This window comes from Proteiniphilum sp. LBM24028 (assembly GCF_056629195.1).
On the sequence record NZ_CM152817.1, the window covers coordinates 2,595,217 to 3,517,962 of the forward strand.

Sequence of the window (922,746 nt, forward strand, 5' to 3'; positions counted from 1 at the left end):
TTGTACAAACTTCCGGAGAACTACCTGCAAAAGGTGTATTGGCTCCCGATTTCACTCTGGTGAAGAGCGATCTTTCAGAGGCAAGATTGTCTGATTTTAAAGGCAAGAATGTAGTACTCAACATTTTTCCAAGTCTTGACACAGGCACCTGCGCGGCATCGGTACGTCGCTTCAACAAGGAAGCTTCCGCATTGGACAACACGGTCGTTTTGGGTATTTCCGCCGACCTGCCCTTTGCAGCCGGTCGATTTTGTTCGGCAGAAGGCATTGAAAATGTGATTACGCTTTCCACTTTTCGAAGTGATGCCTTCGCAAAGGATTACGGGCTGCTAATGACCAGTGGACCGCTCAAGGGCCTTCTGGCCCGCGCCGTGGTCGTGGTTGATCCCTCAGGAAAAGTTATTTATACGGAACTGGTTTCTGAGATTGCACAGGAGCCGGATTATCATTCTGCAATCAACTCGATAGTGTAGTTTGTTTCATGAAGATTGTGTTAACAGGAGAGGTCTGCGAAGTGATTCGCGGACCTTTCATATTTTAAACTGTAATGAAAGCCTTTCGCAACACAATATACTGTCAGTCTCCCGCATTTCCGGCTGAGAAAAGAACAATCCCTGCATAACGGATGTTTTAACAAAACACTTTAATTGGAATGATGATGAAAAAGATAATCGGTATTTTGCTTATTCTTGTGGCATTGTTTCTGGGGTATCTGGGCATCAGGGGATTCAATGAGAGTTCCTCATCGGTGAAATTACTGGGAATAGAGATTACTGCGCAGGACAGTGAGGGCAAGGAAAGGGCATATATCAAGCTCGGACTGGGTGTCGTGTTATTCATAGGTGGTATTTACCTGACAGGCCAAAAGAAAGGATAAAATACCTCCTCGGCTTTTAATCTAAGTTTCTTTTTCCTAAATTTGTACATTCTTTCCTGCTATTCCTTTTTCCACGCAATAAAGGTTTTATCGCAGAAAGAATAGAAAAGCATCTATGGCAAAACGAAAAAAGAAGAGACCTTCCATAACCAGGAAAAAAGAAACCTCGTGGTTCAGCTTTCTCAAAAGCGAGCGATTGCATTTTATTACGGGGGTAATCACGGCTTTCGTCGGCATATTCATGTTGATGGCTATTGTTTCTTTCTTTTTCACAGGGGCTGCCGACCAAAGCAAAGTGCTGAACAAGAGCCTCATAGAGCTTATCCGTCCCCTCACCCCCCAGGTAGACAACTGGACTGGCGCCGGAGGTGCCTACATCGCAGAAGTCCTTGTGAACGGGGGGTTTGGTATCTTTTCTGTGTTAATACCCATTTTTATTATTTATATTGGGCTCCGCATGATGAAAGTGTCGGATTTCCCTTTAATGAAGGCACTCTTCCTCACTGCTTTCGGTCTTGTAGGCGGCTCTGTGAGCAGTGCTTTTATTTTGGACAGGCTTTTTCCCACCTCTCATGTAAAATGGGGCGGAGCGCATGGCATACAGATTGAACGTATTCTGGAGAGCAGCGTGGGATGGCCGGGAGTGATAATGACTATCCTGCTGTTCATTGTTATCACCATCGTAATCTTCCGGAAAAGTTCCATATACAAGATCCAGCAGACACTGATGAATAACAGGCCTCCGTTTCCTAAACATGATGATGACACATATGGTCCGGCAATAGAAGAAGCCACAGAGCCGGATGAACCGGAAGAATTCGAGGAAAAAAAAACAGGCTTGCTTAAGCGGTTCATTGCAGGTATCAAGGAATTAAAGGAGGCATCCCGTGCGCAGGAAAAGGCATCAGAGCAGGAAGAAGTGTATGGGGAGCAGGATGTCCGCATGAACGCTGACACAGTACCTGTTACTCCCTCCACACATGCAACGCAGTCCTCCCCGGAACAAAGAAATCCGGAACATGACGACCGTTTCGAAGTAGTCGTCCCCGAGGACGATGAAACAGTGCTGCCATTGGCAGCTGAGGCGATAAGGAAAAGTACCGAAATGAATCTGGCAGATGAGACCGACCTGCTGGAAGATTATGACCCAAGGAAAGATCTCTCCAACTTCAAATTTCCATCCATGAACCTGCTAAAGATCTATAACACGGGTGACAGGGGAGTGGACATGAATGAGCAAAACGAAAATAAGGAGAAAATAATTCATACACTGCGCAACTATGGCATTGAAATCGTCTCCATCAAAGCCACCGTGGGGCCAACCATCACCCTTTACGAGATTGTACCCCAGGCAGGAGTCCGCATCTCAAAAATCAGGAATCTGGAAGATGACATTGCACTGAGCCTGTCGGCACTGGGCATTCGCATTATTGCGCCAATGCCCGGCAAAGGGACAATAGGCATTGAGGTACCTAACAAAGATCCGCAAATCGTATCCATGCAGTCGGTCATCTCCTCGAAGAAGTTTCAGGAGTGTACCTACGATCTGCCTGTAGCCCTGGGGAAGACCATCACCAACGAAGTATTCATCTTCGATCTCACAAAGATGCCACACCTTTTGGTCGCCGGTGCCACAGGACAGGGTAAATCGGTAGGTCTTAACGCGATAATCACCTCATTGCTCTACAAGAAACATCCGTCGGAGATGAAGATGGTACTGATTGACCCTAAAATGGTGGAGTTCAATATCTATTCCACCATCGAAAAACATTATCTGGCAAAGCTGCCCGACGAGGAGAAGGCCATCATCACCGATGTGACCAAAGTAACGCAAACACTCAATTCACTTACCCGTGAGATGGACGATCGCTATGAGCTTCTCATGCGGGCCCACGTACGTGCTATCAGGGAATACAACGAGAAGTTTGTGAAGAGGCGGCTGAACCCTGAAAAGGGACACCGGTATATGCCTTATATCGTGGTGGTGATTGATGAGTTTGGCGACCTGATCATGACGGCGGGAAAGGAAATAGAGATGCCCATTGCCCGCATTGCACAGAAGGCACGTGCAGTGGGTATCCACATGGTGATTGCCACTCAGCGTCCCACTACCAACATTATCACCGGTACCATCAAAGCCAATTTTCCTGCACGTATGGCATTTCGTGTAACATCGCAGATCGACTCGCGCACCATCCTCGACATGAGTGGCGCCAACCAGCTCATAGGTCGTGGCGACATGCTCTTCTCGCAAGGGAGCAATCTGATTCGTATCCAGTGCGCCTTTGTGGATACTCCCGAGGTGGAAGAGATTGCCCAGTACATCGGCAAACAACATGGCTACGACAATGCATTTGCCCTTCCGGAAGTGGCATCCGAAGGAGATGCTACCCCGGGAGCGGTTGATCTGAACGACAGGGATGCACTGTTTGAGGAGGCTGCACGGCTTATCGTGGTTCACCAGCAGGGATCCACATCGCTCATCCAGCGTAAATTCTCCATCGGGTACAACCGTGCGGGCAGGCTGATGGATCAGCTGGAGGCCGCCGGGATTGTAGGTGCAGCTCAAGGCAGCAAACCGCGTGATGTGTTTATAGCCGATGAATACTCACTGGAGAAACTGTTCGACTCCATGCGATAATTGGCTCTTTAAACCCCAACCTTCTTTTTCTGTCAATTGATATGACAGTACTTACCTGTCATCTGTTTGAAAAAATTAAAAACCCAAGAAAATGAAACCTTTCATAATTCTCTTCACAGCCCTTCTTTTATATCTGCCACTTTTCAGTCAGAACAATGCAGAGTCGAAAGCCATCATGGATAGAGCATTTGCCGGCTTCGAAACATCGCAGGGTATTCAGCTGCTTTTCAAAACTACCTCTACCGATGCCGTCGGCAATGCTTACGAACCACAATCGGGCACTGCATTTATCAAAGGGAATCGTTTCAAACTGGAGATGGAGACGATGGATATATGGTTCGACGGAGAAACACAATGGGTATTTATGAAGGAGACAAACGAGGTAAATATCAGCAAACCAGACGGGCAGGAAGTTGCAGCAGTAAGTCCGCTGGCCTTGCTTGGAATATATAAAAACGGATATGTCCTGAAAGCACCCGTCTCAAAAATTGTAAACGGTACCCCTGTCTGGCAGATTGAGATGACACCGGTTACAGGGAACAGGGATTTCAAGGTGGTGACCGCAGCTATCAGTAAAAAAAACAACACCGTGGTACAGGTAACGCTCACCGCAGCAAACGGCATGAAAACACAGATCGACATCGCCCGATACAACGCCAATCATCAGTTTGACAATGCGATGTTCCGTTTCGACAAAACAGCACATCCGGGCGCTGAGATCATCGACCTCAGGTAACAAGACATCAAGTCCGGGAACACCATATTTTCCATTTACGACGAATAGATAAAGCTGATAACGGTTTCATATTTCGGAGAATAGTCGTATCTTTGATATAATAATTCACGAATATACCTTCTCTCAGTGTCCTACACTGAGAGAAGGTTTTTAAACATACAAATTACATTATGGACAATAAATTGCGATGCCTGATTATCGGATCAGGGCCGGCAGGATATACTGCTGCCATCTATGCCTCGCGTGCAAATCTCAATCCCGTGCTGTATGAGGGGATGGAACCGGGAGGACAATTGACGACGACAACAGAAGTGGAAAACTTTCCCGGTTACCCCAATGGAATCACAGGGCCTGAGTTGATGGAGGACTTGAAGAAACAGGCAATGCGGTTTGGCACGGATGTGCGCTCGGGTCGGGCTACCGCCGTGGATTTCTCTGTTCGCCCGTTTAAAGTGACCATTGACAACGAAAAGGTGATCGAAGCCGATACGGTGATCATCTCTACCGGTGCCACTGCCAAATACCTGGGACTGGAAGATGAAACAAAATATGCCGGACAGGGTGTTTCGGCCTGTGCCACATGCGATGGCTTCTTCTACCGCAAGAAAAAAGTAGCAGTGGTGGGCGGTGGCGATACCGCCTGCGAAGAAGCTACCTATCTGTCGGGGCTGGCCGACAAGGTATATTTGATTGTACGTAAGCCCTATCTGCGCGCATCGCAGATCATGCAGGACAGGGTGATGAATAATCCTAAAATTGAGATTCTGTTTGAACATAATGCCGTAGGTCTCTTTGGAGAAAAGGGGGTAGAAGGAGTGCACCTTATAAAACGAATGGGGGAATCAGACGAAGAGAAGCTGGATATTGCCGTAGACGGATTTTTTCTGGCCATTGGCCACAAACCCAATACGGAGATATTCAAGGATTACATCGAACTGGATGATGTAGGTTATATCAGAACCAGCAGTCCATACACCAAAACCAATGTGGACGGGGTTTTCGCATGTGGTGATGTGGCAGACCCCATATACCGGCAGGCAGTGACGGCAGCTGGCACAGGTTGCCGTGCAGCGATGGATGCCGAACGCTATCTTACTGAAAAAGGATTATAAACAAACTTTTACAATATTTCTGCTCCTTTCGAAGGATTAATCATTGGCTTCAACTTTTCACAATTCAGGGCTGTTTTTTCAGCTCTGATTTTTTTTGTTCTTAATAAAATAACCTGAGAGACAGAAAATGTTGCTATATTTGCTTATTAAAAGGATTACACATCAACCAATGAAAAAATATCAGCTCCTCATATGCAATCTTATACTGGCCATCGGTCTCTCCGCTCAGCATAAGAGCGCAACGTACAAGAACGGAAACGACTCGCTTGTCCTTGCCGGAGACAGAGCTCTCTTCTGCGTTACCGGCTTTGCGGGGTTATCCACAGCACATGTGGGAGAAGGGAGTTACGAGGAGCTGGATCAATTTATGCTGGTAAAGACTTCTGACTATTCTGGTCCCAAATCCACTTGGGACGCTACGGAAAACTACCGGAAAGACAGTTGTTTCGTTAAAGTTGTCGATTCTCACAATTACCCCATTCGTAATATTCTGGTAGAGGCTTGTACCAATACCGACAAGGTGCTTGAAGCAAAGGTTACCGGTGAAGATGGTGAGGTCTGGTTAAGGGATAACAATAAGCTGGAAAAAATCAAAGCCTCAGCCTTGGGTTACGACGCCGTCTCGCTGGATTATACTACTGGAAAACAATATCTGATCACGCTAACCGAGCACAACATCATTGAAAACAGTACCGTCGTATTCACCGTTCGCACAATAGATGATGAAACGATTTCACTGTTGCTGCTCACAGACAATTTCGAAGAAGGTAAAAATCGGCTGTCCGACTTGCAAAAGCTGGAAAAGAAGGTTCGCAAGCGAAATCCGCTCGAAAAAAGAATGAAAAAAGTATATGTCCCTTACGCAGGAAAGAAATAACTGTACCTGCCCCTGTTGAGAAGACGCCAACCGGCAAGCGACAGAACAGGATAAAAAAGCCCCCCTCTGTTGTTATCTTATAATTACACCAGCAACTTCTTCACCATTTCCGAGATGGCCCGTCCTTCTGCCTTGCCAGCAAGTTGTTTAGTGGCCAGCCCCATTACCTTGCCCATCTCTTTCATGGAGGAGGCACCTGTTTCAGCAATGATCAGCTTAATCTCATTCTCCAGCTCGGCGGGAGTCAGTTGTGACGGAAGATACTCCTGGATTACTTTCATTTGTTCAATCTCTGCCTCGGCAAGGTCAGGCCGGTTTTGTTCCGTATAGATCGCGGCACTGTCTTTGCGCTGTTTCACCATTTTCTGAAGGATAGCTGTGGCTGCCTCATCGGAGAGATCACCGGCAGCACCCTTCGCCGTTTTTGCTTCCAGCAATTCTTTCTTGATACCTCTCAATGCTTCAAGACGTACTTTGTCTTTGGAAAGCATGGCTTTTTTTATCTCTTCGGTAATTGTATCCAATAATGTCATATGTTTTCTTTATTAAATTTCAGTCGAACAATGAGGAGGATTGATGTGACTCCGACTGGAAAGCGCGGGGATTGAAATCAGACTCCCTTTTAAAAACGGGGATCTTTTCCAGTGCCTCAAGTATCTTGTCGTCATCCAGTTCATCTATGGTAAGCACAAATGGTTCCTGCCGATAATTGACAGTAGTAAGCGTTTTTAATCCGGTTTTTCCGTAATATTTCTCTATCAGCTCTTTATCACGTCTTTCCTGCGCCAGCTTCTCGTCCCGTTCAATCTGCTCCTGTATCTCTTCAGCTCTTGTTTTCTCTTCCCTGTGTTCCTTGATACCTGGAACACTGGTAATGGAAAAGCCGGTAGCGAGCAGCGTCACCTTTACTTTTTCGGCAAGAGACTCTTCCACGGCAGCTCCCCAGATCACTTCGATCTCCCTGCTGAACTTCGACATAAAATCGTGCAAAGCGTTCATCTCTTCCATCATCAGCGGATTCTCCTCACCAAAAGACAGGTTGATGAGTATTTTCTTGGCACTGAACACATCGTTGTTATTAAGCAGGGGTGAATGCAACGCATTCCTTATTGCGTCGTTGATACGATCCTCACCTTTGCCCAGGCCGCTGCTCATGATGGCCACGCCACCATCTTTCAGCGTTGTGTTTACATCGGCAAAGTCGAGGTTCACATGGCCGTGTACGGTAATGATCTCAGCAATGCTTCTTGCCGCGGTTGCAAGCGTATCATCCGCTCTGGCAAAAGCATTCAGCATAGTAAGATCACTGTATATATCACGCAAGCGTTCGTTGTTGATGACAAGGAGTGCGTCTACATTTTTGGCAATCTCCTCCACGCCCTTGACCGCCTGTACAATCTTGCGGGGTCCTTCGAACATGAAGGGGATGGTGACAATACCCACCGTGAGGATGCCCATCTCTTTTGCCACACGGGCCACTACGGGTGCAGCCCCTGTTCCTGTTCCGCCGCCCATTCCTGCGGTGATGAATGCCATGCGTGTACCATCACTCAACAGTTCTTCTATCATCTCCACACTTTCCTCGGCCGCCTGCTGAGCTACCTGGGGCTTATTCCCCGCCCCAAGGCCTCCGGTTGTGTTTCCACCCAGTTGTATTTTCATTGGCACGGGTGATTCCATCAGCGCCTGATGGTCAGTATTACACAGTGCAAAAGAGACATCGTGTATTCCTTCCTGGAACATGTGGTTCACAGCATTTCCTCCGCCACCGCCCACGCCTATCACCTTGATTATGGCGTTGGTATGGCTTTCAATCTGAAACTCCAATATATCGTCTTCCATTGTTTCTTAACTTTTCTCTGTTACTCATCCTCCTCTTCCGAGAAAATACCCCCTAAAACGTCTTCTATCTTTGTGAAAAATCCTCCCTCCTGTTTTTCAACCTTCGGTTTCCTCTCCTTTCTGTCGCTTTTATTTTTTTTACTTTTTCCGGAAAACCAGCCTGAGGAGGTAGATCTGCGTTCTTCTACATTTTCCTCAGCACTCCCCAGGTCAGGCTGCTCACAATCTTCCTCTGCAAAGAGCAGCATGCCCAAGGCCTGCGTGAATGCAGGATCATTAATCAGTTCGGGAGCATTATTGATAAATGTTTTCTTTGCCAATGCCTTTCTTACCGGCATCTTCAGCTTTTGACCTAGGTAAAGGTCGAGATTCTTCAGCTGCGAGGCCCCCCCTGTGATGATCAGCCCCGCTCCCAGCTGTCCATCGTAACCCGACAACACAATCTGCTCTCCGATATTGGCAATGATCTCATCGAGACGCAGGCCGATTACCTTATTTAATTCTGTCAGGTCTACATCCGGCTTTACGGCGAAAGGAGAAGTGAAAAGGGGAGCATCTTTGTTTTCCATGGCCCGGCCGAATTTTATTTTCAGCTGTTCGGCATCGTTCTCAGTAAAGTTGAGCGCGCTGATGTCTCTGGTCAGGTTCTTACCACCAAAAGGGATGACAACCATCCGACGCAATATACCACCTTTGTAGACAGAGAGAGAAGAAGTACCGGCACCAAAATCAATGAAAGCACAACCCAGTTCCTTTTCTTCCTCATTGAGGGATATTTCGGCAGTAGCAATCGGTCCTACGATAAAATCCACTATTTCCAGTTCCGTTTTGGCTGCGATACTTTTTTCGATGTTCGACAACAGGTTGGGACGTCCCACAATCAGTTCATAACCCGCTTCAATCTGCGAGCCGGTCACTCCAGCCGGATTGCGTTCCGGCTTGTCGTCTATATAATACTCCACGTCGGCCACCCTGTAATTGCGCACCATTTCCGGCTGAAACTTTTCAGCAGCCTTGCGTAACTGGCTCACTACCTCCTGGGTAACCATTCCGGCATTCAGCTGCCTCATCTCGTTGAATTCCAGGGTATGCAGCGATTGTCCGGACAGGGAGACATATACTTTTGAGATCTTGCGTCCCATGCTATTTTCGAGCATCATCACCAGCTTGTACACATTGGCTCCTGCCTGCTCGATGTTATACACCACCCCTCTGCGAATTGAATTTCCGGCATCGATGGAACCGCTGGCAAGAATAGATATCACGTTGTGCTCATTTTTTCGCCCCACAACCCCTTTGATCCGGGAAGTGCCCAGATCAATTACTGCTATAAATCCTGAATGCATCATATATTTTTTGGTCGATGAACTTTTGGTTACGTTGTTGTTCTACAAACATTCCGGCAACATTTTTGTTTGCTCATTAACTTCCTTTTCAAAACGGGAGACCTCTTATTCCCTTCTCGTGGCCACTACCTGATTCTCATATTTCAGGCTGATCTCACGATACCGGTTCCATCCCACCACGTTCAGTCCCTCCTCCACAAAAAGAACAAATTTAGCAAGCTTGGCCGGATAGTCATCCAGACTTCCCAGAATGATACGGAAATCACCCACCCTCGGTATCAGTGCCACATCCTTATTCTCTTGTACCACTATCTGTTCTGTCCAGGCATCCCAGTCGGGATGATCATGAAGAAACATCGCAAAATCATACAGTTCGTTCTGTGCGAACTCCTCATCGATGACACCTGTGGCAATGGGCACGTAAACTGCAAAATTTGATGAGAGAGGCATGATCTGGCGATCCTTATCGACATAAAAGCTGCCTTTCGTATCCGAGATAATTCTTAATACCGGTTCCCGCTGGCGAATAGATGCCACAATAGAACCGCCTGCGGTAGTGAAAACCTCTGCCGATTCCACAAGACGGTTCGTGAGGATGGTATCACGTATCGCCAGCGTATTGATATCGCCGAATTTCCTGCCTACGGGATAGAGATCGTATCGTTTCACCAGATTCACAACATCCTCTGCTTCTACAAAACGTGTATGTGTGCTATCCCTGATAATCACTTCGAAACGTTCGCATATATTGTCGCGTGATGATTTCCTGAAATAGGATGCCGAAAAGATCAGATATCCCGTTACAGCAGCGGCTACCAATATGAGAAGTATTTTTTTCAAGCGCTTATCTGTTTGTTTGAACTACACAAAGATACATCAAGATGTACAATAGCCGGTCGATTTAAAAAACATTAATCAAATATCCCCATACTTCTCCCTCAACAGTTTTTCAATGTCGGGAAGCAACCGGTCAATATCTCCTGCACCAAAAGTCACAAGCACCTCCAGTGGCTTGTACCGGAGCAGCTCCAACAGTTCTTCTTTACTACAGAGCAGTTTCTCCGCCGAGGTGATCCTGTCGAATATAATCTGCGACGAAACGCCGGCGATAGGTTCTTCCCTTGCGGGATAAATATCCAGAAGAATCACATCATCGAGCAGCGAAAGGCTTCGCCCGAAATCAGCGGCAAAATCACGGGTGCGCGAATAGAGATGCGGTTGAAATATACCGGTTACCTTCCTGTCCGGATAAAGTGCCTGAACAGAATGGATGGCTGCAGACAGTTCCTGCGGATGATGTGCATAATCATCGATAAATACAATGTTTCTGGCTTTGATATGAAAATCGAACCGTCTCCTTGCTCCGCCAAAGGTATGCATGGCATGACGCACTTCCTCGTCCGTGACGCCGCATTTCGTTGCAGCAGCAATGGCTGCCACGGCGTTTTCAATATTTATTCTCACTGGCACTCCCAGGGAGATACCGGTAATTTTCCTATCGTGTGATACAAAATCAAACAGGATCGTTCCGTCACCGACCCGTATGTTTTCCGCATGATAGTCACCCTCTTCCACTCCATAAGTCATGACAGTGACCGTATCATCGGCCTGGGGTGTGACCGGCGCATCCTTTTTCACGATCAGAAGGCCGTGCGGACGAATGAGGGATGTAAACTTCTCAAAACTTTCCCGGTAGGCCTCCTCGGTACCGTAAATATCCAGGTGATCGGGATCGGCAGAGGTAATTATGGCAATCCAGGGACGTAGCCAATGAAAGGAACGGTCATATTCGTCGGCTTCGGCCACCGTGATGTTACTTTTATCGGAGAGCAACAGGTTACTGTCATAATTCTTCAGTATTCCTCCCAGGAAGGCATTGCAATCTACATGCGACTGCCGCAACAGATGTGCAGTCATGCTTGATACGGTGGTTTTTCCGTGTGTACCGGCCACACAGATGGCATCACTCGTTTTGGTGATCTCTCCCAGTACCTGAGCCCGTTTCATGATGGTGAATCTTTGTTCGCTGAAAAAAACAAGCTCTCCATGTGAAGCAGGCACGGCGGGAGTATAAACCACAAGCGTTTTTTCCTTGTCGATAAAAGAGGAAGGAATTTTCTGCAAATTGTCTTCATAATGCACGAAGGCACCCTCCTCTGCGAGTTTTCGGGTAAGCGGAGTCTCCGTGCGATCATAGCCTCCCACTCTTTTCCCTTTTGAGAGGAAATAACGGGCGAGATTACTCATGCCGATACCACCGATACCGATAAAATAGATGTTCTCGTAATTCATACAATTACAATTTTTTCGATCTCATCTACGATCCGGTTTGCCGAATCGTGTTGTGCCAGCTGTGCGATGTTCCGGCTCAGGATCATCCGCTGCGCGTCGTTTTTCACGAGTGAAAGTGCCACATCGAACAGTAATACATGTGCAAGCACATCGGAAACCATGACGGCCGCCTCCTTATCGACAAGAGCCTGCGCGTTCCTTGTCTGGTGATCTTCCGCCACATTGGGCGAAGGGACCAGCACAACAGGCTTTCCAAGAAGACTAAACTCAGAGATGGAGCCGGCGCCCGCACGGGAGATGATAAGGTCAGCTACAGAATAGGCATAATCCATCCGATGCAGGAAATCGAAAAGGTGTACATTGGATGGAATCTTTCCTGTCTCCTGTAGTTGTTTCATCTCCTTGTAATAGTATTTGCCGCTTTGCCAGATCACCTGCACGTCATTCAATGCAGCCAGTTTCGGGAACGCATCTACAATGCTCTTGTTGAGGGTACGAGCCCCCAGGCTTCCTCCCAACATCAGGATCGTACGCTTGTTGGGATCCAGTTGAAAGTGTGCGTATCCACTTTCTCTGTTCTCTTCCGAGACTGACAGGTCCTGTCTGCAGGGATTGCCGGTAAGCACAATCTTGTCTCTTGGAAAAAACTTTTCCATTCCCTCATAAGCCACACAAATCACCGCTGCTTTCTGCGCCAGCAGCCTGTTGGTCACTCCCGCATAGGAGTTCTGTTCCTGAAGTAACGTGGGCACTCCTTTTGCCGAGGCCGCCTTCAATATGGGTCCGCTGGCATAACCACCTACGCCCACGGCAATGTCGGGTTTGAAGTCGGCAATGATCTTTCGTGCTTTTTGCATACTTCTGAGCAGCTTGAACGTCACCGAGATATTTTTCAACAGATTCTTCCGGTCGAAACCCGCCACCGGCAATCCAATTATCTTATATCCCGCTGCCGGCACACGCTCCATCTCCATACGGTCTTCGGCACCTACAAACAATATCTCCGCATCGTTCCAACGGTGTCTGATTGCGTTGGCGATGGATATAGCCGGAAATATATGGCCTCCGGTGCCTCCTCCACTGACAATGACCTTCATACCTGATAGATTTCAAATTCTACTTTATCTTCCAGTTTGCTGATTGGCTCCGTCAATCCGGAACCCTCCCTTGTCTCCTTATCGGGGATATTGTCTTCTTCATTATGGTCTGAATCATTCTGATTCTGATCCACATCTCCTTCCCTTTTCTTTTTGGCTATACCAAAGCGATCGGCGCTCAGGATCAGTCCGAAGTAGGCACAGGTAATCAGCGTGGATGTACCGCCGCGGCTGACCAACGGCAGGGGCTGACCGGTGACGGGAATCAGGTTCACCGCCACCGCCATGTTAATAAAAGCCTGTATGGAAAGCATCAGCGCCGACCCCAGCACAAGATACCTTGGAAACATTTTATCGGTTTTCCGGGCAATTATACCGGAACGGATCAACAGGATCACATAGAGTAGCAGAACAAAGATTCCACCAAGCATACCCATTTCCTCAATGATGATGGCATAGATAAAGTCTGAGTAGGCTTGCGGAAGGAAATCCCGTTCGGTACTGTTTCCGGGGAAGACTCCCACCAGACCGCCGTTGGCAATGGCAATCTTGGCATGTGCCACCTGGTAATTTTCATCGGTGATACTATAATATTCCTCTTCCGACAATTCCTTGTGTGCACCGAAGGAGGAAATACGGTTTTGCCATGTGCCCAGACGATTTAGAGGGCCGGCGTCGGTCCATTTTTCGGGAATGACATTCAGCAGCAACACGAACAAAAGGACCAAAGCAATACCTGCGCCTGCCACTTTCAGCAGTCTGGCAAGTTTTACATTTCCTATAAACATCAGAAGATAACAGACCCCGAATAACAATACTGCGGTAGAGAGATTGTCCATGGCGATGATGCTGCACACGATCACCATGAGTCCAATCATCCACTTGAAAAGCAGTCCGTCATTTGCTCCATTCTGCTTGCTTAGGAGAAATGCGATGGTGCCCATCAGCGAAATTTTGGCTATTTCGGAAGGTTGAATGGTGAATCCCATGAAGGAAATCCATCGGTCGGCCCCATTGACACTCGTACCGATAAAAGGGGTCAGTACGAGCAGCACAATGGCGCCCAGCAGGACGAATATCAGCAGTGAAAAAAAGCGATAAGGAATATTGTGAATAAGAAGGATCACCCCCACTCCGCCAATCAAGAACATGGCATGCCGAAGAATAGGTCCCCACATATTTTGCTGCCTGTAAACAATGGTGCTTGTAGCACTGAATATTTCCACCAGGGAGATCACACAGAGAATGATAAACACCGACCATATTACCTTGTCCCCCTGAAATATTTTCTGCCCGAAGTCCCTTATTGTGATTCCCGGTTCCTCCGCCATCTCCCCGGAAAACGCCGGATCTCCTGCATGATTGACATTTTTTTCCATATTTCAAATTTTGCACATTGGCACTGTCACAACCTTCTCACATATTCCCGGAACTGGTCGCCCCGGTCCTCGTAATTTTTAAACAAGTCGAAGCTGGCACAACAGGGTGAAAGCAATACTATATCGCCTTTTTCTGCCAGTTTATAAGCAATATCCACTGCTTCCTTCATGGAGCCTGCTTCACGAATAAGGGGTATTTTTCCGTCGAAGAAAGCATGCAGTTTACTGTTGTCTTTTCCGAGAAATATCAGCGCTCTGGCCTTTGACCTTACCAGGTCTTCAATCTCGCTATAATCATTTCCCTTGTCGGTACCACCCAGTATGAGTACCGTTTTGGCACGCATGCTCTGCAGGGCATACCAGCAGGAATTCACGTTGGTGGCCTTTGAATCATTGATATACTGCACACCGCGTACGGTGGCCACTTTTTCGAGCCGGTGCGGTACTCCTTTAAAATCGGACAGTGAAGTGCGTAACTGCTCGTCACTGATATCCATCAGCTTAGCCACTATGCCCGATGCCAATGAGTTATATACATTGTGCAACCCTTCCAGTGCCAGCAATTCCAGTTCCATAGTGAATTCCCTTTCCTTTGCCTGAATAATTAACTTTCCGTTTTCGGTGTAGGCTATACTGTTTTCCTTTTTCTGTTCTCCGAAAGGATACATGGTCGCCCCCGGCTGCAGTTTTTCAATTTCCCTGGTGACAATGGGGTCGTCGATCCAGTAAATAAATGCGTCCTGCATTCTCTGGTTGCGGATTATACGCATCTTGGCGTCCACATAGTGCTGAAGATCGTGATCGTAACGATCGAGATGATCAGGAGTGATGTTCAGCAAGACTGAAATATCGGCCCTGAAATCATATACGCCCTCCAGTTGAAAACTGCTCAATTCCAGCACGTAATAATCATAATGTGCTTCGGCTACCTGTCTGGCGAAGCTCTTCCCGATGTTACCCGCAAGCCCCACATTCAGTCCCGCCGACTTCAGGATATGATAGATGAGACTGGTCGTTGTTGTCTTCCCGTTGCTTCCTGTGATGCAGATCATCTTTGCACTGGTGTAACGACCTGCAAATTCAATCTCCGAGATCATATGAATCCCGGCATTACGTATTTTTTGTATCAGGGGGGTAGTATCAGGTATTCCCGGACTCTTTATAATCTCACTGGCCCTGAGTATACGTTCTTCGGTATGGCCGTTTTCTTCAAATTCAATTCCATAGGCCTGCAATGTCTCACGATGTTTGTCCTGAAGCGGGCCACTATCGGAAAGAAACACATCAAACCCCTGTTTTGCAGCAAGTATGGCAGATCCAATGCCGCTTTCACCGCCTCCAAGTACAACTATTAATTTACCGATCATCATTGTCTCACTTAAAAGTTCATCGTCATCTCATTTTGAGCGTAGCCAGTGTCAGCACAGCCAGGATCATTCCCACCAGCCAGAAGCGATTCACAATTTTGGGTTCTGCGAGCGGTGCAAAAGGTTTCTGTATCAGTGCATCGATACTTCCATTGCCTGGTTTCTGATAATGGTGGTGCAGCGGAGTCATCTTGAAAATACGCTTTCCGGCACCATATTTTTTCTTCGTATATTTGAAGTAGGTTACTTGCAGAATCACCGACAATGCCTCTACGAAGAAGACGCCACAGAGGATGGGCAACAACAACTCCTTATGGATGAGCACGGCAAACACGCCAATGATTCCTCCGAGCGTGAGGCTACCCGTATCACCCATAAACACCTGTGCCGGATAGGAATTGTACCAGAGGAATCCCACGCAGGCACCCACAAACGCCGAGGCAAATACCATCAGTTCATCTCCCCCGGGAATATACATGATATTCAGGTATGAGGCAAAATCGACACGTCCCGACACGTAGGCCAGGATACCCAGTGCCACTCCTATGATGGCAGATGACCCCGACGTGAGTCCGTCAAGCCCATCTGTCAGGTTGGCACTGTTCGAGACAGCCGTTACGATGAGAATCACCACCAGGATAAAGACGATCCATACAGCCTCGTCGGCATAGTCTCCCATCCAGGTTACGAGCCATTTATAGTCGAAGTTATTATTTTTCATAAAAGGGATGGTGGTACTTGTTGTCTTCACATCTTCGGTTTGGTAGGTTACTTCTTCGATTACGTTGTTCACCCGTATCTCCATATTTTTCCGCACTACGATGTCGGGACTGAAATAGATAGTAAGCCCCACAATGAGTCCCAGTCCAACCTGGGCCACAATTTTGAATTTTCCTTTCAGACCTTCTTTATCCTTTTTGAACACTTTGATATAATCGTCTGCGAAGCCAAGCATTCCCAGCCATACGGTACTGACAAGCATCAGAATAATATAAATATTTTCCAGCTTCCCGAAGAGGAGGGTAGCACTAAGAATGGAGAGAATAATGATGACCCCTCCCATTGTAGGTGTTCCACGTTTGCTGTACTGCCCTTCCAGGTCGAGGTTGCGAATAGTCTCTCCAATCTGCTTTTGTTGCAGTTTTCCAATAATCTTCTTCCCTGCCACCATGCCTATCAGCAGGGAGAAAACCACTGCCATGGCAGAGCGGAACATCACATATTGAAACATGCCTGCTCCCGGGAAATCAAGTTTGTCTAAATATTCAAAAAGATAATACAACATAGATGTAAAATTTTCAGTTTCAGTCAGGCGCCTTGTGCAGTGAATATCCTTTCCACCTCTTCTTTGTCATCGAAGTGATATTTGACCCCTTTTACTTCCTGATAGTCTTCATGTCCTTTTCCGGCAATGAGTACCACATCACCCTGCTGTGCCAGGGCACAGGCTGTTTTGATGGCTTCGCGCCTATCCACAATAGTGAGTGCACTATTTCTCTGCTCCTGCGTAAGGCCGTCGGTCATATCCTTCAGAATATCGGCGGGTTCTTCAAACCGGGGGTTGTCTGAAGTAAATATTACCTTATTACTGAGTTCCACGGCCTCGCGCGCCATCAGAGGACGCTTTGTCCTGTCACGATTACCTCCGCAGCCCACCACTGTGATGATCTCTCCTTTGTTGTTAAGCACTTCGTGAATTGCGTTCAATACATTGTTCAGGGCGTCGGGTGTATGGGCGTAGTCCACAATGGCAGTATATTCCCGGGGTGAACGAATGGTCTGGAAACGGCCGGCTACCGGTGTTAACAGGGAGAGAACACGAAGCAGCTCTTCCTTATCCAGTCCGAGCAGAACGCCTGTGCCATATACGGCAAGCAGGTTATACACATTAAATACGCCCACAAATTGCACGGAGAGTTCTCTGCCGTTAATTTCGATATCGGTTCCATCAAAATGTTTCTCGAAGATGCGGGCCTTAAAATCGGCCAGTCCTTTCACAGAATAGGAAAATTTTCCGGCTTTGCTATTTTGCAGCATCACTCCGCCGTTTTTATCATCGGTATTTATGAGGGCAAAGGCATCCGGGGGAAGATTATCGAAAAAAGACTTCTTCACGTTCCGGTATTCCAGCATATTTTTGTGATAATCGAGATGATCCTGGGTGAGATTGGTAAAGATTCCTCCAACAAAACGAAGTCCATAGACCCTCTTCTGATGAATAGCATGAGAGCTTACTTCCATGAAGGCATGACCGCATCCGGCATCCACCATCTTTCGGAGGTAGCCATTCAGTGTAATGGGGTCGACTGTGGTATGGGTGGTTTCATAACGATCATCATTCACATAATTGGCCACAGTGGAAAGCAGTCCCGCCGGATATCCCAGGTATCTGAACATTTTGTAGAGCAGAGTGGCAACGGTTGTTTTGCCGTTGGTACCGGTCACCCCTACAAGCTGTAACTGTTCCGAAGGATTTCCAAACCACTCGGACGCTATGAGTGCAAGAGCCACGGTGCTGTCTTCTACCTGTACATAGGTGACTCTGGAGAAATATTCTTCAATCATCGGCTTATCGTACACCACCACCGCCACATCCTGTTCAATTGCCTTGCCGATGTATGCATGTCCATCGGTAAAGATTCCTTCCACCGCGATAAACAGGGAACCCTGTGTCACGGTACGTGAGTCGGAAGTAATAGCGGTCACCGTGACCTCTTCATTGCCCCGAATGGCAATGACATTACATTTTTCTATTATTTTTTTTAGTTTCATACGCTATTGCAATGTGATGGTGATAGTGGTTCCTTTTACCAGTTTCTGTCCAGGTGCGAATGATTGCGATACTACCTTTCCGGCGCCGGTCAGGTTTGTCCTGAGTCCCATCTTCTCCAGCAGGAATACTGCGTCACGCGCACCCATTCCGCGGACGTCGGGAATCAGTGATTTGTTTAGTGCCAGCGCTTCGGGAAGATACACCAGGCTATCCTGCGAAATTTTCACCCAATCGGTCTCTTTATCCGGTTTGCCGGCAGGATAATTTAACGAGGCCAGCAAAGTCTGGCTCTGCTTCCAGTTACCGTGTTTAATAACTGGATTTTTCCGAAGTGTGGAATCTGTCTTGCAATCCTCCACGGAGAGCTGTACTTTTCGTACGTAGGTCTGTTCAGCAATATTTTTAAATACCATGCCGGCCATACCACCCCCGGAGGGCACTCCTTTTGGCTTTCTCAGGCCCACAAAGATAGTATACATCGGTTTGTCGGCCGGAAAATAACCGCAAAAAGAAACATAATATCCGCCGTACCCCCCTCCCGCGGCTATCTGGGCGGTGCCCGTCTTTCCGGCAACAGAAAAGTAATCAGAGCCTACCACCTTTGCTGTTCCTTCCTCAACGACCCCCACAAGCATCTCTTGTATCTGCTGCAATGTGATTTCCTTACACATTCTCGGGTTGACCACTTCCGCCTCCATCTCCCTGAGGACTTTTCCATCTTTCACGAACTGTTTGGCAATAAATGGCTTGATCATGTTTCCGCCATTGGCAATACCATTATAAAACATCAGCATATAGATGGGAGGTATCTTTGTCTCATAGCCGAAGGACATCCAGGGGAGCGTGGTTTTGGACCAATAGTTTGTTTTATCGTTTGGGAAGCGGATGGAGGAAGTTCCTTCAATACCATTCAGCGGCACATCCCACTTCAACTGTTTTCTCAGGCCAATCCTATCAATACCTTCCACGTATCTGGCCGGGTTATTTTCGTAACCTTTCAGTACAATTTTGCTCATTACCACGTTAGAGGAGATGGCTATACCCTCTGCAACCGTGAGATAGCCTCTATTCTGGCCTCTTCGCCAATAATGATCGCGCACCCATCTTTTGTTGTATTGAAAAAGACCATTTCCCACATAGAAGGAGTCGGTGGGAGTCACCACGCCATCGTCGAGGGCCACCATCGCCGTCACCGTTTTAAAGGTCGATCCCGGTTCATTCATATATGAAAATGCATTGGGATTTCCTTCGGCATAATCGCCATTGTTCAGGCGGTCGAGGTTTACAATTCCCTTGATCTCTCCGCTTTGCACCTCCATAATGATGGCTGTGCCCGACTCAGCTTCCGTCTCCACAAGCTTATCCCGCAGGGAGCGTTCTGCAATATCCTGAATATCCGCATCGATGGTGGTGACAATATCCCATCCCTCTTCTGCAGGTTTTTCCACGACATCCATCCACTTTCCCTGTATCTTTTGCCTGAATTTTACACCCGGCACCCCGCTTAAAAGAGAATCATATTTCAGTTCCAGACCGCTTGCTCCTCCCTTCTCCAGATCCTTGTAGACATTTCCGACAGTGCGTGTAGCAAGATTTCCGAAAGGTTTTTTACGTGCGTTCCGTTCTTCGGCAATCAATCCGCTCTTGTTTGAACGCTGGTTCCAGAATGGATAGGTACGTATTTCCTTCAGATCAACGTAGGAGATATCACGTCGCAGGATCTTCACATAACGGGAACGAACTGATACTTTTTTGTCGGATCCCCTGGCCTTATATTCACGTATTTGCTGCTCCTCCTTTTCCCGCATTTTCCATCCGCCCATGATCACATTCCTATATTGCGCAGCCGAACGGTCGGGAAACTTTTTAGAAAGTGCCATAGAAAGGTCACCCACATATTTTTCCAGGGTGTCTTTTTCCATGCCATCTGCCCAAAAGTCCATGTAAATACTATAGAGCGGTTCGGTGGTTGCCAGCAGTCTCCCGTCGTATGTGTAAATATTCCCCCGCTTGGGCAGAATCACACGATCCCTGATGACCGTTTCCTTCTCACCCACCTCCCGCCATTTCTTCCCTTCCGAAGTAAAGACGATCCTGGCAGCCGAGAAAATGATCATCACGGCAAACAGCATCAGCAGTGTGACTATCAGGCCATAACGTCCCAAAGCACCATTTTTGTCTTTTCTTTTTTGTTTCTGCATTTCTTACCCGGACTAAGCTAAAATACCCTGCAGGGTACTTAAATGCTAATCTTTTCCTTTTTTATTGAGATAATATACCGGCTCACCGGTCACCTTCAATTCCAGCCCAGCCTCCGCCACCCGTCGTTCTATCTCTCCCTGTCTGCCTGCTTCGGTCAGACTGGATGAGATAGTAAGCGACTCATATTTTGCATCTTTCAGCACCTGTTCAAGGCGTTCGATCTCCGACATTCTTTGCAGTACTTTATAGCGATGTCCGATAAACAAAAGCATGATCACCACAATCGCGACAATAAACCACATGTTTCTGAGGAAGTAGTTCTCAGTGAGAACACTTCCTCCAAAAACATGGACAAACGATTTGCGTATGTTATCGAACTTTGGTTTCATATCCAAACTGTCAACGTTCAGCGTTCAGCCATTAACTTCTTTTGGAAGCGGGCTGTGGGCTTTCAGCGGTATGGCTTTGAGCTTTCAACTCTTCTTTTTCTCTGCGATGCGTAGTTTGGCACTTCGCGACCGCGGGTTTTGCTGCTGTTCCTCTTCAGCAGGCACAATCACTTTGCGGCTGATTTGTTCGAAAGGAGTTTCCACATTCCCGTAAAAATCCTTGATCAAAGTTCCCTCAAAGTTGCCCGTCCTGAAAAAATTCTTTACCAACCGGTCCTCCAGTGAATGATAGGATATAACACTCAACCGTCCACCGGGTTTCAATACCTGCAGAGCCTGGGTAAGCATCTCGGTAAGCGCCTCCATTTCACCGTTCACTTCAATACGGAGAGCCTGAAAAGCCTGTGCCAGTATTTTCTTCTCCCGGTCTTTAAAAGTGAAAGGTTCCAGAATAGCAAGCAGGTCGTTTGTCACTGCAATTTTCCTCGCCTGCCGGTATGCTATCACCGAGGAAGCTATTTTATGGGCATATTTTAGTTCTCCGTACTTTAGAAAGACCTCACGCAATTTCTCTTCGGGATATTCATTGAGAATGTCGGCAGCACTTTTTGAGGCACTGCGGTTCATTCGCATATCCAAACCTCCTTCAAAGCGGAATGAAAATCCCCGGCCGGCATCATCAAAATGGTGTGACGAAACGCCCAAATCAGCCATTACCCCGTCCACTTCATCAACACCGAGATAGCGAAGGAAATTTTTCAGAAACCTGAAATTACTTCTTATGAATGTAAAACGCGGGTCGTCGATGGCATTCAATACCGCATCCTCATCCTGATCAAAGGCAATAAGGCGCCCGTCTCCATTCAGCCGGCGCAGGATCTCACTTGAATGCCCCCCCCCTCCAAAAGTGACATCCACATACACGCCGGAGGGACGGATATCCAGTCCTTCAATGCTTTCATTGAGCAAAGCAGGAATATGATATGCCATCTGACTGCCGTTATTTGCCATAACCTGAAAAATTAAGGGAAGTGCGACATCAACTGTTGCAAGGCGGAAGAAAATTCTTCGGGATCAACCAGTGGCTGTTCCAGTTTCTCTTTTGCCCAAATCTCAATTGTTTCATCCACGCCGAGAAAGCGGACATCTGAATCGATGGAAACCATCTGCAGATAACGTTTTGGTATAAGTATGCGCCCGCTAGAATCCATCTCAAGCCTCTCCGCATCCAGAACAAACTGACGAAAGACTTGCTGCTGCTCCCGGTTCCATTTATTCAACCGGCCCCTGAGTGTTTCGATCTCTTTCTCCCAAACACTTCCCGGATATAATACAAGACAATCCTGAAAAATATCTTTCCGAAGTACCAAAAACTCTTCGCCTTCGCATTGCAAGCGCTTACGAAAAATTGCCGGCACAAAAATCCTTCCTTTTGTATCGGCTCTGGCTTCCATATTTCCCAGAAACTGTAACATTCCTCCATCAATTTCAAACGGATAGAACCATCCACGGTGTAAAAGTACAAAATAAACCACTTTTCCCCACAATTCCACACAATATTTTACAAAAAAGTTATCAACAGGCAATAATAAATATATATATTATTGATATAATGAATATTACAAATAAAAGAAATAGTTTGCATGCTGCATTTCTAACGGAAAATGAAGAAATCTGGCCGATTCTAACCTTTACATACATGAATTTTTGTACATTTGTGTCGTATTTGATTAGAAGTAGAGAAGATGCAATGAACCAAGAAAATGGATTCAGGATTGACGTGGATAATATTTTAAAAGACAAGGCATCAAAATATTACCACAGGATACCCCGGTTTCTGATAAATTACCTCAAGCGAACGCTACACCAGGATGATATCAACGGAATTCTTTCCCGCAACAGTGATGTGGAAGGTGTTGAGTTCATGCGTGCGCTGGTTGACAGAGAGTTCAATATACATCTTCACATCCGTGGTGAAGAGAATATTCCCGAAAGGGGGAAATTTATCTTCGCTTCCAATCATCCGCTTGGCGGGCTTGACGGGATTTGTCTCTCCGCCTTTCTGGGCAAAAAATACAGCGGACAGATCAAATACCTGGTAAACGATGTTCTCTATTTTATTGATCCACTGAAACCAATTTTTGTGCCGATCAACAAGTACGGAAGCCAGGCCAAAGAGTCGGCAAGGACCATCAATGAAGCATATGCTTCGGGGAATCAGATCATCACTTTTCCGGCAGGATTATGTTCCCGCAAAATCAAAGGGAAGATCATCGATCTGGAATGGATGAAGAATTTCATCATCAAGTCGGTAGAGTACCAGAGAGACATTATTCCCGTCCATTTCGAGGGCAGGAACTCCAATTTCTTTTACAACTTCGCAAATCTTCGTAAAGCATCCGGAATAAAATTCAATATCGAATTAATCTGGTTGCCCGACGAGATGTTCAAAAACAGCCATCGTGAATTCACCATCACATTTGGCAAACCCATACCCTGGCAGACATTCGACAAATCGAAGACACCGCAGGAATGGGCACAATATGTAAAAGATGTGGTTTACACGCTGAAATGATGTTTATTTTCAAACGATTAAAGAATGGAAAAGATCATAGAACCGGTATCCAAGGAACTGATAAAAAGCGAACTAACCGTACAGAAAAGGGTAAGGAGCACCAATAAGGCCAACAACGAAATATATGTTTTCACCGCGCACAATTCTCCCAATCTGATGCGGGAGGTGGGTCGCCTGCGCGAAATTGCATTTCGCCACTACGGTGGTGGCACGGGGCTCGAGGCCGATATCGATAAATATGACACCATGGAGATCCCCTACAGGCAGCTGATTGTCTGGGATCCTGAAAACGAGGAAATACTGGGCGGATACCGCTTTATTTATGGCTCTGACGTGGAATTCGACGAACAGGGTAAACCGATGCTGGCAACAGCCCATCTGTTAAATTTCTCACAGGAATTTATCAATGAATATCTGCCCTACACGGTGGAACTGGGACGTTCTTTTGTTTCCCTCGAGTATCAGTCGACCTTGTTGGGTAGAAAGGGAATCTTCGCACTCGACAATCTGTGGGACGGACTGGGGGCACTTACCGTCATCGACCCCGATATCAGGTATTTCTTTGGCAAGGTAACCATGTATGGCACCTACAACAAGGATGCCCGCAATATGATTCTCTATTTCCTCAACAAACATTTCCCTGACGCAAAAAAGATGGTCACACCCATCGAGCCGCTTGAAACAGGAACCAATGTAGAAAAAATGAGACATCTTTTCCACGGCCGCAGCTTTAAGGAAGACTATAAAATTCTCAACCGTGAAGTACGTGCACTGGGGTACAACATTCCACCGCTTATCAATGCCTACATGAGCCTTTCACCCACCATGCGATTCTTTGGTACTGCCATCAACGATGAATTCGGACAGGTTGAAGAGTCTGGCATCCTCATCGAAATAGACCAGATACTCGAAGAAAAACGTGCCCGCCATATCGAAACCTATTTGAAAAGCAAACCCAGCAAGCGTTTTCTCATAAAACTCAGAAGACTGATCTCCACGAAAGGAAAAACAAGAAAGACAGTTATTCCGCCAGTCAAAACAGAAAGTAAGAAATAAAAGTCCCTGTCTGTCGAACTTCAACTTTTCGCTTCTTATGAAACGCTTTTTCAACCAGATAGAAATATTCGGCAATTAATTGACACTGTTTTTTTCTAATTCCGTAAAGTGCAACCGTTTGTACACTTCATATAAAACTTGAAAATATCCGACCGGATACTTCCACGTTTTTCAGGGAAAAAGCCTACAACCTAAACATATTGCATCATTTCGGTGTTAAGAGATAAAATTAGAGTTAAAATATGAAATCAATAGCAATCATTTACGGGTCGAGCACCGAACACACCAAAAATGCAGCTGAAAAAATTGCTGCCCAACTTGTAGATTACACCCCTTCATTATCTGACATTTACGATGGCGATGAAGCGCCGTTTCTATCCAACGAGGTACTGATTCTGGGAGTTTCCACCTGGGGTGTACAGGATTTGCAGGACGACTGGAATGATTTCTATCCCAAGCTGGAAAAAATGGATCTCTCCGGCAAGACAATCGCCCTGTTCGGTATGGGTGATGCTTCCATTTATCCCAGTTCATTTGTGGATGCCATGGGCATCCTTTATGAGATTGTTGTGGCGAAAGGAGCCACCGTCATTGGACAGGTTTCTCCCGAAGGATATGATTTTGAATACTCCAGGGCCCTTGTCGACGGCCAGTTTGTCGGCCTTCCACTCGACGATGACACCGAGCCGGAGCTCACTGACGAGCGTATCGCCGCCTGGGTAGAGATTCTGAAACCCTATCTGAAATAGATTTTATATTTCCACGGACTCAGTTCCGTCACTTTGGTACCGGCAATGGGAACTGTTATCCAGAGTACGGGGATGTCTTCCGCACGTGCGCCAGGTATCTCAAGTATGCGTCACATTTGCGTTCCGCAAGGCAAGGCCAAACTGAATGCGTATCTTTTTAAATTATCAACTTTTGTCTCAGTATCAACTGATTTTGGCAGGTATCCCCAATGGATGCAATGAAGCAGGAACCTCAAATGAAAAATAATGAAACGGGCATCGAAACCATAACACTCAAAGACAATGATTACACGCAAGTTTCATGCACCATAACATAAAAAAAATAATCGTATGAAATGATACCGGATCAAAAATGTACCTTGAATATTCAATCTGAAACGGGAAAACTGGAAGCGGTACTTCTTCATTATCCCGGGGCTGAAGTGGAAAACATGACTCCCCGTCACGCCCAGAGAGCGCTCTACAGTGACATTCTCAACTTATCCATTGCCCGTAAAGAGTATGACCAGTTGCTTGGCGTGCTGCAAAAAACATGCCGGGTATATGAAATATCCGATCTGCTCACCGGCGTACTGGAAAAGGAAGATTTAAAGGAAAAACTCCTCAGGAAAATATGTGAAGCTGAATATGTTCCCGGTTATCTCGATTTTCTGATAGAGCAACCTCCGTCCTTACTTTCAAGAATTTTGATTGAAGGGCTACCACTCCGGGTCAATACGTTGACCGATTTTCTACGTGATGAGTATTATGCGCTCAGACCGCTTTACAATTTTTATTTTACCCGTGACTCCGCTGCAGTCATCGGGAATCATGCGCTTATTTGCAAAATGGCCAACAACGTACGTCTGCGTGAATCGCTGATCATGGAGGCCATTTTCGGAAGCGGGCTTTATTTCAATACAGGCATAACAAATGCGTACGACTTATCGGAAAATAATCCTCAGGTAAAAATTGAAGGAGGGGATATCCTCGTCATCAGGGAGGACATTCTGCTCATTGGGAACGGAATGAGAACCAGTACGCAAGGTATCGACCTGCTGGTACAGGAGTTTTGCAAGACCGGTACAGGAAAAAAGCACGTCATCGTACAGCAGCTGCCGGAATCTCCGGAATCGTTTATCCATCTGGATATGGTCTTCACGATGCTCGATACCGACAAGGCGATGGTATACAAACCACTCATAATGAGCAACTCGCCCTATCGGACAGTACATATGCAGATAGAAAACGGAAAGGTAACCCGGATCTCTTCTGTAAGCGGCATCCTTAATCTGCTGCGTAAATTGGGCATTGATCCGGAGCCGGTCATCTGCGGAGGAAAGGCTGACGATTGGGATCAGGAGCGGGAGCAGTGGCACAGCGGCGCTAATTTTTTGGCTATTGCGCCGGGAAAGGTGCTCTCCTATGCCCGCAATATACATACACTGGAAGAACTCAGTAAAAACGGTTTTGAAATAGCGACGGCGAACGATGTGATTCGGAATCAATTTGATATACATTCTGCCCGGAAATGTGTAATCACCATTGAAGGATCGGAACTGCCGCGTGGCGGGGGCGGACCGCGATGTATGACAATGCCGCTGCGCAGGGAAGTTACAAAATATCTTTAATCTCAGCCAACGTTTGTACAGTATGCGTGGGTTCAAATCCGTCGGGTGGCTCCGACGCGGGGTTAAACCAGATTTGTGCGATACGGCTCTGGTACGCCCCCACCATATCGGCATCCCAGCTGTCTCCAATCATGACAGTCTGATCGCGTCGGGAGTTGGTATTCTTGAGTGCGTAGGTAAACATGTCGGGATGGGGCTTATTGATGCCGGCGTCTTCCGAAAGAATGATTTTATCGAAATAGGACTTTAGCCCCGAGTTTTCAATCTTTTTATATTGTACTTCCCGGAATCCGTTTGAAAGAATGTGCATGCGGTAACGGGGTTTCAGGTAATCCAGAAGTTCCAAAGCCCCTTCAATAAGCCGTGTCTTACGGGTGGTACGATCCAGAAAATCGTCGCTCAGTCTTCTGGCATATTCGGGGTCGTCAATACCGAAATCCCGCACCGGCGCCAGAAAGCGTTCCACGATGAGTTCTTCCTTCCGGATTTCACCCTGTCTGTACATCGCCCACAAGCGCAGATTGCCCGGCATATATACTGCATAGTAGTCTGAAAAAGTGGGATAATATTCTGCATAACCATAATCCAGATATATCTCCTCCAAACATTCCCTGCCGTTGAGGTGAATGTCCCAGAGCGTATCATCCAGATCAATAAAAAGATTTTTGTAGGTCATCTCTTTAAACAATCACGGAGTGATTTGCATTCACTCCGTGACAGATAATTTCGTTTATCGGATCGGGTTAATTTACTTCTATAATGAGATATTTCGTCAGACTCCAGAAACGCTGCGTGTCGGTAATATGAAATACCAGATTTCCATCACTCCCTTTTATAAACTCGTATGTTCCTTCGGGATGAGTCGACCACAGTTTTCCTTTTGGTGAATACAACGGTATTTCCGTCACATCACGGATATCGATCTGCAAAAAGTAATCCTTGTTAAAAGTATCTTTCATCACCCTTGTCTGTTGCAGAAAACCACCTGACAGAATTTTCTGATCTTTCAACTCATTACCGGTACCAAAAACATAGTAGGCAGTGTGCAGTGTACGGTCTTGCTCCCGGATGGTTGCAGACTGTTGCTCGGCTTCGAATGCAAGTGAAGTTACATCCTGCGAAAGCTGTGCAATTTGCTCATCCTTCAGGGAGAGCTGATTTTGTAATTCGGCCAGACGGACGGCACTCTCCTTCATCTCATTATTCAACCTGCCGATGGTATTTTTAAGCGTTGAAATCTCCTTGTTGCTGCCACTTAGCTTCTTGTTCAAATCGTCCAGTTGCTGCTTATTGCGTTGCAATATCTCGCTGATCATTTTGAAATTTTCATTTACGCGGTCTTTGGTATCCTGACTCATTTCACCGGTCTGCGCCGACTGAGTGGAGATATAATTTTCCGCCTCCCTGATTTTTGCAAAATTGGCCTCCACTTCACTAATAACAGCCATCATTTCGGTGGCCTCCTGCTGAGTCCCGGCAGACTGCATCAGAAGAGAATCCCTCTGAGCCTCAAGTTCCTTATATTCTTTCGACTCCTTTACGTTGGTACATGATACAATCAGTCCTACAATAAGCATGAATAGCCATTCTTTTTTCATAATCTCAATTTTTAGCTTTCTATAAAACAATTAATGCATAAAATAGTTTGATGACGATTATTTTACTTTCCGGCGACCACGATAACAAACTCCCCTCTGGGTGCTTGTCGGGTAAAATGGACGATAAGTTCTCCCAGTGTTCCTCTCACTGTTTCAGCATACATCTTTGTAATTTCCCGCGACACCGAAGCCTCCCTGTTACTTCCCAAATGTTCTGCAAGTTGATCGAGGGTTTTAAGTACACGATAAGGAGATTCATAGAAAATCATGGTCCTCTTTTCTTCAGCAAGTTGCTGCAGCCTGGTCTGTCTGCCTTTTTTTTGTGGCAGAAACCCCTCAAAGCAAAAACGATCGCAGGGCAACCCCGATTCAACCAGGGCAGGAACAAAAGCTGTCGCCCCGGGAAGGCATTCCACATCGATTCCTGCCTGGATGCATGCCCTCACAAGTAAAAAGCCCGGATCGGAGATGGCGGGTGTTCCGGCATCGGAAATCAACGCAATACGCCCTCCCCCCCTCATCTGTTCCACCATTTCATCGGTTGTCTTGTGCTCGTTAAATTTATGATGTGACTGCATGCGCGATTCAATTCCGAAATGTTTCAAGAGGAATCCGCTGGTACGGGTATCTTCCGCCAGGATGAGATCACATGCCTTTAGCAGGCTGATAGCCCGCAATGTCATATCTTCAAGATTACCAATTGGTGTGGGTATTACGTATAGCTTCCCTGTCTCCATGTGTAACTTAATGGCTATGCAAAACCTTTTTTTATCACCTTCAGAAAGTCTGCCACGACCGGAGTTTCAAAATCCCAACTGCAATGTTCTCTCAAATAGCTTTCAGCCTGGTCAAAATCTTCAAAAGCATTTAAACGAATCATCATCTGATTCATCTCCTCCCGGTTGTTATGAAACAATTCCCGTTGAAATAAAAAGCGATCGTTCAGGCTGATGCTGCGTCTCAAATCGGTAACCGCAATGACGGAAGCAATCTTGTCGTTCAGAGAGGGAACGAAAGGTTTTATATCCTTTTCTGTTTGCTGTGAAGCAGCTTGTATTTTTTCAGAAGATAATTCTGTTGTGACGGCACGTGGATTTCTATATTCAGGCAGCGTGAAGCCTTCGCCAAAATCGTCTCTTACGGGCTCATCCTCAGCAAGGACCTGTTTTTCAGACGTTACACTTTCCTGCACGGGGCTGTTTTCCTGTTTCACTTCCGACAAGAACTGTACCAGCTGTTCCATTTGCTGTTTCATTTCTTCAATCTGCAACAATTCCAGTTCGTGCAGCAAGCGCGAAATCTCCTGAGTCTTGTTGAAAGATTCACTGAAAAATGAGAAAGGCAATGCGCCACTGTTCCGAAGAGACAACAGGCGTTGCTCCAACGACCTAATTTCGTGCAGCAACCGGTTGAAGTAATCGTTTCTTAGTTCCGACATCCTACATGTTTTATCAAGAAGTTATAAACTGATGCCACCTTAAAAAAGCATGCACAGCTTACACCTTATGCAAAAGTAATCATATTTTGGAAAGTGCCACAAAATCGTCAGGTAAATTTATCAGCCAGAGTTTATCCGAACTGCGGGTAATGGAGGTGTAGAGCCAGCGATAAAAGTTTTCACCCATATAGGCTTGTTGCACGTAACCCAGATCGAGAAATACATTTTTCCACTCTCCACCCTGCGCCTTGTGGCAGGTAACGGCATATCCGTATTTCACCTGCAACGCATTGAAATAGGGATTCTCCTTTACTTTTTTATACCGCAATCGTTTTTGGGCAATATCGCCATAATCTTCCATGACACTGGCAAACAGGAGATCGTTCTGTGCACGGGTAAGCCCCGGCACTTCGGTATGGAGGACATCCATGATTATTTTCGCCTCAAACTCAATGTCATAATCACGGTGATATAAGAGGACATTGCAAAAACGAAAGCCGTACATTACTTCTTCGCTTTTGACACGCACCACCTCCACGAACTCACCATTTGCCAAAAAATCGAGATGCTCAAAACCTTCTACCCAGAAATAGTTATTTTTGGTAATCATCAGAATATCCCCCGTGGAAAGTTCCTCTTCCCGATAGAGCACCCTGTTTCTGATCCCGTTGTTATAGGCATTCACCCGCTTATTGGAGCGTGATATGACAATAGTTTCCTCCATACCGTCTCTTCGGTAGGCCTCTCCAATCTCATCGATCAGCTCGTTACCGGTGATCCGCTTCACGTCGGCAAATCCGTTCACATGCAGTTTGGGATAGTCGGAAGTATCCTCAAACCGTAATGCATTCCTGAGTGCGGTAGCATTATGAAGTATCCCCGACTCCTCAGCCTGTCGCACGATTTCCGTAAGATTGGCATCAGCGACCTGCAGGGAATAAGAACCTAAGACCGTTTTATCAAGAGCAGGACTACTCTCCTGCTTCACCGGTGGCAGCTGGGCATTGTCACCTATAAGCAATATCCTGCATCCTTCGCCGGAATACACGTACTCAATCAGATCGTCGAGCAGCCGTCCTGTACCGAAGAGTGAGAAATCGGCCGATTCATTGCTGATCATCGATGCCTCATCCACGATGAACAGCGTATGTTTGTGCAGATTTTCAGCCAGTGTGAAGTTGGGAGTTCCTTCGGCAAACTTTTGCTGGCGATAAATCTTCTTATGTATGGTAAATGCCTGTTGTGCCGCATAACCGGAAAACACCTTCGCCGCACGGCCGGTAGGTGCCAGCAGGATGGTTTTCTGTCTGAACTGTGTCATCGTCCTTACCAGACTCCCGATCAGGGAAGATTTACCCGTTCCGGCATATCCGGTCAGGAGGAAAAGCTGATCAGCGATTCCGGAAAAAAGAAAATCAGCGATCTTATCGAGGGCTTTCTGCTGGTCGTTTGTAAAACTATAAGGGAAATTATCGTTGATTTTCTCAATAAAGAAGCGATTAACCATTTTTTTTGGTAATTTTTCCGGTAAAAGTAGCACAATTATCATTCTTTTTCTAAATTTGTAGTCTAAAATCAGAAAATCAAAATCAAAACAGTATAAATTAAAAAGAAAAAGTCCATGAAAGTTGTAATGAGGGTGCTTTTAGCACTAGCCATTGTTCTTTTAGCGTACATCAGTTGGAGAAGTATCCAGGGGCCTATTGATTTCAATTCGGAAGTTGCAAAACGTGACAGGGCTGTCATCCAGCGGTTGGTTGATATCCGTACTGCCCAGTCAGCTTTACGTTCCCAGACCGGCGCCTACACGGCCAGTTTCGACACACTCATCAATTTTGTGAAGGATGGTAAAATTGCCACACTCATAAAATCGGGTGATCTTAGCGAGGCCCAATTGGAAGCAGGAATGACAGAAGAAAAAGCCATGCAGATCATCCGTTCCGGTAATCAGAAAGCCATCAAAGCTGCCGGTTTATGGGACGAAGCAAAAAATGCTCCCCAGCTGGTGAGAGACTCCATATACTCACCTGCTGTAGAAGTATTGTATCCAAATCGCAATCGATTCAGCATAGATTCACTGCGGTATGTACCCTTTGGACAGGGTGCAGAATTCGAGATGGGAACAGACTCCTTAATCACTGCTTCGGGATATCCCATTCAGGTGTTTGAGGCAAAAACTCCCTATTCGGTATATTTGGGCGACCTCGACAAAAAACTGCTGGATCAGAAGATTCAGGAAGTACTCGATCGACCCGGAAAAAAATATCCCGGCATGCAGGTAGGTTCATTGGAAGTAGCCAACAATAACGCAGGAAACTGGGAATAACAGGTTCACCAGCCTCACGTAATATGTTTTTACCGGAAAATATCGATTTAGGACATTCCGACGAATATAATTTATCCATTCGGCTCACGCCGGATGGATTTTCTTTTTATATCTACTCACCTGCTGATCCCTCTATTTTTCATTTTCAGGAGACCTCATTGGGAGGGAAGCTATCCTACCTCGATCATATTAAAAAGGTGATTTTTGATCTTGGCTTTTTCAGTCAGGTATTCAACAAGACCACTGTAACAACAGTCTCTGCCCAATATACCCTCGTACCCGATGCTTTCTTCGACAGGAAAAAGGCGAAAGAACTGTTCCATTTCAATTTTCACAATCCTCAGGGAGTGGTTTTGAGTGAGACCACTTCAACTGGTTCCCTGCATGTGCTCTTTAATATTCAGGAAGAGATGCATGCTTTTTTGTTGCGTAATTTGTGGAACCCCGTCTTTCATCACCATATCACGCCGCTGCTACAGCTCTTTGAAAAAGATCAGAAAGCGTGGGATACCCCAAGCTGTTTCGTAGACTTTCATGACAACTGCGCCACCATCATCTGCTTCGCCGGAGACAAGCTTCTTTCGGCCAACACAGTTCCTTGTCTGAACCCTCACGATACCACTTATTATATTGCAAGCCTATGGGAAAAGCTGCAATTCAGCCAGACCACCCACAGGCTCTGCCTCTCGGGAGAGGTTGACACGCAGAAAACAGTGATCGACATTTTAAAGAAGCTGATTCGTCGGGTGGAGTACGTCAATCTGCATCCGAAAGTGATGCTCACAGAGATACAAAGGAAAAACCTTCCCACCGATATACAGGCTGCACTATGCGTATAATCAGCGGAAAATACAAATCGAGAAGGATACAGGTCCCTTCCAATCTTAAAGCGCGGCCCACAACCGACTTTGCGAAGGAGAGCCTGTTCAACATCCTGAACAACAGAATAGAATGGGAAGAGACCTCTGCACTCGATCTTTTTTCCGGCACCGGAAGTATTGCGCTGGAACTGGTTTCAAGAGGATGTCCCTATGTGGTGAGTGTGGAGCAAAATCAAAATCATTTTCATTTCATCTGTCAGGCGCAGGAGAAACTGGGAGCTAAGGAGCTTTTTCCGGTAAGGGCAGATGTCTTTAAATACCTTCAATCTTTGAGACAGCAGTTTGACTTTATCTTTGCCGACCCCCCCTATGATCTTTCGGGAATCGATTCTTTGCCAGACATTGTCTTTGAAAAAAACCTGCTGAAGGAACAGGGATTGTTTGTGCTGGAGCATCCCAAAAAATTTAATTTTTCACAACTTCCTCACTTTCTTGAAGAACGCGCATACGGTAACGTCCATTTCTCCTTTTTCAGACGATAACTGTTTTCAGACTGTTATAATTTATCTTACTTTTGCAGCGAATTATTTATTCGTAAACAGAAAAGTAACATGAACAGAAAACAATTAAACAGGATGCGGGCTTTTCGTTTCAAACGGTTTGCAAGAAAATCCTACAGCGTTTTCAACAGCTTACACAAGACAGTCACCATCGGCGTACTGTCGGGTTGCACGCTGATGAGCGCCCATGCGGCTATTGCCGGGCCGGCAGAAAAGATTGCCGCCGAAAGATCAATCGACACCATTCCGCCCACGGAACTGGACGAAGTAGTGGTGACCGCCTCCAAAGTGGGCTTGCCACTGAACCTGGCAGCCAAGCAGGTAACCCTCATCTCCAAACAGGAAATTGAGCGAGCGCCGGTGCGCAGCATCGAAGACCTTCTTAATTACGTGGCAGGCGTAGACATCCTGCAGCGCGGACCGCACGGCGTACAGGCGGACATCTCCCTTCGTGGCGGATCATTCGATCAGACAGCCATCCTTCTTGACGGAATTAACCTCACCAGCCCCCACACAGGACATTACAGTTTCGACATCCCTGTCAACCTCTCCGACATCGAGCGCATCGAGATCGTGCAGGGACCCTCTTCCATGGTCTACGGGGCCAGCGCCTTTGCGGGAGGAGTCAACATCATCACGAAAAAAGACTACAAATCCAATGCCTTCGCCAAGCTGGAGGGAGGCATGCATGGCCTCTTCGGGGCGGAGGCACGGGGTGCATATCAGGCCAACTCCTCCACACACTCGTTCTCCGTCGGCTACAAACAGTCCGACGGCTATATCCGCAACAGCGATTACAAGATCGCGAACCTGCTATGGCAGAGCAAGTTTGACATCAACGGATCGGATGTCGACTTTCAGGCAGGGCTCAACGACAAGGCATATGGTGCCAACACCTTCTACAGTGCCGCCTACCCGAATCAATTCGACAATACACAGGGTATTTTCATGTCCGTCAGGGGAGAGTCACACGGAAAACTGAAGTTTATCCCACATATCTACTGGAGCAGGCATTACGACGAGTTTCAACTGATCCGGGAAGGTACTCCTGACGTGCCTGCCTGGTACAAGAACCACAATTATCACCGCAGCGATGTGTTCGGGATGAACCTCCACACGCAGGTTGCCTCCAAATGGGGTATTACCAGCTTTGGCGGTGAGTTCCGGAACGAGGGTATCCTGAGCAACGTACTGGGAAAACCCATGGAAGATACCCTCGGGAGATACACAAAGTCAGACAATCGCACCCATATCAGTTATTTCGCCGAACACAATTTCATATGGGAGAAACTGACGCTCTCGCTGGGCGGCTTGTTGAACTACAATACCGCCATTGCGGATCGGTTCGACTTTTATCCTGCGCTAAACGGTTCGTTCCGGGCGACAGATCGCCTCAGCCTCTACGCTTCCTGGAACAAGGCCACCCGTATGCCCACATTCACGGATCTGTACTACACTACCAAGACGCATATTGGCAACAGCAACCTGAAAGCTGAAGAGTCGGAAGCTTTTGAGACCGGCATCAAATACAGCCACCCTGTGATAAATGGCAGCCTTGCCATCTTCCACATGAAGGGCAGGAACATGATCGACTGGGTAAAGGCATCTCCCGAAGCACTGTGGGAATCCCGAAACCACACCCGACTCAACAAGCAGGGCTTTGAAGCGGACCTGAACCTCAACCTGGCCTCCTGGTTCGGGTCCGGCCAGCCTATGCGAACGCTTTCTTTCGGATACATGTACATCGACCAGGAACGGGTGGAGGATGAACTGATATCGAACTACACGCTGAATCATCTACGTCACAAGGTGACTGCAGGCCTGCATCACGTGGTGGCGAAACAACTCTCCTTGTCGTGGCATTTCCGCTGGCAGCAGCGGGTGGGATCCTACGTGCAGTATGTGGACCTGAAGCCGGGAGAACGGATGGAGTACGCTCCATTTGCATTGCTCGACGTAAAGGCCAACTATGCGCTTCCCCGCGCCAACCTGTTCCTGCATGCCAACAACATCTTCAACACCACCCACGTGGATTTCGGTAATATTCCCCAGCCCGGATTCTGGCTCTCGGGAGGTGTGAGCGTGCAGCTTTAGAAAAAATCAGAATGGTGCGGGTTGTACCCGTTAATTGAAACGTGCTAGAAAATCCCCTCTGTGAAGTCCGAAAATGGTGACCGGAGGGGATTTTATTTAAAAAAGTATTTTATCGTGGCATATTGAAATACCGGGTTGCTAACCAGTGTTTATACATCGGATCCAGAAATTCTAACTTGCCCTGAATCTCATCGATCACATCCAGCTCTATCAGACGTCTTTTCAGTTGAATGACATTCGCTGAGGTACCCAAATTATAATTTGCCAATGTAGCCTTGGCTGTGAGCTGCTTTTCCTGCTTCAATATGGCTTCCAGGAGCGACAATTGTCGGGTGGTTAATACTTCTGTCATGTTGACAAAAAGAAGGCTGAGCTGATTAATGATATCTTCAAAAGCGTTCTCAACAATCTGGTCGGTGGCTCTTTTCTCTGTTCTGAACCAGACCTGTTGCGCCAGCTGTTGTACATAATATGAATGATTCTCTGCCAGCACGGCGATCCGTTCCGCGTCGGACGAGGAGATTTCTTTTCCCGTATCCTGAAATCTTTTCTGAATAAAGGATACCCATTCTTCAGCAGCTATTTTCTCTAAAAACAAAATATCTCCAAACTTATAAAATGGCATGGCATAATTGGAGAAAACGTCCAGCAACATATGCTGTTTACTTCCATAGAGACAATATGCCGTTTTCTGATGTGTTTGCCAATGCGATCGTAACTTCCGTTGAAAGGCATCGGGCTGATCAAATAATGCAATATTCTGAAATTCATCGATGCAAATAATGATGTTCAGATCCTTTTTCAACGCGATATTTTCTGCCAGATTCAAAATATCGTCCGGGTGCTTCTGCAACTCTTCCCACCCTATAGAAAAAGACACTTTACTTTGCATATCGGGTGAAAAAGATATTTGTGGTATCAACTGCTTTAAAAAATGTCGGGTATTCTTTACCATTTCATTCCAGCCGGAGGAGGCTGCTTTTAATACTTCATTGGCAAGTAGCAGATAAAATTCATATTCACTCCTGATGTTGAAAATATCCAGATGTACTATTTTCAGATTCTTGCTCTCCTTCACCGCCAACCGGGATGCCTGCTTCACCAAAGAGGTCTTTCCCCACCGACGGGGTGAGATAATAATGGTATTTACCAAAGAATTAAAATTATTCTTTAACCGGGCAATTTCTTTTGCTCTGTTGGTGAAATCAATTTCCTCAGGCAACTTTCCATAAACAAACGGTGTATTCATCATCATCAGTTTTACACAAAGATATGTTATAGTTTTATAAGTTACAAATTTATAACTTAGTATTTTATAAGTTACAGAATATTGAGATTATTCCTGATTTGATTTTACAGTGTAAAAGGCCTATATTTGTAGAAAATCAAAGATCATCATGTTTCAAAAATTGGTGGCGATAGAGCCTACAAGCTTGAACCCGTCGGCAGAGAGAAAATTATATTCTTTTGCCAACGAAGTTATTTTGTATTCCGATATACCGGGAGACGACAACGAGATCGCAGCCCGTATTGGCGATGCCGATGCGGTGCTACTGAGTTATACCACCCAACTCGGGAAGGCTGCTTTGGAGCAGTGTCCCAATGTAAAGTATATTGGCATGTGCAACTCACTCTACTCCCCGGAGAGCGCCAATGTGGACATTTACTACGCAAACAGCCGGGGAATCACGGTCACCGGCATCCGCGATTATGGTGACGAGGGTGTGGTGGAGTATGTGATCAGCGAGCTGGTGCGTTGCTTCCATGGTTTTGATCAGGAGCCCTGGGATGGCATGGCACGGGAGATTACGGGACTGAAGGCAGGGATCGTCGGACTCGGTAAATCGGGCGGCATGATTGCCGATGCACTACACTTCCTTGGAGCAGAGATCACCTATTTCGCCAGGAGTGAGAAGGCCGAGGCCAAAGCAAAAGGGTACCGCTTTCTCCCGTTGGACAATTTGCTCGAGGAGAGCGAAGTGGTATGCTGCTGTCTCAACCGAAATACCGTGTTGCTACATGCATCGCAGTTTGAGAAGTTGGGAAACAAAAAGATACTCTTCAACACCGGACTGTCGCCCGCATGGGATGAGGAACCATTTTTGAAATGGCTGGAGGGCGATAACCTCTGCTTTTGCGACACGGTGGGAGCACTGGGAGGCGAACATCTGCTGGATCATCCGAAGATCCGGTGCATGCAGGTATCTACCGGGCGCACCCGTCAGGCATTCGACCGGTTAAGCGAAAAGGTACTGCAGAATCTTTCCGGCTTTACCGGAATCAACGTTCGATGAACCGTACACCAGAATGGTGCCTAAATTAAATACTGATGAGCCCTCTTAATAAAGATGGCTCATTATCTTTGCAGCAAAGCGTTGCTTAAAATACAATGGGAGAAACAATATTCTGCAAGGAGGCTACCACCGACCATCCGGCTATTTCAGGCGTGGCGCTGAAGACATCCACCACAGCATGTACCTGATCGTTCTCTATCTCCACCCGTTGTCTGTCGCCGGCAACGAAACGGGGAGTAGACTCCATGGTCACCTGTAGCTTTTCAGGGCCGACCGTTGCAAGAGAAGCCGCCACTGCCACATTCAACCCGGTGGGAAACACGTCTATTGCTTCTCTGGCTGTACCGGAAAAAACCTGTTTGTTTTCGACCTCCATGTCGGCACTATAGAAATGCGATCTTCTGAATGCACGTACCCCTTTTTCATTCAGGAACTGAGCGGAGGCATTTCCCATCAGCGTAGCCGTTCGCAAGACATCGAACCCTCCCGTAGCTCCAGAAGCGAGATATACCCGTGTTCCGTGTGCCCTGCCTGCTTCCTTCACCGCTTCTAAAAAACCGTCATCAGCAAGGGCTCCAATAGATAAAGTTACAATGGAAGTACCATTTTTCAGGGTTGGCAACGTCAGTTCCTTCATTGCCGCTGGTGATGCGGCCTCGACCAGAAAATCGGGTTTCAAGGCGAGCAGCTCATCCAACGAGGTGCATGCTTTGCATGCCCTCCCTGCCTGCTCCATCTTTGCAGCCAGTCTTTCTGCTTTTGCCGGTGTTCGCGAATAAACACCCACCAGATCGTACTCGGGCAACAGCCCGTTTAACAGGGCATCCACCACAATATCGGCCAGATAACCACAACCAACAATCACTAGTTTTTCCATAACCGCAAAGGTAAGGTCTTTTGGATAGATTCCCAAATAGCCATTCAAGTGCAGTTTCCTGTTTTCATGGTTGTATCTGCTTGTACAGATACAAAAAAATAGAAGACAAGCACATTCTGAATCAGGACACCAGTATTACCGATTCTTCGAAAAAAAAGTCATCATAATGCCCGTTCAAACAAGATATTACATCTTACAAACAATCGGTTTCATATCAAAACATGCTGTATATAATTTTTCAAACAAAATAATTACAGTAAATTTGAGGAAATGAAACGATTCACACGAAAAATAAGAAAAAGAATGCAAATTTTTGCGATTACCCCCATTATCGGATTATTTTATTTGGTCTCCGCATCTGTCTGCGGACAAGACAAGATAGATATTCCGGACAGATATCTACCCAAAAACAAACAGATTTATCAAAAAGGCTGGATCGACTTCAACAAAAATGGAAGAATGGATGTCTATGAAAATCCGGAAGCAGAAATTGAGGAGCGGATTACTGATCTGATCAGCCAAATGACGTTGGAAGAGAAGACCAATCAGATGGTCACCCTCTACGGATACGGCAGGGTGCTGGAAGACGATCTCCCCACCCCGGAATGGAAAAACAGGCTTTGGAAAGATGGAATAGGAGCCATAGACGAACACCTGAACGGCTTCCGTCAGTGGGGACTTCCACCCTCCGACAACCCTTATGTCTGGCCGGCCTCGCGCCACGCATGGGCTTTGAATGAGGTGCAGCGTTTTTTCATTGAAGAGACACGGCTGGGAATCCCGGTGGATTTCACCAACGAAGGCATCCGGGGTGTGGAAAGCTACATGGCCACCAATTTCCCCACACAACTGGGACTAGGCCATACATGGAACAAGGATCTTGTGAAGAAGGTGGGTTACATCACTGGCCGCGAAGCAAGACTTCTGGGTTATACCAACGTATATGCGCCCATCCTCGATGTGGGCCGTGACCAACGGTGGGGCAGGTACGAAGAGGTATACGGGGAGAGTCCCTTTTTGGTGGCCGAGCTGGGTATATCCATGGTACAGGGGCTGCAAAAAGATTTTCAGGTCGCCTCAACCGGAAAGCACTATGCCGCTTACAGCAATAATAAGGGAGGCAGGGAAGGCATGTCGCGTGTAGACCCGCAGATGTCGCCACGGGAGGTGGAGAATGTGCACATGTACCCCTGGGAGCGGGTAATCAGGGAGGCAGGGTTGCTGGGAGTAATGAGCGCCTACAACGATTATGACGGCTTCCCCATTCAGAGCAGCTACTACTGGCTCACCACCCGCCTAAGAAAAGAGATGGGCTTTAGGGGCTACGTTGTCTCCGACAGCGACGCAGTGGAATACCTCTACTCCAAACACGGCACCGCATCCGACATGAAAGAGGCGGTATACCAGTCGGTGATGGCCGGACTCAATGTGCGTTGTACCTTCCGCTCGCCCGACTCCTATGTGTTGCCGCTGCGTGATCTGATCAGGGAAGGGGCGATTGAGATGGAGACGGTCGACGAGAGGGTAAGAGATATTCTGCGGGTGAAATTCCTTATAGGTTTGTTTGATTCTCCCTATCAAACGGATTTAAAACAGGCCGATGCAGAAGTAAATTCGGAAGAGCATCAGAAGGTAGCGCTTCAAGCCTCGCGTGAGAGCATCGTATTATTAAAAAACAACAAAAACATCTTGCCCCTGAAAAAGGCGGATATTCAAACCATCGCCGTATGCGGACCGAATGCCGACGATGCCTCTTATGCCCTGACCCACTACGGTCCTCTGGCCGTGGAGGTGAAAACCGTTTTGGACGGAATCCGTGACAAGGCGGGAGACGGCATGGAAGTACTATACACAAAAGGGTGCGACATCGTGGATGCACACTGGCCGGACTCTGAAATTATCGATTACCCGATCACGGACGCAGAACAGGCCGAGATTGACAATGCCGTGGCCAACGCCTTGAAAAGCGATGTGGCCGTTGTGGTGCTGGGAGGAAATAGCCGCACTGCCGGTGAAAACAAGTCCCGTTCTTCACTCGACCTGCCCGGCCGCCAACTGGATCTATTAAAAGCAATTCACGCTACGGGCAAACCCGTGATACTGGTTCTGATTAACGGGCGTCCCCTGTCTATCAACTGGGCAGACAGGAATATCCCGGGAATTATTGAAGCATGGTACCCCGGGTCACAGGGAGGAACGGCCGTAGCCGACGTACTCTTCGGGGACTATAACCCGGGAGGGAAACTGACCGTAACCTTCCCCAAGACTGTGGGACAGATTCCATTCAACTTCCCGGCAAAACCAGCTTCACAAGTCGACGGTGGACGCACTCCCGGTCCGGATGGGAACCAGAGCCGGGTGAACGGGGCCTTGTATCCTTTTGGATATGGCCTGAGCTACACCACCTTTGCCTATTCAGACCTGCAGTTTTCGAAAGAAGAGATTACCGACAAAGAGAGCCTTTTCGTCACAGTAAAAGTAAAAAACACCGGCGACAGGGCCGGCGATGAAGTTGTGCAACTGTACACCAGGGATGTATTAAGTTCGGTCACCACCTACGAGAAGAACCTGCGCGGTTTCGAAAGGATTCACCTGCAGCCCGGTGAGGAAAAAGAGATACAGTTTGCCATTCACCCCCGCGATGTAAAACTTTTGAATAGTGACAACGAATGGGTTGTTGAACCGGGTGAATTCAGGGTGATGATCGGCGCCTCGTCGGAGGATATCAGGCTGAGCCGATCATTCTTCGTGCTGGGGGAAGGATTCGACAAACACAAGCTGGTAGCAACCCCATTGGTGACTTCCGATCCGCAGACCTCTGACGCACTGAATGTGCTGGACAAAGACCGGGACTCATTTTGGGAAGCCCATAAAGGGTACTTTCTTACCTTCCCGTTGAACGAAAACATACCGTTGGATCACATTGCAATACGTTGGCACAAAGAGAGTGACCCGCAGGCAGTTTTTGAAATACAGATATCCAGTGGCGGCGGACAGTTTATGACTGTTTTCAAAGGGTCTCCCAGGGAGTTAAACAAAACGAACAAATACACGTTCAACGAAACGGCCGGTACAGATCTGAGAATTAAAATCGTATCGGGGCACGTGAAAATTTCCGACGTGGAGATAATCCGATAAAAACAACCAAACGAAAATACTCCCATGATGAAAAATATTTTTACTATTTTGATGATAATGCTGGTAAGCGCGCCCGATGCTTCCGCACAGGAAATCACCCCCCGCCCGAATCATTATGAAACCCAGGCGGGCACGGTAAACTTACCGCGGACAATCACCATCACCGCCGACAATGAGTTCGACGATCTGATTCCGGATTTCGTGGAGACTGCCCAAAAGTTTTCGATCCACACACAGAGGAAAAAGGAAAACGGATTCATCCGGCTCTCCAAAAACGAGGCGCTCAACAATCCGGAGGAATACCGGATAAGGATTGCCCCAACGGGCATCCTTATCGAAGCCGGCTCCCCAAACGGCTGTTTCTACGGCCTGCAATCAACATTGCAGTTAATTACCAGTGCCGGCAGGGAAGGAACCCTGCCCCTTGCTGTCATTCAGGATAAACCCCGTTTCGGCTGGAGAGGTGTGATGGTGGACGAGTCCCGTCACTTTATCGGAAAAGCAGAAATTATGAGGTTGCTGGACTTTATGGCGATGTATAAGCTCAATAAATTTCACTGGCATCTTACCGATTCGCAAGGATGGCGTATCGAGATCAAAAAATATCCGCTGCTGACAACAGTCGGTGCCGCGGGAAATTTCTCCGACCCGGAAGCATCAGCACAATTCTATACGCAGGAGGATATTGCGGAAATCGTGAAATATGCCAGCGATCGTTTTATCGAGATAATCCCGGAAATTGACATGCCCGGTCATGCTACTGCCGCCGTTAAGGCATATCCCGAATTCAGCGGTGGCGGATCGGAAAAATACCCTCATTTCACTTTTCATCCCGGGAAAGAGGGCACCTACACGTTTCTGACCGGTATTCTCCGGGAAATAACAACTCTTTTTCCTTCTTCTTTCATTCATATTGGAGGTGATGAAGTCCATTTCGGCAATAAACAATGGCATGATATGCCGGAAGTCCGTTCACTCATGAAAAAGGAAGGACTGGAAGACCTGGTAGAGGTGGAACACTATTTCCTGCAGCGCATGGCAGACTCCGTGAAGGTCCTGGGCAAGACAGTGATCGGATGGGATGAAGTGGTCACTGCCGGACTTCCGGCAAACAACACACGGGTGATGTGGTGGAGACACGATCAGCCCCAGCTGCTGGAAAAATCCCTCACCATGGGTTACGGCACCATACTCTGCCCGAGGATACCTCTTTATTTCGATTTTGTACAGCACGAATCCCATACCTCGGGACGTAAATGGGATGGCGCCTTTGCTCCTATTGAAAGTGTATACGAGTTTCCCAGCCTCAAACTGACCGGCGGAGTTTCTTTTTGTTCACCCCATGTGATGGGAATTCAGGCCAATGTCTGGACTGAAGTAATTCATAGTAAGGAAAGATTTCAGTTTATGGTCTTTCCACGTATCGCAGCCCTGGCCGAGGCAGCCTGGAGTAACGATGCAGTAAAAGACTTCCGGCATTTCGACAGGCGGATGGAGAAAATGACAGACCTCTATAGAAAGAGCGGCATCGCATTCTTTGACTACAGGAATCCGGGAGTAAGCCCGGAGATAATGGGACCGGAAAAATAAAAACACAATGAATCATTCCAATGAAAAAAACAAAAATCCTGACCACCGTGATTCTGTGTCTTGTTTTTGCAAGCACACACGCACAACAGAACGTAAATTACGATGAATCGCAAGTACCTGCGTACATCCTTCCTGAACTTTTGAAGTGTCGGAACGGAGAAATGGTCACCACGGCAGAGCAGTGGGAAAAGCAGAGAAGACCGGAACTGATGGAACTCTTTGCCTCCAAAATGTATGGTCGCACTCCTGCCGGGGACATCGATATCTCATACGAGATATTGACAGACAACCCCGATGCGCTGAGTGGCAAAGCAACAAGCAGACAGGTCAAGTTTACCTTTTCGAACGGAAATAAAAAAACGGAGGCCATCCTGTTGATGTATATCCCGAATATGCGAAAAGGAAAAGTTCCGGTGTTTGTAGGATACAATTTCAAGGGAAACCACAGCACTACCACAGACACAACAATTCTCCACTCCCCCGCCTTCCGTCTGGTGAAAGAGCCGGGTCACCCGGATTGGGAGAGAGGGAATCAGGCGAACCGGTGGAGTTACGACATGATAATCGACCGGGGATATGCTGTTGCCACCATGTGTTATCATGACATCTTCCCCGATAAGCCGGAATTAAAAGAGTACAGCGTGGTCTCTCTTTTTCCGGGATACGATCCTGACAAAACAGCTCCCGAAGAGTGGCAGGCTATCGGCGCATGGGCCTGGGGGTCCAGCCGGATTGTCGATTTCCTGGAAACACAGGAAGAGATAGACACGAACAAAATAGCCATCATGGGACACTCCCGCCAGGGGAAGGCTGCGCTTTGGGCTGGTGCTCAGGATGAACGTTTTCGTATCGTTATATCCAATAATTCCGGTTGTGGCGGAGCAGCACTCTTCAGGAGAAAATTCGGGGAAACTGCCGAGATCATCAACAAAGCATTTCCTCATTGGTTCTGTGAAAGTTTCCGTCAATACAACAACAAGGAGGAATTGTTGCCGGTCGACCAGCATCAGTTGCTCGCCCTGATTGCACCACGCAAGGTATACGTGGCGAGTGCTGAAGAAGATCTGTGGGCCGATCCGAGAGGTGAATTTTTAGCCGCATATCATGCCGGCCCGGTATACCGGCTATACGGATTAGAAACTATTGGGTCGGATGAAATGCCGGCATTGCATACACCCATCACTGGTGATATCGGATATCACATCAGGGCCGGTAAACATGATGTGAAGGAGTACGACTGGAAACGATACCTGGACTTTGCCGATGCCCATTTTTCGAAAAATTCGGTAACCCGCCCTAGCTTTAAATAAAAGGATACATCGACCATCTTGAGCAGTATTGATCCCTTTACGACCCCGGTACCCGAAAGAATCATTGCCGATGCCGGTTACCGTTGCGAGAGAAGCTGCCACTGCCACCTTGTAGCTACTGTAAACAATGATACAAACTTCATTTTTTCAGGAAGAGACAAAAAAGTCAAAATTTCAAATCTTATTATTTTTTCGCTTACTTTGTAATCCGATTAATTATAGTAGATTTTATAAAACAGGTGAAAACAGGAATGGACCTTGCCTCTCTCTACAATCTGTATGTGAATGATTTATTTATCTATGGATGTTACCTCGGCTTTGAAAGGGAGGTTGTAAAAGATGCCATTCACGATGTCTTCGTAAAGCTCACAGCTGATGAAGACTTGTTAAGGCATATCAGTCACATCAAATTCTATCTTTTCAAATCACTTAAGAACAGACTACTGGACATTCACAAAGAAGTCAGAAGGGAAGTAACACTGGGAAATGTAGTTCCTCTCGAGGAGATGCCATTCAATATCATGATAAATGTGGAAGACCTGATAATTGAAAGGGAAGAACAGATACAGATAAAGAACGAGATCGAGCAAATGCTCAATGCGCTTACCGACAGGCAGCGCGAAATTATTTATCTCCGCTATGTACAGGAATACGACTACAAACAAATTGCCGAACTCCTGCAAATCAGTGTTCACGGCTGCCGCAAACTGGTGTCGAAAGCGATACTAAGCCTGAGAGAAAGATTCAGTGTCTTTTTAATTCTTTGAGACTATTCTTTTTTTAGACGATGTACATTTACGACCAGAAGGCCATCGTCCCGCTTTTTCTCACACCAGAAATGTTAAAATTATAAGATTTTATCAAAATAAGGGGATAAATAAAATTCAAAATCGTTTTCATACAAACAACGGAATTTTAAAAACGACATTTCCCAAGTATAAATAATAACCGGAATGGAGAGGAACAATATTTGTAACAGTTATACGGATCTTTTAAAAGACCAACGATTCCTTCAATGGCAGTTGATGTCTGATGAGACAATGAACAGTTATTGGAAAGAATTCTTCTTTCAACATCCCGAGTTAAAAAACGAATTACTACAAGCCATCCACTACCTGAAAAAAGAGGGCTTGAATAAAAGTAGTTTAAATGACGATGAACGTATGGCACTGTTTGAAAGAATTCAAATAAGTGTAAACCGGAAAAAAAAGAAAAAAATTTTCACATTGATAGGGTATGCATCAGCAGTAGCCGTAGTTGCGCTAATCATACTCGGAATTAAGCTGTTTTCTTTGACTCCGGAGTCTCTTGTTAGACCCGACAAAGAGATTATTATCGGAGAAGTATTGAATAATAAGGATATTCAGCTGATTACAAGTGGAAAAACTATATCATTCGATAACGATGTGGAGGTCAGCTTAAATGATGAAGGGACAGTTGAGGTCACCCAGCGTGATAATGATGTCACCCGGTTAGCTGTGAATCATGACCAGATCAATTCATTGATTGTACCTTTCGGGAAACGATCTACGCTTAGGCTTGCGGATGGTACCAAAGTGTGGCTGAATTCAGGATCGGTGCTTGAATTTCCAACACAATTTTCTGGAAAAAACAGAGAAATAAAACTTGCCTCCGGAGAGATGTATATTGAAGTAGCACATGACAAAGAGAAACCTTTCTATGTTCACACGCCAGATTTCAAACTGAGAGTGTACGGGACCAAATTCAATCTCTCAAACTATGACAACTCTCCCGGTTCTGTAGTATTGGTGGAGGGAAGTGTCAGCGTACAATCGGGTACGGAAGAAATGTTTCTGAATCCGAATGAACAACTACTCATTTCCAGGGGGAAAGCTCCCGAACGTCAGACTGTAGACGTGACCCATTATATCAGCTGGAAAGACGGATACCTTTTGTTAGAGAATACACCGATGACAGATGTCCTGGATAAAGTAGAAAGATACTATAATCTTTCCTTTAATTATGAGCAGGATGTAAATTTGAAAAAACGCACCTGTTCCGGCAAGATTTATCTCTCGGAAAATCTAGATAACGTGATGACCACCATTACCCTGCTAAGTGCCACACAATTTAAAAAAGAAAATAACCGAATATATATTAGTCATGCAACGGAATAAAATATGACAGCCTATGATAAAATAAAATAAAACGAAAACAATAAAAGACCGGATGATACTGCGAATATCATCCGGGCTGAGTAATTTAATTTTCTTAGTCCAATAATAATTAAATTGTACAAAAATATGAATAAATACATTATTGCGGATAAAACTCATCGCAATACATTTAAACAGACGTTAAGAATCATGAAAACAACCCTGTTTTTCTTACTTTGCAGCCTCATGTTTTCTCAGGCAGCAACCAGTTACTCCCAGGTTTTTAACTTCAACCTGAGATCAACCTCCATCAGGGAGGTATGCAGGGAAATTGAACAAAACAGCGACTATATCTTCGTTTTTTCGGACAACAGTGAAAAAATGATTAACAAGAAGATCGACCTGAAAGCAGAATCGGAAAATGTAGCCGACCTACTGCACAATCTGCTTTCCGACACGGGGCTTACATACAAGATACTGGACAAGCAAATCGTAGTCTATGCATTGAAAGAAGAGGCCACAAAAGCGACTGTGGCACCTGCAACCACTATTTTCCAGCAGCCTGTAAAAAAACAGATATCCGGTAATGTGACCGATGCCAGAGGAGAATCCATCATTGGAGCAAACGTGGTGGAAATTGGCACTACGAATGGTACCGTGACAGATATCGACGGGAACTTCTCAATGATGGTAGATAATAATGCATCCATCAGGATATCTTATATTGGATATTTGGAACAAACCATCGGGACAACAGGAACTACACGATTCAATATTATCCTGCGGGAAGATACCAAAGCCCTGGATGAACTGGTTGTAATTGGCTACGGTACCCGGCAACGCAAAAGCATCACGGGTGCTGTTGACCAGGTAAATTCCAAGATGTTTGAAGACAGGCCGGTGAGTAATGCAATGCAAGCTTTGCAGGGAGCATCAGCGAACCTGATCATTCAACAGAAGAACATGAACCCAAATGACAATAACCTTAGCATCAACATTAGAGGTGTCAGCACAATGGGGAACAACGATCCACTGATTGTCATTGACGGGCTAATTTCCTCGTCAAACACTCTCAACAGCATCAATCAGAATGACATAGAAAACGTATCGGTTCTGAAGGATGCCGGTAGTGCAGCTATCTACGGTTCACGCTCTGCAAATGGTGTAATACTGGTTACTACCAAGAAAGGCTCAAAAATGAATAAGCCGGTAGTCCGTCTGAACGGCCTGGTGGGTTATCAGGATCCGGACATTTTGTACCAACCCGTAGAAGGATGGCAGAATGCCATGTACCGTAATCAGGCAAACATGAATGCAGGTAGTGCCCCGGTCTATACACCGGCACAAATCAGGGACCTTTATGAGCATCGCAGTGAAGAGTACTGGTATTTCAATAAAATCATGCAAAAGGGGTTACAGCAGAATTATAACCTGAATGTCTCCGGAGGTAATGAGAATACCACTTATATGGTTTCAGCCGGCTACCTGAATCAGGAGAGCAACTTCGTGGGAGGATTCGGTCTGGAGAGGTATAACTTCCGATCTAATCTCACAACAGAGTATAATCGCTTTAAAATAACTTCACTGATGGCATATAACCGCAGAAATGAGAGGACCATTGCCGGCGGAACGGGGAACACCATTATCAACTCTTCACGTATACCTCCCTATTATTACTACCAATTTGAGCAGGACGGAAAATATCTGATCAATGATATTATCGGCGATGACAATACAATGGCAAAATTAAAAGAGGGCGGATATGAGAAAAAGGATGAAGACAATTTTATAGGTAGCCTGAACATTGATTACAGTCTTGGTGCCGGCCTGACAGCAAAAGGACTGGTTGGACTTGACCTCACACAGCACCACCGGTTCAGGAGAGACATCATGGTACCCCTTTATTCCCGTAACAATTTGGAAACACCGGTAGTAAACATCAATCCGAACCGACTGACGGAAGATTACAATAACAAACGATATACCCTCAGCACTCAATTTCTACTGGATTATGAGCGTACCTTCAACGACGTTCATAATGTAACGGGGCTGTTGGGTACCTCCAATGAATCTTATACCTACAAGGCCAGCCGCATCGCATGGAAATTCACGGATCCCGATCTGGGATTACCTACCACCGATGAAGCTGAACAGGATACAGGTAACTTTACTTCCAACGGTGCCGAGGGAAACAATCCGGCCACCAATCAAACCAGCATCACCTCTCTCTTTGGGCGCTTGGGGTATAACTATTTAGACAAATACTACGGAGACTTTTCGTTTCGTTATGATGGTTCGTCCAAGTTTGCCAAAGAAAACAGATGGGGCTTTTTCCCTTCCTTTTCCGGGGCATGGAGAGTGTCGGAGGAATATTTTATGGAAAACTACCGGGACAATGTGGGCGACTTGAAATTAAGGGTCTCATATGGCGTATTGGGGAATCAAAATGTGGCCAACTACTCCTATCAAACAGTATATCAAATGTATACTAACACCTATGTATTCAACAATGAAGCGGTCCCGGGAACAGGATTTACCTATGGAAATCCGAACTTGACGTGGGAAAAATCAGGAAATTTAAACATCGGCGTGGATGCAGGTTTTTTTAATAACAACCTTTTTGTATCACTCGATTATTTTAGCAAACGGACATGGGATATTTTGTTGGCTCCGGAAGTATCTACCCTGTTTGGCAGCTCTGCAGCCAATGAAAACGCAGGAGAGATGAAGAATCATGGATGGGAGGCTACAATTAATTACCGCTTACAGTCCGGTGCATTCAGTCATAATTTCAATCTTAATTTCTCAGATTCTAAAAATAAAATCACTGATTTTGGAGGAAAAGAACGGATTGACAAGAGCGACCAGATGTATAAAATAATCCGTGAAGGTGAGGCGCTCGGTTCATATTTCGGCTACAAAACCGACGGATATTTCCAGAGTACCGAGGAGATCACAAACAGCGCGCTACCTGTGGGAGCGATTGTGCAACCAGGTGATGTCAAGTATGTGGACCAAAACAAAGACAACGTGATCGACGAGAAAGATCGTGTGGTTCTGGGCAATGCATTTCCGAGATATACCTTTGGTTTTACGTATGATCTACAATATAGGAACTTTGATTTCAACCTACTTCTTCAGGGGGTTGGAAAAAGAGACATGTATATACGCGGGGAACTCATTGAACCATTCCACTCCAACTATTCCTATGCTATTTATAAACACCAACTCGACTTTTGGACACCAACAAATCCCAATGCCAGATGGCCCAGATTAATTGCTCCAAGTTCACCTTCGAGCAGCAATAACTGGGGAAGAGCCGGGACCGATATATATCTGCTGAATGGCGCTTATTTGCGTATAAAAAATATTCAATTGGGATATACTTTGCCGAAGCAACTCACAAACAGGATAGGTATTCAGAAATTACGCGTCAGCGCAAATGCACAAAATCCGTTAACACTGACCAAAAATTCGTTCATCGACCCTGAATCGTCCGAGTTTGGCAATAACATGGGAGGTATAGGTGGTGTGGGTGCCAACAGTGCACGAAACTACCCAACACTTGTCTATTACGGATTTGGATTAGATATTGAATTTTAATATTTATTTTTTATGAAATCACAAAACCTACAATATATTATCATCATTTTTACTATGGCCGTTGCTTTCCTGTCCTGTAACGACCTGGATCTGGCGCCGACCAACAAATTCACAGACGCCAATTACTGGACATCCACCGACAAGGCGGCTGCAGTACTCAACATGGCTTACAGTCAAATGTTTGGTGCCAATTACTTTTTCGCCAATGAGCGGCTTACAGATAACCTTTACGAAGGAAGAGGAAATACCGATGAGAAAATAATCACTTCGGGACAGGCTGATGCAGCATTAGGCCGTTTTGCCAATGAGTGGAAGAACTGTTATGAAGGAATCAAGACCTGCCATATTTTCCTCGACAACGTGGATCTGGTTCCGAACATGGATCCCGGAACTAAGGAACGAATGAAAGCAGAAATCCGATTCATCCGTGCAAGTTTGTTTTTCCGGTTAACCAATCATTACGGCGATGTTCCTTTTTTTGATTACAACATAACACTGCAGGAAGCAAACAGCATTGAAAGGACAGCTAAAACTGAAGTAATTAATTTTGTAAGGGAAGAATTGAATGCTATTGTCGGTCAGCTTCCTAAAAAAGGAGAATATGGAGATAAAGATAAAGGGAGAATCACACAAGGTGCCGCGATGACCTTGCTGGCACGTACCTACCTCTATGAAAACGATTGGGCAAACGTGGCCTCTGTCACCGGTAAAATCATCAACGGTAACTACGGCCAATATCAATTATTTCCCAGCTACGAGGAACTCTTTCTGCCCGAAAATGAACAAAATGATGAGGTCATACTCGATATGGGCTATACCCTTAGCCTGAGGACATGGTCTGAAATGTACGATGCCATCCCGCTGACTGTGGGGGGACGTATCAATGCTTTTGCCCCCACACAAGAACTGGTAGATGATTACGTGATGAAGAACGGAAAGACCATCCATGAAAGTGGTTCCGGGTACAGCGAAGACGAGCCCTATCTGAACAGAGATCCCCGCTTTGACGCGACCATTGTCTATCATGGTTACCAATGGAAGAAAGCCAACGGATCTACCTCGACCATTTACATCAAACCGGGATCCTCAAAAAGTGCGGGTGTATCCAATCTGGACGAATATGCAGGTCCAGGACAGAACTCAACCGCCACGGGATATTATATCAGAAAATATTACGATCCCACAGCGCCGGAAGGAATGGCAGCGGGATTGAATCTAATTTTAATGCGCTATGCAGACGTGTTGCTGATGTATGCCGAAGCGAAAAATGAATTGGGAGAATTCAATGAAACGGTATGGAATCAGACCATCCGTTCCTTACGGCAACGTGCCGGATTTAGTGATGCCTCAGCGCTCAATTACCCGACCGGTAACCTGCGGGATCTTATTCGCCGCGAACGCCGCTGTGAGTTGGCAATTGAAGGGCTGCGCATCTTTGACATCCGCCGTTGGGGAACCATCGAAACGGTGATGAATGGGACTCCCAGAGGAGCCAAGTTTGCTGCAGGAAATACCCAGTACATTACGCTGGATCAAAGAAGGTTCAACAAGGAGAGAGATTACTTATTTGCTATTCCTCAATCACAACGCGATATTAATAAGAATCTTACTCAGAATCCGGAATATTAACAGACTTATGGCACATATCTAAAACAGCATAAAATGAAAACAATATATACCAAACTGATTATATTCTCTTCCCTGGTGTTCGGTTTTTTAGCATGCAGCAGCGATGGTGAAGTCAGAGATATGGGTGTCACCCCTGTCAAAACGCTGTACGAACCGACCGATGGAAGAACACTGGTACTCCAGTCTTCCGCATCAGCCATGCTCTATTTCGAATGGGAACCGGCCAGAGCAGAAGATAGCGGTGCAGTACTCTATGAAATCGCTTTCGATAAAGCCAACGGAGATTTTTCCGATCCTTTATCTATTATCGCAGCCGATAACAATGGGGGCAGCAATCACGCAACCATAACCCACAAACAACTGAACCAGATTGCAGCACTGGCGGGTATTGAGTCGGCCGCTCAGGGTACGCTCAAATGGACCGTATATGCCTCCAAAGGGATTAATCCGGTAAAAGCGGAGCAGGAACGTACCATCACAGTAACACGTCTGGCTGGATTTGCCAATATCCCCGAACAGTTATTCATTACCGGAACAGCAACTGAAGCTGGCAATGATCTTTCCAAAGCAATTCGGATGAAGAAAATAAATGATGGCGAATTTGAGGTATACACACGTTTAACGCAGGGTCAGTCATTTCAATTCACTAATGCTTCCACGGGAACACCCGTCGTCTATTCACTGAGTGGCGAGAAAATTATTGAAGGGGGGACCTCCACTGTTTCTAAAACAGGTATCTACAAATATTACCTGGATTTCAATATCGGTGCATTTACCGTCAAGGAGATCACCAAAGTCAATCTCTTCTTATGCTGGTCGCAAAGAAAGATAGAACTGCCCTATAAGGGTTTCGGCGTATGGGAACTGACCAACCACACCATCACTGGCCTAACCGGCAATGACAATAATGACGACCGCTATAAATTCAGGATGGAAAGTTCTGCTGGTGAAACAGAGTGGAGAGCGCCTTCCAATGACAGCAAACCAACCGGGAACGAAGCTTATTATTATATGGTGGAAAAAAACAACGTACAGCAGTGGACCGACGGACAAATTTGGAAAAGCCCTTCTACCACGGGATGGAGTGATAAAACATACGACTTTATGTTTTCTTTAAATTCCGGAAAGCCCTATACCCACAACTTAATTATCAAATAATAAAAGCATCATGAAAAAAATAACCACTTACTGGATATTGATCATATCACTGCATGTTCTTTTCACCGGATGCGGTGATTCCATGGGAGAAACCGATCTGACACTTACAGAAGTAAAGACGTTGATTGAACCGATGAACGAAAAAAGTATTGAACTTCTGCCCGCAGCTTCTGCTTCTGTCTATTTTGAGTGGGAACACGCAAAAATTGACGGTGGTCCTGCCATCTATCAAATCGCTTTTGACAGGACAGATGGTAATTTTTCAAATCCCCTTTATGTAGCCTATTCCGGAAATAACGGATTTAATAACAATATTACACTTTCACACAAACAGCTTAACAAAATCATGGGAATGGCAGGCGTAGAACCTTCAAGCACAGGAACCATCAAATGGACTGTATTCTCATCGAAAGGCACCCACGCAGCTAAAGCGACGCAGGAGAACAGTCTGACAATTACCCGCCTGGCCGGTTTTGCCGAAGAGGATATCCCGGTAGATCTTTTTGTAACTGGCGAAGCTTCTGAAGGAGGTACAGACCCGGTAAAAGCACATAAGATGAAGGCAGTATCCACCGGCGAGTTCGAAGTGTATACCAAACTGAAGGCGGGAAAACCATTTTATTTTGTAAATGCTGTTTCCGGTACACCAAACAGATTTTCCATCGCAGATGATCTGGTCAAAAAAGAAGGCACATCAACTGTTTCATCCGAGGGAATTTATCGGATTACTCTTGACTTTAATACCGGAGCAAGTACCGTCACGCAGGTTACGCGGGTTGCCTTCTACTTCAGTCCGGAAGGAAAGATACTTTTCGATATTCCCTATATAGGTTACGGAGTTTTCCAGACAAGGGAAACAGTTACTTTTAAACAAGAAGGATGGGGACGTGATGAACGGTATAAATTCAGAATGTTTGTGAAGGAAGATGCAGGAGCTGGAGAGGAGAAAGAACTCGAATGGGGTACGCTGAATCAAACCGACTCGCGTCCGACAGCCTCAAGCCCTGAATCCTACTACTATCTCAAGCTGATGAACCCAACCAGATGGGACAACAAATGGAAACTGATGGGCGACTTTGATAATAACCCCGGAATATACACTATTTATCTGCAGGCGGATAAGCCGTATACCCACTCGATCACCAAACCATAAATAAAATTCATTATATTATAAAGAGAGTAAGAGTGAAATAGTTTAGACAAAAAAACGAATTTCATTCTTGCTTTCTTTGTTAATTGCATCAAGAAAAACTATTTTTATGGGTGAATGTATAGCTTTTCAGACTGCACTCTGAAAATAAGAAAACAATTAACGCCCGATTGGGTAAAAACAAAGGAAATAGTAAATATGAACAATAAATATCTTATACTTCTCCTGGCGATGATCCCTTGCTTGTTCGCGTGTGAAAGTGAAAATATTCCAAATTCGGGAGATGACGATGGAAACAAAGAAACCATTGACTGGAACAAGGCTGCTAATAACGGATGTGACGCATTAATAACCTCTTTTTGGAATACAAATGGTCAGTATTTCAATACCAATAACAACGGCAATACCACATTTCAGTACTGGCCAAATGCGCATGCACTCGATGTCCTGATCGACGCCTACACAAGAACGAATGACGCCACCTACAAAAGTTATTTCGACAAATGGTTTACTGGCGTGAAGGTGCGCAACGGAAACACCTGGGAAAATGACTTTTACGACGACATGGAATGGAATGCACTGGCGCTATTGCGTGCATGGAAGGCCACCGGCGATGTACGATACAAGAATGCATCACTCGAACTCTGGGGCTATATCAAACAGGGATGGAACGATCAGGCTGAAGGAGGTATCACCTGGAAAAAAGGAATGGAGTATAGTAAAAATGCCTGTTCCAATGGTCCAGCAGCTATTTTGGCGGCTCGGCTCTATCAGGAGTTTGGGAATACGGAAGACCGGGAATGGGCAGTAAAGATTTACAACTGGCTGAAGACAACACTGGTAAATACCAACAACGGGATGGTGTACGATAATATCGACGCACGTACCGGAGTAATCAAAAAGGAGTGGATCTTCACTTATAACCAGGGTACTTATATCGGTGCCGCCGTGGAACTGCACAAAATATTCAACGAAAAAGCATATTTGAACGACGCTGTACTGGCGGCAGACTATACCATCAGCAGCCTGGTAGACAATTCCATACTCAAGAGTGAAGGAAACGGAGACGGGGGCCTTTTCAAAGGTATCTTCGTCCGTTATTTCACTCAGCTGATACAGCAGGAAAGACTCGATGCAGCTGCACAAAAACGATACCTGCAGTTTATGAAACTCAATGCGGAAACCTTGTGGAATCAGGGTACCCAAAAACCGGGCACCTTCTTTGGTCCCAACTGGAGGGTAAAACCCGGAACAACAGTCGGATTAACCGAACAACTCAGCGGCTGCATGTTGATAGAAAGCGCAGCTTTATTAGATAAAAAAGGACTCTTATGAAACAGTTTTACACCCTCCTCCTGATGGTATTTGTGAGCATTGGCTGCACTACGGACAAACAACTCACCAGCTATGTAAACCCGCTACTGGGGACGGCCACACTATGGGAACCCGAAGATCTGGGATATGTACGTACCTGGAAAAATCGCACCTGGGGAGCCGAGGTCTTTCCAGGCGCTTCACTACCCAATGCAATGGTGCAGCTAAGCCCGGTAACACAGTTCAGAAGCGGTGCCGGTTATCAGTACGAAGACACGGTAATCTACGGATTTGCCCACACCAACAAGGGTCACTGGAACCTGCTGCATTTGCCGATGCTGCCGGCAACCGGAGAAATATCGGCTTCGGACTATGCCTCTGGATACAGCCACCTGAATGAATCTGCCCGTCCGGGTTACTACCAGGTTTTTCTCGAAAAATACGGAATCAATGCTGAACTTACCTCCACGCTCCGCTGTGGCTATCACCGGTATACCTTTCCGAAGGGAGTAGAGAAGAAACTGATAGCAGATATGACACGGACCAACAACCGGGTGAAAGATTGGAACATTCAACAGGAAGAGGAGTATGTCTTCACCGGATTTCAGGATACGGATGGGAAAATATACTTCTATGCCGTATCAAACTATCCCATAAAGGACATCCGGCAAGTGAAGGACGACAAACATGAGATTTCTCTGGTATATTTCGGTGAAAGCCGAAAGAACGAACCGTTGGAACTAAAAATAGGATTTTCCTTTGTAAGCGTGAAAAATGCGAAGATGAACCTGGATAAGGAGATGATTCACAAGGACTTTACGCAAGTAGCAAAGGAGGCTGATAAAACATGGGAGGAATTATTATCGCATATCAAGGTTACAGGAGGAACAACACGTGAAAAAGGAATTTTTTATTCTACCCTATACCGTTCATTCCTATGGCCTGCACTACGTAGTGATGTTAACGGTGACTTCACCGACGAACGGGGAAACGTGGTAAATGAAGGGTTCCGCTATTATACCAATCCCTCGTTTTGGGACGACTACCGGAACAAGCTTGTGCTGCTGGGAATGATCTCTCCGGATGTCACGACGGACATCATCAAATCAATCACCGATAAGGGTGAGAAAAGAGGAGGCTATATGCCCACCTTCTTCCATGGCGACCATGCTTCGGTGTTTGTAGCCGGAAGCTGGTTACGCGGTATTACAGGGTTTGATCTGGAGCGTGCTTATAAATTGCTGCTCAAAAATGCAACCGTTCCCGGTCAGGGTGGAAGGCCCTATCTCGATGAATATCTGAAGCGGGGATGGATTGCAGAAAAAGATACTACCCACGTCCCCACCTGGGACGAGTACAAGGCGGCCGTCACCAAAACAGTGGAATATGCCTACGACGACTATGCGACAGCATTGATTGCCAAGGAGCTTGGGGATCAGGAGAATCACGACCTGCTGATGCGTCACTCCGGAAATTACAAAAACCTGTTCGACCCTTCTACCGGCTTCTTTCGCGGAAAGATTGAAACAGGAAGCTGGATAGCCGATTTCGATCCCTACTACCCCTATTTCGCCTATATGTACCGGGAAGCCAACGCCTGGAACTCACTCTTCTTTGCTCCCCACGATCCGGAAGGAATGATTGCTCTCTATCCTGATCACAAGGCGGTGGAGCAGAAGCTCGACTCACTCTTCACCGAACCATGGCGGGGTTATGAGGCACACAACATGACCGGCTTTATCGGTAACTACTGCCATGGCAACCAGCCCTCCCACTCGATTCCATACACCTACTACTTCATCGGGAAACAGGAGAAGGCGCAATGCGTACTGGACAGCATCATGGGCCGATTCTATGATATGGGAGAGGAGAAGCTGGCTTACGCCGGCATGGACGATGCGGGAGAGATGTCAGCCTGGTATGTCCTCAATGCGATCGGATTATATACCTACTCACCTGCCGATCCGGAATACATCGTGTCGGTGCCGCTTTTCGACAAGGTGACATTCACCCTGGGTGACAATACCACTTTCACCATCCTGAAAGAAGGAAATGGAAAGAAGATCAGACAAATCAGATATGATGGTGATGTAATAAACGGGTGGTTTGTCACGCATGATCAACTCAAAAAAGGCCGGGAATTGGTGATCACAACCGCCGAATAGGATTTTCTCAGCTGATCCGGCTCCAGTCGTACCGGTTACCGCCAAGGCGGCTGAGCTGCTGCTTCAGCACCTGGTGCTCCGGCTGCTCCAGCGCCGGATCTTTTTCAATCACCCGCTCCGCAATCTCGCGGGCGCCATAGACCGTCACATGGCTAGTGTGCGGGGAGTGGGTGGGGCGGTCATCACAAGCATGTGAGGCGGATGGCTGCTTTTCTCCCACAGCCTGGCGCGCTGCACCACACCAAAGCGGTGCTGCTCATCGATCACCACGAAACCCAGGTTGCGAAACCGCACCACATCCTCGATCAGGGCATGGGTTCCAATCAGGATATTTACTTTCCCGGAAAGCAGCCCTGCGTGGATCTCCTCCCGCTCTTTCTTTCTCGTGGAACAGGTCAGTAACGATACACCTACGTCCACTCCGAAGAACAATTGGGTAAAAGATTCAAAAATAAAGGACATAAAAACAAAACCGATGCTTTCTATCCTGCAAAGCGGGTACTTATCTCTTCCGACTTTTTTCAGAGCCTCGATCACTCTGCCATTCTTTCTGGTTATGCCGAGATAATAAAGCACGCGCTCATACACTCGACCGTGGATTGGGAAAAATTGCTCTCTTTCCCATTAGACGAGATCAACTATCCCCAAGATGGTGTTTCACTCCGTAGGGATTGAGCGGGCGATCGTGGATAAGGATCCCTATGAAAAGAATATCCGCAAAGCACTCAACTTGGGTCACACCACAACCCACGCTTTTGAAAGTTTCGCTATAAGCCGAGGTACACCAGTGCTACACGGCTACACGGCATTGTTTCTATCCTCAAGAAACGATTCAACGCAGCATAAATGTTAAATTTTACTTTTAGATAATACTTTTTCATAACTTTAGTGTCTTGTGGTATAGGTGGATTGTGAGCCCACTCTGATGTCAATGGGGATTTCAGAGTGGACTCAATTGTAAAGTTTATAGCTTAATCGGATGAAAAACAAGGATAGCAGATTGATAAAAAAATTAAAGACTGGTAATGAAAAAGCCTTTGAAAGAATTTTCTATCTCTATAGCGATAGACTGTTCCTTTGGGCCTATAAAATAACGGGCGACCATTTGGCCTCGGCTGATATCGTACAAGACTTTTTTGTCCGCTGTTGGGAAAAACGCGATATTTCATCATTTACTCTTTCTTTCAAAGCTTATGCGTATAAATCTATTTACAACGCATCATTAAATTACATCAGATATCATAAACGTTTCGTGCCTGGGTATGAAATCACAATCGACTTGATTGACGAAAACGTAAACGATGAAGACCTGGAAGAATTGAAACGCTTGCTCACAAAAACCGTTGATGAATTACCTGATAGGTGCAAGAAAATATTCGTTATGACCACTCTCGAGAAGAAAAAATACACCGAAGTTGCCGATCTTCTTGGCATATCTGTCAACACTGTTAAAGTACAGGTATCCAAAGCTTATCGGATATTAAGAGAAAAAATCGGATAAATTAAATCTCCACAGAGTAATACTTTTTATAAACTGCTGTGTCCTATTGTAAACAAGCCTCTAAAATATGTTACGAAAACAAAAAAATAATATCGATAAATGGAAATTGTTATTGAAGGTGTTGAGTGATGAGCTACCTGAGGATGACAACCAATTTCAACGCTGGCTAAATGAAAATTCAGCGAATAAATCGCTCTATAAATCACTAAAAGAAGGCCAAGGCGACGATGCGCTATTTGACAAAGAGCAGGTGTTTAAAAATATCTCAAACAAACTCTCGTTGAATACCACGAGAAAAACCGGTTGGCATCGAACGAAGTGGTTCAAGTACGCGACTTCTGCCGTCGCGATCGTTGCACTGTTTATAATTGCTATTTATCACGTTACTCGTGAACCCCATATTCCTGAAGCGGTAGAGAAAAACATTTTTGACCCGGGCTCCAAAAAGGCATATCTGCTTTCTATGAAAGGCGAAATGATTGATCTGTCTGAATCTTTTGAAGTGAAAAAAGAGGACGGAACCATCATTTCAAATAAAAGCGAGGGTATGATAAGTTTTGAAAAGACAGCATCTGTTAATAGAAAAATAGAACAACAAACCATCTACGTCCCCAAATCGGGTGAATATGAACTGGTACTTGCCGATGGATCCAGAGTCTTTCTTAATTCGGAATCACAATTGACATTCCCCTCTTATTTTGAAGGAGATACTCGACGTGTGGAGTTGATCGGAGAAGCCTATTTCGAAGTAAAAAAAGAGGATAAACCGTTCGTTATTCTCACGCCGGAACTTACCGTTGAAGTATTGGGCACTTCATTTAATATCAATGCATACGAAACGAATCCCTACGTGAATACTACTTTGGTGGAAGGAAATGTTCGAGTTCATCTCGCTGAAAGTCAAAAAGTGTTTCAATTAAAACCGGAACAAAATTTACGATTGAATAAATTATCGGATGAAGTGTCCGTCCAGCAGGTCAATACCGATATATATACTGCTTGGGTTAAAGGTGAGTTTATGTTTCGAAATCAGCCTCTACCCGAGATATTTGCTCAACTGGAGCGCTGGTACGATTTCAAAATCGTTTATGAGAATCAGGATATCAAAAAAATGCGCTTTACCGGAAGTGCCCAGAAAGCAAAGCCACTAAATTATTTACTGGATCTAATAACTGCTGTTACAGACATTCAATATCGAAACGAGAGAGATAAAATAATTCTATATAAATAATTATGTAGAAGGCCGCCCGATTTTAGGCCTTTCGGGCAGCCTCAATGCATTAAAAAAATTATATGTCAACAATTCATTTAAAGCACTCAAATGTATGAAAAAAAAGAGACTTAAACAAAAATTCCCCATAAGGGAATTGAAAAAACTATTCTGTATCATGAAACTGGTTTTTTTCTTTTTGCTATTGAGTACCAATTTAATATGGGCGGTACAGACCTATGCCCAGATTACATCGTTGAATTTGGATCTTAATAACGTGGCACTTGAAGAAGTTTTCAATGCCATTCGTAAACAAAGCGAATTTGAATTCTTCTATAACAATGATCAGATAAACACTACAGTGAAAGTAAGTGTCAAAGCAAAAGAAGCTGATATTGAAGAGGTACTAGAACAAGTGTTACCGGCTATTTACGAGTACAAGATCAAAGACCGATACATCCTGATCAATAAACGGAAGGAAGTTACCCCAGGGTTATCTCCCCAGCCTCAACAGATAAAAAAGACAATCATAGGAGTAATTACCGATCAAAAGGGCGAATCAATTATTGGAGCGAATATTGTCGAAGTAGGTACAACTAACGGTACCGTTACAGATATAAACGGGAATTTCGCATTAAGAGTAGAACCGGATGCCACAATCCATATTTCATATATCGGATACCTGTCACAAGACATTTATACATCAGGAAGAAACACTTTTAAGATTGTTTTGGAAGAAGATACAAAAGCGCTGGAAGAGGTGGTCGTGGTAGGGTATGGTACACAAAATAAAGTAACCATCACCGGATCAATTTCCACAATTTCCACAGCAGAACTAACACAGAGTCCTGTATCTAATATAAGCAATGCGCTGGCTGGTCGTTTACCCGGCCTTTTATCGGTTCAACGAAGCGGGCAACCCGGAGCAGACCAATCGACCATCAGAATCAGAGGTGTTAGCAGTTTTTCCGGCACACAAGATCCTCTCGTTATAGTAGATGGCATTGAAGGTGTAAATTACAACGTGATTGATCCGAATGAGATTGAAAGTGTCTCCATCTTGAAAGATGCCTCTGCAACGGCAGTTTATGGTGTGAGAGGGGCTAACGGTGTCATGATCATTACTACAAAGAGGGGGCAATCAGGCGCTCCTAAAGTCAGTTACTCATATGAGTATGCAGTGCAAGAGTTTAGTGATGTAAGACATAGCATGAACGCGGTGGATTATGCGACACATTACAACCTTGCCCAATCATACGATGGCTACATTACAGGCGCTTATAATCCCCATTTTTCTAATGAAGCTATTGAAAAATTCAGAACTCACGAGGATCCCGTTTTTTATCCCGATGTAGACTGGTTCGCGTATATGTTTGACAAAACCAGCGGCCAACAACGGCATAATTTTAACATCAACGGCGGTACCGATAAAATCAAGTATTTTGTTTCTTTGGGTTATTTCACGCAGGAAGGACTAATTAAACATACACAAACGATTACTGATTATGATGCGGGAATCAAGTTTGAAAGATACAATATTCGCTCTAACTTCGATTTTAACATCACAAATCGACTCTCGTTGAATGCCGACATTTCTACTCAGATTGAGGACAGGTCGGGCACCAATACTCCCGTCACAAGATTATTTGAACAAGTTTGGAGATCTAACCCGATGGATGCCCCTAAACTCAAAGATACAGGTGGAAGATATGTGGTATTGGATACTAAAATGGATCCCGGCAACCCCATAGACTATTTGATAAGTTACGGTTATAAAAGAGACTACAGCAATTATTTGAACGCATCAATACGGTTAAATTATAAATTAGATCAAATTACCAAAGGGTTATCAATACGGGGTCTAATTTCATATAATAATTATTATCAACAAGCCCAATATTATTCAAAAAACAAAGAATCCTATTCGGCGATAAGATTGAATGACGGGACAATTAATTACATTCCGATAACAGAACCATCTCCTTATGGATTCAGTGAATCGATGGGCAAAAACAGAAAAATTTATTTTGAAACAGCTCTTGATTACAATCGTAAATTTGGACTTCATAATGTAGCCGGGCTACTACTTTATAATCAAAGCAAATATCATTCACCTAACCTTGCCTATCTCATTCCCAACGGGTACCAAGGTTTGGTAGGCAGGATAACCTATGACTATGCAAACCGTTACATGTTGGATGTCAATTTCGGGTATAATGGAACTGAAAATTTTGCAGAGGGTAAACGATTTGGATTCTTTCCTGCAATTTCGTTAGGATGGGCAGCCTCAGAAGAATCATTCTTCCCTGAAAACGATTTCCTGACATTCTTAAAGCTGAGGGCTTCCTACGGAGAAGTGGGTAACGACAGAGTTGGCGGAGCCAGATTTTTGTACAGGCCTTCTTCCTGGATATATGTAAATAACGATTACAGGTTTGGAATAGGAGCAGATGTTCAGGGACATAGAGGAGCTAAGGAGGCAGCACTCGGTAATCCGGACCTGACATGGGAACGCGCAAAGAAAACAAATATTGGTGCTGATGCTGCCTTCTTACAGGACAGGTTAAAAGTAACAATTGATTATTTCACAGAAAAAAGAGACAATATACTCACCACGTTTAATACGATTCCATTCGTTGTAGGGGCACAACTTCCTCCTTATAATTTCGGTAAAATGAACAATGAAGGATGGGATGGAGAAATCTCCTATAATAACAAGGTTAACCTGTTTAATTATTGGATAAAAGGAAATCTCACCTATGCCCGCAATACAATTATTGAAATGGATGAAATAACAAGACTTTATCCATATCTTATGCGAACAGGCCAATCATATGGGCAAATGTACGGACTTAGAGATGATGGTCTATATAATTCCTGGGAAGAAATTAACAGGGTAAACAGGCCACTATACCAGATGCAAAATGACAAAATTCAGCCGGGTGATATTAAATACTATGATATAAACGGCGATGGAGTAATTGATGGTGACGATCAAATACCGATTGGCTATTCAAATTTTCCTGAAGTGATATTTGGTACTTCCATTGGAGGAAATTTCAAGGGATTCGATTTTTCAATCTTATTCCAAGGAGCCTCAAATGTAAGTCATAGATACCATAGACGAGAAATCAGAGGGTTCGAGGAGGGTTCCAATGCTCCAGATTACATGATTGCAAGCTGGACACATGAACGGTATCAGCAAGGTTTACCAATCAATTTCCCCAGGTATAATTTGGGAATAACTTACGCGAATGCAAATCATCAAAGCTCCACGTTTAACACAGTAGATGCCTCGTATGTACGATTAAAAAATATCGAGTTTGGTTATACCTTATCGGGAAAAATTTTAAAAAATATAGGCTTGAATTCGATACGGATTTATATTAACGGGGATAACCTTCATACCTGGGATTCATTGTTACCGGGAACAGATCCTGAATCAACCGGTGCCGGTTTAAGTGAAAATGACAGGCCTTATCCTGTCACCCGAAGGCTGAATTTTGGTTTAAACGTTAAATTTTAAAACTATTGAAAATGAAAAAGATATTTTTACTATTAATTGGCTTTACTATATTATCGGGTGTTTTGACCTCTTGTGAGGATATTTTCGGAGATTTTCTTGATAAAGCACCCGGAATAGATGTGACAATAGATACCATATTCAGCTCTCCCAGTCAGGTTGAAACTGCTATCGTCCATTTATATAATTATGATGCAGGAGGATTCTCCATATTTCCAGTGGCCGGGGGCGCTATGCAATGGGAGTATAATACAGCCTACTCGGATGAAGGTCAGTCGGGGCAAACCTGGACTTTCTCTAATACCTATAATTCCGGTGCACTGACTGCAGCTGGTATGTTTCCAATTGATAGAGCATTTAACTCCCGCTGGGTAGGTATCCGCCATGCCAATATACTCCTTCAGCAAGTTGATGATGTTCCGGGAATGACAAGCCAACAGATCAATGAGGCAAAAGGGCAGGCTAGATTTATACGTGCACTGCGCTACTTTGAAATGTTTAAGCGTTACGGCTCTGTTCCTATTGTTGAAACTCCCTTTGAATTAAGTGATGATTTTTTTGTTGGGAGAAATAAGTTAGAAGAAGTTGTAGATTTTATAGTGGCGGACTGTGACGCGGCAGCATCACTATTGCCTGAAAAACAACCGGTTGATATGTTCGGAAGAGCCTCGAAAGGTGCGGCATTAATGTTAAAGGCCAGAACCTTGTTATATGCAGCAAGTCCCCTCTTCAACACCGGAACTCCTTATCTGGATATGGATAATAAAGAACATAACAGCTATATCTGTTTAGGAGATTATGATGTGAATAGATGGCAGGTTGCAGCTGATGCAGCTAAGGCATGTATCGATTGGGCTCAATCGAACGGTTATCATTTAATCACGGATAAAGGAGTGGATGAGAACTACAGATACATGCATGAGAATGACGGGAATGCGGAGATCATTTTAGCATCTCGCATCTACGGACGCGGGGCAGCCTGGAACTGGCCATGGATTGGTTTTATCATCTGGTCTCATTCACACGGTTCAAGTATGACTTACAATTTTTTACAGTTATATGAAAAACAGGACGGAACACAGCAAGATTGGAATCCTATCGGGGGTGACGACCTGACTGAAAAACTTTCGGAGCTTGACAGGCGATTCCATCAATCTACTGCTCCGGTTGGATCGTATTGGAATGCCGATATTCCGATGGTGAATTCATTTGTAGGAGGCAATCTCAACGCAGGCTGTTTTGGTGGAACATGGATTACAAAATTCTGTCCGCAAGGGATGAGAAAAAGTGGGGGTAGTTACGCACCCAACGATGTGATTTTTCGGCTTGCTGAAGCATACCTCAATTACGCAGAAGCATTGAACGAGTCTCAAGGACCTGTAAATGAGGCGTATAATTATGTAAATATAATCCGATCCCGGTCAGGTCAACCTGATTTACCCCCTGATCTCACTCAAGACCAGTTTAGGAAACGTGTTCGAAATGAGCGTGCTATTGAACTTTTCGGAGAATTCCATCGTCAGTGGGATCTCAATAGATGGCTTATAGCCGAAGAAGTTTTCAACAAAGATTTCCAGGGGTTCAAAGCTTATAGAAACCCGGCTCCGCCCAATTTCAGATATGAAGTGTATAATATTGGAACCAGAATTTTTCCACGCAGACAATATCTTTTACCGTTCCTCCGCGATGAGGTCTTGAAAAAAGACTATTTAGCTCAAAATCCGGGATGGGATTGAGAGAATTATTTAACAGAAAAACAAGCTTAAAAAAGCGTATTGTAATCTTAATTTAAATAGAATATGACTTTAAAATATATTATTCAACGACTGAATATATTTTCTATTTCAGTTATCTTTTTTACTTCTCTCTTCGTTGAACCTGCATTTACCCAAGCAGGAGATACCATAAAGTATAATCAGGAAAAAGAAAATATTGCGTATGGGATACAACCAGACTGGATGGTGACAGGTGCAATATCAAAGATTTCAGGCAATGAACTCAGATCATCTTTCGTGACTAATTTCGCAGGTACTTTACCGGGAAGTTTATCCGGGTTGACGGCAATTCCTGGCAACAACGAACCCGGTTATGAAACATTCAATATGGTTAGCCGGGGAATCAATACATTTGGGATAGGTGAAACCGACATGTTGATCCTGGTAGATGGATTCGTGGATGTCAATTTTCATAGCCTGACACCTGATGAAATTGAATCTGTTGCATTACTTAAAGATGCGGCTGCTACCGCTATGTATGGGAGCAGAGCTGCAAACGGGGTATTGTTGATAACAACAAAAAGAGGGAAAGAGGGGCCTTTATCTATAAACTTCAGCATGCAACATGGTTTGCAAAAGCCCACCAATCTGCCAAAGTTTTTAGGAGCATATGATTACGCTAAGCTTTATAACGAAGCCAGAATAAATAATGGAATGGCGGAACTCTATACAGAAGCTGATTTGAATTCGTATCAGAAAGGGGATGATCCTTACCTGCATCCCGATGTAAACTGGTATAATGAGTTGCTGAGAAACTCATCTCCTTTATCGAATTATAATCTCAATTTTTCGGGTTCATTTTCCGGAGTCCGCTATTTCGTATCATTAAATCATTTGAGAAATGATCTTTTGTATAAAAAGACCGGTGATTTGTCTGAATTCAGTGTCAATTCAAATTATTCACGTACCAATTTTCGGACAAATGTAGATATTGATCTTGGAAGCAGATTCAGTGCTAAAGTGTCGTTGGGCGGAAGTATCGAAGACAAAGAAAATCCGGTTAACAACAACACAAGTAGCATATTTTCACTTTTATCTCAAATTCCACCCAATGCATTTCCGGTCTATAACCCAAATGGAACATGGGGTCGCAATGAGTTATATTCAAATCCATTGGGTGACATGATGGAGTTGGGTTTTTTCACCTCAAATTCGAGAACGCTTCAAGCAAATTTCTCTCTTGATTATCAGCTTGATATGATTACACAAGGATTAAGTATCACCGGATTGATTTCGATGAATAACTGGTTTAGAAGCTACTCAAGCAAGTCGAGGACCTACAGGAGTTTTGCCATTACAGATACCGGTGGTGAGATAACGTATATTCCTTTTGGCGTGGAGACTTCTTTAACAGGAGCTGAAGGTAGTTCGTCGCAGTATAGGAACACTGCCTACCAGGTTTGGTTGAATTATGATCGCAATTTCGATATTCATGATGTGAGCGGGATACTAATGGCAAACGCGGATGAAGAGGTTTTCGGCGGTGATCAATTTCCTTACAGACACCTTAATCTAAGTGGCCGGGCAACCTACGCTAACAGAAAAACCTACATAGGTGAGTTTAGTTTCAGTTATATGGGTTCCGAAAATTTTCCCAAAGATTCACGATTCGGTTTTTTCTCCGCCGTTTCTTTGGGTTGGATCGCTTCGAATGAGCCATTCTTGAAAGAGAATGAATTCCTGAATTATCTAAAATTCAAGGGATCATACGGGTTGGTTGGAAATGATAAAATCGGCGGTCTCCGTTTCATGTTTCAACAATATTATCCCTTTACTTCAAATTATTATTTTGGCACTGCAAATTCAACTGCAGACGGAATTGTACAGGGATCACCGGCCAATACATCAGTAACCTGGGAAAAGGAAAGAACACTTAATATTGGATTCGAGGCAACTGTTCTTGATAACTGGGATGTGGCTTTTGATATTTTTAATCGTGACAGGAACGATATCCTGGTTATACCAAATAAGACGTTACCAGATTTCATGGGATTCTCGAAGCCCTACATTAATGACGGGAAAACAAACAGCAAGGGTTTTGAAGCAAAAATAGGTTATTCAAATAGTATATCGAAAGACCTCAATTTTTTTGTCGAGACCAATATATGGTATCATAAAAACAAACTTGTTTTTAGTTCAGAGAATCTTCAGTTACATGACTATTTATACAGGGATGGACTACCTATTAATCAGCCCTTCGGACTTGTAGCCAATGGTCTTTTTAAAGATGAAAATGACATAGAAAACAGCCCCTTACAGGCATGGACCGACATTAAGCCGGGCGATGTAAAATATGTTGATCAAAACAATGATAACATTGTCGATGAAAGAGACCTGTATCCTATCGGAAACACCCCGGTACCTACGCTTAGTAGTAATTTAAATGCCGGTTTCCAATATAAAGCTGTAGATTTTAAGGTTTTTCTCCAAGGAGTGGCCAATAGAACGGTCTCTTTAACCGGATCTCTGTTCCATGCCTTTCAGAATGACGGGAAGATAGGTGAGATTGCTCTGGATAGATGGACACCTGAAACAGCGAATACTGCTACCTATCCAAGATTAACCACCCTTAATAATGAAAATAACTACAGGTATTCAACCTTATGGCAACGGGATGGAAGTTTCATAAAATTGCGTAATATTGAGCTTGGATATACTTTCCCTGCTAAACTCATCGAATCAATCGGATTAGAAAATGTGAGGATATTCGTGAACGGAACCAATCTTTTTTCATGGGATCATATGAAGGGTTATCGGGATCCTGAAATTGAATATGGATACCCTGCTACAAGAAGCTATAGCATGGGAATTAATATTCAACTACAATAATTATGCAACATTTAACATTAGTAATGGTATGAAAAAATATATACATTTAATAAGCCTGATATTTTTTATCATTGTTACCCCTTCATGCAGTGATTACCTGGAACGGGATATCAGTACAGCTATTGATGAAGAATTGGTAAACAGTGTCTATTCCTATTCCCGAAGTCGGTTAAACGCGCTATATACATTACTTCCAAGCGGCTTTTTTGAAATAGACGGTGCAATGATAGCATCAGCATCGGATGAAGCTGAACACACATATCAAAACTCAACCGTTCATTTTTATAATATAGGAAGTTGGAATCCTTTTGTTAATCCCGGTGATACATGGACTATATTCTTTACCGCTATAAGAAACGTAAATCTGTTTTTAGCAAATGTAGATGATATCAATCTTGATATGTACAGGCTTGATCCAAGGGAATCACAACAACTCATCTATCAACAAAGACTGGAAGAGATTGAGCAGTGGAAATATCAGGCGCGTTTCTTGAGAGCTTTTTATTACTTTGAACTGATAAAACGATATGGTGGTGTTCCACTCATTGAAGATGCGCTGGAATGGGGTGATGACATCACGAATGTAAAAAGAAATTCATTGTCGGAATGTGTAAAATATATTATTGACGAATGCGACGCCGCTGCATCGAAGTTGTATGTGATACAACCTTCTGCCGAACTCGGTAGAGCAACCAAGGGTGCAGCGTTGGCGCTGAAAGCAAAAGTGCTTTTGTATGCAGCTTCCGATCTGTGGAACATGCCTGGCTGGACTGGAAGCTATCCGGATACAGAATTAATATCCTTACCGGCGGGCGACCGGTCGGAACGCTGGAAGGCAGCAGCCGATGCGGCAAAAACGGTTATTGATCTCCCAGGAACAGGTTATGCACTCTCGAATGACTACAGGAATATGTTTGTCCGGGGAGATTCTTACCAAAATCCGGAGCATATTTTTGTACGAAGGGGAGGAACAAGCAATTCTTTCGAGGTAGCCAACTACCCAATCGGATTCGATAAAGGGCAGAGCGGAACAACACCTTCTCAAAACCTTGTGGATGCATATGAAGTAATAGAGGGCAATACTGCCGTACCGTTCAACTGGAACAATCCTGCACATACAGCGTCTCCTTATTCTAATCGTGATCCCCGCTTAAATATGAATATTATAACCAATAACAGTGTTTATAAAGGACGTAATGTTGAGATTTGGAGAGACGGACGCGATGGGAAACCAATTCCTCTTGCAACAAGAACGGGCTACTATTTGAAAAAGTACCTTGATGAAAACATCAATCTTCTGACAAACACGGTGAGTGTTCACAGCTGGAGCCTTATCCGTTTAGCTGATGTATACTTATGGTATGCCGAAGCATTGAACGAATACAACCCGACACATCCGGATATAAAAACTTACGTTAACCGGATAAGACAAAGACAGGGCGTTAATATGCCAGCTCTTCCCTCCGGGTTAACTCAAGAACAAATGCGCAGTACAATACGACATGAACGTTTTGTTGAACTTGCATTTGAAGGCCATCGGTTTTGGGACGCCCGAAGATGGATGATTGCACCCACAGTCTTTAATTCTCCATTGAATGGAGTAGAAATTGCAAGAACACAATCCGGTTCTTTTAATTATAGTAAAATTAAAGTAGAAGAAAGGAGTTTTCAACCAAAAATGTATTTTTATCCTATACCGCAACAAGAATTGCTCAAAATGCCTGAATGGAAACAAAATCCACTTTGGTGAAATACGTAGATCTCAAACAAACAAATAATTTGATTTAAATTAATTCAACAAAGACATGATAAGGATATTTACCATTAACATAAAGATTTTGACCTTATTGGTTGTAATTACACATAATTTTATTTCATGTGATTACGATGAATTTAAGTCTGCAGAGTATACCGCTTCGAAGCTCTATATGCCGGCAGCAGTGAGAGGTGTTTTTACAATCGATAATGTTCCACAAAGGGTAGAATGGCTACCTACACCGGGATATGCCTACGATTTTAAAATTGATCATGAGAATAATATATTTATTATCCCTTTGGGAGTATATCGTTCTGGCATTGAGCGTAAAGGAGATATCAATGTGAATATTGAAGTAAAAAACGATACCGTTAATATGCTCAAGTCAAGTGGAAAAATTCCGGAATCTACCGTAATACTTCCTTCGAATCAATATAGCATCCCCACAGCACTAACAGTTAAAAACGGTAGCGAAATCGCGGGATTTGACCTCGAAATCAATCTTGCCTATTTGCTCTCACACCCTGATGAAATATTTGCTATCGGTGTAGGCATCTCATCCGATGAGTTGGAAGTAAACCAGGATATTTCAACAACCATCATTGTCATTCACACTAAAATGCTTGTTCCTACTGCTGATTTTACCTATTCAATCAATGGGAAAACAGTAACTTTTATCAATGAATCGAGCTTTGGCATGAAATATTCATGGAATTTTGGAGATGGCAGAAGTAACTCTAAAAACCCATCTCACACATATTCATCATCCGGGAATTATATTGTAACCCTTACAACCGAAGGTGTAATGGGGCCAAGGAATCAAGCGATTGCAGAAAAGGTTATTGTTATACCATAACTAAAAAAACAATTGTATGAAGACTAAATATTTCATTCCACTTTTATTCATTTTTTCTATTCTTCTCATTTTTTCTTGCAAAGAGGAAGAGATTGTATTCAACGTTACAAACGTTACACTAAGTAAAACTACTGTTTCGATAATCGAAGGCGACAGCGAAACACTAACTGCCGTAATAGCTCCTACCAATGCCTCAAATAAAAAAGTCACATGGAAGTCAAGTGACAATGCCATTGTCATCATCGATCCTTACGGCAAAGCACAAGCCCTGAAAGCCGGCAACGCGACGATCACTGTAACTACCGAGGATGGCAATAAAACCGCGACCTGTAACGTAACTGTTTTAGCGGGATCCGTGGCCGTAAGCGGAGTCTCATTGAATAAATCTGCTTTGACATTGGATGAGGGACTCAGTGAATACCTAACTGTGACAATTGCCCCTGTAAATGCAACCAACAAAAAAATCACGTGGACATCAAGTAACAACGCAGTTGCCACTGTTGAAGGCAACGGTAATGTTACAGCCCATAAAGCAGGAAATGTTACAATCACCGTAACCACCGAAGATGGCAATAAAACAGCAACCTGTAACGTAACCGTGAATGCCGTAATCGTTGTCGCAACCGATGTTTCATTGGATAAAACATCCATATCGTTAGTTCAGGGCAACAGTAGAACCCTTACTGCCACGATTACCCCCGTAAATGCAACAAACAAAAAAGTTGAATGGCAGTCGAGTAACAATGCCATCGCCACGGTTGATTCTAATGGCAAGGTTACCGCTGTTAACGCCGGCACCGCGACAATCACCGTAACTACCGAAGATGGCAATATGACAGCAACCTGTTCAGTTAAGGTATTTGATGCTACGAGTGCCTTTACAGACAGTCGTGATGACAATGTCTATAGCTTTGTTACGATTGGCGAGCAGGTGTGGATGTCAGAAAACCTCAAATATCTGCCCAGTGTAGTAGGGCGTACAACAGACTCAAACAATGACCCTTACCACTACGTTTCCGGTTACAATGGTACCGATGCTTCGGAAGCAAAGGCTACAAGTAACTACGAAACTTACGGTGTGTTATACAACTGGCCTGCTGCAACGAATGCCTGTCCTTCGGGTTGGCACCTGCCCAGTGATGCGGAGTGGACACAGCTAACCACTTATTTGGGTGGCGAAGGTGGAGCCGGAGCCAGGTTGAAAGCAACCGGAACTGTACAGGAAGGTACAGGATTATGGAACAGCCCCAACACCGGCGCAAGCAACCAGGTCGGTTTTACAGCCCTCCCGGGTGGTAACCGTAACGCGGGAGATACATTTTTCGATCTCGGAAATGCCGCATACTGGTGGACTGCTACCGAGAGCAGTTCCACTAACGCCTGGCGCCGGGCCGTCTATCGTGATCAATGGCATGTGAACAGGAATGGTATCGCCAAAGAGATAGGCCTTTCAATCCGTTGCGTGAGAGACTAATTAACATATTTGTTTCATTTAGTTTTTATGATTATGTGAAATTTAAAAAATTACAAAAGATGAGAGCCATTATAAAGATTCTAATTGGATGCCTTATTTGTACTTGTTATTGCTTTGTATCTTCATGCACAAACTATACAGAGCAAATTCCCGAAAACCAAGATACTATAACGGCAGTGAAAACCCGCGCTACACAAATATTATGGATTGCGGCAAATAATAGCAGTACAGCCGACAAGGTATCAGCCAACTATGTATGCGACGGAGTCAATGACAATCAGGAAATTCAAACTGCACTTGACGCCCTGTCATCAGGTGGAATTGTCCACCTGTTCAATGGTACATATAATTGTACTGGGATCATCAAACCCAAGGCAAGTACAACTCTTGAAGGAGGAGGTGAATCGGGAACCTCTCTAAAATTCACAAATGATGGACGTATCAACGTTGACCATGAGTACGTGACTCTGGATGGCTTTAACATACAGGGGAGTGGGTACAGTATTGGAGTCAAATGGTTGGGAGTGATAACCATCCGTGCAAGTCATGCAAAGATCCACAACATTAAGGGTACGGCGGATGCTAGCATCCAAGCTGTATTCCTCCTTCTCCATGATCCTGCGGTGTATAACCCTGTCCTCGAAGACGTAGAGTTCATAAATTGTAAAGCCATTGATACCGGAACCTATGGATTTATACATAATGCGTGGGGTACAACAAATAAAGAGATTAATAATATCCGGTACGAAAACTGCCAGGCTATCAATTGCGGCAGGTTTGGAGCATTTAACCCTTGGGTAACCGGATTTGACTTCGCAGAACTCAATGACATCAAAGGGCTCCGGGTAAAAAATTGTCTTGCCGAAGGCACACTTGAATCCGGATTTCATTTCGAGTTTGATCCAAAGAAAGTGGATTGTATACTTGAAGACTGCATTAGTCGTAACAACGGAAAGAAACCTTATCCGACGAAACCTTACAACCCAAGTGATATGTCAACCCACTACTTCGGATGTGGTTACTACGCACCAAACGCCGACGTGAAGTTTATCCGCTGCACTGCTGAAGGCAACTCCATGAATGGGTTTCTATCAACCAACGGGGGTAAGCTCTACAACTGTATTGAGAAAACGACCGGTGCCGGAAAGACAAATTATGACTACAGAAAGCCGGCAGGATACTATGCCCTCCCATGTCGGACAACCAATCCATCCTTGGTGATGGAAAATTGCACAAGTATTGATTCCTATGCTTACGGAATATGGATCAACAATGCATCAAATATGCAGATCCTTAATTTTCATCTGGTAAACCCGGCAGGGGTCAACGGGAAAGGAACTTGTCTGGGCGGCGAACAGTTCGACAATGCCACGATAAGCATCTACGCCTCAGGAGAACGTGCGGAAACACTGATCTGGGCTAAAAACCAAAAAAACACTGTCTTTTCAGGCCAGATAGTCTCAGATTGTGCAAAACCCTTCCTGATCGAGGGCACACGTACTTCCAACATGCTCGTTAAAAACATGGAAATTGTTTCAAATACCCTGCCTCCCGGTCCGGGTGGCGTTACTGTTGCAAGCGATGTTACAGCCGGTCAAGTAACACTCCAGAACGTTTATGTAACTCCCCCATCGGTACCTACAGACAAGCCTGATCTGGTGATTACCGATATCTCCTGGGAACCGGCAAGTCCGGAAAACGGAAATGCAGTAATCCTGAGGGCAACAATCAAAAATCAAGGTAGTGTATCCACACCTGCGGGGGTGATACATGGCGTGCTTTTTACGTTCGATGACGGAGCAGCCGGGCCGGGAGTCTGGTCAGACACCCATACCGGTCCACTCGCACCCGGTGCATCAGTTACACTGACTGCCAACGGCGGTTCGGCCGGAGCAACATGGACGGCAGTCGATGGCACCCACACGGTGAAAGCTAACGTAGATGATATTAACCGGATAACGGAGAGTGATGAAACAAACAATATCATGAACAAACAAATTGTTGTCAGTCCTGGAAAGCCTGATCTGGTGGTTACCGACATCTCATGGGACCCTGCGAGCCCCGCAAGTGGTTATGCGGTGACCATGAGGGCAACAATCAAAAATCAGGGCAGTGTATCCACACCTGCGGGAGTGATACATGGCGTGCTTTTTACGTTCGATGACGGAGCAGCCGGGCCGGGAGTCTGGTCAGACACCCATACCGGTCCACTCGCACCCGGTGCATCGGTTACGCTGACTGCCAACGGCGGTTCGGCCGGAGCAACATGGACGGCAGTAGCCGGCACCCACACGGTGAAGGCTAACATAGACGATGCCAACCGGATAACGGAAAGCAATGAGACAAACAATATCGTGAGTAAACAGATTGTCGTTGGCTCCGGAAAGCCTGATCTGGTAGTTACCGATATTTCCTGGGAACCGGCAAGTCCGACAAACGGAAATGCAGTAACCATGAGGGCAACAATCAAAAATCAGGGCAGTGTATCCACACCTGCGGGAGTGATACATGGCGTGCTTTTTACGTTCGATGACGGGGCAGCCGGGCCGGGAGTCTGGTCAGACACCCATACCGGTTCGCTCGCACCCGGCGCATCGGTTACGCTGACTGCCAACGGCGGTTCGGCCGGATCAAAATGGACGGCAGTAGCCGGCACCCACACGGTGAAGGCTAACGTAGATGATATTAACCGGATAACGGAAAGCAATGAGACAAACAATATTATGAGCAAACAGATTGTCGTCGAAAACTAGGAATTATCGCCTAAGGAGAAATGACAAAAATACAACAACAATAATTATCGTTGTATTATCATGATCCCGTTGAACTGACACATAAACAGTGAACATATCAATTATTTTTAATTACTAAAAAAAGATGAAAAATATGTCATCAATCCTTTTTGTTATTCTCTTCATTTTTACATTATGTTCAGAAAATGGTATCACGGAAAGACCTCCTGTAAACAGTGAGCCTGATGAACCTAAAAAACCGCCAGTGTCCAATGTGTTATGGGTAGCGGCCAGTAACAGCAGCGCGGCAGATAAGGCACAGGCTGACTACATATGTGACGGGAGTAATGATCAACAGGAGATACAATCAGCGCTAAATAAGTTACCGCCATCAGGAGGTGTGATCAACCTGCACAGTGGTACGTACCACTGTGCAGGGATCATCACCCCTAAAACAGGATCAACTCTGAAAGGAAAGGGTGAATCTGAAACTTATCTGAAGTTCACCAATGATGGACGTATCAACGTGGATAACGAGAATGTTACTCTGGATGGCCTCAATCTTCATGGGAGTAACTATAGTGTAGGTGTTAAATGGCTGGGCGTATTAACCATACGTGCGAGCCATGCGAAAATTCACAACATTACAGGAACGGCAGACGCAAGCATTCAGGCAGTATTTCTTCTGATTCACGATCCTTCGATTTACTCTCCTACTCTCGAAGATGTAGAGTTCATTCATTGTAAGGCAACAGATACAGGGACTTATGGATTCCTTCATAATGCCTGGGGAACGGAGAATAAGGTGATGAAGAACATCCGCTACGAAGACTGCCAAGCAGTCAACTGCGGTAGATTTGGGGCATTCAACCCCTGGGTGACCGGGTTTAATTTTGCTGAGCTCAACAGCATTGAGGGGCTCCGTGTAAAAAATTGCGTTGCTGAAGGTACTCTTGAATCCGGATTTCATTTCGAGTTTGATCCCGCAAAAAAAGACTGCATTCTTGAAAATTGTGTGAGTCGTAATAACGGCAATAAACCTTACCCGTCTAAACCTTACGACAATAGCGATATGTCAACCCACTACTTCGGATGTGGTTACTATGCACCAAATGCCGATGTAACATTCATTAATTGCACGGCAGAAGCCAACTCTATGAACGGATTTTATACGACGAATGGCGGTAAGCTATACAACTGTGCGGAGAAAGAGACCGGGGTCGGGAGAACTGATTTTTCTTATCGGGTACCTGCCGGTTTCTATAGTCTTCCTACCCGTTCGGTAAATCCCTCTCTTGTGATGGATCACTGCAAGAGCATAAATTCGAATGGCTACGGAATTCAGGTAGATCTCGCGAATAACGTGAAAATTATAGACTTTCAACTGACTAATCCTTCCGGGCATAATGGAAAAGGTTCAAGCTTTGGCGGCACGCATAATGTGTTTGACAATTCAGAGGTAAATATTTATGCATCGGGTGATCGGGCGGAGACATTGATATGGGCAAAAAATAATATAAACACCGTTTTCTCCGGAAAGATCATCTCCAATAGCACTAAGCCTTTTCTAATCGAAGGTGCTCGTACTTCCAATGTCCTTGTTAAGGATATGGAAATTATTTCAGATGTGCTCCCGCCCGGCCCGGGAGGTATCACTGTTGAAAATAGTGTTCCGCCAGATCAGGTGAATCTCCAAAATGTGTATGTAACACCTCCTTCTGCTCCTTAAGAGATGTTAGACTTCCTGATATGGACATTTCCCCAGGAGAATTTATATAAAATTAAACGTGGCAATGCTATGCAGTTATCAAAAAATAATTCAGAGACTATTATATATTTCCTCTTTTTGAGTTTGTTCCCTGTTTTACAACCTTTAACGTTAAAATCCCAGTCTTTAAATAGTAACCGGGTTATTAAACTTTCATCTAACGGGACATTGGAGATCAAGAATATTGATGTGAATTCAAACCGGATTGGCCTGTATGAAAAGTTTGAAATTACGCTCGATTTTGACGATGGTACCCCTTTCTTTGGAGTAGGCATGGATCGGGAGCAAGGCAACACCTATCCCAATGAACAGATTTATTGCTGTTTTGCAAACACGGGTGGAAACTTTAACCGCCTGTTTCTGACAAACGGGACGCTTAACCTGGGAGAGATCAACCCAAACAATCCACAGCCCGACCGTGGAATAGGGAAAATAAACCTTGAGGGTACATGGCACCTCGATCAGGTAATGGAGGCAGGAGAAAGACAGGGAATATACCATATGCTATCATTGACCAACCAATGGACCTTTAACCAGAGATGGAAAAATCACTTTACTGAAGATCGGGAAAAAATGCAATTCAGGATGATGGAAAAAAACAAGAGCTACTATTATTGATAAAAATCATCTAATGTATAAATTTAAAAAAGTTAAACATGAAAAAAATAATTATTGCTGTGTTATTATTCATAGGGATATACTGTTATGGGCAAAAGTATGAAGGATTGGCGTTAACTCCTCCTATGGGGTGGAACTCCTGGAACATATTCAGGTGTGATATTAGTGAAGATTTAATTAAGGATATTGCCGATAAGTTTGTTGAATCGGGAATGAAAGATGCCGGTTACGAGTACATCGTGATTGATGACTGCTGGCAAATAAACAGAGATGAAAAAGGAAAGATAGTACCCGACCCGGAACGATTTCCTTCGGGTATAAAGGCTCTGGCAGATTATGTCCACTCAAAGGGACTGAAATTTGGAATTTATTCGTGTGCCGGAACAAAAACGTGTCAAAATCGGCCCGGGAGCAATGGGTATGAGATAATTGATGCCAATACCTATGCTGAATGGGGCGTTGATTATTTAAAGTATGATTGGTGCAATTCCGAAGGTATCGACCCACATAAAGCATATATCGATATGAGTAAAGCCCTTGCAGATACAGGCAGGCCAATAGTTTTCAGCATGTGTGAATGGGGCAACAGCCGTCCCTGGAGTTGGGCGCAAAATGTGGGTCATTTATGGCGTACAACAAACGATATTTTGGATTGCTGGGATTGCAGGCGAGAATGGGGAGGTATGGGCTGGACAATCATCCTTGACTCACAGGTAGGTTTGGAAAAATATGCCGGCCCGGGACATTGGAATGATCCTGATATGCTTGAAGTGGGAAACGGGAAAATGAGCTATAATGAATATGTAGCACACTTCAGCTTTTGGTGTTTGCTTGCTGCACCCTTAATGGCAGGAAATGATCTTCGCAAAATGGATGCTAATATAAAAGAGATTCTTCTGAATAAAGATGCCATTGCCATCAATCAGGATACTGCAGGGATTCAGGGGAAAAAAGTATATGATGAAGGAGACTTTGAAATATGGCAAAAAGAACTCGATAACGATGATATTGCCGTGATATATTTTAACAGGAATCAACGCTCCTTCACCTTTCCCACTCTCTGGGAAGAGATTGGCATTGCTGGTGATATGAGCGTATATGATATTTGGAAACATGAGAATATCGGTGAGGTTAATCAGTTAAAGAATCTTGAGATAGAGGGACACTCCGTTAAATTCTTTCGGTTATCCGGTTCGGCAAAATGATGAATCTCTTAATATAATAAACTCGATAACAGAGATATGATTCTATGAAGATACAATACATATGTCTCATCCTGATTATGCTTATTGGTTTATCAGACCTGGGTTTTTTACAGGGACAAAACACAATAATTCAGGAACAAAACTTAACGGGAGAAGAATATTTAAAAGATACCAAGCCTCTGGAACTGGAAAGTATCGAAGTGCTCCGTTCCGAAATGATTGGAGGGATGTTCAGCTATTTTTCCAAGGTGTTAGAATCGGGCAGTCTGAATAAAAATCAATATTGGAACCAAAATTATTCTTCTACACATGAGTATGAAGCATCAATTGCCTCCAACAGGGAAAGGTTTAAAAAAATTACCAGGATAGTAGATGGGCGTTTACCATTTGACGGGTTAGTTCTATTGGAAAGCACAGCTCATAAAGCACTGGTAGCACAAACAGACAACTATTCGGTTTATCGCGTAAAATGGCCAGTCTTGGAGGGTGTTACAGGTACAGGTTTGTGGATTGAACCTCACAAAAACGTTCAGGCACAGATAGTGGTTATACCTGATGCAGATCAGTCGCCCGAAATGTTGATGGGGTTAAATCCCGGAATCCCGGATGAATCCTTGCTTGCACCGCGACTGGCGAATGCCGGTTGCAGACTGATTATACCGCTGATAATCGACAGGGACGATACTTGGTCGGGAAACCCTGAGGTAGTCATGACAAACCAGCCTCACAGGGAGTTTATTTATCGGCGTGCTTATCAGGTAGGAAGGCATATCATCGGATATGAAGTTCAGAAAGTGCTGGCGGCTGTTGATTGGTTCAAACAGCAGGCACCCGAACTACCCGTAGGCGTAGCCGGATATGGTGAAGGAGGGCTATTGGCATTTTACAGTGGCGCCGCAGACACCCGTATTGACGGTGTGTTGGTAAGCGGTTATTTTCAAGAGCGAGAAAAAGTATGGGAAGAACCTTTATACAGAAATGTGTGGGGTTTACTGGAAGAATTCGGAGATGCGGAAATTGCCGGCCTGATAGCTCCCAGGTTATTGGTGGTAGAGGCCTGTCAAGGTCCTGAAGTGAAAGGCCCTCCCAACGCCGTCGGCGGTCGAAAAGAGGTTGCAGCTCCGGGTCGTTTAACCACACCTCCATTAAACTCGGTACTTAATGAAGCTCACCAGGCAGAAGAACTATTTCGCAAATTGGGAATACCTTCAAAATTTCAATTGATAGTAAATGATAAAGGAAGGGGAATTCCTGGCTCAATGGCTGCTACAGAAAAATTATTTACCGGCCTCGGAGTCAATGCAGAGATATCAACCGGACCGAATCAACGCCCTATTCGTTTAACCACAGGTTTCAATTTCGATACTCGAATGCAGCAACAATTTTATGAGTTGATGAATCACATTGAATTGCTTGTAAAGAAGAGTCCAAAACAGCGGGAAAAATTCTGGAGCAAGGCAGACCCTTCGTCAGTGGAAAAATGGGAAGAATCAACTGAGTTTTACAGAGATTATTTCTGGAAAGAAATTATCGGAAAAATGCCTTCACCTGATCAGCCATTTAACCCCCAATCTAAACTGATATACGAAAATTCCAAGTGGAAAGGCTACCTGATAAAGCTGGATGTTTGGGAAGGGATACCCGCGGGTGGAATCATGTTGATCCCGAATAACCTGAAACAGGGAGAACAGTATCCTCTCGTGGTACTTCAGCATGGTCTGGGTGGACGTGCCGAATCTTATGTAAATTCTGAAAGGGACTCATTCGGATCTAAATTGATCGATATGGGCTACATTGTATATGCCCCACAGAATCCTTACGGTTTGGAAAATTTCAGAATATTTCAGCGAATGGCCAATCCTTTGAAACAATCGATCTTTTCAGTCACTATCGGTCAACACGACCAGACGTTACAATGGTTAAAAACGTTGCCTTTCGTAGACGAAGATCGTATCGGGTTTTATGGATTATCTTATGGAGGAAAAAGCGCCGTCCGGATACCGGCTGTTCTAAAAGATTATAAAGTAGTAGTTTGCTCAGGAGATTTTAATGAATGGGTATGGAAGACTACCTCATTGGACTTTCCTGCCAGCTATATGTTCGTGGGGGAATATGAGGTGTTTGAGTTTAACCTTGGGAACAGGGTAAATTACGCGGAAATGGCAGGGTTGATTGCCCCAAGAGCGTTTATGGTTGAACGGGGGCACTGGGACCCGGTTGCACCCGATGAGTGGGTTGCTTACGAATATGCCAAAGTCAGAAGGCTGTATACACAATTAGGTATCGGGGAGTGTACTGATATCGAATTCTTCGACGGAGGACACAAGATTAACGGAGTGAAAACCTTAGAGTTCCTTGAAAAACACCTTAAGAAAATAGCAGAATAAATGATTATCATTACTTCCGCACACAAAAATAGAAAAAATGAGGAAAAGAATAATTTTAAAAAAAACGGCAGTGCCGGTTATACTTATAGCGCTTATCTTGAGCGCAGTAGGATGCACTAACAACAGTAGAGCAGAGGATAACGACATAGTTATTGAAAATAGTGAGTTAAAACTCATTTTAAGCAGTAACGGAACCGCGAAAAGCCTTATTCATAAACCAACCCAACAGGAATGCTTATTAAGAGGGGCTAATCTGCCGGTCTTCTCAATCAGGCAGGAAAGGCCCTATGATAATGAGCATCAGCTGGCTTATCCGGCTATCAGCAAAGAGTTCTCTTCAGATACGATATACCAGGTGGATGATCAACTTGTCGTCGGTTTCGAGTTGATAGATTATCAAGCATATATTGATCTGAAAATAACGGATCACTATATTGGTTTTGCTCTTGAGAAGCTGGAATATCACATGGACGATATCGGCATAAAACGAAAGACTGAAATAGATGAATTCACACTCCTGCAAATTCCATTGAAAGAGAGAAGCAATTTTGGGGAGTGGCTGAACGTGATGTGGGACGAAAATGTGGCAGTAAATTTACTGGCTGCCAATCCCACAACTAAAATTGAATCAAAAACAAGAGACGGTTGTAAAGTTGTCCGTGCAGGAGGTGTTGCAGAAGTACAGATTGAAGGGATAGAAGCTGTACTGATTGCCACGGAAACTGCTGCACTTCTCGACCGTATCGACAGGGTCGAACGTGACTACGGCCTCCCTTTGGGGGTTGAAAGCAGGCGCTGCAAAGAATATAAAAATTCATATTATGAACTCAGAAATGTCACCACGCAAAATATAGATGAGCACATATCCTTTGCAAAGCAGGGAGGATTCAAGCAGATGGTGATTTATTATACTGATTTTGCTGCATCTATGGGGCATTTTCCGTGGAAATTCCAATATCCGGGAGGGATGAAGGATTTACAGGAAATTGTGAAAAAGATTGAGGATGCCGGCATGATCGCCGGACTCCATCTTCATTATAATAAAGCAGGGATAAACGATTCCTATGTTACTCCTATCCCGGATTCCCGGTTAAACGTACGGAACGTTTTCACACTGTCGAAAAATGTTAATAGGAGTGATACTGTTATCACTGTAGAAGAAAACCCGGACGGGACTACTTTGGAGGATGGAAGGCGTTATCTGAAGATTGGAAATGAATTGGTCAGTTATAAAGGCTACACGACTTCTCCACCCTATCAATTTACAGGATGTCAACGGGGTGCATTGCACACATCTCCCAACAATTTAGATGCCGGTTACATGCTTGGAATATTGGATGTAGACACATGGCCGGTTTTTGTACGGTTTAATCAGAGAACCGGCATTCAGGAAGAGGTAGCGGAAAGGCTTGCGAATATCTATGATCAGGCAGGATTTAAGTTCATATATTTCGATGGGGCAGAAGATGTTCCACCTCCCTATTGGTATAATGTCTCGAAAGCTCAACTGGACGTATATAAAGCGTTTAAAAATAAGCCCCTCTTTTCGGAAGGGGCATGTAAATCGCACTTCAGCTGGCATATTCTGACCCGTGGGAATGCTTTTGACATATTTCGTCCCGAAGTAATCAAAGAAGCCACACGGATTCATCCTGTAGCAGAAGCGAGACTGGTTTCAAATGATTTCACCGGTATTGATTTCGGTTGGGTCGGCTATGTGGCCCCGGATAAAAGTACGATAGGTATCCAACCTGACATGCTCGAGTATATCACCAGCCGTGCAGCCGGGTGGAACTCGATTATTTCACTTATTGGAAATCTTGATCAGTTGAAAGCTCACCCTAGAACGGGAGATAATCTGGAAGTGATCAGAAGGTGGGAGGAAGTACGAGAAAAAGATATCCTGACAGCCGAGCAAAAGAGAGAGCTCCGGGAGTCTGGGCAAGAACATATACTGCTGGTAAATGAAAATGGGGATTATGAACTTGTACCATACCAGCAAATAACTGATCTTGCTGATGGAAGTCAGGAAATTCGGGCATTTATATTTGAACGGAACAGTAAAATATGGGTCGTTTACTGGCATATCTCAGGAGAATCAAACATCCTGTTGCCGGTAAATTATGAGAACATAAAACTTTTTGAAGAATTAGGAAAAGAGATCCCGGTCGAAGAAAATGGCAACGGAATTAATTTACCCGTTGGAAACCGAAAATACGCGCAATTTGATCTGCCAAGGGAAAAAGTAATCGAGATATTCTCACAAGCAGTTTTACAATAAAAAATAATGAGAATTTATCAAACACTATTAAGAAGTTGAATTAATTAAAACAAAAAATTATGATTAAGGTAACATGTGGATTCACGATTCCGATAACCTTATATGGTTTGCCTCCAAGTGTAAATAATCTTTTAAAAGTGATGGGAGAGATAAGCGAAGCCGGGTTTGACACCATCGAAATGGAAATAGATGCCGGTGAGTGCCAAACTTATGCCGATAAATGGCAAACGATAATAGATCGTTCAAAGAGCCTGAAACTGGATGTTGTAAGTATCATGGCTGTTACCTACGAACTTTTTTCCTTTGATGAGGAAAAACGGCGAAATTCGTTGGAACGATTTTCCCAAATTTGTGAAATGACGGCTGCCATAGGAGCAAAAATGGTGACCAACTGCTTCTATCTCCCACCGGAAATGGTTCCCAAGGAAAGAACATCCCTCTATCACGGCGGGCCTGCCGATGCCGTTGCTATACCTGAAGGGTTTGTATGGGAAGAACTCAGGAATAATGTCATCGCCCAATTAAGAAAAGCATCAGGTATTGCCGAAAAGAATGGGCTGCAGTTTGCGATGGAGATGAGGGCGGGCGATTTTATTTCATCCGTCGATGGTGTTATCTCTATATTTAAAGATGTAGGCGTGGAGAATATCGGCATGGTATACGATGTTGCCCATGCAAACGCTATAGGAGAATATCTGGATTTAGGCATATATAAACTGAACAATTACCTCAAACTGGTTCATCTCTCCGATAACGATGGTACTAGACCGTACCACTACCAGCCTGGCAGGGGAAATATTAATTTCAGGAATATCATTCACACTTTAAAGAAGGTTAAATATGAAGGGTATGTAGTGGTTGATATCAGTGGAATTGATAACATCATGCAGGAGGCTGTAAAAATGAAAGAAATGTTGGAAAAACTGATAGCAGAGTGAGATCTTATGTTCAATAATGAAAAATCAATCGTATGAAGTTAAGTGTATCATCTAAACTATATCAGAATTACAGGTTGGAGGAAACTATTAAACGGATTGCCAAACTCGGCTACGACGGCATAGAGATTTGGGGTGGACGTCCGCATGCATATTACCGGGATATCAACCAGACGACTGTTTCATCTATGAGAGATATAATCGAAAAGGCCGGACTTGAAATATCCGGCTTTATCCCAGCGCAGTTTGGTTACCCGACAAGTTTATGCAGCCCAATCCCATCTATCCGGAAAGATAGCGTGGAATACATCAAAAATAGTATCGACACATCCCTTTTACTGGGATGCAGGAAAGTAAGTCTTTGTCCTGGCCGCACCCTGTACGGGCAGGGCTATAACAGTGGAATGGCCGAATTAACAAGTAGTCTCGATGAGCTGGTGGACTATGCAGTTGCGAAAGAGGTGCTTCTGTTATTGGAACCGGCCCATATGATGGAAAGTGATCTGGTTCTCACGGTGGAAGACGGGGTAAGGCTCATCGAAGATCAAAAATACCCAAATATGGGCATCGCTCTAGACACCGGTCATTGTCACGTGAACAAGGAATCATTGGTAGACTCTCTGTTACTTTTGAAGAGAAAAAACATTCCACTGCATGTTCACTTGGATGATAACAACGGGCTGGCCGATCAGCATAAGATTCCGGGGGAGGGAACAATCTGTTTTGCACCATTTTTTCAAACCTTGCTTGAAACCGGATATAAAGGATTTTTGACCGTGGAATTGGGTTTCGATTATACTTCCAGTCCGGATGAAGCTGCCCACCAAAGCAGAGAATTTGTCCTGTCAGTTCTGAAAGATACCCATATTCGTATCAAAAAAGGGCAATAATAATGAAAAAATAATCCAATGACTTTAAAGGAGAAGATTGCAGGCAGAAAAAGGAGAAATGCTAAAATCATCCTTCTTTTATTCATTTCTCTCTTTTTCAGCCATTATGAAGTAATGGCACAGATAAAAGCCGGAACAGGAAAAAGCAATATAACGACAGATTCGGGAAATATCAACGACTCCCTGTATGTGAAAACCCTGGTTCTGGAGAACGGAGAGTTAAAGATAGCTATCATTACCATGGATGTAGTTGCCATTGGAACCATAGGGAATATTCCGGATGATTTTTTACATGATGTTAGAAATGAAATTGAAGAGAAGTTCGGTATTGATAGAGATCATGTTTTGGTAAGTGCTTCACATAATCATCATGACGGATTTTTAACCGGTGAAAACAGCTTGCGCGACGATATCCGGGAGAGGACTGTCTCGGCTTTAGGGAGAGCAATTTTAAACCTTGAACCGGTAAAAATTGGAGTGGGAACAAGCTTTGAAGATCGTTTCGCGATGAATCGCCGTATCAATCTCAAAAACGGCAAGGTTTTTACGATTCGGCATGCGAATCCAAATATGCCGGATGAAGAAATTACCGGTTTGGGAGAGATTGACCCCGAAATAGGAATTCTGAAAATAGACCGGTTAGACGGTACTCCCAAAGCCGTACTTTATAATTATGGCTGTCATCCTTACACGGGAGTTCCGAATAAAGGAGTAACCGCCGAATACCCCGGATTTGCCTCCCGTTTAATTGAGGAACAACTCGGGCAGGGAGCTTTGGCTTTTTTTCTACAGGGTGCAGCAGGAGATATAACAGAAATAATGTATAAGGATGTAAACCATCCGAGAGATAGTGAACCTTTTGGTCAAATGCTCGGACTAAATGTACTAAACAGGACAAGAGAAATAGCCACCTGCGAAACTAAACGGTTATCTGTGGTTAACAAGGTCATCTATCTTCCACTTCGTTCGGATTTTGCTTCGAATCTGAATGCTTTGGAAATGGAAACTCAGATACTTTTGGACTCTCTCAGATCAACAAGTTTGAACTTAAAAACATTTCTTCCTTTATACTTGAAATACAAAATTTCCGAATCCTATCCTTCCTATTATAAATATCTATATCTGGATGAAGAGAAAAAAGGAACAGAAGATTTCAAGAAACTGGATGAATCAAATAGGAGAGATATCGATAAATATATCCGCAATATCCATATAATGGAGAGGCTATCTCATATTCGTGAAGATATCTATTGGTTAAAACTTAGAAAGGAGTTGGCCAACAAAACTGGAGGAACGAGTATTCCTGTAGAGATTTTGGGAATCCGCATCGGAGACTTTATACTTGTTTCTTTTCCGGGAGAAGCATTTGCAGCTGTAGGACTTAGCATCAAGAAAATGTCGCCATATCCTTTTACTTTTCTTTCAGCTTATTCCAACGGTTACATACATTATGCTCCCGACAAAGAGGCCTTTCAAAAAGGCGGATATGAAGTGACAAATTGCATTCTTGCACCCGAATGGCAGGAGACTTATGAAAAAGAGATACTGAGAGTGATAAAGCAATTATAAATTAGCCAATGAAAAAAGAAATTACAACAAAAGTTATACCCGTTCATTTCGGTGAAAAAGTCATCGAACTGCATGTACCAAAGAAAAATCTTTGTTTCAACCTAAAAAGAAATGACTTCGATGCACCGGAGGACCCTCGTGCTGAGATAAGAATGGCTTTGCAGAATCCAAAAGGAACAGAAAGATTGAAAGAGATGGTTTCAAAAGACTCTGCCGTTGTAATCTTGGCAGATGACAGAACAAGAGTCACTCCCCAGAAATTAATTCTCCCGTTGATTCTTGATGAATTGCACGAAGCGGGAATTGACAACGAACAGATCAAGCTGGTTATAGCCTATGGCACTCACAGGCCTATGACAGATAAAGAGATACTGGAACGGTTCGGACAGGATATTATTGATCAGATTGAGATAAAACATCATGATTGTCATGATAATCTGGCAAACAGGGGAATCACAAAGAGAGGAACACGCATAGTAGTCAACAAAGAGGTTCTCAATGCCGATATCCGTATAGGAGTAGGGGGGGTACTGCCTCACCATCCAGTCGGTTGGAGCGGTGGTGCCAAAATACTTCTTCCCGGAGTGGCAGGAACTGAAACAGTTCATGCCATGCACCTGCTGGGAGCAACTGAACAGCAATTAGGCAAGGTACTAACTCCCTGCCGAGAAGAAATGGAAGACTTTGCAAGAGATATCGGACTTCATTTTATTGTGAATGTTATACAGACTGATAAAGGAGAGCTGCTGAAAGCTGTGGCAGGTCACTTTATTGAAGCACATCGTGAAGCTGTAAGGTGGGGAATGAAAATTTTCGGAGCAAAATTCGCTCAAGCAGCCGACATCACCATCAGTAGCGCTTATCCATCTGATTACGACTTAACCCAGGCCGATAAAGGGTTGTTCTCGGCAGAGATTGCTACTAAACCCAAGGGTGAAATTATTCTTCTATCACCTTGTTATGAAGGAATTGCACCTACTCATGGAAAAGAGATTGCCCGCCTTGCCAAATATGATGATGCCACGCTTTTCAAAATGTTGGAGGATAATGTTATTGAAGACCGGTTTGGAGCTTCGGAGTGTATGTACCTGAATCATATTAAGCGGAATTTTAAAGCCACTTTAACAATGGACCCGATACTGACCAATCTGCTTGGATTTCATTATTTGAACATAGATGATCTACAAGAGTATTTGGGTAAACGTATCAATCTGGATAATGATATTCAAATTGGAATAGTACACAATAGCAGCGAGGTGTTACCGGTGCAGAAATAAACTGAAAATAAAACCATTAACATATAAAAGCAAATCAAAAATTATGAAACAGAAATTATCATGTCTGAAATAAAAACAATGTTGAAGCGATTTGGAAATTCTCTGAGCTCCGTAGGACCTGGTCTATTCCTTGTAGGTTATAGCATCGGCACAGGAAGTGTGGTTGCAATGGCCTCAGCAGGATCCAGATATGGTATGTCTATGCTTTGGGCTTTAGCCCTTTCCTGCATATTCAGTTTTTTCTTATTGGAAGCTTATGGACGGTATACCATAGTAACGGGAGAAGGAGCACTCTATGGTTATAAGAAACATTTCAAATCTCTGGGTAAACCGGTAGCTTTGATAACTTTGGTTGGATTGGTTTTTGTCGAGATTCTGGCACTTATTGGTATAATGGGGATTGCTTCCGACCTTATGAGACAAATATCCATCCGTCTGTTTGGGGAGCCGGGATGGAATCCGGTTTATATTGCATTTGGAGTAATTATTTTTTTATATCTATTCCTGCTGACAGGAAAATATTCCTCTTTTGAGAAATTAATGATAGTTTTCGTCTCCATCATGGGTATCAGTTTTATTATCTCCATGTTTGTTGTTTTTCCTGAGCCTAATACTGTAATAGAAGGACTTATCCCCAACATACCGGACGAAAAAAATGCTCCGATGATCATTGCGGCGTTAGTAGGGACTACGTTAACGGCACCGACCTTTGTAGTAAGGAGCATGTTGATGAAAGAGAAAAAATGGACAACGAAACACTCGAAACTTCAAACAAAAGATGCCTTTGTGGCAGCGTTGTTGATGTTTATCATAAGCGGTTCTATTATGGCATGTGCCGCAGGTACTTTATATATTGCCGACAAACCGGTTGAAGATATACTCACGATGGTAAGTATGCTGGAGCCGTTCCTGGGACATCTGGCTTTATCTGTTTTTATCATGGGAATATTTGGCGCAGCCCTCTCTTCTGTTTTTCCAATCGTGATGCTTGCACCTTTATTGATCAGTGACTACGAAAACAGACCTGTTATATATAAAGGATTCCGTTTTCGATTAATGACCGGCATTGCGCTTCTTTTTGGGTTAATTGTTCCCGCATTTGGATTTAAGTCGGTCTATGCCATGTTGATCAGCCAATTGTTTCAAATATTTGTATTGCCGATTGTAGTTATTGCCATTATATATCTGTTAAACAGAAAAAGTATAATGGGAAAATATAAGGCGGGATTCTGGTTTAATCTTGGACTTTTGCTAACACTCCTTTTTTCCTTATATATTTCTTATCAATCCATTGTAGGCTTTATAGAATCATCCCATACAATTTTCTAAAGAGACAAATTTTTTATTTACTCCTAATAATAAAACCGGTAAAACTCTATTTATACAATCAGAACCAACTTATCATCCTTGTCGATGAAATGACGATTATTCTTATGGCAGTTAAAACAAATCGTGGAAAATTTAAATGATTTATATTTATGTGAAACGAAAAAATGAAACAAAGGAGATGAATTTTATAAAATATGGCATAATATACACGGCTGTGTCTTTATTTATTATATTCGCCAACGTGAGATCGCAAGTAAATTTAAATGATATTCCAATGATTGGTGCAGAAATATTCATAGAACCCGGGCAGTCGGATGAAAATGTAGAGAACTGGTTTAAAATTCTCAGGAAAAACAATATGAAGGTTACACGTATCCGCATGTTCGAAAATTATATGAAGGATGTAAATGGCGACTGGGATTTCAGCTTATTTGACAAGGCATTCTCTTATGCGGAAAAATATCATATTAAAGTCTATGCCAATCTTTTCCCGGCTACAGATTTTACAGATGTAGGAGGATTTAAATTTCCGTATAACGAAGAACATCTTAACCGTATAGCCGATTATATAAAAAATGTAGTTCTTCATTTTAAACAACACTCATCTCTCTATGGTTGGATTCCCATTAACGAACTAGGGGGAGGGAACATAAATGACCCTTTGGCAAGGACAATCTACAAAAAATGGCGAGATAACTATGAAGACACCCAGCAGATCTATAAACTCACTGCTTACAACCAGCTGTCATTTGATAATGAGAAGTTCTTGTTGCATTATAACACATGGTATTTAAAATGGTTGTCGGATGAAATACGCAAATATGACAAAGAAAAGCCCATCCACGTAAATAACCATCAGATTTTTACACTGGCCGCACAGTATGATTTCCCAAGTTGGAGAACTTTTCTGTCCAGCTTAGGAGGTTCAGCCCATGCCAGTTGGCATTTTGGTTTTTTCCCCAGAAACAGGTATGCCATAGCCATGTCTGCAAATAGCGAGATTCTTCGTTCGGGCGCCGGTAACATTCCCTGGCTGATGACTGAATTACAGGGAGGAAATAATATTTACAGCGGTGCCAACCCAATGTGTCCTACAAAGGAGGAAATAAGTCAGTGGTTTTGGATAACTATAGGTTCAGGGAGTAAAGGAGCAATCTACTGGTGTTTAAACCCAAGAGCATCCGGTGCTGAATTTTGAGAATCAACCTACAGGCTGATAAAACATGGGAGGAATTATTATCGCATATCAAGGTTACAGGAGGAACAACACGTGAAAAAGGAATTTTTTATTCTACCCTATACCGTTCATTCCTATGGCCTGCACTACGCAGTGATGTAAACGGCGACTTCACCGACGAACGGGGAAACGTGGTAAATGAAGGGTTCCGCTATTATACCAATCCCTCGTTTTGGGACGACTACCGGAACAAGCTTGTGCTGCTGGGAATGATCTCTCCGGATGTCACGACGGACATCATCAAATCAATCACCGATAAGGGTGAGAAAAGAGGAGGCTATATGCCCACCTTCTTCCATGGCGACCATGCTTCGGTGTTTGTAGCCGGAAGCTGGTTACGCGGTATTACAGGGTTTGATCTGGAGCGTGCTTATAAATTGCTGCTCAAAAATGCAACCGTTCCCGGTCAGGGTGGAAGGCCCTATCTCGATGAATATCTGAAGCGGGGATGGATTGCAGAAAAAGATACTACCCACGTCCCCACCTGGGACGAGTACAAGGCGGCCGTCACCAAAACAGTGGAATATGCCTACGACGACTATGCGACAGCATTGATTGCCAAGGAGCTTGGGGATCAGGAGAATCACGACCTGCTGATGCGTCACTCCGGAAATTACAAAAACCTGTTCGACCCTTCTACCGGCTTCTTTCGCGGAAAGATTGAAACAGGAAGCTGGATAGCCGATTTCGATCCCTACTACCCCTATTTCGCCTATATGTACCGGGAAGCCAACGCCTGGAACTCACTCTTCTTTGCTCCCCACGATCCGGAAGGAATGATTGCTCTCTATCCTGATCACAAGGCGGTGGAGCAGAAGCTCGACTCACTCTTCACCGAACCATGGCGGGGTTATGAGGCACACAACATGACCGGCTTTATCGGTAACTACTGCCATGGCAACCAGCCCTCCCACTCGATTCCATACACCTACTACTTCATCGGGAAACAGGAGAAGGCGCAATGCGTACTGGACAGCATCATGGGCCGATTCTATGATATGGGAGAGGAGAAGCTGGCTTACGCCGGCATGGACGATGCGGGAGAGATGTCAGCCTGGTATGTCCTCAATGCGATCGGATTATATACCTACTCACCTGCCGATCCGGAATACATCGTGTCGGTGCCGCTTTTCGACAAGGTGACATTCACCCTGGGTGACAATACCACTTTCACCATCCTGAAAGAAGGAAATGGAAAGAAGATCAGACAAATCAGATATGATGGTGATGTAATAAACGGGTGGTTTGTCACGCATGATCAACTCAAAAAAGGCCGGGAATTGGTGATCACAACCGCCGAATAGGATTTTCTCAGCTGATCCGGCTCCAGTCGTACCGGTTACCGCCAAGGCGGCTGAGCTGCTGCTTCAGCACCTGGTGCTCCGGCTGCTCCAGCGCCGGATCTTTTTCAATCACCCGCTCCGCAATCTCGCGGGCATTATAGAGGATGGCGTTGTCGCGTACCAGGTCCGCAATGCGCAGGTTAAAAGGGATGCCGCTCTGCTGCGTTCCCTCCAGGTCGCCCGGGCCGCGCAGCTTCAGGTCGGCTTCGGCGATCACGAAGCCGTCGTTACTTTCGGTCATGATCTCCATCCGACGGCGAGTATCAGCAGAGAGTTCGTAGGGCGTAATCAGTATGCAGTAAGACTGATCAGCGCCCCTTCCCACCCTGCCTCTCAGCTGATGTAGCTGCGAAAGGCCAAACCGCTGGGCACTTTCGATCACCATCACGCTGGCATTCGGCACATTCACTCCTACTTCGATCACGGTAGTGGATACCATGATCTGCACCTCACCCGAGACAAACCGCCGCATCACCTCCTCCTTTTCGGCAGGTTTCATCCGCCCGTGCATCTTGCAGACGGTGAATTCCGGAAAGGCCGCTTTGACATGCTCGTATCCCTCCTCCAGGTTCTTCAGATCGAGTGTCTCGCTCTCCTCGATCAGCGGGTAGACCATGTAGGCCTGTCGCCCGGCACCAATCTGATCGCGGATAAACTGATAGAGGGCACCCCTTTTCTTGTCGTAACGGTGCAGCGTCTGCACCGGCTTACGGCCTGGAGGAAGTTCGTCGATCACCGAGACATCGAGGTCGCCATAGACCGTCATGGCCAGTGTGCGGGGAATGGGTGTGGCGGTCATCACAAGCATGTGGGGCGGATGGCTGCTTTTCTCCCACAGCCTGGCGCGCTGCACCACGCCAAATCGGTGCTGCTCATCGATCACCACGAAGCCCAGGTTGCGAAACTGTACTATATCCTCAATCAAAGCGTGGGTGCCAATCAGGATATTTACTTTCCCGGAGAGCAGCCCTGCGTGGATCTCCTCCCGCTCTTTCTTTCTCGTGGAGCCAGTCAGCAATGCTACCCCCACATTCATGCCGGAGAGCATCTGCGTGAATGTATCATAATGCTGTGCCGCCAGGATCTCCGTGGGTGCCATCAGGCAGGACTGAAATCCATTGTCGAGGGCAATCAGCATGCACATAATCGCCACCATGGTCTTGCCGCTTCCCACGTCACCCTGCAACAGGCGGTTCATCTGCCTCCCGGAGGCGGTATCCTTCCGGATCTCCCGGATTACTCTCTTCTGGGCATTTGTCAACGGAAAGGGTAGTTTCTTTTTGTAAAATGAATTGAGATAATCTCCAACCTTGGGGAAAAGGATCCCTTTCAGCTTTGCTTTCCGGTCGGATGAGTAACGCACGATGCTTAGCTGGATATAGAACAGCTCTTCAAACTTCAGCCGGAACTCGGCATCGCGCAGCTGCGCCGGCGACTTGGGAAAGTGAATATTTTCCACCGCATCGTGAAAAGACATCAACCGGGCCTCCTTTACCACATCGGGTGAAAGTGATTCCGGCAGCGGCTCCTTAATCAGCCCGAATGCATTTTCCATGATCTTCTGCATCGCCCTGGAGTTGAGGTAATGGTTCTTCATCTTTTCCGTGGTATTGTACATCGCCATCAACCCTTCCGGCCGGTCCGATTCATCCATGAAAGGATCGATCTCGGGATGCGGAATATTCCACTTGCCGTTGAAGAGATTGGGTTTTCCGAAGATGATGTACTCCTGGTTGAGCTTGTACTTGCTTTCGATGAAACGGACACCCTGAAACCAGACCAGGTCGACGAAGCCGGTACCGTCGGTAAAATGCGCCACCAGCCTCCTTTTCCTTCCTTCTCCAAAGGCTTCAAAGGCGGTGATCTTCCCCTTCAACTGGATGTAGGCCTGCGACTGGTCAATCTCGTGCACGTAGTACATCCGCGTCCGGTCGATATATCGATAGGGGTACCACCGAAGCAGGTCTCCCAGCGTAAAGACATCGAGCTCCTTCTGCAGGATATCGGCTCTTTTGGGTCCCACGCCGGGAACATATTTTATTTCGGTCTGAAGAATATGCATTGCTTATCGCGAGTTTCATGCAAATGTAAATAAAAAATGGGGAATGGCTAAGCCACTCCCCATCTCTTTATCAGTTATCCGGGCATCCTACCAGGCGAAAAGCGGATATTGCTTCATGGTCACGTTCACTTTTTCGCGCACCGATGCGATGGTCTTCGGGTCGTCCACGCGAGAGAGCACGGTGTCGATCAATTCCACGATCTCTCCCATCAGTTCTTCTTTTGCTCCGCGGGTGGTGATGGCCGGCGTACCGAAACGGAGGCCCGATGTCTGGAATGGCGAGCGGCTGTCGAAAGGCACCATGTTCTTGTTGGTGGTGATATCGGCCTCCACAAGTACCTTCTCCGCTACCTTACCGGTCAGATCAGGGAACTTGGTGCGCAGGTCTACCAGCACGATGTGGTTATCGGTACCGCCCGAGACGACATTATATCCCTTGTCGGCGAAGGCCTGCGCCATTACGGCCGCATTCTTTTTCACCTGTGTCTGATAGGTCTTGTATTCCGGCTGGAGTGCCTCGTAAAAAGAAACCGCTTTCGAGGCAATCACATGTTCAAGGGGACCGCCTTGCATGCCAGGAAAAACAGCTGAATCCAGCAGTGCCGACATCATCTTAACCTCTCCCTTGGGTGTGGTGAGGCCCCAGGGGTTTTCAAAATCCTTACCCATCAGGATCACGCCTCCACGGGGACCACGCAGTGTCTTATGGGTGGTAGAGGTCACGATGTGTGCGTGTTTAAGCGGATTTTCGAGCAGTCCGGCCGCAATCAGGCCGGCGGGGTGCGCCATATCCACCATGAAGATGGCACCGATCTCGTCGGCTATTTTGCGGATACGAGCATAATCCCATTCACGTGAATAGGCCGAGGCACCGGCAATAATGAGTTTGGGTCTTTCAGAGCGTGCCAGTGATTCCAGCTGGTCGTAATCCACTCGCTGATCCTCTTCACGCACATTGTATGCTACAGGTTCAAACATCAGACCGGAGAAGTTGACGGGTGAACCGTGTGAAAGATGGCCACCGTGAGACAGGTTCAGTCCAAGGAATTTATCCCCTGCCTTCAGGCATGCCAGGAAAACAGCAGCGTTTGCCTGCGCTCCCGAGTGTGGTTGCACGTTGGCCCATTCGGCGCCAAAAATCTCTTTTAACCGGTCAATGGCAAGCTGTTCGCCCAGGTCAACCACCTCACAACCGCCATAATACCTTCTTCCGGGATATCCTTCGGCATACTTGTTTGTCAGCACAGAGCCCATGGCCTGCATCACCTGTTCACTAACAAAGTTCTCGGAAGCAATAAGCTCAATACCTTTAAGTTGCCGTTCCTGTTCTTTTCGAATTATCGCGAAGATTTCTCTATCTTGTGTCATAGCGTCATATGTTGCAAAAAAATATCTGCAAAGGTAAGGAACATTTTCGTAAGCAATGTAAGCAAAGGACAAATTTATTTGGGTTTGCTATTGCGAGAATTGAAAATCGAGGAGCGAAAGCGACTCAAAATGTCTAACTTTAGTGAACATTTTCGTATCATCCGACTTTTTGTTATTACCGGGAAGAGGGCGGGAACAGTTTATTTGTAAAACCTAGAAGAAGTATTCCTGAATATAAAAAATTCGTGTCAGCTAAGAATGCGAAGCTTCTATCTTATCAAGTGCTTCTTTAACGCTTCCGTACTTAAAAAGTAACTTTTTTGCTTCTTCGTAGTCAGTAATCATCGCTTTTTCCATTAAGATTTTTATCGCTCTGTCGGTAATTTTATTGTTGATTAACTGCACATTCCACATACTATTATCCAAAACTCTTCCCATCTGTATCATCACGGTAGTGCTTATCATATCGAAAATCATTTTTTGGGAAGTACCTGCTTTCATTCTTGTGCTGCCGGTTACAAATTCAGGGCCGGTGATGACTTCTACCGGATAGTCGGATTGTTCCGCGATGGGCGAGTCGGGATTATTCACAACGCAGCACGTGGCGATACCATTTTCTCTACATTTTTTCAAGCCTTGTAAAACAAACGGCGTGGTACCGCTTGCAGATATTCCCACGACGATGTCCTTTTCAGATATGTCTTTTTCTTGTAGCGATTTCCACGCTTCTTCCGTATCGTCCTCTTTTTCTTCCAACGCCAAAACCAACTTATCCACTCCTCCGGCCAAAACTACGTCAATCATCCCGTTTTCCATCCCATAGGTTGTGGGTAACTCAAGAACATCCAATACCGAAAGTCGCCCTCCCGTGCCTGCTCCTAAATAAATCATTCTACCACCGGTTTGTATTTTTTGAACCACGGCAGTGATAAGTTTATCCAATTGAGGTTTTGCTTTTTCCACTGCCAAAGCAATGGTTTTATACTCCGTGATTAACTCACCTGTTAACTCTTTAACTGTTTGAGTTTCTAAATGCCTGTAACGGGAAGGCTGTTCAGTTATTTTGTTCATATAAAAATTCTATGTTATTGATTGAAATAAATATTTAATTATTTTGCAAGTGTTCACATATTGTTATTGGCCGTTCTGTTCAACATACGAAACGATGATTCCGCCCACAGTATCGGGAAGTGTGCTTGGCATTCCGTACCAGTAGAATGAGTCGGGGCCTTCGTAATTTCCTTTGTGAATATTTTGACAACTCCTGGTCTGCGATATTCATGATTTACCGGATGGGCGTTCTCACGTCCAGTGCGAGAGAGCGCCATACATTCAAAATGTATCAGATCTTAGAGATTTCTCGCGACTGCCTGGCTATTTTCCGAATACCTTCCGCGATTTGTTCCATATCCGTTTTAGTACCTAAAAGCATGGTTTGAGCGAACCATACAGCTTCTTCATTGCACAATTTATCATTCTGAGGACATGAGAGGCTTTCCAGCCATTCTTTCATTCTTTTTTCACCATAAATGGAAAGATAATGTTTATTATGAGCTAAGTTTGTAACATACTTTTCCTTAGGCATGGAAGTGTATCCAACGGAACATGGGACTCCTTCTGCATTCAACGCATTAATAAATTGTGCTCTTGACATTCCTGAAAATCTTTTTTTATCATATCTGAACATATATAGATGATAAGCACTCTTAGTGGTACCAGCATAAAGTTTTGCCGGAGCTATTCCCGGTATTTCTTTTAGCATTTTAGTTAAATATTGAGCATTTTCCCATCTACGCTTCACTTGCTCCGAAAGTCTTGTCATTTGAGCAAGTAAAATGGCTGCCTGAAATTCAGTTAAACGGAAATTAGATCCTCTGCTCCCGGATCCAGGTACAAGACTTGCCGCATCCGCACCTTGACCCTGATGATGAAAACTATAGCAATCTTGGTAAAAAGCATCGTTATTTGTAATGATAGCACCGCCCTCTCCCGAACTGAGATTTTTTGATTCTTGGAAACTGAATGCGCCTCCCAGACCCCAGTTACCAACACATTTTCCTTTCCATTCTGCCAAATGAGCTTGACATGCATCTTCAATTAAGGGTATGTTGTAATTTTTTGAAACTTCGAGAACTTTATCCACATCGAAAGGTGAGCCTGCGATATGTACGGGCATTAAGACTTTTGTATTCTTAGTAATGGCTGATTCTATTTTTTTTGCATCAACCTGGAAACTCTCAATATCCACATCAGCAAAAACAGGTAAAGCATAATTCTGAACAATGACGTTGTAAGTGGCAATAAAAGTATAGGGTGGAATGATAACCTCATCGCCCGGGCCAACTTCCAAAGCTCCCAACATTGTTAGGAGGGCTGTCGTGCCGCTCGACACTCCTAAAGTTCTCTTGGCACCCACAAGATTTTGATATTCAGTCTCAAATCGAGGTGTAGTTTTATTCCCCAGCCGGCACCATCCTCCACTGTTCAATACCTGAATCAATTCATCCCGTTCTGTCTGTCCAATAATTGGCCATCGGGACCAGTTTCCTGTAAATGCTTTCGGCCCACCCAATATCGCTGCTTTTTTAGCTTGTATATTCCCGGCATAGGTGAGGTGCGGTAATCCCATCGCCAAACCCATTCCTGCAAAGGAGGTTTGACGAATAAAATCTCTACGTTTGATTTTTTTATTTTTCATACGATTAAAATATTTCTTACATTATGGCGTATGGAATTGAGCGAAGCGAAATCGCCGACTTCTATTGAAAATCATAGCGGGAGGCAACCTTTCGCTTTTAATCATCTACTTGGGCGTAATGATGTACATGCTCGTTTCATATGATTAAAACTTTTATTTTCATTCCATTAGACTTTTCCTATGTTCAACATAGTCAAAACAAGTTTTGTCTTTGTATTCACTTATCGAAAAACTTCAAAAGTCATTTTCCCCATTCTTTGATCACATTCCACCCATCCGCGGGTATCGTTTCGTATCTAAACACCACTACCCCATCGGCGCCACCGGAGATAGAGAACTGTATCTGTTCATTCAACTGATCGGCCGTAACGCCATCATATCCCTGGATACCCGTGAATATATCACACTGGTTTCCAACCAACGTTTTTGCCGTTTCCGTAATCGCTTTTAACCAACTGGTGGGTTTTCCGTACGCTTTAAAATAGGCCATCGGACTAATTACATCCAGGACGGATGCATTAAGCGCATAATTCTGGGCATAAAATACATCCGCGTATTTGGGATCGGTTATTCCGTCGGGCATAAAAGAAGCACTCAGGGTAAGTCCCGACTTCTCTTTATCCATTACTCCTTTGATGGCCACAATGTATTCATTGATTACTTTTTTTCGCATCTCCACCCATTTGACCACATCCTGGTCGTTATTTTTATAAAGATCCACAAAGCCGTTGTCTGTGGCGTACTTTTTGTAATCGGCTGCTGTTTGGAAAAAAGCCAATAGACGGGTCGTATTGCAACCCAGGGAGGAGGCTCTTTCAAGGGATTGCGGATCAAATGAATAAACAAAATGTCCATATCGTACATAGTCAAGATGCACCCCGTCACAATCAAAATCCTTCACAAAACTCCGGATGTTGTCCAAAACATACTCTTTGTAACCCGGGTAAAGAAGATTTACCCGCTGATCGTTCATGGGATATGGCTCCAGGTCAACACCGGGTTTCGGACAGTGATAAATGGAAGCATTCGGATTTGCAGCCATGTATACACCGTCTTCATTGACGATATACCAAAAGTGGACTTTTATTTTTTTCTCATGGGCTTTTGCAATGAAGTCGGTGAGCCTGTTCGCTGCCGTTTTGGTTCCGGCGGTTCCCTTTACCAGCAGGTAGACCTCGTCAACATGGTTGCTTGCCAGCTTGTCGACAATCTCCCGGTTGTCGTCAGACAGCGTGTTTCCCCATATCCAGACCCCCATAGGTGTACCGCTGCTTGCTTTCAGGTATGATGACGAGAGTTTGGCAGGAAGGCTGCCGTTAACCTTGTAGTATGCCAGCGCCCTGGTCAGGACAACCGCACTCCTGTTAAACGAGAACTGCCCATTGTATTTTTCACCTCCCGGCCCCACAAAGTTTTGCGGGTAAGAAACAAAGTTCGCGAACACGTTATTGTTCGCCGCATAATTCAATTGCCGCGTCGTCTGATTAAAGAGCAGCTCAATGGGTATTTCCTTCTCAATAAAACTATCGGCGTCGGGTGAAGCGGGCAGGGGATATCCCGTCAGAGTGATCGGGTCATCCACTCCTTTCTGAATTTGAAGCAACACCCTGCAGGCAGCTTCATAATAGGCAGATTTCTTGAGGGTTGCCCCGCTTACTTTGACTTCATCGGGTAGTTCGCCTGTAGCCTCAAACTGTGCGTACACGGTAGCCAATGCATTAATGATCGCGGACTGCGAGTAAGCAGACTGCTCAGCAATAAATGTGAAGATCTCATCTGAGTAGAGCCCATGGATGGTGATCGCGTGAAACTTGATCTGCATTTTTTGAACGGTAATGGGAACTGTAAACTCCTTTTCAAAAACATAGAGTGCAGGGTCAGAGAAAGAGGTGATCGTTTCAATCACTTCATCAGGTTCCTCTTTTCCGGGAAATATTTTTTCAATCTTCACCTCTTTCAGTGCTTGATCCGAGGTAATGGATGCCGACACTGTATAGGTGCTCTCCATCGTTTCCACTATGCCGTCTTTAAAGGTAATCAGTGGCCGGGTAAGGATTTCTTCTTCCGCCTCATCACTGCATCCCACGAACAGGAAGGATGCGGTCAGGCATACGAATAATAAAAAATTTATTGTTTTCATAGACTAAAATATTTTTTACACTATGGGTACATGAAACATTCGCGTAAAGCTAAAACAAATGATTATGCGAGTGTAATATCAAGATTGTCTGATCTTTGCAATAGCGAACAATGACTATTTATTTTTGGCTAACCCCACTTTATGCCCCGCTAACGCGTAATAAAGAATATAGAGATAACAAGGGATAAATATCCAGTAAGCCATTTGAAAATCATCGGGTAGAGGTGAAGCCTCGCCCCCTCTCACCGCATCCAGAATAAAACCGAAGAGCAACGGAAGAATAGCCCCACCCACGATAGCGGTAACCAATAGGGAGGCTCCTGATTTGGTCTTTTTCCCCAACTTGTCAATAGCGAGCGCCCAGATAGCCCCCCACATCAACGAGTGGGAAAAACCCAGCACGCCCAGACAATAGATGGCCTGTCGGGCAGGGAGCAGGATGAGACAGAAAGAAGCTGACAGGGCGATGAGTATGAAGAGGATCAGGGCGTTATTCTGGCGCATCACCTGCAACAGGAAGATGCTGAGGATATAGCCGATGACCAGCCCGATAGATACTATCCCCGAGTATTGGGCCGGATTATCCAACCCGATGGCATTGGCAAAGTCAATAGCCGATGCCATAGGCAGTGTCTCCACACCTACATAGATAAATAGGGCTATTGCGCCCAGAATCAGATGGGGATACTGCCACAAGCTTATTTTTTCACCGGATGCGGGAACCTCGGCGTTTCCGCTATCGGGATGCTGCGCTTCCTCTTCTTCCCCTGCTGCCTTCACTTCGGGCAGGGAGATGAAATAGATCAGTACTGCTAGCAATGTAATTACTCCTGCCGCAATACCAAAGGGGATATATGCCTGGTCTAATACCGGATTTGTGACATCAATAAAGAGACTGAGGAAGATGGGTCCAAGGTACCAGGCCGACTTGTTCATGATTCCCATGACACACATGCGTTGGGCCGCTTTTTCTATCGGGCCGCAGATGGTGACGTACGGATTGACGGCTGCTTGCAGCAGCGTGTTTCCCATCCCTCCTACGAATGAGGCCGCGAGGAACAGGTAAAAACCCTGCATCGATGTGCCCATCTTCGCGGAAGGAATAAACAAGAGCATTCCCAACGACATGATAATCAAGGCAATTACCATGGATCGTTTATATCCTATCCGCTGTATCACTATTCCGGAAGGTCTTCCAAAAATCAAGAAAGCCGAAAAAGTGGCCGTGAGAACCAAATACGACATGCTTTTACTCAGTGAAAAAGCTCTTTCCAGAATGGGTACCATGATGCCATTTATCCCCACACCAAAGCCGATAATAAAGAATGCAACTCCGATGATGAGGAGAGGAAAGAGATGATTGGATTGTTTCTTGTTCATTGCATTACTCTCTTGATGGATAAAACTTTTGTATAAATGAATGAAGGAGGCAGTGGGGGAAATCACCCTCTGTCATAGCTGATGATATGCAATAAGGCCTTCCATCGGTGCACGTATAATTTTTCCTTCCTCCATCCCAAATTCTTTTGCTACGGAAACCAGGGCCTCCTTAAACACCCATCCGATGCTTCCTACACAATTAAAGCGGTAAGTGGAATAGTCGGGGTAATGGACTACGATATTCTTGAAGAAATCACGAAAACAATCCTGCTTCACATGCTCCGCGTACTCGCTTCCGGCCTGTTCACCGCTCAAGAACCGGGCAAATGACGCGCAGTATCGATTAGGCATTGGGTCGCTGTAAACGCGATCGACCAACTCGTCCGGCGATAACCGGTAGGAGTGATAAAAGCTTTCACGTATATCGACCGGCATATGTCCCCGGATAAAGTCTTTTAATAGCCGCTTGCCTATATAGGCACCGCTTCCCTCGTCACCCAACAAAAAACCCATTGAATCGATATTATGGGTGATCTTTTTCCCGTCATACAGGCAAGAGTTCGTCCCCGTGCCCAGGATAGCGGCAAACCCAGGTTCATGTCCCAGGAGTGCACGGGCCGAAGCCATCAAGTCCATGGCAATATCAAACCGGGCCTTCGGGAAGAGAGGGCGCAGTGCATACTCAATCACCCGATATTTATCCTCATAACACCCGGCCCCGTAGAAAGCGACCAATGAGATATCGTTCCAGTCATACCCTCCAGGCAGACTTTCACGAAGGGAGGAGGTAATCTCCTCCCGGCTGTTATAGCAGGGGTTGTATCCTTCACTTTCGAACTGAAAAGTCACCCGGCCATCTTTAACCAATGTCCAGCTTGTTTTACTCGACCCGCTGTCGGCTATTGCGATCATATCTGCTTATATTATCCGAATTCTCCTTTTTCTATTCCCTTATTGCCTCCCAGCCTTCCTCAGCGATGCCACCATACCGGAACAGGATAACCCCTTGTGCGCCACCTTCAAGGGAATATTTGATCTGCTCTTGCAGTTCTTCGTTCGTCACCTCGTTAAATGCCTGGATACCTGTGTATACTTCACACTGGGGAGCACATAATTTTTTCGCGCCTTCCGTGACTGTCTGTAGCCAGTTCGTGGGCTTTTTGTACGACTTGAAGTAGGCCATTGGGCTGATCCTGTCCAAGGCGGGAGAGTGGAGCATGTAATTCTGGGCATAGTAGACGTCTGAATAGATGGTATCTATCGTTCCCTCCGGCATGAAAGCAGCGCTGACCTCCAGGCCGGGCTTGGTTTTCCGGACAACCTCCCCGATGGATTCAATATAATCGCGGATGATATTTTTCCTCATCCCCACCCAGGTCACCACATCGTTGTCACCCTCCGCATAGAGCTCCACAAAACCGTTATTTGTGGCATGGGCCGTATAGCCCGGCTCCGTGGTGAAGAGGTTAAGCAGCCGTGTGGTATCGCATCCCAAAGAGGCTGCTTTTTGGAGGGAGTAGGGATCGAAGGAGTAAACGAAGTGGCTGAACCGGATATAGTCGAGATGCACCCCGTCGCAATCAAAATTGTTGAGAAAATCCCGGATGTTATCCAGCACGTACTCCTTGTATCCCGGGTATAGCAGATTCACTCGCTGATCGTTCATAGGGTACGGCCTGGTACTTACAGATGGATTGGGGCAGTGATATATGCTTGCCTGGGGATTTTCGGCTATATAGGTACTGTCTTCGCTGACAATGTACCAGAGGTGCACTTCCATCTCTTTTTCTCGTGCACAGCTGATAAACGTGCGCAGCTTGTGGGGCGATGTTTTTATTCCGGCCGTCCCCTTCACCAGAAAATAGACCTGCCGGATGTTGTTTTCCGCCAGTTGATCGACCACTCTTTTTGAGTTGCTGTCTGATATGGCACTGCTCCACATCCAGACTCCCCGCGGAGGATTCACGGGTTTCAATGCGTCCCGCTTACATCCCGTGAGGCATAGCAGAGAGACACAGATGCATTGGAGGATAATTATCAGCCAAATTGTTCTGGAAATTTTTGTTGTTTTCATTATATATCGGTTTGTCATTAAAACTTTTTTTCAATCATTTTGCCTACTTTGCGTCCGTCTTTCAGGAATCCCTGGGTACGTATCACGTTCCCCCTGTTCACCGTAAGCGAGTCGGAATAGAGAGGAGAGCGACGGGTGGGCTCTTTTCCATCCAGCGTGTAATGGATCCGGGCTTCGGGGTAATCGATGCTGAGGCCTACTTTTTTAGGGAAGTCCGCCTTCCGGTCAAAATGGAAAAGGACATTATAAAATGCTTTGCTGTAGTTAATCTTTTTGCTGTCGAGCCGTTCGAACTCCTTGAGCATGCGTGCACGGAACCAGTTCCAATCCTTCTCTTCTTTCGCGCACCAGGCTACTTCAGACATGGCCACCGCTCTGGGGAAAGCCATGTATTCGGCTCTGCGCGGCGTTTGTGTATATTCTGTCCAGAGTGAACCCTGTTGTCCCATGACATAGGGGTGTTTTTCTTTGGCCAGGGTATCGGGTATGGGATAGTAGTGGTATACTTTCTCCAGGGGCAAAAACAGGATCATCGACAGCTCTTCCGTATCGGGATCCTCCTGATAATAGTCAAGATAGCTCCATCGGTTGGGAGTCAGGATGGTACGCATGTTTTGATGAACGGCTCTCATGGCCGGCGCATGTCCCCTGTATGACATTACTACCGTTTCCGGAACTGCTCCGCCATCCAGGATTTCGTCCCACCCAATCACGGTTTTTCCTCCCTTTTCTTTCAGGAACTTTGCCATACGTTGAACAAAAAACGTTTGTAACTGATCTTCGCTCTCCAGTCCCAGCACCTTCATCAGATCCTGACAGCAAGCACTCTCCTCCCAGCGGTCACGCGGACACTCATCGCCCCCAATATGATAATAGGGCGAGGGGAAGAGGTCGAACAGTTCCGAGAAGACCTCTTCAAGGAAACGGAAGGTAGTAGCTGTAGGGCAAAAGATATCTTTTTTTACTCCCCAGGTTGTAGCCACTTCGTAAGTTCTTTCCGGGAAGCAGGACAGCTCCGGGTAGGCGGCGATGGCGGCCGTGGCGTGTCCCGGCAATTCAATTTCGGGTACCACGGTAACATATCTTTTGCGGGCATACTCCACCACCTCTTTCACCTCCTCCTGGGTGTAAAAACCACCGTGCGGCGTATTGTCCCCCTCCTTTGTATTGCCTATCGGGCTCTCTCTTCTTACCGATCCTATTTCGGTAAGCCGGGGGTACTTTTTGATCTCAATCCGCCAGCCCTGGTCTTCCGTGAGGTGCCAGTGAAAGAAATTTTGCTTGTGCATGGACATGACGTCAATCAATTTCATCACCAATTCCTTGGGCATGAAATAACGTCCTACGTCGAGCATCAGGCCCCGGTACGGGAACCGAGGCGCATCCTCTATCTCACAGCAGGGAACGGCCCACTTCAGGCCCTTCACCGCTGTTTCACCGTAGATCTGCGGCGGCAATAACTGGTAAACCGATTGCACCCCGTAGTAAATGCCGTGGGGAGTGGAAGCCGTGATGGTGATTTGCTCCCGGGTAACACTGAGGTGGTACGCTTCATCACCCATCCCTTCCCTTAGGGTAAGCACTATGTTATTGTGTACCGCTACCGGCGAGGTGGAAGGACTGACCCGAAGGTCCATGCCGGAACATCTCTTTACCCGATCGGCAAAGTCTGCCGCTATCTCCTCTATCAGCTTGTCCTCTTCGGGAATGAGGATTACCGTATGTCTGTTTATCCGAAATTCGCCGGCCATCGGTTTCAGAGACTTCGGTTTAGGAATGATCCCGTACCGGATGGGGTCGTTTGCCAGGGCAACAACAGACAAAATAAGGGCCAGTAGGCATGAGATTATCTTTTTTATCATTTTCATGTTGATTTAATCCACTATATCATTCACAGTTGCAACGATAGCTGCCTTATAGGCCGCCGGCATCTCATCGGAAAGCGGATAGAGGGCTCTGATGTATATATGCATCTGCTCTCTCTCATATTCGTATCCATCACGTTGATAAGCATGCTTGCTTGGAAAATAAGAGTTTTGTCCGTTCGTGTAACCGATAAAAAGCAGGGGAGTATCGGGATAGTTCGCACGAAGCATAGTCTGGTATTCATTGAATGGTTCTCCCTGTGAGAAAAAGAGTATCAGTCCCCCTATATTTACACCGGCTATTCCAACGGGCAGGTAATTCTTTGCTTCGCCGCTCCTGATTTTTTCAATCATGGCTGCCCGCCATCGTTCTACATCGTCTTTCCAGGTACCGAATGCATTCCACTCTTTTATTTCATCGGCATGCGCGTTAATGACCTCCGGAGTGATCTCGGATGAGCGGAAGGGGAGTTCCACAATCCGGTTGCTTACACGGAGCAAGTTACTTTTTTTTAATCTTTCGATCCGAATATCCCGTGCAGCATCTGCCAACTCTTTACCTCTTACCTGGGTGTAGGCGGTGTCTGCTCTCAGCTCTCCACAGGGATTCACATTGCCGGCAGCTCCCGAAAAGTAGAAAAGGGTGCTCCCCCACTCTTTGGAGAGTTTTTCCACGGCAATACCGGGGAAATCGGTAGAGACCACCAAACTACGGTGATTCAGACTTACCGGGTGGCAGGCAAAATTGAGGAACGAGGCGATACGTTTCCCTCTCTTGTCGACCAGGTGAATCAGATAGAGCGTGTGATCGCACGGCCCCTCCTTTTCCCGGCGGTTGCAATTGATAAAGCATTCCCCTTTGCCGGCTTCCAGGGCGAAAGGAACAAAAGCTTTTTTGTTGTTGGCCGTTTCAATGGCATTCCTAACTACAGTTTCACGAAACTTTGCCGCGAATGCATGATTCGTTCCCCCTTCTTCCACGCTACTCCCACTCACCCGCGGGGCAGAGTGGGTGTGTGTAGCGTGGATAAAGATATGTTCGCGCGGGATGTCGGTGTGCAAAGCAATCTCGTCGCGCAGTTCATCTGCCAGGCTGATCGGTAGCTCCATCATGTCGTTAGAGATAATACAGATCCTTGCCGAATCGTTTTCAATGACGATGCAACGCGTTTTCAGGGCGCGGTGAATGGAGGCCGACAACCCTTCGCGCGCGGCAAATCCGGCCAGCACCACCGACCCTTCCGGGGTGATATCGGCCACGCCGATATTGCACCGCAGCGGGTTGGGTGTCGAGCAACCTGTATATACCAACAGCGTCAGGAGGGGAAAAAGTAGGTAAGCACGTATCATAGGAATCACTTCATTATTCTGTTCAGTCGTAATGCGGATTTTGTACAATCACGCCCTCGCTTTTGGTGTACTCATCGCGTGGGATCGGCATCAGGTAGTGCTGAGGCAGAAAAACACGTGCTCCAAACTTAGGCAGGCAGTTGCTGAAATCGGGTTTTCCGCCGTTTCCTTTTTTGGCGATCTTCCAGTCGATCCGGTCGTCGCTCAGGTCGGCGGTTCCGTTGTCATGGCGAATGCCCCTTATTCCATAGATCATGATACTTTCATATATCTCTGCCAGCTTCCAGCGACGCAGGTCGAAATAGCGCTGGTTCTCAAAAGCAAATTCTATACGGCGTTCCTGGATCAGTTTTTCTCGCATCGCGTCGACAGAGAGAGAGTTGGGAACATGGGGCATGCGTACATCGGCCCGATCGCGGATTTTGTTGATATATTCCGCACAAACTGTCACGTTCCCGTTGTACTCCAGATTTGCTTCTGCATATATCAGATATATTTCGGGCAAACGGAACCACGGATACATCAACGTGGCATTTTCCGATTCACTCACCGGGGCGTCATCAATCAGCCATTTACGCAGCCAATATCCGGTACATTGGTTTGCTTCGGCCTGAAAAGGGTCGTTGTTTTTAACCACGGTATTGGTTGGCGCCGGTTGACACATGTTCAGCGTATAATTCATGTAGGTAGTTCCCGGAGGCAGGATTGATTTATAAAATCTGGGGTCACGTCCGCCCCATGGATCTGCCGGGTCATATCCCGAACCTTCTTCAAACGGTTTTTTCCCGGTGGCCGCCATTTCGTAATCACTGACCATATTTTCAACGGGGGTACAGCTCACCCAGCCACCAATGCTCCTGGCAGGCGCGTAAAAAAGCTGCGCCAGCTTCCCTGAAGTAGGGAGAAAGTATCTTGCCCAAATAACCTCTTTGGAGTTGCTGTTGCTCCAATAATCGTTATATGTGGGTGCAATCTCATATGCTCCCGTATTGGCCCGGTCAATAAGCTCTTTTGCCGCGTCGCGCGCCAGTTTCCATTTCTCCTTGCTGTAAGTCCCTTTAAATATGCTCCCTGACGGGTCGGCAGGATCATTAAACAGGGGACTGGCAGCAAACAGGCAGGTGCGTGCTTTCAATGCCCTGCACACGTCGGCACCTATTCTACCCTTGACAGCAGGTTTGTCTGGAAGCAGTGCAATGGCTTTGTCCAGATCGGAAATCACAAAATTGACGCAATCATCATACTGATCCCTTTTCAGGTTATACTGCTCGCCCAGTTGAAATACTTTTTCTATAATCGGCACCCCGCCATATCTCGCCAAAAGGTTGGAATAGGTCCATGCCCGGAGAAAATAAACCTCTCCCTTGAGTTGTTTTTTCACCGCTTCATCGATGGGCGCATCATCTACCCGGGAAAGGAAAAGATTCATATCGCGGACATAAGAGAATACCCGTGGCCACAAATTAAGAAAGGTCATTCGCGTGTTATGGGCAGGGCCTCCGTCTGCCTGAAAAATCACATTATCGGGATTCAGTTCGCCACGTGAAATATAGTTTGTGGAAGTGCCCCCGTACCGAAAGAACGCCTCATCGGTAATGGCGGCCATGGTACCCTCGGTGAAGGGATGTGGCACCACATTATAGAGTGCATTCACATATTGCTCCATAAGAGCCGCGTTGGTGAAGACCGCCTCCTCCGACAGCTTATCCAACGGTTTCCGATTGAGGAAATCGTCATTGCAAGCGGTGAAGGTTATAATGAGAGCCAATACCAAATAGGGTATATTTTTTATCATGCGATTTACATGAGCGGGCTCCTGTTTCATCTTATGCCTGTATGAAAATGATGTAGATACTCGTTTCATATTCATTTGTTGTTTAGAAAGTTAATTTGACACCGGCGTTGAAAATCCTCAGTTGCGGATAATTTTGCGTTTCGCTGCTATTGCTCTCCGGGTCTACTATTTTAAGTGTGTCGAAAGTCAATAAGTTGTAACCGCCAATATAAACACGCAGGTTGTTCACGCCGGTTGTACCCCCTAACAATCTACCGGGAAGGTTTACGCCCAGTTCAATGTTTTTCAGCCGCAAAAATGAAGCATCCCGGTGCCAATAGGTAGAGGGATAGACACCGGCATTATTGATGGCGCCTCCCACACCGGGTTTATTGGCGGTTGGATTTTCTTTCGACCAGCGTCCCTCGGCAATGTCACGCATGATATTTCCCTCGGCAGGGTCAATGCGTGGCGTGACATAAAAATTGGCCCGTGCCTGTCCCTGGAAAAGGAGTGAGCAGTCGAACATTTTATAGCGCGCGTCAAACGACAAACCATACACAATTTCCGGTATGGTGGAAAGATCCGTTCGCTTCCTGTCTTTACTGGTAATTATATTGGGATCGGAAGGATTGGGGTCGTTCCGTTTGAAAATGAAATCTCCAAGCACTGCACCTGGTATTTGCGGATATTTTTTCAAATCCTCCTCCGTCTTATTGATTCCGATCACTTCATACAGGAGCCGTGCTCCCATGGGACGCCCTTCCTGTTTCAGATAATCATACCCCTCACCCCAAGGGACTTCGTCCATGTATACAACGCTGTTTTTGACATAGAGGAAGTTGCCGGACAGGTTATATGTAAAGTTGCCAGATTTTCCCATATGGGCAAGTTGAAGTTCAATTCCTTTGTTGTTCACGACACCTATATTTTCATCGGGAAGGGAAGTCAACCCCGTGTAGGAGGGTACCGATGCATTTCTCGTACATAAGATGTTGCTGCGCTCTGTTTTGAATACTTCTGCTTCAAATCCCAGTTTCCCCTTCCATAAGGTTCCATCCAATCCGATATTGTAGGTTTTGGCTACTTCCCAGGTTACATTCACATTGGGTAAAATGCCCGGATAGATACCGTTCACCTGTTTATCACCAAATACTTGCGAGCGACCATACTTATAAGTTGTCATAAATTGATACTGGTCAATTTTGTCATTTCCCTGTTCTCCATATGAGGCACGAATTTTCAGGTTGTCGATAAGCGGAAGGCTATGTTTTATAAAATCTTCTTCGGATATCCTCCATCCTACCGATACGCCGGGAAAAAGCCCCCATCGCTTATTTTTTGGAAAGTTTTCGGAGCCGTCGTAACGAAGAATAAACTGGGTCAGGTATTTCCCTTCGTAATCATAGGAGAGGCGTCCGAAGAATCCTCTTCGTGCTGTTTCCGATGCCGAGCCGGTATTATCATAATAAGTTTTGTCCAGGTCACCTGCGAAGAGTTCGTCAATTGCATCTTGTGAATATTGGTTCCGTTCGGCCTGAAGGATGTCATTCCGTGAACTGCTTTGTTCAAACCCTATCATAGCTCCCACGTTGTGTGCCATGTTAAAGGTCCGCTCGTAATTGATGGTACCATTGATTGTCAACGCCCAGGCGGGCACGTACCTCTCAAGCAGCTGAGGAGTGACTACGTCTTGCGACTTGTATTGATCGTATTCCTGGGTGGTTTCATTATACAGGTAGTAGGTATAGGGCGTTTGCCATCTTTTTCTAAAGGAACTGGTGTTATCGTAAGCCACGCGCCCCATGAGCGACAATCCCTCCACCCATTTGCCCAAATCCCAGTCTGCCGACAGAGTGGTGTTCAAGCGCTGCAGGCGGGTTTTATTGTATCCGGTGCGATTGCTGACCAGTGCGACCGGGTTGCCTCCCCCGGCAAGCAATCCATTGGGATAATAAGCAGCCTGGGTAGGAAATCTGTCCCTGGTCCGATAAAAAATACCGTATTCATCACTGGGGTATGCAGAATAGTGTTTGTTTTGTATCCGTGCCGACACGTCCACTCCCACTTTAAAACCTGAGGTGACATTCACGTCGGTATTCGATCGTAAATTCAGCTGGTCATACCTGGTAGCGCTTTCGCGGTAGATACCATCCTGCGTAACAGCACCTAAAGAGACAAAATATGCCACCACATTGGTTCCCCCACCAAATGAGAGATTGTATTTATGCTGGAGGGAAGCCGGTTTGATGATCTCTTTGAACCAGTCGGTATTGGGATAGAGAATCGGATCCGATCCGTCGGAGAATTTCTGAATCTCCTCCGCCGTATACCGGGGACTTTGTCCTATCTTGTCGTTTCGTTCGTTGTACAATTGGGCAAAGGTGGGGGCATCTACCATATCCAACAGGCGGGTGGGCTGTTGGATTCCCAAGTCATAGGAAAATGTGATTTCCGGTTTTCTTTCTTTTTGTCCCCGCTTCGTGGTTACCAAGATGACACCGTTTGCGGAGCGCGACCCGTAAATAGCGGCAGAGGCATCTTTCAAGATGGTGATGGATTCTATATCATTCGGATTCAAAAAGCTGAGCGATTCCCGCCCTGGAACGCCATCAATAATTATTAAAGGAGAGTTATCTCCTAATGTACTGCGACCACGAATAAAAATGGTGGTTGCTTCTGCACCCGGCTCGCCACTCCGGTTGTTGACAATCACCCCCGGTGTACGTCCTGCAAGCGAAGAGGAGATGTCTATCGAGGCACTTTTCTGGATCTCTTCTCCCGATGTGCTTGTGACGGATCCCGTTAGTGTGAGTTTCTTCTGGGTTCCATACCCAACAACCACCACTTCGTCCAGCGCCTTTGTATCCTCTTCAAGAATAATATTGAAAACCGTTTTGTTCGTGATGTTGATGTCCTGTTCCAAGTATCCGATATAAGAAATATGAATCACGACGTTCTCCGCTACATTCAGCCGAAAACGCCCGTTGATATCGGTTACAGTTCCGTTGCTCCTATCGTTTTTTTCTATCACATTGGCCCCGATGATGGGATGCCCGTCCGTGTCAGTGACCGTACCAGTAATCTCCCTTTTTTGTTGTTGAAGGAGAGAGATCGCTCCAGTGATCAATTCGTTGCGGTTTTCATACGCCATTGGATAGCTGCTAAAGCCCGTGTGGGCTTTCATGAAAAAAACAGGTAAAAAGAAGTAAGCAATAATCAGACTGATGAGTTGTCTTATGCATACCTTATAGGTTAATCTATTACCTGATGAGTTTACTTTGTTCATACAGTTACGTTTGTTTTAGTGAGTGACTTTAAAACTTACCGCCATTTATTTGCGTTTATATGCGTTTTTTATTTATATAATATTGCAAATATACGCATATACTGATGCATAAATAAAGAAAAAGGGAAAATAATAAAAATATTAACATAATATAACTTTAACAAAAAAAGGAAAATGAAAGGGGAATTCTGTCTTATTTGTGTTATAAAGTGAAATAAGATTAAATTATATTTGTTATTACAACTGCAAATGGATAACAAATATTAACGATGTGTTATTTATTTTTAAGCTTATCAAGTGGTCTCTTTCTTTATCCTTCTTGACAGTTGTAGTCCTAAAATAGAAAGGTAAGAAATGGATAGGAAAACGATACAGATTGGAAAGTGTGTTGTGTTACATGATTTTGATCTGTTTTTTATATTGGGAAAGTTCTTTATCTTTTGGATCCAGTTCGGTAATTAAATAGCTGATATTGCTCAAGTCGGCCACTTTGTATCGTTTCGAAATATTCAATTTTTCGGAAATTGACAGCAATGCCGTTTGTTTCGCCGCTTTTATCATTGCCTTATTCACTTGCACAGTCTCCCAATCGATATCAGTAAATCCATTATCAATTGAAATGGCATTTACACCCATAAAACAAATATCACATTGAATCTCTGAGATTTCATTGATAACGCTTGCTCCCGTATGTATATTGGCATTTTTATTCAACTTACCTCCAATGGTATAAACGTCGATTTTTTCATAGTCAGATAAAGTAATGGCAACTTGAGGACTGACAGTAAAAATAGTAAGATTCATATTTTTAGGAAGTTGAGTGGCTAATTCTAAAATAGTGGTTCCTCCCTCAAAAAGCAAAATCATATTATTCTGTATCAGACCAAGAGCTTTCGAAGCAATTATTTTCTTTTCTTCATGTGCATAAATACTTTCATCAGCCATAAAAGGACGGACAAGCGATTTACTGATGGCCCCCCCATGTACCCGGATAATTCTATTTTCGTCCGAAAGTTCCTTTAAATCTCTTCTAACAGTATCCTCTGAAACATTTAATAATTCACTCAAGTCAACAGATAATACAGTGTTATGAAGATTTATCTCCTTCATAATAATTTTATGTCGTTCTTTTTTTAACATAAACATCAAATTACAAGAAACAAATAAAAAATATCAAGAGTAAAATTACATGAATCCTCACTCACCTCCAAACAGGTTAAATAAAAATCACGCTACTTAAGGGGATTCATCTTCTACTGAACAATCCTCTTTTCTTCTTCGGTTCCGGCATTCCCGATGAACCGGCCATGATCTGCAAAGCATTTCCCTTATTCACGGTGGCATTCACTGCGTTGTAAATTACCCCCCAATCAGGCAATCCGCCCAGGTTACGGTCGTCAATAAACAGGTCTGCCCCCAGTTTGCGGGAGGCTTTCTCTCTGTCTTCCCCCGGGTGATTGGCATTTTCTGCGTAAAAATAGAGCCCCCGTTCGGCGCAATAATCTATTGCCTCCTGCAACAACTGTCCCTCACGGACTGTCCAAAGTATCAGCTTGTGGTTGTCTTTTTGTAATTGGAGGAGCGTCTCAATGGCGAACGGGATTGGCCTGCCTATGGCGGGATATTCGTGTTCGACGATGGTGCCGTCGAAGTCTACTGCTATAACCATTTTTTCTAACTTTCGATAATGTTGCTGTAATGATTTGCAAAGATAGAAAAAAAATGGCGGAAAGGGGGAGCCTCTTTTTGATCCTCCCTTATTCTCCGTACATTTTGCGGTAGTAGTGCTGGTAATCGCCACTGGTCACACTGTCAAGCCAGTCCTGATGATCAAGATACCAACGCACGGTTTTTTCAATGCCTTCCTCAAACTGCAGGGAAGGTTCCCAAGCAAGTTCGTTCCGGAGTTTTGACGCGTCGATGGCATAGCGCAGATCGTGGCCGGCACGGTCGGTAACATAGGTGATGAGCTTTTCAGACGCTCCCTCTTCTCTTCCCAGTATCCGGTCAACGGCCTTGATAACCACTCGTATCAAATCAATGTTCTTCCACTCGTTACCTCCTCCAATGTTATACGTTTCTCCCACCCTGCCGCGGTGAAAGATCAGATCAATCGCCCGGGCGTGGTCTTCCACATAAAGCCAGTCTCTGACATTCTCTCCCTTCCCGTAAACCGGAAGCGGCTTGTTGTCACGAATATTATTGATGAAGAGCGGGATCAGCTTTTCCGGAAACTGATAGGGTCCGTAATTGTTGGAGCAGTTGGAAAGAACAACTGGCAGGCCGTAGGTGTCGTGATAAGCCCGAACAAAGTGGTCGGACGATGCCTTTGAGGCGGAATAAGGACTGTGTGGATCGTAGCGAGTCTCTTCCGTGAAGAGCGTATCATCAAAGCCCAGAGAACCGTACACCTCGTCGGTAGAGATATGATAAAACAGCTTCCCGTCGTAGTTTCCTTTCCAGGCTCCTTTGGCTGATTGTAATAAATTCAGCGTTCCAATCACGTTTGTCCTGGCAAAAGAGAAAGGATCTGTGATCGACCGGTCTACATGACTTTCGGCAGCCAAATGAATCACGCCGTCTATTTTAAGTGTCTCAAAGACCATCTGCATGGCATCGAAATCACAAATGTCCGCCTTTATAAAGCGGTAATTCTGCTTCTCCTTCAGATCCTTCAGATTGGAAAGGTTGCCGGCATAAGTGAGTTTATCAAGGTTTATAATCTCATCATCAGGGTATTTATTGACGAACAGCCGGACAACATGTGAGCCGATGAATCCTGCCCCTCCGGTAATTAATATGTGTCGCATAATAATGGGTTATTCATGTCTTTTTCCGATAAAATGATGTCATCTGCCGAGAGATGCCAGTCGATATCCAAACGGGGATCATTCCAACGTATGGCCCTCTCGTGCTTAGGAGAATAGTAATTGTCACATTTATACTGAAAAATTACTTCATCACTCAACACGGCAAATCCATGAGCAAATCCCCGGGGTATAAATAACTGTAGTTTATTGTCTTCCGATATCTCCAGCGAGAAATATTGGCCAAACGTGGGAGAGTCTTTCCTGATATCCACAGCTACATCGAGCACACGGCCTTTTACCACGCGCACAAGCTTGGCCTGTTCAAAGGGAGGTATCTGAAAATGTAACCCCCTCAACACTCCGTATTGCGATTTGCTCTCATTGTCCTGCACAAAATGGGTTTTGCATACCTTTTCCTCGAATTCTCTCCAGGAAAATGACTCAAAAAAGTAACCCCGTTCATCCTCAAAAACCTTGGGTCTTAGTATTGACAACCCCTCTATTTCCGTTCGATTCACTTCCATATGCCACCTTTCAATTCTCTTCAATAATTTGAATATAATTCAATTTCCTTGGCCTGACTCCACCAATTTCAACAGATACTCTCCATACTGGTTCTTTCTCATGGACTCTGCCATTCGCTTGAGATCATCATTTGAAATCCATCCGTTGTGCCAGGCAATCTCCTCGAGACATGATATTTTAAGTCCCTGTCTTTTTTCCAGGACCTCAATAAAGGTGGATGCTTCCGAAAGTGAATCGTGGGTACCTGTATCAAGCCAGGCAAATCCTCTTCCAAAACGTTGCATTCGCAACCTGCCTTCTTGCAGGAAGGACTGATTTACAGAAGTGATCTCCAGCTCGCCACGTGCAGAAGGTTTTATCTGTTTTGCAATCTCCACAACCTGGTTCGGGTAGAAATACAATCCCGTAACTGCCCAATTCGACTTCGGCGCGATTGGCTTTTCTTCAATAGTCAACACTTGACCTTTTTCATCGAACTCAGCAACGCCGTACCTTTCGGGGTTATTTACAAAATAACCAAAAACCGTGGCCAATGCATTATTTTCTGCTTCTTCGACTGCTTTTTTTAACAAATCGGGGAAGCCGTTACCGTAGAAAATGTTGTCACCCAATACCAGGCTGACAGCGTCGTTTCCAATAAATTCCTCCCCGATGATGAATGCCTGTGCCAGTCCGTCGGGACTGGGTTGCTCCGCATAGGTGAATTGTACGCCATAATCGGTACCATCACCCAACAACCTCCGGAAAGCAGGCAGGTCCTGAGGTGTGGAGATAATAAGAATGTCTCTTATGCTCGCAAGCATTAATGCTGAAATGGGATAATAAATCATGGGCTTGTCAAAGATGGGAAGCAGTTGTTTGGAAACCCCCTTTGTAATCGGATATAATCTTGTACCGGAGCCTCCGGCTAGTACGATACCTTTCATAATTATTTCGTTTCTTGTTACTCGCTTCGCATTATTTGTGCCATGCGCGTTGGTTACTGTGCCAGAGTTAATTATTTAGCGCATCAGATCGGGACGAAGGCGTCTAGTACGTTCTATCGACTGTTCATGGCGCCATTCCGCAATTTTTCGCTCATGACCCGAGAGAAGTACTGCCGGAACTTTCCAGCCCTTATACTCTGCCGGACGGGTGTAGACAGGTGGTGCGAGCAATCCGTCCTGAAACGAATCGGAAAGCGCCGACTGCTCATCTCCTATGGCACCGGGAATCACTCTTACAACGGCATCGGCAATCATGGCGGCAACCAGTTCTCCACCGGTGAGCACAAAATCACCGATCGAGATCTCCCGGGTGACCAGATGTTCCCTTACCCGGTAATCGATCCCCTTATAGTGTCCACAGAGTATAATGATGTTCTGCATCATCGAAAGTTCATTGGCAACGGATTGAGTGAACTGTTCCCCGTCGGGCGTAGTGAAAATAACCTCATCATATTTACGCTGAGACTTCAGAAACGTGATGACCCGGTCGATCGGTTCAATCTGCATCACCATCCCCGCTTCCCCTCCAAAGGGATAATCATCTATCCGTTTGTGCTTATCGAGTGTATAATCACGAAGGTTATGAAGGCCAAAATCAACCAGTCCCTTATCCTGGGCCCGCTTCAGAATGCTGTTGTGAAGGGCCCCTTCTATCATTTCCGGTAAAACCGTAATAATATCAATCCTCATCATTTACGATTTTCAATATTCGATTACATCAATAAAATTTTCAATATGAAAATCTCATAGCCAAATATCAATTAACACCAAAAATAACAGAAAAAAGTATCAATGCAAAATCAATTTCCCGTGGGGGCTGTACTTGTTCCTTGCTGCGTGTTACCCTCTCCCTGCATCACATCTTCGTTGCTGATGCTGCGCTGCACCTTCTTCATGGATGTTTTCAAGTCGCCAAACCGATATGTCACACTAATCCGGAAATTTCGCATTGGGTTCATGAACTCGCTCTTCTGGGTAAACCCCACACCAGTGGTGGTGGAGGTAAATGCCCTGTATTTTGAAAATAGATTTTGTATGTTAAGGGCCAGGTCAAGTTTTTTCTCCAAAATGCTTTTTTGAAGACTAAAAGAGTAAAAATAGAAAGCCGACTGTACCGTCTGCAACTGAATACGGTTCAAAAACAAACCACCATTGGCACCCACCCTGAAATCCCCGGGAAAGGTAAAGGTCAATCCGCCAAATGCACGTCCTGAGAAACCACTGTTCTTCAATTCACTGTTTTCTGTGCTTTGGATATCGGTATAATTCAGACCTCCATTCAGATAGGTGCGAATCATCTGGGTTGGCGTCCAGCTCACGTATACATTCGTTCCTACTGTATGGTTTCGCCCGATGTTGGCGTACGTATTGTGGGTTACCCCATTCTGCACAAAGCTGTAACCGGTAACGGCATTTTTTGCGAAAGCGTAACTGAGCGTGACATTGAAGTTCAACTTTTGTGAAAAGGAGCCATAGTTTATGTTGAAATTGTGCTGCTGCTCCGCATCGAGTCTGGGATTTCCATAACTGATATTGTTGGGGTCCACATCGTTGACATAGGGATTCAGGTACCATATTCCGGGACGCGAGATACGCATGTTATAGCCCCCGCGTAATGTGTTTGTCATTCCGAGCTGGTAGGAAAGTGTGGCGGAGGGGACCAGATCGAAAAAACCGGTTTGTATAATCGTATCCAGGTTGTTACTCATGAAGTGGATATTCTGTTCAGTATTTTCAGCGCGCAATCCAAGCTTCATTCCAATTTTACCCGTTTTATAACCATAGCCGGCATATCCGGAGGTGATATTCTGGGTATGCTCCAGATCGTTTTTTCGGTCCGGATCGGGCTTCCAGGTACCCTCATTCACATCAAAGAAGGTATGATCGGTCCAACTTGAGTTATCTCTGTAAATATACTTTAATCCCGCTTCCACACTATGTTTTCCGTTCAACGGATTCACATAGTCCATCTGGCCTGTGTGTTCGCTTCCACCGGCATCATTTGCACTTTTTATCCGATGTCCATCAAGGTAATAAAACGAACCCGTCACATCATCATATGTACTTTCATATTCACTGTCGTTGGGATTATTCTCGAACCGGTATGAGGCGGTGAGCATCTCACCCTTCTTTTTGAAACTACGCTGGTAGTCTGCCGACAGGTTCATTCCGCCAAACTGATTCATACTCTCATTGCGTGTTTTATAGCTATAGGACCGGGCACCTGCGGAAAGAGCTTCCTGCAGGTTTAGCGAATTGAATTTTCCTCCAAAGCGGGAGGCCGACAGGTTGAAGAGATTTAACGTATCCGGTTCAAAACTGATTGATCCGTTCAGGAAGAGCCCGCCTCCATCGCTTTTATTGGTACCGTTGAGGGTGAGGGTATTTTGTGGATTCGGAGTATATTCTTCCCGCATGAAATCCGATTCCGACTCGGGCCGTTCATGATGGAAGTATCCTGCGTTACCGGTAAAACCAAACTTGCCGTATTTTGTAGCCAGATAAGCATTCCCTCCGTAGCCTCCGAAATTATCGCCATTAGCTCCTACAGAGCCGGAATAACCATCATCGGCCCGTTTGTCGGTAACAATATTGATAATGCCGCCAACACCTTCGGCATCATATTTTGCTCCGGGATCTGTAATCACCTCAATATCCTTCACACTGTTTGCCGGCATGCTCTTGAGCACTTGTGAGGGATTTCCGGAAATCATGTTGGAAGGCTTTCCGTTCAGGTAAATCTTAAAGTTCGAAGATCCCTTCAGCTGAATCTCATCTTCGCCGTCCACTGTAACTAACGGTACCTTACGCAACAGATCAAGCACATTGGATGTGGATGATTCGGGATCGTCCTTGGCACTATAGGTAAGTTTATCAATCTCCACTTTCACCAGTGGCCTCTGTGCGGTGACCTTTAACTCGTCGAGTTCCGTGGCACTTTCCGTGAGGGAGACCTCTCCCAGCTCCAGAGGATTTTGTGCAGTAGTGACTTCAACCCTCTTCGTTAGTCCATTCATTCCCACAAAATGAAAGGCAAAGAGATATTTTCCGGGCGACAAAGTGGTGGCGAAAGTTCCATCCTCCCGCGTGGCAAATTTCTTAATAGCGTTAGCGGGGGTAGCTTCCCGGGAAACCGAAATCGTGGCATAAGGAAGCGGATCACGATCGGCAGCTGAAACCAGCTTTCCATTCACTGTCACATTTTGTGCTGTTAAACTGAGCGATAATAGAAAAAAGAATAAAATCAATGCTTGTTTCATTGTGGTCTTTAATAAAAATTTCGTGCATTCGGAAAGTTAAAAGTAAATATAATTTCGACTTGTTTTTTTGAATTATTTCATGATTATAGTTATTTAACAAAAAAGGAACAATTGGCTTTGCTCAAGTGTCAGTTTTTAATTTCCTGATGGACAAAACCATACATTTGCCTACCTTTGCAGTAAGATCTTAGGTCATCCAAACTTTTTGTCTAATTTTGCAAAAAAACATTATGACATACATTCTGTTGGCTATTACGGCAGGGATTGCAGCCGGTTATCTGTGCAGGAGACAGACCATCGTGAAATATACCGGTTCTTTGTTGAGCGTGGTGATCATGCTCCTGTTATTTCTTCTGGGCATCTCTGTCGGAAGCAACAATCAGGTTATCAATAATTTTACTGCTATAGGACTGGATGCTTTTATCCTGACTGCCGGAGGAACGCTGGGAAGTTTGTTCGGCGCGAAATGGGCATACAAGAAGTTTTTTACAACGAAATGAAGCAATCCTTTTTATACCTCCTTCTTTTTTTCGCGGGTGTGCTGCTTGCATTGTGGGGGTTAATTCCTGAAACACTTCTGAATAGCGACATTGCTACCTGGGTACTTTACGGGCTGCTTTTTCTGGTTGGCATACAGATCGGTTCAGGTAGAAACATGTTTGCCGTGCTGAAACGTTTTGGCTGGAAGATACTGATGATACCGCTGGCAACCACAGCGGGAACTTTTGGCGGTGTGGCACTTATGAGCATGATCATTCCTGAAAGAAGCCTGACCGATTGCCTGAGTGTGGGGGCCGGCTTTGCCTACTATTCACTGTCGAGCATTCTCATCACTGAATTCAGGGGAACTGAACTTGGAACGGTGGCTCTGCTGGCTAATATCATGCGTGAGTTCAGTGTCCTTATCCTGGCTCCATGGATGGTGAAATATTTTGGAAAACTGGCACCCATCACAGCCGGCGGAGCTACTACGATGGATACGACCCTGCCGGTAATTACCAAATATTCAGGCTCGGATTATGTGGTCATTGCCCTCTTTCACGGGATGGTCATCGACTTCTCGGTACCGTTGTGGGTGAGTTTCTTTAGCAGTTTGTGACAGTAAGACAATAAACAAACCTCAACAGTAAAACGTTAGTTACTAAACAAGATATATGCGGGCACTCATTAATGCTTTTATAATTCACGTTACACTAAACATTCTGGTCTTCCTGAAAGGATGGCATGCCTTTGATGAAAAAAAATGGGCACGCATCCTGCTTTCGGTAGTCTTTGGAACGGAACTGGCCGTGTACTCGGCCGGGTTGCTTTTCTTCCGGGTTATTCCCGACCCTGTCACCCAGTTTATCCGGGTCATGGGTACCAGCTGGATGCTCTTTCTGTTTTATGCAGGTGGATTATGGCTTATCACTGATCTGATCTACATTATCATAAGAAGAATACAGCAAAGACCCTGGCATTTTAAAGATCAGTCCCAAAAGTACAGGATCATTACATTTTTGCTACCGGTTCTGGTTGTATCAGGCGTGATGGGATACGGTCATTACAGGTTCATGCATCCCGTGGTGCAACAGGTACCCATAACTGTACATAAGCATGCAGGAAACATTGACTCTCTGCGTATTGTCATGGCGGGCGACCTGCATTTGGGTTGGATGATTAACAGGAAACATACCAAACGGTTTGTCGATTTGATTATGGCTCAGAAACCCGACCTGATTCTCTTTGTCGGTGATATCCTTGATTCTCAAATTGAGCCGATCCTGGAAGAGCGGATGAATGAAGAGTTGTCACGTCTGACTGCACCCCTGGGCGTATATTCCTGCACCGGCAACCATGAATACCGATATGATGCGGAGGAGAAAATCCGACTTTTAAATGAAGCCGGAATCATAATGCTGCGTGACTCTGCCGTATTGATCGACAGTGCCTTTTATGTGGTGGGACGTGAAGACGAGGTCGTTATTCACCGACAACCCACGAAAAATATTTTTTCCACACAGGGCATTGACCCTGCCAAACCGGTGATTGTACTGAATCACACACCGGATGATCTGGACGAAGAAGTTCAGGCCGGAGCAGATATTGCGCTGTACGGACATACACACCACGGCCAGGCCTTTCCGGGTAACATTGCCACACAAATTGTCTTTGAAGTGGCACACGGATACAAGAAAAAAGGGAATACACATGTATACGTTACTTCAGGTATAGGGCTGGTCGGACCACAATACCGTATAGGCACTGTATCAGAGATAGTGATGATGACGGTTAAATTTGAATAACCTGAAAAATATTACCCTTCAAAGGTTGTCTACCGCCTTCTCGAGATGTACCGAATGGGAACCTTTTAACAGGATATAATATCCCGTGAGAGGGTCCTCATTTAACGACTTTATCAGCGCCTCCACATCTTCGAAAAAATGATAGGTCGCATTGGCAGGTATCAGCTCCCTGAAAATGTCTCCTACCAGATAAACCCGGGCGTAGGATTGTTTTTGTAGAAAATCTAACATCCTTTGATGCTCAACCCGGCTGATCTCGCCCAACTCCTTCATCTCACCAAGGATGACCATTTTTGGCAATGAAGAGGGAACCGTTGTGAAAAATTCAAGCGAGGTTTTCATACTGGTCGGGTTGGCATTGTAAGCATCAATAATCAAATCGTTCCGTTCGGTACGTTTGAACTGAGAACGATGGTTCTGCGGCTCATACTCTTCCAGTGCGGCACTTATACGCTCGGCATTGATTCCGAAGAACTTGGATACCGCTACGGCGGCTATCGCATTGTCAAAGTTAAACTCACCCACCAGACTGGTCCTCACACGGTAGGACGCGTCGAAGAAGCTCCAATCGAATTTCAAAAAAGGTGTTGCATCGGCAATAGATCCGGAAGCAAAGAGCGTAGGATCATTTTTTCCATAAAGGATACGATCCATACCTTCCGACAATTCATACAAAATCTGATTGTCTTTGTTTACGAAGACCTTTCCTTCATGTGCACGAATGAAGTCGTACAATTCTCCTTTGGTTTTAATTACGTTCTCAAAGGAACCAAAACCTTCAAGGTGGGCTTTACCCAGATTAGTGATAAGGCCGTAATTTGGCTCGGCAATCTCGCATAACTCTCTAATGTCGCCCGGATGATTGGCACCCATTTCAATGACCCCAATTTCATGAGACTTATTCATTGACAAGAGTGTAAGCGGCACGCCAATATGATTATTGAAGTTTCCCTGGGTATAGGCCACCTTGAATTCACGCGACAATGCAATGGCAATAAGCTCTTTGGTTGTAGTTTTCCCGTTTGTTCCGGTAATGCCGATAATGGGAATCCTCAGCTTACGACGGTGATAATTTGCCAGCTTCTGCAGCGCAGTGAGTACGTTGTCCACTACAATAATACGCTCATCAGCAGGTTCGTATTCGGGGCGCTCATCCACCACAGCGAAGGCGCAGCCGGCCTCCAGGGCTTCATTTGCAAAAAGGTTACCGTTGAACCTCTCTCCCTTCAGGGCAAAAAAGATTGAGTCTTTGGAACACATGCGTGAGTCGGTTGTCACGGAAGGGTATTTGCGAAAAATAGAATACAGATCTGCTGTTTCCATATGGAGATGACTTGTTGCCTTGTATGTTAGATAATGACAGGATCAGAAACCCAGCTTAGCGGCTATTTCGGGCGGAAGAGCTTTCTTGTGCAGCACGATGCTGACAGTTTTATAACGTATGAACGGATCGGAAGCGTACCATAAACCATCATATGGGCCGATTTCACCCCATGAATTTTTCACCATGAAGAACTTCTTTCCACGCTGATCCTTTGCAATTCCATAAATTTGCATTCCATGATCATCGGTCGTAGCATAATTATCGAATGCCGACTGACGCATCTCCTGTGTAATTTGCTTTTCTGTGAGGACTTCACTTCCTACCCGCATCCTGAGGTTGGCATCCCGTTCACGACTGGATAATCCCAGCCATCTTGCTTCGTCAGATCCCGCATTTGCAGCAGACAGCTCATCCGGAACGACGGCAATTCCATCGCGAGAGAACCCTGTCTCACTCACATCAGATGCCCACGCAATTGTGTACCCTTTCATGAGGGCATGTTCCATCACTTCCATCAGCTCCTCCACCGGCAGGTTATAGGAGGTTGCCCAACGCCAGTTATCGGGTACCTCAATGGCGAAAGGCTTATAAAAAGGATGATGGGCAAAAGAGGTGAGAGAAATATAATCATCCTGTTTCAATCCTAGAAATGCGGCAAAAGAATGTGGCGTATATTCTTTGCCCTCATATGTAAATGTTTCCGGCACACTGCCAAGATAGGTATCCAGTATTTTTGAGAAACCATCAAACCAGACAGGAGAGAGGCTCCGTTCACCGATAATTCCATCAACATACCCTTTCAGCACCTTATCTAGCTCACCATGATCATGTTTTTCGGAACCGTAGTTGAGTCCCGTATATGCGTCTTCCGGTATGATACCGAATTCTTCAATGGTCTCTATCACATCGGCAAATGAACCGCCGGCAGAAAAATTCAGATTGCCATGGAGACGTGCATATTTTTTTGCCTTGTCTTCGTAGTTTCTACGAACAATATACATCTCCGAAAGGTCAAACACTCCCTTTCCCATGCGGATAAGTTCCGATTCAAGCATACCTACACCCGAAAAGCTCCAGCAGGTACCTGTGCTGGCTTGATTCTTAACCGGAGTAATCGGATTCTCCCTGATCACTGAAAATTTATAGCCGTTTTGTGCGAATGAAACAATGGCTGCCAGCCACGCAAAAATGACAATAAGGCTCCTCACTTGAAACATATAGTATCTATTCAGCTGTTATTCAATCAATTGAAAACGCTCGACGTTTGCTTCGTTCGGCAAAAATCAAACATATTTGTTGTTCGCAAAGATAGTTTTTTTTGTGCGATTTACAATGGTGGAATACTTTCAAGGGGAAGATGAATTTACTACGATGACACCTGATCTTGAAATAAAATTTCCGATTTTGTATAATAAACCTTTTTTGGGTTATCTTTGGATGTCAGTTATCCTCACTTCAAGCAACAGTTTCTGAGAAGACTAATGAAGGATAATGTTTAAAACAACAGGATGGATTACAGGGATACCGTGTTTCTTTCGGTGGCGGAACAGCTGAGTTTTTCAAAGGCAGCTGAAGTCCTGCACATCAGTCAGCCTGCAGTCTCCCGCCATATCAAAGAGCTGGAGCAACGCTACGATACCAGCCTCTTTGAACGGAAAGGGAACCGCATCTATCTTACAGGGGCCGGAGAGAAGGTGTATCATGCACTCAGGGAGATAGCAAAGCATTATCGCAACCTTGATTTTGAAATTGGAGAGTTGCAGAATGCACAGTCAGGTGAAATCATCATTGGTGCCAGCTCCACCATTGCCCAATATGTGATTCCCCGGGTGATGGCCTCCTTTTACAAGCGTTATCCTCATATTCAGCTGCACCTGATGAACGGCAACTCGTTTGAGATGGAACTGCTGCTGCTTAACAACCGGGTGGATGTGGCGCTTGTGGAAAACCTTTCCTCACAGGGAGGAATTCGCTACCATGATTTCCTGCACGACGAGCTGATCGTGGTAACAGGACAAAACAGCCTTTATGCAGGACGTGGTACGATTGAGAAAGAGGATCTGATGCAGATACCGCTGGTGTTGAGGGAAGAGGGCTCCGGTACTCTGGAGGTGATCAGGCAACTTTTCGCCCGTCACCAACTTCCCTTTGACGACCTCAATACGCCGATTCACCTTGGCAGCACCGAATCGATCAAGAACTTCCTGCTTGATTTCAACGGTCTGGCCATTGTCTCCGAGAAGGCAGTTCAGAATGAGTTATACCTTAAGACGCTCGTCAAACTCCAGGTAACCGGCATTACTTTTCCCCGTGAATTTCGCATCGCACACAAAATCGGACACAAAAGCAGGCTGACGGAACGGTTTGGGCAATATCTGCTGAGCTACAGGTTCTGACCGACCAAAGCACTGTTGCACAATAGAATATAAAAATCCAGATTTATCCCGATAGCGACAGACATATAACCATATGTTATTTAGTATAACTATTTAGTATTTGATTACGTTATATATGATGCTACTTTTGTGCCCAAAAAGTATGAAAGAAGTTAAAACTACAAGCAGATTGCACCTGTCGGATGAAAAAGAAACTCTGCACAACCGGTTGTACGCCATTCTGATATTTCTCTGTTTTTTACCATTTATGTCACCCGCCATCGCGCTCTTTGCAGGACTGCTTTTCTCACTGTCCGGCATCAGGCATGGCACGCTTCATCGCTACACTTCCCCGGTGTTGCAGCTTTCCATCGTACTGATGGGATTCGGAATGAACCTGAGCGAAGTGATCACAGCCTCAAAAACCGGCTTTGTGGCAACCGCCATCTCCGTAATATCAGTAATGCTCCTCGGTATCATGTTGGGGAAACTGTTCAAAGTGGAGAAAAACATCACCCTCCTGATTGCAACAGGCACGGCCATCTGTGGAGGGAGTGCCATCGCGGCGGTAGCCCCGATCCTGCGTAGCAAGAGCTACCAGAATTCATTCGCCTTGATCGTTGTGTTCGTGTTGAATGCCGTTGCCCTCTTTCTCTTCCCGTTTGTTGGCCGGCAATTGGGACTGAGCCAGGAGCTGTTCGGCCATTGGGCTGCCATCGCAATACATGATACCAGTTCGGTGGTGGGTGCCGGAGCAGAATATGGAGAGAAGGCACTTCAGGTGGCCACCACGGTTAAACTGATCCGGGCCTTGTGGATCATCCCTCTGTCACTGATGATTGCCTTTTTCCAGAAAAACACAAATGGGAGATCGGTAAAGTTTCCCTGGTTCATTCTTTTTTTCCTCCTTGCAATTCTTTTTGCCCATTTCTTCCCGGAGCTGCATGTCAGTTACGACCATTTCAACTGGCTGGGCAAAAGGGGGATGGTAATTGCCCTCTTTCTGATCGGATCGAACATCACCCTGGGTGAAATCAAAAGGTCGGGTTTCCGCAGCTTCGTCCTTGGTATCACTCTATGGGTAGTAACTGCTGTCAGCTCACTGCTTTTCCTGATACAGTAGAGAGTGTCACACAAATTGAGAAATAGGCCGGGTATTTTGTTACACTAATTCTATAAAAAGTCAAAAAAAAGCTATCTTTGCAGCAAGAGATAATAATAAAATGGATGACCTGACCCCCAAGAAGAAAAAAAGCCGCAAGGGCCTGAGATGGGTTCTCGGCATATTGATCGTAACACTCGGCGTTTTCGTCTATGTGCGCTACTACTACGTGTTTGGCACGGGTGTAAAATCGGGAGAACTAAACTACCTCGTATACAAAGGGGTGGTTTTTAAAACCTATGAAGGAAAGCTGATACAATCGGGTTTTCGTGCAGACAAGCCGGGTGGATTGCAGTCTAACCAGTTTGACTTCTCGGTGGAAGACGAGGATATTGCAAAACAGTTGATGGTAGCGGGAGGCAAGATGGTACAACTCCATTATAAAGAATATTTTGCAGCCTTGCCCTGGCGTGGCTACACCAAATTTATAGTGGACAGCATTGTAACTATCGAACAAAAAAGGATCGAACATTCCACGGAGGATGAGCTTACACCCTACATTCTGGAATCCATGTGAAAGAACGACAGAATGGCACAAAGCAAATTTTATGTAGTCTGGCAGGGCTTGAAGCCTGGTATTTATACTTCGTGGGAGGAATGCAGGAGGCAGGTATCGGGATTCGAAAATGCGCGGTACAAATCATTTCGCTCGCAAGAAGAGGCTGAACGGGCTTTTCTTGACAATCCATGGAAATATTTGACTATAAAAAAGGAAAGCGGCAAAGCAGTAGGTCCGTCGGACTCCGGAATAATAAAGGAGAGCCTGGCCGTGGACGCGGCCTGCAGTGGCAATCCGGGCCTTTTGGAATATCGGGGGGTATATGTTGCGGACAGCAGGGAGATTTTTCATATGGGGCCTCTGGAGGAGGGCACAAATAACATAGGTGAATTTCTGGCTATTGTACATGCCCTGGCATTGCTTAAGAAACAAAACCAGCAGGTTCCTGTCTATTCCGATAGCATGAATGCCATCAAATGGGTCGCCAAAAAGAAATGTAACACCAAACTGGAGCAGTCGGATAAAAACAGAATACTGTTTGAATTAATTGCCCGTGCCGAAACCTGGCTTCAAAATAACAGCTATCAAAATCCGGTCCTTAAATGGGAAACAAAACAATGGGGCGAAATTCCCGCCGATTTCGGACGAAAATGATCCTACCCGAGAAAGTCCTATCATACTTTTTTTCTTTAAATAAGACTTTTGATTCCAAAAACAATTATCTTTGCTTTCGTAATTGCTTTCAGAGGAATGCTTTTATCTATGAATGAAGGAAAAAGCTTCAGCTTTCGTAAGGAAGAACGTGTTACAGGAAAAAAGAGGATTGAATCCCTCTTTGCCCAGGGCCGTTCTATGATGGCGTATCCCTTCAGGGTTGTATATTTGGAAACGGCTCATCCGTTTACTGTGCCGCTGTCGATACTGATCAGCATCCCTAAAAAGAGGCTCCGTTCGGCAGTTAACCGGAATAAAATGAAGCGACTTGCACGTGAGGCTTACCGGTTGAACAAATATCTCCTTGATGAGATACAAACCGGTAAAGGGACTCATGTCGATGTGGCTTTGATTTATGTAAAAGATGAGGTGAGTAACTTTGACACAGTGGAGAAAAGTGTGCGAAAAGCACTGATTGCATTGAAGGAACAGATCGGCAAAGAACAATGTTGAAAGCTTTAAAGCAACTGCTGACATGGATATTACTTCTACCCGTCTATTTCTACCGGGCCGTCATCTCTCCGCTCACTCCCCCCAGCTGCCGATATACGCCTACCTGTTCGCAATATACGATAGAAGCATTGAAAAGTCATGGACCTTTTAGAGGTTCCTACTTGTCAGCCAAACGCATTTTAAGTTGTAACCCGTGGGGAGGATCAGGTTACGATCCCGTACCGGAGCCAAAACAAAAGCGTAGAAAAGACAAACTGAAGGCAGAGGACAATTAATGTATGGAATTTTACGACCTGCACACCCATCAGATTTTTTTCGAGGATAACGACGACCCTTATCACTCGTGTATTTTCGACGTATACCCACTTGAATTTGAAGTAGCCAAAGACTCCTACCACCGCCATGCATTCTCATGCGGCATTCATCCATGGTATTCCGAGGATAGTGACACCCAAATGGCCTATCTGAACGAAATTGCCTCAAATCCGCGCATTGTAGCCATTGGGGAGACCGGCCTCGACAAGCTCAAGGGTCCTTCATTCGATGTGCAAATACCAGTTTTTAAAAAACATATAGAACTATCGGAGAAGCTGTGCAAACCGGTGATCATTCACTGCGTAAAAGCCTGGGAGGAACTTATTCAGATTAAAAAAGAGACAAAACCCACTCAACCCTGGATCATACATGGTTACCGCGGAAAGCCGGAGTTAACCAAACGCCTTATTCATGAAGGATTTCTTTTCTCCATTGGAGACCAGATAAACATAGCTTCCATGCAGTTGATACCTGTTAATGCATTGTTTTGTGAAACTGACGAGGATGAAATGACCATCAGGGAAGTCTATCTCCAGACGTCGCAAGCCGTGAATATGAATATGGAAGAGTTTTCCGACATAGTTGCTGAAAACATACGAAGGATATTTCCTACAGTTCAGCCCCCCAGACCATATTATCCGAAGGAAGTGGAAGAAGAAAACTGAGCAGAAGGCAGGTAAATCATCACCTTGGCTCAGTTATGGTTTTTATGATTTTCCCTGAGAAAAGCCTCCAGTGCGGCCGTCATTGAAGGGAAATCTGGTTGTGGTGCTTCACAATCAAGCCGCAGTCCCGCTTCCTCCACTGCTTTGGCAGTAGCCGTGCCAAAACAGCCGATAGCCATGTCTTCCTGTTTAAAATCAGGAAAATTGGTAACCAGAGACTGAATGCCTAATGGGCTGAAAAAGATTATCATGTCATAGTCAAGCTTCTCTCCTTCCTCGAAATCGTTACTTACTGTCCTGTACATCACACTCTTGGTGTAGTTCAGCTTTTTCTCATCGAGGAAAAGGGTCACTTCGTCATTGTGCTCCTCAGGCACAGGAAAGAGAAATTTTTCTTTCGCATGCTTGGTAAAGGCATTGTTTAATCCGTCGATTTTACCTGTCTGGCTGAAAAAAATCTTTCTTTTCCGGTAAACAATATACTTCTGCAGGTACAATGCCACCGTCTCTGAAGTACAAAAATACTTCATCGTTTCGGGGATTGTCACCTTCAACTCCTCACAGATCGAAAAAAATTTGTCAACCGCTGTTCTTGCTGTAAAAATAATTGCAGTGAAATCCAGAATATTAATTCGTTGTTGGCGAAATTCTTTCATCGACACTCTTTCCACCTTAATGAAAGGGTAGAAATGCACCTCAACGTGAAACTTTTCCGCTATATCGTAATAGGGCGATTTTTCGCTACTGGGCCTGGGTTGAGAAATCAGGATTTTCTTTACTTTCCGAATGTTCATATAAAAATATTTCCTGCCAAACTAATGAATAATAGTACTCCTTTATAAAACAGTATATAGGGTGCAATTTCAGTTCCGCAAAGATAGACAAAAAAATAAAAACCTCCGATTTTATTTTTAACAAAAATATTTAATAACCCAAATAAAATGGCGATACGGCTCATAATGAAAATGAACAAAAAAAACATCGCTATATCATTCCTTAGTTCTGGCATGAAAACATAAAACAGTGTGGGCAAAAAAAGGAGGATACCCATCAATTCCACTAATCGGTAATAACGGTTTATCCAGCGTTTCATGTCAGACTGCATAAAAAAGGAACCAATGGCCTTGTACATAAGCAGTTTTAACAAAATAATCACCGCAGGCACCATCAGCAGGCCGATAAAAAAGAATATGTTTCCTCCTATGGAATATACGATTACTTGCTGATCCCTTAGAAAAGTGTAGAGAACAATGGCAAAAAGCAGTATGGCCTGAAGTACCAAAAAAAATTCACCCCAGACTTCGATCGTGGTCACCTGCCCCTTGTAACCGGTAGTATGATGCTTCCTGACAGATAATAATTGTCTGAAATTTCCAATTATGGCTCCTCCCTCCTTGCGGAAGACCAGTGAAAAAATAACGAAGCAGGCAACAAAAAGCAGAAAAAAAACGCTATTTACCCAAAGTGAAAAGGGCATGGGCATCCCTGCATTCCCAACGAGGAAAGAATCGAGATGTGTGGTGGCTAAAGAATCAACGGAAAACAAAATATGATGCGAATCGGTAGGAAGAAATTCATACCGGCCAAAACTCATTTCCAATGAATCAATCTGAAGCGGAAGTTGTTCCACCTTCAGGTAGAACGGAACTTCCCGCAGGGTGTCGGAGATAAACTGGGGCACTTTTATCGCGTATTTTGTCTTTAGACAGCAAATTTACAATTCTTTTTGCTGATATACTGACTCTGAAGGTGGCCGATGGAAGAAATTAATCAAAAGGGCCATGGCCTCCTCCGGAGTAGAAACAACATCCCATGTATTATTCTCCTTCACGAACTTCTCTTCTTTCATTTTATCAAAAAAGGAGAGCAACGGACGGTAGTAATCATTGGTATTGACAATAATAACAGGATTCTCATACAGTCCCAGTTGTTTCCAGGTGATGATTTCGGCCAGCTCCTCCAGGGTACCGAGACCTCCTGGCAAAGCAATAACCGCATGGGCCGCACGGGCCATGCGTTCTTTTCTTTCGTGGATAGTTTGGGTTACAACCGTTTCGTTTAACCGCCCGTGGCACCATCCGGCATCAACCATAAAACGGGGAATGATTCCCTTCACAGTACCACCGTGACGAATTGCGGAATCATTTAAAGCGCCCATCAGTCCCTGACTTCCAGCGCCATTGATACAGACGATGCCTTTCTCCGCAAGAAGCTCCCCCAGACGCTCTGCTGCTTCGTAATAGCATTTATTGACCAGCGGGCTGGAGGCACAGTAGACCACCACTGCACGTTGTGTCTCCTTCATTCTACCTTTATAAACCGAATTCTTTCTTTATTTTCTCTACATAATCCAGCTTTTCCCAGGTAAACAGTTCCACCTCAAGTGACACCTGTTCAGGCATATATCTTGAGCTGAACACCTTCTTCACCTTTTGAGGTTCACGTCCCATATGTCCATAGGAGGCTGTCTCAAAATAGATAGGATTACGCAGTTTCAACCGTTGCTCGATGGCTTTGGGACGCAGATCGAACAACAAGCGGATCTTCTCGGCAATCTCGGCATCCGACAGGCTAATATTACTTTTACCATATGTATTCACATAAATGCTCATCGGCTCCGCTATACCTATGGCGTAAGACAACTGGATCAGTATTTCTGAAGCTACTCCGGCTGCCACCATATTTTTGGCTATGTGACGTGCTGCATAAGCAGCTGAACGATCCACTTTCGATGGGTCCTTCCCTGAAAAGGCGCCTCCGCCGTGTGCTGCCTTTCCGCCATAGGTATCCACGATGATCTTGCGTCCGGTCAGCCCCGTGTCACCGTGAGGACCGCCAATGACAAATTTACCGGTAGGGTTCACATAATATTTGATCTCATTCTCAAAAAGCTTGTGTATGTCTTTTCTGCGTTTGTACTGCGCCTGCACACGCGGAATGAGAATTGTACGCACATCCGTTTCAATGCGTGAGCGCATCTTCTCGTCCGCCTCAAGGGCCGCTTCCCTTGTATTTTGTCGTGGTCTCTCAAACTCGTCGTGCTGGGTGGAAACCACAATGGTGTCTATTCGCAGGGGAGTTCCGTCTTCTGTATATTCCACGGTTACCTGCGACTTTGCATCGGGGCGTAGATAAGGCATCAGATCCGGTTCGTTTTTACGGATGTTGGCCAGTTCCATCAGTAGTGCATGGCTCAGATCGAGCGAGAGCGGCATGAAGTTATCGGTCTCATTGGTTGCATAGCCGAACATCATTCCCTGGTCGCCGGCACCCTGCTCCATGGGATCGGTTTTCTGATCCACACCCCGGTTTATGTCATCGGACTGTTCATGAATACTGGAAAAAACACCGCAGGATTGTGCTTCAAAACGATATTCACTTTTAGTATACCCTATTTTGGCAATCACATCGCGTGCCACTTCTGCCACATCTACATAACTGTTGGATTTCACTTCACCGGCCAGAACCACCTGCCCGGTAGTAACCAGCGTCTCACAAGCCACTTTAGAGTTACGGTCGTACGCCAGAAATTCGTCCAGCAATGCATCGGAAATCTGGTCGGCTACTTTATCGGGATGTCCTTCCGACACCGACTCGGAGGTAAATAAATAATTCATTTTAAAGAAGTTTAGCGTCTGCTGACAGGCATCCACATTTGGCTGTGAAACGAGTGAGAACACCTGACAAAGACAATCGTTGATACTGTTTTATTCAACCTGTGCAGAAACTGTGACAATTGGAAGAAAGGAAATGCAGGAAATTATTTTTAGCATTTTTTTCTGTGGTTGCAAGCAGTTCAAATCTGTCCACATGGCTTGAATCGATACAAAGGTAACAAGAATAACATAAATGCAATGTTAAAGTAGGGTTAAAATAGCGGCTAATAATTTAACGCTTCATTACTATTCGCTGTCCTTCCTTTTTACCCGACCTATCCGTTGATAATCTCCCCTCCGTTGGGGTGCAGACATTGTCCCGACATGTAACTGGAATCGTCACTGGCAAGAAAAAGGAAGCAGGTTGCCACCTCATTTGGTTGCCCGGCACGTCCCATAGGTTTATCACTGCCAAACTTCGCTACTTTTTCCTTATCGAAAGTCGAGACGATCAGTGGTGTCCAGATGGGACCAGGAGCCACGGCGTTCACCCTTATTTTTCTGGCGGCCAGGTTTTGTGCAAGACTTCGTGTAAAAGAAACGATTGCACCCTTGGAAGCAGCATAATCTATTAGCTTTGGACTTCCCCGGTATGCAGTAACGGATGCCGTATTTACAATGGTGCTTCCCTCTTTCAGGTGAGGCATTGCGAATTTGGTTACCCAGAAATAAGAAAAGAAATTGGTATAGAATGTCCGTTCCAGTTGCTCTGTCGTGATATCCTCTATTGTATCCTTCTCCCAGTGAAGGGCTGCATTATTGATAAGGATATCGAGGCGTGAAAAACGGTCGACAGTTTTCTCTACGGCTTTCCTGCAATTCCCTTCTTTAGACAGGTCACCTTTTATAAGCAAACAGCTCCGGCCCATCTCTTCGATTTCTTTTCGGGTATTACGGGCATCTTCCGTCTCACTCAGATAAGCAATTGCAATATCTGCTCCGTGAGAAGCAAAAAGCAACGCGGTAGCTTTACCTATTCCACTGTCACCCCCAGTAATCAGGGCTACTTTATCTTTTAATTTTAAATTGCTGTGTAACGGTTCTGAGTCGGGTACCGGCCTCATTTTTTTTTCTTTACCAGGACGTCTCTGTTGCTGTGCGGGTCTTAGTTTTTTTTCCATCTTGCGCAAAGATTATCTGTTATGACTATACTGATAGAACAGCACTCCATAGCCATTGTTTTGGGATGGAAACTAATAAATACTAAATATCGTTGGATAATCTTGTATTAAAGGATGGCTTTTTCACGCAAACATTGCTCCAGATTCAGATCACCGGTAAGATGGACTACATGGAAGCCCAACTCACGGGCTGTTTCAATATTTGCTGCATTATCGTCAATAAAGAGTGACTCTTCGGCACGAAGAGCGTACCGCTCCAACAGGATCTCGTATAACCGCTTGTCGGGTTTCACAATTTTCTCTTCGCCGGAAACCACAATTCCCTCCATATCCTGAAAAAAGTCGTAAAGCTTCATGGCAACAGGCAACGTTTCTGCCGACCAGTTGGTAAGTCCGTATACTTTGTATTTCTCCTTCAGCGGTCTTATCAGCTTCGTGTTCTCGTCATAAGTACCACCAAGCATCTCTTCCCACCTGCCATAATACAGGGCTATCTCTTCGGCATATTCCGGAAATTTTTCCTGTAGAAGACGGGTACCTTCAGCCAGTGGGCGTCCCTGATCTTGCAACAGATTCCAGTCATACCGGCATATGTTCTCCAGAAAGTATTTTATCTCTTCCTCTGTTTCAAAAACTTTCTGATAGAGGTAAACCGGATTCCAGTCGATCAGTACTCCGCCGAAATCGAAAATAATATTTTTAAGTTCCTTCATTGGATCGAAACATTATAAGGACTGTCTGTATTATTAAATATCCACCGCTTCCGGTTCCGGGATGTCTGTGGGATCCCTTCTCAGGATCACATCATTTTTCGTCGGGGAAACGGGTGTTTTGCGCTGTTCCTTCTCTCCGTCGCCAGTGTGATACTCTTTTAGTGGATAATTTTTCTCCGGATCACTTTGAATAAGGATGACCGGTTTGGGTGAGTCACCTGCAGTGGTCAGGACTTTTGTGTCTGCCGGTCCGGGAATAAATGGATCATTTTTATCTTTGGCGGATCTGTTTCCCTCTTGTACCTGCAACAGACCGGGCGTTTCTTCCAACACCCTGCCTCCGCGAAGATACCGGGATGCATAATAGGGTTCCGTAGAGGACGACACAATAACCCCGTAGTTCGTAGAGGCATGTATAAACCTGAATGTCCCGTCGGGTCGGTTCTCGGTAACAATACCCACATGACCTACCCTGCCGTCGCCTCTTCTGCCTTCAAAAAAGACCAAATCTCCTTTTTTCAGATCTCTTGCATTGTCAATTGTCGGAAACTGCCTTTCCTGCCCTTCGGAGCTTGAATTCAGATTGTAACCAAATTCTCTGAAAACAAATGAAGTAAAGCCGGAACAATCAAATGAACCGGGACCTTTTCCGGCGTAGCGGTAAGGTTTCCCAATAAATTTCCTACTGTAACTTATGAGGTTGTTCTGAACTGAAGTGTAGGAATTTTTTTGGGTGATGATTGTATTGCGCCCGGTCCCGCAGGAAGCAAGAAAAATGGCTGCAAAAAGGATGGCTGCTATTTTATACACTGTCGTAGCATTAAGGATGCACAAAAATAAACAAAAACCTGATATAAGGTCCTTCTTTTAACAATAAATAGTCTTATTTGGAAAATATGGATAATTGATTTTTATCATGTATCTTTGCAGCCTGAAAAAATTGAATATTATGATTACTGCAGACCAACTGAAAGATGTGTTGGAGCGCGAGCAGGCGCTGAGGGGGTATCTTTGACGTCGATGCGAAGATAATACAACTCCAGGAAGAAGAACTGCGTACCCAGTCGCCCGACTTCTGGAACGATGCCAAAGCCGCCGAAAGCCAGATGCAGGTTGTGCGTGACCTGAAGTTTTGGATCAATGCATACAATGAGGTAAAATCGGCAACTGAAGAGTTACAACTTGCATTTGACTTCATGAAGGAAGAAATCGTTTCCGAGGAAGAAGTCGATGTCAATTATACCAGAGCAGTCACACTGATTGAAGATCTGGAATTAAAAAATATGCTCCGTCGCGAGGAAGACAAGCTTGGAGCCGTACTGAAAATAAATGCAGGCGCCGGTGGGACGGAAAGCCAGGACTGGGCTTCCATGTTGTTTCGCATGTACCAGCGCTGGTGTGAAAGCAAAAACTATAAAACGACTGTCACCAACTGGCAGGACGGCGATGATGCCGGCATTAAGACTGCCACACTGCAGGTCGAAGGCAATCTGGCATATGGCTTCCTGAAAAGCGAGAACGGAGTGCACCGTCTGGTACGCGTATCGCCTTACAATGCACAGGGAAAGCGTATGACTTCCTTCGCATCGGTATTCGTGGTACCATTGGTAGACGATACCATTGAAATAGATGTAAATCCGGCAAACCTGAGTTGGGACACTTTCCGCTCGTCGGGAGCCGGGGGGCAAAATGTGAATAAGGTGGAGACCGGCGTACGTTTGCATTACCTTTATAAAGATCCCGATACGGGCGAAGAGCAGGAGATCGTGATTGAAAATACGGAAAGCCGTTCTCAAATGGGTAACCGGGAAAATGCAATGCGGCTGCTCAAATCTCAACTCTATGAGATCGAGATCGAAAAGCGCCGTGCAGCGCAAGCAGCTATTGAGGCGGGTAAAAAGAAAATCGAGTGGGGTTCCCAGATCCGCAGTTATGTTTTCGACGACCGTCGTGTGAAAGATCACCGTACCAACTATCAGACATCCGATGTCAACGGCGTCATGGATGGTGATCTTGACGAATTCATCAAAGCCTTTTTAATGGAATTTGGCGGATCTGAATAATTTTTTCAGTGCATATCCTGTCCTACAATTTGTTTTCGACAGATAATCCGAACAGGGCGAAATCATACCTAACCGGATCGTCGGCATCCATTTCCCGGAGAACATGAGTCAGTTCAAGCGCTGTCTTCCAGTCGGTCTGTTTGCGCTTGATCAGTCCGAGCTGACGTGCAGTTCTGTCCACATGCAGGTCGATGGGACAGATGAGTGCATGTGGCGGAATCTTTTCCCATAAACCGAAATCCACCCCTTTGTCATCCTTCCTGACCATCCAGCGCAGGAACATATTCAACCGTTTACAGGCAGAGTTGCGTGCAGGGGTTGCCACATGTTTGCGCGTACGTGCCGGTGCATGGGGATGATTAAAAAAGTTGTGCTCAAAATAAATCAGTGATTCTTCCACATTTTTAAACCCTCCGTCACACAGGAAAGCAGCCTCCAGGCTCTCATACTTTTGATAATGCCTTCGAAAGAAATCAACAAAATACATCAGATCGGTATCGTTAAAGGTTCGATGCTTGAAACCAAGCAGCAGCTTCAGGTCTTTTTCGCTATGCTCCATCACAAACCGGAAAGGTTCATTTCCCAACCGGTCAGCCAGCTCATGACATTTTGAGATGATAGTTTTTCGCTGTCCCCATGCCAGAATAGCTGCAAAAAAACCCATAATTTCCCGGTCCTGTTTGCCTGAAAAGAGATGAGGAACAGATATCGGATCCTTTTCAATAAAGTGAATATTGTTGTATTGATCCGCTTTTTCGTCAAGAAACTTTTTTAAATTAAACATATACAGTAATTATTCCCGCAAAAATAGGCCTATTTCCTGAAAAAATGTACATTTGCAGAAAGAACCGACTTTTCCAGTTACGCATGACAAGCCAACACAATGCATTTGCCACCTTCCTGAAGTGCACTCTCCTCGTAGCCTTCAGTTTCATTTTTCATACTATTGCAGGCCAGATAAGCCACGGTGGAAGGCCCCTACCTCTTCATGCTGGCGCCACATCAAGAGCCTTAATGCCTGCGGCCGGATTGTTCGTCGAAATGCCCTCCTTCGATAAACAAGCTGCATTATGGCGTTCCCAACAGGAGCGGACACAATTCAAAAGCCTTGAATTTGCACACAAATTTTTTGTACACCTCCGCCCCGACAATTCTGGTGTAACATTTATATCGGGCACCATGAAGGTATGGCGGGTGGGTATCCGCTCCAACGGAGCTTATTCGCTGAACATACTCTTTTCAAAATTTCGTTTGCCGGCCGGTGCGAAACTTTTTGTCTATAATGCCGACCAGACGGAGATACTGGGTTCCTTCACACAGGAAAATAATACGGAATTAAACCTCCTTCCCCTGCAACCCATTGGCGGAGAAGAGCTGATCGTGGAGTATCAGGAGCCGTTAGGGGCCGACTTCACTGGTGAAATTGAAGTAGGAGAAGTAAATCACGATTTTGTGGGTATCTTCCGGGCAGCTGAGCCTCGTGATCCCGCCTATTCCTGTCATCCCAACCTTATCTGTTACCCGGAGGATGTACAACCGGGAAGTGGTGTCGTGGCCCTGATTATAAACGGAACCACTTATTGTACCGGATCACTCATCAACAATACCTCCAACGACGGGACTCCCTATCTTATTACAGCTACCCATTGCCTTAATAACGATTATAATGCCTCATTTCTGGCTGACAGGAAATATGACGTGGTAGCAGGGCGAATTGTCGTTTTTTTCAATTACGACTCACCGCTATGTGGGACGGATATCCGTGGGCCGTTACAAATGACCATGGCCTCTGCCGACTCGATACTGATCAGTGAACGACACGATATATCGCTGTTGAGACTGAAACAGACCCCTCCGAAAGAGTATCAACCCTGGTATCTGGGGTGGAATGCGGGAACAGCCCCTACTGCTCCCTTTCACGGGTTACACCATCCCAACGGCGGTATCAAGAAGGTGGCTATTGAAGAAGGATCGTTGGGTATCAGCTCTTTCGATGATCCAAAATACAATATGGAACCCAATTCATTCTGGGTGGTGAGGGATTGGGAAACTGCTTCCACAGAAGGCGGTTCTTCCGGATCTCCTCTTCTGGACAGAGAGAAACGCATCGTGGGCACGCTTACCGGTGGGGTTTCACAATGTTCGTCAACGCGCGGTCCCGATGTGTACGCCTCGCTGCAAAAGTTCTGGCACGTGAACGGCTCACTCGAAAATCCCAATCCCATCAGTTTTTATCTCGATCCGAAAGGATCACAGACCATGCAGATGAATGGCTTTAACCCATATGCTTCGGAACCCTTCACCAAAAGTCATAATTTTAAAACCAACGAGACACCGGTGGTAACTTATTTCCAATCAGTACCCATGTTTGCAACTGGTAACACATTCGGCTATACGGAATTTGCAGAAGAGTTTTATGTCAGGAAACAGGTACAGCTACAGGGTGTTTTTATTTCTTCCCCTTCCACCAGCAACATATTGAACCTGAATATCCGTATCAAAGTTTATTCTGGAGACGAGGGTCCGCATCAACTTCTTTATGAACAACCCTACGATTATAGTTACCGCTATCACAACAATGGCAGTTTCCCGTTGGCTCAACGTGATATGAGAAACAATCTCGAGAATTATATCAGGTTTTCTCGACCCGTCACGGTATCGGGACCATTCTATATCTCCTACTCCGATGCAAACGGAATTCCTGCCGGCTTTTCATCCTTTAATACGGACCCCAGAAAATTAGGCTCGGGAATCATTTCCACTGCATGGATGAAAAATACCACGGGATGGGTAAGGTCTTCGGAAAACATAGAAAACCCCATTAACACCTCCCTGCTCATAGCACCATATGTAATTGGGAGCGAATCTGTTGAAGCGGAACCAGAGGCCGAAGCGCCAGAGATGAAAGTATATTATTCAGGTGAAGTAAAACGAATCTTCATCGAATCGAACCGCGACCTCCTTCAATGGGAGATATTTTATTCATCTGGACAGAAAGTACATCAGGAAAGTACAGACAAAAGCATAAACAGGGCTTCCTATTCTACAGCACACCTGCCAGGCGGAGTATACATTGTAAAGGTGAAAACCAGCGAAGGAAAAACCAGTGTAAAGAAAGTGCTTGTCATGTAGCAAATCATTCTTTTTCCGCTATGTCTTTGTTTTCTTACTGGACTGTCCGCTCTGCACTATTTTCCATCTGTTCCTTCAGGTAAGAGGAAATGATGTTGCTCCCTCCACCAGATGATGTATTGGCGCGGCTGTACTCGACTGTCTTTTCAGTCGCAGGTTTGGCAGGGACTACCACTTCTCTCATGCCCACGATAAGTTGATCACCCGCACCGATACGTGTCGATTTCAATCCGTTCCAGGACTGAATCTGTGATATATCCACACCATTTTCGCGAGCAATCTTTCCAAGGGTATCCCCTTTTCTCACCCGGTAATATTGGTTGATCTGCTCAACTCCTTTCGAAGTTTCTTCCGCCAGCATAATTGCAGTTTGTTCTTTATTTTCCTGTGCGGGTGCGGCTACTTCCCGTTGTCCCACAATCAGCCTTTTCCCGATACCAATATTATTCGATTTCAAACCATTCCATGATTTCAGCTGGGTGAGAGAAATTCCGTTTTTACGGGCAATAGTGGAGAGATTATCTCCTTTTTTTACACTATAATATACATTGGTACTATTTCCGGAAGCCGACAGCCCGTATCCTTCCAGGTATCTGTCTGTATTGCTCCGGTGGGTAAGATACTGACTTCGTTGAAAATTAGTAATTTCTGTTCCCTTATCAATAAAAGAATACATCTTTTCAGATGGAAGGACCAGCGAATAAGCCTTAAAGTCACCAGGGATCACATCTTTTTTGAATTGCGGATTGAGGCGACGCACGTCATTCACCGGAATTTCCAGCACTCCGGCAATCTGTTCGAGATGAATTCGTGTATTCACCTGCACCGTGTCCAGGGCTACAGCAGTATTGTAAGGGTGAGCGGGGCAGATGTTATGATCGGCGTAATAACTCATAATGTAATTGGCAGCAATAAAAGCGGGGACATATCCTCTTGTTTCGCGGGGCAAACGGTTATAAATTTCCCAATAGTCCCTTTTTCCACCACTTCGGGCAATTGCCTTGTTCACATTCCCCGGCCCACAATTATAGGCCGCTATCACAAGATTCCAGTCTCCATAGATAGCATAGAGATCCTTCAGGTAGAGAGCAGCTGCGTCGGTCGACTTGTAGGGGTCGCGCCGTTCATCTACCAGACTATTCACTTCCAGCCCATAACTTTTACCGGTAAGCAACATGAACTGCCAAAGTCCCGTTGCACCGGCACGGGATACTGCCACCGGATTGAGAGCCGATTCAATCACAGGCAGATACTTCAGCTCCAGTGGCAAACCGTGTCTGTCCAGTGCCTGTTCAAACATTGGAAAATAATAATCTCCCAGTGCGAGCATATAACTCACCTGTTCTCTTTTCCTGTCGGCATACATCTCAATATACTTCTTCACAACGCTGTTGAAGGACAATTCCATCTCCGTAGGCATGCTGTAAAGCCTGTTTGTATATACGGAATCGTGGAAATACACATTTTTTCCCCTCTCACACTCGGTTTCGGCGCCTTTCAAATTGAGCTGCCATGCTTTCAGCAGATCACTCAATTGCTCAGTCATACTTTCAGGATATACAATCGCACTGTCGCTGATAGAGTCAATGGTTGAAATCGTGTTATGTTGAGCTGGCAGCATTGTATACAAGCATAATCCTGTTAACGTGAGTAAAAATAGATTTCTCATGAAATAATTATTTAAAAACTAAAACTCCATTGAACCCCATATGCGGAGTTTCCTTTATTCATGGGCCGCTCTTCCTTCAAAAGAGCCGGTGCCACACGCATTGACAAATCGGGACTGATGTCAAAGTCAAACAATTGTGCGTCCACATAGGCATCCACGATGGCTACGAGATACAAAGCGACCGTTCCTATAATGCTTAGATCCCTGTAATATCGGTAATAATCCTTCCGTTGTTGCAAAACACCTTTGAACCACTCCTGATCCACACTTTCCCAATCCAAGCCATAAGGCAGCATATCACGCCAGCGATATGTACCCGGGTCGTCATCCATAATATCCTGATAAGCTCCCAGATAATCGCGGTAATAGCCGTTATTCCAGGATATGGCGTATGTAAAACCTACAAATCCTCCATACAGAATGGGCAATTTCCAGTATTTACGGTTATATATCTGTCCCAGGCCCGGAAAAATAGCCGAGTAAATCACTGCCTTCCGGGGAGAGGGTTTGAAAAGATAGGCAGGAGCGAACAAAGCATCGGAAGAAGTAGCTGTTATGACACTATCGACCTTACTGCGCATTGGGTCTCCTTGAACAAAAGGCACATCAATACTGTCTGAAGAGATGATGGATGAGTCCTTTGCGATGGATTTTAACGAATCATTTTCAATAGAGATGACCGAATCCTGTAGCTGGTATGTTGAGAGAGGCCGTGCCCAGATGCCTGTAGCACAACAAACAAAGAACATCCAAACGAGAATTCCGGTAATCTTCATCTTAAGGGCAGTTATTTCATCTTGTCGAACATCACCATAATACGTTCCAGATCTTCCGGTGAATTAAACGGGATGGTAATTTTCCCGTTACCACGCTTGTTATAACTGAACTGTACATCTGTTTTAAAATAGGCAGACAGATGTTGTTTCAATACATCAAAATCGTCTGTCCATAATTTATTCGGGGTTCTCTTTTCCGGCTTGATTTTTTTACGGGACGCCGGAGTGGGCAAGGGTTTCCCATCACTAAAATCGCGCACGATCGCTTCTACTTTTCGTACAGAAAGACCTTCCTCGAGAATCAGATTATAGAGTAACAATTGTGACACCGGATCGTTCATGGTTACCAGTGCACGGGCATGTCCCATATCTATTTTCTTGTCTTTCACCCCCATCTGCACCTCGGCAGGAAGCTTTAACAGCCGCAGGTAATTGGCGATGGTAGCACGCTTTTTCCCCACCCTCTCGCTTAGCTGTTCCTGTGTCAGGGAAAGGCTGTCTATGAGTGATTGGTAGGCCAGAGCAATTTCAATTGAGTTGAGGTCTTCGCGTTGAATGTTTTCTACCAGTGCCATCTCCATGGTTTCGAAGTCATCCGCTGTCTTAATATAGGCAGGGATGGACGTCAATCCCGCCATCTGGGAGGCGCGGTAACGACGCTCACCAGCAATGATCTGATAGGAATCATCGTCAATTTTACGCAGTGTGACAGGTTGTATCAGGCCTATGGACTTAATGGAAGCAGCCAGCTCCTGCAGTGCCTCTTCATTTATCACACGACGCGGTTGACCGGAGTTCGGAACTATCTGATCGAGTTCTACTTCGTTGATGGAAGAAGAACCCTGTGTCTCGCCGTCGTTGAATGTTATCAAAGCATCCAGTCCTCTTCCCAATGCATTCTTTCTAGCCATATTCAATCCGGTAAAAAGACAAAGTTATAATTTTTTTTCGATTAGTTCCTGTGCGAGCTGCATATGGTTCACGGCACCTCTGGATCCTGCATCGTACATCAAAGCAGGTTTTGCGTGGCTTTGCGATTCACTGAGTGTAATATTACGTTGAATGACCGTAGTGAAAACCAACTCCTTAAAGTGATGCTTTACTTCCTCATATATCTGATTGTGAAGACGAAGTCTCGAATCATACATGGTAAGTACAAAACCCTCAATCTCCAGCCGGGTATTGAGTTTTGATTTGATAATCTTGATCGTGTTTAACAGTTTACTCAATCCTTCGAGTGCAAAATATTCGCATTGCACCGGAATAAGTACCGAGTCGGCGGCAGTAAGTGCATTCACTGTGATGATTCCCAGCGAAGGAGAACAGTCGATAAGAATATAGTCGTAAATATCCTGCAGCGGATGCAACAGGTCTCTCAGTCTTTTTTCCCTGTTTTCCATCTGCACCATCTCCAGCTCTGCACCTACCAGATTGATGTGAGACGAGATGATGTCAATATTTTCAAAAGGTGTCTTATGAACGGCCTCCTGGGGGGTACACTTGCCGATTAAACCTTCATAAATAGTATTCGCTGTTTTTTTAATGTCGATACCCAGTCCGGAAGAAGCGTTTGCCTGCGGGTCGGCATCCACCACCAATACCTTTTTGTCCAACGCAGCCAACGAGGCGGCAAGGTTGATCGTGGTGGTTGTTTTTCCCACCCCTCCTTTCTGATTTGCCAACGAGATGATTCTACCCATACATATAGTTTTGTTTACAGACAACAGCGTTTCCGGAAATTGAGTATGTTTAACCGTATCTTTAAAAACCTGCTGTTTAAGAGGCAAAATAAGTAATAAATCAGATAATTCTGTGTTAATTAATTAAAACATTGGTATTTTTGTTGATAAATCGAAAGAATGATTACAGAGTGTCTCCTATTCCCATAAAAAATCAGTATCTCTCCCATTTTTTCCTAACAGGTTATCCTTCTGAAAGAAAAACTCCTTTTCACCAAAAGCAGGCAACAACTCGTCGAACCAGGTGGCTTTTTTGTCGTATCTGGCAAAGAAGGGAATATCTATCAGATCGGGATTTCTACACTGCAGAAAGCGCAGGACAAAAACTTTTTCACCCTTGACTTCCGATATGCCAAGAATCTGAATCTTTCCCGGACTTGCACTCATGCTGGGTCCGCGGACCGTACGACAGACACCGCTCACGCTGCGATAAGCCTTTCGGAAGATGTTCCATGCCTTCTCAAGAGGAACATCGAAAAATGCTTTTGAACCCGTATCGCGGGCCACAAACATGTAGTATGGTATCAACCCGAGCCTTACCTGTTCTTTCCACATCTCTGCCCATACCGCGGGATCATCGTTGATGTGTCGGAGCAAGGGTGATTGTGTCCTGATCTGAGCTCCCGTATTCTGAATTCTGGCAATTGCCTGCCTTACGGCTTCGGTGGAAAGTTCTACAGGATGGTTAAAGTGCGCTTGAAATGCGAGGTGCTTCCCTGCTTTTTTCACCTTCTCGAAAAGTCGCAGCATTTCGTCGGCATCCTTATCGGTCAAGAACCGGTAAGGCCAGTATGACAATGTCTTGGATCCGATACGGATGTTCCTGATATGTGAAAATTCCTTTGTTAAAAGCGGCTCAATGTAGGCCGCCATGATATTTGCTTTGGCCGTTAGCGGATCACCTCCGGTGAAAAGCACATCCGAGACTCTGGTGTGCCTCTGCAGATAGCGATGAAGCAGATCAGCCTCCTTCATTGCAAACTTCAATTCATTCATTCCGGAGAACTGAGGCCAGCGAAAGCAGAAGGTACAATATGCATGACAGGTCTGTCCCTGGCTGGGAAAGAACAATACTGTTTCCCGGTATTTGTGCTGCATGCCATGTAATTTAATCCCGTCAATAGCGGGAACATTATGCTCCTGTCCTGCGGGGTTCGGATTGAGTTTCATTCTGATTTCATAGACCTTTTTTTTCAAACCGTCTTCATCATTTTCATCCATCAGCTTCTTTACCTGGTTGTAATGCGACCTCGAAAGCATTTCTTTTCGTGGAAAAGTAAGTGTATAAATAGGGTCATCGGGTACGTTATGCCAGTCAATCAGTTCTTCAACTACATAGTTATTTGATTTAAAAGGCAACACCTGACCTACAACCCCTATAGCTTCCCGTTCTTCGCCGGATAGTGCACTCAATTGGGATAAATCATTGTAATTACGAAGGATAAAGTTTCTGTATTTAATCGTTTCCATTTGCATATAAATCTTTTTTTTGTATATGAACTACAGACAGGGAAGAAGAAATCCACCGAATAAAAATGTGAAAGGAGAAGAAGCGTATTTGCAGTTCGGAAAACAAATAAAGAAAAAAAGTATCAAAAAGACAAATCATTTCATACATTTTCACTTTTTTTCTGATAATAATAAACACATTGAATATTTTTCATCACAAAGACAAGTTTTTTTTTCAGATCGTCGGTTATTAAAAATATAATGTGTAATTTTGCAGGCAGATGAAGCTTATTTTTTCACATACACACTTCCGCAAAGCAACAGACCTGGTCCGACGATGCTTTTAATCTTTGCAGGCAATCTCATGTCTGTACCTTTCCTTTTTATATCTTTCGCCATATGGCGTCAAACAACAACCCTTAATTTTTTATTTGTTTTAGGATGAATGTAGAAATTCATATAGCCAACAGCAGCTACGTCAGTTATGCACAGGAAATCTGCGATCTGATTTACGAATCGGCACAGGCGCGTGGTACAGGTATCGCGAAGCGGAGTGCCGAATATGTGGCTGAGAAGATTGAAGCAGGCAAAGCAGTGATCGCCCTCGATGGTGATAAGTTGGTGGGCTTCGCGTACATAGAGACATTCAGTCACCAGCGGTTTGTAGCGAACTCAGGGTTGGTAGTCCATCCAGATTACCGGAACCAGGGGCTGGCAAAGAAGATCAAACGCAAAATTTTTGATCTTTCACGTAAATTATACCCGAATGCCAAAATTTTCAGTATCACCACGGGACTGGCGGTAATGAAGATGAATACTGAATTGGGATTTAAACCGGTCACCTTTTCGGAACTCACCGACGATGAGGAGTTTTGGAAAGGATGTCAGGGTTGCAGAAACTACGATATTCTGCAACGCAACAATTATAAAATGTGCCTCTGTACCGGGCTTTTATACGATCCCAAGGCTCAACCATCGGCACAGCAGGCGAGCTCTTTTGCAAAAAAGGTGGTGAAGCCGGTTATCAAAGTAAAGAAAAACAATAAATTATTCAAGAAATGAAACAAAAAGTAGTTTTGGCATTCAGTGGTGGCCTCGACACCTCCTTCTGCGTGCCTTACCTCATTCACGAAAGAGGACTTGAAGTACACACCGTCATTGTGAACACCGGCGGATTTTCCAACGAGGAGGCACAGCGCATCGAAGAGCGGGCGCTTACCCTGGGAGCTGCATCACACACCTGTATCGATGCCGTGGACGACTATTATACACGGGGTATCCGCTATCTGATTTTCGGAAATGTGTTAAAAAACAACACCTATCCGCTGTCGGTCAGTTCCGAGCGTTTTTTTCAGGCGATGGCCGTATTGGATCACGTGAAGAAGACCGGTGCCGACTTTGTAGCACATGGCAGCACGGGTGCGGGAAATGATCAGGTTCGGTTCGACCTGGTCTTTGAAGTGCTGGCACCCCAGGTGAAAATTATCGCGCCCATCCGTGAATTGAGTCTTTCACGTCAGCAGGAGATCAACTATCTGAAAGAAAAAGGATTCGATTTCTCGTGGGAAAAGTCGAAGTATTCCATCAACCAGGGTATCTGGGGTACCAGCGTGGGTGGCGTGGAAACTTTGAAGTCTTCCGGTGTATTGCCGGAAGAGGCATATCCCTCCCAGGTGACAAACCATGGAAAAGGACGACTCTCCATTGGTTTTGAGAAGGGAGAGCCTGTCTCTCTGAACGGCGAAAAGATGGCTCCGGTCGCTTTGATTCATCAGTTGCATCACGTCGCGTCGCAGTATGGCATCGGCCGCGATGTCCATGTAGGCGACACCATCATCGGCACGAAAGGGCGTGTTGCTTTTGAAGCGCCTGCCCCACTGATTCTCATCAAGGCACACCACCTGCTGGAGAAGCATGTGCTTACCAAGCAGCAGCTCTACTGGAAGGATCAACTCTCAAACTGGTACGGACAGCTGATGCACGAAGCCCAGTATCTGGAACCGGTGATGCGCAATATCGAGACGTTCCTTACCGACACGCAACAATTTGTGACCGGAGTGGTGGAAGTGGAACTGCGCCCCTACCATTTTGCGGTGCTGGGCTGTTCGAGCAACTATGACCTGATGAGCTCCAGGTTTGGCGAATATGGGGAATCCAATAAATCCTTCTCGGGTCAGGATGTGGTAGGATTCACAAAAGTGACCGCCAACCCATTGAAAATTTATTATACCATTCACGACAATGATTAATGTAAGCATAGCCGGGGGAACGGGATATACAGCAGGCGAACTGTTGCGTATCCTGCTTCGTCACCCTGAGGTAAACATCGAATCAGTAATCAGTACCACCTCCGCCGGGACAGCAGTTGCAATGATGCATCGCGACCTGTTGGGAGAGACAGACCTCTTATTCAGTGACAGGTTTATCAATCCCGATGTGATTTTTCTTTGTCTTGGACACGGATTATCACGTTCCTTCCTGCAGGAAAATGCGATTCCGGAAAGATGCAGGGTCATTGATCTTGGTAATGATTTCCGGAACGAGCCCACGTTTGGTAACAGGAAGTTTGTCTTCGGCTTATGCGAATTGAACAGGGAACAGATACGCCGGGCCGGCAATGTGGCCAACCCGGGTTGTTTTGCCACGACAATCATGTTGGCACTGCTTCCGTTGGCTGCGAAAAATATGCTGCGGGATGAAGTCCATGTGCACGCGATCACCGGCTCCACCGGTGCCGGCAAGAAGCCCGGGGCAACAACCCATTTCAGTTACCGCGACAGCAACATCTCCGTTTATAAACCCTTTACGCATCAGCATCTCGAAGAGATCGGACATACCCTGTCTTCTGCCGGCAACGACCAGCTTCCCCGGATTAATTTCGTGCCGATACGCGGTGATTTTGCCCGCGGCATCTTTGCCAGTGTCTACACGAAGTGGGACAGCCCGCTGTCAGAGGCCGAGGCAGTCATGTTCTACAAGGAGTACTACAAGTCATCGCCCTTCGTCTTCGTTTCAGACGAGCCCATCAGCCTGAAAGAGGTGGTAAACACCAACAAGTGTTTGTTGCATGTTGAACTTCATAATGGTTATATCCACATCACTTCCATTACCGACAATCTGGTGAAGGGAGCTTCGGGACAGGCAGTGCAAAATATGAACCTGATGTTTGGCCTGGACGAGACTACAGGATTAAAACTGAAGGGAAGCGCGTTTTAATGTATCAATGAACCAACTAATTGGAATAAAATGAATCTTTTCGATGTTTACAGTTTATGGGATATTGAACCGGTAAAAGCTGAAGGTTGCCGCGTGTGGGACAAAGAGGGAAAAGAGTATCTCGACTTTTACGGCGGTCATGCTGTCATATCCATCGGACATTCACACCCCGCCTATGTAAAAGCGTTGCAAAATCAGGTCGCAAAAATCGGGTTCTACTCCAACTCGGTTAAAAATTCATTACAAGGAGAACTGGCCCAAAAGCTGGGTGAACAAAGCGGTTATCCCGACTATTCGCTTTTTTTATGCAATTCGGGTGCCGAAGCCAATGAAAATGCCCTCAAACTGGCATCATTCCATACGGGAAAGCGTCGTATAATCGTCTTTAAGGAAGCTTTCCACGGCCGCACATCGGGAGCGGTCGCCGTGACGGACAACACAGCCATTCAGTCGCCGTTCAACCGTGGGCATGAAGTCACCTTTGTGCCTCTTAACAACATTGACGCAATTACGAATGAAATTGAAAAAGGAGACGTGGCTGCCGTACTTATTGAAGGCATACAGGGGGTAGCAGGTATTTATGTGCCGGATGCTTCATTTCTACAGCAGCTGGCAGCGTTATGCAAGACACACGGAGTGGTCCTGGTACTCGATGAGATTCAGTCGGGCTACGGCCGCTCCGGTCAATTCTTCGCTCATCAGCAGTCTGGCATAAAACCCGATTTGATTACGACGGCAAAAGGAATGGGAAACGGATTCCCCATTGGTGGAGTGCTGATCTCTCCTCTCTTTGAGGCTAAAAAAGGGATGCTGGGCACCACCTTCGGCGGCAATCACCTGGCCTGTGTTGCAGCCATTGCCGTACTGGATGTGATAAAGAAGGAATCACTGGTTGAAAATGCAGCCAGGATGGGATGCTATCTCACCGAAAAGCTCGGGGAAGTGAATGGCATCAAAGAAATCCGTGGTCGTGGACTGATGCTGGGAGTTGAATTTTTGCCGGAATACGCATCGATACGCGACCCGTTGTTGTTTAAAAGTCATATCTTTACAGGCGGAGCAAAAAATAATGTGATGCGACTTTTACCTCCTCTATCGATCTCTAAATCGGAAATAGACCTGTTTATCGACGAATTAAAAAAATTGACCGATTAATTTCTCAACCTAACTGGAGACTTTCTGCTGTGACATGCGTGGGTCTTCAGTTATTAAAGTATTTAAAATGAAAAACTTCACCTCTGTCCGTGATATCGGTGACCTGAAAATGGCTCTGGAAAAGGCAAAATATGTAAAAGAAAATCCTTTTGCCGATCAGGAACTCGGAAAAAACAAAACACTGATGCTTATCTTTTTCAACTCGAGCCTTCGTACCCGCCTGAGTACCCAAAAAGCGGGAATGAACCTTGGGATGAACGTAATCGTACTCGATATCAACCAGGGTGCGTGGAAACTGGAAACAGAAAGAGGCGTGATCATGGATGGCGACAAGCCGGAACATATTCTTGAAGCTATACCTGTCATGGGTTCCTACTGCGACGTGATCGGGGTACGTTCATTTGCCCAGTTCGAGAGCAAGGCCTACGATTATGATGAGGTTATCCTGAACCAGTTTATTCAATATTCGGGAAAGCCTGTCTTCAGCATGGAGGCAGCCACACGCCATCCGTTGCAAAGCTTTGCCGACCTCATCACGATAGAAGAGTATAAAAAGAAAAAACGACCAAAGGTGGTTCTCACCTGGGCACCTCATCCTCGTGCCCTGCCGCAGGCTGTACCCAACTCATTCGCCGAATGGATGAATGCTGCCGGTTACGAGTTCGTGATCACCCATCCCGAAGGATACGAACTGGATGAACAGTTCGTAGGCAATGCTGTGGTGGAGTATGACAAGGAGAAAGCCTATAAGGATGCTGATTTTATCTATGCCAAAAACTGGGCCGCCTACCGCGATCCAAACTATGGACAGATATTGAGCAGCGACTCTTCCTGGACGGTGAACAGCGCCAGTATGGCCCTGACAAACAATGCTTATTTTATGCACTGCCTTCCTGTGCGTCGCAACATGATAGTAACCGACGAAGTGATTGAGAGCGCTCAGTCGATCGTGATTCCCGAAGCTGCCAACAGGGTGGTTTCCGCTCAAACGGTTTTGAAAGAGATATTGCTTGGGATGTAATGATGTGCAGATATTTCTAAAAGGCTGATAGCTGACCGTCAATAACTGAAAATAAATCAAAAATAGAGAAATGGACAAGGAAAGCCTCTCCATTGTAAAAATTGGAGGGAACATTGTTGACAATCCGGAAGCGCTGGAGCTGTTTCTGACAGATTTCCACCTGCTGGGGGGACGGAAACTGCTGGTTCACGGAGGAGGTGTAATGGCCTCCAGAATGGCGGCACGGCTGGGTATTGAAACAAAAATGGAGCAGGGCCGGCGCATCACCGATGCAGAGACACTAAAGCTGGTCACTATGGTTTATGCCGGATGGATCAACAAAAATATTGTGGCATCTCTCCAAAGAGTCGGATGTAACGCCATCGGCCTCTCGGGTGCGGACGGCAATGCCATTCCCGCCCTGCGACGTGCTCCGGCACCGGTAGATTATGGATATGTGGGCGATCCTGATCCGGAAAAGGTGAATACAGATTTTCTGTCCCAATTGGTCGAATCGGGAATAACACCGGTTTTTTGTGCGATTACCCACGACGGACATGGTTCCTTGTTAAATACCAATGCCGACACAATCGCCTATTCTCTGGCAACGGCCTTATCGGAGAAATATGAAGCTTCACTCTATTATTGTTTCGAAAAAGAGGGTGTTTTAAAGGATATGAACGATCCACAAAGTATGATTCCCTCCATGGACCGAACTGAAAGCGAAGATTACAAAAGAAAGGGTATTATTGCAGACGGCATGATCCCCAAGCTGGAAAACTCCTTTCGTGCCATCGATAAAGGGGTGAAGGAGGTAATTATCCTGCACGCTAAAAATCTATTGTCGAAAAGAGGTACCATCCTGGTTAAAAACCGGCCACTGTCTGGTGCAATTTAAAGCGTGTAACCAGTATCGGCATATTTTATTCTCATCCAATTACAATGAATAAAGGATATACAGATAATGCAACGGAGTTATTGAGAAAGCTGATTTCCATTAGGGCTTTCTCAGGTGAAGAAAGTTTGCGGAGCGATTATCTGGTAAATTTTTTCCACGAGAAAAAAATCACTGTGAAGCGCATAGGAAACAACCTGGTTCTCCAACAGCCACATCGCGACAGCTCGAAGCCGACGCTGATGCTCAACTCCCATCTCGATACGGTTCAACCAGTTTCAACTTACTCCTTTGATCCGTTCAATCCTCCCGTTTCAGACACACATCTCTACGGATTAGGAAGTAATGATGCCGGTGCCAGCCTTGTTTCTATGATTGTTTCCTTCCTTCATTTCTACGATAAAAAACTCCCGGTCAATCTTATGCTGGCCCTGTCGACCGAAGAGGAGAACTCGGGCCCGGGTGGTATGCGGATGCTGTGGCAGACACTTCGGGATGAAGTTGATATGGCCATCATCGGGGAGCCAACCGGCATGAGAGCCGCCGTGGCAGAAAGGGGATTGCTGGTGATAGATGCCGAAGCGGAAGGTATCAGTGGGCATGCGGCCAGGGAGGAAGGAGTGAATGCCCTTTACATCGCACTGGAGGATATTGCCTTTCTCAGGTCGCTGAAATTCAACAAAATATCGCCATCCATGGGAGAAGTAAAGCTCACCGTAACGCAAATACATGCCGGTACACAGCATAACGTGGTACCTGACCGGTGCAGCTTCGTGATCGACATCCGTCCTACCGAGATGTACACCAATCAGGAGATTATGGAAATCCTGCAGCCAAAGGTAAAGAGCATCCTGCGGGCAAGGTCGCTGATTAACCGGAGTTCTGCGACACCAACAGGCCACCCGCTCCGGCAATGCGCAGAACAGCTGGACATTGAAACCTACACCTCTCCCACCACCTCGGATTGGATGCGAATTTCCTGCCCTGCCCTGAAGATGGGTCCGGGAGAGTCGGCGCGTTCACACCAGGCAGACGAGTTCATTCTGATTAAGGAGGTGGAAAAGGGAATTGAGGGATATATCCGGTTTATCACACAGCTGACCGCTGACTGCTCACTGCCGAATATATAAACTATGCATCTAAAAAGCTAATCGCTGGCTACTGATTAACAAATACATACAACTGAAAAAATGGCAAAAATCTGGGATAAAGGCTTCGATGCCGACAAACGGGTAGAAACATTCACAGTGGGGAACGACCGGGAATTGGATTTGCGACTGGCAAAACATGACATATTGGGATCAATGGCACACATTAAAATGCTGGTCCGCATTGGTCTCCTCGGGGAAGAGGAGGAAAAAGCCCTCCGGACCGAGCTGCAAGATATACTGACAGAGGTGGAGCAAGGCAATTTCCGTCTCGACAATGATGCCGAAGACATTCATTCACAGGTGGAAGCGATGTTGACAGAGCGACTGGGAGAAACGGGCAAGAAGATCCATTCGGGTCGTTCCCGCAACGACCAGGTACTGGTGGATATCAAACTGTTTCTCAAGGAGGAAATTCAGCAAATAAAAGAAGAACTGCTTGCACTGTTTGAATTGCTTCAGTCGCTCAGTGAAGAGAATAAAGATATCCTTCTGCCGGGCTATACCCATGCACAAATCGCGATGCCTTCTTCTTTTGGTTTATGGTTTGGCGCCTATGCCGAAGCATTGGTGGATGACATGCACACACTTGTTGCCGCCTGGAAGGTTGCGGATCAAAACCCGCTCGGTTCGGCCGCGGGCTACGGCAGCTCCTTTCCACTTGACAGGGAGATGACCACACGCGAACTGGGCTTTGCCACCATGAGCTACAATGTGGTAGCTGCCCAAATGGGCCGGGGTAAAACAGAGCGAATCCTTGCACAATGCATGGCCAATATCGCCTCTACACTCAACAAGCTCGCCACCGACAACTGCATGTATCTCTCCGGAAATTTTGGATTTATCTCTTACCCGAAAGAGCTCACCACCGGATCGAGTATCATGCCACACAAAAAGAATCCTGATGTATGGGAACTCATCCGGGCGCACAGCAACCGCCTGCAAAGTCTGCCCAATGAGATATCACTGATGACAACCAACATGCCACACGGGTATCATCGCGACTATCAGCTACTGAAAGAAGTGCTCTTCCCTGCTATTGAGACACTGCATACACTACTCGAAATGTCTCATTTTATGCTGGAACATATCGTTATCAATAAGGATATCCTCTCCGATCCGCGATATGAATACCTGTTTACAGTAGAAGAAGTAAACAAACGCGTGCTGCAAGGTATTTCTTTCAGGGAAGCGTATCAGCAGGTAGGCAAGGAAGTACAGGAGGGCATTTTTCATGCTGAGAAGAGAGTACATCATTCCCACGCCGGTAGCATTGGCAATCTCTGCACAAAAGAGATCAGAAAAAAAATGGAGATGGCTTCACAGCCAATCAAATAGACAAAGGGATGGAATCATTTTCCCGACTCCATCCCCATTCTCTGGTTTTTAAAAGGATTAGTGCTGGTGAGCTCCGCCTCCGGCCAGAATATCATGTACGGCCTCCACACTGTGGGTATAGTCCACATATGCTTTCACAAACTGACGACCCTCCTCCACCGAATTGTCCTTCACTTTATACAGAGCAACCGTTTTGTCGTATTTCTCCTGAAGTTGACCATTTACATGCTTGTTTAATGCTTTCAGTAAAGAAGCAAAATCACCTGTATTTAATGCTTTATCACTCATAACCGTGATGTGTGCCGTTGTTCCGGCAGGTTTTAATCCGGTAAAAGGAGCACCTTCCATTTCGCGATGTAAACGAATAAATGTTTCATAGAAATGCTTTTTTACAATTTCATACACTTCCTTGTCACCATTTCTCAGGCTGTAGGTTTTGTGGAACAAAGGTACCACCTCTGCCTCCATATCTGTGTCAATCCATTTCAAGATCAGATCAACATTGTTTGTCTCCAAAGCCTTGGCAGCGTCCTGCAGGGCGGGTCCGTCAAAAGAATCGCAATGAGCCGAAGCAGGCTGAGTACTTATAAAAGAGAAGATTGTAACCAGTGATAAAATAAACAGTGATTTCAACAGATGTTTTTTTAAACTGTAATTCCTTGTTTTCATAATGCTTTTCCATTTAAAATCCAAATAAAATTGGACAATTCATTTTAATTAACTTTTAAATTTTATCTTTGTGTCAGGGTGTTAAGAGGAAACAGGCTCTGCCGGGGAGCAACCTGTCAGCAATAAGCACCCTGACGGTACGCAGTAATGCTACTGGGGGAGGAGTTTCTACCTCCCTTTTTTTGTATTACTGATACTGTCCATATGGCTAAGAAAACCCGATCCTACATCCTACGGTAAACAATCTTTCCACAGCAGACTGTCCGGCCTTGTGGGCGGGAGCTGCAAATTCCTGTATCAGTTTACGATAGGCGGGGGTCACATACTAATTTAAGCAGACTTCAAAGCTGCAACATTATGATAGTGTTTCCCCCGTGGAAAAATTGCTTACACTGTAGGATTGTATGTTAATTGACAACACAAGGCACATATTCCTGTCCATGTTTGAGTACGAAAAATATCCTGTTCACCAGTTTACGGGCAATCTTGACGATGGCCTTCTGAGCGTTCATCCGTTTACGGTACCCTTGGTAAGCCATCGTCATTGCCGGGTCTTTCCTTATGGCTATCCAGGCAGCCTCGATTATATAACAGCGCAACATGGCGTGCTTGCGAACCGTGATGTTACCGTTTGCCTGACTTTCCCCGCTGGAATGACACATCGGTATCAGACCGATGTAGGAGGCCAGCGCATCGGCATTGCAAAACCGCCCGATATCGTCTATCTCGACCGCCAACGACATGGCGGTGGTTATCCCTATTCCCGGGACCGAAGTCAGCAGACGTATTGGCTCCTTGAGTGCATCACTGCGGGATAACGCACGCAGCAGGCGTGTTTGCCCCAGGAGTATGCCCCGCAGGCGTACAAACTGCTCAATATGTATCCCCAGTGCTTCCTTTCCATATTCGGTAGAAAGGAGTACTTCGCGTAGCCATGCCAGAAACCGCTTTGACCAGTTACCCACCGGATAACGTGTGAATTCCTCCGGGATATCTATTCCGTGGAAGCGTAAAAATGACTTTATCCGGTTCTTCTCCCTCGTGGTGTCTTTTACGATCCTGTTTCTCAACCTTATCAAAGAACGCATTTCCAGGGTGGCTATATCCGGCACATAAATACCTTTTAATGTCCCCGACCGTAACTCCCTGGCCAGTTTCCCGCAATCAACCGCGTCGGTCTTGCGCAATTTCTCCTTACTCATGGTCGGCACATCCGCCGGATTGACTACGATATTGTTGATCCCCAATGTTACTAACTTCTCATGTATCCAGAACCCGCTGAAGCCCGCTTCATAAACCGAATGATAATCCGCTCCCGGATAATGGGTTGTCAAAAACTTGTGCAGCGATTCCGGACTTGGAGATTGACTGAACCTCTTCAGAACCGAATGTTCCGACAATATCGATACCGACCAACTCTTCAAATGGACATCAATTCCTATATAAATATTTTGTCCTTTGAAATCTAATTTGTTACTTTGCCTTGTATTCATAAGCTATATTGTTTAAGTTAAGATTGTTATCTCTCAAAAACAAAGTTAACTAAAATGATATAGCTTTTTTACTGGACTACCTATCCGTCTTTTCCAAGTTTAAACATAGGAACTAATTTTTAATTGTTTGTTTTGTTATTTGTTTTTTACTAATTTCAGTTTCTGTTACGAAGATAGACCTTCATTAACCCAGGAATTGTCACCCAGGAGACAATCCTTATTATTTCATATTATTTAACAATATAAAAATAACCAAGTAATTCCCCAGTCGTTCAACTTCTTAATCCCTTTATTTTATGGAAGAAAGCATGCATACTCCTGATGAGCAACAGGGACATTCCCACAGTCATTTGCACCATCTGCTGGAAAGCCAGACATCTGCAGATCACATACGCGATGAAATATCACATCAAACGTATCATCACGATCGGGAATTATCTTATTGTCCCTTGTTCAGGGGAATGTCACAGAAGGAACATGATCAGTTCCTTGACAGAAATGTAAAAGAAATACTTACTTACAAGAAAGGAGAGACCGTCGTCCTTCAGGGAGAACCCATCAATTCAGTAATGTTGCTGGTACAGGGAAGCGTACGTGCCGAGATGATCACCATGGAAGGAAACGTATTAAATATCGACATCCTGGAAGCGGTCATTCCCCTTGCCCCTGCATTTATTTATGGTACAAAAAAAAGCTATCCCGTGGACGTGATTGCTGCGGAACCCTGCATCTTCCTGAAAATATCAAGGGAAGCCTGGCTGAATGAGATGGCTGGGAACCGACAGTTGCTGACCAATTTTCTGACAATGAATGCCGACCTCACCTTTTTTCTGACCAATAAGTTACAGATGATCTCCCTGAAAAGCCTCAGAAAGAAACTGGCTACTTTTTTCCTGGAGAAAACCACAGTGGAAAGAGAAAGTTTCGTCCTGAAACAATCACGCACTCAACTGGCAGATTATTTCGGAGTGCAGCGGCAATCACTTGCCAGGTCACTGAAGGAGATGGAGGATGATGGCATAATTCTTCTAAAAGGACGTACGGTGAGGGTGCTCGACCGAAACCGGCTCATCAGAGAATAAAAGCTATTTCACTACCTTTTTGTCAGCTGATTCGTGCATTTTTTCGTACTTTTGTAGAGAATACATTTTATTTTGAAATTGTATCCGGATCATTATTGGAAAACCATAACATTACACAGAAATGAACTTACTTGACAGTCTTGTCGAAAGGGCCAAAGCAAATAAACAGCGTATTGTTTTGCCCGAAGGAACAGAAGATCGAACGCTTATGGCTGCCGATCAGTTAATCCGCGACGGTGTAGCGGAAATTATTCTATTGGGAGATCCTGAAGAAATTGCGGAACGGGCAAAAAAATCCGGACTCAACAATATAAACAGAGCCACGATCATAGATCCTAAGAATCACAACAAAAAAGAGACCTACACTAATCTCCTGCTGGAATTACGTAAAAAGAAGGGAATGACTCCCGAGCAGGCAACATCACTGGTTGAAGACCCTCTTTACCTTGCCTGTCTGATGATCAAGAATGGTGATGCCGACGGTGAGATTGCCGGTGCACAAAATACCACAGGCGACGTGCTACGTCCTGCCCTGCAGATTATCAAGACTTCTCCCGGAGTAAAAGTGGTCTCAGGAGCCTTTATCATGTTTACACAAACACCACAATATGGAGAAGAGGGTGTCCTCTTGTTCGCAGATTGTGCAGTGATGCCTAATCCCACGGCAGAAGAGCTTGCATCCATTGCTGTAGCTTCGGCGCAGACGATGAAGAGTCTGGTGGGTGTGGAGCCACGGATAGCCATGTTAAGCTTCTCGACAAAGGGAAGTGCAGAGCATGAAATGATCGATAAGGTGCGAAAAGCCACCCAGATCGCAAAAAAAAGCGATCCCTCCCTGATGATCGACGGGGAGCTGCAGGCCGATGCCGCACTCGTACCGGCTGTCGGAGCAAGTAAAGCTCCGGGTAGCGCCATCGCCGGAAAAGCAAACGTGCTTGTTTTTCCCACACTGGAAGCTGGAAACATTGGCTATAAGCTGGTCCAGCGGTTGGGAAAGGCCGAAGCAGTGGGTCCCGTGTTACAAGGAATGGCTGCACCTGTGAACGATCTGTCCCGGGGTTGTTCGGTGGATGATATTTACAAGATGGTGGCCATCGCAGCGAACCAGGCCATCGGGATAAAACTATATAAATAATTGAATATGAGTGAAATGATTATAGAGCCGATTGAAAAATACGGGCTCACGATCACTGCAGAGAGTAAAAACAAGCCGTTGTTCTCAAAGATCGGGGTCGTGGGCGCCGGCAAGGAGGGAAGAACCATTATTATCATGACTGCCACTGCAGGCATGGATGTGGTCTTTTTGGATGAATCGCAGGAGCGGGTCGATTTCGTGATGGACGAGCTGGGTAAAGTGATGGATCAAAAGATCAGCAGCTGGGGGTTGACCCCTTCTGAAAAGAAAATCATCATGAACCGCATCACCCCCACATTGGTGTATGAAGATTTTGCAGGGTGTGACCTGGTCATTGAATGCAGCCGCTATTCCGAGAGCGGTCGCAGGAGCACGCCGGTACGAAAGAATATTTTCAAGAAACTGGAAGAAGTGCTCGATACCGATGCCATCATTGCCACCAACGGATCCACCATTATTATCAGTGAACTGGCTGCGGAACTCGACCACAAAGAGCGCTGTGTAAGCCTTTATTTTCCGGTCTCACACCCCGATGCCCGCATCCTGGAGATCTCAAAGGGAATGTATACTTCGGAAGAGGTCTATCAGGAGATGGAAATATTTGCCAAACTCATCAACTATAAACCTCATCGCATCAATGAAAGCAATGGGAATGTAAGCCTTCGTCTTCTGGTGATTATGCTGAACGAAGCCTGTCAGATGCTGCTCGAAAGAGTCAGCTCCCTGGAAGATATAGAAGAAACCCTGACGATCATTTACGGGCAGCGTTTTGGCGTTTTCCGCATGGCCGATATTGTGGGTATTGAACGTTTGGTTACTCTCATGGAAGCCATGTTCAACGACTTCGGAGAGACGCATTACAAACCCAACCCACTGTTATGGAAACTATACCGCTCCAATCAGTTGGGTGTGCGTACAAGAAAAGGGTTTTATATATACGACGAAAACGGAAATCCCGTTTCGATAAATAAAACAGTATTTAACTAAGGAGAAGCAGATATAGCATGAAAATATTGGTTTTAAATTGCGGAAGTTCATCCATCAAATACAAGCTTTTCGAAATGGAAAGCAAAGAAGTGGTCGCCCAGGGAGGCATCGAAAAAATCGGAATGAAGGGTTCATTCCTCAAATTTACATTATCCGACGGACAGAAGGTGATGCTCGAAGGGGAAATCCTGGAGCATCGTGCAGGTATTGAATATATTCTGGGTGTATTGCTAAGTGAAAAATACGGATGTATCAAATCCCTCGACGAGATCCATGCAGTAGGGCACCGGGTGGTTCACGGCGGTGAACGGTTTAATGCGAGCGTGCTGATTACCGACGAGGTCATTAATATGCTGAACGAATGTATTGAGCTGGCCCCCCTGCACAACCCGCCCAACCTGAAAGGTATTTATGCCATTCAGGAACTGATGCCCGACACACCACAGGTGGGTGTCTTTGACACGGCATTCCATCAGACCATGCCTGATTATGCCTATATGTATGGCATTCCTTATTCTTTATATGAAAAATACGGCATCCGTCGGTACGGTTTCCATGGCACAAGCCACCGGTATGTATCCAGGCGAGCTTGTGAATTTCTGGGAGTTCCCTATGAGGAACAACGCATCATCACGGCACACATTGGTAACGGAGGATCGGTCACAGCCATAAAAAACGGAAAATCGATTGACACCAGTATGGGCATGACTCCTGTAGAGGGTCTCATCATGGGCACCCGCTCGGGTGACGTGGACCCGGGCGTTATTTCCTACATCATGGAGAAGGAACATATGGGTACCAAAGGAATTTCCACGTTGTTGAACAAATTCTCCGGAGTCCTTGGAATCTCCGGCATCTCCTCCGACATGCGTGAAATACAGGCAGGAATTGACAATGGGGACAAACGGGCCCAACTGGCAATGAACACATACAATTATCGCATCCGGAAATATGTGGGGTCATACGCCGCCGTGTTGGGTGGTGTGGATATCCTTGTGTTCACGGGTGGTGTAGGTGAAAATCAGGCGATCACCCGTACCGATGTATGTAAAAACATGGAATTTATGGGTATAGAACTGGATGAGGAGCTGAACAATTCAGTACGTGCCAAGGAGGTGGTCATCAGTAAACCCTCATCAAAGGTAAAAGTGATGATCATTCCTACCGATGAGGAACTTACTATTGCTAAAGATACGGTAGAGATTTTCCGGCAACATCACTGACACGGCATTACTGCCGGGCAGGCTTCCAAAGCGAATGAATTTGATATTTCATCTCATGACAACAAACTGACACTCACCAAGCTAAAGATCCGGGATATTACATTGGCAATCGCCTGTATTGGGAAGGGGAAACGTGAGTCAGTTTTTTAAAAATACGGGAAAAATATGCCAAATCATAAAAGCCGCACTCTTCGGCAATCTGTCCAATTGGCTTATCACCTGATGCAAGTTTCTTTTTGGCACAATTTATCCGAAGATTCATGATGAACAATGAAGGAGTAAAACCAGATACGGCACTCAGTTTTCTATTAAGCTGAGAGGTACTGATACAAAGTTTTTCGGCAAGGGTAACTGTCGTAAATTGCGGATTCTTCATCTCGCTGTATACGATATCGGTTGCTTTCTGAAGAAAATCGATGCCGTTGTCTTTCTCTCTGAATTCTTCATTTTTCAATATGATGCGCATGTACTTTTCCTTGAGTAAACGGCGGTTTTCTATAAGTGTTTCAATCTGTATTAAAAGCTCATTCAGGTGAAAAGGTTTACGGATATATGCATCCGCTCCCTGTTGTAATCCTTTTAACCGGTCTTCCTGTGTACTTTTTGCAGTGAGGAGAATCACCGGAATATGATTTAGTAACACAGAGGTGCGAATTTCGCGGCATAGGGTAAGCCCGTCTTTGTTGGGCATCATAATATCGGAAATAATGATGTCGGGCATCAACTCACCAGCACGTTCCAACCCTTTAACGCCGTCACGTTCGGCAAATACATTGTAGCGGGCAGAAAGGAGGGCCTTAATATAAAATACCACATCCTCGTTATCTTCTATAATCAGGATCGTTGCTCTTTGCCCCCCTCCGGCAGGAAGTCCACCCTCCTCTGACTTATTCGGTCCTTTGTCCGGATATCCCATTTCCGGAATTACCCTGACAGGTGAAAAATTCTCGGGCTGATGAATATTCCAGATGGGCAGGTTGGTTTCGACTGACTGGTACATGGGTAATGTAACCGTAAATATGGTTCCTTTTCCTTCTTCACTTTCCACCTCAATTTTTCCATGCATCATTTCCACCAGCTGACGGCAATAACTTAATCCGATACCACTTCCGTTATTTTTACCGGATTGGGCGCCCTGGTAAAAAAGATCAAAAATATGTTCAATTTCATGCTTCGATATTCCTTTTCCATGATCTGCTACCGTAAGGACTACATCTTTCTGCTTCACGGTTACAAGCTGAATGGAAATATAGCTGCCCGAATGACTGAACTTGATAGCATTCGACAGCAGGTTCTGCATAATATCGTCCATATAATATGAGACGAACTCCATCTCTATGACCGGTTCATTATACGTAAAAAGTAACTGTATATTTTTACTTTTGGCATACAGACGGAATGAATCTATGACCATCTGCAGGTAGACAACAATATTACCTTTTTGCCACTCAGGCGTATCCATTCCTGCATTGATTCGGGACATGCTTAGCAATTGGTTCACCAGGGACAGCAAATGCGCACCCTGTCGGTCTATTGCTTTCAGATACGATTTTGTTTCGGACTGGGAGAGACGTTTCTCGGCCTGCATATGATTGCTCAGGCCCAGGATAACAGTAAGCGGGGTTCGAAACTCATGGGTTATGTTTGTGTAAAAGCTCGTACGTATACGGTTTAAATTTCGGAGGACTTTGTTACTTTTTGTGCGTTGCAAATATGCATACATGAGCGTGATCAGCAATAAAATCAACAATACAACAAAGATAAAAGATGCATACAGAATGGTTCTTTTCTGGCTGGCCTCCATTTCGTTTCTTAGATTCAGTTCTGATATAAACTGCCTGTTTTTATCCCGCTCATACTTTAACCTCATGTCGGTTACCTTGTTAAGCTTTTGTATATTCTGGATACTGTCCTGGAATGCCATGCTGATTTTATAATCGTTCAGTGCACCGGAAAAATTTCCCAACCTGAGGTTATATTCATGCAGTAAATTGTATACTTCAGAGAGATGTTCAGGCGAATGAATATCGTTAGCAGCTTTTTTTGCCAGTTCAATATACTTTTTCGATTCTGCATAATCACCTTTCCACATCTTTATGCGTGCTATTGCCAGCGTAGCTTCCAGCCAGTGCCATGTATCAGTAATGTCGTTCATTATATCGTAAGCCAGCAAATAAGCACGCTCCGCCTTGTCATATTGCCGTTGCAGCTCATAGAGATATCCGAAATGAATATGGCATAAACCCACACCCATTAATGACTTTGCCAGTATATTCTGTTCCATGGAACGCTGATAATAGAAGAAGGCTGAATCATACATCTGTTTTTCTTCGAAAACAGCGCCTAAGTTGGCATAATTAATGGCCTGCCCCACGTGACTATTCAGTATCTTTTCTTCCTTCAATGCTTCCCGGAATGACCTCTCCGCTTCCTCATAGCTTCCCGAGGAAAGATGTATGTTCCCGATACCATTTATAGCCATGACCCGGTTCTTCCGGCCCGCAGATTCATTTCTGAGAGAAAAAGCTTCTGCCATCTGCAGTGCCTGGTAATGATAATCTGAAGCTTCAGGCAATGCTCCGATTCTTCTGAAATCGGTACCCAAATTATTCAGGGCCTGCGTGATCCCGAGAGTATCTTTAATTTTATAAGCAGACACCAACCCCTGCTGATGATAGGTAATGGCTCTTGAGAAATCGGATGATAAACGCATTCGTTCCCCCAATTCTTTATACAGGACAGACATGGCCAATTCATCCCCTTCGCTGATACTTTTTCTTAATAAAATATGAATGGAGTCAATTGAAAAACGATCTTGTGATATTCTCTCTTCAAGTTTTCTTTTCTCCACGCCGGAAAATTCATTTATCTTTCCATCCCGACTGCAGGAAATAAGCAATAAAATGAAATTCAGGGATATTGCTGTTAAAAACAATATATAACCAATTCCCCGGAAATAATATGCCTCCAATAGATTAATATGTTTTAAACGTAAGCACATAAATCTATATTTTGTACAAAAGTAATTAAAGATATTAATTTGCAGTATTTTTTTGTTCTTTTTTACAACATAACAATTTAAAAATAAGCAAGTTATTGTGTGTTTTGAGACATATAATTACAATTTATAGACAATATCTGCCAATGAATACGCATATAAGGCCTGAGAACAAGGTTAAAAGCAGAATGAAAGAAATCCGGGGTACCACGACAGAAAAAGAATAGTATTAAAATTAAAACAGCTCCGGGCAGTTTGCCCGGAGCTGTTCATATCATAATCAGATGTGATTTATTCTGCAATCACCTCGAAGGGTATCTCAACAGTAACCTCTTTGTGAAGCTTCACCACAGCTTTGTAATTACCTACTTCTTTCACGGCATCCTTGATGAGAATTAACTTTCTCTCTATTTCAAATCCTTTCGCCTGAAGTGCATCAGCGATCTGGATATTGGTCACCGATCCGAAAATAGTACCAGTAGAACTGGCCTTGGCACCGATGGTCAGTGATACACCTTCCAGTTTTCCGGCGACAGCCTGAGCATCCGCTTTTATCTGTGCAAGCTTATGAGCGCGCTGTTTTTGGTTTTCAGCCAATACCTTCTTGGCTGACTCGCTGGCTATGACGGCTTTTCCTTGTGGAATAAGAAAGTTGCGGGCATATCCTTTTTTCACGTTTACCACGTCATCTTTGTAGCCCAAATTCAGCATATCTTCTTTCAATATTACTTCCATATCTATCTCCTCCTTCTTATTTCATTAAATCGGTTACGTAGGGAAGCAGGGCAATATGACGGGCTCTCTTCACTGCTTGCGCTATACGACGTTGAAACTTCAATGATGTACCTGTAATTCTCCTTGGTAAAATCTTGCCCTGCTCATTCAGGAACTTCTTCAGGAATTCCGGATCCTTATAATCGATGTATTTAATACCATTCTTTTTGAAACGGCAGTATTTTTTCTTCTTTACATCTACTGACAACGGGGTCAGATATCTGATTTCTGATTGTTTAGCCATTACTTAATCCTCCTTTTCGTTTGATTCTACTTCTGTTTCAACCGGTTCTGCCTTTTCCAGTTTCTTTGATCTCACATTTTCTGCAGCTTGTGGATGGGCTGCATGTCTTTTGTCGCCTTTGTTGTTTCTTCTCTTCGCGGCATATTCCAATGCAAATTTATCCTGTTTCACGGTTAAGAAACGGATTACACGTTCGTCACGACGGAAATTGACTTCCAATTTTTCAACCACTGACGGATCAGCATTGAATTCAAGGAAAGTATAAAAACCGGTCGTTTTCTTGTCGATGGGATAGGCCATCTTGCGCAATCCCCAATCTTCTTCATTGACAATTTCAGCCCCTTGCTCTGTGAGGAGGTTCTTGAATTTTTCAACCGCTTCCTTCATCTGAGCATCAGACAAAACGGGAGTCAAAATGAAAACGGTTTCGTAATTATTCATACCAAATTAATTATTAAAGCGTTAAATAAATAAACTTATTTTTTCGAGGGGCAAAGATACAATAAATTATCTAACTATCAAAGTTCTAATCCTTTTAACTTTGCATGAAAAACCGATTTTTTCTTTGTCAACGGAGTCAGTCAACTTTTTATCCGTATATTTGTTTTTATATGTATCCAAAAGCATAGTGTAATGAAAAAAACAACCAACCAGGCACTGATCATTTTCGGTGCCTCAGGCGACCTCACATACAGGAAATTGATTCCGGCAGTGTTTGATCTTTATATGAACGGATCGCTTCCGGAAGGATATGCCGTATTGGGCGTAAGCCGGACCGAATTCACTGACAGCCAGTTCAGGAGAAGGATGAAAGAGGGCATCAGGTTATTTGCTCACTATAAAGATGCACCCAGAGAGAAGACCGATGACTTTCTGACCCGTCTTCATTACCTGAGTATAGACACCGGGAAAGGAGAAGAATATATACACGTAAAAGATAAGCTAGACTCACTGAATAAGAAACATAATCTCGGGTATAATTATATATTTTATCTTTCCACCCCTCCCTCTCTATATACCAGTATTCCCAAGTATCTTTATGGCCAGGGGCTTACGCAGCAGCAAAAGGGATTCAGAAGAATCATAATTGAAAAACCTTTCGGTCGCGATCTTGCTTCTGCCATTGCTTTGAACGAACAGTTGCTGGAGTTTTTTGATGAGGATCAGATATACCGGATCGACCATTATCTGGGGAAGGAGACAGTTCAAAACCTGATGGTCACCCGTTTTGCCAATGGAATTTATGAACCGCTCTGGAACCGGAATTTTATCCAGCATGTCGAAATTACAGCAGCGGAGCGCATAGGGGTGGAAGACCGGGGCGGCTACTATGACCACTCAGGAGCATTACGTGATATGATACAAAATCACCTTCTACAGGTTGCTTCCCTGGTGGCGATGGAACCACCCGCCAAGATCACCCCGGAGGATATCCGGTTCGAAAAGATGAAAGTCTTTCGCTCATTGCGTCCTTTCAGCAAAATCGATCTTAAAGAGAATGTGATTCGCGGGCAGTATACCGAAGCCACCGTGAGGGGGAAACAGTACAATGGTTACCGGGATGAAAAGAATGTAAATAAGGACTCCCGCACCGAAACCTATGCGGCCATGAAGATTTATATCGACAACTGGCGCTGGCAAGGCGTTCCTTTTTACATCCGTACCGGCAAAAGATTGCCCACAAACGTGACGGAGGTGGTGATTCATTTCAAGCCATCACCGCAAAAACTGTTCAAATTGGCCGACAACGCCACTCAATCCGACAACCAGCTGATTCTTCGTATCCAACCCGATGAAGGCATTCTGCTGAAGACCGGCATGAAGGTTCCCGGAAGCGGTTATGAAGTAAAATCAGTCAACATGGATTTCCATTATACAGATCTGAACGACCACTATATTCCCAGTGCCTATGAAAGATTGATTCTAGACTGTATGACCGGCGACAACATGCTCTATATGAGCAGTGAAGCTGCCGAAGAAACCTGGAGATTTGTACAGCCCGTGCTCGATTACTGGGAAAATGACAAAGAGGCACCGCTACACGGCTATCCTTCCGGATCATGGGGCCCCGATGTGGCCGACGACCTGATAGAAGGAAAAGAAAACACCTGGCGATACCCCTGTAAAAACCTGGCGGAAGACGGCATTTATTGCGAATTATAAAAACTCACAGATGAACGCCCGCATCCATGCCACGGCCCCTTTTTAACTTGTTCCGGGAGAGCCGGCAGATGGAAGATGATATTAAAATTGAAATATGGATATTCGGATTTGTAAAACACCAGACGATTTGAGTCAATCGTTTACGGCCTGGTTCGAAGAAATACTGATGCAGAAAGAGATGGTGACCGTAGCCCTCTCCGGCGGCTCCACACCAAGATTGCTGTTCGACTATTGGGCAGAACTGCCCCCTGGAGAAATAGACTGGAAAAAAATAAAATTCTTCTGGGGTGACGAGCGTTGCGTGCCGCCCACCGACGATGGAAGCAACTACAAGATGACAAAAGAGCACCTTTTTGATTTCCTGCCGGTGCCCCGGGAAAATATTTTTCGTATTCTGGGAGAGAACGACCCGGAGGCGGAGGCCAGACGATATGGAGACTTACTCAGTATTGAACTGGAATCGATACACGGTATTCCCTCTTTCGACATCCTGATGCTGGGAATGGGGGACGACGGACATACTGCGTCCATTTTTCCACATGAAATAGAGCTTTGGCATCATCCTGCAAATTGTGTTACGGCAACCCATCCCGAGAGCGGACAGATCCGGGTGAGCCTCACAGGTAAAGTAATCAATGCCGCCCAGCATGTGGCATTTCTGGTCACCGGAGAAAACAAGGCTGATAAGGTAGCTGAGATCATCGGTCACCCGCACAGGATTGAAAAAAAATATCCGGCAGCACTGGTACAACCGGATTCAGAAAATCTCATTTGGTTTCTGGATGAGAAGGCAGCCCAAAGGCTGACCGGGGAAAAGGATCAGCGCATGGGTTTAATCTTGTAATCACAGGCTACCTTTCCCTTTTCCATGTTGGAAAGTTTGCTCTTGATCATCCTTTTGCGAAGGGGAGATATCCTGTCCACAAACATAATCCCGTCGAGGTGGTCATATTCATGCTGGATCACCCTCGCCATATATCCCTCATATGTTTCATCGTGTGGTTGCAGGTTTTCATCAAGATATGATATCCGTATTTTGTCTTCGCGGGGCACTTTCTCATGGATGCCCGGGATACTGAGACATCCCTCCTCAACAAGCACCAATTCACCACTTCGCTCTGTAATGTGAGCATTGATAAACACCTTTTTAAAATTATTGAACTCAGGATGCTCCTCATTTGCGAGCGGAGCAAGATCTACAACAAAGATGCGATCCTCAAGGCCCACCTGGGGCGCAGCAAGGCCTACACCATCGGCACCATGCATAGTTTCATACATGTTGCCGATCAGCTCTTTCAAGTTGGGATAGTTTCCAGGATCAATATCCCTGGTAATCTTTCGCAACACCGGCTGACCGTAAATATAAACAGGTAAAATCATAATTTCATTCTTTTGCTTTCCATATATCCCTGCAGGATAATGGTGGCACTGATCTCATCCACCAGCGCCTTATTTTGTCGCTCCTTCTTTTTGAGTCCTCCGTCGATCATGGCCTGTTGTGCCATCTTCGATGAAAACCTTTCGTCGTAATATTCTACCGGAATGTGGGGATAAATCTTTCTGAATCTGTTCACAAAAGGTACCACCCTCTTCATATTTTCAGAGGGCTCATTATTCATCTGTTTGGGCAGACCAACCACAATCACCGCGACTTCTTCCTTTTTCAGATAGTCTGCCAAAAAATCAAACAACTTTGGGGTCTCTACCGTTGTCAGCCCGTTTGCAATAAGTTGCAACGGATCGCTTACGGCAATCCCCGTACGTTTTTTTCCGTAATCGATGGATAGCAGGCGTGGCATAATTTCAGTGTGTATCGAAATTACGCCTGCGCAGTTCAAAGTCTCGTCCCAGATACTTCTCCCGTACTACAGGATTGGCAGCCAACTCTTCAGCCGTACCCTGAAAGAGTACCTTTCCTTCAAAAAGCAGGTAAGCCCGGTCGGTGATACTGAGTGTCTCATCCACATTATGATCGGTGATGAGAATTCCAATATTTCTGAACTTGAGTTGTGCCACAATAGACTGAATATCCTGTACAGCAATGGGATCAATACCGGCAAAGGGCTCGTCGAGCATGATAAACTTGGGATCTATCGCGAGGCAGCGTGCAATCTCGGCACGACGCCGCTCCCCTCCCGAGAGGCGGTCACCAAGGTTCCGGCGCACCTTCTGCAAGCCGAATTCCTCTATCAACGTCTCCATCTTCTCCTTTTGTTCCCGGGCAGACATATTGGTGAATTCCAACACCGATTTAATATTGTCTTCCACCGTCATTTTCCGGAAGATGGAGGCTTCCTGTGCCAGATAACCGATGCCATTTTGAGCACGCTTGTAAACCGGATAACCGGTAATATTCTGTTTGCCGATAAATATTTCCCCTTCATTGGGAACGATCAACCCGACTGTCATGTAGAATGTGGTGGTTTTACCGGCCCCGTTGGGGCCAAGCAGTCCTACAATCTCTCCCTGTTTCACATTGATGGAGACATGATTCACCACGGTACGCTTGCCATATCGTTTCACCAGATTTTCTGTACGCAACATCAACGGTTCGCCCTGCAACTCCGTCTCATGTGAAGAAGCAACAGGCACTTCTGTATCAATGGAAGGCATTCTATCATCTACACGTTCATCCATGCGTTCGGAAATTTTTGCAAAGGTATGAAAAAATTGGCAGTTTACATTGACGCGGTGAGCACAATCGCCGCTTTTTCCATTTCGCCGCCCACAGGGGGGTGCATCTTCGCCACGCTTACCCTGGCATGCGATATACGCGGATATTTTTTCGTTAATTTAGAGAGAATACGTCCGGCTACATGTTCCAAAAGTTTGGAGGGTTGCTCCATTTCTGTTTTGACCAGATCAAACACCTCGGCATAATTGATGGTGTCATCCACCTCATCGCTTGTACAGGCTGCCGAGACATCAGCTTCCAACGTCATATTTACCACAAATACATTTCCGGTTTCCCTTTCTTGCGGCAGCACACCATGGTAGGCGTAAAACCGCATATTGGTTAGTTCAATTGTTGTCTTCATTCATCTTTAACCTCTTACTCTTGTTCGAACTCATGCTGATTCAAATATAAGAACAAATTTATTACATTTGTTGTTTTAAAAGCTAAATCATAAAGAAATGAAGACAAGTGAAATCCCTGAAAGGCTTTCATCCTTGAGACAATTCATGGAGGAAAAGCAGCTGGATGCTTTCATCATCCCCAGTACCGACGCCCATGTAAGTGAATATCCACCCAAGCATTGGGAATCCAGAAAATGGATAAGCGGCTTCACCGGTTCAGCCGGCACAGCCGTCGTTACCAAAGAACAGGCAGGTATATGGACCGATTCGCGCTATTTTCTTCAGGCTGCCGATGAGTTGGCTGACACGGGATTTGAACTTTTTAAAATGGGACAGGCCGGCACGCCCGATATGACGGAGTGGATTATTACTCATGTTGGACAAGGTGGTACGGTGGGTATCGACGGACTGGTCTACGCCGCCTCCGACGCCCTGACCCTGCAAAATGAACTTCAGTCCAAAAAGATCAAACTGGAGACCACTTTTGATCCATTTTCAGAGATACAGAGTGACCGTACCGAGATTCCTAAAAATAAAATATTTATTCTCTCCGACGACATTGCAGGTGAGACGGTGAAGAGCAAGATCGCAAGGATTAACAGCGAACTGAAAAAAGTGGATGCCGATGGCATCATCATTGCCACCCTCGATGCGGTAGCATGGACCTTTAACCTCAGGGGTAACGATGTGGATTATAATCCTGTGGCTGTAGCCTACGGATATGTTTCCGATAACAAGGCCATTCTGTTCATCGATAGGGAAAAGCTGGACGATGAGACTATCAATGCCTACACGGAGCAGGGAATCACCCTTAGGGATTATCCGGATATATTTGACTATGTAACCCACCTACCGGAAAACAGCAGTGTCTGCATCACCGGGAGCAAGATCAATTACAAACTGCGTCAAACCATTCCTCCCTCATGTCGCGTGGTGGATATCCCCTCCCCCATAGATCTGATGAAAAGCGTCAAAAACGAAACAGAACTAAATGGTTTCCGTAACGCGATGATCAAGGACGGCGCGGCTCTGGTGAAATTTTACATGTGGCTTGAGCAGGCGGTACCTGCGGGCAAGGTAAACGAGGTAACTGTAGCGGAGAAACTGATTGAATACCGCTCCCAGCAGGAATTGTTCGTGGGTGAAAGCTTCGGCACCATTGCCGGGTATGGGCCCAATGGTGCTGTGATACACTACCATGCAGTTCCTGAAACCTGCCTTCAGGTTGAACCGGAGGGATTGCTACTGATCGACTCGGGCGGGCAATACAAAGATGGCACAACCGATATTACCCGCACAGTGGCGGTGGGGGAACTTACCAAACAGATGAAAACAGATTACACCCGCGTGCTAAAAGGACATATCGCCCTGGCAACGGCTATTTTCCCTGAAGGAACGCGCGGATCTCAACTCGACATTCTGGCCCGAAAGGCTTTGTGGGACAATGGCCTCACCTACTGGCACGGCACCGGACACGGTATCGGCCACTTTCTAAACGTACACGAGGGACCACAGAACATCCGCCTGGAAGAGAATTCCACGAAACTACAGCCGGGGATGGTTACTTCCAATGAACCGGGATTATATCGTGCCAGTCAATATGGAATCCGAATTGAAAACCTCATTGTGACACGGGAATTTCAAAAGACGAAAGAGTTTGGCACATTTTACAATTTTGAGACAATTACACTTTGCCCCATCGATACGAAGCCAATCTCAAAAAAGCTCCTCTCAAAGAAGGAGATTAAATGGCTGAACAATTACCACAAAATGGTGTACCGCAAGTTGAAAAATCATCTGAACAAAGAAGAAAAAGCTTGGTTGAAATATAAAACGAAACCCATATAACAAATTTTGTCCTCCGATTTAAACCGGTGGATTCATTATCAAAAATTAAATTTCTAAATGGCTTTAGTTAAATCTGTTCGCGGCTTCAAACCTCAGATAGGAGAAAACAGTTATCTGGCAGAGAATGCCACCATCATCGGTGATGTGGTAATAGGTCGCGATTGCAGTATCTGGTATAATGCCGTATTGCGCGGAGACGTAAACTCCATTCGCCTCGGCGACCGGGTGAACGTGCAAGACGGCACGGTCATTCATACCCTTTATCAGAAATCTGTTTCTGTTATTGGCGACGATGTCTCTATCGGCCACAACGTGGTAATTCACGGGGCGAAAATAGAAAATGGCGCACTTATTGGTATGGGCGCCATCATACTCGACCATGCCGTGGTGGGTGAAGGAGCAATTATTGCCGCAGGGGCAGTGGTGTTGAGTGGTACGCAAGTAGAGCCCGGCAGCATTTATGCCGGGGTACCTGCCAAATTTGTAAAAAAGGTGGATCCTGCTCAATCAAAAGAGATGAATCAGAAAATTGCGAGCAACTACCTGATGTATGCAGGATGGTTTAAGGAAGAGTAAAATTCTCTTTAATCTTTTAATACACAGGAGATATATTCATTTCCACTGCCATCGGTCATTATAGCCGGCTGATCGGATTTTGTCAGAGAGGCAGTATTTATTGGTCTCAATTCATAAGTGTGAACGGGATTGTACTTCATGGTCCAAAGGAACGGGAAGAGAAAGAAAATTCCACCAATGATGGCACCCACATCGGCACTTTCGTTTCTCGACAACATAGTGTACAACGGCTCATACCCCTCTTTTTCAAGACGAACCTCGGTTGTACTTCCTACAATCTTGGTGTCGGAATAGGAATAGGGCGTCACCCCTTTGTATTCGCCATTCATATACACCTTGGCTCCACTCGGATCTGATTGAATCAATGTGTTACTTGAACAACTGGCAAATAATACTGCTAAAGCCACTAACAATGCGGCAGATTTCATGAAGAAAGGATTCTTGGACATATTGATTATTTTTAAGTGAATATGTTCCGCAAAGATAGATTTATTTTCACAATCTCACATAATTTCACTACACTTTTTCTCTTTCATATTTACCTGAAGAATTACAAGAAGCAGGCTCGATTTTTTTTCATTTATTAACTCACAAAACTGTAACTTTTTTCACATTTCCCATCTTACTATAAAACCATATCCGGCCCCGATGCTCACAAGTTTCATTTATCGGGTCACAAAATTTAATTTGTCATGAGATATCTCTTATTATTAATTTTAATCTTCTCCTTCGTACACACAGGGGCGCAACAACAGTCCCAGTCGCGCTTCCGCATCGGAATTGAATATGGCTCGTATAAGATGGCGGGCGAGATCAACGACCAATGGGAATTCCGCCAGGTCAAAACACGTTACGTTACCCAGGAGGATCAAACCGGGAGCGAACATGTAAAAGGTGAAGGTGAAGTGTATTATGCCGGGCTAAAATCGGAGCTCTCCGTATGGGAAAACCGGCTCACGCTTACATCTGGATTCCGATATTCACGCGTCAATGAGCGGATTTCGCCAAGCTGGGACGCTCCGCTTTATCTGTTTCATCCTTCGGACCAGGGAATTGAGCTTTTTCGTGTGCGCGGCATGAATGAGTCGATCGGATATGTGGGAGTTCCTCTAGAGGCAGATTTCCTCTTATGGGGACGACTCAGTAATTGGCAGGGATATGTGAAAGCAGGCATACAGGCGGGCATGAAAATACATGGAAAAACCACAATCGATTTTGCCTCGAAGGAGATGGAAAAATACGGGGATGAGATAATCACTGCAGCCGGGAAAGCCCCTTCCAATTTCCTCCTGAATACATACGGCGGACTCGGATTACGCCTGATTCTCAATAACGGGATCCGTTTATCTATCGAAGCCTTGTTTCCCCAACACTTCCTCACAAAAGATAATTTCTCTCTGCTTGCTTCTGAATCTTACGGTGGCGCCCAACTCTCGGTTTCTCTTCCTGTGAATCTTTTTTCAATGAAATAGATAAATTTTAAAAAAATAATCATGAAGTATATCCACCTCTTAATGCTTACGTTCATTCTTGTCGCTGCGGCAGGATGTTCACGCAGTTTCGATTATCGCATCTCTGATTCGGTGTTTATTGAAGATGGGGAAAACCCCGGGCTTCCCATTTACTCGGAGAAAGGGTACAATAGCTTTGGTGTCTATTGGGGATTAACTCCCTGGAGGAGCGGGAGTGGCCATGATCCTTCCAAAATAGTGGTAAAAGATGATTCATGTCATATCCATCTCTCCGGCAGTATTGGAGGAGAATTACCTTACACGCTGGTACTGTCACTTCCCGATTATATACCCGGCAGCTTTACAGAATTACTCTCCCTGAACGGGAAAGATTTCGATCTGAGCGGAACGCAATGTACTCTTTCCATGTTTTCACACAACTCCCGGTGCGATTTGAAAATTCTGGAAGGGAACTTCAAGATTAAGCGAGCGCAAAACCTATATGTAGATAAGGAACTGCAGGGCGCAGTCCTGTCCGGCATATTCTCGTTCAAGGCAATTGTGGGAGACGAACCGGCAACATTCTCCAAAGGACGGTTCGATATGCGGTTCGGTGAAGAAAATTTTTACTACCTGCAGTGACACAAACCGGAGACGGGCTATAATTGGCAAGATGCAGCTATTGACAAGATAAATGGATAAATAAAACAATTCGTACTGCCTGGGAGAATCACCTTTCGTGTGCAGTACCTCGGCGGTCGGCAACAACCATTTTGTAGAGCTGGTCGTTGGGACGGATCTTTTCGTTGACTTTAATGGAAAAATGATCACCCTTGAATGCCTCCGGCACAGTGGCCATATCCACGCGAATATCATCTGCCGTCAGAAAGAGAGCGCCGGTGGTAGGACCTGTGATCAACAACTCATCACCCTGTTTCACCGATTGCGTCTCTACCAGAAACTCTGTCACCCCCAGGTTTCCGAAATGCTTGACAGCCTTGCCCACATACACTTTCCTCTTCGCGGCACCCGACCCGTAACGATGCGTCCACTCGCCCAACCGCTGTCCAAGATAATAGCCGTCCCAGAAACCGCGGTTAAAAACGGTAGATAGTTTTTCGTTCCATCTCTCTATCTTCTCACCCGTAAATGTATCGTTACAATAGGATTCAACTGCCTCACTATAACAACTTGTCACAATGCGGACATACTCCGGGCCCCTCGCACGCCCTTCAATTTTGAATACCCGCACACCCGCATCCATCATCTTGTTAATAAAATGAATGGTTTTCAGGTCTTTGGGCGACATAATATATTCATTGTCGATCTCCAGTTCAATATCACTTGTTTTATCTTTCACGGTATATCCCCTGCGGCAGATCTGATTGCATTCACCCCGGTTGGCGGAGAGATTTTTCTCATGCAGGCTGAGATAACATTTACCGGAAACTGCCATACAGAGCGCACCATGAGCGAACATTTCGATCTGTATCAATTCTCCACCGGGACCTTTGATCTGTTGTTCCACGATATCTTTGTGGATGACTGCCACCTGCTCCAGATTCAGTTCCCGGGCCAGCACCACCACATCGGCATATTGGGCGTAAAATCGTAATGATTCTGTGTTTGTGATATTCAGCTGCGTAGACAAATGTACCTCAACTCCAATTGAACGGGCATACATTAGTACTGACACATCTGCAGCAATCACGGCAGACAGGTCCGCTTCCTTTGCTGCATCCACAATCTTGCGCATCAATGCCATATCATTGTTGTAAATAACCGTGTTCACCGTGAGATAACTTTTCAGATTGTTTTCGCGACAAATACGGGCGATATTATGGAGATCTTCTATTGTGAAATTATTGGAAGATCTGGAGCGCATGTTCAAACCCTCTATGCCAAAATATATTGAGTCTGCTCCACCTTGTATAGCTGCTGCAAGAGATTCATAGGATCCTACAGGAGCCATTATCTCATAATTTTTTCTGGATTTCATTGTTCAGCTCTGATTTCAAAGCACAAATGTACAAAAAAATCATCAAAAAAGGGTGGCTCGTGACGAGTCCACCCTAACACAACAAGTTATTGTAAATACAATAAGACTTAATCTATCGAAATCTTCCTTATAAAGTCCTCTGCATCGGTAAATGCACCGGACATCACCTCCTGCACTACTCCTCCCATTTGTACGGCGAGCATTGCCGAATTCATGCGCGACACGTATGTTTGCCCGTCGGCTTTCTGATGTATGGAAATCCGGCAGGGCATCATGTTTGCGTAAATACGCAACGCATCATCCGACAGCAGCCGATAGGCATAGTCGGGTTTACACAGTTCCATCACTTTTACCGGCAAAACCTCTTTACCATTCTTCCTCATTGTCTCCTGCAGATCGAGTATCTGAATTACTTTCCATCCGTTTTCAGCAACAATTTCGGAGAGGCGATTTACTGTTTCATCGAAACCATACCGACTTATATTTTCAAAAAACATAGTGTTCATCACAGGCCTCCTTTACGATTTCTTTAATAGTACTTCCTCTATAGCTTGTTTAAAGGCATCCTTCGGTAGTGCTCCCTGTGCCATTTGAGGGGCCTCGTTCATTGGCACGAAAAGCAGAGACGGAATACTCCGGATACCAAACTCAGCGGCCAGTTGCTGCTCAGCTTCAGTATCCACCTTATAGATATATATCTGACCATCATACTCCTCGGCCAGTTCCTCAAGAATAGGTGCGATCATCTTGCACGGGCCACACCAGTCTGCATAAAAATCTATGATGGCGGGCTTGTCGCCCAGATAGACCCACTTATCTGGATTTTTTTCAAAATTGGCCACTTTGCTTAAAAAGTCGGCTCTTGTCAAATGAATTGTTTTGTTTGTCGTTGTTGTTGTCATATTATTTTCTGTTTTTATTGTGTTAGTTTCCACCGGATCCGAACTGTTTTCTTGACTCTGATTATTACATGCAGCCAAAGTAACGGTCACTGCAACCGCTATTAATAGAATTCCTTTTCGTTTTAATTTCATAATTTGTTGTTATTTTCCTTTTCGTGATTGTCAGTTGTTCCAGCTACTTTCTTTGGACTGTTCTTTTGTGAAAACATGTCGAAGAGAAGGTATCCGAGTAATGCCCCGTAAATCAACATTCTGTACGGATTGGATGTAATGGGACAGGTGCCGCTGAGACAGCCCACATAATAATAATAAAGGTAACCTCCGATTGCTCCGACTGTTACTCCCGCTATTTTGAGCCAGTGTTTTAAAAAAAAATTTTTCATTGATTCACGTTTTATTATTCCTGCAATCAGTTTCCTGATTTTTAATCTATATTCTAATTTAATTTTTCTCGTTCATAATCGATAAACCCAAGCTGTTATCCATATTATTGCATTGCATTATACACTTTAACACATTTGTAGTACGCTTGTCTTTCAGTGAATAAAAACTGTTTTTCCCTTCTCTACGGCAGTTCAGAATTCCTTTTGCCCGCATATCGGTAAGGTGGTGAGACAGTAGCGACTGTTCACAATTCATACCTTCCATCAACTCAGTGACCGACTTTTCAGCAGTTTTTGAAAGCTGTAGAATCACGCATAAACGGGTTTCATTCGCCAGTGCACGCAATAAATAAGCAGCTTCCTCAAACCGTGACTTGTCTATTTTGTTATTCTCCGACACTATTTCAGTTTTCTCCATCTTTTATAATCAATCTTCAAAACAATACATGAACATATATTCATGTATTTTTGTTCAAAAGTATAACATTTTTTTTGCAGTACAAAATTTTAGCGGACTTTTATATAATAGGTGAGCCTTGTTTCAATCAGCCTATGTGCGGAACGGGAGAAATAGGCATTTTCACTGCGGCGGCTCTCAAACACATCTCCCAGTCCGAAATAATAACGTCCTTCCAGATTGAAGACGCCAAGAAGGGTTTGCAGTTCAATGCCAGCTCCGCCGATCAATCCGTAATCCACCCTTTTTAATTCACTGAAGGGGCTGTACTGATAACCGATTTTTGCATTCGGGTCAGCAGCCTGTTTTTCCGCCATATCTTGAGCCAAAGCCTGGCTCATCTTGGGGTTATCGTTCAACAGAAGACTAATCTGCGGACCTGCATTTATGATAAAACGGATTTTTTTTCCGAAGTAGACATGGGTCATGAAAGGAATCTCAAGGTAGTTCAACGTTCTGCTGTATGCAAAATCCTGTTCCGTATTAAATTCTTCCTTCCATCCCCTTTGTGCATAATTTAATTCGGCGATCAGCCCCAGATGTTTTTCCGTAATATATCTGGCAGATATGCCGCCGTTAATTCCCATCAGGTACGATTGTTGAACGGTGGGCATAAAATCAAGGCTTGACGACATTACACCCCCACCCGCACCAATATAAAGCTCGCTCTTAAATACATCTTTCTTTTGTGTATATGCGGAAAATGTACACAGCATGGCGAAGATAATTGTCAGTAAAAGGGGTCTCATTGGTTTCTGCCTGTTTTTGTAATCCTCCCGTTGGTATCGTAATAGACAAAATACAACCCGTTGTTAATAAAGCCTCCCCAGTTGTTCATCCGCTCAAAGTGAAACGCAAACTGCAGGGAGCTCACTCGTATCTTTCGGATCTCCTGCTCGAAACGGGTCCCGTAGCGATTCAGGGCAGTCATAAAAAAAATACCGGTATCATATCCCCATAAACCGTAGGAGGGATGTGTTTCCATCAGGTTCCGCCCATACCATTTTCTGAATGTATGAGCAAACGCCTCCGTGGCGGGATCGGTTTTATCAATGAAAAAGGGTGTATAAATGTAGGTTCCAAAAAAATGATAATCATCAATCAGCTCCGTGTATGTCTGCCATTCCGGATAACCAAAAAGACGTATGACGGAAGTGGAGTCTGTTCCTCTCACCTCTTTCAGTTCAGCAATCAATTGTCTGAGAGTGTTTGAATTGGCAGAAGTAGGAATGATCACATTTTCTTTTCCCTTCCGTAGCAACGGTATAATGGCACTATCCAACGTCCCCGTCAAAGGAAGTGATCCGAATTCTATCCGATTTCTCCCAAGATTGTGTTGCAGTTCAGAAATAAACTCTTTCTTGTCATTTTGTCCCTCTGTGACAAAAATAATATTGGTATTCCCGAATGTACTGGTAAAAGCAGAGGATGCTTTTGTCTGAGTAGCACTGCCCACGGGGTTCACTTGAAAAATGTTTCCGTTATTTAAAACTTCACCATTACTTTGTGAGAAGGGTACTACATACTTGATGTTGTTTGCTTTTGAGAAGTCCGAAATCAACCGGATCTGTGCATCGTTCACACCTCCTATGATCAAGTGTAGAGAACGCATCTCCATGGTTTCGAGCAAACTTGCCAATTTCTGGGTATTATCTCCCCGGCCTATCTCAAAAACATATAGCTCCAGATTTACACCGCTGTTTTTCATCGCTTCCACAGCCAGTAGAAAGCCCTCATAATACTCCTGAAGACGAATATGACCTCTGCCTGTTTCATCGAGAAAAGGTAATAAAAGGCCAATTTTCATCATATCAACTCTATCAGAAACAAGGTTTTGTGTCAATAAACGGTTCGTCTCTTTTTCCTCCACACGGGAGTTCTTTTCGACAAGACTTCTTTTCACCGGAATAATAAGTTCCATATTCGCTTTCAATCCTCCACCGAGCATCGGATTCATGCGTTCAATGTCAGACACCTTCACCTCGTAATTACGTGCAATACTATAAAGCGTTTCTTTCTTTTGTACCAGATGAATGACATTCGTCGTCTGATTTTCATAAGGCACAATTCGTTCATACGATTCAAAAAAAGGAATCCGGATTGTTTTTCCGGTACGAAAAGTATCCGCAGATAGTCCGGGGTTGGCCAGCATCAGATCAGCAGCTTTCAGCGAATAGGTCCGTGAAACCGAATAGAGTGTCTCTCCGGGAAGAATGGTATGGTAACGGTAGTTTTCCTCTTTTGCTTCGCTGATCACACGACGTTGCGGAATGGTAAGGACTTGCCCCTCGGTGATATCTTCACTGATACCCGGATTATAACGTTTTACCTCATTTACCGTAGTCTGATACATTTTGGAGATACTGTAAATTGTCTCTCCACTTGAAACTGTATGTCTGAATGTGCTGTTTTGATCCACCGGCACTCCTTCAGTTGACGGGGCAGTTGAAGCTGAAATAAGTTCTGCATTTTCTTTAGTTACAGGGATAAGCAGTTCCTGTCCGTTTTTAAGGCCGGTATTCGACCCTGGATTATGACGAATTATTTCTGTGATTGGTACCGAAAAGGTGCGTGAAATGGCATAAAGTCCCTCACCCGACTTCACCGCATATTTAAAAAAACGCTGCCCCTCCACAGTCACCGTCTCATAAGGAGAACCCTGTGCCTGTACAGGTTGAAATCCAATCCCCAACAAAAAAACCAATGTTAATATCTTGGTGAAACAGAATATATTATGCATTTCAATAAATTTTCTCCTAAAGTGCCTTTTACTGCTTTTAGCGCACAAAAATAGGAAAATAAATTGTAATAGTACCTTTCCCCCCATATCTCTTACGCTTTGTTTGACAGTAATTAAACTATTTAAACAGAAATACAGACAAGGATACGGAACATTTTCATTCGCTAGAAGGGGAGTGGCTCTTTATTTTGAAGAGGAAAGCCGGATGCATCCACCGCATCGCTTGATGAAACGGTATTTTTAGCCTGACTGTTCATTCGAGACGGTCTTTCCACATACTTCTGTCCCACCGCATAATCATCCAGATTTTTGAAACGGGCATATTCATTGTCGAAACGCATACTGGCAATACCGGTGGGTCCGTTACGATGCTTTGCAACGATAATCTCCGCAATACCTATCAACGAGTTTCCCCGCTCGTCCTCGGTAATACGGTAATATTCGGGACGGTGAATAAAGCATACAATGTCAGCATCCTGTTCAATGGCACCCGACTCGCGCAAGTCGGCAAGCTGCGGTCGTTTTCCTTCTGTTCCCTGACGTGTCTCCACACCACGGTTCAACTGCGACAAGGCAATAATGGGAATGTTTAACTCCTTGGCAAGTCCTTTCAGGGATCGGGAGATCATGCTCACCTCCTGTTCACGGCTCCCGAAACTCATGCCACTGGCATTCATCAATTGGAGATAGTCGATAATCAACACTTTCACCTTGTGTTCACGCACCAGGCGGCGGGCCTTGGTACGTAATTCAAATACGGATAAACTGGGCGTATCGTCGATGTAAATAGGGGCATTGTACAAAAATTTATGATTTTTATCCAACCGTTCCCATTCATCTTCCGATAGACGGCCGCTTTTAATGCTTTCTCCCTTTATTTGGCATACGTTGACAATCAATCGGTTCACCAGTTGCACATTCGACATCTCAAGCGAAAATATGGCAACAGGTTGTTCAAAATCGAGGGCGATATTTTTGGCCATGGAGAGCACAAAAGCAGTTTTACCCATGGCAGGCCGGGCAGCAATAATCACAAGGTCGGAGTTCTGCCAGCCCGATGTTAGCTTGTCCAATTCTTTAAACCCTGTAGGCAATCCGCTCATACCGTCTTTCCGGTTCGCTGCAAGCTGAATATTGTGCATTGCCTCCCTGATGACCGGATTGATCTGGATCACATCCTTCTTCACATTCCGCTGGGAAATCTCAAACAAACGTCCTTCGGTTTCCTGCATCAGATCATCTACATCCACTGTTTCATCAAAGGCATGCTGCGAAACCTCAGAAGAAAAAGATATCAACTCCCTGGCCAGATATTTCTGTGCGATAATCCGCGCGTGATACTCAATGTGTGCCGCAGAAGCAACCTTCTCCGAAAGCTCGGCCACATAAACAGCTCCACCGGCAGCATCCAGTTCACCCTGGCGCTTTAGTTCCTCTACAACGGTAAGCACGTCAACCGGCTTTTGCTGCATAGCCAGACCTTGTATTGCACCATAAATGAGCTGATGTGTGGGATCATAAAAACTTTCCGGCCTTAATATCTCACTCACAATGGAATAAGCATCCTTCTCAAGCATAAGCGCACCCAGCACCGCCTCCTCCAACTCCCTGGCCTGTGGGGGCAGTTTTCCAATATCGGGCGCTACAACTGTTTTTTCAACTACTTTGACAGCCGGTTTCCGTTTTTGTTTCTCCATTATTAATTTAGCATAATTCGAATTAACGGTAAAGTTAGGGAACTTATTCATTACGGAGGAAAATTCGACTGCTCTTTCTTTCCTTAAGTTATGAACATCGAATGTTGATAACTTTTAAGAGTGTGAACTTTTTAAATCGTGAATTTGTTCTATATGAGATTTATTCTTATTAAATAATGATTCTATAATTCCTGAATAACATGTATACGGAAAAAGAAATAAAGGAAAAACTACGTAATAAAGGCTTGAAAATTACTCCGCAGAGAGTCGCGGTTTTAAACGCAGTTTATACACTTAACAATCATCCAACAGCTCAACATATCATGGATTTTGTTCATAAAAAATATTCAAATGTATCTGCGGGAACCATTTACAAGACTCTTGACACCCTGGTGGAAAAGGGAATGATCACAAAAGTCCGGACAACTCACGATGCTACGCGTTACGATGGTCGCACGGAGAACCATCACCACCTTTACAATAATGAAAACAACAGTATAGAAGATTATATCAATAAAAAACTAGACCTTATGCTGGATGTTTTCTTTAAAGAAAATAGCATACCCGGTTATGAGATAAGCTCGATAGATGTGCATATAAACGGGAAATATCAGAAAGGGGTTGAATGAAAGAAGAGTATTTAATATTATAAGTATATGAATGCAGAAGAACTGAAAAAACAAGAAAACAAGAAAAATCAGGAAAGAATGACCACCGTTTCCGGTGCACCGGTAGGTAACAACCAGGACGTGATGACCGCAGGTCCGCGTGGTCCGATGATGTTGCAGGATGTGTGGTTTCTGGAAAAACTAGCCCACTTCGATCGTGAAGTTATTCCTGAAAGACGCATGCATGCCAAGGGATCGGGCGCATTTGGAACTTTTACCGTAACACACGACATCACACAGTATTCCAAAGCTAAGATTTTCTCTGAAATCGGGAAAAAGACGGAAATGTTTGTCCGCTTTTCCACGGTTGCAGGTGAACGTGGAGCTGCAGATGCCGAGCGGGATATTCGCGGTTTTGCCATGAAGTATTATACTGAAGATGGAAACTGGGACCTTGTAGGAAACAATACTCCGGTCTTCTTCTTTCGTGATCCGCTGAAGTTTCCCGATCTGAATCACGCTGTAAAACGCGATCCTTACACCAACCTGCGCAGCCCCAACAATAACTGGGACTTCTGGAGCAGCCTGCCTGAAGCGCTTCATCAGGTTACCATTACAATGAGCGACAGGGGGATTCCACGCAGTTACCGGCACATGCATGGTTTTGGAAGCCATACCTACAGTTTCATCAATGCCGACAATGTACGTTATTGGGTGAAATTTCATTTCGTGACCCAGCAGGGCATTGAAAATCTTACTGATGAAGCGGCCGGCGAAGTGATCGGAAACGATCGCGAGAGCCATCAGCGTGATCTGTTTGAAGCCATAGGCAACGGCGACTTTCCAAAGTGGAAAATGTACATTCAAATCATGACCGAGGGGCAGGCCGGACAGATGCCCTACAATCCGTTCGATCTCACCAAGGTATGGTACAAAGGTGAGTTCCCACTTATCCCTGTGGGTGAGTTTGAGTTGAATCGAAATCCCGACAACTATTTTCAGGATGTGGAACAGGCTGCCTTTAATCCGGCCAATGTAGTACCCGGCATTGGCTTCTCTCCAGACCGGATGCTGCAGGGACGACTCTTCTCCTATGGTGACGCACAGCGTTATCGGCTGGGAGTGAACCATCATCAGATTCCGGTGAATTATCCAAGGGGTGTAAAGGGAGGTTATAACTCCTACCACCGCGACGGACAAATGCGTGTGGATGGCAACCATGGCGCTACGCTGCATTATGAACCAAACAGTTACAACGTCTGGCGGGAACAACCGGAACATGATGATCCTGTTCAGAAAGTGAACGGCGACATCAAGCGATGGGACTTCCGCGAGGATGATGATAACTATTACGAACAGCCAGGCAAACTGTTCCGTTTAATGAAACCGGACGAACAACAACGTCTCTTTGCAAACACGGCACGCAACATGGGCGACAGTGATGAGATCATCAAGATCCGTCATATTGGCAACTGCTATAAAGCCGATCCTGCCTATGGCAGGGGTGTGGCCGACGCCTTGGGAATTTCCTACGATAAAGCGGGAATACAATAGACATTTGCACCCCCGGTTTATTTACGTTCGGGCAAGCTACGCAATCAAAAATATGATTGCCCACATTACCGGCGTGATCTGCGAGCATGCCAAGCCAAGTCGTGCATTAAAAATTGCCGGTGCTATCTCCGCAGTCACGCTCTCCGCATTAATGGCAATGAAAAATGAAGAGGTCGCCTTCCAGGAATGAATTATCTATAACGAGATAGATCAGACAATTCGAAATCTGATATGCATCGTACAAAAGGAATGGTCGAAACTGATAAAATCGCGTTGGATATTCTTACACACAAACAATAGAATCATTTAACGCAACAAAAATCTTTATAACCCTTATTAACTTAGGTTTTTATCCCTTGATTATTAACTTTGCAGATTTGTAAGGAAATAGATAAAAGTATGCATATAAAAAGATCAATCGCTTTATTCGGTTTGTTGTTTCTTTGCCTTACCATGGTTTTTTCTCAGGACGAAGTGGTCTGGGCCTTCTCGTTAAAAGACGTGGGAAACGGTGAAATTGAACTTGTTGCAGATGCTCAAATAAAGCAGGGATGGTATCTTTATGATACAAGTATTCCCGACGGCGGACCTACCCCCACGCAAATCAGCTTCGACCAAATTGCCGGTGCAGAGGTGATTGGAGATTTTCATGCCGAAACAAAGGCAAAAGTGAAATACGACGGCATCTTTCAGATGACTATTGGCACATTCCAGAATAATGCCCGGTTCATACAACGGCTGAAGGTGACCGAAAAAGCCGGGTTCATACTTCAGGGTGACGTAAGGGCTCAGGCATGCGACAACAGCAGTTGTACCCCTCCCCTGCCGAACGATTTTTCCTTTACGGCAGCACAATTACCGGCGACAGTGACTGCGAAGGCATCTGCGCCAAACACACCCGTTCCATCAGCCACAAGCGAAACAAGTCTGCCGCTCATACCCTTTACACCTGCACAAGTTACGGACAGCCTGCAAACCATCTCGCCCGTCGCTGTCTCCTCAGACGGTATCGATAGTGATCTGCTCTGGACACCGGTAACCAAGGAACTCCAAGATTTCGGGATGAAAGGAAGTACTGCCGGCATGTCGCTGTTCTGGATTTTCATCTCCGGCTTCATCGGGGGTCTCATCGCATTAATTACCCCGTGTGTCTGGCCCATGATTCCTATGACAGTGAGTTTTTTCCTGAAACGTAATAAAAAGGAGAAAAAGAAAGCTGTCACTGAAGCAATGGTCTACGGTGCCGCCATTATTATCATCTATGTGATACTGGGACTGCTTATTACCGGCATCTTTGGTGCCAGTGCACTGAATAATCTGGCTACCAGTGCCCTGTTCAATCTTATTTTCTTTGCCCTGCTGGTGGTGTTTGCCATTGCCTTCTTCGGAGGCTTTGAAATGGTGCTGCCTGCAAAGTGGACCAATAAGATGGATGAAAGGGCAGATAAAACATCAGGAGCACTGAGCATTTTCTTTATGGCATTCACTCTGGTCCTGGTATCCTTCTCCTGTACAGGCCCCATCATAGGTACATTACTGGTAGAGGCAGCCCTGTCGGGCAGTATCCTTGGCCCCGCTATTGGTATGCTCGGATTTGCCATAGCTCTTGCCGTCCCCTTTGTACTCTTCGCCATCTTCCCGTCATGGTTATCCAACCTCCCCAGATCGGGTGGTTGGTTGAATTCGGTAAAAGTGGTACTGGGTTTCCTTGAATTGGCTCTGGCACTTAAATTTCTATCCGTGGCCGACCTTGCCTACGGTTGGGGAATCCTGGACAGGGAAGTCTTTCTCGTATTATGGATTGTGATCTTCTCTCTGCTGGGAGTCTACCTCCTGGGTAAAATTAAATTCCCGGGCGACAGTGATGTGCCACATGTCACCATACCCCGTCTTTTTCTGTCAATCATCTCGCTTGCCTTTGCCCTCTATATGATCCCCGGATTGTGGGGCGCTCCGCTAAAGGCAATCAGCGCCTTCTCACCTCCTCTCTACACACAGGACTTCAATATGTACGACGGCGAGGTACATGCCCAGGCAATGGAGTACGAAACCGGTATCGCGCTGGCAAAACAGCAAAATAAACCGGTGCTGATAGACTTTTCCGGTTACGGCTGTGTGAATTGCCGAAAGATGGAGGCATCGGTATGGACCGACCCCCGAGTAAAAGATATTCTTGATAATGAGTATATCCTCATCACACTCATGGTGGATGATAAAACCAAGCTTCCCGAGGTTGTCGAAGTAGATGAAAACGGCAGAACAACCCGGCTGAAGACCATCGGTGATAAATGGAGTTACCTTCAGCGTCACAAGTTCGGGGCCAATGCTCAACCCTATTATATCGCGCTCGATCATGACGGAAAACCATTAAGCCCCTCCTACGCATACGATGAAAATGTGGAGCGTTACATTGAATTTCTCCAAACCGGATTGACCAATTTTAAAAAATAAACACGGGTAAAGAGGTCATGCCGACCTCTTTGCTTTTTTTCAGATATGAACACCAGAGTACAAAAAATGGAGGCTTTCGGGCGGCTGCTCGACATAATGGATGAACTGCGGGAGAAATGCCCGTGGGACAGGGTACAGACCAACGAGAGCCTGAGGGCCAACACCATTGAAGAGACCTATGAGCTGATAGAAGCCATTCTCAGCAACGACAATGATGAAATAAAAAAAGAACTGGGCGATCTTTTGCTCCATGTGGTCTTTTATGCAAAAATAGGAGAAGAAAAACAGGCATTTGATGTGGCTGATGTCTGCAATGCCATCTGCGACAAACTTATCTTCCGTCACCCACATGTATTTGGTGATAAGAGCGCCGACAGCGCAAGCATGGTAGAAAAATCATGGGAACAGATCAAGCTGAAAGAGAACGGAGGAAATAAAACGGTACTCGAAGGTGTACCAGAATCACTGCCCTCAATGATTAAGGCATACAGGATACAGGATAAGGCCCGCAATGCGGGGTTTGATTGGAATAAGCGGCACGATGTGTGGGATAAGGTAAAGGAGGAGCTTGGAGAGTTGGAGGTAGAAATTGAGAAGATGGAGGCCGACAGGATGGAGGCCGAGTTTGGAGACCTGCTTTTCAGCATCATCAATGCAGCCCGACTCTACAAGGTGAATCCCGACAATGCGCTGGAACGTACCAATCGGAAATTCATGTTCCGCTTCAATTACATGGAAAAGAAAGTAAAAGCACAGGGACACTCACTGAAAGGTATGCCACTCGAAAAAATGGAAGAAATATGGCTGGAAGCAAAAAGCATTGAAAATAAAAGTGACGTATGAGTAAAAATCGGCTCTGCCCGCAATGCAAGATACGGCGTTTCTACCTGCTTAACAGTGCAGGAGAGCGGCTGGTTGTGACAGTCTCGGAAGATAAGAAAATCCATCCGATTCACGCGGATGAATCGCTGGATGGATTTGACACGACACTTCTGTATTGCCTGGGCTGTTCCTGGAAAGGGACAGTCAATAACCTGTACTGAAAATTACTTTCCTGTTCTCCAACGAGTAAGAATGTTTCTCCGTTTCGGGAAAATGCCGTTTTGTTTGGTACGGACATCCTCTACCACATAAAAAATATTGTTGTCAAAATCGTTGAGTGTACCCTCCAATGTTTTCATCTCCTTGCGATCTACCACCGTCTCAATGATATCTACTTCGTCTGTTGATCCTGTTCCATGCGTCAGGGTAGCTCCTATATTCAGCTTGTTAAGCTTCAGCACCAGCTCTTTCCCGTTCTTTTGCGTATAGATACGGCATAACACGATGCCGTAAGCAATTCTGTTTTCGAGTAGGATACCCATATAGTTGCCTGTTGCGTACCCGGCCGCGTAGGAGAGGTAAGCCACCATATCATTGGCCCTTGAAAGTATCTGAGAGATGACCACAACCCAGATAAATACCTCTATAAAGCCAATTAAGGGTGCTTTATATTTTTCGCCTTTCGAAACAAAAATAATTCGCAGGGTACCCAGCGACACGTCAATCACACGTCCAAAAAATATGATTACAGGCAGCAGCCAGGGGTAAACATCTAAAAAATCAAACATAAGAATCAAATTCAGTAATTAGAAGTCAGCACCAGAAATCCGCCTTTTCTACGCAACGATGCGTGATAGATGGTTACAGTACTTTTGCAAAATGTATATCTAATAAGTCAAGCCTCCGGAATCAGGGTCCGCAGGTAACCGATAAAATCCCGGATATCTTCTTCCGTGGTATCCCACGAACAGACAAGTCGCATTTCGTTACGACTTTCATCCCAGTCGTAAAAGAAATAACGCTCACGCAACTTATCGGTAATCTCTTTGGGAAGAATGAAAAACAGGGCATTTGATTCCACAGGTTGTGTAATCTCAATTCCTTTCACATGTTTCATCTCCTCCCACAATAAGCGGGCTGAAGCATTGGATTTTCGTGCATTCTCCAGCCACAGGTTCTCACTCAGGTAGGGAATAAACTGCGCTGTAATATATCGCATCTTGGAATAGAGTTGCGTGGTTTGCTTCCTGTAATATTTGAGATGTCCGGCCAGCTCCTTCCGCAACGGAACAAGTGCCTCACCAAACATCAATCCATTTTTTGTGCCACCCAGTGTAAAGATATCCACACCGCAATCCACAGTGATTTCTTTGAGCGAGACATTGAGGTATGCACAGGCGTTGGCAATGCGTGTACCATCCACAAAGAGATACATCTCATGGGCATGAGCCAGGTCGGCAAGCACCCTTATTTCATCGGGTGTATAACAGGTTCCCAACTCAGTTGTCTGCGAGATCGCAATTACTTTTGGCTGGGAATGGTGTTCAAAGCCGAAGCCATGCAGGTGCGGGCGGACCAGTTCAGGGGTTAGCTTTCCATCGGGAGTAACGACCTCTTTCAACGAAGCGCCGGTCGACTTCACCGGTGCGCCGCACTCATCCACGGCTATGTGTGCCGTAGCCGCACAAATGACGGAATGAAAGGGTAATGTACAGGCCTGCAAGGCCACCACGTTCGCGCCGGTGCCGTTGAAAAGGAAGGAAGGCTCTATGCTGCTATCTTCGAGCAAGACGCGTATTTCCTCCTCTGCCTGCCGGGTCCATATGTCATCGCCGTAAGCGATGGTATGATCTATGTTCGCTTCCGTCAATGCGCGGATGATGCGCGGATGAACTCCCGAATTATTGTCGCTTCCAAAACTCCGCATGAATTATTTTTTTGTACTGCAAAGATACGAAACTTACCCCAGATTTGCGAGGAGGAATTTCCTTATCTCTTCCGGCTTCACATTTTTTCGTTTGGCGTAGTCGATCATTTGCTCTTCACTGATCTCACCAATAGAGAAATATTTCGACTCGGGATGAGCAAAGAAGAATCCGCTGACCGATGCGTTGGGATACATCACGCCATTCTCGGTAAGGGATATACCTATTTCTTCTGTTTTGAGGAGCCTGTGCAGCAGGAAATTGGTCGTCTGATCAGGAATGGAAGGGTAACCCACTGCAGGGCGTATACCCTGGTACTTCACCGCAAACAATTCTGCTATAGAAAGCTTCTCGTCGGCCGCATATCCCCAGTATTCCCGTCGTACCCTTTCGTGCACCCATTCGGTGGCAGTCTCGGCCAGCCTGTCGAGTAATGACTTCATCAGCAGTGCTGAATAATCGTCGCCTTCCTTCTCATACCGATGCATTTGCTCATCTGCCCCATCACCGGCGGTTACAGCAAAAGCACCCAGATAATCCCTCTTCCCCGATTCACGGGAAGCGACAAAATCGCTCAGGCAGAAATATTGATTCTGGTCGGTTTTCTTCTGCTGCCGCAGGAAGGGGAAGAGCGTTTCACCGATGAAAATATTGTCATTCTCACTGTATGCCTCATACAGCCCGAAGACCGCTTTCACATAATCCACCCGTTCATCTGCAAAACGGTGCAACATATTCTGTGCGTCGTGATACAGCTTTGCAGCTTCCACCGCCTTCTCCTGTTCATCGTCGCGATAGGATGCTTTCCATTTTTCATAGGCAGCGGCATTATTCCGATCAATGCGGGTGATGGTATGAAATTTGGCGGACAGGTTCCAGGCAGGAAAAAAGAATTTCCAGTCGATATAGGGTATCAATACATCAATTCCTATCTTCTCCAGTTTCACCCGCCCCATAGTTCGGGGGTGTACCGGCTCGTAGCTGCCTGTAATCCGGAAAGGGTTTCTGCGGGCTTCTTCCAATGGAACAAGCTCGGTTACCTTCATGGCATGTCCTTCCCGCAAAAGTGCATACTCGCTACGTACTTTCCGGACGTAGGCATCTTTATTCTCTGAGCTCATGAGATTGGCTACGGCAGAAGGACTTTGTGAGGCGTCCTTCACATAAACTACAGCACCATGCTTATAGCGATGCTCAATCTTCAAGGCCGTATGTAGCTTGGAGGTAGTGGCACCACCAATAAGCAGGGGCATATCAAAGCCGGCCTTTTCCATCTCTTCAGCCACGATGGCCATCTCTTCAAGGGAGGGAGTAATGAGTCCGCTCAGGCCCACGATATCGGGTTTTTCCCTGATCACCGTGTCGATGATCTTTTCGGGAGGCACCATCACGCCCAGGTCGATGATCTCATAGTTATTGCATGCCAGCACGATGGAGACGATATTCTTACCGATGTCGTGCACGTCTCCTTTCACGGTGGAGAGCAGGATCTTACCTGCTTTCTGTGATCCACCCGACGTGGTCTTTTCTGCTTCGATTGTGGGTTGAAGGATGGCTACCGCCTTTTTCATGGTGCGGGCCGCCTTCACCACCTGTGGCAGAAACATCTTCCCCGATCCGAAGAGGTCGCCTACCCTGTTCATGCCATCCATCAGGGGTTTATCGATGATATCCACTGCACGCGGGTATAACTGTAGCGCCTCAGCCAGATCTTCCTCCAAGTAATCGCCAATACCCTTCACCAGCGCGTAGCTCAGTCGTTCGTCGAGCAAAAGGGTGCGCCATTCCTGAGTTTTAGATTGTTCTGTTTCGGGAGTTTTCTCATTTTTTATCTTCTCGGCGTAGGCCATAAGTCGTTCCGTGGCATCGTCGCGTCTGTTTAGTACGGCATCTTCCACAAGCTCTTTCACCTCCGCCGGGATGTCCTCATAAATGACAGACTGGGCCGGATTCACTATTCCCATGTCCATTCCGGCCTGGATGGCGTGATAAAGGAAGACCGAGTGCATCATCTCACGAATAGAATCATTGCCACGGAAGGAGAAGGAAAGGTTGCTCACACCGCCACTCACTTTGGCATGCGGGAGATGTTCCTTGATCCAGCGGACCGCTTGTATATAATCCACTCCGTAGTTTTTGTGCTCGTCGATTCCTGTAGCAATGGCCAGCACATTGGGATCGAAAATGATATCATTCGGATCGAATCCATTCCTGATGAGTAACCCGTAAGCTCTCTCACAGATTTCTATACGGCGTTCATAGGTATCTGCCTGTCCCGTCTCATCGAAGGCCATCACGACCACCGCGGCACCATAGCGCTGTGCCAGCCGGGCATGATGCAGGAATTCCACTTCTCCGTTTTTCAGTGAGATGGAGTTGACAATTGGTTTGCCCTGCACACACTTAAGCCCTGCTTCCAGTACTTCCCACTTTGAGGAGTCGATCATGATGGGCACACGGGAAACATCGGGATCGGAAGCCAGCAGGTTCAGAAAGCGTGTCATCTCCTCTACACCATCCAGTAATCCCTCATCCATGTTGATGTCGAGTACCTGTGCACCGTCCTCCACCTGTTTGCGGGCAATCTCCAGTGCTTCCTCATATTTTTTCTCCTGGATTAAACGCAGGAACCTGCGCGAACCGGCCACGTTGCAGCGTTCACCAATATTGAGAAAATTAATCTGCGGGGAGACTTCCAGCAATTCCAGTCCTGAAAGTTGCATATAAGCCGGATGGCCAGACTTCCTGTGTGGCGTCCCATGTTCCACCATCTGCGCATATTCGGCTATGTGTGCGGGGGTGGTGCCGCAGCATCCCCCTACAATGTTTATCAACCCTTCATCGATAAACTCCTTAATCTGTGCAGCCATCTTCTCAGGTGTCTCATCGTACTCACCCAGCTGATTAGGTAAACCGGCATTGGGATAGGTACTGATAAAGAAAGGTGCTATTTTGCCCAGTTCCTTCACATAAGGTTTCAGCTCTGCGGCTCCAAGGGAACAATTTAAGCCTATTGCCAAAGGGTTGGCATGGCTTACGGAGGCGACAAAAGCAGCTAATGTTTGTCCCGAAAGTGTCCTTCCGGCCTTGTCGGAAAGTGTGACTGAGAGAATGATCGGGAGGGCTTTCCCTGTCTCCGCGGCAACTTCTTCGGCTGCAAAAATCGCAGCCTTGGCATTGAGGGTGTCGAAAATGGTTTCAATCAACAACAAATCTACTCCACCGTCGGTCAGTGCCAGCATCTGCTCTTTGTAGGCCATCTTGAAATCGTCAAAAGTGGCGGCACGAAACATCGGGTCCTCCACCCGTGGACTCATAGAGGCAGTTTTGTTGGTCGGTCCGACAGAGCCTGCGACAAAGCGGGGTTTTTGTGGTGTGAACCGGGTAAACTCATCGGCAGCTTCACGAGCCAGCCTGGCAGCTGCCAGATTAATCTCGGCAGCCATGTGGCTCATGCCATAATCCTGCATGGAGATGCTGGTGGCATTGAATGTATTGGTTTCAATGATGTCGGCTCCTGCCTGCAGGTACTCCCTGTGAATCTGCCCGATCACATCGGGGCGCGTGAGGGAAAGCAGATCGTTATTTCCTTTCAGCAATGTAGGTGAATCTTTGAACCGCTCACCCCGAAAATCGGCTTCCGTGAGTTTATAACGCTGTATCATTGTACCCATCGCACCATCGAGTATCAGGATGCGATGGGTTAAAATCTCTTCTAACTTCATTTCGTTTGTTCTCTCAATTTATTATTCCGCCCAAAAATAATCAATAAAATTGATCTTCAGCTATGATCCGGTTTTTAAGCGCATGTGTCCGAACCGTAATTTCAATACAAGCCTTCTCAACCAGACCACCATCCAGGCAATTGCAAACCTCACCCCCAATATCCACCAGATGGAGACGCCCAGGGCGGCAAACAATATATTGTCTTCCAGCACAGAGTGAGACACAGCAAGATGGTAATTCAACAGGCTGGCTTCAGTTTTGGTAACTTTCCCCTCTTTCATCTGATCTATCATCAGTGCGCCACCATAAGCCAGGCCTACAATATAACCGATCAGCCACAGAAAGGCAGTGCTCGTTGGCAAGCCAAAAAAACGGAGAAGCGGCCCGATTGCCCTGCTCAGCTTCGGAATCAGCCGATAGGCCTCAAGCATATTGTATAACAAATTTAAGGTGAAAACGATCACAACAATCAACAAGGCGATATGTAGCGAGCTCTTCAGCCAGAGCAATATCACATCTGCTACTGATGTCATGACAACTATCTCTGTCTGCATAAAGATGGGCATCCCCATTTCCTTTGGCAGAATCAGGTTTAATACAATGCCCGTTAGTATACTTGTTACAATACGCAGAACAGACATTGCACGGAATGAAGTTCCCGTCTTGGCTTGTATGGCACTCTCCACGGGCAGATTATGCGATATCTGACACATCAGCGCAAGGATGGTCAGCTCACGCAGGGTGATGGTCATGGAAGTGATGATGGCCAGCGGGGCATAAAGCGGCAGAAAGATACTGGTAATAAATATGATGGCCGTACTTCCCGGTAATCCCATATATACAAAGACAGGATCCAGAAAATCGGCCATATAAGCCAATCCTCCGTAATAATCCAGAAAGCGCACCAGTAACGATATGGGCAAAATGATTTTCAATAACCAGAGCGTGGTGCGGGCTGATTTTTTTAATGCACGAAAGATAAGGTGGTGCAAAAACTGCATATTGCAACGTTTTGTAATAACGTAAACCTAAAACAATAATTTAAAACTACTTCTTAAACATGCGATCCATATCACGTTTGTCTTCTTTTTCTTTCAACGACTGACGTTTGTCATACTCTTTTTTCCCTTTTGCCACGGCAATCACCAGCTTGGCCAGTCCCCTTTCGTTGATAAACAACCGGACCGGGATGATGGTGAAGCCGGTCTCGCGGGTCAGCCGCAAAAGCTTATGCAGTTCCTTTTTGTTGAGCAGCAATTTTCGGTCGCGGCGTGCATTGTGGTTATTATAGGTACCGTAGAAGTATTCGGCAATATGCATGTTACGGACCCACAATTCACCCTTTTCAAAAAAACAGTAGGTATCTACCAGGCTTGCCTTGCCCTGCCGGAGCGATTTGATTTCTGTACCGGTAAGTACAATACCTGCCGTGTAGATATCCAGGAGTTCGTAGTCGAACGTGGCGCGCTTATTTTTTATGTTGACTGCCGTTTGCTGCATTATTTAATCATAAATGTAAATAGCCCTCTTATCAGTGAAGGTGTCAGAATAATAAGTGCTGAGGCAAAGATAGTGAAATTCAGCCGCTTTCCGGCCGGCACTTTCAGGTAATACATCGCACCTGTCTGCACAATATAAAAAGTGTAAAGGGCAAGCAACCAGAGTATAAAAAAATCGGAGAGAAAAGGGATTATAATGTATAACAAGTAAATCACTACTGAAGCATATCCCGTAAAAAGCTGATAAATAATCGGATTTTTAACGAGGCCAAAACGGGGCGCCATCTCATTCAAAGTATAGGAGACGATATAAAATCCACCATACACAGCCACAATGCTGACAATGGTATTCTTTAGTGCACCGGGCAGTCCGCCTTCACGGGCAAACCACAAGCCGCCCACGAAAGCCGCCAGGGCTATTATTCCGATTAAAGGATGAAAAAAGCGGCCGGTAAAACTGTTCAGACTTCTCTCCTCCTTTGTTATTTCTTTCCATGCAATTGGGGAAGCGACTATTAATTGTATTATTGTAACAAAAATATCTCTCCACATTATCTTTTTATTTTGGATTGCAAAGGTAACGAATTCCTCTTAATTAAGGGAATAAGAGAGAAATAAAAAAAGCAGCTCCAAATAAGGGCTGCTCTTCGATTGATGAAACGGGTAAAAATCAATCACCCTTTACTGTCATCCGGTAGATTTGTGAATCCACGATCTGGCTACTTCCTTTCATATAGTATTTAAACTTGATTTTCAACTCCTTGGTACTTGTCGTACTTGTTCCTTCGTACATTGCTCGCAAATCGGACATGTCCAGCGCGATCAGATCGGATTTCGTACTCACGGTGGTACCCTCAGGAGTTCCCTCTATGTTTATATCTATCACAATGGAGATCTCGTTGTTAGTGGCGTCGGAATTTTCCACATGATAGAAATCCACTACGGCCGATTCTCCTTTTTTGGCTTCGTAGGCGTATTGAAAAATCCAATGATCTCCTAAATAGATGTTGTCACCTGCATAAAACGGTGGATCAATTGCCACAAATTTTGTCGGGGTCTCCACCACAGGGGGTTGTTGACCCATCCGCAGGGAGACACTGTTTATTTCTACCGGCTCGCCGGAAATTACTACATTATCGGCATAAATCACATCGGTTGAAGATGCACCGGTACGAACAGGCGTGCTTCCTCGTTCTTCAGTCCAGCTATAACGGAAGAATTGTAATGTTCCCGGACTCATCAGTTGCATTTGCGACGAAGTTATAAAGCGTCCGGAAAGTGTTCTGCCGTAAATATTTCCCGTTGCGTTATCTTCAGCTATGTAAGCTACGGAAGTTTCTTCGTAATTCCGGCTTCCTTCTTCAAGACAGGATGACAATAAAAGTGTCATGCCGATCATACCAAACAATAAAATTGTTTTCTTCATTTTGATTTTATTTTATGATTATTTAAATTCATATCTCAAACCCACATTCAGATCCATCACGATCTTACTGTCGGAATAGATGGTTTTATATTGGTTGTTTGCATCGAAGTAATAGGCTCCTCCAATCTTACCGTATAATTTAAAATTTTGCCAGACAGGATAAGAAATACCCACGCCCGCATTGACGGAGATTTGCGGATTATGTTGTGAGATTTTTGTTATCTCCTCTTCAGAGGAAATATTCAATTCAGTAGATTTCCCTTCTCCTTTTCTCCGGTATTCACCATACACATCTTTTTCAAGCATCCCCCCCACAGAAGCATACACATCCAGTTTTTTCAGAGAGAAAAGATTATAATTCACATTCAGGGGAATGCCTATATAATGTAAATGCTGGGTCTCCTGTACCTGAAAATTGGTACCGGAATTTCTTACTTTTGATGAGAGATAGGTATACAGGAGTCCGGTTTCCAGAGAGAGATCATCGAAGAGCGACTTCGACACTGTTATACCGAAAGAAATAGGCTGATCATGTTCCATTTCAGAAACATTCCCGGCTGTATTATTTGCTGTAAACATCCTGGAATCGTTCATCGGAGGGATGTTGTCTGCCATCTGGGCAGTTCTTAATGTCATGGGTGAGTTTACCGTTTGTTGAAAAGGAGCAAGGCCGCCACGACCATTCATCGCCAGAATTATCCCTCCCGTGCCTGTTTGTTCCGGTTCTTCTCCGTTGATCAGTCCGGTCTGTTCTTCGCCTACCGTGATAAACTCATCATCGCCCCTGTTCCTTGTCAGAGGCTCCCCAAGTTGCAGTTTGGACTGTTTAATGACAGAGCGGATATCATTTTCGCTGATGTTTCTCTCCGCCTTAACCAGCAGGGTTCGTTCACGATGTAACATCTCTTGTTTTTTTTCAGACACTGCATATTCGCCAATACCGGATTTTCTCTGTTTCTCCTGACCTGCATGTGATTGTAGGGAGCCCGAAGGAGTGGTGGTAACAACTGTACCGGTATGCGTTTGCACTTCACCCTTAGCTGTTCCGTCATACTGAGATTCCCTGCCGGAGACCGATGGTTTCGATTCCGAAACAAGCGGAGTGGATATATCGGCCGCGGGCCTGTTATAAAGCAACCCTCCCACGAGCAGGATTACCGCGGCGACAGCCGAAGCAGCATACCACCGGCGACGAACTATCCGGCGTGCTGCCATGGCAGCATTCAGCGATTGCTCTAACCGATCCCATCCGTCGGGCGGTACCGGAACTCTGTAATCGTTGAATTTTGATTGTATTTCTCTTCTTATCTCATTATCTCTGTTCATTGTACTTGCTTGTGGTGTTGAAGAATAGTGCTGATTTTGTTCTTTAACATTTTCTTTGCCCTGAAAAACTGGGAACGCGAAGCAGCTTCTTTGATACCCAGCATTTGCGCAATCTCCCTGTGTGACAATTCCTCAAAAATAAACAAATTGAAAACCATTCTGTATCCGGGCGGGAGGTCTCTGATCATTTCCATGACTTCATCGCGTGGAATATTTTCTATGTCGAGCATATCATCGTTATCACCGCTATTTTCTGTTTCAGTAGCCAGAAGGTAACTATATTCTTCCAGAAACCGGTTCTTTTGCTTCTCTTTCCGGAAACTTTCCAGCGCCAGATTTACAAAAATTCGTCTCAGCCAACCTTCAAAAGAACCCTTGCCCGAATATGAGCCAATTTGCGTAAAAACACGGATAAATCCGTCATGCAACAGATCGAGAGCCGCTTCTTCCTCTTTACAATAGCGCATGCACACGGCCGTCATTATAGGTGCGTACCGTTCATATAATGCCTTCTGAGCACTACGGTCCTGTTTCTTACACGCTATTATTAGTTGCGAATCGTCCATTCTTATCGCAGTTCAAATGATAGATGGTTAAATCGTAAAAACGTTGCACCCGGTCAACAGTTTTTATCCAAATTTATATTTTTTTAAACAAAAAGCAAAATGCAATTCCATTGTCAATATATTTCATTAATCAAATATACTATCAGCCTTAAAATAAACCAAGTGAAATTAATTAAGAATGTGTAATTTTGTATTGTAGCATAACTGTTTTTTACTTATTTTTGTCCAACCAATACACTAAAAGTCCTCTTTATGAAAGATTTTATAAAAATCATGTTCGCCTCAGCCGTAGGATTTCTTATTGCACAGGTGATTCTTTCACTCATCGCAATGCTGCTGTTTTTCGGGATGATAGGATCTGCTCTCAGTTCTGTGACGTCTACCAAATTTACACTTCAAGAAAATTCAGTATTGAATCTGCGTTTGGAAGGCTCCATCGCGGAACGAACACCGGAAGAAGATCCCTTCACTTCGATAATTGGCAGCGACTATTCTTCCGTGACAGGACTAAACGATATTGTAGGTGCTATCCGTAAAGCGAAAAATAACGACAAAATAAAAGGAATATACCTGGATTCACGCATGCTTTCGGCCTCGATGGCCACCCTGGCAGAGATCCGTCAGGAACTGGCCGGGTTCAAGGAGAGTGGTAAATTTATCGTATCTTATGCCGACACCTATACACAGGGTGGTTATTACCTCGCTTCAGTGGCCGACAAGATAGCCATAAACCCGCAGGGAATGCTCGACCTGCACGGTCTGGCCTCCACACCTCTCTTTTTCAAGGATGCCCTCGACAAACTGGGAATTGAAATGCAGGTTTTCAAGGTAGGGACCTATAAATCGGCCGTAGAACCGTTCACTCAAAATGAGATGAGCGAGGCCAACAGAGCACAGGTAGCTTCCTATCTGAACGATGCCTGGAGTTTTCTGCGGCAGGATATAGCGGCATCGCGTTTCCTCGACAATGCGACTGTTGATTCGTTGGCCAACACGATGCCTGTGCTACAGTCTACTGAATACTTGCTTTCTGCAAATCTCGTAGATACGCTGTTATACGAAACCGAGATGAAGGATTATCTGCGAACTCTGCTGGATATCGAACAAGAAAATAAAATTCCCTCTGTCACGGTTGCAGAAATGAAGTCAGTAAATACAAGGCCTGTAAAGAAAACCGACAACACGGTCGCCATCCTCTATGCCAGTGGCAACATCGTTTCGGGCAACGGCTCTCTGGAAATACAGGACAAGTATATGGTGGATCAGATCGAAAAGCTGAGAAAGGACAAAGAAGTAAAAGCCGTGGTTTTTCGTATCAACTCCGGCGGAGGCAGTGCGTATGCTTCGGAACAAATCTGGAAAGCAATAAGCTCGCTGAAGGAGGAGAAGCCGGTGGTTGTTTCCATGGGAGATATGGCCGCCTCGGGAGGTTATTACATTGCCTGCAACGCCGACAGAATTGTGGCGCAACCCACCACGCTCACAGGCTCCATTGGAATATTCGGCATCTTCCCTAATATGGAAGGTACTTCCAAGAAAATAGGAGTCTATACCGATGAGGTGAAAACCCATGAGTTTGCCGATTTCGGAAACATCACCCGCCCCGTGAGTGCAAGGGAAAGAGAGATGCTTCAGGCCTATATTGAAAAAGGATATGACCTTTTTCTCACACGTTGTGCCGAGGGACGTAATATGCCGAAAGACTCCATGGCACTTTATGCCGAAGGACGTGTATGGACGGGGAATCAGGCAAAAGAGATCGGCCTTGTCGATGAGCTTGGCGGCGTTGAAAAAGCCATAGAAATAGCTGCTGAGCTGGCTAATCTTGGTAAGAGTTATGTCATTTTCGAATATCCCAAGATGCGGTCCCGCATCGACGAACTATTGAAACCAGCCAAGGAGGAGCTGGCAGCACGTACATTGAAGGAGTATCTGGGCGATAGCTATGAGTTATTCACGATTTTGAAAGATTTGAAAGACCAGGATTATGTTCAGGCGAGAATTCCTTTCGATCTGAATATCAAATAATAAAATGGACAAACCAGCCGTTGAAATACATCGTGCAATGCTGCCCCTATCGTGGTTGTACGGGATTGGTGTGGATTTACGAAACTGGCTTTTCAACAGGAAAATACTCAAACAGCATACTTTTGACATCCCGGTCATCTGCGTGGGTAACCTTACTGTAGGTGGTACCGGTAAGACTCCACACATAGAATATCTGATCAGGCTCCTGACACCAAGATACAAGGTGGCAGTATTAAGCAGAGGGTATAAACGGAAAAGCAAAGGTTTTCTTATCGTGGATACCGACTCGAAAGTGCAAGATGTAGGAGATGAGCCGCTGCAGATTAAACAGAAGTTTCCGAATACATTGGTGGTGGTGGACAAAAACCGGGTATCGGCCATTCAAAAAATTCTTTCCATCGAAAAATCGGAACGACCCGACGTGATTTTACTCGACGACGGTTTTCAGCACCGCCATGTATTGCCATCACTCTCTATTTTGCTGGTGGACAGCAACAGACCCGTATTCGAAGATAAATTACTGCCTGCAGGCCTGCTGCGCGAGCCGCTCAAAGGAAAAGACCGGGCCTCTATTGTGATGGTCACCAAATGCGACCCCGACATGCAACCCATCGATTTCAGGATCTACACAAACGGGCTGGACCTTTTTCGCTACCAGAAACTCTTTTTCACCACACTCGACTATGACTCAGTGAAACCGGTATTTCCCGACATACAATCTGAATCGATCATGCTGAATGAGTTACGCAAGAAACATCTTTTTCTGGTTACCGGCATCGCTTCACCCGCTCCATTGGTGGACAAGCTGGAGCACAAGACGTACAACCTCTATACAAAGTTCTTTCCCGATCATCATATGTTCACGAAAGAAGATGTACAGGCTGTCCGTCAAATGGTAGAATCTGTAGACGATGACAATAAGATGATCATCACCACCGAAAAGGATGCCACGCGATTCCGCGCATTACCCTTTCTGGATGATGAGTTAAAAAAAATACTTTATTATATTCCGGTGCGTGTTACCTTTGTGGATGACACCGAGAGGAACTCTTTCAATCATAAAATACTTGAACATGTTAGAAACCATCAAACAAACGGCTGACTACTTAAAGAACAGGATCGGAGAGATCCCGAATACTGCAATTATCCTGGGCACCGGCCTGGGAGAACTGGCGCATGAGATCGCCGACAAAGAGGAAATACCCTATACCGGGATACCCAATTTCCCTGTTTCCACCGTGGAGGGTCACAGCGGAAAGTTGATTATTGGTACCCTGGGTGGTAAAAAGGTGCTTGCCATGCAGGGACGTTTTCATTACTACGAGGGATATGACATGAAACAGGTTACTTTTCCCGTGCGTGTTTTCCAGGCACTGGGCATTGAATATCTGTTTGTGTCGAACGCGGCCGGAGGGATGAATCCCAGCTTCGATATCGGCGACATCATGTTGATTGAGGATCATATTAACATGTTTCCCGAACATCCGCTTCACGGAAAAAACTTCAACGAGTTGGGAACCCGTTTCCCCGATATGAGTGAGGCCTACAACAAAAGTCTGCGCCTGATGGCCATGGAGATCGCCAAAGAAAAAAATATCAAACTACAGCATGGAGTATATGTTGGAGTGCAGGGTCCCACGTTTGAAACACCTGCCGAATATAATTTCTTTCGTGTAATCGGGGGAGATGCCGTGGGGATGTCTACCGTGCCCGAAGTAATCGTAGCCAACCATGCCGGCATGAAAGTACTCGCCTTCTCCATTATAACCGATCTGGGTGTAATCGGAAAAATTGTGGAAGTATCGCACGAAGATGTACAGGAGGCTGCAAAAATTGCACAGCCTAAGATGGCGGAGATCATGCGCACCATCATCGGGAGGATTGAATGAAGAGAACGGAAATAGCGACATTGGGAGAGTTTGGGCTGATTGATTATTTGACCGGTGATGTTCAGCTCACACAGCCCACATCCATTAAAGGAGTAGGCGACGATGCAGCCGTTCTGGATTACACTGGAAAGAAAATCCTGGTGACTACCGACATGCTGCTGGAAGGAATCCATTTCGATCTTGTGTATACTCCGTTGAAACATCTGGGATATAAGGCTGCTGTTGTCAACTTCTCCGATATTTACGCAATGAACGGTACACCGCAACAAATTACTGTCTCTCTGGGCATATCGAAACGGTTTTCGGTGGAAGACCTCGAGGAATTTTATAAGGGACTGAAACAGGCCTGCGATATTTACGGGGTAGATATTGTAGGCGGAGATACCACCTCATCGCTCACCGGCTTCACTATCAGCATCACCTGTATTGGTTCAGTCGACGCAGATAAGATCGTTTACAGGAACGGGGCAAAGGACACTGATCTTCTTTATGTTTCTGGCGACCTGGGAGCCTCGTATATGGGCTTGCAGTTACTGGAAAGGGAAAAAAGTGTGTTCAACGGCAGTAGTGACGTGCAACCCGATTTCTCCGGAAAGGAATATCTGCTGGAGCGGCAGCTTAAACCGGAAGCGAGGAGAGATATCGTGGTCCTGCTGGCTGAAAACGGTATCATTCCCACAGCAATGATCGATATTTCGGATGGGCTGTCATCAGACCTGCTTCATATCTGCAAACAAAGTAATACGGGTTGCCAGCTTTTTGAGGAAAGACTTCCCATCGACTACCAAACGGCCATGATGGCGGAGACATTTAACATGAACGTAACTACAGTGGCGTTGAACGGCGGTGAGGACTATGAGCTTCTTTTCACTGTTCCGCTTACACTTCATGAGAATATGAAATCGGTGCCGGGGGTGCATCTGATCGGACATATATCCAAACCCGAACAGGGCTGTTTCCTGGTTACCCGCGACGGTCAGGAGATGCAGCTCCGTGCGCAGGGGTGGAATCATCTGGACGAAAGATAGGCGTCCACATTAGATGTTGTAATATCCGTTTCGTTATAGAGGAACCGCAGAACAATTATTTTTCGACATTTTCTCAGGCAAATTTTGCATTTCACGAAAATGCGCTTATCTTTGCACTCGCAATTTAAGCAATGTTGGTGCCATAGCTCAGTCGGTAGAGCAACGGACTGAAAATCCGTGTGTCCCCGGTTCGATTCCTGGTGGCACCACCCAAAAAACACTTGAATATCTGATTTCAAGTGTTTTTCTTTTTTATCCACCCATCAATTCAGCAGATAATGGAGGATCCGGGATCAACGGAGCACATTTTCCGGCACTGCACTACACTTTCTCCTTTACTCGCTCGTATAATACTCCAAATATTCAAGACGTAGCATCGACTCAGATTAAAAGGAAATACGGGTTAAAAAAGGAAACATCAGAGTTGTGGTAGCACGGCAAACTGCCGTTTGTTATATCAACGACCGTGAAATGACTGCAGATACTTATCGATATAGAGCTGCCTGTCTTTCGATTTGTATTGCTGTATAAAGCGGGGATGTTCCAGGGGAATCATTTTGCCGAACAATTTCTCTCCTGCATTTAGTTTCATGATAAAATCCGCGTTCTTTTTCCCGAGAACGAACACCTCAGCAGTGTCAAGCCCCAAATCAATGTGTTTCTTAAGTGATTCTATCATAAACCCTTTTATCATTTTAAAGAGCTGCGGGTCATCATAATAGTTTGCATTCAGCCAGGCTCCTCCTGCCGTTTGCCGGATAATTGCCAGTGGAAAAGGAGAGTTGATATAAAATTCATGATAGAAATGCTCCACGCCTCCATAAGCTGCAATCATATCATACAAAAATACGGAGGATACCTCGTGGGTACGTGCCGATTTCATTGAAATTCCACAGGCACTCTCCAGTCGTTTCGTGTCGGTAAAGGGCACGCCGGTCACCCCGGCCCCGTTACGGCTTGGGTTTATCCCGATAATAAACCTGCGTTGCCGGGTATCGTGATAGTACTTGTGATAAAACGCTTCCATCACTTTCATTGTTTCCGGATTACCCAGAAAGGGGTTCATCACCTGAAAACCTTCAGGCAATTCACCCGAGTACACCAAATGACGATTAAACTCGATCACTTTATCTGCGAATGTTTGCATAATTCAAAGATAACATACAGAAATTGATTTCGGGACAATGCATTTAAAGCATTTTTTTCAGCGCTGCCCTGTCGTTGATTTGAATATCACGCCGGTCCACATTAATCAGCCCCTCCTCTGCCATCTCCATCATCACTTTTACCAGCGCAGGCCGCGAAACGCCAAATAGACGTGACATGTTTTCCTTGGATGTCTTCAACCGAAATGATTTTTCACCTTCCGACTCTTTCAGCAGGTAGTATGCAAGCTTCGCACGGATGGTCCGAAAGGAGACAAGTCTCAGTTTTTCCGAAAGAAAAGATACCTTATTAGATATGTAAGCCAGAAAAGCCATCATAAAACCTTCATATTTCCGCATAAGAAAGTAGACATTCTCCCGCGGTATTACCACGACGGTACATACTGTATGACAAATCGCGGAAACAGGGGAACGATTATCCGAAGAAAACAGAAAACCTGTCGCCATCGGATTGGGAGCCTTGAGCTGTTCCACCTTCATAAAATCACCCTTCTCATCGGCCATCTCTGTTACAACTTCTCCATTGATAAGGATATAGAGCGAATCATAATGCGTTCCCTGTGTCACAATGATTTCTCCCTTCTGGTAACTCCTGACTGAAAACCGCACATCCTGCAAAAAGGAATCCTTTTGTTCTTCAGGTATCAAACTGCACAATGGGCATTGAAAGATCATACGGCGATAATCAGGTTCAGGTTGCTGCTGTTTCATTCTTTCGTTCCCGTTTTTTATTATTATTTGATAACAATCAGAGTCAGACAAAATTATCTGCTTACTCCCCTTCGATTTTTCAATTGTATATTTCTCTTCCTCATTTTTTACAAATGTCATAATTATTACAGTTTTTTGCAAATATTATTCCTTTCTTTGTTATTGACAGATATATTTAAAGCGTTTAACCATGAGCAAGCTGCGGTTCTTTTGGAATGAAGTCAGGCCCCGCGGGGGATGGAAATACCCTGCCATCATTATCTGTGGCGCTTTCGTGGGGCTCTTCGTGTATACTTTTTTTGCTTCCCGTGCTTACAGCTATCTGTCAAACGACCCGGCCACATGCGTAAACTGCCACATCATGGGGCCCTACTACGCCACCTGGATGCACAGCTCACACGGCAGAAATACCACCTGCAACGACTGTCACGTACCCCAGGACAATAAAATCAAAGGGTATTACTTTAAAGCGACAGACGGATTACGCCATTCCGCCATTTTCACTGTACGCGGCGAAAGCCAGGCCATCCAGGCCATTGAAGCCAGTTCTCAGGTAATCATGGACAACTGCATTCGCTGTCACACCCAGCTCAATACCGAGTTTGTGAATACAGGGCGCATGGGTTACAGAGAGATGAAGGATACCGGCGGAAAAGCCTGTTGGGACTGCCACAGAGATGTGCCTCACACACGGAGCAGATCGCTCTCCTCCACTCCGAATGCACGTGTACCGATGCCGGCAAGCAATGTGCCGGACTGGTTGCTGGATATGGTAAAGAATGCCGAAATGAAAAAATAAGGGCCAAGAGCCAAAGTGCAAGAACCAGGATATAACGAACAAGAACGAAAAGCCGGACACTGAATTCAATATATACAATAATAACACTATGAACAGGAAGAGGAATAACAACAGGATGAAGCCATGGGTAGGCTGGCTCCTGTTTTTCGTGACAATGGGTGTGGTTTTCCTCCTTGGAATGCTGGCAGCATCCGTGACGCAACGCCGGGCAGAAATTGCGAGCGTGATGAACAACAAAAAGGTGGAAATCACCGGAATCGAATCGCGCAATGAACTGTTCGCCGTAAATTATCCCCGCGAATACGAGACCTGGGCAAAAACAGCCGACACCACTTTTCAAAGTGAGTTCAACGGAAGCAGCGTGAGAGACGTCCTCGAACAGCGCCCGGAAATGGTTATCCTTTGGGCCGGATATGCCTTCTCGAAAGATTACGGTACCCCAAGAGGACATATGCATGCCGTGGAAGATGTGCGCCATACCCTGCGGACCGGCGCTCCCATGACGCCGGAAGAAGGGCCGCAGCCTGCCACCTGCTGGACCTGCAAAAGCCCCGACGTACCCCGCTTGATGGACTCTGTGGGAATTGCCGAATTTTACAAAAAAACCTGGGCACACTGGGGACAGGAAATAGTGAATCCCATTGGATGCGCCGACTGTCACGATGCCGCCACAATGGATCTGAAAGTAAGCCGACCCGGATTGATTGAGGGATATGAGGCCATGGGTCTGAATATCCGGGAAGCAACCCATCAGGAGATGCGTTCGCTGGCCTGTGCACAATGTCATGTGGAATATTACTTCACTCCCGAAGGGAAATACCTGATCTTCCCCTGGCACAACGGCATCACCATGGAGGGAGCGGAACAATATTACGACAGCATCCGGTTTACCGACTATACACACGCGTTAAGCAAGGCACCCATCATCAAAGCACAACACCCCGATTACGAAATATTCAAAACAGGGATCCATGCACAGCGGGGTGTTTCGTGTGCCGACTGTCACATGCCATATATTTCCGAAGGAGGAATCAAATACAGCAGTCACCACGTGAGAAGTCCGCTGGCAAGCATGAACAACACCTGCCAGGTATGCCACCGGGAAACAGAGGAAGATCTCCGCAACTCGGTTTACGAACGGCAACGCAGTGCCAATCAGATTCGCAACCTGGCAGAGCAGGAGCTTGCCACCGCCCATCTGGAAGCACAGTTCGCATGGGAAAGAGGAGCCACAGAGACACAGATGAAAGAGGCGCTGCAATTGATTCGTCAGTCGCAATGGCGCTGGGATTATGCCGTGGCATCGCACGGAGGAGCGTTCCACTCGCCGGTAGAATATCAACGTATTCTTTCCCTGAGCCTCGACAGGGCCCACAAAGCCCGTTTTGAGATATCCAAGGTGCTGGCGGCACTCGGCTTCACCGGCGACGTTCCGCTGCCCGACATCTCCACGAAAGAGAAGGCACAGGCATACATCGGGTTGGATATGCAAAAAGAAAGAGCCGACAAGCAAAACTTCCTGCAAACGGTCGTTCCCCGTTGGCTCGAAACAGCCAAAGCCAACAAACGGCTGGCAAGTCTGAACTAACATAATGAGAAACAGATTCGAGTCCGGATTTTGGAGGACACAAAAACATTTTATATTGATTAGGCTGAGCGCATGAAGAGTAGATCCCGCAAAATATGGGAGCAGCCATGGGGGTATGCAGAAGGTTTCATCGTGGCAACTGGCATCCTTTTAACGGGCTTGATGCTACAGTTGACCGTCGGGAACATCGAGCCTGCTCTCTTTGCATCGCCGGTCAACGTGATCATGGGAGCCTCTTTGACGGCAGGGCTGATTGCTGTCTACTTTCTTCTCCCGCAAAACAAGGCAACAAAGTGGCTATCCGGCGTTTATGCTGCCGTGCCGGCCATCGTTCTCCTGCTTCTTCTCTGCATGATACTGGGACTCACTCCGCAGCTTCCACTCAGCACAGGTCGCATGCAGGCAAGCGACAATCTGTTCTCCCGGCTCGGATGGGTTCAGATGACCACCTCCTGGTCATTTATATTGCTCTGCTTTTACATTCTGATAATTCTGGAACTCACTTTGCTCAGAAGGACCCGCAAGAAACAATCGTGGCGCGATATCGGCTTTTACCTGAACCACCTGGGATTGTTTGTTGCTCTTCTGGCTGGCTTATCGGGCAGTGCCGATCTGAAGCGGTTCACAATGAGTGTGCAGAAGGGGCAGGTAGAATGGCGCGGTACCGGACAGTCCGGAGAAACCATAGAATTACCGGTAGCCATCCAGCTGGACACGTTCCGGATAGAAGAATACCCTCCCAGGCTGGTCGTCGTTGAAAACATGACAGGGAAAATACTACCCGCAGCACATCCCGAAAGCTATCATTTTGTGGAAATTGGCAAAACAGCCCGTCTGGCAGGCGTATCGCTGGAAATTATGGATTACCTGCCTCATGCTGCCATATTGCGGGACTCCACCTTTGTCAATGTAGTACCCATGATGATGGAGGGCGCCGGCACCGCCATCAAGGTGAAAGTAGCCAAGCCAGGGATGGAGCAGCCAGTGGAGGGTTGGGTCAGCAGTGGCAGCTACCTCTTTCCCCATAGCACATTGCCGGTTGATGAATTCACAAGCATTGTGATGCCACCGCAGGAGGTAAAAAAATACAAATCGTTTGTAACCCTGTATTCTGAAAAGGGAACCAACCTTCAAGCCGTGATTGAGGTAAACAAACCTCTCTCTGTGGAAGAATGGATGATTTACCAGTATAGCTACGACAATTCGAAAGGGAAATATTCAGATGTCTCTATCTTTGAACTGGTACGGGATCCCTGGTTAAAGGTGGTTTACACCGGTATCTTCATGCTGCTCGCCGGGGCGCTGTTCCTGTTTATTGCGGGACCTAAAAAGAGGACGGTATGAGTTGGGAACTATTTATATATTTTGCTGCAGGGGCACTGTTATTCTGGATTATGGGCGCCATCGCGGCACTTGGAAACAGACACAGGGCGCTGTCCATATTATGTACGACTGCCGGACTGCTGGTCTTCGCGTTTTTTATTGCCGCACTCTGGCACTCATTGGAAAGGCCACCACTGCGCACCATGGGAGAAACAAGACTCTGGTATTCTTTCTTCCTTCCCATAGCGGGACTACTCACCTATCTGCGCTGGAACTACAAATGGATACTATCCTTCACCACGCTGCTCTCCGCCGTCTTTATCATGGTGAATATCAAGAACCCGGACATTCACAACAAGGTACTGATGCCGGCACTGCAAAGTCCCTGGTTTGCCCCGCACGTCATTATTTATATGTTTTCCTATGCCATACTGGGCGCAGCTACACTGGGCGCCCTCTACTATCTTGTCAAAGAGAAAAAAGTCAGCAACCCCGAACGACTCATGCAGATGACCGATGAGCTGGTATATGCCGGAACGGCCTGCATTACGCTTGGCATGCTGATGGGAGCCATCTGGGCCAAGGAAGCATGGGGTCACTACTGGAGCTGGGATCCGAAAGAGACATGGGCTGCTGCCACCTGGCTGGGATATCTGCTTTACATCCATTACCGGCTGAAAAAAAATGCATCCCATAAATTATCGATGATCCTCTTACTCGTAGCTTTCATGTTGCTGCAGATATGCTGGTATGGCGTGAATTATCTTCCTTCGGCACAACAAAGTGTGCATGTCTATTCGTAGCTGACAACCCGGTTCGATCGCCAAGCCCCTTCTGTCTCCTGCCCGGAAACCCTACCCTGCTGAGCAGGTATGCCACAAAGCCCGAAGACGGTTGTATTTCCCGGTAAAAATACTTTTGTGATGCAAAATAGGACGATAAAATCAAATTGTTTAATTTTGCAGTGATTTTCAGTGCACCATTGAAGCAACCGCATGTTTGGAATATAAAGCGAGAGCGGAGAAAACAAAGAAAAGAACGGATTACCATCTTTCTGGTTTTTTGACATTATTTTTCCTTAAAAACGATCATAATGTTAAATATTTCACGATAAAGTAACATTTTTCTCTTTTTTGTTTTGTATTTAAAACAATGTGCTTATATTTGTACCGGAGTTTGTTTTGCATATCATCCCAAAGGTTATCAGAAACCTCCACAATAAAAAAACGTGTAATATGTCAACATTACGATTTCAAGCTGTAGTAGAAGCATTAAAGAGAGTTCCCGTAGAGATTCCCGTTCCCGGTCAGTTACCTTCGGAGTATTACGGAAAGTATGTGTTCAACAGGACACAAATGTCGAAGTATCTTTCGAAAGAGACAATGAAAACCGTACTTGAAGCCATCGACCAGGGTACTACGCTTCATCGTGAGATTGCCGATCACGTGGCCGCCGGCATGAAGATGTGGGCCATCGAAATGGGTGCAACACATTACACACACTGGTTTCAACCCCTCACCGAAGGTACTGCGGAAAAACATGACTCCTTCATTGATTACGTAAATGGTCCCGACGGAGGTATCATCGAACGTTTCTCAGGCAAGTTGCTGGCTCAGCAGGAGCCCGATGCTTCAAGCTTTCCCAGCGGAGGCATCCGCAATACTTTTGAAGCAAGAGGGTACACCGCATGGGATCCTTCTTCACCAGCTTTCATTATAGATGACACACTCTGCATTCCCACAGTTTTCATTTCTTATACCGGGGAAGCGCTTGACTATAAGACCCCGCTACTCAAAACGCTGTCGGCTGTGGACAAAGCCTCAGTAGAGGTATGTAAACTGTTGTATCCGGATGTAAAAAAGGTATATTCCTTCCTGGGATGGGAACAGGAATATTTTTTGGTGGATCAGGCACTCTATGCTGCACGGCCCGACCTGAGCCTGACCGACCGCACTTTGATGGGACATGAAAGTGCAAAAAACCAACAGCTCGAAGACCATTATTTCGGTGCTGTTCCCCCACGTGTGGCTGCTTTTATGCGGGAAGTGGAATTTGAAGCCTATAAATACGGCATTCCCCTGAAAACCCGTCACAACGAGGTGGCTCCCAATCAGTTTGAGATTGCGCCAATTTTTGGGGAAACCAATCTGGCGGTCGACCAGAACCTGTTGGTGATGTCGCTGATGCACAAGATAGCCGCCAAACATAATTTCAAATTGCTGTTGCATGAAAAGCCATTTGCCGGAGTGAACGGCTCGGGGAAACACAACAACTGGTCGCTCTGCACCGACACCGGCATCGGGCTGTTTACTCCTGGTAAAACCGCCAACGAAAACCTCCTGTTCGTCACATTCCTGGTGAATACGCTAATGGCTGTTTACAAACACAATGCCCTGCTGAAAGCATCCATCATGTCGGCCAACAACGCACACAGGCTGGGTGCCAATGAAGCGCCCCCTGCTATTATTTCGATTTTCCTCGGAACACAGATATCTGCCGTGCTCGATAAAATTGAGCAAAGTTCGGAAGATGATGATATCACCGTGGATGAATTGAAAAAAATGAAATTAGGCATCTCCCATATTCCGGAAGTACTGATTGACAATACGGACAGAAACCGGACTTCACCGTTCGCATTCACCGGGAACCGCTTCGAGTTTCGGGCGGTGGGTTCATCGGCCAACTGTTCGTCGGCCATGACGGCATTGAATGCCGTGGTTGCCGCGCAGCTAATCGATTTCAAAAAGGAGATCGACGCGAAAATAAAAAAGGGAATGAAAAAGGAGCAGGCTATGTTCGATACCCTTCGCCTCTATATCAAGATGTCGAAGCCGATCCGTTTCGAAGGAAACGGTTACAGCGACGAATGGAAGGAAGAAGCCAGAAAACGGGGACTCGACTGTGAGACAAGCGTTCCGGTCATTTATGATGCATACACATCGGAGCAATCGGTGAAGATGTTTGAGAGTATTGGCGTATTGAACGAGAAGGAGCTTCACGCCCGCAATGAAGTGAAATGGGAAACCTACACCAAGAAAATTCAGATTGAAGCACGCGTATTGGGCGATCTGTGCATGAATCACATCATTCCGGTGGCCACGGAATACCAGTCTATGCTGCTCGACAACCTCTACAAGATGAGAGCCGTCTTCGACAAGGAAAAAGCCGATAAATTATCGAAGGAGGATGCCGCACTGATCGAAGAAATTGCCGATCATATCTCTGCAATAAAAACGAATGTGGATGACATGGTAGATGCCCGCAAGTCGGCCAACAAGCTGGAGGATGCACGTGAGAAGGCCGTGGCCTACCACGACACTGTAGTAGTCTACTTCAACGTAATCCGCTATCATGTAGACAAGCTGGAACTGATAGTGGATAATCAGATGTGGACGCTGCCCAAATATAGGGAGCTGCTGTTCATCAGCTAAAGTGCCATATCATTAAATATCGGACAAACAGCAAAAGAATAGCGGGTAATGATTATCTGCTATTTTTTTGGCTCAAAACGAAAAAAAACAAGACGCTATGAATAAAAATAATATCTTCCGCCATCTCAGGATACAGGAACAAAAAACACTCTATTCTTTTGATAACGAACACGATGCCTGTGGAGTAGGTTTGGCAATCACCCTGAATGGCGAGAAATCACACGATATCGTGGAAAAAGGGCTCTGCGTCCTGGAAAACATGGTACACCGCGGGGCGGAAAGCGCTGACAATATCACCGGTGACGGTGCGGGCATACTGGTACAGATTCCGCATGAGTTCATTCTTTTACAGGGAATCGCGGTTCCCGCGGAGGGGCGATATGGTACCGGACTTGTTTTTCTTCCCCGGGAGAGGGAAGAGAGGGAATTTTGCCTGAATGTGATCCGGAATAAAATAATCGAGGAAAATCTCACCCTCCTCTTTATTCGCGACGTACCCGTACAGAGTGCCTGCCTTGGAAAGATAGCCCGTTCAAATGAGCCCGTCATCAAACAGTTGTTTATTACCGGCACAGGGTCTCCCGACGAGTTGGAGAGGCGGTTTTATATATGGAGAAAGAAGGTTGAAAAGTCTCTTTCCGGAACCAGGATGGCGGAGGAACGCAGCTTTTATATTGTAAGCCTCTCAGCCCGCCAAATGATTTACAAGGGGATGCTGTCATCAATGCAACTGCGTCAGTACTTCCCCGATCTTTCCGATCCCAATTTTACCAGCCGGGTTTCCCTGGTCCATTCCCGGTTCAGCACAAACACATTTCCCACATGGGATCTGGCACAACCTTTCCGTATGCTGGCCCACAACGGGGAAATCAATACCATCCGCGGAAACCGTCAATGGATGCAAAGCCGGGAAAGTGAGTTGGAGTCGGACCTGCTGGGCGACCTGTCACCCCTCTATCCCATTGTACAGCCGCGTATGAGCGACAGCGCCTCGGTGGACAATGTGCTGGAGTTTCTGGTGATGTCTGGCAAGACACTGCCTCATGCCATGGCGATGATGGTTCCCGAGAGTTTCAACGACAAGAATCCTATCTCCGATGGGCTGAAAGCATTTTACGAGTACCACAGCATGCTGATGGAACCATGGGACGGACCAGCGACATTGCTCTTTAGCGACGGGCGCTTTGCGGGAGGCATGCTCGACCGAAACGGGCTTCGTCCCGCACGGTATACGATCACCCACGACAACATCATGATTATTGCCTCCGAAACCGGGACAATTGAACTGGACGCATTTAACATCAAAGCGCGGGGAAGGTTGAAGCCGGGAAAAATGCTCATTGTGGATACCTTCACCGGAAAAATATACTCCGACAATGAACTAAAAGAAGGACTGGCAAATGCTTTTCCGTATCGGGAATGGCTCGCTAAAAACTGCGTGAATCTCGATGACATCTCTTCGGGCAGAAGTGTGAATAACGACATGGCTGATTATGAGACACAGTTGAAAGTATTCGGATACACCACAGAAGACCTGGAAGTACTGATAAAGCCCATGGCAATGGAAGGAAAGGAACCGGTCTCTTCCATGGGAAACGACGTCACTCTGGCAGCTTTGTCCGAAAAACCGCAGCGGTTGTTCAACTATTTCCGGCAACAATTTGCACAAGTGACCAACCCTCCCATTGATCCTATCCGCGAGGAATTGGTGATGTCCCTCACCGGATACCTGGGAGCTATCCATCAAAACCTGCTTAAGGAGATACCCGCGCTCTCGGGCATTGTAAAAATAAAAAGTCCCATCCTGACCAATACCCAGTTCGACATCCTGTCGAACCTGCGTTACAAAGGATTCTCCACCACAGTGATTCCAATGCTCTTCGATCCTGCGAAAGGTGCTGAAGGTTTGAAGGAAGCGGTGGGTAACCTCTGCCGGTCTGTCGAAAAGGCAGTGGATGACGGCAAGAACTATATTATACTCAGCGACAGGGGCGTAAATGACAAAAATGCGCCCATCCCTTCACTACTGGCTACATCAGCCGTACACCTTCATCTGGTGGAGAAAAGAAAAAGAATGCAAATAGACATCGTGGTGGAAAGCGCCGAGCCACGTGAAGTCATGCATTTCGCACTTTTGTTCGGTTTCGGGGCCAATGCAGTCAATCCATATCTTGTCTTTGCCATCCTTTCGCAACAGGTAAAATCAGGTGAGATACAACTCGATTTTGATACTGCAAAGAAAAATTACATCAAGGCGGTGAACAAAGGATTGCTAAAAGTTCTCTCAAAAATGGGCAACTCCACCCTCCGAAGCTATCGCGGTGCACACATCTTCGAAGCCCTTGGCATCTCCTCAGATGTGTTGAACAACTATTTTAAGGGTATCTCCTCCAAGATAGAAGGGATAGACATGGATGATATCGCCCGGGAAGTGTTACAACCATTTAATGAGGCTTTTGAAAAGGAAGACAACGAACCTTTCAGGCTGCGGAACCAGGGATATTATGCCTATCGTATGGAAGGGGAATATCATGCATGGAATCCGGAAAGTATTGCCAGACTACAAATATCCACAAAGACAGGAGATTATCGCTTGTTCAGGGAATACACATCGCTGGTCAATGGGAAGGAAAATCCTGCATTTATCCGGGACTTGCTCGACTACCGCCGTAACCCTGTCGATATTGCAGAAGTAGAGCCGGTAGAACAGATAATGAAACGCTTTTGTACCGGTGCCATGTCCTACGGTTCCATCAGTAAGGAAGCACATGAGGCACTGGCCATCGCCATGAACATCATCGGCGGCCGCAGCAACACGGGCGAGGGTGGAGAAGATTCTCTCCGTTTTAAGCCCGGTGAAGACGGGCTGTCGCGCAGAAGCGCCATCAAACAGGTGGCCTCCGGCCGGTTTGGCGTCACTACAGAATACCTCGTAAACGCCGATGAGCTCCAGATAAAAATTGCCCAGGGAGCAAAACCGGGAGAGGGAGGTCAGCTGCCCGGTCATAAAGTGGATCACATCATTGCAAAAACCAGGCATTCCATTCCGGGAATATCCCTGATCTCCCCCCCTCCGCATCACGACATCTACTCCATTGAAGACCTGGCACAACTTATCTTTGATCTCAAGAATGTAAATCCAAGGGCCGTCATCAGTGTAAAACTTGTATCGGAAAGTGGCGTGGGAACCATTGCTGCAGGTGTGGCCAAGGCAAAGGCCGACCTGATCGTGATCAGCGGTTCGGAAGGAGGTACCGGAGCCAGCCCGGCCAGTTCAATCAAGCATGCCGGCATGCCACTCGAAATAGGGTTGGCGGAAACACAACAAACGTTGGTTTTGAACAATCTGCGGAGTAAGGTGACATTACAAACCGATGGCCAGTTAAAAACGGGTCGCGACATCGTGATCGCTGCCATGCTCGGTGCAGAAGAGTTCGGATTTGCAACCAGCGCCCTCATTGTACTGGGATGTGTAATGATGCGCAAATGCCACCTGAACACTTGTCCTGTAGGAGTAGCTACACAAGATACGGAACTTCGCAAGCGTTTTGTGGGACGTTATGAATATTTGGTGAATTTTTTCCGCTTCCTTGCACAAGATACACGGGAACAACTGGCAGCGATGGGATTCAGGTCACTGGATGAAATTGTAGGGAGAGCCGATTTGCTGGAAAGGAAATACTATCCTGAACTACCAAAGACAGAGAAGATAGACCTCTCAAGGATAACCTCTTATCCCAAAAACCCGTCCGGATTCATATTCCGGAGAAAGAGCGGACAATATCACAGGATAGACGATATATTAGACAGAAGACTAATTTCCGAAGCATTGCCAGCCATCGATTTCCTGCAACCTGTCGGCATTAAATCGAAAATTAAAAATACCGACAGGAGCACGGGAGCAATGCTTTCGGGACAAGTAGCCCTTCGTTATGGACAGGCGGGTCTGCCTGATCATACCATATCGGCCTACTTTGAAGGGTCAGCCGGACAAAGTTTCGGTGCCTTCCTGGTACATGGGATCACTTTTTATCTGCACGGCGACACCAATGATTATCTTGGAAAAGGGTTATCAGGGGGACGGATCATCGTGACGCCGCCAAAGGATAGCACATTCCGCCCCGAAGAAAACATCATCTGCGGCAATACATCGCTCTACGGAGCCACGGCAGGAGAAGTTTACATCAATGGCATTGCCGGTGAGCGGTTTTGTGTGCGTAACTCCGGAGCTACTGCGGTGGTAGAGGGTGCAGGTGACCACTGCTGCGAATATATGACTGGGGGCCGTGTAGTGGTCCTCGGTAGTACCGGACGAAACTTTGCCGCAGGCATGAGTGGCGGTGTGGCTTATGTACTCAATGCTGAAAATGATTTCGACTACTATTGCAACATGGAAATGGTAGAACTGTCGCTGGTGGAAGATCTATCCGACAGCAGGGAGCTGAGAGACCTCATCTTCAAACATCAGCAATACACCAACAGCACACTGGCCAAACAAATCCTTGAGCACTGGGAACACTATGCAGGGATGTTTATCAAGGTGGTGCCCATTGAATACAAGAAAGTATTTCAGGAAAAGAAGATGGATGAACTGAACCGTAAGATAGCCGTAGTGGAAAGAGATTATTAAAATTAAACAACAAAAGAAATGGGAAATCCAAAGGCATTTATGACGGTAACGAGAAAGGAAGCCGGCTACCGTCTCATAAGCGAAAGAATATATGACCACGCAGAGGTAGAACAGACGTTAAACCGGGAAGACCGCATGCAACAAGCTTCACGTTGCATGGATTGCGGCATTCCTTTTTGTCACTGGGCCTGTCCGTTGGGCAACAAGATGCCCGAATGGCAGGACTACATTTATAAGGGCAATTGGAGAAGAGGCGTGGAGGTATTGCATGAGACCAACAACTTTCCGGAGTTTACCGGAAGAGTTTGTCCCGCACCCTGCGAAAAATCGTGTGTCCTGGCACTGCACGACGTGCCGGTGACGATCCGGGAGAACGAAGCTTCCGTAACGGAAGTAGCTTTTATGGAAGGGATGATCAAGGCCCGCCCCCCAAAATACCGCTCGGGCAAGAAGGTGGCCGTCATTGGTTCGGGACCAGCCGGACTTGCGGCTGCACAGCAGCTGAACCGGAAAGGGCATTATGTCACGGTGTTTGAAAAAGACAACAAACCGGGCGGACTACTCCGCTATGGAATCCCCAACTTCAAGTTGAGTAAGCATGTCATCGACAGGCGCCTGGAAATCCTTATGGAAGAAGGCATCGAGTTTGTGACCAACACCGAAATAGGCCGGGACATACCGGGCAAACAAATCATGCAGGAATATGATGCGGTATGTCTGGCTACAGGAGCAGGTAAACCAAGAGATATCAACCCTGTGGGGCGCGAACTGAAAGGTATCCATTTTGCCATGGAATTTCTATCGCAGCAGATACGGTTGCTTCAGGGAGAAGAAGCTTTTACAGCTGAAAAGATATCTGCCAAAGACAAACACGTGCTGGTCATCGGAGGAGGGGACACGGGATCTGACTGTGTAGGTACTTCCATCAGGCAGGGAGCAAAGAGCGTAACACAGATAGAGATCTTGCCACAGCCCCCCCTCGGAAAAAATCCCGCTACACCGTGGCCCCACCCATATCCGCAAATTTTAAAAACCTCCTCCTCACATGAGGAGGGATGTATCCGCAGATGGCTGTTGAACACACTCTCTTTCGTTGGGGAGGATGGCAGCGTAAAAGAGGCCACGGCAGAGGAGGTGGCATGGGAAAAGGATGAAAACGGCCGGTTCAGGATGATTTCCCGGGGACAAAAGGAAACACTAAAGGCCGATTTGATACTGCTGGCTCTCGGTTTTGTACATCCCGTACATGAAGGGTTGCTCGATGAACTGGGCGTGGACTATGATGCCCGGGGAAATGTAGCGGTGGACAAACAACACGGAAGCAACATACCTGGTGTATTTGCAGCCGGTGATACCATTATGGGAGCAAGTCTGGTGGTAAAGGCAATTGCCTCGGGCCGCAAAGTGGCGGAAGATATTCACCGGGTGATCAGCACCCGGTAGTCCGCTGTCACATGATCCGGAGATTATGCCCTTGTCACAATTTCTGATTCTTAAAAACAAAAAAATATGTGTGGAATCGTCTGTACTTTTAATCTAAAGAAACCTGAGGATCAATTACGCCCTCAGCTGTTAAAGATGTCAACAAGACTGCGCCATCGCGGACCGGATTGCTCGGGAATTTTCTCATGCGACAAAGCCATTCTCACGCACGAGCGACTTTCCATTGTCGATCCGGCATCAGGGAAACAGCCATTGGTAAGCAAAGACCGCAAGCTAATCCTGGCTGTAAACGGGGAAATATACAATCATCGCGAGATCCGAAAGAGATATGAACAAACCTATGAATTCCTCACCCAATCTGATTGCGAAGTAATCCTGGCACTTTACCGTGACAAAGGGCCTTACTTTATGGAAGATCTGAATGGTATCTACGCCTTTGCCCTCTATGATATGGAAAAAGACGTCTATCTGATCGGGAGGGACCATATTGGAATTATTCCGCTGTATCAGGGATGGGACCAGGACGGAGCTTATTACGTAGCTTCCGAACTGAAAGCGCTGGAAGGATATTGCAACAGGATTGAGGAGTTTCTCCCGGGACATTATTATTACAGTCCTGATGGTAAACCTGCAAGATGGTATACACGTGACTGGATGGAATATGAGCATGTGAAAGACAATACTTCCAACGTGGACACATTACGTAAGGCAATGGAGGATGCCGTGCAACGACAGCTCATGAGTGATGTGCCGTACGGGGTATTACTTTCAGGAGGATTGGATTCATCCATTATCTCTGCCGTGGCGAAAAAGTTTGCTGCCAGGCGTGTAGAGACAGATAACAAAGAGGATGCATGGTGGCCCCGGCTACACTCATTTGCGATCGGACTGAAAGGATCACCTGATCTGGCTTCAGCCCGAAAAGTGGCCGCTCACATCGGCTCCGTCCATCACGAGATAGAATTTACCGTGCAGGAAGGCCTTGACGCCATTCGTGATGTGATCTATCACATTGAGACCTACGACGTGACAACGGTACGTGCCAGTACACCCATGTACCTGATTGCCCGCTATATCAAATCGATGGGCGTGAAAATGGTACTCTCCGGCGAAGGTGCCGACGAAATTTTTGGAGGATATCTCTACTTCCATAAGGCGCCCAATACGGAAGAGTTTCATAAGGAGACTGTCAGGAAGCTGAGCAAATTGTATCAGTACGACTGCCTGCGTGCAAACAAGTCTCTCGCCTCGTGGGGGGTGGAGGGACGTGTTCCCTTTCTCGACAAGGAGTTCCTGGACGTAGCCATGAGGCTCAATCCAAAAGACAAGATGGCAGGAAACGGCAAAATAGAAAAACACATCCTTCGGCAGGCATTTGAGGATTACCTGCCCAAAGAGGTGGTCTGGCGACAGAAAGAACAATTTTCCGACGGCGTGGGATATAGTTGGATAGACAGCCTGAAAGAAATTGCGAACCGGCAGGTGAGCGACGAACAGATGACAAACGTGCACCATCGCTTTCCCGTAAACCCACCGCTGACCAAAGAAGAATATGTCTACCGCACCATCTATTCCGATCTATTTCCTTCAGATAGTGCCGCTTCGTGCGTACCCTCCGTTCCTTCAGTTGCCTGTAGCACACCAGTGGCGCTCGCCTGGGACGAGACCTTCCGGAAGAATGCCGATCCTTCTGGAAGAGCAGTAAAAACAATACACGAACACGGCTTTGGATGATCAGACATACTCATCTCCGTACCGGAATTTCACATCCGTCACAAAGTGTTTTATGCGTTGTTCTTCGCTTTTTTTACATATCAGCAACACATTGTCCGATTCGGCCACGATATAATCCTCAAGCCCCTGTATTACCACAAGCTTATCTTCGCTCATCGCCACAATGTTGTCGGTACTTTCAATATACAATGTTTTGCAATTCAGCTGTGCATTGTTGTCGCTATCTCGTTGCGACACATCATGCAGTGCACCCCAGGTACCCAGATCACTCCAACCGAAATTGGAAATATTTACATATACGTTGTTCGCCTTTTCCAATATTCCGTAGTCTATGGAGATATTCGGACAAAAGGGAAAGCTTGTGTCAATAAACTGCTTCTCGGAAGGTGTATTAAAAAGTTCTTTACCCTCATTAAATTTCTGCACAATGTCTGGCAGATGTTTTTTGAAAGCATCAATGATGCTGTTCACATTCCAGAGAAAAATACCGGAGTTCCACATAAACTCACCGCTTTCCACAAATTTTCTTGCCAGGTCGAGATTAGGCTTTTCGGTAAAGGCTTTCACCTTTTGAATTCCATCCATATCTTTCTCATCCACCTGGATGTAGCCATAACCCGTTTCGGGGCGATTAGGTTTGATTCCCAGCGTAAGCAGAACCGGGTTTTGACCTACAAACTCCAACCCTTTCTTCATATCGATCTCAAACTGCTCTTCATTCATGATGAGGTGGTCGGAGGGTGCCACAATGATGTTGGCATCCGGGTTTACAGCTCTGATTCTGAACGAAGCATAGGCTATAGCAGGGGCAGTATTGCGTCTTATAGGTTCCAGCAGAAGCTGATTTTCTTTAATTTCAGGCAACTGCATTCTGATTGTTTCAGCGTACGCGTCATTGGTTACGAGGTAAATATTTTCTACGGGAACTATTTTTTTAAAGCGGTCGAAAGTACTTTGCAGCAGCGATCGTCCTGTGCCGAAGAAATCAAGGAACTGCTTGGGTTTATCCTCCTTGCTAAAAGGCCAGAAGCGGCTTCCCACACCGCCACACATGATCACACAAAAATTATTATTGTTTCTCATTCCTAAGATTATATTAATAAAATAAAATTTCCATAGGGTGCTAAATGACTATTTTCCGCGGGTTTATGTCATAAATAACATCTTATTTTTACAATTTGTTTTAAATCTTGCTTTTTGCACCCTTAAAGATACAAACAAAAGAGCATCCGGAGGGAAAAGGGTGGTTAAATTGCATAAAAATAAAGATAACTTTTTCATAATCCCGAAAATATATGTACTTTTGCACTCACTTTTCTACAGAATGCCCAGATGGCGGAATTGGTAGACGCGCTGGTCTCAAACACCAGTGGATTCACTTCCATGCCGGTTCGATCCCGGCTCTGGGTACTCAAAAACCCTGACTATCAATTGATAATCAGGGTTTTATCTTTTTAAAAAGTGTACTAAAAGCGTACTATTTAACCGATTTTCTGAAAATTACGGAAATGTATTCCTTTGCTTTCTCATATTGTATATAATTCCTATTTTTGTCGGTATAAGCCAAAAATCAATGATATGCAACCAATATTTCAACGTCTTCAAAAATTCATCAATGAATTTACCTCATCACGGTTGAAAAAATCAATCGACCTTTTTGAGTTGAAATCCGAATATTGGGATGATAAAACCCTACACACGCATATCCGTGAAGAAATTTACAAGGCGTCATGCGAGTTGGTAGAGTTACATGAGAAGTACCCCACACTTCACGTCATTACAAATTATCCCGACTTGAAGAATATCCTTTGGGATAGCACCTTTATCGAATCCATCTCTCCCGATGAAAGGAAAAAGTACCACAATTCCGAAAGTACCAGTTTAAGCCATGACAGGCTGAAAGACGATCCCGAAATATATGACGGGCAGTTACCCTATTTCTCCGGTATCATCTCATCCATTTACCTTACCGGATATATCGCATTCCTTCAATCCAAGTTACCCGAAGAGAAAACGACCAACATTTTAACCGAAGGAAAATCCACTTTTGAAGCGCAGCTCAATACCGCACAAATCAAATTATTGTCCGAATGCCTTAACGATGTACGTATGTTTCCCGAGAATATCACAAGCCAGACACTTGAAAATATATTTGCCTGTAACCTTTCACAACCATTAAAGGCACGCAATAACCGCCTGTTGGCCTATTTCTTCTCGGCATTGGACGACCGCAGCCCGATCACACGCAACTGGCAATCGGTGATCGATAAAAACCGCCTTTTCCTCTCTTCTGGAAAAAGCAAACGGCTCAAACAATCCGACCTGTCCACGGCAAATTCCGAAATTAAGTTCACTCCCCCCATCGGTTCGGCAACCATTGCGGTTATCGGTATCGGTGCAAAATATGACCTGAAAAACATACCCGTGGGATTGTTTGTCAATCCCTATTTCAACATACATAACCTGATCCCGTTTTCTATGGAAAATTATCATGAGCGTACATCCGAGGAGGGCTTCCGCTTTGGTGTTGTCTATTATCTTCATTGAGAATGAATCCGTATCAAAACATTTAGCTTTATCAGGATATGTAAGTTAATTTGTAAAAGTAATTGTTTGAAAAAAGTGACGAAATGAAAACAAAATTTTTATTCGGAATATTGGTTTTATTCCTTGGCACAATCAACTTTGTGGGTTGTAATGATGATGACAATTTGAAGCCTATAGAGTTAAGAGACAGAGAAGGGACATCAATCTCTATTTTCTATCCTCCTGCCTCAGGATACAGTTTTTCTCTACAGGGTGGTGACGGCAACTACAAGATAATATCAGAAAATCCTGAAGTAGTTACCGCGGAAATGATTTCTTCTGTCGATTTTCGATTGGAAGCAAAAAGTATAGGTGAAGCCAAGGTGACAATAACCGATAATTCACAAAATATATTGACACTAAATGTGAGTATAATATATGAAACAATTAATATTGTCATAGAGGCACATGATGTTTTTACAGATGGGGGTGATCTGACCGGAAATGAGAAAAAAGCGATCCAAGAGAAACAACTTGTTGAAATTCCAGTAAAAGTCGGAGGCGGCTATAAGTTTATTTATACTGATTACGAAGACGAAGATAGAGGAGGGAAAGCGATTGTTTATCCGGAGAAATTTGGCTCTAACGGCATTGAGACAACTTTTAAAAAGAAAAGAATAACAATCGACGAAACGACCAATAGTTTCACAATAGGATTTGAGATTGATATTAATAATGAAAAAAGACTTCTAGTCTTAAGTAGATATTATCCATCTACCAAATCTGAAGCACTCGTTCCTATAGCGTTATTCGAGGATGTTACCTCAAAAGTACAAGTTGAATATCCTAAAGCGGAATCAGTATTCACAGCTCAAGTCATAGAGAAGTAGTAAAAAATCCATGTTTACTCAATAATTAAATGCAACATCTCTCAAGATAGAAGAATTATTTTCGGAGATGTTGCAATCTTATGCCTACCCCATTAAAATCACATCAACCTTCTCAATTCCTCTTCATCGGGCAAAATATCCCTATATTTCTCCGGCAATTCTGTTGCCAATTTGTATGTGGAAACGCCCATCGGTTTAGACGTATCCCTAAAAGCGTATTCCACTATTTTTTCTTTCTTCGATTTGCAAAGAATAATGCCGATGGATCGGTTTTCGTGCGGCAGGCGAACCAAATCATCGAGAGCGGAAAGATAGAAATTCATTTTTCCAAGATATTCGGGTTTAAATGCGCCCCGTTTCAACTCAAACGCTACCATACATTGCAGTTGGCGATTGAAGAAAAGTAAATCGACAAAATATTCCTGTTCTTCAACAATAAAACGATACTGATTGCCGATAAAGGCAAAATCTTTCCCCAAAGACATGATAAAGTTTTTGATATTCAACATGATTTCACTTTCGAGAACCCGCTCATCAAATTCTTCATCCGGCGATTCAATATTAATGTAATCCAACAAGTATTCATCTTTGAACGAAAGGAGCGCTTTTCGCCTTAAGTCGGCATCAGAAATGGTTATGGAGAAGTTGTTAGCGAGTTTGCCTTGTTGGGAGAAAAGATTCTCTTTCAAGCAGTATTTTAATTTTTCCACACTCCAAAAATCAGTTGCGCATCGGTCAATGTAGAACAGTCGCTCAGCCAACGATTCAGTTTTCTTGACAATTTCATTATGATGCGTGAAGCCAATTAACGTAAAATTCGGCGTTGGAAGCAAAGATGCGTTTGCTAGCCAATCTGTTTTAATCTGCAAATCGTCCGATACTGACGAACGAGTTGTAATGTGCTCGAAATTAGACCGTAATAAATCGTCAGTTGCTAACTGACGATTTAGGATGTCGCACCACGCTTCGTAAAAAAGCCGCATATTCTTGATGTTCGCAGCTGAAAAACCGCGCAAGCCGGGTAATTCTTGTTGTAGTTGATTCGAGATTTGATCGATAGCTCCCGTTCCCCAAGTCCCTTCGCGCGATTTTCTCGATACAAATTCCCCGATACCGTAATACAGCGACAATAACTCTCTGTTGGCTAATGCTGCAGCCTTATAACGGCTTTGCAAAATGGCACTCTTAATGGCTTGTATTGCTTGGTTAAAATTTGTGCTGAATTGTTGTTGCATATCCTTTTCGTTTTAAGCAAATTAGGAAATCAGTCGTTTACAAAGATAAAAAATTCCCGGTTTATAATTTCAATTCCGGCAAACTGTCAATCGCTTTCTGTTTCAATTCATCCACGGCACGAGTATATTTTTCCATATGCTTTAACCCGCTATGCCCCAATAGACTGGCAACGGTTTCAATATTTGCCCCATTATTTAAGATATTCACAGCGAATGAGTGCCGTCCGCAATGCCAGGTAATATGCTTTTTAATTCCGGCACGTGCCACCCAACGTTTCAATGCTTTGTTGCACATGGTATGGCTGGGGAGAGTGAATGTGTATTCATCCTTATTGTCTGAATCCTCAATCAAGCTCAATAGACCGTCATTCAGAGGAATAACAACCCCACTTGATGCGTTTTTACCCTTTGTCTTCAATTGCTCAAATTTTAATAACCGATTAGAATAATCGACATTCCGATATTTTAATTCGATCACTTCACAATGGCGGATACCATTGTAGAGCCTGTTCATCGATTTTACAGACAACTCCCTTACAGGGATTTTTCACCATAACATCATGATCTATGGCATAATGTATCACTTTTTTAAAGCGTTGATAGTAACCTTTCGCCCCCTCTTCCATACTCCTACTTTGCAGATACTCCACAAAATCGATCATCATATCTTTTGTGAGTTCTTCGGGTCTTATGCGACGTGAATATTGGGGATAGCTATCATCCAAAAAATCTTTGAACCGTTTGAATGCACCTTCCATCATCCGGATATCTTTCTTCGTATAACTATCAATATAGGATTGGAAATAATCCAAAAAGTTGACATTCTTATCTTTCTTCAGACGATAACCATGAATATTTTGCTTTAACTCTTGCTCACGCTCCGACCTGATCTTCAAAGCCAGCTCCAATGTTTCTTTATTTGTCTGGCGTTCAATGGGTGTTCGAGGTTTTTCCAATAGATAGAGATTCAGGTTTTCTTTTCTCCGGTTATGCCTAACTGAAAATTTTGGTTTTCCCGCCATTGCTCCCGATGTGTAATATACCTGATTACCCTCCCTATCTAAAACAGGGTTTTGCTCACGTCCCAAGTAGTAATCGAGATACAAACTGATCCTACCATCGGAGAGGATATTTTGCTGTAATTTCGGGTTTTTCTTTGGTTTTTGCCTCTAACTTTGCCATAATATTCAATGCTTATGGTTCTATACCGGATTGTGTACACAACCGAGTTAAACTTATAAATATCTGATTTTCTACTTGTTTCTCTTTTTGGTAAAGATACAAAATAATTTTATTCGAGGTGTACTAATAGTGTACTAAATGACAAAATATAGGCAATAATGGAGAATTTTATAAATTATAATTATTTGAATTTTAGGTTATTATTTCTTTTAGTTTCCAATTTTTTCACGGTTATGTATCGGCTCTGGGCACTATTTCAAAACGCTAAATCATTAACAGTAAATAATTTATCGTTTTTATTTTGCTTTCCGTGTCCGCAATTGTCCGCATTTTTAGGGAAGTCTAAGAAAAGTTTATTTTTTTATGATATTCTATCCCTCATTATTTGTTTGCAAATCTACAATCTCCCAACCTGCATTTCTAAATAATTCTATATCGTCTTTCACATTTTCCTTAAGACATGCAAAACAAAGCAAATGTGTTGGACGAGAAAATCCGACATACATCATTTTCATTGTTTCTTTGGCTCGTATATCCTGATTCTTCCGATATTCGTGTTCTTGTTTGTACAAGGGATTATTAAGATATGGCTGTTGATTTTACGATAATCCATCACTGTAGAATTACTTTATTCTCCAGTACCCCCCTTTGTTTCCTCCAATACGTTCAAGTTTCCCAATCTTTTTTAATTTCTCAATATCACGATATACAGACGAATCGCTCACCTCTAATTGTTTAGATATGGCTTCTCTTGATAAACTATTATCTTCTCTAATTAGTTGAAGAATCTTCACTTGCCTCGAGGTTATTTTTATTGCTTCATTTTCTGCTTCACTTATTGCTTCATTTTCTGCTTCACTTATTGCTTCATTTTCTGCTTCACCCATACTCTTTTCTGCTTCATTGTCTTCTCCGACATTTCTCCGACGCTTCTCCGACACATCTCCGACATGTACAGGCTTATTCTCTGTACCACTTTCTATACCATCTGCACCATTTTCTGCACCACTTTTTGCCTCATCTGCACCACTTACTTTTCCTTCTAGTTTAGGATCGGCGCTCATCACCGTTACTTTGAATGTAGTAATATCTTTAAAGTCAAATATGGCCAAGCCGTTTTTGTTTGCTTCTAACTGTTCCTGTACCATACTTATTCCCCTGTTGAAACGGTTTACATATCCAAGTACTTTCATCGCTTCAGCAATAACAGGATTACGGTAATCATTTACATGTGGAAAATTCTCCGGTTGTACTTTACCGTAAAGTCCACCCGGATTATCCATTTCAATCCGGTCGGAGTATTCATAAAATCGAGCCGGGGCATTCGTCTCATACGTACGGTGCATGATGAGATTCATAGCCAGCTCTCTTATTGCTTCATACGGGTAGTTGATTTTCATTTCTTCCCGTAAAACCGTAACAAATACCGGACGTTGCTTCTGAATTGTATATTTGATGAAATAGTCTATCTCCTTTAATAACGTGATAAGGTTTCCCGAAAACTGTCTTTCATTTATCACTTTAGAGGTTATACTTTTTCCGGCAAATTCAACATATTGTATATACGCACCAAAGAGAATATGCGATGGATCTTTTCCAATGAGTAGGATGCCGGCAACTGTCGGGCAGTCTTGTGCCGGATCAAACAACTTTAAAGATGCCAATTGTTGCTTAATCCCTCGTTTATCTCCTTTTAATATGTTAGCGCTTACCATTTTGGGCAGATATTCAGATTTGAATAGATCCAGATCCAAATCATCAATGGTGGTATGCAAACACGGAGCAGTATCGAATGTTTGTGATTTTACTTCGCTTTTCTCACGAAGAATTCTTAATTCTTCGTCATTTGCTTCCCCCCGCCTCGGCCCGATACGGATATACACCGTTCCTTTATATTTCACGGGAGTACTCTTGCTCGGCTTCACTTCGACAACGGCGATATCGCCATCGGGAAAAGAAAGCTTTTCGACCATCAATGCCGGTTGAGGCGTTATATTTCCATCAGAACGTAATCCTGCCAAATTCCTCAGTAACTCATCCGTCACCTTTAACCCGTTCAATGAACCGTCATCGTAGGCTCCGATAATGAGATAACCCGGAAGTCGTTTGTTGGGCAGGTCATTTGCAAAGGCACAAACAGCCCTTGCAAATTTATCGGTATCTTTTGTTGATATTGTTCTTTCTACACGTTCGTTTTCAATATCTTTCAATAGTACCTTTATTTCATCTTTTGTAATCATATTATGCCCTGAAGTTTAACACAAATATAGTGAAAGCCGAGAGGAAAGGCAAGTTCGCTTGAACTATTCCGTTAAGAGAGTGCAGAACGAGTAAACTCGTTTTGCCGAACGCAGGAATAGTCTAACTCGTTGAACTTGCCCGAGGCGCATCCTATATTCTACAAATGTACTTATTTATTCCAACATCCCGATTAATTCTTTTTTCATATCGTCATCAATCGTCCGGTATCGTGCAAAAACTTTACTACCCTCTTTATGGCCACTTAAAGCTCCGACCAGATTCGGGTCTTTGACTTTTTTATAGATGTTTCTAATGAAACTGCGTCTCGCCATGTGAGAGGAAGCCACCTCGTATAAAGGTTTTTGAATTTCCTCACGGGTTTGTTGGCAAAGCCCTGATTGACTGATTGTCAATCAGGGCTTTTTAATTACGGATTTTCCCCACATTTTCCCCACCAAAGCACATAGTTGACCCAAAACAGTATTATCTTCTCCTTCTCTGTTGTTAATTCATATTGCTCTTGTTTAAGAATACAATAAATTCACTGCCTTCGCCATATTCACTTTTTAAGGTGATGTGCCCGCCTTGCGCTTCTATAAATTCTTTACTTATTGCAAGTCCCAGGCCACTCCCCGACGTATTGCTTCCCGGTACTCTAAAATATCTATCAAATATTCTTTCCTGATATTCGGGCAGAATACCTTGTCCCGAATCCTTAACAGAAAACAAAACATTGTTTCCTGTTGTAGAAACGGTTAAATAGACAGTGCCTCCTTCATGAGAATATCTGATTGCGTTTGTAATTAAATTAATAAGCACCCAGGCAGTTTTTTCAGGGTCTGCGAGTATGGAAGGAATATTATCAGGGCAGGATATTGAGAGATACACTTTTTTTTGCTCTGCTTGCATTTGGGTGGTTATGATGGCATAATCCAGAATTTCCTTAGGATTTGTCGGGATAATGGAAAGTTGAATATTCCCGGTTTCAATCTGCGTTATATTCAATAATTCTCCAATAATACCCAACAGCCGCTCCAAATCTTCCTTTATGCTTTCCGTGAGATGTAGCTGTTCATCGTTTAATTTGCCTATCTTTATATTCTCCAGTAATTGAACGCTCATTTTTATGGAAGAAATCGGAGTTTTCAGTTCATGAGAAATGGTAGCCATAAAGTTGGTTTTAGCAAAATCCAACTCTTTCAGAGAGGTTATGTTTTTCAGAAAAATAACATTGCCAATATGGTGCATTCCCGTTTCGCCCGTGTGTGTGATATTCATCGGAGCAATTTCTTTCTGAAAATAACTTTCCTTGTTGTCGGCGTATATTTTAAGTATTGCAGAAGGTGATTTTTCTCCAAAGAAATCTTGTATCAAGGTACGCATCAAATCGTTCTTAACCGCAATATCTTGAGCCGATTTTCCTATCACCTCTTCACTTTTGAGATTGGAAATCTGTAAAGCCTCACTGTTCATAAAAAGAATTTTTAAATCCTCATCCAACCCAATAACCGGTTCATGAATATTGTTTATCAGCGCTTCAATTCGTTTTTTCTCCGTAAGAACTTTTGCCAAATTACTATTATTGTATTCCTGTAGTTTCTCGGCCATGACATTAAAAGCCTCCGCCATTTTTTTAAACTCATCGTTTCGCTTGAGATTAATTCTTTCTGAATAGTTTCTTTCCGCGATATGTTGGATGCTTTGTGTAAAATCGCTTATAGGCTTCACAATATTTTTCGGCATAAAAACCAGCAATGTCAGCGCTATAATCAAACACAATCCACTACCTACCACAATCCACAGGATAGCATCATAGGCTGTGATGTCGGCAATATTACTTTTTTTTTGGATTGCCTCCATGTTTAGACTGATGATAGTTAGCAAATCTTTTCGAAGCGTAGGATATAAAGCCGTATCTGACAAATTCTGTTTCAATTTGTCATAGTCTCGGAGTAATGCATAAGTAGATTTTTTTTCACCGGTTTCGGTTATATTGGCTTGCTGTAGTTTCAGATTTTTTTCAAACTCAAGACATATAGAAGAGTTTTGAATACCGGCATCCAAAAGCATCAGCATCTCCCGCGCATATTTAACCGAGTTGTAATTGTCCGCAAGAATGTTTTTTGTATCATTTGACAATTTATTGATATAGTATCCGGATAATAGGGAAAGGAAAACAACCAGCAAAAATAACGAGCCGATTCCCGTAAAGAGTTTTGTTTTAATATTCATGACCAAAGTTAGTTTAGAATGATTAAATCCGTTTTTGTATTATTCAGTTTCTTAATTAAGTTATTAAACACGTTGCGCGATGTAACAATATGAATAAGCTTGAAGTGTGGTTTTCCGATGCACACAGTCGTTATTTTTCTCTCTTTAGTCTGCTGGACAATGGCATCGGAGATATTGTCGGACCTGACTCTGATAATTTCTCCCCCTAATTCCGTAACTAGTTGAAAATTGTTGATTAAGAAACGCTGTTTATCAAGAGCTATTTTATCGAACCTTTCTTTAGGAGTTTCTACGTACAACACAAACCATCTACACTGATAATATTTTGCGAATCTTGCTGTTTTTCGAATGATATTTCTACCGGACTGTCCGTTGGAACTGATACAGGCAAGAAAACGCTCTTGATGCATTCCCTCCTTTGTGATTTCATTTTCCACCTGTCTTTCCACCGCCGATGCAACCTCTTTCAGGGCTAACTCGCGAAGTTGTAAAATATGTTCGCTTTTGAAAAAATTATCAAGCGCCGTTTGAATTTTATCAGCTTTGTATATCTTTCCCTCTTTTAGCCTTGTAATAAGTTCATCCGCCGGAAGATCTATGTTTACCACTTCATCTGCTTGCTTCAAGATACTGTCGGGAATTCTCTCCAACACTTCAACTCCTGTAATTTCTTTCACATCTTCATTAAGACTTTCAAAGTGTTGAATATTCACAGCCGAAATCACGCTAATTCCCGCCTCTAACAGATCCATTACATCCTGCCATCTTTTTTTATTTTTGCTCCCTATCACATTTGAATGTGCTAATTCATCCACCAATACCACTTCGGGGCGTTGTAGGATGATTGCATCCAAATTCATTTCCTCCAATTCTTTTCCTTTATAAAAAATTTTTTTCCGGGGAACTTCGGGAATACCGTCAAGCAATAGCTCAGTTTCGTAACGACCATGTGTTTCAATATAACCGATGCGCACATCTACTCCGTTGCGCAAAAGCGAATGCGCCTCGTTAAGCATGCGGTAAGTCTTACCTACACCGGCAATCATGCCAATGTAAATTTTAAACCTTCCACGACGCGATTTTTTAATTAGGTCAAGAAAATATTCAGGATCTTGGTTTTCTTTTTTGCTATTTTGCATTATTTAAAATGATATTGCTAAAGATGTAGTTATTGAAACGTTATTCGACACCGGTTTATTTTTCCATGCAAATAAATCCTTGTCTGCATGAAATCCCCGAACCTCACTCCGCCATATTACGTTATCGGCAATGTGTTTATCCAAGTTGAACGAATAACCAAAAATTTTTGCTCCATTTGCCAGCATTACCCCATTTTCATCGCTATAATACTCTCCGCGCAATCCCAAATGGTACCCGGATGACAATTTTATGGATAAAATAACCACAGGGGAATACCACACATTGTAACTTCGTTCACCATTCCCCTTTTCTTCCGCTCCGACATCCAATCCGGCTGTCAATGCAAAAGTATCATTTATTTGAAAGATACCATAGAGATCGTGAAAACACCTCATCTTTTTTTCGGTTGAAGGCGAATCGTTTCCTATGAATGAACTGCTGTTTAGAGTGATGGAAGGTGTGGGCATAAATGTTATCTGATGCCCGAAAGCAAGGGCGTTATTATCTTTTGGACGCTCAATGCGCTGCCATCCGTTTAACAATAAGGCGCTTATGTACCAACGTTCATCCGTGCTTAAGTATGAAAGCCTTAGACCTGTCTCAAATGCGGGTGTATTTTCGGCCGTAATACTGCGGGTAAGCGTAGGATACTCTTTTCCAATCGGGCTTTCCCAACCAATATGAGAGGGAAGAATACCTGCATCTATCCAAATACTTTTTCTTTTGGAAACTTTTACTCCAACATTGGCTTCAAACAGATGCTTCAAGGTTCCTGTTTCCGCCGACATGTTGTCGTTGGCATAGGTCCCGGCCATTATCGCTAAATTTCCGCGTACGACATCGGTATTGTACGCCACCTTTAACATTCCTAAATTCAGATTGAACGTGTTGTGTCGATTGTAATTATACAGAAAAGGCTGTTTTATGTGATTGGCCGGCTCGGCAAAGTCATAAGAATAATAAATTTCTGTATATCCCTTTATGGATAAGGGATTTTCCAGATTTTGAGCTAAGAGTAAACTTCCTGAAAAAGACAAAAACAACCAGAAAGAAGAAAAGAAAAGTCTTTTATACATCGTCTTATTTTTTTATTTTTAAATTGTCCAAGGCAATATTCAATTTCAATACGTTTATTTTTTCCGGTCCGATTGGATTTTTTTCTTCGTGATCTTTCACCAGATTCCTTACTATTTCCACATCTAATTCTCGTGCTTTAGCTACACGGTTTACCTGAGCATTTGCCGCTTCTATGAAAATATGCGGATCAAGCCCGCTTCCGCTTGCCGTTACCATATCTATCGGCACATGTGACTTCGGGTTTTGCATTTCAAAATCAATTATTCGCTGTTTTACCTGTTTCAGATATTCAGCATCATTGGGGCCTTTATTGCTGCCGCCACTGCCTGCCGCATTATAATCTACCGCTGATGGACGCGAGTGGAAATAAATATCTCTATCAAATCGCTGACCGATATTTTCGAAATAAATATTTCCGTTTTTATCGGCTATTCGTTTTCCTTTTCCAAAATTTGGGGCCATCTGTGCTATTCCTAACAATATCAGCGTATATATTCCTACACACAACACAAGCATTGCTCCTGTCATTCGCAACGCGGATAAAAAATATCTTTTCATTTTCTGTCTTTTTAAATAAATAACGACACCAACATGTCAATGAGTTTGATTCCGATAAACGGCAGAACAATTCCGCCTAAGCCATAAATAAATAAATTTCTTTTTAACAGCGCACTTGCTCCTATGGGCTTGTATGACACGCCACGCAAAGCCAACGGAATAAGCAACGGAATAATAATGGCGTTGAAAATAATAGCTGAAAGAATAGCACTTTCAGGAGTATGCAACCGCATAATATTTAACTCTTGCAACGAAGGTATGGTGGCAATAAATAATGCAGGAATGATGGCAAAATATTTTGCTATATCGTTAGCGATGCTGAAAGTTGTGAGTGTTCCACGCGTCATCAACAACTGTTTGCCGATTTCTACAACTTCAATCAGCTTTGTGGGGTCATTATCCAGGTCCACCATATTGCCGGCTTCTTTAGCTGCCTGAGTTCCACTGTTCATAGCTACACCCACGTCAGCTTGGGCTAAAGCCGGAGCATCGTTGGTTCCATCCCCCATCATCGCTACCAAATGTCCTTCCAATTGTTCTTTGCGGATATAGTTCATCTTATCTTCGGGTTTGGCTTCCGCTATGTAATCATCTACTCCGGCTTTATAAGCAATATGTTTTGCCGTGAGCGGATTATCGCCGGTAACCATTACCGTTTTGATTCCCATTTTCCGAAGTCTTTCAAAACGATCGCGAATGCCCGGCTTAATTATATCCTGAAGTTCAATAACACCAACAACTTTTTCATTTTCAGCAACCACAAGCGGTGTACCTCCTTTGTTGGAAATATTGGATACTTCACTAACAATGGCCAGAGGAAATTCGTTCCCGGCCTCTTCCACCATCCGTTCAATTGCATCGGCAGCTCCTTTGCGAATCCGGATATCCTGATAATTGATACCCGACACACGGGTTTCCGCAGTGAATGGAATAAAATGAGCATTTTGCAGATCAAAATCTCGTATAGTGATATTGGCTAGCTCGAGTATGGATTTACCCTCGGGGGTAGTATCGGAAATTGAACTGAGCGCAGCGCTACGAATAAAATTCATTTCTTCTATCCCGGGAGTAGGAATAAAATTTGTTGCTTTACGATTTCCGATGGTAATCGTGCCCGTTTTATCCAATAACAGGACATCTATATCGCCCGCCGTCTCTACCGCTTTCCCACTTTTGGTAATCACATTGGCCCGCAAAGCCCTATCCATTCCGGCGATACCAATGGCGCTTAACAATCCTCCTATGGTTGTGGGAATGAGACACACGAAAAGTGAAATCAACGCCGCTATACGAATGGGAGCGGATGCGAAATCGGCGAAAGGCTTCAACGTTATCACTACAATAATAAATACTAAAGTAAAGCCTGCCAGCAAAATAGTAAGAGCTATTTCGTTAGGAGTTTTCTGTCGTGATGCGCCTTCTACCAAAGCAATCATTCTGTCTAAGAAACTATCTCCCTGCTGTGATGTTACTTTTACCTTTATTGAATCGGACAACACTTTTGTTCCTCCGGTTACCGAGCTTTTATCACCACCTGCTTCGCGAATTACCGGCGCACTTTCACCTGTAATGGCACTTTCATCAATTGTAGCAAGTCCCTCAACAATTTCACCATCAGCCGGAATAATATCACCCGTTTCACACACGAACAGGTCGTTTTTTTTCAATTCCGATGAACTGACTATAGTAATAATGCCGTTGGCGGAGATTTTTTTAGCAGGAGTTTCTTCTCGTGTTTTCCGCAACGTGTCGGCTTGTGCTCTTCCCCGCGCTTCGGCAATTGCTTCGGCAAAGTTGGCAAACAACAACGTTACAAACAATATGAGAGTAATTGCAAGGTTGTACCCCAAAGTTCCTTGATGGGCTGTTTGCGGAGCAATAGCAATCCATAGGCAAACGCCCATCATAACCAAAGTACCTATCCATACACAGAACATTACCGGATTCCGAAAGATTATTTTAGGATTGAGTTTAACAAACGATTCTCGCATTGCTTGTTTAACCAGAGTAGGCTCAAACAGTTTATTTGATGTATTTTCTCTTTTTGTCATTTTTGTATAAAAATTAATGTATCATTGTAAAATAATCGGCAATAGGACCTAATGATAGAGCCGGGAAAAAGGATAAAGCTGCTATGATGGCAATTACCACAAAAACCATAACTCCGAATGTAGGACTGTCTGTTCGAAGCGTTCCTGCACTGTCAGGTATGTATTTTTTTGCACTCAAGCTTCCCGCAATTGCCACCGGACCGATTATTGGAATAAACCGCGAAAGGATGAGCACAAATCCTGTACTTATATTCCACCAAGGGGTGTTATCTCCTAATCCTTCAAAACCACTTCCATTATTAGCCGATGCAGATGTAAATTCATAAAGCATTTCGCTAAAGCCATGGAATCCGGGATTATTTAGCGTGTCTAATGTGAGCAACGGCATGGCAGCCGAAAGAGCCGTACCGATAAGAATAAGAAAAGGATGGACGAGAGCCACAATCATGGCTATTTTCATTTCACGCGCCCCTACTTTTTTGCCTAAAAATTCGGGCGTTCGCCCCACCATTAATCCACTGATAAATACGGCAAGAATAATGAAAACAAAGAAATTTAAAACTCCCACGCCCACGCCTCCGTAAAATGTATTGGTCATCATGCCCAGCATCATGTTCATTCCGCTGAGAGGCATGTAACTATCATGCATCGAATTAACGGAGCCCGTAGAAATCACGGTAGTAACGATGCTCCAATAGGCTGACGCAGCCGATCCGAAACGCACTTCCTTCCCTTCCATATTTCCACCTGAGATATCGACTCCCATTTCTTGAATAATAGGATTACCCTTCATTTCCATCATTATATTGGGTATGACGAGCAAGAGGAATCCAAGAGTCATCACGCCCCAAATCATCCAACTCATTTTACGTTTTCGAAGGAAAAATCCCAGCGCAAACACCATGGCAAAGGGTATTATCATTTGTGCCGTCATCTCAACCATATTAGTGAGGTAAGTTGGATTTTCGAGCGGATGAGAAGAATTTGCTCCATAGAACCCGCCACCGTTCGTTCCCAAATGCTTAATGGGTACGAAAGCTGCCACAGGTCCCGTTGAAACAGTCATAGAATCGCCTTGCAATGTTGTCATTGCTTGTTTTCCTTCAAAAGTCATTGGCGTACCGCTGAATATCAAGATTATCCCGATAATCATCGAAATAGGTACGAGCACGCGAGTAATTGATTTCGTGAAAGAATTGTAAAAGTTTCCCTGGGTGTTGTGTGACCCTTTTCGCAAAGCGTAAAATACGGTTACGGCTGCGGCCATTCCGGTAGCAGCGGTAACAAATTGAAGAAACATCAAATAAAGTTGTCCAAGATAGCTTATTCCGGTTTCGCCTGAGTAGTGTTGCAAATTACAATTCACCAAGAACGAAATAGTGGTATTAAAAGCTTGCGAGGGCGATTGATTGGGATTGTGATCAGGATTAAGGGGGAGCCAACTTTGATTTGTAAAAATAAACATTCCTAACAGGAACCAAATCAAATTGATGGTAAGCAATATTACCATCTGCTCTTTCCAGTTCTGCTCTTTGTCCGCGTCTATTCCTGCTATCCGAAAGATAAGTTTTTCAACCGGACGCATTATAAAGTCCAAAAACGTTTTCTCGTTCGCATATACTTTTGCCATATATTTTCCTAATGGCAACCCGATAAGCAATGTCAATAAGAACATTGTGAGGGGACCTAAAACATCTGCATTCATTGCTAAAATTTCTCCGGTTTAATGAGCACATAGCACATATATATAAATACGGCTATTGCAATAATTAATAATAGTATCATACCTCTTCAAAAAAATTAATGGATGCGTAGAATAACGCAAAACAGGCCAATCCTGCTAATGTTAATAAAATCGTCTGCATATTTTTATTTATTTATGGTTTTACTTAGATTGGTTTTGCGAAAGTTATGCCATTCAAAACAATCGCAAAAGAAACAACTTATAATCAACAAGTTAAATTTCATCTATTACGATATGATAGATAAAAAAAGCCTATCAAAATGATAGGCTTTTATCATAATGAGAAAGGTGGTTACGGTTTTAATTTATATTCCTCAATTTTTCTGTAAAGGGTGGCAATGCCAATTCCCAGCAACCTTGCTGCTTCTGTTTTATTTCCTGAAACGTGCCTGAGAACTTTTTGTATGTGTAATTTTTCTACCGAGGCCATTGAGAGAGGCGCCGCTTCGGTTTCTTTCATTGATAAATTCAGGTTGTATTGTTGTATTTCATAAGGCAAATCTTCTAATTGAAGTTCTTCGGAGTCCATTAGTATAGAGCTTCTTTCTATCACATTTTTTAATTCCCTGATATTTCCCGGCCAGAAATAATTTATTAATGCATCAAGAGCCGATTTTGAAACGGAGAGATTTTCCTTTCCAGAAAATTTCGACATAAAATAATTGATGAATAGAGGTATATCATCTTTGCGCTCTTTTAGAGAAGGCAATTTTATGTTAAAGACGGATAATCGAAAATACAAGTCTTCCCGAAAATTGCCTCGAGCGATTTCATCTTGCAAATTCCGATTAGTAGCAGAAATAACGCGGATATCAACTTTCGTAGGTCTTGTTTCGCCAATCTTCAAAAACTCTCCGGTTTCGAGAACACGGAGTATTTTAGGTTGGAGTTCAATTGGCATTTCGCCTATTTCATCCAAAAACAAAGTACCCTTATCGGCTTCTTCGATGAGCCCTTTTTGCTCTTTCACCGCTCCTGTGAACGCTCCCGCCCTATGTCCGAATAATTCACCCTCAAGCAGGTCTTTACTAAATGCAGAACAGTTGATAGCGACAAAACTTTTTATAACACGAGAGCTCATCTGGTGAATGAATCTTGCAAAAATCTCTTTTCCCGTTCCGGTTTCTCCTGTTAATAAAACAGAGGTAGAGGTTTTTGCTACTTTTTCGGCTAACGAAAGATTTTTTTTCAGTGCTTCCGATGTTCCAATAACTAAATTGGAATAATCTGTATTCTGGCCTTTTTTCGCAGTATTGGCATTGCGTTTTCTCTCCACATTTTCAAATGCCTGATTCAGCAGCGGAATAATTTTATTATTATCATCTCCTTTTATGATATAATCGAAGGCGCCGTTTTTCATTGCTTGTACCCCGTCGGCAATATTGCCATAGGCTGTCAATAAAATGACTTCAATAAAAGGATATTTTTGTTTTATATCCTTTGTTAAAGCAACTCCGTTTCCATCAGGCATTTTCACATCGCACAACACAACATCTATTTCCGGTGTTTGCCCAAGTATCCGCATGGCCGATTTACAATCTTCAGCCTGCACTACCTGAAAATTTTCCATACTCAGAATGCGGGACAAAAGCGTTCTGAGTTTTATTTCATCATCAATTATAAGAATTGTTCTCATTCCACCTGTTTCGATATTGCATGAAATACAAAATTACGGATTTTTTATGTGAAAAGTGTATTGTCAATCATCCGCTGCAATTTTCGTATATTTTTGCTGTCCTGAATGTTAGTGAAGTTGTCGTACGAACGCTTTTGGAAATAAGTCCTTCATGACAAAGCGAGGTTTACATCGACATATAAGATGTCCATAAAGATGATTGGCAATCAACTCTGTGGACATGAATTTCGCTGAAATTTGCTGAGAAACGAGATACTGTCCCCTCTTTAGTCGAATAATTGCACCTAGTTTTTCCAAATCAGAAATTTCATCATTTAATGATCTGTGGGCAGGATAAATACTTCGCAACGAGATGCAATCTATCGGAATAATACCATTGGGATGTTTCTCCGGGATTATAATATTTATCAAGGGTAATCTTTAACCAAGCTTTTTGTACATTATCCTTTTGCTCTTGATACTCTTTTTCGATAAATGATTTTATTTCCTCACGCGTAACCGTTCTCCGAAAAATGAATTTATACCTTTCCTCATACATCCAAACCGATAGGCGTTTCCATTTACAAGCTGGCAGAAAAATCGGGATATATGCGATGAAGTCACTTATTCCCATTTCAATCATACCGTCTTTTTAATTTCAAGAAATAATTCTCAAATAAATATTTTGATAAGATAGATACAGAAATCGTACTAAAGACAACTATCCCATAAAATACGATATGACTCCATGCCAAGGTAATTTGAACTAAATACTTTTTCAGAAATAGTATTACTCCAAAAATGATAAGCATATGATACATATAAATACCATAAGAAATTTCTCCCAAGAATGACAGGGTTTTATTTCTCAACTTGATTATGCTATTATCTACGGTGGAGATACAGATAATGGCATATAAAAACAAGAAATCTATTAACAACGAAGAAAATACCGGTGTTTTAAACACAATAAGCCATACCTTGTTGTGAATATTACAATGAAACAGTAAAAACACCACAAGCGTAGAAAATGTGATTATCTGGATAGGCACTTTAAACAGAAACGATTCGGTAAATGATTGCCCGTACGTGTATATAAGGTAGGCCCCCAAACCGCCGACTGCCATAGACTCAAACTTAAAGGAGGTAATTAAATAACCAAACAATTCATTGTGTATTACAAAACCCGATACGTATAAAATAATCTTAAACAGAATGACTGACAAGAGTAGAACCCACACTCTTTTTTTAATATATTTAAAAAAAGGAGCCCATATCAAATAAAACACCTCTTCCACGCCTATGGACCATAAGGGTTCTAAAAGGTGATGCCCAAAATAGAATGTTACCAGTCCCGGTATAAAAAACAAAAAGTAAAACCATGTTTGCTTCAGGTTATAGGGCATTTCATAGTCCATCTGAAAAATAGAAAACACACATGGTAGTAGAATCGCTCCTATAAAAATCAACAAGAAATAAAGCGGCCAAATTCGCAACATCCTTTTTAAGTAGAATTTTTTTACTTTTATGGTACCCGTTCTTTCGCGTTCTTTCAACAGTAAATAGGTAATTAAAAATCCACTCAGCACAAAGAAGAATGTAACCGCATGCCCTCCGTTTCTGAACAACCCCAGCCATTCAAAATTATCCATTTCATATTTTCGTTTAATGGTTTCGCCATGATGCAATACCACAAGGAATGCGGCAATAAACCGAAGAGAGTTTAGACCTGGAAATAGGGCAATATTCTTATGGTCTGAAATTTTGTTGTTCACTGTTATTTTGTTTACAAAAAGGTATCTTTTAACTTGCCGCCGCGTTTTTGTTAGGCGTATCGACCACAGGCTATCCCTGTTGAAGCCGTTTACTCACACTTAATATGACAACTGTACAAACAACAGGGAGGATGTGGAACATTGGCTAGTTGCAGTGGCGCAAATGAATTGAGAATTGAGGGATATGAAAATTCAACGTTTCTTTAAAATAGCAAAATACGATGTTGTAAGAAAATTTCTTAAGATAGGAATCGCCGAAAAAATTGAAATTGTCTTGACGGGTTTTAATCCAAACTTGCTCTCATAATGCGGATTGATAAAATAATACGCTTCATCCACTTGCGTTAATTCGACTTCCTTGACAAGCTTTTTAAAAAGCTCAATTGTTGTTCCACAGCCCTTTATCTCCATCAATTCGGTTATTGTTCGCTGATTTATGCCTGCTTTCTTCAGAAGTATTTTATATATTCTTTCAGGTAAAAGATGAATAAACGGTGAAAAAGAAATCATTCTGTTACGACAAATCTGTTGATGCCCGCCAAACGGCATTTGCCACGGCGGAAAACCGACATAGATAACTCCATTACTGTTCAACAGGTTTTTCGCAATAGCAAGTAATCGTTTTTTTGCTAACACGTGTTCAATCACATCGTGGATGATAATGATATCGAATTTCTCCACAATGATTGCTGTAAAAATATCCTGACATAAAAAATTACCGGACAATCCCTCTTCCTGAAAAAACTGTTTTGCTTCCTTGATCCTGATCTCCGAAATATCGATCCCGGTTACTTTACATCCCCGTTTGGAAAATGGCAACAAATTACCACCTTCGCCACACCCAATTTCCAAAATGCTGAGGTTCGGGGTGATTTTTTTATGATGTTCTATAAATGGGAGAAAATACTTCTTGCATGTTTCCGCTAATTCATTGAAATATTGTTTCCTGTTCGTATGTCTTTTTTGCATTCATTTATTTTATTAATTTTAAATGAATTGCGCGTGAGTAACAAAACACGAAGCGCAATGTTATTTGAACATTACGCAAAAAAGAGAAGAAACCTAACCGTGATTTTAGTTAAAAAAAGGAAATATAATTAGAATGTGCGACTAACAGAAAAGGCGAAGGATCGTCCGTCATATGTTTTATGAATAACCGGATCATGTCCGGGGTCAAAATTTTCGGATTTGTGCGGCAAAAGGTTATCCGTAGGAAAATTATATTCATCACGAATATAATCGTCGGGTGAGTTTGTATAGAAGATTTGCGTGGAATTCAAAATGTTTACCCCGCTCAATTTAAGCTGAATACCGCTTTTAGGAAAACGATAGCTCACAGTAGCCTCCAGCGAATTAAACGGTGCGCGATATTCGTGCCCGTACGCATTTTCGCCCAACACAAAAAGCTGACGGCCGCTTCGGTTAAACAGAATGTTGGCATTTAGATTTTTATCCGAATAGTTTAATCCAACATTCAACAGATAAGGCATTTGTCCCGACAGCGGTCTTTTTTGTATACTCTCCGTTTCCACAAATTCGTCATTGTTCTTCATTACCATTCTCTTCCCATATACGGATGAACGGGTAAGCGTAAATCCGGCAGTAAATTGAATACGACTCATGAAATCGGCATCAGTCATAAATCCCAATTGTTTACGTATATTCGCTTCAAGCCCGTAATTAATCGCTTTATCCGAGTTTTGCAGTACGTACATTCGTTCGTCTAGACCATATTCGTATGTGGTGCGTTCTATGGGGCGATTAATGTATCTGTAAAACAGTCCGACAGAAATAAAATCGAACGCCTCCATTTGTTTCTCAGCCTGAAAATCGAGAGCCTGAACATCTGAAGAACGTATCGGGCGATTAATGGATGTGCCGAGCAATTGCGTATCGTAAGCAGGAAAAGGGATGTAATCGGCCAATTGCGGAAGAATAACCGAACGCACGTAGCTCATCCGCATATTCCAATTAACGACAGGAGTATAAATGAAGTTTGCCGATGGCATAAATTCCCATTTTTTCACAATGTTTTCGTAATTGGCACGTACTCCCCAAACCAAACGGAGTTTTTCGCCCCAACGGTGTTCCAGCATCGTGAAAGGAAAATGTTCAATCATTGTTTTTTCAAAAGAATCCTGTCCAAATGTCCGGTTGATTTCCGGTGCGGGAATGTTATTATATTGCAGGATTAACTCGCTGAATCCATATCGTATGCGCTTGTAGTTGCTATTATAACCCGCTGTGAATGTGCTTGTCGGATTTCCCCGACGAAAAGGGAACGAAACAGATGCTCCTATTCTGAAACTCTGCTCCCGGTTCCCGTATCGTCCGCTGGATGCGGGGTAGGTATTCCTCAATTGAGGATTGTTGTGCAGGAAATAGAGCAACGAATCGTCGCGTAGCGGCTTGTACATTTCCGAGAACGCGGCATCTTTTCGTTCACGTTGCACAAGCGTATGCGATGCGTTCCATTTTACCGAAGCATTGCCGATAAAGTGATGCCCGTCCAATTTATTCTGATACAGTGTGGAAAACGTGGGATAATTAAAAAACTGACGGCTCAGGTTCTTGTCATTATCCGGAATATCTTCCAGATGCTGCGATATCTCCGTTAAATCGTTTTCAAAATTTCTCGTAAAAATGTTCCGCAGGCTTATTCTGTTTTTGTCAAATTGCCATCCCGCGTTCAGCATTCCGCCCATAACCGTATTGTAACCATAGGTATATCCTGAATTACGACTCTCGCGCATATTACCCGTATTTTGCCCGATACCTTTCCATCTGCCACGTAGTGTATGTTCAATAACCGTTTGCTGTTGTGTGTTTTGGCAAGAAAGGGAAAACAATACACCCGTTCGATTTCCCTTGTCTGCTAATGTACGTGCTCGACCAACTGTTACGGAATAGTGCTGTGATGGCGGCGCTTTACGATTGAAAATCCGAAAATGTGTTGCCGGAATCTGTACTGCATTTTCTGGAACCTCGCGGCTTCCGTCGTCCAATCCGATAAAATCCCATTTACCGCGTTTTCTTCCGCGTTGGTTTTGAAAAGTACTTTTCGTATTCAGTTGAAATTCTGCCTTCAATTGCACAAAATTTTGTTCCGGAATATCTTTTGTGATGATATCGGTCATTGTGCTACCGAAACTTACGGGAATATCCGGCGTGGACGATTTCAATAAACGGATATTGTCCACCAATGAAACGGGTAACATGTCGAAGGAAAAAATGCTGTACGCCGGATCGTAATTGGGTAGTGAAACTCCATCGAGTGCAATTTCGTTCCATCGTCCGCCCGCGCCACGGACGATAATACCGTTATTTTCGGTGGCAGCGATACCCGGAATGAGTTGCAACGCATCGCGAACGGTGTTGGCGGCTGAGCGTTCTATTTCCTGTCCGGCAAGTACAGTGCTGACGTAAGGTGTGTTTCGTTGTGCCCGCAATGCACCGATAATGGTGCTTTCGGGCGGTGTTTGGACAACTACTATTTCGCTAAGCGAAACGTTTGTTTCTTTCAGAACCACATCCAGGCGTGCTGTTTGCTTTGCGCCAATCTCGACGGATGTAACCTGTATCGGCTCGTATCCCAAAAAACGGATTTCAACCTCAAAACTACCTGCGGAAAGCGGTAACGAATAATCGCCGTTTAATCCGGTCATTGTTCCTCTTTGCACACTTTGTACCCAAACGGTAGCGCCGGCGATCGGCACGCCAAACGTATCGGTAATTTTACCCGCCAGGTATCCTCCGGCTGTTTTTTCGTGGTTGCGGCGAACGATTACAAAACGGTCAGCGTTGATTTTGCGATATGTAAGCGGAGTGTTTTCGAGTGACAAACGCAGCCATGTTTCAATATCTGCAGACATTGTTCTTAACGGACGTACAGTGACCCCTTCTAAAAACCGCGATTCGTACGTGATGGATTTTCCTTTTTCTCTTGCCGTTTCATCAATGCGTTCAATGCGCGACAACATATTTTCGGCCGGGAAAGAAGTGGTTTGCGCCCGGACATTTCCAATGAAAAATAAGCCGAAAAGCGACAATAATATTTTAGGGAATTTCCGTGGCATTTGTGGATTGGAAGACTATTTTATCGTCAGCGATACGATAGGTCAAATCGTACAAAGCAGCTATTTCATCCGCAATTTCATTTATTGCCGTGGATCTGTCGAGCGTCATATTTATGGACATTGATCCGGATTGGTTCTCAAAAACGACCTCTTTTCCGTATAGTTGACGAATACGTAAAGACAATTCATCGGCAGATGCACTTTCCAACACGATTGTACCTGTACGCCAGGCTGCTTTTTGCACGCTGTTAATCGATTCTCGCGTAAGCTCCTTTTTTGCCGCATAATATGTTGCTTGCTGGTTAGCTGCAAGCTCCAAACTTTTGTTCTCCGGAGTTGAAACATTTACATTTCCACTCAACACGCTGACTTCCTGAAATGATAATTCCGCGTAACTTTGAATTGTAAAACTTGTTCCAACCACTTTTACCGTCAACCCGTCGCGCAAATGAACGATGAATGGTTGGCTGTTATTGGGTTTTACGTTGAAAAATACCTCCCCTTCCTCCAACCACACTTCACGTGAGGTTTCACGTAAGGTTGTACCCGAGTTTAAAATGATTTCAGAACCGTCGGCTAAGGTGATATTTTTAATTGCGCTGGTCGCAACATGTTGTTTTTCAATATTTTTAGTCTGGTGATATTGCGGCTTGTAAAACAAAAATATCCCGATTACCAGTAAGGCAATACTTGCAATAGAAGCAATAATGGTAAGCGAAAGTTCACGTTTTTTTGCACGATGAGTTGGATTGTCCAAATCTATGCCTGCATGTTTAAAAATAAACACCTTTGTATCAAGATCCATCTCATTTATGAGTTCGTCCGTTAACTCAAAATCCTTTTCGGGAATGAAATCGACTTCAAGCGATTCAATAATTTTGTTTTCTTCCTCAGTAGTTTTACCCAAACGGTATCTTTCGAACAAATCATGCGCCAGAACCTCCTTTTCTTTATCCGTCAATTTTTTTCGTGGATTATCGGATGTGCTATTTTTCATTTCTAAAGTATTTGTTCAATGTTTGAATGGATAAAATTACTATTTTTTTGTGGATCAACATATAACCGAATAGAAGAAATTCTGGCGATGGTGCGGTAATAAGATTCGAAGATTTTTTCTACTTTTGTTTTGGATTGAAAACAACAGACAAAATACTATTAAAAGCCATTGAAGAAAAAGACGAAAAGGCTTTTACTCAATTTTACGAAAGATACAACCGTGTCGTTCTTTGTTTCGTGTTGTCTAAAGTTCATAACAAGGAAATAGCGAAAGACGTTGTTCAGAATTTCTGGCTTGCCCTTTGGGAAAATCCGCGTATGTTGCGTGCGAATAAAAATGGATGTGTTAAAGTTTTTATGTTGCAATATCTTCGCTTCCGTATCTATGATATATATCGTATTGCCGTACCCGAAACCATTCCGATTGAATATACAAGCGTCGAATTCATTGATATAGCAAGCACAAACCTCGAAAAAGAAGAGTTGATACAAGTTGTGCACGACGCTTTGAAAAACAGTTCCATGTTAACTCGAAATGCCTTTTGGATGCGAATGGAAAATATTCCGGCAAAAGAAGTTGCCAGAGAATTGAATACGACGCCTCAGACAGTTCACAATGCTTTTTCGAAGTTGTTAAATACTGTCCGGGAGCGTTTAAAGAAACATTATCCGGAAATTCAATCAAACGAAAAAAAACTATTAACCATGATAGTATCCGTTGTAATTTATTTCTTCGGATAAATTATCCAGTGTATTCTTTTGGGTCATCGATACCATCCAGCCCTTTTACTGCCCCCTCAATCTTTTGTATACACGAAGTGCAGGTCAATGTCTCTAACTGAATTGTTGCTGAATTTTTCATTTTCGTTTCCTGTCTTTATTGTTTTTATAAATTAAAAATTATTTCTTGTGTGACTTTCGTGGCCGGTAACCAAGCAGTCTCATGCCGTTCAGAATAACAACCAGTATACTCAACTCGTGCACCAACATGCCAACCGGCATATTCATCCATTCGCTGAACAACAGACCGCCCAGTAATACGAACACGACACCCACCGCTATCGCAATATTTTGTCTTATATTGAATGATATGGCTTTCGTCAATCCCAGTGCATAAGGTAGACGGCTGAAGTCGGAGTTTACCAGCACCAGATCCGATGTCTCAATGGCCACGTCTGTGCCGTTACCCATGGCGATTTCCACGTCTGGCAGTGCAAGCGAGGGCAATCAGGATGGCACTGATCAGCGTGATCTGATTTTTATTTTTTAAAACAGTTTGTTGCATAGCTCCTATAGTATCTTGATTTGTAGAACAAAGATATACACAACAAAACGGGAGAACTGTCACCCTGGCGACAGTCCCCTTATTTTCAGGCAGTTTAACTTTTAAAGCCGGTTAATGTATATGGTTAAGATTAAAATAATTGAAGACAGCCGGTTCGTTCGTTCTCCCCCTGTGGATCAAACCCGGACGGGCAACCCTGTCCCAACGTACCAGAAAGGAACCATCGAGAGGAGTGTCATTCACCCGATACCAGCTTTTGCCATCAGGACTATGAAAAAAAGTAAGCATACAGCCATTACTTACCTTAATTTTTAAAAAGGGATGTGTACTCTCCGTCTCAGAGCGGGACAGGGTGGTTTCCCTGCCGTCCCTCACTCTCTTTACAATCAGTTCATTATGCTGTACCCCTATGACAACCATATTCCGATCGTCGCCCTACATGGTCAGTCCTTTCAGGCTGCCATTTGTGTTTCCGACTTGTGTTTCATAGCTGTAGCTGGTCGTCTGCGGGCGCAGGCAAAGCACTGTCCCCTGTTTGGTACCTGCAGATGGCACACCGGTCAATATAAGACTGCCATTTCCCGGTGTCACATCAATGGAAGAATATGGATAATTCCAGGTCCAGTCCACCTTGAGTGATTTTCCGGAAAAGTCATCATTAAAATCTGCCAAGGCCAACTGCGCAGTCCCTGTAAACGGGACCGGTTGTCTGATTGTGGCGTGTTTGCCGGACTTGAATGCCAACCATTCGTCATCGGTATCAATCAGTTCATGCAGGATAGGTTGTCGTCCCAGATAGAAAGCATCCCCTGACTGATAACCGTGGCTCAAGTAGAACATCCGTCCGTCGGGTGTCTCTACTGCCGTGCCGTGTCCGCAGGAAAGAAAATCGCCATTGCCACCCGAGAGGATCGGGTTTCCGGCATATTTCTCATAAGGTCCACGGAAGTTTTGTGAACGTGCCACACGCACATCGTAGTCACTGGATGGACCGCAACAGCTCTTTGCCGAATAAATAACGTAATAATAATCCCCCTGCTTAAAATGATACTGTCCTTCCAGGCCGATCCGCTCGTCGTCTTTTAACAAAGTGAATGGTTCCCCTATGAGTTGCAATCCATCATCCGACAACCTGCTGCCCAGCAGTTCGATGGGCCGCCGGTCCAGTCCGTATGCTTTCCAGGTCAGGTAAAGCTGTCCCGCATCGTCGAAGACAAAGGCATCAATCGCTTCCGTTCCCAGCTCAACGAGGGGACCATGATCGGTAAATTTCAGTAAGGTACCCTCAGCTGTGGCCACACCGATATAGGATGTGTTGTCGGATTTTCTGCGGGCAGTATAATAGCAGAACATGGTTCCATGATGATAAAATAACTCGGGTGCCCAAAAGGAATGAGAAGTCCATGAAGGTTTTTCGTCGAAAACGTGACCTGCCTGCTTCCAGTTAATCAGGTCAGAGGAAGTAAATATGGGATAAAATGGAGCCCACTCTGACGACGTGCCCGTTGCATAATAGGTATCTCCCACTTTGATGACAGAAGGATCGGCCATATCTCCTTTAATCACAGGATTCTCAAAAAAAGCACTTCCCTGCGCGGCAATATCAAACAGGACAAAAACAGACACAACAAGGAGGCAGAATTTTCTCATAATACAGCATTACATTATTTAGTTACAAAGCTAACAAAAATAGGTTGAACAAAGATGTGATGTCTACCATAAAAAAAAGCCACCCCTGAGGATGGCTCTTGTAGTATGTAGCAGAAAGATTGTTATCTGATTTTCTTGTAACCATACACGGCACGATCGCCCAGTTCTTCCTCGATGCGGAGCAACTGGTTGTACTTGGCCATACGGTCTGAACGACTCAACGAGCCGGTCTTGATCTGTCCTGCATTGGTAGCCACCGAGATGTCGGCAATGGTAGCATCTTCTGTTTCACCGGAGCGGTGCGAAGTTACACTGGTATATCCGTGACGGTGTGCCATTTCAATGGCGTTCAGTGTCTCGGTCAGCGTTCCAATCTGGTTCACCTTGATCAGGATAGAGTTGGCGCAACCCAGTTTGATTCCTTTTTCGAGGAACTCTACATTGGTCACGAACAGGTCGTCGCCCACCAGCTGGCATTTATCACCAATCTTGTCGGTAAGCAGTTTCCAGCCATCCCAGTCGTTTTCGCTCATACCATCCTCAATGGAGTCAATCGGATATTTAGAAATCAGTTCAGCAAGATAGTCGGCCTGTTCTGCTGAATTGCGCTTTTTACCTGTGGCGCCTTCAAATTTGGAGTAATCATATACGCCATCTTTATAAAATTCAGAAGCGGCACAGTCGAGACCGATCATTACATCTTTTCCCGGTTCGTATCCTGCATTCTTTACAGCAGTGAGAATCGATTCAAGGGCTTCTTCCGTTCCACCTGCAAGGTTGGGGGCAAAACCGCCTTCATCGCCTACAGCAGTACTCAGGCCCTTGTCATGTAATACTTTCTTCAGGGCGTGAAATACTTCAGCACCCATGCGGAGCCCCTCCTTGAAAGAGTTGGCGCCTACAGGGCGAATCATAAATTCCTGAAATGCGATGGGTGCATCGGAGTGTGAACCGCCATTGATGATGTTCATCATGGGTACAGGCAACACATAGGTGTTGGTACCTCCGATATATCTGTAGAGAGGCAATCCGAGGTAGTTGGCAGCAGCCTTAGCCACGGCAAGTGAAACACCCAGCAAGGCATTGGCACCGAGGTTCGATTTGGTTTTGGTACCATCCAGCTCCAATAGTTTCGCATCAATCTGTGTTTGTTCAAGCACATTTGTACCAATTAAAGCGGGGGCAATTACATCGTTTATATTAGCCACAGCCTTTAACACACCTTTACCAAGATAACGACCTTTATCACCGTCGCGAAGCTCCAAAGCTTCATTTTCACCGGTAGAAGCGCCTGAGGGAACAGCTGCACGGCCGAAAGCGCCCGATTCTGTAACGACATCTACTTCCACGGTGGGATTTCCTCTGGAATCCAATACTTCCCGTCCTAAAATACTTACAATTCTCATATTGTTGAATTTATAATGAAATGAATTTAATCTGTAATCACCTAAACAGTAACCTGATACCCTAATACGAATCCTTTCGGAATTCTCATACAAAGATACATATTTTTTGCTAAACGGTCTCTTTGAAAAAGAGAAAGTTGGCTTAATTATGAATATGCATGTAAGATTTGTATCGCTTATACACCTCCGCCATTCACAGTGGCAATGAGGGTGCTCAAATTGGAGGTAAGCAGTTTTACCGAGATGGCCATCAGAATAACTCCGAAGAATTTACGCAGGATGTAGGCACCGCTTTCGCCCAGTATCTTCTTCACTCCATCCAGATATCGAAGTACCAGGTATACAATGAGAAGGTTCAGTACCACGGCGGTGATGATATTTAATGTATGATATTCCGCCCGCATGGAGAGCAACGTGGTAAAGCTTCCCGGTCCGGCAATCAGCGGAAAGACCACGGGAAAAAGTGTGGATGAATTGTCAGGGTTGGTGCTGTCATTCTTAAATATCTCCACCCCAAAGATCATTTCAATGGAAAGTATGAGCAACACCACAGCTCCGGCGACGGCGAAAGCGGAAATATCGAGTTGAAACAGTTTAAGTATCCATTCTCCAATAAAGAGGAAGCCTATCAGGATTATGAGTGAGTAGAATGCCGCCTTCTCAGGATGGATTGTTTTATTCTGGCTTTTCAGGTTCAAAAAAATAGGAACTGATCCGGTTACGTCAATGATGGCAAACAGGACCAGAAAAGCACTTACAATTTCCACAACGTTCAATGTCCACATAACGGAGCAATTTAGAATAATGACACTATTTACTTTCTTTTTGAATACAAAAATAGGAAATCAAAGCGTTATTGCCAAATCGGAAGTTAATATCTGTCAGACAATACGCTTATTTTCACCAATGGGAAAGGATCGGGATGTACAAAATTCAGGAATTTGACTATTCTGAAAGCAGAGAAGTGATGAAAAAAACGTTTCACAAATGTTGCCACGGAGGCACTATTGTTGTTGCAATCGGCTACATCATCCAGGAATTTCACTTCATACAGAAAGCGTTGCAGTGCGGGATGCAGATCTGCGATTATCGCTCCTGCCTGTTTGGTATCTTTCCTGAAAAATGCATCTTTCCGGTCGAACAATTGCTTTAATATTTCAAAAGCATCCGGAGAATAAACCCTCAGTTCATCGTCAGGTTCGCTCATTATCTTTTCCAGTGCAGGTCCCGTACCAAAGGGAACACGGTCGGAATAACGGGCAAGGGGATATACACACACCTCGTTGAGCTCCTCTATCCTCCCCAGAGAGAAGACTTTCTGCAGGAAATAAAAATCTTCACCCCCCTGCTGGCGCCCCATACCGCCTACCCTTACATAGGCGTCGGCCGACACGGCAAAAGCTGAACCAATAGTATGGAAGTAACATGGAAATCCTGTATAGCGCAGCATCGCGCGATAATAATGAAGATAACCCTCATATTGCCGCACCGCCCCTTCAAGTATCGGATTGTTTTCTTCTACACGATGATGGAAATGATGTACAGTGGCATTCAGCCGGTCATTGGCAGTGAAAGCTGCACTTATGACAGTAAAAAAATTTGCGGATACAGTACAATCGGCATCCAGAGATATAATCACCCCACCTGCCTTGTCATGCAGGAAAAAATGTTCCACGGCCAGGTCCATTCCTATTTTCCGGGCCAGCCCCACTCCCGCATGTTTTCGTGGTAATCCCTCAAACAACAACGGTAGGAAGTGGCGTTCATGGGTGTTATTTATTGCCGCGAACTCTTTGGCCTGCGTGAATGAGATCCGATTTTGCCTGATGCCTTCTTCGGTGGAACGCTCACCCGAGTTGAATACAACCACCACTGCAATCTTTCCTTCTGGCTGAATCGCCGTCAACAGACTATGTAATGTGGTGAACAGGTCCGGTTCATTGTAGCAGGGTATCACCACCACCATATCAGCCTCAAAATCAATCGGAAGACTGGCAATCCTGTATTCCGGCTTTTGCCTTCCAATGTATGTGTCCCAGTTATGCCGGTTCATGTGCAGGGAGTGTTTAATAAATAAATGATACTGACCTAAACCGAATAAGGGCCCTTTTTCAAAGAACCCTTTATTGTAAGTCGAAAAATAGCAAACCTCTATTTTTGCGTGGCAACAGTTGCGGTCGCAGGTCCATATTTGCCATTAAGATACTCAACCACCTCGGCCGTGATGTCATATTTATCGTCGGCATAAAGCACAGTGCTTGTCGTCCGGTTACTAAAGATGATCTCATAATGCCTGTTGGCGTTGAATTCTTTCATTCTGGCTTTGATGGTGTCCTCCATTTGCAGGTTCAGTTTCTCCTGCTCCAGCATAAACTCCTGTGTCAGCCGATCGGCCAGTTGCTGGTACTCCTGGTTCATCTTCACAATGCGTTCCTGCTCCTGCTGCGCTCTTTCCTGACTCAAAAAGGCATTGTTACGCAGTTTACGATCAAATTCCTGTGCGGCTGAATTGATCTGATTCTGTCTTTGATTCAATGTTGCCCGTGTACTTTCTTCTTTTCTCAACAATGATTCATTAAGGTCTTTCGCGAAATTATAATTAATCAGCAGGGAATCCACATTTACATAGGCAATGGGCAATGTAATGGAAGAGTCGTTCAATAACACGGAAAGATCTTTTCCGGCTGATCCGTTCACGGAAGATTTAGAGGTAAAATGCAGGATGTAAAGAATAATTAACGCGACCGCCAGCACTCCGCTGACGACGTAAGGAGTAGAATTCTTCATTTTTAAGAGATTTATAAATTTTCTGATTTCAATATTTTCTCAATGGGGCTCTCTCTTCGGCTCATTTCCGCATCCTGTGATGTGGCACAATGGATACCTTTGTCCTGCATAGCCTTGCTGTCACCGATATGCAAACTGGGGAAGCTGCCTTTCTTAGTGAAAAAGACCTGCACGCCCATTAATAAAATGGCGATAAACAAAATAATGATACCCGGGATCAGTATATTTAACATAATGCTCGTTTTAACATTGCAAAGATAGTAGAATTAGCCAATTAAACCACATCATTTCACATTAAAGATGCTAAATTTTTTTGCTGATACGCTTTATTTCATGTATTTTTATCGATCCAAATCCATCAAAACAGAAAATATGACAATCAAAGATTTACAACCTTCCGCAATATGGGGATACTTCCACGACATTACACAAATTCCACGTCCTTCAAAGAAGGAGCAGCGGATACTCGCCTGGCTGCTCGATTTTGCCAGGGAGCATAATCTGGAAGCGAAGCAGGACAAAGCCGGCAACATCCTCATCACCAAGCCGGCCACCGAAGGGAAAGAACATGTTCCTACCATAATTTTACAGTCTCATGTGGATATGGTCTGCGAAAAGAATTCTGATGTGACACATGATTTCGACAACGACCCTATTGAAACTATTATCGACGGCGATTGGGTAAAAGCGAACGGAACAACACTGGGCGCCGACAATGGCATTGGTGTTGCAGCACAACTTGCAGTGCTGGCTGCCGACGATATCGCGCACGGGAAAATCGAGGCGCTCTTTACTGTAGATGAAGAGACCGGACTTACCGGAGCCAATGCGCTCGGGAAAGAGTTTCTTACAGGTAATATACTCATCAACCTCGACACCGAGGAAGAGGGAGAAATATACATTGGATGTGCCGGTGGAAAAGGGACCAGAGCCTATTTCAGATACAAGGAGAAAGATGCACCAAAGAAATATTTCTGGTTCCGCATCACAGCGAAAGGCCTCCGTGGCGGCCATTCAGGAAGTGACATAGACAAGGGGCTTGGCAATGCCAACAAGATTCTCACCCGTTTCCTCCACTCTCTCACCCGGAAGAAATATGGCATGATCCTGTCAGAGATTGCCGGCGGAAACCTGCACAATGCCATCCCCCGCGAAGCCTATGCCATTATAGGTGTAAAGGAAAAATACAAGGAAGAGGTCAGAGTGAAGTTGAATCTGTTTCTGTCGAAAGTGCAGGAAGAATACAAGCATACGGAGCCCAATCTCGATATTCAGCTGGAGTCGGTGCAAATCCCGTCGAAGGTGATTAACAAACGTGTCACCGAAAGGCTTATTCTTGCGTTATATGCTTGCCCCCACGGGGTTATTGGCATGAGTCACGACATTGAGGGATTGGTCGAGACCTCCACAAACCTGGCATCGGTGAAGATGATCCACAATAATCAGATAGAAGTAGGCACCAGCCAGCGCAGCTCGGTAGAGTCACAAAAAGAGTATGTCGTGAATATGGTTTCATCGGTCTTTGACCTTGCTGGAGCTAAAGTTCTGCACAGCGAAGGTTATCCCGGCTGGAAGCCAAATACCGAATCCGCGATTCTTAAGCTCGCCGTACAGGAGTACCAATCGCTCTACAACAAGGAGGCAAAGGTGAAAGCGATTCATGCCGGTCTGGAATGCGGACTGTTTCTTGAAAAATATCCCAACCTCGACATGATCTCCATCGGACCCGACATGACAGATGTACATTCGCCTGATGAGAGGATAAAGATATCTTCGGTAGCAAAATTCTGGGATTATCTGGTAAGAATACTGGAATCAATAGAATAATAAGGAGTTGTATGACGCGGCGCATTGCAATATTGTTATTCCTGCTGACAACATGCAGTGCGATCTTCCCAAGAGAACGTTTCAGGGTGATGTTCTATAATGTGGAAAATCTTTTCGACACAAAAGATGATTCACTGAAGAACGACGATCAGTTCCTGCCGGATGGTTTTATGCGGTGGACACCCTGGAAATATTGGGAAAAGCTGCGTAACATTGCCCGGGTAATTACGGCCACAGGAGGTATGGTGTCGCCCGCACTGGTGGGGTTATGCGAGGTGGAAAACGACAGTGTCATCTTCGATCTCGCCAAACGCTCACCCTTGCGGGTGCAGGAATATGCCTATATCGTTTCCGATTCGCCCGACGAACGCGGCATTGATGTGGCACTGCTCTACCAACGTCATCAATTCAGGCTGCTTGAGAACAGGGAATATGAGATACGGTTCGACAGGCAAGCCCGCCGTACCACGCGAAACATTCTTCATGCCGTGGGAAATCTTGTCAACGGCGACACGCTCGACGTGTTTGTATGTCATTTTCCCTCGCGAAGCGAGGGTGTTCGCGAAACGGAGCCGCTACGGATTGCGGCTGCAGCACTCTTGCGGGAGAAGACAGATAGTCTTTTCCGGACACGAAAAGAAGCCCGTATCCTCATCATGGGTGATTTCAATGATCATCCCAACGACAAAAGCCTCGCCCGCACGCTACAGGCAGGACGACTGACGGAGCAACCAAACAAAGAAGAGCTGTACAACCTGTTTTATCACCGCCTGAAGGAGCGTGATTTCGGAAGCTACAAGTACCGGGGACGCTGGGAGGTGCTTGACCAGTTTATTGTGAGTGGTAATATGCTGATGGGTAGGGGTTCCGTTTCTGTCGATGGCAACAACGCGCATATTTTCCGGCCAGACTTCCTCCTCGAAGAAGACACCCGTTACTATGGAAAAAAGCCATTCAGGACAAATCTCGGCCCACGCTATATGGGCGGATTCAGTGATCATCTTCCCATATACATGGACTTGCATATAAAGCATTAGCGAACTTTATATTAAAATATTTGGGCACTTCCATAAAATAATCCTACATTTGCAGCTCATATTACACGAAAGAGTATAAACATTAAAACAAATAAAACCTATGAATCCACTTCTCATTAATCTAAATGGTTGGGAAATACCTATCATTGTACTGGTCATATTAATTCTTTTCGGAGGCAGAAAGATACCCGAATTCATGAAAGGACTCGGAAAAGGCATCAACAGCTTCAAGAAAGGGCTGAATGATATTGAAGAAGACATCAAGGCTGGCCCTACCGAACACAATTCAAACTCAAACGGCGACAAGTAAAGAGGTACTTCAAAATACGCATTCCTCACTGAATAACGTACATATTCCCGATTACAACCTGAAAAAATCAGGTTGCAATCGTGAATTAATCTATAGCACAAGACATACATGGCAGAGAAAGAAATGTCCTTTTGGGATCATCTGGAAGAATTCCGATGGACGCTGATTCGTATTATCATTGCTGTGATTGTTTTCTCGATTGTGGGATTCATCCTGATTCCCCACATCTTTGATACCATTATCCTTGCACCCCGCACATCCGACTTTGTCACTTACAGGTTTCTAGACAAGGCAAGTCGTTTTATTCCATTCCTGCCCGATTTCTCAGCCGAGTCATTTAATGTAAATATCCTTAACATTAACATGACCACGCAATTTATGACCTACATCTCTACCTCGCTTGCATTCGGCGTACTCTGCACCATCCCTTACATATTATACGAGATATGGAAATTTGTGAGTCCCGCACTTTACGCCAACGAGGCAAAAGGAATAAAGAGAGCTTTTGGTTTTGGGGGTGTGATGTTTGTTATCGGATGTATGGTGGGTTATTTTGTGGTTTTTCCATTGATCTTCCGTTTTCTGATCACGTTTGAGTTAAGTGATTCCATCGAAAACATGATCTCCCTCGACTCGTATATGAGTAACTTTTATACCCTTATCCTGGTTATGGGGCTTGTTTTCGAGATACCCCTTGTATTTTGGCTATTATCCATTCTCGGGTTGGTATACCGTCCCTTCTTCCGCAAATACAGGCGTCATGCCGTCGTGGGTTCGCTGGTGCTGGCTGCCCTGATCACCCCTTCGGGCGATCCTTTCTCACTCTTTGTCGTCACACTGCCTCTCTATGCTTTGTGGGAAATCAGTGCCTTTATAGTGAAGAAAGAACCGCCTGCCATAGAAGAGGAAGACGATGAAAATCTGCCGGCCGTTTTTGAATAAACAGCGTCTTACTTTGCTGCAATCACTTCAATTTCCACCAATGCATTTTTTGGCAGAGCCTTTACTGCAAATGCCGAACGCGCAGGGAATATACCGCTGAACTGAGTGGCATACACATCATTCATACCCTCAAAGAGGGTCATATCATTCAGATATACCGTTGTTTTTACGATATTCGTCACATTGACTCCTGCAGCAGACAACACCGCCTTGATATTCATGAATATCTGGGCAGTCTGCTCTTTGATACCGCCCGGAACGAGATAACCTGTGACAGGATCAATGGGTAGCATGCCCGATAAAAAAAGCATGCCGTTTGCTTCTATGGCCTGACTATATGGGCCGATGGCCGCAGGCGCGTTGTTCGTGATAATAACTTTTTTGTCCATAATGATAAATAATTAGTAAAAATAATAGCTATCAGCTACTCGCTGTAAGGCTTCTCTGGCGGATCACCTCATAAATAAGAACACCAGCAGCAACAGATACGTTGAGGGACTGAATACTTCCGAACTGCGGAATCCTGACCAGCTCGTCGCTCGCACGTAAGTGATCGGCAGCGACCCCGGTATCTTCCGCTCCCATGACAATGGCTGTGGGTACAGAATAATCGGAATCGGTATAAAAGCGGGCTGCTTTTTCTGTGGCCGCCACCACTTTAACACCGCTATTTTTTAGAAATACAATGGCTTCCCTCAGGTTTTGCTCCCGACAGACAGGGATTGTATGCAAAGCGCCAGCCGATGTTTTGATGGCGTCGGCATTCACCGTCACGCTGCCTTTTGCCGGAATGACGATGGCATGCACGCCGGCCACCTCACAGGTACGTGCAATAGCACCAAAATTACGTACATCGGTCACCCCGTCTAACACAACGATGAAAGGATTCTTCCCTTCTTCATATAACGCAGGAAGGATGTCTTCCAGTTTCTGATAGGTCACGGCAGATGTGAATGCGATCACCCCCTGGTGGTTCTTCCGTGTAATACGGTCGATACGCTCGAGGGGCACCCGCTGTAAGGGTATCTCGTAAGTGCGAAGCAGCTGCTGCAGTTCCATAAACAGATCCCCCGACAGTTCACGCTTGACCAATACCTTATCAATATCCTTCCCGGCTTCCACCGCTTCCATCACGGCACGGATGCCGAAAATCATCTCTTTCTCTTTCATTTATGTTATTCTTTATGTTTACAATACGATGCCTCCCTCTCCCAGCATTACACGTGCGTTTTCGACAGCCTGCACGGAAACTTCAGCCCCGCTGAGCATGCGTGCTATTTCGCCTACCCTTTCTTTGGCCGCAAGCTGCCGTAGTTGGGTGGAGACGGTGTCTGCAGTATCTTCCTTGTAAACTACGAAATGGGAATGGCCTTTCGAAGCGATCTGAGGCAGATGGGTGATGGCTATCACCTGCATCTGTTTGCTCATTTCTTCCATTATTGCCCCCACTTTGTCGGCCACCTCACCCGAAGTACCGGTATCAATCTCATCGAAAATGATGGTAGGCAGGGCGGTGGCACCGGCGATCATAGATTTGAGACAAAGCATCAGCCGCGATATTTCACCTCCCGACGCGATCTGCGACACCGGCTGCAGCTCTCTGTTTCTGTTGGCAGAAAAGAGAAATTCCACCTGATCGGCGCCAGTTGCGTCAAGGTGACTTTTGGGGGTAAAAGCACACCTGAACCGGGTGTGTGGCATTTTCAGGAAAGCAAGTTTTTCCATGAGCTGTTGTTCTATGGCAGGTGTGGCTGCTTCTCTTTTCCGGGTCAGCAGCCGTGCTTTCTCGTACATCACAGCACGTTTCGCCGCCACCTCCTTCTCCAGGGAGGCCAGGCGTTCATCGAGTGAATCTATATGCTGAAGCCGTACTTCCATCTCATCACGCAATAGGATCAGCTGATCTACGGTAGTCACAGCATGTTTCTTCTGCAGGTCATAGATCACACTGAGCCGCTCTTCCAGCTGCTGTTGCCGATCTGGATCGAAGTCGATATTCTCAAAAATATGGGATGTCTCTCCGGCTACATCCTTCAGGTCGATGTAAGCCGATTCCACCCGCACAGCCAGCTCTGCCACCCTGGGGTAGACCTGCTGCAGCTGCTGCAGGGTATCTCTTACGGAACGCAGCGAAGACAACACGCTATGCTCATCAGCAGACAGTAGTCCCGACACGGTGAAAAGCCCCGACTTGATTTCCTCCGAATGGGTGACAGCCTCCAACTCACTTTCTAACTTTTCCTGTTCGCCGGGTTGTAAAGCGGCTTCCGATAATGCCGTATACTGAAAACGGAGATAGTCCTCCTCCTCCTTATTCTTTCGTGCCTGCAGATGCAACTCTTTCAACATCTGCTCCACGGAGCGATGGGCTGCATAGGCTGCCACATATTCCTGCCTTTCATTTCCGCTATCTGCGAGCAGGTCCACCACATTCAGCTGAAACTGGTTGTCGCTCAGGGCGAGGTTTTGATGCTGCGAATGAATATCTATAAGCCTGTCGCCAAATCCTTTCAGGTCGGCAAGGTAGACCGGTGAGTCATTGACAAAGGCACGTGACTTCCCGTTGGACCATATTTCGCGGCGCAGGATACATTCATCGCCGTCGTAGACCCAATCGAGTTCATCGAAGAGAGACTGCATCTGATAGGCAGATATATCGAAAACACCTTCAATCACGCATCTCGACTCTCCTTGCTTGATATGGCGCGCGTCGGCACGTTGCCCAAGAATCAAAGACAGGGCACCCAGTATAATGGATTTCCCCGCACCGGTCTCGCCGGTGATCACAGAAAAGCCGCTGTCGAAGACGATCTGTAACGCATCGATCAGTGCATAATTTTGGATGGATAGTGATTTTAACATATTTATTTTATCTCAGCTTTTCAAGCACAGCATTCCGTGTAGGATAAATCTCACGCAGTGTCTGATAAGCTTTTTGTTTTTCCGTTGCCGCGGCATTTGAAAGCTGTAGCGTCAGTTCATCAAGTTTCGCATCTCCAAAAAGGGGGATCAATACGGAATGGGGTTGCTCATCGTACAGTTGCGCAAGAGCGGCCACTGCAAAGATACCGTTTTCCACTCCCCCGACAGCAGAGGCAGACAATTGATCAACCTCCCGGGCGTGGTACTGAAACCACATTTTCCGAAACACCTCTCCGGAACCTTCATTGAAGGCGGTTGCCATGACAGAGCGACTCCTGCTGTTTCTATCCCTCTCCCAGCCTTTCCAGCCGTAAGGTTGTACGGCAACAGCAATCTGCTCCATTGCGCGGAAGAAAGGTGTGCCACCCAGCGGAGTTTCGCTGTCAGCATCCAGTCCGAGGATCAGGTACACATAATAGGCAACCGTAGCCGTGAGATTATCCCGCACAGCATGGAGATCGAACAACAAGGGCTGGTAAGCAGTGTAATCAAATTCGAACTGCTTATCGCGCATGTTGAGCATCGGCATCATCCTGGAGGAACTGCCGGCCTGTTTGCGTGACTGCACATAGAGCTCGCCCCTAAAAGTGCCCGCTGACAACGCATCTGTAATCAGCAGGGTAAAGGTGCAATCAATTTTTTCATTCGGTCTCACGGAAAAATCATTCCACCGGCGTCCGTTAATGAAGTTATACAGTGCCTCTTCGAGTGAGGCGATAAGCTGACCGTGGGTACCCTCGATAGCCTGGCCGTGTACTTTTACCGTGGCGTGAAGCTCCTGCGCCGACAGGGAAAAAACACCTGTCGCGGCCATTATCCAAACAAACAAGCATTTCAATATCATTCCCATTTCATACTCAACAGCCCTTGTTTCCGGCTTTGTAACCGGCAGCTTTTACGAACAAAAATACACATTATTTTGGATAATCTGTTTTCAGGGAGTGAAGAATGTCGGTTCGGGAATGCGAAACTCTGTCCTGCGATTAATCTGATCGGCAATGGCCTGTTGCGAAGGAGTGAGTTTCTCAATGTAAGCCTCCGTGAGCCGGTCTCCCTCCTTCAGGAAATCGTGTTGGGTAGCAATACTTTTGCTCACCTGCTTTGGTTCCGTCTCCCCATGTCCCACCGCCAGGAGCCTGTTTGCATCGATGCCGCTCGTCCTCAGATAATCCAGCACTGCCTGTGCCCTCCTGGCAGAGAGATCACGATTATATGCCTCGTCACCATGGCGGTCGGTATGGGCCGTGAGTTCAATGGATATCTCGGGATGCTCCCTAAGGATTGCAGCAAGTTTATCGAGTTCCTTCTTCGACTCTGGACGAAGCGTGGCACGATCATAATCATAGAAAATATGTTCCAGAAGGACCGGCTCATCGTAAGGGACCATCTCAAAATCAACATAGTAAAGGGTGTCTTTTTCTTCCGACGTAGTTCGAAGAGACTGCTCCTGCCTGAGAAAACCATCGGCGACGGCTGTCAACCGATACGTTACATCCCGGGCTGCCTTGAACTGATATTCACCCTGCCGGTTCGTAATTAAGGGTCGCAGCGAACCGTCACTTCCTGCCACATTGACTTCGACCCCGGGGAGAAACTCATCCTCATGGTCCACGACAAAGCCAGACACCATGATCACCGTCCCGGGATATACAAACGAGTATATATGATCGTATCCACGTACGTCGTCCCTGTTGGAACTGAAAAATCCTTCCTCGGCATCCTCCATGAATGTGATGCCAAAGTCATCGGCCGTGGAATTGAGGGGTCGCGGCAGGGAGGAAACCAGCCAATCATCATCCTCTTTTGTTTTTTTTGCCACAAACAAATCCAGTCCGCCCCTCCCGGGATGCCCGTCGGAGGAAAAGTAAAGAGTAGAATCGGTGCGCATATAGGGAAACATTTCATCTCCGGCACTGTTGACCGTGACGCCAAGGTTGCAGGGGGCTCCAATAACATGACCGGACATGATAGCTACCCGCCAGATATCTTTGCCGCCCTGTCCACCGGGCATATCTGAAACAAAATAGAGATACCGTCCCGATGGGGAGAGGGCAGGATGAGCAAAAAGCGACAGCGTGTCACCTTTCACGATCTGAAGGCGGCGACCGGCACTCCATGCTCCGTTTACCCGTTTCGAGTAATAAATGGAGGTGCCTCCCGACCCATTGGAAACGGTGCCACTGAAAGTATAGTACATCCATTCCCCGTCGCGGGTGATGGAAGGTGTACCCTCATCAAACCCGGTATTGATTTCATCCGGAAGACGCTTCGGCTTCTTCCATGCACCGCTCACATCTTTTTCGGAGACGAACAGATCGTTGTACTTCATGCCCGTCACCGGACTTTTTGTCTCTCCGGTGGCTTCATCTCTCGATGAAGTGAAGTAGAGCACATTGTCACGGCGCGCCAGCATGGGACTAAATTCACTCCGTGCGGAATTGAAGAGCTCCATCCGTTGCACCACATAACGCGAAAGTTGCTCCTGCCGGGCCAGCACAATACCCTGAATGCCATTCACTGCCAGAGGATGATCGGGCTGCAGCAGCAGGAAATCGCGGTAAGCATCCAGGGCCTGAGGATACTTCCCCTCCCGGTGAAGCATCCGGGCATAAGAAAGATACATCATCGTGTCGGGATAACCATAGCGTATGGCATTACCATAAGCCACCATGGCACGTGCCGACTGGTTGAGCGCACGATAATTTTCCGCCATTTCAAAAGAGATTACGCCACGCAGTGCCGACTCGTCACGGGAGGTATGCCGGTACAACTTCCAATAGGTTTCACCTGCCGCGTGATACGCACCTGCCAGGTAGTACGACCTTGCATCGCTCAGTTTTACCTGATCGCAGGAAACCGGGAACAATGTAAATGCCAACAGGAAATATACGATAGGTGATCTCAAAAAAAATCCGTTTATATGATAAACGGATTTCGACATAAATTATTGCACTTGCAGCATCACGACTGATGTTCAGGCCGCAGCAGATCGTTCACCGTCTTCACCGGATTAAACGTACTGATGGGCACATCCACGAAGATCGTGTTCCAGTCGCTCATGGCTCCGTTCCACAATCCCGGAAGTTCCAGGGCTTTGAGTTCCCTTCCGTTTTTCGACTTGTGGGAGATGAATCCGGTATCGGGATCGACAAACTTCGTCAGGTCAAACTTGTTATCCTGAAAACACTTTACACCGCAGACCACATCGACCGGATTAAAATGCGATCCATTTTTGAAGGCATCCATCGCCTTGGCATCATGCTTATTGATCTGCGAACTCTCCAGTATCTGGGGCGATGTTGTTCCGTCGGGATTGATCGCAATGAAGGGACCGCCGCCCGGCTCACCCTGGTTCTTCACCATGCCACAAACCCGGAAAGGACGGTCGAGCTTTCTTTTCAGGTATTCTTTGAGTGCATCATCGGTATCAAATGTTCCCGGATGGTTTATACAGAGTTCATTCTCGGTAAAAGCCAACATTTCATCCAATTCTTCCGAAGTCACCATCCCCGACTCCAGCTTTCTCAGGAATCCGAAAGCACGTTGCTGCATGGTCACCAGGATACCCGCCAGCAGCCTTTTATAATGTGCCTCATTTTCTTTTAATCTGTCGGGAACCACATTATCTATGTTTTTAATGAAGATGATGTCTGAATCAATATCATTCAGGTTCTCAATCAAAGCGCCATGTCCACCGGGGCGAAAAAGCAGCGTGTTGTCCTCTTCCCGGAAAGGCTGATTCTGCATATCCACGGCAATGGTATCGGTACTTGGCTTTTGAATGCTGTAGGATACCGAGAAGGAAGCACCCAGCTTAAATTCATAGTTCAGCTTTCGGGCAGCCACAAGCAATTCAAATAATTTCCTATGTTCTTCTGACACGGTAAAGTGTACACGCACTTCTCCATCTGCTTTTTTGGCATAGAAGGTACCCTCGGTCAGATGCTCGCCCACCGGTGTACGGTTTCCTTCGGGATATTTATGGAAAAGCAGCAATCCTTTTGGCATATTTCCGTAATCCAGGCCTTCACTATAAAGCAATGCAGAGACTATATCCTTATATTTTCCTTTGCTACACAACTCCATGGCACCCTCTCCGAACATATCCTTACAGGTCTCGTCGAGTGATCCGAAGAATGCAAATTGTGTGAGTTCCGAGAAAAAAGTCTTCTCGAAGTCGGTGACCGGTTCTTCATATGCCGCATCCAGAAAGGAATAGAGATCCTTGAACATGCGACTGGCAGCACCCGATGCCGGTACAAATTTGGTAACTTTCTTCTCACTTTTCAGGTAATCCTCCCATGCTTTCAGATAGTTCTCTTCTGCCTCTTTTGTCACATTCATGATACCCTTCTCAACGGAAGCTGCCGCCACAATGGGCAAATATGGGAATCCCGTATGAAAATGATGAAGCTGTGCATCAATTTGTGCCTGTGAGATCCCTTTCTCACGCAGTAAATCAAGATCCTGTCGGCTGTACATATATTATAAAGTTTATAATTAAAAAAAACTTAAATGTTCACTCCAAAGATAAGAAAATCTTCCCGAAAGGTAATGATTAAATCCATCATTTTACAAACAGGCAGCTGTTTTTTCCTGATATTCATCAGTAACATTACAATAATCACGACATATTGGCAGAATTGAAATCAAATAGTAAATTTTGGCACAACATTTGAGAAAAGAATGGTGTAATAAACAATCCTGGCCCGTACATGAGCCGGTATAACGTAAAAAGAAAAATCAGAAGACAAAATTAAACATACAAACTATGGGAAAAATAATCGGAATAGACCTTGGAACGACCAATTCGTGCGTATCCGTCATGGAAGGCAACGAACCAGTGGTAATCCCCAATAACGAGGGTAAACGCACCACCCCTTCTGTCGTGGCTTTCATGGAAAGTGGCGAACGAAAAGTAGGCGACCCGGCCAAACGGCAGGCCATCACCAACCCCAACAACACCGTTTCTTCCATCAAGACATTTATGGGAGAGACATTCGACAGGGTACAGAAAGAGATCGGCCGCGTACCATATAAAGTTGTACGTGGCGACAACAATACACCCCGTGTAGATATCAACGGACATCTTTATTCCCCGCAGGAGATATCGGCTATCATATTGCAGAAAATGAAAAAAACGGCTGAAGATCATCTGGGTCAGGAGGTAAAGGAGGCCGTGATTACTGTTCCTGCATACTTTAGTGACGCACAGCGGCAGGCCACCAAGGAAGCCGGCGAAATTGCCGGTCTCACCGTGCGCCGCATTGTCAACGAGCCTACGGCTGCTGCACTGGCTTACGGGCTTGACAAACAGAACAAGGACTCCAAGATTGCCGTATTCGACTTGGGTGGGGGCACCTTCGATATTTCAATTCTGGAGCTGGGAGACGGCGTTTTCGAGGTAAAATCGACCAATGGCGACACCCACCTGGGTGGAGACGACTTCGACCACCGTATAATCGACTGGCTGGCCGGAGAGTTCCAGAACGATGAGGGAATAGATCTGCGCAAGGATCCGATGGCATTGCAACGACTGAAAGAAGCGGCAGAGAAGGCAAAGATTGAACTTTCCAGCGCCACCACCACGGAGATAAACCTCCCCTATATCATGCCGGTGAACGGCATTCCAAAGCACCTGGTGAAAACACTCACCCGTGCCAAGTTCGAACAGCTGATCGATGACCTGTTGCAAAAATGCGTGGTCCCTTGCCAGACTGCCATGAAGGATGCCGGCATGTCCAATTCAGATATCAACGAAGTGATTCTGGTGGGTGGTTCTACCCGTATCCCTGCCGTGCAGGGGCTGGTGGAAAGGCTTTTTGGCAAGAAACCCCACAAGGGCGTAAACCCCGACGAAGTAGTGGCCATTGGTGCTGCTATTCAGGGAGCCGTACTTACTGGTGAAGTAAAAGACGTGTTGCTGCTCGATGTAACGCCGTTGTCACTCGGTATCGAAACACTGGGTGGTGTGATGACCAAACTGATCGATGCCAACACGACGATTCCCACGAAGAAGAGTGAAACATTCTCTACTGCGAGCGACAACCAGCCCTCCGTGCAGATCAACGTGCTGCAGGGTGAACGTTCCATGGCACGCGACAACAAACAGATCGGCGTCTTCAACCTCGATGGTATTCCACCTTCTCCACGGGGTATTCCCCAAATTGAGGTGACCTTCGATATTGACGCAAACGGGATATTGAGTGTGTCGGCCAAAGACAAGGCAACAGGAAAAGAGCAGAAGATCCGTATAGAAGCATCCTCTGGCCTGAGCGACGATGAGATCAAGCGCATGAAGGAGGAAGCTGCCGCCAATGCAGAATCCGACAAGCTTGAGAAGGAACGCATCGACAAGCTGAACCACGCCGACTCCACCATCTTCCAGACTGAAAAGCAGCTGAAAGACCTGGGCGACAAGATTCCGGCCGACAAAAAGGCTCCGATCGAGGATGCACTCAACAAGCTGAAGGAAGCCCACAAGGCACAAAACCTGGAAGGTATCGACGCCGCCACCAACGAGCTAAACAGCGCTTTCCAGGCAGCTTCTCAGGATATGTACAATGCATCAAACGCACAGGGCGGCCCACAGCCGGGTGCAGATGCCGGTCAGCAGTCCTCACAGGACAACACCAAATCGGGCGACGACGTCACCGATGTGGATTTCGAGGAAGTGAAGTAATTTGCAATCATAAACGATAAGCAATAATCAGTAAAGAGACTGTCTCATCCTAGAGGCAGTCTCTCTTTTTTTATGCTATGCTAAAAAGAACGGCAAGTTCACGTTTCCATCCTATTCTGCAAGTCATTCGAAAGGATCCTCTGAGGTGTTTTTCTGGCATTTTGTCTCTATAGCACCTAGTCCGGGTCTAATATCACTCTAATATGATTCGAATAAGAAAGGCGGATATAAAGACAAAATCCGGTCGGAATGCAAATCAAAAAGAGACTGACCAGACAAGGTATAAACTATGTTCTCTTCATTCCTGATTGCATTTCATCAAACAAAATGAAGACAAAAAGAGGTGAAAAGATCATTATTAAAGGATTATTAAAAAAAAACACTATTTTTGTCGATATATAGTGAAGATATTAGTTACTGTCATGAAACGAACATGCCAATGAGTTATCCGAATAACACTATCATAACGGGTTCCCTCTGACCATCATGCAAAAAAATAAAATACTAAACAGATGAAAAAGATTACAAAAACACTTTCTCTTGGGTTTATTTTATTCCTGTTATCCTCCGCTCCCTTCTCACTGAATGCGGAAATAAAACTGCCTGTTATCTTTAGTGACAACATGGTTTTACAACAACAAACCGATGCGGCTATCTGGGGTTGGGCAAAACCCAACACCCCTGTGCGGGTGACCACTTCCTGGGACAGGAAGAGTTATACGGCAAAAAGCGACGGAGAAGGTCGCTGGAAGCTGAAGGTAAAAACGCCTGCAGCCGGCTACACACCCTATACCATCACCATCAGTGACGGAAAATCGGTTACGTTACAAAATATTCTGATCGGAGAAATATGGGTCTGCTCGGGACAATCCAACATGGAGATGCCGATGAAGGGGTTTACTAACCAGCCGATCGAGGGAGGACCGGAAGCAATTGCCACCTCAAGGAATCCCGGCATACGGTGTTTTACCATGAAGAAGGCATCCAGGTCAACACCTCAGGAAGAGGGTGAAGGCACATGGGAGGTAGCAGGCCCGGAGACCACACCGGCTTTTACGGCAACAGGCTATTTCTTCGGGCGCATGCTGAATCAGGCACTGGATGTTCCCGTCGGCCTGATCCACACCAGCTGGGGCGGCTCTCGCATCGAAGCGTGGATGACTCCCTCCTCCATCAAAAATGTGATTTCTGATGCCCGTATACCCGCCACGGATGCGGAGATAAAATCACAGAACGGCGATCCCACCGTATTATATAATGGTATGTTGCATCCTGTCGTAGGATATGGCATTCGCGGCGCTATCTGGTACCAGGGCGAATCCAACCGGAATGAGCCGGAACGGTATGTGGAGCTGTTCGACAAGATGGTGCGTGAATGGCGTACAATATGGGGAGTGGGTGAATTTCCGTTTTATTATTGTCAGATTGCTCCATATAACTATGGAGGAGGAGGATTAAATTCTGCATTCATCCGCGAAGCACAGGCCAAGGGAATGAAGACAACGCCCAACACTGGAATGGCCGTCTTGATGGATTCCTACAGTCCCGGCAGTATCCATCCGCCTAAAAAGAAGCTGGCCGGCGATCGTCTGGCACTCTGGGCGCTGGCAAAAACCTACGGCATGGATAAAATACATTACCGCAGCCCGGAAGTTCAATCGGTAACCATGGAAGGGCGCGTTGCTGTGCTCACCATGGATATCCCTTCCAATCCCGGGCTCACCACATACGGGAAAGAGCTTCTTCAGTTCCAGATTGCCGGCGGTGACAAAAGGTTTCATCCGGCCAAAGCGGCTATTTCCGGTAACCGCATTTTTGTCTTCTCCCCCAACGTGGAAAAACCGGTAGCGGTGCGTTACTGCTTCAACGATACGGAAGCAACGGAAATATATACGGTAGAAGGGAACCTTCCTCTTGCATCATTCCGTACCGACGACTGGTAGATAACAGTCAGTCGGCATACAATATCACCGACATGGTTATAAATAAAGAAAACCGTTTCGAAAAAGGACGGTTTCCTTTATTTATACCACCTTTAACCTTTTATATTTAGTAATTAACTGAAAAAAAAGAGTTTATTCCTCAAATTGACGTACTTTTGTCAAGTATTGTCTTTGGTCTATTTTGACAAGTTTCAGTAATGCGTTGTCTTGCCCTCGTGGCACCCATTTCCATCTGCTGAATCAACATCATCGGCTTTTATAAAATCACAGGTCTAAAATGTGTGGCACGCCATTGTTTTGACATATTACCAAACAAATGATTCAATCATTTTTCATCGGAGATAAAGAGATTAATCTTCCTTTTATTCAGGGCGGCATGGGTGTCGGCATTTCACTGTCGGGGCTGGCTTCTGCGGTAGCCAACGAGGGTGGCATTGGGGTTATCTCGAGTGCCGGACTGGGATTATTGTATAGACAATCTCCCCGCGATTACCTCATGGACTGCATCTGGGGGCTGAAAGAGGAAATCCGCAAATCACGCGAAGCAACTCGCGGCAATATTGGGGTAAACATCATGGTCGCCTTGTCGAATTTTTCCGACATGGTACGCACTTCTATCACCGAAAAGGCAGATTTTATCTTTGCCGGTGCCGGTTTGCCACTCGATCTGCCCTCCTATATGACAAGCGACAGCAAAACAAAGTTAATACCTATTGTATCTTCGGCCCGAGCAGCAAAAATAATTTGTGAAAAATGGTTGTCAAATTACAATTATCTGCCCGATGCACTTGTCGTGGAAGGTCCCAAGGCTGGCGGACACCTGGGTTTCAAGCCAGATCAAATTGAAGATGAGAACTATGAACTGGAGAAACTGATTCCTGCAGTTTTAGAGGTAACCTCCGGTTATAAAAACATCAAAATCATCCCGGTTATTGCTGCGGGCGGAATTACAACTGGCGAGGATATCCATCGGTTTATACAACTTGGCGCATCGGGAGTACAGATGGGCAGTATATTCGTACCTACCAATGAATGTGACGCATCGGAAGAATTTAAACAGATATACCTTCACTCTTCGAAGGCTGACCTGATGATTATCCAAAGCCCTGTAGGAATGCCGGGACGCGCTTTTGCCAGTGATTTTCTGAGGAATGTGAACAAAGGTATCGAGAGACCCGTCTCCTGTCCCTACAAATGTATTAAAACCTGTGACTATACGAAAAGTCCATACTGTATCATGAAAGCGTTGTACAATGCGTCCAGGGGAAGAATGAACAGAGGATATGCCTTTGCAGGAGCTAACGCCTATCTGGCGGATAAATTACGCAGCGTTAAAGAGGTTATCCTCCGATTAAAAGAGGAATATGATATCGTTCATAATGCAGGCATGCTTCCAAATACGCAGGAGTGATAGAAACCCGTTCTTCTCCTGAACACCAAAGGAGTAATGACCCTTCAACGGATCATGTTTTTTTAAATTACAATCTAAGTTCAACTTAGAAGTGCAAAAGATTTGATTACCTCACACCTTTTATCTTAATTGTTTTTTTTCAAAATCCCCTTTCAAAAATACACAAGGGGTTTTGAGAAAAAACAAAAAGTCAACCGGCAACATAAAAACAAAAAAGGAGACCGGAGTCTCCCTAAAATTAACTATTATGTTGCTTATGTTGAAAAAATACAAACAGTTAACTTCAGAACAAAGGTACGCCATTTATTTAGGCTTACAAAACGGAACGGGCAAAACAGAAATTGCCAAATCGATAAAGGTCAGTCCATCGACTGTATATAGAGAGATAGGCCGCAACAAAAACAAAAGCGGAGTCTATTCATGGCGTTTGGCACACCAGATGGCCCAAGAACGCAAAGAGCGTCTGCCGGGCAATAAATCTACGCCCGAATGGATTAAACAGAAAATAATCCGTCTCATTGGCAAAGACTGGTCGCCCAAACAAATCAGCGGATATCTCGCAAAATATAATCAAATATCTATCTCTCACGAGACTATTTATCAATGGATCAGGCAAGATAGGAAATCGGGAGGAAACCTTTACAAGCACTGCCGCCACAAGCTCAAATACAGAAAAAGACCCGTAGGTTCTGCCACTAACATACCCAACAGAAAAAGTATTGGCCAAAGGCCAAAAGAAGCCGACGGAAACCGGTTTGGAGATTTTGAAATGGACACCATGATAGGAAACGGAGAAAAGGAAATAATACTGACAATGACAGAAAGAAAAACAAACTTTATAATGATGAGAAAACTGCCTATGGGCAAAGACTCTAGGCAGGTTTGCAAGGAAGTCATTGCCATGTTGCTGCCTTACAAGGACAAACTGAAAACCATTACGACAGATAACGGATCCGAGTTTGCAGCACACGAACTGATAACAAAAAAGTTGAAAGTACCGGTATATTTCACTGATCCTTATTCATCGTGGCAAAAAGGAGCTGTTGAAAATGCCAATAAATTAATCCGGCAATACATCCCAAAAGGAGCAACATTTAAAGATTATTCCGATGAAAAATAAAAGAAATACAGCATAAACTAAACAGAAGACCAAGAGAAAAATTAGACTTTAGCAATCCTAAAATAGAGTTTTACAAAAATTATTACTAAATTGCACTTGCTGGTTGACTCTAGGCAACCCGGAAAAATAAGACAATCGCTTGGTTGTTCAAATTTTATTCCTACCTTTGCACCCCAAACAGAAGGGAGGTTATTGCAACACTCGGGAAAAGAAGAGAAATTAAACATCCTACACTCAAATTCCAAGGGCCGGGAACAACAGACTGATGGTCTGCTTTCGCTATGCTGACAGTTGCATGTAAAAATTGCATGTTTTTTCTCGCTGAGCAGAAACGACTGACCCGATTTTTTTTCAACGCAATAACAAATCAAAAAAAATAATTCAAATAATGATCGTAGTACAACTAAAAGAGGGTGAAAATATAGAAAGAGCCCTGAAGAAATTTAAACGTAAATATGAAAAAACAGGTGTTGTAAAAGAACTGCGCAGTCGCCAGGCATTTATTAAACCTTCGGTTGCAAAACGTAAACAAAAACAACACGCTGTATACGTACAGCAGCTCCACGAAAACGAAGAATAATTGCGATCAGCGAGCGCAGAGACAAAATTATACTTTGGATATGCCGAGCGCAGCAATTATCTGACGAAGTTGAATAATTGCGATCAGCGAGCGCAGAGACAAAGTTATACTTTGGATATGCCGAGCGTAGCAATTATCTGATCGTAATCGAATAATTTCGATTTAATTTTTCTTTTTCGTGAAGTTTTTTCCTATCTTCGCCATACCATAGAGATTGATCTGACTCCGGCGGCATGTGGAAAGAAAAATTCATAGAATATCTCCGTTACGAGAAGAATTACTCCTCTCATACGGAGATATCTTATTTAAAGGACCTCACACAGTTCCAGGAATTCATCGCAGCGGAATGTGGTGAAATTGACCTGAAGGAAATTGACAGCGACATAGTCCGTATCTGGATAATCAGACTAATGGAAGGAGGGATGAAAGCACGTTCCGTAAACCGGAAGCTAAGCGCGCTGAAAGCATTCTTTCGCTATCTGAAGAAAAACGGTATCGTGGAACAAAACCCTGCGGAACGGGTATCGGGACCCAAGACGGCCAAACGGCTTCCTACTTTCGTAAACAATGAAGAGTTAAGCGAAATAATCGACGACGCCCTGGCATATGATGATAATTTCACTGGTCATCGCGACCGTTTTCTTATTGAGCTGCTCTATCTTACAGGCATGCGCCGGGCAGAACTGATTGCATTAAGGGACAGCGATGTGGATTTCAGCGGCAACACCCTGCGCGTAATGGGTAAGCGTAATAAACAACGTCTGATTCCCTTCTCCGATGAGACAAAAGAAAAACTGCAGCAGTACATAGAAAGAAGAAACCGGGAAATCACAAACAAATCACCTTTTTTGTTTGTTAAGGAAGATGGAGGTCCGTTGTATCCGAAACTGGTATACCGTATTATTCATGGCCATTTGAGCAGCATTTCCACCCTTTCTAAAAAGAGTCCTCACGTACTGCGCCACTCTTTTGCGACCGGAATGCTGAACAACGGGGCAGAGATAAATGCGGTAAAGGAACTGCTTGGCCACTCCAGCCTGGCCTCCACGGAGATCTATACACATGTAACGTTTGAAGAGTTGAAAAAAGCATATCACAACGCTCATCCAAGAGCAAAAAAATGAAGGAGGAATAGTATGGAACTGACAATTCAATCTGTAAACTTTGACGCTACCGACCAGCTGCAAGCGTTCGTAGAAAAGAAAATGAAGAAGCTGGAACGATTTTCCGAAGACATCATTCAGACAGAAGTCATACTAAAAGTAGTGAAACCTGAGACGGCGAATAACAAGGAAGCTGCGGTAAAACTAAGCCTGAGACACAGTGAGGCATTTGCAAGCAAAACTGCAGACACGTTTGAAGAAGCCATTGATCTGTGTACGATGGCAATCGAAAAGCAGATACTGAAAACCAAAGAAAAAAAGGAACGATGAGACGCTAAAAAATTGAAGGAAAAGTTTTGGCATCAAAAAAAATATCACTACCTTTGCGACCGTTTCTCTCTTTCCGGGGGAGAAGCGGTTAATTTCAAGATATAAGCCTCTTTAGCTCAGCTGGCCAGAGCACGTGATTTGTAATCTCGGGGTCGTTGGTTCGAATCCGACAAGAGGCTCAAAAAACCCGGGCAGTTACCAGAGTGGCCAAATGGGGCTGACTGTAACTCAGCTGGCTTACGCCTTCGGTGGTTCGAATCCATCACTGCCCACAAATTCGATTCGATGATTTGCAAATTTACTGATTCGAAGATTTAAAATCTGCTAATCAACCAATCATCAAATCAATTTTCGCGGAAGTAGCTCAGTCGATAGAGCATTAGCCTTCCAAGCTGAGGGTCGCGGGTTTGAGTCCCGTCTTCCGCTCTGATAAAGAGAGTACGGAGCTGCACAGGCTTACTGGATAATCCCAAAAGGAAGTTCCGCCTTCTGCTCTTTTTGCCTATGTAGCTCAGTGGTAGAGCACTTCCTTGGTAAGGAAGAGGTCGCGGGTTCAATTCCCGCCATCGGCTCAATAACAGGTAATTCATCGTTTCATCAAGATGAAGGCAGTGTGCCGGGTGTCTTGAGTTTTACTGTTTACAACCAACAAGAATAGAAATACAATATTTTATTTACACTAACTAATAGGACATTTTATGGCAAAAGAACATTTTAACCGGACGAAACCGCATGTAAATATCGGTACAATCGGTCACGTTGACCACGGTAAGACGACTTTAACAGCTGCTATCACGACTGTTTTAGGGAAAAGAGGATTCTCCGAAGTCCGTTCATTCGACTCAATCGACAACGCTCCGGAAGAAAAGGAAAGAGGTATTACCATCAATACTTCACACGTTGAATACGAAACTGAAAATCGTCACTACGCGCACGTTGACTGTCCGGGTCACGCCGACTATGTGAAGAACATGGTTACCGGTGCTGCCCAGATGGATGGTGCCATCATCGTAGTTGCCGCTACCGACGGTCCCATGCCCCAGACTCGTGAGCACATTCTTTTGGCACGTCAGGTAAACGTTCCTCGACTGGTTGTTTTCATGAACAAGGTGGATCTGGTTGATGACGAAGAAATGTTGGAACTGGTAGAAATGGAAATGCGCGAGCTTCTTTCATTCTATAACTTCGATGGCGACAACACGCCAGTTATCCAGGGTTCTGCTCTTGGCGGACTGAATGGCGATCCCAAATGGGAAGAAAAAATCATGGAACTGATGAACGCTGTGGACACCTGGATTCCGCTGCCTCCGCGCGATGTGGACAAACCGTTCCTTATGCCTGTTGAAGACGTGTTCTCAATCACCGGTCGTGGTACAGTAGCCACAGGCCGTATTGAAACCGGTATCATCAAAACAGGTGAAGAAGTACAGATTATCGGACTTGGTGCCGAGGGCAAAAAGTCCGTGGTTACCGGTGTGGAAATGTTCCGCAAGATTCTGGACGAAGGTCAGGCTGGTGACAACGTAGGTCTTCTTCTTCGTGGTATCGACAAAGACGAAATCAAGCGTGGTATGGTAATCTCTCACCCGGGTAAAGTAAAACCTCATTCCAAATTCAAAGCTGAGGTGTATATCCTGAAGAAAGAAGAAGGCGGACGTCACACTCCGTTCCACGACCACTATCGTCCTCAGTTCTACATCCGTACGCTCGACGTGACCGGTGAGATCAAACTGCCGGAAGGCGTGGAAATGGTGATGCCCGGTGACAACGTAACCATCGAGGTAGACCTGATCTATCCGGTAGCATGCAACGTGGGTCTTCGTTTCGCTATCCGCGAAGGTGGCCGCACGGTAGGTGCAGGACAGATCACAGAGTTGATCGACTAAGTAAACCCAAATCCCTTAAGGGGGACCAGGGGTCATAATAAACAACAGATTTCCCTCTACCCCCTCCCTTCGGGGAGGGACAGGGAGGGGTATCTCATACGGGTCTAGCTCAGTTGGTAGAGCACTGGTCTCCAAAACCAGGTGTCGGGAGTTCGAGTCTCTCGACCCGTGCACAAACGATCCGAATTAAATGAAAAAAGTAGTTGCATATTTAAAGGATGCTTATAACGAACTTGTTTATAAAGTATCCTGGCCAACAAGAGAGGAACTCTCCGGCAGCACGGTAATTGTATTGATTGCTTCCCTTATAATTGCCCTTATTGTCTTCGGGATGGACTCTCTTTTTGAGTGGGTACTGAAGCTCCTCTACGGTATTTTATAAAATTCTGAACTGAGAGATTATGACTGAAGAGAGAAAGAAATGGTACGTTCTGCGTGCCGTAAGCGGAAAAGAAAGTAAAGTCAAAGAGTATCTTGAGTCAGAAATTAAAAAAACCGATTTAGGAAAGTACATTTCTCAAGTTCTCATCCCTACAGAAAAGACTTATACTGTACGCAACGGAAAGAAAGTGATGAAAGAACGCGCTTATCTTCCCGGCTACGTGCTTATTGAGGCTGAACTCACGGGTGAGGTAATTCATGAACTTAAGAATATCAATTATGTAGCAGGTTTTCTGCCCAACACGACCGACCCCCAGCCCTTGCGGGAAACGGAGGTGAAGCGTATCCTAGGTACGATGGACGAGTTGGAAGAAGCAGGCGACGAAATGGATATGAAATACTACGTAGGTGAAAATGTGAAGGTGATTAGCGGCCCCTTCAGCAGCTTTTCAGGCGTAGTGGAGGAAGTGAACGACGAGAGAAAGAAGCTCAAAGTGATGGTCAAAATCTTCGGGAGAAAACAACTCCTGGAGCTGAGCTATATGCAAGTAGAGAAGGAGTAGTCAGTAATTTGGTTACGCAGATTCTGTAAGTTCTTCAATGTGTTTCGAAAACCGTAATTAATTAAAATCAAGAAAATGGCTAAAGAAGTTGCCGGACAACTAAAATTACAAATCAAAGGAGGAGCTGCAAACCCGTCTCCCCCGGTAGGACCTGCATTGGGTTCCAAAGGGATCAACATCATGGAGTTTTGCAAGCAATTCAATGCCAGAACTCAGGATAAAGCCGGTAAAGTGTTGCCTGTGGTAATCACTTACTATACCGACAAGTCTTTTGATTTTATTGTTAAAACACCACCGGTTGCAATTCAGTTATTGGAAGTCAGTAAACAAAAAGGCGGCTCGGCAGAACCCAACCGCAAGAAAGTGGCGGAAGTTACCTGGGAACAGGTAAAAACCATTGCCGAAGAAAAGATGACCGATTTGAACTGCTTCACACTTGAATCAGCAATGAAAATGGTAGCCGGAACGGCTCGGAGCATGGGTATCACAGTGAAAGGGGACTTCCCTGAAATTACTAATAATTAAACTTCAATTGAGAAATGAGTAAACTGACAAAAAATCAAAAGTTGGCTTTAAGCAAGATTGAAGTAGGGAAAGCCTATACGCTGAAAGAAGCATCTGCATTGGTGAAGGATGTAACCACCACCAAGTTCGATGCCTCAGTGGATATCGATGTACGCCTCGGCGTAGATCCGCGAAAAGCCAACCAGATGGTCAGAGGCGTTGTGTCTCTGCCCCACGGCACAGGAAAACAAGTAAGAGTTCTTGTATTATGTTCTCCAGAGGCTGAGGCCGACGCAAAAGAAGCGGGCGCAGACTATGTAGGACTCGATGAATATATCGAAAAAATTAAAGGAGGCTGGACCGATGTGGATGTGATCATCACACAACCGCAGATCATGGGTAAGATAGGTGCACTGGGCCGTATTTTAGGACCCCGCGGACTGATGCCGAACCCAAAGAGCGGCACTGTTACGCCCGACGTAGCCAAAGCTGTGCGGGAAGTAAAGCAGGGAAAGATCGACTTTAAAGTAGACAAGACCGGTATTATTCACACCTCTATTGGAAAAGTATCTTTTACGCCCGAACAGATTCGAGACAACGCAAAAGAATTTATTCAAACGTTGATCAAATTAAAACCGACAGCGGCAAAAGGTACTTATATCAGGAGTATTTTCCTTTCCAGCACGATGAGTCCCGGCATCAAAGTGGACCCCAAATCGGCAGAAGAATCCAATTAACAAAAAAGATCTATGAAGAAGGAAGATAAACAACTGATTATAGAACAGATAGCAACGAATCTTCAGGAGTATGAAAATTTCTACCTTGCCGATCTCGCCACAATGAATGCGGTGAAGACGAGCAATTTACGAAGAGAATGCTCCAAGCAGGATATCAAGTTGGTAGTGGTAAAAAATACCTTGTTGCAAAAAGCATTCGAGTCACTCGACAAGAACTATGAAGAGTTGTATCCCATATTAAAAGGGAACACGGCCATCATGTTCTCCAACGTGGCGAATGCTCCTGCCAAACTCATTGATAAGTTCAAAGCAGACAAAGTGCCCTCTTTCAAAGGTGCTTATGTGCAGGAGAGTTTCTTCATCGGCCCCAAGGCGCTGCAGGACCTCGTGAACATCAAGAGCAAGACAGAGCTTATTGGAGATGTAATCGCACTGTTGCAGTCACCTGCAAAGAATGTGATTTCGGCTCTCCAATCCGGCGGAACAATCCTCCATGGAGTATTGAAGACGTTGTCGGAGAAAGAACATTCTCATTAAGCAAAACGAGCAGAAGGCAAGTTTACTTGCTTTATGCCGTTGCGAGAGAATGTAGAAGATTTCAAAATTAATGTGTATACAACAAACAGAATTAGTAATCAATTTAAACAAATACAAAAATGGCAGACTTAAAAAAATTTGCTGAGGAATTAGTTAACTTGACAGTGAAAGAAGTTAACGAACTGGCTGAAATTTTAAAAACGGAATATGGTATTGAGCCGGCTGCAGCAGCAGTGGCAGTGGCCGCCGGACCTGCAGCTGCTGAAGCTGCAGTTGAAGAGCAAACCGCTTTCGACGTGATCCTGAAGAGTGCCGGTGCAGCCAAACTGGCTGTAGTAAAGGCAGTGAAAGAACTTACAGGACTCGGCTTGAAGGAAGCCAAAGATTTAGTGGACGGAGCTCCCAGCGAATTGAAAAAAGGTGTAACAAAAGACGAAGCAGATGCTTTGAAAAAACAACTTGAAGAGGCTGGAGCAGAAGTTGAACTTAAATAACATTACCCTAAATTAGGTTAATATGGTTAGGAATCTTCTTCCGGAAGATTCTTAACCTTTTGTGTCAATATATATTAGGTTCCAAAACTCATTTCCATGTCTTCAAATAACGCCAACCAAAGAATAAACTTTGCGTCGATTAATAATCCGCTCGATTTTCCAGATTTTCTGGAAGTACAGTTAAAATCGTTTCAGGATTTCATCCAGCTTGACGCCCCCCCCGAAAGTAGAAAAAATGAAGGATTGTACAAGGTTTTTACGGAGAACTTCCCCATTGCGGATACCCGTAATAATTTCGTCCTTGAATTTTTGGATTATTATGTAGATCCTCCCCGTTATAGCATTGAGGAATGTGTAGACAGAGGACTTACTTACAGCGTCCCGCTCAAGGCGAAGCTATACCTCTACTGCACAGACCCCGACCACGAAGACTTTACACCTGTCATTCAGGATGTATACCTGGGTACCATTCCCTATATGACCGAAAAGGGAACATTTGTGATCAATGGAGCCGAGCGTGTAATTGTGTCACAGCTGCACCGCTCTCCCGGTGTCTTTTTCGGACAGAGCCTGCATGCCAACGGCACCGTTCTTTATTCAGCCCGTATCATCCCTTTTAAAGGATCATGGATTGAGTTCGCAACCGACATCAACAGTGTGATGTATGCTTACATCGACCGTAAAAAGAAATTACCTGTGACCACGCTGTTGCGGGCTATTGGCTTCGAGAGCGACAAGGATATTCTCGAAATCTTTGACCTTGCAGAAGAGGTGAAGGTGAACAAAAGCAACCTCAAGAAGGTGACCGGACGCAAGCTGGCTGCCCGTGTACTGAAATCATGGATGGAAGATTTCGTGGACGAGGACACCGGTGAGGTAACTTCCATAGAAAGAAATGAAGTGATCATCGAACGGGAGACCATCCTCGAAGCAGAACACATGGACGACATTCTCGAATCGGGTGTTTCATCCATCCTGCTTCACAAGGAGACGGCCAATACTTCTGACTACTCCATCATATACAACACCCTGCAGAAGGACCCGAGCAACTCGGAGATAGATGCTATCCGTCATATCTACCGCCAGCTGCGCAGCGCCGAACCGGCAGACGACTCGAGTGCGCGCGAGGTGATAAACAACCTTTTCTTCTCCGAAAAGAGATACGACCTGGGGGATGTGGGACGTTACAGAATCAACAAAAAGCTCAATCTCAACATCGATGTCGATGTACGGGTACTGACCAAGGAAGATATCATTGAGATCATCAAGTACCTTATTGAGCTGATCAACTCCAAAGCGGTGGTCGACGATATCGACCACCTCAGCAACAGACGTGTACGCACGGTAGGAGAACAATTATATACCCAGTTTGGCGTGGGACTGAACCGCATGGCGCGTATTATTCGTGAACGGATGAACGTACGTGACAACGAGGTGTTCACCCCCATCGACCTGATCAATGCGAAAACCATCTCCTCGGTGATCAACACCTTTTTTGGTACGAATGCGCTTTCGCAGTTCATGGACCAGACAAACCCCCTGGCCGAGATTACTCACAAGCGCCGTCTGTCGGCCCTCGGTCCTGGTGGTCTTTCGCGTGAGCGTGCCGGCTTTGAGGTGCGTGACGTACACTTTACGCACTACGGTCGTCTTTGTCCTATTGAAACACCCGAAGGTCCCAATATCGGACTAATCTCCTCGCTGTGTGTCTACGCAAAGATCAACGACCTGGGATTCATTGAGACTCCTTACCGCAAGGCGGAGAATGGCATTGTGAATATCAAGAACGACGAAGTCATATACCTTGCTGCAGAGGAGGAAGAAAATAAACTCATTGCACAGGGCAATGCCCCGCTCGATGAGAAGGGACACTTTATAAATCCACGTGTGAAGGCACGTCAGGATGCCGACTATCCGGTGATTGCCCCGGAAGAAGTGGAGCTCATGGACGTGTCGCCCATGCAGATTGCGTCCATAGCCGCCTCACTGATCCCCTTCCTGGAACATGACGACGCCAACCGTGCCCTGATGGGATCCAACATGATGCGCCAGGCTGTGCCACTGATAAGGACGGAATCTCCCATTGTAGGTACCGGCATTGAAGGACAACTGATAAAGGACTCCCGCTCACAGATCATGGCTGAGGGCAACGGGGAGATTACCTATGTGGATGCTACCACAATCAAGATCAAATACAACAGGTCGGAAGAGGAGGAATTTACCAGCTTCGATGATGCAGTAAAGACTTATCTCATTCCTAAATTCCGTAAAACCAACCAAAACACCACAATTGACCTGCGCCCCATATGCAAGGTTGGCCAGAAGGTGAAAGCCGGTGAAATCCTTACCGAAGGATACGCCACCCAGGATGGAGAGCTGGCATTGGGTAAGAACCTGAAAGTGGCATTCATGCCCTGGAAGGGTTATAACTTCGAAGATGCCATCGTACTAAACGAGAGGATGGTGAGTGATGATGTGTTCACCTCCGTGCACATGGAAGAGTTCTCGCTGGAAGTGCGTGAAACCAAACGCGGCCTGGAAGAACTGACCTCAGACATTCCCAACGTCAGCGAAGAAGCGACCAAAGACCTCGACGAAAAAGGGATCGTGCGCGTAGGAGCCCGCATCAAGCCGGGTGACATCCTCATTGGCAAGATCACCCCCAAGGGGGAATCGGATCCTTCGCCCGAAGAAAAACTGCTGCGTGCCATCTTCGGTGATAAAGCAGGTGACGTGAAGGATGCTTCCCTGAAAGCGTCACCCTCACTCAAAGGAGTTGTCGTACATACCAACCTCTTCTCGAAGGCATCCAAGAAAGGGAAGACAAAGCTTTCGAGTAAGGCGCTTCTCCCCAAACTGGACGAAGAGTATGAACTCAAAATGGATGAACTGAGAAAAGTACTGATCGATAAGCTCCTGATACTTACCGATGGTAAAACATCGGCAGGTGTAAAGGACTACACCAATATGGACATCGTTCCCAAGGGAGCGAAGTTCACACAAAAGGTGCTCAGCGACATCGATTTCCAAGCCGTCCAGTTAAACAAATGGACCACAGATATCCACAAGAACGAACTCATTCGTGCCACGGTAATCAATTACCTGCGCCGTTACAAAGAACTGGATGCCGAATTGAAACGCAAACGTTTCGACTTCACCATCGGCGACGAGCTTCCTTCGGGCATCATGCAGATCGCAAAGGTATATGTGGCCAAGAAACGTAAGATACAGGTGGGCGATAAGATGGCGGGCCGCCATGGAAATAAGGGTATTGTTTCACGCATTGTGCGTCAGGAAGACATGCCCTTCCTTGCCGACGGTACACCCGTCGACATCGTTCTGAACCCGCTGGGCGTACCTTCGCGTATGAACCTGGGACAAATCTTTGAAACCGTCCTGGGATGGGCTGGAAAAGAACTCGGCGTAAAATTTGCCACACCCATCTTCGATGGCGCCTCGCTGGATGATCTGACTGTATGGACAGATAAGGCCAACGTACCGGCCTACGGTAAGTCATACCTCTACGACGGGGGTACAGGCGAACGTTTCGACCAGCCGGCCACGGTGGGTATTATCTATATGCTCAAGCTCGGCCACATGGTGGAAGACAAGATGCATGCACGTTCTATCGGGCCCTACTCACTCATCACGCAACAGCCGCTGGGTGGTAAGGCACAGTTCGGAGGACAGCGATTCGGAGAAATGGAGGTATGGGCACTCGAAGCATTCGGTGCGGCCCATATCCTGCAGGAAATCCTCACCGTAAAGTCCGACGACGTGGTAGGCCGCTCCAAGGCATACGAATCCATCGTGAAAGGGGAAGCCATGCCACCGGCAGGAATACCTGAATCGTTGAATGTACTGCTTCACGAACTGAAAGGATTGGGACTTAATATCAGCCTCGACTAATGCATAAACAATTAGCAGATTCGCAGATGTAGATTTACTAATATATGTATGATTAATCAGTCGTCGAATCTTCAAATCAGTTTACTCATTGGTATATTAGCACATTAAATATAACAACTCTTTATACAGATTATATATATGGCATTTAGAAAAGACAACAAAATAAAGAGTAGCTTTTCAAAAATTACAATTGGGCTGGCATCGCCGGAACAAATTCTGGAAAACTCTTTCGGTGAAGTATTGAAACCCGAAACAATCAACTACCGTACCTATAAGCCTGAGCGTGACGGTTTGTTCTGCGAGCGTATTTTCGGGCCCGTTAAAGACTACGAATGTCATTGCGGAAAATACAAACGTATTCGCTACAAGGGTATTGTTTGCGACCGTTGTGGTGTGGAAGTGACCGAGAAAAAGGTACGCCGCGAACGTACCGGACACATTCATCTGGTTGTCCCCGTAGCCCATATCTGGTATTTCAGGTCGTTACCCAATAAAATAGGTTATCTGCTGGGTATTCCCACCAAGAAGCTCGACACCATCATTTACTACGAACGTTACGTGGTCATTCAGGCCGGGGTACTCGAAGAAAAGGTGGCCGAAAAAGATCTGCTCACCGAAGAAGAATATCTGGATCTGCTGGAGACATTACCCAAGGAAAACCAGATGCTTGAGGACAGTGATCCAAATAAGTTTATCGCGAAGATGGGTGCCGAGGCCATCCTCGACCTGCTCGAGAGACTCAATCTCGACAAGCTGGCCAACCAGCTGCGTCACCGTGCCAGTACCGATACATCGCAGCAGCGCAAGAATGAAGCGTTGAAGCAGTTACAGGTTGTGGAGGCTTTCCGCGGATCAAAGAGTATCAACAAGCCGGAGTGGATGATCATGAAAGTGATCCCCGTGATCCCGCCTGATTTGCGACCGTTGGTACCCCTGGATGGTGGTCGTTTTGCCACTTCCGACCTGAACGACCTCTATCGTCGTGTGATCATCCGCAACAACCGGTTGAAACGACTGATCGACATCAAGGCCCCCGATGTGATCCTGCGCAACGAGAAGCGCATGTTGCAAGAGGCCGTAGACTCCCTGTTCGACAACTCTCGCAAGTCGAGTGCCATTAAAACCGAGTCGAACCGTCCGTTGAAGTCACTTTCCGACAGTTTGAAAGGAAAGCAGGGACGCTTCCGCCAGAACCTGCTTGGTAAGCGTGTGGACTACTCGGCACGTTCCGTGATCGTGGTCGGTCCCGAGCTGAAGATGCACGAATGCGGTCTTCCCAAGGATATGGCCGCCGAACTCTATAAACCGTTTATCATTCGCAAGCTGATTGAAAGAGGCATCGTGAAGACGGTGAAATCGGCCAAGAAGATTGTGGACCGGAAAGAACCGGTAGTATATGATATCCTGGAGTACGTGATGAAAGGCCACCCGGTACTGTTGAACCGTGCCCCTACCCTGCACCGTCTGGGTATCCAGGCATTCCAGCCCAAGCTGATTGAAGGGAAGGCCATTCAGTTGCACCCGTTGGCATGTACGGCGTTCAACGCCGACTTCGACGGGGACCAGATGGCCGTACATCTTCCGTTGGGCAATGAAGCCATTCTGGAAGCACAGCTGCTGATGCTTGCCTCGCATAACATTCTCAACCCTGCCAATGGTGCCCCAATCACCGTTCCCTCGCAGGACATGGTACTCGGGTTGTATTACATCACAAAAATCCGTCCCGGAGCAAAAGGCGAAGGAATGACATTCTACGGTGAAGAAGAAGCCATCATCGCTTATAACGAAGGAGCTGTAGACATTCATGCCCTGGTGAAAGTAATTGTGGACGACATCGACGAGGAAGGAAATCCGGTCCGCAAGATGCACGAAACCACTGTCGGCCGCGTGATTACCAACGAGGCCATCCCCAAGGAGGTAGGTTACATCAACGAACTTCTCTCCAAGAAGTCGCTTCGCGACATCATTGGCAAGGTGATCAAGACCTGTGGTGTAGCCCGCACGGCACAATATCTCGACGACATCAAGGATCTGGGTTACACCATGGCCTTCAAGGGAGGGCTCTCGTTCAACCTTGAAGATGTAATCATTCCGGAAGAGAAAGACACTCTCATCCAGGAAGGATATGCCGAAGTGGAACAGATCATGGAAAATTATAACATGGGGTTCATCACCTATAACGAGCGTTATAACCAGATCATTGACACTTGGACACACATCAACTCCAAGTTATCGAATATCCTTATGAAGCAGCTGTCGGAAGATGATCAGGGATTCAACTCGGTATACATGATGCTCGACTCCGGCGCCCGTGGTTCACGCGAACAGATCCGTCAGCTTTCGGGTATGCGCGGACTGATGGCCAAGCCGCAAAAGAGCGGTGCCGAAGGGGCTCAGATTATTGAGAACCCCATTCTCGCGAACTTCAAGGAGGGACTATCGGTGCTTGAGTACTTCATCTCTACCCATGGTGCCCGTAAGGGTCTTGCCGATACGGCCCTGAAAACAGCCGATGCCGGATACCTGACCCGTCGTCTGGTTGATGTCTCGCAAGACGTCATCATCAACGAAGAAGACTGCGGCACATTGCGCGGGCTTGTGGCTACAGCCATCAGGAACAACGACGAGGTGATCGCCTCACTTTACGAGCGTATCCTGGGCCGTGTTTCGGTGCACGACGTACAGCACCCCAGTACGGGTGAAATTCTCGTGAACTCCGGAGAGGAAATCACCGAAGACATCGCGAAAAAGATAGACGAGTCTCCCATAGAACGTGTGGAGATCCGCTCGGTACTTACCTGCGAATCGCATCACGGTGTTTGTGCGAAATGTTATGGCAGGAACCTGGCCACAGGGCGAATGGTACAAAAGGGTGAAGCCGTGGGCGTAATTGCCGCACAATCCATCGGGGAACCGGGGACACAGCTTACACTACGTACGTTCCACGTGGGAGGTATCGCCTCCAACATCGCCACAGAAAACAGCATCGTCACCAAATACGATGGTGTTGTGGAGTTTGACGAGCTGCGTTATGTAGAAACAACCGATACCGAAGGCAAACCCTATAAGGTTGTCGTGAGTCGTCTTGTGGAGATGCGTATCATCGACCTCAACACGAAAATCGTGCTGGTATCACACAATATCCCCTACGGATCCAAGCTCTATTTTAATGACGGAGACAAGGTGCAGAAGGGCGACCTCATCTGCGAATGGGATCCATTCAATGCTGTAATTGTTTCTGAAGCAACCGGAAAAATCCGTTTCGAGAACTTCACTGAAAACATGACCTACAAGGTTGAATCGGACGAACAGACCGGCTTGAAGGAAAAGGTAATCATCGAATCGCGTGATAAGACCAAAGCCCCCTCGGCACACATTGTAAATGAGGACGACGATATCCTGCGTACATATACGCTTCCACTGGGCTCGCACATTGTGAAAAACGAGAACGATGAGATAAAAGCAGGAGATACGCTGGTGAAGATTCCGCGTGCCGTAGGTAAAGCTGGTGACATCACGGGAGGTCTTCCGCGTGTGACCGAGCTGTTTGAAGCGCGTAATCCGTCCAACCCGGCCGTGGTTGCCGAGATCGACGGAGAAGTATCGTATGGCAAGATTAAACGGGGGAACCAGGAAATATCCGTCACCTCCAAAACAGGAGAGACCAAGAAGTATATGGTTCCGTTATCCAAGCAGATACTGGTACAGGAGAACGATTACATCCGTGCCGGAATGCATCTCTCCGACGGCGCCACCACGCCATCCGATATTCTGGCGATCATGGGACCGACCGCCGTACAGGAATACATTGTAAATGAAGTACAGGATGTGTATCGTCTGCAGGGTGTGAAGATCAACGACAAGCACTTTGAGGTGATTGTTCGTCAGATGATGCGCAAGGTGGAGGTGGTAGATCCGGGTGACACCCGTTTCCTTGAGCAACAGCTGGTCGACAAGCACGAGATGATGGAAGAGAACGACCGCATCTGGGGCAAAAAAGTGATCATGGACGCCGGTGACTCACAGATCTTTGAGCCCGGTCAGATTGTCACCGTACGCAAGTTGCGCGACGAGAACAGTTCTCTGAAACGACGCGACATGAAAACGGTGGAAGCACGTGATGCCATCCCGGCAACTGCCAACCAGGTATTGCAGGGAATCACCCGTGCAGCACTTCAAACTACCAGCTTCATGTCTGCCGCCTCGTTCCAGGAAACGACCAAGGTGCTGAACGATGCTGCCATTAACGGAAAGACCGACACCCTGGAAGGTTTGAAAGAGAACGTAATCTGCGGACACCTTATACCTGCCGGCACCGGCCAGCGGGAGTTCGACAAGCTCGTGGTAGGTTCACGCGACGACTTCGACAAACTGAACGCGAATAAGCGCAGCAACCTGTTCCAGGAAGTCGCAGTAGAAGAATAATTGCTTTGAAATAACTTTTTTAAAACCCGTGTCCGGTATTACGGCACGGGTTTTTTTGTTGGTCTTATCTACAAATAACCCTTGCTTAGACCAAATAACATGGATGCCTATTGAATTAAATTTATTTAAGACTCATCGCTGTAGAGATATTGAGCATATCGAGTCTTTATTGTAAATCCACATGACAATTATCATAATTATAAAAAAACCACCAAGTATGTGCAAACTGAGAAAGAGGTTACTCTTGTTTTTCACCTTGGCAGCCGGCACACTGGCCGCCCAGAACCACACCGTGAGCGGATATGTTACAGATGCCGCGAATGGCGAGACATTGATCTCAGCCACCGTGATCGACAAAAAAACATCAAAAGGAGCGGCTGCCAACAATTATGGATATTACTCGCTCACATTACCCAAGGGCGAGGTTTCGCTCAACTACTCTTACATCGGGTATGAGACTGACGAAAAAACTTTTGTCTTGGATAAAGATACTGTTTTAAACATCGCCCTGAAGCTCAACAATACACTCGATGAGGTTACCGTTGTGGGGATGAGATCTGAAATGGGCGTGAAGGGTTCGCAGATGAGTGCGGTGGAAGTACCCATCAATCTGATAAAAAATATCCCCACGCTACTGGGTGAGAACGATCTGATAAAAGCGTTGCAGCTTTTGCCGGGTGTGCAATCGGGAACCGAAGGCTCTGCAGGGCTTTACGTACGCGGCGGCGGTCCCGACGAAAACCTTCTTTTACTGGATGGCGTGCCGCTTTACAATGTGAATCACATGCTGGGATTTTTCTCTGTTTTCAATAGCGATGCATTGAAAAATGTCACATTATATAAAGGAAGCTTTCCGGCACGATTCGGCGGACGATTGTCATCGGTAGTAGATGTACGTATGAAAGACGGTGACGACAAGAAAATACGCGGGACGGCAAGTATCGGCCTGATCTCCTCTAAAATTCAACTCGAAGGGCCTATCATCAGGGAAAAAACCACTTTCAATGTATCGGCCCGAAGAACTTATATCGACGTGTTGACCCAGCCACTGATAAAAGCCGCGGCTAAAGCGGAAGGAGGCGACGGAAACACTGCCGCCGGATACTATTTCTACGATGTGAATGCCAAATTCACACATAAGTTTTCCGACAGGGACAAACTTTACCTGAGCGCCTACCTGGGCGACGACGCTCTTTACGCGAAAGTGCGAACCAGGGTCTCCTACAATATGGACTTTGAAGACAAGGACTACACCAACCTCAACTGGGGATGGGGAAACGTGGTGACTGCCTTGCGATGGAACCATGTTGTAAACAACAAGTTGTTTATGAACACAACGGCATCGTTTACGCGATATCGCTCAAAGTTAGGGCTGGGCGCCGAGAACGTGCAAACAGACAAAAGCAAAACGCCGCCAAAGGAAGAGAAAAGCGAACTGAATTTGACTTATAACTCAGGTATTCGCGACTGGACGGCCAAAATGGATTTCGACTACACACCAAACAGTGCTCACGACATCAAATTTGGTACAAATTACACTTACCATACCTTCCGGCCCGACGTCACTTCAATGAAGTTTGTGGATTCGGAAATAGTCAACAAGGTGGACACGGTCATTGGGAGTCCCGTCGTATATGCACACGAGACGATGAGCTACATCGAAGACAATGTATCAATTGGCAACCTGTTGAAAGTGAACTTGGGGGTGCACTTTTCAACTTTTCACGTTCAAAATCAGAACTACTCCTCGTTACAACCGCGGGCGGGGGTACGCCTGTTGCTTACCGACAACCTGTCGGTTAAGGCAGGATATGCCGGCATGAGCCAATACATCCACCTGCTGTCGAACAGCCTGGTGAGCCTGCCTACCGACCTTTGGGTGCCAGTAACGAAAAGGATAAAACCCATGAACTCGCACCAATATTCCGCCGGCCTCTTTTACTCCATGGCGGGCATTGCTGATTTCTCGGTGGAAGGATATTACAAGACCATGGGCAACCTGCTCGAATATAAGGATGGCGCCTCTTTCATGGGCATATCGACCAACTGGGAAGACAAGGTGAGTACAGGACGCGGAACCGCCTACGGTGTGGAGTTACTGGCACAGCGTTCTTTTGGAAACACCACCGGATGGGTGGGTTACACCTGGTCGAAATCCGATAGGATTTTCGATGAACCGGGCAACGAACTCAACAACGGGAAACCTTTTCCGGCGAAATATGACCGTCGTCACGACATCAGCCTCACGCTTACACATAAGTTTTCCGAGCGTATTGATCTGTCGGGCTCATGGGTCTTCAGCACGGGAAATGCCGCCACATTCGCCTTTCACGAGGTGAAAGGCGCCGGATATCCCAACCTGGACAATCCTTATCCGGTCTCCGTAGAGATACCTCACGTTTCGGCGCGAAATAATTTCCGCTACAACAGTTACCATAGAATGGACCTGGGTGTGAATTTTCACAAGGTGACCAAACGGGGGAACCTTCGCACATGGAATATCAGTATATACAATGTATATAACCGTTGGAATCCGTTTTTCGTATATGCCGACTCACACAGCCGGCAAAATCCGCAAACCGGCGAATATGAAACGGTTAACAAACTCAAGCAGGCTACTCTTTTTCCAATTATTCCCTCTGTAAGTTACACCATCAAATTTTAAAAAGATATGAAGAAAAAACATACTCCCGCGTTTGCGGTTCTTTTAGCAATATCATTGGGCATATTTATCTCGTGCGAAAAAGATATTGCGTTTAAAGGAGAGGTTACTGATCCGATGCTGGTTGTAAACAGTACGGTAAATACCGACTCCGTGGTATCGGCACACATTTCTCAAAGTCGTTTCGTACTCGGGAAGGTATCGCCGATACCCGATGTGGAAAATGCCGCCGTTACTCTTTACGTAAATGGCACAGTTATGGAAAAGCTTGCTCACAAAGGGAAAGGAGTGTATAAAGGCAGCTACGTACCCAAGCCGTCGGATGAGATAGGGATTGAAGTGGAGGCGCCCGGATTTGAGAAGTTAGGAGCAAAGACGATGATGCCGGAAAATGTCAATCTCAGCGTGAAGAGTGTTACCGAAACGGTTAAGGAGAACTCTTATCCGGATGGGAACACAGGTGAGAAACTAATTGAGTTGAATATAAAATTGACTTTGACCGATAATCCGGAGCAGGAGAATTACTATTTCATCAAAGGGAGAAGGAACGCTTATTATCAAGGCATGTTGCAGTTCAGCTATCCCCTTGACCTGAAGTTATCGGACATCCTCGACAACAAACAGGTTGTGGGAGGAGGGGATGCCGTATCCGGAATTCTATGGGAGGAAGATGACGGCAACCGTAATATTAAAAATATCTTTACCGATCTGTTTGTGAACGGGAAGGAGTTGGGGCTCAACTTTATTTTTCATGAGCCGGTGCAGACGGATCCCGACCAAACCATTGAGTATGAAATTGAAGTGGCGCAAATGTCAAAAGATTTGTACCTCTACGTTATTTCAGCCAACAAGGCTATCAGTAACAATGGAATTCCAATCGTGGAGGCCACGCAGGTGCATTCAAACATGACAAACCACGTCGGTATTCTGGGCGCTTATAACAGTCATAAGATGGTGTTCACTTGCTCCCGGGACGATTCAAATCCATAAAGTATCTGTTTCAATACAACCCGGTAGACTTTTTCAGGTAGTCGTAAATTGCCTGCTGCGCCCGGACAGGTGCTTCATCAGGTGAGGTCGTGTCCCTTTTAAACACATTATCCAGATGTTCATCCACCCATACGGCGCTCTGGTTATCTTCCAGCTGGATTTTCAGGATATCCACGATCTGCCGTTTCAGTTTTTCCGAGTAGACAGGAAAGGCCACCTCGATACGGCGGTGCAGGTTGCGTTCCATCCAGTCGGCAGAAGTAAGGTATACTTTTTCTTCTCCATCATGAAAGAAGTACCACACCCGCGCATGTTCCAGATAGGCATCTACAATGCGGGTTACCGTGATATTTTTACTGAAAGGCTGATTGGGTATCAGACAGCAGATTCCCCGGATGATCAGGTCGATCTTTACCCCGGCCTCACTGGCCCGGTAAAGGGCATTGATCATCCCTTTGTCTTCCAGACTGTTCATTTTCAAAATGATATATCCCAATCCGCCGTTCTTTACACTTTCAATCTCACGTTCAATCAGTTGATAAATGTAGGGTAGCATATTAAACTGAGTCACCAGCAGATGCCTGAAATCGTGCGTGTAGGGTTTTCCTTCCAACACACGAAAGACTTCGTCGATATCCTTGATGATCTCCTTGTTCGAAGTGAGCAGGCCCTTGTCCGAATAGATGCGGGCCGTTTTCTCGTTGAAGTTGCCCGTACCCAGGTAAGCATAACCTTTGAGGGGGTCATCGGGATCATTACTGCGCTTGCGCACGTAAGCCAGCTTGGCGTGCACCTTAAGCCCCGGAAGGCTGTAGATGATCTTTACCCCGGCCTGCTGCATCAGTTCGGAGGAGAGGTAGTTGTTCTCCTCATCGAAGCGGGCCTTCAGCTCAACAAACACAGTTACCTTCTTACCATTTTTGGCGGCACTGATGAGGCTGTTGATCACGGCTGAGTTTTCTGCTACCCGGTATTGGGTTACCTTTATTTCGATTACCTTGGGGTCGAACGCTGCCTGCATCAGAAAACGCAACAGGTAATCGAACGACTGGTACGGAAAATGCAACAGCACATCCTGCTTTCGCAACACACGCAGGATAGAGGTGTTCGACTCCAGTTCCGGCACACGCAAAGGCTGCGGCAGCTTCTGTTTTAACGAATCTCCCACAGGGTTAGGAAGGTTCGACAGATCCGACAGATTCAGATAACGCCCCGAAGGCAATAGCTCCTCCTCCTCGATTTCGTATGCTTCGCATAGATAACGCAGAAAATAATCGGGCATATCCTTGTCATACTGGAACCTCGTTACCGCGCCAATCTTACGCTTACGCACCTTGCGAAGAATTTTTTCGGCAATATCCTTCTGGTCCTCATCCTCCAGCGAGAAGTCGGCATCGCGCGATATCTTGATGCTGAAGCAGTCCACGATCTCGTATCCGGGAAAGACACTCTGCATGTTCGCCTTTATCACATCATCGATAAACATGATGTAATAATTGCCTCCGTAGGAAGGCAGCTCAATGAAGCGGGGAATTTTGGTGAAGGGAATCTTCATGATGGCATAGGTGTATTTCAAACCTTCTGTCTCCTTTTTCTTCCTTCTTTGCAGCAAACTGATCACCTGATAGATGCGCCCATCCTGAATAAAAGAATGGATATCATCTTTCATAATGACCATAGGTTGCAGATAAGGGAACACCTCTTCATTGAAATATTTTTCCACATAGGCACGGTGAAAAGGTTCCACTTTATCTGTCTGGTACAACACAATACTGTTTCTCTTAAGTTCAGGCAGTATCATGTTGTTGAATATCGCATAATATTCTTTCTCCTGGGCTGTCACTTCACTGTTGATCTGAACTATGGTCCGCATGGCCTCCTCAATCGATTCGTCCCGCTTGATATTTTCCAACAGAGAACTGTGGTAACCCGACACACGAATCTTGTAGAACTCCTCCAGATTGGAAGAATAAATAGAGAGGAACTTGATTCGCTCATAGATGGGTAGCCGCTCGTCTTTCGCCTCCAGAAGTACCCGGTAGTTAAAGGAGAGCCAGCTGATATCACGTTTGAAATAAGAATATTGGTTATTTTCCATTGACAGCGGTTTAGAAACTCTTTAAACTCCAAAAATACAAAGTTTGTTCGAATAAAAAATCTTTTGGGGTTTCGAGTTTATGGCGCCGGGAGATATTGTCAATCCGGACGAAGAATTGAGGAGGTTTGTTTCCCTAAAATAAATTATCTTTGCCGTGAACAGAACAGGAAAGATGAAAAAAATCGGGTTACTGTCCGACACGCACGGGTACTGGGACGAGAAGTTTGAAACCTATTTATCGTCCTGCGACGAAATATGGCATGCCGGCGACATCGGCTCGCTGGAGCTTGCCGGTCGTTTTGCAGCACTGGGATCTTTTCGTGCCGTCTATGGTAATATCGACGACTACAAAACCCGCAGTGCCTATCCACAAACGCAGCGATTCACCCTCGAAAACGTAGAGGTACTGATGACACATATCGGCGGCTACCCGGGTCGCTATGACCCTTCCATCCGTGCACAGCTGCTTGCCCGTCCTCCTAAACTTTTTATTTCAGGCCACTCCCACATCCTGAAGGTGATGTACGATAAGAAACTGGGTTGCCTCCATATGAACCCGGGTGCTGCAGGAAAGTACGGCTTTCACCGTGTGCGTACGCTTCTCCGTTTTGTTCTGGATGAGGGAGATATCAGAGACCTTGAAGTAATAGAAATCGGAAGGCAGGAATAAGATAAGCGTGGTTACAAAGGCTGCAGATTCGGGAAAACAGAGAGCAGGACACCTCCTGTTCCCAATATTACAAGCAAGGTCCCAATGGTTCTGTTAAGCAGAATTAAACCACGCCGGCTGAAATGCCTCTGCAGTCGCGACACAAGAGTAGTCAGCAAAAACCACCACAACACCGCCGCTGCAAGAAATGAAATCGACCCGGCAATAAGCGAAACGGGGCCGTCGGTCAAAGGGTTCAATGGAAATCGTGCATAAAGCCCCACAAGCACCAGGATAATCGCTACATTGGAACTGGTGAGAAGAAATGCTGAAATAAAATCTTTCAGATACCGTGTTTCACCCACCACCCTGTCGGGTTTCCACCCTTTCAGGGGATTGGTACGAAACACACCGATTCCGAATAAGATCAGGATGACACTTCCCAGCACCTGCAGCCCGCTCTCATTTTCCTTCAGGAAGTCTGACACAAAACTCAACCCAATCAACGTGACTGTGGCATACATAAAGTCCGACAGCACAGCTCCCAATCCGGTGACAAAGCCGTGCCACCGTCCCCGGTTGAGCGTGCGCTGGATAACAAGTATGTTAATTGGCCCCATGGGCGATGAGACCAGGAATCCGATAAGAAAACCTTTGGCGATGGTTTCAAGCATAAATCGTGCAGTTTCGGCAATGAAGCGATGTTAATTCGGCCGCAAAGATACGCCCAATCTGAAAACGGACAAAATGAGTTTTAGTTTTCATTTCACCTGCTTGGAAATGCCTCGATTTTCATGTACTTTTGTGTATTCAAATAGAAGAGATATGATTTCATTTTTCCGTACCCCCTCTCAAAGCGTGATCGCCGTAGAATCAGCATCGGCTTTTTTTTCTGAAACAATCGAAAAACTGAACTGGCTTTTCGGGAACGCAACGCCGCTCGATGCGGAGACAATCCCCACACCGTACATCGGCCCGCGCAGGGAAATGATCACTCCCTGGAGTACCTGTGCCGTAGAGATCACCCAGAACATGGGTATTGAAGGCATCACCCGCATAGAGGAATATACGCCTGTGACGGAAGATACTCCCTTCGATTTTGACCCGATGCTGCAGCGAAAATACGAAAGCCTTGGCCAAACACTTTTCATCATCGACAAACAACCGGAAAAGATCCTTTATATTGATGACATCGCAGCATACAACAGTACAGAGGGACTCGCACTGAGTGAGGATGAGATCGAATATCTGAACGGCGTGAGCCGCAAAATGGGGCGTAAGCTGACCGACAGCGAAGTATTCGGATTCTCGCAGGTAAACTCGGAGCACTGCCGGCACAAGATATTCAACGGAAAATTTATAATTGACGGAGAGGAGAAAGAACTCTCCTTGTTTCAGCTCATTAAACGCACGTCTCAGATCAACCCCAACAACCTCATCTCTGCTTATAAGGATAATGTGGCTTTTGTACAGGGCCCGGAAATTGAACAATTTGCCCCTGCAAGCGGCGACAAGCCCGATTTTTTTCAGACTACAGAGATAGAGAGCGTGCTCTCACTCAAAGCCGAAACCCATAACTTCCCCACCACGGTGGAACCTTTTAACGGGGCCTCCACCGGCACGGGAGGAGAAATCCGCGACCGGCTTGCCGGTGGCAAGGGGTCGTTACCCGTAGCCGGGACCGCCATCTACATGACCTCCTACCCCCGTCTGGAAGAAGGCCGCGAATGGGAGCAGACGCTTCCTCCGCGCAAATGGCTTTACCAGACGCCGGAGCAGATCCTGATCAAGGCATCAAACGGAGCCTCCGACTTTGGCAACAAATTCGGACAGCCACTCATCTGCGGTTCCGTGCTCACCTTTGAACATGCCGAGAACTACAAAAAGTTTGGTTACGACAAGGTAATCATGCTTGCCGGTGGCGTAGGCTACGCCAACAAGCGTGATGCCCGGAAAGGTGATCCCCGCAGTGGTGAGAAGGTGGTGGTGCTGGGAGGCGACAACTACCGCATCGGCATGGGTGGCGGCGCTGTATCCTCGGTCAATACGGGAGAATATTCCTCCGGTATCGAGCTGAATGCGGTGCAGAGAGCCAACCCCGAGATGCAAAAACGTGTGGCCAATGTGATCCGTTCGCTTGCCGAGTCGGAAGAGAATCCCATCGTCTCCATTCATGACCATGGTGCCGGCGGCCATCTGAACTGCCTCTCCGAGCTGGTCGAAAAAACCGGGGGAGTCATTGACATTGACAAACTTCCGGTGGGCGACAAGACCCTCTCTTCAAAGGAGATCATTGGTAACGAGAGCCAGGAACGCATGGGTCTCCTGATAGAACAGAAGGATATCGAACGCATTGAACGGATTGCTTCTCGTGAACGGACTCCCATGTATGTGGTGGGTGAAACGACCGACGACATGCGATTCACTTTCCGCGAGCCGGGCGGTGTCAATCCCATCGACATGGAACTGGATGATTTCTTCGGAAAACCGCCCGTGACCATCATGGAAGACAGCACCATGGAAGAGACATACGGAGCGCCTGCGTACAACCCGGAACAGTTGGGGACATATATCGAAAACGTACTGAAACTGGAAGCCGTGGCCTGCAAAGACTGGCTCACCAACAAGGTGGACCGTTCGGTGACCGGCAAGATTGCCAGACAACAGTGCCAGGGAGAAATACAGTTGCCACTGAGCGATTGCGGCGCCATCGCACTCGATTACAAAGGGTATGCCGGCATGGCTACTTCACTGGGCCATGCACCCCAGGTAGCGATGATCGACCCGGCTGCCGGATCGGTGATGGCCGTGGCAGAAGCACTGACAAACATTGTATTTGCGCCGCTCACCCATGGGCTGCAGGGAGTCTCTCTCAGTGCCAACTGGATGTGGCCCTGCCGCAACCCTGGCGAAGATGCCCGCTTGTACAAGGCGGTGGAAGCCTGTTCGGAATTTGCCGGTGAACTGGGCATCAACATCCCTACCGGCAAGGATTCTCTTTCAATGACACAAAAATATGGAGACGACAAGATTTTCTCTCCCGGCACGGTCATCATTTCAGCAGCCGCCGAGGTAAAGAATATCCGCAGGATCGTTTCACCTGTACTGGCTTATATCAAGGGAACTTATCTCTACTATATCGATTTCTCCTTCGATACATTCAAGCTGGGGGGATCGGCATTTGCTCAAACCATGAGCAAAGTTGGAGATGAAGCACCCACCGTAACAGATACCGAGTATTTCAAGAATGCATTTGCCGCCATACAGGAACTCACCAGTCGTGGCCTGATCCTCGCCGGGCACGACATCTCTGCCGGTGGTATGATCACCGCCATGCTGGAGATGTGTTTTGCCAATCCCCGCGGGGGGCTGGAAGCACACCTCGACAAGATCAGGCATGCGGACCTGATTAAGGTTCTCTTTTCTGAAAACCCCGGCGTACTCATTCAGGTAAAGCATCACCGCCTGGTAGAAAAAATACTTGACGATTATGGTGTGGGATTTGCCATCGTGGCACGCCCCATTGAAGAGCGCAATCTGATCATTGCCAGGGATGAATTCAGGCAAGAGTTTGATATTGACCATCTGCGCGACGTGTGGTACAAGACTTCCTACCTGCTCGACAGGAAGCAGAGCGGTGAAGTGCGCGCCACTGAGCGCTACACAAACTACAAAAAACAACCGCTTCAGTTCGACATCAAACCTTCCTTTACCGGCAGGATGGAAGACCTGGCACTAAACCCGGACCGCAAAGAACGTTCTGGACTTACCGCTGCCATCATCCGCGAGAAAGGGACCAATGGTGAGCGGGAGATGGCCTATTCGCTTTATCTCGCAGGCTTTGATGTGAGGGATGTTCATATGACCGACCTCACCTCGGGCCGTGAAACCCTGGAAGATGTGCAGCTTGCCGTCTTCTGCGGAGGTTTCTCCAACTCCGATGTACTGGGTTCTGCCAAGGGATGGGCCGGTGGCTTCCGTTACAATGAAAAGGCAAAAAAGGCGCTCGAAAACTTTTTTGCACGTGAAGATACACTGAGTCTGGGCATATGCAATGGCTGTCAGCTGCTGATGGAGCTGGGATTTATATTTCCGGAAATGGGTGACAAGCATCCCCGGATGGCACACAACCTGTCGCACAAGTTTGAATCGACCTTCGTAAGTGTAGAAATCCCAAAGAATAATTCCGTGATGTTTGGATCGCTTGAAGGCACGAAAACAGGTATCTGGGTTGCCCATGGCGAGGGGCGCTTCGTGTTGCCGGAAGAAGCATCCATGTACAATATTGCCGCCAGATATGTATACGATACCTATCCCGGCAACCCAAACGGATCTGATTATGCCACTGCAGCCGTATGTTCGGCCAACGGCCGTCACCTGGCCATGATGCCTCACCTGGAGCGTACCATCTTCCCCTGGCAAAATGCATACTATCCGTTTGCCTACCGCAAACATGAGGTGACTCCCTGGATGGAGGCGTTTGTCAACGCGAGGGAATGGGTAAAAAGAAAAAAAAGCAACTGACGTGGGTGAACCGGTTTTTGAACATATACTGAAGGTACGCGACTATGAGTGCGACACTCAGGGCCATGTGAACAATGCCAATTATCAGCACTACTTCGAGGTAACACGCCATGAGTTTCTGGAGAAGGCAGGATTGAACTTTCACCAACTCCATCTGCAAGGCGTCGATGCGGTGGTAGCAAAGGTGGAGATACGGTACAAAGTACCCCTGATAGGAATGGATACCTTTAAATGTACCATCACCCGCATTGAAAGAGTGAATGTAAAATATGTCTTTCATCAGGAAATAATCCGGTTACCGGATAAAATAGTCTGCGCAAGGGCAAAGATAGAAGTGGTCAATCTGGTAAATGGCAAACTATCGGACCCGGATGTGTTTGACGAAGCATTCAAAGAGTACATCCACTGACTATTTCCTGCTATAACTGATAGCTCATAGTTGATAGCTGACCGCTAAAAATTAAACGAATGGCCGACAAATCTTTATACCGGATAGCCCTCACGCAGATAAAAGGCGTGGGAGTGATGCACGCCCGCAATCTGATGGAGATAGTTGGTGATGAAGAAGCTATTTTCAGGGAAGATGCACGCAAATTGGAATCCATACCCCGTATTACCCGGCGTCTGATTCAGGAGATTCGCAATCCCGATGTGCTGCGTCAGGCAGAGAAAGAAGTTGAATTTGTAAAGAAGAATAACCTTCGGATACTGTTTTACACCGATACCGAATACCCACAGCGCCTCTCCCAATGCCTGGACGCACCGATACTGCTCTATGCGAAGGGACATATCGACTTTAACCGTAAAAAAGTAATTGCCGTTGTGGGCACGCGCAATGAGACCCGGTATGGTCAGGATTTCTGCCGCGGGTTTATCCGGGATCTGGCTGGCCGTCTCCCCGGAATACAGATTGTCAGCGGCCTGGCTTACGGCATCGACATTCACGCCCATCGCGCAGCGCTGCAAAACGGATTATCTACAGTTGCCGTGCTGGGGCACGGGCTTGACAGAATATATCCGTCCATGCACAGGCAGACGGCAATTGAGATGTTGCAGCATGGAGCACTGCTCACCGAGTTCCCCAGTGGCACCAATCCCGACCGTCATAATTTTGTGAAACGGAACCGCATTGTGGCCGGCATGTCGGATGCGGTGGTGGTGGTAGAGTCGGCCGAAAAAGGAGGGTCGCTCACCACTGCCGACATAGCCAACTCCTACTTTCGGGAAGTTTTTGCACTGCCGGGACGTATTCATGACAAGATGTCTTCAGGCTGTAACCGACTGATATCAGACAACAAGGCATTACTTATACAGGGCGTGGATGATCTTATGGGACACATGGGGTGGATGGAGGAAAAGAAAAAGGAATATCCGAAACAGCAGGAGCTGTTTGTGGAATTGTCTGATAATGAAGAGAAAGTTTACCAGACACTCCTTCACTCCGGAGCCATGCAGGTAAATACCCTCGCCATCGAGCTCAATATGCCGGTGACTGACCTGTTTATGACATTGTTGGAACTGGAAATGAAAAATGTAGTGGCCTCACTCCCCGGTGGGATGTTTAAATTAATATGATGAAACATCATCGGAATTTTTGGTTTTTTACTATCTTTGACCTATTAACATTCAACATATAAGAATCAATGGCACTACAAATTGGAGATAAAATACCCGAAGACCTGGGAACCGACCAGAATGGTTGCGCGGTAAAAGCAAGCGATTACACAGGCAAAAAGCTGGCTCTCTATTTCTACCCAAGGGATCAGACGCCAGGTTGTACTGCGCAGGCATGCAGCCTGCGTGATGGATATACCGACCTGCGTAATGCGGGATACGAAATTGTGGGCGTCAGCATTGACAGTATGAAATCGCATCAGAAGTTCATAGATAAATACAATTTGCCCTTTCCACTGATTGCAGATACCAATAAAAAACTGGTAGAAGCTTTCGGGGTATGGCAGGAAAAGTCGATGATGGGTAAAAAATTCATGGGAACTGTGCGTACCACTTTTCTGGCAGATGAACATGGTATCATCCGTCACGTCATCAAGGGAAAAGGGGTGGACACTGGAAACCATGCCGAACAGATCTTGGGAATTCAATGATGATTTCCTGAATATGATCTTCAGGAAAAGATTATTTGTGTAACGACAAAAAAGGAAGAAACTGTACATTATGGAAGAAGAAAAAGAGAACAAGAACAGTGAGAAGCTGAAGGCGCTGCGCGCGGCGATGGACAAGATTGAAAAAACTTACGGGAAAGGGTCTATCATGAAAATGGGAGACGAGAAGGTCGAAGAAATACCGGTCATCTCTTCCGGCTCCATCGGTCTGAATGTGGCACTGGGTGTGGGAGGTTATCCCCGCGGACGTGTCATAGAGATCTACGGTCCCGAATCGTCGGGTAAAACCACCCTCGCCATCCATGCCATCGCCGAGGCTCAGAAAGCAGGAGGTATCGCTGCATTTATTGATGCCGAGCATGCCTTTGACCGTTTTTATGCCGGCAAGCTGGGTGTCAATACTGATGAGCTCCTCATCTCACAGCCCAGTAGCGGCGAAGAAGCCTTGGAAATTGCAGAGCAGCTGATTCGTTCTTCGGCCGTGGATATCATCGTCATTGACTCGGTGGCAGCCCTCACCCCGAAAAAAGAGATTGAAGGAGATATGGGCGACTCCAATGTAGGGCTTCAGGCACGCTTGATGTCTCAGGCACTCAGGAAACTCACTTCGGCCATCAGCAAAACCAATACAACCTGCATCTTTATCAATCAGCTGCGTGAAAAGATCGGCGTCATGTTCGGCAATCCGGAAACCACCACCGGCGGAAACGCATTAAAATTTTACGCCTCCGTACGCCTCGACATCCGGGGTAACGGTTCACCCATCAAGGAGGGGGAAGAACAGATCGGGAAACCTACCCGCGTGAGGGTTGTAAAAAATAAAGTTGCTCCGCCATTCCGCAAGGCCGAGTTCGACATCATGTTTGGCGAGGGCATCTCCCGTACCGGGGAGATCATAGACATAGGATCGGAATTGAATATTATCAAAAAAAGCGGATCGTGGTACAGTTATAACGACACCAGGCTGGGACAGGGACGCGATGCTGCCAAGATCGCAGTCAGGGACAATCCGGAACTGGCCGAAGAACTGGAAGGGCTTATCTATGCTGCTCTCAGTGAGCAGAAATAATGTAACAAAACGAGGCTTCCTTCCGGAACCTCGTTTTTTTCTTGAAGCAAATTCCGTAAACGGGTAAATAACGGCGAGCGCAGGAAGGATTATATAAAATTTATTACGTATGCAGCAATACAGGAATTTAACACAAGATGAAACAGATCACCTTGAGAAGAACGGATGCAGCTGCTCCGACTGGAAACAGGTGATCGTAAAAAATGGGTTCGATCCACGTTATGTAAAAAACTCACAATTCTCGGGACGGGTAAGTCTTGGTATTTTTAAAGCCCGGTTTGAGCTTGCCGGTGGTCTGCAGAAACATGCCGGGATCAATAATGCCGTCATCCACAATTGCAGCATAGGAGACAATGTTGTCATTGAGAATGTACAGAACTATATTGCCAACTACACAATCGGTGACAATTGTTTTATCCAGAATGTAGATGTGATCCTGGTTGATGGCATGACCACTTTTGGTAACGGGGTGCAGGTAAACGTACTGAATGAAACAGGCGGGCGTGAGGTACATATCAACGACAAGCTGTCGGCACACTTTGCCTATATCTACTCCCTTTATCGTCACCGGCCGGGCCTGATTGAGCGCATGAAGGCCATCATCGACTTTTACTGTGACAAGCATGCATCGGACAGAGGCACCATTGGTCCAAATTGTAAGATCGTAAATGTGGGATACATCAAGAATGTACGCATTGGCGAATATTGTAAAATCACAGGTGCCATGAAATTAAAAAACGGGAGCATCAACAGCAATATGTACGATCCTGTTTATATTGGCCGTAACGTGATTGCTGAAGATTTTATTGTCTCCTCCGGTTCCACGATCGACGGCGGCTCTTTCATCACCCGCTGTTTCGTGGGTCAGGCCTGTCATATAGATCATGGGTACTCAGCCTCCGACTCCCTCTTTTTCAGTAACTGTCATGGTGAGAACGGGGAGGCTTGTGCCCTCTTTGCCGGTCCTTACACCGTGACGCATCATAAGTCCACCCTGCTTATCGCCGGTATGTTCTCATTCATGAATGCCGGGTCGGGATCCAACCAAAGCAATCATATGTATAAGCTCGGCCCCATCCATCAGGGAATCATTGAACGTGGTGCCAAGACAACCAGTAATTCTTACGTGTTATGGCCGGCCAAGGTGGGTGCTTTCTCCCTGATTCTGGGACGACACTCACAACATGCAGACACGTCTGACCTGCCATTTTCGTATCTTATTGAAAAGGACAATGGCACCTATATTGCACCGGGAGTTAACCTGCGCAGCGTGGGTACCATACGCGATGCAAAAAAATGGCCGGAGAGAGACCGGCGTAAAGATCCCAACAGGCTCGATTGCATCAATTTCAATCTGCTCAGCCCCTATACAATTCAGAAGGTGTTCGCAGGCATGGAGATATTGAGAAATCTTCAGGCCACCGCCGGTGAAACCTCCGAATTATACACATACCAGAGTTGTATAATCACCAACTCGGCACTATGTAAAGGCCTTCAGCTTTATGAGATCATCATTCACAAGTTCCTGGGAAACTCCATCATCAAGAGGTTGGAAGGCACCCGTTTCAGGAACGACGAAGAGATCAGGAAACAACTTAAGCCCGACGACCGACCGGGACTGGGAGAGTGGGTCGACATCTCGGGTTTGATTGCTCCCAAATCGGAGATCGACGATCTGCTGAACAAAATTGAAGCAGGAGAGATTACTAAATTGAAGGATATCAATCACATCTTTCAAAAGCTTCATCAGGATTATTACATGAACGAGTGGACCTGGGCCTGGGATAAGATCCAAAGGTTTTATCAGCTTAAGGCAGATGAAATTACCGCAGCAGACGTAATCAGGATCGTGGAAAAATGGAAAGAGAGCGTGGTGAACCTCGATGAAATGATCTACTCCGACGCAAAGAAGGAGTTTTCCCTTTCTTTCAAAACAGGGTTTGGTGCCGATGGTAACATCAGGGACCAGGCAATGGATTTTGAATATGTGCGGGGTGCATTTGATAAGAACCCGTTCGTGGTGGCCACTCTAAAACATATAGAAGTAAAGAAGGCACTGGGAGACGAGTTGATTTCACGACTTTTACCCTTATCTTTGTAAGCGGTATTTATTAGCATGCATTATGACAGAGGAAACCTACAAACTGATTGAACAATTTCGACCCCAGTCCATTGACATACCCATAGACAAGTGTGAATTGGAAAAAGTTATTGAGACCCTGGTCTCACTCATGTTTCCTATTTGCAACTGTCCCGGCTCCCGCAATGTGCAGGATGAACTGCGGGAAGCGGCCGAAAAGCTTCATGCAAACATAGCCAGGATTCACAACAGTGAGGCGGCCGACAAAAAAACGGAAGCCTTCTTTCAAAAGCTGTCATCACTTCAGCAACGATTATATAAGGATGCGGCTTGCTACCTAAGGTTCGATCCCGCAGCCAAGACACTGGAAGAGGTGATTATCACCTATCCCGGTTTCTTCGCACTCTGTGTACACCGCATAGCCCATGAGCTTTATCTGCTTGGCCTGCCACTCATCTCACGGCTTTTTTCAGAATATGCCCATTCGAAGGTGGGCATTGACATCCATCCGGCAGCCAAAGTAGGCAAGAACCTGTTCATGGACCACGGTACGGGTATCGTTATTGGTGAAACGGCAGAAATTGGCGACAATGTGAAAATATATCAGGGTGTGACGCTAGGGGCACTTTATGTGGAAAAAAAACTGTCGGATGTGAAGCGTCATCCTACTGTTGAAGATAATGTGGTCATCTACGCAAATGCCACCATCCTGGGTGGAAACACAGTCATTGGACACGACTCCACCATTGGCGGGGGTGCCTGGCTCACACGGAGTGTAATTCCCTACTCTCTGGTGACCAATCCTGTGGATGTAAGGATCAGAGCGGGTAAAGAGTTTAACGGACCTTTTGATTTTGTAATTTAAGCCGGCACTGCTGCTCCAATCATCTCCTCTAGCGCCGCTACGGCAGTTTCCACGGTGTTTATGTCCCGAATGACCACCGATCTCTTTTTTCCTGTTTCGCGAAGGCGGCACTGGCGGGCATGTGCCTGCACGAACCACAATAGTTTATCGAACGCGGAAGAACTGTAGTAGGGTGAATTTTCATCCGCCACCAGATTCAGGATCATCTGCTCATTTTTCAGGACAATTTTTTCTATTCCCAGTGATTTGGCCAGACGCCGCAGCCGCACAATACGAATCAACTCCCTGCCTTGCGGAGGTATTTTCCCGAAACGGTCTTCCAACCGTTTCATGAAGTCGATAATCTCAATCTCCGTCTCCATGTTATCCAGCTCACGGTAAATAGCTACACGTTCAGCATCGTTGGGAATATACATCGCCGGGAACATCAGCTCCAGGTCACTTTCCACCAGCACATCGCTCACGAAGTCCTGCTCTTCCGCCTTTTCCTGCTCTTTATAGAGATCGGCAAATTCATCTTTCCGTAGCTCCTGCACTGCTTCCGTAAGGATCTTCCGGTATGTTTCGTACCCCAGGTCGGCAATAAACCCGCTCTGTTCCGCGCCAAGCAAATTGCCGGCGCCCCGGATGTCGAGATCCTGCATAGCAATATGAATGCCACTACCCAGTTCTGCGAAGTTCTCAATAGCCTGCAGCCGGCGTCTTGAGTCGCTACTCAAGGTATATAGTGGCGGGGCCAACAGATAACAGAACGCTTTCCTGTTGCTTCGCCCTACCCTGCCACGCAGCTGATGCAGGTCGCTCAATCCAAAATTCTGTGCATCAATCACAATAATGGTATTCACGTTGGGCATGTCGATCCCCGATTCGATGATAGTGGTGGCAATCAGCAGATCCTGGTCATGATTCATAAAGTCGGCAATCACGCTCTCCAGTTTTTTCGGATCCATCTGTCCATGGCCCACGGCAATACGAATACCCGGGATCTCCCTTTTTATCAATGCCTCCAGTTCATAAATATTCTGGATACGGTTATTCACGATGAAGACCTGCCCATTGCGGCTTACTTCGAAGTTTACCGCGTCACGGATGATCTCCAAATCGAAGGTATGTACCTCCGTCTGTACCGGATAACGGTTTGGAGGCGGGGTACCAATGGTAGAGAGGTCACGCGACCCCATCAGAGAGAATTGTAATGTACGCGGAATGGGGGTTGCCGTCATGGTGAGCGTATCCACGTTTACCTTCAGCTGCTTCAGTTTTTCCTTCACGGAGACACCGAATTTTTGTTCCTCGTCGATGATAAGCAATCCCAGGTCTTTGAACTGTACATCCTTTCCCACCAGTCGGTGTGTGCCGATCAGGATATCAATTTTACCCTCTTTCAGCCGGTTGAGAATCTCTTTTTGCTCTTTAAAAGTACGCGCACGGCTCAGGTAGTCCACCTTCACGGGAAAGTTGGACAGCCGGTCACTGAAAGTATGGTAATGCTGTGTAGCCAGTACGGTGGTCGGCACCAGTACAGCCGTCTGTTTTCCATCGGTAGCCGCCTTGAAAGCTGCACGGATGGCGATCTCGGTCTTTCCGAAACCCACATCCCCGCAGATCAGTCTGTCCATGGGCTGTTCGCTCTGCATGTCGGACTTCACATCGCGTGTGGCTTTGATCTGGTCTGGGGTATCCTCATACATGAATGAAGCCTCCAGCTCGGTCTGCAGATATGTATCCTTTGAATAGGCGAAGCCCTTTTCCTGCTGACGTTGTGCATACAGTTTAATCAGGTCACGGGCAATATCTTTGATCTTCGACTTGGTTCGCTCCTTCACCTTTTCCCATGCTCCGGAGCCCAGCTTGTTCAGCTGGGGTGCCTCCCCCTCTTTTCCTTTGTACTTCGACACCTTGTGTAGCGCGTGAATCGATACAAATACGGCATCGTTGTTCAGATAGGTAAGCTTGATCACCTCCTGCACCTTGTCACCAATGCGCAGTCGCACCAAACCTGCAAATTTTCCGACGCCATGATCCATGTGAACCACAAAGTCGCCCGGCTGAAGCTGATTCAGCTCCTTGAGCGTAAGTGCAATTTTTCCCGATCGGGCCCTGTCGGACTTCAGGCTAAACTTATGAAAACGATCAAATATCTGATGGTCGGTGAAACAACAGATTTTCAATGTCTCATCCGAGAAGCCCTCATGCAGGGTTTTGTTCACCGGAGTGAAGTCGACCGTATCATTTCGATCCTCAAAAATATGATAAAGCCTTTTTTGCTGTTTTTCGCTATCACTAAGTATATAGAGTGCATATCCATCATCCCGGAACCGTTGTAGCGACTCACTCAGCATGTCAAAGTTCTTATGATAGAGCGGCTGCACCGAAGTATGAAAATCAATGACTGCATCAGGTGTATCCAGCATTCTGGTGTCGAACCGGACCTGTTTAAAAGGTTTTATGCCCCGCATGAAATCCTCTTTCGAGAGCAGATCAGCTTTTACAAATTCTACATCTTTTGGGTCGATATGCAGTTTATCCTCATTGAGTGACTCGATGCGGCTACTAACCCAGCGGATATCTTCCACGCCAACGATAGTAGAAGAGGGAAGCGAGTCAAAAAGCGAAGCCTGTTTCATTCCGGAACGTTCAAAGGCAGGGACAATGCGGATATCATTGAATTTTTCCTTTGAGAGCTGCGTTTCCATTTCGAAGTTGCGGATGGTCTCCACCTCATCGCCAAAGAAATCGATCCGATAAGGATATTCGGCAGAGAAAGAAAACACGTCGATAATGCTTCCCCTCACTGCATATTGTCCCGGTTCATAGACGTAATCCACATATTGAAAGCCGTAACTGTCAAGCACCTCGCTTACGAAAGAGGCATCCAGCCGTTCGCCCACAGTTACCTTCAGCGTATTTTCCTTTAGCAGTTCACGGGAGATGGTCTTTTCTGCGAGCGCATCGGGATAACTCACGATCACCAAAGACTCATTCTCACTTTGCAGTCTGCTCAGCGTCTCCGTGCGAAGCACCTCGTTGGCCGCATCCAGCTGTCCGTACTTGGATGCCCTTTTGTAGGCCGACGGGAAAAAAAATACTTCTCCCGCACCCATGATCTGAGTGATGTCGTGATAAAAATAACCTGCCGTTTCGGCATCATTAAAGATATAAAGGTATACACGGGGAAGTTTATGAAACAGGCCGACTGAAAACATTGCACGCGACGACCCGTGCAAACCCGTTACCGATAAAACATGCACTTTTTTCAGTAGAGAGCCTGCCGCTGCCACATTGGGGTGTTTCTCCACCCGCATCTGTAATTGCGTAATGTCTAATGTTTCAACCATTCAGATGAAAGTGCAAAGGTAACTTATTTTTTTATTACCTTTGTAACCTTTGAGACAAGAAAATATTGATATGGAAACAGATGCCAGGTATACCCCCGGATATATTTTCGAAACCAGCTGGGAAGTATGCAATAAGGTAGGAGGGATTTATACTGTTTTATCCACGCGTGCCCGTTCACTTCAGAAACTCTATAAAGATCGCATTTTTTTTATTGGTCCCGATATATGGAAAGAGGAAGAGAGTCCCTGGTTTTTGGAAGACCGCAGCCTTTACGCCTCGTGGTGTGATTACGCCTTTGAGAGTCAGCATCTGGAGGTTCGTGCCGGCAGATGGGATGTACCGGGTCATCCGATTGTTTTTCTGGTAAAATTTGAACAGTTCCTGGAGAGGCAGAATGATATCTATGCAAGGATGTGGACAGATTTTGGAGTGGATTCCATCTATGCTTACGGCGATTATTTTGAGTCTACCATGTTCGCCTATGCCACCGGCCTGCTTATAGAGAGTTTTTATCATTTTCATCATTTGGAGCCGGACCATGTGGTTGCCCACTTCAATGAATGGATGCTGGGGGCGGGAGCGCTTTATATCAAGAAATTTGTCCCGAAAATTGCCACACTTTTCACTACGCATGCCACCTCAATAGGCCGCTCTATTGCAGGGAACAATCTGCCTCTTTACAATCATCTGAAAGAGTATAACGGCAATCAGATGGCACGTCAGTTAAACATGGTTGCCAAGCACTCTATTGAGAAAGCAGCTGCCAAAAATGTCGACTGTTTCACCACCGTGAGTGATATCACTGCCCGGGAATGTGCCCGGTTCCTGGAGAGGCAGCCCGAAGTGGTCACTCCCAATGGTTTTGAAAAAGATTTTATTCCGAAAGGCAATGCCTATAAGCAGGCACGCAAGAGAGCCCGGAAAGTTTTGCTTGATGTAACGGAAAAAACAATCGGCTATGCCCTGCACCGGGATGCGTTGCTGATTGGCATCAGCGGCCGCTATGAGTACAAGAACAAGGGAATCGACGTGTTCATTGAAGCCATGAATCGTCTGCGCACAATGCAGGAGCTTACCAAGGATGTTATCGCTTTCATTATGATTCCCGCCTGGATCAACGGTCCCCGGAAAGATCTCCAGCTCCTGCTTTCGGAAAATGGTTCACCCGAAAGAGCCGATGTGCAGAAGGGGTCTTCCTTTGTGACACACAACCTGGTTGATCCTTCGCACGACATGATTATGAACCAGTTGCATCATCTGGGTTTCACCAACTCGAAAGATAGCAGTGTAAAAATTATTTTTGTGCCCTCCTATTTAAATGGGAACGATGGCATTTTCAATCTCTCCTATTACGACTTGCTGATTGGGCTTGATCTCTCCGTTTTCCCCTCTTACTACGAACCTTGGGGATATACTCCCCATGAAAGCGTAGCCTTTTCCATCCCCACCATCACCACCTCCCTGTCCGGTTTTGGTATCTGGGCACAAAAACAGGGCGAACAAAAAGGGATGGACGATGGTATGGAAGTAATTCATCGTGATGATAACAATCAGGCAGAGGTGGCCGAAGAGATTGCATCCATCATCTATGATTTCTCCCTGAAGAGCGTTGAGCAGGTCACGCTGCTGAAACAGGCAGCCGCAGATTTGTCGGACCGCGCCGACTGGGCACATTTCATTGTTTATTATCAGGAAGCCTATAGCAAAGCTTTGCACAACTCATTCATCAGATTATCAAAACCTCATAAACTTAAAGCCGATTAAAATGTTATAATTACCGACGTAACGGTCTTATATGTTCCTCAATAACATTGTCCCGGCTTATTTATTATGCGGCACCGCAATTAGAAATTAAAAAAACAGCAAAATAATGATTATTCAATCAAGTTATTCCAACACGCCCATCTGGAAAGAGATACACGTACATGCAGAATTACCTGTTCAGTTGCGGCCACTGGAGGAAATTACCCGTAACTTATGGTGGGTGTGGAATGAAGAGGTGAAAGCCATCTTCGAGAACCTGGATCCTGAAGAATGGGAAAAGAGTGAAAAAAACCCCGTAGTGATGTTGCAAAATCTGCGATCGGACATCACCGAGAATGTGGTAAAAAACGCCGGATTAATGGAGCGTATACGCCTCATCTACGAAAAATTCAAACAGTACATGGAAGTACCTCACAACAGGGAACGCCCCAGTGTAGCCTATTTCAGCATGGAATACGGCCTTACCCATGTACTGAACATCTACTCGGGCGGCCTGGGAATTCTCGCAGGCGATTATCTGAAGGAAGCGAGCGACAGCAATGTGGATATGACGGCAGTAGGTTTTCTCTACCGTTATGGTTATTTCACACAGACGTTGTCTGTGGAAGGGCAGCAGATAGCCAATTACGAAGCACAAAATTTTGGCGATCTCCCCATCACACAGGTAATGAACGAAGATGGCACTCCCATGATTCTGGAAGTACCCTTTCATGACCGGCCTATCTACTCCAACATCTGGAAAGTTGCAGTCGGGCGTATCAATCTCTACCTGATGGATACCGACATCGAAAAGAATAGCGAATATGACCGCTCCATCACGTATCAGCTTTATGGAGGAGACTGGGAAAACCGCATGAAACAGGAGTATCTGCTTGGTATTGGCGGCATATTACTGTTAAAGAAACTGGGTATCAAAAAGGAAGTATATCACATGAACGAGGGACATGCGGCCTTCATCAACGTACAGCGCCTGCGTGATTATGTGCGGGAAGAGAATCTCTCATTTCATGAAGCGCTGGAGATTGTGCGCGCATCATCGCTCTATACCGTACACACTCCCGTACCCGCCGGACATGATTACTTTGATGAGCCGCTAATCGCCAAATACATGACTCCCATTGTACAACGTATGGGCATACCGTGGCAGCAGTTTATGGATATGGGCCGTGCCAGACCGGGGAGCAACGAGAGGTTTTCCATGAGTGTATTTGCGCTTAACACAGCACAGGAGACCAATGGCGTGAGCAAGCTTCATGGCACTGTTTCCCAGAAGATGTTTCAGCCCGTATGGGAAGGTTATTTTCCAGAAGAGCTGCATGTGGGTTACGTTACTAACGGCGTGCACTTGCCCAGCTGGGCCACATCTTCAGTAAAATCACTATACGAAAAATACTTCGGGGATAATTTCTACAATGACCAGTCGAATCCCGACATCTGGAAAAACATCTACAATGTGAGCGACGATGACCTCTGGGCGCTTCGCATGCATTTGAAGAAAAAGCTGGTCGATTACATTCAGGTAGAATTTAAAGAAGGCTGGTTAAAGAACCAGGCCGACCCGTCGCGCATCATGACAATGCTGGAAGAAGTAAATCCTAACGCCCTGCTGATAGGGTTCTCAAGAAGGTTTGCGACCTACAAGCGGGCACATCTACTATTTACCGATTTGGACCGTTTGTCCAGGATCGTAAATAACCCCAAGCGGCCGGTCCAATTCATCTTCGCCGGGAAAGCCCACCCGGCCGATGGTGGCGGGCAGGGACTTATCAGGCAGATTGTGGAGATTTCGCGTCGTCCCGAGTTTCTGGGAAAGATAATCTTCCTGGAGAATTACGACATGAGACTGGCCAAGCGGCTGGTATCGGGAGTGGATATATGGCTTAATACACCTACACGCGCCCAGGAAGCATCGGGCACCTCTGGAGAGAAGGCAGAGATGAACGGAGTTTTGAATCTCTCCGTATTAGACGGATGGTGGTATGAAGGCTATAAGGAAGGTGCCGGTTGGGCATTGACCGACAAAAAGACGTACGACAATCAGGCATTTCAGGATGAGCTGGATGCTTCCACCATTTATTCACTGCTGGAAAATGAGATTATCCCGCTCTATTATGCACACAACAGCAACGGCTATTCCTATGAATGGGTGCAATATATCAAGAAGTCGATGGCGGAGATCGCACCCCGGTTTACCACCAAGCGGATGATGGACGACTATTATAATCTTTTCTATAATAAGCTGGCAGCGCGCTCTGCAAGACTACATGAAAATAATTATGCGAAGGCGAAGGAGATTGTGAAGTGGAAAGAAGATACTGCCTCAAAGTGGGATACGTTTGAAGTGGTGAAACTTGAATTCAATCCCAATCAAAAGATGGATTACAATGACACCAACCGGGAAATATACGGACGGGTAGTGATTGACCGGAAAGAGATGCAATGTGAACTGGCTGTGGAATGCGTGGTTGTGGATCACGACACCGTAGATCAAAAGCCGGTATTTGTGGAATCATATGAATTTAACCTGGTAAAGACAGAAGGATCGTTGCTTTATTTTGAGACCCGCAAAGCGTTGAATGATCCCGGGAATCACCAGTACGGCCTGCGTGTTTACCCCCGCAATCCCGACCTGCCACATCGTATGGATTTTGCTTATATGCGATGGATCTAAAACAAATATCCTCCTATAAAATGTAAAAGCGCCCCGGTAAAGGGCGCTTTTATGTTTCACCAGCAGTTGTTGTTATCATTGTTGTTTTATGAAGATTGTATTGACATAACCGTCTGTAAAAAAGGTAGAGTCAGATAGCACTTGATAACCTGTTTTTATGTGGTGAAACACCGTAACGTTTGCTGTAGGCATTTACAAGGTGAGATACGTTTTTAAATTCGTACATTTTCGCAATTTCAGTGATGGTCATATCGGAGTTAAGTACCAGCGACTGGATTTCTTCCATTTTGCGGTCGAGCATCCACTGATAGGGAGTTTCTCCGAAACTCTTCTTGAAATGACGGGTGAATGTCCTTACGCATTCATACCGGCACATTTGAGCCAGTTCGTTCACATTTTTAGCTGTCATGAAATTTTTCAGTACACTATCTTCGAACTTTTTCGATTTTGAGGCTCTTGGAATAAGTTTTACCAAAACAATTTCCTTGTCGGGTGATGGTAAAACCTTACTTTTGAGGCCATCAGAGAAAGTAAAAGTACATGACTCAACATCAGTAAGCAGATATTTGCGCACCTGATCCTGTCCTCTGTTTTTTGTTTTAGCGATGTCCATTTTTTCCTTTGTTAACTGTTCCAATAAATACTTCAGTACCAAGTGTAATGCGCAGGGTATATTCACCAGCCGGGATGCCGTTGAGCGGTATGGCTTCAAAACCCATATCGTATACCTCGAAAAAGCTTTGTTTTGCTCCCTTGCTGCCAATAATCTCCACCAACGCGCTCCCGCGATAATTTTGAACCGAGATGGTGACCACATTTCCGTGATTGTAAGCTTCTACAACCGGTTCCACTGTCACGGCCTGGATGCTGAACGTACGATTTGCACTGGCGACACGGGTAGTTCCTCCATCACGACTTAATTCAATCTTATCCTCCAGGTCGTCTTTTGTCTCATTTCTAACAGTTGAAGAATAAACTAAAGCACTGCACACGGCAATCAACAAAAATGTGAACATTACTCTTTTCATGCGACTATTTTTTATTTTAAGTTATTATGTAATTCAGTTGCAATTTTCCTTATAAATTACAGACACAAAGATAATATATTCAACTTGTGAGAAACAACACCTTTGCGGTAATTTAACGCGGATAAATACGACAAATATCTTATTTAGTGCATCTTACATGGATTGTTTTTAACGGCTTTATTCTCCGAAAATAGCGGTATCCAGTCCTTTTTCCAACATTTTTTTCTTCAGTTGAGATTTTCTAACGCGAATACTTTCCGGGGTGGTATTCATAAAAGTGGCCAGCTGGCGGTTGTCGGCATCACATGCCAGTAACATCAGCATCATTTTTTCATTGACATTAAAAAATCCCTCCCTGTCGTTAAGATGTGTGTAGGCATAGAAAGTCTCATCATCAGTGGCGAGTGTTTTAGTAATATCGCGCAATTCGGTATCGGTATTTTTGACTATTTTCTCCATCTCCTTATATACCTTGGGATAGGAAGAGATATAACGTTGTGAGAGTAACTGTACTTCACCGTGAAGGAACGTAAGCCGATCGGAAATATTACTGTAAAGCTGCAATAACCATTTGCGCTTACCAGCCTCCTCCTTTAGTATATTGGCTTGTAATTCTTGTTGTTTCACGGTAATTTCGGCCTGTTGCAATTTTAATTTACTAATTTTACGCACCCTCCAAGCATACATTGCAATGACAATCAAAACAATCACAAGTAACAAGGCACCTATTATAATGTGAAAGTTCTGTTGTCTCGCTCTAAGGGTAGCATTTTCGGCTTCGGTCAGGTCATATTTTTTTTCCAATTCTGCAATCTGTGTGTTCAGGCGTTCTGTAATAGAATTTTTGTATAATTCTGCCGCTTTTTTTCTATATCTATTTGCCAGCTCAAAATTTAATTGTTTTTCGGCAATATTTGCTACGTTCTGAAAATACAGATGATTTTGTCGGTATGTGCTGTCTTCTATGAAATCTATTGCCATCTGGGCGTAAAGCATGGCACTATCAAGTTGTCCGAAACCAATATATCTATCGGAGATGTTAAAATAAACCCGGGATAAATTTGTATTTTCATTTGGCTCATCATTTAACATTAATTTAGCTCTCTCCAAAGCTTTTTCAGGTTCATCAATAACATCGAAATAGACTGACTGGGCATTTAGAATGAAATAATTTTTGTTACGTAATCTATTATAATAACGTGAAAGCGAATCGAGATATATTTTACCTTTTTCGAAATCTTTTTTTTGCATCTCGTTCCAGTAAAGCGCTAGATAAGTATCGAATACATGAATGGAGTCCTTTTCCATGTTTGCATTGGCGAGTGCGTGATGAAAATAATCGTAGGCCGTGGTATAATTCCGATTGTTGTAATTGATATTTCCCAAAAAGTAATTGATCATATATCCGAGAGATGGGTCGGGGACTTCCATGGATTGAAAGAGTCGGTTTGCTTCTTTTAAAGGTTCAAAAACCGTGCTATCCTTTACTCCCATCCTGGTACGTATGATTCCCTGGTAGGCCAGAGAACGGATGTAGTTTCTGTTTTTGCGATCGTGCAACCTGTAATAATCATTCACCGCATTAATTAATGAATCGCTGGTGAAATTAGCATAGGTCTTATCGTCTGAAATCACCTTTAAGAGATTGTAATACACTCTATTTGAACGGGAAAATTCATTTACATCCAGCGTCTTCAGACTATCTGACACCTGCCGTGGATGCGTGTCTAGTTGTGCGTCCAACTCGGTTAAATGTTGGAACACATCTCTATCGTTCACTTTGTTACACGAAGTACCAAAAGCAATGACGGCCAAGAAGGTTAATAGCGAATCACGAAACTGCATTTTATCCCCAAATCTGAATCGCAAAGATAACCTTTTCTATAAGAAAAGGCGGCAATTATTGTCTTTAAAAGATTAAAAGATGGTTACTATTTTACCCCTGCTCGATTTCAATTTCACCTCGCAATAAACATCCTTTCACATAGCTAATGATTGACAACTATACCTCTCATATTGGGCTTACTAACATCACCAAGTTGATTGTCAATGCACAACCTATCAACTAAAAAAGCCATCTCAATATTGGCATGAGATGGCTTTTAAAATCTGGTAATTTATTACCTATGGGTGAATTTTAAATGTAAACGCGCCCCATCCTCCAAAGCCCGGAATATAGGGATTTACAGTAAACTCAATAGTTCTTGAACAAGTATTTACAGATGCATTTCTGAAATTGTACCATAAAATTGCATCGCCAGTACTGTACTTATCGCCCGTGTCTTGATTGGGTATGATAAGCGACAAATCCTCTGCATTAATCCATACTGTAACTACATCATAAGCAGGAACCCAGATGTTTGGCGAAATGGGTGATATATCAATTCCATATAGGCTTTCCGGGGTGACACCTGCAGGAATATCTGCGGCATCGGGCAAGTCTGGATTGTGGGAAAGAGTCACTTGGTAACTGTCGTTCCCGTAAGGTGTAGTTTCCTCCATGGTAAACTGACCGATAAAGCTGCCAGTATTGGGATCTTGGTCCCAACCACAAGCCACCGCATAGCGCACATTATAGGAATAGGCACGACCACCAACTTGCCAGCCCGCAAAGGCCTTATTATTGAAACCAATCTGCTTGGTCCACCCAGGAATAACGTTACCATCTTCCAATACCACATTGGTTGTCAAATAAAGTGTTTCTCCGAGTGAGGGTGCACTTAAACCGAGTTTGCTGTAGACGTCAGCAATATTGATTTGCATCTCATTAGGAAATTCAGTGATGTTATCGGCAACCACAGCTGATTTTGAATTACCTTCCCCATCTTCCAATACAGCTAAAAGTTGAGCATGCTTCATGAAGGAATAATCACCCTGTGTCTCAGGAATCGTAAGTTTAACTCTGTAATCACCTGTCGTAAGACCGTCTGACAACAATCCATCAGTACCGGGAATACGGACAATATCGATTACTACACCTCTTTCCACATCTTCTATTGGATAGGGTAGTTCTTTCTCACAACTCTGCAAGACAAGTAACAGGGAGAGGGAGATAAATGCTAAAAATATTTTTTTCATATTGTATGCTAATTTTAATTATTATTTATCCCAAAAAACAAACGGAGTGGACAAATTGGTCTTCTGAGCCATATTAGGATTCAATTCGGTTTCCGAACTGGTTGGATAATAGAGAGACCTTGGGAATGATGCGATATTGGTAAGTGGAACTCTCTTGGGTGAACGTTCAGCTTCAACAGGATTGACTCCATTTCCGGGGTCTTGCGTTTTTGCAGGATCAAAGAAAATGGGGAAACCAGTGCGTCTGTGATCATTATAAGATTCAACTGGATTAAAAATGTTGGCAATCCATTTTTGTGTCATTACTATCCGCATTTTCCCATTGGCATCTGCAGCATCATATCTTGAAAGAATCTGATTCACAAAATCATTCCTATCAGTATCCGAAATAGTGGGTACTTCTGATTGTTTTGTCGCCACGGAATTGACATGTGCAATGGAAGCTTCTATTCCTTCTTTTAATAAACTCTTGGCATCGCCACTGACCTCACCTGCGAGTGTCAACTCCGCGAGCATAAACTTAAGGGAAGCATAGGTAATCAGCTTATGAGGGGCTTCACCATATGTATCCAGAACAGAAACAGCGCCTCCTTGACCGTCGTCATATTTGCCTCCATTCAGATAAATCCCCAGTTTTGTGAGCGATTTATCGTTACTACCTGCAGAGTTAGGTCCATTTGAAGCAAAGAAAATTGACATGAAATTGCCATTCCTATATTCGTGGGGGCTCTCAGATGCCTGACCAGTTTTCAGCTGATTTACAAAATAGTAAGGGATACGTGGATCCTCAATATTGGCGAATGGATTATCAGTCGTATTATAAGTGTCCCCATTCATTGTTTCATAAAAATAGGGACTTATAAAATGTGTTGTCTGCCCGCTATAATTACTTAATGCAGGATGACGCATATCTCTTGGCGAAGTTTCTGTTTTATACCAGAATTGGAAATCTTCCTCAACACCTATGAAATTATTACCACTTATCAATGCGTTCAGCTTACTTTGCCAGTCAGTAATATCTGATTTTGCTTTGCGAGTTTGCAAAAGGAGCTTTAAGGTAATTGTATTATTCAATTTCACCCACTTCCCTTTGTCACCAGCATAAAAGAAATCATCAGATCCTGGTCTCAGAAGATTTTCAGCTTCGGCATTTTGCAAATCAGCCCTTCCACTTTCAAGCAATTCTATCAGAGCATTATAGATATCTTTACTAGTATCTGGTTTAGGAGCTAACACTTCTTCAAGATTAAATTCAGAAAATGGTATATCACCCCATAAATCCACCATTACGGAGAAAGTGTATGCTTTCAATGTTTTTGCAATACCTGCATAAATTAGATTGCCTTCCGGTTCAGCAGATTCAATTATTGCATCAAAATCCTTTAAAACATAAGTGTACAAATAATTCCAAGTATTGTAAGGGTTATTTGCTTGTGTACCCATACCATAATTTTGCACCTCACGGGAAACGAGTTGGTGTACATAAGATGAGAGATTGTCTCCGATAAAGTCTCCTTGTCCAAGTGCCTCAACCATATACAATTCACTTCCGGGAAGAAGCTTGTTCAACTCAGGAACTGTCGGGCTGTTAGGGTCTTTGTTTATATCGAGGTAGTCTTTTGTACAACCATTCAAGGTAACTACAACAGCTAAGACCTGTAATATTCTTATTATATTTTTCATATTTGTTATTGTTATATTCTCCTTATCAGAATGTCATCTTAACATTAAAACCAATTCTCCTCGTAGTAGGAGCACTTTCACGATCAATCCCCTGTACGTTACCACTGCCGAATGCATTTGAACCCGGATCATAATTGGTATATTTCGGGAAACCTGGTGCAAAATACCATAAGTTTCTTGCAATCACGGAAAGGTTGACAGATCCAATAAATGTGTTTCTGAGCAGTTTTTTGGGGAGATCGTACCCTAAAGTGATTTCACTTAATCGGAACACAGTTGCATCAAAGGCCTGGAATTCATCTACACTGTTCATTGCAAATGTAGGAGATGTACTGGCAGAAGAGAACCACAAGTCATTCTCACTAAGCTGAATAGTATTGAGAATTCTATCACCATTACCATCCAAAATGGGCTCATGACTATCTGGATCAGCAAGGATCCCATAAAGAATCCTGGTGCCTAAACGATCCTCCGTGTCTTTGGTTACACCACGTCCCATCATATCTGATGCAGGGCCAGAGATCAAAATACCGCCCACTCTTGCATCAAACATCATACTCAATGAAACACCTTTGTAAGAGAATGTATTCGTAATTGCGGTTTTAAAATCGGGATAAGGATCACCCAGATCACCAAGCTCGGAAGCCTCCATAAAGGTTCCTGTATTCGGATTGATCAATGGTGTACCATCTGTATCGCGGGCAATCACAGAACCACGTAGAAATCCGTAAGGATATCCAGGTTTCAGGGTTGGTTGTGGCTCAGAAGTTGATCCTGTATCGAGCGTAATCTGTTCAATACCTTCGATCAAAGAAACGACATTGCTTACATTCTTGGTAAAGGTTCCGAAAATATGCCATCTGAAAGAATTTTGCAAATCGATAGGAACAACGGTAAGACCAATTTCGACACCTTTGTTGTTCAACTCACCAAAGTTCGTATAGTATCTCCTGGAACCTGTGGATGCAGGCAAGCTTAAAGGAGCAATCTGATTGGTCGTTGATCTGTTATACCACGTAAAATCAAGTCCAAGTCGCCCATTATAAAATTGCAGTTCCGTTCCGGCCTCAAACTCGGAAGTAAACTCAGGTTTTAATTCCGGATCATAGGAGGTTGTCGGAAGTAGCATAATTGGCTGCCCGGCAAAAGGTGGATCCTGGAGATAAGTACCATTCACATAATATGTTCCGGCATCATTACCGACACGTCCCCACCCGGCACGTACTTTACCAAAGGTCAGAACATCTGTATCAATCTGAAATGCATCACTAAACACAAATGAACCTGACACAGCAGGATAGAAATAACTTTGATGTTTCACCGGCAAAGTAGAGGAGTGGTCATTACGCAAAGTAAGATTTAAGAATGCATAATCTTTATAGCCAAGCAATGCATCCGCATATATCGCCCATAATCTTCTTTTAGTGAGAGACTCGGAAGCTGATTGTTCCTGTGTATTATCTATATTGTAGATACCCCTGAATATCATCTTGTTGCCAGTCGCCTCTGCACGATATGTAGCCCTCTGGTTGATATTGTGACCAACAGTGACACGCAGATCATAATCCTCATCAAATTTGTGTTTAAATGTCATATTGAAATTGGATTCCAATTCCTGCGTTGTATAGTTGTCGTTATTGATCTGTCCTAGCCCTTCAAAATCCTCAGGACCAACAGATCCAATATTGATCACCTGTTTGCGATCCATTTCATATTGGTTCCAGCCAAACTGATATGACGCTGATAACCAGTCAGTAATATCATATGATGCATTCATGGTTGTTACTGTACGATCCATCACGGTGTTGATCGTATTGTATTTCCATGACCAGAGTGGATTGTCAACAGTTGTACTGCTGAATGGGAACAGATTTTTACCATCCGGTGTTTCATATGGCAACCCTACTGCATCAATATTTCTGGGCATCAACAATGTGCGGGCAAATGAACTGACAGAGCCACCATAATTACCTGCCCCAAAGAAAGGTCCATCCTGAACCGATCTGGAATAAGACAGTGTACCGCCTATAACAAGCCCATTATCTAGTTTTTGATTTCCTCCAACACTGAAAGAATTTCGTTCAAATTGTGAGTGGGGAATATAGCCATCCTGATCCAAACGTGATACAGTGGCACTATAATTTCCTTTATCATTATAACTCATAATATTTACAGAGTTATCAAGAATGCCACCTGTTCTGAATAATCCACTTACATTATTTGGATATGCTTGATAAGGCTGGGTAGGATCCATATCAGGATAAGCTGCCAAATAGTTTGCCCAAGTTGGTATCGTTTCCATACCAGGGGTTCCAAATGCAGGGCCCCAAGAACCGTTCGCATTGGAATAAAGGAAATTGCTACCTTGTCCGTATGAGTTTTGATACTCGGGTAATGATGCAATTTTTTCTGTAGTATACGAAGAAGTCACAGTAACTTCGAATTTCTTTTGGGAAGGTCTTTGCTTCTTACTACCAGATTTCGTTGTAATAAGAACTACTCCATTCGCAGCTCTACTTCCGTATAGTGCAGCAGCAGCAGCTCCTTTTAATATGTCCATACTCTCAATGTCGTTTGGATCAAGTGTAGAGATCCCGGTACCATAAGCACCAGCAGTTACTAGCCTGTCACCAGTTGTTACTTCAGTATTGCTATAAGGGACTCCATCCACAACGTATAACGGGTCGTTATTTCCGAGGAATGAAGAGTTACCCCTTATTAAAACTTTCGTTGCACTTCCGGCAACAGCAGACGATCCGCTAATTTGTACACCAGGAATTTTACCGTCCAATGAACGGAATAAATCTGGTTCTGCTTTTTGAATTGCTTCATCCGGATTAACAACTGTCTGTCCAAAGCCTACAGATCTCGGTGGTCTGGCAATACCCATAGCACCTACTACTACAACTTCCTGCAACATTTGAGTGTCAGCAACAAGTACAATTTTCATGTTTGAAGCTGCGGTCACCTCTTGTGTCTCCATTCCAACATAAGATATTACAAGTGCCGAGTTTGCGGGTACAGAGAGAGTAAAAAGACCATCAATATCAGTAACTGTACCCTGCGAAGTACCTTTTACCTGAATTGTGGCTCCAATTACCGGTTCCCCGTTATTGTCTACCACAGTACCCCGTATCTGGGTCTGAGCAGTTATAATCCCTATCCCCATAAAGAAAAGGGCCAAAAACATTGTTAGTTTTCTTTTCATAAACTCTACTTTTTAATTAATTCACTTTCATTATTATAGATCAATTCTATTTCGAATATAGGAGAAGTAGTTCGTCGTAAAGACTGAAATTAAAGTGGCCTCCCATTTTCAAAGCACCTTTCATTCAATTAACATTTATATAGGAAAATTCCAATTCACAAATATAAATCAATTATTTTTAATTCCTGTTTTTTTGCTTTTTTTTTTAAAAAAAAGGTCTAAATGCCATTAATTATATTCTTGTTTACTTTCATTTCACCCTAACTTTTTTCAATTTTACAAAAGATTAGAAACATAGACACCTCTAAATTTTAACAAATAATATACCAGAACAATCTTTACTTAAAACAGGACGCAAAGATAACCCATCCAAAATCATTTTGCAACTTTATGCACGCCATCTCTCCAATTTTTAACACCAAATCGAGAAAATCAATAAAAAATAGTCACACTATATGAGAAATTAAAACATATTTAAACTACAAGGTGCAAAAAAGGATGGCCGACAACGACCATCCTTCTCAAACAAGTATGCTTAAAATTAATTTACTTCTCTATTCCCAGTAACTCCACATCAAAAATAAGATTGGAGAAGGGTTTAATAGTACCTCTGTCGGCTGAACCGTAAGCGAGATTGTAAGGAACATAGAGTCTCCATTTTGAGCCGACGGGCATCAGCTTCAGTGCTTCAGTCCATCCCGGAATTACCTGGGTAACACCAAAGGTGGCAGGTTCGCCCCTGTCAACACTACTGTCAAATACAGTACCATTGATCAATGTGCCGTGATAATGCACTTTAACCTGATCGGTATCGGCAGGAATGGCTCCGGTTCCTGCACGAAGGACCTCGTACTGCAAACCACTGGGAAGTGTGACCACTCCTTCTCTCTTTGCATTTTCAGCCATATACGCATCTCCAGCGGCAATGCTATCCTTGTACTGAATTTTTAAATCTTCTTCCTGACGGGCCGTTTCTGCGGCCTGGGATTTTTCTACTTCAGTCTGAATCAAATTGCTTGCTTCCATTTTGCCAATTGCGAGCTGCTGGTTCTTCAATACGGAAATAAGACCGGCCAGTATCTGATCATTGTTTACCTTTTTGGTAGAGTCTGTACCAAAAAGCATGGTATTGAACTGCGGAAGCATCTGTTGTGAAAACTGAACACCAATACTGAGTCCGTTGGCGTAGGCCGATTTCTCTTCCTGATTCATCCCTTCGATCAGTCCTTTGATAAAATCGTTGAGCTTGGGAGCGTTAATCTTATTTACCGAATCAATCTTTGCAGCCATCTCTTTTTGCAGCGCTGCTTTCTGTGTGGAATCGGCAGAGGCTATCCTCATCTGATAGTCATATTCAATGCCGGAGGCACTTACCAATACTCCTGATTGTTCCAGAAACTGTACCAGTCCCTGATCGGCCATACTTACTCCGTAGGCGTAGGAAACACTGTCCACTGAATTTTTCAGGGATGTTTTAGGCGTAGAAGCTCCGCCGCAGGAAACCATTGTGATGGCCATAATAGCCACAACACTGAAAGTAGTTAAAATTGTTTTTTTCATTTTTCTTTTAATTAAATCACTTATTTATTAAAAATTTCTTTGTTGTTATATTGAGACGGGATGTAGAAATCAAACAATTCCCAACAACTCCACATCAAAGATAAGGGTAACGTTGGGTTCAATGGAACCACCCGCACCTTGTTCCCCGTAAGCCAGCTCAGAAGGGATATACAACCTCCATTTTGATCCGACAGACATCAGCTGAAGCGCTTCTACCCATCCTTTGATGACCTGATTCACACCAAATACTGCAGGCTGCCCGCGATCTATTGAGCTGTCAAAAACGGTGCCGTCAAGTAATGTGCCGTGATAGTGGCATTTCACCTTGTCGGTGGCCTTGGGCTTTGCACCATTGCCTTCGGCCAACACTTCATACTGCAAGCCGCTGGAAAGGGAAACTACACTCTCTCTTTTGCGATTTTCTTCCAGAAAAGCCTTGCCGGCTTCCAGATTCTTACTGAACATTTCATTCTGTTGTTTGCTGAAATAGTCCTGTATTACACTATTTGCTTCCTGAGGACTCATAGAGGGAGTTGTGTTGTTCATTGTAACTGTAAAGGCTTCCACGAAAGATTTCACATCCAGTTGTCGCAACCCTGAGTTCATTAGATTTGAGGCCATACTCATCCCTAACGCGTAACTTAATTTATCCATTCACTTTCTTCTTTTTCAATTTGGAGACAAAAGTACGATTTTAATATGAAATAACTTCGACTTCTGGCAATAAAAAACTATATTTGTCTGATATAAACGAAATAAGAGACTTTGATGAAGAAAAGGATGGTTGTACTTACCGGAGCAGGCATGAGCGCTGAAAGCGGTATTGCTACTTTCCGGGATGCCGGGGGATTGTGGGAACATTATCCGGTGGAACAGGTAGCTACTCCCGAAGGGTTTGAAGCAGACCCTGAACTGGTATTAAACTTCTATAACATACGACGCAGAGAACTGTTGAAAGCGAAGCCAAATGCGGGGCATCAGGGTCTTGCTGAAATGGAGAGCGATTTCGATGTACATATTATTACCCAGAATATCGATAACCTCCATGAACAGGCAGGAAGCACCAAGGTACTGCACCTCCATGGTGAACTGATGAAATCACGTTCCACGGGTGATGAATCACTGATCTATGAGATTGACCCTTCAAATTGCGATATTCACCTGGGCGATTTGTGTGAAAAGGGTTTTCAACTTCGCCCGCACATTGTCTGGTTCGGAGAAGCGGTACCCATGATGCCTGAAGCAGAAAAGATTGCCCGGCAAGCCGACATATTCGTGATCATCGGCACCTCCATGAATGTATACCCCGCAGCCGGCCTGCTGCACGACGTCAGAAAAAATGTTCCGGTCTGGCTGATCGATCCCAAAGACGTACACACCATGCGGCACGACATCCACCACATACAAAAAGGGGCTTCGGAAGGCGTAAAGGAACTCAGGAAATTGCTTCTGTAATTTATCGATAAATGTACATTACTTAGCCTTCTCCATGCAAATATATAAATCGTTTTTTAAATTTGCATGGATGATCGGCTATTTTTGTACTAATTCCAACCTTAAATGTAACATACTAAAACAGAACTTGAGGAAAAAATTTATTCAAAAAGTTCGGAATGGGAACCAAGCCTGATAAGTTTAATAATTTTTTCTTTCTCGTCACTTAACCAAATCAAGAGCAAGTCACTTTCGATGTGACATTCTAAATAGTCCTTGTAATTCCCTTTTAGTCTGTGTGGTTTGAATTCTTTCGGAATTGAATCTCCACGTTCCAATAATTTCAAAAGGCTAAAAACTTCTCTGACTTTAACCGGATCTGATTTATATCTTTTAAAGTCTTTTTTAAACTGTCTTGTAAATTGCAACTCAAACATTAGTCCAGGTTTTTGGTAAAATCCTCCAGACTGTCAAGATTTAGTTTTTCCAATTCAATGCCTCCTTCAGCGTCTTTCATTGAATTACGTGTTATAATATTTGGAGTTCTTTCCAAACTCTCATACAAAATACACTCTACATAATTACTCAAGCTCCTGTTTTCTTTTTTTGCCGCCTTTTTCAATTTAGCCAAAAGCTGCTCGTTCAACCTAAAAGCTGTCTGTTTTTTTTTCTTTATAACTTCGATCTTCATTTGTTATACATTTACATACACATGTAAAACAAAGGTAGAGAATAAAATTGAATACGCAAAATAAATACAATCATATACTAATTAGTTTTCACACTGCAGACCATTGATTACAGATAACTTGCAAAGAGAAAACATTTAAGTTTGGAGAACACTTTTTGAGAGTCCTTTTTTTTTTGTAATTTCGCTTCTTTATATTACAAACAGAGAGGAAGCCTGTGGGAAAAATTGCAGAAACGCCAATGATGAAACAGTTTATCGAGATTAAAAGAAAACATCCCGATGCCATCCTGCTGTTTCGCGTGGGTGATTTTTATGAAACTTTTTCAGATGATGCCATCGTGGCTTCCGAAATTTTGGGAATTACCCTGACACGACGGGCCAATGGAGCTGCACAGTTCGTGGAGCTGGCCGGATTTCCGCACCATGCACTCGACACCTACCTGCCCAAACTGGTGCGTGCCGGCAAAAGGGTGGCGATATGCGACCAGCTGGAAGATCCAAAATTGACAAAAAAGCTGGTCAAAAGGGGTATCACCGAGCTGGTAACGCCGGGTGTCTCCTTGAACGATACAGTACTGAACCACAAGGAAAACAATTTTCTTTGTGCCCTGCACATTGCCGGAAACAATCAATACGGCATTTCCTTTCTCGATATCTCCACGGGGGAGTTTCTTACTTCGGAAGGTAACAGGGATGATATTGACAAACTGCTTGCCAACTTCTCACCGAAAGAACTGCTCGTGGAACGTGGAAACAGGAAAAAACTGGAAGAAGCTTTTGGCAACGGCTGGCTTCTTTCGGAACTGGAAGACTGGATCTTTACCGGAGACGCCGCTGCCGACAAACTTTTATCCCACTTTCAAACATCCGGCCTGAAAGGCTTCGGCGTAGAAAACCTGCCGCTGGGAATCATCGCCTCGGGAGCGATACTACATTATCTGGACATCACACAGCACTATAATACGGCACATATCGTCTCGCTTAAACGTATTGAAGAAGAACGCTTCGTGCGGCTCGACAAGTTCACGGTACGCAGCCTGGAGCTTGTCTCCACCATGAATGAGGGAGGAAAAACACTGCTCGACATCCTGGATAAAACGGTCTCTCCCATGGGATCCCGCCTGTTGCGCCGATGGATTGTGTTTCCTCTGAAAGATGCACAACCCATTGAGGAAAGACTGAATGGGGTGGAAAATTTTTTTCGCAACCCGGAGCTGAAGAAAATGCTCGAACAGCAACTGCCGTTGATTGGTGATCTGGAACGGATCATCTCCAAAGCGGCCGTGGGCAGAATCACCCCCCGTGAGGTGGTTCAGCTGAAAGTGGCACTTACGGCAATAGAACCAGTCAGGGAAGCATTCCTCGCTTCAGGAAACCAGAGCCTGCAGGAAATGGGTGAAAAGCTGAATCCCTGTTCCGATATCCGCGACCGTATTGCGAGGGAGATCATACCCGATCCGCCGGCACTGACCGGCAAGGGCGGATACATATGCAACAAGGTCAATAGTGAATTGGACGAACTACGCAGGATTGCCTTCTCCGGGAAAGATTATCTGATGCAATTGCAGCAGCGCGAAAGCGAAAAGACGGGTATCCCGTCACTGAAAATAGCCTATAACAATGTATTTGGCTATTATATAGAAGTACGTAACACCCACAAGGAAAAGGTTCCACCCGAATGGACGAGAAAGCAGACTCTGGTAAGTGCTGAACGCTATATCACTGAAGAACTGAAAGAATATGAAGAGAAGATACTGGGTGCTGAAGAAAAAATAGTAGCACTTGAAGATCAGATATATGCTGCACTTGTGGAAAGCATGATGGCTTATATACCCGACATACAAATTAATGCTTCCATTATTGCCCGTGCCGACTGCCTTCTTTCCTTCGCGAACGTAGCCCGACAGAACAACTATATCCGCCCCGAGATCAACAACTCAGACATCATTGATATAAAAAATGGCCGACACCCGGTCATTGAACGCCAGCTCCCCCCCGACCAGCCTTTTATTGCGAACGATGTCTATCTGGATAACAACACCCAGCAGATCATGATCATTACAGGGCCCAACATGGCTGGTAAATCGGCTCTGCTCAGACAGACAGCCCTCATCACACTGATGACACAGATAGGCTCCTTTGTTCCGGCAGAATCGGCAAAAATAGGGTTGGTAGACAAGATTTTCACCCGAGTGGGCGCTTCCGACAACATCTCACAGGGTGAATCCACCTTCATGGTCGAAATGAATGAGGCTGCCAACATCCTCAATAACCTGTCGGAAAGAAGCCTGATTCTCTTCGATGAACTGGGAAGAGGCACCAGCACATACGACGGCATCTCCATTGCATGGGCCATTGTGGAATACATTCACGAACATCCGAAAGCCCGGGCCAAAACGCTCTTTGCCACACACTATCACGAATTGAACGAGATGGAGAAATCGTTTAAACGGATAAAAAACTACAACGTATCGGTGAAGGAGATCGGCAACAAGGTGATCTTCCTGAGAAAACTGACGCCGGGAGGCAGTGAGCACAGCTTCGGTATACATGTAGCCAGAATGGCCGGTATGCCGCAAAGTATCACCAAACGCGCCGATGCCATCCTTGCCGCCATGGAATCGGCAAACAGGAAAGAGGATATCAGGAAGCCTATAAAGGATTTTATAGAAAAGCGTGAGGGATATCAGCTGAGCTTCTTCCAGCTCGACGACCCTATCCTCAGCCAGGTACGCGACGAGATACTCAACCTCGACGTAAACAACCTGACTCCCATGGATGCCCTGAATAAACTGAACGATATAAAAAAGATTGTAAAAGGAAAATAACACCCATGGCGTCTTGCCGCGGGAGAAGCCCCGCTGCGGGACGGACTCAAAAAAATGTACAACGAACATTCCCACAATGAAACCTACCGTAACGGTCGCATCGAAGTAATCTGCGGCTCCATGTTCTCAGGAAAAACAGAAGAACTGTTACGTCGTCTGCGCCGTGCAAAGATTGCCAGACAGACCGTCGAAATTTTCAAACCTGCCATTGACATACGCTACTCCCTTGATGAGGTGGTGTCGCACGACAAAAACACGATTCTATCTACCCCGGTGGAACACTCCAGTAACATCCTTCTACTCTCTTCGGAAGTTGAAGTTGTGGGTGTGGATGAAGCACAATTTTTTGACAACGGCCTGGTGGAAGTGTGTCAGCAACTGGCCGACCAGGGCGTTCGTGTGATCGTAGCCGGACTCGACATGGACTTCAAACGAAATCCCTTCGGCCCGATACCTGCACTATGCGCCATCGCCGATGATATTACCAAAGTACACGCCATCTGTGTGAAGTGTGGCAATCTGGCAAGCTATTCACACAGACTGGTAAAAAACGACAAACAGATCATGCTCGGTGAAACTGAAGAATATCAACCCCTTTGCAGAAGATGTTTCCTGAAAAAATGACATAATCAAAATATCTTTTTGGGTTTCATGTAAAACAATCCGGGTGATTATTTGTTATGACCTTTATAAAACCAAAACATTCATTAAAGGTAACAACTATTCACTTTAAACATGAACTTATGAAACTAAAAAAACTTTTTTTCACGGGAATTCTGATCGTGGCGTTTACCACTGCCATCAATGCTCAGCAATACAATACTGCTTTTGGCGTGAGATTGGGATACGATAGCGGATTGACACTAAAACACTTCTTTGCACCAGCAAGTGCAGGTGAATTTATTCTTTCCGCCTCTCCCCGGTATTTCCAGCTGACCGGCTTGTATGAGTATCAACAGCCTGTGCCGGGAGCACCTAACCTCGACTGGTACGTGGGTCTCGGTGCACACATCGGCGGAATACATTACCACAAAGATCGTTATGACAGTGCTTTCCTGCTTGGTGCCGATCTGATAGGAGGACTCGAGTATGTATTTCCAAGGGCTCCCTTCAATGTATCACTGGACTGGAAGCCGTCGTTCAACTTCACCAATGATTATAACGACTACTGGTACAGCGGTTTCGCACTTAGCTTACGCTATACGTTCCGATAACCGGTTCTCAAAAAAATGTATAACCGCTTTCAGCCGAAAGCGGTTTTTTTATGTCATTCCGACTTAAATGTCTACTTTTGTATTCATGCAAAAAACAGGGAAAAAAAGTGAATCGATGCTACTTGATCAACTCAACGAAGCACAACGGGCTGCTGTGGAGTTCTGCGACGGACCTTCACTCGTGATTGCAGGTGCGGGATCGGGAAAAACGCGCGTACTCACCTACAAGATTGCATATCTGCTCGAACAGGGACTTCCTCCTTTCTACATTCTGGCACTCACCTTTACCAATAAAGCGGCACGCGAAATGAAGTCGCGTATCGCGGAACTTGTCGGTGAAAAAAAAGCCCGCAGTCTATGGATGGGAACCTTTCACGCCATCTTCTCACGCATACTCCGCAACGAGGCGGAAGCCATCGGCTTCCGGTCAAACTTCACCATCTTCGACACATCCGACTCAAACAACCTGATCAGACTCATAATCAAGGAGATGAACCTCGACGACAAGCTGTACCGGCCGGGAGCTGTACACGGACAGATATCCCGCGCAAAGAACAGCCTGATCACCCCGGCCATGTACGCGGCAAATGACGAGATTCTGCAATACGACCGCATGGCCAAACGGCCCCGTCTGTTCGAAATATACCAGCGTTATCAAAACAGGCTGCGATCAGGTAACAGCATGGATTTCGACGATCTGCTGATGTATACCAATATCCTGTTCCGCGACCATGCGGAAATACTGGAGAAGTATCGCAACCAGTTCCAGTATATCCTGGTGGACGAATACCAGGACACCAACTTTGCACAGCATCTCATTGTGAAGCAACTTGCCGACGTGCACCACCGTGTATGCGTGGTGGGTGATGATGCACAGAGCATATATTCCTTCCGGGGTGCCAACATCGACAACATTCTAAAGTTTAAATCGAACTTCACCGGAACCCGGATTTTTAAACTGGAACAGAACTACCGTTCCACACAAAATATAGTGAATGCCGCCAACAGCCTGATCAAAAAGAATAGTGAACAGATTTACAAAGATGTCTTTTCGAAAAACGAGACGGGCGAGAGGATAGAAATCAGAAGTGCTTTTTCCGATTTCGAGGAGGGACTTATTGTCTCAAACAAGATCGCACGAATGAGACTTGAGGAGCATGCCTCTTTTGGAGACTTTGCCATTCTCTACCGCACAAATGCGCAATCACGCATCTTTGAAGAGCAGCTGCGAAAGAACAACATCCCGTACCGTATCTATGGAGGATTGTCATTCTATCAACGCAAGGAAATCAAGGATGTGATCAGCTATTTCAGGCTTATTGTCAATTCGGGCGACGAGGAGGCATTCCGACGGATCATAAATTATCCTTCACGCGGTATAGGCGATGTGACAGTCGGTAAGATATCAACAGCGGCCATGTTACATGAAACCAGCCTGTGGCAGGTATTGAACACTCCTTCAGCCTACAATCTGGATATAAACGCGGGAACTGCCAGGAAACTGGCCGACTTTCAATCGCTCATCAGTGATCTTATCGATAAAAATAACCGGATGAACGCCTTTGAACTTGCCCAGGAGGTAATCAGAAACAGCGGTATCGCCAAAGAGTCCTACGAAGACATGACACCCGAAGGGATGAGTCGCACACAAAATATCCAGGAACTGCTAAACGCCATGAATGAGTTTGTTGCTACACGGCTGGAGCAAGGAGAAGAAAACAACCAGCTGGTCGATTTTTTATCGGAAGTATCGCTGCTTACTGATCAGGATACCGATAAGGAGGGGGAAAACGAGAAGGTAACCCTGATGACGGTTCACTCAGCCAAAGGGTTGGAATTCGACCATGTTTTCGTTGTAGGCATGGAAGAGGATCTCTTCCCGTCGGCAATGGCCAAATCAGAGATAAGGGGTCTGGAGGAGGAGCGGCGACTCTTCTACGTGGCCATCACCCGGGCAAGGAAGACCTGTACTATCACCCACGCCCGGAGTCGATTCAAGAACGGTGTTACCAATTCGGCCGTTGCCAGCCGCTTTCTAAAAGACATTGATCCGGCATTCCTTTCAACAGAGAGCCAGTCAGGCAGTGAAATATCCCCACCCTCCCAGGCAGATGACTTCTGGGGATCAATGCGGACACAACGCCTGCAAAATCAGGAGAGCCGGCGCGTTTTACCCACCAAAGTTACTCCTGTACACAGGGCTGCCGCCTCTTCCCTACCCCTGCCGAAAGAGGCTGAAGAGCTGAGGGAGGGACATGTCATTGAGCACGAAAGATTCGGACGCGGCGTGGTCACCTCCATTGAAATGAGCGGCAACGACCGCCGGGCTTTCGTGGAATTCGATTCCGCAGGCAGAAAACAACTGTTACTGAAATTTGCAAAATTTACCATCGTGGATACCGAATCCTAAATCTCCAGTAACACCTCTTCCACACTGCTGTTGCCAAACAGCATGTCTCCCGGATTTTCAAGCAACTGCTTTACCCGTTTTAAAAAGCTTACCGAATCCTTGCCATCTATCACGCGGTGGTCATACGACAACGCTACATACATCATGGGCCTGATTACCACCTGCCCTTCCAGGGCGACAGGACGATCCAGAATATTGTGCATGCCAAGGATGGCAGACTGCGGCGGATTAATTAAGGGTGTAGACATCATGGAGCCAAAAACCCCGCCATTGGTGATGGTAAACGTACCGCCGGTCATCTCCGGAATGGAAAGCTTTCCCTTCCGGGCTTTTTCGGCAACTTCCGCAATGGCTTTCTCAATCTCGGCCAACCCCAGGCTTTCCACATTTCTCACTACCGGTACCATCAATCCTTTGGGAGTACTTACAGCCACTGCAATATCAGCATAATCATAGGTTACCAGATTTTCCCCATCCAACATGGCATTCACGTTGGGAAACTCCTGTAGCGCAATGGCACTGGCTTTCATAAAGAAAGACATCATACCGAGCCTGATCCCGTGTTTCTCCACAAATACATTCTGATACTTTTTGCGAATATCCATCACCGGCTTCATATCCACCTCATTGAATGTAGTCAGCATGGCCGTTTCATTCTTCACCGACACCAGCCGTTCACTCAACTTCCGGCGCAGAGAGCTCAACCGTGTTGTAGTAACATTGCGGCTCACCGGCTTTTTCAAATTGTCCGCCTTGTCTCGATCCTGTTTGTTATGATCTTCAGATAGTATTGCTTCCACATCCTCGCGTTTCAGTCGCCTGAGTCCGCTGATGACATCATCTACCGACAGGCTGTTCTCCTCCATTACTTTTTTTGCAAGAGGGGTGATTCTCACCTTTTCATATTCACCCGCTTCACCCGCTGACGGCTTATCCACTACAGGAAGCACAGCCGTTGCTTCTGCAGTAATCTCCGATTGTGCCGACGTTTCCTTTTGTACGGCTTTGACCGGTTGCATCACCCGCTCCGGTTGTTTTTCCTTCCGGGGCTCCATCTCCTTCATCTCCTTCATCTCGTCCGGTTGTACAGAATCATCTATGGTACAAGCCACAGCGCCCACTTCAAGCATTTCTCCCTCTGATGCTTTGAAACTTATCTTTCCTGATTCATCTGCGACCAACATTAACGTGGCTTTGTCGGATTCCAACTCAGCGATCTCGGTACCTTTTTCCACGACCGCCCCATCTTCCACCAGCCAATGAAAAAGTTCAACGTGCGTGATGGATTCACCGGGGCTCGGGACTTTTATTTCAATAAGTGCCATAATATTTGTTATTCTGTTATTGTCAATATCTACACCGAGAGCGCTTGCTCAATGATCTGCGTCTGGTTGATTTTGTGCCGGGCTGTCAGTCCTTCGGCCGTAACACCACTGGCGGGCCGGCTTATCACTTGCAATGGGAGGTCACTCAAACGTTCCTTTACAAAGCTTGCAGCTCCCATATTTGCCGGTTCTTCCTGTACCCAGATAATTTTACTGTTTTCAGGGTACCGCCCCAGGAGAGTCCGAAGTTGCTTGTCGGGAAAAGGATAAAGCTGTTCGATGCGGATGATCGACACCTCATCTGTTTGAAGATCCCCACGGGCTGTATGCAGCTCATAATATATTTTGCCGGAACAGAGCAACACGCTTTTAACTCTTTCATAATCTTTGATATGCACATCTTCCAACACCTCACGAAATCCTCCTTCCGTGAAATCAGACAGGGAAGAGACACACGCTGGATGTCGCAATAGACTCTTTGGCGTAAAAACAATCAGAGGCACCCTGATGTCACGATGCAACTGACGGCGTAACACATGGAAAAAGTTGGCAGGAGTGGTACAGTTCACAACTTGCATATTGAGGTTGGCACACAAACTCAGGAACCGTTCCAGACGGCCGCTGGAATGTTCTGCACCCTGTCCCTCATAGCCATGCGGCAACAGCATGACCAGTCCCGACTTCAATCCCCATTTTTCCTGTGCTGCGGAAATATACTGATCCACAACTACCTGTCCCACGTTATAAAAATCACCAAACTGCGCCTCCCACAGGGTAAGTCCGTCGTGATGAGCCAGCGAGTAACCATATTCGAAACCCAGTATACCATATTCATTGAGTGGCGAATTATAGACCCGAACCGGCTCCTGCTCCCCTCCAAGGCTTTTCAGTGGGAAATATTTCTCCTTGCCGTCCTCGGTAATAATCTCCGCGTGGCGGTGTGAGAAGGTGCCCCGCTCGGAATCCTGTCCGCTCAGCCGCACGCTGTGTTTTTCCCAGGCCAGAGAGGCATAAGCCATGAGTTCACCCATGGCCCAGTCATAGCTGTCGGCTTCAATCATGGCCGATCTCTGCTGAAACAGGCGGATTGTTTTGTTGAAAAACTTTTTATCTTCCGGCAGGGCTGTGATACTTTTTGCCAGCTGTAAAAAAAGGTTTTTGGAAACAGTTGTATCGGCCACCGCCTCAAAGTCGGCCGCTTCAGGCAGACGAATTTCCGGATATTTATCGGCGAGAAAGAGATGCAGATTTAACACAGAGGTGGCCTGCGACTCCTCATATGCCTTGTCCAGAAGCTGATGAAAATCGGACAATCTGGAGTCAAAGTCCTGCGGCGTGATCACTCCTTCCCTTATCAGTTTTTCAGCATAGATGTCGCGTGGATTTTTATGTCTGGCAATGATATTGTACAACTCCGGCTGGGTAAAACGAGGCTCATCACCTTCGTTATGCCCGTACTTGCGGTAAGACAACAAATCGATGAACACATCAATGTTAAACTTCTGACGAAACTCCAACGCCAGCCTGGCCACATATACCATCGCCTCAATGTCGTCACCGTTCACGTGAAATACGGGCGACTGCGTCACCTTGGCCACATCGGTACAATAGGTACTGGATCGTGCCTGCAGATAATTGGTGGTGAATCCAACCTGATTATTGATCACGATGTGAATAGTACCGCCCGTCTTGTATCCCTCCAGCTTTGAAAACTGAATGGTTTCATAGACGACTCCCTGTCCGGCAATGGCAGCATCACCATGTATCAGAATGGGTAATACTTCCTGATAATGACAATCATGTTCATTTTCCAGTTTCGCGCGGGCAATACCCTCCACTACCGGTCCCACGGCCTCAAGGTGAGAAGGATTGGGTGCCAGGCTCACCGAGATGGAACGGCCTTCATAATCGATAGTATTGTTATAGCCCAAATGGTATTTCACATCGCCATACATGATATCATCCCCGTAATTCTGTGCATTGAACTCTCGGAAAACCTGTGAATAGGGTTTTTTCATGATATTGGTGAGCACATTCAGTCGCCCCCTGTGTGCCATTCCAATAACGATTTCGTTGATGTCATACTCACCTCCGTGCGCAACAATGGCATTCAGTGCGGGGATAATCGATTCCGATCCCTCCAGAGAGAAACGCTTCTGCCCCACAAACCTTTTGTGCATATAATCTTCGAAACCGGAGGCTTCTATCAAATGATCCAGAATACGCAGTTTCCTTTCATCCGAAAGTGATTCCTGATTTCTGGATCCCTCCATTTTCTCCTGCAGCCACTTTACAATTTCAGGTTTGGTCATATAGCGATATTCCACACCAATAGACTTGCAATAAGTTTCATCAAGATGTGCCACGATTTCTCTCAGCGTAGCTTTGCCAAGACCAATTTCCTTGCCGGCTTCAAAAGAAATATCCAGATCATCCCCCGTGAGATCAAAATTCTCTATTGCCAGCGTAGGGGTATAGCTTCGCCGTGTACGCACAGGGTTGGTCTTGGTAAAGAGATGGCCGCGACGTCTGTAAGCTGTGATAAGCCGCATGACCGCCAGTTCTTTGGGAGAGTTTCCTAAAACCTCCTTACCATCTGCGGGTTTCACCGGAAAGTGGTTGGTGGCTAAATCGAATCCCTGAAAAAAATAACGGAAGCTTTCATCCACATTCAGGGGGTTTTCTTTGTATTTTTGGTATAAAGCCTCAATGGCTTCCATGTCTGTTGTACTTAATTCATTTTGGGCATTCATCGGTCAATCCTTCATCATTTTGATATAAATAGTAAAGATGACTAAATTGTTCATTCAATCCAACAATTTTAGACTAAAAGAGTTTCTCGTTTCATTTCCTATGTCCCGAAAAAGTGTTATTTTTGACATTCCAAACGATGCTGACTGCATAAATAAATCATCATAAAAACAAACTCTATGACAAAAAGTGCTTTACAGATTGCACGGGCAAGTTATGAACCCAAGGTGCCCGAGGGATTAATCGGCAATGTAAGAATTGAAGAAGGAGCTGCCACTGAATCGGTGCGCGACCAGCAGGAGATTCAACAACTTTTTCCCCACACATACGGGATGCCCGTTGTGAAGTTCATTCAGACTTCCGGCAAACCAGGTTTGGATAATCCGTTGAATGTTGGAGTGATCTTGTCGGGCGGACAAGCGCCGGGAGGACACAACGTGATTGCCGGAATCTATGACGGTGTAAAACGGCTTCACCCCGACGGTAAGCTCTATGGTTTTATCCTCGGCCCGGCCGGACTTATCAACCACGAGTACAAGGAACTTACCGGTGATATCATCGATGAGTACCGCAACACGGGCGGTTTCGATATTATCGGATCGGGAAGGACCAAACTGGAAACCCGGGAACAGTTTGACAAGGGACTGGAGATATTAAAAAAACTCAACATCAGGGCGCTGGTAATCATCGGAGGTGATGACTCAAACACCAACGCATGTGTACTGGCAGAATACTACGCCGCCATCAATGCCGGCGTACAGGTCATCGGCTGTCCCAAAACCATCGACGGAGACCTCAAGAACGAACAGATTGAAACCTCATTCGGATTCGATACGGCATGTAAGGTCTATTCCGAGTTAATCGGCAATATTCAACGCGACTGTAACTCTTCCCGAAAATACTGGCATTTCATTAAGGTGATGGGACGTTCGGCATCGCATATCGCGCTGGAATGTGCTTTGCAAACACATCCCAACATTTGCTTCGTATCGGAGGAGGTGGCTGAAAAAGAACAATCACTCGACGACATCATTGATTACATTGCCGGCGTCATTGCCCAAAGAGCGGCACAGGGACTGAATTTTGGCACGGTGATTATTCCCGAGGGACTGATTGAATTCATTCCTGCCATGAAGAAACTGATCAGTGAACTGAACGATTTCCTCGTACACAATCAGGAAGAGTTTGATCTGGTGCGCCGATCCGGTAAACGGGATTATATCATCAGCAAACTTTCCCAGGAGAATGCCGACATCTACGCCAGCCTCCCTGAGACGGTTGCCCGCCAGCTCACACTCGACCGTGATCCGCATGGCAACGTGCAGGTGTCGCAGATTGAAACGGAGAAACTATTGGCCGAAATGGTTAAAAAACGACTCGATCAGTGGAGCAAGGAAGGCAGATACAAAGGTAAATTTGCCAGCGTCACCCACTTTTTCGGATATGAAGGCCGTTGCGCAGCGCCGTCGAATTACGACGCAGACTACTGCTATTCACTCGGCTATACTGCATCGATGCTCATTGCAGCAGGCAAGACCGGCTACATGTCTTCGGTACGCAATACCACCGGCCCTGCTGCCGAATGGGTTGCAGGCGGTATACCCATCACCATGATGATGAATATGGAACGCCGCCACGGCGAAATGAAGCCGGTCATCCAGAAGGCGCTGGTGGAACTTGATGGAGCTCCTTTCAGGTACTTTGAAAGCCAGCGTGATAAATGGGCAGTTGAAACAGATTATGTATATCCCGGCCCGATCCAGTATTTCGGACCTACGGAAGTGTGCGATCAGCCAAGCAAAACATTGCAGCTGGAACAAAATGGCAAAATCAGTTTATAATAGTAACTTTTTCATAAAGCAATCAACAGGGGAAAATGGTTTTCATTTTCTCCTGTTTTTTTGTTTATCCATTGGGGTCTGTTCTTTCTCCCTCCCTCCAGGCCTTTTTATCAAAGTATCTTATTGATCAATCTTGAGCCTATCACACACAAAAAAAATACCGGGAGTTTATCGTCGGGCATATGAAGAAAGGGGAAAAGATAATAAGTAACGCGCTTGTTGAACGCATATATAACCTTTTTAAAGGACATACATGGTATATTCAAAATATACTCCACCGTCTCTATTCAATCATGGAAAAAGGAGAAGAATGTACAATGCAGACGGTCGAACAAGCGGAAAAATTTGGCACAAGATATACTGTTTAATCTATCGACCTATTTTTATCGTCACATCTACTAATTAAAAACACTACTGCCCGGGTAGAATTTCAGTAAAAAAATACTACTTCCTAATGGTTTCGACCCGATGTCCTACTTTTGTGTTTGTTAAAAAATAACACGGGTAATTTTCATGAACTATTCTGTTAAGCCAAATGGGTACAATGCAAAGAAGTTTGCCTTTTACCATGGCAAAGAATATCCTAATTTTCATGAACCATTTCGTAAAAGGAGGCGACCTCGTCGAGGCCGCCTCCTTTTACACTGTCAGATTCGTTCAAGCCCTGCAGATCAGGAAGATCAGAAGAACCTGTAGCGGTTGTCTTCCACAACCATTTTGTCTTTTAATGTTTCAACAGACTGCATCTGGAGACGATAGGCATTGCTGTTGAGCATACTTCTTTTCTGAGATGAAGCGTCGTATGTTTCTGTTCCCGCTGTCCTGTTTGCAACCCGGGTAACATACACACCCATATTCCCCTTCATGGGGCCAACCACCTTGCCGACAGGCGCAAAGGCAGATACTGCATTCAATACGGGTTCCACTCCCAGTCCCGTAATGTTGCGGGTGGTAAAGTTCACAAAACGGACCGTATCTGCAACAGTGTTCATTGCTGCAGCATAGGCATCAAGAGATGTCAGATTTTTCGCCTGCAGGTCGGTGATTATTTTCTCTGCCTTCTTCTCATTCATCAACTGAGTACGTATGCCGGAAGAGACTTCAGAAAGAGGTGTTGTTCCGGCGGGAATTACCTGTTCCACACGTGCAATGACACGCAGATTGGTGAGATCGAACTTCTTCACGCTGCCTCGTTCCTTTTCATTGGCAGCCCAGGTGATAATCTGACGCGAACTGGGAATCTGCGCCAATGAAAAATCGTTGGCCGAAACCGTGACATTTGGCATGACCATATAGTTTTTTTCGGACGCCAGTTCATTAAATTTGGTTTTTACATCAGGGGCGGAGATAAACTGATTCAGTTCGTTGTCGATATTGTTAGAGGTCTTCTCGCTGGCAACAACCGGCATATTTATAATGGCAACCTTGTATTTATTTACGGGACTGGTTCTTTCTTCTACCTGAAGAATAAGCTGCTGACCCGGAACAGACAATTTCACGGGTTGCCCTACCGGTGTATTGAAAGCAGCCTGAACAAGGCCGGAACCCATCTGAGCGAGATCAATCTCACGTGCCCAGCCTACTTCACCTCCATTGGAGCTTGGATTAAGGCTATTGGCAACTTCGGCAAAAGAACCTCCACCTTGCAGTAAACCGTAGATGCTGTCCACAAAATTGGTAACTACTGAATCCTGTCCCACCATGGAAGCATCGGGTATTGCCATCATACGAAGCCGTACCGAGTCGGGAGAGACTGTCTTGTCAATCAGCTTGATGATCTGATATGCATCCCCTTCACGCTTGGGGCCTGCAATTTCGTTGACAGCAGCACTGCGAACAAATTCAATCTGGGAAGGAGTCAGCATGAATTCACTCACAAACACATCACGATAAGGCGTATCGGAATAATCGGCCACAACGCTCATCGGGTTGGCAGCATTCTGCAGTTCAGTAAAAGCCTTTTTGGACTCAGCTTCCACTTCGGCAAAATCCTCGTCGCTGGGAACAATTTCTTTTGAAAAATAAGACAATTTTACCAGGGGAGCCTCCAGCCTGAACAATGCCTTATGTGCGTTATAATAGTCCTGTACTTCTTTATCACTCACCGTTACCGCCGAATCGGAAATCGTAAAATAATTCTGCATCACATAAGCAATGTCGGCATTCTGCTGGGAAAGATCAAATGCTGTCCTGGCTTCGCGGTCATTCACGATCACTGCGTTTGACAACAGCGATATATATTTTTCCTCCAGTCGTTGCGTGCGTACCATCTCCTCAATGAATAACCACAATGATTTATACTGGTTCACAAGAGCCTGTTCCTGTGGCCCGGGACTGGGCGTGTTGATTGTATTTATAAATTCGATCAGCGCATTGCGGCTAAACATACGTGTTTGCGGGTCAAGGAAGAAGGGGAGTTGCTGTAAGACCGGCGAAATGTTTTCCCCATGCACCAGATCATTGAGTTCGTTCTTGGTCACGGTGAGTCCCAGTTTTCTGGTCTGATTATCGAGCAGGCGTTCCCGCACCATCTGCTGGTATACCGCTTCGCGTATCTGAGATGTGGTGTTCTCATCGAGAGAGGATTGGCCACTGACCATTTTCTGAAATTCTTCGAATTCGGTAATTTTATCGGCATATTGTTGCGTGGAAATCACTTCCCCGTTTACTACGAATGCCCTGTCACGTGCTTTTCCGAATAACGTGGTGCCTGAAGTAAACAAGTCTCCCAAAACAAAGGCCAGCAGTGCCACGCCAATCACGATCACCAGCAATGTACCTTTGTCTCTAATCTTCTGTAAAGTAGCCATTTAACTATTTTTTAGTTATGTTTAAACGTTAAAAGTAAAATTGTTTCAAATAAGGGCACGAAGTTAGTAAAAATAAAGCAGATAAAGATATTTTTTTATTGAAATGTGTGAGAAGGCAATGTTAAAACGGATCCTTCACTTCGGGAGTGTCTTTCGTAATCAGACGCACTACTTCAATCTTGCGTGCGGTAACTTTCAGTATTTTAAAGGTGTATTTCCCGATGATTACGGTCTCATAGGTCTTGGGAAAACGCCGGGTGTGATGGAGCAGGTAACCGGCTACTGTAGAGTAGTCGTCAGACTCGGGAATATCAAGACCATATATTTCGTTAAGATGGTCTATTTCCACGCGACCGGAAAGCACGAATTCATTCTCTCCTTCACGTTTCACAAACTTCGATTCCACGTCGTATTCATCCTCAATCTCACCGAATATCTCCTCCACCAAATCTTCCATTGTCACAATACCCGAGGTCCCGCCAAACTCGTCGACTACTACGGCGATGCTTTTATGTTGTTGCATCAGATCACTCATCAGTTGATTGGCCGGCATGCTCTCGGGAACAAAAGAAACGGAAGCGATATTGTGGGTCCAGTCCCCGGGGTTATTGAAAATCTCCCACATATGAATATAGCCCACAATGTTGTCTATGTCATCTTTAAAAACAAGGATCCGGGAAATACCCGTTTCAATGAACTTCTCTTTCAGAATATCCGCGTCTGTATCGATACTCACTGCCACAATATCGGCACGAGGCACCATGCAGTCTCTTATCTTCATGGCCGAAAAATCGAGTGCGTTGCGGAAGATTTTCATTTCCGAATCCACCTCTTTTTCTTTCGACATATCGTCGATACTTTTCTTTACGTAAGTATCCAGGTCTGTCCGGCTGAATGTTCCCTTGTCGGACCGCATGTCCCGGATGCCAAACAGCTTGAGTGCACCTTTCGATATCTCTACAAATACTTTGGCAACAGGGTACAATGCTATGTAACAGATGAACGCGGGAATTACAAAAAGACCGACCCAAAAATTTGCATTTTTCTGAAAAAATGTGCGTGGCAAAAATTCGTCGGTGAGCAGAACAATGAAAGCCACTACCACAATGAAGATCAATATCTCCGGTAATTGGCTGTCGGTACCAAAAGAAAATTGTTCGCGGGCTATAAGACCGGAAAAATATACCAATAACACCAGTACAATCACCTTCCCTACCATGATGGTAGTCAGAAACTGACGCGGATGTCCGTAAATACTGTTCATCATGTAGTTATATATTCCTGTGGATTTTTTTTTGACAGCATAACGCAACTTATCGGATGAGACAAACGCAACTTCCATGCCTGAAAAAAAAACAGACAGAAATAAGGTAATCCACCAACCGGTTTGTACAGATATAGACATGCTTTTTTTAAGGTTCTGAGACTATTTGTTGTGAATTGATCCGCAATGTGTCACTCCCCACCTCGTCGGAAAAAGGTAATTTACCGTCATGTGGCCGGAAAATGCGGTAATCGGTCATTGCCTGATTTGATTCGAATCCATAACCTTTTATTTCGGTGACACCCCGTTTTATCTCTATATATTTATCGGAATAAACACGTTCTTCCTTCTGATCCCAGTAGAGCTCCTCACTATCGAACAGTTCTCCTTTCATGTTTTCCACATGTACGTTCTTTTTCAGTTTCCACAACTCCTTATCGTTATAATACCAGGCTGTGTCAGCTGTAACGGTGGCCTCAATGCTGAAATCGGGAGTGAAACGTTCCAGATAGATCCCTTCCGGAAAAAACCAGTAAGGCTCCTTCGCCTTGTCGAACACTTTCCATACGTCAGCCACGAGTTTGTAGCGCGTGATGCCTGAATCGGATATCAGAGTGGTCACCGTATCGGTGATCATCGTGGGTACCGTCTCGGGATCATACTCAAAGGAGACAAGGTTTTCATTCTTGTCCCTGCAAGACAGAAAAAAAAGAAGCATAACAATCACTAAAACAGTGGTTGTTATGCGTTCTGCAAGCAATATGCTGTGTTGTCTTTTCAACACGTTTTTGGTTTTATTGTTACCTCAGGCGAACCGTAGTATTCTCACCGATCCAGCCGGGAATGAATACCGTTTCTCCTGGTTTGATACCCATCATAAAAGCGGTCTCCGTATCCATGAATGCAGCAGAGTAACGGTTGATCAGGCTGTTTGCCTTTCCGGCCACGCTCGGGTCTACAGCTCTTGCTTTTTGTAATTTGTCCACGGCTACCAGATACACCAACCCTGCTTTCTCAGGTTCCGAGAAGATGTTATTTGCCGAACTTGCGTAAAGCTGGGCTATCAGGATATAGGCTTCACCATTATTGGGATTATACTGTAATGCATCATTCGCAGCTTGCCTTGCCTTGGCAAAATTTCGCTGATTGGAGAAGATGCCAGCCAGCTGCATCATGTAATCAGATGCCTTGTTCTTGTCTTTCTCCAAATTTGCAGCTTCATCGTAATACTTCAATGCAGTATCATAATCCTTGTCCCTCAGGCTCTTGTTGGCCAGTCCGATGGCTGCACCGGCAGATGGCTCGAGATGATAAAGATATTCCGCTGCGGTAAAATAAAGGTCTGTTTCGGAACAGCCAACAGAGCCAAGAGCATTGATCACTTCATTCAGGAATTCTTTATTTGTCTTATTGGGTTCCACCTTGTCGGCATAATACTCGGTCAGTGTCTTGCAATCGCCGGCACCACTGTTTATAAAACCCTTCACAATACCGTCTTTCACCATAGTCAGATAATCTGCATTGGCCTGGTCGTTGGCACTCTTCGCATTGGCAATTGCCTGGTCTACATATCCAACGACTGTGAAATAGTCTTGCAGATACTGATCTTTCTTGGAATTGTCATTAAGGTACTGGCTCAACGAGGCAACCATGTAATAAGAGTAGGCATCGAGAGGATTCATGTTTCCTTTCATCTCTTTAAGAGCTTCCCCCAGCCAGCTATAAACAACAGTCTGATCGGTCTTTTCGCCCATCAGTTCCATATAATCATATGCCTTATACGCCAGGATGGTACCTTTTGCATCATCTTCTCCATAATATTTGATGCGCGTATCATATATCTCCATTGTTTTATCGAGGTACTCTTTTTTCTTTGCCGCATCGGGAGCAGCCTCATAAAGAGCCTTGAAGATACGTGGCCCGTAAATATAGATATTCTTGCTCGATGCAGGACAGTTTTCATAGACAGCCATCCAGGGTTTCAATGCACTTTCGTAAGCTTCAGCCTTGGCCGAAGTCTGCATGAGACTCAAATTAAGTCGACAGTTTATACTGTCTTCACCATGTCCGAAAGGTGCCTTAACAGGATCATAACCTGCCTTCTGGGCGTTGACACCAACGACCATTGCGATAGTCAGAAATCCCGATAATAATAATTTTTTCATATTCGCTGATGTTTTAATTAGTTCAATAAATTAGACTATTCCTCGCATGGTATAATCCAAGCAATCTTGGTTTCTACTCATTTGGCTTAACAGAATAGTTCATTTTTCTGTTGGTGTGATTTTGACGGACGGTTAAAACAAAAGTTTAATCATTTTCTGTTTTTTATTCCGTCTTCACTTCCTTTCCAATTAATTAAATTGTCTCTTGAAAAACCAGAACTCGTTGATATTCATGTTAACGGATATTTTAAACATATCCTGACTGATCATAAATTTTTGATCAGGCTGCTGCCTTGAGTAACCCAATCCAATGTTGATCATTGAGATGCGTCCCGACATATAATCAAGAAAGGGCAATCCTATTCCTACATTTACGCCATACTCCCTGAAACTGCCCGTCACCGCTTTGCTTGCATCGCTATCGGGTGGTGTGACACTAAAGTTGGCGTATGAGTTGGCAAAAGAGAGTCCTCCCCTGAAACGAATGCGATGAAAAAAGTTCTGACTTAACGGGTCAATTACATACTCCATACCGGCATTGAATCGATAAGCATTGTTGAAACGGTTTTCAGCGGTATGACCATCAAGCACAGCCGGATAATCAAGATTCTTCCAAAGCTGATAGGTACCGTCCAGTCCGATGAGAAATTTGCCGGTGCTGTATGTAAATCCTGCGCCGAAAGTGTGAGGCAACTGAAAAGAGGCATTCTTTAGGGTATCCGTGATAAGTATCTGGGAAGGAGACAACCATGGGTTTTCGTAGGGATCTCCCGTGTAAAGCATTTCGGTCGGCTTCACATCGGTCCGGGCATTCAACTTTGGAGTATATACCGCTCCAAGGGTAATGGAGCGGTTCTTATCGATCGGATAGGTAAACTGAAGTCCCAGATCATATTTCAGTTCACGAAAAGCATAATTGTATTTTGTCTCTCCAATTAATGCCGAGGTGGAAACGGGAGTGACCACACTGCTATGCGTAAAACTGCCGAAAAGGTAGTTTATATTTGCACCAATAGATAGATTTTGAATCGGCTCCCAGGCTAAACCGCCATATAGCTGCGTCAGCCCGCCCGTACCTCTGTAAGTTTCCAGATACTGTATGCCCGAAAGAGAACGCTTGTCGCCGAAATTATATCCCGTCTTTGAATAGGGAAGCAGGCCAACACTGGCCCCTACATTCCTGATCAACGGAAACTGTATTGCAACATAATCAAGATTGCCGTTATAAAAATCCCTCTTGTTCACATTGTCATTGAGCCGGGCCATGTGTCCCGAGACACCAAAGTCGAATATGAAAGTGAGCGAGTCAAGTTCGGAGTAAGATGCTGGATTACCGGGGTTTACCTGCTGACTGCGTCGTAAACCATAACTGATTCCTCCCATTCCCTCCGAGGCACCTAGAGCCGGATTCGATAATAGACCGTATCCATATCTGCTGTAAGGAGAGTTGGATCCTACCTGTTGTGCAAAAGATATAACGGTAATCGTGAGGAGAGCGATCAACAATAAGAACCGTTTCCTGATATTCATTTGTTTCTGTATAATAAATCGGCACCTGACCGCCTTATTCTTAAATATATTTGAGAGTGCAAAGATGACATATTTTTACGATGTCACCAACAAAAGAGCGAAAACATCTTGTTAAAAAGATTAAAGTTTAATAATTCTAAACGATTCATTCTCTCTCATCTGCGTGTTCAATGCTGTTTGTTTTCATCGCTTTTTTATAGCCATTGTACGAAACCACCTCAGAAAAGGGTTTTCGTTTCTTTTGCCTGAGAGGCTGCAGGCTGTAACCAATTGCAATGTCCAGCCAGACTCTCTTGGAGTCGGGTATTGACAACAGTTCCCTCATTCTGGGTTCGTTAAACCACCCCAAGATGCAAGACCCCAGTCCTTCGGCATGTGCAGCCAGTACAATATGCGCCGCTATGACACCCATATCCATCTGCGCATAATCCTTCTGCTTTACCCATCCGCCTATACCGGAAGTTAGATTCACTTTCTCCTCAACCAATACAATGTGGACAGGAGCCTGCTTGGTAAAGTGGTTCATTCCCAGAGCGCGGGCTGAAGTGGCATCGGCCACACTGTTTTTCAACTCCGGCTCATCTACCACAATGAGATGCCACGGCTGGGCATTGCATGCAGAGGGAGACAGGCGGGCGGCAGCCACAATGCGCTCCAGCTTTTCTTTCTCTACCGGCCGGGAAGCATCAAATGCACGGACACTCTGCCGGTTGGAAACAAATTCAAGGAAATCCATATCAAACGTTTAATGCAGCTATCCGGCTGACATACTTACCAATAATATCGAACTCAAGATTCACTACACTACCTTCTTCGATCTGGTGAAAGTTTGTATGTGCGTGAGTGTAAGGGATGATGGCCACCTTAAAGCTGTTCCAGGTGGGTTCAACCACGGTAAGGCTTACACCATTCACGGTTACGGAACCTTTATCTACCGTCAGGTATCCTTTTTTCGCCATTTCCTTGTCGAACGCGTAAGCAAAGGTGTAATACCAGCTTCCTCCGGCTTCGGTTACATTTTGGCATACTGCCGTCTGATCTACATGTCCTTGTACAATATGCCCGTCGAGACGGCCATTAAGAGGCATGCTGCGCTCCAGGTTCACTTTGCTTCCGATCTCCAGCAGGCCCAGGTTCGACCGTTCCAGTGTCTCCCGGATAGCCGTCACGGTATAAGTATCCCCATCCAGTGACACCACCGTGAGACAGACACCGTTATGCGATACGCTCTGATCGATTTTCAACTCAGCAGCAAAGGAACATCTCAACGTGATGTGGAGGTTTTCCCGCTCCCTGTTAAGAGCCACTACTGTGGCCGCTTCTTCTACTATTCCTGAAAACATATGATTAATTCGATGATGTGATATTATTACAACTGTATTTACCAGATTGATGCACGTGCCTCTTTCGGAAGATACATTGGACTGGAAGGTTGAATATGAAAGGCTTCATACCAGGCATCGATATGAGGCAAGGCACCATCTACACGCCATCTCCCGAGCGAATGCGGATCGATCTTCGTGAGCCGGAGAATTTCTGCATCGCGCACATTACCAGCCCATAGGTTGGCATAGCTCAGGAAGAAACGCTGTACAGGCATAAACCCGTCTATGGAATCATCCGACTGAGCTTGCTTAGTTTTCTGAAAAGCCTGGTAAGAGACCTGTAGTCCGCCATGGTCGGCAATATTTTCACCCAGTGTAAAAGTACCATTGGCATGTACCGTGTCAAGAACGACAATGTTATCGAAGTAATTCACCAGTACGTTGGCCCGCTCTTCAAATCTTTGTGCATCGCCGGCAGTCCACCAATCGGTAAGATTTCCCTCTTTGTCGAACTTTCTTCCCTGATCGTCGAAACCGTGAGTCATTTCATGACCTATTACCACCCCGATGCCGCCATAATTGATTGCATCATCTCCGTTCATATAAAAGAAAGGCGGTTGCAGAATACCCGCAGGAAAACATATCTCGTTTGAAGAGGGATTATAATAGGCATTCACCGTTTGTGGCGACATATACCACTTGGTCTTGTCCACCGGCTTTCCCAAATCAGCGATCATCTCACCATATTCAAATTCAGAGGCACGCACCATATTCTGCCAGTAGGAGTCTTTTGTGATTTCAAGGGAAGAATAATCTTTCCATTTATCGGGATATCCTATCTTGACAATGAAAGTACCCAGTTTTTCCTGTGCTTTGTTTTTGGTCTCTGCATCCATCCATTCGAGCTGGCTTATACGCTCTCCCAAGGCTGTCTTCAGATTGTCTACCAGGTTAAGCATCCGCTCTTTGGCTTGTGCCGGGAAGTATTTTTCCACATAAAGCTGTCCCACGGCTTCTCCCATCGCTCCATTCACCGCATCTATTGTCCTTCGCCAGCGTGGACGAAGCTCCTTGCTGCCGCTCAGCGTCTTTCCATAAAATTCAAAATTTGCATTTACAAAATCATCACCAAGGTAATTGGCTGCCGAATTAATCACTTTCCAGCTCAGGTAATCCTGTAATACCGCTACCGTCTCTTTCCGGATGATGGCAACCGCTGCCTTCACCGGTTCAATTTGTGAAACATTCAGGCTGTCTATATCTTTGGCGCCCATGGCCTCAAGATAAAGTTCCCATTCAAAAGGAGCTACCTGCGTGTTGAGATCGGCCACCAGCATCTTATGGTAATTCAGTTCCGGAATGCGCCTCATCTCTTTGGTAACATGCGCCTGTGCCAGTTCGGTTTCAAGTCGCATCACATTGTCTGCGGCCTGCTTTGCTGCAGCTTCTGCATACCCTGCATTCCGGAATTGGGTTTCCATGAGTGTAATATATGCGTTGCGCAGCATTTGGGAGTGATCGTCGGCAACCAGATAATAATCCCTGTCTCCCATGCCGATGCCCGACTGGTAAATGTGGGCGATGTTCATCTCGCTGTTTTTATCGTCTGCACCCACGGTAAATCCAAAAAATGGATTGGAGGCATAACGGCTCACCTTGGCCATCAGCTTCACTATATCTCTCTTATCCTTTGCGGCGGCAATCTCTTCAAGCTGTGACCGGAGCGGTGCCGCACCGTCGCTGTTCAGCTTCACGCTGTCCATACCCAACGCATAGAGGTCGCCCACCTTCTGCGCGTTTGATCCGGCAGGATTCTCCTGCGTACCCAGCGCCGTGATCAGGCTCTGTATCTGCACCTGATTCTCTTCACGCAACATATCGAAGGAGCCGTAGCGGGCATATTCGTCTGGAATGGGATTGGCCTTCTGCCAGCCTCCTGTAGCATATTGATAAAAACTCTCCCCGGGCATAACTGTCGAGTCGAGGTTCGAAAGACTGAGCTGCCCCTGCGGCTGCTCTGCTTTTTTTCCTGTACAACTTGTGGTTATCATTACAGACATGATAATGAAGAAATATAAAATTCGTTTCATACTTTGAATATCTGGATTTATACAAAAGTACAAAAAAATTTCATCCCGCAGTAACAATATCAGACAGCGAACAAAGCGTTAAGTTGTGCCTCTGCAAATCTACACCCTCCGCATAAAAACAGAAACAAGGCATGGATCACTCCCCGCCCTAAGGTGATAATTCAATCAAGCCTGGCAAGCTCTTCCTTGATCTCGAGCAATATTTTTTCACTTACAGGCACCAGAGGCAGACGAAGCCTGTTTTGAGCCATTCCTTTAAGATTCAGGATACATTTCACACCCGCGGGGTTACCTTCCACAAAGATCAGATGAAAAAGCCGGTTGAAATCCTTTTCCATCTTGTGGCGGACATTTATGGCATTGCCTTCAAGTGCACTGTTTACCAAACAGGACATCTCTCTTGGAAATGCGTTCCCAAATACTGAGATGACACCAATCCCACCCATCTCAATTACGGCAGTCGTAATGGCATCATCACCGGAGATGAGATGAAAACCCTGTGGAGCATCGTCGATAATAGCCTTTATCTGGTCCAGATTGCCCGAAGCCTCCTTCACAGCAATCACATTGCTACAGGCACGAGCAATACGAAGCGTGGTCTCTGCAGTCATATTTACACCGGTTCTCCCGGGGACATTATAGAGAATAAGAGGCAACGGCGACGCCTGTGAGAGCGCGTAATAATGTTGAAAAAGACCTTCCTGGGTGGGCTTGTTGTAATAGGGTGTCACTGAAAGTACCGCGCTGATGCCCGTAAAATCGACATGTTTAAGTTCTTCCACTACATCCGATGTATTATTTCCACCCACACCCATTACGACAGGTATCCTGCCATCCACTTTCTTCACGATAAAACGCACTATCTCGGCTTTTTCATTTTTACTAAGGGTAGGCGTTTCGGCTGTGGTACCCAACGCTACAATATAATCGGTACCATTCTCCAACTGAAAATCCAACAACCGGGAAAGTGCATCAAAATCAATGGCACCATCTTCCCTGAAAGGAGTAATTAATGCTACTCCCAAACCCTGTAAATGAATATTTGTCATGAATTGGTAATTTTTTCTTGCAATTTATCTCCGGAAAGCACATTTTAGTCTTAAAATGTTTCCAAAACGCAAAGGTACATATTTTTCAAAAATCAGACCCACATCTATTAAAAAACCTTCGCCATCGGGAATTATATCGGTGTGAATGTGTATCTTTGTAAGAGTATCCATCAGTTTCTGTTTAACTGACTGCTGCCATGCAATTCCGACCTGAAACATACCGACTGCCCGACCTGCCGATGCAACCTTTTGTCGACAGTGAAGAAATATGGGAGTATTTGAATAGCACCCTGTCCACTCCTGAAAAAGTGCGGAATATTATCAGCAAATCTCTGGATAAAAACAGATTGAATCTTGAAGAGACTGCCATTCTCATCAATGCGAATGACAAAGAATCGATAGAGTATATAAAAAGAGGGGCCAAAGATCTTAAGAAAAAAATCTACGGAAACCGGATTGTAATTTTTGCCCCGCTTTACATAGGGAACAAATGCTCGAACAACTGCACATACTGTGGTTTCAGAGCTTCAAATAAAGGACAGGTACGAAAAACACTCACCGACGACGAACTGGTGAAGGAGGTGGAAGCTTTGGAGGAGAACGGCCAGAAACGTTTGATTCTGGTATATGGAGAGCATGCACAGTATAACCCCCGATTTATTGCTGACACAGTCAGAAAGGTATACAGCGTAGAAAAAGGAAACGGGAAAATCCGCCGTATCAACATCAACGCAGCCCCCCTTGAAATTGACGGTTTCCGGATCGTAAAAGAAGCAGGTATCGGAACGTATCAGATATTTCAGGAGACCTATGATCGCGAGGCTTATAAAACATATCATCTCCGCGGGAGAAAGGCCGACTTCAATTACCGGCTTACAGCACTAGACCGTGCACAGGAAGCAGGCATCGACGATGTGGGCATCGGAGCGCTGATAGGTCTGTATGACTGGCGCTTTGAAGTGATGGGGCTGGTTCGTCACACCAACCATCTGGAAGCATGCTATAACGTGGGACCACATACGATTTCTTTTCCAAGAATAAAGGATGCGTCCATGCTTCAGATGGGAGACCGCTATTTTGCTTCCGATGAAGACTTCACACGTCTGGTGGCTATTCTCCGCCTGGCCGTGCCCTATACAGGCATGATTCTCACCGCCCGTGAACCGGCCAGGCTCCGTAATGAGCTGATACAATACGGCGTGTCTCAGATCGACGGCGGAACAAAAGTTGAGTTGGGAAGCTATGTCAGCAGTGAGCAAAATCACGATCTGAACAGGGGACAGTTTCGGATTAATGACAATCGTTCGCTCAATGAAATCATCGACGAACTGCTGGCACAGGATATGCTGCCTTCATTTTGTACCGCATGCTACCGCCTCGGGAGAACCGGCGAACATTTCATGGAGTTCTCCGTGCCAGGCTTTATCAAACGGTTTTGTACTCCCAACGCCATACTCACATTGGCAGAATATCTTGTAGACTATGCTCCTGAAAGAACAGCAAAAGAGGGATGGAAAGTGATAGAGAAAAATATGGACAGCCTCAGTGAGAGTATGCAAAAAGAGGTACGTCACAGAATAGTCAAAATAAAAGAGGGCGAACGGGATTTGTACTTTTAATAATCAGTTGTCTGATTACCAAAAGCGACCTTGTATCCCGCTGAATGTATAAATCAGGAACTTAACGCTGACTGTTGAACGCTGATAAATAATAAAATGAGTGTAAATAACCTTCATATCGGCATCTTCGGCCGGAGGAATACCGGAAAGAGCTCACTGATCAATATGATTACCGGGCAGGATATCTCCATTGTCTCCGATGTTCCGGGAACTACAACCGACCCTGTAAAGAAGTCGGTGGAGATATTCGACATTGGACCGGCCATCCTGATAGACACTGCCGGAATTGACGACCTGGGCGAAATTGGTTCAAAGAAAATTCGGAAATCACAGGAAGTAATCCGCAGGGTCGATTGTGCCATTTTACTGATTGCAGGAAATCAGTTCGGCGACTATGAGGTGAAACTGATCGAACAATTTCAAAAGAATGAGGTACCTTACCTCATTGCCCACAACAAAAGCGATATAGATAAAATAGCTGCGATTACCAAAAGTGCCATCCGGCGACACTCCCAGGCGGAAATTATCGATTTCAGCACGATCGACCCGGCAGACAAGGAGCGGTTAATTACCGCTTTAAAGCAGATCGTTCCCGAAGTAGCCCTTCAGAAAAGTTCATTGATCGGCGATCTTGTGAGACCCGGGGATGTAGTGTTGCTCATCACCCCCATAGACAGTGAAGCACCGGAAGGACGGATGATTCTGCCACAAAATCAGACGATCCGCGACGCACTGGATAACAAATGCATTACCATCGTGATAACCGACATCGGGTTACCCGACTTCCTGAAGCTGGGCATTACCCCTGCACTGGCAATCACCGACAGTTCCGTATTCGGGGTTGTGGCCGGGATACTGCCTGAAGAAATCCCGCTGACAAGCTTCAGCATTCTTTTTGCACGATTGAAGGGTAATTTTGATCTTTTCATGGAAGGGACTCGGCACATTGCAAAGCTTAAGGAGGGGGATTCCGTGCTTATTCTGGAGAGTTGTACACACCAAAACAGTTGCGATGACATCGGAAGGGTAAAAATTCCAATGCTGCTGCAGCAGTTTACATCAAAAGGATTGCACTTCACAGTTGTCTCAGGCCTCTCGGAGCTTCCGCCGGATCCAAGCGCCTTCTCACTTGTCATCCAATGCGGAGGCTGCATGATTACACGAAAACAGCTGATCAACAGACTAAAGCCGTTTATCGAGGCAGAAATACCCATCACCAACTACGGAATGGCACTTGCATTTCTGAATGGAATTTTTGAAAGGGCAACCTGCATTTTCACGAAAAGAGCAGGTGTATAAAAATATCGTACATCAATCATATGTTAGAGATTCTTCAGAAAAGCATGCTGTCGAAAGAGGAGATTGTTTCATTGCTCTCCCTTAGAGGGAATAAACAGCAACAACTGTTCAGTCATGCTGCAAATGTAAAACGACAACAGACAGGTAATATTGTCTGGCTTCGGGGGCTAATCGAACTCTCCAACCGGTGCATGAAGGATTGTTATTACTGTGGTATCAGATGTTCGAACAAAGAAGTCACCCGCTACAGTCTCACACACGACGAAGTGATGCAGGTAGTGACGCGGGCTTATGAGAAGGGATACGGTTCCGTGGCAATTCAGTCGGGAGAAGTCTCCTCAAAAACTTTCACGGACAAAATTAACAAAATGGTATCTGATTCCAAAAGGATGACCCAGGGAAAGATAGGCATCACCCTCTCCTGTGGTGAACAGTCTGAAGAGACCTATCGCCGTTGGTTTGAAAGCGGTGCCGATCGCTATCTCCTACGTATAGAGACTTCTTCGGAAGCATTGTACGGCAGATTGCACCCCAATGATGACATGCATAGCTATGTCAAACGGGTAAAAGCATTGGAGTCGCTCCGGAAAACAGGGTATCAGGTGGGTACGGGAGTCATGATCGGATTACCTTTTCAGACAAATGAGATGCTCGCAGACGACCTGCTCTTCATGAAGCAGTTCGATATTGACATGTGCGGCATGGGACCTTATATTGAACATACCAACACGCCGCTATATGCATTCAGGGAACAGCTTCCACCGGTCACAGAGAGGCTCAGCCTGAGTTTGAAGATGATTTCACTGCTACGTATCCTGATGCCCGACATCAATATTGCGGCCACCACCGCACTGCAGGCTATCCAGAAAGAGGGACGCGAACTCGCCATTCTGGCTGGAGCCAATGTGCTGATGCCAAACATCACTCCGAAACAATATCGTGACGACTACATTTTATATAACAGGAAGCCCCTCCCGGTCCACAGCGACGATGATGAGCTTGCTGCACTGGAAGAACGTCTGAAGGCCATAGATCACGAAATCGGATATTTCAGACAGGGAAATTCACTTCATTACAGGAAATTTATACGTAACAATTTTTATCCTCTTTCCACGTAGCGCGTGTGCAACAGATGATGCGATTGCTCTCCAAGGGGTTCTATAAGAAAATCATCATACAGACTGATGATCTCCGGGTTTTCGTGCGACTTGCGTATCGTCTTGTGCTCGTCTTCGAGGTAGATGGATGCCGCTCTTTTCTCGCGGACCTCCGCATTGGTCGGTATGGGTTGCCCACCTCCGCCCAGACATCCTCCCGGACATGTCATCACCTCGATGAAGGTATAGGGCGATGTACCGTTTCTTATCTGATCGAGCAGGATACCCGCATTTTTCAATGTGTGCGCAACAGCCACCTTCACGATGGTTCCATTCAGATTTATATCGGCTTCCCTTATCCCTTCCTGGCCCCGGACAACATAAAAATCGATATGTTCCGGCGGTTTCCCTGTATAAAGTTCATAAGCAGTCCTTAAGGCTGCTTCCATCACTCCACCCGTGGAACCGAACAGCACCGCTGCACCGGTCGACTTTCCCAGGGGGCTGTCAAACTCCTCGTTCGGGAGTTGCGTGAATTCAATGCCTGTTTCACGAAACATGCGCGCCAACTCCCGGGTAGTCAAAGAATAGTCGACATCAAAAAAATGCTCCTCCTGCGAAAGATTCATCCTCTCTTTCCAGTATTGAAATGCCCCATCCATTTCGGGCCTGCGGGCTTCATATTTTTTGGCAGTACAGGGCATGACCGAGACCACCACGATCTTTCGGGGATCAATGCCCGCCTTTTGGGCATAGTAGGTCTTGGCTACTGCCCCAAACATCTGTTGCGGCGACTTACAGGTGGAGAGATGTCCCAGTTGCTCCGGATAAAAATGCTCGATAAACTTGATCCATCCAGGAGAACAAGAGGTAATCATTGGCAATATACCGCCGTTATTTATGCGACGAAGCAGCTCGTTGCCTTCTTCCACAATGGTAAGGTCAGCCGCGAAATCGGTGTCAAAAACCTTCGAGAAGCCAAGACGTCGCAGCCCGGCCACCATCTGCCCGGTGACAAGGCTTCCATAAGGCATGCCCATCGCCTCTCCTATACCCACACGTACAGCTGGTGCTGTTTGCACAAGAACCACTTTTTCCGGATCCTGCAAGGCTTTTCTCACTTCGCCGACAGCACTTTTCTCCGTGATGGCTCCGGTAGGACATACCAGCGCACACTGGCCACAATTTGTACAGGCTACAAGCCCAAGACCTTCGTCGAGGAAAGTGGAAATCCTTGTTTTAAGACCCCGTCCCGCAAAATCAATTGCTTTCACATTCTGCAGGTTACTGCAAACAGCGACGCATCGCCCGCAAAGGATACATTTTTCCGGATCGCGCACCAGGGAAAGGGATGATTCATCTTTCGCATAATATTCTTTACGGGTTCGCTCAAAACGTCTCATATTGACCCCCATCACGAAGGTCAGCTGTTGAAGTTCACAATTTCCATTCCGGTCGCAAATCAGACAATCCTGCGGATGGTTGGCCAGCAACAGTTCCACATTCAATTTCCTGGCCTCCATGGCACGGGGACTGTCTGTAAATATCTCCATTCCCTCGGCTACCTTTGTGATGCAGGAGCGCAACAACGACCTGGCGCCCTTCACCTCAACCACACACACGCCACAGGAAGCATTCTGAGACACATCCTTCAGATAACACAACGAAGGCACATGAATGCCCGCCGTGCGGCATGCCTGCCAGATGGTACTTCCTTCGGCGGCCTGAACTGTCCGGTTATTTATTCTGACTTCCATCGTATGCTTGTTTTATCTATTGACATCGTACATCACACCGAAGACACCTTTCCACCTCATTCCTTGCCTGCTCGCCCGTAAACCCGAAGGAGATCTCATTGAAATTGTTTACCCTGTCTCTCACCGAGAGCCTTCTGGCCATATTTTTGGGACTGGGCCTCGGATTCCGGGGAACCTCATTTCCGTAATGAAATTCGCGCGACAAGAGGGAGAATCTCTCTTTGCCCATCAGCGCCCTATCGATAGCGGCGGCGGCCTTCTTTGCCATTCCCATTGCCTCGGCAGCGGTTGCGGGACCGCTGACAACGTCGCCACCGGCGTAGATTACGGGATCAGATGTCCGGAAGGTAAACCGATCCACGGCAATTCGTCCATCCCTTGTCAGCGATACCCTGCCTGCCAGCTCCTCCGAAGAGACCTGCTCTCCTATTGCCAGAATCAGGGTATCGCAGGGAATATCCTCAAACAATCCCGTTGCAACCGGATTTCTTCTTCCGGAACGATCTATGCTTCCTGGTTTCATTTTTTCGATGCGCAACGCCCTGACAACTCCCGCACTGCCGGTAACAATTTCGTGAGGAGCTGCGAGAAAACGGAATTTTATCCGCTCCTCTTCCGCCTCTGATATCTCCACTGCATTGGCCGGCATATCTCTCTTTTCGCGCCGGTACACAATAGTCACCTCCTTACCAAGCCGCAGGAGAGAACGTGCAGCATCAATGGCCACATTGCCCGCACCCACGATCACAACCCGCTGTCCTGTTTGGGGAATCCTGCCCATTGCCACTTCCTTCAGAATCTCACTCCCGGCAAATACCCCTTTTGCATTTTCACCCGGGATGTGTAGGACCGTATCTTTCCATGCACCTATTGCCAGAAAGAGCGCGTCCGACTCTTTTTTTAATTCTTCCGGCAAAAGATTTCTTCCCAGCCGTCGATTCATTTTAAATTGAACGCCCAGTCTTCTGATCAATTTTATCTCTTTCTGCAGAAGTTCTTTGGGCAAACGATATTGAGGTATGCCATAACGGAGGATTCCGCCTGCCTCAGGCATCGCATCGTAAACCGTCACATCGTGTCCCAGACGTACGAGATAAAAGGCTGCCGTGAGTCCCGCAGGACCTGCACCCACGATGGCAATCCTTTTGCCTGTGGGCGGCAGCTTCTCCTTGATCAGCTTCCGGTATATATCCTCCTCCTTTCCAAGTTGATAGATGGTGTCGGCCAGATAGCGATGTATCTCGCCCTGCGAAACAGGCTGGTCGAGCATCTCACGGCGACAGCGCATCTGACAATGGAAATGACAGATCCGTCCCAGTGTACCCGGCAATGGATTGTCGCGCAGGGTAAGTTCAAATGCATCCTCCCATCGCTCCTCCTTTATCAGTTCAATATATCCGGGAATGTTCATGTGCAGCGGGCAACTATTTTCGCACAGCGCCGGGAACAGGGACTCGCAGGTACCGGCATGACAGCGTTTTTCCCTTATATGCTCCTCATACTCATGCCGGAAATATTTCAACGTTGTCATGACCGGATTGGGAGCTGTCTGCCCGAGCGCACAGAGCGACGAATCCTTGATCACCCCGCCAAGCAGTTCAAGCATGGCCAGGTCGGTAGCAGTCCCCTGCCCCCGGGTGATGCGGGTGAGGATGGCGAGTGCCTGGGCAAGTCCTTCGCGGCAGGGCGTGCACTTGCCACATGACTCTCCTGCATTGAATTCGAGAAAGTAGCGCGCCACATCCACCATGCAGTTGTCCTGATCCATCACCACCATGCCGCCCGACCCCATGATGGCCCCTATGCTGTTCAGCGATTCGTAGTCGACCGGTGTGGAAAAATATTCCAACGGTATGCACCCTCCCGATGGTCCTCCTGTCTGTACCGCTTTCACCCGTTTGGGGGTGCCCGTTCCTTCACCAATGGCGAATACAAACTGCTCCAGCCTGGAGCCAAGCGGAAGTTCCACCAGTCCGGTATTCTTTACCTTGCCAACCAGCGAGAAGACTTTGGTACCGGCGCTTTTCCCCGTCCCGATCGCTTTGAACCACGCACTCCCTTTCTCCATAATGACCGGGACGTTACACCAGGTCTCCACGTTGTTGATATTTGTAGGTTTTCCATACAACCCCCTGCTTGCCGGATAGGGGGGACGAGGCATCGGGCGGCCGGCTTTTCCTTCGATGGATGCGATCAGCGCCGTCTCTTCACCACAGACAAATGCACCGGCTCCTTCCACCACATCCAGCCTGAAGTTCAGTCCGGAACCCATAATATTCCTGCCCAACAGCCCCAGCTCCTCAGCCTGCGCGATCGCTTTTTTCAACCGCTTCACGGCAAGAGGATACTCTGCTCTTACATAAGCAATTCCACTATCGGCGCCCATCGCATAAGCGCCAATCAGCATCCCCTCGATCAACATATGGGGGTCGCTCTCAATTTCATTGCGGTTCATATAGGCGCCGGGGTCACCCTCATCGGCATTGCAGATAATATACTTGCGATCAGACTCCTGCTTCTGCATAAGAGACCACTTTACCCCGGCAGGGAAACCGGCGCCGCCGCGTCCGCGGAGGTTCGACACAGTCACTTCGCTGATTACTTCGGCCGGCGAAAAACCGGCAAGCACCTTTGCCAGGGCACTGTAGCCTCCAACAGCAATATAATCCCTGATCTCTTCGGGATCAATGAGCCCGGCATGCCGCAACACCACCTTCTGCTGTCCCTTAAAAAAAGGAATCTCATCCCAATGAGGGATATCCTCATATCCTTTGCCAAACTCCACACTGGAGGTCAGAAAATCCCACCTGTCGATCCGGCACAAAAGCTTACTCCGGCAGAGCCTGTCTTTTACAATGCTTTCAACGATACGAACCGCATCCTTTTCGTTCACTTTACTGTAGACAAGCATCGGCACACCCGGCCGGTAGAGCATAACCACCGGCTCTTCGGCACAGAAGCCGAAACATCCTGTCTGCTTGAGTATGCATTCGATACCGTCCTCCGCTATCTGCCTCATGATACGGTCGTGGACCACGCCTGCACCATTTCCGATACCACAGGTACCCATCCCCACCAGTATCATCGGCACATCAGGAAGAATTCTCCCCTTATCCTGTTCCTGTAATATTTTAATTTCGGACGGTCTCATACGATTATTTTTTTTTGGTTTTTCCGTTCTTTACCTGGGTCATGATCTTCAGCAATTTCTGTGTATTCACATTACTATGAATCACTCCATCCACTTCCACAACAGGAGACTGAGCGCACTGCCCAAAGCAGGCTACCGTTCGCACAGTGAAAAGATGGTCGGAAGTGGTATAGGAGGAATCCGCACCATCTACACTGCTTCTTATACCCAACAAGGTAGTGACATTATCCAGGAGGCCTTTTGACCCTTTGGTGTGGCAGGCCGTACCCCTGCAGACAACAACCGTATGTTTACCCTGAGGCTTCAGATTGAAGTAGGAATAAAAGGTAGCTACACTGTACACCTGTGTATAAGGTATATTCATTTTCTTTGAGATCTCCGCCAATGTTTCACCAGATAAATATTTCAGGGGATTCTTCTCCTGTACTTCTTCCAGCGCGGTAAGCAACATGCCGGGCTTTCCCCGGTGCTTTTCTATAATCTCATCGAGGATGCCTCCCGGAAGCGGAGTGTGGGTTAGTGTTTCCATAAGACAGATTTTTTAAAAAGGCACATCGCAACAGATACATACTGAGATCTCCAGCATCTCTGGTAATCCATACTATTCACCTACAAATATAGTATAACTGCAGTAATTAAAGAAATATTTCTTTAATTATTTTCGATTCAGATTTTGCCTTTTCATATTTTCTTTACCGGCTGTCGTGTTGAGAGGTGAAGGAGAAAGCCGGAGCAGTCAGGATGATACAGAACGTGCAAATTACCAGGTAGTAGCAGTCTCCGGAAAAAAGTATGTATTCGTACTGAATTATTTTGTACTTTTGTGAAAAATTTGGGTGTTGCGCCCAACTATTTGACAGAACATGCAAAATTTAGAACTTAGTGAACAGGAAATCATACGTCGGCAGAGTCTGGATGAATTGAGACAGGTGGGAGTAGAACCTTATCCCGCTGCCCTGTATGAAGTAAACGCCTGGTCCACAGACATAAAATCAGAATTCACTGATGAGGCAAATCACCGTCAGGTAAGCATTGCTGGCCGCATCATGACACGCCGCATCATGGGAAAAGCCTCATTCATTGAGCTGATGGACTCCAAAGGACGTATCCAGGTATACATTACCCGTGACGACATTTGCCCCGAAGAAAATAAGGATCTTTATAACGTCATATTTAAAAAGCTGACAGACATTGGTGACTTCGTGGGAATTACCGGTTTTGTCTTCCGTACGCAAACCGGCGAGATCTCGGTGCATGCGGAAACATTTACCATTCTGTCAAAATCGCTCAGACCACTGCCGGTAGTAAAGATGAAAGATGGTGTCGCTTTCGACAAACTTACTGATCCCGAATTACGCTTTCGCCAACGTTACGTAGATCTTCTGGTAAATGACGGCGTGAAGGATTTATTTGTGAAACGTACCCGCATCTTTGATGCTATGCGGGAATATTTCAACAAGGAGGGCTACCTCGAAGTCGACACTCCCGTGCTCCAGAGTATCCCCGGAGGTGCTGCAGCACGTCCCTTCATCACACATATGAACGCGCTCGACATCGACCTTTATCTGCGCATAGCCAATGAATTATACTTAAAAAGGCTGATTGTTGGCGGATTTGAGGGGGTCTACGAATTCTCCCGCAACTTCCGGAATGAAGGAATGGACCGGACGCATAATCCGGAATTTACAGTAATGGAAATTTACGTGGCATACAAGGATTACCGCTGGATGATGGAATTTACCGAGAAGATGCTGGAACATATCGCATTGAAAGTACTCGGAACCACGAAGGTGAAGGTGGGAGATCATGAAATTGACTTCAAGGCTCCTTATCGCCGCGTGACCATGATCGATGCCATCAAAGAACATACCGGCATAGATATACACGGGATGGATGAAGAACAGCTCCGCGGGGTTTGTCACAAACTGGAAATAGAGCAGGATGAGACAATGGGCAAAGGCAAGCTGATTGATGAAATATTTGGCGAAAAGGCCGAAGGGCACTACATTCAGCCTACTTTCATCATCGACTACCCTATTGAAATGTCACCCCTCTGCAAACGGCACCGCGACAATCCGGAGCTCACTGAACGCTTCGAGCTGATGGTCAATGGAAAAGAACTTGCAAATGCCTACTCGGAACTGAACGACCCCATTGATCAACGCGCACGTTTCGAGGAACAACTTCGTCTTTCCGAGAAAGGTGATGATGAAGCGATGTTTATCGATCAGGATTTTCTGCGTGCCCTCGAATACGGGATGCCACCCACTTCGGGCATGGGGATAGGCATGGACAGGCTGACCATGCTGCTCACCGGGCAGACAACCATTCAGGAAGTGCTGCTTTTCCCCTTAATGCGACCTGAAAAGAAAGAAAAAAGAGATCCCGTGACAGAATTTACGCAAGCAGGTATTCCGGAGGAATGGGTAGCCGTGATTCAGAAAGCCGGATATCTTCAGGTTAAAAGTCTCCGCGATTTAAACCCCAACAAATTTCATCAGGAGATATGCGGATTGAATAAAAAGTTCAAAATGGGACTGAACAATCCCACGTCCGAGGAAGTTAAAGTATGGATAACCAGTGCATCGGAATAATCAAAACCGAAATTACGGACTAATATTATGACGGATTCAATCGGGAAAATCTGTATTTTGGGAGGCGGCACATGGGGTACTGCACTTGCCAAGATTGTATTGATGAACCAAAAGCATATGAACTGGTTCATACGTCGCGATGAGCAGATAGAAGGATTTTACAAACTGGGACATAATCCCAATTACCTGACCAACGTAAAATTCAATCTGGCCCAGATTACTTTTTATTCCAACTTCGAAAAGGCAATCAAAGAATCTGACACAATCATCATTGCCATCCCCTCTCCTTTCGTGAAACAATATTTCCGCAGGATATGGAACAGCACTTTCCGTGACAAATTTATGGTATCGGCGCTCAAGGGAATCATTCCCAACGACAACATGGTGATGAGTGAGTTTCTTGCCTCCAATTTTAAAATCTCCGCAGAAAATATAGGTGTCATCTCCGGACCCTGTCATGCCGAAGAGGTGGCGCTGGAACGATTGTCGTTTCTGACTGTTGCCAGCAAGGACGCATCTAAAGCCACACTGCTCGCCGAAGGGATTACGTCGCGTTTGCTCAAGGCCCGTGTATCGAATGACGTGGTGGGCATTGAACTTGCGGCAGTATTAAAAAACATTTACGCCATTGCCGCAGGTATCTGCCAGGGCCTGTTGTATGGCGATAATTTTCAGGCAGTACTGATGAGCAACTGTGCCGGTGAAATGGCGCGTTTTCTGAACGGCGTCCTGCCCATTGAACGAAATATCACCGAACAGCATTATCTGGGAGATATGCTCGTGACCGGTTATTCGCAGTTCAGCCGCAACAGGACACTGGGTGCCATGATAGGTAAAGGTTACTCCGTGAAGACGGCGCAGCTCGAGATGGAGATGATTGCCGAAGGATATTACGGGGCAAAATGTATTTACGAACTGAACAGCCGCTTCAGGATCGATATGCCCATTGCACAAACAGTTTATCAGATATTATATGAGAAGCTGGCACCTCAGGCTGCCATTAACAGGTTGATCGATTATTTTTGAAAGTATACAGAACCAACATTCTACGGATTAATACAGCATACACATGGATAGTATTCAATTAAACATTAAGCAGGTATTCGATTTCCTCTCAGAAGAGTTAATACTTAATCAGGCATTGCATGCCACAGCATGCAATCAGGCACTACACGACGGGTCACGTGAAGGAAATGACTTCCTGGGCTGGGTAAACCTTCCCTCTTCCATTACAGAAGAAGATTTCAGGGAGATCGAAGATGCAGCCACCGTGTTAAGGACACACTGCGACGCCGTAGTGGTGGTGGGTATCGGCGGGAGCTATCTGGGCGCCCGTGCAGTGATTGATGCCCTTACGGGATCATTCGACTGGCTACAGGACAAAAAATCACGTAAAAATCCCGTAATTCTTTATGCCGGCAACAACATCGGCGAAGATTACCTGCATGAGTTAATGGACTGGCTTCGAGACAGGGAGTTTGGCATCATCAACATTTCCAAATCGGGAACCACGACCGAGCCGGCCATCGCATTCCGTCTGTTGAAAGATATGCTGGAGAATAAGGTGGGCAAAGACGAGGCCAGACAGCGGATTGTAGCCATCACCGACGCCTCCAAAGGGGCGCTTCGCTCCCTTGCCACCACGGAAGGCTACAAGACGTTTGTCATCCCCGACAATGTTGGCGGACGTTATTCGGTGCTTACCCCCGTAGGGCTACTGCCCATTGCAGTTGCAGGGATAAATATCCGCAAACTGGTGGGTGGCGCCGTCGAAATTGAAAAGGCGACGGAACCGTCTACCTCTTTCGACTACAACCTCCCGGCCATCTACGCGGTAATTCGCAACGAACTCTACAAACAGGGCAAGAAGATTGAGATCCTGGTTAACTACCACCCCAAACTCCACTTCCTGGCCGAATGGTGGAAGCAACTCTACGGCGAAAGTGAAGGAAAGGACAACGTGGGTATCTTCCCTGCAGCAGTGGACTTCACCACCGACCTGCATTCCATGGGACAATGGATCCAGGAGGGAGAACGGACCATTTTTGAAACGGTGATTTCAGTGAAAGAACCAGGCAAGAAAGTACAAATTCCACATGACGACAGGAATCTTGACGGACTCAACTTTCTGGAAGGCAGACGAGTGGATGAGGTAAACAAGATGGCCGAACTGGGCACCCGCATCGCGCACGTAGACGGAGGAGTTCCCAACCTGCAGATTGAACTGCCGGAACTGAACGAAAAATATATCGGACAGTTGATTTACTTCTTTGAAAAGGCCTGCGGTATCAGCGGCTACCTGTTGGGGATCAACCCCTTCAATCAGCCGGGAGTGGAGGCATACAAGAAGAACATGTTTGCCCTCCTCGAAAAGCCGGGATACGAAGAAGCCACAAAGGCCATCAAGGCAAGACTGTAGTAATATTAAAGCTATTGAAAGAACCGCCGGGCCGCTTTAAGTGGCTCAGCGGTTTTATTGTAAAAAGAAATGAATAAATTATTGAACGAATACCTGCGACAGAATCAGCATCGCAGCTTCAACCTCAAGGCCGTCATCTTTGATATGGACGGCGTATTATACGACTCCATGCCGGCTCACGACAAGTCGTGGCAGCAAACGATGGACGAGCTTAAGCTGCAACACATACCCTATGAATTTTATCTTCAGGAAGGCAGAATAGGTAAATCGACCATCAACGCCATTTTTCAACGAAACCTGCAGCGTGACGCTACGGAGGAAGAAGAGCAGAGAATTTATGCCCGGAAATCGGAGCTGTTTCAGCAATACAACAGCGGCGCCACCATACCTGGAGCGAAGGAAGTATTGGACTACGTAAAAGAGGAGGGACTGACCCCTGTGCTGGTCACAGGCTCGGGCCAACCCTCCCTGCTAGACCGCCTCGACACCCATTTTCCCGGCGTCTTTACACCGGAAACAATGGTAACTGCCTTTGACGTGGTACACGGGAAGCCCCATCCCGAACCATTCCTGATGGGACTGGAAAAGGGTGGCAACCTGCAGCCCAACCAGGCCATCGTAATCGAAAATGCGCCACTGGGTATCGAAGCGGCAGTAGGTGCAGGTATCTTTACCATTGCCGTTAATACAGGTCCGCTTCCAGACTCGGTATTGACAGACGCAGGCGCAGCCATTGTCTTCCACTCCATGACCGAGCTGCTTGGAGCACTACCGGAAATAATCCATCTGACAAAGTCGATTATCGTATAAATCAGCCTCTTCATATTCTCCTCAAATTTAAGAGATTTGTTTCTTTTCCGTAATTTATCCGATTTTTACTAACTTTGCCGGAACAGCTGTAATCTCATAGAATATGCAGATAAATGAGTTCGGATTTCTTCGGGTGGCAGCCGCATCACCCGGGTTGAGGGTCGCAGATTGCGCTTTCAATACCCAGGAAATAAAAGCGGTGATTGAACGAGCCTTAAAGGAAAACGTACAGATTATTTGTTTTCCCGAACTCTCCATCACGGGATATACCTGTGGCGACCTCTTCTTCCAGGAAGCCCTGCAGCACAAGGCTGTGGACTCGCTGGCAGAGCTGGTGCCCTTTATGAAAGAAAGGCCCTCCCTCATTGCTATCGTGGGACTGCCACTAAAGATCAAAAGCAGCCTTTTTAATGTGGCTGCCGTTGTATCCGCCGAAGGCATTTTGGGGTTGGTCCCCAAAAAGAATATTCCCAACGACCGGGAGTTCTACGAAAAAAGATGGTTCGCCTCGGGGAACGATTTGCATCTGTTTTCGGTGGATATACACGGCGAAAAGGTGCCCATCACTCCCGGAGGCATGATTTTCCACACCCCGTATGCAAATTTCGGTATCGAGATATGTGAAGACCTCTGGGCACCCGTTCCTCCCTCCTCTGCCCTGGCACTGCAGGGAGCGGATATCCTGTTCAATCTCTCGGCCAGCAACGAGCTGGTGGGGAAACACCAATACAGGAAGTCACTGGTGCTCCAGCAGTCGGGCCAATGCAACGCGGCCTATGTCTATGCTTCGGCCGGCTGGGGGGAATCGACCACCGACCTGGTCTTCTCAGGAGCCTGTCTGATTGCGGAAAACGGATCGTTGCTGGCGGAGTCGAAACGTTTCTCGACAGAAAGCGAGCTGATCATTGCAGATATCGATATAGACGTGCTACGACACGACCGGATTAAAAACAGCAATTATCTGGCAGTCATGCCGGAATCCTCCGTGGAAATCGACTGCATGTTACTTCCCGGCACTCCCGACAAATGGTACCGGACATTTAACCCCTACCCGTTTATTCCATCCGAAGAGATGGCCGGAGACCATCTTCCGGAAGTATTCCAGATCCAGACACACGGCCTGGCACAACGGCTCCGGCATACCGGGATAACAACAGCGGTCGTGGGTGTTTCGGGGGGACTGGACTCTACGCTCGCTCTCCTGGTAACGATCAAAACATTCGACATCCTCGGACTGCCGCGTGAAAATATTCACGGGATCACCATGCCAGGGTTTGGTACCACCAAAAGGACCTATCACAACGCCATGGAACTGATGAAGTCGGCAGGCGTGACCATGAAGGAGATTTCCATTGTGGAAGCTGTCACTCAACATTTCAGGGATATCGGGCACCCCGTCGATGAGCACAACGTGACCTACGAAAACAGCCAGGCGCGCGAACGTACCCAAATTCTGATGGATTATGCCAATAAGACAGGCGGACTGGTGGTGGGTACCGGAAACATGTCGGAACTTGCCCTTGGATGGGCTACATACAACGGCGACCACATGTCAATGTATGCTGTGAACTCGAGCATACCCAAGACTCTGGTAGCCACACTGGTACGATGGATCGCCGATCACAGGATGGAAGAACCGGCCCGCAGCATCCTTCACGATATACTGGATACGCCATTCAGTCCCGAACTCCTGCCGGCGGACGAAGAGGGAAACATAGCCCAAAAAACGGAACATTTCGTGGGGCCCTATGTACTGCATGATTTTTTCATGCACCGCATGCTGCGGTATGGCGATGGGCCTAAACGTATTTTTTTCCTCGCCTGCCAGGCTTTTAGCAAAGCCTATGCTGCGGACGAAATAGGTCAGTGGCTGAGAGTATTCTACAAGCGTTTTTTTGCGCAGCAGTTCAAACGCTCCTGCATGCCCGACGGTCCAAAAGTGGGTTCCGTGAACCTCTCACCCCGCGGCGACTGGCGCATGCCGAGCGATGCCGTTGCTGACACCTGGCTCAACGAACTGAAAAACGATCCCGACATACATAATCCTGAACCCCGTATATCGAAACATTGAAACATCGAAACATCGAAACGTTGAAACGTTGAAAAAACGAACCCCCGAAACCCTAAAATATAAAAACGTTCAACCTTTTAAACATGCAACAACTCATCTCGCTTTTTACTGATTATACCGGAAAAGGTAATCCCGGTTTGGAGGCAATGCCCTCGTCGGGCTCCAACCGAAAATATTTCCGGCTTCAGCGCGACAACATCTCCCTTATCGGTGTACACGGGGAGTCGCACGACGAAAACCGGGCATTCATCCGGTTGGCGGAGCATTTCCGGGAACAGCAGCTGAGTGTTCCGCAAGTACTTGCCGTATCGGAAGACGAGATGTTTTACCTGCAGGAAGATCTGGGAAATACCCATTTATTCGATGTAATCAAGGGGGGCAGGCTGACCGGCGTGTTCAGTCACGACGAAAAAGAGCTTCTGCACAAGACCATCTCCCTGCTGCCCGATATTCAATATGCCGGAGCCCGTAATCTCGATTTCAGTGTCTGCTACCCGTTGCCTGAGTTTAATCGACGCTCTGTGATGTGGGATCTGAATTACTTCAAGTATAGTTTTCTGAAGACCACCGGTATGGATTTTAGGGAAGACCTGCTCGAAAACGATTTCGAGAAGCTGGCAGAGATCCTGCTGAAAGATGGTTCCCATACGTTCATGTATCGCGACTTTCAGTCTCGGAACGTGATGCTGTTGAAGAATGTCCCCTACTTCATCGACTTCCAGGGGGGACGAAAAGGGCCGGTTTATTACGATGTGGCATCGTTCCTATGGCAGGCGAAAGCCAACTTCCCGGCGGAGTTGCGCGACGAACTGATTGTGACCTACATTGCCGCGCTGCGGAAATACCGCCCCGTGGAGGAAGGAGACTTCCTCGAACAGCTGCGCCAGTTTGTCCTCTTCCGCACTTTACAGGTGCTCGGAGCATATGGATTCAGGGGATATTTTGAGAAAAAACCACATTTCATCCAGAGCGTACCCTTTGCCCTGGACAACCTGCGCGAACTGCTGAAAGACGGCTTTGACGAGTATCCCTATCTGTGCAATTTATTAAAGGAGATGACCGACCTCAAACAATTTGCCGATTCGCGCAAACGGGAGCTGGAGGTACGGGTTTATAGTTTTGCCTACAAGAAAGGCATTCCGGACGATGCCTCGGGCAACGGAGGCGGCTATGTGTTTGACTGTCGTGCCATCAATAATCCGGGGAAATATGAACGGTACAACAACGTGACCGGACTGGATGAGCCGGTAATAAAGTTTCTTGAGGACGACGGGGAAATAGTAACCTTCCTGAATGCCATCTATCCTCTGGTCGATCAGCATGTGAAGCGTTACATGGAACGCAACTTCACCAACCTGATGATCTCTTTCGGATGCACCGGCGGCCAGCACAGGTCGGTTTATGCCGCCCAGCATGTGGCGGAACATATCTCAAAAAAATTCGGGATAAAAGTATCGCTGATTCACCGGGAACAAAACCTGGAACAGGAATTCAGAAAACAATGAAAGCAATGATCTTCGCCGCGGGACTCGGCACACGACTAAAGCCTCTGACCGATTCCCTCCCCAAAGCGCTGGTATCGGTGGGGGGAAAACCCTTGCTGCAGCACATTATAGAAAAGCTCAAACAGTCGGGGTTCGATGAGATCATCATCAACATCCATCACTTTGGCCAGCAAATCATCGATTTTGTGGAAGAAAACAATCGTTTTGATATCCGGATTGAATTTTCAGACGAACGGAAGAAGCTGCTCGACACGGGCGGAGGTATCAAAAAAGCATCCTGGTTCTTCGACGACAATAAACCGTTCCTGGTACACAACGTGGACATCCTGTCCAATGTTGATCTCCACAGGCTCGTGATCTATCACCGTGAAGCCGGATCAGAAGCCACCCTGGTATGTAGTAAGCGTCAGACGTCACGTTACCTCCTCTTCGATGAATCTGACCATTTGAGAGGATGGATCAACGAAAGCACCGGAGAAATAAAATCACCTTTCCCGAATTTCAATCCGTCAGACTGCCAAAAGTTTGCCTTCTCCGGAATTCATATTCTTCAGCCTTCAATTTTCCGTTATATGCAAAATTTTCCGGACAAATTTTCCATTATTGATTTCTATCTTTCGATTTGTAAAAAAGAAAAAGTGAATACCTACCTTCCGGCAAACCTGAAGATGATAGACGTGGGAAAATGGAATTCCCTCGAAGAAGCTGAAAGCTTATTGCTATAATCATTTTGTTACGATGTACTTCCTCTATGTTTTCAGTTTTATCACTCTCTTTTAAAACTATACACATAATACTCATTCAAATATCCCCCCTATTAACCTAATTTTATTATTAATATAGACAACAACAAGGCTGTAAAATGTTAAATACTTGTCATATAATAAATATTTTTACTTTTTATTTGCTTATTAAAATATTTAATGTTTAATTTGCGGATATATAAATAAATTATTTAATCCTATAAAAAATCAAAACTTGTCAAAATAAAAAAAATGATTAATTTTAATAGTTTATCAATGCAATATAGAACCGAATTGCTTGAAAATGTAATTCCTTTCTGGCTTACACACTCTCAGGATAAAGAGTTCGGGGGCTATTTCACCTGTCTCGACCGGCAGGGAAACATCTATGACACAGATAAGTTTGTATGGCTACAGGGACGCCAGGTTTGGATGTTCTCTATGTTGTATAATAAGGTGGAAAAAAGGCAAGAGTGGCTCGATTGCGCCATTCAGGGTGGAGAGTTCCTGAAAAAACAGGGACACGACGGTAATATGAACTGGTATTTCTCTCTAACCCGCGAAGGAAAACCTATCATTGAACCCTACAACATTTTCTCTTACACCTTTGCAACAATGGCTTTCGGACAACTGAGTAAAGCCACAGGAAACTCTGCCTATGCAGAGATTGCAAAAAAAACATTCGATATCATACTTTCGAAAAGAAACAACCCGAAAGGAAAATGGAACAAAGCATATCCGGGAACGAGAAACCTGAAATCATTCTCCCTGCCCATGATCCTCTGCAATCTGTCACTCGAAATCGAACACCTGCTCGATAAAGAATTTCTGGAGCAGATTATGGAAGAGTGTATCCACGAGGTGATGGAGATCTTTTTACGCCCCGAGTTAGACGGGCTGATCGTGGAGAACATAAATGAAGATGGTTCCCTCTCAGACACCTTCGACGGTAGGCTTATGAATCCCGGACATGCCATCGAGGCAATGTGGTTCATCATGGATCTGGGCTTAAGACTCAATCGTCCTGCATTGATCGAAAAAGCGGTAGAGACAACGCTGAAAATGGTAGAATACGGCTGGGACAGGGAGTATGGCGGCATCTACTATTTTCTGGACCGGAAAGGTTTTCCTCCTCAACAATTGGAATGGGATCAGAAACTATGGTGGGTACATATTGAGGCACTGATTTCCCTGCTGAAAGGCTGTCAGCTGACAGGTTCACAAGAATGTCTCTCCTGGTTTGAGAAAATTCATGACTACACATGGAGCCATTTTAAAGATCCTGAATACCCAGAATGGTGGGGTTATCTCAACCGCAGGGGAGAGGTACTGCTCGATCTGAAAGGTGGCAAATGGAAAGGTTGTTTTCATGTTCCGAGGGGTTTGTTTCAGTGCTGGACCATTTTAGATAAAATAAATCAAATTGAAAATAGAACAACAATTGAGGAAAATATAACAGTACAATAATCTAAAGAGTAGCTTAAATAATGACCTAAATGAATGAAAAATGAAAAGAAAAATCTTTAGTCTATGGAAAGGATCTCTATTCATCGTATCAATATGGATGATTTCCTTGTCAATGCTTGCACAAAATTTAACCGTTAATGGAATAGTAAATGACACTAATGGAACACCCTTAATTGGTGTAACTATTCAATTACAAGGTGAAAACACAGGTACAATTACGAATATCGATGGCAATTTCACTCTTATGAATGTTCCTCCAAATGCGATTTTGGAAGTTACATATGTTGGAATGAATCCACAAAGCATACAACTAGCAGGGAGGTCATTTCTTCGTATCATCATGGAAGAGGATACTGAACTATTGGAAGAAGTGGTTGTCGTTGGATATGGCACACAAAAAAAGATTCATATGACTGGTGCTGTATCACAAGTTGCAGGAGAGCTTCTAAAAAAGGCTCCTACTGGAAATATTTCGGCTATCATGCAAGGACGTATACCAGGATTAATTTCAAAACAGCAGAGTGGACAGCCCGGAAATGATGGTGCTAACTTATACATCCGAGGGGTTGGTTCTGGAAGTATTCTTTATGTTATTGATGGGGTTCAAAGCGATTTTTTCCCAAACCTTGTAGCTGATGAGATTGAGTCAATCACAATCTTAAAAGATGCCGCAAGTCAAGCGGTATTTGGTTTGAGAGGATCAGGGGGAGTAGTTGTAGTCACAACAAAAAGAGGGGATGCTGATAAACCGACAATTAATTTCAGTTCATCTCTTTCCTTGTCTCAGAATGCAAATTTCCCTAAATTCCTAAATGGATTGGAATATATGACTTGGTATAATAAGGCACAAGAGTTAGATGGAGTACCGGAAGTGAGCTGGAGATTCTCAACTGAGGAGATAGAAAAAGTAAAAAGTGGAGATCCGGATGATGTGTATGGCAATACAGATTGGTTTGATTTGCTATTCAACAATACAGCACCATCTACCAGTAACACTTTAAGTATATCTGGTAAGAGTAATAAAATAAACTATTACGGAATGTTTGATGCATATAATCAACAAGGGATTATAGATCGAACATCTTATGACAGGTATTCGGCTCGCCTAAATCTTGACATGAATGTAACAGATGATTTTAAAGCATCCATGTCTTTAACAGCCAGGCGTAATGAAGCAAAAGAACCCGGATTATCTGCATCAGGTAGTGGTTATGCTGCAATTCTCCCACAAGCAATGTTGACATACCCTTTCCTAAAGCCATACAACACGGATGGAGAACCAATTGCGAGCTATAACACTGAAGGAAATGGTGACAATCACCCACTTGCCGCAAGAGATCTTTCAGGTCAAAAAATAACAAGGGGAAACACCTTGGATGCTCAATCTAGGATTGATTATAGTGTTCCATTTATTCCCGGTTTAAAAATCTCACTTGATGGTGCATATAAAAAATCCGACAACATGATCAAGATTGAAGGATTACCTTATTACGTACAAGTATATAATCAACAAGCCAAAACTTGGAATAAGCAATATTCACGTGCCAGAAGTTCAGGGATTGCGAGTGTTCAGCAATGGTTTACCGAAAGAGAAATATTTAATGTGCGTCCAGAAATACACTACAATAAGAAGATTCAAAAACATGAACTCTCTTCTCTCTTTTTCTATGAATACAGAAGAATACAAGATACCAGCATGTCAGTGGGTAAGCGAGGTTATCCGGTAGAAGATATCATGGATATCAATTTTGGTGAGGAAATACAAGAAGACCTCATTGGAGGTGGACATGCACTAGCCAGAGAAGCTGGTTATGGTGTACGAATCAATTACGCATATGCAGACAAATATTTAGCTGAATTTGTAGGAAGATACGATGCCTCAGTTTATTTACCAAGTGAAACGAGGTGGGGCTTTTTCCCAGGTGTATCATTGGGATGGAGAATCTCAGAAGAGTCGTTCTTTAAAGACCGTTTTAATTCCTTTGTTGACAACCTTAAAATCAGAACTTCATATGGCAGACTTGGTAATGATGCAGGAATGGGTTATACCTATTTTTCAACCGCCCATCTTAGCCAGAATAATGAAGTTATGATTGGTAATATGCTACAAAAATATTTGAATGTAGGAGGGGTGCCCAACTATGGACTCAGGTGGCCTGTAAAGGATGATTGGAATCTCGGATTTGAAACAATGCTCTGGAAAGGGCTATTGGGTATTGAATTTGATATTTTTCACTCTCTGTGGAGCCACCAATACAGCTCTGTGGCCGATTTTCCACCATCAATGGGAGGATTCTATCCAAGCAGAATTAACTTCGGAAAGACTGAAAATAGAGGGCTTGAGTTAATGTTGTCCCACAAACATAAAATTGGAGATTTCAATTATAATGTAAGAAGCAATCTAACGTGGGCAAGAAACAAAGTGCTAAAACTATCACAAGACCCGTACAAGACAAAATATACCTCATCAATAGGAAAGCCCACAGGGCAAATTTGGGGTTTCATTGCGGAAGGATTGTTTCAATCACAAGAAGAGTTGGATGAAAGTGCTGTTTTTGGTCCCACCAAAGTTGGTGACATCAAATTGAAAGATATCAACGGAGATGGACGAATTACATTCGAACAAGATCAGGTACCAATTGGTCGAAGTAGCATTCCGGAAATGATTTTTGGCATTGACCTCGGTGGGCAATACAAGAACTTTGATTTTAACATGTTCCTCCAGGGTGCATCTCTTTTTGATGTAGAAGTAGCCGGGTTGTACACAGATAGAGGATTCAAAGATCATACATTCTACACTAGACCATTCTTTGCCGGTGGGAACTCCCCAAGAGAGTTAATTGAGAATTCATGGACACCCGAGAATCCTAATGCAAAGTATCCCCGATTAGGAATTGAGCTTAGATCCAATGGTTCCGCACACTCTTCCCTTTATGTGCAGGATGGCACTTATCTACGATTGAAATCAGCTCAAATTGGCTATAACATTCCCAAAAACATAGTCAACAACATGGGTGCTCAGAATCTAAGATTCTACATATCTGGTACCAATCTATTCACCTTGTCAGGTCTGGATTTCGGATTGGATCCTGAAATGCCGAGCGTGAACCAGGGATATTATCCCCCGCAGAGAATCTATGAATTCGGACTAAATCTAACATTTTAATGATATGAAAAAAGATAGTATAAAAATACTCACTGGAACGATATTGGGATTTATCGTATTATATCTATCCAGTTGTTCTATGGAGCCTGAGTTGACAGATCAATATACTTCTGAGACTCCATGGAGAAATGAAAAGAACCTGGAATTGTATTTAAATTCTTTTTACGGACTCCTGGGAACTACATCCTACTATACCCCCAATGTCTCTGACGACGGGTACAGCGATGTAATCAAATTCAATCAGGAGATCGACGGACATAACCTGTTTGTATTCAATACGAATCCTGTAACACCTTCAAACAATCCTTTGGACAACTGGTCATGGGGGCACAATTGGGTCATTGCATGTAATCGGTTTATTGATGGACTTCACACGCATGGAGGGCATTTTCCGGAAGAGGTACAACTGAGAGCAGAAGCGGAAGCCCGTTTTTTCCGTGCTCATGTATATTTTATGATGGCTCGACGATTTGGTGGAAGAGTTGTCATCCATAGAGATCTGCCAGACATGAACATCAAAGATCGAAAACTTTCGGAATCTGATGAGTGCTGGGATTTTATTGCGGAAGATCTTGACTTTGCAGCAGAACATTTGCCTCTTACTGCCGCGAAAGGCAAATTGGTTAAAGGAGGTGCATACGGTCTTAAAGCAAGAGCAATGCTCTATGCCAAACGTTGGAAAACTGCTTCAGATGCAGCAAAAAAGGTCATAGATCTAAATTTGTATGAGCTATACCCCAACTATGGCGATCTATTTAAGATGGAACGGGGAAAGAATGATGCCAACAACAAGGAAAGCATCCTGGAGGTAGGTTATAGTGCACCGGATTTTGGCTATAGTTTCGACTATTTTTATTCACCTAAAGGTGATGGTGGATATGCTGAAGTTGCACCGACTGAAAATCTGGTAATGAATTATCTGATTAAGGATGAAAGCGGAGAATTTGTTGAATTCGACTGGAATAACCCTGCACATGCGGCTGATCCATACAAAAACAGAGAACCCCGTTTTTACCAAACAGTTTTGTACAATGGTGCTGAATGGAAAGATCGTGTTATTGAGACCTTCGAAGGTGGCAGAGATGCAATGACACAAGGTGCCGGAGGAACAACAACCGGTTATTATCTAAGAAAATTATTTGATGAGAGTCAAAGAGGAGGCTTTGATAGATCGGGCTTGACACTTTATTATTTACGTTATGCCGAAGTTTTGTTAATATATGCTGAAGCGATGGCTGAACAAAATGATCTTGAAACAGCATTTTCTTATCTGAATGAAGTAAGAGTGAGAGGCGGATTGAAATCGCTACCTGTTGGTTCAAAAAATGACTTCCAAAGGGAATTAAGACGTGAGCGAATGATCGAATTAGCTTTTGAGGGGCATCGTTTTTGGGATCTCCGTCGCTGGGGAATTGCAAAAAGTGTATTGAATGGAGTATCCATGAAAGGTGTAAAAACCACTAAAAATCAGGATGGATCTTTTTCATACGAACTCGTTGATTGCGAAAGGAAAAAACGCGTCTACCTGGATAGATATGACACTTTCCCAATCCCTACGTCAGAATTGCAAAAGAACCAATTAGCAGAGCAAACTGATATTTGGAAATAACTTCTTTAATAACAGAACTTATGAAAGAGATATTAATAAAAACATTTTCTATAGTTGCCGTCATGGCCATCATGTTAACTGCATGTGCACCGGAAGAAGAATCGGTTATTGCAAATCAGAAAGATGGCTTAATGAATGTGATGATTAAAATTCCGGGAGAGGACCAGATATATATGGCTACCAAAGCAGGTCCTTATGAAGATGGAGAAACAATTGTTGTCAAGATACCTACTCTTGAAGAAGACCCACTCAATGTTACGGCTTTAAAACCGACTGTTAGTGTAGAAAACAATTGTTTCGTAACACCCGCATTGCCCAATATGGTGGATTTCACAGAACCTTATGAAATCAAAGTAGTCAATGCTTTTGGAGAGGTGAAAACAAACTACATAGAGGTAGTTCCTACTCCCATGCGAACAGTTTTCAAATCATTGTGGTTTAAAAGCTCACAAGATCTGGGAATAGTGAACTCAAACATCTCCGGTATGACTGTTACTAAAGATTACCTTATTGTTCGAAATGGTGATGAAGGTATCCGGCTCTTCAACAGGAATGATGGTAGTTATGTAAAAACACTTACTGCTCCCTACCCTAGTCTTAACATGAGTGTCAAGACAGACGCAGGCGGCAATGTAATTGTTAATAGGTATAATATGTGGGGGGCTGGCTTCAGGGTATTCCTCTACAAAGATGTAAAGAACCTGCCTGATGGCGCAGTAGGAGAAGAGATCCTCGAATATACTCCTTCTGGAATCTTAGTAGGCACGAAGATGTCAGTAACTGGTGATTTGACCTCTGGCAAAGCATACATTTACGCCACTGCTGAAAATGATAAAAACATTTACTATTGGGAATTTATTGATGGAGTCGTTCAATCGAAAACACCTACGATAATCAGTTATGACAATGCTGGATCAAATTGGACCCTTGCATTGGCAAAGAGAAAAAGTATTGCAGATGATTCAGATCTCTATGTATCTTATATGCATTATGATGGAAGTGACAGCGGCACACAAGCCAAAGGAAGTCGATTCGAGATTTTAAGTGCAAATAATCAAAGTCCTATACAAATGGAGAGAAGCAATCATGAGTATAAGATTCTTGGATTTGAAACATTTGAAATCAACAATGAAGAATTTCTGGTACTGACTACCCAGGCATTCTGGGCATGGGATGGTACATACACTCGCATATTTGATATTACGAATAGGGAGATGATTGAACTGAAATCAGGAGATGTAGGCTATGAAAATTTCTTTTTAATGGGCTCAGACATCTATGGAGGCGTAAACTACAATAGGTGGGGTGATGTCTCTGTATTTGTTGACAATTTCAATGCTTACATTTATGTATCTGTTGCTGCTAGTGAACCTGAAAGGGCCGGAGTATTTGCCTATAGAATGATCTACACACCACAGTAATCAAAATTAGTTGTAGTTATGCCGATTCACTTCGGCATAACTACACTTTATTTTTAAAGCAAAGATTGTCACTATAATGAAAAATATAAAACAGATATTTATTAGTTGTTTAACATTATCAATTTTACTATTTTCATGTTCTGAAAAAATTGAGCCACCCATAAACAATGAGGATCCAGATGAAACACCTATTTATCAGGAAAATGCAGAAAACCTCAAAAAAGTGAAGGGCAACTCCATTCAGATTGATCCAATTGTATTTTACTCCTTGAACATTTCTCCCGAGGAGCTGATAAACGACTTGAGAAAGGCTAATATTACCTCGGTACATTTCTTTCTGGTAACTGACTGGGATGGTAGCAAGGATGACGAACTATTGAAACCTGAGTATCTCAAAGCTCTTAAAGAGAATAATATTGCAATTTGGGCTATGTTTATCGGCAATGGAATGTATGGCGGCCAAAGTTTACCAGATGAATGGGAGATGGAATTATTAAAACCCTACCCCGATTCATCAGCTCGTTTTTTCTCGTTCCACAATGACAACTATGTAACATGGCAGGCTGAAAGGGTGAAAAGAGCATTAAAAAACTATGATTTTGCTGGAATAGGTTTTGCCGAGACCTATTTTCCTGAATGGAGGACAATTTACTCCAATGGCTTTTACGGAGATGTGAGTCTTTATGCCAGACAAAAGTTCACAAAAGAATATCTTAAACTTGATCGCTCTGCACTTTCATTTGATGCTATCAGGAATGATCTAACCATGTATCGCAAATGGCAGGATTTCAGAGTTGAGGCAATCTTGAATTTCAATCATAAAATCAAGAACGCCGTTCGGCAAGCAAGTCCTAAAGCCATATTCGCATCTTGGGGCATCGCATTGAGAAACGAATCACTGGGCGAAATAAGAGAACATTTTGGATTGGATATGGTAAGAATAGCAAAAGAAGTGGCCCCGGATATATTCTTTATACAAACATCATCACAGGATTGGCTTGATCCTGCTCTTAAGTCAAATTATTTGAACCAATATGAATATGCAAGAAAAGCCATCCAAAGCGCCAATCCCAATGTCAAAATGGCAATTCAGGCAGATATTGCTTCTCTCTCATACCATAATCCGGGTGTTGGTGTAAGAGTACCAGATTGGTGGATTGGGTTTATGGAATATTCTACTGAAATGGGCTATTACACAAATACTTCATATGAATATGCATTTTGCAAAAAACAAGATCTTTGGATTAATTGAAAATAAAAAAGGAACATGAAATCATATACTTTCATACTATACCTCTTTTTCATAGCGTTCATCTCGTGTGGAAAAGCGACCACTGATACATACAAGACAATTACAGAAGCGGAATTAGAAAATAAGATAAAGGGTGCATGGGCAGGCAAGATGATCGGCGTCATGCAAGGTATTGGCATGGAGTTTCATGCTGTTGGAGAAACATTCCTGGACTCTATCCCCTGGACACCTCAGATGATTGAAGGCGCTCTTGGGGAAGATGATATTTATGGCCAATTGAGCTTTATGGCATCAATGGAGCAGAATGAGGGTTTAAAAACCCCCGTTGCCAAACTTGCGGAAGAGTTTACCCTTGCTCAATTCAATCTTTGTCACGCTAACCTGCAAGCGAGGAAAAACTTTCTGGATGGAATCATGCCACCCCAATCGGGATCTCCAGAATATAACATGCATGCAAATGACATCGACTTCCAAATTGAATCTGATTTTATTGGATTTATCAATCCCGGGATGCCTTACTCCTCTGCCTTGATGGCTGACAGTATTGGACGAATTATGGCATATGGAGATGGGCTCTATGGGGGAATGTTTGTTTCCGGAATGCATGCATTGGCTTTCTTCGAAACGGATGCGAAAGTTGTTGTGGAGAAAGCATTGAAATTAATTCCGGCTGAAAGTGAATATGCCATGGCTATTCAAACCGTGATTGATGGTTACCATGAGAGCCCCGATAATTGGGAGAAAACATGGTTGACAATCCAAGAAAAATGGGGAGAGGCTGATGTTTGTGTTCCTTATCAACCGTTCAATATTGATGCCACCATAAACGGAGCATATATTGCAATGGGCCTGCTGTATGGAGAGAACGATATGGGCAAAACCATTGAAATTGCGATCCGTTGTGGTCAGGATACCGACTGCAACGCAGCCAACGCAGCAGCAGTACTGGGCATTATGCAAGGATATGATTCGATTGAAGATAACTTTAAATCGCATATTCCCAAAATGGCAGATAAGTTGTTTTTACATACTTCCTACTCGTTTAACAAGGTCGTTTCGCAAACATTGAGTTATGCAGTAGAGAATATCCTAAACAATGGTGGAAGCCTCAACAATTATGCGTATCGTGTAAAGCTTCAGGATGCCGTGTTTAGTGGAACTCTGGAACAGTCATTCCCCAATAAGGTGTTGAGTGAGATGGTACAAATGACTAGCCACGACAGGTATACAATTACAGGCGAATGGGAAGATTTCATATATGGCGGTGGAGACGAGGACCTCTATAAGGTGTCTACAAAACCGGGTGACGTTTTTGAGATCGATTTCCATGGTACGGGGATTTCCTTGATGGGAAGCTATAATGTTGATGGTGGAAATGCAATGGCTTATATCAATGGAAAACCATTGAGAGAGTTCAATTGCTATCATCCCAGGGAAGCCGGGAAATGGGCAGCTAACAGGCAACACATTATTCATGTCATGAACCTGGAAGAAGGTAACCACACCTTAAGAATTGAGGTTTTGAATGAAAAACATCCTGAATCTACTGGACATAAAATTTATATCGAAAGAGCAGTAATTTTTTCTAACAGATAGCTGTTACATATCATCACTTCGTTGACAGTTCTAAGTTTCTTAGACGTATCATCACCTCGTTTACAAACCCTATAGGGTTTGGGCCTTCTAAGGAAGGTCATATATCAAGAGATCATTGACATATTGCATATTTTTAAGACAAGGGCATCACAAATTCAAAGTAGTGATAAATCATTTCTTTGTGTTTGACGATCAAAAGATGTTTATCAATTTGGACGATCGCTTCCACATAAGAGTAGACGAGTTTCTCTGACACTTCAAAGGTGCTATTCAAAAGATGAAGCTTCAAGTCACTCCTGATGAATCGGACAAAGATCAGCTGACCTTCTTCGATTACTGGTTTTTTACTCAGGTCTATCCCTCTTTTGAGCTTAGCCAGGTATTTCATCTCTTGGAGCATCTCATTTGGAGATTTGTTGTTTTGCGATGAGTACCTGTGTTCGGCATTGTGAAAGGCTGAGAACTCCATCGCTTTTACCTGCATTTCTTCCAGAGAGGAAAAGTAAGTAGAAAGGAAGTGATTCTGCACTCTTTCATTGAACTTTTCTACAACCCCGTTTCTCCAGGGTTCGGCTGGGGGTATGAAAAGCGGAGTCACGCCATTACTGATAGCCGTCCTTAATAGAAGTCCCAACCCTCTGGGATGCCGGTTGCTACCTCTGAAAGATAACTCGTTATCCATTTGAAGATAGTCCGGCATCTGATACAGGATCCAAAAATCAACCAGACAAGGCACTATAACATTTGCCGATTTATTGGTTATGGGATATACTCCTGCAAGATGGTTATTTTTATCTATAATGGTGAAAATGTAAAACTTAAAACCACCTTTCAGATACCGGGGACCAATCAAGTCCATTTGCTGAACATCATGATAGTGAATCGGATACTCTTTGAAGGTGCCTGTTGAAGTTTTCTTTTTTCTTATCAGATCCTTCTTCTTCAAAACCCTGTTAATGGTTGCGACAGAGGGGGTGGTTATTCCTAACCGTTTCAGTTCGTAGAGAATGCTGATTGCCCCGTTCTGTGAATAAGGATTAGAAGAAAGACGCTTTCTTGCTTCTACAATGGATTGCTCAACATCTAATGGTAAACGTTTCAATTGTACCTTGGGTGCTGTTGACTCATTCTTGTACCAATCGAGAGAGGGGTTGTTCTCATATCTTGAGATCCATTTGTAGACCCATTGGCGGCTTCTCGAGAGGCTTGATGCTATCTTACTGATAGATTCCTTTTTGAGAAACAGATTCACTGCATCTTGTCTTAATTTTTCTTCGCTATCCATAATTTTTTTGATAGCAAAGTATGCAATATTTCAAAGAACACTTTTATTATTTGTCAACGAACTGATGATACAGTTAGACAATTAAATTGTCAACGATCTGATGATACAAAAGTGTCAACGATGTACTGATATTTATCAGATAGCTATTAACAGGATAAAACAGTTCGTTTGTGATATATAGAAACAAAATTGCATATGCTCTATTATTGCTCATCTTACCTTTTATATGTTGTTCAAACAAAGATGACATCGCACCAAGCGATGACAAAAAGCATGATGATTACAAAGATACAGTCTATTTGGAAAACCGGGAGAACCTGCAAAGAGTAAAAGGGAATTCAATTCAGATTGATCCCCTGGTTTTATATTCCCTTGAAATCACTCCTCAGGAGTTGGTTTCAGACTTGAAGAAGGCAAATATCACTTCGGTGCACTACATTGTTGTAAACAAGTGGGACGGGAGTAAAGATGACCAAATTTTCAAGCCTGAATTTCTGGAGGCACTCGAAGAGAATAACATTGCTATTTGGCTCATGCTACCGGGTAACTGCATGTACGACCAGCTTCCCGAAGAGTGGGAGATGGAGTTTGTAAAACCTTATGCTGAAGCTTCTCTTCGTTTCTATTCCTTTCATAACAACGAGTATGTAACGTGGCAGGAAGAACGTGTAAGAAGAGTCTTCGAGAATTATGATTTTGCTGGAATCGGTTTTGCAGAATCGTATTTCCCGGAATGGAGGACTCTCTATACAAATGGTCATTATGGTGATGTAAGTCTGACCGCGAGGAGGAAGTTTACCCGTGAATATTTGGATCTCGATAGATCCGCTTTATCCTTTGATGCAATCAGAAATAACACTGAATGGTACTATAAATGGCAGGATTTTAGGGTTGAGGCTATTACTGATTTCAACCGCAGAATGAAAAATGCTGTCAGGGATGCAAATCCAAAGGCGCTTTTCGCATCGTGGGGTATTGCCGTTGGAAGTGAGCCCTTGGCAGAGATCAGAGAATGGTATGGTCTGGATATGGTTGAAATAGCCAGGGAGGTAAAGCCAGATCTGTTTTTCATACAAACTTCTTATCAGGATTGGGGTAACCCGGCACTACCATATGATTATATTAAAAATTATGAGCATGTGAGAAAGGCAATCCAAGAGGCAAATCCAAATGTGAAACTGGCAGTGCAAGCAGATATTGCATCCCTCTCTTTCCACAACTCTGGTGTAGGGGTAAGGGTTCCGGACTGGTGGTTGGAATTTATGGAACTGTCTACTCGACTCGGATATTATACGAGCACCTCATACGAATATGCATTTTCCAAAAAGCAGGGATTATGGATAGAATGACACACCGATTAAAGATAAAAATCATGTACAAGAATAGACTCACACATACAATCCAGTTACTGCTTCTCATGTTCATTGTTGGATGCAACAATTCAACCAGTGAAAGTAGGAATGGGATACCTCCTGAAATCTCGATTGAAAGGCACGAATTACTGAATAAGATTAAGGGAGGATGGGCAGGAAAAACTATCGGATGTGTCTATGGAGGTCCTGTTGAGTTTCTTTTCAATGGAACAATGATTCAGGAGTACACTCCAATAACATGGAGCTATCGACATGTGGAGCATTATTATGATACGTTTCCCGGGCTTTTTGATGATATTTATGTCAATATCACATTTATGGAAGTGTTCGATCGATTGGGTTTGTCAGCTTCGGCAGATTCTTTCGCAATTGCCTTTGCCAACAAGTCTTATCCGCTATGGCATGCCAACCAGGCGGCCAAGTATAACATCCTACAAGGGATCATGCCTCCCGAATCGGGACATTGGCTTAACAATCCACATGCAGATGATATTGATTACCAGATAGAGTCTGATTTTGCAGGATTGATGTCTCCGGCAATGCCCAACACTGCATCAGACATATCCGACAAGATAGGTCATATCTTTAATTACGGTGATGGTTGGTATGGTGGTGTATTTACAGGAGCAATGTATTCTCTGGCTTTTATATACGACGATCCTGTGCAGATTGTTAAAGAGGCTCTGAAGACTATTCCTGAAAAAAGTGATTTTTATCAATGTGTCAGCACAGTTGTAGAATGTTTTGAACAGAATTCCACAGACTGGGAAAATGCATGGTTTGAGGTTGAAAAGAAATGGAGTGCTGTAGTGGGATGCCCTGACGGTGTTTTTGTTCCCTTGAATATTGATGCGAAAGTGAACAGCGCTTATGTGGCCATTGGCTTACTTTTTGGTGAGGGTGATTTCTTTCAGACAATGGATATTGCCACACGATGTGGACAAGATTCCGATTGTAACGCTGCAACAGCCGTGGGTGTCCTGGGAACGATGATTGGTTATGACAAGATTCCTCAAAAGTGGACTGCAGCATTGGAGAGTGTGGTTGAGAGGAATTTCGAGTATACTGAGACATCGCTGAATGAGCTTTATGCAATGGGACTACGCCATGCACTCCTGGTTATTGAAAGTGAAGGTGGGAAAGTGAATGAAAATTCTGTTACAATTCAGACCCAGGTTCCTCAGCCCGTTCGATACGAAAAATCTTTTGAAGGGCATTATCCAATTGCGATGTTGGAGGTGAATCACCTGCTGAAAGAGACTTTTGAATGTACTTTTGAGGGTATAGGCATTGTCTTTAGAGGTTATGTCACCAGCTCAGATCTCTCATACATGGCCGAGGTGGAAATGTATGTGGATGACCAATTGGTAGAAACTGCCATACTTCCAGCGGCGATGCCAGGTGCAGCTGATAAAAGAAGAACCGATCTGTTCTGGAGGTACCAATTACCAAATCGCACACATAAAGTCCAATTTAAATGGCTGAATCCTGACGACGAGGCAAACATCTACTTCGGTAAAGCCCTTATTTATTCAGACTCATATTCTTAAAACGAAATTCAAGGAAACAACATATACCGGACACGGTGATTAACTAAACTTAAAGTTCTAAACGCAATGAACATTCATTACTGTAAGAAAATCGCATTTATTCTTCTTGTTGTGATACTGCCCAATTTCAGTTTCGCACAAAAGAACAGGATAGGGCTCACACTTATTCCTCCTAGCCCGGTAACAAATAAGGTAGATATTGACATCAGGGCCGGAATCGTCAACTACGAATCCCAACCAAACGATTTTGAAGTCTACATATACCTGAACAAGGAAGACAAGGAGTCACTCCTTCACTATTCAAAACCTTATATAAAAGCAAACGCGGGACACAAGGTACAAGTTATCTTACCAACCTCCGACAAGGTCGGGATGAATAAGGTGATACTGAAAGTTAAATCGAATGGAGAGGTCTACAGTGAAACCAGGGGACTCGAGATTATTGAGTCTGAAACCCGTTCAACCCGCCAGATAGATGGAGCATGGGCCGGTATTTACCACTGGAGCGAAACAGAAGGCAAGCATTGGAATAAGGATATTGCAAAAATGACCGATGCCCAATGGCGGGAGCTGGTACGTTCGATGAACAGCATAGAAATGAATATGATCGTCATTCAAGAGGTATTCCGGAATGAAGAATATGTAGGCAAGCACTCCTTGACCGTCGATAATTATGAGGGAAAGGCTTTTTATCCCTCCAACCTGTATCCGGGCAGGATGCCTATAGCGGCGAATGATCCTATTGAGGCAATACTCTCTGAGGCAGACAAACATAACATGTCGGTCATGGTCGGCGTGGGAATGTTTGCCTGGTTTGATTTCACTCCTGAATCGCTCGAGTGGCATAAACGGGTAGCAAAGGAACTTTGGGATAAATATGGACATCATCCTTCTTTCTATGCATTCTATGTCTCTGAAGAGAGCGGGGGAAGCCTCGACAACTGGGAGACGACAGAAGAAGGCCAGATAATGCGCAAACGGCAAATTGTAGAGTTCTTCAGGGCTTTCAAGGAATATTGCAATACGCTGGCACCCGAGAAACCGATTATGCTCGCAACAAACAGCATGGGAATTCTACAAGGGAAAGATACATACCCGGCTCTTTTGCAAAATCTCGACATACTCTGTCCTTTCGGATTTGCCCGTATGCCCGAGGGTGACCTCTCAGGAAAAGAAGCGGCAACAATACTGCAGCAACTGTGTGATGATGCAGGTTCTCACCTTTGGTTCGATCTTGAAACTTTTCTGTTCAATCCCGATCAGTCGTTGTACCCAAGACCCATGGAGGAGATCATTCATGATTTGACACTTTTTGATAACTTTGAAAAAATATTATGCTACCAATATCCAGGGGTCTTCAGTGATCCCAATGCTTCAATAAGAGTTGGAGAAGAAAGAACAGTGAAGTTGTTCAAGGATTACAAGGCCTATCTGGATAAGCTAAAAAAGAAGAGAGCGAATAAAAATAGGAATTAAATTCAATACCAACAGGAAATCGATATGAATTACAACATCAACCGCATCGTTTTATCAATATTGGGCTTATGCCTTTTGAGTCTATCCATCATAGGTCAAACCAAACCGGTGAGAGGGACATGGATAAACCTCCCCTACCAGGATGTAAGGAATAAATATATGAATCCAGCCCATGTGGATTATTTATCTGCTGAATTCTGGGAGACAAAGATCAGCGAGTTATCTGAATTTGGCATTGAATATATCGTGATCATGGCCGTGGCCAACGATCGGGAATCGTTTTATCCTTCCGATTTTATGGAGCCAGCTTACATCAAGGGGAACAAAAGTCCCGTTGAAGCCATCATGGAGACGGCTGACAAACACAATATGAAAGTATTCATGAGTTCCGGATGGGCCGTAGATCAAGACGATGACATAAGAAAACCAGAGATTAAAGAAACGCAAGAAAAAATAATGGTAGAAACGGCAGCAAAGTTCAAACATCATAAATCATTCTTTGGCTGGTACCTCCCTGTTGAAGACTCTTTTGAACCGTACTTGCCGGATCATGCCGTAGAGGCTGTGAATAAATTAACTCACAAAGCAAAATCTTTAACGCCCGGGAAACAAGTCATGATTTCACCCTATGGGCTATGCTATGCCGATATCAACCACAAAAAATTTGCAGAACAGATAAAAAGACTTAAGGTTGATATCATCGCATATCAGGATGAGGTTGGGTGCGTAAGGGAGCCAATGCCCATGAAACGAATGAAAGAGAACTTCGCGAAACTTGGGGAAATACACAAGGAAACAAATATCCGGTTTTGGGCAAATGTTGAATCTTTTACGTGGGAGAAGAGAAACAATGATCGGGAATCGGCACTCATACCGGCAGCATTCCCTCGTTATCTGTCTCAAATTACAGGAGTAAGCCTTGCGGGAGCTGAAGAAGTGATTAGCTTCTCTGTATATGGCATTTTCGACAAGCCAGATTCCGAGATGCCTATCGGGCAACCCTGTTACTCGGCTAAAGCATACCAGGATTACATGGATTGGAATTCGGGAGTGGGCAGATGGAAATTACTGGAAGCGACCTTCAAGGGAGCTGTCACTCATCAAGGTGTCAACAGGAAAGTATCTTCAAGTAAATCTATCAGAGGAACAAAACAATTAACGGATAGCAAACTGGGAGAAGAAACAACTGAAGATAAGGAATGGGTTGACTTTGGCAACAAATCAATGGATATCGTCATTGACCTTGGAAAGGTGACCCAAATCAAGTCGCTCGCTGGACGTTTTCTCCATTACAACAAACAATCTGTTGCATTACCGTCAATGGTCCATTTCTATGTTTCGAGTGACAATAAAAATTTCGTAAAAATCAACTCCGTCGCGATGGAGGCATCCAAAAACGACAGATTCGATTGCTGGATAGATATCGCCTCAATTGAAAATATTGGAGTTTCTGGGAGATACGTTAAAGTTGAAGCTGATGCCAGAGAGAATTCCAACATATTTTGTGACGAAATTTTCATCAATCCAAACATGTAAAACATGAACAAGGTAATCTATCTTTACATTTCAATTTTCACAATACTTTTTTCCTCACTTGCTCGTTCCGGCTCAGATGAATTTCGTGAAAGCAACAAACTGCAAAGGGCAAAAGGAAATTCAATACAAATTGACCCCACTGTATTGTACTCATCTGGCATAACACCCGAAGAGCTTATTGCCGATCTGAAGAAGGCCAACATAACATCAGTACATTATTTTATTGTAAGCGAATGGGATGGCAGCAAAAACGACCAGCTGTTCAAAGAAGAGTATATAAATGCTCTTGAAGAGAACAATATCGGCATCTGGCTCATGGTTCTTGGAAATTGTTTTTATGGAGATACTTCGTTGCCGGAAGAGTGGAAAATGGAGTTGCTCTCGCCATACCCCGGCAATGTCAATTTCTATTCATTTCACAATGAAGATTTTGTCGACTGGCAGGTGGAAAGAGTGAAACGTATCATCAAGAATTATCCTTATCTGTTAGGCATTGAATTTGCCGAATCATATTTCCCTGAATGGAAGACCATTCATAACAATGGTTTTTATGGTGATGTGAGTACAAATGCAAGGACAATATTTACAGAAAAATATTTGAATGGTCACCACGAGATTCCTACATTCAACGAAATTAGAAGTGACAGCATGTTATATCAACACTGGCAGGATTTCAGAGTCGATGCCATTGTCAATTTCAACCTCAGAATTAAGCAAGCAATCAAATCCGAGAATCCTGACATGCTCTTTGCTACTTGGGGAATGGGAATGCGGAATGCGAAGCTGATGGAGATCCGGGAACACTTTGGATTGGATATGATACGGCTTGCAAGTGAAGTAAAACCTGATATCCTTTATATTCAAACTTCCGCACAGGATTGGGGAGATCCGACACTTACACCCCAATATCTCAAGGATTATGATTATATTGTTGATGCCCTTAAAAGTGCCAATCCGGAAATTCGTCTGGGAGTGCAGACTGACATAGCATCGCTTTCCTACCACGACGATTCAGTCCCAAAGCGCGATGGTGAATGGTGGAATGAATTCATGGAATTGTCGAACGCTGTAGGGTATTTCACCAATACAGCTTATGAATATGCTTTTTATAAAAAACAGGGATTATGGGTAGGAAAATAAAATATTGTATCCAACCAAACTACGTTATACTGAGTTTGAGAGTTTCAATAATTGCACTTATCAGTATCGCTATTTACTCATTTACAACCATTTCCCCAGACAACGAAAGGGTACATGGAAAGGTATATGCAGAACAGGGAGGGCTCACCGACGTAGTGGTCACCGACGGCTACAACTGCATAACTACAAGTGATGACGGCTCATTCAGTCTTATCCCTCATCCTGATGCATCATTCATCTATATCTCCACACCAAGGGGATACCTTCCCGATAATGAAAATCAAGTGCCACTCTTTTACATCCCGATAGACAATAAAAAGAAGCAATATGATTTTTCATTGAAGATGAATCCGGTAGATGATACAAGACAATTACTTCTTGTTAATTCAGATCCTCAATTTCACAGGGAAGAGAATTTCTTGCGCTATGCCGGTGTGGTCAATGACATGCTGGAATTGAAGAAAGAATATGCCGGGCGAGATATTCTCGGTATGGATTGTGGTGACCTTGTAGGTGACAAACCTGAGCTCTATCCCCTCTATATTGAACACCTTGGTCAGACAGGTATTCCTTTTTATCGAACACCTGGCAACCATGACCTTCAATATGGCGGTCGAACTACTGAGACCTCCACTGAAAGGTATGAGAAAATTTTCGGACCTGATCACTACTCATTCAATAGGGGAGATATTCATTATATTGTGCTGAACAATGTCTTTTATGTGGGAAGGGAGTATTTCTACATGGGTTACATCGATGAGAAAACTTTCAGTTGGTTGGAGCAGGATCTGGCACATGTGCCGGAAGGATCTACCCTCATACTCTCAATGCACATCCCCGGTCGTCTCGATGAAGAGGTGAAACCATTCCAATACGACTCACGTACCATCAACTCACAAACAATCAATTTCTCATCACTGTTCGAGATGTTGAAACCTTTTAAGGTCCACCTCTTCACTGGACACATGCATTACAACAGAAATATGATTCACTCCGACAACTTCTACGAACATAATACTGGTGCAATCTCGGGTGCATGGTGGCAGGGCAACTACTGTCTGGATGGAACACCCCTGGGGTATGGTGTGTATGAGATTGATGGAACTGAAATAACCTGGTACTTTAAAAGCGTGGAACATGACCGTATGCATCAGATGAGGGTCTATGCTCCCAATACGACACGCCTGTATGACAAAGATGTGGTCGTGAATATTTGGAACTGGGACAAAAACTGGCGTGTCGAATGGCATGAAGATGGGGTTAAAATGGGAGAGATGACTCGTTTCGAAGGTCTTGACCCGGAAGTAGAAAAGGATTACAGTGACAAGGAAAAACTGGAGTTCAACTGGATTGCACCCATAAAAACGGATCACATGTTTCGTGCTACTCCTGTGAAACAGGACTCCGAAATAACCATCGTTGCAATTGATCCTTTTGACAACGTGTATGTTGAAACCATTTCACGGTAGTTTGTAGTAAAATATTGATGATCGTATGCGAATCATCCAGGAAATGTAAATTGAACAATATGAATAGAGATAAGAACACCCGTCGCGATTTTATCAAAAAGGCAGCACTTGCCGGTGCTTCCATTGCCGCCACATCCGGTCTGACGGCCTGTGCAAGCAACGAACGTCAGGACAGTGCCACCCATTTACCGCTTGCGGTTCGTAAAGATGACTCACTGAAGAGCACGCTGATCGTACCCCGGAACAACGGGTTGCAGATCACCGGCGCCTTCCTCGATGAGATCTCACATGACATCCCCCACCAGAACTGGGGTGAAGCGGAGTGGGACCTTGATTTCCAGTACATGAAAGCTATCGGCATCGATACGGTGATCATGATCCGCTCGGGATACAGGAAATTCATCACCTACCCCTCCAAATACCTCTTGGAGAAGGGATGCTACATGCCCTCGGTGGACCTACTCGACCTCTTCCTTCGCCTGGCCGAGAAACATGGCATGAAGTTCTACTTCGGCCTCTACGACTCGGGGCACTACTGGACCACCGGCGACATGAGCCACGAGATCGAGGACAACCGCTACGTGATCGACGAGGTGTGGAAAAACTACGGGGAGAAGTACAAGAGCTTCGGGGGCTGGTATGTCAGCGGAGAGATCAGCCGCGCCACCAAGGGGGCAATCGGAGCCTTTCACGTCATGGGCAAGCAGTGCAAGGAGGTATCGGGCGGATTGCCCACCTTCATCTCCCCCTGGATAGACGGCAAGAAGGCGGTCGCGGCCAGCGGATCCTCCCTCTCGAAAGAGGAGGTGGTATCGGTGCAGCAGCACGAGAAGGAGTGGGACGAGATCTTCGCCGGCATCCACGAGGTGGTAGATGCCGTCGCCTTTCAGGACGGGCACATCGACTACAACGAGCTGGATGCCTTCTTCGAGGTGAACAAGAAGCTGGCAGACCGCTACGGCATGGAGTGCTGGACCAATGCCGAGACATTCGACCGGGACATGCCCATCAAGTTCCTCCCCATCAAGTTCGACAAGCTGCGCCTCAAGCTGGAGGCTGCCAAACGGGCCAACTATTTGAAAGCTATCACCTTCGAATTCTCTCACTTCATGAGCCCCCAGTCGGCTTACATCCAGGCTGGACACCTCTACAACCGTTACAGGGAATATTTTAATTGCTAAATTAACAATACAATGCATAAAACAGATAATCTATATTATGTCTCATTTTTGTCGGTAGTAGCCGCACTGGGAGGTTTTCTTTTCGGTTATGATACTGCCGTTATCTCAGGTACCATCTCACAAGTGTCGGCACAATTCCAGCTTACTACTCTGCAAAGCGGATGGTACGTTGGGTGTGCCCTGGTGGGCTCCATCTCCGGAGTGATTTTTGCTGGTGCGCTGAGCGACCGTATCGGACGGAAAAGGACCATGATCCTCTCTGCCATCCTATTCACCTTGTCAGCTCTCGGTTGTGCCATCTCTGCAAACATGGAGCAGCTGGTACTCTACCGCATCATCGGTGGTATCGGCATCGGTATCGTTTCCATTGTCTGCCCGCTCTATATCTCGGAGGTGTCGCCTGCCTCACACCGGGGGCGAATGGTTTCCCTCTACCAGCTAGCGGTCACCGCCGGCTTCTTGGGTGCCTATCTCATGAACTACTATTTGTTGAAACAGTCAGCAAGCTTCAGTTCATCCATTACCCTGCTTGCCCTGATTTTCGGAACGGAGATATGGAGAGGCATGCTGGGCGCAGAAACTCTCCCGGCAATGTTGTTTTTCGCTACTATCTTTTTCATCCCGGAAAGCCCACGTTGGTTAATTGTCAAAAGACGCGAAGAGCATGCTGCCCTCATTTTCTCCAGGATTTATGGAGATACCACCATGGTGCAAAGTCAAATCAGTGACACACGGTCAATGCTCAATTCTGAAGGAAAATCAAACCATAAACTGCTGTTTTCACCCGGTATCTTACGTGCCGTGCTCATCGGCTCTGCCATCGCCATCCTGGGACAATTCATGGGAGTGAACGCCGTCCTCTACTACGGACCCTCCATCTTCGAAACGAGCGGTCTCTCCAGCGGTGATTCGCTCTTCTATCAATCCCTGATTGGGCTGGTAAACATGGGTACTACGGTGCTGGCATTGCTCATCATTGACAAGGTGGGACGCAAGAAGCTGGTATACGCAGGCGTGACCGGTATGATTATATCACTCATCATGATCGGGCTCTACTTCCTCATGGGTGATACCTGGGGGATCAGCAGTCTCTTCCTGCTGGGTTGCTTTCTGGCGTACATCTTCTTTACCGCCGGCTCTATCAGCGCCGTCATTTTCGTCTTTCTCTCCGAGATGTACCCTACAAAGATTCGAGGCCTGGCCATGTCCATCGCAGGACTCTCGCTCTGGATCGGCACCTTCCTGATCGGGCAGCTCACTCCCTGGCTGCTGGAGAACGCCACACCTGCTGGCACCTTCTTTCTGTTTGCCTTCATGTGCATACCCTATATGCTGATTGTTTGGAAGATGATGCCTGAGACTGCCGGTAAATCATTAGAGGAGATTGAGCGTTTCTGGTTAAAAAAAACAGAGGTTGATCATGAATAATTACAAAACTTGGCTATTGCTCATATTTACAATTCTTTTGTCAGGCAACTCCATCCAAGCTGTGGAAGTAGTTCCACCCACACACCCTGCTATTCGCTATACAGGAAGAGTGGATAGAATTAACCCACAGGTCGTTATGTTTGACTGGCCCGGGGTAACGATCAACTGTAATTTTACCGGTGAACAGATTGGGATTAGAATTGAAGGCGGAGCGGAAAACTATTTCAACCTGTTTATCGATGGTGAACTGATATCTGTCTTCAGCGCACCGAGTGACACCATGCTCTATTTCCAGCCTTCTACACCTGGTGAGAGCCATGAATTGCTGTTGACTAAACGTACTGAAGCTGAAATGGGTATCGTAAAATTCTACGGGTTGATCCCTGATACGAATGGTGCAATTTTCTCATCAAATCGACAGTCAGAAAGACGAATAGAGTTCATCGGTAACTCTATAACCTGTGGTTACGGTAACGAAGGCAGTAACAGAGATGAACCATTCAGGCCTGATACAGAGAACAATTACAAAAGTTATGCTGCCATCCTTGCCAGAATTTTTTCTGCAGAAGCGCATTTCATTGCTCACTCTGGCAGGGGTGTGGTACGTAATTATGGGGACAAAAAGGCTGAGTCTGATTTCCATGAAACCATGCCAGGTCGCTATAACCGTACACTCGACAACATACCCACAAATGAGTGGGACTTTAATCTATGGAAGGCTGATTGCGTTGTAATCAATCTGGGTACAAACGATTTCTCAACTACACCACACCCTGGTAAAGAGACTTTCCTTAACGCATATAGGAAACTGATCATGCAGATTCGCACATCACACGGTGATGTGCCTCTCTTCTGCGTTGTGGGCCCCATGTTATATGAGCCCTGTTTCTCTTATGTAAAAGAGCTAACATCATACTTTAGAGAACAGATGAACGACAAAAACATCTATTTTGCCGGACTTCCCGACAACCTGCTGAATCAGGATGACGACCTTGGTTCCGACTGGCATCCTTCATACCAGGGACAACTAAAAATCGCTTTTCAACTTTTAATGCCAATTTCAACAGTGATGAAGTGGAATTTTAATACGGAAATTTTCAGCACTGTTTTTCCATTGATTCAATGATTGAACATGATTCTCAAACAAATACATATTCCGATCGCCGGAAAGACCATTGAAGGCCAATCTTTCACTCAGGTGTTGGGTGTCAAAGGAGCCAATTAGGCATTGACAGCTTTCAGGGCAGGAGGAAATGTGAAGTTCATCACTCCCGTTGGCAATGACACATATGGTCAGAAAGCAATTCAATTCTATTGCGACGAAGGCCTAAGCGTTTCAATGTCGAAAGTTTGTGATCAAGCACCAACTGGAATAACCACAATTTGGGTCGACAAGAAGGGTGAAAACGGTATCATCACTATTCCGGGTATAAACCCTATTATGGTAGCATCCGATCATGTCAAAATCATTCAAACCGAAATCGTGCTTGCGGATTTCATTTCATCTTTATTTGCCAGATACCTATCGATACAATTCTTGGTCATGTTGAGTTTTGCATTCCTGAACCAGGTAAAACGGGCATCCTGTATATCGTACTCTACCACCTTATCCCATTTCTAATACCAGATGAGATGATTCTCCGCGATTTTCCCCAAAACTTCTTCGATTTTTTGATCGAATATCTGTATTCCCTGAAATACTGATACAGGGATTTAATGGAATAACTATTCATAGTTCAATAAGTTATATTTTTAATCAGAATAAATAAAAAAACTGATTCAACTTATATTTCCGATTATTTTCTTTCTTTTTTATTCCATTTTATGCTTTCAGTTGCCGTTTATCGACCAATTACGGTTATTATGATCGAGTAGGAGGTAAATGCTAATCACAGAAGGCATTTGCCTCCTATTTTCACATTTACCGACCTCTCACACCACCGTACGTGCCGTTCGGCATACGGCGGTTCCTATTTTGGATTCCATTCGAGGTACGAATCCAGCAAGTTTATGTACCCTGCAATTCTGAGTTTCTCGTTCGTTATTGCCCGATTCAGAATATAACTGCCGGCAATACGCCAATAACCTTGACGAGTGTTGCCCCACATGTAAGAGTGGCGTTTGTCTATCCCGCATTTAATGAGGTTCGCCACCTTCGTCTTGGGTTTCTTCCAGGCCTTCCATATACACATACGTATTCTTCGTCGTAACCATTCGTCGATTTCAAGGCATAATCGTTTCATATTGGCAAGGTGGTAATACCCAACCCACCCTCGTATGTACTCTTTCAGTTGCTGCTTTCTCTTAGCATGTCCCCATCCATTGCTTCGACTCGTCAGTTCTTTTAGTCTTGACTTCATCTTATCTCTGGATTTCGGATGTACCGTAAGTTGGCATTTGCCTTTCTTTACATAAAAGGAGTAGCCGAGATATTTCACTCCTCTGATGTATGAAACTACAGTCTTTTCTTTGTTTACCTTGAGGAAGAGTTGCCCCTCTATGAATTTGGTTATTGATTTTCGTACACGTTCTGCAGCACGTTTACTCTTGCAGAATATCATCGAATCATCGGCATAGCGCACAAAGGGATGTCCTCTGCGTGCGAGTTCCTTGTCTAACTCGTTCAGCATGATATTGCCGAGGAGCGGACTTAGTGGTCCTCCTTGTGGGGTACCTTCCTCGCTTGCATGCCATAACCCTTTGTCTATGACTCCGCTTCGTAGATATTTGTGTATTAGGCTGACTACTCTGCCGTCCTTGATGGTTCGGCTGAGTATTTCTATGAGCTTGCTGTGGCTCACTGTGTCGAAGAAGCGTTCAAGGTCGAGGTCGACTACGTACTTGTAGCCTTCATCTACTATCTTCTGTACTTCTCGCAGTGCGTTCAGACATCCTCTTCTCGGGCGAAAGCCGAAACTTTGCTTCGAAAATTGTGGCTCATAGATTGTTGTCAGGACCTGGTTAATGGCTTGTTGCACCATGCGGTCAACCACGGCTGGTATTCCCAAAAGGCGCTTCTTGCCGTTATCCTTGGGTATCTCTACCCTGCGGACCGGATTCGGACGGTAACTACCGTCAAGCAAGGAACACATCAGTTCATCCTTATTAGCCAATAGCCATGGAAGTAGTTCTTCGCATGACATCTCGTCGATACCGCCACATCCCTTATTCCTCACTACTGCCTTGTAGGCTTTATTAAGGTTGTTGGGGCTAAGGATTACTTCTAACAGGTGTTCCTTGTCGATTGGAACTGCCACGATGTTGTCTTCGGTCATCCACATGAAAGTCTGCACTCCCGCATACCATTCGGATTCCGTCCTATCTCTTTGGGGGTAGTCATTAGCAAGGGCTGATGTTTTCTGCATTCGTTCTTTCATGAGGTAACTTTCAATTACTTATCGTTTAATTTAGGTTCGGTCCTTCGCGGAGTGTTACCGATGCCTCCACTACTATGACCTCGGCTGACTTCTCCCGGCAGGCTTTACTCCATGGATTTTGTAAGAATAACTATTCTCCATGTCCGTGAGACCTCCTCGGATAAGGGCATTGTCTTTCCATCTTATACCCACTTCATCTACACCAACCGTTCCGAATAGCTATGGGACTTTGATTTGTTTGGCAATCTCATCCACGGTCAAATGCCTTATATGAAGTTTCTGTGCGTTAGGCCAGATGTTTGCCGCCGGCTTCCTTCAGATCCCACCTCGCAATGGACACCCTTGCCTTTGGCTATATGATTCCCGCTATTAGGGCTCATTAGGGACTTGCACCCATTAGACAATGCTCATGCCGAGCGTACCAAAAAAAGCGGCAGGACCGTTTCAGTCCGCCGCTATTTATCCTTGTGCCATTGCTCACTATGCCTTGTTGTTTAATCGAACATTTTCCTGAACTTATTGAATACGCTTTTTCGTGCAGATGGTGAAGGAGCAAAGTTTTCCGACTTATTCATCTCCTCCATGATTTTTCGTTCTTTTTCATTCAGGGATTCCGGAACATAGACATTTACGTTGATCAATTCATCGCCCTTACCATAGGAGTTTACAGATGGAAGTCCCTTGTTTCGCAGCCGCAATACCTTGCCAGGCTGTGTACCCGGCTCAATTTTCACTTTGGCTACACCGTCAATGGTGGGTACTTCCACCGTACCACCTAATGCGGCCATGGGAAAACTAAGGAAAAGATTGTAGATCACATCATTCTCGTCGCGGATAAGATTGGGATCTTCCTCTTCTTCTATTACAATCAGTAAATCGCCGTTGACACCACCCCTGCGGGCTGCATTTCCTTTACCCGACATGGAGAGCTGCATTCCTTCGGCCACGCCGGCAGGTATCCTGATGGGGATCACCTCCTCTTCCCGGAGAATCCCTTCGCCGTTACAATGCACACATTTTCTTGTGATGGATTTCCCTTCACCGTTACAGGTGGGACAGGTAGAGGAGGTCTGCATCTGTCCCAAAATAGTGTTTGCCACCCGTGTTACCACACCGGAGCCATTGCAGGTAGAACAGGTGGAAAGAGATGTTCCGTTTTCGGATCCATTTCCGTCACAATGCGAGCAGGATACATATTTTTTTACTTTGATCTTCTTTTCCACACCATTGAGAATCTCCTTCAGATTCAGTTTCACCTTCACACGCAGGTCAGAACCCCTGTTCACCCTCCTGCCACGCTGCGAACCGCCAAAACCACTGAAACCGCCAAAACCGCCAAAATGGCCGCCAAAGATATCGCCAAACTGAGAGAAGATGTCGTCCATCGACATTCCTCCACCAAAACCACCGCCCGATGCAGCACCACCCACTCCGGCATGGCCAAACTGGTCATAACGGGCACGCTTGTTTTCATCGCTCAGCACTTCATAGGCTTCGGCGGCTTCTTTAAACTTCTCCTCTGCCTCCTTGTTCCCTGGATTCTTGTCGGGGTGAAACTGGATGGCTTTCTTGCGGTAAGCCTTTTTTATCTCTTCGGCCGTTGCTATTTTAGGAACCTCCAGTATTTCGTAATAATCTCTTTTTGCTGACATCTTACTCTCCTACTATTACTTTTGGGAAACGGATGATTTTCTCATTCAGGGCATATCCTTTCATGATGCAATCAACTACCATACCCTTCTGCGACTCCTCCTGTGCCGGCACAGTTGTCACCGCCTCAAAGCGGTCGGCATCGAACGGCTGGCCGAGAGCTTCGATCTCCCTGACTCCGTGCTGTTTCAGGAAATTGATAAATTTCCCGTAAATAAGATCCATCCCCTCCAGCATGGCATCCTTGTCTTCGGCATCATGAAGAATGGCAAGTGCCCGTTCAAAATCATCCACCAGGGTGATAATATCAAGCAACACACGTTCCCCTCCGCTTTTAATCAAATCGGCTTTCTCTTTCAGGGTGCGTTTGCGGAAATTATCGAACTCGGCATGCAGTCGTAGATAACTGTTGTTGAGATCATCAAACCTTTGTTGTAAATCCTCCAGCGCTTCCTTATTCTCTCCCGCTGCATCTGTCAAATTGTCTTCATTCTCCTCGCGTGCATTCACTTCGTCGTCATGCATCGTTTCTTTTTTCAACTCCGGGTCCTTTTCACGGGATCCTGTATGCTGATTGTCGTTTTGTATCATATTTATTTGAATTTACCAATTATGGACACTGCAAATAGTTTGCCAAAAAAAAGACCATCCTGCAAAACCGGCTTGTCACAGGAATATTTCACACCACTCATCAAAAATTTCCACTTGATGCCATCCGTGCTTGCTGAGATTCTGCCTTATCTTTTTTACCTGTTTCTCCTTATCCAACTGCGATTTGGAATAGAATTTATCGGCAAAGCAGATGATCTTCTCCTCGAGGCTTACAGGACGCATATCGCGGTGAGGTATGGGCAATTTGCGGTTGATAATCGTCTCCAGGCTAAGCCCCGTACCTGTATGCCGTTCGCTGACCAGCCCGTGCTTCGGATAACCTTCAGCCGAAAGCAGTTCCCGGCCAAGATAACCATGGCAGATATAGGGGAAAGTACCTTCGCAGGCAATGTGAGGAGCATTCGTCTGAAATATACCGATATCATGAAGCATGCCGGCCTCCTCAATAAAACGTATATCCACTGCCAGCTCCGGATGATTGTGAACTATGGAAAGAGCTTTATCCGTCACACGGGTCACATGCGACAGGTAAATATCATACAATTTTGTTCCTTCCCTATAGTATTTCCGAATGATCGACAATGGATCCATACCAATAATTTTCCTGCTGCAAATGTAGTACAAATTCTTAAAAATATAAACCCACATCACTCCTTTACAACGGAATGTTCTCTTCACCGACTGATGTTACACTCTCAAATAACAATGAAAACACAAAATTTCATGTTGTTTTGCCAAAAAGCAATATCTTTGCAGCAAGATGAAGTGGAAGAAATTTACTCCCCTAAGATGGTTTTGCCTGGTACTCTTTATTCTGTACGCAGGCGGGATGTCACTTTTCACCCACAGCCACATCATCAACAAAACCACCTATATACATTCCCATCCGTATAAATCAGGCGATCAGCCGAGTCATAACCATACCGGGAAGGAGCTCCAACTGCTCGATCAGATTTTTAACACATCCATTACCGCCGATATTATCCCAATGATGGATGTGGGAATTACTCCATCCATTGCCTTTTATTATCCAGACTGTTACCAAACTGACCACCTGCTGCTCTCTGATGCACCAAAGCAACTAAGAGCACCCCCTGCTATAAGCTGAACAACCAACGCAGATAAACTTTCTCAGATGTGAATATTCATTCATATCCGGATTCATATTCAAAAATTTAAACTATACAGTTAAAATGAAAAATCTCATTTTGATCCTTTTCTATATGTCTGTTCTTTCAGTCTACGGACAAGCGAACAGAAGCAATCGCTCTCAGACCGATGCCAATATATTCGGTCACGTACTTGATAAAAAGACAAAAGAGCACTTGCCTTACGTGACAATTAAACTGCAAGGCACCACCATAGGAGTAACCACCGATGCTTCGGGGCACTACTTTCTGCGCAACCTGCCCACTGGCAATTTCAATATGGAAGTATCCATGATAGGGTATAAGATATCCACCAGAAATGTGACTATTCAGTCAAGTCGATCAATAGAAATCGACTTTGAACTGGAAGAAGAGAATGTTTCACTCGATGCGGTTGTGATCTCGGCCAACAGGAACGAAACCACCCGACGGATGGCTCCTTCACTTGTAAGCGTGCTGGATATGCAGACGCTGAACGTCACCAACTCTAAAACGTTGTCCGACGGGCTGAAATTCCAACCTGGACTGCGGGTAGAAAATAACTGTCAGAACTGTGGCACGACACAGGTTCGGATCAATGGCATGGAGGGTTCTTATTCGCAGATACTGATTGATTCACGTCCCATGATCGGCGCACTGGCAGGTGTATATGGTCTGGAGCAAATTCCTGCCAATATGATTGAACGTATCGAGGTGATACGCGGCGGAGGATCGGCACTCTTTGGGGCAAATGCTATCGGCGGAACCATCAACATCATTACCCGCGAACCCATCCGCAACACAAGTGAGTTTTCCCATACACTGACCAGCCTTCAGGCTACCGGCGCCCTAGAGAACAACACAACCTTTAATGCCTCTCTGGTAAACGATTCAAGAAATGCGGGGGTGATGGTCTACGGGCAACACAGGCATAGGGACGGATTCGACATGGATGGCGACGGATTCACGGAACTGCCGATACTCAAAAACCGTTCTCTGGGATTTCGTTCCTTCCTGAAAACGGGCATCTATTCGAGGCTTTCGCTCGAATACCGGAACCTGCATGAATTCCGGCGTGGTGGCGACGGGTTACATCTGCAACCTTTCGAAAGCTTCATCACGGAGCAGGTGGAACACTATATCAACAGTGGCTCGCTCGGCTTTGACAGGTATTCAACGGATCAGAAGAGCAAGGTGAGCCTCTATGCAGCCGCCAGCCACACCTACAGAGACAGCTATTATGGTGCCGGCAATCCATATCGGAAAGATATCCCTGAAGCAGAGCCTGGCATGGATCAGACCCAAATTGATGCGATCAACGATGCCATTAAGAATAATCTGCTCCGCATAAATTCCTTCGGCAATACATCGGAGCTCACTTACCAGTTAGGAGGTCATTACATTCACTCTTTTGATCAATTGTGGTTTATGCCGGCAAACCTGACTGCAGGCATAGAATACACGGGCAGCAGCCTGAAGGACGTGAGCGGTTACCGGACAGACAATATCGCGCAGGACACCCGCACGGCAAGCACATTTTTGCAAAATGAGTGGAAAACTGCGATGTGGAGTTTTCTGATCGGGGGCAGGCTTGACAAGCACAACCTGGTACAGCAAGCCATCTTTAGCCCACGACTTAACATGCGGTACAATCCCACTGAAAACATCAATATCCGATTGACCTATAGCGGTGGTTTTCGGGCACCACAGGTGTTTGATGAAAATCTGCATGTGGATATTGCGGGAGGGAACCCGGTAATCAGAGTATTATCAGACAAACTGAAAGAGGAACGATCAAGGAGTGTAAGCGGATCTGTGGATCTATACTTCCAGACAGGTCGGTCCCTTTTCAATCTTCTGATGGAGGGATTCTATACCCGGCTTGAAAATCCCTTCACCGAGTTGAAAAGGGGCAATGAGATCACAATTGAAAACGCCGGTTCCGGGGCAATGGTGTATGGGGTGAACCTTGAAGGCCGTGCTGTTTTTGGCAGTCGACTCGATCTGCAGGCGGGAGCCACTCTCCAGCAAAGTCGCTATGAGCAGACACGGAAATGGTGGGAGCCAGAAACGCCGGAGGAGGAGATACTTGACCAGGTTATATCCACACGCAGGATGATGCGTACACCCGATAGCTATGCCTACTTTGTAGCCACCTTCACTCCTGTAGACAGATTCTCAGCATCATTCTCCGGAAACTACACCGGAAGTATGCTGGTACCACATGAAGCTGGCTTCGGGACAAAAGGGAAGGAGCGGTTCTCGCAGGTGAATATCACAGAAAAATCACCCACCTTCTTCGAATTAAATACAAAAATAACGTATACGGCTAATCTTTATTACGATACACAGATGGAGTTCAGCATAGGCGTTCAGAACATCTTCGATGCTTATCAAAAAGATTTTGATACCGGTCCGGGAAGAGCTTCAAGCTACATCTACGGTCCAGGTATGCCGAGAACTTTTTTTGCAGGAGTTAAATTGATCCTGTAACATGCCTTACGGATCGAACAGGGGCGACGATTGTTGCCCCTGCGATTCATGACAACAGAAATTACAATGGGACTACGTATTTTTTCAATGCATCATCCTGCAGTGAATCCGGGACGGCTGTCCTTACCTCGTCGATAATGATGTGAAGCAGCCTTTCTCTGTAAAATTCCTTCCGCGTAACAAGACTCACTTCCCGTACCGGCGTACTGTTTTTAAAAGGACGAACATTTTTCATCTGTGCTTCACTCAAGTTTGCCAGCGCCATCTCTGGAATTACCGTCAGTCCGTCGTTCTTGTCTACGATGTTGATCAAAGTATCTATACTGCCTGCTTCATAGGAAAAGATAGATTGCTGGTTCCCACCTCTCCGCTTTCTGAGGTTACAGAGATGCAAAATCTGCGTTCTGAAACAATGCACCTCGTCGAGTAGCCAGAGCCGGGCAGCGGTAAGGTCGCCCTCATCGAGCGATGTCTTTGCAAAGAGCGCTTTCTCAAGGGGTGAGACATAGGCGTAAAAACGTTCGTAATAAATGGGATACTCCCTGATGGACGGTTCTTTCAATGGAGTGGCCAGTATACCGCCGTCCAGTGAATCGTTAGACAATCCCTTCAATATCTGATCGGTGGTAAGTTCCGAAATTATGATGCGGATATCATATTTGTTTTCACTGTGTATCTGCATCAACCGGGGAAGGAGATAGGGAGATATGGTCGGAATGATTCCCAGCCGGAAGACACCCTTTATGATACCTTTCTCCTCCTGTACCACCTCCTTGATCTGGTTCACCTGGGCCACTGCCACCCGTGCCTGATCAATGATCCTCTTCCCTATTTCCGTGGGATGTACAGGTAGTTGTGAACGATCGAATATCTTCACGCCCAGCTCCTCTTCCAGCTTCTGAATCATCATGCTCAACGTGGGTTGGGTAACAAAAGAAGCTTCGGCGGCCTTTGAAAAATGGCGGAAATTATCAACGGCGATAATATACTCGAGCTGTTGTATATTCATAATCTTACTTGTAACTGGAGAAATATTTCATGAACTGCACCCGTTCATACAATGCGGGGCTTTCGATATTTGCATAACTGAGTTTACCCCTGAATTCTTCAATCCGGCTGTAATTGCTTTGTTGCATCCATTCCTCCATCAAGGTAAGAATATCACCGATTACCTCCGGTCCCTGTTCATAAAGTACGCTGCAGAGCTGAATTCCACCGGCACCGGCAAGAATACCCTTGATGACATCCTCCCATGTATGTACCCCGTAAGAGCAAGCCACATCAAAATTGGGTATCCGCCCCGCAACGATGGCTGTCCATCGCAGAGTATCGCTGAAATCGGCCGGATTACTAAACACCGGACCCGAGGTGATTTCCATCGTTTTAATGTCGATGTCGAGCTGGTAAAAACGATTGAAAAGTACCACGCCGTCAGCGCCGAGCGCCTTCAGCTTACCCACCAGCCCGGGCAGGTTGCTGATATTTTTTGCCATCTTGATGACCAATGGGATATGGATAGTCTTCTTAAGCTCCCTGACAACATTGAGATAGGTATCTTCCAGATAGGAATCGTTGAATTCACCTGCATTGAGCACGAAGAGATTAAGCTCCAGTGCATCGGCTCCAGCATCCTGTATGGTTTTGGCGAAATCTATCCACCGGGCCGATTTGTAGCAATTGATACTGGCCACGATGGGTATCGAACAAACTTCCTTGGCAGCACGAACCAAGTCGAGATACTTCTCCACATGATTCATCTTGATGTAGGCGTTGATATAATCGGCTGCTTCGGGATAGTCCGACAGTTGTGACAGTTTCTCGGAGTGATTCTCAATCTGCTCTTCAAAGAGCGATTTCAATACAATGGCTCCGATACCGGCGTCTTCCAGTTCCCGGATCTTTTGAATCGAATTTGTAAGGCCGCTGCTACCTGCTATTAGCGGGTTTTTCAGTTTTAAACCAGCAAAGGTTGTTTCTAAATTAATCATGTGCCAACAACTGTTTTTCAATTTATGGATCAACAAAAATAAACAATTTAATCGATAAAATCGATATTATATCGGCAAAACAAACCGGATGGAGCAGTATAGTGACGAAAATTACCTCTCTCCGAAAATTACTGTTCCCAGTCGCACCATAGTACTGCCTTCTTCTATGGCAACTGGATAATCTCCCGACATACCCATCGATATTTCCTTGAAAGCCGGTTCTTCTGAAAAAAAGGCTGCTTTATACTCTCCGAAGAGAGATTTCAAAAGCCGAAACTCAGTTTTGAGTTGAGTTACATTCTTGGTGAATGTGGCCATGCCCATCACCCCGGCAATCTGTACATGCCGGCACTCCTTCCATATACCTTTGAGAAGAAACTGCCGGCACTCATCGGGAGAGAAGCCCGATTTGGTTTCCTCCCGGGCAATGTGTATCTGAAGCAGACAAGGTATTGTCCGGTTATTTACCGCACCTTGTTTTTCGATCTCCAGCATCAGTCTTTCGCTGTCGAGACTGTGAATAAGCGAGATGAAGGGAGCAATCTGTTTCACTTTGTTTCGCTGCAGGCCGCCAATAAAATGCCACTCAATGTCGCTCGGCAACTCCTGTTGTTTGATCAGCAGCTCCTGCACGCGACTTTCACCAAAGACACGCTGACCGCTATCATAGGCTTCCCGGATCATTGAGGCAGGATGAAATTTGGAGACTGCCACGACAGTTACATCATGTGGAACAGACTCCCGTAATGCATCAATATGTGTCCGAATGCTCATATCGTTGTTTCCGTTGCCTTATCTCCCGAATAGGGAAATACATCCATGATAGCCGTTTCATTTACTGCTGCAAACGCGTAATCGATCATGGTCTTCTTCATCTCCGCTTCCACGATTTCCACAGCTTCTTTCAGTTCCGAAGCCTGTACCAGCATGTTAACTGCTGTTTTCTTCTCGGCACCGCTTTTTTCGTCGAGGGTGATAAAGTAAAGTTTTGCCTTATAGTAGCGGTCTCCCGTTTCATTAAAAAAAGACTCGGTATATTTTACCCGTTTAATATCGGACACGGAAAACTCACCCGAGATAAAGGGCTTAATCTCTTCAATGATCCTTGCTTCCGCCTCGGTGAATGACAGTGCATCTACCAGATAGGGCTCGGTCACTGTTTTCTGCATGCCGGTCTCCAGCATCTTGTCATATCTTATCTTACACTCAAACCAATTGTACATATCCTGCTTTTATAATCTAAAGAAAAGCAAAGGTACAAATTTTGTGACAATTTCACCGGAACAAGGGTCAACATCGCCGGAATATCCAGCCATTTTGGCAAACTATCTGATTAAGAGTTGGGGCTTAAGAAATGAAAATGACTGCAGTAACTTATGCATATCAAAAACGAATTAGGAGATTCAGAATATATGCTTAAAACAACGACAATTGTTGGATGTCAACTTTGGGAGGGTAAAATGTACCGATGATGATAAAAGGATTAGGTGAAACATTATGAAACTGTTTGGTTGTCCCCATAAAAAAAAGCGAGTCACGCTGATGCCACATAAAGTCCAAATATTTCTCTTTCACTTTTCGACAAGCTTCTACTTCGTCACCTTTTGCTTTATTAAGACAATTCCAGTACAATGCACCCAATTCCCAATCTTCAATCATTATGGTTCTTGTTTTACCATCTTCAGTGGTAAAAATGTAAGAGAATTCATAAGGTAATTTCTTCACCACTTTAAAAACCAATCGGGTTTCATCCTCATCAAATAAGCTTCCCTGCGCTTTATTGGCAATAACCCTATCCATCTTTTGTTTATTCCACTCCCTTTCGCAAGGCCTCCATACAAAATCGATGATATCTTTGGGTTTTACAATGGCTAATGACGTTCCAACATTTGGGTCTTTTGCTGCGGCTATCAACTCTGTCATATTATCCCAAATTGTATCGCCTATATACAGTTTTCTTTTGCCCCAGTCACCTTTAGTGTCAATTCTATCGAGCATACGAATCTCTCTATCCAAATCCGTAGGTCGAAAACTTTCAGGTCGAAAATCAGACGTGTTTTTTACCAAATCGATTTCTATCCATTGCCATTTATCGAACTGATTCTGATAATCGAGTTTACGGAATGGTACCGGGAAAATGCGAATCCATGAGCCATCTTCCCTAAAACCGGCGGTACAGACCAACTCATCGTATTTTTCCGATAGAGTTGGATATGTTTTGACGGTAATTAGGACTTTAGTTAATGCCATGCTTACAAGGATTTAAACGAATAACCAACATCGGGTAACTGCATCAATGCCTTGGCAACAAGCGAACGATGACATTGGTTCGGATTTTTCTCGAAACAAGTAACAGCCACTCGTCCATAGTTTTCAATCAACGCTCTTATCTTTGATAGGGCTTCTCGATTATTTTTTAGCGTTGTTTTTTCGTAATTCTCAAACAGACAATCATAATCGGCTTGTGTATGCAATCCCCGCCGCTGCTCCGATTCTATCCCCAACTCCGGAACATGTACATAGTGAATACCAACACCGTTACAGGCTTTTTGTAATTGACTTTTCGAGAACCCATATTTCTGACTGAAAGCGTTTTTGCGCACATCACACAATACGTGCACGTCGTTTATTATCAACTTGTTTATATATGTTTCAAGCGTGATACCTTCGTAACCGATACTAAACAACTGGGGCTCTGTGAACATGCGTTTTTGTTTTTCTACTCGGGCTAACTCATCTTTCGTCAGCAACTTGTTGGCTATTGAGCTGTTGATTGCAAAATAGGGGTATTTTTGGTAAGTATAGCGTATTAAATCGGTTTGAGACATCGACGCAAATTCGGTTTTTACATCGAGTAAAACCTGACGGTCGGATTTATTAAGCATTTCCAGATATGCTCCATTTTCTTTTAGTTTTATAAATCTGCCACTCTGATGCTCGGATATTTCAAGATAGCCATATTTTGCCATCGTGCCCAAATCCTGATCAGCCTGAAACGAGAAACAGCCATAACGATAAGGTATAAAATCGAATGTTTTAACCGGCTGCGCTCGGGTAAATAGAAACAAATACTTCTGTAAACTCTTTGCCGTCAGTTGCCCGTCAAACACTTCCAGTAAAGCTGCGATTATTTTTCTTCTGTAATATAACATATTACAAATTTAGAGAAAAGTTTAAACTATACACAAAAAAATTGATCGTTTTATGATTCCTACACTTCGGTTTGTGTACGTGAGTGGAATATGTTTGCATTACCTGACTTTCCTTGACTTCTCTAAAATGCAGCAGACAGTCTTAGCTGAATTATGCAATTATCGCGAAAAAATGATATTTTTGCAATTTATTGGCTAACGAGATGATTGGAACCCTTGTAAATACGGCTGCCGTAGTGGGTGGTGGAATGATTGGTCTGCTGCTGAAGAAGCGGATGCCCGAACGTGTAACTAGCATTTATTTCCAGGCCATAGGCCTCTTCACGCTGGCCATAGGCGCTTCGATGGCCGTTGAGATGAAAAAAATCCTTATCGTGGTCAGCAGCCTGGCCATAGGATCTCTTTTGGGCGAATGGTGTGACCTGGAAAAAAGGGCTGAGCGGATGAGCAACAGCCTGAAAAGCCGTTTTCATATCGGCAGTGAAAAATTCTCCGAGGGCCTGGTCACAGCGTTTCTCCTTTTTTGCGTGGGCTCGATGACCATTCTCGGTACCATTCAGGAGGGGACAGGAGGTTCTCCGGATCTGCTCTTCACAAAATCGCTGATGGACTTCTTCTCTGCCATCCTGCTGGCATCCGCTTTTGGCATGGGTGTTGTTTTCTCTGCACTGCCCCTGTTTGTCTTTCAGGCTTCCATTACGTTGCTGGCAGGCTATGCAGGGAGTTTCTTTAACGATGACATCATTCTCGGAATCACCAGCGTGGGAGGCATCCTGCTGATCGGATTGGGAATCAACATTCTCGGAATCAAAAAACTCCGGATCATGAATATGTTGCCCTCTCTCGTTATCATTGTATTACTGATTTGGTTATTTGGATAAAGCCAACGCTGCACCCGGATCGTTTTATCCCATAGAAAATGACAAAAAAAGAGGAAAAACTGGGATTGTGGTTGCTTGTTTTTGTGGCGCTTGGCTCCATGATAGGCTCCGGCATCTTCAATTCTCCAAAAGATCTGATCCGTGTGTCCAATCCGCAGGGCACCATGATTGCCTGGGTAGCAGGCGGTCTGGGGGCACTGATGCTCGCTCTGGTGTTTGTCTATCTTGCGGCACGCAAGCCAGGATTAAAAAGCGGAGTCTACGCTTACGCCCGTGACGGCTTCGGCGATTACATGGGTTTCAACTCAGCCTGGGGCTACTGGTCGGTAGGCTGGCTGGGAAACGTGAGTTATCTGGCACTCTTTTTCAAAACAATGAACGACCTGCTGGGAGAGCGTGCGCTTTCACCTCTCACCGCCTTTCTGACCGGATCGGCACTCCTCTGGTTCTTCTATACCATACTAATGGCAGGTATCCGGGAGGGAGCCATCTTGAACTTCATTGTTACAACTGCGAAACTAATTCCCATTTTGCTGATCATATTCCTGGGCATATCTCTTGTACACAGCGATCTTTTTCTTACTCCAGACTGGCAAGACAGGCTGGCATCCACGGGCGAGCCCACCTCTCCCTTGTTGCAGATAAAAGAGGCCATGGCGATTATCCTCTGGTGTTTTGTCGGTGTGGAAGCGGCTTCAGTACTGTCGGGCCGGGCAGAGAGTCAGCAGACCGTGCGGCGGACCATTATTCTCTCCCTGCTGATTGTTGTGGCTGTTTATATGCTGATCACCTTTATTGCCATGTCATCGGTTGCGGCCCCGGAGTTGGCCGACTCACAGACGCCACTGGCCTTGATATTGGAGCGAACGGTTATAGGCACTGCCGGCGGCATGATCGTCAGGCTGGGAATCATGGTCTCGGTGCTGGGAGCCAGCCTCTCGTGGATACTGTTATCCGTTGAAACATTATATGCCGCGGCGAAAGATGACATGTTACCACGTATTTTCAAAAAGGTGAACCGCAAAGGAACTCCGGTAAATGCGTTATTACTCACTCAGTGCTTCACCCAATTCTTTCTTCTTTCCATCCTTTCACCCCGCCTCAACGAGACCTATCTTGCCGCCATCACCATTGCCACTACCCTGGTGCTAATACCTTATCTGCTTACCTCGCTCTATGCCGTGAAGATAGCCCTGGGTCTCAGAAAAAAAGAACCGATTCTCCATTTGGTCATTGCGCTTCTCGCCACTCTTTATTCTCTTTATGTTATTTACGCCGTGGGCATACAATATCTCTTCCTTTCGGTGATCTTTTACAGTATCGGCTCCTTGCTGTTTATCAGGGCAAAAAGAGAACAAAAAAAACAGCCCAAACGATGGGAATGGGCTGTTATAATTTTATTGCTGGCCGGTGCCGTAGTGGTTACGGCTTTATTCACGGCCCACAGGATTACGTTTTAGTTTTTCTCCTGTCGCATGGTCGCAACATTAAATCATTTGTTCATCGTATACCGCAGAGTTACGCCCAGTCGCATGGGATATCCACGCTGCACAAACTGATTCACTTTTCCGGTGGTCATGTCAGATGCTTCAAAAAGGAAGGAGTGGTAGTCGGTGTTGAAGAGGTTCTTAGCCCAGAGTTCGAGCGAGAAGGCACCTCTCTCGGCAGAAATGCTACCGTTCACCAGCCCATAAAAAGGCTGATACAGCGCTACTCCTTCATCCCCAGCCTGAGGCGTCGTCTTATTCGATTCTGTCCAATAAATTTTTCCCACTCCGGTATACTGGATGTTTCCGACCAGCCGGTCGATCAGCGCCCCATTGGCAAAACTATGCACATAGCTGGTACCCAGGCTTACCGTATGTCGTGGAGCAAACGGTATATGATTCCCTGAGTAATCCACATCCTCAGCCGCTTCATAATCTACAAAACGCGCATCGGCAAATCCGTAGTCGGCATACAACGACAGGCTCTGCAAAGGAACATATTTCAGACTTAACTCAAATCCTTTGCTTTCCGATTTGCCGGCATTCTTAACCGTGCGACCGGATGTTCCCTGATCTTCCAGTTTGATGATCTGAATATTGTTGACACGGGAATAAAACAATGCATAATTGAGCGACAACCTGTTTTCAAACATCTCATATCGTCCGCCCAACTCATAGGTCCAGCTGGTTTCCGGATCATAGGAGAGCTGTTCCTCAAGGGTTGGCTTAGCGCCGTCACCGTTTGGCGCCCCTCCAGGCATGGGCATATTGGGAGGCATTTTCGCTGCAATTCCTTCCATGATCGAAGCAGCCAAAGCACCCTGTAATATTTTGGAGAATGCCTGCTCGTTATAGCCGCCGGTCTTGTACCCTTTGGAAGCAGACAGGTAGACATGAGCGGTGCGGGTGAATTGATATTGCAGGGCAAACTTAGGAAGTATCTTCCAGAAGTCTTTGCTATAGCTACCCGTCAGCAATGTGTCGCCCTCAATAAACATGGGAGGCATGGGACGGTTGGGAATATTAAACAGAAGATTTACATCGCCCCCCTCGCTTTCCGTAGAAAAGTCGAGTCCGGTATGTTCGTAGTCGAAACGAATGCCGGCCGTGCCGGACAATCCCGTCACGCCAAAAAGGTCGTTCACAGTAGATTGATGAAAGAACGCAGCCCCTCTTGAGGGTTTGGTATACACACCCGGCAAATCGATCCGGTCATTGGCATAAGAGATTGTCAGCGGTGCATTGGCTGTAAAAGCATCGAGGTGAGTCTGCATGGCAGCAATACCCTCCTCTTTGATGGCTACCGGTGTATCGATCACCCGGTGATCATAGAAACCAAAGGCTCCCAGTACCCAGCGATATTTCCGCTGTAAGTCCGACTTTACCGTGATCTCCTGGCTCAACGAATGTTGCTTCTGCATCTGACGAATGGAAAACACCGATTTGGGAGAGTAATCCTGATCCATCTTCATATCATCTTTCAGATACTGATAGCCAGTGGTCGAGTGAATGCTATAGCCCTGCCCGGAATAATCCAGCGACAAACCGTTTGTAAAAAGGTGCCGGTCGTACGACGAGGGTTCGTTAAAATTGGATTCGGTGGAATCCTTATGCATATAAGGAAAGGCGCCCCCGGACACATAGTCGTAGTTGCCAAAAAGCAACGCCTTGAAAGAGGGAGTCAGCTCCCACTCAAACTTCACCCTGCCGCCTGCATTTTCAGAGGCATCCACTTTCTTTCCGGTATAGCTGTTCGTAAAATATCCATCGTCACGTTTGTAATAGCCACCCACAGAGATCCCGAAGTTATCCGACAGCTTGCTATAGTTTGAAACTTTTGCCGAGAACTGGCCGTAATTGCCACCACCCACCATCAGGCGGGTACCCTGGAAGGTGAGGGGTGAAAGCGTGTAAAGATTCACGATTCCTCCAATGGCATTTCTGCCGTAGAGTGTTCCCTGGGCACCGCGTAGTACCTCCACACGCTGTATATCCTGAAATTCAAAATCGAAAGCCGAGGGATTAAAGCTGGGGACATTATCCACGTACATGCTCACCGTCTGTGCTCCCAACCGTGCGCCGATACCCCGGATATAGATTGGAGTGGAGACTTTGGAACCATATACCGGAATAAAGAAGTTGGGAATATATGCGCTTAGGCCCGGCAACGACTCAATCTGCGTATCCCGCAGTTGTTTTGGAGAGACTACGGAGACGGCTGTCGGCATGTTCTTCAGCTCGTTGGTTTCTTTCACCGAGGAGGTCACCACCACTTCATCAAGATAATAAACCTTGACTGTATCTTTTGGATTGGCTTCTTTTGCCGGTATATTTTCCCGCGGGAAAGACACAAAAATATTACAACACAAGACAATACATACTATCAGCAACTGTTTCATCATGCACATTTTATTGGATTCTTAACTAAATGCAAAGAAAAGCGATAAAATGTTACCCGACAATCACTACATTTAGTGATATTTTTCTTTAATGCTACTGCTTAAAAATGAAATAGACAGCCAGCACCAGAAAAAGAAATCCGATCAGGTGATTCATCCTTATCTGTGTCTGAAATGCAAGGGAAGAGAAGATCACAAACACCAGGAGAGTGATCACCTCCTGCATGACTTTCAACTGCAACAGTGAAAAGCTCCCTCCGTTACCTTCGAATCCAAGACGATTTGCCGGCACCTGGAAACAGTATTCAAAAAAGGCGATAAGCCAGCTGATTACGATGACACTGATAAGCGGCAATTTGCCGAACCAGCTATTTTCAGCCAGCTTCAGATGGCCATACCATGCCAGTGTCATAAAAACATTTGAGACAACCAAAAGCCCGATAGTAAGCAAATAATTCATAGATATCCGTAAAAAATTGTGCAAAAGTACAACATTTCCGCAAACAAAGCCCTTCTGAGTCTGAAGGTCTCTCATGTAGACATTGCAACGTACCTACACAGGAATCTCGCACACAACTTTACATCCGGTCGTTTCCGCTACTTTATTCCGGGAAATGACACCCACGGGGGATGGGGGGACTGCGCATGAACACCTTCTTACTTCTGTTGTTATAGAAAGAGACAAGTTGTAAAAAAGATATGAAGAAGGCATTATTGATTGTGGACGTGCAGAACGATTTCTGCCCCGGTGGCGCCCTGGGAGTGAAGGACGGCGATAAAGTGGTGCCGCCGATCAATGGGCTCATGGAACGGTTCGACCTGGTAATCTCATCGCAGGACTGGCATCCTGCAGATTCGGTGCATTTTGGGAAGTGGCCGGTTCATTGTGTCGCAGGCACACATGGCGCCGATTTTCATCCGAAACTGGACAGCGAAAAAATCGACCTGAAGCTATATAAAGGAACCGACAATAAGGACGATGGCTACTCAGCCTTCGAAGCAACCAATACTTCACTCTCCGACTTTCTGGAGGAGCATCAAATCCGAAAGCTTTATGTGTGCGGCCTTGCTACCGACTATTGCGTGAAAGCAACTGCGCTGGATGCCGTGAAAGCGGGATTCCACACCTATGTAATTACCGATGCTATCGCCGCGGTAAACGCACAACCTGGCGACGATAAAAAAGCACTGCAGGAGATGTATCGCATAGGGTGTATACTGATAGAATCGAAAGAGATTTCATATGACTAAAACTATTATTTTCAATGGTGTCATATGGAACTCGCTTTGAGTCATACTCTTGTGTGACAATGATTATAATGCTCGTTTCATGAGATTGTTGTATCTTTGCACCTGATGGAAAAAGATCTTTCTTTGCGTACCGTGAAGGTGATGCGGTATATCCTGCCTTTACGAGAAGGCGGCTCACTGCCGGCTTTGGCTGAAGCCGACGACGGATTCAAATATGTATTGAAGTTCCGGGGTGCGGGCCATGGCACAAAGATGCTGGTATCGGAGCTGCTGGGCGGAAGGATTGCATCTGTACTGGGTTTGCATATCCCCGAACTGGTTTTTGCCACGCTTGACGATGACTTTGGCCGGAGCGAAGGGGATGAGGAAATCCAGGACCTGCTGAAAGGAAGCGAAGGGTTGAACCTGGGGTTGCATTACCTGTCGGGAGCAATTGCCTACGATCCCTCCGTGGAGATCGATCCTTTTCTGGCATCAAAGATTGTCTGGCTCGATGCGTTCACCACCAATATCGACCGCACCTTCAACAACACCAACCTGTTGTGGTGGCACCGTGAGTTGTGGATCATCGACAACGGCGCTTCGTTTTATTTCCATCACTCCTGGAACGATTTCGAACGACATGCCCTCAACCCGTTTCCCCACATACAAGATCATGTATTGCTACCCCAGGCAACGATGCTCGACGCGGCAAACGATTTTGCACATGATATCCTTTCGGATGATCTGCTGGAGAAGATCGTCTCACTCATCCCCGACAACTGGCTGACGTGGAACCATACGCAGGAGACTCCCGGTGAGATCCGGAAGACCTATCGCAACTTTTTAAAAACACGACTGCAGCATTCCCAAAACTTTCTAAATACCGCCAAAAATGCAAGAGGATAAACTGTACCATTACGCTGTGATTCGACTGGTACCGAGGATTGAGCGGGAAGAGTTTTTTAATGTAGGTCTTATTGTTTTCTGTAAGAGAGATTGTTATATTCGTTTTGAATACCATCTCTGCCCCGAAAAATTCAGGCTGATGCATTCGGAAGCGGCATACGAAGATGTGATTGAAAATCTTGAAGCACATAAACAGATTGCGCAGGGCAATCCGAAGTGCGGCCCCATTGCGCAACTGGATATTCCCGAACGGTTCCGCTGGCTGACGGCCACGCGTAGTTCCATCCTGCAGGCCTCCCCCACTCATCCGGGGAAAACGACTGACCTGGATGCCACCTTCAACCGCCTCTTTGAGGAGCTGGTAACGTAAAAATGGGAAGCACACCGATTCCGGGCAAGTCGGTAGCGATCATTTTTCCGTTTTCAAGCTTTGCACCGTCGAAGCAATCGTTTCCTATCAACAGCGCACCGTCGAGATCGGCAAAGTCCATGCCCGCGTAAAGCTGTGCTGCAGCCGATATGGCGCAGGAGGTCTCCGTCATACAGCCCATCATCACCTTCATCCCCAGCGCTTGTGCCAGGGTGCGCATCTTCCACGCTTCGTGCATACCGGTGCACTTCATTAATTTGATGTTGATGCCGGAGAAGACACCTTTTAGCCGCTCCACATCGGCGAGCCGTTGTACAGACTCATCGGCAAAGATGGGGAGCGGGCTTTCCTCCGTCAGCCGGGCAATACTGTCTAAATCGGACTTAGGCATGGGCTGCTCCACCATCACCACCCCTCGTTCTCTCATCCAGAAGATCATATCCAGCGCCTCACTGCGCTCTTTCCATCCCTGGTTGGCGTCTACCGCCAGTGGCAGATCGGTTACGGAGCGGATAGCTTCAATCATCCGCTTATCATCCGGCCCTCCCACTTTTACTTTCAATATGTTGAAACGCCCCAACGCTTCGCGTGTTTTTTCACGCACCACCTCATCTCTGTCGATCCCAATGGTGAAGGTGGTGTCGGGCACATTCATTTTATTCAGCCCATACATCTTATGCCAGGGAGCACCAATCATCTTTCCTGCCAAATCGTGCAGGGCAATATCCACGGAGGCCTTGGCGGCAGTGTTCGCGGGAGCTATTGCATCCACATACGTCATAATCTCTTCCAGATGCGTGGGGTCTGAGAATCCGGACAGATCTGTCTTTTTTAGAAATTCAATCACCGAAGCCTGTGATTCCCCCAGATAAGGGGGCAGTGATGCCTCTCCGTATCCCACCAGCCCGTCGTACTCAATTCTGGTGAGAACCACGGGAGTGGTCGTGCGTGAAAAGCCGGAAATGGTGAAGGTATGGGTGAGCTGCAGGTCGTAGGGTGTCCAGGAGAGTTTCATTTTGGCGGATAATTTTGTCTGTTTTTGGAAAGTAGCGTTCAAAATAAGCGAAGGAGCTGCAAATGCTACAGCCGCAACTGTGGATCTTTTAAGAAATTGACGGCGGCTTTGCTTCATCTGCGTTTGTCTCTGTTACTGATAAAAACTGTTTAAAAAAATCTCTTCAATGCCTTCACGGTCAACTTCTCCAATGACTCTTCGGGTGCGGAGGTAACGATTTGCATTGAACTCGTCATATAACGGATCGGAGGGGTCAAAGCTGTTTATTCGGACATAATCCGATGCGTGAATGAATCGTTTATCGCCAATATATATTCCTACGTGAACAACCTTTTCTTTTGAATTTTCGGAAGATGCTTTCGAACCAAAAAACAGCAGGTCTCCCGGCAAAGCTTCGCCAAAATTGCCCGCCTCGTCAATAAGCTTGCCATACAACACCTGTTGGGAGGCATCGCGCGCCAGGATCAACCCGTGCAGAAAATAAACCAATTTGGTAAAGCCGCTGCAGTCGAGCCCCTTGGAAGACGTACCTCCCCAGAGATAGGGTATACCCTTAAACCGGAGTGCAGTATTTACCACACTTTCTCCACTCATCGTGACATCTCTCAGCCAGTCTGACACTTCAACAGCATCCGTTTTTTTCACGTATGCCGCGCGCCCGTCGGGGTAAACCACCTCATAAAACCTCTCCTTCTCCGACCTTACCGTCAACATATCGCCGGCCACCAGGTCGGAGACGGGAAAAGAAGCGGCATCCTGGCTTTCAAAGGATTGCCCACACACAGAAGTAATTATTATCTTCGGCTTCCGCAGGTATTCCTGCAAACTCTTTCTGGTCATGGTTTTTACCGAACCATTGATCCAGCCGATATACCTGTCGGGAGTCTGAATGCGCAGCCATCCGTCTTTCTTCTCCAATATCTTCACCGGCATGCCCAACAGGGCCTGAGAAACGAGTTCCGAGCCGTACCTGGGTTCGGCCCGAAGGGTACCCACGGAATTATAGATTACTCCCCCTGTTTCGTCGCCCAGCTTTTTATCCGGCAACAGGCGAATGTTGTCGCTCACTTTTGCGGATACTTTTTTTGACTGCAATATCAGCTCCAGATAGGCGGGTTCGCTGGTAGTTTCTCCCTCAAGCAGGAGGGTATCCTGTTGTTGTGTAGCCACAATCCGGAAGAGCTCCACTCTGCTGTCCGGCGCATATTTTTCCTGTACTGCTTCAATAATCTGCTGCATATCTCCTTCCTGTGCCATAGCATGACAATGTAACGTTGAAAAGACCCATAAGAAAAATATACCTGTTGCTTTTCCCATGCTTCCTGTCCGATCTAATAACTGGGCGAAATATACAATTTTTCGCTCAATTGCAGACAAAAGAAAAAAAGTATTTATATAAGAAACAGAAAATCATTACCTTTGATTACTCAAATTCATATTTCAACAATATGAGAACAAGAAGAATAAGACGTTGTCTTCCACTATTCATTATTGTCTTATGTTGCGCCGGATCCGTCGCCTGTGCATCGAACGCAACAAAAAGGCAAAGTGACAAATCTGACTCCGCTATGTCCGACACATTCCAAAACAATCACCGGGAAGCCGAAAACCTCGCCAGGGACCTGAGACGAAAGGGGATCAGGGACGAAAGGGTGTTGGCGGCTATAGGGAAAGTTCCCAGACATTTGTTTATTGACGAGAGTTTAAGGGAATATGCCTATCTTGATAAGCCGTTGCCGATTGAAAAGGGGCAGACCATCTCCCAGCCATACACCGTGGCCTATCAGTCGGAGCTTTTGAAGCTGAAGCCGGGCGAGAAAGTGTTGGAGATAGGCACGGGAAGCGGCTATCAGGCCGCAATCCTTTGTGAAATGGGCGCCGATGTATACAGCATTGAGCGTTACAAGGAGCTGTATCTTACCGCAAAGGAGACACTCGGCAGACTGGGATATCAACCCCATCTCTTTTTTGGGGATGGTTACGAAGGATTAGCGGAAGAAGCCCCTTTCGATAAAATTCTGCTGACTGCAGCACCCGATATGGTTCCGGAGAAGTTATTAAGACAACTGCGTGTGGGTGGATGGATGGTACTCCCCCTGGGTGGAAGGATGGGACAGAAGATGACCGTGATCAAACGCGTAAGCGAGGAGAAGTTCAGTGAGTCGGAGCATGGAGATTTTATCTTTGTACCCATGCAAAAAGGTACTGAAGAATAAAAAATGAAATTAAGCCTTCTTACAGATTAAACAAGACTGCCGCCGGATTTCTTCGGCGGCAGCAGACAATTGAGCCAACAGGGAAGTTTTATTTGCCGATAGGCAAACGACTCAATTGTTTGATGTGTTGAAGATCGGTATAATCATATTGATAGATACCATCGGCGGCTATCATCATCAATACATTGTTGAAGGGAATCACATCGAAGCCGTCCATATCCTTGAAATGGGCAAGAATATTGTCCGGATGCATAATGGTGCGCGGGTCTTTGGTGTTAAAAATACGCAATCCATCGTCGCAGACAAACAACGTCTCCTCATCAATGCCCAGTCCTTTCGGACTTTTCATATTATATGTGACAATATGCTTGGGTCGTTTCACGTCACTCACATCCACGATAATCAGCTCGTTGGCATCTTGTCCGCAAAATGTACCCGAACGAACCGTCACATAAGCGATATCGTTTTCCACCACAACCGGATCGCAACCGAACACGTGACTGATCATAGACTGGCGTTCCGGCTTTAAAGGGTCTTCCATGGAGTAAATGATCATGCCCGTGGGCGTGCCCATAAACATGCAGTTCTTATAGCTGAAGATAGTCTCTACATTGAAGCCGATATAGTAATCATTCCCCACTTTCACCGGTGATCCGCCGGTGAGGTCGAAGATACCAAGCATATTGTTCATCACAGTATAGAGGTTGTCTTTATAGATGGCAAAACGCGACATGGAACCGGCAATACCTGTACCGGCACCCGCCTTTTCACCCACGGAAGCATACATGGCCCCATCATTTTGCAGACCACCCCATCCCCACCAGCGTGGTTTATAGTAGCGTACCAGTTCTCTTTTCTCCACCTTCTTCCAACCCACAACAATACCATTGTTTCTGTCCATCGATTTTTCGTAATCAATGCTGAATCCATTCTCCGTCGGAGGGAAAGCTTGTGGGAACACTTCTTCTTTTCGACCTTTATATACAGGCTTGGCGGGATCGCTGATATCGAACCAAACAAGATCTATATAAGAATCGGCATAGAGAATATTGTTGCGCACCTGCATGTCGGCATTTCCCAACAAATCGATAAACGCCACATTGCGAGGACTCGACGGATTCCGGTTGTCAATCACATGAATACCCTTCTCCGGCTGAGAAATGTAGAGATAACCGTTAAAAAACAGAATCTTCCCCTGTTTTACGATGGGCTGAGGCTGCTCCACAGCGACGGCACTTCTAAACTCGTTCACAGGCATAAAAACCGGCTCGTTGATGGTATAGGTAACGTACTCATCCACATAGTCCTTGCATCCGGTAAAAAGTAACAATCCGGCAATAAAAAATAAATAAGTCAACTTTTGCATACCCATATAGATTTAGTTATTTAAATTGTATCCTGACTCCTATATTCAGCCCGAATATCAGCGGGTTCTCCGTGCGGGCACTCATTGGCTGATTGTTCCTGAAATAATAGAGCAGTCTCGGTTCGCCAAACAAGTGCAGATTATTTTGTAACCGGTAGCTGAATCCGGCACCACCCTGAGCAGAGAACTGAAGACCGGCAATGCGGTTATATACATGGGTGTGATGCACTACATTACCCTGTTCTTCAATTTCCTGCTTGTAAATGGAGCGGATTCCCTTTTCCACAGTAGCACCACCCAACAGATAAAGGGTCCAGGAGTCGTTCTGCCACATCTGGTATCGCAGGTTTATAGGCACCCCGATATAATGCTGTTGTAGCGTACCCCGATATACCAGCTGGTCGTTTCGCCGAAAACGGGAAAACAGATAGGTATAGGACAATCCGGTTTCCAGACTTACATTGTTTCCGACCGGAAAGTCGGTTGTCAAACTGATAGTAACCGGAAGACGGTGCATTATCTCAGTAAAATCACCTGGCGTTAACAGATTGTATTTTTCTCCCCGGCCAGCGTCAGCGTCATTGGAAAAACCAATACCAGGAACAGGGTTGTCGTAATAAAACGATTCACTTCCGTCATATTCTCCGGGACTGATATCCGGCAGGCTGTTGCCGCTACCCAAAGCCAATAAGAAAGAATGTAGTCTCGAATCTTTTGTATGGACGGGAAGAGCGGGATAATCTTCCGCAGATAACAACTCTGCAGAATCCCCGTCCGGCTCTGTAACCGTTGATTTTGACGTCTTGTCCTGTTCCACCACTTCAGCCGGTGTGGGTACCTCTTCCAGTGAAGTTTCTGCCCTGAGATGTTCTTTTTCAGTCAGCTCCCCCATACCGGATGAGATCCTGCGGGAAACCACGCTTTCGGATTCTCTCATTTTCTGTCTTTGAAGTGAGCTTTCTTGTGTAAACAACTGCTGTGCCTCGGTCATATCTTTTTTTTGAATGTCAGCCTTACCGACAGGGATGCGGGATTGCAACTCCGTCTTCCGCCCATTATCGGGAATTGGCTGTGGCATTTCAATGACAGGCCCGTCTGTGAAGGGGTTCAGAAAAAGTAGCAATCCAAGCAGTAATATCGCCACACCTGCGGCGGACCAGCCCCAATATGCCGGAAATCGTCTGTTGCGAGAAGGAAGTCTGTCCGACAGGATCTCCCACAATCCTGGATCGACGGCCATCCGGTGTTCCCGCAGCTTCTTCCCCACTTCCAGGGAAAACCTATCCAGCCTTTCTATATTGTTATTATCATCTGATTGCATCTTTTCTTCCCATTATTTGTATGTCGTCACATAACTGAATAACTTTTTTTTGCAACAACAGCCTCGCCCTGAAAAAAAAGGATCGTGAAGTACTCTCCTTTATCTGCAGCATTGTGGCAATCTCACGATGGCTATAACCCTCTACCGCATACAAATTAAAAATCGTACGAAAGGTATCGGGAAGTTCACCAATACACTGCATCAACTCCTCTGCTGTGATATCTTTTAAATGGGGTGTATCGTCATCACTCCCTGTTTCAATATCAATCAAAAGCTCTTTTTCCTTCAACCTGTTCTTTCTACGTATGTAATCAAGCGAAGTATTGACAAAGATCCTCCTAATCCATCCGCCAAAGGATCCTTTTCCAGAGTATTGTCCTATTTCAGTATAAATCTTCAGGAACCCCTCCTGCAGCACATCTTTCGCATCCTCGGCATCGGAAATATAACGCCTGCAAAGTGCCATCATCGCAGGAGCATACTGATCATACACTTCCTTCCTCGCCCACAATTTACCCTGCTTGCAAGCAAGTATCAAACGGTGTTCCGACATAAAGCTTCCCTGTTTACCCTTAAGACGTTTCAAAACAACGAAACGTTGCAGCAGATGAACAATAATATCCCATTTTCATCAATTATCCGTTATCCGATAATTCAATTAACAGGGAGGGTTCAGGTAAAAGAAAAAGTATGAAACAATGGGGTATAAGGTATGAAACAACGGGGTATTACAAACCAACAACCGGACTCATTACCTGAATCCGGTTGCCATCTTATTTAAGTATGTCCAAAAACGGACTACTCACTTCCTTTACTATAATTCGGAGCTTCACGGGTAATCATCACACCGTGAGGATGACTCTCGGTATAACCTGCCGAAGTAATCCGGGTAAACTTTGCATCATGCAGCTTCTTAATATTTTCCGCCCCGCAATAACCCATACCGGAACGAAGACCGCCCACCATCTGATAGATCACTTCCTGAATTGTACCTTTAAAGGGAACACGGGCTTCAATGCCTTCGGGGACGAGCTTTTTGATGTCATCCTCCACATCCTGGAAATAACGGTCTTTAGACCCTTGTTGCATGGCCGAGAGCGAACCCATTCCTCGATATGATTTAAATTTGCGTCCATTGAATATGATAGTCTCACCCGGAGACTCTTCCGTACCTGCAAGCAATGATCCCATCATCACCGAGGAGGCTCCTGCCGCCAGAGCCTTCACGATATCTCCCGAATAACGTAACCCTCCGTCTGCTATCAGGGGAATATCCCTGTTTTTAAGCGCCTTGGCTACATCATAGATCGCTGACAACTGGGGAACACCCACACCGGCAATAACCCGGGTAGTACAAATTGATCCCGGCCCGATGCCCACCTTCACACCGTCGGCACCCGCATCTGCCAGAAACAGTGCGGCTTCGCCTGTAGCCACATTGCCTACCACCACGTCTATTTCCGGAAAGTTTCCCTTTACCTGCCTTAGCATATCGGCTACACCCTGAGAATGTCCATGTGCCGTATCAATGACTATGGCATCAACGCCTGCCTCAATCAAGGCTGTGGCCCGTTCCACGGAATCGTGGGTGACACCTATTCCGGCAGCCACGCGAAGACGCCCCTGTTCATCTTTACATGCAAACGGTTTATCTTTTGCCTTCGTAATATCCTTATAGGTAATCAGACCCACCAGCTTAAAGTTAGAATCCACTACGGGTAGTTTTTCGATCTTGTGCTGCTGCAGTATCTCTGCCGCATCTTCCAAGTTGGCGGACTGACGGGTTGTCACAAGATTATCCTTTGTCATCACTTCTTCGATGCGTTTGTCCATCGACTTTTCAAATCGCAGATCACGATTAGTCACGATACCGACCAATGTATTGTCGGCATTGACAACAGGTATACCGCCGATTTTGAATTCCGACATCATCGCCAGGGCTTTTGACACAGTTTTATCGGGGGTGATGCTGATGGGGTTTAATATCATGCCATTTTCGGCACGTTTAACAGCACGTACCTGCCTGGCCTGTTCCTCAATGCTCATGTTTTTGTGAATCACGCCAATACCTCCCTCACGGGCAATTGCTATAGCCAGCGTTGCCTCGGTGACCGTATCCATCGCGGCCGAAACCATCGGAATATTAAGCGTAATGTTTCTGGAGAATCTGGAAGTGAGATCTACATTCCGGGGGAGAACCTGAGAGTAAGCCGGAACCAACAGAAGGTCGTCAAACGTTAACCCTTCCATGACAATTTTATCTGCAATAAATGACATAAGAATAACCCTTTATTTTTTATTGCATGCAAAAGTACATATTTTTTGCAGATAATATGCCGAAATGAATGTTAATTTTATTATATTGAGCGGCATAACAACGAAAGGACGAAGATGGTGATTCTTCAATTGATAAAAAAATTCTATATATCATTCCCCTCCGGGAATTTTCTTTCCGGGATCAAAACCTTTATCTTTGACCTGCGATTTATCATATTTAATAGTTGAATTATTATGTCAGTATTAGTTGGAAAAAGAGCACCGGTATTTTGGGCTCCTGCCGTAGTAGACGGCTCAGAAATAGTAGAAAATTTCTCACTTGATGATTATCTTGGGAAGAAATATGTTGTTTTTTTCTTTTATCCTGCGGATTTTACTTTTGTATGCCCCACGGAGCTTCACGCTTTTCAACAAAAGCTGAAGGAATTTGAGGAAAGGAATACTGCGGTGGTAGCAGCCTCTACCGATTCGGCCGTATCACACTGGAAATGGCTGCAAACTCCAAAAAATGATGGCGGTATCCAGGGTGTTACCTATCCTATTGTTGCAGATCATTCATTGACTATCTCCATGGCATATGATGTGCTGGCCGGAGAGTATACCATGGATGATTCTGGCAATACGCTTTTTGAAGGTTCGCCAGAAGCTTACCGTGGACTCTTCCTGATAGACAAGGAGGGAATTGTACGTCACCAGGTTATAAATGATATGCCTCTGGGCAGAAGTGTAGATGAAATACTGCGGGTGATTGATGCGCTGCAGTTCACCGAAGAATATGGTGAAGTGTGTCCTGCCGACTGGCACAAAGGGGACAGAGGGCTTTCAGCCACACAGGAAGGAATTGCCGATTACCTGTCCAAGAAGTAAGTCTATTATTATATGTTTATTTAAAAAACCATCTTGAGCACCTGCAACATTCACAGGCCATACCCGGTGAAACAGGTATACGGCTGACAGCTTTAGAAAGCGTTATTGACATGCCGCTTATATACGGAAGGGTTGGAGTATTGCGACTTCAACCCTTCTGTTTGTTTTTAATGACCGCACAAATCCATCTGCCTCCATTCTTTAAATGATGAGGCATCATTCTACCTCAGTATTACAGAATAACGAGATCATTCCATCATTTTTTAGGCCATGTTTCATTCAGAGCATCATGGGGTGACATGAATGAACTGGCAACTCTTTCTGCGGCAAGGAGACACCCTCCATATTTTTTCCAATCCGCTGGAACACGGATTATTGAAAAAAATTTACAACTCTGTCCATTTACCTTTTACCTCGACCGGATTTCACGTCGCATGAAGGCGAGATAGGAGAGGATAAAACAGAAGATAGTGAGAGAGATCAGTCCGGTGAGTTGTGGCCAGACCAGTAACAGACTCTGACCCAGCGGCAGTGGGCCGGGGATGGCCCCCTCCATCTGCTCCATTGTAAGCGGTCCAAGGCTACGCACGGAAGGCATCAGCAATGTGGAGGTGGCCTGGCTGTAGAGCTCATTGGGCATCACTTGCATCAGCAGAAAACGGAACCGCTCAAACAGGTAGACCGATCGTCCCGAAGCGTAGGGCGACGGTGCCGCCGCCTTGATCAGCAGATTGGCGATAAGCGGGTAGAAGACCGTGAAGAAGAGCCAGACGGCGATGCCGGCAAGCGCCGAGGTGGCGGGCTGCCTGAACCGGACGGAGAAGTAGACCGACAAGTTAAGCCACAGCGCCACATAGACAATGCTGAGCAGCATGAAAGAGAGGATCCGCATAAACTCTGAGGGTGTGGGCGGAATGCCCAGGGTCAGCAACCCTGCACCGATTACCGTAAAGCTCAGTACGAAGAAAAGGAGTGCGATCACCAGTAATGCTGCGACAAACTTGGCGTTGATCACGTAGTCTCGCGGAATAGGCTGCGCCAGTAGACGACTTAGTGTACCCCTATTTTGCTCCGAGTTAACGGCATCGAAGCCGAGGCTGATGCCCAGCAGCGGGCCCAGGAACCCTATGAAGACGAAAAAGGGAGGCAAGCTTCCGTCGGACAGGGTAAAGAGATGCAGAAAGAAGAAGGTCTCGTCACTGTTACCCGCACTACCAGTATCACTAATCGCGGTGAGTGCGGTATAGAGCGACCCGATACAGGTGAGCAGGATAATCACCATCAGGATAATCACCCTCCAGCTGCGGAAATGATCGCCTACCTCCTTCAAAACCATCGACCGGAACACACCCGGTGCTGCGCCCGACCGGCGGTAAGAGATCAACTGATCGCGCAGCTCAGGTATGATATTACGCAGTCGTTCCTCCCAGAACGCTCTGGTCATATACTTATGCTGAATGGCTGTTACTTTCATCTTTACTTTCTCCTTCAAAATAACGGTAATAAATATCTTCCAGACCATATTCCTGACCACTCTCATCACTGTCGGCAAACAGCTGACGTGCCAGCGAAGCGATATCGCCCTGCGCTAGCAGACGGCCTTTCACGAAGATGCCCACACGGTCGCACACCTGTTGTACCTGATGCAGATGGTGAGACGAGAAGAGCACAGTAATGCCCTCTTCACGGCTAAGGCTGACAATCAACCCCAGAAAATCCCTGATCCCCGACGGATCAATACCGAGCGTGGGTTCGTCGAGGATGATCACCTCCGGATCTTTCATTAACACATCGGCAAGACCCAGGCGCTGACGCATGCCACGGGAGTACTTCCCAGCCTTTTTATCCATCTCCTCCCCCAAACCTACTCGCCGCATCAACAGAAGAGCCCTCTCTTCGGCCTCACGCTCGGGAATACCATTCAGACGGGCAGTATAAACCAGATTCTCCGGTCCGGTGAGGTCGTCATAGAAACCCACATCCTCAGGAAGGTAGCCCACCTTCTTTTTCACCTCAATAGGCTGACGTACAGGGTCCAATCCACAGATCCGCATACTGCCCGAGGAGGGTTCAGTCAGCCCCATCAGCATTAGAATGGTAGTCGATTTTCCGGCACCGTTGGGTCCCAGCAACCCAAAGACCTCACCTTTGCCTATCGAAAGAGTAAGATTATCCACCGCCGTAAAATCTCCATACTTCCTGGTGATATGGGTGATTTCAATGGTTGATGACTGCATAAATTACCTCCTTCCATATTTACGAAACAGCCAATAAACAGTACCAATCGCACTAAGGATGATCAGTATGCCGAGCCAGCCCCAGAGCAGGGGTGTCCTGACCGACATGCGAAACGAAGCATCAGCATTAATCTCGGGGGTCTGTGCAGTGAGGTTAATGACATAGTCGCCCGGGATAGCTTTCCCGTAAGCCTTCACCTCTGCCCTTATCTGAGTACTCTCACCCGCGGCAATAAAGGGGATGGTGTCTGGTGTAAAGGTTACCTCCCAGCCCCGGGGCTTGACAGCAGTCATACGGACGCTGTTCAGGTCGGTAGAGCCGCTGTTGCGCACCATCAGTTCCAGGTTCCTACGCCTGCCGGCGGTGATTTTCTCACTGAGGCGACCGTCGGGGGTGGTCAGCTCAACGCCGTAACTTCCCGAGATATCGGCCTCCAGCTCCAGTCGTGCTGAGGAGGAGCCGGTGGTAGCCATCACCGGAATGGTATATTTTCCTGCCTTTACATTGTAGGGTGGCTTGATCTCCACGGATATATCCTTGCTTTGCCCGGGCTCAATCTCCACCGAAGAGGCCTGCTGATAGTTGGGTTTGAAAACCACCGTCCAGCCACGTGGTGCATGGGAAGTGAGTGCGTAAAGCTGCTTTTCTCCGGTCTGGTTCTCCAGTTTGGTTTTATAGTTAAAGTTTGAGGTGGCATGTCCCTGCATGTTACCCTGATCAGCGGTGAACTCTGTCTTCACCGTCCCCTTCTCGGAAACCTCGATGGTGATGGGCAGCACAGCGTGGTTCCGAGCGAGCACCCGAAAGGTATAACTTCCCTTGTCTATATCATAAGGCAGCTCAACCTTGAGATTAAGTGTTTTCTTCTCTCCCGGCAGGACCGAGATACGACGGGCGCTCCAGCCGCCCGAACGAAGCGTATATGACCATGTTTCAGGAATTCCATCCACGGTGACCTCCGCCGTGGCGATAGATGCTCCGTTATTGATCAGGTCAATGGAGTAATCGATGGTTTCTCCCGGCGGGACAGTGATTTCCGGGTAGGGTGTGTACAGACGTAGTGACTGTGCGGTTACAGTAAGGCTGCCAGATAGCATAACCAGTAAGAATGGCAGAAAAATTCGGGTCAAAATCTGCTTGCGATTTAACATAAATAATCCTCCTTTCAATGTTCACAAAAAATCAAATAATAAACTTTTAATTGTTGTATATAAAAAACTGCCGGTCACTTTCAGCAAAATGATATCCTGGATCAGACCTGCTTTTTCATTCCGGTGAAGGCCGGCATAGTAAAAAGGGATAAGGTTTCTCCCTGACACAAAATTAAAAAAATTGATTTTTATTTGTCAAGTTCTTGACATAATTTAACGCTAACAATGATTGTGTCCGGATCTGAAAACAGAACCGGAAAGGGTTTCGAACAAGAAGATACTAATCTGTAAACAATCAGGCAGGTTTTCGTTAATAGAAATGAGAGCTTGCCGTTCTTTTTAACAGTACAAAAAAGAGACCGACTCAATTTTGAGACATTTACCCTTACAGTATTAATATATTCTTACACTACTGACCGACTAAAAAAAAGAAGATGATGAAGAAAAAATAGGGACTTAACCGAAGTCTCGTCCCTAAGTTGTAAATTTGGAATTGACAAAAACTAAATTTCCAACCATGGGCAAAGATAATTCAAAAAAATTAGTCGGTCAGCCTCTTTTGAAACAAATCATAAAAATGTTGCCAAGAGATGAATTTGACCTTTTGGTGGCGAAGTACGGTAGCGACCGTTACTACAAAACATTTTTTTCATGGGAACAGCTCATAGTGATGCTTTTCGGCATTTTCTCACGCTGCGACTCCATGGGTGAGGTCTGCGACGGGATGCGGGCCCTGGGCGGTAAGCTGAACCATCTGGGCATGGATGTGGCTCCCGCAAAGAGCACGGCCGGTGACGCTTTGCGCGACCGAGACGAGGAGCTTTTCAGGCTGTATTATTTCTCCCTGATCGCTTATTTTCGTCCGCTTTTGTCGGTCAGCCGGAAAAAAGATGTCAGTTTTGAGGAGTTTTACGCGTTCGACTCCACCACTGTGAGCCTTTTCTCACAAGTGATGAAAGGTGTGGGTCGCAACCCCAAGGATGACGGCAAGAAAAAAGGCGGACTGAAAGTGCATATGCTGACCGACGTACACACTGAAACTGCAATTTTCGCCAAGATCAGCGAGGCGAAGATGCATGACAAGAAGTTCCTGGCGCATTTGAATCCCGGTAAAGGAAGTATGCTGGTCTTTGACAAGGCATATAATTACTACCTGCAATTTGCCGAATGGACACGGGAAGGCGTTAATTTTGTTTGCCGATTGAAAGACAACGCCAAAGCGCAAGTTCAGGAGGTCTTGTTCGAGAGGCAACTCTCCAAAGAGGAGTTTGGCGTTTACAAGGTAGAGCACATCCATTTGGATTACAAGGAGGACAAGCGGATCAAAACGCTTTGCCTGCGGCTGGTCCATTACAAGGACGAGAAGAACAGGAGATACAAGTTCATCACCAACAATTGGGAGATAACGCCCGAAGAAGTCGCCTTGATTTATAAATATCGTTGGACTATCGAGCTGACCTTCAAGAAGTTGAAGCAGAACTTTCAATTACGCTTCTTCTACTCGGACACGGAGAACGGGATAAAGACGCAGGTTTGGTGCACGCTTATAGCACACTTGCTGCTGCAAGTCATCCAAGCGGTTAACGAAAGCGGGAAAGCGTTCTCGACGATTGCCGCGCTGATAAGGATACACTTGATAAGCCATTTGGAGTTGGCTTGGGTGGTGACCGAGGGCAGGCGGGCATATACTAAACGGGCAAAAAGCCGGAACAAAAGCCCCACGGGCATACAACTGTCGTTGTTTTAACGGGGGGGTAGGTTTTTTGAAAACAGCAAATAAAATTATAATGAAATAAATATCAAATAATTGCAAAATAATATCGACGAGATTTAGGTTTTGTCGGTTAATAGTGAAAAAAAATCATTAATAATGCAAAAATTACTATATTTGTGTTGGAGAGTAAAAACCAATGCATATGAATAAAGAACAGGAAACCTCATTTTCACCCTCAAACAGGCAAGAAAATCATCTTTGGATTGATTTTATTAACGGAGATGATAAAAGTTTCGAACTGATTTACAAGAAGTATGTCGGGGTTCTTTTTCGTTATGGCATTCAATTCACTCAAGACGAAGATATTGTAAAAGATGCTATACATGATGTTTTCGTCCGCATATATAAGAATCGTACACAATTGAAGAAAGAGGTTAATATCAAATTCTATCTTTTCACCGCTCTCAAAAACAGTCTGTATAACACATTCAAACGCGAAATGGTATTCGAGAAACTCGAAGAACAGGAATTATATAATATATTAGACCATTCAGATGAAAACAAAGCGTTGTCAAGTCTGGAACAGGAATCGACAAGAAAAGTAATCCTGCAACTAATGAACCAACTGACGGACCGGCAACGCGAAGTCATTTATCATCGCTTCATAGAAGAACTCTCTATGGAAGAGATAGGCGTTCTGATGCAGATGAATACTCAGTCCGTACAAAATCTCATTCAGCGCTCATTAAGAAAAATGCGCGAAAGCCGACTACCTCTTCCTCTTTCTATTTCATTGCTATACAAAATCATAGAGACTGCATAATCTATTCCCATACCACCACTTTCTCACTTTTCATAAAAAAAATCACTTAGGGTGAGTATGTTTTCTTCTACCAATTGTATTCTGTATGTTACCTTGTAAACACAAGGAAAGGATTAAAGAATACATGAATTATAAAGGTTATACATATAAAAAACTATTGCAAGATGATTTTTTCCTGGAATCACAGCTCACTCCAACGGATGAAAGTATTCGTTTCTGGAATACTATCATAGAGAATGACGAGGCATTAGCTTCTGAAATCAACCGGGCACAGGAAATTATTTGCAGAATACCTTTCCGAAAAAAAGAAATTTCAGCAAATGCACAAGATGAATTACTAAATAGAATTAATCAAAGCATTGAGGTTACTAAAAAGGAAAAGAACAAAAAGCATTTATGGATCACTGTATCGGCAGCAGCAAGTATTGCATTATTCTGTATATTTGGCTGGACCTACTACAATGATTTCTACTCAAATGATAATTTAATGGCCATTGAAGAAGTAGCAAAGCCCACCCGGTTTCCCTCAGAAGTACAACTCATACGAAGTGACAACAACGAGATGACTATCCAAGGAGAAGAATCCGTCATTCAGTATGATGAAAAAGGTACGCTTTCTATCAATTCCGAGAAAGTGGCTTCTAAAGAAAATGACAAACCGGGAAAAAAGCAATCGAAATTCAATCAGTTAATCGTACCACCATGCAAACGTTCATTCTTGGCACTTTCAGACGGAACCAATATATGGGTAAGTGCCAATAGCCGTGTCGTTTATCCGGAATCTTTTGTAGACGATAAGCGGGAAATTTTTGTAGAGGGAGAAGTATATCTGGAAGTATCACCGGACAAGAAAAGGCCATTTATTGTAAAAACAAATCAGTTGGATGTAAATGTGTTGGGAACAAGTTTCAATGTATCCGCTTATGAAGGAGACAGTAATACGGCAGTAGTACTTGTTAGTGGAAAAGTAAACATTCATACCAAAAATAATCTGGAGGCAACGCTCGCACCAAGTGATATGCTTTGCTTTGAATCCGGTAGGATTTCCCAAAGTAAAGTCAACACAGAAAATTACACCTCCTGGCGTTATGGTACTTATATTTTTGATAACGAAGAGTTTTCTAATATATTAAACAAACTATCCAAATATTACGGTCGGAAAATAGTATGGACAAAAGGAGTTGAAAAACTTCACGGATCGGGAACACTCAATTTAAAAGATGATATATTTAAACTGCTAAAAGGTCTGGAAGCTGCAGCACCAATAACCTTTACTCCAAAAAGTGATGAAATATTTGTAGATGTCAAACCCTAAAAAATAAATTTATGATAACTTAGAAAAGCACGATAACCCTAAAAAAACCGGATGATACTGCAATATCATCCGGCTGTAGATTTCAAATAACTGAACTGACTGCAACCAGTCCAATTTTATTCAAACAAAAATCATTGTAAATGTATGAAAAACAGATGTATAATTGGCAAAAACAGATGCCGCTTAAATAAATTTATGAAAATCGGTCTGATAACTTTCTTAGCTACCACGTGCATAATCATCGACTCATTTGCAAACAGTAGCTATGCCCAGGCAACACTGATTTCTATAGATGTTGAAAACACGACTTTAAAAGAAGTATTCAGAGAAATAGAAAGAAACAGTGAATTTGTAATTTTTCACTTAGAAGAAGACGTAGATTCCAATAGAAAAGTATCCTTAAAAGTCAAGAACCAGACAGTAGACAAAGTTCTTGACAAAGTATTGGCAAAGACCAATAATTCTTATCTGATAGACGACAAACAAATATTTATTACTAAAAAGGAGGAAATGGCTTCTCCGGATATTCAGGCCGTCGCTCAACAAAAGGTTACCGTGAAAGGAGTGGTAACAGATATAAACGGCGAAACGTTACCCGGTGCTACCGTTGTAGTAGAAGGTACTCCCAGGGGAGCTATTACAGATATTGACGGTACTTACACTATCGACGTAAATAAGAATGAGAAACTTACTTTTTCTTATCTTGGAATGGCGAGCCAGACAATTGCTGTCGGAGATAAAAAGATTATCAATGTAACACTGAAAGAAAAGGAAGATATGCTGGATGAAGTAACAATCGTTGCTTTTGGAAAGCAAAAAAAGGAGAGTGTAATCTCCTCCATTCAGACAGTACATGTCAATGACCTGAGAGTTCCCTCCAGTAATCTGACAACAGCCCTTGCAGGACGTATAGCCGGAGTCATTTCTTATCAGACGAGTGGTGAACCGGGACAGGACAATGCAGAATTCTTTATCCGTGGTGTAACTTCTTTTGGCACAGGAAAGGTAGACCCGCTTATCCTGATTGACAATGTGGAAGTATCTTCCAATGACCTGTCACGACTACATCCGGACGATATTCAAAGTTTCTCTATCCTGAAAGATGCTACGGCAACTGCTTTGTACGGTGCTCGCGGTGCAAACGGTGTAATCCTCGTTACAACCAAAGAAGGAAAAGAAGGAAAAGTAAAAGTCTCCTTCCGTGTAGAAAATTCCTCTTCTTCACCCACCACGAAAATAGAGATGGCAGACCCCATCACTTATATGCGGCTTGCCAACGAAGCGGTAATCGCCCGAAATCCCCTGGCTCCGGTACCTTACTCAAACAGCAAAATCGATAATACCATCCGCGGAACAAATGAATATGCGTATCCGTCAGTAGACTGGATGAAGATGCTGACCAAAAACGTAGCCATCAATCAAAGAGCCAATCTGAATATTTCGGGAGGTGGCAAAGTAGCCCGGTATTACATTGCAGGTTCCTTTTCTCAGGACAATGGTATTCTGAAAGTAGACAAGCGCAACAACTTTAATAATAATATCGATCTGAAAAAGTATCTGATCCGTTCTAATATAAACATCAAACTAACTAAAACAACTGAAGCAATCGTTCGTGTACACGGTACTTTCGATGATTATTCGGGTCCTATCAGAGGAGGTAGCCAAATGTACAGGGATATTCTGAATGTAAGCCCCGTACGTTTTCCTGCTTATTTCGAACCGGATAAAACCTATGCCGGTACTACACATATCCTGTTTGGTGGTAATGAGGGTGTGTCATATATGAATCCCTATGCCGAACTGGTAAAGGGTTACAAGCAGGAAAGCAAAACAGTAATGATGGCCCAGATGGAATTGAAACAGGATTTTGGAAAATGGGTAAAAGGGTTGGGAGGACGCTTGTTGGGTAATACAACCCGTACTTCCGGTTTTGATGTGACAAGAGCATACAGCCCGTTCTACTATGAATCAACCTATGACAGACTCACAGATAGTTATACCCTGACAGAACTAAATCCGGACACTGGTGCAGAATATCTCAGCTATAATCCGGGAACGAACACGGTTTCCAGTTCATTCTATGGAGAAGCTTCTCTTACTTACAATCGCGATTTTAAAAAGAATGCAGTAAGTGGTATGTTAGTAGCCATTGCGCGTAACTCGCTGACAGGTAATGCTTCTACTCTTTCCGCGTCTTTACAAAAAAGAAACCTGGGATTATCAGGACGTTTTACCTACGCATACGACTCCCGTTACATGGCAGAGTTCAACTTTGGATATAATGGCTCGGAGAAGTTTGACAAGGGCCACCGCTGGGGATTTTTTCCTTCATTCGGACTTGGATGGTCTATCTCCAATGAAGACTTTTGGACAGACAATCTGAAAAAAGTTGTATCCAAACTCAAATTACGTGCCACATACGGTCTGGTAGGTAATGACGAAATCGGAAAGCAGCGTTTCTTCTATCTTTCACAAGTAACCATAGGTGGCGGAGATAGCTTCAGTACCGGATACGAATTTAACGGAAGAACCCGTCAAGGTGTAAAAATCAGTAATTATCCCAACTCCGAGATCGGATGGGAAATAGCTTACAAAACAAACCTCGGTGTTGAACTCGGACTGTTTGACGGAAAGGTAGATATTATGGCAGACTTTTTCAAAGAACACCGTACCAACATTCTCCAGACCAGAGAAGATTTATCCACTTCAATGGGATTATGGGCTACTCCGGATGTAAATGTGGGAGAAGCGAATGGCAAAGGTGTCGATATATCAATTGATTACAACCACTCTTTCCATAAAGACTTGTGGATGGTAGGACGAGCCAACTTTACATATGCCAAATCTACCTACCGCGCCTATGAAGAACCTGATTTTAGTGCCATTCCCTGGAAATCCAAAATAGGTATGCCTATCTCACAAAAATGGGGATATGTGGACGAAAGACTTTTCATTGATGATGCAGATGTACAGAACTCTCCCCGGCAGGATTTCGGTGAATATCTGCCAGGCGACATCAAATACAAAGACATCAACAATGACGGTGTTATCAATGAAATAGATATGGTACCCATCGGGTATCCTACCACACCGGAAATCAACTACGGATTCGGACTTTCCTTCGGATATAAGAACTTCGACCTCTCCGTATTCTTTCAAGGCTCCGGCCGCTCCTCATTCTGGATAGACGCTGATAAAATGTCTCCATTCGATCAGTCCACTGCCAGCGGAAGAGTGATTGAAACCGGATTGGCCAAATTCATTGCAGACGACCATTGGTCATTGACCTCCCAGAACCCCAAAGCATACTGGCCAAGGTTATCAAACACGCTTATTGCCAACAACAACCAACGCAGTACTCAATTTATGCAGGACGGTAGTTTTCTTCGCTTTAAAAGTGCGGAAATAGGTTATACACTTCCCAAGAGTTTTACGAACAAGATGAGGCTGGCTACCTGCCGCTTCTATGCAAGCGGTACCAACTTGCTATTATTCAGTAAGTTCAAACTTTGGGATGTAGAAATGGGTGGTAATGGGTTAGGCTATCCTATCCAGCGCGTTATTAACTTAGGACTCAATCTTTCATTCTAAAAACACATACATTATGAAAACATATCTGACGATTTTTAAAACCTTTATCCTGATACTCTGCATTTCATTGGCATCCTGTCAGGAATATTTAAATGTAGTTCCGGACAATATCCCCACAGTAGATCATGCATTCAAAAACCGGCACGAAGCAGAAGGATTCCTTTATGGCTGCTTTTCCTTCCTCCCTTCATTTGCCGATGCCGGTTCCAATCCGGCACTTCTTGGTGGAGACGAAGTATGGTATATTGATCCTGTAACCGGCATGAGCCCTCGCCTTTGGTACATTGCCCGTGGTGACCAGGGTACCAATGCTCCTTTGGCAAACTATTGGGGCAGCAAACAGAATGGCGATGATCTGAAAGGAGGTAAAGCAATATTCACAGCATTGAGCGATTGCAATATCTTTCTTGAAAACATCCACAAACCTTATGATCTGACAGAAGAAGAACGGACCAGATGGGTTGCAGAAGTAAAATTCTTAAAAGCATTCTATCATTTCTGGCTCTTCCGCATGTACGGACCTATCCCATTAATTAAAGAAAACCTGCCTATCAGTTCCACATCCGAAGAAGTACAAAGATACCGGGAACCGGTAGACGAAGTAGTGAGCTATATCGCATCCTTACTGGACGAAGCTGCCAGTGATCTACCGCTACAGATAGAAGATCTGATGAATGACCTGGGAAGACCTACCCAACCGATGGCACTGGCTGTAAAAGCACAACTCCTTACGTTAGCTGCCAGTCCGCTCTTCAATGGCAATCCCGACTATGCGGACATTACCGACAACAGAGGAATTCATCTTTTCCCGCAAAGTTACAGTGCAGACAAGTGGAAAACAGCCGCAGATGCACTCAAAACCGCCATTGATGTAGCACATGAAGCCGGTCATGATTTATTTGACTTCAAGCAGACAAACTATGCAAGCAAACTGAATGAGAAAACCATCTTAGCCATGCAAGTGAGAGGAGCTGCCACAGAAAGATGGAACAAAGAAATCATCTGGGGCGATTCCAACTCAAATACAGACAACCTGCAACGTGCCTGCCATCCCCTCTTCATGAGCGGACAAGGTACAGGCGGTTTACGAAAAAGCTATGCTCCTCCTTTGAGAATAGTCGAACAGTTTTATACAGAAAATGGAGTACCTATCGAAGAAGATAAAGACTGGGTAGGAATAGATCCAATGGGAATAAAAACAGCATCCGCCAGTGATAAGCTGTATATCCAGGAAGGATTTGAGACAATCAATCTTCATTTCAAAAGAGAAGCCCGTTTCTATGGTTCAATCATTTTCGATGGCGGCACATTCTATGGTAACAGCCGAATCACGACAGATAATAACCTTTGGGTTACTCAACTGAAGTATGGGAAGATCAGTGGAGGTAATACCCCTTCAGACAGACATTCCAGCACCGGCTACCTATGCAAGAAAATGATCCATTACTTATCGTCCGTACCTGATAATAGCGACCAGTTTACCCAACACAGATACGCTTTCCCCATTATACGCCTGGCCGATCTTTACTTAATGTATGCTGAAGCATTGAATGAATGGAAAGCAACCCCGGATCAGGATGTATACGAATACATCGATAAAGTGAGAGCAAGAACCGGATTGGAAGGCGTGGTAACAAGCTGGCAGAAACATTCACTGACTCCGGACAAACCGAAAAACAAAGAAGGAATGAGAGAAATTATACGCAGGGAACGTATGAACGAGCTGGCTTTCGAAGGTGTTCGCTTTTGGGACCTAAAACGATGGAAACTGGCAGAAACATACCTCAATAAGCCGATACGTGGCCTGAATATTATGGGCGAAACAGCACAGGATTTCTATCAGGAGAAAACTGTCTTTCAATTGAAATATGCAAAGAAGGATTACCTGTGGCCAATCAAACAAAGCGTTTTATTAAGAAACAAAAACTTGGTACAAAACTTAAACTGGTAATTGTAAACAGATTAGTAACAGTTTAACAATAAAACAAAATGAAAAAAAATTATATAGCATACATATTGTTAACGGCTTCTCTGATGTGGAGCTGTTCGGAAATAAAAGACTGGCAGGATGAAAAAGACAATATTCCTCCTAAAAGTGTAACAAACGTAGCAGTAGAAAATATAAACGGTGGTGCAATAATCACCTATAAACTACCTGATGACCCCGATCTTCTGGCTGTAAAAGCAGTGTACTACTACAAAAAAGGAGAAGACCTGAAAGAGGCATATTCATCTACATACAATAATACGATTTCACTGGAAGGATTTCCCGATGTAAACGAACGTACCGTGCAACTATTTGCCATTGATAAAAGTATGAATCTCTCCGAGCCTGTAGAAGTACAAATCAAACCTCTCCTTCCTCCGGTAGAAATGATTCGTAAATCACTAAAAGTGAATCCTACCTTCGGTGGAGTTTATATGTTATGGGAGAATACACAGGAGGATGAAATATCCATCACTCTATATAGAAAAGATGCTAAAGGTGACATGGCATTCTATGATGCTTATTACAGTAAAGCCAAAGAGGGCAAATATGCGTTCAGAGGATTGGAAAATGCGGAACAGGAATTCTATTTCGAGATTAAAGACAAATGGGGAAATTATTCAGCTCCGCTGGATACCGTACTGACTCCTTTATTTGAAGAAGAGATAGTTGGACGTAACCAAAGTGGCGATATCTGGCAAAGATGGGGATGGGACGATAAATCTTGCATTTACAGGGGTGACATCGTAGGACAAGAAACCGCTGCCAACCGTCAGTTCCGCCTGATTCATGATGGTAACACCTGGAATAATTCTACCTGGTGGCATACCAAGGGCAACAAGTTATCCGACTTTATCGACTGGCCTGAAGCCGAATATACAGTAATGCCCATTTACTTCACCATTGATATGGGCAAAAAAGCCTCTTATAGCCGGCTCAGGTATTGGATGAGAAGCCGTAACCCTATCTTCTCAGCACAAACAATGACGAGTTTCGAAGTATGGGGTACCAACAATCCCAAACCTCTCAACCAGATAGGAGACGGAAGTAAAGAAGATAACCTGAAATACTGGACGGAATGGCCGGAAGTAAACGGTACGGATGAGTGGAAGAACGATTGGGAAAAACTGGCAGATTTCAAACTGACTTTACCCTCAGGAGCTACAGACCCCAATTTATTGACGAATGAAGATATCGAATTTGTAAAAGCTGGCTTTGAAGTAGAAATGGACCCGCAATACGCTAATAAACCTTTCCGTTACATCCGTTTCGTAATTCGTGAATGCAGGGAACCCAGTGCTCAGATTCAGCTAAGTGAACTTAAATTCTGGGGAGCGTATCAAGAATAATTATAAAGAAGTATACAAAACCGAAGATTGACTGAAACGCAGATTAACTCGAATCCCCGCACAGTAAATAAACGGAAGAGCCGTCTTTCTAATCTGCACGAATTTGTGTTAATTTGCGTTTTATTGAACTCATTCATTTCTTATATATCAAAGTAAATGTCGACAAAAGCCCTGTATATCATTATCTTTACTATATTTGCGTCAACCTCTGTGGCGCAAAATAGGATGCTGAAGAAATTTCCCGAAGGTTACACTCCGGAAGAGGTAGGAATCAAGGTTGCCAACCGCTTCTTATCCGGTAAACACATGCTACATGGTGGCAAATGGATACATTATGCCGAAGTATGTACCTGGTACGGAGCAGTGCGTTTTGCCAGCGAAAGCAAGAACAAAGAGTTATCCAGGCAGTTACAAGAGCGTTTTGACTATCTGTGTACAGCAGAAAAAGATTTCCTGCCTATTAAAAATCATGTCGATTTGAATATGTTCGGATGTCTTCCTCTGGAACTCTATCAGATAACAAAAAAGATACAATACCTGGATTTGGGAATTTCTTATGCCGATACACAATGGGAACTACCTGCGGAAGCCTCAGCCGAAGAAAAAAGGTGGGCCGACAAAGGACTTAGCTGGCAAACCCGCTTGTGGATAGATGATATGTATATGATAACCATCTTGCAATCGCAAGCCTACAGAGCAACGGGCAACCGGAAATACATCGACCGGACCGCACGTTCAATGGCCGTCTACCTGGACGAATTACAACGTCCTAACGGGCTGTTTTATCATGCCCCGGATGTCCCTTTCCTTTGGGGAAGAGGCAATGGATGGATGGCAGCAGGTATGGCAGAACTTTTGAAAGTATTGCCCAAAGACAACCCGGATCGTCCGCGTATCCTACAGGGGTATCTCGATATGATGAAAAGTTTAAAACAATATCAGGCAGAAAACGGTATGTGGAACCAGTTGATAGACGCTCCCGATTGCTGGAACGAGACTTCCGGAACGGCGATGTTTACCTACGCCATGATCACAGGCGTAAAGCAAGGCTGGCTGAAAGCCCGGGAATATGCTCCTGCAGTCCGTAAAGCATGGCTATCACTGGTATCTTATATCAATGAAAACGGAGATGTAACAGAGGTATGTTCGGGCACCAATAAGAGAAATAACCGGCAATACTATTATGACCGCCCCAAAAAAACAGGAGATTATCATGGACAGGCACCCGTACTGTGGTGCGCTTTCGCATTAATGGAAAACAAATAAATAGGTATGAAATTATATTTAAGTTTATTATGTACACTACTGCTATCCGGCTGTTCTATGACGCGGAATGAGAAATATGCAGACTACGTTAACCCCCTCATTGGTACAGACATACAAAGACATGCACGAGGTGACAAAGCACCCTCAGAAGAGAAAGGACAAACCATGCCGGCAGTCGGTGTCCCCAACGGAATGACCAACTGGGTACCACAAACACTGGAAGGAGAACATAAATGCAATCCCCCTTATTATTATTACCACGACGAAATACAAGGATTCCGTGCCAGCCATTGGATCAGTGGCTCATGCACACAAGATTATGGCAGCGTAACAATAATGCCTGTCACCGGTGAATTAAAAACAAATGCCAGAGAGCGCGCTTCCCAATTTAGCCATGATGAAGAAACGGCAAAGCCTTACTATTATCAGGTGATGCTGAAAGATTACCTGATTCATGCCGAACTTACAGGTTTGTCTCACACAGGAATCATGCGTTTTAGTTTTCAATCGGATAAAGATCGTTATATCATTATAGAACCCAATAGTGACAAGCAACAGGGGTATTTAAAAATTGATACAAAGAGCAGGGAAGTAACAGGCTATAATCCCGCCTACAGAATCTATCAGGGAAGTGGAAAGAGTGCCGGATTCAGCGGATATTTCGTCATCCGGTTTGAAGAAGACTTCGACTCCTTCGGAACATGGAAAGACAATGAAATTACAACGGGAGAAACAGAAATAAAAGGGAACAAAAACAGGGTAGGGGCCTGGATTAAACTCGCTCCTGAAAAAGGGAACAGCATACAGGTAAAAGTAGGCACCTCTTTCACCAGTATTGAAAATGCCCGAAAAAATCTGGAAGCAGAGATTCCCGGATGGAACTTCGATAAAGTAAAGAAACAGTCGGCAGCTAATTGGGAGAAAGCACTGAGCCAGATAGCTGTAAAGAGTAGCGATGAGAAGAAAAAGACTCAATTTTATACCGCTCTTTACAATACACGTATGTTGCCCCGTACTTTCAGTGATGTGGAAGGTTATTATCCCGGTTTCTCCGAAAACTACACCATCCATCAAGCCAAAGATTTCACCTATTATTGCGATTTCTCCATGTGGGATATCTACAGAGCCGTGTTACCTCTCTACTCCATTCTTAGCCCGTCCCTCACAGGAGATTTTTCTAAATCTTTCATTGTAAAAGGGCAACAAGGCGGGTGGCTACCTATCTTTCCGCTATGGAATAATTATACGGCAGCCATGATCGGCGATCACGGAATAGCCATGATGGGGGATGCCATCCTGAAAGAGGTTCCGGGATTCGACTATGAGGAAGCCTATCGGCTCATGCATAAAAATGCATTTGAAGTCAATACAGACCGAAAAAGTTATGTAGAAGGTAAAGGACGCCGGGGGCTGGAATCCTATCTTCAATACAACTATATCCCATTGGAAGACAATGTATGGGATGCATTCCATAAGAGAGAACAAGTATCCAGAACACTGGAATACGCCTATGATGACTTCGTTCTGGCACAAGTAGCCAGGAAATTAGGAAAAACAGATGACTACAGAACATTAATGAAAAGAGCCATGAACTATAAAAACGTGATCGACCCGGAAACCGGTTATGCACGCGGACGTTATGCAAACGGAGAATGGATCGAACCTTTTGAATTCGATAAATTTGTAGATTATATATGCGAAGGAACACCTTACCATTACACATGGTATGTTCCCCACGATGTGAACGGACTGATGAAACATATCGGCAAAGAACGTTTCCGGACACGTCTCGACACTTTCTTTGAAAAAGATTACTACTGGCACGGCAATGAGCCGGGACATCATATTCCCTACCTTTTTGCTTTAGCTGGTGAAGCCTGGAAAACTCAGAAATGGGTACACAACATATTGAATAGAGAATATTATCCTACGCCCGATGGGCTGAGCGGTAACGACGATGCCGGACAAATGTCCGCATGGTTAGTGTTCAGTATGGTTGGATTTTATCCGGTATGTCCCGGTATGCCTTATTACGTCATTGGCAGTCCGGGCTTTGAAGAGAGTATCATCACGCTGGAGAATGGAAAGAAATTCAAGGTAGAGGCCAAAGGATATACAGAGGAAAACATCTATATCCAGTCGGCAACCTTGAACGGACAGCCTTACAACAAATGCTATATCCTGCATAAAGACATACTGAAAGGGGGTACTCTATCTTTCGTCATGGGAAATACTCCCAACAAGCAATGGGCATCCGGTGCCGATGCAATGCCTTACTTTACAACAGAATAAGACACAATTAATATAAATACAAATCAAAATTGTGAAGAAGTGGATATTAGGAGGGATAGGGCTCTGTATGTTTCTGCCTATCCTGGCACAACAAATTCAAAAAGAGGGATATCTGGTAATGGACATGGTACATCACAACCCCGGGGATGCCATGACAAAGAGTGTTTTCCGCAAACCGGAGAAGTTAGCCTCTTTTGGTATGAATGGCATGGTTATCAATGAGTTTAAGTTCCCGCAATGTGCCGTCAGTTTCTCAAAATTCGACAAGCGTATTTTTCCGAAAGGATCAGAAGAAAAAGCATGGATCGAAACACTGACAAAAGAAATCAGAACACAGATCAAAACGTGCCACGAGAACGGTTTACAAGCGTTCTATTTCACTGATATCATTGTATTACCCCAAAAGTTAGTTGAACTCTATAAAGACGAGATTTGTGACGAGGATGGAAAAATATCTTTCGAGAAACCCAAAACTTGGGAGATTCACCGGATCATGCTGAAAGAATTATTCGAGCGTTTCCCGGAGATGGACGGATTGGTGATCCGTACCGGAGAGACTTATACCCACAACATTCCGTATCACATAGGAAACGGCCCGGTAGACTATAAAAACAGATATGATAAAAGTATTGGGATACATGCCCGGCTAATGAATCTGCTCAGAGAAGAGGTATGTGTAAAAAGAAATAAGAAGATTATATACCGTACGTGGGATTTTGGTTTCTTCCATGTCCGCCCGGATTATTACTTAGCCGTTACCGAACAAGTAGCACCACATCCCAATCTCTATATGGCTATCAAGCATACCAATGGAGACTATTTCCGGACTTTCCATTTCAACAAAACAATCACACTGGGCAAGCACAAACAAGTAGTGGAGGTACAATGCCAGCGTGAGTATGAAGGAAAAGGAGCTTATCCGAACTATGTGGCAAATGCCGTAATCAATGGTTTTGAAGAGACAAAGCAGGATGCTTCTCCCCGTTGCCTGAACGATGTGAAAGATAATCCATTGTTCTATGGCGTATGGACCTGGTCGAGAGGTGGAGGCTGGTACGGTCCTTACATCTCCAATGAACTTTGGTGTGACCTCAATACCTACGTGATGAGCCAATGGGCCCTGAATCCTAACCGCACAGAAGAAGATATTTTCAATGAATATGCACTGAAAATTGGTATATCCCAAGAGACTCTCCCATTCTTCCGCCGTCTGTGTATGCTGACCCCTGATGCTATTATCCGGGGAAGAGGTTCACTCCTGCACTCCGTCAATGTGACCTGGACACGCGACCATTATCTGGGAGGAATCAACCAGTTAAAAAGAATCTTCGATGAAATCTTAAAGAAAAACATAGTCGACGAGTCATTGTACGAAATGAAACTTTCCGTAGCACTTTGGGAGGATATAGTAGAATTATCCGAAAAGATACAATGCAACGACAAAGCCATCGAACAGTATATCAAAACCTCTTCTCTATATGGACTTTGGCTTCACAGAATTATGGAACAAGGCTGGATTGTCATGCTTAAAGGATATCAGGGTGAGCAAACAGGTATATATGATAAAACAGCAATTAAACTCGCACTCGAAAAATACGATCACTCATGGAATGAGTATCGCCAACTGAAAGAAAATAACGGGGATTGCGCCACACTCTATTATGATCAATACGTTAAATTCAATGTGGGTGGTGATCGTACTAAAATCGGATTTGTAGATGGTATGGGAGCAACCGTTAATAAGTATCGCGCAATGATAGAATAACAGAGATTCAAATTAACATTATTAACAGAGTCTCTTAACTACCATTGTTAAGCACTACTGACCGACTAAAAAAAGAAGATGATGAAGAAAAAATAGGGACTTAACCGAAGTCTCGTCCCTAAGTTGTAAATTTGGAATTGACAAAAACTAAATTTCCAACCATGGGCAAAGATAATTCAAAAAAATTAGTCGGTCAGCCTCTTTTGAAACAAATCATAAAAATGTTGCCAAGAGATGAATTTGACCTTTTGGTGGCGAAGTACGGTAGCGACCGTTACTACAAAACATTTTTTTCATGGGAACAGCTCATAGTGATGCTTTTCGGCATTTTCTCACGCTGCGACTCCATGGGTGAGGTCTGCGACGGGATGCGGGCTCTGGGCGGTAAGCTGAACCATCTGGGCATGGATGTGGCTCCCGCAAAGAGCATGGCCGGTGACGCTTTGCGCGACCGAGACGAGGAGCTTTTCAGGCTGTATTATTTCTCCCTGATCGCTTATTTTCGTCCGCTTTTGTCGGTCAGCCGGAAAAAAGATGTCAGTTTTGAGGAGTTTTACGCGTTCGACTCCACCACTGTGAGCCTTTTCTCACAAGTGATGAAAGGTGTGGGTCGCAACCCCAAGGATGACGGCAAGAAAAAAGGCGGACTGAAAGTGCATATGCTGACCGACGTACACACTGAAACTGCAATTTTCGCCAAGATCAGCGAGGCGAAGATGCATGACAAGAAGTTCCTGGCGCATTTGAATCCCGGTAAAGGAAGTATGCTGGTCTTTGACAAGGCATATAATTACTACCTGCAATTTGCCGAATGGACACGGGAAGGCGTTAATTTTGTTTGCCGATTGAAAGACAACGCCAAAGCGCAAGTTCAGGAGGTCTTGTTCGAGAGGCAACTCTCCAAAGAGGAGTTTGGCGTTTACAAGGTAGAGCACATCCATTTGGATTACAAGGAGGACAAGCGGATCAAAACGCTTTGCCTGCGGCTGGTCCATTACAAGGACGAGAAGAACAGGAGATACAAGTTCATCACCAACAATTGGGAGATAACGCCCGAAGAAGTCGCCTTGATTTATAAATATCGTTGGACTATCGAGCTGACCTTCAAAAGTTGAAGCAGAACTTTCAATTACGCTTCTTCTACTCGGACACGGAGAACGGGATAAAGACGCAGGTTTGGTGCACGCTGATAGCACACTTGCTGCTGCAAGTCATCCAAGCGGTTAACGAAAGCGGGAAAGCGTTCTCGACGATTGCCGCGCTGATAAGGATACACTTGATAAGCCATTTGGAGTTGGCTTGGGTGGTGACCGAGGGCAGGCGGGCATATACTAAACGGGCAAAAAGCCGGAACAAAAGTCCTACGGGCATACAACTGTCGTTGTTTTAACGGGGGGGTAGGTTTTTTGAAAACAGCAAATAAAATTATAATGAAATAAATATCAAATAATTGCAAAATAATATCGACGAGATTTAGGTTTTGTCGGTTAATAGTGATATTCTTACAAATAAGTGTATATTTGACAAGAGAGTTGTAGTGAACTAAATCTTGAAACAACCTCATTTTATTTAATGGTCGTGATCGTGTAAAATTCCCTCTTCACGGGTTTTGTGCACGGTACCATGCGGATGTTCCACAGGTGTATAGATAGAATAAAGCTTCAGCGGCACATCGGAATCATTGCGTAAGTTATGCCACTTGCCTGCCGGAATAAAAATTGCAAAATCATCCTCTACCCGCTGTTGAAAGTCGAGGTTCTCTTCACTGTCACCCATCATCACAATACCGCTCCCTTGTTCCACTCGGAGGAACTGATCGGTAGTGGTATGCAGTTCCAACCCGATATCCTCACCCGGCTGCAGGGTCATTACCGTCATCTGCATCAGGCTGCCGGTCCATATGGCGGTGCGGAAGGTTTCATTCTGCAGGGTATACTGCTCAATGTCAATCACAAGCGGCTCGGGACCAAAATCACGGAACTCAACCGTCCTTGCACTATCAGCAGGCACCTCTGCCGGCTGACTTTCCTCACTTTGAGGGCGCACACAGGATACCGACATCAGCATCGCCGCCAATCCAAAAAATAACACTTTTCTCTTCATAAACTTTTCTTTACAAAACTATTTGGTTGATAAACAAAGATATAAAAATTTATAACAACCAGCAAGTGAATCCGATGAAATAAAAACAAGAGACAACATATATCGTAGCTTGGTTTGGATTTGCAATATCAATGATAAGAGATCAGAATTTGCGACGCCCGAGAATGATCCTTTTCGTGGTCAAGTTTGTTATATCTTTAATCGAATCAATTGTAATCAATCCAGAAGATCAATATGCATACTACCAACTATTTTGATACATTTATCGAAGTTTCTTTAGATACAAAAGTCAGGGAGGGAACTCCCCCTCCTTCCAGAGATAAGAAGACAGTAGCAGAAATAGAGTATGAACTGATTATTGAAAATCCCTACAAGTACAATTCCGACGAAATCCTCTTTCGTGTATATGCAGAGAGGAACAATATACCCAGGGAAGAACAGGAACAGGCGCGGAAACAATTCTTTTCCACGGGACAGCCCTGCTTTCGCGCATCACCACTAGCCAAGAGCTATGGATATGGTATCCATTGCAATAGTGAGGGAAAAGTGGCCATTTATGGAATAGAGACTGCGGCATATCAAAATTTTTTGGCAGATACAAAAATCAAAAAAGTGAAGGCGATGAAATTGTCAAGAGAATGGAAATAAAAGAAAAAATTATATCCTATGAGCAAATATGTTATACCATCACAGGTACGTATCGGACATATTCACCTAAAGGTGTCGGATCTGAATCGTGCCCTTTCATTTTATCATGATCTACTGGGCTTTGAGGTCACCATGATGTACGGTAAGCAGGCAGCCTTCCTCTCCGCCGGCGGATATCACCACCATATCGGACTGAACACCTGGCACAGCGAGGGAATGTCCGAGGCACCACTGAAGAGTGTGGGACTCTACCATACCGCTATCGCCTATCCCACCCGTCGCGACCTGGCGTTAATCCTGAAGCGGCTACTCGAGGCTGATTACCCGCTCAGTGGAGCGAGCGACCACGGCGTGTCTGAAGCGATCTACCTGAACGACCCAGACGGCAATGGCGTAGAACTTTACTGGGATAAGCCTAAGGATGAGTGGCCGGTCGAGGCCGACGGCTCATTAAACATGTTCACCAAAGCTCTCAACGTGCGTGATCTGTTGCACGAGGCGGAGGACCTGTAAATCAAAATTTTGAATATTTCTCGATCTCTACAAAAATAATTGTAGCCTTCTCTTTTTTCTTATAGGATGCAGGCAACAGTTAAGTGTAACCGCGAGTGACCCCTTAGACTACGGTAATCCCTATATGGGTAATATCAGCCATCTTCTGGTGCCTGCTTATCCCACAGTACATCTACCCAACAATATGCTCCGTGTATATCCCGTGCGGAATGATTTTACCGGAGATGTTTTGTCAGGTCCCTCTATTGTTGTAACCAGCTACCGCGGCAGCTCTGCTTTCAGTTTAAGTCCTTACGGCGGAAATATGGAAGGTTTGCAGCCTGTCGTACAATACAGTTATGACAACGAAAAAATCACCCCATACAGTTACTCGGTGTACCTCGACGACTATGGTATAGATGGTATCGCTGAAAAAGTGCGTAAACTCTGGAACGAAAAATTGGGGAAGATCATCGTGCTCAATCCACGATATTGAAGCGCAGGCACTGTCTGTACAATCTAAAATTTATAGATCTGAAAAATGTGCATTTGCAGATAATCCAGCTCAATGAACAGCAGAGTAAAGCTACCCAATTTGAAATGAAACATCTGTTGGAAATGTTTACCACTTCAGATCCTCAAGCAGTTTGTCGGAGTGCATCAGCATGTCAATATACTGTGCTCTCCTGTAAATAAGCAGGGTATTATTTTTGTTTAGTGAACTGTCGGAAAGCTTACCCCTGAACTGATCAATCTGATCATATCCTTTGCGTTGCATCCAGTCGGTGATGCTCCGGTTTATCTCACCTATCCGTTCCAATCCGTGCCGGTATACTGCGCTCACAACCTGCACGCATGAAGCACCGGACAGAAGCACCTTGATCACATCGTCACCGTCATAAATACCGCGACTGCTACATACATCGGCTTTGACACGTCCGTAGAGCATTCCGGCATAGCGGAGCGACTTTTTATATTCACCTTTGTGGGTCAGGTTGAATGCTCTCCTGTGATTTTCATGCCAGATATCCACGTCGGGCTGGAAGAATGCGTTGAAAAGCACCATACCGTCAATGCCCTTCTCATCAAGCCGTGTAGCAAAATGCAGGATATTGGTATAGTCTGAACTCAGTTTCACACTTACCGGAATTGAAAGTTGTTGTTTGACGGCAGCTACAATACCAGCCTGTTGTTGTTCAATACTGGTTGCATCAATATCAAAATTTACCGGAATCTGATACAGGTTCAGCTCAATGCCATCCACTCCGGCCTCTTCGATCATTCCGGCGTACCGTATCCAACTCGACTCGTTCACGCAGTTGAGGCTGGCAATAACCGGAATAGAAAGACTTTCTTTTATCTGACGTAGTTTTACCAGATAATATTCAATCTCTGAACGGTCAATGTCGGGGTGGAGGGTAATCATCTCCGCATGAATATCGTCGTACTGACTCACTTTCTCGTCGTGATACAGGTTCTCCATCTGTATCTGCTCCTCGAAGAGGGTTTTATACACTACAGCACCTGCGCCCTGTTCTTCTGCTTTTTTCAGCATGTCGAGGTCGGAAGAGAGATCACAGGCACCGAGAATGACCGGACTGCCGAGCCTAATACCCATGTAGGATGTTTCCAGGTTGTTCATATGATGTTAATTTTCAGGTGAAGGCTTTATGTAAACGTCCGGTAACGGGTGTCCTGTAAAGAAACAGCTCCGGCCTTTTTACAAAAACATGCCGCAATAAAGTAATGATTTTAAACTATAACAGCAAAAAGGACGGAATAGTTTACCCTGTATTAAAATTTACAATCAGTAGTCACTTTTCCCGGGAAAGAATTTCGCATAATTCCGTATCTGTCTCTCGCGGGCATCAGGACTCATCGATCACCATCTTCGCACGAGGGTTGCCAAGTCGGTTTTTCAACCACTCTTCAATTTTGCTTCTGTCCGGGGTGCGCAGACTGTTGCGGGGAACGGTGAAGATCACGACTGGAATCATCTCCGAACGGCGTGTAGTGTCATTGGTCAGAGTAAAAAGATACGTTTCCGAATAAGAGCAGGAACGTATTTGCGGATAGAGAGGTTTAATTTCACCCAGGATCTTCTCCCCAAACAGTGGGATGTTGCGAATGCTGTCACCTCTCCCCACGGCCTGCTTCAGGGCAAAGGTAGTAGCTGCCAGCTGACTGCTGAGACGTTCCGATTCCGTTTGGTACTTTTTTACATTCTCCTGTATCAGATTTACATCAAATCCCTGACGAATCACTATCCGGGATGTATCGAGACCGTAATTCAGTGCTTTTTCCCATACCTCCGTGATCGTGGTATCACCCAGACCATAACCAGCGTAGAGTAGCCCTATTGATCGACCGGAGGGATTAATCTGTTTATCCTGAAGATAATTACCTCCCAACAATGTTACCTCACTGATAAAGCTTTCGGCATTTCGAGTAAACTCCTCGTTCTTCACCAGGTTCACACCAAAAATGATGCTGGGTATAAGTGTAAGAAGAATGACTATCGAGATAACCCGGTTTACATGCTTTTTTCGGGCAGGATCAACGATAGACCGGATAGGAAACCTCAACAGCTGGCAGACAATAAGTGCGGCAAAAGCAATAAAAACAGTGTTTATGGTGAAAAGATAAAGCGCTCCAAAGAAGAAGTTAAACTGTAACGTTGCCAGTCCGTAACCTGCCGTGCAGATGGGCGGCATCAGCGCGGTGGCGATAGCCACACCGGGAATCACATTCCCCTTTAAACGGCTACTCATAGCCACAATACCAGCCAGCCCTCCAAAAAGAGCAATGATCACGTCGTATATGGTAGGACTGGTACGGGCAAGCAGTTCAGAGTGGGCTTCGTTAATTGGAGAGAGAAGGAAGTAAAAGGCAGAGGTAATGAGGCTGATCCCAACAGCGAAAGAGAAATTTTTAAGCGAACGGCGCAACAATTGAAAATCGTAAGTAGCCAGACTATATCCCATGCCATTAATAGGTCCCATCAGCGGGGAGATAAGCATGGCACCTATAATCACCGCCGTGGAGTTCATATTGAGCCCCACAGAAGCCACTACTATGGCAAAAACCAAGATCCAAAGGTTTGTGCCCTTGAAAACAATTCCCTGTTCGATGTTCTCGTGAATGGCATCGTAACCTTCCATTTCGCTGCGCAGATCGAACCAGCGCATCAGTTTCTCACTTTTCTTCTCCATAAGAGTCACTATTACGCAAATCTAAGAAAAAAATAAAACTGTTGTAAAGCCTGACACTATTTCGTTAAGCCAAATGAGCAGAATTCAATATTTTCCCTGTTCCTGCATACTGAACTTTTCCAGATCTGAGATATGAGGTGCGTATATCCGTTACAGAACACCTGCCTTCTTAAAGACTGCCGTAATACGTTCAATAGAGTGATCGATCTGCTCAATGGTGTGCGTAGCCATCAGCGAATAACGAATCAGCGTATCGCTGGATGAAACGGCAGGAGGCACAACCGGATTGACGAAGATACCCTCTTCGAAAAGCATTTTGGTAATTAGAAAGGTTTTATCATTGTCCCTTACATAGAGCGGCAGGATAGGCGTAGAAGTGGGGCCCAACTCAAACCCTCTTTCCCGGAACTGATTGATGGCATATTCGGTGAGTTCCCACAACCGTTTTACGCGTTCCGGCTCTGATTTGAGTATATCGAGTGCCGCTGAAGCGGCAGCTGTGGCAGCAGGAGTGATGCTGGCACTAAAAATATTGGTTCTTGCATTGTGGCGTAAAAAGTTGATCACCGGATATGAACCAGCGACAAATCCGCCAATGGAAGCGAGTGATTTGCTGAAAGTCCCCATCACCAAATCCACATCACCAAGCACACCGAAGTGATCACAGACTCCTCGGCCGCTGTATTTTTTACCCAGCACGCCCAGGCTATGTGCCTCATCTACCATAATATTGGCATTGTATTTGCGTGCCAGCTTTACGATCTCCGGTAGATTGGCCAGGTCTCCTTCCATGCTGAAAACACCATCAACAATAATCAGCTTTACTTTTCTGGAATCACAACGTTTGAGTTGTTTCTCCAGAGAATCCATGTCATTATGCCGAAACTTGTATTTGGTGGAGAAAGATGTCCGGATTCCTTCAATAATGGATGCATGGTCTCTCTCATCCCAGATGATATACTCATCCCTTCCTGTGAGGCATCCCAAAACTCCTTCATTTACACTGAATCCTGTTGAGAATACAACAGCCTCATCTTTATCCATAAAGTTGGCAAGTTTTCTTTCCAGCTCCAGGTGGATGTCGAGGGTACCATTCAAAAAACGGGAACCAGCCATTCCTGTACCATATTTTTTGGTAGCAGCCACAGCAGCTTCCTTTACCTTCGGGTGATTGGTCAGTCCCAGGTATGCATTTGAACCGAACATCAAAACTCTCTTCCCGTTAATAAGTACTTCGGTGTCCTGATCACTTTCAATAGCCCGAAAGTAGGGGTAGATGCCGGCAGCTTTTGCACGCTGCGGAGCATCATATTTCATCATTTTTTCTTCTAAAAGATTCATCTAAAGGAAATTAAAAATAAGCTTCTTCCCAAAACAGAGTAAGAAGAATCAATTTTTCAAGAAACCAACTGCAAAGATAGCAATTAATTTAAATAGTCAGGAACAACTCTTTTTTTTTGACCAAAGCTGCAAGTTCAGTCATCTTTATCTAAACATTTTTGATTTGAGAACGTTTTAACATTATTGGACACATATAATTGATAAACAAATAAAAAATAAAAAATTATGGTAAGTAAAGAATTAGAAGCTGCTATTAACAAGCAGATTAATGCCGAATTTTGGTCTGCCTATCTCTATCTTTCAATGTCGGCTCATTTTTCACACAAAGGTCTTCCGGGTTTTGCCAACTGGTTCAAAGTGCAGTTTCAGGAAGAACAGGATCATGCGCTTAAACTCATGAATTATCTTATTGCAAAGGGTAATAGTGTGGAGCTCAAGCCCATTGACAAAGTGGATACATCCTGGGAATCTCTGTTAAAGGCATTCGAAGTGACACTGGAGCATGAAAAAATTGTCACTTCGCTCATTAACAATCTGGTTTCAATTGCACGCAGAGAAAATGATTATGCCTCTGAGAACATGCTACAATGGTTTGTGAATGAACAGGTGGAAGAAGAGGAAACAGCCCAGGCATTGATTGACAGTCTGAAACTGATTGGCAGTAACGGATTTGGTATCTACACAATGGATAAGGAACTGGCACAAAGGAGCTATACCCCAATAGACACTTCCGTAAATCCTTAATTGGGAGAGATTCTTTAACATTCTAGTGAATTAATATTTCAAGTGAAAAGAAAGATACTCTCACTGGCAACATTTTTATTGTTGCTTTCCTGCATTGGTGCCTCCACACGGGGCACCAACTCTTTATTGTGGAAGATATCCGGAAACGGTCTTAAACAACCCTCCTTTATCTTTGGTACACATCATCTGGTACCTCTCTCCTTTCTTGATTCCGTTCCAGGAGTATGGAATGCCTTTGATAGCACAGTACAGACTGTGGGAGAGTTGGACATGAGTAATATGTCCAGGATGCAGATGGAAATCATGGGTGAATCCACCCTGCCTGTCGGGATCACATACGAATCGCTGGTATCACCGGAAGAGGTCGCACTGCTCGACAGTACCCTTACCCGGCTACTGGGTGTGGGATTGGGACAAGTGGGCAACCTCAAACCGGCACTTCTCTCAAATCTGATTTCGGTCACTCTATACCAGCAGTATTATCCTTCTCTTTCATCCGGAACAAGTCTCGACCAGTATTTCCAGGAGGAAGCATTAAAACGCAACCGCACGGTTATTGGACTGGAGACAACAGAAGATCAGATAGAAGTTTTACTGAACTCTCAAACGTTGGAGCGCCAGGCCGAGTTATTGACCTGCATGGTGAAACATCCGGAATTGCTGAAAGAGCAGATGGATGAGCTTCAGGTTGCATATCATGCGCAGGATATCCATGCCTTGCGGGAACTGTCTGAAAAAGAGATAATCAACGATCCCTGTCCCTCTACCGAAGAGGAGAAAAACAGACTGAATAAAGACCGGAACGAGAAATGGCTCAAAAAACTACCCCAAATTATGGCTGAAAAGCCATCATTCATTGCTGTGGGATGCCTGCATCTACCAGGAGAGGAGGGTTTAATTGAAGGTCTGAGAAAGTTGGGATATACTGTCGAGGCAGTAAGATAGCAAAAAGCGGGGTGCTTTAATGTAAACCCCGCTTTTTTCACAATTTACAGTTTCTTTAATCCTTTGACCTGCACTTTATCCTTTACCGGAAACAGGCTAATAGCAAAACCACCTCCAGCTACCGTTTGCTGTCTCAGTTCGGATTTATCAGTTACGACTACCTTGCGGATAGTGTAAGCCTGTGGATTGGTCTTATAGTTAGCATCCTTTGCATCAGCATATATCGTAGCAATATATTGTTTGCCGGGATCCAAAAAATCGAATGAGATTTTAGAAGTAAACTTGCTATTCCCCGTGGTATTGCCGACGAACCAGTTATTTGTTCCTTTCTCTTTTCGGGCAACAGTAATGTATGCTCCCGGCTCTGCTTCGAGGTATAAGCTTTCATCCCAATCCAATGCCACATCTTTGATGAACTGGAATGCATCGGGAAAACGCTCGTAATTCTCCGGAAGATCGGCAGCCATCTGCAATGGACTACTCATTGTCACGTACAATGCCAGCTGATTGGCGATGGTAGAATTGCAGTGCGACTGATTATTGGGATTGATTTTAGAAATATCCATTTCGAAAATACCCGGGGTATAATCCATCGGTCCGCCGATAAGACGCGTGAAAGGCAGTACTGTTACGTGACTCGGCTTGCTACCTCCGAAAGCCTGATATTCTGTACCTCGTGCCGATTCGTTGGCGATCAGGTTGGGCCAGGTACGTGAAATACCGGTGGGACGTACAGCCTCATGGGCATTGACCATGATCTTATATTCCGCCGCCTTCTCTATCGCATACTGGTAATGGTTGTTGATCCACTGACTATAATGGTTCTCACCACGAGGAATAATATCCCCCACATAACCGCTCTTCACGGCAGGATAATCATACCTGTTCATCAATTGATATGCCTTATCGAGATGGCGTTCATAGTTTCGCACCGAAGATGATGTTTCATGGTGCATGATCATTGCTACGTTCTTGTTTTTCGCATAACGGTGTATTTCCTCCATATCGAAATCAGGATAGGGCGTTTGAAAATCGAAGACAAAATCTTTCGAATTACCGAACCAATCCTCCCAGCCAATGTTCCACCCTTCCACAAGTACACCATCCATCCCATGCTTTGCCGCAAAATCGATATATCTTTTTACATTGGCTGTGGTGGCTCCGTGTCGTCCGTGAGGTTTCACCGTGGAATAATCCGTAACACCTATCTGAATACTCGGCAGATCATGCGTATATGACCAGTCGCTTTTTCCGGTAATCATTTCCCACCATACGCCGACATACTTCATGGGTTTAATCCAGGAAGTATCATCAATCTTCGAAGGTTCATTGAGGTTTAATGTAATATTGGATGCCAGGATATCACGTGCATCGTCACTTACGATAATCGTACGCCAAGGTATTGTGCAGGGAGTTTGTAAATAACCTTTTGCTCCATTGGCATCGGGTGTGATCCAGGATTGAAAGATAAAATCATGGTCATCCAGATTCAGGTGCATGGCTCCATAGTTAATCAAGGCTGCTTCGTGTAGGTTGATGTAAATGCCCTCGGCTGTTTTCATCTGCAATGCAGTTTGTACGCCTGTATCAGAAAATCCAGTCTGAGAGAGGTTTCCCTGTCTACCTCCTTCATTGAGGCCTCTGATCTCCGATAATTTGGAAATATTATAATCATATTCCTGGGTATCATAGTCGCCCGGAATCCAGTAAGCGGTATGATCTCCGGTCATAGCAAACTGGGTCAACTCTTCTTTGACGACAAAGTAAACCAGATTCTTCTGCTGCGGAAATTCATACCGAAACCCAAGTCCGTCGTCAAACAGACGAAAACGGATCACCATATCGCGATCAGTATCCTTCTGGTTGAGTGTTACCGCCATCTCGTTGTATCGGTTGCGGATCTCTTTCGTTTCACCCCATACGGGCTCCCATATCTCATCGAATGAACTGTATTGTACCTCAGCTACATTGAATCCGTCGTACAAAGATGTTTTGGGATCTTTTTTACGATTAATTTCAGAACCGAACTCCACCTTGTCGCTTCCAATCAGCTCAAGGCCCAATTTACTTGGATTGATCACCGTTTTCCCATTATATTTTAAGGTATACACCGGCGTTCCTTGTTGATCGACAAAGAAATTCATCTCCAGATCACCGTTTGGTGATCTCAGATTCTGTGCCGCTATGATGCCGGCAATCAGGCAAAAGTATAATAGTATAAATATTTTCCTCATATGATTAAAATTAAGACATGAGAACCAAGACAAAAAACCGGACCTTCATTTGTCTATAAGTTCCTTATTCATAAGTCTTGGTTACAATGGATTCTTTTATATGCTTTTAATTAATTAATATGGTTATCTTTTTTCTATGATCGGGTATTTTCACTCGACACTCATTCGACTCCTCGCTCCACCACCATGCTATAGATGAAACATCGTTCTCCGCTGTGCGGTAAATAGAAGCTTCATCCGTTTTTTTGGCTGTTTTACCATTCACGGTGACCGAAACAGGCATTTTATCGAGATGATAAGCCAGGATCATGTTCCTTTTGTCCGATTGTTTGAATCCATTATCCGACGGTACAATTTCCGTACGGTATCCGTCGGACAGAGTAGTACAGGTAAACCGCGTTCTTGAAGCGATGTTATCGAGATACTCGAGGTTCTCTCCCTCATCTTCATAGAGTTCGAATTCTGCCGTTTCATCTTCATAGTCGGGAAAAATATGAATAAACAACGGATAGTCTTTCTTTTCGTGGATATATTGCATTACCGGCATCATCGGGACGATGGAGCCTTTCCTTACAAAAATGGGAATCACATTTAAAGATGCACGATAAGCAATTTGCTGTCCACCCAAATAAACGGTTTTTTTGTCGTTAAAATCAATCCATTCCCCTTCGGGCAGATAGAGACGCTTTACCCTTTCTCCCTTTTTCAACACCGGTGCTACAAGCAGTTCCTCACCAAACATAAACTGATCTTCAACTTTCAGTGCCACTTCGTCGTAGGGATATTCCATAAACAGCCCCCTCATAATAGGCAATCCTGTATCATGCGCCTTCCGGGCATAAGTGTACAGGTAAGGAAAGAGCTGATATTTCAATTCGATGGCAGCTTTACTGTTTTTCTCAGCTGTTTCTCCAAACATCCAAGGTTCTACCGCATTATCACCTTCGTGATGAGCACGGCTCAATGGATTAAAAATGCCAAACTGCATCCACCGGGTGTAGAGTTCTGCCATCGCCGGGTAATCGGTAATATCACCACAATAACCGGAAATATCTGTTGTCCAGAACGGAATACCTCCCAATCCGGCAGAGATACCGATCGCCACCTGGTTCCGTAGTTGCCCCCACCCTTCGAGGAGATCATTGCCATTGCCGCTGTCACCACTCCAGCCAAACGTATAGCGCTGGAGTCCGGCATAAGCTGCACGCGTCATCTGGAATATCCGTTTGCCCGGGTTCCTCTTTTCAAACTGCTCTTTTACCACCTTGTCCCAGGTCAGTCCGTACACATTGTGAATCTCACCGTGCATACCGATATGGTGCCGCATATGAAGTCGATCAATGTCCTCCTCATTGCTCCATGCCGGTTCGCCCATATCTGTCCAGAATCCGGCAGCTCCATCATTTAATGGTTTCTGCTGGTACTCACCCCACCAGTCGGCCACCTCCGGAATGGTAAAATCCACCACCCCACAGTTACCTCCCCATGGCCAGGGCATATCATACGCTTTCCCTGTTCGGGAATCCTTTACGAAATAACCGAGACTGTCGGCTTCTGCCCACTGTTTCCTATTTGCTTGAGAGATCACCGGATCCTGTGAAAGAATCACTTTAAAACCTTGCTCATTTAAAGTAGAGAGCATTTGCTTCGGATTGTTGTAATTTCCCTCTCTCCATTCAAAATTCTGCAAATATTGTGTCCAACCGATATCCTGATAGATTATATCGCATGGAATTTGACGCTTACGGAATTCGGCAGCCACCTCCAGTGCCTGCGCTTCTTTCGTGTAAAGACCACGACTTTGCGAGAAGCCAAACGCCCACTTAGGCGGCATAATAGGTTTCCCTGTCAGGGAGATATACTGACTCTGGATATCCTTATAATCTTTCCCGAAAATAAAGTAATAGACAAATGCTCCGTCTGGTGCCTCAAACGAATAATATTCATTGGACTCTGTACCAAATTTAAATTCTGTTTTATAAGTATTATCAAGGAAAATCCCATATTGGTAACTACTCATAAAGAAGGGTATGCTTTTATATAGCGGATCCTCGTTTACACTGTAGCAGGGGCGGTCGCTGTTCCACATCTTGTATTCCCGTCCGCGTCGATTGAGAGGCCCGGCCTTTTCTCCCAAGCCGAAAAACTGTTCGTCGTCTCGCAATACCTTGTAAGCTTTCTTCGCCGTGGAGTCAGACACGTGACCGATCTCCTTATAATCACTGAACAACAGTTTTTGCCATTTATCAAAAATCTGTAGTTGCATCGGGCTCTTGTTCATCCTGATACGGAGCCTGGAAGTGTATATCTCGTAGGATGATGGTTCGTCGTTCACCGCTATCTTCTCCATATTTTCGAGGTCCTCATTGATTACTGCAAACGATTTATTTTTGCGAACAAATGTGCCATGGGGATCGAACCATATTTTTACGACGGAGTTGTTGAGAAAGTCCAGTGACAGCCTCGATCCATCTTCCGTGTTAAACACAACCCTATTCCCTTCTTTTGTATATGAGGTAACCTCCTTCGATCTACCACCTTGTTGTGCATAGATGACAAAAGGAGTGAAGAGAGTCAGCAGTAATATAAATTGTAGGTACTTCATCAAATTTCTTTTACGTGATAGTTAATACTCGATGACAATCATGTCCCAATACTTCAACGACGGAAGTGTGAACCTGACTTCATTCCCTGCCTGTGTGAAGTCGAGCGTTCTGGCTGCTCCTCCATTTATATCGGGTGAAGCAAACCAGATTTTCTTCACAGGACGGGTCACTGTTACTTTTATTTCAGTACCGATGATGGCCAGAGGCTCTTTTTGGGTTCCATTGGTATCTCTCCACTCCATGGAGTTTGCATTAGAGAAATTAAGCAGATGGATTACTTCCTTGTCAGTAAATCTTTTGCCAGTAACGGCTACGGCTCCCTTTGATGCAGGCCAGTTTTCAAACCTGGCCTGGTTGTTGTCCGACTGCACATTGAACGAGGCAAACGCTCCTCCGTCACGTAAAAGATTCTGATAAGCCACAAGAAAATCGTAGTAACAAACCAAAGCCTCCTTTAACTCTTTCTTCATCTGCAGATTCGAATTGGGGAAGTATTCGTTTGCCAGGTAGTGTTCACCCAGTTCAAGGTGAGCTCCTCCGAACGAGAATATCACCGCGTTGGTCAACAATACACCCGGTGCGTTTACATAACCAGAGCTGCTGGATTTTGCATAGTTAACATAAGCAGCCAGCACGGTCTGCTTCTTGTTATCCGAATAGGCATTGTTTTCAAGGATCACATTTGCCAGCTCTCCAAAAGTTTTGCTTTCATCCCACACTTCGGTATAGAGAAAATCGACCTCGTTTTGGGATATATAACTCTGCCCAAACTGGCTAACCGCATTCATCACCAACCTTTTGTCGGGACGGGACTGCTTCATGGCTGCTATAAAAGACGCATAAGTCTCCTCCAACTTTAGCAGATTACCGTTATAATCGTATACTGCTCCCCGGTTACCCAGCTGATCAATATGATAACCGTCGAAATCGAATACCCGGTATACATCGTTATGACGTGCTATGAGATAGTTCTGCCACGCATTGTTTGCCGGATTTGTGAGGTAAATGCTACTGCGAAAGGGGGAATCAAGATGGTGACTGTCTTTGACTGAGCGGTTGGAATCCTTGAAAATATACCACTCTTCCTTTACACCATCCGCCGCCGCATTGCTCAATGCGCCAAATGCGAGATTGTAAAACATCGCTTTCATTCCTCTCCCGTGCATGGCATCAATATAACTTTTCACTGTAGAGAGATAGTTGGTACGACCAATGAGATCGGGCCACTGGGACAGCGGATTATCTACGGTTCCTGCCAGCGGGCGGTGGTGGTCGTGCATCCAGTCATAAAATTGTACCCCATTTATGTGATAACGGTTTAAAAGCTCAATATTTTTCCCGATCTGCGTCTTCGACAGATCACCATACGAAGAGAGAAAGCCGTAACGGGGAAACTTTGTCCAGTCGGAAGAAACATCCACAGCAATGGTGTGATAAATCTTTTCTTCTTTTCCATCAACTTCATAAATATCCACCATATACCCTTTGAAATCTTCTGCCGGTGTAATCCATGACCAGCTCGTCCCCTGCAGCTCCTCCTCCTTTATTACTTTTCCCAGGTGCGAATAACGCACTTTTGGGTTACCGGAAGGTTTTTCTTTCAGCGTAAAACGGACAGTCTCCCCTGGTTTGTATACCGACTTATCGGTTGTGATGTCGACCGACAGATAGGTATCGCCGTAAGTTATCGGATTATTTTTTGTATCATAATCATCTTTGCATGAAGTCAATGTCAGCAAACAGATTAAAAACAGAAAGGTGATTTTTTTGATCATAATTTGAATCGGAGATCTGCCGCACCGCTCATCCGGTGCGGTAGATCATCCCTGTTTGTTTATTGTTTTTGAATGGTGATGGTTTCTTTTAACTGATCGAGTTCGATTTTATAAGTGCCGGATTCCGAAATCCTCCACTTGTAGTCCACGCCAGCCCCGGGATAATTAAACAACATCTGTTCTGTCTGCCCCGTAGGTGATTTATCTGCTTCGCTCGCAATAAACCAGGCACCATTCCAATCGGATTGCTTGTCGCATGTAAACTTCAGCTCTCCGCCCTTAAGTGATCCACTCCATGTGAACTTGTAGGGATCGGCTGTGGCCGTCATGGGAGTGGCATTGCCAATATCCCACCCGTTGGGTGAAGCATCGCCTACGAGGTAAATCATTTCAAATGGCACAAATGGAACGATATCTATCTTCATGTCCCGTGTATCCAGTTTGATTTTATATACGCCGCCAGTAATGTTCCATTTATAATCAGGATCACCCGCCCATTTGTCCACATCGAGGCCTATGCCTTCTGCTGTCTTATCAACAGTGGGACGGAAAAAGAGTGCGTCCCAGTTTACCGCGGCAGTTCCTATTTTAAATTCACCCCCGGCTGAAAGGTCACCATTGTAATGGAAGATAAACGGATCCACAGGATTCACGGCCATCGGCTGAAAACTCCATCCGGTGGGATTGCCTACAAACCACAATTCGCTATATTCCGGTCCTTCACCTCTTACAATACTGATTGTCAGCGTAATCAAATTCACTTTTACCGTATAGGTTCCTCCTTCAGTTATTTCGAACTGTTCGTCGTAGGGATCATCAAAACTTTCGCGCAGATAGAGTTTCGTATCGCTCTCTCCCTTGTTGTAAGAGGGAGCAAACTCTCCCGGCGTGGCGATAAATTTGAATTTTCCTGGCGAAAGCGATCCGGTCCAGGTAAACCCTTTGGGAACATTGCTGATGGGGCGCATTTCGGTGGCATCGTCGGCATTCCATCCGTTGGGTGTAGCATCACCCAGCATGTACAGTGTCTTGGTAATCGGTTTGTGTGTTTTAACCGAGAGGCGTTGCAGGTTCGAAATCTCCGGTTCGATACCCTCTGCAGCGACAGTGGCTTTAACACGGACCTCCAGCACCACCTCCTTATTTACTTCAACACCAAAATTATTTAGCAATATCTCATTCAGCTCTTCGTTCTTGTAAATTTTTTCGTATACACCCCTTCCCAAATCAATCGATACGCCTCCTGCAAAGTTGTCACCCTGCAAATCCATCTGAAAGGTATAGCTGATTCCGGCATTGGTACCTTGGTTGGAACCGGTTGTCCATGACAATTTCAGGGCTTCCGAAGTCGGATTTGCAGCATCCAGCTCGATTTCAGCCAATGAAGCAGTTATTTCAAGGGGACTGCTTCCCTTGTCCAGTTCCATGTAATTATCGTCGGCACACCCTACAAACAGTGTGACCCACAACGACAGTAAAAATAGTAATCTGTATATCTTCATAACAGTCTCTCTTTTTGATATTAATATCCTTGATTTTGTGTGAGATTAGGATTGGCATCCCTCTCCTTTTGCGGGATAGGAAACAACAGGTGTTTCTGCGTCGCGTTGATTTTACCGATGGAGTGCAGGAAATCCAAGGCATATTGTCCGTTATCCCACCTGATGATATCGAACCAGCGATGTCCTTCGAAGGCCAGTTCAATGCGACGTTCATTTCTGATTTTCTCTCTCATCTGTTCGGTTGTGAGATTCTCCACATCTCCCCTATTTGTCAGGCCTGCCCTTTTACGCACCTGGTATAATGGTTCTTCTGCTTCTGTTGTTCTTCCCAGCTCATTCAGCGCTTCAGCTTTCATCAACAACACATCGGCAAAACGCAATACCACAACATTTGCAGAGTTGGTATTATAATCGGGAGAGACGGACAGCGGCACAAGGAACTTCCGAACATTGTAACCCGTGTTCGACATATTCGCCTTGTATGATTTGCCGTCGAAATCGGGACCTCCCTCATACAGGATGGTTTTGTCTTTACGCAAATCTCCATTCTCATATTGGTCCACGAACTCCTGTGTCGGTTGGTTCCAGCCATAAGCACCGCCAACCCATCCTGTATTACGCGGACCCATGTAGGTACTTAGCCAGTTGGCCTGGTTTTCATCACTCCAGAAACCAGCCTTGGTCAGTCCGTAATATTGCACTTCAAATAGAGATTCTGCTGTGTTCTTATGCCGTTCCTCACCCCCGAAGCTATCGCTGTAATCGGAATTCAGGGTATAACCGAGGCTCTCTACCAGCTCACTCATCTGTAGTGATTCTGCATACATTCCCAATGTCAGATAAACCTTTGCCAGCATGCCGGCAGCCGCACCCTTGGAAGCACGGCCGATGTCGCTTCCCGAATATGCTTCCCTGACCGGCAACAATTCAATTGCATCCTTCAAGTCAGGAATTATCACCTCGTTGTAGATGGTCATCTTGTCGGTACGTTCGGGCAGCAGGTTGTCTCCAGGCTTCGGTGTGGAGACTGTCATCGGGACATCTCCGAAAAGCTGCACCAGAATGAAATAATAGTTGGCACGAAGAAACTTCGCTTCTCCGATAGAACGGTTTTTCAACGATTCGTCGATATCCATCTTCGGCACATTTTCCAATACCGTATTGCAGTATAGTATCCCGGGATTGGGACCTCGCCATATGTCCAGTGCAGCTGCATTGTCGGCTGTAGCTACAAAATTTGCCAAGGTAACAGTCTCTATCCCGTCGGTGCCTCCACCAGCACCCACTTCGCTGTTTCCTGCAATGATATCGAGCGTCCAGATTCTCATGTTGTATAATTTGGGACGCTGTAGCGGCTGATAAGCCCCATTTACCAGGGCAATAGCCGACGCTTCGTCCGTGAGAGCCTCGGCACTTGGGTCTTCATACGGAACTTTATCCAAAAAATCGGAGCAGGATCCAAAGAGTGTCAATACCGATAAAAGTCCAATTATATATGCTATTTTTCTCATATTGTCATCGATTAAAATTGAATATTTAGGCCTAAACTGATTGTACGTGTTACCGGATAGGTGCCGAGATCGACACCTCCTGCCCCTACTTCAGGATCAAAACCAGAATAACCGGTCAATGTAAAGAGGTTCTGGCAAGAGAGATAGAGTCGTGCCATACTTAGTTGAGCCTTCTGTGCTACTGATTTCGGCAACGTATATCCTAACGTGAGATTTTTCAAACGAAGGTATGATCCATCCTCGATAAACCGGTTGGAATGGCGTACATTCTGATTGGGGTCGCTGTAGACAGCACGCGGAACACTGTTACTTGTTCCTTCTCCTGTCCAGCGGTCCAACACTTTTGTCGTCTGGTTTTGCGGGACTGACATACTTTCCTGCCATATTCTGTTGGCATTGTAAATGTCGTTTCCGGCCACACCCTGGAAAAAGACCTGCAGGTCGAAATTTCCGTAAGCAAAGCTGTTGTTCATGGAGAACGTCCATTCAGGGAATGGATTACCGATAAAGGTACGGTCATCGGCATTGATGACTCCGTTGTTGTCAAGATCACGAAACTTGATATCGCCAGGTGCTGTTCCGCCGGTTACCTGCGTAGCATACCGGTCCACCTCCTCCTGATTCTGGAAGATGCCGTTGGTTACATAACCATAGAACGCGTTCACAGGTCGTCCTTCGGCACTCACCTGCACTTTAGTCATATTGATATCCCCACCGGTAAACAGGGCAATACCGTCATTCATTTTGATTACTTCATTCTTATTGTAAGAAACATTGAAATCGGTATCCCATTCAAACTGGCCCGTGAGGTTTCTGGAGGAGACAGTCAGCTCAAGCCCTTTGTTCCTAATCTCTCCGGCATTTACACTAGGCACGTAAATGTCTGAATAACCTGTTGTGATGGGTACTGACATCGGCACCAGCATATCGCTTGTATTTTTCAGGTAAGCATCAAGCGTCAGATTAATCCGTTGATTCAATAAAGAGAGATCCACCCCGGCATTAAACTGCCTTACCGTCTCCCATTGTACATCCTGATTGGGCATCACCAGCGGATAGAGCGTAGAAACCGGTGTACCGTTGAACACATACTGTCCCGTTTTCAACCGGGTAAAATAGGCGTAGTTGTCTATACCTCCCTGGTTTCCCGTTTCTCCGTATCCCAAACGGACTTTCACATCGTCGATCCATTCGTTTGCGTGGAAGAAAGATTCTTCCGACAAGCGCCAAGCTGCGGAGAACGAGGGAAAAGTACCCCACCTGTTTTCTTTGGAAAATCGGGAGGAGCCGTCGCGACGGATTGTTGCGGTGAAAAGATATTTGTTGTCGTAATTGTAATTGGCTCGCCCCATAAACGAGAGGATAGCCCAATCGTTTTTGGTACCCCCGACGGTGGGGTCGGTAAGCCCGTTATTTAACTGGCTGTTATTATCACTCAGGAATCCCTGCACACTTGCGTTCATGCGGTTATACAAGTTATTCTGGGCGCTGGAACCAATCATCACGTTGACGTTGTGTTTATCTGCGAAGGTGTCGAGGTAAGTAAGCGTATTGTCCCACAGATAGGTAAGACTTTTATTCGACTCTTCATACAGTGAAGACTGCGGCTGTGGGATAGGCTTCCAGTCATATTTGGGACTAAAGCTGTTCTGATCCCAAAACTTGAAGTCGATGCCACCCAGTGACTTAAAAGTAAGTTTATCTGCCGGTTTTATCTCAGCGAAGATATTTCCAAGCACGTTGTATCCGTTGGTTCTGTTTCGACTAAGTGTTGCTGTTCCAATAGGATTGCGTATATCCCCGTACTGATAAGCCGGTTCTCCGGGACCGGAGTAAGAACCATCTTCGTTGTAAACAGGCTGCGTAGGCAGCGAGGCCATCGTACCGCGAATATCATAAGAACCCTGTTTCTTGATATCGTGACTCAGGGTTATATTGTTCCCGAATTTTATCCATGAACGCACGTTCGATTCGCTATTGAACTGCACCGTGTATCGTCGGTATGATGTATTAGACACAACACCGTCCTGATCGAATACTCCTCCCGACACATAATAATTTCCCTTATCACTACCTCCGGAATAGGAAACCGTATAGTTTCTCATTCTCGCCGAACGGAAGAGTTCATCAAGCCAGTCGGTACCTTCACCCCAGACCGTTGGATCAGCAAAGTCGGCGCGCTGTGTCAGCGGGGAGGAGGCCAACTGGTTATAATTAGCAATCATCTCGTTATGTAACGAGGCAAACTGTGTAGCATTCAACATCTGTGGCATGCCGGTAGCAGTTTGTACTCCCCAGTTCGCACTGAATGAGATAGATCCGTCACCCGATTTGCCCTTCTTCGTGGTAACCAATATGACGCCGTTTGCCCCCCGCGACCCGTAAATGGCAGTGGCAGAAGCATCTTTGAGCACATCCACGGTTTCCACATCTTCCATATTCAGGGAATTGATTCCCAGGTCCGTGGGTACCCCGTCTATAACCAGAAGCGGTTCGCTGTTATTGATAGTGCTGATTCCCCTGATGCGGAAGGAGACATTGTCACCCGGTTTACCGGAGGAGATAACCTGCACACCTGCAGCCCGTCCCTGAAGCGCTTCCCCGATACTGGCTACCGGCTTGTCCTTCATCGTCTCCCCCGAAACCGATGATACAGCGCCTGTGAGATCTCTTTTTTTCATCACACCATATCCGATTACAACCAACTCGTCCAACAGTTGGTTGTCCTCTTTTAGCACGATAGAGAGATGTGTTTTCCCTGCAACAGGGATCTCCTGTGGGTGATATCCTATATAAGATATGGTAATTACTGATGATTCGGGCACCGATAAAGAAAAATTACCATCGATATCACTTACGGTACCGGTCGTAGTTCCTTTTACAAAAACGGAAGCACCTATCACAGAAACACCATTCTCTTCGGTGATATTCCCGGAAATAGTTTTTTGATTCTGAGCCGACAGATTCGCTGTAAAGGCCGCACACAATACAAATAAAACCAGCCTGTATGCAAATGGCTCTTTGAAAAATTTCTGTTTTTCCCTCATGTTAATAAATTTAGAAAATAAAAATGTGAAAATTCTCACTATAATAATAGCTTAAACAAGTTCCCAGGCTACGCCCGCCCCTATTTAATTGTTTTTAACACTAACTTCGATGTGAGTTAACACTCGTTTTGCGCAGTGAAATCGGCCAAGAACAAACCTGGTGAGGACTTTTCATCCAGAGTAGATCATCTTTAGGAAATAATCCGGTAGAAACAAACGCAAATCATTCGAACATTACGTTAGCAAATGTAAAAGATGAAATGATGACTTAAAAATTCAAATAGTTAACATATAGATGTATAAAACATCAAAACGCTAATTATCAAATAATTAAAAATTATAATTGCAACAAAAAAGTGGATAGAATATATTTAAATCTTCTGAATAACCCCTATTTTCATCACAAAGCTTTCGAATTTATCACGAGGTACGGCAGCTTTATTTCGGACTCTCGTCCGATAATTGTAGATCGTATTTGCAGAATAACGCAAAAAGTTGGCTATGCGTGAACTGTCGGTTATCCCCAGCCTAATAAGTGCAAATATACGCAATTCGGTATTGAGCAGCTCATCGGGTTTTAGATTGAATCGCTCTTCTTCGACCAGAAGAGAATTAAATTCTTCTACAAAATTTGGATAGAGATGTAGAAAGATGTTATCGAACAGGCTATAAAGCTCCTTTAACTCCTGATCAATCATCTCATGCGATTTCAACATTCTGAAAAGTTCTTCTAATTTTCTTTCGACCGCTTTTTTATTGAGTGTGCTCCGGTATTTCTCCAGTTTATCGATATAGGTTGAACAGAGATCCAGGAAATGACCGATATAAGTCTCTTTGATCTCGTTCGATTCAGACAGCTCGTCGTTTATATCCGACATTTTTTTATTCGTATCATTCAATTGATCAACGGTGCGTTGCAGATCTTCATTCAGCTCATTCAATCTCAGGTTAGTGTGGTAAAGTTCCTTTCGTATACGGGTAATCTTCTTCATCTGTCGATAGACATATATCACCGCAATGATGAGGAACAGCGACAACAAGCTTACAAGGTAGAGGAAGAGCTGAAGTTCCGATTTCTGATTACGGACTCTTTCCTGATAGGCCGAGTCGATGATGGGGAGTATTTGTGAAATTTCATAGGTCCGCAGCCGTGCATTACAAAACATGGCATCTTCCATCGATGATTTGATGCAGTCATAGGCTTTTTCTATATTCCCGATCTCAAATAAAGTCACTGCCAGAGCCTGCATAGAAGCATTTTCCATAATTGCGTTTCTGATATCACAAATGGCCGATATGGCAAAATAGGTTATTTGCTTGTCAACGATTCCCTCTTCCCGGTAGATGGTTGCAAGAGCATAGGTCAATACTGCCTTCTCGTGATTTTCTTCCTCCGATTGATTGATCAGATCTTCCAGTATTTGTTTCGATTCGGTCAATCGATTTTCATCGAATAGTTTTTCTGCCAATACAATCCGGTAATGGTTAGATTCTTTATTCAGAACGTTCAGCAAAGAATCGCGATATAGACTACTCTTCGCGATATAAACAGAAGCATTGGGATTATTGAAGGAGTAGTTTCTGTAAAGCTGTTTATAGCTGTCATAATAATATATTAACAGATTGTCGGTAAGCTCGCTCCGATCAATTTGATTTAAAATATCCAACGATTCAACATACAAACCTGAAATGATATATAAAGAGGTGAGGCTAAGTTTCGATTCATTCATCCTGTAACGATCACCCAACCTTCCGGCAAGCTCTACATTCTGTTTTGCATAATGAATGGCTGAATCGGATATGTATGTTTTGTATTCGTTATACAACTGCAGGTTGATCTCATATTGCTGTAGATTGCTTATGTTGGGTGTGGCAAGCATCATTTTTATCGCTGATATCCGGCCTTCTTTTTCCGACATAAATGTTTCCTTACTCTCCATCATTCCGTACAATCTCCTGAGCACCTGATCCTGCTGCGTGTCAGTGTCCAAAATATTTCCGCTGTACACAACAGAAACAACTATCAGGAACAGGGAAGAGATTGCTTTGCGAATATTCATAAACACTTTTATTTTCGCAAGTTATAAAATATTTTTTGGAATATAACTTAATCCTCAATATATACGAAAATTATTTAGGACTAGGAACTTATAACTATTTTTTCTCCAGCAACACCACATTCTCTACATGATGGGTATGAGGGAACATATCTACCGGTTGTACACGGGTCACCCTGTATTTGGCGTCCATCAGACTCAGGTCGCGTGCCTGTGTAGCTGGATTGCAACTCACGTAGACAATTCTTTGCGGCTCAGCAAGCAAAATGGCGTTGACCACATCTTCGTGCATCCCGGCGCGGGGCGGATCGGTAATGATTACATCGGGATGACCATGCGCTGCGATAAACTCCTCAGTAAGCACATCCTTCATATCACCGGCATAAAAGCGTGTATTTTCGATCTGGTTAATTGCTGAATTGACTTTCGCGTCGGCAATCGCTTCCTCCACGTACTCTATCCCAATAACTTCCCTGGCATTGCGTGCCACGAAGTTGGCGATGGTACCCGTACCGGTATAAAGGTCGTACACCAGCTCATCGCCTGTGAGCTGCGCGAAACTACGTGCCACCTCATAGAGGTGATATGCCTGTTCGCTGTTGGTCTGATAGAACGACTTGGGGCCAATGCGGAATCGCAGGCCTTCCATCTCTTCAACAATATGGTCGCGCCCCTTCCAAACCAGCACCTCCTGGTCGGTAATGGTATCGTTTGCTTTCTGGTTGATGATGTAGAGCAGAGCGGTAATTTGCAGAAACTGAAGAGCAAGATGTTCCATTAATTTCTCCCTCTTCTCCTGATCGTCTTCATAAAAAACCACAATCACCATCCATTCGCCAATGGAACTGTTGCGAATCATCAGGGTGCGCATCAGTCCCTGCTGATTACGAAGATCGAAAAAAGAATATTCATTCTCCAGACAGAACTCCCGTATAGAATTTCTGATTTGATTAGAGAGATCATCCATCAGCCAGCACTTGTCAATATCAAGCACCTTGTCGAACATTCCCGGAATATGAAAACCTACGGCATTCATCTGGTCAAACTCCCGGTCGGAACTGATCTCCTCTTCAGTGAGCCATCGCTTATTGGAAAAGGTAAACTCCAGTTTATTCCGGTAGAAAGTATCTCTGGGTGCTCCCAGAATAGGAGTTATTTCGGGCAAATTGATTTTACCGATACGCTCCAGGCTATCCTGCACCTGTTTCTGTTTATATTTCAGTTGTTCACTATAAGGAAGCTGCTGCCATTTGCACCCTCCACACACACCGAAATGGTTGCAAAAAGGGGTTATCCTGTCTTCGGAATATTTTTCGAAGCGCACCACCCTGCCCTCAGCGTAGCTGTTCTTTTTGCGTGTCAGCTGTAGGTCCACCACATCGCCCGGTACAGCATACGGCACAAAAACAGCCATGCCATCCACCTTTGCAATTGCTTTGCCCTCAGCAGCTACGTCGGTGATAAGTACCGACTCCAGCCGGGGGAGTTCTTTTCTCTTTCTTGCCATCAATTCATTATTTGGAATACAAAGATAGACAAAACGCCCCACCTTTCGATGGGGCGCTCCTGTTATTCTATATGATGCCGAACTACTTTGTCTGAATATTGACCGAAGCTTTTTGCAATCCTCTGGCAGTTGCCTCCAGGATAATGGTGCCCGGTTGTTCGGTGGATTCTACGATGGCAACCAGTTTCCCGTTAAAGAGATGCATCTGTGACAGGTGAAACAGGTCGAGGCTGGCGGGATCGCCATTGGCACCGGCACGGTATGTACCGGCTCCCTTTACTTTAAAAGTAACCAGGTCGTTCACCGTTGCACAGGGATTGCCGTTTTTATCAACCACCGACACAGTAATGAACGAAAGGTCCTTCCCATCGGCACTGATCACTTTTCTGTCGGCCTCCAAAACCAGACGGTGGGGTTTTCCTGCAGTACGGATTTCCTTCTCCGCGGCCACATTGCCCTTCTCATCGTAAGCTACCACCCTCACGGTACCCGGCTCATATTTCGTGTCCATCCACATCAGCCTGTATCGTTTCTGACGTTCCAGCGACTGCTGTGCTTCTTTTGTATAACTGCCATCGAGCGGAACTGACAGGTCCTTTGACTGCCTTCCCTGGCTTTTGCCATTGATAAACAGTTCGGCAGAAGGGTAACTGGTGTAGACGAAAACGGGCGTCACCTCACCCTCACGTCCTTTCCAGTTCCAGTGAGGCAGGATATGAAGTGTTTCGACCTCTTTGTTCCAGTGGCTACGATAGAGGTAAAAACGATCCTTGGGTATGCCTGCCAGATCTACCGCTCCAAAGAGGGAACTGTGACTGGGCCAGTTGCTGTAGTAGGGTGTGGGCTCGCCCAGATAGTCGAAGCCGGTCCATATAAATTCACCCATGGTGTAGGGCAGATCATCATGCTGGATAAAATCATCTTCCGGCAAATTCGACCAGCTGGCATGTTCCAGGTCATAGGAGGAAGCCTGGTGATCCTCGTACAGTGCCATCGCTTTTCTCTGCACCGGGAATTTATATACCCCGCGGGAACTTAAAGCAGATGTGGTTTCACTACCCAGAATAATCTGCTGGGGCAGCTTTTCATAAGCTTCCTGATAGCGGAAAGAACGGTAGTTGAATCCGGGCACATCCATGATGGCAGCCATATAATTGGAGAGGACCTGATCCACACGGTCCATGCCGTTTGTCACGGGACGGGTGGGATCTTCGCGGTGACAGATATCCTGCAGATAACGGGCTACCTTCGCCCCTTGCGGGTTGCTCTGTTCTTCCACCTCGTTCCCAATACACCACATCACCACACTGGGATTGTTGCGGTAATGATGCAACAGGTTTGTGACATCCTTCTCCGCCCACTCCTTGAAATATCGGTTATAACCATTCTTCACCTTGGGGATGGCCCACTCGTCGAAGGTCTCCACCATCAGCATCATCCCCATCTCGTCGGCAATGCGCACATACTCCGGCGCCGGCATGTTGTGTGAGGTGCGGATGGCATTTACACCCATATCCTGCAGGATGCGGATCTGACGGCGGATGGCTGCCTCGTTCACGGCACCTCCCAAAGGTCCCAGGTCATGGTGCATGCAGGCACCCTGGAACTTGATTTTCCGGCCGTTCAGGTAAAATCCTTCGTTCGCCACCACTTCAATAGTCCGGATACCAAAAGGAGTCGTATATTCATCTACGGACCTGGCCATCTCAGTTGTGGTGGTTTTGTTGTCTTCTTGCCTGACGCTCCTCTCAATCCTGCTCAGTACCGAATTTACTTTGTAGAGATTGGGTTGTCGGATATCCCACAACAAAGGTTTTTCTACAATAAGTGTCTGCTCCATCTCTTCCTCGTCGTATCTCGTGAACGCATCTTCGGCTACTGCCACCACCTTTCCGGAGGGATCGAGGATTGATGTCTTCAGTTTAAAAAAAACATCTTCGGAGGGTATTTCGCCCTGTTGTAGTTTTGTCCGCACTTTTACACGGGCAAATTCGTCGTTCACTACGGGAGTCGTTACGTATGTCCCCCATACGGGAATACGTGCCTGATAAGTTGTAATCAGATGCACATTCCGGTACAGTCCGGCACCGGGATACCAACGTGACTGCTCATTGAAATTCTCAAGTCTCACCGCCAGTGTATTGTTTTGCCCGTCACTATTAAGCAGTTCAGTAATATCGAAATAAAAGGTATTATAGCCATTAGGCCAGTAACCAGCCTCTTTCCCGTTGACAAAAACCCGGGCATTGCTCATGGCTCCGTCAAATTGTATGGTTACTCTTTTATCATCCCTGAAATCAGGGATTGAGAAGCTATTCCGGTACCATCCCACCCCGGTGAAGGGGAGACCGCCGGTGCGGCCATAGTGCTCAATGGCGGTGGTCTGTCCGTCCTGCACGATCGCCATGCGGTGAATGTCGTTCTGCTTGTCGAAGGGGCCGTAGATGGCCCAGTCGTGCGGCACCCGCACCGATTGCCAGCTGCTGTCGTCGAAACCGACTTCCGATGCGCGGCTGTTATCTTCCCGCGTGAACTTCCACCCTTTCTCCAGCGTCAGCTGTGTCCTGGCCTGTCCCCACGAAAGGGATAGGCCGACAATGAGACCGATACAAACCAATATCGATTTTTTCATTATTCTTATTGTTTAAGAGATTTAAAAATAAATTCTGTTTGAAAATTTATTACCTCAGCTGCATCTTATCCCATCGCACAATTGGGCTGCGTCACCACTTTGAAAAAATCGTTCCCCTTGTCGTCCACCAGGATGAAAGCTGGGAAATCTTCCACTTCAATCTTCCAGATGGCCTCCATACCCAGTTCGGGGTACTCCAGACATTCCAGGCTCCTGATGCTCTCCTGCGCCAGGATCGCGGCAGGTCCGCCGATGCTACCCAGGTAGAAGCCGCCATATTTTTTGCAGGCATCGGTCACCTGCTGACTGCGATTGCCTTTGGCCAGCATGATCATGCTACCGCCATGTGACTGGAACAGATCCACGTAGGAGTCCATGCGTCCGGCAGTGGTGGGCCCCATCGATCCGGAGGCATACCCTGCCGGTGTCTTTGCCGGTCCGGCATAATAGATGGGATGATCCTTGATATACTGTGGCAGTCCTTCACCCCGATCAATCCGTTCTTTCAATTTCGCGTGGGCGATATCACGTCCCACGATGATGGTACCGTTCAGCGAAAGACGGGTAGATACCGGGTATTTGGAGAGTTCTGCCAGTATTTCGTTCATGGGTCTGTTCAGATCGATTTTCACACCGCCTCCCTCACCTGCCTGACGATATTCCTCCGGAATAAGCCGTGCAGGGTTGTCTTCCATTTTTTCGATCCATATCCCGTCGCGGTTGATCTTCGCTTTGATGTTGCGGTCTGCCGAGCAGGATACGCCCATCCCCACCGGGCAGGAAGCACCATGTCGAGGTAGACGGATCACCCGTACGTCGTGTGCAAAATATTTCCCACCAAACTGCGCACCCAGGCCCAGCTCTTCGGAAGCTTTCTTTAGTCGTTCTTCCAGTGCAATGTCACGGAATGCCTGACCCAGTTCATTTCCTTCGGTGGGCAGGTTATCATAATATTTGGCAGAAGCCAGCTTCACTGTCTTCAGGTTCGCCTCGGCCGATGTTCCCCCGATCACAAATGCAAGATGATAGGGCGGGCAGGCAGCGGTACCGAGCGATTTCATCTTCTCAATCAGGAAGTCCTCCAGCTTACCGGGTGTCAGCAACGCCTTGGTCTCCTGATAAAGATAGGTCTTGTTGGCAGAACCTCCCCCCTTGGCAATACAGAGAAAGTTGTACTCACTTCCCTGCACCGCATAGAGGTCGATCTGTGCCGGCAGGTTCGTGCCGGTATTTACCTCGTCGTACATGTTCAGCGCTGCATTCTGGGAGTAACGCAGGTTTTCATTGACAAACGTGTTGTAGACCCCTTCCGAAAGAGCCTCCTCATCGTTCCCTTCTGTCCACACCTGTTGTCCTTTTTTGCCCATGATGATGGCCGTACCGGTATCCTGGCAGAAAGGGAGTACACCTTTGGCCGATATTTCGGCATTTCGTAGAAAGGTGAGTGCCACAAACTTATCGTTCTCGCTCGCATTGGGGTCGTGAAGAATTTGGGCTACCTGTTCCTGGTGTTCGGGACGAAGCAGAAACTCCACATCGCGGAAGGCGGTTTGGGCCATCAATGTTAATCCTTCTTTGGATACTTTGAGAATCTCCTTACCTTCAAATGCTGATACAGAGACATGCTCTTTGGTGAGCAGATAATAGTCAGTCCGGTCCTTCGACATGGGAAAAGGTGACTGAAACCTGAATGGTTTATTTGCCATAAGAAAATTGGTTATAATCGTTTAGATGATGATAATCCGGTTTGTTAATCTAGTGACAAAAATACAAATAAAAAACGGCATTTTCAATGATCCATGGGACCGATCATCTCTTCCGGTTTTACCCATTCATCAAACTCCTCCGGCGTCACGTACCCCAGCCGCACCGCTTCCTCCCTGAGGGTGGTACCGTTTTTGTGGGCAGCGTTGGCGATCTCTGCCGCCTTGTAATAACCGATCTTTGTATTGAGCGCCGTAACCAGCATCAGCGAATTGTCAAGCAGTTCTTTGATACGGGGTTTGTTGGGCTCGATACCGGAAACACAATGCATATCGAATGACAGTGCCGCATCACCCAGCAGCTGGGCACTCTCGAGGAATCCGGCCGCCATCATCGGCTTAAACACATTCAGCTCGAAATGGCCCTGCATGCCTCCCAAAGCAATGGCCATATCGTTGCCGATCACCCGGGCACAGACCATGGTGAGTGCTTCCGCCTGGGTAGGATTTACCTTTCCCGGCATGATGGATGAACCCGGCTCGTTGGCCGGAATGACAATCTCGCCAATGCCGCTTCTGGGACCCGAAGCAAGCAGACGGATATCATTGGCTATCTTGTTCAGCGACACGGCCACCTGTTTGAGTGCGCCATGGGTCTCCACAATGGCATCGTGGGCGGCCAGCGCTTCGAATTTGTTTCCGGCAGTGACGAAAGGAAGCCCGGTAAATTCAGCAATATATTTTGCCACAGTCACATCATAATCCCTGGGTGTATTCAGTCCCGTACCCACAGCAGTACCACCGAGTGCAAGCTCCGACAGGTGGGGCAGCGTGTGCTCAATGGCTTTAATGCCAAACGCCAGCTGCGCGGCGTAACCACTGAACTCCTGTCCCAATGTAAGTGGTGTCGCATCCATCAGGTGGGTGCGACCAATCTTTACCACCTCGGCCATCTCTTCCGATTTGGCAGACAGCGACCGTTGCAGCTGCCTCAATCCCGGCAATGTTACCTCAATCACTTTTTTATAACAGGCAATATGCATGCCGGTGGGGAAAGTATCATTGGAAGACTGTGATTTGTTCACATCATCATTGGGTTGCAGCGTCTTTTCTCCTTCTCCGATCACTTTGCCGGCCAGCTGATGGGCACGGTTGGCAATCACCTCATTCAGGTTCATGTTGCTTTGTGTACCCGATCCGGTTTGCCAGATCACCAGCGGAAATTGATCATCGTGCTTTCCTTCCAGTATCTCGTCGCACACCCGTGCAATTAGGTCCCGCTTTTCCCGGGAAAGGACTCCCAACTCATGATTCGCATAGGCAGCACCCTTTTTCAGGTAGGCAAAACCGTGAATGATCTCCAGCGGCATGGAGGCAGGGGGGCCGATTTTAAAATTGTTGCGCGACCGTTCTGTCTGTGCACCCCATAACTTATCGGCAGGCACTTTCACCTCGCCCAGCGTATCTTTTTCAGTTCTATATTCCATCTCGTATCTGTTTTTCACCAGTAACATTATACATTTTTCAAATATACTAAAACAACATCAAACAATGTATTATTTATAACTAATTTAAATAATACAGAGAAAAATAGTATCTTTGCAGGCTAATCAGGGAGTTTATTTATGCGTCTGTCGGAACTGCAAACAGGACAAAAAGCATACATCATAAAGGTTAATGGTAGCGGCGCTTTCAGGAAACGTATCCTGGAGATGGGATTTGTGCGGGGTGAGGAGGTGAAGTCGGTGCTGAACGCCCCGCTGAAAGATCCCATCAAGTATGAACTTATGGAGTATGAGGTATCACTGCGTCGTAGTGAGGCGGTGATGGTTGAGATTGCCATGCTCGAGGAGGAAACGCGGGAAAAAACATCTTCTCAGGAAGTGGTGCAGGAGGATGACATGATAGAGCCTGTAACCATTTCCCAAAGCAATGGTTCAGGTGATTTCCGTACGGATCATTCCCGTTCGTCACAAAAAAATATCAAAGTGGCTTTGCTGGGTAATCCCAATTCCGGCAAAACCTCAATTTTCAATCTGGCATCCGGTGCACACGAACGCGTGGGAAACTACAGCGGCGTGACAGTTAACGCCAAGGAGGGCACACTAAAGCACAATGGCTATTCCTTCACGCTGGTCGACCTGCCCGGCACCTATTCACTTTCCGCATACACCCCCGAGGAGTTATATGCCAGAAAATATATGTTGGAGGAAAAACCCGATGTGATTGTGAATGTGGTATCTGCATCAGCGTTAGAGCGAAACCTCTATCTTACAACCGAGCTGCTGGATCTGCAAGTCCCGATGGTCATCGCCCTCAATATGTACGATGAGCTTGAGAAGAGCGGTCGCACGTTCGATCATGAAACATTTTCAACACTCATCAACACACCCATTGTACCTACTGTGGGCAAGAGAGGGGAAGGTATACCTCAGCTCCTTGAAAAAGTAATCGCCGTTTACCTGACCAAAGGTCGGGAGCCGATTCAAATCCCTTACGGGAGGGTACTGGAGAAGTCGATATCCATCATGGAAAGAGAGCTACATCGTGAGGTCGGAAATTGGGAGATGCCCCTGCGGTACGTATGCGTAAAATTACTGGAGGGCGACAAGGAGGTGGAAAGTCGCATACGCACACTTCCCATGCGGGAACAGATTTTCACCCGCAGGGACAAGGAACGTAGTTATATAGAGAAACTACTGCGTGAAGACCCCGAGTCGGCATTCACCAACGCCCGCTACGGTTTCATCGCCGGAGGGCTGAAGGAAACGCTCACCGAAAAGATTCATTTTGCCGAAAAGACAAAACTGCTCGATTCCATTGTCACAAACAGATATCTGGGATTTCCGTTCTTCTTTCTCTTCCTATGGGTGATGTTTGAAGCCACTTTTCGTCTGGGCAATTATCCGATGGAATGGATAGAATGGCTGGTGGCAACACTGGGTAACCTGATCCGTGAGAATATGGCAGAGGGCCCTCTGAAAGCGCTGATTGTGGATGGCATCGTAGGTGGCGTGGGCGGTGTAATTGTCTTCCTGCCCAACATCGTGATCCTCTATCTTTTTATTGCCTTCATGGAGGACTCCGGATATATGGCCCGTGCTGCCTTCATCATGGATAAGCTGATGCACAAGATCGGCCTTCACGGGAAGTCATTTATTCCGCTGATCATGGGTTTTGGCTGCAATGTACCGGCCGTGATGGCTACTCGCACCATTGAAAGCCGCAGCAGCCGCATGATCACCATGCTCATTGTCCCGTTCATGTCATGCAGCGCCCGCCTACCGGTTTACATCCTCTTTGCCGGCGCTTTCTTCCCGGAGCGTGCAAGCCTAGTCCTGCTGGGATTGTACGCTTTCGGCATCCTGATTGCCGCCTTCACGGCACGATTATTTCGCAGAACACTCTTCCGGGAGGAAGAGACTCCCTTCGTGATGGAACTGCCTCCCTACAGGATGCCTACACCGAAATCGATCATCACACATATGTGGGACCGCTCACGGCAGTATCTCCAAAAGATGGGAGGCCCCATCCTGGTCGCCTCCATCGTCATCTGGTTTCTGGGTTACTTTCCTCAGGACTGGAAAAAAAATGCTGTATTTGAGGCAGAGGCAACACAGGTGGAGGCGAGGTTCGGTGACAGCGAAATAAGCCGCACCGAAAGAGATTTGCTCCTTGCCGATATCGCCCATTCAAGAAATACTGCACATCAGGAAAATTCCTATATCGGTAAAATCGGAAAGTTCATTGTGCCTGTGATGAGACCGTTGGGGTTCGACTGGAAGATATCGGTAAGCCTCCTCTCGGGGATGGCTGCCAAAGAAATAGTAATCAGCACCATGGGCGTACTTTATACGGGTGACAGCGAAGACCAGCAATCGTTACAAACCAGGTTGCAGGCTGAAGCTTATCCTGACGGATCACCCGTCTTCACCCCGCTGGTGATCACAGGCTTCCTGCTATTCGTGCTGATTTACTTCCCCTGCATTGCAACCATTGCAGCCATCAAGGAGGAGTCTCATTCCTGGAAATGGGCCCTATTCAGCGTCTTCTACTCCACAGGACTGGCATGGCTTATTGCTCTCGTGGTACACCAGTTGGGAAGGCTGTTTCAATGAGATTTACGAGAAAACAAACTTTTTACTGACTCTTTTTGTTGTAACATTTATGGATATACAACTTTTCATTGTTATCATCATTGGTATTGTCACAGGGACTATCCTTCTGCGACAGATCTACTATTTCTTTTTTATCCAGAAAGACCACACACGCTGCGGCAGCTGCAACATGTGTGATCTGCCGAAGAAAGAGTCCTCCTCTGGATCATAGTCCTGTTTCGTTCTTCATCACACCGGATATCACAGTGCATGGCGATATTTTCAGTTTCAACGGGACACGAGTGACGCATCATATATTACAGTCCCCTCAGATACTGTGTATAATACTCGTATGTCTTCATCGAAAATTACCAGATCTGCATCTTTACCGGGCTTAATAGATCCTTTTCGGCTGTCGACGTTCATAATGCGTGCAGGCGTAAGGGTCATCATCTTTACTGCATCCGTCAACGACACTTCGGCCATGTTGACCATCGTTCGAATCATCCGGTCGGCTGTAACCACGCTACCGGCAAAAGACGAACGATCAGGCAGCTTGGCCACCCCACCCTCGATAATTACACGTTGCCCCTCGTGAAGACTCCCCAGCACCGAATCTCCGTTAGGCATACCTGCACCGCGCATCGAATCGGTACAGAGGGCTATCTTATCGGCACCCTTAAACTTGTAGACAAACTGCAATAGCGGACGAGGAAGATGTACACCGTCGGCGATGATCTCTACAGTCATATCATCAATAAGATAAGCCGCCTCTACCACTCCCGCATACCGGAAGGCGTGGCGGCGTGTTACGGATGACATTCCTGAATATAAATGCGTAATGTGAGAGAATCCGTCTTTAAATGCCAGTTCTACTTCTTCACACACTGCGTCGCTATGTGCTACGGCCGCAAGTATATTTCTTGATAACAATTCCCGACCCAGATCCAATGCTCCCGGCAATTCGGGAGCCAGGCTCCATCGGACGATATCCTCCGATGACTCCAGAATATGCATATACTCTTCCCGCTCAGGATTACGAAGATACCTGGGATCTTGTGCACCTCGCTGATTATACGAAAAGTAGGGACCTTCAAGATGAAGACCCAGAAATTTGGCTCCTTTACTGTTCACTTTTACCGCTTCCCGATACACCGAGAACGTGTTCATTAATTCCTCGGTCGTACTTGTCAAGGTTGTAGGCACCATAGCCGTGGTACCATAACGGGCATGTAATTCGGCGGCTCCGAGAAAAGCTTCCACTGTACCGTCCATAAAATCATGACCGCCGCCACCATGAAGATGGATATCGACGAATCCCGGTGAAACATATTGTCCCGAAGCATTAATCCGTTCGTCCGAGTCGTAAAAAAAAACGTCTGCCGAAGGAACAATACTCCGGATCTTTCCTTCTTCACAGACTATAGAAACATCTTCCGCTATGTAATCCGGAAAGATGACCTTTCCTTTTTCTATGATCAATCTTTTCATATGACTAAAATATTTATTTTCAATGGTGTCATATGAAACTCGCTTTAGTCATGATCTTGTGTGATAATGATTTTGACAAAGTCGATTACTTCGTAATTCATGCTCGTTTCATGTGATTACTTTATTATTTTCTTGTTGGTATATGGAACCCTTGATGACTAAAGTATTCACTAAAGTTAGATATTTCTTCGCTATGGCATAATCCAAGCAAGCTTCTCCTCTGCTCATTTAGCTCAACAGAAATCATCATTCCCTTCGGGTGTTTAATGATTATTTTAATCATGTCGGTTTCATATTACAATCTTTTTTCTCTCTTCCAAAAATGAACGGTATGTCCGTGAAAAGCAAACCACATCAGATAGAGAAAGCACGGGATCAGCACCCAATACCCTGCTCTTAAACCATGATGATCACCTATCGCACCATAGATCAGTGGCAGGATGGCATTCCCGCTTAATCCCATAATCAAGAGGGAAGAACCTGTTTTGGTTAGTTTCCCCAGATTATGAATCGACAAGGGCCAGATACCGGCATAGATTAGTGCATTAGGAAATCCTATCGAGGCCAGAAACCAAATTGAGATGTCCGCGGTGTGCCCAAACAGGGTAACGGTATGATTGGCAAGCACGATCCCTAATGAAAGGAACAACCCCAGTGTGGTACAGAATTTTAAAGCAGCCTTTTGTGAAACAAACCGGGGAATAAGTAAAATGCCCAACAAGTAACCGATGATGGTACATATGAGTGTGTAAGATGGAAAGAATTTTGCATCCAACAGGCCGATACCCATCGATCCGGCATAGTTAATAATCGTATCTATAGCCACCACTTGCGTACCCACGTGTACGAAGATTGCGATGGCTCCAAAAATGAGATAGGGATAATCCAGAAGAGACTTCCGTGACGTCTTCATCGACGTGCCTGCCACCGACGCAGTCGTTTCTTTGATTTCGTCTTCCTTTTCTTCAATCTCCGGCAAGACCGAATACCTTATACCGATGCCTGTCAATAGCAAAAGGACGGCAAGGATAGCGTATGGCATAATTACCCTTCGGATCAGTTCCTGCAAGATCATATTTTTCTCCGCTTCGGAGAGTGTCCCTGCCTCGAGCAATGCAAAGGTGCTACTATCAGTCGATTTGAACACTACAGCTGCAAAAAGCAAAGGAGCAATGATACCGGCCGACTTGTTAAAAATACCCATCACGCTCATTCGCTGTGCTGCGCTGTCGATCGGTCCGATGATGGTGACATAAGGGTTTGCCGCCGTTTGAAGGATGGCTAATCCTGTTCCCAGGCAATATAACCCTGCGAGAAAAATCGCATATTGCCGCGCAAGAGCTGCCGGGACAAAAATGAGGGCGCCCAACGAGAGAAATAGAAAACCGTACATGATTCCCTTTTTATACCCCACTTTGTTTAGTAATAATCCTGACGGAATAGCCATCACGAAATAGGCGATATAAAAGGCAAAGGTCACAAAATAAGATTGAAAATGGGTCAGTTCAAGCGCTATCCTGAAGTAAGGAATAAGGATTGCATTCACCCAGGATACCAGACCGAAGACAAAATACATCACGGCCAGGATACCCATCGATATATAAAAAGCTTTTCTATTCATCAAGAAATATTATTTCACGTTTCACGAGTCATATGAAGACAACTTAAGCATTGGTCCGGCAATATTTTGTGCCCTATTACAGATTTCGTTCACTGTTTTTATCCGACAATGCCCGTGGTTCCTCCGCTCTTTAAGGAAATATCATGAGGTTGATTTGTTTTCCAGGCCCCATTTGTAAAATCTGGAATATCGATCGGTGCGGACCGATTGGCTACGGACCACTCGCTTAACGGGCCAATGACACTCCACGAAGCGGCATCGTATACATCCATATCCACTGGCAGGCCGTTTCTTAAACAGTCAATCAATCTCCAATCCATCAAAAAATCCATTCCTCCGTGACCCCCAATCTCTTTGGCGATATCTTGCATCTTTTTTATAATAGGGGGATTATATTTCAATTCAAGTTCTCTGAATTTATCCTCAGACAACCACTCCTTATGATCCTCAGCGATGGAGATACGAGGAGGAAGCGGATATTTCTGCGCGGTTGCTTTTGTTCCGCTGATGGTGTGCAGTCGGGAGTAGGGCCGTGGCGTGGTGATATCGTGCTGAAGCAAAATTGTTTGCCCTTTTGCCGTTTTTATGATCGAATTATTCATGTTTCCCCGGAATGTGGCACCTTCAAACTGTTTAAAGTAATCTTCCTTCTGTGACAATTCTTTGGCATATTTATTCATTAGAAAATCATCGGAAGACATCGATACCATATATTCCATCCGATTTCCCCGGTTGATATTCATGATCTGTGCTACCGGTCCCAATCCATGAGTTGGATATAGATTTCCGTTCCGCCTCATATTTTCATTCAATCGCCAGCTACGCCCTGGCTTACCCCTGAAGAACAGACTTTCTCCTATTTCATGAACGTAACCTCCTTCGGCATGCACTATCTCACCAAAAAATCCGTTGCGTGCCAGGTTCAGGGTAAGCAATTCAAAAAAATCATAACAGCAATTTTCCAGGATCACACAATGCTTTTTAGTTTGTTCCGATGTTTCTACTAACCGCCAGCAATCTTCTACAGTAGTGGCCGCAGGAATTTCCAATGCCACATGCTTGCCTCGCTTCATGGAATAGATCCCGATGGGGGCATGCAACTCCCAGGGAGTAGCCACATAGATAAGATCGATGTCTTCCCGCCTGCACACCTCCATCCAGGCATCTTCTTTCCCGGAATAGAGAATAGCCGGATGTCCGGGAGATTGGATACGCGCCTTTGCTTTCTCGGCAGGTTCGGGCAACTCGTCACAGATAGCAACGATTTTCACCCCATCAATCCGGCTTATCCTTTCCACGGCCGCGCTGCCTCTTGACCCGACACCTATAAAGCCAACCCTCACGGTTTCCAGCTTCGGGGCAGCATACCCGCACATATTGAATTTCTGGGGATGCTTTTTATACGCCTCATCGTATATTTTCTTTAAAGACTTGTCTGTTAGTTGATTTTTAGCGGATATTTCGCTACCCAACCCTTTGACCGGTAACATGGCGGCAGCGGTCGCAACTCCTGCTATTTTAAGGAAATTTCTTCTATTAATTTGCATGGCGAAAAATATATTTATTTTACAAAACTGACCTCAGAACGTTCCCCTGAGAGTGAACGGAAGTGGTAGAATTCTTTCCTGAAGTCATCCGTTTCTTTGACACTTAACTCTCTTCCGGAAATAGTTACCGGATCAATAAAGGTAATATCTTTACCTGACATTGCAACTGCCAGCGACATATCTCCCCAAAGTAAGAATCCGGGGATATGGATCGCCATGGAGAAATGATTGACATCTCCGGATTTGTCAAATAAATAACTCAATGGCATCTCTCTTAAGATTAATCTGTTCACCTTATTCCCGAGGACAGAAGACAGTACGCCTGCCACTGCTAATTCCTTATCCGCATCGATTGTGATTTTTTTTACATGATGTGAATTTATGAGCCAGTTGACAACAATCTCCAGCTGCCCGGCCCAGATACCCTGCATAGTCTGGCCCAACCATAATACAGAACGGGATAAAGTGTGGAATTCCGGTAGCGAACCGTCAATACGTGTCGCCTCGGGAGACGCGTTCTCTCCAATACCCCATAAATCTACAATACAGATACCGGCTCCTTTTGTTACGAGTTCATCAATCAAAAGGGCCTTCACACCGTTTTTTCCTTTTGAATTCGCGATTAACACGTATTCCCTGCTAATCTTGTTTGGCAGGTATATCAGTAGGGGTATGAGATCTCCGGTCGTTGTTTCTAAAATATACCGTTCCCAGTCATTTGAATCCGACAGTTGGTGAATGTCCTTCAGTTCATAGTTATCCGATATCTTCAGCATTTGCTTTAGCGCGTCTTTTTTTTCTATCATATCCATACTTTCATCCGATAACATCCCTGACCTCAGCCGAGAACCCTTATTAAAGCAGTAGTCCCCGGTAGAAACCACCTCCGACGGGCGTTGCCCATTGGAAAAGACCATTAATACGGATGCTGGTAGCGGCGTAAACTGCTTCTCTTTTTTAGGAGCACCGGTCCCCTCTCTTTTTAAATGAAGGTCGAACCATCCAAGCATGGCTTCCCTCATTTCGGGAAAGTAACCATGAGGTGTATCAAATATCTGGTAGGACAGGTTATCATCTGCTCCATATATTCCATATACAGCCTTGGCACCATGGAAACTCTTCAACATTTCCTGCGGATGGAAGGCGGCATTGGCATCCCTCAATCCGCTGCAAATTTTGATTGCCCTGGGAGCGATAAGGCCCAGTACGGCCGACTCTTCGGTAAAGGTCAATCCTGCGGGCAATGCTTCACATATACAGTTACTATTTAATATGTACGACTGAAAAGTCCCCACACTCACCACTGGAACAACCGCTTTGATTCGCTCATCCATTGCAGCAAGCCACATTACCTGATTTCCTCCGCCACTGGCTCCTGTTGCCCCGATATTTTCGTTATCCACAAAGGGGAGGGATAAGAGCAAATCCACAGCCCGCATATTGTCTGTAATTTGAACTCCCATTAAGGTTTCTCCCACATTCAACAAAGATGCGCCCAAATTCGCTCCATGATATTCAAAATCGCCATGCACGGTAGCTCGCTCTCCTGCCCCCCAAGGATCGATGGCAATGGCTACGTAACCGTTCATGGCCAAGGTTTGGCCCAATGCCTGATACTCAGGATACAATTTTCCGTCGCGGGAATGTCCCATTGCCACCACTACCGCGGGAAATAGGCCGTTTCCGTCAGGAATATACAAGTTCGCCGCAGCATATACACCCGGCCGTGTCTGAAAGAAAATGTTTTTGATAGAAAATCCTTCCATTTTATAATCCCCTGTTTCCCTATATGTCAAAGGCAAGTCGGGGTAATAAGACACACTTGCATGGTGCAGGATACTATTCTTTAATTCTTCTCTCCGTTTAGTCCACTCCTCCATATTTTGCGGGACAGTTAATAGGTTATAAGCTTTTGCCGCCTCTCTCTTAAGAGAAAAACTGATCAAATCATTATTCCTATCTCCGGTAAAGAGATCCGGGAGAACATTTTGCCCCCGGACACCTTTGGCGAATATGACCAACAATATGAGAATAATTAAGTTTCGTTTCATTGCAATTGTGATGCAGAGTCTCTATCCAAAAACAAAACTGTATGAAGATGTCTTCTCAAAATGGTTGCCGGGCAAGAAGTTGATATTTCCTCATTCAATGTATTATACACAGCATTGGCTTTTCTCTTATCCGGTACCATACAACTGATTACTTCACAACGTGTGATAGCAGGGATCGTCAGGCTGATGGCCTCTCCTGGTACCTCTTCCAGAGTAGAAAACCATCCCTCTCCCAATTGTTGGCGGCGGGAAATTTCATCGAGCTGTACTATTTTCACCAACTTGGGATCATTAAAATCGGCCACTTCGGGGTCATTAAAGGCAATGTGTCCGTTCTCACCGATACCTATGCAGGCTACATCCACTGTAACTGCTTTCAATAACTCCTCATAACGGGCTACTTCACGGTCTATTTCTTTCGCATCCCCATTAATATAATGTACCTGAAACGGTTTTACCTCATCGAGAATTCTTTCTTTCAGATATTTTCGAAAACTGGCCGGATGTGTTTCCGGCAGTCCCTTGTATTCATCCAGATGGAACACGGTAATTTTACTCCAGTCGATTGGAAGCGTTTTGATCGCCTCGATAAAGGCAAATTGAGATGCACCCGTGGCCAGGATCAGGTTGGCATGTCCTTTGGACTGAATGGCATCATTCAAATGGTGGGCTACAAACTCCGCACTTCCTTCTCCGGCAGAGGTTTCATCCCTGAAAATACGAATCGAAAGATTATCTTTCTTGAATTGTTTGATTTCAGTTGTCATTTCTTTTTAATTATACACAAGTTATTGCAGTCTTTCTTTGAGTAAATCTATCTGTATACGACTAATCCACGTCCCACCAGAGGTTGGTTGCCACATTATCGGGTCCACCAAGTAGGGCTTTTCCTTTGTCCAGCTCAGCTTTATTATTCGCCTCTTCTGTTAACGGAAACGGAACTCTTTTTATAAAACTCCCTGACGGAAGCAACGGATTGTCTGATTGATACACCGGGTACATGACAGGATATCCCGACCGTCTGAATTCCGCCCAGGCTTCCATCCCGTTGGGAAAAATAGCCAGCCACTTCTGGGTCCCTATCTGTTGACGTTGTTCGTCCGTGTTATTGCTCCATTTCACTGGAATGGATGCCACGGCCGGGGATTCCTGATCATCCTCAGGAGCTGTGGGCTGCCTGGTAGATTGAATATACCCGGCAATTTCGTTCGAACCTATTTCCCATTGTTCCATACTTGTCTGGATCCCTTTATTATATAGCTCTTCGGCGACACCCCCCATGTTCCATCCGTTCAGAGCCCCTTCCGCTCTTAAAAAATAAGCCTCGGCAGCGCACATCACATGGAATGAGGCAGTAAGACTCGGGTTAAAGGTTTTATCACTTTTGGGTGTCACCCAATAGGTACCTACATTAGAGTTGCGAGAAGGGGTGTTTCTCGGTTTTCCCAAAAGAGTGGCTGGTAATCCGTTTCTTAAACTCGTATACGTCCCGGTAGTCACGTTGGGTTGAAAGTAGATTTTCAAACGCGGATCTTCATAACCTTTCAGATAAGATGCCATGGTAGAGCTCATCGCAAATTCATTCCAGGCAGCCACCTGCGACAAACCGTTCGTATCGTTACCCGGTTCCGCCTTTTTCAGGAACGCATTTTGTGAATTATTCAACAATACTCCGGCCGTTACCGCTGCCTCCGCCTCAGTTTTAGCTCTGGCAGGGTCTTTTTTCGATATGCGTAACGCGAGACGAAGACGCAATGTATTTGCAAAAGCGATCCACTTCTTAATGTCTCCGTCATACATCAATTCATAACCTTTAAAAATGGTGGTTCCTTCCGGCAATCCCTTTAGAACATTCACAGCAGCCTCCAGGCGGATAAAAAAGTCATCATAGATTTTATCCTGAGAATCGTACGGAATTACCTCAATCGGCTCGGCAGCCTGAAAATAGGGTATCGGCCCAAAATGATCGGTTAGGCGATGAAAAGCATATACCCATAGTATGTCAGCCAAAGCTGCTTCTCCCGAACCAGGTTCAGCGTTCTCTTTAATTGCTTTCAATTGTGGTGCTGTATCCACGTAAACAACAGTCCAGAAGCGCCGTTGCCAGTCTGGAACAAGTACGTAACGATCAGTGGAGAAAGATGTACTTGTCAGTGCAAAATATTGGGAATACAAGTCTGCACCCAGGTTTTGGACGGTTTGATAAAAACTGCGGTTTAAAGCCGATGCTGATTGAGCTTTGGCAAACATGAACGGCATTTCGCGCGGGCCTACTTCCGTCAAATTATTCGGATCTGTATTCATTTCCTCAAAGTCTCCCGTACAACTCATCAACGCGATAAGAGACAACGCACAACTGAAAATATATTTTTTCATCATACTGATTAATTAAAAAGTTAATTTAATATTAAATCCAAAAGACCTCGCCATGGGCGGCAATCCCAATTCCACTCCCTGATAATTTCCGGCACCCAAGGAAGCATCCGGATCAGTGGGGTTGTCTCTTTTTCCGATACCGTGGATATCCATTATCGATTTTCCTCTGTAAAAGAACAATAAATTTCTTCCTGTCAGGGAGAGTGAGGCTGATTTGACGATAGCGGTTTCTTTTAATTGAAAATCATATCCTACCGATAATTCTCTGAGCCGCACGTTGGTCATATCATACGTGAAGAAGTCGCCCCAGCCGTCACGGCCATTCTGAGAAACGGTAGTCCACAATTGTTGTGCGGTAACGGCGGTAGTGTTTGCAGAACCATCGGCTTTTACTGCATCAAGAACCAAGCCTCCTTCCCTGAATTTCTCCGTGTAACCGGCCACTCCATAGGCTGCGAGGTATGCGTCGGTCCCGGAAACCGTTTCTCCTCCAAGACGGGCATCAATCAGGAATGAAATCCTGAAATTTTTATAACCAAACCGGTTGTTCCATCCCAACATAGCATCGGGATTAAAATTTCCCAGTTTTTGATTAGACTCTGCTACCGGAAGCCCTCTGTCATCTACCACATATTTCCCTGAGGATTCCTCTTTTTTCCATGCCCTTCCATACAGATCTCCATACGAGCTGCCTTCCTTGACAATCACCGTAGCATACTTCGTATTGTCGGTAATATTCACCTGTGTGGTATTCGGGGCCAGTTTAATTACCTTATTGACATTCCTTGAAAAATTGACGTCGGTACTCCAGTTAAAATCATTCGTTTCAATGGGGGTAGCGTTCAGTTGAATTTCTATCCCCTTGTTCTCAATATTCCCCGCGTTGATATATCGCCTGTTAAACCCGCTGGCCATTGGCAAACCCACATACAGCAACTGGTTAATAGTATTGCTCTTATATAAGGTTGCATCCAGACCTAAACGGCCATTCAGGAACCGCCAATCCAGGCCGACCTCGTATGACTTCGTCTTTTCGGGTTTCAGATCCTGAATTGACTTTATCTGATTTCGGGAAATAAAACCCTGCCCTGCTCCCAGGGCAAATTGAAATCGTTGTTTCAGTAAATAGGGATCCGGATCATTACCCACTTGTGTATAAGAAGCTCTTATTTTTCCGAAACTAACCCAGGAAGGCATACTCACCATATCGGATATAATTGCGGATAAACCCACGGAAGGATAAAAATAACTATGTGGTGAAGGCAACGTGGATGACCAGTCATTCCTTCCGGTCACATCTACGAATAAATATGACTTAAGTCCTACTTGCAGGTTCCCATATACAGAATTCAAAGCGCGCACGTATCCGCCCACATCCTGAAAAGCCGGGGTAGTTGCCGCGGTCAGGCTGAATTTGTTCGGAATAGAAAGTCCGTTGGCCATATCCGTCGTGGTAGTATACTCCCTCTTTAAAAAACTGGTGCCGAGATTGTAATTAATGCTTATATGCCCGGTAATGGAATTCTCTCCCGATAGTAATAAATCAAAGTTCCTTTCCCAGTATTGAGAATTGGTCTCGTAATATTTACCACCTGTCTTTACGTCTCCCAATGAAACCGTACCATCGTAAAAAGAGCCGTCTACCTTATCATCATACCGGTCATAACTCACCCGTCCCAGGATGCTTAGCCAATCCGATAGCTGATACTTGGCAGATCCCAATAATGTTATACGGTTTCGTTCCTCATTTACCGACGTCCTTTCGGTACTCCAGTATGGATTGTCGTAGATCGAAGAGGTAGTCCAGTATTTTCGTACCGGTTGTCCATTATTCGGGTTGATGGTTTCATAGTCTTTCAACTCCACCTCGCTCATATCTCTCGGCATGATATATGCCTCTATGGGGGTCCCGGCATCTCCCAAACGCGGACGGTTTATTATTCTCTGATTCACATAGGTGATCTTGGCATCGGTAGTGAGTTTAGAATGTAACTGAGTGTTTATTCTCAGGTTCATCGTATTCCTCTCCAATTTATTACCGGGTATCATTCCCTCCACAGAATTATTGGTATAGGAAGCAAACCCTTGCATCATATCTGTTCCCCCATACAGACTCAACGTATTGTTAAAAGAATAAGCTGTTTTAAAAAAATCCTTCACATTCGTATTATAAGTCTGGGCTGCTGCCCCCCAGCTTTCTCCTACTCCTTCCGCCCCAACTCCTCCGTTGCCTCTGCCGTATCTGTCCTGAAAGTTGATTAATAAATGGGGTTGATCTACGGACATGCCGCTATTCAGATCTATCTTTAAAGCTCCTTCTTTCCCACGTTTTGTTGTAATTATTATGGCTCCGTTGGCCGCCCTGCTGCCATACAATGCAGCTGCAGAAGGTCCCTTAAGTACGTTGATAGATGCAACATCGTCGGGATTGATATTCACAGCACCGTCACTTCCTCCATAATTATAGGTAGTACCCGTAGCTTGCCTGTATGAAGTATTGTCATACGGGACACCGTCGATAACGATCAGTGCGGTATTATTTCCGCTGATAGATCGATTTCCTCTAAGCACCACCCGGGCAGCGGCTCCTGGACCTGTGGCAGCAGTTGATATTACAGCTCCCGATATCTTTCCCGATAAACCGCTTAAGATATTGGAACTGTTGTCTTTTATCTCTCCTATTGAACCTTCAATTTGTTGCGTTGAATAGGACAATGTTCTGGTCTTTCGCTCAATACCTAAAGCAGTCACTACAACTTCTCCCAAATCATAGGTAGTAGGTGTCAAATCAATACTGAGAGATGTTTCGTTTCCTATCAAAATCTCCTGTGATTCATAACCGAGCATGCTAAAAATCAGATAGTCACCACTATTTACTTCTATTTTAAAAAAACCGTCTACATCAGTTACTCCCCCCCTGGTTGTACCTTTCACAATGACCTGGACTCCGGGTAAAGTTTCTTTTGTGATTTTATCGACAACAATACCCTGTCTGATAGATTTATCTTGACTATAAATAGTGAATGATAAAAACAGGAGACATGTACTTATAAAAAATAATCGTCTAATTGCTTGTTCCATAGGTATACATTTAATTTTGTTATTGAATTTTTAAATCATTTATATTATTGTTAAACAAATACTCTGATCAAATGTGCCATATATCACCATATCGATAAAGCTTTGCAGGGAAAGTCTATCTTACAGGAGTTTTTCCATGAGCCCTGCATGTATATTACTGGTTCAAATTTTCACAAAGATACCCTCCCCATAAAGATCTTATAAGACATTTTACGAAAAACTAATGACAAATCACGAAAATATTTCTACAAATAATCTCGATTAAAGAAAATTGTACTAATTTCATTGTTAAATGGTAACACTTATTTGGATTTCAATGATTAAAATACTCGTCCTCATAGATTCCGCCACTGAGTTCAGCCGTCGTTTTCTGACGGGGTTAATACGTTATGCGCATGAAAAAGGTCCCTGGATATTCTATCGGTTGCCTTTATATTACAAAATGTTGTACGGTGAAAACGGAATCGTACAGCGAATTGAGGAATGGAGTATCGATGCAGTTATTGTTCAGTGGGAATATCAGGAAGTCAGGTTTTTAGAGAAATTGGACATTCCTGTATTTCTTCAAAATTATGAGGATGATGCTGACTGGTTTTCTAAAATTTCCGGCGATTATATAGAAGTAGGCGCAATAGCCGCTAATTTTTTCGCGAAAAAAAAATTTCAAAATTTTGCCTTCTATGGTAATAAAAACTTTCTTTGGTCAAAAGGCAGAGCAGAAGGCTATCGTATTGAAGTGGAAAAATTAGGAGGAAACTTCTACTATTTCGAATCGGAATATTTAACCAACAGTCAATGGAGTAAAAGTCATATAGAATTGGACGAATGGTTGTCGTCACTTCCGAAACCGGTGGCTGTTTTTGCATGTGATGATTATTTTGCTATTCAGGTAGCCGAAATGTGCAAAATAAACAACATCGACATTCCAAATGAGATATCCTTATTGGGTGTTGATAACGACGAGCTTATCTGCAACTTATCTAATCCGACCATCTCTTCCATCGTAACCGACGATGAAAATATAGGATATGTGGCAGGCAAGAAACTCCATACACTGATTCTAAATAAAAAGAATATCCCATTCAAGATAGCAAAAAAACCGATTCGTATTGAACAAAGACAATCTACCGAAAGATACAATATCTCTGACAGATATATTATAGAAATAATAGATTATATTGAAAAAAATTTCACTTCTGACATATCCATCGATAAATTGTCGCAAGTTGTTCCTCTTGGCCGAAGAACTCTTGAAAAAAAATTCAAGGAAACCATGGGCACCTCTATTTATCAGTTTATACTCGATAAGAAGATCGAGTACCTTTCCAATGAATTATTGACGACAAGAAAAAGCTTGTTGGACATAACTATTGAGAGCGGATTTAACGATGTAAGAAACGCCTATCGGCTTTTCAAAAAAAACACGGGATATACCCCTTTAAGTTTCCGGAAGAAATTCTCAAAAATAGACAAGTAACATATAAATTCACACGACTCATTTATTTAATCAATAATTTCTGCAACACCGCGATGTTATGATCCGAATCCGGCTTCTTTCCTTCCGGCGTATGCATCATCTCAATTTCCTCCGCATACTTTTCATACACCTTGTGCTTCACGATCTTCATGGTGGAGTTGACCATCCTGTTCTTCTCGCTGAAAGGCTCCTCAATCACCGCAAAGGCGGAGGGAATCCAGCGGTGGGGGAAGAGGCCGTCGTGCTTGCCCCCCTTCATGTAGGCCGCGATCTCACCGGCGATAACCCGTGACGCCTCTACCGGGTCGGAGGTGCGTCGCTTCAGCGCCTCCCGGTTGACCGTCAGCAGGGCCGTGGTGTAGGGGCTCTGGTTATTGTGCAGCACGCACTGGTCGATGAACTCCGACTGGGCCATGATCGACTCTTCGATCCCCTCGGGAGAGAACTTCTCTCCATCGTTGCTGATCAGCAGCGACTTGGTGCGTCCCAGCACATAGAGGTAGCCGTCGCTGTCGAGGTAACCCATATCGCCGGTACGGAGCCAACCGTCGACGATGGTTTCCGCTGTCGCTTCCGGATTCTTCCAGTATCCCTTCATCACGTTACCCCCTTTGATCAGGATCTCGCCCTTCTCACCCACCGGCAGCGGGTTCATCGCCTCATCGCCGATGCGGATCTCCATGCGCGGCATGGTCTTGCCCGAGGAACCCAGCTTGTGGGCTTGTGCGCAATTGGCGGAGATGATGGGCGACGCCTCCGAGAGGCCGTAGCCCTGGTACATGGGTATGCCGATGGCATAGAAAAAGCGTTGCAGCTCGATGTCGAGCAGGGCACCGCCGCCAATGAAGTACTGCAGGTTACTGGCGAAGTTCTGTCGTATCTTCGAAAAGATCATCCTATCGTAGAAAGCAACGAGCGGTTTTAACAAAGCCCGTTTTCCACGCCCCCGGTTGTACCCCTCCCCGTTGTAGGTATATGCCACTTTCAGTCCCTGGCGGAAAAGGCGCCAGGCGGTCTTCCCCTGATTCTCGATCCCCGTCTCGATGTTCTTCCGAAAGTTGGCGGCCAGCGCCGGCACACTCATCAGCAGGTGGGGGTTGATCGCCTTTATACTCTTGGGCACGTTGCGCAGAATCTCCATGGCGCTCTTGCCGGCCGCCACGGAGGCGATGGCGGCACCGCACTTCATGAAGGCGTAGATGCCGGCGGTATGTCCGAAGGAGTGGTCCCACGGCAGGATCAGCAGTGTACGGAAGTATGAGGGGATGCCGTTGAGATGGTCCACTGCCTGCTCGGCGTTGCAGACATAGTTGTCGTGCGACAGCATGATCCCCTTGGGGTTGGCCGTCGTACCGGAGGTGTAGGAGATGTTGGCCAGGCTGTCGGGCTCCACCGCTGCCATCCGCTCCTCCACCTGCTTCCTGTCGGCCGCGAGCAGGGCGTCGCCCAGCTCGAGCACCTTGTCGAAATAGATCTCATCCTCCGCCGGATCTTCCACCGCGTCGAGCAGGATGTAGCGCTTCACCGTGGCGAACTGCCCCTTCATGGGGCGCAGCTTCGCGATCTGCTGACCGGAAGCCAGCACCATCACCGAGTCGGAGTGGTTGATGCGGAAGGTGATATCCTGCACCGTCTCCAGCTTCACCGAGAGCGGCACGCAGACCGCCCCGGCGTGGAGCACACCCAGTTCACCCAGCACCCAGTTGTTCTTCCCCTCCGAGATGAGCGACACCCGCTCCCCTGCCCTAAGACCGAGTGCCATCAGGCCCGCCGCAAAGCGAATTGACTGCCCCTGCACCTCACGGAAAGTGAATGAACTATATTCTGCGCCGTTGCGTGCCTCATAAAGAAAGGGCCGTTCTCCATATTTCTCTACTGTCTCCTGCAGGAGCGCAATAATTGTTTTTCCCATATTGGATATTGATTGGTATACATTATGAAAATCTCACATCCTGAATGCCGGCATCTCTGTCAAACACTTTTTTTGCAAAAGGACAAAGCGGAATTATCTTCAGTTCCTGCTTTCGCGCAAATTCTACACCCGCCATCACCAGCTGCTTGCCATATCCTTTTCCTCCGTGAGTCTCTTCTACTTTGGTATGATCAATGATGATCTTGGAATCATCAATCCACACATAAGTCATTTCCCCGACGGGAAGATCATCTTCATACATGACAAACCGGCCTTTCTTGCCGTTGTCTTTCTGTTCGATCCTCGTCATTTTCCTTCTTTTTTTATACTCAATGCCCCCGAGGGACACTTGGCAACCTGATCAATCATTTCCTGGCTGGTTGCATGTTCCATCTGTATCCATGGCCGCTCGTTGGGTTTATATACATTGGGCAGTGTTTTGACGCATACACCCGAATGAATGCATGCATCGGGCTTCCATACAATTGTAATCTCTCCGTTGGTGTACTCTTTTGTTTTCATCGTCTGGCTATATTGAGTTAATGAATCCCAAAGTTATCATTTTTTTGATCGGCCTCACCGGCCAATACCATAATCTTCGCCATAAATTACTGCTTTCATCCAAAAAAATACCGTGTTCACGGTCGAAATACGTGACATTGAGGGGGACCGCTGGCATGATCGGCAAACTGTGAATAGTCTATCCCGGAAAGATTCCGACGGACAGGCTTTGACGCATCCGCATTTAGCAGAAGCTGGCCCGGCCGTGTAATGTGCCATGTCAACGGATTGAATGGCATTATCCCGGATACTATATCTCTGTACGTTGTGGAAATCCCGGTATCCACATCAAAAATCAGGGAAGTAACAAGCCGCTATATCTCATTTTCGAGATACTGCTTTAATCCCTGTAAAATATCAGTCCATCCGGCATGATAACTCGCTTCTGTAAAATACCTGCTGCCTTCGTCGAAGAAAGTCTCAATTCCTTCGTGCGTAAGCACCACGGTGGTGGATCCCTCATGGGGAAAAAGTTCCCAGGTAAGCACAGAGGTTCCCCCGCTATGCCCCGGATGCTCCCAGGTATGCTGCAGTTTTTCAGCAGGACTGACTTTCAATATTTTAAACAGGTGACGGAAATTGTGTTCTCCGTCTTCATCGGTAAAAGAAACGATAAAATCGAATATTTCTCCTTCTTTGGGTTCGAAGTTCGAGATATTGAAATACCAGTTTTTCATCTCTTCGGGTTGGGTAAGTGCCTCCCACACTCTCTCAACAGGCTGGTCAATGATAATTTCCTTACGAATCATACCTAAGTGTTGTTTATACTATAATTATGTATATGTAGTCTAAACAACTATTTTTGTCATAATGTTTGTGATATATCTTCAAAATTAGTCACTTCGCTGTTGCGTGAGCAGGATAATACTTTCTTTTGAGTTGCTTCGCCACATTTACCAGCAGGATGAGTACGGGTACTTCCACCAGTGGACCAACCACACCGGCAAATGCCTGTCCACTGTATAGCCCGAAAACACCGATGGCCACGGCAATAGCCAGTTCAAAATTGTTCCCCGATGCAGTGAACGAGATGGAAGCGTTCTTGTCATAGGAGGTATTCATCGCCTTGCTGATAAAAAAACTGATGAAAAACATCAGGGTAAAATAGATGATCAGCGGAATGGAAATGCGCACCACATCCATCGGAATCTGCACAATCAGATCACCCTTCAGGCTGAACATCAGTACAATGGTAAAGAGAAGGGCAATCAGCGTAAGTGGCGATATGGCCGGAATAAATTTCTTTTCGTACCATGCCACTCCCTTCACTTTTACCAGAATCAGCCGGCTCAATATTCCCATCAAAAAAGGTATTCCCAGATAGATGGCCACGGTCTCAGCGATGGTACCGATAGAAATATCTACGATGGCCCCTTCAAAACCCAACAGGGGAGGCAGCTTCGTAATAAACAGCCAGGCATAAAAGCTGTAAAAGAATACCTGAAAGATGCTGTTCAGTGCAACCAGACCGGCTCCATACTCGCTGTTTCCTTCCGCCAGGTCGTTCCATACCAGCACCATGGCAATGCAACGCGCCAATCCGATCAGGATTACTCCAGTCATATATTCAGGATAATCGCGCAGGAAAAGAATGGCAAGCAGGAACATCAGGATGGGTCCAATGATCCAGTTCAGCACGAGCGATATGGTGAGCACCTTTCCATTGGTGAACACGTTGGGCAGCAACTTATAATCCACCTTTGCCAATGGCGGATACATCATCAGAATTAAACCGATGGCCAGCGGGATGTTGACGGTACCCCTCGACAGGGCATCGACCCGTCCGCCGAAAGAGGGAATGAAATAACCCAGTGCCACACCTACAGCCATCGCCAGGAATATCCAGAGGGTAAGGTACCTGTCCAGGAAACGCATGTTACTTTTACTCATGAACCTGATATTTAGGGAGCGATTGTACATCACTCTGAATCCAATTTTGTTAAACTCTTTTATTTTTATTTAATCGAATAGGATGCACAAAAAGTCAGACTTTTCGCGCAACAACATCAACCGGGTAAGTTGTTTGTCTTCTCTTCTGCTTTTATTGTCGGATATGATTCACATAAAACGCATGAAATTCCTCTTTTATTTCATCGCGTACACGGATATATTCCGAGAGGATAAATTCAGGCGTACCCGTCGCATCCGACGGATCGTCAAAGCCGATATGCAGGCGGTGTTTCACTTTTCCCATAAAGGCCGGGCAACTCTCGTTCGCACCGCCACAGACCGTGATCACATAGTCCCATTCCCCGTCCAGGTACTTATCCACACTGTCGGAGGTGTGATGTGAAATATCAATACCCGCTTCTTTCATGACTTCTACCGCTTCGGGATTTAACTTGCCACTTGCGTTTGTGCCGGCCGAATGAACATCCAGGTCCGGATCGAACGATTGCAGAAAACCATGTGCCATCTGGCTACGGCAACTATTTCCTGTACACAGGATTAAAATTCGTTTATTCATCTGTTTGTTTTTTTTGCTTTTACGGTAATTGAAAAAATTCCCGACTCTCCTGATTTAAACGCTGTCAAAGAATCACGATGCATATATTTTAAAAGTAGCTCATCGGGCATATTCACTTTCTTCCTGCTAACGACTTCGATTTCATTGAACTTTGCCATGGATATCTCAGCGAGGTAATTTTCCTGCGGTATTGCTCCGGCCACACACCCCACATACATTTCAACAGCTTTTGAGAGTTCCCGGGGAAGCTCCCCTTTCAGTACGATGTCAGATATACAGAAATGACCTCCGGGTTTTAAAACACGGTATATTTCGTGAAATATCTTATCTTTTGCAGGAAGCAAATTGAGCACACAATTACTGATGACTAAATCGATTGAACTGCTTTCAACCGGTAAATTTTCAATATCCCCTTCACGAAATTCTACATTTTGGAATCCTCTTTTTTTTGCATTTTCTCGTGCTTTAGCAACCATTGCCGGGGTAAAGTCAACTCCGATCACTTTCCCGGATTCTCCTACTTCCGCACGGGCGATAAAACAGTCATTCCCGGCTCCTGAGCCTAAGTCCAAAACGATGTCTCCTTTTTGTATATTCGCAAACTGCGTTGGGATCCCGCATCCTAATCCCATATCCGCCTCGGCAATATATCCGTCAAAAGCACGGTAGTCTTCACTCATTATGCTATGACCATCTACTGAACAACAGGAGGAAGAGCAACAGGAGGATTTCTGATTTAGCAAAACAATATCCCCATATTTTTGCTTCACCACTTCTTTTATTTTATCGTTCTTTTTCATCGCGCTCATTATAAATTTTTCCATTCAATCAGCGCCGTATGCTCACCGGAAAGTTCTTTCACTTTCCCAATCCACGAAAATTCACTCCGAGCTTTTGATTGCAGAAAAGGGTTCTCAGTGTATACCAGTGAGAGGCAGGAGTTGACCACCCACCATTTGTTGTGTATGCCGGCCCGCTGTAAATCGGCTTGTAGCCTTTCCGCTTCAAATACAGGTGTTGCTTCAGGCAGGGTGACGATCACCACCTCCGTCTCTTCCGGGTTTCTCAAACGGGGCAATAACCGGCTTACCGAATCGGAAATACCCTGTGCCCTTTCCACTTCCTTATGGTAACTTTGTGTGGAATCCAGCAGGAGGAGCGTGTGGCCGGTAGGTGCGGTATCAATCACCACAATTTCAGTGTCTGCCTTGTCCACAATTTCAGCGAAAGCTTTAAATACCGCTATTTCCTGGGTGCAGGGAGAACGCAGATCCTCTTCTATATATGCCATATCTTCGGCGCTCATGTTCGGTGCGGCCTTGCCACGTACCTCATTCTTGTATTTTTCCAACTCCGTTGCTTCATCGATGCGGCTCACAGAGATACCGGCTTTCAAAGCAAGGTCGTAATTCAGGTGGTTTGCCGGGTCGGTAGTCGTCAGGTGCACCTTGGCCCCGCGTGCAGATAATCCGAGTGCAATATTTGTAGCCAACGTGGTTTTGCCTACGCCCCCTTTTCCCATCGTAAAAACAACCCGTTTACCGCTGGCATGGAGATCATCAATTAAATCTTCCAGCCCTTTTTCGCTCCTCATCGGTTTGTAGTCATCGATCAACTCCACATTGTCCTCGTACAATAACCTGCGGATATTGGCAATATCCGATAAATTATAAGAACGTAATGGAACAGTGAATGTGGGGTAGTCCGCTATTTCATCCGGAATGTCTTGCAAAGCCGATTGCTGTTTTTCGTGAATTTCATGGAATACCCTATCCTCATTTTGCAATTGCTGCAAAACCCCGTTGATCACCAGAATCTGATTCTTTATGCCCAGCAGTTGCAACTCGTGCGACGAACGGGCAGCTTCATGTAAGGCAGATGTCTCGGGACGACTCACTAGTACGAGACGGGTTTTACTGCCGTCTGCCAGGGTATTGACCGCCTCTTTATAAATATCTTTCCGTTCCTCAAGACCCGACAATTGACCCAGACACGATGCACCGTGTGTACTCTCGCTGATAAACGTACTCCAGGCAGAAGGCAACTGCAACATACGCAACGTATGACCCGTAGGGGCTGTATCGAAGATGATATGGTCATATTCCGATTGTTTGGAGGCATCCGTCAGAAAATCGGCAAATGCATTGAACGCGGCAATCTCCACCGTGCAGGAGCCCGAGAGCTGTTCCTCCATATTCCGGAGTACGCTGACAGGCAGTTTTCCCCTGAACGGAGAGATGACACTTTCCCGGTATGCAGCCGCTTCCTGTTCCGGATCAAGGTTTACCACCGTAAGCCCCGGCACATTGGCAACAGACGTACCTTGTCCGTTCAATTTTTGGGCGAAAACATCCTGAAGGTTTGATGCCGGATCCGTACTGATCAGCAGGATTTTCTTTCCACCATCTGCCAAGCCTATTGCGGTTGCACAGGCAACCGATGTTTTTCCTACTCCTCCTTTACCGGTAAAAAAGAGGTATTTTGCGATTGCTGTTTCTGATAAATTAAATGGTTTCATCATTGTTTATTCAAATCTGCAAATTACTTAACCGGGATAAAGTCCAGGGAAATTCCCGTCCACTCACCCAGTTGTTTGCTGGTGGGATAAACTTTGGACAGAACGATTTCTCCGTCTACCAATGTGATGGGTAAAGCTTCGGCTCCCTGCTCCTGTAAACATTGGTTTACCACACTATTCGAGACAAATGCCTGGGGTTCATCCTTTAAATTATGACGGGTAATGTTGACACCCTTTCTTTTTAACGTATCGGTTACCGTGGCCATCCTCATTAATTCAGGATTAATATTCGGGCCGCACAATCCGGTGGGGCAACACATGGCCGGATCAAAAATCTCAATCGTTTTCATTGTTTATCTGATTAGTTTTGTACTGTATAATTATATCAACATCGTTTTGATCATAGAGTTTTATCTTCGCCGAACAACGAACATAAAAAGCAAAAAAAAGATCAACTCAACAATTCATCCCTTTCCCGTCGAACAAGTTGAAAAGATCTGAAAAGAGTTTTCGGGCAATTTCCCAATTCTCTTTGTGGATGCAATACCGTACTTTTGGCGCTTCAATCTCTCCCTGTATCAAACCGGCCTCTTTCAATTCCTTCAGATGTTGTGAAACGGTAGATTTGGCCATGGGAAGCTCGTCGTGGATATCGCCAAAAAAGCAACTGTCCTGAGAGGCTAGAAATACCAGAATCTCAATCCGGGTTGGATGTCCCAATGCTTTCGCCAGGCGGGCCACCATCTCCTGTTCTGCTGTCTGTAACGTATGCTTTGTTGTCTCCATACTATTTCAATGTTCGCAAATATACGAACACTAATTGAATCATCCAAATTTTCGGATATGAAAAGCGCATCAACATGATTACAACCGGGCATATCTGATTTCACTATGGGATATTGACATGATACGCGCCCCTTATCAATACTTTTTCGGAAATACTGTCAGCCACAATCTCGCTGTAACCGTTGTGCTTCCTTCCAACGATGACTTCCACCGGCATAAAGTACCAGGTATCATTATCCTGTCTGTCCAGCACCAGTACAACATGACCTTTGTCAGTTTTCATGATCGCCTCATCGGGCAGCGCGGACACGCTGTCGGTACTTGTGATGATCTCCGCTTCAACAAACTCGTTGGCTATCCTGTTGACCGATTTACGATCCGTGATCGAGGCATAACAGTCAGCGGTCTTGGTCTGGTCATCCAGGGCTACACCGATGGAACGGAGGGTTGCCATACAACTCCCTGCATCATCTGCAGTCTGAAAGCGAACGGTCTGTCCTTCTTTCAGACTAGCCAGATCGGAAGCGAAAACGGCTAGCTTCAGCTGAAACAGATTCGGGTCAATCACCTCCAGCAATTCGGATTGTGCATCGATATAGCTGCCTATATGCGCATCAAGGTTTGAGATGATCCCGGGGATGGGCGTTTTTATCATGTAGGAGGCGTAGAATGTCCCCCTTTCAATGGCGGTGACGGAAAAACCCATCGCAGTCATTTTCATTTTTAACCCGTTGTACTTCGCCAGCGATGTTCTGTACTCACTCTCTGCCCTGATAAAATCTTTTTCTGATATGATCTTATCCGCATAGAGCGATTGCGTTCGCTCATATTCATTCTTCAACCGTTGATAATTGGCCGATGCTTCAGCAAACTGCTCCTGCATGTCGATGACCTCGTTGCCGGTGATCTCCAGTAGGGATTGATCTTTCCTTACCGGTTGGCCGTTGTAACAATACAAATTTTTAATAATCCCCGAAACAGGGGCGTTTACCGTGGCAATACCGTTCGGACGGGGAACGATGGAGCCGCTGCATCTCACCGTGCGTTCGAATATTTTCGGCTCTACACCACCCAGTTGCATCGAATCGGCAATAAACTGCCGGCTAGTGATCTCAATGAGTCCTGATGCCGGTTCAGTCGGTTCCTGCCGGTGTCCGCAAGCGTGGATAAGAAAAAGGGTGATACAGCAATAGAAAAGATGTGTAACCGTTTTCATGATTCCTGGTTTACTATGTTGTCATTATTTGTCAATCGCTCATCTCTTACTAGACGCAACGGGAAGAGTTTCACTCCGGTCACTCCGGAGAAAATCTCAAACAGCAGGGGAAGGGCAACCATAGTCAGCATGGTGGAGGTGAACAGTCCGCCGATCACCACGGTAGCCAGCGGCCGTTGTACTTCTGCCCCCGCACCGGTGGAGACTGCCATCGGCAGGAAGCCCATCGCCGCTGCACCTGCCGTCAGCATCACGGGGCGAAGCCTGTCCTTCGTTCCCTGAATAATTAACTCGTGCAGGCCCATCGATCCTTCTGCTTTCAGCTCTTTCAAATGCTCAATCAGCACGATGCCGTTCAACACGGCAATGCCGAACAGCGCAATAAAGCCAACGCCTGCCGAGACGCTGAAGGGCATCCCCCGCAGCCAGAGGAGAAGCACCCCACCGACAGCCGCCAACGGGATGGCCGTGAATATCATGATGGCATCCTTGAGCGACTTGAAGGCAAAATGCAGGAAAATAAAAATCAACAGGAGCGCCACAGGTACAGCAACAAGCAGTCGTTTCGTGGCATTCTGCAGGTTTTCAAACTGCCCCCCATAGGCGATGTATGTCCCCGGCTTGAGGGTGATATGCCCATCCACCGTGGTCTGGATATCCTTCACAACCGATTGCAGGTCTCTGTTGCGCACGTTGACACTCACCACAACCCTGCGATGGGTGTTCTCCCGTGATATCTTTGCGGGTCCCTCGGCGTAGTGTATGTCGGCCAGCTCCGAGAGAGGAATCTGACTACCGCCGGAAATGGGGACTTTCAGCTGCTTCACATCAGCCAGATCGGTCCGGTTCTGCTGACCGAAACGAACCACCAGGCTAAAACGTTTCTCTCCCTCAAAAACGACACCGGCTGCCTCGCCGCCGAAGGCAGTGGCAATATAGCTGTTCAGCGTCCGGATATCCACCCCGTATCGTGCAACTTTTGCCCGATCATAGTCGATCTTTATCTGCGGCAATCCTGCCGTTTTTTCCAGAATGACATCACTTGCACCGGGGATACCCTCAATCAGTTCTTTGATTTCAATGGCTTTCTGATCGATATAGGCCAGGTCGTCGCCGAATATCTTGATGGCAATGTCGGAACGGACGCCGGTGATCAACTCATTGAACCGCATTTCGATGGGCTGGGTGAACTCATACTCAATACCGGGGATGGCAGATAGCGCCTCCTTGAACCTGTCGGCCAGCTCTTCCTTGCTGCGGGCGCTCGTCCATGTCTTTCTCGGCTTGAGCTTAATGATCATATCGATCTCCTCCATCGACATCGGGTCGGTAGGCACCTCTGCCGCCCCTATCCTGCTGACAATCTTATCCACCTCGGGGAACTCCTTCATCAGTATCTGTTCCATCCGGGTGGTGGTCTCTATGGTTTTGGTGAGGGAGGTACCGGTTTTCAGTACGGGCTGTATCACAAAGTCACCCTCGTCGAGGGTCGGCACAAATTCACCCCCTATCCGTGTGAAGAGGAAGAGGGTGAGGAGCAGCGATACCAGAGCGGCGCCAAGCACCGTCCTCTTGTGGCTACAAGCCCAGTGTATCACCGGTGTATAAGACCGGTGTGCCAGGTCCATAAACCAGTCAGAGATATTTTTCCTCTTTGTACTTGAGGGTCTCAGAAACAGCGACGAGGCTACGGGTAGCCACGTCAGCCCCATGATCATCGCCCCGATAATGGCAAAACAGAACGACAGAGCCATCGGCTTGAACATCTTACCCTCCACACCGCTCAATGAAAGGATGGGGATAAAGACAATCAGAATGATGACCTGCCCGAAGATGGCCGATTTCATCATCTTAGAGGCGCCGTCGAACGCGATGGCATCCATCAGGGTTCTTCGCCTCGTCTCGTTTGTCTTCTCCAGGTCACTCTTGCTGACAGAGATCCTGAGGACGATAAACTCCACGATGATGACTGCCCCGTCAATGATGATTCCGAAGTCGAGGGCGCCCAGACTCATCAGGTTGGCGTCGATCCCGAAGATATACATCATGGAAATGGTGAAGAGCAGGGCCAGTGGGATCATCGAGGTGATGACCAGGGCCGAGCGTATGTTTCCCAGCAACAGCAGCACCGTGAGCATGACAATGATGGCGCCCAGAATCAAGTTCTCCACGATAGTGAGTGATGTCTTAGCCACCAGTTCGCTTCTGTCGACGATAGGATTGATATACACCCCTTCGGGCAGGTTGTGGCTAATCTCTTCCACCCTGCTTTTCACCTCATGGATCACCTCCTTTGAATTGGCATTCTTCAGCATCATGACCTGTCCGAGGATGGTCTCTCCTTTCCCGTTGGCCGTGATCGCCCCGTATCGGTTGGCGTGACCAAACTGAACGGTAGCAACATGCTTTACCAGAATAGGGACACCACCGGTGTTCTTCACCACGATCTGTTCAATGTCCTCTATCGACGACACCTGACCGTCGCCCCGTATAAAATAGCTCTGGTTGGTCTTTTCTATATAGGAACCGCCCGATATGCTGTTGTTGGCCTCCAAGGCGCTGTACACCTCCATCAGCGTCACCCCGGCAGCTGCCAGTTGCGAAGGGTTGACGGCGACTTCGTATTGTTTCAGTTTCCCGCCCCAGCTATTGATCTCCACCACCCCCCTGATGCCGGAGAGTCTTCTTTTGACCACCCAGTCCTGAATGGTGCGTAGATCGGCAGCACTGTAACTGTCCTCATAACCCTCCTCCACGTCAAGCGTATACTGATAGATCTCTCCCAGGCCAGTGGTGATGGGACCCATCTCTGGCTCACCGAACCCTTGAGGGATTGTGGCTGCTGCACTTTTTATTTTTTCTGCAATAAGCTGTCGTGGCAGGTAGGTACCCAGTCGTTCCTCAAAGACGATGGTGACGAGGGAGATACCAAATTTCGATACGGAACGGATCTCTTTCACACCGGGCAGGTTGGCCATCTCCATCTCGACAGGGGCGGTGATGTATTGCTCAATCTCCTGAGTGGAGAGATTCCCGGAAGTGGTGATCACCTGTACTTGATTGTTGGTAATGTCCGGCACAGCGCCTACAGGGATCTTAAAAACGGCATAGAGGCCAAATGCGGCAATGGTCAAAGTAAAAAGAAAAACGATAAGCTTGTTTTTAATGCTGAAGTCAATTATTTTCTCTAGCATACCCTTCACCTAATATTATGTGTATTCCTGAAAGCAGATTCAATCCGATATACGACTTATAATGGTCAAAATTAATAAAATATTTCTGATGTACAGCAGATTGTGTATTTTAGGCATAATTTATAAAGAATCCAGATACCGGGGAAAAATACAGGTAATTGCTACAGTTCTAAGGGAACCGCACGATGCATCCTACCGGAGAAATATCCAATCCTTTACCGAAGAACATGCGACTGTATTAAAATGTATAAGTGCAGGACACAAAAGGAGAAAAGGCCGGATTGACATATTTATCAGGGAAAACAGCGAATAGATGGTAGAATTATGCTCTACATAAATTTGCCTCCTTATGTTGATTATGATAGGTTCGGGGAAGACAATCGAGTAGAAGGAAAACGAAGTAGTTTTTCTTCCTACTTTCGTTTTCCAACTTCTCACACCGCCTAGTTAATTGGCAGGCAGGGCTGTAGTGACCCCAAAAAGTTGGACAAGATTATAAATTAAGATTCTTGTAATAGAGCTCGGTATTGCACCGGGCTCTTTCCATTTAACCTGTTTTTTATCCTTTCATTGTTATAGTAATTAATGTATTGTTTTAAAGCCGTTATAAACTCTTTGGACGATTCAAACTTTTCCGCATATAGCAATTCGGTTTTCATGATTCCAAAAAAGTTTTCTGCCACGGCATTATCAAGACAGTTTCCTTTTCGGGACATGCTCTGGATAATTCCATGTTCTTCAAGGATCTTGCGGTAACTATATTGCTGGTACTGCCACCCCTGGTCAGAATGAAAGATAATCCCACTGGTTTTCCGCACTTTACCAAAGGCTTTGTCCAACATTTCATTTATCATTCTCATATTCGGACTATTGGATATACTATAGGATATTACCTCGCCATTAAACATGTCAAGTATTGGCGACAGATATATTTTCTCATCTCCAATCTTTACTTGTGTAACATCCGTAGTCCATTTCTGGTTGGGCCGGCTTGCCTTGAAGTCCCTTTCAAGCACATTAGGAGCAATTCTGCCAACTTCGCCCCTGTATGAACGGTAGCGGACTTTCCTAATCCTGCATTTCAGATCCAATATCCCCATTAATTTTTGTACCGTCTTGTGATTTATCCCGTACCCCCTATTCCTCATCCCGGCCGTGATGCGTCGATAACCGTACCTGCCCTTGTGCAGGTCGTATATGTTCTTGATCTCCATTTTCTCACGCTTGTATTTGTCGGCGGAATTCAGCCGATTACGGTGGTAGTAGAAGACAGAACGTGCCATCTGTTTACAATCCGGCAGGATTGTAAGATCATGTTCCTGCCTTAGTCCTTCGATGGCTTCCGCCCAGTCATGCATTCGTGGGCTTCTCTTTCCTCGACTAAAGCTTTGACTTTTTTTAATAATGCATTCTCGGCTCTCAGCCTGGCATTCTCGCTCTGAAGTTTCTCCAGTTCTGTTTTCGGTTCCTGCTTCTTTGCTCGACTCATATCCTTTACCGGTCGTCCCTGTTTATTCTGTACGTGCAGTACTTGATAACCCTCTTTCCTGACGGCCCTTACCCAGCTTTCCAGCGCAGTCATACTTACACCATACTGTAAAACAACCTCCCGTAAAGATAATTTATTTTCAATTACGAGTCTTGCTGCTGCCACTTTAAACTCACCGTTAGCACGAACATTTGGCCGCTTTTGCAAACCTTGATCCCCAAAACGGTCATGTTTGCGCACCCATTCCAATATCATCCCCTCATGAATATCGTATTCTCTGGATAGGTGAGATATGGGCGTTCCGTTCCTTACCCGGAATACAATAGATAATTTCTTTTCAAACGTGTGTTTAGACATAAAAATAACCCCCAAAAGTATTTTGTCTAACTTTTGGGGGTCGGTTCAGTGTGATTCACCCTCTTTTCTTTTTCAATGAATGATCTTATGTCTAGAATTTATATCCCACAGAGAGGTACGCTGTTTGATTTTTCACGTTGGCATCTTTGTTTCTGGAGATGTTCAGTAAGCCCATGTCCCATCCAAAATCCACAATGAACGATTCAAGCTCAAACCCGACACCCACACCCACGCCGGCGTCAAATGGCTTGTACCCGAGCTTTTCATCGAAAGTCTTCACGTTGACACCGCTGCTGTTTATCTGTTTGAGAACGGCATCTACCGCCGACTTGGCTTCTGCCGGCACATAACCTTGGACTTTCACATCTGGCTTTCCGGTGATCTTGCCTCCGATACCGTAAGCCGCATAAGGACCTGCGTGTAACACCAGGCGTGTTTCGGAGGCCACATTCACCTTATAAGCAAAGTGCAGGGGAACTTGCAGATACATGGCGTTAACCGTATTGTCCATAGAGCCGGAAATCTTAATATCCCCTACTTTCTGGTCTATTTTTGCAGAGGACAGCTTTGCACCCTTCGTCATAAAATAAAGCCCTGACTGGAGAGCCACATTGGGCGCAAGCTCATAATCTGCAGCTATACCTACATGATAGCCCAGTTTCATCTTGGTATCCTTCACCTCTTTTCCGTAAAGATTAGACATGTTTACTCCACCTTTCAATCCAAGGGAAAGTTCCTGTGCGTCTACGGCACCAAACATCGCTACCATCACGAGTAGCAGTACGATTTTTTTCATAATTTCTGTAATTAGATAGACAATCTGTAAAATTTTCTTGAAACGATTTTCTTTTTATTCGCTTCCGATTATTAGATGCAGAATGATTAAAATCCCTCACCCCATTGTAATTTTTTTCACAAAAAAATACAGGCAGAGAAGGATAAAGCAACTAACGACTATCGTACAGAATGTTACGCAGAGGAGTTGATCCATCTATGAATAAAAAAAACTCCTCCACGATTTCTCGTGAAGGAGCTTGCTGTGCGGCTGAAGGGACTCGAACCCCCACGACTTTCGTCACCAGATCCTAAGTCTGGCGCGGCTACCAATTACGCCACAGCCGCAAAGTGAAATACAAAGATACGATTATTTATGATACTGCTGATCCTCTTGTTCGCTTTTTTTCAGCAATGCACCGATCACCTTCGGGTAGTAGGTATACTCCAGTGCATGTACCTTACCGGCCACCACTTCGGGAGTATCACCCGGCAACAGCTGACAAGTGGCCTGAAAGATAATGTCACCCTCATCGTAGTGCTCATTGATATAATGGATGGTGATACCAGATTCCTTTTCACCTGCTTCCACTACAGCACGGTGTACCCGGTCCCCATACATTCCCCTCCCGCCGTATTTGGGGAGTAATGCCGGGTGAATATTTACAATACGTCCCGGATATGCTTCAAGAAGAGGCTGTGAAATTTTCAACAGAAAACCGGCCAGTACGATGAAGTCGATCTCATACTCGTGAAGAATTTCCAGTATCTCCATGCCATCGTCGAATTCGGCCTTCGTGAAAGTAAATGAAGGAATACCCAGTTTTGCGGCTCGTTCATGCACATAAGCGTCCGGATTATTGGAAAGAATGAGTGGGATATGCACCCCGGCATCCCCTTTAAAATAGTTGGCTATATTTTCAGCGTTACTGCCACTGCCTGATGCGATAATAGCGATTCGTGCCATGAAAACATTTTCATTTTATGCACAAAAAAACGTAATTTGTGCACTTTCTTCGATTTTAGTCTGCAAAAATTTGCACAATTAGAGAAAAAATGCGTTACTTTGCAATCGCAAATTTAAGAATAATATTTTTATTTATTAATTAATATCGAAAGTTATGTCTGAAGTAGCAGAAAGAGTAAAATCTATCATTGTCGACAAATTAGGTGTTGAAGAATCAGAAGTTACGGAAACAGCCAGTTTCACTAATGATCTGGGAGCAGACTCTCTCGACACGGTGGAATTGATCATGGAATTCGAAAAAGAATTCAACATCTCAATTCCCGACGATCAAGCAGAAAAAATTTCTACCGTCGGAGATGCTGTTTCGTATGTAGAACAACACGCGAAATAATCCATTTTATTCATGGAGTTAAAAAGAGTAGTAGTAACAGGCCTGGGGGCAATCACCCCACTCGGGAACGATGTGCAAACCACTTGGGAAAATGCCCTTGCTGGGAAGAGTGGCGCCGGGCCTATTACTCATTTCGATGCATCGCTTTTTAAAACACAGTTCGCCTGTGAAGTAAAAGATTTCGATCCAAGTGATCTGTTCGATCGCAAGGAAGCCAGAAAGTATGACCGTTACGCCCAACTGGCCATCCACGCAGCAAAGGAGGCGATGGAAAATTCAGGCCTCGATCTGGAGAAAGAAAACTTAGATCGTATCGGGGTAATATTTTCTGCCGGAATAGGAGGAATAAGAACATTTGAAGAAGAAGTAGGTGAGTTTTACCTTAACAAGGATAAAGGGCCACGGTTCAATCCTTTTTTCATTCCGAAAATGATAGCGGATATTGCAGCAGGGCATATCTCTATGATTTATGGACTGAGAGGTCCCAACTATGCCACTGTTTCGGCTTGTGCTTCGTCCACAAATGCCATTGTGGATGCTTTTAATCTTATTCGTCTGGGAAAAGCAAATGTCATCGTTACCGGAGGTGCCGAAGCGACCATCAGCCCATCAGCTGTGGGAGGCTTCAATGCCATGCATGCTTTGTCCACACGCAATGATAACCCACAGTCTGCATCACGTCCATTCAGCCTCAGTCGCGATGGTTTCGTGATTGGCGAGGGTGGCACTGCACTTATTCTGGAAGAGCTGGAACATGCTGTGGCACGTGGCGCAACCATCTATGCGGAAGTAGCCGGTGGAGGCATGTCAGCAGATGCTCATCACATCACGGCATCACATCCCGAGGGATTGGGTGCAAAGTTGGTGATGCGTAACGCGCTCGAAGATGCCAAAATGAAGCCGGAAGATATTGACTACATAAACGTACATGGTACCTCTACACCTGTGGGAGATATCTCGGAAGTAAGAGCAATCCTCGATGTATTTGGTAATCACAGCTACAACCTGAACATCAGTTCCACCAAATCTATGACCGGCCATCTTCTGGGAGGTGCCGGTGCACTGGAGGCCATGTTCAGCATCCTGGCAATCAGAGATCAGATTGTCCCCCCTACCATTAACCATGAAGAAGGGGACGAGGATCCGGAGATTGATTACAACCTGAACTTTACATTCTACAAAGCTCAAAAAAGGGAGATAAGAGCTGCGTTATCAAACACTTTTGGCTTTGGGGGACACAACGCAAGTGTAATTCTCAAGCAATACAACAAGTAGTGTGTTAAGAAGATTCGTAAAAAGGATCAAGGCTCTTCCTCATAAAGGTAAAGAGCCTTATCTTTCGTTTTACAATGTACTGGGATTTTATCCTGACTGGATAGATCTCTACAGGGAAGCCATGACGCATCGTTCGTCTTCGATCCGTTCAAAGAAAGGAAGATGGGTAAACAATGAACGTCTTGAGTTTCTGGGCGATGCCATTCTCGATGCTATCGTCGCCGATATCCTGTATAAAAAGTTCGAACATAAGAAAGAGGGATTTCTCACCAGCACGCGCTCACGCATCGTACAAAGGGAAACTCTTAACAAGTTAGCCGTGGAGCTGGGACTCGACAAACTTATTATCTCATCGACACGTAACTTGGCGCACAATACCAATATATATGGTGATGCACTGGAAGCATTGATCGGTGCCATCTACCTCGACCAGGGTTACCGTGTAGCCAAGAAGTTCGTGTATGAGACCCTTATCAAACAACATTTGAACATAGAGACCGTACTCAAGAGTGAGGTAGACTTCAAATCGCGCCTCATTGAATGGGGCCAGAAAAATAAAGTAGATGTGTTTTTCGAGGTTACCGATGCGTCATACGATGCGCAAAACAATCCTGTCTTCAGTTCCTGCGTCAAAGTGGGCGGAGTGGAAATAGGGTCAGGCAAGGGTTACTCCAAGAAGGAATCCCACCAGATGGCGGCAAAGGTGGCTATCAGGAAACTGCGGGAAAGTAACGAGTTGCAGGAGGTGATTGCCCGAACAGCCAGCACCGGTATTTCAAATCCCGACAACCGCATGGAAAAAACGTCACTCCCCGATTTTGAAGAGGAACAAAACACTGAGGAACTTTGATTGTGCAGAAAGACACGAAGAAAGAGGCACCTGAAGTGCCTCTCTTTATCTCATCACCATACACCAAATGATATTCCCATTCTTTTCCCCTGTACTACAAGGTTAGACTCCGGATTCACCAGACGTAACTTTCCGGCTACTTCCGACAGGGGCACATCGGAAATCTTATTGCCCAGCCTGGCCACCATTCTGCCGAATTTTCCTTCATGAATCAGTTCTGCGGCATGTCCACCCAGCAGGGTTCCCAAAATTCGGTCATAAGGCGAAGGTGATCCCCCGCGCTGAATGTAACCAAGCACTGTTTCGCGTGTCTCAAAACCGGTCTGTTCCTCAATTTCGCGGGCAAAGTAAGCAGCCGGACGTTCTCGTGTAGGCACCTCTACACCTTCTGCCACCGCCACAATTGAATAAGCCTTACCCATTTCCATCCGTTTTTGGATTTTATCGATCACGACCTTCATATTATAACCCAGTTCGGGCAAGAGGATAATATCAGCGCCACCCGCCATTCCGGCATAGAGTGTGATCCATCCGGCATGATGCCCCATCAGCTCAATCACCATCACGCGCCGGTGTGAACTGGCTGTGGAGTGAAGTCTGTCGATTGCTTCGGTGGCAATATTTACAGCAGTATCGAAACCAAAAGTAATATCTGTGCCATACACGTCATTGTCAATGGTTTTAGGTATTCCCACCGCATTCAACCCTAACTCGGAAAGCATCCACGTAGTACGTTGTGTGCCGTTTCCGCCAATGCACACAAGACAGTCGAGTCCCAGTTCATGGTATGCTGCTTTTATCTGTTCACGATCCTTCTCATCGGGTGAAGTAATCATTTTCCGGAATACCTTTTCGCGTGCCGTTCCCAGAATTGTACCCCCCAGATTCAATATCCCGGACAAAGAGGGATCTGTAAGTTCCACTACATCTTTATACAATAACCCGGAAAAACCATTTTGAATACCAATTACCTGCATGCCGTAATTGTTAATGGCTGTCTTTCCCACACCACGAATGGTTGCGTTAATACCGGGGGCGTCTCCACCCGAACTGAGAATGCCTACCTTCATTTTTTATTATTTTATTATTTGCACAAAGGAAACAAAAAAGAGAGAAAAAACACCTCTTCGAAGAAATTAATTTATCATTTCTTCGAAAAGTAATATATGAGCTTCTTCTGCACAAAAGATCATGCAAAAAAATATCATAAATGCAACTGACTGTAAATAATTTCTGCGGCTCTGCGTGATGCACCCGGTTCTCCAAGCTTCACTTGCATCTCCTTGTAATTATTGAGCATATTTTGCCGGTAACTTTTCACGTGCAACAATTGTTTGAGTTCCGTCCGGATGTGGTCGACGGTAAATTTTTTTGCGAAAAGCTCCTTGACAACCTCTCTACCACTGATCAGATTTACAAGCGAAATAAAAGGTGTATGCAAAATATACTTAAATCCCAACCAGGTCAGTCCCGGCAATGGTGTTCTGTAACAGACGACCTGAGGCACATTGAGTAAGGCGGTCTCGAGCGTGGCAGTACCTGATGTTACAAGAGCAGCATCGGCCTGTGCCAAAATTCTATACGTACAATTAAACAACACCCGGACAGGTGGGAATGAATTTTCAAACTCCTTATAAAACAACGGGTCTATACCGGGCGCCCCGGCCACAATAATCTGGTACCCGTCGGCGAAACCTTTCACTGCCTCCAGCATCGCAGGCAGATTACTGGCAATCTCCTGTTTGCGACTTCCTGCCAGAAGTGCGATGATGGGCTTATTTTCAATATTGTGGGCAGATACAAATTCATCGAAGGATTCCCCGGGCTGGTCCCTGTTCACAATGGCATCTACGGTGGGATTACCCACATAATGTACCCTGTACTGGTGCTTCCTGAAAAAATCCACCTCAAAAGGCAGTATGCAGAGCATCTCATCCACATATCTCTTCAGTGATTTCACACGATATTCCTTCCAGGCCCATACCTTGGGTGAAATATAATAATGAACCGGAATATGCAGCTTCTCCTTCACATACCTTGCCACCTTCAAATTAAAACCAGGATAATCCACCAGTATTACCACATCGGGTTTGTATGCTGCAATATCTTTTTTGCAGAAGTCCAGATTACGCAGGATAGTCTGTGCATGCAGTATTACCGGAATAATTCCCATATATGCCATTTCGCGATAATGCTTCACCAGCGTGCCGCCTTTCGATTGCATCAGGTCGCCCCCAAAGAAACGAAAATCTGCATCTTTATCCAGTTCCCGGAGCGATTGCATCAGGTTGGAAGCATGCAAATCTCCCGACGCTTCTCCTACCACAAGATAGTACCTCATATCAATATTATTTACTTATTATCAATCGAATACAGGTGTAGAAAAGCTGATAGCTGAATGATAACCACTTTCATCTCATATCTCCCATTTTTTCAACTCCGGCATAAAATCATAGGCTGTCATATCAATCTTTACAGGCACAACAGCTGCATATCCGTTAGCGAGTGCCCACTCATCATTGTTGTCATTTTCCTCTTCCCAATTCTCGAAGTTACCGGTCATCCAGAAAACATCTCTTCCCGATCCATCCTTCGAACGGTGATATTCGTTCACCCACTTCCCCTGTGTCTGTGTGGTAACACGAACTCCTTTTATCTCTCCCATAGGTACGTTCACATTCAGACAAACACCGGAGGGCAAGCCTGCTTCAAGAACCTTTATTGCCATATTACGTGCAACGGCAGCTGTAGCCGTGAAATCAGCATCTGGCCTAAAATCGCAAAGCGAGAAACCAATGGAAGGAATATTGAAAACACAACCCTCAATGGCTGCACCCATCGTGCCTGAATAAAGCACACTTATTCCGGCATTGGAGCCGTGGTTGATTCCAGAAACCAACAAATCGGGTTTCCGATTCATGAATTCATTCAATGCCAGTTTCACACAGTCTACCGGAGTCCCGTTACAAATGTACGAAGTCAACCCTACCTCACTGTGAATCAATCTTGCACGAAGTGGGTTCGAGGTAGATATGGCGCAAGACATACCCGAACGGGGTGAATCGGGAGCAAATACTATAATTTCTCCTAAATCTTTCATCGCCTCAGTCAACGATGCAATTCCCTTCGCATGATAACCATCATCATTGGTAATCAATATCAGGGGCTTTCTGTTACTCATTATTATTCTTTTTTTTGAAATACAAATATAAGGAAAATCAGACTGTTTCCCCAATCTATGAGAAATGTCCGAATATACATTTACTCCATCTTGATTAAAACGTAACAACTATTTTATAACTTTGTATGTTCTACATTACAAACTAAAAATAGTTATTCAATGAAAAAGATAAACATCCTTTTTTTTCTGTTCTTTTTTTCTGTGATCCTCACGGCACAGGAAGTAAGGCCGGTAAAAAATATCATCGTCATGATCCCTGACGGCACCTCTGTGAGTGTTTATTCAGCTGCCCGTTGGTTTAAACAGTATAATAATCTAGGTATAGGATTACATATAGACCCTTACCTCACAGGTACCGTCACCACCTTCTCATCCAACGCTCCCATAGGAGACTCTGCCCCCACTGGCTCAGCCTATGCGACAGGTGTTCTGCAGCAAACAGGAAATGTGGCCATTCATCCCGAAGTATCGGAGAATGACCTTTTCCAGGTAGAGGAATCACGTACCTGGCAGCCTGCGGCAACCATTCTCGAAGCAATGAAGATAGAAAAACAAAAGGCAGTAGGACTGGTCGTCACCTGTGAATTTCCGCATGCCACACCTGCCGACTTCTCAGCCCACCATTATAAAAGGAGTAACTATGCCGCACTGGCCACTCAGATGGCCTACCAAAACCTGGACGTAATGTTCGGAGGTGGAAATGGCATCCTTACGGAGGATATCCGTCAACATTTCAACAACAACGGCACCACACTCATCAGTGATGATCGGAATGCACTTCTCAATTACACAGGTAACGGAAAAGTATGGGCATTATTTGGTAAAAAAGCTTTGCCATACGATATCGACAGAAATCCGGATAAGGTGCCTTCAATTGCCGAAATGACAGAAAAGGCACTGGAGCTTCTATCTAAAAAAGAGAATGGTTTCTTTCTGATGGTTGAAGGCAGTCAGGTCGACTGGGCCGCTCATGCCAACGATGCAGCTTCCATCATTCACGAGTTTCTAGCCTTTGATGAGGCAGTGGGAAAAGTTATGGAATTTGCCAAAAATGATGGAAATACAGCGGTATTGATTCTTCCCGATCATGGCAACAGCGGCTTTTCAATTGGTACAAGCAACTGTCCTGGTTATGACAAACTCTCTTTGGAGCAATTATTTGGAGCAGTATCTAAAATTAAGTTAAGTGCCAACGGTATTGAATCGGTACTTGTGAACACAAAACCGGAGGAGATCAAGGCCGTGTTCAAAGAATATACAGGCATTGACATTACCGGGGAGGAGTTACAAACATTACTTTCTTCCAAAAATTACAAGGAAGGGGATTATACAAAAGTGGGTACCAGCAATAACCTCGCACACAACATAGTAAACATCCTCAACTCACGCAATTGCTTCGGCTTTACTACAGGAGGGCATACCGGCGAAGAGGTGATCATGGCCTGTTATCACCCACAGGGTGATCTTCTTAAAGGCCATGTCATGAACAGGGATGTAAACAACTATATGCAGGAGGCAGCGGGTTTGGAAGTCTCACTTCAGGAACTTTCAGACAGGTTATTTGTAAAGCACGATCAGGTTTTCGCAGGCATGAATTTTACAATCGACAAAAAGAATCCCGATTTTCCCCTGCTCAGAGTAAAAAAAGGAAAAAACATTCTGGAGGTGAAAGCTTTTTCTTCTGTGGCTACGATGAACGGGAAACCCTTCGACATAGGTTCAGTGACTGTTTATATCGACAAAAACAATACCTTCTACTTACCTTCGGCTCTGGCAGAGAAACTATAATAAAAAAATCCACTGTTATGGTGGATTTTTTATTACTCCTCTCCTTTGGTTTCAATGGTTCCCTGAAAGCTGATAGTCTGCCGGTTCATGTCGTTCACATCGAGGCGGGCGGTTCCGTTTTCCCATAGATCGAAACGGAAAGTCACAGGCCGATCCAGATCGAAGAAGGTCACCTCCATGATCCAATTATCCTTACGGTTTCCGGGAAATGGCACTATCTTGAAATTGGTGCTGGTAAAATTAAAACCGCCTTCCCGTGGATCCATCGGAGCACGATAAGCCCGGCCATAATAAGGAAGATAAGCTTTCACCGTATCGGGAGATACCTTCACACTGTAATGAGGCGAAAGATAAACCGATCTGAATCCGGTAGGGTAGGCATAGGTAGCTTCAAAAATAAATTCCGACATCTCTACCGCCTGACGTATTTCAGCTGCCAGTTGTTCTTTTTCCGCCGCTGTCCGGGTACTGCCACAAGCTCCGAAAACAAGAACCATAAAGGACAACACAATTCCGTAAAATGCAAATTTCTTCATATTTTTCCTCCTTGTCTCATCTTACTCTCATTTGCACATATCCAGGTATCAAACTGATAATCAAAGGGAGTTACTAAATAAACAAACATTGTGAAGAGATTGTTTAGTCAATAAAACGCTATTTAAAGAAAATGTGACAAATAGAAGAGCAGCCCTGTTATCACGATCAGCAAAGCCAGATATATATAAGCTGGCGATTGGGTTCTCGTGTAAAAATAGGCATTCAGGTAGGATATGAGTGCAATACTGAGTGAAAGAAAAAAAAGTGTCTCCTGCCAATAAAGTATCTGGAGTAGTAACTGGAAAATAATCAGAAAGACTAAGAACTGCATGAAACTCATTGTTAACACTTTATCACGTGAGTAAATATTGATGCTGAGTACCATGTTGGAAATAAAAAAAAGGCCGGACAATACCACCACGCCCCACTCCATTAGGGAGAAAGCAGGAAGTTGCGGTAATGAAAATGAAGCAAAGGATAGAAAAGGCCTCGCAAAGCCTGCCACATCATCTAACAGAAAATATAGAGAAAAGAGGGAAACATACACAAGAGACAGGCCGAATAAAGAAGATAAAAATGAACGAAACTGCGGTCCGCGCATCGATCGTTCTCCACGCCACCATAAAGGGAGCAGCACAAGTGCATAAATCTGAAACAGGGAAGCAATGCCAATCAGAATGGCCGAACGGAAGGAGTAGAGTGTGGCATTGGATATCTGATAAGATCTCAATAAGGGGAAAAAAGCAATCAATACAAAAATAAGTGCAATATAATCGGCCCTCATCACCATAAACCAGGGATGGAGGCTCAGCAGAAAGAGAGGAGCAATAAAAGGAAGACTGGAACGTGCGCGGATTAATGTAAACCTGTTATTTATCGCTGAGATCAGCGCTGCAATCAAAAAAACCGAAAGCGTGGAGGAAGCCAGGGAGGCCACCGGGGTGGCAAACCAATGAGCAACATACTGCCATAAATACCCGGTATCGGGGTACGCAACCGGTAAGCCATCGTCCCTGAAAAATAAAGCTGCACGCATGACTACGATAACCAAAGAGGCAAATGGCGTGACAAAACGTCCCTCAATTATGTATGTTCTAAAAGATTTGACAATAGCCTGCATGACTTGACCGCTTTTTTACTTGTTGCGGAGGTCAAACCCGATATCTTTCCGGAAATAGGCCTTATCGAACCTTATTTTGCCAATATTGCGGTACGATGTAGAAAGTGCTTCTTCCATGGTATTGCCGTAAGATGTGACAGCAAGCACGCGCCCCCCGGAAGTAAGTACGTCCCCATTCCGGCTGTTGGTCCCTGCATGAAAGACAACACTGTCTACCACACTGTCCAGCCCTTCAATCCGTTTCCCCTTTTCGTATGCTTCGGGGTAACCTCCCGAAACCATCACTACCGTTGTGGCATACCGCTCATCTATTTCCAGCACGCGCTTTTCAAGTGTTTCTGTGGCTACGCCTATAAACAACTCCAGCAGATCAGACTTTATTCTTGGCAGTACTACTTCCGTTTCGGGATCTCCCATTCGCACATTGTATTCAATGACCTTCGGACTGCCCTCCACATTGATCAGCCCCAGGAAAATGAATCCCTTATAATCGATTTCCTCTTTTAGTAACCCCTTCACAGTGGGTTCCACTATCTGGGTACGTACCTTTTCCATGAAAATGTCATTGGCAAATGGAACAGGCGAGACAGCTCCCATACCGCCAGTATTCAATCCGGTATCCTTCTCACCAACCCGTTTATAGTCTTTTGCCACAGGTAATATCTTATAAGACTGTCCATCTGTCAGCACAAAAACAGAACACTCAATACCCGATAAAAACTCCTCAATCACTACTTTGTTGCTCGCCTCACCAAACTTTCCGTTAAGCATTTCCCAAAGCATTCGTCGTGCTTCATTCAGATCGTCGAGAATAAGTACACCTTTTCCAGCAGCCAGGCCATCGGCTTTCAATACATAGGGCGAAGAGAGTGAATCAAGAAATTCATTTCCTTCCTGAATATTTTCCAGCGTTACGCTCTTATAACGGGCTGTCGGAATAGCATGACGCATCATGAAATGTTTGGCAAAGTCCTTGCTTCCCTCCAGTTGAGCACCTTTTTGAGAGGGGCCGATTACGGCAATGTGACAAATGTCCTCATCGTTATGAAAAAAATCATACACACCATTCACTAGCGGATCCTCGGGACCTACGACAATCATGTCGATATCGTGGCTGAGTGAAAACTGTTTCATCGCTTCAAAATCGGTTACTCCGATGGGAATGTTGGTGCCCACCAAAGCAGTGCCGGCATTACCGGGAGCAATGTACAAATTATTGAGATAACTGCTCTTGCGTATCTTCCACGCCATAGCGTGTTCGCGGCCTCCGGAGCCAAGTAGAAGGACATTCATAATGTCAGGAATAATCAATTTTGAAATTACAGTTCAAGCCAATGCAGACACAATGGGCAACGGTGTGCAAAGCTACTAAAAAAAATCTAAACCAGAGATTAGATGGAGAAAAATGGAGATAATGTTATCTTTGCATAAATTTGGAAAATGAACAACAACAGAATTAATTCACTTTTCGGTATCCGATATCCGATTATACAGGCGGGAATGGTATGGTGCAGCGGCTGGCGGCTGGCATCGGCAGTAAGCAATGCCGGCGGGCTGGGACTTATAGGAGCCGGATCGATGCATCCCGACACATTGCGGGAACATATAAATAAATGCAAGGACGCGACCGACAAGCCGTTTGGTGTAAATATACCCCTCATGTATCCACAAATTGAGGAAATCATGCATATTGTGATGGAGGAAAAAGTACCCATTGTCTTCACCTCGGCGGGTAATCCCAAAACATGGACTGCCAGGTTAAAAGAGAAAGGAAGTATTGTCGCCCATGTAGTATCCAGTTCAAAATTTGCCCTAAAGGCTGAAGAAGCCGGCGTAGATGCAATTGTAGCAGAAGGGTTTGAAGCGGGTGGCCACAATGGGCGGGAAGAAACAACCACTCTCACGCTCATTCCCCAGGTAAGGCAGGCGGTGGCACTGCCACTCATTGCAGCGGGCGGTATTGCGACCGGCGGGGCAATGGCCGCCATGTTGGCACTGGGCGCCGAAGGAGTACAGGTTGGCACCCGTTTTGCGCTGACGGAAGAAAGCTCGGCCAGTGAAACTTTCAAACAAAAGTGTCTTTCACTGAACGAGGGAGATACGCTTCTTTCACTAAAAAAAATAAGTCCCACGCGGATGATCAAGAACGAGTTCTACCAACAGGTACAGGAGCTGGAAGACCGGGGAGCCACACCCGATGAGCTACGTGCATTGCTGGGAAGAGGACGCTCAAAGAAAGGAATCTTTGAGGGTGACCTCACGGAGGGTGAGCTGGAGATCGGACAGATCGCATCACACATCAGACAGGTGCTTCCCGCCGCACAGGTAGTAAAAGAGATGATTGAGGACTATAACAGGACCGTGGTAGGCTTGTCCGTAAAAACGTTTTAAAAGATAGTTTTCAAAAACTTATTATCTTTGCATCCACTATGCAGTATAAACTATTCCAGGCAGACCGGATCTCCTTTTTCAGCCTAAGCAGCGGCAGTTGCGGCAACTGTTATTACCTGGGCAACGCACACTATGGCATCCTTATCGATGCCGGTCTTGGCCCGCGCGTAATCAGAAAACGACTTGCCGAACATGGTATAGAACTATCCTCTATCATGGCCATCCTGATCACGCACGATCATTACGACCACATTAAATCGGCCGGTTATCTGGGAGAGAAAATGCATATACCCGTCTATGCCACACGCGAGGTGCATCGTGGTATTTCCAACTGCCCCATGATACACAATAATCTCAACGGCTCCACCAAATATATTGAGAAAGGAGTTCCCTTTCAGATTGAGGATTTTCGTATTACGGCATTCGACGTACCGCACGACAGCAACGACAATGCAGGCTATTTCTTCGAGTTCGACGGACAGAGAATGACGCTGGCAACTGACGTGGGCTCCATCACCGATGAGGTGGCCTATTACATCGGCAAGGCGAACCACCTGGTTATAGAGAGCAATTACGACGAGGAGATGTTATTAAACGGACGTTACCCCTACTACCTCAAGCGCAGGATTACCTCCGGTACCGGACACCTGAGTAACCGGCAGACGGCCGAGTTCCTGGCAAACAACTTCACCTCCGATCTACGTAATATCTGGCTCTGTCATCTGAGTGGGGACAATAACAACCCCGAGCTGGCCTATAACACAACAAAAGATCATCTGTCACGAAAAGGTATCGAGGTGGGTCATCATGTGGCATTGCACGTACTGCAGAGAAATATCCTATCGAAAAAAACAGAGTTTTGAATGAAAATACTCTATGTCTTTGGCGGTATCCCACCCTATGCAAATGCGATGCTCAACAGGCTGGTTGAAAAGAATACCAAGGTCGTCGCTGTAATCCCTGCGCGCAGGAGTAAGGTGCTGGGCAAAGGCGTGAAAGTAATCGATGAAAAGCAGGCAGCATACAGGATCATTGACAGCAGAGAGCAAAAAACGGTTTTCGGTAAAAATTATTTCCCCGATTTACCGGATATTATTGAAAGAGAACAGCCTGACATACTTGTCACCGGCTGGCCCTACTTTCTGCAGTTCTTCAAATATGGCAGGCTCAGGAAGGTACTCCGTAAAAACGGAGTTCGTTTTGTGATTCGCGAGATTCCTTTCCAGGTGCCCCCGTATGGAAAAATACGTGCCTACTTCAAGGAACACCCTATGTACAACGAAGATATGAAACTGTTAAGCTGGGGACTGCCCTTCTACTTCAGACAGTGGGTCACCATGCTGATAAGAAAATATTGCTACCGCAGGGCCGATGGCGCTTTAGCCTATTCATCGCTGGGAAAAACCCTCATGCCCACCTACGGTATCCGTGAAGAACGTGTTTTCGTTACTTACAATACCGGCGACAGTGAAGCTCTGCTGCGCGAAAAGGAACTACTCCTGCAGAAGCCTCCCATCCTCCCTGAAAACAGTCACCGAATTATTCACATAGGGCGGCTCGTCAAGTGGAAAAAGGTTGATTTACTGATGGATGCTTTTGCAAAAGTATTAAAAGAGTTTCCTGATGCAGAGCTCGTAGTAGTGGGTGACGGACCAGAAAGAGGGTCCCTTGAAAGAAAGGCCAAAGCACTGGGTATAAAGGAAAGGGTTCTTTTTACCGGCGGGGTGTACGATCCGAGAACAATCGGCGCCTACATGAGCGCTTCTTCCATCTACGTGCTTGCAGGAATGGGCGGGTTATCCATCAATGACGCGATGGCTTACGGCCTGCCGGTGATCTGCTCGGTATGCGACGGTACTGAACGTGATCTGGTTACCCACCATGACAACGGGTTCTTCTTCCGCGAAAACAATGCGGACGATCTGTTTGAAAAAATATCCCTCTTACTCAGGGACACTACCCTGAGAAAACGGATGGGCGAAGCCTCTCTTCGCGTGATCGAAGAGAAGATAAACCTGGAGAGCGTGAGCAACCGCTATCTGGATGCCTTTAGAAAAATAGTCACATGAACATCCTTATCGTCAACACATCAGATGTGCACGGGGGGGCTGCCATTGCTGCCTTCCGGCTGATGAATGCACTCCTGGGGGAAGGAGAGCACGTGAAGATGCTCGTACGTGATAAACAAGCCGTTCACGCAAGTGTCATCCCTGCCGGCAGCAAGCTGCAGAACAAGTTCAACTTCTACCTGGAGCGTGGCGTCATCTTTCTCCGTAATGGATTCACAAAACGACACCTTTTCGATATCTCTATTGCCAACACTGGACTCTCCATTACCGACTTGCCCGCATTCAGGGAAGCCGATGTGATTCACTTACATTGGATCAACCAGGGGATGCTTTCCCTGGATGAAATTGGCCGCATTATCGCCTCCGGCAGGAAAATTGTCTGGACGATGCATGACATGTGGCCCTTCACCGGCATCTGCCATCATGCTGCGGGATGCATCCGCTACGAAAGATACTGCGGAGACTGTCCATGGCTCAGAACACCCTCACGAAACGACCTGTCACATCGGCTGTTTATTACAAAGCAGGTTGTTTATTCCAGAGGAAGGATCACTTTCGTTGCGTGCAGCAACTGGCTCAGGGAACTGGCAGCAAAAAGTCCGCTCACAACAGGGCATCGGGTGGTTTCCATTCCCAACCCCATCGATACCGCTGTCTATATTCCCATGGATAAAAGTGAGGCGCGTCGTCGGCTGAATCTGCCGATGGACAAGAAAATAGTGCTTTTTGCAGCCGTAAAAGCTGCTGATCCGCGTAAGGGGATGGATTATCTGGCAGAAGCGAGCCGCATTATGGCGCAGCAACATGACGACATTCTCTTTTTGATTGCCGGCAACGACGGGGAGGAACTGGGAAAACGCCTCTCACTGCCTGCAAGGAGTCTGGGATATGTGGCGCCTCAGGATATGCCCGGAGTATATAATGCCGCCGACCTGTTCGTGACACCCTCTCTGCAGGAAAACCTGCCTAACACCCTCATGGAGGCTATGGCCTGCGGCACACCCTGTGTGGGGTTTCATACCGGTGGTGTCCCCGAGATGATCTCCCACGGCACAAACGGTTACGTAGCTGCATACAGGGATGCGGACGACCTTGCAGAAGGTATCCTTGGAATATTGTATGGAAATAATGGGAGACTGTTTTCATCGGAAGCACGCCGTAAAGTGGTGGAGGAATACAGTCAGGAAAAAATTGCCCAACGCTATAGGCAACTTTATGCAAACGAATAACAACATCACCGACCAGGCGCACTGGGATGCGTACTGGACTCATTACAGGTATGACCGGATACCCGACAAGGTGGTTTTCCATCCTTTTGTGAATCAGTTAAGACGGGGCAAGAGTCTCATTGATGTCGGCGGATTTCCAGGTGTATTTGCTGCCTGGTTTTACAAACATGGTATCACCGATGTGACCGTCCTTGATTTTCACTTGAACAGGGATATCGTCCACAATTTCGAGAAGATTAACGGCTTGCCCGAAAACAGTATCCAGTGTATTCACACCGATTTTTTCTCCTTCACGCCGGAGAGAAGATATGATGTGGTCTTTTCCTCCGGATTTGTCGAGCATTTTGAAGATACAGCGGATGTAATCAAAAGACATGTCGATCTGCTGTCTGACGAGGGCCAGTTACTCATCCTCCTACCCAACTTTCTGGGGTTGAACGGAATGATACAACGAAGACTGGACAGGGAGAACCTGGAGGCACACAACCTGAAGTCGATGCAAATACCTGCTCTTAAAGAGATTATGCATTCCTATCCTCTCCACGATGTTTCAGTGGAATACATCGGTAAACCCATGGTATGGCTTGAACCTAAACCAGAAAATGAAAACTTGCGAAAATGGGTGAAAGCACTGAGCTACGCCATTAAAATATGTCCCCTTCGGGGCAGGATGTTATCGCCCTTCATCGCCATATACGCCCGAAAATGAAATCATTATCCGTCATTACCGTCACCTATAATGCCGCCCTCACACTTGAGAGGACACTGAAGAGCGTCAGGGAGCAGACATACCCCCACATCGAGCATCTGATTGTGGATGGAGAATCGAAAGACAACACGGTAGCACTGATACAGCAATATGCACAGGAGAAGATGGTCTGGGTGAGCGAACCGGACCAGGGTCTCTACGACGCCATGAACAAAGCCGCAGGGATGGCTTCTGGCGACTATCTCTGTTTTCTGAATGCGGGGGATACTTTTTTCGCACCCGACAGTGTGGAAAAGATGATGCACACCATGGATCCCGACAACGCTCCCGATATTATCTATGGTGAGACAGCCATAGTGGATGAAAGAGGAGCCTTTCTTTCGATGCGCCGGCTGAAGGCACCGGACAGGCTTACCTGGAAAAGCTTCAGGCAAGGGATGCTGGTATGCCATCAGGCGTTTATAATAAAAAGGGAGCTATTTGAACCATACGACCTCTCATATCGCTTTTCCTCCGATTTCGACTGGTGCGTACGCATGATGAAGAAAGCATCATCGATTCACAATGCCCGCCTCACGCTGATCAACTACCTGAATGAAGGAATGACCACTACCCACCGGAAAGCATCACTGAAGGAACGGTACCACATCATGGCCCACTATTATGGATCGTTCTCCACTTTTTTACACCATCTCTGGTTTGTGGTGCGCGCGGTTTTGAAATAGGATGAGGGTGGAGCGGCTGACAGGCTGGTAAATTGATACTTTTTATATATTTCAAACTGTAAGCAGAATAACAAGAGCTGTGGGTCTATCTCCAACCGCTGTACTTACACTGTTTAATTCTAAAAAACTGATAGCTGATAACAAATCAATGAAAAGACGAAAGCTGAAACTTGAGGAACTACACCGCATCAGTGTAGGTGAGTTCCGTGTAGCACGGAAAATTCCCCTGATTGTGGTACTCGATAACGTAAGGAGCCTGCATAATGTCGGATCGGTTTTCCGGACGAGCGATGCCTTTCGTGTAGAGGAGATTATACTCTGCGGCATCACGGCGACGCCACCCAATGTGGATATCCATAAAACAGCTCTCGGGGCTGAGGATGCGGTCAAATGGCGTTATTTCGAAGAGACTCCAGAGGCGGTACAGACGTTGAAATCTGCCGGTTATACCGTTTTTGCCATTGAACAGGCTGAAAACAGCCTCTCACTAGAATCGGTTGTACTGGAAAAAGAAAAAAGATATGCCGTAATCTTCGGACATGAAGTACACGGCGTACAACAATCTGTAGTGGATTCATGTGACGGCTGCATCGAGATCCCTCAATATGGCACAAAACACTCCCTCAACGTGTCGGTCACGGCAGGCATTGTCATCTGGGACTTTTTCAGGAAGTTGATGTAATCCTGCAAGGATATTTTCATTAGTGGGGATGTTGCTCCACTGATTTCATACGGTACAGGCAAGCATAGGCCTACACGGATTCAAAATGTTCCAGCTTCACCATTTCCCCGTCGAAAACGGCATAAGAGAAAAAAGTAATCCAGTCACCCAACATGATCACATGAACCTGTTCCGCTATGGGTAGATCGAGCAGGATATGGCGGTGCCCGAAAACGAAGTAGTTGATATCGGGCGATGCAATCAGCTTTTTTTTCGCAAAAAGGATCAGATATTCCCGCTCTTCACCAAGATACGGCTGCACACCGCCGTTCTCACGGCTGCTGTTTGACCAGGCATGTGCCAGCGGAATCGTCCATCGGGGATGTATGGCAGAGAAGCACTTACGCAGAAACTTGCTGTGAAATATTTTCCGCAGCAGATGAAACGACCATGATTCATCTCCAAGGCCATCACCATGTGCCAGAAAAAATATTTTTCCTTGTATGTCGGTTGTCAGCGGCTCAAAATGAAGGATCATCCCACATTCTTTCGTGAGATAATCGGTGAGCCATATATCGTGGTTCCCTATGAAAAAATGGACCTCCACCCCGGCATCGGTCACCTCTGCCAGTTTACCCAGCAGACGGGTGAATCCTTTCGGCACCACATGTTTGTATTCAAACCAGTAATCAAAGATATCACCCAAAAGATAAATTGCCGACGCATCCTGCTTCACGAAATCAAGCCACCGGCATAACTTACGTTCTGCATCAATTGTGTTGGTATGAAACAGGGAACCCAGATGGGCATCGGCGAGAAAATAGACTTTTTTACTCACGGTTATGCTGTTCAAAGTCGTCGCGGAGTTACATCATCCCCAGTTCCAGCAAAGCCTCCTCACTCATCATGGAACGATCCCAGGGAGGATCGAAAGTGAGATTAAGGTCCAGGCTGTTCACTTCCGGAATGGACTCCACCTTTAGCTGCACATCCATCAGAATAAAATCGGCAGCGGGACAGCTGGGCGATGTAAATGTCATCTCTATGGTTACGTTGTTGTGGTCATCAATGTCCACATCGTAGATCATTCCCAAATCGTAAATATTTACCGGTATCTCGGGATCATATACCGTACGGAGCATGACTACTATCTTATCTTGTAATGCTTGTAATTCTTCGTTCATAACTTGCCTGTTTATTTATTAAACCGATTATCCGGCATATTGTTTATTTTACCCCAATATCCCTTCATCGGCATAACTGTAATAGCTCTCTCCGCACACAATGATATGGTCGAGCAGGGTGATATCCATCCACTGTGCGGCTTCCTTCAGTTTCCTCGTAATTTTTGTATCCTCCGGACTGGGCCGGCTATTTCCCGATGGATGGTTGTGTCCCAACAGGATGCCGGAAGCATAGTGTCCCAGCGCCTCGCGGAGGATCAGGCGAATATCCACCACTGTGCCTGAGATCCCTCCCCTGCTCACCTGTAGCATGTTCAACACCTTATTGGACCGGTCGGTAAGCAGCGCCCAGGTCTCCTCATGATTCAGGTCACAGAGGATAGGATAAAAATGATCGTAGGCATCACGCGAGGAAGTTATCTTCCTGCGTTCGACCGCTTCAGTCGCTTTTCTTCTTCGGCCCAGTTCCAGTGCGGCAATCACGGCAACAGCCTTGGCCTCACCGATACCTCTGAACTGCTTTATCAGATCGGTCACACCCACTCTTCCCAACCGGTTCAGGTCATTCTCCACACTGAGCAGAATACGTTTAGACAACTCGACAGCACTCTCCCTGTCATTCCCGGATCCAATCAGAATAGCAATCAATTCGGAATCCGAAAGTGCAGAAACCCCCTTGAGAACCAGTTTCTCCCGCGGACGATCCGCCTCGGCCCACTGCTTGATACTTAACTTGCTCATGATGTTCCGTTTCCGAAATTACATGCGACAAACATACATAAAAAAAATGAACCGGAAGTTCCCCCTCGCGGGAAAATAAAAGGACGGACATATATAATCACATGCCCGCCCTGGTGTAAAGTAAGGCTGAAAACAGATCTGCAATTATTCTCTCACACGTTCCACGTAAGAGCCATCGCGTGTATCTATCTTAATTTTTTCTCCCGTGTTGATGAACAAGGGCACACGCACCTCCGCACCGGTTTCAACGGTAGCTGGCTTCAATGTGTTGGTTGCCGTATCCCCCTTGATACCCGGTTCGGTGTAAGTAATCTCCAACACCACATGTGTAGGCATTTCTGCAGTCAAGATACTACCGCTTTCGGCATGCATCTGCACTTCCACCACATCTCCCTCCTTCAGAAACTGAACACCTTCTATCTGCTCCCCCGGAATAGGAATCTGTTCGAAGGTCTCGGTGTTCATGAAATTGTATCCCATGTCGTCGCGATACAGGTACTGAAAAGAACGACGTTCAATACGTACTTCATCTACCCTTACGCCGGAGTTAAAGGTTTTTTCGAGAATACGTCCCGTAGTCACATTTTTCAGTTTGGTACGCACAAATGCAGCACCCTTGCCGGGTTTTACATGAAGAAATTCAACAATAAAGTAATATTGTCCTTCCAGGTCGATGCACATGCCGTTCCTGAAATCAGCGGTTGTTGCCATAAATATTTAAAATAATTTTTTATAATGATTTGTATAAGAGCGCAAAAGTACTCAATCCATCGATAAAAAACAAATGAATTCCCTATTGTTTACAGGACTTTCACTGCATCCAACACCAGTTTAACGATGAACAACACAAATATGACCCACATAGTCACAGAGATATGTTTCCATTTTCCGCTTACTGCTTTCAACAAAACAAACGACAACATACCAAAGACAATCCCCTGTGCAATGCTGAAGGTAAAGGGCATCATCACGATGGTTAGAAAGGCGGGCAAAGCTTCCGTCATATTGTCAAAATTGATCTTTACCACCGCCGTGATCATAAATAATCCGACCAGGATCAACGCCGGAGCGGTAGCAGATGCGGGAACCATTAAAAAGAGAGGAGCCAGGAATAACGCCAGGGCAAACATAGTCGCCGTGGAGAGAGCCGTTAAACCGGTGCGTCCCCCTACAGCTACGCCAGATGCACTCTCCACATATGACGTCACCGTGCTGGTACCCAGCAGCGCACCGAAAGTAGTTCCGAGGGCATCGGCAAAGAGTGCCTTTTTTATCTGTGGAAAATTACCCTCTTTGTCGGTTATTCCAATTTTGGATGCAACACCCAAAAGTGTGCCAATTGTATCGAACAGGTTTACAAAGAGGAAAGTAAATACCACAATAAGCATGTCGAGCGTAAATATTTGAGTCCATTCAAACTGCATGAAAATGGGAGAGATATCAGGAGGCAGGGAGACGATATTTCCCGAAGGTAACTTTACAAGTCCAAGAATGATTGCAAACACAGTAGCCGCCACAATTCCAATCAGAAAAGCGCCATGTACTTTTTTAAAATAGAGTGCGGCTGTAAGAATAAGGCCCAATGAGGCGATCCATACATGCGGGTTCGACATGGTTCCAAGGGTGACCATCGTGTTTTCATCCCTTACAATAAGCCCGGCATTCTGCAGGCCAAGAAAAGTAATGAAAAGGCCAATTCCTACCGGGATGGCATTTTTGATCGTCGTGGGGATACTTTTTACAATCATTTCGCGCACATTGAAAAAAGTAAGGATAATGAAGACAATACCTTCAATAAAAACGGCCGTGAGCGCCATCTGCCAGGAGTACCCCAGGCCGAGCACCACCGAGAAAGCAAAGAAGGAGTTCAATCCCATACCCGGTGCCTGCGCGATGGGCAGGTTGGGGATAAATGCCATAAACAGGGTCCCCAGCACACTGGCAAGTGCCGTGGCGGTGAACAGTGCAGCTTTATCCATGCCCGATGCGCTAAGGATATTGGGATTCACCACCAGAATATAAGACATGGTGAGGAAGGTGATGATTCCGGCTATTAGCTCGGTACGTACTGTGGTCTTGTTTTGTTTTAACTTGAAAATTTTTTCCAGCATAATTGTCCCGTCTTATACATTAAAAATTCCACTTTGTGGCCAGGGTAGGAATGGCATAAAATTTACTTTCAGTGAATTTGTTTACAAAGTTGTAACTCAGCTCTATTTCGCTTCCAAACGAAAAGTTGGACGTGACGTTATACCATATCTGAGGCTCACTCAGGAAAACCATTTTTTTCCCTCCGGCATCGCTGCCTTCAGTAAAAGACTTATCCTCCGTCCAAAGATCCGCAAATCCGCCCAGGGAGAGCTTACCACCTGCCAGCGATGCATTCCAGGTGACCGTCCACTGTACATCGTTGCTCACCTCCTGGAAAGCATTCAGTTTATAGACCACATAGGTGTTCATATAAAATTCACCCAATTGGAACGGATAACCGAACCCTGCCATATAAGATGCCGGAATGGAGAAACCAGCATCGGACCCTCTTCTTAATCCCAGTCCACCGTTATATTCGATATGGGGAAAAAGTGGAAAATCGCCAAGTTTAAATTCACGGGCGATCTCGGCATAAACAAGTCCGGGATTTTTTTTGTCGTGATTGAAATCGAAGTCCGCAAACATGAATGTACTTCCCCAGCGGTCTGCCTTAAACATCTCAAAGGTTGCGGTCAGATAATTCGAAGGTGATACATCATCGCCATATAAAGAATGACGCGGATCAAAATGCAACTGTAAATTTTGTGCATGGACAGCTCCAAACACACAGAAGAGCAGAAGTGCAACTGAAATTTTACGTGTCATAAAATACATATAATGGTTAGTTTGTTTAAAGAAACGACAAAAGTATCAAAATATTGGCAAACCTCCATCAAACGCTTTTGACTTTCTGCTCTTTTTCATTCGGATTGCCAATCTTAACGCATAAATTTGTATTTTTGCCTTTTTAAAATTACCAGCCCCAATATGAACACAGATAAGGCAAACAATTTGGTTATTTACAACACCCTAAATCGGAAGAAAGAAGCTTTTGAACCGCTCCACCCACCCCTCGTTGGCATGTATGTATGCGGACCCACTGTCTATAGTGATATCCATTTAGGCAATTGCCGCACATTCATCTCTTTTGATTTGATCTACCGTTATCTGCTTCATCTCGGCTACAAGGTGCGTTATGTGCGGAATATAACCGATGCGGGGCACCTGGAGGGGGACCGTGATGAAGGTGAGGACAAGTTTGCGAAAAAAGCCAAACTGGAGCAGCTCGAGCCGATGGAGATCGTGCAAAAATATACCCTCGGCTTTCATGAAGTACTGGCACTTTTTAATACCCTTCCTCCCAGCATTGAACCCACTGCCACCGGCCACATCCTGGAGCAGATCGAAATGATTAAAAAGATACTCGATGCGGGATATGCCTATGAGGTAAGCGGTAGTGTCTACTTCGATGTAGAAAAATACAGCAGGGAGCATGACTACGGCACGCTGACCAACAGGAAACTGGAAGATATGATGGAAGGAACACGTGAACTGGACGGCCAGGATGAAAAAAGAGGACGCCTCGACTTTGCCCTCTGGATCAAAGCAAAGTCTGAGACGCTGATGCAATGGCCTTCACCCTGGGGGTGGGGTTTCCCGGGATGGCACATCGAGTGCTCGGCCATGAGTACCAAGTATCTGGGAACAACCTTCGATATTCATGGCGGAGGCATGGACCTGCAGGCTACACACCATACCAACGAGATCGCCCAGTCGCAGGCATGCAATCACACCGCACCCGTAAAATACTGGGTGCACACCAACATGCTCACTGTAAACGGGGCACGCATGTCGAAAAGTGCCGGCAACGGCTTCCTCCCCAAAGAGCTTTTTACCGGTAATCATCCCCTGCTGGAACGGGGCTACACTCCCATGACGGTTCGTTTCTTCATGGCCCAGTCACATTACCGGAGTACGCTCGACTTCTCAAACGATGCGCTGCAGGCTGCTGAGAAAGGTTATAAGAAATTGATGGAAAGCCTCTCTGCTTTGGAAAAAATTACAACTTCAGACTCCTCTTCGGTGAACATCAACGAGCTGGAGCAACGCTGTTATGCGGCAATGAATGACGACTTTAACAGTCCCATGCTCATTGCCCATCTTTTTGAGGGAGTGCGCATCATCAATTCTGCGCTCGACAAAAAAGAAACACTCACTGCAGCAGATCTGGGCACTTTGAAAAAGATCATGCATACCTTCATCTTTGAGGTGCTGGGGCTGGTAGATGAGACAAGACAAACGGCCGGAAGCGAGGTAATAGAGGGACTGATGCGGCTGATTATCGACATCCGTCAGTCGGCCCGAAACAACAGGGATTGGGCTACCTCGGACAAGATCAGGGATGCCCTGAAGGAGGCCGGCATTACCCTGAAAGACACCAAAGAAGGTGTGGAATGGAGGCTGTGACCATGCAAGTATTGATGTCGCCAGCAAAACTGATTTCTTTTCCGGACAAAAGAGACAAGTGCAAGACCACAGAGCCGCTTTTTCCGGATAAAACGAAGGAACTGATTGCCGTTTGTCAGCAGCTGTCGGAGAAAGAGATTGGAACAATCATGAAAATCAACCCCAAAATGGCACGTGAGGTTTATGAGCAGTTTCAGACCTTTTACTTCCGAACTACGCCTCAGCGTGCTGCAGCATTGGCTTATAACGGTATTGCCTACGCAGGATTGAATGCGCATGATTTTTTGGATGATGATATTGCTTTTGCACAACATCACCTCAATATCCTTTCGGGTCTCTATGGCATTTTACGCCCTTTTGACCTTATCAGGCCCTATCGTCTGGAGATGCAAAGACCGGTTGTATCCTCAGGCTATCGCAACCTCTACGAATTCTGGCAGGAGAAAGTAAACAGATATCTCGCAGACCGGTTCAAGAGGGAAGAAAAAACAATCATCAACGTCACTTCGGGTGAGTATGCAAAGGTGATACGGAAAAACGCACTTCCTGCAGGTTTACGCATTATCGATATCCGGTTTTTACAACATGAGAATGATTCGTTCAAACAAATTATCGTCCACACCAAAAAAGCCAGGGGACTGATGGCCCGTTATATCATCAAAAACAGAATCACCCATGCGGAGGATGTAAAGGGGTTCCACTACGAAGAGTACTTCTTCTATCCTGCCCTGTCTAAAGACAATGAGTGGGTCTTTGTGAGATAAAAGAATAAACATATGAACGGAAAAAGGATAACATTTGCCTCCAAAATAGGGGTAATCGCTGCGGCGGCAGGATCTGCCGTCGGCTTGGGTAATATATGGCGCTTCCCCAGTCAGACAGCCGATGGGGGAGGGGCAATCTTTATCCTGGTTTATATTGGATGCATTCTATTTTTTGGTATACCGCTGATGGTCAGCGAGTTTATTGTGGGAAGGTCGTCCCAGGCCAACACAGCAGGGGCTTTTCACAAACTGGCACCCGGTACGCCCTGGAAATGGGTGGGCAGGCTGGGCGTACTTACCGGTTTCATTATCATGGGATTCTACATGGTAGTTTGCGGATGGACCCTGGACTATCTGATGCAATCTGTCACAGGAAACCTGTATGCTGTAAATGATTTTTCAGCAAACTTCGCTTCGTTGCTAAGCAACCCATTGCGACAAATTTCATGGATGGTTCTCTTCACCCTCCTGACATCATTCTTCATCCTCTCGGGCGTGAAAAGGGGAATCGAACAATCATCGAAGATCCTGATGCCGATACTCTTTCTGTTACTTATCATTCTTGCTCTGCGGGCTATCACGCTGGAAGGTGCTTCCGGCGGCCTCTCTTTCCTCTTTATGCCCAGCCTGGAACAGGTGAAGCCTACTGTCTTTCTCGATGCAATGGGTCAAGCCTTCTTCTCCCTCTCCATCGGTATGGGCTGTATGATTACTTACGGCTCCTACTTCAATAATCGCATCAACCTCACAAAAACTGCGATGCAGGTAGCCATTCTCGATACGCTGGTAGCCATACTCGCCGGAATGATCATCTTTCCAACCGCCTTTGCATTGACAACCAACCCCGAAACCATTGTCGATGAGTTGGTAGCCGGCGGACCCGGTCTGCTTTTCATCACCCTTCCCGGGTTATTTAATCAGATGCCGGCCTCCATGTTATGGGCAGCCATGTTTTTCTGTCTGCTGACACTCGCGGCAATTACATCCACCATCTCATTGATGGAAGTAGTCACTCTGTATTTGCATGAAGAGTACCGCCTCTCCCGAAAAATGAGTACCCTTATTGTCACCGTGGGTGTCATCATCCTGGGAATGATCTCCTCATTCTCGGTTTCTTTTTTCAATTTACTCGACATCAGCTCTGCCAAGTTCATGCTTCCCGTCGGCGGTTTCTTCATTAGCCTTTTTGTGGGATGGTATCTGGACAAAAAGCTGGTATATGCACAACTGACCAACCAGGGAACACTGAAGCCAGCTATCGGTTTTCTGAAAACCTATATCTTCCTCTTGCGTTATATAGTACCTCCTGCCATCCTCGCCATATTTATCTATGGTCTAACAGGCTGACAACATACCGGCACGTTACAGTTGCCGACAAGACTAAGTACTGAAAATCACCGGAAAGAGACGGAAAATTAATTAAAGGATTTTAAACAACCTAAAACAGAAAAGAAACTGCCTGTCTTCGCTTTAAAATGATTATTTTTGTACCAAAAGCTCCACAGAGATGCCAAAGCAATATAAAATTTATCCTCCCGATACGATTCGTGCCACTGTGCAACTTCCTTCATCAAAAAGCATGAGCAACAGGGCGCTTATACTCAACGCCCTCAGCCTAAGCCACTACCCTATCCGGAATCTTTCCGACTGTGAAGATACCAGGGTCATCATTGATGCTTTCAATTCAGATTCCAACATGTTCGACGTAAAAGGTGCGGGTACGGCCATGCGCTTTCTCACTGCCTTCCTGGCAGGCATGGAAGGAGAGTGGATCATCAAAGGGTCCAAAAGAATGCATGAACGTCCCATCCATCCGCTGGTGGAAACACTCACTGCACTGGGCGCCGAGATTGAATATCTCGAAAAGGAAGGTTTCCCTCCCTTACGAATCAAAGGACGAAAACTTAAGGGAGGAGAAGTGTATCTCTCCGGCAATATCAGTTCGCAATTCATATCTGCCTTGCTGATGATTGCACCGCTCATGGAGAACGGACTGATCATGCACATCGAAAAAAAGATTGTTTCCAAACCCTATATCGACCTGACCATGGCAATGATGGCACAGTGCGGGGTTACAGCCAAGTGGGCCGGCAACGATATTCTTGTGAAGCCGCAGCAGTATCAGGCCATTGAATTGGAAGTGGAGACCGACTGGTCCGCAGCCTCCTATTGGTACGAATTGGCTGCATTGATGCCCGGTGCTGAAATCAGACTGCAGGGATTACGTAAAAAAAGCCTGCAGGGCGATGCCAATGTCGCTAACCTGTTCAACGACCTGGGAGTCACCACGGAATATATAGAAGAGGGAGTAATCATTCGTCATACAAAGAAAAAAGCCAAAAAATTCTTTCACGATTTTGTCAATGAACCTGACCTGGCACAAACATTTGCGGCTACCTGTTGTTTTATGGGTGTACCGTTTCTTTTCTCGGGCGTACAGAGCCTGAAGATCAAGGAGACAAACCGGGTACAGGCCCTGATCGATGAATTAAAAAAGCTGGGCTTTGTGCTCAGGGAAAGAGAGAACGGCATGCTAGAATGGGATGGAGAGCGTTGTTTCCCGGAGAAGGAACCTGCAATAAATACATACGATGATCATCGTATGGCCATGTCCTTCACACCAGGAGCTATCACATTCCGTTCACTGATTATCAACGACCCGCATGTTGTAACCAAATCATACCCCCGCTTCTGGGATGATTTGAGAGACGCGGGGTTTATTATAGAAGAATAGAAGAAAGGAAACTGATTATGCAACCCATTGTATTATTTATCGGTATCATTCTCTTTTTTGTGCTGGCCCTGACCATCACCAATCTTATCCAGCGAAAAAGAGGAAATACACAAACCCGTGTGATGCCCCCTCCCTCCATCGATCTGGGCGAAGGGGGTTGCTGTGGTGCACACGAGGTGTGTGAAAAAGACAGCCTCATTGCTGCTTTTGTAGAGAAACCGGAGTACTTCGACGACGAGGAACTCGACAAGTTTGTCCGTCGCGATTCGGGTCAATATAAGAATACTGAAGTGGATGAATTCAGAGAAGTATTTTACTCCGTCCTCGATGAGGAAAAACCGCGCTGGGTACGAAGCCTGCAAATGCGGGAAATCTCTCTTCCCGATCAGATGAAAGATGAAGTGCTGATGTTTGTAAATGAACTGAGAGAGCATAAGATGCACGCCTGACCCCGGACAGATGAATATCCCCGAACTACTTCAGTATGCCTTTTTCCGGAATGCCCTGTTGGGAAGCCTCTTCGCGAGCATCGCCTGCGGCATCATTGGAACATACGTTGTTTCACGCAGGTTGGTATTTATCAGCGGAGGCATTACACATGCTTCCTTCGGGGGATTGGGCATAGGTTTTTATTTCTCTCTCCATCCCATCCTGTCTGCCATGGCTTTCTCCATACTTTCCGCCTTTGGCATCCAATGGCTTTCCCGCAGGCAGAACGTGCGGGAAGATTCCGCCATCGCCGTTTTCTGGTCGCTCGGCATGGCCCTGGGTATTGTACTTACCTTCCTCTCACCGGGATATGCCCCCAACTTGTCGGAATATCTGTTTGGAAATATCCTCACGATCACACCAGCCGACATTATGGCTCTGGTTGTCTTGTCGTTTGCATTGGTGCTGTTTTTTGCACTTTTTTATCATGCCATCGTCTCCGTATCGTTCGACACCGAGTTCGCACAAACCCGGCGTATTCCAACCCAGTTTATTGAATATACCATGATGTTGTTCGTGGCTGTCACCATTGTGCTGAACATCCGCCTGGTTGGCATTGTCCTGCTCATGTCGCTAATCACTGTCCCGCAGATGACCGCCAACCTTTTTACAGTGAACTACTCTAAAATCATTTTTCTTTCCGTTGTTTTCAGCTTCATGGGCTGTGTGACCGGACTCATTCTGTCATACTATCTGAATGTGCCGTCGGGTGCGTTCATCATCTTCGTACTCATCGTCATGTTTTTCCTTGCCAAAGCAGTGAAAGCCATCGGAATAAAAGCCAAAAAGATGCAATTGGCAAAATAAAACCCTGTTTCTGTCGTTAACAAAAGGAACTCGTTACTCTTTAAAAAGGATTGTGGTGACGATAAAAATAAATACGGCATATTGCGTAATCATTCTCTCCGGAATGATTCTTGGCATGGGTTGTTCTACCAAAAAGAACACCCCGGGCACACGCGCCTACCACGAACTGACCACCCGTTACAATATCTATTTTAATGCATCAGAGGCTTATAATGAGATTCTGGAAAATCAGCCGGATAACTTCCCTGAAAACCATACGACCTTACTCCCCTTTTATCCTTCTGTGCCCGTGCAGGAGGAGAAAACACACGGCGGCCCGTTCGACCCGGTAGCAGACAAACTGTTGAAGGCCATCCAGACACATTCCATTACCGCAAAGCCACGACGTAACCCTTCTCAACCGCAGACACAGGCATTGAGGCAATGGCTGCAGCAGGAAGAATTTAATCCGTTCATCCACAACGTCTGGATGCTGCTGGGTAAAGTTCATCTGCAAAACAGGGATTACGAAGATGCACTGGAAACATTTATGCAAATTCAGCGCCTGTTCAAGCAGGAAAAAGACCTGATCACCGAGACCGAGATTTGGCTGCTGCGGATCTATACGGAGACAAACCGAACCTATGATGCCGAGAACATCATCTATATGCTGCAAAGTAAGACTCTCCCGCCCCATCTGCACGATCTGTACTTGGAGACATATACTGCCTGGCTCATTCACAGGAAAGAGTATGCTGCCGCCATCCCCTGGCTGAAGAAAACCATTGACAGGGAGAGAAATTTCAGACAAAAAAAGCGTCTTCAGTTTTTGCTTGGACAAATCTATGCTCTTAACGGCGAAAAGGCAGCGGCGTACCGGGCTTTTGAGGATGTGAAAGGACTTAGGACACCGGCCGAATTCAGCAGAAATGCCACCCTGGCACAATTGGCGCTGCAAGAAAGGCCGGTCACGACCGAAATACCGGACCCGACTGAAAAAAATTCTTCCATTATAAAACCCGACTTGCCTGCAGATGGACTGAACAGCGATTCCACCCTGATGACCAATCCGGAACAGGCATATTTATTTCAGGATTATTATCGGGCCTATCTGAAACGCTCTTCAGTCAGGGAACCGGCAACCGAGTCCATACCAAGGCCTTCATCTTATCCCGAAACAGCCACTCCCTTTCCCGCGCAATCATCATCAACCCACAGAACAAAAACGATGGAGGAGCTGAAGAAGCAGCTTGAACAAAAAGCGGCCGAGGCATTACGACAAAATCAGAAAGCAGTCACAAACAAAAGCAGGGAAAAACTGTTGAAAGAACGGGAAAAGGAAAGAAAGGAGAAGATCCGCCAACGTGAAAGGGAGCTCCGGGAGCGGCAACGCAAAAGAGAAGCAACCATTAGACAGAGAGAACAACAGAGAGAACAACAAATGCGCGAGCAACAACGACAATGAATAAAATAGTATTTGCGACCAACAACAGACACAAGCTCGATGAGATCCGGAAAATAACAAACGGATTGTTACAAATCCTCAGCCTCGACGATATCCATTGTACCGATGAGATTGAGGAAACAGGTACTACGCTTGAGGAGAATGCGCTTCTTAAGGCACACTATGTGAAAGAAAAATATGGCTATGATTGTTTCGCCGATGACACAGGCCTGGAAGTGGAAGCACTCGGCGGTGCCCCGGGAGTCTATTCATCACGCTATGCCGGCGAAGCATGCAACCCGGCAGACAATATGCAGAAGCTGCTCCATGCACTGAGGGGAGTAGAGAACCGTAATGCCCGCTTCCGTACGGTAATAGCACTGCTGCTGGGCAATGAAAAGCACTTCTTTGAAGGGGTGGTTAACGGAAAGATCATCGAAGAGAGAAGAGGAGAAGCCGGGTTTGGGTATGATCCGGTTTTTATACCCGAAGGAAAGGATCAAACATTCGCAGAGTTGGGTAACAACGTGAAGAATCAGATAAGCCATCGCGCGCTGGCTACCCATCAGCTGGCAAAATTTCTTACCAAACGATAACAGTGTTTTCCGCTCATCTCTTCATCTGTTTCACAAAATTTACCTATCTTTGGAAACATACATTCTATAACTCAAAAAATAACCTATGTCGACCAACATTCGCACGGGCATTATCGGTTACGGACTTTCCGGCCGTGTTTTTCATGCCCCCTTTATTGATGTGGTGGAGGGATATGAACTGACCAAGATCAGCACCTCCAAACCCGAAAGCATCGCACTTATCGAAGAGCGTTATCCCGTGACGGCAGTCGTACCCGACGGAAAGAGTATCATTGATGACCCTGAAATCGATCTCGTCATTGTCACCTCTCCCAATACCGATCATTTCCGATGGGCCCGGGAAGCACTTCTGGCAGGTAAACATGTGGTGGTGGAAAAGCCTTTCACCGTAAACGTGATGGAAGCTGACGAACTGATTGAGATCGCCCACAGACAAAATAAGATCCTGACCGTCTATCATAACCGACGTTTTACCAGTGACACGCGAACAGTCAAAAAGCTACTCAACAGTGGACTACTGGGTGAAATTGTGGACTACGAATCTCACTTCGACCGGTATCGTACCGATCCTCGTCCCAATGGAGCCTGGCGCGAACAACCCCTCCCGGGATCGGGTATTTTCTACGATCTGGGTTCCCACCTTATCGACCAGGCGTTGTGGTTCTTTGGCATGCCCGAAGCCGTCACGGCCGAAATCAACTCCCAGCGTGCATGGGCGAAAGCCGACGACCATTTCGATGTACGGCTCCACTACACCACCTTTACCGCCACACTGAAATCGGGCATGATCTGCCGCATTCCGGGACCCACCTTTATGCTCCATGGGACACAAGGTTCCTACGTGAAATATGGACTCGACGTGCAGGAAGCGACTCTCGACAGCGGTGTCATTCCACAAGGAAAGGATTGGGGACGTGAGCCGGAAAACATCTGGGGAACGATCAACGCCGAATACAAGGGAGTGAAGATACAGGGAAAACTGGAGAGTGAGCCGGGCGATTACCGCGACTATTTTATCAACCTGCGTGATGCCATATTGGGTAAAAGTGAAATCGCTGTGAAGCCGGAGGAAGCCCGCAATGTAATGTATATCATTGAACTCGCATTCCAAAGCAGTAGGGAGAAAAGAACCGTCGTAGTATAATAAAGAAACTTACTAAAGAAATAGTTGCTCCGGCGATACTGATCACCGCCCCGATCACCTGGCGGGCGGTGATTGTCATATCCCTTTTTGCAATTTTCTTTATTCACAATCCCCTATTTTTATTATTTTTGTAATCTCTACAAACACTGATTGTCGATGCAGTTTTCAGAGAAACAGTTTTCCAAATATTTCCACACCCACTATCGTCCGCTTTGTCTGCACGCTCTACATTTCATGGGTAATGTCGAGGAAGCCGAGGACGTTGTACAGGAGATCTTCATGAAACTGTGGGACAAAAGAGAACAACTTGAAACGATACAATCGATAAAATCGTATCTCTATAAAGCGGTTCGGAACAATTGTCTGACCCGCATTCGCGATGCAAAGCCCACCACGCCGCTGGAAACAGTTGCACACGATCAACTGCTGCCGGAGGATGAGCAGGAAGAACGCAGCGAGATGGAAGCCCGCATCTGGAAGATGATTGACGAGCTTCCGGAACGCCGTCGCCAGATCTTCCTAATGGCAAAGCGAGATGGGTTAAGCTACAGGGATATTTCAGAACAAACCGGGCTAACCGTAAAGACCATTGAAAACCATGTCTTCCGTGCCATGCAATCGCTGCGCACCAAAGATTTCAATGCCTATCTTTTCTTCTTTGCCTGAACAATTGCCCTGAATAAAAACAGACAAGCTGCTCGAGTTACTCCCCTGTTTTTTCAACCGATAAGCCGCACAGGGAAGAATAATTGAAAATTCTTCGCGATCGTGTGAGAGATTTTATTTTTTTTGCGTCTCATGTATAGAAAGCGTTTGAAACTGATATATGCAACAGAACAGAAACGACATCGATGAATCTATCCGCTTTGTGGCACAGCACTACCGTCAAGGGGTGTTCGATACTGCAAAAGGGTGGAAAAGGCTGACACATTCACTTCAGGAATTCAGGAGGGTGCAATATCTCTCACTTGTGACACGCGTGGCAGCTGTTGCCCTGTTACTGATAGTCACCGGAATCGGTATCTGGATATCGGTAAACCGCCCGAGTCAGCTTCTGGCTGAATCCGACAACACCATATTCAGTCTGCCCGATCACACCGAAGTAGTGATGCAGGAAGGGGCAGAGCTGACCTACGACCGTCACTTCGGGAATCGTTACCGTCATGTCTCCATGCACGGCAATATTCGTTTCAGTGTGACGCACGATGAGACCATGCCATTTATCGTTTTTACACCCACAGCCAAGATCACGGTGTTAGGGACAGTGTTCAATGTGTCGGAGAACGATGAAGGAACGGAACTATCGGTTATTTCGGGGAAAGTCCTCTTCACACCCGAGTCACCCGCTGTACAGATTCTTTGTACAAAAGGTATGCGTGTACACTACCGGGAGAAAGGAAAAGAGATCAACGTATTCTCCGACGACACATCCATCTTCTATAGCGCCGAGCGAAATGAGCTCTCAATCAATAACGCCACCCTCGAACAGTTGCTCATGCTGTTATCACAATACTACAACGTACAAATGAAAGCACCTGAAGAAGAGTTGCCGTTGCGTCTGACCAGTACTTTTTCAGGGAAAAGCATCATTGAGATCCTGAACATCATAAATATAACGTTAGATTCCCATATACAAATCGTGAATTAACTTTATTCTTTTTTAATGGAACGCTACATCCTCTTTTTTCTGCTGTTCATTTGCCTCCACACGGGAGCATCCGAACAGCAAAAAATCACCATCCGCGCAGAACGGAAATCGATCACCGAACTGATCAGACAGATTGAATCCCAAACCGATTATCGCTTTTCATACAATCCTGATTTGCTGAAAAAACTTCCACCCATATCGATACGAGTAGAGGATGAAACCATTGAGAACGTGCTGGCAGCTTTATTTGATAAGACCGATATACAGTTTATCATTCGTGATAAGTTCATCATCCTGAAAAAACGGCAGAAAGAAATCACCATCAGTGGTTTTATCCATGACCGTGAATCACATGAGACCCTTATATCCGCCAACATCATTGATCTTGTTTCCGGACAGGGTGCCGTCAGCAACAATTTCGGGTTTTACAGCCTCACCCTTCCACCAGGGAGTTTAACCCTCCGCCCCAGCTATGTGGGATATGCCACCGAACACCATCCTTTTATCGTAACACAGGACACCGTGATCCATTTTTATCTGCGTCCCTCTTCGTCACTGAAGGAGGTCGTGGTGGAGGGTGACTTGCGAAACCCGATACAACATGCAGAAACAGGGAAGATCAGTTTTAATGCCGGAACACTGAATGCTGTTCCGGCATTAATGGGTGAACACGACGTGATTAAGGTCCTGCAGCAACTGCCCGGTGTGGCAGTGGGTAGCGACGCCATGGCAGGGTTATATGTACGTGGCGGCAATGCCGATGAAAACCTCTACCTTGTGGATGGAAATCCGCTCTACCATGTGCACCATCTGTTGGGGCTGTTTTCCACCTTCAATCCCGAGGCGGTGAAAACAATGGATTTTTACAAGGGTAGCTTTCCGGCGCGGTATGGCGGGCGGCTCTCATCTGTAGTTGATTTGCGGATGAACGACGGAGATATGAAACAGATGTCCGGAACCGCTTCCATCGGGCTCATCTCCTCTCGCCTGAACCTGCAGGGCCCCATCGTCAAGGATAAAACATCATTCTCTGTCTCGCTCCGCCGCACTTATCTCGACTTGCTTGTGCGGCCGGCACTCTACTTCATGAACCGGCAAAACAAAAAAGACGATCCGGAAAACCACGATAAAATTGACTTTGCCTATTATTTTTATGATTTCAACGCGAAGATCAATCACAAGTTTTCAGACAAGAGCCGTCTCTATCTGAGCTTGTACAACGGCAAAGACAAACTGTTCTTCAACAACGAATCAAGGTACGGAAGTACGAACCAGTATGACGGAACAACGGGAGAAGCCGAAGCCTATCCGGTTACCAACCACAGCACCGAGACGGCAAACATGGATATCGGCTGGGGAACAGGCATGGTATCGCTGAACTGGGCTTATGCTGTGAACAGCAAGCTATTTTCCAATGCCACACTGATATATAACCGCTTCAGTTCTGATATTTCGCTTTATTCGGAAAACGAGGATTTTTATACAACTACCAATCCTGTGACGGATACAAAAGAGCTCGTGAAAACCTCCCAATTTTTTAATCCTGTATACCGGTCGGGCATCGAAGACTTGGGTTACCGCCTCGATTTTGATTATGCATACGACAACAATCACCTGATCCGCTTTGGCACAGCCCTCCTGCAACACAACTTCCGCCCCGAGGAGAGTCGAATCTACCGGAGAGAGACTGATGGGGAAAGAAAAAAAAACGACACCATCACCTATGCCGATGAACGAATCAGGGTGAAAGAGCTCTCTCTCTACGCCGAAGACGAAATGGCCTTCGGCAAGCGACTGAAGGTGAACGCCGGCATGCATCTCTCCGGCTTCTTCGTGCAGGGAAAATCCTACCTGAGCGCACAACCCCGTCTCTCGGCACGCTATCTCCTGTGGGACGATCTCTCGATGAAAGCCTCCTACGGCAGGATGAGTCAGTACGTGCACCTGTTGCAGAGCAGCTACCTCAATTCTCCCAACGATTTATGGGTGCCGATCACCAAAAATGTGAAGCCACTCTCCTCCTATCAGTTCTCGGCGGGGCTCTATGGCAGATACCATGGTTTTGATCTGTCGGCAGAGACCTACTACAAGAAATCGTCCAACCAGGTGGAGTATAAAGACGGGGCCAGCATCCTTACAGGCAATAGCAGATGGGAGGATCGTGTTGCACAGGGAATTGGCACATCATACGGCGTGGAGCTGATGGCAAAAAAGAACATCGGCAACAGTTCGGGATGGATCGGATACACGCTCTCATGGGCTGACCGGCGGTTCCCCGGGGGAGAGATCAATCAGGGAAAGAGCTATCCGGCGAAACAGGACAACCGGCACAAGATCAATGCCGTTTTCATGCACAAGTTCAACCGCAAATTCGATCTTAATCTTTCCTGGATCTATGCCACAGGTAACTGGACTACCCTGCCGGAGGAGGAGTATATCAACATGCATGGCGTGAAGGAGCCTTATATAGAGCGACGGAACAATTACAAGATGCCCAACTATCAACGACTCGACTTAAGTTTCAATTACTACCGCCACAAGAAGAGCGGCAGGACGGGTATCTGGAATATCAGCATCTATAACACCTATGCCCACCACAACTCCTTTCTGATACTACCTTCAGAGAAATTCGCTCCCAATCCGGACACGGTAGACGGATATCCGCAAAAGAGTATTCCGGCATACCAGAGTTACTGTCTCTTCCCCATCATTCCCTCCTTCTCCTATACTTATAAATTCTAAAAAAATGAAGCGTCCACAATACATACTGCAAACAATACTGCTGATGACTTTGCCGCTCCTTTTTGCCGCCTGTGAGAAAGAGATCAGACTGGATATGGATGGCTACAAGCCCAGGATTGTGATGAACGGTATCATCTCTCCCGATTCACTCATCGAGATAAGGGTCAGCAAAAGTTTTCTCTATACCGACACGTTTACCGAAAAGAGTCGCCTGGGTAATGCTACCCTCACATTGTACATCAACGGCGAAGAACGGGAGAAAATGGTGAAGATCGGCACCGAGAGCAATACAAACCAAGACCGTCTCGGGTTTCAGTATACCGCATTGATGACCCTTTTCCGTTCAACCGTGCGTCCCAAGACAGGAGACCGGATCCGTATCGAGGCCTCAGCAGAAGGGTTCAATACCGCCTGGGCGGAAACCACCATACCGTTGCCGCCACAGATCAACCGGATCGACACAGCCACCTTCTTCACGGCACAAAGAATCATGGAGGAGATCAACAACGAATATTATCCCGGTTATGGAGTAGGCACCCTCTACCCTGACAGCATCCATGCAGAGGAACTATACCGCAATCTGCGCATAAGGGCGTCAATCACCACTCCACCTTCCAAGCTGTCTCAATATTTCATGTTAAGACTGCGAAGCTGCAACGACCGGATACCAGACCACCCGGATATGAACGGATACTTTCTCGGTTTGTATACAAATGATGATCCCATTTTTAAGGAGAGCTACCGAAGTAGCCTCCTCGAGGATCTCTTAACGGAGGGTCCATCCTACGAAGGAGTAAAATATTTCGACTCGGCAATATTTTCAGACAAGCTGTTCCGAAACAACAGCTACACGCTCGATTTCTCGATTACCGACTATTATCCGATCCTCACTACCTACGAGAAGACCGGGGAGACAACGGAATGGGGGTATCCCGTCTACATACCGGTAAAAACGGAAGTGCTCAATCCGCCTCTCGAAGTGCAGTTCACGCTTATTTCTCCTGAATTGTACCCCTATTACCGAAAAGGAAGATATGACCCACACAGCGACGAAGAGTCGTTCAGACAGATCTCCGAGCCGGAGATGACCTACGGCAACGTGCACAACGGCATCGGCGTTGTAGGGGCAGTATCTACCGCGACGGCGCATATTCATCTGCCCCCATTTTCAGGAGGTGGTAACAGGGTACCCAGGAGATAACCGGTTGCAGATACGAACAGCCATGGCAAAAAGATGCCAACACTTGGGGAAACGACTTATAAAAAGAAGATTGAAGCTCCGGCAATACTGATTACCGCCCCCATCACCTGACGGGCGGTGATCTTTTCTTTAAACATGATGGCAGAGGGTATGATAATGAAGATGGGCGTCAGTGCCATCAGGGCCGAGGCGATGCCTGTCTCGGTATGCTGCACGGCGAAGAGCGACAAGGCTACACCGACGAAAGGGCCGAATACAGCACCCACGGTAATCCCCTTCATCCCTTCCTTGTCGCCGGCAGCCAGGAAGACCCGCTTCCACCTGCGCATAAAGGTGACCAGCAGGGCAAAAGCAACAAACCCGAAGATGGCTCGTATCTGCGTGGCCGCCACTGCATCGTAATCGCCCATCCCCTTTTTACTGAGAATAAGGCCAACCGCCTGTCCGAGGGCACCACCCAATGCATAGAGAAATCCCCGTAGCGGCACATTCAGTTTTAATCTTTTTCCAGCCACCACAATCATGATGCCCGCCACACTTACCACGATACCCAGTATGCTCTTGGGCGACAGGATCTCCTGCAGAAAAAACCAGCCGATGACGGCAGTGATCATGGGGGCGAGGCTCATGACCAACTGGGAAGTACGGGATCCGATGAGGAGATAAGACCTGAATAAAAACAGGTCCCCCAGGAAAAAGCCAACGATACCCGATATACCCAACCAGAACCAGTTATAGGGTGTGGCATCTATCGGGAAAAACATGCCACGCGTAGCAAGCGTGGTAAGTCCCAGGAAGATAACTCCCAGAAATATACGGATGATATTCACCGACAGCGATCCCACCCGCCGTCCGGCTTTCTCAAAGAAGATGGCACTCAGTGTCCAGCAAACAGCCGTCAGCAAAGAGGCTATTTCACCAATGTGTGTTTGAAGAAGCATGGAACAGGTCGTCTGTTTTTAGGGTTCCACCACAAACGATTTGCAAAGGTAATATCTGTGAACCAATTTATTCATTTTTATTCCGGAAATTACATTTTTCATTATTATCTTACAATTATTGCTTTATAATAATTATCTTTACGTAATGGTACCCGATTGAGTTTAAAATTATGAAACGGGCATGAATTGCTTTGCAATCGACGTAGTCAAAATCATTTCGGCCAAGGAGATGATTATTTGCGAGCTCGATACACCTGAATGAACAAATAAAAAATCGTATGAAACGAGCATGAATTACGAAGTAATCGACTTTATCAAAATCATTATCACACAAGATCATGACTAAAGCGAGTTCCATATGACACCATTGAAAATAAATATTTTAGTCGTATGAAAAAGATTACCAACCCATTTATTACCAGTGGCTATTTATCGCCGCATTATTTCTGTGATCGAAAAGAAGAGACAAAAGAGTTAATCGGAAATATCGCGAATGGCAACAATGTAGCACTTATTTCTTCGCGCAGAATGGGAAAAACGGGACTCATCACCCATTGCTTTACAAAACGTGAAATAGCAGATAAATACTACACATTCTTTATTGATATTTATCCGACCGGCTCCATTCGTGATTTTGTTTTCACGTTAAGCAGGGAGATTGTAGAGCGACTGAAACCTTTTGGTCAAAAAGCATTAGAAATATTCCTGACCATTGTCAAATCATTGCAGGCCGGAGTCTCATTCAACGTGACGGGTGTACCGTCATTTAATGTGAAACTGGGCGACATCAGGTCCGTGGAGACCACGCTGGATGAGATCTTCCAGTATCTGAACCAGGCGGGAAAACCTTGTCTGGTCGCAATCGATGAATTTCAACAGATTAACCATTACAGGGAAAAGAATGTGGAGGCACTGCTTCGGACCCACATACAACAGTGCCACAATGCACGTTTCATCTTCGCAGGCAGCCAGCGTCATATTATGGACAAGATCTTCACAAGCGCTTCACATCCATTCTATCAAAGTGTATCCATACAGCATCTTGAAGCCATCTTCATGCAGGAATACACACAATTTGCGTTGGGCCACTTTGAGGAAAACGGCAAATACATCTCTCCTGAGATGGTGGAATCGGTATACAGACAATTTGAAGGCATCACCTGGTATATGCAAAAAATATTGAACACCCTCTTCTCGATGACTCCTGGTGAGGGCAAAGTGACGAAGAGCATGGTAGAGGAGGCTGTTGAGAAAAACGTAAATTCATATGATTACAGTTATTCAGAGACACTGTTCCGCCTCCCGGCAAGACAGAAAGAACTGCTGATAGCCATAGCCAAGGAGGGAAATGCCAGAGAGATTACCTCTGCGGAGTTTGTCAAGGAACACAGTCTCACTTCATCCAGTTCTGTGCAGTCTGCCATCAGGGGGTTACTCGACAAGGATTTCGTCACGCTGGAGCGTGGCGCTTATCACGTGTACGACAAGTTCCTTTCATTGTGGATCAATCGCAATTATTAGCTTTGTGGCCGCATCATCAATTGATTTCTCACTTTCCAACAGCGAGATAAATTTACTGCCGATGATGGCTCCCGAAGCTTCACGGCAGGCTGCATTGAATGTCTCCCTGTTGGATATTCCGAATCCGATCAGGCGAGGATTTCGCAGCTGCATGGTGTTCACCCGACGGAAATAGGCCAGATTTTCATCACTGAATGCATTCCTGGCTCCGGTTACCGAAGCGGATGAAACCATATAGATAAAGCCGGAGGTATGCTGGTCGATCATTCTGATCCGCTCTTCCGATGTTTCGGGCGTAATCAGCATAATCACATGTAATCCGTATTTTTCAGCCACCGGCTTGTATGACTCCATGTATTCCGCAAAGGGAAGGTCGGGGATGATGAATCCATCGACCCCACACCGTGCCGCTTCACGGCAGTAATTCTCAAAACCGAATTGAATGATGGGGTTGAGGTAGCTCATCAGCACCAAAGGGATCGATGCAGTCTGCCTGATGTCAACCAGCTGGTCGAAAAGTACTTTCAGGCTCATCCCGTTTTTCAGCGCCTCGGCACCCGATGCCTGAATCACCGGCCCGTCGGCCATCGGGTCACTGAACGGCACACCTATTTCGAGCATGTCAACCCCTCTCTTCTCCAGTGCCTGTATCACTTTCACGGTGTCATCAAGTGCCGGATAGCCTGCAGTAAAATAGACCGATAGTACATTGTTTTTCTTCTCCTTAAATAGTTTGTCGATTCTGTTCATAATATTCTTGTTTCTTATTTCTTGCTCCTTGACTCTCGGCTCTTGGCTCTTGGCTCTTGTAATAACTCCAACCTTCCAAAAAGCCGATCGCTGATAACTGACCGCTCTTAACGGAATTCTTTTATAAATGTTTTAATCAGCTCAATATCCTTCACCGCCGGTCCAATCTCAAATCGGCTGTTGATATCGATCCCCGCAAACCGGGGATGAGCAAATGATTTAATTTCCTCCACATCTTCAGGAGAGATACCGCCACTCAGCAGAAAAGGTGTGTCTCCGTGATAGTCGGACAACCTGCTCCAGTCGAACTTCTTTCCCGAACCGCCATGATGTGTTGTTTTCCGGTCGAAAAGGAAATAATCGCATTTCCCTTCGTAGGCATCCAGTTGCCCAGCGGGTATGAAACCATCTTCATCTATCCCGAATGACTTGATGACCCTGTACCCCTCTTCGCGCAGATTGATGCAATACCAGAGCGGCTCACTCCCATGAAGTTGAATGGCATCCAGCCTATTTTGCGCTGCACGCTCCCGTACGATCTGGGGATCCTGGTCGACAAAAACGCCTATTTTCTTTACTTTTGAAGGGATATAACGCAAGCTCCTTCCCACGTAGCGGGGTGAACCGGGGTAAAAAATAAATCCCATCCAGTCGATATCGAGCTGTTCCAGCGCTCTGATGTTAACCGCATCCCGCATGCCGCATACCTTGATAATCATATAAACTCTGCTAAGTTGATTGTTCTCTTCGTTCCCGAAAGTCAGCTTACGCTGTTATCCCGCTGCGCCGTTGGTCGCTGTGCGTAGCCCGTACTGCGCACATTGTTAGAAAAGAGCCTGGTCAATGAATGTTTTCAAAGATTCACCCGGATCGGCTGTTTTCATAAAATTCTCGCCAATCAGAAATCCTCTGTAGCCTGCATGACGCAACTCTTTCAGGATGACCGGATCGGAGATTCCACTCTCGGAGACCCATACTGCATCCCGGGGCAACAGCTCAGCCATCCGGAACGATTTCTGCAGGTCGGTCACAAAACTCCCCAGGTTACGGTTGTTTACCCCGATAAGTTTGTTGATGGGAGTGATATATTCCGTTTCCCGCTCATCGTGCAACTCCAGCAACACCTCCAGCTGCAGCTGATGGGCCAGCTCCGTGAGTTGCCTGCACTCATGCGCCGTGATTGCCGCTGCAATCAGCAGCACCGCACTCGCACCGGCCAGCTTCGCTTCAAAAAGCTGATAGACATCCACGATAAACTCTTTCCGCATTACCGGGATGTGTACCGCTTGCGTCGCCTTTCGCAGATCGGCCAGCGAGCCTCCGAAGAAAGTCTCATCCGTGAGCACCGACAGTGCCGCAGCACCAGCCTCCTCGTATGCCCGCGTCACCTCATCCGCACGGGCCGACTGATTGATCCACCCTTTGCTGGGTGAACGACGTTTGAATTCGGCAATAATTCCCGTCGGCGAAAGCTGCAATGCCTTCTTCAAGGACCAGAAAGGGAGTTCCGTCTGTGGTAGCTGCTTTTCCAGCTCTGTAAAGGGGACCCGCTCTTTTTGCAGAGCCACCTCTTTCTTTTTGTGAGCCACAATCTCACTGAGTATATCTTGCATAATTATTTGGATTTTGCAGTCAGCAATCAGCTTTCAGCTTCTGTTTGTAAAATGTTATCCAATCGGGACTCTAGTTTTAAGCGATTGCCAAATTCTTGTTCACTGATTGATTTCAATAAACTTCTCCAATACCTTCAACGCCTTTTTACCATACAGCGAATCCCGGGCAATCTCGAGACACTCTTCGATGGGCTTATCCTGTTCGATGGTCTGGATGCCGAATGCCGCATTGGCTAGCACCACGTTCATCTGCGCTTCGGTAGCTTGGGCATGCAGCACATTCCTGAAAATCCGGGCTGCCTCCACCGGCGTGTTCCCGCCAGAGAGTTCCTCCTGCCCGATCCGCTTGAAGCCTAGTTCTTCCGGAACAAACAACTGCTCGCCTTTGTTTGATACCACCTTAAACTGACTGGTGAGGGAGATTTCATCGTAGCCGTCCATGCTGTGGACGATACAGAACTTTTTGTTCTCCTCCTGATAAATGTAGCTGTACAACCGCGACATGGCCAGGTTGTAAACCCCCAGCATCTGATACTCCGGCTGAACCGGATTCACCAGCGGCCCCAGCACATTGAAGAAGTTGCGTACACCCAGGCTCTTTCTTACCGGGGCCACAGCCTTTAACGCGGGACTGAACAGCGGGGCATGCAGGTAGGCAATGTGGCAGCTGTCGAGGCTTCTTCGAAACTGATCGTTGTCGGTAGTGAACTTCACCCCCTGCTGTTCAATCACGTTGCTGGCACCACTGATGGAGGTGGCGCCGTAGTTCCCGTGTTTCACCACGTTGTATCCTGCACCCGCCACCACAAAGCAGGAAGCGGTGGAGACATTGAATGTATTTTTCCCGTCACCGCCCGTACCCACGATATCGAGGGGAGCGTAATCGGAAAGATTTACCGCAACCCGCATATCGAGCAGGGCATCGCGAAAACCGAGGATCTCGTCCACCGAGATGTTGCGCATCAGAAAGGAGGTGATGAGCGACGCCACCTGCGTATCGGGGATATCTCCCTTCACAATGGCGAAGAGTACCTCTTTGGCTTCCTCCCGCGAGAGATAATGGTAATCAAATAATTTATAGAGTATTTCCTTCATAAGACCTTTATTGAATTTTTTCACAAACTAAAGTGTCCACGCTGCTGTTACGATCGTTGAAGACCGACCGGGTCTCGGGCAGAAGCTGTCGTTTAAATCCGATAGGAATATCCGGTTTGTATGTTTATGCATGCTGCAGAAAGTTTTGAATGACGCGAATACCTTCCGGGGTGAGTATCGATTCGGGGTGGAACTGTACGCCGTGCAGATCAAACTGCCTGTGTTTCAACGCCATCACATCGCCTGCCTTATCCACTGCCGTGATTTCCAGACTGGCGGGGAAATTTTCTTTGGAGACAATCCAGGAGTGATACCGTCCAACCAGGATCTCATCTGGAATACCGTCAAAGAGATAATCATGCGCAATGATGTCCACCGGCGTCTGTACCCCATGAAAGACAAACGGAATGTTCTCCAGCTTCGCACCGAAGACCTCTCCAAGGGCCTGATGGCCGAGGCAAACGCCCAAAATGCTTTTCGTCTCTGCATACTGTCTGATCAACGGCATCAGCAGGCCTGCCTCTTTCGGCAAACCGGGCCCGGGGGAGAGGATGATCTTGTCATATTGGGCCACAGCGGAAAGATCAACCTTGTCGTTGCGAACCACATCCACCTCATTATATCCCAACGACTTTACGGCGTGTAGCAGGTTGTAGGTGAACGAATCGTAGTTATCGAAAATAAGAATCTTATCCATTTTCATCTCTGTTTTTTTATGAATTATAGAGGGTAGCCGCCTTGTCGATGGCTTTCTTCAGTGCTCCCAGCTTGCTGTTCACTTCGCGCAGTTCGTAGGCATCGTCGCTTTGCGAAACGACGCCAGCCCCGGCCTGGTACCACAGCTCGTTGTTGCGGCTGACAAACGTGCGAATGGTGATGGCCTGGTTGATGTTGCCGTTCAGCCCGATGAAACCAATGCAGCCGCCGTAGGCTCCCCGGTTGTGGGACTCTATCTCCGATATCAGCTGCATGGCCCGCACCTTGGGTGCTCCCGAGAGGGTGCCGGCAGGGAAGGTATCGAAGAAGGCACGGATGGGGTCGGTACCCTCATTGAGCGTGCCGCTCACGCGCGAGACCAGGTGGATCACGTGAGAGTAGAACTGCGGCTCCTTGTAGAAATCGACCTTCACATCGTGGGCATGGCGACTCAGATCGTTCCGCGCCAGATCCACCAGCATCACATGTTCAGCATTCTCCTTGGGGTCGTTCAGCAGAAACTCCACCGCCTTCCTGTCTTCCTGATGGTTACCGCTCCGCTTGGTTGTCCCCGCAATGGGGTCGATGCTGATCTGCGATCCGTTTATCTTGCAGTGCGTCTCGGGCGAGGAACCAAAAATACGGTATCCGCCGAAATCGAAATAAAAGAGATAGGGAGAGGGGTTGATGGAGCGCAGTGCACGGTACACCTTGAAGTCATCGCCGGTGAAACGTTGGACAAACCTCCGCGAGAGCACAATCTGAAACACGTCGCCCCGCAGGCAGTGCTGCACCCCCGCACGCACATGCTCTTTGAACTGTTCGTCGGTGATGGTGCTGTATTCCTCTCCTTCTGTAAAAAAGTTGTAGGTGGCAAAGTTACGCTGGTTGATCAGTGACTCCACCTTCATCAGGTCACTTATCTCATCCTCACCCTGCAGCTCAATCAGGCTGATCTCGTCGGTGAAGTGATTGAACACCAGCAGGTATTTATAAAGGATATAAAGCAAGTCGGGGGCATCGTTGCGTTCCTCCCTGCTTTCGCGGATGGCAATGTGCTCGGTATACTTTACACAGTTGAAAGTGGAGTACCCGAACAGTCCGCACTGTTCCAGCTCACTGCCGGCAACCTCGAACCGGCCAATGAAACGGTTTAACGCATCGGAGATGGTGAAACTTTCCGACAGTGCCTGTTTTTCTTCCTTGTCGTCGGGAAACAGAAAATGACAAACACCCCGGTTCACCTCCACCCGGGCGATGGGTTTCAGCGCCAGGTAGGAGATGCTGTTCTCGTTGGCATGAAAGTCGGAGCTCTCCAGCAGCGCCGACTGAGGGAAGGTATCCCTTACTTTCAGGTAAATGCTCACGGGTGTATGTAGGTCGCCCATGATCTTTTTGCTGTTGGCTTGAAATTTGTATTGCATAATTGTTACTTTTGAGCGGTCGGCTTCAGCGATTAGCGTTGTTTGTGGAAAATTGTCAAATAGAGCGGTTTGAATTTTCAAATAAAATCTTTTTCATACTGGAAATAGGTCTCCAGATCCTTGTCGCCACGCCCCGAAAGGGTGAGAACCACCACCTCGTCGGAAGCGAAAGTCACCTTCTCCAGTGCAGCCAGTGCATGCGCCGATTCCAGTGCGGGGATAATTCCATCGTTGCGGGTCAGTTCGAAGGCTGCCCGTAGTGCTTCATCGTCGTTGATTGCGAACACCTGTGCCCGTTTTGTTTTGGCAAGATGAGCATGTATCGGCCCGATGCCGGGATAATCGAGTCCCGCCGAGATGGAATAGGGTTCGGTGATCTGCCCGTCCTCCGTCTGCATCAGCAATGTGCGGCAGCCATGCAGCACCCCGGCGGTTCCCAGATGGATGGTCGCCGCCGACTCGCCGCTCTCCACTCCCTTCCCGCCTGCTTCTGCCAGCACAATCTTCACCTTCTCATTGTCAAGATATTCATAAATAGTACCCGCGGCATTGCTGCCGCCACCCACACAAGCCACCAGATAATCGGGATAATCACGACCCTCCTTCTCTGCCAGCTGCACTTTTATTTCTTTACTGATCACCGATTGCAGACGGGCCACCATATCGGGATAGGGATGCGGGCCAATGGTGGAGCCGATAATGTAGTGGGTATCGGCAGGGTGGCTGCACCAGTCGCGGATGGCCTCGTTGGTGGCGTCCTTCAATGTCATGTTGCCCGAGGTGACCGGCACGACCGTGGCTCCCAGCATCTCCATCTTCTTCACGTTCACCTGCTGACGGGCTACGTCCGTTTTGCCCATGTACACGGTGCAGGGCATCTGCATCAGCGCGCAGACGGTGGCTGTGGCCACACCATGCTGGCCGGCACCGGTCTCGGCGATGATTCTTGTCTTGCCCATCTCACGGGCAATCAGTATCTGCCCGATGGTGTTGTTGATCTTGTGGGCGCCCGTGTGGTTCAGGTCCTCCCGCTTCAGATAAATCTTTGCACCGAAGCGTGCCGACAACTGACGGGAGAGATAAAGCGGCGAGGGCCTCCCCACATAGTCGCGCAACAGGGAATCGAAATCGGCCTGAAAGCGCGCACTCTCCATGATGCGGAGGTATGCCTTTTCGAGGTCGGTCACGCACTGGTGCAGAATCTCCGGAATATAGGCTCCCCCAAATTCACCGTAATATCCTCTTTCATCTACTGAATACTTTTGCATATCATCATTGTTTTAATTGTTGTTTCATCTACACCTTAAAAACTCAAAGAGCCTGTCGCAGGATTGCGACAGGCTCTTAAATTATATGCTATATACTTACTTCAAGACATGACTGCTCTTCCTTACGACTTTTCGGGTTGTAAGTAGCGCCACCAATATCCGTTGTTAAGTAAATTCATTATTTCGCTATTATTTGACTGCAAATGTATATGATCAAAAAACAAAAAACAACTCTTTCAAGTTTTTTAACTTTAATGATTTCTCCTACTGATTTTTGGTAGTATCAAAAATAAGCTTCATCAGCACCGAATGTAACGAAAGAATTTTGGAGAGCCATAGAGATCGTGAAACCGTACAAGACATTTATAGTTGCCCCAATTACAGACAGATATCCTTTTGGTATCAATGTCGAAGTCTGCGGACTATCCGATTTATTAAGTGAGCTTCACAAGGAACTGGCTAATTAATCCTTAAAATCTAAATCGGCTCCGCCTCAAAACCGGTACGTTTCACGGTTTTCACAATATCCTCCGCCGAAAGATCGATGGTTTCCACAACAAGTATCTTGTCCGGATTGTCGATATCGACACTCCAGGAGATGACTCCCTCTTTCTTATTGAGAAAGGGGGTTACTTTTGCCACACAGTTTGAGCAGTTTATATTGGTCTTGAATTTGATTGTTGCCATCTTGTTTCATTCTTAAAATTATATGGAAGCAGCTGTTCTTTGAAACATCAAACTTTCATTCTTAAAGACAAATGTAAACCTTTTTTGTTCATCTTTCCGGCCAAGAATGGGAATATTTACCTGCCGGAAGACAGACAGCATATTCAAAATTACTGAACAGTAGACAAGTGTGAGTAAAGCGATAAAATAATTAGCGGGACAAAGCGAAAGGTTTCGCAATAAATGCATTATTTTTGGGAATGGCAAAGAAAAAGAACAGACAAAGATTCACGTCTCTGCTGATTATCACAGCGATACTTTTTGGGGTGATTATAATTTTCAGTCGCAGTGCAGCCCTCTCCGAATGGTACATGCAGCACGTTTACCCTGCGGTAGCAATCATCCTGTCCATGCTTTCGGGTGTTTTTCCATTTTCGCTCTACGACCTGTTTATCATCACAGCTTTACTCTATCTGATCATACTGATTCTCTTCGTGATCACCGGGAAGAAAGGTTTTAAAAAGTTTCTCTACTCGTTGGTCCGCTTTGTGACGATGCTGGTTGCCTGGTTTTATTTCGCATGGGGTATCTCCTATTTCAGGGAAGATTTTTATGCGAAGAGCGACGTGAAAGAAACCCCATTTGATGCGGAAAACCTCAAAAAATTTGTCGTCCGTTTTATTGCAGATGCCAACGAAGCGTATGTGGATATTGATGTGATGGACAGAGCGGGTGTGAGGCAGGAGCTTGAGCGGTCTTATCATGCCTTGCACGGGAAGCTGAGTATCGACTATCCCAATGGCAAAAGAAGAGCTAAGCCCATGCTGTTTGAACCACTCTATTCGAAAATGGGTATCTCCGGATATTTCGGACCTTTTTTCAATGAAATCCACGTGAACAACTACAGCCTGGATATCACATACCCTTTTACATTGGCGCATGAGATGGCCCATCAGTTCGGCATTGCGCACGAGTCGGAAGCCAACCTGTATGCTTTTATTGTTTGCTTGGGAAGCGAAGACGAACGCATCCGCTACAGCGCTTATCTCTCGACACTCCTCTATCTGGTGAACGATGCGGCTGAATTTCTACCGGACGAGGTAGATTCGTTGACATCGGCGATACGACCGGAAATAATCGCTGATTTGAGAAGAAACAGGAAACACTGGCTGGCTGTCAGGGACAGGTCACTCTCGGAAGTGCAGGACAGGGCCTATGATGCATATTTGAAAACGAACAAAGTAAGCTCGGGACGCGACAACTACTCCGAAGTAGTTGGTTTACTGATTTCGAGCTACGACACCTTCATTAAAAAAAGCACAGCGATACCGGAGGCGCCAGCTAACTAAAGTTTGATTCGGCTGTTATAATTGAAATAAACAATCCAATGAAAAAGTTATTATTTTTATTGGCAGCTGCATCATTCATGATTGCCTGCTCAGGCCCCAAAGGGATGGTAAAGATTGAACCGAACAGCCACGAGGTCGCACAGGAAGATTCCCTGGAATATGAACTGATTGTGATGGACCCGGGTTTTGATACGTGGTATATGCTTCAAAACACACCGTCAAGATATCGTTCACAGCAGTACTACGAAGGATGGAACCAGCAATATGTATCGGCCTGGAATTATCTGGCCACACAGCCCGGAAGAAGGTCGTTCTTCCAGACTATAGTGGGATATGAGCCGGGTGAGGATTATGGTTTTGAACTGAACCACAAACTGTTCTACTATTTTCAATATGTAGAACAGGTCCTGCGGATTCCCATATTGGACCACCATCCGGTAGGTGTGGTCTTTTAGGCGGGCAGGTTTTTTCCTTACGGCAGGTTTTCCCGGAAAGTGAATTTATCATATCTTTTTACCCTTTAACCGCAGACTGTTGGTCACCACACTCACAGAGCTAAGCGCCATGGCAGCTCCCGCAATCATGGGATTGAGCAGGAAGCCGGTGAAGGGATATAGCAGCCCCGCAGCAATGGGAATACCGATCACATTGTAAATAAATGCCCAGAAGAGATTCTGGCGGATTGTCCGCACGGTAAATTGGGAGAGGTGGATTGCTTTGGGAATTTTATTCAGGTCGGACGAGATGATGGTCATCTTGGCCACATCCATGGCGATATCGCTCCCCGCCCCCATGGCAATGCTCACATCGGCCTGGGCCAAGGCGCCGCTGTCGTTGATGCCGTCGCCCACCATCGCCACCTTTTTTCCTTGTTGCTGCAAAGCCTTTACCAGTTCGGCCTTTTCCTCCGGTAATACCCCTCCCTTGAAGCGGGTTATGCCCAGTTCGCCGGCCAGTGCGGCAGCCACCTTCTCATGATCTCCCGTGTAGACGGCTACATCGATGCCCATGTTGCGTAGCTGGTTGATGGCTGCCTTGGAGGTAGGTTTTATTCTGTCGGTAATACCCACCACGCCCAGTGCAACCTGCTCATCGGCGAACACTGACACCGTATGTGCTGCATCCAGTTCAAGGTAGACCTGTTGTTTCAGGTCGGCAGGAATAACCACATTCCTTGAAGCCAGATAGTCGAGATTCCCCACGTAATAGCGCTCGCCCTCATGAATTCCTTCTATGCCCTTGCCGCTCACCTGCTGCACGGTCACATCATCAAGCAATATACTATTATCTTTCAACGCGTCGGTGATCGCATCTGCCAATGGATGCTCTGAGCGATATTCAATACTGTAGAGAATATCGCGGTGAAGCGGTGTGGCATCGAGTGACCAGACCATATTGCTCACCGCCGGTTTTCCTTCGGTGATTGTCCCTGTCTTATCGAGTACCATCACATCAATATCCTTTGCGGCCTCAAGGCTCTCCGCATCTTTTATCAGGATTCCTTCTTCAGCACCTTTGCCTATTCCCACCATGATGGCTGTGGGCGTAGCCAGTCCGAGTGCACAGGGACAGGCAATGACCAGCACCGTCACCATGGCCATCAATCCGTATACAAATCCGGTTTCACCGCCAAAGAGGATCCAAATTACAAAGCTGAGCAGCGCAAAGCCAATGACCACCGGCACGAAAACAGCGGCAATCTTGTCCACCAGTCCCTGTACCGGGGCTTTACTTCCCTGTGCCTCATCCACCGTTTTGATGATCTGCGCAAGGAGTGTATCTTTTCCTACCTTCTGCGCCCTGAAGCGGAAACTCCCTTTTTGATTGATGGTGCCGGCAAACACCCTCTCGCCCGGTTTCTTCTCCACGTGAATGGGTTCTCCAGAGATCATGCTCTCATCCACGAAGGAACTGCCTTCGGTCACCTCGCCATCCACGGCAATCTTATCACCGGGCTTTACCAGTACGATATCGTGGATCACCACCTCCGCGATGGGTATCTCTACAGGCTTTTCGTCACGGAACACCACCACGATGGAGGGTTGCAGACCCATCAGCTTTTTAATGGCATCGGAAGTATTTCCTTTGGCCCGTGCCTCCAGCATCTTTCCAAGTAAAATAAAGGCGACGATCACCCCGGCAGCCTCAAAGTAAACATGGGCCTGAAGGCCTCTGCTCTCCCAAAATTGTGGATAAAACATGTTGAAGAGGCTGAACAGGTAGGCAATGCCGGTACTCAGCGCCACCAATGTATCCATATTGGCAGAACGATGTTTCGCCTGCTTCCATGCACCGACAAAGAAACGCTTGCCGAAAACAAACAGGATGGGGGTTGCCAAAATCAACATGATCTCATTGGCGTAAGGAGCATGCATGAAAAACATGCCGACGATCACCAGGGGAATGGCAAGAAAAATGGACCAGATGGTATGCCGGCGCAGCTTCTTGTAATTCTCCTTCTCTATTTCCTCCACCTGTGCAAACGAGAATTCCTCCTCTTCGAGAAGCAGGTCGTATCCGATCTCCCGTAAAGAGTTCCTCATGTCGGCCGGCGAAACAATACCCGGTATAAATTCTATATTTCCTTTTCCATTGCCATAGTTTACCGAAGCACTGACCACGCCCGGAACATAGGAAAGAATATTCTGTGAGCTGGAAGCACAGGCGGCACAGGTCATGTTGAGCACCGGCTTCGAAATCTTCTCCGTAAGTACTTTACCACCCTCCCGGCGAATCAATGAAACAACTTCCTGCAATATTTCAGCGGCATCATCTGCATGCTTCTCTCCAATAGTGAGTGAAAGTATGCTGTTGTTATAACGTACCGAAGAGACACCACTGATTTTTTCAATGGAGAGAGGCTGGGGCAGGTAGTCCCCTGCTAGTTGTATATCGTATCTGTTATTTGTAATCATTACTATGCGTCCTTTCCTGATGATGAACAATTGTAAAAAGGTAAGGTTCAAAAAATGAATGCATGAAGTTTATTCCATATAAAAAAATTGTATTTTTGTTAATTGATATTGCACGACCCAACCATTCATTCACTATGCAAAAGTCACTTTTTTTATCGTTTACTTTCCTTTTAACCTCATGGATGCTCTTCCCACAGAAAAAGCCACTTGACCATTCGGTATATGACAGCTGGAAGAGCCTCACAGGTACGACAATCAGCAGGGATGGGAAGATCACGTGCGTACTCGTTTCCCCGCAGGAGGGCGACACCACCTTGCTCATAAAGGATAATGGCATGAATCGTACACTTCATGTGGAGAGGGTAATAAATTACGCACTTTCGCCTGACGGAAGATGGACCGTGGGACTGATTGGCGCACCATACGCTATCCGCCGTCATGCCCGTATCGAGAAGAAAAAAGCAAATGAAAAACCTGAAGACTCGTTGCTTATTATCGACAACCTTGCTTTTGAAATGAAGAAGATTCCGGGCGTAAAATCTTATAAAACTGCAAAGGAATTCGATTCTCATGTAGCATATACCCTCATCCCGTCGAAAGATACAACGAGCAAAAACAATGCCAAACAGAGAGAGATTTTGATCTTGCGAAACATGCTCACCCAGCAGGAGGATACCTTCAGAAATGCCAAAGAATATATTTTCAACAAGTCGGAAAGCAGTTTTGCCGTGGCAATCCAGCCCGATAAAAAAGATTCGGTAAACCAGACTTGTGTCGTCTTTATCAATCTGAAAGACCACACAAAAAAGATTGTCTCCCATGAAAAGACAGAATACAAATCTCTTGCCTTTGATGAGTCAGGCAGACAGCTGGTTTATCTTACCACAGGAGATACCTCGAAACTGGTACAGAAAGTATATGACTTGCGTTATTATGTTGTCGGAGCCGATTCGGCAGTGATCCTTGCCGACCGGAATGCCTCGGGACTACCAAAAGGATGGGTCTTCAATGAATATGCAGCACCTTCTTTCAGCAAAGACGGAAAACGTATTCTTCTGGGTGCTGCACCTGCGAAGGCACCGAAAGACTCAACCCTTGTCGATTTTGAGATGGCCGGTCTTGACATATGGCACTGGCGGGAACCACTCACACCGCCACAGCAGCTGGTGGAGTTAAAAAAAGAGGAAAGTCGCACCTATAGGGGCATTGTTTGTCCGGAACACATGAACCGATACATTCCTTTGGCAACCGTGGAGATGCCCTATGTATCCGTTGGAGACGAGGGTAACGGACAGTTTGCACTCCTTTGGTCCGACAAGCCATATCAGCTGGAGAGCCAGTGGGATATTTCATCCAGGCAGGACGTGTGGATCAAGGATCTACAGACAGATAGCCTTTATGAGTTGGGCAGACCCTTACCTGGCAGGCCGGCCTTATCACCCGGCGGAAGTTTTACTTTTTGGTGGGATGCGGGTGAACAGCAATGGTTTGCCTTCAACAACCGCAATAGATTGATACAGAACCTCACCAAAAACATTCCGGTGAACTTCTGGAACGAAAAGCAAGATACCCCCTCTCCGGTGGAATCATACGGAATCGCTGCCTGGGGAGAGGATGACGAATATGTACTGATCAATGATGCATTCGATATCTGGAAAGTAGATCCCACAGGAAAGAAAAAACCGGAAAATATAACACGTCATGCAGGACGTACCGACTCCATCACATTCCGGTATGTGAATACAGATACCGAAAAACAATCTATCAAAACAGGCGAACTGATGTTGCTATCGGCATTTGACACTGCCGGAAAGAAAAAAGGTTACTACACTCTGGCACAGAAAGGGAACAACCCGCTCAGGAAAAGAACGCTTGAAAAGTTCAACTTCACAGAGCTGGAGAAAGCGAAGGATGCCGATATTTTCGTTTTTCAAAAAAGTAATTTTAACACCTCTCCCGATCTGTATATCACGCGTGATTACTGGAAAACAGCACAAAAGCTCACAGATATTAATCCCCAGATGCACGACTACAACTGGGGAACAGCTGAACTTTTCTCCTGGACTTCTTTCGCCGGCATACCTTTACAAGGCATCCTTTACAAACCCGAAGATTTTGATCCGCTCAAAAAGTATCCGGTGATGATTTATTTCTATGAAAAGCATTCCGATGAACTGTATCGCTGGTTCACGCCGGCACCCAGCCGATCGACCATCAATATTCCATTTTTTGTCAGCCGCGGTTATATTGTTTTCACTCCCGATATTCACTATACAGTGGGGCAACCGGGCAGGGATGCCTACAACGCAATTGTCGCGGGGGCGGAAGCTCTTGCCCAAAACAGCTGGGTGGATAAGGAGAACATGGCGATACAGGGACAGAGCTGGGGAGGTTATCAGGTAGCCTACCTCGTTACCCAGACCAATATGTTTAAGGCAGCCGGTGCCGGAGCGCCCGTATCGAACATGACCAGTGCATACGGTGGAATCAGGTGGGACTCGGGCAGAAGCCGCCAGTTTCAATATGAGCAGACCCAATCGCGTATCGGATCCACCATGAACGATTCTTTGCAACTCTATATTGAGAACTCTCCACTTTTCTTTGCCAATAAGGTGGAAACACCGCTGCTGATTATGCATAACGACAAAGACGGAGCGGTTCCCTGGTATCAGGGCATCGAGCTCTTTATGACCCTGCGACGTTTGGGTAAGCCTGCCTGGCTGTTACAATACAATAATGAAGCACACAACCTGGTGCATCGCCGCAACAGCAAAGATCTCTCCATCCGCCTGCAGCAGTTCTTCGATCACTACCTCAAGGGGGATCCTGCACCGGTATGGATAACACAAGGCGTACCTACCGTGCTAAAGGGTAAAACATGGGGTTACGAATTTGACAGATGATGTTTAACAAAGGGTTCGATCGCAAGTGGCTTGCAGATTTTGTCGATAAGCTTATTGAGCAATTGCCCCCGTCACGAAAAAAAAGAATGGAAAAAAAGAATTATATCCTGTTTTTCTTGCTGGTCATTGGCATCACCAGCTGCAAGAAAGGTGATTCGTATGAGACGATTACCACCCCTACGGGAACGTGGCAACTGGTGTGGGACGAAGAATTCAACTATACCGGTCTGCCCGACACCACCCTGTGGAGCTACGACACGGAAGGAAACAGCTGGGGCTGGGGCAACAACGAAGCACAGTATTATACGGCCGGTGATTCTGCCAACGCCTATGTCAAGGATGGGATGCTAACCATCACCGCCCGTATCGACAGCATGGGTGGAAAGCGATACACATCGGCCAGACTAATCACCAAAGAGAAGGGAGACTGGCTCTACGGCCGTTTTGAAATAAGAGCCAAGCTCCCTACAGGACTAGGGACATGGCCGGCCATATGGATGCTTTCCACCGACTGGGAATACGGTGGCTGGCCTGCCAGCGGTGAAATAGACATCATGGAAAATGTGGGTTATGATCCCTACACCATTGTAGGTTCAGCACATACCCAGAGCTACAACCATGTGCATGGGACACAGAAAAATGCAAAGATTCACATTCCCACCTCCTACACTGATTTTCACCTCTATGCACTCGAGTGGGAAGCGGATGCGTACCGGGTTTATGTGGATGACAAGCTCTATTTCACATTCGAGAATGAAGGTACAGGATTTGCCGAATGGCCTTTCGACAAAAGATTCCATCTTCTGCTGAACCTGGCCATCGGAGGGAACTGGGGCGGACAGAAAGGTATCGATGATTTATTGTTCCCTCATCGTTTTCAGGTTGACTACGTAAGGGTATATCAAAAAATGAATTAGCAGTACAACATACCGGTCATCCATCATCAAAAGCAGGTAGCAAGGATACAGGACTTGCTTTTCTGTGCTCAGAAACCCCGCTGCCGCATCGCTTCAAAGGTAAGAATAGCAGCCGAGACAGAGACATTCAGCGAATCGATTTTCCCACGCATAGGAATTTTGATTCGCCTTGTCGCATTTTTCAGCCAGAAACCGGTCAACCCATCCGCTTCAGTCCCCATCACGATGGCGGAGGGTATTTTAAAATCGACGTTCTGGTAAAATTCAGCTGCCTGCAACTCCGCGGCATATACAGCTATCCTGTGCTCCTGTAGCCAGCTCAAAGCCTCTTCAGAGGTACATAAAGCCGTTTGCATGGCGAACAGTCCTCCTACGCCGGAACGGATCACGTTAGGATTATACAGATCGGTATGAGGGTCACAGACAATCACTGCATCCGCTGCTGCCGCATCGGCGGTACGCAGTATGGCACCCAGGTTACCCGGTTTCTCCACCGACTCAAGCAATATAAGAAAAGGATTATTTGAAAGCCTGATATCTTTCAGACCATGCGATTTGGGTTTCAGCAATGCCACAATCCCATCGGAGTTCTCCCGGTAAGCAATCTTTGCGAATACCCCCTGAGATATTGTAAAGAGTATCTCTTCGGGAACTGTGTTCAACACATCCGGATATTTCGATTTGTCGAGCATTTCCGGGCATACATAAACAGCTTTCACGCTGTAACCGCTCTGTAAAGCCAAGAAAAGTTCACGGGCACCCTCGCTCACAAAGAGCTGCTGCTCCTTTCTCTCTTTGATTTTCGAGAGCTTCATGATATTCTTTATGGCCGGATTTTGCAGGCTTGTGATCATCTCTTTTCAGAGTCCGGTTTGATTATCCTTTTTCAGCAGAAAGTTGTCGATTGCCTCCTTGAAAGATTTTTTCGGCAGCGCACCCATCGCCACCTGCGGTTGTTCATTCATCGGGATAAAAAGAAACATGGGAATGCTTTGCACCCCGAACGCACGTGCCAGTTCTGGCTCTTTGTCCACATCGATCTTATATACATAGATATCGCCTCCGTACTCTGCAGCCAGATCTGCCAAAATGGGGGAAGTAATCCGGCAGGGTCCGCACCAGGTAGCATAAAAGTCCACAATGGCAGGTTTGTCGCCGTTATACTTCCAGGTTTCCGGATTATTCTCATAGTTGAACACCTTCTCCAGAAAGGTCACTTTGGTCAACTCGATCGGTTTTTGCGTATTTTTTCCTTGCGGTTCGGAAGCTGAGGTGCTGAAGAATATGATCAGCATTACAAATAGTATCGTGGGAATTCTCATTGTGGGTAATCTTTACAGTGTGATTTTTAATTGCTGTATAAATATTCATTTATTAATTGCGAATAGTAAACAACAATATATGGAGGAAAGTTTTACAATATCGTTTAAAACACCGTCCGGTCTTTGTATTTAACCGCTTTGGTGCCCGGTACACCGAATTCCTTTGCTGAAATATTTTCGAGGGCAACCTTCCATATCTTTACATTCTTCACCGCGGGTGCCGAGTAGCTGAACTCCCTGTCGGAGTAATGCTGCATAATGATATTCAGCGCATTTACTTTTTCATCATACTCTTCCTCGAAAGCCACTTTCCCATGGCAAATCACACTTTCTGCCCGCATCCGGTAGCTGCAGGCCACCTCCTCATCCTGCCACACCAGTCCAGGATCGATACAAAAGGTAATGCAGACATTAGGATTATTTTCAAGTATTGAAATTGAATGTCCTTCCTGCGCAGAATGGAGATAGATCACCTCGTCATCGTATCCGAAGTTCATTGGCAGTACATAGGGGATGCCGTTCTCGTCAGCCATGCCTACGTAACACAATGTACATGCATGAATCACCTTCTCGATCCGTTCCTGCTCTTCCAGCGGATGGGTTCTCATGACGTGCTTTTATAATTCTTTTTCAGTTGTGGAGGGTCCATCCACAGTGAGCAGACCCTGCTCGTCAATATTCACCTCATCGAAAAAAACAACCCGCTTGTTACCCGTCTTTTGTGTCCTTCCATGATAGACGGTGTACATTTTTTGATCGTCCTTTGAGCGGAAGACCATGTTGTGTCCCGTTCCCGTGACCTCCCCTCCACTACCCGTATTCTTTTCCAGTACCGGATTGTTCGCGGCTTTTACGAAGGGTCCCAGTGGATCACCTGAAACAGCATAGCCCACGGCATAATGTTCACCTCCGAAGAAGTTGGCAGAGTACATCATGTATATCTTATCATTGTAAGTAAAGGCAAAAGAACCTTCCGTCCAGCGGCGATTAACCTCTCCGGCTGTGACGGAGCGGCTTTCCCACTCTGTTTGTGGATCATTCATCATTGTAGGTGGTTGCAAAAGCAGCACCGGCTCCCCGATTATCGAGGTGAAATCGTCTGAGATCTCCACTCCATATACCCAACTTTCTTCTATCTCCTTAAAAAGGTTCTGATCCCGTGCCCATTGGGCTACTTCACTTTCTACAGGATGTTTATAACAGCAGCGGGAATAATAAAGGTATGTTTTTCCCTTATGCTGCAGGATATTTGCATCAATAACGGGGTAACCCGGATCGAACAGCGGCTTGTCGGATATCTCCAGAAAAGGACCGGTAGGCTTGTCGGCCATAGCCACACCAATACGGAAGTTTTCCTCTTCGTTATCAGGATTCACCTTCCAGTCGGCACTGAAAAACATATAATATTTTCCGTCAATCTCGTACACTTCCGGGGCCCAATAGTTCTTTACAGTCCAGGAACCGGGCTGATTGCCGGAATAAACCTCTCCCTCCGGCTGCCAGTCCACGAGATTATCGGAACTGTAGGCAACAAAGCCTTTTGCTGTTCCTCCCGTACCATACATATAATACTTTCCGTCGGATGCCGAGAGGATAAACGGATCTCCAAATGCGACCGGTAAAGGGTTGGAATAGGTTACAGGTTCTGATGAACGTTTCTCCGATCCTGCGGTACAACCTGTAAGAAAAGATAACGGCAGAAGTATCATATACAATCTTCTGCAAATGCTTTTTGTGATCATAGACTTGATTTTACTGTTGCGGTCGGCAAAGATATATAAAAAAAAGGAAAAACCCTCTTCAGATTCTTCCTTTCTATGCTCAATCCATGGGAAGCAAGCACTACTTCACCTTGTCCACGATCGCCTTAAAAGCTTCGGGATGGTTCATTGCCAGGTCGGCAAGTACCTTGCGGTTGATTTCAATTTCATTTTTGTGCAACGCACCCATCAGACGGGAATAAGACATCCCGTTTTCGCGGGCAGCAGCATTTATACGCTGGATCCAGAGTGCACGAAAGTTGCGTTTTTTGTTTTTGCGGTCGCGGTAAGCATAGGTCAAACCTTTCTCCCACGTATTTTTGGCTACTGTCCACACATTCTTGCGGGCACCTATATAGCCTCTTGTAAGTTTCAGAACTTTTTTTCTGCGGTTGCGCGAGGCAACATGATTGACTGATCTTGGCATAATGTTACTTGTTTTGAATGATAGCGTCTCTGTCGAGCAGAGCTCTTTGGGGCATACATCCGGTTACTAAATCTCTTTACTGGAAACACCGGCATGAATTATTTCATTGCCAGCAGTGTCTTAATGCTGTTTATGTCAGATTTGTGAACAAGACCCGAATGAGTAAGATTTCTCTTCTGCTTTTTGGTCTTCTTCGTCAAAATATGACTTTTATACGCATGTTTCCGCTTGATTTTTCCTGTTCCGGTAAGGGCGAACCTCTTTTTGGCACCGGAATTAGTCTTCATTTTTGGCATTTTGCTGTCTTAGAATTTGTGAATATTATTTTCTACGTTTCTCCGCGGTCAGGCGAAAAAGTGTGCAAAAGTAATGATTTTATCCGAACAATCAAAACATTACCTGTTTATTTTTTACCGGGCGAGGTACATATTGCCCGAGAACAATCATCTTTCCAGTGACGTAGGGTGAAATGGGATGAGATAAAAAAGCCGGCCAAATGATTTTGGCCGACCCTGTTCCTCGTCGTCGCAAAGGAGCGCTCTGCTTACTCTTCCTTTGATTCCTTTTTGGGGGCAGGAGCTCCCTTTTTTGGTGTCATCATGATAGACATCCTTTTTCCTTCCATGATGGGCATGTGCTCCACTTTGGCATAATCTTCCAGGTCGTTGGCAAAACGCAGCAACAATACTTCTCCCTGTTCTTTAAAGAGGATGGAACGGCCTCTGAAGAACACATATGCCTTCACCTTTGAGCCTTCACCCAGAAAGTTCATTGCATGTTTCAGTTTAAAGTTATAATCGTGATCGTCTGTCTGCGGACCAAACCGTATCTCTTTTACTGTCACCTTGACCGATTTTGCTTTTTGTTCTTTCAGTTTTTTCTTCTGCTGATAAACAAATTTCTTGTAATCGATGATCCTGCATACAGGAGGTTTCGCCGTGGGTGCAATTTCAACGAGGTCTAACTCCTGTTCCTCGGCCATCTTCAAAGCTTCTCTCGTAGAATAAATTCCCTCCGTCACATTGTCGCCTACTAACCGGACTTCCGGTACCCGGATACGTTCATTGATCCGGTGCTGGTCTTTTGAGTCTTTTCTCATTCGGTGATGTTAATGTTTGCGCTGTTTAATTGGTTAATGTTTTTAATAAATTCCTTTTTTACAAATATTTAATTTGATTGGGCGGTGGGGTTCATCATTTGATCTACCTCCCGTGCAATCGTTTCTGCAAATGTAATCAATTTTGTGGAACCCTGATCGACTCCGCCTTGTTTTCTTACTGAAACCTCTTCATTTTCTGCTTCTTTCTCACCTACTATCAGCAGGTAAGGTATCCGTTTCAGTTCATTGTCGCGGATCTTGCGCCCCACCTTTTCGTTGCGGTCATCTACCTCGGCACGGATATCGAATCGTTTTAATTCCTTCACCACACGATGGGCGTAGTCATTGAACTTTTCACTTACCGGCAGAATCACTGCCTGTGTGGGAGCCAGCCACAACGGGAATTTACCGGCGGTATGCTCAATAAGGACAGCCACAAAACGCTCCATAGAACCAAACGGAGCCCTGTGAATCATTACCGGGCGGTGCTTCTGGTTGTCTGCGCCTGTATACTCCAGCTCAAACCGGTCTGGCAGGTTGTAATCCACCTGTATGGTGCCCAGCTGCCAGCGGCGCCCCAATGCATCCTTGACCATAAAATCGAGTTTTGGTCCATAGAATGCAGCCTCACCGGTTTCTACTTTTGCTTTGAGCCCTTTCTCCCGGCAAGCCTCCACAATGGCACGTTCCGCCTTCTCCCAATTTTCGTCGGTACCGATATACTTGTCTTTGTCGTTCGGATCACGCAGCGATATCTGTGCCTCAAAATTCTCAAAATCGAGTGCCTTAAAAATGATAAAGATGATGTCCATCACCTTCAGGAACTCTTCTTTCACCTGATCGGGTGTACAGAAGATATGGGCGTCGTCCTGCGTGAAGCCACGCACCCGGGTTAGTCCGTGCAGCTCTCCGCTCTGCTCGTAACGATAGACCGTACCAAACTCCGCCAACCGGAGGGGTAAATCCTTATAGGATCGGGGAAATGCCTTGTATATCTCGCAGTGGTGGGGACAATTCATCGGTTTCAGCAAAAACTCTTCACCCTCTTCGGGCGTATGGATCGGCTGAAATGAATCTTTTCCGTATTTGGCGTAATGGCCTGAAGTCACATATAACTGCTTGTGTCCAATATGGGGAGTAATTACCTGATCATAATCAAACTCCCGTTGTATTTTCTTCAGGAAGTCTTCGAGGCGAAGGCGCAACTGTGTACCCTTGGGCAACCATAAGGGGAGGCCTGCTCCCACGGTTTGAGAAAAATGAAAGAGTTGAAGCTCCTTGCCTATTTTCCGGTGATCGCGCTTCTTGGCCTCTTCGAGCATGATCAGATACTCATCGAGCATTTTCTTTTTTGGGAAAGTAATACCATAAAGTCTTGTCAGCTGGGGCCGTTTCTCATCGCCCCTCCAGTAGGCTCCTGCAGCCGACAGTATCTTCACTGCTTTGATGTAGGAGGTATTGGGCAGATGAGGCCCTCGACACAAGTCGGTAAAGCTACCCTGTGTGTAGGTGGTAATGGTACCATCCTCCAGTTCACGAATCAACTCCACCTTATAGTGCTCATTACGTGCGCCGAACAATCCGATAGCATCAGTTTTGGATATGCTTTCCCGTTGAATCTCTTCGCGGGCAGCTATCAGCTCCATCATCTTCTTTTCAATGTCAGGGAAATCGCTTTCCTTGATGGTTACTCCTTCACCAGGATCCACATCGTAGTAGAATCCGTTTTCAATGGCCGGCCCGATTCCGAATTTGATGCCCGGATAAAGCTCCTGCAGGGCTTCAGCCATAAGGTGTGCCGATGAGTGCCAATAGGCGTGTTTTCCTTCTTCATCTTCCCATTTGAGCAGGTTTACGGCTGCATCCTCCTCAATGGGACGAGTGAGATCCCACGTTTCACCATTCACACTTACAGCCAGTACCTCCTGCGCCAACCGCTGACTGATACCTTGCGCTATCTCTAATCCCGTGACACCCTTTTCAAATTCCCTCACAGAGGCGTCGGGAAATGTAATTTTTATCATGCTCTGTTTCTGGTTTGTATATCTTCTTCGTAATGTGACTGCAAATGTAGTGATTTTGTGGTTGATGAAACAGCAAAACTGCAAGAAAATTGCATCCTGTGCCGTGGAAAAGGTTCATCCGGCAAGATGCGAATTCCCATATTGATAAAGTATACCGGCATGACAAACTGATCACTGCATTCTCTTTATGATGCTGTATGACTGCACGATACCCAACTCACCTGCTTTGCGTAAGTCATCGAGTCCCAATGCGGTTTCACCAATGGCGAGACGTGAGATGCCACGGTTAAAATATGCTTCTGCAAACTGAGGTTCCAGTTCTATGGCTTTCGTGTAATCGGCAATGGCTGCACGGTAATCCTTTTCCAGAGCAAAGATCTCTGCCCGGTTATAATAGGTATAAATGAAGATGGGATTGATACCGATGATTGTTTCATATTCTTTCAGTATCTCTTCGTAGTCAATCGATCTGGTTGAAATCTCGGGCAGCCTCGGCTTGCCGGAAATCTTGCTCATTTCGGGCAGATTGATACCCGTGCTACTGCCCATCATCCGGGGATCATTCTGTAAACGTTCATACTCCATCTGCTTGGAACGTACCACCGCACGTCCAAAACGGGCAAGCAGCATATCTGGTCTCAATGAAATTACCATGTTCAGATCCTTCAATGCATTTTCGTAGTCCTGCACAAGCATAAAATCCATGGCTCTCCCAAAATAGAGGGATGAGTTGGCAGGTTCATTCTCCAATCTCATGGAATAATGATCAATGGAACGAAAATGGGTCTGTATCTGCAATTCATTAAGAGGAGCTTCGTTGTTGGTCGCTTTCAGCACCCAGGTAAGGCCCAACTCACTGTTTGCCTTGTCCATCACCTCTGAGTAGTAAACCGGCCGATTCACATCGTATGCCCGTTCATAGTAGGTAAGAACAAATATGGGCTCAGGATCTACCGGCGCGTTTATGTTCTGCACCTTACCGCGGCTCTGACGCTGGTACTTGGTTTTTTGGTTATTCTCACTGTCGGCCACAACCAGCATGTTGAACTTTTCAATATCCTGGTCGGCCTGCTCCCGGGTATCTCTCGTTTCATCCTTTCCACGGGCCTGTTTAAAAGGTTCTGGATGAGTGGTGGCCACTCTGCGGGCTTTTGACTCTTCGGCACGTGCCAGCATGTAATCATGTTCCGCACCCCGCAGGTCATTCATCTCCCTCTTCAGTTCAGAACGCATGTAATAACCGCTGAAGAAATCGGGGTGGGCTTCAATAACCACGTTCAGATCGGCCAGTGCTGCTTCCCTGTTGCCTGTCTCGTTGTACAACATGGCTCTGTTCAAATACGCGATGGTATTGTCAGGCTCCAGTTCGATCACCTTGTCGAAGTCACTTATTGCCCGGTTGTTATCTGCTACCTGCGCACGCAGCAGACCGCGGTTGAATCGGGCAATGAGATTGTTATCATCCGTCTCGATCACCCGGTCGTAGTCTGCCATGGCTCCCCGCAGGTCGTTCAGATGATACTTCACCAGTCCACGGTTGATATAGTTTCCCTCGAAGTAGGGATCCAGCCGGATGGCCTCATCCAGGTCGGCAAGTGCATCGTTGTATTTCTGCTGCTGCAGATGAAGTACTCCACGTGCTGCAAACGACTGCGAGGTATAGGGGTCGATGCTGATAGCCTTATTCAGGTCTGCCATCGCACTTGTGGTATCTTTCATCTCCAGATACATCTGTGATCGTGTAAGGTAACCAGGTGTATAATCAGGGAAACGGCGCAGCAACACTTCAAAAAATTTCGCCGCCACCTCATACTGTTCCAGTTCCACATTTACAATAGCCATATTCACCAGGGTGATCCGGTCTTCGGGAAAAAACTCCAGGCTTCGTTGATAGTCGGTAGCGGCAAGTTCATATTTTTCCTGGTTTTGACGTGCCGCCCCGCGTAGCTGATAGGCAGCAGTATAATATGGATTGCGCAATAAGCACTCGTCGGCATCTTCTTCGGCACCCTTAAAGTCGTCGAGCATAAACTTGGCCGTTGCCCTGAAATAGTAAGGGTCTGCCAGATAAGGCTTCGCTGTGATTACCTGGTTGAAATACTGAATCGCAAGTACGTAATCCTCGAAATAGAGTGCATTCCTGCCAATCATCATCACTCTGTCTGTATTTACCTGTGCCGAAACAGGCAGGGAGATGAGCATGATGTAAAATGCCAGTATGAATTGTTTCATTTTTGAATCTTTGGTTGTGCGAATATAGGTATTTTTCTGCATTTCGTGTCAAAACCTTTTCAGTTAGAGCCTTTCTATGCCGGAACGTTTAAAAGCGATCTCTGAACTTATGATATATATTCCAAAATCCTGCTGCCGTTGTCCATTACCCTGATTGCTATTTTCACTGCATCCTGAGGCAGGATGGATTCTACCAGCTCCGGCCACTCAATAAAACAAAGGTTGCCACTATAGAAATAATCTTCGTAACCAAAATCAAAGGCTTCTTCAAGTTTGCTGATGCGATAAAAATCGAAATGAAATATGGGCGTACCTTCTTTTCCCCTGTACTCGTTGATGATGGCAAATGTTGGACTGGATACCGTTTCCGTTACTCCCATCTCTTCGCAGAGTGCTTTGATGAAAGTGGTTTTCCCGGCACCCATGCCGCCATAGAATGCGAATACCTTGTTATTTCCCATTTCTCTCAGAAAGGTACTTGCTGCCCTTCTGATATTCTTCAAATCCGTGATTTCTATTCGCATAATTTTTTATTTCGGGTTTAGTGTGATGAGCGGGATCATCATCTCTTCCATAGAGATGCCTCCGTGTTGAAAACTCTGTGCATAATAGGACAGATGATGGTTATAGTTGTTGGGATAGACAAAGAAGTCGTTTTGTGTCGCAAAAATGTAGCGTGTACTCATATGGGGGGTTGGCAAACCGAAGTCTTCAGGATGCAGCATCTCGAAAAGTTTTCTTGGCTCGTATCCCAGATTTTTTCCTGCCTTATAACGGAGATTTGTATTGGTTTCTTTGTCGGCCAGCACCTTTACTCCCTTTTTCACTCTGATGGAACCATGATCGGTGGTCAGCACGACCCGATATCCTTTGGCTGCGATTTTTTTCAGCAGCGTGTTCAGAGGTGAATGCAAAAACCATGATTTCGTGAGTGAACGGTACGCATATTCATCGGCAGTCAGTTCACGTATCATTTTCGAATCGGTTCTTGTGTGGGAAAGGGTATCAATAAAATTAAACACCCATACGTGCAGATCGTTTCTTTCCAATTCTGGAAAATGTTTGTTGAGTTCTTCTGCTTCGGAGTTTGAATTTATCTTCCGGTAAGACAAAAGCGGAAACAAATTTTTTCGTTCCAACTGGGCGCGGAGGAGGAGTTCTTCCTGCAGATTCTTACCCTCTTCCTCTCTGTCGTCGATCCATAAACCGGGAAACAGTGAGGCTACTTGTCGCGGCATCAATCCGGAAAAAATACTATTTCTCGCGTAAGGTGTGGCTGTGGGAAGGATACTGAAATAAAGCTCCTCGTCACAAATGAAAAGGTCGGTGAACAGGCTTTTTACTGCCTGCCACTGATCGAGCCGGAAGTTATCGATCAGAATAAAAAAGAGTTTCTCTCCTCTTGCGATTACAGGAAAAACCTTTTCTTCAAACAGTGCAGGGCTCATCAATGGACGTCCTTCTTCCCGTATCATCCATTGTGGATAAATATTACGGATAAATCTGGCAAATGCACTATTTGCTTCCGCCTTTTGCAATGCATGCAGTTCCTTCACCGGGCTGTCGGCTTGCTCCAGCTCCAATTCCCAGTATACCAGTTTTTGGTAGAAGGCCGCCCAGTCTCCGGCCGTATGGCAGCTATCTGCCTCTTCATTTAACTGATTGAATACCTGCATGTAATTTACCGCCACAGCTTCCGAAACAAGCGTTTTCTTGTAGAGTATTTTCTTGATGGTCAGTAACACCTGGCTGGGGTGGACCGGCTTAATAAGGTAATCAGCGATTTTTTTGCCAATAGCCCGGTTCATGATCCCTTCATCCTCACTCTTGGTCACCATCACCACAGGCACACCGGGTGCGGCCTCATGCAACCCGCTAAGTGTATCCAGGCCGGATAAACCCGGCATATGTTCATCGAGAAAGATTATGTCGAACAATGTCTCTCTCGTTTTTTCTATCGCATCAAGTCCGTTGTTGGCACATTCCATGAGATAACCTTTTTCTTCCAGAAAGAGTATATAGGGTCTAAGGAGATCGATCTCGTCGTCTACCCAAAGAAAACGTGCTTTGTTCATCTTGGTTACCACCCTGTTCCGTTGCTGAAAGAAATTGGGCAAATGTATTTATTTCCGTTGTATCTGACAATCTTTTTTGCTTTTTTAGGAGAGTTTTCAACTACTGCCCCTCGCCTGTCCTTAATTTTACGATAAAATGTTTCGCATTATTACTAAAAAGATTATATTTGTACCAAAGATAATCACTTAACGAATGTAAACACATATGCAAAAAACAATTCTCTTCACGGTCATTCTTTCAGTACTGTTCATCATCGGTTGTACAAAATCCACAGACAAGATTTTCAATGGAAAAGATCTCTCGAACTGGAATTTCGTCGTTGAGAACGATGCTGTTCCTGCAGATCAGGTCTACACGGTTCAAGAAGGGTTGATCATTGTAAAGGGCGAGCCACTGGGTTATATGTATACCCAACAGAAATACAGTGACTTCATGCTGGAACTGGAATACAGATGGGGTGGAGAGGCAAGTAACAGTGGCGTTTTCTTTCTCATAGAAGAGCCCTCCAATCCGTTTCCAAAAGGTATTGAGTGTCAACTCAAAGCTGATAAGGCAGGAGATTTTGTCTTGCTGTCGGGAGCTGATCTGAAAGAATACGTTCTTCCCGAGGGAGTCACTGAAAGGCCCAAATTTCCGGTAATAGAAAAAAGAGAATCATCGAGTGAAAAGCCCGTTGGAGAATGGAACAAGGTAAAGATCAGAGTAAAAGGAGGAGCTATAGAAATTTATATAAACGATGTACTTCAGAATAGCGCCACCAGTGAGGTAAAAGAAGGACACATAGGTCTTCAAAGTGAAGGAAAGGAAATTCAGTTTAGAAACATTATACTTGAAAAGTTGTAAAATTGAGTTACGCGTAAAACGCAGATACTAATGAGTACGCACCAGTCTAAACATTATATCGGTTTAGAAGAGAAATACGGAGCACACAATTATCATCCGCTACCGGTTGTGTTGTCGGAGGGAAGGGGATGTTACGTATGGGATGTGGAAGGTAAAAGGTATTTCGATTTTTTATCTGCCTACTCCGCTGTGAACCAGGGACACTGTCATCCAAAAATCGTCGCGGCCCTCCATGAGCAGGCAAGTAAACTGTGTCTTACCTCCCGCGCTTTTTACAACGACGCACTGGGTCCCTACGAAAAGTATATGCACGACTATTTCGGGTACGACAAAATTCTCCCTATGAACAGCGGCGCAGAGGCGGTGGAGACGGCACTCAAGCTGACACGCAAATGGGGTTACCTGAAAAAGGGTATCCCGGAAAATGAAGCCATCGTTGTCGCCTGCAGTGGAAACTTTCACGGACGCACCATCACCATTGTTTCACTTTCCAGTGATGCGGAAGCACGGGCCGAGTATGGGCCTTATACACCGGGCATTGAAGTGATTCCCTATAACAATGTGGGCGCCTTATCATCACTTTTTGAAGAAAAAGCAGCTTCCATAGCCGGATTTCTAGTGGAACCCATACAGGGTGAAGCAGGTGTAAATGTACCGGATGAGGGCTATTTGAAACAATGCCATACGTTGTGTAAGACATACAACGTGCTTTTTATCGCCGACGAAATACAGACCGGGATAGGACGCACCGGTAGGATGCTATGCTGTGATCATGAGGGAGTCCGTCCCGACATTGTGATTTTGGGAAAAGCACTCTCGGGTGGAGTCCTTCCCGTTTCGGCTGTATTGGCCGACGATGAGATCATGATGACCATTGAACCGGGCCAGCATGGATCTACTTTCGGCGGATTCCCGCTTGCCTGCAAAGTGGCCATGGCTGCGCTGGAGGTAGTGAAAGAGGAAAGGCTGGCAGAAAAAGCCGAAAAACTAGGCGAAATTTTCCGCGACGCGATGAGGGCAATAAAGAGTCCACTCATCAGCCAGATCAGGGGAAAAGGTTTGCTCAATGCCATTGTAATTGCTCCCCACAAGGGGAAAGAAGCATGGGACTTATGCCTGAAAATGGCGGACAATGGTTTGCTGGCCAAGCCCACCCATGGCAACATCATCCGTTTTGCACCGCCACTGGTAATCACGGAGGAGGAGCTTATGGAAGCGATTGGTATTATCAGGGAATCAATCAAATCTTCGGAAATTGCTCAACCGGCCAATGACATCTAATGGTTCTGATTCCAGATTCTAATAATCTGATTTTATGCAAACTACCTCTAAACTACTGATGGTGCGTCCTGCCCGGTTTGCGTTTAACGCGGAGACGGCACAAAACAACTTCTTTCAACAGCAGGTGGAGAGTGATACTGTGACTGAAGAGGCTGTGGAAGAATTCGATGCCTTTGTACAGCTACTGCGGGGTAATGATCTGGATGTGACGGTCGTACAGGATACGCTGGAACCTCCAACGCCCGACGCCCTCTTTCCAAACAACTGGTTCTCCTCCCACATCACGGGAGAGTTGGTCCTTTACCCTATGTTTGCCGGAAACCGCAGAATGGAAAGAAGACCGGAAATTATTGATCTTCTTCGTAGAAAGATGAATCACCGAAAGCTGGTCGACCTGACCCATTGGGAGAATGAGGGCGGGTTTCTGGAAGGTACCGGCAGCATGGTTCTCGATCGCCGCAAACGAATAGCCTACTGTTGCCGATCACCCCGCACTTCCGAAAGGGTACTGGCAGATTTTTGCTCCCGCATGAGTTATGATGCGATCGTCTTCGACGCACTTGATCAGGGAGGAAACTCCATTTACCATACCAATGTGATGATGACGATTGGAACCCAGGTTGCCATCGTCTGTCTTGAGTCGATCCGTGATCCGGACGAACGGCAGAAAGTAACTGCAGGATTGACTGCTGCCGGCAAGATCATCGTGGATATATCACTTGATCAGGTGGTCTGTTTTGCCGGAAACATGCTGGAAGTAAAAAGCCGAAACGGAACACCCCTTATGGTGATGTCGTCTTCGGCACGCAATACCCTGACACCAGTGCAGGAATCAACTATCTCCACCTTTAATAGGATTGTAGCCGCCAATTTGCAGACTATAGAGGCTGTAGGCGGAGGTTCGGCCCGTTGCATGATGGCGGAAATTTTTTATTAGCTATATTATCCACTCTTTAATCAAAAAAACTATGTCATTTAAATCAGAACTGAAAGAATTTTTAATGCGGGGCAGTGTCGTAGACATGGCCGTAGGTATTGTGATCGGCGGCGCATTCGGAAAGATCGTCACCTCTTTCGTGAACGATATCCTTATGCCACCGATTGCCCTGATCGCAAACCAGGGACAATTTACAGATCTCAAACTTGTTTTGAGACAGGCAGTGATGGAGGGTGCAGAGGTGGTATCGCCTGCCGTCACATGGAACTATGGCGCCTTTATTCAGGCAATTGTGGACTTTCTGATCATTGGTACGGCCATTTTCCTTGTCATCAAGGGAATGAACTCCCTAAAACGGAAGAAGGAGGAAGCTCCTGCTCCGGAGGCTGCTCCCGAACCCTCCAAAGAGGAATTATTGTTGGCCGAGATTCGCGATTTGCTTAAAAACAAATAATCTTTTTCGGGAGATTATCAGACAATCCCACACAACTTGCCATCTTCGTCCGGTCAAGGTAGGCCGGACGAAGTTTTTATGCAGATAACCTACGGATGCACACAGCAGTGTGCGGAAAAAAAAATTTGTAACCGATTTGTAGTAGTGGCAGTCATATGGATGTAAGCAAATTAATTATTCACTTTTAAATGTATTTAATTATGGAAGATTTAATCCCAATCATCGCCATTCTGTGTACCATAGGGCTGCCCATAGCCACCGGGCTCGTCATAGGCCTCACCTCGGTAAAAAATGACCACAAGGAAAGAATGGGGCTAATCAATCAGGGAATCATACCCCCTAACAGGACAAAAACGAAAAGAAATCCTAACCGTTTCGTATCATTGAGGAACGGGATAGTACTCGTGGCCCTTGGAATAGGAATCATTGTCGGTTTTCTTTGCTCCGAATACCTTGTGATTGGTCAGAACAATGAATTCTGGATCACAGGTGCCAGTGTGGTTTTTTTCCTTGGCATAGGCTATCTGGTCTATTTTTTGATAATGCAAAAGATGCCGGTTGCGGCGCAAAGAGAAGATACAGAATTGGAATAAACGCTTGCAATGAACGAAAACCAACGTCTGCAACAGGTGCTTTCAGGCAATACTTCCGCGTTTGCATATTTTGTCGATACTTATCAGGATATGGCGATCACCATCGCTTACCGGATTTGCGGCAACATGCAGGATGCGGAAGATGTTGTGCAGGAAAGTTATGTAAAGGCATTCAGGAATCTGCGCAGTTTTCGCTCCGACAGCAAATTTTCCACCTGGCTGTATCGCATTGTATATAACACGGCGATTACGCATACGAAGTCACAAATGTGGATAGGAGGCAGGGAGGTGGCAATGGAAGATGCTTCTCAGCTTGCCGATAACACACTGGAGATAAACATGAACGAGAGCGAAAGAAAAGAAATAGTAGCCGATGTATTGCAGAAGATGCCTACGGGAGATGCACTTTTACTCACGCTCTACTATATGGAGGATAATCCGGTGAAAGAGATTGCCAGGATTACGGGGCTGAACGAGCCAAACGTAAAGGTGAAACTGTTCAGGGCCAGGAAACTTTTCAAAGAAATGGTTGTTTCAAATTACGGAGTACAAATTACAGGGACATAAAAATGATTGTCATGATGGACAAATACAACAAGCAAAAAGAGGACGAAAAGTTCCGACAAATACTGGCATCTGCAAAAGTAGGAGCTCCTGAGAATCTGAGACATCGGATTATGCAGCAGATAGAAACCGAAAAGGCGCTTTCCCCTCACAGCACAAAACGCAAAAAAGAACGGGAAAACATGCTAAGGGAGATGGCTGTTATCTTTGGCACTATGTATGCTATTTTAGCAGCAATGGTTGCAGGGGTGTATTTCCTGCTTGGAAAAGATTTTCTGCTTTCCCCCCGGTTTATTGGAGCAGCGGTCCTTGTGGGCTCCATATTCAGCCTGTTGTGGCTTATTTCTCGTCTGGATTCACACTTAAGGGAAAGTAAAAAAATTCGTTAACCCCGGCCGCATTGATGTCTCTTCCGCTATGGTAAACACGAAAAAAAGTCGATGTCGGGCATGGGATGCAGTGACAGGTAATGGGGTATCCCGTTTATCCCTTTGTCAGCTCTGCTCTTGCCTTTGCTAATATTTCGGGTGATTCGGCTGGTGGATAGCGCAGATCGAGCGACCGGAACAATTCCAGGATGATGTCTCCCACTGCCACGCGGGCAAAGAATTTTTTGTCTGCAGGGATCACATACCAGGGTGAATATGGTTTGGATGTTTTTTCCAGCATCTCTTCGTACGCCCGGTCATAAGCATCCCATTGTGCGCGTGACTGTAAGTCTGCCGAACTGAACTTCCAGTTTTTATCCGGTTCATCGATACGAGAAAGAAAACGCTCCTTCTGTTCCTCTTTTGAAACGTGCAGAAAAAACTTCAATATGCGCATTCCATTCTGATACAGGTGTTTTTCGATCCCATTTATCGCTTCGTACCTGTTTTCCCAGAACTGCTTATCTATTGCCTCTACTGTGTTATAACCAGGAATGCGTTCGTTGAGGATCCATTGAGGGTTCACCCTGGTGGCCAGTACATTTTCATAGTGGGAACGATTGAAGATCTCAATCATCCCGCGTTGCGGCAGGGCAACATAATGACGCCAGAAATAGTCGTGTTCCAGCTCGTTCCTGGTGGGTGTTTTAAAACTATGCACACGACAGCCCTGCGGGTTGATACCCGACATCACATGCCGGATAACACCATCTTTACCCGCTGCATCACGCGCCTGTAAGATGATCAGCAGCGAATAGCGGTCGTCGGCATAAAACATCTCCTGCAACTTCTTCAGTTCTTTGATGTTCAGCTTAATCTCCTCTTTTGCGGATTTTTTTGTAAAGCCGCCATCCTCAAGGGTCGGATACTCTTTCAGGCTTACCTTTGTGCCTTCCTTTACACGCAGTTTACTGTAATCGAAATTCATTTTTCCTTATTGCTGATGTGCCACATTGCTCCCCAGGCCTTTGAGCAGGCCTTCATAGCGCAGATCATCCGAAATGATCTGCAATCCTTCAGAAAAAATATCATTTTCTTCGTTGATGATCCGATAGAATGCCGATGAATCGTATAAATCACGGGCAATCAACGCTTTTAACTGTACAAAAATCAGTTCTTTCGAACGACCGTACTCCTCTTCATTCCATTCCACCTGCTCTGCAGCCGCTATTGACCGCAGCCTTTGGTTCAGTTCCTCCGATACACGAAAACCCGACATGAAATGAACAACATCGGGGAATTGTTGCAGCAACATAGTGCGTTGGTTGTCCACCTCCGAAATAGCCACTCTGTTGATTACCCCTTTGGCATTCAGATTTGCATGAAACATGGTACCCGATGTGGTATCCACCGGCACAAAATAATCAGGCATGATTCCGCCACCACCGTAGACAGTGCGTTGGTTCACCAGCGTCTTGTATTTCAAGGAATCAGCAAAATGGATGCTGTCGGCAGCAAACAACTCGCCGTGGGTGTATCGGTTCATGAAATCCTGATCATAAGCATCTTTGTTTCCCACCTCATAAGGCTTTTGGATGCTTCTGCCGGAGGGGGTGTAATATCGTGCCACGGTCAGCCGGATCATGGTTCCGTCGGGCAGTGGCAGCTGTCGCTGCACCAATCCTTTTCCAAAAGTCCTTCTGCCCACGACCACACCTCTGTCCCAATCCTGCAGTGCCCCTGCGAGAATCTCGCTGGCGGAGGCCGAAGCTCCATTGACCAGCACAACAAGTTTTCCTCTCTGTAACTCGCCCCCCGCCGTGGCATTCATGGTAAAACGGGGTTGATTCTTCCCTTCAGTATAGACAATCAGGCGGGAGTCGTCCAGAAACTCGTCGGCAATCTCGTTGGCGGTCTGCAGGATACCTCCGCCATTGTCGGTAAGGTCGAAAATAAGGTGTTTCATTCCCTGCGCTTTCAAGGTCCTTTCTGCCTGCTTGAATTCAGTGGCGGAAGAGATGCCGAATCGGCTCAGGCGTATGTAGCCGATATCGTTTGTCACCATATAGGCTGCATCGATGCTGGTGATAGGTATCTTATCGCGTACGATGCGAAACTCCATCAGTTGCGGGACACCGCGCCGCAGCACCTCCACGTTCACGACAGTACCTTTGGGACCACGAAGACGCTTGATCACATCCTGGTTGTTCATTTTCACTCCGGCAATCAACGTGTCGTTCACCCGGATGATCTTGTCACCTGCCATAATACCCACCTTCTGGGAGGGTCCTCCTGAAATGACTTCCATCACATAAAGAGTATCGGTGAGCATATTGAAGGATATGCCTATCCCGTCGAAATTACCCTGCAGGGGCTCATTCATGGCACGTACCTCCTCTTCGTTCAGATAAGACGAATGCGGATCCAACTCTTCCAGCATAGCACGTATGGCCGCCTCGGTGAGTTCTTTTGAATCCACATCATCCACATACAAGCTGTTAATCAGCTGCAAGGTACGTTCAATTTTCAATCCTTCGGGTGAAGGCCTGAATTGAGCCAGAGCGCCCCCCGATACCAGGAGTACTCCCACAGCCATGGCAATTATTCTTTTTTGCATTGTTTTTTTGTTAGGGGATTATATCTTCATTCCCCGGGGAATAAAGCAACTGACATCGTGCCCGTAGCGTAACAATTCCCTCACATGGGTGGAGCTGATGTGCGTCAGGGGCGGTTCAGTAAATAATACAAACGTCTCTATTCCCGAAATGGTTCGGTTTATGTCGGCAATTGTCTTCTCATATTCGAAGTCGGTCACCGAACGGATGCCACGCAGGATGTACCGGGCGCCCACCTCTTGTGCGAAACTGATTGTGAGCGAGTCATAACTCTCGACGCGCACACGTGGTTCCTCACGGTAAAAATCACGGAGCATCCCGATCCTTTTTTCCAGCGTAAAGTAGGACTTCTTTGCTTCGTTGGTCCCGATGGCAATTATTATCTCGTCCATCAGCGCCAGCCCTCTGCGTACCAGCGATTCATGCCCGATGGTAAAGGGGTCGAAGGTGCCAGGGAACAGGGCAATCCGCTTTTCAGTACCGTTTTGTTTCATTTTATGCTACTTCTTCATCCTCTACCACCAGATTGTCGATGATAAAGTTTTGCCGTTCCGGCGTATTTTTTCCCATATAAAATTCCAGGAGTTCCTTCAGCAGATCTTCTTTTCGCATGGTCACCCTGTCGAGCCGGATATCTTCGCCTATAAAATTGCGGAACTCATCGGGAGAGATCTCTCCAAGACCCTTAAAACGGGTTATTTCCGGATTGGGGGAGAGTTCTTCAATGGCATTGAGCCGTTCCTCCTCGGTATAGCAATAAAGTGTCTTTTTCTTGTTACGTACTCTAAAAAGAGGAGTCTGAAGGATGTAGACATGTCCCTTCTTGATCAGATCGGGAAAGAACTGCAGGAAGAAGGTAAGCAACAGGAGGCGGATATGCATCCCGTCGGTATCGGCGTCGGTTGCGATGATCACCTTATTGTAGCGTAACCCGTCCATATTTTCTTCTATGTTGAGGGCCGCCTGCAACAGGTTAAACTCCTCATTCTCATAGACGATCTTTTTGGTAAGCCCGAAGCTGTTCAATGGTTTCCCGCGCAGGCTGAATACCGCCTGCAAGTTCGGATCACGGCTTTTGGTGATGGAACCGCTGGCAGAATCACCCTCTGTGATGAAGATACAGGATCTTTCCCGGTCATCTCCTTTGGCATCATTGTAATGAATACGGCAGTCACGAAGTTTTTTGTTATGCAGATTGGCCTTCTTTGCACGTTCACGTGCCAGTTTGGTTACGCCGGCAATAGCTTTACGCTCTTTCTCCGAATCGAGTATAATCTTCTGCAAAATCTCTACCGTATCGGGATTCTTGTGCAGATAATTGTCCAGTTCCTTTTTCAGGAAATCGTTGATATACTTGTTCACCGATATTCCATTCGGGGCCATCTCCTTCGAACCGAGCTTGGTCTTGGTCTGTGATTCAAAGACAGGCTCTTCTACCTTGATGCTGATGGCAGCCACCATACCATTACGAATATCGGAATATTCGAAGTTTCGATTGTAGAACTCCTTGATTACACGCGCAGTGGCTTCACGGAAAGCTGTAAGATGCGTTCCCCCCTGGGTGGTGTGCTGTCCGTTGACAAATGAATAATATTCTTCCCCATACTGGGTTGTATGGGTGATTGCCACTTCAATATCTTCACCGAAGAGATGAATAATGGGATAAAGCTGCTCAGAGGTGAGGTTTTCATTGAGCAGGTCTTCGAGTCCGTTTTTTGATGAAAACTTTTTTCCGTTGAAAACAATGGTCAGTCCGGTATTCAGAAAGACGTAGTTTTTTAATAGCGGTTCTATGTGTTCATCACGATAATGATATTCACCAAATATCTGTTCGTCGGGCGTAAAACCCACCTTTGTCCCGTTTGAGTTGGCTGAAGGCACTGTTTCACTCTCATTCACTTCAATACCCTGTCTGAAATGCACGGTTTTGGAAAGCCCGTCGCGGGAGCTCTCCATATAGAAGTCAGAAGAAAGTGCATTCACTGCTTTGATACCGACACCATTCAAACCTACCGACTTTTTAAAAGCCTTTGAATCATATTTTGCTCCAGTATTCATTCTGGAGCATACATCCTTCACTTTTCCGAGAGGGACTCCCCTCCCGTGATCACGCACAGTGACATCATGGTTTTCAATGGTGATCTCGATGGTCTTCCCGAAACCCATCATAAACTCATCGATGGAATTGTCGAGCACCTCTTTTAACAGTACATAAATGCCATCGTCGTATGATGAGCCGTCGCCCAACTTTCCGATATACATTCCCGGACGGCGGCGTATATGTTCCTGCCACTCGAGGGTGACAATATTCTCCTCCTGATAGTTATCCTGCAGTATTTGTAGTTCTCTCTCTGTTTCGTTCACGTTATCTTATTTCTCCACTATAGTTGTTTGATGAATGCTCTGCGCCTTTTTGTCTGTCTGGCATCCAGGTCGTTCCACATGGATTTCACCTTGTGATTCAAGTCCAGTTCAGGATTGCTCTCGGCGTACTCAAAACCCAAACGGATTGCTGCAGGAATAAACTCATTGAATAGCAACGCATTTACCCCTTTCCCCTGATATTCAGGATCCACAGCTACCAGCAAGAGGTCCAAGACATTGTTCTCTTTTCCTTTCAGTGCCTTGTACAGATGATACCAGCCCGTGGGCAGAAACCGTCCTTTTGCCTTCTGGAGTGCTTTGGCAATACTAGGCAGACCGATGCCCACACCCACCAGCATGTTGTCTTCCTGTCTGATTACCAACGTGAGAAACTCAAGACGCAACATGGGAATATACATATCCACGTAGTAGTCGATCTGTTTCTCTGAAAGTTCCACAAAGCCATATAAATTTTTATATGCCCGGTTGATCAGTTTGAATATCTCCCTGGCATAGGGATATACATCTCTTTTGCTCTGTAAATGTTTGACCGTAAGCCCCGAACGTTTCTTTACTATTTCCGATGCACGCAGGAAGCGTTCGGGCATTTCCTTAGGAATGGTAATGAGAAACTCCACCCAGTCCTGATCCTTCACATAACCCAGCCGTTCCATATGTTCCACATAATAGGGATAGTTATAGATAGTGGAAAGCGTACCAATCTGGTCGAATCCTTCTATCAACATTCCTTCATGATCGAGATCCGTGAAGCCCAGCGGACCATGGATCTTCTCCATCCCACGGGACCGGGCCCAACTTTCAGCTGCACCGAAAAGCGTATCTACCACTTCGTCGTCATCAATAAAATCGACAAAACCAAACCGGGCGTTCTTTTCTTTCCAGGTCTCATTTGCTTTGTAATTTATGATGACTCCTATTCTTCCGGCGATTTCACCGTCGCGGTAAGCCAGAAAGTAGGAAGCATCACAGTGTTCGAAAGCCGGATTTTTTGTTCTGTTGAGAGTTGCCCGTTCGTCGTAAAACAACGGGGGAACAAAATATTCGTTGCCCTCATACAGATCAATACCAAACTGGATGAACTTCCTGAGATCATCTTTCGTGGTGACTTTATGAATTGTTACTGACATTTTGATAGAATTCTATTAATTTCTTTGGCTCTGCCGGTTTATTCCTCTCATTTTGACAGAGACACAAAGATAGTGAACTTTTTCGATAAGCTAAATGAGCAATAGGCAAATTTATTTGGATATTGCCACAGCGAGAAAAAGTCTCACTTTAGTGAACTTTTTTGATCAACGAGTGCAGAGTAAATTCATTTATTCTGCCGAGTACAAAAAAAGTCTACGTAAGTGAACTTTTTTGATCAACGAGTGCAGAGTAAATTCATTTATTCTGCCGAGTACAAAAAAAGTCTACGTAAGTGAACTTTTTTGATAAGCCAAATGAGCAATAGACAAATTTATTCGGGTACTGTCTCCCTGTAATATTCCCACCTGGCAATGACATTACCGACATAATTGATAGTTTCATCTGCCCTGAAGTATCCATTTTTACACACCGGATCCGTATAATATTGTTCCAAACGCTTCAGATGGATATATTTTTCCACGTTTCCAGCCCATACATTTTTATCGGCACCATATTTTTCTGCGAGCGCCCTGGCATCAAACACATGTCCTACTCCGCCGTTGTATGCAGCCAGCGATAGCTGTAGCCGTTCATTCTGATCTGCTACCGAATCGAAGGTATTGAGGAGACTGCGCAGATATTCTGCCCCTGCACGGATGTTCGCTTCGGGATCATACAAATCGTCGCTGCTTAATCCGAGTGAACCAGCTGTGGCGGGCATCAACCCCATCAGACCTACTGCACCTGCCCAGGACTCGCCTTCCGTTTTAAAAGAGGATTCCTGCCATGCAACAGATGCGAGCAACCGCCAGTCGATCCGCTGTCGCTTACCTTCCTGTCTGAACCACGTGTCGAAAGGAGATATTACACCATGTCCGAGTATTTCCTCATAAGAGACCCTGACACTGTCGGAATATCCTTTTGTCTCTTCAAAATACCGTTTCTCAATACGCAAAAAGCCAGGTGCAGCCGTTTTTTTCTCAAACCAGCTATCCAGCGAATCGGCCAGGACGGGCGTGTCTTTTCTGACTACCCACGAGGAGCGTTGTTCGAAGCTGACAGGAAGTTCCACATTCAGATTTCTAAAATAAGTCTGATTGAGCCTGGCCAGATCATCATCTGATATGGTATATGCAATCTCGCCGCGGGATACGGACCGGATAAGATCCTCTGTCACGAGCGTGTCGCTATAGGCCGTCTCCAGCTGAATTCCTCCTCCAAGTTCATTGTTAAGATTCTCAAGCCGGTCACGGTATTTGGACAACCCGATCACTGTCACTTTCTTCCCGATCAGTCCGGTCACGTCCGTGATGAGCGTATCGTTATGCAAGGCTCTTTGTACCAACACTTGATGGGATATATGCTGAAGGCCGGCAAAAGATACCGAATCTTTCAATGAGTTGGTTATGGGAATGTTGTAAGCTATCAGGTCTCCCACCCCCAGTTGCAGCATCCTGATCATATCCTGGGTATTTTCTGCCACAATTATTTCAGGAACAAGTCCGTGTTGTTTACAAAAATCACGCACCATATCGTAATGATATCCCATGGGTTGATCACGATAGATAAAATAAGATGTTGACGTGTTCATCGTAAGCACACGCAGCGTATCTGTCTGTAAAATTTGTGGAAAGTCATGAATATGTTTCTCCCGGGTCCATTTTCCGCATGAAAGGAACAAGATGACCTGAATGAATAGCAACAATATGACTTTGTTCATACCCTTGTTTAGTTAAAACAGGGCAAATATAGTGAAAGCGGAGAAATAAGCCAAACCTGATCACGTGTATACGATGTGGCTTCATGAAAAAGACTGCCCCGATTGGAACAGTCCTCTCCACAAAACACGACAACAGGAATTTGTCTATTCATAGGCAATTTCGCCATGCTCGGATATATCGAGACCTACAGACTCGCTTGCTCTACTTGCTCTAATGCCAACAACCGCATCAACAGTTCTGAAGATGATCCAGGTCATGACGGCACTGAACACGACAGTGCCGGTAGTCGCTATAACTTGTATCCAAAGCTGGTTCCAGTCGCCATAAAGTGCACCTTGAGCGCCCCCCTCGCCGGTGATGGCTTGTGTGGCAAAAACACCAATCAGCAGAGACCCTATAACCCCGCCAATGCCATGCACGCCGAAGGCATCCAATGAATCGTCGTAATCCAGTCTGGGTTTCACATGAGCCACCATAAAGAAGCAGATAGATCCGGCGGCCGCACCGATCACGCAAGCACCCAGCACGCCGGAAGATCCGGCGGCAGGGGTAATTGCTACCAAGCCGGCCACCACACCCGTACAAAAACCGATCACGGTAGGCTTCTTGTTGATAACCCAATCGAGTATAACCCACGTGAGTGCCGCTGCTGATGCAGCAATGTTTGTAATCAGTATCGCACTCGCGGCCAACCCATCTGCCGCCAGACCGCTACCTCCGTTGAAGCCGAGCCACCCCAGCCAGAGCAACGCCGTGCCAATCACGACAAAGGGTACATTATGCGGTGTAATGGGGGGAACTCCTTTCACGTTCCATCCTTTTCTCCTGCCAAGGAGGATAGCCATTACCAATGCCGAGATACCGGCGTTGACATGTACCACGGTACCTCCTGCAAAATCAATGGCTCCCATTGCAGCTATCCAGCCGCCACCCCACACCCAATGGGCAAGCGGATTGTAGACCAGCAGCGCCCATAATAGAGAGAAGAGCAGAAAACCACCGAATTTAATCCGTTCGGCAAAAGCACCGACGATCAGTGCCGGGGTAATTACGGCAAACATCCCCTGAAACGAAACAAACAACAATTCGGGAATGGTATATCCTTCGAGCAGGTCGTTAATCCCGATATTATGCAGGAATATTTTATCAAAACCGCCGATAAGGATATTCAAATCTCCTTCAGACGAAGTAAAAGCCAGACTGTAGCCGACTGTCACCCACTCAATAATGATCACAGCGGTGAGAATCAGGCATTGCATCAATACGCTCAGTACATTCTTACGGCGCACCAGTCCACCGTAAAACAGTGCCAGCCCCGGGATGACCATCATCATCACCAGGATGGTGGCCACAATAATCCAGGCAGTATCTCCGTTACTCAGGGTATGCGCCTCCCCTTCCTGTGCCAATACCATGACAGGCAGGATAAACCATGCTGTCAGCATCACGGTATATTTCAATATCTTATGTCTCATATTTTATCTGTATCATGTGTATCAATTCTGTAGCGAAATGCTATACTTTTATCTCTTCCTTGTCATACAGTGATTCATCACCCCTGTCTCCTGTCCTGATACGAATGGACTGTTCTATGGCAGATACGAAAATCCGGCCATCGCCACTTTCGCCGGTGAAAGCTGACTGCAATATGGCGTCGATCGACTTCTGCACGTTCACCTCCCTCACCACAAATGAGAGATAAACCCGTTCAATGGCATTTACATCGTAGGCGATACCTCTGAAAATAAGTCCCTGTTTGGCCGTACCCTGACCCTTCACTCCCCACCAGGAGAGAAAGTCTATATCGGCCTCATGCAACGCAGCCCGCACCTCGTCGAACTTCGTCTTACGGATAATTGCTTCGATTTTCTTCATAGGAATAATGTATTATGTGAATATGAATAGAATGTATGAGCGTCTGTATTTTTTAAAATAACCAGTCATCAGCTGACTGTCCGAATCACACTTAGAAGCTGGCTCCAAATACCAGAAAAACATCTTTTGTATCGGGATTCAGGATAGCCTGTGTAAAGACCGGAAGCGAGAACGAATTCGTGAAGGATATCTCTTTACCCGCTTTTATCGAGGCATTGATCAGTGTAAACCCGCCGGAATAAATACCGGCCCGGGGCGTGGCACCAAGTATCAGATCGATTGTGGCTCCATCGACAGGAACGGAGTAGCTTGCCTCCATATAACTGGAATGATCGTCGTCGCCCGCGAAATTGGTATTCCAGGCCAATGACAGCGGCAGTGATTCACCGAATGAATAACCCAATGTTGCCTCAAACAGATGTTCCGATAATTTAAAGTAACTGCTGCCCTCCCCATCGGGAAGATCCCGGGGAAAAAAGTAGTCGGTGACCAGCACCGAGAAATTGCCGATAGCATAGCCGGCATAAAGATCAAATTCCCGCCAGGTACCCTCGAAACTGGAGGATCCCCAAATTCCCAACTTAAAATCTCCAGCCGACAGGGAGATGGTGGGTTGTGCGGAAGCAGGACCAACATACAAACCCCGCCAGATGTAAGAACTCACAATATCGGCTCCTGCCGACACCGATACCTCCTGTGCTCTGATGCTACCAGCCGAAACAAACATCACAAACAGAACTACGAATGATTTAATTCTTTTCATACTTTTTACATTTTAAATGAATAACCCCAATCTTTTTTTCTAATTGATAACTAAAACAAAGAATACAATCTTTTTGAAATCAAATAAGCATATTTAAAATCTTTTTGATTGTTTTATTCGACAAAGATAGTCAAAAAGATTATAAAACAAATAAATCAATGACATTTTGACTAAAAAATTATAAATAAAATATCATTGCGATAAGAAACCGTTCCTGATTTGCTCAAAGCGGAGACTTCGTGAATTCATAATCAAATATTTAGAAAAAATGAAAATTATCGTTATTTTTGTGAAAATCGATGCAAGATGAAAAATATGTTTTCCATCCTCTGCTTTCTTTTCACCTTGGGTCTTGCAAGTGAAGCAGGTGCGCAAAATGTTAGCTGGCGTGAGTATGTGGAGCAGCTCGCCGAGGAAGAAGAGATGAATGAAGCCGCCATTGAGAACATGTATCAGGAATTGCTTCAGCTCGAAAATAATCCTCTTGATCTGAACAGGGTTACACGCGAACAGTTGGAGAGAATTCCTCTGCTATCATTGGATGAAGTGGCTGCCATCATCAATTTTGTAGAGAAAAACCGTCCGGTGTATACTGTTTTTGAGCTGCGCAACGTGCCCTATCTCGATCTGGAAACGGTGGAACGGATCATTCCTTTCTTCCATGCCGGAGATGGCAAACGTTTTGAGACTGGGGCACTACGTCCAGACATCCTGCAAAACGGACAACAAGAGGTGCAGTTTCGTCTCGACAAGACAGTCACCCCGCGCGCAGGATACAGTGATTTTCCCGATAGTATTCTGGCCCGTTACCCCAACCGAAAATACCAGGGTGAAGATTTTTATACCTCTTTACGTTACTCGTTTCGCTATCGCGATAAGGTACAAATGGGGATCACAGCAGAAAAGGATGCCGGGGAGCCTTTCTTCAAAAAGGGCTACCCCAGAGGATACGACCACTATGGTCTTCACCTGATTGTTCGTGATATCGGGCTGTTGAAGTCTGTGACGTTGGGTGACTATCGCCTCTCGTTTGGACAAGGGCTTATTCTGAATAACGATTTTATGGTCAGCAAATCGTGGAGCACAGAAAGTATCGTCCGCCGCACACAACAGCCAAAACGTCATTTTTCAACTGCTGAAAACGGTTTTTTCCGGGGTGCTGCTGCCGTAGTCGAAACGGGAGGTTTCACCCTCACCACCTTCTATTCCAATAAAAGGATCGACGCCAACCTGTCGGAAGAGGGTATGATCACCTCCTTCAAAACCGACGGACTCCATCGCACCCCTTCGGAGATAGAGAAGAAAAAGAATACCTGGGAGCAGGTGACGGGAACAAACATCAACTACCGGAAAAATCGTTTCCAGGCAGGAATCAGCGGGATTTATCATACCTACAGCAGAATGTATAACCCCCCACTCCGGGATTACAATATTTACTACCTGCGCGATTCATCGAATGTGAATGTGAGCGCCGACTATTCCTACCAGCTGCCGGGATTTATCGTCGCGGGAGAGACTGCGGTATCGAAGAACGGATCAGTCGCCACACTACACGCCCTGCAGTACAGGCCTTCATCAGATCTTTCCTTCTCCTTGTTGCACCGATACTACCCGATCTCCTACAATGCGTTCTTCGCACAGGCATTTTCCGAGGGAAGCGCTGTCCGCAATGAAAGAGGCTTTTTCTTCAGCACGCAATTCACACGCTTTAGCAGACTCACCGTGAACAGCTACCTGGATATCGTACGATATCCCTGGCTTAAATTTGGCGTAGATACCCCGTCAAAAGCACTGGACTTCTACCTCCTCGCCACCTACGCCCTCTCACGCCAGTCCTCACTTGATCTCCGGTATAAATACAAGCAAAAAGAGAAGAACATGACCTGGCCCGATGAGTCCTCCACCTCCACACTGCCTTATGCCACCCATAAAATCAGGATCCGGCACGCCCACACATTCAAAAGCGGATGGGAATCGCGCACCACCGCCGATATAGCCCATTACACCGAAAAATATTTCCCTTCGGAAACCGGCTACATGTTTTCACAAAATATCGGCTATCGTGGGGAAGGTCCTTTTGCAGGAGATCTCCATCTGGCTATTTTTGATGCGGAGAGTTACGACGTACGACTCTATTCCTACGAGCGAAATCTGTTGAACTCCTTCTACATGCCCTCCTTCTATGGCAAAGGGATGAGGCTGGCACTATCGGTTAAATATAATGTCTCCGCATCGCTAACCCTTTCGGCGAAAGCAGGTCATACCCGTTATTTCAACCGCGAAACCATTGGAAGCGGCACAGAGTTTATTGACGGCAACAAGAGAACAGATCTCTATTTTTATCTGCGCTGGAAATACTGAAGGTTCCGCGTGCGAAAGGACGGGATATGCAACAAAAGTAAGAGCACCACTGGCAGGATGAAATATGCGAAGTCGATTGTTTTTTGTACTTTTGGCCCCAAACTCTGAATATATGTCCCATTCTCTTCTGCAAATCGACTCACTCACCAAAAGCTTCGGTGACCTGCTGCTCTTTCGCGACATCTCTTTTGGCATTGCTGAAGGTGACAAGATAGGGCTGATAGCCCGCAACGGCTCGGGAAAAACAACCCTGCTGAACATCATTGCGGAAAAAGAGAATTATGATAACGGCAGGGTGGTATTTCGTAATGGCGTTCGATTTGCCTATCTGGAACAGTCTCCACAATACGATCCGGCGCTGACGGTGCTTGAAGCATGCTTCAGTGCCGACAATGAAACGGTGAAGCTGATCGCACGGTACGAGGAGATGCTCTCTGCACACGATCAGAGCGGACTCGACGAGCTGTTGCTGCAGATGGACCTGCTCAAGGCATGGGATTACGAGCAACGAATCAAACAGATACTCTCCCAGCTCAGGATCACCGATTTTCATCAGAAGATGGGCGAACTCTCCGGGGGTCAGGTGAAACGGGTGGCACTGGCTAACGTACTGATCAGCGAGCCGGAGCTGCTCATCATGGATGAACCCACCAACCACCTCGATCTGGAAATGGTGGAGTGGCTCGAAGAATACCTCAATCGAAACAGGATGAGCCTGCTTATGGTGACGCACGACCGTTATTTTCTTGACCGCATCTGTACGCAGATATTGGAGATCGATGAAAAACAGCTTTTCTCCTATAAAGGGAATTTTTCCTACTACCTGGAAAAAAGAGAGGAGCGGATTGCCGCACAAAATACGGAAGTAGATCGTGCCCGCAACCTGATGCGCAAAGAACTGGACTGGATGCGCCGTCAGCCACAGGCACGCGGGACAAAAGCAAAATCGCGCATAGACGCATTTTACTCGTTGGAGGAGAAGGCACAACGGCACCGTGAAGAGGAGAGCGTGCGCCTGGCAGCCCGCGGATCCTATATCGGGAAAAAGATCTTTGAAGCGAAACATGTGACCAAACGGTTTGGAGATATCCGCATCACAGACGATTTCAACTACATCTTCTCACGGTACGAAAAAATGGGTATTGTGGGAAATAACGGTACCGGAAAATCCACCTTCGTAAAGATGCTACTCGGCAAAGAGATGCCTGACAGCGGCGGCTTCGAGATTGGCGAAACGGTGCAATTCGGCTATTACAGCCAGGAAGGACTACATTTCGATGAACAGATGAAGGTGATCGATGTGGTACAAAACATTGCTGAAGTAATCGATCTTGGCAATGGTAGCAAACTTACCGCCTCACAGTTCCTGCAACATTTTCTCTTTCCCCCTGAAAAACAACACAACTTTGTCTACAAGCTCAGCGGCGGCGAGAAAAGACGACTCTACCTCTGCACCGTGCTGATCACCAACCCCAACTTTCTGGTGTTGGACGAACCAACGAACGACCTTGATATTATCACCCTGAACATCCTGGAAGAATACCTTACGGGATTTAAAGGATGCCTTATCGTGGTGTCACACGACCGCTACTTCATGGACAAGGTGGTGGATCATCTTCTGGTATTTCATGGAGAGGCAACGATTCAGGACTTTCCCGGGAATTACACCCAGTACCGTGAATGGAAAGCCGATGAACAGAAAAAAGAGGTGGAAGAACAGAAAACCATCAGACAGGAAACTGATCCGCGAAAAAACAAGCCATTAGAAGAAAAAAAGAAACTATCCTTTAAGGAAAAACGCGAGTTTGATGCACTGGAAGGAGAAATCGAACTTCTGGAAACAGAGAAGACAAGGATCACTGAATCGCTCTCCTCGGGTATGCTACCTCCCGAAGAGCTGATGGAAAAATCGTCACGACTCTCGGAAATCATGGACTTGATCGATGAAAAAACCATGCGTTGGCTCGAACTGAGCGAGCGGGCATAAAACCAATTTAGAAAGATTTTAAATAGCTTATACTTACCTCTTTATTTTTTATTCAAAACCAAAAATTGCCTATTTTTGCTGGTAATGATAATTTATGATATGTGGAAACAAAATTGCCTGCATCATCACTTAGCGTTGCTATTTAAACCAACAACTCAATAAACTATAAATCTTATGAAAAGTGTAAAAGGAACCCAAACCGAACTAAATCTGATGAAATCCTTTGCCGGAGAATCACAGGCACGTATGCGATATACCTTCTTCGCGAAAGAAGCGAAAAAGGAGGGCTATGAACAGATTGCAGCCATTTTTCAGGAGACAGCCGACCAGGAGATGACCCATGCCAAGAGGATGTTCAGGTACCTCGAGGGAGGCATGCTGGAAATCACGGCTGCTTATCCGGCAGGTGTGATCGGAACCACAGCAGAGAACCTGAAGGCGGCCGCTGAAGGGGAAAACGAAGAATGGACCGACCTTTATCCCCACTTTGCCGAGGTAGCCGAACAGGAAGGCTTCAAGGAGATTGCCACCATGTATCGCATGATTGCCAAAGCTGAAGCAATTCATGAAGAGCGTTATCTGAAATTACTCGAAAGGGTTACGAACGGTACCGTATTTTTGCGTGAAGAAGAAATTAACTGGATCTGTCGCCACTGCGGATATGTGTTTACCGGCAAGAAACCGCCGAAGAACTGTCCCACCTGCCTGCATCCGCAAGCTTACTTCGAACCCAAAAATGAAGCTTATTATTAATATTTTAAATTTTACTTGCGGATTATTTATTGTATGTAACTAAAGTGAAGAGATCGGCAGTAGACAATCTAGTTGTATACAAACAACTTGTAAAATTTGAATAAATGGAACTTTCGTAGAAAATCAAGAAGCTGATCCCCGGCAAAGGGGATCGGCTTTTTTTGTGTCTGGATGGTTGCCTCGGGGCTGCCCCTTTTCCGGTAAAATAGTGTAATTTTGCAGTTATTTATTGCATTTAACTCTGGCCGTATCGACAGCCGGTGTTTAAGAAAACATCATCATAACCAATGTCGCACAACGAACTTTTTGCCCGCACAGAACTGCTGGTCGGATCAGCCGCGATGGAACGGATTGCCGCGAGTAGAGTAATCCTCTTTGGTGTGGGAGGTGTGGGTAGCTGGTGTGCCGAAGCATTGATCCGCAGCGGGATCATGCACTTGACACTGGTCGACTCCGACCGGGTGGCAACAGCCAATATCAACCGACAGCTCCCGGCTACCACCCTGACTGTGGGGGAATTGAAAGTGGAGGTAATGAAACGACGTTTGCTGGAGATCAACCCGGAGGCGCACATAGTCACCATGCCCATGATCTACAGTGCCGAGACATCGGATTCGTTTCATCTGGAGCAGTACGATTATATCATAGATGCCATCGACTCACTCTCACACAAGGTACATCTGCTTGTGAGTGCCTCCCTCACGGATGCCACTCTCTTCTCTTCCATGGGAGCAGCTCTCAAGATGGACCCGCAACAGATACGGGTAACCGAATTCTGGAAGGTACGCGGTTGCAAGCTGGCATCGGCATTGCGTCAGCGGATGAGAAAAGATGAAAAGCCGGAAAAACCGTTTCTCTGCGTCTACAGCGAAGAGTTGCTTTCCAACAAGGGAGAGGAGGTGCTACCCGATACAGACGAGCATGGCAGCTTCCGGAAAGCACGAACCAACGGCACCATGGTACAGGTCACTGCCGTTTTCGGATTCACCCTTGCGGGCCTTGTAATTCAGAATATCATGCGCCATTAAATACATTTTTCTTACCTTTGCGCTTTCAATCAGCTACATTTATTATGCAAATCGAACATATTCTCCAGGAAGCCGTCATCCTCGCAATCAAAGGACTTTATCAGGCCGAGGTGGACCCATCACAGATCACACTTCAGAAAACCAAAAAAGAGTTTCGGGGGCACTACACCCTGGTCACCTTTCCCTTGCTAAAGATATCCCGCAAAAATCCCGAGCAGACAGCAGAAGAGATTGGGAGAAGGCTGGCGGAAAGCTCACCCCTTGTCTCGGAGTACAACGTGATCAAGGGGTTTCTGAACCTCACCATCGCTGCACAGGTATGGTCAAAACTTCTCGAAGAGATCGACTCAAATCCGGACTACGGCTTCACCACGGTAGCCGATAATGCACCACTCTACATGGTGGAGTATTCCTCTCCCAATACCAACAAGCCACTGCATCTGGGCCATGTACGCAATAACCTGCTCGGGCACGCACTGAGCGAGGTGCTTAAAGCCAACGGAAAACGGGTGGTAAAAACCAACATTGTGAACGACCGCGGTATTCATATCTGTAAGTCGATGCTGGCCTGGCAGAAATGGGGTAACGAGGAGACACCGTTTACCACCGGCAAGAAGGGCGACCACCTGATTGGCGATTATTACGTGTTGTTCGACAAAAAATATAAAGAAGAGCTCGCCGCGCTGCAGACAAAAGGGCTCACCAAGGAGGAGGCAGAAGCTGAGTCGCTGCTGATGAAGGAAGCACGTGAGATGCTGCGCTTGTGGGAGGCACACGATGCTACCACAGTGAATCTTTGGAAGCTGATGAACGACTGGGTGTATGCCGGTTTTGATGAGACCTACCGACAGATGGGTGTCTCCTTCGATAAGATATACTACGAGTCACAGACCTATCTTGCCGGGAAAGAGGAGGTGCTTCGCGGCCTCAGGGAAGGATTGTTTTATCAAAAGGAAGATGGCTCTGTATGGGCCGATCTAACACCATACGGTCTGGATCAAAAACTACTGCTCCGCGCCGACGGCACCTCCGTCTACATGACACAGGATATCGGTACCGCCAAACTCCGTTTCGACGATTATCATATTGACACGATGATCTATGTGGTGGGTAATGAGCAAAACTACCATTTCCAGGTGCTCTCCATCCTGCTCGATATGCTGGGCTTTGAATTTGGAAAGGGACTGATTCATTTCTCCTACGGCATGGTGGAACTGCCCGAGGGAAAGATGAAATCGCGGGAAGGAACTGTAGTGGATGCTGACGACCTGATGGAGGAAATGATCAATACCGCCCGGGAGACTTCGCAGGAACTGGGTAAGCTTGACGATGTCACACCTGAAGAGGCGGAAGCAATCTCCCGCATGGTAGGTTTGGGGGCACTCAAATATTTTATTTTGAAGGTAGATCCGAAGAAAAATATGACCTTCAATCCGAAGGAATCAATCGACTTTAACGGAAACACAGGACCGTTTATCCAGTATACCCATGCACGTATTCAATCGATCCTGCGAAAGGCTGGAGAACAGGGTATTGCCATCCCTGAAAAGCTTGAAAACATTCTTGTCCTCTCGGAAAAGGAAGAGGGCCTGGTGCAGTTGCTCAGCGAGTTTCCCGGCGTGGTGCAGCAGGCAGGCTCGGAATACAACGTATCGCTGATCGCCAACTACATCTATGACCTGGCTAAGGAGTACAACCAGTTTTATCACGACTACCCCATGCTACGTGAGGAGGACAGTGCCCTGCGCGCCTTCCGGTTGTTGTTGTCAAAAAATATCGCCCTGACCATTAAAAAGGGAATGTCGCTTTTTGGTATCGACGTACCGGAGCGAATGTAGTACTGTACTGCGTAAAAAGATCCACCGCATCCGTTCCCTGTGGCGGCGCCTAAACCAACAGCCCTGTATTTTGAATGGCGACCCCGGCCAGGAAAGCTTCCTATTTTTTAAAGAGAATAGTCTTCTCCTCTGCGGCACTTTGTCTGGCAGCATCCAATATTTTAACGACAATCAGATTATTTTCCAGCGAAGAAAGGTCTGTTTTTTCCACTTTGAGTTCTTCCCTGATTACTTTCGCGAAATAACTAAACGGATCCTTTGCAGCCATAGGGAACCCGTCGACTTTTATCTCCTGCCTGGGTACCTTACGGGTCAAACGATACTCCAGGTCGTGTGCATTGTGTGCAGTGACATATCCTTCTTTTCCGTAAACAGAGATATCCTTCCTGTCTACGGGCCAGTTCCATGATCCCTGAATGACTGCCTGCGCGTGCGGATAGGTCAGGATGATCGTAGCCTGGTCATCCACTTTGGGATAAACATCCGGCTTGATTGTCTGTAAAACAGCTGTCACCGTTTCAGGTTCTTCATTCTGCATGATCCACGTCATCAGGTTGGCGCCGTAACAGCCAAAATCGACAACCGCCCCACCCCCGTTCAACACCGGATCGGTGAGCCAGGCAAGGAACTCCGGTGAGCAGCCTATCTCCACCGGTCCCTTATGTCCGTCGTTGATCATTACTTTATTGATCTCGCCAATTTCCTTTTTCTCAATTGCCATTTCAAAAAGTTTGTAATGTGTAGGATACCACGAAGTCTCGTAATTGGTGAGCAGAAGAATATGGTGTTTCCTTGCCAAACCCGCCATTTTATCTGCATGCTCCGCATTCACGGCCAACGGCTTTTCCACCATTACATGAATTCCTTTCGGTGCACATATCTCCACTGTGCTCAGATGATCATATATAGAATTAAAAGCAACCACACCTTCAGGCCTGGTCTCTCCGATCATTGTCGCAAGATCATCATACACGATAGCCATATCAAATCCATACCGGTCTGCAAGCGCATGTGCTTTTTCTTTATTGGACTCGGCGATGCCGACAATTTGAATATCGTTTCGTTCCTTGTGATTTTTCAATAGACCGTGAATATGGTCATGAGACAAGCCGTCAATACCAATTCTTACCGGTCTCTGTTGTGCGAGCATGATGACGGGCCACAGAGATAAATTCAATAAAAGAGCGAGTGTTGTAATACTTTTTACCATGATACCTGATATTTATCTTAAAACAATTTTGTCTTCCCGCTTGCAACTTCCGGAATGTGCAATCTGATATTCAGCCTGTTGTTAAGCTTTTCAATCAGGTAAGCCGAAAAAAGAGGCGATGATTTTTCCACATTCTGATGTATAAAAAAACAGAGTTGCTTCAATCCGGTTTCTTTCCACTGCACAATTCGTTCTACCCAATTGTCTATGCGCCGGAAATCTATTTGGTCCACATTACAACCAACAAAACGAATGAAAGCTATGGGAGTAGTCAGTCGCATATGCATCATGTCACGTCTGCCGGCAGTGTCGACAATGATATTGGTTGTATGCTGTGTCTCCAGAAAACGACAATATTCGCCCCAGATGTCTTTGTCCCGATACCATTCTTTTCCACGAACTTCCACCGCGAGCGGAATAACCCTCGGAAAGTCTGTTATAAATGCTTTCAGCTTGTCATAACTATTGACACCAAAGTTTTCGTGCAATTGCAAAAAACACATTCCAAGCTTCTCCTCGAAATGCGAAATGGCATCGCAATAGATACTCGTCAGCTCTTCCACATTACTCAACCGGCGCATATGACTGATCGATTGTGTGATTTTAGGGAAAAATTTAAATCCCTCCGGTGTCTTGTTTTTCCATTTCAATACCTGTCCAGCTTCAGGCATATTGTAAAACACGGAATTCATCTCAATGGAATTGAACTGTCGGGAATAATAGGTGAGTTCATCTTTTGTGCCTTTTGGATAGAAACCCTTCAAATCGGTTTTATTCCATTTCGCACAACCTATATAGACTTCAAAAGAATCATCAGCCCCGTTATTCAAAACCTTCAGCGTGGCTGAATCATCGACAGGAATACTGAAATCTATGATCGTGGGGTCATCTACTTTTCCAAAATTCATACGATCACTTTATTTTTTGACACCATGGTTATTTACTGAAACCCCTCTCATCAGTCATTATTGATATATCTTACAAATGCCACACAATTTCCATCGGGCGACCAGCTATGTACGTTAAATGAACCCTGGCCGCCATAGAAAACGGGTGTCAGGTCACGCGCCTCTTTTGAATCCACGTTCAACAATCGCAATTTCACATTCTTCCCGAATGGATGCCTGCCTTGCTGGTCTTCGATATAAGCGATATAAGCGACGCTTTTGCCCTCGGGTGAGGGATGAGGAAACCAGTTGTCGTAATCGTCGAAGGTAAGTTGCGTCTGTTCGCTTCCATCTGGGCGCATCCTGTACAGATGCATCCGCCCTGTACGATGACTGTTGAAATAAATCCACCGTCCATCGTAACTGTACTCCGGACCATCGTCGAGCCCCTCTGCATTGGTCAGTCGCACCTCTTCGTCAGTATAAACATCTGTTTTGTACACATCCCATTCGCCGTTGCGCATGGCACAATAGGTCACCCAGCGATTATCGGGACTTACACCATGCCAGTAACTGGGATAATTACTGGTTATCAACCGTGGTACGCCACCCATTGCCGGCAGCATGAAAATACGTGAACCACCTTTTGCCGAGCTTACTCCGGGAACATTATGACTGATGATCAGCCATCTGCCATCGAAGGTCAACCCGTGGTCGTTGTTACACCGGTCAGCAAATCCGGTATCAATGATGCCTAGTTTTTTGCCGTTGACCGATACCCTTTCCAGCTTTCCGTCTGCATTTACAATCAGATATTTCCCGTCGCGGGACCAGTTAGGTGCTTCAAAATGACGACTTTCGCGCAGGATAACCTCTTCTTTCCCGGTTCTTACATTAAGAAGTACCAGCTCGCTTTCTAGATTTTGTGGAACCTGAGCAAGCGCTGCCATAGACATAAAAGCAGATAAAACAATAAAAAAAAGTTGTTTCATATCATCGGTCCTTTGAAAATAATTTGACTAAGCTGAGTAGGAACAGCAAATGTAATAATTATTTTATTTCAACCAATTATGCTTTTTTGCATAATGCTTTTTTGCATAATTGGAAAAGCTGTATATCTTTGTAAAAAACTATGCGAGTATGAATCCTTTCACTTTTGGCACAGTAGCAACCGGAGAAAGTTTTTATGACCGTCACAAAGAATGTGATCATATTGTAAAGACTCTTGCCGGTGGAAATAACATGGTTTTGTATGCTCCCAGAAGATTTGGTAAAACATCATTGGCTGTAAAGGCTATACAGCTGTTAGAAGAACAAGGATTTATTTGTGTTTATTTTGATTTCATGCCAGTATTTTCTGTAGAATCCTTTGTTCGGCTTTACACCAAAGCAGTGGCATCGAAACAACGCAATTTACAAAGATTTGCTGAAACATTTAATTCTATTGCTAAAAACATCCGTCCTGTAATTAGATTCACCCCTGACGGAAATCCTGAACTATCCCTTGATATTACTAAAAAACAAATCGATGAAACGGATATTTCCCAATTACTGGATATTCCGGAAGCACTCGCCGGGAAGAAAAAAAGGGTTCTAATTTTTTTCGACGAATTCCAGGAAGTTGAGAAATTGAATAAAATCAATTTTGAAGGTCTTTTACGTAGTAAAATACAACACCAAAAACATGTTAATTACATTTTCTTCGGTAGTAAAACGCACATAATGCAGGCAATGTTTAATGATAAAAAAAGGCCCTTTTATCATGCAGCAACGCAGATGACTATTAATTATCTACCAAAGAAAGAAACAATTCACTTTTTACAGAATAATTTTGCAAGAAAAGAGATAAAACTTGATTTGGAAATTGCCGAATATATTATCAAAGCAGCTGCCAATATCCCACATTATATCCAGCAATTGGCTTCTGAAATCTGGTCAAATGTATCACATCATGCCGACATATCTCATGAAATAGTAGATGAATGTATCTTACAAGTTGTCGCAATGAAAAGTGATTATTTTATGGAATTATTTGAAAATCAGTCCACAAGCAAGAAGCAATTATTGATTGCATTGTGCACTGGCGGAGAAAACATTTTCTCAGAGTCCTATAAAATAACACACCGTTTACCCAGTTCAGCTACCTTGCAAAGAGCTGCAAAAGGACTTACAAATGACGGAGTAATCGATAAGATTGACAGTGAATATTTTATTACTGATCCATTTTTCAAACTTTTCCTGAAAAGGACTATGTTATAAGTGAGAAATTATATGCATGACCTCTCTCCATATGAATGCGCGAAAGAATTTGCAACCCACACTGCCCGGAACATATTTATAACAGGAAAAGCCGGAACGGGGAAGACTACCTTCCTGCGTCAGTTTCGTGCCGAGACGACGAAGCAGCTGGCAGTGGTGGCACCCACGGGCGTGGCCGCTGTCAATGCCGGCGGGACAACCATCCACTCCTTCTTTCAGTTGCCCTTCACTCCTTTCACGCCAACCCCGGCCGGACGGGAAGCGCTGATCGCACGCATGAAGATGAACAGCGCCCGTCGCAACGTGATCCGTGAGTTGGAGGTGCTGGTGATCGACGAGATCAGCATGGTGCGGGCCGATGTGCTGGATGCCATCGACACGGTGCTGCGCCATGTGCGTCACCGCCATGCCGAACCCTTTGGTGGTGTGCAAATGATTTTTATCGGCGATCTCTACCAGCTGTCACCAGTCGCCAAGGCGGATGAATGGCAGATCCTATCAACTTATTACCAGGGAATTTATTTTTTCCACAGTTACGTCATGCGGGAGGCTCCTCCTGTTTATGTGGAATTTGACAAGATCTTCAGACAGTCAGACAACGTTTTTATCAAGATTTTGAATGAGGTGCGAAACGATGCCCTTTCTCCGGAAGGGTATAGCTTGCTACAAAGCCGCTACGAGCCGCATTTTAACCCGTCGCCCGAAGAAAATTATATTACGCTTACCACGCACAACTTCAGTGCGGATACCATCAACTTCGCTGAATTAAAAAAAATCACCACGAAGATACATCTATTCAAAGCGGTGGTGAAGGGTGAGTTTCCGGAGAATGCATTTCCTGTGGAGCAGCAGCTTGAACTGAAGGAGGGTACCAAGGTAATGTTCGTGCGGAACGATACCGAAACACCCCGACGCTTTTTCAATGGAAAAATAGGCACCATCAGCCGCATCCGCGACGAGGTGGTTACCGTACATTGTCCCGGCGATACGGATGAAATAACTGTCTCGCCGGTGACCTGGGAGAATATCCGCTATACCACCAACCCGGAAAATCAAACGGTGGAGGAGGAGATCATCGGTACCTTCGAACAGCTCCCCCTGCGGCTTGCCTGGGCCATCACCATCCACAAAAGCCAGGGCCTTACTTTCGACAAAGCGATCATCGACGCGGGAAAAGCCTTTTCACCGGGACAGGTCTACGTGGCACTGAGCCGATGCCGTTCACTCCACAGCCTGATGCTGAAAAGTCCGATCAACCGCTATAGCATTGGAGTGGATGAACAGGTTGTCCGCTTCTCCTCCTCCAAACCGGAAACCACAAGAGTTATAGAGGAACTTCACTCAGCAAAGGAACAATTCAGGACGATGTTAGTGCTGCAACTGTTCGACTTTTCGCCTCTCCTTCAAATGGCACGCTCCTGGTACTTCGCAACCAAAGAAAACGAATCCTCCTTTAACGAAGGAACCATTCCTTTTGTGGATGGAATCCGCAAACAACTGGCAGAAATAGAGCAGGTAGCTAGTAAATTCAGGATGCAGCTGCAGCAAATAATCCGTCAAACTCCGGTCGACAGCACCTTCCTCGCAGTACGGATCAACGCTTCCGCGGCCTACTTTGTCGATAAAATTGATACCTTGTCACGCTCGATACAGGAATCGGCAGCAACCACCGATAACAGGGCGAATGCACGGGAGTACGACGATGATATCACCGCCATTTTTACTGCGGCAGCCCTGAAGAAGCAGCTGATCAGCGCCACCGCGGCGGACTTCAGCGTAGAGGCATATTACAAGGCACGGAGTCTGTTCAGAAAACCGGCTTTGGTCGTCACTTCCTACAGTCGCGACAGCAAGGGAGAACAACTCAAGTCGATCCACCCGGAGCTGTTGACCGAACTGGTGCAACTGCGAAATAAAATCAGCAAAGAAGAGAACCTGCCGGTATACATTGTCGCATCGGTGAAAACACTGGTGCAAATGGCCGATTACCTGCCGGAGACAGAAAAGGAGTTACTGAAGATCCACGGTTTCGGAAAGGTTAAAGCAGAACGCTTCGGTGCACAGTTTCTTGAGATGATCCATAACTATATCACAGCATATGGAATTGAATCACGCATGATTCACTTTAAGGAAGACAAAAAGCAGAGAAAGAGAAAATAATCAGACAGAGCCTTTACGGTAAAATAAACCGGTTACTTCACATGAATAACAGGTGTAACCTAATCTTCTTTTCGTTTCTTACACTTTAGACACGAATAATGCAGAAAAGAATGAGCGAAATTTGAAAAAACAAAAAAATCCGGCATATCACTATACCGGAGGTCGGAACTGAACACTAAGAGGCATTTATTGCACTTCCTGTGCAAAAAACTTCTTCACATTCACTTTCCGGGTTTTTATCCCGATGACGAACGGTTCCAGTTCGTTCACTCTGCCAACTTCCATCCTGAAGTTTTGTACTGGTTCCGCACAATCGGTATGCTCTGCCAATGTCCTCTTATCTAGTGTGATGGTATATTCCCCCACAGGAAGGAAGGCAATAAAACGGCCGTAGTCGTCGGTTACCACTGTTTGCTGAAACCTCCCTCCGTGACCGCTGATGGTGAAGCGGAATCCTTCGTTCCGCTGCACGATCTCCACGCTGTTCTCGCTCGCCTCATAGCGAATGCTGCCCTGCAGGGTGCCGCTCTGGCGAAGGGGTATCTCTGTCACTGTTTTGAAACGGTTGACTTCAATCTCCTGTTGACCAAACGACCATTCACCGGTTTGCATCGGTTTGACGGAATAGTTTCCAAAGGGTACGGAGGTATAGCGCACTTCGCCGTTACTACCTGAGACAAATGCTTTCCGGTCGATGTCGAGCAGATAACCTTCCGCCGGTGTATCACCCTTATCGTAGCGGCCGTTGCCATTGTAGTCGTAATAAACTTTCGCAATCAGCGTACTTTTCTTCCCTGTCAGCGGCTGCCCTTTTCTAAATTGATAGCGTACACCCACCTCCAGGTTCAAAATATCCCTGTTTTGCATGAAGGGATACTGATACCAGTACCCACTGAAAGAGAGGGAGAAATTATGTCGGGTGAAATACCTTGCTTGTATGTTCACCGATGGCACACTGCCCTGGTACACATCGCGTGTAAAGTTGAATCCGGAGGTGAGTTGAATTTTTTTTGAAAAGCGATGGTTGACCAATGCAGATGCGGAGAACCGGGTAAACATCCGGTTTTGTTGTTGCGCCATTACCTGCTCATAGAGATAGTAAGCCCCCTGCTGCCAGGTAATCCCGGTGGTGAGCCATCGGTATGCGTAGCTCAATGACGCCTTTCCCTGTCTCTCGCGGCTTTTATTCACAGGGTTTCGATAGTATCCTCCCTCCAGACTGCCATAGAGAGAGTGGTTACCGGCAGGATGCTGCCACCGCCATTGCCATCCCAGACGGTGGGCATCCATTGTCAGATTTCGGTCTGCAGCCCCTTCTCCTACATATCTTGAATAAGAAGAAGAACTTTCTCCCTGGTAATTGTACATCAAGGATGAGGTAAAACCGGGAAGAGGGGGCAATGAGACGGAGAAACTCCCAAAGCTGTTCTGTGACCGATAATTGTAGTTGTAAGCATAGGATTTGGGCTCCGATTTATTGTAGCTGAAGGAGCCATTCAGGTGGATACCGTCAGTAATTCTCTTGCTGATATTTTGGTTGAATGATGTCACTCCCTTACGGTTACCCGAGAAGTAAGGATCGCTGTAGTAAGCCGATCCGTTTAATATGAGATCGGAAAAAAGAGTACCCTGATAGCGTAGTTCGGCTGTACCGGTGAGTTTACTACCCTCCATATCCCAATATTGCGCCATCGAACCGTAACCCATCATCTCCAGCTCCCACAGGTCGTTGAAACGGAAACGCCATGCGAGAGAGCCTACCTGAAATCGGGCCTGTTCATAAGGATTGCGCTGAAAGATATAGCCCACTGTAGCTCCCGTTCTCCCTGTGCTTGCTCCCAACTCTCCTTTTATAAAAAAAGAGTAATAATCGTCAAACCATGGATTGCCGGATAACAGGTTGTAGTTTTGGTCAATGGCACCAATGGTCAACCGTTTGTTTCGGGTACTGTCGGAGAAGCTTGCTTTCGCCCCTCTGCCATAGAGTGAAAGCTCTGCCTGTTCACCCACATTTCCCAAAGAAAACTCATGCTCATGGAGCCGGTAGGTAAGCGATGTATTGGTCACATAGGGGAGGGGCTGGATGTTATACTGATAGATGTTGCCCTTAAGGTGCAAAAATCCTGCAGGCAGATCGAGGTAACCCCCTCCCTGTAACTGGATGGTGGAGGACACATAGTTATAGGTGCGATAGCTCAGCTGAACCGCATTGTCTGATATGCCCTCGCTGTATTCTGTCATCTGATCAAGCAGGAAAGAGTTGTAACTGCGCCGGGTACTGATGTTGTGGATGGTTATCGTTCTGGAGTCGACTATTTTTTTCTCACTCCCCTTCATGGCTGTTATCCGCACCTCAAAACGTTCCGCGGCAAGCAGGTTGCTGCTCGCGATAAAACTGTGGATAAATTCCCGTTGCTCCCCGGGTAGCACGGATGCGGTCATTTCGGTGAAGGGTGCCGCACTCCGCAGATTGGGCACATTGAACACCAGCGTTATCTGTTCGGAAATATTTCCGTTGTTCTTGATCGTCACACGGAGCCGCACTGAATCTTCGGGATTGGTAATCAGCACCGGAGCATTATCTGTCAGCAATATAAGCTGTTCATGTCGTTTAATCTCCAGCGATGTCTCGCGACTTACCACGTGTTCTTTGGCTTCGTTCAACAAATCATACCGTATCCGCTTCTCACCTGCGGTCAGATCTTTTGTCAGCAGCAGCTTGAAGGAAACAAACCCGCTGTCGCCCGCAGCTATGTATACCGTCCGTTCATCCTGGGAGAGCACCCGAATACCGGTAGGCGCGTTTACCCCGATGATGCCGCTGAAGGCACTTTCGGCGTGATTGACCACTTTGAGCACATGACTCAGCAACTGTCCTTTGTCTGACAGGGTACTTATTTCAAGATCGACAGGCGGTACAGCAACTATTCCTGCTTTCGTTGCAAAAAGAAAATGAAAGCAAGCCAGAAAAACGAGTACAGCTATTGATCCTGTTTTACGCCACATTGCTATTGGGGGGTAATTTCGAAGAGCAGACTGGTACTGTATTGTTCGGTGGGAATATTAAAAATCCGGGAATCATTGGGCACGGTGGTGAATGTCAAATTATATTTTTTCTCACCACTTCCGGTTGCTGCACCGTTGAGCATTGGTACCATCGCACCGGAGAGCGGCATGGAGGAAGTGGATTGTGTATTGTCCGACAATTGAATCCGTACCAAATCCAAAGGCAATATATTCCCCGATGCAGAAGATAGATTGGGGTAAATGGAACTCACCCTTAACTGATAAGCTACATTGGATTTTACAGTTATACCGTTGGGATAGGTGATGTTTTTCCCGTTCACATAATCGGCTGCAGTATTAAATTCCATATTCACGGTCGCAGGATCAACAAGAATGGAATAATTATTTGCATTGGTAGAAAGCTTGTGAACCTGTAAGATGTCGTACGTACGGTGAATGGTAAATACATTCCCCCCGATATAGGCTTTGAACTCGAAAGGAGCTGAATAAGTAATTGTCTTGTTGCCGTTGTCATCATCCAGTATATCTAGGTAGCCTCCCCCGATGGCAGCCAGCTGAAAATTCATCTGAAACTGATAATAGACAAAATTATTTCCCACCTTATTGGATAACGCCACGTTTGCGCCATTTACCAGGTCTCTTTCCTGTGAACCGAGCAGCATCACGGGATAAGGAACGTTAATTTGATTGACACCCGGAATATTGATGACGGGCTGCCCTTCGGTACTTGTCAGGATAAGGCCCACTTTGTCGGACGGGAAAACCTTCGTGCCATCTTTTGAAACAATATTGCCTGTCAGCCTGACTGTAACCCGCCAGTTCTCCGCGTATAACTGTGTTCCCCATTGCTCCTTAATGGCAAGCGTATAATAACCGTTGGTGGTGATGCCGTTATAGGAATATATTCCTATATAGGGATTTCCCCATAACTCAAACTCTTGTGTATAGGATGGCAATGTAACGACGAAAGCGATGCAGCAATATAACAGACTGCGTTTACTCATGGCTGAATTCCAATTCTGCTGCTTCCAATGCGGTCTCATCACCATAATCGAGTATGACGGTGGCGGTATAATCTCCTTTTACCAGAGGTTCTTTGATAGGAATATCTATCTTACGCTGGTCACCCGGCATGGTGTAAAATTCGCTCTCACCCAGCGATACCTCCTTACCAGTAGTGCGGTTAAACAAAGTGGTTTTTAAGATGCCGTTCACCCAGGTGTTCCCTTTGTTGTGAAAAAGAAGCCCGATGATATTATTTTCTCTGTCCAATGACATATTTTCAATTTCCAGTTGTTTTTGCTCCTGCTGCAGACCTTTCCGATAGATTTTGATTCCCTGACGCACATTGATCCGGATAGCTGTGCCGCGGGCATCCACACCATCTACCGGATTCATCTGGGTCACATAAAGCATGGATGTCTGGACGTTCTCTTTCGCTTCAATTCCAGCAGGCACCGTCATCACAAGCGTGATATTGCGACTCTCTCCCGGTTCCAGCGTGATATAGGTTCCTTCCGGCAGGCTGAGCCATGACGCGCAACTGTTTAGGAGTGTGTCAGGCGGCAGCATGATATTATTGCCGTTTTCATCGTATTTCCAGTCGCCAAAAGTGATGGAAAGATCGAGCGTATGTTGTTTGCTGGTATTATTCACCAATATCTGCTGGGTAGCACTCTCACCTGCACCCAGTGTATAATACACCCTCGGCGGGGAGACCGATAACCCTACCTGCGCCCTGAGCATGGGGGAAAGGACAAGAAAGATACCGCATACCAGGATTGAGCGTTTCAATGGCCAATTTCTCATATGTGACAGGTTTTCGTTACTGAAGCGTGATTAAACTAAAAAAAGGGAAGGTATGGTCGAAAAGAAAAGACACCCCTCCCTTTTTGTGTGAAATAAAATATTTTCAAATCGTTGTGATAGTATAGGTCAGGGTGGTGGTAAACACGGTGGCCCCGTCACCATCCACGTGAGAGACGTTATACCCGTCGATATAGGCTTCGGCAGCATCTTCCGTGTTGTCATATTCCACATCGAACTCGAGGTCTTTACCCCCCCCGTTGGATTGGATAAGTATTTGATCAGTAGTTGAAAGTGCCTTTGCTACATCAATAACTGCGTATGTTCTTGGGTTACCTACTGATTTCGAAGCTTTCACGCTGACGTCACCTACAGGAATGGTCAGATTGGTATTCCCGGATGTAAAGTTTGCAGCCGATGCTTTTACGTTCACCACAAATCCTCCGGTACTAAAGACCTTGAGGTGTTTTGTTTTGACAGCCAAAGTAACCCCATCTGTATAGTCAGTTTCTGTTTGATACAAAAAGTCTACTGTCTCCTGTGTTGGATTGACCGTGATTGTTTGTACCGGTTTGAACTTCAGATTCAACGTCACATTATCTGTGTTTTCTGCCATTGCACTGTTTGCATTAGCAAGACCAAGAAGGAAAAGCGCACATGCGATAAATAAATTTTTTGTTTTCATTCTAATTAATTTGATGTGATTTTAAAGAATATTGCTGTAAATATATAAAATTACTTTTATTGCCTTAGTTTATTGTCCTTCAACCGGCATTGTTGTATTTTTAAGACAAAATATATTCAATTCAAGACGACGAGTCCGGTAAAAACAGATAATTGTTATTTTTCAGTTTGCTGTGATGATAAATTGTTATTTACCTTCTCGTTTATCGCTCTAATTTGCAATTTTCGTTAATTATGTCCATTTTATTAAATTATTAGAGAAAACGGGACAATTAAACAAAAAAATATTTCAACACTCTATGTATCAACGGGTTGCTGTGAGACAATATTTTTTTCGCCGCAAATGTACGACCTGTTTCGTTGTTATACAAATAAAAGACATATATTTAACTTTATTTAAAGTTATTCTTATTTTATCAGAATTACGTCAAAAACCATCTTGCTTATTTTGTGCATCTTACCTAATCATTACATAAATATGCTGAAATCCATGTATTGTCCGTAAAATATAATACTCGACTCTTCTTTTTCCAATTCTAAATATTCGCTGAATAACAGTTTATTCTGTTAAAAAGGGGTTCCGAACCTGAAGGAAATAAGATTTAACACACCCATGAAGTTTCATTTCCTTTGAAAAAATTTAACAGTATTCTACATATAAATCACGATACAAATGAAATAAAAAAGACAATATATACAATAAAAATGGACATTTCCTGGATAATTCGCTTGCAAACGATTACAAATAATGATTGATTGAATAAGGTGAAACTCCATCCTATCGGGTAGTTATGGTATAGGTTACATTTGTGCTATATACCGTTTCAACTCCGTCGGAACTGACATATTTGTCGATATACTTTTGTGCCAATCCGGCAATCCTGTTATCGTAGGTAACATTGTATTTCAGGTTTCTCCCTCCGCCTTCGGACTCGATGATGGGAACGGAGGTCGCAGAGAGGGTTGCTTCTGTATAGCGGGCATGTGTTCCGCTGTTGGAACCGTCACCTGCCCTGACAATCACATCACTTACCGGAATGGTCTCACTGCCGCCCGACCGTGAAAAGCCAGCATAGCCACCGGCTACCGTAACCTGGAAGCCTCCGCTACTGAACACAGTGAGATGATCGTCTTGATTGATAGCTACTCCGTTCTCATAATCTTCGGGAGTGGCATACACAAGATCGGTGGTTTGCTGGGAGGTTTGTACGGTAATCGTCTGTACCGGAAGAAACCGGATGTTCACAGTGACAGCGGCGGTATGCGACTGCGCTCCGGCGTGTTCCGCCAAAAAAATCTGGCAGACAAGCAGCGTTGTTAAGGTTATCGGAATATTCAAAAAAACCTTCCTCTCTTTTAAATACTATCTTTCTGAGGAGAAATTTATAGAATAATTTTATTAAATCCAAGCAAAATTGGATGTTTTTTCATAAATTACATCTTAAAGACAGGTTGTTAGCAAAAGAAAGACAAATGACGGGGAGGGAGGAGAAAAAGTTCATGAGTCCGCGGAATCGATCAAGGCAAAACACAGATCAGAAGGCTGTGAAGGATCAGAGGGAAACATAAACTTTATTTTCCTGGTGATTTAACCTGACAGGTTCCATTTTTTGCAGTTCCTGCAATGTTTTGTCAATGGTAGCCTGATTTGTGGTGAGTGTATAACTACAATTGAGCGAATCGAGAACAGCCTGGATTGTCTCGCTGGCTCTATATGCGTTCACATTAAACGAAGTATCCATGACCGCTGTCCGGGTGCTTTGGGCGTGTATTACAAATGACGTCTTTTATCAGGACGCCGGCGGCCATCCTGAGAGCAATCCTCCTCATTCTTCTCAGTAGAATGAACAAAGCATGGCCTTCGTTCCGGCTATATCCAGACATTTTTTATATGGAATTAAGAAGAGTCCGGGCGAATGTAATCAGCTACATATGTTGCACAATATTGTTCAAAACATCTTTACAATCCGGTCTATGCCTTTCACAAATAAATCGATCTCTTCTCTTGTATTGTAAAAGGCAAAGGATGCCCGCACATTACCATCAATTCCCAATACCCGCATCAACGGTTCGGCACAGTGGTGGCCGGTGCGTACGGCAATACCCATTTTATCGAGTAGCGTGCCCATGTCGTATGGGTGAATACCTTCCACAAGAAAAGAGATCACGCTGCTTTTTTCGCCGGCAGTTCCAAGAATTCGAAGTCGGGGAATGGCAAGCATCTGTTCCGTGGCATATTGCAACAACATATGCTCATATGCGGCAATATTTTTCAACCCAATGGAGGAAACGTAGTCCAAAGCAGTAGCCAGGGCAGCCGTACCCACGAAATCGGGTGTTCCTGCCTCAAATTTAAACGGAAGCCTGTTGAAGGTTGTCTTCTCAAACGAAACACTGGCAATCATCTCCCCCCCCCCCTGATAGGGAGGCAGGGCATTCAGCCATTTTTCTTTTCCGTACAACACACCCACGCCGGTAGGGCCATAGATCTTGTGGGAGGAAAAAGCAAGAAAGTCGCAATCAATTTGTTGAACGTCTACCTCACAATGCTGTACACTCTGGGCTGCATCTATTAAAACAGGGATATCATGTCTATGGGCTGTTGCCACGATTTTTTGAACCGGATTGATTGTGCCCAGCACATTCGAAATATGGGTTATCGCGATAATTTTGGTACGTGGTGTGATCAGTCTTTCTAATTCATCCAGAAGTAATTCACCTTTTTCATTGATGGGAGCTATCCTGAGTTTCAGTCCGAAGATACCCGCCTGCAACTGCCAGGGTACGATATTGGAGTGATGCTCCATGGCAGTGATCAGTATCTCATCACCTTCCCGGCAAAAGGTACGGCAATAAGAGGATGCTACCAGGTTAATCGACTCAGTAGCACCGCGCGTGAAGACGATCTCATTTTCGGATGCAGCATTTATAAACCGTGCCACCGTCCGTCGTGCTGCCTCGTGTTCATCCGTGGCGGCCTGGCTCAGGAAATGCACTCCCCTGTGCACATTGGCGTTTACGGTTGAATACATTCCTGTAATCTTATCCATCACACAATGTGGCTTCTGCGTGGTTGCCGCGTTGTCGAGATAAACCAGCGGCTTGCCGTATACCTCACGTGAGAGGATCGGAAAGTCGCCCCGTATCTTATATATATCCAGTTCTTTCAATTGTTTATAATCTGCAGTCAGTATCCTGTGCTAACTTGTCAATCAATAATTACTAATTCTCATTTGCATACGTTACAATTCCCGCAACGCATCAACTCGCCCCGGAAACGCTTGTTGATCAAGCTCGTCAGTCGTTCCTGCAAACTTTCTATGCGCACCATGTCTACCACATCACGCGTAAAGGCCACCATCAGGAGAAGGCGTGCCTCTTCCTTGTCGATACCACGTGCGCGCATATAGAAGAGTGCCTCCTCGTCGAGCTGCCCTGTGGTGAGGCCGTGGGAACATTTGACATCATCGGCATAAATCTCAAGCTGCGGCTTGGAGAACATCTGTGCCGAATCTGAAGTCAGCAAGTTGCGATTATTCTGATATGCCATCGTCTTCTGTGCGTCTTTCTCCACCTGAATCTTGCCGCAAAAGACACCTGTTGCCTGATCGTTCAGCACGTTTTTAAACAATTCATTACTCATGCAATTGGGGCTGAGATGATCGAGAAAAGCGAAATTGTCAATGTGCTGTTTCTTGTCGCAGATGGCCAGACCTCCGGCATGTGCCTCGGCATGTTCTCCAAGGAGCCGGAAACGATAGTTGTTTCGTGTATATCCGTTGTGCAGCGTGATACTACTGGTCACCACGTTGGAATGGCCTCTCTGCTCGCTAAACAGGTTGTTGAGCCGGGTCACCTTTTCTGAGTTTTCTTCAAGCTCGTATATATCCACCTGGGCAGAAGCACCAGCAAAGACTTCAGTCACCTGGGTCACCACAAAATGAATATCATCCACGGTATGGTCGCATATCAGCAACTTCACCTGGGCATTTTCTTCGGCGATAATCAGAATTCTCCTGTTCACGCTCAGGTCAACCCCTCCCCTCAGGATGTTGATGAGCTGCAATGGCTTTTCCAGGATCACATTTTTGGGTACGTATACCACAAAACCGTCCTGGGCAAACATGGTGTTATATGCCACTACACCGTTATCGCTGTAGTCGGCTATTTGGGCATAATGTGTTGTAAATTGTTCGGGAAATAATTCCGAAAAACGTTGCAAGCTACCTACGAAAACACCTTCCGGTAATATTTCGGAGGGCTGGAAACGGTCGTAGTATCTGTCGTTGATCAAGAAATAAAGATGCGTGGAGAGATTGGGTACATCGCATTTGAAAGCATCATAGGGATTCACCGGGATGTCTATGTTCCGAAGATTCAATCCTAGGTCGATATCGAATGTACGCACAATATTGGAATGTTTGTAATCCTCCTGTCTTGAAGTAGGGAATCCTATCTGAGTGAAAGTATCAAAGGCGGCATCGCGGTGCTTATTCATTCCTCTTACTGAATGTGCATCGAGCTCCTCCCGAAACTGTGTAAACAGATCTATATATTGTTGTTCTATCATTGTTGTCAGTGGATTGCAGATTATGGATTGATTAGCCAGTCATAGCCTCTCCTTTCAAGTTCATGCGCGAGTTCGGGGCCACCGGAACGCACGATTTTTCCCGCGAAAAGCACGTGCACATAATCGGGTTTGATATACTCCAGCAGTCGCTGGTAATGGGTGATGACAATGGTGGCATTCTCTTTGGTCTGCAGCTTGTTCACACCGGCTGCTACCACCCGAAGGGCATCTATGTCGAGTCCTGAATCGGTTTCGTCGAGAATGGCCAGCTGTGGGCTGAGCATTGCCATCTGAAATATTTCGTTTTTCTTTTTCTCACCCCCCGAGAACCCCTCATTCACCGAGCGGCTTACCAGCTGGCTATCAATGCCCAGCAGTTCACGTTTGTCACGCATCAGCTTCAGGAAGTCAGTCGCTGAGATAGGGTCCTCCCCACGATACTTGCGTTGTTCATTCACGGCAGCACGCATGAAGTTGACCATGCTTACGCCGGGTATCTCCACCGGATACTGGAAACTCAGAAAAAGGCCCTCGCGGGCGCGGTCTTCGGGCTCCATCTCCAAAAGATCTTTCTCTTTAAACAGGATATTTCCACGGGTAACTTCAAACTTGGGATTGCCCGCCAGCACCGATGCAAGTGTACTTTTTCCGGATCCGTTGGGGCCCATCACTGCATGCACCTCACCCTGATTTACTTCCAGATTTACACCTTTCAGGATCTCTTTCTCTTCTACAATTGCATGCAGATTCTTTATTTTTAACATACTTGTCATGTTGATTTTTTGAAAATTATAATAGTGGCGGCTGTATCATCCGCCTGAAAAATTGCTTTTGTGTGATTGAATTGTACAAAGGAATCATTCTCGCCCCTGAATAACAACCATTGTTGTGTAATTGTTCTATTTATTTCATTTCCTTTGATTCTCCTCCTCAGAAATAATTTCCTCAGCTTCTTTTATCTTTTTGAAGAGATCCGATGCAAAAACAAAATCGTTGAGTTTTTCGTTATCAGCACCCATCACTTCTGACTTGGATCCCTCCCACTCTTTGATTCCTTCGTTGATAAAAATGACATTATCTCCGATATTGATTACCGAATTCATGTCGTGCGATACCACCACGGTGGTCATTCCAAAGTCGATGGTGATATCCTGTATCAGTTCGTCGATCAGCTGCGATGTTTTCGGATCGAGTCCCGAGTTGGGTTCATCGCAGAAAAGATATTTCGGGTTCAGCGCGATGGCTCTCGCGATAGCAACACGCTTCTTCATTCCCCCACTGATCTCCGACGGATAAAGGTCTGCAGCCTCCGACAGATTCACGCGTTCAAGGCAAAACTCCGCACGTTTACGTCGCTCCCGCTTGTTTTTACGCGAAAACATCTCCAACGGAAACATCACATTCTCGAGTACCGTGCGGGAGTCGAACAGGGCTGCTCCCTGAAAGAGCATGCCGATATCCCGGCGTAAACGACGTATATCCCTCGACTTCATGCCGGTAAATTTACGGCTGTCGTACCATATTTCGCCAGAAGTAGGAGAAATTAAACCGACAAGGCATTTCAGCAGTACCGTCTTTCCCGATCCGCTCCGGCCTATGATCATGTTTACCACCCCTTTGTGAAAGGTGGTATTGATGTTGTCGAGGACCAGTTTTCCATCGAACTCCTTCGTCAGTTTCTTTATCTCTATCATACCAAAATCATTTACCCCAAAGCCAACTGCGTGAATAGCAGGTCGGTCACCAGTATCAATACGCTGTTGATCACCACAGAGTTGGTGCTGGCTGCACCTACCTCCAGCGCCCCCCCTTTTGCGGTATAACCGAAGTAGGCGGCCACCGATGCGATGATAAAACCAAACAACATCGATTTAACAATAGAATACCAGATGAACGATTCCCGAAAGAATGCCTGAATACCGTACACGTAAGTTTCGACCGAAGGTGTGCCCAGCACCATGCAAATAATGTACCCGCCAAAAAGGCCCATGAACATGCTAAAAATCACAAGCACCGGCATGAAGGCCACAAAAGAGGCTATTTTAGGCAGGATAAGATAGTTGGCTGAATTCACACCCATGATGTCGAGCGCATCGATCTGTTCGGTAATGCGCATTGTCCCAATCTCCGAGGCCACGTTCGATCCCACTTTTCCGGAAAGAATGAGACACATGATGGTAGAAGAGAACTCCAGGAGGATAATCTCGCGTGATACTACGCCTACCGTGAACCGTGGCAACAAGGGCGAATCAATATTTAATGCAATTTGGAGCACAATTACAGCACCAATGAAGAATGAGATGATGATGACAATCCAGATGGAGTTCACACCCAGCGTATATACTCCTTTCATGAATTCTTTCACGAACTCCCTCATCCGGTCGGGCACGGACAGTACTCTTCTCATCAACAGTGCGTACTCACCAATATCTTCTAAAGAACGGATAAAATTCATGCGGCTTTCTCGTTCAAATAATTTATGCAAAGATAAATTTTTTATTTCGATTCCTGCTAAAACCAACAAGGTTACTGTTTTAAAATTGTATTTTTGCCAGATGGTTGAACTTTTCGACAAAGAGCTCGGCAAAATCATCGTAGTCCCTCACAGAGGGGCAAAAAGAGTGATTGCAAGGCAAAAGAACGGATACTTTCAGCTGACTGTACCTTACCGGTTCGGTCCGAAGCAGGTTGCTTCTGTGCTGGAAGAACTAAGGCCCCGTCTCTCGGGGTTAAAACCAGTGTCCAGATCAATATTCAGGGAACAAGATATGGTCAGCAGCTTCACGTTTAACGCGCAGATAGTCAGAAACAGTCTTATCGATACACCTTCGCTGTCACTAAAAAAAGGTGAACTGCGTATCTACATGCCACAGCGGAGCGACCTTTCATTACCTGAAAGTCAACAGTTTATCAAAGAAGCAATTACAGGTGTTTTAAGGATCGAGGCCAAACGGATATTACCCGGAAAAGCGGCTTCATTTGCCCGGCAACACCACCTTCTATACCGGGAAATAAGGATCAATAGCAGCAAGGGGCGCTGGGGAAGTTGTTCTGCACAGAAAAATATCAATCTTTCCCTCTTCCTGATGCTGCTCCCTGAGAGGTTGATCGACTATGTTGTTCTGCACGAACTGGCCCATACGGTGGAGCTGAACCACGGAGAAAAATTCTGGTCGCTGCTCGACCGGTTTTGTCAGGGAAGAGCGCGGGAGCTAAGCAGGGAAGTAAAAAAGTTCAGGCCAGAGTGGTACGACTTCCTGGTACAGGATTAAGAAACGGACTTTCGCCCTGCTGCATCAGTGCCCTGCTGTACGACCTCACAAGAGGGGATGGCGATTTTTCAGAGATCTTTCAGCAGCAAATCGCTGTTATTCTCATACATGCAGAGCCGGGTGTTGACCAGCACTTTCCAGTGTTCATGAAACTCTCCTTCCATGTCGATCATAAAATCCTCCGACCCTTTTTCATCCAGCTTGGCCATAAGATAGTTCACCGAGATCAGGTTGATGTCCACTGCCGGCTGAAAAGCCATTACCAATTCATCTTCGGGCGTGGGTGTGGGAGAGATTATATTCACTTCCGTCAGCACGTCGAGAATGTCATGCGTCAGCCGTGAAGGCACCTTGCATTTTTCAGAAAGCTGATCGGCCGTATAGGGGGGCAGTTCATCTGCAAAACGACGAGTAATTACCGAAGCAATCATCAACGTAAAGAAATCCCGGTATCTCCGGCTAATGTTTCGCGTCTCTTTTTCGAAAGAAAACTTGCGTACATTCTGGGCAGCGTAGGACACCTCGGCCCCGATGAGGGTGATAAACCAGGAGAGCTGTATCCAGAGAAGCATCAGCGGGATGGCGGCAAAAGTACCATAAATGGCATTGTAACGTGTAATCCATAACTGCCCGCTCAGGTAAAGCATTTGAAAAAACTGAAAGGCTATCCCCGCAAGAATACCTGCCAACAGGGCGTTCTGCAATTTCACCTTCACATTGGGTAGGAATTTATAAACAGAGGTAAATATTACAATCATCACCACGAAGGGGATGATATTTAAGAGCCGCGGAATAAAAGGATAGAGAATATAAATAATCTTGAGTGTGTTGTTTTGAGGATAGCTAAGTATATTCAATGCGTTGACGAGAATGAAAAAGATGGGTATCAGCAGTACCATCGCCGAATAATCAGTTACTTTTCGCCCAATGCTCCGCCCTTTGCTTACCTGCCATATCTTATTCAGATTGTTTTCAATGTCATTGAAAAGGAGCAGGATAGTATAGAGAAACAGCAGGATACCTACTCCCGCAAATATACCTCCGCCTTTGGCCTCCTCCAGTGAATTATCGATCAGCTGAAACAATAAATCCAGGAACTCACGTGTTCTCCCCCCGGCAGTGGCTTCCTCCTGAAACTGTATTTGATCGGGACCGCCCAACGAAGCATCTCCGCTGCCAGTGTTGTCGCCGCCCTCTGTCACATTCATGCCAAAAAATGCTGTATCGGATGGTGCCACTGCCTCCGTTACTACTCCGGTAGTGTTTGTCTCCTCCCCCGTCATCAGGTTAAAAATACTGCTCTCCATGATATTTTCTATCCCAAAGCCGCGGGCAATGGCAAAAATCACGGCCAACAGGGGGACAATGGAGAGAAGGGTACGGTAAGTGAGCGAGCGAGAACTTGCGGCGATATTCAACTCCTGTACATTCCGCACGGTGAGCATGACTATCTTGATGGCATTATAGAGAATGTTTTTTTTATTGGATAGTGTTTCAGGATTGGATCGCCAGATGTCATAAGATAAAAATCTGATTATCTCCTTCACTTTCATCCTCAACCGATCCAGTCTGCCGGGTTCTTCCTCTTCTTCGCGGTATCTGTTTTTACCGTTCTTACCCATAACTTTCTTTTTTATAAAAAAGCAGCCGGTCTGTAAGCCGGGTTCTGTATCCCAAAGATTCAGGATGTTTGTCATTTATCTGCGGAGTGATGTCACCATCCTCCTTTAGCGGCCTACCCCCCGGCATCGGGCGAGCAACCCTGATTATCCGGTATACATGGCCTTGCAACCCATAACGCGTACGGCACACCGTGTTGCCACGACATCCGGTGGGCTCTTACCCCACCTTTTCACCCTTACCCCCTGCGGGGCGGTTATTTTCTGTTACGCACATCTGCTCTCACGAACAGCTTCCCGTTAGGAAGTATGGCGCTCTGCGTTGCCCGGACTTTCCTCCCCCCTTGCGGTGAGCGACAAACCGACCTGCTGCAACTGCAAAATTAATAATAAGTTATGATTTATTCCCTTTTTTAATCGTTATTCTTTATCGATGCATATATACTTCCTCTTTATAATATGGTCCTTTGGCTTTTTTTGACAGTTCTCAAAAACTTCACTAGCATACCGGTTGTTTATATGCAAATAGCATTCCACTAACAAACCTATGCGTACCAACGGAATAATGATGCAATACTTCGAATGGTTTCTGCCGGATGACGGGAACCTGTGGAACAGGTTGAAGGAAGATGCAGAGCACCTGAATCATATAGGCGTCACAGGTGTATGGATTCCTCCCTGCTTCAAAGGCCTCAGCTAGCAGTCACTTATGTAGACAACCATGACTCTCACCTTACAGAAAAGGATCCTTATGTGCAGGACTGGTTTAAACCACAGGCCTATGCTCTTATCCTGCTTCGCAAGGATGGTTATCCCTGCCTCTTTCTGGGCGATTATTACGGTATTGGCGGGGATAACCCCAGGCCGGGCATGCAGTGGATTATTGATCAATTGCTGGACATAAGGCGCGAGTTCGCTTATGGCGATCAGGATGATTATTTCGATCATGAACATGTGGTGGGCTGGATTCGCCGCGGTGATGCAGATCATCCCGATGGTTGTGTTGTAATCATGAGTAATGCCGAAGGAGGTGTGAAACCGATGTTTGTAGGAACAGACTATACTGGGTCAGTATGGTACGATAAGCTGGGCCGGATAGAAGAAGACGTAACTATTGGTGACGATGGAAGAGGCTGGTTTCATGTGGGCGACGGCTCTGCTTCCGTTTACCTGAAAAGGGTTTGATCTGATCTTGCAATCTATTTCGTCCATACCTTCTCCGGAACTCCGATTATCGGTACTATCTTCAGACCGAATATCGAGAAAACTTTTGCATAAAGGAATCATAGTAGGTTTTTGACACAGCGATGTCGGGTGTATTCTCCGCATCCAACTCCAGCATGATACCGCCTTTCTCTTTTTTCAGTATCTTCACCTTGTCAAGATTCACGATGTAGGAACGATGACAACGGATCAGCGGTGTATCCTTGGTGAGGTGCTCCTCCATCCATTTGAGTGAATTGCGGATCAGATAATGTGATTTCTTCGATTTGTTGAGGTAATAAATGGTTGCATAATTGTCTGCCGATTCAATATAGAGCAGATTATCCAACATTATGGATATCTTCAGGTCGCCTTTTTCATCCGGAAAAGCAACCAGTGTCTTAGCATGTACCTCCATGGCTTGCTCCTGCTCCATATGTTCCAAAAGCCTGCTTTTCTCTTTCCAGGAAAAATAAAGCCATGATATAGTATAGGGTAACAGCAACACCAGAGCCGTGTTGATCAGGCTCTGCCGAAAGATTTCAGAGATATCCCGCTCAACTCCGTCTTTAGGGAAAAATTTAGCAAACAGGGTATAAAAAACGGCCATGGCTACTATTTCGCACAAGATCCACAAAGCATATTGCCAATATAGTACTTCCTTTTTTTTCGAATAGGCCGTGAGAATTATCCGACTGATAACTACAACCAGCATACCGGTGAGGATAATCAGGCTTGAAAATGCAAAATATTTGATGTCTGAGATACCCGGATACCAGTCCCGGGAACCAAAAGGCTGAAAAAGATTGATGAACAACAACGCAAAAAGTGCCGTAAAGAAAATAGTCTTTATGCTGTTATCTTTTGCATATAAATATGTCGGAATCTGTCCGTCCATCACAGAATAAATTAATTGGACCACCCCAGTACAAAAATAGATTTTTATTGACGACTTACCAAATAATCGAACGTTTTCGTTAAGCAGGGGCAAAATAAATTTATTTGTCTTGCCAAGCGCAGAAAACGCCCAACTTTATTGAAAATCAATCGTTAATATTCATCCCTAAATAGCCGGTTTCACCCCAAATGACGGATTTCACCCCATTTGCGATCCCCTTTTCCCTTCTCTTTGCAGATGGCTTAAAAATGGCATTTCTTTGTTGATTAATAAAATGTTATGATGAATTATTACGACCGTTACATTACCCTCAATCATTGTTTTACTCAGGGAGCCAATCTGCATATTGCGGAGACGAATATTGATGTTCGTTTTTTTCGGTTCAACAGTGAGCTGGATAACTGGCAGGATGAAATCTTGAAGAGCGACAATAACATTGGTGAGAACTTTTCATTCGAATACCCTGTTTTTCTCCCCACAGGCAAAGTAAAACAGGAAAATGCCATTCTGCTTTTGCACGGATTGAATGAACGCAACTGGAACAAATACCTTCCATGGGCTGAATACATCTGCTATCATACCGGTAAACCGGTCATCCTCTTTCCTATTGCTTTTCACATAAACCGCTCCCCGCAGGCGTGGTCCAATCCCCGGAGTCTGACTGATCTCCTCAATTTCCGCAGACGACAGTATGGAGACGACCGTTCTGTCAGCCTCGCGAATGTAGCATTAAGCGACCGGATCTCTCAGAATCCGGAGCGATTCTATCTCTCGGGACGACAGACCTGGGCTGATCTGACCACATTATTCGGAGAAATTAAAAGCGGAAGACACCCGCTCTTTAAAGAAGGATGCCAGATCGACATATTTGCCTATTCCATCGGCGCTTTTCTGTCGCAGATTGCCTTGATGGCCAATGAGCAAGACTTTTTTACAAACTCGCGCCTCTTCATGTTTTGTGGTGGCAGCATCTTCCGTTCCATGCAGGGCATTTCACGCAGTATTATGGATAAGGCTGCTTTTAACAGGTTACAAGATTATTATGTATATCACTTTGGAAACGAACCGGTGAGTCGATGGAAGCATGACAATGCATTCAAGGCTTTCTTTCGGATGATACTGCCAGGCCGGCTGCGGGAAGAGCGGGAGGATTTTTTTTCCCGTATCCACAACAGAATTACAGGAGTAGCCCTGGAAAAGGATAATGTGATCCCCTATCATGGCGTACGAGAAGCACTGGGTAATGAAACCACTGAGGCGACCATCTCTCTGCTAGATTTCCCGTTCGAATATACCCACGAAAACCCGTTTCCACTGCAGACCAAGGATCAGCGTTCTCTCAACAATGCCTTCACCGGCATTTTTTCCCGTGTGGTCTCCTTTTTCGCGTAAACATAAATCATTTTATTTTTGAGAAGATCAATATCTGTCACGAATTTTTTTCCTATCTTTCATAGTTTTTTTGACATCCGATAAAAACGGACGTATCTTAAGTATCCATGCCAATCAATACAGATATGAAAAAAATGATTCTGATTTTTTTATTAATTAGTTCCACATTTCAATTATTTGCGGATAAATGGGATAACAAAACTGCGGAACTGAAAGGAAAGAAGATCCTTGTATTCACTAAAAACGGGGAAGGGTACGTCCATGATAACCTTGAAGCAAACGTGAATATGTTTATGGAACTGGGAGAACAATATGGATTTGAAGTGGACTCTACTTCCAATTCTACTATTTTTTCCACATCCGATTTGTTTCAATATGATGCAGTAGTGTTTGCAAATACAAACCATAAAGTATTTGAAAGTGAAGCAGAAAAAGAAGGACTCATGCATTTTAACCGGCAAGGGAAAGGAATAATTGGAATTCATATTGCCTGCGGTACCGAACGTGAATGGGACTGGTTTAAACAAATGATCGGAGGTACATTTGATTATCATCCTCCTTTTCAAAAATTCAATGTCTGTACCGTGGATAATGAACATCCTTCTACCGCAGCTATACCTCCGGTTTGGGAAGTGGAAGATGAATTATATATACTGAAAGAAATGAACCCCACCGTAAGGATTTTAATGGTTTCCGATTTTTCATCGCCTGATTTTAAACATTCACGCCCAATGTCCAACACCTTCGGCACCCTGTTTCCAAGCGTCTGGTGTAATGAATTCGATGGAGGAAGACAATGGTATACTGCGCTTGGACACAAAAAAGAGAATTACAGCGACCCTTTGTTTATCAGTCATATCGTGGGAGGCCTGCAATGGGTTCTAGTTGAAAGAGGAAAACGTTAATAATTACATGAAAATTGGATATTGAATATGACGGCTCTGTTAAGCCGGTTCCAATCGCATGGTAAGTGTAAATATCATTTATGCAGTTGGAAGGAAAGACTGCTCGGTATATCATGAGCGACGGAACGGAGTGCAGGCCGGTATATATTATCACGGACATTATTCAAATCAGATATCAGCCATCCGTAAATTGTCACTTGTTTAAATTTTGTTTATTATTTTTTGTTTTATGAAAGCTACACGTTATATTTGTGGAGGCCTGCAAAATATTTAATTTAACTTCTCTCTAGCACAGAAACATCTTCTAAATAAAGTATGAACTGGAAAAACAGGGTTTTTGGGGTTATTATTTTTATTTGGATAATTATATTATCCGGTTCTAAACCGAAAAAAAGATTGGAAACAAAACATGAAGAATATCCAAATATTATCTTACTGATGGGAGATGACCATGGCTGGGACGAAGTGGGATACAATGGCCATCCGTTTGTAAAAACACCCATATTGGATGAAATGGCTAAGAATGGCGTACGTTTTGACCGTTTTTATGCAGCTCATCCAAATTCATCTCCAACCCGAGCGAGTGTATTGACGGGAAGACACCCCAATCGTTATGGTACCTTTGCACCGGGTTGGTCATTGCGCCCCGAAGAAATTACCATTGCACAAATTCTTAAAGAGGCAGGATATGCAACTGCCCATTTTGGAAAGTGGCATGTAGGCCCTGTAAAAAAAGATTCACCCACATCCCCTGGTGCAATGGGATTCAATGAATGGTATTCACATGACAACTTCTTTGATTTAAATCCTGTTTTATCGAGAAATGGCGAATCGCCCAAAAAAGTTGAAGGAGAAGGCTCTGCAATTATTATTGACGAAACAATTCAGTTTATAGAGAAATCAATTCAGGAAGCCAAACCATTTTTTACGGTGGTCTGGTTTGGATCTCCGCATGAACCATACGGTGGTTTGCCGGATGATTTGGCTCTTTATGAAAATCTCCCGGATAGTCTGGCTGAAAGAAAAGTCACTCTCACATCCAATATCACAGGGGAACAAGTGATTCGCCCGTTAAAAGATGTTTTACAAGAGCGATATGCTGAAATAACAGCCATGGACAGGGCAATTGGTAAATTAAGACATTATTTGAAAGAAAATAAACTGACCGACAATACGCTGGTTTGGTACTGTGGTGACAATGGATCTCCTCCCGAGGTTGCTCACACGGGAATAACTTTTAGAGAAGAAAAGGGAAGTCTGTACGAAGGAGGTATTCGGGTTCCCGGAATCATAGAATGGCCGGAACGGATAAAAAAACCTGCCTCCATCTCATCAATTGCTGTGACAAGTGATATTCTGCCTACTTTGGCCGACATCATCAATACACCTTTACCGGCCAGACCCATAGATGGAGTTAGCCTGGTTCCATTCTTAAAAAAGCCGACCGGGCAAAGAAAAAGTCCGTTATTTTTCTGGAAAATGAATCCAAAAAGTCTTTATAATGGAACATTGGAACCTTATATTGAACCGAAACTACAGCAAGGAACCACGCCTCTTTTAAAAAAAGCCGCTGGCAAATTTACCCGGGATTTCACAAATTTCAAATACAATACGATTTCGATAAACGATTTTGGAGGTGAACGCTCCATGATGAAAAATCAATATAAATTAGTAATAAAAGGACTGTTTCCCGATAAGGAAATCTTTGAACTATACGATATTCCAAATGATCCGGGAGAAACAAACAATCTGGTTCATGACTTTCCTGATATTGTAAGAGAGATGCGGCTTGCAATGCACGATTGGCAGGAATCAGTGTTAGAAAGTTTGACCGGAGCAGATTATTAAATAATATTGAAATTCCCAGTATAAACCGAAAAACCTTTCAATGCCATAAGCAATCGCACTGACTGGGAAAGTGATCAATGCACTGAATAAGAATAATATTGACAAAAATACGATTATCATACAAATCCGATAGAAATATTAAACCAAGTGGACAACAAGAAATATGTTGAAATCCGAAGACAGATGCACGAAAAGTTGTTGCGTCATATTGACGAGGAAAACAATATAGCCAATTATCAAAACATAAAACGAAAAATACGCAGGATACTTTAATAATTAAAAAAACAATCTGACAATGAGAAGATTTATAATAACCCAATTTATTGCGGTCAGCACTGTATCGATGCTTTTAGGACAGCAACCGGTCGTTTCAACAATCACAAAAGGAAATGAGATAAAACTTTCTCCCATCGCCTTTGGCTATAACACCCAGTCTCTCGGTGGGCCGGGATGGGATAAGCAATTTTTTCTTGATCGTATTGCCGAACTTGACCCGGGAAATTTTCGATATCCGGGGGGCACGGTGGGTAACTTTTGGGACTGGAAAACAGGCTTCCTTGATGCGGTGGGCTTGAAATACAAAGTGATGGGAACTCCTAAAGAAGGGCCTTATCCCTATAAACTTGAAAGTCTGAAAAAGGTCTATGATCGCAGTGGCGGTACAGCAGAGCCAATATACATGCTCAATATGCTTACCAGCAATTACGAGTACCAGCTGGAAATGCTCAAATATGCACAAAAGATTGGTTTGCCTGTTCGCTATATCGAATTGGGTAACGAATTTTATATGGACGATCATCCCAAAAACTTCAATTATCTGAACCGTTATCCAAACATCAAGGATTATGCCGATACTTGCCGCATTTGGGTGAATAAATTGCGCAAGGAATTCCCCGAAGCGCGTCTTGCAATGATTGCCATAAATAATCCTGCAGGATGGACAGGTGCCAATCGCGAACGTTCAAGGGAGTGGAATAAAACGTTAATAGAGAATATGAACGGGTTCGATGTTGATGCCTTCACTTTCCATAATTATGCCAAGAACAATTTTGAAGATCAAACAGCCGAAGACTTGATCGCCCAAACCATACAACGTGTTGATTTCGATGGTATTCAACGTGGCATTCCCGATAAATATCCTTACTGGGTAACCGAATACAATTTTTTTACCCAGGACAACAAGCTTCCCGGTTTGTGGGTGACCGGTTTGGCGAATGTGGTAATGACAGCCCAAATGATTTCCACACCGGGTATTGAGTTGGTTTGTTTCCATAACTTGACTGCAAGCAGTGTTTCGTCTGTCATATATGACAGTGATACCAAGATTGCCAGTGGGGCGGTAGCAAAAAAATATGCCTTAAGTGCAAGTGGACAGGGGTTGAAGGTTTTTACTCGGGCCCAGAAGGATGCTAAAGCTGTAAATAGACTAATATTCAATGACAATCCCGTCTGCAAATCCCGAAGCAGAGACTACCATGCTCTTTACGGCTACCTCTTTACAGGTGCTGACAATAAGGTACTGGTAGTCAATTTCAGCGACAAAGCGATGACGATAGACTTGGAAGGCTTGGGGTTCATGGCCAAAACTGCCGAGCAGGTCTGGACAAAATCATTATATACACCCATTGTGGATGATAAATCTGCTTTGAGTGAAATCAAGAAGATTTCCGATAAGCGATTTACACTAAAACCCTATTCAGTGACGCTAATCAAATAAAAGACCTGTCTGCCGACTGGGAAAGTGTCATGCTGATAGTCGTAATTTTGTGTAACTTAGCGGATATATTTTCTTTCAGCCAAATATCTGAGACAATAATGATATAATAAAGAGGCATATTTGCCTATTTTTGCGTCAAAGTGTAAGTATAACAAATGTAAACCGAATCCTTGAGAGTAATGATAAGACGAATCCTTTTTCTGATGTCAGGAGTTTTTCTGTTGACAGCATGTGTAACCAAAAAAAGTTATCCGGATACTTCCGAAGGAAAACTATACTCCTCCAACCCGATTTTCGAGGGATGGTATGCCGATCCTGAAGGGATTATCTACAAAGATCAGTACTGGATTTACCCCACCTTCTCCGACTTATATGAAAAACAGGTATTCTTCGATGCTTTCTCCTCACCCGACCTGGTTAACTGGACCAAACATGAACGGATCATTGATACATCCGAAGTGAAATGGGCACATAAGGCGATGTGGGCACCGGGCGTACTGGCAAAGGATGGGAAGTATTACCTCTTTTTCGCCGCCAACGATATCCAGAAAGAGAGCGAGACAGGCGGTATTGGTGTCGCAGTGGCCGACCGGCCGCAGGGCCCTTATAGGGATTTGTTGGGTAAGCCGCTGATCAACAAGATCGTAAATGGAGCCCAACCCATTGATCAATTTATCTTCCGCGAGAACGACAGCACCTATTACATGTTCTACGGCGGATGGCGGCACTGCAATGTGGTGCTTCTCAACAATGATTTCACCGGCCTGCGCCCTTTTCCCAATGGAGAAATCTACAGGGAAGTGACTCCCGAAGGCTACACGGAAGGTCCTTTCATGTTTAAAAAAAATGGGAAGTACTACTTCATGTGGTCTGAAGGGGGGTGGGGAAACCCGGACTATCGCGTGGCCTATGCCATTGCCGACAACCCCCTGGGACCGTTTGTGCGAATCGGAACCATTCTGGAACAGGATCCGGAGGTGGGTACGAGCGCCGGTCATCACTCGGTATTCCACAATCAGAAGAGCGACGACTGGTATATCATATATCACCGTCGCCCTATCAATGACAGGCACCGCGACCATCGGGCGACCTGTATCGACAAGATGGAGTTCGACAAGAACGGACTGATCAAACCGGTGAAAATCACCTTTGAGGGGGTCCGTGCAAACAGGCTGAAATAACTAAGCCAGACAACAGGAGACGAAAGAAATTGGAGGAAGCGACACCGGGTTAATTGTCCTAAACCATCAAACATGCAGCAAGCTCCTTGTAACTGTCAAAGACGAAATCAGCACCGGCTTCTTTTAAAGTCGCGGCATCGAAGGAGGTGGTTAGTCCACAGACGACGCATCCAGCTACTTTTCCCGCGAGGATGCCATTGATGGAATCTTCTATGATGACGGTCGATTTCTTGTCGCTCCCACTCCTCTCCAAAGCCAGCAGGTAGGGATCCGGATGCGGTTTATGCCTTGCGGTATCATCTTCAGTGATGACTATCTCAAATAAGCGACAGAAATCAAGCAATTTGTCCACTTTCTGAACGGTATATTTAGATGAGGAAGTAACCAGAGCTGCTTGTATGTTCGCTTCTTTCACAATACGCATAAAGTCGGTAAAACCTTCCACAAAATGCAACTCGGACAAAAGACTCTCAAAGAATGCATCCTTCTGTTTTAGAAAATCTTCTATATCGATGCGATCGTCAATATTTTCATAGACATATTGAAAGAAGGATTTGTCGGATCTACCCACAAAACCATCAAGCATGCTGTTCTGAAATGAGATGTCATTCTTTTCCAAAGTAAGCCCCAAGGCACGCAGATGTAATTTCTCGGAATCTATGACAACCCCGTCCATATCAAAAAAAATCGCTTTTAAATTCATATATTAATCTTATAGTTTATTGATCGTATTATTAGGTGAAAGAATCTGGGAGATTTAATTTCTAATACTGTCGAGATAAGGATTCCAGTTAATTTCTTCATTAACTTTCGTACGAACATGCATGATTTGTATAATGTATGGAAAATTACTGATCCTCCCTGACTTCATTTCCTCACCTGAACCATCTGCTACAAAAAACACACTCCTTCAAAACCATATTCCTTCAAAACTTATACTTTATTCCCAATAAAAAAGCCTGGGTCTCATAAAAATTTTGGTATAGAACACTTAAACCCTCTCCATTGATTTCTTGTGTGATTCCCATCGTATTAAAAATATCCGTGAAAGACAGATTTAATTCTAAATTATTTTTTGTGAAAACTCGCTTGACACCTAAGTCCACACCTCCTCTCGAGAGTTCACGACCTTGTCCGATATTTTTAGGAGAGAAATATACTCCGTTAAGTTCCACCGTAAAATCTTCAGGAAATCTAAACCTGTTGTTTAATTTTGCATACCAGGGAGTATCTATCTGTTCGTCAATGTGATATTTATTCTCACGAGGAAAATTGATTATGCCGTCATGTGCAAAAATTGTATTTCGATATATATTTGTATTAAGAGAAACATTCCACATCTTTGCTATCAACTGGTCAAAAGCCAATTCAAGCCCCTTATTGGTAGCACGCCCCAAGTTGTCATACGCTTTAATTGTAATTTCCGAATTATCCGGATCCTGAATATAAATTCGGGTATAATACGAATCTGTATTTTTCAGGTAAACGGCAGCAAAAAATGATCCTGTATCCCATATATGCTTATATGCAGCTTCAATGTTCCAGGTATATTGAGGACGAAGAGAAGGATTCCCGATTTTGAGAAGTTCTGGGTCATCATATTTTGGAAATATGCGAAGAATGTCTTCTCCGGGACGGTCTATACGACGGTTAAAAAAAAGAGAAAATCTGTTTTGGTTAGATTTGAATGTAAATCTGAAATTGGGGAACAAATTGAAATAATCGTATTTATCATCTGTAAAATATGGGTTCGGGGCAAAATTATATTTTACCCAAGCGTATTCTCCTCTTAGACCAGCTTCTATATCTACCCATTTGAATTCCGATACTAAATTCAAATAAACACCAAAGAGCCTTTCATCCCATTTGGACCAATCCCCATAATTATATATCAGCGCTGTATTACTTGGATCTTTTGACATCGTGTAGGTAATTGGCATATGCCTTAACCGACCTTGAATACCCATATCAGTACGGCCAAATGGAAGTGGTTTCGTATAATCCGTTGTCAACAAATATACGTATTCAGGAGCAACTACGTGAGTTTTATCGGTATAAATAACAGGATAATTGGGCTGTGGCCCATCTTGATATAAATTATATGTTTCATCTTCCCAACCTTTAGTAAAAGCTAACTGGGAATTTATTTCATGTCCGGGCTCAATAAATTTATATTTGTGTTGTAACGTCACATTAGAAAAACCGGTCCCTTCGCTCTCATTAAAACTCCATTTTCGAACGGGATCCTTGTAATCATAATTTCGAAAATACCAAATTCGAGTGGTGTCAATGTGCCATTCATAATCGTACAAACCAAAAAAAGTAAATGTGTGGTCAGCTGTCGGGTTCCAATCAAAGCCTAATTTTACATTATAATGATTTTGTGTCCTGTTTTCAGCAACCTGGTTCTCAACTATGTCTCCCGTACTATAACTTCGTGTGGAAAATTCATTGTTGGGCAATCTTTTTTGATGAGTTACGTAAGATTGAAAAAAAATATTTAATTTTTCCAGCTTGTAATTTAAGTTTATCGATGGAGTATATTTCAGATTGTTGGTGTAGCTAGGCATGCCAGTGGGAAGATCTTCTTTACGTCTGGACAATGCACCAATGCCTGTTACAAATCCAAAATCACCATTAAATCGTTTATCCCCGCTTTCTTTAAATTTGATATTGACTATTCCAGCCATCCCGGCAGCATCATATTTCGCGGATGGATTGTTAATAATTTCTATGCTTTCAATCATTGATGCCGGAATATTATCCAATCCTCGTTGTGTCCCAAAACCGGTCAGGCTGGATTGCTTTCCGTCTACAAGCACAACCACTTTATCACTCCCGCGCAAAATAATTTTGCTTTCCTGATCTATTGTTACACCTGGCAAAGATTTCATCATATCAAGAACAGATCCACCACTATTGGCAATAAAGTTTTCGGATGAATACGTCTTTATATCCAGAGCGGATGCAATTTCTTGTCTTTTACCGGTAACCGCAACTTCTTGCAAATTGATTGCTGACTCCTCCAGGTATATCTTGCCCACATCCAACGCGTTGTTTAAATACCCCACAACGATGTGCCTTTTCTCTGATTTAAATCCTACAAAAGAAAAATTTAAATTATACTCTCCACCTGGTAGATCTGATATTACAAACCGACCTTCTTCATCTGTCATTGTTCCCGAAATGAATTCTCCTGAATTATTGTCTGTGACTGAAACCGTTGAAAAAGGCAGAGGTTCCATCACATTTTTATTAAAAACACTCCCGGATACAACAGTTTGAGAAACAGCGGGAAAGGTAATTAAAATAACGACGATACTTAAAAGAGTTTTTTTCATAAACAGTAGACAATATGAATAGATACATATATCCTAAATTTAGGGTATACTATTACAAGTATAGTCAATTTAATGATGCAGATTATACTTTAGGATATTTTTTTAAATCTTATATGCAGTATGGCCCAATAATAGTCATGTTGTTATTAAATTGGAAATATCTTTATTATTTAATATATTTGTGTCATGCAAATGCAGCACAGAAAGCTTTTTAAGAGTCCAACTAATTTAATATCCAATAAGGGTTCTTTCTTAAGAAGGCAAAGAGAGTCATCCCGTTAGTGTCATCAGTTTCAGGTGTAATAAGCAAGCTGAATTCAGTGTGAGGCCATATAATAATTGTCGGAAACAGCAATGAAATATTCTTGGATTTTTTTAATTGGATGTTTGCAACTTTTTGGAAACCATGTCTCATTGGTAGCCCAGGACAAGGATATCTATTTTGAAAGCCTCGTAACAGAACAACCCCTTTCACAACTTACCGTCTCATCCATTTTTCAGGACAGCAAGGGTTTTATTTGGTTTGGAACCCTGGATGGGTTAAACCGATATGATGGATACAGTATAAAAGTTTTCAAATCATTGGCTGATAAACCTGAAAGTATCAGTTCAAATTATATAAATTCTATTACAGAGGACAGCTTAGGATATCTGTGGATTGGAACCGATAACGGTTTGAATCGTCTTTGTAGGGATAACGATGAATTCTTAAGATTTTTCAAAGAAAAGGAGAAAGAATACAACATTAGTCATAATAAAGTATCATTTGTTTATCGTGACAAACTAGACAGGATATGGATAGGCACGGAGCAGGGTCTCGATTGTGTGAATCAGGAAACACTCACGTTTACAAAAAGGACGTTTAACAATTTCCTTTTCAATAACCGGATCATAACAATCCACGATGATAGTTACGGAAATTTGTGGATAGGGACATTAAGAGGACTGGTCAAATATGACACAAACACCGATAAACACCTTGTGTTCTTGCATGAATCAGGAAACCCAAATAGTATTTCAAATAACCATATCCGGTCAATTTTTGAAGATAGCCGAAAAAACTTATGGATCGGAACATCTGACGGCCTTAACCTGTATGATACGAAAAATAATAATTTCCGCCATTTCGGTAAAACGATTTATCCTGATTTAACTTTAACTAACAATGCAGTGAAAAGTATTGTAGAGGATGAATACCATAATTTATTGATAGGAACCAATAAAGGATTGAATATTTTTAATCTGGACAACAAAACCATCAAAAAATATGTTCCGGATAAAATTATACCGGGTAGCCTCAATCATTCCTTTATTTATTCCCTTTATATTGACAATGCAGGAACGGTCTGGATAGGGACTTTTAATGGAGGCGTAAATTATTTTAATCGAAAATATACTCTATTCAGGTATATTAATCCGGCAAACGATCTTGTCTATGGAAATATCAATAAAATTTTCTTAAAAGACAATTCTCTCTGGATAGGAACAGACGGAGAGGGATTATTGCAGTATGATCTACAATATTTACTAAAAAAACAACACCTTTTTCATGCAGAAACCCGTCAATCCAACTCCTCAAACTGTATTTACTCCATTACAGAAATGAATAACTCCCTGTTATTAGGTACCGGAACAAATCAACTTCTTTTATTTGATCTAAACTCGAAGAAGATTATTGAAACCATAAACGGCATAGGCGGTATTGGTATTATTAACGATGCTTATAAGACAAAAGATGGTGATTTGCTATTCTGTGTGAATGACACAATTGGTTTAAGAAAATTAAATCCAAGTAAAAAGAGAATTGAGCCTGTCACGTATTTAAGTGAGAGGAACCGGGAGATGTTGTTCCCTTTTCCTACCTGTATTATTGAAGAATCTCCCGGCGTTTTCTGGATAGGGACAAGATACGCAGGATTATACTATTATAACTCAAACAGCCAATCCGTAAAAAGATACGTAGCGGGAATTGACTCTATTTCATTGCGGTCAAACTCTATTTCTGCTGTTTATATCGATAATCTGAATAACTTGTGGATAGGGACAACTGATAGTGGACTTTTTCGTTTTTCCAGTGAGACGGAGAGTTTCCGTGCATATAACATAAACCATGGGCTTCCCCATTTGGATATCAGGGGAATCCTGGAAGATGAAGCAGGATATATTTGGTTGGCAACTTTTTTCGGCGTTTCAAGATTTGATCTCACACAAAATAAATTTATCAACTTTAATAAGGACAATGGGTTTCCTCTACAGGAAATAAGTAAACATTCATTTACTTTATTAGAGAATGGGTGTATTGCGGTGGGAGGAAACAATGGATTTACTGTTTTCAATCCGCTTGATATAAAATTCGACACTTTTATACCCCCTGTATTGATTACAAATTTCAGGTTACTTAACTCCGGTTATTCCGGGAATGCTCCAAAGATCGAATTATTGATGAATAAAGAAAAAGTCATTGAACTTAAACACAATCAGTCTAATTTTATTATCGAATTTGCAGCATTGAATTATATCTTTCCAAAAAATACTCAATATGCTTACAAATTAGAAGGATTTGATGCTGAATGGAATTATGTCGGAAAACAAAGAACCGCAGCTTATACCAATCTAAATGCCGGCAACTATATATTCCGCGTAAAGGCATTGATTAATAACGGCATGTGGAGCGAGAACCAAAAGGCACTCACCATTAAAGTACATCCTCCTCTTTGGAAAACCGGGTGGGCATATTTAATTTACATCTTAGTAGCAGGGGGATTGCTTTTCTTGTCATTTCGTTATTTTCGTTTCAAAAATGCAAACAGGCTGAAGTTGCTGGTCGATCAACTGGCCGATTTCAGGGAACGGGAATCAGGAAAAATTGAATTAAATGTATCTGAGGGGAGATTCAACAGGTTTATCACTGAAATAGCATTGGCTTTCAACCCTTTGGCTTTGAAACAAGAAATTAATTATCAAATTGAAATCAGTAAAGAAACAATATTTTTATGGTTTGACCGCCATCTCCTGGAAAAGGTATTTTGTAATCTGCTATCAAATGCTTTTAATAATACTCCCACAAGTGGAACTGTTACGATCTCGGTTGAAAAATATGATAAGACCAGATTGAAGGATTTGCTACCTGAAATTCAGAATATACTTGTAAATACAGGAGCAACAGAATTTGTAGAAACCCGGATCAAGAATAGCAAAAAAGAAATTCCAGATAAGGAATATGGAGAAAATCTTAATCCTTTTTACCGGATGAAGGGAGATACCCGTCAATCACAGATAGGAACCAATATAGGCCTTGGCTTAGTAAAAGGAATAACAGAATTACACCATGGTATAGTTTCTGTAGATAATACCCTTGAGGAATGGACAATATTCCGGATTATTTTACCTGTTGGCAGGGAGCATCTTTCTTCAGATGAGATACTACATGAGGACATTACCAATCACCACATCCTTGGCGAAAGTTGCGAAGTCGAAACATTTGTACCAAAAATTGAAAACAATGTACATATCCACAGGGAACGAATGAAACAATCAATGCGTGAAAAGACACTCCATGAACTCACATCTACTGAAACAGTCTCGATGGATGAACAATTTTTAAATAAAATAAATCAGATAGTAGAAAAAAATATATCAAACCCTCACTTTATGATTGACGATCTGAGTAAGGAAGTTGGAATGAGCAGGTCAAGTCTATATCGAAAAATAAAGAGCTTAACGAATTATTCAACAAATGAATATATCAAGAATTACAGACTTCATGTGGCCTCTAAATATCTCCGGGAAACAGATTTATCTGTTTCGGAAATAGCCTACAAAACTGGCTTTAATAATCCCGCATATTTTACCAATTGTTTTAGGAAATTTTTCAAGACATCTCCCAGCAATTATATGCGTAACCTGGAAAAATTAAATAATAGAAAACAGTTGAAATAAAAACATCAAAATTTTTATTTTTTAAATTCCGATGTCAAAAATCAGTTATCTTTGAATTATTTTATAAAACAGAAGTGTAAATATTTCGTACTTTAGTCTGTTTTTAAAAAATTATATTTAATAATTCACCACAATTTTGTACATGAAATTTATGAGAATTAAGAGGATTTCATTTTATTTCTTCCTCTTACTTATTTTTTCATCATGCAAAAGCTTTCAAAAGGGCGATATCAAGTCACAAATGAAAAATAAATAATAGTTTTAATCGAATGAAAAATAATAAAATCACATCTGAAAAGTTTTCAAGAAGAGAATTTCTTGGAACCACGGCTTTAGTCACAGCAGGAACATTACTCTCTCCTGTGCTGTCTTTTGGAAATAACTCCCTAAAAGTAAATGGAAATGTTTCAATAGAAAAACCAAACTCGCGATTTGCCGGAGTACAGATCGGTGTAATCACATATAGCTTCCGTGACCTGGAAGGAGGACTGGAAGCAACCCTCAAGGCATGTACTGAGGCGGGACTAAGTTCGGTGGAACTAATGGGTACAAATGTAGAAGATTATCTTGGCGCACCAAAAAATCCGGTAAATCGCCGGCCTAATTCAAAAAAACCGCTCACAGATGAAGAAAAACGCACAGTCGAACGATACAACAGTCAACTGAGGGAGTGGAGAAAGACAAATGGAACTGTGAAAGAGTATACTCAACTAAGGAAAAAATTCAACGATGCCGGTGTAAATATTCACATATACAAGTGGACAGCAGGTGATACAGAAAAAGAACTCGACTATTCCTTTAAAATTGCCAAGGCACTAGGTGCGATTGGCATAACAGCAGAGTTGAATGATACAAATGCCCGTTTACTGGGCCCCGTAGCTGAAAATAATGGAATGCTCGCTATTTTTCACAATCATCTGCAATTTGGGGAACCCGGGTTTAATGTCGACAAATTTCTTGCATATTCTCCTGCAAACAGACTGAATTTCGATATTGGCCACTATTTTGGTTCCACAGGCTTGAATCCAAAAGATTTTATACGCAATTATCATGACCGCATCGCGAGTATTCATCTGAAAGATAAAACCGGCCTTAACAATGCTACACTAAAGAATACGAACATGGTATGGGGACAGGGAGAAACACCCCTCGCCGAAGTTCTTCATTATGTGAGGGACCAAAAATTACCGATTTATTGCGATATTGAATTGGAATACCCCGTAAATGCCTGGTCTACATCCGTTAAAGAGGTAAGAACGTGTAAAGAATATTGCCGGCAAATTTTGATATAAGGAGTTCTATGAGGAAAGCATAATAAAGAAAATGACAATTTTTTTGTACTGACAATGATCTGTATGGTACCCATTGCTGCCCAAGAAAAAAATGTCAAACGAATTCAAATCTGCCTTTTTCTTCAAAGGAACACTGTGATTCAAATTTGATGTTTTTCGAACTATTTTTATAACTATTGAAACGTTTATCATCTATTAATGAATCATTTTTTTAGATGATAATGTATAAAATAACCTACTTTTAAACCATAAGAATTGTGTTTGATTTACTTTTTTTTATAAAGTATTTAAACTTATATAACATACTTGAAATAATATCAATACTAATTATCATTGCTGTTCTATTAAAATCCAAAATAATTCTTTGAAATAATTGAAATTTAGTTAGTTGAAGACAACTTTCGATTAAATGGATTTGAATTCTCATCTTTATGATCCTGATCAGGAATGTAAATCATAAAGTTAAATTCGTATTTGCTCAGCGGGTCGCTTTCTAAGATTTAGATGTTACATATCATCACTTCGTTGACAGTTCTAAGTTTCTTAGACGTATCATCACCTCGTTTACAAACCCTATAGGGTTTGGGCCTTCTAAGGAAGGTCATATATCAAGAGATCATTGACATATTGCATATTTTTAAGACAAGGGCATCACAAATTCAAAGTAGTGATAAATCATTTCTTTGTGTTTGACGATCAAAAGATGTTTATCAATTTGGACGATCGCTTCCACATAAGAGTAGACGAGTTTCTCTGACACTTCAAAGGTGCTATTCAAAAGATGAAGCTTCAAGTCACTCCTGATGAATCGGACAAAGATCAGCTGACCTTCTTCGATTACTGGTTTTTTACTCAGGTCTATCCCTCTTTTGAGCTTAGCCAGGTATTTCATCTCTTGGAGCATCTCATTTGGAGATTTGTTGTTTTGCGATGAGTACCTGTGTTCGGCATTGTGAAAGGCTGAGAACTCCATCGCTTTTACCTGCATTTCTTCCAGAGAGGAAAAGTAAGTAGAAAGGAAGTGATTCTGCACTCTTTCATTGAACTTTTCTACAACCCCGTTTCTCCAGGGTTCGGCTGGGGGTATGAAAAGCGGAGTCACGCCATTACTGATAGCCGTCCTTAATAGAAGTCCCAACCCTCTGGGATGCCGGTTGCTACCTCTGAAAGATAACTCGTTATCCATTTGAAGATAGTCCGGCATCTGATACAGGATCCAAAAATCAACCAGACAAGGCACTATAACATTTGCCGATTTATTGGTTATGGGATATACTCCTGCAAGATGGTTATTTTTATCTATAATGGTGAAAATGTAAAACTTAAAACCACCTTTCAGATACCGGGGACCAATCAAGTCCATTTGCTGAACATCATGATAGTGAATCGGATACTCTTTGAAGGTGCCTGTTGAAGTTTTCTTTTTTCTTATCAGATCCTTCTTCTTCAAAACCCTGTTAATGGTTGCGACAGAGGGGGTGGTTATTCCTAACCGTTTCAGTTCGTAGAGAATGCTGATTGCCCCGTTCTGTGAATAAGGATTAGAAGAAAGACGCTTTCTTGCTTCTACAATGGATTGCTCAACATCTAATGGTAAACGTTTCAATTGTACCTTGGGTGCTGTTGACTCATTCTTGTACCAATCGAGAGAGGGGTTGTTCTCATATCTTGAGATCCATTTGTAGACCCATTGGCGGCTTCTCGAGAGGCTTGATGCTATCTTACTGATAGATTCCTTTTTGAGAAACAGATTCACTGCATCTTGTCTTAATTTTTCTTCGCTATCCATAATTTTTTTGATAGCAAAGTATGCAATATTTCAAAGAACACTTTTATTATTTGTCAACGAACTGATGATACAGTTAGACAATTAAATTGTCAACGATCTGATGATACAAAAGTGTCAACGATGTACTGATATTTATCATTTAGATATTAAGCTTCTCATAGACAATAACATTCATCTTCGAGATTTCTTTGACAATGTGTATTTCGGTCTGATAGTGCCACTCTTTTCGGTCAAACCGTTATATCCAGACAGAACTAAATTTCAAAATAGCAAGGAACAATTTGGGTTAATGGGCGAGACTTATTTGATTATTAATCACGTTCCAATTTCAAGAGGATATTGGCAACTAATTATATTAAACGATAAACCGTTTTTTAACATTGTTAAATACACATGTATGTCAAAACATCAAAACATATAGCATATGAAACATCACTGTATTAATTGTAAACCTATTGTTGTTCTAATTATTTTGTTATTTCTGTTTAAATCAAGCATTTTTGCACAGATACAAAGAGACAGTTTAAACGAAATTGATGCGAAGTTCTGGATTTCACCATACGACTCACGTCAATCTAAAGACTTAATTACATCTTCTATTTCTCAAATAGATGGTGTGAAAGTTGAAAATATTCCTGGAGCAAATCGTATGAATTCAATCGCTGGGTTATTGACCGGTTTTGTAAATATTCAGGACAACGGTTCTCCCGGGTGGGAAAACAACAGTATGTATATAAGAGGTTTGAGAACCCTGGATGCTTCCAATCAACCATTAATCATTGTAAATGGATTCTATAGGCCAAATGCAGGATACATTAATCCTTACGACATTGAAAGTATTACCGTTTTAAAAGATGCTGCAAGCACCGCATCTTTTGGCCTGAGAGGAGGGAATGGCGTAATATTAATTACCACAAAAAAGGGAAGAAGACAACCCCTTAAAATTTCTGTAAATACGAGCTTTGGCTATTTGCAACCTACCAAGCTACCCGCCGTAGCAAATTCTTTCGACTACGCAACTTTATATAATGAAGCGCTCATCAACGACGGTGGCGTAGCTAAATATGATCAGGCAGCTTTAGATGCATACAAAAATGGAGATGATTTATTTCATTATCCCAATAACAATTGGCTGAAAAAGTTCTACAAAAAAGACACTTTTTACCAAACATATAATTTGAATCTCAGAGGAGGTTCTGATCAAGTACTCTACTATGTTTCGGCGGGATTGACAAAAAATTCCGGATCATTACATGTAGACGACACAGTGAATACCTATAACACTAATTTAGATCATCAAGCCATCGATTTTAGAGGGAATATGGATATCAAGGTAACTCCGTTAATGAATTTATCAATTGATGTTGCGACCAAGATTTCACAATGGAATTTACCCGGGACCTTGAACGATCAGGAAATTATGGCAAGGCTTGTACGTATTCCTCCCAACGCTTTTCCAATATTTAATGAAGATGGCAGCTTGGGAGGTACAGCTCAATACACGGAAAATCCGTATGGAATGATCAATTATAGCGGATATTCAATTAATAAGACAAGGAATCTATATTCAACGCTTTATCTTGATCATAAGTTAGATTTTATTATAAAAAATCTAACAGCCTATGCGTCTGTTTCATTCGATAATTATTATGATCAGTCCATTACACGCAACAAAGGGTATTTTGTCTATGAAGGCAACATAGACAATCCTCACGGTACAGGGAAGCCTGATATCCAACAAAACAACAATTCTTTCGGTACTGTTTATCGTTCGTTTGATATACGTACCGGATTAAGGTTTACACAAGATATAAATGAGGAACACAATGTGGCTGCGAATTTGTTTTTAAACCAAAATACTGAATCGGGTAATGGAAGAAGAATGCCTCACGTATACAAAGGTTTGATTGGATCGGCACATTACGCCTATAAAAATCGTTATCTTCTAGATTACTCATTTGCATACCAGGGAAGTGAGCAAATAGGAGGCACAAAAAATCAACAATTTATGTTTTTCCCGGCTGTTTCTTTAGGCTGGATTTTAACAGGAGAGGATTTTCTAAGTGACAACTCAGTGCTCTCATTTATGAAATTAAGAGGATCGTACGGAATAACAGGATTGGATGACGGCATAAATTACTACCAAAAATCCACAATTTTTCGAAATATAGGAAAAGCATATTTGACAGGGGAAGGATTGTCTTCAGTAAATACATACAGAAGAATCCAGGTGGGCATTGAAAATATAAAAGCCGAGCGATTCTATAAATCGAATATCGGTCTGGATACCCGTTTTTTTGGTGACAAATTATATTTCAACGTGGATGTTTTTCATGAAAGTGGCAAAGATCTTATTATTAATAGTCTTGAAATTCCGGCGATGTTTGGAGCACGTGGCGGTTTGAAAACAAATATAGGGGAAACTTCAAACAAGGGATTTGAAATAGAATCCGGTTTTAATGCCAGAGTGGGTGATCTCAAATACTTATTGTTTACTACATTTTCTTTTTCACGCAGCAAAATAATCGATATGCAAGAAGAAGAAGTTACGTATTCATTCAATTCGAGAACCGGCCACCCTATAAATGCTCAATTTGGATTACAGGCTGATGGGCTTTTTTATGATGACAATGAGATAGCTTCTTCGCCTGTACAACAATACGGATCTTATAAACCTGGAGACATAAAATACAAAGATTTAAACAATGATGATATAATTGATGTAGACGATAGAACAAAAATTGGATTTGGCTCTATACCCGAATACGTTTATGGGATGGGAGCCAATATGTACTATAAAGGGTTTGATTTTTCTTTGTTTTTTCAAGGTGTAGGCAATGTGGATAAAAAAATGAGCGGGTTATTATACTGGGAGTTTAACCCTAACGGTACTGGAACTGTTTTTGAGCATCATAAAAATCGTTGGGTGTACGACCCGGCGCAAAATATAGATACACGTCTGACTGCAACATATCCCCGGCTTACTACAGGAGGTGACAACAATAATAACCGTAGTCCGAACAGTGATTACTGGTTAAAAGATGCCTCTTATCTTAGGTTAAAAAACGTGGAAATTGGTTATTCATTGTCTGATAAAATAGCCAAGTCGATTTTTATAGAAAATATTAGATTCTTTGTTTCACTAAATAATATTTTGACATTTGATGGAATCAAGATTATTGATCCTGAACTAACATCTTCCGGAATGAGATATCCTATTCAAAAAAGTATGAATTTCGGAATAAATTTACAATTTTAACAAAAATCGATTATGAAAAAAATATACTTATTGCCTTTGACATTGTGTTTGTCCTTTTTCAGTTGTGACTTTGATCAATTTCCCACTGAAAGTATAAGCTATGAAGATGTTTTCAGAGATCCTTTAAAAGTGGAAGGCTATATCACAGGCTTATACAGTTATCTACCAAACGAAGGCAGTTATCATAGTGTAGCCGGGGCAATGTTGTCTTCTGCCAGTGATGAGTCAGCCTCTACAGCTCCTTCTGATATTACTTTATTAACAGATGGATCCCTAACCGCCAGAAGTAACAATCCCGATGCGAATTGGGGAAATAGTTACCAATATTTAGCAGACATAAATCTCGGTTTGGAGAATTTGCACTTACTGACAAATGAAAGACAGAACACCATAGATCAGTATATCGGCGAAATGAAATTTTTGAGAGCGTACATTCATTTTGAGCTTGTAAAACGATACGGCGGTATCCCTCTCGCCAATAAATTATTTTCTCTCGATGATTTAAATATTGAAAGAAACAGTTTCGAAGAATGCATAAATTTTATTTTAGAAGATTGCAATGAAGCTGCAAATTTATTACCTGATCCAAATAATATTGCTTTTGGACGGGCATCCAATGGCGCCGCACTTGCTTTAAAATCAAGAGTGTTATTATATGCTGCAAGTCCTTTATACAACAGTTCCGGCATAAATAATGACAATAACCCGCTCATTTGTTATGGCAATTACGATCCCGATAGGTGGGAATTGGCTGCTACTGCCGCTCATGAGGTAATTTCCTTAAATTATTACAATATTTTTCAAACAAGAGCAATTACCGATAATCTTAATGACAGCCAGGTAGCGCAGTATGGGGAAGAAAACTATCGGAAACTTTTCACCACGATAACAGGAAACAAAGAACTTATATTTTCAAGGACGGCCTCATTAAACAATATAATTGAAAAAGACAATACACCGGTTGGATTTACAAATGGAAACGGGAGAACAAGTCCGTCCCAACAGATGGTTGATGCATATGGGATGATTGATGGAAAGTATATAGAAGATTCTTCTTATGACAAAGAACAACCTTATCTAAAAAGGGATCCCCGATTCGAGGCTTCAATATTTTATAACGGTAAAAAATGGCCCGGACGTGCCATTGAAACCTTTCAGGGAGGAGAAGACATGAAAGGTACAATCTATTCAAAAACAGGATATTATTTATCGAAATTTTCTGAACCCACCGTTGTGATTTCAGGTTCACAAACAAACACATACCATTGTTTTCCAATGATCAGATATGCAGAAATATTACTAAATTATGCAGAAGCAATGAATAACGCCTATGGACCCGATACAGATCCTAAAGGATACGGTTTGACAGCCCGTGATGCCTTAAAACAAATAAGAGCCCGCGTACTCAGACCTCAACATACTGACGTTACCGGAGTCACAACCAAGGAACAAATGAATAAAGCAATTAAACACGAACGGCAAGTTGAGTTGGCTTTTGAAGAACATAGATATTTCGATTTAAAACGATGGAAAGAAGCTCAAAATATCTTGTCGAAGCCATTAATGGGTGTTATCATACAAAAGATACAAGATAGTTATATTTACGATTATTCTTATGTCGCAGAAACAAGACAATTTCAGAACAGATTATATTTTTATCCTATCAGTCAAAGCGAAATGTCTAAAAACAAAGCTTTAGTAAATAATCCAGGTTGGTAAAATCATAATAATTAGCTATATGAAATTAAAAATATTCTATAAAATTCCATCTTTAAAAGTAATAATCCTTTTATTGAGCGGCTTTACCCCCACACTCCTTTTTTCTCAGGTTACAGTGAAAGGAGTAGTTATGGATGCACAAAGAGAACCCTTGATAGGGGCCAACATAATCGAAAAGGGAACCAGTAATGGAACAGTCACCGATATTGATGGGAATTTTACATTAAACGTGAGAAACGCAAACTCTATCTTGACGTTTTCCTACATCGGATTTATAACTAAGGAAGTGAAGGCTACTTCATCTCGTTTGGAAATAATCCTTGAATCTGATGTTCAGATGATGGAGGAGGTCATTGTTGTTGGGTATGGATCACAAAAGAAAGAGAGCGTGGTGGGCTCAATATCTACACTTTCATCGGCCGATTTGGTTCAATCAGGAACCTCGAACCTGACCACTGCATTTGCCGGAAAAGTTCCCGGATTAACATTCACAATCCCATCCGGGCGTCCCGGAGGAGATGCCGCAGATATTTATATTCGAGGAGTCTCAACCCTAAGTCAGGCAAATTCAAAACCTCTGATTTTGGTTGATGGAGTAGAAAGAGAGTTTTCTCAGGTAGCGCCCGAGGATATTGAGCAATTTTCAGTACTGAAAGATGCTTCCGCAACAGCAGTCTACGGTGTACGAGGAGCAAATGGTGTTATTTTAATAACTACAAAAAGAGGACAAAAAGGTGTGGCGAAGGTTTCTTTAAATTATAAGTATTCTGTTCAGCAACCCACGCGTTTACCTACTTTTGTGGGATCATATGATCATGCCGTGCTAAGAAATGAATCTTTAATAAATGATGGGCTCACCCCGACATATACCGAAGAGGATCTCCAGCATTTTATAAATAAAGATGCTCCATATACACACCCAGATAATGATTACTTTAAAGATTTCTTAAAAGAATACAGCCCGATGCATGATGCTGTATTAAGTGTCAGAGGAGGAACTGAAGCCGTGAATTACTATATCTCTTTAAATGGCCTTTTTCAGGATGGTATGTATAAACAGTTTAAAGGACGTTACCCTTCAAACGCCAATTTTAAAAAGATTAATTTTCGGACAAATTTAGATTTTGCTGTAACCAAATCTACAGATGTCTCCGTCGATTTAAATGCCCGGTTGACTCAGGAACAGAATGTATCCGGAGGGATTGATAATAACAATATCTTTGTAAAATTATACGAAACACCTCCATTCGCCTATCCTTATTTATTGGCGGACGGTTCTTATGGCGGAAATGCCAACTTATCCGATGATAATTTACTGGCCACTTTAACGGAATATGGCTACAGCAGACTTTCCGATAACATCCTGGAAATAACTACGAGAGCAAATCAAAGATTGGACTTTATTACAAAAGGACTCTCCGCTCGCGCATTTCTAAGCTACAATAATTACTACGAATCCGGGACCAATATATATTACAGACCGCCTACTTTTGCGTACGTAGGAGCTTATACAGGGGAAAATACACCAAAAGTGCTGGTTCAGGAAGAGGCCGGCCCTACCCGTTCGGATGTACAGGGAAGTGGGGCAAGGCTGCGAAATAATTTAGAATTGGGACTAAATTATTCCCGTACATTTTCTGATCACAACGTAACAGGTATGTTGGTATATACCCAGACACAGTTTATGGCCAATTCAACTCTTCCGGTAGGTTTTATCGGATATGCAGGGAGAGCTACCTACGAATATAAACAGCGCTATTTAGCGGAAGCAAATTTTGGGTACAATGGGTCTGATCAATTTGAAAAAGGACAACGGTTTGGATTTTTTCCCTCCTTCTCTCTCGGGTATATTCTGACAGAAGAAGATTTTATGAAAAAATCATCGGATATACTATCTTTTTTGAAATTTAGGGGATCGTATGGAAAAGTTGGAAATGATAAAATCGGTTCCAATCGCTTTTTATTTCTACAAACTTTTGATCGTAACGGAAATTATTATTTTGGAACAGACGCTGCGTTTGGAGGTATGACTGCATTAATAGAAGGAGCATTGGGTAACGATCAGGTAACCTGGGAGGTTGGTCATAAATATAACGCCGGGGTTGATGCACGCTTCTTCAAAAACTTATCAGTAACTTTCGATATCTTCCAGGAAAATCGAGAGAAGATTTTTATTCAACGTGTATCCACTCCTCAAACATTGGGTGTTGGATCTGCCAATGAGAATATAGGTAAAGTAAGGAACAGGGGGTTTGAACTGGAAATGGGATACAATGGCAAGATAGGAAAAGATTTCAGCTATAACATAAAAGGAATGTACTCTATTGCCAATAACACCATTATATATATTGACGAAGTGCCTCCAAAATATGCTTATTTATCCAGAATCGGAAAGTCTGTCGGGCAATTATTCGGTCATACGGTAGAAAGATTCTATTTACCTGATGACTTTGATTATGATGCAGACGGAAAGCTTATCGGGCTAAAGGCAGAGTTGCCTCAGGTTACGTTACCTGTTCAACCCGGTGATTTTAAATATTTGGACCTGAACGATGACGGGACGATTGATTCATTTGATCGGGGCCCAATCGGTAATTCCACTTTACCAAAATTTGTTTATAATACATCTCTGGGATTGACATATAAAAATTTCAACTTCTATATTTTTTGGCAAGGAGCAGGAGGAAATAATAAAATGTTATCCGGTTCTGCAATTTACGAACCAAGAAGAGAGAAAGGCAGATTTCTGGATGTTCATATGTATAGATGGACCGAAGAGAGGTGGAAAAATGGAGAAAAAATACTATATCCCCGGCTTGCCAGCAATGAAAATCAGTACACAAGACAAAACAATACTTTTTTTATGCGAAAAGGCGACTATCTGAGACTGAAAAATGTAGAAGTTTCTTACACTTTTAAAAAGTCGAAGTTTTTAAATTTAAACTCTACGCGTGTTTATATCGGTGGCACAAATTTATTGACCTTTGATTATATAAAGAATTTCGATCCGGAAATGGGAAAATTAGACGGCTTTTTTTATCCGCAATCCAAAACATGGAGATTGGGAGTTGATATTAATTTTTAATTAATGACACACAATGAAATTAAATAAATTTTACAGCGTTTTTTCCTGCTTATTAATTGCTGTTCTTTTAATAAGTTGTCAGGATGATGGCAAAGGATTACTTGATAAGGAAAAGTCAAGCGATATCACAGAAGATATGGTTTTTACCAATGCACAATATACCTACTATTTTCTGAATGGTATTTATCAAAGATTAAATAGTGGGTTTTTCGTATTTGGAGAAGCCGGATATTTAGGAAACGCAGTGGATGAAGGATTGCATAAAGCATCGTGGGATAATGCAGAGAAGATGGCACTCTGTTCATGGAACGAAACGGGTTACCCGATTAATTATAACCCATGGAGTAAAAATTATCAGGGAATTCGCGCTGCAAATCGCTTCATGGCAGAGATAGATAACGTTCCCAATTCTGATGAACCCGTCATGAATGACGCAATAAGAGTGCGGATGAAAGCTGAAGCAAGGTTCCTCAGAGCAATGTTTCATTACGAACTTTTGAAATTTTACGGCGGCATACCTATTCAAGACAAAGTGTTGACTGCAGCGGACGAAGAAGAATTAAAAAAACCCCGCTCCACTTTTGATGAAACCGTTGATTTTATTTGCAAGGAAGCATTATTGGCCGAGAAAGATCTACCTCATTCAGATGAATATGACACATCTGATTTCGGTAGAATAACAAAAGGTGCCTGTTATGCTTTAATTTCCCGCGTCAGGTTGATGGCGGCAAGCCCCCTGTATAACGATCCCCAACAACCGGAAGATACACCCTTCCATGGAAAATATTCTGCGGATAAATGGCGTCTGGCAGCAGAAGCAGCCAGGGACTTCATCCAAAAGACAAGAGGATACGAACTCCACCAATCAACAAACCCGGCCCGGTATGGTGACTATGAAGATTTTTTTATCCGCCGATATAGCCCGGAAGTAATCCTTTCCTATCAATCAGCAAATGATGATCCATATTTGGGTAGAATATCCCTGAATGGTCAATTATTTGGATATGGCGCCGGTCATCAAAATGTTAATAACTTTCCAATGTTAAATGCAGTAGCCGACTATGAAGTTGTAAAAATTGAGAACAACAATATTGTCAGTTCACATTATATCGGGATGGAAAAATTGAAAGATCTGTATGACACCAATTCAATAGACTCCGAATCCGGATTTGATCCTCAAAATCCATACCTGAATCGCGACCCGAGATTCTATCAATCAATATATTACAATCAATCACCCTGGCCTGCAAGAAACGGAAAGATCTTTGAGATTTGGACATTGGAAGGGGGCACGATGGCTCAATCAGGGTTACATGAAATACATCGCGCAAATGCGGCCTTTACTTTTCCATATTTTTATATCAGGAAATTTACCGATGCATGGGCAGATCAGCAAGGCTGGAATAATAAAAGGCCAAATGTCACTAATAATTTTCCTATTTTCAGATATGCCGAGATTCTCCTTAATTATGCCGAGGCAGTAAATCAAGCTTTTGATAATCCGGACGCAACTCCTCCGGGCTATCCCATGTCAGCCAGGGATGCAGTAAATTTGGTACGAAGAAGAGCAAAATTTCCGCCTCTGGATATTGTCGCTGCAAAGTGGCCTCCGGGAATGCCCAAAAATGTAGCCGGACAAAGTCTACCCGATCTGCCGCCGGGTCTGAGCAAAACCGATATGAACGAACGTATTGTACGGGAAAGACGTATCGAATTATATCAGGAAGAACACAGATATTGGGATTTGAATCGTTGGAAAAAGAGAGAACCATTCACTGCATACGGACAAACAATTGTTAAAAAGAAAAATGGGACATTTGTTTTTAACTATACAGAGATTATGGAAAGAAAATGGTATGATAAATTCTATTTTTTCCCGATTCTGGTTTCCGAAAAAGAGAAAGTTCCGGCATGGGAACAAGCACCCGGGTGGTAATATAAATGAAAATAATTAAATTATGAAAGTTTACATAGATATTCATATTATTCTGTTTATAGTAGCATTATTTTCCTGCTCTTCCAAAAATACAACGGAAGGAAATGATCCGATCCTACACGGGAATGATTATGTGACTGCCAAAATAACTATTGACAAAAGTGACAAACATGCAATTTCGTCAGACTTGTTTGGATACAATATTGTTTATGCCGAAACTCCCGATAGAGCGTGGAATAATGGCGTAATAGAAAATTTCACAAAAGAAACCAAAACTTCTTTTATTCGTTATCCAGGGGGTACTGTCGTTACTTACTGGCACTGGAAGGAACCTACAGGAAATGGGTGGGACGATATTTGGAATCCTGAATATAATATGTCAAGTAAACCGTCGTCGGACTTTATGGACATTGATGAATATATTTCACTTGTAAATAAATTCAAAATTAATCCGTTGATTGGGATAAATATTAATTCAGGATACAAATACAATCGTTTGAATGAAAGCGTGAATGAGGCTTTGGACTTGATGAACTATTGCAAGGATAAAGGGCTGAATGTAGAGTACTGGTACTTAGGAAACGAGCCTTACCGTCCCGATTGTAACGGAGGCCCGCTTACTGTTGAGCAATATGCCGATCTTATCAATATTTTTGCAAACGCAATGAGAAAAAACAATCCTTCTGTCAAATTAATAGCTAACTGGCATTCAAACTTCACTCAACAAGAAAAAGATTATATCAAACTATTGAAATTAGCGGGACAGAACATAGACATATTTGATGTCCATCATTATTGGAATTGGAGTACGGCCTCTTTGGATGGATGGTTAAAAAAGACTCCAATTGGGTTATGGACAGGACAATCCTATATCGAGGACATTAAAAAGTTCAGAGAAATAGCTCAAAAAAACGGTTATCCGGATATTAAACTCGCTACGCTGGAATGGAACGCAGGTCCAGGCAAAGAAAGTGAGGAAAGATTAAATGTATCACAAAATGCCTTTGTTCAATGTGAAATGATGATGCAATTTATGTTAGGAGGTATGGATATAGCTACTTTTTGGCCATTATTTTGGAGAAGCGGTCAATTTAATGAAAGGGGAATTTATAATATAGATTCCGGTAAATTAAATCCAAATTCACTGTTACTAAAAGAGTTATCACAATTTTCCTCCACACAATCTCTTGGAACTGCTATTGAGGGAAAAAAAGATAATTTACTTTATCTTTGTGTAGAGGATCCTGATACGAAGTCTCTTAAAGGTTGTATTCTGAATAAAAATGGGGAACCAATAAATATAAAAATTGTTGAGTCCGGCATTACGTCTAACAAACCATACTCTGTGAGACAATATACCTTAGAAAATAGCAATTCACTTATACAAGAAAATATTACTGCAAAAAGTGAATTAAAAAGTAAGGAACTAATTTTTAATATACTGCCCTATTCAATTGTGTTTTTTGAAACACACTGATTACGTATGTATTAAGCGGACAATCAATACAAAGCTTGTGTGATACCGGAATAGATATTGATTAAGAACGGTACTCAGCACATAGAAGTAAATTATAATTAAACTCTGATTAATTGATATTTAATGAAACTCCTTATGATGGCAAAAAAGGTTACACTCCCCATTCTAAACCAAAAGCCGCTTATGCCGGTATGATTACCCGAATGGAATTTTGAAAATTAAAATCTATGCAAAAAATATTTACATCGGGAATAGCCCTTTTTTCGTCAATCATGCTGTTCGGACAAGAAGTAGGACAGCCTCTTCCGGCTTGGAACGAAGGAGAAATGGAAATTCACCATATTTATACTGGAAGAGGCGAGTCTGCCTTTTGTATTTTACCTGACGGTACTACTCTGCTTATTGATGCTGGCGATGGGGGTCCACATGCAGATCCACGAACAACTAAAGCTTCACCAGATGCAAGTAAACAACCTGGAGAGTGGATAGCCAGATATATTCAAAAACGACTGAATTTTACAAGAGAAAAAAAAATTGATTATGCCTTTATTACCCATTTTCACGGAGATCATATCGGTGGCGTTTATAAAAACTCCCCTCAAAGCAAAAAAGGAGGAAATTATTATCTGAGCGGCATCACCGAGGTATATGAACATATCCCTTTTTTAAAAATTATTGATCGCGATTGGCCAACATATCAATATCCGAAACCACAAACAGGCAAATCTTTTAATAATTACCGGAATTTTCTTGAATGGAACAAAAACAGGTTGGAAATTGAAAGATTTGTACCAGGAACAAACAAGCAATTTGTTCTTGTGAATAATCCAAATAAATATGATACATTTGAAATCCGAAATATTGTTTCGTCAGGAGAAGTCTGGACAGGGAGCGAGGATGACACAAAAAAATTCTTCCCAGCTGGAGCAACTATAGATGAAAATAAATGCAGTGCTGGAATTCGAATTAGTTATGGAAAATTCGATTATTTTAATGGTGGAGATTTGTCTGGCCGGATTCCTGTTACTGCTGAGTCTTGGCGAAATATCGAAATTCCGGTAGGCAGGGCCGTGGGGACAGTCGAAGTTTGCGAAGCCAATCACCATGCCTGGATTGATGCAATGAGCGAGCCCTTTTTGCAAAGTGTCCAACCTCAAAATATAATAATTCAAGTTTGGCATGTAACTCATATAAACTTATCAGTTTTGCAAAGTATGACCAACAAAAGTATAAATCCCAATCTCAAAAATATTATTCCCACAAATATTCCTGAACTTACCAAAGCATATTTGGGTGATGAGCAAATAAAAAAACTAACGGGTGACGGAGGGCATGTGGTAATAAAAGTAGCTCCGGGAGGAGAAAAATATTCTATTCTACTTCTTTCAACCGAAGATGAATCACATAAAGTCAAATCAATATTAGGCCATTTTGAAAGTCTTTAAACAAAATATTTCAATTTTACATACATGATTATGAAAACTTCAAGAATCTCTCTTTATTTATTATTTGCGCTATTTGTCTTTTTTAGTTGTAAAAGTTATCAGAGTAATGATATTGCAATCAGTAATAATGAGAGTGAAAAACCGTTCTCTTATTTTAAGGTTTATCGCGGCAACACCCACTCTCACACCCTTTTAACATGGACGCATGGAGAGCATCGCTCAAAAGGAATTAACGATCTTAGTCAACCTACAGAATTTCATCCTGATTGGAACGTCCCGGCAAATGTTAATTGGAGAGATTACAATTCTATTTTTGTAGACCCAAGTGGTTATACAAACAGACAAGGATTACCTGACAATCACTTCGAATTAGCCATCGCAAACGGGTACGACTTCTATGCCATTACTGATCATTCGCAAGAGCCGAATTTCCAGCCTGTATCTATAGATAACAAGGGATGGCAGGCAATATCTAAAGCAGTTGAAAAATACAAAAGGCCTGGTTTTGTTCCTTTGGTAGGTTTTGAATTCAGTAGGAATACGAATGAAAATGGAGGAAACGGTCACATTAATGTTCTTAATTCTTCGACATACATAAATGCCGACCACGGTCAACGGGGACCGGCACCTGCGTGGCCTGATGCCAATTGGAGTATTCCGCAGTTTTATAAATGGGTGAAGACTACCGCCAAGCCATACAAAAACAGTGGTTATGTAGTGGTAGGATTTAACCATCCCTCTGCGCAACAATATGATGACTGGAACAATATCGATGCTGAAATAGCAGAAAAAATATGCACTTTTGAGATCCATACAAATTATAATAAAAATAGATGGGATGCTTATATCAGGGCATTGAATAAAGGATGGAGAGTTTCGCCCATAGGAGTTCATGATAACCATGGATATTCAGCAATCCTTAATAAGCAATTACCGCCTCCGACTTTTGTTTTAGCACCAGAGTTAACTACTGAAGCCATCACAAAAGCCCTTCATGAGAGGCGAACTTTTGCATCATGGAACGAAGGAGTGGAAGTCCGTTATTCAGTGAATGGTCAATTTATGGGATCAGTATTAAGCAAACCTGACGTATTTAATTTTCATATCGAAATTATCACGCCTGATTCTAAAGAGAACGAACAAGTTAAAAAGATCCAAATAGTAAGAAACAAACCTGACGGGGAAGGAGTAACTATTGTAGCAGATCAATCGTTCGAGGGAAACAGGAGCAGGATTGTTTGGGACAAAGAAATAAAAGACACAAGCGCGAAATATTTCTTTTTACAAATCTTCCATGAAAATGACATTGACAATACAGGCAATTATAAGCCAAATGGTTCTACGATATCTGCTCCGGTGTGGACCGGGAGATAATCGGGACGTATATACATGGACATGTGGTATGCGAATATAAGTGGTAAAAAGTTTTACACGGTTTAACAACAATGGTTAAGATTAAAGAGTTCACGAAAAAAAGTAAGATAAAAGGGAAGGATCTTACTTTTCTACTTCTTTCAGGAGCACTACCTGCAACACTGTTCGGGACAGAAATAAAGCAGGAACGTCCAAACATACTCTGGCTCACATTTGAAGATACAAGCGATTATGAATTGAGCTGTTATGGTCACCCCGTGAACAAAACTCCGGTAATTGACGGACTGGCTGAAAACGGATTACAATTCATGAATGCCTATTCCAACGGGCCACAAAGTTCTCCTTCGCGATCTACCATCATTACCGGGTGTTATGCCCCTACCTACATGATGGATTGGCACCGTCTTGAAGTTACTACCCCCCAAAACATCTATTTCCCTCAATTAATGCGAAATGCCGGTTATTTCTGCACCAATAACCAGAAAACCGATTATAACTCCAGAAACAATGACAAAGCCTGTTGGGACGAGTGTGGCAATAACGCCACCTACAACAGTCCTGCAAGAAAGAAAGATCAACCTTTTTTTGCGGTATTCAATTGCATGGCAACCCATATGAGCAGGCTCACTTCAACACATCTGGAAGGTCGTCGTAACTTTGCTGAAGAAAATCTTGATCCTGCAACGCTCCCTCTTCCACCCCATGTGCCGGATTTAAAGGAAATAAGATCCGATTACGCTTTTCACCTTGAAGGAGTGAGTGATGTGGACAAGTGGGTCAATATTTTCATCAACGATCTTAAAGAAAAGAAATTATTTGACAATACCATTATTTTTATATTCAGTGATCATGGGGGATGTTTGCCCCGTGGAAAAGGATTCAGTTATGAAAGTAGTTATAAAGTACCATTGGTAGTTTATATTCCTCCCAAATGGCAACATTTATCTAAAATGCCTATCGGGAAAAATCACCGCTTCGTAGCTTTTGTAGATCTGGCCCCCACCGTATTGAGTTTAGCCGGTATGAAAGCCCCCAAATCAATGCATGGACTGCCGTTCCTGGGCAAATACGATACGACGGAGCGTAAATACAACTATGGCTTTACCTGTAACCAGGCAAGCCACTACACTCCCATACGTACTATTACCGACGGACGTTTCAAATATATCCGGCGTTATATCCCTTATAAACCGGATAATCTGCTGAACGCCTTTCAATGGCGCATGCCCAGTAACCTGTACTGGGATAAAACTTATTTCGAGGACAAATGCAGTAACCCTGTCTGTGAATTACCTTACGTACGCAATGAAGCCGAATTGTTTTACGATCTGAGCACGGATCCTTTTGAAATCAACAATTTAATGGGTGATACTAAATACGCAGAGAAGATAAATGAATTGCGTATGGAACTCAGTGCCCATATTCGCAATACTGGAGATTTGGGTTTTGCACTCCTATCGACCCGAAGAGATAGAGATAAATGTTTTTATGATATAGTGCATACTCCCGGCTATGATCTTGAGGAAAAATATCGCTTGATGGAACTCACCGCCACAGTAGCTCCAAAAGATATTCCCTTCTTAATAAAAAAACTAAACAGCAGGGATCCTGAAACCAGATTCTGGTCCGTAATTAATTTGGGCGTACTGGCCAAAGGAGGCAATCTCCCCACAGCACCCATAGAACTTGTACGTATCATGCAACAATCGAATGACTCCCAAATAGCTTCAGAGAGTGCTTACGCTTTGTGTTACACCGACAAACGCAATGAGGCCTTCGAATATTTTGCAACACACACTCAGAATCTCACATCTCTCGAAGTATTGAGCATGGATAAAAATTTAAACTTAATTCTACCGGATAAAATAAAAGAAAAGATCCGTAATAAAGCCATTGAAAATAAGAATGAAACAAGTATAATGGCTCGCAAAATTCTTGTAAACTTGGGTGAACTCCCGGCAGAAAAACTCTATGGCAACGAGGAGAAAGAATTTGCCGATGGTTTGAAACTTAATAAAAACCGCCGCCCGCTTGTTCCCACTCCGAATTAGGTATTAATCAAAAAAGATCAATAATGACATCAAATTCATCTACGACATTCTCCGGAAAAAATACTTTTCACAATAGTGGGATACCTGCGGAAAAAATAACGAAGGAACAAATTCATCAACTTGCCAGCGAAGCAATCGCTGCACGCGACGCGATTATGAAGTTCTGGCTTGATCGCTGTGAGGATAAACAGTATGGAGGATTTCTTACCAATTTCGATGCATCCGGTAACAATACCGGTACATCGGAAAAATATCTTAACACCCAATGCCGTTTTATATGGACCTTCTCATCCCTGCTGCGTCGCGGAGGTGATAAAGAATACGAACGACTGGCAAGGTTGGGCATAGATTTTATTATCGAAAATTTTTGGGATGAACATTATGATGGGTTCTACTGGAAAACGAATAGGGACGGTTCTGAGCTTGACAAAGGAAAGATTGTATATGGTGAAAGTTTTGCCATCTACGCACTGAGTGAGTATTATCTTGCCACAAGGGACCCGCGGGGATTGGAATATGCAGCGAAAACCTTTGATGCACTCCAAAAATATTGTGCAGACACACGCTACGGCGGATACCGTGAATACTTTAACCAGGACTGGTCGCCTGAAACTCCCGGTTTTGGAGGAGGTGACCGTAAAACGCTCGACAGCCACATGCATCTCATGGAGTCATTTACCGTACTTTACGAGGCATCACAACAAGAGATACATCGACGGAAGCTTAAAGAGATAATTGATCTGATCATAGACAGGATGATAGACCATACGCGCGGCTCCGGCCTTAATCAGTTCAACCTGGCATGGGAAAGTGTGCCTGCCCTGTCTCTCAAACGCACATGGAACGCTGAACGATTCGGAGAGCAGCCGGCAGAGCCGACGCAAACAACAAGCTATGGACACAACACTGAACTGGTATGGCTACTTAGCCGTGCCCTTGAAATCGGAGGATTTGAGAAGGAACCTTACAAGGATATTATGAAGCAGCTTATGGATCACGCGATTCAAAACGGTATCGATTGGCAATATGGAGGTGTGTACCGCGACGGATTACGTGAAACGGGTAAACCAATTGTATTCGAGAAAGAGTTTTGGCAGAATGCCGAAATCCTTGTGGGAATGCTTGATGCTTATAAAACTTTCGGTAACGAAGAGTACTTACAGGCTTTTGTAAATGTATGGAAATTCTGCCAAAAATACATGGTAGTTGAAAATTTGGGTGAATGGCGTACCCTTTGTGACAGAAAAGGGAATATACTAGACGGGAATATTGGCAATCCATGGAAAGTGAGCTACCACACAGGCCGTTCTGCCATGGAAGTGGCTGACCGGCTACATGAGATTGAAGGGCTTCACACAAAATAAATTATATCAAATGAATAAAACTCTTCTCCTATTGACAGTTATACTAACCACCCTATCACTTCAGGCGGGCAACGTCATCAAACGTCCTCTAAACGGGGGATGGCAGTTCCGGCAGGAAAAACTCGGTTCGTGGAAACGGGACAGTCCGAAAGATACCGTCACCTGGCGCCCGGCAAAAGTACCCGGAACCATACATACCGATCTATATTCAGGGGGAATCATCGGAGATCCTTTCTGGCGCATGAATGAAAGGGAGCAACAATGGATAGATAAGGTGAACTGGGAATACAGAACCTCCTTTGATACCGGGGATATAGTTGAAAAGGATAGCATCTGCCTTGTATTCAACGGACTTGACTCCAGGGCAGTGATTACGCTGAACGGAAAAAAAATACTGTACGCAGACAATGCACATCGCCGTTGGAAAGCCGACGTGAAAGATATCATCAAAGAAAAAGACAATGAGCTACATATCCTCTTCATCTCACCCGTGATCGAAGGGCTCAGGGAGGCGACTGCATTCGGAACGCCCATTATCTCAAACAATGACCAGTCAATGCTTGGTGGAGTCGGAACTACCAAGGTAAGTTCCTTCACCAGGAAAGCGGGATATCATTTCGGATGGGATCTGACCGGCCGCTTTGTGACAAGTGGCATCTGGAGGCCGATAGAACTCGTGGCATGGAATACGGCAAGGCTTGATGATATCTATGTATACACTAAAAAAGCCGGTAAAAAAACAGCGGATATGGGGATCGATCTGTCCATATCCTCCATGGGAAGGGATAACTACACGATAGATCTGCTACTGGACGGAAAAACAATCAAGAGTTTTAAAAGAGCCGTGGAAGGGATGGAAACTTTAAAAGAGGATTTCGTTATTCCTGATCCCCGTTTATGGTATCCGAACGGGGATGGCCCTGCCAACCTGTATGATCTGACTGTCCGGCTTAAAAAGGAGGGGAAATTACTGGATGAACACAACATCAGGACCGGCATTCGGACCATGCACCTGATACAGGAAGAGGACAGGGATAAAAATGGAAGCAGCTTCATATTCGAGATCAACGGAAAACGTACTTTCGCCAAAGGATCAAATTGGGTGGCCAGCGACATGTTTATGCCAAATGTCACACCAGAACATCTTGAACATCTGGTGAAAAGCTGCGCGGATGCAAATATGAACATGCTGAGAGTCTGGGGAGGTGCAAATTATGAGGACGACCTCTTTTATGAGCTTTGCGACAAGTACGGAATCCTGGTTTGGCAGGATTTTATGTTCTCCGTAGCAGTATACCCGGTAAATGACCATTTCATTCAAAACGTAAGGGCAGAAGCCGACGACAATATTAAAAGGCTGCGAAATCACCCTTCCATTGTATTGTGGTGTGGAAACAATGAAATTGAATCGATGCTGCAGCCGTTTGATACCAAACCTCGTGCAACATGGAGATGGAAAACAAACATGTCACAGTCTCAACGCGAGATGTGGGACAGGGCCTATGATACAATTTTTCATAAGGTACTCCCTGCAGCCGTGGAAGCAAACACCTATGAAAACATATACTGGCGTTCATCTCCAAGCTCGCTGTTTGGTGTGGGATTCAACGGTCCCATAGACAAGGAACCCGATCCCAAATTCATGCTCAGATATGGAGATGTGCATCAATGGGACGTATGCCACAGACAGGCAAGGCAATCCTATTATGATGAGAATGTGGGACGATTCATGAGTGAATATGGCATGATCTCCTACAATGAAATCTCATCGATGGAAAACTATCTGGACAAGAATGATCTGGTATTTAAGGGCGAGGCTTTAAAATTTCATTCACGATTCAGGGTGGCAGAAACGGTGGCGCTTTATCTTAACTGGTACTATCGTATGCCAACAAAGTTTGAAGACATTGTCTATATGAGCCAGATCATGCAGGCAGATGTGATAGCCCACGGAATTCAGGCGCACAGGCGTAATATGCCATGGTGTATGGGATCCCTCTATTGGCAGATCAATGACAGCTGGCCCGGAGATACATGGTCTAGCATCGACTACTATGGAAAATGGAAAGCACTTCATTATGCGACCCGCCATAATTTTGAACCGGTTGCCGTCTTGCCTTATCTTGATGGGGACAATAGTGAGATTTTCCTGGTCTCGGACAAGACGGAGAGCTTGACTGGGAAGATGGAATTGACACTGATAGACTTCGACGGGAAGAAACTGAAATCGGAAAAATTCAATGTCGAAATGCCGGCCAATACAAGTAAAAATATAAAGACACTGAACGTTGCATCATTCATCGGAGATGCCGACAGGGACAGGGTAGTACTGGCCTGCAAATTCACGGCCGGAGATATTCAGCACACCACCCTGCAGTATCTGGATTCCATCAAGTTGCTGAAACTGCCCAAGGTAAATATAAAATTGGAGACCTTACCCGGGACGGAAAAAGGTACTGTCACAGTCAGGGTGACTACCGATAAACTGGCCAAAAATATCGCGGTCTATTATGAAGGTGTGGCAGGATTCTTCTCGGATAACTATTTCGACATGCTGCCCGGGGAAACGAGGTATATTACCATTAAGACAGACGATTCACCCGAAACAGTATTGAAGAATTTAAGCTATAACACCATGAACGATGTGTATGGCAGACTATGAACCATTAAAAATTACTATGACTTGCACAGGAAGTTCTCCTGAATTGAAATTTCATAGCTATTCATGGAAATGATGTAACTTACAAAAACGACACGAAGAAACAATATGAAGACTAAAATTTTTGTAGCCGGACTTTCCTTCGCCGCTTTAATTCCGTTACACGCCCAGCAAAAGCCCAATGTGGTATTTATCGTGGCCGATGATTTGGGGTATGGGGATTTGAGTTGTTACGGTCAGGAAAAATTCCAAACGCCCAATATCGACCGGATGGCATTAAGCGGAATCCGGTTTACAAGAACTTATTCCGGTACAACCGTAAGCGCTCCCTCACGCGCCAGCCTGATGACCGGATTGCATACCGGCCACACGCCCATTCGCGGAAATAAGGAAATAAAACCTGAGGGGCAGTTTCCACTTCAGGCAGAGACATTCACGCTATTCCGTCTGTTTAAAAATGCAGGATATGTCACCGGCGCCTTCGGCAAATGGGGACTGGGTTACCCGGGATCTACCGGAGAACCGATAAAACAGGGAGTAGATGAGTTTTTTGGATACAATTGTCAGCGTCTGGCACATAATTATTACCCTGCTTACTTATGGGATAATAATAAAAAAGTAGTACTCCATGAAAATGATGGGGGACGGTTCGGCACCTATTCACAAGCACTGATACAGTCAAAGGCACTTGCATTTATCGACAAGCACAGCAAGGATCCGTTCTTCCTTTTCGTTCCAATGGTCCTCCCTCACGCCGAGCTGGTGGTGCCGGAAGATTCGATTATCCAGGGATTAAGAGGAAAATTCGATGAAAAACCCTATAAGGGTATTGACTCCGGTCCGGATTTTAGAAATGGCGGATATATGTCGCAGGAATATCCGCGGGCAACACATGCTGCCATGGTGAAACGTATCGATGTATATGTGGGCCAAATCATTGAAAAACTCAAAGAGACGGGAGTGTATGAGAATACGCTTATTATTTTCACCAGTGACAATGGCCCGCATCGAGAAGGTGGGGGCGACCCGGATTTTTTCAACAGTAACGGCATCTACCGGGGATATAAACGTGATCTGTACGAAGGAGGTATTCGCGTTCCCACCATCATTTCGTGGCAGGATAAAGTACCGGCAGGCAAGGAAAGTGATTTCGCTTTCGCTTTTTGGGATTATCTTCCAACCTTTGCAGAAATGTTACATACATCAATATCCAAAAATATCGACGGTGTGAGTATCTTGCCTACCCTACTGGAAAAGGAAGGACAAAAGAAAAGAGACTATTTTTACTTTGAATTTCAGGAATTAGGGGGCCGTCAGGCTCTCATAAAAGGAGACTGGAAACTTCTTCATATAGATATCCGGGACGGAGGCAGGTTTGAGCTCTACAACCTTGCGTCAGACCCTTCAGAGAATCACAACCTCGTAGAACTCTATCCTCAAAAAACGGCAGAGTTGAAAGAGATCATGAAAAAGGCCAGAACTGATGATCCTAACTGGCCACTGTTTTAAATAATTCGTCATACCGTTATCTTTAAAATTATGAGATATTTTTCTACCCGTTCTATCCTCGCTTTTGGCCCTTGTCTGGCATTTCCCTTACAAGCACAACAGGTAAAACAAAAGGTAATCCGGGAAAAGCCCAACATCGTGCTGATTTACGCCGACGACATGGGCTACGGGGACCTTTCCTGCTATGGCGCAGAACGTGTGCAAACACCCAATGTAGATGCCCTGGCTACAAACGGATTGCGATTTATCAACGCCCATTCCGCAGCGGCAACCAGTACCCCTTCCCGTTATGGATTGTTCACGGGAGAGTATCCATGGCGGAGGAAGGGTACTCAAATTGCCGCCGGTGATGCGGCCCTGATTATTAAACCCAACCGGAACACCGTGCCAAAGATTATGAAAGAAGCCGGCTACACCACAGCTGCCATAGGGAAATGGCATCTGGGGATAGGAATCACCAGCGGGAAGCAGGACTGGAATAAGCTGTTGACACCGGGACCGCGGGAGATCGGATTCGACTATTCCTATATTATGGCAGCTACGGGAGACCGTGTGCCATGCGTCTATCTCGAGAATCAGCGGGTGGCAAATCTTGACCCCAAGGATCCTCTTTTCGTGAGTTACTCACAGAACTTTCCGGGAGAACCTACCGGCAAGAATAATCCGGAGCTGCTCACCAAGCTGAAACCAAGTCTCAATCATGGACATGACCAGGGTATCGTCAATGGTATTTCACGTATCGGTTATATAAAAGGCGGACGTGCTGCATTATGGAAGGATGAGTCTATTGCCGACAGCATCACGACTCACGCAGTTCAATTTATTGAAAAGAATAAAGAGAAACCTTTTTTCCTGTATTTCGGAACCAACGATATTCACGTACCAAGATTTCCTCACGAACGCTTCAGGGGTAAAACAGAAATGGGACACCGCGGTGATGCAATAGTACAGTTCGACTGGTCGGTAGGCGAGATCGTACGTGCACTGAAGGAAGCCGGAATCTTCGAAAATACAATGATCATTATCACAAGCGACAACGGCCCCGTGGTAGACGATGGTTATATGGACGAAGCACGGGAGAAACTGATGGATCACAAGCCATGGGGGCCCTTTCGCGGAGGAAAATACAGTAATTTTGAGGCAGGTACCCGCGTCCCCTTCGTGGTGCACTGGCCTGGTAAAGTACAAAAAGGAATCTCCAACGCACTGGTATCACAAATAGACCTGTTGGGAACAATGGTATCGCTGACAGGCAGAGAGAGGAGTGCCGACATTCCGGAAGACAGCCGGGATCAGCTCGCTGCATGGCTGGGAATCGATCCGGAGGGACGGGACTATGTCATCGGTGCAGCTTCAACACTGACAGTGCTGACCAGAGACTGGAAGTACATCGAACCCGGCAAGGGACAACCCTATAACAAGCTGACAAACACCGAAATGGGGAACAGAGAGGCAGATCAACTATACGACATGCGTTCTGACAGGGGAGAATATGATAACATGGCAGCTAAAAACAAGCTGATGCTCCGCTTTATGAAACAGATACTGGAAGAGGAGAAAAGTAAAGGAATAAGACAAGATCTCTGACAATAAACGATGAAATCAATCTTTATAATCGGGGCCGTTTTGTACGCTCTTCCATTTATTCAAAAAAATGGGAATGAACCAACACAGACTTTCTTTGATGGCATGTCTGACGCTGAAAGTAAAGCAGTAATGATTCAGGCTGAAAAGGAGATCGAAAAATACCGGACAGCAGATTTTAAGTTATTATTCCTGGATGAGGAAGGCAAAAAGGTAGTTAGTAAAAAAGTAAAACTGGAGCTTTTCGCACATGAATTTGATTTTGGTACCAATACGTATGGATTATTCGAAAAACCGGCAAATGATCCAATCCGTATAGAAGCACTCAAAACGATCCCTGAAATTTTTAATAAAGTCGTGATATGTGATTATTGGCAGGATCCAAAAACAAGACAGCGTGACTACAAAGCACTTGATGCCATTAAGTGGGCTCAGGAAAATGATTTGCGAATGCGTTTTCATGCAGTACTATATAACGAAAAATGGTTCAAAAATCAAATCTATACAGAAGATCAAATCTGGCAAATGATAGAAGACCGCCTTCACTTCGTAGGTGAAACATATGGCGATAAGATTGGAGAATATGATGTCATCAATGAATTCTATTCCATGCAATTCTGGGAAAGAAATAATCCTCCGGAAGATCAGTTTATCCTGGCAGCACCCAATTATCCCAAATACAGAGAACCGGAAGTAGCAAAAAAAACGCTTTCTTTGGCACGTAAATATTTACCCAATGCAAAGTTTGTGGTACTTGATGCACAACATCCCTATCTTACAAATCCTCAATTTATTGGCTACGTGAATTATTTAAAAGCTCTTAAAAGTATCGACGGCGATTTTCAAATGGCTGGAAATCAGGATCATTTTTTTGGCCATACCTGGGATTTTCGTGCAGGTTCTCCGACATACGGCAAAACCGCGTATACTATGGGTGCAATAAACAAAGGGTTTGAACTGCTTGGAACCATTGGTAAACCCATAGTGATTACAGAATTTAACGGACCGTCACGAAACAATAAACATTCTCCCGAGAATCGCGATAAGATATGGACAATCAGCGACAAAGAAAACTCAGCCTGGCAAATAAACTACTACACACTGGCCTTTTCGAAACCTTTTATAATAGGGGTGACACGCTGGTACCAAGTGGACAATCTTGGTGGACGCGGCATGGATGCCGGTATTCTTTATGAAGATGGAAGAAAACATCAAATTTACTATGACCTGAAAAAACTTATTAAAGAAACATGGCACACCAAAACAGAGAAGAAAACTTCGATGAATGGTGAAGTTACCTTTCACGGTTTTTATGGTGATTATTTGGTGGATATTCCGGGATATGAGACGGTGCGGGTCAAACTATACAAGGACGGTAGCAAAACGACTACGGTCATTTTAAAGAAAGCAATAAAATAAAGTAAACATGAGAAAAATTTTATACTCTTTTGGCTTTTTCTCTTTTGCCTGCGCATCGATTGCAGCCGACAAAGTGAAACAGGAGCGCCCCAACATAGTATGGTTTCTTACAGAGGATTTATCACCTCACTACCTGGCATTATTCAACAATGGGAAGGGGGCGGAAACTCCCAATGTCAGGCAAATGGCGGAACATGGATTGATCTACACAAATGCGTACAGTAACGCACCTGTCAGCTCGGCTGCCCGTACCACACTTATTACAGGTTGCTATGCTCCGCGTTTTGCAGGAAGCTTCCACCGCAGGTTACAACCATTGGTGATGCCTGAAGGACTGAATATGTTCCCTACTTATCTCCGACAAGCCGGATATTATACCTGTAATGCGCAGAAGACTGACTATAATGTCCAGTTAGATAAGGGTGCCTGGGATGAAATAAAAGGAGAACTGAATACGTGGCGTAACAGACCCGACAAGTCAAAACCTTTCTTCTTTCAGAGAAGTAATATACTTACACATGAATCAAAACTTTTTTTTGATGACAATACATACCGGAACGTAAAAACTAAAAATGATCCCGATAAAGTAAATGTACACCCTTCGTTGGCTGACACCAAGCTTGTCAGGTACACTTACGCCACATTCTACGATCGTATCAACGACTCTGACAGGGAACTGGGCGAACTCATAGAAATGCTGCGTGAGGAAAATGTGCTGGATAATACTTTTATTTTCTATTTTGGAGACAATGGAGGTTCCCTACCCGGGACCAAAGGCTATACTGACGATATGGGGATTCATGTTCCCCTTGTGGTGTATATCCCGGAAAAATGGAGAGACAAGATAGGTAAAGAATATGGTAGCGTAGAAGCTGATCCGGTTTCATTTATGGATTTCGCTCCCACAGTCCTAAATCTGGCTGGAATCAATATCCCACGACAAATGGATGGAAAACCGTTTCTCGGCAGGAATACTTCTACGAAAGACAATGTAGTATTTGGTTATGGCGACCGGTTCGACGAATTGTATGCATTCAACAGATCTGTCCGAAAAGGGAAATATAGATATGCACGTAATTTCTTTCCCTATCATACCCAGTCCCTTTTCGCGTTCTATAGATATAAACAGACTGCTTTCCGTGAATGGAAAGATCTTTATGAGGCCGACAAATTGAATCCGGTTCAGAGTTCGTTCTTTGAACCTTTCGGACCGGAAGAATTATACAATCTGGAAAATGACCCTTATGAAACAAGGAATCTTGTCCACGACCCACAATATAAATCCGTCGTGGCAGAATTAAGGGGTGAGCTCAATAATTACCTTATTAATAAGGCGGATCTCGGTTTCTTTCCTGAGACGATAATTTTGGAAGAAGCAATGACCAATCCGGCAACATACGGGGAAAAGAATAAGTGGAGAATAAAATCATTTGTTGAGATTGCCAACTTGCAGACAACCTCTTTTTCAAATGATACTGAAAAACGTCTTTACAAGGCTCTACGTTCTACTGATCCGGTTGTGCGCTGGTGGGGTCTGACTACTTGTGCATATTTCTCTAAACAATCGTCTGTCTTAACAGCCGAAGTTAGCAAATTGCTCACCGACGAACGAAGTTTTGTCAGATCAAGAGCAATGGTGCTTCTGTCGATGTATGGCCGGAAATACGCGAAAGAAGATATCCTGGCTGTGCTGGATAATGCAAAAACCGGAGCTGAAACCCTTCTTATCCTGAACGACCTCACTTATATGGTAGAAAATGAATTAATAAAGCCGTTTGAACTAAAGATGAACGAGATTAGGGAAGAATGTCAGGGAGTGGACTGGCGGCTGAAATACCTCAATAGTTTTGTCGGTACTGATAACTGGAAGGATCGATGGAAGATGATCTATAATGGAGAAGAACAATAATTGTGATGCACTTGATTGAATGGTTATGGAAAGAAAGATAAGCGGCATGTTTGCTTTTGTAGGAGTTTTATTGCCATCTGTGCAGATAATGCATGCACAACAAAAACCGAATATTGTGTTTATCATGGCGGACGACTTGGGGTGGAATGACCTGAAAGTCACCGGAAGCGACTATTACGAAACTCCAAATATTGACCGCCTTGCTTCACAAGGTATGATGTTTTCCAATGCATATTCGTCCGCAGCCAATTCGGCACCAAGCAGGGCCTGCCTTATGAGTGGCATGTATACCCCGCGCCATGGAATTTTCACCGTGGGCACTTCTGAACGTGGAGACAAAAACAAGAGAAAGTTGATACCGATACACAATACCGAAGATCTTCGGGTTGATTTCGTCACGATGCCGGAGGCATTGCAAAAAAGTGGATATCGATGTGGACATATCGGCAAATGGCACCTGGGAGACGATGTGGATGGCACAGGCCCTTTATCGCAGGGCTTTGTGCTCAACATTGCCGGAGGTCGTGCAGGTACACCTTTCTCATATTTTTATCCATATTGTAATCCAAAGGGAGTTTGTCATGTGGGCCTGGAAAAAGGCAAACCTGAAGAATATCTCACAGATAGATTGACAGACGAGGCCATCCAATTTATGAGGGAATCGGCAGGAAAACAACCATTTTTCCTGTATCTGGCCCATCATGCAGTACATACCCCCCTGAAGGCTCCTAAAGAACTGATTGACAAGTATGAAAAAAAATCTAAGGGTAAATATCACGCCAATCCTGTTTACGCGGCCATGATTGAAAGTCTCGACCAAAGTGTGGGGAAAATTTGTGCCGCTATCGATTCGCTGGGATTGACTGAGAATACCCTTATCGTGTTTAATTCAGACAATGGAGGATCAGAACCCGTGACTGATAACTTTATGCTTCGTGGTGGCAAAGGAAATCCTTACGAGGGAGGAATCCGTGTACCGTTGATAATCAAATGGCAGGGAAAAATTAAAGCGGGGATTACCTCGGAGTATCCGGTGACCGGTATTGACTTTTATCCTACATTGCTCTCTCTAGCCGGGGGTATTCCCGATCCTTCACTCGATGGAGTGAATATCACTCCTGTTCTTACAAACAATTCGAAGAATATCAGCCGTGATCTCTTCTGGCATTTTCCGGCATATCTGGAATCATATAAAAAAGATGGAGCTGACTTCAGGGCCACACCCTATTCTATAATACGTTCGGCCGAATGGAAATTAATTTACTACTATGAGACCGGGGAAACGGAACTATTCAACCTCGCCCGGGATCCCAGAGAAGAGAATAATCTGGTAAAAACAAATCCTAAAGTGGCAAATGAACTTGAAAATAAATTGAAAAAATGGCTTAAGGAAACCCACGCTCCAATTCCTACAAAATCAAATCCTGACTATAAAAACTAAATTAACGTGAAGAAAATTACCTGTTTATTGTTGTTCATCTTCTCACTTGCAACATCGGTTTTCTCGCAGAAGACCTCAATCATGGCTTTCTTTCTTGACAGGGAATAAATTAATTCAGTAATTTCTTGGCTGCATTCAGCCTTTCCTGCCAATCGGCAGAAGGTTCCAGCGTTTCAAAATATGAGATGGCCTCTTCAAGCTCCTGCAATTTCCCCAGTGATTCGGGACTATTTGTTACTCTGTATTGTTTACGTAACACACGAATCTTCTCGGCATCCTGGATTCCTTCAATAAGCCGCTCAAAACGAATGGAGCTGCGGGCATCCGGGTATACCATGTAGGTATCGCCCGCAGGCCATGTCCTGAAACGGGAATCGGTCAGCGGGTTCTCCACCCATGAATTATAGGCCCAGCGAAGCATGCCATCGAAGTCGCCCGCAACCGTGTGCCAGGCTGCATAGACTGCTTCTGCAGGTGCAGAGAAGGTAAACATATTGGCAAAGGGGTCTGCACAACAAACATACCAGGTGGTTATCAGCCCTTTGGATCTGCGAACGGCAATATCTTCCCTGTCTACCGTACTGCGCGCTCCCACGCTGATATCCTTAATAGCAGGATACTCTTTATAACTTTTATGATTATCGGCAAGTGAGATTCCCAGCTCAGGAGCGGCACTCTCCAATACTCTCATGGCAGCCTGCATATCTGCCGGAGCACGTTCGTCCATCGCGATATTGGTTATTTCCAGCCATCCTTTCTGCTTCAGATGCCGTGTGAAATCCTTCAGGAATATGCTCCAGATCTCAGCGTACTCATCCGATTGTGCCTTCAACTCCAGGGTAACCAGCTCTCTTTTTTCCATATCGTTATAGTGTAGCTTGTTATTCCATGTAAGCAGTGAATAACAGTTGATCATTTTATTGATGCCTGCATCCATCATAAATTTCACCCAGCGATCGAAAATTGTATAATCGAAGCTCCAACTCTGATCCTTGTTTTTAGTCCATATAATCATGTCTGAATAGGCATCGTAAGACTGGTTATTCCACGGATCAATGTTCAAGGTGGCAGTGATCACCTTCTGTCCCGCATTGGCTAACATTTTCATCAGCGGTTCCATCTTCTCAAAATGGGCATTACTCCACATTTCAAGATTATGAACCCTTGCCACGGCAGAAGGATGTTGCCACAAATCGAGATGATAGGCCCATTCAGACGGATCAGGCAGCAACCTGTCCACGACCTCTATTTCTATGTCGAAATCCTCCTCAAAGCCTCTCTTGGCGTAAAGTTTCAGTTTCCCTTTGTATTCCCCTGCGACCGCATCGGAAGGGATTTTGAAAGTGAGCCAGACAGGTCGTACAGTGCTGGCCTCCATATTGAAATGATCCAGATTATCGAGCATATCGGCTGAAAGTGATGCTGCAAAATTTTCCGGCACCCGGCGTCCGCAACCTGAAGCAAACTCATCAGTCATTACGTAACGCACGAATCTTGCCTGTGCAATTGTTGCAGGAAGCAGTGCTACATCCGACCTGAATTCATCAAACTCCAACTCTACCTGATTTACATCTTCGGCAGACCATAACAGCATCTGGGCCGACACGCTCTCTCCTTTCCATCCGGCAACTCTTATACTCTTTCTGATTGCTACCTCAGGGGGCACTGACTTGGGCATTCTGTCGTCAATAGTGATAAATGAAGCCTGCAAACCCGAAGGTATATTTGACCAGTCGGACAACGTATCGGCCGTCGGGTCCCGCATCTCTTCGAAGGTAATAAACTCCTTTTTTGGCCTTTTGCTTTCACATGAGCACGAAAAGAATACGAACAGAAAGAAAATAACAAACGAAATTGACTGTTTCATGAAAAATATTGAAATAAATAGAATATTTTCGTTAAGCAATACGAACAGAAGACAAGCTTGCTTGGATTATGTCGTTGCGAGAAAATGCCTAAACTTATTGAACATTCCGTCGGAATATGATTTTATTACAGACAAATATAAGCAATAATTTCATTTTATCAATTATTCCGCTATCTTTGCATCAAATTTACATCCAAGATGTTCGAAATGCAGAGATTGTATTCAACATACCTTACCACTACAATGATCATGACCCCTTGGGGGGTTATGTAAATTTTCACATCCGCACGGCAGCATTGCTTGCCATTTGCAAATCGGGACCGGTTTGCAGTTTACAAGTCCACATTTTTTATTTCACACCGTTTTAGCACGGTAAAATTATATTCATAGACGATGAAAGTGATGAAATTCGGAGGTACTTCCGTGGGGAGTCCCGAAAGTCTACAGTTGGTGAAAAACATAGTTGAGAATGAAAAGGATCCCGTGATCGTGGTTGTTTCAGCACTGAACGGTGTCACAGATCGTCTTCTTCTGGCAGCCGATTTTGCGCGCAACAACAACTCAGGATACAAGCCCCTGCTGGACGAGATTATTGCCCGTCACGAGGAAATTATCGAAAAGATGATCCCCTCACCCGCTGATAAACAGGAGGCGATACAGAAAACACAACAACTGTTCGAAGATCTACGCAATATTCTGCGCGGCGTATTCCTGATTGGCGATCTTTCACAGAAGACATCCGATAAGATTGTAAGCTATGGCGAACGGCTCTCCTCATTTATTGTCGGCAAAATCATCGAAGGAGCTCAATTGTATGACGCCACACAATTTATCAAGACAAACAAACAATTCAGCAGTCATATACCCGACCTTGCACGTTCAAACGAACTGATAAGGAAAACCTTTTCCGAGATGCCCCCACCTCATGTGGCTGTCGTACCTGGCTTCATCTCATCAAGTTGTGAGGACAGCGACATCACCAATCTGGGTCGCGGTGGATCGGACTATACCGCGGCACTCATTGCAGCCGCACTAGATGCTACGGTACTGGAAATATGGACCGATGTGAACGGATTTATGACTGCCGACCCTAAAATCATCAACTCTGCGTATGTGATTGATGAGTTGTCTTTCACGGAGGCGATTGAACTTTCCAACTTCGGTGCGAAAGTCATCTATCCACCCACCATCTTCCCCGTTTATCACAAGAACATCCCCATATATGTCAGAAATACATTCCATCCGGAGGAAAAAGGTACGCTGATACGTAACATCAAGCCTACCCGTAACGGAAAGATCATCAAGGGTATCTCCTCCATCAACGATACGGCACTTATTACCATTCAGGGACTGGGCATGGTGGGAGTCATCGGCGTCAACAAAAGAATCTTCTCCGCGCTCGCGGATAATGGTATCAGCGTTTTCATCGTCTCCCAGGCCTCTTCTGAAAACAGTACCTCTATTGGGGTCCGCTCGCAGGATGCAGCACTATCGCAAAAAGTACTCAACAAAGAGTTCGCACACGAGATCGCCATGGGAAGTATTAACGAGATCATAGTCGAATATGATCTGGCCACCATCGCGATTGTAGGACAGAACATGAAGCATGTGCCCGGTATTGCCGGCAAGTTCTTCGGGGCACTGGGAAGAAATGGCATCAGCGTGATTGCCCTGGCACAGGGAGCCGGTGAAACCAATATCTCCTGTGTAATTTCCCGCTCCGACCTGAAGAAATCGCTCAACGTCATTCACGACTCCTTTTTCCTGTCGCCCTACCAGGAGCTGAACCTTTTTGTCATTGGTATCGGAACAGTAGGAGGAAAGCTGCTGGAACAAATCAGGCAGCAACAAAGCACGCTCAAGGAACAAAACAAACTCAGGATCAACATTGTGGGAATTGCCAACGGGCGCAAAGCACTCTTCAGCCGCGAAGGTATCCCACTCGAAGGATACTTTGAAAATCTGATGACAAACGGCCAGAAGAGTTCGCCCGATCTTATCCGTGACGAGATACTGAAGATGAACATTTTCAACTCGGTGGTAGTCGATTGTACCGCAAGCCCCCACATTGCTGCCCTATACGAGGAACTAATGGCCCGGAACATTTCCGTGGTTACAGCCAACAAGATTGCCGCCTCCTCCGATTATGAGAATTATCGTCACCTGAAAGAAACAGCCCGGAAGGCAGGCGTCAAGTTCCTCTTTGAAACGAATGTAGGCGCCGGCCTTCCAATCATCAACACGATGAATTCATTGATTAATTCCGGAGACAGGATTGTGAAACTTGAGGCCGTCCTCTCCGGAACATTGAATTTTATTTTTAATACGCTGAGTGAGGAGATTCCATTTAGTAAAGCTGTAAAAATGGCTGTGGAGGCACAATTTGCCGAACCCGATCCGAGAATCGACCTCAGCGGCCTCGATGTGACCCGCAAGCTGGTGATACTCTCCCGGGAAGCCGGTGCCTGTGTGAACCAATCCGACGTGAATAAAAAGCTGTTCGTGCCACAGAAATATTTTGACGGATCACTCGAGGAGTTCTGGCAGACTATCTCCGGGCTCGACGATTCATTTGAAGCACGCAGAAAGGAACTGGCAAAAGATGGTAAAAAACTGCGTTTCGTGGCTTCCTACAACAATGGCGCATGTGAAGTGGGACTGCGGGAAGTGGAACAGGGACACCCTTTCTACGACCTGGAGGGGAGTAATAACATCATCATGATCACCACCGAACGTTATAACGAATACCCGATGGTTATCAAGGGTTACGGTGCCGGTGCCACGGTCACTGCCGCAGGGGTCTTTTCAGACATTATCTCCATCGCTAACATCCGGTAACATGACACCAAAGAACATTATCATATTGGGCGACGGAATGGCAGACGAGCCCATTGCCTCACTGGGCAACAAAACCCCGATGCAGGTTGCCGATACTCCCTACATGGACATGCTCGCCAAAAAAGGGAGAAACGGTCTGCTGAACACGGTTCCCGATGGTTTTGCACCCGGGAGCGAGATTGCCAACCTCTCAGTGCTGGGCTACCACATACCTACGGTATATGAAGGGCGCGGTGTGCTGGAAGCAGCCAGCATGGGTGTGGACATTCTTCCCGGGGAGATGGCCATGCGCTGTAATCTGGTATGTATCGAAGGGAATCTGCTGAAAAACCATTCGGCCGGGCATATCTCCACGGCCGAAGCAGCTCAACTGATCCAGTTTCTGGAGAAGGAACTGGGAAATGACATCTTCAGCTTCTACCCGGGCGTATCCTATAGGCACCTGTTGAAAATAAAAGGGGGCGACAAACGGTTACTTTGCACCCCCCCCCATGATATTCCGGAACAACCGTTCAAGCCTCATCTCATTCAACCCGAAAGAGAAGAAGCCGTAACTACCGCCGATGCATTGAATAAACTGATCCTCAATTCTCAGGAGCTGTTGCGCAATCATCCCATCAACAGAAAAAGAATTGCAGCAGGAAAAGACCCGGCCAACAGTATCTGGCCCTGGTCTCCCGGCTATCGTCCCCAAATGAAACCGCTCACGGAGCTCTACCCGATAAGTAGCGGAGCGGTCATTTCAGCCGTGGATCTGATCCGGGGTATCGGCGTATATGCCGGGCTGGAAGTGATCATGGTCGAAGGAGCTACCGGCCTGCACGATACAAACTACGAAGGTAAAGCAAGGGCAGCACTCGATGCGCTAAAGGAAAAAGACTTTGTCTACCTCCACATCGAAGCCAGCGATGAAGCAGGTCATGAGGGTAATGTACCATTGAAGGTCAGGACAATCGAATACCTCGATGCACGCATCGTAAAGACCATCTATGAGGAAATACGTAACTGGAACGTGCCGGTCACCATCACCATCCTGCCCGATCATCCCACTCCCTGTGCCATCCGCACCCATACGCGCGACGCTATTCCCTTCCTGATCTGGCACAAGGGAATTGAGCCCGACGGCGTGCAGACCTATGATGAATTTGCCGCGCGGGAAGGGTTTTATGGTTTGTTAAAAGAAAACGAACTGATGAAAATAATATTCAACAAGTAAAGGGCTGAATGCCGATACCTGACAGCTATAAATATTTCTCTCACCAAGCTGACAGTTGATTGCAAACAGCTGAAAACTATAAATATGCATTACTACAGCACAAATAAAAAAGCACCTGCCGCTTCACTGCAGGAGGCAGTGGTCAAGGGACTTGCACCGGATAAGGGACTTTACATGCCAGAAACAATTCGACAGCTCCCAGCTGAATTTTACGGGAAGATGGCGGATCTTGGTTTGGTGGATATCTCCAAAACAGTCGCTGAAGCCTTCTTTGGCGGAGACATTCCAAAAGAGCGGCTGGATGAAATCGTCACCGATACACTCAGCTTCGACATCCCACTGAAAAAAATTGAGGAGGGCATTTATGTACTGGAGTTGTTCCACGGGCCCACTTTTGCCTTTAAGGATGTGGGCGCCCGCTTTATGGCTCGCATGCTCTCCCATTTCGTGAAGGAAGAGAGACAGGACGACGTGAAGGTGCTGGTGGCCACATCGGGCGATACCGGCAGTGCCGTGGCGAATGGCTTTCTGGGTGTGGAAGGAATTCAGGTCTTTGTGCTCTATCCCTCCGGAAAGGTGAGCGATATACAGGAGGCACAGTTTACCACCCTGGGACAAAACATCGTGGCTCTGGAAATAGACGGCACCTTCGATGATTGCCAGGCACTGGTAAAGACGGCGTTTATGGATAGCAGCCTGAATACCCAGCTAAACCTCACATCAGCCAACTCAATCAATATAGCACGGTTTCTGCCCCAATCGTTTTATTATTTCCATGCATTTGCGCAACTGGCCCGACAGGCTGTTGCGGGAGAGGTTGTCTTTTCCGTACCGAGCGGTAACCTGGGTAACCTCACGGCCGGTCTTTTTGCCAAAAGAATGGGACTGCCTGTGAAGCGGTTTATCGCGGCCAACAACCGGAATGATGTTTTCTGGGAGTATCTGCAGACAGGGAAGTATTCCCCGAGAGCATCGGTACAAACCGTGGCCAATGCGATGGACGTAGGCGCACCGAGTAACTTCGACCGTATCCTCGATCTGTATGATCATTCCCACGAATCAATCACAAAGGATATTGCTGCCTACCGGTACAGCGATGAGGAGATAAAACAGACCATCCGGGAGGTGAATCAGAAAACCGGATACAAGCCCGACCCACATGGTGCCTGTGCCTATATGGCCCTGAAAGAGGGCCTGAAGCCGGGTGAAACAGGTATTTTTCTTGCAACAGCTCATCCGGCAAAATTCAAAGAGACTGTGGAAGAATGTATCGGCTCCGCATTGCAGATACCGGAGGGACTGGCAGCCTTTATGCAGCTTGAAAAAAAGTCGTACCGCATCAAGAACGACTATAATCTGTTTAAAAAAACATTAATCAATCTGTCTTAAGTTTCTTTTTATTATTTTTGCGGTGAAATCATTCATTTATGCGTAGTTTTGTGTGTGAAAACCATATGCAGGCTGCTATTTCCACATGAAGCAACTTTACCGTTTCATATTTCTGTTTTTCATCCTGACAATCTCATTTCAATGTTCTTCCGTCCGAAAGGCCACTGAAGCGACGAAACAAATGAGGCAAAGTTCCGCATCGGCAAATTTATCTCCCGATACGGCAACAAGGGGAATAGAACTGCCTGATACCACAACCACCCCACCACTCATCTCCTCCCTGAAGGAGCCCGCATCTTCCGATAAGGATGTGGTGACCGTAGAAACAGATTCACTTTCAATCACCATACCGGACACGATAGCCACCACAGGACAGGATAGCTTGTCCATCACCGCACAGGACAGTACTTCTATGGAAGACCAGACCCTGAAAGCAGCCGTGTATTACACTGCTCAGGATTCCATGATTTTTACCAGCGACAACATGGGATACCTCTACGGCGATGCCGATATCAAATACGGCAAAATGGGTATCAAGGGAGAATATATTACCGTGGATATGGACAGTAGCATCATCTCCTCTACTTTCGGAGTTGATTCGCTGGGTAAAGAGTTCGGCCTTCCGGTCTTTACAGAGGGAGAGACGGAATATGAGATGAAAAAGGTACGTTACAACTTCGAAACACGGAAAGCATTCATCAACCACGTAGTCACACAGCAGGGAGAAGGCAACATAGTAGCCAATGAAGCAAAGATGAATGCCGACAACTCCTTCTACATGCGAAATGCCAAATATACCACCTGCGACAGGCACGATCATCCCCACTTTTACCTGAACCTGTCAAAGGCCAAGGTACGTCCCGATAAGGATGTGGTGACCGGTCCCGCATGGCTGGTGGTGGCAGACGTACCCCTCTTTCCGGTTGTCCTTCCTTTCGCTTTTTTCCCTTTCACAAAGTCCTACTCATCGGGAATCATCATGCCCAGTTACGGTGATGAGATGACTCGCGGGTTTTACCTTCAAAACGGCGGTTATTATTTCGCACTGAGCGACTATATCGACCTGGCCGTGACAGGGGAGATCTATACCAAGGGGTCGTGGGGCGCAGGCGTCCGCTCAAACTACCGCAAAAGGTACAAATATTCGGGAAACTTCAATGTCTACTACCTGAATACCGTTACCGGTGAAAAAGAACTGAAGGAAGTGGTGCCGGAAGCCTACTCGGTGGCAAAGGACCTGCGCATTAACTGGACCCATTCGCAGGATCCCAAAGCCAACATGTATCGCACCCTCTCGGCCAGTGTCAATTTCTCCACCAGCAGGAACAACCACCGCGACCTGAACCGCCTCTACTCAAGGGAGGCATCAAACAATACAAAAAGCTCAAGCGTGAACCTCACGCAACGTTTTCCGGATTCACCCTGGAGCATGTCGGCAACCATGAACATCAACCAGGTATCACGCGACTCCACCATTGCTGCCACGTTACCCAACATCTCACTCACAATGAACCGCATCTATCCGTTTAAAAGAAAGGAGATGGTAGGTGACGAGAGATGGTATGAGAAGATCTCCATGAGCTACTCCGGCGAGTTCCGCAACTCAATCACTACGAAGGAAGATAAATTTCTGAAATCAAGCATTATACGAGACTGGACCAACGGCATGCGCCACAGTATCCCGGTGAGCGCCACCTTCACCCTTCTGGATTTTATACAGATATCTCCCTCGTTCAATTACAACGAACGCTGGTATACCGGTGCCCATATACAGGCTTGGGACACTGTGGCCAGAAGAAATATTCCCGTGGATACGGTATATGGTTTTAAGAGGGTATACGATTACAGTACCTCGCTCAGCGTACAGACCAAACTGTACGGTATGTACATCCCCTGGAAAATTTTCGGCGACAAGGTACAGGCCATTCGTCATGTCTTCTCTCCGAGCATCAGCCTGAATTACAGGCCCGACTTTGGTGACCCAAAGTACAATTTCTATGAGACCTATACCTACAAAAACGAATACGGCGAGGATGTGGAATACACCTATTCACCTTACTCCTCCATGATGTTCGGGACGGCTCCCAGGGGACAAAGCGGAAGCATTGGTTTTGACTTCAAGAATAATCTCGAGATGAAGGTTCGTACCGACAAGGACTCTACCGGCGTACGGAAGATCAGCCTGATCGACGATCTGGGCATCAGCTTCAATTACAACATGATGGCCGACTCCATGAAATGGAGCATGATCAACTCAAACATCCGCCTGAAACTTTCCAAGTCATACACACTCAGCCTGAACGCCACCTGGGACCCTTATCTCTATCAGCTGGATCAAAATGGAAACCCTCGTCAGGTAGATAAACTCAGAATACTGAATGGTAAAGGATTCGGGAAACTGATGAATACAGGTACCTCCTTCTCCTATTCACTGAATCAGGACACATTTAAGAAATTATTTGCCCGCGGTGAAAAGGAGGATAAAGAAAAGGAGGGCAGTAACCAGAAAAATCAGCTACCCGACGATGGTACCATAGGGGAGAATCCTTACGAGTCGGCACAAGAGGGCACTCAGCAGGGATCGGAAGACTCTGCCGGGGAATTCGATAGCGACGGATATCTGAAAAATGCGGTGAACTGGAATATTTCCTTCAACTATTCGTTACGCTACGGATACGGTGAGTTCGACAAAAAACGCATGGAATACAAAGGGAAACTTACACACAACTTTGGCCTGAACGGTTCGCTTCAGCCTACCAAGAACTGGAACTTCACCTTCAATACCGATTATAATTTCGAGTTGAAAAAATTTACGAACATCAATTGTAGCCTTACGCGCAACCTGCACTGCTGGAGCATGTCGGCCAGCTTCATCCCCATTGGCCCATATAAATCGTATAATTTCACCATCCGCGCCAATTCCTCACTCCTGCAAGACCTGAAGTATGAACAGCGCAACTCTCCCTACGACCGGGGTATGAACTGGTATTAACTTATTCCTTATCTCCCCAAAGCTTCTTCATTAACTCGTGCATCCTTGCTTCCGCAGGATTGGGTTGAGCCTCCCAAAACCGGTTGTTTTTTAATTCTTTAGGCAGATATTCCTGTTTAACAAAGTTGTTTTCATAGTCGTGCGCATACTTGTACTCTTTCCCATAATCGAGTTCCTTCATAAGTGTCGTCGGTGCATTGCGCAAATGCAGCGGTACCGGTAGGTTACCGGTCTGTTCCGCTTTTGCAATGGCCGCATCGATGGCCAGATAGGCAGAATTGCTTTTTGGAGATGTCGCCAGGTAGATGGTGGTTTCTGCCAGAACAATACGTCCCTCCGGCCACCCGATCTTCTGCAACGTATCGAAACAGGCATTGGCCAGTAGCAGCGCATTGGGATTGGCCAGGCCAATGTCTTCCGCGGCAGAGATGACCAGCCTGCGGGCAATGAATTTGGGATCTTCGCCCCCGGCTACCATCCTTGCCAGCCAGTAGATAGCCGCATCGGGATCACTGCCACGGATCGATTTGATAAAGGCCGAGATGATGTCGTAATGCATCTCGCCCCCCTTGTCGTATGCTGCCGGATTCTCCTGCAGTCGGTCGGTTACCATCCGGTCGGTAATCACTACCTTTCCGTCGGCATCCGCCTGTACTGTCAGCTCCAAAATATTCAGCAGTTTGCGGGCATCACCCCCCGAAAAACGGAACAAAGCGTCGGTCTCAAGTAAATCGATTTCTTTCTCCTTCAGGATCAGATCTTCAGTGAGCGCGCGATGTAACAGCTCTTCCAGATCTTTCTTCTCGAGCGATTTGAGTACATACACCTGACAGCGTGATAGCAACGGACGAATTACCTCGAAGGAAGGATTTTCGGTGGTAGCCCCAATCAGTGTCACCGTGCCTGTCTCCACGGCATTCAGCAGCGAGTCCTGTTGTGACTTGCTGAAACGGTGGATTTCATCAATAAAAAGAATAGGAGCCGCATTTTCAAAAAAACGGTTGTTCTTCGCTTTATCAATCACCTCCCTTACATCTTTTACACCAGAGTTGATGGCACTCAGCTTATAAAAAGGTACGTTCACCGCATTGGCAATAATATGCGCAAGCGTAGTTTTCCCTACACCGGGTGGCCCCCAGAAAATTATAGAGGGTATTCTCCCCATATCAATCATTCTGCGCAACACAGCTCCCTTACCGACCAGGTGTTTCTGACCGATAAACTCATCGAGATTCTTTGGCCGCAATCTTTCGGCAAGTGGTGCGTTCATTGTATTGTCCAATTTTAGGAACCGGATGAACAAAGATATCTATTTTTTCTGGACTATGAATTTTTGACGCCTTCACTTTTTCGTGTTCACGCCATTGTGTGGGACTACAATTCGATTCTTGTGCGAAAGCCCTTCCGAAGACCGATGACGAACTAAAGCCTGATAAGTCGGCAACACAGGTAATATTCAGATCGGGACGTGTCAGCAGAAGGTGCTTACTTTCCGCAATACGGTAGCGCATTACAAACTGATAAAAACTTTCACCATACCCCTCGTTGAACAAGCGTGAGAGGTAACTGCGATTCAGCGGTAATATCTCCATCGCATCAGTTAGTTTGAAATCTTTGCGTATATAGGGTTTCTCAGCTTGCATCCATTTTTCCAGTTTTTCCTTGTACTCGGGTAGCTTATCAATAAACAAAAACTTCTTGTTCGGCTCATTCACCGATACAGAAAGAATGTTTCTCCTGCTATCTTTTTCGTGACATATCCTGCTACTTTCCAGGTCCTCCATGATTTCAGCTTTCGTGTCGTCCATACCTACTTTGAAGTAACCTTCCGGATAGGGGTTTTTATGAAATAAAACACGATAGAAGCCATAAAGAAAGAAGAACAGAAAAATGATGTTGTGCATGAGAACGCTATGGATATTATCACTTAATACAACGATCTCGCAGGAAAGGGTAATCACCAGATTGCCGAAAATATAGTCACCCAACCACTTTATATCAATATCATCCAACGATGCATAGTTATTTTCGCACCATTTCTTATAGTTTTTCCGGTAACGGAGCATGATCAAAAGCCCGATAACTGGATAAACAAGAATGAACAAACGGAGCAATACCGTAAAATTCCAAAACTCGGAAACCAAATCTGACCAATTGTCAATCACTGGCAGAGACGTGACTCGGATCTTTACTGCAAACAGATATATTCCCGAAAAAACAACAGTGGGTAAAAACAGGAACAATGCCCGTCGTAGTGTAAGCCATCCCGGACGGAAGGCTTCGATGGGATACAGAAGAAATATATAAGCATACGCACTTCCATAAATTAACATAGGAGGAGACATGTATTTATATTCTACCACACCGGCATATCCGGTAGTTAATCCCTTGATGAGTGAAAGCAAATTGGTCAGCCCTACCATGCACATCACAAAAGCAAAGAGGGTACGTGCACGTCCCCCGTTTCTACGTACCATCAGCATCATGGATCCGCTAAGACAAAGAACACTCAACATCGAGATGATCGACCAACGGATGTATCTGAAAGATTCCAGTGATATTTGCATTAAAAAATGATGACCTACAGCGACAAGGAGCAAGATAACTGAATAAATAATGGCTCGTTTGTACTTCCGCAAGTATGTGAAAGGATCGTTTGACAGCAGGATTTTGTGCATCATAGCATCGTTTTTAGAATATGCAAAGATAGCACTCCCTTTGAATGCATGTTTTAAGTAACAGACGAAAAAATAAAAAAAAAGATATTATTTTACGCAGTGCAAAGCTTTTTTATGTATCGCAAACAAGTAAACCCGTCTAAAGGAGGCCCGGAGATTGCATCGTCATATTAAAACAAGGTTTATCACGGACAGGCATTGTCAACGAGTAAATTTATCGGGAGTAAGCATCCCCAAGGTTTTTTACCGAGAGCAAGTTTATATTTATCCGGGGCAAAGAACCTACTCGCATTCGGCCCTGGAATTGTCTATTTTTGTCAGCTGGAAATGATTAGATATTCATTTTTCCTGTCTTCCTTATTCACATGTGACAGGACAAGAGAAAATTAGCGTCAGCCGAAAAGCTTTACGAGTAGGCAAAAATAATTTTACAATTTTTATGATGACAAAAAAAACATTTATGACGCTTGTCCTTGTCGTGACAAGTGGAGCGTTGATGAGTTTGCAAGCACAGAATCTATTCTCAAAAGGAGACAAAATCGCAAATGTAGGTATCGGACTAGGGAGTTACTACGGAGGTGATGGATACACCAGCAGTATTCCACCTCTCTCGGTATCTTATGAACAGGGTATCATCGACGGACTACTGGACGGTAAAGCATCTATCGGTGTAGGTGGTTATATGGCGTACACAGCCAACAAATGGGAAACAATTTCTGGTAATGTAACGTATGGCTACAAATACAGTTATTTTATACTTGGTGCACGTGGTACTTTCCATTATCAGTTTATTGACAAACTGGACACCTATACAGGACTAATGCTGGGTTACAATGCAGTGAGAAGCAAATTTTTTGGGGATTCGGGCAGTTATACACCTGAAGCATCGGGAGCTAGTGGCATTGGATATTCTGCATTCATTGGCGCACGTTATCATTTCTCAGACAAGCTCGCTGCTTTTGCGGAAATTGGTTATGGCATTTCCGCTCTTGAATTGGGTATTTCGTTCAGGCTATAAGAAAGATGCATGAAGAGTACCTATGATAGATCATGAGAAACAAGTCAATTAAAGATATTCTTCAATAAACCAAGAAAAGACTGCTATTCATTTCACAGGGTGTTCAAATAGTTTTGGACACCCTTTTTTGATATTTCCCAATGCGCAACTTACTCGCGAATATATTTAATTTCGTACCTTTGCTTCTTATCATCAAACAGTCAAATGCATCCAACCCCGCTTCTATCCCTCTTTGGAAACCTGGAACGGTTAGACGCCGTAAGATTAAATTTCAATCAGGAAAGCATCAACATGATGAATATTGCGATTGCTTTTATCATGTTCGGTGTAGCATTGAGTATTCGTCCCCAACATTTTAAAACACTGGTGTCACATCCTAAGCCTGTATGGTTGGGGGTAATCTCGCAATACCTACTCCTGCCGGCGCTTACTTATCTGTTGGTATTAATCATTCAACCCAGTACGGCAGTAGCGATGGGAATGATCCTTGTGGCAGCCTGTCCCGGTGGGAATGTATCGAATCTCATCTCGGCAATCTCAAAATCGAACGTAACACTTTCGGTCAGTCTCACAGCTATTACCACAGTCATGAGTCTGTTTATGACTCCGTTTAATTTTGCATTCTGGGGTGGACTTTATGCCCGACACTCTCCATTGCTAGTACCTATCTCGATTGATCCGGCGGAGATGTTTCGCACTGTTTTTCTGATCCTGGGTATTCCCGTTATCCTGGGTATGTTCGTAGGGATGAAATTCCCCAAGTTTGTAAGAAAAATTGACAAAACAGTACAAGCTGCATCCGTCATTTTCTTCGTTGGATTTATCGTTGCAGCACTGTCGGGTAATTTCAGGTTTTTTCTTCAATATATCCATTTGATCTTCTTCATTGTTTTGCTGCATAACGGATTGGCATTCGTAGTGGGTTATTATTTGCCTAAAGTAATGCATGTAGCCGAAGTAAATTGTCGCTCCATCTCAATAGAAACAGGTATTCAGAATTCGGGCCTCGGACTTGCGCTGATATTCAATCCACGCATCTTCCCCCCTGAACTAAATCTCGGCGGTATGGCATTTATTGCCGCATGGTGGGGGGTATGGCATATCATTGCGGGACTTATACTGGCTTTTTATTGGCGAAGACGCGCCTTAAAATTCGAAACTAATACACTATGATTTATCGTTACGACTTTCGTTATACACTGGCTAAGTTACCGGTAAAGACGGCATTGAGATTGAATTTCCGGAAGATAGTTTTTACCGGAAGGGAAAAAAATGTATCACGGGAGAAACCGGTCATTTTTGTGCCTAATCACCGTAATGCACTGATCGATGCGCTGCTGATCGTATATGCAAGCTATCATCGGAAGCAGGTAGTTTTTCTTGCCCGTGCCGATATCTTCAAGCAAAAGCTTGTAGCCTGGATACTCCGTGGGTTACGTATCATCCCGGTATTCCGGATACGCGACGGTAAGGACAACCTGGATAAAAACAGAGATATTTTTGAGTCTGCTGCACGCATCCTGAGAAAGAACAATCCTATTGCATTATTTCCGGAAGGAAAACATAATCCAAAACAGTCATTGCTCCCCATTCAGAAAGCTGTACCACGTATCGTGCTCCCCACAGAGGCCTCCCGGGCTTTTGAACTCAACAGCCAGATTGTACCGGTATCTATCTATTATCGCGACATTCTTGGGTTTCTCTCCGATGCCTTTGTTACATTTGGCACCCCCATCGAGGTGGCGAAATACAAGGAAATCTATCAGGAAAATCCCGGTTTGGCAACCAACCAGCTACGGCAGGAGCTGGAGAGAAGCCTCAAATCAATAGTCGTGGATATATGGAACGATGAATTTTATGAGGAGTATCGTCATGCCATTGACTGGAATGGTGACAAAATAGCAAAAGAGAAATTTCCCGACAGAAAAGATGCTTTCTATCTGTCATCCCTGCATATCGTAAGGAGCCTGGACGAGCTTTACGAAAATAACCGGACTGCATTCGACACCAGGATAACCGCTTTCCGTAAAGCAGATATGATACTGAAGGAGCATGGGTTAACGTCAAAAGACCAAATATGGAAATCATCCGGCAAATGGGACCTTTTTATCCGTTTTAAAGCGCTTGTCTTTACATCTCCGGTAATGCTTTTTGGATTTCTGAACGGGATCTTCCCGCTGCTGATCAACAGGAAGCTCATCAGCCTCTTCAAAGATAAGCAGTTTGTCCCCTCGGTAAGATATGCTTCCGGTCTTATCTTTGTACCTATTTTCGATTTGATCCAGTCGTTGCTTCTCGGTACTCTGACCAAAAACTGGCTCCTTGCGCTTGCTTATTTTCTTGTGACGCCGGCCACTTTCTATTTTGCCCTATACTGGCGAAAGTGGTGGAAATCGGCCCTGAGAGACCGCAAGACAGCCCGGTTTAGGAAGCAGTTTCCACAAGTGTGGGAACAGGTAATAAAGCTTACCGGTCTCTCAGATAAAAAGTGATTTTTTCTATTCTTTTAATTTTTGCACAATTGCTTCCACGGCCGCCGGCAGCCCGTCGGCATTCTTACCTCCGGCGGTGGCAAAATGAGGCTGCCCTCCTCCTCCGCCCTGAATGAGCTTGGCCGCTTCGCGCACCATATTGCCGGCATGAAATCCCGCGGCAACCAGGTCGTCGCTCAACATGACCGTAAGGCTTGGCTTCCCGTTTGAGGCTGTACCGGCGACAAAGAACATCTTTTCCGGGAACTCTCCTTTCAGTTGAAAAGCAATGTCTTTCACCACGTCGGGAGCACCTATCGGCAATATCACCCGGAAGAGATGTACGCCATTGACCTCCTCTTTCCGCTCGACAATCCGCTGCTTCAACTGCACGGTCTTTTCTTTCACATAGCCTTGAAGTTCTTTTTTCATCTCTTCGTTGTCGGCAATCAGGCGATGCACTCCCTGCATAATATCGGGTACATTGTTGAGCAAGTTCTTTACCTCCAGCAGCGCATCTTCTTTCGCATAAAGGTAATCCTCACATACCTTGGCTGTAACCGCTTCAATGCGCCTTACACCCGCAGAGATGGCGCTTTCGCTCACAATGCGGAACGTACCGATACGTCCGGTAGAGGAGATGTGTGTGCCACCGCAAAGCTCAATGGATGTTCCGAATCGGACGGTGCGCACATCGTCGCCATATTTCTCCCCGAAAAGTGCCATTGCCCCCTGGGCTTTGGCCTCCTCAACGGGTACGTGCCGATGTTCTTCTATGGGGAAATTGTTCCTTATTTTAGCGGTCACCCGTCTCTCCACTGTGCGAATCTCTTCGGGCGTCATCTTCTGGAAATGGGAGAAGTCGAACCGTAACACGTCGGGTGAGACATACGAACCCTTTTGTTCCACATGCTTACCTAACACCTCACGCAATGCTTCGTGCATCAGGTGGGTGGCAGAGTGGTTACATTCTGTGGCTGTCCTTTTTTCAGTATCAATACGGGCAGTGAAGGTAACCTCTAACTTTTCCGGTAGTGTATGGGTAAGATGTACGGCAAGGTTGTTCTCCCGTTTTGTATCGAACACCTCAATTTTTTCGCCCCCTTCTGAGATCAGCCAGCCCGAGTCGCCTACCTGTCCTCCCATCTCCGCGTAAAAAGGGGATCTGGAAAGCACAATCTGGTAAAACAACCTGTTTTTCTGTTTTACAGCACGATACCGAAGAACCTGTGCAGTACTTTCTGTTTCATCATAGCCCACAAACTCCGGCTCGCCGTCGTGCACCTTTGTCCAGTCGCCCGTCTCCACAGCAGCTGCATTGCGGGCACGTTGTTTCTGTTGCTGCATTTCGGCATTGAAGCCTTCCACGTCTACCGTCATTCCATGCTCGCGCAGGATCAGTTCCGTGAGGTCTAGCGGAAAGCCAAAGGTATCGTAGAGTTGAAAGGCAATCTCACCGCTCAGTACGTTACCCTCTTTTGTAGGCATATTTTTCTCCAGCAATCGAATGCCGGTCTCCAGGGTGCGCAGGAAAGATTCTTCCTCCTCTTTCATCACTTTCCCAATCAGCCCCTGCTGGGCAACCAGTTCCGGATATGCCTCTCCCATCACGTCGATCAGTGTGGGGATAAGCCGGTACATAAACGGCTCGTGCATATTCAGGAAGGTATACCCGTAGCGAACGGCGCGACGCAGGATACGACGAATCACATATCCTGCCTTGGCGTTCGATGGCAGCTGACCGTCGGTAATGGAAAAAGCGATTGTGCGCAGATGGTCGGCAACCACCCTCATGGCAATATCTTTCTTGGCATCCTCCCCGTAGCGGGCATTACCGATCTCACCAATCTTTTCAATGATAGGTTGAAACAGATCGGTGTCGTAGTTCGATAACTTTCCCTGTACTGCCATACAGAGACGCTCAAAGCCCATGCCTGTATCAATTACTTTTGCCGGTAGCGGCTCCAGTGAGCCGTCGGCCTTCCGGTTATATTGCATAAAAACCAGATTCCATATTTCGATAACCTGCGGGTGACTCTGGTTCACCAGCCTGAGTCCGTCGACGTCTGCCCGTTCGCTTTCGGGCCGCAGGTCGATGTGGATTTCCGAGCAGGGACCACAAGGACCGGTATCGCCCATCTCCCAGAAATTATCCTTTTTATTTCCATTGATAATCCGTCCTACAGGAAGATATGCCTCCCAATAGGCGGCAGCCTCATCGTCCCGCTCCAGCTGCTCTTCTGCAGCACCCTCAAAGACGGTGACATACAAACGGTTCTTATCGAGCTTAAGCACTTCCGTCAGATACTCCCATGCCCAGGCGATCGCTTCTTTCTTGAAATAATCTCCGAACGACCAGTTACCCAGCATCTCGAACATGGTGTGGTGGTAGGTATCGTGTCCCACCTCCTCCAGGTCGTTGTGCTTGCCGCTCACTCGAAGGCACTTCTGTGAATCGGCTACCCGCGGATATTTCACCGGGGCATTCCCCAGGATGATATCTTTGAACTGGTTCATGCCGGCATTGGTAAACATCAGCGTGGGGTCATCCTTGATCACCATCGGCGCCGAAGGCACAATGTGGTGTTCTTTCGACTGAAAAAAGTCTTTATACGACTGGCGAATCTCTTTGGAAGTCATCATACAAATTTATGTTACACGTAAAATAGTAGAGGGCAGACGTTACAGGGTACAAAACAATCCCGCAGGCATACCCTTTTTACGCTTATCTTTCTACAACCTTTTACGCTCAATTTTTTATTCAAAACAAAGTGCAAAAGTACAGGAAAAACTTCGTATCCCCAAGTGTATGAATAAAAACCACGACAGCTCTGCTTTGTGTACCCAAACGAAACTCTCCGGATCGGCTGGGCATGATAATAAGAAGAAAAAAGTTTGTCTTTCCCCCGAATAGTCGTACTTTTGAAACGTTAAATCAGATTATATGTCGGCGATAAATATTGAAAAGTGTCCCCTTTGCGGCAGCCCGGATTTAAAAAAAGTTTTTGACGTTGTGGATCACTTCTCAAGCGGTGAATCTTTTCCGGTCTGTGATTGCAGAAGCTGCGGATTTCGCTTCACCAATAATTTCCCTTCGGAGGATCTTATCGGTAAATATTATGACTCACCGGACTACATCTCTCATTCGGATAGCGACAAAGGAATAGCCAATAAGCTTTATCACCTCACAAGAAGATATATGCTGGCCGAGAAGGCCAAGCTGGTTTCTTGCTACGCAGGGGGTGAACCCGGCAGGTTGCTGGATGTAGGATGCGGAACCGGATACTTCCTGCAGACTGCCAAGGAAAAAGGTTTTACCGTTACCGGCATCGAGAAAAATGAGCGGGCCAGAATGCATGCTATCACCCGTTTCGGATTGGATGTCAAAGACGACAAAAGTTTTTTTGATATTGCAGACGGATCATTCAATGTGGTCACACTCTGGCATGTGCTTGAACATCTGGAACACCTGAATGAGAGCATAAAAAAGGTTCGTGACATTCTCACTCCCGATGGCATCGCCGTGATGGCACTGCCGAACCATCAGGGTTACGACGCACGGTTTTATCAGACTTCCTGGGCTGCCTACGATGTACCGCGGCATCTCTGGCATTTCTCCGCCAACGCCATTGAAAAAATGCTCAATAAGCATCGTCTGAAAATCATGGATATACGGCCCATGCCTCTGGATGCCTTCTACATATCCCTGTTGAGTGAAAAGTACAGGGACAGCAACACGCTAGTACGATATGGAAGAGCATTTATGGTGGGAATGGCCGGTTATTTCTGTTCTTTACGTAACGTGGAAGAATCAAGCTCCCTGATCTATATAGTTAAAAAGAATTAATGCGGCCACTTCGGTTTTCAATTTGAAATTGAATACGGACATCTCAATTTTCATCGTTATAGCTCTAGACACAGATTGCTACTGTAGAGCAATTTTTATAGAAACTTAAACTTTTCGGAACAAATCATAAATCTCTCTAATCGAACTACTTAATTTTCGTAAATAAAAAAAGAAGATCGTACATTTGTGATTATAATCTATAAAACACTATCGTGGAAAGATATGCAGCCTTATGTACAGCTATCTTTTTATTTTTGGTCTGTTCATGCAACACGAACAATAAAGAAAAGATCTCAACATACCCTATATTAACGTCCAATTTTGAAAATACCCTTGTAATCGACGGCGTTGCCGAACCTGTACGCTACACAACAATATCCTGCCCGGGCAATGTAGACGCCATTATTACCTTTCTTATAGATGACGGAACGTATGTCAATGAAGGAGATGTTGTCTGCATCCTCGAAGACAATGACCGCAAAACCATTTACGATAATTTAGCGATTCAACTGGAAACTGCAATGGCCGAATTAAGTAAAGTGAAAGCCGATTTACAGATGCAATATGCCCTGCTTGAGGCACAGGTAAAAAACAACAAAGCAGATACCGAAATTGCACAATTAGACTCCCTCCAATTACATTTCGCCACTCCAACACAAAAACGAATCAAGGAGTTAGAACTTGAAAGGGCGATCGTCGAGAAAAATAAATTCGAGAAAAAACTCGAAGCACTCAAGATCATCAATCAATCAGAAGTAAGAAAACTGGAACTTAACATTCAACAATTAACAAACCGGTTAACCTCTGCAAAAACAATCCTCGATGGCTTAACCATACGTGCTCCACGCAAAGGATTAGCGGTCATATCAAACTCACGGATGACCCGGGAAAAGCTGAAGGTGGGCGACAATGTGTGGAACAATATGCCGTTGATAACCATGCCTGAAGTTTCGGAAATGAAGGTAAAAATGATGGCGGGGGAGGTGGATTTTCGCCAGATAAACGAGAATGATTCCGTTAGTTTCAGCTTCGATGCTATGCCCGGCAACGTTGCCTATGGAAAAATCACAAAAAAAATACCTGTCGGGCAACCCTATAAAAGAGATTCGAAAGTAAAATTTTTTGAGGTGGAAGCATCTGTTGACAGTTCGTTACAAGTTCCCGAACCCGGTTTCACTGCGAACTGCCGGGTATTCATAAAACAGGTCCGCGATACAATTGTAGTGCCACAAATTGCTATTTACGAAGAAGATTCCCTTAAAGTTGTGTATGTGAAGAAGAAAAACAAATACGAGATGCGCCCAATAACAACCGGACTCTCTTCTTCAAAGGAGGCCATCGTGTCAGACGGGTTAAAGACGGGAGAAGTGATCGCGTTAATAAAGCCGCCGCCATCGATGGTGAAAGGAAAAATAAAATAATTTCAAGCCATTTCAACAAAATGAAGAATTATTCAAAAATTTGCATCCTCATCGTTTTTTGTTCACTGCCTTTTGTAGCGTGCAAAAAAAAGGAAACCCAACAAATAGCTGTTGGAAAAGTGACCCAGGGTACTTTATTTATCGACTTGTATGAAGAAGGTGAGATAGAAGCCATTAAGTCAATCAATATTGTAGCACCGATAATTTCGTGGCGATACGGAAACCTGAAAATCACCGAGCTGGTCAAAGACGGACAGGAAGTGAAGGCTGGCGACACACTAATCGTATTTGATCCGTCAGAAGTTCTGAAAGGTATTGTGGAAGCCGAATCGAGCTTGGAAATTGCACGTGCCGAATTCGATAAGATGAAAGCACAGCAGCAATCGGAGCTTGAGGAACTGAGAGCGACTTATGAAGTTACGCGCATTTCGCATGAGATATCGAAAATCCGCTTCGAGTCTGCCGGCTATGAATCGGATATCAAGAAAAAAGAGATCCAGCTGAATCTCGATAAAGCAGAAATTGCGCTGGAAAGAGCCAGAGAGCAAATTGAAAACCGCATAAAAATTCAGAAAGAAGAGATCAAGCAAAAAAACCTCTCCATCATGCAATTCCAGTCGAGACTGGACGAGGCGCAAGAAACACTTCAAAAGCTATCGGTTGTAACCCCCTCGTCGGGTATCGCCATTTTATCTAAAAACTGGAGCAGCAACAATAAGTTTCAGATTGGCGACCAGTGCTGGAGCGGGTTTCCCATTATTCAGCTGCCCGACTTGTCCTCGCTGAAAGCTACGGTAAAAATAAATGAAGTGGACGTCGCCAAAATCAGCAAAGGGCTTAAAGTGGAAATTAAACCCGATGCATTTTCCGACAGTGTTTTTTCGGGAACGGTCAATTCGATTGCCAATCTAGCCGTCAATAAAGACGAGTCATCAAAAATAAAGGTGTTCCCCGTGGAGATACTGCTAAACGAGTCCGATAAGAATTTGCTTCCCGGACTCACCGTCAGCTGCCGTATAATAATGGACAAAGTTGAAGATGTGCTCTACATTCCGCTGGACGCCCTGTTTACAGAAGGAGACAAAAGTTTTGTCTACAAGAAGAAAGGTGCCGGCTACGAAAAAACAGAAGTAGAGACCGGGATAAACAATAGCGACTACATCGTGGTTGTCAATGGATTAAAAGAAGGTGAAGAGATTGCACTCGTAAATCCTTTTGCAACAGAAACGGAAGAGAAGAAAACCGAAAACGCAGAGATATGATGAAAAGATCACAATTTTATAGCCTGTTTTTTCTTTTTCTCGTCACGGTACTTCCTTTTTCATGCAAAAAAAGTTCGGGACCGGAGAGCGGGAGAAGATCTTCCGACGGCACTGTTATTGTGGAAACCGGAGAACTGGCGGCAGTAAACTCCCGTTCGGTCGTTGTCAGCCGATATGGAAGGCAATGGTACCAGATGAAAATTGTGGGGTTGCTGAACCACGGAGAAATTGTAAAGAAAGGCGATTCCATAGCACAACTCGATCCGGCCGATATCAACAGATACATATTGGAAAGCGAGAGTAACCTTGAGACACAACTGGCGATACTGGAAAAACTCTATGTAGAACAAGAGAACAAAAAACAGGAAAGTGAATCGAAAATAAGAAACGAGTCTGCAGCATTCGACTTGAAAAAAATTGAATGGGAAGCATCCCGGTTCGAATCGGAACGATTACGAAAAATAAAACAACTCGAATATGAACAGGCAGTCATTAATCTCGAAAAAGAGAAAAGAATCTACGAACTGAACAAAACCATCCACGTCAGCGAATTGAAAATCCAGGAAATAAGAGTTGAACAAATAAAAAAAGAGGTTGAGAATGCAACCAGCCTGATTCCCCTGCTGACATTACGTGCACCCGTATCGGGGGTGTTTCAGATTGCGACAAACTGGCAAAATTCCAACAGGAACATTTACAAGATAGGAGACAACATATATGCCGGCAATAATCTGGCCATTGTTCCCGAACTGGAATTCATGAAAGTGAATACGCAGGTGAACGAAACCGACTTTTTAAAAGTAGCTCTCAACCAGAAAGTTGCGGTGAGGCTGGATGCCATGCCTAAAGTTGTTTTTGAAGGGGAGGTTGTCTATATCGGAAAACTTTGCAGGCTGAAAGACCAGAAATCCCGGCAGAAAGTGTTCGATGTGGAAGTGAAGATAGTAAAACCCGATGAACGATTAAAACCCGGGATGACGGTCAGTTGTGAATTTTTATAGCGTAAATTATGCAGTACGGTGAAAATATTCGTTTGGCGCTTCAAGGATTGGTGGACCATAAGTTCCGTTCTTTCCTTACTATGCTGGGGATCATCTTCGGTGTGGCATCCGTGATTACGATGCTATCGATCGGAGAAGGTGCCAAGCGCGAAGCCATTGCCAAATATCAGGATCTGGGTGTAAACAACATCATCATTCGCGAGAAGACACTGTCCGATGAAGAATTGGAAGAAGTGAGGGCTAAGTTCTCGCAAGGGCTTTCCATTCAGGATGCCCAGGTGATCCGGGAAATCGTACCCGGTGTGGAAAGAATCGCCTCACAGGCTGAAAAAAACACAGAGGTGAGATACAACGATAAATCGGTAAAATCCACCATTATCGGCATCACCCCCGACTTTCAGGCCATGATGAATTACAAGGTACGGAACGGTTATTTCATCAACGACAAACATTACAACGAGCGCCTGAAAGTCTGCGTGCTGGGAGCGGGAGTCGCTGCCGGCTTTTTTAAGGGAGAGGATCCGATAGGTAAACTGGTAAAAATAGACGATCAATGGCTGGAGGTTATCGGCGTACTGGAATCGAAGAGTCTTTTTACGGAAACCGTGGGCGAATTGGCGGCCAGGGACCTGAATACGGATGTGTTCGTACCCCTCTCGTTATTCCTTAACCGGTTCACTCGCGAGAATGTACTCTCCAGTGAAATCCAGCAAATAACCGTTCAACTGAAAAATTCGGACAAACTGGTGGAAGCCTCCAAAATTATCAACGAAATCCTGCGCCGCCATCATTTCAATAACGACGACTACAGCATAGTGATTCCTTACGAATTACTGAAACAGGAGGAAAAAGAACGCCAGATCTATAATTTCCTGTTAGGTGCTATTGCTGCCATATCACTCTTGGTGGGAGGTATAGGCATCATGAACATCATGCTGGCCACCGTGATGGAACGGACACGGGAAATCGGCATCCGCCGCTCGGTCGGTGCCCGAAAAATAGATATAATGAGCCAGTTTGTTACCGAATCGGTGGCAATAAGCATCACAGGCGGCCTCATCGGCGTCCTCACCGGCATTATCCTGTCGCTCATAGTCTCACTGTTTACCGATATAAACACTTTTATAAAGCCCTATTCCGTCTTTATAGCCTTCTCTTTTTCGGTAATCGTGGGAGTAAGCTTCGGCTATTTACCGGCAAAGAACGCTGCCAATTTAAAACCGGTCGACTCCATTCGATACGAATAAAAACAAGTTAGAAATATGCTGATCGAGATAAAAGAGTTAAAAAAGAATTACTTGTTGGGAGATACCGAAATACCTGTTATTCACGGTATAAACCTCAATATCGAGAAAAACGAATACGTTGCCATTATGGGGCCGTCGGGTTCGGGTAAGTCAACGTTAATGAATATCCTGGGATGCCTGGATACGGCCTCGAGCGGTCATTATTACTTTAACGATGTTGATGTAAGCACATTGGACGACGATGCCCTGTCAATCATGCGAAACAAGGAAATAGGATTTATCTTCCAGAACTTCAACCTATTGCCTCGACTGAATGCCATTCAAAACGTGGAACTCCCACTGATTTACGCAGGGACGCCGGGTGCGGAACGCAAGGAAAGGGCATTGAAGGCGCTGGACAGAGTCGGGCTGTCGGATCGTGTGAACCATAAACCCGCCGAACTTAGCGGAGGCCAAAGACAACGTGTGGCCATTGCCCGGGCACTAGTGACTACTCCGGGTATCTTGCTGGCCGATGAGCCGACGGGCGCCCTCGATTCGAAAACAGGAATAGAAATTATGCGGTTATTTGAGGAACTGCACGCCGAAGGGAATACAATTATTTTAATCACCCACGAGCAGGAAATCGCCAATTACGCCCATCGGAACATTTACCTGAAAGACGGCTCGATCCATTCAGATGATATAAATTCGGACAAGAAAATTATTTTTTAATTTTCCAACAACAATATCCTCCTTCAAACAGCAATAATAACACAAAATTAATATGAGAAAGTTATTTTTTACCATTACACTCCTATTCCCATACTTTGTTTTATTGCAAAGCCAGTCGGTACATACACTCACACTGGAAGAAAGTATTGAAATTGCCAGAAAAAAAAGCTTTACAATGCTAAATCTGGCAGAAAATCTCAAAATAGCCGAATACAATTTGAAATCGGCAACAAGCAGATTGAAGACGCACATAGATATGACGATCTCCTCACCTCAATATACAGAAACGATAGAAAGCTGGAAAGACACAACAGGAATAACATTTTATTATCCCATTAAAGAACTGGGCTATGCCAGTACACTAACCATCAATCAGCCATTGCCTACCGACGGGAATATTTTTATCCAGAACTCATTGTCGAGTGGTGAAAATCTTGAGAATAAATTTCGTTCTTCCCGTTTAAGATCACGTATTGGATTCAATCAGCCCCTTAGCTCTTTTTATGCCTACAACAGCATAAGATCGACCCTGAAAAGGGCCGAACTGGACTATGAACGTTCCAGCAAGCAATTCAAAAGAGAGGAGCTGAACCTTGTGTACCAGGTAAGCAGTGCCTATTACAATCTGCTGTCGTTGCAGAAAAGCTCGGAAATTACATCGCTCGACCTGGAGAGGCAGATGGAAGCATATGAAATTTCACAGAACAAATATGCTGCAGGTCTCATACGCGAAGTAGATGCCTTGCAAATGGAGGTTGACCTTGCCGAAGCGCAGAACAACCATGATATTGCTTTATTGAATGAAACCTCTGCAAAGAATTCATTTAAAGAGCTGTTGGGTCTGAACTTGAATGATAGTATTGTATTAAACAGCGAGTTCAGCTATGAAATTGTGGTAATAGATCCTGAAAAAGCAGTTGAACTGGCACTTAAAAACAGGCTGGAAGTGAGGGAACAGGAGATACAGATAGAACTGCAAAAGCTGAGTATAAAGCAGCAAAAGGCAAATGGAATGATACAGGGAAGAATCGATGCATATTTTGAGAAGGCGGGGATAAACCAACAGTCTGATGTGGGACTTTTCAACTCCCTGAAAAACTCTTATCAGAATCTGATTGACAGGAACGCAAGTTACGGTATTGGATTAACCATAACTATTCCCCTGCTCGACTGGGGTGAGAATAGAGCACTCGTCAGAGCTTCCGAGTCGAGATTAAAACAATATAGTTACAGAAAGGAAGAGGTGAAGCGTGAAATAGAAACCGAAGTAAAGAACCTTATAGCGAGCGTTAACAGTAACTTGAAAAGATTACAGGTATTGGAAAAAAATGTACTGGTCGCTGAGAAAAGCTTCGAAATCACGCGGAAACGTTTTTCCGATGGTGACATTGACAGTCAGAATTTAGCGCTGGAGAGAAACCGCCTGAACAATGCCTATACATCACATCTGAGGGCCTATATAAATTACCAGCTCTCACTGGCAGACCTGGGCAGAAAAACATTTTATGATTTTCGTACCAATCAGGAAATACAATAAGACACTATCTCAAAAATTTCAGTCTTCCAAAAATTGAATTTTACAAACAATTCACGTAAATTCGCACTCGCCGCCTGACGCTGCCGGCGAAAGAACTTGTCGTTCCCTTCGGAAAGCAGTATTGTTGAACGTTCACGCAACGCTGAAAACTGAATTCCATTCCACAACAGGGGTAACGATTATTCCGAAAACTGTAAACTGATTGCTGACTACTGAAAACGGAGAACGAAAATTATGGGCAAACGAAAAAAACCAATCCTGTTCGATGAAAAACGACTCTTCTACTCCATCCAGGAAGTAGCCGATCATTTCGCGGTAAATGTCTCACTGCTGCGTTTTTGGGAAAAAGAGTTCGAGAATATCCACCCCAAAAAGACTGCAGGTGGTACCCGCCAGTATACGCGGGAGGATATCCGGGAGGTAGAGATTGTGTACCATCTCGTAAAAGAAAAGGGGATGACCCTGGATGGGGCACGACAGACTTTGAAATCTAGCAAGGATGAGGAGGTAAAACGTGCTGAAGCGGTAGCAAGGCTTACAGAAATAAAAAAGGAGTTGCTACTGCTCGAAGCGGAGTTCGATCATCTACACGCACAACAGAAATACGCAAAAAAAACCACAGATGAATAAGAGCATGATAAAAAAAACGTTGGCATTGGTATTGTCATTCGTTTTCTTTTCGGCTTTTGTCTTTTCAGAAAATAAAGCACCCGTAAAGACAGGAGCGGAGCTTACCGATGTTTATTTCCCCCTGTTAAAAGGAAAAAGGGTGGCGGTGATGACCAACCAGACCGGCATGGCTGGCGATTTGCATTTGGTGGATTTGCTGATCTGGAATAACATTAATTTAGTGGGAATTTTCTCTCCCGAACATGGGTTCCGCGGCACCGCCGACGCAGGAGAACATGTATCCAGCTCGGTGGATGAGAAGACCGGCATTCCCATCTGGTCGCTCTACGGTAGCGGTAGCGGAAAACCTGCTGCCGACAAAATGAAGGCGTTCGACATCCTGCTGTTCGACCTGCAGGATGTAGGCCTCCGTTTCTATACCTACTACGCCAGCATGGCACGGCTGATGGACGCCTGTGCGGAACACGGCAAAAAAATGATCGTGCTCGACCGTCCCAATCCCAACGGCATGTATGTGGATGGCCCTATCCTCGACATGAAGCACAAGTCGGGTGTGGGGTGGCTGCCCATCCCGGTAGTGCACGGCATGACACTGGGTGAGCTGGCGCTGATGATTAATGGCGAGAAATGGCTGCCGGGAAAGAGGGAATGTGATCTGACAGTAATCCCCTGCGAGAACTATACACACCGGACCCGCTACAAGCTGCCCATCGCGCCCTCTCCCAACCTGCCCAACAATCACGCCGTCTATCTCTATCCCTCCATCTGCCTCTTTGAGGGGACGGTGATGAGCCTGGGCAGAGGAACCCCCTCCCCTTTTGAGGTATATGGGCATCCCGGTTACCGCGGGTCGGACTTCTCCTTTACTCCACGAAGCATGCCGGGAGCGAAAAACCCGCCGCTGCTCAACCAAAAATGCTACGGGGTAGATCTGCGAGCTTTGCCTGACGAACAGATTGTTCAAAACGGCTTCGACCTTTCCTACCTGATTGATGCCTATCAAAACCTGGGGATAGGTAATAAATTCTTTACCCCTTTCTTTGAAAAGCTGGTCGGTGTGGATTATATCCGGCAAGACATTCTCGCCGGTAAACCGGCCCAAAAAATTAAAGAGAAGTGGTTTTGCGATGTGGTAATGTTCAAACAACAACGAAAACCTTACCTGCTCTACGACGAATGATTTTTACAAAAAAGGTTCCACAATAAAAGATGCGCATTGATGCGCATTTTTTGTATTTTTGCACTTTCTATATAAATAATCAAACGACAAAGGATTCCGCCTTTGGAATCTTACAAAACCAGTTAATCAGAGATGGAGATTGCAAGCAAATACAATCCTGCAGAGGTAGAAGAGAAGTGGTATACGTACTGGATGGACAACAAATTGTTCCACTCCGAACCGGATGACCGGGAACCCTACACCATCGTCATTCCGCCACCGAACGTCACGGGCGTGCTGCACATGGGGCACATGCTTAACAATACCATTCAGGATGTGTTGGTACGGCGTGCACGCATGCAGGGTAAAAATGCCTGCTGGGTGCCTGGTACCGATCATGCTTCCATCGCTACCGAAGCCAAGGTGGTCAATAAACTGGCCACCAATGGAATCAGGAAAACCGACCTTAGCCGGGAGGAGTTTCTGAAACATGCCTGGAACTGGACACACGAACATGGGGGAATCATCCTGCAGCAGTTGAAAAAACTGGGTGCTTCGTGTGATTGGGAACGGACTGCTTTCACCATGGACGAAGAACGCTCCGAAAGCGTACTGCGGGTTTTTTGCGACCTGTATGACAAAGGACTGATTTACCGAGGTGTGCGCATGGTCAACTGGGATCCCAAAGCACTCACGGCCTTGTCGGACGAAGAGGTCATCCACAAGGAGGTAAACGGCAAGCTTTATTATCTCAGATACAGGATAGAAGGCGATCCGACAGGTGCTTATGCCGTGGTGGCTACCACGCGCCCCGAGACCATCATGGGCGATACTGCCATGTGTATCAACCCGAATGACCCGAAGAACGCGCATCTGAAAGGCAAAAAGGTGATTGTCCCCCTGGTGAATCGCGTGATCCCGGTAATTGAGGATGACTATGTGGACACCGAGTTTGGAACCGGCTGCCTGAAGGTGACGCCTGCACACGACGTGAACGACTATATGCTGGGAGAAAAGTATAACCTCCCCTCCATCGATATTTTCAATCCCGACGGTACACTCAATGAGCATGGAGCTATGTACGCCGGTATGGACCGTTTTGCCGTGCGCACACAGATCGAAAAAGACCTGGAGGCGGCCGGATTGATGGAGAAAATAGAACCCTACACCAACAAGGTGGGCTTCTCGGAGCGTACCGACGAAGCCATTGAGCCGAAGCTTTCCATGCAATGGTTCCTGAAGATGGAGGAACTGGCGAAACCTGCTGCAAAGGCGGTGGAAGATGATACTATCCGCTTCTATCCGGAGAAATATAAAAATACTTACCGCCACTGGATGGAGAATATCAAGGATTGGTGTATCAGCCGTCAGCTCTGGTGGGGACATCAGATACCGGCCTACTTCCTGCCACAGGGCGGATATGTGGTGGCCATGACGAAAGAGGAAGCGTTTGAAAAAGCAAAGAAGCAGGCAAGTTATCACATCACGATCGAGGATTTAAAGCAGGACGAAGATGTACTCGACACCTGGTTCTCCTCCTGGTTATGGCCTATCTCGGTTTTTGACGGTATCAACCGGCCCGAAAACAAAGATATTGGTTACTACTACCCGACCAGCGACCTGGTCACGGGTCCCGATATCATCTTCTTCTGGGTAGCCCGCATGATCATGTCGGGTTACGAATACCGTAACGAGCCTTGTTTTCATAATGTCTATTTCACGGGTATCGTCAGGGATAAACTGGGCAGAAAAATGTCGAAACAATTGGGAAACTCTCCCGACCCCATTGAGCTGATGAATCAGTATGGCGCCGACGGCGTACGCATGGGGATGTTGCTCTCCTCCGCTGCCGGGAACGATCTCCTCTTCGACGAAGCACTTTGCGAACAGGGGCGTAATTTCAACAACAAGATATGGAATGCCTTCCGGCTCATCAGAGGCTGGGAGGTGAACGACGCTCTTTCTCAGCCGGAGCCGGCACAGACAGCCATCGACTGGTTTGGCAGCAAACTCTCCGAGACAATTCTTGAGATCAATGACCTGTTTACCAAATACCGCCTCTCCGAAGCGTTGATGCTGCTCTACAAGCTCTTCTGGGACGAATTCTCCTCCTGGTACCTCGAGATCATCAAGCCGGCTTATCAACAGCCTATCGACGGTAAGACCTACGGTGTCACGCTGGGTTATTTCGATGCATTGCTCCGTTTGATTCATCCTTTTATGCCTTTTATTACCGAAGAACTCTGGCAGGCAATGGACAACCGGAAAGCGGGTGACAGTATCATGACCGCTCTACAGCCACAAGCCAAAGAGGTCAACAGTGTGCTACTGGCTGAAATGGAACGGGTGAAACAAATCATTGCCGGGGTACGTACCATTCGGCTGGAAAAAAACATTCCTCAAAAAGATGCACTGGAACTACAGATTGTGGGTGGCGACAGGGATAAATACAGCAGTGTGATCACGAAAATGTGCAACCTTTCCTCCTTCTCTCCTGTGTCTGAAAAGAAGGCCGGAGCTGCCGGATTTATGGTCGGTACCCTCGAATATACAGTTCCGCTGGCCGGCGTGACGGATATGAAGGCAGAACTGCAAAAACTGAAAGCAGAACTGACTTATACCGAGGGCTTCCTGCAGTCGGTGCTGAAAAAACTATCCAACGAGCGGTTTGTACAGAACGCAAAGCCCGAAATTGTGGAAACGGAACGTCGCAAACAGGCCGATGCAGAAATCAAGATTACGTTGCTGAAGGAAAATATTGCCGCACTGACGGCTGAATAACCGCCACGGGCACATTTCTTCACTCCTTCTAAAATTCCAGATAGGGCTCTAACCGGTCAATATCGTCAGAAGTAAATTCATCGAGCATGGCCAGTTCACCAATGGAAACGATGTTCCCTTTTCGTCTGCGCAGACTGATAATGGCTTGCACCTGATTATAATTCAGGTAAGGATGTTGAAGAAGCTCCTTAAACTCCAACTCATTTACTTTCAGTCTCCTTACAATGGTATCGGTTTTTATAAAAGGAATAATCTGACCGTAACGCTCATTGTCCATGCCATACACTTCCAAAAGTTGTTCCGCTCTTATGTAGCCGCCCAACAGTTCCCTGTATTTTACAATCCGGGATGCATAACTGCTGCCAATACCGGGAACTTTTTTCCACTGAGTTGTATCGGTTTCATTGAGTCTGATAGTTTCTCCTTCGGTTAATTTTTCTGTTGTGGGAAAAGAAGCAAACCGTGCCACACGATCTTCCTCACAGATTGTCTTCTCCATATCCTTTTTTCTTTCCGTTGCATATCCGGCAAACCCTTCATTACGGTCCCTCTCCTGAGGAGACGGATCTCGTTCTTTCAGCGTTTGTAGGAAAGAATCAAACTCTTGGATCAATGTTTCGTTCTGCATGATCATCATCTCTGATCTTCTTCCGTAGCGAAGTACTCCATTCAGAATCATAGTCAGCAGGATAAGAATAAGCAATAGAATTACCGCAAGCCTCGACCTCCGCTGATAATGCAAAAAATCCTTCCATCTCATCGGGTCAATATTTCTTTAATTCGTGCTAAAGATACGGTGTATTTTTTTATTTTTTTGTGAAATACTCTAGTTTTATGCGTTACATATGAAACTTGCTTTTGCAAAATTAATTAATTAATCTACTTTTGTCTAATTGCGGGTATTTATCTGTTAAACACCATAATTACTTTTTGTCATGGAAAATAGGAGAGAATTTATTAAAAAAGTATCAGCCGGCATAGCTGCTGTAGCCATTGGAGATACCAGCTTTGACCTGAGTGCCAGGAGTTATACGCGTATCCCCGGAGCAAATGACAGGATTCGTGTGGGAGTGATCGGTTTTTCCGACAGATTCCGAAGTTCACTTTTACCCGGTTTTCTGGACCATGCCCGGGAATTGAATTTTGAACTGGTCGCGCTGTCGGATATATGGAATCGCCGCCGCGAGGAGGGAAAGGCCTATATCAAGGAAAAAACCGGATGGGATGTTGCCTTATGTCGTAACAATGAAGAACTGTATGACCGTAACGACATTGATGCGGTTATTATCAGTACCGCCGATTTCCAGCATGCATTGCATCTCATGGAAGCAGCAAAGGCGGGCAAGGATGCCTATTGCGAAAAACCGTTCGCGGAAACCATGGATGACGCCAACGCCGCGTTAAGAGCCTGTAAGGAAAGCGGCATTGTGGTACAGATAGGATCACAACGCCGCAGTGGAGCGAACTACCACGCTGCACACGATTATATCCGCTCAAGGAAATTTGGAGATATCGTGATGGCTGAAATGTGTTGGAATGTGAACCAACCGGGGCGCTGGCGCAGGCCGGAGTTGTGTGCATCTATCAGGGAGAGTGATGTGGACTGGAACCGGTTTCTAATGAACCGCCCCAAAGTGGCATGGGATCCACGCAAATATCTTGAATACCGCCTGTTCTGGCCCTATTCGTCGGGCATACCGGGACAGTGGATGTGCCACCAGATCGATACTGTACACTGGTTCACGGGCTTCCCATACCCGCGCAGCGTAGTTTCCAACGGAGGAATTTATCAGTGGAAAGATGGGCGCACCAATGCAGATACATTGACTTCCGTATTCGATTACGGGCCGCTAAATGATCAGGAAAAAGGTTTTCAGGTAGTTTATTCGTCCCGCTTCAGTAATTCTGCGGGAGGGACAAAGGAACTTTACTATTCGAATGGCGGGATGTTAAACCTCGACACCAATGAAATTACTCCGGAAGGCGGATTGCGTGAACGCGAAGCTTCCTCCATGGGATTAAAGGAAAATCTGCTTGAGAAGTTCACCCTGCCCAGTATTACCGTGGAAGCAGGGGCCAACACGGGCGGTGATTCACTCACATCAGCCCATATGCGGAATTGGATGGAGTGTGTGAGGGCAAGAAATATGGCAACCAATTGTCCGGTAGAAGCAGGACACAGCCACACTGTTGCCTGTGCTATGGCAAATGCGGCTTACAGGACAGGTATGCGTGCAACCTACGATGCGAAAAAACAGCAGATCATGGCAGGCGGAAAAGTATTTAAATATTAAGGCTTATGAAATCTTTTTATTATCGCATAATGCTGGCATGCCTGATGCTGGCGATGGTATCCTCTTCTTACCCTTATCAACCGGAGTATGCCGTTTGTACAAGTGTATCCAACTATCCGTTGGTGAAATCGACAGGATATAAATACGTCGAATTGAATGTGTCATATCTGATGCCCGATAAAAGTGACGCTGATTTTCAGGCACATCTGGATGAAATAAAGAATTCAGATGCGAAAATTATTTCCTGTACCAGCTTTATTCCCGGCAGTCTGACGCTCACCGGTCATGAAAACAAACAGGAAGAAGCGCTGGTGTGGGCAGACGCTGCGCTGCGCAGGGCCGGTTTGGCAAATATCCCATACATTGTTTTCGGAAGCGGCAAAGCCCGTAATGTGCCTGAAAACTTCAGCAAAGAACAGGCTAAAGAACAATTTGTTTCTTTTTGCAGACGAATAGCACCACTGGCCGAAAAGTATGACGTAACAATCTTGATTGAACCGCTGAACAGGGCAGAAACCAATATGATTAATTCCCTGGAAGAGGGTGCCGCGATAGTGGAAGCAGTCGGTCATCGCAATGTACAACTGCTGTGCGATATATACCACATGATGCGGGAAGACGAAGCTGCTTCGGAAATAGTAAAGCATGCCAGGTACATCCGTCACTGTCATATTGCCGAAAGGGAGGAACGAACCTCCCCGGGTACAAAAGGTGATGACTTCAGACCCTACTTCAGGGCGCTGAAAGAGATTGGCTATAAGGGATGTGTCTCTATTGAATGCAGGTGGCAGGATTTCAACAATGAAATTGAACCGGCACTCTCATATATGCAGGCGCAATGGTCGGCCTCAGCAGGTAGCACCGGACAGGAATCAACTCCGCAGGTAAAGAATGTGATTTTAATGATCGGAGACGGAATGGGAATCAGTCAGGTGTACGCCGGAATGACGGTAAACAAGGGAGCACTCCATCTGGAGCAGTGTCAGTTTGTGGGTTTCTCAAAGACCTACTCTGCAAACAGCTATATTACCGATTCTGCTGCGGGTGGCACAGCCATTGCATGCGGGACCAAAACCAATAATGGTGCCATTGGCGTAGATGCAGACGGTAATCCAGTTAAATCGATTCTTGAATATGCATCAGAAAACGGGTTATCTACCGGTATAGTGGCAAGCTGTGACATTACACATGCTACGCCTGCCTCATTCGTCGCACACCAGCCTAGCCGTAAAATGGAAGAGGAGATTGCTGAAGATTTTGTCAACTCTGATGTGACACTTTTTATCGGTGGCGGGAAAAAACAATTCGATTCACGTGCTGATAATGTAAATTTGTTGAATAAACTGGCTGCAAAAGGTTTTCAGGTTGCTTTTGATCTGGAGGATATCAAAAAAATTACAACCGGCAAACTTGCGGGTTTGGTGGCAAACAAGCATCCGGCTCCCTATCCCGAGAGGGGGGAGTTTCTTCCCGAAAGTACTCAGGCTGCCATTAATCTGCTGAAAGGAAATGACAAAGGTTTTTTTCTCATGGTCGAAGGTTCTCAAATAGATTGGGCTTGCCATGCAAACAACGAAAAGGCTGCCGTGAACGAAATGCTCGACTTTGATCGTGCCATAAAAGTGGCCTTTGATTATGCAGACAGAAACCCGAATACACTGGTGATCGTCACGGCAGACCACGAAACAGGAGGTATGGCACTTACTGGAGGAGATCTTTCAGCCGGAAAGTTGAAAGCAGTATATGCCACAACCGGACATACCTCCGTCATGGTTCCGCTGTTTGCCTATGGTGCAGGAGCCATTGAGTTTGCAGGTATTTATGAAAATACAGCCATCTTTAATAAAATTCTCAATTTATTTGGTTTCGAAAAATAAAAGTATTGCTCCTTTTCTCATTTAATCGTACCTTTGATCGGTCTGTTTTCTGATGGAAAATTCATTTTTCATCCATGATTTCTGCATTTTATGGTATTGAATTATATCTGGGTTTCTTTTTTTCTGATTGCTTTCATCGTGGCGTTGATAAAACTGCTTTTTTTTGGTGATTTGCAGGTCTTTACCGACATCATGAATTCTACCTACGATACTGCCAGAACGGGATTTGAAATCTCGCTCGGGCTCACAGGCGTCCTTTCGTTGTGGCTCGGCGTGATGAAGATCGGTGAACGAGGCGGCATGATAGAGATGTTCTCCAGGGCAGTCGCACCTCTCTTTTCGAAGCTCTTTCCGGAAATACCCAAAAACCATCCTGCCGCCGGATCAATGCTGATGAATATTTCAGCAAATATGCTGGGACTCGACAATGCAGCAACTCCCTTTGGGCTGAAGGCGATGTTGGAGTTGCAGGAGATCAATATAAAGAAAGAAGAAGCGTCGAACCCGATGATCATGTTTCTGGTGCTAAACGCATCCGGACTGACTCTTATCCCGGTCACCGTCATGGTCTATCGTGCACAGCTAGGTGCCGCTAATCCTGCCGATGTCTTTATTCCCATCATGATTGCCACATTCATGGCCACACTCGTGGGAATGATCGCGGTTTGTCTGAAGCAGGGTATTAATATCTTTCAACGCTCGATCATTGGTTTTATTCTGGCCATGGGAGGTATTATTGCCGGAACCATACTGGCTTTTCAGTCTATGCCACAGGAGAAGATCAATATTGTGTCGAGCCTTGCAGCAAACATTATTCTGTTTACTATCATCGTGCTTTTTATTGCCAAGGCGTTGAAACAAAAAATCAATATCTTCGATGCCTTTATAGACGGTGCCAAGGATGGTTTTAAGACAGCTGTCACCATCATCCCCTACCTCATTGCCATTCTGGTAGGGATTGGTGTTTTCAGGGCCTCAGGAGCAATGGATTTCCTGATGGAGGGGGCACGTAACCTGGTTGCGTTTGTCGGTGCAGATACACGCTGGGTAGATGGGTTGCCCACCGCCCTGATGAAACCATTAAGCGGTAGCGGTGCACGGGGTATGATGATCGACACGATGAAAACTTTCGGAGCCGACTCGTTCTCCGGCCGGTTATCCAGTGTCCTGCAGGGTGCCACGGACACCACGTTCTATATCGTAGCTGTTTATTACGGTGCAGTGAACATCAAAAATTCGCGTTATACGGTTTCCTATGCACTTTTGGCGGATTTGGCAGGTGTGATTGCGGCAATTTTTGTGGCCTATCTATTTTTCGGATAAAAAAAAGCGATTCTCCAGGTGAATAAATGTTAAATATATGGCAGTCAGTTTTCATTCGGAAAATGTAAATTTTCCACCTATCAAAAAAAGGACTACGGCGAAATGGATTAGAATAGTTGCGGAAAATCATGGCAGGCATCTGGGAGAAATCTCCTATCTTTTCTGTGACGATGCAAAAATTCTGGAGATCAACCGGCAATACCTGCAACATGATTTTTATACAGACATCATCACTTTCGACTATTCGGAAAATAATATAATTTCGGGTGACATATCCATCAGCCTTGATACGGTACGCTCCAATTCACAAAAGTATCAAACGGAATATATAGAAGAACTGAACCGCGTCATTATCCATGGCATACTTCATCTTTGTGGCTTGAATGACTATTCCAAAGCCGAGCAGGAAAGAATGCGGAGGGCGGAAAATTCAGCATTGCTCCTCCTGCGAGACACCTTCCGGTAATTCAGACCAAATCAACTGAAATCGAGTGCATTATTTACATTTGTAAATTATCTGTGTCCATTATGCAACATTCTTTCTCCTTCATGTTTTACAATACCGAGAATTTTTATGATACCATGGATGATCCGACGACCATGGATGACGATTACACACCCGGAGGTTTCAGGAAATGGACCATGGAGCGGTTCAACGACAAGGTGGGCAAATTAACAAAAGTAATCGGAGAGATTGTGCACCCCAACTATCCGGATGTGATCGGCTTGGCTGAGATTGAAAACAAATGGGTGATGGAAAGTATTCTGGATGAAATGAACCGCAAAGGTATCAGCGGGTATAGTTTTGTTCATTATGACAGCCCCGACGAAAGAGGTTCGGATGTGGCACTGATATACAACACCGCAACATGGATTGTCCTTGACTCAAGTCCCATCCTTGTTCATCTGCCTGGAATTGAGGACAGAACACGGGATATTCTCTATGTGAAAGGAAAAACAGTGAACGGAGAAATTCTTCATCTCTACGTGGTACATTTCCCCTCGCGCAATGCCGGGACGGAAGTGTCGGAACGGAGGCGTTATTTTGTGGCGAGTGAATTGAGGAATGCAGTCCGAAAAATTCAGGATGAAAATCTGGATGAAAAAATACTTATCATGGGTGATTTCAACGACACTCCCGACGACAATAGCATCGACCAAATTCTTGCTGCTAAAAAAGAATTCACCAATATAGTGAATATGAAACTGTATAATCTATTCTATCCACGCTATAAAAAAGGGTTGGGAACCACCTACCACAAAGGTTGGCTGCTCTTTGATCAATTCATCGTCTCGGGGAGCCTGTTATTGTCGGAGAAGATAGAATGCAAACCAGAATATGCCGATATATTCAATCCCCGCTACCTGCTACACAGCGACAGAAAGAACCGCCTACGCCCCAACCGTACCTACAGTGGAAATTATAACGGGGGCTACAGTGACCACCTCCCGATATATCTCCGTATCTACCTGAAATAAAGAAGGTTTTTCTTCTGTTATCTGGAATTAACATCCTGATTAATCGTAACTTTTTCTTTTTTAGTATCTTTGCATCCTTAAATTATAAAAATGACTTTCAATTACGACATTATCGTAGTGGGTGCGGGACATGCAGGATGTGAAGCTGCGGCGGCTGCCGCCAATATGGGTTCCCGCACGTTGCTCATTACAATGGATATGAACAAAATTGCCCAGATGAGTTGCAATCCTGCCGTCGGCGGCATTGCAAAAGGGCAAATTGTACGTGAAATTGATGCGCTGGGAGGGCAGACCGGGATTGTGAGCGACAAAACAGCCATTCAATTTCGAATGCTGAATCGTTCCAAAGGACCCGCCATGTGGAGCCCCCGTGTGCAGAGCGACCGGATGAAATTCATTGAGACCTGGCGGGAGATCATAGAGAACACTCCCAATCTGGATATGTGGCAGGACATGGTCAGTGAACTGACCATCTGCCAGGAAACCGTCACTGGTGTTAAGACCCGTATGGGCGTTGAATTTTCTGCAAAAGCGGTAATCCTGACAAACGGGACCTTTCTGAATGGACTGATCCATATAGGAAAAGTACAGATTGGAGGAGGCCGCCTCGGTGAACCGGCTTCATTTGGTATGACCGAACAACTGCGTGATCTGGGATTCAAAACCGACCGGATGAAAACGGGAACGCCTGTCAGGATTGACGCGAGAAGCGTGGACTTTTCCCTTCTTGAGGAACAAAAAGGAGAAGAAGATTTCCATAAATTTTCATATCTGCCGGAAGTGGAACGTACCTTACAGCAACGCAGCTGTTGGATAGCCTACACGTCGGAGGAGGTTCACAAGGCCCTGCGTGAAGGATTACACGATTCCCCTCTCTATAACGGACAGATTAAAAGTATAGGTCCCCGTTACTGTCCCAGCATTGAAACGAAGATTGTTACATTTGCAGACAAGACCAGTCACCAGCTTTTTCTTGAGCCGGAAGGAGAGACAACCCACGAATACTATCTCAACGGATTCTCCTCTTCACTCCCGCTGGAGACGCAGTTAAAAGCGCTGCAGCGGGTCCCCGCATTCCGGAATGTACATATATTCCGTCCCGGTTATGCCATAGAATATGATTTCTTCGATCCCACCCAACTCCACCCCACCCTCGAAACAAAACAGGTAAGAAACCTCTTTTTCGCAGGACAAATCAATGGAACCACGGGTTACGAAGAAGCAGCAGGACAAGGTATCATGGCAGGTATCAACGCTCACATCAACTGTCATGGGGGAAGTCCCTTCGTATTGCACAGGGATGAAGCCTACATTGGCGTGCTGATCGATGATCTGGTCACAAAAGGAGTAGACGAGCCCTACCGTATGTTTACTTCCCGTGCAGAATACCGCATACTTCTCCGTCAGGACAATGCCGACGAAAGGCTCACCCGTAAGGCAGCCGGACTGGGACTGGCAAAGGAATACAGACTTCAGCTACTCGGCCGTAAAGAAGAAAAAGTCGCAGAAATAATCCACTTTTCCCGGAACTTTTCGGTCAAAGCTGAACAAATAAATCCATTTCTGGAGAGTATCGGCTCAGCACCATTGAAACATGGCGTGAAACTGTTGGACCTGCTCACCCGGCCACATATCGATCTTAGGTTGATGGCAGGTGTGATTGCCCCGCTCAACAAGTTGCTGCAACAGATATCTGAACGGAAAGAGGAGATTATAGAATCAGCCGATATCGAAATAAAATACAGCGGATACATCAAACGAGAGCGGATCATGGCCGATAAGATAACCCGCCTCGAAGATATTCGCATCAAAGATAAATTTAATTACAATGAGATACAGTCGCTGTCAACCGAGGCACGACAGAAACTCACGAATATCAACCCTGAAACAATTGCCCAGGCAAGCAGAATTCCGGGCGTATCACCCAACGACATATCGGTTTTGCTGGTTCTCCTGGGACGATAAGGCAGCAATGTTTCACGTGGAACAATTCAGAAAACATAAATAGAAAAATGAGCATCGAAACACTTACTTCCGCAGTCAGGAATATCCCTGACTTTCCAATTCCGGGCATTCAGTTCAAAGACATTACGACCCTCTTTCAATCGCCGGAACATCTGAAGGAACTCTCGGAAATCCTGGTTGAAAAATATCGTAACAAAGGAATAACGAAGGTCGTGGGAATAGAATCACGCGGATTTTTCATGGGTCCTGCACTTGCTATTCAGTTGGGCGCGGGATTTGTTCCGGTTCGCAAGCCGGGTAAATTGCCTTACCAGGTCATTGAAGAAGCCTATGTCAAAGAATATGGCGATGATGCCATTCAAATCCATGCCGATGCACTAAGTGAAGAAGACGTGGTTTTAATACACGACGATTTGCTTGCCACCGGTGGGACTATGCTGGCAGCCTACAACCTGATCAGGAAACAGGGTGTCAGAAAAATTTATATAAACTTCCTGATCGAACTTGAAGACTTGCATGCACGGAAACTGTTCCCAGAAGAAGTTGAAATAGATACCATCCTGAAATTTTCAGTATAGAACTACCGCTAATCACCGGTATTCCTCTTTTAAAACACATGCGAGAAAGGACTCATTTTTGCCTTAAAAGCATCATAGGCAAAAATGGGTTTTATTTTGTATTTTTGCACGTGTAAAATTTCCTGAAATAAAATGACTGACGAAATAAAAAATACGCTTGCCGTGATACCCCATCAACCGGGTTGTTACCAGTTTGTGGACGAAAAAGGCACGGTCATTTATGTAGGTAAGGCAAAGGATCTGAAGAAGAGAGTCTCTTCCTATTTCAATAAGGTGCAGGAGCATCCCAAAACAAGAATCCTGGTCAGGAAGATATGCAAGATAAAATACATTGTTGTCAACACCGAGGAAGATACGTTTCTGCTGGAGAATAATCTGATCAAGCAGCTGAAGCCGCGTTACAATGTGATGCTGAAAGATGACAAATCCTATCCATCCATTGTAGTAAAAAATGAATTTTTTCCGCGTGTATATAAAACACGAAATATAGTGAGAGACGGTTCAAGGTATTACGGCCCCTACACATCGGTGACCTCGGTGAATGCCCTTCTGGAACTTATTCGAAAGATATATAAAGTGAGAACATGCCGCCTTAACCTCTCACCCGAAAATATCGCAGCGGGAAAATTCAAGGTCTGCCTCGAGTATCACATCAAGCGTTGCGATGGTCCGTGTGAAGGCCTTCAATCGCTGGAAACTTACCAGAAGAATATCGGCGAGATCGCGGAAATTCTAAAAGGGAACATCAACCTCATAGAGAAACAAGTGGAAGAAAAGATGCAGCTGTTGTCTCAGCAGTTGCGATACGAAGAAGCGAACGAACTGAAGGAAAAAATGTTGCTTATTCAAAACTTCAGGGAAAAATCTCAGGTAATCAGTAATATAAATTACAATCTGGACGTCTTCTCTATTGAAGAGGATGAAAATTCAGCATTTATCAATTATCTTCATGTAGTAAACGGTGCAATCAACCAGGCGTACACTTTTGAATATAGAAAGAAGCTCGATGAAACACCGGAAGAGTTGCTCGGAATGGGAATACTGGAAATGCGTCAACGGTTCGGCAGCGATTCGAAAGAAATTATTGTACCATTTATACCGGAATTGAAATTACAGGGTATTGAATTTGTTGTACCGCAACGTGGTGAAAAAAGAAGCCTCCTGTCGCTGTCGGAAAAAAATGTGAAACAGTATAAGATCGACAAGCTGAAAAAAGCGGAGATGTTGAACCCCGAGCAACGCACCACGAGAATCTTAAAAACGGTACAGAAGGATCTCCGCTTAAAAGAGTTACCCAGGCATATTGAATGTTTTGATAATTCCAATATTCAAGGGACAAATCCGGTGGCGGCATGTGTGGTCTTCAAAAAGGCGAAGCCTTCGAAAAAAGACTACCGCCACTTCAATATAAAGAGTGTCACAGGACCCGATGATTATGCATCAATGCGCGAAATTGTGGAAAGACGCTACTCTCGGCTGCTTAACGAGGGCTCTCCCCTGCCCCAACTGATTGTGATTGACGGAGGTAAGGGTCAATTGCACGCTGCTGTGGAATCGCTTCAGAAAATTGGCCTCTACGGAAAAATTGCCGTAATAGGGATTGCGAAGCGTTTGGAAGAAATTTATTACCCGGGAGATTCAGTGCCGCTCTATATCGACAAGAATTCTGAAACGTTAAAATTAATACAGCATCTCCGCGACGAGGCGCATCGCTTTGGAATCACATTTCACCGCCAGAAGAGAAGTAAGACGCAATTAATTTCGGAACTCGACGGAGTGAAAGGTATAGGTCCTGAAACGAAAAAGAAACTGCTCACCCATTTCAAAAGCATCAAACGTCTAAAAGAGGCAAATGAGGAAGAAATTGCAATAATTGCCGGAAAAAGTAAAGCCGCCATTCTCGTGAATTGGATCATGGAAGGAAAAGAGTCTACCGGAGAATTGGGAAAAAATGCACCTGATAAATTTTGAATTATGAGATTGTTGATACAGCGGGTTGCCAGCGCGGGCGTAAATATTGACGGTGTCGAAAAAAGCAGTATCAGAAATGGCCTGCTGCTATTCATTGGAATTGAGGCTTCCGATACAGAGGAAGACATCGATATTTTATGCAGGAAAACTGTAAATTTACGTATTTTTGACGACGAAAAGGGTACAATGAACAAATCTGTCCTGGATATTGATGGAGAAATTCTGATCGTTTCCCAATTCACACTGCATGCAAACACAAAAAAAGGAAACCGTCCATCCTATATCAGAGCAGCCCGACCGGAAGTATCGGTGCCACTGTATGAACAATTTTGCAAAAAATTATCCTTGTTACTTGAAAAACCGGTTCAGACAGGTGAATTTGGTGCAGACATGCAGGTGCATCTGATAAACAACGGACCTGTTACTATTTGGATCGATTCCAAAAACAGGGATTATTAACAGGCATATTTTTAATATCATATCGATAATCTTAGCACAATGACAATAAAGGAAGCACAGAAACTGGTCGATCAATGGATTCATGAATACGGGGTACGCTATTTTAACGAACTGACCAACATGACGATCCTGATGGAAGAGGTGGGTGAACTGGCCCGTATCATGGCACGAACATACGGAGAACAGTCATTTAAAGAGTCCGATTTATCCAAAAATCTTCCGGATGAGATGGCTGATGTGCTCTGGGTACTCCTTTGCCTGGCAAATCAGACAGGGGTAGATCTGGAAGAATCGCTACAAAAAAATATTGAAAAGAAAACAGCAAGAGATGCCACGAGGCACCTGAATAATAATCGTATAAATCACTAACACCTTTAATAAATGGAATCAGACAAATATTTAAAAGCCATCAGGAACCATCCGCTTACATTGACAGACAGAGAAATAGGCGAGCAGGCAGAACGGCTTGTTGCAGAAAAATTTGAAGAGAACAACAACAGAGAGGTCTATAAGAAGATCTATGGCTGTATTGACCTCACCACGCTCAATACAACAGACACCCGTGAAAGTGTCTGGAAGTTCGTTGAACAGGTGAACGGCTTCGAAGGTTCCACTCCGGAAGTGGGAAATGTGGCAGCCATCTGTGTATATCCAAATTTTGCACACACTGTAAAGGAAGCGTTGACCGCCGACGTAAAAATAGCCTGTGTATCGGCCGGTTTTCCATCGTCGCAGACCTTTACAGAGGTGAAGGTAGCTGAAACGGCGCTGGCAGTGGCCGACGGTGCAGATGAAATTGATGTGGTACTCAATGTGGGGCTGCTCCTCGGAGAAGAATATGAGGAAATGTGCGAGGAGCTCTCTGAAATTAAAGAGGCATGTCGCCATGCAACGCTGAAAGTTATCCTCGAAACTGGAGCATTGAAGACAGGATCGCTTATACACAACGCTGCCATCCTTGCACTTTATTCCGGTGCCGATTTTTTGAAAACATCAACAGGAAAAGGTTTTCCGGGAGCAACACTGGAAGCGGCCTGGGTGATATGCCATGCAATAAAATCCTATCATGAAAAAACAGGCCGTAAAATAGGATTGAAAGTATCTGGCGGAGTTTCCACCACCTCCGATGCTGTCAAATATTACACCCTTGTCAAAGAAATGCTGGGAGAAGAATGGTGTACACCTACCCTTTTCAGGATCGGAGCAAGCCGACTGGCTGATACCCTGTTATCTGAAATAAATCGGATATAAATCGCAACAAATCTAGTTTTAATGAAAATATTTTTATTGGTAGCTGCGATAAGTGTGCTGTCATTCAATACTCTGCACGCACAGGAAACCAGAGTGACATCCGGTTTGCGAAAACTTCCATACTGGCAGGATCTGAACGTTGTACAGGTAAACAAAGAATATCCGCGCACGCAGTTCATGACATATGACAGCAGGCAGGACGCGTTGCAGTCCCGGTTTGAACAGAGTAAGTACTATTTATCCCTCAACGGAATATGGAAGTTTTATTTTGTGAACGGATACAAAAACCTTCCTGAGAATATTACCGATTCAATCGTCTCCCTCACGGGATGGAAAGATATAAGGGTTCCTGGTAACCGGGAGATACAGGGTTTTGGTATACCTATTCTACGTGACTCATCCGTATGAATTTGTAGAAAGAGATCCCGTTACCCGTTTTCCAAAGATGGCCCCACCCTATCTGCCGGAACAGAATCCGGTTGGTGTGTATCGAAGGGAGATCGAAATTCCCGAAGACTGGGACGACAGGGAGATTTTTCTCTGTATCGATGCTGCCAAATCAGGTGTATACGTATACATCAACGGAAAAGAGGCCGGTTACAGTGAAGATTCCAAAACGGCCGCAGAGTTCCGGATCAATAAATATGTGAAAGCGGGAAAAAACTCACTCGTCTTGAAAATATTCCGCTGGAGCACAGGATTTTATCTTGAAGCGCAAGATTTCTGGCGCATGAGTGGTATTGAAAGAGATGTTTTCCTCGGGGGATAGTAAAGGTGTCTGTTGATTTCTTGTCCACGGAGTTACAGGAAAAACAGATTCCAGTTTCAGAGGCCACACAGACAGCCACTTTCTCTCCGGAAGTCTCCACAACACACAATACATCCCCGGTACTGAATATTCCGCGTATCGGCATTCGTTTTCGTTTGCCTGCTACTATGAATAAAGTGACTTATTTTGGCAGAGGCCCGGGCGAGAACTATATTGACAGGGCTTCAGGGTTGAAAGTAGGTCTGTACAGGACAACAGCCGAAAAGAATTATTTCCCCCTATGTACGTCCGCAGGAAAACGGGCATAGGACTGATACTCGCTGGGTGGCCCTCACAAACGGCCAAAAAGGACTCATACTGGTTGCGGACAGTACTATTGGCTTCAACGCACTCCGCAACAGTGTGGAAGACTTTGATTCGGAAGAGACCACATACCGGCCCTATCAGTGGAATAATTTCAGTAGCGAAGAAATTGCAGCACGCTCGGAAGTGGAGGCAAAAAATAACCGTCCGCGTCACACACATATCAACGACATCACGCCGCGCAATTTCGTGGAGGTCTGCATTGATATGAAACAGCAGGGAGTAGCCGGATACAACAGCTGGGGGGGCGCGTCCACTACCAGAATACAGCATCCCTGCCTACAGGGATTACCACTGGGGATTTACTCTGGTACCAGTCGACAAGACAGCAGAAATAGAAGAAAAGGCTAACTGGAAATATTAATATCAGCTGGATTCAAGATACAATATGTGAAAGGGCGGACAGCAATGTCCGTTCTTTCTGTTTGGAAAACTTCATTGTTTTGTAACGAAAAAGTAAAATAAAAGACATATTTTTGCGCTCAGTCTATTTCAAACAATGAAGAATCAGAAGTATAAATCAACAAAATAAAAACAAATAATATGAAGAAAAACCTGCTCTCCCTGACTTTACTATTTATTGCAGCTGCAGCCTATTCGCAGCAATTGGCGGGAGGTTATGTGTATGAGGACGCAAATAAAAATGGGAAGAAAGACCGTCGTGAAGCCGGCATTGCAAATGTGGCCCTGTCAAATGGAACCGAGGTGGTACTCACCGATAGGAACGGCTTCTATACGCTTCCTATAGAAGCAGGCAACACCATTTTCGTGATCAAACCCAAAGGATACGGCATGACTGTGGATGAAGATTTTATCCCGCAGTTCTACTATCACTACAAACCGGATGGTTCACCAGACAAATTCAAGTACAAGGGTACAACTCCTACAGGCAAGTTGCCTAAGTCGGTTGACTTTGCCCTTTTCAGACAAGAGGAGCCGGACAATTTCTCAGCGATCATCTTTGGCGATCCGCAGCCCTACTCCATCCAGGATATGGATTATTTCACAAAAAAGATTGTGGAGGATGTAAAGAAAAAAGAGAATACGCTCTTTGGAATCAGTCTGGGCGACATTGTAGGCGACAATCTCGACTTGCAACCCGTTTACAAAGAAAGGATGCGTCACCTGAAACTACCCTGGTACAACGTGATGGGGAACCACGACATGAATTTGGATGCACCCACCGACATCCTCTCGGATGAGACATTTGAAAAAAACTTCGGCAGTGCCAACTATTCGTTCAATTACGGAAATGCCCATTTCATTATCCTCGACGATATCCTGTATCCTGACCCGAGGGACGGAAAAGGTTACTGGGCAGGTTATCGGGAAGATCAGCTTCGTTTTCTGGAAAACAACCTGAAACATGTTCCTGCCGATAAACTTGTCGTACTGTCGCAACACATTCAGATGAAAGACGATACGGGAAACTCTTTCCGACTGGAAGACCGGCAACGGGTTTTCGATCTACTTAAACCTTATGAAAATGTACTGATCATGTCGGCACACACCCATTTGCAGGATCAGATTGAATATACAGAAATCAATGGCTGGAAAGGAAACAAACCACTGCATGAATATAACGTGGGGACTACTTCGGGCGACTGGTATTCTGGCAAGCATGATTCAAACGGCATGCCTGACGCAACTATGCGCGATGGAACGCCACAAGGATATGTTTTTCTTAATATTCAGGGGAATCAATATACCGTAGATTACAAGGTGGCCGGAAGAGAGGAGGAGTATCAGATGAATATCTTTGCGCCCAGGGTTGTTCCTTATAAAGGCAGAACCACCTCGCAAATAGTGGTCAATTTCTTTATGGGAAGCAAAAACGATTTGGTAGAATACAGGATTGATCAGGGAGCATGGCGTAAAATGAACTATATTCAGGCTATTGACCCAAGTTACAATGCAAAACTTTACGAATGGGATGTTACCGACAAACTGTTGCCGGGACGTCGCCCTTCCAACGCGGTAAACAGTACACACCTGTGGAGTGCACCGCTAATGCTAGATCTTGCTCCCGGTGAACATACCATCGAAGTAAAGGCAACAGACCGATTTGGAAAATCACATTTTGGGACAAAGCTCTACCGCATCCTGGAATAATCATTCAACAAGTCATGCCATTATGTCCGATTTGTGTGTTTTCTCGTCTATATATAACTAAAAAAGATGCCATTTTGTCTCTTTTTGATGCTCATTTCGCCCGGTAGTGGTTCGGCACATAATTTGTCCGGTTAAGAGTATAAACTAAAATAATAAAAAGAAAGGATAAAATTATGGCAATAATCAGACGTACAAACAACTGGCTGCCGAGTGTCTTCAACGACTTCTTCGGCAACGAATGGATGGAACAGAGCAACAAATCGGTGCCTGCAATCAACATTCAGCAGAACGACAACGGTTTTACAGTAGAAGTAGCAGCTCCCGGTATGACCCGTGAAGATTGTACCGTGAGACTGGATGAGTCGAACAATCTAGTAATTGAATTCGAGAAAAAAAGTCAAACCGAAGACAAGGACAGGAAAGGTTCCTATCTGAGACGTGAATTCTCCTACGCACAGTTTCAAAGAAGAATGATCCTCCCCGATAACGTGGTAAAGGATAAAATTTCTGCAAAGGTAGAAAACGGTGTGCTGACGGTGGACATACCTACCGTTGAGGAAGAGATAAAATCCAATTCAAGGCAGATAGAAATTCAATAAGAAAAAGTCAGATATCACTCCCCCGCGGAGTGATATCTGTTTTAGTAAACACGTTCTTTCAGATAGGTCAGGAAAAGCTGCATCAGCGACTTGATGCCGCCGTCGAATGCAAAATCGGCTATGATTGCTTCCGCTTCAGAAAGAAACTGATTCATCTTGTTGTAGGCATACTCCACACCTTGATATTCTTTTGCGAAGGTTATCAGCTTCCTGATATTCTCCTCACTATACTCACGTGATTCGATAATCTGTTTCATCTCCTCACCCACTCCATCAGGACTGTTTTGCAATGCATAAATTAGCGGCAACGTAATCTTTCCTTCCCGGATATCATTGCCGGTTGGCTTCCCGATGTCGGCCTGAAAATAATCGAAAATATCGTCCCTGATCTGGAAACAGATACCTAGAAGCTTTCCCAGTTTGCTGAATTTATCAATCGTTTCCTTTTCTGCGCCACCCGTAATGGCTCCGATGACGATGCTGGCACGCATTAACGAAGCTGTTTTCTTGTCTATCACTTCAAAATAGGCATCTTCGTCGACAATGACTTCACTGGCTAAAGAATATTGATTCAGTTCACCCTCCGAAAGGTTTTGGCCTAACTCCGCCATGATACTTACTATAGCAAGATCATTTGTTTTTACACTCTCCATCAATGCGGTAGATAAAAGATAATCTCCTATCAGTACAGCTTTGACATTGTCATATACTGCATTTATGGATCGTTTTCCCCGTCGCATGTCCGATTTGTCGATCACATCATCGTGTATAAGCGTGGCAGTATGTAACAACTCCACCGTCACGGCGCCATGATAAGTTTCAGGAATAATATGCCCGCAGGCTTTTGCGGTCAATAACACAAGTGTAGGTCTCAATCGTTTACCTTCCGTGTTAAATATATAGGTAATCATTTCCGACACGCGCGGGTTGTTACTTTTAACCGCCTCACGGAGATAATCATCGAAAAGCAGGAGCTCCTCCCGTAAAAAATCCTTTATTATCTGACTTTGATCCATTACACCTGCATATTAATTACAAAAGTAAAAATAATTCTCCTGTTCGCAACAAATATTCGTAACTTTACATTTTAAAATTAGATTGCAGGCCTGTCATGAATAAAAATAAGCTCTTTCTTCTCGATGCATACGCCCTCATTTACAGATCGTATTATGCGTTTATTAAAAATCCGCGAGTAGACTCGAAAGGCAGGAATACATCCGCTATTTTCGGGTTTGTCAATACACTGGAAGAGGTTCTGCGAAAGGAAGATCCAACCCATATAGCCGTTGCCTTCGATCCGCCGGGACCCACCTTTCGGCACACTGCATATGAAGAATACAAGGCACAACGCGAAGCCACCCCCGAAGTGATTAAATTATCCGTTCCCATCATAAAAAATATCATCAGGGCTTACAATATTCCGGTGCTCGAAGTGCCCGGTTACGAAGCCGACGACGTGATCGGTACCATCGCCAAAAGAGCGGACAAAGAGCGATTTGATATATATATGATGACGCCGGACAAGGATTACGGCCAGTTGGCGGAGTCTCATATTTTCATCTATAAACCCAAGTATGGCAGCAACGATTTTGATGTGATGGATGACAAGAAGGTGATGGAAAAGTATCAGATTGACCATCCCTCTCAGATGATCGATTTACTGGGGCTGATGGGTGATGTCTCCGACAACATTCCCGGCTGCCCGGGGGTAGGTGAAAAAACAGCAGTAAAGCTGCTGCAGGAATTCGGATCCATAGAAAACATACTGGAAAACAGTCATCGCCTGAAAGGGGCATTGAAAACAAAAATAGAAGAAAACGCCGACAAGATCCGCTTTTCCAAATTTCTGGCTACCATCAAAACAGATGTCCCCATCGAGATTGTGGAAGATGATTTTATACGCAGAGAGATGGACGAAAGCACCATCCGGGAGCTCTTCGAGGAGCTGGAATTTCGCACATTGCTTACCCGTGTGTTAAAGCTGGAGCCGGTGAAAACATCACCAAAAAGATCCGTGCAGGGTAATCTTTTTGATCTTTTTGATCAGGTTGAACCCTCCGAACCGGAAAAAAATAGCTCTTCCGCATTACCGGGCAATTTTACCGATATTCACTCCACACCGCATCAATACACCATGGTGAGGACCGAAGATGAAATGATGGCACTGAGCAGGATGTTGTGTGCACAACAATCGGTCTGTTTCGACACGGAAACCACGGGAGTAGACCCGTTGCTGAGCGAACTGGTAGGACTGTCTTTTGCATACAAAGAGGGGGAAGCTTTTTATGTGCCGGTCTCGGCCAATCGGGAAGAGGCACAACGGCAGGTAGAAATTTTTCGCCCTTTCTTCGAGGATGGAAACATAGAAAAGGTGGGTCAAAACCTCAAGTACGATATCCTGGAACTCAGAAATTATGATATCAGGGTTCAGGGACGGCTCTTCGACACCATGATCGCCCATTACCTGTTGAACCCTGAAATCAGGCACGGGATGGATTATATGGCGGAGATCTATCTGAACTATAAAACAATCCACATAGAGGAGCTGATTGGCTCAAAGGGTAAAAATCAGGGAAACATGCGCGATGTAGATCCTGCCCTTGTGACTGATTATGCTGCAGAGGATGCGGACATCACGCTCAAACTGAAAAATATCCTGGCGAAGGAGATTCATGCAAACCAGCTCGAAAATCTGTTTTATCGGGTGGAAGCACCCTTGATATACGTACTCGCAGAAATGGAATGGACGGGAGTACGCCTTGATCTGAGTGCGCTGGAAGATCTTTCGGTACAATATACCCAGGAACTGATTCAGATTGAGAAAGAGATCACCGCAATGGCCGGCATCGAATTCAATATCAACTCGCCCAAACAGATCGGTGAAGTGCTGTTCGACAGGATGGGGGTTGCCGATAAACCGAAGAAGACCAAAACGGGACAGTATAAAACCAGTGAGGAGGAGCTCGAAAAATTACGGCCTAAGCATGCTATTATTGGTAAAATACTGGAACAAAGAGGGTTAAAAAAACTATTAAGTACCTATATCGATGCCTTTCCACTGCTTATTAATCCGGGAACCGGCAAAATACACACCTCCTTCAACCAGACGGTGGCTGCCACAGGGCGACTGAGCAGTACCAACCCGAATCTGCAAAATATACCCATCCGGGACGAACGCGGCAAGGAGATGCGTAAGGTGTTTATTCCCGACGAGGGATGCCTGTTTGTTTCATCAGACTATTCACAGATTGAACTGCGCATCATGGCTCACCTGAGCGGCGACCGGAACTTGGTGGAAGCTTTCAATAAGGGGCAGGATATTCATGCTGCCACGGCGGCTAAAATCTTCAAGATTCCCCTCGAAGAAGTAACGGGAGATATGCGCAGAAAAGCCAAGACAGCCAACTTCGGCATCATTTACGGTATCACTCCGTTCGGCTTATCGGAAAGGCTGGCCATCTCGCGTACCGAAGCCAAAGATCTGATCGACGAATATTTCGCCACATTCCCCGATGTGAAGAACTATATGGATGAAAGTATTGCCAGGGCACGCTCACAGGGCTACGTAGAAACCATATTCGGAAGAAAACGCTATCTGCCCGATATCAACTCCCGCAATGCCACCGTGCGTGGCTACGCGGAACGGAATGCCATCAACGCACCCATTCAGGGAAGTGCGGCAGATATCATAAAGGTGGCCATGGTACGTATTTTTGAGCGACTTGAGAAAGAAAAAATGCGTTCTAAAATGATTCTTCAGGTACACGATGAGCTCAATTTTAACGCTGTTCCCGACGAACTTCCGGTACTACGGCAACTGGTGACGGAAGAAATGGAACATGCCTGCGAACTGCAGGTTCCGTTGAAAACGGATATGGGGGTGGGTGAGAATTGGTTGATAGCTCATTGAACAAGATATGCTCGACGGCTTGGCGGAATATGGATACTGGGGGTTGTTGCTGGCTTCTTTTCTGGCGGCAACCATACTGCCTTTTAGTTCGGAAGTGGTTTTTGCAGCTCTGATAGCGGCAGGAATGGATATATGGACCAGTATTTTATATGCTACTGCCGGAAATGCAGCGGGGGGGGCTACCTGCTATTACCTGGGAAGGCTCGGTAAGATGGAATGGCTGGAAAAATGGTTCAAGATAAAACCTGACAAGATTGATAAAACCATCCGGTGGATGCACGGCAAAGGGGCAGTAATGGGTTTTTTCGGATTTCTGCCCGCTGTGGGTGACGTAATGCTTGTTGCTTTGGGTTTTATGCGGGCAAACGTGCCTGTAGTGATGATCTCGATGACTCTGGGCAAGTTTTTACGTTATCTGCTTATCGGATTCGGGACGGAAAGGATCATTTCCTGGTTTTGATTTGGGCGATCAGTGTTCGGGTTTGGTAGTGGAAGATTGTTCAGGACAGCGGTATGGAAAATATCTAGCGGCAGTCATTCGTCAGCCACGGTTCTTTTTTCTTTGTTCTTAATTAAAATTTTTATGACAATTCTTTTTCATGAAATAGTATATGGCCCGCTTCATAGCAGGAGAATGGGCAGTTCTCTCGGCATAAACCTGTTACCCTACGATGGCAAACTCTGCTCGTTCGATTGTATCTACTGTGAGTGCGGTTTCAACAAAGATTTCCGCACCAAAACGAAGTTGCCGGACAGACGGCTTGTAAAAGCTGCCCTGGAAGATAAGCTGAAGTCGCTCCGTAAAGAGGAGGTAGAACTTGATGTAATCACCTTTGCCGGAAACGGCGAACCGACCATGCATCCCGAATTTGGCGGAATTATTGCTGACACCGTCGAAATGCGGGAAAAATATTATCCCAAAACAGGGATAAGCGTGCTCTCCAACGGTATGCATATATCAAAAAAAACGGTATTTGACGCATTAAAAAAGGTGGACAATCCTATTTTGAAACTGGATTCCGCCTTCGATGAAACCGTACGGCTGATCGATCGCCCCAATACACCCGGTTACAGTGTTGCAAAGCAGGTAGCATATTACAAACGGTTTCAGGGCAACTTTGTCCTGCAAACCATGTTTTTGAAAGGGACATTTGAAGGAAGCATCATTGACAACACCACAGACAAGGAGGTTTCAGCCTGGATAGAGCTCGTCAGGGATCTCCGGCCACGAGAGGTGATGATCTACACCATAGACAGGGAAACGCCCGCCAGAGAGCTTGAAAAAGCGCCAATCGGCATATTGCAGGAAATAGCTGAAAGGGTAGGACAACTGGGCATCCCCACCACTGTTGCAGGATGACCTGCGAGAAAGGTGCAAGTCAGGGGGATGCCCAGTCCGGATTGTAGAGACTGAAGGAATGCCTTACTGCAAAAAATCAGCCAGTGACCGGTAACGCAGATAACGTATATCGTAAAGCTGTTTAAGACCGGGATGTGGCACATAAACCGTCAGATTGCCCTGTCCCATACGGTCGGTGGCCGACTGCAGCGAATCGAACAGTCCCGCTGCCACCGCTGCAAGCATGGCTGCTCCCAGTGCCCCCGCCTGCTGTGCACGGGCTACGCGGATCGGCACACCCATCACATCGGCCAGAGTTTGCATCACGTAGGGCGATTTCAGGGAGATGCCACCTACGCCGATTACTTCATCCACACGTACTCCTTGCTGTGCGAGGTGCTCCATGATGGCACGCGATCCAAAGGCGGTTGCCTCTACAAGACTCTTGAAAAGCTGTGCCGGAGTGGTTCCCAGGGTGATGCCGGTAATACCACCCGTCACTGTCTGGTCGGCAAAGGGAGAGCGGCGACCGTTTAGCCAGTCTACAGCAACCGGGTCCTCTTCGCGTAACGGCAATCGCGATGCCTCGTCGTTCAGTCGCGAAAGGATCTTCGCATTCATTTCCTCCCTCATCTCGCCGGGCAAAAGCAATCCACTCCAGCCAAGGATATCACGGAACCAGGCGTAAATATCACCGAAGGCTGACTGACCGGCTTCAAGCCCGATGAGTCCGGGTATCACCGAACCATCCACCTGTCCGCTGATTCCCGGAACGGTTCTGTCTTCAATGTCGGTTTTCGGGATAACCACAATATCGCAGGTGGAAGTACCTATAATCTTCACCATCGTATGGGGACGAATACCCGCACCCACAGCGCCCGCATGTGCATCAATGATGCCTACGGCCACATCAATCCCTGCAGGCAATCCAAGACGTCCCGCCCACTCTTCAGACAGTTTTCCGGCACTTGTGTCACTGGTATGCGTATGAGCGCTTAAACGGGCAGCAAACCCGTTTAGCAGCGGATCCAGTTCCGACAGGAATTCCTGTGACGGATACCCTCCCCACTCTGCTGCCCACATTCCCTTATGCCCTGCTGCACAACGGCTTCGCCTGACATTTTCCGGCTTGAGATTGCCGGTTAATAAAGCAGGCATCCAGTCACAATGTTCAATAACGGCATAAGCTTTTTCCCGGATATGCCTGTTGCTTCTCAGCAAATGAAGAGCTTTGGCCCAAAACCATTCGGAGGAATAAATTCCGCCTGAACGGGATGTATAGTCAATTTCCCACGAATGGGCCAGTGCATTTATTTCCCGGGCCTCTACGACCGAAGTATGATCTTTCCAAAGGACAAACATGGCATCGGGATCATCCTCATAATCCGGTAATAGCGCCAGGGGAGTTCCTTCCTCATCTGTAAGACAAGGGGTACTGCCCGTGGTATCGATGCCCAGAGCTACAACAGATGCAATCTCCGCAGGTTTCATCTGGTTTAAAGCACCGTGTATTGCCTCTTCCAGAGAATCTATATAATCCTGCGGATGCTGGCGGTAGCGGTTTGAGGAAGGATCACAGTATAGCCCCTTTTTCCAGCGTGGGTAAGAAGCAATACAGGAGGCCACTTCCTTTCCTGTGGCAATGTTAACGACCAGTGCACGGCAGGAATCCGTACCGTAGTCTATTCCAACAACATACTGACTCATGATTGATTAATTTCCATTGCCGAGCTTTTTACTGCGGGCAACTGTAAAACTATAAAAAGTAATTATTAAAAATGCGGCGGCGGGTACCCAATACGCAAATTTAATGCTCCCTGCCTGATCGGAAAGAATTCCCTGCATCTGGGTCAGTAGGGCGGCACCTGCAATTGCCATTACCATGCCCGACCCGGCAATCTTGGTATCTTCACCCAGCCCCCTCATGCCCAGTCCGTAGATGGTAGGAAACATGGCTGACATGCATCCTGAAATGCCCATCAGCGCATATATACCTACAAAACCTTCTCCATAAATAGTCAGCAATGAGCAAATTACAGCCAGAACACCCAAACCCGACAAAATATTAACAGGTCGGGTATATTTCATTACCCAGGTGCAAAGGAAACGTCCAAGTACAAACAGTACCAGTGAAAGAATATAATAGGTAGCCCCGGCCTGTTCCGCTGTACGGGGCAGGAGTGCATCAAGTCCCAAAAATTCACTCAAGGCGTAAAAACCTCCTGCCAGCGGCTCCACTCCACGCAAGGCCCCGATGATTGCTTCCTGTGAAGGATTCACACCCAGGCCTGCAATAACGGCGTCAAAACCAAGCTGCTGCATGGCGTACCGGATGATGAATGACCATACGGCTATCTGTGCACCCACATAAAAAAATTGTGCAGCAACGCCCCATACATAGTTTTTATTCCTCTTCAAACGGCTCCAGGTAGCTCTCAGATCGAGGCTTTTATCTTCATCCTGTGCCTTGGGCATGACAGTAAACCAGATCAGAAGGAAAAGTACAAGCATTACGAGTCCCAGAATCATGTAAGCGGTGGTTACCGCATTCAGTTCACCGTTCTGAATGTTTATCAGCTCCATTCCGCTTAGTGCATTTCTCTCGGCAGCAGTCATGGTATTTAACTGGGAGAGGACGAAGATCTGGCTCACCAGCACTCCTGTCAGTGCACCAAAAGGATTAAAGGACTGGGAAAAGTTGAGACGCCTTGTTGCTGTGACCGGATCGCCTAACGAGTATACATAAGCATTTGCCGACGTTTCCAAAACCGACAGACCGGAAAAAAGCACGAAAATAGCGAACAGATATGTCGCAAAGCTGAGCGGTGAACTAATACTGTTGGCCAGCATGGCAGGATAAAAAAGCAAAGTACCGGTAATACATAATCCGAGACCGAGCAGCACGCCTGACTTGTAGGTATGTTTTTTGATGAAGATGGCACCGGGAAGTGCAAAACAGCCATAACCCAATAAGTAGCAGACCACCTGTATCCAGGCAGTCTGCGTATCAGAGAGGCTCATGATGCGCTTGAAAGCCGCCAGCATGGTATCGGTCATGTTGTTGGGCACAGCCCAGATAAAAAACAAGGATGTAAGCAGGAAAAAAGGAAAGATAATCCCTGCAGGAAGCAGGCGATGTTTTTCTGAAATTGTATTCATTTTCTTAAGTTGTCAATATTCTGTATTCAGTTGTCGGTTTCTCAGTTAAAAATACGTTTTACCTTATCCAGACTCACGCCAAGTATTTTTTCCGAAATGGGGGAAAGTGAGTCCTCATTACCCACGAAATGGTACACATTGTGTTGGTGTGTGAGGGCTTCACCCGGTTTTAAAAATGCGGCAGGGGAGCTGCTCTCCAGTTCGAGAAAAGGCCCCATTATGCTTCCGTCGTCCAGTGGTCCGTCGTTATATGCATTCAAAGCATCTCCTGCCAGGGGGTTTCTTTCTGGATTCCACTCCTGATTCAGGTAGACGGCTTCCGGAACGGCATCAAACGTAACAATGGTGAGCCGACCTGAAACGGGATCATAATTGCCGGCAACTGTAGTTGTCCGTTTTGCATTCATCCCCAGTTTGCCCCTGGCCCTGCCATCCGTTTTAAAATAGAGGATACCGTTTTCATCAATCAACCGGTCTGCAGGAATCTGGCCAAAATAATCGGAAGTAGCCACCTTCCCAAGCTCGGTCTCTTCTCCTGTATGATAGGGTATTATCGTCACTGCTGAATCAGAGGGAATAAACATGTCGAGCATCCAGATACAGACTGTCCCTGTCTCCGGTGTCCATTCAAAATTATTCTGGTTTGTTATTCTGTTTTCAGTTGAATAGGCTACGGCTCCTACATTTTCCGGAATACTGATTCCAAGTGTGGTTGCAATCTCGCTTCCAGTAATCAGCGACACGGTACGCTCCGCAGCGATATGCAGGTGATTCCCCTTGTAGTTCTGTAGTGACATTTCTTTGGTAAAAGTGGCACTCCCTGTCGTTGCATCACGCACCTCCCACTTCTCAATATCTATTGCCTTGGGGGTATGCCAGTTTGCATATACCTGTCCTTTGCCGGGTTCAAAAAAGATGGAATATTCTCCCCCTTCAGGACCCAGCCACAAGCGGTTTTCTCCACCGAAGCCATTCATATGTTCATCCACAACGCCGGCATCGAAAAATTTGTAATTGACAAACCCGTGACTCCGTCCTTCGGGACCATTGGCCGTGGAGGTAAACACTTTTGCCTGATACCTGGCTGAAAGGATTACCTGCGCCTTTTCGTCTTCCGACTTCAAAACAATCAGGCTGTCTTTCTCCGAGAGATAGTTCAGATCGTATCCGAACGTTCCTTTTTCATAGTTTATTTTCATAGATTCCGCTGTTTTCCTGTTGCCGCAGCAGGAAAGTGTGAACACTCCCCCGATTAATGCTGCAGCCACGACTCCTTTAAATTTATTTCGTTTCTTCATGTTGTTTGATATTGTTTGCGTTAAGAGTCGATCTCCTTATCGTTTCTTCAGTCATCCTACTCTATCCGTTCAAGTGTGATAAGTGTGAGTTCAAAAAGATTGGCTTTCCCGTTGTCTCTGACATGTACTGTGATGGAATTCGTCTGGGGAGTGAGTTGTATATCCCCAACATGTACATTCTCCCTGTAACCGTCTTTTCCTGCTTTGGTTGGTATCCAGTCCGAAAGCTGTTTCTGACGTTGCCATATCTGGAAATCGGCACCTTTGGGGCTTTCGTGGTAATTGAGAAGTACCCTGTACCTACCCTCCGGCACATCGTCCAACATCACTCTTACAGCACCCTTACCGAAGGAGGTGAGGGCAAGTCCTCTGTCGAGGATCACCTGAATACCTTTCACAAGGGTTAATTCCATTAGCTGGGGAAAATAGACATGTTTGGATGGCAAATACACTTCCCTCAATATCTCTACCGGCTCCATCCGTTCCTTCGGCGGTCGATCGGTATAATAAAAAGCTATGGAGGTGTAGTCCACGGGAAAATTGTTCCCCACCTCCCCATGTTCCATTCCATGGAAAATTTCACTTTCAAATGAAAGCTTATCCGAGAGGAAAAAACGATAGCCACCGGTACGGTTCATGGGCAGGGAATAATCGAGCGAGCCATGAATTGGCATGCTGATGCCACGATCCCAGCGATCAAGCAAGGCATACCAGCCTCCATTGTAATAATCTTCGGATCCGGTACCGTGCATACGCATCTTACCATCGACAAAAGTGGAATCATCTCCTTCGAAGAATAGTGTCATGCCTGGTCGAAGTCCCTGCGCGCTGTGGATTGTACCCACGTAGTGACCTTTACCTCTGGCCTCCAGAAAGGTATAGAACTCACCCAGTTCCGGTTTCCCGCGTCTCCATAGGCTGTATAGCTTTCCCTCGCTCTTCGGGTTACGTCCGTTGTCGTTGTAATATACCCTCGTGGTAACCGTGAGGGGATTCTGCTGTACTCCTTCCCTCATTTTATAGATCAGCTTCATGGATGCCGAACGGTCAAATGGCATCGGCAGGTAGCAGTAGTTCGTGGTAGCCTGCCGTCCCATGAGAATGCTACGCATGGCCGGCTTGCCATATGCATATCCGAAGAAATCGGCTACAGGGGCGTAGATCGCTTCTATCTTCTCTTTGTCCCACGATGCAGATAACAACACGTCCTTGTATATACCCTCGAAGGCAGTTCCTCCGTCTATCTCAAACCCGACGATGCGACCGCCACCATCCTTTTCAAAGAAGGAAACCTCCTCTCCGGGCTGCAGGGTCAGGGTTTTCTCTACCATCCGGCCACCTTCAGAGAGGCCTGCATTATAGTTCTTTACAGAGGGGGTGATGTCTGCCCAAAGGGTTGCTACCTCCGACAGGAGATTCTTGTCGGAGGGTGAAAACTCACCGGTCCAGCTTTCCACCTTCTTGCCGGGCAGATTACGATATTGTATCTGATGAAACATCAGATGATCACCCTGAAAGACAATCTTGAGTGATTTTTGAAACGGAATGGGGATATAGCTGTAGTATCCGCCAATTTCATTGCCCACCACCGGTTTCACGAAGGGATATACCTTACCGCTAAAAAGATCCATGAAACAGATCTTCAGACGCGGATTATCCTCACCATCAAAAAAGAAGAGAAGTGTGTCGCTGGTTGGGGTGGGGGTCCAGATCCTGTTCACCACGCCCGGTCCGGTGAAGTCCGCCAGCACCAGGTTATTTCCCTCCTTTCGGATATAAGAGTATTGTCCCGAGAAGCCATCGTTATTACCACCGGTACGGTCGTAACTCGATTCCTGTTCAATGAGCTGCCGTTCTCTGTAGAGAGGGAGCTGATCCACTCTTTTCAGCTGCTCCAGTTCGCTGCTCCAGCGGAAGGGGCTGTTTTGTCCCTGCAGGATGGTAGTACCTGTCAGCAGCAGGATTGATAAAAGCAATGTGGTTATGATCGTACGCATTATGAAAAATTTATTGTTTGATTAGTTCATTTCGAGTTCCTGCCAACCGGGTAGCTTGGGGAAGGCAGCATGTGGTTCATTCTGATACCAGAAGGCAGTGGAGGAGATGTCGGACTGTTGGGGAAGGTATCTGCCGCCATGTCGCCAGCCAAGATCCTGGATAGTGATTTTCAGATCCTTTTTAAACCGGATAGGATCCATCACATGCCAGCGGTACATTCCGAAACGTTGTCCCGCACGGTAGGCATAATCGGGAGAGATTACCTGAACCAGTCCCGCGTAAGGTGTGGTGTAGGGGACATATTTCCCCTGGCGGTCGAAATTGTAGGAACCGCAGAAATAATCCTCCGTACCAGTCCCTATGATGGTAGGGAACTTTTTATCTCCATCCATGAAGAATTTGACTTCGCCTTCACCCCACCAGCCATTGTTGTTCACCTGCCAGGCCATGTAAACTCCCACGTAATGTCCTTCCCCCCTGATACCATCCACGATGGTGTAATCGGATGTAGTATTCACCCTGGTCCTGCGGAACTGTGCATGGAAATAGGCGGCATCATCCGGCACCTCCGTAAGCGTATAATCGATCTGATAGTAGAGATTCATCGGCTGCCCGTCGTTGATGTTGGTCATGGTAATACGTGCTTTTTTGCGGAACGGCATGGTCCAGTAACAATTGAAGGCGCTTCCTGGGTTGACTGTCACCGGTAGTGAGTTAAGATGGGCATATTCATTCCATCCCATGCCGAAAAAATGTCCTACCGGCACTTCCACAGAGGGCTCGGTCTCATCATCCCAATATATGCGGATAATAGAGAAGCGCCAGTTACCGGTGGGAGTCATCCATATATGCTGTATGGCACCGGAACCCTCTATCTCAGCCATGGTGAATGTCTCTCCCGGCTGAATGGTGACGTAGGGATTCACTTTCCATCCCTGTCCCAGATCACGGGAAGCATGGGTGGCGTTGGCAGTATTGCGGGGAGCATCAGTATCGGGAGTAGCCATGCCGCCCTTTCCCTTCTCTCCGGTGAAGTTTTCCGGACTGATGGACCGGGACTCCGAATTGGACAAGCGATAGAGGTTACCCATGTTCATATCCAGGCCGTTAAAATCGCGATTCTGGGCATTAATCAGTGAAAAGGAAATCGCGATGAATGCGATTAGCGTTAGATAAAATGTTTTTAGATTCATAATAAATAATTTTTTTGTCAACGCGTTAAGTTAAATTTATACAATTATTAGATTACCCGATTGAATATTACTGGAATTTTCTGTTTGATGTGGGATCGGTTGGATCAATCAGTTTTTGTTGCTCCAACATGAATCCTATTCACCTCTATTCTACCATACAGAACGTTGAGGTAGGGTGTACCGTTTTTCAGAGATACTGTGCCAAAACCTTTTTCGGTTGATAGGAAAGAGGTGAAATCACCAATTTTTGAATCGATATGGAGCGTCTTGTCAACCGCATCGTATCTTACACCTGTAAGTCCCTGCAACATGCCATAACTTGCCATGGCACGGGCATACCAGTGTCCGCATTCATACTCGTTGAAGGGGTTGCGTACCGTCCCGTCGTAACGTTGCCTGCAGGTACGCACGATATCCAGCCCTTTTTCCACCTCTCCCTTCAGCATCAGATGGCTGGCTACCTGATATTCAATTCCGGTCCATACCTCGTTGCTGTAGACAAAGGGGAGCGACAGGGCACCTCCCTTCGGCCAGGTACAAAGAAGCAGTCCTCCATCTTCACCGCAGGCATAAGTAGGCCGCTGCGGATTGTAGTGATCTTCCAGCGTATGTTTCAGATTGTATCGGTGTACAGCCGTCAGGTGACTTTTCACTTTTTCATCCTCAATCCCTTCCGTCAGCCCGCAGACCGATGCCATCCACATGCCCAGGATCCCGTCTGAAAGGCATCCGGAACCATACTGGTATTTGGGACCTTCCTTCTTCAGCAATGTCACTGCCTCATCGGAATAATTTCCACCGAATGACTGTACTTCTGCAGGATTGGGTGCCTGTAGACCCTCCCAGATAATTTTCTGGATGAAATACTCCCCGTCGAAGAGTTCATTCTCCATATAGCTTTTCCCTTTACGCAACAGTTTTTCGTAGCGGCTAATGGGTAGATTCAGCTCTTTACACATGGCGATCATGGCAGTCAATGCTCCCAGGTAAAAGCTTGTGCACATTCCGTCCGGTCCCCAGAACTCAATGTCATAGGTATTGTGGTGAGGCTCCTCCAGATAGCCCTTTTCTTTCGGATCCCAGGTACGGATACAATAGTCGATACTCTTCTGCACAAAGGGAAATAGACGTTTCATCCATTCCGTATCACCACTGATACGCCAGTCCCTGTAAACCTTCATTATTCCTCCCAACTGACCGTCGGCGGCCGCATGGAAGTCGTGCGTGGTGGGTGAGATGGGAATGTTAGACCGGAAGTTCTGATGTCCCTGTTCATCCTGGCTTACCAGGAACTCCGTTTCACGAAGTGTTCTCTCCAGTGCCGGGAAGAGATGGGGAATTGCCTGAGCGTAATTCCATACATGGGTACAGCTACCATGACAACAACCGGCCTCGTCGTTACAGCCTTCCCATGCCCATAGTCTGCCATCGGCAACACGCAGTATAGTGGGAGATTTAAGGATGGTCAGGTTGGCCGCCACCGCCTCCAGCACCTCTGCCGGCAAGGTAGAGCGGTAAAAAGCATCACGGAACAGTCCGGAATAACTTTTCAATTTTTCCTTCTGGTTGTTCCAGTAACTTATCAACTCGTCCAGATTGCGGAATCGCTTTGCATACCAGGGCCTGTAGTAGGGATCCTTCGCATCCGGTATATCGAGTTGTTCGGGAGTGATTCTTTCCCATCCCTCAAGGTTCTCCTTTTCAAAATCAGCAAGTAGGATTGCGGTCTCTGACGGATTCCTCATCGATTCTTCCGGATTGTCGGTCAGGATAAACTGATCGGCAAGAATATGCCCCCATCCATAGGTGTCGAGATCCACGAATTTCAGTCGGCCTTCTTTGCCCTGATATCCTTTCAGATCCCATATCTGTCCGGTCAGCAGTTCACTGTTGTTCCCGGAGGCTGATTTCACAATTTTGTCCTCGATCACGAGATTGACCGAGGTAAGTTCTTTCTTATTTCCGCCACCGATCAGGAATTTCAGGTACCGTCTGTTAATAGGGAAGGGGGGAGAGATCAGTATGCCCACCTGGCCATCACCTCCCGGGTCAAAGGAGTTCAATAAGCCTGCTCCCTGATAACCGGAAACCGTCTGTTGGTTTTTAACTGCTTGTCTGGTGGTTTTGCCCGTAAAAGCATTACCCGTCACAATGGGATGACCGATTGAAAGATCCGATTTCGGCATATACCAGCAGAAGTTCACCTTGATGGTTTTCTCCTCGCCCGGATTCAATATGAATGGCAGATAGACAGATGCACCTGGAGCAATCCCCTCAATGGGAGGATGGTTCACCACCTTTCCCTCCCTGATGTTGTCCCACAGGATGGTCTGGGCATCGAACCAGCCACCCCTGAACCAACAATGGTCGGTGACTGCGCTGTCGTCGTCGAGATAGATGGCAAAACCACCAGGATGAGTCTCTCCGTTTGCAACTGCCTTGGTTAGACGGAAACCATTCCTCTGTGGTACAATCGTTCCCTTATCATCGATAAAATTCCGGGCATTATAGGAGAAAACGGCTTCAATCTCCTGCCTACCGTTGTTTTTAAACGAATATTCCAAGACGCCTACCGGCAGGCTGGAATTGTCCTCATCGGTGGGTACAAAGGGACTCCATCCCTCTATTTGCACGTCGAGTGGAATATCACTGTCCTTCAGCTTGATTGTAGCAAAGGGAAATCGAGCCAGAAAGGACCCTCTGGAAAACCTGGGTAGTCCGTAATTGCGGTTACCCAGCCCGTTTCCGCTTCCCCTCGGCCCAAACAGCTTCCAGGTTGGAACAGTTGACTCCAGCACCTTGGCGCCTTTTTCCAGTCCTTTCACGCTGATGGCTGCAAAGGCATAGGGCACGCTGTAGATCTCCGGCCTGTTGTTCACGGAAAGATGGGAAATCGCACCAGTACCTTCCAGGCAAAACATGCCAGCACCGATTCCACCGATTGGGAAAGCCACTTTACTCAAGTATTCATTCCGGTATTCACCGTTAAAGTCACGTTCCGTCTTTTCAAGTTGAAAATGCAACGTCTCCGTGTTATTTGCCCTCAACAGGTTTTTATCAGCGGGCAGGAGACCGGAAACACCTGAAGCGGCAAGGGTTCCCAAACCCATTTTCTTAATAAATGATCTGCGATTGGTCATGAAAGTTCCTAGTTTTTTTCAATTATCAAAAAAAATTGTAATCATTGGTAATAGAACATTTCCTGGTTTTTATCCTTACTCATTTCCCCACAATTGGGGATCATTCCCTTTTGCTTTCCGCCATGCATCTCTCCAGCGGTGCATATCCATGTGGTTGATAAAGGGCTTCGGCTGGCGTTGTGCTTTCGACGGAGCAGGAGGAAGCATCGCTGCGCTATCCTGGTACCAGTACGCCACAGTGGCAAGATCAAGGGTGAGGTTGTTATTGTGACCGGTCTCAATGGTTCCTTTTACTTCCGTTTCAAAGAAGATGGGATCATTGATAAAGAAGCGGTATACATGGGTTCGTCCCAACCAGCCTACATCGTTATTCACTCTCGGATAACCGAAATGAGGATGTGAGAACGGCTCTTTCGGACACCAGGAAGTGTTGAAGAAGTCCTCCGTACCGGTACCGATCAGGGAAGGGGTCTTCTCTCCGTCGATAAACCACATGTCATCCCCCTCTCCATACCACATGGGAGTAGGGGAGTGCACGTAGTAATTGATCCCGACAAAATGCCCTTTCCCTTTGGTCTCAATGAAAACATAATTCCGGTCTAACTGGGTATTGGGTTTCCACTCACCTGTCAGCGCCCACTCGGTTTCTCCTTCGGGCAAGGCTTTGGACAGGCTGTGATTATACCAGGCATGAAAGCGGCCCATTCCCTCGGGAAGCTCTGCCATCTCCAGAAAATCGATATAGAAATAGAAGGCGTTAATCGTTTTGTCGCTTTGGTTCTCAATCTCAATCCTAGCACCCTTTTCGAATGGCATAGAGAAATAACAGCTCAGTCCGGTTCCCTCTTTTGGTCCTGCAGACAAAGGTAGAGAAGCATAATTATAGCTTTCATTCCATCCTTGGCCGAAAAAAGGCCCGATAGGCGATTCCACGGATGGATAATCGTTTCCGTCCCAATACATCCTGATAATTATATCATTTCTACTGAGTTGGTCGGGTGGTGGAGCAATAGTAATCCAAATATGGTTTATAACACCCACACCATTTATTTCCGCAATAGTTCTTTTTTCACCAGGCTGAAACGGCTCGAGGCGATCTCTGTTCCCTCCTGTTTTATCGGTACTGGAGATCCTTTTGTTCTTTAGGCCCGATTTTATTTGTGCAAGTTCAAACATATCCCCCATAGATCCGGTCTGTGAAAACAGGGGAAGGGTTAGCAGTAAACTTAAAAAAAGAGTGCCTACTTTCAAAAATTTAAATTCTTTCTTCATTGTGTATTCATTAAATTCTTTAAAATTTGACGATTTTTGCCTTAAAACCTCATTTTAAATTTATCTGTAAAGAGGACCGTAAGCGGCACAAGCACGATAGTCGGATCCTTCGTGATCGGAACCAAAAGCCGACCATGCATCGGGTCGGAATATACTGGTTTCATCCACATTATGCATATTCACGGGTATAGACAAAGCCGACGCGAGTGTAATAAGGTCCGCCCCGATGTGTCCGTAGCTTATGGCCCCGTGATTTGCTCCCCAGTAGTTCATCACCTCATAGACATTGGCGAATCGCCCTTTTCCGGTAATACGTGGTACGAAGAACGTAGAAGGCCATGTCTTATCGGTACGCCCATCTATCAGGCGAAAAACATGATCGGGAAAGGTGGCCGTCCATCCCTCAGCAATCTGTAATACCGGCCCCAGACCCTTAATCAGGTTTATGCGGCTCATGGTGACCGGCATACCCGGTTTCGTAAGAAATTGGGAAGAGTATCCTCCGCCTCGCATATATTCTAGCGATGCTGGATACCAGGTTGTAGCTTCCAGCATTTTTTCCACTTCTTCACCGGTAATCTCCCAGAAAGGCTTCATCACCGGATTGCCATTGGCGTCGGACTGCTGGCCGGTACCATCAAGGGTACAGGAACCGGAGTTTTTAAGAAAAATAGCCCCTTGTTTCAATAAACCATCCGGTTTCCATCCGCTGACCCGTTCAATGGCTTCAGGGCTCCAGTAGGTACGTACATCGGCAAAAATTTGTGATCTGTTTGTCAGTAGCTGATTAAACAGCATACTGATCCCATTGAGGTGGTCATCTTCCGTAGCAAAAGTATAAGGTTTGCGGATGCCGTTCCAGTCGAAGGAAGAGTTGAGAATGGCTTCGGAAAAATCACCATCGGGCAGAAAGTCGGTCCACTGACGCTGACCCTGAAAACCGCCGGCAATAGCGTTATGTCCCAAAGCCTCTTCCCCGTAACCCATCCTGTCAAGCACCGGATTTCCGATCATCAGATCACGGAAGATCTGGGTCATTTTCACTACAAATTCCCAATCTTTATCCTTCTGCTCACGATTATGCTTCAGGTGAACTGGATTGTAATCTTCCCCTTCGCGACACATGCATTTTTCTTTCGTCCATTGCATCGCTTTTTTGAATTCATCCTGGTCATATATTCCCAACTGAATCCGGCGCAATATCTCGGTGGCATCCACGAACTCAGTTCGCATTCCCAGATATTCCTGCAGAAAGTCCGGATTCGTCATCGAACCGCCAATTCCCATGGAAACAGATCCAATGGAGAGATAAGATTTTCCACGCATGATCGCCACAGCAAGTCCCGCTCTGGCAAAACGTAGAAGCTTTTCTCGCACATCATCAGGAATAGTATTGTCTCCCACATCTTGCACATCTTTTCCATAAATACCGAAGGCAGGCAAACCCTTTTGGTTATGTACCGCCAAAGCGGCGGAAAGATAGACTGCCCCGGGGCGTTCCGTACCATTAAATCCCCAGATTGCTTTCGGAATCAGCGGATTCATATCGATTGTTTCTGAACCGTAACACCAGCAGGGTGTTACTGACAGGGAAACACCTACATTTTCTCTTTCAAATTTTTCTGCGCACAATGCTGCTTCCTTCACTCCTCCTATACAACTATCCGCAATTACACATTCTACAGGTGTTCCGTCGGGATATCTCAGATTTTCTCTGTACAATTCGGCAGCACTCAAAGCAAGATTCATAGTCGTTTCTTCCAACGACTCTCTGATACCACCCCGGCGGCCATCAATAATAGGGCGAATACCAATTTTTGGATAATTTGTTTTCATCATTTTTGTCTGAGTAAATTTATAAAAGTGTAAGCTCCCTCATTTGTTTTAAGTTATTGTTCTCTACAAACCGATAGAATAGCGTGTAAATATTCCTTCTCCAGGGACCAGCAAAATTTTACACTGTTGTGTTTTATTAAACGTTTAACTTAAATTTCAATCGATCAATTTTGCATCCAGGTAGAATTTCTGGACACCGGTTTCATTTTTTTCAATCTGGTCAAACAGAACTTTCAGTGATTTCTTTGCCATTTCTTCGATCGGTTGTTTAATATAGGGAATCCGGTAAGTAAGTAACTCGAGGGCTTCGGCTTCATCAAAACACATAACCTGTATGTTTCTCTGAATGATTAGCCCTCTTTTCGATAAGGATTTAATTCCTGCAATTGAAATTGAATTGGTTGCAAAGAAAAAGGCATCCACTTTGTTGGGAAGGTTTAATAATTGCGAAACAGCAAGTTCAATATCCTCTCTTAATGATTGATAACTCACTTCCTTCAAATTTTCAGGATTGTATACACCAGCCTCTTCCACGGCTTTCACAAAACCTCTTTTCCGCTCATTCATATGAAACTGATTTTGTTTATAGGATATGAATGCCGGATTTTTACAACCCTTTTCCAACAGTTGCTTTGTGGAGTGATAGCAAATGTCAAAATTATTGATTAATATCGATGAAGCTTCTAAATCGGGAAAGCTTCTGTCAACCAGAACAAGGGGTTTTTTAATTTCCAACAGCGATTGGATTATTTTCTCACCTCCCTCGGCAGGAGTAATAATAAGTCCGTCAACCTGGCGTGAATTGAGGAATGTGATCATTTTTTGCATTTCGTCCAATTTTTCGTTGGTATTCCCGATAATTACAGTATATCCCTCTTTTTCAGCATAATTCTGGATATGCAGTGCCAGCGTTCCAAAAAACACGTTAGATATATCGGCCACAATTAATCCGATGGATTTTGAGTGCCCTATTTTCAATCCTTTCGCAAGACTATTGGGAATATAATTCAGTTCGGCTGCTTTATCCAATATCCGCTGAGACATCTCCTTGCTTACCCTTCCATGCTGGTTTTTTCCATTCAGCACAAGAGAAACGGTAGCCGAAGAGACACCAATTTCAGACGCAATTGTTTTTAAGGATACCTTTTTTAACATTCCGTTGTGTAGTTATACCTGATAACAGATTTTAATGCAAAAAAAACAAGTTAAACGATTAATTACAAATTTTTTTATATGTTATACAGCATAAAAAATTAAAAGTTATAAAAAATAGGTTTTTAATTTACATTAAACATAAACAGGTTTTGATGAACTGATTGTTTAAGCTCTGGTTAAGTTTAAAGTTCGTGTGTTCTTCGGAAAATTCTACACATTAAACCGGAAGTGCATGATATCGCCGTCCTGTACGACATATTCTTTTCCTTCCACGCTCATTTTACCGGCCTCTTTGACTGCATTCTCCGAACCGTAGGCAATATAGTCAGCATACTTGATTACTTCGGCGCGAATAAATCCTTTTTCAAAATCGGTATGAATCACTCCGGCACACTGCGGTGCTTTCCACCCTTTTTCGAACGTCCAGGCGCGGACCTCCTGCACACCGGCCGTGAGAAAAGTTTGCAAGTTTAAAAGGCGGTAGGCCGATTTGATAAGCCGGTTCACCCCCGATTCCTCGAGACCTATTTCCTGCAAAAACATTTGACGCTCTTCATAAGTATCAAATTCTGCTATCTCCGATTCAATCTTGGCTGCTACGATCAGTATTTGGGCATTTTCATTTTTTATAGCCTCACGCACAGCTTCAACGTATGCATTCCCATCTACAGCACTTGTTTCGTCTACATTGCATACATACATTACCGGTTTCGCAGTAAGTAAAAAAAGGCCCTGAGCAGTCTTTTTTTCATCTTTGGTTTCAAACTCCACTGTTCGTGCCGATTCGCCGCGCAACAAAGCTTCACGAATTCTGGCATATACCTCAAAAGCCAGTCTAGCCTCCTTGTCGCCTCCCGTCTTTGCCTGTTTTTCCACCTTGGCAATACGGGCTTCTATCGTCTCAAGGTCTTTCAACTGCAGCTCGGCATCGATGATTTCTTTGTCCCTCACCGGATCAACAACTCCATCTACATGTGTCACATTTTCATCGTCAAAACAACGCAGTACATGCAAAATGGCATCTGTTTCCCTAATATTGGCCAGGAATTTATTACCTAGTCCTTCCCCTTTACTTGCACCCTTCACAAGGCCGGCAATGTCTACTATCTCTACCGTGGTTGGCACAATCTTTTGGGGATGAATAAGCTCGGCCAGTTTATTCAATCTTTCATCGGGAACTGTTATCACACCTACATTTGGTTCAATAGTGCAAAAAGGAAAATTCGCTGCCTGGGCTTTTGCATTCGACAGACAGTTGAAAAGGGTGGATTTACCTACATTGGGAAGTCCCACGATACCACATTGAAGTGCCATGTTGTTTTACTTTAAGTGTGCTTTGTCTAAAAAACGAGGAATGGAGGCAAAGCAAATATTTTTATTTTTTTGCGGGTGCAAAGGTACAAAAAAGGGATCAGTTTATCAATTCAAGGGATCTCTTGCTAAATATAGCTTTTTATAAACCATGACGAGCCGATATTTCCAACATCCGTTCAATGGGTCTCACGGCTTTTAGCCTGATCTCCTCTTCTACAAAAATCTCCGGCTTTTCATTTTTAAGACACAGATATAGCTTCTCCAATGTATTCATTTTCATATAAAAACATTCGTTGCAGGCACAGGTGGAATCTTCCGGTGGTGCCGGGATAAACAGCTTGTCGGGATTCTCTTTTTGCATCTGGTGTAATATACCTGCTTCGGTAGCAACGATAAACTGTTTTTTATCAGAATGAGTGGCATATTTAAGTAGGGATGAAGTAGAACCTACGTGGTCAGCCACTTCAAGCAAATATTTCGGACATTCGGGGTGAGCAAGGAGTAAGGCCTCCGGATATTCTTTTTTTAAAGCCAGTATTCTCTCAAGCGAAAATTGTGCATGCACGTGACAGACACCATCCCAGAGCAACATACTCCTTCCCGTGAGTTTATTGATATAATCACCAAGGTTTTTATCGGGACCGAAAATTATCTTTTCTTCTTCTGGAAGTGATTCAACTACCTGCTTGGCATTTGTTGATGTAACAACGATATCAGTCAATGCTTTCACCGCTGCACTTGTATTCACATAGGAGATCACGGTATAGTCTGGATGGGACTGCACAAATTTCTCAAAGTCATCTGCTGGACAACTCTCCGCCAAAGAACAACCGGCCATCAAATCGGGAATAAATACCCTCTTTTCAGGACTTAGAATTTTTGCTGTTTCTGCCATAAAGTGAACACCACACAGTACAATGATATCTGCCTTGGTTTTCGCTGCCCATTGAGCCAGTGCAAGACTATCCCCTACAAAATCGGCGATATCCTGTATATCGGATTCCTGGTAGTAATGCGCCAAAATAATGGCATTTTTTTCTTTTCTTAATAGATTTATATTTTGAATGATCTCTTCCTTTGTCATAATCTATTTATTATATATATAGTTTTAAATAAAAAAAGAAATATGATGATAATGATTGCCTGTTGAAATTGTTGATTAATTTATATTCTAATTTATCCGAAAAAGGTTATCGAATAAATGCGGAATGATATCATTTGTTTTCAACAGATATATATTACTTTTTCTATTCATAATCAGCAATCTATAAAAGTTTTCAACTGCTGTTCACAAAAGGCAAAGTTAATAATTTATTTCGTTTTCTTCCCTATTGGTCTGTTGAAAAGCAATGGAAACTTTGCCGTAAAAAATGTATAATAAATTTGTAGATATGCAAAATATTTTTATTCCAAAATCGGTTTTGAATAAAAAAAACAAATTATCAATTTCTTTCTACAATTCCTGCACAAGTTATCCACAATTATCAGTTTCTTCCAAAATTGTCTCAATGAACTAAAAAATAAAGTATTAAAAAGAAAAATGAATAATTATATATTGTTAATACTCTTTTTTACCTCTTTTTGTAGAACAAAGTTTTTATACTTTTGTTTCTATATATTGGGAAGGTGAAGAAACTATATTCCATACTATCTGCTTGCTTGCTGATTTTTCTGACTTACTCCTGTATGTCGACAGTAAAGATAACGTCCGTGGTAGAGAAAGACCGGGAAGGGGACTTTCTGCTCAAATGGGAAGTCAGTCCCGATCAGGAAGGAAGCATAGATATCTACTCCTCGCTTACCGACAGTTCCCTTACAAGTTTTACGCCGGTGGCTACGTCACGTATTGCCGATCAGGTACTCCGCGTGAATCCCACAGGCTCAGGTTTAAGGGAGTATTTCATTTTGCGTACGGCTGGTGTACAGTCGGGTGTGGTGGCAAACCGGGTTATTGAGATGAATAACATCAAAAATTTCCGCGACGTCGGCGGTTACTTTACAACCGACAACCGGCAGATGAAATGGGGTGAGATCTATCGTTCCGGGAATCTCAGCAACGCTACCCTTTATGATCAGGAACGTATCCGCCGGTTGAAAATAAAGACGGTAATTGATTTTCGTTCCGAAAGAACTGCAGGAAAATATCCAATACTCCTTCATCCATCCATCAGAAAAATAGCTTTACCCCTGGCTCCCATGGATGCAGGAAAGCTGGATGAACAAATGAAAGATGAACATTTCGATCGCAGCGATGCCATCCGGTATGTGCAGGAGGAGTATATAAATCTGGTAGAAAATCATAAAACTCAGTTTGCTGAAATGTTCGATCTGCTTGCCAATGATAGTAATTATCCCGTCCTTTTGTCAGGTTCATTGGGCAAAGACGGTGTGGGAATAGCCACTTATTTTATTTTATATGCCATAGGAGTGCCGCAGAGTACCATTGAGCAGGATTATATGCTCTCCAATCAGCATATTGATCCGGCCAAAGCTGAAATAGATGCCAGAAACCTTTCCGAATCAATGCAAGAAGCCGTAACGGCGATGTTGTCGGTCAACAGGGCCTATCTCAATTATGTGGTAGATTACATCAAACAACAATATGGATCTGTGGACAATTATCTGGAGAAAGAACTTAGAGTGACGAGCGGCAAAAGAAATTTATTAAGAAAATTCCTACTTTATCCTTTCTGATTCACATTTATTCGATTTATTTTCATACCTTTGCAGCCGATTTTTTTTAGGTGGTTTTTATATCCTTTACCAAAACAGGTTATAATCATCCCCAAAAATCACAGACAGACATTGAATTTTCTCTCATCTTTATAAAGTTGGTAATGTGGAGTACGGAGAAAGATCAATACACCCACATTTATAATTTATACAAATGAGTACATTTCAAGAACTGGGTATAATCCCTGAAATTCAGCAAGCGGTTGCGGAATTGGGATTCGAACAGCCCATGCCGGTACAGACAGAGGTAATTCCTCAGTTGCTGGCCAACACACGCGATATTATCGCGCTCGCACAAACAGGAACCGGAAAAACAGCTGCTTTCGGGATTCCAATTATTCAGAAAACAGACATCGGTTTGCTGTCACCACAGACTCTTATTCTCTGCCCCACGCGGGAACTCTGTTTACAGATCGCGGGTGACCTCACCGACTATTCTGCATATGTGGAAGATATAAAGATTCTTCCGGTATATGGCGGATCGAGCATCGAAAGTCAGATACGTACCCTGAAAAGAGGGGTCCATATCATCGTGGCTACCCCCGGAAGACTTATCGATCTGATTAAGCGTAAGACAGTATCACTCAGTAACGTACATACCATGGTGCTGGATGAAGCAGATGAGATGCTGAACATGGGTTTCTCTGAGGACATCGATGAAATTCTTTCCTATCTGCCGCAGGAGCGGAGCATGTTGCTGTTTTCTGCTACGATGCCGAAGGAGATTGAAAAGATTACCCGGAAGTATATGCAGGATCCGATAGAGATTACTATCGGTCGAAAAAATGAAGGAGCACAAAACGTGCGACACATCTACTTCATGGTGCATGCCAAAGACAAATACCTGGCATTGAAGCGTATCGTGGATTACTATCCCAATATTTACGGTATCATCTTCTGCCGTACCCGCAAAGAAACCCAGGAAATAGCCGACAAGCTACTCCAGGACGGCTATGATGCAGATTCATTGCATGGTGATCTCTCGCAGGCACAGCGTGACTTTGTGATGGCAAAATACCGGAATCACAATCTCCAGCTTTTGGTTGCGACCGATGTGGCTGCACGCGGACTGGATGTGGACGACGTGACCCATATCATCAACTTCGGATTGCCCGACGACTTCGAGATCTACACGCATCGCAGCGGGAGAACCGGCAGAGCTGGAAAGACAGGTACCTCAATATCCATCATCCATACCAAGGAGAAAGGGAAAGTTACACAGATCGAAAAACTGATCAACAAGAAATTTGAGAAAAGAGAAATTCCCAAAGGGGATGTGATTTGCGAGAAACAGTTGTTCAACTTTGTGGATAAGGTTGAAAAGGTAAAGGTAAACGAAGGGGAGATAGAACGTTTGTTGCCTTCCATATTTCGTAAACTGGAATGGCTGGAGAAGGAGGATATTATTAAACGTATTGTTTCCCTGGAGTTTAATCGTTTAATTGAGTATTATCAGCTGGCGGAAGAAATAGAACAACCGCAGGAATACCCATCCAGACGGGGGCGCGATGAATCACGCGGAAAAAGAGGAGAGAGACAGGAGAATGGATCACGTAAGGCTGAGAAAGGATATACCCGTTTGTTTATCAACGTGGGTAAAATTGATAATGTGAACCCTGCCACCCTCATGGGCTTTATTAACGACAATGTAAAGGGGAAGGTACCAGTAGGACGTATCGACCTGATGAAAAACTTTTCCTTTTTTGAAGTACCGGAAGAGCTTGCGGGAAAAATTGTCAATACTTTTCGCGGCATGTATATAGAAGACCGGAAGCTGATTGTACAGCTGGCACAGGAGGCTGAGAGATCAGGAAATGGGAGAGCTAAATCTGAATTTGGCGGGAAAAAGCGAAAAAATAAAAAACGGTATTAACTCAATCAACTATAAACAAGTCGAAACGGGGCCTCAGCCCCGTTTTTTTATGTGCCCTAAAATCTTAACAAAAACGTAGCGCAAGTGTAGCCGTTCTGTAACATTTATAACAGACCTTTGTGCCCTGAAATCCCACAAATAAAATTGGCATATTAAGTAATATGAAAGTGTTTAATATTTGTAGAGCATGGCTGTTATGGTGTACCGTTTCGACTTTAATGGCTCTTTTTTTACTGTTATCCTGCAAAAACGATGCGGAAACACATTCCGGACAACTACATGATCCCTCGAAACCGGTTGTCGTGACAACCTTTTCACCGACTGAGGGAGGAGCGAAAGATAAGATCCTATTAAATGGAGAGAACTTCGGGACAGATGCCAGCCGGATTGAAGTCTATTTCAACAACAAGAAAGCGGCAGTGGTTTCTTCCAGCGGTAATCGTATTTACGCTATCGTACCCCGCCTGCCGGGCGATAAACCGGTAATCAAGGTGGTGGTGGGTGAAAATTCTGCCACATACGATGAATCCTTTCTGTATACTCCGCAGGCACAGGTAACCACGGTGACCGGGAACGGCACGCAAGATTTCCTCGAGGGGCCACTCGATCAGGCTCATGTGTATGGAAAGTATCTGGACCTGGATGCCGAAGGGAATCTCTTTATGTCATGGCGCGATGGCGGTACCTGGGGGGTAGCCCGGATCAGTGAAAAGGAAAATATAGTTACCGCATTATATGAGGCCAAAACGACAACAGAACGTGTATTATACGCAAACGGACTTACAGTGGACCGTGCGACCGGTATCCTTACTGCTTCTCATGAATCGGTGCCGGAGGTGTTCTTCTCCTTTGATCCTCGCGAAGCATGGAACCCCCGTCAGCGAAACGCCAAATTCTCTGCATCAGACTATGCTTCGATCGTGTGGAACGACCGTTATGCCAACTTTGTTACGTTCAGTCCTTACGACAATCATCTCTATACCCGATTCCGGGATGGAAAGATCGCCAGAATTAATCCGGATACGTATGAGGCCACGATCATTCACCAAGGCCCTTACGGATCGCAATATGGACAAGGTATTAACCCCAAGAAGCCATGGGAACTCTATATTACCCTGCATTCCAATGCAAGCCCCGTGGAATTCAGACAGGGTATCATGATGCTTGATCTACGTAATCCCGATAGCGGGTTTAAACGTCTGAATGCACCGGGAGGAAGTGGCTTTCGTGATGGCCCCGTCGAAGACGCCTTATTTAACTATCCCAAAGATATCAAGTTCGATAACGATGGAAACATGTTTATCGCTGACTACGGAAACCATTGTGTCCGCATGCTCTCTGCCGATGGCATTGTCTCCACAGTGGCCGGCCAGCCGGGTACTGCAGGCTACAAAGATGGTGGCCCAGTGCAATCACTTTTCAGAAACCCCTGGGGTGTCGCCATCAATGAACTGGGAGAAATTTATATTGCCGATTGGGGAAACGCCCGGATTCGCAAATTGGTTATAGAATAATAAATCTACTGATAAAATGAAGATTATCCACACTTTGTGTGTCCTTTCCTTGTGCCTTTTGCATACGGTTGCTTACGCACAACAAACAGAACAATTAAGTATCTCCGGTACCGTGCTCGATGAGCTTGGCAAACCCCTTCCAGGTGTTTCAATATATGTGAAGGACAGACCCACTGCAGGCATTGCCAGTAATGACAAGGGAAAATTCTCCATTAAAGTGGAATATGGCGACCGGTTGGTTTTTACTTTCGTAGGCTATGAGCCGATGGAGCACGTCTCAATAAAATCTGTTGATAACCTGGTCATGCAATTCACCGAAATGGGAGTGGGACTGGAGGAATTCGTCGTAGTCGGCTTGGGAGCAAAAGAAAGAAAAATCAGTTCCGCGGGGGCTATCACTACGGTGGGCGTGAAAGAACTCCAATCCCCGGCTCCATCTATCGCCAACTTGCTTGGTGGTCGGGCGGCAGGCGTAATCTCCTTGCAAAACAGTGGTGAACCGGGAAAGAACATATCAGAGTTTTGGGTGCGCGGCATCGGTACATTCGGTGCCAGCAGCAGTGCTCTCGTGCTTATAGACGGTTTGGAGGGTGACCTCAACACGATAGATGCCGCCGATATCGAGAGCTTCTCCATCCTGAAAGATGCCGCTGCTACCGCTGTATATGGAGTAAGAGGAGCCAATGGGGTGGTGCTGGTCACCACCAAAAAAGGGACCGTAGACCGCATACAGATTACAGGCAGGGCAAATCTTACCTTATCGGGACTAAACCGTCTACCGGATTATTTGTGTGCCTATGATTATGCCCAGCTGGCTAACGAAGCCAGTGTAGTTCGTGGTGATGCCCCCCTGTACGACGATACGGAGATGGGAATCATCCAGTATGGTATGGATCCGGATATGTACCCGGATGTAAACTGGCAGGACGAAATTCTGAAAAATAACTTTTGGCGCCACAGCTATTACGTGAGTGGACGGGGTGGGAGTGAGGTAGCCCGTTATTTTCTCAGCCTGGGTGCAAGCAGTGAATCCGCTGCTTATAACGTAGATAAAAACAGTATTTACAGCTCCAATGTAGGGTACGATACCTACAATTACAGGATAAACCTCGACCTGAACCTCACCAACACGACTACTGTCTACTTTGGTTCAGATGGTTTCTATTCTCAGTTTGATCAGCCGGGAATCGCAAATACGAGTTATATCTGGAACGCGCAGGCCCGGCTCACTCCGCTGGCTATCCCTACAATCTATTCCAACGGTCTCTACCCCGGTATCGGCGATGCTGCACAATCCTCTCCATATGTGATGATCAACCGTACCGGGAAAGCCTCTGACCAGGCGTTTAAAGGGAAGGCTACGTTGGCATTGAGCCAGGATCTCTCCAGTCTGTTGGATGGGTTGAAATTCAGGATTCAGGGAGCCTACGATATTCACAGCTTCTTCTCAGAGAGAAGATATATTCAACCCTCTCTCTACGAAGCTACCGGACGTAATTACGACGGCTCACTCATCATGCTTGAAAGAGTACAGGCGAAAAGCGCTTCCTACAGCAAATCCACCCAACAGTATCGCAAGTATCACCTGGAAGCTGTACTTAATTATGATAAGATCTTCGGAGAGGATCACCGCACATCAGCGTTGGTTTATTATTACATCAGTGACGCCAAGCATTCGCAAGACGCGACAAACAACCTCGAAGCCATTCCACTGCGTTATCAGGGAGTTTCAAGCAGGTTGACTTATGGTTTCCGTGACACTTATTTCTTGGATGCTAACTTTGGGTACACCGGATCCGAGAATTTTCAGCCGGGCAGGCAATATGGATTTTTTCCATCAATTGCCTTGGGATGGGTGCCGACAAGCTATGATTTTATGCAGGAGGCTGCGCCATGGATGAATTATTTCAAGATCAGAGCTTCATACGGTAGTGTGGGAAACGACCGCATCACCAGTATACGTTTTCCTTATTTGACCAAGGTCAACGAAGGTACCGGATCTGTATGGGGTGTACCGGGAATTGAGACAATAAGCGAGACACGTATCGGGGCAGACAACCTTGCCTGGGAGAGGGCAATCAAATCGAACCTCGGATTTGAAGGCAAGCTTTTTAATAACAAGTTGGATTTTGTAATCGATTTTTTCAAAGATCAGCGGAACGGTATCTTTCAACAAAGGGTGCAGGTTCCGGAGTACGTGGGCGTGATCTCCAACCCCTTTGCCAACGTGGGACGCATGAAGAGTTCCGGAGCCGACGGAAATATCAGTTATTCCACGGATATTACTCCCGAGCTGGGTTTCACAGTACGGGGAAACTTCACCTATTCAAAAAACAGTGTGCAAAACTGGGAGCAGGCCTACCTCGAATATCCTTATCTGGAGTATAATGGTTTCCCCTACAACTCCATCCGAGGGTACCAGGCACTCGGTCTCTTCAAAGATGAGGATGATATCAAATACAGCCCGCAACAGACCTTTGGGCCGGTGATGCCCGGAGACATCAAGTATAAGGATATCAATGGTGACGGGGTGATCAACAGCATGGATAAAGTACCCTTGACGCATAGCAATTATCCATTGACGATGTATGGCATAGGCGGGGAGCTGCGTTACAAAAAATTTACGCTGGGAGTGTTGTTCAAAGGAACCGGAAAGACTTCGTTCTTTTATGTGGGACAGTCCACTAGCGTGAATAGTGTGACAGAAGTAAACGGCATGGGTTACATGCCTTTTTTTCAGGGTAATCAGGGCAATGTGCTCAGCCTGGCTGCCGATCCTGCGAATCGGTGGATACCCAAGGACTATGCGTTGGCACATGGCATAGACCCTGCTTTGGCTGAAAACCCCGATGCACGTTTCCCGCGACTGCAATATGGTAACAATGCCAATAACAGTCAGCTTTCTACTTTCTGGGAGGGAGATGCACGCTACCTGCGTCTACAGGAAGTGACATTGAATTATCATCTCAATCATGATTTTATTAAGAAGTTCGGAGTCTCTTCCATCGACTTGCAATTTGTTGGCAACAACCTGTACATTTGGGATAAGGTGAAAATTTTTGATCCGGAACAGGCAGCATGGAACGGTCGTATTTACCCGATACCTACAACCTACGCAGTCCAGATATATCTTAATCTATAATATTACAAAATATAAAGCGCAATGAAGAATTCGATAAGTATCAAAAAGATAATCCTGGGAGTAGTTGTGGCTTTAATCAGCTTCGCGACAACCTCTTGTAAGGATTATCTGAATATAGATAATTACTTTGACGACGAATTTAATATTGATTCAGCATTCGTCAATGCCCGCTATATTGAAGCTTACATGTGGGGGGCTGCGGCGATGTTTCCAGACGAATCACAGACTATCAGGTTTGGTTTCACTCCCGGGCCAATGGCTGCCGATGAAGGATTTAACGGGTTAACAGGCGGGGGTTCCAGCAATGTGTATTATGGAATGGATTTTGCTACCGGGCGCATTACTCCTGATTTTTTTGGAGATTCCAACCCCAACCTGAATCAATGGAACAACTTTTACAAAATCATCCGTAAGACAAATAATGTTCTGCAAAATCTTGGTATGCCCAGAGATCTGACCACCGCCGACCGGCTACGGATTGAAGGATATACACGCTTTATCCGCGCATATGCCTACTATAACTTATTGGTGGACTATGGCCCGCCAATTCTTCTGGGAGATGAAGTGGTAAATACCAACGAGTCGTTGGAATATTACGATCGTCCGAGAGCAACCTACGACGAAGCAATGGAATATGTTTGCGGTGAGTTTGAGAGGGCAGCGGAACTGCTTCCCGAGGAAGTGGGTATTCTCGATTTCGGTCGCCCGACCAAAGGAGCTGCTTATGGCTTAATCGCAAGACTAAGACTGATTCATGCCAGTCCATTGTTTAACGGTGGACCTGTTGCCAGTTCCTATTTTGGAAGTTGGAAGCGCTCCACGGATGGTGTACACTACGTATCCCAGCAATACGATGAAAGTCGCTGGGCATTGGCGGCAGCAGCTGCCAGAAGGGTGATCGATATGGGCATTTATAAGCTCTATACGGTAAAAGCAGATGAGAATACTCCTGCACTCCCTGTAGGGGTAACCACTGATCCGAATTTCTATGGTAGCTATCCTGATGGAGCCGCAGGAATCGATCCTTTCAGATCCTATTCTGATATTTTTACCGGGGAAGCCGTATCGGCGATTAATAAGGAACTGATCTGGGGTAGAAACACCTCCTATCTCAACGAGTATATCAGCCGGGGCTCTTTTCCTCCCTCGCTGGGTGGCTGGGGACGTTTCTGCGTGACACAAAAGGTGGTAGATGCTTACCTGATGGCAGACGGTCGCACCAGAGAAGAAGCGCGTGGTGATACGTACTTTGAGGCGGTAGCCGACCTTCCTGCGGGAGGAACCTTTGACGATCTTTTTACCGAACAGCCGAAGTCGTTCTCAGGATACCCGATGAACGCCGGCGTATTTAAAATGTACGACAACAGAGAGATGCGCTTTTATGCCTCTGTAGGTTTTAATGAAGCGGTTTGGCAGGCATTGTCCAGCACAACACAGCATATGCACACAGCAAAATATTACTACCAGGATGTTGACGGCAGGGGAGGTGTTACTGCGACTTCGCCAAACTACCCGATCACGGGCTATGTGATCAAGAAGTATAATCACCCCTATGATGCATTTAACGGTACCGGGGCACGTCATATACCGAAAGCATACCCCATTATCAGGTACGCAGAGATCTTGCTGTCATATGCCGAGGCACTTAACAACTTAACGGGTAGCCATAATATCCAGCTGGGTAATCAGCAATATACGCTTACCCGAGATATCGATGAGATCAAGAACTCCTTTAATCTGGTTCGCTACCGCGCCGGACTACCCGGCCTGTCGTCGGATCAATTGAACAGCAAGGCCGAAGTGCAACAAGCGGTTGAACGTGAACGGATGGTGGAGTTTTTATGGGAGAACAGGCGTTTCTACGATGTGCGTCGCTGGGGCATCTACGAAGAGTCGGAACGTGAACCAATCCGTGGAATGAACCCCGATGGTGCCGACCGTGAGAGTTACTACAGACGTACCATTCCGGCCACATCGTCTTATCTTTCCCGTGTAGTAGACAAAAAACTGATCTGGGTACCCATTCCTCGTTCCGAGACGCGCAGATTACCTTCGCTGGATCAGAATCCAGGATATAATTAAGATTTAGTAGAACAAGCAGAAAACGATACAAAACAGATGAAACAGATATTATTGGGCTTAATGATATTGATGGGGATCGTGACATCCTGCAACGACGATGCGATCTTTGAAAAGGAGATGTATAAAAATGAAGTTGCCTTGATCAGCAGCGACTACTACAACTCTTTCAAGGAAGTAGTTCATTTAACCGGTGAGGAGGTGACAGGGTATATTGCTGTCTCGGTGGGTGGCACACATGCACCCGGAAATGATTTGATTATAGGACTGGAGGAAGACCCGGCACCCTTGGCATTGTATAATTATTCACTTTATGATGCCGATGAGAGCCTGTATGCCAGGGCACTCCCCAATGATAAGTATGAGATTGCCAAGTATGAAATTCATGTTAAAGCTGGCGAACGTACCGGAAGGACCATGATCACATTGCGACCCGAGGGTCTTTCGCCTGACTCAACCTATTTTATAGGATTGCGTGCCACCGATATTTCCGGCGTAGCGCTTAACCCGAAAAAAAGTACGATCCTGTATCAGGTACTTCTGGAAAACGACTATGCTTCTCAGGCAACCAATTCATTTTATACAATGACAGGGATGGTTGACGGCATGGTGACAGCTGCAAACAAAGAGCTTTTTCCCCTCACCCACAACAGTGTGCGAATGATCGCAGGAAATGAGACATTTGTCTCCACTGTGACAGCGCTCGAAGAGAGTTCGCTAATCCTGGAAGTGGCAGAAGATGGCCACGTAATGATTAAGCCTTACGGCACAATTCAGGTGACCCAACTGAATGATGATCCCAAATATCCGAACAAGTTTATGATTGAAGAGGCTTACGGACAGAAGACCAATGTTTTTTTGCTGTCGTACGCATATACGATCGGGAAAGTGACCAAGGTCATGAAGGAGCGTGTTGAAATGCAGATGAGGAACTAGAATAAAACTCTATCGCTGTAAATGAAAGTGAGGATGGTCGCCCCGTTTTTTTATGTGCCCTAAAATCTTAACAAAAACGTAACGCAAGCGTAACCGTTCTGTAACATTTATAACAGACCTTTGTGCCGAAAATGTAACTTAATATTGAATTTGTGACACGTAGATTTGATTTGTCAAAATTTTTGTCCGGTCTGTTTTTATTACTCCTTTTCTTTACGCTTTCTGCTCAAGCTCAGACAGCCACCATCAGGGGCACAATCACGGACGCAAAAACCAACGAGCCGCTCATCGGCGCATCGGTATTAATAGAGGGAACTACCAGCGGAGCTGCAGCCGACTTAGACGGTAATTTTGTTATTCACAACGTAGGTTCAGGAACACATACCCTTATTGCATCCTATGTTGCTTACCAATCCGTCGCCATAACAGACGTTGTGGTACAAAATAACCAGGAAATCGTCGTAAATATTCAAATGACTTCTGACGATATTAGCTTGGAAGAAGTAGAAGTAGTGGCACGTGCCAACCGCGAAAGCGAGAACATCCTGTTGATGGAACAACGTCAGGCGCTCGTGGCTACCCAGGCTGTGGGAAGCCGGGAATTATCCAGAAAAGGTATTGGCGATGCCAGGGCCGCGGTAGCTCAGGTATCTGGCATTTCCCGTCAGGAAGGGGTGAAAAACGTGTTCGTCCGTGGACTGGGAGACCGTTATAATGCTACTCTGCTGAACGGATTTCCTATCCCCTCGGAAGATCCGGAATATAAAAATATTGCGTTGGAGTTTTTTGGAACTGATGTCATCCAGAATATCGGTATAAGCAAAGTTTTTAGTGGAAGCAGCTATGCTGACGTGGGGGGTGCACTTATCGACATCACCTCAAAGGAACTGATAGATGAGAAGGCTTTGAATATCGATCTTTCGGCTGGCTTGAACAGTGCTGCAATGGGAAGTGATTTTTTGCGTCAGGAGGGTGCCAATTATTTTGGATTTACCAATACAAGACAACCGGTCGCCAATCAGTTCAATTTTCCCAATAGTCTTGATCCTTTGAAGGTTTCTGTACCGATGAATCACAGCTTCGGTCTTTCCGGTGGAAAGATGTTCCATATGGGTGAAAACAGAAATCCTCTTTCTTTTTTTATGGTCGCATCACATAGTTCTGATTACTCCTACACCCGGGAAATCGTACGTAACTCCATCACAAGCGGGCTTGTCTACCAGGATCAGGAAGGTGAAAAGTATTCACAAAATGTTAACCAGCTTGTATTGGGTAATCTGAATTACAACCTGAACCGTAAACACAGCCTGCAATATAATTTCATGTTGATTCATGCCAACAACCAATATGTAGGCGAATATTCAGGTAAACATGGTGAACGGCATCAGGACAGTGAAGACTATATGGGTTTTCATCGTAGACAGCAGTCGAACGATAATTTGCTTATTACCAATCAACTACACTCCGACTGGAAGTTGACGGATAAACTGAATCTGGAAGCGGGTGTTTCTTATAATGTAATCAAAGGTCTGGAACCCGACCGCCGTGAAAATTACCTCTCCAGGATGACGGATGGTTCTTATATTCTTACGGGGAGCAACCGGCAGAAGCGTTTTTTCTCAACCTTGAAGGAAAATGACATCAATACGAAAGCAAATCTGACTTACAGATTGAATGACCGCTTTAACAGCGGCAGATCATCCATTATGTTTGGATATACAGGACGATTTGTGGATAATCACTTTGAAGCTGTGGAGTACAACTTTACGGCTGTACCCGGTACCATTTCCATGGACCCGCTTCAGCTGGATAATTTCTACAACGATTCAAACCTGAAAGCCGGACTTTTCGAGATGACCAGAGGCGACACCAATTCATATGAGGTTACCAAATTTATACACTCCGGATTTGCGGAAGGTACGTGGCAGTTATTCCAAAACGTCACCGGTAATATCGGTTTGCGTATGGATATTGCGGATATGACGGTGAATCACCATGTACAGCATGTGCAACCGGGCGAAGAATCTATCCGGAAAAACTACTTTTTACCCAGCTTAAACCTGAAGTACGACCTGAACGATAAAAACAGTATGCGTCTGGGAGCAAGCAAATCCTATACATTGCCCCAATCAAAAGAAATATCACCCTATCAGTATGTGAATATTTCCTTTTCCAGCCAGGGTAATCCCAATATAAGACCATCAGATAATTACAATGTTGATTTGAAGTGGGATTATTACATGGGCCCCGGTGAGCTGTTGACATTGACAGGATTTTATAAATATATTGTAAATCCCATAGGTCGGGTGGATCAGGGTAATTCGGCAGGACTCCTTACCTATGACAATATCAGTGATCATGCCGTTGTGGGTGGTATGGAATTTGAACTCAGGAAGAATCTTTTCAATCGTTTCAACACTCAATTGGAGAAGATGAATAGACTCTCCGTCGGATTAAATGCATCCTACATATACACTAAACTGAAATTGGACATTCTCAATACTGAGCCCAGGAAGAGCGGACTCGAGGGAGCATCACCCTTTCTTGCAAATCTCGACTTGTCCTACACCCACACCAGAAAAGAGAAGAGCTTTTTAGTTTCTCTCATTTTCAACTATTTCAGTAATCGTATCCATACCATAGGTGCCAAGGGGTTCAAGGATATTATCGAAGAAGGCGTACCCACTCTCGATTTTGTATCTTCATACAGTTTAAACAGACAACTTTCGCTGAAACTGAAAGCACAAAACATGCTGAATTCAACTTACCGGTTATCGAGGGAAAGCAGTGTGTCGAATGAGAAGGTAATACTGAACGAGTTTAAAAAAGGACAAAATATAAGTCTTGGCGTAAGCTACGAATTTTAAATGCGGATAATTTGTAATATTATTAATTTTAATTGGACAAAAGATGAAAAAGATTTTTTTGAACTTCTTAATGTTTGCAGCACTCCTGACACCTCTTGTGTTAGCTTCGTGCGGTGAGGATGACAACAACGAAACGGACCCGGTTGAAGACAATAAATTGTCTGGTTCAATCAAGGATACAAAAACGCTTGACGCAAATGTGGAGTACCTGTTAACAGGTCCGCTTCTTGTGGAAGAGGGGGGTGTTTTGAACATTCCTGCGGGAACTACCATCAAGGCACAGCAAGGTTTTTCAAGTTATATTCTGGTATTGCAGGGAGGAAAAATCAATGTAAGAGGAACTGCCTCGGCACCAGTAAAGATGATTGCCGATAAGGAAAGTGCCGGACAAGGGTATTGGGGAGGATTAATCATTAATGGCAGAGCGCCTTTGGCTTCACCCAGTGAGGTGGGAAGTACCGAGGTAAACTCAGCCTATGTATACGGAGGTACTAATGCAGCAGATAATTCTGGAGAATTGACATTCCTTATCTTGGGAAACACCGGGGCACGCTCAAGTGCCGACGTGGAACACAACGGTCTCACTCTGAATGGTGTGGGTAATGGTACCAAAATAAGTGATCTTTATATTTATGATGGTGCTGATGACGCAATTGAATTTTTTGGCGGTTCTGTTAATGTAAACAATCTGCTGGCAGTAAATTCGGATGACGATATGTTCGACTTTACACAAGGATATAACGGCACATTAAAAAATGCATACGGTATCTGGGAAGCAGGTTATTCAAGCAGTGAATCTGACCCCCGCGGAATAGAAGCTGACGGAAACCTGGATGGTGGCTATTCCGGACATCCAAACCAATCTGACTTCAGGGTGGAAAATATGACCGTCGATCTGAGGCTTGCTGCCGTGAGCTTTGAAGCAGCCGATAAACCTAAAAGGATGCAGGACGTGATTAAGATCCGTCGTGGCGCAAAAGCCACCGTCGTGAACGCACTTGTAAAAGGTACCGGAACGGTGGAAGATTTGGTTGATCTTACCGATTCAAAGGGAGTGGCCGCTGTAGGTACAACCATCAGCCTGACCAATGCACTGACCAATGCACCCCAGCGTCCCACGAATCCTGTGATCGCGCCAGGTGTTACCATTGGTGGCAGCAACACAGGCTGTCCGACCAACATTTTTGCCTGGACGGGTTATCAATTCTAATCAGACACGGGTCTCACAATAACGGAAAAAGTACCCTGATGAATTTAAGGGGTGCTTTTTTCATTATTCGTTTGCTTATTAATTGTATCTTTGTTAGTAAGCTATTAATACCTACTCCTATGAAAAAGAAAATATATTCATTTTTTATCGCATTCTCTGTGGTTTTATGCATGCCGGCGCAAAGACTGCAGGAGAATCCCCAGATTTATCAATCGGGAGGCATTTATTATCGCGACCGGGCACAGACTGAATTCTATACCGGTGATTACCGGGAGTATTACGAGAACGGCACCCTCAAACTTGAAATACAAATTAAGGATGGTGTTCCCGAAGGTGCCTATGTGGTATATTTTGAAAACCGAAAACCAAAAGAAATACGTTCATACAAAGAAGGAAAGTTGCATGGCTTGTGGCGGAGCTATGATATTTCGGGACAGCTGATCTCAGAAGCCGAATACAAGAATGACAGAAAGCACGGTACCTGGCGTATTTGGGATGAACTGGGCACACAACGATACGAGATGAATTACTACGACGGCAGAAAAACCGGTATCTGGCGTATGTGGGATGAAAAAGGAGTACTGGTGGACGAAAAAAGGTACTGATAATCAATTAGTCGACATAAAAACTTAACAAAAACTTCATAAAAATGTAACAGGTTTATTCTCCGATGTGCTTACCTTTGTGTCAGTAAATAAACAAAAAAATACACTTATGAAGTCTGTTTTAGTTTTTGCCGTTTCTTTATTGCTTTCTGCGTCTTCCTTTGCAAGCAAGGATAATAATGATGAAAAGGTAAGAGAAACCAGGTCGGTTGCTCAGGTTGAAAGTGTGAACGCATTACAGCTGACAGGTTCTGTTGTAGATGAAAAGAATAACGAAACTCTGGCGGGTGCTGCTATTGTGGTCGACGGAAAAAAATATTATTCCGATCTGGATGGAAAATTTACCATTACCGGTGTGAAACCCGGAAAATATGCATTGCAGGTAGAATTGATTTCTTATGAACCTGTATCCATGGATGTGGAATTGACAGAAAATCAGACGCTGGAAATCAGTCTGCAACAAAAGTAAACCCAGTCGTCTAGACACCTACAAAAAATTTACGCGGATGATACATATATTACGTATCATCCGCGTTCTGTTTATATCTTCTTTATGTTTTTAGTGACTCCCAACAGACACTATTCCGGTTAGTTCAATGTTACGTCCATGATAAGTTTTTTCGGGTCGCGGCCAGCTACCGATTTTGCATACTGTTCTTTAAAGTTGCGATGCGATTTCATAAGGTTGCTCGATTGCAGAGTAATGATTTTTGATTCATTTACCAGATTCAGAAACAGAATGCTATTTCGGGTACTTGATTCATTTTCCTTGACTCTTTTTATCTGTCGCTTTGTCATTTTTGAATTCAGTTCAATAATTGTCTCCCGCATGGCTGTTACCTGATCAAAGTTACTGTAATCCCCGCTTATATCCATGTTGGAGTAGCTTGTATACACATCCGAGAGATTTTTGAAAACAACTCTCAGATCGTTGATCTGTTCCTTTGAAAAAGCGGAATGATTGTTGTCGATATATTGAAAAGTCGCTTCTGAAATGGCTTTGAGTGATTTTGTTATTTCATATGAATAGTCTACCAGCTGCACATATTCCTGTTCAAGCTCAAGGGCGTTGACCTGAATACTCTCCAGCGTGGGAACTACCTCATAATCTCTCTTATCCTTGAATTTTATATACAACTCGTTTGCTTCCGTCATGGCTTTCCTTGCCACTTTTCTGTTTTCGGATTCCAGCCCGTCCACAACCCGCTTATAGGTGGTCAATGTTTTATCCAATAAAAGACGCACTTCTTCATTGCTTGAGGTAACCAGTTGTACTTCGTTGGAGAGTATCTGCTGATGCTGCAGCTCTTTGGATTTCCTTTTGGTGTGTAATCTGTCGGATTTGAAAAGAATCAATATAACCAGTATGACCATGATCGCTATTGCTATTTTTCCTCCCCATACCAGAAATAATCCTACGGCAAATGAAGCAGTGAATGCAACCAGTGCCGTAAGAAGCCAGCCGGCAACTACCGTGAGCACACCGTTTATCCTATAAACCGCACTTTCGCGTCCCCAGGCCCTATCGGCCAGCGATGATCCCATGGCAACCATGAAGGTTACATACGTGGTGGAGAGCGGTAATTTTAACGAGGTCCCCAGTGAGATTAAGAGAGCAGAGATCGTAAGATTGATGGAGGCCCTGATTAAATCGAAAGAAGCCTTATTCTCCAACTCTACCGGTTCGAACCTGCTTTCGAGAAAACTTTTTACCTGAGCCGGCATAATTTTGCCCATCGATTTGCTGAAATTAAGGCTGCCTCTTACCAGTGAACGGGACAAGGGTGATGAGGAAAATCGCTCCACTCCCTCTCCCTTACGGGCAAGATTAACTTCTGTCTCTGTTACACTGCGTGATTTTTTTGAAAGCCAGAGAGCCAGTACCATAATCACACCTGCTCCCAGCAGCCAGCCAGTTTTAGCGATTACCGGTTCTGATAATCTGCCCATATGAAGTGTCTGGATGTCTCCGCCAGAAGCAGCCACACCTTGTGCAATCTGGAATGAATCGAATCCTGCCAGGAAAACCCCGATAAAATTTACCAGGTCGTTTCCTGCAAAAGCCATCGCAAGAGCCGCTGTTCCCGCCAGCACAATCACTTTTAAAATTTTTACGCGAAAGAGATGCTGCAAGAGTGCCATTAACAGTGTCCACCCCAGGAAGGTGTACAAGAGAGCCGTACCCATGTTGTATTCAAGGTAGCTGAGCATCTCCGGAGTAACCAGTATACTGCCTTTCAGCCCTTTGAAAATTGCGAAGTAGGTAATTGAAGTCAATGCAATTCCTCCCCATAGGGCACCCAGATATTTAAACATTTTCCCGTAATTGAACGAGAAAATTAAACGGGATATATACATAATAATGCTACCCACCACAAAGGCAATAGCAATAGAAATAAAAATACCACCGATAATTGCCAGTGCTTTCCCACTGTTGATATAGTCTCCCAAGTTCTCACCTGACCCCGTTGTCCATAGCGAAAATAACGCGACAGCAACAGCTGCGCCCAATAGTTCAAAAACCAGCGAAACGGTAGTGGAGGTGGGCAGGCCGAACGTATTGAACAGGTCCAGCAGCACCACATCGGTCAACATCACCGCCAAAAAAAGCATCATGATTGCAGGGAAAGTAAACTTTTCAGGATAAAAGACACCGCTACGGGCAATCTCCATCATGCCGCTCGAGAACATCGAACCTATTAGCACACCCAAAGAGGCCACGGTGAAGATCACCCATAGGGGAGCTACCTTAGAGCCGATACTGGAGTTGAGGAAGTTGACCGCATCGTTGGCTACACCTACCACAAGGTCGAGTGCTGCCAACCCCAAAAGAACAATGACAATAATTAAATAAATTGAATCCATTGGAAGTTGAATGACTTTTTCAATTGTAACAAGAACAATTATGAAGATTTTGAATTAAACGGAGTCAAAGTTATAAAATATAGATAAAAGTAAAAAACAATGGTTCAAATATATTGCTCGTGGCTTTCACTTTTTCGAAAAAACAATTGGTTTAAGTTTTTTATTCTACTGTGACGGATTTTGCCAGATTGCGGGGTTGATCCACATCACACCCTTTCACAACGGCAATGTGGTAAGCCAGCAATTGTAAAGGGATTACAGAAAGCAGTGGCGAGAGGCAGGGAATGGTTTCAGGCACTTCGATGCTGTGTGCGGAAAGCTTTTTAATCGTGTCATCTCCTTGGGTGACAATGGAGATAATTCTACCTTTACGCGCCTTGATCTCCTGGATATTACTGGCTACTTTTTCGTATGTGTCCGATTGGGTAGCAATGGCGATGACCGGCATTTCATGACTGATAAGGGCGATGGGGCCATGCTTCATTTCTGCGGCGGGATAACCTTCGGCATGGATATAGGAAATTTCTTTCAGTTTAAGCGCACCTTCCAGCGCCACCGGGAAATTATATCCCCGCCCAAGGTAGATACAATTGCTGGCATAGGTAAAGGTTTTGGCCAGTTCGGCAATCTGATCGTTTTTATGGAGTACCTCACCCACCTTTCCGGGAATCAGACTTAATTCTTTGATTAATCCTACATATTCGTTATGCGATATAAACCCTTTCTCTTTGGCGATGAGAATACCTAACATGATTAGCACGCTTACCTGTGCCGTAAAAGCCTTGGTAGATGCTACTCCGATCTCGGGCCCAACATGGGTATAACATCCCGAGTGGGTGTTTCTGGGAATGGATGAACCTACCACATTGCAGATACCAAAAATAAAGGCACCGTGTTGTTTTGCCAGCTCAACAGCAGCCAGCGTGTCGGCTGTCTCTCCCGACTGGGAAATGGCAATGACAATATCATCCTTGTTGATAACCGGTTTTCTGTAGCGAAACTCCGAAGAATATTCCACTTCCACAGGAATCCGTGCGTACTCCTCAATCGCATACATTCCTATCTGGGCCGCATGCCATGACGTACCGCATGCAGTAATGATAATGCGCTTTGCCTGCAGGAACTTCTCCCTGTTGTCGATAAAGCCGGCCAGTGTAATATTGTCCGAATCCACATTCACCCTGCCACGCATACAATCGCTTAACGTAGAAGGTTGTTCAAATATTTCTTTGAGCATAAAATGGGGGTAACCCCCTTTCTCCAGCTGGCTGAGTGTCATTTCCAGCTTTTTTATCTCAGGAGTCTTTTCGATATTTCCTATCGTCTTGATTCTGAGTGGCTCATTACGCTTGATCGTCACAATCTCCTCTTCACCCACATAAATCACCTGATTGGTGTATTCAATGATGGGTGTGGCGTCGGATCCGATAAAATATTCATCTTCACCAATGCCAATCACAAGCGGACTTCCTTTTCTGGCGGTGACGATCAAATCAGGATTGTGCTTCTCCAGAACGGCGATGGCGTATGCACCCACGACCTGATTAAGAGCTAGCTGAACGGCCGTAGGCAGATCCACATCGTTTTTGATCTTCATGTATTCTATCAGTTGCACCAGTACCTCTGTGTCGGTTTGGCTCTGAAACCGGTATCCCTCCTTCATTAAACCATCTTTTAGGACAGCGTAGTTTTCTATGATGCCATTATGAATAATTGCAATATCTTCCGACTGTGAATAGTGGGGATGTGCATTGTTCTGCGTAGGCTCCCCGTGCGTGGCCCAACGGGTGTGTGCGATTCCGATGGTACCTGAAATATCTTTCTGCTGTGCAAACTGTTCCAGTTCGGCTACTTTTCCTTTTGCCTTGTATACTTTAAGGCTTTCATGATCAATTAATGCAATGCCGGCACTGTCGTAACCGCGGTACTCGAGCCTGTGAAGGCCTTTGATCAATATGGGATAAGCTTGCCTGTTGCCAATATAACCTACGATTCCACACATAGATGTCTTATTTAAGGGTGATTTTTATTGAGAAGCAATATGGTCTGTTTTTGATAGAACAGATGAGAAAAGTGATAACCTGAGAAAATAGTATCGGATGTCTTCATCATTCCACAGATACTGCTTTAAAAAAAGATTTACAAAAATGCACTATCTTTCCGAAATGACAAAGGGATGAATCATAAACATTAAAATTTTAACTATATTACCTTATCCCTTTTATTTATCTTTGCGGGTATAAATCAAATTGCTATGGCAGGAAAAAGACTTTCTCAAACTCAAATTGCAAGTATCCTTATTCTTTGGATTGTACTGGTCGTCTACATTTTATTGTATGCCCATCTCACTGTGTTTACCCTATTCTCTATTCTTATGTCGGGTGTCATTGTCTTTATTCCTATTTACAAAAGTCTAAGAAAATAGCTCTTTTTGTATCAAAAATAATATTTTTTACTCCGAAACTTTTATTTTAGAAATTTTTATATACCTTTGTGCTCCAATATGATTATTTAAAGGTTTAATATGAATACTACACAGGTTATCGATCTTTTAAAAAGGCGTTTTCCTAACGAGCCTGAATATCTGCAGGCCGTGGAGGAAGTAGTGGAATCTATTGAGGATGTGTATAATGAACATCCCGAGTTTGAAAAGGCCAATCTGATTGAGCGGTTAATTATTCCCGACAAGATTCATTCTTTTCGGGTGACGTGGGTGGATGATAAGGGCAATGTGCAGACCAACATGGGTTACCGTGTACAGCACAACAATGCAATTGGTCCATATAAGGGAGGTATACGCTTTCATGCTTCTGTTTCGCCATCGATCCTGAAGTTTCTTGCGTTTGAACAAACTTTTAAAAATGCACTTACCACGTTGCCCATGGGTGGCGCAAAGGGGGGATCCGACTTCTCGCCCCGTGGCAAGTCCGACGGAGAGATTATGCGTTTCTGTCAGGCTTTTACCGAAGGTTTGTGGAAAGTTATAGGTCCCGATACCGACGTGCCTGCCGGCGATATCGGTGTGGGTGGACGTGAAGTAGGTTATATGTTCGGGAAATACAAAAAACTGGCAGGTGAATTTACTGGAACCTTTACAGGCAAGGGCCGCGAATTTGGCGGATCGCTGATCCGTCCCGAGGCAACCGGTTACGGTAATGTTTATTTTCTGCTGGAGATGTTGAAAACAAAGAATATCGACATAAAAGGGAAAAAATGTCTGGTTTCCGGTTCAGGAAATGTAGCACAGTATACCTGTGAGAAGCTGATCGAGCTTGGTGCAATTCCGGTGACACTTTCCGATTCAGATGGTTATATATACGATCCGGAGGGAATTACTGCTGAAAAGCTACGGTTTGTGATGGAACTCAAGAATCTCTACCGTGGTCGTATCCGGGAGTACGCCGAAGAATACGGCTGTAAATATGTCCCGGGAGCGCGTCCCTGGGGAGAAAAGGGTGATATAGCCCTTCCCTCCGCCACGCAGAACGAGATTAGCCAGGCAGATGCGGAAGCGTTGGTGAAAAATGGTGTTTTTGCCGTATCAGAAGGAGCCAATATGCCCAGTACACCACAAGCAATCGAAGTGTTCCAGAGTGCAAAGATCCTTTATGCTCCCGGAAAGGCAGCCAACGCCGGTGGTGTATCGGTGTCAGGACTGGAGATGACACAAAACTCGGAACGTTATAGTTGGTCTGCCGAACAGGTCGATGAAAAGCTGAAATGGATCATGACCAATATTCATGAAAATTGCATGAAGTATGGTACTGAAAGCGATGGCTACGTAAATTATGTGAAAGGTGCCAATATTGCCGGTTTTATGAAGGTGGCGAAGGCGATAATGGCTCAGGGTGTGCTCTAAAAATAGGTTCAAAGTATTTTAAGTAAAAGCGGCATTTGCCGCTTTTTTTATGAAGAAGCTTCAAATACAGATTTATAAATTTTTTTTATTCTGAGAATTGACGTATTTTTGCATCCTCAAATAAAGGAGGGTCCGGTAGCTCAGCTGGATAGAGCAACAGCCTTCTAAGCTGTGGGTCGTGGGTTCGAATCCCGCCCGGATCACTTTAAAAATAAGGCACTTATCGGAATCTCCGGTGAGTGTTTTGCTTTTTGTGTAAACAATGTGTAAACAAATTCACCCTGACTCTCCGGAACACCCAATCAAGTACCCGGATCTCATATCACATTTACTGACCTTCATCTGGACTTGCGCTTCAGTCTTAAAATCTAACAAATGTATGCATGAGACAAGTTGTCAAAATCTCCATTTATTTTTGCCCTTTTTCTTCGTACATTCTTGATGATTGATTATGAATGTTTTTTAACAAAATAATTGTACATTTGTGTTTAGTAGAACGATCGATGCAATTTTCATGGGAATATGAATCTGACTTCATATCAGGCCAAATATTTTTCGCACGAACTTACCAGGCAGCTTCCTTCAAACGATATAGGGAAATTCACTGTTTCGCTTCAGGATGCGCAAGTCGATCTCAATCCACATCAGGTTGAAGCAGCCCTGTTTGCATTCAAGTCTCCGCTCTCGAATGGAGCGATCCTGGCTGATGAAGTGGGACTAGGAAAAACTATCGAGGCCGGAATTATTCTCTCCCAACAGTGGACCGAACGAAAAAGATGCCTGTTAATTATTTGTCCGTCCAACCTCAGGAAACAATGGAGCCAGGAATTGGCCAATAAGTTCTTTCTACCCTCTGTGATTCTCGAAACGAAATCGTTTAACAACGAGATCAATGAGAAAAACTTCAATCCATTTCATCAGAAGGACAAGATCGTTATTTGTTCATTCCAGTTTGCCAAGTCAAAAGCGAGTTATGTTGAAGCGACCAACTGGAACCTGGTGATCATTGATGAAGCGCACCGGTTGAGAAATGTGTACAAGTCTTCCAATTTGATTGGGAATGCCATCAGACAAGCGCTTCTACCCAGAAAAAAGGTTCTGCTTACTGCTACTCCTCTTCAGAATTCGGTACTCGAATTGTATGGTTTGGTCAGCATCATCGATGATTTCGTGTTCGGTGATCTGAAAAGCTTCAAAAGCCAATATAGCCGCCAGCTTGAAGAAGAGGATTATTATGAGTTGAAAAAAAGACTGCAGTCGGTCTGTAAGAGAACACTCCGCCGGCAGGTGTTGGAATACATCAGTTACACTGAGCGGAGAGCAATCTGTGAAGAATATATTCCCCGGAGCCAGGAACAGGAATTGTACGATGCCGTTTCTAAATACCTGCAAAAGCCAAAACTGTATGCCTTGCCCAGGAGTCAGAGGCAGTTGATGACGCTTATCCTGCGTAAACTGCTGGCCTCATCAACCTATGCCATTTATGGTACTTTCGACACATTGGTCAAAAGGCTCGAATCCATCGTTGAGAAACATGAAACTGATATTGCCGATTTATTCTCCGATGAATATGAGGCGTTGAATGAAACAAGGGATGAGTGGGTCGAAGATGAAGAAGAGAGCATCGTGGAAGAAGAACAGCAATATTCCGATGCTGATATCCAGGGAATAAAAGAAGAGATCGTAGTTCTGAAGGAATTCCGCGAACTGGCCAGGGTAATAAAGAAAAACTCGAAAGCTGATCACCTTTTCATTGCGCTGGACAAAGCTTTTGAACAGTTACAACTGTTGGGGGCCAACCAGAAAGCACTGATCTTTACCGAATCTAGGAGGACCCAGGAATATTTGTATAATCTCCTGACAGAGAAAAAGTACAAAGATCAGGTTGTTCTGTTCAATGGCACAAATAATGATCCACAGTCAACCAAGATCTATAACCGGTGGCTTGAAAAGCATAAAGGTACCGACAAGATTTCCGGATCACCCACCGCAGATAAGCGATCCGCGATAGTCGATTATTTCAGAGACAATGCGACCATCATGATTGCAACCGAAGCGGCATCTGAAGGGGTTAACCTGCAATTTTGTTCGTTGGTGCTGAATTACGATATGCCCTGGAACCCGCAAAGGATTGAGCAAAGAATTGGTCGCTGTCACAGGTATGGACAAAAGTTTGATGTGGTGGTCAATTTTGTCAATATCCGGAACCAGGCCGATGTACGTGTATATGAACTGCTGGAGCAGAAGTTCAGGTTGTTCGATGGTGTCTTTGGTGCCAGCGATGAAGTGTTGGGTGTTATAGGCAACGGGGTCGACTTTGAGAAGAGAATAGCCCAGATATACCAGGAATGTAGAACGACCGAAGAGATTCAAAGTGCTTTCGATGATTTGCAGGAGGAGTTGAAACCTGCCATCTCAGAAAAATTACAGCGTGTTCGTTCTATCTTGTTGGAAAATTTTGATGAGGAGGTGCGGGAGAAGTTGAGGGTCAATTACGATAAAACGAGATCCTACCTCAATTCTTTCGAACAAAAATTGTGGAAGATAACCAAGTATGTGTTGAAAGACGATGCATTTTTCAACGACAGTGATTTCTCATTCCATTTGCCCGGGAATCCCTTTCACGATGTGACCATTCATCCTGGTTCTTACAAGATGCTTCGTACCGAGGAGGGGAAGAAGAAAAGCGATATCGTTGTCCCGGATGATACGAACATCTACAGGGTAGGGCACAAATTGGCGCAACGCATCTTGCAGGAATGCAAATCGCTACCCACACCGGTGCGGATGATCGAATTCAATTATACCGACACCCCTACGCTCATATCCTCATTGAACGGTTTGATAGGCAATTCCGGATGGTTGCGGGTGGAACAATTGAACATCAATTCGTTTGAAGACGAAGATTATTTGTTGTTGTCCTGTATTACGGATGAGGGCGCTGAGATTGAGCCCGAAATAGCCCAAAGACTCTTTTCATTGCGGACAGAAGAGAAAGATTTGCTATATTTAGATCCCGAAACTGAATCACGTCTGTCAAAGAGCATCGCCAGGTATAGGCAGGAAATTGTTACCACCAATGCATTGCGAAACAGAGATTTTTTTGATATTGAGATGGACAAGCTCGATCAGTGGGCCGATGACATGAAGATTAGCCTCGAGAAGGAAATAAAGGATCTTGATGCTGAAATAAAGCTCCGGAGAGCAGAAGCAAAGAAAATGCTCAGTCTCGAATCAAAAGTAGCGGCACAACGTGAAATAAAGAAACTGGAAAAGGAACGCAATGAGAAGAGGCAATCATTGTTTGTTTCTCAGGATGAAATTGACGAGAGAAAGGAGAACCTGTTGACGGATATTGAAAAGATGCTGGATCAAAAACTGATTCAGGAAGAGGTGTTCACGATCAAATGGAGGGTGATATAAAAAAAGCCCGTCGAAACGGGCTTAATTCTTTTCACTTATTTACGTTTACAGGTTGTGTAAAGAGGCTTGAATAAGTATTACGATGCAAATATAGGGATCATAAATGATAATTACAAAAAACTGAAGGATTAAATTCCGGTTTATTTGATTATTTAACTTTTTATGTCTGTGGACATTGACATTATAAGGAAATATATTTCTGATGCGCGATTGCAAAACTACTTGGATGTGAGTCAGAACAATTACCCGAAAGCGTTGAAGCTTTATCAGGCGAATGTACGATTGTCCCAGTCCTTCTATCCTCTTTTGTCACTGGTGGAGGTGATCCTAAGAAATGCATTGAATGAAGAACTATCACGACATTTCAATGACGCCGATTGGCTCTTGAATCAGGTAAATGGTTTTATGATGGATAATGCTTTGATTTATAGAGATCGAACCGGAAAGATTAAGGAAAATTTCTTTCTTAAATCAAGTGTTGAAAAATCCATGAAAAATGTTCCCAAACCCATTTCACAAGGCAAGATTATCGCTGATCTCAACTTTGGTTTTTGGACTGCGCTGTTTAATGTTACACATTCGAGAATATTAAAAGGGGTTCCTATGCGCATCTTTGTGAATTTACCTCAGGGATTCAATCGGAAGAAAGTTTGCGAGATACTGGATAAGGTGCGCGATTTCAGGAACCGGGTGTACCACAATGAACCCATCATTTTTAAGATGAAGGATGATGGTACGGTTGAATTCAATCTGAACAAGGCTGAATCAATATACGGATATATCAAAGAGTTTTTTTCCTGGTTTGATCTTGATTTCAACCTTTGGACCAAGAGGATCGATCACGTAATGTATGAAATCGAAAACGCAAAATGTGTGATGAACAACTATCCGGGAAAAAAGTACTATATGAAGAGACTGTATTTCGATCTGATACATTTCAAGGATATACATTCATGATTGTGTGAATGGCAAGTGACAGCAAGACAATTCAAGATGATCAATTGATTAGAAAGAAACAATATAATGGCAAAGAAACCACTTCAAAAACTCGAACTCACCTGGATTGGAAAGGGTGATGAATCCAAACTTGAACCACGCATCCTGGTGGAGAATCCCGAATACTCCTACGGTGACCCCGATTCGGAGAATATGCTGATCCATGGGGACAATCTTTTGGCTTTAAAAGCCTTGGAACAGGACTATGCGGGCAAAGTGAAATGCATCTACATCGACCCACCCTATAATACAGGCAATGCTTTTGAACATTACGATGATGGGGTAGAACATAGTCAGTGGCTTAATCTAATGAAACCTCGATTAACTCTATTGCGTAATTTATTATCAAATGATGGATCCATTTGGATTTCGATCGATGATGATGAAAGCCACTATCTGAAAGTGCTTTGCGACGAAGTATTTGGTCGTCAGAATTTTATTAATAATGTGATTTGGGAAAAAAAATATTCGCCACAAAACGACGCAAAATGGTTGTCCGACAGTCACGATCACATATTAGTATACGCAAAAAATAAAGTAATCTGGAGACCTAACCTTTTGCCTCGTACTGAAGAAATGGATAAACGTTATAAAAATCCAGATAATGATCCAAGAGGACCTTGGAAACCGGCTGACTTTTCAGTGAGAACATACACACCATCAAATGATTATCAAATTGAATTGCCATCTGGCAGAATCGTGTCTCCCCCGAAAAGTCGCTGTTGGGTCACTTCAAAAGAGAGATTTTATGAACTAATGGATGATAATAGAATTTGGTTTGGTATTACCGGCAATAATGTTCCGTCAGTTAAAAAGTTTTTATCCGAAGTGCAAGATGGTATTGTATCTAAAACTATATGGTTCAGAGTAGAGGTTGGAGACAATCAGGATGCAAAAAAAGAAGCAAAAGCTTTTAATTCGGTTAGTGTGTTTTCTACTCCCAAACCTGAAAAACTTGTTGAGAGAATAATAACTCTTGCATCTAATGAAGGAGGTCTAATTCTAGATTCCTTCCTCGGCTCAGGAACAACAGCTGCTGTTGCCCATAAAATGGGAAGAAGGTACATCGGAATAGAATTAGGTGATCACGCTTTCACCCATTGCTACCCAAGGCTAAAAGCGGTAGTGGACGGAGAACAGGGTGGTATCAGCAAATCGGTCAATTGGAAAGGTGGTGGAGGATTTAAATACTACACCCTTGCTCCCAGTTTGTTGAAGAAAGATAAGTTTGACAATTGGATCATTAGCAAGGAGTACAATGCCGATATGTTGGCAGCAGCCATGGCAAAACAGGAAGGGTTCAAATACAATCCTCACGATTCAATCTATTGGAAGCAGGGACAAAGTTCAGAAAGAGATTTCATCTATACAACCACGCAATTCCTCACGCTGGAATCATTGGATCAGATCGAGGACGAGATGCAGCCCGATGAAACCTTGTTGATCTGTTGCAAATCGTACCAGAAAGAGTGCAAAAATAAGTATCCCGGGATTACGATCAAAAAAATTCCTCAGATGCTGTTGGGCAGATGTGAGTTTGGAAAAGATGATTATAGCTTTAATATAATCAACAGCCCACTAATGGAATCAGATATTTCAGATGAAGAATCCGAAACTTCAATTGAGAAAATTTCTGTTCAGGAATTATCGGATGAAAAAAAGAAATCCACTAAAAAGCAGAAGGATTATCCCGGACTTTTTGACTAACCATATCTATTAACCGGTCGAATGAACCATTATTATACACAAGCATAAATTCAACAGAATGAACAGTACAGCAAGATACATCAAGCAACGTCTTTCTCTGCGCGAACCTTTGCAAGAGTCTCTCGATATAGTAGCCAGGTTAACCGAAATCCTTTCCCTCGAGAAAAATGTTGATCTTTCGACAGAATTGGAGAAAGTGAAAAACCTATATCCTTCTTGCACCGACTTCGAGCGCGACTTTCCTTCAATTGCCTTTTCTATCGCCACTGGTGTGGGCAAGACTCGATTAATGGGGGCAATTGTTTCGTATCTGTATATCGAAAAAGGCATCCGAAACTTCTTTGTACTGGCTCCCAATCTTACCATTTATGAAAAACTGATTGAGGACTTTGGCAATCCTGCATATCATAAATACCTGTTTACCGGAATTTCAGAATTTGTACACAATCGCCCGGTCATAATTACCGGAGAAAATTACAACGAACAAGGTCGACTGTACGAGAAAGAAGAGATCAGGATCAATATCTTTAATATTGCGAAATTTAATTCGGAAAATAGGGGGACAAGGAGAGGTGGTGTCTCACTTGCGCCAAGAATCAAGCGCCTTTCTGAATACCTGGGTCAATCCTACTGGGATTATCTTTCTAAATTAGATGACTTGGTGATCCTGATGGATGAGGCACACAGATATCACGCTGATGCTTCAAAGAATGCGATCGATGAACTCAAACCGGTACTGGGTATAGAACTTACTGCAACTCCTTTCGACGATGCAGGGACTATGTTCCGGAATATTGTGTATGAGTATTCGTTGGCACAGGCCTTGGCTGATGGGAAATACGTGAAAAATCCGGCGATCGCAACAAGAAAGAATTTTGTTAAGGGTAATAGTACTGATAGGGATATTGAAATATTGAAACTGGAAGATGCGATCAGCATCCATCAGGATACCAAAACTGAACTGGAGATTTTTGCTTTGAACAACGATGTGAAAATGGTCAAGCCATTCATTCTTGTCGTTTGCAAGGATATAACCCACGCCTCGGAAATATACAATTTAATTAATTCTTCCGAATTTTACAAGGGTGAGTACATGGGTAAGGTACTTCAGATTGATTCTTCCACCCGGAATGACGAGGATATAGAATCGCAGTTTGTCTCGCTCGAGAGTCCCGACAACGAGATTGAAATTGTGATTCACGTGAATATGCTCAAGGAGGGGTGGGATGTGACCAACTTATACACGATTGTTCCGTTGAGAGCGGCTAATGCATCCATTCTTATTGAACAGACCATAGGACGGGGCCTGCGATTGCCCTATGACGGCAAACGGACGGGTGTCGATAAGATCGATAAGTTGACGGTGGTTGCCCACGAGAATTTTCAAGCAGTAATTGATGCTGCCCAGGATCCCAATTCCCTATTGAATAAACTGAGTTATATTGAGGTTCCGGAAGAGGACTTGAACAGCAAGTCCGTGCCGGTTATGTCCAAACCGGTGGTGGATGTAGCTTTTGAAAAGGAGCAGGAGAAAGTAAACACGATATCCGACAAGGAGGTAAAACAGAAAGCGCAGAACAACCTGGATGCCAAAATGGCTATCATTCATGTGCTACCCGACTTTAATGCACTGCCTGAAGTGCGGAATGTGAATGATTTGAATAAACCTGAAGTGAAAAGAAAGGTAATACGCCAGGTAGAAGAGAACCTCACCAAGGGGCAATTGAATCTATTTGCTGATGATATCCTGAAAGAGGCTGCCGAAGTATATGATACAATGGTCAATGAGTATAAGAAGAATATCATTGAAATACCACGGATGGACCTGGTACAGGGTGATGTGACAGCGGAATTCAAGTTTTTTGACCTGGACACCACCTACCTGAATTACCAGGCATTGAATCAGGAGATCATCCGTCTCGGACTTAAAGACAAGGTTGTGGAAACCCTGAAAGCAAAATCAAGCGGATCATATGGTTATCCTGTAAAAATGATTATTTCGGAACTCATCGATTATCCGGAGATCGACTATGACGACAATGCAGAATTGTTGCACCACCTGGCTACCCAGGCATATAACGCGGTAGCGGAGAATATCGAGAAAAAGGATGAACTCCTGCAAACAATATTCCAGTTTAAAGCGACAATTGCTGAGAAGATCTATCAGCAGATGAAGTCGCCTGATAATTTTATCTTACACCAATCCGAATACAAGGCAAAGAGTGTGCTGCCTTTTCAGAAGATCGAACCTTGGAATTTTTCCGCGTTGATCAATTTTGGTTACAAGGACTATCGGGAGGCTGTTCCCCCTGCATTGGTCCCAAAGCTTGTTTTCAGGGGATTTGAAAAAGCGTGTCATTTCGAATACAAGTTCGACAGCAAAACCGAACTCGATCTCTCTTTTGTACTGGAGACCGATGCCAACGTGTTGAAATGGTTAAGGCCGGCTCCCAATCAGTTCAGAATGTATTGGGACAACAATTCAAAAAAGTACGAACCTGATTTCGTTGTGGAAACTTCCGACGCGATCTATATGGTTGAAACCAAAGCCTCAAATGAATTGAATAATGACGATGTGTTACAGAAGGCAGCCGCAGCATTAACCTACTGCAAGAATGCCACTGAATTTACTTCCCAAAATGGAGGAAAGCCCTGGCAGTACCTGTTGATTCCACACACGGTAGTAAGCAAAACTGTTTCATTCAATTTTTTGATTGGCAGCTACAGAATAGTATAAGTACATCATTCAAGGTTTTCATTTTCCTTGGGTATAAACCACCTGAGTTGGCGACAAGAATCTTCTCCCAATTCAAGTGTTAGACAGTATGGCTCTTAAGATTATCCACGATTTTACCTATTTGGAGATATTATGTAGGTTTCAAAATTATTTGAAGAAATTAAAAAACTTACAGGAGGAGTGAGGAAACAAGTGATTATATCTTGAGAAATGTCCAGTTTTTATGCATATAAACTGGACAAATATATTATTGAGGCAAAGGATAGTATTGTATGAAAATAACTGATTACATATCCTGTTCACCTATGCCGACTTTCTCCCGGAGGTGAATCAAAAGGAACAGTCAGTAAAACATGCTCCTTGCATGACGATATCACACCGGCAGCGCCATCAACCGTCGGGGCTACGTTGTATTTTAAACCGTACTTGGGGCGTATAAGCTCTTTCATGTTGCCTGCGTACTCGTGGATGTCTCCAGCGATTGTCAGTTCCGTTCCATTCCCTCGCTCCACTCGCTGCGGCTCGCGCCTTGTCACTCCGCAAGGAAAAACACGTCGCTTCGCTCCGCAGTTTTTCCATTGCTCCGTTCCGGCTCAAGGCTGCATAACCTGTTCTTGTCTGAATTTAAACCATGAAGAAAAGTATCAACAATTAATTTCATTGGTTCAGAAATAATCACTAAACTTGCAATTGCAGTTTGAATCAATTGCATGGATGCTAAAATACACTTTTTCTGAAACTGACCTGATTTTTTTATCACTACCATTTCATTGATTTATCAATCCATTGTCTCAACATGTAACAAGGCCCTTTCAATATGAGTGAATTAAATCAAATTATACCGACTCCGAAAAATGGAACCGAAGATTTGACTTTCAACGGACAAAAGACTGAATACAAACTATTGGACTTTTGGCGTTGGAGTGTGTCAGATCTTTTGAGTAACGCTACACGTGGGAGATTAGCCGAATTTATTGTTGGAACAGCAGTTGGTTTGAATCCGGATCATATTCGAGACGAGTGGGGTGCCTATGACCTGAAAACGGAAGATGGCATAAAAATTGAAGTGAAATCAGCGGCATATATCCAATGTTGGAGTCAAAAATGTTTTTCAACGATCTCGTTTTCGATAAAACGATCAGTTTATTGGGATCCGGTAACGAATATTGAGTCTGTAAAATCTAGAAGACACGCTGACCTCTATGTATTCTGTGTTTTAAAACATAAAGACCAAAGTTCAATTGACCCGTTAAAAATGGAACAGTGGGATTTTTACATCTTACCGACTTATCGACTGGATAATTACGAAAGAAGTCAAAGTTCTATCACATTGAACTCTTTGCAAAAACTGACCGATCCTGTCTCTTATATTGATTTAAATAACCGGATTCAAAAAGCTTTTTTGGAACAATCAAATTACATTTCACATTCAGTTTAATGATGCAAATACAAAAACTATATCAGCAAGCCATTTCTTATGCTGCTGAAAAGCATGCACAGAATAACCAAAAAATACCTGGTACCAACCTTCCTTATGTTGTCCATTTGAGCAATGTCGCCATGGAGTTATTTGTCGCTTCATCAGCAAATGATGGGTTGAACATGGAGTTTGCTGTTCAGGTGGCATTGCTCCATGATCTTATTGAGGATACAGATACTACTTGTGAAGAAATTGAGGATCGATTTGGAGTTGAAATTATGAATGCTGTGAAAGCATTGACGAAAAATAATAAACTCATGTTTCGCACTTCCCTCAAACCATTGACAAAGAAATAGAAGGGAAATGCATTATTATCTATATCTCTGTACTATAACATTTTATATTTTACAATTTCTCAATCGTCCTTAACCATCACCGAACAACACAGTGCAATGATCATGGATTCTGCTTTTGGATTGGCCAACATTTTTTCAAGTAAATCATCGGCATCCATCTCCAATACCTCGCATACTGAGCAGACTAACTCGATGAACAGCCCCCATAGCCGTCTGTCGAGTGTTTCCCTGAGCACATCGGCGTTCATTGACCGATAGAGTGCCCCTTTCGACTCGTAGTTATCGTACCGGAAACGCAGTGTCAATAACAGATAGGCTATCATGCTGATGGTCGTTTCTGCTACCTGGGCGTCAAAGTTACTGGATTGACATCTTCCCAGGTTCAACAATTGCTTCGATTCTCGATTGAACACCTCCACAACCCATCTTACCTGGTAATGCCCGATCAATCCCTTGAACGTCAGTTTCGTGTCCGTCGTCAACAAAACCTTCCATTTGTCACTTTTGCCCCGACGACTAAAGAAGAGACAGATCTCAACACCTTGGTACAGCACTTTGGCCTGTTTGTACTGGTAACCCAGGGAACGGCAGCGCCTGGCTTTGCCCAGCATGTTATTGATCTGGGAGTGGGTCAGGCTCTTACCCTGGTACTCAAACTTAGTCTTTGCAAATTTGTACATCCCGATCAGGTGAACTTCCTTGTCCTTCACACTCCGGATAGCCTGTATCAACGCATCGCAAGTAAACCAGCTGTCCACCAGGACGTAATCAACACGAAGCCCGCGATAGATGGCCGTGAAAAACATCCGCAGGACCATCTGGATCTTGTTCGTGTCCAGTTCTTCCACACGTTTAGCGGTGTACGAGTCCCTGATACGCTTGCAACTGTATTGCTTGCGGATCTGCTTTTTGGTCATCCCAAAGGGGCGTTCCTGCTTCTTCCCTTTCTCCCGGTGAAGACTGAAATCCAGTGGTATGGAGGACTTACCGTCCCAGTACATCATCACCAACAGCTTGAATCCAAGCACGTAGCTGTTGGTTACATGATCCCATACCTTTCCTATCTTCTCTATACGCTTACCGGTTTTAGACAGGGTGGTGTCATCGAAGATCAGGTAACGGGATGAGGTATCATCTACATCACTATCTTTGGACGTCACCGTCAGAAAACGATGCACAAGATGCCACATAAGCATCCGCCAGCATATAATGGGACTATTTTTCAAGCGATAAAACACATCCTTGCCCATGGTGGAACCTTCACCTGTGGGGCTGTTCAGATAGGAGTTGACCGTCTTGTCCGAACTGACCACCATGGAGACCAGCAGGGCCAGGACCATTTTAAAATCATATCCCCGGGTCTTGAACCATTTGAACTGTGAAAGGCCTTCGCTTAGCTTCAACGCCTTGAAGCGGCTAAAAATATCTTCAGCGGAAACCCTGCCGGGGGTAAAGTCCGCTTTCAACTCTTGAATCTTTTTAATATCTTTGTCCTGCAGCATATTTTAATGGTTTGGTTTCCATCGCTAAGATAATCATTTTCAATGATATATTAGCTAAAATATGCTGCTTTTTTTATCTCTTATCCTCTGATTATCAACTTCATTTTTAACTGCGAAACATCAGTAATAAACTTCCAAAAGATCAGCAGCTAGCAGACAGCTTGATAAGAATCAAGAAATTACAACCAGAAGTTTGGGCTGTTAAACTTGCCGATAGAATCACAAATCTTCAACCACCACCTCAGCATTGGGACAATGAAAAAATAATTCAATATCAGAAAGAAGCCAGAACGATTTATGATGAGCTGAAGCAGGGCAACGATTTTTTAGCTAATCGTCTAAAACAGAAAATTGAAGAATATTCTGACTACATAAAATGAAATACCATTGAGAAAAGGATCAAAGCTCTCAAATGAAGACGGAAGATATCTGGGGTGTAGGTAAAAGAAATAGTTAACGGAATCTCGGGTGCTGAAAAAATGGCGATCACTGTTATTCTCTGCAAAAGGATTTGAAGGAAATCTTACGCTTGAGCTGATGTTGTTTGCCAACATTGGTTTGAGACAGATCTACAAGCAGTTCCGATATTTCAAGCGGGATGGGGTAATATTGATCAATCTTCAAAATCATGATACCCATTCATATCAATAAATAAATTGGGATAAATCATAATTATTAACTAAACTTGTACATTAAAGTTTATTTTAAACATAAAAACATGACTCTGAAAGAAGCGGTATTAAAAAGTTTGGAGGACATAAATGATGTTACGAACTATTTGGCTGTATTAGATCATATTAATGCCAACTATTATTATAGTTTTGGTGATGCAAAAACTCCCAGTGCAACTGTCTCTGCAATATTAGGTGATTTTATTCGAAATGGAGATAGTCGTGTTAAAAGGATCAAACAGAACGGTGGAGCATATTCTTATTACCTAACCAAAAATGAACAGAAAATAGGCCTTGATATATTAAGTGGTGAGAAAGTAATCAGCGAAAGAGAAAAGATGAAAGCCAGAATACATAAAACCTATGAGGAAAGATCATTGCATAAACTCCTGAGTTCATTTCTTAAAAACACAGAAACCTATTCTAAAACTATTTTCCACGAACATTCAAATGGTAAAGACAATAACCAAATCTGGACTCACCCAGATATGGTGGGCGTGAAATTTTTAAATTTACAAACAAAGGCTAGTCAGAATCTACTCAAATCAATTAATCGGGTTGACACTTTCAAGTTAAGTGCATATGAACTAAAAAAAGAAATTAACAGCGATAGCGAATTGAAAAAGGCATATTTTCAGGCCGTTTCAAATTCAAGCTGGTCAAACTATGGTTATCTAGTAGCTTTTGAATTCAGTGATAACCTATATGATGAAATGGAAAGACTTAATCAATCTTTCGGAATCGGGATCATTGAACTTGATGCCAATCCATACCAAAGTAAAATACTTTTTCCTGCAAAATATCGTGATCTGGATTTTAAAACCATCGACAAGCTCTGTAACATGAATAAAGAGTTTGAAAAATTTGTCGTTCAAATTGAAAAACTATTGTCGGCAAGTGATAAATATGTATCCGGTGCCGAAAAAGAACTTGATGAATTTTGTGATAAGTATTTCTCCAATGATGCTGAAATAGAGGATTATTGCAGTACAATGAATATTCCAATAACTATTGAATTTCAATAATTCATTCATTCTAACCGTAGCCGGGGTAATTACCTGGAAAGCAGTTTGGCAAATCATTTTGACACTTTAAATTTGTGAATTAAGACAATTTGCTTGTATTGCTACTCCCGAAGACAATACCAGATCGTGGCTTTTCATAGTATCATGGAACGAAAACCGGTTGCAAATCGCGATTGATTCCCGAATGATTTTTTTTCCCATCTCCTTGGTGATAGCTAATGGTACGACAATAAAATCATGTATGATAATTATCTCGATAGAAGAATCTACTTGAAATAGTTGATATACGACTGGAACATATAGAGTTTGTACCGCTGAGCACCAGTGATCTCTTTGATAATCTGTAATCGTTCCAGGTCGGCAAGTAGGTTATATACTGTTTGTGGGGACTTGCCGGTCAATTCAACCAGCTCTTTCGCTGAAACGATTGATTTCCCGTACAGGTGATCGACCACAAGCCATGCATCTACACTTCGTTTCCCAAGTGCATCCATCTGCTTTTCGATAGTTTTCTTCAGTTGCATGATCGAATCCAACGTTTGTACCCCTTTCTTGGAGGTCTCAATCACTCCCGAAAGGAAATATTTCAGCCCCTGGTTGATGTCACCATGGCTCCTGACGCGCATCAGGCTGTCGTAATAAAGGCTCCGGTGTCGTTCAAATAAATCCGACAAATAGAGGGTCGCTTCAGCACATTCTTAGAGACAAGATAAAGTGTGATCAGCAGACGTCCTGTTCTACCGTTGCCATCCAGGAAGGGGGGGCTCGAACTGATAATGGATCAAGGCGATTTTGATCAGGTTGGGGAGAGGATCCTCCTGGTTGTTTGCGAACTTCTCCAGATCCGACATCAACGCATCTACCTCATGGTGAGCCGGTGGGATGAAGACGGCGTTGTGTAGAGTGGCACCCCCGATCCAATTCTGACTCTTGCGAAACTCTCCCGGTTGTTTTTGATCACCCCTGACACCCCGAAGGAGCACCTTGTGAGCCTGCTTGATCAATTGTGTGGAGAATGGCAGAGCGTGAAGCATCTCCACGGCTTCTTTCATGACGATGATGTAGCTCTGCACCTCCTCCCAGTCATCTCTCTTCTCTGCACTGATCTCAGATTTTAAAAGAAAGGGCTCTTCAATCTTTGTCTGGGTTCCCTCAATTTTTGAAGATTGTGTCGCCTCCTTGGCAATGTGCATCTGGGTGAGCAGGTCTATGTCCACATACTCGGAGTACATGTCAAGCCGTCCCAGGAATCTGTCTGCCTTGCTCAGCAGGCTGATCACCTCCATGTCATCAATCATCCAATGTCGGTTAAACAGGGTTGGCTGAAAGTTCTTGTACCCTCCCTGGCTGACGAATGTGCCCGATTGAAACTTTTTTATGCTATTATTCCCTCGTAATTGGAACAAAGATAGTGGTAATTCTAATGAAGTGGCATATTATTAGAATTAAACAATTCTTATTCTAAGTTTTCCGGCTTCTTTTGTTGTTTCCTTTTATTCTTACTTCTGGCGAAGTATTGCCGGGCACGCTATTCGATAGTATTCAGGTTGATGCTATTTCCGCTTTATCTTGTTATAACTCTGACTTAATCTAAAGTGGTGAAGAGAGATACTCCTCCCCCTTCTATGTCCTTCAGAATGGTTATCTCATTATCGACATTCATCCTCATCAGCAAGTAGTGCTTGTCTGACATCCGATAAGTACCAAGCAAGATACCGGTTTCTGAAACATCGAGAATGTGAGCGACCGTATATCCTTCGAGCCCGGTACGATCTAATGTGAAAACGGAGGTGGTAGTTCCGTCATCGATGTTCACCCGTGTGAGTGCAAAACTATTCTTATCAAAATAGTACATCTGGTCATTTATCACCATATTAGCCTGAACGGGACAGGGTGTCTCACTATAGGACTTCTCGCTCGACAGGTCGACCAACGTGGTAACCCCTGCGTGATAATGGCTATAAATCACTCTTCCAGCCACATAGGAAAGGTTGGTCGAGGTAGGGAAATTATTGGCAAATGGAAGGTTAATTTCCCTTACCTTCTCGAACTGTCCATTCTTCAAAGTCATCAGGTACTGTCTGGGTTCGTGATAAGGGGTGAAGGTGTAACTCTTCTCGTCGTAGTCGCCCATAAAAGAGTAAAGCGCCATGATTCCTTCCTTACTGCTCCACACAAAGTTACATACGTAAACAGGAGAGTCGGCATTCGTTTTCTTTACAGTCGGGATGAGTTCGCCAGGCTCTCCGTCTGCGCGAACGGATCGCATCCACTGCCCGCCGGCGAGTCCGTACAGCACATTCCCTTCGCCATCCACGCAAAAGCCCCATACCGTCTCGTGCTCAACCGAGAGGGGCTTATATGTAAATTCCCCGCCGGGAACCGGCGAGGCACGATACAGGATATGTGGGCAGAGTCCGCTGTTGTTGCAGCGAATGGCTGTATAATAGAGGTTATTTTCCCTGTCTTTCACGATATCCAGAAAATCCCATTCGCTATCAATGTAGTTGGGCCGGAAAGACCGCCTGTTCACGCTTTTGTTATAGATTATTTCGTTGTTCCCGCTAAGGCTGGGAATATACTCTTCTGGTATCTCGGAGGCCTTGCCGTCGCTCTTTCTAACAAGGTAGATCTTACCCGTACTTCCTTGTTCACGAAAGATCATAAACAAATAGTCACCCAGATCGCGCACATAGAAAGGTATTATCCCTCTGATCTTTTTGCCCGCATGATCACGGTATTCCACTTCATACATTTGTTCACCGCTGTCTGCAGTGGATCGAAGGGAGGGGGTACATTTCACGCCATACAGTGTTGCCTCGGCATCATGTGTGGCTATAAAAAGCGATTTAGCCTCCTCTATGGTCATGTGTCTTAATTTCCCGGCTTGTTCTTCTCCATCAATTGTATCTTGGCAAGAGAGGAGGATCAGGGTAAAACATAACACCGAGGTGAGACTGTAAAATCTAATAGGTTTCATAGTAGAATGTATAATAGTATTTGTTTTAAGAGATGTCCAGGTACACTTTTCTAAAGTAAAGATCACTTGTCATGATATTACAAATATATATATAAATTCTTTCCCCCATCCCTGTTAGACGCAGTTTCTGAGACGAACAAATCAATTGTCAAAATGATTCCTGTGTAGGAATCTACTTGAAACTATTGATATACAGCTCAAATACATAAAGTTTGTATCGCTGAGCGCCAGTAATCTCTTTGATGATCTGCAATCTTTCCGGGTCAACAAGCAGGTTATATACGGTTTGTGGGGATTTTGAAAGAAAGTTTTTTAGACTTTTGTCCGGGTTTCCTCATTTATTAAGGATTGTGTCGTCTCCTTTCTTCAAAATCAGGCGTTAATTTCATTTCCATTCAATATTTTTCATTAGCTTTGTGATGATCAAACAATACTCAGGGTTCAGCATTGACTAAAATTGGGATAGTGGATTTTGTATGCTACATCCAGAATCTTATAGTTTCCTGATTCCTTTTCTATGAAACGAGCATGCAAAACGTTTACACCCGTGCTGACGAATAACAAGAATTATTGTGTAAAGATATTTATTATTGGCAGTATCCTATTGTTGGTCAGTCTGCATGTATCTGCCCAAAAAGGCAGGATAGAAGGTCGTGTCTATGATGAAAAGACCAATGATCCGCTGGAATTTGCCACTGTACAGATTCAGGGCACGCTCACAGGCGTATCCACAGATATCGGCGGAAACTTTATACTTACCGGCGTAGATCCCGGGTTTGTAAGATTGATGGTGAGTTATGTAGGATATGAAACCACGTTGTCCCCTGAGATACAGGTGCAGGGAAATCAGGTAACCTTCATTGATATAGCTGTTCCGGAGGTCACAACTTTAATAGAAGAAGTGGTGATTAGGCCCCACATGAATCTGAAAAAAATAGAGAGCCCTGTTTCTTTCCTGACTGTGGGCGTAAGCGACATAGAAAAGGCTGCCGGTGTGAACCGTGATGTCTCAAAGGCAATACAAACGCTTCCCGGCGTAGGAGCGACAGATCCCAACAGAAATGACCTGATTGTACGGGGAGGAGGTCCCTCGGAAAATGTGTTTTATCTTGACGGTATTGAGATACCTGTTATTAATCACTTCGCCACCCAAGGTTCTTCAGGAGGTGTGGTCGGCATAATCAATCCTGATTTCGTGAGGGAAATTAATTTCTACACCGGTGCATTTCCTGCAAATCGCCCCAATGCTCTCAGCTCGGTAATGGATATTCGTCAGAAAGACGGCAGTCGTGACCGTGTCCATACACAAATGGCTGTAGGTGCTTCAGATGCTGCTCTTACCATGAATGGCCCGGTGAGCGATAAATCAACCTTCATTGTCTCCGCCCGGCAGTCCTATCTTCAGCTGCTCTTTAAACTGATCGGCCTTCCCTTTCTGCCCACTTACAACGATTTCCAGGTAAAATACAAGGTCCAGATAGACCCGAAAAATGAATTATCCTTTATTGGTCTGGGAGCCGTTGACAACATGACGCTTAACACGGATCTGCAGGACACCGGAACAGAGGCACAGCGTTATCTGTTGAGTTACCTGCCCGTTTATCAGCAATGGAATTACACAGTGGGAGCGGTATACAAACATTTCGGTAACCGGTTCTTTGATACTTGGGCACTGAGCAGGAACATGCTTCGAAACAGCAATTACAAATATCAGGATAACGATGAAAAACTTCCAAAAATATCTGATTACAAGTCGGATGAAGCGGAAAATAAAATTCGTTTTGAGCGAAGTTATCCCGACCTGCCGGTGAAGATTCTGGCTGGTGGGGGTGTAACCTATTCACGTTATACCAACCATACCAACCGTAAAGTTTTCACGGATGGCATCCTGACAGACCTGATATATCATACAGGGTTGGACCTGTGGTCCTACCAGGCATTTATCCAGGCTTCTGATACCTATTTCAACGAGAGTCTGTCGTTATCATTGGGTGTGAATACCATTGGCAACAATTTCAACAGTAACATGAAGAATCCCCTGGGACAGTTTTCCCCACGTTTTTCAGTATCATACAGACTGAATGATCAGTGGGATATAAACGGCAACGTGGGCAGATATGCCATGCGTCCGGCATATACCACAATGGGATTCAGAAATAAAGCGGGAGACTTTGTCAACAAGAATGAGCAGCTCAGACATATCATCTCACATCAGGCTATTGCCGGCGTTGAGTTCCGGCCTGACACAAGGTCAAGGTTCAACCTGGAGGGTTTTTTCAAGAAATACCGGAATTATCCCCTGTCTGTGGCTGACGGTATGAGCATAGCCGGGAAAGGAACGGAGTACGGGCAGATTGGTGACGAAGAGATAATATCTTCCGGAAAAGGACGTGCCTATGGAATCGAGTTTTTCGGGAAGATAATCCACATGGAGAGGCTCAACTCTGCAATCACCTATACCTTTTTCAGGAGTGAGTTCACTGACAGTAAGGGTACCTTTCGTCCCTCCAACTGGGATACAAGACATATGGTCAACCTTACAGGAAGCTATAAACTCGGCAATAACTGGAATCTATCCGCACGCTGGCGCTTTGTGGGAGGATCTCCCTATTCTCCCGTAGATCTTGATCTGTCTACAAGCAAGGATGCCTGGAGTGTGACAAACCAGGCATATATCGATTATGAGAATTACAATACGTTGCGTCTGCGCAGTTCTCACCAGCTTGATCTTCGGATCGATAAAGAGTTTTATTTCAACAAATGGATGTTAAACTTCTATGTGGATGTGCAGAATGCCTATAATTTTCAGTCGGGAAATCCTCCGATCTATACAAACAAGGATATAAACGGGAAAGTCATGGAAGATCCTGATGACCCGCAAAGACACAGACTTCGGGAGATAGAAACTTACAGCGGTACCGTATTGCCCACCATAGGAATTATGGTGAAAATCTAATCACAATGTAGTTCCGTATCAAAAATATTCACTTTGCGATGCCGATTCAGAGATGGCCTTCACCCATTCATCGTTTTGTAGACAGTGGCTGCACCGGGTTTTCTCACCGGCATTCACCTTTTGTGTATTACCACATGTGGTGCAGGCATACACATCGGTTTGGGCTACATAGTCTGTTTTTTTAGACAGATAGTCGGGCCATACCGATAAGCCCGGTCTGATCTCTTCTTTGGGGTAAAACAACAGGCTTATGTTACCGCTTGTTTCCAGTACTCCTGCTTTTACTTCTCCCAGTTGAAAGACCCCGCTGACACGCAGGGCAGAAAAAAACTCATCCATGGCTAACTCCTTGTGGGTGAGCGATTCTTTGGATGCTCTGCCGTCCCGGATAACATAAAATGGTTTCCCTTCCAGCAGGGCTTCTATTTTTTTATGGTGCTCGATGAACTTTGTGAGTAACCAATATAACAGAAATATTACGACGAAAACCACCAGGGCATTCAGAACGCCAACTTCTCTGTAAAGCATGGGATCGCCAGCAGCTGATCCAAGGGCAATGATTATGAGTAGTTCAAATATCGATAATTGTTTTACTGCTCTTTTTCCGGTGATGCGCAATCCCAGAAAAACAAACAGAAACATGATAAGGGAACGGATTGCAATTTCCGCCAGAAAAAAATAATTCTCATCTCCAAATAAAATCTCCTGCCAATTCATAGGAATCTGTTAAACGGGTGTTGTTGGCTTTAGAACAAATGGGCATATAAATTAGTTTGATTTCCATCTGTCTATATCATTTATTTCTTTAAAAAACAACAAAACGAAACGATGAGGCAAAACTTTTTTATATCGACGAGAGTTTTATGATAAGACTATGGTTGAATTAAATTGATTGTATTATGGCAAAGTATTCGAAAAAAGCACAGGACAAGATCGGTGAAGTAATGAAAGAGTTTAAGGAAGGAGAACTCAAGACTTCCGCAGGAAAAAAAGTTAAGGATCGGGATCAGGCAATTGCCATTGGTATTTCGGAAGCAAAACAAGCGGGTTATAAAGTGCCGAAACAGAAAAAGAAAATCACTCAAGCAGAAAATAAAAAAAGTAGGAAAAGCTGAATGTTTTTTCTACTTTTTATATCTTTACAATCACAATTTCAATTCTATTAAGAAAGGAGATTCTGATGGGAAATAACAAAACATGCGGTTCGGCGGGTGATGCAGTATACGGATTGGGATTCGTGGGCGCCGCCATTTACTTTGTATCAACAGCTACAGGCTTTTGGGTGGGCGTGCTCGGTATCCTCAAAGCCATCGTCTGGCCTGCCTACCTGGTCTACCTGGCTTTTCAGCAATTGCTCTGATTTCATGCAGCTGCCATCTCCCGGCATTCGTCGGCGCATTTTTGGCATGCTTCGGCACATTCCTGACAATGTCTGAATGAATGCTTCTCACACTCTAGGGCACATTCATCGCAAATTTCCGCGCACAGCCGGCATATTTCTGCTGCCCTTGAACTTCCCAGACTCATCAGTTCTGCTGCAGCATAACATATGGCTGCACACTCCATATCTTTTCTGATGCATTTGGCCATCATGTTTACATCTTCTTCCATGGTACAGGCAGAAGCGCAGAAGTTACAGGAACTGGCACAAAGCAGGCATGCTTCAATGCAGGATGTATAATCGATGTATGGTGTTATGTTCATATAACAAGCGTTTAAATGAAGAGTAGTTGCTTCGTGGCAACTACTCAGGTGGATAATCTTTTTTCAAACTAAATCGTATCAAGTTGTCTGTCGAACCATTTTCGTATTTCATCGCGGGTTCTGCCAGTTCTTGCCTGGATCCTGCCCAGTAACTCGTCCTCCTGCCCTTCTTCGTATAAAAGATCATCATCTGTCAAGTCGGCCCATTCTTGCTTTGCGCGTCCTTTCAACTTATTCCAATTGCCTTTGATTCTTAAATAATCCATAATTGATAATTTTTTGTAGAGTTTTCTTCGTTGAAAGCTCCATTTTTTTAACAAGACCGCTTTCTCAAATGTTCCCGGTTCTCATTACATATAATTTTATTTGTGATAGGTTAACGTACATTATAGGCGTAAGGTGCTGTTATCATGCAGTATTCGTAAACCATATTTGTTGAGCCACTGTTTTAAAAGATGGATGTTGTCATAAGAGGGAATGCTTTATAAAGTGATTCAAGATAAGAAAATCGGATAGAGTTGAGTAACGGCCTTACAATAAATGATTTTACCATAAAGAATGCATTTTCCCGCTCGACAAGGAAAGGTGATCTTTTCCCGTTTATTTTGGGAATAGGAACCGATCTTGTACATCTATTCGGTAGTTTGGAGAAGATGTAATTATCCTGCCCTTCAGAATTCTGGGGAAAAATTCCTCAATGTAGAAGAATATTTGGCAAAATATTTTATTAATTCAATAGGGCATATTATTTTTGTTACAGATTCATTGAATAAAGAATAGAATTACGCGCATTGATTTTTATTTAATCCAACCAAAATCTTAACTATGTTTTTATTTATTTCGTAGAGATTACGGGGACTTAAAAACATAGTTATTTTTTTTCCACGGCATCCAACACTTAATTTTTTAAATTGTTACAATATCGCAAATAAAGTAATATGGGATACGAGATTGAGCGTAAATTTCTTGTAAAGGGAGACTATAAACCAGATGCCTATAAATGTATGATTATCAGACAGGGCTATCTCTCACTGTCGGGGACTAGCGTAGTCCGTATCCGGATTAAGGGAGAGAAGGCATTTGTGACTGTCAAGAGCGCTCTGCCAGAGGGTAAAATAAAACGACACGAGTGGGAGTATGAAATCCCCGTGGAAGATGCGGAAGAGATGCTAAAACTGTGTGAAGACGGTCTGATAGAGAAAAAACGCTATCTGGTGAAGGCGGGTAAACATACCTTTGAGGTGGATGAATTTTTTGGTAAAAATCAAGGTCTTCTCCTTGCCGAAGTGGAGTTGGAGAACGAAGATGAACCTTACGAGAGACCTCAATGGCTGGGGCCTGAAGTAACTGGCAATGTGCGATATTACAATTCATTCCTCTCCATCCACCCCTATATGGAGTGGGGAGAGTAATTGTTTTATTGGCACCTGTTTTTTTATGATACAATGGTTACCCAACCATATAAATCGGGTTCATCGCCATACTGAATAGCCCGGAGTTTATGATAAAGTTTCTCACATATAGGACCTGCTTTTCCATCCTTTGATATTTCATAACTTCTTTTCTCACTCAGATCGTCTATACGCAAGATAGGACTAATCACCGCAGCTGTTCCGCATGCACCCGCTTCTTCAAAGGTGGCGAGTTCTTCCTCTGCCACTACACGACGTTCAACTTTCAATCCCATGTCTTCGGCCAGCTGCATCAGACTCTTGTTAGTGATGGAGGGCAAAATGGAGGTCGACCTGGGTGTGATATATGTATTGTTTTTAATTCCGAAGAAGTTGGCCGGCCCACATTCGTCGATATATTTTTTCTCTTTCGCATCGAGATACAATACTGCGGAATAACCCATGTCATGGGCTATCTCACCTGCCTTAAGGCTGGCTGCGTAGTTTCCGCCCACTTTGTAGGTGCCTGTACCCAGTGGCGCGGCCCGGTCGTATTCCCGCATGATAACCATTGGAGTGGGTTTGAATCCTTCCTTGAAATAGGGCCCAACCGGTGTTACAAAAATCAGAAAAGTATATTCCTTTGCCGGTTTTACACCCACCTGTGCACTGGTACCAATAAGCAACGGCCGGATGTAAAGTGATGCACCACTCTCATAGGGAGGTACAAAACGTTCATTGTTTTTCACTGCGAGCAACACCATCTCCTCAAAAAGGTCGACCGGCAACTCGGCCATCATAATACCGTGGCAGGAAGACTGCAGGCGCAGTGCATTCTCCCGCATCCGAAAAATACGTATTTTCCCGTCTTTCCCCCGGAAAGCTTTTAGCCCTTCAAAGACTTCCTGTCCGTAATGCAGGCAGGTAGCAGCCATGTGAAGGTTCAGATACTCCGACGTTTCCAGTGCGGGAGCACTCCATTTTCCATCGGTGAAATAACTGCGTACGTTGTAGTCGGTTTTCATATAGCCAAACGAAATGTTCGACCAATCGATTGCATCCATCTTTAAATAATTTAATATCGTTTGGATTCGGTTAATCCCATGCAAATGTAGGATTTTATTTTATAAAAACCTGTTTTCACAACATAAATCATTAATTTCGTACTTCCAAATGATTGATCATATAACGATATCACGTATTCAGGACGCCGCGCAAATTGTTGATATAGTGTCCGATTTTGTCACGCTTCGTCGTAGGGGTGTGAACTGGGTAGGATTGTGCCCGTTTCATGACGACCGGACTCCTTCTTTTTATGTGTCACCTGCGAAAAACATATGCAAATGTTTTGCCTGCGGGGAAGGGGGATCGCCCATTCACTTTGTAATGAAGCACGAGCAGCTCTCCTATTACGAGGCTCTGAAATATGTAGCCCGAAAATACGGAATAGAAGTCATTGAAAAGGAATATTCTGATGAGGAGAAGCAGGCACAGAGCGACCGGGAGAGCATGTTTATCCTGAACGAGTATGCCCGCGATTATTTTGTGAACACACTCCACGTCCATCCGGAAGGAAAGGCCGTAGGCCTCACCTATTTTAGAGAAAGAGGATTCCGTGATGATATCGTTAAAAAGTTTCAACTGGGATATAGTCTGGAACAACGCGATGCCTTCAGCGTGGAGGCGCAGAAGGCAGGATACAGGAGAGATTTTCTGCTTAAAACGGGACTCGCTGCAGGAGGAGAACATAACCAGCCACTGGTCGATCGCTTCCGGGGCAGGGTAATCTTTCCGGTACATACCCTGTCGGGGAAGATAGTTGCTTTTGGAGGACGTATCCTCAGGAAAGCGGAGAATGTGGGAAAATACGTCAATTCTCCCGAAAGTGAAGTCTACTCGAAAAGCAATGAGCTATACGGTATATTTTTTGCCAGGAGTGCCATTGTAAAACAGGATAAATGTTTTTTGGTGGAGGGATATACCGATGTGATCTCGATGCACCAGGCTGGGATAGAGAATGTGGTTTCCTCGTCAGGTACGGCGCTCACGCATGGTCAGATACGGATGATCCACCGCTTCTCGGAGAATATCACCGTGCTCTACGATGGGGATGCAGCCGGTATCAGGGCAGCATTGCGGGGTATCGATCTACTGCTGGAGGATGGTATGAACGTGAAAGTGGTACTGCTTCCGCAGGGAGAGGACCCCGATTCATTTGCCAAGAAGCAGAATGCAGAGAGCTTTCATCGATATATTTCTGAAAATGAGGTGGATTTTATTCGCTTCAAGACACAGCTTCTGCTGGAGGAAGTGGGTGACGATAACATCAAACGTGCAGGGATGATTACCAATGTGGTAGAGAGTATCGCACTTATCCCAAATAGTATCACCCGCTCTGTCTTTATCCAGGACTGCTCGCAGTTGCTTGACATTCAGGAAAGGGTGCTGATTGCCGAGATCAACAAAATTAGAAAACGGAATTACGAGAGAAAAAAAGAGCAGGACAACAGAAATGCTGCACGTAATGATAGACAGGAAGACGAACAGGTAACCGCTTCTGCGGGAAGTATTGGAAAAAGCCGTCGAAACGTCTCCACAAATTCCTTTGATAAATATGAGCTGGAGATTCTGCGTTACGTGGTTCGCTATGGTAATGCACCTCTTTACCGGAAGTTTGAAAAGCAGAAACGGAAAGAGGGGAAGAAAGTGATAGAGGAAGATGTATTGGTGGAGGAGGGGCCCGGCGTGACGGAGTTTGTGCAGTACGACCTGGAGCGCGATAAAATTGGTTTTTCAAATGATCTTTATAGGCAGATGTTTGAGGAGGCTGTCGCACACATGAAGGATCCGAACTTTGAATCGGGACGCTACTTCCTGGCACATCCCGATCCTGAAGTGAATAAACTGGCTTCGGAACTGATGAGCGACCGGTATCAGCTGAGCAAGATACATGCAAAAATATTGGGTGAGGAGATGGGCGACAAACGCTCACGCCTACTTGAAAGAAATATGTTGAGTACCTACGTCCCACGAGCTACAACCGAGTTGAAAAATTTCTATGTGCTACAAAAGATCGAAGAACTCAAAAAAGAGATGAAGTCGGGTAACAGGGATGATTACGTGACGCTTATCACACAATTGAAGCAGTTACAGGAAATAAAGAAAATACTTGCCAAAGAGCTTGGTGAACGGATTGTATTGAAATATTAACCGAAGATATATGTATTTAGAAACCAATGAAGTGGTTAAGCAATATGCCAACCACCTGGCCCTCAACAAAGTGAGCATTCGAGTTCCCAGGGGAACAGTTTTCGGTCTGCTGGGCCCCAATGGGGCAGGTAAAACTACCCTTATCCGGATTATCACTCGCATCACGGCTCCCGACAGCGGGAGCGTAACAATCGACGGTCGGCCCTCACGTGGCGAAGATGTATATAACATCGGGTATATGCCGGAAGAACGCGGGCTTTATAAAAAAATGAAGGTAGGCGAACAGGCAATGTACCTTGCACAACTGCGTGGTCTCCCGAAGAGGGATGCACATCGTGAACTGATGATCTGGTTCAGGCGGTTCAATATCATGGACTGGTACAACCGGAAGGTAGAGGAGCTTTCAAAGGGAATGCAGCAGAAGGTGCAGTTTATCTCCACCGTGATTCACAACCCTGACCTGCTTATTTTCGACGAACCCTTCAGCGGTTTCGATCCGGTTAATACCGATATAGTAAAAAATGAGATGCTGCGTCTTAAAGATGAGGGGAAAACCATCATTCTTTCCACCCATAACATGGAATCGGTGGAGGAGCTGTGCGACAACATTGCCCTCATTCACAAGTCGCAGGTTGTCTTGCAGGGAAATGTGTTTGATATTCGCAAAAAACATCGTCCCAATATTTTCAGATTTCGTCTTCTGGGCCACGATTTCGATTTTGAACACCCCGATATCGAGCTGCTCTCCAAAGAACCTTATCACGAGTTTATCGATCTGCGACTGAGGAAGCTAAGCGGACTCGGTAATAATGATCTGGCCAGGCTGATTTTTGACCGTTATGAGGTGGTTAGCTACGACGAGGAGCTCCCCACCATGAACGATGTCTTCATTAAAACAGTGACCGGAGGTGCTTGACATAGTGATGATATTGCTTTGACTATCGCGGTCAGGACTTTCCTGCCCCTCTTTATTTCCGATTTCGGAAGGCGGTGGGGGTCATGCCGGTATAATGCTTGAAATAACGGGTGAAAAAGGATTGGCTGGAGAAGTTTAACTCATTGGATATCTCTTGGATCGACTTGTCGCTGTTCCCCAGCAGGAACTTGATAAGGAGGATAGTTCGCTCAGTGATCCACTCCATGGGGAATTTGTCTGATCTCTTTTTAATTACTGTGGAAAAATATTTGGGTGTGAGGCAGGCCTCCGTAGCATAAAACTCTACGGTGCGCTGCTCTTTTACATTCTTTGCCAACGAAATGGTGAAGTTACGAAACACCTGTTCCTGACGTGATAGACGTGGTTTCCCGGCAGGGTGGTTTTCTGAAAATAGGGTGACGATCTTGAGAGAAAGCAATGTCATCAACGTGTTCTGAATTTCCTTTGATAAGGGTCCCGTGGCTTCTTTATAGAGCCGCTCCACGAAAAAATAGATATCTCTGGCATTCAGTAGTTGCCGCTCACTTAGTTGAATGCAAGGCATCTCCCTGATCTTCTCCACATAATTCTCTACCGGCTGCGACATGGCAAGCTTCTCCAGAAAACCCATGCCGGTGGCTATCAGCGTGATCTGTGCATGCTCCGAAATATCTGTTACCTGGATCACAGAGTAGGGAAGCAGAATCACGAAACTTCCTCTCCGGAAATGGATCACCTGCATGTCTACCACGATCTTTCCCTCTCCTGCGAGACAGACGAAGACTACCACCCCTGCATCCAAAATGAATGGGATTTCCTCCTTTAGTGAGTGAAAATCGGTAGAGGTGCTGTCGAGCATTAAATAGCCGTAATCGTTTAATTCTTCAGGTTTGATATCTCTCTTCAGGAGCTTAATATCTGTTTTCATTTTTATGCCGAACTTGTTAATAGCGATAAATATACTATTTATTCATCGTTTTTTAATACATAATATGGTTAAAATAAGAGATATTGGACAATTATAAGGTATTTTAGGCAAAAGTGGATAGTTGGTTTCGTCCTACCTTTGTATCCCGGAATAAATAACTGAAAAAGAAAATGAAAAAAAGTATGATCATAGTAACCTGCCTGCTTTTTCTCGTGGGATGTCGCGAGAACCGGCAGACAAATAATGCGGTGAGAAGTATCAAGGCCGACACGGTAAAAGTGTATGGTCTTGCCGGTAGCAACAATTTCCCCGGTAAGGTAGTGGCACCCTCCGATATCAACCTGGCCTTCAGGGTGAGTGGCCCCATCGGAAAAGTGTATACCCCGATGGGAGCCCACGTGAAAAAAGGGGATCTGCTCGCTCAGATTGACCCGCGCGATTATGAGCTGCAGCTGGCAGCTACCGAGGCGGAATATAACCGGATCAAGGCGGAAGTAGATCGGATTACTGAACTACATGAAAAAGGATCGGTCACTCCCAACGACTACGACAAAGCACGCTATGGCTACCAGCAGATTGCCGTGAAGCTGAATGCCCATCGCAACGCACTGAAAGATACCAGACTGTTGGCCCCGGTGGATGGTTATATCCAGAAAAGGCTTTTTGAGCCGGGTGAAACCGTGGGCGCCGGCACACCGGTGATCGCGATGATCGCGACTGGTTCGGGTGAGGTAGAGATCAATATTCCTTCGGCCGATTATATCCGCCGTGATCAATTTTCCGACTATTATTGCAGGACAGAAATCTTTCCAGGGAGTACCTTTCCGCTTGAGTTGATCGGGATTACCCCCAAGGCAAATGCTAACCAGCTATATACCATGCGTTTTCGCATGAGGGGAAGAGCTGATGAATTACCCGGACCGGGGATGTCGGTAATGGTAACCATCCAGTTCCGAAACAAAGAAACCCGTACATTTTCCATTCCCCTTTCCGCAGTATTCCAGTCAGAGAGTCGTTCCACTGTATGGATTTATGATTCTGCTACCGGAACAGTGACTCCGCGGCCTATCACTTTGTCAGAGATACTGACCGATGGAAGGGTGGTGGTTTCCAGCGGCTTGGAGGCTGGTGAGCTGGTGGTGACAGCTGGCGTCCATTCGTTGAAGGAGGGTCAAAAAGTGAAGTTGATACCGGAGGTGACCGCTACCAATGTGGGAGGCATGTTATGATTGATTATGGCACGTGGGGGTTGCAAAACCGGAAACTGGTTGTTTTTTTGGTTGCCTGTTTACTGATTGGCGGCATCCTGGCAATCCGGGGAATGAGTAAGCTGGAAGACCCTGAAATTGTAGTGAAGCAGGCGTTGGTGGTAACTACCTACCCGGGTGCCTCGGCGCATCAGGTGGAACTGGAGGTGACCGACTTGCTGGAAAAGTCGATCCGCACAATGAAGAATATAGAGTTTGTGGAGAGCCGCTCCTTGAACGACCTCTCGATGATCACCGTCGGCCTTTCCACACTGGTACCAAATGATGAGGTGGATGATAGCTGGACAATCCTGCGCCGCAAAGTGAACGATGTGCAGAGGGAGCTTCCCGAAGGAGCTTCAGCTCCGGTCGTGAAGGATGACTTCGGTGATGTGATGGGCATGTTCTACGCGATGACTTCCGACGGATATACAGATCGTGAGATGGGCGACTACGCCGAACTGATCAAGCGGGAGCTGCTCGCGGTGGAAGGTGTGTCGCGGGTGGACATCTACGGGCAGGGGAAAGAGTGCATTTACATTGAAATGTATGAAGACAAGCTGGCTAATCTGGGTATATCGCCTGCCGAGGTGCTCTCCACACTCAGCGGACAGAACAAGACCCTCTACTCGGGCTATTACAACGCCGGGGATATGTCGCTCCGGGTGAGCGTGAATGATCGCTACAAGAACGCCGAAGATATTGGTGAACTGCTACTGCAGGGATACCAGGGTGATCAGTTCCGGCTAAAGGACATAGCGAAGGTGTGGACTGGCTACGAAAAACCGGTACGCAGCGAGATGAAATATGACAACCGTAAGGCGGTGGGCATCGCGATATCGGCACGCTACGACACCGATATCACTCAGGTGGGTGACCGGGTGGAGAAGCGGCTCGGAGAACTCACCAGAAACCGGTTACCTGTGGGAATGGAATTACAAAAGGTCTTCTTTCAACCTGACAGGGTGGACGACGCACTCAAAACCTTTATGATCAACTTGGTTGAGTCGGTGGTGATTGTAGTACTGCTGCTTATTTTCTTCATGGGTTTTCGAAGTGGTATGATCATCGGTTTTAATCTGGTGGTCATCGTGTTGGGCTCATTGCTGATTCTTAACCTGACAGGGGGTACCCTGCAGCGGGTGTCACTGGGAGCTTTTATCCTTGCGATGGGAATGCTAGTGGATAATGCCATCGTAATTCTGGATGGAATACTGATCGATATGCAGCGAGGAATGTCAAGGAAGGAGGCGCTGACTTCCATAGGTAAAAAAACTGCCATGCCATTGCTGGGAGCGACGCTGATAGCCATTTTAGCCTTCTTTCCCATCTATCTTTCTCCTGATACTGCAGGTCAATATGTCCGTGACCTCTTTATCGTACTGGCTGTATCTCTTCTATTGAGCTGGATCCTGGCACTGGTCTACGTACCGTTACAGGCCGAACGGATGTTGAAGACAAAAAAAGAGAAGATGGGCGAGGATCCCTACGACAATAAATTTTACCGTGCATTGCGTGCAGTACTCACCTGGACGCTCCGGCACCGATCGTTTACGATTGGTGCCGCAGGACTACTTATGCTAATCGCACTGGGTTGTTACCGTTTCCTGCCGCAAGGTTTTTTTCCCGATATGAATTACGACCAGCTCTATATTGAATACAAGCTGCCGGAGGGTTACTCGAGTGAACGTGTCTCCCGGGATCTGGAGTCGATCACCGACTACCTTCTCGCGCGTGAGGAGATCACCCATGTCACAACCTCCATGGGGGGTACCCCCACACGGTATAACCTGGTGAGGAGCATGGCCGATCCCTCGCTCTCATACGGAGAACTGATCGTGGACTATACCTCTCCCAAAGAGCTGGTGGCCACCATGGATGAGATACAGCAACATCTTACCGCCAGCTACCCCGATGCTTTTGTCCGTTTGAAAAGATACAACCTGATGTACAAAAAGCATCCTATCGAGGTGCAGTTTAATGGACCTGATCCGGCTATACTGCGCGAGCTGACGGCGCAGGCACTACAGATCATGGAGGAGAGCCCTGCTATTCACCTGACGCAGACAAACTGGGAGCCGCAGACGCCTGTATTGATGGTAGACTACAACCAACCCGTTGCCCGTGATGTAGGACTTAGCAGGCAGGATGTGGCGCTGTCGTTACTGAGTGCCACCGGAGGTATTCCTGCCAGCCTGTTTTATGAGAGCAACCAACAGCAGACCATTTACCTCAAGAGCGTGGATAGTGAGGGAAGCCCGATTGAGTCACTCGATAATGCCCAAATATTTAGTATGCTGCCCGCGCTTGGATTCCTGAACAGAGATCTGCTGCAGGGGTTACTTGCCGGAGCATACTCCGAGGAGGATATCCTGAAGGAGGCGCTGCGTACCATACCGCTGAGCCAGGTGACGGAGGGCATTCGCCTCATCTGGGAAGATCCGCTGGTAATACGATATGACGGGCAGCGTGCCATGCGGGCACAGGGAAGCCCGGTGAAAGGCATCAGCACCGAAGATGCCCGGCAGACTATCGTTGCACAAATAGAAGCAATTGAACTACCCGAAGGATACTCGATGCACTGGGAAGGCGAGAGAAAGGCCAGTGAGCAATCCGGTTCCTATCTTTTCAAATATTTTCCATTGGCTATCATACTGATGATTGCCATCCTGATTATGCTGTTCAAGGACTACCGTAAACCACTGATCATTGTCTGCTGCATACCCCTTCTGCTGATCGGCGTAATCTTCGGAATGCTCGCTTCCGGCAAGACTTTTGGTTTCGTGGCCATCGTGGGGGTATTGGGACTGGTAGGGATGATCATCAAGAACGGCATTGTTCTGATGGATGAGATAGAGCTGCAACTACGTAACAGCGTGAATCCCCTGGAAGCCCTTCTTGCCAGCTCATCGGGTCGTTTCCGTCCGGTGATGATGGCGTCGTTGACCACTATCCTCGGCATGATCCCGTTGTTGGGTGACGATCTCTTCGGACCGCTCGCGGTGACTATTATGGGGGGGCTCCTGGTAGGAACGCTCATCACGCTGATTGTCATTCCCTTGCTTTATTCGCTCTTTTTTAAAATTAAAATCCCAAGACAATGACTAGAGTTCTGCATATTGTGACAGCCTGCTGCCTGATGATGGCTGTACTACCCGTAGCATCCCTGTCGGCACAACAGCTCCTCACCCCGGAACTGAGCCGGAAGCTGGCTCTTGAAAACAACAAGCAGATGGCTTTCGCTGCTGGAAACAGCGAGAAGGCTGCCTACGAGGTGAAAACCCACAGGGTAAACTTTTTGCCCAGGATTACCGCTACAGGAAACTATCTGCTCACCACCGCCTCGTTAGAGAAAACTATTCCTTCCTTTTATCTTCCCACCTACGTGCCCGATGCGGGGGGGCAGCTAATACCCAACATTCTGACTACGGTGGATGGGGTACCCCTCTTCAGGGAGTATGCTTTCTTTCCCGGAATGGAGTTGAGCCTGAAACCAAACAACACCTATGTTGCCGGGTTGAGGCTGGAGCAACCAATTTATATGGGTGGCAAAATCACTGCTGCCTACCGTATGGCGCGCATTGGAGAGGAGATGGCGCAGTTACATGAGGTGAAAACCCGGGCGGAAGTGATTCTGCAGGCTGATGAGGCTTACTGGACTTACGTGGAGACGCTCGAACTGGAGAAGACAGCTTGTGCTTACAGTGAACTGGTGGCTCATTTGCAGCGTGATGTGGAGAATGGATTTAATGCCGGGATGATACCACGCAACGACCTTCTGAAGGTGCAGGTGAAGATGAATGAGTCGGAGCTTCAGCTTCTGAAGGCGCAACATGGGGTACGGCTTGCCCGGATGAATCTCTGCCACGTGATTGGTCTTCCGCTGAACAGCGAGGTGGTCGTGGAAAGTGCTCCGGAGAGTCCTGCAATGGGCGAGGTACCGCTACCAGATCTCGACGCAAGACCCGAATATGTGTTGCTTTCAAAGCAGATCGCACTGAAGGGGATGCAGGCTGATCTGGTGAAGAGTGACTTTCTACCCAGGGTAGGGATAGCCGGCAATTTGAGCTATGTGAACGGACTGGAGCTGAACGGAAGCAAGTTACTCGACAACACTACTTTCTCGGCAGTGATCTCGGTCAGTATACCGTTATTTCACTGGGGTGAGGGGCGCAACAAAGTGCATGGTGCCGAATCTGAGAAGAGAATGGCTGAACTCCAGCGGGACGAACTGGTGGAGAAGATGAATCTTGAAATAGAGCAGGCGCTGCAAGCGTACAACGAGTCGGAAGCACGGGTAATGCTCACCTCCCGTTCTCTTGGACAGGCTGAGGAGAACTTACGCGAAAGTAGGGATCGGTATGAAACCGGCCTTGAGACCCTATCGGGACTCCTTGAGGCGCAAACCATGTGGCAGCAGGCACACGCTGAACAGGTACGTGCCCGGAGTGCGTCCCGTATATCAGAGACGCGCTATCTCAAAGCAGCCGGGAGATTGTAAACTAGTTTAAAAAAATAACTTATCTCTAAAAGTATAATTGTATCTTTACCAGCCATATTTTTTTATACAATGAATACATTGGGATTAGTTATACAACGTGAATACATCACAAGGGTCAGGAAAAAATCGTTTATCATCCTCACCCTCCTCATGCCATTGCTGATGGTGGCACTGTCGGTTATTCCATTTTGGCTCTCTACCCTGAACGAGGGAGGAACCAGGCATATTGCGGTCATAGATGACACCGGTGTGTATGCACCGCTGTTACAATCTACTGAAAATTATGATTTTCAGATTATAGGAGTCTCTGACCAACGGGCTCAGGAGTCTCGTCTGGGAAAAGATCTCTTCGCTATCCTTCAGATAACCGGGGACCTGCATAAAAATCCGAAAGCTGTCTCGCTCATATCGGAAAAGCAGGCGCCACAGGATTTGCAATCCCTTATCAAGCGTACGCTGAATGAAAAGGTTACCCAGCAAAGACTCGATGAACTCTCCGCGGCCGGAGAGGTGGATGCCGGAGCAATCAGACGGGTTCGCTCAATTGTCGAAGATGGTTCTACAATATCTCTGAAAACCCTGCGACTGAGCGGGGATGGAGACGTATCGGAATCATCCACAGAGCTTTCTACCGTCATTGGAATGATCTTTACCATACTCATTTACATGTTTATTCTGTTGTATGGTAATATGGTGATGCAGGCTGTGCTGGAAGAGAAGAAGAGCCGTATCGTGGAGGTAATGGTTTCTTCCGTGAAACCAGTGAAACTGCTGATCGGAAAAGTGGTGGGAATAGGTCTGGTGGGCATAACCCAACTGGTGATTTGGGGTATTTTGCTGGGGGTATTATTCACGGGGATGTCATTATTCATTTCTTCTCCCGAAAAGGCAACAGCCATTTCGGCCGATATGGGAGATTTTAATATGGAAGGATTGACGAACGCCATCATGAGTGTCAACTGGTTTGAGATTGCGCTTTATTTTATTACCTTCTTCATAGGCGGGTATGTGTTGTATGCCTCCATCTTTGCGATGTTCGCTTCGGCCGTGGACAGCGAGGAGGACACCAGCCAGTTTATGACGCCGGTGACGCTGTTGATCATGTTTGCTTTCTTTGCAGGTTTTTATAGCGTAAGCAATCCCGACGGTCCTCTTGCCTTCTGGACCTCACTCATCCCCTTTACCTCTCCCATTGTCATGATGGTACGCATTCCGTTCGGGATACCCTTGTGGGAGAAACTACTGTCGTTGGCATTACTGTATGGGACATTCATATTGATTTCGATCTTCTCTGCAAAGGTTTACCGTGTGGGAATACTTATGTATGGCAAAAAACCCACCCTTAAGGAAATGATGAAATGGGTGAAATATAAATAAACATTTTGCTTCATAAATAAGAAAAAACAAACAAAAAGAATTATTTTTGTAGAAAAATAAGCAATTGTCCATATAGACGCTGCTTTTTGATATGATCTTGAACACTTGCCTGATTCTATGGAATCACGCGGGTGTTTTTTTAACTCCTAAAACGTGCAATATGAAGTTCGAAAAAATGCAGGCCGCCGGTAACGATTATATTTATGTCAACCTGTTTGAAGAACGGGTGGATAATCCCGAAGAGCTATCACGCAGGCTGAGCGACCGCCATTTTGGGGTGGGGAGTGATGGGCTTGTGCTCATCGGTCCTTCCGGGGTTGGCGATTTCTCCATGCAGATGTACAATGCCGATGGTAGCGAGGGGATGATGTGCGGAAATGCGGCAAGGTGTGTAGGTAAATATTTGTATGAGAGAGGATTGACTGGCCGGAGGGAGATTGACCTGCATACACAATCGGGTATCAAGCATCTCTCGTTGTCGGTAAACCCCTATACCGATAAGGTGGAACGCATACGGGTAAATATGGGTGGTGCTATCTTGTCAGCCGCTGCTGCCTCTGCTTCAGATATGACTGCCTATTTTCAGGCCATACTACCGGAAATGGTCGATTATCCCGTACAGATTGAAGAACAAAAGTATCATATCACCTTTGTCTCGATGGGTAATCCCCATGCAGTAATTTTTATGAATGATATTGATAGGCTGGAGATTGAAAAGATCGGACCAAAAATAGAGCATCTCAACCTGTTTCCGGAGCGTACCAATGTGGAATTTGTCGAAGTAATCGATTCTACCCATTTGATGATGCGGGTATGGGAGAGGGGAAGTGGAGAAACACTTGCCTGTGGCAGCGGTGCCTGTGCGGCACTGGTTGCCGGGGTAATCACACACCGATGTGAGCCGGAAGCTACCCTGCAGGCTAAAGGAGGTATACTTGATGTGGCGTGGGAAAGAGAACATAATCAGGTTTTCCTTACGGGGGATGCGCATTTTGTTTTTAAAGGAGAAGTTAATTGATTAGCAGATTAATTGATTAGCAGATTAGTTGATTAGCAGATTAGTTGATTAGCAGATTAGTTGATTAGCAGATTAGTTGATTAGCAGATTAGTTGATTAGCAGATTAGTTGATTAGCAGATTAGTTGATTAGCAGATTAGTTGATTAGCAGATTAATCGATTAGAAAATTCACAGATTGGAAGATCATCACATCATCACATCATCACATCATCACATCATCACATCATCACATCATCACATCATCACATCATCACATCATCAAATCAATAAATATATGTTCCGAATCAACGAAAACTATCTTCAACTCAACCAGAATTACCTCTTCAGCACTATCTCCAGAAAAATAGATACCTTTAGTTCTTCACATCCCGGAGTGGACCTGATCCGCCTGGGGATCGGTGATGTAACGCTGCCGTTGTCGCCTGCCGTCATTGGTGCCCTGCATGCTGCTGTGGATGAGATGGCACAGAAAGAGAGTTTTCACGGTTACGGGCCGGAACAGGGCTATGGTTTCCTGCGGGAGAAGATAGCCGAAATAGATTTCAGGCAACGGGGTGTCGCTATTTCAGCAGATGAGATTTTTATCGGTGACGGATCAAAGAGCGACTCCGGTAATATTGGCGATATTCTAGGTGACGACAATGCGGTGGCCATCACAAACCCGGTCTATCCTGTTTATCTCGACAGCAACATCATGCGGCTAGGCAGATCTTCCCACATCCTGTTGCTCCCATGTAGTGAGGATAATGGCTTTTTACCCGAGCTTCCGGCTGAACGGGTGGATGTGATCTACCTTTGCTATCCCAACAACCCTACCGGGACGGTAATGACCAGACCGGAACTTAAAAAATGGGTGGATTGGGCATTGGAAAATGAAAGTTTGATCCTCTTTGATGCGGCATATGAAGCCTATATCCAGGATGACAACTTGCCCAAAAGTATTTACGAGATAGAAAACGCACAACACTGTGCCATCGAATTCCGCTCATTCTCGAAGAATGCAGGTTTCACCGGACTACGATGCAGTTATACCGTCGTGCCCAAATCGTTAATGGTGCGTGCAAGCAACGGAGAAATGATCTCGTTGCATGGGTTGTGGAACAGACGACAATCCACAAAGTTCAACGGTACCGCCTACATTGTGCAACGCGCTGCCGAGGCGGTCTATTCCCCACGGGGACAGCAGGAGATAAGGGAGATGGTGGCGTACTATATGCAGAATGCGACCATCATCCGCGAGGGGTTAACCAGCAGGGGATGGACTGTTTTTGGCGGTGAGAATGCACCTTATATCTGGCTTCAGTGTCCTTCCGGGCTCGATTCCTGGAGTTTTTTCGATCTCCTGCTCGATAGATGCCATATCGTGGGTACGCCCGGTGTGGGATTTGGCACCAACGGAGAAGGATACTTCCGGCTCACCGCCTTTAACAGCCGAGAAAGAACTGTAGAGGCCGTCGAAAGAATTAAACGATGGAATTGCTGATCCATTGCGCGAATACCCATTAATGGCCAGTTTATAAATAAAAAAAAATATTTTATACCCAGATATTGGTATTGAATGCTGTTGTTCTCTCCCTTATCTTTGTTACTGATAAAATAGATACAAAAAGTGAAGACCGGTAAGCACATTGCCGGCCTTCTGTTTTTATAACGAAGGAGGTTGTTTGAGGGCGCTTATTCTTACAATTATTTTACTTGCACTTTTACTTGCACTGGCTTTTGTCTCCCTTTTCGTGGGAGTGGGAGATCTATCTGTTTCCCTCATTGCCTTGAGCCGGTTACCCCGTACGGCCGCGCTGATTCTGGCAGGGGTGGGGATGAGCATCTCCGGCATAATCATGCAGCAGATGACACAGAACAAGTTTGTGTCGCCCACGACTGCCGGTACACTCGAAGCGGCGAAGATGGGGTTGCTGGTCTTTCTGATCTTTACACCTGAAGCCGGCATGACGCTCAAAATGTTGTCGGCATTCCTCTTTACCTTCCTGTCCAGCATGGTTTTTCTGGCGATCGTGCGGAGGATACGGCACCGCAATGTAATATTTGTTCCTCTTGTGGGGCTTATGTTCGGAGGAATTATCGGGTCCATATCTACCTTTTTCGCGGTGCAGCTGAATATTGTGCAGGATACCAACGCCTGGATGATGGGAGACTTTTCCGGGATCCTGCAGGGACGCTACGAACTGATTTATCTCACGTTGCCGGCTATCCTGATTACCTACCTCTATGCAAACAAGTTCACCCTGGTTGGTATGGGAGAAGATTTTTCCCGGAACCTGGGGTTGAACTACAGCGCCATCATGAATATCGGCCTGTTTTGTGTCTCGCTCACGGTGAGTTCCGTGGTGATTACCGCCGGCGCCATTCCCTTTTTGGGACTGATAGTCCCCAACGTGGTGAGCATCATCTTCGGAGATAATTTAAAGAAGACATTGCCCCTGGTGGCCTTGTCGGGTGCGATCTTTCTTTTGGTATGCGATATCATAGGCAGGATGGTGATCTATCCGTATGAGGTGCCGATCGGAGTGACCGTCAGCATCATCGGATCCGTTATGTTCCTTTTTATGTTGTTATGGAAAAAAAGATAAACATCAGAAGGAGCCTCTGGATCGCCTTGTTGCTGATGATGGCCAGCGGCATGCTTTTCCTCTTTTACAATCTGGGAGGCAGCTGGGAGTTTGCACTCCGGCTCAGGGGACTCAAGGTGGTGGCAATCCTTGTTGTGGCTGGGTGTGTAGCTTTCTCTTCGGTCGCTTTTCAGACGCTCACCAACAACCGGATTCTGACCCCCTCCATCATGGGTTTCGAGTCGCTCTACCTGCTGATACAGACGGTGATCGTCTACATGTACAGCGACCATACCTACCGCGTGTTGAGCAGCATCGACAACTTTCTGGTCTCTGTCGCCGGAATGATTGGATTTTCTTTTCTGCTTTATCTCCTGATTTACAAAAAGGGAAAAGATAATCTCCATCTGCTTTTACTGGTAGGGATTATATTGGGTACGCTCTTCTCCAGTCTCAGTTCCTTTATGCAGTTACTGATTGATCCGAACGACTTTTTCATTGTGCAGGGAAAGATGTTTGCCACCTTCAACAAGATAAACAGCAAGCTGCTCTGGCCCTCCCTGGGTGTGATGACAGCCACGCTAATCATCGGATTCAGGATGACCAGATATCTGGATGTACTTGCACTGGGAAGGGATCAGGCCATCAACCTGGGACTGAACTATAACCGGGTGGTAAAGATGTTTCTGGTGATGATCGCGGTGCTGGTTTCCGTGTCTACCGCGCTGATAGGACCCATCACCTTTTTGGGGCTGCTGGTTACAAACCTCACCTATGAGTTGTTTGGGACACATAAACACCACCTGTTGATTACAGGTTGTATCATGGTGTCGGCCACCGCATTGCTGATCGGACAGTTTCTTATGGAGCGGGTATTCAATCTTTCCATCCCGCTGAGCGCCATCATCAACATTGTGGGTGGGTTCTATTTTATCTACTTACTTTTAAGGGTTAAAAAATTATGATCGAAGTTCAGGAAATTACCAAGCAATATGGGGAAAAGGTCGTGCTCGAAAAGGTGGGACTTCAGTTTCACAAGGGGAAGGTTACCTCACTGATCGGCAGCAACGGCGCCGGCAAGAGCACCCTGCTTTCCGTCATCAGCCGTCTACTCTCGCAGGACGAGGGAGTAGTGATGGTGGATGAGAAGAATGTCACAGAGTATAAGAACCGGATGCTGGCACAGCGGCTCTCCATCTTAAAACAGTCGAACCACGTCAGGTTGAAACTGACGGTGCGCGAGCTGGTCTCCTTCGGCAGGTTTCCCTATTCACAGGATAAGCTGACCAGGGAGGACGTGAAGAAGGTGGACAGGGCGATCGATTTCCTTAATCTGAGATCGATAGAGCATGCCTATATCGATGAGCTGAGCGGGGGACAGAAGCAGCGTGCCTATATGGCGATGGTGGTCGCCCAGGATACGGAGTACGTATTACTGGATGAACCCCTGAACAACCTCGATATGAAGCATTCGGTGCAGACCATGAAAATGATGCGTCAGCTGGCCGATGAACTGGGTAAGACCATCATCGTCGTGCTGCATGATATCAATTTCGCTTCTCACTATTCCGACTATATTGTCGCCCTGAAAGATGGCAAGGTTGTCTATCATGATACCACCGATAATATTATCCGTGAAGATGTACTCAGAGATGTATTTGGTGTTCGTGTGAAAATATGCATGTTCGATAATAAAAGGATTTGTAATTATTTCTGAAAGTAGCGGTCAGCGATCAGCTCTTTTACGTGTGGTTGGTGTCAGATTTGCGATTTTAGATTAAGATTAAGTATTCAGTAATAAAATTTCAATTCAATAAAAGACAAATACAGTATGAACAAGAATAGTTTGGTTTTGTGGCTTGCGATGCTCCCTGGTATTATGATGCTCCTCAGCGCATGCGGAGGCAATCAACAAAAAAGTGGTACCGGAGAGGGCAGGGGTGATGAAACGGTCACGATCACCCATACACTGGGTAGCGTGGAGGTGATAAAGAACCCTCGTAGGGTGGTGGTACTCGATTTTTCTGCCCTGGAAAATCTTGATTATCTGGGGATAAAACCGGTGGCAGTGCCGAAAACCAGTATGCCGTCCCATTTGCGTAAGTACAAGGACGACGCTTCCATTGTGGATGTGGGAAGCGTGGTGGAGGTGAACCTGGAGAAGATAAACGAGGCACAGCCCGATTTGATCATCATGGGTAACAGGCTGGCAGATTTTTACGATCAACTTGCTGCCATTGCGCCGGTGATATATCCCACGGTTGTGGATGCGGGCGATTTTATGAATGCCTTTGAAAAGAATCTTGATGATCTGGCGCTGCTCTTCGATAAACAGGTGGAAGCAGAAAAGGCAAAAGCCGACATCCGCTTGAAAGTGGAGGAGGTAAAGAAGCGGACAGCCATCTCCGATGAGAAGGCATTGATCCTGTTACACAACCGGGGTCGCTTTAGTGCCTATGGCAGCGGATCTCGTTTTGGCGTCGTGCATGATGTGCTGGGCGTGAAAGAAGCAGTCGTGGGTCTGGATACGCATCGCCATGGCAATCCGGTTTCGAGTGAGTTCATACAGAAAACCAACCCCGATATCATCTTTATCGTAGATCGAAGCCGGGTGGTAGACAACGAGATTACCAATAAAGAAGAGATCGAAAACAGCCTGATTAAGCAGACCAACGCATCGAAAAACAGGAAGATCTACTATCTCAACCCGGAAATGTGGTATCTGGCCGGAGGGGGCATCACCTCCGTCAGCGTAATGATTGATGAGGTAGCACAAGCATTTTAATTTATTACTTTTCAACAGATTCAGTTATTCACCGGCGTACTCAGCAGCTGTTATGTCCGGATGGCATGAGAGTTCAACCCGGTACAATGGAACCCCGACGACATCGGAAACAAAAACTACTGTTGCTTCTCCCATTAAGAAGGGTCTAAATCAGCTTGTAATAAAATATTACAGCGGTTTCGACACCGCCTTCTCCTATGGTGTCAACCCCTTGTTTGTATGGTGGATATATTCACAGAGTCAGGCTTACGCAACAGTTGAAAAAGAGGAGATCATGCTGTTTCGATACGTGTGGGTGATGCTTCCTCCCACGTTTCACCCATGCGACCGCATAACCTGCAGATAACGATACACTAACCTGTTTACACTTGTTAGTTTTCACAATTTTATTTTTTGTATCTCTTTTTGTATCTTTGCACCCTAAAATCACAGTATTAGGGCTTCCTGAATGTATATGAAGGCGCATGAAATAAACTGAATGTAAATGAAACCACTTTTTATTCATTATCCCAAGTGCGGCACTTGCCGTAAGGCGGCCAAATGGCTGAGAGTTCACGGAGTTGAGGTAACGGCAAGGGACATTGTAGAAGAGAACCCCAAAAAAGAAGAACTCTCCGAATGGATCAAAAAGAGCGGCCTGCCGATCAGCCGTTTTTTCAACACTTCCGGCATGATATACAGGGAGCAGAACTTGAAAGAGAAGGTAAAGAGCGCATCTGAAAATGAGCTGCTCGATCTGTTGTCCTCAAATGGAATGGTGGTGAAGAGACCCATTGTTGTGACAGATGATTTTGTGTTGGTAGGTTTCAACGAGAAAGAGTGGAAAGAGAAATTTAGAAAATGAAGATTGCCCACATTGAATTTCCGGAAAGGCCGGTATTTCTTGCTCCGATGGAAGATGTGACCGATGTCGGATTCAGGCTGCTTTGCAGACAGTTCGGAGCCGATATGGTCTATACCGAATTCATTTCGAGCGATGCCCTCATTCGCGACGTAAAGAAGACAAAGCGAAAAATTTTTTTCAGTGATGAGGAACGTCCTATTGGCATTCAGATATATGGCAGTGACCCTGAGGCGATGGTGGAGGCTGCCAGAATTTGTGAAGAAGCCGATCCGGATCTGATTGACATCAACTTCGGATGTCCCGTGAGGAAAATTGCAGGCAAGGGAGCGGGGTCCGGCATGATGCGTACGCCCGATGTGATGCTGGAGATCACCCGGAAAGTGGTCAAAGCGGTGAAGAAGCCGGTAACTGTAAAGACCCGACTGGGATGGGACGATAACTCGAAGATCATTGTGGAACTGGCTGAGCAGCTACAGGATTGCGGTATTGCAGCACTTACTCTGCATGGTCGCACCCGCGCGCAGATGTATAAGGGGGAGGCCGACTGGTCACTGATTGGAGCTGTGAAGAACAATCCCAGGATGCATATCCCCGTCATTGGTAATGGTGATGTAACTACCCCTGAGATGACACAACAACGGTTTGAAGAGACCGGCGTGGATGCAGTGATGATTGGTCGCGGCAGCATTGGACAGCCCTGGATATTCCGGGAGGTGAAACATTTTATGGAAACTGGGAAGCACGCTCCGAAGGAGTCGTTCGGCTGGTATCTCGACGTATTGAAAAAACAGGTACAGGAAAGCGTAGAACGCCTGGACGAAGTACGTGGCATCCTGCATATGCGTCGTCATATAGCGGCAACACCCCTTTTTAAGGGTATACCCGATTTCAAAGCTACCCGCATTGCCATGTTGAAGGCTGCTACATTGAGTGAATTATTTGCCATCATGGACAATGTGGAAAATGTGATTTTTTTCCCTGCCGAAGCATAGAAAAACAGGTGAAGTTTAGCATCATTATTTTAGTTTTATACTATCTTTGTATGTTGGCAAAGTGGGAATGAAAATAAACACAAAAATAAGGTATGGGCTACGGACAATGATTGAGATTGCTGATTGCCAGAGTCCCGAAGGTATCCTTCAAAAGGAAATTGCAAAGAGGCAACAAATTTCAGTCAAATATCTCGATTACATTGTCAGCGCTCTCAAATTGAAGGGGTTAATAAGAAATGTCGGAGGAAGGGGAAGTGGTTATGTGCTCGCCCGGTCTCCTGTTGAGATTACCATGCTGGATATTTATACGGCATTTGAATCGGTTCTTGTTGTACAATGCGTTTCAGATGAATCGTTCTGTGAACGTTCTTCGCTTTGCTGTAAAGCGAATCTTTACTGGAAACAGTTTCACAGACAGTTTGTGGAGATGCTTTCCGGAAGAAATCTGGAACAAATCATGCAGGAAACGAAAGAAGATTGTACACTGTGCATGTAGTTTTTTTATGAGCCAATTCCTATTAAAACTATAGCATTTATTCGCAATTCCGTCAGGAACTATTTTATACAAGGTTAATCAATACGCTCAAATGCGTGCCAAACCAGAACCGAAAACGGGATGTAATCCCAGTAAACCTATAGGAATACTAAAATTATTAATAAACTATTTGCATATATTTATGAAAACGATTTTATTTAACAGGCGAACCGTATCTGTGTTTTTATTTATGTTTATCGCGGCTGGTGTTCTGGTTCATTCCCAGACTCTCTCCATCAAATCTTCCGAGGTAGTTATCAACGGAGAGACAAATGTGAATCACAATTTTACAATAAAAGCGACAGAATTGAGCGGCAAAATGACTGTGGCCGACAATCGTCCGCAGGCCCTGACTGTGGAAATACCCGTTCGCTCTCTCATCAGCGGCGAAAAACTGATGGACAAGAAGACACACGAAGCTTTCAATGAACCAAAGAATCCAAAAATTCTTTTTCAAATGACAGAATTAAACTCCATTCAGGTGAATGGTGAGAATATTACAGTGACAGTTACTGGAAATCTTTCGTTGAAGGGTGCTACAAAGAAAGTGACACTAAAAGCAGACGGAAAGGAAATGAGCCCCGGTGTATATACTTTTCAGGGGGCATTACCTGTAAAGATGAGCGACTATGGTATGAAAGCGCCTACTGCGATGCTGGGTACCATGAAAACAAAAGACCAGGTAACGGTGAATTATAAAGTGACTTTTGAAGGAGCATCGATTAATTTTAATTCAACAGCATATTCACAGAATAAATGATTATTTACTATTAAACAAAGAATGAATGAAAATGAAAAAAAGAGGTCTCTTTACGGTGGTCGCAATTTTAACCGCTTTCGTTACGTTTGCCCAGTTACGTCCGACGAACAAGGAAGGTATAAATGCTTTTGAAACACCGAAGACAGAAACAGATTTTGATGGATTGAAAGTGAAGATTGGAGGTGCTTTGACGCTTCCTTATACTACACTTAATCACAGCAACGCACACGGAGAGTATGTAAGTGACAATCCGTTGACGTTGGTTCCGCTGACCAATAACTTTGGTTTGCCACAAGCCAATCTTTTTATAAAATCAAATCTGTCAGATGGAATTTACCTGAATTTTGAGCTTTACCTGGCTTCCCGCCATCACAATGAAACATGGGTTAAAGGCGGTTTCCTTCAATTGGAGAAAATGCCGTTTCTCCCCTGGGATTTTGTCGATGAAATCATGGAGGTTACCACCATCAAAGTAGGTCAGTTCGACGTGAACTATGGCGATGCACATTTCCGTCGCTCCGACGGTGGCCTCACTTTTTATAATCCTTTTATGGAAAACCACATTATGGATGAGTTTGCCACTGAAATTGGCGCAGAGGTGGACGTACATCTCGCAGACTTCACCGTGGTGGGAGCCATTACCAACGGACAGCTCAATCCCACGTTGCAGAAGATCGACACGACCGAAGCCACCAACAGGTACTCCAACGGGAAAATGAATCCTGCACTGATTGGAAAACTGGCTTACGACAAGCAGTTCAATGATCAGTTTCGTCTTCGAGTGAGCGGTTCCGGATATTACACTGCCGGTTCATACAAGAACACGCTTTTCGGGGGAGATCGTACAGGTTCCAATTATTACGGGGTGATGTATCACGTTGCGCCGAGCAGTTCAACGTTCACAAACGGGCGATTCAATCCCGGTTTTGGCGATAAGGTAAAAGCCATGATGGGGAACTTGTTTTTGAAATATTCACCGGTAAATGGACTTTCTCTCGAATCGTTTACGACTCTTGAACAGGTAAAGGGACGCAGTGCCAGCGAGAAAGAACTGAGAAATGCCAATCAGTTTGTTACCGACCTGGTTGTACGTTTCGGTGCCGATGAACAATTCTATGTAGGTGGCCGCTACAACAAATTGAAGGCAGATATGGCAGCAGTTGGAAGCACGCCCGCTTATAAGGCTGACATCAATCGTACTGCCATTGCAGCAGGTTGGTATATGACAAAAAATGTCATGGCCAAAGTGGAGTATGTGAAGCAAAATTATGATGGATTCCCTACCAGCAGTATTTATTCGGATGCTCAATTCGACGGATTGACGCTTGCCGGATCCATCGCATTCTAGACAGTTTTCATAAAAATGAACCAAACCGGTAGTTAATACCGGTTTGGTTATCATCTTTCAGATTGAGAAAATGAAAAGAATTTTATCCATACTTGCCATTTGCTTTCTGGTATCGGTCACGGCACATGCTCAGTCGGGATCTTATCTGCTTGCTGTGGATGTGAAGGAGAAAAGCATGCTTTCCATTCAGGGGAAAAGTAATGTTGTAGACTTTAAATTTGATCAGCCCGGTAATAGGTTTATCGGTAAAAAACTGTATATAAATGCATCCCGCAGGAACGACAGGCTTTATCTAAGCGAAAGCAGCCTGGAAATTCCTGTAAAAAATTTCATATCAGGCAACAGGATGGCGTTGAGAGATTTTCATAAGCTTGTGAAGTCGGATGAATATCCTGTCATGCATATAGCACTCGATCATGTGAGGTTGTCAGACGAGTCTTTAGGTGAAGTCGGTGACGCTGTGATAGACGTCACAATTACAGGGGTCACCAAAAGATATACCGTTCCGGTTACTGCGAAAAGGAATGGAAATAATTTCACATTCGATGTGAAAAAATCAATTAATATCCGCGACTTTAACCTGACTCCACCTGTCCACATGATGGGGATGCTGAAAGTGGACGAATGGATCACTATTAATCTTTTTATGGAGTGCGGCATCATGCCGGTCGACCAAGCGGAGCTTGTTCGGTAATTATCTTTTTTTGAAATGCTCCCGGTATAACCCAGGGAGTTTTTTCTATTTTTCCATTAATTTTCTGATTTCATCACCCCGTACATCTTCCAGCATGTCGAAACGATGTTTATCCTGCATGTGGAGCGTCGCTTTTTTATCCACCTGCGAAGAACGGAACGGACTGGAGACATGCAATGTCGTGGTACGGGCAGCTCTTGTGGCACCCGTGATCAACGAGATTGCTTTTCCGAGCAAGGGATCGTTAGTGTTGCCAAATTCAAACAAGAACAGTTCATCACCAGTTTCAACCATACCATCAGGGTTGAATTCGTCCACCTCATAATTGGGTGTGAAGCCCGCAGTAAAGTCTGATTTCCCCAGACTGTTGAAATATTTCACTACAATTGGCTGCATCCCCCATTTGTTTTTGGGATCTTCCTCCTCGTAGATGGAGATAGAACCCACATTTTTTCCGTAGGTTGTTTCACCGATCAGTATTACTTCCATGTAGGGTTTCAGGCCGTTGATGATGAACTCGCTGGCGGAAGCAGTCCATCCGCTGGTAAGTACATAAAGTCGCGGCAGGTTTAAAGAGGGTACATCGGTTATTTTCACCCATGAAATCACATTGCCTTTGTCATCTATTTTGGCCGTATCGATCTGTGAAATAAAGTAATCCTTGTTGTAATTGGCTCCATACTCCTTTAGCAGCGCATTGTGCACAAAGGAGTTATATTGGGAGGTGGTGAGCACGTTGCTGGTGGATCTGTTTTTCACTAGGGCACTTGCCAGGGCAATAGCCGAAGAGACCGCACCACCGCTGTTATAGCGGAGGTCGAGTACCATCTCGTTGACTCCCTGTGCTTTCATGGCATCCAGCCTGTTCATTAGCAGTTTGTCGTAGTCGTAACTGTCATCCCCCTTATCCCGGGCAAAGAAGTTGTATACAAGATACCCAATCTTCTTACTGTCGATAGTATATACACTGTCTTTATAGACCGGATTTTCGGCGTAGTTGTTGTGCATCTGAATGGTCACGTTTCCGCTGTTTTGCAGGTTATAGGTCGATGTGGCAGAATCAAGGCGCCAGTCGGCCATCGAGAGATTTTTTGTTCCCGTGCCCCCGAACAGGGTTTTGTAATTCTGGGGTGTGATGTTCTGCCCGTTTATTTTGGTGATGAACCGGCCTCTGTCGATTCCTTTCGAGTCGGCATCGGTGCCGCTCATCGGGTAAAGCACCAAAGCGTAATAGTGGGTCTTAGCCTGATCTGCCCAGACGAGGATGTATTCAAAACCGATCTCATCTGATCTTACCCCGCTCAGATCGTTTAACAGTTCCACATAGTCTTCCTGAATCCAGGAGAACCTGTCACCCTCGGGATTGGAGGTGGCATTATACTTATAGAGGATTGAATTGAAAAAATCGGCAGGATTGAGTGAGTAGTTCGGTTTTTTGGAAAGTTTATCATTCCACAAATAGTATATCGACATCTGGTCGTAGATCCATCTGTTTACATACTTGTTGTTTGATATTGCCGCGGAAGTAGTGATGGTGGCATCACCCGATATGTTGGCATCTGTGACAGACACGAGGGTACCATCACTCAATGTGGTACTTGCTCCGGGAGGAGTCACGGAGTTATCTATTACCGCATTCACCCTATTTGTATATCCACTTTCATATTCTAATGTGAAGGTCCTGGTGGAGGCATTATACGTGGCTGCCACCAGTTCCCCCTTAGTGGCAGCGGGATCATCGTTTTTGCAGGAGATAGAAACAACCAATAGGATGGAGAGTGTGAGGAAACAGACAAATATTTTTTTCATATGTAGAATCTTAGCGGGATGATTATTTGAACCTAAGACTGCGAAAGTATCGATTAATTTAATTCCTTGGAGAAAATATCAGAATTTTAACTCTCCTTTGCCCTGTCGCACAATGATTGGTTCATCGGAAGTACAGTCTATCACAGTGGAGCCTTCTATGCCTCCTACGCCGCCATCTATCACAATATCGGCGATATCGCCCCATTTTTCAAATATCAATTCGGGATCGGTGATATATTCAACTTCCAGATTGTCATCCTTTACTGAGGTGTTTAGCACCGGATTTCCCATCTGCGAAACAATCTCGCGGATAATATTGTTGTCCGGTACGCGGATACCTACGGTTTTTTTGTTTTTATATATTTTGGGAAGGGAGGACGTGGTCGGTAATATAAATGTGAAAGGGCCTGGAAGATTCCTTTTCATCAGTTTAAAGGTAGGAGTGCTGACCTTCGCATATTCACTCATTATGCTCAGGTCGTTGCAGATAATGGATAAATTGCTTTTCTGCGGATTAATCCCTTTCAGATCGCAAATCTTCTCTACAGCACGCACGTTCAGTGCATCACAGCCAATGCCGTAAAGTGTATCGGTAGGATAGATCACGATACCTCCCTCACGCAAAACGGAGACGACTTTCTCTATTTCGCGTGGATGGGGATTTTCGTTGTATATCTTTATCAGCATAACGCACAAATGTAGTGAAAGCCGAGCGAAAAGCCAAACTTGTTTGGGGTTTTCCGAGGTGCATGCTAGAATTTAAAAATGTATAAAAAATAGCTCCAATCGATGGATCGAAGCTATTTTAATGTCGGTTAGCGAAAAATTATCCGTAAATCACATTCCCGTTTTCATCCTTGTTCTCGTCGAGCCCGTTGCTGTACTGTTTCATTGCGCGCAGACTCATGCCCATGCTGGAGAACCCGCCGTCGTTATACAGATTCTGCATGGTGATCTTGCGGGTAAGATCGGAGAACATGACGATGCAGTAGTCCGCTGCATCGTCGGCTGTAGCATTTCCCAGCGGGGCCATACGTTCCGAAAAGTCCATCAGGTCGGTCATTCCTTTCACGCCACTTCCGGCAGTGGTCATGGTGGGCGACTGAGAAATGGTATTTACGCGTACTCCCTTGTCGCGTCCGTAAATGTAACCGAAGCTGCGGGTAATGGATTCAAGCAGCGCCTTGGCGTCAGCCATGTCATTGTATCCGTAAAATACGCGTTGGGCCGCTACATAAGTGAGAGCGAGAATGGAACCGCCACGTTCAATTGCGTCAAGCTTGCGGGCTACCTGCAGCATTTTATGATAAGAAATGGCAGATATGTCGAGGGTCTTCATCAGCATGTCGTAATCCAGATCGTCGTAGGTCCTTTTCTTGCGTACGTTCGGCGACATACCGATTGAATGAAGAACAAAATCGATTTTACCACCCAGAATCTCCATCGATTTGGTGAAAACCATCTCAAGATCATCTACATTGGTTGCATCAGCAGGCAGTATCTCGGCATTGAGTTTCGCACCCAGCTGGGCAGTATCGCCCATTCTAACGGCAACGGGTGTGTTGGACAATGTGATGGTGGCACCTTCCTCAACGGCTTTCTCAGCTACCTTCCAGGCAATGGACATATCGTTCAACGCACCGAAAATAATCCCTCTTTTTCCTTTTAATAGATTGTGACTCATAATTTTTATCAATTTAGAACAGCCGGCAAGTTTTTTACCGGATTCGCTGTGATTATTTTTCAATCAAAAACTGCGCAAATTTACAAAAAATGTGCAATAACTAAACAGATAAATACAAAATAAGTTCTCTCAGGAATTATTTTCGTGAGTTTGTCTTAAGCCATGTCTCTTTTTTCCTCTTCGATTGTGATTCCTTTCCAGACAAATGCAGCGATAGCGGCACCGAGTAAAGGGGCTACAATAAATAACCAGAGCTGTGACAGTGCCGTTCCTCCTTCAAAAATTGCCGGACCTATGCTACGGGCCGGGTTCACTGATGTGCCTGTAATTGGAATACAAACAATATGTATCAAAACAAGCGTGAGGCCGATTGCCAGCCCGGCAAATTTGTTAAGGCCGTTTTTAGCAGTTACTCCCAATACCACCAATACGAAAATAAAGGTGAATACTGTCTCTGCCACAAAAGCCACACCCATTTGTCCCTGGGCAAAACCGTTGGCACCCGTGAGCGTTGTAATGGAACCGGAATCCTTTGCCAAAAACCAAAGGATGGATGAACCGATGACGGCGCCGATCACCTGGAAGAGCATGTACATTCCCGCATCTTTACCACTCATCCTGCCCGATAGAAAAACACCCAGCGTGATAGCCGGGTTTATGTGACATCCCGAAATGCTTCCTATACCGTAAGCCATGGCTATGACTGACAGTCCGAAGGCAAAAGCAACTCCCAGCGTGCCCACTGAATCAAAGGGTTGCCCGGCACCCGCAAAGACTGCCGCCCCGCAACCCATTAGTACAAGTACCATTGTTCCGATCATTTCTGCTACATACTTCTTCATGATTTTTGAATTTATTGTGAAACAAATATTCTGCAAGATAAAATATTATTTTAATATCAGAGTGACCGGGACTGAATTTGAGGTATTAATCCCCGATGTTTTTACCAATTTTTTGCTTATGATTTTGAACATTTTGCCGACGGATTGTTTTAATGATTGGTTGAAAGATGATGACAATTACATATATTTATCACAGCTGTTACCTGATCGAATTCATCGGATGTTCCGTGATTATTGATTATTACAGGGACGCACCGCGTGAGGATGGTTCAAAATGGGTGAATGATTATCTGCTCAATAAGGAAGATGATCTGTATGTGCTTTGTACGCATTCACATTCCGATCATTTTAACCCGGATATACTGAACTGGAGACAACGAAAGGAGAATATCACCTATATTTTTTCCGATGAACTGAAAGAGAACGGGAAAATCGATGCAAAAGTTTACTATCTCAGAAAAGAACAAACTTTTGAGGATGCGCGGATTAAAGTCATGGCATATGGTTCTACCGATATCGGGGGATCTTTTCTGATTGGCTGTAACGGGCGTTTACTTTTCCACGCTGGAGATCTGAACAACTGGCATTGGAATGAAGAGGTGGGAAAGGCAGAATCGCTCACCTATGAAAATAATTACCTGTGCGAGCTTGAGTTGCTGGCCGAAAAAACCGATCATCTGCATGTAGCCATGTTTCCGATAGATCCCCGCCTGGGTAAGGAGTATATGCGCGGAGCGAAACAATTTGTTTCGCGCATACATACTGCTTATTTTTTCCCGATGCACTTTGGAGAACAATATGAAAAGGCGAACCGATTCGGGGAAACAGCGGCGCAATATGGTTGCAGATACATGCCGGTATCTCAGCCGGGACAGATATTTACACTGATATAAAAGCAACAAGGGAAGGAATGAAACGGTGTGATCAAGTGATCAGCATTTATGGTGTGCGAAGGAAGGCAAGCAACTACACCGAAAAAACGGATAAAATAACTAAAAACAATGGAAATAAAAGCAAGATTCGACCACTACAATATCAATGTGCTGGATTTGAAAAAAAGTATTACATTTTATGACAAGGCGTTGGGTTTGAAAGAGGTGCGAAGAAAAGAAGCCTCTGACGGATCATATATTCTTGTTTTTCTGGGAGATGGGATAACCGGTTTCACCCTGGAGCTGACCTGGCTCAGGGACTGGGATCGGCCCTATAATATGGGAGATAATGAACAGCATCTTTGCCTACGCGTGGACGGAGATTACGATGAGACGAGAGCCTACCATAAAGAGATGGGATGTGTCTGTTATGAAAATACCGACATGGGACTTTATTTTATCATCGATCCCGACGGATATTGGATAGAAGTATTACCTTTGAAGAAATAACCGATTAAAAAAATGGACTTTTTCAACTATAGCCGCCGCCCTACCATTGATGTGCATGTAGGCAATGTCACGATGGGTGGCAATCATCCGGTCGTGATACAGACAATGACCAGCACCAATACGCTCGATACGGAAGCCAGTGTGGCGCAGTGTGAACGAATCATCGCGTCCGGTGCGGACCTGATTCGTCTGACCACGCAGGGGGTACGTGAAGCGAACAATTTGCGGGAAATTCACCGGCAGTTGAGAGATAAAGGCTATACAACGCCTTTGTCTGCCGATATTCATTTTAACCCGCGTGCTGCTGAAGTGGCGGCCACCATTGCCGAAAAAGTGCGTATTAACCCCGGCAATTACGTGGACAAACAGAAGACTTTTGCCGAGTTGGAATATACCGAAGAGGAATATGCAGCGGAACTGGAGAAGATTCGTGCCAAAGTCGTCACCTTTCTTCAGATTTGTAGAGAGCATGGTACAGCTGTACGTATAGGGGTGAACCATGGATCGCTTTCCGACCGTATCATGTCGCGTTACGGAGATACACCGGAAGGGATGGTGGAATCTTGCATGGAGTATTTACGCATTGCGGTGGATGAAGGTTTTACCGATATTGTGATATCGATGAAGGCTTCCAATACGCTGCTGATGACCAAGGCGGTACGCCTGTTGGTGGACAGGATGGATAAAGAGGGGATTCATTTTCCGCTTCACCTGGGTGTGACTGAAGCAGGTAACGGTGAAGACGGAAGAATGAAGTCGGCGGTAGGCATCGGAGCATTGCTGAGTGATGGCATGGGAGATACCATTCGTGTTTCACTGAGTGAAGATCCGGAGGTGGAAGTGCCCGTAGCCCGAAAGCTGGTGGATTACGTGATGCAACGGCAAAATCATCCACACATTGAAGGACGACAATTTCCCGGATTCTCTCCATTTGCGACTGACCGGCGCGAAACGAAAGCAGTTTGGAATATAGGTGGTGATTTTCTGCCGGTGGTCATATCTGACAGGAGCCGGATCGGTGACATGGATATCAATCCTCATTTTATCCCGGACTATATCTACACGGGAAGTCATGTACCCGATAATTTTCCCAGAGGAATGAAATCTATTGTTGATTTTGCGCAATGGAAGGAGAGGATAGATCATTATCCCCTCTTTACGGCCGATGAGATAGGCAGCATGGAAGCATGTCCGGCACAGGTGAAGTTTCTACGTCTTTCCTATCCGCAACTGACTGATGAGATGATTGTCCTCCTGAAGGAAATACTTGGTGTGGTGATTATACTCACAACAGAACATCAGAACGGAGTAGGAGAACAGCGGGCATTTTTCCATGCCTTACTGAATGCGGACTGTCGTGTACCGGTGGTACTGCAGCGAAGTTATTCAGAAGATGAACCGGAAGATATACAGCTCAAAGGAGGGGTGGATTTTGGAACGCTGCTTTTAGACGGATTTGGCAATGGGATGATGTTGAGCAACGAAGGGAAAATTAACATTACCGATCTTGATGCCTATTCTTTCGGGATCCTGCAGGCAGCACGTGTACGCACAAGCAAGACTGAGTTCATCTCCTGTCCCAGTTGCGGAAGAACTCTGTTTGATCTCCAGACCACCGTTGCACTTGTACAGAAACATTTTTCCCATCTCAAACATCTGAAGATCGGGGTGATGGGCTGTATTGTAAATGGCGTGGGAGAGATGGCCGATGCAGATTATGGTTATGTGGGCGCTGAACATGGAAAAATATCCCTTTACCGGAAAAAACAGCTTGTGGAGAAAAATATCCCCCAGGCAGAAGCAGTGGAGCATCTTATTCAGCTTATCAAGGATCATGGCGATTGGATTGAGCCGGAGGTCAATTAACCTGATAAATAACGGGAATATCTGGTGAAGATTCGTCGGAAACAACCGGTATAGTATTACAAAGGCAGCCTTTCGCTGCCTTTTATCTGTTACTTACCCACTGTAATATGCACCGGTGTGGGGTTTACAAGATTGTCACTTACCGGGCAACGCTGTTCAACAACTTTTAGCCATTGCCCCAGTGTGTTGGCATCGGCATCCGTATCCGGGATGATTTCTACGTCAATTCTTTTAAACCCTGCTCTTTCGCTAGTGGCCATGCCCAGATGTTTATCCGGGTCGAGCACGCCCGCCAGATTTATTTTTACACTCCTCAGGGTGAAATTCAACTCTTTGGCCACCAGGTGACACATGACATTCAAGCACCCTGAAAGGGCAATCAAAGTATATTCAACCGGATTTGGGCCGTCATTGGTGCCATTCAGCTCTTCGGGTTCATCAATAATTGTTTCAAAACCTCTTGTCTTCGCAATGGTCTTGGTCGGGCTCTCGCTGTGCGCTTTTACGCGAAAAGTAATGTCAGACATAAATATACAATTAAATTAATTTAAGTTATGCAAGTCATTCAAACTTACTTGCAAAACTTACGTGTTTATTTTTGTAACAAAGGTAAAGATCCTGTTTTGATGGTGAAATAACACATTTGTGGTATTTTTCACAGACAGGCCGCGATAAATCACTGATTTGAGGGGACGTAAACAGGATCCCATCATCAGTGTGGTGATGAAGCATGAAGTGCCGCTTCTAAACCGTCAATACGAAGCGGCGCAATATTTACGTGAAACCGCCGTTGATTTAAAGGAAAATCATTTGGTTTTCTCCGGAAAAAGCAGTAATATTGCACCCGCTTTTGATCGAAACAACTCAAAAACAAAGGTCCCATAGCTCAGTTGGTTAGAGCACCTGACTCATAATCAGGGAGTCCTTGGTTCAAGCCCAAGTGGGACCACTGATTGTATCTGCCTGTATGAACGAACACATTGGTCATATAATACATGAAATCACTCCGCTGTCGGATAAAGACTGTTTTTACATTGCCGACCGTCGAAAATCGGAATTCACCTATCCTTTGCATTCACACAGCGAATTCGAGATTAATTATGTGGAAAATGCGGAAGGTGTAAGACGTATTGTTGGTGACTCGGTTGAGATCATTGGCAAATATGACCTTACATTGATCGCCAGTGAAGAACTGGAGCATGTCTGGGAGCAGCATCATTGTACAGCTAAAAACATCCGGGAGATAACCATCCAGTTCTCGAAAGATCTCTTTTTCGGAAATTTTATCCATAAGAATCAGTTCAGCAGCATCCGAGAAATGCTTCACAACGCACAAAAAGGGATCAATTTCCCCATGGAGGCCATTATGAAGGTTTATCCCATGCTCGATACGCTTTCCTCAGAACGATCAGGATTTCATGCAGTTATCAGATTGTTGGCCATTCTGTATGAACTTTCCCTTTGTGACAGTTACCACACACTAGCCAGCTCCTCCTTTGCCCATATCGAAGAAAATACTGACAGCAGGAGGGTACGCAAAATTTATGAATACATCAATCATCATTACAATAAGGAGATTCGGCTAGAAGATCTGGCAGCCGTAGTGGGAATGACGCCGGTGGCGTTAAGTCGTTTCTTTAAACTTAGATCTGGGAAAACTGTGTCTGACTATATAATCGATATTCGTTTGGGGCACGCTACAAGGCTTTTAGTGGATACTACTAATTCTATCTCCGAAATATGTTATGAATGCGGTTTTAATAACTTATCTAATTTCAATCGTATTTTTAAAAAGAGAAAGGAGTGCTCTCCGAAAGAATTCCGTGAGAACTATCGAAAAACCAAGCTTATTATTTAAAATTAATAATGAGAATGTTTTTTTGTTTTAGTTTTTCTGAAATCCCAACAATAAACTGCGAATAATTTCTGAATAATCTTTCCGAATAAGTTATATATACCTATATATCATCTCGATGTGCGTCTCTGTTGTTTAGCCCTACACTATAATTGAGCAAAATGTCAATAATTGATAATATTGTATTAGATTTATTTTAAGAAGCCAACTACCTTTGATAATCTAAATATTATCTAATTTTAATTCCCCACGGGCTAATATTAAGTTCCAATGAAAGATGTGCTTGGTTTTTCCTTTTTCTTATTACTTATTGTTTTCTTTTCATGCGGTGGAGCAGGTAACGAAATATCGGATGAAACCGAAGAGAAGTACAATACTGTGCTATTTCTCGCAGATAGAAATGCCACGTACGAGACAAAAGCTCTCTACTCAAATTTATGGGAGATACAAAAAAACGGCTTTATGTTTGGACATCATGATGATCTTTGGTATGGTCGAAAATGGTATAATGAGAAAGGACGTTCAGATACAAAAGATATTTGCGGAGATTATCCTGCAGTTTTTAGTGTTGACCTTGGAGCTGTTATGGACGATAGATCTTTGTCTGAGAATGGAATAAAGGAAAATGCGATACGTAAAAGAGTTATTGTAGAATCTTACGATAGAGGGGAGGTGATAACAGCGTGTATACATATTAATAATCCTCTAACAGAGGGTGATTCATGGGATAATTCGAGAAATGACGTTGTCAAAGAAATACTCAACGAAGGAGGATCTACAAATGCCAAATATAAAGTTTGGTTGGATCGTCTAGCGGCCTTTGCTCTTCAATTAAGAGGCTCTGATGGAAAGTTGATTCCAGTTATTTTTAGGCCGTATCATGAACACACCCAAAATTGGTCATGGTGGGGAAGAACTTGTACAACCGAGAAAGAATATGTCCACTTATGGCAATATACAATTAATTATCTGAAAGATACAAAGGGAGTACACAGTTTTATATATGCAATTTCACCACAAATGGACTCACCAAAGAGTAAAGAGGAGTTTCTATATAGATGGCCTGGAAATGAATATGTTGATTTTATCGGGATGGACTGCTATCATGGACTTAACCCTGTAACTTTTTCAATAAATTTGTCTGTTCTATCCAAGCTATCCAACGAGCTTAAAAAGCCTTGTGGAGTCACTGAAACAGGTGTAGAGGGACTACTAGATTCGAATGGAAAACCATATACTCGATATTGGACAGAGCAAATATTGATTCCATCTGTAAGACAGACAGTAAGTATGATCGTAATGTGGAGAAATAAATTTGATCCAAACGAGGAAGGTCATCATTTCTACTCTGTATTTGAAGGTCATCCATCTGCCAGCAATTTCAATGCTATGTATAGTCATCCTGGCACCTATTTCTCAAAGGATCTGCCGAATATGTATAAAATGGCTCAGGAAGTCACCGTACAGGGCCATTAGTCATCAACGTATAAAAAGAGTCTATGAGTAGATAAAATAGTATTATAAATTCTTAAAATAACACGCTATTTTTGCCACTATTGTTCTGCGATATTTATGATGGAATGAGTCGATTATTGTTTTACAAAATATGAAACTTTACTTTAAATGATATATACGACTTTGATTAACAGATTCTGTTCGGCCTAAAGTCTATGCGATAGAGATATATAAAATGTAATATTAATAGTTTAAAATAGATATTTATTTACCTAGAAATTATGAAAACATCGAAATTTTTAGTGGGAGTAGTATTAATCTTAATCTTTTTTTATTCCTGCGACAGTAATCAAAGAGATGTGCAAGAACTAATAGACCCATGGTTAAGGGAGAGGACTCCAATTGCTTTTAAGGTAGAAGGACAAGTAGGAGAAGCGGTTATTGTAAATAACTGGCGCAAAGATGAGGATGGCAGTATTAATGTTACGCTTATTTCCTCAGCAATTAATGATTTGCGTAATGTTCAGGTTTTATCTCTGGAACTTCAATACAATGCTACTTCTTCGCTTGGTGTAGGAGGAACATTGGATTTAAGCGATGGTTCTGATTCTTTTGTTGTTGAAGCAGAAAATGGAGAAACGAGGACCTATGTTGTTACTTTTGATGAGTTCTATGAACCAATCGTTGGAGATTATGCTGTAGAACAATTATGGTTGTATGGTGGTACAGGCCCTGAATATGGAGGTGGAGCTGTTTGGCCAATGATGGAGAAAAGCTGGCGCTGGAATGTTGATGGCAAGCCAACTGCAGAAGAAGACAATATTATATCACTGGTACTTAAAGGAGTTAATGAGGAAACAGGTGATACATATGGTACTTGTTATAATGATGCCGGGCCTGATGGAATGTATGCAAGTTTTATCTATGATGATAGGAATTGGGTTAAACATGATTTAAAGCACTTTTACAGATGTATACCTGAGGGAGAGGGTGAATGGGAAAAGAACTCTCAAACAGGTGTTATTACATTTATCTCAAAAGAAGGTGTTAGGAGGTCATGTACATTGCTTACAGCCGGAACGCATGCATTTGATCAATATAAAAGTATTACAATTGAAAAACTAGCCTTTAATTTTCCTGTTACAGAAGGGGTTGAAGATAACTGGGATGTAATATGGCAAGATGATGCTAAATATCTACATCATCCTAGAAACTTTGTAGTAAAAATGGAAAAACTATAAGTTATAATAAGATGGATCAGAAAATTAAATATTTTCTTTCTTGAGTTCTCCATGAAAAATTCAAACAGTAAAGAATAAATAAATTCACGAGTATATGATTAAAAATTTAAAAGTGTTTTTGCTATCCACTTTTTTATTAGTAATTGGGGCATTTACAAGCATAGTCATAGGACAACAAGCTGTCAGTGGAATAGTCATAGATACGTCGTATGGTGAAACACTGCCAGGAGCTACGGTTATCCTAAAGGGCACTTCTACCGGAACAATAACCAATGAAGAGGGAAGATTTACAATACCTCTCGAAACTCCTAATGGAGTTTTGCAGGTTTCGTATATTGGATATCAAACAAAGGAAGTTGACGTATCTGCAGGGGATGTAATTGAAATAAAGCTAGATGAAAACGTTACAGCTATTGATGAAGTTGTAATAACGGCATTTGCTACTCAAAAGAAAGTAAATGTAACCGGTGCTATATCTTCTCTTAGTGGGGATGCTCTGGTTGCAACACCTGTTTCAAATATTGCGAATGCATTAATTGGCAATACACCCGGAGTAAGCGGCTTGCAATCTTCAGGTGAGCCGGGAAGAAATGCTGCAAATATTATAATCAGAGGTGTATCAACTTATGGTTCATCAGCACCCTTAATTGTTATTGATGGTATAGAGCAAGCTGCAGAACAGGCCTTTACGGAGCTTAATGCGATGGATGCAAATGAAATTTCGGAGATCAGTGTTCTAAAAGATGCTGCATCCACTGCTGTCTATGGTATTCGTGCTGCGAATGGTGTAATTATAGTGACCACAAAAAAAGGTCGTTCCGGGACCCCTCGCATTAACTTCTCTTCAAACTATGGTTTAACGGGAGCTTCTAATCTTCAAAAAGGTGTAACTGCTTATGAATACGCTCTATTGAGAAATGAAGGGATTAGAAATGAACAGCGGGGTTACGCAGGAATGGAAGGTTTGTCAACCTATATATTTGATGATTATGACTTGTGGAAATTTAAAAATAACAGAGATTTTACTCCGGTAGAAGTAGATGCCATGAGCAATTTATCAGTTGAACAGAAAGAACAATTGAAAAATGCACCTGCCTTATACTATGCCAGTAACGACCTATATAGAGATCAATTCAGTAAGATGGCTCCTCAGTTTCAGACAAATCTCAACATATCGGGAGGTACTCAAAGAGTTAATTATTTTGTTTCTCTGGGGTTCTATAATCAAGAGGGTATTACAAACGCCAAAAAATATTATGGATCAAATACCGGTTCACAATTTAACAGATATAACTTCCGTGGAAATTTTGGAATTCAAGTTGCTGATAATTGGGATGTAGATATTAGTTTATCGGGACAATTTGGACAAACAGAAGGACCAGGTATTAACTCAGGGCCTTATGATTTAGATGGGCGCTACAAAGTGATTATGCAGTATATTTATGATGGAAACCCTTTTATTACGCCGGGTATTGTTGATGGTAAATTAATAAATAATTTTGCCGGAGTGCCGGGTACTGTTCAGAATCCATTAGGTGCTAAAACGGGCAGTCAGATTGGTTCACAAAATGCCGTGTATAATTTACTTATAAGTGGAAGAGGTACTATTTACAATAATCTGCTTAGTAGCTCAATAAGAGTTAATCATAATATGGATTACTTGCTGAAAGGGTTAAAAGCTCACGCTACAGTAAGTTATCAAGATAATTATAACAGATATGCTACATACTCACCCTCTATTCCTTCATATAGCGTGCAGAGAAGTGCGGAGAATCCCAATGAATTACAGTTCTTTGGAGGATCAATGGGTGCAGGTAGTTTTAACTCATACGGTTACAGTAACTGGAATAAGCTGTATTTTGATGCAGGATTAAATTGGTCCGGCAGTTTTGAAGATCATAATCTTACTGCACTGCTTCTTGGAAAAGGTTCAAAATATACAATGCCTTCGGATTCATACAATGTTCCATCAGGAATAGTTGGGTTGGTTGGACGTGTTACTTACAACTATATGGATCGTTATATGGCTGAGTTTAATGCCGGCTACAATGGCACTGAGCAATTTGATGAGGGTAAAAGATTTGGACTGTTTCCTGCATTCTCTTTTGGTTGGGTACCAACTGCAGAGGAGTTCTTTCCTAAAAATGATATCGTTACATTTATAAAGCTCAGAGCTTCGTATGGTGAGGTAGGAAATGATCAGCTTGGTGGTAACAGAAGGTATTACTATCTGCCTAATACTTATAATCTGGGACAGGGAGGTTATTGGTTCGGAAATAGTAATGGATCTTCTCAAAATTCTTATTATCAAGGCGCAACTGAAGGTGCATTAGGCAATCCGAATATTACATGGGAACGTGCTCGAAAATATGATGTGGGACTCGAAGTGAATTTCTTAAACGACAGACTTCATTTTATGACAGACTGGTTTAAAGAAGATAGAAACAATATTTTAACCACCTTGGGTACTATACCTGCAGTTTACGGTGTTCCATCCAACTCTGTGCCACCTGCAAATGTCGGAATCACAGAAAATAAGGGATTTGAGGTTGTACTTAAATGGGAAGATCATATTAACGCTTTGAGTTATTCCATAGAAGGAAATATGAGTTATGCCAGAAATAAAATTATTTATAAGGCTGAAGCAGAAAACCCCTATCCATGGATGAACGCAACAGGCTTTTCCATCGGCCAAAGATTTGGATTGAGGAGTGATGGTTTATTCAATACGCAAGAGGAGTTGAACAATAGGCCTTATAATACCTATACTTCAAATCGTGCAACATTGGGAGATGTTAGGTATGTCGATTTGAATGGTGATGGACTCATTGACAGTAAAGATGTTGCTCCTATTGGGTATCCTAACTATGCTGAGATTCAATATAATACAAAACTTAGACTTGTATATAAAGGTTTCGACATGAACGTGCTTTTCACCGGAGCAGCTAATGGATCATATTATTTAAACAGTGGTTATACTATTCCTTTTTTTAAACGTGCAGGAAATGCATGGCAATGGATGTATGATAATAGATGGACACAAGAAAAATACTTGGCTGGTGAGAAAATAACTTATCCTAGATCTACATTTGATGCGACCCCAGATCATAATAATTACCTGCAAAGTGATTTCTGGATGAGGTCAAGCAACTTCCTCAAACTTAAAAACATTGAGTTTGGATATACCATGCAACCTGACACTTTCAAATTTTTGAAAATGGTGCAGGGATTGAGAATATATGTTAATGCTAATAACTTATTCACCTTTAGAAATGAGTTAACGGATATTGGAATAGATCCGGAGATAACCGATGGCAGATCTTATATTTATCCTTTAACAAAAGTTGTAACAGTTGGACTAAGTTTTCAATTTTAACAGACAAAACATTTATTTTTATGAGAAAAATAGGAATAATACTTTTAATAATAGGTTTTTCATTCATAACAGCATGTGAGGATTTTTTCCTTGAAAAACCTGATACTACTGGAACTGTCGACTTGGAAGAGGTTTATAGTTCTACGAAAAATGCGGAAGCTGCTCTTTTCTCCTGTTACCGAAATATTCTATTGCATGGCTGGCCCGGAGGTTGGGGAGTTGGCCATGGAGCATTGGCATCGATTAGTGGTGAGCGCTCTTATGGATATTCGTGGCATGGTACATATAATATTGCTTTAACAGGTTTAACCGTGAATGGTACCGATGGATCAGATGCCGGTGCTGATAACTATAACAACAATTGGAGTAACATTAGAGCATGCTTTCTAGTAAAAGAAAACATTGACCTGGTGCCGGATATGAGCGATGCAACGAAAGAGCACATAAAAGCTGAAGCAATTGGTTTGATTGCTTACAGATATATGGGAATGTTTTATCGTTATGGAGGCTTACCCATTGTACGCAAATCTTTAGAAGTTACCGATGACTTAAATATGCCAAGAGAAGATCTTCAGGTTACACTCGATTATATACTGGAACTATGTGATGAAGCATATAATGGCTTACCGGAAGGTAAATGGAGCGATGATAAAACAGGTAGATTAACAAGAGGTGCAGTACTTGCTATAAAAGCGAGAGCATTAATGTATGCGGCAAGGCCTCTTTTTAACAGTAGTACACCTTATTTAGATAATGGTGAAAACAATGAGCTGATATGTTTTGGTAATGAAAGCGCTACTCGATGGGATGATGCGATTCAAGCTAATGAGGCTGTATTGTCATGGGCGAATTCAAATGGTTACGAATTGATTAACACCGGTGGTGCAATTAAGGGGCAACCAAATCCAAATGCTTTGGCTGATTATGGCACTGCAACATCTACTCCATCTAATAGAGAAGTTCTTTTAGCCTACAAGTGTAACTCAACCAATCAATATGAATGGCCGGGAAGCGCGATTTTCTATTACATGAATATGTCAGCTAACTGGAGTAACAATAGATGGGATACAGACTTGGTTGGACTTTTGACAAACTTTCTTGAGCTTTATTACAAAAATGATGGTACAGAGCAGGATTGGCCTAAAGTAGGAGACTCATCTCCAAGAAGTGCAGAGGATTGGCTGGAAAGAATTCCAACAATGGAAGCACGGTGTCTGGCAGACAATATATTCCCGGGATTCGACGCTTATAATAATCCGGGTGTGTATAATTATAGCTCTCAAGGGTGGGGGCGCAATACTGCTAATATTGCAAAAGAGAATAATTTTCCTAATCCGGTAAGTACCGGTAAAGGCTGCGGTAGTGTAGTGAAGTTTTATTACAAAGCAGGATCAAGGATTTGGTTTGAACCTCCATTGTTCAGACTTGCTGAAACATATCTGAATCTGGCAGAAGCTTACAATGAAACAGGTAATTCCACTAAAGCACTTGAAAACCTCAACATGGTCCGTAACAGAGCTGGCTTACCCTCTATTACTGAAACAGACAAGGCTGAATTAAGAGGGGTTATACAACGAGAAAAGGCAATAGAGTTTTACAACGAAAATCATAGGTATTATGATGTGAAGCACTGGAAACACAAAGATATTGCAAACGGAATTATTGGGGGAAGTATGCGTGAGTTACAATTTAAAGTAAAGAGTAATTCAAGTGGTAGTTACAATCTGGCTGTTAATCTTGAGTTTTATTGGGATTCAGAATCATACTTCGCTTTTTGGAGTCCTATGATGTTCCTTGAACCAATTCCTCAAGTTGAAGTAAATAAAGGGGTAATTGTTCAGAATCCTGGATATTAATACAATAGAGTTTGTTTTAAAGATATGAAAGTAATAAATATGAGAAAATTTAATATTTTTCGAGGAATCTTGATCACGCTTTTTCTCTTTTTGATTGAGATGTCTGCTTTTGCTCAATATTCAAAGATTGAAGTAGACTCTTTACCTGTAATGAAGTTAGTTTCTGATATGAACATGCCACTACAGCTTAATGTGAGCACATCGGCAGTTTCAAGTGTTGGTGGGGATAAACTTTACCAAACACCTGCCTCAAACTTGACAAACACTTTGCCAGGATTGCTATCTGGATTTACATTAATTCAAGGAACAGGTGAAGTAGGTAATAACAATGCTCAATGGTTGATTCGTGGAATTGGCAGTTATGGAAGTGGCGGATTTAACGTTGCAAAGATTTTTGTTGACGGTTTTGAAGTTAATAGTAACTATATGACTTACCTTTCCGCAGTTGAAATTGAAAGTATTTCGGTGCTGAAAGATGCTGCTTCATTAACCACTTTTGGTGAAAGAGGAGCTAATGGTATTATTTGGATTGAAACAAAGAGAGGTAATATTGGACCTTCCAAAGTTACAGCTCAATTAAGATATGGCTCGCAGACACCTGTAGCAATTAATAAGCCTTTAAATTCTTACGGTCATGCCTCTTTATATAATCATGCAATTAGTAATGATAATCAGGCATGGACTCCTTTTTACTCGCAAACTCAGTTAGATGCATACAAATCGGGTCAAGGCATAGATATAGACTGGTATGACGAAGTGCTACGTAAATCGGGTAGTTATGTAGATGGAGATATAACATTTAATGGTGGAAGCGAAAAAGCCCGGTATAATGTTACACTAGGTTATGTTGATCACCAAGGTTTATTTAAAGTAAATAATACTGATTCGACTTCAAACTTAAGATACGCCAGATACAATCTCAGGACAAATCTTGATTTTGAAATGTTCGAAATATTTGAAGCACGTGTTGATTTAGGAGGAAGAATCGAGCAACGTAGACGTCCCAATTTTGAAGTTTCAAATTTAATGAATGTATTATCTCATTATCCTTCCAATGTTTACAATGTTTTTGATGACGAACTTGGTTATCACTACTCTGGAACAGCCAATCACAAAAATAACCCAGTGGGTTCAATTAAAGGCCTGGGCTGGGCATCAAATCAATCACGTATCTTACAAGGAAATTTCTCATTGAAAGAAAAACTAGATTTTTTACTGCCAGGGTTATATTTGAAAGAGGCGTTTTCTTTTAATGCCTATATGTTACATATCATCACTTCGTTGACAGTTCTAAGTTTCTTAGACGTATCATCACCTCGTTTACAAACCCTATAGGGTTTGGGCCTTCTAAGGAAGGTCATATATCAAGAGATCATTGACATATTGCATATTTTTAAGACAAGGGCATCACAAATTCAAAGTAGTGATAAATCATTTCTTTGTGTTTGACGATCAAAAGATGTTTATCAATTTGGACGATCGCTTCCACATAAGAGTAGACGAGTTTCTCTGACACTTCAAAGGTGCTATTCAAAAGATGAAGCTTCAAGTCACTCCTGATGAATCGGACAAAGATCAGCTGACCTTCTTCGATTACTGGTTTTTTACTCAGGTCTATCCCTCTTTTGAGCTTAGCCAGGTATTTCATCTCTTGGAGCATCTCATTTGGAGATTTGTTGTTTTGCGATGAGTACCTGTGTTCGGCATTGTGAAAGGCTGAGAACTCCATCGCTTTTACCTGCATTTCTTCCAGAGAGGAAAAGTAAGTAGAAAGGAAGTGATTCTGCACTCTTTCATTGAACTTTTCTACAACCCCGTTTCTCCAGGGTTCGGCTGGGGGTATGAAAAGCGGAGTCACGCCATTACTGATAGCCGTCCTTAATAGAAGTCCCAACCCTCTGGGATGCCGGTTGCTACCTCTGAAAGATAACTCGTTATCCATTTGAAGATAGTCCGGCATCTGATACAGGATCCAAAAATCAACCAGACAAGGCACTATAACATTTGCCGATTTATTGGTTATGGGATATACTCCTGCAAGATGGTTATTTTTATCTATAATGGTGAAAATGTAAAACTTAAAACCACCTTTCAGATACCGGGGACCAATCAAGTCCATTTGCTGAACATCATGATAGTGAATCGGATACTCTTTGAAGGTGCCTGTTGAAGTTTTCTTTTTTCTTATCAGATCCTTCTTCTTCAAAACCCTGTTAATGGTTGCGACAGAGGGGGTGGTTATTCCTAACCGTTTCAGTTCGTAGAGAATGCTGATTGCCCCGTTCTGTGAATAAGGATTAGAAGAAAGACGCTTTCTTGCTTCTACAATGGATTGCTCAACATCTAATGGTAAACGTTTCAATTGTACCTTGGGTGCTGTTGACTCATTCTTGTACCAATCGAGAGAGGGGTTGTTCTCATATCTTGAGATCCATTTGTAGACCCATTGGCGGCTTCTCGAGAGGCTTGATGCTATCTTACTGATAGATTCCTTTTTGAGAAACAGATTCACTGCATCTTGTCTTAATTTTTCTTCGCTATCCATAATTTTTTTGATAGCAAAGTATGCAATATTTCAAAGAACACTTTTATTATTTGTCAACGAACTGATGATACAGTTAGACAATTAAATTGTCAACGATCTGATGATACAAAAGTGTCAACGATGTACTGATATTTATCACCTATACACTAAGTACATATAGCAAAACTAAAAATTACGCACGATACCACAATGGAGTAACAACGACTACCGATGAAACAACTTCTATTAGGGCTAGCGGGTATGGTTCTGCTGCTATGGAGGACTGGAAACAAAGCCAATTAACTGTTGGATATGATCAGACTTTTAATAAACATGCCATATCTGCCTCAGCCAATTTGAATACATCGGCTTTTAATGGCGACGGTTATTTTTCCTATAAATATAATTACATAAATTATAATGGGAATATTAACTACGGATATGATAACAGATATATTGGGAATCTATCGTTTTCATACTTTGGTAATGATGCTTATGCACCTGCTAACAGGTGGGCGTTTTATCCAGCCATTTCAGGAGCATGGATTGTTTCGAATGAAGATTTATTGAAAGATGCAGACTGTGTTGATTTCCTGAAAATCAGGGCTTCGGTAGGTCGTTCGGGTTTTTCTGATTCAAATGCAACAGAAGCACTGGATGCTTTCTCTTCCAATGGGCGATTCTTGTTTAAAGAGTACTTTACATCAAGTTATGTTGGGTCGTTTTATACCGGAGCTTCTTCAGGAACCTGGCAAAACACTTTAGTACCTATGTTTATGCCCAATCCGGACGCCCATGCAGAAAAAAGCACCAAATATGATTTAGGTTTGGACTTGAGTTTATTAGGAAAGCTAAATTTAATAGCCGATGTGTATTTGGATATACGAACTGATATCCTTACCCTCGATAATTCAATAATGAATTATTATGGCAATAATTATTACTTTTCTAATATAGGAAAGATGATCAGTAAAGGACTTGAGTTGACCGGAATTTGGCAAGACAATTTTGGCGATTTCAATTACTCGCTGAGCGGTATGCTGTCCTATAACACCAATAATATTGATTATATGGCTGAAGTAGCTCCGGCTCATGAGTATAACGCAAAAACAGGCCGTCCTTTTGGAACATTTATCGGGTTAGAAGCTGATGGTTTTTATGATGTTGCTGACTTCAACGATGATGGATCACTGGTTGAAGGAATTCCTACACCTGCATTTGGAAATGTTCAACCTGGAGATATCAGGTATGTAGACTTAGATGATAATGGAGTTATAGATCAAAATGATGTTACTCAGATTGGTAAATCTATTTTCCCTGAATGGACCTATAGTTTTGGAGGTGCTATCAATTATAAAGGTTTCGATTTTAATATTTTGTTTCAAGGTATAGCCGGAGCATCTGTAAACTTGCTCGAAAATTGGAACCAGACAGTTGCTTTTGTAGATAATAGAACTGTGTTCCCTATTGCAGAAGATGCATGGGCTTATTATCCCAGCCAAAATGTTGATACTAGGAGTACTGCTAAATATCCCAGGCTTACTACCCAAAGTAATGCAAACAATTATAGGGGAAGTTCATTCTGGATTAAAGATAGAGACTATTTAAAAATCCGCAATATTGAACTTGGATATGATTTTGCATTAAATAATTCTTTGAATCTCGAAAATGTAGAGAAACTAAGGATTTTTGTGAATGTTGTAAATCCATTTACATGGAGTAAGTTATTAGATGAATACAAGATGGATCCGGAAAGTATTTATGGCGGCTACCCTTCAATTAAGTCTTTTAATGCAGGTATTTCATTTACATTTTAACGTTTAAATAATCATTGATATGTTATTAAAATATATGAAAAAAATATTTACAGCATTACTGCTAATCTTATTGATCGGGGGATGTGATGATTTTCTCAATACTAGCCTGGACCGAAATGCTACTTCCGAAACAATTGCAACCAATCGTGGCACCTTGTGGAGTTTGGGAAATGCATTTTATTCACCAATTTCTTATGGCTTTTCTACAATAGATAACAATATATTCGCGTCAGCTTCAGATGAAGCTCAACAAACATCTGTCTCAAGTAATGTCCTTTATTTTAATAAAGGGATTTTAAATGAAGGTACGAATCCGCTATTTTATCAATATCAAAATTGTTATGAAGGGATTCGTGCTGCAAACTATTTTTTGAATTACGTGAGAGATGGTAAAGGCGAAGATTTGCTAAAGCTGAATCGAAACGTGGAGACTGACATTTATTCCTATATGAGAGACGTGCAATCATTGAATTGGTATATTGCCGAAGCTCATATTGCTAAGGCTTATTACTACGCTGAATTGATAAAAATGTATGGAGGTGTTCCAATCATAGAAGAGACAATTGAAAATTCAGAAAATGAAAAAATACCAAGATCAAGTTATGAAGAGGTAGTAGATTATATTGTCAAAGAAATTGATAATTATAGTGCTGATTTAGCAGTTAATTGGGATCAATATGCAGACCGTGAGGGCCGTTTTACACTGGGAGTTGCTCTGGCTATAAAATCAAGAGTATTGCTATATGCTGCTAGTCCGCTGCATAATTCCGAAGGTAACACTGATAAATGGATTAAAGCAGCTATTGCAGCCAACGACCTGATAGATAGCGATGAATTAGAATATAGTTTGCATCCGGATTATCGAACTTATTTTGTAGGTGCTAATTCTTTATCAAGTCGTGAAACCATTTATGCGGTAAGAAGAGGTGTTTCGAACACTATGGAGGTAAATAACTATCCAATTGCAACACCAGGCGGATATAGTGGTGTGACTCCATCACATAACTTGGTTTCGGCTTATGAGTATATATCTGAACCGGATCCAAATGATCCCTATGCAAATAGAGATCCACGCTTGCATGCTTCAATTGTAACAAATGGCAGTACTTGGAACGGTAGAACAATAAATCAATATACCGGAGGAGCAGATGATATGTCAAATGCTAATTCGAGTAGAACTGGTTATTATCTAAGAAAATTCCTTACAGATGATTTGAATCTGATTCAAGGACAAACTGCGCAGCATAACTGGATAACATTCAGGTATGGGGAAATATTACTTAATTATGCTGAAGCTATGAACGAAGCATTTGGGCCGACAGCCATTCCTGAAGGGTATAAACTTTCTGCTTTGGAAGCTTTAAATATGGTGAGAAACAGGGCAAGTGTCGATTTGCCTGAAGTTCCGGCTTCTTCCAAAGAGAGCTTCAGACAGGCTGTAAAACATGAGCGCAGAGTTGAATTGGCTTTTGAAGATCATCGTTATTGGGATCTTTTACGATGGAAAGATGCAATGCAAGTGTTGAATGAACCAATAATTGGTGTAAAAGTTGAAAAAAACGGAACGAGTTTAGATTATATCGAATATGAAGTTGCAGAACGTAAGTTTCAAGAGAGAAATTATTACTTACCATTCCTGCGCTCTGAGATAGTAAACTCTAAAGGTACACTTAAACAAAATGATGGATATTAATAAAATTGAAAAAATCATGAATTACAAATCGATTATATTACTTCTATTGCTAGTATTACTAGGATGTGCAAAAGGAGATGGATTTACTGAATTTGGGTACACCTATATTTATATTCCTCAATCAATGATATCGGGTGGTATAGACAATAATTATCTAGTCCCGGCAGGAGGTGAAGAAAACAATTATAATTTCAAGATTGAAGATAATAAAGTAAAAATAATCATGGGCGTCCTACGCTCCGGAAGCTTACGCAGCGAATCTTATAGCGTTGATGTTAAGTCGTACACTCCTTCAAACGAAGTTTTGACATCTTTAAATGGGATAGCTCTTCCGGAATCAATATTTACTTTACCTAATACTGTGAGTGTAGGTTCTGATAAAACAGGTGAAGTGTTTTATCTTTCAGTGGATGCCACAGCATTAAAGTCGGAAGCTTTTAATAATCAAACATTGGTGTTGACAATTGAGATTTCCAATCCTTCTAATTATGAATTAGCAGAAAAGGGGACAAAAGTAAATGTTGTAATAGATGTGGAGAAAATCAGAGGTTTTTTTAAATAACTTTCAGATATAGCGATAGATATTTATTTAAATAAACTGAACAATTCGAAAATGAAAAGAAATATTTTTATAACCCTGGTCATTCTATCTTTTACGATAGGATCACAAGCTCAAATAGTTAAAATCGATCCACTTACAAAATCAGTCAGTCAATATGATCGTTCAGATTTTTTAATTGAGCTTAAAGGGGCATGGGATAATCCTTACTTACAAGAGGAGATTACTCTTGACATGTTGGTTACTACACCAAACGGCAAGAATTTAGTAATTCCCTGTTTCTATGAGTCTGGCGAAAGTGGTAAAGTTTCAACATGGATGGCAAGGTTTACGCCGAGCGAGATTGGACTGTACCAATACCAATTTCAATTGACAGAAAAAGGAAAAAGAAAGGATCTTTCTAAAAAAAAATATTTCTATTCTGCGCAATCTAAGTTGAAAGGTTTTCTTAAAGTGAGAGACAACTGGTCGCTGATGTTTGATAATGGCGATCTTTTCAGAGGTGTAGGTTTTAGTCTTTGTTGGGAGTCAAGGATCAATGATGATTCTAAATATTTCAAGAATCTCCACGAAATTCACGATAGGTACAATTACAATTATTTGGTTCCACTGTTTTCTGAAAATGGAGGCAACTTCTGTCGTGTATGGATGTGTTCCTGGAATTTTCCTATTGATAGGAAGGACAATTTTAATAATAATCGTTATACTCCTTCAAATGAATATTTTAATCCAAGTGCTGTAAAGAAGTTAGATCAGTTTGTTGATTTATGTCAAGATGAGGCTGTGTATGTAATGCTTTGTATGGGGCAAGGTGATGTTGCTGCAGACCATAACTTCTTCATTTCAAAAGTATCCAAGGAACGTTACAAAAACAGATTGAGGTATATTGTTGCAAGATGGGGATACAGTCCAAATATTGCAATGTGGGAGTTTTTTAATGAAATTGACAATATTCAATTCCGAAATTCAAAAAATCCCATACCTTCTGAGGATATTGTTTCCTGGCATGATGAAATGAGCACTTACCTGAAGCAACTGGATCCATATAATCACATTGTTACAACCAGCATTTCACATCGTGATCTTGAAGGACTAAACTCCGTTGAAAATATTGACATTAATCAGAAGCATATCTACAACAACACTACAGTCATTCCCTCAGAAATCAGTAAGTATGTAACTGAATTCGAAAAGCCATACATTATTGGTGAATTTGGACGTGAATGGGACTGGTCGAAGTGCTTTGACGATTTCTCACACGAAATGGATATTGACTTCAAACGTGGGTTGTGGTATGGAATTTTCTCTCCAACCCCGGTTACACCTATGAGTTGGTGGTGGGAATATTTTGAGGCTCGGCGTCTGATTCCTTATTTCAGAGGTGTCCGGGAGATTAACGATCGTATGATAGATGCAGGGAAAGGTGAATTTATATCTGTCACGGTAAAGGCCGTTGATTTGCAGTCTTTTGGAGTGAGATGCGGAAATGAGGTTTATGTATACCTCTTCAATCCAAATAATACTACTGCCATAACTGATGTAGAAATTGATCTGCCCGGTTTAAATAATAAGTATAAAGGAGAAAGTTTTGAACCTACAACAAGGGTTTATTACGAGATGAAGAATGTGGAAGAGTCAGAAGGGAAGATTACATTAAAGGGAGAAGTCCTTGGGTCTGCTTGTGAGATAGTTTACATTCTTACGCCTCAATAAATACGCTTCTTTCTAGGTAATCAGTTGTAAGAAAAAGCGATAAAAATTAAATAAATGAAACATATATTTCTGATATTCTGCCTATGGGCTACATCCTTAACTTTGTTTGCACAGGTGGTTGAAGCACCTGTTATTGAAGCATGGGTGACAAATGCCGACAGATCATCTTTGTTTAGTTGCCAACCTGATAAAATTGTTTTTGGCCATGAAAATGGTCGCGGGCTCCCTATTGTCATTGACGACCGGCAGCAATACCAGTCAATAGATGGATTTGGATTCGCTCTTACAGAAGGAAGCGCTTTTCATCTCAATCGCATGACACCGACTGCACGCACTCAGATTCTGCGGGAGATGTTTGCTAATGACAGCAATAATGTGGGATTTAGCTATATACGACTTACATTGGGTGCCTCAGACTTAAATAATTTCGTATACTCATATAATGATCTTCCGGAAGGCAAAAAGGATATTGAACTTAAGAATTTCAGTTTGAGTCACGACCTGGAAGACATTATCCCAATTATGAGGGAGATACTAAAGATCGTACCCGACATCAAGATAATGTCTTCTCCCTGGTCGGCTCCGGTATGGATGAAAACCAGCGGCAATGTTAGGGGGGGAGCGCTAAAGAAGGAGTATTACAGCGTTTATGCGCAATATTTTGTGAAGTATGTACAGGAGATGGCTAAAGTAGGAATTCACATTGATGCCGTCACGATACAAAATGAACCGCTCAATTCACGGAATACGCCAAGTATGCCTTGGTATTGGCAGGAGCACAACGAGTTTGTGCGTGATCACCTCGGCCCTGCCTTTCATGAGGCTGGACTAAAGACAAAGATTGTCATTTTCGATCATAACTGTGATCGTCCTGATTATCCTTTGGCAGTTTTGAGCGATCCTGAAACAGCAAAATATATAGATGGATCTGCTTTCCACCACTATAGGGGTTACATGAGTGGTATGGGTACCGTTCATATGGCAAGGCCAGATAAGAATATATACTTTACTGAGCAAATGCTTACGGAACGCCCGGGAAGTTCCGAAATCAATATTGCTTCTTCGGTTAAAAGACTCATCATCGATGTGACACGCAATTGGAGTAAGAACGCTGTGCTATGGAATTTTGCAGCCGATCCGCTAAATGATCCACATACCGATAACGGTGGCTGTTCCATGTGTCAGGGGGCTATTACAATTGATGGTGATAAAATAACCCGTAATATTGCTTACTATACTATTGCACATGCTTCAAAGTTTGTCAGTCCCGGATCTGTGCGAATATATTCTACCCACCCATTTGATCAGGGTGTAGATATAACAGAGGATGAAGAACGTGCCGAGGTGCGTCGTGCTACGCTGGTTGAGCACAGCAATGTGCTTCCCAATGTCGCTTTTAAAACACCTGAAGGTAAAATCGTTTTGATTGTGGCAAATGATTCATGGTCGGTACAAAATGTAAAAATACAGCACAATGGCATGTTTGCCAATCTTAGGCTTGCATCGGGTTCTGTAGGTACATACATTTGGTGATAGGATTAAAGTAAAAGGAGATGGATAGAAGAAAATTTATACAAAATATAGCTCCGGGTGTAACACTGTTAAGTGTTAAACCTCATGCTGTATTTTGCAATGAACAGGATACCTGTTCTGCTCAGTTCAAAAATAATCAGCATAATTATAACTTAGATATTCCTCAGGTACAGATTGGTGACGATATTGCCATCGCTGATACGGAATACGGCAAAGTAAAAGGATATGTAATGCGAGGTATTTATACTTTTCTCGGTATTCCTTATGCTGCAGATACAAGTGGTAAAAATCGTTTTATGCCCCCACACAAACGTGAATCATGGGCAGGTATCCGCCCTGCGGTGTTTTATGCTAATTCTTCTCCGCAGGATGTTTACAGTCGTGCCTCCACATCTTACGACATGTTTGTAGATCACTGGAACTACGATGAGTTGAGTGAAGACTGCCTGGCTCTTAACATATGGACTCCGTCACTTTCTGATGATAAAAAACGCCCGGTGATAGTATGGCTTCACGGGGGCGGATTTTCTCGTGGTAATGGTATTGAGCAAGATGGTTATAACGGGGAAAATATTACTCGCTATGGAGATGTAGTATATTGCTCTATTAATCATCGTCTGAATGTTTTTGGCTTTTCTGATTTATCAGGAGTGGGAGGTGAGAAATATAGGGATTCGGGTAATGTGGGACTACTGGATATAGTAGCAGCGCTTCAGTGGATACATGATAACATCGCCAACTTCGGAGGTGATCCCGGCAATGTTACTATTATCGGACAATCAGGGGGTGGTGCAAAAGTATGCATGTTGGCAACCATGCCTGCGGTAAAGCATTTGGCACATAAAGCTGTTTCACTCAGTGGATCTGCTACCTCTGCCAATAATCAAGACTACAGCCGTGAACTGGGTCGTTATATTCTTAAAGAAGCAAATCTTTCACCTCGTAATATAGATCGTTTGCAAGACATGCCGTGGGCCGATTACCTAAAGATTGCACAGCAGGCCTATAGTCGTATGGAAAAGGAAAAGGGGCCGTTGGGAATGCCTCGTGGTGGTTTTGCTCCGGTAGCCGATAACGTTCATTTACCTGCGGGTGAATTCTTTCAGGATAGAAATGCTCCGGATGTACCAATTATTTTCTGTACTACTTTCCACGAATGGAACCCAGGTCGTACAGATTCAGCGCTTGAGCAAATCAGTCTGTCGGGTGTAGCCGAGCGTATCAAGCAGCGTTATGGTGATCGTTCTGATGTTATTGTTGAAGCATACGCGCGTAATTTCCCAGAGGCAAAACCGGTGGAGATACTCAATTTGATCAACTCCAACCGCCTATCCGTAGTAGAGGCTGCTAAGTTAAAGCTTGCACAGAATTCTCCTGTATATATGGCTTGGTTCGGATGGTGCCCGCCGTTGTTCGACGGACGTATGCGAGCTTTCCACTGTTTAGATATCAGTTTCTGGTTTCTTAATACAGACCTGATGCTTACCCATACCGGAGGGGGTGTGCGTCCACGTGCATTATCATACCGCATGGCAGATGCTCTGTTGAATTTTGCCCGTACAGGAAATCCTAATTGCATTTCATTGCCAATGTGGCCGCGTTACACTGAACAAAATGGTGAAACCATGATTCTCAATGATAATTGTGAAGTAAAAAATGATCCCGACCGTGCCGCACGTTCTACGCTGATGCCTTAATACATAAACTTATAAATGATGGATAAAAGAATTTATTTATTAACCAAAATACTTTTCTGTTTTATTCTGCTTTTTAGTTCTACAGCCTTTCAGGCGGAAGCTCAGACGGGTAAAAACACCTTTTCAACCGAGGATTGGTGGAAACCGGTCGAGCCTCCTTTTTCGCCGGTAGTGCATGATGATGGTAGTATAACTTTCAGGGTCAAGGCTCCTGGATCGAAAGAAGTAAATCTGCACTTCGACGAATGGGATGTAAAGCCAATACCTATGAGTAATGAAAGTAACGGAATATGGTCTGTCACCATTCCTCCTGTGTCCCCTCGGGTATATCAGTATACTTTTGAAGTAGACGGAATGCATACTGTTGATTTTGCCAATCCCTTGGTGAAAGCAGGAACTTCGGTGTACGGAAGTATAGTTGAGGTTCATGGCAATACTCCGCGGTATGATGAATTGCAGGATGTATCTCATGGCGAAGTACACAGACTGACTTATACTTCTACCCCGTTGCGTAAACCGCGCAATATGTATGTGTATGTACCTGCACAATACAAACGTCAGCTAAACCGTACTTTCCCTGTACTTTATCTTCGTCACGGAGGTGGTGATAACGAAAGTAGTTGGATCAGAGACGGTCGTGCCGACATCATTCTCGACAACCTTATAGCTCAAGGAAAAGCAACTCCCATGTTGGTGGTAATGACCAATGGGTTTACCGATGGTTCATGGGCAGGAGGGAGTACTGTGGAAGGAATGAGCACGCTAGAGAATGAGTTGATAAATGATGTTATTCCCTTGATAGAATCCCGATACAGAGTAAAAAAGAATAAGGAAAACAGAGCTATTGCAGGTTTATCAATGGGAGGCGGACAGGCTTTCGTTATAGGCCTGCGCAATATGGATACCTTCTCGGCCATCGGCCAGTTTAGTGCCGGGATATTAAGTGACGGTAAGTTTGACTATGACAAGTATATTCCAACCATGCCGTTGGATGCAAGAACTGTGAATGAAAATCTTTCTCTGCTATGGATAAGCTGTGGCACGAAAGATCCCCGCTACGATGGTCACGTTGATTTTGTGGCAGATTTAAATCGTCGTGGCATTACACAAGAATTTCATCAATCTGAATATGGTCACGAGTGGGAGTTTTGGCGCCAGCAATTGCACGATTTTTCCCAACAACTTTTCAAGAACCAGCCTTTAGAACTTTCAATGGTTGATCCGCAGGCTACACCCGAAACAAAGGCTTTGTATGCCAACCTATATCTTATCGCCCGGCAGGGTGTTATGTTCGGACATCACGACTATCCGTCATATGGCATCGGCTGGAGGGGAGATGAAGACAGGAGCGATGTGAAAGACCTTACGGGCGACCATCCTGCTGTGTATAGTCTTGACATGCATCGCATAAATGATACAAAGATTAATTTTGTGAAGGAGACCTATAAACGTGGAGGTGTTTCAATTCTGGTATGGCATCAAAACAATCCTTTAACCGAAGGCCCCGACAAGCAATACCCCGTTGGCACATCATGGGATAATACGAAAGTAGTTGATCAGATACTTATCGAAGGGAGCGAAATGAACCTGAAGTATAAAAAGATACTCGATGGAGTGGCCGACGCTCTTCATGCGATGAAAGATGATGACGGAAGACCCATACCGGTTATTTTCCGCCCGCTTCATGAACACACACAAAGCTGGAACTGGTGGGGGTCAACTGCCACTACCGAAGCAGAGTTTATAGCTTTTTGGCGTTTTATCGTCAATTATCTACGTGATGTAAGGGGGGTACATAATGTTATTTATGCCATCTCGCCACAAATGGACGAAGTGTACGACAATCCGAAAGGTCGCCTGCTTTATCGATGGCCAGGCGATGATTACGTGGACTTCTTGGGCATGGATTGCTATCATGGGCGCAATGCGAATGCGTTCTATTCAAATTTGGAAGCAATCTGTCAGGTGTCGTCTTACCTGGGTAAACCAGTAGGAGTAACAGAAACAGGATTGGAGAATGATCACACGTCAGACTACTGGACGTCGGATGTACTTCGTCCACTCAAACAATACCCGGTAAGTATGGTGGTTGCTTGGCGTAACGATAATCCACGCCATGCCTATGGTCCTTACCCAGGAGATGCTTCGGCAGACGATTTCAAACAATTCTATAAAGATATTTTCACATTGTTTGAAAGTGATCTGACCGATATGTACAAAATGCCCGAAGGAGTAACAATTAGATGATGTTTTTTTTAGCAATACGGATAGTTGAAAGACTTTATCCGGGTTTCACTAATGGGCTGCCTGAGACTTTAAAGAATAGAATTAATAATAAAGTGAATAGAATCAATGAACATGCTTTTTAAGGAACGACTAAACGCAATTAACAGTAAATACGAACAATTGATTTCATTGGAAAATGTAGCCTTATTACCGGGGAACGGTATATACGAGCGATATAAAAATCCGGTACTTACGGCAGCTCATACACCGCCGTTCTGGCGTTACGACCTAGACCCCGAAACAAATCCTTTTATGATGGAGCGAATCGGAATTAACGCGACCATGAACTCCGCGGCTATAAAATGGCAGGGAAAGTACCTCCTGATGGTGCGTGTGGAAGGGGCCGACCGGAAATCATTTTTCGCCATCGCCGAGAGCCCCAACGGTATCGATAATTTTCGTTTCTGGAATTACCCCGTATTGATTCCCGAAAACAATGATCCTGCTACCAATGTATATGATATGAGACTGACGCTTCATGAAGATGGATGGATTTACGGGATATTCTGCGTGGAACGGTTTGATGATACGGCGGAACCGGGAGACTTGTCGAAAGCAAAAGCATCCGCAGGGGTCGTGCGGACCAAGGATCTGATCCATTGGGAGCGACTACCCGATGTGGAGTCCAAGAGCCAACAACGTAACGTGGCACTCCACCCCGAGTTCGTTAATGGGAAATACGCGCTGTACACCCGACCCCAGGATAGCTTTATTAATGCCGGTAGCGGGTTGGGTATCGGCTGGGCGTTGGTGGATGATATGAACAAGGCTGTAATTACCGATGAAAAAATCGTGGACCAACGTTATTATCATACCATTAAAGAGCTAAAGAATGGAGAAGGTCCGGCGCCCATCAAAACATCACACGGATGGCTTCATCTGGCGCACGGCGTTCGTGCATGTGCTGCAGGTCTGAGATATGTATTATATTTATATATGACTTCACTCGAAGACCCCTCGAGGCTGATTGCTTCACCCGGAGGGTATTTCATGGCTCCCGAAGGAGAGGAGAGAGTGGGTGACGTGTCGAATGTGCTTTTTAGCAACGGCTGGATCGCTGATGACGACGGGACCGTGTTTATCTACTATGCTTCGTCCGATACTCGGATGCATGTAGCCACTTCTACAGTGGATCGCCTGGTAGACTATTGTTTGAAAACACCCGAGGACGAATTGTTAAGCTTTAGGTCGGTACAGGCTTTGTATGGACAAATTGACCGCAATATTCAACTTTTAAATGCATTAAAATAAGGCACTTTATTCTGTTCACCAGTATACACTCATCATGACGTTGGCTCGGCCATCACACTTTATTTATGATAACATTCAAGGAAAAAATAGGATACGGATTTGGCGATGCGGCATCGTCGATGTTCTGGAAGTTGTTTGGGATGTACCTCCTGTTCTTCTATACCGATGTGTTTGGAATGGAAGCGGCGGCAGTGGGGACGATGTTCCTGATAACACGGGTATGGGATTCATTCTTTGATCCTGTGGTCGGTATTATCGCGGACCGTACCGAAACGAGATGGGGTAAATTCAGGCCCTATCTGCTGTTTTTAGCCATCCCGTTCGCGGTGATCGGGGTCTTTACCTTTTTTACTCCGGCTTTCTCATCAGTAGATAAGGTCATATATGCATATATCACCTATTCACTGATGATGATCGTGTACTCGGGTATTAATGTTCCCTATGCATCCCTATTGGGTGTGATGAGTTCCGATCCAAAAGATAGGAATGTGCTTTCCACTTACCGTATGGCCTTCGCGTACATCGGAAGTTTTGTAACATTACTCCTGTTTATGCCGATGGTCAATTATTTTAGCGGTAACAGTGAAGTTGTAGAGAATCAGCAACGCGGTTGGTTTATGGCGGTGATCGTAATCGCCGTTGTCTGTGCTGTTTTGTTCCTGCTCTGCTTTACATTCACCAGAGAACGTGTAAAGCCTATCCGGGAAAAACAGGCTCCATTGAAAGACGACTTGAAAGACCTTCTAAGAAACCGCCCGTGGTGGATTCTTCTGGGGGCAGGTGTTTCGGCCCTTATATTCAATTCCATTCGTGACGGTGCAACCATCTATTATTTCAAATATTACGTTGAGGAAGATATGTTCGGTACGATTAATATTCTGAATATCCCATTTGTCCTTAGCGGATTGTATCTTGCTTTGGGACAGGCAGCCAATCTTTTCGGTGTTATTCTTGCGGCACCGGTGAGTAACATGATCGGTAAACGGTATACCTATATGGGAGCGATGGCGATCGCCACTGTGCTCAGCATTATTTTCTATGGACTGGATAACCATAATATCGCTCTTATATTTATTCTTCAGGCGTTTATCAGTATTTGCGCAGGAAGTATCTTCCCTTTATTGTGGTCTATGTATGCTGATTGCGCTGATTATTCGGAATATAAAACGGGCAATCGGGCAACAGGACTGATATTCAGCTCTTCGTCTATGAGCCAGAAGTTAGGATGGGCCATCGGTACTGCAGTGACAGGCTGGCTATTGGCTTACTTTGGATTCGAAGCCAATCAGGTGCAAAATGCGGAAACCATCAGCGGAATTAAAATGTTTATGAGTATTTTTCCAGCTATTGGTAGTATTCTCTCGATTATATTCATCTATTTTTATCCGTTAACGGAAAAGGGTTTGAAAGCTATTACAATGGAATTGGAGAAAAGGAGACAATAACTATGAATGGTTTTAGAAAAGAGCTGATAGTCAATGTCTTGCCGTTCTGGATAGAAAGGATGCAAGATGCTGAACATGGTGGGTTTTACGGACGGTTGGATGGGAGAAATGAAATACATCCCAAAGCGAACAAAGGAGCTATTCTCAATGCTCGTATTTTATGGACATTCTCAGCAGCTTATCGGATATTAAAAAAGAATGAATACCGGGAGATTGCCCAGCGGGCATTTGATTATATTGAGACTTTTTTTATAGATAGAAAGTTTGGTGGTGCCTATTGGGAACTGGATTACAAGGGTAATCCAGTTAACTGTAAAAAACAGATCTATGCGCAGGGTTTTATGCTTTACGGTTTTTCTGAATTTTACAGGGCCACAGGTGTTACGCGGGCGTTAGATAGGGCAAAAGAATTTTTCTGGGTGATTGAGAAGCATAGAGACGAGAAATATGGAGGGTATCCAGAGGCTTTTACGCGTGATTGGCAACCGATAGCTGATATGCGTTTGAGCGAAAAAGATGCCAATGAGAAAAAGACAATGAATACCCATTTGCATATCCTCGAGCCTTACACTAATCTATTGAGGATATGGAAAAATGAGGTTGTAGTAAATACTCAGAGACAATTGCTGTCTGTTTTTACAGAAAAAATTCTTGATCCGGAAACGTTTCATCTTAATCTCTTCTTTGATGAAGTGTGGACTCCAAAATCTTCTGCCATATCCTACGGACATGATATTGAAGCATCCTGGTTATTGATCGAGGCAGCAGAGATGTTGGAAGATTGTGATTTGCTAGAAAGAATGAATGGTATTTCGTTGAAAATTGCGAAGGCAGCAACCGAAGGATTAGATACCAATGGCGGTTTGAATTATGAAAGAGAAGGGAACTATATCGACAGAGAAAAGCATTGGTGGGTTCAGGCAGAGGCAGTTATTGGCTTTTACAGTGCATATCAACAATCCAATGATGTCAAATATCTCAATATTGCTCGGCAGGTATGGAAATATATTCAGAATCATATTATTGATAAAGAGCATGGAGAATGGTACTGGAGTATTCGACCCGATGGTACCCCCAATCTTACAGATGACAAGGCCGGATTCTGGAAATGTCCTTACCACAACGGAAGAATGTGCATGGAGATGATAGAGCGGTTTGAAAAAACAATATAAGAGGCTGTCTCAAAATAAAATTTAACCTCCTGAGAAGTGAATATTGGGATATGTTCTCAGATAGGTATCAGAATAAAAAGAGGGTGAAATCACACTGTGATACACCCTCTTATGTCCTAGACAGAATGCGTTTACATATCCGTAATCAGCTGATATTTAGGAACCAATGATTTCATAATTGTCCATCCCAGGAGGTAGGCGATGGCACAGAAGATAAAGATGATGAAGTATCCCGATTCGATTCCCTCAAAACCGAGGAACTTCATGTTTGTGTTGGCTGCATGGTCGAACAGAACGCCGGAGCTCTTATTGATGAAGAAGGAGCCCACACCGCCGGCCATACCGCCGATGCCGGTGATTGTACCTACGGCATGTTTCGGGAACATGTCACTCACGGTGGTGAAGATGTTGGCCGACCAGGACTGGTGTGCAGCAGCGGCGATACCGATAATGATTACCGGCATCCATACAGAGATACTTCCCAATGGTTGTGCCAGGAGAATCAGTAGCGGGAAGAAAGCAAAAAGCAACATTGCCCGCATACGTCCCTGGTAAGGGTCCATCCTTTTCTTGTTCATAAAATAAGCAGGGAAATAACCGGCTGCAAAAACGGAGATCATCGAGATGGCATATACCACGAATACATGCGGTGCACTTTGGGTAGAATCCAGTCCGTACACAGCGCTTAAGTATGCCGGAATCCAGAAAAGCAGGAACCACCACACTCCATCCGTCAGAAATTTGCCGACAGCAAAAGACCAGGTTTGTTTGTATTTGAATGCCTTTTTGAAGGATACTTTCTTGCCGGCATCTGCGTCAACCTGAGCTCTTCCTTCAATGGCGTCGGTGGCATCGTCCTGGTTAATATAGGCTAGCTCGGCAGCATTGACTCTTTTGTTTTTCTCGGGTTTTTCGTAGATAAACACCCAGAAGCCCATCCATATAAAACCCAGAGCGCCGATTACGATAAATGCCATTTCCCAGCCCCATGCCTTGGCAATGAAGGGGATGGTCAGCGGAGCCAGAAGGGCACCTATCTGTGCACCCGAATTGAACAGACTGGTGGCATAAGCCCTGTCTTTCTTCGGAAAATATTCGGCTGTCGCCTTGATGGCAGCAGGGAAGTTTCCTGCTTCCCCGATGGCCAGTACCAGTCGCGCAAAAACGAAAAGGGTGACACTTACAGACACAACCAGTGATACATCACCCACTGTGCCAATCGCTTCGCGTGCACCCAAGAAGCTCAGGGTCCATTTTCCTGCAACGATTCCTGATGTAAGCAGTCCGCAGAAAGCGTGCATGACGGCTCCAAACGACCATACACCGATAGCCCAGAGGAATCCTTTTTTTGTATCCATCCAGTCCACGAACTTGCCTGCGAAGAGCATGGAGACAGCATAGAAAATAGAGAAGAGTCCGGTAATGGTACCGTAGTCACTGTTGGTCCAGTGAAATTCGGGAGCGATAAAGTCGGCCCACGTCAGCGAGAGTACCTGCCGGTCGAGATAGTTGACCGTGGTAGCCATAAACAGCATGACCACAATCGTCCATCGCTGGTTGGTCATCTTTGCATTTCCTTGTTGTAGTTTACTCATGATTTCTTTTCTGATATTTAGTTTATTTGTGTTGAATATTTTTTACGATCGACAGGCTGCTCCGGCATAATTCGGTGATCTTCTCCCAGTCCCCATTTTTCATTACCTCTTTGGGGAACAGGTTTGATCCCATGCCTACGGCAGTTACCCCGGCATTGAACCAAGCCGAGAGATTCTCTTCTGTGGGTTCTACGCCACCAGTGACCATGATCTTCGACCAGGGCATGGGGCCCTTGATATTTTTCACGAACGAAGGTCCTCCCACGTTACCACCCGGAAAGACCTTTACAATCTCGGCCCCCAACTCCTGTGCCAGCCCTATCTCGGAGGTGGTGGCACAACCGGGAGAGTAGGCTATCTGCCTTCGATTGCATATTTTGAATATGTCTGGATTCAACAGTGGCCCTACCACAAAGTTGGCTCCCAACTGAATGTAGAGCGCCGCTGTGGGGGCATCCACGATGGAGCCGATACCCAATATCATCTCAGGACACGCAGAGTCGGCCCACTTCACCAGTTCGGCGAATACCTCGTGGGCAAAATCACCCCGGTTGGTGAACTCGAAGGCGCGGATTCCCCCTTCGTAGCATGCTTTCACCACTTTTTTTGCCACTTCCGCATCGGCATGGTAAAATACCGGCACGATGCCGGTATTTTCCATGGCCTGATATACCTGTAGTCTTGAAAATTTTGCCATAAATAAGTTGTCAGTTTTCGTTTCGGAGGACAGCAATCGGCTTACCGTTGATAACACTCAGCTTTCAGCTCCGGATTCTTATTTCTAACTTTATAATCTTGTTTTCTGAATCGCTCCAATCAGTAAATCCTCATCGTACCACCCTGCCTGATCCGTCACCTTTCATCAGCGTTTCTACTTCCGGCACGGTCACCAGATTGAAGTCGCCGTAAACGGTGTGCTTGAGGCAGGAAGCAGCTACGGCAAAGTCGAGCGCTTTCTGGTCATCGCCTTTGTAGGTGAGGAGTCCGTAGATCAGGCCACCCATGAAAGAGTCTCCGCCACCCACTCTGTCCACGATATGAGTGATGTCGTATCTTCTTGACTGATAGAGCTTGTCGGAATAGAGACATCCGCCCCACGTATTGTGGTTGGCATTGATGGATCCGCGTAGCGTGATGATCACCTTCTTTGCGCGGGGAAACTTTTGCATCAGCTGTTTGCATACCGACTCAAATTCGGCTGCATCCACTTCACCTCCGGTATGCTCCACGTTAAATCCTTCCGGTTTGATGCCGAATACCTTTTCGGCATCCTCTTCGTTACCGAGAATGATATCGCATCCTTCCACCAGGGCGGGCATGATTTCCGATGCATTCTTGCCGTATTTCCAGAGATTCTTTCTATAGTTGAGGTCGCACGATACGGTCACTCCCATCTCATTGGCCGTTTTAATGGCCTCGAGGCACGCATCGGCTGCTCCCTGCGAGAGGGCCGGTGTAATTCCTGTCCAGTGAAACCAGGTAGCATCTTTGAGGATCTCTTTCCAGTTGAACATTCCTTTTCCCACCTCTGCAATGGATGAGTTTGCGCGGTCGTAGACAACTTTCGAGGGACGAGCCACGGCTCCGGTTTCGAGGAAATATATACCCACACGTTCCCCGCCTCGGAGAATGTGGTCTGTGCCCACGTTGTATTTCCGGAGATCGGAGATACACCATTCTGCGATATCGTTTTTGGGTAAACGGGTCACAAAGTCCACGGGGATGCCGTAGTTTGCAAGTGAAACGGCTACATTTGCTTCCCCTCCGCCAAAGGTGGCGGTAAGATTGTCGGACTGAACGAATCTTTTATAGCCCGGTGTGGCCAGGCGAAGCATTATCTCGCCAAAAGTGACAACTTTTTGCATCTTATTTTATCTGAATTGTTAGAGGTTGATCTATTTTTTCTTTTTCTGATTTCACAAACTGGGTCCAGTCTTCGAAGCTATTGAACCCCGCTTTGCTCCAGCCACCCCCTACATAGTAGGTGTACCTGCTTCCGGGTTTATAGCTGTTCAATCCCAGATAATGGCCGCCCGAAACCTTGACGATGCCAAACCCATTGGGATGAATTGCTGCGGTGTATATGGTTCCGTTGACCTCGTTGGCTGGGGTCTCATAGGCAATGATACCTGTGTTATCGCCAAAGGTGGTGGTGGCGGCATTTGCTTCCGGATTCTCTTCAGGCATCACAATGCCTGTTGCTACTGTGAGTCCGGTGGTGTCTGTCTCGAAGATATTGGTTACTTTGTTGAAGTAGCTATAGGCGTCGAGGGAGATAATACGGGTTTCTCTTATTTCATGTCCGCCGGCCATGTAAGGATCGTACGTAAGCTTGAAAGTCAGTCGTAGCGGGCCGTTATCCAGGATCTCGGCGGTTACAAAGTTATGGCCAAGGCAAAGTGTGTCGTTGTCGACAGGTGCAGTCATGCCAAGGCCAAGTGTCCTTCCTACCTTGTAGAAATCAACTCCTTCCCCATGATCTTCGTGGTAGGAGGCCAAACCCGACAGGTCGTTTTTATACCATTTGTCAATGACCAGCGAGTCGGTTCTTTTTGCCCAGAAGTCCATTCCGTTGCTGATTTCGCCGGTTGCTTTTAGTGCGGGGCCGTAAACCCGAAAGGCTGTACGGTTGTTTTCCCAGGCGAAGTCATCTTTCCTCTCTGGTACCAATCTTCCGTAAACCATGGTTTGCACGGGTTCTGCAACCCCTGTGGATATTTGGAATGAAGCGGTTTGTCCTGCGGCTAAGGAGACAGGGAACAACAATGTCTCCACCTCGTCGGAACCATTCTTTATCAGCTGGCAAGGAATCTGTTTTCCTGAGCTGTCGGTAACCACGATGGCCTGGTTTTCTGTAAGAGACAGTTTCTGACGGATATCTTTCCATGCCACTTCTACCATCTCATTTTGCCTGTCCACAGAACCTGGGTTCTGTATGTGCAGGGTCAATTGATCTTTAGACGTGCTGCACCCGACAAATGAGAAGATCAATAATATCAATGATAACGGGAATAAACTCCTTGTTTGCATACAACTTCGATTGGTTGGTTTGTTTTGTTAATTATGGATATACAGAATTGCAAAGCCCGGAAGCTGAGAGAAAGGAAGTTTTTTCCTTTTCGTCAAGCTTCCCGGCTCCTGAATGTTAATTATTACGGTTGCTTACCGATGTAAGCCAATATACCGCCATCCACGTAGAGGATATGTCCGTTCACAAAATTTGAAGCCTCCGAGGCAAGGAATACTGCTGGACCCGCAAGATCTTCGGGTGTTCCCCAGCGTGCTGCCGGAGTTTTGGCAATGATAAACGAGTCGAACGGGTGGGGGGATCCATCGGCTTGTTTTTCTCTTAACGGAGCGGTCTGGGGAGTGGCAATATATCCCGGGCCAATACCGTTACACTGGATGTTGTACTCTCCATATTCGGAACAGATATTCTTGGTAAGCATCTTCAACCCTCCCTTTGCGGCAGCATAGGCCGAAACGGTTTCACGGCCGAGCTCGCTCATCATGGAACAGATGTTGATGATCTTGCCATGTCCTTTCTTGATCATGTGCGGAATGACTGCTTTTGAAACAATAAACGGACCGTTCAGGTCGATGTCGATTACCTGACGGAATTCTGCAGCCGACATCTCGTGCATGGGGATACGCTTGATAATACCGGCATTGTTTACCAGAATGTCAATGACTCCCACTTCTTCCGTTACCTGTGCAATAAACTTGTTTACCGCATCTTCGTCGGTCACGTCGCAAACATATCCATGGGCTTTGATACTCTTTTCCTTGTATGCGGCGAGGCCCTTGTCTACCAATGACTGGTTGATATCGTTGAATACAATTGTGGCTCCTGCATCTGCTAAAGCCGTTGCCATGGCAAATCCGATGCCATAGGATGCTCCTGTAACGAGCGCAACCTTTCCCTCTAATGAAAAATTAACCATCTTTTTTTATTTTAATTCTACAATTTTTGAAAAATCCTGATCGCCATAGTCGAGGTTCTCGCCGGCCATTCCCCAGATAAACGTATAGTTACTGGTTGCCGCAGCAGAGTGAATGGACCATTCGGGCGAAAGAACGGCCTGGTCGCCCTTCATCCAGATGTGACGTGTTTCATCTACCTCTCCCATGAAGTGGCATACAGCCTGATCTTCGGGTACCTCGAAGTAGAAATAGGCCTCCATTCTACGCGAGTGTACGTGTGCCGGCATGGTGTTCCACACGCTGCCCGGGGCCAGCTCGGTCATGCCCATCTGCAGCTGACAGGTGGGAAGCACCTGGTTCACGATCATTTTGTTGATGTTTCTGTGGTTGGAAGACTCCAGAGAACCCATTTCTGCCACCACCGCATCGGCTTTGGTTACTTTCTTGTCGGGATAGTTTCGGTGAGCCGTGGCTGAGTTGAAATAAAACTTCGCGGGTTTTGCGGCATCGTCGCTTTCAAAATAAACTTCCCTGTCTCCTGATCCCAGGTACAGCGCTTCTTTGTAATCGAGTTCAAAAACAGCATCGCCCACTTTTACTTTTCCTTTGCCGCCCACATTGTAGATTCCGATCTCCCGGCTGCGCAGAAAAACGGGTTGCTTTAGCGGATCAATTGCTTCCAGGTGTAACGACTCGTTCACCGGCATTGCTCCTCCCACAATCATGCGGTCGTACATGGAGTATACCATGTTTACTTCGTCTTTGACGAATACTTTTTCTATCAGAAAATCCCTGCGCAAACGTTGCGTGTCGTAAGATCTGGCATCTTCCGGATGCGCTGCATAGCGTAGTTCGTAATTTGTTTTCATTTTATTTGTCTTTATTTTTTGATTTTATATTTCCTACGTTCGATGGGACGATGTTTTTAAACAAATTTTTTTGTTTGCATGTGCTCGAGCACAAATTTACGAATTTATCCTGTCTCATCAAAACAAATTAATATTGTTTTAGTTTTCTGCATAATCTGCTAAATTTCAAGACAGAGGCGTTGTTCCGGTGAGTAATAACCGAAATAATTCACAACTGTCTGACTATTGCTCGCTACAACAGAATCCATGCGGTATTTGTCTTCTGTTTGCATTGTCCAGCGTGATCGTTCATTAAATTTCAAGATCGGGAATGACATCGCATAATTTTATTTTATTTTTCTTCCCCTTGACGATTTCTGTGATGACGGTGGCTCCGTTGTTTTTATGTTTATCGTACACCAAGGATTCCTTTGTTTTGGCATTGATCACCGATATAAAGCTTTCTCCCGGTTTTGACATGTTACACTGTATAAGCCAATCTGCAACTTCCAGGCTTTCGCCTTCTCTTATTATTTCGTAGTCTTCTCTCTCTTTGCCATGTGTGTCAATAATTGTCAGGAATCTTGCTGTTTTGCTTTTTTGCGTTTCGGCCCTGAAGTGCCAGTGATTAGGGTAAACCACTGTCTTGCCCGATTTGTCGGTCACATTTTTCCAGTTTTCCGGTTCGCTGAAAAACTGATCGGTCAGGGATGTTTCTACTTTTTCCGAACAAAAAATGTGGGCGGCAGATTTTCCTCCTAAACTATTGGTACCTGTCACTGTCACATGATCCCGGGAATCATGAACCGACATAGGCTCTTCCGTGGTATGAAGTAAAAAACTCCAGTTGACTGGTTCAGTAGCTTCCAATTCATCATATAAGACATATATTCCAGATTTTCCCAACTGGATAATGTGGCGCCGGAAGACTTCAAGTTTGTTCTCATCCCATCCTTTTTCCGGAGTAAACTCAATATCGGAGAGCTCTGCTCTTTTCAACCATAATGGTGAAGAGATCTTGCCATAGGCATTGGATGCGTCCCCCAGCACATAAGAGATTGCACTGCCCTCATAATGTCTCGGCATCCATCCATAGCCTTCGGTCCCGATCTTTTGTCCCATTCCGTTGATTAAAATGGTGTTGTGTGCGCGCGTGTTTCGATAGGAATACATGCTGTGCGAGTCGGTAAAGCCCGTTCTGTAGCCACTGCTGTAGAAGATGGCTTTTCCTCCGTAAAACGTATTGAAGCTGTTCTGGTTTGCCAGCGCATGCGACGTGCTTCCATAAGGGCTTGAGCGGAATGAAAGCATGGCGTTTGACTGTGGCTCTGCTATTGAGGTATGCATGATTGCCAGTCCTGTTGCCGGGAAAACCCTGGAAGGCGGCATATCTGCCAGCGTCCTGCCGTCTGCAGGATACCCTTTGGTGGTCGTGCATCTGTACCAGGTAAGGTCTGCCGGTTTCGATTCGAACGAGCCGGTTAAAATATCCGGTTCCTTTTCTTTGATTTGGGTAACATAGGCTGCTGCCCACGGATTTTGGCACTCTCTGGCCAGTGCATCTGCGTAGCCGACCCTCGCTCCACTGGGTGTCTTCACATTCTCGTGCGCATTCCCTTGTCCGGCTGATTTGGAAAACGGTGGCTGGCTGTAAATCACATAATCGGCATTGTTATTGTACCAGGGATCTTTGAAAAAGTCAAATCCCGTAACCCTGGAATAAAAAGCCGGTACCTCGATCAGGGTGCGGATATTGACGTGAAAGTAGGAGTCACCGTTATGCCAGCCGCCATCGTTGTTCAGTCCCGGGAACCGGGACACCCACAGGTTGTAACAATAATCGGCCCAAAGTGTCGCCTCGGGTATTTCCCCTACGGTGGCAAAGGCAGCCATTGTCAGTATCCGGAAGGTCATCTGCCATACATGATTGTCGGCAATTCTGTTTTCCAGATGATTGACATACTCATGATAAAAGAAGTCACCCATCGTCCCTATCTCTCCCAGTAGTAACTTCCGCTCTTCCGGGGTAAGGATATCGTAGAATGCATCATAAGCTGAGGTGCATAGTGACAAGATGGTCGATAAATTAAAATCACCCGCAAAATAGGGACTCTGTTTCCAGGAAATTACTTCCGACAACCGGTTCATTCCCTCCTCGTAATAGGTATGGTCCTTGGTCAGTAAGTATGCCCGGATGAGGGATTCGATGTTTTTTTCCTCCCGGTCTACAATCTTTCTGCTTTCCCTGATTACCACTGATTTGTACTGTACAACGTTGGCTAGATGAACCAATTGTGCCGTGTCAATCTCTTCGTTTAATGGTTTTATCGGGTTCGACAAACATCTGTTGGATATTTTAAAATAGGAGTCAGTTTCTTTGTTGTCCTTGTTTCTGTCGATGATATTTTCCCATTCCTTCTTATCCAGTAAAATTCGGGGATGGTATGCAGGCAGTTTCTCCAAAACTTCATTGAAGGAAGGAGGGTTGAATGTTTTTGCTCCATCGCCGACACGAAATTCAAGTACCGGTGACCACTCTTCGGAACCGTCTGCATCCACAAATGCATACTGCCAGTACCATTTGCCCTTATCCAACTGTTGGAACGGATTAAAAAAGGCCCACTTTCTTTCGCCCTGTATGACGTTGTGGGTAAATTTCGGATCTTGCGAGATTCGTATCCGATAAGTCACCTCCGGTTTTGACTCGGTGCTTTCCACGCCATCCAAAGCCGCACCCAAGTGAGGATACTTGTCCGGCCACATAAAACGGGGCGGATTTAACTGAATATGTTCGCCATTCAGCGGTGAGGGTGTTGCCCTCACCTCGTGCATAAGGGTTTCTTTCCCTGTTTTGAGGATACATCCCTGTGAACAGGATGGGATAGCGAAGAGAAAGCACAAAATAAGACAATGAAAAAAGTTCATAGGTTTTCTATCAGTTTTTGTATGATTCAATCAAGGAGTGAGAATGCGAGCGAGGCTGCGCCAATTGTTCCGGCCATATTTCCCAGCTGGGCTGCCGTAATTTCTGTATTTTGGGCACAGTCTTTCATCGCATACCGGAAAGCGGCCTTTCGCACTTTTTCCATATAAAAATCGCCGGCTTCCGACAGTCCTCCGCCAACCACAATAAGCTGCGGGCTGAAGGTGTTGATGAGGCCTGCAATCCCATGACCAAGATAATCGCAATGGTTGTTCAGGCACTTTTCTGCCAGGGGATCTCCTGCAAGGTATAGATCCACAATATACTTCCCGTTGATGTTCACTTCTTCTGTTTTTATGCCCTGTTCAATGCACTCATTCGTAAAAAGACGTACCAGTGCCGACGTGGAGGCATATGCTTCCAGGCATCCTATAGAGCCACAGGCACAAGGCACACCGTTGGCAATAAAGGGAACGTGTCCCAGCTCCGTCCCTCTGTTGGCATATCCGTTAAAAAGCTTTCCGTCGATAATCACTGCGCCCCCAATGCCTGTTCCCACGGTTAGAAACACGATGTGTTTGAAGTTCCTTCCGGCACCGAACATTGTTTCACCCAATCCCATCGCATTGGCATCGTTGGCCACTACCGTACGAAGTTTTGTTTTCTCTTCGATGATCCGGGCAAGGGGAATGTTTTCCCATCCCTCTATATTTTCGGCTCCGCCCAGGACAATCCTGTTTGTTTCGTCAATGATGCCCGGGGTACCAATGCCAATTCCTTTCAGGTCGATCCCTTCCTTCGAGGACAAGAACCTTTCGATATCTTCAATGCATTTGCAGAGCTGATCAACGACAGCTCCCGCGGAGACTGTCGCCGAAGAAGGACGTATGCCCTGGTGCATTATTTGTCCCTCTTCGTCAACCAGTGCATACTTTATGGAAGTTCCTCCCAAATCAAGACCAATTGCTGTTCTCATCGTTCACTGTTTTATATTTTTTCTACCCAGATAGGGGAGCTCCATGCCCATTGCTGGTTTTTTTGTCTTACGCGCACATAGTAGTAGTCGACCTCCCTTTCAGCGACAGTGTCTTCCATATAATGCTCCACCTGAAAGGCGCTTTCAGGAATGGCTCTGTTGAATGAAACCGCTTCACTCAGCCAACCTATCATGAAATGAGCCTTGGAACCGTGAAGTAATTCTCCGATAGAATGCGTGAAACGCTTCCCGTTGAAATCTGCCGTTAAACTTCCCTCTTTGGGAATAGTCAGATCAAGGATGACGCCTTGCATGGCCGGTGTTGTGGTATTGGGATTTTTAGCACTATACATATCCAGTTCCACATCCTTTTCAGAAGAGGACAGGATCCGGTTTACCCGGGTCTCAAACGCCTTCTCGCCGGGCTGGGGGGACGTGTATGCCGCCCCTCTGAAACAGGGTGTTATCTGGTTTATGATCCCTTTATCAATGGATAATTTACCATTCCAATGTACATATTCTTCTTCGCGGTTCCAACCGAATTCCACTTTTATTTTACATCTGACCGGATCTTCCTGCGGTATCGCGGGAATAAGCGGCCCGTTCATGCGTGCGATGCATTTTCCATTCTTGATGATGTCCACATAATCAATCGAATTTTCTCCCTCTACATTCAGGTAAATTCTTCTGCTGTTACCCCTGATCACTTCGCCCATGACTGCGTCGTTGATTCGAAAATCAATCTTTATCTTGTCGCCCGTGGCACACCCCACATTCCTGTTCTGCAAAGCGTGCCAGATATCATCACGTTTGAGGGAAGGGGCGAGGGCCATTACCCGTCCGTCGCCATAGCTTCCGGGGTAGCCGGCATGTTGATCCGTAGAGCCGATAATTCCAAATTTGTACCCTTGCTCCAATCCGTACAACACGGTTCCTTCCCATTGCCTGGGCCCCATGTCGTGCAGGTAGTTGTAGTCGCCGTCATCGCTTTCAGCCAGCCCGTGGCGGGAGTACATTTCCACGAAAGGCGTCTGTCCGTCTTCCTGAAATGATTTCCAGTTATATCCCCGGAAGCCGGTCTGATATCCCATGTGGTGAGGCGTAACAAATGCTTTCTGCCCTTTGAGCTTTGCTTTCAGCTCCATCGCATTTGAAGGTTCCACCATTGTCCCTTCCAAATCATACAACAATGCCACGTGATCGCCATGCGCCATGTCGTGACACTCGTAGCTCAAAAAAGTAAGAAACTCATTTTCCTTGTTGTATTCGTTCGTCATCTTCACGTATTCGTCCCATTTTCCTGCACGCAAAGCATCGAACGATTTGGTGTGATAGTCGATAACCCATTGCAGGCGCATATCATTCCTGCCGGGAATGTCTTCCCACATTGCGTGAGGGGTGACCGAAACAAAGTCGAGCTGTTCCCTGGCCGCTTCAAACGCATCTTTCATATCTCCATGCCCGTAGGTGAGGTTGCAATGGTTGTGTATATCCCCCCAGTAGAGCTTCAGTTCGTGAGGGGAAGGCATTATTTTTTTCGCCTCCTTTGATTTTGGTTGACAACCTTGTAACAGGCTTCCTGTTGCGGCTAAACCGACAAATGTCCATCCGGTATTCTTAATAAATTTTCTTCTGTTCATCTCGTTGTTGTTTGTTAAAGTGGAATGATTATTTTTTTAAGGCGTTGGCTTCATCGGGCGTCTGCCTCTGTTTAGTTTCAGTCCCTGCTCATACGAGCCGGCTCCATGCAGGTCATCAATATTCAGAGATCCCATATTGACGAGAATGCCCCGGGCCATCAATCCGCTATCTTCATTTTCCTTTACCGGGAGCGAAGCAGCCTTTTCTGTTAATTCGTGTATGTATGGCTGGATCAAATGACGTTTGGTGTGGTCCAGTGATAGGGACTCCAGCAGCGCATATCCAATTTTCCTCTCTTCTTCGTTGTTGGGAAAGAGAAGTCTTTTTACTCCTTTTTCCGCATCCTCCGTATAAGAAACTGCATATGCCGCCTCGCAGGCCACGTAAGGATTGGCGTCTTCCAGCAACTTTAAAAGCTCTCCGGGAGCCTTGTCAAGATTCCCTGTTGACGCAAGGTGTCCAAACCCTACTGCCGCCCAGTAACGAACATCGGGTTCGCTGCTATTTAGGGCTTTTAGCAACAAAGGGAGATCCTTTTTTTTCGCTGTTCCTGCAAGTTCCGCCATCGTGTAAAGTTTTTCCAAGGGATAATTTTCCTGAATTACTTTGTCATAAAGGTTGACCCCTTCTCTCGAGGAAGGGATAAAGAGCCCCAGATCTCTTGTCCGGCGAATATTTTCAGAGACAGCTCCGCGGAAGGCCAGAAGTACGCTTTCGTATTCCGGATCTGTGGCAAGATTATTCAGTTCGAAAGGGTCCGACTGCAAATCGAATAACATCTCTGCCGGGTGATGCTGATAAGGCTGTTTCCATGCAGCCTGATCGTTGCACTCTTTCAGCATGAGTTTATCCCAGGATTTATTTGAGGGCATTCCCCACTGATAATAGTTGCGCAATGCAAATTGCTTATAGGGGATATAGCTCCGGATATATTTAAACCTCCCGTCGGTTGCTGCGCGAACGGGCATAAAGTGATGAAGCTGGTTGGAGGCAAAGGCGAACTGCATCGCCTTCGGCTGATCCGCAGCATATTTCCCCATCACCGCCCTTCCCTGCATGTGCTCCGGCGGATTGATGCCGGCAAGACTTAAAACGGTCGGTCCCAGGTCGATGAAGCTGACCAGCGATTGATCTTTTGTGCCGGGTTTCGAGGGCAAAAGATGTTGCCACTTTTTCGGTACATGAACAACTAAGGGTACCCTTAATCCCGTTTCGTACAGATATCCTTTTCCCCGTGGGAGGCATCCGCCGTGGTCACTAAAAACAAAAACGATGGTATTGTCGTCCAGTTCTTTTTCCTTCAGGTCGTTCATGAATATTTCCACCCACTTGTCCACATCCTGAACGGCTTCCAGGTGGCCGGCATAGTCCGCCCTGACTTCGTATGTGTCGGGCACATGGGGTGGTAACCGTAATTGTCCCGGATATATCCCTTCCTTTGTGTAGTCGCGACGCCCGTCCGTATGAAACGTGCGTATCCTCCCCATGTGTGAGGTTACGGTGTTAAATACGGCAAAAAATGGCTGATTATTACTTCTCCGGGGACTGTTATATGAGGCGCTATCGTTGCATTCGTCCCAGCAAACCGTATTGTCGACGGTCGTGTTATAATGGGTTTTGCTGTTATTGGTACAGAAATAACCATTTTCCCGGAGATACTGCGGGAAGAAAATATCTTTTGGTGTATCATATGGCCGGGGATGGACGTCCATGCCGTAGGTGGTGGCATAACATCCGGTGATGAGCGAGGAACGTGCAGGCGAACTTTGCGGCGCCACAGACCAGGCATTCATAAATTGTACGCCTTTGCTTGCCAGTGAGTCGATGCAGGGCGTTTTAACCTGATCGTTTCCGTAGCAGCCAAATTCATACCAGCTTGTATCCTCAAAGGTCAGCCAGAGGATATTGGGTTTTTCGTCGGCATTTGCTGCTTTTGTCGGCATGGAAGTTGCCGACAGGGCAGCGGTTGTAAATAGCAGGATATTCTTCATATGATTATTTTTATTTTTTCATTTTTCCACTGTGATCGTTACCTCCATTTCGCCATCGGGGCCGGGCTCAATGACAACCGGAATAAAACTAAAACCGGGAACAGGATTAAAAATCCGCCCGTTTGGATCGGTCGGAGCGATCTGAAGTATTGAGTTGCTTTTTAGGATCAAGGAGCAATTTTGTTTTTTTATTGACAGCTCATTTCCAGTTCTCTGTACTTTTTCCTCCGGGTCGGAGATGACTGGGAGTACCAGTTTTATTCCTTTTCCGGCAAGTGACTTGTCTCCTTTGCAACGGATGAGAATGTTTCCCGCATAAAATGTATACGTGATTTCTACAACACTATTTCCGAATGACGAATAGGCTTGTTCGCTGTTTACCAGATGAGTGGAGATGCTGAAAATGTGGGCATCTCCTTTCTGGTGATCATTGATTTCTGCATGTAAATCATCGAGGTTGCTGTACATGACACCGTTTTCCAGAAGCTCTACCCGGGGAGTGCCCGGCATTTTATTTTCCTGCAAATAGCTTTGCATGTTGGGTGCTTCAATCATGGAAAACTTGTTCATTGTGGCGGCAAATACCGGTCCTGTTTTCTTATGCCATAACATGGAGAGTGCCCCTCCCATGGGATGAGTACCCTTTACCTTGTATTCGGCGTCGAATCCCGTGATGGTGGCCCGCCAGTCGTCTTCCGATACGAGCCAGGTGTTGATATCCTTGAAATATTTTACGCCGTACTCTTTATCCCGGGGAAGTAAAACACGGGGAGGGGTAGCTACCGGCAAAGACAGAAATGATGCCAGTGCTTTGGCATGTCCGAAAGTGTGATGGATGCACGGCTTCATACCGGCCGTTTTATAGTGCATGCCGCCGTAGAGCAATCCGTTGTGGGTGGCCTCCTTCAAGAGCGATATGTTCCGCCGGATGGCTTCGTAATATTCCGGATGCTCACCAGCATCGGGGATGGCGTATCCCCCCATAAATCCATCGCTGGTACGTCCTCCCCAGTAGGTCCATTTAAAGCTGCGTGTGCCCCAGCTGTTATCCCATGCTCCATCGGGGAGCATGAATGCCAAATGGGTGTCCATGGACTTTAGCAGCAACTCTTTTAATTCGTGATCGCCTGCCATTTCAGCATAGTGCATCATGTTGGGAAGCGACTCCTCCACATTGTACCCCAGGTCTACCGGAAAGCATCCGTTTCTTGTCTTTTCCCATATCTCCGGGCCTTCTCCGAACAGGAAAAAGTCTTTTTCAGTAAAATAACCTTTTAAATCCGATGCGATCTGGTTCGCTTTCCGGACGAAATCATTCCTGTTGAATTTTTTCCCGATAGCATAAAGCGCATAGGTTGCCGATGCCGAATAGTTGACGTTCATATTTCGCATTCCTTCTCGACGCCGGCTGTAAATAAAGTCGTTTTGAAGAATAAATTCCCCGGCCGACAACAGTTGCTGGTTCCAGACATTCCGGGTAGAATCGTCCAGTAGGTAACCATAATGATGCAGGGCTTCATACAATGCAATGGCAGCAAAGACGGTGGTACCGTTCCAGTCGGATACATTGACATCGTTCATCCAGGAACCATCGGGTTGACGCATGTTTTCCATCCATTTCATCAATCTTTTCGCGGCCTGGATGTACTTGGCATTGCTTGTCTTTTCGGCGGCATACATCAGCGGGAGTACCGCATCGCCGCATCTGCCGTGTATCCGTGCGCACGCCGGACACATCAGGCCTCCGTTGAGCGAGGTATCTGCGTGGACTACCTGGTAAGATAACAGGGTCTCCACCCATTCCATCAGCAATTCATCCGCCTCTGCCTGGAGCGAGCTGTTTTTGTATCCTGCCCTTGTCCCGATTGTGGTTATTTTGTCATTCTTCTTTACTGGGAAAGGTTTCGTGTAAAGATGCCAATGGTCTTCGTGGATCCCTTTGCCGTTTATCTGATAAGCTATTGAGGCGCCGGGTGTAGAGCATGTAAGCGTTGCCGTCCCGTTTTTCACGGAGACTACAGGCTGATCGACCACAGGTTGTACACCGCCGGGCCAAAACCTGTTAATCAGTTCTTTTTCGGTCAGCTTCCAGTGTTCATTGTAATCCGTAACCCACTGATCGAACGCAAGGCTTAGTTCCCGGATCTTTGCCGTGTACCTGGGATTATTTGCCAAATTGTTCAGTTCGTGCGGATCTGCCGACAGATCGTACAATTCAGCTTCCGGACGTGGAGACTGGAACCATTTTTCCTGGTCGGGGTTCAATTTCCCTGCAGCATGAAGTTCTTCCAGTCGCCTCATCAAGGGCATGGGAGAGCGGGATATTATCGGCAGGTAATCCGATTGAGAGGGCATATAATTGCGGATGTAACGAAAGCGGGCATCCCTCACACAGCCCTGCTTGTCGTAAAATGTATCCAGCCTGTCCCGTGCACCAAAGACATACTTGCGCTTTTCTCCTTTTTGTTTTCCCAAAAACGGACTGCCGTGCATGTGGTCCGGAACGGGTACTCCCGCCAGGGATAAAATCGTGGCCGGGATATCAATAAACATGTGCAAATCTGTATCGGTGGTTCCGGCATTGTATCTGTCAGGAAACCGTATCATAAAGGGAACAAGCGTTCCGGATTCGTAAATTTCTCTTTTTTGCCGGGGTAAGGGTCCTCCGTTATCGGAATAGAAGATCACAATGGTGTTGTCCCACTTATCCGTATTTTCAAGCTCATCGAGCAGCACTTGAAACTGTTTGTCCATCTCGGTGATGTTGCTGTACATCACTGCCATATCGTGTCTGATCACCGGATCATCCGGATAGTAGGGGGGCAATGTAATGTCGTTCGGGTTTACGCTTAAGGGAAGACCGGATCGTTCCATTATTTGAAACTCGTGGGTGACATTCAGGTTGAAAATGGAGAAAAAAGGCATCTTCTCCGGAGCATTTTTCCAATGTGCCGTCACACCCTGCTCATCCCATGCCGTAAGGGGGGAAGCGAACTGATAGTCTGTTTTGGCATTGTTGGTGCAATAATAGCCCGCCTCACGCAGATATTCCGTGAAACATTTCACGCCTTCCGGCAAGACCACTTCATAGGGCGCAATACCTTCCGGCTTGGACTTTTTTTGTGTGGTGCGCATGTTGTTTGCACCAATAGATGTCGGGTACATGCCGGTGATTAACGCTGCCCTGCTGGGAGCAGACACCCCCATGGTTGAGTACATTCCGGTATAGCGGATGGCTTCCTTTGAAAAATTGTCCAGGTTCGGCGTTACCGCTACCGGATCGCCATAACAACCTAAGTATGGACTAATATCTTCGCAAACAATACACAAGATGTTGGGCCGTTGGTCATTGTCTGCATGTAGAACCTGATTGCCGGAAAAAAGCGGTAGCGTGATACCATATATTGTTAATAAAAGGTTGTTTTGCATCTCTTATTGTTCTGGATTTTATGAAGTCATGCTCTTGTTCGCTTATCTCACAGACAGGATTTGGTCGTCATCCTTATATTCTGTCCGGACATTTTTTAGCAGCTGCATCAGTTCATTCTTCTTGTCGCTATATTCCGGATTGTCGAATACATTGACCATCTCTTTCGGATCTTTTTTCAGGTCGTACATTTCCCACTCGTCGATATCGTTATAGAAATGGATCAATTTGAAATCCGCTGTACGTATCCCGTAATGGCGTTTTACCGCATGTTCCCCCGGATACTCATAGAAGTGGTAGTACACCGCTTCTCTCCAGTCGGGGGGAATTTCTCCCGCATTGGTCAATACCGGTTTAAGCGATACCCCTTGCATATCTTCCGGGATATCTATCCCCGCCATATCCAGGAAAGTAGGGGCAAAATCCACGTTCATGGAAAGTGCCCGGGATACACTTCCTGCCTTGATCGATTTCGGATAACGGATCACCAAAGGCATACGTTGCGACTCTTCATACATAAAGCGTTTGTCAAACCAACCATGTTCACCTAAAAAGAATCCCTGGTCGGATGTGTAAACAATCATGGTATTATTCAGCTCTCCCTTTTCCTCAAGATACTCCAGTAACCTTCCGATATTTTCATCTACCGAGAGAACAGTCGCTAGATAGTCGCGCATATATTGTTGGTACTTCCACCTCACCAACTCTTCCCCGTTTAGTTTCCCGCTTTTATACTCGGCTATACGGCCGGCATATACCGAATCCCATTTATGCTGAACCTCTTGTGACATACGTCGATATACGCTGTATAACCTATTTGTTGTATCGTTAAGTAATTCCTGACGTGTGAGCAGTTTTAAATCCCAGTCATTGCTGAGGGTATGTTCAATTGACATATCCTGTTCCTTTGCCGCGCTACCCCTATGGTTGTAATTATCGAACAGATTATCGGGTTCGGGGAACGTTTTATCATTAAAAATACCCAAATGGCGCGGTGCAGGCATCCAGTTCCTGTGAGGTGCTTTTTGATGATACATGATCATAAAAGGCTTGTCTCTTTTCCTGTTGTCGATAAAGTTGATCACCTTGTCGGTAATGATGTCGGTCACATAACCGCTTTCGGTTATAGGGTTGCCATTTTCTATAAAATCAGGGCTATAATAGTCTCCTTGCTCATGCTGCCCGCTGAGAATACACCAGTAGTCGAAACCCTGCGGCTCTGTGATCAAGTGCCATTTGCCGATCATTGCTGTTTGATAGCCATTTTCACGGAGGATTTTCGGAAAAGTCTGCTGATCGCCGTTGAATACACTATGGTTATCTTTGAAGCCGTTGACATGACTGAATTTTCCCGTAAGGATACAGGCTCTGGACGGTCCTGAGAGGGCATTCACCGCGTAGGTATTCTCGAATTTAATCCCCTCTTTTGCCAGGCGGTCGATATGTGGAGTCTGTATCAGATTACTTCCATAACAGGAGATCGCATTGGAGGCATGGTCATCCGTCATGATGAAAATGATATTGGGACGTTTTTCCTCGTCTTGCTGTTTCTCTTTTTTTGTGCTACAGGAGGATAAGGAAGCGGCAGCGACCAGTAAGGAGATACCGGCTTGATTCAGTATTATGCTTGGATCGGACATAAGAGGTAATTATTTTTTGGATGTTGTCAAAAATTCAGGTCTTTGATCAACATCTTATCATTTACTTTTTGGGCATGATGTAACAATTCTGCTTTCATCTCACGATAGACATTTTCATAACGGCTATCAAGCATCAAGTTGGTTGTTTCCCCTTTATCAGCAGAGAGATCGAACAGTTGTTCGCGGTTTTTGAAAAACCGGTAAAAGACATATTTGTATTGATCTTTTATGACACACCACGTTCTGCCGTTTATGGCATCAAAGTGGGTTTCTATGAAAATACTCCGATGTGGCTCCCTTGTTCCTTCCAGTACTCTTTTCAGGGTTACCCCATTTAGTTCTTCCGGAATCGGAACGTTGGCGTAATCGCATATTGTAGGGTAGAGATCAGTCCCGATATTTACCAGACCGTGAAGGTCACGGTTTACAGAAACTTTATCCCTCTTTGAAGGTTTGATGATCAGGGGCACCTGAATGGACTCCTCAAACAAGGCCCGCTTCTGGTTCCACTTATGGGCCGCGACACCATCACCGTGGTCGCTGGTGAAGATGATGACGGAGTTGTCATACAGGTTGTTCTTCTTCAGTATCTTTATTAATTCTCCTATGTGAGAATCGACCCGTTCGACCAGTCTGTAATAGGCATATAAATAATTTTTCCAATCCTGTTCGGAATAATTTTCTGTCGGATACAGCTTGGGTGACATCTTTTTGTGATGCATCAGCAGCTCAGAGAGGCCTTCTGTTGCTTCGAAGTTAGAAGGTAGCTCGGGGAAAACCGCTTCTTCCGGGATGGGTATTTCTCCATAATGCAATGTTTGTGAGCGTGCGTATTCGCATATTTCGTGGGGATTGAGGTATGAGGCAACTAAAAAGAGCGGTTTGTCTCTTTTTGTAGAGAGTTCTTTTTCAATATGGTAAGCCATTTCGGGATCGTTCATCCCGCTTATTTTTTTAAATCCGAATTCCTTGTCCGGAATCTCTACGGTGGGTATATGCCATTTTCCCGCATAGAGACAATCATATCCGGCCTGTTGCATTTTAAAGCCGATAGAGTTTTTTTTCTCATCTTCCGGCAGCGGATCGTCGTTCTCCAGTACCTGTATTTCACAGGGCATCTTCCCGGTCATGATGCTTGCACGCGAGGGCCCGCTTAAAGGGAAGGAGCAATAGGCTCTTGTAAACACGACACCATCTGCCGCCAACTCATCCATTGCCGGGGTATGCACGTTAACATTGCCCCTGTTGCTCATCGCGTTCGCAGTTTGCTGATCGGTCATGATGAGTATGATGTTCGGCTGCTTCTGTGCTATTCCCTGAAAAGGTAACATACTCAGTGACGAGTATGTTGCCAGTGTGCGAAAATATTTAATTCCAGTTTGCATGGAGGTTATATATCTGGTTGTTAATTGACAGTTCTACCTTTACGCTGCTTGCGTTGGCATCACCATTCAGATATTTTGCGGAAATACGAGGGGCCTTGGAAGTGATGGGATATATCACGGTGATAAAAGAAGTGGTGCTGTCCGACTGCTTGTTCGCATGATATGCAACCCCGGTTCTTTTGTTTTTTTGGCGGTAAGCGTAGGATACCCAGCTCTCTTCTTCTTCCATCTTCATGCTCTTCGGACCGAATGCTTCCACGACGATGTTATTCCCATCGTTATATTTGGACGTCAGACGGAATCTCTTTTTGTCGACATTCATCCTGCCTTCCGACAGGTGATAGTGGATGGCGACGTCTCCTGCGGCGGCACCTATGGCATCATCGACAATGACAAAAAAAGTATTGTCCACGAAGAAAACTGTCCGGCGGTGCTTCAGGTTTGGATAGCCTTGATTTTCAGTGACCAAAATTTGATTTTCGGGGTTGCTGATATCCCACAGCAGGCATTTTGAATTGGTCTCTTCAATATTTTTCCCATCCAGGGTCAATGTATTGTGTACCCGTGTCTGGCGGAACCAGTCTCTTTCTTTCTGGACTTCCTCATCTCCGGCATATACATAACTTCCAGCATCGGGAAAAAAGTTGCGTCCTTTTACAAACAATTCAAAAGTTCCGTTATCGGGTTGGTTGTGCCAGAATGCCGGAGGGCCTGCTTTTACCACCATCACCGTGGCATCTTCTTTCCACCCGTTTCTGAAAATATGAAAACCGGCATTTTCGTAACGCTTTGAAAGATGAGCGGGTTGTTTGCCTTCCTTCCCTTCCGAAGCCATATACCGGATAGAGGTATTGTCGGGGAAAAGAACTCTCCAATCTTTGAAGTTATCGATCATTAGTCTTTTCGTGACAGCTTTGGCATCGCTGAAGCAGGGCATCGTGTAGTCGGGAAACGAAACGTCGATCACGGCCATCATCATTTTTTCCAGCGTATCGGTATAGCTTTTCGGGAATTCATTTCTGAATCCGTTTGCATCGGCCATTTGCAGTGCCCTGATAAAAATATTGATCGAGGCAAGGTGATAGTGAGGATCCAATTCATATTGAAACCCATCGTCAAACACCTGCACTTTTATTTCGTTATTCAACACATTGATGCCGCTCTCACGCCATTTTGGGGCATTTTTAAATTCCGGGAAGAAAGCCCCTGCATAGATAACCCGTTGTGCTTCAAAAAGCAAGTGATTGCCTCTTTCCGAGTAATTATCCAGTATGCGTTCTGCATGTTTGTGGTAATTGGTCAGGAAGACTGTGAGAAATTCGGGTGTGAAATGTGGGCTGGACAGGAAGTAGATAAACTGTCCCGTTTGGTCCTGCAGGCGGTGACTTACCTCAAGTGGTCGCCACGCAAACTTCATGTTTTCCACTTCCCGTGCTTCTTTTTCGGATATGTTCCCCATGTCTTTATCGTTTGTAGCCATGAGGGGGTTCTTTTTAATCCAGTCCAGATATTGGAAAACCCATTCCCGGGCATATTTTTCATCTCCCGACACGCGATAAGCCTTGCCCATTGGTGACCACCATTTATGGCGGTGCAGCTGCCACCTTAACTCGTTATCCTTTACTGGCCAGTACTCCCAGTCGATGTCCTGACCATAAAAGAATGAAGGCTGATATCCTTTGTGAGCAAAGAAATGGTGGCTCATGGCATCGTCCGCCCATTTTTGTTCTTCTTCCGAGATTTTTATACTCTGCAACTCTACATCGGGATGTTTGATAAAGGTCCGGTTCTTGTAATATTCCAGAAGCGCTTCTGCTGCTGCGTTGAAGTTGCCTTCTTCGTAAGAGCTTTTCACTTTTTCCAATCCCTTTCTGCTCAGATCAAGCATCTCAAAAACCTCCGGTTGAATCCCGGGTGTATTCAATTGTTTTTTTCCTTGAGCCAATTGATGGGATTCGGCCGTCTTCAGGTTGTTATCCCGGGCATTTAGTGAGAATGTGGCGCAGAAAAATAAAAGATATGCAATTGTTCTTATATTCATACGATTAAAATATTTTTTTACAATATGGTGTATGGAACTCGCTTTTAATCATCACCTTGGGTATAATTAATTTTGACTATGTCGATTGCAAAGCAATTCATGCTCGTTTCATATGATATTTTATTTTTTTCTTGTTGGTATATGGAATCCGTAATCGTCATGTTCTCTGGTGAAATCATCTTCCTGCTAGTTCCATTTTGGTGTTTTTATGTTTCGTAATATAATCAGTTTGTATGGTAAGCTTTGTATCGCTTGAGTGATTCAAGATAGTAATAGTCGGTGTAATTGATCGGCGTATCTATTTCAGAGTTTGCCGGCAGGTGTCCGACCGAATGCATCAGGACAAATCCAAAATTGTCTCCTGTCTTCGCTAAATATTTTTCGCCCGACAGGTTCTTTAAAATGGTTTCCGCATAATTGTAATACGCTGTTCCATGTTGCGCAGTGTATTTGCTTAACTCGAGCAGGGCTGAGCAGGTAATAGCGGCCGCAGAAGCATCTCTGGGAGCATCGGGGATATCGGGAGCCATGTAATCCCAGTAGGGGATGAGGTCGTCTGTCTGTACATTATCCATGATAAACCGGGCAATTTCCTCTGCGGCTTTCAGATATTTTTCGTCTTTGGTATACCGGTAGCACACCGTGTAGCCGTACAGCCCCCAGGCCTGGCCTCTGGCCCAATGGCTTTCGTCGGAATATCCCTGAAAAGTACCTTTCGAGATCACATTGCCCGTGATGGTGTCGTAGTTGATGACGTGGTACGACGACATATCATCTCTAAAATGATGTTCCAAAGTTGTATTTGCATGTCTGACGGCAATGTCCTTGTATTTGGGATCATTTGTATATTCGCTGGCCCAGAAAAGCAGTTCCAGGTTCATCATGTTATCAATAATCACGGGGTATTGCCATTCGCCAAAATCCCAGGAGCGGATTGTTTGTGTTACATCGTTGAATCTTGAGATTAAGTTGTCTGCCGTTTGAATCATGACGGGAACGGTGGTTGTGTCGCCGGTAAGACGGAGCTCATTGCCGTAGCTGCAGTAAATCATGAAGCCCAGGTCGTGCGTACCCTTGTAATATCTGATGTCGTGAAGATAACCGGTAAATTTGGAAGCCTCATCCTTGAAAAAGTTGTTTTCGGTCAGTTCGTACATATACCACAGGCTTCCCGGGAAAAAACCGCTTGTCCAGTCATAAATATTATCGAGCCTCAGGGTATCTGCCCTTATGGAACGCGGAAATCCGACCTTGTCACCCATTTCTTCCACTTGCTGGGTCAGCTGGGCTGAAGCGGTCTCCACTGCATTTTGGAACCAAGGTTCTTTATTCGCAGAGACACAGGAGGATAAAAGAAATAAACTTAAGATAAAAAGAATTGAGTAAATGTTTTTTTTCATTTTTGAAATAATTTGTTGTGTGTATGGTTTAATATTATAATTCCCGTTACAAATAAAAATCTAAATATTTCTTCACGGCTTAAGTTCTGTTCAAAATAGTTTCATATTTGTTTATTCTGGATCTTTTTCATGTAGTCGGAGGGCAGATAACCAAAGTATTTTTTAAAACTGGTGGAAAAGTAAGAGAGAGAATTGAATCCCACCATGTAACTTACTTCTGAGATATTGTATTTTCCACTGGATAATAATTTGATGGCTTCACTAAATCGGATTTTACGAATAAAATCGATGGTAGATCCCCCTGTTAATGCTTTCATTTTCAAATGAAGGTTGGTTCTGCTCATTCCCATCTCCTCACAAAACATTTCTGTCGTGAAAGAGATATTGTCCAAGTTTTTCAATACAATCTCTTTTGCTTTTGTCAACAATTCGTTGTCTATGTGGTTTGTCGCTATCTTCTCCGGCTCTATCTCGGTTGAATCGGAATAGTAGTGTAAGATTCTCTCTTTTGATGCCATCATATTGTTGATTTTGGCTTTCAGGATACTTGTTGTAAAGGGTTTGGTAACATAATCGTCGGCACCGACCTCCAGTCCTGAAAGCTGGTCTTCCACCGTCGATTTGGCTGAGAGCATGATGATGGGAATATGACAGGTTTTGATGTCCTCTTTCAATGTCCTGCACAAGTCTATCCCATCCATGATGTCCATCATGACGTCGGTAAGGACAATGTCTACCTTGTTTTGACCGATCTGATTGAGTGCATCCCTACCGTTTGAAGCCGTCACAATATTATACGATCCGGATAAGTTGTTGGAAAGATAACTCAGCAGATCCTCGTCGTCTTCTACTATCAAAACAAGAGGTTGTGTGGTATTTTGATGCGCTACATCGCCTATTCCGGTTTGTTCTTCGATAGAGTCATTGACTGGCAGCAGGTTAACGTTATTCAACTCTTTCTCGTTGTAGAGATTCTCACTTTGCGGGAAATAGATTGAGAAAGTAGTGCCTTGGCCTGCTTTGCTTTTTAATTCGATTTTGCCATGATGCAACTCAACGAGGCGCTGTGTGATCGACAAACCTATGCCCATGCCGATATCGTTTTTTTTACTGTTTACTTTGTGGAATCTGTTGAAAATCAGTCCCTGTTCATGCTCGGGAATACCGCATCCTGTATCTTCCACCTCAAGAATTAAATATTCCAGGTCTTCTATCAGGCTGACGGTGATCTTTCCGCCTGGCGGAGTGAACTTGAAGGAGTTTGACAAAAGGTTACTCAATATCATGTCGAGATAATTTTCGTCTATGACGTACTTATCATCGGTGGTATAATCTTCGAATGAATACGCAATATTCATCCGTTTTGCCAATTTGTTGAACAGCGCCATCGCTTTCACGATTGTCTCCTTGGGGTCGGTACTTTTGATGTTTAATTCAAAAACCCCCAGTTCAGCTCTTCTGTAATCGATCAGCTGGTTGGTCAGGTGTAGCAGCTTGTCTGCATTGTTTTTAATGACAGTTAACTGCTCTTTTTCCCACGAGCCGGACACTTTTTCAATCAGTTCCTGTAAAGGCGAAATGATCAGCGTTAAAGGTGTTCTGAATTCGTGGGATATATTCACAAAGAAGTTCATTTTGGCCCGGTTGATCTCGTCGTTTTTTTCTTTGTCGAATCGCTCTTCTATCAGTTGCTTTTTGATCTTTTGCTTCTGATTGAAGAATTGCCAAATGGTATAGATGATAATTAGGATGACAGTGGCTATCAATAGCCTGAACCACAGTGTTTGAAACCACAGAGGGGTGACAATGACCGATAACTCTGTCATTTTATCGCTCCATTTTCCTTCGTTATTGGCTGAAAGTAATTTAAATGTGTAGTTACCGTGGGGTAGGTTGGAGTAGGATGCAAAACGATTTTCCGAAGTGATTATCCAGTCTTTATCGTATCCTTCCAATTTATATTTGAAGGTGTTGTGTTTGCCGGAAAGATAATTTGGAACGGCAAAACGCAACGAAAATGTTGCCCTGTCCGATCTCAGAACGATTTTGTCGGCATTGATGATGTTCTTTTCCAATACGCCATTGTCAGAGGGGGATATGATTTTATTCTGTACATTCAGCTCTGTGATAATGGGTTGAGGAGAAAAAGGGTTGTTTTTTAATCGTTCGGGAACAAAGGTGATAATTCCATCGATCCCACCAAAATACAATCTGCCTGTTTGGGTTTTGCAAAAAGAATAATTGTTAAATTGTTGAAACTGGAGACCATCGGTCTGCAGATATGTGCGAAATGTGGAATGATCCGGATCAAACCTGCTGATTCCATAGTAGGTGCTTATCCATAGGAAGCCGAACGAATCTTCCACGATACCGCATACCATATTGTTGGAGAGGCCGTCCTTCTCTGCATACCGGATGAATTTTTTATCCCCCTTATATTTATATATCCCGTTATTGGTGCCTATCCAGATGTTTCCTTTTGAATCTTCTGTTATACAATTGATTTTAATCTGTTGGAAGGTTTCATTAAATTCGATAAGGCGATTCTCTTCGATCGATAAACAGGCAAGTGACTTGTCTCCTCCTATCCAGAGTCTGTTGTTCCTGTCTACTGTCAGGTAGAGTATTTGCAGGGAAGATAGTTTGCGGATGTCCGCTTCGGTCACAATCCCCTCTTTCTCATTTAGCTTATAGAGTCCGTTTAATGTTCCTATCCATATGTCGTTGTTCAAATCATAAGCCAGGGAATATACATCTTTGTCCGGTAATTTTAAATCGACAGTTCTAAAGGTGTTCTTGTCAATTTTTATCAGACCACCGCCATGTGATCCGATATAAATGTGTTCATCGTTGTTGTGTGACCGGAGAAATGATTTGATATTATTGGACAGAATACCTTTGTTATTTTCTTTTGTGATATGCGTAAATACATTGTGGTTTGGGTCGTACACATTGATGCCATTGTCGTTTGTCCCTATCCATATCCTGCCATTACCTTCTTCCATGATTCCACTTATAATCCTGTCGTTTAGGGAGTTGGTTATTGGACTCTGTTTTATGTGAAAGAACTGATTCCTTAGCGGATGATAATAGTTCACGCCTCCATAGTATGTTCCCAGCCAGATACCTCCCTGTGAATCCTGGATGATTGATCGAATTGAGTTTTGTGAGATTGATGTTTCATCAAACGGATCGCCGTAGTAATTGTAGAATTTTTCCGTATCCTCATTTAAAAGACTCAGCCCGTGAAATGTTCCTATCCATAACCTGCTTTCCGTATCCGTAAGCAAGGTGCGTACAAAATTTGAACAAATAGATTCTTTGTCGGAAGGATTATTCAAATAATTTCTCAGGATGTTTCCAGTTTGAATATCGATTAGAAAAAGTCCGGAACCTTCCGTTCCAACCCATATTTCATTATTCTTTTTGGGAAGCATTGTTTGTATTTTGTGATTTTTCAGGGTGTCGGTGAAAAGAGAGAAACTGTTTGTGTCATCATGGAATTTATACAACCCTTTGCTGGTTCCCATAAATATATTACCGCTTGTGTTTATGAGCGATAATACCTGCATTTCCGGATCATTTGTTCCTGGAAATCTTTCAAATGTCTTTCTGATTTTATCAAAGGTGTATAAACCATTATCGGTCCCCAAAAGGAGGGTGTTTTTTTTGAAATCAATCATTGTGTTGATTTTCAATTTATCCCGATCAATATCGTTGGAGTAGTTTTCGAAAATATCCTTTTCGCAAACATACTTGGACAATCCGTCGTTGGTGCCTATCCAAAGGATATTTTCCTCATCAACATACAGTTGTCTGGTGGAGTTACTAAGCAGAGAGTTCTCGTTCCCTTCACTGTGACGATATACTTTAATTGAATACCCGTCAAACTTATTCAATCCGTCAAAAGTTGCAAACCAGATTAACCCGTCTTTGTCCTGAACAATTGAAATAACGGTGCTATTTGATAACCCTTCATCTAATCCTATATTTTCGAAAAAAAAACGGTCTTCGCTCGCAAATATTTGAACGAAAGATAAAAACAGGAGGGATATAGCCAGAATATTTTTCACGTGACAATATATTTAATTTACGGGTAATAATGATCGTGAAATAGATTTTTTTTGCTCTGATATGTGAAGAACCAAACCTCATTAACCTCCCGTACAAAAGGAGGTTAATGAGGCTGTTGGTGCTGGTGTTAATATTGAGGGTTATTTTTCCCCTCCAGTTTTGAGTTTACCTGTATTTCGTCCAGCGGGATAGGAAATAGCTCATGTTTTCCTTTGATGAAATTATTTCCTGCCGGATAACGATCTTTTACGTTACCATCCGTTTTTTCATTGAACAAAACCAATGCTTCCTTTAAAAAGCCCCATCTTATTAAGTCGAACTTTCTCTGTCCTTCGAATGCGAGTTCAAAGCCTCTTTCCCAGTAGAGGGCTGTGCGAAATTTACCTGCCTCCGTGGTGTCATCTAAAAATGGGAGATCATACACTCTGGGCGCTTTCAATAAATCTTCATAATTGGCAGATGTTATTTCCGTGGCACCCGCTCTGCTACGCACACTATTCAGAAGAGTCCAGGCAGTTTGTGTCTGGTTTACCTCGTTATAAGCTTCTGCTGCCATCAAGACCACATCAGCATATCGCAGGAGACAATAATTTACGTCTGTATTGTTGGGATCCTTGTAGCCTAAGGGCATCCATTCGCGTCGCCATTTTCCGGGATACCAGTCTCTTTTGTTTTTATTTTCTGTTTTTACATGGGATGAGGTTTTGTTGTCCCATTTATATTGATAGGTGCATACCATTACATCACGACGGATATCGGAGTTTTCGAAAAAACCCTTCCATTCCGGAACTGCTCTGAAGAAGGCATTGGCTCTTCCCATATAATTCAGTGTTTCAGAGGAGGAAACATTGGGCGCTGCTACCAGAGGCCCGTTATAGGTGCCCCAGTTGCCAGAGTCTTCGTTGGATCCGTCTGCACTGTAGAAAGAGATCTCAAACAGGCTTTCCCTGGAATTTATGATGCCGGCCGAGAAACCCTTGAACAGTTCAAGATAACCTCCATTGAAAAAGTCGTGGTATCCGTTCTGTTGGAATGCTTCCCACTCGTCGATGACAGCATTAAAATACTCCTGTCGCTTGGCTTCGTCCGGCCGGGTAGATACCCCGTCCATCTGGAGACTGTAACCGGCTCTTTGCAGCAAAACGCGCATTAATAATCCACGGGCGGCACCCTGGGTTGCTCTTTCCGGTGAAGTGTTTAGATCGGCCCATGGGAGGTTTTCTTTGGCAAAGTTCAAATCGTCGATGATCTGGTCATATATGATCTCTCTGTTTACTCTTGCTCCATATGCACTTTCATAATCACCGGAATATGTCGTTTTAAACGGCACGTCTCCCCAGTATTTTACCAGGTCGAAAGCGAGGAAGGCACGGAGAAATTTTGCTTCGGCTACCAGTTGTGTCAATTTCTGGTCGGGTGTATCCGACAAGTACGCATCCATCGATTCAATTCCGGAAATAGCAAAATTGGCGCGGTCAAGTCCCTGGTACTTATAATTCCATATTTGCTCAATCCATTGATTGGTGGAGGTAAGTGTATAATGTGAAATATCCCTGCGGGTATTGTCTGTTCCTGTTCCCTGGATGTAGTAAGTATCGTCGGAACTGGGCATGGCCATCTCAAACTGGCCATAGTGCTGCAGCTTGGCAAACACGTCGTAAATGCCTATGATGGACATTTCCGCGTTGGCCGGGGAGATAAAGAAATTCTCTTTCTTATAATAAGAAGAAGGTTCTTCTATAAGAGCATCGCTGCAGGAGCTATATACAAACAATGCTATCAATAATAAAATATAGTGATTTGTTTTCATACGACTAAAATTATTTATTTTCAAAGGTGTCATATTGAACTCGCATTAGTCATGTTCTTGGGTAAGAATGATTCTCATGCTCGTTTCATTTTGTAATTTTCGTTAGAGTGTTAAATTAATTCCAAGAACAACGGTACGGCTTCTCGGATAGGCACCGAAATCAACTCCCGGGGTTAGTCCGTTTCCTCTGGTAGATACTTCCGGATCGTATCCGCTATACTTGGTCCATACGAATAGGTTGTTTCCGGTGACATAGAATCTGAGATTTCTTACGGACAGCTTGTTTGTTATCTGTTTGGGGAGTGTGTATCCCAGCGATACGTTGCTCAGCCGGATGTATGATCCGTCTTCAACAGCCCATGAATGAATGTACTTATCTCCTTCTTCCAGATCGTACCAGGCGGCAATTTTTTTCCCACTGTTGAGCGCGGCCAGTTCCGACGGATCGTTCACGATTTCTCCGGACTGATTGACGGTCATCCACCGATTTGCGCTGTTTACCACATCCAGTACGTTCTTATTGGTTCTTCCGGCTAACGTGTTTGTCAGCTTGGTTGCATTGAAAATGTCATTACCATAGTTGAATGAGAAGAAGATGCTTAAATCCAGGTTTTTATAGGTGAATGTATTGTTTAGTCCCCCGTAAAATACCGGATTAGCTTTTCCGATGATCGTTTTGTCGTTCTCGTCAATGACATCGTTGGAGTCGTCGATGTTTTTGAATTTCCACATACCCGGCTTGACATTGCTCCGGTTCCCGGAATAGGCGATGCCTTCCTTTAATGTGTAAGCATTGGTTGCAGCATCATAATCGAAATCCTCTACTCCGTAGACCCCCTCGGTCACAAATCCATAGAATAATCCCAGCGGTTCACCTACCTGTATAAGGTGAGTCTTTTGTGTATATCCAAAGTTGGCTTCTTCCAGGAAAAAGTTTTCTCCAGATAAAGCTTTGATGTTATTCTGATTGTGAGAAATATTGAAGTTGGATGTCCAGCTGAAATCTTTCCGGTCGATATTCACTGTGTTGATAGTCAGGTCAACTCCTCTGTTTTCCGTTTCTCCGATATTCCTGATCATGTTGGTATATCCGGAAGATTTCGGAAGTCTTGAGTTGAGCAACAAATTGGAACTTCTGTTGATATAGAATTCGGGGGTAATGGTAAGTCGTTGATCAAAAAGGCCGATATCGAATCCGGCATTGAATGTTTTGTTGGATTCCCACATCAAATAGGGATTGGGGATCTGCGTGGAAGCATAACCCGGTGTGATGTTGTTTCCCTGGGGATACGTGACAGAACCCAATATGGGAAGTGAGCCATAGCTTGGTATCCTGTTGTTCCCAGCCATACCATATCCTAACCGTAATTTAAGGTCAGAAAACAGATTGAGGTTCTTGATAAACTCTTCTTCCGACATACGCCATGCACCCGAGACTGCAGGGAAAAATCCCCATTTCTTCATCTCGCCGAATTTGGATGACCCGTCCATACGCATGGAAGCGGTCAACAAGTATTTGTCTTTATGATTAAAATTAAATCGGGTAAAGAAGGAAAGCAACTTGTCGTCGTAGTCCGCATAAGATTGGGGAATACCCGGTGTGGCACCCAGCGACAAATCGTTCAATCCTATGTCGTCATTCGGGAAGTTGCTTGCGCTTGCCTTGAAGTATCGATCCCATCGTTCCACGTATTCCTGGCCCAGCATCACTTCGTAGCGGTTTCCTTTACTTTTGGTGTTGTAGTTTATCACGTTTGATGTCTGGAAGCTACCTGTCTCCCTGTTGGTGATTGATCCGTTAATACTGGATCTTTTGGCGATGATTGAGCGATCACCGAAGAATACTTCATCCCGGCGTGTCTGGTAACGAATTCCGGAGCTGTTTCTGAAAGACCAGTTTTTAAGAAATTTATAGGTGAAACTTTCGCTTGCCTGTATGGTCCTGTATTCCTTGTTGTTTGTCTCCTCTTCTGCCGAAATCAAAGGATTCTGCATCACATTACCGCTATCATCCATTAACAGCGGGTCTTCGTCGCCGAGAAGGAGGTCGTCCGTACCGTTAATGCCTACTGTCGGCCTGTATTGAAGAATGTGCTGCATTTTATTGAAACGGTCTCCGTTTTCGGATGTACCCATTCCGTATACTTTTATCTGGTCATAGTTGACTCTTCCGGAGATTGAAAACTTATCGTTGGGTTTGTGGTTGATATTCAGCAGGATATTATTTTTGTCATTTCCGCTATAAACCATTGCTCCCTGATCTTTAAAAAACAGGTAGGAAAGATTATATTGCATCTCCTTTGTACCTCCGTTTAACCCGATACGGTAATTTTGGGTATAGGCGGTTCTTCCCAATGTTTCCTTTTGCCAGTCGATACCCCCGCGGTTACCGTAGTTTGTACGAATGTCGCTGAAGGGACCGTACAGTTTTTCGAAATTCTCGATGCCTGTATCCCTGTTTGCGCCGTATCTCCTTTCGTAATCCAGCAATGCAAATTCTTCGGTAGAGAGTACCGGCAGGCTGTTAGAAACATTTTTAAATCCGACATACGTATCAAACGAGATGGTTAGTTTCTGTCCGTCTTTTAAGCCGCTCTTGGTTGTGATCAATACAACGCCGTTCGCACCGCGTGCTCCATAGATTGCGGTGGCAGACGCATCTTTCAGAATATCAATTGATTCTATTTCGGAGGGATCCAGGGTGGCCATCCCATCCTCACTGGGGAAGCCGTCGATGATATAAAGCGGCTCATTGCTTTGCGTGATAGAAATTCCTCCGCGTACCCGTATCGAAATAGAGGATCCCGGGGCGCCTTCGTTTTGCAGTACTTGTACACCGGCCATTCTTCCCGCTAAGCTCTGGGTTACGTCAGCAGTCGGGACTTTTATTAGTTCCGTACTTTTCACGGAAGTAACGGAACCCGTCAGATCTCCTCTTCTGCTCGTCCCATAGCCAATGGACACGACTTCATCGAGCATCACTGAGCTGGATTCAAATGTGACATTGATATTTTTTTGTCCGTTCACAGCTATTTCCTGGGTTTTCATTCCGATGTAAGAAAACACCAGTATGTCTGTGTTGGGATTAGGGATATTAATTTGATAAACGCCATTAATATCCGTGACTACTCCGGTTGAGGTTCCTTTTATCAGAACTGTCGCCCCGATAGCCTCGTAGCCTTGTTCATCGATAATTTTACCGGTCACCACGTGTGATTGGCCGTAAGCCGTTCCGGTAAAAATTAAAAAAAACAAAAAAACTTTCAAGTAATTTCTCATAATTATTCACAGTTTAATTCAATGTTTGTTTTTCATTAAAAAATTCATGATGGAAGCAAAAGTACGTCAGATAACGTAAACGCATGTTAAAATACTTTTTTAATACTTTCAAATTTGTGTGTATTTGTTTAAATATTGTTCAAAAAAAAGGACTTTAAGTTTTTAATCTCCTGGTTTGCAGGCTTTTGATTGGTCTATATCTCAAGTTCCGGGAGTTCATCCTTTAGGATTGTGGTGATTCCGTTTTCCTGAATGGTTGTTATGTCGTCATAGATGAGTTTTATATCGTCTGTTCTGTTATCAATAGAAAACGATGCTTTTCCTTTTGGCGACAAGTTGAAAGTGATGGACCAGTTTCCGGCCCGTATCTCGGTATCGGAAATACGTTCAGGCACTATTCCTTGTTCTTTTCGATCGTGTGTGCTGATGATTGTCGCAAACCGGTAAATATTTCGCATCGGCGTAGTAGCTTCAAAATGCCAGTGGTTTTTGTAAGGTTCGAAGTATCCTTCATTGTTTGCCTTTAGCCAGTTGAGTGCAGGAGTAAAAAATTTATTGGTCATCTCCACCTCTAGTTCGTCATTCGAAAACAAATATGCATCAGAAGTCCCTTTTTCGTTCGTTGCCCGGATCTGAATTGCGTGTTCCTTTTGTACGATTGTCATTGGATTTTCTATGGTATGAAGCAGATAATTCCAATGGACCAGTGTATCGGCTTCCAATTCATCATAGATAAACACCAGGCCGGCATCTCCCAATTTTACAATATGGCGCCGGTAAGTGAGCAAGTGATTTTTGTCCCAGCCGTTTTCCGGAGAAAGGCTCAGCCCCGACTTTTCAGCACGCTCTTTCCATATGGGTGAAATGACTTCCCCGTAGGCATTGGAGGCATCTCCGGTTACATAGCTGATTTTTGTACCTTCGTAATATCTCGGTATCCATCCATACCCTTCCGTACCAATTTTTTGGCCCATACCGTTAATTAAGATCGTGTTGTGTGCACGTGTGCTGCGATGGGAAAAGAAGCTGTGAGCATCAATAAAGCTTGAATGGTGTCCGGTGCTGTAGAATAATGCTTTCCCTCCGTAAAAGGTATTGAACGCATTTTGATTGGCCAGGGCATGAGAAGTAGAGCCATAGGGACTGGAGCGAAAAGTGAACATGGCGTTCCGGTTCAAATCTTTCCAGTCAGACATGAAGGATGCCAGACCTGTCTGTGGAAAAACATACGATAAGGGCAAACCGGCCAGTTTATCTCCTTTTGGCAAAGGGGTGTTGCAATGGATTCGAAACCACGACAAGTCGCCCGGTTTTGATCCGAAGCTTTGTTTCATGATATCCGGCTCCGACTCCGATATTACTTCTACGTAATCAGATAAAAACGAGTTGTTGGTCAGTCGTGCAAGGGCATCTGCATAGGCCACCCGGGTACCTCTGGGGGTGGTCACATTTTGGTGGGAGCTGCCATTACCGCCTGATTTTGAAAAGGGGGGTTGCTGGAAGATCACATACATGGCAGAACCTTTATACCAGGGGTCTCTAAAGAAATCGTAGCCGGTTACTTTGGTGTAAAAATAGGGAACTTCTACCAGTGTGCGTATGTTTGTGTGGAAGTAGGAATCGCCATTATGCCAGGCGCCATCCTTATTTAATCCCGGAAAACGAGCCAGCCATAAGTTGTATGCGTATTCGGTCCACAGGCCTGCTTCCGGTATTTCTCCATACACGGCAAAAGCCGCCATGGTGAATATGCGGAAGTTCATTTGCCAATTGTGGTTGTCTGCGATATGGTTTTCCAGCCGATTGGCGAAATCGCTGAATATGTCGCTTCCGTTTTCTTTTATTTCATGCAGGAGCATCTTTTTCTGTTTTTCCGTTAACATTTGGTAAAAAGAATCATACGCCAGCGATGTTACGGACAAAAGGGTTGCCTGATTAAAGTCTCCCACCAGGTGTGGACTGTTTTTCCAGGATACCATCTCTTCAATCCGCTTCATGGCGTCATCCAGGTAAGCTCTTTTTTTCGTTAAGAGGTATGCCCTTGTCAATACATCGATATTTTGTTCCTCACGGTCCACAATCCTACGGCTTTCACGGGTGATCATTGCCTTTTTTTTCACCTCATTCTCCAGTTCTTCCATAAAACTTGTGTTTACGGCTTCATCGAGATTAACACGTTCCGTGTTTATGATTTCATTTGCCTTTTGAATATACCATTCGCGTTCCTCTTTTTCCCTGCTTTTTTGGATGAAATCAGTCCATTCACTCTCAAAAACCAACACCCGTGGATGCTCCCGAGGTAATTTTTCCATCAGAGATTTGTAGGAGGGAGGGATAAATTTTTCGGGATTTTCCATCACGTTGAATTGTAATATATCGGACCACTCCGTGGTGTCGCCACGTACATATCCGAATTGCCAGTACCAGGTTCCTGGAGAAAGTTCATTATCCGGGTTGTAAAATGGCCAGGAACTGCTTGCACTGAACAGCTTGTCGTTGAACGACGGATCTTTCGAAAACCGGATGCGATAATTCGTATCGTTTTCTTTGGGTTTCTTCCATGCAGGACTGTTCTCCATGTAGTAGGACTTATGATTGGACAGTGGCCACATAAACGAGACATTTTTATCCGATACCACCGCATTGTTTAATGGCGAAGGTGTTGCGCGCATCTCATGCATTAGGGTAACATCGCTTAACCTTTTGCTCGATTGAGGTTGGGCGGGTTGGCATATAGCAAATGCCAATAAAACGAAAAAATAATATGTTTTTGCTTTCATATGACTAAAATTATTTATTTTCACTAAAGTTGGATATTTGCTCGCCATGGCAAAGTACCAACAAGTTCGGCTTTGCTCATTTGACTTAACGCAAGTAATTCAAAGGTGTCATATGGAACTCGCATTCGTCATGATCTTGTATGATAATGATTTTGACAAAGTCGATTACTTCGTAATTCATGCTCGTTTCATACGGCAATATTCGTTTTTAACATATATTCAATGCTGTCTTTCGGGTCGAAATGCGGGTGTAATTTATAGCCACTTTCTTTCTTTTTCTTCTTTGCTTTTACCCGTGGTTCTCACTATATGTAGGGTGACTTAAATTCATCGGGTGCGTCTGTGGGCATTTCAAGTTTCAATTACCCGTGTTCTTCTTTAAAATATGTTTGTTGCAAAATTACCTTTTTCTGAAAAATTGGCAGGCTGAGCCCGGAATGAATAGTTTCAGATTTGTTTATTTTATTTTTAGAATTGTTCAAATGCTGTTCTTTAATCCTGTTCAATCAGTTTTTCTGCTATTTGGGGCGGTGTACCACATTATGCTTCTTGAGCGCCTTTTATGGAGTGAAGCGATCAGTCATATAACAACATGGAAGATTCTCACTGGTTGGTTGTGTATTTTAAAACAGCACTCCCATCAGAATCGGTGATGGGAGTTGCCATGAGAGTGTTTCAAAGATATATCGGTGACCGTATTGGCTGTTAATTGTACGGTATCATGTCTGCCAGGATCTTCTCGTTGAACCAGGGATCATCGATATTCTTTAGTTTTTGTCCCAGTTCAGTCAACAGCATCTTCATTTCTGCAGGATAACTATCGGGTGGGAGGTTGTTCAATTGATACGGGTCGGTTCTGTTGTCAAAGAAGTAGGTCTTTTTCAATTCTTTTGTCTCCTTGTTGATGGTCAGTGCGAGGGTGAATCTTTCGGTTTTCACTCCTCTGGTCTCGGGGAAGTAGGTGATTACTTTTCCGTTTTCATCTTTCTCTCCATCCATGTTCCGGATGTACAGTGCACTTTGTGGTAAAGAGACTTCCGATTTGCCGGTCAGCAGGTAGTCGGCGAAATTGCTACCCTGTACCTCCCCGGGTATCTGATCTTCCAGTCCGCTCAACCCCAATAATGTGGGCATAATATCGGGTGTGGAAAGTATCAGATCCACAACCTTTGGTTTCAGCCTGTCGGGATACCGGACCAGAAACGGGATGTCGGTCGATTCTGCGTAAGGTGAATTTTTGGGGTCATCGATACCCTGACTGCACAATGTTTCTCCGTGGTCCGAAGCAAACACCACTATTGTGTTATCTGCCAGTCCCAGGCTGTCCAAAGCCTTGAGAAGCCTGCCAAACTCCCGGTCTACTCCGGTAACCTGGGCAAAATAATAGGGTGCAGATGCCGCCTTCGCCATGGTGGTATCGGCATTGTCACGAATAAGCAGTTCCCCCGGTGTTTTGTTTTTGTAGAGGTTGTAGTCTTCCTCCATGCAATCGTCGAGCGAACTATAAGGATGGTGAGGTGGATTCATGCTGATCATCATGAAGAAGGGCTTGGCGGAATCTCTTTGGCCATTTCGATTATTCAGATAATCGATCGCGATATCCATTTCATGTTTGGGAGACCACTCCCTTATTTCATGTCTTTTTCCTTCGGTATCCCAGTAATGGGGTCTCTTGTGCACATCGAACGTGCCGTAGGAATACCAGAAGTCGAAACCGTGTCTCTTTCCGGGTGGTGTGTAAGCATCCCATACCGGATTTCTCTCTTCCACATAGTGTCCGGGTTTATCCGGGTCGTTGGGTGTGGGGGCATCAAGATGATATTTCCCAATGTAAGCACAGTTGTACCCGTTTTGGCTATATACATCGCTGATAGTAGTTGCGTCATCTCTGAGAGAGTTGAAAGGGCGGGTGGAGTTCACATTTAACGGCACCCCGCTTTTGTTCGGATACATCCCGGTAAGCAATGAGCCGCGGTGAGGGCTGCTCAGGGGAGTGTTGCTGTAGGCTGAAGAGAACACGACAGCCTCATCGGCAAACTTATTCAGATTGGGTGTGATCACAGGATCTCCTTTATAACGAATGTGCGATGCGTATTTTTCGCTACTCCAGAACTCCATGGCGCTGTTCCGCATCTGATCGGGAAAGACATAGATCACATTGGGCGCGCTTTGTTCGTTATTGGTGTTTGGATCTTTGCCAGCACAGGAGGCAAGAGGGATTAAGCCGATCATCCCCACGCATGAAATTGTTCTACGAAAGTGTAACATAATTGTCTATTTTAGTGGTGTAAGATGCCTGCCGCCTTATTGGGACAGGATGATCTCCCTGCCGGTAGTGGAAATTTTGTGCTGCTCCACCCACCCTTGTAGAAGGGAGCGATGATGGTTCAGGATCTCTTGATGTTTACGCTCTATTGCCAGGTTGCGGCGTTCTTTCTTATCCTTCCGGATATCAAACAGCTGTTCCCTGTATTTTCCTTTATCGTACAACACATATTTGTATTGTGGGGTTCGAACCATCCATCCCCTTGTGGGTGATTTATCAAATTGTGTCTCTGTTACGATAAACGGGTGTATTTCTTCCGTATCCTTGTCCTCAACCAGGGTCCGGATACTTTTGCCGGTGACATGGGAAGGGATCTCAACCGAGGCATAATCGCAGATGGTAGGAAGAAGGTCGAGTCCGGCGTTGATCAATTCAGGACGTTCCACGTTGCCGCTGAACGCATCGGGTGCTTTCACGATAAATGGAACGTTCACAATCTCCTCGAAGAGGGCAGACTTCTGGTTCCATTTGTTCGCTGCCACTCCATCTCCATGGTCACTGCTGAAAATAATCAAGGCATCTTCATAAAGCCCCAGCTCCACCAGCGCATCAATTATTTTTCCGATCTCGTTATCTACGGTTTCCACCAGGTGGTAATACGCATTGAGATAACGTCGCCAGTCGTCCCGGGTATAATCAATGACCGGGTAAGTAGGGAAGTGCACCTGTTGTTCCAGCCTTATTATCTCCGCTTCGTATGGAGCAGGAGAGAAGTTGGCGGGCAGGTTGGGACAATCGTCCAGGTCCGGTTCCTTTATTTCTGCAAAAGGGAGCACCTGGTTTCGGGCATACTCACAGATGTTGTGTGGATTATCGAACGAGGCTACCAGAAAAAAAGGTTTGTCGTGCTTTTGCTTCAAAAAACGAATGCAGGACTCAGCCAGTCCGTAATCGTTGTGATCATGCAGGGAGATGAAACCGAAGCTTTTTTCGTTGGCAGGGAGAGATGCCTCCGGGAGATGCCATTTACCGGCATAGGCCGACAGGTATCCGGCCGAAGTGACCAGGTTCCCCAATGTCTTTTCCTTCAGTTTCTCCGGGAAAGGAGTGTTGTTTTTCAACATTCCTTCCGAGCCTGGAGCGACTCCTGTGAACATGGCAAATCTGGATGGGCCGCTCAGGGGAGCAGCGCAGTAGGCATTCGTAAATCTGATTCCATCCTTTGCGAGCTTATCGAGGTTCGGAGTACTCACATAGGTGGCGTCCACACAACTCATTGCCTGGGCTGTCTGTTGATCGGTCATGATATAAATGATGTTTGGCTGCTGTGCAAGCAGGCTGCCTGCCCCCATCATGGCCAATCCTGAAATATGAATCTTTTTCATCCGATTATGATTTACGAATTAACAAAACCTCTTCCGATAATCCATGCTGGCATTCAAACTCGATAAGGGTACTTTCATCCGACACCTCCACAATACGTACATGGCGGTTTATCACCCCAATATTCCACCTGCCGGCAATTTTTATCTGCAGTACCGATTTACCCGAAGGGTTATCGATCCATTCTCTGGAATAGACGCTTCGTTCCACTCTTTTGCCTGCGGCGTCATACAGTTCATCGGCGGGACCTTCGTAGAAGCGGAGATCCGGATTGCATGCCGTGAGGATCAGGCTATTTTTGTCAATAAATTCAGACATCACGAGGCTGGGAAGGTTTACCTCCTGCAGCAGATCATCCGAAGAGACTTTTCCTGATTCAAACAGCACATACCCTGTTGTGTGCGTGCCAAGGTCCTGTACAATATGGGCCAGCGAATCGTGCTGAAGCACGCGATAAGGCAGTCTGCCCGCCCGGGCCTCGTTCCATGTTTTCTCTCTCTCGTTCTGTTCAGGTTGTACCAGAATCATATATTCATAAGTGCTCCCATGGGGGGCAGGCCCATGATTGATGGCGGCCAGTGCAAAGTTGTTTCGCGTGGGAAGTCCCGTCTCTTCGTGCAACGATTTTTGGTCTTCCTTGCGGAAGATCACCGTTCCGTTACGGACGAAGAAGTAGTTGTTCAACCCGTCAGACAGTCCGTTTATCTTGTTATCCCCGAGAGTTGTTCTGTATGGAAAACTTCTGTTATTGCGTCCGTTTTCAAAAAAGGGCTTGCGTTTCTCCTCGAGAAATACCTGAAACAGGGTTGTATGGGTTTCTTCGGGCAGGGCAGACTCGATATTGCTACCCAGCGCAACCACCCTGTTGTCGAAGAAGAAAACCGATTTTCTTGCCCGTAACGAACCGTTGTATTTATCGTGTTCGTGGAGTTTCATTCCGAAAGCGCCGTTTTTTCCCCGGATGGATATCCCGCCGGAAAAAGACTCGTCGGAGAGGAGCATCTCCTCGAAGCCCGACAGATCATCCAGGTTTTTCACATCGGCTTTCAGTTGCTCCATGGGAAGGACGGTGGCTGTGGTACCCGGAAAATGGTTCCAGTCCCATCCCTCCTGGCGGAAGCCGGACCCCCCATTGGAGATGGGCTCGCCGGTTGCCAGTATCTGCAGTGAACCGTGGTTCAGGTATCTTCCGTAAAGATTTTCGCCGCGATAGCCCTCACTGGCCCATAGATACCTGCTATGACCCATGGCGGTGACCATCCAGTCGCCTCTCCTGTGTACATTGAGTCCGGAATAATTGAATGTACGGTTACCAGCCGGCGATTTTTCTGCAGAATACCCTTTCGCAACGAGTGTGGCGGTAATGTCCGTTTCACGGGTGACAAGTCTCAGGTAAGCTTCGGCCATCTCCTTGTCGATGTCGTGCTTCCCGTCGGGGGAACCTGCCAGCGCCAGCAATCCGAACTGTTCCGGCTCCAGGCTCCCTTCCCCGTCGGGGTGTCTTCCCGAGAGCGACAGCGGCCATGTTTGCAGGTTACAGTATATCCGCATGGATAGCAGCGCTTTTTTTAATATCCGGTGGCTCTGTTCCGATATTTTGAAAGGGGTGTTTCTCAGCAGGTAAACTGCTGCTACCGCCCCGTCGAGTCCCCCCACCGCGTAGGCCGGATAATTGTGGCGATGGTGAAACATGGTGCCGTCAATCTTGAAAGTTCCCCGTGTGCCATCGGCATATTGATATCCGTTGTCGAGCCACCTTGTAAATGCATGCAAGTAGCGTACTTTCTCAGGCTGTGAGCCGATCATCAGGATGCTGGTCAACCTGCCAATCAGATTGGTGTTGAAGGTATCCACATCCATTCCCGGTATCAGAGGTGCCGTTTTTACTTCTCCTGTGCCGGCAAACCATTCCATGGCTTGTTGCATTTGATTTTTCAGTTGATGGCGCTCCAATACCTCCGCCATCAGAAAAACTGCCGGATAATAATTGCGCATGCTGTAGCCGAGGTGATGAAGGGTACCCATGGCGCTGCCTGCCTGAAAACCCTGATCAAGCATATGGCGTATCATTTTTATAAACAGCTCCTCCAGTACATTTTTCTCTGCTTCATCATCCGACAGGTTGTATGTCACGGAAAGATTGAGCAATGTTTTATTGAATTTGCTCAATCCCATAATGTTATCATATATCAGGGAGTACTTCTCAGCTCCAAGTACCTGATAGGTTTCGCCGAACCGCTCAAAGAAGAGAGGTACACCTTTGAGGCTACCATTGGGATTTTCTGTGATACGGTATGCATCCACTTCGGCCTGCAACATATGCAAAGGTTTTGCTTTTTCCCCTTTCAGCAAATACTCCCTCACCCGTTTTTCAATCTGATCGATATCGCCGATTTCTGCCGTAGTGGCATTTACCATAGGAAGGTCGAACTCTTTAAGCCACGATTCATGCAGGATAAGCCAGTGATTTGTGGTACCCCGGTTGATGAAGGGGGCCTGCATGTCGGCTGTGTGGTGCCGTGCATCTTGCATCGACGACAGAATCACATGATCGAAATAGAGCGTGCCCGAATCGAGAGCCGGGGCGCTGAAACGTATTCCATCCATTCCCTCTTCCGGTCTTCCCTCCATATCCCTGTCGAAGGCGATCCAGGCTCCTCGCCAACCGGTAAAATCCAGCCCGTAGTCAAAATAGGATGTTACCTTGCCCTTTTTCAGAAACTCCACCCGTAATTTTTCATTTTTTATCGGTTTTTCCGAATAAATCCAGAATACAAAAGTGGATATCTGGGGATCTGTACTCGTTGCAGGTTGCACGTAATCGATCCTGTCATGAATGCTCCAATAAGAATTGGGGCTGTTCCATGTCCACTTCAGGCTATGCTGGAGATGCTTATAGTGTTCGGAAGAGAAAGTCAGAGCAGATTGTGCATCATGATCCGGCAGATCATCTTGTTCGAACGAAATAATTGCATCATGGGTATACTCTTTGAAATCTTTGGAAAAAGATAAAAAGAAAAAGCACAGATTCAAAAATATAAATAAAAGTTTCTTCATTATCAAAGCTTCTTTCGGGGATCATGATGAGGAATCGCTTATATTTTAAACTATCATTCCCCGCTGATCCTGTTCGTGATTGTCCGGGCAAAGTCCACTATGGGAGTATCAGGGATTTTCTACATTCTTTTTACGTGTCAATGCCTCCAGAAAGTAATAGTCGGCGTAATTGATGGGGACATCTATTTCGTTGCCGTGAGGGATGCTTCCCACGGAGTGCATCAGTACAAAGTTGCCGTTTGTACCCACAATTGCCTTGTATGCATCGCCGGCAAGCGAATTCATTATTTTATCGGCAGTATCCTTGTATTCTTTTTGTCCGAGGGCGACCAGCTCATATAAAGCCGAGGCCGTGACGGCAGCAGCCGAAGCATCCCGGGGCTCGTTGGGAATATTGGGGGCGTTAAAATCCCAGTAGGGTACCAAGTCCTCTGGAAGATTTTTATGGGTGAAGATATAGTTATAAATATTGTGTGCCATTTTCAGATAACGTTCGTCTTTTGTATACCTATAGGCCACGGTGAATCCATATATTCCCCATGCCTGTCCCCGTGCCCAGGCCGATTCGTGTGCATAACCCTGTGCATTCTGTTTGCTTCTTACGCCACCCTGCTCCTTGTCGTAATCCACTACATGATAACAGCTCCAGTCATCTCTGTAATGGTTTTCCATGGTCGTATTGGCGTGTGATACAGCTATCTTGTAATAAGTGGAGTCACCTGAAATCTCGGTAGCATTAAACAGCAGTTCCAGGTTCATCATGTTGTCGATGATTACCGGACACATCCATCCCCGCTTCCCCTGCCATCCTCTGTCCTCATCCCAGCTTTGGATCACGCCTGCGGCAGGTCTGAACCGCGTGGCCAGCGAATTGGCCGCTTCCACAATCACCTCTTTATATGCCTCATTGCCGGTGACTCTCAAGGCATTTCCAAAGCTGCAGTTGATCATGAAACCCACATCGTGGTGCCATTTGAGGTGTTTGATTGTGTCAAGGTTCTCGGTATACTTAATCCCTGCATTCATCCATTTCGGATCTTTTGTCAGGTCGTACATGTAAAACAGGGTTCCGGGGAAGAATCCGCTGGTCCAGTCATCTTTGGGTATGTATTGTACATAACCGTTTTCAACGGTTCTGGGGTTTAATATTTTGCCCGACTCTTCGATCACCTTTACCTGGTATCCTATTTGCTGTTCTGCTGTATTTATTACATTGGCAAATAAATCGTCTGCCCCGGCCTGTGGCATCTTACCGTTTTTCTCTGTACATGCTCCCAGCATGAAGGTCAGTAAAAAAAGAATGGTGAATTGTTTCATCTTCTGTTATTTAATATTTATTGGATTATTATTTCTGAATGACTGATCTGGGTTCAGCGTAAACTCAACCGGTATTCCATCGTGGCACACCACGGAGATTGTCGTATTGTTTCCTTCTGTATGAAGCGACACGGATGGGGGAGCATCTGCCAAAGTGTAATTTCCCTTCAGGGTAATCTCCCTGGATACCGTCTTACTTTCTGTGGAAGTTGTATAGGTATACTCCCCCAGATGAAGATCGGGGTCGCACACACTTATCTTTAGCTCGTTATCCCGGTGTTGCAGCATGATCATGATTTCCTTGTCACTTTTTTCCAGGTAGGTGTCGTCCGCAGCACTGAAATCTTCAAAAATCGCATATCCTCTTACATTGCTCAATTTGTCATGAACAATATGCGCTGTTTCATCTTTTCTGATGGTCTCATACTCGGTGATTCCCTTATTTAGTTGTCTTATTTGCGATTTGGTTGCATCCAACAGAATCATATACTCATAGGAATCGTTTCGTGGAGCTTCTCCATGATGGATATAGGCTGTGGCAAAATTACCTCGGGTATGCTCCGTCCTTTTATTTTCCTTGGACTCCTGTTCCCTCTTCTCAATGGAAACAGATTGTCCCGGCGGCAGAAAATAATAATCACCTGTCAGGTTTTTTATGACAAGTGGCTCTTTCCTGTTTTTGTTGATTTCCTGTCGAAAAGGGAATTGATTCACCTTTTCCCCGTTTATCTCCAGTGACTGTTCCAAGGATGCCAGTTTCTGCTGGAAGAGTGTGGTTTCGGTGGGATAATCCCCGTTGTCGTTTCTGATGGCTGTGCCCAGGGCAATGATCCTGTTTCCAAAAGCAAAGACAGACTTATGAGCGTTGAAGGAGGGCGTGAAATTTTTTCTGTCCCGTTCTCCCAGTTTCATGGCAAACATGCCAAATTCACCCTTGTTGAATTGTGAAGCACCGGCAAATGTGTGCGGTTGTCGCAGCATATCGCTCTCGGTGAAGGGAGAATTGAGTAGTTCCAGGGGCAGGCAGATGGCGGTTGTGCCCGGATTTCTGTTCCAGTTCCATCCTTCCTCACTGTATCCGGAAGCTCCCTCTGTAATGGGATATTCCTTGTTCATCGCTTCATGGGCAGGAGTACCGATTATTTGCAGAGAGCCATAGCTCTGATATCTTCCGAACCGGTTGTCACGGACGTATATCTCGCTTCCCCAGATGTTCCGCGTGAACCCTTTCATTGATACCATCTTCTTATTGTACCGGTATATACCCTGCGAAGCGTAATTGTAGACATAAAACCCTTTTGGATATGCGTTGACAGAGATACCATCTTTTTTAAATTGCTGAATAAGGGCGTTGTCTTCGGAGTATCGTTTCATTCCTTCCATTAAACGAAGGTATTCACCGGCAAGTTCCCTGTCTGTTTCGACCGGCACCATGGCTGTATAGGCATAGGTGAGTATACCGTTTTTATTAATGGATCCGTTGAAAGGATGTCTTCCGGCCACACCTATTCCCCAGTCTCTCAGGTTTGTTTGCCGGGAAAGCGATAACAATGCGAATTTCATTACCGCAAAAGCGTCTTGATCCAATGTAAACCGTGTTTTGTTCACACACTTCAGGTACTTTCCCACATAGGATAGTCCGGGAACAGAATAAGCCGGGTAGTGTCCCCCATGGTGGAATGCGGTTCCATCGACCTTGATGCCACCGATGGTGCCGGGAGAAAACCGCAAAGAGCCGCTGACCCACCTTGCGAGTGCTTTCATGTCCCTCAACCGCTCATGCTCCGTTTCACCCCACAGCGCACAGGCTAACCGGGGAATGAGCAGGGTATTCCACGAGTCGGTGATTTCATCCCTCAGTTTATTGAATGGTTGTCTCGTTTCCTGTAGCCCGCTCCAGTAGGTCACTGCTTTTCTCGTTTCCTCCCACAGGTTGTTCGCGCGAAGCACATCTTCCATCCACCAGATAGCGCCAAAGATATCCCTGATCTGGTACCCGTAATGGTGATTGGTGCCCATGCCGCTTTCCCAGGCAAAACCCTGATTAAGCATATAACGGACTGTTCTCACAAATACTTCTTTTGCTGCTTTATCGCGATCGGCATACCATCCGCGGGCGGACAGATCGATAAGTTTATCGAGCTGGCCAAAATGAACGTCACCCGCCTTGGCATTGTCATTTTGCATCAGCGGTGCTCCCTTTGTTCCATCTTCTGAAATGGAGAAGAGTTCCACCATCTGTTGCAGGTCCCTTTTCTCCGCGTCGGAAAGAACTCCTTTTCTCAGCATCTGCTTCACGTGGTCATAAACAAGGGCCAGGTCGGCCGATTCGGCCAACGTCACGCTTGCCGGCATTTCCATGTCATGCTGTTGCTGTTCCCATTTATGAAGTAGGCCCCAGTGCCATATCTCCCGGTTGAGATGGCGGTTGTTTTCCGGTATTTGTGCATCGGGCGTAGCCTGGCGATCCACATAAGAGGCAAACTCCATTCTATCGAGCCATAATTGCCCCGCAGGAACATTATCTGGGGATACAATTTCCATGGAAACAACTTGCTGTGATGACGTTTTTCCTCCGTCGGGTGTCCACATATCACTAAAGGCAATCCAGGCCGCTCTCCATCCTGTGAAGTTGAGGTGAAAATCGAAACGGTACTGTATCACATCGTTTGCGTCCCTGAACCGGAAAACGACGGGATTTTCCTGCGGTATTTCGTTGAATACCCAGAGCTTGATGCCGCTCCTCTGGTCGAAGGAAGAGGTTATATCATGAATGGCGGTGTCAGTGAAAGACAGTACGGCATTTTCAGACTTCCAGTTCCAAAGGAGGGATTGAGATCCGTCTTTGTAATATTGCCGGCTGAGCATGAGTTCACTCTTTCCCTCTTTCACCTGAATGGTGGAGGGTATGGAGGAATCTTCAAAATGATGCGCAAAGAGTATATTTACACCAATGAGCATCGACAAAAGAGATATGACAGTCTTTTTTTGCATGTTACATGTCAATTATTTGATCGGACAGAATCGAGCATGTCAGATAGTTTTCTGACTATGGCAGGATACTTCCCGGCCACGTTGTTCTTTTCAGCAGGATCTTCTGCAGTATGGTACAGTTGCGGCCTGGGGGAGTTCCCCAACTCAATGCCGGTCCACTGTTCGATGGCAGGATGTTCATCGGGCTCCAGATATTTCCAGCCCTCTTTGGAGATGCTTAATGCATTATTCAGATTCTGATGAATAATAAAATCTCTGTCCTTATTCCCCCTGCCCAATAACACGGAGAGTGCATCTTGACTATCGGGTGCAACCTCCTCTTCCAGCGATTGATCCAACAAAGTGGCCATGGAGCGCAACAAGTCAATCTGTGAGAAACGGGCAGGCTGTATGCCTGCTTCGATTTGATTCTTCCAGTAAACAATGAGTGGTACCCTTGTGCCGGCCTCAAAGAGGCTGTATTTTCCACCCCGGTACATACCCATTGGCGTGTGCCCATTTAGCAGTTCAAATGCCCTGTCCTGATACCCATCGTCTATTACCGGACCATTATCGCTCGAGAAGATGATGATCGTGTTATCCAGTAACTGCCTGTTTTCCAGGATCTCTGTTATTTTTCCCACTGTCCAATCCAGTTGAAGGATCACATCACCCCGGTCTCCCAGTCCGCTTTTCCCTCTGAAGTCGGCATGGGGAACCCTCGGCACATGAATGTCGTGTGTGCCGAAGAAGAGGAAAAAGGGTTTTTCCCTGTTCTCAGTGATAAATTTTTCTGCTTTGGTGACAATGGTTTGTGCAATCTCGTCGTCTTTCCAGAGAGCCGACTTTCCTCCTGTCATATATCCGATTCGGGAGATGCCGTTCACAATGGTATTGTCATGTCCCTGACTGGGTTTTAACGTCAGTAACTCCGGGTTTTCCTTTCCCGTGGGCCAGTCGCCCACTTTTTTTTCGTAATCTACGTAGATGGGGTCGGCTGGATCAAGGTTTACCACCCGTCCGTTTTCCACAAATACACAGGGGACGCGGTCGACCGTGGCGGGGATAATAAATTCATAATCGAAACCGATGTCACTGGTATTGGGAGAGATGTAACTGTTGAAGTCGGGTCCTGACTCCGGGCCGAGTCCCAGATGCCATTTCCCGATGGCCGCAGTTGTGTAGCCTGCACGTTGAAACAGGTCGGCCACAGTCACGGTGGCAGTATCGATGAGCAGGCCGGAATTGCCAGGAGCAATTCCGGTATTCTCTTTTCGCCAGGGATAAATGCCGGTAAGCATCCCGTAACGCGAAGGTGTACTCATGGCGGAAGTAGCGTAGGCGTTTGTAAAACGTAACCCTTCATCCGCCAGCCTGTCGATATTAGGCGTTCTCACTTGTGTGGCACCGTAACAACTCAGATCCCCTATACCCAGGTCATCAGTGTAAATAAGGATCACATTGGGGCTGGTCACATTCCTTTCATGTGATTTGCTCTGGCATCCACTCAAAATAGCCGTACCGGCAATTATTCCTGTAAAAATTCTGTAGTTCATTACCTGATCACTCCATTGATTTGGAGATTATTTACCACAGAGGATTTTGGGATAGTTCCGTATTGATGGCCAGTTCTTTTAAGGGTATGGGAAGAAATTCATGCTTCTTCTGAGTCCTTTCAGCGAATGCTCTTGCAGTGGAGTAGTTGCTGCCTCCGGGCCAACGTTTGTCGTAAGTGGCCTCGCCGAGTGCCTGGATGGCTTCCGTGTAGATACCCCATCTTACCAGGTCATACTTACGCAACGATTCGAAACAGAGCTCCCTGCCTCTCTCATCACGCACTTCCTGTTGAAATTCTGCATAAGATAGTCCTGAGAGCGGAGCAATGCCGGCTCTCTCTCTCACGATATTGATTGCCTCGTAAGCGAGCGCTGTAGGTGACTGATTCACCTCGTTTTCTGCTTCAGCCAGCATCAGCAAGACATCGGCATAACGGATGACCGGATAATTTTCCTGTGTATAATTTTTGTGTCGGGGCATCGAGGTTTCCCATTCTCTTCTGAATTTACCGCAGGCACGCTGTACGATCTGGCTATTACTCCAGTTGATATAATTGTCTTTTGCATCAATCTGGTAGGGAGCCATGGAGAGATCCCTACGCTTATCGGTACTGTCGAACAGATCCCAGAGTATGAGTGATCCGCCGTAGAACCAATAGCTGTAGCCCAATCCTTCGGTTGAACCGTTTTTCTGGATGTTACCGATTACATTTCCAATTCTGCCATCTGTCCAGTTCCCATCGAGTTCCCTTGCACCAATAAACTCAACCTCCCACATTGATTCGTTGTACTGGGTGTCATACCTGTCACTGGCCATTCTTTTCCACATCTCATACACATCGGGGTTGAGCGCATGTTTGTTTGCATCTTTTACTGATTTGGCATACGTTGCAGCTTTTTCATAGTAAGGTTTCCCTCCGTTGGTAGGATATCCCGCCCGGGTGAGGCATACTCTGGCGAGAATCCCTTCAACCACCGTCTTTTTTACATACGAAGGGCGATCATCGTACATCTCATCATCCACCATGCTAATTGTCTCTTCCATCTCGGCAATGATCCAGTCCAGGGCCTCGGCCTGTGGTGTGGGTTTGAGCGCAGATTTGGAAACGTCTTTAAAGGATTCTTTCCGGATGGGTACATCCTTCCACGCCTGTACAACCAGAAAATGGTAATAGGCTCTCAGAAACTTAGCCTCTCCCTTTATGCGGTTTTTTACCGTTTCATCCATATTGGTATTTTCAATTCTTTCAAGCAGTATGTTTGCACTTTCAATTCCTTTATAGAGGGAACTCCATGCACTATAAATGTCAGTGTTGCTGGTGTTGTGATCATTTCCATATACATGGGTCACCGTTTGTGTGGCCGGACGGACATAAAAACTCAAATCATCCACGTTGGAAATCATGCATGAGTACCGGTTACCGTACACATTCTCCGTGGCCATTGCCGAATAAACTCCGGCGAGTGCCATCTGTGCGTCGTTTTGATTTTGAAAAAAATCTTCAGGTGAAACAAAATCATAAGCACGCGTATCAAGAAAGTCACTGCAGGAATGCAGGCCGAACGCGAATAACAGTATAAATATTATATTCTTCATTTTGTGATGCTTTTTATTAAAAGGTCAGATTAAGAGAAAGTGAGTAATTTCTGGAGCGCGGGTAGGGTGACCAGTCAAATCCCGGTGTCAGGACCGTGTCTCTTGTAGACACTTCTGGATCGTTTCCGGAATAAGAGGTGATGGTCCATAAATTCTCTGCAGAGAAAGCGATTCTTGCCGCAGCAATATGCATTCTGGAAAGTAGTGCAGGCTGGAAGTTATATCCGAGAGAGAGCGATTTCAACCTGACAAAAGAACCATCTTCAATATACAAGCTGCTGTATTCCTGTGAGCCTACAGCCTGGGATCTGGGAATATCGCTTAGTGCATTCTCTTCAGTCCAACGGTTGGCATAGGCAGCAAACATGTTTGTATGTCTCTTTCCTGCGGGATTTTCAAACATCATGCGGTTGGCATTTAGCAGGTCATTACCCAGGCTGAACTGGAAGAAGAAACTCAAATCAAAATTTTTATACACAAAGTTATTGTTCAACCCGCCGATCGCCTTGGGATGTCCCTCTCCGATCATGGTTTTATCTTCGTCATTGATCACTCCGTCATCATTGATATCGGTATAACGCGGGTCGCCCGGCCTCGATTGATTGGAGAATAAAACCACTCCTTCTTTCGGGGTATATACTGTTGTGCCATTATCATTCTGTGTGATATCAAAATCGCTTTGCTTGTAGGTTCCCTCATAAAGATATCCGTACATCAATCCGGCCGGACTGCCCACAGGACTGATGTAAGCAGGCATTGTTCTGTATTTGTTATCCCAGTACACCGAATTAGTCATGGATGTCTGATTGTCATTGAGCCGGGTGATTTTATTTTTGTTAAATGAAATATTAAATGCAGTGTTCCATTGGAAATCTTTATTTTGAATATTGGCTGTCTGAATGGAGAACTCAAATCCGCTATTCTGTAATTCTCCGATATTCATCATTGCGGAGGTGTAACCTGATGAAGGAGCCAGGTCGGCCTGCAAGAGCAAGTCGCGGGTATTCTTGATGTAGTAGTCTGCAATAATATTTATCCTGTCGTTCCAGAAACCCAGATCGACCCCCACATTATATTGTTCTGTTGTTTCCCATTTCAGGTTTTCGTTTTGCATGTTTGTAGGCAGATAGGCGATGTATTTATTGCTGTCGAAAGGGTAGAAGGAATTATCGCCCGTTTCCAGCATTCCCCTGTAGGCATAGTTGTCTACCCTGTTGTTTCCCGTCTCCCCGTAACTGAGTCTGAGTTTCCCGTTTGTCAGAAGTTCATTGTCTTTCAGGAAATCTTCCCGACTGAAAGCCCATGCCAATGAGGTGGAGGGAAAGTATCCCCACCTGTTTTTGGGAGCGAACTTGGAAGATCCGTCAGCCCTGAACGATGCTGTCAGATAGTATTTGGAGCGGTAATTGTAGTTCACCCTGGCAAGATAGGACGCCAGTGTGTTTTCTCCTTTGGAAGATCCGATCGAGGGCACGCTGCTGCTTTTTCCAAATCCTGCCATTCCGAAGATTTCATTGGTGATAAACGTGCTGGTCATGTCATGATCGTAGTAGCTTTCTTTCTGGAAAGTGACTCCCCCCAACAGATTTACATTATGTCCCTTTTTCCCGAACTGATAAGTCAATGTATTTTCGTTAAGAAGCCTTTCGGTGTTAGATTGACGGTAAAAGGCATTGATACCTCTGTATTGTGAGTTCTTGTCGTGATAAAAACCGGTTTTGGTCTTTGAGTTGTTGAACTGTTCGTTGGTGTAGTTAACCAGCTGGTAACCACCCGTAGCTCTGAAACGCAGATTTTTTATAATTTCATATTCCGCCATCCCGTTGATACTTAAATTATCGGTGGTGGTTTTGCGATACTCGTTATATGCCGACAAGACAGGATTAAACCGGTAATCTTCGGTCATTTCAATGGCGTCATCATACAGTTCTTCCATGAGGTTTGCCCCTGTGGGAGATACCGGGCGATATCCCCATACACTGTACATTAGGGCGTTACTCACCGAGGTGGATCCTCCTGTGGGATCAGCTCCATTTCTGACGGTGCGGCTGGCATTTGAAATAACCCTCAGGCGCAGCTTGTTATTGAATAATTTCTGATCGAGGCTTACGCGACCCTGATATTTGTCTAAGCTTGAATTGACGATGATCCCTTCCTGATTCATATAGGATCCTGAGGTGGAGTATTGCAAATCACCCTGCATACCTGAGAGTGACAGGTAGTGGTTGTTGGTGATGGCACTCCTGTAGATGGCATCCTGCCAGTCATATTCAGGCTCAGTCAAATAGTCGTTGAGTGTTCTTCCATCGCGGAGGTAGTTGAGCGCAAAATCTTCCTCATTCATAATTTCCTGCTGTAACTCAACAAACTGATACCCGGATAGTAATTCCTGTGTTTTGGCAATATTACTCACCGTCACGTTGCCGTTATATTCAATTCGTGGTTTTCCGGTATTTCCCTTTTTGGTGGTAATTATCACCACACCGTTGGCTCCCCGTGATCCGTAAATGGCTGTTGCCGATGCGTCCTTTAAAACGTCGATTGATTCAATGTCATTCGGATTCAATGAACCCATGTTGCTTGATTCCAAAGGGAATCCGTCCACGACATAAAGCGGTTCTGTACTTTGTGTCAGTGAGCCTGCGCCCCTTATGGTAATATTAAAGTTATCACCCAGGCCGCCATCCTTCGATGATACCTGTACTCCTGCTATCCGCCCGCCCAGCGATTGTGCAATGTTGCTTACAGGAGTCTTGATAATTTCCGACATGTCGGCTTTGGCCACCGATCCGGTCAGATCTTTTCTCCTTACGTCTCCATAACCTACTGCCACTACTTCTAGTTCCTGGATTTGTATTGAAGACTCACGCAGGGTAATTTTAATCTCTGTTTGGTTGCCCACTGTAATCTCCTGTGAATCAAAGCCTATATAGGAAGCTTCGATTACGTCATTCGGACTTGCCTGAATGGTAAATTCACCGTCATAATTTGTCACTGTGCCTTTTGTAGTTCCTTTGATGATGATATTCACTCCTGGGAGTGTTTCTCCTCTTCCATCCACTACGACACCCGAAACATTGACCTGAGCCAATAAGGATATCGGAAGCAACAGCAATAAGACAAGCGATACTGTTTTTAGATTGATTACTTTCATTTAGATTTGTTTTTTTGTTGACATTAAATTAAAAAGATTTAAAGTTTTTGAGCTTTAAATTTTCATTCTCGCAACAAAGTTATATGCAGGTGGCAGATAAAAGGGGTAAAAAAGTACAAAAAAGTTCCTTTTTCGTACGATGTTGTGAGATTTAACACATAAATAACCAATACTATAGAGGGATTTTCTATCAGTTTGACCTGTGCAAAGCCTTATAGTCTGAGGGGGTCATACCAAATTGATCTTTGAAGCATTTGGAGAAATACTTGGGAGAATTGAATCCGAGACGGTAGGTGATATCGGAAATATTTAACTCGGGATGGTTGATCAATAGAAAATTGGCTTTTTTCATTTTCAGGGTGATCATAAAATCATTGGGTGTCTGGCCTGTGATCCCTTTAATTTTGTTAAATAAACTTGTCCTGCCCAAGTTCATTCCCTGTGAAAATTCGTTGATCCCAAACTCGGGATTTGCCATATTTTCTTCTATGATCTTGTTCGCTTTTTCCAAAAAGCTACGGTCCATTTCATTTGAGGCAAGGGTGTAGGGACTTGTATCTGTAGAGTGGGCAAATTTTTCCTGCAGTATTTTGCGTCCGTTCACAAGGTTGTTACAGCGTGCCAGAAGCACCGCTACATCGAAAGGTTTGGTAATGTAATCGTCGGCCCCCAGTTTCAGGCTTTCGATATTGGACTCTACGGCCGTTTGTGCAGTGAGTAAAACTACAGGGATGTGGCAAACCATGAAATTGGTCTTTATCTTCAGGCACATTTCACTCCCCGACATATGGGGCATCATCAGGTCGCTAAGCACAATATCAGGCTGTTTCTCAATCGTCTTCGTCAGTCCTTCCTCCCCGTTTGTGGCAGTGAAAACATGATATACAGGTTCGAAAACATGATACAAGACCTGTAACAATTCCTCGTTGTCTTCCACAATCAGGATGGAGTTCTTCCTTTCCTGATTGCCTTTTACGTTATTCCGGAGATCTGTTTCCATGTCATGTCTGATTCCGGGCAGATAGTCTTTTATCTTTTGGATACTTATGTTGTCCCTACTTTCCGGAACAATTTTTTCAGTTTCTGAGAAGTGGGCTGATCCTTTAAGAAGAACAACTTCGAAATTGCTTCCTTTATTTACTTCGCTTTCAAGTCTGATCTCTGCATGGTGGGCATCCAGTATCCCTTTTGTCAAGGCGAGACCAAGTCCCGTTCCAGGGATAGCAGCACCGATAGATTCGGGAATAGTGCCGATCTGATAAAACTGTTCAAATATTTTACTCTTGTTTTCAGGTGAGATACCGATGCCGCTGTCTTTTACCGACACATATACTTTTTCATCCTCCTGCGAGATGCTGATAGCTATTTTACCTCCTTTTGCAGTATACTTAAATGCGTTGGATATTAAATTGAAGAATACTTTTTGCATCTGATTCTGGTCGAACCATAGTAAGATCGCGTTGTCATCCGGTGCGTGGAATGAAAAATCTATTTTTTGTGCTTCGGCATATTCTTCAAAGGAGAGGTATATCTCATGAATAAATTGAACTATATTGTACTCACCAGCTTTGATTGGCATCTTTTCGTCATTGATTTTCCTGAAATCGAGCAGTTCATTGATCAGGCTGGTCAACAATGCTGAATTCCTGCTTATGCTCAAGATTCTGTTTAATACCCCCGGCTGCAGTTTTTTCTGTTGTAACAGCATGTCGACCTGACTGGCAATTAATGTGAGCGGTGTCCTGAATTCATGGGAAATATTGGTGAAAAAGCGGAGTTTCGACTGATTGACCTCTTCAATATGTGCTTTTTCTTTTTTTTCATATTCCAGTGATGATTCCAGCCTGATTTTATATTTTAGGTATCTCACATAAAAGAGAATCAAAGCCAATCCGGCCAGCAAGTAAAGTATGTAAGCCCACGTACTCCTGTAAAAAGGCGGAGTGACATAAAAAGCAATGGCTGTGGTGCCTGCGGTGTCTTTTGAATTCAGGGGAAGAGCGGCCAGTTCCAGGATGTAATTGCCGGCATCCAGGTTCATCAAATTTATCTCATGTACTCCCTCTCTCAGGGAGATCCATTCGTTCGACAGGCCTCTAATCCGGTATTGATAACGGTATCGGTCGAGAGCAGTGATGTGATCGGAAGAAAACTCAAACTTGAGAATAGACTGTCTGTGATTAAATTTTAACCGGCGTGTAAAAGTCAGTTTCTCTTTCAGTAATCCTGTAGGGTCGTTCGGTACCACTTCCCGGTTATTTACCCATAGGTTTGAGAAATAGATATTCACCGGTTCCAGAACTTCCAGTATTTCCCGTTCATCGAATGAAACCATCCCGTTCATGCCGGCCACATATATCTGGCCTCCCGGCATCACGGTTATTCCCCCGTTAAACAATGAATTCAGCGTAATACCGTCGTTTGAAGCAAAGCTGGTCACCTCACCGTTTTCAGGATTGATATACGACAAGCCCCGGGTGGTTGTCAGATAGATATAGCCGAGAGGAGATTCGGTCATGTTACTGATATAATCGTTCTTCAGATTTGTATTCAGGGATGTAAATCTACGGAACGAGTCTGTATCGGCGTTATATAGGTTCACACCACCCCCGCTTGTTGCAATCCATATTCTGTCGGCGGAGTCAAGATACAGTTTGGTGACATTTATATTGCTCAATGACCGGTCATCGTTCGGGTCATGAAAATACTGCCGTACTTCTCCGGTGAGCATATTATATTTAAATAAGCCTCTGCTTGCCACCCATAAATTGTTTTGCTTATCGATGGCCACGTCCACGAAATAAGTCACATGTTGATGCAATAGCTCGGAAAATACCGAAAAAGTTTCATTCTCTTTATCGAAGAGATATAGGCCATTGTAAGTAGCAATGATGTATTGATCATTGTAAGGCAGGATCCTTCTCACAATATTTGATTGGTCCAGTCCTTCCCTGATAGGGTTATATCTGCTCAGCAGCATGCTTTTTAATTCCAGTGTGGCCAATCCGCCAAGGTGTAATCCCAGGAAAAGCAGGTTGTGATCTCTGTCGAGCCAGGCCGTCTTGATATTGTCGTTTTCCAGTCCAGTGATTTGGGCGTATGTTTTATTCCGGGTGTTATACAGGATTAATCCGTCTCCTTCGGTGCAGAGAAAAGTGGTGCTGTCATTGTAGGGGATTATTTCACTGATAATTGGAAAAGGTTTATTGGCAAAGGAACCATTGGCTAAATCATGCAAGGTGTAGCTGTCGGATTTTGGGTTAAAATAATTTGCCCCTCCAAAATAAGTGCCAACCCACAAGTTTCCCCGGTTGTCTTTGTAAAGTGACCAGACAGATTTATTGGAGAGGCTTTTGTCATTATTCACTTCGGAGTCGTAATGATAAAACCGCGATGAAGCCCTGTCTAGCTTGTCTAATCCTTCCTTTGTGCCAATCCATATATCCCCGTTCCCGTCCTCGCATACGACTCTTGCGAAATCGGAAGACAATCCCGCGGCAGGATTTTCCCGGTTTTGACGGTAATTAATAATGGCATTGTCTGGTGTGATCATATATATACCGTTTTCCCAGGTGCTAACCCACAGGTCTTTTTTCGAATCCTCAAAAAGTGATGCTACACGACTGCATTCCGGAAGCAGCTTCTCTATCTTTTTATTTTGATCAATGACAAATACGCCAGAGCTGATGGTTCCCACATAGAGACGGTTGCCTGAAGCCGGGAGGATGGTTGTTATCTGGGCAGTACTGTCGATTTCATCAAAAAAGATTGATTGCCCGTTACTGACGTTAAAAATACGGTTATCCTTTGCGTACCATAACCGACTGTGGCCATAACTCATCGTGTTGACCTGAATCGTTATAATGGGCGTGATTGTTCCTGTTTTAAGATTGTACTGATCAATGCCATTCTGGGTATGTATGAATACCGATCCCCGTGCATCACCATAAATCTCCTTTATCAGGTTTCCAGACAATGAATTTTCCGGTTTTCCGGTAGGTTGCAGGATTGTAATCCTGTTTCCATCGTAAATATTTAATCCTTCGCGGGTACCGAACCACATGCTGCCCAATTCATCCTGATAAATTGTCATGACGGAAAGTTGGGACAGACCTTCTTCAATGCCTATTTTTGAGAAATAGACATCGTTTTGGCTCTGGGCAAATAGTACATGTAACCATATGGTGCATACGGCGGATAGAATTTTAAAATACCAGAACGGAGATCGACCTCTTCTTGTTATACACATGTGATCAAGAAACCATAAACCGGAATTATGCTTATGACAAAGATGCAAAAAAATCAGACTATTACCTAATGAATATTCTGATTTTTCATTGATTTAGCATTTGTATTTTACAGCATACAGGAAAGCCAGAGTTGAAGGGGAATGGTATAATAATTCAAAAATATGCTTTGTGTGCTCCTATAGGTAGAATCTGAGAATTTAATACATGATGTTATTGAATCGTTTGTAAAAATCAATGTTTTCCTGGGTTATGATATCAAGCTGAACATAGTTCTCCTTTGTTATCTTTTTTTTGAAGATCAGATACTCCAGCATTGTTTTCATGGCAAAAAATCCCTGGTATTCAGGTTCCTGACCAATCAGATAATCAATTTGCCCTTTTTTGAGTGCTTCAATATTGGCCGAGGTCAGGTCCATGCAGATCATTTTTACACCTTCAATATGGTTTGCTTCGAGGTAGTCCGCAATAAAATTACCACGCGAATTCAATACCACGATGGCAGGTACTTCCTTTTGACTACGAAACAGCCTTGAGAGGTACATTTCATTACTTTCCGGTTCAGTAACGGAAAACGGAATACTAAGGACAAGGTTTGTGCATTTGTTCTTCTCAAGATAGTCGGTAAATCCCTTTTTTCGAAGAATGGTGGTATTGGAGCTTATGTCTCCTCTCCTTACTGCCTGAAAAATTGCAATATTTGTTTCTGGTCGAATAATGGAAGTAATCAGTTTAGCGATCATATATCCACATACATAATGATCGGCAGAGAGGAAGGCCAGTGGCATAGTAGATTCAATATTAGAATCTACAAAAATATAGGGTACATCCCTGTCGTCCATTTTCTTGCAGAGATTGATAGTCTCCTCCGCGAAGGTCGGCCCAATAATGAGCGCATCCATTTTAAGGCTGGCAATCTTTTCAAAAATTTGCCTGCAGGAAAAAATATCGTATTGATTGTAGGTGAAAACCAGTAACTCTATCTTTATATTTTCATATTCCTCCAACGCATGATGAATCCCGTTGTGAATACTTTCCCAATATGCTCCGGGAGATACTTCGGGAGTAGTCACTACAATTTTGTAGCTTCTTTTTAAGGAAATGGCAGAGACGTGAATGTTTGGCTTGTAATTTACTTCATCCAATACGCGATTGATAGCTGTACGAGCCTTTTCCGACACATTCCCACGGTTATGAAGTACCCTGTCGACTGTCCCTTTTGAGACACCAGCCATTTTTGCAATATCGATTATCCGGACTTTCTTTTGCATGTATTATTCATTAAGTATCTTATTTACAATGCGATAACACGGCATGTCGCATTTTTTTAATGCTGTCAAACTTGTGCTCGTGCACAAAGATAGTGTTTTATTTCAGAGCAATGAAACGATTATCCGGGCAATTTTAGCACTTTCCGCTGGCTTTTCGGGTAATTGAGCGAATCCGGCAGATTGCAGATCGTGTTGGGCAGTATTTATACTTTTTTTTCCTGCGGTATGATGGTGGTCAGATCCCTGATGTATATTTTTTCCTTTGCCGCAATACTTTTTCTTGCCGCAATTCCTACAAGGCAGGCTAATGCACCGTCTCTCACCCCAGCGGCCTGTTTAAGCGGATCTGGCGTGTTTGGTATAAATACTTGATCTTTTAGAAGCTTGTCACCGCCTCCATGTCCGCTACCCTGAGGAATTTGTATATATTCTCTTCGCCCGAAATTTCTGGCGATCACAATTTCATCGTAGTTCACGTCGGACGTGGGATTCGATTCCTGGATCCAGGCATCCATCCTACCCTTGGTTCCATTGAAGGCAATTCTGTAACCTTCGTAGGGAGAATAGGTTGTCAGTGAGTATGCTACCTGCACCCCATTCATGTATTTGATAGTGGCAGCCATTTTGTCGTAGATGTTTACATCATTTCTGAACACGCAGCCATCACGATGATAACCATCATACTTTTCATTGTCTACATAGAGTCTCTTAAGTCGTTGATCTTTGTTAATATCCCAATAGAAGTTACATTCTTTGGTGTGGGGGCAGTTTCTGCAGTTCTCTGCTCTGAAGGGCCCGTTTTTTCCGTAAAATTCCAAATCACCCAGTGCATACACGCTCTCGGGATCGCTTTGAATCCACCAGTTCAGCAGGTCAAAATGATGACTGGCTTTGTGTACCCACAATGAACCTCCTTTTTCCACCAGCCTGTGCCATCTTCTGAAATAATCGGCTCCATGAGAGGTGTCGAGGTACCAATGGAAATCGACAGAGGTGAGGTCGCCTATTTCGCCGGAACGTAGTACCTCCCACATTTTCGCGCGATGTGGGGAGTAGCGGTAGTTAAACGTGACACGGCACTTTTTGCCGGTTCTCTTTTCTGCATCTATGATGGTCTGAATTTTTCTCTCGTCAATTGCCATCGGCTTTTCACAGATAATGTTGGCGCCCATCTCCATCCCTTTTTCCACGAAATAGTCATGTGTATTGTCGTCGGTAGTGATGATAAGCTGATCGGGTTTGGCTTCACGCATCATCTGTTCAAAATTGGTGTAGGTGGGACAATTGGAGCCAATCATCTGACTGCCTACCTCAAGTCTTCCCGGATTGTGGTCGCAGAGTCCTACGTATTCCACATGGCTGGCATATTCCTTTACAATATCGCCGCCCCACATACCGGTACCTCTGTTACCGAGTCCCACGACTGCTACTTTGGTTTTCACTTTCTTTTGTTTAGCGCCCTGGATGTTGGCAGCAAGAATCTGGGATTTAGGATCCATAAGGGTTGTGCCTGCAATAGCTCCTGAGACTGTCAGAAATTTTCTTCTCGATATTTTCTTCTCTTTATGTTTCATTTTATTTCAGATTTTGAGGGTGAATAGTCGGTGGTGTGTAAAGCCGGATACATCTTTTCATAAAATTTTCCCATCACGTTTTTCAGTGTAATGTCTTGTGCTTCCCCGGTTGTCAGTGATTTCATCCAGTCTACCCGTTGTGTGGTGCTGCTGCCTTTGCCTGTGTTGTTGTATTCGGCGTATCGGGCGGTCTGTTCATTTTCGGGTTTGCCCCAATTGTGCCAACCCGACGGATTAATTTCACCGGGAAGTTCACAGTTCATGAACAGTGTCATGGCATAGGGCCGCCAGGGCCGCCCCAGATAAACCGAGGCGACATCATCGGCTGCCGTTATCCTGCAGCGATTGAAGATATACCCGAATTCAACCTCTTCCGGTGTACTTGCAGCAGTAATATAGGAGTTTTTCTTGCAGCGGATGTCGCACTTTTCGAACCATGCAGTGGAGGGCCCGAAGATGAAATCGGTCGTACCTTCAATATAGCAATGATAAAAAAAGAGCCGTGCATTTTCTCCTCCGGTATAAAGGGTATCCTGATTCCCCAGCAGCCTGCAGTTTATCAGGATAATCCGGTCCCCTTCGGTATGCAATGCCACGGCCTGGGCTACCATGGGAGCATTGTTCTCGATGGTGATATTTTCCAGGATGATATCATCGCCTCTGATCTGCATTGTATATGTCCTGAACGTGCCCATATTGTTGATCAGGGCGTGGTCGTTGTTTGAAATGATCGTTTTCTCCCTGTTCTCTCCCACAATTTTGAGGTCGCGGACATAGTCGGGAACGACGATCTTCTCATAGTAAATACCTTCCCTGACAAAGATGGTGGTTGAATAGTCCGGATCGAAGGCCCGAACCGCATCAATAGCCTCCTGTATAGTGCTGAAGTCGCCATCTCCTCCTTTATCCACGACAAATTGTTTCGGTTGTTTCGTCTTTGGATTTGTACAGCTCTTCTGTCCAATCCCGTTGCTTATGACGGGAATCAAGTGCGACACCAGGCTATTGAGGTACACTTCCAGATAGGTGTATCCTTCGCTATCCAGATCATTTGCCTTTTTCCCGGGGAAGTTTTTTTCCAGCCATCCGTCGGGGATGCCGTCAGCATTTTTATCTTTGTACATGTTGTAAGTGTTGTACTCAGGCCACCCTCCCACATCCTCCTGGCTGTCGATCAGTCCTTTGGAACTGCCGGCTGAGCCTTCAAAGGTGTATGATCCACTTCTTACATTTGCCACATAACGCTCATCATGCCTGTCTCTTACCAGGGAGCAACCCCCATAGGCAAGTACTTTTTCAAATGCTTCCTGTGCAACATCCGTGGCTACCGGTGTAAACGGGAACGTTTTTTCGGCAAGAACATCGTTCAGGACCACTTCCGGGGCAAACTTCTGAAATGAGCTACCCAGCTCAACTCCCAGGCTGTTCTTCTTTGATACTTTGCAGTTTCCTTCCAGATAGTTTCCCTCCAGATAGAAATGGCCATGGATCCCTTTGGGCTGCTTGTTTTCTCCGTTGTCCGCATCGGGGTTGATCAATCTTTTTCCTGCGCTGCTGCCTGAGGCGGGACCGGGTTTGTAATAGTTGTTGATGAGATTGTAGCTTCCCCCTTCTCCGGCATAAATGTTGTTTGCACCCCAGTTATAGAGTACATTGTTTCTGAAATCCACCCTTTCCAGGTCAGGTTTGCTGGAATAGCGGCTTCCGCAAAAACGTGGGTTGCGGCTGTCGTTATGAGCAATCAGGTTGTGATGGAACGATGCGTTATGCCCTCCCCATATACCTCCATATCCATGTTTTCCCTTGGAGTGCACCGAGTTGCGCAGGCTCTCCGTGATGAAACACCATTGCATGGTGAAGTTTCTGTTGTCGTAAAAAGAGGAGTTCTCATCCACGCCCCAACTCATGCTGCAATGGTCGACGATGATGTTTTCATGTCCGATGCCTGAGAGAGCATCCACGGCTCGCCCGGCTTTATCACCGAGGCGGAATCGGAGAAAACGGATGACTACGTTGTCCGCGCTGACCACTGTCTCGTAGTCGCTGATGCAGATACCGTCGCCGGGTGCCGACTGTCCCGCGATGGTAAGATCTCCGTTGTTGATCTTTAACGGGCTTTTAAGGCGTATCTGTCCCGATACCCTGAAGAGGATTGTGCGGGAGCCCTTTTGCCTGATGGCCCATCGCAGGGTGCCCTCCTCTTCCGAGTCGTCGAGCGAGGTGACATAGAGCACTTTCCCTCCCCTGCCTCCGGACACGTACTTTCCCGCACCTTCTGCTCCCGGAAAGGCAGGCGTCTGTGCCGATGCGCCTGTTGAGATCCAGAGTAGTAAAAGGATGAATTGCAGCGATACCAGTTTTAAACTCATAAGACAAAGATTATCATTTTCTTTTACTTGTCCAATAAAATACTCACCATAATGAAGGGGCCCACTGCTTTCGGATCATCGTCTCTCACCGGCTCCGAGATATAGTATTCGAAGCTGCCGTCGCGGTATTTTTTCTCACCCCCAAGGCCGGCTACTGAACATACGTCGGTCACGGAAATGGTGCCGTCGGTATTCTCTCTGACAAACTGTTTTACGAACTGATCATAAGCCGTTTTCCCTTTTTCGGCAAATGCTTCGGGAAGATACCCTTTTTGTGCTCCTTTCACCCAGGTATAGATAAACATGATGGAACCGGACGATTCCAGGTAGTTACCCTCTCTGCCGCCCTGATCGGTCACCTGATACCACATGCCTGTTTCGGGATCACGAAATTTTTCCACCGTTGTGGAGATTTTATTCAGGATGGCGATGATTTCCTTCCTTTGCGGATGATCCGCGGGCATGAAATCCAGCACATCCACGAGGGCCATCATATACCAGCCGATGCTTCTTGACCAGAAGTTGGGCGATTTCCCGGTCACAGGGTCAGCCCATCGCTGCTCGCGGCTTTCGTCCCAACCGTGATAGAGCAGTCCGGTCTTTTCGTCGATCAGGTCATCATAGGCCGTCGTAAGCTGCAACGCCACTTCATCGAAAAGTGCGGGTTCATCGAAGGTCTTGCCATATTCTGCCAGGAAAGGGGAAGCCATGTATAATCCGTCCAGCCACACCTGATGGGGGTAGATCTGCTTATGCCAGAAACCCCCGTTGGAGATGCGCGGGTGTGTCTCCATCTGGCTTCTGAGTAGCTGCAGCGCTTTCAGATATTTTGGATTTTGGGTTTTCTTGTAGATGGGGAACAATATCTTCCCGGGATTGACGTGATCAATGTTGTACCGCTCCAAAATGTAGGTTTTGATGGTTCCGTCTTCGTTCACCATGGTGTCGGCATAGTTTTCGGCGTAGGCATAATATTTCTCATCGCCGGTCCTTTCAGACACCTGGATCATCGCCTGCATCTCCAGTCCGTGTGTGTAGTTCCACTTAATATCTTTTGAAAAATCGACCATCCAGCTTTCCGGATTACGTTTCATCTCCGAATTGGCCATTCTCACATAATTGGGTTCCCCGCTGGTCGTCGCTTTTTGCGTGCAGCCTGAGAGAACGGCTAAGATTGTCAATAACAGTATCAATCCTTTTTTCATTTTCAATAATTATTTAATTAAACAGGTTAAATAAAAAATGTTACCACCTCTTTTGCCTTTTTCTGAATTTAATCGTTGTAGTTGTTTATTTGAAAATGACCTGTTCCTTGTTCACTTCTGAAGTAATCTTTACCAACTCTTTGGGTATTCCGGAGAGATATATGTCGAAGGTGTTTTCTCCCGTAATTTGCGCTGCTTTGGCCGGTTCGTTTACCTCATAACCCAAATGTTCGGCCTTGAAGTTTTTCACATTGTGAAACAGATAGGCAGGACCCTCTTCGGGGATGACCGTCACGTTTTGAAGGATGATATCTTTTGATTCCGAAAACTCTGCACCGAAACGAGCGGTGACGAATGCATTTTCGAGATGGATGTTTTCAATGTTCATCTCCGGAAGCCCGTTAAAGAACATTGCCCTGCGGGCATTCCTCGACACCAGGTCCTTCACGTAGATGTTTTTAAAAACCGGTGTTTCTTCCGTAACCGGAAATACCGGTTCACCGGCAGGTGCTGTGTCTCCGTCGGCAAGCGCTTCCGAGGCCGATTTACCTCCATAAAAGAGATCAAACAGGAACGAGTCGGTGGCAATATTAAACATATAGATATCGGATATATATATATTTTCTACCACGCCTCCGCGCCCGCGATTGCTTTTAAAACGCAAACCCACATCCGTTCCCAGGAACTGGCAATTTTTTACGGAGATATTTTTCACTCCTCCCGACATTTCACTGCCCACCACAAAACCGCCATGTCCCTGAAAAACCTTGCAATTTTCCACAATCACGTTCTCGGTTGGGCGACCCCGCAAACGACCCTCTTCATCTTTTCCTGATTTGATGCAGATGGCATCATCACCCACATCGAAGAGAGAGTTCACGATGATGGAATTTTTACAGGATTCCAGGTCAAGTCCGTCGCCGTTTTGCGAATATCCGGGATTGCGGGCAAAAATACCGTCGATAATTACATTTTCACACATCAACGGGTGAATATTCCAGGCCGGTGAGTTTTCGAACAACACACCCTGAAGGTAAACATTTTTGCATTCAATTAAGCTGACCATCACCGGGCGCAGAAAATCCTTGATCTCAAGCCACTCTTCCTCCGTCATATCTTGACGGGGTACGTTCATATCGCTCATCTCACTTCCTTTAAGTGCTCCCTCTGAAGGGAACCAGTAATTTCCGTTTTTTACTACACCGCCTGATGACAGAACCTGTTTCCAATGACTTTCGGATACCTTCTCTTTCTTCAGTGGCCTCCACGCTTCACCAGACCCGTTGATGGATCCTTCGCCGGTGATGGCAATGTTTTCCAGGTTACGACCGGAGATTGGGGACTGGCAACGACGGGTGTTCAGTCCCTCAAAAGAGGTTTCAACCAGCGGATAAAGATTAAAGTCGGGTGAGAAAAGTATCAAGGCACCCTTTTCGAGATTCATATTAATATTTGATTGGAACACGATGGGTCCGGTGAACCATACACCTTTTGGTACAACCAGCGTGCCCCCTCCCTTACCGGATAAATCCTGTATTGCTTTGGCGAATGCATCTGTATTCAGGGTGACTCCATCGGGGATGCCGCCACAATCGAGCAGATTTACGCTGTTCTTCGTGAAGACAGGTATTTCAATCCGTGGCATTTCAAACGGCAGATCTGTGTATAAGTATTCATATTTGTAAGGCAATGGGTCGGTGGCATTGTGGCACGACACGGTTATGAACAAAAACAGTAGCAGGTACAAATTTTTTTTCATCAGTCAATTTATATTTTACTTTATTATGTAAGACACAATCCGTTTAGATCTGTACTCTCCACGAGTATTGATTTAAACGGATTGTGCGTTGCCAGTTATTGCACCCAACGGGGATCACCTGTACCTTTGGCTTTCAACAATTCATTTGTTACAGTGAAATTGCCATCGGATACATTCATAAACCCTGGATTTTCACTTGAAGCGGAATCATCAAAGATGAGCGAAGAGGTACTCCCCCCGGTGAACAGTCCTGGAGCATTGAAATAGTTGTTGTTTCCAAAGACAGGAACAGACGTGCTGCTCTGATTTGAGAATATTGCCGTAGTTTCGGCGACAATATTATTCGTAAATGAAATTTCTGTACCCTTAAACCGTATGTATAACAATCTTTTTCCGCTATTGGCCACACCGTATAATGTATTGTGGTTCACAATTATTTTTGATGTTATCCCCGGGAACGAAGAGGACTTATCGTCGTACCGTATTAAGTCACGTGCCAGCACACTATTGTAGATAGTCGAATTGGATAGTGTAATTGTTCTGATCGCTCCCGTGCGTGAATCCATAAAGTCGCCACCGTTGCATTCGATGTTGTGAATCAGGCAATTATTAATGGTTATTGAGTTGACTTCCGAAACAACATTTAAATAGTAAAGTCCTTTCACATAATTTTTGACTTCACATCCTTCTATTTTCAAATCTCCGTAACTTACGCTTGCGGTGTTGAAAACGACGGACTGATTACCTTCAGCCAGTCCCGTACCGTCCAGCACAAGATCTTTCAGCAGAAGACCTGCACCCTCTTCCAGGGATATGTATCCGTTCAGCACCGGTGGATTGAACGGGTATACACCTTTGATCTCAACCGATTTGTTCACGACAAATTTGCTTGTTGTACCGTAGGTCCCCGGGAAGAGGGCAAAAGCATCACCGTCGTTTGCCGCAGCCAGCAGAGCGGCGAAGTCATCCTCCGGATGTACCGGAATGGCATTTCCGATGTCCACCAGTGTCATAAAGGTGAGGATACCTCTTGTCTTTGTCCCGTTCTTCAGAGTAACCGTATAGTTGGTCTCATCGGTGAGACCTTCAATGGTAGCGCTTCCTTCAGCTATCTCCGCAGATGTTACCTGGTGGGTGATACCTCCCGGCTCGAGGGTGATTGTGGTGAGTGTCCGGCCCGGTATCCAGCGCAGAGTTACAGCGGTAGCTTCTACATCGCCATTCTGGAAGGGTTGGAAGATATTCTCAGTACCGGTTTTGAAGGTTATGGCACTCCATTTCGATTCAGTCCTGCCGGCTGTCACCGATTTTATGCGTACCGAGTACCGGGTCTCACCATCAAGCTCCCGTATGTAGTAAGGTAGCTGATCTTCCGTCACCTCGTTATAGCTTCTCTCCGGAGTGCCGGTGAAGGAGAGGCTGTCGTCGGCAAACAGTTCCAGTGAGTAGGACTCCACATCCTTATTATGAGTCCAGTTCAGGCGTGCATCCGTACGGTTTATCACGAACGCTTCAATCCTGATGGGAGAGAAGAGTCTCTCGTAATTGATAGATTTCAGTTCTTCCGCCCTGTCGTCAGTACAGCTGAAGTTGAATAATACAGCTGCCAGAAAGACAAGAAGTGTAATATTGTATTTCTGTTTTCTTTCCATAGTGATTAGTTCGTTAATTGTCCGTTACTGCTATCGATAAATGTTTGCCAGATGGGCCAATACTGGTTCTGATCCGGATTCTTCTGGTAGAGGGAATTGATCAGTTCCGGTGTCAGATCGCCCGCGTCGAACCAGGTGGTACTTCCCTCGTAGCCGAGGCTTGCACCGACCTCATCGCTGTCGCCGTGGTTCAGGCCGTAGATAATCAGTGTTTCCTTGTCGTCTGCCGTCTTGAAATAGAGTTTTGTTGGCAAGTCTGCATAAGGCCCTACACGGCTAATCAGTTGCGTCATCTTCAGTTTCGCTTCATCCAGTTTGGTCTTAAGCAGGTTCCAGCGAATCAGGTCTGCCTTGCGGAGGCTCTCGCCCGCAAACTCCAGGGCTCGTTGATCAACGATTGCGTTGAAGAATGACTCTTTGCTGGCGGCTGCCTGGCCCATGTAGGCGGTCACCTTCGCCGCCGGGAGTGCCCTGTCGAGGATAGGCTTCAGATAGGGTGCTGCGGCTGCGGAACCTTCCAGCTCGTTAATCGCTTCAGCAGCCATCAGGTAAATATCGGCCAGTCGCATATACTGCCAGTTGATGCCGTCGTCGTTGGTGGAGGTTACACGGCGGCTCATCCATTCGTAGCGTAGCTTGCCGAAGCACCAGTTGTCGATGCTCCTGAGCTGCTGGTGGCTCGGGTTGGCGTTGGACCACTCATAGGGTACACAGGTCACATCGCGCCGCAGGTCCTCCACATCGTAGTCGTAGAAAAGATAGGGCAAAGGGCCGTTGGTACCACCTTTGTTTTGTGCAGTATACTGGTCAACCGCTCTGTGTTGCACACCCAGCGTAAAAAGTACGCGTCCTCGTCCGGCGGAAAAGGGTATCTCCCAGAGTGATTCCCTGCCGGCGGTCACATTATCCTGACAGAGCAGCCGGAAGTTCTGTTCGAATGATCCCAGTGTGTTGGAACCCTTTTGGATCACCTCGAGAGTTTTATCTTTTGCCAGAGTGTACATCTTGTCAACACTCAGCTCGGGGTCTGTGCTGCGACGTACCCCGTCAGTCCGCTGCGAGAAGCCTCCGGCGTAGAGGGCGATGCGTGCTATCAGGCCCTTTACGAATGCTTTGTTTACCCGTTCGGTGCTGGAGGTGATGTCGGTTTCGTTGGGCCATGCCACCAGTTCTTCCGCCTCATCCAGGTCGGCTAGCAGCTGCTTATAAATGACGTCACGGTCGGTTCGCGGTAGATAAAGCGTCTCGGTGGTGATAGGCTCAAAGCGTGCCGGCACATCACCCCACGCTTTCACCAGATCGAGGTAGATTACTGCCCGCAAGGTGAGTGCCTCGCCCAGCAGCTGAGCCATCCTGGGATTTTCATCTACTTTTCCGTATTTACGGAGCCCTTCAATGGCCTTGTTGGCTCGCTCGATGCCTTCGTAGAATTTAGCCCATGCGTTATTGTCGGTGTTCATCTGCGTGTTACCGGGCGAGGCGGCATAGGTGGCCAGTTCATACTTGCCTGCGTCATTCAGTTGGGTGGGATTGATACCGTTGATCCATTCCACATCGCTGTTGATGCCATAATAGGGGAGATATCGTCCGCGGTAGGAGTTGGTCTCCCCGAACGACTGGTGTATACCCATTACTGCTCCTTCTGCCAATGCTTCAATGGAGAGGACGACAGAGCCTTCGGCAGCCGACTGGGAGGGTGCATCCAGATCACACGAACTGAAGAATAGCCCGCATGTGAGTAGCATCAGTGTGATATTTTTTGTTATTTTCATATTGATCATCTTTTGAGGGTTAAAAATTCAGGTTCACGCCAAATACCAGTTGGCGGCTTTTCGGATAGGCGGAATAATCGACACCCGGCGAGAGGTTGGTTCTCCTTACCGTCGACACTTCCGGGTCATAACCGGAGTAGTTAGTCCAGATGGCTACATTGTAACCTGTGACATAGAGGCGTAGGCTTTCAATTCTGGCCTTGTTGACAAGACTTTTCGGGAGAGTATAGCCCAGCGTAAGAGTATTCAAACGCAGAAAGCTGCCATCTTCCACCGCCCAGTCACTGAAGATCATGCGGGAGGTAAGTGGTGACCATAGCGTGGTATTGGCATTCATGGTGGCCAGTTCGTCGGGATTGTTGCTGATGGTACCATCCTCCCGCAAATTGGTCCAGCGTTTACCCGGCTCCATGGTGGTGATCATATTGCGATATTGGTATTTTCCAGTATGTGAAAATTCTATCTTGTTCGCGTTGTAGATATCGTTCCCATAGCTCCAGTTGAAAGCAGCAGCGAGATCGAAGCCGTAGAAGGTGGAGTTAAGGGTGAACCCGCCAGTATGTACCGGATTGGCATCCCCGATGATTTCCCGGTCTTCCACATCGATGATCCCATTTCCGTCGAAATCCTTCAGTTTCATTGATCCCGGACGGATGGTGCCCACCACACCGGAGGCGTCGGCCACTCCTTCCTGGAGGTTCCATCGGTTGTTGGATTCGCTGTATCCGGTAAAGTCATCCACTTCGTAGCGACCGTCGGAACGATAGCCGTACATCTGGCCCACAGCACCGCCTCTGGCGATCCAGTAGTCGTACCCGATCTCGGAGGATGCCCAGTAGGTCTCATAGCCAAAGTCATTCATGATTCCCAGGCTCTGTATCCTGGTCTTGTTGAAGCCAATGTTACCATTGAAGCTGAGGGTGAAATTCTTCCTGTTTACAGCATACCAGTTGAGGGTGGTTTCGATCCCCTGATTCTGGTTTTCACCCATATTGCGGTATTGTGTGTCGTAACCGGTGCCTGCTACGGGGAACTCGATCAGCAGGTCGCTGGTGCTGTTGCGATAGATTTCCACCGTTCCGCTCAGGCGTCCACCCAGAAGGGTGAAGTCGATTCCCAAGTTGCGGGTGATGGTAGTTTCCCATTTCAAATCGGGGTTGGCCATCACTTTGGAGGGTGCCCAGTAGCTGGAGAAGCCGTTAATCCAGGAAGTGGCTTTCGACTCGAACATCTGTACAAGCTGACCGGGGGGGATATTGTTGTTACCGGCAGTACCGAAGCTGGTACGCAGCTTCAGGTCGTCCAGCCATCCCTTGGCACCTTCCATGAAGGGTTCGGAGGAGAGTCGCCAGGCAGCGGCGGCCGAGGGGAAGTAACCCCATCGGTTTTCCTTGCTGAACTTGGAGGAGGCATCAGCACGATAGGTTGCGCTGAGCAGGTATTTTCCCTGATAATCGTAGTTGAGGCGGCCAAAGTAGGAGAGCAGCTTGTCATCTTCGTTATAGTAGTTGTCGATGGTAAAGGGCATACCCTGCGAGGAGAGACGCCAGGCATCCTTGGCGGGAAAGGTGGTGGGAAAGCCGTGTACTTCATCGGTGAGGGTAGTTCCTTTGCGGATGATGTATTCGTGACCTGCCATTATGTTCAGATTGTGATCTTCGGCAAGCAGTTTTTTAAAATCATAATTGATCGTGTTGGTGTTTCTTAACGTTTGCTGCTCCCTGTTTACAAGGCGGATAGCTGGTTTGCCCTGGTTGTCGACAGAGGGATAGTTTTTGATATAATAGGTGGACAAGCCCCAGTAGCGCTGATCGCCATCGTCCTGCCGGTCCATACCCATCTCGGAACGCAGTTTCAGATTGTCGATCACCTCCCAGGTGACGCTGCCTGCCATGTTGAGTCGTTTTTGTGTCTTCTCGCGTGCGTTGTCGCTGATGGAGACGAGCGGATTGTAGAGGTTGCCCAGATCATCGTCGGCACTACCGGCAGAGGCATCGAGGTTTTTTAAAGGTATGGGGGTGTAGATCACCGAGTATTTGAGCCTCTTATCAGTATCAAGCGTACTGGATGCATCGTTCGCACCTCCGCCGTCGATCTTTGTATCGGTGTAGCGCACCGAAAAGTCGAGTGTAATTTGGTCCGTAGTCTTGTTGTTCAGTTTAAGACTCAGGCTGTTGCGCCGGTAGTCGGAATCTTCCATGATCGCCTTGTCGGAGAGATGGGAAAAGTTGAAGGCGTAGGTCATCCTGTCACTCCCGCCATTGAGGCTCAGGCTGTGGTTCATGGAGCTACCCGGACGACCGAAGGTGAGATCCTGCCAATCGTTGTAAGGTATATTTCGATAGAGGTCCAGATCCTGATAGTTGCCGAAGAATGAGTTATAGTTATCAATGGCGTCGTTACCTTTGAGTGCCGCCAGTTCATACTGCCAGGATGCATAGTCGTAGGGTGAGAGCACATCGAGTGTTTTGGCAATTTTCTTCACGCCGAAGTAGGCGTTGTAGCTCATCCGTAGCTTGCCGGCCTTTCCCGACTTGGTGGTGACGATCACTACTCCGTTGGCACCCCGTGACCCGTAGATGGCTGTGGAGGAAGCATCTTTTAGTACGTCGATAGACTCGATGTCGGTGGGTGGGATATCGGTGATTGTACTCACAGGGAAACCATCCACAAGGAAGAGGGGGTCATTACTCTGCGTGATGGATCCGCCACCGCGTACGCGGATACGCATCTCGGCATCAGGTGAACCCTCCGTGGTGAGCACCTGTACACCGGCCATCTTACCGGTAATTGCCTCCACGGCGGAGGCTACCGGCACGGCCGTCAGTGTTTCGGCATTTACTGAAGATACCGAACCGGTGAGGTCTCTTCTGCGTTGCGTACCGTAACCGACAACGACTACTTCGTCGAGACTCGAGACATCTTCTTCCATGGTAATATTGACCACGTTGCCGGTAATACCTACTTCAGCCTCTTTCATGCCGATGTAGGAAATGTGGAGTGTTGTTGCCGAGGCAGGTGCTGAAAGAGTATAGTTCCCGTCGATATCTGTGGCGGCACCATTAGCAGTCCCTTTCACCATCACATTGGCGCCAATGATCGGTTCGCCATATATATCCTTTACAGTTCCACGAATAATTCTTTCCTGAGCCGTTAAGCTCAAAGAAAAAATAAGGAAAAGCAGTATGCCGAAAGACACTTTCTTTTTCATTTGATATTCATTCATTTCATTCATGTTATTTAAGTTAAAAAAAAGAGACAAAGGTTTATAAAGCTTCATGGCTTCAATTGCAATATTAATGCATATAGATGAAAACAAAGGAGATAAATTGGTTTTTATAGGGTGTTGAATTGTTATATCTTAAATAATATTGGAAAAGGACCAAAATAAAACATATATTTGTAAGAGAGAAATCCATGGTACAGGATATGTTTCCAGTACGTCGTTCACGTATATTTGTGCTGTTTGTTTGCTTCGGAATCGACCATTGTATTTTGTGATCATAATATCTGTTTAGTGAAAATAAAATTTTACATATTTGTTTTTTTCATTTTTAAACTCCTCTATGGCGTCCAGCAATTGATGTCTCAGCCCGAAGCTTACTTCGTACATTATGGAGCTGAAAATGGCCTTCCCCAACACACTGTCACCGATATCCTGCAAGACAAAAAGGGTTTTATGTGGTTTAGTACATGGGATGGTTTGAGTAAATTCGATGGATATACATTCACCACTTATCACCTGCCTTTCAGTAATATGGTCGAATCCAAAAGCAGTAGGATTGATAACCTGTATGAGGATAGGTATCACAATATCTGGATCCTTTCCTACGATAATCAGGCGTTTCGATTTGATGTTGAAACTGCCACTTTCTTGGGGACAAGCGCATTAGCGGCATGTAAGGGACGCACATTCTCAGCCAGTCAGATTGTTCCCGTGGAGAGTGGTGTCGTATGGCTTTTATCGGAGAAGCACGGATGTATTTCCATCAAGGACTCCCTTTTGAATGCAGAGGTATATCATACTGCGAACCATAATTTAACCGATAACTATGTCCATGCCATCCACGAAGACAAAGACCGTAATTCCTGGATATTAACCCAGGAAGGGTTGACGATGCTCCCTGCTGATGGGGGCGGGTCTGTTTTTTATTTTCATCCTTTATCCAGGGGCAAATTCACGGGAAAGGCACCTTTTTTCTGTGTCATGGAGCTCGACGATGTAATTTGGTTCGGTTCCGGAAAAGGGATGATTTGGAAGTACGATTTGAAAGGAGGTACCTTTACTCAACTCTCCACCGGTATTTTCTCCGATATTATTTCAATACTCGAGATCTCTTCTGAGAAAGTACTCATCCTGTCGAACCAGGGTGGATTTGTTATATACAACATGCACGACGGGAGTATGGAGTTGTACAATAATAGGACGTCTCCCGGCATAAAGTTCAACGTAATCTTTAACGGCTATATTGATCGCTCAAAGAACATATGGCTGGAGACCGATCAACTTGGTGTCTCAAAGTTCAATCCCTATACCCGGCAATATATCCATTTTACACCCTTTATAGAAAGTAGTGTGTCGAGCGTATTTCCTCCCAACTTTTTTATTTTCGAAGATAACAACGATCGTCTGTGGGTACATCCAAGAGGAGGGGGGTTTTCGATCTACGACAGAATCAACGATCGTTTAACGCCGTTTTACAATGAACCCTTCTCCCAACATTGGCTTTTTTCCAATATGATGCATTCTGCCTATTCAGACAGACAGGGTAATTTATGGATGTGCACACGTTCCAACGGGTTGGAAAAGGTGATTTTTTACGATGATTCCAAATTTAAATCGATACCACTTCATGCCAACGTCAACTCCACTGTCAGCAACGATGTACGTCCTATATTCGAAGATTCGCAGCATAATATTTGGGTAGCGACGAAAGACGGGATTTTACATATATATGATGCGGAAATGAAAGAAAAAGGCATTCTGAATAACCGGGGAGAGATCGGAAATGGAACACCTTTGGAAGGAATAGCGTACAGCATCACCGAAGATGCAGCCAGGGACATATGGATCGGGACCAAGGGAGAAGGTGTTTACAAACTGACAAGGAAAGATAACGGAAACAGCTTTGATATACTTCATTATAAAAATAGAGCCGATGATAAATACTCTTTGAGCGACGACAACGTCTATTCAATTTTCGAAGATAAAAACGGAAATATATGGATCGGGACCTACGGTGGAGGACTGAACCTGATACTTCGCGAAGGGGATGATAGAAAAGTTCTCCATTACTACAATGATCTTGGAAACTATCCTTTTGTCCTAGGTGACCGGGTGAGGATTATCGCAGGTGACAGGTCAGGGAATATCTGTGTGGGGACCACCCTCGGTTTTATGATGTTTGATGCCAATTTCAGCTCTCCTCGAGAGATCGATTTTAAGATTTACTCAAGGAATAATACCGATGAACATTCCATTGGCGCAAACGATATCATCGATATTTGTACCACGCAATCCGGAGAAACATATATAGGTACATTCGGTGGAGGGATAAGCAAGATAAAGGAAACGGATCAAAACGGTTTTCCAATTACGTTTGAGACATACGACTCATCAGACGGATTGCCTTCTAACATCATTCTGTCTATCGGTGAAGATAAAAGGGGAGACCTGTGGATAGGCAGCGAAGGGGGACTCACCAAGTTCAACCGGGAGAAGCAGACTTTTGAAAACTTCAGCGAAATAAAACGAATGATGAAGAGGTACAATTTTTCCGAAAATTCGAGTTGTTGTCTGAGCGGGGGGAGGATGCTGTTCGGCTATTCGCATGGAATACTTATGTTTGATCCTGAGAATGTGAAAAATAATACTTTTAATCCCTATCTTGCACTGGTGCAGTTCAGGCTGTTCAACCGTATCCTGCCCATCTCCGCCGAAGGGCCGTTGTATAAAAGTATCGACTTGATTGATCGCCTGCAGTTAAAGCATAATCAGAATTTCCTGAGTATTGAGTTTGCCGCTCTTGATTATACAGATCCGGAAAATATTCTGTATGCCTATAAACTTGATGGTTTCGATAAGGAGTGGATCTATTCCGGTAATCAGCGCATTGCAAACTATACCAATCTGTCACGGGGAAAATACCTTTTCCGGGTAAAATCGACCAACAGCGATGGTGTATGGACTAATAACGAACGGACACTTGCCATAGAGGTGTTTCCTCCTTTCTGGGCCACGGGCTGGGCGTATCTCATTTATGCGCTGTTGACGATATTGGTCTTGTATATTATCTTCAGGATATTGCACGCTTTTTACAGGATGCGTAACAAGATCGTATGGGAGAAACAGGAGTCGGAGATCAAGACCCGTTTTTTCACCAATATATCGCACGAGATACGCACACCGCTAACCATGATTGTCTCTCCAATTGAAAATCTGATACAGAGTAAATCAACTCCCGAGGCGGTTCAAAAACAGCTTATACTTGTTTCCAAAAATACGAAACGGCTGTTAAACATGGTAAATCAAATTCTTGATTTTCAAAAGATGGAACAATCCCCACTCACAGTTAGTAAGATCGCAATAGGTCCATTCGTGGAAAATCTGTATGAGAATTATACAAACAATGCGAATCTGAAAAAAATAGACTATCGTTTTGAAAACAGGGTGGGAGACCAGTTGATATGGGTAGATGCCGAAGCGCTAGAAAAAATTGTGGTGAATCTTCTTTCCAATGCGTTCAAGTATACACCTCCGGGAAAATTGATCTGTGTGACATTGTCCCATGTTAACGATGAAGTTGCCTTGCAGGTGAGGGATACCGGTATCGGCATCAATAAAGAAAGAATGGGGAGGTTGTTTCGGCGTTTTGAGTCTTTCAACGAAGATCCAAGTAAGCCAAGTACCGGCATCGGATTATCCATCGTAAAGGAAATGGCCGAGAAGCATCGTGCCAGGATAGAAGTGGAAAGCGAAGAGAATAGGGGCAGCAGGTTTACCGTGTTCTTCAAGAAAGGGATATCGCATTTTGGTACTGACGTGACCATTGACGATACTTTCAGAGCGGTAACGATAGACGAGATGCAAAGAGAAGATCTTAATGAACAGACCCCTCTCCTTCTCGCGGAGGAGATCAGTGGGCACCCTACAGTACTGCTGGTAGAGGACGACGACGATCTAAGGCAGTTTATCCGGTCCATTCTTGAAGATGAATATGAGGTGCATGAAGCGTCGAATGGAAAAGAGGGATTTGAAAAGGCTCTGGATCTTATTCCCGATTTTATTGTCAGTGATATCATGATGCCGGAAGTAGACGGGATTGAGCTGCTCGAAAAGGTACGAACTAATATTCATACCAGTCATATTCTCTTTCTGCTGCTCACGGCAAAAACAACCCTCGATAGCAAACTGGAGGGTTTTGGACAAGGAGCGGATGAGTACATTACCAAGCCTTTCAGCGTCTCTTATTTCAAGGCGAGGGTCAAAAATCTGTTACAACGTCGAAGCGAATTACAGCGTTATTACAGAGACAGAACAAACTCTTCGCCTGTTGTCATGTCTCGGGCAAGTCAGACCACAGACGTCCCTTTCAACGAAAAAGACCTAGCCTTTATCCGGACCGTAAACGAATTTATTGAATCGCGTCTGGGTAACAGTGATTTTGTGATTGAAGATATGGCGGTGGAAATGGGAATGAGTCGTACCGTTTTTTTTAAAAAAATGAAAGGTCTCACAGGACTTGCTCCTATTGAATATGTGCGCGACGTGTTGATGCAGCATGCATCAGAATTGCTGGCGAAGGGCGGCTATGCGATCAAAGAGGTGTCGTATATGGTGGGAATGAACGATGCCAAATATTTCACCAAGTGTTTCAAGAAAAAGTTTAATATGACCCCTAGCGAATATAAAAGTTTCTACAGCAGAGAGAAGATCGTCAAATGAAACGAATCTGGGTGTGGATGCCGTGGAAAAGGGAAGATTCTCGGTGAAAGAACCGGCCGGCTGTGTTCGATCACAGTTGATCAATTAATGAATGTTTCGTTGTCCGCACCGGAAAGATATACGACGTATAATTTTTGTATCCACCTGAAAATAGCCTATGATCAGGCTAGTAGTTATAAATTCTTTAAAAATTACAGGCGTGGTGGGTTGTAAATTAAATTTTCAAGGCATTGCTCAAAATTAAATAAAATGTCTAACTTTGGATTCTAAACTGGTCTGATAGCAAGTGCGTGCTCGAGAACAACAAATTATAAACGAATTAATTTTAAAATATATATCCTATGAAGAGTTTTATTCATAAAGATTTCTTGCTACAAACCGATGCTGCAAGAGAGCTGTATCATGATCATGCGGAAAAACAGCCCATTATCGATTACCATTGTCATTTAAATCCGGCGTATATCGCGAAGGATCATACATTTGATAACCTGGGCCAGTTGTGGCTGGAGGGCGATCATTACAAGTGGCGTGCCATGCGTACCAACGGGGTTGAGGAAAGGTACTGTACAGGAAAGGATACCTCCGACTGGGAAAAGTTTGAAAAATGGGCCGAAACGGTTCCTTACACCATGAGAAATCCATTATACCACTGGACTCATCTGGAGTTGAAAAGGACTTTTGGAGTGGATAAGCTTCTGAATCCCGATGTGGCCAGGGAGATATATGATGCATGTACGGAAAAACTTCGTACCCCGGAATATTCCGCCCGGGGGTTGATGAGAAAATTCAATGTGCAGGTAGTTTGTACCACGGATGACCCGGCAGACACCCTGGAGCATCATCTTGCATTGAAAAAAGAGGGCTTTGAGATAAAAGTACTTCCTACATGGCGTCCGGATAAAGCCATGGCAGTGGAAAATCCGGAAGAGTACCGGACATATTTGGAAAAATTATCGGAAGTATCCGGTATTACAATCAGCAAGTACAGTGATCTGATTGGTGCGCTCCGTAACCGTCATGACTTTTTTGCGAGTGCGGGATGCAAATTGTCTGATCACGGTATTGAGGAGTTCTACGCAGAACCATATACAGAAACAGAGATTGCTCAAATTTTCAATAAAGTATATGGTGGCAATAAACTGACAAAAGAGGAGATATTGAAATTTAAATCGTCCATGTTGCACGAAGGCGCGTTGATGGATTGGGAAAAGGGGTGGACGCAGCAGTTCCATTATGGTGCTATCCGGAACAACAATACGCGACTGTTTAAACAGCTGGGGCCGGATACAGGGTTCGACTCCATCGGTGATTTTACCGTCGCAAAAGCAATGAGCCGTTTCCTCGATCAACTCGACAAAGACAACAAGCTGGCAAAAACCATTATCTATAATCTTAATCCCCGCGACAATGATCTCATAGCAACCATGATCGGAAACTTTCAGGATGGATCGGTGGCAGGGAAAATACAGTTCGGGTCGGGTTGGTGGTTCCTCGATCAAAAAAACGGTATGGAGGCACAAATGAACTCACTCTCCAATCTGGGGCTTCTGAGCCGGTTTGTGGGAATGCTTACCGACTCGCGCAGCTTTGTTTCTTACCCGAGACATGAATATTTCCGTCGTATCTTGTGTAATCTCATTGGCAATGATATAGAGAACGGGTTGTTGCCTGCTTCGGAAATGAATTTCCTTGGGAAAATGGTGGAAGACATATCCTACAGGAATGCGAAAAACTTTTTTAATTTTTAAATACAGATATAATGAAACTAGGAAAATACAGTATTGGCGTGGGTGACCGTTTCGCTCATCAGGGAAAAGCTCAGTTGAAAGCTATCATGAGGGCAAACGAGAAGGGGTTGAATATTAGCCCTGTATGGAATAAGTCAAACCGGGAACACATCTATGTGGGAACAGAACCCGCCGACACACGCAATGAAGCCGATGAGGCTGTGAAGGCACTGGGTTTTACAGGCTCTTACTTTGTAGATGCAGATCATATTAACCTGAATACAGTAGCCAAATATGTGGCTGTGTCAGATTTTTTCACGCTCGATGTTGCTTCATTTATTGGCAAAGAAAGCAGCAAGGAGGAAGTAGATACTTTTGTAACTTCATGTAAAGAATATTTGGGAGAACTCCGGATTCCGGGAATGGAAAAACCGTTACATGTCACCTCAGCCTTGTTGACCGAAATTGCCGGCAAATTTCTGGCAGCCACACAGCATGCATCAGAGATATATGGCTATCTGAAAAAAGAGAAGGGTGAAGGCAATTTTATTACCGAGGTTTCCATGGATGAGGTTGAGTCACCCCAGACACCCATCGAGATGCTTTTCATCTTGAAAATGCTGGCCGATAAAGGTGTCCCTGTGCAGACGATTGCTCCCAAATTTACCGGACGATTCAATAAGGGCGTGGATTATGTGGGTAATCTGGATCAGTTTGCCAAAGAGTTTGAAGAGGATGTACTGGTGATTGATTTTGCCGTGAAGGAGTTTGGGCTGCCCGAAGAATTGAAACTGAGTGTTCATTCGGGGAGCGATAAGTTTTCTATCTATCCGATTATGGCGGAGGTTATCCGGAAATACGACAAAGGGCTGCATCTCAAAACTGCCGGTACAACCTGGCTGGAGGAAGTAATCGGTTTGGCTGTAGCAGGCGGCGAAGGCCTGGAGTTGGCAAAGAAGATTTATGAAAACTCCTATAATAGGCAGAAAGAGCTATGCGCTCCCTATGCCGATGTGATTGATATCGACGATTCTGAACTTCCTTCCGTAGAAGAGGTAAATGGATGGTCAAGTGAAAAATTTGCGAACACACTTCGTCATATTCCGGGGCATGCCGATTATAATTCCAATTTCCGCCAGTTGATTCACGTAGCTTATAAGGTGGCAGCCGAGATGGGAATGGACTATACCGATCTGTTGATAAAATATGCCGATGTCATCGGATCGTGTGTGGAGGAGAATATTTACGACAGACACTTACGAAGACTATTTTCGATTTAATAACAATGGATGGTGCTGATAAGTTTCCGTGCCAATTTCTCGTTTTTAGAAGGAACTTTCACGTGATTCGATACTAACAAGCCGGACAATTGACTTATATTTGTCAGCATCAACCACTAAAAAAAATATTATGTACGATTTTTTTGATATCAGAGGAAAAGTAATCGCCATCACAGGAGGTACTGGCGTTTTGGGCAGGTCGATGGTTGAATACCTGGCTGCTCATGGGGCTCATGTGGCTGTAATGGCCCGCAATCTTGAAAAAGGTAATCAGTTAATCAGGAAAGTGAAGGATGAAGGAGGAGAGGCCATGTTCCTGCAGACAGATGTCACGGATGAAACCGTATTAAAACAAAATGCCAGGGATATTGCAGAAAAATATGGCACCATTGATGTGTTGATCAACGGTGCAGGAGGCAATATGCCGGGAGCGACCATCGGTCCGAACAACAATATTTTTGACCTGAAGATGGATGATTTCCGCAAGGTCGTTGATCTGAACCTGATGGGAACCGTCATGCCTACGGTTGTTTTTGCCGAATATATGGTAAAAGCGAAAAAAGGAAATATCGTGAACATCTCTTCCGCCTCTGCCTTACGCCCGCTCACACGGGTGGCCGGCTACGGAGCTGCCAAGGCTGCAGTAACCAATTTTACCAAATATATGGCCGGCGAGTTGGCTACCAAGTTTGGTGAGAATTTTCGTGTGAATGCCTTGTGTCCCGGATTTTTTATCACGGAGCAAAACCGGACACTACTCACCAATCCGGATGGATCTTATTCCGATCGTGGAAACACCATCATCGCTCATACTCCATTCCGCCGTTTCGGTGTGCCTGAAGATTTGTTGGGAACACTTCACTATTTGGTCAGCGATGCTTCCAAATTTGTCACAGGAACGGTGGCAATTGTAGATGGCGGCTTCGATGCTTTCAGTATTTAATGTTGTGTAATCAGTTATCAGTAAATAAAATATGTCACTCAAACTAAGAAAGGAATTCAAATATTCACTGGTTGTCCCCACCAGCATGGGTGTGCGGATTACACCGGTGAATGCGCAGCCGGTGCAGAGTACGAACCTGTTTCAGATGCAGGCTACCAGTGCCGAAACAAATGTGGCCAGCATCTCCTCTTATCTGGGTCTGCCGGTAAAGGTGCTTACTACTTTTGTGAAAGACAGTCCTATTGCTGCCTTCATCAAAGCCGATCTGCGAGCACGTAACATGGACTACGAAGGACCGGAAGTGCCACAGGGCGATCCCTGGGGCTATCGTCATCAGTTCAATATCGCCGACAGCGGTTTTGGACTGCGCGGCCCGCGTGTGCAGAATGACCGTGCCGGTGAGGTGGGAAGAACGTTGAACGTAAAAGATTTTGACCTCGAACGAATTTTCGGCGTGGAGGGAGTCCAGATTGTACATCTCTCCGGACTGATTGCTGCGCTGTCTCCCGAAACAAGTAATTTTTGCCTGGAGATCGCCCGCTATGCAAAAAAACATGGCACGTTGATTTCCTTTGATCTCAATCACAGAGCTTCTTTCTGGAAAGGACGGGAGAGAGAGCTGCACGAAGCCTTTACCGAAATAGCCTCTCTCGCTGATATCCTTATCGGCAATGAAGAAGATTTTCAGTTGTGTCTTGGCATTGAAGGTCCCAAAGCAGGGGGTGAAAATATCGGAGATACCATGGATGCCTTCAAAGGAATGATTCTGAATGCGAAGCAGGCATTCCCGAATGTATCGGTCTTTGCAAACACGCTTCGTGAAGTGATCAGTGCCAATGAACATCTCTGGGGAGCCATTGTTTATGAAAATGGAACATGGCATGAAGCTCCTCTGCGCACCATCAATGTGATGGACCGCATTGGGGGGGGCGATGGATTTGTGGGCGGACTGCTCTACGGCATCCTCAAAGAGATGTCGCCCGAAAAATGGATTCAGTTTGCATGGGCAAGTGGCGCTCTGGCAACAACCTTCCTGACCGACTATGCGCAACCGGCCGACGAAGAGGTGATCTGGAGTATCTGGAACGGTAACGCACGCGTAAAAAGATAATCAAAAGAACAAACAATAATTTATGAAAGAAAAAGCAGATATTGGATTGATCGGATTGGCCGTAATGGGTGAGAATTTGGTCCTGAATATGGAAAGTAAAGGCTATACTGTGGCTGTCTTTAACAGGACAGTTGCCAAAGTGGACGACTTTCTGGCAGGGAGAGGTAAAGGCAAAAACTTTATCGGAGCCCACTCACTCGAGGAATTTGTGGCTTCCATTGAAAGGCCACGCAAAGTGATGATGCTGGTAAAAGCGGGCAAGCCGGTAGATGATTTTATTGAACTGCTCATTCCGCTGCTCGAGCCAGGCGACATCATCATCGATGGTGGAAACAGCCATTTCCCCGATACGATGCGTAGGACAAAATATGTGGAAAGTAAAGGGCTGCTCTATGTGGGTACCGGTGTTTCCGGTGGTGAAGAGGGAGCATTGAAAGGCCCGTCGATGATGCCGGGGGGATCACCCGAAGCCTGGCCGCACGTGAAAGAGATCTTTCAGTCGGTGGCAGCCAAGGTGGACGGAGGCGTTCCCTGCTGCGACTGGGTAGGAGAGAACGGTGCGGGACACTTCGTGAAGATGGTGCACAACGGCATTGAGTACGGCGATATGCAGATCATCAACGAAGCGTATCACCTGATGAAAGATTTGCTGGGTATGGACGCCTTTGAGCAGCACGAAGTGTTTAAAAAATGGAATAAAGGTGTCCTGGATTCCTATCTGATTGAGATTACCACCGATATTCTCGACTTTAAAGACGAAGATGGTTCCCCGTTGGTGGAGAAAATTCTCGATACTGCCGGCCAGAAAGGTACCGGAAAATGGACTGCCGTCTCGGCACTCGATTTGGGTATTCCTCTCACGCTGATCGGAGAATCTGTTTTTTCACGCTGTCTCTCGGCTCAGAAAGATCTGAGGGTAAAGGCCTCGAAAACACTTACAGGGAAGAAGCCCGACTTCAAGGGTGATAAACAGCAGTTTATTGACGATCTCGAAAACGCTATTTATGGTGCCAAGATCATCTCATATGCACAGGGATACGACCTGATGATGGAAGCTGCCAG

At 45.1% G+C, this 922,746-nt stretch carries 694 protein-coding genes, 10 tRNA genes, 1 other RNA gene and 9 pseudogenes (2 of these 714 cut by a window edge); 371 read left to right on the plus strand and 343 right to left on the minus strand.

Annotated elements, in window-relative coordinates; all coding sequences use genetic code 11:
* The 6 genes from tpx to AC1HCU_RS10445 form a co-directional block, all read left to right on the plus strand.
* Positions 1 to 473, plus strand: the 3' portion of a protein-coding gene (gene tpx / locus AC1HCU_RS10420; protein ID WP_480365756.1) for a thiol peroxidase. Its footprint begins 28 nt before the window's first position; the window shows 473 of its 501 coding nt (coding positions 29–501); its start codon lies off the left edge, out of view; its stop codon occupies positions 471 to 473.
* Between the two features lie 179 nt (positions 474 to 652).
* Positions 653 to 877, plus strand: a complete 225-nt coding sequence (locus tag AC1HCU_RS10425; RefSeq protein WP_480365758.1) for a hypothetical protein — start codon at positions 653 to 655, stop codon at positions 875 to 877.
* Positions 878 to 992: 115 nt separating this feature from the next.
* Positions 993 to 3,518 carry an FtsK/SpoIIIE family DNA translocase gene (locus AC1HCU_RS10430; RefSeq protein ID WP_480365760.1) on the plus strand — a complete coding sequence of 842 codons (2,526 nt, stop codon included), beginning with the start codon at positions 993 to 995 and terminating at the stop codon, positions 3,516 to 3,518.
* Positions 3,519 to 3,609: 91 nt separating this feature from the next.
* Positions 3,610 to 4,254 carry an outer membrane lipoprotein periplasmic chaperone LolA1 gene (gene lolA1, locus AC1HCU_RS10435; protein WP_321722021.1) on the plus strand — a complete coding sequence of 215 codons (645 nt, stop codon included), beginning with the start codon at positions 3,610 to 3,612 and terminating at the stop codon, positions 4,252 to 4,254.
* A 170-nt stretch (positions 4,255 to 4,424) separates the two neighbouring features.
* Entirely contained in the window at positions 4,425 to 5,366 is a 942-nt protein-coding gene (trxB, locus tag AC1HCU_RS10440) for a thioredoxin-disulfide reductase (RefSeq protein ID WP_480365763.1), read from the plus strand.
* A gap of 169 nt (positions 5,367 to 5,535) precedes the next feature.
* Positions 5,536 to 6,243: a hypothetical protein gene (locus AC1HCU_RS10445; RefSeq protein ID WP_321722022.1), complete on the plus strand. Its 708-nt coding sequence runs from the start codon at positions 5,536 to 5,538 to the stop codon at positions 6,241 to 6,243.
* 83 nt (positions 6,244 to 6,326) lie between these two features.
* Here AC1HCU_RS10445 and AC1HCU_RS10450 read toward each other — a convergent pair whose 3' ends face one another.
* The 14 genes from AC1HCU_RS10450 to AC1HCU_RS10515 all read right to left on the minus strand — a co-directional run bounded on the left by AC1HCU_RS10450 (position 6,327) and on the right by AC1HCU_RS10515 (position 22,405).
* Positions 6,327 to 6,776 carry a GatB/YqeY domain-containing protein gene (locus tag AC1HCU_RS10450; RefSeq protein WP_480365765.1) on the minus strand — a complete coding sequence of 150 codons (450 nt, stop codon included), beginning with the start codon at positions 6,774 to 6,776 and terminating at the stop codon, positions 6,327 to 6,329.
* Positions 6,777 to 6,795: 19 nt separating this feature from the next.
* Positions 6,796 to 8,085, minus strand: coding sequence for a cell division protein FtsZ (ftsZ, locus tag AC1HCU_RS10455; RefSeq protein ID WP_480365767.1), 1,290 nt, complete (start codon positions 8,083 to 8,085; stop codon positions 6,796 to 6,798).
* Positions 8,086 to 8,105: 20 nt separating this feature from the next.
* A complete protein-coding gene (gene ftsA, locus AC1HCU_RS10460; RefSeq protein WP_480365770.1) occupies positions 8,106 to 9,434 on the minus strand; it encodes a cell division protein FtsA in 1,329 nt (442 codons plus the stop codon).
* 102 nt (positions 9,435 to 9,536) lie between these two features.
* Entirely contained in the window at positions 9,537 to 10,271 is a 735-nt protein-coding gene (locus AC1HCU_RS10465) for a cell division protein FtsQ/DivIB (RefSeq protein ID WP_480365772.1), read from the minus strand.
* A gap of 75 nt (positions 10,272 to 10,346) precedes the next feature.
* The gene (gene murC, locus AC1HCU_RS10470) at positions 10,347 to 11,723 is read right to left on the minus strand and encodes a UDP-N-acetylmuramate--L-alanine ligase (RefSeq protein WP_480365774.1); all 1,377 of its coding nucleotides are present in this window, start codon (positions 11,721 to 11,723) and stop codon (positions 10,347 to 10,349) included.
* Positions 11,720 to 12,820 (minus strand): undecaprenyldiphospho-muramoylpentapeptide beta-N-acetylglucosaminyltransferase, encoded by a 1,101-nt coding sequence (gene murG / locus AC1HCU_RS10475; RefSeq protein ID WP_480365775.1) that lies wholly within the window; start codon positions 12,818 to 12,820, stop codon positions 11,720 to 11,722. Before murG ends, murC begins: the two co-directional genes overlap by 4 nt.
* Entirely contained in the window at positions 12,817 to 14,199 is a 1,383-nt protein-coding gene (locus AC1HCU_RS10480; RefSeq protein WP_480365778.1) for an FtsW/RodA/SpoVE family cell cycle protein, read from the minus strand. The genes murG and AC1HCU_RS10480 overlap by 4 nt, the downstream gene beginning before the upstream one ends.
* Positions 14,200 to 14,225: 26 nt before the next feature.
* Positions 14,226 to 15,569: a UDP-N-acetylmuramoyl-L-alanine--D-glutamate ligase gene (gene murD / locus AC1HCU_RS10485; RefSeq protein ID WP_480365781.1), complete on the minus strand. Its 1,344-nt coding sequence runs from the start codon at positions 15,567 to 15,569 to the stop codon at positions 14,226 to 14,228.
* Positions 15,570 to 15,591: 22 nt separating this feature from the next.
* Positions 15,592 to 16,851: a phospho-N-acetylmuramoyl-pentapeptide-transferase gene (gene mraY, locus AC1HCU_RS10490; RefSeq protein ID WP_480365783.1), complete on the minus strand. Its 1,260-nt coding sequence runs from the start codon at positions 16,849 to 16,851 to the stop codon at positions 15,592 to 15,594.
* A gap of 23 nt (positions 16,852 to 16,874) precedes the next feature.
* Positions 16,875 to 18,338: a UDP-N-acetylmuramoyl-L-alanyl-D-glutamate--2,6-diaminopimelate ligase gene (locus AC1HCU_RS10495; protein WP_480365785.1), complete on the minus strand. Its 1,464-nt coding sequence runs from the start codon at positions 18,336 to 18,338 to the stop codon at positions 16,875 to 16,877.
* 3 nt (positions 18,339 to 18,341) lie between these two features.
* Positions 18,342 to 20,540, minus strand: coding sequence for a penicillin-binding protein (locus AC1HCU_RS10500; RefSeq protein WP_480365787.1), 2,199 nt, complete (start codon positions 20,538 to 20,540; stop codon positions 18,342 to 18,344).
* Between the two features lie 45 nt (positions 20,541 to 20,585).
* Positions 20,586 to 20,930 carry an FtsL-like putative cell division protein gene (locus tag AC1HCU_RS10505; RefSeq protein ID WP_480365789.1) on the minus strand — a complete coding sequence of 115 codons (345 nt, stop codon included), beginning with the start codon at positions 20,928 to 20,930 and terminating at the stop codon, positions 20,586 to 20,588.
* Between the two features lie 84 nt (positions 20,931 to 21,014).
* Positions 21,015 to 21,941 (minus strand): 16S rRNA (cytosine(1402)-N(4))-methyltransferase RsmH, encoded by a 927-nt coding sequence (gene rsmH, locus AC1HCU_RS10510; RefSeq protein ID WP_480365791.1) that lies wholly within the window; start codon positions 21,939 to 21,941, stop codon positions 21,015 to 21,017.
* An 11-nt stretch (positions 21,942 to 21,952) separates the two neighbouring features.
* On the minus strand, positions 21,953 to 22,405 hold the full coding sequence (locus AC1HCU_RS10515) for a division/cell wall cluster transcriptional repressor MraZ (protein WP_480365793.1): 453 nt from the start codon (positions 22,403 to 22,405) through the stop codon (positions 21,953 to 21,955).
* Between the two features lie 275 nt (positions 22,406 to 22,680).
* On the opposite strand from AC1HCU_RS10515, the gene glsA reads away from it, so the two are divergent.
* The 4 genes from glsA to AC1HCU_RS10535 all read left to right on the plus strand — a co-directional run bounded on the left by glsA (position 22,681) and on the right by AC1HCU_RS10535 (position 26,920).
* Complete coding sequence (gene glsA / locus AC1HCU_RS10520; protein ID WP_480365795.1) at positions 22,681 to 23,505, plus strand: lyso-glycine lipid O-acyltransferase GlsA; 825 nt, start codon at positions 22,681 to 22,683, stop codon at positions 23,503 to 23,505.
* A 24-nt stretch (positions 23,506 to 23,529) separates the two neighbouring features.
* Positions 23,530 to 24,561: a glycine N(alpha)-acyltransferase GlsB gene (glsB, locus tag AC1HCU_RS10525; RefSeq protein ID WP_480365798.1), complete on the plus strand. Its 1,032-nt coding sequence runs from the start codon at positions 23,530 to 23,532 to the stop codon at positions 24,559 to 24,561.
* Positions 24,562 to 24,803: 242 nt separating this feature from the next.
* Positions 24,804 to 25,310, plus strand: coding sequence for a flavodoxin (locus tag AC1HCU_RS10530; protein WP_480365801.1), 507 nt, complete (start codon positions 24,804 to 24,806; stop codon positions 25,308 to 25,310).
* Between the two features lie 335 nt (positions 25,311 to 25,645).
* The gene (locus AC1HCU_RS10535) at positions 25,646 to 26,920 is read left to right on the plus strand and encodes an arginine deiminase (RefSeq protein WP_480365803.1); all 1,275 of its coding nucleotides are present in this window, start codon (positions 25,646 to 25,648) and stop codon (positions 26,918 to 26,920) included.
* Here the strand turns inward: AC1HCU_RS10535 and AC1HCU_RS10540 are convergent.
* From AC1HCU_RS10540 to AC1HCU_RS10560, 5 genes are all read right to left on the minus strand, one after another.
* Complete coding sequence (locus tag AC1HCU_RS10540; protein ID WP_480365805.1) at positions 26,904 to 27,596, minus strand: YjjG family noncanonical pyrimidine nucleotidase; 693 nt, start codon at positions 27,594 to 27,596, stop codon at positions 26,904 to 26,906. The genes AC1HCU_RS10535 and AC1HCU_RS10540 overlap by 17 nt on opposite strands.
* 67 nt (positions 27,597 to 27,663) lie before the next feature.
* Positions 27,664 to 28,518: a Cbp1 family collagen-binding glycoprotein adhesin gene (locus AC1HCU_RS10545; RefSeq protein ID WP_480365808.1), complete on the minus strand. Its 855-nt coding sequence runs from the start codon at positions 28,516 to 28,518 to the stop codon at positions 27,664 to 27,666.
* A 62-nt stretch (positions 28,519 to 28,580) separates the two neighbouring features.
* A complete protein-coding gene (rsmI, locus tag AC1HCU_RS10550; RefSeq protein WP_480365810.1) occupies positions 28,581 to 29,255 on the minus strand; it encodes a 16S rRNA (cytidine(1402)-2'-O)-methyltransferase in 675 nt (224 codons plus the stop codon).
* Between the two features lie 14 nt (positions 29,256 to 29,269).
* Positions 29,270 to 29,956, minus strand: a complete 687-nt coding sequence (locus AC1HCU_RS10555; RefSeq protein WP_480365812.1) for a hypothetical protein — start codon at positions 29,954 to 29,956, stop codon at positions 29,270 to 29,272.
* Positions 29,957 to 30,035: 79 nt separating this feature from the next.
* Positions 30,036 to 31,463: an ATP-dependent DNA helicase gene (locus AC1HCU_RS10560; RefSeq protein WP_480365815.1), complete on the minus strand. Its 1,428-nt coding sequence runs from the start codon at positions 31,461 to 31,463 to the stop codon at positions 30,036 to 30,038.
* A 114-nt stretch (positions 31,464 to 31,577) separates the two neighbouring features.
* On the opposite strand from AC1HCU_RS10560, the gene AC1HCU_RS10565 reads away from it, so the two are divergent.
* The 4 genes from AC1HCU_RS10565 to AC1HCU_RS10580 all read left to right on the plus strand — a co-directional run bounded on the left by AC1HCU_RS10565 (position 31,578) and on the right by AC1HCU_RS10580 (position 35,757).
* Positions 31,578 to 32,282, plus strand: a complete 705-nt coding sequence (locus AC1HCU_RS10565) for a hypothetical protein (RefSeq protein WP_480365816.1) — start codon at positions 31,578 to 31,580, stop codon at positions 32,280 to 32,282.
* A gap of 23 nt (positions 32,283 to 32,305) precedes the next feature.
* A complete protein-coding gene (locus AC1HCU_RS10570) occupies positions 32,306 to 33,121 on the plus strand; it encodes a DUF3822 family protein (protein WP_321722032.1) in 816 nt (271 codons plus the stop codon).
* A complete protein-coding gene (locus AC1HCU_RS10575; RefSeq protein ID WP_480365819.1) occupies positions 33,112 to 33,645 on the plus strand; it encodes an RsmD family RNA methyltransferase in 534 nt (177 codons plus the stop codon). The genes AC1HCU_RS10570 and AC1HCU_RS10575 overlap by 10 nt, the downstream gene beginning before the upstream one ends.
* Positions 33,646 to 33,714: 69 nt before the next feature.
* Positions 33,715 to 35,757, plus strand: coding sequence for a TonB-dependent receptor plug domain-containing protein (locus tag AC1HCU_RS10580; RefSeq protein ID WP_480365821.1), 2,043 nt, complete (start codon positions 33,715 to 33,717; stop codon positions 35,755 to 35,757).
* 109 nt (positions 35,758 to 35,866) lie between these two features.
* Here AC1HCU_RS10580 and AC1HCU_RS10585 read toward each other — a convergent pair whose 3' ends face one another.
* Positions 35,867 to 37,012: an AAA family ATPase gene (locus tag AC1HCU_RS10585; RefSeq protein ID WP_480365824.1), complete on the minus strand. Its 1,146-nt coding sequence runs from the start codon at positions 37,010 to 37,012 to the stop codon at positions 35,867 to 35,869.
* A 142-nt stretch (positions 37,013 to 37,154) separates the two neighbouring features.
* On the opposite strand from AC1HCU_RS10585, the gene AC1HCU_RS10590 reads away from it, so the two are divergent.
* Positions 37,155 to 38,051, plus strand: coding sequence for an NAD(P)-dependent oxidoreductase (locus AC1HCU_RS10590; RefSeq protein WP_480365825.1), 897 nt, complete (start codon positions 37,155 to 37,157; stop codon positions 38,049 to 38,051).
* Between the two features lie 85 nt (positions 38,052 to 38,136).
* Here AC1HCU_RS10590 and AC1HCU_RS10595 read toward each other — a convergent pair whose 3' ends face one another.
* Positions 38,137 to 38,928, minus strand: a complete 792-nt coding sequence (locus AC1HCU_RS10595; protein ID WP_480365829.1) for an aspartate dehydrogenase domain-containing protein — start codon at positions 38,926 to 38,928, stop codon at positions 38,137 to 38,139.
* Between the two features lie 303 nt (positions 38,929 to 39,231).
* Here AC1HCU_RS10595 and AC1HCU_RS10600 point away from each other — a divergent pair, with 303 nt between their 5' ends.
* From AC1HCU_RS10600 to AC1HCU_RS10650, 11 genes are all read left to right on the plus strand, one after another.
* Entirely contained in the window at positions 39,232 to 42,066 is a 2,835-nt protein-coding gene (locus AC1HCU_RS10600) for a glycoside hydrolase family 3 C-terminal domain-containing protein (RefSeq protein WP_480365831.1), read from the plus strand.
* 24 nt (positions 42,067 to 42,090) lie between these two features.
* Complete coding sequence (locus AC1HCU_RS10605) at positions 42,091 to 43,656, plus strand: beta-N-acetylhexosaminidase (protein ID WP_480365834.1); 1,566 nt, start codon at positions 42,091 to 42,093, stop codon at positions 43,654 to 43,656.
* A gap of 20 nt (positions 43,657 to 43,676) precedes the next feature.
* A complete protein-coding gene (locus tag AC1HCU_RS10610; RefSeq protein ID WP_286860345.1) occupies positions 43,677 to 44,966 on the plus strand; it encodes an alpha/beta hydrolase family protein in 1,290 nt (429 codons plus the stop codon).
* Between the two features lie 239 nt (positions 44,967 to 45,205).
* Positions 45,206 to 45,733 carry an RNA polymerase sigma factor gene (locus AC1HCU_RS10615; protein ID WP_294080554.1) on the plus strand — a complete coding sequence of 176 codons (528 nt, stop codon included), beginning with the start codon at positions 45,206 to 45,208 and terminating at the stop codon, positions 45,731 to 45,733.
* Between the two features lie 186 nt (positions 45,734 to 45,919).
* On the plus strand, positions 45,920 to 47,104 hold the full coding sequence (locus AC1HCU_RS10620; protein ID WP_294080553.1) for a FecR family protein: 1,185 nt from the start codon (positions 45,920 to 45,922) through the stop codon (positions 47,102 to 47,104).
* A 126-nt stretch (positions 47,105 to 47,230) separates the two neighbouring features.
* A complete protein-coding gene (locus tag AC1HCU_RS10625; RefSeq protein ID WP_480365839.1) occupies positions 47,231 to 50,686 on the plus strand; it encodes a SusC/RagA family TonB-linked outer membrane protein in 3,456 nt (1,151 codons plus the stop codon).
* Between the two features lie 12 nt (positions 50,687 to 50,698).
* Positions 50,699 to 52,315, plus strand: a complete 1,617-nt coding sequence (locus AC1HCU_RS10630) for a RagB/SusD family nutrient uptake outer membrane protein (protein WP_294080549.1) — start codon at positions 50,699 to 50,701, stop codon at positions 52,313 to 52,315.
* 33 nt (positions 52,316 to 52,348) lie between these two features.
* Positions 52,349 to 53,473, plus strand: a complete 1,125-nt coding sequence (locus AC1HCU_RS10635) for a SusE domain-containing protein (RefSeq protein WP_294080547.1) — start codon at positions 52,349 to 52,351, stop codon at positions 53,471 to 53,473.
* Between the two features lie 10 nt (positions 53,474 to 53,483).
* Positions 53,484 to 54,626: a SusE domain-containing protein gene (locus tag AC1HCU_RS10640; protein WP_294080545.1), complete on the plus strand. Its 1,143-nt coding sequence runs from the start codon at positions 53,484 to 53,486 to the stop codon at positions 54,624 to 54,626.
* 195 nt (positions 54,627 to 54,821) lie between these two features.
* Positions 54,822 to 55,958: a glycoside hydrolase family 76 protein gene (locus AC1HCU_RS10645; protein WP_294080543.1), complete on the plus strand. Its 1,137-nt coding sequence runs from the start codon at positions 54,822 to 54,824 to the stop codon at positions 55,956 to 55,958.
* The gene (locus AC1HCU_RS10650; RefSeq protein ID WP_480365844.1) at positions 55,955 to 58,102 is read left to right on the plus strand and encodes a GH92 family glycosyl hydrolase; all 2,148 of its coding nucleotides are present in this window, start codon (positions 55,955 to 55,957) and stop codon (positions 58,100 to 58,102) included. Before AC1HCU_RS10645 ends, AC1HCU_RS10650 begins: the two co-directional genes overlap by 4 nt.
* A gap of 7 nt (positions 58,103 to 58,109) precedes the next feature.
* On the opposite strand, the gene AC1HCU_RS10655 is transcribed toward AC1HCU_RS10650, so the two are convergent.
* Entirely contained in the window at positions 58,110 to 58,193 is an 84-nt protein-coding gene (locus tag AC1HCU_RS10655; RefSeq protein WP_480371161.1) for a hypothetical protein, read from the minus strand.
* Positions 58,182 to 58,552 (minus strand): annotated as a pseudogene (locus AC1HCU_RS10660) (DEAD/DEAH box helicase); the annotation flags it as partial. The pseudogene AC1HCU_RS10660 and the gene AC1HCU_RS10655, both read right to left, overlap by 12 nt.
* Between AC1HCU_RS10660 and AC1HCU_RS10665 the strand changes: the two are divergent.
* From AC1HCU_RS10665 to AC1HCU_RS10775, 23 genes and pseudogenes are all read left to right on the plus strand, one after another.
* A complete protein-coding gene (locus tag AC1HCU_RS10665) occupies positions 58,535 to 58,777 on the plus strand; it encodes a hypothetical protein (protein ID WP_286855852.1) in 243 nt (80 codons plus the stop codon). The pseudogene AC1HCU_RS10660 and the gene AC1HCU_RS10665 sit on opposite strands and share 18 nt — an antisense overlap.
* The gene (locus AC1HCU_RS10670; RefSeq protein WP_480365846.1) at positions 58,752 to 58,955 is read left to right on the plus strand and encodes a 3-dehydroquinate synthase family protein; all 204 of its coding nucleotides are present in this window, start codon (positions 58,752 to 58,754) and stop codon (positions 58,953 to 58,955) included. The genes AC1HCU_RS10665 and AC1HCU_RS10670 overlap by 26 nt, the downstream gene beginning before the upstream one ends.
* A 126-nt stretch (positions 58,956 to 59,081) precedes the next feature.
* Positions 59,082 to 59,603 carry an RNA polymerase sigma factor gene (locus AC1HCU_RS10675; protein WP_480365849.1) on the plus strand — a complete coding sequence of 174 codons (522 nt, stop codon included), beginning with the start codon at positions 59,082 to 59,084 and terminating at the stop codon, positions 59,601 to 59,603.
* Positions 59,604 to 59,670: 67 nt separating this feature from the next.
* Positions 59,671 to 60,834 carry a FecR family protein gene (locus AC1HCU_RS10680; protein ID WP_286854240.1) on the plus strand — a complete coding sequence of 388 codons (1,164 nt, stop codon included), beginning with the start codon at positions 59,671 to 59,673 and terminating at the stop codon, positions 60,832 to 60,834.
* Positions 60,835 to 60,991: 157 nt separating this feature from the next.
* Positions 60,992 to 64,339, plus strand: coding sequence for a TonB-dependent receptor (locus tag AC1HCU_RS10685; RefSeq protein ID WP_480365851.1), 3,348 nt, complete (start codon positions 60,992 to 60,994; stop codon positions 64,337 to 64,339).
* A gap of 11 nt (positions 64,340 to 64,350) precedes the next feature.
* Positions 64,351 to 66,072, plus strand: coding sequence for a RagB/SusD family nutrient uptake outer membrane protein (locus AC1HCU_RS10690; protein WP_286855854.1), 1,722 nt, complete (start codon positions 64,351 to 64,353; stop codon positions 66,070 to 66,072).
* A 63-nt stretch (positions 66,073 to 66,135) separates the two neighbouring features.
* On the plus strand, positions 66,136 to 68,940 hold the full coding sequence (locus AC1HCU_RS10695) for a SusC/RagA family TonB-linked outer membrane protein (protein WP_286855855.1): 2,805 nt from the start codon (positions 66,136 to 66,138) through the stop codon (positions 68,938 to 68,940).
* Between the two features lie 28 nt (positions 68,941 to 68,968).
* The gene (locus AC1HCU_RS10700; protein ID WP_480365854.1) at positions 68,969 to 70,690 is read left to right on the plus strand and encodes a RagB/SusD family nutrient uptake outer membrane protein; all 1,722 of its coding nucleotides are present in this window, start codon (positions 68,969 to 68,971) and stop codon (positions 70,688 to 70,690) included.
* Between the two features lie 55 nt (positions 70,691 to 70,745).
* Positions 70,746 to 71,552, plus strand: coding sequence for a PKD domain-containing protein (locus AC1HCU_RS10705; protein ID WP_286880540.1), 807 nt, complete (start codon positions 70,746 to 70,748; stop codon positions 71,550 to 71,552).
* A 16-nt stretch (positions 71,553 to 71,568) separates the two neighbouring features.
* The gene (locus AC1HCU_RS10710; RefSeq protein WP_286880541.1) at positions 71,569 to 73,026 is read left to right on the plus strand and encodes an Ig-like domain-containing protein; all 1,458 of its coding nucleotides are present in this window, start codon (positions 71,569 to 71,571) and stop codon (positions 73,024 to 73,026) included.
* Between the two features lie 176 nt (positions 73,027 to 73,202).
* Positions 73,203 to 75,779, plus strand: coding sequence for a CARDB domain-containing protein (locus AC1HCU_RS10715; protein WP_238867803.1), 2,577 nt, complete (start codon positions 73,203 to 73,205; stop codon positions 75,777 to 75,779).
* 133 nt (positions 75,780 to 75,912) lie between these two features.
* Entirely contained in the window at positions 75,913 to 77,487 is a 1,575-nt protein-coding gene (locus tag AC1HCU_RS10720; RefSeq protein ID WP_238867804.1) for a right-handed parallel beta-helix repeat-containing protein, read from the plus strand.
* Positions 77,488 to 77,694: 207 nt separating this feature from the next.
* A complete protein-coding gene (locus tag AC1HCU_RS10725) occupies positions 77,695 to 78,144 on the plus strand; it encodes a hypothetical protein (RefSeq protein WP_238867805.1) in 450 nt (149 codons plus the stop codon).
* A gap of 38 nt (positions 78,145 to 78,182) precedes the next feature.
* The gene (locus tag AC1HCU_RS10730) at positions 78,183 to 79,349 is read left to right on the plus strand and encodes a glycoside hydrolase family 27 protein (protein ID WP_238867806.1); all 1,167 of its coding nucleotides are present in this window, start codon (positions 78,183 to 78,185) and stop codon (positions 79,347 to 79,349) included.
* A 44-nt stretch (positions 79,350 to 79,393) separates the two neighbouring features.
* A complete protein-coding gene (locus tag AC1HCU_RS10735) occupies positions 79,394 to 81,736 on the plus strand; it encodes an alpha/beta hydrolase family protein (protein ID WP_238867807.1) in 2,343 nt (780 codons plus the stop codon).
* 37 nt (positions 81,737 to 81,773) lie between these two features.
* The gene (locus AC1HCU_RS10740; protein WP_238867808.1) at positions 81,774 to 84,017 is read left to right on the plus strand and encodes an alpha-amylase family protein; all 2,244 of its coding nucleotides are present in this window, start codon (positions 81,774 to 81,776) and stop codon (positions 84,015 to 84,017) included.
* 59 nt (positions 84,018 to 84,076) lie between these two features.
* On the plus strand, positions 84,077 to 84,955 hold the full coding sequence (locus AC1HCU_RS10745) for a sugar phosphate isomerase/epimerase family protein (RefSeq protein WP_238867809.1): 879 nt from the start codon (positions 84,077 to 84,079) through the stop codon (positions 84,953 to 84,955).
* A gap of 32 nt (positions 84,956 to 84,987) precedes the next feature.
* On the plus strand, positions 84,988 to 85,842 hold the full coding sequence (locus AC1HCU_RS10750; RefSeq protein WP_238867810.1) for a sugar phosphate isomerase/epimerase family protein: 855 nt from the start codon (positions 84,988 to 84,990) through the stop codon (positions 85,840 to 85,842).
* An 18-nt stretch (positions 85,843 to 85,860) separates the two neighbouring features.
* Entirely contained in the window at positions 85,861 to 87,411 is a 1,551-nt protein-coding gene (locus tag AC1HCU_RS10755) for a hypothetical protein (RefSeq protein ID WP_238867811.1), read from the plus strand.
* 8 nt (positions 87,412 to 87,419) lie between these two features.
* On the plus strand, positions 87,420 to 88,688 hold the full coding sequence (locus AC1HCU_RS10760; protein WP_480365862.1) for a lactate racemase domain-containing protein: 1,269 nt from the start codon (positions 87,420 to 87,422) through the stop codon (positions 88,686 to 88,688).
* A 60-nt stretch (positions 88,689 to 88,748) separates the two neighbouring features.
* Positions 88,749 to 90,017: an Nramp family divalent metal transporter gene (locus AC1HCU_RS10765; protein WP_480365865.1), complete on the plus strand. Its 1,269-nt coding sequence runs from the start codon at positions 88,749 to 88,751 to the stop codon at positions 90,015 to 90,017.
* A gap of 274 nt (positions 90,018 to 90,291) precedes the next feature.
* Entirely contained in the window at positions 90,292 to 91,215 is a 924-nt protein-coding gene (locus AC1HCU_RS10770) for a hypothetical protein (protein ID WP_480365868.1), read from the plus strand.
* A gap of 11 nt (positions 91,216 to 91,226) precedes the next feature.
* Positions 91,227 to 92,558 (plus strand): annotated as a pseudogene (locus AC1HCU_RS10775) (glycoside hydrolase family 92 protein); the annotation flags it as partial.
* Between the two features lie 7 nt (positions 92,559 to 92,565).
* On the opposite strand, the gene recG reads toward AC1HCU_RS10775, so the two are convergent.
* The 19 genes from recG to AC1HCU_RS10870 form a co-directional block, all read right to left on the minus strand.
* Positions 92,566 to 94,659 (minus strand): ATP-dependent DNA helicase RecG, encoded by a 2,094-nt coding sequence (recG, locus tag AC1HCU_RS10780; protein WP_238867815.1) that lies wholly within the window; start codon positions 94,657 to 94,659, stop codon positions 92,566 to 92,568.
* An 87-nt stretch (positions 94,660 to 94,746) separates the two neighbouring features.
* Positions 94,747 to 96,027, minus strand: a complete 1,281-nt coding sequence (gene glyA / locus AC1HCU_RS10785) for a serine hydroxymethyltransferase (protein WP_238869514.1) — start codon at positions 96,025 to 96,027, stop codon at positions 94,747 to 94,749.
* Positions 96,028 to 96,279: 252 nt separating this feature from the next.
* Positions 96,280 to 97,098 carry an N-acetylmuramic acid 6-phosphate etherase gene (locus AC1HCU_RS10790; protein WP_238867816.1) on the minus strand — a complete coding sequence of 273 codons (819 nt, stop codon included), beginning with the start codon at positions 97,096 to 97,098 and terminating at the stop codon, positions 96,280 to 96,282.
* Between the two features lie 271 nt (positions 97,099 to 97,369).
* A complete protein-coding gene (locus AC1HCU_RS10795; protein WP_238867817.1) occupies positions 97,370 to 98,725 on the minus strand; it encodes a DegT/DnrJ/EryC1/StrS family aminotransferase in 1,356 nt (451 codons plus the stop codon).
* A 241-nt stretch (positions 98,726 to 98,966) separates the two neighbouring features.
* Complete coding sequence (locus tag AC1HCU_RS10800) at positions 98,967 to 100,865, minus strand: family 10 glycosylhydrolase (protein WP_238867818.1); 1,899 nt, start codon at positions 100,863 to 100,865, stop codon at positions 98,967 to 98,969.
* Positions 100,866 to 100,979: 114 nt separating this feature from the next.
* A complete protein-coding gene (locus AC1HCU_RS10805; protein ID WP_238867819.1) occupies positions 100,980 to 102,245 on the minus strand; it encodes an MFS transporter in 1,266 nt (421 codons plus the stop codon).
* 72 nt (positions 102,246 to 102,317) lie between these two features.
* The gene (locus tag AC1HCU_RS10810; RefSeq protein ID WP_238867820.1) at positions 102,318 to 103,157 is read right to left on the minus strand and encodes an N-acetylglucosamine kinase; all 840 of its coding nucleotides are present in this window, start codon (positions 103,155 to 103,157) and stop codon (positions 102,318 to 102,320) included.
* A 31-nt stretch (positions 103,158 to 103,188) separates the two neighbouring features.
* Positions 103,189 to 104,319: a family 10 glycosylhydrolase gene (locus tag AC1HCU_RS10815; RefSeq protein ID WP_480365873.1), complete on the minus strand. Its 1,131-nt coding sequence runs from the start codon at positions 104,317 to 104,319 to the stop codon at positions 103,189 to 103,191.
* Between the two features lie 17 nt (positions 104,320 to 104,336).
* On the minus strand, positions 104,337 to 106,181 hold the full coding sequence (locus tag AC1HCU_RS10820) for a beta-N-acetylhexosaminidase (protein ID WP_480365875.1): 1,845 nt from the start codon (positions 106,179 to 106,181) through the stop codon (positions 104,337 to 104,339).
* 12 nt (positions 106,182 to 106,193) lie between these two features.
* Positions 106,194 to 107,534 carry a neutral/alkaline non-lysosomal ceramidase N-terminal domain-containing protein gene (locus tag AC1HCU_RS10825; RefSeq protein ID WP_238867823.1) on the minus strand — a complete coding sequence of 447 codons (1,341 nt, stop codon included), beginning with the start codon at positions 107,532 to 107,534 and terminating at the stop codon, positions 106,194 to 106,196.
* Between the two features lie 22 nt (positions 107,535 to 107,556).
* The gene (locus AC1HCU_RS10830; RefSeq protein WP_480365878.1) at positions 107,557 to 109,398 is read right to left on the minus strand and encodes a RagB/SusD family nutrient uptake outer membrane protein; all 1,842 of its coding nucleotides are present in this window, start codon (positions 109,396 to 109,398) and stop codon (positions 107,557 to 107,559) included.
* A gap of 13 nt (positions 109,399 to 109,411) precedes the next feature.
* Entirely contained in the window at positions 109,412 to 112,597 is a 3,186-nt protein-coding gene (locus AC1HCU_RS10835; protein WP_286856380.1) for a SusC/RagA family TonB-linked outer membrane protein, read from the minus strand.
* Between the two features lie 393 nt (positions 112,598 to 112,990).
* Positions 112,991 to 113,737: a DeoR/GlpR family DNA-binding transcription regulator gene (locus AC1HCU_RS10840; RefSeq protein WP_480365881.1), complete on the minus strand. Its 747-nt coding sequence runs from the start codon at positions 113,735 to 113,737 to the stop codon at positions 112,991 to 112,993.
* 106 nt (positions 113,738 to 113,843) lie between these two features.
* Positions 113,844 to 114,266 carry a BT0820 family HAD-type phosphatase gene (locus tag AC1HCU_RS10845; RefSeq protein WP_238867827.1) on the minus strand — a complete coding sequence of 141 codons (423 nt, stop codon included), beginning with the start codon at positions 114,264 to 114,266 and terminating at the stop codon, positions 113,844 to 113,846.
* An 88-nt stretch (positions 114,267 to 114,354) separates the two neighbouring features.
* Positions 114,355 to 115,407: a dTDP-glucose 4,6-dehydratase gene (gene rfbB, locus AC1HCU_RS10850; RefSeq protein WP_480365884.1), complete on the minus strand. Its 1,053-nt coding sequence runs from the start codon at positions 115,405 to 115,407 to the stop codon at positions 114,355 to 114,357.
* Positions 115,392 to 115,931, minus strand: coding sequence for a dTDP-4-dehydrorhamnose 3,5-epimerase (gene rfbC / locus AC1HCU_RS10855; RefSeq protein ID WP_238867829.1), 540 nt, complete (start codon positions 115,929 to 115,931; stop codon positions 115,392 to 115,394). The genes rfbB and rfbC overlap by 16 nt, the downstream gene beginning before the upstream one ends.
* Before the next feature lie 39 nt (positions 115,932 to 115,970).
* Positions 115,971 to 116,858, minus strand: a complete 888-nt coding sequence (gene rfbA / locus AC1HCU_RS10860) for a glucose-1-phosphate thymidylyltransferase RfbA (protein WP_480365886.1) — start codon at positions 116,856 to 116,858, stop codon at positions 115,971 to 115,973.
* A 75-nt stretch (positions 116,859 to 116,933) separates the two neighbouring features.
* Entirely contained in the window at positions 116,934 to 117,608 is a 675-nt protein-coding gene (trmD, locus tag AC1HCU_RS10865) for a tRNA (guanosine(37)-N1)-methyltransferase TrmD (RefSeq protein WP_238869516.1), read from the minus strand.
* 110 nt (positions 117,609 to 117,718) lie between these two features.
* Positions 117,719 to 120,178, minus strand: a complete 2,460-nt coding sequence (locus tag AC1HCU_RS10870) for a TonB-dependent receptor (protein WP_480365889.1) — start codon at positions 120,176 to 120,178, stop codon at positions 117,719 to 117,721.
* 230 nt (positions 120,179 to 120,408) lie between these two features.
* On the opposite strand from AC1HCU_RS10870, the gene AC1HCU_RS10875 reads away from it, so the two are divergent.
* From AC1HCU_RS10875 to AC1HCU_RS10885, 3 genes are read left to right on the plus strand one after another with little or no spacing between them, the layout of a single operon-like run.
* Complete coding sequence (locus tag AC1HCU_RS10875) at positions 120,409 to 120,678, plus strand: LysO family transporter (protein WP_480365892.1); 270 nt, start codon at positions 120,409 to 120,411, stop codon at positions 120,676 to 120,678.
* Positions 120,675 to 121,277, plus strand: a complete 603-nt coding sequence (locus AC1HCU_RS10880) for a LysO family transporter (protein ID WP_480365893.1) — start codon at positions 120,675 to 120,677, stop codon at positions 121,275 to 121,277. The genes AC1HCU_RS10875 and AC1HCU_RS10880 overlap by 4 nt, the downstream gene beginning before the upstream one ends.
* A 55-nt stretch (positions 121,278 to 121,332) precedes the next feature.
* Positions 121,333 to 122,463, plus strand: a complete 1,131-nt coding sequence (locus tag AC1HCU_RS10885) for a metallophosphoesterase (RefSeq protein WP_480365896.1) — start codon at positions 121,333 to 121,335, stop codon at positions 122,461 to 122,463.
* 18 nt (positions 122,464 to 122,481) lie between these two features.
* Here AC1HCU_RS10885 and AC1HCU_RS10890 read toward each other — a convergent pair whose 3' ends face one another.
* Positions 122,482 to 123,786 (minus strand): UDP-N-acetylmuramoyl-tripeptide--D-alanyl-D-alanine ligase, encoded by a 1,305-nt coding sequence (locus tag AC1HCU_RS10890; protein ID WP_480365898.1) that lies wholly within the window; start codon positions 123,784 to 123,786, stop codon positions 122,482 to 122,484.
* A 42-nt stretch (positions 123,787 to 123,828) separates the two neighbouring features.
* Entirely contained in the window at positions 123,829 to 125,004 is a 1,176-nt protein-coding gene (locus tag AC1HCU_RS10895; RefSeq protein WP_480365900.1) for a C1 family peptidase, read from the minus strand.
* 291 nt (positions 125,005 to 125,295) lie between these two features.
* On the opposite strand from AC1HCU_RS10895, the gene AC1HCU_RS10900 reads away from it, so the two are divergent.
* From AC1HCU_RS10900 to AC1HCU_RS10930, 7 genes are all read left to right on the plus strand, one after another.
* A complete protein-coding gene (locus AC1HCU_RS10900) occupies positions 125,296 to 126,183 on the plus strand; it encodes a LysR substrate-binding domain-containing protein (RefSeq protein WP_480365903.1) in 888 nt (295 codons plus the stop codon).
* 142 nt (positions 126,184 to 126,325) lie between these two features.
* Positions 126,326 to 127,285, plus strand: a complete 960-nt coding sequence (locus AC1HCU_RS10905; protein ID WP_480365905.1) for a YeiH family protein — start codon at positions 126,326 to 126,328, stop codon at positions 127,283 to 127,285.
* A 100-nt stretch (positions 127,286 to 127,385) separates the two neighbouring features.
* Positions 127,386 to 127,841 carry a hypothetical protein gene (locus AC1HCU_RS10910; RefSeq protein ID WP_480365908.1) on the plus strand — a complete coding sequence of 152 codons (456 nt, stop codon included), beginning with the start codon at positions 127,386 to 127,388 and terminating at the stop codon, positions 127,839 to 127,841.
* A 12-nt stretch (positions 127,842 to 127,853) separates the two neighbouring features.
* Complete coding sequence (locus tag AC1HCU_RS10915) at positions 127,854 to 128,477, plus strand: ribonuclease H1 domain-containing protein (protein ID WP_480365911.1); 624 nt, start codon at positions 127,854 to 127,856, stop codon at positions 128,475 to 128,477.
* A 108-nt stretch (positions 128,478 to 128,585) separates the two neighbouring features.
* Positions 128,586 to 128,990, plus strand: coding sequence for a ribonuclease P protein component (locus tag AC1HCU_RS10920; protein ID WP_321721962.1), 405 nt, complete (start codon positions 128,586 to 128,588; stop codon positions 128,988 to 128,990).
* Complete coding sequence (gene yidD, locus AC1HCU_RS10925; RefSeq protein ID WP_480365913.1) at positions 128,984 to 129,265, plus strand: membrane protein insertion efficiency factor YidD; 282 nt, start codon at positions 128,984 to 128,986, stop codon at positions 129,263 to 129,265. Before AC1HCU_RS10920 ends, yidD begins: the two co-directional genes overlap by 7 nt.
* Positions 129,266 to 129,268: 3 nt before the next feature.
* A complete protein-coding gene (locus AC1HCU_RS10930) occupies positions 129,269 to 129,970 on the plus strand; it encodes a TatD family hydrolase (protein ID WP_480365916.1) in 702 nt (233 codons plus the stop codon).
* A 29-nt stretch (positions 129,971 to 129,999) separates the two neighbouring features.
* Here AC1HCU_RS10930 and AC1HCU_RS10935 read toward each other — a convergent pair whose 3' ends face one another.
* From AC1HCU_RS10935 to AC1HCU_RS10965, 7 genes are all read right to left on the minus strand, one after another.
* Positions 130,000 to 130,764, minus strand: a complete 765-nt coding sequence (locus AC1HCU_RS10935; RefSeq protein WP_480365919.1) for a uroporphyrinogen-III synthase — start codon at positions 130,762 to 130,764, stop codon at positions 130,000 to 130,002.
* A complete protein-coding gene (locus tag AC1HCU_RS10940) occupies positions 130,761 to 131,651 on the minus strand; it encodes a DUF4271 domain-containing protein (RefSeq protein WP_480365922.1) in 891 nt (296 codons plus the stop codon). Before AC1HCU_RS10940 ends, AC1HCU_RS10935 begins: the two co-directional genes overlap by 4 nt.
* A 33-nt stretch (positions 131,652 to 131,684) precedes the next feature.
* Positions 131,685 to 132,275, minus strand: a complete 591-nt coding sequence (locus AC1HCU_RS10945) for an LOG family protein (protein ID WP_480365924.1) — start codon at positions 132,273 to 132,275, stop codon at positions 131,685 to 131,687.
* 7 nt (positions 132,276 to 132,282) lie between these two features.
* Positions 132,283 to 133,587 carry a methionine adenosyltransferase gene (metK, locus tag AC1HCU_RS10950; protein ID WP_480365928.1) on the minus strand — a complete coding sequence of 435 codons (1,305 nt, stop codon included), beginning with the start codon at positions 133,585 to 133,587 and terminating at the stop codon, positions 132,283 to 132,285.
* A 314-nt stretch (positions 133,588 to 133,901) separates the two neighbouring features.
* The gene (locus AC1HCU_RS10955; RefSeq protein ID WP_480365931.1) at positions 133,902 to 134,747 is read right to left on the minus strand and encodes an SDR family oxidoreductase; all 846 of its coding nucleotides are present in this window, start codon (positions 134,745 to 134,747) and stop codon (positions 133,902 to 133,904) included.
* A 107-nt stretch (positions 134,748 to 134,854) separates the two neighbouring features.
* Positions 134,855 to 135,460, minus strand: coding sequence for an HAD family hydrolase (locus AC1HCU_RS10960; RefSeq protein ID WP_480365934.1), 606 nt, complete (start codon positions 135,458 to 135,460; stop codon positions 134,855 to 134,857).
* Positions 135,461 to 135,493: 33 nt separating this feature from the next.
* Positions 135,494 to 136,270, minus strand: a complete 777-nt coding sequence (locus AC1HCU_RS10965) for a C40 family peptidase (RefSeq protein WP_480365937.1) — start codon at positions 136,268 to 136,270, stop codon at positions 135,494 to 135,496.
* A gap of 139 nt (positions 136,271 to 136,409) precedes the next feature.
* On the opposite strand from AC1HCU_RS10965, the gene prfB reads away from it, so the two are divergent.
* A protein-coding gene (gene prfB, locus AC1HCU_RS10970; protein ID WP_480365939.1) for a peptide chain release factor 2 occupies positions 136,410 to 137,523 on the plus strand; the annotation gives its coding sequence in 2 pieces (ribosomal slippage) (positions 136,410 to 136,472 and positions 136,474 to 137,523; 1,113 coding nt in all).
* 22 nt (positions 137,524 to 137,545) lie between these two features.
* Here prfB and AC1HCU_RS10975 read toward each other — a convergent pair.
* Positions 137,546 to 138,307, minus strand: coding sequence for a TIGR02757 family protein (locus AC1HCU_RS10975; RefSeq protein WP_480365942.1), 762 nt, complete (start codon positions 138,305 to 138,307; stop codon positions 137,546 to 137,548).
* 44 nt (positions 138,308 to 138,351) lie between these two features.
* On the opposite strand from AC1HCU_RS10975, the gene AC1HCU_RS10980 reads away from it, so the two are divergent.
* Positions 138,352 to 140,655, plus strand: a complete 2,304-nt coding sequence (locus AC1HCU_RS10980; RefSeq protein WP_480365944.1) for a trypsin-like serine protease — start codon at positions 138,352 to 138,354, stop codon at positions 140,653 to 140,655.
* 34 nt (positions 140,656 to 140,689) lie between these two features.
* Here the strand turns inward: AC1HCU_RS10980 and AC1HCU_RS10985 are convergent, their stop codons facing one another.
* From AC1HCU_RS10985 to AC1HCU_RS11005, 5 genes are all read right to left on the minus strand, one after another.
* Complete coding sequence (locus AC1HCU_RS10985) at positions 140,690 to 142,324, minus strand: lytic transglycosylase domain-containing protein (protein WP_480365946.1); 1,635 nt, start codon at positions 142,322 to 142,324, stop codon at positions 140,690 to 140,692.
* 11 nt (positions 142,325 to 142,335) lie between these two features.
* Positions 142,336 to 143,100, minus strand: a complete 765-nt coding sequence (locus tag AC1HCU_RS10990; RefSeq protein WP_480365949.1) for a DUF5683 domain-containing protein — start codon at positions 143,098 to 143,100, stop codon at positions 142,336 to 142,338.
* 11 nt (positions 143,101 to 143,111) lie between these two features.
* On the minus strand, positions 143,112 to 144,011 hold the full coding sequence (locus tag AC1HCU_RS10995) for a ParB/RepB/Spo0J family partition protein (protein WP_480365952.1): 900 nt from the start codon (positions 144,009 to 144,011) through the stop codon (positions 143,112 to 143,114).
* 24 nt (positions 144,012 to 144,035) lie between these two features.
* Positions 144,036 to 144,800, minus strand: coding sequence for a ParA family protein (locus AC1HCU_RS11000; RefSeq protein ID WP_480365954.1), 765 nt, complete (start codon positions 144,798 to 144,800; stop codon positions 144,036 to 144,038).
* Between the two features lie 177 nt (positions 144,801 to 144,977).
* Positions 144,978 to 146,309: a KamA family radical SAM protein gene (locus AC1HCU_RS11005; protein ID WP_480365957.1), complete on the minus strand. Its 1,332-nt coding sequence runs from the start codon at positions 146,307 to 146,309 to the stop codon at positions 144,978 to 144,980.
* A gap of 420 nt (positions 146,310 to 146,729) precedes the next feature.
* Between AC1HCU_RS11005 and AC1HCU_RS11010 the strand changes: the two genes are divergently transcribed.
* From AC1HCU_RS11010 to argH, 8 genes are all read left to right on the plus strand, one after another.
* Positions 146,730 to 147,350, plus strand: coding sequence for a GNAT family N-acetyltransferase (locus AC1HCU_RS11010; RefSeq protein WP_480365960.1), 621 nt, complete (start codon positions 146,730 to 146,732; stop codon positions 147,348 to 147,350).
* Positions 147,347 to 148,537, plus strand: coding sequence for an argininosuccinate synthase (gene argG, locus AC1HCU_RS11015; protein WP_480365963.1), 1,191 nt, complete (start codon positions 147,347 to 147,349; stop codon positions 148,535 to 148,537). Before AC1HCU_RS11010 ends, argG begins: the two co-directional genes overlap by 4 nt.
* Positions 148,530 to 149,504 carry an N-acetyl-gamma-glutamyl-phosphate reductase gene (gene argC, locus AC1HCU_RS11020; RefSeq protein ID WP_480365966.1) on the plus strand — a complete coding sequence of 325 codons (975 nt, stop codon included), beginning with the start codon at positions 148,530 to 148,532 and terminating at the stop codon, positions 149,502 to 149,504. The genes argG and argC overlap by 8 nt, the downstream gene beginning before the upstream one ends.
* Positions 149,505 to 149,534: 30 nt before the next feature.
* Entirely contained in the window at positions 149,535 to 150,659 is a 1,125-nt protein-coding gene (locus AC1HCU_RS11025; protein WP_480365968.1) for an aspartate aminotransferase family protein, read from the plus strand.
* Between the two features lie 67 nt (positions 150,660 to 150,726).
* The gene (locus AC1HCU_RS11030; protein ID WP_480365971.1) at positions 150,727 to 151,680 is read left to right on the plus strand and encodes a Rossmann-fold NAD(P)-binding domain-containing protein; all 954 of its coding nucleotides are present in this window, start codon (positions 150,727 to 150,729) and stop codon (positions 151,678 to 151,680) included.
* Between the two features lie 70 nt (positions 151,681 to 151,750).
* On the plus strand, positions 151,751 to 152,557 hold the full coding sequence (argB, locus tag AC1HCU_RS11035) for an acetylglutamate kinase (protein ID WP_480365974.1): 807 nt from the start codon (positions 151,751 to 151,753) through the stop codon (positions 152,555 to 152,557).
* A gap of 44 nt (positions 152,558 to 152,601) precedes the next feature.
* Positions 152,602 to 153,684 (plus strand): M20/M25/M40 family metallo-hydrolase, encoded by a 1,083-nt coding sequence (locus AC1HCU_RS11040; RefSeq protein WP_480365976.1) that lies wholly within the window; start codon positions 152,602 to 152,604, stop codon positions 153,682 to 153,684.
* 60 nt (positions 153,685 to 153,744) lie between these two features.
* Positions 153,745 to 155,040: an argininosuccinate lyase gene (gene argH / locus AC1HCU_RS11045; protein ID WP_480365979.1), complete on the plus strand. Its 1,296-nt coding sequence runs from the start codon at positions 153,745 to 153,747 to the stop codon at positions 155,038 to 155,040.
* A gap of 57 nt (positions 155,041 to 155,097) precedes the next feature.
* Here argH and AC1HCU_RS11050 read toward each other — a convergent pair whose 3' ends face one another.
* Together AC1HCU_RS11050 and AC1HCU_RS11055 are read right to left on the minus strand one after the other, a co-directional pair.
* Complete coding sequence (locus AC1HCU_RS11050; protein WP_480365981.1) at positions 155,098 to 155,709, minus strand: DUF6448 family protein; 612 nt, start codon at positions 155,707 to 155,709, stop codon at positions 155,098 to 155,100.
* 407 nt (positions 155,710 to 156,116) lie between these two features.
* Positions 156,117 to 157,202, minus strand: a complete 1,086-nt coding sequence (locus tag AC1HCU_RS11055; RefSeq protein WP_480365983.1) for an IS110 family RNA-guided transposase — start codon at positions 157,200 to 157,202, stop codon at positions 156,117 to 156,119.
* A gap of 296 nt (positions 157,203 to 157,498) precedes the next feature.
* Here AC1HCU_RS11055 and AC1HCU_RS11060 point away from each other — a divergent pair, with 296 nt between their 5' ends.
* From AC1HCU_RS11060 to AC1HCU_RS11075, 4 genes are all read left to right on the plus strand, one after another.
* Positions 157,499 to 158,284, plus strand: coding sequence for a Crp/Fnr family transcriptional regulator (locus AC1HCU_RS11060; RefSeq protein WP_480365984.1), 786 nt, complete (start codon positions 157,499 to 157,501; stop codon positions 158,282 to 158,284).
* Positions 158,285 to 158,405: 121 nt separating this feature from the next.
* A complete protein-coding gene (gene pta / locus AC1HCU_RS11065) occupies positions 158,406 to 159,419 on the plus strand; it encodes a phosphate acetyltransferase (protein ID WP_480365986.1) in 1,014 nt (337 codons plus the stop codon).
* A gap of 6 nt (positions 159,420 to 159,425) precedes the next feature.
* Positions 159,426 to 160,406, plus strand: a complete 981-nt coding sequence (locus AC1HCU_RS11070) for a 3-hydroxyacyl-CoA dehydrogenase family protein (protein ID WP_480365988.1) — start codon at positions 159,426 to 159,428, stop codon at positions 160,404 to 160,406.
* 17 nt (positions 160,407 to 160,423) lie between these two features.
* Entirely contained in the window at positions 160,424 to 161,629 is a 1,206-nt protein-coding gene (locus tag AC1HCU_RS11075; protein WP_480365990.1) for an acetate kinase, read from the plus strand.
* A gap of 97 nt (positions 161,630 to 161,726) precedes the next feature.
* Here AC1HCU_RS11075 and AC1HCU_RS11080 read toward each other — a convergent pair whose 3' ends face one another.
* The 4 genes from AC1HCU_RS11080 to rpsF form a co-directional block, all read right to left on the minus strand.
* Entirely contained in the window at positions 161,727 to 164,480 is a 2,754-nt protein-coding gene (locus AC1HCU_RS11080) for an ATP-binding protein (RefSeq protein ID WP_480365993.1), read from the minus strand.
* 438 nt (positions 164,481 to 164,918) lie between these two features.
* Complete coding sequence (gene rplI / locus AC1HCU_RS11085; protein WP_286860262.1) at positions 164,919 to 165,362, minus strand: 50S ribosomal protein L9; 444 nt, start codon at positions 165,360 to 165,362, stop codon at positions 164,919 to 164,921.
* A gap of 16 nt (positions 165,363 to 165,378) precedes the next feature.
* Positions 165,379 to 165,645: a 30S ribosomal protein S18 gene (gene rpsR, locus AC1HCU_RS11090; protein ID WP_286860266.1), complete on the minus strand. Its 267-nt coding sequence runs from the start codon at positions 165,643 to 165,645 to the stop codon at positions 165,379 to 165,381.
* Positions 165,646 to 165,648: 3 nt separating this feature from the next.
* A complete protein-coding gene (gene rpsF, locus AC1HCU_RS11095; protein WP_480365996.1) occupies positions 165,649 to 166,086 on the minus strand; it encodes a 30S ribosomal protein S6 in 438 nt (145 codons plus the stop codon).
* A gap of 192 nt (positions 166,087 to 166,278) precedes the next feature.
* On the opposite strand from rpsF, the gene zwf reads away from it, so the two are divergent.
* Together zwf and pgl are read left to right on the plus strand one after the other, a co-directional pair.
* Positions 166,279 to 167,808 carry a glucose-6-phosphate dehydrogenase gene (gene zwf / locus AC1HCU_RS11100; RefSeq protein ID WP_480365997.1) on the plus strand — a complete coding sequence of 510 codons (1,530 nt, stop codon included), beginning with the start codon at positions 166,279 to 166,281 and terminating at the stop codon, positions 167,806 to 167,808.
* 94 nt (positions 167,809 to 167,902) lie between these two features.
* Positions 167,903 to 168,652, plus strand: a complete 750-nt coding sequence (gene pgl, locus AC1HCU_RS11105) for a 6-phosphogluconolactonase (protein WP_480365999.1) — start codon at positions 167,903 to 167,905, stop codon at positions 168,650 to 168,652.
* Here pgl and def read toward each other — a convergent pair.
* The 4 genes from def to folB form a co-directional block, all read right to left on the minus strand.
* The gene (def, locus tag AC1HCU_RS11110) at positions 168,628 to 169,188 is read right to left on the minus strand and encodes a peptide deformylase (protein ID WP_480366001.1); all 561 of its coding nucleotides are present in this window, start codon (positions 169,186 to 169,188) and stop codon (positions 168,628 to 168,630) included. The two genes, pgl and def, sit on opposite strands and share 25 nt — an antisense overlap.
* The gene (ruvX, locus tag AC1HCU_RS11115; RefSeq protein ID WP_480366003.1) at positions 169,185 to 169,607 is read right to left on the minus strand and encodes a Holliday junction resolvase RuvX; all 423 of its coding nucleotides are present in this window, start codon (positions 169,605 to 169,607) and stop codon (positions 169,185 to 169,187) included. The genes def and ruvX overlap by 4 nt, the downstream gene beginning before the upstream one ends.
* A gap of 4 nt (positions 169,608 to 169,611) precedes the next feature.
* Positions 169,612 to 170,352 carry an LPS export ABC transporter ATP-binding protein gene (lptB, locus tag AC1HCU_RS11120; protein ID WP_480371165.1) on the minus strand — a complete coding sequence of 247 codons (741 nt, stop codon included), beginning with the start codon at positions 170,350 to 170,352 and terminating at the stop codon, positions 169,612 to 169,614.
* A gap of 134 nt (positions 170,353 to 170,486) precedes the next feature.
* Positions 170,487 to 170,846 carry a dihydroneopterin aldolase gene (gene folB, locus AC1HCU_RS11125; RefSeq protein ID WP_480366005.1) on the minus strand — a complete coding sequence of 120 codons (360 nt, stop codon included), beginning with the start codon at positions 170,844 to 170,846 and terminating at the stop codon, positions 170,487 to 170,489.
* A gap of 97 nt (positions 170,847 to 170,943) precedes the next feature.
* Between folB and AC1HCU_RS11130 the strand changes: the two genes are divergently transcribed.
* Both AC1HCU_RS11130 and AC1HCU_RS11135 read left to right on the plus strand, forming a co-directional pair.
* The gene (locus tag AC1HCU_RS11130; RefSeq protein ID WP_480366007.1) at positions 170,944 to 172,734 is read left to right on the plus strand and encodes an aminopeptidase P family protein; all 1,791 of its coding nucleotides are present in this window, start codon (positions 170,944 to 170,946) and stop codon (positions 172,732 to 172,734) included.
* 57 nt (positions 172,735 to 172,791) lie between these two features.
* The gene (locus tag AC1HCU_RS11135; RefSeq protein ID WP_480366009.1) at positions 172,792 to 173,310 is read left to right on the plus strand and encodes a gamma carbonic anhydrase family protein; all 519 of its coding nucleotides are present in this window, start codon (positions 172,792 to 172,794) and stop codon (positions 173,308 to 173,310) included.
* A gap of 8 nt (positions 173,311 to 173,318) precedes the next feature.
* Here AC1HCU_RS11135 and AC1HCU_RS11140 read toward each other — a convergent pair whose 3' ends face one another.
* Positions 173,319 to 173,759, minus strand: a complete 441-nt coding sequence (locus tag AC1HCU_RS11140) for a PEGA domain-containing protein (protein ID WP_480366011.1) — start codon at positions 173,757 to 173,759, stop codon at positions 173,319 to 173,321.
* Positions 173,760 to 174,002: 243 nt separating this feature from the next.
* Here AC1HCU_RS11140 and AC1HCU_RS11145 point away from each other — a divergent pair, with 243 nt between their 5' ends.
* Positions 174,003 to 174,782 carry a hypothetical protein gene (locus AC1HCU_RS11145; protein ID WP_480366013.1) on the plus strand — a complete coding sequence of 260 codons (780 nt, stop codon included), beginning with the start codon at positions 174,003 to 174,005 and terminating at the stop codon, positions 174,780 to 174,782.
* Between the two features lie 21 nt (positions 174,783 to 174,803).
* On the plus strand, positions 174,804 to 175,403 hold the full coding sequence (locus AC1HCU_RS11150) for a hypothetical protein (RefSeq protein WP_480366014.1): 600 nt from the start codon (positions 174,804 to 174,806) through the stop codon (positions 175,401 to 175,403).
* Positions 175,404 to 175,491: 88 nt separating this feature from the next.
* Here the strand turns inward: AC1HCU_RS11150 and AC1HCU_RS11155 are convergent, their stop codons facing one another.
* The 8 genes from AC1HCU_RS11155 to dnaB form a co-directional block, all read right to left on the minus strand.
* Positions 175,492 to 176,760, minus strand: coding sequence for a peptidase U32 family protein (locus AC1HCU_RS11155; protein WP_480366016.1), 1,269 nt, complete (start codon positions 176,758 to 176,760; stop codon positions 175,492 to 175,494).
* A gap of 107 nt (positions 176,761 to 176,867) precedes the next feature.
* The gene (locus AC1HCU_RS11160; RefSeq protein ID WP_480366018.1) at positions 176,868 to 177,266 is read right to left on the minus strand and encodes a DUF302 domain-containing protein; all 399 of its coding nucleotides are present in this window, start codon (positions 177,264 to 177,266) and stop codon (positions 176,868 to 176,870) included.
* 12 nt (positions 177,267 to 177,278) lie between these two features.
* Positions 177,279 to 177,794 (minus strand): thioredoxin, encoded by a 516-nt coding sequence (gene trxA / locus AC1HCU_RS11165; RefSeq protein WP_480366021.1) that lies wholly within the window; start codon positions 177,792 to 177,794, stop codon positions 177,279 to 177,281.
* On the minus strand, positions 177,791 to 178,045 hold the full coding sequence (locus AC1HCU_RS11170; protein WP_480366023.1) for a DUF6132 family protein: 255 nt from the start codon (positions 178,043 to 178,045) through the stop codon (positions 177,791 to 177,793). Before AC1HCU_RS11170 ends, trxA (AC1HCU_RS11165) begins: the two co-directional genes overlap by 4 nt.
* A 58-nt stretch (positions 178,046 to 178,103) precedes the next feature.
* Positions 178,104 to 178,463: an ArsR/SmtB family transcription factor gene (locus AC1HCU_RS11175; RefSeq protein ID WP_480366025.1), complete on the minus strand. Its 360-nt coding sequence runs from the start codon at positions 178,461 to 178,463 to the stop codon at positions 178,104 to 178,106.
* Positions 178,464 to 178,552: 89 nt separating this feature from the next.
* Positions 178,553 to 179,251, minus strand: coding sequence for a porin family protein (locus tag AC1HCU_RS11180; RefSeq protein ID WP_480366026.1), 699 nt, complete (start codon positions 179,249 to 179,251; stop codon positions 178,553 to 178,555).
* Positions 179,248 to 181,242, minus strand: a complete 1,995-nt coding sequence (locus tag AC1HCU_RS11185; protein ID WP_480366028.1) for a PBP1 and LysM peptidoglycan-binding domain-containing protein — start codon at positions 181,240 to 181,242, stop codon at positions 179,248 to 179,250. Before AC1HCU_RS11185 ends, AC1HCU_RS11180 begins: the two co-directional genes overlap by 4 nt.
* A 164-nt stretch (positions 181,243 to 181,406) precedes the next feature.
* The gene (gene dnaB, locus AC1HCU_RS11190; RefSeq protein ID WP_480366030.1) at positions 181,407 to 182,939 is read right to left on the minus strand and encodes a replicative DNA helicase; all 1,533 of its coding nucleotides are present in this window, start codon (positions 182,937 to 182,939) and stop codon (positions 181,407 to 181,409) included.
* 200 nt (positions 182,940 to 183,139) lie between these two features.
* Here dnaB and AC1HCU_RS11195 point away from each other — a divergent pair, with 200 nt between their 5' ends.
* From AC1HCU_RS11195 to AC1HCU_RS11220, 6 genes are all read left to right on the plus strand, one after another.
* Complete coding sequence (locus AC1HCU_RS11195) at positions 183,140 to 183,568, plus strand: Fur family transcriptional regulator (RefSeq protein WP_480366031.1); 429 nt, start codon at positions 183,140 to 183,142, stop codon at positions 183,566 to 183,568.
* Positions 183,569 to 183,646: 78 nt separating this feature from the next.
* A complete protein-coding gene (locus tag AC1HCU_RS11200; protein ID WP_480371168.1) occupies positions 183,647 to 185,101 on the plus strand; it encodes a catalase in 1,455 nt (484 codons plus the stop codon).
* Between the two features lie 52 nt (positions 185,102 to 185,153).
* Entirely contained in the window at positions 185,154 to 185,291 is a 138-nt protein-coding gene (locus tag AC1HCU_RS11205) for a hypothetical protein (RefSeq protein ID WP_480366033.1), read from the plus strand.
* Positions 185,292 to 185,500: 209 nt separating this feature from the next.
* The gene (locus AC1HCU_RS11210) at positions 185,501 to 187,552 is read left to right on the plus strand and encodes a protein-disulfide reductase DsbD family protein (RefSeq protein WP_480366034.1); all 2,052 of its coding nucleotides are present in this window, start codon (positions 185,501 to 185,503) and stop codon (positions 187,550 to 187,552) included.
* A gap of 45 nt (positions 187,553 to 187,597) precedes the next feature.
* Entirely contained in the window at positions 187,598 to 188,395 is a 798-nt protein-coding gene (gene mazG, locus AC1HCU_RS11215; protein WP_480366037.1) for a nucleoside triphosphate pyrophosphohydrolase, read from the plus strand.
* Complete coding sequence (locus AC1HCU_RS11220) at positions 188,392 to 188,595, plus strand: hypothetical protein (RefSeq protein WP_480366038.1); 204 nt, start codon at positions 188,392 to 188,394, stop codon at positions 188,593 to 188,595. The genes mazG and AC1HCU_RS11220 overlap by 4 nt, the downstream gene beginning before the upstream one ends.
* 3 nt (positions 188,596 to 188,598) lie before the next feature.
* Here the strand turns inward: AC1HCU_RS11220 and AC1HCU_RS11225 are convergent, their stop codons facing one another.
* The 9 genes from AC1HCU_RS11225 to AC1HCU_RS11265 all read right to left on the minus strand — a co-directional run bounded on the left by AC1HCU_RS11225 (position 188,599) and on the right by AC1HCU_RS11265 (position 198,842).
* On the minus strand, positions 188,599 to 189,162 hold the full coding sequence (locus tag AC1HCU_RS11225; RefSeq protein ID WP_480366040.1) for a DUF2179 domain-containing protein: 564 nt from the start codon (positions 189,160 to 189,162) through the stop codon (positions 188,599 to 188,601).
* 107 nt (positions 189,163 to 189,269) lie between these two features.
* On the minus strand, positions 189,270 to 190,301 hold the full coding sequence (locus AC1HCU_RS11230) for a threonine aldolase family protein (protein WP_480366041.1): 1,032 nt from the start codon (positions 190,299 to 190,301) through the stop codon (positions 189,270 to 189,272).
* 33 nt (positions 190,302 to 190,334) lie between these two features.
* Entirely contained in the window at positions 190,335 to 194,024 is a 3,690-nt protein-coding gene (gene metH, locus AC1HCU_RS11235; RefSeq protein WP_480366043.1) for a methionine synthase, read from the minus strand.
* A gap of 60 nt (positions 194,025 to 194,084) precedes the next feature.
* A complete protein-coding gene (locus AC1HCU_RS11240) occupies positions 194,085 to 195,026 on the minus strand; it encodes a nucleoside recognition domain-containing protein (RefSeq protein WP_480366046.1) in 942 nt (313 codons plus the stop codon).
* A gap of 46 nt (positions 195,027 to 195,072) precedes the next feature.
* The gene (smpB, locus tag AC1HCU_RS11245) at positions 195,073 to 195,525 is read right to left on the minus strand and encodes an SsrA-binding protein SmpB (protein ID WP_480366048.1); all 453 of its coding nucleotides are present in this window, start codon (positions 195,523 to 195,525) and stop codon (positions 195,073 to 195,075) included.
* On the minus strand, positions 195,525 to 196,076 hold the full coding sequence (locus AC1HCU_RS11250) for a hypothetical protein (protein WP_321721996.1): 552 nt from the start codon (positions 196,074 to 196,076) through the stop codon (positions 195,525 to 195,527). Before AC1HCU_RS11250 ends, smpB begins: the two co-directional genes overlap by 1 nt.
* A gap of 118 nt (positions 196,077 to 196,194) precedes the next feature.
* A complete protein-coding gene (locus tag AC1HCU_RS11255) occupies positions 196,195 to 196,950 on the minus strand; it encodes a hypothetical protein (RefSeq protein ID WP_480366051.1) in 756 nt (251 codons plus the stop codon).
* Between the two features lie 18 nt (positions 196,951 to 196,968).
* On the minus strand, positions 196,969 to 198,276 hold the full coding sequence (locus AC1HCU_RS11260) for a hypothetical protein (protein ID WP_321721995.1): 1,308 nt from the start codon (positions 198,274 to 198,276) through the stop codon (positions 196,969 to 196,971).
* A complete protein-coding gene (locus tag AC1HCU_RS11265; protein WP_480366053.1) occupies positions 198,273 to 198,842 on the minus strand; it encodes an RNA polymerase sigma factor in 570 nt (189 codons plus the stop codon). The genes AC1HCU_RS11260 and AC1HCU_RS11265 overlap by 4 nt, the downstream gene beginning before the upstream one ends.
* 252 nt (positions 198,843 to 199,094) lie before the next feature.
* Between AC1HCU_RS11265 and sppA the strand changes: the two genes are divergently transcribed.
* The 5 genes from sppA (at position 199,095) to AC1HCU_RS11290 (ending at position 203,996) form a co-directional block, all read left to right on the plus strand.
* A complete protein-coding gene (gene sppA / locus AC1HCU_RS11270; protein ID WP_480366055.1) occupies positions 199,095 to 200,870 on the plus strand; it encodes a signal peptide peptidase SppA in 1,776 nt (591 codons plus the stop codon).
* A gap of 4 nt (positions 200,871 to 200,874) precedes the next feature.
* The gene (gene lpxK / locus AC1HCU_RS11275) at positions 200,875 to 201,972 is read left to right on the plus strand and encodes a tetraacyldisaccharide 4'-kinase (RefSeq protein WP_480366057.1); all 1,098 of its coding nucleotides are present in this window, start codon (positions 200,875 to 200,877) and stop codon (positions 201,970 to 201,972) included.
* The gene (locus tag AC1HCU_RS11280; protein ID WP_480366059.1) at positions 201,944 to 202,759 is read left to right on the plus strand and encodes a purine-nucleoside phosphorylase; all 816 of its coding nucleotides are present in this window, start codon (positions 201,944 to 201,946) and stop codon (positions 202,757 to 202,759) included. The genes lpxK and AC1HCU_RS11280 overlap by 29 nt, the downstream gene beginning before the upstream one ends.
* Entirely contained in the window at positions 202,756 to 203,787 is a 1,032-nt protein-coding gene (thiL, locus tag AC1HCU_RS11285) for a thiamine-phosphate kinase (protein ID WP_480366061.1), read from the plus strand. Before AC1HCU_RS11280 ends, thiL begins: the two co-directional genes overlap by 4 nt.
* 136 nt (positions 203,788 to 203,923) lie before the next feature.
* Positions 203,924 to 203,996 (plus strand) — tRNA-Phe (locus tag AC1HCU_RS11290).
* Between the two features lie 248 nt (positions 203,997 to 204,244).
* On the opposite strand, the gene AC1HCU_RS11295 is transcribed toward AC1HCU_RS11290, so the two are convergent.
* Both AC1HCU_RS11295 and AC1HCU_RS11300 read right to left on the minus strand, forming a co-directional pair.
* Positions 204,245 to 204,934: an SMUG2 DNA glycosylase family protein gene (locus tag AC1HCU_RS11295; protein WP_480366063.1), complete on the minus strand. Its 690-nt coding sequence runs from the start codon at positions 204,932 to 204,934 to the stop codon at positions 204,245 to 204,247.
* 43 nt (positions 204,935 to 204,977) lie between these two features.
* A complete protein-coding gene (locus AC1HCU_RS11300; protein WP_480366065.1) occupies positions 204,978 to 205,784 on the minus strand; it encodes a Crp/Fnr family transcriptional regulator in 807 nt (268 codons plus the stop codon).
* A gap of 70 nt (positions 205,785 to 205,854) precedes the next feature.
* On the opposite strand from AC1HCU_RS11300, the gene nrfH reads away from it, so the two are divergent.
* The 4 genes from nrfH to ccsA all read left to right on the plus strand — a co-directional run bounded on the left by nrfH (position 205,855) and on the right by ccsA (position 210,177).
* A complete protein-coding gene (gene nrfH / locus AC1HCU_RS11305; protein WP_480366067.1) occupies positions 205,855 to 206,463 on the plus strand; it encodes a cytochrome c nitrite reductase small subunit in 609 nt (202 codons plus the stop codon).
* A gap of 88 nt (positions 206,464 to 206,551) precedes the next feature.
* Positions 206,552 to 208,051: an ammonia-forming cytochrome c nitrite reductase gene (gene nrfA / locus AC1HCU_RS11310; RefSeq protein ID WP_480366069.1), complete on the plus strand. Its 1,500-nt coding sequence runs from the start codon at positions 206,552 to 206,554 to the stop codon at positions 208,049 to 208,051.
* Between the two features lie 72 nt (positions 208,052 to 208,123).
* Positions 208,124 to 209,395 (plus strand): cytochrome c biogenesis ResB family protein, encoded by a 1,272-nt coding sequence (locus AC1HCU_RS11315; protein WP_480366071.1) that lies wholly within the window; start codon positions 208,124 to 208,126, stop codon positions 209,393 to 209,395.
* Positions 209,392 to 210,177 carry a cytochrome c biogenesis protein CcsA gene (ccsA, locus tag AC1HCU_RS11320; protein WP_480366073.1) on the plus strand — a complete coding sequence of 262 codons (786 nt, stop codon included), beginning with the start codon at positions 209,392 to 209,394 and terminating at the stop codon, positions 210,175 to 210,177. The genes AC1HCU_RS11315 and ccsA overlap by 4 nt, the downstream gene beginning before the upstream one ends.
* On the opposite strand, the gene AC1HCU_RS11325 is transcribed toward ccsA, so the two are convergent.
* Positions 210,168 to 210,443 carry a hypothetical protein gene (locus tag AC1HCU_RS11325; protein ID WP_480366075.1) on the minus strand — a complete coding sequence of 92 codons (276 nt, stop codon included), beginning with the start codon at positions 210,441 to 210,443 and terminating at the stop codon, positions 210,168 to 210,170. The two genes, ccsA and AC1HCU_RS11325, sit on opposite strands and share 10 nt — an antisense overlap.
* A 166-nt stretch (positions 210,444 to 210,609) precedes the next feature.
* Here AC1HCU_RS11325 and AC1HCU_RS11330 point away from each other — a divergent pair, with 166 nt between their 5' ends.
* The 4 genes from AC1HCU_RS11330 to asnB all read left to right on the plus strand — a co-directional run bounded on the left by AC1HCU_RS11330 (position 210,610) and on the right by asnB (position 220,612).
* The gene (locus tag AC1HCU_RS11330; protein WP_480366077.1) at positions 210,610 to 212,805 is read left to right on the plus strand and encodes a glutamine synthetase III family protein; all 2,196 of its coding nucleotides are present in this window, start codon (positions 210,610 to 210,612) and stop codon (positions 212,803 to 212,805) included.
* A gap of 97 nt (positions 212,806 to 212,902) precedes the next feature.
* Entirely contained in the window at positions 212,903 to 217,435 is a 4,533-nt protein-coding gene (gene gltB / locus AC1HCU_RS11335) for a glutamate synthase large subunit (RefSeq protein WP_480366079.1), read from the plus strand.
* 18 nt (positions 217,436 to 217,453) lie between these two features.
* The gene (locus AC1HCU_RS11340; protein WP_480366081.1) at positions 217,454 to 218,878 is read left to right on the plus strand and encodes a glutamate synthase subunit beta; all 1,425 of its coding nucleotides are present in this window, start codon (positions 217,454 to 217,456) and stop codon (positions 218,876 to 218,878) included.
* A 66-nt stretch (positions 218,879 to 218,944) separates the two neighbouring features.
* On the plus strand, positions 218,945 to 220,612 hold the full coding sequence (asnB, locus tag AC1HCU_RS11345; protein ID WP_480366083.1) for an asparagine synthase B: 1,668 nt from the start codon (positions 218,945 to 218,947) through the stop codon (positions 220,610 to 220,612).
* Here asnB and AC1HCU_RS11350 read toward each other — a convergent pair whose 3' ends face one another.
* On the minus strand, positions 220,613 to 221,695 hold the full coding sequence (locus AC1HCU_RS11350) for a mannose-1-phosphate guanylyltransferase (protein WP_480366085.1): 1,083 nt from the start codon (positions 221,693 to 221,695) through the stop codon (positions 220,613 to 220,615). It lies immediately after the preceding gene.
* Between the two features lie 243 nt (positions 221,696 to 221,938).
* Between AC1HCU_RS11350 and AC1HCU_RS11355 the strand changes: the two genes are divergently transcribed.
* The 3 genes from AC1HCU_RS11355 (at position 221,939) to AC1HCU_RS11365 (ending at position 224,028) form a co-directional block, all read left to right on the plus strand.
* Positions 221,939 to 222,022 (plus strand) — tRNA-Leu (locus tag AC1HCU_RS11355).
* Between the two features lie 168 nt (positions 222,023 to 222,190).
* A complete protein-coding gene (locus AC1HCU_RS11360; RefSeq protein WP_480366087.1) occupies positions 222,191 to 223,159 on the plus strand; it encodes a hypothetical protein in 969 nt (322 codons plus the stop codon).
* A gap of 83 nt (positions 223,160 to 223,242) precedes the next feature.
* A complete protein-coding gene (locus tag AC1HCU_RS11365; protein WP_480366088.1) occupies positions 223,243 to 224,028 on the plus strand; it encodes a hypothetical protein in 786 nt (261 codons plus the stop codon).
* 98 nt (positions 224,029 to 224,126) lie between these two features.
* Here the strand turns inward: AC1HCU_RS11365 and AC1HCU_RS11370 are convergent, their stop codons facing one another.
* The 17 genes and pseudogenes from AC1HCU_RS11370 to AC1HCU_RS11450 form a co-directional block, all read right to left on the minus strand.
* Positions 224,127 to 225,263, minus strand: a complete 1,137-nt coding sequence (locus AC1HCU_RS11370) for a PDDEXK nuclease domain-containing protein (RefSeq protein WP_480366090.1) — start codon at positions 225,261 to 225,263, stop codon at positions 224,127 to 224,129.
* A 61-nt stretch (positions 225,264 to 225,324) separates the two neighbouring features.
* A pseudogene (locus AC1HCU_RS11375) lies at positions 225,325 to 226,445 on the minus strand (tyrosine-type recombinase/integrase).
* 623 nt (positions 226,446 to 227,068) lie between these two features.
* Positions 227,069 to 228,685: an RNA-binding domain-containing protein gene (locus AC1HCU_RS11380; RefSeq protein ID WP_480366092.1), complete on the minus strand. Its 1,617-nt coding sequence runs from the start codon at positions 228,683 to 228,685 to the stop codon at positions 227,069 to 227,071.
* Positions 228,686 to 228,859: 174 nt separating this feature from the next.
* Positions 228,860 to 229,066, minus strand: a pseudogene (locus AC1HCU_RS11385) (site-specific integrase); the annotation flags it as partial.
* A 124-nt stretch (positions 229,067 to 229,190) separates the two neighbouring features.
* On the minus strand, positions 229,191 to 230,762 hold the full coding sequence (locus tag AC1HCU_RS11390; RefSeq protein ID WP_480366094.1) for an ATP-binding protein: 1,572 nt from the start codon (positions 230,760 to 230,762) through the stop codon (positions 229,191 to 229,193).
* A 164-nt stretch (positions 230,763 to 230,926) separates the two neighbouring features.
* Complete coding sequence (locus AC1HCU_RS11395) at positions 230,927 to 232,057, minus strand: sensor protein KdpD (protein ID WP_436419334.1); 1,131 nt, start codon at positions 232,055 to 232,057, stop codon at positions 230,927 to 230,929.
* Positions 232,058 to 232,060: 3 nt separating this feature from the next.
* The gene (locus AC1HCU_RS11400; RefSeq protein WP_480366097.1) at positions 232,061 to 233,134 is read right to left on the minus strand and encodes a porin; all 1,074 of its coding nucleotides are present in this window, start codon (positions 233,132 to 233,134) and stop codon (positions 232,061 to 232,063) included.
* A 4-nt stretch (positions 233,135 to 233,138) separates the two neighbouring features.
* Positions 233,139 to 233,693, minus strand: coding sequence for a potassium-transporting ATPase subunit C (locus AC1HCU_RS11405; protein ID WP_480366099.1), 555 nt, complete (start codon positions 233,691 to 233,693; stop codon positions 233,139 to 233,141).
* An 11-nt stretch (positions 233,694 to 233,704) separates the two neighbouring features.
* Positions 233,705 to 235,744: a potassium-transporting ATPase subunit KdpB gene (gene kdpB / locus AC1HCU_RS11410; RefSeq protein WP_480366101.1), complete on the minus strand. Its 2,040-nt coding sequence runs from the start codon at positions 235,742 to 235,744 to the stop codon at positions 233,705 to 233,707.
* A 13-nt stretch (positions 235,745 to 235,757) separates the two neighbouring features.
* Entirely contained in the window at positions 235,758 to 237,449 is a 1,692-nt protein-coding gene (kdpA, locus tag AC1HCU_RS11415; protein WP_480366103.1) for a potassium-transporting ATPase subunit KdpA, read from the minus strand.
* A gap of 2 nt (positions 237,450 to 237,451) precedes the next feature.
* Entirely contained in the window at positions 237,452 to 237,529 is a 78-nt protein-coding gene (kdpF, locus tag AC1HCU_RS11420; RefSeq protein ID WP_436419342.1) for a K(+)-transporting ATPase subunit F, read from the minus strand.
* Between the two features lie 251 nt (positions 237,530 to 237,780).
* Positions 237,781 to 239,124 carry a sigma-54-dependent transcriptional regulator gene (locus tag AC1HCU_RS11425; RefSeq protein ID WP_480366105.1) on the minus strand — a complete coding sequence of 448 codons (1,344 nt, stop codon included), beginning with the start codon at positions 239,122 to 239,124 and terminating at the stop codon, positions 237,781 to 237,783.
* A gap of 310 nt (positions 239,125 to 239,434) precedes the next feature.
* Positions 239,435 to 239,746 (minus strand): hypothetical protein, encoded by a 312-nt coding sequence (locus tag AC1HCU_RS11430; protein ID WP_480366107.1) that lies wholly within the window; start codon positions 239,744 to 239,746, stop codon positions 239,435 to 239,437.
* A complete protein-coding gene (locus AC1HCU_RS11435; protein ID WP_480366109.1) occupies positions 239,739 to 240,878 on the minus strand; it encodes an acyltransferase family protein in 1,140 nt (379 codons plus the stop codon). Before AC1HCU_RS11435 ends, AC1HCU_RS11430 begins: the two co-directional genes overlap by 8 nt.
* Positions 240,879 to 241,070: 192 nt before the next feature.
* A complete protein-coding gene (locus tag AC1HCU_RS11440) occupies positions 241,071 to 241,847 on the minus strand; it encodes a class I SAM-dependent methyltransferase (protein WP_480366111.1) in 777 nt (258 codons plus the stop codon).
* 128 nt (positions 241,848 to 241,975) lie between these two features.
* Positions 241,976 to 244,954, minus strand: coding sequence for a TonB-dependent receptor (locus AC1HCU_RS11445; protein WP_480366113.1), 2,979 nt, complete (start codon positions 244,952 to 244,954; stop codon positions 241,976 to 241,978).
* A complete protein-coding gene (locus tag AC1HCU_RS11450) occupies positions 244,935 to 245,951 on the minus strand; it encodes a FecR family protein (protein ID WP_480366115.1) in 1,017 nt (338 codons plus the stop codon). The genes AC1HCU_RS11445 and AC1HCU_RS11450 overlap by 20 nt, the downstream gene beginning before the upstream one ends.
* 134 nt (positions 245,952 to 246,085) lie before the next feature.
* Here AC1HCU_RS11450 and AC1HCU_RS11455 point away from each other — a divergent pair, with 134 nt between their 5' ends.
* A complete protein-coding gene (locus tag AC1HCU_RS11455; RefSeq protein WP_480366117.1) occupies positions 246,086 to 246,691 on the plus strand; it encodes an RNA polymerase sigma factor in 606 nt (201 codons plus the stop codon).
* Between the two features lies 1 nt (position 246,692).
* Here AC1HCU_RS11455 and AC1HCU_RS11460 read toward each other — a convergent pair whose 3' ends face one another.
* From AC1HCU_RS11460 to AC1HCU_RS11495, 8 genes and pseudogenes are all read right to left on the minus strand, one after another.
* Entirely contained in the window at positions 246,693 to 246,812 is a 120-nt protein-coding gene (locus AC1HCU_RS11460; protein WP_480366119.1) for a heavy-metal-associated domain-containing protein, read from the minus strand.
* A gap of 38 nt (positions 246,813 to 246,850) precedes the next feature.
* Complete coding sequence (locus tag AC1HCU_RS11465) at positions 246,851 to 247,177, minus strand: hypothetical protein (protein WP_480366121.1); 327 nt, start codon at positions 247,175 to 247,177, stop codon at positions 246,851 to 246,853.
* 169 nt (positions 247,178 to 247,346) lie between these two features.
* Positions 247,347 to 248,885, minus strand: a pseudogene (locus AC1HCU_RS11470) (family 43 glycosylhydrolase).
* A gap of 122 nt (positions 248,886 to 249,007) precedes the next feature.
* Positions 249,008 to 250,291: a phosphopyruvate hydratase gene (eno, locus tag AC1HCU_RS11475; protein WP_286861578.1), complete on the minus strand. Its 1,284-nt coding sequence runs from the start codon at positions 250,289 to 250,291 to the stop codon at positions 249,008 to 249,010.
* A gap of 176 nt (positions 250,292 to 250,467) precedes the next feature.
* Positions 250,468 to 251,076 carry a MarC family protein gene (locus tag AC1HCU_RS11480; RefSeq protein WP_286861581.1) on the minus strand — a complete coding sequence of 203 codons (609 nt, stop codon included), beginning with the start codon at positions 251,074 to 251,076 and terminating at the stop codon, positions 250,468 to 250,470.
* Between the two features lie 86 nt (positions 251,077 to 251,162).
* Entirely contained in the window at positions 251,163 to 252,344 is a 1,182-nt protein-coding gene (locus tag AC1HCU_RS11485) for a glycosyltransferase family 2 protein (RefSeq protein WP_480366124.1), read from the minus strand.
* Positions 252,345 to 252,442: 98 nt separating this feature from the next.
* Positions 252,443 to 253,078, minus strand: coding sequence for an OmpH/Skp family outer membrane protein (locus tag AC1HCU_RS11490; protein WP_286861585.1), 636 nt, complete (start codon positions 253,076 to 253,078; stop codon positions 252,443 to 252,445).
* Between the two features lie 11 nt (positions 253,079 to 253,089).
* A complete protein-coding gene (locus AC1HCU_RS11495) occupies positions 253,090 to 253,311 on the minus strand; it encodes a hypothetical protein (protein WP_286861587.1) in 222 nt (73 codons plus the stop codon).
* 139 nt (positions 253,312 to 253,450) lie between these two features.
* Between AC1HCU_RS11495 and AC1HCU_RS11500 the strand changes: the two genes are divergently transcribed.
* The 4 genes from AC1HCU_RS11500 to tatC all read left to right on the plus strand — a co-directional run bounded on the left by AC1HCU_RS11500 (position 253,451) and on the right by tatC (position 257,194).
* Entirely contained in the window at positions 253,451 to 254,905 is a 1,455-nt protein-coding gene (locus tag AC1HCU_RS11500) for an aminoacyl-histidine dipeptidase (RefSeq protein ID WP_286861588.1), read from the plus strand.
* A gap of 11 nt (positions 254,906 to 254,916) precedes the next feature.
* Complete coding sequence (locus AC1HCU_RS11505; RefSeq protein ID WP_286861590.1) at positions 254,917 to 255,942, plus strand: endonuclease/exonuclease/phosphatase family protein; 1,026 nt, start codon at positions 254,917 to 254,919, stop codon at positions 255,940 to 255,942.
* A 100-nt stretch (positions 255,943 to 256,042) separates the two neighbouring features.
* Complete coding sequence (gene tatA, locus AC1HCU_RS11510; protein WP_286861593.1) at positions 256,043 to 256,252, plus strand: twin-arginine translocase TatA/TatE family subunit; 210 nt, start codon at positions 256,043 to 256,045, stop codon at positions 256,250 to 256,252.
* Positions 256,253 to 256,360: 108 nt separating this feature from the next.
* Entirely contained in the window at positions 256,361 to 257,194 is an 834-nt protein-coding gene (tatC, locus tag AC1HCU_RS11515) for a twin-arginine translocase subunit TatC (RefSeq protein WP_286861595.1), read from the plus strand.
* A gap of 8 nt (positions 257,195 to 257,202) precedes the next feature.
* On the opposite strand, the gene AC1HCU_RS11520 is transcribed toward tatC, so the two are convergent.
* From AC1HCU_RS11520 to AC1HCU_RS11545, 6 genes are all read right to left on the minus strand, one after another.
* A complete protein-coding gene (locus tag AC1HCU_RS11520) occupies positions 257,203 to 257,583 on the minus strand; it encodes a RidA family protein (protein ID WP_286861596.1) in 381 nt (126 codons plus the stop codon).
* 31 nt (positions 257,584 to 257,614) lie between these two features.
* Positions 257,615 to 258,364, minus strand: coding sequence for a 23S rRNA (guanosine(2251)-2'-O)-methyltransferase RlmB (rlmB, locus tag AC1HCU_RS11525; RefSeq protein ID WP_286861597.1), 750 nt, complete (start codon positions 258,362 to 258,364; stop codon positions 257,615 to 257,617).
* Between the two features lie 18 nt (positions 258,365 to 258,382).
* On the minus strand, positions 258,383 to 260,056 hold the full coding sequence (gene recN / locus AC1HCU_RS11530; RefSeq protein ID WP_480366128.1) for a DNA repair protein RecN: 1,674 nt from the start codon (positions 260,054 to 260,056) through the stop codon (positions 258,383 to 258,385).
* 7 nt (positions 260,057 to 260,063) lie between these two features.
* Positions 260,064 to 260,960 (minus strand): type IX secretion system protein PorD, encoded by an 897-nt coding sequence (gene porD, locus AC1HCU_RS11535; protein WP_286861604.1) that lies wholly within the window; start codon positions 260,958 to 260,960, stop codon positions 260,064 to 260,066.
* 90 nt (positions 260,961 to 261,050) lie between these two features.
* Entirely contained in the window at positions 261,051 to 263,021 is a 1,971-nt protein-coding gene (gene porE / locus AC1HCU_RS11540; RefSeq protein WP_286861606.1) for a PorE family type IX secretion system protein, read from the minus strand.
* Positions 263,022 to 263,077: 56 nt separating this feature from the next.
* On the minus strand, positions 263,078 to 264,598 hold the full coding sequence (locus AC1HCU_RS11545; protein WP_286861607.1) for a DUF4301 family protein: 1,521 nt from the start codon (positions 264,596 to 264,598) through the stop codon (positions 263,078 to 263,080).
* A 289-nt stretch (positions 264,599 to 264,887) separates the two neighbouring features.
* Here AC1HCU_RS11545 and dnaK point away from each other — a divergent pair, with 289 nt between their 5' ends.
* The 23 genes and pseudogenes from dnaK to AC1HCU_RS11660 all read left to right on the plus strand — a co-directional run bounded on the left by dnaK (position 264,888) and on the right by AC1HCU_RS11660 (position 290,373).
* Positions 264,888 to 266,798 carry a molecular chaperone DnaK gene (dnaK, locus tag AC1HCU_RS11550; RefSeq protein ID WP_480366131.1) on the plus strand — a complete coding sequence of 637 codons (1,911 nt, stop codon included), beginning with the start codon at positions 264,888 to 264,890 and terminating at the stop codon, positions 266,796 to 266,798.
* 512 nt (positions 266,799 to 267,310) lie between these two features.
* On the plus strand, positions 267,311 to 268,741 hold the full coding sequence (locus AC1HCU_RS11555) for a sialate O-acetylesterase (RefSeq protein ID WP_480366133.1): 1,431 nt from the start codon (positions 267,311 to 267,313) through the stop codon (positions 268,739 to 268,741).
* Between the two features lie 319 nt (positions 268,742 to 269,060).
* The gene (locus tag AC1HCU_RS11560) at positions 269,061 to 270,152 is read left to right on the plus strand and encodes an NAD(P)H-dependent flavin oxidoreductase (RefSeq protein WP_480371171.1); all 1,092 of its coding nucleotides are present in this window, start codon (positions 269,061 to 269,063) and stop codon (positions 270,150 to 270,152) included.
* Between the two features lie 256 nt (positions 270,153 to 270,408).
* A pseudogene (locus AC1HCU_RS11565) lies at positions 270,409 to 271,361 on the plus strand (IS30 family transposase).
* A 299-nt stretch (positions 271,362 to 271,660) separates the two neighbouring features.
* A complete protein-coding gene (gene rpsU / locus AC1HCU_RS11570) occupies positions 271,661 to 271,852 on the plus strand; it encodes a 30S ribosomal protein S21 (protein ID WP_286854122.1) in 192 nt (63 codons plus the stop codon).
* Between the two features lie 233 nt (positions 271,853 to 272,085).
* Positions 272,086 to 272,976, plus strand: a complete 891-nt coding sequence (xerA, locus tag AC1HCU_RS11575) for a site-specific tyrosine recombinase/integron integrase (RefSeq protein ID WP_480366135.1) — start codon at positions 272,086 to 272,088, stop codon at positions 272,974 to 272,976.
* 12 nt (positions 272,977 to 272,988) lie between these two features.
* On the plus strand, positions 272,989 to 273,285 hold the full coding sequence (hpf, locus tag AC1HCU_RS11580) for a ribosome hibernation-promoting factor, HPF/YfiA family (protein WP_480366136.1): 297 nt from the start codon (positions 272,989 to 272,991) through the stop codon (positions 273,283 to 273,285).
* Between the two features lie 105 nt (positions 273,286 to 273,390).
* Positions 273,391 to 273,464 (plus strand) — tRNA-Thr (locus AC1HCU_RS11585).
* A gap of 10 nt (positions 273,465 to 273,474) precedes the next feature.
* Positions 273,475 to 273,557 (plus strand) — tRNA-Tyr (locus AC1HCU_RS11590).
* 81 nt (positions 273,558 to 273,638) lie between these two features.
* Positions 273,639 to 273,711 (plus strand) — tRNA-Gly (locus AC1HCU_RS11595).
* A gap of 74 nt (positions 273,712 to 273,785) precedes the next feature.
* A tRNA-Thr gene (locus AC1HCU_RS11600) sits at positions 273,786 to 273,857 on the plus strand.
* Between the two features lie 126 nt (positions 273,858 to 273,983).
* A complete protein-coding gene (tuf, locus tag AC1HCU_RS11605; RefSeq protein ID WP_480366138.1) occupies positions 273,984 to 275,171 on the plus strand; it encodes an elongation factor Tu in 1,188 nt (395 codons plus the stop codon).
* 98 nt (positions 275,172 to 275,269) lie between these two features.
* Positions 275,270 to 275,342 (plus strand) — tRNA-Trp (locus AC1HCU_RS11610).
* Positions 275,343 to 275,361: 19 nt separating this feature from the next.
* A complete protein-coding gene (secE, locus tag AC1HCU_RS11615; RefSeq protein ID WP_480366140.1) occupies positions 275,362 to 275,553 on the plus strand; it encodes a preprotein translocase subunit SecE in 192 nt (63 codons plus the stop codon).
* A gap of 19 nt (positions 275,554 to 275,572) precedes the next feature.
* Positions 275,573 to 276,115: a transcription termination/antitermination protein NusG gene (gene nusG / locus AC1HCU_RS11620; RefSeq protein WP_480366141.1), complete on the plus strand. Its 543-nt coding sequence runs from the start codon at positions 275,573 to 275,575 to the stop codon at positions 276,113 to 276,115.
* Between the two features lie 75 nt (positions 276,116 to 276,190).
* Entirely contained in the window at positions 276,191 to 276,640 is a 450-nt protein-coding gene (gene rplK, locus AC1HCU_RS11625; RefSeq protein ID WP_480366143.1) for a 50S ribosomal protein L11, read from the plus strand.
* Positions 276,641 to 276,654: 14 nt separating this feature from the next.
* On the plus strand, positions 276,655 to 277,356 hold the full coding sequence (gene rplA, locus AC1HCU_RS11630) for a 50S ribosomal protein L1 (RefSeq protein ID WP_480366145.1): 702 nt from the start codon (positions 276,655 to 276,657) through the stop codon (positions 277,354 to 277,356).
* A gap of 12 nt (positions 277,357 to 277,368) precedes the next feature.
* Positions 277,369 to 277,893, plus strand: coding sequence for a 50S ribosomal protein L10 (gene rplJ, locus AC1HCU_RS11635; protein WP_480366147.1), 525 nt, complete (start codon positions 277,369 to 277,371; stop codon positions 277,891 to 277,893).
* 119 nt (positions 277,894 to 278,012) lie between these two features.
* A complete protein-coding gene (gene rplL, locus AC1HCU_RS11640; RefSeq protein ID WP_480366149.1) occupies positions 278,013 to 278,387 on the plus strand; it encodes a 50S ribosomal protein L7/L12 in 375 nt (124 codons plus the stop codon).
* Between the two features lie 96 nt (positions 278,388 to 278,483).
* Positions 278,484 to 282,296: a DNA-directed RNA polymerase subunit beta gene (gene rpoB / locus AC1HCU_RS11645; RefSeq protein ID WP_480366151.1), complete on the plus strand. Its 3,813-nt coding sequence runs from the start codon at positions 278,484 to 278,486 to the stop codon at positions 282,294 to 282,296.
* A 138-nt stretch (positions 282,297 to 282,434) separates the two neighbouring features.
* A complete protein-coding gene (gene rpoC / locus AC1HCU_RS11650) occupies positions 282,435 to 286,721 on the plus strand; it encodes a DNA-directed RNA polymerase subunit beta' (protein WP_480366153.1) in 4,287 nt (1,428 codons plus the stop codon).
* A gap of 217 nt (positions 286,722 to 286,938) precedes the next feature.
* A complete protein-coding gene (locus AC1HCU_RS11655) occupies positions 286,939 to 289,386 on the plus strand; it encodes a TonB-dependent receptor (protein WP_480366155.1) in 2,448 nt (815 codons plus the stop codon).
* Positions 289,387 to 289,392: 6 nt separating this feature from the next.
* Positions 289,393 to 290,373 (plus strand): DUF4249 domain-containing protein, encoded by a 981-nt coding sequence (locus tag AC1HCU_RS11660; RefSeq protein ID WP_480366157.1) that lies wholly within the window; start codon positions 289,393 to 289,395, stop codon positions 290,371 to 290,373.
* 10 nt (positions 290,374 to 290,383) lie between these two features.
* Here the strand turns inward: AC1HCU_RS11660 and ppk1 are convergent, their stop codons facing one another.
* Positions 290,384 to 292,471, minus strand: a complete 2,088-nt coding sequence (gene ppk1, locus AC1HCU_RS11665; protein WP_480366159.1) for a polyphosphate kinase 1 — start codon at positions 292,469 to 292,471, stop codon at positions 290,384 to 290,386.
* A 172-nt stretch (positions 292,472 to 292,643) separates the two neighbouring features.
* On the opposite strand from ppk1, the gene AC1HCU_RS11670 reads away from it, so the two are divergent.
* The gene (locus AC1HCU_RS11670) at positions 292,644 to 293,141 is read left to right on the plus strand and encodes a metallophosphoesterase family protein (RefSeq protein ID WP_480371174.1); all 498 of its coding nucleotides are present in this window, start codon (positions 292,644 to 292,646) and stop codon (positions 293,139 to 293,141) included.
* Positions 293,142 to 293,152: 11 nt separating this feature from the next.
* On the opposite strand, the gene AC1HCU_RS11675 is transcribed toward AC1HCU_RS11670, so the two are convergent.
* Positions 293,153 to 293,794, minus strand: a complete 642-nt coding sequence (locus tag AC1HCU_RS11675) for a LysE family translocator (protein WP_480366161.1) — start codon at positions 293,792 to 293,794, stop codon at positions 293,153 to 293,155.
* A 151-nt stretch (positions 293,795 to 293,945) separates the two neighbouring features.
* Here AC1HCU_RS11675 and purL point away from each other — a divergent pair, with 151 nt between their 5' ends.
* The 7 genes from purL (at position 293,946) to epsC (ending at position 303,781) form a co-directional block, all read left to right on the plus strand.
* Positions 293,946 to 297,644, plus strand: a complete 3,699-nt coding sequence (purL, locus tag AC1HCU_RS11680) for a phosphoribosylformylglycinamidine synthase (protein ID WP_480366163.1) — start codon at positions 293,946 to 293,948, stop codon at positions 297,642 to 297,644.
* Position 297,645: 1 nt separating this feature from the next.
* Positions 297,646 to 298,053 (plus strand): acyl-CoA thioesterase, encoded by a 408-nt coding sequence (locus tag AC1HCU_RS11685; protein WP_480366165.1) that lies wholly within the window; start codon positions 297,646 to 297,648, stop codon positions 298,051 to 298,053.
* A gap of 59 nt (positions 298,054 to 298,112) precedes the next feature.
* Positions 298,113 to 299,219 carry a DNA-processing protein DprA gene (dprA, locus tag AC1HCU_RS11690; RefSeq protein WP_480366167.1) on the plus strand — a complete coding sequence of 369 codons (1,107 nt, stop codon included), beginning with the start codon at positions 298,113 to 298,115 and terminating at the stop codon, positions 299,217 to 299,219.
* 68 nt (positions 299,220 to 299,287) lie between these two features.
* Positions 299,288 to 299,749, plus strand: coding sequence for a thioredoxin-dependent thiol peroxidase (gene bcp, locus AC1HCU_RS11695; protein ID WP_480366169.1), 462 nt, complete (start codon positions 299,288 to 299,290; stop codon positions 299,747 to 299,749).
* A 70-nt stretch (positions 299,750 to 299,819) separates the two neighbouring features.
* Positions 299,820 to 300,836 carry a recombinase RecA gene (gene recA / locus AC1HCU_RS11700; RefSeq protein WP_480366171.1) on the plus strand — a complete coding sequence of 339 codons (1,017 nt, stop codon included), beginning with the start codon at positions 299,820 to 299,822 and terminating at the stop codon, positions 300,834 to 300,836.
* Between the two features lie 109 nt (positions 300,837 to 300,945).
* Complete coding sequence (locus tag AC1HCU_RS11705) at positions 300,946 to 302,937, plus strand: DUF4954 family protein (RefSeq protein ID WP_480366173.1); 1,992 nt, start codon at positions 300,946 to 300,948, stop codon at positions 302,935 to 302,937.
* 22 nt (positions 302,938 to 302,959) lie between these two features.
* Entirely contained in the window at positions 302,960 to 303,781 is an 822-nt protein-coding gene (gene epsC, locus AC1HCU_RS11710) for a serine O-acetyltransferase EpsC (protein WP_480366174.1), read from the plus strand.
* On the opposite strand, the gene mfd is transcribed toward epsC, so the two are convergent.
* Complete coding sequence (gene mfd / locus AC1HCU_RS11715) at positions 303,778 to 307,119, minus strand: transcription-repair coupling factor (protein WP_480366177.1); 3,342 nt, start codon at positions 307,117 to 307,119, stop codon at positions 303,778 to 303,780. The two genes, epsC and mfd, sit on opposite strands and share 4 nt — an antisense overlap.
* Positions 307,120 to 307,189: 70 nt before the next feature.
* Here mfd and AC1HCU_RS11720 point away from each other — a divergent pair, with 70 nt between their 5' ends.
* Together AC1HCU_RS11720 and glgP are read left to right on the plus strand one after the other, a co-directional pair.
* Positions 307,190 to 308,884, plus strand: coding sequence for a glycosyltransferase family protein (locus AC1HCU_RS11720; protein ID WP_480366179.1), 1,695 nt, complete (start codon positions 307,190 to 307,192; stop codon positions 308,882 to 308,884).
* A gap of 106 nt (positions 308,885 to 308,990) precedes the next feature.
* On the plus strand, positions 308,991 to 311,555 hold the full coding sequence (gene glgP, locus AC1HCU_RS11725) for an alpha-glucan family phosphorylase (RefSeq protein ID WP_480366181.1): 2,565 nt from the start codon (positions 308,991 to 308,993) through the stop codon (positions 311,553 to 311,555).
* A 130-nt stretch (positions 311,556 to 311,685) separates the two neighbouring features.
* Here glgP and AC1HCU_RS11730 read toward each other — a convergent pair whose 3' ends face one another.
* The 8 genes from AC1HCU_RS11730 to bamJ (AC1HCU_RS11765) form a co-directional block, all read right to left on the minus strand.
* A complete protein-coding gene (locus tag AC1HCU_RS11730; protein WP_321722024.1) occupies positions 311,686 to 312,168 on the minus strand; it encodes a helix-turn-helix domain-containing protein in 483 nt (160 codons plus the stop codon).
* A complete protein-coding gene (locus AC1HCU_RS11735) occupies positions 312,155 to 312,583 on the minus strand; it encodes a hypothetical protein (RefSeq protein WP_480366183.1) in 429 nt (142 codons plus the stop codon). The genes AC1HCU_RS11730 and AC1HCU_RS11735 overlap by 14 nt, the downstream gene beginning before the upstream one ends.
* A 177-nt stretch (positions 312,584 to 312,760) precedes the next feature.
* Positions 312,761 to 314,452 carry a hypothetical protein gene (locus tag AC1HCU_RS11740; RefSeq protein ID WP_480366185.1) on the minus strand — a complete coding sequence of 564 codons (1,692 nt, stop codon included), beginning with the start codon at positions 314,450 to 314,452 and terminating at the stop codon, positions 312,761 to 312,763.
* Between the two features lie 255 nt (positions 314,453 to 314,707).
* Positions 314,708 to 315,661 carry a hypothetical protein gene (locus AC1HCU_RS11745; protein ID WP_480366187.1) on the minus strand — a complete coding sequence of 318 codons (954 nt, stop codon included), beginning with the start codon at positions 315,659 to 315,661 and terminating at the stop codon, positions 314,708 to 314,710.
* A 21-nt stretch (positions 315,662 to 315,682) separates the two neighbouring features.
* The gene (locus AC1HCU_RS11750; protein ID WP_480366188.1) at positions 315,683 to 317,344 is read right to left on the minus strand and encodes a SusD/RagB family nutrient-binding outer membrane lipoprotein; all 1,662 of its coding nucleotides are present in this window, start codon (positions 317,342 to 317,344) and stop codon (positions 315,683 to 315,685) included.
* A gap of 25 nt (positions 317,345 to 317,369) precedes the next feature.
* Positions 317,370 to 320,552: a SusC/RagA family TonB-linked outer membrane protein gene (locus AC1HCU_RS11755; RefSeq protein WP_480366190.1), complete on the minus strand. Its 3,183-nt coding sequence runs from the start codon at positions 320,550 to 320,552 to the stop codon at positions 317,370 to 317,372.
* 546 nt (positions 320,553 to 321,098) lie between these two features.
* Complete coding sequence (gene bamJ, locus AC1HCU_RS11760) at positions 321,099 to 322,112, minus strand: BamJ family beta-barrel-assembly machinery protein (RefSeq protein ID WP_480366191.1); 1,014 nt, start codon at positions 322,110 to 322,112, stop codon at positions 321,099 to 321,101.
* Positions 322,113 to 322,181: 69 nt separating this feature from the next.
* Entirely contained in the window at positions 322,182 to 322,766 is a 585-nt protein-coding gene (bamJ, locus tag AC1HCU_RS11765) for a BamJ family beta-barrel-assembly machinery protein (protein WP_480366193.1), read from the minus strand.
* Positions 322,767 to 322,880: 114 nt separating this feature from the next.
* Between bamJ (AC1HCU_RS11765) and AC1HCU_RS11770 the strand changes: the two genes are divergently transcribed.
* Positions 322,881 to 323,567: an SIR2 family NAD-dependent protein deacylase gene (locus tag AC1HCU_RS11770; protein ID WP_480366194.1), complete on the plus strand. Its 687-nt coding sequence runs from the start codon at positions 322,881 to 322,883 to the stop codon at positions 323,565 to 323,567.
* Positions 323,568 to 323,707: 140 nt separating this feature from the next.
* On the opposite strand, the gene AC1HCU_RS11775 is transcribed toward AC1HCU_RS11770, so the two are convergent.
* The gene (locus AC1HCU_RS11775; RefSeq protein ID WP_480366195.1) at positions 323,708 to 323,983 is read right to left on the minus strand and encodes a type II toxin-antitoxin system YafQ family toxin; all 276 of its coding nucleotides are present in this window, start codon (positions 323,981 to 323,983) and stop codon (positions 323,708 to 323,710) included.
* Positions 323,983 to 324,237 carry a toxin-antitoxin system protein gene (locus AC1HCU_RS11780; protein ID WP_480366197.1) on the minus strand — a complete coding sequence of 85 codons (255 nt, stop codon included), beginning with the start codon at positions 324,235 to 324,237 and terminating at the stop codon, positions 323,983 to 323,985. The genes AC1HCU_RS11775 and AC1HCU_RS11780 overlap by 1 nt, the downstream gene beginning before the upstream one ends.
* A gap of 239 nt (positions 324,238 to 324,476) precedes the next feature.
* Here AC1HCU_RS11780 and mutS point away from each other — a divergent pair, with 239 nt between their 5' ends.
* From mutS to AC1HCU_RS11800, 4 genes are all read left to right on the plus strand, one after another.
* Positions 324,477 to 327,065, plus strand: coding sequence for a DNA mismatch repair protein MutS (mutS, locus tag AC1HCU_RS11785; protein WP_480366198.1), 2,589 nt, complete (start codon positions 324,477 to 324,479; stop codon positions 327,063 to 327,065).
* A 54-nt stretch (positions 327,066 to 327,119) separates the two neighbouring features.
* On the plus strand, positions 327,120 to 327,689 hold the full coding sequence (locus AC1HCU_RS11790; protein WP_480366200.1) for a thymidine kinase: 570 nt from the start codon (positions 327,120 to 327,122) through the stop codon (positions 327,687 to 327,689).
* 119 nt (positions 327,690 to 327,808) lie between these two features.
* Positions 327,809 to 328,279, plus strand: coding sequence for a hypothetical protein (locus tag AC1HCU_RS11795; RefSeq protein WP_480366201.1), 471 nt, complete (start codon positions 327,809 to 327,811; stop codon positions 328,277 to 328,279).
* A 115-nt stretch (positions 328,280 to 328,394) separates the two neighbouring features.
* On the plus strand, positions 328,395 to 330,689 hold the full coding sequence (locus AC1HCU_RS11800; RefSeq protein ID WP_480366203.1) for an ATP-dependent helicase: 2,295 nt from the start codon (positions 328,395 to 328,397) through the stop codon (positions 330,687 to 330,689).
* Here the strand turns inward: AC1HCU_RS11800 and odhB are convergent.
* Together odhB and AC1HCU_RS11810 are read right to left on the minus strand one after the other, a co-directional pair.
* Positions 330,686 to 332,014 (minus strand): 2-oxoglutarate dehydrogenase complex dihydrolipoyllysine-residue succinyltransferase, encoded by a 1,329-nt coding sequence (gene odhB, locus AC1HCU_RS11805; protein WP_480366205.1) that lies wholly within the window; start codon positions 332,012 to 332,014, stop codon positions 330,686 to 330,688. The two genes, AC1HCU_RS11800 and odhB, sit on opposite strands and share 4 nt — an antisense overlap.
* A gap of 29 nt (positions 332,015 to 332,043) precedes the next feature.
* On the minus strand, positions 332,044 to 334,767 hold the full coding sequence (locus AC1HCU_RS11810) for a 2-oxoglutarate dehydrogenase E1 component (protein ID WP_480366206.1): 2,724 nt from the start codon (positions 334,765 to 334,767) through the stop codon (positions 332,044 to 332,046).
* A gap of 177 nt (positions 334,768 to 334,944) precedes the next feature.
* Here AC1HCU_RS11810 and AC1HCU_RS11815 point away from each other — a divergent pair, with 177 nt between their 5' ends.
* Positions 334,945 to 336,606, plus strand: coding sequence for a diphosphate--fructose-6-phosphate 1-phosphotransferase (locus AC1HCU_RS11815; protein ID WP_480366208.1), 1,662 nt, complete (start codon positions 334,945 to 334,947; stop codon positions 336,604 to 336,606).
* Between the two features lie 680 nt (positions 336,607 to 337,286).
* Here the strand turns inward: AC1HCU_RS11815 and AC1HCU_RS11820 are convergent.
* From AC1HCU_RS11820 to dapA, 9 genes are all read right to left on the minus strand, one after another.
* Positions 337,287 to 339,416, minus strand: coding sequence for a peptidylprolyl isomerase (locus AC1HCU_RS11820; RefSeq protein ID WP_480366209.1), 2,130 nt, complete (start codon positions 339,414 to 339,416; stop codon positions 337,287 to 337,289).
* Positions 339,417 to 339,537: 121 nt separating this feature from the next.
* Positions 339,538 to 340,821: a hemolysin family protein gene (locus AC1HCU_RS11825; RefSeq protein WP_480366210.1), complete on the minus strand. Its 1,284-nt coding sequence runs from the start codon at positions 340,819 to 340,821 to the stop codon at positions 339,538 to 339,540.
* A gap of 7 nt (positions 340,822 to 340,828) precedes the next feature.
* Positions 340,829 to 341,461, minus strand: coding sequence for an LPS export ABC transporter periplasmic protein LptC (lptC, locus tag AC1HCU_RS11830; RefSeq protein WP_480366212.1), 633 nt, complete (start codon positions 341,459 to 341,461; stop codon positions 340,829 to 340,831).
* 19 nt (positions 341,462 to 341,480) lie between these two features.
* The gene (locus AC1HCU_RS11835) at positions 341,481 to 342,845 is read right to left on the minus strand and encodes a tetratricopeptide repeat protein (protein WP_480366214.1); all 1,365 of its coding nucleotides are present in this window, start codon (positions 342,843 to 342,845) and stop codon (positions 341,481 to 341,483) included.
* A gap of 189 nt (positions 342,846 to 343,034) precedes the next feature.
* Positions 343,035 to 344,375: a BamG family beta-barrel-assembly machinery protein gene (gene bamG, locus AC1HCU_RS11840; protein WP_480366215.1), complete on the minus strand. Its 1,341-nt coding sequence runs from the start codon at positions 344,373 to 344,375 to the stop codon at positions 343,035 to 343,037.
* A gap of 145 nt (positions 344,376 to 344,520) precedes the next feature.
* Positions 344,521 to 345,111, minus strand: coding sequence for a nitroreductase family protein (locus AC1HCU_RS11845; RefSeq protein WP_480366217.1), 591 nt, complete (start codon positions 345,109 to 345,111; stop codon positions 344,521 to 344,523).
* Position 345,112: 1 nt separating this feature from the next.
* Entirely contained in the window at positions 345,113 to 345,718 is a 606-nt protein-coding gene (locus AC1HCU_RS11850) for a riboflavin synthase (RefSeq protein WP_480366219.1), read from the minus strand.
* A 38-nt stretch (positions 345,719 to 345,756) separates the two neighbouring features.
* Entirely contained in the window at positions 345,757 to 347,790 is a 2,034-nt protein-coding gene (locus AC1HCU_RS11855) for a M13 family metallopeptidase (protein ID WP_480366221.1), read from the minus strand.
* 161 nt (positions 347,791 to 347,951) lie between these two features.
* Positions 347,952 to 348,839, minus strand: a complete 888-nt coding sequence (gene dapA, locus AC1HCU_RS11860; protein WP_480366223.1) for a 4-hydroxy-tetrahydrodipicolinate synthase — start codon at positions 348,837 to 348,839, stop codon at positions 347,952 to 347,954.
* A gap of 197 nt (positions 348,840 to 349,036) precedes the next feature.
* Between dapA and hydG the strand changes: the two genes are divergently transcribed.
* The 3 genes from hydG (at position 349,037) to hydE (ending at position 352,875) form a co-directional block, all read left to right on the plus strand.
* Positions 349,037 to 350,458, plus strand: coding sequence for a [FeFe] hydrogenase H-cluster radical SAM maturase HydG (gene hydG, locus AC1HCU_RS11865; RefSeq protein WP_480366225.1), 1,422 nt, complete (start codon positions 349,037 to 349,039; stop codon positions 350,456 to 350,458).
* Between the two features lie 96 nt (positions 350,459 to 350,554).
* Positions 350,555 to 351,757, plus strand: coding sequence for a [FeFe] hydrogenase H-cluster maturation GTPase HydF (gene hydF, locus AC1HCU_RS11870; RefSeq protein WP_480366227.1), 1,203 nt, complete (start codon positions 350,555 to 350,557; stop codon positions 351,755 to 351,757).
* 20 nt (positions 351,758 to 351,777) lie between these two features.
* The gene (gene hydE / locus AC1HCU_RS11875; RefSeq protein ID WP_480366229.1) at positions 351,778 to 352,875 is read left to right on the plus strand and encodes a [FeFe] hydrogenase H-cluster radical SAM maturase HydE; all 1,098 of its coding nucleotides are present in this window, start codon (positions 351,778 to 351,780) and stop codon (positions 352,873 to 352,875) included.
* On the opposite strand, the gene AC1HCU_RS11880 is transcribed toward hydE, so the two are convergent.
* The 3 genes from AC1HCU_RS11880 to AC1HCU_RS11890 are packed head-to-tail and all read right to left on the minus strand — an operon-like array spanning position 352,857 to position 358,291.
* On the minus strand, positions 352,857 to 354,611 hold the full coding sequence (locus AC1HCU_RS11880; RefSeq protein ID WP_480366231.1) for an NADH-dependent [FeFe] hydrogenase, group A6: 1,755 nt from the start codon (positions 354,609 to 354,611) through the stop codon (positions 352,857 to 352,859). The two genes, hydE and AC1HCU_RS11880, sit on opposite strands and share 19 nt — an antisense overlap.
* Before the next feature lie 16 nt (positions 354,612 to 354,627).
* Complete coding sequence (locus AC1HCU_RS11885) at positions 354,628 to 357,762, minus strand: FAD-dependent oxidoreductase (RefSeq protein WP_480366233.1); 3,135 nt, start codon at positions 357,760 to 357,762, stop codon at positions 354,628 to 354,630.
* Between the two features lie 4 nt (positions 357,763 to 357,766).
* The gene (locus AC1HCU_RS11890) at positions 357,767 to 358,291 is read right to left on the minus strand and encodes an NADH-quinone oxidoreductase subunit NuoE family protein (protein ID WP_480366235.1); all 525 of its coding nucleotides are present in this window, start codon (positions 358,289 to 358,291) and stop codon (positions 357,767 to 357,769) included.
* Between the two features lie 334 nt (positions 358,292 to 358,625).
* On the opposite strand from AC1HCU_RS11890, the gene lysS reads away from it, so the two are divergent.
* From lysS to AC1HCU_RS11955, 13 genes are all read left to right on the plus strand, one after another.
* Positions 358,626 to 360,356 carry a lysine--tRNA ligase gene (lysS, locus tag AC1HCU_RS11895; protein ID WP_480366237.1) on the plus strand — a complete coding sequence of 577 codons (1,731 nt, stop codon included), beginning with the start codon at positions 358,626 to 358,628 and terminating at the stop codon, positions 360,354 to 360,356.
* 27 nt (positions 360,357 to 360,383) lie between these two features.
* Positions 360,384 to 361,382, plus strand: coding sequence for an NAD(P)H-dependent glycerol-3-phosphate dehydrogenase (locus AC1HCU_RS11900; RefSeq protein ID WP_480366239.1), 999 nt, complete (start codon positions 360,384 to 360,386; stop codon positions 361,380 to 361,382).
* Between the two features lie 43 nt (positions 361,383 to 361,425).
* On the plus strand, positions 361,426 to 362,775 hold the full coding sequence (locus tag AC1HCU_RS11905; protein ID WP_480366241.1) for a glucose-6-phosphate isomerase: 1,350 nt from the start codon (positions 361,426 to 361,428) through the stop codon (positions 362,773 to 362,775).
* A 69-nt stretch (positions 362,776 to 362,844) separates the two neighbouring features.
* Entirely contained in the window at positions 362,845 to 363,585 is a 741-nt protein-coding gene (locus AC1HCU_RS11910; RefSeq protein ID WP_480366243.1) for an inorganic diphosphatase, read from the plus strand.
* Positions 363,586 to 363,688: 103 nt separating this feature from the next.
* Positions 363,689 to 365,656 carry an NAD(+) synthase gene (locus tag AC1HCU_RS11915; protein ID WP_480366245.1) on the plus strand — a complete coding sequence of 656 codons (1,968 nt, stop codon included), beginning with the start codon at positions 363,689 to 363,691 and terminating at the stop codon, positions 365,654 to 365,656.
* Positions 365,657 to 365,739: 83 nt separating this feature from the next.
* Positions 365,740 to 367,161, plus strand: a complete 1,422-nt coding sequence (locus tag AC1HCU_RS11920) for a RapZ C-terminal domain-containing protein (protein ID WP_480366247.1) — start codon at positions 365,740 to 365,742, stop codon at positions 367,159 to 367,161.
* Positions 367,158 to 367,886, plus strand: coding sequence for a nucleotidyltransferase family protein (locus AC1HCU_RS11925; protein WP_480366249.1), 729 nt, complete (start codon positions 367,158 to 367,160; stop codon positions 367,884 to 367,886). Before AC1HCU_RS11920 ends, AC1HCU_RS11925 begins: the two co-directional genes overlap by 4 nt.
* 294 nt (positions 367,887 to 368,180) lie before the next feature.
* Complete coding sequence (locus tag AC1HCU_RS11930; protein ID WP_480366251.1) at positions 368,181 to 369,371, plus strand: n-acyl-d-glucosamine 2-epimerase; 1,191 nt, start codon at positions 368,181 to 368,183, stop codon at positions 369,369 to 369,371.
* Positions 369,372 to 369,411: 40 nt separating this feature from the next.
* Positions 369,412 to 372,537 (plus strand): SusC/RagA family TonB-linked outer membrane protein, encoded by a 3,126-nt coding sequence (locus AC1HCU_RS11935; RefSeq protein ID WP_480366253.1) that lies wholly within the window; start codon positions 369,412 to 369,414, stop codon positions 372,535 to 372,537.
* A gap of 4 nt (positions 372,538 to 372,541) precedes the next feature.
* Positions 372,542 to 374,146 (plus strand): RagB/SusD family nutrient uptake outer membrane protein, encoded by a 1,605-nt coding sequence (locus tag AC1HCU_RS11940; RefSeq protein WP_480366255.1) that lies wholly within the window; start codon positions 372,542 to 372,544, stop codon positions 374,144 to 374,146.
* Positions 374,147 to 374,166: 20 nt separating this feature from the next.
* On the plus strand, positions 374,167 to 375,567 hold the full coding sequence (locus tag AC1HCU_RS11945) for a DUF5018 domain-containing protein (protein ID WP_480366256.1): 1,401 nt from the start codon (positions 374,167 to 374,169) through the stop codon (positions 375,565 to 375,567).
* Positions 375,568 to 375,643: 76 nt separating this feature from the next.
* A complete protein-coding gene (locus tag AC1HCU_RS11950; protein WP_480366258.1) occupies positions 375,644 to 376,819 on the plus strand; it encodes a hypothetical protein in 1,176 nt (391 codons plus the stop codon).
* Positions 376,820 to 376,834: 15 nt separating this feature from the next.
* The gene (locus AC1HCU_RS11955; protein WP_480366260.1) at positions 376,835 to 378,415 is read left to right on the plus strand and encodes an ADP-ribosylglycohydrolase family protein; all 1,581 of its coding nucleotides are present in this window, start codon (positions 376,835 to 376,837) and stop codon (positions 378,413 to 378,415) included.
* A 133-nt stretch (positions 378,416 to 378,548) separates the two neighbouring features.
* Here AC1HCU_RS11955 and AC1HCU_RS11960 read toward each other — a convergent pair whose 3' ends face one another.
* Positions 378,549 to 379,700 (minus strand): integrase core domain-containing protein, encoded by a 1,152-nt coding sequence (locus AC1HCU_RS11960; protein WP_480366261.1) that lies wholly within the window; start codon positions 379,698 to 379,700, stop codon positions 378,549 to 378,551.
* A 170-nt stretch (positions 379,701 to 379,870) separates the two neighbouring features.
* Here AC1HCU_RS11960 and AC1HCU_RS11965 point away from each other — a divergent pair, with 170 nt between their 5' ends.
* The 10 genes from AC1HCU_RS11965 (at position 379,871) to AC1HCU_RS12010 (ending at position 392,474) form a co-directional block, all read left to right on the plus strand.
* Complete coding sequence (locus tag AC1HCU_RS11965; RefSeq protein WP_480366262.1) at positions 379,871 to 381,049, plus strand: hypothetical protein; 1,179 nt, start codon at positions 379,871 to 379,873, stop codon at positions 381,047 to 381,049.
* A gap of 23 nt (positions 381,050 to 381,072) precedes the next feature.
* A complete protein-coding gene (locus AC1HCU_RS11970) occupies positions 381,073 to 382,623 on the plus strand; it encodes an ADP-ribosylglycohydrolase family protein (protein WP_480366264.1) in 1,551 nt (516 codons plus the stop codon).
* A 66-nt stretch (positions 382,624 to 382,689) separates the two neighbouring features.
* Positions 382,690 to 384,099: a DUF4434 domain-containing protein gene (locus AC1HCU_RS11975; protein ID WP_480366266.1), complete on the plus strand. Its 1,410-nt coding sequence runs from the start codon at positions 382,690 to 382,692 to the stop codon at positions 384,097 to 384,099.
* 24 nt (positions 384,100 to 384,123) lie between these two features.
* A complete protein-coding gene (locus AC1HCU_RS11980) occupies positions 384,124 to 385,635 on the plus strand; it encodes a DUF4434 domain-containing protein (RefSeq protein WP_480366267.1) in 1,512 nt (503 codons plus the stop codon).
* Positions 385,636 to 385,638: 3 nt separating this feature from the next.
* Positions 385,639 to 386,775 carry a hypothetical protein gene (locus AC1HCU_RS11985; RefSeq protein ID WP_480366268.1) on the plus strand — a complete coding sequence of 379 codons (1,137 nt, stop codon included), beginning with the start codon at positions 385,639 to 385,641 and terminating at the stop codon, positions 386,773 to 386,775.
* Positions 386,760 to 388,244, plus strand: coding sequence for a calcineurin-like phosphoesterase C-terminal domain-containing protein (locus AC1HCU_RS11990; RefSeq protein ID WP_480366269.1), 1,485 nt, complete (start codon positions 386,760 to 386,762; stop codon positions 388,242 to 388,244). The genes AC1HCU_RS11985 and AC1HCU_RS11990 overlap by 16 nt, the downstream gene beginning before the upstream one ends.
* A gap of 59 nt (positions 388,245 to 388,303) precedes the next feature.
* On the plus strand, positions 388,304 to 389,425 hold the full coding sequence (locus AC1HCU_RS11995; RefSeq protein WP_480371177.1) for a DUF4434 domain-containing protein: 1,122 nt from the start codon (positions 388,304 to 388,306) through the stop codon (positions 389,423 to 389,425).
* A 12-nt stretch (positions 389,426 to 389,437) separates the two neighbouring features.
* The gene (locus AC1HCU_RS12000; RefSeq protein WP_480366271.1) at positions 389,438 to 390,853 is read left to right on the plus strand and encodes a sugar porter family MFS transporter; all 1,416 of its coding nucleotides are present in this window, start codon (positions 389,438 to 389,440) and stop codon (positions 390,851 to 390,853) included.
* Complete coding sequence (locus tag AC1HCU_RS12005) at positions 390,846 to 391,979, plus strand: SGNH/GDSL hydrolase family protein (RefSeq protein ID WP_480366273.1); 1,134 nt, start codon at positions 390,846 to 390,848, stop codon at positions 391,977 to 391,979. The genes AC1HCU_RS12000 and AC1HCU_RS12005 overlap by 8 nt, the downstream gene beginning before the upstream one ends.
* Before the next feature lie 129 nt (positions 391,980 to 392,108).
* Positions 392,109 to 392,474, plus strand: coding sequence for a PfkB family carbohydrate kinase (locus AC1HCU_RS12010; protein ID WP_480371180.1), 366 nt, complete (start codon positions 392,109 to 392,111; stop codon positions 392,472 to 392,474).
* A gap of 349 nt (positions 392,475 to 392,823) precedes the next feature.
* On the opposite strand, the gene ltrA is transcribed toward AC1HCU_RS12010, so the two are convergent.
* The 4 genes from ltrA to AC1HCU_RS12030 all read right to left on the minus strand — a co-directional run bounded on the left by ltrA (position 392,824) and on the right by AC1HCU_RS12030 (position 397,083).
* Complete coding sequence (gene ltrA / locus AC1HCU_RS12015; protein WP_480366275.1) at positions 392,824 to 394,230, minus strand: group II intron reverse transcriptase/maturase; 1,407 nt, start codon at positions 394,228 to 394,230, stop codon at positions 392,824 to 392,826.
* A gap of 494 nt (positions 394,231 to 394,724) precedes the next feature.
* Positions 394,725 to 395,882 carry a molecular chaperone DnaJ gene (gene dnaJ / locus AC1HCU_RS12020; RefSeq protein WP_480366277.1) on the minus strand — a complete coding sequence of 386 codons (1,158 nt, stop codon included), beginning with the start codon at positions 395,880 to 395,882 and terminating at the stop codon, positions 394,725 to 394,727.
* Position 395,883: 1 nt separating this feature from the next.
* Positions 395,884 to 396,471, minus strand: coding sequence for a nucleotide exchange factor GrpE (locus AC1HCU_RS12025; RefSeq protein ID WP_480366278.1), 588 nt, complete (start codon positions 396,469 to 396,471; stop codon positions 395,884 to 395,886).
* Positions 396,472 to 396,546: 75 nt separating this feature from the next.
* Positions 396,547 to 397,083 carry an HD domain-containing protein gene (locus tag AC1HCU_RS12030; protein WP_480366280.1) on the minus strand — a complete coding sequence of 179 codons (537 nt, stop codon included), beginning with the start codon at positions 397,081 to 397,083 and terminating at the stop codon, positions 396,547 to 396,549.
* 169 nt (positions 397,084 to 397,252) lie between these two features.
* On the opposite strand from AC1HCU_RS12030, the gene AC1HCU_RS12035 reads away from it, so the two are divergent.
* Together AC1HCU_RS12035 and AC1HCU_RS12040 are read left to right on the plus strand one after the other, a co-directional pair.
* A complete protein-coding gene (locus AC1HCU_RS12035) occupies positions 397,253 to 397,600 on the plus strand; it encodes a hypothetical protein (RefSeq protein WP_321722035.1) in 348 nt (115 codons plus the stop codon).
* 85 nt (positions 397,601 to 397,685) lie between these two features.
* Entirely contained in the window at positions 397,686 to 400,112 is a 2,427-nt protein-coding gene (locus AC1HCU_RS12040) for a TonB-dependent receptor (protein WP_480366283.1), read from the plus strand.
* A gap of 61 nt (positions 400,113 to 400,173) precedes the next feature.
* On the opposite strand, the gene AC1HCU_RS12045 is transcribed toward AC1HCU_RS12040, so the two are convergent.
* The 6 genes from AC1HCU_RS12045 to AC1HCU_RS12070 form a co-directional block, all read right to left on the minus strand.
* Positions 400,174 to 401,121, minus strand: coding sequence for a hydrogen peroxide-inducible genes activator (locus AC1HCU_RS12045; protein ID WP_480366284.1), 948 nt, complete (start codon positions 401,119 to 401,121; stop codon positions 400,174 to 400,176).
* Positions 401,122 to 401,125: 4 nt separating this feature from the next.
* The gene (locus AC1HCU_RS12050) at positions 401,126 to 402,100 is read right to left on the minus strand and encodes a dihydroorotate dehydrogenase-like protein (protein WP_480366285.1); all 975 of its coding nucleotides are present in this window, start codon (positions 402,098 to 402,100) and stop codon (positions 401,126 to 401,128) included.
* A gap of 111 nt (positions 402,101 to 402,211) precedes the next feature.
* On the minus strand, positions 402,212 to 402,874 hold the full coding sequence (locus AC1HCU_RS12055; RefSeq protein WP_480366287.1) for a YggS family pyridoxal phosphate-dependent enzyme: 663 nt from the start codon (positions 402,872 to 402,874) through the stop codon (positions 402,212 to 402,214).
* Positions 402,871 to 403,323, minus strand: coding sequence for a DUF4494 domain-containing protein (locus AC1HCU_RS12060; RefSeq protein ID WP_480366290.1), 453 nt, complete (start codon positions 403,321 to 403,323; stop codon positions 402,871 to 402,873). Before AC1HCU_RS12060 ends, AC1HCU_RS12055 begins: the two co-directional genes overlap by 4 nt.
* 193 nt (positions 403,324 to 403,516) lie before the next feature.
* A complete protein-coding gene (locus AC1HCU_RS12065) occupies positions 403,517 to 404,350 on the minus strand; it encodes a hypothetical protein (protein ID WP_480366292.1) in 834 nt (277 codons plus the stop codon).
* Between the two features lie 2 nt (positions 404,351 to 404,352).
* Entirely contained in the window at positions 404,353 to 405,252 is a 900-nt protein-coding gene (locus AC1HCU_RS12070; protein WP_480366294.1) for a DUF488 domain-containing protein, read from the minus strand.
* A gap of 203 nt (positions 405,253 to 405,455) precedes the next feature.
* On the opposite strand from AC1HCU_RS12070, the gene AC1HCU_RS12075 reads away from it, so the two are divergent.
* Both AC1HCU_RS12075 and AC1HCU_RS12080 read left to right on the plus strand, forming a co-directional pair.
* Positions 405,456 to 406,133, plus strand: coding sequence for a DUF554 domain-containing protein (locus AC1HCU_RS12075; protein ID WP_480366296.1), 678 nt, complete (start codon positions 405,456 to 405,458; stop codon positions 406,131 to 406,133).
* 38 nt (positions 406,134 to 406,171) lie between these two features.
* Complete coding sequence (locus AC1HCU_RS12080) at positions 406,172 to 407,593, plus strand: amino acid permease (protein WP_480366298.1); 1,422 nt, start codon at positions 406,172 to 406,174, stop codon at positions 407,591 to 407,593.
* Positions 407,594 to 407,625: 32 nt separating this feature from the next.
* On the opposite strand, the gene AC1HCU_RS12085 is transcribed toward AC1HCU_RS12080, so the two are convergent.
* Together AC1HCU_RS12085 and AC1HCU_RS12090 are read right to left on the minus strand one after the other, a co-directional pair.
* Positions 407,626 to 410,022 carry a TonB-dependent receptor gene (locus AC1HCU_RS12085; protein ID WP_480366300.1) on the minus strand — a complete coding sequence of 799 codons (2,397 nt, stop codon included), beginning with the start codon at positions 410,020 to 410,022 and terminating at the stop codon, positions 407,626 to 407,628.
* Between the two features lie 91 nt (positions 410,023 to 410,113).
* Positions 410,114 to 410,479 carry a DMT family protein gene (locus AC1HCU_RS12090; RefSeq protein WP_480366302.1) on the minus strand — a complete coding sequence of 122 codons (366 nt, stop codon included), beginning with the start codon at positions 410,477 to 410,479 and terminating at the stop codon, positions 410,114 to 410,116.
* 239 nt (positions 410,480 to 410,718) lie between these two features.
* Here AC1HCU_RS12090 and AC1HCU_RS12095 point away from each other — a divergent pair, with 239 nt between their 5' ends.
* The 3 genes from AC1HCU_RS12095 to AC1HCU_RS12105 all read left to right on the plus strand — a co-directional run bounded on the left by AC1HCU_RS12095 (position 410,719) and on the right by AC1HCU_RS12105 (position 412,528).
* On the plus strand, positions 410,719 to 411,270 hold the full coding sequence (locus tag AC1HCU_RS12095) for a nicotinamidase (RefSeq protein WP_480366304.1): 552 nt from the start codon (positions 410,719 to 410,721) through the stop codon (positions 411,268 to 411,270).
* A 105-nt stretch (positions 411,271 to 411,375) separates the two neighbouring features.
* A complete protein-coding gene (locus AC1HCU_RS12100; RefSeq protein WP_480366305.1) occupies positions 411,376 to 412,158 on the plus strand; it encodes a HipA family kinase in 783 nt (260 codons plus the stop codon).
* On the plus strand, positions 412,145 to 412,528 hold the full coding sequence (locus tag AC1HCU_RS12105) for a DUF3037 domain-containing protein (protein WP_480366307.1): 384 nt from the start codon (positions 412,145 to 412,147) through the stop codon (positions 412,526 to 412,528). The genes AC1HCU_RS12100 and AC1HCU_RS12105 overlap by 14 nt, the downstream gene beginning before the upstream one ends.
* Here the strand turns inward: AC1HCU_RS12105 and AC1HCU_RS12110 are convergent.
* Together AC1HCU_RS12110 and AC1HCU_RS12115 are read right to left on the minus strand one after the other, a co-directional pair.
* Positions 412,497 to 413,660: a dipeptide epimerase gene (locus AC1HCU_RS12110; RefSeq protein WP_480366309.1), complete on the minus strand. Its 1,164-nt coding sequence runs from the start codon at positions 413,658 to 413,660 to the stop codon at positions 412,497 to 412,499. The genes AC1HCU_RS12105 and AC1HCU_RS12110 overlap by 32 nt on opposite strands.
* Positions 413,661 to 413,675: 15 nt before the next feature.
* Complete coding sequence (locus tag AC1HCU_RS12115) at positions 413,676 to 414,800, minus strand: C40 family peptidase (RefSeq protein ID WP_480366311.1); 1,125 nt, start codon at positions 414,798 to 414,800, stop codon at positions 413,676 to 413,678.
* A 311-nt stretch (positions 414,801 to 415,111) separates the two neighbouring features.
* Between AC1HCU_RS12115 and AC1HCU_RS12120 the strand changes: the two genes are divergently transcribed.
* Positions 415,112 to 415,759, plus strand: coding sequence for a protein-L-isoaspartate(D-aspartate) O-methyltransferase (locus AC1HCU_RS12120; RefSeq protein ID WP_480366313.1), 648 nt, complete (start codon positions 415,112 to 415,114; stop codon positions 415,757 to 415,759).
* A gap of 88 nt (positions 415,760 to 415,847) precedes the next feature.
* Here the strand turns inward: AC1HCU_RS12120 and AC1HCU_RS12125 are convergent, their stop codons facing one another.
* The 4 genes from AC1HCU_RS12125 to guaB form a co-directional block, all read right to left on the minus strand.
* Positions 415,848 to 417,125, minus strand: coding sequence for an LVIVD repeat-containing protein (locus tag AC1HCU_RS12125; RefSeq protein ID WP_480366314.1), 1,278 nt, complete (start codon positions 417,123 to 417,125; stop codon positions 415,848 to 415,850).
* 16 nt (positions 417,126 to 417,141) lie between these two features.
* Entirely contained in the window at positions 417,142 to 418,446 is a 1,305-nt protein-coding gene (locus tag AC1HCU_RS12130) for an outer membrane beta-barrel protein (protein ID WP_480366316.1), read from the minus strand.
* Positions 418,433 to 418,999, minus strand: a complete 567-nt coding sequence (locus AC1HCU_RS12135) for an RNA polymerase sigma factor (protein WP_480366318.1) — start codon at positions 418,997 to 418,999, stop codon at positions 418,433 to 418,435. The genes AC1HCU_RS12130 and AC1HCU_RS12135 overlap by 14 nt, the downstream gene beginning before the upstream one ends.
* Positions 419,000 to 419,244: 245 nt before the next feature.
* Positions 419,245 to 420,723, minus strand: a complete 1,479-nt coding sequence (guaB, locus tag AC1HCU_RS12140; RefSeq protein WP_480366320.1) for an IMP dehydrogenase — start codon at positions 420,721 to 420,723, stop codon at positions 419,245 to 419,247.
* Between the two features lie 234 nt (positions 420,724 to 420,957).
* On the opposite strand from guaB, the gene AC1HCU_RS12145 reads away from it, so the two are divergent.
* Positions 420,958 to 421,590: a peroxiredoxin gene (locus AC1HCU_RS12145; protein ID WP_480366322.1), complete on the plus strand. Its 633-nt coding sequence runs from the start codon at positions 420,958 to 420,960 to the stop codon at positions 421,588 to 421,590.
* A 409-nt stretch (positions 421,591 to 421,999) separates the two neighbouring features.
* Here AC1HCU_RS12145 and AC1HCU_RS12150 read toward each other — a convergent pair whose 3' ends face one another.
* From AC1HCU_RS12150 to AC1HCU_RS12160, 3 genes are all read right to left on the minus strand, one after another.
* A complete protein-coding gene (locus AC1HCU_RS12150; RefSeq protein ID WP_480371183.1) occupies positions 422,000 to 422,926 on the minus strand; it encodes an ABC transporter permease in 927 nt (308 codons plus the stop codon).
* 112 nt (positions 422,927 to 423,038) lie between these two features.
* A complete protein-coding gene (locus AC1HCU_RS12155; protein WP_286861422.1) occupies positions 423,039 to 423,827 on the minus strand; it encodes an ABC transporter ATP-binding protein in 789 nt (262 codons plus the stop codon).
* Positions 423,828 to 423,830: 3 nt separating this feature from the next.
* Positions 423,831 to 424,979 carry a COG1470 family protein gene (locus tag AC1HCU_RS12160; protein WP_349681122.1) on the minus strand — a complete coding sequence of 383 codons (1,149 nt, stop codon included), beginning with the start codon at positions 424,977 to 424,979 and terminating at the stop codon, positions 423,831 to 423,833.
* A 517-nt stretch (positions 424,980 to 425,496) separates the two neighbouring features.
* Here AC1HCU_RS12160 and AC1HCU_RS12165 point away from each other — a divergent pair.
* The 10 genes from AC1HCU_RS12165 to AC1HCU_RS12210 all read left to right on the plus strand — a co-directional run bounded on the left by AC1HCU_RS12165 (position 425,497) and on the right by AC1HCU_RS12210 (position 442,196).
* Positions 425,497 to 426,726, plus strand: a complete 1,230-nt coding sequence (locus AC1HCU_RS12165) for an IS4 family transposase (protein ID WP_480366325.1) — start codon at positions 425,497 to 425,499, stop codon at positions 426,724 to 426,726.
* A 169-nt stretch (positions 426,727 to 426,895) separates the two neighbouring features.
* Positions 426,896 to 427,516 carry an RNA polymerase sigma factor gene (locus AC1HCU_RS12170; protein ID WP_480366327.1) on the plus strand — a complete coding sequence of 207 codons (621 nt, stop codon included), beginning with the start codon at positions 426,896 to 426,898 and terminating at the stop codon, positions 427,514 to 427,516.
* 124 nt (positions 427,517 to 427,640) lie between these two features.
* On the plus strand, positions 427,641 to 428,831 hold the full coding sequence (locus tag AC1HCU_RS12175) for a FecR family protein (RefSeq protein ID WP_480366329.1): 1,191 nt from the start codon (positions 427,641 to 427,643) through the stop codon (positions 428,829 to 428,831).
* Positions 428,832 to 429,026: 195 nt separating this feature from the next.
* A complete protein-coding gene (locus tag AC1HCU_RS12180; RefSeq protein ID WP_480366331.1) occupies positions 429,027 to 432,422 on the plus strand; it encodes a TonB-dependent receptor in 3,396 nt (1,131 codons plus the stop codon).
* 13 nt (positions 432,423 to 432,435) lie between these two features.
* The gene (locus tag AC1HCU_RS12185; RefSeq protein ID WP_480366333.1) at positions 432,436 to 434,373 is read left to right on the plus strand and encodes a RagB/SusD family nutrient uptake outer membrane protein; all 1,938 of its coding nucleotides are present in this window, start codon (positions 432,436 to 432,438) and stop codon (positions 434,371 to 434,373) included.
* Positions 434,374 to 434,411: 38 nt separating this feature from the next.
* On the plus strand, positions 434,412 to 435,758 hold the full coding sequence (locus tag AC1HCU_RS12190) for a DUF5126 domain-containing protein (RefSeq protein ID WP_480366335.1): 1,347 nt from the start codon (positions 434,412 to 434,414) through the stop codon (positions 435,756 to 435,758).
* A gap of 156 nt (positions 435,759 to 435,914) precedes the next feature.
* Positions 435,915 to 437,024, plus strand: coding sequence for a glycoside hydrolase family 88/105 protein (locus AC1HCU_RS12195; protein ID WP_480366337.1), 1,110 nt, complete (start codon positions 435,915 to 435,917; stop codon positions 437,022 to 437,024).
* A 6-nt stretch (positions 437,025 to 437,030) separates the two neighbouring features.
* Positions 437,031 to 439,316: a GH92 family glycosyl hydrolase gene (locus AC1HCU_RS12200; protein WP_480366339.1), complete on the plus strand. Its 2,286-nt coding sequence runs from the start codon at positions 437,031 to 437,033 to the stop codon at positions 439,314 to 439,316.
* 31 nt (positions 439,317 to 439,347) lie between these two features.
* Complete coding sequence (locus tag AC1HCU_RS12205) at positions 439,348 to 441,081, plus strand: hypothetical protein (protein ID WP_480366341.1); 1,734 nt, start codon at positions 439,348 to 439,350, stop codon at positions 441,079 to 441,081.
* A gap of 221 nt (positions 441,082 to 441,302) precedes the next feature.
* Positions 441,303 to 442,196 (plus strand): IS4 family transposase, encoded by an 894-nt coding sequence (locus tag AC1HCU_RS12210; RefSeq protein WP_480366343.1) that lies wholly within the window; start codon positions 441,303 to 441,305, stop codon positions 442,194 to 442,196.
* 14 nt (positions 442,197 to 442,210) lie between these two features.
* Here AC1HCU_RS12210 and AC1HCU_RS12215 read toward each other — a convergent pair whose 3' ends face one another.
* Both AC1HCU_RS12215 and AC1HCU_RS12220 read right to left on the minus strand, forming a co-directional pair.
* Positions 442,211 to 442,639 carry a hypothetical protein gene (locus AC1HCU_RS12215; RefSeq protein ID WP_480366345.1) on the minus strand — a complete coding sequence of 143 codons (429 nt, stop codon included), beginning with the start codon at positions 442,637 to 442,639 and terminating at the stop codon, positions 442,211 to 442,213.
* A gap of 11 nt (positions 442,640 to 442,650) precedes the next feature.
* Positions 442,651 to 443,184: a cupin domain-containing protein gene (locus tag AC1HCU_RS12220; RefSeq protein WP_286861418.1), complete on the minus strand. Its 534-nt coding sequence runs from the start codon at positions 443,182 to 443,184 to the stop codon at positions 442,651 to 442,653.
* Between the two features lie 234 nt (positions 443,185 to 443,418).
* Here AC1HCU_RS12220 and AC1HCU_RS12225 point away from each other — a divergent pair, with 234 nt between their 5' ends.
* The 3 genes and pseudogenes from AC1HCU_RS12225 to AC1HCU_RS12235 form a co-directional block, all read left to right on the plus strand.
* Entirely contained in the window at positions 443,419 to 443,832 is a 414-nt protein-coding gene (locus AC1HCU_RS12225; protein WP_286861415.1) for a DUF6157 family protein, read from the plus strand.
* An 18-nt stretch (positions 443,833 to 443,850) separates the two neighbouring features.
* Entirely contained in the window at positions 443,851 to 444,345 is a 495-nt protein-coding gene (locus AC1HCU_RS12230) for a VOC family protein (protein ID WP_286861413.1), read from the plus strand.
* Between the two features lie 61 nt (positions 444,346 to 444,406).
* Positions 444,407 to 444,745: pseudogene (locus AC1HCU_RS12235) on the plus strand (glycoside hydrolase family 92 protein); the annotation flags it as partial.
* 201 nt (positions 444,746 to 444,946) lie between these two features.
* Here the strand turns inward: AC1HCU_RS12235 and AC1HCU_RS12240 are convergent.
* From AC1HCU_RS12240 to spt, 3 genes are all read right to left on the minus strand, one after another.
* Positions 444,947 to 445,966 (minus strand): dihydroorotate dehydrogenase-like protein, encoded by a 1,020-nt coding sequence (locus tag AC1HCU_RS12240; RefSeq protein WP_480366348.1) that lies wholly within the window; start codon positions 445,964 to 445,966, stop codon positions 444,947 to 444,949.
* Between the two features lie 226 nt (positions 445,967 to 446,192).
* The gene (locus AC1HCU_RS12245; RefSeq protein WP_286861381.1) at positions 446,193 to 447,536 is read right to left on the minus strand and encodes a DUF389 domain-containing protein; all 1,344 of its coding nucleotides are present in this window, start codon (positions 447,534 to 447,536) and stop codon (positions 446,193 to 446,195) included.
* A gap of 150 nt (positions 447,537 to 447,686) precedes the next feature.
* Positions 447,687 to 448,877 carry a serine palmitoyltransferase gene (spt, locus tag AC1HCU_RS12250; RefSeq protein ID WP_286861379.1) on the minus strand — a complete coding sequence of 397 codons (1,191 nt, stop codon included), beginning with the start codon at positions 448,875 to 448,877 and terminating at the stop codon, positions 447,687 to 447,689.
* A 225-nt stretch (positions 448,878 to 449,102) separates the two neighbouring features.
* Between spt and AC1HCU_RS12255 the strand changes: the two genes are divergently transcribed.
* Together AC1HCU_RS12255 and AC1HCU_RS12260 are read left to right on the plus strand one after the other, a co-directional pair.
* Positions 449,103 to 449,621, plus strand: coding sequence for a ferritin (locus tag AC1HCU_RS12255; protein WP_286861378.1), 519 nt, complete (start codon positions 449,103 to 449,105; stop codon positions 449,619 to 449,621).
* 42 nt (positions 449,622 to 449,663) lie between these two features.
* Entirely contained in the window at positions 449,664 to 450,566 is a 903-nt protein-coding gene (locus AC1HCU_RS12260) for a TraB/GumN family protein (protein WP_480366350.1), read from the plus strand.
* A 44-nt stretch (positions 450,567 to 450,610) separates the two neighbouring features.
* On the opposite strand, the gene AC1HCU_RS12265 is transcribed toward AC1HCU_RS12260, so the two are convergent.
* The 11 genes from AC1HCU_RS12265 to fumC all read right to left on the minus strand — a co-directional run bounded on the left by AC1HCU_RS12265 (position 450,611) and on the right by fumC (position 472,627).
* Positions 450,611 to 452,800 carry a glycoside hydrolase family 97 protein gene (locus AC1HCU_RS12265; protein ID WP_480366352.1) on the minus strand — a complete coding sequence of 730 codons (2,190 nt, stop codon included), beginning with the start codon at positions 452,798 to 452,800 and terminating at the stop codon, positions 450,611 to 450,613.
* A gap of 106 nt (positions 452,801 to 452,906) precedes the next feature.
* On the minus strand, positions 452,907 to 455,405 hold the full coding sequence (locus tag AC1HCU_RS12270; RefSeq protein ID WP_480366354.1) for a glycoside hydrolase family 31 protein: 2,499 nt from the start codon (positions 455,403 to 455,405) through the stop codon (positions 452,907 to 452,909).
* Positions 455,406 to 455,426: 21 nt separating this feature from the next.
* Positions 455,427 to 457,178, minus strand: a complete 1,752-nt coding sequence (locus AC1HCU_RS12275; RefSeq protein WP_414703281.1) for an endo-dextranase — start codon at positions 457,176 to 457,178, stop codon at positions 455,427 to 455,429.
* 62 nt (positions 457,179 to 457,240) lie between these two features.
* Entirely contained in the window at positions 457,241 to 458,683 is a 1,443-nt protein-coding gene (locus tag AC1HCU_RS12280) for a SusE domain-containing protein (RefSeq protein WP_480366356.1), read from the minus strand.
* A gap of 20 nt (positions 458,684 to 458,703) precedes the next feature.
* Positions 458,704 to 460,194, minus strand: coding sequence for a RagB/SusD family nutrient uptake outer membrane protein (locus tag AC1HCU_RS12285; protein WP_286845894.1), 1,491 nt, complete (start codon positions 460,192 to 460,194; stop codon positions 458,704 to 458,706).
* An 11-nt stretch (positions 460,195 to 460,205) separates the two neighbouring features.
* On the minus strand, positions 460,206 to 463,241 hold the full coding sequence (locus AC1HCU_RS12290; protein WP_480366359.1) for a SusC/RagA family TonB-linked outer membrane protein: 3,036 nt from the start codon (positions 463,239 to 463,241) through the stop codon (positions 460,206 to 460,208).
* Positions 463,242 to 463,612: 371 nt separating this feature from the next.
* Complete coding sequence (locus tag AC1HCU_RS12295) at positions 463,613 to 465,301, minus strand: DUF6377 domain-containing protein (RefSeq protein WP_480366361.1); 1,689 nt, start codon at positions 465,299 to 465,301, stop codon at positions 463,613 to 463,615.
* A gap of 94 nt (positions 465,302 to 465,395) precedes the next feature.
* Positions 465,396 to 466,805, minus strand: coding sequence for a 23S rRNA (uracil(1939)-C(5))-methyltransferase RlmD (gene rlmD, locus AC1HCU_RS12300; RefSeq protein WP_480366363.1), 1,410 nt, complete (start codon positions 466,803 to 466,805; stop codon positions 465,396 to 465,398).
* An 82-nt stretch (positions 466,806 to 466,887) separates the two neighbouring features.
* Positions 466,888 to 469,437, minus strand: coding sequence for a glycoside hydrolase family 2 TIM barrel-domain containing protein (locus AC1HCU_RS12305; RefSeq protein ID WP_480366365.1), 2,550 nt, complete (start codon positions 469,435 to 469,437; stop codon positions 466,888 to 466,890).
* 65 nt (positions 469,438 to 469,502) lie between these two features.
* Positions 469,503 to 471,143: a fumarate hydratase gene (locus AC1HCU_RS12310; protein ID WP_480366367.1), complete on the minus strand. Its 1,641-nt coding sequence runs from the start codon at positions 471,141 to 471,143 to the stop codon at positions 469,503 to 469,505.
* A gap of 83 nt (positions 471,144 to 471,226) precedes the next feature.
* The gene (gene fumC / locus AC1HCU_RS12315) at positions 471,227 to 472,627 is read right to left on the minus strand and encodes a class II fumarate hydratase (protein WP_480366369.1); all 1,401 of its coding nucleotides are present in this window, start codon (positions 472,625 to 472,627) and stop codon (positions 471,227 to 471,229) included.
* 138 nt (positions 472,628 to 472,765) lie between these two features.
* Between fumC and feoB the strand changes: the two genes are divergently transcribed.
* The gene (gene feoB, locus AC1HCU_RS12320) at positions 472,766 to 475,258 is read left to right on the plus strand and encodes a ferrous iron transport protein B (protein WP_480366371.1); all 2,493 of its coding nucleotides are present in this window, start codon (positions 472,766 to 472,768) and stop codon (positions 475,256 to 475,258) included.
* Between the two features lie 267 nt (positions 475,259 to 475,525).
* On the opposite strand, the gene nagA is transcribed toward feoB, so the two are convergent.
* From nagA to AC1HCU_RS12355, 7 genes are all read right to left on the minus strand, one after another.
* The gene (nagA, locus tag AC1HCU_RS12325; RefSeq protein WP_480366373.1) at positions 475,526 to 476,728 is read right to left on the minus strand and encodes an N-acetylglucosamine-6-phosphate deacetylase; all 1,203 of its coding nucleotides are present in this window, start codon (positions 476,726 to 476,728) and stop codon (positions 475,526 to 475,528) included.
* Between the two features lie 295 nt (positions 476,729 to 477,023).
* Positions 477,024 to 478,349 carry a sugar MFS transporter gene (locus AC1HCU_RS12330; RefSeq protein ID WP_480366375.1) on the minus strand — a complete coding sequence of 442 codons (1,326 nt, stop codon included), beginning with the start codon at positions 478,347 to 478,349 and terminating at the stop codon, positions 477,024 to 477,026.
* 98 nt (positions 478,350 to 478,447) lie between these two features.
* Entirely contained in the window at positions 478,448 to 479,896 is a 1,449-nt protein-coding gene (locus AC1HCU_RS12335; RefSeq protein WP_480366377.1) for a Gfo/Idh/MocA family oxidoreductase, read from the minus strand.
* Between the two features lie 14 nt (positions 479,897 to 479,910).
* On the minus strand, positions 479,911 to 481,947 hold the full coding sequence (locus tag AC1HCU_RS12340) for an alpha/beta hydrolase family protein (RefSeq protein ID WP_480366379.1): 2,037 nt from the start codon (positions 481,945 to 481,947) through the stop codon (positions 479,911 to 479,913).
* Positions 481,944 to 482,714 carry a glucosamine-6-phosphate deaminase gene (locus AC1HCU_RS12345; RefSeq protein WP_480366381.1) on the minus strand — a complete coding sequence of 257 codons (771 nt, stop codon included), beginning with the start codon at positions 482,712 to 482,714 and terminating at the stop codon, positions 481,944 to 481,946. Before AC1HCU_RS12345 ends, AC1HCU_RS12340 begins: the two co-directional genes overlap by 4 nt.
* 61 nt (positions 482,715 to 482,775) lie before the next feature.
* The gene (locus AC1HCU_RS12350) at positions 482,776 to 484,326 is read right to left on the minus strand and encodes a SusD/RagB family nutrient-binding outer membrane lipoprotein (protein ID WP_480366383.1); all 1,551 of its coding nucleotides are present in this window, start codon (positions 484,324 to 484,326) and stop codon (positions 482,776 to 482,778) included.
* 9 nt (positions 484,327 to 484,335) lie between these two features.
* A complete protein-coding gene (locus AC1HCU_RS12355) occupies positions 484,336 to 487,404 on the minus strand; it encodes a SusC/RagA family TonB-linked outer membrane protein (protein WP_480366385.1) in 3,069 nt (1,022 codons plus the stop codon).
* 316 nt (positions 487,405 to 487,720) lie between these two features.
* Between AC1HCU_RS12355 and AC1HCU_RS12360 the strand changes: the two genes are divergently transcribed.
* Entirely contained in the window at positions 487,721 to 488,881 is a 1,161-nt protein-coding gene (locus tag AC1HCU_RS12360) for a DNA-binding transcriptional regulator (RefSeq protein ID WP_480366387.1), read from the plus strand.
* 22 nt (positions 488,882 to 488,903) lie between these two features.
* Here AC1HCU_RS12360 and AC1HCU_RS12365 read toward each other — a convergent pair whose 3' ends face one another.
* The 17 genes from AC1HCU_RS12365 to purN form a co-directional block, all read right to left on the minus strand.
* The gene (locus AC1HCU_RS12365) at positions 488,904 to 490,793 is read right to left on the minus strand and encodes an AMP-dependent synthetase/ligase (protein WP_480366389.1); all 1,890 of its coding nucleotides are present in this window, start codon (positions 490,791 to 490,793) and stop codon (positions 488,904 to 488,906) included.
* Between the two features lie 22 nt (positions 490,794 to 490,815).
* Positions 490,816 to 491,103, minus strand: a complete 288-nt coding sequence (locus AC1HCU_RS12370; RefSeq protein WP_480366391.1) for a GNAT family N-acetyltransferase — start codon at positions 491,101 to 491,103, stop codon at positions 490,816 to 490,818.
* Positions 491,100 to 491,315 (minus strand): (4Fe-4S)-binding protein, encoded by a 216-nt coding sequence (locus AC1HCU_RS12375; RefSeq protein WP_294066938.1) that lies wholly within the window; start codon positions 491,313 to 491,315, stop codon positions 491,100 to 491,102. Before AC1HCU_RS12375 ends, AC1HCU_RS12370 begins: the two co-directional genes overlap by 4 nt.
* Positions 491,316 to 491,668: 353 nt before the next feature.
* Positions 491,669 to 492,103: an SRPBCC family protein gene (locus AC1HCU_RS12380; RefSeq protein WP_480366393.1), complete on the minus strand. Its 435-nt coding sequence runs from the start codon at positions 492,101 to 492,103 to the stop codon at positions 491,669 to 491,671.
* An 88-nt stretch (positions 492,104 to 492,191) separates the two neighbouring features.
* Positions 492,192 to 493,244 carry an ACR3 family arsenite efflux transporter gene (gene arsB, locus AC1HCU_RS12385; RefSeq protein WP_480366395.1) on the minus strand — a complete coding sequence of 351 codons (1,053 nt, stop codon included), beginning with the start codon at positions 493,242 to 493,244 and terminating at the stop codon, positions 492,192 to 492,194.
* Between the two features lie 151 nt (positions 493,245 to 493,395).
* The gene (locus tag AC1HCU_RS12390) at positions 493,396 to 493,821 is read right to left on the minus strand and encodes an arsenate reductase ArsC (RefSeq protein ID WP_480366397.1); all 426 of its coding nucleotides are present in this window, start codon (positions 493,819 to 493,821) and stop codon (positions 493,396 to 493,398) included.
* Complete coding sequence (arsM, locus tag AC1HCU_RS12395; RefSeq protein ID WP_480366399.1) at positions 493,818 to 494,621, minus strand: arsenite methyltransferase; 804 nt, start codon at positions 494,619 to 494,621, stop codon at positions 493,818 to 493,820. Before arsM ends, AC1HCU_RS12390 begins: the two co-directional genes overlap by 4 nt.
* Positions 494,622 to 494,629: 8 nt before the next feature.
* Entirely contained in the window at positions 494,630 to 496,339 is a 1,710-nt protein-coding gene (arsA, locus tag AC1HCU_RS12400) for an arsenical pump-driving ATPase (RefSeq protein WP_480371186.1), read from the minus strand.
* A 23-nt stretch (positions 496,340 to 496,362) separates the two neighbouring features.
* Positions 496,363 to 496,689, minus strand: a complete 327-nt coding sequence (arsD, locus tag AC1HCU_RS12405; protein ID WP_480366401.1) for an arsenite efflux transporter metallochaperone ArsD — start codon at positions 496,687 to 496,689, stop codon at positions 496,363 to 496,365.
* A gap of 106 nt (positions 496,690 to 496,795) precedes the next feature.
* Positions 496,796 to 497,125, minus strand: a complete 330-nt coding sequence (locus AC1HCU_RS12410; protein WP_480366403.1) for an ArsR/SmtB family transcription factor — start codon at positions 497,123 to 497,125, stop codon at positions 496,796 to 496,798.
* Positions 497,126 to 497,228: 103 nt separating this feature from the next.
* A complete protein-coding gene (locus AC1HCU_RS12415) occupies positions 497,229 to 498,341 on the minus strand; it encodes an efflux RND transporter periplasmic adaptor subunit (RefSeq protein ID WP_480366405.1) in 1,113 nt (370 codons plus the stop codon).
* Entirely contained in the window at positions 498,338 to 501,535 is a 3,198-nt protein-coding gene (locus AC1HCU_RS12420; protein ID WP_480366407.1) for an efflux RND transporter permease subunit, read from the minus strand. The genes AC1HCU_RS12415 and AC1HCU_RS12420 overlap by 4 nt, the downstream gene beginning before the upstream one ends.
* A 500-nt stretch (positions 501,536 to 502,035) precedes the next feature.
* The gene (locus AC1HCU_RS12425; protein WP_480371189.1) at positions 502,036 to 502,941 is read right to left on the minus strand and encodes an IS3 family transposase; all 906 of its coding nucleotides are present in this window, start codon (positions 502,939 to 502,941) and stop codon (positions 502,036 to 502,038) included.
* Positions 502,860 to 503,381 (minus strand): helix-turn-helix domain-containing protein, encoded by a 522-nt coding sequence (locus AC1HCU_RS12430; protein ID WP_480366409.1) that lies wholly within the window; start codon positions 503,379 to 503,381, stop codon positions 502,860 to 502,862. The genes AC1HCU_RS12425 and AC1HCU_RS12430 overlap by 82 nt, the downstream gene beginning before the upstream one ends.
* Before the next feature lie 91 nt (positions 503,382 to 503,472).
* Positions 503,473 to 504,177, minus strand: a complete 705-nt coding sequence (locus AC1HCU_RS12435) for a porin family protein (RefSeq protein ID WP_480366412.1) — start codon at positions 504,175 to 504,177, stop codon at positions 503,473 to 503,475.
* Positions 504,178 to 504,421: 244 nt separating this feature from the next.
* A tRNA-Leu gene (locus AC1HCU_RS12440) sits at positions 504,422 to 504,503 on the minus strand.
* A 22-nt stretch (positions 504,504 to 504,525) separates the two neighbouring features.
* Positions 504,526 to 505,122, minus strand: a complete 597-nt coding sequence (gene purN, locus AC1HCU_RS12445) for a phosphoribosylglycinamide formyltransferase (protein WP_480366414.1) — start codon at positions 505,120 to 505,122, stop codon at positions 504,526 to 504,528.
* Positions 505,123 to 505,276: 154 nt separating this feature from the next.
* On the opposite strand from purN, the gene AC1HCU_RS12450 reads away from it, so the two are divergent.
* Genes AC1HCU_RS12450 through rnc form a run of 3 tightly spaced genes read left to right on the plus strand, consistent with a single transcriptional unit; the run spans position 505,277 to position 507,638 of the window.
* Complete coding sequence (locus AC1HCU_RS12450) at positions 505,277 to 505,513, plus strand: acyl carrier protein (protein ID WP_480366416.1); 237 nt, start codon at positions 505,277 to 505,279, stop codon at positions 505,511 to 505,513.
* Between the two features lie 12 nt (positions 505,514 to 505,525).
* On the plus strand, positions 505,526 to 506,788 hold the full coding sequence (fabF, locus tag AC1HCU_RS12455; RefSeq protein ID WP_480366418.1) for a beta-ketoacyl-ACP synthase II: 1,263 nt from the start codon (positions 505,526 to 505,528) through the stop codon (positions 506,786 to 506,788).
* A gap of 1 nt (position 506,789) precedes the next feature.
* Positions 506,790 to 507,638: a ribonuclease III gene (gene rnc / locus AC1HCU_RS12460; protein WP_480366420.1), complete on the plus strand. Its 849-nt coding sequence runs from the start codon at positions 506,790 to 506,792 to the stop codon at positions 507,636 to 507,638.
* Positions 507,639 to 507,691: 53 nt separating this feature from the next.
* Here the strand turns inward: rnc and AC1HCU_RS12465 are convergent, their stop codons facing one another.
* From AC1HCU_RS12465 to surE, 3 genes are all read right to left on the minus strand, one after another.
* Positions 507,692 to 508,708: an ATP-dependent 6-phosphofructokinase gene (locus tag AC1HCU_RS12465; RefSeq protein WP_480366422.1), complete on the minus strand. Its 1,017-nt coding sequence runs from the start codon at positions 508,706 to 508,708 to the stop codon at positions 507,692 to 507,694.
* A 134-nt stretch (positions 508,709 to 508,842) separates the two neighbouring features.
* Positions 508,843 to 509,979, minus strand: coding sequence for a lipid-A-disaccharide synthase (gene lpxB, locus AC1HCU_RS12470; RefSeq protein WP_480366424.1), 1,137 nt, complete (start codon positions 509,977 to 509,979; stop codon positions 508,843 to 508,845).
* A gap of 75 nt (positions 509,980 to 510,054) precedes the next feature.
* A complete protein-coding gene (gene surE, locus AC1HCU_RS12475) occupies positions 510,055 to 510,819 on the minus strand; it encodes a 5'/3'-nucleotidase SurE (protein WP_480366426.1) in 765 nt (254 codons plus the stop codon).
* Between the two features lie 159 nt (positions 510,820 to 510,978).
* Between surE and AC1HCU_RS12480 the strand changes: the two genes are divergently transcribed.
* Positions 510,979 to 512,607: an alkaline phosphatase gene (locus AC1HCU_RS12480; protein WP_480366428.1), complete on the plus strand. Its 1,629-nt coding sequence runs from the start codon at positions 510,979 to 510,981 to the stop codon at positions 512,605 to 512,607.
* 32 nt (positions 512,608 to 512,639) lie between these two features.
* Here the strand turns inward: AC1HCU_RS12480 and AC1HCU_RS12485 are convergent, their stop codons facing one another.
* The 3 genes from AC1HCU_RS12485 to purD all read right to left on the minus strand — a co-directional run bounded on the left by AC1HCU_RS12485 (position 512,640) and on the right by purD (position 515,557).
* On the minus strand, positions 512,640 to 513,143 hold the full coding sequence (locus AC1HCU_RS12485) for a DUF4251 domain-containing protein (protein WP_480366430.1): 504 nt from the start codon (positions 513,141 to 513,143) through the stop codon (positions 512,640 to 512,642).
* Positions 513,144 to 513,265: 122 nt separating this feature from the next.
* Positions 513,266 to 514,264, minus strand: coding sequence for a hypothetical protein (locus tag AC1HCU_RS12490; protein WP_480366432.1), 999 nt, complete (start codon positions 514,262 to 514,264; stop codon positions 513,266 to 513,268).
* Between the two features lie 15 nt (positions 514,265 to 514,279).
* Positions 514,280 to 515,557, minus strand: coding sequence for a phosphoribosylamine--glycine ligase (purD, locus tag AC1HCU_RS12495; RefSeq protein ID WP_480366434.1), 1,278 nt, complete (start codon positions 515,555 to 515,557; stop codon positions 514,280 to 514,282).
* 147 nt (positions 515,558 to 515,704) lie between these two features.
* On the opposite strand from purD, the gene AC1HCU_RS12500 reads away from it, so the two are divergent.
* The 7 genes from AC1HCU_RS12500 to AC1HCU_RS12530 all read left to right on the plus strand — a co-directional run bounded on the left by AC1HCU_RS12500 (position 515,705) and on the right by AC1HCU_RS12530 (position 522,069).
* Positions 515,705 to 516,655 (plus strand): NAD(P)H-dependent flavin oxidoreductase, encoded by a 951-nt coding sequence (locus AC1HCU_RS12500; protein WP_480366436.1) that lies wholly within the window; start codon positions 515,705 to 515,707, stop codon positions 516,653 to 516,655.
* 38 nt (positions 516,656 to 516,693) lie between these two features.
* A complete protein-coding gene (locus tag AC1HCU_RS12505) occupies positions 516,694 to 517,518 on the plus strand; it encodes an MBL fold metallo-hydrolase (protein WP_480366438.1) in 825 nt (274 codons plus the stop codon).
* On the plus strand, positions 517,519 to 518,724 hold the full coding sequence (locus AC1HCU_RS12510; protein ID WP_480366440.1) for a glycosyltransferase: 1,206 nt from the start codon (positions 517,519 to 517,521) through the stop codon (positions 518,722 to 518,724).
* On the plus strand, positions 518,721 to 519,953 hold the full coding sequence (locus tag AC1HCU_RS12515) for a glycosyltransferase family 4 protein (RefSeq protein ID WP_480366442.1): 1,233 nt from the start codon (positions 518,721 to 518,723) through the stop codon (positions 519,951 to 519,953). Before AC1HCU_RS12510 ends, AC1HCU_RS12515 begins: the two co-directional genes overlap by 4 nt.
* The gene (locus AC1HCU_RS12520; RefSeq protein WP_480366444.1) at positions 519,940 to 520,662 is read left to right on the plus strand and encodes a class I SAM-dependent methyltransferase; all 723 of its coding nucleotides are present in this window, start codon (positions 519,940 to 519,942) and stop codon (positions 520,660 to 520,662) included. Before AC1HCU_RS12515 ends, AC1HCU_RS12520 begins: the two co-directional genes overlap by 14 nt.
* Complete coding sequence (locus AC1HCU_RS12525) at positions 520,659 to 521,387, plus strand: glycosyltransferase family 2 protein (RefSeq protein ID WP_480366446.1); 729 nt, start codon at positions 520,659 to 520,661, stop codon at positions 521,385 to 521,387. Before AC1HCU_RS12520 ends, AC1HCU_RS12525 begins: the two co-directional genes overlap by 4 nt.
* Positions 521,388 to 521,535: 148 nt before the next feature.
* Positions 521,536 to 522,069, plus strand: coding sequence for an RNA methyltransferase (locus AC1HCU_RS12530; RefSeq protein WP_480366448.1), 534 nt, complete (start codon positions 521,536 to 521,538; stop codon positions 522,067 to 522,069).
* 70 nt (positions 522,070 to 522,139) lie between these two features.
* On the opposite strand, the gene AC1HCU_RS12535 is transcribed toward AC1HCU_RS12530, so the two are convergent.
* The 6 genes from AC1HCU_RS12535 to AC1HCU_RS12560 form a co-directional block, all read right to left on the minus strand.
* Positions 522,140 to 522,886: a UDP-2,3-diacylglucosamine diphosphatase gene (locus tag AC1HCU_RS12535; RefSeq protein ID WP_480366450.1), complete on the minus strand. Its 747-nt coding sequence runs from the start codon at positions 522,884 to 522,886 to the stop codon at positions 522,140 to 522,142.
* 28 nt (positions 522,887 to 522,914) lie between these two features.
* The gene (locus AC1HCU_RS12540; protein WP_480366452.1) at positions 522,915 to 523,232 is read right to left on the minus strand and encodes an iron-sulfur cluster assembly protein; all 318 of its coding nucleotides are present in this window, start codon (positions 523,230 to 523,232) and stop codon (positions 522,915 to 522,917) included.
* Positions 523,233 to 523,280: 48 nt separating this feature from the next.
* Positions 523,281 to 523,973, minus strand: coding sequence for a RadC family protein (gene radC / locus AC1HCU_RS12545; RefSeq protein WP_480366454.1), 693 nt, complete (start codon positions 523,971 to 523,973; stop codon positions 523,281 to 523,283).
* 144 nt (positions 523,974 to 524,117) lie between these two features.
* A complete protein-coding gene (efp, locus tag AC1HCU_RS12550; protein ID WP_480366456.1) occupies positions 524,118 to 524,684 on the minus strand; it encodes an elongation factor P in 567 nt (188 codons plus the stop codon).
* Between the two features lie 89 nt (positions 524,685 to 524,773).
* Entirely contained in the window at positions 524,774 to 526,084 is a 1,311-nt protein-coding gene (locus tag AC1HCU_RS12555; RefSeq protein ID WP_480366458.1) for an NCS2 family permease, read from the minus strand.
* Positions 526,085 to 526,103: 19 nt separating this feature from the next.
* Positions 526,104 to 526,829, minus strand: coding sequence for a DUF5020 family protein (locus tag AC1HCU_RS12560; protein WP_321721980.1), 726 nt, complete (start codon positions 526,827 to 526,829; stop codon positions 526,104 to 526,106).
* A 162-nt stretch (positions 526,830 to 526,991) separates the two neighbouring features.
* On the opposite strand from AC1HCU_RS12560, the gene cysS reads away from it, so the two are divergent.
* The 13 genes from cysS to AC1HCU_RS12625 all read left to right on the plus strand — a co-directional run bounded on the left by cysS (position 526,992) and on the right by AC1HCU_RS12625 (position 542,018).
* Complete coding sequence (cysS, locus tag AC1HCU_RS12565; protein WP_480366460.1) at positions 526,992 to 528,470, plus strand: cysteine--tRNA ligase; 1,479 nt, start codon at positions 526,992 to 526,994, stop codon at positions 528,468 to 528,470.
* Positions 528,458 to 529,234, plus strand: a complete 777-nt coding sequence (locus AC1HCU_RS12570; RefSeq protein ID WP_480366461.1) for a YaaA family protein — start codon at positions 528,458 to 528,460, stop codon at positions 529,232 to 529,234. Before cysS ends, AC1HCU_RS12570 begins: the two co-directional genes overlap by 13 nt.
* A gap of 12 nt (positions 529,235 to 529,246) precedes the next feature.
* A complete protein-coding gene (locus tag AC1HCU_RS12575; RefSeq protein ID WP_480366463.1) occupies positions 529,247 to 530,581 on the plus strand; it encodes a sodium-dependent transporter in 1,335 nt (444 codons plus the stop codon).
* 160 nt (positions 530,582 to 530,741) lie between these two features.
* Complete coding sequence (gene aroA, locus AC1HCU_RS12580) at positions 530,742 to 531,968, plus strand: 3-phosphoshikimate 1-carboxyvinyltransferase (RefSeq protein ID WP_480366465.1); 1,227 nt, start codon at positions 530,742 to 530,744, stop codon at positions 531,966 to 531,968.
* A gap of 17 nt (positions 531,969 to 531,985) precedes the next feature.
* Positions 531,986 to 532,417: a phospholipase gene (locus tag AC1HCU_RS12585; RefSeq protein WP_480366467.1), complete on the plus strand. Its 432-nt coding sequence runs from the start codon at positions 531,986 to 531,988 to the stop codon at positions 532,415 to 532,417.
* 10 nt (positions 532,418 to 532,427) lie between these two features.
* A complete protein-coding gene (locus tag AC1HCU_RS12590; protein ID WP_480366469.1) occupies positions 532,428 to 533,264 on the plus strand; it encodes a metal ABC transporter permease in 837 nt (278 codons plus the stop codon).
* 55 nt (positions 533,265 to 533,319) lie between these two features.
* The gene (locus AC1HCU_RS12595; protein ID WP_480366470.1) at positions 533,320 to 534,708 is read left to right on the plus strand and encodes a tetratricopeptide repeat protein; all 1,389 of its coding nucleotides are present in this window, start codon (positions 533,320 to 533,322) and stop codon (positions 534,706 to 534,708) included.
* A complete protein-coding gene (locus AC1HCU_RS12600) occupies positions 534,705 to 535,283 on the plus strand; it encodes a non-canonical purine NTP diphosphatase (RefSeq protein ID WP_480366472.1) in 579 nt (192 codons plus the stop codon). The genes AC1HCU_RS12595 and AC1HCU_RS12600 overlap by 4 nt, the downstream gene beginning before the upstream one ends.
* 85 nt (positions 535,284 to 535,368) lie before the next feature.
* The gene (locus AC1HCU_RS12605; RefSeq protein ID WP_480366474.1) at positions 535,369 to 536,427 is read left to right on the plus strand and encodes an oxidoreductase; all 1,059 of its coding nucleotides are present in this window, start codon (positions 535,369 to 535,371) and stop codon (positions 536,425 to 536,427) included.
* Positions 536,428 to 536,583: 156 nt separating this feature from the next.
* Entirely contained in the window at positions 536,584 to 537,093 is a 510-nt protein-coding gene (locus tag AC1HCU_RS12610; protein WP_480366476.1) for an RNA polymerase sigma factor, read from the plus strand.
* 160 nt (positions 537,094 to 537,253) lie between these two features.
* Positions 537,254 to 538,075, plus strand: a complete 822-nt coding sequence (locus AC1HCU_RS12615) for a FecR family protein (protein WP_480366478.1) — start codon at positions 537,254 to 537,256, stop codon at positions 538,073 to 538,075.
* A gap of 15 nt (positions 538,076 to 538,090) precedes the next feature.
* Complete coding sequence (locus tag AC1HCU_RS12620; protein WP_480366480.1) at positions 538,091 to 540,817, plus strand: TonB-dependent receptor domain-containing protein; 2,727 nt, start codon at positions 538,091 to 538,093, stop codon at positions 540,815 to 540,817.
* A 4-nt stretch (positions 540,818 to 540,821) separates the two neighbouring features.
* The gene (locus AC1HCU_RS12625) at positions 540,822 to 542,018 is read left to right on the plus strand and encodes a DUF4249 domain-containing protein (protein ID WP_480366482.1); all 1,197 of its coding nucleotides are present in this window, start codon (positions 540,822 to 540,824) and stop codon (positions 542,016 to 542,018) included.
* 56 nt (positions 542,019 to 542,074) lie between these two features.
* Here the strand turns inward: AC1HCU_RS12625 and AC1HCU_RS12630 are convergent, their stop codons facing one another.
* Positions 542,075 to 542,959, minus strand: a complete 885-nt coding sequence (locus AC1HCU_RS12630; protein WP_480366484.1) for a DMT family transporter — start codon at positions 542,957 to 542,959, stop codon at positions 542,075 to 542,077.
* A gap of 390 nt (positions 542,960 to 543,349) precedes the next feature.
* Between AC1HCU_RS12630 and AC1HCU_RS12635 the strand changes: the two genes are divergently transcribed.
* Complete coding sequence (locus AC1HCU_RS12635; RefSeq protein ID WP_480366486.1) at positions 543,350 to 544,480, plus strand: AAA family ATPase; 1,131 nt, start codon at positions 543,350 to 543,352, stop codon at positions 544,478 to 544,480.
* On the opposite strand, the gene trpA is transcribed toward AC1HCU_RS12635, so the two are convergent.
* The 8 genes from trpA to AC1HCU_RS12675 all read right to left on the minus strand — a co-directional run bounded on the left by trpA (position 544,454) and on the right by AC1HCU_RS12675 (position 552,013).
* Positions 544,454 to 545,230, minus strand: a complete 777-nt coding sequence (trpA, locus tag AC1HCU_RS12640; protein ID WP_480366488.1) for a tryptophan synthase subunit alpha — start codon at positions 545,228 to 545,230, stop codon at positions 544,454 to 544,456. The genes AC1HCU_RS12635 and trpA overlap by 27 nt on opposite strands.
* 107 nt (positions 545,231 to 545,337) lie before the next feature.
* Positions 545,338 to 545,949, minus strand: coding sequence for a phosphoribosylanthranilate isomerase (locus AC1HCU_RS12645; protein WP_480366490.1), 612 nt, complete (start codon positions 545,947 to 545,949; stop codon positions 545,338 to 545,340).
* A gap of 105 nt (positions 545,950 to 546,054) precedes the next feature.
* Positions 546,055 to 546,843, minus strand: coding sequence for an indole-3-glycerol phosphate synthase TrpC (gene trpC / locus AC1HCU_RS12650; RefSeq protein WP_480366492.1), 789 nt, complete (start codon positions 546,841 to 546,843; stop codon positions 546,055 to 546,057).
* Between the two features lie 99 nt (positions 546,844 to 546,942).
* A complete protein-coding gene (gene trpD, locus AC1HCU_RS12655) occupies positions 546,943 to 547,938 on the minus strand; it encodes an anthranilate phosphoribosyltransferase (RefSeq protein ID WP_480366494.1) in 996 nt (331 codons plus the stop codon).
* A gap of 124 nt (positions 547,939 to 548,062) precedes the next feature.
* Positions 548,063 to 548,635: an anthranilate synthase component II gene (locus tag AC1HCU_RS12660; RefSeq protein ID WP_480366496.1), complete on the minus strand. Its 573-nt coding sequence runs from the start codon at positions 548,633 to 548,635 to the stop codon at positions 548,063 to 548,065.
* 16 nt (positions 548,636 to 548,651) lie between these two features.
* On the minus strand, positions 548,652 to 550,061 hold the full coding sequence (locus AC1HCU_RS12665; RefSeq protein WP_480371192.1) for an anthranilate synthase component I family protein: 1,410 nt from the start codon (positions 550,059 to 550,061) through the stop codon (positions 548,652 to 548,654).
* Positions 550,062 to 550,135: 74 nt separating this feature from the next.
* A complete protein-coding gene (gene trpB, locus AC1HCU_RS12670) occupies positions 550,136 to 551,326 on the minus strand; it encodes a tryptophan synthase subunit beta (protein ID WP_480366498.1) in 1,191 nt (396 codons plus the stop codon).
* 477 nt (positions 551,327 to 551,803) lie between these two features.
* Positions 551,804 to 552,013, minus strand: coding sequence for a heavy-metal-associated domain-containing protein (locus AC1HCU_RS12675; protein ID WP_480366500.1), 210 nt, complete (start codon positions 552,011 to 552,013; stop codon positions 551,804 to 551,806).
* Between the two features lie 239 nt (positions 552,014 to 552,252).
* On the opposite strand from AC1HCU_RS12675, the gene AC1HCU_RS12680 reads away from it, so the two are divergent.
* Both AC1HCU_RS12680 and AC1HCU_RS12685 read left to right on the plus strand, forming a co-directional pair.
* Positions 552,253 to 553,341: a DUF3810 domain-containing protein gene (locus tag AC1HCU_RS12680; RefSeq protein WP_480366502.1), complete on the plus strand. Its 1,089-nt coding sequence runs from the start codon at positions 552,253 to 552,255 to the stop codon at positions 553,339 to 553,341.
* A 38-nt stretch (positions 553,342 to 553,379) separates the two neighbouring features.
* A complete protein-coding gene (locus AC1HCU_RS12685; protein ID WP_480366504.1) occupies positions 553,380 to 553,796 on the plus strand; it encodes a DUF6146 family protein in 417 nt (138 codons plus the stop codon).
* A 48-nt stretch (positions 553,797 to 553,844) separates the two neighbouring features.
* On the opposite strand, the gene AC1HCU_RS12690 is transcribed toward AC1HCU_RS12685, so the two are convergent.
* Positions 553,845 to 556,256, minus strand: a complete 2,412-nt coding sequence (locus AC1HCU_RS12690; RefSeq protein ID WP_480366506.1) for a heavy metal translocating P-type ATPase — start codon at positions 556,254 to 556,256, stop codon at positions 553,845 to 553,847.
* Between the two features lie 134 nt (positions 556,257 to 556,390).
* Here AC1HCU_RS12690 and AC1HCU_RS12695 point away from each other — a divergent pair, with 134 nt between their 5' ends.
* The gene (locus AC1HCU_RS12695) at positions 556,391 to 559,159 is read left to right on the plus strand and encodes an alpha/beta hydrolase family protein (RefSeq protein ID WP_480366508.1); all 2,769 of its coding nucleotides are present in this window, start codon (positions 556,391 to 556,393) and stop codon (positions 559,157 to 559,159) included.
* A gap of 86 nt (positions 559,160 to 559,245) precedes the next feature.
* Positions 559,246 to 560,076, plus strand: coding sequence for a glycoside hydrolase family 16 protein (locus AC1HCU_RS12700; protein WP_480366510.1), 831 nt, complete (start codon positions 559,246 to 559,248; stop codon positions 560,074 to 560,076).
* A 68-nt stretch (positions 560,077 to 560,144) separates the two neighbouring features.
* Here the strand turns inward: AC1HCU_RS12700 and AC1HCU_RS12705 are convergent, their stop codons facing one another.
* The 11 genes from AC1HCU_RS12705 to porX all read right to left on the minus strand — a co-directional run bounded on the left by AC1HCU_RS12705 (position 560,145) and on the right by porX (position 571,015).
* A complete protein-coding gene (locus tag AC1HCU_RS12705) occupies positions 560,145 to 560,930 on the minus strand; it encodes a TrmH family RNA methyltransferase (protein ID WP_480366512.1) in 786 nt (261 codons plus the stop codon).
* 6 nt (positions 560,931 to 560,936) lie between these two features.
* A complete protein-coding gene (trxA, locus tag AC1HCU_RS12710; RefSeq protein ID WP_480366514.1) occupies positions 560,937 to 561,398 on the minus strand; it encodes a thioredoxin in 462 nt (153 codons plus the stop codon).
* 104 nt (positions 561,399 to 561,502) lie between these two features.
* Entirely contained in the window at positions 561,503 to 562,006 is a 504-nt protein-coding gene (locus AC1HCU_RS12715; RefSeq protein WP_480366516.1) for a pyridoxamine 5'-phosphate oxidase family protein, read from the minus strand.
* A 9-nt stretch (positions 562,007 to 562,015) separates the two neighbouring features.
* Entirely contained in the window at positions 562,016 to 563,107 is a 1,092-nt protein-coding gene (locus tag AC1HCU_RS12720; protein WP_480366518.1) for a glycoside hydrolase family 43 protein, read from the minus strand.
* Positions 563,108 to 563,240: 133 nt separating this feature from the next.
* A complete protein-coding gene (gene rplT, locus AC1HCU_RS12725; RefSeq protein ID WP_238868231.1) occupies positions 563,241 to 563,585 on the minus strand; it encodes a 50S ribosomal protein L20 in 345 nt (114 codons plus the stop codon).
* Positions 563,586 to 563,683: 98 nt separating this feature from the next.
* On the minus strand, positions 563,684 to 563,881 hold the full coding sequence (gene rpmI / locus AC1HCU_RS12730) for a 50S ribosomal protein L35 (protein WP_480366521.1): 198 nt from the start codon (positions 563,879 to 563,881) through the stop codon (positions 563,684 to 563,686).
* 248 nt (positions 563,882 to 564,129) lie between these two features.
* Positions 564,130 to 564,684 carry a translation initiation factor IF-3 gene (infC, locus tag AC1HCU_RS12735; RefSeq protein WP_480366523.1) on the minus strand — a complete coding sequence of 185 codons (555 nt, stop codon included), beginning with the start codon at positions 564,682 to 564,684 and terminating at the stop codon, positions 564,130 to 564,132.
* Between the two features lie 68 nt (positions 564,685 to 564,752).
* Positions 564,753 to 566,708 carry a threonine--tRNA ligase gene (gene thrS, locus AC1HCU_RS12740; protein WP_480366525.1) on the minus strand — a complete coding sequence of 652 codons (1,956 nt, stop codon included), beginning with the start codon at positions 566,706 to 566,708 and terminating at the stop codon, positions 564,753 to 564,755.
* Between the two features lie 171 nt (positions 566,709 to 566,879).
* Positions 566,880 to 568,940, minus strand: coding sequence for a tetratricopeptide repeat protein (locus AC1HCU_RS12745; RefSeq protein WP_480366527.1), 2,061 nt, complete (start codon positions 568,938 to 568,940; stop codon positions 566,880 to 566,882).
* A 107-nt stretch (positions 568,941 to 569,047) separates the two neighbouring features.
* Positions 569,048 to 569,464 (minus strand): tRNA (adenosine(37)-N6)-threonylcarbamoyltransferase complex ATPase subunit type 1 TsaE, encoded by a 417-nt coding sequence (gene tsaE / locus AC1HCU_RS12750; protein ID WP_480366529.1) that lies wholly within the window; start codon positions 569,462 to 569,464, stop codon positions 569,048 to 569,050.
* Between the two features lie 6 nt (positions 569,465 to 569,470).
* Complete coding sequence (gene porX / locus AC1HCU_RS12755) at positions 569,471 to 571,015, minus strand: T9SS response regulator signal transducer PorX (RefSeq protein WP_480371195.1); 1,545 nt, start codon at positions 571,013 to 571,015, stop codon at positions 569,471 to 569,473.
* A 205-nt stretch (positions 571,016 to 571,220) separates the two neighbouring features.
* On the opposite strand from porX, the gene AC1HCU_RS12760 reads away from it, so the two are divergent.
* The 7 genes from AC1HCU_RS12760 to AC1HCU_RS12790 all read left to right on the plus strand — a co-directional run bounded on the left by AC1HCU_RS12760 (position 571,221) and on the right by AC1HCU_RS12790 (position 576,077).
* Complete coding sequence (locus tag AC1HCU_RS12760) at positions 571,221 to 571,859, plus strand: 3-keto-disaccharide hydrolase (protein ID WP_480366531.1); 639 nt, start codon at positions 571,221 to 571,223, stop codon at positions 571,857 to 571,859.
* A 30-nt stretch (positions 571,860 to 571,889) separates the two neighbouring features.
* Entirely contained in the window at positions 571,890 to 573,140 is a 1,251-nt protein-coding gene (gene rocD / locus AC1HCU_RS12765; RefSeq protein WP_480366533.1) for an ornithine--oxo-acid transaminase, read from the plus strand.
* A 34-nt stretch (positions 573,141 to 573,174) separates the two neighbouring features.
* Entirely contained in the window at positions 573,175 to 574,077 is a 903-nt protein-coding gene (gene ctlX, locus AC1HCU_RS12770) for a citrulline utilization hydrolase CtlX (RefSeq protein ID WP_480366535.1), read from the plus strand.
* A 31-nt stretch (positions 574,078 to 574,108) separates the two neighbouring features.
* Positions 574,109 to 574,531: a large-conductance mechanosensitive channel protein MscL gene (mscL, locus tag AC1HCU_RS12775; protein ID WP_480366537.1), complete on the plus strand. Its 423-nt coding sequence runs from the start codon at positions 574,109 to 574,111 to the stop codon at positions 574,529 to 574,531.
* A 200-nt stretch (positions 574,532 to 574,731) separates the two neighbouring features.
* Positions 574,732 to 575,124 (plus strand): DUF6249 domain-containing protein, encoded by a 393-nt coding sequence (locus AC1HCU_RS12780; protein ID WP_480366539.1) that lies wholly within the window; start codon positions 574,732 to 574,734, stop codon positions 575,122 to 575,124.
* 9 nt (positions 575,125 to 575,133) lie between these two features.
* Positions 575,134 to 575,691 carry an RNA polymerase sigma factor gene (locus tag AC1HCU_RS12785; RefSeq protein ID WP_480366541.1) on the plus strand — a complete coding sequence of 186 codons (558 nt, stop codon included), beginning with the start codon at positions 575,134 to 575,136 and terminating at the stop codon, positions 575,689 to 575,691.
* An 11-nt stretch (positions 575,692 to 575,702) separates the two neighbouring features.
* Positions 575,703 to 576,077: a hypothetical protein gene (locus AC1HCU_RS12790; RefSeq protein WP_480366543.1), complete on the plus strand. Its 375-nt coding sequence runs from the start codon at positions 575,703 to 575,705 to the stop codon at positions 576,075 to 576,077.
* A gap of 94 nt (positions 576,078 to 576,171) precedes the next feature.
* On the opposite strand, the gene AC1HCU_RS12795 is transcribed toward AC1HCU_RS12790, so the two are convergent.
* From AC1HCU_RS12795 to AC1HCU_RS12835, 9 genes are all read right to left on the minus strand, one after another.
* Positions 576,172 to 577,044, minus strand: coding sequence for a polyphosphate kinase 2 family protein (locus AC1HCU_RS12795; protein WP_480366545.1), 873 nt, complete (start codon positions 577,042 to 577,044; stop codon positions 576,172 to 576,174).
* A 6-nt stretch (positions 577,045 to 577,050) separates the two neighbouring features.
* Positions 577,051 to 578,673 (minus strand): S41 family peptidase, encoded by a 1,623-nt coding sequence (locus tag AC1HCU_RS12800; protein WP_480366547.1) that lies wholly within the window; start codon positions 578,671 to 578,673, stop codon positions 577,051 to 577,053.
* 18 nt (positions 578,674 to 578,691) lie between these two features.
* A complete protein-coding gene (gene coaD, locus AC1HCU_RS12805) occupies positions 578,692 to 579,165 on the minus strand; it encodes a pantetheine-phosphate adenylyltransferase (protein WP_480366549.1) in 474 nt (157 codons plus the stop codon).
* 1 nt (position 579,166) lies between these two features.
* Positions 579,167 to 581,035, minus strand: a complete 1,869-nt coding sequence (locus AC1HCU_RS12810) for a DNA topoisomerase IV subunit B (protein ID WP_480366551.1) — start codon at positions 581,033 to 581,035, stop codon at positions 579,167 to 579,169.
* A 17-nt stretch (positions 581,036 to 581,052) separates the two neighbouring features.
* Positions 581,053 to 582,183 (minus strand): hypothetical protein, encoded by a 1,131-nt coding sequence (locus AC1HCU_RS12815; RefSeq protein ID WP_480366552.1) that lies wholly within the window; start codon positions 582,181 to 582,183, stop codon positions 581,053 to 581,055.
* A 332-nt stretch (positions 582,184 to 582,515) separates the two neighbouring features.
* On the minus strand, positions 582,516 to 583,904 hold the full coding sequence (locus AC1HCU_RS12820; RefSeq protein WP_480366554.1) for an MltF family protein: 1,389 nt from the start codon (positions 583,902 to 583,904) through the stop codon (positions 582,516 to 582,518).
* 144 nt (positions 583,905 to 584,048) lie between these two features.
* Positions 584,049 to 585,320, minus strand: a complete 1,272-nt coding sequence (locus tag AC1HCU_RS12825) for an ammonium transporter (RefSeq protein WP_480371198.1) — start codon at positions 585,318 to 585,320, stop codon at positions 584,049 to 584,051.
* 100 nt (positions 585,321 to 585,420) lie between these two features.
* Entirely contained in the window at positions 585,421 to 585,780 is a 360-nt protein-coding gene (locus AC1HCU_RS12830) for a P-II family nitrogen regulator (protein ID WP_480366556.1), read from the minus strand.
* A 91-nt stretch (positions 585,781 to 585,871) separates the two neighbouring features.
* A complete protein-coding gene (locus tag AC1HCU_RS12835; RefSeq protein ID WP_480366558.1) occupies positions 585,872 to 586,543 on the minus strand; it encodes a TorF family putative porin in 672 nt (223 codons plus the stop codon).
* A 306-nt stretch (positions 586,544 to 586,849) separates the two neighbouring features.
* On the opposite strand from AC1HCU_RS12835, the gene AC1HCU_RS12840 reads away from it, so the two are divergent.
* The 5 genes from AC1HCU_RS12840 (at position 586,850) to argS (ending at position 594,510) form a co-directional block, all read left to right on the plus strand.
* On the plus strand, positions 586,850 to 588,904 hold the full coding sequence (locus AC1HCU_RS12840) for a ComEA family DNA-binding protein (RefSeq protein WP_480366560.1): 2,055 nt from the start codon (positions 586,850 to 586,852) through the stop codon (positions 588,902 to 588,904).
* Between the two features lie 112 nt (positions 588,905 to 589,016).
* Positions 589,017 to 590,891 (plus strand): ABC-F family ATP-binding cassette domain-containing protein, encoded by a 1,875-nt coding sequence (locus AC1HCU_RS12845; protein ID WP_480366561.1) that lies wholly within the window; start codon positions 589,017 to 589,019, stop codon positions 590,889 to 590,891.
* Between the two features lie 174 nt (positions 590,892 to 591,065).
* Positions 591,066 to 591,644 carry a rubrerythrin gene (gene rbr, locus AC1HCU_RS12850; protein WP_480366563.1) on the plus strand — a complete coding sequence of 193 codons (579 nt, stop codon included), beginning with the start codon at positions 591,066 to 591,068 and terminating at the stop codon, positions 591,642 to 591,644.
* A 287-nt stretch (positions 591,645 to 591,931) separates the two neighbouring features.
* Positions 591,932 to 592,672: a tRNA threonylcarbamoyladenosine dehydratase gene (locus tag AC1HCU_RS12855; RefSeq protein ID WP_480366565.1), complete on the plus strand. Its 741-nt coding sequence runs from the start codon at positions 591,932 to 591,934 to the stop codon at positions 592,670 to 592,672.
* Positions 592,673 to 592,716: 44 nt separating this feature from the next.
* On the plus strand, positions 592,717 to 594,510 hold the full coding sequence (gene argS, locus AC1HCU_RS12860; RefSeq protein ID WP_480366567.1) for an arginine--tRNA ligase: 1,794 nt from the start codon (positions 592,717 to 592,719) through the stop codon (positions 594,508 to 594,510).
* Between the two features lie 100 nt (positions 594,511 to 594,610).
* Here argS and AC1HCU_RS12865 read toward each other — a convergent pair whose 3' ends face one another.
* The 3 genes from AC1HCU_RS12865 to AC1HCU_RS12875 are packed head-to-tail and all read right to left on the minus strand — an operon-like array spanning position 594,611 to position 597,599.
* Positions 594,611 to 595,720, minus strand: a complete 1,110-nt coding sequence (locus tag AC1HCU_RS12865) for a Gfo/Idh/MocA family protein (protein ID WP_480366569.1) — start codon at positions 595,718 to 595,720, stop codon at positions 594,611 to 594,613.
* A gap of 17 nt (positions 595,721 to 595,737) precedes the next feature.
* On the minus strand, positions 595,738 to 596,628 hold the full coding sequence (locus tag AC1HCU_RS12870; protein WP_321722020.1) for a DUF72 domain-containing protein: 891 nt from the start codon (positions 596,626 to 596,628) through the stop codon (positions 595,738 to 595,740).
* Positions 596,629 to 596,678: 50 nt separating this feature from the next.
* Positions 596,679 to 597,599: a TolB family protein gene (locus tag AC1HCU_RS12875; RefSeq protein ID WP_480366572.1), complete on the minus strand. Its 921-nt coding sequence runs from the start codon at positions 597,597 to 597,599 to the stop codon at positions 596,679 to 596,681.
* 148 nt (positions 597,600 to 597,747) lie between these two features.
* On the opposite strand from AC1HCU_RS12875, the gene AC1HCU_RS12880 reads away from it, so the two are divergent.
* Positions 597,748 to 598,866, plus strand: coding sequence for an AAA family ATPase (locus tag AC1HCU_RS12880; protein WP_480366573.1), 1,119 nt, complete (start codon positions 597,748 to 597,750; stop codon positions 598,864 to 598,866).
* On the plus strand, positions 598,867 to 601,026 hold the full coding sequence (locus tag AC1HCU_RS12885) for an HRDC domain-containing protein (protein WP_480366575.1): 2,160 nt from the start codon (positions 598,867 to 598,869) through the stop codon (positions 601,024 to 601,026). It abuts the gene before it with no gap.
* A gap of 186 nt (positions 601,027 to 601,212) precedes the next feature.
* Here the strand turns inward: AC1HCU_RS12885 and AC1HCU_RS12890 are convergent, their stop codons facing one another.
* The 11 genes from AC1HCU_RS12890 to AC1HCU_RS12940 all read right to left on the minus strand — a co-directional run bounded on the left by AC1HCU_RS12890 (position 601,213) and on the right by AC1HCU_RS12940 (position 613,568).
* Entirely contained in the window at positions 601,213 to 604,032 is a 2,820-nt protein-coding gene (locus AC1HCU_RS12890; RefSeq protein WP_480366577.1) for a hypothetical protein, read from the minus strand.
* Between the two features lie 2 nt (positions 604,033 to 604,034).
* On the minus strand, positions 604,035 to 605,057 hold the full coding sequence (locus AC1HCU_RS12895) for a hypothetical protein (protein ID WP_480366579.1): 1,023 nt from the start codon (positions 605,055 to 605,057) through the stop codon (positions 604,035 to 604,037).
* Positions 605,050 to 605,862, minus strand: coding sequence for a fimbrial biogenesis chaperone (locus AC1HCU_RS12900; protein ID WP_480366581.1), 813 nt, complete (start codon positions 605,860 to 605,862; stop codon positions 605,050 to 605,052). Before AC1HCU_RS12900 ends, AC1HCU_RS12895 begins: the two co-directional genes overlap by 8 nt.
* 103 nt (positions 605,863 to 605,965) lie before the next feature.
* Positions 605,966 to 606,544 (minus strand): hypothetical protein, encoded by a 579-nt coding sequence (locus tag AC1HCU_RS12905; protein WP_480366583.1) that lies wholly within the window; start codon positions 606,542 to 606,544, stop codon positions 605,966 to 605,968.
* A 777-nt stretch (positions 606,545 to 607,321) separates the two neighbouring features.
* The gene (locus tag AC1HCU_RS12910; protein WP_480366585.1) at positions 607,322 to 607,882 is read right to left on the minus strand and encodes a hypothetical protein; all 561 of its coding nucleotides are present in this window, start codon (positions 607,880 to 607,882) and stop codon (positions 607,322 to 607,324) included.
* Between the two features lie 214 nt (positions 607,883 to 608,096).
* Entirely contained in the window at positions 608,097 to 608,267 is a 171-nt protein-coding gene (locus tag AC1HCU_RS12915; protein WP_480366587.1) for a hypothetical protein, read from the minus strand.
* 225 nt (positions 608,268 to 608,492) lie between these two features.
* Positions 608,493 to 609,704, minus strand: coding sequence for an aminotransferase class V-fold PLP-dependent enzyme (locus AC1HCU_RS12920; RefSeq protein ID WP_480371201.1), 1,212 nt, complete (start codon positions 609,702 to 609,704; stop codon positions 608,493 to 608,495).
* A 68-nt stretch (positions 609,705 to 609,772) separates the two neighbouring features.
* Positions 609,773 to 611,113, minus strand: coding sequence for a Fe-S cluster assembly protein SufD (gene sufD, locus AC1HCU_RS12925; RefSeq protein ID WP_480366589.1), 1,341 nt, complete (start codon positions 611,111 to 611,113; stop codon positions 609,773 to 609,775).
* Between the two features lie 20 nt (positions 611,114 to 611,133).
* Positions 611,134 to 611,877 carry a Fe-S cluster assembly ATPase SufC gene (sufC, locus tag AC1HCU_RS12930; RefSeq protein ID WP_480366591.1) on the minus strand — a complete coding sequence of 248 codons (744 nt, stop codon included), beginning with the start codon at positions 611,875 to 611,877 and terminating at the stop codon, positions 611,134 to 611,136.
* A 144-nt stretch (positions 611,878 to 612,021) separates the two neighbouring features.
* Complete coding sequence (locus tag AC1HCU_RS12935; RefSeq protein WP_286879739.1) at positions 612,022 to 612,807, minus strand: ABC transporter ATP-binding protein; 786 nt, start codon at positions 612,805 to 612,807, stop codon at positions 612,022 to 612,024.
* A gap of 11 nt (positions 612,808 to 612,818) precedes the next feature.
* On the minus strand, positions 612,819 to 613,568 hold the full coding sequence (locus AC1HCU_RS12940; RefSeq protein ID WP_286879741.1) for an MlaE family ABC transporter permease: 750 nt from the start codon (positions 613,566 to 613,568) through the stop codon (positions 612,819 to 612,821).
* 100 nt (positions 613,569 to 613,668) lie between these two features.
* Here AC1HCU_RS12940 and AC1HCU_RS12945 point away from each other — a divergent pair, with 100 nt between their 5' ends.
* Positions 613,669 to 614,385: a M48 family metallopeptidase gene (locus tag AC1HCU_RS12945; RefSeq protein ID WP_286879737.1), complete on the plus strand. Its 717-nt coding sequence runs from the start codon at positions 613,669 to 613,671 to the stop codon at positions 614,383 to 614,385.
* 68 nt (positions 614,386 to 614,453) lie between these two features.
* On the opposite strand, the gene AC1HCU_RS12950 is transcribed toward AC1HCU_RS12945, so the two are convergent.
* On the minus strand, positions 614,454 to 616,007 hold the full coding sequence (locus AC1HCU_RS12950) for a YihY/virulence factor BrkB family protein (RefSeq protein ID WP_480366594.1): 1,554 nt from the start codon (positions 616,005 to 616,007) through the stop codon (positions 614,454 to 614,456).
* Positions 616,008 to 616,024: 17 nt separating this feature from the next.
* Positions 616,025 to 616,377: RNase P RNA component class A (gene rnpB / locus AC1HCU_RS12955), an RNA gene on the minus strand.
* Between the two features lie 174 nt (positions 616,378 to 616,551).
* Here rnpB and AC1HCU_RS12960 point away from each other — a divergent pair.
* Both AC1HCU_RS12960 and AC1HCU_RS12965 read left to right on the plus strand, forming a co-directional pair.
* Positions 616,552 to 616,704 carry a hypothetical protein gene (locus tag AC1HCU_RS12960; RefSeq protein ID WP_480366596.1) on the plus strand — a complete coding sequence of 51 codons (153 nt, stop codon included), beginning with the start codon at positions 616,552 to 616,554 and terminating at the stop codon, positions 616,702 to 616,704.
* A gap of 53 nt (positions 616,705 to 616,757) precedes the next feature.
* The gene (locus AC1HCU_RS12965) at positions 616,758 to 617,189 is read left to right on the plus strand and encodes an alpha-amylase domain-containing protein (protein WP_480366598.1); all 432 of its coding nucleotides are present in this window, start codon (positions 616,758 to 616,760) and stop codon (positions 617,187 to 617,189) included.
* A gap of 61 nt (positions 617,190 to 617,250) precedes the next feature.
* Here AC1HCU_RS12965 and AC1HCU_RS12970 read toward each other — a convergent pair whose 3' ends face one another.
* Positions 617,251 to 618,105, minus strand: a complete 855-nt coding sequence (locus AC1HCU_RS12970) for a LytR/AlgR family response regulator transcription factor (RefSeq protein ID WP_480366600.1) — start codon at positions 618,103 to 618,105, stop codon at positions 617,251 to 617,253.
* Between the two features lie 279 nt (positions 618,106 to 618,384).
* Here AC1HCU_RS12970 and AC1HCU_RS12975 point away from each other — a divergent pair, with 279 nt between their 5' ends.
* The 5 genes from AC1HCU_RS12975 (at position 618,385) to AC1HCU_RS12995 (ending at position 625,148) form a co-directional block, all read left to right on the plus strand.
* A complete protein-coding gene (locus tag AC1HCU_RS12975; protein ID WP_480366602.1) occupies positions 618,385 to 619,497 on the plus strand; it encodes a DUF6051 family protein in 1,113 nt (370 codons plus the stop codon).
* Between the two features lie 125 nt (positions 619,498 to 619,622).
* The gene (locus tag AC1HCU_RS12980) at positions 619,623 to 620,402 is read left to right on the plus strand and encodes a ThuA domain-containing protein (protein ID WP_286879729.1); all 780 of its coding nucleotides are present in this window, start codon (positions 619,623 to 619,625) and stop codon (positions 620,400 to 620,402) included.
* Positions 620,403 to 620,717: 315 nt separating this feature from the next.
* Entirely contained in the window at positions 620,718 to 622,250 is a 1,533-nt protein-coding gene (locus tag AC1HCU_RS12985; protein ID WP_480366604.1) for a sulfatase family protein, read from the plus strand.
* Between the two features lie 295 nt (positions 622,251 to 622,545).
* Positions 622,546 to 623,967, plus strand: a complete 1,422-nt coding sequence (locus tag AC1HCU_RS12990) for a hypothetical protein (protein WP_480366606.1) — start codon at positions 622,546 to 622,548, stop codon at positions 623,965 to 623,967.
* A 179-nt stretch (positions 623,968 to 624,146) separates the two neighbouring features.
* Positions 624,147 to 625,148, plus strand: a complete 1,002-nt coding sequence (locus AC1HCU_RS12995) for a glycoside hydrolase family 43 protein (RefSeq protein WP_286879725.1) — start codon at positions 624,147 to 624,149, stop codon at positions 625,146 to 625,148.
* 58 nt (positions 625,149 to 625,206) lie between these two features.
* Here AC1HCU_RS12995 and AC1HCU_RS13000 read toward each other — a convergent pair whose 3' ends face one another.
* The gene (locus AC1HCU_RS13000) at positions 625,207 to 625,851 is read right to left on the minus strand and encodes an HAD family hydrolase (RefSeq protein WP_480366608.1); all 645 of its coding nucleotides are present in this window, start codon (positions 625,849 to 625,851) and stop codon (positions 625,207 to 625,209) included.
* Positions 625,852 to 626,074: 223 nt separating this feature from the next.
* Positions 626,075 to 628,489, minus strand: coding sequence for a TonB-dependent receptor (locus tag AC1HCU_RS13005; protein WP_480366610.1), 2,415 nt, complete (start codon positions 628,487 to 628,489; stop codon positions 626,075 to 626,077).
* Positions 628,490 to 628,843: 354 nt separating this feature from the next.
* On the opposite strand from AC1HCU_RS13005, the pseudogene AC1HCU_RS13010 reads away from it, so the two are divergent.
* From AC1HCU_RS13010 to AC1HCU_RS13020, 3 genes and pseudogenes are all read left to right on the plus strand, one after another.
* A pseudogene (locus tag AC1HCU_RS13010) lies at positions 628,844 to 629,398 on the plus strand (ligand-binding sensor domain-containing protein); the annotation flags it as partial.
* A gap of 78 nt (positions 629,399 to 629,476) precedes the next feature.
* Positions 629,477 to 632,428, plus strand: a complete 2,952-nt coding sequence (locus AC1HCU_RS13015; RefSeq protein ID WP_480371205.1) for a two-component regulator propeller domain-containing protein — start codon at positions 629,477 to 629,479, stop codon at positions 632,426 to 632,428.
* Positions 632,429 to 632,697: 269 nt separating this feature from the next.
* Entirely contained in the window at positions 632,698 to 633,720 is a 1,023-nt protein-coding gene (locus tag AC1HCU_RS13020; RefSeq protein WP_480366612.1) for a sugar phosphate isomerase/epimerase family protein, read from the plus strand.
* Positions 633,721 to 634,357: 637 nt separating this feature from the next.
* Here the strand turns inward: AC1HCU_RS13020 and AC1HCU_RS13025 are convergent.
* Entirely contained in the window at positions 634,358 to 635,509 is a 1,152-nt protein-coding gene (locus AC1HCU_RS13025; protein WP_480366261.1) for an integrase core domain-containing protein, read from the minus strand.
* A gap of 424 nt (positions 635,510 to 635,933) precedes the next feature.
* On the opposite strand from AC1HCU_RS13025, the gene AC1HCU_RS13030 reads away from it, so the two are divergent.
* From AC1HCU_RS13030 to AC1HCU_RS13100, 15 genes are all read left to right on the plus strand, one after another.
* The gene (locus tag AC1HCU_RS13030) at positions 635,934 to 638,768 is read left to right on the plus strand and encodes a SusC/RagA family TonB-linked outer membrane protein (RefSeq protein ID WP_480366614.1); all 2,835 of its coding nucleotides are present in this window, start codon (positions 635,934 to 635,936) and stop codon (positions 638,766 to 638,768) included.
* Positions 638,769 to 638,780: 12 nt separating this feature from the next.
* Positions 638,781 to 640,487, plus strand: coding sequence for a RagB/SusD family nutrient uptake outer membrane protein (locus AC1HCU_RS13035; RefSeq protein WP_480366616.1), 1,707 nt, complete (start codon positions 638,781 to 638,783; stop codon positions 640,485 to 640,487).
* 19 nt (positions 640,488 to 640,506) lie between these two features.
* A complete protein-coding gene (locus AC1HCU_RS13040) occupies positions 640,507 to 643,572 on the plus strand; it encodes a SusC/RagA family TonB-linked outer membrane protein (protein ID WP_480366617.1) in 3,066 nt (1,021 codons plus the stop codon).
* A 13-nt stretch (positions 643,573 to 643,585) separates the two neighbouring features.
* Positions 643,586 to 645,508 carry a RagB/SusD family nutrient uptake outer membrane protein gene (locus tag AC1HCU_RS13045; RefSeq protein WP_480366619.1) on the plus strand — a complete coding sequence of 641 codons (1,923 nt, stop codon included), beginning with the start codon at positions 643,586 to 643,588 and terminating at the stop codon, positions 645,506 to 645,508.
* A gap of 22 nt (positions 645,509 to 645,530) precedes the next feature.
* Entirely contained in the window at positions 645,531 to 646,985 is a 1,455-nt protein-coding gene (locus tag AC1HCU_RS13050) for a hypothetical protein (RefSeq protein WP_480366621.1), read from the plus strand.
* A 227-nt stretch (positions 646,986 to 647,212) separates the two neighbouring features.
* Positions 647,213 to 648,430 (plus strand): MBL fold metallo-hydrolase, encoded by a 1,218-nt coding sequence (locus AC1HCU_RS13055; protein ID WP_286880300.1) that lies wholly within the window; start codon positions 647,213 to 647,215, stop codon positions 648,428 to 648,430.
* A 30-nt stretch (positions 648,431 to 648,460) separates the two neighbouring features.
* The gene (locus tag AC1HCU_RS13060) at positions 648,461 to 649,804 is read left to right on the plus strand and encodes a CehA/McbA family metallohydrolase domain-containing protein (RefSeq protein WP_286880298.1); all 1,344 of its coding nucleotides are present in this window, start codon (positions 648,461 to 648,463) and stop codon (positions 649,802 to 649,804) included.
* 71 nt (positions 649,805 to 649,875) lie between these two features.
* Complete coding sequence (locus tag AC1HCU_RS13065) at positions 649,876 to 651,855, plus strand: sulfatase family protein (protein ID WP_480366624.1); 1,980 nt, start codon at positions 649,876 to 649,878, stop codon at positions 651,853 to 651,855.
* 23 nt (positions 651,856 to 651,878) lie between these two features.
* The gene (locus tag AC1HCU_RS13070; protein WP_286880295.1) at positions 651,879 to 653,219 is read left to right on the plus strand and encodes an AGE family epimerase/isomerase; all 1,341 of its coding nucleotides are present in this window, start codon (positions 651,879 to 651,881) and stop codon (positions 653,217 to 653,219) included.
* Positions 653,220 to 653,229: 10 nt separating this feature from the next.
* Positions 653,230 to 655,881, plus strand: a complete 2,652-nt coding sequence (locus tag AC1HCU_RS13075; RefSeq protein WP_480366626.1) for a beta-mannosidase — start codon at positions 653,230 to 653,232, stop codon at positions 655,879 to 655,881.
* Positions 655,882 to 655,986: 105 nt separating this feature from the next.
* Positions 655,987 to 657,387, plus strand: coding sequence for an arylsulfatase (locus AC1HCU_RS13080; RefSeq protein WP_480366628.1), 1,401 nt, complete (start codon positions 655,987 to 655,989; stop codon positions 657,385 to 657,387).
* Positions 657,388 to 657,417: 30 nt separating this feature from the next.
* Positions 657,418 to 658,974 carry a sulfatase family protein gene (locus AC1HCU_RS13085; RefSeq protein WP_286861509.1) on the plus strand — a complete coding sequence of 519 codons (1,557 nt, stop codon included), beginning with the start codon at positions 657,418 to 657,420 and terminating at the stop codon, positions 658,972 to 658,974.
* A 9-nt stretch (positions 658,975 to 658,983) separates the two neighbouring features.
* Entirely contained in the window at positions 658,984 to 660,390 is a 1,407-nt protein-coding gene (locus AC1HCU_RS13090) for an endo-1,4-beta-xylanase (RefSeq protein WP_286880289.1), read from the plus strand.
* A gap of 7 nt (positions 660,391 to 660,397) precedes the next feature.
* Complete coding sequence (locus tag AC1HCU_RS13095; RefSeq protein ID WP_480366631.1) at positions 660,398 to 662,299, plus strand: sulfatase-like hydrolase/transferase; 1,902 nt, start codon at positions 660,398 to 660,400, stop codon at positions 662,297 to 662,299.
* A 46-nt stretch (positions 662,300 to 662,345) separates the two neighbouring features.
* Complete coding sequence (locus AC1HCU_RS13100; RefSeq protein WP_286880308.1) at positions 662,346 to 663,740, plus strand: sulfatase; 1,395 nt, start codon at positions 662,346 to 662,348, stop codon at positions 663,738 to 663,740.
* 109 nt (positions 663,741 to 663,849) lie between these two features.
* On the opposite strand, the gene AC1HCU_RS13105 is transcribed toward AC1HCU_RS13100, so the two are convergent.
* Positions 663,850 to 665,607: a DUF4091 domain-containing protein gene (locus AC1HCU_RS13105; RefSeq protein ID WP_480366633.1), complete on the minus strand. Its 1,758-nt coding sequence runs from the start codon at positions 665,605 to 665,607 to the stop codon at positions 663,850 to 663,852.
* Positions 665,608 to 666,000: 393 nt separating this feature from the next.
* On the opposite strand from AC1HCU_RS13105, the gene thrA reads away from it, so the two are divergent.
* The 4 genes from thrA (at position 666,001) to AC1HCU_RS13125 (ending at position 674,042) form a co-directional block, all read left to right on the plus strand.
* On the plus strand, positions 666,001 to 668,445 hold the full coding sequence (gene thrA / locus AC1HCU_RS13110; protein ID WP_480366635.1) for a bifunctional aspartate kinase/homoserine dehydrogenase I: 2,445 nt from the start codon (positions 666,001 to 666,003) through the stop codon (positions 668,443 to 668,445).
* A 1-nt stretch (position 668,446) separates the two neighbouring features.
* Positions 668,447 to 669,661: a cofactor-independent phosphoglycerate mutase gene (locus AC1HCU_RS13115; protein WP_286880284.1), complete on the plus strand. Its 1,215-nt coding sequence runs from the start codon at positions 668,447 to 668,449 to the stop codon at positions 669,659 to 669,661.
* A gap of 84 nt (positions 669,662 to 669,745) precedes the next feature.
* Entirely contained in the window at positions 669,746 to 671,050 is a 1,305-nt protein-coding gene (gene thrC, locus AC1HCU_RS13120) for a threonine synthase (RefSeq protein ID WP_480366637.1), read from the plus strand.
* Between the two features lie 181 nt (positions 671,051 to 671,231).
* Positions 671,232 to 674,042 (plus strand): putative LPS assembly protein LptD, encoded by a 2,811-nt coding sequence (locus tag AC1HCU_RS13125; protein WP_480366639.1) that lies wholly within the window; start codon positions 671,232 to 671,234, stop codon positions 674,040 to 674,042.
* A gap of 1 nt (position 674,043) precedes the next feature.
* Here AC1HCU_RS13125 and AC1HCU_RS13130 read toward each other — a convergent pair whose 3' ends face one another.
* A complete protein-coding gene (locus AC1HCU_RS13130) occupies positions 674,044 to 675,312 on the minus strand; it encodes a replication-associated recombination protein A (RefSeq protein ID WP_480366641.1) in 1,269 nt (422 codons plus the stop codon).
* Complete coding sequence (locus AC1HCU_RS13135; protein WP_480366643.1) at positions 675,266 to 676,723, minus strand: helix-turn-helix domain-containing protein; 1,458 nt, start codon at positions 676,721 to 676,723, stop codon at positions 675,266 to 675,268. The genes AC1HCU_RS13130 and AC1HCU_RS13135 overlap by 47 nt, the downstream gene beginning before the upstream one ends.
* A 436-nt stretch (positions 676,724 to 677,159) precedes the next feature.
* Between AC1HCU_RS13135 and AC1HCU_RS13140 the strand changes: the two genes are divergently transcribed.
* The 3 genes from AC1HCU_RS13140 (at position 677,160) to AC1HCU_RS13150 (ending at position 680,230) form a co-directional block, all read left to right on the plus strand.
* Complete coding sequence (locus AC1HCU_RS13140; RefSeq protein ID WP_480366644.1) at positions 677,160 to 677,738, plus strand: hypothetical protein; 579 nt, start codon at positions 677,160 to 677,162, stop codon at positions 677,736 to 677,738.
* Between the two features lie 204 nt (positions 677,739 to 677,942).
* The gene (locus tag AC1HCU_RS13145) at positions 677,943 to 678,911 is read left to right on the plus strand and encodes a bile acid:sodium symporter family protein (RefSeq protein WP_480366646.1); all 969 of its coding nucleotides are present in this window, start codon (positions 677,943 to 677,945) and stop codon (positions 678,909 to 678,911) included.
* Positions 678,908 to 680,230, plus strand: coding sequence for a 1-acyl-sn-glycerol-3-phosphate acyltransferase (locus AC1HCU_RS13150; protein WP_480366648.1), 1,323 nt, complete (start codon positions 678,908 to 678,910; stop codon positions 680,228 to 680,230). The genes AC1HCU_RS13145 and AC1HCU_RS13150 overlap by 4 nt, the downstream gene beginning before the upstream one ends.
* A 6-nt stretch (positions 680,231 to 680,236) precedes the next feature.
* Here the strand turns inward: AC1HCU_RS13150 and alaS are convergent, their stop codons facing one another.
* Positions 680,237 to 682,852 (minus strand): alanine--tRNA ligase, encoded by a 2,616-nt coding sequence (gene alaS, locus AC1HCU_RS13155; RefSeq protein ID WP_480366650.1) that lies wholly within the window; start codon positions 682,850 to 682,852, stop codon positions 680,237 to 680,239.
* 301 nt (positions 682,853 to 683,153) lie between these two features.
* Here alaS and AC1HCU_RS13160 point away from each other — a divergent pair, with 301 nt between their 5' ends.
* From AC1HCU_RS13160 to AC1HCU_RS13205, 10 genes are all read left to right on the plus strand, one after another.
* Positions 683,154 to 684,056 carry a class I SAM-dependent methyltransferase gene (locus tag AC1HCU_RS13160; protein WP_480366652.1) on the plus strand — a complete coding sequence of 301 codons (903 nt, stop codon included), beginning with the start codon at positions 683,154 to 683,156 and terminating at the stop codon, positions 684,054 to 684,056.
* Between the two features lie 212 nt (positions 684,057 to 684,268).
* Positions 684,269 to 685,477: an efflux RND transporter periplasmic adaptor subunit gene (locus AC1HCU_RS13165; RefSeq protein ID WP_480366654.1), complete on the plus strand. Its 1,209-nt coding sequence runs from the start codon at positions 684,269 to 684,271 to the stop codon at positions 685,475 to 685,477.
* A 20-nt stretch (positions 685,478 to 685,497) separates the two neighbouring features.
* Positions 685,498 to 686,739 (plus strand): efflux RND transporter periplasmic adaptor subunit, encoded by a 1,242-nt coding sequence (locus AC1HCU_RS13170; RefSeq protein WP_480366656.1) that lies wholly within the window; start codon positions 685,498 to 685,500, stop codon positions 686,737 to 686,739.
* On the plus strand, positions 686,736 to 687,740 hold the full coding sequence (locus tag AC1HCU_RS13175) for an HlyD family secretion protein (protein WP_480366658.1): 1,005 nt from the start codon (positions 686,736 to 686,738) through the stop codon (positions 687,738 to 687,740). The genes AC1HCU_RS13170 and AC1HCU_RS13175 overlap by 4 nt, the downstream gene beginning before the upstream one ends.
* An 8-nt stretch (positions 687,741 to 687,748) precedes the next feature.
* Positions 687,749 to 688,987 carry an ABC transporter permease gene (locus AC1HCU_RS13180; protein WP_480366660.1) on the plus strand — a complete coding sequence of 413 codons (1,239 nt, stop codon included), beginning with the start codon at positions 687,749 to 687,751 and terminating at the stop codon, positions 688,985 to 688,987.
* Positions 688,988 to 689,002: 15 nt separating this feature from the next.
* On the plus strand, positions 689,003 to 689,701 hold the full coding sequence (locus tag AC1HCU_RS13185) for an ABC transporter ATP-binding protein (RefSeq protein ID WP_480366662.1): 699 nt from the start codon (positions 689,003 to 689,005) through the stop codon (positions 689,699 to 689,701).
* 52 nt (positions 689,702 to 689,753) lie between these two features.
* Positions 689,754 to 691,238, plus strand: coding sequence for a TolC family protein (locus AC1HCU_RS13190; protein WP_480366664.1), 1,485 nt, complete (start codon positions 689,754 to 689,756; stop codon positions 691,236 to 691,238).
* Positions 691,239 to 691,472: 234 nt separating this feature from the next.
* Positions 691,473 to 691,868 carry a MerR family transcriptional regulator gene (locus tag AC1HCU_RS13195; protein ID WP_480366666.1) on the plus strand — a complete coding sequence of 132 codons (396 nt, stop codon included), beginning with the start codon at positions 691,473 to 691,475 and terminating at the stop codon, positions 691,866 to 691,868.
* Between the two features lie 7 nt (positions 691,869 to 691,875).
* Complete coding sequence (locus AC1HCU_RS13200; RefSeq protein ID WP_480371208.1) at positions 691,876 to 693,048, plus strand: exo-beta-N-acetylmuramidase NamZ family protein; 1,173 nt, start codon at positions 691,876 to 691,878, stop codon at positions 693,046 to 693,048.
* Between the two features lie 132 nt (positions 693,049 to 693,180).
* A complete protein-coding gene (locus tag AC1HCU_RS13205; protein ID WP_480366668.1) occupies positions 693,181 to 695,808 on the plus strand; it encodes a valine--tRNA ligase in 2,628 nt (875 codons plus the stop codon).
* Between the two features lie 28 nt (positions 695,809 to 695,836).
* On the opposite strand, the gene AC1HCU_RS13210 is transcribed toward AC1HCU_RS13205, so the two are convergent.
* On the minus strand, positions 695,837 to 696,568 hold the full coding sequence (locus AC1HCU_RS13210; protein WP_480366670.1) for a ComEA family DNA-binding protein: 732 nt from the start codon (positions 696,566 to 696,568) through the stop codon (positions 695,837 to 695,839).
* 175 nt (positions 696,569 to 696,743) lie between these two features.
* Between AC1HCU_RS13210 and AC1HCU_RS13215 the strand changes: the two genes are divergently transcribed.
* From AC1HCU_RS13215 to AC1HCU_RS13290, 16 genes and pseudogenes are all read left to right on the plus strand, one after another.
* The gene (locus AC1HCU_RS13215; RefSeq protein ID WP_480366672.1) at positions 696,744 to 698,102 is read left to right on the plus strand and encodes a Gfo/Idh/MocA family protein; all 1,359 of its coding nucleotides are present in this window, start codon (positions 696,744 to 696,746) and stop codon (positions 698,100 to 698,102) included.
* A gap of 5 nt (positions 698,103 to 698,107) precedes the next feature.
* Positions 698,108 to 699,979 (plus strand): alkaline phosphatase, encoded by a 1,872-nt coding sequence (locus AC1HCU_RS13220; RefSeq protein ID WP_480366674.1) that lies wholly within the window; start codon positions 698,108 to 698,110, stop codon positions 699,977 to 699,979.
* Between the two features lie 90 nt (positions 699,980 to 700,069).
* The gene (locus AC1HCU_RS13225) at positions 700,070 to 701,302 is read left to right on the plus strand and encodes a nucleoside recognition domain-containing protein (protein ID WP_480366676.1); all 1,233 of its coding nucleotides are present in this window, start codon (positions 700,070 to 700,072) and stop codon (positions 701,300 to 701,302) included.
* A gap of 37 nt (positions 701,303 to 701,339) precedes the next feature.
* On the plus strand, positions 701,340 to 701,768 hold the full coding sequence (gene ybeY / locus AC1HCU_RS13230; protein WP_480366678.1) for an rRNA maturation RNase YbeY: 429 nt from the start codon (positions 701,340 to 701,342) through the stop codon (positions 701,766 to 701,768).
* A 62-nt stretch (positions 701,769 to 701,830) separates the two neighbouring features.
* Positions 701,831 to 702,781, plus strand: coding sequence for an endonuclease/exonuclease/phosphatase family protein (locus AC1HCU_RS13235; protein ID WP_480366680.1), 951 nt, complete (start codon positions 701,831 to 701,833; stop codon positions 702,779 to 702,781).
* A gap of 90 nt (positions 702,782 to 702,871) precedes the next feature.
* On the plus strand, positions 702,872 to 704,746 hold the full coding sequence (mnmG, locus tag AC1HCU_RS13240; RefSeq protein ID WP_480366681.1) for a tRNA uridine-5-carboxymethylaminomethyl(34) synthesis enzyme MnmG: 1,875 nt from the start codon (positions 702,872 to 702,874) through the stop codon (positions 704,744 to 704,746).
* A gap of 47 nt (positions 704,747 to 704,793) precedes the next feature.
* A complete protein-coding gene (locus tag AC1HCU_RS13245; protein ID WP_480366683.1) occupies positions 704,794 to 705,324 on the plus strand; it encodes an adenine phosphoribosyltransferase in 531 nt (176 codons plus the stop codon).
* Positions 705,325 to 705,456: 132 nt separating this feature from the next.
* A complete protein-coding gene (uvrC, locus tag AC1HCU_RS13250) occupies positions 705,457 to 707,295 on the plus strand; it encodes an excinuclease ABC subunit UvrC (RefSeq protein WP_480366685.1) in 1,839 nt (612 codons plus the stop codon).
* A gap of 3 nt (positions 707,296 to 707,298) precedes the next feature.
* Complete coding sequence (gene dtd / locus AC1HCU_RS13255; protein WP_480366688.1) at positions 707,299 to 707,754, plus strand: D-aminoacyl-tRNA deacylase; 456 nt, start codon at positions 707,299 to 707,301, stop codon at positions 707,752 to 707,754.
* Positions 707,755 to 707,793: 39 nt separating this feature from the next.
* Positions 707,794 to 708,123, plus strand: a complete 330-nt coding sequence (locus AC1HCU_RS13260; protein ID WP_480366690.1) for a nucleotide pyrophosphohydrolase — start codon at positions 707,794 to 707,796, stop codon at positions 708,121 to 708,123.
* A 12-nt stretch (positions 708,124 to 708,135) separates the two neighbouring features.
* Positions 708,136 to 709,005 (plus strand): deoxyribose-phosphate aldolase, encoded by an 870-nt coding sequence (gene deoC, locus AC1HCU_RS13265; protein ID WP_480366691.1) that lies wholly within the window; start codon positions 708,136 to 708,138, stop codon positions 709,003 to 709,005.
* A 21-nt stretch (positions 709,006 to 709,026) separates the two neighbouring features.
* Positions 709,027 to 709,413, plus strand: coding sequence for a hypothetical protein (locus tag AC1HCU_RS13270; RefSeq protein ID WP_480366693.1), 387 nt, complete (start codon positions 709,027 to 709,029; stop codon positions 709,411 to 709,413).
* A 37-nt stretch (positions 709,414 to 709,450) separates the two neighbouring features.
* Positions 709,451 to 709,774, plus strand: a complete 324-nt coding sequence (locus tag AC1HCU_RS13275; RefSeq protein ID WP_480371211.1) for a sugar-binding domain-containing protein — start codon at positions 709,451 to 709,453, stop codon at positions 709,772 to 709,774.
* Positions 709,753 to 710,501, plus strand: a pseudogene (locus AC1HCU_RS13280) (beta-galactosidase small subunit-related protein); the annotation flags it as partial. The gene AC1HCU_RS13275 and the pseudogene AC1HCU_RS13280, both read left to right, overlap by 22 nt.
* 179 nt (positions 710,502 to 710,680) lie before the next feature.
* Complete coding sequence (locus AC1HCU_RS13285; RefSeq protein WP_480366695.1) at positions 710,681 to 712,249, plus strand: calcineurin-like phosphoesterase C-terminal domain-containing protein; 1,569 nt, start codon at positions 710,681 to 710,683, stop codon at positions 712,247 to 712,249.
* A 173-nt stretch (positions 712,250 to 712,422) separates the two neighbouring features.
* Positions 712,423 to 712,848, plus strand: coding sequence for an Hsp20/alpha crystallin family protein (locus AC1HCU_RS13290; protein ID WP_480366697.1), 426 nt, complete (start codon positions 712,423 to 712,425; stop codon positions 712,846 to 712,848).
* A gap of 41 nt (positions 712,849 to 712,889) precedes the next feature.
* On the opposite strand, the gene AC1HCU_RS13295 is transcribed toward AC1HCU_RS13290, so the two are convergent.
* Entirely contained in the window at positions 712,890 to 713,864 is a 975-nt protein-coding gene (locus AC1HCU_RS13295; RefSeq protein WP_480366698.1) for a polyprenyl synthetase family protein, read from the minus strand.
* 95 nt (positions 713,865 to 713,959) lie between these two features.
* Between AC1HCU_RS13295 and polA the strand changes: the two genes are divergently transcribed.
* The 3 genes from polA to AC1HCU_RS13310 all read left to right on the plus strand — a co-directional run bounded on the left by polA (position 713,960) and on the right by AC1HCU_RS13310 (position 718,118).
* Positions 713,960 to 716,758, plus strand: a complete 2,799-nt coding sequence (gene polA, locus AC1HCU_RS13300) for a DNA polymerase I (protein ID WP_480366700.1) — start codon at positions 713,960 to 713,962, stop codon at positions 716,756 to 716,758.
* Positions 716,759 to 716,765: 7 nt separating this feature from the next.
* Positions 716,766 to 717,218 carry a YqaA family protein gene (locus AC1HCU_RS13305; RefSeq protein WP_480366701.1) on the plus strand — a complete coding sequence of 151 codons (453 nt, stop codon included), beginning with the start codon at positions 716,766 to 716,768 and terminating at the stop codon, positions 717,216 to 717,218.
* 123 nt (positions 717,219 to 717,341) lie between these two features.
* A complete protein-coding gene (locus AC1HCU_RS13310; RefSeq protein WP_480366703.1) occupies positions 717,342 to 718,118 on the plus strand; it encodes a radical SAM protein in 777 nt (258 codons plus the stop codon).
* A 63-nt stretch (positions 718,119 to 718,181) separates the two neighbouring features.
* Here the strand turns inward: AC1HCU_RS13310 and AC1HCU_RS13315 are convergent, their stop codons facing one another.
* The 11 genes from AC1HCU_RS13315 to nadA form a co-directional block, all read right to left on the minus strand.
* Positions 718,182 to 719,804 (minus strand): ribulokinase, encoded by a 1,623-nt coding sequence (locus AC1HCU_RS13315; protein ID WP_480366704.1) that lies wholly within the window; start codon positions 719,802 to 719,804, stop codon positions 718,182 to 718,184.
* A 6-nt stretch (positions 719,805 to 719,810) separates the two neighbouring features.
* Positions 719,811 to 721,256, minus strand: coding sequence for an L-fucose:H+ symporter permease (fucP, locus tag AC1HCU_RS13320; protein WP_480366705.1), 1,446 nt, complete (start codon positions 721,254 to 721,256; stop codon positions 719,811 to 719,813).
* Between the two features lie 41 nt (positions 721,257 to 721,297).
* Positions 721,298 to 722,554, minus strand: a complete 1,257-nt coding sequence (locus tag AC1HCU_RS13325; protein ID WP_480366706.1) for a DUF6786 family protein — start codon at positions 722,552 to 722,554, stop codon at positions 721,298 to 721,300.
* A 56-nt stretch (positions 722,555 to 722,610) separates the two neighbouring features.
* A complete protein-coding gene (locus AC1HCU_RS13330; protein WP_480366708.1) occupies positions 722,611 to 724,551 on the minus strand; it encodes a glycoside hydrolase family 172 protein in 1,941 nt (646 codons plus the stop codon).
* 21 nt (positions 724,552 to 724,572) lie between these two features.
* Positions 724,573 to 725,745, minus strand: a complete 1,173-nt coding sequence (locus tag AC1HCU_RS13335; protein WP_480366709.1) for a glycoside hydrolase family 172 protein — start codon at positions 725,743 to 725,745, stop codon at positions 724,573 to 724,575.
* 104 nt (positions 725,746 to 725,849) lie between these two features.
* Positions 725,850 to 728,885, minus strand: coding sequence for a GH116 family glycosyl hydrolase (locus AC1HCU_RS13340; protein ID WP_480366710.1), 3,036 nt, complete (start codon positions 728,883 to 728,885; stop codon positions 725,850 to 725,852).
* A 75-nt stretch (positions 728,886 to 728,960) separates the two neighbouring features.
* Positions 728,961 to 730,157, minus strand: coding sequence for a glycoside hydrolase family 172 protein (locus AC1HCU_RS13345; protein WP_480366711.1), 1,197 nt, complete (start codon positions 730,155 to 730,157; stop codon positions 728,961 to 728,963).
* 60 nt (positions 730,158 to 730,217) lie between these two features.
* Positions 730,218 to 731,993: an L-fucose isomerase gene (locus tag AC1HCU_RS13350; protein WP_480371214.1), complete on the minus strand. Its 1,776-nt coding sequence runs from the start codon at positions 731,991 to 731,993 to the stop codon at positions 730,218 to 730,220.
* A gap of 156 nt (positions 731,994 to 732,149) precedes the next feature.
* Complete coding sequence (locus AC1HCU_RS13355) at positions 732,150 to 733,148, minus strand: LacI family DNA-binding transcriptional regulator (protein ID WP_480366712.1); 999 nt, start codon at positions 733,146 to 733,148, stop codon at positions 732,150 to 732,152.
* Between the two features lie 210 nt (positions 733,149 to 733,358).
* A complete protein-coding gene (ychF, locus tag AC1HCU_RS13360) occupies positions 733,359 to 734,462 on the minus strand; it encodes a redox-regulated ATPase YchF (RefSeq protein WP_286860294.1) in 1,104 nt (367 codons plus the stop codon).
* Positions 734,463 to 734,601: 139 nt separating this feature from the next.
* Positions 734,602 to 735,546: a quinolinate synthase NadA gene (nadA, locus tag AC1HCU_RS13365; RefSeq protein WP_286860296.1), complete on the minus strand. Its 945-nt coding sequence runs from the start codon at positions 735,544 to 735,546 to the stop codon at positions 734,602 to 734,604.
* Between the two features lie 602 nt (positions 735,547 to 736,148).
* Between nadA and AC1HCU_RS13370 the strand changes: the two genes are divergently transcribed.
* The 10 genes from AC1HCU_RS13370 (at position 736,149) to AC1HCU_RS13415 (ending at position 751,890) form a co-directional block, all read left to right on the plus strand.
* Positions 736,149 to 737,156 carry a tyrosine-protein phosphatase gene (locus AC1HCU_RS13370; protein ID WP_286860299.1) on the plus strand — a complete coding sequence of 336 codons (1,008 nt, stop codon included), beginning with the start codon at positions 736,149 to 736,151 and terminating at the stop codon, positions 737,154 to 737,156.
* 193 nt (positions 737,157 to 737,349) lie between these two features.
* Positions 737,350 to 739,068 carry a DEAD/DEAH box helicase gene (locus tag AC1HCU_RS13375; protein WP_286860300.1) on the plus strand — a complete coding sequence of 573 codons (1,719 nt, stop codon included), beginning with the start codon at positions 737,350 to 737,352 and terminating at the stop codon, positions 739,066 to 739,068.
* A 218-nt stretch (positions 739,069 to 739,286) separates the two neighbouring features.
* Complete coding sequence (locus AC1HCU_RS13380) at positions 739,287 to 740,582, plus strand: IPT/TIG domain-containing protein (RefSeq protein WP_480366714.1); 1,296 nt, start codon at positions 739,287 to 739,289, stop codon at positions 740,580 to 740,582.
* A gap of 16 nt (positions 740,583 to 740,598) precedes the next feature.
* A complete protein-coding gene (locus AC1HCU_RS13385; RefSeq protein ID WP_286860305.1) occupies positions 740,599 to 743,724 on the plus strand; it encodes a SusC/RagA family TonB-linked outer membrane protein in 3,126 nt (1,041 codons plus the stop codon).
* Between the two features lie 21 nt (positions 743,725 to 743,745).
* A complete protein-coding gene (locus AC1HCU_RS13390; protein WP_480366716.1) occupies positions 743,746 to 745,806 on the plus strand; it encodes a RagB/SusD family nutrient uptake outer membrane protein in 2,061 nt (686 codons plus the stop codon).
* A 36-nt stretch (positions 745,807 to 745,842) separates the two neighbouring features.
* Entirely contained in the window at positions 745,843 to 746,739 is an 897-nt protein-coding gene (locus tag AC1HCU_RS13395; protein ID WP_286860309.1) for a BT_3044 domain-containing protein, read from the plus strand.
* Positions 746,740 to 746,891: 152 nt separating this feature from the next.
* Entirely contained in the window at positions 746,892 to 749,606 is a 2,715-nt protein-coding gene (locus tag AC1HCU_RS13400) for a TonB-dependent receptor (RefSeq protein ID WP_480366718.1), read from the plus strand.
* A gap of 43 nt (positions 749,607 to 749,649) precedes the next feature.
* A complete protein-coding gene (locus tag AC1HCU_RS13405) occupies positions 749,650 to 750,816 on the plus strand; it encodes a hypothetical protein (protein ID WP_286860316.1) in 1,167 nt (388 codons plus the stop codon).
* Positions 750,817 to 750,935: 119 nt separating this feature from the next.
* Positions 750,936 to 751,421 carry a toxin-antitoxin system YwqK family antitoxin gene (locus AC1HCU_RS13410; RefSeq protein ID WP_286860319.1) on the plus strand — a complete coding sequence of 162 codons (486 nt, stop codon included), beginning with the start codon at positions 750,936 to 750,938 and terminating at the stop codon, positions 751,419 to 751,421.
* Positions 751,422 to 751,530: 109 nt separating this feature from the next.
* Positions 751,531 to 751,890 (plus strand): carboxypeptidase-like regulatory domain-containing protein, encoded by a 360-nt coding sequence (locus tag AC1HCU_RS13415; RefSeq protein ID WP_286860322.1) that lies wholly within the window; start codon positions 751,531 to 751,533, stop codon positions 751,888 to 751,890.
* A gap of 119 nt (positions 751,891 to 752,009) precedes the next feature.
* Here AC1HCU_RS13415 and AC1HCU_RS13420 read toward each other — a convergent pair whose 3' ends face one another.
* The gene (locus AC1HCU_RS13420) at positions 752,010 to 754,286 is read right to left on the minus strand and encodes an inorganic phosphate transporter (protein WP_480366721.1); all 2,277 of its coding nucleotides are present in this window, start codon (positions 754,284 to 754,286) and stop codon (positions 752,010 to 752,012) included.
* Positions 754,287 to 754,446: 160 nt separating this feature from the next.
* On the minus strand, positions 754,447 to 756,288 hold the full coding sequence (glmS, locus tag AC1HCU_RS13425) for a glutamine--fructose-6-phosphate transaminase (isomerizing) (RefSeq protein ID WP_480366723.1): 1,842 nt from the start codon (positions 756,286 to 756,288) through the stop codon (positions 754,447 to 754,449).
* A 522-nt stretch (positions 756,289 to 756,810) separates the two neighbouring features.
* On the opposite strand from glmS, the gene AC1HCU_RS13430 reads away from it, so the two are divergent.
* The 6 genes from AC1HCU_RS13430 (at position 756,811) to AC1HCU_RS13455 (ending at position 767,008) form a co-directional block, all read left to right on the plus strand.
* On the plus strand, positions 756,811 to 758,145 hold the full coding sequence (locus AC1HCU_RS13430) for an NADP-specific glutamate dehydrogenase (protein ID WP_286880278.1): 1,335 nt from the start codon (positions 756,811 to 756,813) through the stop codon (positions 758,143 to 758,145).
* A 129-nt stretch (positions 758,146 to 758,274) separates the two neighbouring features.
* A tRNA-Arg gene (locus AC1HCU_RS13435) sits at positions 758,275 to 758,348 on the plus strand.
* A gap of 319 nt (positions 758,349 to 758,667) precedes the next feature.
* Positions 758,668 to 761,568 (plus strand): SNF2-related protein, encoded by a 2,901-nt coding sequence (locus tag AC1HCU_RS13440; RefSeq protein ID WP_286861122.1) that lies wholly within the window; start codon positions 758,668 to 758,670, stop codon positions 761,566 to 761,568.
* Positions 761,569 to 761,796: 228 nt separating this feature from the next.
* Positions 761,797 to 762,525 (plus strand): Abi family protein, encoded by a 729-nt coding sequence (locus AC1HCU_RS13445; protein WP_294079877.1) that lies wholly within the window; start codon positions 761,797 to 761,799, stop codon positions 762,523 to 762,525.
* A 66-nt stretch (positions 762,526 to 762,591) separates the two neighbouring features.
* The gene (locus AC1HCU_RS13450; protein ID WP_286861117.1) at positions 762,592 to 764,271 is read left to right on the plus strand and encodes a site-specific DNA-methyltransferase; all 1,680 of its coding nucleotides are present in this window, start codon (positions 762,592 to 762,594) and stop codon (positions 764,269 to 764,271) included.
* A gap of 58 nt (positions 764,272 to 764,329) precedes the next feature.
* Positions 764,330 to 767,008: a DEAD/DEAH box helicase gene (locus AC1HCU_RS13455; RefSeq protein ID WP_480366727.1), complete on the plus strand. Its 2,679-nt coding sequence runs from the start codon at positions 764,330 to 764,332 to the stop codon at positions 767,006 to 767,008.
* A gap of 299 nt (positions 767,009 to 767,307) precedes the next feature.
* Here the strand turns inward: AC1HCU_RS13455 and AC1HCU_RS13460 are convergent, their stop codons facing one another.
* Both AC1HCU_RS13460 and AC1HCU_RS13465 read right to left on the minus strand, forming a co-directional pair.
* On the minus strand, positions 767,308 to 767,544 hold the full coding sequence (locus AC1HCU_RS13460) for a hypothetical protein (protein ID WP_286861110.1): 237 nt from the start codon (positions 767,542 to 767,544) through the stop codon (positions 767,308 to 767,310).
* Positions 767,541 to 767,774, minus strand: coding sequence for a hypothetical protein (locus AC1HCU_RS13465; protein ID WP_286861108.1), 234 nt, complete (start codon positions 767,772 to 767,774; stop codon positions 767,541 to 767,543). The genes AC1HCU_RS13460 and AC1HCU_RS13465 overlap by 4 nt, the downstream gene beginning before the upstream one ends.
* 51 nt (positions 767,775 to 767,825) lie before the next feature.
* On the opposite strand from AC1HCU_RS13465, the gene AC1HCU_RS13470 reads away from it, so the two are divergent.
* Positions 767,826 to 768,446, plus strand: coding sequence for a hypothetical protein (locus tag AC1HCU_RS13470; RefSeq protein WP_286861105.1), 621 nt, complete (start codon positions 767,826 to 767,828; stop codon positions 768,444 to 768,446).
* Positions 768,446 to 768,784 (plus strand): HD domain-containing protein, encoded by a 339-nt coding sequence (locus AC1HCU_RS13475; protein WP_480366729.1) that lies wholly within the window; start codon positions 768,446 to 768,448, stop codon positions 768,782 to 768,784. Before AC1HCU_RS13470 ends, AC1HCU_RS13475 begins: the two co-directional genes overlap by 1 nt.
* Positions 768,785 to 768,843: 59 nt before the next feature.
* Here the strand turns inward: AC1HCU_RS13475 and AC1HCU_RS13480 are convergent, their stop codons facing one another.
* Positions 768,844 to 770,286, minus strand: coding sequence for an IS4 family transposase (locus AC1HCU_RS13480; protein ID WP_480365226.1), 1,443 nt, complete (start codon positions 770,284 to 770,286; stop codon positions 768,844 to 768,846).
* Between the two features lie 161 nt (positions 770,287 to 770,447).
* Here AC1HCU_RS13480 and AC1HCU_RS13485 point away from each other — a divergent pair, with 161 nt between their 5' ends.
* Complete coding sequence (locus AC1HCU_RS13485) at positions 770,448 to 770,666, plus strand: hypothetical protein (protein WP_480366731.1); 219 nt, start codon at positions 770,448 to 770,450, stop codon at positions 770,664 to 770,666.
* 338 nt (positions 770,667 to 771,004) lie between these two features.
* Entirely contained in the window at positions 771,005 to 771,982 is a 978-nt protein-coding gene (locus AC1HCU_RS13490) for a hypothetical protein (protein WP_286861099.1), read from the plus strand.
* Positions 771,983 to 772,248: 266 nt separating this feature from the next.
* Here AC1HCU_RS13490 and AC1HCU_RS13495 read toward each other — a convergent pair whose 3' ends face one another.
* From AC1HCU_RS13495 to AC1HCU_RS13505, 3 genes are all read right to left on the minus strand, one after another.
* A complete protein-coding gene (locus AC1HCU_RS13495; protein WP_286861096.1) occupies positions 772,249 to 772,656 on the minus strand; it encodes a Fic family protein in 408 nt (135 codons plus the stop codon).
* Between the two features lie 63 nt (positions 772,657 to 772,719).
* Entirely contained in the window at positions 772,720 to 773,388 is a 669-nt protein-coding gene (locus AC1HCU_RS13500; RefSeq protein WP_286861093.1) for a Fic family protein, read from the minus strand.
* 179 nt (positions 773,389 to 773,567) lie between these two features.
* A complete protein-coding gene (locus AC1HCU_RS13505) occupies positions 773,568 to 774,962 on the minus strand; it encodes a hypothetical protein (RefSeq protein WP_480366734.1) in 1,395 nt (464 codons plus the stop codon).
* 517 nt (positions 774,963 to 775,479) lie between these two features.
* Here AC1HCU_RS13505 and AC1HCU_RS13510 point away from each other — a divergent pair.
* A complete protein-coding gene (locus AC1HCU_RS13510) occupies positions 775,480 to 777,918 on the plus strand; it encodes a TonB-dependent receptor (RefSeq protein ID WP_286861087.1) in 2,439 nt (812 codons plus the stop codon).
* Between the two features lie 18 nt (positions 777,919 to 777,936).
* On the opposite strand, the gene AC1HCU_RS13515 is transcribed toward AC1HCU_RS13510, so the two are convergent.
* A complete protein-coding gene (locus AC1HCU_RS13515) occupies positions 777,937 to 778,635 on the minus strand; it encodes a DUF421 domain-containing protein (protein ID WP_286861084.1) in 699 nt (232 codons plus the stop codon).
* Positions 778,636 to 778,817: 182 nt separating this feature from the next.
* Here AC1HCU_RS13515 and AC1HCU_RS13520 point away from each other — a divergent pair, with 182 nt between their 5' ends.
* Together AC1HCU_RS13520 and AC1HCU_RS13525 are read left to right on the plus strand one after the other, a co-directional pair.
* Positions 778,818 to 779,033, plus strand: a complete 216-nt coding sequence (locus AC1HCU_RS13520; protein WP_286861082.1) for a DUF6496 domain-containing protein — start codon at positions 778,818 to 778,820, stop codon at positions 779,031 to 779,033.
* 65 nt (positions 779,034 to 779,098) lie between these two features.
* Complete coding sequence (locus AC1HCU_RS13525) at positions 779,099 to 779,278, plus strand: hypothetical protein (RefSeq protein WP_480366737.1); 180 nt, start codon at positions 779,099 to 779,101, stop codon at positions 779,276 to 779,278.
* A gap of 2 nt (positions 779,279 to 779,280) precedes the next feature.
* On the opposite strand, the gene AC1HCU_RS13530 is transcribed toward AC1HCU_RS13525, so the two are convergent.
* The gene (locus AC1HCU_RS13530; protein ID WP_480366739.1) at positions 779,281 to 779,622 is read right to left on the minus strand and encodes a four-helix bundle copper-binding protein; all 342 of its coding nucleotides are present in this window, start codon (positions 779,620 to 779,622) and stop codon (positions 779,281 to 779,283) included.
* Positions 779,623 to 779,690: 68 nt separating this feature from the next.
* A complete protein-coding gene (locus tag AC1HCU_RS13535; protein ID WP_480366741.1) occupies positions 779,691 to 779,888 on the minus strand; it encodes a CsbD family protein in 198 nt (65 codons plus the stop codon).
* Positions 779,889 to 780,560: 672 nt separating this feature from the next.
* Here AC1HCU_RS13535 and AC1HCU_RS13540 point away from each other — a divergent pair.
* The gene (locus tag AC1HCU_RS13540; protein WP_480366743.1) at positions 780,561 to 781,034 is read left to right on the plus strand and encodes a CYTH domain-containing protein; all 474 of its coding nucleotides are present in this window, start codon (positions 780,561 to 780,563) and stop codon (positions 781,032 to 781,034) included.
* Between the two features lie 23 nt (positions 781,035 to 781,057).
* Here the strand turns inward: AC1HCU_RS13540 and AC1HCU_RS13545 are convergent, their stop codons facing one another.
* A complete protein-coding gene (locus tag AC1HCU_RS13545) occupies positions 781,058 to 782,077 on the minus strand; it encodes a branched-chain amino acid aminotransferase (RefSeq protein ID WP_480366745.1) in 1,020 nt (339 codons plus the stop codon).
* 109 nt (positions 782,078 to 782,186) lie between these two features.
* On the opposite strand from AC1HCU_RS13545, the gene dnaG reads away from it, so the two are divergent.
* Both dnaG and AC1HCU_RS13555 read left to right on the plus strand, forming a co-directional pair.
* Entirely contained in the window at positions 782,187 to 784,223 is a 2,037-nt protein-coding gene (gene dnaG, locus AC1HCU_RS13550) for a DNA primase (protein WP_480366746.1), read from the plus strand.
* Positions 784,224 to 784,233: 10 nt separating this feature from the next.
* Complete coding sequence (locus tag AC1HCU_RS13555) at positions 784,234 to 785,139, plus strand: ABC transporter ATP-binding protein (RefSeq protein WP_480366748.1); 906 nt, start codon at positions 784,234 to 784,236, stop codon at positions 785,137 to 785,139.
* Positions 785,140 to 785,191: 52 nt separating this feature from the next.
* On the opposite strand, the gene AC1HCU_RS13560 is transcribed toward AC1HCU_RS13555, so the two are convergent.
* Positions 785,192 to 786,067: a helix-turn-helix domain-containing protein gene (locus AC1HCU_RS13560; RefSeq protein WP_480366750.1), complete on the minus strand. Its 876-nt coding sequence runs from the start codon at positions 786,065 to 786,067 to the stop codon at positions 785,192 to 785,194.
* A 170-nt stretch (positions 786,068 to 786,237) separates the two neighbouring features.
* Between AC1HCU_RS13560 and AC1HCU_RS13565 the strand changes: the two genes are divergently transcribed.
* The 17 genes from AC1HCU_RS13565 (at position 786,238) to AC1HCU_RS13645 (ending at position 804,736) form a co-directional block, all read left to right on the plus strand.
* Positions 786,238 to 787,296, plus strand: a complete 1,059-nt coding sequence (locus tag AC1HCU_RS13565; RefSeq protein WP_480366752.1) for an efflux RND transporter periplasmic adaptor subunit — start codon at positions 786,238 to 786,240, stop codon at positions 787,294 to 787,296.
* Positions 787,296 to 790,418 carry an efflux RND transporter permease subunit gene (locus AC1HCU_RS13570; RefSeq protein ID WP_480371217.1) on the plus strand — a complete coding sequence of 1,041 codons (3,123 nt, stop codon included), beginning with the start codon at positions 787,296 to 787,298 and terminating at the stop codon, positions 790,416 to 790,418. Before AC1HCU_RS13565 ends, AC1HCU_RS13570 begins: the two co-directional genes overlap by 1 nt.
* On the plus strand, positions 790,415 to 791,815 hold the full coding sequence (locus tag AC1HCU_RS13575; protein ID WP_480366754.1) for a TolC family protein: 1,401 nt from the start codon (positions 790,415 to 790,417) through the stop codon (positions 791,813 to 791,815). The genes AC1HCU_RS13570 and AC1HCU_RS13575 overlap by 4 nt, the downstream gene beginning before the upstream one ends.
* 69 nt (positions 791,816 to 791,884) lie before the next feature.
* Entirely contained in the window at positions 791,885 to 793,192 is a 1,308-nt protein-coding gene (locus AC1HCU_RS13580; protein ID WP_480366756.1) for an ABC transporter permease, read from the plus strand.
* A gap of 160 nt (positions 793,193 to 793,352) precedes the next feature.
* Entirely contained in the window at positions 793,353 to 794,210 is an 858-nt protein-coding gene (gene dapF, locus AC1HCU_RS13585) for a diaminopimelate epimerase (RefSeq protein WP_480366758.1), read from the plus strand.
* Between the two features lie 275 nt (positions 794,211 to 794,485).
* Entirely contained in the window at positions 794,486 to 795,694 is a 1,209-nt protein-coding gene (locus tag AC1HCU_RS13590; protein WP_480366760.1) for an LL-diaminopimelate aminotransferase, read from the plus strand.
* A 181-nt stretch (positions 795,695 to 795,875) separates the two neighbouring features.
* Positions 795,876 to 796,799, plus strand: a complete 924-nt coding sequence (locus AC1HCU_RS13595; protein WP_321717396.1) for an iron chelate uptake ABC transporter family permease subunit — start codon at positions 795,876 to 795,878, stop codon at positions 796,797 to 796,799.
* Positions 796,784 to 797,743 carry an iron chelate uptake ABC transporter family permease subunit gene (locus AC1HCU_RS13600; protein WP_480366762.1) on the plus strand — a complete coding sequence of 320 codons (960 nt, stop codon included), beginning with the start codon at positions 796,784 to 796,786 and terminating at the stop codon, positions 797,741 to 797,743. Before AC1HCU_RS13595 ends, AC1HCU_RS13600 begins: the two co-directional genes overlap by 16 nt.
* The gene (locus AC1HCU_RS13605; protein ID WP_480366764.1) at positions 797,740 to 798,495 is read left to right on the plus strand and encodes an iron ABC transporter ATP-binding protein; all 756 of its coding nucleotides are present in this window, start codon (positions 797,740 to 797,742) and stop codon (positions 798,493 to 798,495) included. Before AC1HCU_RS13600 ends, AC1HCU_RS13605 begins: the two co-directional genes overlap by 4 nt.
* Before the next feature lie 114 nt (positions 798,496 to 798,609).
* Positions 798,610 to 799,563 (plus strand): siderophore ABC transporter substrate-binding protein, encoded by a 954-nt coding sequence (locus tag AC1HCU_RS13610; RefSeq protein ID WP_480366765.1) that lies wholly within the window; start codon positions 798,610 to 798,612, stop codon positions 799,561 to 799,563.
* A 52-nt stretch (positions 799,564 to 799,615) separates the two neighbouring features.
* Positions 799,616 to 799,909: a hypothetical protein gene (locus AC1HCU_RS13615; RefSeq protein ID WP_480366767.1), complete on the plus strand. Its 294-nt coding sequence runs from the start codon at positions 799,616 to 799,618 to the stop codon at positions 799,907 to 799,909.
* Positions 799,910 to 800,047: 138 nt separating this feature from the next.
* The gene (locus AC1HCU_RS13620) at positions 800,048 to 800,407 is read left to right on the plus strand and encodes an arsenate reductase family protein (RefSeq protein ID WP_480366769.1); all 360 of its coding nucleotides are present in this window, start codon (positions 800,048 to 800,050) and stop codon (positions 800,405 to 800,407) included.
* On the plus strand, positions 800,404 to 801,399 hold the full coding sequence (gene dusB, locus AC1HCU_RS13625; RefSeq protein ID WP_480366771.1) for a tRNA dihydrouridine synthase DusB: 996 nt from the start codon (positions 800,404 to 800,406) through the stop codon (positions 801,397 to 801,399). The genes AC1HCU_RS13620 and dusB overlap by 4 nt, the downstream gene beginning before the upstream one ends.
* Positions 801,400 to 801,466: 67 nt before the next feature.
* The gene (locus tag AC1HCU_RS13630) at positions 801,467 to 801,895 is read left to right on the plus strand and encodes an RrF2 family transcriptional regulator (RefSeq protein ID WP_480366773.1); all 429 of its coding nucleotides are present in this window, start codon (positions 801,467 to 801,469) and stop codon (positions 801,893 to 801,895) included.
* Positions 801,896 to 802,076: 181 nt separating this feature from the next.
* On the plus strand, positions 802,077 to 802,694 hold the full coding sequence (locus AC1HCU_RS13635; protein ID WP_480366775.1) for a YceI family protein: 618 nt from the start codon (positions 802,077 to 802,079) through the stop codon (positions 802,692 to 802,694).
* A gap of 25 nt (positions 802,695 to 802,719) precedes the next feature.
* Entirely contained in the window at positions 802,720 to 804,042 is a 1,323-nt protein-coding gene (locus AC1HCU_RS13640) for a hypothetical protein (protein WP_480366777.1), read from the plus strand.
* Between the two features lie 70 nt (positions 804,043 to 804,112).
* Entirely contained in the window at positions 804,113 to 804,736 is a 624-nt protein-coding gene (locus AC1HCU_RS13645; RefSeq protein ID WP_321722015.1) for a YceI family protein, read from the plus strand.
* 45 nt (positions 804,737 to 804,781) lie between these two features.
* Here the strand turns inward: AC1HCU_RS13645 and AC1HCU_RS13650 are convergent, their stop codons facing one another.
* From AC1HCU_RS13650 to AC1HCU_RS13665, 4 genes are all read right to left on the minus strand, one after another.
* Entirely contained in the window at positions 804,782 to 806,545 is a 1,764-nt protein-coding gene (locus AC1HCU_RS13650; protein WP_480366779.1) for a S41 family peptidase, read from the minus strand.
* Between the two features lie 78 nt (positions 806,546 to 806,623).
* A complete protein-coding gene (locus AC1HCU_RS13655; RefSeq protein WP_480366781.1) occupies positions 806,624 to 807,232 on the minus strand; it encodes an L-threonylcarbamoyladenylate synthase in 609 nt (202 codons plus the stop codon).
* A 139-nt stretch (positions 807,233 to 807,371) separates the two neighbouring features.
* Entirely contained in the window at positions 807,372 to 808,229 is an 858-nt protein-coding gene (locus tag AC1HCU_RS13660) for an enoyl-ACP reductase FabI (protein WP_480366783.1), read from the minus strand.
* A gap of 155 nt (positions 808,230 to 808,384) precedes the next feature.
* Complete coding sequence (locus AC1HCU_RS13665) at positions 808,385 to 809,071, minus strand: MIP family channel protein (RefSeq protein WP_480366785.1); 687 nt, start codon at positions 809,069 to 809,071, stop codon at positions 808,385 to 808,387.
* A gap of 167 nt (positions 809,072 to 809,238) precedes the next feature.
* Between AC1HCU_RS13665 and AC1HCU_RS13670 the strand changes: the two genes are divergently transcribed.
* The 3 genes from AC1HCU_RS13670 (at position 809,239) to AC1HCU_RS13680 (ending at position 812,319) form a co-directional block, all read left to right on the plus strand.
* The gene (locus AC1HCU_RS13670; RefSeq protein WP_480366787.1) at positions 809,239 to 809,964 is read left to right on the plus strand and encodes an MBL fold metallo-hydrolase; all 726 of its coding nucleotides are present in this window, start codon (positions 809,239 to 809,241) and stop codon (positions 809,962 to 809,964) included.
* Between the two features lie 108 nt (positions 809,965 to 810,072).
* Positions 810,073 to 810,453, plus strand: a complete 381-nt coding sequence (locus tag AC1HCU_RS13675; protein ID WP_480366789.1) for a VOC family protein — start codon at positions 810,073 to 810,075, stop codon at positions 810,451 to 810,453.
* Positions 810,454 to 810,465: 12 nt separating this feature from the next.
* Entirely contained in the window at positions 810,466 to 812,319 is a 1,854-nt protein-coding gene (locus tag AC1HCU_RS13680; RefSeq protein ID WP_480366790.1) for a 4-hydroxy-3-methylbut-2-en-1-yl diphosphate synthase, read from the plus strand.
* Positions 812,320 to 812,408: 89 nt separating this feature from the next.
* On the opposite strand, the gene AC1HCU_RS13685 is transcribed toward AC1HCU_RS13680, so the two are convergent.
* Positions 812,409 to 812,846 (minus strand): OsmC family protein, encoded by a 438-nt coding sequence (locus tag AC1HCU_RS13685; RefSeq protein WP_480366792.1) that lies wholly within the window; start codon positions 812,844 to 812,846, stop codon positions 812,409 to 812,411.
* Between the two features lie 348 nt (positions 812,847 to 813,194).
* Here AC1HCU_RS13685 and AC1HCU_RS13690 point away from each other — a divergent pair.
* From AC1HCU_RS13690 to AC1HCU_RS13720, 7 genes are all read left to right on the plus strand, one after another.
* A tRNA-Ile gene (locus AC1HCU_RS13690) sits at positions 813,195 to 813,268 on the plus strand.
* Between the two features lie 18 nt (positions 813,269 to 813,286).
* On the plus strand, positions 813,287 to 814,177 hold the full coding sequence (locus AC1HCU_RS13695; RefSeq protein WP_480366794.1) for an AraC family transcriptional regulator: 891 nt from the start codon (positions 813,287 to 813,289) through the stop codon (positions 814,175 to 814,177).
* 267 nt (positions 814,178 to 814,444) lie between these two features.
* Positions 814,445 to 815,650, plus strand: a complete 1,206-nt coding sequence (locus AC1HCU_RS13700) for a glycoside hydrolase family 26 protein (RefSeq protein WP_480366796.1) — start codon at positions 814,445 to 814,447, stop codon at positions 815,648 to 815,650.
* A gap of 260 nt (positions 815,651 to 815,910) precedes the next feature.
* The gene (locus AC1HCU_RS13705) at positions 815,911 to 816,870 is read left to right on the plus strand and encodes a hypothetical protein (protein ID WP_480366798.1); all 960 of its coding nucleotides are present in this window, start codon (positions 815,911 to 815,913) and stop codon (positions 816,868 to 816,870) included.
* A 94-nt stretch (positions 816,871 to 816,964) separates the two neighbouring features.
* Entirely contained in the window at positions 816,965 to 820,246 is a 3,282-nt protein-coding gene (locus AC1HCU_RS13710; protein ID WP_480366800.1) for a SusC/RagA family TonB-linked outer membrane protein, read from the plus strand.
* Between the two features lie 20 nt (positions 820,247 to 820,266).
* Positions 820,267 to 822,102, plus strand: coding sequence for a RagB/SusD family nutrient uptake outer membrane protein (locus AC1HCU_RS13715; RefSeq protein WP_480366802.1), 1,836 nt, complete (start codon positions 820,267 to 820,269; stop codon positions 822,100 to 822,102).
* A 39-nt stretch (positions 822,103 to 822,141) separates the two neighbouring features.
* Complete coding sequence (locus tag AC1HCU_RS13720) at positions 822,142 to 823,437, plus strand: TonB-dependent receptor plug domain-containing protein (RefSeq protein WP_480366804.1); 1,296 nt, start codon at positions 822,142 to 822,144, stop codon at positions 823,435 to 823,437.
* Positions 823,438 to 823,495: 58 nt separating this feature from the next.
* Here AC1HCU_RS13720 and AC1HCU_RS13725 read toward each other — a convergent pair whose 3' ends face one another.
* Positions 823,496 to 824,647 (minus strand): integrase core domain-containing protein, encoded by a 1,152-nt coding sequence (locus AC1HCU_RS13725; protein WP_480366261.1) that lies wholly within the window; start codon positions 824,645 to 824,647, stop codon positions 823,496 to 823,498.
* Between the two features lie 254 nt (positions 824,648 to 824,901).
* On the opposite strand from AC1HCU_RS13725, the gene AC1HCU_RS13730 reads away from it, so the two are divergent.
* The 10 genes from AC1HCU_RS13730 (at position 824,902) to AC1HCU_RS13775 (ending at position 839,792) form a co-directional block, all read left to right on the plus strand.
* Positions 824,902 to 826,443 carry a TonB-dependent receptor domain-containing protein gene (locus AC1HCU_RS13730; protein WP_480366806.1) on the plus strand — a complete coding sequence of 514 codons (1,542 nt, stop codon included), beginning with the start codon at positions 824,902 to 824,904 and terminating at the stop codon, positions 826,441 to 826,443.
* Positions 826,444 to 826,477: 34 nt separating this feature from the next.
* A complete protein-coding gene (locus tag AC1HCU_RS13735) occupies positions 826,478 to 828,136 on the plus strand; it encodes a RagB/SusD family nutrient uptake outer membrane protein (protein ID WP_480366808.1) in 1,659 nt (552 codons plus the stop codon).
* On the plus strand, positions 828,123 to 828,698 hold the full coding sequence (locus tag AC1HCU_RS13740; protein WP_480366810.1) for a hypothetical protein: 576 nt from the start codon (positions 828,123 to 828,125) through the stop codon (positions 828,696 to 828,698). The genes AC1HCU_RS13735 and AC1HCU_RS13740 overlap by 14 nt, the downstream gene beginning before the upstream one ends.
* 51 nt (positions 828,699 to 828,749) lie before the next feature.
* Complete coding sequence (locus tag AC1HCU_RS13745; protein ID WP_480366812.1) at positions 828,750 to 830,408, plus strand: cellulase family glycosylhydrolase; 1,659 nt, start codon at positions 828,750 to 828,752, stop codon at positions 830,406 to 830,408.
* Positions 830,409 to 830,462: 54 nt separating this feature from the next.
* Positions 830,463 to 831,941, plus strand: coding sequence for a glycoside hydrolase family 30 protein (locus tag AC1HCU_RS13750; protein ID WP_480366814.1), 1,479 nt, complete (start codon positions 830,463 to 830,465; stop codon positions 831,939 to 831,941).
* Between the two features lie 20 nt (positions 831,942 to 831,961).
* Positions 831,962 to 833,638, plus strand: a complete 1,677-nt coding sequence (locus AC1HCU_RS13755; RefSeq protein ID WP_480366816.1) for a carboxylesterase/lipase family protein — start codon at positions 831,962 to 831,964, stop codon at positions 833,636 to 833,638.
* A gap of 15 nt (positions 833,639 to 833,653) precedes the next feature.
* Complete coding sequence (locus tag AC1HCU_RS13760; protein ID WP_480366818.1) at positions 833,654 to 835,885, plus strand: glycosyl hydrolase; 2,232 nt, start codon at positions 833,654 to 833,656, stop codon at positions 835,883 to 835,885.
* Between the two features lie 111 nt (positions 835,886 to 835,996).
* Positions 835,997 to 837,175: a glycoside hydrolase family 130 protein gene (locus AC1HCU_RS13765; RefSeq protein WP_480371220.1), complete on the plus strand. Its 1,179-nt coding sequence runs from the start codon at positions 835,997 to 835,999 to the stop codon at positions 837,173 to 837,175.
* A 65-nt stretch (positions 837,176 to 837,240) separates the two neighbouring features.
* Entirely contained in the window at positions 837,241 to 838,620 is a 1,380-nt protein-coding gene (locus AC1HCU_RS13770) for an MFS transporter (RefSeq protein ID WP_480366820.1), read from the plus strand.
* A 2-nt stretch (positions 838,621 to 838,622) separates the two neighbouring features.
* Complete coding sequence (locus tag AC1HCU_RS13775; RefSeq protein ID WP_480366822.1) at positions 838,623 to 839,792, plus strand: AGE family epimerase/isomerase; 1,170 nt, start codon at positions 838,623 to 838,625, stop codon at positions 839,790 to 839,792.
* Between the two features lie 131 nt (positions 839,793 to 839,923).
* On the opposite strand, the gene AC1HCU_RS13780 is transcribed toward AC1HCU_RS13775, so the two are convergent.
* The 36 genes from AC1HCU_RS13780 to AC1HCU_RS13955 all read right to left on the minus strand — a co-directional run bounded on the left by AC1HCU_RS13780 (position 839,924) and on the right by AC1HCU_RS13955 (position 911,889).
* A complete protein-coding gene (locus AC1HCU_RS13780; protein WP_480366824.1) occupies positions 839,924 to 841,387 on the minus strand; it encodes an MFS transporter in 1,464 nt (487 codons plus the stop codon).
* Positions 841,388 to 841,409: 22 nt separating this feature from the next.
* Positions 841,410 to 842,084, minus strand: coding sequence for a bifunctional 4-hydroxy-2-oxoglutarate aldolase/2-dehydro-3-deoxy-phosphogluconate aldolase (locus AC1HCU_RS13785; protein ID WP_294071694.1), 675 nt, complete (start codon positions 842,082 to 842,084; stop codon positions 841,410 to 841,412).
* Positions 842,085 to 842,214: 130 nt separating this feature from the next.
* Positions 842,215 to 843,252 (minus strand): PfkB family carbohydrate kinase, encoded by a 1,038-nt coding sequence (locus AC1HCU_RS13790; protein WP_480366826.1) that lies wholly within the window; start codon positions 843,250 to 843,252, stop codon positions 842,215 to 842,217.
* A 1-nt stretch (position 843,253) separates the two neighbouring features.
* A complete protein-coding gene (locus AC1HCU_RS13795; RefSeq protein WP_480366828.1) occupies positions 843,254 to 844,306 on the minus strand; it encodes a DUF4861 family protein in 1,053 nt (350 codons plus the stop codon).
* Between the two features lie 233 nt (positions 844,307 to 844,539).
* The gene (locus AC1HCU_RS13800; RefSeq protein WP_480366830.1) at positions 844,540 to 845,331 is read right to left on the minus strand and encodes a gluconate 5-dehydrogenase; all 792 of its coding nucleotides are present in this window, start codon (positions 845,329 to 845,331) and stop codon (positions 844,540 to 844,542) included.
* Between the two features lie 6 nt (positions 845,332 to 845,337).
* Positions 845,338 to 846,180, minus strand: coding sequence for a 5-dehydro-4-deoxy-D-glucuronate isomerase (gene kduI / locus AC1HCU_RS13805; RefSeq protein WP_480366832.1), 843 nt, complete (start codon positions 846,178 to 846,180; stop codon positions 845,338 to 845,340).
* A 291-nt stretch (positions 846,181 to 846,471) separates the two neighbouring features.
* Positions 846,472 to 849,084, minus strand: coding sequence for a DUF4962 domain-containing protein (locus AC1HCU_RS13810; RefSeq protein WP_480366834.1), 2,613 nt, complete (start codon positions 849,082 to 849,084; stop codon positions 846,472 to 846,474).
* Positions 849,085 to 849,110: 26 nt separating this feature from the next.
* Entirely contained in the window at positions 849,111 to 850,058 is a 948-nt protein-coding gene (locus AC1HCU_RS13815) for an ROK family protein (RefSeq protein WP_480366836.1), read from the minus strand.
* An 11-nt stretch (positions 850,059 to 850,069) separates the two neighbouring features.
* Positions 850,070 to 851,698: a CehA/McbA family metallohydrolase domain-containing protein gene (locus tag AC1HCU_RS13820; RefSeq protein WP_480366838.1), complete on the minus strand. Its 1,629-nt coding sequence runs from the start codon at positions 851,696 to 851,698 to the stop codon at positions 850,070 to 850,072.
* A 36-nt stretch (positions 851,699 to 851,734) separates the two neighbouring features.
* The gene (locus AC1HCU_RS13825; protein WP_480366840.1) at positions 851,735 to 853,690 is read right to left on the minus strand and encodes a sulfatase-like hydrolase/transferase; all 1,956 of its coding nucleotides are present in this window, start codon (positions 853,688 to 853,690) and stop codon (positions 851,735 to 851,737) included.
* 18 nt (positions 853,691 to 853,708) lie between these two features.
* Complete coding sequence (locus AC1HCU_RS13830; RefSeq protein ID WP_480366841.1) at positions 853,709 to 857,119, minus strand: ulvan lysase-like protein; 3,411 nt, start codon at positions 857,117 to 857,119, stop codon at positions 853,709 to 853,711.
* 42 nt (positions 857,120 to 857,161) lie between these two features.
* The gene (locus AC1HCU_RS13835; RefSeq protein WP_480366843.1) at positions 857,162 to 858,757 is read right to left on the minus strand and encodes a sulfatase family protein; all 1,596 of its coding nucleotides are present in this window, start codon (positions 858,755 to 858,757) and stop codon (positions 857,162 to 857,164) included.
* 26 nt (positions 858,758 to 858,783) lie between these two features.
* Positions 858,784 to 860,142 (minus strand): sulfatase family protein, encoded by a 1,359-nt coding sequence (locus tag AC1HCU_RS13840; RefSeq protein ID WP_480366844.1) that lies wholly within the window; start codon positions 860,140 to 860,142, stop codon positions 858,784 to 858,786.
* Positions 860,126 to 862,183: a heparin-sulfate lyase HepC gene (gene hepC / locus AC1HCU_RS13845; protein WP_480366846.1), complete on the minus strand. Its 2,058-nt coding sequence runs from the start codon at positions 862,181 to 862,183 to the stop codon at positions 860,126 to 860,128. Before hepC ends, AC1HCU_RS13840 begins: the two co-directional genes overlap by 17 nt.
* A 224-nt stretch (positions 862,184 to 862,407) precedes the next feature.
* On the minus strand, positions 862,408 to 863,583 hold the full coding sequence (locus AC1HCU_RS13850) for a glycoside hydrolase family protein (RefSeq protein WP_480366848.1): 1,176 nt from the start codon (positions 863,581 to 863,583) through the stop codon (positions 862,408 to 862,410).
* 101 nt (positions 863,584 to 863,684) lie between these two features.
* Positions 863,685 to 867,656, minus strand: a complete 3,972-nt coding sequence (locus AC1HCU_RS13855) for a hybrid sensor histidine kinase/response regulator transcription factor (protein WP_480366850.1) — start codon at positions 867,654 to 867,656, stop codon at positions 863,685 to 863,687.
* A 128-nt stretch (positions 867,657 to 867,784) separates the two neighbouring features.
* On the minus strand, positions 867,785 to 869,467 hold the full coding sequence (locus AC1HCU_RS13860) for a RagB/SusD family nutrient uptake outer membrane protein (RefSeq protein ID WP_480366852.1): 1,683 nt from the start codon (positions 869,465 to 869,467) through the stop codon (positions 867,785 to 867,787).
* Between the two features lie 102 nt (positions 869,468 to 869,569).
* Complete coding sequence (locus AC1HCU_RS13865; protein WP_480366854.1) at positions 869,570 to 872,746, minus strand: SusC/RagA family TonB-linked outer membrane protein; 3,177 nt, start codon at positions 872,744 to 872,746, stop codon at positions 869,570 to 869,572.
* A 194-nt stretch (positions 872,747 to 872,940) separates the two neighbouring features.
* Positions 872,941 to 875,526 (minus strand): DUF4962 domain-containing protein, encoded by a 2,586-nt coding sequence (locus AC1HCU_RS13870; protein WP_480366856.1) that lies wholly within the window; start codon positions 875,524 to 875,526, stop codon positions 872,941 to 872,943.
* 705 nt (positions 875,527 to 876,231) lie between these two features.
* Positions 876,232 to 877,794 (minus strand): sulfatase family protein, encoded by a 1,563-nt coding sequence (locus tag AC1HCU_RS13875; RefSeq protein WP_480366858.1) that lies wholly within the window; start codon positions 877,792 to 877,794, stop codon positions 876,232 to 876,234.
* A 36-nt stretch (positions 877,795 to 877,830) separates the two neighbouring features.
* Positions 877,831 to 879,177 (minus strand): sulfatase family protein, encoded by a 1,347-nt coding sequence (locus AC1HCU_RS13880; RefSeq protein WP_480366860.1) that lies wholly within the window; start codon positions 879,175 to 879,177, stop codon positions 877,831 to 877,833.
* A gap of 4 nt (positions 879,178 to 879,181) precedes the next feature.
* Positions 879,182 to 882,232: a chondroitinase family polysaccharide lyase gene (locus AC1HCU_RS13885; protein ID WP_480366862.1), complete on the minus strand. Its 3,051-nt coding sequence runs from the start codon at positions 882,230 to 882,232 to the stop codon at positions 879,182 to 879,184.
* A gap of 108 nt (positions 882,233 to 882,340) precedes the next feature.
* Positions 882,341 to 883,513, minus strand: coding sequence for a glycoside hydrolase family 88 protein (locus tag AC1HCU_RS13890; RefSeq protein ID WP_480371223.1), 1,173 nt, complete (start codon positions 883,511 to 883,513; stop codon positions 882,341 to 882,343).
* A 42-nt stretch (positions 883,514 to 883,555) separates the two neighbouring features.
* Positions 883,556 to 886,543: a chondroitinase family polysaccharide lyase gene (locus AC1HCU_RS13895; RefSeq protein ID WP_480366864.1), complete on the minus strand. Its 2,988-nt coding sequence runs from the start codon at positions 886,541 to 886,543 to the stop codon at positions 883,556 to 883,558.
* An 8-nt stretch (positions 886,544 to 886,551) separates the two neighbouring features.
* On the minus strand, positions 886,552 to 888,078 hold the full coding sequence (locus AC1HCU_RS13900) for a sulfatase family protein (protein ID WP_480366866.1): 1,527 nt from the start codon (positions 888,076 to 888,078) through the stop codon (positions 886,552 to 886,554).
* A gap of 31 nt (positions 888,079 to 888,109) precedes the next feature.
* The gene (locus tag AC1HCU_RS13905) at positions 888,110 to 889,675 is read right to left on the minus strand and encodes a RagB/SusD family nutrient uptake outer membrane protein (RefSeq protein ID WP_480366868.1); all 1,566 of its coding nucleotides are present in this window, start codon (positions 889,673 to 889,675) and stop codon (positions 888,110 to 888,112) included.
* A gap of 16 nt (positions 889,676 to 889,691) precedes the next feature.
* Positions 889,692 to 892,829, minus strand: a complete 3,138-nt coding sequence (locus AC1HCU_RS13910) for a SusC/RagA family TonB-linked outer membrane protein (RefSeq protein WP_480366870.1) — start codon at positions 892,827 to 892,829, stop codon at positions 889,692 to 889,694.
* Between the two features lie 190 nt (positions 892,830 to 893,019).
* Positions 893,020 to 896,922 carry a hybrid sensor histidine kinase/response regulator transcription factor gene (locus tag AC1HCU_RS13915; RefSeq protein ID WP_480366872.1) on the minus strand — a complete coding sequence of 1,301 codons (3,903 nt, stop codon included), beginning with the start codon at positions 896,920 to 896,922 and terminating at the stop codon, positions 893,020 to 893,022.
* Between the two features lie 354 nt (positions 896,923 to 897,276).
* A complete protein-coding gene (locus tag AC1HCU_RS13920) occupies positions 897,277 to 898,347 on the minus strand; it encodes a substrate-binding domain-containing protein (protein ID WP_321722026.1) in 1,071 nt (356 codons plus the stop codon).
* Positions 898,348 to 898,550: 203 nt separating this feature from the next.
* Positions 898,551 to 899,921, minus strand: a complete 1,371-nt coding sequence (locus AC1HCU_RS13925) for a Gfo/Idh/MocA family protein (RefSeq protein WP_480366875.1) — start codon at positions 899,919 to 899,921, stop codon at positions 898,551 to 898,553.
* Positions 899,918 to 900,886 carry a pectinesterase family protein gene (locus AC1HCU_RS13930; protein WP_480371226.1) on the minus strand — a complete coding sequence of 323 codons (969 nt, stop codon included), beginning with the start codon at positions 900,884 to 900,886 and terminating at the stop codon, positions 899,918 to 899,920. Before AC1HCU_RS13930 ends, AC1HCU_RS13925 begins: the two co-directional genes overlap by 4 nt.
* Before the next feature lie 1,427 nt (positions 900,887 to 902,313).
* Positions 902,314 to 903,495 carry a glycoside hydrolase family 88/105 protein gene (locus AC1HCU_RS13935; RefSeq protein WP_480366876.1) on the minus strand — a complete coding sequence of 394 codons (1,182 nt, stop codon included), beginning with the start codon at positions 903,493 to 903,495 and terminating at the stop codon, positions 902,314 to 902,316.
* Between the two features lie 85 nt (positions 903,496 to 903,580).
* Positions 903,581 to 905,254, minus strand: a complete 1,674-nt coding sequence (locus tag AC1HCU_RS13940; RefSeq protein ID WP_480366878.1) for a glycoside hydrolase family 28 protein — start codon at positions 905,252 to 905,254, stop codon at positions 903,581 to 903,583.
* A 95-nt stretch (positions 905,255 to 905,349) separates the two neighbouring features.
* Positions 905,350 to 906,906, minus strand: coding sequence for a DUF4957 domain-containing protein (locus AC1HCU_RS13945; RefSeq protein ID WP_480366880.1), 1,557 nt, complete (start codon positions 906,904 to 906,906; stop codon positions 905,350 to 905,352).
* 5 nt (positions 906,907 to 906,911) lie between these two features.
* Positions 906,912 to 908,678, minus strand: a complete 1,767-nt coding sequence (locus AC1HCU_RS13950) for a RagB/SusD family nutrient uptake outer membrane protein (protein WP_480366882.1) — start codon at positions 908,676 to 908,678, stop codon at positions 906,912 to 906,914.
* A 19-nt stretch (positions 908,679 to 908,697) separates the two neighbouring features.
* On the minus strand, positions 908,698 to 911,889 hold the full coding sequence (locus tag AC1HCU_RS13955; RefSeq protein WP_480366884.1) for a SusC/RagA family TonB-linked outer membrane protein: 3,192 nt from the start codon (positions 911,887 to 911,889) through the stop codon (positions 908,698 to 908,700).
* 306 nt (positions 911,890 to 912,195) lie between these two features.
* On the opposite strand from AC1HCU_RS13955, the gene AC1HCU_RS13960 reads away from it, so the two are divergent.
* The 6 genes from AC1HCU_RS13960 to gnd all read left to right on the plus strand — a co-directional run.
* Positions 912,196 to 916,623: a hybrid sensor histidine kinase/response regulator transcription factor gene (locus AC1HCU_RS13960; RefSeq protein ID WP_480366886.1), complete on the plus strand. Its 4,428-nt coding sequence runs from the start codon at positions 912,196 to 912,198 to the stop codon at positions 916,621 to 916,623.
* 341 nt (positions 916,624 to 916,964) lie between these two features.
* On the plus strand, positions 916,965 to 918,371 hold the full coding sequence (gene uxaC, locus AC1HCU_RS13965; protein ID WP_480366888.1) for a glucuronate isomerase: 1,407 nt from the start codon (positions 916,965 to 916,967) through the stop codon (positions 918,369 to 918,371).
* A gap of 11 nt (positions 918,372 to 918,382) precedes the next feature.
* A complete protein-coding gene (locus AC1HCU_RS13970) occupies positions 918,383 to 919,630 on the plus strand; it encodes a tagaturonate epimerase family protein (RefSeq protein ID WP_480366890.1) in 1,248 nt (415 codons plus the stop codon).
* A gap of 130 nt (positions 919,631 to 919,760) precedes the next feature.
* Positions 919,761 to 920,573, plus strand: a complete 813-nt coding sequence (locus AC1HCU_RS13975) for an SDR family oxidoreductase (RefSeq protein ID WP_480366891.1) — start codon at positions 919,761 to 919,763, stop codon at positions 920,571 to 920,573.
* A 31-nt stretch (positions 920,574 to 920,604) separates the two neighbouring features.
* Positions 920,605 to 921,684: a sugar kinase gene (locus AC1HCU_RS13980; RefSeq protein WP_480366893.1), complete on the plus strand. Its 1,080-nt coding sequence runs from the start codon at positions 920,605 to 920,607 to the stop codon at positions 921,682 to 921,684.
* 22 nt (positions 921,685 to 921,706) lie between these two features.
* Positions 921,707 to 922,746, plus strand: the 5' portion of a protein-coding gene (gene gnd / locus AC1HCU_RS13985) for a decarboxylating NADP(+)-dependent phosphogluconate dehydrogenase (protein WP_480366895.1). It continues 415 nt past the right edge of the window; only the first 1,040 of its 1,455 coding nucleotides appear in the window; its start codon is at positions 921,707 to 921,709; the stop codon falls past the right edge of the window.

Coding starts and splice junctions, on each gene's coding strand:
- AC1HCU_RS12540 (WP_480366452.1), bottom strand. CDS start 523,232: ATGAACGAAGAATTACAAGCATTACAAGATAAGATAGTAGTCATGCTC.
- AC1HCU_RS12340 (WP_480366379.1), bottom strand. CDS start 481,947: ATGAAACGAAACTTAATTATTCTCATATTGTTGGTCATATTCGCCAAA.
- metK (WP_480365928.1), bottom strand. CDS start 133,587: ATGAATTATTTATTTACCTCCGAGTCGGTGTCGGAAGGACATCCCGAT.
- AC1HCU_RS13810 (WP_480366834.1), bottom strand. CDS start 849,084: ATGAACTTTTTTCATTGTCTTATTTTGTGCTTTCTCTTCGCTATCCCA.
- AC1HCU_RS12945 (WP_286879737.1), top strand. CDS start 613,669: ATGGTTGAACTTTTCGACAAAGAGCTCGGCAAAATCATCGTAGTCCCT.
- AC1HCU_RS13100 (WP_286880308.1), top strand. CDS start 662,346: ATGTTTGCTTTTGTAGGAGTTTTATTGCCATCTGTGCAGATAATGCAT.
- AC1HCU_RS12220 (WP_286861418.1), bottom strand. CDS start 443,184: ATGAAGAGAAAAGTGTTATTTTTTGGATTGGCGGCGATGCTGATGTCG.
- AC1HCU_RS11790 (WP_480366200.1), top strand. CDS start 327,120: ATGTACAACGAACATTCCCACAATGAAACCTACCGTAACGGTCGCATC.
- infC (WP_480366523.1), bottom strand. CDS start 564,684: ATGAGAAAAGACTCAAAAGACCAGCACCGGATCAATGAACGTATCCGG.
- AC1HCU_RS12285 (WP_286845894.1), bottom strand. CDS start 460,194: ATGAGAAAAATAGCATATATAATTGGACTTTTATCGGTATTGACACTC.
- AC1HCU_RS13080 (WP_480366628.1), top strand. CDS start 655,987: ATGAAGACTAAAATTTTTGTAGCCGGACTTTCCTTCGCCGCTTTAATT.
- AC1HCU_RS12990 (WP_480366606.1), top strand. CDS start 622,546: ATGAGAAGATTTATAATAACCCAATTTATTGCGGTCAGCACTGTATCG.
- kdpA (WP_480366103.1), bottom strand. CDS start 237,449: ATGAATGCAGATGTTTTAGGTCCCCTCACAATGTTCTTATTGACATTG.
- AC1HCU_RS13135 (WP_480366643.1), bottom strand. CDS start 676,723: ATGATGCACAAAATCCTGCTGTCAAACGATCCTTTCACATACTTGCGG.
- AC1HCU_RS12980 (WP_286879729.1), top strand. CDS start 619,623: ATGAAAAAAATGATTCTGATTTTTTTATTAATTAGTTCCACATTTCAA.
- AC1HCU_RS13115 (WP_286880284.1), top strand. CDS start 668,447: ATGACACCAAAGAACATTATCATATTGGGCGACGGAATGGCAGACGAG.
- AC1HCU_RS12695 (WP_480366508.1), top strand. CDS start 556,391: ATGCAAAAGTCACTTTTTTTATCGTTTACTTTCCTTTTAACCTCATGG.
- AC1HCU_RS10495 (WP_480365785.1), bottom strand. CDS start 18,338: ATGAAACTAAAAAAAATAATAGAAAAATGTAATGTCATTGCCATTCGG.
- AC1HCU_RS13735 (WP_480366808.1), top strand. CDS start 826,478: ATGAAAAAAATATTTACAGCATTACTGCTAATCTTATTGATCGGGGGA.
- AC1HCU_RS11280 (WP_480366059.1), top strand. CDS start 201,944: ATGTTAGAAACCATCAAACAAACGGCTGACTACTTAAAGAACAGGATC.
- AC1HCU_RS13945 (WP_480366880.1), bottom strand. CDS start 906,906: ATGGAAAGAAAACAGAAATACAATATTACACTTCTTGTCTTTCTGGCA.
- AC1HCU_RS12380 (WP_480366393.1), bottom strand. CDS start 492,103: ATGATTCGTAAGGAAATTATCATTGACCAGCCTGTTGAGAGAGTGTGG.
- AC1HCU_RS12485 (WP_480366430.1), bottom strand. CDS start 513,143: ATGAAGAAATTTGCATTTTACGGAATTGTGTTGTCCTTTATGGTTCTT.
- AC1HCU_RS11985 (WP_480366268.1), top strand. CDS start 385,639: ATGAACAAGGTAATCTATCTTTACATTTCAATTTTCACAATACTTTTT.
- AC1HCU_RS11795 (WP_480366201.1), top strand. CDS start 327,809: ATGAAACTAAAAAAACTTTTTTTCACGGGAATTCTGATCGTGGCGTTT.
- AC1HCU_RS13480 (WP_480365226.1), bottom strand. CDS start 770,286: ATGCTGCAGGACAAAGATATTAAAAAGATTCAAGAGTTGAAAGCGGAC.
- AC1HCU_RS12115 (WP_480366311.1), bottom strand. CDS start 414,800: ATGGCACAGGAAGGAGATATGCAGCAGATTATTGAAGCAGTACAGGAA.
- AC1HCU_RS10890 (WP_480365898.1), bottom strand. CDS start 123,786: ATGGAAACAGCAGATCTGTATTCTATTTTTCGCAAATACCCTTCCGTG.
- AC1HCU_RS11250 (WP_321721996.1), bottom strand. CDS start 196,076: ATGTGGAGAGATATTTTTGTTACAATAATACAATTAATAGTCGCTTCC.
- AC1HCU_RS13510 (WP_286861087.1), top strand. CDS start 775,480: ATGAAACGAGCATGCAAAACGTTTACACCCGTGCTGACGAATAACAAG.
- AC1HCU_RS12840 (WP_480366560.1), top strand. CDS start 586,850: ATGAAAAATATGTTTTCCATCCTCTGCTTTCTTTTCACCTTGGGTCTT.
- AC1HCU_RS11960 (WP_480366261.1), bottom strand. CDS start 379,700: ATGGATAGCGAAGAAAAATTAAGACAAGATGCAGTGAATCTGTTTCTC.
- AC1HCU_RS11075 (WP_480365990.1), top strand. CDS start 160,424: ATGAAAATATTGGTTTTAAATTGCGGAAGTTCATCCATCAAATACAAG.
- AC1HCU_RS10960 (WP_480365934.1), bottom strand. CDS start 135,460: ATGAAGGAACTTAAAAATATTATTTTCGATTTCGGCGGAGTACTGATC.
- AC1HCU_RS13390 (WP_480366716.1), top strand. CDS start 743,746: ATGAAGAATTCGATAAGTATCAAAAAGATAATCCTGGGAGTAGTTGTG.
- AC1HCU_RS12680 (WP_480366502.1), top strand. CDS start 552,253: ATGGCAAAGAAAAAGAACAGACAAAGATTCACGTCTCTGCTGATTATC.
- AC1HCU_RS13695 (WP_480366794.1), top strand. CDS start 813,287: ATGAACGAACACATTGGTCATATAATACATGAAATCACTCCGCTGTCG.
- glyA (WP_238869514.1), bottom strand. CDS start 96,027: ATGACACAAGATAGAGAAATCTTCGCGATAATTCGAAAAGAACAGGAA.
- AC1HCU_RS11660 (WP_480366157.1), top strand. CDS start 289,393: ATGAAGAAAAAACATACTCCCGCGTTTGCGGTTCTTTTAGCAATATCA.
- AC1HCU_RS13040 (WP_480366617.1), top strand. CDS start 640,507: ATGAAATTAAAAATATTCTATAAAATTCCATCTTTAAAAGTAATAATC.
- recG (WP_238867815.1), bottom strand. CDS start 94,659: ATGCATATTCTTCAGACCGAAATAAAATATGTTCCCGGCGTGGGACCC.
- AC1HCU_RS13185 (WP_480366662.1), top strand. CDS start 689,003: ATGCTGATCGAGATAAAAGAGTTAAAAAAGAATTACTTGTTGGGAGAT.
- AC1HCU_RS12100 (WP_480366305.1), top strand. CDS start 411,376: ATGGAAAAAGATCTTTCTTTGCGTACCGTGAAGGTGATGCGGTATATC.
- AC1HCU_RS12155 (WP_286861422.1), bottom strand. CDS start 423,827: ATGCAGTCATCAACCATTGAAATCACCCATATCACCAGGAAGTATGGA.
- AC1HCU_RS10505 (WP_480365789.1), bottom strand. CDS start 20,930: ATGAAACCAAAGTTCGATAACATACGCAAATCGTTTGTCCATGTTTTT.
- argH (WP_480365979.1), top strand. CDS start 153,745: ATGGCAAAAATCTGGGATAAAGGCTTCGATGCCGACAAACGGGTAGAA.
- AC1HCU_RS13095 (WP_480366631.1), top strand. CDS start 660,398: ATGAGAAAAATTTTATACTCTTTTGGCTTTTTCTCTTTTGCCTGCGCA.
- AC1HCU_RS10670 (WP_480365846.1), top strand. CDS start 58,752: ATGGTGTTTCACTCCGTAGGGATTGAGCGGGCGATCGTGGATAAGGAT.
- feoB (WP_480366371.1), top strand. CDS start 472,766: ATGCGTCTGTCGGAACTGCAAACAGGACAAAAAGCATACATCATAAAG.
- AC1HCU_RS12585 (WP_480366467.1), top strand. CDS start 531,986: ATGCAACCCATTGTATTATTTATCGGTATCATTCTCTTTTTTGTGCTG.
- AC1HCU_RS12450 (WP_480366416.1), top strand. CDS start 505,277: ATGTCTGAAGTAGCAGAAAGAGTAAAATCTATCATTGTCGACAAATTA.
- AC1HCU_RS11750 (WP_480366188.1), bottom strand. CDS start 317,344: ATGAAAAATATAATAAGAATATTACAGGTCTTAGCTGTTGTAGTTACC.
- AC1HCU_RS13245 (WP_480366683.1), top strand. CDS start 704,794: ATGAGCATCGAAACACTTACTTCCGCAGTCAGGAATATCCCTGACTTT.
- smpB (WP_480366048.1), bottom strand. CDS start 195,525: ATGCAGCAAACGGCAGTCAACATAAAAAATAAGCGCGCCACGTTCGAC.
- dnaK (WP_480366131.1), top strand. CDS start 264,888: ATGGGAAAAATAATCGGAATAGACCTTGGAACGACCAATTCGTGCGTA.
- rplI (WP_286860262.1), bottom strand. CDS start 165,362: ATGGAAGTAATATTGAAAGAAGATATGCTGAATTTGGGCTACAAAGAT.
- AC1HCU_RS12715 (WP_480366516.1), bottom strand. CDS start 562,006: ATGAGAACCCATCCGCTGGAAGAGCAGGAACGGATCGAGAAGGTGATT.
- AC1HCU_RS10515 (WP_480365793.1), bottom strand. CDS start 22,405: ATGTTACAGTTTCTGGGAAATATGGAAGCCAGAGCCGATACAAAAGGA.
- AC1HCU_RS11145 (WP_480366013.1), top strand. CDS start 174,003: ATGAGATATCTCTTATTATTAATTTTAATCTTCTCCTTCGTACACACA.
- trxA (WP_480366514.1), bottom strand. CDS start 561,398: ATGAGAATTCCCACGATACTATTTGTAATGCTGATCATATTCTTCAGC.
- glsB (WP_480365798.1), top strand. CDS start 23,530: ATGGAAAAGATCATAGAACCGGTATCCAAGGAACTGATAAAAAGCGAA.
- AC1HCU_RS13325 (WP_480366706.1), bottom strand. CDS start 722,554: ATGAAGAAACGAAATAAATTTAAAGGAGTCGTGGCTGCAGCATTAATC.
- AC1HCU_RS12365 (WP_480366389.1), bottom strand. CDS start 490,793: ATGGGAAAAACAATTATTGCGCTCCTGCAGGAGACAGTAGAGAAATAT.
- hepC (WP_480366846.1), bottom strand. CDS start 862,183: ATGAATATAAGAACAATTGCATATCTTTTATTTTTCTGCGCCACATTC.
- AC1HCU_RS12330 (WP_480366375.1), bottom strand. CDS start 478,349: ATGAATAGAAAAGCTTTTTATATATCGATGGGTATCCTGGCCGTGATG.
- AC1HCU_RS10565 (WP_480365816.1), top strand. CDS start 31,578: ATGAAAGTTGTAATGAGGGTGCTTTTAGCACTAGCCATTGTTCTTTTA.
- AC1HCU_RS10830 (WP_480365878.1), bottom strand. CDS start 109,398: ATGAAACGAGTATCTACATCATTTTCATACAGGCATAAGATGAAACAG.
- AC1HCU_RS10975 (WP_480365942.1), bottom strand. CDS start 138,307: ATGTTTAATTTAAAAAAGTTTCTTGACGAAAAAGCGGATCAATACAAC.
- AC1HCU_RS13540 (WP_480366743.1), top strand. CDS start 780,561: ATGGGATACGAGATTGAGCGTAAATTTCTTGTAAAGGGAGACTATAAA.
- rocD (WP_480366533.1), top strand. CDS start 571,890: ATGAGTACGCACCAGTCTAAACATTATATCGGTTTAGAAGAGAAATAC.
- AC1HCU_RS12890 (WP_480366577.1), bottom strand. CDS start 604,032: ATGTGGCGTAAAACAGGATCAATAGCTGTACTCGTTTTTCTGGCTTGC.
- trmD (WP_238869516.1), bottom strand. CDS start 117,608: ATGAGGATTGATATTATTACGGTTTTACCGGAAATGATAGAAGGGGCC.
- AC1HCU_RS11885 (WP_480366233.1), bottom strand. CDS start 357,762: ATGAGACCGTCCGAAATTAAAATATTACAGGAACAGGATAAGGGGAGA.
- AC1HCU_RS12870 (WP_321722020.1), bottom strand. CDS start 596,628: ATGAATTTTGGAAAAGTAGATGACCCCACGATCATAGATTTCAGTATT.
- AC1HCU_RS11070 (WP_480365988.1), top strand. CDS start 159,426: ATGAGTGAAATGATTATAGAGCCGATTGAAAAATACGGGCTCACGATC.
- AC1HCU_RS11150 (WP_480366014.1), top strand. CDS start 174,804: ATGAAGTATATCCACCTCTTAATGCTTACGTTCATTCTTGTCGCTGCG.
- AC1HCU_RS11200 (WP_480371168.1), top strand. CDS start 183,647: ATGACCACCGTTTCCGGTGCACCGGTAGGTAACAACCAGGACGTGATG.
- AC1HCU_RS13880 (WP_480366860.1), bottom strand. CDS start 879,177: ATGAAAAAGATTCATATTTCAGGATTGGCCATGATGGGGGCAGGCAGC.
- radC (WP_480366454.1), bottom strand. CDS start 523,973: ATGAGCAAGTTAAGTATCAAGCAGTGGGCCGAGGCGGATCGTCCGCGG.
- dnaB (WP_480366030.1), bottom strand. CDS start 182,939: ATGGAGAAACAAAAACGGAAACCGGCTGTCAAAGTAGTTGAAAAAACA.
- AC1HCU_RS11440 (WP_480366111.1), bottom strand. CDS start 241,847: ATGCAAAAAAGACATACGAACAGGAAACAATATTTCAATGAATTAGCG.
- AC1HCU_RS11745 (WP_480366187.1), bottom strand. CDS start 315,661: ATGAAAAAAATATTTTTAGCATTTATCTCCCTCTCCCTGTTACTTGTC.
- AC1HCU_RS13925 (WP_480366875.1), bottom strand. CDS start 899,921: ATGAAACATAAAGAGAAGAAAATATCGAGAAGAAAATTTCTGACAGTC.
- AC1HCU_RS11495 (WP_286861587.1), bottom strand. CDS start 253,311: ATGTTAAATATACTGATCCCGGGTATCATTATTTTGTTTATCGCCATT.
- rplT (WP_238868231.1), bottom strand. CDS start 563,585: ATGCCAAGATCAGTCAATCATGTTGCCTCGCGCAACCGCAGAAAAAAA.
- AC1HCU_RS10910 (WP_480365908.1), top strand. CDS start 127,386: ATGGATGACCTGACCCCCAAGAAGAAAAAAAGCCGCAAGGGCCTGAGA.
- AC1HCU_RS13295 (WP_480366698.1), bottom strand. CDS start 713,864: ATGGATCAAAGTCAGATAATAAAGGATTTTTTACGGGAGGAGCTCCTG.
- kduI (WP_480366832.1), bottom strand. CDS start 846,180: ATGAAAACAAATTACGAACTACGCTATGCAGCGCATCCGGAAGATGCC.
- AC1HCU_RS12845 (WP_480366561.1), top strand. CDS start 589,017: ATGTCCCATTCTCTTCTGCAAATCGACTCACTCACCAAAAGCTTCGGT.
- thiL (WP_480366061.1), top strand. CDS start 202,756: ATGAAGAGAACGGAAATAGCGACATTGGGAGAGTTTGGGCTGATTGAT.
- AC1HCU_RS12005 (WP_480366273.1), top strand. CDS start 390,846: ATGAATAATTACAAAACTTGGCTATTGCTCATATTTACAATTCTTTTG.
- AC1HCU_RS12430 (WP_480366409.1), bottom strand. CDS start 503,381: ATGTCTAAACACACGTTTGAAAAGAAATTATCTATTGTATTCCGGGTA.
- AC1HCU_RS11300 (WP_480366065.1), bottom strand. CDS start 205,784: ATGACATTTGTAAAAAATGAGGAAGAGAAATATACAATTGAAAAATCG.
- AC1HCU_RS13885 (WP_480366862.1), bottom strand. CDS start 882,232: ATGAAGAAACTTTTATTTATATTTTTGAATCTGTGCTTTTTCTTTTTA.
- AC1HCU_RS12040 (WP_480366283.1), top strand. CDS start 397,686: ATGAAAAATCTCATTTTGATCCTTTTCTATATGTCTGTTCTTTCAGTC.
- AC1HCU_RS11380 (WP_480366092.1), bottom strand. CDS start 228,685: ATGATTACAAAAGATGAAATAAAGGTACTATTGAAAGATATTGAAAAC.
- AC1HCU_RS13340 (WP_480366710.1), bottom strand. CDS start 728,885: ATGACCAATCGCAGATCATTTATTAAGAAAATGGGTTTGGGAACCCTT.
- AC1HCU_RS13145 (WP_480366646.1), top strand. CDS start 677,943: ATGCATCCAACCCCGCTTCTATCCCTCTTTGGAAACCTGGAACGGTTA.
- AC1HCU_RS12685 (WP_480366504.1), top strand. CDS start 553,380: ATGAAAAAGTTATTATTTTTATTGGCAGCTGCATCATTCATGATTGCC.
- thrC (WP_480366637.1), top strand. CDS start 669,746: ATGCATTACTACAGCACAAATAAAAAAGCACCTGCCGCTTCACTGCAG.
- rplJ (WP_480366147.1), top strand. CDS start 277,369: ATGAAGAAGGAAGATAAACAACTGATTATAGAACAGATAGCAACGAAT.
- AC1HCU_RS13000 (WP_480366608.1), bottom strand. CDS start 625,851: ATGAATTTAAAAGCGATTTTTTTTGATATGGACGGGGTTGTCATAGAT.
- dnaJ (WP_480366277.1), bottom strand. CDS start 395,882: ATGTCAGCAAAAAGAGATTATTACGAAATACTGGAGGTTCCTAAAATA.
- AC1HCU_RS10900 (WP_480365903.1), top strand. CDS start 125,296: ATGGATTACAGGGATACCGTGTTTCTTTCGGTGGCGGAACAGCTGAGT.
- AC1HCU_RS12075 (WP_480366296.1), top strand. CDS start 405,456: ATGATTGGAACCCTTGTAAATACGGCTGCCGTAGTGGGTGGTGGAATG.
- AC1HCU_RS10540 (WP_480365805.1), bottom strand. CDS start 27,596: ATGACCTACAAAAATCTTTTTATTGATCTGGATGATACGCTCTGGGAC.
- AC1HCU_RS12420 (WP_480366407.1), bottom strand. CDS start 501,535: ATGCTAGAGAAAATAATTGACTTCAGCATTAAAAACAAGCTTATCGTT.
- AC1HCU_RS10870 (WP_480365889.1), bottom strand. CDS start 120,178: ATGAAACAAGCATTGATTTTATTCTTTTTTCTATTATCGCTCAGTTTA.
- AC1HCU_RS12880 (WP_480366573.1), top strand. CDS start 597,748: ATGAATCCTTTCACTTTTGGCACAGTAGCAACCGGAGAAAGTTTTTAT.
- AC1HCU_RS11970 (WP_480366264.1), top strand. CDS start 381,073: ATGTACAAGAATAGACTCACACATACAATCCAGTTACTGCTTCTCATG.
- AC1HCU_RS12700 (WP_480366510.1), top strand. CDS start 559,246: ATGGAAAAAAAGAATTATATCCTGTTTTTCTTGCTGGTCATTGGCATC.
- AC1HCU_RS13030 (WP_480366614.1), top strand. CDS start 635,934: ATGAAACATCACTGTATTAATTGTAAACCTATTGTTGTTCTAATTATT.
- AC1HCU_RS11050 (WP_480365981.1), bottom strand. CDS start 155,709: ATGAAAACAAGGAATTACAGTTTAAAAAAACATCTGTTGAAATCACTG.
- AC1HCU_RS13670 (WP_480366787.1), top strand. CDS start 809,239: ATGATGACAATTACATATATTTATCACAGCTGTTACCTGATCGAATTC.
- AC1HCU_RS12855 (WP_480366565.1), top strand. CDS start 591,932: ATGTCGCACAACGAACTTTTTGCCCGCACAGAACTGCTGGTCGGATCA.
- AC1HCU_RS13830 (WP_480366841.1), bottom strand. CDS start 857,119: ATGCAAAACAACCTTTTATTAACAATATATGGTATCACGCTACCGCTT.
- dapA (WP_480366223.1), bottom strand. CDS start 348,839: ATGACAAATATTCATTTACAGGGTTTGGGAGTAGCATTAATTACTCCT.
- def (WP_480366001.1), bottom strand. CDS start 169,188: ATGATTTTACCTGTTTATATTTACGGTCAGCCGGTGTTGCGAAAGATT.
- AC1HCU_RS11225 (WP_480366040.1), bottom strand. CDS start 189,162: ATGTTTGATTTTTTAGATGTTTACCCCTGGCTGCTGCCTGTAATCATA.
- AC1HCU_RS12045 (WP_480366284.1), bottom strand. CDS start 401,121: ATGAATATACAACAGCTCGAGTATATTATCGCCGTTGATAATTTCCGC.
- AC1HCU_RS10650 (WP_480365844.1), top strand. CDS start 55,955: ATGAAACAGTTTTACACCCTCCTCCTGATGGTATTTGTGAGCATTGGC.
- AC1HCU_RS13050 (WP_480366621.1), top strand. CDS start 645,531: ATGAAAGTTTACATAGATATTCATATTATTCTGTTTATAGTAGCATTA.
- thrA (WP_480366635.1), top strand. CDS start 666,001: ATGAAAGTGATGAAATTCGGAGGTACTTCCGTGGGGAGTCCCGAAAGT.
- AC1HCU_RS12345 (WP_480366381.1), bottom strand. CDS start 482,714: ATGACAACTGAAATCAAACAATTCAAGAAAGATAATCTTTCGATTCGT.
- AC1HCU_RS13605 (WP_480366764.1), top strand. CDS start 797,740: ATGATCGAAGTTCAGGAAATTACCAAGCAATATGGGGAAAAGGTCGTG.
- AC1HCU_RS13160 (WP_480366652.1), top strand. CDS start 683,154: ATGTCGGCGATAAATATTGAAAAGTGTCCCCTTTGCGGCAGCCCGGAT.
- AC1HCU_RS12555 (WP_480366458.1), bottom strand. CDS start 526,084: ATGCTGGAAAAAATTTTCAAGTTAAAACAAAACAAGACCACAGTACGT.
- AC1HCU_RS13890 (WP_480371223.1), bottom strand. CDS start 883,513: ATGCTGGGAGCATGTACAGAGAAAAACGGTAAGATGCCACAGGCCGGG.
- AC1HCU_RS12105 (WP_480366307.1), top strand. CDS start 412,145: ATGCAAGAGGATAAACTGTACCATTACGCTGTGATTCGACTGGTACCG.
- AC1HCU_RS13680 (WP_480366790.1), top strand. CDS start 810,466: ATGGACTTTTTCAACTATAGCCGCCGCCCTACCATTGATGTGCATGTA.
- kdpF (WP_436419342.1), bottom strand. CDS start 237,529: ATGATACTATTATTAATTATTGCAATAGCCGTATTTATATATATGTGC.
- uvrC (WP_480366685.1), top strand. CDS start 705,457: ATGACTGACGAAATAAAAAATACGCTTGCCGTGATACCCCATCAACCG.
- bamJ (WP_480366193.1), bottom strand. CDS start 322,766: ATGGATAAATTAAGTTACGCGTTAGGGATGAGTATGGCCTCAAATCTA.
- rpoC (WP_480366153.1), top strand. CDS start 282,435: ATGGCATTTAGAAAAGACAACAAAATAAAGAGTAGCTTTTCAAAAATT.
- AC1HCU_RS13380 (WP_480366714.1), top strand. CDS start 739,287: ATGGCTCTTTTTTTACTGTTATCCTGCAAAAACGATGCGGAAACACAT.
- AC1HCU_RS11395 (WP_436419334.1), bottom strand. CDS start 232,057: ATGCAAAATAGCAAAAAAGAAAACCAAGATCCTGAATATTTTCTTGAC.
- AC1HCU_RS12145 (WP_480366322.1), top strand. CDS start 420,958: ATGTCAGTATTAGTTGGAAAAAGAGCACCGGTATTTTGGGCTCCTGCC.
- AC1HCU_RS11480 (WP_286861581.1), bottom strand. CDS start 251,076: ATGTGGACATTGAACGTTGTGGAAATTGTAAGTGCTTTTCTGGTCCTG.
- fucP (WP_480366705.1), bottom strand. CDS start 721,256: ATGAATACAATTTCAGAAAAACATCGCCTGCTTCCTGCAGGGATTATC.
- AC1HCU_RS11655 (WP_480366155.1), top strand. CDS start 286,939: ATGTGCAAACTGAGAAAGAGGTTACTCTTGTTTTTCACCTTGGCAGCC.
- surE (WP_480366426.1), bottom strand. CDS start 510,819: ATGAGTAACAGAAAGCCCCTGATATTGATTACCAATGATGATGGTTAT.
- AC1HCU_RS13675 (WP_480366789.1), top strand. CDS start 810,073: ATGGAAATAAAAGCAAGATTCGACCACTACAATATCAATGTGCTGGAT.
- AC1HCU_RS12170 (WP_480366327.1), top strand. CDS start 426,896: ATGAATAAAGAACAGGAAACCTCATTTTCACCCTCAAACAGGCAAGAA.
- AC1HCU_RS13895 (WP_480366864.1), bottom strand. CDS start 886,543: ATGCAAAAAAAGACTGTCATATCTCTTTTGTCGATGCTCATTGGTGTA.
- AC1HCU_RS12290 (WP_480366359.1), bottom strand. CDS start 463,241: ATGAGGGAAAAACAGAAATTTTTCAAAGAGCCATTTGCATACAGGCTG.
- AC1HCU_RS12570 (WP_480366461.1), top strand. CDS start 528,458: ATGGAGGCTGTGACCATGCAAGTATTGATGTCGCCAGCAAAACTGATT.
- AC1HCU_RS10630 (WP_294080549.1), top strand. CDS start 50,699: ATGAAATCACAAAACCTACAATATATTATCATCATTTTTACTATGGCC.
- fumC (WP_480366369.1), bottom strand. CDS start 472,627: ATGGAATATAGAACTGAAAAAGATACGCTGGGCGAGGTGAAAGTGCCT.
- AC1HCU_RS13005 (WP_480366610.1), bottom strand. CDS start 628,489: ATGAAAAAAACTCTTTTAAGTATCGTCGTTATTTTAATTACCTTTCCC.
- AC1HCU_RS10425 (WP_480365758.1), top strand. CDS start 653: ATGATGATGAAAAAGATAATCGGTATTTTGCTTATTCTTGTGGCATTG.
- AC1HCU_RS13615 (WP_480366767.1), top strand. CDS start 799,616: ATGTCCGGATGGCATGAGAGTTCAACCCGGTACAATGGAACCCCGACG.
- AC1HCU_RS13650 (WP_480366779.1), bottom strand. CDS start 806,545: ATGAAAAAAATATTTGTCTGTTTCCTCACACTCTCCATCCTATTGGTT.
- AC1HCU_RS10740 (WP_238867808.1), top strand. CDS start 81,774: ATGAGGAAAAGAATAATTTTAAAAAAAACGGCAGTGCCGGTTATACTT.
- AC1HCU_RS10955 (WP_480365931.1), bottom strand. CDS start 134,747: ATGGAAAAAAAACTAAGACCCGCACAGCAACAGAGACGTCCTGGTAAA.
- AC1HCU_RS12120 (WP_480366313.1), top strand. CDS start 415,112: ATGTCCGACACATTCCAAAACAATCACCGGGAAGCCGAAAACCTCGCC.
- rplL (WP_480366149.1), top strand. CDS start 278,013: ATGGCAGACTTAAAAAAATTTGCTGAGGAATTAGTTAACTTGACAGTG.
- AC1HCU_RS10880 (WP_480365893.1), top strand. CDS start 120,675: ATGAAGCAATCCTTTTTATACCTCCTTCTTTTTTTCGCGGGTGTGCTG.
- nrfH (WP_480366067.1), top strand. CDS start 205,855: ATGAGCAAGCTGCGGTTCTTTTGGAATGAAGTCAGGCCCCGCGGGGGA.
- trpB (WP_480366498.1), bottom strand. CDS start 551,326: ATGCAAAAGTATTCAGTAGATGAAAGAGGATATTACGGTGAATTTGGG.
- AC1HCU_RS13850 (WP_480366848.1), bottom strand. CDS start 863,583: ATGAAAAAAAACATTTACTCAATTCTTTTTATCTTAAGTTTATTTCTT.
- AC1HCU_RS11140 (WP_480366011.1), bottom strand. CDS start 173,759: ATGTCCAAGAATCCTTTCTTCATGAAATCTGCCGCATTGTTAGTGGCT.
- AC1HCU_RS11155 (WP_480366016.1), bottom strand. CDS start 176,760: ATGAAATCCAGAAAAAATTATGAGATAATGGCTCCTGTAGGATCCTAT.
- spt (WP_286861379.1), bottom strand. CDS start 448,877: ATGAATCTTTTAGAAGAAAAAATGATGAAATATGATGCTCCGCAGCGT.
- AC1HCU_RS12310 (WP_480366367.1), bottom strand. CDS start 471,143: ATGGCAAATAAACCATTCAGGTTTCAGTCACCTTTTCCCATGTCGAAG.
- AC1HCU_RS13130 (WP_480366641.1), bottom strand. CDS start 675,312: ATGAACGCACCACTTGCCGAAAGATTGCGGCCAAAGAATCTCGATGAG.
- AC1HCU_RS10770 (WP_480365868.1), top strand. CDS start 90,292: ATGATTGGTGCAGAAATATTCATAGAACCCGGGCAGTCGGATGAAAAT.
- AC1HCU_RS13665 (WP_480366785.1), bottom strand. CDS start 809,071: ATGAAGAAGTATGTAGCAGAAATGATCGGAACAATGGTACTTGTACTA.
- AC1HCU_RS13210 (WP_480366670.1), bottom strand. CDS start 696,568: ATGAGATGGAAGGATTTTTTGCATTATCAGCGGAGGTCGAGGCTTGCG.
- AC1HCU_RS10600 (WP_480365831.1), top strand. CDS start 39,232: ATGCAAATTTTTGCGATTACCCCCATTATCGGATTATTTTATTTGGTC.
- AC1HCU_RS13655 (WP_480366781.1), bottom strand. CDS start 807,232: ATGCTGATAAAGATATACAACGAAAATCCCCATCCACGCGAAATAGAG.
- tatA (WP_286861593.1), top strand. CDS start 256,043: ATGAATCCACTTCTCATTAATCTAAATGGTTGGGAAATACCTATCATT.
- thrS (WP_480366525.1), bottom strand. CDS start 566,708: ATGATAAAAATTACATTTCCCGACGCCTCTGTGAGGGAATTTGAAAAG.
- AC1HCU_RS12305 (WP_480366365.1), bottom strand. CDS start 469,437: ATGAAAAAATCGATATTGGTTTGTATCGGTCTCATTGTCGGCCTATCC.
- AC1HCU_RS12610 (WP_480366476.1), top strand. CDS start 536,584: ATGCAGTTTTCAGAGAAACAGTTTTCCAAATATTTCCACACCCACTAT.
- rfbC (WP_238867829.1), bottom strand. CDS start 115,931: ATGGAAGTGAATCGAACGGAAATAGAGGGGTTGTCAATACTAAGACCC.
- AC1HCU_RS13140 (WP_480366644.1), top strand. CDS start 677,160: ATGATGACAAAAAAAACATTTATGACGCTTGTCCTTGTCGTGACAAGT.
- rplA (WP_480366145.1), top strand. CDS start 276,655: ATGAGTAAACTGACAAAAAATCAAAAGTTGGCTTTAAGCAAGATTGAA.
- AC1HCU_RS10575 (WP_480365819.1), top strand. CDS start 33,112: ATGCGTATAATCAGCGGAAAATACAAATCGAGAAGGATACAGGTCCCT.
- AC1HCU_RS12435 (WP_480366412.1), bottom strand. CDS start 504,177: ATGAAAAAAATCGTACTGCTACTCGTGATGGTAGCGATGTTTGGTGCC.
- AC1HCU_RS13420 (WP_480366721.1), bottom strand. CDS start 754,286: ATGGATTCAATTTATTTAATTATTGTCATTGTTCTTTTGGGGTTGGCA.
- mscL (WP_480366537.1), top strand. CDS start 574,109: ATGTCATTTAAATCAGAACTGAAAGAATTTTTAATGCGGGGCAGTGTC.
- trpC (WP_480366492.1), bottom strand. CDS start 546,843: ATGCAAGATATACTCAGTGAGATTGTGGCTCACAAAAAGAAAGAGGTG.
- AC1HCU_RS11835 (WP_480366214.1), bottom strand. CDS start 342,845: ATGAAAAAATTATTATTATCGGGATTTCTGACTATCGCAATGGTCGTT.
- AC1HCU_RS11255 (WP_480366051.1), bottom strand. CDS start 196,950: ATGAAGAAAACAATTTTATTGTTTGGTATGATCGGCATGACACTTTTA.
- AC1HCU_RS10450 (WP_480365765.1), bottom strand. CDS start 6,776: ATGACATTATTGGATACAATTACCGAAGAGATAAAAAAAGCCATGCTT.
- AC1HCU_RS13350 (WP_480371214.1), bottom strand. CDS start 731,993: ATGAAAACAAATTATCCAAAAATTGGTATTCGCCCTATTATTGATGGC.
- AC1HCU_RS11520 (WP_286861596.1), bottom strand. CDS start 257,583: ATGGACAAAAAAGTTATTATCACGAACAACGCGCCTGCGGCCATCGGC.
- AC1HCU_RS10875 (WP_480365892.1), top strand. CDS start 120,409: ATGACATACATTCTGTTGGCTATTACGGCAGGGATTGCAGCCGGTTAT.
- AC1HCU_RS10625 (WP_480365839.1), top strand. CDS start 47,231: ATGAATAAATACATTATTGCGGATAAAACTCATCGCAATACATTTAAA.
- AC1HCU_RS13440 (WP_286861122.1), top strand. CDS start 758,668: ATGAATCTGACTTCATATCAGGCCAAATATTTTTCGCACGAACTTACC.
- AC1HCU_RS12060 (WP_480366290.1), bottom strand. CDS start 403,323: ATGTACAATTGGTTTGAGTGTAAGATAAGATATGACAAGATGCTGGAG.
- AC1HCU_RS11720 (WP_480366179.1), top strand. CDS start 307,190: ATGGAAACAGATGCCAGGTATACCCCCGGATATATTTTCGAAACCAGC.
- AC1HCU_RS10560 (WP_480365815.1), bottom strand. CDS start 31,463: ATGGTTAATCGCTTCTTTATTGAGAAAATCAACGATAATTTCCCTTAT.
- AC1HCU_RS11405 (WP_480366099.1), bottom strand. CDS start 233,693: ATGAAAAGATATTTTTTATCCGCGTTGCGAATGACAGGAGCAATGCTT.
- AC1HCU_RS12615 (WP_480366478.1), top strand. CDS start 537,254: ATGCAACAGAACAGAAACGACATCGATGAATCTATCCGCTTTGTGGCA.
- AC1HCU_RS12135 (WP_480366318.1), bottom strand. CDS start 418,999: ATGTCGGAACACCGTTTGATACTTGCTTGCAAGCAGGGTAAATTGTGG.
- AC1HCU_RS11485 (WP_480366124.1), bottom strand. CDS start 252,344: ATGAACCGGCATAACTGGGACACATACATTGGAAGGCAAAAGCCGGAA.
- ppk1 (WP_480366159.1), bottom strand. CDS start 292,471: ATGGAAAATAACCAATATTCTTATTTCAAACGTGATATCAGCTGGCTC.
- AC1HCU_RS12190 (WP_480366335.1), top strand. CDS start 434,412: ATGAAAAAAAATTATATAGCATACATATTGTTAACGGCTTCTCTGATG.
- AC1HCU_RS10930 (WP_480365916.1), top strand. CDS start 129,269: ATGGAATTTTACGACCTGCACACCCATCAGATTTTTTTCGAGGATAAC.
- AC1HCU_RS11400 (WP_480366097.1), bottom strand. CDS start 233,134: ATGTATAAAAGACTTTTCTTTTCTTCTTTCTGGTTGTTTTTGTCTTTT.
- efp (WP_480366456.1), bottom strand. CDS start 524,684: ATGGCAACAACCGCTGATTTCAGGAACGGCATGTGCATCGACCTGGAA.
- AC1HCU_RS10745 (WP_238867809.1), top strand. CDS start 84,077: ATGATTAAGGTAACATGTGGATTCACGATTCCGATAACCTTATATGGT.
- hpf (WP_480366136.1), top strand. CDS start 272,989: ATGGAACTGACAATTCAATCTGTAAACTTTGACGCTACCGACCAGCTG.
- rsmI (WP_480365810.1), bottom strand. CDS start 29,255: ATGGAGACAGGGAAGCTATACGTAATACCCACACCAATTGGTAATCTT.
- AC1HCU_RS13490 (WP_286861099.1), top strand. CDS start 771,005: ATGACTCTGAAAGAAGCGGTATTAAAAAGTTTGGAGGACATAAATGAT.
- AC1HCU_RS11295 (WP_480366063.1), bottom strand. CDS start 204,934: ATGCAAACATTCGCAGATAAAGTGATCGAGTTTAATCGTCATTTGGTG.
- AC1HCU_RS11820 (WP_480366209.1), bottom strand. CDS start 339,416: ATGGCTACTTTACAGAAGATTAGAGACAAAGGTACATTGCTGGTGATC.
- AC1HCU_RS11915 (WP_480366245.1), top strand. CDS start 363,689: ATGCAGATAAATGAGTTCGGATTTCTTCGGGTGGCAGCCGCATCACCC.
- AC1HCU_RS12465 (WP_480366422.1), bottom strand. CDS start 508,708: ATGAAGGTAGGCATTCTCAGTTCGGGTGGAGACGCCCCCGGTATTAAC.
- AC1HCU_RS10840 (WP_480365881.1), bottom strand. CDS start 113,737: ATGTTAAAAAAAGAACGACATAAAATTATTATGAAGGAGATAAATCTT.
- argS (WP_480366567.1), top strand. CDS start 592,717: ATGCAAATCGAACATATTCTCCAGGAAGCCGTCATCCTCGCAATCAAA.
- AC1HCU_RS12195 (WP_480366337.1), top strand. CDS start 435,915: ATGTCGACAAAAGCCCTGTATATCATTATCTTTACTATATTTGCGTCA.
- bamJ (WP_480366191.1), bottom strand. CDS start 322,112: ATGAAAAAAACAATTTTAACTACTTTCAGTGTTGTGGCTATTATGGCC.
- AC1HCU_RS13770 (WP_480366820.1), top strand. CDS start 837,241: ATGATAACATTCAAGGAAAAAATAGGATACGGATTTGGCGATGCGGCA.
- AC1HCU_RS10480 (WP_480365778.1), bottom strand. CDS start 14,199: ATGGAAAAAAATGTCAATCATGCAGGAGATCCGGCGTTTTCCGGGGAG.
- AC1HCU_RS12240 (WP_480366348.1), bottom strand. CDS start 445,966: ATGAACAACCTGGAAACATCCTACATGGGTATTAGGCTCGGCAGTCCG.
- AC1HCU_RS11925 (WP_480366249.1), top strand. CDS start 367,158: ATGAAAGCAATGATCTTCGCCGCGGGACTCGGCACACGACTAAAGCCT.
- AC1HCU_RS13455 (WP_480366727.1), top strand. CDS start 764,330: ATGAACAGTACAGCAAGATACATCAAGCAACGTCTTTCTCTGCGCGAA.
- AC1HCU_RS12085 (WP_480366300.1), bottom strand. CDS start 410,022: ATGATGAAACAGTTGCTGATAGTATGTATTGTCTTGTGTTGTAATATT.
- AC1HCU_RS11060 (WP_480365984.1), top strand. CDS start 157,499: ATGGAAGAAAGCATGCATACTCCTGATGAGCAACAGGGACATTCCCAC.
- AC1HCU_RS10815 (WP_480365873.1), bottom strand. CDS start 104,319: ATGAAAACAACAAAAATTTCCAGAACAATTTGGCTGATAATTATCCTC.
- AC1HCU_RS12660 (WP_480366496.1), bottom strand. CDS start 548,635: ATGGATAAGATTCTTATTTTCGATAACTACGATTCGTTCACCTACAAC.
- AC1HCU_RS12530 (WP_480366448.1), top strand. CDS start 521,536: ATGAAAAGACGAAAGCTGAAACTTGAGGAACTACACCGCATCAGTGTA.
- AC1HCU_RS11205 (WP_480366033.1), top strand. CDS start 185,154: ATGATTGCCCACATTACCGGCGTGATCTGCGAGCATGCCAAGCCAAGT.
- AC1HCU_RS13225 (WP_480366676.1), top strand. CDS start 700,070: ATGGTATTGAATTATATCTGGGTTTCTTTTTTTCTGATTGCTTTCATC.
- AC1HCU_RS13755 (WP_480366816.1), top strand. CDS start 831,962: ATGGATAGAAGAAAATTTATACAAAATATAGCTCCGGGTGTAACACTG.
- AC1HCU_RS13305 (WP_480366701.1), top strand. CDS start 716,766: ATGCTCGACGGCTTGGCGGAATATGGATACTGGGGGTTGTTGCTGGCT.
- AC1HCU_RS11445 (WP_480366113.1), bottom strand. CDS start 244,954: ATGCCACGGAAATTCCCTAAAATATTATTGTCGCTTTTCGGCTTATTT.
- AC1HCU_RS13560 (WP_480366750.1), bottom strand. CDS start 786,067: ATGAAAACAGATATTAAGCTCCTGAAGAGAGATATCAAACCTGAAGAA.
- AC1HCU_RS11460 (WP_480366119.1), bottom strand. CDS start 246,812: ATGAAAAATTCAGCAACAATTCAGTTAGAGACATTGACCTGCACTTCG.
- dprA (WP_480366167.1), top strand. CDS start 298,113: ATGGCCGACAAATCTTTATACCGGATAGCCCTCACGCAGATAAAAGGC.
- AC1HCU_RS13375 (WP_286860300.1), top strand. CDS start 737,350: ATGAGTACATTTCAAGAACTGGGTATAATCCCTGAAATTCAGCAAGCG.
- deoC (WP_480366691.1), top strand. CDS start 708,136: ATGGAATCAGACAAATATTTAAAAGCCATCAGGAACCATCCGCTTACA.
- AC1HCU_RS12625 (WP_480366482.1), top strand. CDS start 540,822: ATGAAGCGTCCACAATACATACTGCAAACAATACTGCTGATGACTTTG.
- AC1HCU_RS13785 (WP_294071694.1), bottom strand. CDS start 842,084: ATGGCAAAATTTTCAAGACTACAGGTATATCAGGCCATGGAAAATACC.
- AC1HCU_RS10610 (WP_286860345.1), top strand. CDS start 43,677: ATGAAAAAAACAAAAATCCTGACCACCGTGATTCTGTGTCTTGTTTTT.
- AC1HCU_RS13345 (WP_480366711.1), bottom strand. CDS start 730,157: ATGAAGAAAGAATTTAAATTTTTGAAAGTAGGCACTCTTTTTTTAAGT.
- mazG (WP_480366037.1), top strand. CDS start 187,598: ATGAACACCAGAGTACAAAAAATGGAGGCTTTCGGGCGGCTGCTCGAC.
- AC1HCU_RS13980 (WP_480366893.1), top strand. CDS start 920,605: ATGTCACTCAAACTAAGAAAGGAATTCAAATATTCACTGGTTGTCCCC.
- mraY (WP_480365783.1), bottom strand. CDS start 16,851: ATGTTGTATTATCTTTTTGAATATTTAGACAAACTTGATTTCCCGGGA.
- AC1HCU_RS11000 (WP_480365954.1), bottom strand. CDS start 144,800: ATGGGTAGAATCATCTCGTTGGCAAATCAGAAAGGAGGGGTGGGAAAA.
- AC1HCU_RS13720 (WP_480366804.1), top strand. CDS start 822,142: ATGAGAAAATTTAATATTTTTCGAGGAATCTTGATCACGCTTTTTCTC.
- zwf (WP_480365997.1), top strand. CDS start 166,279: ATGAAAAAAACAACCAACCAGGCACTGATCATTTTCGGTGCCTCAGGC.
- AC1HCU_RS10800 (WP_238867818.1), bottom strand. CDS start 100,865: ATGAAAACAATAAATTTTTTATTATTCGTATGCCTGACCGCATCCTTC.
- nrfA (WP_480366069.1), top strand. CDS start 206,552: ATGAACAGGAAGAGGAATAACAACAGGATGAAGCCATGGGTAGGCTGG.
- AC1HCU_RS13590 (WP_480366760.1), top strand. CDS start 794,486: ATGTTCCGAATCAACGAAAACTATCTTCAACTCAACCAGAATTACCTC.
- AC1HCU_RS11490 (WP_286861585.1), bottom strand. CDS start 253,078: ATGAAGAATTCTACTCCTTACGTCGTCAGCGGAGTGCTGGCGGTCGCG.
- argG (WP_480365963.1), top strand. CDS start 147,347: ATGAAACAAAAAGTAGTTTTGGCATTCAGTGGTGGCCTCGACACCTCC.
- AC1HCU_RS10580 (WP_480365821.1), top strand. CDS start 33,715: ATGAACAGAAAACAATTAAACAGGATGCGGGCTTTTCGTTTCAAACGG.
- AC1HCU_RS13730 (WP_480366806.1), top strand. CDS start 824,902: ATGGAGGACTGGAAACAAAGCCAATTAACTGTTGGATATGATCAGACT.
- AC1HCU_RS10735 (WP_238867807.1), top strand. CDS start 79,394: ATGAAGATACAATACATATGTCTCATCCTGATTATGCTTATTGGTTTA.
- AC1HCU_RS12690 (WP_480366506.1), bottom strand. CDS start 556,256: ATGATTACAAATAACAGATACGATATACAACTAGCAGGGGACTACCTG.
- rpoB (WP_480366151.1), top strand. CDS start 278,484: ATGTCTTCAAATAACGCCAACCAAAGAATAAACTTTGCGTCGATTAAT.
- ychF (WP_286860294.1), bottom strand. CDS start 734,462: ATGGCACTTCAATGTGGTATCGTGGGACTTCCCAATGTAGGTAAATCC.
- AC1HCU_RS11360 (WP_480366087.1), top strand. CDS start 222,191: ATGCAACCAATATTTCAACGTCTTCAAAAATTCATCAATGAATTTACC.
- trpA (WP_480366488.1), bottom strand. CDS start 545,230: ATGAACAGAATCGACAAACTATTTAAGGAGAAGAAAAACAATGTACTA.
- AC1HCU_RS11240 (WP_480366046.1), bottom strand. CDS start 195,026: ATGCAGTTTTTGCACCACCTTATCTTTCGTGCATTAAAAAAATCAGCC.
- AC1HCU_RS13935 (WP_480366876.1), bottom strand. CDS start 903,495: ATGAAAAAAGGATTGATACTGTTATTGACAATCTTAGCCGTTCTCTCA.
- AC1HCU_RS12520 (WP_480366444.1), top strand. CDS start 519,940: ATGCAAACGAATAACAACATCACCGACCAGGCGCACTGGGATGCGTAC.
- AC1HCU_RS13950 (WP_480366882.1), bottom strand. CDS start 908,678: ATGAAAATAACAAAAAATATCACACTGATGCTACTCACATGCGGGCTA.
- nadA (WP_286860296.1), bottom strand. CDS start 735,546: ATGACAAAGGAAGAGATCATTCAAAATATAAATCTATTAAGAAAAGAA.
- AC1HCU_RS13870 (WP_480366856.1), bottom strand. CDS start 875,526: ATGAAAGCAAAAACATATTATTTTTTCGTTTTATTGGCATTTGCTATA.
- ftsZ (WP_480365767.1), bottom strand. CDS start 8,085: ATGGAAGACGATATATTGGAGTTTCAGATTGAAAGCCATACCAACGCC.
- sufC (WP_480366591.1), bottom strand. CDS start 611,877: ATGTTAAAAATAAAGAATCTGCATGCAATTGTAGAAGAGAAAGAGATC.
- AC1HCU_RS13395 (WP_286860309.1), top strand. CDS start 745,843: ATGAAACAGATATTATTGGGCTTAATGATATTGATGGGGATCGTGACA.
- AC1HCU_RS11005 (WP_480365957.1), bottom strand. CDS start 146,309: ATGGAAACGATTAAATACAGAAACTTTATCCTTCGTAATTACAATGAT.
- AC1HCU_RS12525 (WP_480366446.1), top strand. CDS start 520,659: ATGAAATCATTATCCGTCATTACCGTCACCTATAATGCCGCCCTCACA.
- AC1HCU_RS13970 (WP_480366890.1), top strand. CDS start 918,383: ATGAAACTAGGAAAATACAGTATTGGCGTGGGTGACCGTTTCGCTCAT.
- AC1HCU_RS10995 (WP_480365952.1), bottom strand. CDS start 144,011: ATGGCTAGAAAGAATGCATTGGGAAGAGGACTGGATGCTTTGATAACA.
- AC1HCU_RS12620 (WP_480366480.1), top strand. CDS start 538,091: ATGGAACGCTACATCCTCTTTTTTCTGCTGTTCATTTGCCTCCACACG.
- AC1HCU_RS11130 (WP_480366007.1), top strand. CDS start 170,944: ATGAAGACAAGTGAAATCCCTGAAAGGCTTTCATCCTTGAGACAATTC.
- AC1HCU_RS10990 (WP_480365949.1), bottom strand. CDS start 143,100: ATGAAGATTACCGGAATTCTCGTTTGGATGTTCTTTGTTTGTTGTGCT.
- AC1HCU_RS12180 (WP_480366331.1), top strand. CDS start 429,027: ATGAAAATCGGTCTGATAACTTTCTTAGCTACCACGTGCATAATCATC.
- AC1HCU_RS10705 (WP_286880540.1), top strand. CDS start 70,746: ATGATAAGGATATTTACCATTAACATAAAGATTTTGACCTTATTGGTT.
- AC1HCU_RS12050 (WP_480366285.1), bottom strand. CDS start 402,100: ATGATTAATTTAGAAACAACCTTTGCTGGTTTAAAACTGAAAAACCCG.
- hydG (WP_480366225.1), top strand. CDS start 349,037: ATGCAATTCCGACCTGAAACATACCGACTGCCCGACCTGCCGATGCAA.
- porX (WP_480371195.1), bottom strand. CDS start 571,015: ATGAACAAAGCACGTTTTCTTTGGGTAGACGACGAGATCGATCTCCTT.
- murD (WP_480365781.1), bottom strand. CDS start 15,569: ATGATGATCGGTAAATTAATAGTTGTACTTGGAGGCGGTGAAAGCGGC.
- AC1HCU_RS11330 (WP_480366077.1), top strand. CDS start 210,610: ATGTCAACATTACGATTTCAAGCTGTAGTAGAAGCATTAAAGAGAGTT.
- AC1HCU_RS12780 (WP_480366539.1), top strand. CDS start 574,732: ATGGAAGATTTAATCCCAATCATCGCCATTCTGTGTACCATAGGGCTG.
- AC1HCU_RS12070 (WP_480366294.1), bottom strand. CDS start 405,252: ATGTTATATTACAGAAGAAAAATAATCGCAGCTTTACTGGAAGTGTTT.
- AC1HCU_RS12410 (WP_480366403.1), bottom strand. CDS start 497,125: ATGGAGACAACAAAGCATACGTTACAGACAGCAGAACAGGAGATGGTG.
- trxA (WP_480366021.1), bottom strand. CDS start 177,794: ATGAAATTAAAACGAAAAGGAATTCTATTAATAGCGGTTGCAGTGACC.
- AC1HCU_RS13865 (WP_480366854.1), bottom strand. CDS start 872,746: ATGAGAAATTACTTGAAAGTTTTTTTGTTTTTTTTAATTTTTACCGGA.
- AC1HCU_RS11180 (WP_480366026.1), bottom strand. CDS start 179,251: ATGAGACCCCTTTTACTGACAATTATCTTCGCCATGCTGTGTACATTT.
- eno (WP_286861578.1), bottom strand. CDS start 250,291: ATGAGAATTGTAAGTATTTTAGGACGGGAAGTATTGGATTCCAGAGGA.
- AC1HCU_RS11185 (WP_480366028.1), bottom strand. CDS start 181,242: ATGCATAATATATTCTGTTTCACCAAGATATTAACATTGGTTTTTTTG.
- AC1HCU_RS13815 (WP_480366836.1), bottom strand. CDS start 850,058: ATGAGAACAGCAATTGGTCTTGATTTGGGAGGAACTTCCATAAAGTAT.
- AC1HCU_RS12055 (WP_480366287.1), bottom strand. CDS start 402,874: ATGAGCATTCGGACACATATTGATGCATTACGGGAGTCTGTTCCACAT.
- AC1HCU_RS10430 (WP_480365760.1), top strand. CDS start 993: ATGGCAAAACGAAAAAAGAAGAGACCTTCCATAACCAGGAAAAAAGAA.
- AC1HCU_RS12000 (WP_480366271.1), top strand. CDS start 389,438: ATGCATAAAACAGATAATCTATATTATGTCTCATTTTTGTCGGTAGTA.
- ctlX (WP_480366535.1), top strand. CDS start 573,175: ATGCAAACTACCTCTAAACTACTGATGGTGCGTCCTGCCCGGTTTGCG.
- AC1HCU_RS10895 (WP_480365900.1), bottom strand. CDS start 125,004: ATGTTTCAAGTGAGGAGCCTTATTGTCATTTTTGCGTGGCTGGCAGCC.
- secE (WP_480366140.1), top strand. CDS start 275,362: ATGAAAAAAGTAGTTGCATATTTAAAGGATGCTTATAACGAACTTGTT.
- bamG (WP_480366215.1), bottom strand. CDS start 344,375: ATGAATATCAGGAAACGGTTCTTATTGTTGATCGCTCTCCTCACGATT.
- AC1HCU_RS12110 (WP_480366309.1), bottom strand. CDS start 413,660: ATGAAGCAAAGCCGCCGTCAATTTCTTAAAAGATCCACAGTTGCGGCT.
- AC1HCU_RS12630 (WP_480366484.1), bottom strand. CDS start 542,959: ATGCTTCTTCAAACACACATTGGTGAAATAGCCTCTTTGCTGACGGCT.
- AC1HCU_RS11810 (WP_480366206.1), bottom strand. CDS start 334,767: ATGAATGCCCAAAATGAATTAAGTACAACAGACATGGAAGCCATTGAG.
- alaS (WP_480366650.1), bottom strand. CDS start 682,852: ATGATGACTTCCAAAGAGATTCGCCAGTCGTATAAAGACTTTTTTCAG.
- AC1HCU_RS11705 (WP_480366173.1), top strand. CDS start 300,946: ATGCAGCAATACAGGAATTTAACACAAGATGAAACAGATCACCTTGAG.
- purN (WP_480366414.1), bottom strand. CDS start 505,122: ATGGCACGAATCGCTATTATCGCATCAGGCAGTGGCAGTAACGCTGAA.
- AC1HCU_RS12975 (WP_480366602.1), top strand. CDS start 618,385: ATGATGAATTATTACGACCGTTACATTACCCTCAATCATTGTTTTACT.
- AC1HCU_RS10695 (WP_286855855.1), top strand. CDS start 66,136: ATGACTTTAAAATATATTATTCAACGACTGAATATATTTTCTATTTCA.
- AC1HCU_RS11735 (WP_480366183.1), bottom strand. CDS start 312,583: ATGAAAAGAGTAATGTTCACATTTTTGTTGATTGCCGTGTGCAGTGCT.
- sppA (WP_480366055.1), top strand. CDS start 199,095: ATGAAAGATTTTATAAAAATCATGTTCGCCTCAGCCGTAGGATTTCTT.
- AC1HCU_RS13780 (WP_480366824.1), bottom strand. CDS start 841,387: ATGAGTAAACTACAACAAGGAAATGCAAAGATGACCAACCAGCGATGG.
- AC1HCU_RS11175 (WP_480366025.1), bottom strand. CDS start 178,463: ATGGAGAAAACTGAAATAGTGTCGGAGAATAACAAAATAGACAAGTCA.
- AC1HCU_RS13905 (WP_480366868.1), bottom strand. CDS start 889,675: ATGAAGAATATAATATTTATACTGTTATTCGCGTTCGGCCTGCATTCC.
- coaD (WP_480366549.1), bottom strand. CDS start 579,165: ATGAAACAAAACGGTACTGAAAAGCGGATTGCCCTGTTCCCTGGCACC.
- AC1HCU_RS13525 (WP_480366737.1), top strand. CDS start 779,099: ATGGGAAATAACAAAACATGCGGTTCGGCGGGTGATGCAGTATACGGA.
- ltrA (WP_480366275.1), bottom strand. CDS start 394,230: ATGAAAGAACGAATGCAGAAAACATCAGCCCTTGCTAATGACTACCCC.
- AC1HCU_RS13545 (WP_480366745.1), bottom strand. CDS start 782,077: ATGGATGCAATCGATTGGTCGAACATTTCGTTTGGCTATATGAAAACC.
- AC1HCU_RS12900 (WP_480366581.1), bottom strand. CDS start 605,862: ATGAGAAATTGGCCATTGAAACGCTCAATCCTGGTATGCGGTATCTTT.
- AC1HCU_RS12500 (WP_480366436.1), top strand. CDS start 515,705: ATGAACAACAACAGAATTAATTCACTTTTCGGTATCCGATATCCGATT.
- AC1HCU_RS11230 (WP_480366041.1), bottom strand. CDS start 190,301: ATGCGGAGTTTTGGAAGCGACAATAATTCGGGAGTTCATCCGCGCATC.
- AC1HCU_RS11995 (WP_480371177.1), top strand. CDS start 388,304: ATGAATAGAGATAAGAACACCCGTCGCGATTTTATCAAAAAGGCAGCA.
- AC1HCU_RS12790 (WP_480366543.1), top strand. CDS start 575,703: ATGATGGACAAATACAACAAGCAAAAAGAGGACGAAAAGTTCCGACAA.
- AC1HCU_RS12375 (WP_294066938.1), bottom strand. CDS start 491,315: ATGAAAACAAAAGAGTACACCAACGGAGAGATTACAATTGTATGGAAG.
- hydF (WP_480366227.1), top strand. CDS start 350,555: ATGAGTGTAAATAACCTTCATATCGGCATCTTCGGCCGGAGGAATACC.
- AC1HCU_RS12200 (WP_480366339.1), top strand. CDS start 437,031: ATGAAATTATATTTAAGTTTATTATGTACACTACTGCTATCCGGCTGT.
- dnaG (WP_480366746.1), top strand. CDS start 782,187: ATGATTGATCATATAACGATATCACGTATTCAGGACGCCGCGCAAATT.
- AC1HCU_RS11040 (WP_480365976.1), top strand. CDS start 152,602: ATGAATAAAGGATATACAGATAATGCAACGGAGTTATTGAGAAAGCTG.
- lolA1 (WP_321722021.1), top strand. CDS start 3,610: ATGAAACCTTTCATAATTCTCTTCACAGCCCTTCTTTTATATCTGCCA.
- AC1HCU_RS13910 (WP_480366870.1), bottom strand. CDS start 892,829: ATGAAAGTAATCAATCTAAAAACAGTATCGCTTGTCTTATTGCTGTTG.
- AC1HCU_RS13270 (WP_480366693.1), top strand. CDS start 709,027: ATGAAAATATTTTTATTGGTAGCTGCGATAAGTGTGCTGTCATTCAAT.
- AC1HCU_RS12820 (WP_480366554.1), bottom strand. CDS start 583,904: ATGAACAAAGTCATATTGTTGCTATTCATTCAGGTCATCTTGTTCCTT.
- AC1HCU_RS13205 (WP_480366668.1), top strand. CDS start 693,181: ATGGAGATTGCAAGCAAATACAATCCTGCAGAGGTAGAAGAGAAGTGG.
- lpxK (WP_480366057.1), top strand. CDS start 200,875: ATGGACAAACCAGCCGTTGAAATACATCGTGCAATGCTGCCCCTATCG.
- AC1HCU_RS11260 (WP_321721995.1), bottom strand. CDS start 198,276: ATGAACAGAGATAATGAGATAAGAAGAGAAATACAATCAAAATTCAAC.
- AC1HCU_RS12130 (WP_480366316.1), bottom strand. CDS start 418,446: ATGCAATCAGATGATAATAACAATATAGAAAGGCTGGATAGGTTTTCC.
- AC1HCU_RS13740 (WP_480366810.1), top strand. CDS start 828,123: ATGATGGATATTAATAAAATTGAAAAAATCATGAATTACAAATCGATT.
- AC1HCU_RS10885 (WP_480365896.1), top strand. CDS start 121,333: ATGCGGGCACTCATTAATGCTTTTATAATTCACGTTACACTAAACATT.
- AC1HCU_RS10750 (WP_238867810.1), top strand. CDS start 84,988: ATGAAGTTAAGTGTATCATCTAAACTATATCAGAATTACAGGTTGGAG.
- AC1HCU_RS10570 (WP_321722032.1), top strand. CDS start 32,306: ATGTTTTTACCGGAAAATATCGATTTAGGACATTCCGACGAATATAAT.
- AC1HCU_RS13125 (WP_480366639.1), top strand. CDS start 671,232: ATGAGGCAAAGTTCCGCATCGGCAAATTTATCTCCCGATACGGCAACA.
- AC1HCU_RS12185 (WP_480366333.1), top strand. CDS start 432,436: ATGAAAACATATCTGACGATTTTTAAAACCTTTATCCTGATACTCTGC.
- AC1HCU_RS13275 (WP_480371211.1), top strand. CDS start 709,451: ATGGCCCCACCCTATCTGCCGGAACAGAATCCGGTTGGTGTGTATCGA.
- AC1HCU_RS13070 (WP_286880295.1), top strand. CDS start 651,879: ATGACATCAAATTCATCTACGACATTCTCCGGAAAAAATACTTTTCAC.
- AC1HCU_RS13860 (WP_480366852.1), bottom strand. CDS start 869,467: ATGAAAACAAATCACTATATTTTATTATTGATAGCATTGTTTGTATAT.
- AC1HCU_RS13035 (WP_480366616.1), top strand. CDS start 638,781: ATGAAAAAAATATACTTATTGCCTTTGACATTGTGTTTGTCCTTTTTC.
- AC1HCU_RS12295 (WP_480366361.1), bottom strand. CDS start 465,301: ATGAATATTCGCAAAGCAATCTCTTCCCTGTTCCTGATAGTTGTTTCT.
- AC1HCU_RS11505 (WP_286861590.1), top strand. CDS start 254,917: ATGACGCGGCGCATTGCAATATTGTTATTCCTGCTGACAACATGCAGT.
- AC1HCU_RS12590 (WP_480366469.1), top strand. CDS start 532,428: ATGAATATCCCCGAACTACTTCAGTATGCCTTTTTCCGGAATGCCCTG.
- AC1HCU_RS11220 (WP_480366038.1), top strand. CDS start 188,392: ATGAGTAAAAATCGGCTCTGCCCGCAATGCAAGATACGGCGTTTCTAC.
- AC1HCU_RS12995 (WP_286879725.1), top strand. CDS start 624,147: ATGATAAGACGAATCCTTTTTCTGATGTCAGGAGTTTTTCTGTTGACA.
- rfbA (WP_480365886.1), bottom strand. CDS start 116,858: ATGAAAGGTATCGTACTAGCCGGAGGCTCCGGTACAAGATTATATCCG.
- rpsF (WP_480365996.1), bottom strand. CDS start 166,086: ATGAATAATTACGAAACCGTTTTCATTTTGACTCCCGTTTTGTCTGAT.
- AC1HCU_RS12815 (WP_480366552.1), bottom strand. CDS start 582,183: ATGTCAGTAACAATTCATAAAGTCACCACGAAAGATGATCTCAGGAAG.
- AC1HCU_RS12745 (WP_480366527.1), bottom strand. CDS start 568,940: ATGAAACAATTCATACTGGCATTTTACATCATGCTCATCTCCCTGCCT.
- AC1HCU_RS13220 (WP_480366674.1), top strand. CDS start 698,108: ATGAAATCTTTTTATTATCGCATAATGCTGGCATGCCTGATGCTGGCG.
- AC1HCU_RS13450 (WP_286861117.1), top strand. CDS start 762,592: ATGGCAAAGAAACCACTTCAAAAACTCGAACTCACCTGGATTGGAAAG.
- AC1HCU_RS11955 (WP_480366260.1), top strand. CDS start 376,835: ATGAAATCATATACTTTCATACTATACCTCTTTTTCATAGCGTTCATC.
- tuf (WP_480366138.1), top strand. CDS start 273,984: ATGGCAAAAGAACATTTTAACCGGACGAAACCGCATGTAAATATCGGT.
- AC1HCU_RS13580 (WP_480366756.1), top strand. CDS start 791,885: ATGAATACATTGGGATTAGTTATACAACGTGAATACATCACAAGGGTC.
- aroA (WP_480366465.1), top strand. CDS start 530,742: ATGCCAAAGCAATATAAAATTTATCCTCCCGATACGATTCGTGCCACT.
- AC1HCU_RS13715 (WP_480366802.1), top strand. CDS start 820,267: ATGAGAAAAATAGGAATAATACTTTTAATAATAGGTTTTTCATTCATA.
- AC1HCU_RS10835 (WP_286856380.1), bottom strand. CDS start 112,597: ATGAACAAAGTAAACTCATCAGGTAATAGATTAACCTATAAGGTATGC.
- AC1HCU_RS13975 (WP_480366891.1), top strand. CDS start 919,761: ATGTACGATTTTTTTGATATCAGAGGAAAAGTAATCGCCATCACAGGA.
- AC1HCU_RS12270 (WP_480366354.1), bottom strand. CDS start 455,405: ATGAAGTACCTACAATTTATATTACTGCTGACTCTCTTCACTCCTTTT.
- AC1HCU_RS12090 (WP_480366302.1), bottom strand. CDS start 410,479: ATGAATTATTTGCTTACTATCGGGCTTTTGGTTGTCTCAAATGTTTTT.
- AC1HCU_RS13430 (WP_286880278.1), top strand. CDS start 756,811: ATGAATACTACACAGGTTATCGATCTTTTAAAAAGGCGTTTTCCTAAC.
- AC1HCU_RS11390 (WP_480366094.1), bottom strand. CDS start 230,762: ATGCTGATGCTTTTGGATGCCGGTATTCAAAACTCTTCTATATGTCTT.
- AC1HCU_RS10555 (WP_480365812.1), bottom strand. CDS start 29,956: ATGTCGGAACTAAGAAACGATTACTTCAACCGGTTGCTGCACGAAATT.
- AC1HCU_RS13700 (WP_480366796.1), top strand. CDS start 814,445: ATGAAAGATGTGCTTGGTTTTTCCTTTTTCTTATTACTTATTGTTTTC.
- hydE (WP_480366229.1), top strand. CDS start 351,778: ATGTTAGAGATTCTTCAGAAAAGCATGCTGTCGAAAGAGGAGATTGTT.
- AC1HCU_RS12175 (WP_480366329.1), top strand. CDS start 427,641: ATGAATTATAAAGGTTATACATATAAAAAACTATTGCAAGATGATTTT.
- dusB (WP_480366771.1), top strand. CDS start 800,404: ATGAAGATTGCCCACATTGAATTTCCGGAAAGGCCGGTATTTCTTGCT.
- ftsA (WP_480365770.1), bottom strand. CDS start 9,434: ATGATGCATTCAGGATTTATAGCAGTAATTGATCTGGGCACTTCCCGG.
- AC1HCU_RS11425 (WP_480366105.1), bottom strand. CDS start 239,124: ATGAGAACAATTCTTATAATTGATGATGAAATAAAACTCAGAACGCTT.
- AC1HCU_RS11855 (WP_480366221.1), bottom strand. CDS start 347,790: ATGAAACGAATTTTATATTTCTTCATTATCATGTCTGTAATGATAACC.
- AC1HCU_RS11930 (WP_480366251.1), top strand. CDS start 368,181: ATGCAATATAGAACCGAATTGCTTGAAAATGTAATTCCTTTCTGGCTT.
- rfbB (WP_480365884.1), bottom strand. CDS start 115,407: ATGCGACACATATTAATTACCGGAGGGGCAGGATTCATCGGCTCACAT.
- AC1HCU_RS11900 (WP_480366239.1), top strand. CDS start 360,384: ATGACGGATTCAATCGGGAAAATCTGTATTTTGGGAGGCGGCACATGG.
- AC1HCU_RS13820 (WP_480366838.1), bottom strand. CDS start 851,698: ATGAACAGAAGAAAATTTATTAAGAATACCGGATGGACATTTGTCGGT.
- glgP (WP_480366181.1), top strand. CDS start 308,991: ATGATTATTCAATCAAGTTATTCCAACACGCCCATCTGGAAAGAGATA.
- AC1HCU_RS12390 (WP_480366397.1), bottom strand. CDS start 493,821: ATGAATAAACGAATTTTAATCCTGTGTACAGGAAATAGTTGCCGTAGC.
- cysS (WP_480366460.1), top strand. CDS start 526,992: ATGAACACAGATAAGGCAAACAATTTGGTTATTTACAACACCCTAAAT.
- AC1HCU_RS12785 (WP_480366541.1), top strand. CDS start 575,134: ATGAACGAAAACCAACGTCTGCAACAGGTGCTTTCAGGCAATACTTCC.
- recA (WP_480366171.1), top strand. CDS start 299,820: ATGGAAGAAGAAAAAGAGAACAAGAACAGTGAGAAGCTGAAGGCGCTG.
- AC1HCU_RS12370 (WP_480366391.1), bottom strand. CDS start 491,103: ATGACGAGGATCGAACAGAAAGACAACGGCAAGAAAGGCCGGTTTGTC.
- AC1HCU_RS13555 (WP_480366748.1), top strand. CDS start 784,234: ATGTATTTAGAAACCAATGAAGTGGTTAAGCAATATGCCAACCACCTG.
- AC1HCU_RS13310 (WP_480366703.1), top strand. CDS start 717,342: ATGACAATTCTTTTTCATGAAATAGTATATGGCCCGCTTCATAGCAGG.
- uxaC (WP_480366888.1), top strand. CDS start 916,965: ATGAAGAGTTTTATTCATAAAGATTTCTTGCTACAAACCGATGCTGCA.
- AC1HCU_RS12800 (WP_480366547.1), bottom strand. CDS start 578,673: ATGCAAAAAAGAATAATTGCCATGGCTGTGGGAGTACTCCTGGTATCG.
- AC1HCU_RS13520 (WP_286861082.1), top strand. CDS start 778,818: ATGGCAAAGTATTCGAAAAAAGCACAGGACAAGATCGGTGAAGTAATG.
- AC1HCU_RS11850 (WP_480366219.1), bottom strand. CDS start 345,718: ATGTTTTCAGGAATAGTAGAAGAAGCGGCCACAGTAGTGGCTCTTAAC.
- AC1HCU_RS10720 (WP_238867804.1), top strand. CDS start 75,913: ATGTCATCAATCCTTTTTGTTATTCTCTTCATTTTTACATTATGTTCA.
- AC1HCU_RS12125 (WP_480366314.1), bottom strand. CDS start 417,125: ATGCAAAAGTTGACTTATTTATTTTTTATTGCCGGATTGTTACTTTTT.
- AC1HCU_RS12935 (WP_286879739.1), bottom strand. CDS start 612,807: ATGATAGAGATAAAGAAACTGACGAAGGAGTTCGATGGAAAACTGGTC.
- AC1HCU_RS11170 (WP_480366023.1), bottom strand. CDS start 178,045: ATGAAAAATTTTTTTTTAAAACACTGGCTCAAAATAGCGGGAGTAACA.
- AC1HCU_RS12970 (WP_480366600.1), bottom strand. CDS start 618,105: ATGGACGGACAGATTCCGACATATTTATATGCAAAAGATAACAGCATA.
- AC1HCU_RS13150 (WP_480366648.1), top strand. CDS start 678,908: ATGATTTATCGTTACGACTTTCGTTATACACTGGCTAAGTTACCGGTA.
- AC1HCU_RS10445 (WP_321722022.1), top strand. CDS start 5,536: ATGAAAAAATATCAGCTCCTCATATGCAATCTTATACTGGCCATCGGT.
- odhB (WP_480366205.1), bottom strand. CDS start 332,014: ATGGCACTTATTGAAATAAAAGTCCCGAGCCCCGGTGAATCCATCACG.
- gltB (WP_480366079.1), top strand. CDS start 212,903: ATGAATAAAAATAATATCTTCCGCCATCTCAGGATACAGGAACAAAAA.
- AC1HCU_RS10980 (WP_480365944.1), top strand. CDS start 138,352: ATGTACATTTGCAGAAAGAACCGACTTTTCCAGTTACGCATGACAAGC.
- AC1HCU_RS10790 (WP_238867816.1), bottom strand. CDS start 97,098: ATGAACAAAATAACTGAACAGCCTTCCCGTTACAGGCATTTAGAAACT.
- rlmD (WP_480366363.1), bottom strand. CDS start 466,805: ATGGCAAGAAAGAGAAAAGAACTCCCCCGGCTGGAGTCGGTACTTATC.
- AC1HCU_RS10710 (WP_286880541.1), top strand. CDS start 71,569: ATGAAGACTAAATATTTCATTCCACTTTTATTCATTTTTTCTATTCTT.
- AC1HCU_RS13515 (WP_286861084.1), bottom strand. CDS start 778,635: ATGAATTGGCAGGAGATTTTATTTGGAGATGAGAATTATTTTTTTCTG.
- AC1HCU_RS12030 (WP_480366280.1), bottom strand. CDS start 397,083: ATGGATCCATTGTCGATCATTCGGAAATACTATAGGGAAGGAACAAAA.
- AC1HCU_RS10545 (WP_480365808.1), bottom strand. CDS start 28,518: ATGAAAAAAGAATGGCTATTCATGCTTATTGTAGGACTGATTGTATCA.
- guaB (WP_480366320.1), bottom strand. CDS start 420,723: ATGTCATTTATTGCAGATAAAATTGTCATGGAAGGGTTAACGTTTGAC.
- lysS (WP_480366237.1), top strand. CDS start 358,626: ATGCAAAATTTAGAACTTAGTGAACAGGAAATCATACGTCGGCAGAGT.
- AC1HCU_RS12895 (WP_480366579.1), bottom strand. CDS start 605,057: ATGAGTAAACGCAGTCTGTTATATTGCTGCATCGCTTTCGTCGTTACA.
- AC1HCU_RS13290 (WP_480366697.1), top strand. CDS start 712,423: ATGGCAATAATCAGACGTACAAACAACTGGCTGCCGAGTGTCTTCAAC.
- AC1HCU_RS12560 (WP_321721980.1), bottom strand. CDS start 526,829: ATGACACGTAAAATTTCAGTTGCACTTCTGCTCTTCTGTGTGTTTGGA.
- arsA (WP_480371186.1), bottom strand. CDS start 496,339: ATGAAACCATTTAATTTATCAGAAACAGCAATCGCAAAATACCTCTTT.
- AC1HCU_RS11025 (WP_480365968.1), top strand. CDS start 149,535: ATGAATCTTTTCGATGTTTACAGTTTATGGGATATTGAACCGGTAAAA.
- AC1HCU_RS10640 (WP_294080545.1), top strand. CDS start 53,484: ATGAAAAAAATAACCACTTACTGGATATTGATCATATCACTGCATGTT.
- AC1HCU_RS12265 (WP_480366352.1), bottom strand. CDS start 452,800: ATGAGGAAAATATTTATACTATTATACTTTTGCCTGATTGCCGGCATC.
- AC1HCU_RS13075 (WP_480366626.1), top strand. CDS start 653,230: ATGAATAAAACTCTTCTCCTATTGACAGTTATACTAACCACCCTATCA.
- AC1HCU_RS11315 (WP_480366071.1), top strand. CDS start 208,124: ATGAAGAGTAGATCCCGCAAAATATGGGAGCAGCCATGGGGGTATGCA.
- AC1HCU_RS10585 (WP_480365824.1), bottom strand. CDS start 37,012: ATGATGATGAATACACCGTTTGTTTATGGAAAGTTGCCTGAGGAAATT.
- AC1HCU_RS12795 (WP_480366545.1), bottom strand. CDS start 577,044: ATGAATTTCGATTACAGTAAACTGCGTGTAAAGGAAGGCACAAAGGTA.
- AC1HCU_RS10620 (WP_294080553.1), top strand. CDS start 45,920: ATGGAGAGGAACAATATTTGTAACAGTTATACGGATCTTTTAAAAGAC.
- AC1HCU_RS12705 (WP_480366512.1), bottom strand. CDS start 560,930: ATGATCACAAGCCTGCAAAATCCGGCCATAAAGAATATCATGAAGCTC.
- glsA (WP_480365795.1), top strand. CDS start 22,681: ATGAACCAAGAAAATGGATTCAGGATTGACGTGGATAATATTTTAAAA.
- AC1HCU_RS13215 (WP_480366672.1), top strand. CDS start 696,744: ATGGAAAATAGGAGAGAATTTATTAAAAAAGTATCAGCCGGCATAGCT.
- AC1HCU_RS13260 (WP_480366690.1), top strand. CDS start 707,794: ATGACAATAAAGGAAGCACAGAAACTGGTCGATCAATGGATTCATGAA.
- AC1HCU_RS11195 (WP_480366031.1), top strand. CDS start 183,140: ATGTATACGGAAAAAGAAATAAAGGAAAAACTACGTAATAAAGGCTTG.
- AC1HCU_RS13745 (WP_480366812.1), top strand. CDS start 828,750: ATGAAAAGAAATATTTTTATAACCCTGGTCATTCTATCTTTTACGATA.
- AC1HCU_RS11880 (WP_480366231.1), bottom strand. CDS start 354,611: ATGGAAGTCAGAATAAATAACCGGACAGTTCAGGCCGCCGAAGGAAGT.
- AC1HCU_RS13190 (WP_480366664.1), top strand. CDS start 689,754: ATGAGAAAGTTATTTTTTACCATTACACTCCTATTCCCATACTTTGTT.
- ccsA (WP_480366073.1), top strand. CDS start 209,392: ATGAGTTGGGAACTATTTATATATTTTGCTGCAGGGGCACTGTTATTC.
- AC1HCU_RS12335 (WP_480366377.1), bottom strand. CDS start 479,896: ATGCAAATTAATAGAAGAAATTTCCTTAAAATAGCAGGAGTTGCGACC.
- lptB (WP_480371165.1), bottom strand. CDS start 170,352: ATGTTGCGTACAGAAAATCTGGTGAAACGATATGGCAAGCGTACCGTG.
- purL (WP_480366163.1), top strand. CDS start 293,946: ATGATTTCATTTTTCCGTACCCCCTCTCAAAGCGTGATCGCCGTAGAA.
- AC1HCU_RS12095 (WP_480366304.1), top strand. CDS start 410,719: ATGAAGAAGGCATTATTGATTGTGGACGTGCAGAACGATTTCTGCCCC.
- AC1HCU_RS13020 (WP_480366612.1), top strand. CDS start 632,698: ATGAAAAATAATAAAATCACATCTGAAAAGTTTTCAAGAAGAGAATTT.
- AC1HCU_RS11815 (WP_480366208.1), top strand. CDS start 334,945: ATGACAAAAAGTGCTTTACAGATTGCACGGGCAAGTTATGAACCCAAG.
- AC1HCU_RS13180 (WP_480366660.1), top strand. CDS start 687,749: ATGCAGTACGGTGAAAATATTCGTTTGGCGCTTCAAGGATTGGTGGAC.
- AC1HCU_RS13565 (WP_480366752.1), top strand. CDS start 786,238: ATGAAAAAAAGTATGATCATAGTAACCTGCCTGCTTTTTCTCGTGGGA.
- AC1HCU_RS11980 (WP_480366267.1), top strand. CDS start 384,124: ATGAATTACAACATCAACCGCATCGTTTTATCAATATTGGGCTTATGC.
- dtd (WP_480366688.1), top strand. CDS start 707,299: ATGAGATTGTTGATACAGCGGGTTGCCAGCGCGGGCGTAAATATTGAC.
- kdpB (WP_480366101.1), bottom strand. CDS start 235,744: ATGACAAAAAGAGAAAATACATCAAATAAACTGTTTGAGCCTACTCTG.
- AC1HCU_RS13235 (WP_480366680.1), top strand. CDS start 701,831: ATGCAACATTCTTTCTCCTTCATGTTTTACAATACCGAGAATTTTTAT.
- AC1HCU_RS11845 (WP_480366217.1), bottom strand. CDS start 345,111: ATGGATTTCCTTGAATTTGTTTCCAACCGGCAGAGTGTCCGTGCATTT.
- AC1HCU_RS11905 (WP_480366241.1), top strand. CDS start 361,426: ATGGATAGTATTCAATTAAACATTAAGCAGGTATTCGATTTCCTCTCA.
- trpD (WP_480366494.1), bottom strand. CDS start 547,938: ATGAAGGAAATACTCTATAAATTATTTGATTACCATTATCTCTCGCGG.
- AC1HCU_RS13630 (WP_480366773.1), top strand. CDS start 801,467: ATGAAAATAAACACAAAAATAAGGTATGGGCTACGGACAATGATTGAG.
- AC1HCU_RS13645 (WP_321722015.1), top strand. CDS start 804,113: ATGAAAAGAATTTTATCCATACTTGCCATTTGCTTTCTGGTATCGGTC.
- AC1HCU_RS12830 (WP_480366556.1), bottom strand. CDS start 585,780: ATGAAGAAAATCGAAGCAATTATCCGTAAGACGAAGTTCGACGAGGTG.
- AC1HCU_RS10675 (WP_480365849.1), top strand. CDS start 59,082: ATGAAAAACAAGGATAGCAGATTGATAAAAAAATTAAAGACTGGTAAT.
- AC1HCU_RS13600 (WP_480366762.1), top strand. CDS start 796,784: ATGGAAAAAAAGATAAACATCAGAAGGAGCCTCTGGATCGCCTTGTTG.
- AC1HCU_RS12255 (WP_286861378.1), top strand. CDS start 449,103: ATGGTAAGTAAAGAATTAGAAGCTGCTATTAACAAGCAGATTAATGCC.
- AC1HCU_RS10685 (WP_480365851.1), top strand. CDS start 60,992: ATGAAACTGGTTTTTTTCTTTTTGCTATTGAGTACCAATTTAATATGG.
- asnB (WP_480366083.1), top strand. CDS start 218,945: ATGTGTGGAATCGTCTGTACTTTTAATCTAAAGAAACCTGAGGATCAA.
- AC1HCU_RS10635 (WP_294080547.1), top strand. CDS start 52,349: ATGAAAACAATATATACCAAACTGATTATATTCTCTTCCCTGGTGTTC.
- AC1HCU_RS10755 (WP_238867811.1), top strand. CDS start 85,861: ATGACTTTAAAGGAGAAGATTGCAGGCAGAAAAAGGAGAAATGCTAAA.
- AC1HCU_RS13025 (WP_480366261.1), bottom strand. CDS start 635,509: ATGGATAGCGAAGAAAAATTAAGACAAGATGCAGTGAATCTGTTTCTC.
- AC1HCU_RS10920 (WP_321721962.1), top strand. CDS start 128,586: ATGAATGAAGGAAAAAGCTTCAGCTTTCGTAAGGAAGAACGTGTTACA.
- AC1HCU_RS10535 (WP_480365803.1), top strand. CDS start 25,646: ATGATACCGGATCAAAAATGTACCTTGAATATTCAATCTGAAACGGGA.
- AC1HCU_RS10795 (WP_238867817.1), bottom strand. CDS start 98,725: ATGAAAAATAAAAAAATCAAACGTAGAGATTTTATTCGTCAAACCTCC.
- AC1HCU_RS10845 (WP_238867827.1), bottom strand. CDS start 114,266: ATGGTTATAGCAGTAGACTTCGACGGCACCATCGTCGAACACGAATAT.
- AC1HCU_RS11890 (WP_480366235.1), bottom strand. CDS start 358,291: ATGGAAACACTAACCCACACTCCGCTTCCGGGAGGCATCCTCGATGAG.
- AC1HCU_RS11135 (WP_480366009.1), top strand. CDS start 172,792: ATGGCTTTAGTTAAATCTGTTCGCGGCTTCAAACCTCAGATAGGAGAA.
- AC1HCU_RS10530 (WP_480365801.1), top strand. CDS start 24,804: ATGAAATCAATAGCAATCATTTACGGGTCGAGCACCGAACACACCAAA.
- AC1HCU_RS11755 (WP_480366190.1), bottom strand. CDS start 320,552: ATGAAAAGAAAACTAACAATGTTTTTGGCCCTTTTCTTTATGGGGATA.
- AC1HCU_RS13825 (WP_480366840.1), bottom strand. CDS start 853,690: ATGAAGAATATCCTGCTATTTACAACCGCTGCCCTGTCGGCAACTTCC.
- pgl (WP_480365999.1), top strand. CDS start 167,903: ATGGATATTCGGATTTGTAAAACACCAGACGATTTGAGTCAATCGTTT.
- lpxB (WP_480366424.1), bottom strand. CDS start 509,979: ATGAGGTACTATCTTGTGGTAGGAGAAGCGTCGGGAGATTTGCATGCT.
- recN (WP_480366128.1), bottom strand. CDS start 260,056: ATGTTAAAATCACTATCCATCCAAAATTATGCACTGATCGATGCGTTA.
- AC1HCU_RS13415 (WP_286860322.1), top strand. CDS start 751,531: ATGAAGTCTGTTTTAGTTTTTGCCGTTTCTTTATTGCTTTCTGCGTCT.
- polA (WP_480366700.1), top strand. CDS start 713,960: ATGAATAAAAATAAGCTCTTTCTTCTCGATGCATACGCCCTCATTTAC.
- rlmB (WP_286861597.1), bottom strand. CDS start 258,364: ATGAAAGAGAAAGAGATGATTTTCGGCATCCGTGCCGTGATGGAAGCG.
- AC1HCU_RS13760 (WP_480366818.1), top strand. CDS start 833,654: ATGATGGATAAAAGAATTTATTTATTAACCAAAATACTTTTCTGTTTT.
- AC1HCU_RS13285 (WP_480366695.1), top strand. CDS start 710,681: ATGAAGAAAAACCTGCTCTCCCTGACTTTACTATTTATTGCAGCTGCA.
- arsB (WP_480366395.1), bottom strand. CDS start 493,244: ATGAGTAAAAGTAACATGCGTTTCCTGGACAGGTACCTTACCCTCTGG.
- fabF (WP_480366418.1), top strand. CDS start 505,526: ATGGAGTTAAAAAGAGTAGTAGTAACAGGCCTGGGGGCAATCACCCCA.
- AC1HCU_RS10905 (WP_480365905.1), top strand. CDS start 126,326: ATGAAAGAAGTTAAAACTACAAGCAGATTGCACCTGTCGGATGAAAAA.
- bcp (WP_480366169.1), top strand. CDS start 299,288: ATGGCACTACAAATTGGAGATAAAATACCCGAAGACCTGGGAACCGAC.
- AC1HCU_RS13170 (WP_480366656.1), top strand. CDS start 685,498: ATGAAGAATTATTCAAAAATTTGCATCCTCATCGTTTTTTGTTCACTG.
- AC1HCU_RS12245 (WP_286861381.1), bottom strand. CDS start 447,536: ATGGAGAAGAAAAGTGAGAAACTGATGCGCTGGTTCGATCTGCGCAGC.
- AC1HCU_RS13470 (WP_286861105.1), top strand. CDS start 767,826: ATGAGTGAATTAAATCAAATTATACCGACTCCGAAAAATGGAACCGAA.
- AC1HCU_RS11450 (WP_480366115.1), bottom strand. CDS start 245,951: ATGAAAAATAGCACATCCGATAATCCACGAAAAAAATTGACGGATAAA.
- AC1HCU_RS13800 (WP_480366830.1), bottom strand. CDS start 845,331: ATGGTTAATTTTTCATTAGAGGGAAAGGTTGCGCTCGTTACAGGAGCA.
- mutS (WP_480366198.1), top strand. CDS start 324,477: ATGATGAAACAGTTTATCGAGATTAAAAGAAAACATCCCGATGCCATC.
- AC1HCU_RS13045 (WP_480366619.1), top strand. CDS start 643,586: ATGAAATTAAATAAATTTTACAGCGTTTTTTCCTGCTTATTAATTGCT.
- AC1HCU_RS13065 (WP_480366624.1), top strand. CDS start 649,876: ATGGTTAAGATTAAAGAGTTCACGAAAAAAAGTAAGATAAAAGGGAAG.
- AC1HCU_RS12025 (WP_480366278.1), bottom strand. CDS start 396,471: ATGATACAAAACGACAATCAGCATACAGGATCCCGTGAAAAGGACCCG.
- sufD (WP_480366589.1), bottom strand. CDS start 611,113: ATGATAGAACAACAATATATAGATCTGTTTACACAGTTTCGGGAGGAG.
- AC1HCU_RS12080 (WP_480366298.1), top strand. CDS start 406,172: ATGACAAAAAAAGAGGAAAAACTGGGATTGTGGTTGCTTGTTTTTGTG.
- AC1HCU_RS13105 (WP_480366633.1), bottom strand. CDS start 665,607: ATGAAACAGTCAATTTCGTTTGTTATTTTCTTTCTGTTCGTATTCTTT.
- AC1HCU_RS12605 (WP_480366474.1), top strand. CDS start 535,369: ATGTCGACCAACATTCGCACGGGCATTATCGGTTACGGACTTTCCGGC.
- AC1HCU_RS13620 (WP_480366769.1), top strand. CDS start 800,048: ATGAAACCACTTTTTATTCATTATCCCAAGTGCGGCACTTGCCGTAAG.
- AC1HCU_RS11055 (WP_480365983.1), bottom strand. CDS start 157,202: ATGAATACAAGGCAAAGTAACAAATTAGATTTCAAAGGACAAAATATT.
- xerA (WP_480366135.1), top strand. CDS start 272,086: ATGTGGAAAGAAAAATTCATAGAATATCTCCGTTACGAGAAGAATTAC.
- AC1HCU_RS11210 (WP_480366034.1), top strand. CDS start 185,501: ATGCATATAAAAAGATCAATCGCTTTATTCGGTTTGTTGTTTCTTTGC.
- AC1HCU_RS13705 (WP_480366798.1), top strand. CDS start 815,911: ATGAAAACATCGAAATTTTTAGTGGGAGTAGTATTAATCTTAATCTTT.
- AC1HCU_RS12480 (WP_480366428.1), top strand. CDS start 510,979: ATGAAAAAGATAAACATCCTTTTTTTTCTGTTCTTTTTTTCTGTGATC.
- AC1HCU_RS13710 (WP_480366800.1), top strand. CDS start 816,965: ATGATTAAAAATTTAAAAGTGTTTTTGCTATCCACTTTTTTATTAGTA.
- AC1HCU_RS11675 (WP_480366161.1), bottom strand. CDS start 293,794: ATGCTTGAAACCATCGCCAAAGGTTTTCTTATCGGATTCCTGGTCTCA.
- arsD (WP_480366401.1), bottom strand. CDS start 496,689: ATGAAAACGATTGAGATTTTTGATCCGGCCATGTGTTGCCCCACCGGA.
- AC1HCU_RS12940 (WP_286879741.1), bottom strand. CDS start 613,568: ATGAATTTTATCCGTTCTTTAGAAGATATTGGTGAGTACGCACTGTTG.
- AC1HCU_RS11350 (WP_480366085.1), bottom strand. CDS start 221,695: ATGAGAAACAATAATAATTTTTGTGTGATCATGTGTGGCGGTGTGGGA.
- AC1HCU_RS13195 (WP_480366666.1), top strand. CDS start 691,473: ATGGGCAAACGAAAAAAACCAATCCTGTTCGATGAAAAACGACTCTTC.
- AC1HCU_RS13635 (WP_480366775.1), top strand. CDS start 802,077: ATGAAAACGATTTTATTTAACAGGCGAACCGTATCTGTGTTTTTATTT.
- murG (WP_480365775.1), bottom strand. CDS start 12,820: ATGAAGGTCATTGTCAGTGGAGGAGGCACCGGAGGCCATATATTTCCG.
- AC1HCU_RS10820 (WP_480365875.1), bottom strand. CDS start 106,181: ATGATAAAAAAGATAATCTCATGCCTACTGGCCCTTATTTTGTCTGTT.
- AC1HCU_RS10730 (WP_238867806.1), top strand. CDS start 78,183: ATGAAAAAAATAATTATTGCTGTGTTATTATTCATAGGGATATACTGT.
- rplK (WP_480366143.1), top strand. CDS start 276,191: ATGGCTAAAGAAGTTGCCGGACAACTAAAATTACAAATCAAAGGAGGA.
- AC1HCU_RS12720 (WP_480366518.1), bottom strand. CDS start 563,107: ATGATACTTCTGCCGTTATCTTTTCTTACAGGTTGTACCGCAGGATCG.
- AC1HCU_RS13900 (WP_480366866.1), bottom strand. CDS start 888,078: ATGAACTACAGAATTTTTACAGGAATAATTGCCGGTACGGCTATTTTG.
- AC1HCU_RS11555 (WP_480366133.1), top strand. CDS start 267,311: ATGAAAAAGATTACAAAAACACTTTCTCTTGGGTTTATTTTATTCCTG.
- rpmI (WP_480366521.1), bottom strand. CDS start 563,881: ATGCCAAAAATGAAGACTAATTCCGGTGCCAAAAAGAGGTTCGCCCTT.
- AC1HCU_RS10760 (WP_480365862.1), top strand. CDS start 87,420: ATGAAAAAAGAAATTACAACAAAAGTTATACCCGTTCATTTCGGTGAA.
- AC1HCU_RS13835 (WP_480366843.1), bottom strand. CDS start 858,757: ATGTCCGATCCAAGCATAATACTGAATCAAGCCGGTATCTCCTTACTG.
- porD (WP_286861604.1), bottom strand. CDS start 260,960: ATGATATTGAAATGCTTGTTTGTTTGGATAATGGCCGCGACAGGTGTT.
- AC1HCU_RS10945 (WP_480365924.1), bottom strand. CDS start 132,275: ATGAAGGAGACACAACGTGCAGTGGTGGTCTACTGTGCCTCCAGCCCG.
- AC1HCU_RS12150 (WP_480371183.1), bottom strand. CDS start 422,926: ATGGTTTTGAAGGAGGTAGGCGATCATTTCCGCAGCTGGAGGGTGATT.
- AC1HCU_RS13840 (WP_480366844.1), bottom strand. CDS start 860,142: ATGCAAACTGGAATTAAATATTTTCGCACACTGGCAACATACTCGTCA.
- AC1HCU_RS12960 (WP_480366596.1), top strand. CDS start 616,552: ATGCGTACCAACGGAATAATGATGCAATACTTCGAATGGTTTCTGCCG.
- AC1HCU_RS13175 (WP_480366658.1), top strand. CDS start 686,736: ATGATGAAAAGATCACAATTTTATAGCCTGTTTTTTCTTTTTCTCGTC.
- AC1HCU_RS10605 (WP_480365834.1), top strand. CDS start 42,091: ATGATGAAAAATATTTTTACTATTTTGATGATAATGCTGGTAAGCGCG.
- AC1HCU_RS10825 (WP_238867823.1), bottom strand. CDS start 107,534: ATGATACGTGCTTACCTACTTTTTCCCCTCCTGACGCTGTTGGTATAT.
- AC1HCU_RS13405 (WP_286860316.1), top strand. CDS start 749,650: ATGAAAAAGATTTTTTTGAACTTCTTAATGTTTGCAGCACTCCTGACA.
- AC1HCU_RS13475 (WP_480366729.1), top strand. CDS start 768,446: ATGATGCAAATACAAAAACTATATCAGCAAGCCATTTCTTATGCTGCT.
- AC1HCU_RS10590 (WP_480365825.1), top strand. CDS start 37,155: ATGTTTCAAAAATTGGTGGCGATAGAGCCTACAAGCTTGAACCCGTCG.
- AC1HCU_RS10765 (WP_480365865.1), top strand. CDS start 88,749: ATGTCTGAAATAAAAACAATGTTGAAGCGATTTGGAAATTCTCTGAGC.
- AC1HCU_RS11935 (WP_480366253.1), top strand. CDS start 369,412: ATGAAAAGAAAAATCTTTAGTCTATGGAAAGGATCTCTATTCATCGTA.
- murC (WP_480365774.1), bottom strand. CDS start 11,723: ATGAATTACGAGAACATCTATTTTATCGGTATCGGTGGTATCGGCATG.
- AC1HCU_RS13330 (WP_480366708.1), bottom strand. CDS start 724,551: ATGCGTACGATCATAACCACATTGCTTTTATCAATCCTGCTGCTGACA.
- AC1HCU_RS13090 (WP_286880289.1), top strand. CDS start 658,984: ATGAAATCAATCTTTATAATCGGGGCCGTTTTGTACGCTCTTCCATTT.
- AC1HCU_RS11780 (WP_480366197.1), bottom strand. CDS start 324,237: ATGAAGATCGAAGTTATAAAGAAAAAAAAACAGACAGCTTTTAGGTTG.
- AC1HCU_RS11770 (WP_480366194.1), top strand. CDS start 322,881: ATGAAGAAAAGGATGGTTGTACTTACCGGAGCAGGCATGAGCGCTGAA.
- AC1HCU_RS12350 (WP_480366383.1), bottom strand. CDS start 484,326: ATGATGAAAAAATATATTTTCAGTTGTGCGTTGTCTCTTATCGCGTTG.
- AC1HCU_RS11990 (WP_480366269.1), top strand. CDS start 386,760: ATGGGTAGGAAAATAAAATATTGTATCCAACCAAACTACGTTATACTG.
- AC1HCU_RS11265 (WP_480366053.1), bottom strand. CDS start 198,842: ATGGACGATTCGCAACTAATAATAGCGTGTAAGAAACAGGACCGTAGT.
- AC1HCU_RS11670 (WP_480371174.1), top strand. CDS start 292,644: ATGAAAAAAATCGGGTTACTGTCCGACACGCACGGGTACTGGGACGAG.
- AC1HCU_RS11825 (WP_480366210.1), bottom strand. CDS start 340,821: ATGTCTATATCTGTACAAACCGGTTGGTGGATTACCTTATTTCTGTCT.
- ruvX (WP_480366003.1), bottom strand. CDS start 169,607: ATGCCACGCCTGCTATCCATCGATTACGGAAAAAAACGTACGGGGATT.
- nagA (WP_480366373.1), bottom strand. CDS start 476,728: ATGAAAAGATTGATCATAGAAAAAGGAAAGGTCATCTTTCCGGATTAC.
- purD (WP_480366434.1), bottom strand. CDS start 515,557: ATGAATGTCCTTCTACTTGGCTCCGGAGGCCGCGAACACGCTATGGCG.
- AC1HCU_RS11160 (WP_480366018.1), bottom strand. CDS start 177,266: ATGAACACTATGTTTTTTGAAAATATAAGTCGGTATGGTTTCGATGAA.
- AC1HCU_RS11325 (WP_480366075.1), bottom strand. CDS start 210,443: ATGTCAAAAAACCAGAAAGATGGTAATCCGTTCTTTTCTTTGTTTTCT.
- AC1HCU_RS12575 (WP_480366463.1), top strand. CDS start 529,247: ATGAACGGAAAAAGGATAACATTTGCCTCCAAAATAGGGGTAATCGCT.
- rsmH (WP_480365791.1), bottom strand. CDS start 21,941: ATGGCAAATAACGGCAGTCAGATGGCATATCATATTCCTGCTTTGCTC.
- ybeY (WP_480366678.1), top strand. CDS start 701,340: ATGGCAGTCAGTTTTCATTCGGAAAATGTAAATTTTCCACCTATCAAA.
- AC1HCU_RS12600 (WP_480366472.1), top strand. CDS start 534,705: ATGAATAAAATAGTATTTGCGACCAACAACAGACACAAGCTCGATGAG.
- AC1HCU_RS13765 (WP_480371220.1), top strand. CDS start 835,997: ATGCTTTTTAAGGAACGACTAAACGCAATTAACAGTAAATACGAACAA.
- AC1HCU_RS11030 (WP_480365971.1), top strand. CDS start 150,727: ATGAAAAACTTCACCTCTGTCCGTGATATCGGTGACCTGAAAATGGCT.
- AC1HCU_RS13530 (WP_480366739.1), bottom strand. CDS start 779,622: ATGAACATAACACCATACATCGATTATACATCCTGCATTGAAGCATGC.
- AC1HCU_RS13370 (WP_286860299.1), top strand. CDS start 736,149: ATGTCGACAGTAAAGATAACGTCCGTGGTAGAGAAAGACCGGGAAGGG.
- rpsR (WP_286860266.1), bottom strand. CDS start 165,645: ATGGCTAAACAATCAGAAATCAGATATCTGACCCCGTTGTCAGTAGAT.
- AC1HCU_RS12225 (WP_286861415.1), top strand. CDS start 443,419: ATGCATACTACCAACTATTTTGATACATTTATCGAAGTTTCTTTAGAT.
- AC1HCU_RS12065 (WP_480366292.1), bottom strand. CDS start 404,350: ATGGCATTAACTAAAGTCCTAATTACCGTCAAAACATATCCAACTCTA.
- AC1HCU_RS10595 (WP_480365829.1), bottom strand. CDS start 38,928: ATGGAAAAACTAGTGATTGTTGGTTGTGGTTATCTGGCCGATATTGTG.
- AC1HCU_RS13085 (WP_286861509.1), top strand. CDS start 657,418: ATGAGATATTTTTCTACCCGTTCTATCCTCGCTTTTGGCCCTTGTCTG.
- AC1HCU_RS12160 (WP_349681122.1), bottom strand. CDS start 424,979: ATGTTAAATCGCAAGCAGATTTTGACCCGAATTTTTCTGCCATTCTTA.
- AC1HCU_RS12675 (WP_480366500.1), bottom strand. CDS start 552,013: ATGGCAACAATCAAATTCAAGACCAATATAAACTGCTCAAACTGTGTG.
- AC1HCU_RS12165 (WP_480366325.1), top strand. CDS start 425,497: ATGGGCAAAGATAATTCAAAAAAATTAGTCGGTCAGCCTCTTTTGAAA.
- rbr (WP_480366563.1), top strand. CDS start 591,066: ATGAAAAGTGTAAAAGGAACCCAAACCGAACTAAATCTGATGAAATCC.
- AC1HCU_RS10985 (WP_480365946.1), bottom strand. CDS start 142,324: ATGAGAAATCTATTTTTACTCACGTTAACAGGATTATGCTTGTATACA.
- AC1HCU_RS13915 (WP_480366872.1), bottom strand. CDS start 896,922: ATGACAATTTATCAGGATGAATTGGGCAGCATGTGGTTCGGTACCCGC.
- AC1HCU_RS13355 (WP_480366712.1), bottom strand. CDS start 733,148: ATGTTAAAAAAGGTATCCTTAAAAACAATTGCGTCTGAAATTGGTGTC.
- AC1HCU_RS11545 (WP_286861607.1), bottom strand. CDS start 264,598: ATGTACAGCCGACAGGATCTTGATTTACTGCGTGAGAAAGGGATCTCA.
- AC1HCU_RS11945 (WP_480366256.1), top strand. CDS start 374,167: ATGAAAGAGATATTAATAAAAACATTTTCTATAGTTGCCGTCATGGCC.
- arsM (WP_480366399.1), bottom strand. CDS start 494,621: ATGAAAAAGAACGATAAAATAAAAGAAGTGGTGAAGCAAAAATATGGG.
- AC1HCU_RS13955 (WP_480366884.1), bottom strand. CDS start 911,889: ATGAAAAAGAAAGTGTCTTTCGGCATACTGCTTTTCCTTATTTTTTCT.
- nusG (WP_480366141.1), top strand. CDS start 275,573: ATGACTGAAGAGAGAAAGAAATGGTACGTTCTGCGTGCCGTAAGCGGA.
- metH (WP_480366043.1), bottom strand. CDS start 194,024: ATGAAGTTAGAAGAGATTTTAACCCATCGCATCCTGATACTCGATGGT.
- mfd (WP_480366177.1), bottom strand. CDS start 307,119: ATGGTTGAAACATTAGACATTACGCAATTACAGATGCGGGTGGAGAAA.
- AC1HCU_RS10915 (WP_480365911.1), top strand. CDS start 127,854: ATGGCACAAAGCAAATTTTATGTAGTCTGGCAGGGCTTGAAGCCTGGT.
- AC1HCU_RS13505 (WP_480366734.1), bottom strand. CDS start 774,962: ATGAAACCTATTAGATTTTACAGTCTCACCTCGGTGTTATGTTTTACC.
- AC1HCU_RS12875 (WP_480366572.1), bottom strand. CDS start 597,599: ATGAAACAACTTTTTTTTATTGTTTTATCTGCTTTTATGTCTATGGCA.
- AC1HCU_RS13750 (WP_480366814.1), top strand. CDS start 830,463: ATGAAACATATATTTCTGATATTCTGCCTATGGGCTACATCCTTAACT.
- AC1HCU_RS11950 (WP_480366258.1), top strand. CDS start 375,644: ATGAAAAATATAAAACAGATATTTATTAGTTGTTTAACATTATCAATT.
- AC1HCU_RS12950 (WP_480366594.1), bottom strand. CDS start 616,007: ATGGGTAAGAACGGTAAAAACAGATACCGCGAAGAAGAGGAAGAACCC.
- AC1HCU_RS12985 (WP_480366604.1), top strand. CDS start 620,718: ATGAACTGGAAAAACAGGGTTTTTGGGGTTATTATTTTTATTTGGATA.
- yidD (WP_480365913.1), top strand. CDS start 128,984: ATGTTGAAAGCTTTAAAGCAACTGCTGACATGGATATTACTTCTACCC.
- AC1HCU_RS13775 (WP_480366822.1), top strand. CDS start 838,623: ATGAATGGTTTTAGAAAAGAGCTGATAGTCAATGTCTTGCCGTTCTGG.
- AC1HCU_RS12905 (WP_480366583.1), bottom strand. CDS start 606,544: ATGAAAACAAAAAATTTATTTATCGCATGTGCGCTTTTCCTTCTTGGT.
- argC (WP_480365966.1), top strand. CDS start 148,530: ATGATTAATGTAAGCATAGCCGGGGGAACGGGATATACAGCAGGCGAA.
- AC1HCU_RS10810 (WP_238867820.1), bottom strand. CDS start 103,157: ATGATCGCAATAGCCGACAGCGGGTCGAGTAAAACAAGCTGGACATTG.
- AC1HCU_RS13385 (WP_286860305.1), top strand. CDS start 740,599: ATGAAGATTATCCACACTTTGTGTGTCCTTTCCTTGTGCCTTTTGCAT.
- AC1HCU_RS13575 (WP_480366754.1), top strand. CDS start 790,415: ATGACTAGAGTTCTGCATATTGTGACAGCCTGCTGCCTGATGATGGCT.
- AC1HCU_RS11430 (WP_480366107.1), bottom strand. CDS start 239,746: ATGATTGAAATGGGAATAAGTGACTTCATCGCATATATCCCGATTTTT.
- AC1HCU_RS12865 (WP_480366569.1), bottom strand. CDS start 595,720: ATGGTAAAAAGTATTACAACACTCGCTCTTTTATTGAATTTATCTCTG.
- AC1HCU_RS12360 (WP_480366387.1), top strand. CDS start 487,721: ATGATTAAAATACTCGTCCTCATAGATTCCGCCACTGAGTTCAGCCGT.
- AC1HCU_RS13640 (WP_480366777.1), top strand. CDS start 802,720: ATGAAAATGAAAAAAAGAGGTCTCTTTACGGTGGTCGCAATTTTAACC.
- AC1HCU_RS12760 (WP_480366531.1), top strand. CDS start 571,221: ATGCAAAAAACAATTCTCTTCACGGTCATTCTTTCAGTACTGTTCATC.
- AC1HCU_RS11340 (WP_480366081.1), top strand. CDS start 217,454: ATGGGAAATCCAAAGGCATTTATGACGGTAACGAGAAAGGAAGCCGGC.
- AC1HCU_RS10935 (WP_480365919.1), bottom strand. CDS start 130,764: ATGAACATTCGGAAAGTAAAGAAAATCCTGATTTCTCAACCCAGGCCC.
- AC1HCU_RS13920 (WP_321722026.1), bottom strand. CDS start 898,347: ATGCAAAAGAAAGTCCGGATAATCGATATTGCAAAAATGGCTGGTGTC.
- AC1HCU_RS13875 (WP_480366858.1), bottom strand. CDS start 877,794: ATGTTACACTTTCGTAGAACAATTTCATGCGTGGGGATGATCGGCTTA.
- rpsU (WP_286854122.1), top strand. CDS start 271,661: ATGATCGTAGTACAACTAAAAGAGGGTGAAAATATAGAAAGAGCCCTG.
- AC1HCU_RS11365 (WP_480366088.1), top strand. CDS start 223,243: ATGAAAACAAAATTTTTATTCGGAATATTGGTTTTATTCCTTGGCACA.
- AC1HCU_RS13685 (WP_480366792.1), bottom strand. CDS start 812,846: ATGTCTGACATTACTTTTCGCGTAAAAGCGCACAGCGAGAGCCCGACC.
- AC1HCU_RS12490 (WP_480366432.1), bottom strand. CDS start 514,264: ATGCAGGCTATTGTCAAATCTTTTAGAACATACATAATTGAGGGACGT.
- AC1HCU_RS12415 (WP_480366405.1), bottom strand. CDS start 498,341: ATGAAAACGGTTACACATCTTTTCTATTGCTGTATCACCCTTTTTCTT.
- argB (WP_480365974.1), top strand. CDS start 151,751: ATGGACAAGGAAAGCCTCTCCATTGTAAAAATTGGAGGGAACATTGTT.
- AC1HCU_RS13060 (WP_286880298.1), top strand. CDS start 648,461: ATGAAAACTTCAAGAATCTCTCTTTATTTATTATTTGCGCTATTTGTC.
- mnmG (WP_480366681.1), top strand. CDS start 702,872: ATGACTTTCAATTACGACATTATCGTAGTGGGTGCGGGACATGCAGGA.
- AC1HCU_RS12645 (WP_480366490.1), bottom strand. CDS start 545,949: ATGATTATCAAGGTATGCGGCATGCGGGATGCGGTTAACATCAGAGCG.
- AC1HCU_RS13315 (WP_480366704.1), bottom strand. CDS start 719,804: ATGAGTCAGTATGTTGTTGGAATAGACTACGGTACGGATTCCTGCCGT.
- AC1HCU_RS11370 (WP_480366090.1), bottom strand. CDS start 225,263: ATGCAACAACAATTCAGCACAAATTTTAACCAAGCAATACAAGCCATT.
- AC1HCU_RS11500 (WP_286861588.1), top strand. CDS start 253,451: ATGACAATCAAAGATTTACAACCTTCCGCAATATGGGGATACTTCCAC.
- AC1HCU_RS13055 (WP_286880300.1), top strand. CDS start 647,213: ATGCAAAAAATATTTACATCGGGAATAGCCCTTTTTTCGTCAATCATG.
- AC1HCU_RS12835 (WP_480366558.1), bottom strand. CDS start 586,543: ATGAAAAGAATTAAATCATTCGTAGTTCTGTTTGTGATGTTTGTTTCG.
- AC1HCU_RS11940 (WP_480366255.1), top strand. CDS start 372,542: ATGAAAAAAGATAGTATAAAAATACTCACTGGAACGATATTGGGATTT.
- AC1HCU_RS11775 (WP_480366195.1), bottom strand. CDS start 323,983: ATGTTTGAGTTGCAATTTACAAGACAGTTTAAAAAAGACTTTAAAAGA.
- dapF (WP_480366758.1), top strand. CDS start 793,353: ATGAAGTTCGAAAAAATGCAGGCCGCCGGTAACGATTATATTTATGTC.
- AC1HCU_RS12280 (WP_480366356.1), bottom strand. CDS start 458,683: ATGAAGATATACAGATTACTATTTTTACTGTCGTTGTGGGTCACACTG.
- AC1HCU_RS10805 (WP_238867819.1), bottom strand. CDS start 102,245: ATGAACAAGAAACAATCCAATCATCTCTTTCCTCTCCTCATCATCGGA.
- epsC (WP_480366174.1), top strand. CDS start 302,960: ATGACAGAGGAAACCTACAAACTGATTGAACAATTTCGACCCCAGTCC.
- AC1HCU_RS13465 (WP_286861108.1), bottom strand. CDS start 767,774: ATGGTAGTGATAAAAAAATCAGGTCAGTTTCAGAAAAAGTGTATTTTA.
- AC1HCU_RS10700 (WP_480365854.1), top strand. CDS start 68,969: ATGAAAAAATATATACATTTAATAAGCCTGATATTTTTTATCATTGTT.
- AC1HCU_RS11975 (WP_480366266.1), top strand. CDS start 382,690: ATGAACATTCATTACTGTAAGAAAATCGCATTTATTCTTCTTGTTGTG.
- AC1HCU_RS12035 (WP_321722035.1), top strand. CDS start 397,253: ATGAAGTGGAAGAAATTTACTCCCCTAAGATGGTTTTGCCTGGTACTC.
- AC1HCU_RS11800 (WP_480366203.1), top strand. CDS start 328,395: ATGCTACTTGATCAACTCAACGAAGCACAACGGGCTGCTGTGGAGTTC.
- AC1HCU_RS12355 (WP_480366385.1), bottom strand. CDS start 487,404: ATGGAACAAGCAATTAGACGATTATTTTTTATAAGTACATGTCTCCTG.
- AC1HCU_RS12505 (WP_480366438.1), top strand. CDS start 516,694: ATGCAGTATAAACTATTCCAGGCAGACCGGATCTCCTTTTTCAGCCTA.
- AC1HCU_RS13535 (WP_480366741.1), bottom strand. CDS start 779,888: ATGGATTATTTAAGAATCAAAGGCAATTGGAATAAGTTGAAAGGACGC.
- AC1HCU_RS10690 (WP_286855854.1), top strand. CDS start 64,351: ATGAAAAAGATATTTTTACTATTAATTGGCTTTACTATATTATCGGGT.
- AC1HCU_RS13410 (WP_286860319.1), top strand. CDS start 750,936: ATGAAAAAGAAAATATATTCATTTTTTATCGCATTCTCTGTGGTTTTA.
- AC1HCU_RS11010 (WP_480365960.1), top strand. CDS start 146,730: ATGAATGTAGAAATTCATATAGCCAACAGCAGCTACGTCAGTTATGCA.
- AC1HCU_RS12510 (WP_480366440.1), top strand. CDS start 517,519: ATGAAAATACTCTATGTCTTTGGCGGTATCCCACCCTATGCAAATGCG.
- AC1HCU_RS10500 (WP_480365787.1), bottom strand. CDS start 20,540: ATGCAGAAACAAAAAAGAAAAGACAAAAATGGTGCTTTGGGACGTTAT.
- AC1HCU_RS12210 (WP_480366343.1), top strand. CDS start 441,303: ATGTTGCCAAGAGATGAATTTGACCTTTTGGTGGCGAAGTACGGTAGC.
- AC1HCU_RS13940 (WP_480366878.1), bottom strand. CDS start 905,254: ATGAAAAAAAATTTGTACCTGCTACTGTTTTTGTTCATAACCGTGTCG.
- AC1HCU_RS13610 (WP_480366765.1), top strand. CDS start 798,610: ATGAACAAGAATAGTTTGGTTTTGTGGCTTGCGATGCTCCCTGGTATT.
- AC1HCU_RS10645 (WP_294080543.1), top strand. CDS start 54,822: ATGAACAATAAATATCTTATACTTCTCCTGGCGATGATCCCTTGCTTG.
- glmS (WP_480366723.1), bottom strand. CDS start 756,288: ATGTGTGGAATCGTAGGTTATATTGGCAACAGGCAAGCTTATCCCATA.
- AC1HCU_RS10680 (WP_286854240.1), top strand. CDS start 59,671: ATGTTACGAAAACAAAAAAATAATATCGATAAATGGAAATTGTTATTG.
- AC1HCU_RS13335 (WP_480366709.1), bottom strand. CDS start 725,745: ATGAATCTAAAAACATTTTATCTAACGCTAATCGCATTCATCGCGATT.
- pta (WP_480365986.1), top strand. CDS start 158,406: ATGAACTTACTTGACAGTCTTGTCGAAAGGGCCAAAGCAAATAAACAG.
- AC1HCU_RS13790 (WP_480366826.1), bottom strand. CDS start 843,252: ATGCAAAAAGTTGTCACTTTTGGCGAGATAATGCTTCGCCTGGCCACA.
- tatC (WP_286861595.1), top strand. CDS start 256,361: ATGGCAGAGAAAGAAATGTCCTTTTGGGATCATCTGGAAGAATTCCGA.
- tsaE (WP_480366529.1), bottom strand. CDS start 569,464: ATGCGAATAGAAATCACGGATTTGAAGAATATCAGAAGGGCAGCAAGT.
- AC1HCU_RS12825 (WP_480371198.1), bottom strand. CDS start 585,320: ATGGTATTGGCACAGGAAGGGGAGGCGCATACCCTGAGTAACGGAGAT.
- AC1HCU_RS13660 (WP_480366783.1), bottom strand. CDS start 808,229: ATGAGTCACAATCTATTAAAAGGAAAAAGAGGGATTATTTTCGGTGCG.
- AC1HCU_RS11910 (WP_480366243.1), top strand. CDS start 362,845: ATGAATAAATTATTGAACGAATACCTGCGACAGAATCAGCATCGCAGC.
- AC1HCU_RS11920 (WP_480366247.1), top strand. CDS start 365,740: ATGCAACAACTCATCTCGCTTTTTACTGATTATACCGGAAAAGGTAAT.
- AC1HCU_RS12230 (WP_286861413.1), top strand. CDS start 443,851: ATGAGCAAATATGTTATACCATCACAGGTACGTATCGGACATATTCAC.
- AC1HCU_RS11730 (WP_321722024.1), bottom strand. CDS start 312,168: ATGGACATCGCTAAAACAAAAAACAGAGGACAGGATCAGGTGCGCAAA.
- AC1HCU_RS13725 (WP_480366261.1), bottom strand. CDS start 824,647: ATGGATAGCGAAGAAAAATTAAGACAAGATGCAGTGAATCTGTTTCTC.
- folB (WP_480366005.1), bottom strand. CDS start 170,846: ATGAAGACAACAATTGAACTAACCAATATGCGGTTTTACGCCTACCAT.
- trxB (WP_480365763.1), top strand. CDS start 4,425: ATGGACAATAAATTGCGATGCCTGATTATCGGATCAGGGCCGGCAGGA.
- AC1HCU_RS12515 (WP_480366442.1), top strand. CDS start 518,721: ATGAACATCCTTATCGTCAACACATCAGATGTGCACGGGGGGGCTGCC.
- AC1HCU_RS12635 (WP_480366486.1), top strand. CDS start 543,350: ATGAAAAAGATTACCAACCCATTTATTACCAGTGGCTATTTATCGCCG.